General features: G+C 44.7%; 839 protein-coding genes, 34 tRNA genes, 7 rRNA genes, 1 other RNA gene, 7 pseudogenes and 2 riboswitches (2 of these 890 only partly in view). Of the genes and pseudogenes, 366 read left to right on the top strand and 522 right to left on the bottom strand.

All coding sequences use genetic code 11. The features are described 5' to 3' along the window. The 3 genes in view from OCV52_RS10255 to OCV52_RS10265 are tightly spaced (at most 36 nt apart) and all read left to right on the top strand, a layout consistent with a single transcriptional unit that may run on beyond the window. Positions 1 to 323, top strand: partial view of a primosomal replication protein gene (locus OCV52_RS10255; protein WP_137407696.1) — the 3' portion only. Its footprint begins 226 nt before the window's first position; the window shows 323 of its 549 coding nt (coding positions 227-549); its start codon lies off the left edge, out of view; its stop codon occupies positions 321 to 323. Beyond that, positions 313 to 483, top strand: a complete 171-nt coding sequence (rsmS, locus tag OCV52_RS10260) for a pleiotropic regulatory protein RsmS (RefSeq protein ID WP_004737421.1) — start codon at positions 313 to 315, stop codon at positions 481 to 483. Before OCV52_RS10255 ends, rsmS begins: the two co-directional genes overlap by 11 nt. Before the next feature lie 36 nt (positions 484 to 519). Then, positions 520 to 1,653, top strand: a complete 1,134-nt coding sequence (locus OCV52_RS10265; RefSeq protein WP_137407695.1) for a ribosomal protein uL16 3-hydroxylase — start codon at positions 520 to 522, stop codon at positions 1,651 to 1,653. Between the two features lie 105 nt (positions 1,654 to 1,758). Here OCV52_RS10265 and OCV52_RS10270 read toward each other — a convergent pair whose 3' ends face one another. Further along, the gene (locus OCV52_RS10270) at positions 1,759 to 3,876 is read right to left on the bottom strand and encodes a methyl-accepting chemotaxis protein (RefSeq protein WP_105025283.1); all 2,118 of its coding nucleotides are present in this window, start codon (positions 3,874 to 3,876) and stop codon (positions 1,759 to 1,761) included. 397 nt (positions 3,877 to 4,273) lie between these two features. Here OCV52_RS10270 and OCV52_RS10275 point away from each other — a divergent pair, with 397 nt between their 5' ends. From OCV52_RS10275 to xthA, 4 genes are all read left to right on the top strand, one after another. Further along, entirely contained in the window at positions 4,274 to 4,522 is a 249-nt protein-coding gene (locus OCV52_RS10275; RefSeq protein WP_004737417.1) for a hypothetical protein, read from the top strand. Positions 4,523 to 4,901: 379 nt separating this feature from the next. Then, positions 4,902 to 6,107: a multidrug efflux MFS transporter EmrD gene (gene emrD / locus OCV52_RS10280; RefSeq protein ID WP_137407694.1), complete on the top strand. Its 1,206-nt coding sequence runs from the start codon at positions 4,902 to 4,904 to the stop codon at positions 6,105 to 6,107. 331 nt (positions 6,108 to 6,438) lie between these two features. Then, entirely contained in the window at positions 6,439 to 8,529 is a 2,091-nt protein-coding gene (locus tag OCV52_RS10285; protein ID WP_170222448.1) for a S9 family peptidase, read from the top strand. A 167-nt stretch (positions 8,530 to 8,696) separates the two neighbouring features. Next, a complete protein-coding gene (gene xthA / locus OCV52_RS10290; protein ID WP_137407692.1) occupies positions 8,697 to 9,503 on the top strand; it encodes an exodeoxyribonuclease III in 807 nt (268 codons plus the stop codon). Positions 9,504 to 9,573: 70 nt separating this feature from the next. On the opposite strand, the gene OCV52_RS10295 is transcribed toward xthA, so the two are convergent. The 4 genes from OCV52_RS10295 to OCV52_RS10310 all read right to left on the bottom strand — a co-directional run bounded on the left by OCV52_RS10295 (position 9,574) and on the right by OCV52_RS10310 (position 12,775). Then, positions 9,574 to 10,251, bottom strand: a complete 678-nt coding sequence (locus OCV52_RS10295; RefSeq protein WP_137407691.1) for an ABC transporter permease — start codon at positions 10,249 to 10,251, stop codon at positions 9,574 to 9,576. Between the two features lie 2 nt (positions 10,252 to 10,253). Further along, the gene (locus tag OCV52_RS10300; protein WP_063524191.1) at positions 10,254 to 10,994 is read right to left on the bottom strand and encodes an ABC transporter permease; all 741 of its coding nucleotides are present in this window, start codon (positions 10,992 to 10,994) and stop codon (positions 10,254 to 10,256) included. A gap of 79 nt (positions 10,995 to 11,073) precedes the next feature. Then, a complete protein-coding gene (locus OCV52_RS10305; RefSeq protein ID WP_004737411.1) occupies positions 11,074 to 11,844 on the bottom strand; it encodes an ABC transporter substrate-binding protein in 771 nt (256 codons plus the stop codon). A 160-nt stretch (positions 11,845 to 12,004) separates the two neighbouring features. Continuing rightward, complete coding sequence (locus OCV52_RS10310; protein WP_004737410.1) at positions 12,005 to 12,775, bottom strand: ABC transporter ATP-binding protein; 771 nt, start codon at positions 12,773 to 12,775, stop codon at positions 12,005 to 12,007. Positions 12,776 to 13,566: 791 nt separating this feature from the next. Here OCV52_RS10310 and OCV52_RS10315 point away from each other — a divergent pair. From OCV52_RS10315 to OCV52_RS10340, 6 genes are all read left to right on the top strand, one after another. Further along, positions 13,567 to 15,108, top strand: coding sequence for a DUF3360 family protein (locus tag OCV52_RS10315; protein WP_137407690.1), 1,542 nt, complete (start codon positions 13,567 to 13,569; stop codon positions 15,106 to 15,108). Between the two features lie 308 nt (positions 15,109 to 15,416). Continuing rightward, complete coding sequence (gene pflB / locus OCV52_RS10320) at positions 15,417 to 17,693, top strand: formate C-acetyltransferase (protein WP_137407689.1); 2,277 nt, start codon at positions 15,417 to 15,419, stop codon at positions 17,691 to 17,693. A 201-nt stretch (positions 17,694 to 17,894) separates the two neighbouring features. Further along, positions 17,895 to 18,896 carry a lipid A deacylase LpxR family protein gene (locus OCV52_RS10325; protein WP_137407688.1) on the top strand — a complete coding sequence of 334 codons (1,002 nt, stop codon included), beginning with the start codon at positions 17,895 to 17,897 and terminating at the stop codon, positions 18,894 to 18,896. A gap of 163 nt (positions 18,897 to 19,059) precedes the next feature. Beyond that, positions 19,060 to 19,800 (top strand): pyruvate formate lyase 1-activating protein, encoded by a 741-nt coding sequence (gene pflA / locus OCV52_RS10330; RefSeq protein WP_137407687.1) that lies wholly within the window; start codon positions 19,060 to 19,062, stop codon positions 19,798 to 19,800. 221 nt (positions 19,801 to 20,021) lie between these two features. Next, positions 20,022 to 20,522, top strand: coding sequence for a YfbU family protein (locus OCV52_RS10335; protein WP_137407686.1), 501 nt, complete (start codon positions 20,022 to 20,024; stop codon positions 20,520 to 20,522). A gap of 396 nt (positions 20,523 to 20,918) precedes the next feature. Beyond that, a complete protein-coding gene (locus OCV52_RS10340; RefSeq protein ID WP_137407685.1) occupies positions 20,919 to 21,488 on the top strand; it encodes an outer membrane beta-barrel protein in 570 nt (189 codons plus the stop codon). 144 nt (positions 21,489 to 21,632) lie between these two features. Here OCV52_RS10340 and OCV52_RS10345 read toward each other — a convergent pair whose 3' ends face one another. Beyond that, positions 21,633 to 22,388, bottom strand: coding sequence for a MipA/OmpV family protein (locus OCV52_RS10345; RefSeq protein WP_004737403.1), 756 nt, complete (start codon positions 22,386 to 22,388; stop codon positions 21,633 to 21,635). A 348-nt stretch (positions 22,389 to 22,736) separates the two neighbouring features. On the opposite strand from OCV52_RS10345, the gene OCV52_RS10350 reads away from it, so the two are divergent. The 3 genes from OCV52_RS10350 to OCV52_RS10360 all read left to right on the top strand — a co-directional run bounded on the left by OCV52_RS10350 (position 22,737) and on the right by OCV52_RS10360 (position 27,618). Beyond that, on the top strand, positions 22,737 to 24,671 hold the full coding sequence (locus OCV52_RS10350) for a PrkA family serine protein kinase (RefSeq protein ID WP_137407684.1): 1,935 nt from the start codon (positions 22,737 to 22,739) through the stop codon (positions 24,669 to 24,671). Positions 24,672 to 24,772: 101 nt separating this feature from the next. After that, on the top strand, positions 24,773 to 26,044 hold the full coding sequence (locus OCV52_RS10355) for a YeaH/YhbH family protein (RefSeq protein WP_004737401.1): 1,272 nt from the start codon (positions 24,773 to 24,775) through the stop codon (positions 26,042 to 26,044). 11 nt (positions 26,045 to 26,055) lie between these two features. Continuing rightward, a complete protein-coding gene (locus OCV52_RS10360; protein WP_137407683.1) occupies positions 26,056 to 27,618 on the top strand; it encodes a SpoVR family protein in 1,563 nt (520 codons plus the stop codon). Between the two features lie 175 nt (positions 27,619 to 27,793). Here OCV52_RS10360 and sohB read toward each other — a convergent pair whose 3' ends face one another. Beyond that, positions 27,794 to 28,855, bottom strand: a complete 1,062-nt coding sequence (gene sohB / locus OCV52_RS10365) for a protease SohB (RefSeq protein ID WP_004737399.1) — start codon at positions 28,853 to 28,855, stop codon at positions 27,794 to 27,796. 143 nt (positions 28,856 to 28,998) lie between these two features. Here sohB and OCV52_RS10370 point away from each other — a divergent pair, with 143 nt between their 5' ends. The 4 genes from OCV52_RS10370 (at position 28,999) to OCV52_RS10385 (ending at position 35,284) form a co-directional block, all read left to right on the top strand. After that, a complete protein-coding gene (locus OCV52_RS10370; RefSeq protein WP_004737398.1) occupies positions 28,999 to 29,739 on the top strand; it encodes a YciK family oxidoreductase in 741 nt (246 codons plus the stop codon). Between the two features lie 154 nt (positions 29,740 to 29,893). After that, positions 29,894 to 30,601: a translesion DNA synthesis-associated protein ImuA gene (gene imuA / locus OCV52_RS10375; protein ID WP_137407682.1), complete on the top strand. Its 708-nt coding sequence runs from the start codon at positions 29,894 to 29,896 to the stop codon at positions 30,599 to 30,601. Positions 30,602 to 30,604: 3 nt separating this feature from the next. Next, positions 30,605 to 32,077, top strand: coding sequence for a Y-family DNA polymerase (locus tag OCV52_RS10380; protein WP_137407681.1), 1,473 nt, complete (start codon positions 30,605 to 30,607; stop codon positions 32,075 to 32,077). A 114-nt stretch (positions 32,078 to 32,191) separates the two neighbouring features. After that, positions 32,192 to 35,284, top strand: coding sequence for an error-prone DNA polymerase (locus OCV52_RS10385; protein ID WP_137407680.1), 3,093 nt, complete (start codon positions 32,192 to 32,194; stop codon positions 35,282 to 35,284). Positions 35,285 to 35,596: 312 nt separating this feature from the next. Here the strand turns inward: OCV52_RS10385 and OCV52_RS10390 are convergent, their stop codons facing one another. Both OCV52_RS10390 and mlc read right to left on the bottom strand, forming a co-directional pair. Then, entirely contained in the window at positions 35,597 to 36,538 is a 942-nt protein-coding gene (locus OCV52_RS10390; RefSeq protein WP_137407679.1) for a chemotaxis protein CheV, read from the bottom strand. Between the two features lie 166 nt (positions 36,539 to 36,704). Continuing rightward, complete coding sequence (gene mlc, locus OCV52_RS10395) at positions 36,705 to 37,922, bottom strand: sugar metabolism global transcriptional regulator Mlc (protein ID WP_102426030.1); 1,218 nt, start codon at positions 37,920 to 37,922, stop codon at positions 36,705 to 36,707. A gap of 319 nt (positions 37,923 to 38,241) precedes the next feature. Here mlc and pyk point away from each other — a divergent pair, with 319 nt between their 5' ends. Then, positions 38,242 to 39,687, top strand: coding sequence for a pyruvate kinase (pyk, locus tag OCV52_RS10400; RefSeq protein ID WP_116871823.1), 1,446 nt, complete (start codon positions 38,242 to 38,244; stop codon positions 39,685 to 39,687). Positions 39,688 to 39,820: 133 nt separating this feature from the next. Here pyk and OCV52_RS10405 read toward each other — a convergent pair whose 3' ends face one another. Both OCV52_RS10405 and cydH read right to left on the bottom strand, forming a co-directional pair. Then, entirely contained in the window at positions 39,821 to 41,035 is a 1,215-nt protein-coding gene (locus OCV52_RS10405; RefSeq protein ID WP_137407678.1) for a patatin-like phospholipase family protein, read from the bottom strand. 41 nt (positions 41,036 to 41,076) lie between these two features. Further along, on the bottom strand, positions 41,077 to 41,166 hold the full coding sequence (gene cydH, locus OCV52_RS10410; protein WP_105057857.1) for a cytochrome bd-I oxidase subunit CydH: 90 nt from the start codon (positions 41,164 to 41,166) through the stop codon (positions 41,077 to 41,079). A gap of 145 nt (positions 41,167 to 41,311) precedes the next feature. On the opposite strand from cydH, the gene OCV52_RS10415 reads away from it, so the two are divergent. Beyond that, positions 41,312 to 41,905: a hypothetical protein gene (locus OCV52_RS10415; RefSeq protein ID WP_061033770.1), complete on the top strand. Its 594-nt coding sequence runs from the start codon at positions 41,312 to 41,314 to the stop codon at positions 41,903 to 41,905. A gap of 146 nt (positions 41,906 to 42,051) precedes the next feature. After that, on the top strand, positions 42,052 to 43,428 hold the full coding sequence (locus tag OCV52_RS10420; RefSeq protein WP_102265919.1) for an IS4 family transposase: 1,377 nt from the start codon (positions 42,052 to 42,054) through the stop codon (positions 43,426 to 43,428). A gap of 68 nt (positions 43,429 to 43,496) precedes the next feature. Here OCV52_RS10420 and OCV52_RS10425 read toward each other — a convergent pair whose 3' ends face one another. From OCV52_RS10425 to yceD, 15 genes are all read right to left on the bottom strand, one after another. Next, complete coding sequence (locus OCV52_RS10425; protein ID WP_137409083.1) at positions 43,497 to 43,901, bottom strand: hypothetical protein; 405 nt, start codon at positions 43,899 to 43,901, stop codon at positions 43,497 to 43,499. A gap of 219 nt (positions 43,902 to 44,120) precedes the next feature. Further along, the gene (ptsG, locus tag OCV52_RS10430; protein ID WP_137409084.1) at positions 44,121 to 45,551 is read right to left on the bottom strand and encodes a PTS glucose transporter subunit IIBC; all 1,431 of its coding nucleotides are present in this window, start codon (positions 45,549 to 45,551) and stop codon (positions 44,121 to 44,123) included. A gap of 444 nt (positions 45,552 to 45,995) precedes the next feature. Further along, complete coding sequence (locus OCV52_RS10435; protein WP_137409085.1) at positions 45,996 to 46,763, bottom strand: TatD family hydrolase; 768 nt, start codon at positions 46,761 to 46,763, stop codon at positions 45,996 to 45,998. After that, positions 46,754 to 47,719: a DNA polymerase III subunit delta' gene (locus OCV52_RS10440; RefSeq protein ID WP_137409086.1), complete on the bottom strand. Its 966-nt coding sequence runs from the start codon at positions 47,717 to 47,719 to the stop codon at positions 46,754 to 46,756. Before OCV52_RS10440 ends, OCV52_RS10435 begins: the two co-directional genes overlap by 10 nt. A 6-nt stretch (positions 47,720 to 47,725) precedes the next feature. Next, on the bottom strand, positions 47,726 to 48,358 hold the full coding sequence (gene tmk / locus OCV52_RS10445; protein ID WP_137409087.1) for a dTMP kinase: 633 nt from the start codon (positions 48,356 to 48,358) through the stop codon (positions 47,726 to 47,728). 10 nt (positions 48,359 to 48,368) lie between these two features. Then, positions 48,369 to 49,385, bottom strand: coding sequence for an endolytic transglycosylase MltG (gene mltG / locus OCV52_RS10450; RefSeq protein ID WP_137409088.1), 1,017 nt, complete (start codon positions 49,383 to 49,385; stop codon positions 48,369 to 48,371). Then, complete coding sequence (gene pabC / locus OCV52_RS10455; protein ID WP_137409089.1) at positions 49,382 to 50,224, bottom strand: aminodeoxychorismate lyase; 843 nt, start codon at positions 50,222 to 50,224, stop codon at positions 49,382 to 49,384. The genes mltG and pabC overlap by 4 nt, the downstream gene beginning before the upstream one ends. Before the next feature lie 102 nt (positions 50,225 to 50,326). Then, positions 50,327 to 51,571, bottom strand: coding sequence for a beta-ketoacyl-ACP synthase II (gene fabF, locus OCV52_RS10460; RefSeq protein WP_004737382.1), 1,245 nt, complete (start codon positions 51,569 to 51,571; stop codon positions 50,327 to 50,329). A 93-nt stretch (positions 51,572 to 51,664) separates the two neighbouring features. Continuing rightward, positions 51,665 to 51,898: an acyl carrier protein gene (acpP, locus tag OCV52_RS10465; protein WP_004737381.1), complete on the bottom strand. Its 234-nt coding sequence runs from the start codon at positions 51,896 to 51,898 to the stop codon at positions 51,665 to 51,667. Positions 51,899 to 52,064: 166 nt separating this feature from the next. Then, a complete protein-coding gene (gene fabG / locus OCV52_RS10470; RefSeq protein ID WP_004737380.1) occupies positions 52,065 to 52,799 on the bottom strand; it encodes a 3-oxoacyl-ACP reductase FabG in 735 nt (244 codons plus the stop codon). 24 nt (positions 52,800 to 52,823) lie between these two features. Continuing rightward, positions 52,824 to 53,747, bottom strand: coding sequence for an ACP S-malonyltransferase (fabD, locus tag OCV52_RS10475; RefSeq protein ID WP_061033776.1), 924 nt, complete (start codon positions 53,745 to 53,747; stop codon positions 52,824 to 52,826). An 80-nt stretch (positions 53,748 to 53,827) separates the two neighbouring features. Next, positions 53,828 to 54,778, bottom strand: coding sequence for a beta-ketoacyl-ACP synthase III (locus tag OCV52_RS10480; protein WP_061033777.1), 951 nt, complete (start codon positions 54,776 to 54,778; stop codon positions 53,828 to 53,830). Positions 54,779 to 54,783: 5 nt separating this feature from the next. Then, on the bottom strand, positions 54,784 to 55,809 hold the full coding sequence (gene plsX / locus OCV52_RS10485; protein WP_137409090.1) for a phosphate acyltransferase PlsX: 1,026 nt from the start codon (positions 55,807 to 55,809) through the stop codon (positions 54,784 to 54,786). 9 nt (positions 55,810 to 55,818) lie between these two features. Beyond that, entirely contained in the window at positions 55,819 to 55,989 is a 171-nt protein-coding gene (gene rpmF, locus OCV52_RS10490; protein WP_004737376.1) for a 50S ribosomal protein L32, read from the bottom strand. Between the two features lie 35 nt (positions 55,990 to 56,024). Further along, positions 56,025 to 56,552, bottom strand: a complete 528-nt coding sequence (yceD, locus tag OCV52_RS10495; RefSeq protein WP_137409091.1) for a 23S rRNA accumulation protein YceD — start codon at positions 56,550 to 56,552, stop codon at positions 56,025 to 56,027. Between the two features lie 149 nt (positions 56,553 to 56,701). On the opposite strand from yceD, the gene OCV52_RS10500 reads away from it, so the two are divergent. Next, positions 56,702 to 57,283 (top strand): Maf family protein, encoded by a 582-nt coding sequence (locus tag OCV52_RS10500; RefSeq protein WP_137409092.1) that lies wholly within the window; start codon positions 56,702 to 56,704, stop codon positions 57,281 to 57,283. A 516-nt stretch (positions 57,284 to 57,799) separates the two neighbouring features. On the opposite strand, the gene OCV52_RS10505 is transcribed toward OCV52_RS10500, so the two are convergent. Next, complete coding sequence (locus OCV52_RS10505; protein ID WP_137409202.1) at positions 57,800 to 58,825, bottom strand: IS110 family RNA-guided transposase; 1,026 nt, start codon at positions 58,823 to 58,825, stop codon at positions 57,800 to 57,802. A gap of 226 nt (positions 58,826 to 59,051) precedes the next feature. After that, positions 59,052 to 59,996, bottom strand: coding sequence for a 23S rRNA pseudouridine(955/2504/2580) synthase RluC (rluC, locus tag OCV52_RS10510; RefSeq protein ID WP_061033780.1), 945 nt, complete (start codon positions 59,994 to 59,996; stop codon positions 59,052 to 59,054). Positions 59,997 to 60,615: 619 nt separating this feature from the next. Between rluC and rne the strand changes: the two genes are divergently transcribed. Further along, positions 60,616 to 63,765 carry a ribonuclease E gene (rne, locus tag OCV52_RS10515; RefSeq protein ID WP_137408099.1) on the top strand — a complete coding sequence of 1,050 codons (3,150 nt, stop codon included), beginning with the start codon at positions 60,616 to 60,618 and terminating at the stop codon, positions 63,763 to 63,765. Positions 63,766 to 64,023: 258 nt separating this feature from the next. Beyond that, positions 64,024 to 65,571: a SulP family inorganic anion transporter gene (locus tag OCV52_RS10520; protein ID WP_137408098.1), complete on the top strand. Its 1,548-nt coding sequence runs from the start codon at positions 64,024 to 64,026 to the stop codon at positions 65,569 to 65,571. A 101-nt stretch (positions 65,572 to 65,672) separates the two neighbouring features. On the opposite strand, the gene OCV52_RS10525 is transcribed toward OCV52_RS10520, so the two are convergent. Continuing rightward, complete coding sequence (locus OCV52_RS10525; protein ID WP_137408097.1) at positions 65,673 to 66,122, bottom strand: low molecular weight protein-tyrosine-phosphatase; 450 nt, start codon at positions 66,120 to 66,122, stop codon at positions 65,673 to 65,675. 84 nt (positions 66,123 to 66,206) lie between these two features. Between OCV52_RS10525 and cobO the strand changes: the two genes are divergently transcribed. Then, positions 66,207 to 66,812, top strand: coding sequence for a cob(I)yrinic acid a,c-diamide adenosyltransferase (gene cobO / locus OCV52_RS10530; protein ID WP_137408096.1), 606 nt, complete (start codon positions 66,207 to 66,209; stop codon positions 66,810 to 66,812). A 153-nt stretch (positions 66,813 to 66,965) separates the two neighbouring features. On the opposite strand, the gene OCV52_RS10535 is transcribed toward cobO, so the two are convergent. The 3 genes from OCV52_RS10535 to apbC form a co-directional block, all read right to left on the bottom strand. Further along, positions 66,966 to 69,092 carry an AsmA family protein gene (locus tag OCV52_RS10535; RefSeq protein WP_137408095.1) on the bottom strand — a complete coding sequence of 709 codons (2,127 nt, stop codon included), beginning with the start codon at positions 69,090 to 69,092 and terminating at the stop codon, positions 66,966 to 66,968. Positions 69,093 to 69,199: 107 nt separating this feature from the next. Then, entirely contained in the window at positions 69,200 to 69,841 is a 642-nt protein-coding gene (udk, locus tag OCV52_RS10540) for a uridine kinase (protein ID WP_004737367.1), read from the bottom strand. A 276-nt stretch (positions 69,842 to 70,117) separates the two neighbouring features. Then, a complete protein-coding gene (gene apbC, locus OCV52_RS10545; protein WP_137408094.1) occupies positions 70,118 to 71,194 on the bottom strand; it encodes an iron-sulfur cluster carrier protein ApbC in 1,077 nt (358 codons plus the stop codon). 157 nt (positions 71,195 to 71,351) lie between these two features. Here apbC and metG point away from each other — a divergent pair, with 157 nt between their 5' ends. Beyond that, on the top strand, positions 71,352 to 73,412 hold the full coding sequence (gene metG / locus OCV52_RS10550) for a methionine--tRNA ligase (RefSeq protein ID WP_137408093.1): 2,061 nt from the start codon (positions 71,352 to 71,354) through the stop codon (positions 73,410 to 73,412). Between the two features lie 215 nt (positions 73,413 to 73,627). After that, positions 73,628 to 74,107, top strand: a complete 480-nt coding sequence (locus tag OCV52_RS10555; RefSeq protein ID WP_105025319.1) for a YehS family protein — start codon at positions 73,628 to 73,630, stop codon at positions 74,105 to 74,107. A gap of 385 nt (positions 74,108 to 74,492) precedes the next feature. Here OCV52_RS10555 and fadR read toward each other — a convergent pair whose 3' ends face one another. Further along, complete coding sequence (gene fadR / locus OCV52_RS10560; protein ID WP_137408092.1) at positions 74,493 to 75,332, bottom strand: fatty acid metabolism transcriptional regulator FadR; 840 nt, start codon at positions 75,330 to 75,332, stop codon at positions 74,493 to 74,495. A gap of 640 nt (positions 75,333 to 75,972) precedes the next feature. Between fadR and nhaB the strand changes: the two genes are divergently transcribed. Then, positions 75,973 to 77,565, top strand: a complete 1,593-nt coding sequence (gene nhaB / locus OCV52_RS10565; protein WP_137408091.1) for a Na(+)/H(+) antiporter NhaB — start codon at positions 75,973 to 75,975, stop codon at positions 77,563 to 77,565. A gap of 146 nt (positions 77,566 to 77,711) precedes the next feature. Further along, positions 77,712 to 78,221: a disulfide bond formation protein DsbB gene (gene dsbB / locus OCV52_RS10570; protein ID WP_137408100.1), complete on the top strand. Its 510-nt coding sequence runs from the start codon at positions 77,712 to 77,714 to the stop codon at positions 78,219 to 78,221. A 369-nt stretch (positions 78,222 to 78,590) separates the two neighbouring features. Here dsbB and OCV52_RS10575 read toward each other — a convergent pair whose 3' ends face one another. Beyond that, complete coding sequence (locus tag OCV52_RS10575; RefSeq protein ID WP_137408090.1) at positions 78,591 to 79,211, bottom strand: SEC-C metal-binding domain-containing protein; 621 nt, start codon at positions 79,209 to 79,211, stop codon at positions 78,591 to 78,593. Between the two features lie 180 nt (positions 79,212 to 79,391). Here OCV52_RS10575 and dusC point away from each other — a divergent pair, with 180 nt between their 5' ends. After that, a complete protein-coding gene (dusC, locus tag OCV52_RS10580) occupies positions 79,392 to 80,348 on the top strand; it encodes a tRNA dihydrouridine(16) synthase DusC (RefSeq protein WP_137408089.1) in 957 nt (318 codons plus the stop codon). A gap of 98 nt (positions 80,349 to 80,446) precedes the next feature. Here dusC and OCV52_RS10585 read toward each other — a convergent pair whose 3' ends face one another. Continuing rightward, positions 80,447 to 81,415: an ABC transporter substrate-binding protein gene (locus OCV52_RS10585; protein WP_137408088.1), complete on the bottom strand. Its 969-nt coding sequence runs from the start codon at positions 81,413 to 81,415 to the stop codon at positions 80,447 to 80,449. 270 nt (positions 81,416 to 81,685) lie between these two features. After that, positions 81,686 to 82,138, bottom strand: coding sequence for a terminus macrodomain insulation protein YfbV (gene yfbV / locus OCV52_RS10590; RefSeq protein WP_137408087.1), 453 nt, complete (start codon positions 82,136 to 82,138; stop codon positions 81,686 to 81,688). A 344-nt stretch (positions 82,139 to 82,482) separates the two neighbouring features. Between yfbV and OCV52_RS10595 the strand changes: the two genes are divergently transcribed. Continuing rightward, positions 82,483 to 83,679, top strand: a complete 1,197-nt coding sequence (locus OCV52_RS10595) for an acetate kinase (protein ID WP_004737356.1) — start codon at positions 82,483 to 82,485, stop codon at positions 83,677 to 83,679. A gap of 139 nt (positions 83,680 to 83,818) precedes the next feature. Then, entirely contained in the window at positions 83,819 to 85,984 is a 2,166-nt protein-coding gene (pta, locus tag OCV52_RS10600; RefSeq protein WP_105057414.1) for a phosphate acetyltransferase, read from the top strand. Between the two features lie 81 nt (positions 85,985 to 86,065). Here the strand turns inward: pta and OCV52_RS10605 are convergent, their stop codons facing one another. From OCV52_RS10605 to moaA, 11 genes are all read right to left on the bottom strand, one after another. Next, positions 86,066 to 87,004: a glutathione S-transferase family protein gene (locus OCV52_RS10605; protein WP_137408086.1), complete on the bottom strand. Its 939-nt coding sequence runs from the start codon at positions 87,002 to 87,004 to the stop codon at positions 86,066 to 86,068. A 205-nt stretch (positions 87,005 to 87,209) separates the two neighbouring features. Further along, a complete protein-coding gene (gene oppF / locus OCV52_RS10610) occupies positions 87,210 to 88,205 on the bottom strand; it encodes a murein tripeptide/oligopeptide ABC transporter ATP binding protein OppF (protein WP_061033797.1) in 996 nt (331 codons plus the stop codon). After that, positions 88,202 to 89,176, bottom strand: a complete 975-nt coding sequence (oppD, locus tag OCV52_RS10615; RefSeq protein ID WP_170222456.1) for an ABC transporter ATP-binding protein — start codon at positions 89,174 to 89,176, stop codon at positions 88,202 to 88,204. The genes oppF and oppD overlap by 4 nt, the downstream gene beginning before the upstream one ends. Before the next feature lie 52 nt (positions 89,177 to 89,228). Further along, positions 89,229 to 90,131 (bottom strand): oligopeptide ABC transporter permease OppC, encoded by a 903-nt coding sequence (oppC, locus tag OCV52_RS10620; protein WP_137408084.1) that lies wholly within the window; start codon positions 90,129 to 90,131, stop codon positions 89,229 to 89,231. 12 nt (positions 90,132 to 90,143) lie between these two features. Further along, positions 90,144 to 91,064: an oligopeptide ABC transporter permease OppB gene (gene oppB / locus OCV52_RS10625; protein ID WP_017107312.1), complete on the bottom strand. Its 921-nt coding sequence runs from the start codon at positions 91,062 to 91,064 to the stop codon at positions 90,144 to 90,146. A gap of 116 nt (positions 91,065 to 91,180) precedes the next feature. Next, the gene (locus OCV52_RS10630) at positions 91,181 to 92,812 is read right to left on the bottom strand and encodes an ABC transporter substrate-binding protein (protein WP_137408083.1); all 1,632 of its coding nucleotides are present in this window, start codon (positions 92,810 to 92,812) and stop codon (positions 91,181 to 91,183) included. Between the two features lie 630 nt (positions 92,813 to 93,442). Then, positions 93,443 to 93,898: a molybdopterin synthase catalytic subunit MoaE gene (moaE, locus tag OCV52_RS10635; RefSeq protein WP_137408082.1), complete on the bottom strand. Its 456-nt coding sequence runs from the start codon at positions 93,896 to 93,898 to the stop codon at positions 93,443 to 93,445. A gap of 2 nt (positions 93,899 to 93,900) precedes the next feature. Continuing rightward, on the bottom strand, positions 93,901 to 94,146 hold the full coding sequence (gene moaD, locus OCV52_RS10640; protein ID WP_004737346.1) for a molybdopterin synthase sulfur carrier subunit: 246 nt from the start codon (positions 94,144 to 94,146) through the stop codon (positions 93,901 to 93,903). After that, positions 94,143 to 94,622, bottom strand: coding sequence for a cyclic pyranopterin monophosphate synthase MoaC (gene moaC, locus OCV52_RS10645; RefSeq protein ID WP_137408081.1), 480 nt, complete (start codon positions 94,620 to 94,622; stop codon positions 94,143 to 94,145). Before moaC ends, moaD begins: the two co-directional genes overlap by 4 nt. Before the next feature lie 12 nt (positions 94,623 to 94,634). Further along, the gene (moaB, locus tag OCV52_RS10650) at positions 94,635 to 95,147 is read right to left on the bottom strand and encodes a molybdenum cofactor biosynthesis protein B (RefSeq protein ID WP_004737344.1); all 513 of its coding nucleotides are present in this window, start codon (positions 95,145 to 95,147) and stop codon (positions 94,635 to 94,637) included. A gap of 79 nt (positions 95,148 to 95,226) precedes the next feature. After that, on the bottom strand, positions 95,227 to 96,216 hold the full coding sequence (moaA, locus tag OCV52_RS10655) for a GTP 3',8-cyclase MoaA (RefSeq protein ID WP_004737343.1): 990 nt from the start codon (positions 96,214 to 96,216) through the stop codon (positions 95,227 to 95,229). Continuing rightward, positions 96,205 to 96,357, bottom strand: a riboswitch (molybdenum cofactor riboswitch). It overlaps the preceding gene by 12 nt. Positions 96,358 to 96,551: 194 nt before the next feature. On the opposite strand from moaA, the gene OCV52_RS10660 reads away from it, so the two are divergent. After that, on the top strand, positions 96,552 to 97,439 hold the full coding sequence (locus OCV52_RS10660) for a YvcK family protein (protein ID WP_102426541.1): 888 nt from the start codon (positions 96,552 to 96,554) through the stop codon (positions 97,437 to 97,439). Positions 97,440 to 97,518: 79 nt separating this feature from the next. On the opposite strand, the gene luxU is transcribed toward OCV52_RS10660, so the two are convergent. The 3 genes from luxU to uvrB form a co-directional block, all read right to left on the bottom strand. Further along, positions 97,519 to 97,863 (bottom strand): quorum-sensing phosphorelay protein LuxU, encoded by a 345-nt coding sequence (gene luxU / locus OCV52_RS10665; RefSeq protein WP_061033803.1) that lies wholly within the window; start codon positions 97,861 to 97,863, stop codon positions 97,519 to 97,521. A 23-nt stretch (positions 97,864 to 97,886) separates the two neighbouring features. Continuing rightward, on the bottom strand, positions 97,887 to 99,275 hold the full coding sequence (gene luxO, locus OCV52_RS10670; RefSeq protein ID WP_032553998.1) for a quorum-sensing sigma-54 dependent transcriptional regulator LuxO: 1,389 nt from the start codon (positions 99,273 to 99,275) through the stop codon (positions 97,887 to 97,889). A 289-nt stretch (positions 99,276 to 99,564) separates the two neighbouring features. Further along, positions 99,565 to 101,595, bottom strand: coding sequence for an excinuclease ABC subunit UvrB (gene uvrB, locus OCV52_RS10675; protein WP_137408080.1), 2,031 nt, complete (start codon positions 101,593 to 101,595; stop codon positions 99,565 to 99,567). A gap of 509 nt (positions 101,596 to 102,104) precedes the next feature. Here uvrB and OCV52_RS10680 point away from each other — a divergent pair. Further along, positions 102,105 to 102,180, top strand: a tRNA-Asn gene (locus tag OCV52_RS10680). Between the two features lie 366 nt (positions 102,181 to 102,546). On the opposite strand, the gene OCV52_RS10685 is transcribed toward OCV52_RS10680, so the two are convergent. The 5 genes from OCV52_RS10685 to OCV52_RS10705 form a co-directional block, all read right to left on the bottom strand. Continuing rightward, positions 102,547 to 102,987 carry a hypothetical protein gene (locus tag OCV52_RS10685; protein ID WP_137408079.1) on the bottom strand — a complete coding sequence of 147 codons (441 nt, stop codon included), beginning with the start codon at positions 102,985 to 102,987 and terminating at the stop codon, positions 102,547 to 102,549. Between the two features lie 19 nt (positions 102,988 to 103,006). Then, complete coding sequence (locus OCV52_RS10690; RefSeq protein WP_137408078.1) at positions 103,007 to 104,338, bottom strand: excinuclease ABC subunit B; 1,332 nt, start codon at positions 104,336 to 104,338, stop codon at positions 103,007 to 103,009. 656 nt (positions 104,339 to 104,994) lie between these two features. Continuing rightward, the gene (gene sph, locus OCV52_RS10695) at positions 104,995 to 106,380 is read right to left on the bottom strand and encodes a sphingomyelin phosphodiesterase (protein WP_233090429.1); all 1,386 of its coding nucleotides are present in this window, start codon (positions 106,378 to 106,380) and stop codon (positions 104,995 to 104,997) included. Between the two features lie 204 nt (positions 106,381 to 106,584). Beyond that, on the bottom strand, positions 106,585 to 106,965 hold the full coding sequence (locus OCV52_RS10700) for a hypothetical protein (RefSeq protein WP_233090427.1): 381 nt from the start codon (positions 106,963 to 106,965) through the stop codon (positions 106,585 to 106,587). A gap of 130 nt (positions 106,966 to 107,095) precedes the next feature. Continuing rightward, positions 107,096 to 107,908, bottom strand: a complete 813-nt coding sequence (locus tag OCV52_RS10705; protein ID WP_137408074.1) for a winged helix-turn-helix domain-containing protein — start codon at positions 107,906 to 107,908, stop codon at positions 107,096 to 107,098. Positions 107,909 to 108,736: 828 nt separating this feature from the next. Here OCV52_RS10705 and rsxA point away from each other — a divergent pair. The 9 genes from rsxA to OCV52_RS10750 all read left to right on the top strand — a co-directional run bounded on the left by rsxA (position 108,737) and on the right by OCV52_RS10750 (position 117,042). Continuing rightward, positions 108,737 to 109,315: an electron transport complex subunit RsxA gene (gene rsxA, locus OCV52_RS10710; RefSeq protein WP_004737335.1), complete on the top strand. Its 579-nt coding sequence runs from the start codon at positions 108,737 to 108,739 to the stop codon at positions 109,313 to 109,315. A 2-nt stretch (positions 109,316 to 109,317) separates the two neighbouring features. Continuing rightward, positions 109,318 to 109,911, top strand: coding sequence for an electron transport complex subunit RsxB (gene rsxB / locus OCV52_RS10715; protein ID WP_004734040.1), 594 nt, complete (start codon positions 109,318 to 109,320; stop codon positions 109,909 to 109,911). A gap of 7 nt (positions 109,912 to 109,918) precedes the next feature. Then, the gene (gene rsxC, locus OCV52_RS10720; protein WP_137408073.1) at positions 109,919 to 112,699 is read left to right on the top strand and encodes an electron transport complex subunit RsxC; all 2,781 of its coding nucleotides are present in this window, start codon (positions 109,919 to 109,921) and stop codon (positions 112,697 to 112,699) included. After that, positions 112,699 to 113,745 (top strand): electron transport complex subunit RsxD, encoded by a 1,047-nt coding sequence (gene rsxD / locus OCV52_RS10725; protein WP_137408072.1) that lies wholly within the window; start codon positions 112,699 to 112,701, stop codon positions 113,743 to 113,745. Before rsxC ends, rsxD begins: the two co-directional genes overlap by 1 nt. A gap of 13 nt (positions 113,746 to 113,758) precedes the next feature. After that, a complete protein-coding gene (gene rsxG, locus OCV52_RS10730; RefSeq protein WP_137408071.1) occupies positions 113,759 to 114,388 on the top strand; it encodes an electron transport complex subunit RsxG in 630 nt (209 codons plus the stop codon). Further along, complete coding sequence (locus OCV52_RS10735; RefSeq protein ID WP_004741694.1) at positions 114,388 to 115,080, top strand: electron transport complex subunit E; 693 nt, start codon at positions 114,388 to 114,390, stop codon at positions 115,078 to 115,080. The genes rsxG and OCV52_RS10735 overlap by 1 nt, the downstream gene beginning before the upstream one ends. A 166-nt stretch (positions 115,081 to 115,246) precedes the next feature. Then, complete coding sequence (gene nth, locus OCV52_RS10740; protein ID WP_061033814.1) at positions 115,247 to 115,882, top strand: endonuclease III; 636 nt, start codon at positions 115,247 to 115,249, stop codon at positions 115,880 to 115,882. A 107-nt stretch (positions 115,883 to 115,989) separates the two neighbouring features. After that, a complete protein-coding gene (gene gloA / locus OCV52_RS10745) occupies positions 115,990 to 116,406 on the top strand; it encodes a lactoylglutathione lyase (RefSeq protein WP_008220190.1) in 417 nt (138 codons plus the stop codon). A 201-nt stretch (positions 116,407 to 116,607) separates the two neighbouring features. Next, positions 116,608 to 117,042: a DUF2753 domain-containing protein gene (locus tag OCV52_RS10750; RefSeq protein ID WP_102426587.1), complete on the top strand. Its 435-nt coding sequence runs from the start codon at positions 116,608 to 116,610 to the stop codon at positions 117,040 to 117,042. A gap of 102 nt (positions 117,043 to 117,144) precedes the next feature. Here the strand turns inward: OCV52_RS10750 and motY are convergent, their stop codons facing one another. Further along, positions 117,145 to 118,026, bottom strand: coding sequence for a flagellar protein MotY (motY, locus tag OCV52_RS10755; protein WP_137408070.1), 882 nt, complete (start codon positions 118,024 to 118,026; stop codon positions 117,145 to 117,147). A gap of 188 nt (positions 118,027 to 118,214) precedes the next feature. On the opposite strand from motY, the gene rnt reads away from it, so the two are divergent. The 3 genes from rnt (at position 118,215) to OCV52_RS10770 (ending at position 121,737) form a co-directional block, all read left to right on the top strand. Then, a complete protein-coding gene (gene rnt / locus OCV52_RS10760) occupies positions 118,215 to 118,859 on the top strand; it encodes a ribonuclease T (protein ID WP_137408069.1) in 645 nt (214 codons plus the stop codon). A gap of 65 nt (positions 118,860 to 118,924) precedes the next feature. After that, entirely contained in the window at positions 118,925 to 120,250 is a 1,326-nt protein-coding gene (locus tag OCV52_RS10765; protein WP_137408068.1) for a Na+/H+ antiporter family protein, read from the top strand. Positions 120,251 to 120,405: 155 nt separating this feature from the next. Beyond that, positions 120,406 to 121,737: an IS4 family transposase gene (locus tag OCV52_RS10770; RefSeq protein ID WP_137409199.1), complete on the top strand. Its 1,332-nt coding sequence runs from the start codon at positions 120,406 to 120,408 to the stop codon at positions 121,735 to 121,737. 138 nt (positions 121,738 to 121,875) lie between these two features. On the opposite strand, the gene OCV52_RS10775 is transcribed toward OCV52_RS10770, so the two are convergent. Beyond that, positions 121,876 to 122,505 (bottom strand): DsbA family protein, encoded by a 630-nt coding sequence (locus tag OCV52_RS10775; RefSeq protein ID WP_137409132.1) that lies wholly within the window; start codon positions 122,503 to 122,505, stop codon positions 121,876 to 121,878. Positions 122,506 to 122,601: 96 nt separating this feature from the next. After that, the gene (locus tag OCV52_RS10780) at positions 122,602 to 122,940 is read right to left on the bottom strand and encodes a Grx4 family monothiol glutaredoxin (protein ID WP_004741702.1); all 339 of its coding nucleotides are present in this window, start codon (positions 122,938 to 122,940) and stop codon (positions 122,602 to 122,604) included. A gap of 269 nt (positions 122,941 to 123,209) precedes the next feature. Between OCV52_RS10780 and sodB the strand changes: the two genes are divergently transcribed. From sodB to OCV52_RS10795, 3 genes are all read left to right on the top strand, one after another. Next, entirely contained in the window at positions 123,210 to 123,794 is a 585-nt protein-coding gene (sodB, locus tag OCV52_RS10785) for a superoxide dismutase [Fe] (protein WP_004734050.1), read from the top strand. Between the two features lie 233 nt (positions 123,795 to 124,027). Further along, complete coding sequence (locus tag OCV52_RS10790) at positions 124,028 to 124,531, top strand: VC2046/SO_2500 family protein (protein WP_261900843.1); 504 nt, start codon at positions 124,028 to 124,030, stop codon at positions 124,529 to 124,531. Positions 124,532 to 124,799: 268 nt separating this feature from the next. Then, the gene (locus OCV52_RS10795) at positions 124,800 to 125,483 is read left to right on the top strand and encodes an SDR family oxidoreductase (RefSeq protein WP_137409134.1); all 684 of its coding nucleotides are present in this window, start codon (positions 124,800 to 124,802) and stop codon (positions 125,481 to 125,483) included. Positions 125,484 to 125,641: 158 nt separating this feature from the next. Here the strand turns inward: OCV52_RS10795 and adhE are convergent, their stop codons facing one another. Continuing rightward, complete coding sequence (gene adhE, locus OCV52_RS10800) at positions 125,642 to 128,347, bottom strand: bifunctional acetaldehyde-CoA/alcohol dehydrogenase (protein WP_137409135.1); 2,706 nt, start codon at positions 128,345 to 128,347, stop codon at positions 125,642 to 125,644. Between the two features lie 639 nt (positions 128,348 to 128,986). Between adhE and OCV52_RS10805 the strand changes: the two genes are divergently transcribed. Continuing rightward, entirely contained in the window at positions 128,987 to 129,625 is a 639-nt protein-coding gene (locus OCV52_RS10805; RefSeq protein WP_008223294.1) for a YchE family NAAT transporter, read from the top strand. Between the two features lie 148 nt (positions 129,626 to 129,773). Further along, positions 129,774 to 130,616, top strand: a complete 843-nt coding sequence (locus OCV52_RS10810) for an ion transporter (protein WP_137409136.1) — start codon at positions 129,774 to 129,776, stop codon at positions 130,614 to 130,616. 477 nt (positions 130,617 to 131,093) lie between these two features. Here the strand turns inward: OCV52_RS10810 and OCV52_RS10815 are convergent, their stop codons facing one another. The 4 genes from OCV52_RS10815 to asd form a co-directional block, all read right to left on the bottom strand. Then, entirely contained in the window at positions 131,094 to 131,615 is a 522-nt protein-coding gene (locus tag OCV52_RS10815) for a transposase (RefSeq protein WP_261900844.1), read from the bottom strand. After that, complete coding sequence (locus OCV52_RS10820; protein ID WP_261900845.1) at positions 131,605 to 131,901, bottom strand: IS110 family transposase; 297 nt, start codon at positions 131,899 to 131,901, stop codon at positions 131,605 to 131,607. Before OCV52_RS10820 ends, OCV52_RS10815 begins: the two co-directional genes overlap by 11 nt. Before the next feature lie 78 nt (positions 131,902 to 131,979). Next, positions 131,980 to 132,120, bottom strand: coding sequence for a hypothetical protein (locus OCV52_RS10825; RefSeq protein WP_261900846.1), 141 nt, complete (start codon positions 132,118 to 132,120; stop codon positions 131,980 to 131,982). 264 nt (positions 132,121 to 132,384) lie between these two features. Further along, positions 132,385 to 133,503, bottom strand: a complete 1,119-nt coding sequence (gene asd / locus OCV52_RS10830) for an aspartate-semialdehyde dehydrogenase (protein WP_008223285.1) — start codon at positions 133,501 to 133,503, stop codon at positions 132,385 to 132,387. A gap of 499 nt (positions 133,504 to 134,002) precedes the next feature. Between asd and nhaC the strand changes: the two genes are divergently transcribed. Beyond that, positions 134,003 to 135,439, top strand: coding sequence for a Na+/H+ antiporter NhaC (nhaC, locus tag OCV52_RS10835; protein WP_004740678.1), 1,437 nt, complete (start codon positions 134,003 to 134,005; stop codon positions 135,437 to 135,439). A gap of 169 nt (positions 135,440 to 135,608) precedes the next feature. After that, on the top strand, positions 135,609 to 136,940 hold the full coding sequence (locus tag OCV52_RS10840) for an IS4 family transposase (RefSeq protein ID WP_137409199.1): 1,332 nt from the start codon (positions 135,609 to 135,611) through the stop codon (positions 136,938 to 136,940). Between the two features lie 36 nt (positions 136,941 to 136,976). On the opposite strand, the gene OCV52_RS10845 is transcribed toward OCV52_RS10840, so the two are convergent. From OCV52_RS10845 to yejK, 3 genes are all read right to left on the bottom strand, one after another. Continuing rightward, positions 136,977 to 138,155, bottom strand: a complete 1,179-nt coding sequence (locus OCV52_RS10845) for a chemotaxis protein (RefSeq protein ID WP_137407850.1) — start codon at positions 138,153 to 138,155, stop codon at positions 136,977 to 136,979. Positions 138,156 to 138,231: 76 nt separating this feature from the next. Beyond that, the gene (locus tag OCV52_RS10850) at positions 138,232 to 139,644 is read right to left on the bottom strand and encodes an Hpt domain-containing protein (protein WP_137407849.1); all 1,413 of its coding nucleotides are present in this window, start codon (positions 139,642 to 139,644) and stop codon (positions 138,232 to 138,234) included. A gap of 107 nt (positions 139,645 to 139,751) precedes the next feature. Next, positions 139,752 to 140,756 carry a nucleoid-associated protein YejK gene (gene yejK / locus OCV52_RS10855; RefSeq protein WP_061033755.1) on the bottom strand — a complete coding sequence of 335 codons (1,005 nt, stop codon included), beginning with the start codon at positions 140,754 to 140,756 and terminating at the stop codon, positions 139,752 to 139,754. An 84-nt stretch (positions 140,757 to 140,840) separates the two neighbouring features. On the opposite strand from yejK, the gene OCV52_RS10860 reads away from it, so the two are divergent. The 4 genes from OCV52_RS10860 (at position 140,841) to OCV52_RS10875 (ending at position 143,620) form a co-directional block, all read left to right on the top strand. Then, positions 140,841 to 141,068 (top strand): YejL family protein, encoded by a 228-nt coding sequence (locus OCV52_RS10860; RefSeq protein WP_004740674.1) that lies wholly within the window; start codon positions 140,841 to 140,843, stop codon positions 141,066 to 141,068. A 28-nt stretch (positions 141,069 to 141,096) separates the two neighbouring features. Continuing rightward, positions 141,097 to 142,899: a DUF3413 domain-containing protein gene (locus OCV52_RS10865; protein ID WP_004740673.1), complete on the top strand. Its 1,803-nt coding sequence runs from the start codon at positions 141,097 to 141,099 to the stop codon at positions 142,897 to 142,899. A 138-nt stretch (positions 142,900 to 143,037) separates the two neighbouring features. Then, positions 143,038 to 143,128: transfer RNA gene (locus OCV52_RS10870), tRNA-Ser, on the top strand. A gap of 401 nt (positions 143,129 to 143,529) precedes the next feature. Beyond that, positions 143,530 to 143,620: transfer RNA gene (locus OCV52_RS10875), tRNA-Ser, on the top strand. 65 nt (positions 143,621 to 143,685) lie between these two features. Here the strand turns inward: OCV52_RS10875 and OCV52_RS10880 are convergent. Beyond that, a complete protein-coding gene (locus OCV52_RS10880) occupies positions 143,686 to 144,606 on the bottom strand; it encodes a histone deacetylase family protein (RefSeq protein WP_137407848.1) in 921 nt (306 codons plus the stop codon). A 261-nt stretch (positions 144,607 to 144,867) separates the two neighbouring features. Here OCV52_RS10880 and OCV52_RS10885 point away from each other — a divergent pair, with 261 nt between their 5' ends. Together OCV52_RS10885 and OCV52_RS10890 are read left to right on the top strand one after the other, a co-directional pair. Beyond that, complete coding sequence (locus OCV52_RS10885) at positions 144,868 to 145,554, top strand: SDR family oxidoreductase (protein ID WP_137407847.1); 687 nt, start codon at positions 144,868 to 144,870, stop codon at positions 145,552 to 145,554. A gap of 7 nt (positions 145,555 to 145,561) precedes the next feature. Beyond that, positions 145,562 to 146,563 carry a DUF3080 domain-containing protein gene (locus OCV52_RS10890; protein ID WP_137407846.1) on the top strand — a complete coding sequence of 334 codons (1,002 nt, stop codon included), beginning with the start codon at positions 145,562 to 145,564 and terminating at the stop codon, positions 146,561 to 146,563. Positions 146,564 to 146,587: 24 nt separating this feature from the next. Here OCV52_RS10890 and OCV52_RS10895 read toward each other — a convergent pair whose 3' ends face one another. The 3 genes from OCV52_RS10895 to OCV52_RS10905 form a co-directional block, all read right to left on the bottom strand. After that, on the bottom strand, positions 146,588 to 148,576 hold the full coding sequence (locus OCV52_RS10895) for a DNA topoisomerase III (protein ID WP_137407845.1): 1,989 nt from the start codon (positions 148,574 to 148,576) through the stop codon (positions 146,588 to 146,590). 114 nt (positions 148,577 to 148,690) lie between these two features. Then, positions 148,691 to 149,239, bottom strand: coding sequence for an NAD(P)H nitroreductase (locus OCV52_RS10900; protein ID WP_004740667.1), 549 nt, complete (start codon positions 149,237 to 149,239; stop codon positions 148,691 to 148,693). 176 nt (positions 149,240 to 149,415) lie between these two features. Further along, on the bottom strand, positions 149,416 to 151,425 hold the full coding sequence (locus tag OCV52_RS10905; RefSeq protein ID WP_170222452.1) for an NADPH-dependent 2,4-dienoyl-CoA reductase: 2,010 nt from the start codon (positions 151,423 to 151,425) through the stop codon (positions 149,416 to 149,418). 278 nt (positions 151,426 to 151,703) lie between these two features. On the opposite strand from OCV52_RS10905, the gene sppA reads away from it, so the two are divergent. After that, the gene (sppA, locus tag OCV52_RS10910) at positions 151,704 to 153,554 is read left to right on the top strand and encodes a signal peptide peptidase SppA (RefSeq protein WP_137407844.1); all 1,851 of its coding nucleotides are present in this window, start codon (positions 151,704 to 151,706) and stop codon (positions 153,552 to 153,554) included. 119 nt (positions 153,555 to 153,673) lie between these two features. After that, positions 153,674 to 154,690 carry an asparaginase gene (gene ansA, locus OCV52_RS10915; protein ID WP_061033747.1) on the top strand — a complete coding sequence of 339 codons (1,017 nt, stop codon included), beginning with the start codon at positions 153,674 to 153,676 and terminating at the stop codon, positions 154,688 to 154,690. 144 nt (positions 154,691 to 154,834) lie between these two features. Here the strand turns inward: ansA and OCV52_RS10920 are convergent, their stop codons facing one another. Next, a complete protein-coding gene (locus OCV52_RS10920) occupies positions 154,835 to 155,116 on the bottom strand; it encodes a YeaC family protein (protein ID WP_010437067.1) in 282 nt (93 codons plus the stop codon). Between the two features lie 113 nt (positions 155,117 to 155,229). Here OCV52_RS10920 and OCV52_RS10925 point away from each other — a divergent pair, with 113 nt between their 5' ends. Next, on the top strand, positions 155,230 to 156,039 hold the full coding sequence (locus OCV52_RS10925; RefSeq protein ID WP_061033746.1) for a DUF2989 domain-containing protein: 810 nt from the start codon (positions 155,230 to 155,232) through the stop codon (positions 156,037 to 156,039). Between the two features lie 159 nt (positions 156,040 to 156,198). On the opposite strand, the gene msrB is transcribed toward OCV52_RS10925, so the two are convergent. Continuing rightward, positions 156,199 to 156,597 carry a peptide-methionine (R)-S-oxide reductase MsrB gene (gene msrB, locus OCV52_RS10930; protein WP_137407843.1) on the bottom strand — a complete coding sequence of 133 codons (399 nt, stop codon included), beginning with the start codon at positions 156,595 to 156,597 and terminating at the stop codon, positions 156,199 to 156,201. A 358-nt stretch (positions 156,598 to 156,955) separates the two neighbouring features. Here msrB and gap point away from each other — a divergent pair, with 358 nt between their 5' ends. Next, the gene (gene gap, locus OCV52_RS10935; protein WP_061033745.1) at positions 156,956 to 157,951 is read left to right on the top strand and encodes a type I glyceraldehyde-3-phosphate dehydrogenase; all 996 of its coding nucleotides are present in this window, start codon (positions 156,956 to 156,958) and stop codon (positions 157,949 to 157,951) included. 236 nt (positions 157,952 to 158,187) lie between these two features. After that, the gene (locus OCV52_RS10940) at positions 158,188 to 159,072 is read left to right on the top strand and encodes a D-hexose-6-phosphate mutarotase (RefSeq protein WP_137407842.1); all 885 of its coding nucleotides are present in this window, start codon (positions 158,188 to 158,190) and stop codon (positions 159,070 to 159,072) included. A 90-nt stretch (positions 159,073 to 159,162) separates the two neighbouring features. Here OCV52_RS10940 and OCV52_RS10945 read toward each other — a convergent pair whose 3' ends face one another. Next, the gene (locus OCV52_RS10945) at positions 159,163 to 160,131 is read right to left on the bottom strand and encodes a nucleoside hydrolase (protein WP_137407841.1); all 969 of its coding nucleotides are present in this window, start codon (positions 160,129 to 160,131) and stop codon (positions 159,163 to 159,165) included. Between the two features lie 205 nt (positions 160,132 to 160,336). On the opposite strand from OCV52_RS10945, the gene rlmA reads away from it, so the two are divergent. The 5 genes from rlmA (at position 160,337) to OCV52_RS10970 (ending at position 166,510) form a co-directional block, all read left to right on the top strand. Next, positions 160,337 to 161,152, top strand: coding sequence for a 23S rRNA (guanine(745)-N(1))-methyltransferase (gene rlmA, locus OCV52_RS10950; RefSeq protein ID WP_137407840.1), 816 nt, complete (start codon positions 160,337 to 160,339; stop codon positions 161,150 to 161,152). Between the two features lie 75 nt (positions 161,153 to 161,227). After that, positions 161,228 to 162,181 (top strand): ChaN family lipoprotein, encoded by a 954-nt coding sequence (locus tag OCV52_RS10955; RefSeq protein ID WP_137407839.1) that lies wholly within the window; start codon positions 161,228 to 161,230, stop codon positions 162,179 to 162,181. A 184-nt stretch (positions 162,182 to 162,365) separates the two neighbouring features. Further along, positions 162,366 to 162,719 carry a hypothetical protein gene (locus OCV52_RS10960; protein ID WP_008220370.1) on the top strand — a complete coding sequence of 118 codons (354 nt, stop codon included), beginning with the start codon at positions 162,366 to 162,368 and terminating at the stop codon, positions 162,717 to 162,719. Between the two features lie 133 nt (positions 162,720 to 162,852). Then, positions 162,853 to 164,739 carry a BCCT family transporter gene (locus tag OCV52_RS10965; protein WP_102424972.1) on the top strand — a complete coding sequence of 629 codons (1,887 nt, stop codon included), beginning with the start codon at positions 162,853 to 162,855 and terminating at the stop codon, positions 164,737 to 164,739. Positions 164,740 to 164,932: 193 nt separating this feature from the next. Continuing rightward, entirely contained in the window at positions 164,933 to 166,510 is a 1,578-nt protein-coding gene (locus OCV52_RS10970) for an alkaline phosphatase (protein WP_137407838.1), read from the top strand. Between the two features lie 152 nt (positions 166,511 to 166,662). Here the strand turns inward: OCV52_RS10970 and OCV52_RS10975 are convergent, their stop codons facing one another. After that, positions 166,663 to 167,100: a YcgN family cysteine cluster protein gene (locus OCV52_RS10975; protein WP_061033738.1), complete on the bottom strand. Its 438-nt coding sequence runs from the start codon at positions 167,098 to 167,100 to the stop codon at positions 166,663 to 166,665. A 159-nt stretch (positions 167,101 to 167,259) separates the two neighbouring features. Between OCV52_RS10975 and OCV52_RS10980 the strand changes: the two genes are divergently transcribed. Beyond that, positions 167,260 to 167,508 carry a YkgJ family cysteine cluster protein gene (locus OCV52_RS10980; RefSeq protein ID WP_004740651.1) on the top strand — a complete coding sequence of 83 codons (249 nt, stop codon included), beginning with the start codon at positions 167,260 to 167,262 and terminating at the stop codon, positions 167,506 to 167,508. Between the two features lie 141 nt (positions 167,509 to 167,649). Then, positions 167,650 to 168,300, top strand: a complete 651-nt coding sequence (aqpZ, locus tag OCV52_RS10985; protein ID WP_240700680.1) for an aquaporin Z — start codon at positions 167,650 to 167,652, stop codon at positions 168,298 to 168,300. 80 nt (positions 168,301 to 168,380) lie between these two features. Here aqpZ and recR read toward each other — a convergent pair whose 3' ends face one another. From recR to OCV52_RS11020, 7 genes are all read right to left on the bottom strand, one after another. Then, on the bottom strand, positions 168,381 to 168,980 hold the full coding sequence (recR, locus tag OCV52_RS10990) for a recombination mediator RecR (RefSeq protein ID WP_004740649.1): 600 nt from the start codon (positions 168,978 to 168,980) through the stop codon (positions 168,381 to 168,383). Positions 168,981 to 169,052: 72 nt separating this feature from the next. Then, positions 169,053 to 169,382 (bottom strand): YbaB/EbfC family nucleoid-associated protein, encoded by a 330-nt coding sequence (locus OCV52_RS10995; RefSeq protein WP_004740648.1) that lies wholly within the window; start codon positions 169,380 to 169,382, stop codon positions 169,053 to 169,055. Positions 169,383 to 169,534: 152 nt separating this feature from the next. Further along, a complete protein-coding gene (dnaX, locus tag OCV52_RS11000; RefSeq protein ID WP_137407837.1) occupies positions 169,535 to 171,751 on the bottom strand; it encodes a DNA polymerase III subunit gamma/tau in 2,217 nt (738 codons plus the stop codon). An 18-nt stretch (positions 171,752 to 171,769) separates the two neighbouring features. Next, positions 171,770 to 172,315 (bottom strand): adenine phosphoribosyltransferase, encoded by a 546-nt coding sequence (gene apt, locus OCV52_RS11005; RefSeq protein ID WP_137407836.1) that lies wholly within the window; start codon positions 172,313 to 172,315, stop codon positions 171,770 to 171,772. A 161-nt stretch (positions 172,316 to 172,476) separates the two neighbouring features. Continuing rightward, the gene (locus tag OCV52_RS11010) at positions 172,477 to 172,848 is read right to left on the bottom strand and encodes a YbaN family protein (protein ID WP_137407835.1); all 372 of its coding nucleotides are present in this window, start codon (positions 172,846 to 172,848) and stop codon (positions 172,477 to 172,479) included. A gap of 74 nt (positions 172,849 to 172,922) precedes the next feature. Beyond that, positions 172,923 to 173,060: a hypothetical protein gene (locus OCV52_RS11015; RefSeq protein ID WP_004740644.1), complete on the bottom strand. Its 138-nt coding sequence runs from the start codon at positions 173,058 to 173,060 to the stop codon at positions 172,923 to 172,925. A 149-nt stretch (positions 173,061 to 173,209) separates the two neighbouring features. Further along, positions 173,210 to 174,313, bottom strand: a complete 1,104-nt coding sequence (locus OCV52_RS11020) for a response regulator (RefSeq protein WP_137407834.1) — start codon at positions 174,311 to 174,313, stop codon at positions 173,210 to 173,212. Positions 174,314 to 174,541: 228 nt separating this feature from the next. Here OCV52_RS11020 and OCV52_RS11025 point away from each other — a divergent pair, with 228 nt between their 5' ends. After that, a complete protein-coding gene (locus OCV52_RS11025; protein ID WP_004740642.1) occupies positions 174,542 to 175,417 on the top strand; it encodes a LysR family transcriptional regulator in 876 nt (291 codons plus the stop codon). A 75-nt stretch (positions 175,418 to 175,492) separates the two neighbouring features. Here OCV52_RS11025 and purF read toward each other — a convergent pair whose 3' ends face one another. The 10 genes from purF to fabB all read right to left on the bottom strand — a co-directional run bounded on the left by purF (position 175,493) and on the right by fabB (position 190,403). After that, positions 175,493 to 177,007, bottom strand: a complete 1,515-nt coding sequence (purF, locus tag OCV52_RS11030; RefSeq protein WP_137407833.1) for an amidophosphoribosyltransferase — start codon at positions 177,005 to 177,007, stop codon at positions 175,493 to 175,495. Between the two features lie 34 nt (positions 177,008 to 177,041). Then, a complete protein-coding gene (locus tag OCV52_RS11035; RefSeq protein ID WP_004740640.1) occupies positions 177,042 to 177,533 on the bottom strand; it encodes a CvpA family protein in 492 nt (163 codons plus the stop codon). A gap of 61 nt (positions 177,534 to 177,594) precedes the next feature. Further along, a complete protein-coding gene (locus OCV52_RS11040; protein ID WP_008220288.1) occupies positions 177,595 to 178,161 on the bottom strand; it encodes an SPOR domain-containing protein in 567 nt (188 codons plus the stop codon). Continuing rightward, positions 178,162 to 179,427: a bifunctional tetrahydrofolate synthase/dihydrofolate synthase gene (gene folC / locus OCV52_RS11045; protein WP_137407832.1), complete on the bottom strand. Its 1,266-nt coding sequence runs from the start codon at positions 179,425 to 179,427 to the stop codon at positions 178,162 to 178,164. Between the two features lie 42 nt (positions 179,428 to 179,469). Further along, positions 179,470 to 180,396 (bottom strand): acetyl-CoA carboxylase, carboxyltransferase subunit beta, encoded by a 927-nt coding sequence (gene accD, locus OCV52_RS11050; protein ID WP_004740637.1) that lies wholly within the window; start codon positions 180,394 to 180,396, stop codon positions 179,470 to 179,472. 175 nt (positions 180,397 to 180,571) lie between these two features. Continuing rightward, complete coding sequence (truA, locus tag OCV52_RS11055; RefSeq protein WP_008220283.1) at positions 180,572 to 181,366, bottom strand: tRNA pseudouridine(38-40) synthase TruA; 795 nt, start codon at positions 181,364 to 181,366, stop codon at positions 180,572 to 180,574. A gap of 145 nt (positions 181,367 to 181,511) precedes the next feature. After that, entirely contained in the window at positions 181,512 to 186,392 is a 4,881-nt protein-coding gene (locus tag OCV52_RS11060) for a FimV/HubP family polar landmark protein (RefSeq protein ID WP_137407831.1), read from the bottom strand. 208 nt (positions 186,393 to 186,600) lie between these two features. Next, positions 186,601 to 187,614, bottom strand: coding sequence for an aspartate-semialdehyde dehydrogenase (locus OCV52_RS11065; protein ID WP_004737979.1), 1,014 nt, complete (start codon positions 187,612 to 187,614; stop codon positions 186,601 to 186,603). A 12-nt stretch (positions 187,615 to 187,626) separates the two neighbouring features. Next, on the bottom strand, positions 187,627 to 188,760 hold the full coding sequence (locus OCV52_RS11070; protein WP_137407830.1) for a 4-phosphoerythronate dehydrogenase: 1,134 nt from the start codon (positions 188,758 to 188,760) through the stop codon (positions 187,627 to 187,629). A 431-nt stretch (positions 188,761 to 189,191) separates the two neighbouring features. Continuing rightward, complete coding sequence (gene fabB / locus OCV52_RS11075; protein WP_004737973.1) at positions 189,192 to 190,403, bottom strand: beta-ketoacyl-ACP synthase I; 1,212 nt, start codon at positions 190,401 to 190,403, stop codon at positions 189,192 to 189,194. A gap of 56 nt (positions 190,404 to 190,459) precedes the next feature. Between fabB and mnmC the strand changes: the two genes are divergently transcribed. Further along, positions 190,460 to 192,610, top strand: a complete 2,151-nt coding sequence (gene mnmC / locus OCV52_RS11080; protein WP_137407829.1) for a bifunctional tRNA (5-methylaminomethyl-2-thiouridine)(34)-methyltransferase MnmD/FAD-dependent 5-carboxymethylaminomethyl-2-thiouridine(34) oxidoreductase MnmC — start codon at positions 190,460 to 190,462, stop codon at positions 192,608 to 192,610. A 134-nt stretch (positions 192,611 to 192,744) separates the two neighbouring features. Here the strand turns inward: mnmC and OCV52_RS11085 are convergent, their stop codons facing one another. From OCV52_RS11085 to OCV52_RS11095, 3 genes are all read right to left on the bottom strand, one after another. Next, a complete protein-coding gene (locus tag OCV52_RS11085) occupies positions 192,745 to 193,266 on the bottom strand; it encodes an NADPH-dependent FMN reductase (protein ID WP_137407828.1) in 522 nt (173 codons plus the stop codon). A 167-nt stretch (positions 193,267 to 193,433) separates the two neighbouring features. Next, positions 193,434 to 193,697, bottom strand: coding sequence for a YfcL family protein (locus OCV52_RS11090; RefSeq protein WP_004737967.1), 264 nt, complete (start codon positions 193,695 to 193,697; stop codon positions 193,434 to 193,436). Positions 193,698 to 193,706: 9 nt separating this feature from the next. Next, complete coding sequence (locus tag OCV52_RS11095) at positions 193,707 to 194,237, bottom strand: elongation factor P hydroxylase (protein WP_137407827.1); 531 nt, start codon at positions 194,235 to 194,237, stop codon at positions 193,707 to 193,709. A gap of 299 nt (positions 194,238 to 194,536) precedes the next feature. Here OCV52_RS11095 and OCV52_RS11100 point away from each other — a divergent pair, with 299 nt between their 5' ends. Further along, on the top strand, positions 194,537 to 195,160 hold the full coding sequence (locus OCV52_RS11100; protein ID WP_061033724.1) for a trimeric intracellular cation channel family protein: 624 nt from the start codon (positions 194,537 to 194,539) through the stop codon (positions 195,158 to 195,160). A 72-nt stretch (positions 195,161 to 195,232) separates the two neighbouring features. On the opposite strand, the gene aroC is transcribed toward OCV52_RS11100, so the two are convergent. After that, positions 195,233 to 196,318, bottom strand: coding sequence for a chorismate synthase (gene aroC / locus OCV52_RS11105; protein ID WP_137407826.1), 1,086 nt, complete (start codon positions 196,316 to 196,318; stop codon positions 195,233 to 195,235). 350 nt (positions 196,319 to 196,668) lie between these two features. Between aroC and OCV52_RS11110 the strand changes: the two genes are divergently transcribed. The 5 genes from OCV52_RS11110 (at position 196,669) to OCV52_RS11130 (ending at position 201,482) form a co-directional block, all read left to right on the top strand. Next, positions 196,669 to 198,453, top strand: coding sequence for a GTP-binding protein (locus OCV52_RS11110; RefSeq protein ID WP_137407825.1), 1,785 nt, complete (start codon positions 196,669 to 196,671; stop codon positions 198,451 to 198,453). A gap of 21 nt (positions 198,454 to 198,474) precedes the next feature. Then, the gene (locus OCV52_RS11115) at positions 198,475 to 198,630 is read left to right on the top strand and encodes a DUF5993 family protein (RefSeq protein ID WP_233090551.1); all 156 of its coding nucleotides are present in this window, start codon (positions 198,475 to 198,477) and stop codon (positions 198,628 to 198,630) included. An 11-nt stretch (positions 198,631 to 198,641) separates the two neighbouring features. Then, positions 198,642 to 199,190, top strand: a complete 549-nt coding sequence (locus tag OCV52_RS11120; protein ID WP_137407824.1) for a disulfide bond formation protein B — start codon at positions 198,642 to 198,644, stop codon at positions 199,188 to 199,190. A gap of 163 nt (positions 199,191 to 199,353) precedes the next feature. After that, positions 199,354 to 199,857, top strand: coding sequence for a GNAT family N-acetyltransferase (locus OCV52_RS11125; protein ID WP_137407823.1), 504 nt, complete (start codon positions 199,354 to 199,356; stop codon positions 199,855 to 199,857). Positions 199,858 to 200,189: 332 nt separating this feature from the next. Continuing rightward, positions 200,190 to 201,482, top strand: coding sequence for a tyrosine-type recombinase/integrase (locus OCV52_RS11130; RefSeq protein ID WP_137407822.1), 1,293 nt, complete (start codon positions 200,190 to 200,192; stop codon positions 201,480 to 201,482). 21 nt (positions 201,483 to 201,503) lie between these two features. Here the strand turns inward: OCV52_RS11130 and OCV52_RS11135 are convergent, their stop codons facing one another. Further along, positions 201,504 to 201,683, bottom strand: a complete 180-nt coding sequence (locus OCV52_RS11135; protein ID WP_128644427.1) for a helix-turn-helix domain-containing protein — start codon at positions 201,681 to 201,683, stop codon at positions 201,504 to 201,506. A gap of 241 nt (positions 201,684 to 201,924) precedes the next feature. On the opposite strand from OCV52_RS11135, the gene OCV52_RS11140 reads away from it, so the two are divergent. Then, positions 201,925 to 202,221, top strand: a complete 297-nt coding sequence (locus OCV52_RS11140; RefSeq protein WP_137407821.1) for a hypothetical protein — start codon at positions 201,925 to 201,927, stop codon at positions 202,219 to 202,221. Between the two features lie 643 nt (positions 202,222 to 202,864). Here OCV52_RS11140 and OCV52_RS11145 read toward each other — a convergent pair. From OCV52_RS11145 to OCV52_RS11155, 3 genes are all read right to left on the bottom strand, one after another. Further along, the gene (locus tag OCV52_RS11145; RefSeq protein WP_137407820.1) at positions 202,865 to 203,185 is read right to left on the bottom strand and encodes a hypothetical protein; all 321 of its coding nucleotides are present in this window, start codon (positions 203,183 to 203,185) and stop codon (positions 202,865 to 202,867) included. A gap of 24 nt (positions 203,186 to 203,209) precedes the next feature. Next, positions 203,210 to 203,998, bottom strand: a complete 789-nt coding sequence (locus OCV52_RS11150) for a hypothetical protein (RefSeq protein WP_008220745.1) — start codon at positions 203,996 to 203,998, stop codon at positions 203,210 to 203,212. Positions 203,999 to 204,114: 116 nt separating this feature from the next. After that, entirely contained in the window at positions 204,115 to 204,534 is a 420-nt protein-coding gene (locus tag OCV52_RS11155) for a hypothetical protein (RefSeq protein ID WP_233090627.1), read from the bottom strand. 60 nt (positions 204,535 to 204,594) lie between these two features. Between OCV52_RS11155 and OCV52_RS11160 the strand changes: the two genes are divergently transcribed. Further along, positions 204,595 to 205,620 (top strand): IS110 family RNA-guided transposase, encoded by a 1,026-nt coding sequence (locus tag OCV52_RS11160; RefSeq protein ID WP_261900847.1) that lies wholly within the window; start codon positions 204,595 to 204,597, stop codon positions 205,618 to 205,620. A gap of 584 nt (positions 205,621 to 206,204) precedes the next feature. Then, positions 206,205 to 207,161, top strand: a complete 957-nt coding sequence (locus tag OCV52_RS11170) for an IS110 family RNA-guided transposase (RefSeq protein ID WP_261900848.1) — start codon at positions 206,205 to 206,207, stop codon at positions 207,159 to 207,161. Between the two features lie 212 nt (positions 207,162 to 207,373). Here the strand turns inward: OCV52_RS11170 and OCV52_RS11175 are convergent, their stop codons facing one another. After that, a complete protein-coding gene (locus tag OCV52_RS11175; protein ID WP_102459962.1) occupies positions 207,374 to 208,402 on the bottom strand; it encodes an IS110 family RNA-guided transposase in 1,029 nt (342 codons plus the stop codon). A 68-nt stretch (positions 208,403 to 208,470) separates the two neighbouring features. Beyond that, complete coding sequence (locus OCV52_RS11180) at positions 208,471 to 208,881, bottom strand: cytidine deaminase (RefSeq protein ID WP_010648722.1); 411 nt, start codon at positions 208,879 to 208,881, stop codon at positions 208,471 to 208,473. A gap of 134 nt (positions 208,882 to 209,015) precedes the next feature. On the opposite strand from OCV52_RS11180, the gene OCV52_RS11185 reads away from it, so the two are divergent. Then, positions 209,016 to 210,170, top strand: a complete 1,155-nt coding sequence (locus OCV52_RS11185) for an IS110 family RNA-guided transposase (protein ID WP_150897865.1) — start codon at positions 209,016 to 209,018, stop codon at positions 210,168 to 210,170. Between the two features lie 399 nt (positions 210,171 to 210,569). Here OCV52_RS11185 and OCV52_RS11190 read toward each other — a convergent pair whose 3' ends face one another. From OCV52_RS11190 to OCV52_RS11205, 4 genes are all read right to left on the bottom strand, one after another. After that, complete coding sequence (locus OCV52_RS11190) at positions 210,570 to 210,956, bottom strand: VOC family protein (RefSeq protein WP_017105996.1); 387 nt, start codon at positions 210,954 to 210,956, stop codon at positions 210,570 to 210,572. A 75-nt stretch (positions 210,957 to 211,031) separates the two neighbouring features. Beyond that, a complete protein-coding gene (locus OCV52_RS11195; RefSeq protein ID WP_004741846.1) occupies positions 211,032 to 211,517 on the bottom strand; it encodes a GNAT family N-acetyltransferase in 486 nt (161 codons plus the stop codon). A gap of 144 nt (positions 211,518 to 211,661) precedes the next feature. Continuing rightward, positions 211,662 to 212,012 carry a hypothetical protein gene (locus tag OCV52_RS11200; RefSeq protein ID WP_137407917.1) on the bottom strand — a complete coding sequence of 117 codons (351 nt, stop codon included), beginning with the start codon at positions 212,010 to 212,012 and terminating at the stop codon, positions 211,662 to 211,664. 155 nt (positions 212,013 to 212,167) lie between these two features. Next, the gene (locus tag OCV52_RS11205) at positions 212,168 to 212,560 is read right to left on the bottom strand and encodes a hypothetical protein (RefSeq protein WP_137407918.1); all 393 of its coding nucleotides are present in this window, start codon (positions 212,558 to 212,560) and stop codon (positions 212,168 to 212,170) included. 341 nt (positions 212,561 to 212,901) lie between these two features. On the opposite strand from OCV52_RS11205, the pseudogene OCV52_RS11210 reads away from it, so the two are divergent. Further along, a pseudogene (locus OCV52_RS11210) lies at positions 212,902 to 213,207 on the top strand (site-specific integrase); the annotation flags it as partial. Here the strand turns inward: OCV52_RS11210 and OCV52_RS11215 are convergent. The 8 genes and pseudogenes from OCV52_RS11215 to OCV52_RS11250 form a co-directional block, all read right to left on the bottom strand. Continuing rightward, positions 213,204 to 213,545: pseudogene (locus OCV52_RS11215) on the bottom strand (IS3 family transposase); the annotation flags it as partial. The pseudogenes OCV52_RS11210 and OCV52_RS11215 overlap by 4 nt on opposite strands. A 170-nt stretch (positions 213,546 to 213,715) precedes the next feature. Then, positions 213,716 to 214,765: a hypothetical protein gene (locus tag OCV52_RS11220; protein WP_137407920.1), complete on the bottom strand. Its 1,050-nt coding sequence runs from the start codon at positions 214,763 to 214,765 to the stop codon at positions 213,716 to 213,718. A 238-nt stretch (positions 214,766 to 215,003) separates the two neighbouring features. After that, on the bottom strand, positions 215,004 to 215,468 hold the full coding sequence (locus OCV52_RS11225; RefSeq protein WP_102426554.1) for a GNAT family N-acetyltransferase: 465 nt from the start codon (positions 215,466 to 215,468) through the stop codon (positions 215,004 to 215,006). 62 nt (positions 215,469 to 215,530) lie between these two features. Next, positions 215,531 to 215,992: an SAM-dependent methyltransferase gene (locus OCV52_RS11230; RefSeq protein ID WP_102426555.1), complete on the bottom strand. Its 462-nt coding sequence runs from the start codon at positions 215,990 to 215,992 to the stop codon at positions 215,531 to 215,533. 292 nt (positions 215,993 to 216,284) lie between these two features. Next, a complete protein-coding gene (locus OCV52_RS11235) occupies positions 216,285 to 216,881 on the bottom strand; it encodes a tyrosine-type recombinase/integrase (protein ID WP_102424721.1) in 597 nt (198 codons plus the stop codon). Positions 216,882 to 217,031: 150 nt separating this feature from the next. After that, entirely contained in the window at positions 217,032 to 217,529 is a 498-nt protein-coding gene (locus OCV52_RS11240) for a DUF4865 family protein (protein WP_102424722.1), read from the bottom strand. Next, the gene (locus OCV52_RS11245; RefSeq protein ID WP_137407921.1) at positions 217,526 to 217,930 is read right to left on the bottom strand and encodes a tautomerase family protein; all 405 of its coding nucleotides are present in this window, start codon (positions 217,928 to 217,930) and stop codon (positions 217,526 to 217,528) included. Before OCV52_RS11245 ends, OCV52_RS11240 begins: the two co-directional genes overlap by 4 nt. Beyond that, a complete protein-coding gene (locus tag OCV52_RS11250) occupies positions 217,930 to 218,256 on the bottom strand; it encodes a carboxymuconolactone decarboxylase family protein (RefSeq protein WP_137407922.1) in 327 nt (108 codons plus the stop codon). The genes OCV52_RS11245 and OCV52_RS11250 overlap by 1 nt, the downstream gene beginning before the upstream one ends. A gap of 106 nt (positions 218,257 to 218,362) precedes the next feature. On the opposite strand from OCV52_RS11250, the gene OCV52_RS11255 reads away from it, so the two are divergent. After that, the gene (locus OCV52_RS11255) at positions 218,363 to 219,232 is read left to right on the top strand and encodes a LysR substrate-binding domain-containing protein (RefSeq protein ID WP_102424724.1); all 870 of its coding nucleotides are present in this window, start codon (positions 218,363 to 218,365) and stop codon (positions 219,230 to 219,232) included. 714 nt (positions 219,233 to 219,946) lie between these two features. Continuing rightward, complete coding sequence (gene ltrA, locus OCV52_RS11260; RefSeq protein WP_150897813.1) at positions 219,947 to 221,419, top strand: group II intron reverse transcriptase/maturase; 1,473 nt, start codon at positions 219,947 to 219,949, stop codon at positions 221,417 to 221,419. Between the two features lie 261 nt (positions 221,420 to 221,680). On the opposite strand, the gene OCV52_RS11265 is transcribed toward ltrA (OCV52_RS11260), so the two are convergent. Beyond that, a complete protein-coding gene (locus OCV52_RS11265; protein ID WP_137407924.1) occupies positions 221,681 to 222,721 on the bottom strand; it encodes a helix-turn-helix domain-containing protein in 1,041 nt (346 codons plus the stop codon). A 260-nt stretch (positions 222,722 to 222,981) separates the two neighbouring features. On the opposite strand from OCV52_RS11265, the gene OCV52_RS11270 reads away from it, so the two are divergent. The 3 genes from OCV52_RS11270 (at position 222,982) to ltrA (OCV52_RS11280) (ending at position 225,906) form a co-directional block, all read left to right on the top strand. Further along, positions 222,982 to 223,245 carry a DUF805 domain-containing protein gene (locus OCV52_RS11270; protein WP_233090616.1) on the top strand — a complete coding sequence of 88 codons (264 nt, stop codon included), beginning with the start codon at positions 222,982 to 222,984 and terminating at the stop codon, positions 223,243 to 223,245. Then, a complete protein-coding gene (locus OCV52_RS11275; protein WP_137407926.1) occupies positions 223,242 to 223,769 on the top strand; it encodes a hypothetical protein in 528 nt (175 codons plus the stop codon). Before OCV52_RS11270 ends, OCV52_RS11275 begins: the two co-directional genes overlap by 4 nt. 664 nt (positions 223,770 to 224,433) lie before the next feature. Beyond that, positions 224,434 to 225,906 carry a group II intron reverse transcriptase/maturase gene (ltrA, locus tag OCV52_RS11280; RefSeq protein ID WP_137407923.1) on the top strand — a complete coding sequence of 491 codons (1,473 nt, stop codon included), beginning with the start codon at positions 224,434 to 224,436 and terminating at the stop codon, positions 225,904 to 225,906. Positions 225,907 to 226,403: 497 nt separating this feature from the next. On the opposite strand, the pseudogene OCV52_RS11285 reads toward ltrA (OCV52_RS11280), so the two are convergent. Both OCV52_RS11285 and OCV52_RS11290 read right to left on the bottom strand, forming a co-directional pair. Next, positions 226,404 to 227,310: pseudogene (locus OCV52_RS11285) on the bottom strand (IS5 family transposase). Between the two features lie 104 nt (positions 227,311 to 227,414). Continuing rightward, positions 227,415 to 228,629, bottom strand: a complete 1,215-nt coding sequence (locus OCV52_RS11290) for a hypothetical protein (protein WP_137407927.1) — start codon at positions 228,627 to 228,629, stop codon at positions 227,415 to 227,417. Positions 228,630 to 228,848: 219 nt separating this feature from the next. Here OCV52_RS11290 and OCV52_RS11295 point away from each other — a divergent pair. Next, positions 228,849 to 229,265, top strand: a pseudogene (locus OCV52_RS11295) (transposase); the annotation flags it as partial. Positions 229,266 to 229,738: 473 nt separating this feature from the next. On the opposite strand, the gene OCV52_RS11300 reads toward OCV52_RS11295, so the two are convergent. Together OCV52_RS11300 and OCV52_RS25655 are read right to left on the bottom strand one after the other, a co-directional pair. Next, entirely contained in the window at positions 229,739 to 230,377 is a 639-nt protein-coding gene (locus tag OCV52_RS11300) for a type IV toxin-antitoxin system AbiEi family antitoxin domain-containing protein (RefSeq protein WP_233090394.1), read from the bottom strand. A 286-nt stretch (positions 230,378 to 230,663) separates the two neighbouring features. Next, positions 230,664 to 230,855 (bottom strand): annotated as a pseudogene (locus OCV52_RS25655) (YeeE/YedE thiosulfate transporter family protein); the annotation flags it as partial. 353 nt (positions 230,856 to 231,208) lie between these two features. Here OCV52_RS25655 and OCV52_RS11305 point away from each other — a divergent pair. After that, positions 231,209 to 231,430 carry a WYL domain-containing protein gene (locus OCV52_RS11305; RefSeq protein ID WP_233090392.1) on the top strand — a complete coding sequence of 74 codons (222 nt, stop codon included), beginning with the start codon at positions 231,209 to 231,211 and terminating at the stop codon, positions 231,428 to 231,430. A 517-nt stretch (positions 231,431 to 231,947) separates the two neighbouring features. On the opposite strand, the gene OCV52_RS25660 is transcribed toward OCV52_RS11305, so the two are convergent. After that, the gene (locus OCV52_RS25660) at positions 231,948 to 232,118 is read right to left on the bottom strand and encodes a helix-turn-helix transcriptional regulator (protein ID WP_137407928.1); all 171 of its coding nucleotides are present in this window, start codon (positions 232,116 to 232,118) and stop codon (positions 231,948 to 231,950) included. 426 nt (positions 232,119 to 232,544) lie between these two features. Next, positions 232,545 to 232,621, bottom strand: a tRNA-Arg gene (locus OCV52_RS11310). A gap of 211 nt (positions 232,622 to 232,832) precedes the next feature. On the opposite strand from OCV52_RS11310, the gene folD reads away from it, so the two are divergent. Next, entirely contained in the window at positions 232,833 to 233,690 is an 858-nt protein-coding gene (gene folD, locus OCV52_RS11315) for a bifunctional methylenetetrahydrofolate dehydrogenase/methenyltetrahydrofolate cyclohydrolase FolD (protein ID WP_063523959.1), read from the top strand. Between the two features lie 77 nt (positions 233,691 to 233,767). Here folD and OCV52_RS11320 read toward each other — a convergent pair whose 3' ends face one another. The 5 genes from OCV52_RS11320 to OCV52_RS11340 form a co-directional block, all read right to left on the bottom strand. Then, positions 233,768 to 235,573, bottom strand: a complete 1,806-nt coding sequence (locus OCV52_RS11320; RefSeq protein ID WP_137407929.1) for a cation:proton antiporter — start codon at positions 235,571 to 235,573, stop codon at positions 233,768 to 233,770. Positions 235,574 to 235,758: 185 nt separating this feature from the next. Further along, on the bottom strand, positions 235,759 to 236,958 hold the full coding sequence (locus OCV52_RS11325) for a NupC/NupG family nucleoside CNT transporter (protein ID WP_137407930.1): 1,200 nt from the start codon (positions 236,956 to 236,958) through the stop codon (positions 235,759 to 235,761). Positions 236,959 to 237,163: 205 nt separating this feature from the next. After that, entirely contained in the window at positions 237,164 to 238,084 is a 921-nt protein-coding gene (locus tag OCV52_RS11330) for a LysR family transcriptional regulator (RefSeq protein WP_080566522.1), read from the bottom strand. A gap of 152 nt (positions 238,085 to 238,236) precedes the next feature. Further along, entirely contained in the window at positions 238,237 to 239,235 is a 999-nt protein-coding gene (locus OCV52_RS11335; RefSeq protein ID WP_137407931.1) for a lytic murein transglycosylase, read from the bottom strand. A gap of 30 nt (positions 239,236 to 239,265) precedes the next feature. Continuing rightward, positions 239,266 to 239,556, bottom strand: coding sequence for a YcgL domain-containing protein (locus OCV52_RS11340; protein WP_004737952.1), 291 nt, complete (start codon positions 239,554 to 239,556; stop codon positions 239,266 to 239,268). Between the two features lie 220 nt (positions 239,557 to 239,776). Here OCV52_RS11340 and minC point away from each other — a divergent pair, with 220 nt between their 5' ends. The 3 genes from minC to minE are packed head-to-tail and all read left to right on the top strand — an operon-like array spanning position 239,777 to position 241,543. After that, positions 239,777 to 240,439, top strand: coding sequence for a septum site-determining protein MinC (gene minC, locus OCV52_RS11345; protein WP_063523955.1), 663 nt, complete (start codon positions 239,777 to 239,779; stop codon positions 240,437 to 240,439). Positions 240,440 to 240,460: 21 nt separating this feature from the next. Beyond that, positions 240,461 to 241,273, top strand: coding sequence for a septum site-determining protein MinD (gene minD, locus OCV52_RS11350; RefSeq protein WP_008221225.1), 813 nt, complete (start codon positions 240,461 to 240,463; stop codon positions 241,271 to 241,273). A gap of 6 nt (positions 241,274 to 241,279) precedes the next feature. Beyond that, positions 241,280 to 241,543, top strand: coding sequence for a cell division topological specificity factor MinE (gene minE, locus OCV52_RS11355; RefSeq protein ID WP_004737949.1), 264 nt, complete (start codon positions 241,280 to 241,282; stop codon positions 241,541 to 241,543). 86 nt (positions 241,544 to 241,629) lie between these two features. On the opposite strand, the gene rnd is transcribed toward minE, so the two are convergent. From rnd to OCV52_RS11395, 8 genes are all read right to left on the bottom strand, one after another. Beyond that, complete coding sequence (gene rnd, locus OCV52_RS11360) at positions 241,630 to 242,748, bottom strand: ribonuclease D (protein WP_137407932.1); 1,119 nt, start codon at positions 242,746 to 242,748, stop codon at positions 241,630 to 241,632. A gap of 131 nt (positions 242,749 to 242,879) precedes the next feature. Next, a complete protein-coding gene (gene fadD, locus OCV52_RS11365) occupies positions 242,880 to 244,574 on the bottom strand; it encodes a long-chain-fatty-acid--CoA ligase FadD (protein ID WP_102422976.1) in 1,695 nt (564 codons plus the stop codon). 105 nt (positions 244,575 to 244,679) lie between these two features. Then, positions 244,680 to 245,531: an alpha/beta fold hydrolase gene (locus OCV52_RS11370; protein WP_102422977.1), complete on the bottom strand. Its 852-nt coding sequence runs from the start codon at positions 245,529 to 245,531 to the stop codon at positions 244,680 to 244,682. Positions 245,532 to 245,580: 49 nt separating this feature from the next. After that, positions 245,581 to 246,141, bottom strand: coding sequence for a Slp family lipoprotein (locus tag OCV52_RS11375; RefSeq protein ID WP_102422978.1), 561 nt, complete (start codon positions 246,139 to 246,141; stop codon positions 245,581 to 245,583). A 35-nt stretch (positions 246,142 to 246,176) separates the two neighbouring features. Further along, on the bottom strand, positions 246,177 to 246,482 hold the full coding sequence (locus OCV52_RS11380; RefSeq protein WP_004737940.1) for a hypothetical protein: 306 nt from the start codon (positions 246,480 to 246,482) through the stop codon (positions 246,177 to 246,179). A gap of 73 nt (positions 246,483 to 246,555) precedes the next feature. Beyond that, positions 246,556 to 247,257, bottom strand: a complete 702-nt coding sequence (gene tsaB, locus OCV52_RS11385; RefSeq protein ID WP_061033714.1) for a tRNA (adenosine(37)-N6)-threonylcarbamoyltransferase complex dimerization subunit type 1 TsaB — start codon at positions 247,255 to 247,257, stop codon at positions 246,556 to 246,558. A gap of 59 nt (positions 247,258 to 247,316) precedes the next feature. After that, positions 247,317 to 249,245 carry an ATP-dependent DNA helicase gene (locus tag OCV52_RS11390; RefSeq protein ID WP_137407933.1) on the bottom strand — a complete coding sequence of 643 codons (1,929 nt, stop codon included), beginning with the start codon at positions 249,243 to 249,245 and terminating at the stop codon, positions 247,317 to 247,319. Positions 249,246 to 249,406: 161 nt separating this feature from the next. Then, positions 249,407 to 249,607 carry a hypothetical protein gene (locus OCV52_RS11395; RefSeq protein ID WP_061033712.1) on the bottom strand — a complete coding sequence of 67 codons (201 nt, stop codon included), beginning with the start codon at positions 249,605 to 249,607 and terminating at the stop codon, positions 249,407 to 249,409. A 282-nt stretch (positions 249,608 to 249,889) separates the two neighbouring features. Here OCV52_RS11395 and purU point away from each other — a divergent pair, with 282 nt between their 5' ends. Beyond that, complete coding sequence (purU, locus tag OCV52_RS11400) at positions 249,890 to 250,723, top strand: formyltetrahydrofolate deformylase (RefSeq protein WP_008221206.1); 834 nt, start codon at positions 249,890 to 249,892, stop codon at positions 250,721 to 250,723. 356 nt (positions 250,724 to 251,079) lie between these two features. Here the strand turns inward: purU and OCV52_RS11405 are convergent, their stop codons facing one another. Then, positions 251,080 to 251,676 (bottom strand): VOC family protein, encoded by a 597-nt coding sequence (locus OCV52_RS11405; RefSeq protein ID WP_137407934.1) that lies wholly within the window; start codon positions 251,674 to 251,676, stop codon positions 251,080 to 251,082. Positions 251,677 to 252,025: 349 nt separating this feature from the next. On the opposite strand from OCV52_RS11405, the gene argS reads away from it, so the two are divergent. From argS to OCV52_RS11420, 3 genes are all read left to right on the top strand, one after another. Then, entirely contained in the window at positions 252,026 to 253,759 is a 1,734-nt protein-coding gene (argS, locus tag OCV52_RS11410; protein WP_116871769.1) for an arginine--tRNA ligase, read from the top strand. Positions 253,760 to 254,096: 337 nt separating this feature from the next. Beyond that, positions 254,097 to 254,525, top strand: coding sequence for an HIT family protein (locus OCV52_RS11415; RefSeq protein ID WP_137407935.1), 429 nt, complete (start codon positions 254,097 to 254,099; stop codon positions 254,523 to 254,525). Positions 254,526 to 254,661: 136 nt separating this feature from the next. Beyond that, entirely contained in the window at positions 254,662 to 255,189 is a 528-nt protein-coding gene (locus OCV52_RS11420) for a YqhA family protein (RefSeq protein ID WP_137407936.1), read from the top strand. A 66-nt stretch (positions 255,190 to 255,255) separates the two neighbouring features. Here OCV52_RS11420 and OCV52_RS11425 read toward each other — a convergent pair whose 3' ends face one another. The 5 genes from OCV52_RS11425 to znuA form a co-directional block, all read right to left on the bottom strand. Continuing rightward, on the bottom strand, positions 255,256 to 255,486 hold the full coding sequence (locus tag OCV52_RS11425) for a FeoC-like transcriptional regulator (protein ID WP_004737929.1): 231 nt from the start codon (positions 255,484 to 255,486) through the stop codon (positions 255,256 to 255,258). Beyond that, positions 255,483 to 257,756 (bottom strand): Fe(2+) transporter permease subunit FeoB, encoded by a 2,274-nt coding sequence (feoB, locus tag OCV52_RS11430; protein WP_150897812.1) that lies wholly within the window; start codon positions 257,754 to 257,756, stop codon positions 255,483 to 255,485. Before feoB ends, OCV52_RS11425 begins: the two co-directional genes overlap by 4 nt. Further along, the gene (locus OCV52_RS11435) at positions 257,757 to 257,978 is read right to left on the bottom strand and encodes a FeoA family protein (protein ID WP_150897811.1); all 222 of its coding nucleotides are present in this window, start codon (positions 257,976 to 257,978) and stop codon (positions 257,757 to 257,759) included. It abuts the gene before it with no gap. A gap of 673 nt (positions 257,979 to 258,651) precedes the next feature. Continuing rightward, positions 258,652 to 262,014 (bottom strand): helix-turn-helix domain-containing protein, encoded by a 3,363-nt coding sequence (locus tag OCV52_RS11440; protein WP_137407941.1) that lies wholly within the window; start codon positions 262,012 to 262,014, stop codon positions 258,652 to 258,654. Between the two features lie 268 nt (positions 262,015 to 262,282). After that, a complete protein-coding gene (gene znuA, locus OCV52_RS11445; RefSeq protein WP_137407937.1) occupies positions 262,283 to 263,173 on the bottom strand; it encodes a zinc ABC transporter substrate-binding protein ZnuA in 891 nt (296 codons plus the stop codon). An 83-nt stretch (positions 263,174 to 263,256) separates the two neighbouring features. On the opposite strand from znuA, the gene znuC reads away from it, so the two are divergent. Together znuC and znuB are read left to right on the top strand one after the other, a co-directional pair. Next, positions 263,257 to 264,039, top strand: coding sequence for a zinc ABC transporter ATP-binding protein ZnuC (gene znuC, locus OCV52_RS11450; RefSeq protein WP_061034153.1), 783 nt, complete (start codon positions 263,257 to 263,259; stop codon positions 264,037 to 264,039). Beyond that, positions 264,039 to 264,824, top strand: coding sequence for a zinc ABC transporter permease subunit ZnuB (gene znuB / locus OCV52_RS11455; RefSeq protein ID WP_137407938.1), 786 nt, complete (start codon positions 264,039 to 264,041; stop codon positions 264,822 to 264,824). The genes znuC and znuB overlap by 1 nt, the downstream gene beginning before the upstream one ends. Positions 264,825 to 264,917: 93 nt before the next feature. Here znuB and sucD read toward each other — a convergent pair whose 3' ends face one another. The 8 genes from sucD to sdhC form a co-directional block, all read right to left on the bottom strand. Beyond that, the gene (gene sucD, locus OCV52_RS11460; protein WP_004737919.1) at positions 264,918 to 265,790 is read right to left on the bottom strand and encodes a succinate--CoA ligase subunit alpha; all 873 of its coding nucleotides are present in this window, start codon (positions 265,788 to 265,790) and stop codon (positions 264,918 to 264,920) included. Further along, complete coding sequence (gene sucC / locus OCV52_RS11465; RefSeq protein ID WP_004737918.1) at positions 265,790 to 266,956, bottom strand: ADP-forming succinate--CoA ligase subunit beta; 1,167 nt, start codon at positions 266,954 to 266,956, stop codon at positions 265,790 to 265,792. The genes sucD and sucC overlap by 1 nt, the downstream gene beginning before the upstream one ends. A 206-nt stretch (positions 266,957 to 267,162) precedes the next feature. Then, a complete protein-coding gene (gene odhB, locus OCV52_RS11470; protein WP_004737917.1) occupies positions 267,163 to 268,368 on the bottom strand; it encodes a 2-oxoglutarate dehydrogenase complex dihydrolipoyllysine-residue succinyltransferase in 1,206 nt (401 codons plus the stop codon). A gap of 21 nt (positions 268,369 to 268,389) precedes the next feature. Continuing rightward, entirely contained in the window at positions 268,390 to 271,206 is a 2,817-nt protein-coding gene (sucA, locus tag OCV52_RS11475) for a 2-oxoglutarate dehydrogenase E1 component (protein WP_128159791.1), read from the bottom strand. 98 nt (positions 271,207 to 271,304) lie between these two features. Further along, a complete protein-coding gene (locus tag OCV52_RS11480; RefSeq protein WP_063523935.1) occupies positions 271,305 to 272,018 on the bottom strand; it encodes a succinate dehydrogenase iron-sulfur subunit in 714 nt (237 codons plus the stop codon). 12 nt (positions 272,019 to 272,030) lie between these two features. Then, positions 272,031 to 273,797 (bottom strand): succinate dehydrogenase flavoprotein subunit, encoded by a 1,767-nt coding sequence (sdhA, locus tag OCV52_RS11485; RefSeq protein ID WP_137407939.1) that lies wholly within the window; start codon positions 273,795 to 273,797, stop codon positions 272,031 to 272,033. Then, positions 273,798 to 274,142: a succinate dehydrogenase, hydrophobic membrane anchor protein gene (gene sdhD / locus OCV52_RS11490; protein ID WP_004737911.1), complete on the bottom strand. Its 345-nt coding sequence runs from the start codon at positions 274,140 to 274,142 to the stop codon at positions 273,798 to 273,800. It lies immediately after the preceding gene. Continuing rightward, positions 274,136 to 274,528, bottom strand: a complete 393-nt coding sequence (gene sdhC, locus OCV52_RS11495; RefSeq protein ID WP_019820486.1) for a succinate dehydrogenase cytochrome b556 subunit — start codon at positions 274,526 to 274,528, stop codon at positions 274,136 to 274,138. Before sdhC ends, sdhD begins: the two co-directional genes overlap by 7 nt. Positions 274,529 to 274,945: 417 nt before the next feature. Between sdhC and OCV52_RS11500 the strand changes: the two genes are divergently transcribed. Next, entirely contained in the window at positions 274,946 to 276,235 is a 1,290-nt protein-coding gene (locus OCV52_RS11500; protein ID WP_004737907.1) for a citrate synthase, read from the top strand. A 351-nt stretch (positions 276,236 to 276,586) separates the two neighbouring features. Here OCV52_RS11500 and OCV52_RS11505 read toward each other — a convergent pair whose 3' ends face one another. Continuing rightward, on the bottom strand, positions 276,587 to 277,612 hold the full coding sequence (locus tag OCV52_RS11505) for an IS110 family RNA-guided transposase (RefSeq protein ID WP_137409202.1): 1,026 nt from the start codon (positions 277,610 to 277,612) through the stop codon (positions 276,587 to 276,589). 197 nt (positions 277,613 to 277,809) lie between these two features. Beyond that, positions 277,810 to 278,568 carry a Nif3-like dinuclear metal center hexameric protein gene (locus OCV52_RS11510; protein WP_137409126.1) on the bottom strand — a complete coding sequence of 253 codons (759 nt, stop codon included), beginning with the start codon at positions 278,566 to 278,568 and terminating at the stop codon, positions 277,810 to 277,812. A 115-nt stretch (positions 278,569 to 278,683) separates the two neighbouring features. On the opposite strand from OCV52_RS11510, the gene OCV52_RS11515 reads away from it, so the two are divergent. Next, complete coding sequence (locus OCV52_RS11515) at positions 278,684 to 279,442, top strand: DUF1853 family protein (RefSeq protein WP_137409131.1); 759 nt, start codon at positions 278,684 to 278,686, stop codon at positions 279,440 to 279,442. A gap of 113 nt (positions 279,443 to 279,555) precedes the next feature. On the opposite strand, the gene pgm is transcribed toward OCV52_RS11515, so the two are convergent. Together pgm and seqA are read right to left on the bottom strand one after the other, a co-directional pair. Beyond that, positions 279,556 to 281,202 carry a phosphoglucomutase (alpha-D-glucose-1,6-bisphosphate-dependent) gene (pgm, locus tag OCV52_RS11520; RefSeq protein ID WP_137409127.1) on the bottom strand — a complete coding sequence of 549 codons (1,647 nt, stop codon included), beginning with the start codon at positions 281,200 to 281,202 and terminating at the stop codon, positions 279,556 to 279,558. 94 nt (positions 281,203 to 281,296) lie between these two features. Further along, complete coding sequence (gene seqA, locus OCV52_RS11525; protein ID WP_017061953.1) at positions 281,297 to 281,836, bottom strand: replication initiation negative regulator SeqA; 540 nt, start codon at positions 281,834 to 281,836, stop codon at positions 281,297 to 281,299. A gap of 93 nt (positions 281,837 to 281,929) precedes the next feature. On the opposite strand from seqA, the gene OCV52_RS11530 reads away from it, so the two are divergent. The 3 genes from OCV52_RS11530 to fldA all read left to right on the top strand — a co-directional run bounded on the left by OCV52_RS11530 (position 281,930) and on the right by fldA (position 283,610). Next, a complete protein-coding gene (locus tag OCV52_RS11530) occupies positions 281,930 to 282,691 on the top strand; it encodes an alpha/beta fold hydrolase (protein ID WP_137409128.1) in 762 nt (253 codons plus the stop codon). Between the two features lie 108 nt (positions 282,692 to 282,799). Further along, on the top strand, positions 282,800 to 283,018 hold the full coding sequence (locus tag OCV52_RS11535) for a DUF2788 domain-containing protein (protein WP_137409129.1): 219 nt from the start codon (positions 282,800 to 282,802) through the stop codon (positions 283,016 to 283,018). Positions 283,019 to 283,076: 58 nt separating this feature from the next. Continuing rightward, a complete protein-coding gene (fldA, locus tag OCV52_RS11540; protein ID WP_004737899.1) occupies positions 283,077 to 283,610 on the top strand; it encodes a flavodoxin FldA in 534 nt (177 codons plus the stop codon). A gap of 100 nt (positions 283,611 to 283,710) precedes the next feature. Here fldA and OCV52_RS11545 read toward each other — a convergent pair whose 3' ends face one another. Beyond that, positions 283,711 to 284,217 (bottom strand): DUF4442 domain-containing protein, encoded by a 507-nt coding sequence (locus tag OCV52_RS11545; RefSeq protein ID WP_004737898.1) that lies wholly within the window; start codon positions 284,215 to 284,217, stop codon positions 283,711 to 283,713. A gap of 207 nt (positions 284,218 to 284,424) precedes the next feature. Here OCV52_RS11545 and fcrX point away from each other — a divergent pair, with 207 nt between their 5' ends. Further along, entirely contained in the window at positions 284,425 to 284,874 is a 450-nt protein-coding gene (fcrX, locus tag OCV52_RS11550) for a ferric iron uptake transcriptional regulator FcrX (RefSeq protein WP_004737897.1), read from the top strand. Positions 284,875 to 285,013: 139 nt separating this feature from the next. Here the strand turns inward: fcrX and glnS are convergent, their stop codons facing one another. The 3 genes from glnS to nagE form a co-directional block, all read right to left on the bottom strand. Continuing rightward, positions 285,014 to 286,681, bottom strand: coding sequence for a glutamine--tRNA ligase (glnS, locus tag OCV52_RS11555; RefSeq protein ID WP_137409130.1), 1,668 nt, complete (start codon positions 286,679 to 286,681; stop codon positions 285,014 to 285,016). A gap of 264 nt (positions 286,682 to 286,945) precedes the next feature. Beyond that, the gene (locus OCV52_RS11560; RefSeq protein WP_261900842.1) at positions 286,946 to 288,322 is read right to left on the bottom strand and encodes an IS4 family transposase; all 1,377 of its coding nucleotides are present in this window, start codon (positions 288,320 to 288,322) and stop codon (positions 286,946 to 286,948) included. Positions 288,323 to 288,495: 173 nt separating this feature from the next. After that, entirely contained in the window at positions 288,496 to 290,010 is a 1,515-nt protein-coding gene (gene nagE / locus OCV52_RS11565; protein ID WP_233090440.1) for an N-acetylglucosamine-specific PTS transporter subunit IIBC, read from the bottom strand. A gap of 516 nt (positions 290,011 to 290,526) precedes the next feature. Here nagE and nagA point away from each other — a divergent pair. The 4 genes from nagA (at position 290,527) to asnB (ending at position 296,455) form a co-directional block, all read left to right on the top strand. Next, positions 290,527 to 291,663 (top strand): N-acetylglucosamine-6-phosphate deacetylase, encoded by a 1,137-nt coding sequence (gene nagA, locus OCV52_RS11570; RefSeq protein ID WP_004737892.1) that lies wholly within the window; start codon positions 290,527 to 290,529, stop codon positions 291,661 to 291,663. A 2-nt stretch (positions 291,664 to 291,665) separates the two neighbouring features. Next, positions 291,666 to 292,880, top strand: coding sequence for a DNA-binding transcriptional regulator NagC (nagC, locus tag OCV52_RS11575; protein ID WP_102426085.1), 1,215 nt, complete (start codon positions 291,666 to 291,668; stop codon positions 292,878 to 292,880). 84 nt (positions 292,881 to 292,964) lie between these two features. Further along, a complete protein-coding gene (locus OCV52_RS11580; RefSeq protein ID WP_137409111.1) occupies positions 292,965 to 294,551 on the top strand; it encodes a cation:proton antiporter family protein in 1,587 nt (528 codons plus the stop codon). A 233-nt stretch (positions 294,552 to 294,784) separates the two neighbouring features. After that, positions 294,785 to 296,455 carry an asparagine synthase B gene (gene asnB / locus OCV52_RS11585; RefSeq protein ID WP_061034164.1) on the top strand — a complete coding sequence of 557 codons (1,671 nt, stop codon included), beginning with the start codon at positions 294,785 to 294,787 and terminating at the stop codon, positions 296,453 to 296,455. 80 nt (positions 296,456 to 296,535) lie between these two features. On the opposite strand, the gene rfaH is transcribed toward asnB, so the two are convergent. Then, entirely contained in the window at positions 296,536 to 297,042 is a 507-nt protein-coding gene (gene rfaH, locus OCV52_RS11590) for a transcription/translation regulatory transformer protein RfaH (RefSeq protein WP_137409112.1), read from the bottom strand. Between the two features lie 503 nt (positions 297,043 to 297,545). On the opposite strand from rfaH, the gene OCV52_RS11595 reads away from it, so the two are divergent. Together OCV52_RS11595 and OCV52_RS11600 are read left to right on the top strand one after the other, a co-directional pair. Next, positions 297,546 to 298,943: a peptide MFS transporter gene (locus OCV52_RS11595; protein WP_137409113.1), complete on the top strand. Its 1,398-nt coding sequence runs from the start codon at positions 297,546 to 297,548 to the stop codon at positions 298,941 to 298,943. Positions 298,944 to 299,098: 155 nt separating this feature from the next. Further along, complete coding sequence (locus tag OCV52_RS11600) at positions 299,099 to 300,307, top strand: IS256 family transposase (RefSeq protein ID WP_137409203.1); 1,209 nt, start codon at positions 299,099 to 299,101, stop codon at positions 300,305 to 300,307. Between the two features lie 44 nt (positions 300,308 to 300,351). Here OCV52_RS11600 and hemH read toward each other — a convergent pair whose 3' ends face one another. From hemH to htpG, 3 genes are all read right to left on the bottom strand, one after another. After that, the gene (gene hemH / locus OCV52_RS11605; protein ID WP_137408869.1) at positions 300,352 to 301,314 is read right to left on the bottom strand and encodes a ferrochelatase; all 963 of its coding nucleotides are present in this window, start codon (positions 301,312 to 301,314) and stop codon (positions 300,352 to 300,354) included. A gap of 276 nt (positions 301,315 to 301,590) precedes the next feature. Then, on the bottom strand, positions 301,591 to 302,235 hold the full coding sequence (gene adk, locus OCV52_RS11610; RefSeq protein ID WP_137408868.1) for an adenylate kinase: 645 nt from the start codon (positions 302,233 to 302,235) through the stop codon (positions 301,591 to 301,593). A 388-nt stretch (positions 302,236 to 302,623) separates the two neighbouring features. Continuing rightward, on the bottom strand, positions 302,624 to 304,528 hold the full coding sequence (gene htpG / locus OCV52_RS11615) for a molecular chaperone HtpG (protein ID WP_004737881.1): 1,905 nt from the start codon (positions 304,526 to 304,528) through the stop codon (positions 302,624 to 302,626). 269 nt (positions 304,529 to 304,797) lie between these two features. On the opposite strand from htpG, the gene OCV52_RS11620 reads away from it, so the two are divergent. The 4 genes from OCV52_RS11620 to OCV52_RS11635 all read left to right on the top strand — a co-directional run bounded on the left by OCV52_RS11620 (position 304,798) and on the right by OCV52_RS11635 (position 307,420). Next, entirely contained in the window at positions 304,798 to 305,709 is a 912-nt protein-coding gene (locus OCV52_RS11620; protein ID WP_004737880.1) for a transcriptional regulator, read from the top strand. A 1-nt stretch (position 305,710) separates the two neighbouring features. Further along, positions 305,711 to 306,226: a regulatory protein ToxS gene (locus OCV52_RS11625; protein WP_004737878.1), complete on the top strand. Its 516-nt coding sequence runs from the start codon at positions 305,711 to 305,713 to the stop codon at positions 306,224 to 306,226. 109 nt (positions 306,227 to 306,335) lie between these two features. Then, on the top strand, positions 306,336 to 307,091 hold the full coding sequence (locus OCV52_RS11630) for a sulfite exporter TauE/SafE family protein (protein WP_137408867.1): 756 nt from the start codon (positions 306,336 to 306,338) through the stop codon (positions 307,089 to 307,091). A gap of 50 nt (positions 307,092 to 307,141) precedes the next feature. After that, positions 307,142 to 307,420: a SelT/SelW/SelH family protein gene (locus OCV52_RS11635; RefSeq protein WP_086017636.1), complete on the top strand. Its 279-nt coding sequence runs from the start codon at positions 307,142 to 307,144 to the stop codon at positions 307,418 to 307,420. 24 nt (positions 307,421 to 307,444) lie between these two features. On the opposite strand, the gene yfcE is transcribed toward OCV52_RS11635, so the two are convergent. From yfcE to OCV52_RS11660, 5 genes are read right to left on the bottom strand one after another with little or no spacing between them, the layout of a single operon-like run. After that, a complete protein-coding gene (gene yfcE / locus OCV52_RS11640; protein WP_137408866.1) occupies positions 307,445 to 307,990 on the bottom strand; it encodes a phosphodiesterase in 546 nt (181 codons plus the stop codon). A gap of 47 nt (positions 307,991 to 308,037) precedes the next feature. Continuing rightward, entirely contained in the window at positions 308,038 to 308,445 is a 408-nt protein-coding gene (locus OCV52_RS11645) for a CBS domain-containing protein (RefSeq protein ID WP_137408865.1), read from the bottom strand. Then, on the bottom strand, positions 308,442 to 308,792 hold the full coding sequence (locus OCV52_RS11650; RefSeq protein WP_004737873.1) for a P-II family nitrogen regulator: 351 nt from the start codon (positions 308,790 to 308,792) through the stop codon (positions 308,442 to 308,444). The genes OCV52_RS11645 and OCV52_RS11650 overlap by 4 nt, the downstream gene beginning before the upstream one ends. Beyond that, complete coding sequence (locus OCV52_RS11655; protein WP_004737872.1) at positions 308,782 to 309,576, bottom strand: DUF1538 domain-containing protein; 795 nt, start codon at positions 309,574 to 309,576, stop codon at positions 308,782 to 308,784. The genes OCV52_RS11650 and OCV52_RS11655 overlap by 11 nt, the downstream gene beginning before the upstream one ends. After that, complete coding sequence (locus OCV52_RS11660) at positions 309,573 to 310,307, bottom strand: DUF1538 domain-containing protein (RefSeq protein ID WP_137408864.1); 735 nt, start codon at positions 310,305 to 310,307, stop codon at positions 309,573 to 309,575. The genes OCV52_RS11655 and OCV52_RS11660 overlap by 4 nt, the downstream gene beginning before the upstream one ends. A 304-nt stretch (positions 310,308 to 310,611) precedes the next feature. Here OCV52_RS11660 and OCV52_RS11665 point away from each other — a divergent pair, with 304 nt between their 5' ends. The 5 genes from OCV52_RS11665 to OCV52_RS11685 all read left to right on the top strand — a co-directional run bounded on the left by OCV52_RS11665 (position 310,612) and on the right by OCV52_RS11685 (position 315,244). Continuing rightward, positions 310,612 to 311,526, top strand: a complete 915-nt coding sequence (locus OCV52_RS11665) for a TIGR01777 family oxidoreductase (RefSeq protein WP_102424347.1) — start codon at positions 310,612 to 310,614, stop codon at positions 311,524 to 311,526. Positions 311,527 to 311,569: 43 nt separating this feature from the next. Then, positions 311,570 to 312,397 (top strand): SDR family oxidoreductase, encoded by an 828-nt coding sequence (locus OCV52_RS11670; protein WP_137408863.1) that lies wholly within the window; start codon positions 311,570 to 311,572, stop codon positions 312,395 to 312,397. Between the two features lie 398 nt (positions 312,398 to 312,795). After that, entirely contained in the window at positions 312,796 to 313,650 is an 855-nt protein-coding gene (locus OCV52_RS11675; RefSeq protein WP_137408862.1) for a co-chaperone YbbN, read from the top strand. A 205-nt stretch (positions 313,651 to 313,855) separates the two neighbouring features. Then, complete coding sequence (locus tag OCV52_RS11680) at positions 313,856 to 314,785, top strand: SPFH domain-containing protein (RefSeq protein WP_137408861.1); 930 nt, start codon at positions 313,856 to 313,858, stop codon at positions 314,783 to 314,785. A gap of 3 nt (positions 314,786 to 314,788) precedes the next feature. Continuing rightward, positions 314,789 to 315,244 (top strand): NfeD family protein, encoded by a 456-nt coding sequence (locus OCV52_RS11685; RefSeq protein ID WP_137408860.1) that lies wholly within the window; start codon positions 314,789 to 314,791, stop codon positions 315,242 to 315,244. A gap of 51 nt (positions 315,245 to 315,295) precedes the next feature. Here the strand turns inward: OCV52_RS11685 and cueR are convergent, their stop codons facing one another. The 6 genes from cueR to zipA all read right to left on the bottom strand — a co-directional run bounded on the left by cueR (position 315,296) and on the right by zipA (position 321,765). Then, the gene (gene cueR, locus OCV52_RS11690) at positions 315,296 to 315,691 is read right to left on the bottom strand and encodes a Cu(I)-responsive transcriptional regulator (protein ID WP_137408859.1); all 396 of its coding nucleotides are present in this window, start codon (positions 315,689 to 315,691) and stop codon (positions 315,296 to 315,298) included. A 570-nt stretch (positions 315,692 to 316,261) separates the two neighbouring features. After that, complete coding sequence (locus OCV52_RS11695) at positions 316,262 to 316,627, bottom strand: DUF2799 domain-containing protein (protein ID WP_137408858.1); 366 nt, start codon at positions 316,625 to 316,627, stop codon at positions 316,262 to 316,264. Positions 316,628 to 316,689: 62 nt separating this feature from the next. Continuing rightward, a complete protein-coding gene (locus OCV52_RS11700) occupies positions 316,690 to 318,078 on the bottom strand; it encodes an OprD family porin (protein WP_137408857.1) in 1,389 nt (462 codons plus the stop codon). Further along, positions 318,059 to 318,214, bottom strand: a complete 156-nt coding sequence (locus tag OCV52_RS25580; protein ID WP_032498830.1) for a hypothetical protein — start codon at positions 318,212 to 318,214, stop codon at positions 318,059 to 318,061. Before OCV52_RS25580 ends, OCV52_RS11700 begins: the two co-directional genes overlap by 20 nt. Positions 318,215 to 318,601: 387 nt before the next feature. Then, positions 318,602 to 320,614 carry an NAD-dependent DNA ligase LigA gene (gene ligA / locus OCV52_RS11705; RefSeq protein ID WP_137408856.1) on the bottom strand — a complete coding sequence of 671 codons (2,013 nt, stop codon included), beginning with the start codon at positions 320,612 to 320,614 and terminating at the stop codon, positions 318,602 to 318,604. A gap of 92 nt (positions 320,615 to 320,706) precedes the next feature. Further along, the gene (gene zipA, locus OCV52_RS11710; protein ID WP_137408855.1) at positions 320,707 to 321,765 is read right to left on the bottom strand and encodes a cell division protein ZipA; all 1,059 of its coding nucleotides are present in this window, start codon (positions 321,763 to 321,765) and stop codon (positions 320,707 to 320,709) included. A gap of 228 nt (positions 321,766 to 321,993) precedes the next feature. Here zipA and cysZ point away from each other — a divergent pair, with 228 nt between their 5' ends. From cysZ to crr, 5 genes are all read left to right on the top strand, one after another. Beyond that, complete coding sequence (cysZ, locus tag OCV52_RS11715; protein ID WP_137408854.1) at positions 321,994 to 322,749, top strand: sulfate transporter CysZ; 756 nt, start codon at positions 321,994 to 321,996, stop codon at positions 322,747 to 322,749. Positions 322,750 to 322,968: 219 nt separating this feature from the next. Continuing rightward, a complete protein-coding gene (gene cysK / locus OCV52_RS11720) occupies positions 322,969 to 323,937 on the top strand; it encodes a cysteine synthase A (RefSeq protein ID WP_137408853.1) in 969 nt (322 codons plus the stop codon). Positions 323,938 to 324,239: 302 nt separating this feature from the next. After that, positions 324,240 to 324,497: an HPr family phosphocarrier protein gene (locus OCV52_RS11725; RefSeq protein ID WP_004734263.1), complete on the top strand. Its 258-nt coding sequence runs from the start codon at positions 324,240 to 324,242 to the stop codon at positions 324,495 to 324,497. 136 nt (positions 324,498 to 324,633) lie between these two features. Further along, entirely contained in the window at positions 324,634 to 326,358 is a 1,725-nt protein-coding gene (ptsI, locus tag OCV52_RS11730) for a phosphoenolpyruvate-protein phosphotransferase PtsI (RefSeq protein ID WP_102425981.1), read from the top strand. A 106-nt stretch (positions 326,359 to 326,464) separates the two neighbouring features. After that, entirely contained in the window at positions 326,465 to 326,974 is a 510-nt protein-coding gene (crr, locus tag OCV52_RS11735) for a PTS glucose transporter subunit IIA (RefSeq protein ID WP_004737851.1), read from the top strand. 101 nt (positions 326,975 to 327,075) lie between these two features. Here crr and OCV52_RS11740 read toward each other — a convergent pair whose 3' ends face one another. The 5 genes from OCV52_RS11740 to OCV52_RS11760 form a co-directional block, all read right to left on the bottom strand. After that, positions 327,076 to 328,200 carry a flagellin gene (locus tag OCV52_RS11740; RefSeq protein ID WP_137408852.1) on the bottom strand — a complete coding sequence of 375 codons (1,125 nt, stop codon included), beginning with the start codon at positions 328,198 to 328,200 and terminating at the stop codon, positions 327,076 to 327,078. A gap of 114 nt (positions 328,201 to 328,314) precedes the next feature. Next, a complete protein-coding gene (locus OCV52_RS11745) occupies positions 328,315 to 329,448 on the bottom strand; it encodes a flagellin (RefSeq protein ID WP_008222983.1) in 1,134 nt (377 codons plus the stop codon). 297 nt (positions 329,449 to 329,745) lie between these two features. Further along, on the bottom strand, positions 329,746 to 330,879 hold the full coding sequence (locus OCV52_RS11750) for a flagellin (protein ID WP_102423686.1): 1,134 nt from the start codon (positions 330,877 to 330,879) through the stop codon (positions 329,746 to 329,748). A gap of 121 nt (positions 330,880 to 331,000) precedes the next feature. Further along, the gene (locus tag OCV52_RS11755) at positions 331,001 to 331,924 is read right to left on the bottom strand and encodes a Dyp-type peroxidase (RefSeq protein ID WP_137409002.1); all 924 of its coding nucleotides are present in this window, start codon (positions 331,922 to 331,924) and stop codon (positions 331,001 to 331,003) included. Positions 331,925 to 331,989: 65 nt separating this feature from the next. Further along, positions 331,990 to 332,451, bottom strand: a complete 462-nt coding sequence (locus OCV52_RS11760; RefSeq protein WP_137409001.1) for a DUF2919 domain-containing protein — start codon at positions 332,449 to 332,451, stop codon at positions 331,990 to 331,992. 109 nt (positions 332,452 to 332,560) lie between these two features. Here OCV52_RS11760 and OCV52_RS11765 point away from each other — a divergent pair, with 109 nt between their 5' ends. Together OCV52_RS11765 and OCV52_RS11770 are read left to right on the top strand one after the other, a co-directional pair. Further along, positions 332,561 to 332,905, top strand: coding sequence for a DUF2956 domain-containing protein (locus OCV52_RS11765; RefSeq protein ID WP_137409000.1), 345 nt, complete (start codon positions 332,561 to 332,563; stop codon positions 332,903 to 332,905). A 12-nt stretch (positions 332,906 to 332,917) separates the two neighbouring features. Then, complete coding sequence (locus OCV52_RS11770; protein WP_137408999.1) at positions 332,918 to 333,250, top strand: DUF4156 domain-containing protein; 333 nt, start codon at positions 332,918 to 332,920, stop codon at positions 333,248 to 333,250. Between the two features lie 51 nt (positions 333,251 to 333,301). On the opposite strand, the gene OCV52_RS11775 is transcribed toward OCV52_RS11770, so the two are convergent. Further along, positions 333,302 to 333,589 carry a winged helix-turn-helix domain-containing protein gene (locus tag OCV52_RS11775; RefSeq protein ID WP_004741665.1) on the bottom strand — a complete coding sequence of 96 codons (288 nt, stop codon included), beginning with the start codon at positions 333,587 to 333,589 and terminating at the stop codon, positions 333,302 to 333,304. 205 nt (positions 333,590 to 333,794) lie between these two features. Here OCV52_RS11775 and OCV52_RS11780 point away from each other — a divergent pair, with 205 nt between their 5' ends. From OCV52_RS11780 to OCV52_RS11795, 4 genes are all read left to right on the top strand, one after another. Continuing rightward, on the top strand, positions 333,795 to 334,142 hold the full coding sequence (locus tag OCV52_RS11780) for an ArsC family reductase (RefSeq protein ID WP_137408998.1): 348 nt from the start codon (positions 333,795 to 333,797) through the stop codon (positions 334,140 to 334,142). Positions 334,143 to 334,270: 128 nt separating this feature from the next. Next, a complete protein-coding gene (gene dapE, locus OCV52_RS11785; RefSeq protein ID WP_137408997.1) occupies positions 334,271 to 335,407 on the top strand; it encodes a succinyl-diaminopimelate desuccinylase in 1,137 nt (378 codons plus the stop codon). Between the two features lie 44 nt (positions 335,408 to 335,451). Beyond that, positions 335,452 to 336,126, top strand: coding sequence for a M15 family metallopeptidase (locus tag OCV52_RS11790; RefSeq protein ID WP_137408996.1), 675 nt, complete (start codon positions 335,452 to 335,454; stop codon positions 336,124 to 336,126). An 8-nt stretch (positions 336,127 to 336,134) separates the two neighbouring features. Beyond that, on the top strand, positions 336,135 to 336,341 hold the full coding sequence (locus OCV52_RS11795) for a DUF2897 family protein (protein ID WP_137408995.1): 207 nt from the start codon (positions 336,135 to 336,137) through the stop codon (positions 336,339 to 336,341). Positions 336,342 to 336,466: 125 nt separating this feature from the next. On the opposite strand, the gene bamC is transcribed toward OCV52_RS11795, so the two are convergent. Together bamC and dapA are read right to left on the bottom strand one after the other, a co-directional pair. Beyond that, entirely contained in the window at positions 336,467 to 337,513 is a 1,047-nt protein-coding gene (gene bamC / locus OCV52_RS11800; RefSeq protein WP_137408994.1) for an outer membrane protein assembly factor BamC, read from the bottom strand. A gap of 49 nt (positions 337,514 to 337,562) precedes the next feature. Next, complete coding sequence (gene dapA / locus OCV52_RS11805; RefSeq protein ID WP_004741658.1) at positions 337,563 to 338,441, bottom strand: 4-hydroxy-tetrahydrodipicolinate synthase; 879 nt, start codon at positions 338,439 to 338,441, stop codon at positions 337,563 to 337,565. 374 nt (positions 338,442 to 338,815) lie between these two features. On the opposite strand from dapA, the gene OCV52_RS11810 reads away from it, so the two are divergent. Together OCV52_RS11810 and bcp are read left to right on the top strand one after the other, a co-directional pair. Then, positions 338,816 to 339,358, top strand: a complete 543-nt coding sequence (locus OCV52_RS11810; RefSeq protein ID WP_004741657.1) for a glycine cleavage system protein R — start codon at positions 338,816 to 338,818, stop codon at positions 339,356 to 339,358. A gap of 12 nt (positions 339,359 to 339,370) precedes the next feature. Beyond that, positions 339,371 to 339,841 (top strand): thioredoxin-dependent thiol peroxidase, encoded by a 471-nt coding sequence (bcp, locus tag OCV52_RS11815; protein WP_061034333.1) that lies wholly within the window; start codon positions 339,371 to 339,373, stop codon positions 339,839 to 339,841. A 91-nt stretch (positions 339,842 to 339,932) separates the two neighbouring features. Here the strand turns inward: bcp and OCV52_RS11820 are convergent. The 6 genes and pseudogenes from OCV52_RS11820 to OCV52_RS11845 form a co-directional block, all read right to left on the bottom strand. Beyond that, positions 339,933 to 340,076: pseudogene (locus OCV52_RS11820) on the bottom strand (AI-2E family transporter); the annotation flags it as partial. Positions 340,077 to 340,082: 6 nt separating this feature from the next. Further along, the gene (locus OCV52_RS11825; protein ID WP_137408993.1) at positions 340,083 to 340,922 is read right to left on the bottom strand and encodes an REP-associated tyrosine transposase; all 840 of its coding nucleotides are present in this window, start codon (positions 340,920 to 340,922) and stop codon (positions 340,083 to 340,085) included. A 33-nt stretch (positions 340,923 to 340,955) separates the two neighbouring features. Beyond that, a complete protein-coding gene (locus tag OCV52_RS11830; protein WP_240700710.1) occupies positions 340,956 to 341,516 on the bottom strand; it encodes an REP-associated tyrosine transposase in 561 nt (186 codons plus the stop codon). Positions 341,517 to 341,979: 463 nt separating this feature from the next. Further along, positions 341,980 to 349,035 carry an RHS repeat-associated core domain-containing protein gene (locus tag OCV52_RS11835; RefSeq protein ID WP_240700709.1) on the bottom strand — a complete coding sequence of 2,352 codons (7,056 nt, stop codon included), beginning with the start codon at positions 349,033 to 349,035 and terminating at the stop codon, positions 341,980 to 341,982. Between the two features lie 66 nt (positions 349,036 to 349,101). After that, entirely contained in the window at positions 349,102 to 349,476 is a 375-nt protein-coding gene (locus OCV52_RS11840) for a hypothetical protein (protein ID WP_137408992.1), read from the bottom strand. A 66-nt stretch (positions 349,477 to 349,542) separates the two neighbouring features. Further along, positions 349,543 to 349,848, bottom strand: coding sequence for a hypothetical protein (locus OCV52_RS11845; protein ID WP_137408991.1), 306 nt, complete (start codon positions 349,846 to 349,848; stop codon positions 349,543 to 349,545). Between the two features lie 453 nt (positions 349,849 to 350,301). Between OCV52_RS11845 and OCV52_RS11850 the strand changes: the two genes are divergently transcribed. After that, positions 350,302 to 350,649, top strand: coding sequence for a hypothetical protein (locus OCV52_RS11850; protein ID WP_137408990.1), 348 nt, complete (start codon positions 350,302 to 350,304; stop codon positions 350,647 to 350,649). A gap of 223 nt (positions 350,650 to 350,872) precedes the next feature. Here OCV52_RS11850 and OCV52_RS11855 read toward each other — a convergent pair whose 3' ends face one another. After that, complete coding sequence (locus OCV52_RS11855) at positions 350,873 to 351,781, bottom strand: IS5 family transposase (protein WP_150897877.1); 909 nt, start codon at positions 351,779 to 351,781, stop codon at positions 350,873 to 350,875. A gap of 182 nt (positions 351,782 to 351,963) precedes the next feature. Between OCV52_RS11855 and OCV52_RS11860 the strand changes: the two genes are divergently transcribed. Continuing rightward, positions 351,964 to 352,278: a hypothetical protein gene (locus OCV52_RS11860; RefSeq protein WP_137407878.1), complete on the top strand. Its 315-nt coding sequence runs from the start codon at positions 351,964 to 351,966 to the stop codon at positions 352,276 to 352,278. 307 nt (positions 352,279 to 352,585) lie between these two features. Here the strand turns inward: OCV52_RS11860 and OCV52_RS11865 are convergent, their stop codons facing one another. Next, positions 352,586 to 352,915: a hypothetical protein gene (locus OCV52_RS11865; RefSeq protein WP_137407879.1), complete on the bottom strand. Its 330-nt coding sequence runs from the start codon at positions 352,913 to 352,915 to the stop codon at positions 352,586 to 352,588. 857 nt (positions 352,916 to 353,772) lie between these two features. On the opposite strand from OCV52_RS11865, the gene OCV52_RS11870 reads away from it, so the two are divergent. From OCV52_RS11870 to OCV52_RS11880, 3 genes are all read left to right on the top strand, one after another. Next, a complete protein-coding gene (locus tag OCV52_RS11870) occupies positions 353,773 to 354,126 on the top strand; it encodes a hypothetical protein (RefSeq protein WP_137407880.1) in 354 nt (117 codons plus the stop codon). 195 nt (positions 354,127 to 354,321) lie between these two features. Continuing rightward, complete coding sequence (locus OCV52_RS11875) at positions 354,322 to 354,642, top strand: hypothetical protein (protein ID WP_137407881.1); 321 nt, start codon at positions 354,322 to 354,324, stop codon at positions 354,640 to 354,642. A gap of 348 nt (positions 354,643 to 354,990) precedes the next feature. Next, positions 354,991 to 355,329 carry a hypothetical protein gene (locus OCV52_RS11880; protein WP_137407882.1) on the top strand — a complete coding sequence of 113 codons (339 nt, stop codon included), beginning with the start codon at positions 354,991 to 354,993 and terminating at the stop codon, positions 355,327 to 355,329. A 157-nt stretch (positions 355,330 to 355,486) separates the two neighbouring features. Here the strand turns inward: OCV52_RS11880 and OCV52_RS11885 are convergent, their stop codons facing one another. The 3 genes from OCV52_RS11885 to OCV52_RS11895 form a co-directional block, all read right to left on the bottom strand. Next, complete coding sequence (locus tag OCV52_RS11885) at positions 355,487 to 355,801, bottom strand: hypothetical protein (protein ID WP_137407883.1); 315 nt, start codon at positions 355,799 to 355,801, stop codon at positions 355,487 to 355,489. Positions 355,802 to 356,156: 355 nt separating this feature from the next. Next, positions 356,157 to 357,233: an AI-2E family transporter gene (locus OCV52_RS11890; RefSeq protein WP_008222960.1), complete on the bottom strand. Its 1,077-nt coding sequence runs from the start codon at positions 357,231 to 357,233 to the stop codon at positions 356,157 to 356,159. Beyond that, positions 357,226 to 357,465, bottom strand: coding sequence for a sulfurtransferase TusA family protein (locus tag OCV52_RS11895; protein ID WP_102423677.1), 240 nt, complete (start codon positions 357,463 to 357,465; stop codon positions 357,226 to 357,228). Before OCV52_RS11895 ends, OCV52_RS11890 begins: the two co-directional genes overlap by 8 nt. A 178-nt stretch (positions 357,466 to 357,643) precedes the next feature. On the opposite strand from OCV52_RS11895, the gene bepA reads away from it, so the two are divergent. The 4 genes from bepA to OCV52_RS11915 all read left to right on the top strand — a co-directional run bounded on the left by bepA (position 357,644) and on the right by OCV52_RS11915 (position 360,597). Further along, positions 357,644 to 359,098 carry a beta-barrel assembly-enhancing protease gene (gene bepA, locus OCV52_RS11900; protein WP_137407884.1) on the top strand — a complete coding sequence of 485 codons (1,455 nt, stop codon included), beginning with the start codon at positions 357,644 to 357,646 and terminating at the stop codon, positions 359,096 to 359,098. Between the two features lie 114 nt (positions 359,099 to 359,212). Continuing rightward, positions 359,213 to 359,563 (top strand): arsenate reductase (glutaredoxin), encoded by a 351-nt coding sequence (gene arsC, locus OCV52_RS11905; protein ID WP_137407885.1) that lies wholly within the window; start codon positions 359,213 to 359,215, stop codon positions 359,561 to 359,563. Positions 359,564 to 359,569: 6 nt separating this feature from the next. Then, positions 359,570 to 360,163, top strand: coding sequence for an NAD(P)H:quinone oxidoreductase (gene wrbA, locus OCV52_RS11910; RefSeq protein ID WP_102423675.1), 594 nt, complete (start codon positions 359,570 to 359,572; stop codon positions 360,161 to 360,163). Then, positions 360,160 to 360,597 carry a DUF2069 domain-containing protein gene (locus OCV52_RS11915; RefSeq protein WP_137407886.1) on the top strand — a complete coding sequence of 146 codons (438 nt, stop codon included), beginning with the start codon at positions 360,160 to 360,162 and terminating at the stop codon, positions 360,595 to 360,597. The genes wrbA and OCV52_RS11915 overlap by 4 nt, the downstream gene beginning before the upstream one ends. 144 nt (positions 360,598 to 360,741) lie before the next feature. Here OCV52_RS11915 and OCV52_RS11920 read toward each other — a convergent pair whose 3' ends face one another. Continuing rightward, entirely contained in the window at positions 360,742 to 362,004 is a 1,263-nt protein-coding gene (locus OCV52_RS11920) for a DUF2066 domain-containing protein (protein ID WP_137407887.1), read from the bottom strand. Positions 362,005 to 362,280: 276 nt separating this feature from the next. Here OCV52_RS11920 and OCV52_RS11925 point away from each other — a divergent pair, with 276 nt between their 5' ends. Next, positions 362,281 to 363,519 carry a uracil-xanthine permease family protein gene (locus tag OCV52_RS11925; protein WP_008222947.1) on the top strand — a complete coding sequence of 413 codons (1,239 nt, stop codon included), beginning with the start codon at positions 362,281 to 362,283 and terminating at the stop codon, positions 363,517 to 363,519. Positions 363,520 to 363,659: 140 nt separating this feature from the next. Here the strand turns inward: OCV52_RS11925 and upp are convergent, their stop codons facing one another. After that, positions 363,660 to 364,286 carry a uracil phosphoribosyltransferase gene (gene upp / locus OCV52_RS11930; protein WP_004738627.1) on the bottom strand — a complete coding sequence of 209 codons (627 nt, stop codon included), beginning with the start codon at positions 364,284 to 364,286 and terminating at the stop codon, positions 363,660 to 363,662. Between the two features lie 169 nt (positions 364,287 to 364,455). On the opposite strand from upp, the gene purM reads away from it, so the two are divergent. Together purM and purN are read left to right on the top strand one after the other, a co-directional pair. Beyond that, a complete protein-coding gene (purM, locus tag OCV52_RS11935) occupies positions 364,456 to 365,496 on the top strand; it encodes a phosphoribosylformylglycinamidine cyclo-ligase (RefSeq protein WP_137407888.1) in 1,041 nt (346 codons plus the stop codon). Positions 365,497 to 365,788: 292 nt separating this feature from the next. Next, positions 365,789 to 366,463 carry a phosphoribosylglycinamide formyltransferase gene (purN, locus tag OCV52_RS11940; RefSeq protein WP_128159696.1) on the top strand — a complete coding sequence of 225 codons (675 nt, stop codon included), beginning with the start codon at positions 365,789 to 365,791 and terminating at the stop codon, positions 366,461 to 366,463. A gap of 76 nt (positions 366,464 to 366,539) precedes the next feature. Here purN and OCV52_RS11945 read toward each other — a convergent pair whose 3' ends face one another. Then, on the bottom strand, positions 366,540 to 367,385 hold the full coding sequence (locus tag OCV52_RS11945) for a class II glutamine amidotransferase (RefSeq protein ID WP_063524584.1): 846 nt from the start codon (positions 367,383 to 367,385) through the stop codon (positions 366,540 to 366,542). Between the two features lie 67 nt (positions 367,386 to 367,452). Further along, positions 367,453 to 368,028, bottom strand: coding sequence for a D-sedoheptulose 7-phosphate isomerase (gene lpcA, locus OCV52_RS11950; protein WP_137407889.1), 576 nt, complete (start codon positions 368,026 to 368,028; stop codon positions 367,453 to 367,455). Positions 368,029 to 368,355: 327 nt separating this feature from the next. On the opposite strand from lpcA, the gene fadE reads away from it, so the two are divergent. Continuing rightward, entirely contained in the window at positions 368,356 to 370,821 is a 2,466-nt protein-coding gene (gene fadE, locus OCV52_RS11955; RefSeq protein WP_137407890.1) for an acyl-CoA dehydrogenase FadE, read from the top strand. A 124-nt stretch (positions 370,822 to 370,945) separates the two neighbouring features. Here the strand turns inward: fadE and OCV52_RS11960 are convergent, their stop codons facing one another. Then, positions 370,946 to 372,193: a TIGR03503 family protein gene (locus tag OCV52_RS11960; RefSeq protein WP_137407891.1), complete on the bottom strand. Its 1,248-nt coding sequence runs from the start codon at positions 372,191 to 372,193 to the stop codon at positions 370,946 to 370,948. Between the two features lie 9 nt (positions 372,194 to 372,202). Continuing rightward, positions 372,203 to 372,970 carry a DNA polymerase III subunit epsilon gene (gene dnaQ, locus OCV52_RS11965; protein WP_137407892.1) on the bottom strand — a complete coding sequence of 256 codons (768 nt, stop codon included), beginning with the start codon at positions 372,968 to 372,970 and terminating at the stop codon, positions 372,203 to 372,205. A 56-nt stretch (positions 372,971 to 373,026) separates the two neighbouring features. On the opposite strand from dnaQ, the gene rnhA reads away from it, so the two are divergent. Then, entirely contained in the window at positions 373,027 to 373,491 is a 465-nt protein-coding gene (gene rnhA, locus OCV52_RS11970) for a ribonuclease HI (RefSeq protein ID WP_008222935.1), read from the top strand. Positions 373,492 to 373,531: 40 nt separating this feature from the next. On the opposite strand, the gene OCV52_RS11975 is transcribed toward rnhA, so the two are convergent. Continuing rightward, a complete protein-coding gene (locus OCV52_RS11975) occupies positions 373,532 to 374,317 on the bottom strand; it encodes a class I SAM-dependent methyltransferase (protein ID WP_008222934.1) in 786 nt (261 codons plus the stop codon). Between the two features lie 53 nt (positions 374,318 to 374,370). Between OCV52_RS11975 and gloB the strand changes: the two genes are divergently transcribed. The 3 genes from gloB to OCV52_RS11990 all read left to right on the top strand — a co-directional run bounded on the left by gloB (position 374,371) and on the right by OCV52_RS11990 (position 377,451). Then, positions 374,371 to 375,129 carry a hydroxyacylglutathione hydrolase gene (gene gloB, locus OCV52_RS11980; protein WP_137407893.1) on the top strand — a complete coding sequence of 253 codons (759 nt, stop codon included), beginning with the start codon at positions 374,371 to 374,373 and terminating at the stop codon, positions 375,127 to 375,129. A 70-nt stretch (positions 375,130 to 375,199) separates the two neighbouring features. Further along, positions 375,200 to 376,768 (top strand): LysM peptidoglycan-binding domain-containing protein, encoded by a 1,569-nt coding sequence (locus OCV52_RS11985; RefSeq protein WP_137407894.1) that lies wholly within the window; start codon positions 375,200 to 375,202, stop codon positions 376,766 to 376,768. Beyond that, on the top strand, positions 376,765 to 377,451 hold the full coding sequence (locus OCV52_RS11990) for a YIP1 family protein (protein WP_137407895.1): 687 nt from the start codon (positions 376,765 to 376,767) through the stop codon (positions 377,449 to 377,451). Before OCV52_RS11985 ends, OCV52_RS11990 begins: the two co-directional genes overlap by 4 nt. Positions 377,452 to 377,479: 28 nt before the next feature. Here OCV52_RS11990 and OCV52_RS11995 read toward each other — a convergent pair whose 3' ends face one another. The 21 genes from OCV52_RS11995 to rpsB all read right to left on the bottom strand — a co-directional run bounded on the left by OCV52_RS11995 (position 377,480) and on the right by rpsB (position 400,168). Further along, complete coding sequence (locus OCV52_RS11995; RefSeq protein ID WP_137407896.1) at positions 377,480 to 378,322, bottom strand: endonuclease/exonuclease/phosphatase family protein; 843 nt, start codon at positions 378,320 to 378,322, stop codon at positions 377,480 to 377,482. Positions 378,323 to 378,383: 61 nt separating this feature from the next. Next, positions 378,384 to 378,722 carry a nitrogen regulatory protein P-II gene (glnB, locus tag OCV52_RS12000; protein ID WP_004738609.1) on the bottom strand — a complete coding sequence of 113 codons (339 nt, stop codon included), beginning with the start codon at positions 378,720 to 378,722 and terminating at the stop codon, positions 378,384 to 378,386. A 130-nt stretch (positions 378,723 to 378,852) separates the two neighbouring features. After that, complete coding sequence (locus tag OCV52_RS12005) at positions 378,853 to 379,164, bottom strand: c-type cytochrome (protein ID WP_004738608.1); 312 nt, start codon at positions 379,162 to 379,164, stop codon at positions 378,853 to 378,855. A 58-nt stretch (positions 379,165 to 379,222) separates the two neighbouring features. Then, a complete protein-coding gene (tilS, locus tag OCV52_RS12010; protein WP_137407897.1) occupies positions 379,223 to 380,554 on the bottom strand; it encodes a tRNA lysidine(34) synthetase TilS in 1,332 nt (443 codons plus the stop codon). Positions 380,555 to 380,677: 123 nt separating this feature from the next. Continuing rightward, positions 380,678 to 381,637 carry an acetyl-CoA carboxylase carboxyl transferase subunit alpha gene (gene accA / locus OCV52_RS12015; protein ID WP_008224015.1) on the bottom strand — a complete coding sequence of 320 codons (960 nt, stop codon included), beginning with the start codon at positions 381,635 to 381,637 and terminating at the stop codon, positions 380,678 to 380,680. Positions 381,638 to 381,682: 45 nt separating this feature from the next. Beyond that, on the bottom strand, positions 381,683 to 385,162 hold the full coding sequence (gene dnaE, locus OCV52_RS12020; protein ID WP_137407898.1) for a DNA polymerase III subunit alpha: 3,480 nt from the start codon (positions 385,160 to 385,162) through the stop codon (positions 381,683 to 381,685). A gap of 112 nt (positions 385,163 to 385,274) precedes the next feature. Next, positions 385,275 to 385,895 carry a ribonuclease HII gene (gene rnhB, locus OCV52_RS12025; protein WP_008224012.1) on the bottom strand — a complete coding sequence of 207 codons (621 nt, stop codon included), beginning with the start codon at positions 385,893 to 385,895 and terminating at the stop codon, positions 385,275 to 385,277. Between the two features lie 48 nt (positions 385,896 to 385,943). Continuing rightward, entirely contained in the window at positions 385,944 to 387,140 is a 1,197-nt protein-coding gene (gene lpxB, locus OCV52_RS12030) for a lipid-A-disaccharide synthase (protein WP_137407899.1), read from the bottom strand. An 82-nt stretch (positions 387,141 to 387,222) separates the two neighbouring features. After that, positions 387,223 to 388,011, bottom strand: coding sequence for an acyl-ACP--UDP-N-acetylglucosamine O-acyltransferase (gene lpxA / locus OCV52_RS12035; RefSeq protein ID WP_137407900.1), 789 nt, complete (start codon positions 388,009 to 388,011; stop codon positions 387,223 to 387,225). Between the two features lies 1 nt (position 388,012). Next, positions 388,013 to 388,465, bottom strand: coding sequence for a 3-hydroxyacyl-ACP dehydratase FabZ (gene fabZ, locus OCV52_RS12040; protein WP_004738598.1), 453 nt, complete (start codon positions 388,463 to 388,465; stop codon positions 388,013 to 388,015). 93 nt (positions 388,466 to 388,558) lie between these two features. Further along, a complete protein-coding gene (lpxD, locus tag OCV52_RS12045; RefSeq protein ID WP_137407901.1) occupies positions 388,559 to 389,590 on the bottom strand; it encodes a UDP-3-O-(3-hydroxymyristoyl)glucosamine N-acyltransferase in 1,032 nt (343 codons plus the stop codon). A 5-nt stretch (positions 389,591 to 389,595) separates the two neighbouring features. Next, positions 389,596 to 390,096 carry an OmpH family outer membrane protein gene (locus OCV52_RS12050; RefSeq protein ID WP_137407916.1) on the bottom strand — a complete coding sequence of 167 codons (501 nt, stop codon included), beginning with the start codon at positions 390,094 to 390,096 and terminating at the stop codon, positions 389,596 to 389,598. 27 nt (positions 390,097 to 390,123) lie between these two features. Continuing rightward, entirely contained in the window at positions 390,124 to 392,529 is a 2,406-nt protein-coding gene (gene bamA, locus OCV52_RS12055; protein WP_137407902.1) for an outer membrane protein assembly factor BamA, read from the bottom strand. A gap of 48 nt (positions 392,530 to 392,577) precedes the next feature. Then, positions 392,578 to 393,936 carry a sigma E protease regulator RseP gene (gene rseP, locus OCV52_RS12060; protein WP_137407903.1) on the bottom strand — a complete coding sequence of 453 codons (1,359 nt, stop codon included), beginning with the start codon at positions 393,934 to 393,936 and terminating at the stop codon, positions 392,578 to 392,580. Continuing rightward, entirely contained in the window at positions 393,933 to 395,141 is a 1,209-nt protein-coding gene (ispC, locus tag OCV52_RS12065) for a 1-deoxy-D-xylulose-5-phosphate reductoisomerase (protein WP_137407904.1), read from the bottom strand. The genes rseP and ispC overlap by 4 nt, the downstream gene beginning before the upstream one ends. 50 nt (positions 395,142 to 395,191) lie before the next feature. Further along, positions 395,192 to 396,034 carry a phosphatidate cytidylyltransferase gene (locus tag OCV52_RS12070; protein WP_004738591.1) on the bottom strand — a complete coding sequence of 281 codons (843 nt, stop codon included), beginning with the start codon at positions 396,032 to 396,034 and terminating at the stop codon, positions 395,192 to 395,194. Between the two features lie 15 nt (positions 396,035 to 396,049). Further along, positions 396,050 to 396,802, bottom strand: a complete 753-nt coding sequence (locus OCV52_RS12075) for an isoprenyl transferase (protein ID WP_004738590.1) — start codon at positions 396,800 to 396,802, stop codon at positions 396,050 to 396,052. A gap of 98 nt (positions 396,803 to 396,900) precedes the next feature. After that, a complete protein-coding gene (frr, locus tag OCV52_RS12080; RefSeq protein WP_004738588.1) occupies positions 396,901 to 397,458 on the bottom strand; it encodes a ribosome recycling factor in 558 nt (185 codons plus the stop codon). 98 nt (positions 397,459 to 397,556) lie between these two features. Then, positions 397,557 to 398,288, bottom strand: coding sequence for a UMP kinase (gene pyrH / locus OCV52_RS12085; RefSeq protein ID WP_004738586.1), 732 nt, complete (start codon positions 398,286 to 398,288; stop codon positions 397,557 to 397,559). A gap of 161 nt (positions 398,289 to 398,449) precedes the next feature. Beyond that, positions 398,450 to 399,295: a translation elongation factor Ts gene (gene tsf / locus OCV52_RS12090; protein WP_102423122.1), complete on the bottom strand. Its 846-nt coding sequence runs from the start codon at positions 399,293 to 399,295 to the stop codon at positions 398,450 to 398,452. 141 nt (positions 399,296 to 399,436) lie between these two features. Further along, a complete protein-coding gene (gene rpsB / locus OCV52_RS12095; protein WP_032546326.1) occupies positions 399,437 to 400,168 on the bottom strand; it encodes a 30S ribosomal protein S2 in 732 nt (243 codons plus the stop codon). A 458-nt stretch (positions 400,169 to 400,626) separates the two neighbouring features. On the opposite strand from rpsB, the gene map reads away from it, so the two are divergent. The 3 genes from map to OCV52_RS12110 all read left to right on the top strand — a co-directional run bounded on the left by map (position 400,627) and on the right by OCV52_RS12110 (position 404,831). After that, on the top strand, positions 400,627 to 401,505 hold the full coding sequence (gene map, locus OCV52_RS12100) for a type I methionyl aminopeptidase (RefSeq protein WP_004738580.1): 879 nt from the start codon (positions 400,627 to 400,629) through the stop codon (positions 401,503 to 401,505). Between the two features lie 138 nt (positions 401,506 to 401,643). Then, a complete protein-coding gene (glnD, locus tag OCV52_RS12105; RefSeq protein WP_137407905.1) occupies positions 401,644 to 404,265 on the top strand; it encodes a bifunctional uridylyltransferase/uridylyl-removing protein GlnD in 2,622 nt (873 codons plus the stop codon). A gap of 182 nt (positions 404,266 to 404,447) precedes the next feature. Then, positions 404,448 to 404,831: a DUF3461 family protein gene (locus OCV52_RS12110; RefSeq protein WP_061032602.1), complete on the top strand. Its 384-nt coding sequence runs from the start codon at positions 404,448 to 404,450 to the stop codon at positions 404,829 to 404,831. Between the two features lie 104 nt (positions 404,832 to 404,935). Here OCV52_RS12110 and truC read toward each other — a convergent pair whose 3' ends face one another. Both truC and OCV52_RS12120 read right to left on the bottom strand, forming a co-directional pair. Beyond that, positions 404,936 to 405,685, bottom strand: a complete 750-nt coding sequence (gene truC / locus OCV52_RS12115) for a tRNA pseudouridine(65) synthase TruC (RefSeq protein WP_137407906.1) — start codon at positions 405,683 to 405,685, stop codon at positions 404,936 to 404,938. Further along, a complete protein-coding gene (locus OCV52_RS12120; RefSeq protein ID WP_137407907.1) occupies positions 405,685 to 405,999 on the bottom strand; it encodes a YqcC family protein in 315 nt (104 codons plus the stop codon). The genes truC and OCV52_RS12120 overlap by 1 nt, the downstream gene beginning before the upstream one ends. Before the next feature lie 86 nt (positions 406,000 to 406,085). On the opposite strand from OCV52_RS12120, the gene OCV52_RS12125 reads away from it, so the two are divergent. Then, positions 406,086 to 407,126: a DUF3549 family protein gene (locus OCV52_RS12125; RefSeq protein ID WP_137407908.1), complete on the top strand. Its 1,041-nt coding sequence runs from the start codon at positions 406,086 to 406,088 to the stop codon at positions 407,124 to 407,126. An 88-nt stretch (positions 407,127 to 407,214) separates the two neighbouring features. Further along, complete coding sequence (locus tag OCV52_RS12130; protein WP_032498839.1) at positions 407,215 to 407,523, top strand: DUF3301 domain-containing protein; 309 nt, start codon at positions 407,215 to 407,217, stop codon at positions 407,521 to 407,523. Here OCV52_RS12130 and OCV52_RS12135 read toward each other — a convergent pair. Further along, a complete protein-coding gene (locus OCV52_RS12135) occupies positions 407,489 to 408,007 on the bottom strand; it encodes a GNAT family N-acetyltransferase (RefSeq protein WP_004738571.1) in 519 nt (172 codons plus the stop codon). The two genes, OCV52_RS12130 and OCV52_RS12135, sit on opposite strands and share 35 nt — an antisense overlap. A 749-nt stretch (positions 408,008 to 408,756) precedes the next feature. Between OCV52_RS12135 and OCV52_RS12140 the strand changes: the two genes are divergently transcribed. The 3 genes from OCV52_RS12140 (at position 408,757) to OCV52_RS12150 (ending at position 410,420) form a co-directional block, all read left to right on the top strand. After that, a complete protein-coding gene (locus tag OCV52_RS12140; RefSeq protein WP_137407909.1) occupies positions 408,757 to 409,044 on the top strand; it encodes a hypothetical protein in 288 nt (95 codons plus the stop codon). Between the two features lie 64 nt (positions 409,045 to 409,108). Beyond that, positions 409,109 to 409,552 carry a YaiI/YqxD family protein gene (locus OCV52_RS12145; protein ID WP_004738567.1) on the top strand — a complete coding sequence of 148 codons (444 nt, stop codon included), beginning with the start codon at positions 409,109 to 409,111 and terminating at the stop codon, positions 409,550 to 409,552. 118 nt (positions 409,553 to 409,670) lie between these two features. Continuing rightward, entirely contained in the window at positions 409,671 to 410,420 is a 750-nt protein-coding gene (locus tag OCV52_RS12150) for a MipA/OmpV family protein (protein WP_137407910.1), read from the top strand. A gap of 75 nt (positions 410,421 to 410,495) precedes the next feature. Here OCV52_RS12150 and OCV52_RS12155 read toward each other — a convergent pair whose 3' ends face one another. The 3 genes from OCV52_RS12155 to OCV52_RS12165 all read right to left on the bottom strand — a co-directional run bounded on the left by OCV52_RS12155 (position 410,496) and on the right by OCV52_RS12165 (position 412,857). Further along, positions 410,496 to 412,082, bottom strand: coding sequence for an AbgT family transporter (locus OCV52_RS12155; protein ID WP_137407911.1), 1,587 nt, complete (start codon positions 412,080 to 412,082; stop codon positions 410,496 to 410,498). A gap of 388 nt (positions 412,083 to 412,470) precedes the next feature. Beyond that, complete coding sequence (gene ykgO, locus OCV52_RS12160; protein ID WP_005380299.1) at positions 412,471 to 412,596, bottom strand: type B 50S ribosomal protein L36; 126 nt, start codon at positions 412,594 to 412,596, stop codon at positions 412,471 to 412,473. After that, complete coding sequence (locus OCV52_RS12165; RefSeq protein ID WP_102425455.1) at positions 412,597 to 412,857, bottom strand: type B 50S ribosomal protein L31; 261 nt, start codon at positions 412,855 to 412,857, stop codon at positions 412,597 to 412,599. 123 nt (positions 412,858 to 412,980) lie between these two features. Here OCV52_RS12165 and tsaA point away from each other — a divergent pair, with 123 nt between their 5' ends. The 6 genes from tsaA to OCV52_RS12195 all read left to right on the top strand — a co-directional run bounded on the left by tsaA (position 412,981) and on the right by OCV52_RS12195 (position 417,479). Continuing rightward, positions 412,981 to 413,676 (top strand): tRNA (N6-threonylcarbamoyladenosine(37)-N6)-methyltransferase TrmO, encoded by a 696-nt coding sequence (gene tsaA / locus OCV52_RS12170; RefSeq protein WP_137407912.1) that lies wholly within the window; start codon positions 412,981 to 412,983, stop codon positions 413,674 to 413,676. A 101-nt stretch (positions 413,677 to 413,777) separates the two neighbouring features. Continuing rightward, entirely contained in the window at positions 413,778 to 415,496 is a 1,719-nt protein-coding gene (locus OCV52_RS12175) for a proline--tRNA ligase (RefSeq protein ID WP_004738559.1), read from the top strand. A 202-nt stretch (positions 415,497 to 415,698) separates the two neighbouring features. Continuing rightward, a complete protein-coding gene (locus OCV52_RS12180) occupies positions 415,699 to 416,382 on the top strand; it encodes a tellurite resistance TerB family protein (protein ID WP_137407913.1) in 684 nt (227 codons plus the stop codon). 145 nt (positions 416,383 to 416,527) lie between these two features. Further along, the gene (locus OCV52_RS12185; protein WP_137407914.1) at positions 416,528 to 416,731 is read left to right on the top strand and encodes a YaeP family protein; all 204 of its coding nucleotides are present in this window, start codon (positions 416,528 to 416,530) and stop codon (positions 416,729 to 416,731) included. Between the two features lies 1 nt (position 416,732). After that, the gene (locus tag OCV52_RS12190; RefSeq protein ID WP_137407915.1) at positions 416,733 to 416,924 is read left to right on the top strand and encodes a DUF4250 domain-containing protein; all 192 of its coding nucleotides are present in this window, start codon (positions 416,733 to 416,735) and stop codon (positions 416,922 to 416,924) included. Between the two features lie 228 nt (positions 416,925 to 417,152). Continuing rightward, positions 417,153 to 417,479, top strand: a complete 327-nt coding sequence (locus OCV52_RS12195) for a hypothetical protein (RefSeq protein WP_004738554.1) — start codon at positions 417,153 to 417,155, stop codon at positions 417,477 to 417,479. A 119-nt stretch (positions 417,480 to 417,598) separates the two neighbouring features. Here the strand turns inward: OCV52_RS12195 and OCV52_RS12200 are convergent, their stop codons facing one another. The 4 genes from OCV52_RS12200 to glyA all read right to left on the bottom strand — a co-directional run bounded on the left by OCV52_RS12200 (position 417,599) and on the right by glyA (position 423,451). Beyond that, on the bottom strand, positions 417,599 to 418,936 hold the full coding sequence (locus tag OCV52_RS12200; RefSeq protein WP_137409200.1) for an IS4 family transposase: 1,338 nt from the start codon (positions 418,934 to 418,936) through the stop codon (positions 417,599 to 417,601). Positions 418,937 to 419,167: 231 nt separating this feature from the next. Further along, positions 419,168 to 420,361, bottom strand: coding sequence for an ISL3 family transposase (locus OCV52_RS12205; RefSeq protein WP_261900840.1), 1,194 nt, complete (start codon positions 420,359 to 420,361; stop codon positions 419,168 to 419,170). A gap of 139 nt (positions 420,362 to 420,500) precedes the next feature. Further along, complete coding sequence (locus OCV52_RS12210) at positions 420,501 to 421,877, bottom strand: IS4 family transposase (RefSeq protein WP_102265919.1); 1,377 nt, start codon at positions 421,875 to 421,877, stop codon at positions 420,501 to 420,503. Positions 421,878 to 422,200: 323 nt separating this feature from the next. After that, positions 422,201 to 423,451: a serine hydroxymethyltransferase gene (gene glyA / locus OCV52_RS12215; protein ID WP_004738553.1), complete on the bottom strand. Its 1,251-nt coding sequence runs from the start codon at positions 423,449 to 423,451 to the stop codon at positions 422,201 to 422,203. Positions 423,452 to 423,798: 347 nt separating this feature from the next. Here glyA and OCV52_RS12220 point away from each other — a divergent pair, with 347 nt between their 5' ends. Next, complete coding sequence (locus OCV52_RS12220) at positions 423,799 to 424,401, top strand: YitT family protein (protein WP_063524544.1); 603 nt, start codon at positions 423,799 to 423,801, stop codon at positions 424,399 to 424,401. 233 nt (positions 424,402 to 424,634) lie between these two features. On the opposite strand, the gene treC is transcribed toward OCV52_RS12220, so the two are convergent. From treC to gmhB, 5 genes are all read right to left on the bottom strand, one after another. After that, complete coding sequence (gene treC, locus OCV52_RS12225; protein ID WP_137408246.1) at positions 424,635 to 426,320, bottom strand: alpha,alpha-phosphotrehalase; 1,686 nt, start codon at positions 426,318 to 426,320, stop codon at positions 424,635 to 424,637. A gap of 120 nt (positions 426,321 to 426,440) precedes the next feature. Next, complete coding sequence (treB, locus tag OCV52_RS12230) at positions 426,441 to 427,865, bottom strand: PTS trehalose transporter subunit IIBC (protein WP_137408247.1); 1,425 nt, start codon at positions 427,863 to 427,865, stop codon at positions 426,441 to 426,443. 204 nt (positions 427,866 to 428,069) lie between these two features. After that, entirely contained in the window at positions 428,070 to 429,014 is a 945-nt protein-coding gene (gene treR / locus OCV52_RS12235) for a trehalose operon repressor TreR (RefSeq protein WP_137408248.1), read from the bottom strand. An 89-nt stretch (positions 429,015 to 429,103) separates the two neighbouring features. After that, positions 429,104 to 429,439: an MliC family protein gene (locus OCV52_RS12240; protein WP_004738543.1), complete on the bottom strand. Its 336-nt coding sequence runs from the start codon at positions 429,437 to 429,439 to the stop codon at positions 429,104 to 429,106. Positions 429,440 to 429,482: 43 nt separating this feature from the next. After that, positions 429,483 to 430,034: a D-glycero-beta-D-manno-heptose 1,7-bisphosphate 7-phosphatase gene (gmhB, locus tag OCV52_RS12245; RefSeq protein ID WP_004738542.1), complete on the bottom strand. Its 552-nt coding sequence runs from the start codon at positions 430,032 to 430,034 to the stop codon at positions 429,483 to 429,485. 240 nt (positions 430,035 to 430,274) lie between these two features. On the opposite strand from gmhB, the gene metN reads away from it, so the two are divergent. From metN to OCV52_RS12260, 3 genes are all read left to right on the top strand, one after another. Next, positions 430,275 to 431,309 (top strand): methionine ABC transporter ATP-binding protein MetN, encoded by a 1,035-nt coding sequence (gene metN, locus OCV52_RS12250; RefSeq protein WP_137408249.1) that lies wholly within the window; start codon positions 430,275 to 430,277, stop codon positions 431,307 to 431,309. Next, positions 431,299 to 431,982: a methionine ABC transporter permease gene (locus OCV52_RS12255; RefSeq protein WP_008222912.1), complete on the top strand. Its 684-nt coding sequence runs from the start codon at positions 431,299 to 431,301 to the stop codon at positions 431,980 to 431,982. Before metN ends, OCV52_RS12255 begins: the two co-directional genes overlap by 11 nt. A gap of 80 nt (positions 431,983 to 432,062) precedes the next feature. After that, positions 432,063 to 432,872 (top strand): MetQ/NlpA family lipoprotein, encoded by an 810-nt coding sequence (locus OCV52_RS12260; protein WP_137408250.1) that lies wholly within the window; start codon positions 432,063 to 432,065, stop codon positions 432,870 to 432,872. A 111-nt stretch (positions 432,873 to 432,983) separates the two neighbouring features. On the opposite strand, the gene OCV52_RS12265 is transcribed toward OCV52_RS12260, so the two are convergent. After that, positions 432,984 to 433,760 (bottom strand): Zn-ribbon-containing protein, encoded by a 777-nt coding sequence (locus OCV52_RS12265; RefSeq protein ID WP_004738535.1) that lies wholly within the window; start codon positions 433,758 to 433,760, stop codon positions 432,984 to 432,986. A gap of 4 nt (positions 433,761 to 433,764) precedes the next feature. After that, positions 433,765 to 434,310, bottom strand: a complete 546-nt coding sequence (syd, locus tag OCV52_RS12270; protein WP_137408251.1) for a SecY-interacting protein — start codon at positions 434,308 to 434,310, stop codon at positions 433,765 to 433,767. A 143-nt stretch (positions 434,311 to 434,453) separates the two neighbouring features. On the opposite strand from syd, the gene queF reads away from it, so the two are divergent. From queF to xni, 5 genes are all read left to right on the top strand, one after another. Continuing rightward, on the top strand, positions 434,454 to 435,299 hold the full coding sequence (queF, locus tag OCV52_RS12275; RefSeq protein ID WP_137408252.1) for an NADPH-dependent 7-cyano-7-deazaguanine reductase QueF: 846 nt from the start codon (positions 434,454 to 434,456) through the stop codon (positions 435,297 to 435,299). Between the two features lie 53 nt (positions 435,300 to 435,352). Further along, positions 435,353 to 437,611, top strand: coding sequence for a tetratricopeptide repeat protein (locus OCV52_RS12280; protein ID WP_137408253.1), 2,259 nt, complete (start codon positions 435,353 to 435,355; stop codon positions 437,609 to 437,611). Positions 437,612 to 437,729: 118 nt separating this feature from the next. After that, on the top strand, positions 437,730 to 439,295 hold the full coding sequence (locus OCV52_RS12285) for a sensor domain-containing diguanylate cyclase (RefSeq protein WP_137408254.1): 1,566 nt from the start codon (positions 437,730 to 437,732) through the stop codon (positions 439,293 to 439,295). A gap of 287 nt (positions 439,296 to 439,582) precedes the next feature. Continuing rightward, positions 439,583 to 440,947: a nucleotide 5'-monophosphate nucleosidase PpnN gene (ppnN, locus tag OCV52_RS12290; RefSeq protein WP_102423038.1), complete on the top strand. Its 1,365-nt coding sequence runs from the start codon at positions 439,583 to 439,585 to the stop codon at positions 440,945 to 440,947. 93 nt (positions 440,948 to 441,040) lie between these two features. Further along, complete coding sequence (gene xni, locus OCV52_RS12295; protein WP_137408255.1) at positions 441,041 to 441,814, top strand: flap endonuclease Xni; 774 nt, start codon at positions 441,041 to 441,043, stop codon at positions 441,812 to 441,814. 67 nt (positions 441,815 to 441,881) lie between these two features. On the opposite strand, the pseudogene OCV52_RS12300 reads toward xni, so the two are convergent. From OCV52_RS12300 to pomA, 9 genes and pseudogenes are all read right to left on the bottom strand, one after another. Continuing rightward, positions 441,882 to 443,118: pseudogene (locus tag OCV52_RS12300) on the bottom strand (IS3 family transposase). A gap of 119 nt (positions 443,119 to 443,237) precedes the next feature. Beyond that, on the bottom strand, positions 443,238 to 443,375 hold the full coding sequence (locus tag OCV52_RS12305; RefSeq protein WP_315973339.1) for a hypothetical protein: 138 nt from the start codon (positions 443,373 to 443,375) through the stop codon (positions 443,238 to 443,240). A gap of 278 nt (positions 443,376 to 443,653) precedes the next feature. Next, on the bottom strand, positions 443,654 to 444,745 hold the full coding sequence (gene rlmM, locus OCV52_RS12310; protein WP_137408256.1) for a 23S rRNA (cytidine(2498)-2'-O)-methyltransferase RlmM: 1,092 nt from the start codon (positions 444,743 to 444,745) through the stop codon (positions 443,654 to 443,656). After that, the gene (locus OCV52_RS12315; RefSeq protein ID WP_137408257.1) at positions 444,742 to 445,140 is read right to left on the bottom strand and encodes a DUF423 domain-containing protein; all 399 of its coding nucleotides are present in this window, start codon (positions 445,138 to 445,140) and stop codon (positions 444,742 to 444,744) included. The genes rlmM and OCV52_RS12315 overlap by 4 nt, the downstream gene beginning before the upstream one ends. Further along, entirely contained in the window at positions 445,130 to 445,753 is a 624-nt protein-coding gene (locus tag OCV52_RS12320; RefSeq protein ID WP_137408258.1) for an alpha/beta fold hydrolase, read from the bottom strand. The genes OCV52_RS12315 and OCV52_RS12320 overlap by 11 nt, the downstream gene beginning before the upstream one ends. Next, on the bottom strand, positions 445,746 to 446,654 hold the full coding sequence (locus OCV52_RS12325; RefSeq protein WP_004738518.1) for a transcriptional regulator GcvA: 909 nt from the start codon (positions 446,652 to 446,654) through the stop codon (positions 445,746 to 445,748). Before OCV52_RS12325 ends, OCV52_RS12320 begins: the two co-directional genes overlap by 8 nt. 652 nt (positions 446,655 to 447,306) lie before the next feature. Next, positions 447,307 to 448,755 (bottom strand): tRNA uracil 4-sulfurtransferase ThiI, encoded by a 1,449-nt coding sequence (gene thiI, locus OCV52_RS12330; protein ID WP_004738516.1) that lies wholly within the window; start codon positions 448,753 to 448,755, stop codon positions 447,307 to 447,309. A gap of 322 nt (positions 448,756 to 449,077) precedes the next feature. Then, complete coding sequence (locus OCV52_RS12335) at positions 449,078 to 450,025, bottom strand: flagellar motor protein MotB (protein WP_102426134.1); 948 nt, start codon at positions 450,023 to 450,025, stop codon at positions 449,078 to 449,080. A 12-nt stretch (positions 450,026 to 450,037) separates the two neighbouring features. Next, positions 450,038 to 450,802: a flagellar motor protein PomA gene (gene pomA / locus OCV52_RS12340; protein WP_137408259.1), complete on the bottom strand. Its 765-nt coding sequence runs from the start codon at positions 450,800 to 450,802 to the stop codon at positions 450,038 to 450,040. A 297-nt stretch (positions 450,803 to 451,099) separates the two neighbouring features. Here pomA and xseB point away from each other — a divergent pair, with 297 nt between their 5' ends. Genes xseB through dxs form a run of 3 tightly spaced genes read left to right on the top strand, consistent with a single transcriptional unit; the run spans position 451,100 to position 454,152 of the window. Next, a complete protein-coding gene (xseB, locus tag OCV52_RS12345) occupies positions 451,100 to 451,342 on the top strand; it encodes an exodeoxyribonuclease VII small subunit (protein ID WP_004734405.1) in 243 nt (80 codons plus the stop codon). A gap of 20 nt (positions 451,343 to 451,362) precedes the next feature. Continuing rightward, on the top strand, positions 451,363 to 452,247 hold the full coding sequence (gene ispA, locus OCV52_RS12350; protein ID WP_004741514.1) for a (2E,6E)-farnesyl diphosphate synthase: 885 nt from the start codon (positions 451,363 to 451,365) through the stop codon (positions 452,245 to 452,247). 21 nt (positions 452,248 to 452,268) lie between these two features. Next, positions 452,269 to 454,152 (top strand): 1-deoxy-D-xylulose-5-phosphate synthase, encoded by a 1,884-nt coding sequence (dxs, locus tag OCV52_RS12355; RefSeq protein ID WP_137408260.1) that lies wholly within the window; start codon positions 452,269 to 452,271, stop codon positions 454,150 to 454,152. 117 nt (positions 454,153 to 454,269) lie between these two features. On the opposite strand, the gene OCV52_RS12360 is transcribed toward dxs, so the two are convergent. The 15 genes from OCV52_RS12360 to OCV52_RS12430 all read right to left on the bottom strand — a co-directional run bounded on the left by OCV52_RS12360 (position 454,270) and on the right by OCV52_RS12430 (position 467,405). Then, positions 454,270 to 454,629 carry a putative quinol monooxygenase gene (locus tag OCV52_RS12360; RefSeq protein WP_137408261.1) on the bottom strand — a complete coding sequence of 120 codons (360 nt, stop codon included), beginning with the start codon at positions 454,627 to 454,629 and terminating at the stop codon, positions 454,270 to 454,272. 24 nt (positions 454,630 to 454,653) lie between these two features. Further along, positions 454,654 to 455,160 carry a phosphatidylglycerophosphatase A gene (gene pgpA, locus OCV52_RS12365; RefSeq protein ID WP_102426136.1) on the bottom strand — a complete coding sequence of 169 codons (507 nt, stop codon included), beginning with the start codon at positions 455,158 to 455,160 and terminating at the stop codon, positions 454,654 to 454,656. Next, entirely contained in the window at positions 455,160 to 456,134 is a 975-nt protein-coding gene (gene thiL / locus OCV52_RS12370; protein ID WP_137408262.1) for a thiamine-phosphate kinase, read from the bottom strand. Before thiL ends, pgpA begins: the two co-directional genes overlap by 1 nt. 78 nt (positions 456,135 to 456,212) lie before the next feature. After that, positions 456,213 to 456,680: a transcription antitermination factor NusB gene (gene nusB / locus OCV52_RS12375; protein ID WP_004734399.1), complete on the bottom strand. Its 468-nt coding sequence runs from the start codon at positions 456,678 to 456,680 to the stop codon at positions 456,213 to 456,215. Continuing rightward, entirely contained in the window at positions 456,680 to 457,150 is a 471-nt protein-coding gene (gene ribH / locus OCV52_RS12380) for a 6,7-dimethyl-8-ribityllumazine synthase (RefSeq protein WP_004741508.1), read from the bottom strand. The genes nusB and ribH overlap by 1 nt, the downstream gene beginning before the upstream one ends. A gap of 279 nt (positions 457,151 to 457,429) precedes the next feature. Continuing rightward, the gene (ribBA, locus tag OCV52_RS12385) at positions 457,430 to 458,539 is read right to left on the bottom strand and encodes a bifunctional 3,4-dihydroxy-2-butanone-4-phosphate synthase/GTP cyclohydrolase II (RefSeq protein WP_137408263.1); all 1,110 of its coding nucleotides are present in this window, start codon (positions 458,537 to 458,539) and stop codon (positions 457,430 to 457,432) included. 108 nt (positions 458,540 to 458,647) lie between these two features. Further along, positions 458,648 to 459,304, bottom strand: coding sequence for a riboflavin synthase (locus tag OCV52_RS12390; RefSeq protein WP_008218644.1), 657 nt, complete (start codon positions 459,302 to 459,304; stop codon positions 458,648 to 458,650). Positions 459,305 to 459,350: 46 nt separating this feature from the next. Continuing rightward, complete coding sequence (gene ribD, locus OCV52_RS12395; protein ID WP_137408264.1) at positions 459,351 to 460,424, bottom strand: bifunctional diaminohydroxyphosphoribosylaminopyrimidine deaminase/5-amino-6-(5-phosphoribosylamino)uracil reductase RibD; 1,074 nt, start codon at positions 460,422 to 460,424, stop codon at positions 459,351 to 459,353. Positions 460,425 to 460,464: 40 nt separating this feature from the next. Next, positions 460,465 to 460,914 (bottom strand): transcriptional regulator NrdR, encoded by a 450-nt coding sequence (gene nrdR / locus OCV52_RS12400; protein WP_008218648.1) that lies wholly within the window; start codon positions 460,912 to 460,914, stop codon positions 460,465 to 460,467. A gap of 156 nt (positions 460,915 to 461,070) precedes the next feature. After that, complete coding sequence (locus OCV52_RS12405) at positions 461,071 to 462,321, bottom strand: glutamate-5-semialdehyde dehydrogenase (RefSeq protein ID WP_137408265.1); 1,251 nt, start codon at positions 462,319 to 462,321, stop codon at positions 461,071 to 461,073. A 108-nt stretch (positions 462,322 to 462,429) separates the two neighbouring features. Then, entirely contained in the window at positions 462,430 to 463,614 is a 1,185-nt protein-coding gene (gene proB / locus OCV52_RS12410; RefSeq protein ID WP_171367898.1) for a glutamate 5-kinase, read from the bottom strand. A 76-nt stretch (positions 463,615 to 463,690) separates the two neighbouring features. Next, positions 463,691 to 464,080 (bottom strand): sigma factor-binding protein Crl, encoded by a 390-nt coding sequence (gene crl / locus OCV52_RS12415; protein WP_008218654.1) that lies wholly within the window; start codon positions 464,078 to 464,080, stop codon positions 463,691 to 463,693. Positions 464,081 to 464,224: 144 nt separating this feature from the next. Then, complete coding sequence (gene frsA / locus OCV52_RS12420) at positions 464,225 to 465,478, bottom strand: esterase FrsA (RefSeq protein WP_137408266.1); 1,254 nt, start codon at positions 465,476 to 465,478, stop codon at positions 464,225 to 464,227. 89 nt (positions 465,479 to 465,567) lie between these two features. After that, positions 465,568 to 466,032 carry a xanthine phosphoribosyltransferase gene (locus OCV52_RS12425; RefSeq protein ID WP_004741499.1) on the bottom strand — a complete coding sequence of 155 codons (465 nt, stop codon included), beginning with the start codon at positions 466,030 to 466,032 and terminating at the stop codon, positions 465,568 to 465,570. Between the two features lie 83 nt (positions 466,033 to 466,115). After that, entirely contained in the window at positions 466,116 to 467,405 is a 1,290-nt protein-coding gene (locus OCV52_RS12430) for an NCS2 family permease (protein WP_008218658.1), read from the bottom strand. 1,063 nt (positions 467,406 to 468,468) lie between these two features. Between OCV52_RS12430 and OCV52_RS12435 the strand changes: the two genes are divergently transcribed. Next, positions 468,469 to 469,941 carry an aminoacyl-histidine dipeptidase gene (locus OCV52_RS12435; protein ID WP_137408267.1) on the top strand — a complete coding sequence of 491 codons (1,473 nt, stop codon included), beginning with the start codon at positions 468,469 to 468,471 and terminating at the stop codon, positions 469,939 to 469,941. 123 nt (positions 469,942 to 470,064) lie between these two features. Here the strand turns inward: OCV52_RS12435 and OCV52_RS12440 are convergent, their stop codons facing one another. Beyond that, positions 470,065 to 470,604: a DUF3332 family protein gene (locus tag OCV52_RS12440; RefSeq protein WP_137408268.1), complete on the bottom strand. Its 540-nt coding sequence runs from the start codon at positions 470,602 to 470,604 to the stop codon at positions 470,065 to 470,067. A 273-nt stretch (positions 470,605 to 470,877) separates the two neighbouring features. Here OCV52_RS12440 and OCV52_RS12445 point away from each other — a divergent pair, with 273 nt between their 5' ends. Continuing rightward, positions 470,878 to 471,924, top strand: a complete 1,047-nt coding sequence (locus OCV52_RS12445; RefSeq protein WP_102424642.1) for a succinylglutamate desuccinylase/aspartoacylase family protein — start codon at positions 470,878 to 470,880, stop codon at positions 471,922 to 471,924. A gap of 171 nt (positions 471,925 to 472,095) precedes the next feature. Here OCV52_RS12445 and OCV52_RS12450 read toward each other — a convergent pair whose 3' ends face one another. After that, entirely contained in the window at positions 472,096 to 472,413 is a 318-nt protein-coding gene (locus tag OCV52_RS12450) for a DUF3622 domain-containing protein (protein ID WP_105025468.1), read from the bottom strand. A gap of 352 nt (positions 472,414 to 472,765) precedes the next feature. Here OCV52_RS12450 and OCV52_RS12455 point away from each other — a divergent pair, with 352 nt between their 5' ends. Then, a complete protein-coding gene (locus tag OCV52_RS12455; RefSeq protein ID WP_137408269.1) occupies positions 472,766 to 473,776 on the top strand; it encodes an adenosine deaminase in 1,011 nt (336 codons plus the stop codon). Between the two features lie 74 nt (positions 473,777 to 473,850). Here the strand turns inward: OCV52_RS12455 and OCV52_RS12460 are convergent, their stop codons facing one another. After that, on the bottom strand, positions 473,851 to 475,035 hold the full coding sequence (locus OCV52_RS12460) for an NnrS family protein (RefSeq protein WP_137408270.1): 1,185 nt from the start codon (positions 475,033 to 475,035) through the stop codon (positions 473,851 to 473,853). Positions 475,036 to 475,324: 289 nt separating this feature from the next. On the opposite strand from OCV52_RS12460, the gene OCV52_RS12465 reads away from it, so the two are divergent. The 3 genes from OCV52_RS12465 (at position 475,325) to OCV52_RS12475 (ending at position 478,980) form a co-directional block, all read left to right on the top strand. After that, the gene (locus tag OCV52_RS12465; RefSeq protein WP_137408271.1) at positions 475,325 to 475,876 is read left to right on the top strand and encodes a gamma-glutamylcyclotransferase family protein; all 552 of its coding nucleotides are present in this window, start codon (positions 475,325 to 475,327) and stop codon (positions 475,874 to 475,876) included. A 438-nt stretch (positions 475,877 to 476,314) separates the two neighbouring features. Further along, positions 476,315 to 477,295, top strand: coding sequence for a transcriptional regulator EbgR (ebgR, locus tag OCV52_RS12470; RefSeq protein WP_105025473.1), 981 nt, complete (start codon positions 476,315 to 476,317; stop codon positions 477,293 to 477,295). 344 nt (positions 477,296 to 477,639) lie between these two features. Beyond that, complete coding sequence (locus OCV52_RS12475; RefSeq protein WP_137408272.1) at positions 477,640 to 478,980, top strand: MATE family efflux transporter; 1,341 nt, start codon at positions 477,640 to 477,642, stop codon at positions 478,978 to 478,980. A gap of 360 nt (positions 478,981 to 479,340) precedes the next feature. Here OCV52_RS12475 and OCV52_RS12480 read toward each other — a convergent pair whose 3' ends face one another. Continuing rightward, positions 479,341 to 480,549 carry an IS256 family transposase gene (locus OCV52_RS12480; protein ID WP_137409203.1) on the bottom strand — a complete coding sequence of 403 codons (1,209 nt, stop codon included), beginning with the start codon at positions 480,547 to 480,549 and terminating at the stop codon, positions 479,341 to 479,343. A 69-nt stretch (positions 480,550 to 480,618) separates the two neighbouring features. On the opposite strand from OCV52_RS12480, the gene OCV52_RS12485 reads away from it, so the two are divergent. Continuing rightward, a complete protein-coding gene (locus OCV52_RS12485; protein WP_137407285.1) occupies positions 480,619 to 481,566 on the top strand; it encodes a phosphatase PAP2 family protein in 948 nt (315 codons plus the stop codon). Here OCV52_RS12485 and OCV52_RS12490 read toward each other — a convergent pair. After that, positions 481,550 to 482,479, bottom strand: a complete 930-nt coding sequence (locus OCV52_RS12490; RefSeq protein ID WP_137407284.1) for a LysR family transcriptional regulator — start codon at positions 482,477 to 482,479, stop codon at positions 481,550 to 481,552. The genes OCV52_RS12485 and OCV52_RS12490 overlap by 17 nt on opposite strands. Before the next feature lie 101 nt (positions 482,480 to 482,580). On the opposite strand from OCV52_RS12490, the gene chrA reads away from it, so the two are divergent. The 3 genes from chrA (at position 482,581) to OCV52_RS12505 (ending at position 486,486) form a co-directional block, all read left to right on the top strand. Beyond that, positions 482,581 to 483,729 (top strand): chromate efflux transporter, encoded by a 1,149-nt coding sequence (gene chrA / locus OCV52_RS12495; protein WP_137407283.1) that lies wholly within the window; start codon positions 482,581 to 482,583, stop codon positions 483,727 to 483,729. A gap of 432 nt (positions 483,730 to 484,161) precedes the next feature. Beyond that, positions 484,162 to 485,850: an AMP-binding protein gene (locus OCV52_RS12500; RefSeq protein WP_137407282.1), complete on the top strand. Its 1,689-nt coding sequence runs from the start codon at positions 484,162 to 484,164 to the stop codon at positions 485,848 to 485,850. Between the two features lie 423 nt (positions 485,851 to 486,273). After that, the gene (locus tag OCV52_RS12505; RefSeq protein WP_004740608.1) at positions 486,274 to 486,486 is read left to right on the top strand and encodes a VF530 family protein; all 213 of its coding nucleotides are present in this window, start codon (positions 486,274 to 486,276) and stop codon (positions 486,484 to 486,486) included. A gap of 152 nt (positions 486,487 to 486,638) precedes the next feature. On the opposite strand, the gene fusA (OCV52_RS12510) is transcribed toward OCV52_RS12505, so the two are convergent. Further along, a complete protein-coding gene (gene fusA, locus OCV52_RS12510; protein WP_137407281.1) occupies positions 486,639 to 488,729 on the bottom strand; it encodes an elongation factor G in 2,091 nt (696 codons plus the stop codon). 234 nt (positions 488,730 to 488,963) lie between these two features. Further along, positions 488,964 to 490,343 carry a DNA repair protein RadA gene (radA, locus tag OCV52_RS12515; protein ID WP_061032527.1) on the bottom strand — a complete coding sequence of 460 codons (1,380 nt, stop codon included), beginning with the start codon at positions 490,341 to 490,343 and terminating at the stop codon, positions 488,964 to 488,966. Between the two features lie 161 nt (positions 490,344 to 490,504). On the opposite strand from radA, the gene OCV52_RS12520 reads away from it, so the two are divergent. Next, a complete protein-coding gene (locus OCV52_RS12520) occupies positions 490,505 to 492,853 on the top strand; it encodes a PilZ domain-containing protein (RefSeq protein WP_137407280.1) in 2,349 nt (782 codons plus the stop codon). 110 nt (positions 492,854 to 492,963) lie between these two features. Here the strand turns inward: OCV52_RS12520 and serB are convergent, their stop codons facing one another. Beyond that, positions 492,964 to 493,944 carry a phosphoserine phosphatase gene (serB, locus tag OCV52_RS12525; RefSeq protein WP_105057548.1) on the bottom strand — a complete coding sequence of 327 codons (981 nt, stop codon included), beginning with the start codon at positions 493,942 to 493,944 and terminating at the stop codon, positions 492,964 to 492,966. A gap of 109 nt (positions 493,945 to 494,053) precedes the next feature. Between serB and OCV52_RS12530 the strand changes: the two genes are divergently transcribed. Then, positions 494,054 to 494,665 carry a YtjB family periplasmic protein gene (locus OCV52_RS12530; RefSeq protein WP_137407279.1) on the top strand — a complete coding sequence of 204 codons (612 nt, stop codon included), beginning with the start codon at positions 494,054 to 494,056 and terminating at the stop codon, positions 494,663 to 494,665. A gap of 97 nt (positions 494,666 to 494,762) precedes the next feature. On the opposite strand, the gene deoD is transcribed toward OCV52_RS12530, so the two are convergent. The 12 genes from deoD to ubiT all read right to left on the bottom strand — a co-directional run bounded on the left by deoD (position 494,763) and on the right by ubiT (position 505,828). Beyond that, positions 494,763 to 495,482: a purine-nucleoside phosphorylase gene (deoD, locus tag OCV52_RS12535; RefSeq protein ID WP_061032524.1), complete on the bottom strand. Its 720-nt coding sequence runs from the start codon at positions 495,480 to 495,482 to the stop codon at positions 494,763 to 494,765. Between the two features lie 67 nt (positions 495,483 to 495,549). Then, a complete protein-coding gene (locus tag OCV52_RS12540) occupies positions 495,550 to 496,770 on the bottom strand; it encodes a phosphopentomutase (RefSeq protein WP_137407278.1) in 1,221 nt (406 codons plus the stop codon). 77 nt (positions 496,771 to 496,847) lie between these two features. Then, positions 496,848 to 498,176 (bottom strand): thymidine phosphorylase, encoded by a 1,329-nt coding sequence (deoA, locus tag OCV52_RS12545; protein WP_128159528.1) that lies wholly within the window; start codon positions 498,174 to 498,176, stop codon positions 496,848 to 496,850. A gap of 94 nt (positions 498,177 to 498,270) precedes the next feature. Further along, on the bottom strand, positions 498,271 to 499,047 hold the full coding sequence (gene deoC / locus OCV52_RS12550) for a deoxyribose-phosphate aldolase (protein WP_137407277.1): 777 nt from the start codon (positions 499,045 to 499,047) through the stop codon (positions 498,271 to 498,273). Between the two features lie 507 nt (positions 499,048 to 499,554). Then, a complete protein-coding gene (locus OCV52_RS12555; protein WP_008218780.1) occupies positions 499,555 to 500,817 on the bottom strand; it encodes a NupC/NupG family nucleoside CNT transporter in 1,263 nt (420 codons plus the stop codon). Between the two features lie 204 nt (positions 500,818 to 501,021). After that, a complete protein-coding gene (locus OCV52_RS12560; RefSeq protein ID WP_137407276.1) occupies positions 501,022 to 501,834 on the bottom strand; it encodes a TatD family hydrolase in 813 nt (270 codons plus the stop codon). Beyond that, complete coding sequence (locus OCV52_RS12565) at positions 501,815 to 501,970, bottom strand: DUF5363 family protein (RefSeq protein ID WP_157938832.1); 156 nt, start codon at positions 501,968 to 501,970, stop codon at positions 501,815 to 501,817. Before OCV52_RS12565 ends, OCV52_RS12560 begins: the two co-directional genes overlap by 20 nt. 98 nt (positions 501,971 to 502,068) lie before the next feature. After that, positions 502,069 to 503,649: a peptide chain release factor 3 gene (gene prfC, locus OCV52_RS12570; protein WP_004740621.1), complete on the bottom strand. Its 1,581-nt coding sequence runs from the start codon at positions 503,647 to 503,649 to the stop codon at positions 502,069 to 502,071. 159 nt (positions 503,650 to 503,808) lie between these two features. Then, positions 503,809 to 504,264, bottom strand: a complete 456-nt coding sequence (gene rimI, locus OCV52_RS12575) for a ribosomal protein S18-alanine N-acetyltransferase (protein WP_137407275.1) — start codon at positions 504,262 to 504,264, stop codon at positions 503,809 to 503,811. After that, positions 504,257 to 504,655, bottom strand: a complete 399-nt coding sequence (locus OCV52_RS12580; RefSeq protein WP_137407274.1) for a DNA polymerase III subunit psi — start codon at positions 504,653 to 504,655, stop codon at positions 504,257 to 504,259. Before OCV52_RS12580 ends, rimI begins: the two co-directional genes overlap by 8 nt. 158 nt (positions 504,656 to 504,813) lie before the next feature. Further along, on the bottom strand, positions 504,814 to 505,317 hold the full coding sequence (locus OCV52_RS12585) for a GNAT family N-acetyltransferase (RefSeq protein ID WP_137407273.1): 504 nt from the start codon (positions 505,315 to 505,317) through the stop codon (positions 504,814 to 504,816). Then, positions 505,301 to 505,828 carry a ubiquinone anaerobic biosynthesis accessory factor UbiT gene (gene ubiT / locus OCV52_RS12590; protein ID WP_170222434.1) on the bottom strand — a complete coding sequence of 176 codons (528 nt, stop codon included), beginning with the start codon at positions 505,826 to 505,828 and terminating at the stop codon, positions 505,301 to 505,303. Before ubiT ends, OCV52_RS12585 begins: the two co-directional genes overlap by 17 nt. Positions 505,829 to 506,085: 257 nt before the next feature. Between ubiT and OCV52_RS12595 the strand changes: the two genes are divergently transcribed. The 3 genes from OCV52_RS12595 to OCV52_RS12605 all read left to right on the top strand — a co-directional run bounded on the left by OCV52_RS12595 (position 506,086) and on the right by OCV52_RS12605 (position 510,213). Beyond that, positions 506,086 to 508,125, top strand: coding sequence for a bifunctional diguanylate cyclase/phosphodiesterase (locus OCV52_RS12595; RefSeq protein WP_137407271.1), 2,040 nt, complete (start codon positions 506,086 to 506,088; stop codon positions 508,123 to 508,125). A gap of 177 nt (positions 508,126 to 508,302) precedes the next feature. Further along, positions 508,303 to 509,316, top strand: a complete 1,014-nt coding sequence (gene ubiU / locus OCV52_RS12600) for a ubiquinone anaerobic biosynthesis protein UbiU (protein WP_105025489.1) — start codon at positions 508,303 to 508,305, stop codon at positions 509,314 to 509,316. Positions 509,317 to 509,334: 18 nt separating this feature from the next. Further along, a complete protein-coding gene (locus OCV52_RS12605; RefSeq protein WP_170222433.1) occupies positions 509,335 to 510,213 on the top strand; it encodes a U32 family peptidase in 879 nt (292 codons plus the stop codon). Between the two features lie 85 nt (positions 510,214 to 510,298). On the opposite strand, the gene OCV52_RS12610 is transcribed toward OCV52_RS12605, so the two are convergent. The 17 genes from OCV52_RS12610 to rlmE all read right to left on the bottom strand — a co-directional run bounded on the left by OCV52_RS12610 (position 510,299) and on the right by rlmE (position 528,553). After that, positions 510,299 to 511,636 (bottom strand): MATE family efflux transporter, encoded by a 1,338-nt coding sequence (locus OCV52_RS12610; protein WP_137407269.1) that lies wholly within the window; start codon positions 511,634 to 511,636, stop codon positions 510,299 to 510,301. Positions 511,637 to 511,724: 88 nt separating this feature from the next. Beyond that, positions 511,725 to 512,132 carry a MarR family winged helix-turn-helix transcriptional regulator gene (locus OCV52_RS12615; RefSeq protein ID WP_137407268.1) on the bottom strand — a complete coding sequence of 136 codons (408 nt, stop codon included), beginning with the start codon at positions 512,130 to 512,132 and terminating at the stop codon, positions 511,725 to 511,727. Between the two features lie 153 nt (positions 512,133 to 512,285). Continuing rightward, positions 512,286 to 513,209: a lipoprotein NlpI gene (gene nlpI, locus OCV52_RS12620; RefSeq protein WP_004740631.1), complete on the bottom strand. Its 924-nt coding sequence runs from the start codon at positions 513,207 to 513,209 to the stop codon at positions 512,286 to 512,288. Between the two features lie 124 nt (positions 513,210 to 513,333). Beyond that, complete coding sequence (gene pnp, locus OCV52_RS12625; RefSeq protein ID WP_008218809.1) at positions 513,334 to 515,454, bottom strand: polyribonucleotide nucleotidyltransferase; 2,121 nt, start codon at positions 515,452 to 515,454, stop codon at positions 513,334 to 513,336. Between the two features lie 356 nt (positions 515,455 to 515,810). Then, entirely contained in the window at positions 515,811 to 516,080 is a 270-nt protein-coding gene (gene rpsO, locus OCV52_RS12630) for a 30S ribosomal protein S15 (RefSeq protein ID WP_004740633.1), read from the bottom strand. Between the two features lie 218 nt (positions 516,081 to 516,298). Next, a complete protein-coding gene (truB, locus tag OCV52_RS12635) occupies positions 516,299 to 517,252 on the bottom strand; it encodes a tRNA pseudouridine(55) synthase TruB (RefSeq protein WP_137407267.1) in 954 nt (317 codons plus the stop codon). Next, positions 517,252 to 517,665, bottom strand: coding sequence for a 30S ribosome-binding factor RbfA (gene rbfA, locus OCV52_RS12640; protein ID WP_004738271.1), 414 nt, complete (start codon positions 517,663 to 517,665; stop codon positions 517,252 to 517,254). The genes truB and rbfA overlap by 1 nt, the downstream gene beginning before the upstream one ends. Positions 517,666 to 517,798: 133 nt before the next feature. Continuing rightward, complete coding sequence (gene infB / locus OCV52_RS12645) at positions 517,799 to 520,489, bottom strand: translation initiation factor IF-2 (protein ID WP_008218816.1); 2,691 nt, start codon at positions 520,487 to 520,489, stop codon at positions 517,799 to 517,801. A gap of 22 nt (positions 520,490 to 520,511) precedes the next feature. Then, on the bottom strand, positions 520,512 to 521,999 hold the full coding sequence (nusA, locus tag OCV52_RS12650; protein ID WP_008218818.1) for a transcription termination factor NusA: 1,488 nt from the start codon (positions 521,997 to 521,999) through the stop codon (positions 520,512 to 520,514). Between the two features lie 35 nt (positions 522,000 to 522,034). Next, entirely contained in the window at positions 522,035 to 522,490 is a 456-nt protein-coding gene (gene rimP / locus OCV52_RS12655) for a ribosome maturation factor RimP (RefSeq protein WP_004738265.1), read from the bottom strand. A 234-nt stretch (positions 522,491 to 522,724) separates the two neighbouring features. Further along, positions 522,725 to 522,801 (bottom strand) — tRNA-Met (locus OCV52_RS12660). Positions 522,802 to 522,854: 53 nt separating this feature from the next. Next, positions 522,855 to 522,939: transfer RNA gene (locus OCV52_RS12665), tRNA-Leu, on the bottom strand. 16 nt (positions 522,940 to 522,955) lie between these two features. After that, on the bottom strand, positions 522,956 to 523,288 hold the full coding sequence (secG, locus tag OCV52_RS12670) for a preprotein translocase subunit SecG (RefSeq protein WP_061032508.1): 333 nt from the start codon (positions 523,286 to 523,288) through the stop codon (positions 522,956 to 522,958). Positions 523,289 to 523,567: 279 nt separating this feature from the next. Then, positions 523,568 to 524,908, bottom strand: a complete 1,341-nt coding sequence (gene glmM / locus OCV52_RS12675) for a phosphoglucosamine mutase (protein ID WP_004738259.1) — start codon at positions 524,906 to 524,908, stop codon at positions 523,568 to 523,570. Between the two features lie 21 nt (positions 524,909 to 524,929). After that, positions 524,930 to 525,760, bottom strand: coding sequence for a dihydropteroate synthase (gene folP, locus OCV52_RS12680; protein ID WP_137407265.1), 831 nt, complete (start codon positions 525,758 to 525,760; stop codon positions 524,930 to 524,932). Between the two features lie 88 nt (positions 525,761 to 525,848). Next, positions 525,849 to 527,816, bottom strand: coding sequence for an ATP-dependent zinc metalloprotease FtsH (gene ftsH, locus OCV52_RS12685; RefSeq protein ID WP_137407264.1), 1,968 nt, complete (start codon positions 527,814 to 527,816; stop codon positions 525,849 to 525,851). A gap of 107 nt (positions 527,817 to 527,923) precedes the next feature. Then, on the bottom strand, positions 527,924 to 528,553 hold the full coding sequence (gene rlmE, locus OCV52_RS12690; RefSeq protein ID WP_137407263.1) for a 23S rRNA (uridine(2552)-2'-O)-methyltransferase RlmE: 630 nt from the start codon (positions 528,551 to 528,553) through the stop codon (positions 527,924 to 527,926). Between the two features lie 115 nt (positions 528,554 to 528,668). Between rlmE and yhbY the strand changes: the two genes are divergently transcribed. Then, on the top strand, positions 528,669 to 528,965 hold the full coding sequence (yhbY, locus tag OCV52_RS12695; RefSeq protein WP_004738252.1) for a ribosome assembly RNA-binding protein YhbY: 297 nt from the start codon (positions 528,669 to 528,671) through the stop codon (positions 528,963 to 528,965). Positions 528,966 to 529,091: 126 nt separating this feature from the next. On the opposite strand, the gene greA is transcribed toward yhbY, so the two are convergent. Further along, positions 529,092 to 529,565 carry a transcription elongation factor GreA gene (gene greA, locus OCV52_RS12700; protein WP_008222155.1) on the bottom strand — a complete coding sequence of 158 codons (474 nt, stop codon included), beginning with the start codon at positions 529,563 to 529,565 and terminating at the stop codon, positions 529,092 to 529,094. 515 nt (positions 529,566 to 530,080) lie between these two features. Here greA and OCV52_RS12705 point away from each other — a divergent pair. Both OCV52_RS12705 and dacB read left to right on the top strand, forming a co-directional pair. Next, complete coding sequence (locus tag OCV52_RS12705) at positions 530,081 to 531,091, top strand: porin (RefSeq protein ID WP_017106933.1); 1,011 nt, start codon at positions 530,081 to 530,083, stop codon at positions 531,089 to 531,091. A 108-nt stretch (positions 531,092 to 531,199) separates the two neighbouring features. Next, positions 531,200 to 532,633 carry a serine-type D-Ala-D-Ala carboxypeptidase gene (gene dacB / locus OCV52_RS12710; protein WP_017106932.1) on the top strand — a complete coding sequence of 478 codons (1,434 nt, stop codon included), beginning with the start codon at positions 531,200 to 531,202 and terminating at the stop codon, positions 532,631 to 532,633. Between the two features lie 108 nt (positions 532,634 to 532,741). Here the strand turns inward: dacB and OCV52_RS12715 are convergent, their stop codons facing one another. Both OCV52_RS12715 and tyrS read right to left on the bottom strand, forming a co-directional pair. Next, on the bottom strand, positions 532,742 to 533,587 hold the full coding sequence (locus OCV52_RS12715) for a magnesium transporter (protein WP_061032502.1): 846 nt from the start codon (positions 533,585 to 533,587) through the stop codon (positions 532,742 to 532,744). Between the two features lie 423 nt (positions 533,588 to 534,010). Then, positions 534,011 to 535,198, bottom strand: coding sequence for a tyrosine--tRNA ligase (gene tyrS / locus OCV52_RS12720; RefSeq protein ID WP_137407261.1), 1,188 nt, complete (start codon positions 535,196 to 535,198; stop codon positions 534,011 to 534,013). A gap of 129 nt (positions 535,199 to 535,327) precedes the next feature. Between tyrS and OCV52_RS12725 the strand changes: the two genes are divergently transcribed. After that, positions 535,328 to 536,617 carry a peptidoglycan DD-metalloendopeptidase family protein gene (locus OCV52_RS12725; RefSeq protein ID WP_137407260.1) on the top strand — a complete coding sequence of 430 codons (1,290 nt, stop codon included), beginning with the start codon at positions 535,328 to 535,330 and terminating at the stop codon, positions 536,615 to 536,617. A gap of 84 nt (positions 536,618 to 536,701) precedes the next feature. Here the strand turns inward: OCV52_RS12725 and OCV52_RS12730 are convergent, their stop codons facing one another. From OCV52_RS12730 to erpA, 3 genes are all read right to left on the bottom strand, one after another. Then, positions 536,702 to 539,794, bottom strand: coding sequence for an efflux RND transporter permease subunit (locus tag OCV52_RS12730; RefSeq protein ID WP_137407259.1), 3,093 nt, complete (start codon positions 539,792 to 539,794; stop codon positions 536,702 to 536,704). Positions 539,795 to 539,804: 10 nt separating this feature from the next. Continuing rightward, positions 539,805 to 540,929 (bottom strand): efflux RND transporter periplasmic adaptor subunit, encoded by a 1,125-nt coding sequence (locus tag OCV52_RS12735; RefSeq protein WP_137407258.1) that lies wholly within the window; start codon positions 540,927 to 540,929, stop codon positions 539,805 to 539,807. Positions 540,930 to 541,188: 259 nt separating this feature from the next. After that, entirely contained in the window at positions 541,189 to 541,530 is a 342-nt protein-coding gene (erpA, locus tag OCV52_RS12740) for an iron-sulfur cluster insertion protein ErpA (RefSeq protein ID WP_004738231.1), read from the bottom strand. Between the two features lie 296 nt (positions 541,531 to 541,826). Here erpA and hemL point away from each other — a divergent pair, with 296 nt between their 5' ends. Continuing rightward, positions 541,827 to 543,122 carry a glutamate-1-semialdehyde 2,1-aminomutase gene (hemL, locus tag OCV52_RS12745; protein WP_102425339.1) on the top strand — a complete coding sequence of 432 codons (1,296 nt, stop codon included), beginning with the start codon at positions 541,827 to 541,829 and terminating at the stop codon, positions 543,120 to 543,122. 131 nt (positions 543,123 to 543,253) lie between these two features. On the opposite strand, the gene OCV52_RS12750 is transcribed toward hemL, so the two are convergent. Beyond that, positions 543,254 to 543,379: a hypothetical protein gene (locus tag OCV52_RS12750; protein WP_019824360.1), complete on the bottom strand. Its 126-nt coding sequence runs from the start codon at positions 543,377 to 543,379 to the stop codon at positions 543,254 to 543,256. Positions 543,380 to 543,455: 76 nt separating this feature from the next. Here OCV52_RS12750 and OCV52_RS12755 point away from each other — a divergent pair, with 76 nt between their 5' ends. The 13 genes from OCV52_RS12755 (at position 543,456) to OCV52_RS12815 (ending at position 564,591) form a co-directional block, all read left to right on the top strand. Next, on the top strand, positions 543,456 to 544,541 hold the full coding sequence (locus OCV52_RS12755; protein WP_137407257.1) for an AI-2E family transporter: 1,086 nt from the start codon (positions 543,456 to 543,458) through the stop codon (positions 544,539 to 544,541). 110 nt (positions 544,542 to 544,651) lie between these two features. Continuing rightward, positions 544,652 to 545,674 carry a 16S rRNA (guanine(1207)-N(2))-methyltransferase RsmC gene (rsmC, locus tag OCV52_RS12760; RefSeq protein WP_137407256.1) on the top strand — a complete coding sequence of 341 codons (1,023 nt, stop codon included), beginning with the start codon at positions 544,652 to 544,654 and terminating at the stop codon, positions 545,672 to 545,674. Between the two features lie 216 nt (positions 545,675 to 545,890). Continuing rightward, positions 545,891 to 549,280 carry a response regulator gene (locus OCV52_RS12765; RefSeq protein ID WP_137407255.1) on the top strand — a complete coding sequence of 1,130 codons (3,390 nt, stop codon included), beginning with the start codon at positions 545,891 to 545,893 and terminating at the stop codon, positions 549,278 to 549,280. A 701-nt stretch (positions 549,281 to 549,981) separates the two neighbouring features. Next, the gene (locus OCV52_RS12770) at positions 549,982 to 551,664 is read left to right on the top strand and encodes an ABC transporter substrate-binding protein (protein WP_137407254.1); all 1,683 of its coding nucleotides are present in this window, start codon (positions 549,982 to 549,984) and stop codon (positions 551,662 to 551,664) included. 169 nt (positions 551,665 to 551,833) lie between these two features. Further along, positions 551,834 to 552,820: an ABC transporter permease gene (locus tag OCV52_RS12775; RefSeq protein WP_004738220.1), complete on the top strand. Its 987-nt coding sequence runs from the start codon at positions 551,834 to 551,836 to the stop codon at positions 552,818 to 552,820. 2 nt (positions 552,821 to 552,822) lie between these two features. Further along, entirely contained in the window at positions 552,823 to 553,848 is a 1,026-nt protein-coding gene (locus tag OCV52_RS12780) for an ABC transporter permease (RefSeq protein ID WP_105025504.1), read from the top strand. 2 nt (positions 553,849 to 553,850) lie between these two features. Then, positions 553,851 to 554,834, top strand: a complete 984-nt coding sequence (locus OCV52_RS12785) for an ABC transporter ATP-binding protein (RefSeq protein ID WP_008222182.1) — start codon at positions 553,851 to 553,853, stop codon at positions 554,832 to 554,834. Positions 554,835 to 554,922: 88 nt separating this feature from the next. Next, complete coding sequence (locus tag OCV52_RS12790; RefSeq protein WP_008222184.1) at positions 554,923 to 555,918, top strand: ABC transporter ATP-binding protein; 996 nt, start codon at positions 554,923 to 554,925, stop codon at positions 555,916 to 555,918. A gap of 98 nt (positions 555,919 to 556,016) precedes the next feature. Then, positions 556,017 to 557,738, top strand: coding sequence for a glycoside hydrolase family 9 protein (locus OCV52_RS12795; RefSeq protein ID WP_137407253.1), 1,722 nt, complete (start codon positions 556,017 to 556,019; stop codon positions 557,736 to 557,738). A gap of 2 nt (positions 557,739 to 557,740) precedes the next feature. Continuing rightward, positions 557,741 to 558,625, top strand: coding sequence for an N-acetylglucosamine kinase (locus OCV52_RS12800; RefSeq protein ID WP_137407252.1), 885 nt, complete (start codon positions 557,741 to 557,743; stop codon positions 558,623 to 558,625). Between the two features lie 12 nt (positions 558,626 to 558,637). After that, positions 558,638 to 560,572: a beta-N-acetylhexosaminidase gene (locus tag OCV52_RS12805; RefSeq protein ID WP_137407251.1), complete on the top strand. Its 1,935-nt coding sequence runs from the start codon at positions 558,638 to 558,640 to the stop codon at positions 560,570 to 560,572. A gap of 127 nt (positions 560,573 to 560,699) precedes the next feature. Beyond that, the gene (locus tag OCV52_RS12810; protein WP_137407250.1) at positions 560,700 to 563,105 is read left to right on the top strand and encodes a GH36-type glycosyl hydrolase domain-containing protein; all 2,406 of its coding nucleotides are present in this window, start codon (positions 560,700 to 560,702) and stop codon (positions 563,103 to 563,105) included. Positions 563,106 to 563,178: 73 nt separating this feature from the next. After that, positions 563,179 to 564,591 (top strand): phosphoglucomutase/phosphomannomutase family protein, encoded by a 1,413-nt coding sequence (locus OCV52_RS12815; protein ID WP_061032491.1) that lies wholly within the window; start codon positions 563,179 to 563,181, stop codon positions 564,589 to 564,591. Between the two features lie 132 nt (positions 564,592 to 564,723). Here the strand turns inward: OCV52_RS12815 and OCV52_RS12820 are convergent, their stop codons facing one another. The 10 genes from OCV52_RS12820 to hrpB all read right to left on the bottom strand — a co-directional run bounded on the left by OCV52_RS12820 (position 564,724) and on the right by hrpB (position 581,356). Next, positions 564,724 to 565,752, bottom strand: a complete 1,029-nt coding sequence (locus tag OCV52_RS12820) for an ABC transporter ATP-binding protein (RefSeq protein ID WP_061032490.1) — start codon at positions 565,750 to 565,752, stop codon at positions 564,724 to 564,726. Beyond that, the gene (locus OCV52_RS12825; RefSeq protein ID WP_137407249.1) at positions 565,752 to 567,377 is read right to left on the bottom strand and encodes an ABC transporter permease; all 1,626 of its coding nucleotides are present in this window, start codon (positions 567,375 to 567,377) and stop codon (positions 565,752 to 565,754) included. The genes OCV52_RS12820 and OCV52_RS12825 overlap by 1 nt, the downstream gene beginning before the upstream one ends. A 248-nt stretch (positions 567,378 to 567,625) precedes the next feature. Continuing rightward, positions 567,626 to 568,639 carry a Fe(3+) ABC transporter substrate-binding protein gene (locus OCV52_RS12830; RefSeq protein WP_102426158.1) on the bottom strand — a complete coding sequence of 338 codons (1,014 nt, stop codon included), beginning with the start codon at positions 568,637 to 568,639 and terminating at the stop codon, positions 567,626 to 567,628. 295 nt (positions 568,640 to 568,934) lie between these two features. Continuing rightward, on the bottom strand, positions 568,935 to 570,164 hold the full coding sequence (locus OCV52_RS12835) for an ammonium transporter (protein WP_137407248.1): 1,230 nt from the start codon (positions 570,162 to 570,164) through the stop codon (positions 568,935 to 568,937). 27 nt (positions 570,165 to 570,191) lie between these two features. Next, complete coding sequence (glnK, locus tag OCV52_RS12840) at positions 570,192 to 570,530, bottom strand: P-II family nitrogen regulator (RefSeq protein WP_004738200.1); 339 nt, start codon at positions 570,528 to 570,530, stop codon at positions 570,192 to 570,194. A gap of 224 nt (positions 570,531 to 570,754) precedes the next feature. After that, positions 570,755 to 571,123, bottom strand: coding sequence for a YacL family protein (locus tag OCV52_RS12845; protein WP_061032487.1), 369 nt, complete (start codon positions 571,121 to 571,123; stop codon positions 570,755 to 570,757). A 159-nt stretch (positions 571,124 to 571,282) separates the two neighbouring features. Then, the gene (gene acnB / locus OCV52_RS12850) at positions 571,283 to 573,871 is read right to left on the bottom strand and encodes a bifunctional aconitate hydratase 2/2-methylisocitrate dehydratase (RefSeq protein WP_137407247.1); all 2,589 of its coding nucleotides are present in this window, start codon (positions 573,869 to 573,871) and stop codon (positions 571,283 to 571,285) included. Positions 573,872 to 574,143: 272 nt separating this feature from the next. Then, positions 574,144 to 576,483 carry a patatin-like phospholipase family protein gene (locus OCV52_RS12855; RefSeq protein ID WP_137407246.1) on the bottom strand — a complete coding sequence of 780 codons (2,340 nt, stop codon included), beginning with the start codon at positions 576,481 to 576,483 and terminating at the stop codon, positions 574,144 to 574,146. A gap of 38 nt (positions 576,484 to 576,521) precedes the next feature. After that, positions 576,522 to 578,921: a penicillin-binding protein 1B gene (gene mrcB, locus OCV52_RS12860; protein WP_137407245.1), complete on the bottom strand. Its 2,400-nt coding sequence runs from the start codon at positions 578,919 to 578,921 to the stop codon at positions 576,522 to 576,524. Further along, positions 578,918 to 581,356, bottom strand: coding sequence for an ATP-dependent helicase HrpB (hrpB, locus tag OCV52_RS12865; RefSeq protein WP_240700673.1), 2,439 nt, complete (start codon positions 581,354 to 581,356; stop codon positions 578,918 to 578,920). Before hrpB ends, mrcB begins: the two co-directional genes overlap by 4 nt. Before the next feature lie 94 nt (positions 581,357 to 581,450). On the opposite strand from hrpB, the gene sfsA reads away from it, so the two are divergent. From sfsA to panC, 7 genes are all read left to right on the top strand, one after another. Next, positions 581,451 to 582,176, top strand: a complete 726-nt coding sequence (gene sfsA, locus OCV52_RS12870) for a DNA/RNA nuclease SfsA (RefSeq protein ID WP_105057575.1) — start codon at positions 581,451 to 581,453, stop codon at positions 582,174 to 582,176. A 135-nt stretch (positions 582,177 to 582,311) separates the two neighbouring features. Further along, entirely contained in the window at positions 582,312 to 582,758 is a 447-nt protein-coding gene (dksA, locus tag OCV52_RS12875) for an RNA polymerase-binding protein DksA (protein WP_004738189.1), read from the top strand. Between the two features lie 190 nt (positions 582,759 to 582,948). Further along, positions 582,949 to 583,824, top strand: a complete 876-nt coding sequence (gene gluQRS / locus OCV52_RS12880) for a tRNA glutamyl-Q(34) synthetase GluQRS (protein WP_137407243.1) — start codon at positions 582,949 to 582,951, stop codon at positions 583,822 to 583,824. A gap of 183 nt (positions 583,825 to 584,007) precedes the next feature. Continuing rightward, entirely contained in the window at positions 584,008 to 585,363 is a 1,356-nt protein-coding gene (gene pcnB / locus OCV52_RS12885; RefSeq protein ID WP_137407242.1) for a polynucleotide adenylyltransferase PcnB, read from the top strand. Next, positions 585,360 to 585,845: a 2-amino-4-hydroxy-6-hydroxymethyldihydropteridine diphosphokinase gene (gene folK, locus OCV52_RS12890; protein WP_008222704.1), complete on the top strand. Its 486-nt coding sequence runs from the start codon at positions 585,360 to 585,362 to the stop codon at positions 585,843 to 585,845. Before pcnB ends, folK begins: the two co-directional genes overlap by 4 nt. Positions 585,846 to 585,867: 22 nt before the next feature. Next, positions 585,868 to 586,662: a 3-methyl-2-oxobutanoate hydroxymethyltransferase gene (panB, locus tag OCV52_RS12895; RefSeq protein ID WP_004738184.1), complete on the top strand. Its 795-nt coding sequence runs from the start codon at positions 585,868 to 585,870 to the stop codon at positions 586,660 to 586,662. Positions 586,663 to 586,670: 8 nt separating this feature from the next. Continuing rightward, positions 586,671 to 587,561 (top strand): pantoate--beta-alanine ligase, encoded by an 891-nt coding sequence (gene panC / locus OCV52_RS12900; RefSeq protein WP_137407241.1) that lies wholly within the window; start codon positions 586,671 to 586,673, stop codon positions 587,559 to 587,561. A gap of 121 nt (positions 587,562 to 587,682) precedes the next feature. Here the strand turns inward: panC and OCV52_RS12905 are convergent, their stop codons facing one another. From OCV52_RS12905 to OCV52_RS12915, 3 genes are all read right to left on the bottom strand, one after another. Beyond that, on the bottom strand, positions 587,683 to 588,453 hold the full coding sequence (locus tag OCV52_RS12905; RefSeq protein ID WP_137407240.1) for an ABC transporter permease: 771 nt from the start codon (positions 588,451 to 588,453) through the stop codon (positions 587,683 to 587,685). 1 nt (position 588,454) lies between these two features. Beyond that, positions 588,455 to 589,372 (bottom strand): ABC transporter ATP-binding protein, encoded by a 918-nt coding sequence (locus OCV52_RS12910; protein ID WP_137407239.1) that lies wholly within the window; start codon positions 589,370 to 589,372, stop codon positions 588,455 to 588,457. 325 nt (positions 589,373 to 589,697) lie between these two features. After that, the gene (locus OCV52_RS12915) at positions 589,698 to 591,329 is read right to left on the bottom strand and encodes a SulP family inorganic anion transporter (protein WP_206383563.1); all 1,632 of its coding nucleotides are present in this window, start codon (positions 591,327 to 591,329) and stop codon (positions 589,698 to 589,700) included. A 286-nt stretch (positions 591,330 to 591,615) separates the two neighbouring features. Here OCV52_RS12915 and can point away from each other — a divergent pair, with 286 nt between their 5' ends. Continuing rightward, positions 591,616 to 592,284, top strand: coding sequence for a carbonate dehydratase (can, locus tag OCV52_RS12920; RefSeq protein WP_004738177.1), 669 nt, complete (start codon positions 591,616 to 591,618; stop codon positions 592,282 to 592,284). Between the two features lie 72 nt (positions 592,285 to 592,356). Here the strand turns inward: can and hpt are convergent, their stop codons facing one another. Next, positions 592,357 to 592,887: a hypoxanthine phosphoribosyltransferase gene (gene hpt / locus OCV52_RS12925; protein ID WP_061032638.1), complete on the bottom strand. Its 531-nt coding sequence runs from the start codon at positions 592,885 to 592,887 to the stop codon at positions 592,357 to 592,359. Positions 592,888 to 593,223: 336 nt separating this feature from the next. Between hpt and OCV52_RS12930 the strand changes: the two genes are divergently transcribed. Continuing rightward, positions 593,224 to 593,829: a LuxR/HapR/OpaR family quorum-sensing transcriptional regulator gene (locus OCV52_RS12930; protein ID WP_004738173.1), complete on the top strand. Its 606-nt coding sequence runs from the start codon at positions 593,224 to 593,226 to the stop codon at positions 593,827 to 593,829. A gap of 760 nt (positions 593,830 to 594,589) precedes the next feature. On the opposite strand, the gene OCV52_RS12935 is transcribed toward OCV52_RS12930, so the two are convergent. The 6 genes from OCV52_RS12935 to ampD form a co-directional block, all read right to left on the bottom strand. Next, positions 594,590 to 595,615: an IS110 family RNA-guided transposase gene (locus tag OCV52_RS12935; protein WP_261900849.1), complete on the bottom strand. Its 1,026-nt coding sequence runs from the start codon at positions 595,613 to 595,615 to the stop codon at positions 594,590 to 594,592. Between the two features lie 296 nt (positions 595,616 to 595,911). Further along, positions 595,912 to 597,342 carry a dihydrolipoyl dehydrogenase gene (lpdA, locus tag OCV52_RS12940; protein WP_004738171.1) on the bottom strand — a complete coding sequence of 477 codons (1,431 nt, stop codon included), beginning with the start codon at positions 597,340 to 597,342 and terminating at the stop codon, positions 595,912 to 595,914. A 241-nt stretch (positions 597,343 to 597,583) separates the two neighbouring features. Beyond that, positions 597,584 to 599,479 (bottom strand): pyruvate dehydrogenase complex dihydrolipoyllysine-residue acetyltransferase, encoded by a 1,896-nt coding sequence (gene aceF / locus OCV52_RS12945; RefSeq protein ID WP_137409074.1) that lies wholly within the window; start codon positions 599,477 to 599,479, stop codon positions 597,584 to 597,586. Between the two features lie 30 nt (positions 599,480 to 599,509). After that, positions 599,510 to 602,173 carry a pyruvate dehydrogenase (acetyl-transferring), homodimeric type gene (gene aceE / locus OCV52_RS12950; RefSeq protein WP_137409075.1) on the bottom strand — a complete coding sequence of 888 codons (2,664 nt, stop codon included), beginning with the start codon at positions 602,171 to 602,173 and terminating at the stop codon, positions 599,510 to 599,512. 62 nt (positions 602,174 to 602,235) lie between these two features. Then, the gene (gene pdhR / locus OCV52_RS12955; RefSeq protein ID WP_004738167.1) at positions 602,236 to 602,997 is read right to left on the bottom strand and encodes a pyruvate dehydrogenase complex transcriptional repressor PdhR; all 762 of its coding nucleotides are present in this window, start codon (positions 602,995 to 602,997) and stop codon (positions 602,236 to 602,238) included. A gap of 483 nt (positions 602,998 to 603,480) precedes the next feature. Continuing rightward, on the bottom strand, positions 603,481 to 604,080 hold the full coding sequence (gene ampD / locus OCV52_RS12960; RefSeq protein WP_137409076.1) for a 1,6-anhydro-N-acetylmuramyl-L-alanine amidase AmpD: 600 nt from the start codon (positions 604,078 to 604,080) through the stop codon (positions 603,481 to 603,483). 83 nt (positions 604,081 to 604,163) lie between these two features. On the opposite strand from ampD, the gene nadC reads away from it, so the two are divergent. From nadC to yacG, 8 genes are all read left to right on the top strand, one after another. Beyond that, a complete protein-coding gene (gene nadC, locus OCV52_RS12965) occupies positions 604,164 to 605,054 on the top strand; it encodes a carboxylating nicotinate-nucleotide diphosphorylase (RefSeq protein ID WP_137409077.1) in 891 nt (296 codons plus the stop codon). Positions 605,055 to 605,308: 254 nt separating this feature from the next. Continuing rightward, entirely contained in the window at positions 605,309 to 605,773 is a 465-nt protein-coding gene (locus OCV52_RS12970; protein WP_137409082.1) for a pilin, read from the top strand. Further along, positions 605,773 to 607,458 (top strand): type IV-A pilus assembly ATPase PilB, encoded by a 1,686-nt coding sequence (gene pilB, locus OCV52_RS12975; protein WP_137409078.1) that lies wholly within the window; start codon positions 605,773 to 605,775, stop codon positions 607,456 to 607,458. Before OCV52_RS12970 ends, pilB begins: the two co-directional genes overlap by 1 nt. A 15-nt stretch (positions 607,459 to 607,473) precedes the next feature. Continuing rightward, positions 607,474 to 608,703 carry a type II secretion system F family protein gene (locus OCV52_RS12980; RefSeq protein ID WP_137409079.1) on the top strand — a complete coding sequence of 410 codons (1,230 nt, stop codon included), beginning with the start codon at positions 607,474 to 607,476 and terminating at the stop codon, positions 608,701 to 608,703. A gap of 66 nt (positions 608,704 to 608,769) precedes the next feature. Then, on the top strand, positions 608,770 to 609,639 hold the full coding sequence (locus tag OCV52_RS12985; RefSeq protein WP_137409080.1) for a prepilin peptidase: 870 nt from the start codon (positions 608,770 to 608,772) through the stop codon (positions 609,637 to 609,639). Positions 609,640 to 609,641: 2 nt separating this feature from the next. Next, positions 609,642 to 610,256, top strand: a complete 615-nt coding sequence (gene coaE / locus OCV52_RS12990; RefSeq protein WP_061032470.1) for a dephospho-CoA kinase — start codon at positions 609,642 to 609,644, stop codon at positions 610,254 to 610,256. 26 nt (positions 610,257 to 610,282) lie between these two features. Further along, complete coding sequence (gene zapD / locus OCV52_RS12995) at positions 610,283 to 611,023, top strand: cell division protein ZapD (protein WP_061032469.1); 741 nt, start codon at positions 610,283 to 610,285, stop codon at positions 611,021 to 611,023. A gap of 80 nt (positions 611,024 to 611,103) precedes the next feature. Beyond that, positions 611,104 to 611,301 carry a DNA gyrase inhibitor YacG gene (yacG, locus tag OCV52_RS13000; protein WP_008222354.1) on the top strand — a complete coding sequence of 66 codons (198 nt, stop codon included), beginning with the start codon at positions 611,104 to 611,106 and terminating at the stop codon, positions 611,299 to 611,301. 670 nt (positions 611,302 to 611,971) lie between these two features. Here the strand turns inward: yacG and OCV52_RS13005 are convergent. The 7 genes from OCV52_RS13005 to ffh all read right to left on the bottom strand — a co-directional run bounded on the left by OCV52_RS13005 (position 611,972) and on the right by ffh (position 616,792). Then, positions 611,972 to 612,778 (bottom strand): IS110 family RNA-guided transposase, encoded by an 807-nt coding sequence (locus tag OCV52_RS13005; RefSeq protein WP_261900850.1) that lies wholly within the window; start codon positions 612,776 to 612,778, stop codon positions 611,972 to 611,974. A 21-nt stretch (positions 612,779 to 612,799) separates the two neighbouring features. Beyond that, the gene (locus OCV52_RS13010) at positions 612,800 to 612,997 is read right to left on the bottom strand and encodes a hypothetical protein (protein ID WP_261900851.1); all 198 of its coding nucleotides are present in this window, start codon (positions 612,995 to 612,997) and stop codon (positions 612,800 to 612,802) included. A 175-nt stretch (positions 612,998 to 613,172) separates the two neighbouring features. Next, positions 613,173 to 613,526 carry a 50S ribosomal protein L19 gene (rplS, locus tag OCV52_RS13015; protein ID WP_004738151.1) on the bottom strand — a complete coding sequence of 118 codons (354 nt, stop codon included), beginning with the start codon at positions 613,524 to 613,526 and terminating at the stop codon, positions 613,173 to 613,175. A gap of 59 nt (positions 613,527 to 613,585) precedes the next feature. After that, entirely contained in the window at positions 613,586 to 614,326 is a 741-nt protein-coding gene (gene trmD, locus OCV52_RS13020; protein ID WP_137408067.1) for a tRNA (guanosine(37)-N1)-methyltransferase TrmD, read from the bottom strand. Between the two features lie 27 nt (positions 614,327 to 614,353). Next, entirely contained in the window at positions 614,354 to 614,908 is a 555-nt protein-coding gene (rimM, locus tag OCV52_RS13025) for a ribosome maturation factor RimM (RefSeq protein WP_061032467.1), read from the bottom strand. Between the two features lie 24 nt (positions 614,909 to 614,932). Beyond that, positions 614,933 to 615,181 carry a 30S ribosomal protein S16 gene (rpsP, locus tag OCV52_RS13030; RefSeq protein ID WP_004410028.1) on the bottom strand — a complete coding sequence of 83 codons (249 nt, stop codon included), beginning with the start codon at positions 615,179 to 615,181 and terminating at the stop codon, positions 614,933 to 614,935. 219 nt (positions 615,182 to 615,400) lie between these two features. Continuing rightward, complete coding sequence (ffh, locus tag OCV52_RS13035) at positions 615,401 to 616,792, bottom strand: signal recognition particle protein (RefSeq protein ID WP_061032466.1); 1,392 nt, start codon at positions 616,790 to 616,792, stop codon at positions 615,401 to 615,403. A 200-nt stretch (positions 616,793 to 616,992) separates the two neighbouring features. Between ffh and OCV52_RS13040 the strand changes: the two genes are divergently transcribed. Together OCV52_RS13040 and OCV52_RS13045 are read left to right on the top strand one after the other, a co-directional pair. Further along, positions 616,993 to 617,787 carry a cytochrome C assembly family protein gene (locus OCV52_RS13040; protein WP_004738143.1) on the top strand — a complete coding sequence of 265 codons (795 nt, stop codon included), beginning with the start codon at positions 616,993 to 616,995 and terminating at the stop codon, positions 617,785 to 617,787. A 127-nt stretch (positions 617,788 to 617,914) separates the two neighbouring features. Further along, positions 617,915 to 619,186 carry an HlyC/CorC family transporter gene (locus OCV52_RS13045; protein ID WP_061032465.1) on the top strand — a complete coding sequence of 424 codons (1,272 nt, stop codon included), beginning with the start codon at positions 617,915 to 617,917 and terminating at the stop codon, positions 619,184 to 619,186. 109 nt (positions 619,187 to 619,295) lie between these two features. On the opposite strand, the gene luxS is transcribed toward OCV52_RS13045, so the two are convergent. The 25 genes from luxS to OCV52_RS13170 all read right to left on the bottom strand — a co-directional run bounded on the left by luxS (position 619,296) and on the right by OCV52_RS13170 (position 638,161). Beyond that, positions 619,296 to 619,814, bottom strand: a complete 519-nt coding sequence (luxS, locus tag OCV52_RS13050) for an S-ribosylhomocysteine lyase (protein ID WP_061032464.1) — start codon at positions 619,812 to 619,814, stop codon at positions 619,296 to 619,298. A gap of 24 nt (positions 619,815 to 619,838) precedes the next feature. Further along, a complete protein-coding gene (locus OCV52_RS13055) occupies positions 619,839 to 620,489 on the bottom strand; it encodes a transglycosylase SLT domain-containing protein (RefSeq protein ID WP_137408066.1) in 651 nt (216 codons plus the stop codon). Positions 620,490 to 620,499: 10 nt separating this feature from the next. After that, positions 620,500 to 622,068 (bottom strand): glutamate--cysteine ligase, encoded by a 1,569-nt coding sequence (gene gshA / locus OCV52_RS13060; protein WP_137408065.1) that lies wholly within the window; start codon positions 622,066 to 622,068, stop codon positions 620,500 to 620,502. A gap of 99 nt (positions 622,069 to 622,167) precedes the next feature. After that, positions 622,168 to 625,026: a M16 family metallopeptidase gene (locus OCV52_RS13065; protein ID WP_137408064.1), complete on the bottom strand. Its 2,859-nt coding sequence runs from the start codon at positions 625,024 to 625,026 to the stop codon at positions 622,168 to 622,170. 9 nt (positions 625,027 to 625,035) lie between these two features. Next, positions 625,036 to 625,497: a YqaA family protein gene (locus tag OCV52_RS13070; protein WP_004741880.1), complete on the bottom strand. Its 462-nt coding sequence runs from the start codon at positions 625,495 to 625,497 to the stop codon at positions 625,036 to 625,038. A 6-nt stretch (positions 625,498 to 625,503) separates the two neighbouring features. Beyond that, positions 625,504 to 626,457 carry an NADP-dependent oxidoreductase gene (locus OCV52_RS13075; RefSeq protein ID WP_137408063.1) on the bottom strand — a complete coding sequence of 318 codons (954 nt, stop codon included), beginning with the start codon at positions 626,455 to 626,457 and terminating at the stop codon, positions 625,504 to 625,506. A 153-nt stretch (positions 626,458 to 626,610) separates the two neighbouring features. After that, positions 626,611 to 627,741 carry a sodium ion-translocating decarboxylase subunit beta gene (locus tag OCV52_RS13080; RefSeq protein WP_004741882.1) on the bottom strand — a complete coding sequence of 377 codons (1,131 nt, stop codon included), beginning with the start codon at positions 627,739 to 627,741 and terminating at the stop codon, positions 626,611 to 626,613. Positions 627,742 to 627,750: 9 nt separating this feature from the next. Beyond that, complete coding sequence (oadA, locus tag OCV52_RS13085; RefSeq protein WP_061032459.1) at positions 627,751 to 629,538, bottom strand: sodium-extruding oxaloacetate decarboxylase subunit alpha; 1,788 nt, start codon at positions 629,536 to 629,538, stop codon at positions 627,751 to 627,753. A 31-nt stretch (positions 629,539 to 629,569) separates the two neighbouring features. Next, on the bottom strand, positions 629,570 to 629,827 hold the full coding sequence (locus OCV52_RS13090; RefSeq protein WP_137408062.1) for an oxaloacetate decarboxylase subunit gamma: 258 nt from the start codon (positions 629,825 to 629,827) through the stop codon (positions 629,570 to 629,572). Between the two features lie 374 nt (positions 629,828 to 630,201). Beyond that, positions 630,202 to 630,278, bottom strand: a tRNA-Arg gene (locus OCV52_RS13095). 57 nt (positions 630,279 to 630,335) lie between these two features. Further along, a tRNA-Arg gene (locus tag OCV52_RS13100) sits at positions 630,336 to 630,412 on the bottom strand. 57 nt (positions 630,413 to 630,469) lie between these two features. Next, positions 630,470 to 630,546: transfer RNA gene (locus tag OCV52_RS13105), tRNA-Arg, on the bottom strand. Positions 630,547 to 630,604: 58 nt separating this feature from the next. After that, positions 630,605 to 630,681: transfer RNA gene (locus OCV52_RS13110), tRNA-Arg, on the bottom strand. Between the two features lie 53 nt (positions 630,682 to 630,734). Then, a tRNA-Arg gene (locus OCV52_RS13115) sits at positions 630,735 to 630,811 on the bottom strand. A gap of 79 nt (positions 630,812 to 630,890) precedes the next feature. After that, a tRNA-Arg gene (locus OCV52_RS13120) sits at positions 630,891 to 630,967 on the bottom strand. Between the two features lie 54 nt (positions 630,968 to 631,021). Further along, positions 631,022 to 631,098: transfer RNA gene (locus OCV52_RS13125), tRNA-Arg, on the bottom strand. Between the two features lie 89 nt (positions 631,099 to 631,187). Further along, positions 631,188 to 631,280, bottom strand: a tRNA-Ser gene (locus OCV52_RS13130). A 44-nt stretch (positions 631,281 to 631,324) separates the two neighbouring features. Next, positions 631,325 to 631,401 (bottom strand) — tRNA-Arg (locus OCV52_RS13135). Between the two features lie 43 nt (positions 631,402 to 631,444). Continuing rightward, positions 631,445 to 631,537: transfer RNA gene (locus tag OCV52_RS13140), tRNA-Ser, on the bottom strand. A gap of 476 nt (positions 631,538 to 632,013) precedes the next feature. Next, on the bottom strand, positions 632,014 to 632,211 hold the full coding sequence (csrA, locus tag OCV52_RS13145; RefSeq protein ID WP_004415691.1) for a carbon storage regulator CsrA: 198 nt from the start codon (positions 632,209 to 632,211) through the stop codon (positions 632,014 to 632,016). 92 nt (positions 632,212 to 632,303) lie between these two features. Continuing rightward, on the bottom strand, positions 632,304 to 633,485 hold the full coding sequence (locus tag OCV52_RS13150) for an aspartate kinase (protein WP_008221085.1): 1,182 nt from the start codon (positions 633,483 to 633,485) through the stop codon (positions 632,304 to 632,306). A gap of 220 nt (positions 633,486 to 633,705) precedes the next feature. Continuing rightward, complete coding sequence (gene alaS / locus OCV52_RS13155; RefSeq protein ID WP_137408061.1) at positions 633,706 to 636,288, bottom strand: alanine--tRNA ligase; 2,583 nt, start codon at positions 636,286 to 636,288, stop codon at positions 633,706 to 633,708. A gap of 252 nt (positions 636,289 to 636,540) precedes the next feature. Further along, complete coding sequence (locus OCV52_RS13160) at positions 636,541 to 637,029, bottom strand: hypothetical protein (RefSeq protein WP_137408060.1); 489 nt, start codon at positions 637,027 to 637,029, stop codon at positions 636,541 to 636,543. A gap of 182 nt (positions 637,030 to 637,211) precedes the next feature. Next, on the bottom strand, positions 637,212 to 637,718 hold the full coding sequence (gene tpx, locus OCV52_RS13165) for a thiol peroxidase (RefSeq protein ID WP_137408059.1): 507 nt from the start codon (positions 637,716 to 637,718) through the stop codon (positions 637,212 to 637,214). 164 nt (positions 637,719 to 637,882) lie between these two features. Then, positions 637,883 to 638,161, bottom strand: a complete 279-nt coding sequence (locus tag OCV52_RS13170) for a hypothetical protein (protein ID WP_137408058.1) — start codon at positions 638,159 to 638,161, stop codon at positions 637,883 to 637,885. A gap of 239 nt (positions 638,162 to 638,400) precedes the next feature. Here OCV52_RS13170 and OCV52_RS13175 point away from each other — a divergent pair, with 239 nt between their 5' ends. Continuing rightward, complete coding sequence (locus OCV52_RS13175) at positions 638,401 to 639,279, top strand: winged helix-turn-helix domain-containing protein (RefSeq protein WP_233090232.1); 879 nt, start codon at positions 638,401 to 638,403, stop codon at positions 639,277 to 639,279. 165 nt (positions 639,280 to 639,444) lie between these two features. On the opposite strand, the gene recA is transcribed toward OCV52_RS13175, so the two are convergent. Then, positions 639,445 to 640,485 (bottom strand): recombinase RecA, encoded by a 1,041-nt coding sequence (gene recA, locus OCV52_RS13180; RefSeq protein ID WP_004739060.1) that lies wholly within the window; start codon positions 640,483 to 640,485, stop codon positions 639,445 to 639,447. Between the two features lie 141 nt (positions 640,486 to 640,626). Next, complete coding sequence (pncC, locus tag OCV52_RS13185; protein WP_137408056.1) at positions 640,627 to 641,121, bottom strand: nicotinamide-nucleotide amidase; 495 nt, start codon at positions 641,119 to 641,121, stop codon at positions 640,627 to 640,629. 124 nt (positions 641,122 to 641,245) lie between these two features. On the opposite strand from pncC, the gene mutS reads away from it, so the two are divergent. Next, complete coding sequence (gene mutS / locus OCV52_RS13190) at positions 641,246 to 643,807, top strand: DNA mismatch repair protein MutS (protein ID WP_137408055.1); 2,562 nt, start codon at positions 641,246 to 641,248, stop codon at positions 643,805 to 643,807. A gap of 86 nt (positions 643,808 to 643,893) precedes the next feature. Here the strand turns inward: mutS and rpoS are convergent, their stop codons facing one another. The 13 genes from rpoS to rlmD all read right to left on the bottom strand — a co-directional run bounded on the left by rpoS (position 643,894) and on the right by rlmD (position 658,259). Beyond that, positions 643,894 to 644,874 carry an RNA polymerase sigma factor RpoS gene (rpoS, locus tag OCV52_RS13195; protein ID WP_150897807.1) on the bottom strand — a complete coding sequence of 327 codons (981 nt, stop codon included), beginning with the start codon at positions 644,872 to 644,874 and terminating at the stop codon, positions 643,894 to 643,896. Between the two features lie 98 nt (positions 644,875 to 644,972). Continuing rightward, positions 644,973 to 645,887 (bottom strand): murein hydrolase activator NlpD, encoded by a 915-nt coding sequence (gene nlpD / locus OCV52_RS13200; RefSeq protein WP_102424622.1) that lies wholly within the window; start codon positions 645,885 to 645,887, stop codon positions 644,973 to 644,975. 34 nt (positions 645,888 to 645,921) lie between these two features. Continuing rightward, complete coding sequence (locus OCV52_RS13205) at positions 645,922 to 646,548, bottom strand: protein-L-isoaspartate(D-aspartate) O-methyltransferase (RefSeq protein WP_105025545.1); 627 nt, start codon at positions 646,546 to 646,548, stop codon at positions 645,922 to 645,924. Further along, positions 646,549 to 647,292: a 5'/3'-nucleotidase SurE gene (gene surE / locus OCV52_RS13210; RefSeq protein WP_137408053.1), complete on the bottom strand. Its 744-nt coding sequence runs from the start codon at positions 647,290 to 647,292 to the stop codon at positions 646,549 to 646,551. A 77-nt stretch (positions 647,293 to 647,369) separates the two neighbouring features. Beyond that, a complete protein-coding gene (gene truD / locus OCV52_RS13215; RefSeq protein ID WP_137408052.1) occupies positions 647,370 to 648,416 on the bottom strand; it encodes a tRNA pseudouridine(13) synthase TruD in 1,047 nt (348 codons plus the stop codon). Positions 648,417 to 648,438: 22 nt separating this feature from the next. Continuing rightward, positions 648,439 to 648,918: a 2-C-methyl-D-erythritol 2,4-cyclodiphosphate synthase gene (gene ispF, locus OCV52_RS13220; protein ID WP_004739053.1), complete on the bottom strand. Its 480-nt coding sequence runs from the start codon at positions 648,916 to 648,918 to the stop codon at positions 648,439 to 648,441. Between the two features lie 2 nt (positions 648,919 to 648,920). Further along, positions 648,921 to 649,622, bottom strand: a complete 702-nt coding sequence (gene ispD / locus OCV52_RS13225; RefSeq protein ID WP_004739052.1) for a 2-C-methyl-D-erythritol 4-phosphate cytidylyltransferase — start codon at positions 649,620 to 649,622, stop codon at positions 648,921 to 648,923. After that, on the bottom strand, positions 649,622 to 649,903 hold the full coding sequence (gene ftsB / locus OCV52_RS13230) for a cell division protein FtsB (RefSeq protein ID WP_004739050.1): 282 nt from the start codon (positions 649,901 to 649,903) through the stop codon (positions 649,622 to 649,624). The genes ispD and ftsB overlap by 1 nt, the downstream gene beginning before the upstream one ends. A 483-nt stretch (positions 649,904 to 650,386) precedes the next feature. Beyond that, positions 650,387 to 651,685, bottom strand: coding sequence for a phosphopyruvate hydratase (gene eno / locus OCV52_RS13235; protein WP_137408051.1), 1,299 nt, complete (start codon positions 651,683 to 651,685; stop codon positions 650,387 to 650,389). 80 nt (positions 651,686 to 651,765) lie between these two features. Then, positions 651,766 to 653,406, bottom strand: a complete 1,641-nt coding sequence (locus OCV52_RS13240; RefSeq protein ID WP_063524391.1) for a CTP synthase — start codon at positions 653,404 to 653,406, stop codon at positions 651,766 to 651,768. Between the two features lie 150 nt (positions 653,407 to 653,556). Then, positions 653,557 to 654,354, bottom strand: coding sequence for a nucleoside triphosphate pyrophosphohydrolase (gene mazG / locus OCV52_RS13245; protein WP_061032443.1), 798 nt, complete (start codon positions 654,352 to 654,354; stop codon positions 653,557 to 653,559). A 227-nt stretch (positions 654,355 to 654,581) separates the two neighbouring features. Further along, positions 654,582 to 656,804 carry a GTP diphosphokinase gene (gene relA / locus OCV52_RS13250; RefSeq protein WP_008224477.1) on the bottom strand — a complete coding sequence of 741 codons (2,223 nt, stop codon included), beginning with the start codon at positions 656,802 to 656,804 and terminating at the stop codon, positions 654,582 to 654,584. Between the two features lie 135 nt (positions 656,805 to 656,939). Then, on the bottom strand, positions 656,940 to 658,259 hold the full coding sequence (gene rlmD / locus OCV52_RS13255; protein ID WP_137408050.1) for a 23S rRNA (uracil(1939)-C(5))-methyltransferase RlmD: 1,320 nt from the start codon (positions 658,257 to 658,259) through the stop codon (positions 656,940 to 656,942). A 165-nt stretch (positions 658,260 to 658,424) separates the two neighbouring features. Here rlmD and barA point away from each other — a divergent pair, with 165 nt between their 5' ends. Next, entirely contained in the window at positions 658,425 to 661,238 is a 2,814-nt protein-coding gene (barA, locus tag OCV52_RS13260) for a two-component sensor histidine kinase BarA (protein ID WP_137408048.1), read from the top strand. Positions 661,239 to 661,347: 109 nt separating this feature from the next. Here barA and acpS read toward each other — a convergent pair whose 3' ends face one another. The 11 genes from acpS to rpoE all read right to left on the bottom strand — a co-directional run bounded on the left by acpS (position 661,348) and on the right by rpoE (position 670,595). Beyond that, positions 661,348 to 661,728, bottom strand: a complete 381-nt coding sequence (gene acpS / locus OCV52_RS13265) for a holo-ACP synthase (protein ID WP_063524082.1) — start codon at positions 661,726 to 661,728, stop codon at positions 661,348 to 661,350. Positions 661,729 to 661,785: 57 nt separating this feature from the next. Beyond that, complete coding sequence (pdxJ, locus tag OCV52_RS13270; protein ID WP_004739038.1) at positions 661,786 to 662,523, bottom strand: pyridoxine 5'-phosphate synthase; 738 nt, start codon at positions 662,521 to 662,523, stop codon at positions 661,786 to 661,788. Continuing rightward, on the bottom strand, positions 662,520 to 663,248 hold the full coding sequence (recO, locus tag OCV52_RS13275; protein ID WP_032498827.1) for a DNA repair protein RecO: 729 nt from the start codon (positions 663,246 to 663,248) through the stop codon (positions 662,520 to 662,522). The genes pdxJ and recO overlap by 4 nt, the downstream gene beginning before the upstream one ends. Before the next feature lie 104 nt (positions 663,249 to 663,352). Then, positions 663,353 to 664,324, bottom strand: a complete 972-nt coding sequence (gene era / locus OCV52_RS13280) for a GTPase Era (protein WP_004739035.1) — start codon at positions 664,322 to 664,324, stop codon at positions 663,353 to 663,355. Then, positions 664,317 to 664,994 (bottom strand): ribonuclease III, encoded by a 678-nt coding sequence (gene rnc, locus OCV52_RS13285; protein ID WP_004739034.1) that lies wholly within the window; start codon positions 664,992 to 664,994, stop codon positions 664,317 to 664,319. Before rnc ends, era begins: the two co-directional genes overlap by 8 nt. Positions 664,995 to 665,020: 26 nt before the next feature. Then, positions 665,021 to 665,917, bottom strand: a complete 897-nt coding sequence (gene lepB, locus OCV52_RS13290) for a signal peptidase I (protein ID WP_137408047.1) — start codon at positions 665,915 to 665,917, stop codon at positions 665,021 to 665,023. Positions 665,918 to 666,014: 97 nt separating this feature from the next. Then, positions 666,015 to 667,808, bottom strand: a complete 1,794-nt coding sequence (gene lepA / locus OCV52_RS13295) for a translation elongation factor 4 (RefSeq protein ID WP_008223960.1) — start codon at positions 667,806 to 667,808, stop codon at positions 666,015 to 666,017. A 132-nt stretch (positions 667,809 to 667,940) separates the two neighbouring features. After that, positions 667,941 to 668,411 carry a SoxR reducing system RseC family protein gene (locus tag OCV52_RS13300; RefSeq protein WP_137408046.1) on the bottom strand — a complete coding sequence of 157 codons (471 nt, stop codon included), beginning with the start codon at positions 668,409 to 668,411 and terminating at the stop codon, positions 667,941 to 667,943. Continuing rightward, complete coding sequence (gene rseB / locus OCV52_RS13305) at positions 668,408 to 669,370, bottom strand: sigma-E factor regulatory protein RseB (protein WP_008223961.1); 963 nt, start codon at positions 669,368 to 669,370, stop codon at positions 668,408 to 668,410. Before rseB ends, OCV52_RS13300 begins: the two co-directional genes overlap by 4 nt. Then, positions 669,367 to 669,990, bottom strand: coding sequence for a sigma-E factor negative regulatory protein (locus OCV52_RS13310; protein WP_137408045.1), 624 nt, complete (start codon positions 669,988 to 669,990; stop codon positions 669,367 to 669,369). The genes rseB and OCV52_RS13310 overlap by 4 nt, the downstream gene beginning before the upstream one ends. Before the next feature lie 26 nt (positions 669,991 to 670,016). Next, on the bottom strand, positions 670,017 to 670,595 hold the full coding sequence (rpoE, locus tag OCV52_RS13315; RefSeq protein ID WP_008223963.1) for an RNA polymerase sigma factor RpoE: 579 nt from the start codon (positions 670,593 to 670,595) through the stop codon (positions 670,017 to 670,019). 389 nt (positions 670,596 to 670,984) lie between these two features. Between rpoE and nadB the strand changes: the two genes are divergently transcribed. After that, on the top strand, positions 670,985 to 672,601 hold the full coding sequence (gene nadB / locus OCV52_RS13320; RefSeq protein WP_137408044.1) for an L-aspartate oxidase: 1,617 nt from the start codon (positions 670,985 to 670,987) through the stop codon (positions 672,599 to 672,601). A gap of 88 nt (positions 672,602 to 672,689) precedes the next feature. Here the strand turns inward: nadB and OCV52_RS25585 are convergent, their stop codons facing one another. Further along, positions 672,690 to 673,118: a protein YgfX gene (locus tag OCV52_RS25585; RefSeq protein WP_315973341.1), complete on the bottom strand. Its 429-nt coding sequence runs from the start codon at positions 673,116 to 673,118 to the stop codon at positions 672,690 to 672,692. Continuing rightward, positions 673,066 to 673,326 (bottom strand): FAD assembly factor SdhE, encoded by a 261-nt coding sequence (locus tag OCV52_RS13325; protein WP_004735374.1) that lies wholly within the window; start codon positions 673,324 to 673,326, stop codon positions 673,066 to 673,068. Before OCV52_RS13325 ends, OCV52_RS25585 begins: the two co-directional genes overlap by 53 nt. A 167-nt stretch (positions 673,327 to 673,493) precedes the next feature. On the opposite strand from OCV52_RS13325, the gene ygfZ reads away from it, so the two are divergent. The 4 genes from ygfZ to OCV52_RS13345 all read left to right on the top strand — a co-directional run bounded on the left by ygfZ (position 673,494) and on the right by OCV52_RS13345 (position 676,999). Further along, positions 673,494 to 674,465 (top strand): tRNA-modifying protein YgfZ, encoded by a 972-nt coding sequence (gene ygfZ, locus OCV52_RS13330; protein WP_137408043.1) that lies wholly within the window; start codon positions 673,494 to 673,496, stop codon positions 674,463 to 674,465. Between the two features lie 4 nt (positions 674,466 to 674,469). Then, complete coding sequence (locus OCV52_RS13335; protein ID WP_137408042.1) at positions 674,470 to 674,931, top strand: aminoacyl-tRNA deacylase; 462 nt, start codon at positions 674,470 to 674,472, stop codon at positions 674,929 to 674,931. A 367-nt stretch (positions 674,932 to 675,298) separates the two neighbouring features. Continuing rightward, positions 675,299 to 676,492, top strand: a complete 1,194-nt coding sequence (locus tag OCV52_RS13340) for an ISL3 family transposase (protein WP_261900840.1) — start codon at positions 675,299 to 675,301, stop codon at positions 676,490 to 676,492. Positions 676,493 to 676,792: 300 nt separating this feature from the next. Then, positions 676,793 to 676,999, top strand: coding sequence for a DUF1107 domain-containing protein (locus OCV52_RS13345; protein WP_004739018.1), 207 nt, complete (start codon positions 676,793 to 676,795; stop codon positions 676,997 to 676,999). A 108-nt stretch (positions 677,000 to 677,107) separates the two neighbouring features. On the opposite strand, the gene OCV52_RS13350 is transcribed toward OCV52_RS13345, so the two are convergent. The 3 genes from OCV52_RS13350 to OCV52_RS13360 are packed head-to-tail and all read right to left on the bottom strand — an operon-like array spanning position 677,108 to position 680,121. Then, positions 677,108 to 678,331 carry an FAD-dependent 2-octaprenylphenol hydroxylase gene (locus OCV52_RS13350; RefSeq protein ID WP_137408544.1) on the bottom strand — a complete coding sequence of 408 codons (1,224 nt, stop codon included), beginning with the start codon at positions 678,329 to 678,331 and terminating at the stop codon, positions 677,108 to 677,110. Positions 678,332 to 678,343: 12 nt separating this feature from the next. Then, positions 678,344 to 679,522 (bottom strand): 2-octaprenyl-6-methoxyphenyl hydroxylase, encoded by a 1,179-nt coding sequence (gene ubiH / locus OCV52_RS13355; protein ID WP_137408545.1) that lies wholly within the window; start codon positions 679,520 to 679,522, stop codon positions 678,344 to 678,346. Between the two features lie 23 nt (positions 679,523 to 679,545). Further along, the gene (locus tag OCV52_RS13360; RefSeq protein WP_137408543.1) at positions 679,546 to 680,121 is read right to left on the bottom strand and encodes a YecA/YgfB family protein; all 576 of its coding nucleotides are present in this window, start codon (positions 680,119 to 680,121) and stop codon (positions 679,546 to 679,548) included. 307 nt (positions 680,122 to 680,428) lie between these two features. Here OCV52_RS13360 and zapA point away from each other — a divergent pair, with 307 nt between their 5' ends. The 5 genes from zapA to serA all read left to right on the top strand — a co-directional run bounded on the left by zapA (position 680,429) and on the right by serA (position 683,788). Beyond that, positions 680,429 to 680,737 carry a cell division protein ZapA gene (gene zapA / locus OCV52_RS13365; protein WP_004739010.1) on the top strand — a complete coding sequence of 103 codons (309 nt, stop codon included), beginning with the start codon at positions 680,429 to 680,431 and terminating at the stop codon, positions 680,735 to 680,737. An 11-nt stretch (positions 680,738 to 680,748) separates the two neighbouring features. Further along, positions 680,749 to 680,932: non-coding RNA, 6S RNA (gene ssrS / locus OCV52_RS13370), on the top strand. Positions 680,933 to 680,938: 6 nt separating this feature from the next. Further along, complete coding sequence (locus OCV52_RS13375) at positions 680,939 to 681,538, top strand: 5-formyltetrahydrofolate cyclo-ligase (protein ID WP_137408542.1); 600 nt, start codon at positions 680,939 to 680,941, stop codon at positions 681,536 to 681,538. A 101-nt stretch (positions 681,539 to 681,639) separates the two neighbouring features. Beyond that, the gene (gene rpiA, locus OCV52_RS13380) at positions 681,640 to 682,296 is read left to right on the top strand and encodes a ribose-5-phosphate isomerase RpiA (RefSeq protein ID WP_137408541.1); all 657 of its coding nucleotides are present in this window, start codon (positions 681,640 to 681,642) and stop codon (positions 682,294 to 682,296) included. A 262-nt stretch (positions 682,297 to 682,558) separates the two neighbouring features. Beyond that, the gene (serA, locus tag OCV52_RS13385) at positions 682,559 to 683,788 is read left to right on the top strand and encodes a phosphoglycerate dehydrogenase (protein WP_004739005.1); all 1,230 of its coding nucleotides are present in this window, start codon (positions 682,559 to 682,561) and stop codon (positions 683,786 to 683,788) included. 96 nt (positions 683,789 to 683,884) lie between these two features. On the opposite strand, the gene OCV52_RS13390 is transcribed toward serA, so the two are convergent. Beyond that, positions 683,885 to 684,598, bottom strand: coding sequence for an oxidative stress defense protein (locus tag OCV52_RS13390; RefSeq protein WP_137408540.1), 714 nt, complete (start codon positions 684,596 to 684,598; stop codon positions 683,885 to 683,887). 111 nt (positions 684,599 to 684,709) lie between these two features. Beyond that, the gene (locus tag OCV52_RS13395; RefSeq protein ID WP_137408539.1) at positions 684,710 to 685,606 is read right to left on the bottom strand and encodes a LysR family transcriptional regulator ArgP; all 897 of its coding nucleotides are present in this window, start codon (positions 685,604 to 685,606) and stop codon (positions 684,710 to 684,712) included. Between the two features lie 143 nt (positions 685,607 to 685,749). Between OCV52_RS13395 and OCV52_RS13400 the strand changes: the two genes are divergently transcribed. Continuing rightward, complete coding sequence (locus tag OCV52_RS13400; protein WP_137408538.1) at positions 685,750 to 686,379, top strand: LysE/ArgO family amino acid transporter; 630 nt, start codon at positions 685,750 to 685,752, stop codon at positions 686,377 to 686,379. Between the two features lie 66 nt (positions 686,380 to 686,445). Here OCV52_RS13400 and OCV52_RS13405 read toward each other — a convergent pair whose 3' ends face one another. The 5 genes from OCV52_RS13405 to epd all read right to left on the bottom strand — a co-directional run bounded on the left by OCV52_RS13405 (position 686,446) and on the right by epd (position 692,276). Next, on the bottom strand, positions 686,446 to 686,967 hold the full coding sequence (locus tag OCV52_RS13405) for a TetR/AcrR family transcriptional regulator (protein WP_102431280.1): 522 nt from the start codon (positions 686,965 to 686,967) through the stop codon (positions 686,446 to 686,448). Positions 686,968 to 687,420: 453 nt separating this feature from the next. Beyond that, positions 687,421 to 688,287: a small-conductance mechanosensitive channel MscS gene (mscS, locus tag OCV52_RS13410; protein ID WP_137408537.1), complete on the bottom strand. Its 867-nt coding sequence runs from the start codon at positions 688,285 to 688,287 to the stop codon at positions 687,421 to 687,423. A gap of 377 nt (positions 688,288 to 688,664) precedes the next feature. After that, positions 688,665 to 689,741 carry a class II fructose-bisphosphate aldolase gene (gene fbaA, locus OCV52_RS13415; protein WP_032549831.1) on the bottom strand — a complete coding sequence of 359 codons (1,077 nt, stop codon included), beginning with the start codon at positions 689,739 to 689,741 and terminating at the stop codon, positions 688,665 to 688,667. A gap of 155 nt (positions 689,742 to 689,896) precedes the next feature. After that, positions 689,897 to 691,060: a phosphoglycerate kinase gene (locus OCV52_RS13420; RefSeq protein ID WP_137408536.1), complete on the bottom strand. Its 1,164-nt coding sequence runs from the start codon at positions 691,058 to 691,060 to the stop codon at positions 689,897 to 689,899. Between the two features lie 166 nt (positions 691,061 to 691,226). Beyond that, a complete protein-coding gene (gene epd / locus OCV52_RS13425) occupies positions 691,227 to 692,276 on the bottom strand; it encodes an erythrose-4-phosphate dehydrogenase (protein WP_102424756.1) in 1,050 nt (349 codons plus the stop codon). Positions 692,277 to 692,479: 203 nt separating this feature from the next. Between epd and OCV52_RS13430 the strand changes: the two genes are divergently transcribed. Continuing rightward, the gene (locus OCV52_RS13430; protein ID WP_004738990.1) at positions 692,480 to 692,716 is read left to right on the top strand and encodes a hypothetical protein; all 237 of its coding nucleotides are present in this window, start codon (positions 692,480 to 692,482) and stop codon (positions 692,714 to 692,716) included. A 77-nt stretch (positions 692,717 to 692,793) separates the two neighbouring features. Here OCV52_RS13430 and tkt read toward each other — a convergent pair whose 3' ends face one another. After that, positions 692,794 to 694,788, bottom strand: coding sequence for a transketolase (gene tkt, locus OCV52_RS13435; protein WP_102424754.1), 1,995 nt, complete (start codon positions 694,786 to 694,788; stop codon positions 692,794 to 692,796). 356 nt (positions 694,789 to 695,144) lie between these two features. On the opposite strand from tkt, the gene metK reads away from it, so the two are divergent. From metK to OCV52_RS13480, 9 genes are all read left to right on the top strand, one after another. Further along, positions 695,145 to 696,299, top strand: coding sequence for a methionine adenosyltransferase (gene metK / locus OCV52_RS13440; RefSeq protein ID WP_004738986.1), 1,155 nt, complete (start codon positions 695,145 to 695,147; stop codon positions 696,297 to 696,299). A gap of 368 nt (positions 696,300 to 696,667) precedes the next feature. Next, on the top strand, positions 696,668 to 697,465 hold the full coding sequence (locus OCV52_RS13445) for a DUF2189 domain-containing protein (RefSeq protein ID WP_008223581.1): 798 nt from the start codon (positions 696,668 to 696,670) through the stop codon (positions 697,463 to 697,465). Positions 697,466 to 697,544: 79 nt separating this feature from the next. Then, entirely contained in the window at positions 697,545 to 698,045 is a 501-nt protein-coding gene (locus tag OCV52_RS13450; protein ID WP_102424753.1) for a SprT family zinc-dependent metalloprotease, read from the top strand. Positions 698,046 to 698,195: 150 nt separating this feature from the next. Beyond that, positions 698,196 to 698,927, top strand: a complete 732-nt coding sequence (locus OCV52_RS13455; RefSeq protein WP_102424752.1) for an endonuclease — start codon at positions 698,196 to 698,198, stop codon at positions 698,925 to 698,927. 153 nt (positions 698,928 to 699,080) lie between these two features. After that, entirely contained in the window at positions 699,081 to 699,812 is a 732-nt protein-coding gene (gene rsmE / locus OCV52_RS13460) for a 16S rRNA (uracil(1498)-N(3))-methyltransferase (RefSeq protein ID WP_137408535.1), read from the top strand. 9 nt (positions 699,813 to 699,821) lie between these two features. Then, the gene (gene gshB / locus OCV52_RS13465) at positions 699,822 to 700,772 is read left to right on the top strand and encodes a glutathione synthase (protein WP_102424750.1); all 951 of its coding nucleotides are present in this window, start codon (positions 699,822 to 699,824) and stop codon (positions 700,770 to 700,772) included. A 108-nt stretch (positions 700,773 to 700,880) separates the two neighbouring features. Continuing rightward, positions 700,881 to 701,444, top strand: a complete 564-nt coding sequence (locus tag OCV52_RS13470; protein WP_102424749.1) for a YqgE/AlgH family protein — start codon at positions 700,881 to 700,883, stop codon at positions 701,442 to 701,444. Between the two features lie 60 nt (positions 701,445 to 701,504). Further along, positions 701,505 to 701,927, top strand: coding sequence for a Holliday junction resolvase RuvX (gene ruvX, locus OCV52_RS13475; protein WP_004738973.1), 423 nt, complete (start codon positions 701,505 to 701,507; stop codon positions 701,925 to 701,927). Positions 701,928 to 702,025: 98 nt separating this feature from the next. After that, positions 702,026 to 702,196 carry a hypothetical protein gene (locus tag OCV52_RS13480; RefSeq protein ID WP_155647308.1) on the top strand — a complete coding sequence of 57 codons (171 nt, stop codon included), beginning with the start codon at positions 702,026 to 702,028 and terminating at the stop codon, positions 702,194 to 702,196. Between the two features lie 59 nt (positions 702,197 to 702,255). Here the strand turns inward: OCV52_RS13480 and OCV52_RS13485 are convergent, their stop codons facing one another. Continuing rightward, the gene (locus OCV52_RS13485) at positions 702,256 to 703,365 is read right to left on the bottom strand and encodes a PilT/PilU family type 4a pilus ATPase (protein WP_137408534.1); all 1,110 of its coding nucleotides are present in this window, start codon (positions 703,363 to 703,365) and stop codon (positions 702,256 to 702,258) included. Between the two features lie 14 nt (positions 703,366 to 703,379). Next, complete coding sequence (locus OCV52_RS13490; RefSeq protein ID WP_137408533.1) at positions 703,380 to 704,417, bottom strand: type IV pilus twitching motility protein PilT; 1,038 nt, start codon at positions 704,415 to 704,417, stop codon at positions 703,380 to 703,382. Between the two features lie 26 nt (positions 704,418 to 704,443). On the opposite strand from OCV52_RS13490, the gene OCV52_RS13495 reads away from it, so the two are divergent. From OCV52_RS13495 to hemW, 7 genes are all read left to right on the top strand, one after another. Then, complete coding sequence (locus OCV52_RS13495; RefSeq protein WP_061032414.1) at positions 704,444 to 705,148, top strand: YggS family pyridoxal phosphate-dependent enzyme; 705 nt, start codon at positions 704,444 to 704,446, stop codon at positions 705,146 to 705,148. A gap of 80 nt (positions 705,149 to 705,228) precedes the next feature. Continuing rightward, positions 705,229 to 706,047, top strand: coding sequence for a pyrroline-5-carboxylate reductase (proC, locus tag OCV52_RS13500; RefSeq protein WP_102426486.1), 819 nt, complete (start codon positions 705,229 to 705,231; stop codon positions 706,045 to 706,047). Between the two features lie 76 nt (positions 706,048 to 706,123). Continuing rightward, positions 706,124 to 706,681, top strand: coding sequence for a YggT family protein (locus tag OCV52_RS13505; protein ID WP_017069592.1), 558 nt, complete (start codon positions 706,124 to 706,126; stop codon positions 706,679 to 706,681). Between the two features lie 29 nt (positions 706,682 to 706,710). Then, complete coding sequence (gene yggU / locus OCV52_RS13510; protein ID WP_137408532.1) at positions 706,711 to 707,001, top strand: DUF167 family protein YggU; 291 nt, start codon at positions 706,711 to 706,713, stop codon at positions 706,999 to 707,001. Between the two features lie 28 nt (positions 707,002 to 707,029). Next, positions 707,030 to 707,461 (top strand): DUF4426 domain-containing protein, encoded by a 432-nt coding sequence (locus OCV52_RS13515; protein ID WP_137408531.1) that lies wholly within the window; start codon positions 707,030 to 707,032, stop codon positions 707,459 to 707,461. Positions 707,462 to 707,509: 48 nt separating this feature from the next. After that, a complete protein-coding gene (locus OCV52_RS13520) occupies positions 707,510 to 708,109 on the top strand; it encodes an XTP/dITP diphosphatase (RefSeq protein ID WP_137408530.1) in 600 nt (199 codons plus the stop codon). Further along, the gene (gene hemW / locus OCV52_RS13525) at positions 708,109 to 709,296 is read left to right on the top strand and encodes a radical SAM family heme chaperone HemW (protein WP_137408529.1); all 1,188 of its coding nucleotides are present in this window, start codon (positions 708,109 to 708,111) and stop codon (positions 709,294 to 709,296) included. Before OCV52_RS13520 ends, hemW begins: the two co-directional genes overlap by 1 nt. 117 nt (positions 709,297 to 709,413) lie before the next feature. Here the strand turns inward: hemW and glsB are convergent, their stop codons facing one another. Further along, the gene (glsB, locus tag OCV52_RS13530) at positions 709,414 to 710,334 is read right to left on the bottom strand and encodes a glutaminase B (RefSeq protein ID WP_004738957.1); all 921 of its coding nucleotides are present in this window, start codon (positions 710,332 to 710,334) and stop codon (positions 709,414 to 709,416) included. 337 nt (positions 710,335 to 710,671) lie between these two features. Next, positions 710,672 to 711,391, bottom strand: a complete 720-nt coding sequence (gene trmB, locus OCV52_RS13535) for a tRNA (guanosine(46)-N7)-methyltransferase TrmB (protein ID WP_004738956.1) — start codon at positions 711,389 to 711,391, stop codon at positions 710,672 to 710,674. A 165-nt stretch (positions 711,392 to 711,556) separates the two neighbouring features. On the opposite strand from trmB, the gene mutY reads away from it, so the two are divergent. The 16 genes from mutY (at position 711,557) to OCV52_RS13615 (ending at position 717,901) form a co-directional block, all read left to right on the top strand. Beyond that, complete coding sequence (gene mutY, locus OCV52_RS13540) at positions 711,557 to 712,612, top strand: A/G-specific adenine glycosylase (protein WP_137408528.1); 1,056 nt, start codon at positions 711,557 to 711,559, stop codon at positions 712,610 to 712,612. Between the two features lie 28 nt (positions 712,613 to 712,640). Beyond that, a complete protein-coding gene (locus OCV52_RS13545; RefSeq protein ID WP_004738952.1) occupies positions 712,641 to 712,913 on the top strand; it encodes an oxidative damage protection protein in 273 nt (90 codons plus the stop codon). 69 nt (positions 712,914 to 712,982) lie between these two features. Beyond that, positions 712,983 to 714,116, top strand: a complete 1,134-nt coding sequence (mltC, locus tag OCV52_RS13550) for a membrane-bound lytic murein transglycosylase MltC (RefSeq protein ID WP_061032406.1) — start codon at positions 712,983 to 712,985, stop codon at positions 714,114 to 714,116. A 103-nt stretch (positions 714,117 to 714,219) separates the two neighbouring features. Then, a tRNA-Phe gene (locus OCV52_RS13555) sits at positions 714,220 to 714,295 on the top strand. 74 nt (positions 714,296 to 714,369) lie between these two features. Continuing rightward, positions 714,370 to 714,445, top strand: a tRNA-Thr gene (locus OCV52_RS13560). A 7-nt stretch (positions 714,446 to 714,452) separates the two neighbouring features. Continuing rightward, positions 714,453 to 714,528, top strand: a tRNA-Phe gene (locus OCV52_RS13565). 39 nt (positions 714,529 to 714,567) lie between these two features. Then, positions 714,568 to 714,643 (top strand) — tRNA-Asn (locus tag OCV52_RS13570). A gap of 71 nt (positions 714,644 to 714,714) precedes the next feature. Continuing rightward, positions 714,715 to 714,790 (top strand) — tRNA-Thr (locus OCV52_RS13575). Positions 714,791 to 714,797: 7 nt separating this feature from the next. After that, a tRNA-Phe gene (locus OCV52_RS13580) sits at positions 714,798 to 714,873 on the top strand. A gap of 39 nt (positions 714,874 to 714,912) precedes the next feature. Continuing rightward, positions 714,913 to 714,988, top strand: a tRNA-Asn gene (locus OCV52_RS13585). 545 nt (positions 714,989 to 715,533) lie between these two features. Continuing rightward, positions 715,534 to 717,159 carry a methyl-accepting chemotaxis protein gene (locus OCV52_RS13590; protein ID WP_102426098.1) on the top strand — a complete coding sequence of 542 codons (1,626 nt, stop codon included), beginning with the start codon at positions 715,534 to 715,536 and terminating at the stop codon, positions 717,157 to 717,159. A 236-nt stretch (positions 717,160 to 717,395) separates the two neighbouring features. Next, positions 717,396 to 717,471: transfer RNA gene (locus OCV52_RS13595), tRNA-Phe, on the top strand. A 56-nt stretch (positions 717,472 to 717,527) separates the two neighbouring features. Continuing rightward, a tRNA-Thr gene (locus tag OCV52_RS13600) sits at positions 717,528 to 717,603 on the top strand. 24 nt (positions 717,604 to 717,627) lie between these two features. Next, positions 717,628 to 717,703 (top strand) — tRNA-Asn (locus tag OCV52_RS13605). Positions 717,704 to 717,713: 10 nt separating this feature from the next. Then, positions 717,714 to 717,789: transfer RNA gene (locus OCV52_RS13610), tRNA-Thr, on the top strand. Positions 717,790 to 717,825: 36 nt separating this feature from the next. Then, positions 717,826 to 717,901, top strand: a tRNA-Asn gene (locus OCV52_RS13615). A gap of 453 nt (positions 717,902 to 718,354) precedes the next feature. Here OCV52_RS13615 and OCV52_RS13620 read toward each other — a convergent pair. The 18 genes from OCV52_RS13620 to OCV52_RS13705 all read right to left on the bottom strand — a co-directional run bounded on the left by OCV52_RS13620 (position 718,355) and on the right by OCV52_RS13705 (position 737,226). Further along, a complete protein-coding gene (locus OCV52_RS13620) occupies positions 718,355 to 718,750 on the bottom strand; it encodes a DUF2391 family protein (RefSeq protein ID WP_102424107.1) in 396 nt (131 codons plus the stop codon). 1,672 nt (positions 718,751 to 720,422) lie between these two features. Beyond that, positions 720,423 to 720,499: transfer RNA gene (locus OCV52_RS13625), tRNA-Asp, on the bottom strand. Positions 720,500 to 720,529: 30 nt separating this feature from the next. Further along, positions 720,530 to 720,645 (bottom strand): 5S ribosomal RNA (gene rrf / locus OCV52_RS13630). 42 nt (positions 720,646 to 720,687) lie between these two features. Then, a tRNA-Thr gene (locus tag OCV52_RS13635) sits at positions 720,688 to 720,764 on the bottom strand. A gap of 39 nt (positions 720,765 to 720,803) precedes the next feature. Next, positions 720,804 to 720,919: ribosomal RNA gene (gene rrf / locus OCV52_RS13640) — 5S ribosomal RNA — on the bottom strand. A 93-nt stretch (positions 720,920 to 721,012) separates the two neighbouring features. Then, positions 721,013 to 723,903, bottom strand: a 23S ribosomal RNA gene (locus OCV52_RS13645). Positions 723,904 to 724,223: 320 nt separating this feature from the next. Beyond that, a tRNA-Ala gene (locus tag OCV52_RS13650) sits at positions 724,224 to 724,299 on the bottom strand. Positions 724,300 to 724,313: 14 nt separating this feature from the next. Next, positions 724,314 to 724,390 (bottom strand) — tRNA-Ile (locus OCV52_RS13655). A gap of 67 nt (positions 724,391 to 724,457) precedes the next feature. Next, positions 724,458 to 726,012 (bottom strand): 16S ribosomal RNA (locus OCV52_RS13660). 351 nt (positions 726,013 to 726,363) lie between these two features. Next, positions 726,364 to 726,479: ribosomal RNA gene (gene rrf / locus OCV52_RS13665) — 5S ribosomal RNA — on the bottom strand. 136 nt (positions 726,480 to 726,615) lie between these two features. Then, positions 726,616 to 729,506, bottom strand: a 23S ribosomal RNA gene (locus tag OCV52_RS13670). A gap of 306 nt (positions 729,507 to 729,812) precedes the next feature. Beyond that, positions 729,813 to 729,888, bottom strand: a tRNA-Glu gene (locus tag OCV52_RS13675). Positions 729,889 to 729,952: 64 nt separating this feature from the next. Then, positions 729,953 to 731,505: ribosomal RNA gene (locus OCV52_RS13680) — 16S ribosomal RNA — on the bottom strand. The 16S, 23S and 5S rRNA genes sit together here with 5 tRNA genes alongside, the layout of an rRNA operon. A gap of 575 nt (positions 731,506 to 732,080) precedes the next feature. After that, entirely contained in the window at positions 732,081 to 733,331 is a 1,251-nt protein-coding gene (locus OCV52_RS13685) for an HD-GYP domain-containing protein (protein WP_137409196.1), read from the bottom strand. Continuing rightward, complete coding sequence (locus OCV52_RS13690) at positions 733,328 to 734,506, bottom strand: ISL3 family transposase (RefSeq protein ID WP_261900852.1); 1,179 nt, start codon at positions 734,504 to 734,506, stop codon at positions 733,328 to 733,330. The genes OCV52_RS13685 and OCV52_RS13690 overlap by 4 nt, the downstream gene beginning before the upstream one ends. A 196-nt stretch (positions 734,507 to 734,702) precedes the next feature. Beyond that, a complete protein-coding gene (locus OCV52_RS13695; RefSeq protein WP_137409210.1) occupies positions 734,703 to 735,110 on the bottom strand; it encodes a VOC family protein in 408 nt (135 codons plus the stop codon). A 237-nt stretch (positions 735,111 to 735,347) separates the two neighbouring features. After that, positions 735,348 to 736,685: an IS4 family transposase gene (locus OCV52_RS13700; protein WP_137409200.1), complete on the bottom strand. Its 1,338-nt coding sequence runs from the start codon at positions 736,683 to 736,685 to the stop codon at positions 735,348 to 735,350. Positions 736,686 to 737,141: 456 nt separating this feature from the next. After that, positions 737,142 to 737,226, bottom strand: a tRNA-Leu gene (locus OCV52_RS13705). Positions 737,227 to 737,420: 194 nt separating this feature from the next. Between OCV52_RS13705 and OCV52_RS13710 the strand changes: the two genes are divergently transcribed. After that, the gene (locus OCV52_RS13710; RefSeq protein ID WP_004738663.1) at positions 737,421 to 737,897 is read left to right on the top strand and encodes an RDD family protein; all 477 of its coding nucleotides are present in this window, start codon (positions 737,421 to 737,423) and stop codon (positions 737,895 to 737,897) included. 60 nt (positions 737,898 to 737,957) lie between these two features. On the opposite strand, the gene lptG is transcribed toward OCV52_RS13710, so the two are convergent. Continuing rightward, positions 737,958 to 739,028 (bottom strand): LPS export ABC transporter permease LptG, encoded by a 1,071-nt coding sequence (gene lptG, locus OCV52_RS13715; protein WP_105025884.1) that lies wholly within the window; start codon positions 739,026 to 739,028, stop codon positions 737,958 to 737,960. Between the two features lie 3 nt (positions 739,029 to 739,031). Beyond that, positions 739,032 to 740,132, bottom strand: a complete 1,101-nt coding sequence (lptF, locus tag OCV52_RS13720) for an LPS export ABC transporter permease LptF (protein ID WP_137407619.1) — start codon at positions 740,130 to 740,132, stop codon at positions 739,032 to 739,034. Between the two features lie 192 nt (positions 740,133 to 740,324). Between lptF and pepA the strand changes: the two genes are divergently transcribed. The 5 genes from pepA (at position 740,325) to OCV52_RS13745 (ending at position 746,996) form a co-directional block, all read left to right on the top strand. Further along, positions 740,325 to 741,845, top strand: coding sequence for a leucyl aminopeptidase (gene pepA, locus OCV52_RS13725; RefSeq protein WP_137407618.1), 1,521 nt, complete (start codon positions 740,325 to 740,327; stop codon positions 741,843 to 741,845). Positions 741,846 to 741,944: 99 nt separating this feature from the next. Then, complete coding sequence (locus tag OCV52_RS13730) at positions 741,945 to 742,394, top strand: DNA polymerase III subunit chi (RefSeq protein ID WP_137407617.1); 450 nt, start codon at positions 741,945 to 741,947, stop codon at positions 742,392 to 742,394. Positions 742,395 to 742,496: 102 nt separating this feature from the next. Then, complete coding sequence (locus tag OCV52_RS13735) at positions 742,497 to 745,370, top strand: valine--tRNA ligase (RefSeq protein WP_137407616.1); 2,874 nt, start codon at positions 742,497 to 742,499, stop codon at positions 745,368 to 745,370. Between the two features lie 232 nt (positions 745,371 to 745,602). Then, the gene (locus OCV52_RS13740; protein WP_004738671.1) at positions 745,603 to 746,001 is read left to right on the top strand and encodes a DUF2061 domain-containing protein; all 399 of its coding nucleotides are present in this window, start codon (positions 745,603 to 745,605) and stop codon (positions 745,999 to 746,001) included. Positions 746,002 to 746,090: 89 nt separating this feature from the next. Then, the gene (locus OCV52_RS13745; protein WP_137407615.1) at positions 746,091 to 746,996 is read left to right on the top strand and encodes a bifunctional helix-turn-helix transcriptional regulator/GNAT family N-acetyltransferase; all 906 of its coding nucleotides are present in this window, start codon (positions 746,091 to 746,093) and stop codon (positions 746,994 to 746,996) included. 8 nt (positions 746,997 to 747,004) lie between these two features. On the opposite strand, the gene OCV52_RS13750 is transcribed toward OCV52_RS13745, so the two are convergent. Continuing rightward, the gene (locus OCV52_RS13750; protein ID WP_137407614.1) at positions 747,005 to 747,799 is read right to left on the bottom strand and encodes a glycosyl hydrolase 2 galactose-binding domain-containing protein; all 795 of its coding nucleotides are present in this window, start codon (positions 747,797 to 747,799) and stop codon (positions 747,005 to 747,007) included. Positions 747,800 to 747,922: 123 nt separating this feature from the next. Then, the gene (rraB, locus tag OCV52_RS13755) at positions 747,923 to 748,339 is read right to left on the bottom strand and encodes a ribonuclease E inhibitor RraB (RefSeq protein ID WP_004738675.1); all 417 of its coding nucleotides are present in this window, start codon (positions 748,337 to 748,339) and stop codon (positions 747,923 to 747,925) included. Positions 748,340 to 748,915: 576 nt separating this feature from the next. Here rraB and arcA (OCV52_RS13760) point away from each other — a divergent pair. The 5 genes from arcA (OCV52_RS13760) to OCV52_RS13780 all read left to right on the top strand — a co-directional run bounded on the left by arcA (OCV52_RS13760) (position 748,916) and on the right by OCV52_RS13780 (position 753,493). Further along, positions 748,916 to 750,136 (top strand): arginine deiminase, encoded by a 1,221-nt coding sequence (gene arcA, locus OCV52_RS13760; protein WP_004738676.1) that lies wholly within the window; start codon positions 748,916 to 748,918, stop codon positions 750,134 to 750,136. Positions 750,137 to 750,293: 157 nt separating this feature from the next. Further along, positions 750,294 to 751,295 (top strand): ornithine carbamoyltransferase, encoded by a 1,002-nt coding sequence (locus tag OCV52_RS13765; protein ID WP_137407612.1) that lies wholly within the window; start codon positions 750,294 to 750,296, stop codon positions 751,293 to 751,295. A gap of 269 nt (positions 751,296 to 751,564) precedes the next feature. Next, positions 751,565 to 752,494: an aspartate carbamoyltransferase gene (pyrB, locus tag OCV52_RS13770; RefSeq protein WP_102425524.1), complete on the top strand. Its 930-nt coding sequence runs from the start codon at positions 751,565 to 751,567 to the stop codon at positions 752,492 to 752,494. A 12-nt stretch (positions 752,495 to 752,506) separates the two neighbouring features. Further along, positions 752,507 to 752,968 carry an aspartate carbamoyltransferase regulatory subunit gene (gene pyrI / locus OCV52_RS13775; RefSeq protein ID WP_137407611.1) on the top strand — a complete coding sequence of 154 codons (462 nt, stop codon included), beginning with the start codon at positions 752,507 to 752,509 and terminating at the stop codon, positions 752,966 to 752,968. A gap of 135 nt (positions 752,969 to 753,103) precedes the next feature. Continuing rightward, positions 753,104 to 753,493: a RidA family protein gene (locus tag OCV52_RS13780; protein ID WP_137407610.1), complete on the top strand. Its 390-nt coding sequence runs from the start codon at positions 753,104 to 753,106 to the stop codon at positions 753,491 to 753,493. A 107-nt stretch (positions 753,494 to 753,600) separates the two neighbouring features. On the opposite strand, the gene OCV52_RS13785 is transcribed toward OCV52_RS13780, so the two are convergent. The 8 genes from OCV52_RS13785 to mlaF all read right to left on the bottom strand — a co-directional run bounded on the left by OCV52_RS13785 (position 753,601) and on the right by mlaF (position 759,062). Further along, on the bottom strand, positions 753,601 to 754,326 hold the full coding sequence (locus OCV52_RS13785; RefSeq protein ID WP_102425525.1) for a 1-acylglycerol-3-phosphate O-acyltransferase: 726 nt from the start codon (positions 754,324 to 754,326) through the stop codon (positions 753,601 to 753,603). 152 nt (positions 754,327 to 754,478) lie between these two features. Beyond that, positions 754,479 to 755,744, bottom strand: coding sequence for a UDP-N-acetylglucosamine 1-carboxyvinyltransferase (gene murA, locus OCV52_RS13790; RefSeq protein WP_008220410.1), 1,266 nt, complete (start codon positions 755,742 to 755,744; stop codon positions 754,479 to 754,481). Between the two features lie 8 nt (positions 755,745 to 755,752). Next, positions 755,753 to 756,007 carry a BolA family iron metabolism protein IbaG gene (ibaG, locus tag OCV52_RS13795; RefSeq protein WP_137407609.1) on the bottom strand — a complete coding sequence of 85 codons (255 nt, stop codon included), beginning with the start codon at positions 756,005 to 756,007 and terminating at the stop codon, positions 755,753 to 755,755. A 13-nt stretch (positions 756,008 to 756,020) separates the two neighbouring features. Continuing rightward, positions 756,021 to 756,329, bottom strand: a complete 309-nt coding sequence (locus tag OCV52_RS13800; protein ID WP_102426036.1) for an STAS domain-containing protein — start codon at positions 756,327 to 756,329, stop codon at positions 756,021 to 756,023. Then, positions 756,329 to 756,943, bottom strand: a complete 615-nt coding sequence (locus OCV52_RS13805; RefSeq protein WP_137407623.1) for an MlaC/ttg2D family ABC transporter substrate-binding protein — start codon at positions 756,941 to 756,943, stop codon at positions 756,329 to 756,331. The genes OCV52_RS13800 and OCV52_RS13805 overlap by 1 nt, the downstream gene beginning before the upstream one ends. 49 nt (positions 756,944 to 756,992) lie before the next feature. Further along, the gene (gene mlaD / locus OCV52_RS13810) at positions 756,993 to 757,484 is read right to left on the bottom strand and encodes an outer membrane lipid asymmetry maintenance protein MlaD (protein ID WP_102426034.1); all 492 of its coding nucleotides are present in this window, start codon (positions 757,482 to 757,484) and stop codon (positions 756,993 to 756,995) included. Between the two features lie 2 nt (positions 757,485 to 757,486). Next, on the bottom strand, positions 757,487 to 758,266 hold the full coding sequence (gene mlaE / locus OCV52_RS13815) for a lipid asymmetry maintenance ABC transporter permease subunit MlaE (protein ID WP_008220420.1): 780 nt from the start codon (positions 758,264 to 758,266) through the stop codon (positions 757,487 to 757,489). A 1-nt stretch (position 758,267) separates the two neighbouring features. Continuing rightward, on the bottom strand, positions 758,268 to 759,062 hold the full coding sequence (mlaF, locus tag OCV52_RS13820) for a phospholipid ABC transporter ATP-binding protein MlaF (RefSeq protein ID WP_008220421.1): 795 nt from the start codon (positions 759,060 to 759,062) through the stop codon (positions 758,268 to 758,270). Between the two features lie 265 nt (positions 759,063 to 759,327). On the opposite strand from mlaF, the gene OCV52_RS13825 reads away from it, so the two are divergent. The 12 genes from OCV52_RS13825 to mgtE all read left to right on the top strand — a co-directional run bounded on the left by OCV52_RS13825 (position 759,328) and on the right by mgtE (position 768,599). Then, positions 759,328 to 760,293, top strand: a complete 966-nt coding sequence (locus OCV52_RS13825) for a calcium/sodium antiporter (RefSeq protein ID WP_008220425.1) — start codon at positions 759,328 to 759,330, stop codon at positions 760,291 to 760,293. A gap of 34 nt (positions 760,294 to 760,327) precedes the next feature. Continuing rightward, on the top strand, positions 760,328 to 761,299 hold the full coding sequence (gene kdsD / locus OCV52_RS13830; RefSeq protein ID WP_102425639.1) for an arabinose-5-phosphate isomerase KdsD: 972 nt from the start codon (positions 760,328 to 760,330) through the stop codon (positions 761,297 to 761,299). Beyond that, entirely contained in the window at positions 761,299 to 761,856 is a 558-nt protein-coding gene (gene kdsC, locus OCV52_RS13835; RefSeq protein WP_102425640.1) for a 3-deoxy-manno-octulosonate-8-phosphatase KdsC, read from the top strand. Before kdsD ends, kdsC begins: the two co-directional genes overlap by 1 nt. Beyond that, entirely contained in the window at positions 761,853 to 762,416 is a 564-nt protein-coding gene (gene lptC / locus OCV52_RS13840; RefSeq protein ID WP_137407608.1) for an LPS export ABC transporter periplasmic protein LptC, read from the top strand. The genes kdsC and lptC overlap by 4 nt, the downstream gene beginning before the upstream one ends. Beyond that, on the top strand, positions 762,397 to 762,891 hold the full coding sequence (gene lptA / locus OCV52_RS13845) for a lipopolysaccharide transport periplasmic protein LptA (RefSeq protein ID WP_004738701.1): 495 nt from the start codon (positions 762,397 to 762,399) through the stop codon (positions 762,889 to 762,891). Before lptC ends, lptA begins: the two co-directional genes overlap by 20 nt. A 2-nt stretch (positions 762,892 to 762,893) precedes the next feature. After that, a complete protein-coding gene (gene lptB / locus OCV52_RS13850; RefSeq protein ID WP_004738702.1) occupies positions 762,894 to 763,619 on the top strand; it encodes an LPS export ABC transporter ATP-binding protein in 726 nt (241 codons plus the stop codon). A 54-nt stretch (positions 763,620 to 763,673) separates the two neighbouring features. Further along, entirely contained in the window at positions 763,674 to 765,134 is a 1,461-nt protein-coding gene (locus tag OCV52_RS13855) for an RNA polymerase factor sigma-54 (protein WP_061033903.1), read from the top strand. A 61-nt stretch (positions 765,135 to 765,195) separates the two neighbouring features. Beyond that, the gene (gene hpf / locus OCV52_RS13860) at positions 765,196 to 765,483 is read left to right on the top strand and encodes a ribosome hibernation promoting factor (RefSeq protein WP_004738706.1); all 288 of its coding nucleotides are present in this window, start codon (positions 765,196 to 765,198) and stop codon (positions 765,481 to 765,483) included. A gap of 1 nt (position 765,484) precedes the next feature. After that, positions 765,485 to 765,946: a PTS IIA-like nitrogen regulatory protein PtsN gene (ptsN, locus tag OCV52_RS13865; protein ID WP_004738707.1), complete on the top strand. Its 462-nt coding sequence runs from the start codon at positions 765,485 to 765,487 to the stop codon at positions 765,944 to 765,946. 1 nt (position 765,947) lies between these two features. After that, positions 765,948 to 766,817 carry an RNase adapter RapZ gene (gene rapZ, locus OCV52_RS13870; RefSeq protein ID WP_137407607.1) on the top strand — a complete coding sequence of 290 codons (870 nt, stop codon included), beginning with the start codon at positions 765,948 to 765,950 and terminating at the stop codon, positions 766,815 to 766,817. Between the two features lie 2 nt (positions 766,818 to 766,819). Further along, positions 766,820 to 767,095 carry an HPr family phosphocarrier protein gene (locus OCV52_RS13875; protein WP_137407606.1) on the top strand — a complete coding sequence of 92 codons (276 nt, stop codon included), beginning with the start codon at positions 766,820 to 766,822 and terminating at the stop codon, positions 767,093 to 767,095. A 148-nt stretch (positions 767,096 to 767,243) separates the two neighbouring features. Beyond that, positions 767,244 to 768,599, top strand: a complete 1,356-nt coding sequence (gene mgtE / locus OCV52_RS13880; RefSeq protein WP_004738711.1) for a magnesium transporter — start codon at positions 767,244 to 767,246, stop codon at positions 768,597 to 768,599. A 95-nt stretch (positions 768,600 to 768,694) separates the two neighbouring features. Here the strand turns inward: mgtE and pmbA are convergent, their stop codons facing one another. Next, positions 768,695 to 770,038 (bottom strand): metalloprotease PmbA, encoded by a 1,344-nt coding sequence (pmbA, locus tag OCV52_RS13885; RefSeq protein ID WP_105057617.1) that lies wholly within the window; start codon positions 770,036 to 770,038, stop codon positions 768,695 to 768,697. 118 nt (positions 770,039 to 770,156) lie between these two features. Here pmbA and yjgA point away from each other — a divergent pair, with 118 nt between their 5' ends. Beyond that, a complete protein-coding gene (gene yjgA, locus OCV52_RS13890; RefSeq protein WP_102423887.1) occupies positions 770,157 to 770,681 on the top strand; it encodes a ribosome biogenesis factor YjgA in 525 nt (174 codons plus the stop codon). A 79-nt stretch (positions 770,682 to 770,760) separates the two neighbouring features. On the opposite strand, the gene thiQ is transcribed toward yjgA, so the two are convergent. From thiQ to mpl, 5 genes are all read right to left on the bottom strand, one after another. Next, entirely contained in the window at positions 770,761 to 771,465 is a 705-nt protein-coding gene (gene thiQ, locus OCV52_RS13895) for a thiamine ABC transporter ATP-binding protein (protein WP_137407622.1), read from the bottom strand. Between the two features lie 10 nt (positions 771,466 to 771,475). Next, on the bottom strand, positions 771,476 to 773,071 hold the full coding sequence (gene thiP / locus OCV52_RS13900) for a thiamine/thiamine pyrophosphate ABC transporter permease ThiP (RefSeq protein ID WP_170222446.1): 1,596 nt from the start codon (positions 773,069 to 773,071) through the stop codon (positions 771,476 to 771,478). An 82-nt stretch (positions 773,072 to 773,153) separates the two neighbouring features. Continuing rightward, positions 773,154 to 774,146: a thiamine ABC transporter substrate binding subunit gene (gene thiB / locus OCV52_RS13905; protein ID WP_137407605.1), complete on the bottom strand. Its 993-nt coding sequence runs from the start codon at positions 774,144 to 774,146 to the stop codon at positions 773,154 to 773,156. Positions 774,147 to 774,199: 53 nt separating this feature from the next. Then, positions 774,200 to 774,319: riboswitch (TPP riboswitch) on the bottom strand. A 43-nt stretch (positions 774,320 to 774,362) separates the two neighbouring features. Further along, positions 774,363 to 774,986: a flavin prenyltransferase UbiX gene (locus OCV52_RS13910; RefSeq protein ID WP_137407604.1), complete on the bottom strand. Its 624-nt coding sequence runs from the start codon at positions 774,984 to 774,986 to the stop codon at positions 774,363 to 774,365. Between the two features lie 37 nt (positions 774,987 to 775,023). After that, on the bottom strand, positions 775,024 to 776,382 hold the full coding sequence (mpl, locus tag OCV52_RS13915) for a UDP-N-acetylmuramate:L-alanyl-gamma-D-glutamyl-meso-diaminopimelate ligase (protein ID WP_137407603.1): 1,359 nt from the start codon (positions 776,380 to 776,382) through the stop codon (positions 775,024 to 775,026). Between the two features lie 271 nt (positions 776,383 to 776,653). Between mpl and fbp the strand changes: the two genes are divergently transcribed. Next, positions 776,654 to 777,664 carry a class 1 fructose-bisphosphatase gene (fbp, locus tag OCV52_RS13920; RefSeq protein WP_008220458.1) on the top strand — a complete coding sequence of 337 codons (1,011 nt, stop codon included), beginning with the start codon at positions 776,654 to 776,656 and terminating at the stop codon, positions 777,662 to 777,664. Positions 777,665 to 777,752: 88 nt separating this feature from the next. On the opposite strand, the gene OCV52_RS13925 is transcribed toward fbp, so the two are convergent. From OCV52_RS13925 to tamA, 3 genes are all read right to left on the bottom strand, one after another. Next, positions 777,753 to 778,109 carry a gamma-glutamylcyclotransferase family protein gene (locus OCV52_RS13925; RefSeq protein ID WP_102423890.1) on the bottom strand — a complete coding sequence of 119 codons (357 nt, stop codon included), beginning with the start codon at positions 778,107 to 778,109 and terminating at the stop codon, positions 777,753 to 777,755. 74 nt (positions 778,110 to 778,183) lie between these two features. Beyond that, a complete protein-coding gene (gene tamB / locus OCV52_RS13930; protein ID WP_137407602.1) occupies positions 778,184 to 781,942 on the bottom strand; it encodes an autotransporter assembly complex protein TamB in 3,759 nt (1,252 codons plus the stop codon). Next, positions 781,939 to 783,651, bottom strand: coding sequence for an autotransporter assembly complex protein TamA (gene tamA / locus OCV52_RS13935; RefSeq protein ID WP_137407601.1), 1,713 nt, complete (start codon positions 783,649 to 783,651; stop codon positions 781,939 to 781,941). Before tamA ends, tamB begins: the two co-directional genes overlap by 4 nt. A gap of 193 nt (positions 783,652 to 783,844) precedes the next feature. Between tamA and msrA the strand changes: the two genes are divergently transcribed. Next, a complete protein-coding gene (gene msrA, locus OCV52_RS13940; RefSeq protein ID WP_137407600.1) occupies positions 783,845 to 784,474 on the top strand; it encodes a peptide-methionine (S)-S-oxide reductase MsrA in 630 nt (209 codons plus the stop codon). A gap of 110 nt (positions 784,475 to 784,584) precedes the next feature. Here the strand turns inward: msrA and OCV52_RS13945 are convergent, their stop codons facing one another. Beyond that, complete coding sequence (locus OCV52_RS13945) at positions 784,585 to 784,785, bottom strand: DUF1107 family protein (RefSeq protein WP_008220470.1); 201 nt, start codon at positions 784,783 to 784,785, stop codon at positions 784,585 to 784,587. A gap of 252 nt (positions 784,786 to 785,037) precedes the next feature. Here OCV52_RS13945 and OCV52_RS13950 point away from each other — a divergent pair, with 252 nt between their 5' ends. From OCV52_RS13950 to OCV52_RS13980, 7 genes are all read left to right on the top strand, one after another. Beyond that, positions 785,038 to 785,589, top strand: a complete 552-nt coding sequence (locus tag OCV52_RS13950) for a YtfJ family protein (protein ID WP_137407599.1) — start codon at positions 785,038 to 785,040, stop codon at positions 785,587 to 785,589. 90 nt (positions 785,590 to 785,679) lie between these two features. Beyond that, entirely contained in the window at positions 785,680 to 785,970 is a 291-nt protein-coding gene (locus OCV52_RS13955) for a DUF2607 family protein (RefSeq protein ID WP_061033914.1), read from the top strand. 41 nt (positions 785,971 to 786,011) lie between these two features. Beyond that, positions 786,012 to 786,827, top strand: coding sequence for a zinc uptake protein ZrgA (gene zrgA, locus OCV52_RS13960; RefSeq protein ID WP_137407598.1), 816 nt, complete (start codon positions 786,012 to 786,014; stop codon positions 786,825 to 786,827). Positions 786,828 to 786,967: 140 nt separating this feature from the next. Beyond that, a complete protein-coding gene (locus OCV52_RS13965; protein ID WP_102423960.1) occupies positions 786,968 to 787,684 on the top strand; it encodes an ABC transporter ATP-binding protein in 717 nt (238 codons plus the stop codon). Further along, positions 787,681 to 788,940: an ABC transporter permease gene (locus OCV52_RS13970; RefSeq protein ID WP_008220483.1), complete on the top strand. Its 1,260-nt coding sequence runs from the start codon at positions 787,681 to 787,683 to the stop codon at positions 788,938 to 788,940. The genes OCV52_RS13965 and OCV52_RS13970 overlap by 4 nt, the downstream gene beginning before the upstream one ends. A 14-nt stretch (positions 788,941 to 788,954) precedes the next feature. After that, positions 788,955 to 789,470, top strand: a complete 516-nt coding sequence (locus OCV52_RS13975) for a DUF3299 domain-containing protein (protein ID WP_102423961.1) — start codon at positions 788,955 to 788,957, stop codon at positions 789,468 to 789,470. Positions 789,471 to 789,896: 426 nt separating this feature from the next. Beyond that, the gene (locus OCV52_RS13980) at positions 789,897 to 790,805 is read left to right on the top strand and encodes a TIGR03899 family protein (protein ID WP_137407620.1); all 909 of its coding nucleotides are present in this window, start codon (positions 789,897 to 789,899) and stop codon (positions 790,803 to 790,805) included. 146 nt (positions 790,806 to 790,951) lie between these two features. Here the strand turns inward: OCV52_RS13980 and cysC are convergent, their stop codons facing one another. From cysC to cysD, 4 genes are all read right to left on the bottom strand, one after another. After that, positions 790,952 to 791,572 (bottom strand): adenylyl-sulfate kinase, encoded by a 621-nt coding sequence (gene cysC / locus OCV52_RS13985; protein ID WP_102423962.1) that lies wholly within the window; start codon positions 791,570 to 791,572, stop codon positions 790,952 to 790,954. 24 nt (positions 791,573 to 791,596) lie between these two features. Then, entirely contained in the window at positions 791,597 to 793,321 is a 1,725-nt protein-coding gene (locus tag OCV52_RS13990; RefSeq protein ID WP_137407597.1) for an SLC13 family permease, read from the bottom strand. Positions 793,322 to 793,386: 65 nt separating this feature from the next. Beyond that, positions 793,387 to 794,817, bottom strand: a complete 1,431-nt coding sequence (gene cysN, locus OCV52_RS13995; RefSeq protein WP_061033918.1) for a sulfate adenylyltransferase subunit CysN — start codon at positions 794,815 to 794,817, stop codon at positions 793,387 to 793,389. Between the two features lie 18 nt (positions 794,818 to 794,835). Beyond that, positions 794,836 to 795,744, bottom strand: coding sequence for a sulfate adenylyltransferase subunit CysD (cysD, locus tag OCV52_RS14000; protein ID WP_017632955.1), 909 nt, complete (start codon positions 795,742 to 795,744; stop codon positions 794,836 to 794,838). 448 nt (positions 795,745 to 796,192) lie between these two features. Here cysD and OCV52_RS14005 point away from each other — a divergent pair, with 448 nt between their 5' ends. The 11 genes from OCV52_RS14005 to OCV52_RS14055 all read left to right on the top strand — a co-directional run bounded on the left by OCV52_RS14005 (position 796,193) and on the right by OCV52_RS14055 (position 806,154). Further along, positions 796,193 to 798,169 carry a bifunctional 2',3'-cyclic-nucleotide 2'-phosphodiesterase/3'-nucleotidase gene (locus tag OCV52_RS14005; RefSeq protein ID WP_137407596.1) on the top strand — a complete coding sequence of 659 codons (1,977 nt, stop codon included), beginning with the start codon at positions 796,193 to 796,195 and terminating at the stop codon, positions 798,167 to 798,169. Between the two features lie 286 nt (positions 798,170 to 798,455). Further along, positions 798,456 to 799,043 (top strand): DedA family protein, encoded by a 588-nt coding sequence (locus tag OCV52_RS14010; RefSeq protein WP_137407595.1) that lies wholly within the window; start codon positions 798,456 to 798,458, stop codon positions 799,041 to 799,043. Further along, a complete protein-coding gene (locus OCV52_RS14015; RefSeq protein WP_137407594.1) occupies positions 799,040 to 800,173 on the top strand; it encodes an ATP-grasp domain-containing protein in 1,134 nt (377 codons plus the stop codon). Before OCV52_RS14010 ends, OCV52_RS14015 begins: the two co-directional genes overlap by 4 nt. Positions 800,174 to 800,192: 19 nt before the next feature. Then, the gene (locus tag OCV52_RS14020) at positions 800,193 to 800,735 is read left to right on the top strand and encodes a DinB family protein (protein ID WP_116871598.1); all 543 of its coding nucleotides are present in this window, start codon (positions 800,193 to 800,195) and stop codon (positions 800,733 to 800,735) included. Positions 800,736 to 800,737: 2 nt separating this feature from the next. Further along, positions 800,738 to 801,487 carry an NRDE family protein gene (locus tag OCV52_RS14025; RefSeq protein ID WP_137407593.1) on the top strand — a complete coding sequence of 250 codons (750 nt, stop codon included), beginning with the start codon at positions 800,738 to 800,740 and terminating at the stop codon, positions 801,485 to 801,487. Positions 801,488 to 801,499: 12 nt separating this feature from the next. Then, entirely contained in the window at positions 801,500 to 801,937 is a 438-nt protein-coding gene (locus OCV52_RS14030; RefSeq protein WP_019825480.1) for a YHS domain-containing (seleno)protein, read from the top strand. Between the two features lie 10 nt (positions 801,938 to 801,947). Further along, positions 801,948 to 802,391: a hypothetical protein gene (locus OCV52_RS14035; RefSeq protein WP_137407592.1), complete on the top strand. Its 444-nt coding sequence runs from the start codon at positions 801,948 to 801,950 to the stop codon at positions 802,389 to 802,391. Positions 802,392 to 802,403: 12 nt separating this feature from the next. Continuing rightward, positions 802,404 to 804,158: a lysophospholipid acyltransferase family protein gene (locus OCV52_RS14040; RefSeq protein ID WP_004738762.1), complete on the top strand. Its 1,755-nt coding sequence runs from the start codon at positions 802,404 to 802,406 to the stop codon at positions 804,156 to 804,158. A 71-nt stretch (positions 804,159 to 804,229) separates the two neighbouring features. Further along, positions 804,230 to 804,796 carry a Crp/Fnr family transcriptional regulator gene (locus tag OCV52_RS14045; RefSeq protein WP_105025855.1) on the top strand — a complete coding sequence of 189 codons (567 nt, stop codon included), beginning with the start codon at positions 804,230 to 804,232 and terminating at the stop codon, positions 804,794 to 804,796. Positions 804,797 to 804,853: 57 nt separating this feature from the next. Beyond that, on the top strand, positions 804,854 to 805,306 hold the full coding sequence (locus OCV52_RS14050; RefSeq protein ID WP_137407591.1) for a GNAT family N-acetyltransferase: 453 nt from the start codon (positions 804,854 to 804,856) through the stop codon (positions 805,304 to 805,306). Further along, positions 805,306 to 806,154 (top strand): DMT family transporter, encoded by an 849-nt coding sequence (locus OCV52_RS14055; RefSeq protein WP_137407590.1) that lies wholly within the window; start codon positions 805,306 to 805,308, stop codon positions 806,152 to 806,154. The genes OCV52_RS14050 and OCV52_RS14055 overlap by 1 nt, the downstream gene beginning before the upstream one ends. Before the next feature lie 50 nt (positions 806,155 to 806,204). Here the strand turns inward: OCV52_RS14055 and OCV52_RS14060 are convergent, their stop codons facing one another. Further along, positions 806,205 to 806,789: a LysM-like peptidoglycan-binding domain-containing protein gene (locus OCV52_RS14060; RefSeq protein ID WP_137407589.1), complete on the bottom strand. Its 585-nt coding sequence runs from the start codon at positions 806,787 to 806,789 to the stop codon at positions 806,205 to 806,207. Between the two features lie 213 nt (positions 806,790 to 807,002). Here OCV52_RS14060 and OCV52_RS14065 point away from each other — a divergent pair, with 213 nt between their 5' ends. Both OCV52_RS14065 and OCV52_RS14070 read left to right on the top strand, forming a co-directional pair. Beyond that, positions 807,003 to 807,623 carry an FKBP-type peptidyl-prolyl cis-trans isomerase gene (locus OCV52_RS14065; protein ID WP_008220519.1) on the top strand — a complete coding sequence of 207 codons (621 nt, stop codon included), beginning with the start codon at positions 807,003 to 807,005 and terminating at the stop codon, positions 807,621 to 807,623. Between the two features lie 133 nt (positions 807,624 to 807,756). Further along, on the top strand, positions 807,757 to 808,251 hold the full coding sequence (locus OCV52_RS14070) for a DUF2780 domain-containing protein (protein WP_137407588.1): 495 nt from the start codon (positions 807,757 to 807,759) through the stop codon (positions 808,249 to 808,251). 300 nt (positions 808,252 to 808,551) lie between these two features. Here the strand turns inward: OCV52_RS14070 and rplQ are convergent, their stop codons facing one another. The 39 genes from rplQ to fkpA form a co-directional block, all read right to left on the bottom strand. Continuing rightward, positions 808,552 to 808,932 (bottom strand): 50S ribosomal protein L17, encoded by a 381-nt coding sequence (gene rplQ, locus OCV52_RS14075; protein WP_004729812.1) that lies wholly within the window; start codon positions 808,930 to 808,932, stop codon positions 808,552 to 808,554. 24 nt (positions 808,933 to 808,956) lie between these two features. Continuing rightward, complete coding sequence (locus tag OCV52_RS14080) at positions 808,957 to 809,949, bottom strand: DNA-directed RNA polymerase subunit alpha (RefSeq protein ID WP_004729813.1); 993 nt, start codon at positions 809,947 to 809,949, stop codon at positions 808,957 to 808,959. Positions 809,950 to 809,971: 22 nt separating this feature from the next. Then, complete coding sequence (rpsD, locus tag OCV52_RS14085) at positions 809,972 to 810,592, bottom strand: 30S ribosomal protein S4 (protein WP_004738777.1); 621 nt, start codon at positions 810,590 to 810,592, stop codon at positions 809,972 to 809,974. 31 nt (positions 810,593 to 810,623) lie between these two features. Beyond that, complete coding sequence (gene rpsK / locus OCV52_RS14090; RefSeq protein WP_004738778.1) at positions 810,624 to 811,013, bottom strand: 30S ribosomal protein S11; 390 nt, start codon at positions 811,011 to 811,013, stop codon at positions 810,624 to 810,626. Between the two features lie 19 nt (positions 811,014 to 811,032). Beyond that, positions 811,033 to 811,389, bottom strand: a complete 357-nt coding sequence (gene rpsM / locus OCV52_RS14095; RefSeq protein WP_004738779.1) for a 30S ribosomal protein S13 — start codon at positions 811,387 to 811,389, stop codon at positions 811,033 to 811,035. Positions 811,390 to 811,537: 148 nt separating this feature from the next. Beyond that, positions 811,538 to 811,651 carry a 50S ribosomal protein L36 gene (gene rpmJ, locus OCV52_RS14100; RefSeq protein ID WP_000868186.1) on the bottom strand — a complete coding sequence of 38 codons (114 nt, stop codon included), beginning with the start codon at positions 811,649 to 811,651 and terminating at the stop codon, positions 811,538 to 811,540. A gap of 41 nt (positions 811,652 to 811,692) precedes the next feature. After that, positions 811,693 to 813,027, bottom strand: a complete 1,335-nt coding sequence (gene secY, locus OCV52_RS14105; protein ID WP_004738781.1) for a preprotein translocase subunit SecY — start codon at positions 813,025 to 813,027, stop codon at positions 811,693 to 811,695. A gap of 20 nt (positions 813,028 to 813,047) precedes the next feature. Next, positions 813,048 to 813,482: a 50S ribosomal protein L15 gene (gene rplO / locus OCV52_RS14110; RefSeq protein ID WP_004736758.1), complete on the bottom strand. Its 435-nt coding sequence runs from the start codon at positions 813,480 to 813,482 to the stop codon at positions 813,048 to 813,050. Between the two features lie 5 nt (positions 813,483 to 813,487). Further along, positions 813,488 to 813,664 carry a 50S ribosomal protein L30 gene (rpmD, locus tag OCV52_RS14115; protein ID WP_004736756.1) on the bottom strand — a complete coding sequence of 59 codons (177 nt, stop codon included), beginning with the start codon at positions 813,662 to 813,664 and terminating at the stop codon, positions 813,488 to 813,490. Between the two features lie 7 nt (positions 813,665 to 813,671). Next, the gene (rpsE, locus tag OCV52_RS14120) at positions 813,672 to 814,172 is read right to left on the bottom strand and encodes a 30S ribosomal protein S5 (RefSeq protein WP_004738783.1); all 501 of its coding nucleotides are present in this window, start codon (positions 814,170 to 814,172) and stop codon (positions 813,672 to 813,674) included. 14 nt (positions 814,173 to 814,186) lie between these two features. Beyond that, on the bottom strand, positions 814,187 to 814,540 hold the full coding sequence (rplR, locus tag OCV52_RS14125; RefSeq protein ID WP_004738784.1) for a 50S ribosomal protein L18: 354 nt from the start codon (positions 814,538 to 814,540) through the stop codon (positions 814,187 to 814,189). Between the two features lie 9 nt (positions 814,541 to 814,549). Beyond that, entirely contained in the window at positions 814,550 to 815,083 is a 534-nt protein-coding gene (rplF, locus tag OCV52_RS14130) for a 50S ribosomal protein L6 (RefSeq protein WP_004738786.1), read from the bottom strand. Positions 815,084 to 815,096: 13 nt separating this feature from the next. Continuing rightward, entirely contained in the window at positions 815,097 to 815,489 is a 393-nt protein-coding gene (gene rpsH / locus OCV52_RS14135) for a 30S ribosomal protein S8 (RefSeq protein ID WP_004738788.1), read from the bottom strand. A gap of 29 nt (positions 815,490 to 815,518) precedes the next feature. Continuing rightward, positions 815,519 to 815,824, bottom strand: coding sequence for a 30S ribosomal protein S14 (gene rpsN, locus OCV52_RS14140; protein WP_004738789.1), 306 nt, complete (start codon positions 815,822 to 815,824; stop codon positions 815,519 to 815,521). A 16-nt stretch (positions 815,825 to 815,840) separates the two neighbouring features. Continuing rightward, complete coding sequence (rplE, locus tag OCV52_RS14145; RefSeq protein ID WP_004738790.1) at positions 815,841 to 816,380, bottom strand: 50S ribosomal protein L5; 540 nt, start codon at positions 816,378 to 816,380, stop codon at positions 815,841 to 815,843. A 24-nt stretch (positions 816,381 to 816,404) separates the two neighbouring features. Beyond that, a complete protein-coding gene (gene rplX / locus OCV52_RS14150) occupies positions 816,405 to 816,722 on the bottom strand; it encodes a 50S ribosomal protein L24 (RefSeq protein WP_004738792.1) in 318 nt (105 codons plus the stop codon). Between the two features lie 11 nt (positions 816,723 to 816,733). After that, entirely contained in the window at positions 816,734 to 817,105 is a 372-nt protein-coding gene (gene rplN / locus OCV52_RS14155; RefSeq protein WP_004738793.1) for a 50S ribosomal protein L14, read from the bottom strand. Between the two features lie 161 nt (positions 817,106 to 817,266). Then, the gene (gene rpsQ / locus OCV52_RS14160) at positions 817,267 to 817,521 is read right to left on the bottom strand and encodes a 30S ribosomal protein S17 (RefSeq protein ID WP_004738796.1); all 255 of its coding nucleotides are present in this window, start codon (positions 817,519 to 817,521) and stop codon (positions 817,267 to 817,269) included. Next, positions 817,521 to 817,712: a 50S ribosomal protein L29 gene (gene rpmC / locus OCV52_RS14165; RefSeq protein ID WP_004736737.1), complete on the bottom strand. Its 192-nt coding sequence runs from the start codon at positions 817,710 to 817,712 to the stop codon at positions 817,521 to 817,523. Before rpmC ends, rpsQ begins: the two co-directional genes overlap by 1 nt. Further along, the gene (gene rplP / locus OCV52_RS14170) at positions 817,712 to 818,122 is read right to left on the bottom strand and encodes a 50S ribosomal protein L16 (protein WP_004736736.1); all 411 of its coding nucleotides are present in this window, start codon (positions 818,120 to 818,122) and stop codon (positions 817,712 to 817,714) included. The genes rpmC and rplP overlap by 1 nt, the downstream gene beginning before the upstream one ends. A gap of 11 nt (positions 818,123 to 818,133) precedes the next feature. Continuing rightward, complete coding sequence (gene rpsC / locus OCV52_RS14175) at positions 818,134 to 818,832, bottom strand: 30S ribosomal protein S3 (protein WP_004738797.1); 699 nt, start codon at positions 818,830 to 818,832, stop codon at positions 818,134 to 818,136. An 18-nt stretch (positions 818,833 to 818,850) separates the two neighbouring features. Next, the gene (rplV, locus tag OCV52_RS14180; RefSeq protein WP_004736732.1) at positions 818,851 to 819,183 is read right to left on the bottom strand and encodes a 50S ribosomal protein L22; all 333 of its coding nucleotides are present in this window, start codon (positions 819,181 to 819,183) and stop codon (positions 818,851 to 818,853) included. 10 nt (positions 819,184 to 819,193) lie between these two features. Continuing rightward, entirely contained in the window at positions 819,194 to 819,472 is a 279-nt protein-coding gene (gene rpsS, locus OCV52_RS14185; RefSeq protein WP_004736729.1) for a 30S ribosomal protein S19, read from the bottom strand. Positions 819,473 to 819,491: 19 nt separating this feature from the next. Then, positions 819,492 to 820,316 (bottom strand): 50S ribosomal protein L2, encoded by an 825-nt coding sequence (gene rplB, locus OCV52_RS14190; protein WP_061033928.1) that lies wholly within the window; start codon positions 820,314 to 820,316, stop codon positions 819,492 to 819,494. 15 nt (positions 820,317 to 820,331) lie between these two features. Beyond that, positions 820,332 to 820,634 (bottom strand): 50S ribosomal protein L23, encoded by a 303-nt coding sequence (gene rplW / locus OCV52_RS14195; RefSeq protein WP_004738802.1) that lies wholly within the window; start codon positions 820,632 to 820,634, stop codon positions 820,332 to 820,334. After that, entirely contained in the window at positions 820,631 to 821,233 is a 603-nt protein-coding gene (rplD, locus tag OCV52_RS14200) for a 50S ribosomal protein L4 (RefSeq protein ID WP_004738803.1), read from the bottom strand. Before rplD ends, rplW begins: the two co-directional genes overlap by 4 nt. 16 nt (positions 821,234 to 821,249) lie before the next feature. Further along, the gene (rplC, locus tag OCV52_RS14205) at positions 821,250 to 821,879 is read right to left on the bottom strand and encodes a 50S ribosomal protein L3 (RefSeq protein WP_004738804.1); all 630 of its coding nucleotides are present in this window, start codon (positions 821,877 to 821,879) and stop codon (positions 821,250 to 821,252) included. Positions 821,880 to 821,893: 14 nt separating this feature from the next. Beyond that, positions 821,894 to 822,205 (bottom strand): 30S ribosomal protein S10, encoded by a 312-nt coding sequence (rpsJ, locus tag OCV52_RS14210; protein WP_004736761.1) that lies wholly within the window; start codon positions 822,203 to 822,205, stop codon positions 821,894 to 821,896. Positions 822,206 to 822,629: 424 nt separating this feature from the next. Then, entirely contained in the window at positions 822,630 to 823,112 is a 483-nt protein-coding gene (gene bfr, locus OCV52_RS14215; protein ID WP_061033929.1) for a bacterioferritin, read from the bottom strand. A gap of 81 nt (positions 823,113 to 823,193) precedes the next feature. After that, the gene (locus OCV52_RS14220; protein ID WP_137407586.1) at positions 823,194 to 823,382 is read right to left on the bottom strand and encodes a (2Fe-2S)-binding protein; all 189 of its coding nucleotides are present in this window, start codon (positions 823,380 to 823,382) and stop codon (positions 823,194 to 823,196) included. Between the two features lie 316 nt (positions 823,383 to 823,698). Beyond that, on the bottom strand, positions 823,699 to 824,883 hold the full coding sequence (tuf, locus tag OCV52_RS14225; protein WP_105057636.1) for an elongation factor Tu: 1,185 nt from the start codon (positions 824,881 to 824,883) through the stop codon (positions 823,699 to 823,701). A 147-nt stretch (positions 824,884 to 825,030) separates the two neighbouring features. Next, entirely contained in the window at positions 825,031 to 827,127 is a 2,097-nt protein-coding gene (gene fusA, locus OCV52_RS14230) for an elongation factor G (protein ID WP_102425870.1), read from the bottom strand. A 143-nt stretch (positions 827,128 to 827,270) separates the two neighbouring features. After that, on the bottom strand, positions 827,271 to 827,741 hold the full coding sequence (gene rpsG / locus OCV52_RS14235; protein WP_004737195.1) for a 30S ribosomal protein S7: 471 nt from the start codon (positions 827,739 to 827,741) through the stop codon (positions 827,271 to 827,273). A gap of 107 nt (positions 827,742 to 827,848) precedes the next feature. After that, on the bottom strand, positions 827,849 to 828,223 hold the full coding sequence (gene rpsL, locus OCV52_RS14240) for a 30S ribosomal protein S12 (protein WP_004737194.1): 375 nt from the start codon (positions 828,221 to 828,223) through the stop codon (positions 827,849 to 827,851). 182 nt (positions 828,224 to 828,405) lie between these two features. Further along, a complete protein-coding gene (gene tusB, locus OCV52_RS14245) occupies positions 828,406 to 828,681 on the bottom strand; it encodes a sulfurtransferase complex subunit TusB (protein WP_102425869.1) in 276 nt (91 codons plus the stop codon). Between the two features lie 8 nt (positions 828,682 to 828,689). After that, positions 828,690 to 829,046 carry a sulfurtransferase complex subunit TusC gene (tusC, locus tag OCV52_RS14250; RefSeq protein WP_102425868.1) on the bottom strand — a complete coding sequence of 119 codons (357 nt, stop codon included), beginning with the start codon at positions 829,044 to 829,046 and terminating at the stop codon, positions 828,690 to 828,692. Further along, positions 829,043 to 829,432 carry a sulfurtransferase complex subunit TusD gene (gene tusD, locus OCV52_RS14255; protein WP_102425867.1) on the bottom strand — a complete coding sequence of 130 codons (390 nt, stop codon included), beginning with the start codon at positions 829,430 to 829,432 and terminating at the stop codon, positions 829,043 to 829,045. Before tusD ends, tusC begins: the two co-directional genes overlap by 4 nt. Beyond that, a complete protein-coding gene (locus OCV52_RS14260) occupies positions 829,426 to 830,151 on the bottom strand; it encodes a helix-turn-helix transcriptional regulator (protein ID WP_004737190.1) in 726 nt (241 codons plus the stop codon). Before OCV52_RS14260 ends, tusD begins: the two co-directional genes overlap by 7 nt. A 231-nt stretch (positions 830,152 to 830,382) precedes the next feature. Next, positions 830,383 to 831,159, bottom strand: coding sequence for an FKBP-type peptidyl-prolyl cis-trans isomerase (gene fkpA / locus OCV52_RS14265; RefSeq protein WP_061033636.1), 777 nt, complete (start codon positions 831,157 to 831,159; stop codon positions 830,383 to 830,385). Between the two features lie 131 nt (positions 831,160 to 831,290). Between fkpA and OCV52_RS14270 the strand changes: the two genes are divergently transcribed. Both OCV52_RS14270 and OCV52_RS14275 read left to right on the top strand, forming a co-directional pair. Then, positions 831,291 to 832,268, top strand: a complete 978-nt coding sequence (locus tag OCV52_RS14270) for a WD40 repeat domain-containing protein (RefSeq protein ID WP_137406937.1) — start codon at positions 831,291 to 831,293, stop codon at positions 832,266 to 832,268. 5 nt (positions 832,269 to 832,273) lie between these two features. Then, positions 832,274 to 832,501, top strand: coding sequence for a SlyX family protein (locus tag OCV52_RS14275; RefSeq protein WP_004737187.1), 228 nt, complete (start codon positions 832,274 to 832,276; stop codon positions 832,499 to 832,501). A 115-nt stretch (positions 832,502 to 832,616) separates the two neighbouring features. Here the strand turns inward: OCV52_RS14275 and OCV52_RS14280 are convergent, their stop codons facing one another. The 5 genes from OCV52_RS14280 to kefG all read right to left on the bottom strand — a co-directional run bounded on the left by OCV52_RS14280 (position 832,617) and on the right by kefG (position 837,171). Further along, positions 832,617 to 833,582: an isoaspartyl peptidase/L-asparaginase family protein gene (locus tag OCV52_RS14280; RefSeq protein WP_137406890.1), complete on the bottom strand. Its 966-nt coding sequence runs from the start codon at positions 833,580 to 833,582 to the stop codon at positions 832,617 to 832,619. Positions 833,583 to 833,769: 187 nt separating this feature from the next. Next, positions 833,770 to 834,360 carry a peptidylprolyl isomerase gene (gene slyD, locus OCV52_RS14285; RefSeq protein WP_008222340.1) on the bottom strand — a complete coding sequence of 197 codons (591 nt, stop codon included), beginning with the start codon at positions 834,358 to 834,360 and terminating at the stop codon, positions 833,770 to 833,772. Positions 834,361 to 834,454: 94 nt separating this feature from the next. Further along, a complete protein-coding gene (locus tag OCV52_RS14290; RefSeq protein WP_004737184.1) occupies positions 834,455 to 834,655 on the bottom strand; it encodes a YheV family putative zinc ribbon protein in 201 nt (66 codons plus the stop codon). Positions 834,656 to 834,803: 148 nt separating this feature from the next. After that, on the bottom strand, positions 834,804 to 836,600 hold the full coding sequence (gene kefB / locus OCV52_RS14295) for a glutathione-regulated potassium-efflux system protein KefB (protein ID WP_137406891.1): 1,797 nt from the start codon (positions 836,598 to 836,600) through the stop codon (positions 834,804 to 834,806). After that, the gene (gene kefG / locus OCV52_RS14300; protein WP_137406892.1) at positions 836,587 to 837,171 is read right to left on the bottom strand and encodes a glutathione-regulated potassium-efflux system ancillary protein KefG; all 585 of its coding nucleotides are present in this window, start codon (positions 837,169 to 837,171) and stop codon (positions 836,587 to 836,589) included. The genes kefB and kefG overlap by 14 nt, the downstream gene beginning before the upstream one ends. Before the next feature lie 171 nt (positions 837,172 to 837,342). On the opposite strand from kefG, the gene OCV52_RS14305 reads away from it, so the two are divergent. The 6 genes from OCV52_RS14305 (at position 837,343) to crp (ending at position 843,144) form a co-directional block, all read left to right on the top strand. Continuing rightward, positions 837,343 to 839,265 carry an ABC transporter ATP-binding protein gene (locus OCV52_RS14305; RefSeq protein WP_137406893.1) on the top strand — a complete coding sequence of 641 codons (1,923 nt, stop codon included), beginning with the start codon at positions 837,343 to 837,345 and terminating at the stop codon, positions 839,263 to 839,265. Continuing rightward, the gene (locus tag OCV52_RS14310) at positions 839,262 to 839,732 is read left to right on the top strand and encodes a TIGR02444 family protein (protein ID WP_137406894.1); all 471 of its coding nucleotides are present in this window, start codon (positions 839,262 to 839,264) and stop codon (positions 839,730 to 839,732) included. Before OCV52_RS14305 ends, OCV52_RS14310 begins: the two co-directional genes overlap by 4 nt. A gap of 269 nt (positions 839,733 to 840,001) precedes the next feature. Further along, positions 840,002 to 840,982 carry a hydrolase gene (locus OCV52_RS14315; RefSeq protein WP_102425081.1) on the top strand — a complete coding sequence of 327 codons (981 nt, stop codon included), beginning with the start codon at positions 840,002 to 840,004 and terminating at the stop codon, positions 840,980 to 840,982. Positions 840,983 to 841,111: 129 nt separating this feature from the next. Further along, complete coding sequence (locus OCV52_RS14320; RefSeq protein WP_004737179.1) at positions 841,112 to 841,324, top strand: YheU family protein; 213 nt, start codon at positions 841,112 to 841,114, stop codon at positions 841,322 to 841,324. Between the two features lie 77 nt (positions 841,325 to 841,401). Continuing rightward, complete coding sequence (locus OCV52_RS14325) at positions 841,402 to 842,271, top strand: phosphoribulokinase (RefSeq protein ID WP_004737178.1); 870 nt, start codon at positions 841,402 to 841,404, stop codon at positions 842,269 to 842,271. Between the two features lie 240 nt (positions 842,272 to 842,511). After that, positions 842,512 to 843,144, top strand: a complete 633-nt coding sequence (gene crp, locus OCV52_RS14330) for a cAMP-activated global transcriptional regulator CRP (RefSeq protein ID WP_004410522.1) — start codon at positions 842,512 to 842,514, stop codon at positions 843,142 to 843,144. Between the two features lie 189 nt (positions 843,145 to 843,333). On the opposite strand, the gene OCV52_RS14335 is transcribed toward crp, so the two are convergent. The 18 genes from OCV52_RS14335 to pilM all read right to left on the bottom strand — a co-directional run bounded on the left by OCV52_RS14335 (position 843,334) and on the right by pilM (position 864,023). After that, the gene (locus OCV52_RS14335) at positions 843,334 to 844,125 is read right to left on the bottom strand and encodes a DUF1338 domain-containing protein (protein WP_102425082.1); all 792 of its coding nucleotides are present in this window, start codon (positions 844,123 to 844,125) and stop codon (positions 843,334 to 843,336) included. A gap of 215 nt (positions 844,126 to 844,340) precedes the next feature. Beyond that, positions 844,341 to 845,798, bottom strand: coding sequence for a succinylglutamate-semialdehyde dehydrogenase (gene astD / locus OCV52_RS14340; protein ID WP_102425083.1), 1,458 nt, complete (start codon positions 845,796 to 845,798; stop codon positions 844,341 to 844,343). 39 nt (positions 845,799 to 845,837) lie between these two features. After that, on the bottom strand, positions 845,838 to 846,857 hold the full coding sequence (gene astA / locus OCV52_RS14345) for an arginine N-succinyltransferase (RefSeq protein WP_061033630.1): 1,020 nt from the start codon (positions 846,855 to 846,857) through the stop codon (positions 845,838 to 845,840). A gap of 107 nt (positions 846,858 to 846,964) precedes the next feature. Then, positions 846,965 to 848,176, bottom strand: a complete 1,212-nt coding sequence (locus tag OCV52_RS14350; RefSeq protein WP_137406896.1) for an aspartate aminotransferase family protein — start codon at positions 848,174 to 848,176, stop codon at positions 846,965 to 846,967. 464 nt (positions 848,177 to 848,640) lie between these two features. Beyond that, on the bottom strand, positions 848,641 to 849,219 hold the full coding sequence (locus OCV52_RS14355; RefSeq protein WP_102425085.1) for an aminodeoxychorismate/anthranilate synthase component II: 579 nt from the start codon (positions 849,217 to 849,219) through the stop codon (positions 848,641 to 848,643). A gap of 209 nt (positions 849,220 to 849,428) precedes the next feature. Further along, positions 849,429 to 852,023, bottom strand: a complete 2,595-nt coding sequence (locus tag OCV52_RS14360; protein ID WP_137406897.1) for an ExeM/NucH family extracellular endonuclease — start codon at positions 852,021 to 852,023, stop codon at positions 849,429 to 849,431. A 384-nt stretch (positions 852,024 to 852,407) separates the two neighbouring features. Continuing rightward, on the bottom strand, positions 852,408 to 853,424 hold the full coding sequence (gene trpS / locus OCV52_RS14365) for a tryptophan--tRNA ligase (RefSeq protein WP_137406898.1): 1,017 nt from the start codon (positions 853,422 to 853,424) through the stop codon (positions 852,408 to 852,410). Between the two features lie 151 nt (positions 853,425 to 853,575). Next, a complete protein-coding gene (locus OCV52_RS14370; protein WP_102425602.1) occupies positions 853,576 to 854,262 on the bottom strand; it encodes a phosphoglycolate phosphatase in 687 nt (228 codons plus the stop codon). Positions 854,263 to 854,382: 120 nt separating this feature from the next. Further along, complete coding sequence (rpe, locus tag OCV52_RS14375) at positions 854,383 to 855,057, bottom strand: ribulose-phosphate 3-epimerase (protein ID WP_008222304.1); 675 nt, start codon at positions 855,055 to 855,057, stop codon at positions 854,383 to 854,385. A 185-nt stretch (positions 855,058 to 855,242) separates the two neighbouring features. After that, entirely contained in the window at positions 855,243 to 856,088 is an 846-nt protein-coding gene (locus tag OCV52_RS14380) for a Dam family site-specific DNA-(adenine-N6)-methyltransferase (protein WP_004737168.1), read from the bottom strand. Positions 856,089 to 856,157: 69 nt separating this feature from the next. Then, entirely contained in the window at positions 856,158 to 857,666 is a 1,509-nt protein-coding gene (locus OCV52_RS14385) for an SPOR domain-containing protein (protein ID WP_137406899.1), read from the bottom strand. A gap of 79 nt (positions 857,667 to 857,745) precedes the next feature. After that, positions 857,746 to 858,834, bottom strand: coding sequence for a 3-dehydroquinate synthase (gene aroB, locus OCV52_RS14390; protein ID WP_004737166.1), 1,089 nt, complete (start codon positions 858,832 to 858,834; stop codon positions 857,746 to 857,748). 25 nt (positions 858,835 to 858,859) lie between these two features. Continuing rightward, positions 858,860 to 859,378: a shikimate kinase AroK gene (gene aroK, locus OCV52_RS14395; protein WP_004737165.1), complete on the bottom strand. Its 519-nt coding sequence runs from the start codon at positions 859,376 to 859,378 to the stop codon at positions 858,860 to 858,862. Positions 859,379 to 859,554: 176 nt separating this feature from the next. Further along, entirely contained in the window at positions 859,555 to 861,270 is a 1,716-nt protein-coding gene (locus OCV52_RS14400) for a type IV pilus secretin PilQ (protein WP_137406900.1), read from the bottom strand. 35 nt (positions 861,271 to 861,305) lie between these two features. Then, entirely contained in the window at positions 861,306 to 861,824 is a 519-nt protein-coding gene (locus tag OCV52_RS14405) for a pilus assembly protein PilP (protein WP_137406901.1), read from the bottom strand. Next, on the bottom strand, positions 861,811 to 862,422 hold the full coding sequence (pilO, locus tag OCV52_RS14410; protein WP_137406902.1) for a type IV pilus inner membrane component PilO: 612 nt from the start codon (positions 862,420 to 862,422) through the stop codon (positions 861,811 to 861,813). The genes OCV52_RS14405 and pilO overlap by 14 nt, the downstream gene beginning before the upstream one ends. Next, positions 862,415 to 863,014, bottom strand: coding sequence for a PilN domain-containing protein (locus OCV52_RS14415; protein WP_137406903.1), 600 nt, complete (start codon positions 863,012 to 863,014; stop codon positions 862,415 to 862,417). Before OCV52_RS14415 ends, pilO begins: the two co-directional genes overlap by 8 nt. Continuing rightward, complete coding sequence (gene pilM, locus OCV52_RS14420) at positions 862,998 to 864,023, bottom strand: type IV pilus assembly protein PilM (RefSeq protein WP_137406904.1); 1,026 nt, start codon at positions 864,021 to 864,023, stop codon at positions 862,998 to 863,000. The genes OCV52_RS14415 and pilM overlap by 17 nt, the downstream gene beginning before the upstream one ends. A gap of 151 nt (positions 864,024 to 864,174) precedes the next feature. On the opposite strand from pilM, the gene OCV52_RS14425 reads away from it, so the two are divergent. After that, positions 864,175 to 866,736, top strand: coding sequence for a penicillin-binding protein 1A (locus OCV52_RS14425; RefSeq protein ID WP_170222424.1), 2,562 nt, complete (start codon positions 864,175 to 864,177; stop codon positions 866,734 to 866,736). Between the two features lie 93 nt (positions 866,737 to 866,829). Here OCV52_RS14425 and oxyR read toward each other — a convergent pair whose 3' ends face one another. Beyond that, positions 866,830 to 867,723: a DNA-binding transcriptional regulator OxyR gene (gene oxyR / locus OCV52_RS14430; RefSeq protein ID WP_004737158.1), complete on the bottom strand. Its 894-nt coding sequence runs from the start codon at positions 867,721 to 867,723 to the stop codon at positions 866,830 to 866,832. A gap of 220 nt (positions 867,724 to 867,943) precedes the next feature. Here oxyR and OCV52_RS14435 point away from each other — a divergent pair, with 220 nt between their 5' ends. Beyond that, positions 867,944 to 868,672, top strand: a complete 729-nt coding sequence (locus tag OCV52_RS14435) for a glutathione peroxidase (RefSeq protein WP_004737157.1) — start codon at positions 867,944 to 867,946, stop codon at positions 868,670 to 868,672. Positions 868,673 to 868,879: 207 nt separating this feature from the next. Further along, positions 868,880 to 870,346, top strand: a complete 1,467-nt coding sequence (locus OCV52_RS14440; protein ID WP_137406906.1) for a dihydrolipoyl dehydrogenase — start codon at positions 868,880 to 868,882, stop codon at positions 870,344 to 870,346. A gap of 371 nt (positions 870,347 to 870,717) precedes the next feature. Here OCV52_RS14440 and OCV52_RS14445 read toward each other — a convergent pair whose 3' ends face one another. Further along, positions 870,718 to 871,065, bottom strand: a complete 348-nt coding sequence (locus OCV52_RS14445; RefSeq protein WP_004737155.1) for a RidA family protein — start codon at positions 871,063 to 871,065, stop codon at positions 870,718 to 870,720. A gap of 87 nt (positions 871,066 to 871,152) precedes the next feature. Here OCV52_RS14445 and OCV52_RS14450 point away from each other — a divergent pair, with 87 nt between their 5' ends. Next, the gene (locus OCV52_RS14450) at positions 871,153 to 871,401 is read left to right on the top strand and encodes a DUF3624 domain-containing protein (RefSeq protein WP_004737154.1); all 249 of its coding nucleotides are present in this window, start codon (positions 871,153 to 871,155) and stop codon (positions 871,399 to 871,401) included. A gap of 219 nt (positions 871,402 to 871,620) precedes the next feature. On the opposite strand, the gene argH is transcribed toward OCV52_RS14450, so the two are convergent. From argH to argC, 4 genes are all read right to left on the bottom strand, one after another. Then, a complete protein-coding gene (argH, locus tag OCV52_RS14455) occupies positions 871,621 to 873,495 on the bottom strand; it encodes an argininosuccinate lyase (protein WP_004737153.1) in 1,875 nt (624 codons plus the stop codon). A 347-nt stretch (positions 873,496 to 873,842) separates the two neighbouring features. Continuing rightward, complete coding sequence (locus OCV52_RS14460) at positions 873,843 to 875,054, bottom strand: argininosuccinate synthase (RefSeq protein WP_063522850.1); 1,212 nt, start codon at positions 875,052 to 875,054, stop codon at positions 873,843 to 873,845. A 113-nt stretch (positions 875,055 to 875,167) separates the two neighbouring features. Continuing rightward, positions 875,168 to 875,956 (bottom strand): acetylglutamate kinase, encoded by a 789-nt coding sequence (gene argB, locus OCV52_RS14465; RefSeq protein WP_008219686.1) that lies wholly within the window; start codon positions 875,954 to 875,956, stop codon positions 875,168 to 875,170. Between the two features lie 12 nt (positions 875,957 to 875,968). Beyond that, positions 875,969 to 876,973 (bottom strand): N-acetyl-gamma-glutamyl-phosphate reductase, encoded by a 1,005-nt coding sequence (gene argC, locus OCV52_RS14470; RefSeq protein ID WP_008219684.1) that lies wholly within the window; start codon positions 876,971 to 876,973, stop codon positions 875,969 to 875,971. Between the two features lie 154 nt (positions 876,974 to 877,127). Here argC and argE point away from each other — a divergent pair, with 154 nt between their 5' ends. From argE to OCV52_RS14485, 3 genes are all read left to right on the top strand, one after another. Further along, a complete protein-coding gene (argE, locus tag OCV52_RS14475) occupies positions 877,128 to 878,264 on the top strand; it encodes an acetylornithine deacetylase (RefSeq protein ID WP_137406907.1) in 1,137 nt (378 codons plus the stop codon). Positions 878,265 to 878,515: 251 nt separating this feature from the next. Beyond that, on the top strand, positions 878,516 to 881,152 hold the full coding sequence (ppc, locus tag OCV52_RS14480; RefSeq protein ID WP_171731011.1) for a phosphoenolpyruvate carboxylase: 2,637 nt from the start codon (positions 878,516 to 878,518) through the stop codon (positions 881,150 to 881,152). A 349-nt stretch (positions 881,153 to 881,501) separates the two neighbouring features. Continuing rightward, the gene (locus OCV52_RS14485) at positions 881,502 to 882,041 is read left to right on the top strand and encodes a PadR family transcriptional regulator (protein ID WP_008219678.1); all 540 of its coding nucleotides are present in this window, start codon (positions 881,502 to 881,504) and stop codon (positions 882,039 to 882,041) included. A 130-nt stretch (positions 882,042 to 882,171) separates the two neighbouring features. Here the strand turns inward: OCV52_RS14485 and metF are convergent, their stop codons facing one another. From metF to OCV52_RS14500, 3 genes are all read right to left on the bottom strand, one after another. Further along, a complete protein-coding gene (metF, locus tag OCV52_RS14490; RefSeq protein WP_004737146.1) occupies positions 882,172 to 883,071 on the bottom strand; it encodes a methylenetetrahydrofolate reductase in 900 nt (299 codons plus the stop codon). Positions 883,072 to 883,347: 276 nt separating this feature from the next. After that, the gene (locus OCV52_RS14495) at positions 883,348 to 885,759 is read right to left on the bottom strand and encodes a bifunctional aspartate kinase/homoserine dehydrogenase II (RefSeq protein WP_137406908.1); all 2,412 of its coding nucleotides are present in this window, start codon (positions 885,757 to 885,759) and stop codon (positions 883,348 to 883,350) included. Between the two features lie 2 nt (positions 885,760 to 885,761). Next, positions 885,762 to 886,943 carry an O-succinylhomoserine (thiol)-lyase gene (locus tag OCV52_RS14500; protein WP_137406909.1) on the bottom strand — a complete coding sequence of 394 codons (1,182 nt, stop codon included), beginning with the start codon at positions 886,941 to 886,943 and terminating at the stop codon, positions 885,762 to 885,764. A 207-nt stretch (positions 886,944 to 887,150) separates the two neighbouring features. Between OCV52_RS14500 and metJ the strand changes: the two genes are divergently transcribed. Beyond that, a complete protein-coding gene (gene metJ / locus OCV52_RS14505) occupies positions 887,151 to 887,471 on the top strand; it encodes a met regulon transcriptional regulator MetJ (protein ID WP_004415993.1) in 321 nt (106 codons plus the stop codon). Positions 887,472 to 887,667: 196 nt separating this feature from the next. On the opposite strand, the gene OCV52_RS14510 is transcribed toward metJ, so the two are convergent. Both OCV52_RS14510 and rpmE read right to left on the bottom strand, forming a co-directional pair. Next, positions 887,668 to 888,957, bottom strand: a complete 1,290-nt coding sequence (locus tag OCV52_RS14510) for a malic enzyme-like NAD(P)-binding protein (RefSeq protein WP_137406910.1) — start codon at positions 888,955 to 888,957, stop codon at positions 887,668 to 887,670. A gap of 333 nt (positions 888,958 to 889,290) precedes the next feature. Further along, entirely contained in the window at positions 889,291 to 889,509 is a 219-nt protein-coding gene (rpmE, locus tag OCV52_RS14515; RefSeq protein WP_004737142.1) for a 50S ribosomal protein L31, read from the bottom strand. Positions 889,510 to 889,839: 330 nt separating this feature from the next. Between rpmE and priA the strand changes: the two genes are divergently transcribed. From priA to rraA, 7 genes are all read left to right on the top strand, one after another. Next, positions 889,840 to 892,041 (top strand): primosomal protein N', encoded by a 2,202-nt coding sequence (gene priA / locus OCV52_RS14520; RefSeq protein ID WP_137406911.1) that lies wholly within the window; start codon positions 889,840 to 889,842, stop codon positions 892,039 to 892,041. 240 nt (positions 892,042 to 892,281) lie between these two features. Continuing rightward, positions 892,282 to 893,286 carry a DNA-binding transcriptional regulator CytR gene (gene cytR, locus OCV52_RS14525; protein ID WP_137406912.1) on the top strand — a complete coding sequence of 335 codons (1,005 nt, stop codon included), beginning with the start codon at positions 892,282 to 892,284 and terminating at the stop codon, positions 893,284 to 893,286. A gap of 122 nt (positions 893,287 to 893,408) precedes the next feature. Beyond that, a complete protein-coding gene (gene ftsN, locus OCV52_RS14530; protein WP_032498450.1) occupies positions 893,409 to 893,948 on the top strand; it encodes a cell division protein FtsN in 540 nt (179 codons plus the stop codon). A gap of 202 nt (positions 893,949 to 894,150) precedes the next feature. Next, entirely contained in the window at positions 894,151 to 894,699 is a 549-nt protein-coding gene (gene hslV, locus OCV52_RS14535; protein WP_004737138.1) for an ATP-dependent protease subunit HslV, read from the top strand. A 55-nt stretch (positions 894,700 to 894,754) separates the two neighbouring features. Further along, positions 894,755 to 896,095, top strand: coding sequence for an HslU--HslV peptidase ATPase subunit (gene hslU, locus OCV52_RS14540; RefSeq protein ID WP_137406913.1), 1,341 nt, complete (start codon positions 894,755 to 894,757; stop codon positions 896,093 to 896,095). Between the two features lie 189 nt (positions 896,096 to 896,284). Beyond that, positions 896,285 to 897,202, top strand: a complete 918-nt coding sequence (locus OCV52_RS14545; protein ID WP_137406914.1) for a 1,4-dihydroxy-2-naphthoate polyprenyltransferase — start codon at positions 896,285 to 896,287, stop codon at positions 897,200 to 897,202. Positions 897,203 to 897,275: 73 nt separating this feature from the next. Continuing rightward, positions 897,276 to 897,794 carry a ribonuclease E activity regulator RraA gene (rraA, locus tag OCV52_RS14550; RefSeq protein ID WP_004737135.1) on the top strand — a complete coding sequence of 173 codons (519 nt, stop codon included), beginning with the start codon at positions 897,276 to 897,278 and terminating at the stop codon, positions 897,792 to 897,794. A 95-nt stretch (positions 897,795 to 897,889) separates the two neighbouring features. Here rraA and zapB read toward each other — a convergent pair whose 3' ends face one another. Beyond that, entirely contained in the window at positions 897,890 to 898,132 is a 243-nt protein-coding gene (gene zapB, locus OCV52_RS14555) for a cell division protein ZapB (RefSeq protein ID WP_004737134.1), read from the bottom strand. A gap of 324 nt (positions 898,133 to 898,456) precedes the next feature. Here zapB and glpX point away from each other — a divergent pair, with 324 nt between their 5' ends. The 3 genes from glpX (at position 898,457) to OCV52_RS14570 (ending at position 900,735) form a co-directional block, all read left to right on the top strand. Further along, entirely contained in the window at positions 898,457 to 899,464 is a 1,008-nt protein-coding gene (glpX, locus tag OCV52_RS14560) for a class II fructose-bisphosphatase (protein ID WP_137406915.1), read from the top strand. 179 nt (positions 899,465 to 899,643) lie between these two features. Then, on the top strand, positions 899,644 to 900,270 hold the full coding sequence (locus OCV52_RS14565; protein ID WP_061033608.1) for a helix-turn-helix transcriptional regulator: 627 nt from the start codon (positions 899,644 to 899,646) through the stop codon (positions 900,268 to 900,270). A 117-nt stretch (positions 900,271 to 900,387) separates the two neighbouring features. Then, positions 900,388 to 900,735: a DUF3135 domain-containing protein gene (locus tag OCV52_RS14570; RefSeq protein WP_102424378.1), complete on the top strand. Its 348-nt coding sequence runs from the start codon at positions 900,388 to 900,390 to the stop codon at positions 900,733 to 900,735. 65 nt (positions 900,736 to 900,800) lie between these two features. On the opposite strand, the gene OCV52_RS14575 is transcribed toward OCV52_RS14570, so the two are convergent. Further along, positions 900,801 to 901,223, bottom strand: a complete 423-nt coding sequence (locus tag OCV52_RS14575; RefSeq protein ID WP_102424380.1) for a DUF805 domain-containing protein — start codon at positions 901,221 to 901,223, stop codon at positions 900,801 to 900,803. Positions 901,224 to 901,299: 76 nt separating this feature from the next. Beyond that, positions 901,300 to 901,647: a 5-carboxymethyl-2-hydroxymuconate Delta-isomerase gene (locus OCV52_RS14580; protein ID WP_008219643.1), complete on the bottom strand. Its 348-nt coding sequence runs from the start codon at positions 901,645 to 901,647 to the stop codon at positions 901,300 to 901,302. Positions 901,648 to 901,882: 235 nt separating this feature from the next. Between OCV52_RS14580 and tpiA the strand changes: the two genes are divergently transcribed. After that, entirely contained in the window at positions 901,883 to 902,653 is a 771-nt protein-coding gene (tpiA, locus tag OCV52_RS14585) for a triose-phosphate isomerase (RefSeq protein WP_061033606.1), read from the top strand. Between the two features lie 149 nt (positions 902,654 to 902,802). Here the strand turns inward: tpiA and pfkA are convergent, their stop codons facing one another. The 3 genes from pfkA to OCV52_RS14600 all read right to left on the bottom strand — a co-directional run bounded on the left by pfkA (position 902,803) and on the right by OCV52_RS14600 (position 905,663). Next, entirely contained in the window at positions 902,803 to 903,765 is a 963-nt protein-coding gene (gene pfkA, locus OCV52_RS14590) for a 6-phosphofructokinase (protein WP_063525232.1), read from the bottom strand. 316 nt (positions 903,766 to 904,081) lie between these two features. After that, positions 904,082 to 904,990 (bottom strand): CDF family cation-efflux transporter FieF, encoded by a 909-nt coding sequence (fieF, locus tag OCV52_RS14595; protein ID WP_102424382.1) that lies wholly within the window; start codon positions 904,988 to 904,990, stop codon positions 904,082 to 904,084. 163 nt (positions 904,991 to 905,153) lie between these two features. Continuing rightward, entirely contained in the window at positions 905,154 to 905,663 is a 510-nt protein-coding gene (locus OCV52_RS14600; protein ID WP_137406916.1) for a CpxP family protein, read from the bottom strand. Positions 905,664 to 905,843: 180 nt separating this feature from the next. Here OCV52_RS14600 and OCV52_RS14605 point away from each other — a divergent pair, with 180 nt between their 5' ends. The 4 genes from OCV52_RS14605 (at position 905,844) to trmL (ending at position 909,163) form a co-directional block, all read left to right on the top strand. Beyond that, positions 905,844 to 906,533 (top strand): response regulator, encoded by a 690-nt coding sequence (locus tag OCV52_RS14605; RefSeq protein WP_063525229.1) that lies wholly within the window; start codon positions 905,844 to 905,846, stop codon positions 906,531 to 906,533. A 59-nt stretch (positions 906,534 to 906,592) separates the two neighbouring features. After that, positions 906,593 to 907,912, top strand: coding sequence for an envelope stress sensor histidine kinase CpxA (cpxA, locus tag OCV52_RS14610; protein WP_390903403.1), 1,320 nt, complete (start codon positions 906,593 to 906,595; stop codon positions 907,910 to 907,912). A 76-nt stretch (positions 907,913 to 907,988) separates the two neighbouring features. Then, positions 907,989 to 908,606 carry a superoxide dismutase gene (locus OCV52_RS14615; protein ID WP_137406918.1) on the top strand — a complete coding sequence of 206 codons (618 nt, stop codon included), beginning with the start codon at positions 907,989 to 907,991 and terminating at the stop codon, positions 908,604 to 908,606. 77 nt (positions 908,607 to 908,683) lie between these two features. Beyond that, on the top strand, positions 908,684 to 909,163 hold the full coding sequence (gene trmL / locus OCV52_RS14620) for a tRNA (uridine(34)/cytosine(34)/5-carboxymethylaminomethyluridine(34)-2'-O)-methyltransferase TrmL (RefSeq protein WP_004737121.1): 480 nt from the start codon (positions 908,684 to 908,686) through the stop codon (positions 909,161 to 909,163). 152 nt (positions 909,164 to 909,315) lie between these two features. Here trmL and OCV52_RS14625 read toward each other — a convergent pair whose 3' ends face one another. Next, positions 909,316 to 909,840, bottom strand: coding sequence for an FxsA family protein (locus OCV52_RS14625; RefSeq protein WP_137406919.1), 525 nt, complete (start codon positions 909,838 to 909,840; stop codon positions 909,316 to 909,318). A gap of 284 nt (positions 909,841 to 910,124) precedes the next feature. Here OCV52_RS14625 and aspA point away from each other — a divergent pair, with 284 nt between their 5' ends. The 10 genes from aspA to OCV52_RS14675 form a co-directional block, all read left to right on the top strand. Next, positions 910,125 to 911,576, top strand: a complete 1,452-nt coding sequence (gene aspA, locus OCV52_RS14630; protein ID WP_004737119.1) for an aspartate ammonia-lyase — start codon at positions 910,125 to 910,127, stop codon at positions 911,574 to 911,576. Between the two features lie 180 nt (positions 911,577 to 911,756). Continuing rightward, complete coding sequence (locus tag OCV52_RS14635) at positions 911,757 to 913,064, top strand: anaerobic C4-dicarboxylate transporter (RefSeq protein ID WP_137406920.1); 1,308 nt, start codon at positions 911,757 to 911,759, stop codon at positions 913,062 to 913,064. A gap of 508 nt (positions 913,065 to 913,572) precedes the next feature. Further along, entirely contained in the window at positions 913,573 to 915,021 is a 1,449-nt protein-coding gene (locus tag OCV52_RS14640) for a YfcC family protein (RefSeq protein WP_137406921.1), read from the top strand. 766 nt (positions 915,022 to 915,787) lie between these two features. Beyond that, positions 915,788 to 917,011, top strand: coding sequence for an arginine deiminase (arcA, locus tag OCV52_RS14645; protein WP_137406922.1), 1,224 nt, complete (start codon positions 915,788 to 915,790; stop codon positions 917,009 to 917,011). Between the two features lie 71 nt (positions 917,012 to 917,082). After that, entirely contained in the window at positions 917,083 to 917,994 is a 912-nt protein-coding gene (gene arcC / locus OCV52_RS14650) for a carbamate kinase (RefSeq protein ID WP_137406923.1), read from the top strand. Positions 917,995 to 918,135: 141 nt separating this feature from the next. After that, on the top strand, positions 918,136 to 919,146 hold the full coding sequence (locus tag OCV52_RS14655; RefSeq protein ID WP_004737112.1) for an ornithine carbamoyltransferase: 1,011 nt from the start codon (positions 918,136 to 918,138) through the stop codon (positions 919,144 to 919,146). Positions 919,147 to 919,628: 482 nt separating this feature from the next. Next, on the top strand, positions 919,629 to 920,558 hold the full coding sequence (gene pyrB / locus OCV52_RS14660) for an aspartate carbamoyltransferase (protein ID WP_102424400.1): 930 nt from the start codon (positions 919,629 to 919,631) through the stop codon (positions 920,556 to 920,558). A 15-nt stretch (positions 920,559 to 920,573) separates the two neighbouring features. Then, positions 920,574 to 921,038, top strand: coding sequence for an aspartate carbamoyltransferase regulatory subunit (gene pyrI, locus OCV52_RS14665; protein WP_004737110.1), 465 nt, complete (start codon positions 920,574 to 920,576; stop codon positions 921,036 to 921,038). Between the two features lie 327 nt (positions 921,039 to 921,365). Then, positions 921,366 to 921,854 (top strand): arginine repressor, encoded by a 489-nt coding sequence (locus OCV52_RS14670; RefSeq protein ID WP_004737108.1) that lies wholly within the window; start codon positions 921,366 to 921,368, stop codon positions 921,852 to 921,854. 174 nt (positions 921,855 to 922,028) lie between these two features. Then, positions 922,029 to 922,746 carry the beginning of a protein-disulfide reductase DsbD gene (locus OCV52_RS14675; protein WP_137406924.1) on the top strand. The gene runs 1,112 nt beyond the window's last position, so 718 of the gene's 1,830 nt are visible here — the first part of the coding sequence; its start codon is at positions 922,029 to 922,031; its stop codon lies off the right edge, out of view.

The raw sequence follows: 922,746 nt of genomic DNA on the forward strand, positions 1-922,746 counted from the left end.
TAACCGACAAATTAACTAACCAGATCGCGGCTTTGCAACGCGAGCTCGCCAATCACGATTTACGCTTAGACAGAAAAAGTAAATCAGGGAAAACCTTGAACGATTTGTATAATGACTTGGCTCAGCACCAAGATTGGCAAAGACGTTTGGTTGATTTAGTTAAACGACGCAAGTTAGCGCTAGACTCCGAACCGCGTCATAGTAAAGCACAAGCAGAAAACGCTTGGATGTTAGCGAAAGAGCGTTTAGAGCGCTGTGAAGACTCGATGAAGAACATCGAAAGACTGATTAATATAGAGAACCCAAAGCGAAATGAGCACTGATAACACATCATCACCATTGGACAACGCACCTGAAGAAGTTAAGTTAGCCGTCGACTTGATCTACCTACTCGAAAGTAATGAGATCGACCCAAAGGTTGCGTTAGAAGCAATCAAGATTGTCCAGCAAGATTTACAAGCCAAACTAGCAACTAGCAACTAGCAACTAGCAACTAGCATCAAAACATACAGGATTCACATGTACCAACTTAGCTTTTCTATGCCCGAGTTTCTTGAAAATTACTGGCATAAGAAACCAACCATCTTAAAAGGTGGCTTCCAAAACTTCGTCGACCCAATTTCGCCGGAAGAACTTGCTGGTTTATCGATGGAAGAAGAAGTGGATTCTCGCTTTGTTTCTAACCTCAACAACCAATGGACAGCAGAGCACGGCCCATTCGCCGAAGAAAAATTTGGTGAATTATCAGAAACTCACTGGCAATTGATCGTTCAAGCAGCAAACCATTGGCATCAAGGTGCCAATGAGCTAACGAAAGCGTTCCAACAATTACCAAACTGGTTGTTCGATGATCTAATGATTTGCTACTCAGCACCTGAAGGTGGTGTTGGACCGCATATTGACCAATACGATGTATTCATCATTCAAGGTCAAGGTAAGCGTCAATGGAAAGTAGGCGCAAAAGATGTCGGACAATATAAAGAGACCGTCCAAGCTTCTGCTCTACGCCAAATCGAAGGTTTTGAGCCAATCATTGATGAAACTCTAGAACCAGGCGATATCCTTTATATCCCGCCAGGCTTTCCACACGAAGGCAATACGCTAGAACCATCAATGAGCTACTCCATTGGCTACCGCTCTCCGAAAGAGCAAGAGCTGATCAGTAACTTTGCCGACTTTGTACTTGCCCATGATATGGGTGATGTTCACTTGCACGATCCTGAGTTCAAAGCGCAGGACAGCTACGGCAAGATTCGTTCGTCAGATTTGAGTAACCTGACTGATATGCTTAAATCAGCCCTTGAGCAACCAGAGACGGTTAGCGACTTCATGGGTTGCTTACTGAGCCAGTCACGCCACCAGCTTGATATCGTTGCACCAGAGCCACTATGGACTCAAGAAGAGATTGCCCAACACCTAGAGTCAGAAGGTGAAATCCACCGAGTATCCGGCTTGAAAGCGCTCTACCACGAAAATCAAAGCAACACGGCTTACATCAATGGTGAGGTGTTTAAGGTGGATGAAGCGGATTCTTCGTTACTCAACATACTTTGCGATGAGACCGTGATTACTTCGGCTAATGCCCTATCACCTTCGGGCGTAACGGTCGTGACTGAATTGGTGAACAAAGGCTACTGGTTCATCGAAGAGTAAGCAGCGTCAGACGCTATTTATTAACCTACTTTTCAAGAAACAACTAAAAAAGGGACAAATGACATCTTCATTTGTCCCTTTTTCTATCCAAGAATTGTTTAAGGCTTAGACCTTGAACTGATTGACCAATTTCTGTTGCTGCTGAGATAGCTGATCAATTTCATTACCCACTTGTTCAGAAGCTGCCGCTTGTTCCAAGATCTTTGCACTCAAGTCGCGAATATTAACCACGCTCTGATTCACTTCACCGGAAACCGATTGTTGCTCTTCTGCTGCTCTTACGATCTGATTGTTCATATCACTGATCGCCTCAATTGAGGTAAAGATCGAGCCGAGATCTTCTACTGCATTTTGAACGTGCAGCGCTGTATCGTTGGCAAGAATATTACCTTCTTGGATAGCTTCCACCACATCTTGTGTTCCAGCATGGACCTTATCAATCACCGCTCTGATCTCACCAACGGATGATTGTGTACGGCTTGCAAGGTTTCTCACCTCGTCTGCAACAACCGCAAAACCACGACCTTGCTCACCAGCACGAGCCGCCTCAATCGCCGCATTCAATGCTAACAAGTTAGTCTGTTCAGAGATACCCTCGATAACACTTAAGATCTCGGTGATATTACCGTTGTTCTTTGCTAGCTCTTCAACAATAGGCACAGCGCTCGACATGCGTTCCACCAGCTTCCTCATTTCACCAGCGGAAAGCTCGATAACTTGTTGCCCTTGCTGAGCTGAACGATTTGCCTCACAAGCTGCGTCTACCGCAACTTCTGCGTTTTGTACCACTAAGCCAGCAGTTTGAGTCATCTCTTCTGCCGCTGTTGCTACCAGATCCACTTCTTTAAATTGAGACTCGCTGCTTTCACGAGTACTTGATGCAGATGCCTTCGCTTGACTGGTCGTGTTTGCCACTTGTTCTGTAGTTTGAATAACTTCTTTAATTGTATGTTGCAGCTTATCTAGGAACAGATTAAAGCCTTTCGACAACTGACCGATTTCATCTTGAGACTTCACTTCTAAGCGTTGGGTCAAATCACCTTCACCAGAAGCGATGTCATTCAACCTTTCCACTACCTGACGAATCGGCTTCACAATGGACAACGAAGCAAATGCGATAATGGCTAAACCGAAGATAATAAATACCGTACCGGCAATCACTTCTGTTTTGATACCTTCACTTAGCTTAGTGCTAATGATGGAATCCAGTTTATTTGCATCAGCGACGACACTATCTCTTGGGATCTCAAACAACACCCCCCAAGTTTGGTTAGCAGCAACGACAGGTGCAAACGCAAGTAACCACTCACCGTCCTCACTCCACTGCGTTGTTACTTCACCGCCGAAGATAAAATCGGTCATTAAGTCACTGTTGGTATTATCGCTTTGGAAATTCGAACCAACTGCAATGCTTGAATCGTCAGAAGCGATAACTGAGCCATCTAGGCTAACAACATACGCTTTACCTGCACCGTTAAACAAACTCTGGTCAGATTGAGTAATCACACTGGTTAAGCCATCAAGTCTTAAGTCGATACCCAGAAAACCAATCGCAACATCGTCGACTAAAATTGGAACTGAAATAGAGGACGTCAATAATGCTGTACCGCCACTATTCACCACTCGTGGGGTGCTGATACAAGTTTGCCCTGAAGATAGAGGACAGTAAAAGCGCTCGCTATTGCTGTTGTCATTCAGTGTTGATTCCGAAAGGACGTTCGAGAGAACATTCTCACCATTATCCGCTAATTTCCAGTAAGGAGCGAAGCGCCCTTTCTCGTTAGATCCTACATAATCGGCATCGACATAATTCGAATCTTCGCTATCGAGTAAATCAGGCTTAAAGACGAGGTAAGCACCTTGAATCGAATCGAAGTTTAAAACCGATCTGCGCACCATTTCATCTAATGCAGTACGAAGCTCTTCACTTGGTGTAAAGTTTTCATCCGCATTGTTCTTTAAAAACTGAGCACTCGCCGCTAGCATCTCTGCGCGATAAATGGCTTCATCAACATAACGTTGAGTTTCTTGTGCATTGAGCTGAGAAACAGACGATAACAACTGCTGAGTTTTAGTGATCACTGATTCTGAGCTTTGAGATTTGATAACTTGTTGCTTACTCGTCGCGTTGTAGATCGAGAAACCAATAAGAGAAAGCGACGTAATGATTAAACAACAACCCGCTAGTAGAGTTATTTTCCACTGTACCGATAGAGAACGCATTTAATATCCTTATTTAAGCCAAAAGACTTCCATAACCATAACTATCACATCAACAACGAATGGCTGTACACAATGTAGATAAGTTAAACGAATAAGCTTAACGGATGATTACATCACAAATTACTAACATATAAAACGAAAGTTCACGCAAATGTTAACAGAACATATTTTTTATCTATCGCTTCTGTGACTAAGAAAGCGATTCACTTCTGATACTTATCTTCATCTATGTCATTCATAAAAAATATGACGTATGACTTGCGTCCTTCTTCGAGGCAATAAGAACACTTTGCAGCACCCCTACCATAATTGAAAAATGCCCTCTTTTGCCCCACTACACTACAAAAATTAGCTGTTATTATTGGTTTTATCATTTTCATATCGACGGAGACTAATGATGAACGCAAGCTGGGCCAATTTCTTTCCATACTTTGCAGGGGCTTTTAAGCTGATTGTATTGGCTATTGGTGGCTACCTAGCGATCAAGTGGCACTTTGATGAAGACAAGAGGTTAAGAGAACAAGAGGGAGAAGTATTTAACACACTAAGTTTGAAGAAAAAGTTAGTGACTGCACTTGTAATAACAATTGTTGTGACCTGCTTAATAACGCTTGTCGTGTACGCGACCGACTGGCTACTCTATTAAAGTGGAATATTGATACTAAAAACGCCACTCGCTTCACGGGCTTACTACGCAGACGCTAACTCATTTACGTCAGTAAGCTTTGTGTAAAACACTCTCTCCATAGCACTACGCCTAAACTCATCAAAATATCGCTTAGTCACTTATAACATTTCAATGGTTATCCCCTGCAATATTTACTTATTCTATATAGAAATTCGGATTACTTTTTCTTATCCAATTTATAGATTTTTATCTTGGATAACTGAACAATTTTTGGTTGCTAAATCGGCAATCAATCTCTAACATCTCGCGCCTAGATTCACTAATCGCTTAACTCAATTGGATCCTCCTGATTGAGCGCTAAGGTTTTTACGTTTTCAATTTTTGGAGAGATACGCAAATGTCCGCCTCGTTTCCATTAGCGAAACTTACCTTCTTAATCGCTATTCTGACAGCCGTAGGTCAAATGACTCAAACGATGTACGTGCCTTCTATTGGCCATATGACAGGTGAGTTCTTGGTTTCTGCGTCTTCACTTCAAGCTGTGATGGCGTGTTACCTGATCCCTTATGGTTTGTCGCAATTTGTTTACGGCCCGCTTTCAGATCGCCTCGGTCGCAAACCAATCATCGTCGCTGGCTTGGTCATCTACATCCTAGGTACCTTGGTAGCCTTATTCGCTCATGAATACGAATGGTTCTTGGTGGGCAGCTTTATTCAAGGGCTCGGCATTGGTTGTGGTGGTGCGATGTCTCGTACATTGACCCGTGACTGTTTTGAGGGCGCTGAATTACATCGTGCAAACAGCTTGATCAGCATGTGTGTGATTTTTTCCCCATTGATGGCACCTGTATTGGGTGGTTACCTAACAGAAGCTTTCGGCTGGCGATCTAGCTACTTGTTTCTAGCACTATTTGGTATTGCTGTTGTGATCACCATGATGACGAGCATGATGGAAACATTGCCAAAAGAGCGACGCAAAAATGAATCGGTAGGAACCAGCTACAGGTTTGTTCTATCTGACAAGCGCTTCCAAGGTTTCTTATTGGTACTGGTTGCAACATTTGCAGGAATAGCTGTATTTGAAGCAGCTGCAGGAGTACTGCTTGGCGGTGTACTTGGCTTGCCGGCAACTACTGTGAGTTTACTGTTTGTGTTACCGATTCCAGGTTACCTAGTAGGTGCTGGCCTTTCGAGTTACATCGCGCAGCGTCGCTCTGAACGTCGCGCACTAAATATTGGCCTGGTATCGATCTTAGTTGGCTCAGCTGTCGTGCTTATCCCGGGTCTGTTTGGTCAAACAACCGCATTGACATTGATTGGCGGCGCAACCATTTACTTCTTGGGCGCTGGTATCTTATTCCCAGCAGCAACAACAGGTGCACTTTCGCCATTCCCATACCATGCTGGTACAGGTGGCGCGATCTTAGGTGGTATGCAGAACTTAGGTGCCGGTATTGCTACACTGTTGGCATCGTTCTTCCCAGCTCAAGATCAACTGCCACTGGGTTGCTTGATGATTAGCATGTCGCTTATCGCTATGCTTGGTTTACGTTGGGTTAATCGTAAGCCTGACCACTCAAACGAAATGCCATTGGCTATCTAAAGTAAAACGCAACTCCTGCCTAATAAATAGAGGGACATGCTGAAAGGCGTGTCCCTTTTGTATTACCCGTTTACCCTCGCCTGATGTCTACCACTAATTTCATCAAACATTACTTTGATTTTTTAAAAACAATAACAGACACTTACGATGAAAGTGCATATCCAGAATCCAATTATAAATAATATCACTGGAAGGAAACTAACCACTAAAGGATGCTGGCAATAAAACGAGTAAGGTGCACACTAAGGATATAAAGATGCGTTTCGCTTTAACCACATTGGCCGTATCGGTAGCGCTTGTCGCCGGATGCAGCAATCAAGGAATAACAACCATGAACCACTACTCTCCATCGCAACTTATCGCTCAACAAACTCAAGCTCCCGTTGCTAAGAAAGTCCCTCATTCAATGACGACTCATGGTGACACACGAATTGATAATTACTATTGGATGCGTGATGATCAACGCCAAGATCCAGAGATCTTGCAGCACCTCGAGCAAGAAAACCGGTATGCCGAGACGGTGCTGAAACACACGGAAGCATCCCAAGAGCAATTATTTGAAGAGATCAAAGGCCGAGTCGCGAAAGACGACAATTCGGTCCCCGTTCGTAAAGGTAGCTATTACTACTCAAATAAAGTGACAGGTGACAACGAATACCCAATTCATTTACGCGAAAAACACTTTTTAGGAATAGACAAACAAGTCATTCTAGATGTTAACGAACTCGCCAAAGAACATGAATTTTTCAGTATTGGTGACCTATCAATTAGCCCAAATGAAAACATGCTGGCCTATGGCGAGGACACGCTGAGTCGTCGTATTTACACCATTAAAATTAAAGACCTGACAACCGGTGAATACCTAGACGATGAAATTGAAGGTGCTTCGAGCGCCATCGCATGGCAAAACGACAACCAAGCCCTTTACTACATCAAAAAAGATCCACAAACTCTACTTGGCTATCAAGTTTACCGCCACGTATTGGGCACTCCCCAAGCAAGCGATGAGCTGATCTACGAAGAAGCTGACAGCGCTTACTACACCAACATCAGTAAGAGTAAAGATGGTCAGGAGGTATACATTTGGCACTCGAGCACAGAAACCAGTGGTGTTTCAATTATTGATGCCAACAATCCAAGCGCAAAAGCAGAAGCCTTCTACCCAAGAGAAATGGGTATTGAGTACAGCATCGCTAAGCTAAAAGATTGGTACTACATCTACACCAACTACGAAGCGGTCAACTTCCGTTTGATGAAAGCCACATCCGAAGACATTCATGACCGTTCAAAATGGGTCGATGTCATTCCAGCTGACGACAACACTCAGCTTGTCGATTTTGAGCTGTTTAATGATCATCTGGTTTACGAGCAGCGTTCAAACGGACTGGCTACAGTGAAGGTTCGTCAACTCTCTACAGGCAAAGAATTTCCACTTGAGTTCAACGACACCGCTTTTGCTGCCTACTTAACAAGTAACTATGAGCTAGATAACTCTAAAGTTCGAATCTATTACAGCAGCCTAACGACTCCTGGCACTTACTATGATTTCGACCTTAATACAGGTGAACCCGAGATCATGAAGCAAACACCCGTGTTAGGCGATTTCGATGCTGACAATTACCAATCAGAGCGAATCATGATCACGGCTCGCGATGGTAAGCAAGTACCAGTCTCTTTGGTTTATCGCAAAGATCTATTCAAGAAAGACGGCACTAACCCTATCTACCAATATGCCTACGGATCTTACGGGCACACTATCGAACCAACTTTTAGCTCAGCTCGTCTTAGCCTACTTGATCGTGGATTCGTTTATGCTATTGCACATATTCGTGGTTCAGAGATGTTGGGACGCCCTTGGTATGAAGATGGTAAAAAACTGACTAAACAAAACACGTTCAATGATTTCATCGATGCAACCAAAAACCTGGTTGAAAAAGGTTATGGCGCTAAAGATAAAGTGTTTGCGGTGGGAGGTTCGGCTGGTGGTCTTTTGATGGGGGCTATCATCAACCAAGCGCCTGAGTTGTATCGAGGTATTGGCGCTCATGTTCCCTTTGTTGATGTAGTAACGACCATGCTTGATGAATCGATTCCTCTCACAACCAACGAGTATGACGAATGGGGTAACCCTAACAATAAAACCTACTACGATTACATGTTGAGTTACTCGCCATACGACAACGTAAAGGCTCAAAACTACCCGAATATGTTGGTGACAACAGGTCTACATGATTCGCAAGTACAGTACTTTGAACCTATGAAGTGGGTAGCAAAACTGCGTGAGATGAAAACAGACAACAACGTACTTTTGTTCAAAACAGACATGGAAGCAGGTCACGGTGGTGCATCAGGGCGATTTAAACGACTAAAAGAAGATGCACTGGAATACGCGTTCTTTTTAGATTTACTCAAGACTCAATAGATTCAACGTAAACGTAAGTCGTCACGTCATTTTATGTCGCCATTTTGTCTCTGCAAATGGCGACATACATTATTAAGCATGGTTAAATACAATTAACTATCAAACCCACCAAATCAACAAACCTTTGCTGCACTATAGGCAAAGGTTTACGAGAGGTATAAAAATAAATGAAAGTAATTAGCTTCAACATCAATGGCCTAAGAGCTCGCCTTCATCAACTGCAAGCGGTTATCGACAAACACCAACCTGACGTAATTGGTTTACAAGAAATAAAAGTGCACGACGAGGCCTTCCCAATTGCTGATGTTGAAGCAATGGGCTACAAGGTTTACTTCCACGGCCAAAAAGCACACTACGGTGTAGCGATGTTGTGTAAGCAAGAACCTATCTCTGTGCAGAAGGGTTTCCCAACAGACAATGAAGACCATCAAAAACGTATGATCATGGCGACGTTTGAAGATGAAAATGGCGAAAAGGTTACTGTGCTCAATGGCTACTTCCCTCAAGGGGACAACATCAAGCATGAAACTAAATACCCATACAAGCGTGAGTTCTACAAAGACTTGATGACCTACCTGAACGACTATCACAACAAAGATGAGCAGATCATCGTGATGGGCGACATCAATATTAGCCCTATCGACGCAGACATCGGTATCGGCGAGCCGAATGCAAAACGTTGGTTGAAAACGGGTAAGTGTTCGTTCCAACCAGAAGAGCGTGAATGGCTAAAAACATTGATGGATTGGGGTTTTGTGGACAGCTTCCGTCTACTGCACCCTGAAGTAAACGATCAATTCTCGTGGTTTGATTACCGTTCAAAAGGTTTTGTAGACAACCGCGGCCTTCGTATTGACGTGGTACTAGCAACTCAAAAACTTGCAGATAAATGTACTGAAGCAGGCATCGACTACGAACTACGTGGTATCGAAAAGCCATCAGACCACGCGCCAATTTGGTCAACGTTTAAGTAACGAGTTAAACAATCTCTCCTAATAAAAACGGCGCTCAATGAGCGCCGTTTTTTAACTATTTAGAATGCAATTAGCTAAGTGGTCTTAGGTAAGCTAGGAAACGTTTCTCTGCGTATTTGAAGATCGCAATGATGATAAACGTTAGCGCCATGTAGAACAGACCTGCTGTTAAGAACGACTCAAATGGAGCGTAGTAACGTGAGTTAACCAAACGCGCTGCACCTGTTAAATCCATGATGGTTACGATACCTGCTACCGCAGAGCCGTGAAGCATGAAGATAACTTCGTTACTGTAAGCCGGCAGTGCACGACGTAAAGCACTTGGTAAAATGATACGACGGTAAGTCTTCGGTGTGCTCATGCCGTATGCTTTTGCCGCTTCCACTTCACCTTTAGGTAAGCCGTTGATTGCACCACGGATAATCTCAGCCGTGTAAGCAGAGGTATTCAGGATGAATGCCACCAAAGCACAGAACCAAGCGTTTTCCCATAAGGTATCTTTCACAGGGAAGAACTGATCCATGCCGTAATAAATCAAGTAAAGCTGTACCAGTAAAGGTGTGCCACGGAAGAAATAGATAAACGACCACGCAGGTGCGTTAATCAACATATTGTGGCTGTTGCGAGCGATAGCTAATGGTATGGCAACAAACAAGCCAATAATCAGAGCGATGCAAACCATCCAAGCCGTTGTCCACAGACCACCAAGGTAAATCGGTAGGCTTTCAATTATCAATGAAAAGTCCATAACTACCTCGCGTGGATACTGAATTTGCGTTCAACAAGTTTAAGTAAACCAGTCGATACACTAGTGAAGAACAAGAAGATAAGTGCCACTGCCATGTAGAAAGTAAATGGCATTTTGGTTGAACCGGCTGCTAATGCGCTAACGCGTACCATATCTTCTAGACCGATAATAGAAACTAATGCTGTGGTTTTAAGTAAAACCAGCCAGTTGTTACCAAAACCAGGTAAGGCGTGACGAATCATTTGTGGTAGTAGAATACGACGAAAAGCTAATACAGGGCTCATGCCATAAGCCTTTGCTGCTTCCATTTCACCGCTGTCGACAGCCATGATCGCACCACGAAACGTTTCTGCCATGTAGGCGCCAAAGATGAAGCCTATGGTTAAGACACCAGCAACAAATGGGCTGACATCAATATAATCTGGTAAGTAAGAAGTCCACTCATGGTTAGGATCACTGGACGTGAACCACTCATTGAGCCACTCATTGATGGAATACAAACTGTTGTTTAAAAGGATCTGTCCACCAAAGAAAATCAGCATCATCAATACGAGATCGGGAATGCCTCGGATGACGGTTGTGTAAAGAGTTGCAATAGCACGAGCCCAGCGATATGGCGCAAGCTTTGCCAAGGCTCCTAACATACCGAGCACCATAGCTAAAATGAGCGACAGCAAAGCAACTTCGATTGTAAGCAACGCCCCTTTCAGGATCGATACTTCATATCCTTGTAAATCAAACATAATGAATTCCAACAGAACTGCGAAAAAGTTGGTAAGACAGGGAGAGGATTGCCTCTCCCTTAAGAAGTGACGCTAGAGATTACTGACCGTATACGTCGTAGTTGAAGTATTTAGCCGCAATATCTTGGTAGATGCCTTTTTCACGTAGAGAAAGGATCGCCGCATCTAGCTTCTTAGTTAGGTCTTTGTCTTGCTTACGTAGAGCAATACCAAAACCTTCACCGAACCACTTAGGATCTGTTAGTGATGGACCAACAAACTCGTACGCTTCACCGCCCGCTTTGTTCAGTACACCTTCTTCTAGAGCAGAAGCATCACCTAGTACAGCGGCAACACGGCCGTTTGCTAGATCAAGGTAAGCTTCATCGAAAGAACCGTAACGAACGATTTCAACCGTGTCGCCGTAGTTGTCTGTTAGATATTTATCGTGAGTAGTTGCACGTTGAACAGCAATTTTTTGACCGCTTAGGTCATCGAAGTTAAGGCCAGCGCCTTTCTTAGCGATGAACTTGTTTGGGATAAGTGCATATTTACCAGTGAAGTCGATTTTCTTCTTACGCTCTTCAGTGATAGACATTGCCGCGATGATCGCATCATATTTACGAGCAAGTAGAGAAGGAATAATACCATCCCAGTCTTGTGCAACGATCTTACATTGCACCTGCATTTCAGTACAAAGTGCGTTAGCCATGTCCACGTCGAAGCCTTTTAGTGAGCCATCTGCTTCTGTCCAGCTAAATGGTGGGTAAGCACCTTCAATACCAAAGCGTACTGTTTTCCATTCTTTCGCTTGAGCTACGCCTGTTGCCGCTGTTGCAGCAAGTGCCGCGACTAATAACCACTTTTTCATATCCCTACTCCTGTGATTTAGGTTTTTATGTTTTGCTAGTTTTAATATTGTTTTGCTTATTGAACTGTGTTGTTGTGTTTCATTGTTTATATTACTGCCATTGACCTTAGCAGTAATGTTTCAATTCTGTTCTATTACGCCATTCACCTGCCAAGACCAATTAATAGATCGAGGAGATAAACTGTTGTAATCGCTCAGACTCAGGGTTCGTAAACAGTTTAGCTGGATCGCCCTGTTCTTCCACTAGGCCTTGATGTAAGAACATCACATGGTTTGATACGTCACGAGCAAAAGCCATTTCATGTGTTACCACAAGCATGGTTCTTCCTTCTTCTGCTAGATCACGCATTACGCCAAGCACTTCCCCAACTAATTCAGGGTCAAGTGCAGACGTTGGTTCATCAAACAGCATTACTTCAGGATCAACCGCTAACGCTCTTGCAATCGCAGCACGTTGTTGTTGTCCACCAGATAAGTGACCCGGATAGTAATCTTTACGCTCATACAGGCCTACTTTCTTAAGCAGTAGCTCTGCATTTTCAATAGCTTGTGCTTTAGGTACACCTAATACATGGACAGGTGCTTCAATAACATTTTCGAGAACGGTCAGATGAGACCAAAGGTTGAACCCCTGAAAAACCATCGCTAAACGAGAACGGATTCGTTGAACTTGTTTTTCATTAGCAGGGACAGATACACCCTGGCGGTTACTTTTCATCTGAATTAATTCACCATTAACCCAAATCTCGCCTGCAGTAGGTGTCTCTAGAAGGTTGATACATCTAAGGAAAGTACTTTTACCCGAACCTGAAGATCCGATAATCGATACCACATCGCCTTTATGCGCAGAAAGTGAAATTCCCTTTAAAACTTCATTTTGACCAAACGTTTTGTGTAGATCCTTTATGTCCAGCGCCGGTACATCTTTCATGCGCTTTCTCTCCCAAGTTTGTGAAAATGCAAGGTACTCCGACCTTTTCATGCGATACAAACTAGCACCACACGGATTAACATGCAACAAATTATTAACCTAATAATTTGGAATAAATAGCACTTCACTCTGACTTATTATGCAAAATGTAGCGTTTTAACCTCAATTTTATGAATGACTTCTATCAATAAGCTATAAATCCAACGCTTACATTGTTTAAATAAAGTTAACCAAAATGAGATTCTCGTAGCCTAACGTCTCACAAGAAAAACAAGTTTGGTGAACGAAGAAGTGTCGTTAACAACAAAGCCATAAATACGAATTCAGCAAGCGACACACTCTATGAGCCACGATTATTTTAAGGCTACTGTATTGTAAGCGGTGGAACTGGGTATCGTGGAAGGTAGGTAAAAATGAAATAACTCAATAATAATCAGTCAATCAGAGCACTCCGCCATTAGCTATGCTTTATAAAAGGAGGTAAACGTCAATTTGTGAAAACAAATTACACGATTTATCAACGGTACGTTAATGGAACGCTGCATTCTGTAGCTTTCTTTCACATACACTCATAAAGTGATCAAGATCAATCACCCTAAAGGGTAAGCTTGTTAGACTCCTCAAAACACAATAAGGCATAAAAAATGCCATACATTTCTTCTAACTTAGCTGCATAAAGCACATCAACACCGTGCAACAAAATGCTAATGAGTTGTAAGTAAGAAATAACACAATTACGCGAAATTATAGAATTCAACTTTGAATTACGAACATAAAAATATGAGGAATCTATGTCAGACGTTGTCAATAATGCGAACTCTGAAGTAGAAGAGAAAAGCTATAAAGAGCTACACCGTCCTGCTTCTGAATTTGAGAACCGCTCAGATTATCTAGATCACGAACTTCAAATTATGAAGCCTCGTCGCTTTGGCCTAAACCTTCCAGGCCGTGATTTCCGCTTTGAACTCGAAGACCTTATTCCTGCACTGGCTGGTACCATTGGTATCATCGCGATGTACTCTGCAGTAATGATGTCTTGGGCCGAAGGTCTAACTCAAGCTTGGGATCACGTAAACCTGGGTAAAGAGTTTGCTATCGAAGTTGCTCGTGTAGAAATGCTTATCCCTGCACTGCTATTCTGTATTCTTGCTTCTGGTTTCTTCAACCCTAAAGCAAACCTCGCCGGTAACCACGGCCCAATGATTCCTCTTATTGGTACCATCGCTCTTGCTGGTGCTCACCCTCTTGCATTGGCAATCCTTATCGGTGTCTTCGGTCTTATCCTTAGCTTCCTAAAAGGTGGGTCTAAACTTGTTAACCTTACCTCTGAAGGTACTGCGGGTGGCTTGCTCATCTTCTTGGGTCTAACCGGTACCATGAGCCAAATCAACTCTATTCAAGCTTGGGCGGTTGGTCTTCAGTCTGACACTGTTGCTGCTGGTAGCATGGGTTACATTGGTTTGATTGTTCTTGCCGTTACTATCGGCCTATACGCATTCCTTGCTAAAGTGAACAAGCGTTGGTTAGCAATCCCTGTTTGTGCTTTCACTGGTCTAGCTATTGCTTTAGTACTTGGTGCTGGTTTCGATATCAAATTCGTAACTGAAACAGGTATTCCAAACCTAAACCCAATCTACTGGTGGGGTTCTACTGAAGAAGGTTGGATGCTTGGTTTACCAAACGTTGAGCACTTCATCGCTTCTCTACCATTTGCAATCCTAGCGGTAGCAATGTGGTCACCAGACTTCCTAGGTCACCGTATCTTCCAAGAACTGAACTACCCTAAAAAGTCTGAAAAAGTTCTGATGGATGTTGATGACACAATGACTATGTGTTCAGTTCGTCAAATGGTAGGTACAGCTGTTGGTGGTGGTAACATCACTTCATCTTGGGGTACTTACATGATCCCAGCGGCTATCGCGAAACGTCCAATCCCTGGCGGCGCAATCTTGCTTGGCTCTCTATGTATTATTGTTGCGATTCTTGGCTTCCCAATGGACGTAGCAGTATGGCCACCAGTGATGCGTGTTGCGCTACTTGTAGGTGTATCTCTACCTCTACTTGAAGCGGGTATGCAGATGGTTAAAGATTCAAAAGATTCTCAAGCAGCTGGTATCTGTATCTTCGGTTCAGCGGTCGTTAACCCTGTACTAGCATGGGCACTGACTATGCTTCTAGATAACAACGGCCTAATTGGTGATAAAGAGCGTGCTAAGCGTCTATCATTTGTAGACAAGATTATTATCCCAGTTGGTGTTTTGGTTACCTGTCTAGTAGCAATGCTTGCAGTTGGTATGCTAGGAAACCAATATGGTCTAAAAGCTTGGCTATAAGCTGCTTTACTACACAAAAGTAGTAACCGGATTAAAAAAAAGTTTGGGTGGCAACCCCTGTCACTCAATTTTTTTCAACTTTTTTTAGCATTTATTGATTTAGTTTAAGGTTTACAGAAATTTTTTAGCTTAGTCTTGATTACATAGAGTTAAAGATAACATATAAAAAGTAGTGACAATATATATAACCATATTAAGCACATATGCTCATATATATTGTTATTAATAAGAGTGTACTACCCTTACGAGGGGCGCTGGCTCTACAGTGTTAATGTACGTGTTTTTTCTACTAAAAAGGTAGGTATGTCATGGCAGAGCAATTTGCTAAAGCTTGGGAAGATTTTGCTGCAGGTAAGTGGCAAAGCGAAGTAAACGTTCGTGATTTCATTCAAAAGAACTACACGCCGTATGAAGGCGACGAGTCTTTCCTAGTTTCTGAAGGTACTGAGGCTACTAACAAGCTTTGGGCTTCGGTAATGGAAGGTATCAAACAGGAAAACGCAACTAAAGCACCTGTAGATTTCGATACTTCTGTTATCTCTACCATCACATCTCATGATGCGGGTTACATCGAAAAAGATCTAGAAACTATCGTTGGTCTTCAAACAGAGAAACCCCTTAAGCGTGCGATCATCCCTAACGGTGGTATTCGTATGGTTGAGGGTTCTTGTAAAGCATACGGTGAAACTCTGGATCCAGCTGTTTCTAAAATCTACTCTGAATACCGTAAAACACACAACGCGGGTGTTTTCGATATCTACACACCTGACATCCTAAAATGTCGTAAGTCTGGTGTTCTAACTGGTCTTCCAGATGCTTACGGCCGTGGTCGTATCATCGGTGACTACCGTCGTGTAGCTCTATACGGTATCGACTTCCTAATGAAAGACAAGCAAGCTCAGTTTGCTTCTCTTCAAGAGCAATTCGAAAACGGCGAAAATCTAGCAGAAACAATGCAACTTCGCGAAGAGATCTCTGAGCAACACCGCGCTCTAGGTCAAATCAAAGAGATGGCTGCTAAGTACGGCTTCGATATCTCTGAGCCAGCTCAAACTGCTCAAGAAGCTATCCAATGGACTTACTTCGCTTACCTAGCGGCTGTTAAGTCTCAAAACGGTGCTGCAATGTCTCTAGGTCGTACTTCGACTTTCCTAGACATCTACATCGAGCGTGATATCGCTGCTGGCAAGATCACTGAAGTTGAAGCTCAAGAAATGATCGACCACTTCGTCATGAAGCTACGTATGGTTCGTTTCCTACGTACTCCTGAGTACGATGAGCTATTCTCTGGCGACCCAATCTGGGCAACAGAGTCTATGGGTGGTATGGGTATCGACGGTCGCACGCTAGTAACGCGTTCTAACTTCCGTTTCCTAAACTCTCTATACACAATGGGTCCTTCGCCAGAGCCAAACATTACTGTTCTTTGGTCTGAGCAACTACCTGACGGCTTCAAGCGTTTCTGTGCGAAGGTATCTATCGATACTTCTTCTATCCAGTACGAAAATGATGACCTAATGCGTCCTGACCTAGAGTCTGATGACTACGCTATCGCTTGTTGTGTATCTCCAATGATCGTTGGTAAGCAAATGCAGTTCTTCGGTGCTCGTGCTAACCTTGCGAAAACAATGCTTTACGCAATCAACGGCGGTGTAGATGAGAAGCTAAAACTTCAAGTAGGTCCTGTTTCTGACAAGATCACTGACGAAGTTCTTAACTACGATGACGTAATGGCTCGTCTAGACACATTCATGGACTGGCTAGCTAAGCAGTACGTGACTGCACTAAACAGCATTCACTACATGCACGACAAGTACAGCTACGAAGCGTCTCTAATGGCTCTTCATGACCGTGACGTTCGTCGTACTATGGCTTGTGGTATCGCTGGTCTATCTGTTGCAGCTGACTCACTATCTGCAATTAAGTTCGCGACTGTTAAACCAATCCGCGACGAAGATGGCATCGCAACTGACTTTGAAATCGAAGGCGATTACCCTAAATACGGTAACAACGACGCTCGTGTAGATGATATCGCTTGTGAACTAGTTTCTACGTTCATGAACAAGATCCGTAAGCTTAAGACTTACCGTAACTCTATCCCTACACAGTCAGTTCTTACTATTACATCTAACGTTGTATACGGTAAGAAAACAGGTAACACTCCAGACGGTCGTCGTGCTGGTGCTCCTTTCGCTCCTGGTGCTAACCCAATGCACGGTCGTGATGAGAAAGGTGCTGTAGCGTCACTAACGTCTGTAGGTAAACTACCGTTTGCTGATGCACAAGATGGTATCTCGTACACGTTCTCTATCGTACCTAACGCTCTTGGTAAAGATGCTGAAGGTCAGAAAGCGAACCTTGCAGGCCTAATGGATGGTTACTTCCACCACGAAGCTGGCTTTGAAGGTGGTCAACACCTTAACGTGAACGTTCTTAACCGCGACACTCTAGAAGACGCAGTTAAGCACCCTGAGAAATACCCTCAGCTAACAATCCGTGTATCTGGTTACGCTGTTCGCTTTAACTCTCTAACTGCAGAGCAACAAGCTGACGTAATCGCACGTACATTTACTGAGTCTCTATAAGCTCACGCTCAATAGACAGTAAATAATAATTAGCCTCGCCAATGTGCGGGGCTTTTTTATATCTGATGCTAATTCCAATAACACCAACATTCTCCCTAAATGTTAGATTGAACAAAAAAGGCGCTTTCTATTCACTTTTTTTCCACAAATTCAAGTAAAGTACGGTAATATCGCGGTTCATAATTTAAGAGTAACTGCTCCATGAAATACCTTCGTTGTTTACCCTTGCTTCTTCTCTCTTTTTCATCTTTGGCGTCTGAACGTTCTACGGTCACTTTCGCATTAGACAATGATGGAGTTTTTGGCGTTGACCAAGACTATACCAACGGACTGTTTCTGGGTTACACATCATCAAGCATTACGCCATACGATTGGGTAAAACCATTAAGCCTATCTTACTGGGGCGCGAGCTCTTTAGATAAATGGGAGGTCACCCTTGGCCACAAAATGTATACCCCTTCTGATATCGAATTAGAAACGCCATCAGCGAACGACCGCCCATACGCAGGTTACTTACACACAGAACTCAACTACATCAGCTTGAACCCACAACAAGCTCAGCGTTTTAACATTACGTTTGGTACCACCGGTGAACGAGCGCTTTCTGAAGATGCTCAAAAACTTGTTCACTCGATCACTAAATCAGATGAGCCTTTAGGTTGGGAATACCAAGTTGATGATGAGTGGGCAGGCAGCGTTGGTTACCTAAGTCATTTCAACCTAATGCGTAATCAAGCGTTGGCGAATACCGACTTCGAGATCTCTAACGTTTCAGAAATCAACGTGGGTAACTTTAGAAGCGATATTTCATCAGGCTTTATGTTCCGTTGGGGTACTGACCTAGGTAGTAACTTTGGTGCGGCTAATATCACAAGCGAAAATCCATTTAAACCAGGGATGATCGGTGCTTCGAACACAGGCTGGTTTACCTATGCAGGCCTAGAAGGTCGTTACCGTTTCAATGACTTAACGATTGAAGGTGACCGCTCTGGTGTTGATGAATACGCGAATAAAAACAATGAAGATCCAGCTATCTACGACGTAACTCTAGAGAACCTTCAAGCGACAGCAGTCATGGGTATGGCTTGGTACAACCAATACGTTGGTGCATCCTTCGCACTAACCGCAAAAACACCAGATTACAAAGAAGCGAAAGAGTCTATCTACACCACCGGTGGCATTACCATGTTCGCGTTCTTCTAGCGAATCACTCAAGCTTTCACGTTTACTTTTCAAGTTTGACAAAGGCAATCATCTTCCGTGGTGATTGCCTTTATTTTTAAAGGTCTCGTTACGATTTGACCCTATTTTATGTACCGTTTTTGTAATAAAATAAAGGGCATAAATTCCTCTCCGAGAATAGCTCATGTCTACAACTGGTCGCATTCACTCATACGAATCTTGTGGTACTGTCGATGGCCCTGGTATCCGCTTTATTGTATTTCTTCAAGGCTGCTTAATGCGTTGTATGTACTGCCACAACCGCGATACATGGGACCTTCATGATGGCAAAGAAGTCACTGTAGAAGAAATCATCAACGAGGCGAAATCTTACCGTCACTTCATGAAAGCTTCTGGCGGTGGCATCACCTGTTCTGGTGGTGAAGCAATGCTACAGCCTGAGTTTGTCCGTGACTTCTTTCTAGCTGCTAAGGCTGAAGGTATCCATACTTGCCTTGATACCAATGGCTATATTCGTAAGCACACAGAAGTGGTTGATGAAGTATTAGACGCCGCTGATCTTGTGATGCTCGACCTGAAACACATGCGTGATGAAATTCACCATGATTTCATTGGTGTATCTAACAAGCGTACTCTCGATTTTGCCCGTTACCTTCATAAGATTGGTAAAACGACTTGGATCCGTTACGTGATTGTTCCTGGATACACAGACACACCAGAAGATGCACATCTACTTGGTGAGTTCATTAAAGACATGGATAACATCAAAAAAGTAGAGCTGCTTCCTTATCACAAATTGGGGGCGCATAAATGGGAAGCTCTTGGTTTGGACTACCCTCTTGAAGGCGTAAACCCGCCAAGTAAAGAGACAATGGGTGAAATTGTTGCGGTTCTGAGCCAATATCACTCCAACGTAAAATACTAATATCAACGGTATTCAAAACCTATTTCAAACGCCTCAATTTCGATTGGGGCGTTTTCTTTTTCGAGCCAAACAATCCTTTCACTTTTCTTTACAGCTTTTGTTTATCAATTCAAAAAATCATATTAAATCCATGTTGAGATCATGTTTCCACTCGTAGGAATGCTGTTACTCTTACTTCAACAAAAGAATACAACATTTAGTTTTTTAGTGAGGCTTCTCCCATGGAAATGACCAATGCTCAGCGTCTAATTCTATCAAATCAATACTACCTAATGTCTCAAATGGAGCCTGAGAACTCTGCTAAATACCAACGTCTACAAACGATTGTAGAGCGTGGTTACGAACTCCAAATGCATGAGCTTAACAAAGAGTTTGGTTGTTTGAGTGAAGTAGAATGTCGCAAAATTATCGACATCATGGAGATGTACCATGCAATGCAAGAGTCGAACAAAATGCTTGAAGAAGATGAGCGTAAAGAGGTTGATCAGCGTCGCCTACAGTTCTTAGGTTTCGACATTGCATCTGAAGCACAAATCGTACACTACGTACGTTTCCTTGTTGACTCTGAAGGCCTTTACCCTCAATTCGATAAAGCGGATCACCACTTCAATAGCCAAATGCCAATGCTAGATAAATACCGTCGCATGCTAACAACATGGCGCAACTGCCCTCGTCAGTATCACCTATGTGCAACAGAGCTATCTCAAATCTTTAGTGCTTAATGCATAAAAAGATAAGCCTCAGCTTGGCTTAAAAAGTTTCAAAAAAGGGTTACTCATCACGAGTGACCCTTTTTTACTGCCTGTGTATAAAGAGAGAAAACGGGAACTATGTAGCAACGTGGATATGAAGTGAACTTTGCCCACAGAAAATGGCAATGAAACATGCAGATAAGATATTAAACATTGAGCCGTTTCCCATTAATTTCTCTGATATCGCCCATTAACTAATGAGCATAAGCCTATGACTTATAAGTAATAATGTCATTCACCTTTATTAATTCCACATCGAAACATGTAATACAAATTAAAAATCGCCACCCAAATTTCGAACGGTGTTTTTTATTTTAAAGAAGTAGCTAGAATGCTCACCGAAATTAATTAACCAGAGCGATAAAAATGAGAAAATTCATCCTTGCATCACTAGCTATTCTGTCAACTTCATCTTTCGCAGCTAACGACATGTACGTACTTGGCGGCGTTGGCATTAACAAAGATGACGGAGGTCTACAATTCACTGCTGGCTCACAAATTCTTGATACCAATTTTCATCTTGAATCAACAATGAATTACATAGATTCCGACAGTAAAATGGTTACGCAGGATATACACGGTGACCTAACTAAGTACAAAGACAATTTCAAACACTTCAAAATGTCTTTAGCCCCAGTGTATAAATATAGCTTCGATGAGTCTTTTGCTATCTACGGTAAGGTTGGTCTTGCATACTCTAACTTCAATTCTAAATCAACGAAAACCGATAAAGATGGTTCAGTTAATAGCAAGTACTCAAATAGCGAATGGGGGGCAACTTACGGCATCGGTGCTGAGTTTAAATCTATACAGCCAATGTTCGGTCACTCGAAGTTTATGGCTCGTGTTGGTTTCGATTTCTACGACTACAACTCAGGTGACCTAAACCTACTCAATGAGGGGACTCTTGGACTACAAGCTGGATTCACTTTCTAAGGTATTAAGTAAAAAGTTTTACAGTCGTTGAACAAGTTATCGTAATTACGATTTTTGGTATCTTAACCTTAACCGCGCTGTACCTGACATAAATAAAAAGGGTAACTCATCATGAGTAACCCTTTTATGTTTTCTTCTTTTTAACTAGAAAACGTAAGCAACACCAACGTTTGCCGCCATATTAATGCCGCTTTCTAAGATTGGACTGTTCTCGATATTGCCCTCTAGGTTAGTGTAACGAACCCCCCCCGTAAGTCGGATACTTGGCGTTACATGTAGATAACCACCCAGGCTAATAAAGTACTGGCCATCCCAACCAGCATCAAATTCCTTTAAATTCGTTCTTGCAGCTTCTGCTGAACTCACACCGTATAAGTGATTATTTAAACGTTCACCATTATAAGCATAACCAATTGAAGGCGTAATCGCCCAACCACTACGGCGAATAGGTAGACGCCATGCTGCCTCAGCATAAAGCCCATTGTGTTGAAAGCCAATGTCTGAACCCGCTGTCGCTTCAAACATTCCAACGAGAGTAATCAACTGATAGCTTATCCCGCCTAGTACTGAAGCTTTGCGCTCATCTAGATTCTGGATATCAACGTTGCCAGAATCACTGGGCTTCAAGGTTCTCGGGTCATAAACAGCTCGTAAGACCACATTTTGTGGTGAGCCTGCTGGTAATAAACGATAACCAGCACTAAAGCCACGCATAAAAAAGTACTCACCTTCATAACCTATCATTGGAATAACCGCACGATTTGACGGCGTATCTTTATAGACAGCAGGAGAGTAAGAGGCTGCAACCCCTAAGGACCACTGCGATATTTGCGCATGAGCAGCTGTCGTCCCCAATGTTGTAGTAACGATAGCGATGACTTTTAGCCAATGACTTTTCACATTTTTTCCTAATAATGAGCAAGTTTAACAAGATGCTACATTGTACAACACTGCTATTAACAAAAATAATAACAGTGAACAATCGGTTTAATGATCAATAATTCACCACAAGAATCTAATTTCCCTCCAAATCACCAAAAATAACTAGCAAACCTCTAATACAAGAAACTTCAATCTGATTTATCTCCAGTAATGAATTGCTACCTCAAAATTTTTTTCGTGAAAAATTGTAAATAAATACATAATTGTTAAGCAAAATTGTGGAAGCGGGTCTAACCTTAAAATGTAGGGAGAGCCTATTTTTCAATCGCTCGTCAGTTTTGACTGGTTAACAAGGGGAATGTGACTATGAGTATATTTGACCACTATCAATCACGTTATGAAGCAGCCAAGGAAGAAGAGCTGACACTGCAAGAGTTCTTGGCGCTGTGCAAAGACGACAAAAGTGCTTACGCCAACGCCGCGGAGCGCTTACTTCTGGCTATTGGCGAACCTGAGGTTATTGACACCGCGCAAGACCCTCAACTAAGTCGCATTTTCTCTAACCGAGTTATATCTCGTTACCGCGAATTCGAAGATTTTTACGGTATGGAAGACGCGATTGAACAGATTGTTTCTTATCTAAAACATGCTGCGCAAGGCCTAGAAGAACGCAAACAGATCCTTTACTTGCTGGGTCCTGTGGGCGGCGGTAAATCATCGCTTGCTGAAAAGCTAAAAGCTCTGATGCAAAAGCTACCTATTTACGTACTTTCTGCTGACGGTGAACGAAGCCCAGTAAATGACCACCCATTCTGTCTATTTGATGTCAATGAAGATGGTGACTTACTGAAAAATGAGTATGGCATCGAAAAACGCTATCTTCGTTCGATTATGTCTCCATGGGCCGCAAAACGCCTGCATGATTTCGGCGGCGACATTTCTAAATTCAAAGTCATCAAGCTACGCCCTTCTATCCTCGACCAAGTGGCGATCGCGAAGACAGAGCCTGGTGATGAAAACAACCAAGATATCTCTTCCCTAGTTGGTAAAGTAGATATCCGTAAACTAGAACACTTCTCTCAAGATGATCCAGATGCCTACAGCTACTCTGGTGCGCTGTGTAAAGCGAACCAAGGTCTGATGGAATTCGTAGAGATGTTCAAAGCACCAATCAAGGTACTACACCCTCTACTAACAGCAACTCAAGAGGGTAACTTCAACGGTACTGAAGGTCTTTCAGCGCTGCCATTCGACGGTATGATTTTGGCTCACTCGAACGAATCCGAGTGGCAGACATTCCGCAACAACAAAAACAATGAAGCTTTCCTAGACCGTGTGTACATTGTAAAAGTCCCTTACTGTCTGCGCGTTTCTGAAGAAGTTAAGATCTACAAGAAACTGCTTGAGCACAGTGAACTGTCGAACGCACCATGTTCGCCAAGCACACTCGACCTGCTATCGCAATTCAGCATCTTATCGAGACTGAAAGAGCCTGAGAACTCGTCTCTGTTCTCGAAAATGCGCGTTTACGATGGTGAAACCCTTAAAGATACCGATCCAAAAGCGAAGAGTTATCAAGAGTACCGCGACTACGCAGGTGTAGATGAAGGTATGTCTGGTCTATCGACTCGTTTCGCCTTTAAGATCCTATCTCGCGTGTTCAACTTCGACCAAGCCGAAGTGGCCGCGAACCCGGTTCACCTGTTCTACGTCATTGAACAACAAATTGAACGTGAGCAATTCCCGCAAGAAACCGCCGAGAAATACCTTGAGTTCTTGAAAGGATATCTAGTGCCACGCTACGTAGAGTTTATCGGCAAAGAAATTCAAACCGCTTACCTAGAGTCTTACTCTGAGTACGGTCAGAATATCTTCGACCGCTATGTAACCTACGCAGACTTCTGGATCCAAGACCAAGAGTACCGCGACCCAGAAACAGGTCAGCTATTCGACCGTGCTTCTCTAAATGGTGAGCTAGAGAAAATCGAGAAAACAGCCGGTATCAGTAACCCTAAAGACTTCCGAAATGAGATTGTGAACTTTGTGCTTCGTGCCAAGGCGAACAATAACGGTAAAAACCCGGTTTGGACCAGCTACGAGAAACTGCGCACTGTGATTGAGAAGAAAATGTTCTCCAACACAGAAGAGCTACTTCCTGTTATCTCGTTCAACGCTAAGACCTCAACGGATGATCAGAAAAAGCACGACGACTTCGTTGCTCGTATGATGGAAAAAGGCTACACCGAGAAACAAGTGCGACTGCTATCTGAGTGGTATCTAAGAGTTCGTAAATCCTCATAACCAAACGGTATAGAGCTGCTCAAATGGGCAGCTCATACCAACCAATAACTCTTATACCCGAGTAAAAGTAGGATCGCGACATCAGCTGAGAGGGAGTTCTTATGGCACAATTTATCGATCGGAGGCTCAATGGCAAGAATAAGAGTGCTGTAAACAGACAGCGCTTCTTACGACGCCATAAAGAGCAAATCAAAGAATCTGTGGCCGATGCAGTCAACCGACGCTCAATCACCAACACTGAAACTGGTGAGGACGTCACTATTCCTCATAAAGACATCAAAGAACCGAGCTTTCACCAAGGCCAAGGTGGCGTAAGAGAACGCGTGCACCCTGGTAATGATCAATTCATCACCGGCGACAAAATCGAGCGCCCGAAAGGTGGCGGTCAGGGGGGAGGGTCAGGCCAAGGGGATGCTAGTCCTGATGGCGAAGGTCAAGATGAGTTTACTTTCCAAATATCGAAAGACGAATACCTTGATATTCTGTTTGAAGATCTCGCTCTGCCTAACCTAGAAAAAAATCAGGTAAACAAGATCACTGAATGGAAAACCCACCGCTCTGGTTACCAAAGCGCCGGGATTCCATCCAACATCGCGATTGTTCGTTCGCTGCAGCAGTCACTGGCTCGTCGAACCGCAATGACAGCAGGTCGAAAACGCGATTTAAAAACGCTAATGGACCAGCTCGATCAAGTTCAAATGACCGAGCCCGCTCAACCGTTCGAAGAAGCTCGAATCAAGGAAGAGATTGCCGAGCTACGTAAAAAAATCGATAGCGTGCCGTTCATCGATACCTTCGATTTACGTTACAAAAACTACGAGAAACGCCCTATTCCATCTAGCCAAGCGGTGATGTTCTGCTTGATGGATGTGTCTGGCTCGATGGACCAAGCCACCAAAGACATCGCAAAACGTTTCTATGTGCTGCTGTACCTATTCCTTAATCGCACCTACGAAAATGTCGATGTGGTGTTTATTCGTCACCATACTCAAGCCAAAGAAGTCGACGAGCATGAGTTTTTCTACTCACAAGAGACCGGTGGCACCATTGTATCGAGCGCCTTAAAACTGATGAAAGAAATTGTCGCTGACCGTTACCCGGCTAATGAGTGGAATATCTATGCTGCGCAGGCGTCTGATGGTGATAACTGGGCAGATGACTCTCCTCGTTGTAAAGAGTTACTGGTCAACACGCTTCTGCCGACTTGCCAATACTACTCGTACATCGAAATCACGCGTCGCTCACACCAAACGCTCTGGCATGAGTATGAGAAGTTAGAAGCGAGCTTCGACAACTTCGCCATGAAAAACATCAAAACAGTGGATGATATCTTCCCTGTGTTTAGAGAACTGTTCCAGAAAGAGACAGCGTAAGGGGGCTTGCCATGACAGCGAAATCAAACGTTGCAGAGAAAGACAGAGCTGCACCAAAGAACAACGACAAGATGCTGCCTGATGGTCCAGATTGGACATTCAACCTCTTAGAGCGATACCACGTGGAAATTAAGCGTGTGGCGCAGCATTACCGACTAGACACTTACCCTAACCAAATCGAAGTGATCACTTCTGAACAGATGATGGACGCGTACTCGAGTATCGGTATGCCAATTAATTACAACCACTGGTCATTTGGCAAGAAGTTTATTCAAACAGAACAAAACTACAAGCATGGTCAAATGGGGCTCGCGTATGAAATCGTGATCAACTCAGATCCTTGTATCGCCTACTTAATGGAAGAAAATACTGTGACGATGCAAGCGCTAGTAATGGCACACGCTTGTTACGGCCATAACTCTTTCTTTAAGGGGAATTACCTGTTCCAAACATGGACAGATGCAAGTTCAATCATCGACTACTTGTTGTTTGCTAAGAAGTACATCAATGGTTGTGAGGAGAAATACGGCGTTTCAGAAGTCGAACAACTACTCGATTCTTGCCATGCCCTAATGAATTACGGCGTTGACAGATATAAGCGCCCAGAGAAGATCTCCATCGCAGAAGAAACCGCTCGCCAAGAAGAACGTGAAGCTTACCTGCAATCTCAAGTCAACGAACTGTGGCGCACTGTGCCACAAAACCGCGACAAAGAGGAAGAGCAGAAAGTACGCTTCCCAAGCGAGCCACAAGAGAACATTCTTTACTTCATTGAAAAGAATGCGCCTCTACTGGAACCTTGGCAGCGTGAATGTGTGCGTATAGTTCGCAAGGTCAGCCAATACTTCTACCCTCAGAAACAGACTCAGGTAATGAATGAGGGCTGGGCAACCTTCTGGCACTACACCATCCTCAACCATCTGTACGATGAAGGTTTAGTGAGCGATAAGTTCATCTTAGAGTTCCTACACAGCCACACTAGCGTAGTCGCGCAACCCGCCTACAACAGCCCGTATTTCAGTGGCATAAACCCATACGCGCTTGGCTTTGCGATGTTTAAAGACATCCGCCGTATCTGTGAAGAACCGACCGATGAAGACAGAGAGTGGTTCCCGGAACTGGCAGGGTCAGATTGGCTAGAAGCGGTGCACTTTGCAATGCACAATTTCAAAGATGAAAGCTTCATCAGCCAATATCTTTCTCCGAAAATCATTCGAGACTTTAAGCTATTCGCAGTGCTCGATGACGACCGAAAAAACACCATTGAAGTGAGTGCTATTCATGATGACCCGGGTTATCGCCTGATCCGTGAAAAGCTAGCCGCACAATACAATCTCAGCAACCTGGAACCCAACATTCAGGTGTTCAATGTAGATGTACGCGGCGATCGTTCAATGACACTCCAATATGTCCCTCATGACCGCATCCCTCTTGATAAAGGTTACGACGAAGTGATGAAGCACTTATATCGCTTATGGGGCTTTGATGTGATTTTAGAAGAGGTCAAAGACACAGGTCATAGAGAGATTCTGACTACTTGCCCGAAACGTAATGATTACGGAGCAAAAATCTAATACCCATCGCTGTTAATCGGTGATGAGTATAAGACTCCGCTCCCCCTACAACATAGTGGTCACCCGCTCGGAAGTGGAGCAACAAAAAAGCGCATAAGTCCTAGACTTATGCGCTTTCCTTTTAAGCTTCTTTTGGCTCTTGCTTCTTGAGCTCTAGCGTCTTAAACAAACACTATTAAACAATCGGCTTTTGGCCGCGTTCAATCAGCTTCATCAGCACGCTGTCTGCAGATTTACCTGCCACGCCTGCGAGCTTATCCGATAGCTTTTTCTTCTGTACATAGTGAATCGCTAGCACTGTCTTGTCTTTGCATGCTTCAACAACTAGGTCATCAGAAGTGCGAATCTCATCCACCAGCCCAAGTTCATGAGCTTGCGTACCAAACCAGTGTTCACCCGTCGCCACTTTATCAAGATCAAGTGCTGGACGGTGGTCGCGAATGAAGTCTTTGAATAGACCATGTGTCTCTTCTAGCTCTTCTTTAAACTTCTCACGTGCTTTATCGCTGTTCTCACCAAACATAGTCAGTGTGCGCTTGTACTCACCTGCTGTTAGTTGCTCGAACTCAATATCGTGTTTCTTAAGCAGTTTGTTGAAGTTTGGCAGTTGAGCAATCACACCAATAGAGCCAACGATAGCGAAAGGCGCTGACACAATTTTGTCTGCAATACAGGCCATCATGTAGCCGCCGCTTGCCGCCACTTTGTCTACCGAGATAGTCAGAGGCAGACCTGCCGCTTTGATACGATCAAGTTGAGAAGATGCCAAACCGTAGCCGTGAACCATGCCACCACCAGATTCAAGCTTAAGTAATACTTCATCGCCTTCACGAGCAACAGCCAAAACCGCCGTTACCTCTTCACGTAATGAAGCTACTTCTTTCGCATCAATGCTGCCATTAAAATCAAGAACGAATAGATGTGGTTCACGCTTGCTATCAAGCTCACCCTCTTTCGCTGCTTTTTTCACTTCTTTACCGCGTGATTTTACTTTCTCTTTTTCCGCTTTCTTTTCTGCTTTATCACGGGCTTTGATGAAAGCATCATCGTGTAGATGGTGCTCTAATTGTTCGATTGTCTGTTTATGGTGTTCAGATAGGTTCGTGATTTCCAGCTCACCTTTAATCGCGCTTGATTTTCCACCCACAGATTTAGCAATGACTAAAATTGCGATGATGGCGATTACAACGGTCGCAATCTTGGCTAAAAACAAGCCGTAGTCCAACAAAAATTCCAATGTCATATCCCCTAATGTATGAATTAGTGTATTGTAACCATCTTGTCACGATTACCAAGAATTTCTCATCATTCCTGCGGTTATCTGTGTGATTAAACATCAATGGAATGGCGAACATAATAAAAGAAAGAAGGATAAGCACAGTGGATTACCCAATCTCTACAGATGCCCTCAAAGATAAAGTAATTTTGGTTACTGGTGCTGGTGCCGGTATTGGACGTCAAGCAGCACTAAGCTTCGCTCAACATGGCGCGACAGTTATTCTGCTAGGCCGCAATGTTAAAAACCTTGAATTTATTTACGATGAAATCGAAAGTGCTGGTTACCCACAGCCTGCGATCATCCCATTAGATCTAAAAGGCGCGACAAAACAGAACTACATTGATATGGCTGAAACCATTGAGTCACAGTTCGGTCGTTTAGATGGTCTATTACATAACGCTGGCGTTCTCGGTACTCTAAGCCCGTTTGAGCAGATTGATGAAGAGACTTTTGATGATGTTATGCAGATCAATGTGAAGTCTGAGTTCTTGATGACTCAAGCACTTCTTCCTGCTCTTAAGAAAGCGGATGCAGGTCGTATCGTATTTACGTCTTCTACCGTTGGCCACTCTGGCCGTGCATTCTGGGGCACTTACGCGATCTCTAAGTTTGCTACCGAAGGTATGATGCAAATCCTAGCGGATGAGCTTGAAGACACCAACATCCGTGTTAATGCGATCAACCCAGGCGGCACTCAAACACGCATGCGTGCAAAAGCGTACCCAGGTGAAGATGCGAACAAGCTAAAAACGCCACTGGACATCATCCCACTGTACCTACACTTAATGAACCCAAGTGTGACAGACATTAATGGCCAATGTATCGACGCTCAACCTAAGTAGTTGATATTATAACCAATCGTAAAAAGTCGCTTTAATAGCGGCTTTTTTTGTATCTAAATCAAGCATCTAAAACTTAGTTCCTTTGATTTTCATCATTTTGCTTTGCATCTTTTTCATTGTTAAATATACTGTATAAATATACAGGTATCTAATTATGCATGAACTCATAAAAAACTTACAAGACCGCCAGCTAATCTGGAAAGGGCTACAATCAACAACGCTAGGAAGTACCACTTCAACAGGCTATCCGCAATTGGATAAACAGCTTGATGGTGGCTTTCCGACACACGGCGTTATTGAAGTTGAATCACAACAAGGGATGGGCGAACTTCGTCTGCTTACGCCCTACTTAGCTCAGCAAAACTCACAAAAACTGGCCATATTCATTAACCCGCCAGGGAAGATCTGTGCCGAGTTCTTTAGTAGCCAAGGAGTCGAACTTGATAACATCTTGGTGATCGAGCCTCAACGCGATCTCAATGCATTATGGGCTGCTGAGCAATGCCTCAAGAGTGGTGCTTGTCATTCTGTATTGTTATGGGGAGCCGATCTCGAAATCCACCAAACCAAGCGCCTGCAAGCAGCAAGTGAAACCGGCAAATGCCTGCAGTTTCACTTTAAATCCACCAGCCATAACCAATTATCCCTACCCGTTTCTTTAAGCATGAAGCTCTCTTCTCATGCTCAGGGGTTAAAGGTTGAAGTAACAAAAAGAAAAGGCAGTTGGTCATATGGCAGCTTTATTCTCGACATGACTCACCATTGGCCGTTGCTGACAGAGAAAGTCATCAGTATCGACAGTTCACACCGTGCCTTGTCTGATAATACTGTGCTGGCTTTTCCTATTGCGAAACAAGGCTAGCGTATGCTGTGGCTGTATCTGCACTTTCCATCTCTGCAATTGGATACCTTGTTTAACTCAAGTGAGTCGAGCTCAAAGGAAGAATCACACGAGCAACCTATTATCATCGTGGATGAAAAAGATCATCGTGTACTGCAAGCTAATCAAGTCGCGCGGGAATCAGGCATCACACTGGGTATGGGGCTAGGGTCAGCGGCGGCACTTTGCCATCACTTACACGTTCACCCATACAGCATTGAGCTTGAGAAAAACAAACTGAAAGAGATAGCTCAATGGGCGTACCTGGTGACTTCCGACATGACTCTGTTACCACCCAATGGCTTGTTGATTAAAGCTTCTAACATGCTATCGCTTTACGATGGACTGGATAACTACTGGCATGAACTCAAAAGCCATATTGAAGCTCTCAACATTAAGTGCAGTTTTGCCACAGGCTACTCACCGCTTTCTGCGATCCTTCTGGGCAAACAAGCGATCAATCAAGTAACAGACAATGTTCAACAGATGAAGGCTTGGGTTAACCAACAAGCATTGAGTTCTAGCGAGCTACCACCTAAGCAAGTTGAGCGCTTAAATCGTGTCGGTATTAATATCGTTGAAGAGCTATTGAAGCTGCCTTTGCAAGAAGTCGCACGTCGCTTTGATATCGACTTGGTCAATTATGTTGGTCGCCTCAATGGGCAATTCAAGCACCCTATTGATTTCTATCATCCACCAGAAAGCTTCCAGCAATATCTGGAGCTGTTGTTTGATATAGAGAACATTCTATTTATCGAAAAGCCGCTGCTGAAATTATTGGATCAACTGGAGTGCTTTTTGAGGCTACGTGACAGAGTCGCGTTTGAGCTAACACTGACTCTGCATCTCAGGGATAAAGACGACCACCATGTCTCTTTCTATTCGGCACAGGGCGACTACCTTGCTGAAAAGTGGGCTAACCTTACCCATCTCACCTTAGAGTCACTCAAGCTCACAGCCCCTGTTCAAGGGCTCACTCTCTCGTTAGCTCGTCATGGTGAGCCTCAAATGGCCTACCATGATCTTTTTGATGGCAATATCGGGACACTTGCTGCGTTAGATCTACTGTCACTGTTACAGGCAAAGCTCGGACAGGCATGCATTCAAACACCCAAAATACAGCAGGATCCTAGGCCAGAAAAAGCCAACCGCTACTCGCTTCCAACCCTGAGTAAAACCGTAGCAAAGAAAAAAGCCACCGTTGAGGTTGTGGAACAAACAACACCCACTCTCAACATGGGTCAGCAGCGACTCAGGCCCAGTATTTTGCTGCCGGAGCCAGAAGCCTTAACCGAGAACGTCACCTTATCTCAGGGCCCTGAACGGATTGTTTCTGGATGGTGGGATGGCGAGAAAATCATTCGTGACTACTTTATTGCTCACAGTGAAAACGGTCGATGGTTATGGGTATTTAGAACACCAGATAAACAGTGGTTCTTACACGGCTTATTCAGCTAACTAACACTTATTCAGCTAACCAATAAAGAGTTGAATCGCCAATCCGCACCATTGACTCAATTTAAACGCCCCTTTCAATCATGTTTACTCGCAATGATTAAGTGAGATTACATTATGTCTCAACAATACTCAGAGCTTTTCTGTCAAAGTAATTACTCCTTTCTTGAGGGGGCTTCGCACGCGGAAGAGCTGGTTTTACAAGCCGACTTTTTACGCTACAAAGCACTTGCGGTCACCGACGAGTGCTCGGTCGCGGGTATCGTTAAGGTTCATTCTGCAATCAAGCAACACAAACTGTCGATCAAGCAGATTGTCGGAAGCATGTTTTGGCTAAATGAAGAGTGCCAAATGGTTTTGCTGTGCCCAAATAGAAAGGCCTATGCCGAACTGTGCCGTATTATTACTAACGCTAGACGTCGTAGCAGCAAAGGACATTATCAGCTCTCTGAGTGGGATATCATGTCGGCTAAGCACTGCTTCATTCTATGGCTTCCTCAACAGAAAACTGAAGACGCCCATTGGGGACAGTGGCTTTCACAACATCACTCAGGTCGATTGTGGATTGGCTTGCAACGACACCTAAAACAGACCGATCAGAAGTACATCGATTACTGTGTGGAGCTGTCACATCATCATCACCTACCAATGACAGCTTGTGGCGGCGTGTTGATGCACAATGCTAATCGTCTGCCCTTGCAGCACTCACTCACTGCAATTAAATACCAAAAGCCCATTACCGAAGTGGGCACCCATCTATTGGCGAATGCCGAGCGCTGTTTGCGAAGCATCAATAAGCTCTCTCATATCTTTAAAACAGAGTGGCTAGAAGAGAGCAATCGCATCGCTGAGCTGTGTGACTTTGATTTGGATAGCTTGCGATACGAATACCCAAGTGAGCTGATCCCTCAAGGTGAAACTCCCATGAGTTATCTGCGCATGTTGGTCGAGAAAGGCAAACAGGCTCGCTTCCCACAAGGTGTCCCTAGTGACATTCAACAGATCATCGATAAAGAGTTAGGGCTTATTGACGAGCTCGACTACCCTTTCTTCTTCCTGACGATCCATGACATCGTCATGTTTGCCAAAAGCCAAGGCATTCTTTATCAAGGTCGAGGTTCAGCGGCCAATTCCGTGGTTTGTTACTGCCTAGAGATCACCTCTGTCGACCCAAGGCAGATCTCAGTACTGTTCGAACGCTTCATCAGTAAAGAGCGTGATGAGCCGCCCGATATTGATGTCGACTTTGAGCATGAACGCCGCGAAGAAATCATCCAATACATCTATCAAAAATACGGTAGAGAACGTGCTGCGCTTGCTGCTACGGTCATTTCTTATCGCTTCAAAAGTGCAGTAAGGGATGTAGGTAAAGCACTGGGACTACAGGAGACCCAGCTTGATTACTTCATTAAGAACACCAACCGCAGAGATAAAAGCCTAGGTTGGCAGGCTCAGCTCACGCTATTAGGGCTACAACCTGAATCTTTAAAAGGTCAGCAGTTTATCCATTTAGTTAATGAAATCATCGGCTTTCCACGTCACCTGTCTCAGCATGTGGGCGGCTTTGTGATCTCTTCTGGACCTTTGTATGAATTGGTTCCAGTCGAGAACGCCGCAATGCACGATCGCACAATTATTCAATGGGATAAGGATGACCTTGAAACTCTGGGGCTGCTTAAAGTTGATGTACTTGCACTTGGTATGCTGTCTGCCATTCGAAAATGCTTCGACCTGATCAAGCGTATTCATGGTCGCTCGTTAACGATCGCAGAGATCACTCGCCTTAAAGATGATCCTCAAGTTTATGGCATGATTCAACGAGCAGACACCGTTGGCATATTCCAGATTGAGTCACGAGCCCAAATGAGCATGCTTCCAAGGCTCAAGCCAAGGACGTACTACGACTTGGTGATTCAAATCGCTATCGTACGCCCAGGTCCTATTCAAGGTGACATGGTGCACCCTTATCTCAAGCGTCGTGATGGTATTGAGCCAATCAGCTATCCCTCGAAAGAGGTTGAATCCGTTCTATCGCGCACTATGGGTGTGCCTATATTCCAAGAGCAAGTGATAAAACTCGCCATGGTCGCCGCAGGGTTTACAGGTGGTGAGGCGGATCAGCTCAGACGTGCGATGGCCGCTTGGAAGAAAAACGGCAACGTATTTAAATTTAAAACCAAAATCATTGAAGGCATGCAAAAGCGAGGCTATGACACTGAATTTGCCGAGCAAATCTTTAAACAGATATGTGGCTTTGGTGAGTACGGCTTCCCGGAAAGTCATTCCGCTTCGTTTGCAGTACTCGCGTATTGTTCAGCTTGGTTAAAATGCTATTACCCTGAGTGCTTCTACGCCTCCTTACTGAATAGCCAACCTATGGGGTTCTACAGCCCATCGCAATTGGTACAAGATGCTCAGCGACACAATGTAGCGATACTCCCAGTATGCGTGAATACCTCTCAAGACAACCACACCGTTGTCTCTCAGCAAAACGGTTTAGCCATACGTTTAGGGATGAGACAAATCAAAGGCTTGAGTGAACATGGTATCCAGAGTGTGTTAGCTAACCGGCCGAGCTCGGGTTATCACCACCCTAACCAGGTAAAACAGTTATCAATCAACAAGAAAGACATTGAGCTACTTGCCTCAGCAAATGCGCTTCACAACGTTTCAGGTGACCGCTTTCAAACTCGCTGGGCGATTATGGACTCGGCCTCTGATCTACCCTTGTTTAGTCAAATCGATGACAGCTTTGAAAAAGATAATGACGAACAAGGATTGCGACAACCCAGCGAGATGCAGGATTTACTTGCGGATTTCACCAGTGTTGGGATCTCTTTGAATAAGCACCCCATCACGTTACTGGAAGAAGCTAACCGACTCGGTCGATTCACTCATATGAAAGACTTAAAACAACAACGACACAAATCCATGGTCACCGTTGTTGGGCTTGTAACAGGTAAGCAATCCCCCGGAACTGCAGCAGGCGTCACCTTTGTCACACTGGAAGATAATACGGGCAATATTAATGTGGTGGTATGGGGAGCAACGGCGCGCGCTCAACAGCAAGCGTATCTCACAGCCAAGGCGTTAAAGGTGCAAGGCATCCTAGAAAAAGAAGGTGAAGTGGTACATGTGATTGCAGGTAAGCTTATCGATATTACCGATGAGATTGTTGGCTTAAAAACCAAATCGCGAGACTTTCACTAACAACTCAAATTACTGTTTTATATCGACAAATAAAACGAAAAAGGGAAGCGCCAGCTTCCCTTTATTTCAAATTGTTGAGTTATACCTCAACGTCAGCTTCCGTACGTCTTTTCTTAAATTCCCTATATAGTAATAAGCTTAAAGTCATGACAACTTTAGACGTTAACCATATCATTAAAAGGAACTACCTTAAATTGTGCGTGAAAAGTTACGTGAGTAGTTGAGCATATTTTGTTATGAGAAATATGCTGCATCAATAATAGCAAACGTTTTCCATAAGATCACCCAAAACAGACTGCATGTCGGTATAAATTACAAAATCTGACGCATACGCTCCTGAGTTACCTCAACCAACAAGTCTGGTTGGAACTTAGAAATGAAGCGGTTACACCCTACTTTTTCAACCATTGCTTCATTAAAGCTTCCGCTTAATGAGGTATTTAGCGTAATAAACAGGTCGTACATTCTTGGGTCAGAGCGCACTTCATGAGTCAGTTTGTAGCCATCCATCTCAGGCATTTCAGCATCAGTGATCATCAATAGTATTTCTTGATTGATGTCTTTGCCTTCATCACACCAGCCCTTAAGTAAATTCAGAGCTTCTAAGCCGTCACAACATTCAATAATGTTCAAACCTAATTGCGACAAGGTGCCCTTGATTTGGTTACGCGCGGTTGAAGAATCATCAACGATAAGTACATTACGCCCTATCATCTCTTGAGCTAACTGCTCATCTAACACACCTTCAGAGATCGACACATCGTAATCGATGATCTCTGCTAGCACCTTCTCAACATCGATGATCTCAACGATTTTGTGCTGTTCTTCTTCTTGAATATGCGTGATAGCGGTTAGGTAGTTTGCACGACCTGTTGTCTTTGGTGGCGGCTGGATTTCAGTCCATGTTGTATTGACGATATTACGCACCTGTCCAACCAAGAAACCTTGTACAGTTCGGTTGTACTCCGTAATGATCAAGTTACTTTCTTGAGACTCTGCACGTGACGGCGGAAAGCCAATGGCACTTCGCAGATCAATCACAGGTACTGATTCACCACGTAAAGAAGCCACCCCTGTAATATGGTGGTGGGAGCCCGGTAAGCGAGTAAGTACCGGCACTTTTAGCACTTCTTTAACTTTAAATACGTTAATCGCAAATAATTGGCGACTATTTAAGCTGAATAACAAGAGTTCCAGACGGTTTTCACCAACCAGTTTCGTTCTCTGATCAACCGAATTTAAAACGCCAGACATACAACACCTTAGTGACAAATAATAACTGTGGCTACAATAGCCTACTTCAATGGGTTAAAGCAAAGCGCTAATGCACAGAATGCTTAAACTAAGTACAACAAATGTTGTTATACGAAGCTTAAGTACATGGAAAGGATCGGGGAAGGCTAAAAGAAGAGAAAAAGAGTTAGCCTTCAATAACTTTCATTAGCAACTGACCGTCGTAGAGAGCCTGCTTGATAAGCGCAGCACCAGGCATCGTTGCTTGTTTGTAGAATCGAGATTCCACCAGCTCTAAATCTTGGTGGTAAACCGATAAGCTCTGCTCTTCGATACATTTTTGAATCGCAGGGTACAGAACGCTCTTAGCTTGGTTGATGACACCACCGACTAAGATTTTCTCTGGGTTGAACAAGTTAATCACAATGGCAATCGCAGAACCTAGATAACGGCCTAACTGCTCAATCACTTCGACCGCCAGCGGATCACCATCAGCCGCAGCAGCACAGATTTGTTCAATCGTGACATCTTCAAAAGCAGTCAGCGTGGATTCCTCACCATTGGCTAGACGCTCTTTCACTTGCTCACGAATCGCTTGTGAACTCGCAACCGTCTCTAAGCAGCCTCGGTTACCACAATGACACAGCTTGCCTTCCTTATCGATCTGGATATGCCCCAACTCACCGATGTTGCCATGACGACCTTGTAAAACGCGGCCATCAAGAATAATCCCGGCACCTAAACCGTGGTGAATAGAGATTAAGACAGAGTTGTCATTATCTTGAGAATTACCAAACAACTTCTCAGCCAGCGCCCACGCGCGAGTATCATTGGCAATAAAAACCGGCAAGCCCGTTTCTTTGTAGATCTCAGGACCCAAAGCTAAGTTTTCGACATTGTAATGCGGCATTTGCAACACAATACCCTGCTCTGAATTCACAAGGCCTGGAAGCGTGACCGCGATACTGGTTACCCTGTCGAGCTGCTCAGCATAAGTTTGGAAGAATTCGTCGATTTCATGAAGAAGACGCGCAAGTACATCATCTTGGTCGCGTTCGTGAATGTCGATCTTCGTATCGATAAGCACATCGCCGCCCAGTTCATGAAGCGCGATAGTAAGATACCCGCGTCCAAGACGCATCGACAAGAATTGCCAACCTTCATTGTTGGTTTGCAAGCCAACAGCAGGACGTCCGCGAGTCGTGGCTTCTTGAACCGTCGTCTCGTGGATAAGGTGAGCTTCCATGAGTTCACGGGTTATTTTGGTAATACTCGCCGGAGCCAACTCACTTTGTTTGGACAGATCGATACGAGAAATAGGACCTTTAAGGTCAATTAGTTTATATACACGACCAGCATTGACCTGTTTGATATGATCAATATGGCCCGGTTGAGCCATGTACATTTTACGCTCCAGAAATCATCAACGAGATAATTTTTTTACTTTGCGAAGTAATTGTGAAGTCACTTGGTATATCGCCGTGACCAGTATCACGTATATACATGAATCTTTGTGTATCGAGTCAAATAGTTCGAGGAAAATTAACACCCAAATCGATAATTTACGACTTAATTTTCAGAATAAAACATCGCGTTTGAGCCCTGAATTCAATAATTAAAAGCAAATCAAGAAATATCCTCCTAGCTCCCAATAAATTATCAATTAATGCATATACTTAATTCAGTCTTTTAAAAAGATTACTGGCCTCACTCTAGGAGTATTCATGACAGCTGAATTAAGAAAAACGAAAATCGTCACAACGCTAGGCCCTTCTACCGATAAAGGTAACGTGCTTGAAGAGATCATCAAAGCAGGTGCCAATATTGTTCGTATGAACTTCTCCCACGGCAGCAGCGACGACCATATACAACGTGCAGAAAAAGTCAGAGCAATCGCAAAAAAACTGGGGACACAAATCGCTATCCTCGGCGACCTTCAAGGTCCCAAGATTCGTGTGTCGACATTCAGAGATGGAAAAATTCAACTGGCTGTTGGTGATGAATTCACCCTCGACAGCAGCCTAGGTTTAGGCGAAGGCAATCAAGAAGCCGTTGGCCTCGACTACAAAGAGCTGCCGAATGATGTCTCAGCCGGCGACATTCTGTTACTTGATGATGGACGTGTGCAACTCAAAGTCACCAAGGTCGAAGGTTGCCGCGTTCATACCGAAGTCATCATTGGCGGTCCGCTATCCAACAACAAGGGCATCAACAAAAAAGGCGGTGGGCTTTCTGCAGAAGCGCTAACCGACAAAGACAAACGAGACATCGTCACCGCCGCCCAAATCCAAGTCGATTATCTCGCTGTCTCTTTCCCTCGTAACGGCGAAGACATGCACTACGCTCGCCAACTTGCGCGTGAAGCAGGTTTAGAAGCTCACCTGGTCGCCAAAGTAGAGCGAGCAGAGACAGTATCGACCGTTGAGAACATGGATGACATCATAATGGCTTCAGATGTGGTCATGGTGGCTCGTGGTGACCTCGGAGTAGAAATTGGAGACCCAGAGTTGGTCGGTGTACAAAAACAGCTTATACGCCGCGCTAGAGCCCTTAATCGCACTATCATCACTGCAACTCAGATGATGGAATCAATGATCTCCGCTCCAATGCCTACCCGTGCTGAAGTAATGGATGTAGCGAACGCAGTCCTTGATGGTACTGATGCGGTAATGCTGTCTGGTGAAACCGCTGCCGGGCAATACCCAGTAGAGACGGTAAAATCGATGGCTGAAGTGTGTGTGGGCGCCGAGAAGATGGCAAACGTCAATCAGTCCAACTACCGAATTGACCGCACTTTCGTGACAGCAGAAGAAACAGTATCAATGGCAACCATCTACTCTGCCAACCACATGGAAGGCATTAAAGGTGTAGTCACGCTGACTGAGTCTGGGCGCACTGCTTTGATGATGTCTCGCTTAAGTGCTGACATGCCTATCTACGCTTTGTCTCGTAACGAAGGAACGCTAAACCGTTGTACCTTGTATCGAGGCGTAACCCCTATCTATTTTGAGACAGAAGCCAAAGATAGCTTTGACATTGCACTATCGACACTTGCTTGCTTAAAAGAGAAAGGTCATCTCAAGTTTGGTGATCTCGTGATCATTACTCAAGGCGATATCATGGACGTGGCTGGCTCAACCAACTGTATGAGAATCCTACCTGTCACCTAGCTAAAAGCAGATGAAGCAAAAAAACAGCGACAGCATGAGATAAAAGTAAAAGGGTTATCGAACTAAGTTCAATAACCCTTTCTTCATTTCAGTATGTTATCTCAACAAAGCTAGCTATAGCATTCCGCCCGTATTATTTATCAATAACAATACTTGTCAATTGCGGCATATGGGAACTGCGAGCGTTTTCTGTTGTGGTATAAGTTTCAACGAATCGATAGCCGGCTTCTAAACCCAATTCGTAATCATGGAGCAAATCTTCTTTGTCACTCATTAAAGAGCTCGATTTTAACGGTTTACTTGGCGCGATCTGCACCACAAAGGCATCATCCGGAGGAGAATTCAAAAAGTCTTGAGTCAACGAGTAAGTTTGGTAGTGCACCATCAACATGTCGGCCAACCCAGAATCAAACTTATCACCAATTAAATGGCTTAAACGGTAAATATCATCAGCACCAAACAACCATCGACCGCCATTAAGTAAATCTAAATGCCCACGGTCACGCTTCTGTTCTTTAGAGCGTAGGATCTGCTGCTGGAAGAAAGAGGTCCAGTCCGTCTTCCATTGCTCCACTTTTTGTTGCCAATGGCCTTGAACACTATCGAACGATTCTCGGAACCACTCCAACTCCTCGGCAGTTACCGGTTTAGGTGCTTGAATTTTCTGTTGCTGCTGCGGAGCTTGAACTAGCGGTCTCCCCTCTTCATCCGTTACAGGTTCTGTACGAATCACAACAATTGAACGAGCCTGCCTACGCCACGCCTCTTGAACGGGAATAGAGGCAGACACGCCGCCATCCACATAAGCACTATCACCAATCAAGATCTCATCATTGTACAAACGAGGAATGGCACAAGTTGCTATCATCACCTTATACCAATCGTCTCCCAACAGAGGGAAGTAGTGATCTCGTAAATCTTTAGAACCCGTTACCGCCGCATAGAAGTGCCGCTCACCTAAGGTTTGTCGCCCTAAATCAAGGTCGAGCTTGTAGGGATAAGCCATGATTTGCTCTAAGGCCCACTCAAGCCCTAAATTCTTCCTGTGCCGTATGTAAGAGAACAGATTGAAGAACTCTGGGGAGGTGGTCAGGTCAAGGACAAAAGAGCGCCCTAAACCTTTATCACGGCACAAATAGGCACATAAGTTAAGCGCACCTGCCGAGGTACCGAAAAACTCATCGAAAGGGTCAAAATTAGAGAGGAGAAAAGCGTCGAGAACGCCTGAGGTAAAAATACTTCTCTGTCCGCCACCTTGAGCGACCAGTGCTGTTTTACCAGCAATAAACTTAGCGTAATAATCTAAGTCTATTGCGGTATCAATATTGGTTACGAACCCACTATTCATTATTTCCTGAGTATCAAAACTCAGCCTCGCAATAAATGGTATTAACTACCGATCGCAATAAAGCCAAATGAAAGAATGATTACGTAGATGAACGCTGTAATTTGTAGGGCATTTTTCAGATTATGTTCCATAGACACCTCTGGCTTATTATTAATTTGTTGAGTCACTATTTAAGTACTATCAGGTGTGTGAAGTATCTTCAAGAATCGTCGAAATTAGTCGCACGATATTGATGTAACCATCACAATTAGTAAGTGTATGGATAAGGATATACTCATGAATAACAAAGCAAATATGATGACGTTGGTTGCACTTTTTTCGGTTTCGAGTGTTTATGCCTCACCGGAGATCATTATTACTCCAATGGTTGGTTATACCGCCGGAGGGAGTGTTGAAGATCAAGATGGTAAAAACTATGACATGAAAGGATCTGAAAATTACACCTTTGCCATTGAAACGCCGCTTGAGAAAGGACGTATTGGCTTCTTTTACTCGAATCAAAGCTCAGAGCTGGAAACGCTTAACCTAAGCTCTTCAATCCAATACCTGCACTTTCAAAGTAGTATTTACTACCCTGCATCTTCGGTTCTGTCAGGATACCTAGGCTTAGGACTGGGCGCCTCTTATGTTGATGTGGACTGGGCAAAAGATAAATACGGTTTCTCGACGTCGATTTTTGGCGGTTTAGAATATAAGTTTAGTGACCGCTTAGCGCTCAATACCCAAGTTCGTTGGTTAGGTACCGTCGTAGATAACGACACAACCGGCGTATGCAACATTCCAAGCAATGGCCAAGACTGCATTATTCGCTTTGATACAGACTGGATGAACCAATTCCAAGCCAATGTCGGATTAAGTTTTACTTTCTAAATGACAATGCATACTACAGAAATGAAAAAGCCAACTAATTTACCTGTCTCTTATACACAAATCCCTAAGCCACGCTTGGGGATTTTTTTTGAACTATTTTTAGGTTTCATGATCTGATCATCTAAGCAATGACAAGGATGATTATCATGACCTATATAGAGCCAACCCTTTGGGCACAAAAACAGTTCGGTCAAGCCCACCTTAATGACCCTAGACGCACTCAAAGACTCGTTGCTCTCGCAGCCTCACTGGCCGAGCAGCCTGGCGTACCCGTCTCGAAACTCATTATATCCCCTGCTGAAATGGAAGGGGCTTATCGCTTCATCCGTAATGAGCAAATCAAAGCAGAAGATATCGCAGAAGCGGGTTTTTATGTCACCGCACAAGAAGCATTAGAGCAACAAACACTTCTTGCCTTAGAAGACACCACTTCTCTCAGTTACTCCCATCGCAGCATTCGAGATGAACTCGGGCACTCTAATCAAGGCAATCGACATCGCGCCATGTTTGTACACTCAACCTTACTTTTTGCTCCCGACACTCAATCTGTTATTGGTTTAATTGAACAACAGCGCTGGACTCGTGATATAGAAAAGCGAGGTCAAAGGCACCAGCATGCGACTCGACCATACAAAGAGAAAGAAAGTTATAAGTGGGAACAAGCCTCTCGCCATGTCGCTGAGCGACTTGGCGATAAAATTTCGGATGTCATTTCTGTGTGCGATAGAGAAGCCGACCTATTTGAATACCTCACTTACAAGCGAGAGCAACAACAAAGGTTCCTCGTTCGCTCAATGCAAAGCCGCTGTATTGAAGAGCACGATAATCGTCTTTATAGCTATGCTTCTACCCTGTTATCAGCCGGAGAGAAAGTGCTCGAAATACCGCAAAAAGGCGGTCGTAAAGCTCGCAAGGCTCATTTAGATATCAAATATGCCCCCGTGACACTCAAGTCTCCTGCTAACAAGAAAGAGTTCGATAACATTCCGCTTTACTACGTGGGATGTATAGAACAAGGAGAGAGTGGTAATAAGCTCGCATGGCACTTACTGACTTCAGAGCCGATAACGAGCAAGGAAGAGGCACTCAAAATCGTCAGTTATTATGAGCGGCGCTGGCTGATAGAAGATTTTCATAAAGTCTGGAAAAGTGAAGGGACTGAAGTTGAGCAACTGAGAATGCAAAGTAAGGATAACTTAGAAAGGCTCAGCGTCGTTTTGGCTTTTATCGCGACTCGGTTACTCCAGTTGAGGTTTATGAATGAATCAGACGAGTTATCTAAGAGCAGTTGTGAGCAGGTATTAAAAGGCAAAGCGTGGAAGTTAATGTGGCTCAAGTTGGAGAGCAAAAAACTACCGAAAGAAGCGCCTAATATATCATGGGCTTACAACGGTATTGCTCGGTTAGGTGGTTGGAAGAATACCAAGCGAACAGGTCGCGCTTCTATAAAGACGTTATGGCAAGGATGGCTTAGGTTACAAACCATCCTTGAAGGGTATGAACTCGCCAAGTCTCTTGATTAACCAGACTTGTGATCAAGAGACAGACTAATTTACTGGCTTTTCGTTGTATCGTATTTTTCAGTTCAACTTTAGAACTTATAGGTCACACCCAGAGCACCGCCTAGTTGCAACTCAACACCTTTGTACATATCAAGTTCAGGGTGAACCTGTGCGTAAGCATTCCAACCTTCGTAGAAGTTCACTTTAACGCCTAACGGCAAGCGTAAGCCAAAGTCGTCATTCCATTCAGCCCAAGCACCCGCGCCGACGTACCAGCTCAACGGAGCTTCAGTCTCGAACTGACCTCGCTTCCAGATGTAATCAAATGCAGCGCCGTCATTACCAATGGTGACACGGTATTTCTGGTCAAACTCAACAACGGCACTCAGATCTTGGTCAACGGCTAGACCAACTTCTAACGCAGGAGCTTCAGAAGCATGAGCAAAAGAGGTGAGGCTGCCGCACATAAGGCCAATCAAGTAACGATATTTCATAGTATTCTCAAACTGTTTCAAAAAGCGGTAGGTTAATTAAAAACCAACACCATTTGTCATCATAAAGTTAAAGATAGCAGACCATCAAAGATGATGATAATAGGTGATTAGTTTCAAATGAAAGGTAAATAACTGAGAGATAAAAGAATAAGCCTGATGAAACAGTAGAAACAAAAAAGGAGGCCAATTGGCCTCCTTTCAATTTATTGAATCAGTGAATTAACCGTTGTTACGGATCCACTCATCCATGTCTGTTTTCAGGTTGTCAGATTTAGTACCGAAGATAGCTTGTACGCCACCCGCTACTACTACAACACCTGCAGCACCTAGTTTCTTAAGCTTGTCTTGGTCAACAACTGCTGTATCAGCAACTGCAACACGTAGACGAGTGATACAAGCGTCAAGACCAGTGATGTTAGCTTTACCGCCGAATGCAGCAACTAGCTCACCAGCAAGTTCAGAACCAGTCGCAACTGCTTCGTCTTCTGACTCGTCTTCACGACCAGGAGTTTTAAGGTCTAGAGCTTTAATCACAGTGCGGAATACGATGTAGTAGATTGCAGCGTAAGCAATACCACAAACAACCATTAGACCCATCTTAGACGCGTGGCCAGATAGAACTAGGAAGTCGATTAGACCGTGTGAGAAAGATGTACCGTGTACAAAACCTAGAGTGTTCGCAAGAACGTAAGCAGAACCAGCTAGTAGAGCGTGGATTGCGTACAGAACAGGAGCAACGAATAGGAATGAGAATTCGATTGGTTCAGTGATACCCGTTAGGAATGAAGTTAACGCAGCAGAAGCCATGATACCCATTACTTTAGCGCGGTTTTCAGGCTTAGCTGAGTGTGCAATTGCGATTGCAGCAGCAGGTAGACCGAACATCTTGAACATGTAACCACCAGCTAGCTGACCGAAGCCATTGCCCGCTGCACGCGATGCGTCATCAGCAACTAGGTAACAAGTAAGAACACCGTTTTGAGTTTCGCCAGCAGCGTTTACACAAGTACCAGCTTCGAAGAAGAATGGTACGTTCCATACGTGGTGAAGACCAAATGGAATTAGAGAACGCTCAATGATACCGTAGATACCAAACGCCACTTGTGGGTTTTGGTGAGCAGCCCAATCAGAGAACGCAGAGATAGCGCCGCCAACTGGTGGCCATACTACAGATAGTAGGATTGCTAGACCGATCGCAGAGAAACCTGTGATGATTGGCACAGCACGCTTACCAGCGAAGAAGCCAAGGTACTCAGGAAGTTGAATACGGAAGAAACGGTTGAATGCCCAAGCAGCAACACCACCGACTAGGATACCACCTAGTACACCAGTATCGATTTTATCAACGCCCATTACACCAGCCATTACGCCTAGTGTAGCAGTCATGATGCCGTAACCAACGATTGCAGCTAGACCAGCTACACCATCGTTGTTAGTAAAGCCAAGTGCAACACCTACTGCAAACAGTAGTGCCATTTGACCGAATACTGAACCACCAGCTTGCTCCATAAGGTTTGAAACAATTTCTGGAATGAAAGGAAGATCTGCTGCACCGACACCTAGCAAAATACCCGCAACTGGTAAAACTGATACTGGAAGCATCAGAGACTTACCAACTTTTTGCAGGCTAGCAAAAAGGTTCTTAAACATGTTTATGCTCCTGATAAAGATAAAATAATTATATGGGTTCTAACGGCACACCCCCGTAGCCTATATGTTAGCACCCAGTGAAAATGTAACCATGTATTGCATTATATTTTCTGCCGCTAAATATATATTGATGCAGAACTAACTTTCTAGTGACTTACGAAATTTAGTTTCAAAACACGTCTTGGATCACATGTCAAATCTAGAAATGCAATGGTTTACAACAAAATAAAGCATTGAAATTTATGAGCATTTTTACAAGTCATTATTATTTTACTGGGTAAATAAAATAATAGAGAATGTTATTTTTAGTAACAAAATTACAAATGTTATAATTCACGCTCTCAAGTTCAACATAATTCGTAAACATTAAAAAAAAACGTATTTTTGGTGATCAAAAACACAAAAAGGGAGCTTTCGCTCCCTTTTATTTGTTTAGTTAGTTTTTTATCGCAAAAAAAGTTTTTGGTAATTTTTGGTCGTTTGTTCAGCAACCTCTTTCATCGATACACCTTTTAATTGCGCGATGTAGGCCGCCACTTCCACAACATATGCAGGTTGATTCTGCTTTCCACGATATGGAATCGGTGCTAAGTATGGAGAATCCGTTTCAATCAGTAGCCTATCTAACGGCAGATTCTTAACGACCTCTTTAAGTTCTGTTGCTTGCTTAAAGGTCACAATGCCTGAAATTGAAATATAGAACCCTAATTCCATAGCCGCTTCAGCAAACGCCTGATCTTCAGTAAAACAGTGGATAACACCACCGCACTTCTCAGCGCCACCGTCACGAAGAATCGCAAGTGTATCTTCACGCGCATTACGAGTGTGAATGATCAAAGGCTTGTTCAGTTCAACCGCAAGCTCAACATGCTGTTTGAATCGCAGCTGCTGCAATTCCGCAGTTTCAGGTTGATAGTGGTAATCTAAGCCGGTTTCACCTATCGCAACCACTTTAGGGTTACTCGCGTATTCACGCATTCTTTCAAGGCTGAAATCACTTTCAACATCAAGAGGATGAACGCCACAAGACGCTTTAACGTTATCAAACGGCGCTATCATTTCGAGCATATTTTCAAACGAATCTAGTGTCACACCCACAGAAAGTAGTTGTTCAACATTCGCTGCTTTCGCTTTGTTAACGACATCTTCTACACTGGTGTGTAAATCTTGGTAATCCAGCTTGTCTAAATGACAGTGGGAATCTACGAACATGTTTCCTCGCAAGTGGCTATCAGCCAATTCATTATGAGTAGCTCCGTATTGAGCCCAGGGTGTTGCTTCAACTGCTCAGTCAATATCAACAGTTTATGTGCTGCAGTATAGGCGCTTTGATAAGACATCACCTCACGCAGCGCATTAGCGCTGGGAGTGATAGCCGTATTCGCTAAGCCAAAATGCAGCTTCTGTACGTCAGACAATAAGTGCCATAACCAACCCAATTGAATCAAAGGGTCTTTGCTAAGCTCTGTCGAGAACTTTAGCATGTCAGGTTGAGTGCCTTTGATGATATTAACGAAACCGTCGAACACTTTCTCGGAAGCCTCTACACCGCCCTCTTCAAACATCGCTTTCGCTTTCAACGGGGCATTGTCGTTAAGTGCCAAAATATACGCAGGAACGACCTTACCCACTTCCCCGTCAAGCCATGCTGAGCCCGCTTCCAATTGTGGGCTCACCACATTGAACTGCTGACAGCGGCTGATGATGGTTGGCATTAGGCGATTACTGTTACGAGTCGATAAAATGAAAATACACTGGCTTGATGGCTCTTCGAGAGTTTTCAAAAGAGCATTAGAAGCCGACTCGTTCATCGCTTCAGCAGGCTCAAGCAAGATAACGCGTAAACCGCCCAACTGGGATGACTCTTGAGCCCAGCGATTACTAGCACGAACTTGATCAACCGTGATCGATTTGCCTTCTTTCTCTGGCGAGATGACATGAAAATCAGGATGACTGCCCGACTTCATTAACTCACAGCTATGGCAAAAACCACACGCCTCACTTTCATAGTTTGTGCACATTAATGCATCGGTAAGTTGGCTAATGAGAGCTTCAACGCCCAACCCTTCCGGCGCATTAACAATCACCGAATTAGGAAAACGCTCAGAATCGAGGCTTTTTTTCCACTCACTCCAAACTGGTGTGAGCCAAGAATACACTTCCGCCATGACTGCCTACTGTTGGTCTAGCCACGTACTAAGCGCTTGCTTAATATCTGCGGCTACTTGTTCTATCTCTTGCTCTGCATTGATCACAAGAACCGAATCATCTTGCGCAGCAATCTCAAGGTAACGTTCACGCGTGCGATCGAAGAAAGAGATATCCATCTTTTCAATTCTATCTAGCTCACCACGGCCACGTGCACGCTCAAGCCCTACTCTAGGGTCTAAGTCCAAGTATAGAGTTAGATCCGGCTTAAAATCGCCTAGCGTGGTTGCTTTCAATGATTCCATTGTCGTACGCGCGATCTGGCGACCACCACCTTGATACGCTTGAGAAGACATATCATGACGATCACCCAATACCCATTTACCGCTATCTAAAGCAGGCTTAATCACGTTTTCGACTAATTGAACACGTGCAGCGTACATCAGCAGTAACTCAGTCATGTCTTGAAGCTTTTCGCCTTCGTGCTCTTCTTTGACCAGTGAACGCATCTTTTCTGCCAGCACAGTACCGCCTGGTTCACGAGTGTTTACGAGCTCTTCAACACCAGAAGCTTTCAATGTCTCAACAATGGCATTGATAGCTGTACTTTTACCCGCACCTTCAAGGCCTTCAACCACGATAAATTTCGACTGATTCATAATTCGTTCTTTATTTGTTTCTTCTTAATTGTTTTAAGTAAGCTCGTACTGCACGGTTGTGCTCAGCCAAACTCTTTGAAAATACATGCCCACCTTTGCCACTCGCGACAAAATAGAGGTAGTTACTCTTTTCTGGATTCAGAGCCGCATTAATTGACGCTCGACCTGCCATGGCAATCGGCGTTGGCGGCAGGCCACTCATAGTGTATGTGTTGTATGGCGTTGGGGTTCTTAAATCTTTCTTACGGATGTTACCATCGTAGCTATCGCCCATTCCATAAATCACCGTTGGGTCCGTTTGTAGACGCATACGCTTGTTTAAGCGATTAACGAATACAGACGACACACGTTCACGCTCTGAAGCAACGGCCGTCTCTTTCTCAATAATAGAAGCTAGAATCAGAGCTTCATAAGGTGACTTAAGAGGCAGTTTATCCGCTCTGTTTTCCCATTCATCGTTCACCACGTTCATTAGGTCTCGATGGGCGCGCTTCAACAAATCTAAATCGGTTGTGCCGTAGGTGTAGTGGTAGGTTTCGGCCAAGAACAAACCTTCTAGCTTCTCATTTTCAATGCCAAGCTTTTCAGCGATCTCTTTTTCAGACACACCATCTAACGTCTGTTGAATGAATTCATTGTCTTTTAGCTGCACGAGCCATTCGTCGAAACGACTGCCTTCAACAAAGGTAATTGTAAACTGGTGCTCTTTACCCTCTACAAGTACTTGCAGCGCTTGCTCAAGCGTTAACCCCGGCTCTAGCAAGAAAGTACCCGCTTTTACGTCAACAAGGTCAGGGTGAAGCTTACGGATTAATTTCTCATAAGGAGATGCCTCAAATAGGCCCTCATTGATTAACTGAGCCAGCACGCGGTTAAAGCTGCTGCCTGAAGCAACGGTAACTACCTGCGGCTTTTCTAATTGAATGACTTGTTTCAGGTTATCTTGTGCTTGGTTATACACATAGAACCCGGCAGCACCCGCTGCAATGAGGCACAAGATAATAAAAATAAATAACTTTTTGATCACGAGTTTAGTTGTCCTTGAAGGCTACGAGTAACGGTTCCAATGTCGAATTGGGTTTCACTAATACGGGTAACAGGGGCAACCCCTAAAATGGAGTTGGTGATGAAAACCTCATCAGCTTGCATGAGTTGAGGTAAGCAATAGTCACCAATAGTAACGGAAAGTTCAGTTTGGTTCAGCGCAGTTAACACTTGCTTACGCATAACTCCCGCTACACCACTTTGGGTTAGCTGAGGCGTACAAATCACCTCACCTTGGCGCCAAAACAGATTGGCCATGGTGGTTTCAATCACATTGCCAGAGATATCAAGAACCAAACCGTCAACTTCACCAGCTTGATCCATCTCGTCTTTCATCAGTACCTGCTCAAGACGATTGTTATGCTTGTGACCAGCAAGCAATGGGCTCAGCCCTAAAGCTTGGCGACAAATCCCGAGTTCGACTCCGGTATCTTGCCATGCCTCATAATGGCTTGGGTAATCAAACGTACTAATGGTAATGGTTGGCTTAGCAATGTTCTTAGTGCTGTAGCCTCTGCCGCCAGCACCGCGGCTAACATGCAGCTTTATTCCGGCTTTTCTACTATTAAACTTATTTGCACTTTCGAGGTGGCAGTTTTGGATGTGTTGAATTGCGCTATTGAGCCAAACGTTAACCACATTCCAATCTAATGCAGAAATACGTAACGCTTTTAGACATTCATCGACACGCTGTTGATGGTCCTGAAAATGCTGGATCTGACCATTTTGGACAAGCATTGTCGTAAAACAGCCGTCTCCGTATTGAAACGAACGATCTAAGATGTCGATAGTTTGCTGGCTTTGTCCGTCAATCCAAAACATGTTTTTCCCCATAAAAAGAAACGGCTCAATGCTAAGCATCAAGCCGTTTAAAAACAAGTCTAATTATGACTATCTACGACGTTTAGGTCTTTTATAAGATGATTAAATCTTTTTGAAGATCAAACAGCCGTTTGTACCACCGAAACCGAAAGAGTTACATGCAGCATATTCCATGTTGCTAACTTTACGAGCAGTATGAGGTACTAAGTCAATGTCTAAGCCTTCTTCAGGATCATCTAGATTGATTGTTGGTGGAACAATTTGGTCAACCAGAGACATAGCCGTAATGATAGCTTCAGCAGAACCAGCGGCACCTAGAAGGTGACCTGTCATTGATTTCGTTGAAGAAACCAATACTTGCTTGCTGCCAGCTTCGCCAAGAGCACGTTTGATGCCCTTCACTTCTGCTACGTCGCCTGCAGGAGTCGATGTACCGTGTGCGTTAACATAACCGATTTGTTCACCAGTAATGCCAGCATCACGCATAGCCGCTTCCATTGCTAGTGCGCCACCAGAACCATCTTCACTTGGAGATGTCATGTGGTAAGCGTCACCCGACATACCGAAGCCAACTAGCTCACAGTAAATCTTAGCGCCACGAGCTTTAGCGTGTTCGTACTCTTCTAGAACCATCATGCCAGCACCGTCACCAAGAACGAAGCCGTCACGGCCTTTGTCCCATGGACGAGAAGCTTTTTGAGGCTCGTCGTTGCGAGTAGATAGTGCTTTAGCTGCACCAAAACCACCCATACCTAGTGGTGTAGATGCTTTTTCAGCACCGCCCGCTAGCATTGCGTCAGCATCGCCGTATGCAATCATACGTGCCGCGTGACCAATGTTATGTAGGCCAGTTGTACATGCAGTAGAAATAGCGATGTTAGGACCGCGTAGACCACGCATGATAGACATGTGACCAGCAATCATGTTCACGATCGTTGACGGAACAAAGAATGGGCTAATTTTACGAGGGCCTTTTTCAGTAAGCGCTTGGTGACCGGCTTCGATCAAACCAAGACCACCGATACCAGAACCGATAGCCACACCAATACGTGGTGCGTTCTCATCAGTAACAGTTAGACCAGAATCATCAAGTGCCTGAACACCTGCTGCGACGCCGTATTGGATGAATAGATCCATTTTACGAGCATCTTTTTTAGACATGTACTCTTCGCAGTTAAAGTCTTTAACTAGACCTGCAAAACGAGTTGAGAAATTGGTTGCATCAAAGTGCTCGATATTCACGATACCACTTTGACCAGCTAGCAGGGCTTTCCAAGAAGATTCTACAGTGTTGCCTACCGGTGACAACATACCCATGCCAGTGACAACTACACGACGCTTGGACACGATTTTACACTCCGGAGATTGAGGTGATTTAAGATGAGGATAGATGAGTTAGAGAAAACACAGGCGGTCGAGGTGACCGCCTGGGAGAGATTATTACTGAGCGCTAGTTACGTAATCGATAGCTGCTTGAACAGTAGTAATTTTCTCAGCTTCTTCATCTGGGATTTCAGTGTCGAATTCTTCTTCTAGAGCCATTACTAGCTCAACTGTGTCTAGAGAATCTGCACCTAGGTCATCAACGAAAGAAGCTTCGTTTTTAACTTCAGCTTCGTCTACACCTAGCTGTTCAACAATGATTTTCTTTACGCGTTCTTCGAGGTTGCTCATTTTTTCTTTTCCTTTACAGAGTTCGCTTTATGCGATGTTTTCCGTAGTTTATTCAATCTATTGAAAGTTGCAAGGTCAACTTTTCTGGTCAAACCACAATTTTCACGATTTTAACCGAAATTACGTATGATCTTGACTTAAATCATGCACAAATGTTGCACATAATTTAAACCATGTACATACCGCCATTGACGTGAAGTGTTTCACCTGTGATATAAGCTGCCGCAGGCGACGCCAAAAATACCACAGCTTCAGCGATTTCGCGAGGGTCACCTAGTCGACCTGCTGGTACATTCGCCAAAGTTGCTGCACGTTGGTCATCATTTAGCGCTTTAGTCATGTCAGTTTCGATGAAACCAGGAGCAACAGTGTTCACTGTAACGCCACGAGACGCAACTTCACGAGCCATTGATTTAGTAAAGCCAATTACGCCAGCTTTAGCTGCTGCGTAGTTTGCTTGACCAGCGTTACCCATAGTACCCACTACAGAACCAACGTTAACGATACGGCCTTCACGCTTCTTCATCATGCCACGCAATACAGCTTTAGACATGCGGAAGATAGGTGTTAGGTTAGTGTCGATGATGTCATTCCATTCGTCGTCTTTCATACGCATTAGTAGGTTGTCACGAGTGATACCTGCGTTGTTAACTAGAATGTCAATCGCACCGAATTCATCGTTGATGGTTTTCAGTGTAGCAGCAATTGAGTCAACATCAGTTACGTTAAGAGCAAGACCTTTACCGTTCTCGCCAAGGTACTCACTGATTGCAGCAGCGCCGCCTTCAGATGTAGCAGTACCGATAACTTTAGCACCACGCTCAACTAAAAGTTCAGCGATTGCACGACCGATACCACGGCTTGCGCCTGTAACTAGTGCAACTTTGCCTTCTAAATTCATCATAACTTCTCTATTAAGTGGTTATTACTTAGCAGCTTCTAGTGATGCAGTGTCATTAACTGCAGCAGCTGTCATAGTTTTTACGATTCGTTTTGTTAGGCCAGTAAGAACTTTACCAGGACCTAATTCAAGTAGCTTCTCAACGCCTTGCTCGTTCATCGCTTGTACACCTTCAGTCCAACGAACTGGGCTGTAAAGTTGACGAACAAGCGCATCTTTAATTTTTGCAGGGTCTGTTTCAGCAACAACATCAACGTTGTTGATAACAGGCAATGCTGGCGTGTTGAATTCTAGAGCTTCTAGAGCTACCGCTAGCTTGTCTGCTGCAGGTTTCATTAGCGCACAGTGAGACGGTACAGATACTGGTAGAGGAAGTGCACGCTTAGCGCCCGCTTCTTTACATAGTGCACCAGCACGCTCTACTGCCGCTTTGTTACCCGCGATAACAACTTGGCCAGGAGAGTTGAAGTTCACTGGAGAAACAACTTCACCCTGTGCCGCTTCTTCACACGCTTTAGCAATCGCTTCATCATCTAGACCGATGATTGCGTACATTGCACCAACGCCTGCAGGAACCGCTTCTTGCATTAGCTGGCCACGTAGTTCAACTAGCTTGATCGCTTCTTTAAAGTCGATAACGCCAGCACATACTAGTGCAGAATATTCACCTAAGCTGTGACCCGCTAAGTTTGCAGGTTGCTCTAGGCCAAGCTCTTGCCATACACGCCAAATTGCAACAGACGCTGTTAGTAGAGCCGGTTGAGTGCGGAAAGTTTCATTTAGATTTTCTACTGGGCCATCTTGAACTAATGCCCATAGATCGTAACCAAGTGCTTCTGAAGCTTCAGCAAATGTTTGTTTAACAACATCATACTGTTCGCCTAGGTCTGCAAGCATACCGATAGCTTGAGAGCCTTGGCCTGGGAATACGATAGCAAACTTGCTCATTGTAATTTTCCTTTAAGCAAAGCAAAAAATTGAATAAGGCACATAAGTTATGTGCCTTGTTTGTAGGTTTTCGCTTAGGGTTAGAATTTAACTAACGCAGAACCCCAAGTGAAGCCACCGCCAAATGCTTCCAATAGAAGCGTTTGACCGCGTTTAATTCGTCCGTCACGAACAGCCTCATCCAAGGCTGTTGGTACGGTAGCCGCTGACGTGTTGCCGTGCTTATCAAGGGTGATCACCACTTGATCAAGTGACATTGTCAGCTTTTTCGCCGTTGCTGAAATAATACGGTAGTTCGCTTGGTGTGGAACTAACCAATCAAGCTCTGACTTATCCATGTTATTTGCAGCTAATGTGTCTTTAACCAGCTTAGATAGCTGAGTTACCGCCACTTTGAATACTTCGTTGCCCGCCATGTGCAGCCATTTATCCGCATCACCGCCACGCTCTGGTACTTCAAGGCTTAGTAGCTCACCGTATTTACCATCAGAGTAAATATGTGTCGACAAAATACCTGGCTCTTCGCTTGCGCCTACAACAACCGCGCCTGCTGCATCACCAAATAGGATGATCGTAGAGCGGTCAGTCGGATCACAGGTTTTTGACAGTGCATCGGCACCAATCACCAAAACGTTCTTACACATGCCTGATTTGATGTGCTGATCAGCAACAGACAAAGCATAGACAAAACCAGAACACGCTGCAGCCAAATCAAACGCAGGGCAGCCTTTAATACCAAGCTTACCTTGTACCTGACACGCCGAAGACGGGAATGTGTGGCTACTACTGGTGGTCGCAACGATGATTAAATCAATATCTTCTTTGTCGATACCCGCCATTTCAATGGCATTTTCAGCAGCGTAAAACGCCATATCTGCAACGGTTTCGTTCTCCGCTGAAATACGACGCTCTTTAATACCTGTTCTAGCAACGATCCACTCATCGCTGGTCTCTACCATTTTCTCTAAGTCTGCGTTAGTACGCACCTGAGATGGCAAGTAGCTGCCAGTACCTAAAATTTTGCTATACATGAAGACTAATAATGCCTCTCGAGTAAAACCGCTTCCAAACGATCGCTAATGCGGCTGGGGACTTGTCGTTTGACCTCGTGTACTGCCTCGCCAATCGCGTTGACAACTGCAGATACATCAGCACTTCCATGACTTTTAATGACAATGCCGCGCAATCCTAACAAACTTGCGCCGTTATACTGGTCGGGGTTCAAGGTTTTTAATTCAGTAAATAGCTCAGAAAGCAACATTCTGGCTATCCAACCCTTTATTGTTGAAGCCATCATGCGCGTTTTTAGCTTATCAATAAAGAGCTGAGCCGTACCTTCGCACGTTTTTAAGCAGACATTGCCCACAAAACCATCACATACGACGACATCAGCAGCATCTTGCAGGAGTTGATTACCTTCAATATAGCCTATGAAGTTCACAGACTGAGTATTCGACAACATTTCAGCGCATCGTTTTACAAGGTCATTACCTTTAATTTCTTCGGCACCGATATTTAAAATAGCGACACGTGGAGCGCGACCTAAATGTTGTTCCGCTAATGCACTGCCCATTACAGCAAATTGGAAAAGCGAATCTGCATCACTAGACACATTTGCCCCTAAATCAAGCATCCATGTGCGATTTCCTGAGGCGGTAGGCAAAGCTGAAACCAATGCAGGCCTATCAATACCAGGAAGGAGCTTAAGTCGGAAACGGGACAAAGCCATCAATGCGCCAGTGTTGCCACCACTCACACAAGCATCCGCTTGAGAGTCGGCGACCAGATCAATCGCAGCACGCATGGAGCTACCCTGACTGTTACGCAAGGCTAGTGAAGGTTTTTCAGAATTGGAAATAACTCGATCACAATGCTGAATACTCAAACGAGAGTCAGGCATTCGACCTAATGAAGATAATTGAGATGTGATCGCGTTTCGATCACCTATGAGAATGACTTTTAGCTCTGGGAAATACGACAGTGCCTGCACGGCGGCAGGCACTGTTACACGAGGACCGAAGTCCCCGCCCATTGCATCAAGCGCAACGGTTAGATTTTGCAAAGGTCAACCTTACTTGTTGATAACCTTTTTGCCGCGGTAGAAACCTTCCGCAGTCACGTTGTGACGTAGGTGAGTTTCACCTGAAGTTGCGTCTACAGAAAGTGCAGCTGTAGTTAGCGCATCGTGTGAACGACGCATGCCACGCATTGAACGTGATTTCTTGCTCTTTTGTACGGCCATTGACCCTACTCCTATGTAAATTCTTAAAGAAGCAGTTACTTCTTCAAGCTTTTTAAAACATCAAATGGATTCGGCTTCTTGTCTTCCTCAATTTCTTCAGGAAGTTCACCAAACACCAAGTTATTTGAGTTAACGCTACATTTCGCATTATCGTGCATTGCTATTTGCGGCAATCCAAGGATGAACTCGTCTTCAACTAGTTGAATCAGGTCTAACTCACCGTACTCGTTCAGATCTACCAAATCGTACTCTTCCGGTGCTTCCTCTTCACTTTTCTCATTATAATAAGGAGTATAAGTGAATTGGACATCGCACTCATGTGCGAAAACCTCATTACAACGCTGACACTCTAAATCGACTTCGACGTTAGCTTTACCAGAGATAACGACTAATCGTTGTTCATCAAGCCCAAATGACAATGAGACTTGCGCGTCACGTTTTACGCCTTCAGTTGCCTCAGCTAAACGCTTAAAAAGACTGGTTTGGATGATGCCATCTAAATCTAGTCGTTTCTGAGCCGTTCTTGCCGGATCAACTGTACGCGGTATTTTTACCTTTTGCATAGGGCGCGAATCTTATCTTCCAAATCGAGTTTAGTCAAAGGAAATGGCAAAAAAAGTACACTTTTTTACCTTTCCCATACAGAGCATTATGAATAGCGGGATAACTTCCTATATCCTACTGTAAATGCTTCTATGAATTGTAAATTAAAATGAAAAATTACCAACTAGTTTTAGCCTCTACCTCACCATTTAGGCAAGAGATCCTCAAAAAACTACAAATTAGCTTCATTACGGCAAAGCCTGATTGTGATGAAACACCGATTACGGGGGAGACTCCACAACAGTTGGTAATGCGCCTTGCTGAAACCAAAGCTAAGTCTTGTGTCATTGATCAACCAAGCTTAGTGATTGGATCTGACCAAGTCTGCGTGATCGATGGCGAGATAATAGGTAAACCTCACACTCGTGAAAAAGCGATTGAGCAGCTATCTCGTCAAAGTGGCAAGAGCATCACTTTCTATACAGGAGTAACCGTATGGAACAGCGAAACCCAACAAGCTGACACGCGTCTCGATACCTTTATTGTTCACTTCCGTGATTTAACCGAGCAACAAATCATCTCTTATGTTGAAAAAGAAGAGCCGTATTGGTGCGCTGGCAGCTTCAAGTGTGAAGGGTTAGGTATCGCTTTGTTTAAAGAGATGGAAGGAAAAGATCCAAACACGCTTATCGGCCTGCCGCTTATCGACTTAGTCGATATGTTAGATGCACAAGGAATGAGTGTGCTTTAACTCGCGCTTATCACTCTTACAGAGATTCCCTACTCCTTCCTTCGTCATTCTAGGGAATGACGGAAGTTGTCTCTTGAACTTTAAAGAAAACACGATATGAAGACCATAGTAGTACCACTCAACTTTTAAAAAGGTCACTGCTGTCTCATTAATAATGCGGAAGACAGTAACCCAAAAGTTGTTCGACCGAGGTAACACGTAAACACAAGGTACTATTTTACTCGAATAGCAAAAAGTATCGTCATCCCCAAGAGTGAGGGACGTATATGGACTCCCCTAGTATTGCAAGGAAACGAGTAAAGGTATGCAAGTGCACGTATATTCGGTTTCTTTATGGGGAGCTACCCCGAACCTCTATGGCTTAATCCACTCAGCAAAAGTTCTTATCGAGCGTGTGGTGTATTATCACCTTCGTCCCTCTCAGAGTTTCTTTTGCTTGCTATGCTTACTCTTTACCATAATTTACTTGCTTACATGGGGGGATTGATGTCTCCCTTAAACTTATAAAATCAACTGTTAAGCGATTAACGTCTCATTATAAGATTGATTGCTTTTCAGCATGGCACAAGCCATTCTGATCGTTTTGTTCGCAAGGGCGACAACCACTTGGTTAAACGACTTTCTTTCTAATAAGTTTCGTATCCAGCAACTTAAGCGATCTTCTTTATCTCGGATATTCGCTACCACCGCTCTTGCTCCATGAACGACAAGAGAGCGTAAGGTTTTATCACCTGATTTACTTATTCCGTGGTTTTTGTTCTTACCACCACTGCCAGTATGAGCCGGAACTAAACCTAAGCTCGCACTAGCTCCTCGACCATTTCTATAGGCCGAAGCGTCACCCAGACGGGAAAAAATGGCACTTGCAATCACCCAACGTACACCTCGTAAAGTGATTAATAACTGGCAAGCGGGTATTTGCTTTGCAAAGTCTATAAGTTGCGATTCAACTCTCTCGATAGGCTCATCAAGATTTAGTAGCTGAGCATGTAATTCTCGGAGAACGAATCGAGTTGTCGGTGTTAATTCATTCTCCATATCTTCGATAACGAAAGGGAGTAGTTCTCGCAGTTTATTGGCTCCTTGTGGGAAGGTAATGCCACATTCCGCTGCATAGCCACGGATACGTAGACTTACTGCCGTGCGTTGTTTTATATAGCTTTGTCTTAAACTCAGCAGCATTGCGATATCTTGCTGCTCCGGTGTTTTTACAGGTACAGCATGAATATCGGAGCGTAAGGAAGCTTCGTAAATCGCGATAGCATCATTAGCATCGTTCTTATTACCACTGCGATACGGCTTCACTTTTTGGGGAGGTATCATTTTGACGGTATGACCACGGCTTTGAAACGTTCGTCCCCAATAATGAGATGCTGCACAGGCCTCTATGCAAATGGTTGCGTCAGGGTGTTGGCTGATGACCGTTAGCATTTTCTTTTTAGACATAGCTTGGTTCAACTTACGCTTGCCATGGCGGTTAAATACCGCGACTTGAAAGACGGATTTGGCTAAATCAATCGAGATTGTGTTAAATTTATTCATGGTATGGGCTCCTGTTTTTGGTTCGCACCTGTAACTTTAGCTGACGCTGTCAGTTGAGGTGGGGAGTCCATACCATTGAGCGAGTTGGGGATCTCTTGTAACAAGCACAAACAAAAAAGGTTGACGAAATTCGTCAACCTTTCTCAATTATAGATACTGAAGAACAAATTTAGAGACACTCTATACCTTCGTATCTCGTATCTCGTATCTCGTATCTCGTATCTTCTTAAAGCTTACGTAAACCAGTCAGCGCTTTTTCTAATCGCGCTTCCATCGGAGCTGAGATATCCATCTTCTCTTCGCTACCCGGATGCGTAAACTTGATGTTTGCTGCATGTAGGAACAAACGATCCAAACCAACCTTTCCCGTGTAAGCATCAAAACGACGATCACCATATCGGTCATCCCATGCTATTGGGTGGCCCGTATATTGAGTGTGTACACGAATTTGGTGCGTTCGACCGGTAATCGGGCTCGCTTGAATCAGTGTCGCATCTTTGAACTTCTCTAAAACCTTAAAACGGGTTTCCGAGGCTTTACCATTCGGGTTAACACGAACGATACTGTTTACTTCATTTTTCAGCAGAGGCGCGTTCACCACCTTACAGCTGTTCTTCCACTCGCCCATCACTAAAGCGAAATAGTATTTTTGAACCGTTTTTTCACGGAATTGCGCTTGAAGATGTCTTAGCGCCGAGCGCTTCTTAGCAACAAGCAAGATGCCAGACGTATCTCTATCGATACGGTGCACTAACTCGAGAAAGCGAGCTTCAGGACGAAGTGCACGCAATGCTTCAATTGCGCCAAACTTAAGTCCACTACCGCCATGAACGGCAGTGCCCGATGGTTTATTTAGAATCAGCATGTGATCATCTTCATAAATGATGCACTGTTCCAATTCTGAAACCTTGTTGAGTTTCGTGCTTGGCACGTTCTCTTCGACTTTCTCTTCAATGGTAACTGGCGGGATACGAACTAAATCACCAGCTTTTAGTTTGTACTCAGCCTTGATGCGTTTTTTGTTTACGCGGACTTCGCCTTTACGCACGATTCGGTAAATCATGCTTTTCGGGATGTTTTTTAATTGGTTGCGTAAGAAGTTATCAATACGCTGACCAGCCATATCTTCGTCAATATCGACAAATTGGACTTGGGTTCTAATTTCGCTCATTGCGCTATTGTATCACTGTCACTTTTGATAATTGAGATTTTCTTAGGTCTATTCTGAACTAATTTACTCTTAATTCTTGATCATCTACCACCAAATGGTCGCTAAAGTTCTATATTTCTTTGATTCTTCGAACAAAAAAGCACCAAGATTCCTGCAAATTAAAATATCAATTGATAAATTATTTATAGACAGTGAGTTAGAGCTATCAAAACACAAACAAAAACTGTTTTTTTTACAGCATTCCGACAAAGCAGATTGCTGTGTTTACCGACCACTGCTATAGTTCACAGCTGCTATCAACGGTTTGACTAAAATTTAAACAGACAGTCGTTCATAAGCAAGTAAATGAGTAGATAACTCAGATTAGACAGTGCTGCAATTGGCGTAAGACACAGTCAACTGAGTCCCCTTATCGCTCTACTCACGTACGCTCATGTTGAGTATTCACCGCCACATCGCGGATCATAGGCTAACTCCCTATGATGACTGACGTGCCCCAGAGCATCCCTCTCCAGCCGGGAGGCTGCACCGATAAAGCCATGGGATCTGGCACCATGAGAAACGAAATAAAGCGATAAGTACAATGATGAAAATAAGAAAAGACAACGAGTATTTCTAAATGAAAAGAATGTTAATTAACGCAACTCAAAAAGAAGAGTTGCGTGTCGCTTTGGTTGACGGCCAGCGACTATTCGATCTAGATATCGAAAGTCCAGGTCATGAGTCAAAGAAAGCGAATATCTACAAAGGACGTATTACCCGTATTGAACCAAGCCTAGAAGCGGCATTCGTTGATTACGGCGCAGAACGTCACGGTTTCCTCCCTCTTAAAGAAATTGCCCGCGAATACTTCCCTGAAGGTTATACATACCAAGGCCGTCCTAGCATTAAAGAAGTGCTAAAAGAAGGCCAAGAAGTAATCGTACAAGTAGAGAAAGAAGAACGTGGTAGCAAAGGTGCTGCACTGACAACTTTCATCTCTTTGGCAGGTAGTTACTTAGTTCTTATGCCAAACAACCCTCGTGCAGGCGGTATTTCTCGTCGTATCGAAGGTGACGAACGCACCCAACTGAAAGCAGCATTGAGCACTCTTGAGCTTCCTCAAGGTATGGGCTTAATCGTGCGTACAGCGGGCGTTGGCAAAAGCGCAGAAGAGCTAGAGTGGGACCTAAATGTTCTATTGAATCACTGGGGCGCTATCAAGCAAGCTTCTGATTCAAATGCAGCTCCTTTCCTAATTCACCAAGAAAGTAACGTTATTGTTCGCGCAATTCGTGACTACCTACGTCGTGACATCGGCGAGATTCTAATCGACAGCAACACTATTTTTGAACGTGCTCAAGCGCACATTCAACTAATACGCCCAGATTTCATGAATCGCGTTAAGAAGTACGATGGTGAAGTACCACTATTCAGTCACTACCAGATTGAAAGCCAGATCGAATCGGCTTTCCAACGTGAAGTTCGCCTTCCTTCTGGTGGTTCTATCGTAATCGATCCAACAGAAGCGCTAACTTCTATCGATATCAACTCAGCTCGTGCAACAAAGGGCGGTGATATCGAAGAGACAGCACTTAACACTAACCTAGAAGCAGCCGATGAAATTGCACGTCAATTACGTCTACGTGACCTAGGTGGTCTTGTTGTTATCGACTTTATCGATATGACTCCGGTTCGCCACCAACGCGAAGTTGAAAGCCGCCTACGTGATGCCGTTCGTCTAGACCGTGCTCGTGTACAAATTGGCCGTATTTCTCGCTTTGGTCTTCTAGAGATGTCTCGTCAACGTTTGAGCCCATCACTAGCAGAAGCAAGCCACCACATTTGTCCTCGTTGTACAGGTACTGGTGTTGTTCGTGATAACGAATCTCTAGCACTGTCTGTTCTACGTTTGATTGAAGAAGAAGCTCTGAAAGACAACACAGCACAAGTACTTGCTGTTGTGCCTGTTCCTATCGCGTCTTACCTTCTGAACGAAAAACGTCGCTCAGTAAACCACATCGAGAAGAACCAAGAAGTTAAGATCACTGTTGTTCCTAACTCTGACATGGAAACACCGCACTTTGAGGTTATCCGTGTTCGTGAAGGCGAAGAGTTCGATCTACTTTCTTACCTACTTCCTAAGAAGCTAGATGCTCTGAAAGAAGCAGAAAGCAAAGAACCTGCAGAACAAGCAATTCGCCCTAAGAAGATCGAAGAGCCAGCTCTGAAAGGCTTCGCTGCTCCAGCTCAATCAGCACCGACTCCAGCGCCAGCACCAAAAGCGGCACAAGAGAAGAAAGCTGAACCAGTAGCACAAGAATCAGGCCTAATTGGTCGCTTCTTTAAGGCTATCGGTAGTTTCCTATTTGGCTCTTCAACTCAAGAAGAGAAGCAAGAAGAGAAACAAACTGAAGAGAAGCCTAAAAACAACCGCAATGGCAACCGTCAACGCCGTGACCGTAACGATAACCGCCGCCGTAACCAACGTGGTGAGCGTGGTGACAACCGTAACGATAACCGTGACAACAAACGCCGTCGCAAGCCTGCACGTGATGAGAAGTCTGAAGAGCAGAAAGATGCAGCTCCACAGCAAAATCGTCACCCTCGTAAGCCTAAGCAAGATCGCCGCAACAAGCAGCGTGACGAGCAGAAGCAACGCGAAGAGCAAGCACCATCTAAATTAGCAGAAGAAGGCCTACAGCTAGCGGCAGACGCACAAGCTGGTAAGTCAGATGCGCCAAAGGCTAAGCCTGAAGCGAAAGCTGCTAAGATCAAAGAGCGTCGCCAACGTCGTAAGCTGAACAAGCAAGTTCGTGTTAAAGACCAGCAAGCTCAAGCAGACGCTGCTGAAAACTCAACTAAGGAACAAAAAGCACCATCTGTTTCTAAAGAGCAAGCAGCAGCGAAAAACAAATCAGTAGCGCAAGAGCAGCAAGTTGAAGCAACTCAAGCAAATGGCGAGCAGTCTGAACAGGAAGAACCGAAACAACGTCGTAACCGTCGTTCTCCACGTCACCTACGTGCAAGTGGTCAACGTCGTCGTCGCGGTCGTGATCGTCGCCCTAACCCATTCCGCCTGCGTAAAGGTGGTGTAGCTTCTCCAGAGATGGCTATGGGTAAAGTGATGCCTCGCTTCATTCCGAAACCTCACCACAAACAGGCAAAACCTGAAGTGGCAGAAGTAGCAGTTGAAACGCAAACAGTGGTTAATACTCAAGAGCAAAATGTCGCTCAAGAGGCAGCTCCACAAAGCAGCGTTGTAATGGCTGGCGGTTTTGCATGTCCTGAACTGGCAATGGGTAAAGTGATTATCCGCCGTGAAGAGACTGCAGTAACTCAAGCACCAGTTGTTGAAGCTAAAGTAACTGAAGCTCCTGCTGTTGTTGAAGAAGCTCCAGTGGTTGTCGAAGCGAAAGTTGAGGCACCTGTCGTTGAAACTCCAGTCGTTGAAGCACCAGTGGAGACTGTGAAAGCTGAGGAAGCAGTTGCTGAAGCACCAGCAGTTGAAGCTGAAGCGGCTGTCGTTGAACCAGCAAAAGTAGTTGAAGCACCGAAAGCTGAAGTGAAAGTTGAAGAAGCGCCTGTTGCAAAAGCAGAAACGCCAAAAGCAACGGTTGCGAAAAAGCAAGCGGGCTCACCAATGACTAAAGCTCCTGGTCCTCAAGAGATCAAAGAGATTGAAGTGGTTGCAGCACCGTTCCGCACTGAACGTTTTGTACCAAAAGGTGCAGGCAGTCAGGTCGCGTCAAACAAAGCTGGTGCAGGCATGACTAAGCCAAACTACTAGTATTTACTACTGAGTAATCATTAGAAAATCGAATCAAAGGCTGCTTATTTAAGCAGCCTTTTTCTTATCTGCTAATCGAATAAAAATTAATAGATATATTACTCAAAATTGGGTTCTACCTTGAACTTAGTCACAATTTTGGGTAGCATTCGCGCACTTATCTTTTCGACACTTAGCTATTGCCGCTCTTTTTCATCACTGTTTAGCTACGCAATACACTCGTGTCGGTAAATCCATTTTAAGCATAGCTGAGCACACATGTTCGAATTCCCACAATTTTCTAAGCACTCTGTAAAGAATGACGTACTGTCAGGCCTTACCGTAGCACTTGCTCTGGTACCTGAAGCTGTAGCATTCGCCTTTGTTGCTGGCGTTGACCCAATGGTTGGTCTGTACGCAGCATTCATCGTAGGTCTTATCACTTCAATCTTCGGTGGCCGCCCAGGCATGATTTCTGGTGCGACTGGCGCGATGGCTGTTGTAATGGTAAGCCTAGTTGCAACTCATGGTGTTCAATACCTATTCGCGGCAATTATGCTAGCTGGCCTACTGCAAATTGCAGCAGGTGTCTTCAAGCTAGGTAAATTTATCCGCATCGTTCCACACCCAGTAATGATTGGTTTCGTGAACGGCTTAGCTATCGTTATTTTCCTAGCTCAACTTGGTCAATTCAAAGCACCGGATCTAACAGGTGCATTAACTTGGCTACCAAGCGACCAGATGACTCTGATGTTAGGCCTAGTGGCACTAACTATGGCGATCATCCACTTCCTACCAAAACTGACGACAGCAGTACCATCTTCATTGGTTGCTATCGTAACTGTGACGGCATTGGTTGTAGGTCTTGATCTTGAAACTCGTACAGTTGTTGATTTCCTACGTACTATGTCTGGTGACGAAGCAGCAACGCTGGCGGGTTCTCTACCGACCTTCTCTATTCCAGCAGTACCGTTTAACCTAGAAACGCTATACATCATCCTACCTTACGCAATGATCCTTGCAGCGATTGGTCTAATCGAATCGCTACTAACGCTAACAGTACTAGACGAGATGACAAACACTCGTGGTCAATCTAACCGTGAATGTGTTGGTCAAGGTATGGCTAACGTGACGTGTTCAGTATTTGGCGCGATGGGTGGTTGTGCAATGATTGGTCAGTCAATGATCAACGTAAACTCTGGTGGCCGTGGTCGTCTATCGGGCATCGTTGCTGCTGTGGCATTGCTAATGTTCATCCTATTCGGTTCAGCACTTATCGAAATGATCCCGCTAGCGGCGCTAGTTGGTGTGATGTTCATGGTTGTTATTGGTACATTCGAATGGGCAACCTTCAAGCTTGCACGTCGCGTACCTAAGCAAGACTTCTTCGTTATCGTTCTTGTTACGGTTGTGACAGTAATGACTGACCTAGCGGTTGCTGTATTTGTGGGTGTTATTGCATCTGCACTGATGTTTGCATGGCAGCATGCTAAGCACATCTACGCGGATACTTGCATCAACGAAGCGGGTTCAAAAGAGTACAAAGTAAACGGTCCAATCTTCTTCGGTTCAACAGCGAACTTCCTTGAGTTATTTGACGCACATGAAGATCCACAAGACGTTATCGTTGATTTCGCGAACTCTCGCGTAACCGACCACTCTGCTATTGAAGCAATTGATACCATTGCTGAGCGTTACGCAGCACAAGGTAAAACGCTGCACCTTCGTCACCTAAGCCAAGACTGTGTTGCTATGCTGCACAAAGCAGGTAGCTTAGTAGAAGCAAACGTAGCAGAAGATCCAATCTACAAAGTAATGTCTAAGTAATCTTAAACATCACTTTACGTTAGATATAGAAAGGCCGACATTCAATGTCGGCCTTTTTTATACTTCGCGTGCAAGCGTTCTACTGCTTTATACCCTCGATATCAAATCGACCTTAATATCGCTTCACTAGATTCTTCGATTAAGTCCAAAACCAGTTCGAACCCATCACCCTCTCCATAATACGGATCAGGAACTTCTTGATACTGCGAGTCACCGAAACTCAAAAACAACGCCAGTTTGTATTGCAAGTGTGCCGGACATTGGCTCATTAAGTCAGTCAAGTTAGCTCTATCTGCTGCGAGTATTAGGTCAAACTCTTCAAAATCATTTGCGACGACTTTTCGTGAAGTAATGCCTTTAAAGCTATAGCCCCGCTTCTCTCCTGCCGCTTTGGAGCGTGAATCCGGCGGACTGCCTTGATGGAAGCCAATCGTCCCCGCAGAGTCGACTAGAACATCAATATTGAACTGCTTCGCCTTCTTTCGTAATACCGCTTCACCCGTTGGCGAGCGACAAATATTCCCCATGCAAACCACGAGTATCTTTTTCATCCGTAATCACCTGTTCTTCCGATGGTTTTTGCTATCGTTAAGTTAGGCTATGATAGGCGCAATCACAACTTAAAAGGATTTGTTATGTCGACTGAAGACAACAAAGAACAACGTCATAAAGCAAGACAACAGAAAGTAAAAGAACAAGTCGATGCTCGTGTCGCTGCAGCTCAAGAAGTAAAAGGCCTGTTACTGGTCATCACTGGTAATGGTAAAGGCAAATCGACCTCAGGCTTTGGTACCATAACTCGCGCAGTAGGCCACGGTAAGAAATGTGCGGTTGCTCAGTTTGTTAAAGGCACTTGGGATAACGGCGAAAAGAATGTCCTGCAAAAGCTAGATGTTGAATTTCAGGTGATGGGCACTGGTTTTACCTGGGAAACGCAAAACAAAGCGCAAGATATCGAAGCGGCACAACGCGTATGGACAGAGTGTAAACGCATGCTGGCTGACGAGTCGATTGATGTGATTCTATTTGATGAGCTGACTTACATGGTGAGCTACGGTTACATTGAGCTAGATGAAGTAGTTGATGCGCTTAACAACCGTCCGAAGATGCAATCAGTGATCATTACAGGCCGTGGTGCACACCGCACACTAACTGAAATGGCAGACACCGTATCAGAGGTACGTAACGTAAAACACGCATTTGAATCTGGTGTTAAAGCGCTACAAGGCGTTGACTGGTAATCACCTTCAACCAGAGCTCCCGGACTCAGTCATTCTTCCCTCTCGAGGATGACGACTACTAGGCCGTTATGCTCTTGAGTATTACCGATGCCAAAATAAAAAGCGCCATTCCTACAATAGGAATGGCGCTTGTTTATATTTAGCGAGTAATCGTTAATTAAAGAAACCTTTCAATAAACCATCTACGGCTTCTTTGGTCTTCTCATCTTTAATCTTGTCCGTTAGCTTGTTAACACCACGGTCAATCTCTTTCTGTGCTTTTTGTTTCAATACATCATCAAAAACAAGTGCAAATTTCGGGTCAGCCCATTGGCCAGTCACCTTAATCGGAATCGTCACATCTTTCAGGTCATCAATACTCTTACCGCCCTGACCTTCCAATGAGCCAACAATCGATGTTCTTACTAAGAAATCTACCGTTTCATTAATGAAGTTAGCTTTGCCTTGGCCTGTAACGCGTAGTAATGGTGATTGTGCCGACAAGTCATTCGTTGAAACCCAACCTTTATCAACCTTAAGCGTCGCTTTCATCGCACTAAAATCAGTATTTTTAGCTTCATTTGTGCTTTCAACTTTTTCGCCTTTGATCTTCGCGTAATTCTCACGAATCAGTTGTGCAACGTTGATGCCGTTAACCGCACCATCTTCAAAGTTAATCGCGATAGTACCAACTAAGTTCTTTTTGATTCCTGTTGGTGTAAGGCTCTTACCTTTCACATTAACATCGATATTACCCGTACCTTCAAGCATATCGTTACCGGCAACATCAACCAATAATGGCTGAACTTTCACACCTTTAATTCTCTTCTTAGCAGTGTAAGTCGCTGGTATTTTACGAGCGTCTAGTTTCGCTGTCGCAGAGATAGAACCTTGGTAAAGGTTTGATGTGAATGAAGTCAATTCAGCAACACCACGGTTAACAGAGAATGCCGTTTTAACATTCTGCATTTTCGCATTGTTCGCTTTGAACTTATCGATCGTTATATCACCTTTCACATCAAGCGTTTTCAATGCTGATAGGTCAGGTTCAACTTCTTTCACTGGCCCTGAGCTGCCTGACTTTGACGTTGAGCCACCAGCAGAACCAGAAGGCGCCGTGCTCGCGGTTTCTGTTGAATTACCTAAACCTAGGAACTCGTCTAAATCAATGTTCGGACTATGCAGCGAGAAACGAACTTTTGGTATTTCTGATAGAGTAACGTCGGCCTTACCGTCTAATGCAATAGAGTTAGCTTGTAGCTTCTCTAGCACAAAGCTCAAATGGCTCTTCGTTAGATCAAAGCTAAGATCAGACAACATGTCGACTTTCATTGGTGACTGAGGAAGCGTGTCACCCTTGAACATAGAGTCTAACGTTAACTTGTTCAGTGTCACTTTTGAAATTGCTTTATCAACCGTCAGCTCACCGACACCTTTCAGGTCTAAATCTAGACCAGCAGCTTTACCAACCACAGCGTAAGTCAGTTGGTTAACCTTATCGAACTCAAACGTATCTAAACCAAGCTTTACGGAGTCAATTGACGTCGTTGGGTCATTAAAATTAGCGTTTAGGTCGATATTACGTAGCGCATAGCTTGCAAAGCCTTCAGCCAGTTTGAACTCAGCGCTACCGTTGGCTGAGAATTTTTGCTGGTTGTTCTCACCAGACGCATCAAAATTTGCCGTAGTCCACGTGTCTACTGCGAACTCAGATAGGTTCAAAGACACATCGTAGAGCTTAGTGAAAGAACCGGCTTGCTTGTCGTCCATTTCAAATAGTGCGTTTGAAATGGTTACGCCTGCTAGATTAATCGTCCAGCCAGATGCCTCAGATGCGCTTTGCTCTTGTGGAGCCTGCGCAGGCTCAGACGTTGTCTCAGCAGCTGGAGCCGACGCATCAGATGCCGATGCTTGCGTCAGCGCATCAATATTTTTACGGCCATCTTTAAGCGTCTCTAAGTAGAATTCAGCGCCATCTAGAGTGATGTTACCGATCTCTAGTTGGTTACTAAATAGCGGAGTAACCGAAACGTCAACGCCAACGGTATCAACCTTAAATAGATTAGGTTGGGTAAACCCTTCTGGGTTGCGTAATTCAGTTTGACCAAGTTCGAAGCCAATAGATGGGAAGAATTGCCAGCTGATATCACCCTCGATAACTAGCTCAAGGCCGGTGTGCTTCTGGGCTTGTTCGACAATTAATGGCTTAAATTGGTTGGGATTCACTAACAGTACTAGTGCCAAAATTGCTGCAACAACAATAAACACTGGCACAGCTATGAAAATGAGTAGTTTCTTCATCCGCATATTCCTTACTTAGATTCCAAAAGAAAGTGGCACTATAAAAGTGCCACTGATTCGGTAAAAAATAAAGCTAAGTGAGTCACTTAGACAAAACTTTTATTCGATTAAGACTTCAACAACTTCGCAATGTGCGCTTTCAGTACATCAATCGCGATACGGTTTTTACCACCACGAGGAACGATGATGTCTGCATGTTGTTTTGAAGGCTCGATAAACTGCATGAACATTGGACGTACTGTTTCTTGGTATTGCTTTAGTACTGTATCCATTGTGCGACCACGCTCTTCAACGTCGCGCTTAACACGGCGTAGTAGACAGATGTCTAGTGGTGTATCCATGAACACACTTGCGTGCATTAGGTTACGAAGACGTGGGTCTGTTAATAGCAGAATACCTTCTAAAATGATCACTTTCTTAGGAGTAAGTGTAGTCGTTTCAGAAGTACGTGTATGTTCTGTGTAGCTGTACTCTGGTACTTCTACAGCATTGCCGCTCATCAGCTGCTGTAAATGCTCACATAACAGATCATGGTCCAGTGCATTTGGATGATCGTAGTTAGTTTTAACACGCTCTTCCATACTCAAGTGGCTTTGGTCGCTGTAATAGCAATCTTCCGTGATAACACCAATTTGATGGTCGCCTACTTTTTCGCGCAGCTCATTATAAATCGTACTAGCAATCAGACTTTTTCCTGAAGCTGAAGCGCCAGCGATACCTACGATGACACATTGATTATTATCAGACATTATTTTGCACCCGATATGGTTTGGTGGTGGGAATAGATAAACCGCCTGATTATAGGGGCTAAAGCACCGAGATTCTAGTCGCCATTTTAGCAAATTGCAGTCAAATTGATGATCTCAATACATTTACTTAAGACAATCGTTTGCTTTCAAATAACTTGCCTACAACTATTTGCACAGGCTTGCCAACTACCAAACCAACAAACGATAGTTGTGCAAAAACCACGGGCTGTTTATCTAAACCACTGATTATCTATACCGCGTTGAGGTTCGCGCTTACTATTCAACCATAGAAAAGTTGATCGCTTCTGGGCGCGCTTTACCCGTCCAAAACATTTTAGCCGCGACATTTTCAGCAAGCTCAAGGTAGTGACGTGTATGTTCGCTATCAGGGCGACGCACTACCGTCGGGCAACCGGCATCGATGTCTTCGCGAACATCAATATGCAGTGGGATTTGCGCTAAGATATCGAGGTAAAACTCTTCAGACATAGCCTCTGCGCCACCAGCGCCAAAGATATGCTCTTTCTCACCACAGTGACTACATATATGGTAGCTCATGTTTTCAACTAAGCCTGCTACAGGCACACTCACTTTATCGAACATCGCGACACCTTTACGTGCGTCTGCTAAAGCCAGATCTTGAGGAGTAGTCACAACCACCGCACCGGTTACCGGAATTTGTTGAGATAGAGTTAACTGGATATCACCCGTGCCCGGTGGCATATCAATCACAAGGTAATCCAGCTCTGGCCATATGGTTTCATTCACAAGCTGACCTAGCGCTTTTGCCGCCATCGGACCACGCCAAATAGCAGCGTCATCTTTCGATACAAGGTAGCCAATTGAATGCGTGAAAATACCGTGCGCTTCGATTGGCATCATCCACTTATTGTTTTGCACTTCTGGCTTCGCATCTAGTTGTCCTAGCATCATGGGGACCGATGGGCCGTAGATGTCCGCATCCAATAAACCGACTTTTGAGCCTGACTTAGATAAAGCCAGCGCAAGGTTAACTGAAGTCGTTGATTTGCCCACCCCGCCCTTGGCAGATGTGACAGCAATAATATTCTTCACACCTTTAAGTGGCGTTGATACCGTCGTTTCAAGTGCCGATGGCTTGACCTTCACTTCAAATTGAAAAGCACTCACAAGCTTTTGTTCAATCTGAGCGTTAATCCAATTTTCCAGGTCAACAGCAAGCTGATTCGCAGCGAAAGGCAAAGTAATAACAAACGATCCACGAGGATCAACAGAGACAATGTTTTGGTGTAGCGCCCACTCCGGGATGAGGATTGGTGACTCAAACTCATTCAACCATGAACAGAAATCTTGCTTCGAAGTAAAGTTACGCATTGGGGCTCCTTTTTTTATTTATGCTATCACCCACGAGATGAAGACTGAACCCCTAAAAAACTAGGGGAATCCTTTGTCTGATACCTTGGCGTATCACACGTTATAAAGTAGTATTACCAATCAAATTTATACCTATCAAAAAAGCGAATTATTAAGTATGGCAACTGATCCAAGACAACTTTTGGTAACTTGTGCGCTTCCGTACGCTAACGGCTCTATTCACCTTGGCCATATGCTTGAGCATATCCAAGCTGATATCTGGGTTCGATACCAGCGTCTGCGTGGCAACACTGTAAACTTCATCTGTGCTGACGATGCTCACGGCACGCCAATTATGCTTAAAGCTCAACAGATGGGTATCACGCCAGAAGAGATGATCGCTGCTGTTAGTGAAGAGCACCAAAAAGACTTCGCTGGCTTTGATATCAGCTTTGATAACTACCACAGCACACACAGCGACGAGAACCGTGAACTGGCTTCTCACATCTACCTAGAACTTAAAAAGAACGGTTTCATTTCTAGCCGTACTATTTCTCAGCTTTTCGACCCTGAGAAAGAGATGTTCTTACCAGACCGTTTCGTAAAAGGTACTTGCCCTAAGTGTAAGTCAGAAGACCAGTACGGTGATAACTGTGATAACTGTGGTGAGACATACAGCCCAACTGAGCTAATCGATCCTAAGTCAGCAGTTTCTGGCGCAACTCCAGTAATGAAAGACTCTGAGCACTTCTTCTTCGATCTACCTCAGTTTGAAAGCATGCTAAAAGAGTGGACACGTTCTGGCTCACTGCAAGCTGAAACAGCAAACAAAATGCAAGAGTGGTTCGAGTCTGGTCTACAACAGTGGGACATCTCTCGTGATGCACCATACTTTGGCTTCGAGATCCCAGGCGAAAAAGACAAGTTCTTCTACGTATGGCTAGATGCACCAATCGGCTACATGGGCTCATTCAAGAACCTATGTGACAAGCGCGACGATCTAGACTTTAACGAGTACTGGAAGAAAGATAGCACCGCTGAGCTTTACCACTTCATCGGTAAAGACATCGTTTACTTCCACAGCCTATTCTGGCCTGCAATGCTAGAAGGTTCTGGTTTCCGTAAGCCAAACAACGTATTCGTACACGGCTACGTGACTGTAAACGGCGCGAAGATGTCTAAGTCTAAAGGTACTTTCATTAAAGCAAGTACGTACCTAAATCACCTAGACCCTGAATGTCTACGTTACTACTACGCTGCGAAACTAAACAGCCGTATCGATGACCTTGACCTTAACCTTGCAGACTTCACTCAACGCGTAAACGCTGACGTAGTAAACAAGATTGTTAACTTAGCTTCTCGTAACGCTGGCTTCATCACTAAGCGCTTCGAAGGCAAGCTAGCCGCTGAATTTGCAGAACCAGAGCTATACAACGAATTCGTTGCTGCTGCAGAGCGTATCGGTGAGCTATACGAAACGCGTGAATTCAGCCGTGCTATCCGTGAGATCACTGCACTAGCAGATAAAGCGAACCAGTACATCGACGAAAAAGCACCTTGGGTTCTTGCAAAAGAAGAAGGTAAAGAGAAAGAGCTTCAAGAAGTTTCTTCTGTTGGTATCAACCTATTCCGCGTCCTAATGGCTTACCTGAAACCAGTGATGCCTGAACTTGCGGCTCGCACTGAAGCTTTCCTAAACGAAGAGCTAACGTGGGAAGGTGTTGCTACTCCACTAACTGATCACGAAATCACTAAGTTCAAAGCGCTATTTAGCCGCATTGATCCTAAGAAAGTGGAAGCGATGATTGAGTCTTCTAAAGAAGACGCAGCAGCAGAAATGGCAGCTAAAGAGAAAGCGGAAGCTGAGAAAGAAAAAGCAAGCCAAACTGAGCTAGACAAAGAGCCAATCGCTGAAGAGATTGAATTTGACGCTTTCGCAGCGGTTGATATGCGTATTGCTCGTATCATCTCATGTGAAGAAGTGCCAAAAGCGAACAAACTACTGAAGTTCCAACTGGACATCGGTGGTGAGACTCGACAAGTATTCTCTGGCATCAAGTCAGCATACAAACCTGAAGAGCTAGAAGGCAAACTAACTGTTATGGTTGCAAACCTAAAACCTCGTAAGATGAAGTTTGGTATGTCTGAAGGCATGATCCTAGCAGCGGGCCCTGGCGGCAGCGACCTATGGATCCTTGAGCCACACGAAGGTGCTCAACCGGGTATGCGTGTAATGTAATTCTGGCGTCTGTCAGATAAAGCATTCATTGCCAAATCCCTGATGTAACTTAACTTGAAAGAGTTAATAGCATCGGGGATTTTTTATATCTATCGAAAATCGGCGTTCTCTGTTAGAGTCGCCGTCAACTATGCTAAGTAAAGTATGACAAGGTTATCTGCAGCAATACGCCGTTTGAAGCCACTTTACTCTCTAAACCTTTTTAGGACACCTCTGTGACTAACAACGAAATCTTGCGTCGTATTCAACACGCACTAAACCTTAAGAACGCACAAATCATCAAAGCTATTGAGCAAGCGGATGTCACTGTTGCCCACGACCAAGTGATTAACTGGCTAAAAGCGGATAACGATAAGTCATGCTCTAAGATGAAAGACAAAGAGTTAGCGGTATTCCTAAATGGTTTCATCAACCTTAAGCGTGGTAAAAAAGAAGGGGCTCAGCCAAAACCTGAAGTTGCACTTACCAACAACATGATTTTCATGAAGCTACGTATTGCGTTGAACATGAAAGCAGAAGACGTGCTCGATGTATTAGAAGTGGTGGGTATCAGCCTAAGCAAATACGAAATTGGTGCCTACTTCCGCAAGCCTGAAAACAAAAACTACAAAGTATGTGAAGACCAATTGCTTTGTGATTTCCTAAATGGTGTTCAGTTTACTAACCGCCCAGACTCAGAAGAGTTCGCAGGTTAACTACTAGGGCGTGTTGACCTTTCGAGCTGGTTTTTGCAGCGAGTTGCTGGGTATTTATACAAGGCAGAGGCTTTGACGTGTAGCTAGCCTACATGAGAAGCCGATAACGCAGTAGAAATGACCAGCAAACGCTGCCCGAAGGGTTCGGCTAAAAGCGTTTTACTCTTTGTTGAGGGGGATTTGCTTAGAATGACTAGGCTACTTTCCCCTCGCCGCGATTAAAACGCTTTTATCTCGAACAAAATTTAACCACGAAAGATCAACACGCCCTAATCTACTAGCAAATTAGCCACACTCTTGATAAATAAAAAGCGGCGAGATAATTAAATTATCTCGCCGTTTTTCTTTGTTCTTACTTTAGAGACTGACTAAGTCAACCAAAATATTAGCTGTCGTCTTCCGTAAAGTTCGTTGGTAACGTCGTTTTCATTTCGTTCCAGATCTGTGCACTTGCGATACCGTAATTACGAATAACCAAAGGCAAGTTTTCACGTTGGCCGCTTTCACAGATAACAAACAGCTCTTTATAGAACTCCATCGCTAGGCGACGCGCTTCAGGATTAGAGAAGTAGTAGCTACCGATACGATCGTAAAGCTTACGTACGCCATTAAAGATCAGACCGTAAATTTGGTTACCTGAATGGAACGCTAAGCGTTGGAACAACATGTAGTCGTAAAAGTTAAACGCCTTCGCAATTAAGATCGTCTGACGTTTTGCTTCGTCTTTCTCTGTGTCTTCTTTAACTGCTTGCTTGATCTTGTCTGCATACGGAGACGAATCTAGGAAGTCATCCCATGTAGGTGCCGCAAGTAGCGCTTCACACGATTCAATCACATTACTGATTGTACGCTCTGAAGCCTCTTTATTTGCTTTGAATGCATAACGCATGAAAATCGGGCTGATATTAGTACGAGCAGCAAGCAGGTCTTCTACCATCTTGCTTGCGTTATCAACATCCAGCGTCATTAGCGTATCAAGGATATGAAGGCCTGATGTCTCCATAAACTGGTTAACTTTAGTTGGTTTGCCATGTTGGATTGTTAACCAACCATCACGAGCAAGACGTTGTAGTACTTCACGAAGCGTAGTACGTGTAACACCAATTAGCTCAGAAAGCTCACGCTCTGCTGGCAAGATAGAACCTGGAGGGAAACGGCCATTCCAAATACTTTCAATGATATACTTTTCTGCAAATCCTGCCGGGCTCTTCGCCTTAATGACCATCTACACTTCAATCCAATTAAATTATTTTCTTCTAATTTACTCATCATACCACTAGTAAAGGCGAGCGGAAACACCCTCAAAAATTTTACTCCCCCAAAACACCAATAGAGCTAAAGCTCTAAAGTTAAGCTCATGTTTCCGTCCAAGGTTTGCAAAGCAAGTCTATATAAACCAGCATTTCAACAAATAATTAACACAATAAATCTTCTTTAAAATCAACGATATTGGTCATATTTTCAAAGCCACCAAATTGCAACATTAAGTTGTAATAATCATATATAAACCGTCTTTATTCTGTAAATTTCAATCATTTCGCTGAAATATTGATTCTAGTCGGTTTTTATCACATTTTAAGTGGTATGCTTCCGCTACTTTGATCGCGTTTCTCACACAAAAAAGAGGTATTTTAGGTGCTACAGGGCTTTTCCTGTTGACTAAATGTTATCTAAGAGTAGAGTTGCGCTCAAAAATAAGCAGTGCTTGAGTTTCTAAGGGAGTGACTTGGCAAGACCACAGAACGTTACATGGAATGTAGTTTTTCTAAGTCACTGTTAGTTATAGTTTTTAACACTTTCTATAGCTCGATTCTCAAAATGTTGTATTGCTTGTCTATTCATAATCAACATAAAAGAGTATTAACATGCCGATGTCTCTCGGAAACGCTTTTATCAAGAATTTCCTTGGTAAAGCTCCTGATTGGTATAAACTTGCCATCATTTCCTTTTTAATCATCAACCCGTTTGTTTTCTTCCTAGTTGACCCATTTGTTGCGGGCTGGCTATTGGTGGTTGAGTTTATTTTCACCCTAGCTATGGCTCTCAAATGCTACCCTCTTCAACCGGGTGGCTTATTGGCAATTCAAGCCGTTGCGATTGGCATGACCAAACCTGAAATGGTTTATCATGAGCTGCAAGCAAACCTTCCAGTATTACTCTTATTAGTATTCATGGTTGCCGGCATTTACTTCATGAAAGAACTTCTTCTGTTCATTTTCACGAAGATACTGCTCGGCATTCGTTCTAAGATCATGCTTTCTGTCGCCTTCTGTGTTGCAGCAGCATTCCTATCAGCTTTCCTAGATGCACTAACTGTAATCGCCGTTGTGATCAGCGTGGCTGTGGGCTTCTACTCGATTTACCACAAAGTGGCATCGGGCAAAGGCTCTAACTCTGCACACGACCATACTCACGATGAAGAAATCTCTGAACTAACTCGTGAAGACTTAGAAGACTACCGTGCTTTCTTACGTTCGCTACTGATGCACGCAGGTGTAGGTACTGCGCTAGGTGGTGTAATGACCATGGTTGGTGAACCACAAAACTTAGTTATCGCTAAACAAGCAGGCTGGGAATTCGGTGAGTTTATTATCCGTATGCTTCCTGTAACATTGCCTGTTTTCTTCTGCGGTATTCTAACTTGTGCGCTTGTCGAGAAATTCAAAGTATTCGGTTATGGCGCAAAGCTTCCAAACAACGTTCGCCAAATCCTAGTTGAGTTTGACAACAAAGAACGTGAAAACCGAACTAAACAAGATGTTGCAAAGCTTTGGGTTCAAAGTGCAATCGCAGTTTGGCTTATCGTTGGCTTGGCACTTCACGTTGCTGAAGTTGGTTTAATTGGTCTTTCAGTTATCATTTTAGCGACTGCGTTTACAGGTGTAATCGAAGAGCACTCTATGGGTAAAGCTTTTGAGGAAGCGCTACCATTTACTGCGCTTCTTGCTGTGTTCTTCGCTGTCGTTGCAGTAATTATCGACCAAGCACTATTTAAGCCAGTAATAGATGCGGTACTTCACGTTGAAGATAAAGGCACACAACTTGCCCTCTTCTATGTAGCCAACGGTATTCTATCGATGGTTTCAGATAACGTATTCGTAGGTACGGTTTACATCAACGAAGTGAAAACTGCATTGATTGAAGGCATTATCACTCGTGACCAGTTCGACCTACTAGCTGTTGCTATCAACACAGGTACTAACCTACCTTCAGTTGCAACACCAAACGGCCAAGCTGCGTTCCTATTCCTATTAACATCTGCACTTGCTCCGTTAATTCGACTGTCTTATGGCCGTATGGTAATCATGGCGCTGCCATACACTATCGTGCTGGCACTGGTTGGTCTTGCAGGCATGATATACTTCGTGGAACCGATGACAGCGTGGTTCTATGACGCAGGCTGGATCATTCAGCGTACAGGTGAAGCGGTTACTCCAGTGATATCTGGTGGTCACTAAGCTACACACTGTGTCGCAAAGCACAAAATGTGTAACTCACTAATCAAAAATATTAGTTGATTAGGAAACTTATCCAAGATAAAAAGCTCTGAGTATTCAGGGCTTTTTTATTTTTAGACGGGATTTAATTCGTGAACTTTTTTGTAATGCTCAAAGACTTCTCTAAGGGACGTTTATCTTGGCTTTTACTGCTGGCTTTTGTTGTATTTTTTGAGGCATGTGCCCTTTTCTTCCAGCATGTCACGATGCTTGGCCCTTGTGTCATGTGTATCTATGAGCGTGTGGCAATGCTTTCTATTGGTGTCGCAGCAATCATAGGCGCCATTGCCCCTAATAACCCTGTATCGCGCTGGCTTGGCCTTGCTGGCTGGGGATTTGGCGCATACAAAGGTTTAACGTTGGCTTTGGAGCACGTTGATTACCAGTTCAATCCGTCTCCATTTGCGACCTGTGACTTATTCGTAACCTTCCCTAGCTGGGCACCTCTAAACCAATGGGCTCCGTGGATGTTTGAAGCCTACGGCGACTGCAGTAAGGTCGTATGGCAGTTCTTGTCGCTTTCTATGCCGCAATGGCTTGTCATAATCTTTGCGGGCAACTTGGTAGCGTTCGGTTTCGTGGTAATTTCTCAATTCGTTAAATCTAAAAACAATTAGGGCGTGTTGACCTTTCGTAGTTAAACTTTGTTCGGATGGGGACGCCTAGTCAAAAGCGTTTTAATCGCGGCGAGGGAGAAGTAGCCTAGTCATTCTAAGCAAATCTCCCTCAACAAAGAGTAAAACGCTTTTAGCCAAACCTTCCGGGCAGCGTTTGCTGGTCATTTCTACTACGTTATCGGCTTCTCATGTAGACTAGCTACACATCAAAGCCTCTGCCTTGTATAAATCCCCAGCAATTCGCTGCAAAAATCAGCTCGAAAGATCAACACGCCCTAGTCACTCACGCTTTACAAAAACTAAAAAGTCGACCTTAGGGTCGACTTTTTAGTATCGGGTCTGTCTTACGCTTTAGAGCGCAGTAAACGATTAACTGTTCTTACCACAGCATTGCTTGAACTTTTTACCGCTTTCACACGGACAAGCATCGTTACGACCGATATCTTTAAATGGATTCACGCTCTGCGACTTATTACCGAGCATCGCTTCATCAGCAGCCAATGCAACCTCAGAAATCATTAAGTCAACTTGGCCAACAAGATCAGCAAGTGCTGGCGGGTTCTCTAGTCCAGCCGTCACCATTTGCTGCTGAGTCTGCTCTTCATCAATCGCAAGCATCAATGTCGTCAGTAAAGCTTGTAGCATACGTAGTGTGCCATCAGCGACACTCACAGTTTGCCATTGCTCTTCAACGGTTGGCCACACCATCATGAAGCCTTCTGCGAAATCAGCGAACAGCTCGGTAAAATCGCCTTCAGAAAGTACATCTGTAAGTAAGTATTCACTACGCTGAATAAGATTGTGTTGGCGATTGATCTGTTCTGTCACGATTGCCACAAGCGCTTCACCTGCTTCTGGAGCAATGATCGCAAGCCACGCTTCAGGCTCTAGCGGCTTAGTGGCTAGGTTAGAAGCAAGAATGGCCCCTTCAAAAAACTGCGGGGTAATGTCTGTAATTGATTCTGGTAGGCTTAATAATTGATATGTCATGAAAGCTCTGGATATTGGGGCATTTTCAATATTATAACGCTATCACGTGCGATATGTCGCCTTTAACCCATAGAGCCGCTCTCCATATAGGCAAAGCCACACTCATAGTGACAAACATGTAGGCAAGCCGTACAATCACGCCTCTTTATTTTCAGGACAGAGATGTTTCGGTAGATCAGCATGCGAGTAATACTTGGCCCTATGGAGGGCGTTCTAGACCACCTAATGCGTGAAATTCTCACTGAGCTCAATGATTACGATCTCTGCGTAACCGAATTCGTGCGTGTTACTGATCAACTATTGCCGCCGCATGTATTCCATCGCTTGTGCCCTGAGCTTCATCAAGGCTCTCAAACGATGGCGGGCGTTCCTGTCCATGTACAGTTACTCGGTCAACACCCGAAATGGATGGCAGAAAATGCGATTCAAGCTGCGAACCTTGGTGCCAAAGGTATCGATCTAAACTTCGGTTGCCCAGCAAAAGCGGTAAATAAGAGTAACGGTGGCGCATCTTTACTGAAAGAACCTGAGCTTATCTACCAAGTTGTTAAAGCGACCCGAGAAGCCGTTCCTGAGCACATCCCTGTTTCCGCTAAAATTCGTTTAGGCTGGGAACACCCAGATGAGTGCTTTGAGATTGTCGATGCGATTGAACAAGCCAAAGCGGACGAACTGACGGTTCATGCAAGAACCAAAACCGGTGGCTACAAGGCAAGTGAAATCAAGTGGGATTACATTAATCAGATCCGCCAGAAGACATCGCTACCTTTGATCGCGAATGGCGAAATATGGAATTATCAAGACGGTCAAGATTGCATTAAAACGACAGGTGTCGATTCACTCATGGTATGCCGAGGCGCATTCAACGTTCCAAACCTTGGTAACGTGGTCAAGCACAACCACCAGCCAATGCCATGGATAGAGGTTATTGCTCTGCTGTTGCGCTATTCAGAGTTCGAAATTGAGGGCGATAAAGGTCTTTACTATCCAAACCGTGTAAAACAGTGGTTTGTGTACCTGCGTAAAGAGTACCCAGAAGCGGAAGAACTGTTCCGAGAAATCAGAACCTACAAAAAAGCCGCGCCTATTGTCGAGCAGATCAAACGCCACCAAGAGCTGTACAATCAGCCTGCATAGCTCTCCCCTCTCGAACTGTCTATTTAAGCATTTCGACTGAACAACGTGGCTAGAATTCAATACGATCTTTACCGGTCGTTATAGCCACGTAAAGCTTCTCATTGCTGATGTAGCTTCGCTCGTTCCACCACAGATTCAGGTATCGTCACACCCAATTTTTGAGCAGCCTCTAAGTTCACCACCAATTGCGAACTCTGGGCAGTCTTTACACTCAACTTGCCAGGCTTTTGCCCGTTCAAAATCGCGGCAACATAATCGGCGGTTTGTACACCAACGTCGTAATAATCAAGGCCCAAACCTGCTATAGCTCCCTTGCTAACATAAGACATCGCACCCGCCACTACCGGAATGCCCTCTTGGCTTGCCGCTTTAATAAGGCCTTCCACACCACTAGCCACCGTATTGTCGGTCAGCGCATAGATGACATCAGATCGCTTTGCCAATAATTCTGCTTTTGATTCCACATCTTCGATGGTCAACGCTTTTTCAGTATGAAGCTCATAGCCAAAGTCTCGGCTTGCTTTCTTCAGTAACGCAATTAAGGCGACAGCGTTCGATTCAGCCGGGTTATAAACCACACCGATGGAGTTAGCCTCTGGCAACAACTCTTTGATCAATGAGACATGCTGAACAATCGGGGATAGATCAGAAAGACCGGTTACATTTCGCCCTGGTTTTTCGAGTTGTTTGACAAGCCTTGCACCGATAGGATCTGTGACAGCCGTGAACACGATAGGAATAGACCGAGTTGCCGAAACCAGCGCCTGTGAGCTTGGCGTCGCGATACCGACCAACACATGAGGATTTTCGCTGACGAGCTCTCTGGCTATTTTCGCTGCCTGCGCTGGATTGCCTTCCGCCATTTCGTAAGAAAACTCGAGATTTTTCCCAGGCTCATAACCTTTTGCTCTTAGCCCTTCAAGAAGCCCTAAACGTGTCGCGTTTAAATCTGGGTGATCGACCACTTGTGACACCGACACTTTCGCAATGTTTGCCATCACACTGCTAGTCCATAGCAGCAGAGAACAGCTCAAAACTGCCGTTAATACTTTTTTTACTAAACCCATTCACACTCCCTGAATCAAGCTTCCATTGTTATTGCTCGATCAAAGAGAACAACATCAAATCACTATTGATATTATTACCAGTAACAATTGATAACTTGAAGTGATATTTAACAAAAACACAACAAGGCTCGAATTATGCGAGGAAAGCTAGGTTTGCTTTGGGATACGATAAGAAATGGGGTGAATAAGATATGCAAGTGTTAGCTCTGAGAGCAAGCAAGTATGTAGAATATCGATGCTCTCAGGCCTATAGGGAGATGTGAGGTGTTTTTAGAACCAGCGCTCCATTGACGACTTGTCTAACTGACGAAAAGCGCGGTTAAGGATAATGGCTAATTCTTTATAACGAGGGCGCGGCTTCATCGGCTCTAACGCGAACCCAGTGTCAGTGATCTTTTCGTGTAACTCTCGATACCAAGAGACCAAAGCCGGCGGAAGTTGAGTGTTTGAACGGTTACCTAACCACCACATGCCTTGAAGTGGCAAGCTAATAGCGAACAAAGCCATGACCACAGCTTGTGGCATTGCTTGGTAATTATTAAAAACCATTTGCGTAAGAACACTGATAGCAGCGATCGCAGGCATTACCTTAACACCAAAGCGCGTCGCTTTAATGATGCGTTGCTCTGGGAAAATAGCGTTTAACTCTTTTCGAACAGGCCAGAGATCCATGTACTTTTGGCCATCTTTTAAACTGCCAGCTAAACCAACTCTATTGCTCATATGAGTCTCCCATTAAAAAAAAGTTGAAATCATCAACTAAAAACACAAAAATTTGACGAAAAATAATATTCTTTCAAATTTTTTTGTTATATTTGCACAATATCGCTATTATTTGCAGACCTCAATCTCATTGTTGCCCTTATTTACAATTTAAGCAACTTTGAGAAGACTTCTGCAAGGAATGCACAAGCCGCTTTTGCTTAAAAAGTGCGCTTTCACTTTAATACGGAAATTAACGTTTTTTTGACCAAGGTTAGTACGCAAGCTAGCGAGCTTCGTCTATTCTTGAGATTAATTTTCATCCTTAACTGATTTCGATCAGAAAAATTAACAGGTAGTCATTAATGTCTAAGCTAGTTTTAGTTTTAAACTGTGGTAGTTCTTCTCTTAAATTCGCTGTTGTTGATGCAGAAACAGGTGCAGAGCACCTAACTGGTCTTGCTGAGTGTCTAGGTCTTCCAGAAGCTCGTATGAAGTGGAAACTTGACGGCAAGCACGAAGCACAACTAGGCGCGGGCGCAGCTCACGTAGAAGCACTATCTTTCATGGTAGAAACTATTCTTGCTTCTAAGCCTGAGCTTAAAGCTAACCTTGGCGCTATCGGTCACCGTATCGTACACGGCGGCGAGCAGTTCACTCAATCTGCACTAATCACAGATGACGTTCTTAAGGGTATTCAAGACGCTGCGACTTTCGCACCTCTTCACAACCCAGCTCACCTAATCGGTATCGAAGCTGCTCAACAGAACTTCCCAGGCCTTAAAAACGTTGCTGTATTTGACACTGCGTTCCACCAAACAATGCCTTCTGAGTCTTACCTATACGCTCTACCGTACAACCTGTACAAAGAGCACGGCATCCGTCGTTACGGCATGCACGGTACTTCTCACCTATTCATCACTCGTGAAGTTGCAGGCCTACTAAACAAGCCAGTTGAAGAAGTTAACATCATCAACTGTCACCTAGGTAACGGCGCTTCTGTATGTGCAATCAAGAACGGTAAATCTGTAGATACTTCTATGGGCCTTACTCCTCTTGAAGGTCTAGTAATGGGTACTCGTTGTGGTGACCTAGATCCTGCAATCATCTTCCACCTACACGACGCTCTTGGCTACTCTGTTGAAGAAATCAACAACATGCTAACTAAAGAGTCTGGTCTTGCTGGTCTAACTGAAGTGACTTCTGACTGTCGTTTCGTTGAAGACAACTACGGTGAGAAAGAAGAAGCAACTCGTGCAATGGACGTGTTCTGTCACCGTCTAGCTAAATACGTTGCTGGTTACACTGCAACTCTAGAAGGTCGTCTAGACGCAATCACTTTCACTGGCGGCATCGGCGAGAACTCTGGCCCAATCCGTGAAATGGTTCTAAACCGCCTAGGCATCTTCGGCATCGAAGTTGACGGTGAAGCTAACCTTAAAGCTCGTTTCGGCGGCGAAGGTACTATCACTACAGCTAACAGCCGTATCCCTGCAATGGTTATCTCTACTAACGAAGAGCTAGTAATTGCTGAAGACACTGCGAAACTAGCAGGTCTTTAATCAAATTTAGGACCGCAGGCTTTAACGAGTCGGCGGTCTTTTGATAAAAATGGGGCTCAGCTTCTATTCCTATTCCTACCCTTAAATAGGAATATGAAGTTGAGCTTTTTTAATCCAATAGCTAAAGGTACTCATACGAATGTCTCGTACTATTATGCTTATCCCTACTAGTGCTGGTGTTGGTCTAACTAGCGCAAGCATGGGTGTTCTTCGCGCAATGGAGCGCAAGGGCGTTAAGGTTTCTTTCTACAAACCAATCTCTCAACCACGTTCTGGTGGCGACCAACCTGATCTAACTTCAACTATCGTTGGCGTAAACAGCGATGTTAAGATCGGTCAACCTCTTGCTATGTCTGTTGCTGAAAGCCTAATCGGTAACGACAACATGGACGAGCTACTAGAAACAGTTGTTGAGCGTTACAACCAGATCAACAAAGATGCTGACGTAACTCTTATCGAAGGTCTAGTACCAACTCGTAAGCACCCATTCGCTAACCAAGTGAACGCAGAAATTGCTGCAACATTAGGTGCAGAGATTGTACTTGTTGCAACTCCGGGTACTGACAACCCTGCTCAACTTAAAGAGCGTATCGAAGTAGCATGTTCTAACTTCGGCGGCACTAAGAACAAAAACATCTCTGGCGTTATCATCAACAAGCTTAACGCTCCAGTAGATGAAGCAGGCCGTACTCGCCCTGACCTATCTGAAATCTTTGACGATGCAGACAGCGCTCAGCAAAGCGAACTAAAAGTAATGGAGATCTTCAACACTTCTCCAATCCGTGTTCTTGGTTGTGTGCCTTGGAGCATCGAGCTAATCGCTACTCGTGCTGCAGATATGGCTTCTCACCTAAACGCTGAGATCATCAACGAAGGTGAACTGAATACTCGTCGTATTAAGAGCATCACTTTCTGTGCGCGTTCTCTACCGCACATGATTGAACACTTCAAGCCAGGTTCACTACTTGTGACTTCGGCTGACCGTCCTGACGTTATCGTTGCAGCAGCACTTGCAGCAATGAACGGCGTTGAGATTGGTGCTGTTCTTCTAACTGGTGGTTACGATATCCCTGCGGAAATCCAAGACCTAATCAAGCCTGCTCTAGAGACTGGTCTTCCAATCTTTAAAGCACAAGGTAACACTTGGCAGACATCTCTGAACCTACAGAGCTTCAGCCTGGAAGTACCAGCAGACGATAAAGAGCGTATCGAGTTCATCAACGAACACGTTGCGGGTCACATCGATGGCAACTGGATCGAGTCAATGACGGAAGGTACTGAGAAGTCTCGTCGTCTAAGCCCACCAGCATTCCGTTACCAACTAACTGAGTTCGCTCGTAAAGCTGGCAAACGTATCGTTCTTCCTGAAGGTGATGAGCCACGTACAGTTAAAGCTGCGGCTATATGTGCAGAGCGCGGCATTGCAGAATGTGTGCTTCTAGGTAACCCTGAAGAAATCCGTCGTGTTGCAGCACAACAAGGTGTTGAGCTAGGTGCTGGCGTAACGATCATCAACTCTGATGAAGTGCGTGAAAACTACGTAGCTCGTCTAGTTGAGCTACGTGGCGCGAAAGGCATGACTGAAGTTGTTGCTCGTGAGAAGCTACAAGACTCAGTATTCCTAGGCACAATGATGCTTGAAAACGGTGAAGTAGACGGCCTGGTTTCTGGTGCTGTTCACACTACTGCGAACACTATCGTTCCTCCGTTCCAAATCATCAAGACTGCACCAGATGCGTCTATCGTATCTTCTGTATTCTTCATGCTACTGCCTGACCAAGTACTGGTTTACGGTGACTGTGCGATCAACCCAGATCCAACAGCTGAACAGCTTGCTGAAATCGCTATCCAATCTGCAGATTCTGCTGCGGCATTCGGTATCGACCCACGCGTTGCTATGATCTCTTACTCTACTGGTGAATCTGGTAAGGGTGCAGACGTAGATAAAGTACGTGAAGCGACGAAGCTTGCTCAAGAGAAACGTCCAGATCTAGTGATCGACGGTCCTCTACAATACGATGCTGCTATCATGGAAAACGTTGCTGCTTCTAAAGCACCGAACTCTCCAGTAGCTGGTAAAGCGACTGTATTCGTATTCCCAGACCTAAACACTGGTAACACGACTTACAAAGCGGTACAACGTTCAGCAGATCTAGTATCTATCGGTCCAATGCTTCAAGGTATGCGCAAGCCAGTAAATGACTTGTCTCGTGGCGCTCTAGTAGACGATATCGTGTACACAGTAGCTCTAACGGCTATCCAAGCAGACCAAGCTGCGCAAGCTGAAGAAAAAGTAGTTAACTAATTTTCTTTTTCAGAAAGCAAAAACCCTAGATGTTTATCTAGGGTTTTTTACGCCTGAAGAAAAGCGAATTAATTAATGATTCTAACCACGTCCGTGAGGCGAATCTAAATCCAGATCAGGTCCTTTAGGCACCACTTGAGTCGGGTTGATACCAGTGTGGCTGTAATAGTAATGACGCTTAATGTGGTAGAAATCCGTCGTCTCTTTAATACCCTCTATTTGATAGAGCTCTTTTAGATAACCTTGGATATGTTTGTAATCCGCAATTCGTTGCTTGTTACACTTGAAGTGACCCACATACACAGCATCGAATCGAACCAAGGTCGTGAACAACCGCCAATCCGCTTCAGTAATCTGCTCTCCCGCTAAATAACGGTTCTCACTAAGATGCGCATCCACTTTATCTAACGCTTCAAATAACGCGTCATACGCCTCTTCATAAGCTTCTTGTGTAGTTGCAAATCCAGTACGATAAACGCCATTGTTGATGTTCGGATAGATGTAGTCGTTCCATTCGTCAATCTTGCTCGCCAACTCCCATGGGTAGTAATCATCGGTGTTGCCCGTTAGCTCATTAAATTCTGAGTTAAACATGCGGATGATTTCAGACGACTCATTGCTCACAATGGTATTGGTTTTCTTATCCCATAAAACAGGAACCGTGACTCGACCTGAATAGTCCGGTTTGGCTTGGGTGTAGATTTGGTGCATGCGAGTATGACCAAACAACGGCTCAGGTAAGCCCATTTGCCAACCTTCACTCATCATATCCGGGCAAACCACCGTCACATCAATATGATCTGTTAGGTCTTTAAGTTCTCGGAAGATAAGTGTGCGGTGTGCCCAAGGGCAAGCTAACGATACGTATAGGTGGTAACGACCACTTTCTGGCTCAAATGGCGCACCGGCCTTATTCTCAACCCAGTTACGAAAGCCCGCATCTTCACGAACGAACTTACCACCACTTTCTTTAGTGTCGTACCACACATCGTGCCAAACACCTTCAACTAACTTACCCATATCCAAACCTCTGTGATGCTAACTTTTCTCTAGTATAAAAAAAGCCAACTTTTTCAAAACTAGAAGAAGTTGGCTTAGTTGTTCGAATTATTTGATGAGGCTGTTGAGCTAAATATAGGAACTAGGCCTGCAGTACAAAAAAAGCGCGACTCTAAAAACTAGTCGCGCTTAAGCCTGTCACAGGCTGAACCGTTTTAAATTGGCTCTAGACTTGTACGTGCAAGCAAGATACTGCGTGAACGTCATCGCCTTGAATTGTCGGCTTAGTTTGTGCACAAGCTTCTGTAGCTTGTGGGCAACGAGTACGGAAAACACAACCTGATGGTGGGTTAATTGGCGATGGTAGATCGCCCTCCAGCATCTGGATTGTTTTACTACGCTCTAAGCGAGGATCTGGAATAGGAACCGCAGACATCAACGCTTTGGTGTACGGGTGCTTTGGATCAGAAAACAGTGCATCTGATTCACCCAACTCAACCGCATTACCCAAGTACATTACCAATACACGGTCTGAGATGTGCTTAACCACTGACAAGTCGTGCGCGATGAATACTAACGAAAGACCTAGCTCTTTTTGTAGCTCTTTCAGCAGGTTAACAACTTGAGCTTGGATAGATACGTCAAGTGCCGAAACAGGTTCGTCACAGATGATCATCTTAGGCTTCAAGATAAGTGCACGTGCGATACCAATACGCTGACACTGACCACCAGAGAACTCGTGCGGGTAACGGTTGATTACGTTTGGCAGTAGACCTACCTTCGCCATCATCTCTTTAACGCGGTCCTTCACTTCCTGCTTAGAAAGTTCTGGGTAGAACGTCTCTAGCGGCTCAGCAATAATGTCACCAACTGACATACGTGGGTTAAGCGATGCTAGTGGGTCTTGGAAGATCATCTGAATCTCTTTACGAGTTTCGCGACGTTGTACTTCTTGCATCTTAGTTAAGTCTTGACCCAACCACATGACTTCACCGTCAGTTGCTTCAACCAAACCAATGATTGCACGAGCAAACGTCGATTTACCACAACCAGACTCGCCTACTACACCCAGCGTCTCACCTTCGTAAAGGTGGATATCAACGCCATCAACTGCTTTTAGGTTTGAAGGTTTTGCCCAAGGCCACGCTGATTTAGCCGCAATGCTAAAGTGAACTTTCAAGTCTTTAATATCTAATAATAACTGCTTATCTACTACGCTCATTTTGTCCAAGCCTCCCAATCAGAAAAACAAGCACGCTGACGGTCGCCTTGACCAAATGGAGTCAGAATCGGTGCTTCTTGCTTACAACGGTCCATTACACGGTGACAACGGTCTTGGTAAGGACAGCCTGTTGGCAGGCGAAGTAAGTTTGGTGGGTTACCTGGAATAGTCGGTAGGATCTCACCTTCTGTATCCAAACGAGGGATCGCTTTCAGTAGACCTTCCGCATATGGGTGACTTGGGTTGTAGAAGATTTCATCAACCGTACCGTACTCCATTGTACGACCTGCGTACATAACAAGTACTTTGTCACAAGAACCCGCAACAACACCCAAATCGTGGGTAATCATGATGATTGCCGTATTGAACTCATCTTTCAGTTCGTTCAGCAGTTCCATAATTTGTGCTTGAATGGTTACGTCCAATGCTGTTGTCGGCTCATCGGCGATAAGCAACTTAGGACGACAAAGTAGCGCCATTGCAATCATTACACGCTGACGCATACCGCCAGAGAATTCGTGGGGGTACATGGTGATACGCTTACGTGCTTCAGGGATTTTAACCGCCTCAAGCATGCGTACTGATTCTTCGAATGCTTCCGCTTTACTCATGCCTTTGTGCAGCATAAGTACTTCCATCAGCTGATCACTTACTTTCATGTAAGGGTTCAGTGATGTCATCGGATCTTGGAAGATCATCGCGATCTGTTCAGCACGAACTTTGTTCAGTTCTTTTTCTGGAAGGTTAAGGATCTCTTTACCTTCGAATTTTGCACTACCAGAGATGATGCCGTTTTTTGCCAACAACCCCATGATAGAGAATACAGTCTGTGATTTACCTGAACCTGACTCACCAACAATACCCAGCGTTTCGCCTTGGTTAAGTGAGAAGTTCAAGTCGTTTACTGCGGTTACGATACCATCTTGCGTGGTAAATTCGACGCGCAGGTCTTTGACATCTAATAAGCTCATCATTGCTTCCTTAATCTTTTATAGCTTTTGTAGTTTTATTTGCTATTAATTTTTATCTGTCTTTTGGATCAAGCGCGTCGCGCAGACCATCGCCTACGTAGTTAAAGCAGAACAGCGTGACTACCATGAATGCCGCAGGGAATGCCAGTTGCCAAATTGCAACTTCCATTGTTTGCGAACCTTCTTGAAGCAATGCGCCCCAGCTTGTCATAGGCTCTTGAACACCAAGACCAAGGAAAGATAAGAATGATTCTGTAAGGATCATGCTCGGAATAAGCAGCGTAGAGTAAACCGCTACGATACCTAGAACGTTTGGAACGATGTGACGTGTAATGATCTTCCATTTGCTTACACCACATACGTGTGCAGCTTCAATGAACTCTTTACTACGTAAACTCAGCGTTTGGCCACGTACGATACGCGCCATATCTAGCCAAGCAATCGCACCAATCGCAACGAAGATGAGAATGATGTTACGACCAAAGAATGTCACTAGAACGATTACTAGGAACATGAATGGTACTGCGTACAATATTTCTAAGATACGCATCATCACTCGGTCAGTACGGCCGCCGATGAAGCCTGAAGCTGCACCGTAAAGCGTTCCAATCAATACTGCTACAAAGGCACCCATCACACCAACCATCAATGAGATGCGGCCACCAATTAGAGTACGTACATACAAATCACGACCTAAGCTATCGGTACCAAACCAGTGGTCAGCATTAGGACCTACGTGCATTGCATACCAGTCGGTATCATCGTAAGTATACTGAGCCAGCATCGGCAAAAAGATAACCGCCAGTACCATAATAGTAAGGATGAACAGGCTGACCATCGCCGCTTTGTTACGCATGAAACGAATACGAGCATCCTGCCATAAACTACGACCTTCAATCTCCAAACTCTCAGAGAACTTTTCGATCGCTTCTAAATTTTCTTTTTTCTTCAACATAACCAGTCCCTGTTAGTAGCGAATTTTCGGGTCAATAACCGCTAACAAAATATCAACAATCGCGTTAAACAAGATGAATAGGAAACCAATCAAGATAGTTACACCCATTACAAGCGAGTAGTCACGGTTGAACGCGGCGTTAACAAAAAGCTTGCCGATACCTGGTAGGCCGAAGATGGTTTCAACAACGACTGAACCTGTGATGATACCTACGAAGGCTGGCCCCATGTAGGAAACAACAGGCAGCAGTGCTGGCTTAAGAGCATGTTTAATAACAATATAACGATAGCTTAACCCCTTCGCGCGAGCAGTTCGGATAAAGTTACTGTTCAGTGTTTCAATCATTGAACCACGAGTGATTCGGGCAAAAGTTGCAACGTAGAGGAACGACATTGCAAGGACAGGCAACACAAGATATTTCGCCGAACCGTCTAACCAACCACCAGCAGGGAAAAGATTAAAATGTAACGAAAATACGTAGATCAAAGCGGGGGCAAGTACAAACGAAGGCATAACAACCCCGAGCATGGCTGTCGACATGATGGTGTAATCAATCCAAGTATTGTGTTTTAACGCAGCGATGGTACCAACGGAGACCCCCATGATGACCGTAAAGATAAAGGCGATGAAACCGACTTTGGCCGATACTGGTAGCGCAGCAGAAATCAGTTCATTAACCGAGTAATCCAAATACTTAAACGAAGGGCCAAAATCACCTTGTAGGATATTGGTCAGGTACGTGGTGTACTGCTCAAAAACTGGTTTATCTAGGCCATATTTAGCTTCAATATTTGCCATAACTTCTGGCGGTAGAGCACGTTCGCTTGAAAACGGGTTACCTGGGGCGAAACGCATGAGACAAAAAGAGATAGTGATCAGCACCAACATGGTTGGAATTGCTTCAAATATTCTTTTCATAATGAATTTAAGCATAAACTCACTCTTTTAGACTGTGACAATGAAAATGAAGGAAGCGCTACATGCGCAACCTGCGCATGTAGTGCCAATATCGTTATAGTTATGTTAACTTTTGAGGGTAGAAATGGTGATTATTGCGCCTTGATATACAGGTCTTTTGAATAAATCATTTCTTGTGCGTTATTCGCAGGGAAGCCACCGACATGAGGATTCAGTAGACGAGTCTTCACATATTGATAGATAGGGACAATCGGCATTTCTTGAGCCATAAGCTTTTCAGCCTCTAAGTACAAAGCTTTACGCTCTTGCTCTGATGTAGAGTGAATGGCATTGTCGATTATAGTGTCGTATTGCTTACTGCCCCAATGCTGGCCGCCGCTGGTGTTTTCACTTGTCATGAGCGTGAGGAACGTCGATGCTTCATTGTAGTCACCACACCAGCCTGCTCGTGCAACTTCGAAATTGCCCGTATCCTTAGAAGACAGATAAGTTTTCCACTCTTGGTTCTCAAGCGTAACTTTTAAACCCAGTGTTTTTTTCCACATAGAGCCAAGTGCTACCGCCACTTTCTTGTGGTTCTCATCCGTATTGTAGAGAAGAGTAAATTCCAAAGGGTTGTCTTTGGTATATCCGGCTTCTGCTAACAGGCGAGCAGCTTCCGCATTACGTTCTTTTTGCGACATTTCAGCATATTGCGGTAACTCGGGATCAAAACCAGCTGTAATTTCAGGCGTTAAGAAGTATGCAGGTTTCTGGCCTTGCCCCATAATAGCATTTGAGACGATATCGCGATCAACCGCATAAGAGATAGCTTTACGAACACGAACATCGTCAAAAGGTTTTTTGTTAGTATTGAACGAGTAGTAATAGCTACAAAGGTTACCGACAACAGAAAGATCCTCAGGATGTTCTTTCTGCATGCGTTTGAAATGCTCAATTGGTAAATCATAGGAGATATCGATTTCACCCGAGAGAAAACGGTTCATCTCTGCATTAGAGTTTTCGATAGGGAGGATAGTTACCTTGTTAATAACTGTTTTGTCATTATCCCAATATTGTTCATTGCGCTTAAAAACCATACGCTCGTTAACGACCCACTTGTCAAGCACATAAGCGCCATTACCAACAAAATGCCCGGGTTTAGTCCACTGATCGCCGTACTTCTCTACCGTTGCCTGATGAACTGGCTTGGTCGAGGTGTGCCCCATCATCATCACAAAATAAGGAACTGGAGTTTCAAGTTCAACAACTAATGTATGTGCGTCTACTGCTTTCACACCTAGTGTACTTTTATCTTTTTTACCCTCAATAATTTCTTTGGCATTCGCCATCTTAGTAAATTCCATATACCAAGAATAAGGAGAAGCCGTTGCAGGATCAACAAAACGCTGCCAGCTGTAAACGAAATCTTGAGCGGTTACAGGGTCGCCATTGGACCATTTTGCGTCTTTACGTAAGTGGAAAGTAAAGGTTTGGTTGTCTGTCGTTTCCCAGCTTTCTGCTACACCAGGAATAGTATTACCATCACTGTCTTGGTTGACTAGGCCTTCTAGAAGATCGCGAATAACGTGAGACTCGGGTACACCTGATGACTTATGAGGGTCAATAGTCGCAACCTCAGTTCCATTACCACGAACGATTTCTTGTTTTTCTGCTAGCTTAGTACCCGCTGGTACTTCAGCAGCAATAGAAAGAGTAGAAGAGGCAGCCACTGCCAAACCAGCACCTAGAAGAAGGGCCTGAGTGATTTTATTCTTGTACATTTAGTAAACTCCAAGTTTTATGTATTGCATCCATGACATCTTTGCAAAGCTCACTGAACGGCAGTGATTTAGATTGAATTAGCTTATATTTTAAGCACAAAAACCTAAAACCTTACAAAGACAGAAGCACACACTACCAATCATTGGATCTATTTTCCACATACAAGTCGTAAAATATGGATAATTCTCCAACAAAATCAAGATTTCAGGATAAATATCTAATAAAAACCAAAATGCATAGCGAGATGTGTGTGTGCACTTCGACATTAACCATATTTAATCTTATAAAATGATTTTATAAGTACTGCATTCGTTATCATATGTTTAAAATCGCAGGGAATTTAACACCCAATAAACAACAAGAACAAATAATGATTACATTCACCCGCAGTTGGATACAGTTTTTGTGATAATCATCACTTGAAGATAATCAACAGTATCCCCTTATAAGACATCCCCCTTACCGTACAATGAACTCCTAAAAAATAGTTTTGAATTTAAACTTATAAATAGCGACTAAAACCGCGAAACATTTTATTTATATATCTATTTTTAGAGTACAAAAAAAAGCCAACCTCAAGGTTGACCTTCATTTCACAAACATCATGACAAAACCTGCCACTTGATTGCTTACTTCATCCAGCGTTCTGCCGCTTTTGCATCCGAATCGCGAGAATCAACCCAACGAGTCGTTTCTGTCGTTCTTTCCTTTTTCCAAAACGGCGCTTTCGTTTTTAAGAAATCCATCACAAACTCACACGCTTCAAAGGCGGCACCACGGTGTGCACTTGATACACCAACGTAAACAATCTGGTCACCGATATCGAGATCACCCACGCGGTGGATAACTCGCATCTTCTGGATAGGCCAGCGCGCTTCGGCTTGATCACAAATCTCGCTCAACGACTTCTCTGTCATTCCAGGGTAATGCTCCAGAGACAAACCAATCACGTTGTCGCCCAAGTTCATGTCGCGAACTTTACCAACGAACGTCACAATCGCTCCGGCAGCTGTACCTTGAGCCAAGTAGTCGTATTCTTCGCCTACCGAGAAGTCCTCGGCTGTCACTAATACTCTTGGGTCCATGCTTAGCCTCCAGTCACTGGTGGGAAGAATGCTACTTCGTCGCCGTCTTTCACTTCAGTTGTCAGAGGTACGATAGATTGGTTAAGAGCTGCCAGAAGTTTGCCCTCTTCCAAAGCAATATCCCATTTACCTTCTTGTGTCACAAGATGACTGCGAATCGCTTCAATCGTCTTAAACTGTGCATCCACTTCGACGCTGTCCACACCAACAAGTTCACGAGTTTGAGCAAAGAAAAGTACTGTAATCATGATTCCACCTTGAAGTGACCAGATTTACCACCTGTCTTCTCTAGCAGACGTACATTCTCGATAACGATATCCTTCTGAACAGCTTTACACATATCGTAAATGGTTAGCGCAGCAACTGAAGCTGCCGTTAGCGCTTCCATTTCTACGCCCGTCTTACCAGCAAGCTTACAAACAGATTCGATACGAACCTTGTTTTCAGACTCGATAGCCTCAAGCTGCACTTCTACTTTCGTTAATAGTAGAGGGTGACAAAGCGGAATCAGATCCCACGTCTTCTTAGCCGCTTGAATACCCGCAATACGTGCCGTGGCAAAAACATCACCCTTGTGGTGTCTACCAGAGACAATCAGTTGCAGCGTTTCAGCAGACATTTGCACGAACGCTTCTGCTCTCGCTTCACGTACCGTTTCAGCCTTAGCCGATACATCGACCATGTTCGCTTCGCCAGACGCGTTAATGTGTGTAAATTGGCTCATACTCAAACCGCCTTATACAGAAAGGTGTGGCATGAAGTTACAAGGGCGGTGGCTAGCATCCATCTGTTGCTTGATGATCTTAGTCCAACCCGTGCGACAAGCACCGGTAGAGCCTGGCATTGCAAAAATAACCGTGTGGTTAGCAAAGCCCGCAATTGCGCGAGATTGAATTGTCGATGTACCGATCTCTTCGTAAGATACTTGACGGAATAGCTCACCAAAGCCTTCAACTTCTTTGTCGAATAGTGGCTTAAGCGCTTCAGGCGTGCTGTCACGAGATGTGAAGCCTGTACCGCCAGTGATCATGATCGCTTGTACGCTTTCGTCAGCAATCCATTTAGATACGATCGCACGGATCTTGTACATGTCGTCAATAACGATTTGCTTATCAACTACGTTGTGGCCTGCTTCTTTAGCATTTTCAGCTAAGTAACCACCTGACGTATCGTTTTCTTCTGTACGTGTATCTGAAACTGTTAGTACTGCGATGTTTGCTGCTTGAAATTTGCTTTCTGCGTGACCCATTTGTTCACCTATATAAAATTAGACTGATTCGCCCAGCTTAAATAAGCTGAGCGATAAAATACGCTTGAGTGTGTGCGGGTTAACCGCCGATTGACGCCAAGTTTGGAGTCATGCCGCTGTTGCCATCATGTAAGAAGTGGCTAACGGACTTGGTTTGTAGCTGAGCCTGTATTCGATCGATGAGCTCTTGCTCTTGTTGATCTTCTTGAATCAAATCTCTCAGTTCAACACCGTGATCGCCAAACAGACATAAGTGAAGTTTACCGGTCGCAGAAACGCGCAGTCGGTTACAGCTCTCACAAAAGTCTTTCTCGTAAGGCATGATCAAACCAATTTCACCCTTGTAATCTGGGTGAACGAACACTTGCGCAGGGCCATCATTAACGGCTCTCACTTTAAGCAACCAACCATTAGCAATAAGTTGGTTACGAATCGCGACACCTGACACATGATGTTTATCAAACAACTCGTCCATCTCGCCAGTTTTCATCAGCTCAATAAAACGCAGTTGGATCGGTTTGTCTTTGATCCAGTTAAGGAAGGCAGGCAACTCTTGGCTATTGAGGTCTTTCATCAATACTACGTTTACTTTGACTTGTTCAAAGCCAACCTCAAACGCTTTATCAATGCCTCGCATTACCTCAGTAAACTTATTCTCACCAGTAATCTGATGGAACATGCGCGGATCTAAGCTATCTACGCTTACGTTAATGTGAGTTAAACCAGCATCACGCCACTGCCCTACTTGTTTCTCCATGCGGTAGCCGTTAGTTGTTGTAGCAACTTTTTTGATACCTGGAGTGTTGGCAACGGTTTGAATAATTTCGGGGAAGTCTTTACGCAGGCTCGGCTCTCCGCCTGTAATGCGGATCTTTGAGGTGCCACAATCTGCAAACGCTTTAACGACACGTTTGATCTCAGGGACACTTAAAAAAGACGAGTTTTTTTGCCCTGACGGTTTGTAGCCATCTGGCAAGCAGTAAGTACATTTAAAGTTACAGACGTCTGTAACCGACAAGCGCAAGTAATAAAACTTGCGATGGAATCTATCTTCGAATTGTTGCGCCACGGAACACCTTTCCAAACACGGGAGGCATAATCATTTCCAATTAAGCCCTTGTGACAACATGTCACTGGCTCTTGATGCGTATCGGTACAGCAAATACCACTGTGCGACTTAGCATACGAGAGCTCGGAGTTATGGCAACCGCACGTTATATTCACACGCGCAGTAGCTGGGTAATAAAATACTTAATATTTGTACGTGAATCTAGCTTTGATGACAAAAAACGGGTCACATTGGCAAAAAAAACGTATCAAACGCTCAAAATAACTCTTGTTGAGTATCTGACAAGAAGCATTTAACCTAAATTATAGTTGGTAATAATCTAACAAGAATAAAAAATGAATATTTACACTTCAAAGAAGGTGGTCGCAATCGGTGGCGGCCATGGCTTAGGTCGCATGTTGGCGGCATTAAAAGATTTCGGTAGTAACGCCACGGGCATTGTTGCTACAACAGATAACGGTGGTTCAACCGGACGAATTCGAGATTGCCAAGGTGGTATCGCATGGGGTGATACTCGTAACTGCATCAATCAATTAATCACTGAGCCGTCAATCAGCTCGATGATGTTTGAATACCGTTTTCGCGGTCAAGGTGAACTCGACGGTCATAACTTGGGTAATCTGATGCTGACCGCACTAGACAACCTCTCGGTTCGTCCATTAGAAGCGATTAACCTGATCCGAAATATGCTCAAGGTCGATGTCAATATCGTCCCTATGACCGAACACCCGTCAGACCTTACCGCCCTATCTATGGATGGGCGCTGGGTAACAGGTGAAACCAATGTGGATGACATGACAGAAAAGCTACGCATGATGGACTTGTCGCCGGAAGTGCCAGCAACTAAAGAAGCCGTTGCTGCAGTTGAGCAAGCGGACTGCATCGTTCTTGGACCAGGGAGCTTTTTGACCAGTGTGATGCCACCACTTCTGCTCCCAGAGATTGGTAAAGCTATTTCCGAAAATACCCGTGCTAAGCTTATCTTCGTCGAAAACTTATCGCCAGAGCATGGTCCTGCCGGGAAAATGACACTTCAAGAACAGCTTGAGTGGTGTGAACGTACCTGCAAGGCACGCAAGATAGACATTATTCTTGGTAATGAGCCTCACCCTGAACTTGAAGGACAATGGAATTGTGTCACCACTGATCTTGCGTCGGCCAACCGAGACTGGCGCCATGACCGAGTGAAGTTACAACAAGCGATCGAAGCTCAGTTGGCTTAAACCACAAGCCAGCTCAAACAACAGAAACTAAAAAAGGAGCATTACGCTCCTTTTTTAGTTTATATAGTAATTCTCTGCTTTAGAGATCCGTCATCAACTGCTGATATTCTGTGTATGTCGAAAGCAGTAGTGACTGCATATCTTCAAAATCACCATCGGTAATAGGCAGAGACTGTTTCACTTTACTGTCTAAATCAATCGCGAAACTGCACAAGGAGTCAGCACCAAAGCTGGCAGCGCTGCTCTTTAGAGCATGGCTAATATCCGCCAGATACTTGGAGGTATCCGACTCTTTATTTATCTCTAGGTGCTCATAGTAGCCTTTTAATTCTCCTAAAAAGATCTCCAGTAACACCGGAACATTCTCTTGCCCTATTTCACCGGCAAGCTCATCAACTTTTTGTTGATTCAATACTTTGGTCATTGTTATTTCTTTTCGTTTGGTGATTACTGCTTTGCATTCCACGCTTGCAATTTACGGTAGATGGTCGATGGACTTACATCCAAGAAACCAGCTGCTCTTGGAATGTTGCCATCACACGCTTTGATGGCCTGCTCGATGGCTGTTTTTTCAGTGATCCACAGCGGGAAAATATCCTTAACTGTGATGTCTTCACTCTGCTTCTCTTTCAAACGTAGACTGTTTTCAATTGGCTGGTTTAGTGGTGGCGGCAACATGTTGAGCGTAATCTCTTTACCATTGTTCAATACCACAACATTTCGCAATACGTTTTGCAGCTGACGAACGTTACCCGGCCACTCATATTGATTAAAACGATCCAGCACTTCCTGAGCAAAACGCACAAACGCTTTACCCTCTTCCACTGACATGTAACCTAGCAGTGAGTATGCAATCTCGATTACATCTTCACCACGCTCACGCAATGGCGGCAAGTGCAGAGGAATTACATACAAACGATAGTATAAATCTTCTCTAAAGCGCCCTTCTTGAACTTCTTTCCAAGGATCGCGGTTGGTCGCACAAACAAAACGAACGTCGACACTCTTCATCTTCGACGAACCTACTTTTTGGAAGGTGCCTGTCTGAATAAAACGCAGAAGCTTGGTTTGCAGTTCAAGGTCCATCTCACAAAGCTCGTCAAGGAACAAGGTGCCTCCATCAGCTAGCTCAGCCGCGCCTTGACGGTCTGTTGCCGCCCCTGTAAATGCCCCTTTCACGTGACCAAACAGTTCACTTTCAATCAAGTCCTTGGGAATCGCCGCACAGTTAATGGCGATAAACGGTTTATCGCCACGCTTACTCGCAGCATGAATCGCTTCTGCACACACCTCTTTACCGGTACCACTTTCACCGGTTATGAAAATACTCGCTTTACTTGATGCGGCAGAGTCAATAGTTCGATACACCTGCTGCATAGTTTGGCTACTACCGATGAAACCTTGATAGTTCTGATTTCCAGGGTGCTCTGAACTATTCTTTAATTTCGTCGCTTTGCGTATTGCGTTGTTGACCGTAATACGTAGACGGTCGGCTTCACACGGTTTGATAAGGAAGTCTTGAGAACCATGACGCATAGCTTCAACTGCAGTATCAATCGAACCGTGAGCTGTCATGAAGATAACAGGCACCTCAGGGTACTTTTGTTTAACCGCAAATAGCACGTCCATACCCGTCATATCAGGTAGACGTAAATCTAATAAAATTAGGTCAGGGATTCGATGATTCAAACTCTCAATTGCATCGCGGCCGGTGCCGACAATGTTGATATCAATTTCCAGCGGTGTAAGATACGAGCGGTACAAAGCTGCTACCGAGGCGGTATCCTCTACCATCAACAAATACTTTGATTTGTTATCTAGCGTTTTTGATTGCATATCCTAGCCATTTATAATTTGCATTTCTTATTATAGTCGCATTCCGCTTTGCATTATGCAAATTAGCCACAATATTTGTATTGTATTTCTATACCGACTTCAAACAATCAATGTTTTATCTATGTGGCATGAACGATGCAGTTGTGTAATTGACCTTCGGGTCACCTAGCCAACTGACGTTGTTAGTGGACTTAGTGTTCACAAACGTAAGCCAGTAGAACATTTCCTACTGGCTATTTTTTGTCTAGAACACGAGCAAGAGGGAGGTTGAGCCAATAATAAGTAACATTTAGCTATTGGTTATAAACTGCTTTCTCAGCTGTTCAATTTCATCGCGTTTCTGCGCTGCCAATTCAAACTCCAAGTTTTGAGCATGTTGGTACATCGCCGCTTCCAGCTTACTGATCTCTTTATCGAGTTGTTGTGGCGTCAGCACAGCATAGCTCTGTGAAGGCTCTGCCACCTTAGACAATGGCACCTGTTTAGATTGGCGCTGTTGCTTCGACTTGGTAATGTCACCCAGTTCCATAATGTCTTTGATATTACGCTTAAGCGCTTGCGGCGTTATGCCCTGCTCTTCGTTGTAAGCCTGCTGTTTCTCTCTACGACGGTCGGTTTCATCAATCGCTTTTTTCATCGACTTAGTAATCGAGTCACCGTATAAGATCGCTTTACCTTCAAGGTTACGCGCCGCACGACCAATGGTTTGGATAAGAGATCGTTCAGAACGTAGGAAGCCCTCTTTGTCTGCATCAAGAATCGCCACCAGCGATACTTCAGGCATATCCAAACCTTCTCGAAGTAAGTTAATGCCCACTAACACGTCGAACTCACCCAGACGTAGATCTCGGATGATCTCGACACGCTCAACCGTATCAATATCCGAGTGTAAATAACGCACTTTAACACCATGTTCTGTTAGATATTCTGTTAAGTCTTCCGCCATTCGCTTAGTCAACGTAGTCACCAAAACACGCTCTTCTTTCGCTGAACGGATTCTGATTTCAGACAATAAGTCATCAACCTGAGTTGCAACAGGTCTTACTTCAATAATTGGGTCTAACAAACCAGTAGGACGAACCACTTGATCGGCAATCTCGCCATCTGATTTCTCAAGCTCGTAGTTTCCAGGCGTTGCTGAGACGAAAATCGTTTGTGGAGCAATCGATTCAAACTCATCGAACTTCATTGGTCGGTTGTCTAACGCAGACGGTAGACGGAAGCCAAATTCAACCAAGGTCTCCTTACGAGAGCGGTCACCTTTATACATCGCACCGATTTGCGGCACGGTAACGTGTGACTCATCAATGATCAGCAGACCATCATCAGGCAAATAGTCGAATAATGTTGGAGGCGCTTCACCTTCAGCACGACCACTCAAGTAACGTGAGTAGTTTTCAATGCCCGAGCAGAAACCAAGCTCTGTCATCATCTCGATATCAAATTGAGTTCTTTGTGAGATGCGCTGCTCTTCGAGAAGTTTGTTATTGTCCTTAAGGTATTGGGCACGATCTCGCAGTTCATCTTTGATGTTCTCGATCGCTTCAAGGATTTTTTCTCTCGGTGTCACATAGTGAGTCTTTGGATAAACCGTAAAGCGTGGCAAATCTCTTTGTTTAATTGCGCCAGTTAGCGGGTCGAAGATACTGATACAGTCGACTTCATCATCAAACATTTCGATTCGTACTGCGTCTTGGTCGGATTCAGCCGGAAAGATATCAATCACTTCACCACGAACACGAAACTGACCACGCTCAAAAGCAACGTCGTTTCTGGAATATTGAAGTTCGGCCAAACGACGCAAGATATCGCGCTGATCCATGATCTCGCCACGGCTCAAGTGAAGCATCATTTTCAAATAAGATTTAGGATCACCCAAACCATAGATAGCGGACACAGACGCAACGATAATGGCGTCCTTTCTTTCTAATAGGGCCTTAGTTGCCGAGAGCCTCATTTGCTCAATATGAGCGTTTACAGACGCATCTTTCTCAATAAATGTATCCGTGGTTGGAACATAGGCTTCTGGTTGGTAGTAGTCATAGTAAGAAACGAAATACTCGACGGCGTTATTTGGGAAGAAAGACTTCATCTCACCATATAGTTGAGCAGCCAACGTCTTATTCGGCGCCAATAGGATTGCTGGTCTTTGAGATTGGGAAATGACGTTAGCAAGCGTAAAGGTTTTACCCGACCCCGTGACCCCTAATAGAGTTTGATGTGCGAGACCGGAATCCAGTCCATCTAGTAATTGGGTAATCGCAGTCGGCTGGTCACCGGACGGACTGTAGTCCGATACCAAATCAAAAAGTTTACTCATAGGTCGCCATTTCCATACTGTTTTTTTAATCAGGTCATTGTCACTCTATGAGGAGTGTCGATGCAACTATTATCTGGAGAAATGCATCTTAAGATTAGAGATCAGTTATAGCTTTTAATTTTAGAACTTGGTATTATCCGTGCCCCTGCAAAGTTTCCTCAGCTAAATTACTCGAATTTTAATCCACTACTTTTCCCCAAAAAATCTAAAAATACCGCTTGTTTTACTGCTCCCTTTGTAATCAAGAAAAGTTATACAATCGTAATAAATTGCAAACTATCCTTTAAATACATCAAGTTAGATCAGATTTTTACATTTTCAGATTTATCCCAGCTATTGTTGTTAAAGTTTCACACACACACTTATCCACAATTTTGGTGGATAACTAAAGCAAAGCCAAACCCAATAAGGCGTTCAAGAAAGTAAAGTTTTTTATCTGATTTTTTTCTGTGATTTTTTATTGACAGAAAAAAGGAGTCTTATTAAAATTCGCGTCGCTAACAAGCAATTCCCCCTTAGTTCAGTTGGTAGAACGGCGGACTGTTAATCCGTATGTCGCAGGTTCGAGTCCCGCAGGGGGAGCCAAATTTCAAGAAGCCGCATCACTAGATGCGGCTTTTTACGTTTTAAAGCGACTGGTTTGTACCAAACCAATGTCTCAGAGCTGGCCGCCCGCGTTCTAGTCCCGCAGGGGGAGCCAAATTCTAGAAAAAGCTCAATCGAAAGATTGAGCTTTTTTCGTTTTAACTGCGACTAACTTGTTCCAAGTTAATGTCTCAGACCTAGTCGGCCACGTACGAGTCCCGCAGGGGGAGCCAAATTTCTGGAAAAGGTAGGATGTGTCTAGCGCGGATCAAAAAAGCCACAAACGAATCCGTGGCTTAGTTAACCTTTGAGACTACAGACTACCCGAAAAGCAATAGGTAAACAGTAGAGCCCATTTGTGTTGCATTACAGGTGACGAGCGATCGTATCCATTAGCACAGCTGCAATCTTATCATCGCCAGCTTTATCGCCCTTGCTGTAGGTATTGATCTGACGCTTCGATGAGTCGTGGATATTGGTAATAGCTACCACCTCTCTCTCGATACCAAACCCAACCAACTGAATCATCAAGTCTTTATTTTTGAATGAGTCGCCAACGATCACGATAGAGTTAAAATCTTTCAGTAGCTCTTTAGTCAGATCTTCAACTTGAACATCATTACTATTAATAAAAAAGATATCCGCAGACTTCGTAGAGCTTCGCTCTCCAGCAGACTTCAGTTGTAGTTGCTGCATCTCATTGAACACGCCATTATCTTGCGTTCCAATGGTAGATAGGCTCGCAGCATTAGAAGCCAAAGACAATAGCAGTGTACTAGCAAAAACAGTACTTTTAACAAAATTCATTCTCTTTACCCTCTAATAACTAAAGAATTGTTTCTTTCATAATGCGGAAAGTTTGACCTTTATCGTCAATAGTGCAATCGGTATCGATCGTAATGCCGTAGTTAGAATCTCTTTGGTATAAAGTTGATTCATTCTCATTAATTGACCAATTGCTGCCATACATGTTCAGATAAGCGCGCGAAACCGTCACCGCATTGCCAAATACCAGCTTTTGATCACGACAAGTATTCCAATCAGCAGTGTAGTTTTCCTGCCACGTCTCATAGCTCTTCAGATCATAAACTCGGTACAGGTCTTCACCCCAAATTTCAGCAGCATTCTTTACATGCCAAAATTCTTCAGATGGAGCATCTCTGTAATACCCAGCTTCTCCCACAGCTTTTGTATTAATAGTCTGGATAACCGAGTGACCGATATCATTACCTTCATCAACCGAGGTGTAATTCAACATACTGTGTGTCTGGCTCGATTCTTTGGTTTGGCTAAAACCAAAGCCCACTCCGAGACCAGCAGACGGACCATCTGATTTACTCGCTTCAAAAGAGCCTGTAATATCAAAGCTATAAGACGTACTCTCAGCTAACGAAATCTCTTTGTTCACATTACTCGAACTTGGAAAGCTCTGCTGATTCACAAACAGATTTCCATGTCGGCTTTGAGGGAGACAGTAATCGTTGTTTTTATCGTTTTCACACTCTTCAGACAAGTACTTCCAAGTCAGCCTTGATTGCTCTTTCGCATTATTAGGTGCCTCTTCAACGGCTTTCTGGTGAGCCCAATTGTAGGCATTGTCACCTGACATGAAATTAAATTGAGAATTACCATGGAAGATCTGACCTAAGTATCCTTCTCTGTAATAAAAATGTGGAGCAACTTTCTCATCTTCCCACTCGAAAAAATAGCTTCCATCGGCAAGGGTTTGGCGCGTGACATTCATACTGCCGTCAACCGCCATAATATAGTTAGTCTTATTTGACTGAGAAAACATCAACAAATCGATAGTACGTGCGACATCAACCTGTTCATGAATTTGATACCTCTCCTTACCATAGCTATAAGCACCATTCTGAGAAGTGATCATAAATTGCTCTTCAATTTGACCATCTTCTATTCTTGCATGCTGACAGAGGTTCGCAATTTTTCCAGGTAAACCCTGCTGCTCTAGGTGATTGTTAATGTATTCCACTTTGGCATTAAAGATATCACAGGCTGTTGCCGGGTCATCGTACGCAACATACTCATCAGCCCCTTTGAAGTAGGCATCATCAATCCCAGGGATAGGAGATGCATTAGCATAGCCAGATAACATAGATACTGTTATCAAGCTTAAACTGAAGCGTTTTAATTTCATCACTCGTTCCTTTTAATTGCGTTAACATCAATATCGATGCCTTTTAAAATTAACGAGCGAAAAGAATATAATCGCAATTAAGTTGTAATAAAAAAATCTATTGTGCTTTTGAAATAACCTGAATAATAGTGAAATCACCATTTCAGTCATATATCACAGGAAAAATTAAGATTGATAATTTTAGACTCTTCTTCCTTAAACCTTCGATAACAATGTGAAGTAAGTCGCCCCTGCTCTGTACGAAAAGAAAGGCCTGAATGACCTATATTAATTCTCTTCCGCCATACTAATAGGTCTTCTAACGAATCGACCTTCTCTATTTGAATTTGTATTTTTTCAAAGTATCCGTCAAAGTTCATAATTCAATATCTTACTAAAGCCAAAAACCAAATTTCAACACATCATGAATTTAAAAATTCAGTGAGCCATTTAATAACCGAAAATTGAGTGGATTGTTTTTATAATGTAAAAAAGCCACGTTAAAGTGGCCTTTTTTTCTTATACTAGTGAACTCTGGACAGCGGTGATCGCTAACCATGCTCACCTCTTACTATAACTAAACACACTCTAATGATTTACTATTTATAATAAACTAAATTCTTCAAATAGTACTGAAAATCAAGTAATTTCAATAAAAATCAACATTCAGAATATGTTCATTCATAAGTAAGATTCGATTCCCAGTCGGAAAATTCAAAGTTGTCCATCTCAATAATGAACAGCCCATTGTCGCCAACGGGTAGCTCGTTAGTCCCTTTGATATACATTTTACTAGGCTCAAGATATTTGTCTGCGGATGTCCAGAGATGATGAGCATGATCATAAATATACACAACATCACCATTCTGGATGCAGCTATCGGATTCTGTTAGGCGACTAATCTTCATGAAGTCAGAAGAATCGTGATCTGCCGTGTAATACGAACTGCCACTATAGGTCCAATAGTAATCTTTATAATCATCTGTTCTAGAAATCTGTACATAGTCATGGTCATGGATACAAGTACTAATATATGGATGCCAGTTGTCCAACTTAAACTTCGCGTTGGATTGCTCTCCATCATGACCATAGGTAAGCCAGCCATTAGACACATTTGGATCTGCGTAAACATATTCGCCAGTCGATCGATGCTTTAGCCTGATTGCGTCATATGGCTTATTGGTTGGGCGCACACTATGAGTTGGCGTGTTTTTATCCGCATACTCAAATGCAGCGACAGGGAAATGGTCTGAATACTCGTAAAAGTAATATGACTCCTGTGTGCCATCCAGAAAAACTCTATCCGATACGATATCTAACACTTGGTTGTGCCAGTTCTTGGGTTGCTTATGACTACGTTCAACAAGAACATAGTCTAGTAATTGCCCTTTTAAGTCTGGGTAGTTTGCGTGAGCTAAACCATTGACAGCAGGGTCCCATGAGTATGGCGCACCAGCATAGTTGGTCGGCGCTGATACATTTAAGGTCTCGAGCATTGAGGAAAACTCTTGTGAGTCCTTTGCTACATTTAGGTCACCAGCGATAAAAAACATTTCGTCAGCTGAGCGGTTCGCTCTGAAAACATAACTCTCTATCTGTGCGAACTGGTCTTGTCTAACCACTGATGGAGAAATGTTGCAGGTGTCATCGTCAGCTTGAACGTGAGTGCCAATAACATTATACCTCTCCCCACCTTTATTAATGACGGTGTGTATAAAACCTTTTTGAGAAGCCCAATCCGCACCGCAACCCTCTCTGAAAATCACTTGTGACTTATACTCAATTGGATATTTACTGAATACAATCACACCGCCATCATCAAGAGATGTCGAACGCCAACCTTCAGTATGATCCCAGCCACTCTTTGTGCGCCCCAAAACGGGCGTTAGATATCCAAACTTCTGAGCGAGTGCATCGATAAGTATTTGACTCGCTTGGTTATCGAACACTTCGTTAAATACAACCACGTCAATATCATCAAAAATCGACGAGTTCGCCAATAACTCTGCTCGCTTGTTTGGATTAGTCCCACCAACGAAAATGCCCAGATGATGATCCAGCATATAGACATTATAATTCATTATCTTGGGAGGTGAGCTGTTCTCATCAGCTCGTAAAGTAAATGTGAACAGTATTAGAAAAACTGATATTAGATATCGTGTCATGGTTAGTACATCTCCTATTAAACTGAGATGCATCCTCCCATAATGATATAATTGATAGTAATTAAATAGACCTAAAAAAAATATCAAACCATGGTTAAAACCTTAATAGTCATCATAAAAGTCTGCAATTGGCAGTGGTTCCATTTTCACAGCGACCATTTTCTTTACAGGGCTATTTGAAATGATAAGCATATATTGGTTCGGTAGCTCTTCAAGTATTTGAACTGACTTAAAGAAGGATAACTTATTTCGTGCTTTTACATATCTATCATAAACAAGCATGTCATCATCATGCTCAAAATCAATATCGCCATGATCAACGCGTTCTTCACGTAAGCTTACATTAAATAGGCCATCACTCTTGCGAATGAATTTTCCTTTTGTGTAAATACCTAAGGTGTTATTGAGTCCAGCTTCTTTTATAACCGTAACCGCCTCGAAATTATCCTCACTGATCACGACGTCCATGTGCTCTGTGGCCATATAGTCACCATCTACTGTCATATAAAGGGTGGTAGAGTTGACCAAAACATTATTTTTCGAACGTAGGCTGTGTGTAATAGAAGCGAACATTAAACAAAGACAAAAAAGAAGAAAGTAAATGCTTTTATTTTTAGTAAACATAACGACTAAGCTCCGCCTTAACCATACCAACGAGATCGTCCGTAGACTGAGGAGATTCAAACAAAACCACTAAATTGACAGGTGGTGCCAATGGCTTGAGGATTACAATAGATAAGCTTTCTTGAGAGTGAGCAAGGATCAATCGGCTTAACCTACCTTGTTTGACTTCTTCAGAAACCAGAGGAGTAACGCCTTTTGCGACTACTTTGGCCTCTTCTTCATTATCGCAATAGACCGTTAACGCTTCGCTAGAAAACATTTTGGTTAGTGGAAGCCAACTCGTTAAATTAGGCTCTTTTGTAGCAAACACCAATGGAAACAATGCCGCAATCACAATGAATACGAGGCCCAATGCAATATAGAGTTGATTACGCCCAAATGTATGTTGTGTGTTTTTATCGGTACTTTCTTCAAAGCTCTCAGCCTTACCACTCGGTTCCCCGGTTAATAAGTGGCCTTGGCTATCTAATTTACTATCACTGTCTTCTAGACACGATACCGCCTCACTTTCTAGTTTATAACCAACCTTAGCGACCGTTTTCAGGTACTTTTGTTGCTTCCCATCATCCTCGATCAAAGTACGTATCGCGCTAATCGATTGTGTAAGTGACCCTTCAGACACATGTTTTCCTGGCCAAGCTCTGTTCAACAAATCTTCTTTTGTATTAATTTTCCCAGCGTTTTCACACAACATTAGAATCACAAGATGATCGTGATAGCCAATGCGCTTTTCTTCATTTTTGAGTAAATCAGTCACTAACGGGTGATCTAGGTGAATTAACCAATTATTTAATTTGTACATAAATTAGCCTTGAAAACTGAATGACCATAATATTTATATAAACATAAATTTCATGGATAAATATTGGATTCATTTAAATAATTTTTCATATGTCACTTGATTCATTCAACCATTTATCACTAACCGAACGTTAACAGGATTAACTAAATGGTTATTTAAAAAGGCAAAATAAGTAACTTTTTTGTAAAAGCAACTATATATAAAAAATGCTTCGCCATGAAACAAAAAAAACTAAAATACATACAATCTAAACTTGATAACTATTTCATAAAAAAAAGAGAGTGGAACCTACCCAATTATTAGTAAATGTTACAAATTAATTAATAAATCGATTTATAATGACAATAAATGTCTCTTGGCTTTTGCTCTTACTGGGAAAAACCTTTGCCTAGACGTTCGCTCAGAATCGTATTTACAACAAACTAATCTTCGCAGATTAAGTTTTTGCTTATGCGAGACTCATTTTGGGCAAATGATTTGACTCTTCCCCCCAATCCTCAGTGATGAAATTATTTTCTAAAACTGATACGTACATTTGCTCAACAAGAGTACGCCTTTTTGGCCAGCTACCAGAAAATTTGACACTAACCCCGTTAAAATTGTCAATTTCCCTGCTCACCAAAATGACATACAGAACCCCAACCCCATCCTTGGCATGCGTGTCATTTCTACGCTTCAGAACAACTAATTTGTTGTGATGAGATCTGCTATCCTCCTATTGAGCGTATAAATTTCCATCAGACATACAAAACCACACCGTTCACTGGTTGTTATTAGGTGAGCAAAACAGGATAATATCGGGATCGGAATCTCAAGAATTAATCCATTATGACCGAATACCTTTTGTTGTTGGTTGGCACTGTGCTGGTCAATAACTTTGTGCTAGTGAAGTTTTTAGGGCTATGTCCATTTATGGGAGTCTCCAAGAAACTGGAGACTGCAATTGGTATGGGCCTCGCGACGACTTTCGTTCTTACGTTAGCGTCGGTATCTGCATACCTAGTAGAAACCTACATCCTTACCCCTCTGGGTATTGAATACCTGCGTACCATGAGCTTCATCTTGGTTATCGCAGTCGTGGTTCAATTTACGGAAATGGTCGTTCACAAAACCAGCCCCACTCTTTATCGCCTATTGGGGATTTTCCTGCCCCTTATCACCACCAACTGTGCGGTATTGGGCGTGGCACTCTTGAACATCAATGAAAACCACAACTTCATCCAGTCTATCGTTTATGGTTTCGGCGCGGCGGTAGGTTTCTCTCTTGTTCTGATCCTATTTGCTGCAATGCGTGAACGTATTGCGGTTGCAGATGTTCCAATGCCCTTCAAAGGCGCATCGATTGCGATGATCACAGCAGGCCTAATGTCTCTGGCATTCATGGGCTTTACTGGGTTGGTGAAATAAGCATGAGTACCATTTTAATTGCGATCATTGCGTTAGCTGTTTTAGCCGCTGTTTTTGGCGCTATTTTGGGCTTCGCCTCTATTCGCTTCAAAGTAGAAGCCGATCCTATCGTCGATCAAATCGACACCATTTTACCGCAAACTCAATGTGGCCAGTGTGGCTACCCAGGTTGTCGCCCATACGCAGAGGCGATTGCTAACGGAGACAAGATCAATAAATGTCCTCCTGGCGGCCAAGCAACCATTGAGAAGCTAGCAGACTTAATGGGCGTAGAAGTTGAAGACTCCGCTCACGACTTAGATAACAAAGTAAAAACTGTTGCCTTCATTCATGAAGATATGTGTATCGGCTGTACTAAATGTATTCAAGCCTGCCCTGTTGACGCCATTGTTGGTGGTACTAAGGCACTACACACAGTAATTAAAGATGAGTGTACTGGTTGTGATCTTTGTGTCGCGCCGTGCCCTACTGACTGTATTGAAATGATTCCAGTGGCAACAACGACTGAAAATTGGAAATGGCAGATGAACATCATTCCTGTTACGGATATCACTAACCAAGCAACTGATGCGACCGCGTCAGAGCCTAAGGCATAGGGTTAGTATGATCTCTTTAATTGAACAAATTCGCACGGGCTCTATTTGGACCTTCCCAGGCGGCGTGCACCCTGCTGAAAACAAGAAACAGTCCAATACCACTGATATCGTTCATGCAAGGCTTCCAGAAGAAATCGTCCTTCCGGTCAAACAGCACATCGGTAAGCCTGGTAACTTATTGGTTGCCGCCGGTGACACAGTACTGAAAGGCCAACAACTAACGGCTCTAGATACTGGTTTTACATTGCCGGTACATGCACCTACATCAGGTGTGATTACTGCTATCGAACCAAGAACTACCGCTCACCCTTCAGGCTTGAGCGAACTCAGTGTGGTCATTAAACCTGATGGCTTAGACGCTTGGATTGAAAGAAATCCCGTTGAAGACTTTTCAACGAAAACCTCAGATGAGCTGCTTGATGTGATTCGCCAAGCCGGTATTTCAGGTATGGGCGGGGCGGGATTCCCTACTGCGAAAAAGCTCCAGTCAGGCCTAGGTCGTACTGATATTCTGATCGTCAACGCAGCTGAGTGTGAACCTTACATCACATCAGATGACAAGTTGCTTCAAGAGCATGCCGAAGAAGTGTTAAAAGGCATTGAGATAGTTGAACACATCCTTCAGCCCAAACTGACCGTGATTGGTATCGAAGACAACAAGCCAGCGGCAATTAAAGCACTTGAGGTTGCCGCGAAAGACAAAGACATCGTCATTCGCGTGATCCCAACTAAATATCCTTCAGGTGGTGAGAAACAGCTAATTAAGATCCTCACCAATAAAGAGGTTCCTGCTGGCGGCATCCCGGCTGACATTGGTGTATTAGTTCAGAACGTTGGCTCTCTCTACTCTATTAAAAGAGCAGTAATCGACGGTGAACCCGTAGTTAACCGCATCGTGACTTTAACCGGTAAGACTTTTAAGCAACCTCGTAACGTTTGGGCACTATTAGGTACACCTGTACACGAGTTGCTCGAAGAGTTTGGCTATAAAGCCGATAAAAAGCTACCGCGTTTGATTCTGGGTGGCCCGATGATGGGCTTTACCTTGCCACATGCCAATGTGCCGATCACTAAAACATCGAACTGTATTTTAGCGCCAACACGTCGTGAGATTGCACCAAGCACTTACGAGATGGAGTGTATTCGATGCAGTGCATGTGCCGAAGCTTGTCCAGCCTCTCTACTGCCTCAGCAGCTGCAATGGCACGCGAAAGCCAATGAGCTGGACAAGTGTGAAGAGCTAAATATTAAAGACTGTATTGAATGCGGTGCTTGTGCATTTGTTTGCCCAAGCGAAATCCCTCTTGTTCAGTACTATCGCCAAGCAAAAGCTGAAATCAAAACTCGAAAAGATGAAGCCGCTGCTGCAGAGCGCGCCAAGATTCGCTTTGAAGAGAAGAACGCTCGTATGGAGCGTGATAAAGCAGAGCGTGAAAACCGCTTTAAGAAAGCTGCAGATAACCGCCGTAAAGATATGAAAACATCTGGCGGTGATGATGCTATTGCTGCTGCTATTGCTCGTGTTAAAGCGCAAAAAGCTGCTGCGGAGCAGGCTCCGAATGAAGAGCCAGCAGTAAAACCTGCGGTTGCTGCCGCTATTGCAAAGGCAAAAGCGAAACAAGCTGCAGCTCAGAAAGCAGAAGGCGCTGAACCAGACAACTCAGAAATGTCTAAACTGCGTGAAGAGCGTAAGCGTCAAGCGAGAGAGCGCAAGGCACAACAAGCAGCAGCCGATACTCCTGCAGAAAGCTCAGGTGATGGCAAGAAAGACGCGGTTGCAGCTGCAATTGCTCGCGCCAAAGCGAAGAAAGCACAACAAGCTGAATCAGCTTCTGACGCTCCGGCTGTAAGCTCTGGTGACGCTAAGAAAGATGCTGTTGCTGCAGCAATTGCACGTGCTAAAGCGAAGAAAGCTCAACAAGCTGAATCTGCTTCTGAAGTTCCTGCTGAAAGCTCTGGTGACGCTAAGAAAGATGCTGTTGCTGCGGCTATAGCCCGTGCTAAAGCGAAGAAAGCACAGCAAGCGGAATCAGCTTCTGAAGCTCCTGTTGAAAGCTCTGGCGATGCTAAGAAAGATGCTGTCGCTGCGGCCATTGCTCGTGCTAAAGCCAAGAAAGCTCAACAAGCGGAAGCTCCTGCTGAAAAATCCGGCGATGCCAAGAAAGATGCTGTTGCTGCCGCTATCGCTCGTGCTAAAGCCAAAAAAGCCCAGCAAGCAAAGCAAGCAGAAACATCTGAACCAGTGGTTGAAGTTGAAACCGAGACTCAATCGGAGCAAGTCGCCCCTAAGAAAGCTGCAGTTGCTGCGGCCATCGCTCGCGCTAAGGCTAAGAAAGCACAGCAAGCGACCCAAGAAACAACCGAAGCTCCTGAACCTGCAGTTGAAACTGAAGCTGGAAGTTCTGGGGATGCTAAGAAAGACGCCGTTGCTGCCGCTATAGCCCGTGCTAAAGCAAAAAAAGCACAGCAAGCTAATCAAGCAGAAACATCTGAACCAGTAGTTGAAGTAGAAACTGATACTCAATCTGAACAGGTCGATCCGAAGAAAGCTGCTGTTGCTGCAGCTATCGCTCGTGCTAAAGCGAAAAAAGCTCAGCAAGCTAAACAGGTTGAAGCACAAGAAATCGCTCCTGAGCCTGTAACCGAAAAAGAGACTGAAGTGGTAGCTGAGACTCAATCACAGCCAGTCGATCCTAAAAAAGCAGCCGTTGCTGCCGCTATTGCTCGTGCTAAAGCAAGAAAAGCACAGCAAGAGCTAGATAAAAAGAACAATGAGGAGAAAGAGTAGTGGCCTTCTTTATCGCCAGCTCACCGCACGCACACAGTCGTAGAAGCACCCCAGATCTAATGAAATGGGTAGCTATTTGTGCATTGCCAGGTCTACTAGCTCAAACCTACTTCTTTGGATGGGGCACCCTCATCCAGTTAGTATTTGCTATTGCACTTGCTGTTATCTTTGAAGCAGCCGTAATGCTGTTAAGAAAACGTCCGCCAGTGATGGCGCTGCGTGATTACAGTGCTGTTGTAACCGCTTGGCTACTGAGCGTCGCCATTCCTCCACACTCTCCGTGGTGGATCCTCGTCATTGGTATGTTCTTCGCTATTATTATCGCGAAACACTTGTACGGCGGCCTAGGACAGAACCCATTTAACCCTGCGATGGTTGCTTACGTTGTTTTGCTGATTTCATTCCCAGTTCAAATGACGAGTTGGAATGCACCCGCGAGCCTGACAGCAGAAGCAACAAGCTTTATTGACTCATTCTTGATGATATTCACAGGCTTCAATAACGAAGGTTTGTCTCTGCAACAAGCACGCCTTGGTATTGATGGCACCACAATGGCGACGCCACTTGACGCATTCAAAACGGCATTAACGGCTGGCAACACCGCATCTGAAGCCTTGTCTCAACCGCAATTCAGCTGGTTAGCTGGCGTAGGCTGGGAGTGGGTGAACCTTGCTTACCTAATCGGCGGTTTAGTGCTGATTAAGCAACGTGTTATTCAATGGTATATCCCTGTGGCTTTCATCGGCAGTCTTACTCTGTTTAGTTTAGTGTTCTTAGTGCTCACTCCTGGTGAAACCGCTTCTCCAACCATTCACCTTCTGTCTGGCGCGACTATGCTTGGTGCATTCTTTATTGCAACCGACCCAGTTTCGGCTTCAACGACAGTTAAAGGTCGTTTGGTGTTTGGTGCCCTAATTGGTGCGTTAGTGTTTATTATCCGCAGTTGGGGTGGCTTCCCTGATGGCGTTGCGTTTGCTGTATTGTTAGCCAATATGTGCGTTCCACTGATTGACTACTACACCAAGCCTCGTACATACGGCCACTAAAGGAGCGGACATCATGCTAAATGCTATTAAGAAAAACGGCCTTGTGCTCGCGATTTTTGCCTGTGCATCGACAGGTTTAGTGGCCGTAACCCACTACCTAACAAAAGATCAGATCAAACAGCAAGAACAGGCTCAGTTGCTATCTGTACTTAACCAGGTGATCCCACACGATCTTCACGACAACGAACTGTTTTCGTCTTGTACTTTGGTTCAAGCAGAAGAGCTTGGTACAGAGAAAGCGATGCCCGCTTACATCGCCAAAATCAATGGTGAGCCAAGCGCGATTGCGATCGAGGCAATTGCACCAGACGGTTATAACGGTGCGATTAAGGTGATCGTCGGTATGAAAATCGACGGTACTATTTTAGGCACTCGTGTACTTTCCCACCAAGAAACTCCAGGATTAGGTGATAAGATTGATCTACGTGTGAGTGATTGGATTCTTTCGTTTGCTGGTAAACAAGTAACAGACTCTAATCTTGACCGTTGGAAGGTTCGTAAAGACGGTGGTGACTTCGACCAATTTACTGGCGCGACCATTACCCCTAGAGCGGTAGTGAAATCTGTCAAACAAGCGGTTCAGTACGTTAACCAAAACAACCAAGCATTTCTTGCTCAACCTCTAAATTGCGGTGGTGAATAATGAGTGATCATAAAACACTAATCAAAAATGGCATGTGGGCCAATAACCCTGCCCTAGTACAGCTACTTGGCTTGTGTCCGCTATTGGCTGTCTCTTCAACGGTGACCAACGCACTTGGGCTCGGTATTGCCACGCTACTTGTATTAGTCGGTTCGAACGTTGCCGTTTCTCTGGTTCGTAACCACGTGCCAAAAGAAGTGCGTATTCCAGTATTCGTGATGATCATTGCATCACTGGTAACGTGTGTTCAGCTGCTGATGAATGCTTACGCTTATGGCCTGTACCTATCTCTCGGTATCTTCATCCCACTGATCGTAACCAACTGTATCATCATTGGTCGAGCAGAAGCCTTCGCTTCAAAAAATGAAGTATTACCTGCCGCTCAAGATGGCTTCTGGATGGGTCTTGGTATGACATCAGTATTGGTGGTACTGGGCGCAATGCGTGAAATCATTGGTAATGGCACCCTATTTGATGGCGCAGATCTGCTGCTTGGTGATTGGGCATCAGCCTTAAGAATCGAAATTTTCCAATTTGATAACAGCTTCTTGCTGGCTCTACTTCCACCGGGTGCATTTATTGGTGTTGGTTTCTTGATAGCGTTGAAAAACATCATCGATCATCAAGCGAAATCGAAACAACCAAAGCCAGAAAAACCTGTTATTGAGCGTGCCCGCGTGACTAATGCTTAACAACAAAAATCTGCTGAGCTGCTCAACCGCTCAGCAGAAATAGATATAACCAATACACATAACAATGACGCTCATAAGAGCGCGTAACCGATGATACGGCCTGAGTTTCGAGTTTATTGAATACCACTCCAGAGCTCTACCCTAACTATTTGAAAGTAATGTCGCTATGAACAATGTAAAACGAGTACAAATACTTGAGCGTTTGAGGGAAAACAACCCAAAGCCAGAGACTGAGCTAAATTGGAGTAGCCCTTTCGAACTCCTAATTGCGGTGCTCTTGTCTGCACAGGCAACTGACGTCAGCGTGAACAAAGCCACAGATAAGCTTTATCCTGTTGCTAATACCCCACAAGCGATTTTTGACCTAGGTGTCGATGGCCTGAAAGAGTACATCAAGACTATCGGTCTATTTAATTCGAAAGCAGAAAACACCATTAAGACATGTCGTATGCTGCTTGATCTTCATAATGGTGAAGTGCCAGAAGATCGCGCCGCACTGGAAGCCCTGCCTGGTGTTGGCCGTAAAACTGCGAACGTAGTTTTGAATACCGCTTTCGGCTGGCCAACTATTGCCGTTGATACTCACATTTATCGCGTATCGAACCGAACTAAACTCGCGATGGGTAAGACAGTCGATGATGTCGAAGCCAAGCTACTTAAAGTAGTGCCAAAAGAGTTCAAACTGGATGTCCACCACTGGCTCATTCTTCATGGACGTTACACCTGTGTCGCGCGTAAGCCTCGCTGTGGCAGCTGTATTATTGAAGACCTGTGTGAGTTCAAAGAAAAAACCGACGTCTAAGTTCATAAGCAAGAACCACAAGCCAGTAGGCTAAGTAGTGTCGCAATGTCTGGCGGCAGAAAACAAAATTACAAAAACGTAAACATAGTTAAAGCTAGGAGCAAATCATGTCAAACGGTCGTATTTTACACACCATGCTACGCGTGGGTGATCTAGATAAGTCTATCGAGTTCTACACAAACGTAATGGGCATGCAGCTATTACGTAAGAACGAAAACAAAGAGTACGAATACACGCTAGCTTTCGTTGGCTTTGGTGACGAGTCGCAAGGTGCAGTGATTGAGCTGACATACAACTGGGGTACGACTGAATACGACCTTGGTTCTGCTTTCGGCCACGTAGCTATCGGTGTTGATGATATCTACACAACGTGTGACGCGATTAAAGCAGCAGGCGGTAACGTGACTCGTGAACCAGGCCCAGTAAAAGGCGGTTCTACACACATCGCATTCGTTAAAGATCCTGACGGCTACATGATCGAACTGATTCAAAACAAACAAGCAAGCGCAGGTCTAGAAGGTTAATTCTGAAATACCTTTGCGAGATACGGCTAGAACGCCTGATAAGATGAACAAAGAAGCGAGCACACTGCTCGCTTCTTTTTTATCACTCTCCCCACAACCGATATTCTTTACCAATTATTCTTAACAATCTCACTGATGAAACTTTACTTGATAATGATTATCATTTAAATTATCACCCCTATTGATTAGTGAGGTAATACAATGATTAGCGAATGGGAAAAACACACGTTACTCGCCGATACGGCATTGCAGCTCGACGATCCTATACGAAGTATTCTTCATTATCAGCAGGCACTGAACCTAAGTGAGGAGATTACTGAGCGTACAGATATAGAGGCCGATGAGCGGTTACTGATCTCGGTGATATCTTGTCATAACCTTGCGCAATTCTGGCGCTGGGCGGGTGATACCGAGTATGAACTTAAATACCTTCAACTAGCTTCAGAGAAAGTACTGACTCTGATCCCCCAGTGTCCCAATACACAATGTGCTAGCTTTATTGATTCTATTGGCTGTTGTAAAAAAGCACTTATCGATTTCATGAAACGCCATCCAAACCCTAAAATTGCCTCTATGGTGGAAAAGATCGATACCGCGACCAACTGCGAGATGATTGCTCGTTTCCGCCTGAACTAAGCAAGTTTCTTTCGCAGACGCAACGTATAGTTTGTTGATTCAGATATAAAAAGCCCGTCATGACGACGGGCTTTCTAATATGAGCTTTAAATTTTATTGGAGCTAAACCTGCGTTCTACCTAAAGAGATCACAACGCGTCGGTTCTTGTCTTTACCAATTGGCGAGTTATTGTCTGCAATCGGGCGACGTTTACCATAGCCTTGTACTTGGATACGGTCTTCTGGCAAGCCTAGAGATTTAAAGTACTCTCTTAACGATTCCGCTCTGCGCTCTGAAAGGTTTTGACTAATGCCTTTGCTGTCGACAGAGTCGGTGTACGTTGCCACCAGCACAAGATCGATGTCTTGGTTGTAACGAACATAATCAGCAATCTGACTCAGCCTTTTACGTGACGACTTGTTCAATTGATCGCTGTTGCGGTCGTAATGCAAAATAGTGAAAGAGATATCTTCAAAGCTGTAAGGCAGCAGGTTAGCAACACAATCACTGAACACATTGTATTTTTCTTGGAACAACACCGATGACAACGACACTTCGATTCGTTGATCTCGACTCTGCCACTCTTGGTAGCTGAATGTTGGATAGCGCCCTTTCTCTAACTCACTCAAGATCCCCCAAGCCGTTTGCCCGCCAACATAACCATCAAATTGCTGGAAGAACTTGATGGTTGTCATGCGATCGGCACTCTCGCCTGGACGCCAGGGTGGTGGCATCGAGATCAAGCTAACATTACGAGTCGCGCCCATTGGGCGACGCATTTTTAGCTCAAAATCTAAAATAATTTTTTTACTCGCACGGGATGAGAATTCAGCATCACCGAAGTTAGGGATCGGATGCACTAAGCGGCACTCTAATGGCGTGTTGGCCACCATCTCCCATGTCGACTGTTGAGGAGATGCTCCGTAACGCTTTTCTTGTGCCATGGCTGATGACGACATAAGTAGCGAAAATAGCATTGAACCTGTTATGAGTTGTTTCTTCATAAAGTGGAGTATCTCTTAAGCAATTCGTTTAACAATGCAGCCAATTGCCGCATTTTTCTCTCGTGTTTAAATATGCAATTATCAAGCCGCAATAGGTTAGGTAATTTAAGATTTATTGCCCTTCCCTAGTTTTTATCACTGCTATTATCTGCAATAATGCAGCCTTAATCACACTTATTTGGGCTAACATGATTGTAGAAAACGAAGCTCTGACCCTAAAAAAACGCTTCCGTGGCTATTTTCCAGTGGTCATCGACGTGGAAACCGCAGGGTTTAACGCAGAAACCGATGCATTATTAGAAATCTGTGCCATTACATTAAAAATGGATGAGAACGGAGATCTGCAGCCTGCATCAACGCTTCATTTTCACATTGAGCCTTTTGAAGGCGCAAATATAGAGCAGGCAGCATTAGACTTTAACGGAATTAAAGACCCATTTAGCCCATTACGCGGCGCAGTGTCTGAACAAGAAGCCCTTAAAGAAATCTACAAACTAGTGAGAAAAGAACAAAAAGCTTCTGATTGCAGTCGTGCAATCATGGTCGCTCACAATGCTACATTCGATTTAAACTTCGTTAATGCAGCAAGTGAGCGCTGTAAGCTTAAACGCGTCCCTTTCCATCCATTTGCTACTTTTGACACTGCAGCCCTTAGTGGTCTTGCCTATGGTCAAACCGTTTTGGCTAAAGCTTGCCGCACTGCAGGGATGGATTTTGACAACAAAGAAGCACACTCTGCTTTGTATGATACGCAAAAAACCGCTGAGTTATTTTGCGGCATAGTAAACAAATGGAAAGCCCTTGGTGGTTGGCCGCTTGTTGACGAAGAATAAAAATAGAATCGGTAAACGTATTGTCGTATTACCTTTAATAAAGAACACAACATCCCGAGAATAATATGAATCCTGTTGTAATTTCAGTTTGCATCATGCTTGTTTTAGCTTTGATGCGCGTAAACGTAGTCGTTGCTCTGACGTTCAGTGCAATTATCGGTGGCGTAGCCTCTGGTATGAGCTTGAACGACGCAGTCGCGGCTTTCGAAAGTGGATTAGGCGGCGGTGCAACGATTGCACTTAGCTATGCCATGCTTGGTACATTCGCTGTTGCTATCTCACGTTCTGGTATCACAGACTTACTTGCTCAAAGTGTTATTAAACGCATTCACGGCAAAGAGAACAGTGCGGCATCGACTGGTCTTAAATACGGCATCCTTGCGTCTTTGATCTTAGTGACCATGTCTTCGCAAAACGTGATTCCAGTACATATCGCCTTCATCCCAATTTTAATCCCACCTCTATTGGGCGTATTCGCAAAAATGAATCTAGACCGTCGTCTGGTTGCGTGTGTGCTTACTTTTGGTCTGATTACGCCATACATGGTATTGCCGATCGGTTTTGGTGGCATCTTCCTAAACAACATCCTGCTTAAGAACCTTCACGACAACGGTCTTGAAAGCGTCGTTGCGAGCCAAGTTCCAACGGCTATGTTGCTACCAGCTGCGGGTATGATCTTCGGTCTTCTGACGGCAGTGTTCTTCACTTACCGTAAGCCTCGCCAATACAAAGAAACCTCTCACACGGTCGTTTCAACTGAAGCAAAACAGATCAACAAGAAGCACATCCTAGTAGCGGCAGCTGGTATTGTTGCAGCACTAACGGTTCAGCTATCGACGGGTTCAATGATCATCGGTGCACTTGCTGGCTTCATGGTATTCACTTTCGGTGGTGTAATCGCTTGGAAAGAGACACAAGACGTCTTCACCAAGGGCGTACACATGATGGCAATGATCGGTTTCATCATGATTGCAGCGGCAGGTTTCGCGGCAGTTATGAAGCAAACAGGTGGCGTTGAATCTTTGGTTGAAGCACTTTCAACAAGCATCGGCGACAATAAGCCTCTAGCTGCACTACTTATGCTAGTGGTTGGTCTACTGGTAACCATGGGTATCGGTTCTTCGTTCTCTACGATCCCAATCCTTGCAACTATCTACGTTCCACTAGCGGCAGCATTTGGTTTCTCCCCTATGGCAACCATCGCTCTAGTAGGTACAGCGGCAGCACTTGGTGATGCAGGCTCTCCGGCTTCTGACTCAACGTTAGGTCCAACGTCTGGTCTTAATGCTGATGGCCAACACGAGCACGTATGGGAAACCGTTGTACCGACATTCCTACACTACAACATCCCACTGATCGTATTCGGTTGGATTGCAGCTATGGTTTTGTAGCTTATAACTAGGTTCTATAGTCAGAATCAATGTCCAAAACTTAAAAAGACCGCCTAGAGCGTAATACCGATCAGTTAAGAAATTTGTGAGATCATTTGACCGATCCTCAAAAGGCTTCAGAATCCGATATTAGGAAACTAATATCGGATTTTTTTATGTCTTTAGAAAGCCAACTTGCCAATACTTTTCAGTCGTGTAATACCTTCCACCACTTTGAAAAATACTCTGAAATTCTTAGTCCAGAGCTTATCCAGCAAGGTTTTGAGCAAGCTGGCGTCGCAACCGTTAGAAGAAGACGGTTACCTTTGGAGGCCGTACTTTGGTCCGTTGTTGGAATGAGTCTCTTTCGTCAACAATCTGTTTGGGATATTGCTAACCAACTCGATATTGTCCTGCCAGACAGACAACGCTTTGTTGCCCCAAGTGCTGTTGTTCAAGCGAGACAGAGATTAGGCGAAGAAGGCGTTAAACAAGTCTTTAAGAAGATGGCTACGCATGGCTATCACTCGTCTAATTTCGAAACTTGGTGTGGACTAAACCTTCTATCCGTCGATGGTGTCGTTTGGAGAACGACAGATACACCTGAAAATCATCAAGAGTTTAAAGCACAGAGCAATCAATCATCGGAGAATATTTACCCTAAGGTACGTATGGTTTGCTTGATGGAGCTTACAAGTCATCAACTAATCGATAGTACATTCTCTGACTATCGCACCAGCGAAATGCGCCTTGCAGAAGAACTCATCGAACAAACCCCCGATCATTCGCTGACTATTTTTGACAAAGGATACTACTCTCTAGGGCTACTTAATCGCTGGAATAAGGTAGGCAAAGAAAGGCATTGGATGCTTCCTGTGAGAAAAGACTTCCAGTATGAAGTCGTTCATAAATACAGTCAGAGTGACGCTATCGTTGATATAAAAACGACACCTCAGGCAAGAAAGAAGTTCAGTGATCTCCCTGAGACAATAGAAGCAAGGTTAGTGTCGAAAATCATCAAAGGGAAGACATATCAGGTACTTACATCAATGCGTGATGGGTTACGCTTTCCTGGTGAAGACATCGTAGAGCTTTATCGCTATCGTTGGGAAATCGAATTAGGCTATCGGGAAATGAAGCAAACCTTGCTTGATAGTGAGTATACATTACGAAGTAAGCGCCCAGATATGGTCAAGCAGGAGCTCTGGGGGATTTTGCTCGCCTATAACCTTATAAGACAAGTTATGACAAAGGCTGCGATTAAATTAGATAGCGTCTGGCCAAATCAATTAAGCTTTACGAGTAGTGCTATGGCTGTGACTCAATACTTCGCGGCTTTACCTTTAACGAGTCCTGGAAAACTTCCTAAACATTATGAAGTCTTACTCAAGCAAATATCCATGTTTACCCTGCCACCTCGAAGAGAAGATAGAAGTTACCCTCGTTGGGTGAAACTGAAACCCCAAAAATATGCAACGAACAGGAAAAATGCCAGTCAGCTTAACTGACTGGCATTACGCCTAGAGCGGTCTTTTTTGTATCCGGCGTTTCTCCCACCAAGTTACACGGAAGAACCGCATACCTATGACAAAAAAGGCTTACTCTTATGAGCAAGCCTTTGAAGTAGTACGATTCAGTATCGCCAATTAAACGGTAGGAGCGCTCTTTACTAGAACTTCTCGAATCGACTTCAGTGTCGTTTCTGATGAGTGGTAATCCAGCTCGACTTCAGTGAAGATACCGTCAACTTCAAGCATTAGGGTTGGGTAAGAATTCACACCCATCGCATGTTTGAAGCTCAGCTGATCTTCTAGTTCACCCTCTAGTAACTTACCAGCAAGGTCATTCTCGAATTGCTGAACATTCATGCCTAGCTCTTCAGCCAATTGCTTATGAGTCTCTTCACTGTGCGGCAGCATCGCACGCAAGTAGTATGCGTGTTGAATCGCTTCAAGCATCTGCTCGTAGTGATCTTGGAAACCTGCAGCAATAACAGCGCGACACGCAGGGTAAGTGCTGCGAACAGGTTTACACTCAGTCCAAAATTCATGATTGAACTCAGTACCTAACTTAGCTTCGATCTGCTTCCAAATAGCTTGCAGCTTACTTTTCATCTCTTCTGACATTGGCTCGTCAGAGTCCGGAGCCAAACCACCGACTACGTAGTTAAACTCAATACTCGCAGGCAATTGTTGTTTTAGTAACTCCAGTGTCGGCTTATATCCCCAACACCAGCTGCACATTGGATCATGTACATAATGCAGTTTTACATCCATTGTTCGTTCCTTATCGAGTCAATTCTTCTCTCAGTTCCAACAAAAAAGGAGCCTTATTAAGGCCCCTAGTTTACTGTTCAGCATAAAGGCTAGAACTTACTCTGCGTCATCGCCAGCAACTTTAGCAGCCGCTTCTTTGATGATTGGCTGAAGTTCACCTTTTTGGAACATCTCAAGAATGATGTCGCAACCACCGATTAGCTCACCTTCAACCCAAAGTTGTGGGAAAGTTGGCCATTGTGCGTAAGCTGGTAGCTCTGCACGGATATCAGGGTTTTGTAGAATATCTACGTAAGCAAATTTTTCGCCACATGCCATTAGAGCTTGAGACGCTTGAGAAGAGAAACCACAGCTAGGTAGCTTAGGAGAACCTTTCATGTACAGTAGAATAGTGTTTTCTTCAATTTGCTGTTTGATTTTATCGATAGTTTCCATTGCTTCCTCGTTAATGGATTACGGCTTTTATTGCCTTTATTCTACCCCAAACCAAAAGAATAAAAACCATATAAAAAAAGAGGTTAACAAGCTAAACTAATAATTCACATAAAAGTGATGAAATATGCTTTTAATAAAGTAAAAACTTGCTAAACTAGAAACCAAGTCAGCAAATTGACCATGGTTGGCAGCATAGCGAGCCATGAATAATAATATCACTGGAAGCAATCGAAAGAGTTAACTCTTTCATATCAATGGAGAATTGAGCAATGGCATTTGAACTACCAGCTCTTCCTTACGCGAAAGACGCACTAGAACCACACATCTCAGCAGAAACGCTAGATTTCCACCATGGTAAGCACCACAACACTTACGTTGTTAAGCTAAACGGTCTTATCCCAGGTACTGAGTTTGAAGGCAAAACACTAGAAGAGATCGTTAAGACTTCTACTGGTGGTGTTTTCAATAACGCTGCTCAAATCTGGAACCACACGTTCTACTGGCACTGTCTTGCTCCAAAAGCAGGCGGCGAACCAACTGGCGCTGTTGCAGAAGCTATCAACGCTGCATTCGGTTCTTTCGAAGAATTCAAAGCAAAATTCACTGATTCAGCAATCAACAACTTCGGTTCTTCTTGGACTTGGTTAGTTAAGAAAGCTGACGGTTCTCTAGACATCGTTAACACTTCTAACGCTGCGACTCCTCTAACAGAAGAAGGTGTTACTCCACTTCTAACTGTTGACCTATGGGAGCACGCTTACTACATCGATTTCCGCAATGTTCGTCCTGACTACATGGCTGCATTCTGGAACCTAGTAAACTGGTCTTTCGTAGAAGAGAACCTAGCTAAGTAATCTATTATTCAAGCTGCGCTATTTATAGCGAGTTAACTATTAAAAGCTCATGCCTCGGCGTGAGCTTTTTTGTATCTACGATCTGCTACATAGTAAACAACGAACATAACGATCAATAACCTAGCCCTTTTAACTACCCTTTCCCAGCCTAAATTAAATCTCTATTCGCTTGTAATTAAAGACTAAAGTTTGCTGCCTTCATGCCGTTAAAGGTGTATCAAATGAGAGGCGTCATGCAAATACATACCTTAGATAAAGCAGGAATCATCAACGAACTGAAGTTCGGCATCGGAATCAGCCAAGCGGTTGAGCAAGGTCGCCGTGCGGATTTCGCGTTGCTGTTATCCATGTTCTCTAATGATGTTCGAGACTGTACGCCTATCGATACTATTGAAGTCACAGAGACAACGGAAAATCGCCTCCGTAAACAGTTTGGCATCGCCGAACCTCAGCAACTGCGTTCAAATCAATCGTCTTACGAGATATCAGCACAACAGTCTAATCACTTTCACCAATCAAGCTTGGTGAGTGCTAAGCTCTGTCACTATCTAAAACCAGAAGCACTGGCATTTATGCCAGAAGACACTGGTGACTTACCTGAAGAAGTTTACCAAAACCTATCTGGTCACGATCGTCGTAAGCTAGCAAACAAAAACCAGCCTGACTTACCATCAGCAACGCTGTACAACGAGCTATCTTCCGCTCAACGTAAGTATCAGATCCAGGCTCAGGTATAGCTTCAGTCTCACTTTATTTCTGCATCTCTATCTGCTTTATTCAATTCACGCCATTCGAATGATTCACGAGAGTGATATGAACCACCAGCATTAGGCACTCTCAAATTAACAAATGTCGATTACTGCTTGAAGTTACTACAAAATGTGACATGCCACTAAGTTCATAAAAACTTATTAATTCACCTAACTTAGTTTGAACCAATTCACACCCATTGTATAAAATTTAACCCATCCTTATCCTACATGGATGATTTGTTTAGGTACTGGGATGGAAATAAAAAGCTCAATCATATTGGTAACAGCTGCCGGTTCGCGACTAGGAGGGACGATTGCGAACCACTTTGTGAACCTTGGAGCCACCGTCATCCTTTGCGATAACGATACTGAAGCGCTTCAGGCTACTTATTTACAATGTGCTCGGTTCTCTGATTCTGTTTACCACTACCCGCTCGAAAGCCATGACAGCCAAGCGATTCTTAGCGTATTTGATTTTATCCAAACCACTTTCAACACCCCCCCCGATGTACTGGTCAATAACTGGATAAGTTCACCGATGCCGAGCCTAATTGGTGATCAGCCCGTCAGCAGCTTTATTAATGATCTTTCCTCTATGGCATCGACCCTTTTTGCTTTTGGCCAAATCAGCGCTGAGAGGCTACGAGAAGAAAACAAAGAAGGGGTTATCGTGAATGTCATATCGCACGATGACTTTCACGATGTATCCGGACTAGAAAGCGCCAATTCCATGATCACCGGTTTTACCCACAGCTGGGCCAAAGAACTCACCCCATTTAAGATCCGTGTGGGCGGTGTCGTTCCTGCGATTCACAACGCCGATGGTAAGTTCAACCGTTGTCACTGGGCACAACTGCAAGACGAACTCACCCGAACCGCTGAATACATTATCTCTAATGATTACTTCAGTGGACGAGTTGTAGCAGCAGAGGTTTAGACTCCCCCATTCCTACTCGGATAAAGTCGCAACTCTAAGGGAAATTCACTAATCAACAGCATAAAAAAAGCCCCAGTCTTGCGACTGGGGCTTTTAACTTTTCCCGATAGATAAGTATCGTGCTAGCGAAAACTTATCTCAAAACTAATGCTTACTTATTATGCGTTAGCTTTTTCTTTTTTAGCTTTTGGTGCTTTAGATTCAGCTGGTTTTTGGTCAGCTTTCTTAAGGATAACTGTAGTACCTTCGAAAGTTTCGCCTTCAACGTATGCTTCGCCGTAGTAAGAAGTTGTTAGTACTTCTTTAAGCTCAGTGATAAGTGGGTAACGTGGGTTAGCACCTGTACACTGGTCATCGAACGCTTCAACAGCTAGCTCGTCTAGTTTAGCAACGAAGTCAGACTCGTTAACACCCGCAGCTTGGATAGATAGTGGGATGTTTAGGTCTTTCTTAAGCTCTTCTAACCAAGTCAGTAGACGTTCAATCTTCTGAGCAGTACGGTCACCAGCTTGGCTTAGGCCTAGGTGGTCAGCAACTTCAGCGTAACGACGACGTGCTTGTGGACGGTCGTACTGAGAGAATGCTGTCTGCTTAGTTGGGTTATCGTTCGCGTTGTAACGTACAACGTTTGAGATAAGTAGTGCGTTAGCAAGACCGTGTGGTAGGTGGAACTCAGCACCAATTTTGTGAGCCATTGAGTGACACACACCTAGGAATGCGTTCGCAAATGCTACACCAGCGATAGTTGCTGCATTGTGTACTTTCTCACGAGCGATTGGGTCAGCCGCACCATTTTTGTAGCTTGATGGTAGGTATTCTTTAAGCATCTTAAGAGCTTGAAGAGCTTGACCATCAGAGTATTCGTTAGCAAGAACAGATACATAAGCTTCAAGAGCGTGAGTTACTGCATCGTAACCACCGAATGCTGTTAGAGACTTAGGCATGTTCATTACTAGGTTAGCATCAACGATAGCCATGTTTGGCGTGATTTCGTAGTCAGCTAGTGGGTACTTAGCACCAGTCTTGTCGTCAGTAACAACCGCGAATGGAGTAACTTCTGAACCCGTACCTGAAGTTGTAGTGATACATACAAGCTCAGCTTTCTGACCCATTTTAGGGAACTTGTAGATACGTTTACGGATATCCATAAAGCGCATTGCTAGTTCTTCGAAGTGAGTTTCTGGGTGCTCGTACATAACCCACATGATCTTCGCAGCATCCATTGGTGAACCACCACCTAGAGCTAGGATTACGTCAGGTTGGAAGCTCTTCATTGCTTCAGCGCCTTTCTCAACAACAGATAGTGTTGGATCCGCTTCTACGTCGAAGAAAGTTTGAACTTCGATGCCTTGTGCTTTAAGCAGGCTAACTACGTCATCAGCGTAACCGTTGTTGAATAGGAAACGGTCAGTTACTAGGAATGCGCGTTTCTTACCTTCTAGGTCGCTCATTGCGATTGGAAGGCTACCACGACGGAAGTAGATAGACTTAGGTAGTTTGTGCCACAACATGTTTTCAGCTCGCTTCGCTACAGTTTTCTTGTTGATAAGGTGCTTAGGACCTACGTTCTCAGAGATAGAGTTACCACCCCATGAACCACAACCTAGAGTTAGAGAAGGTGCAACGTTGAAGTTGTACAGGTCACCGATACCACCGTGAGTAGTAGGGATGTTGATCAGGATACGAGCAGTCTTCATCTTGTCACCGAAGTAACGGATGCGCTCTGCGTTAGTATCTTGGTTAGTGTAAAGACCAGATGTATGACCGATACCACCGATTTCAACCATAGTTACCGCTTGAGCAACAGCGTCTTCGAAGTCATCTGCGCGGAATAGACCTAGAGTTGGAGATAGTTTCTCGTGAGCGAATTCGTCATCGTAAGAAACTTTACCAAGACCTTCACCTACAAGTACTTTTGTATCAGCAGGAACTTTAACACCAGCCATTTCAGCGATTGCTGGAGCAGGTTGACCTACGATTTTAGCGTTTAGGTTGCCGTCGATAAGAAGTACTTTACGTACTTTATCTGCGTCAGCTTTAGACAGAACGTGAGCTTTGTGAGAAGCGAAACGCTCTTTAACTTCTTCGTATACATCGCTAACAACGATTGCAGCTTGCTCAGAAGCACATACAACGCCGTTATCGAATGTCTTAGACATTAGGATAGATGCTACAGCACGTTTGATGTCAGCTGTTTCATCGATAACTACAGGAACGTTACCAGCACCAACACCGATAGCAGGCTTACCAGAAGAGTATGCTGCTTTAACCATGCCTGGACCACCAGTAGCAAGGATAAGTGCGATACCGTCGTGCTTCATAAGCGCGTTAGAAAGCTCTACAGATGGTTGGTCGATCCAACCGATGATGTCTTTTGGAGCACCCGCTGCAACCGCTGCGTCTAGTACAAGTTTCGCTGCGTCGTTAGTTGAGTTCTTTGCACGTGGGTGTGGCGAGAAAATGATGCCGTTACGTGTTTTAAGAGAGATTAGAGATTTGAAGATTGCTGTAGAAGTTGGGTTCGTTGTTGGAACGATACCACAGATGATACCTACAGGCTCAGCGATAGTCATTGTGCCTAGGTTGTCATCTTCTTCTAAGATGCCACATGTTTTTTCGTCTTTGTATTTGTTGTAGATAAATTCAGATGCAAAGTGGTTTTTGATAACCTTATCTTCAACAATACCCATTCCAGATTCAGCTACTGCTTGTTGTGCAAGTGGAATACGAGCGTGGTTAGCAGCAAGAGAAGCTGCGCGGAAGATTGCGTCTACTTTCTCTTGAGAGAATGTTGCAAACTCTTCTTGTGCTGCTTTGACGCGAGCTACTAGAGCATCAAGTTCCGCTAAGTTAGTTACAGGCATGGTGGATCTCCTAAAATAATAAATATTTAAAACTTTTTATTAAACTCGCTGCTTGCCGTTAACCTTAAACACCAGCGTTCTTAGTAAATCGCTTTCAGGGCTGAGTATATTATTTCACTGTGTGAAAAAAATTGACCCAGATCAGTTACCAAAAAGGAATTAACCAGAAAGTAGTAAGGCAATCGAAAAAATGAACTTAAGAGCATGATTTATATAGATTAACATCACACTTTTCGCTCGCGCAAAAACAAGCAAACAGACAAACTTTTTCTACATAGCGTCATAAACTGTAAAAAAGTTTCATTTTTAGTCAGCTCACTTACATGTATACGGCCAAAACTGTGCTACTGAGAGTATATCCATACCGTTGCAACCAGCTAGAAACTGTCATAATTTTTATTAAAAGCGCGCGTGAGGCAACATTTAATTCAAATCACGTTACAACACGAAACACGAGAAAACACTTTATAACAACAGCATTACACATCTCACACTCAATTAGTTTTTCTAAAAAATAGCCCCCTCTTCACGTTAGTTTTTTTCATTCGCTCTGATTGAATTTGTCCCTTACATTACGCACTCTGATAAAGGTCAGATCAAACCCACTATCCTACTTTACGTTACTTGGAGATCGCTCCCATGCAAGGTTTAGAACTCGCAATCTTTATGCAATTCTTCCTTGGGCTTGTTGCAGCCGTTAACCCAATCGGCATCATGCCTGTTTTCGTTTCTCTTACTGCTCATATGCCGCCAGAAGAGAGAAACAGGACTGCCTTACAAGCTAATATTGCCGTTGCTGTTATCTTGATCGTGTCGCTAGTTGCAGGTCAGTTGCTACTCGATATGTTTAGCATTTCACTAGACTCGTTTCGCGTAGCGGGTGGTTTACTGTTATTGAGCATCGCATTTTCGATGATGAGCGGTAAGCTGGGTGAAGATAAACAGAACAAGCAGGAAAAGTCTGAGTACATCAGTAAAGAACAAATCGGTGTTGTGCCTTTAGCGATGCCTTTAATGGCGGGTCCGGGTGCAATCAGTTCTACTATTGTTTACGGTTCTCGTTATCCTGCGGCAATTGATACCATTGGAATTGGTATCAGCATTATTGCGTTCGCAACTTGCTCTTGGCTTCTGTTCCGTTCAGCGCCTGTTATCGTGCGCTTTTTAGGTCAAACTGGGATTAACGTTATCACCCGTATCATGGGCTTGATTCTTGGTGCGCTTGGCATCGAGTTCATTGCGAACGGCTTGCGTAACCTATTCCCAGGATTAGCATAGCGGCTAACAGCATATAGTCGCTTAACTGCGGCTATTTAATGTGGAACACATCTGAGGCGAGTAAAGCAATTTGGCTTTCACTCGCCTCGTTATTATGAAGCTTGTATAATGACGGTTAACGCATTTAATAGAAGACGAACCTCTCCTTATGTCACGCAAGCCACTCAAGCATCATTTGTACGTTATCATTTTTGGTACCCATACACCTGCCGGACGTGCGTTTGATATATCACTGATCATTGCAATCTTGGCTTCGTTGCTGGTTCTTATTCTTGAGTCTATTCCAAATGTGATGACAGAGTGGTCTCAAGAACTTCGTTACATCGAGTACACTTTCACCGCCCTATTCACTATCGAATATCTATTAAGGCTCTATTGTTCTCCAAAACCGAAATCTTACGCCACCAGCTTTTATGGGATTGTTGATCTGTTAGCGATTCTACCTACTTACCTAGCGATCTTCTTCCCAGGAGCTTCGTTTATGGGCGTTGTGAGATTGCTGCGTGTCATGCGTATCTTCCGAATTCTCAAGTTGGTTCGCTATCTACAAGATTCAAATATCCTGTTGCGTTCGCTATTGATGGCAAGACGAAAGGTTCTGATCTTCTTTAGTACAGTCGGCATCTTAGTCGTTATCTTTGGCGCTTTGATATTTGTGATTGAAGGGCCAGAAAACGGATTCACCAGTATTCCCCACAGTATCTACTGGGCAATCGTCACCATCACCACCGTTGGCTACGGGGATATGGTGCCGCAAACAGCGATTGGTAAGGCTATCGCATCTCTCACAATGTTACTGGGTTACTCTATCCTTGCGGTACCGACCGGGATAATTACCGCCGAGCTAAGTAGTGAAATGAACTCTCACAAGGAGTTAGTCAAATGTCCGAACTGCAACCGTTCAGGACACGACCCTGACGCCATCTACTGTAAGCACTGTGCCAGTGAACTAGCTGACCCTGACAAACGTGTCGTATCCGACAAGGAATAAAGCAGATGCGGGATTCGAATGGCGAGATGCGAAGGGATTTAAGAGCAGTTTCGAGAACCGGATAATGAAATATTAAGGGACTAGAAAGGGTGGCGTTTACCGTCACCTTTTTTGTTGTTGATTCACTGAGTAAAAGCTAGATTCCCGACTACGCTCCTCCGTCGCTATCGGGAATGACACAATTTAAGTTAGGAGAAAAACATCATCCTCAAGAGTGAGGAACGTATATGGACTCCCCTAGTATTGCAAGGAAACGAGTAAAGGTATGCAAGTGCACGTATATTCGGTTTCTTTATGGGGAGCTACCCCGAACCTCTATGGCTTAATCCACTCAGCAAAAGTTCTTATCGAGCGTGTGGTGTATTATCACCTTCGTCCCTCTCAGAGTTTCTTTTGCTTGCTATGCTTACTCTTTACCATAATTTACTTGCTTACATGGGGGGATTGATGTCTCCCTTAAACTTATAAAATCAACTGTTAAGCGATTAACGTCTCATTATAAGATTGATTGCTTTTCAGCATGGCACAAGCCATTCTGATCGTTTTGTTCGCAAGGGCGACAACCACTTGGTTAAACGACTTTCTTTCTAATAAGTTTCGTATCCAGCAACTTAAGCGATCTTCTTTATCTCGGATATTCGCTACCACCGCTCTTGCTCCATGAACGACAAGAGAGCGTAAGATTTTATCACCTGATTTACTTATTCCGTGGTTTTTGTTCTTACCACCACTGCCAGTATGAGCCGGAACTAAACCTAAGCTCGCACTAGCTCCTCGACCATTTCTATAGGCCGAAGCGTCACCCAGACGGGAAAAAATGGCACTTGCAATCACCCAACGTACACCTCGTAAAGTGATTAATAACTGGCAAGCGGGTATTTGCTTTGCAAAGTCTATAAGTTGCGATTCAACTCTCTCGATAGGCTCATCAAGATTTAGTAGCTGAGCATGTAATTCTCGGAGAACGAATCGAGTTGTCGGTGTTAATTCATTCTCCATATCTTCGATAACGAAAAGGGAGTAGTTCTCGCAGTTTATTGGCTCCTTGTGGGAAGGTAATGCCACATTCCGCTGCATAGCCACGGATACGTAGACTTACTGCCGTGCGTTGTTTTATATAGCTTTGTCTTAAACTCAGCAGCATTGCGATATCTTGCTGCTCCGGTGTTTTTACAGGTACAGCATGAATATCGGAGCGTAAGGAAGCTTCGTAAATCGCGATAGCATCATTAGCATCGTTCTTATTACCACTGCGATACGGCTTCACTTTTTGGGGAGGTATCATTTTGACGGTATGACCACGGCTTTGAAACGTTCGTCCCCAATAATGAGATGCTGCACAGGCCTATATGCAAATGGTTGCTCAAGGGTGTTGGCTGATGACCGTTAGCATTTTCTTTTTAGACATAGCTTGGTTCAACTTACGCTTGCCATGGCGGTTAAATACCGCGACTTGAAAGACGGATTTGGCTAAATCAATCGAGATTGTGTTAAATTTATTCATGGTATGGGCTCCTGTTTTTGGTTCGCACCTGTAACTTTAGCTGACGCTGTCAGTTGAGGTGGGGAGTCCATACCATTGAACGAGTTGGGGATCTCTTCCTTGTCCCATTCCAACGAGAAGATTTAAGTGAAGTCGCGAGTGAAATTAATCCACCTTACGCGATCAAAAAAGCCGATGTATTAACACCGGCTTTTGTCTCTAACGAAGCTAAGCATTCACAAACAGTGGCGCCTGCTTTCACTTTTGAATAGAAAGAGCGTTCGATTACGCTTTTTCAGCAAGAATAATACGTAGAGTACGACGTAGTGGTTCTGCAGCACCCCAAAGTAGTTGGTCACCAACTGTGAATGCATTTAGGAAGTCGTTACCCATAGACATCTTACGTAGACGACCTACTGGTACAGACATAGTGCCTGTTACTTTAGCTGGAGTCAGCTCTTGCGCCGTAATGTCACGGTCGTTAGGAATCACTTTAACCCAATCGTTGTGAGTTGCGATGATCTCTTCAATCTCATCCATTGGAACGTCTTGCTTAAGCTTGATCGTTAGTGCTTGAGCGTGACAACGCATTGCGCCGATACGTACACAAGTACCATCGATAGGGATAGGCTGACCATCTAGGCCAAGAATCTTGTTCGCTTCAACGCCCGCTTTCCACTCTTCTTTACTTTGACCGTTTTCACGCTTCACATCGATCCAAGGAATCAATGAACCCGCTAGCGGAGCACCAAACTGATCTGTTGGGAATGACGATGAACGAATGGTATCAGCAACTTTCTTATCAATATCAAGAATCGAACTTGCAGGGTTTGCTAACTCAGAACTCACGCTATCGTTAATCACACCCATTTGCGAGATAAGCTCACGCATGTTCTTAGCACCCGCGCCAGAAGCCGCTTGGTAAGTCATGGCACTCATCCATTCAACCATGCCCTTCTCGTATAGGCCGCCCAGTGCCATAAGCATTAAGCTCACCGTACAGTTACCACCAACAAAAGTATTAGTACCGCTATGAATGCCTTGCTGGATTTGAGCCAAGTTAACAGGATCAAGAGTGATGATTGAATCAGCATCCATACGTAGAGTTGAAGCGGCATCAATCCAGTAACCTTTCCAACCCGCTTGACGTAGCGCTGGGTAAACTTTTGATGTGTAATCGCCACCTTGACAAGTAATAACCGCATCAAGCTGCTTTAAGCTATCAATATCAAAAGCGTCTTGAAGTAGACCCGCATCTTTACCACCTAGAACAGGGGCAGGAATACCAATCTGAGATGTACTGTAATAAACAGGCTCAATCAGGTCGAAGTCTTTCTCTTCAACCATACGTTGCATCAGTACAGAACCCACCATACCGCGCCAACCAACTAGACCTACTCTCATCTCTCACTCTCCATGTATAAATTAAAAATTGCTCTCCCCCATCTATAAGTTTTTCAGAAACAGAACTCAAGCGCTTTTTGTCAAAAAGTGTAACTTTTTCGTTTCTTTTAAGTGAACGCGATGAATCGCAAAGTTATCTCAATACAGAGATTCGGCCTTCACTCTATTGATAGAAATACCAACCCCGCTAAATTCAGCCATTTATGGCGTTAAACCTAACAATCAAACCCCGATCACAAACAGTAATTACCACTATTAAATCATGGTTAATGGGCATTTTATTTTACAAAACGGAAACAACGTGCGACAGATTTAAACATGTAACAATCATGAATTTAACAAAAACTTAGATTATGAAACCACAACAGGTCCGATATGCAGTCAAATATCACAACTTAAGCGTATTTTTTCGATATAATAATCTAATTACTGTAGTGTCCATTTCGTACCCCACAATATAATGAAGCACTATAAATGCTCGAAATCACAAGAGGCTTTTATGAAGCAGAGTAAAACTCGCCTACCGAACCTGATGCAGGTATTCATCGCGTTAGGACTATTTCTATCCCTTGCTTTTTCCTTTACAGCAAAGCTTGACCTTCCAATCCAACTTGCCTTGTACATTGGTTGGTTCATTATCATGGTGCTTGGTCTTCGTCTTGGACACCAATACAAAGACTTAGAAAAAGCAGCACTCAAAGGAATATCTAACGGTTTAGGCGCAGTTTTAATACTTTTAGCCGTTGGCGCTCTTGTTGGTACTTGGATCTCTGGCGGGATCGTACCGACCATCATTTACTATGGTCTAAAAGCTATCCACCCTTCTATCTTCCTTTTGGCGACCATGATCATCTGTTCTCTAACAGCGTTGGCTACTGGTACTTCTTGGGGTGCTGCTGGTACAGCGGGTATTGCGATGATGGGTATTGGCCAAGGCCTAGGTGTTCCAGCGCCAATTACGGCAGGTGCAGTACTGTCAGGTTGTTACTTCGGTGACAAAATGTCTCCACTTTCAGATTCAGTAATTTTGGCTTCTTCTATGTCTAACGTAGAAGTAGTTGAACACATCAAAGGCATGCTGCCTGTAGCATTAATCAGCTACGTTATTACTGGCATCATGTTTACCGCGTTTGGCTTCCACTACGCCGGTAACGTTGACATGAGCCAAGTAGAATCTGTTATCAAAGCGATGGAAGTTCAGTTCTACATCACGCCATACTCATTTGTTCCAGTACTGATCGTATTAGGTCTGCTTGCTTTCCGTATGCCTTCATTCCCGGTAATCAGCTTTGGTTCTCTGCTAGGTATTATTTGGGCAGTTATGATTCAAGAGATCGACTTCCTAACAGCATTCAACACAGCATGGGCACCATTCTCTATCTCCTCTGGCGTGGACTTCATTGACTCAATCCTAAACCGCGGTGGCATGTCTTCAATGCTTGGTTCAGTTGCGGTTATCGTGTTCGGCCTTGGTTTTGGTGGCTTACTTGATAAAGTGGGCGTGCTAGAGACAATTGCGAAGGTATTCGAACGCCGCGTAAACAGCGCAGGTTCGCTAGCAACAAGCACAATCGGTACGGCTTTCATGGGTAACGTATTTGGCTCTGCAATGTACGTATCACTGATCCTGACACCAAAAATCTGTGCTAAGAACTACGACCGTCTAGGTTACAAGCGTAAGAACTTATCTCGTAACGCTGAGTTCGGCGGTACGTTGACATCAGGTATGGTGCCTTGGAGTGACAACGGTATCTACATGGCGAGTATCCTAGGCGTTGCAACGCTGTCGTACGCACCATTCATGTGGCTAAGCTTCATCTGTATCATCGTGACTATCGTAACGTCTTACATGGGTTGGTTCGTTGATAAATGTGAACCGACAGCACCAGCTGTTGAAGCGGAAGAAGCGGCAGAGCTGACTAAGCAACAAGCCTAGTCTCCATCACTCTAAGCCTGAGAGCGTAAGTACAAAACCTTAATGGCATAGATAAAAAAAGAGCGCCCTAGAGCGTAATACCGATCAGTTAAGAAATTTGTGAGATCATTTGACCGATCCTCAAAAGGCTTCAGAATCCGATATTAGGAAACTAATATCGGATTTTTTTATGTCTTTAGAAAGCCAACTTGCCAATACTTTTCAGTCGTGTAATACCTTCCACCACTTTGAAAAATACTCTGAAATTCTTAGTCCAGAGCTTATCCAGCAAGGTTTTGAGCAAGCTGGCGTCGCAACCGTTAGAAGAAGACGGTTACCTTTGGAGGCCGTACTTTGGTCCGTTGTTGGAATGAGTCTCTTTCGTCAACAATCTGTTTGGGATATTGCTAACCAACTCGATATTGTCCTGCCAGACAGACAACGCTTTGTTGCCCCAAGTGCTGTTGTTCAAGCGAGACAGAGATTAGGCGAAGAAGGCGTTAAACAAGTCTTTAAGAAGATGGCTACGCATGGCTATCACTCGTCTAATTTCGAAACTTGGTGTGGACTAAACCTTCTATCCGTCGATGGTGTCGTTTGGAGAACGACAGATACACCTGAAAATCATCAAGAGTTTAAAGCACAGAGCAATCAATCATCGGAGAATATTTACCCTAAGGTACGTATGGTTTGCTTGATGGAGCTTACAAGTCATCAACTAATCGATAGTACATTCTCTGACTATCGCACCAGCGAAATGCGCCTTGCAGAAGAACTCATCGAACAAACCCCCGATCATTCGCTGACTATTTTTGACAAAGGATACTACTCTCTAGGGCTACTTAATCGCTGGAATAAGGTAGGCAAAGAAAGGCATTGGATGCTTCCTGTGAGAAAAGACTTCCAGTATGAAGTCGTTCATAAATACAGTCAGAGTGACGCTATCGTTGATATAAAAACGACACCTCAGGCAAGAAAGAAGTTCAGTGATCTCCCTGAGACAATAGAAGCAAGGTTAGTGTCGAAAATCATCAAAGGGAAGACATATCAGGTACTTACATCAATGCGTGATGGGTTACGCTTTCCTGGTGAAGACATCGTAGAGCTTTATCGCTATCGTTGGGAAATCGAATTAGGCTATCGGGAAATGAAGCAAACCTTGCTTGATAGTGAGTATACATTACGAAGTAAGCGCCCAGATATGGTCAAGCAGGAGCTCTGGGGGATTTTGCTCGCCTATAACCTTATAAGACAAGTTATGACAAAGGCTGCGATTAAATTAGATAGCGTCTGGCCAAATCAATTAAGCTTTACGAGTAGTGCTATGGCTGTGACTCAATACTTCGCGGCTTTACCTTTAACGAGTCCTGGAAAACTTCCTAAACATTATGAAGTCTTACTCAAGCAAATATCCATGTTTACCCTGCCACCTCGAAGAGAAGATAGAAGTTACCCTCGTTGGGTGAAACTGAAACCCCAAAAATATGCAACGAACAGGAAAAATGCCAGTCAGCTTAACTGACTGGCATTACGCCCTAGAGCGCTCTTTTTTATTGGGTTATTTATTTGCGGTTCGTTTACCCAACCAATAACCGATACCTAACGGTGCGAAGAACACGACCAAGATAAACAGAATAAAGTAGATAATCACGCCTTTGATTAGCTCCATTAGCTTATCAATCGCGAGTACAACCACTTCTTGCGAAACGCGATCTAAGTCTTGAGTGAACAATTCTCTTTCTGATGTCACGATACCCGCGATCTCGATACGTTCTTTCTCGATCATCTGAACTAATGCTTCTCTTTCACGCGTCACCATCTTTTCTAAAGCCACACGCTCATCGCTCAGCATAGCCAGTTTTTGGTCTGTTTTGTCGCTAAGATCATTAAGCAGCGGCTGCATCTCTGCCGACATAATAGAAGCCAGTGTTTGCATGTATTCAGGATTGTTCTCAATGAAGTCCTGCATGCTTGCTGACGTTTGGCGAAGGCTTTCTAGTGTCATCGATAAGTCTTCCCCCGTCAGTGAACTATTCATCGCCACTAACTCTGCTTTCCAAGACATCAACTTTGGCGTTTGATCCGCCATCAAGCTTAAACGATCGGATGCATCGCTCATCGCTTCTGGCATGGTACCTAGACTCTGAACGATCTGTGATTCATCTTTGCCAAGGTAAGTTAGCCATTCGCGATAAGCAGGCGTGCTTCTGAACGTTAGGTCGTTAAATGGGTTGCTCGCAATAAACTCAGCAACGAATGCTTTGCTCTTCTTAAAGTCATTCGAGCTCAGAACGCCCTTTGCTAGCTTTTCTGCTTCTTGATCGAGAGAGCGTGCAGTAATAACCGCATAATCCGTCGTGAACAGCTCCGCTCCTTGACCTTCGGCATAGAATTGATTCATTTGCGCAGTAAACACCCAAGTGTCAATGAGCGCAGACATCGGAGAGGTTTGGTAAGCCGCTTGCTGTAAGCCCTGTTCAGCATGGATCTTCCAAAGCAAAACGTAAGATTGATGTAAGGTGTCATCAGCAGGATAAGATTGCGCGATTAAATCAGCCGAGTCTTCGACTTGTGTAAAAAACAGCTTAGCGTATTCACGCGTCATGAGCCGAGCATTCAGCTCTTGTTGAGTGAGAGGCGTCGTTTGACTATCTAACTTAACTTCCAATAGAGAACAACCACTTAGCACAATACTAAGCACCAACACCATCCAACTTCGACTCGAAACTCGTAACATATAAACCTCTGACAAAGACTAAGGGCGCGGATTGTATGAACACTTCGTCAGAGTATTGTCAAAACTCCCGCAAAAGTTAACGCTGATTATCTAAATATTCGACGGCGGAATCCACAGAGGCTTTTATCGCCTGCTCAAGTTCATTCAAGTCGTGTTCGCTGATCGCTCGAGATTGTTTCATTGTCATCTCAATACTTGCGGCAATAATGGCTAATCGTGACGCTTTAATGCTACCTGCCACGCCTTTTAAGCTATGTACAACACGTGCGGCCGAGGTCTCATCTTTAATCAGTAGCGCTTTAAACTTCTCATAGTCGTCGGCATGATCTTGGACAAACACTCCAAGCAACAATTCAACCGACTCAGCATCGCCATCGAGTGTTTCGAGCATCTCTTCAATATCAATCGCTGGTTTCGAATCCGTCACGCTAGCAACGTGTCGCTCAGCTGTTGGCGTCTCAATCGTATTTGGTTGGCTTTCAATGTTCGCATGCTGTTGCTGTTGCTGTAGAAAGCCTGATGGCTCATTCACTGCCGGTTCTGGTACCTCTTGCTTAGCCTCGTGCTGCCCAGTTGCCAAAGGAGATGAATCACCGCTGCTTTCTGAAAACAGCTCCGCATCCTTATCAGAGAATTGAACAGCCTTTTCTTCGCTAGGTTCAGGGGAGGTATTCTGGTCAGCTGCAAGTTTTGGAGAAGTCTTTCTCACGCTCGCACTCCAAACAATCAGAGCCACCATAGCAGCCAAGCTCAAACCTAACATTGCGACCAGCAAATTAAACTGGCGCTCATGATATTCTGACTCTAACTTAATGATCTGCTTGTTCACCGAGTTCTGCTTAATCTTATCGACTAAAAAGTTCAGCTGTGCGTAATCTACGAGCAATGCGGAAGCATCAGCCAGTAGTTGTTGAATCGCGTCTTGCTCTGGTATTTTCAACTTGTAAGATTTCTCGAGAATTGAATCAAAAGCTCGGTAAGTCGCCGATGAACTTTGGCTGTCTGAGTACATCGCCTCAAACACCACTACACCAAATTCATTTAGCAACGGTTTTAACTTGGGAGATATCTGCTTGTCTGCACGTAAAAGCTTGATGTTATCGACAATCTCTTGAACCTGACTTTCGATTGGAATGAACTCGTCAAATTTGTCCAAGAACTGGTCTGCCACATAAAGCAGTTGGTTTACGTCAGGGCGAAAAAATGCGTTCTGGAAATCGGATTCGATCTGAAGTCGAATCGAATAAACTAATTGAGCGTCAAGAGCTAACTCATTGATGCGTGAGACGCGAAGTGGTTCCGAGAAATAGAGTGACTGTCTTAATTCGTTAACGCGAATACCCAGCTCTTCGATTTGAGCAAGAGAGTTTGTGTAGGAACGGCTTAGGTTGAGAAGTGCCAATGAAGGAAGTAGCCACAGAACCAAAATCACAACTAAGAAAGTGGCTGGTTTATTAAAGCGAGTGGGCTTTGCTACTGATTGTTCCATCTATATTCCTTGTGCGTGTTAACTTGAAGCCATTATTGCTATGGCGAAGACACAAAGCACAAAAACAAGCGACAGCATCCTACTGCCGCTTACCTATTCACTTCGGACTATGACTTATTACGAGTCAGTTGGTCACGTAAGTTTGGCGGTGTGCCTTTAATCGTTAGTGTATCTGTCTCCGGATCATAGAAGATACGCTCGCCTAGAAGCAGACTATCAAAACTAACATTCAAACCGCCACCAGCACCAACAAATTTTGTTAGTTTACGCATAGTTGCGCGATCTGCAGGGAAGCTGTCTTCTAACTCGTAGCCTTGCTCACTAGTATAGTCAAAGAAGCTGGTGCCATCTGAGCTTGCTGGTAATTCGCCAGACAGTTCACGCACTTGAACCTCATCACCCGCTTTTAACTGCTCGTTACAGTAATCAGCAACCTGCTTTTTGTAGCTGATAGCTTCCTCTTTCTCTAATTTAGAATCAGAAACAAAATCTTCTACCGCTTGCATCAGCACCTGGTTTTGCAGTTTTGCATCCAGACCTACTTCCGCTTGAAGAAAATCTAAGAAGAAGTCGGCCACTTTACGACCAACACGTCCTTTAATGTACGTTAGGTAACGGTTTGACTCTTTGTCTGTCTCGTAAGTAGAAAGATCTAAGCGAGCTGCGATGTCCATTTTAGAGATATCTAAGTAGTCAGTCGCACTGATATCTAGCCCTTCTGTTACCTTCAAGCTTTGGTTTGAAGGCAGTAGACCAATGAAAAGGTAGTCAGTTGCAAGTGACTGATATTCAGCCATTACCAAGATGCCTTCATCAGCAAATGGGTATTTTGAAAGCTCGTCTTTTAGACGTTGCGCACTCTTTTGAGAAAAATCGTAAAAGTTTGTCTCACCAGCACGAAGTTGATGCAACCACTGTTGGAATTCGCTGTCAGATTTGAAAGAACCAAACCCTTTGCCTGCTTTTGAGTTAAAAACACGATGAAGTTCAGCAACTAGGCTTTCAGAAGAAGCATCGTTTTCTAGAGATTCAGCACGATAGTTAACAATCAGTTCTTCCTGATCGTTCTTGCTCAGCTGGTGTAAAATTACGTTGGAAAGGTGAAGGCTCATAGTGAAAATATTACCGTTCAGGTTTCAGTTGTCGTGCATAGTAGGTTATCATAAGCCGCTTTTACTATCATTATTAGAGTCCTTATGCCGATTATATCTAAATACACAGATGAACAAGTTGAAAAAATCCTAGCTGAAGTAGGTGCTGTACTATCTAAGCACAAAGCTTCACCAGAACTTTCACTGATGATCGCTGGAAATATCGCAACCAATGTCTTAAATCAGAACGTTGCTGCTTCACAACGCAAAGGAATTGCTGAAAAATTTGCCGAGGCTTTAATTTCTTCTCTTGAAGATAAAAAGTCTCACTAAATTTGATTGACGGATAAAAGAATTATAAATGGTAGACAGCGCAAACTCATATAGCGATCGTGTATCTCGACTGGTTGGTTGGGGTCACTGGTTTGCATTTTTCAACATCATTGCTGCGATGTTGATTGGTACTCGTTATATCACTCAATCTGCTTGGCCAGAAACCCTACTGGGTCAATTCTACTTGGCTGCTTCATGGGTTGGTCATTTCGGCTTTTTGGTATTTGCGCTCTATCTATTAGTGCTGTTCCCGCTCACATTTATTCTTCCGTCTAGGAAGTTATTACGTTTGGTTGCCGTTTGCTTTGCGACCATAGGTTTAACTGTCCTGTTGATTGATACTCAAACGTATCAAAATATAAACCTCCACCTGACGCCTGTCGTGTGGGAGGTTTTATTCAGTGGAGAGGAATCTGCATTTACGTCTGATTTGCAGCACCTCTTCATTGTTATGCCGCTTATTTTCTTATTGCAGCTTGGCCTATCTGAATGGGTTTGGCGTAAGCAGCGTAAACTTTCTCATAAACACATCGGCCGTCCAATTACCGCCGTCTTCTTCTTGTGTTTCATCAGTAGCCACCTGACTTACATGTGGGCTGATGCGTACTTCTATAACCCAATTACGAGCCAAAAAGCGAACTTCCCACTGTCTTACCCAATGACAGCGAAAAGCTTTATGGAGAAACATGGTCTGTTAGACCGTGAAGAATATCTAGAGCGTTTAGAAGCGAACAAAGGCAATGTAAACCTTGTTAGCTACCCGCTAGAAGAAATTCAGTACAACCGCCGCAGTGATGATTTGAACATCCTGATGGTGAGCGTGAATAACCTGCGCGCAGATGCTCTTAACGAAACATCGATGCCAAGCAGCTACGCATTCGCACAACAGTCGATCAATTTCACCAACCATTACAGTTCTAGCAACGACATGTTTGGTATTTTTGGCTTGTTCTACGGCCTTCCTAGCAGCTACGCAAGCAGTATTGAAGCTCAAGGTGCGAGTTCAGTTCTGTTGGATGTATTAGATAACCACAATTACAAGTTTGCTGCATTCAGCGGTGACAACTTTGACGATGCACTTTACTCGGACATCATCTTCCGAGGCCGTAAAATCATGTCAGAGCAAGCGACGTTTAATGACCACAGTGCAATCCAAGCCTGGTCAAACTGGGTGGAATCACCGAAAGCTAAACGTCCTTGGTTCAACTTTATTGAGCTAACAACATTGGACAACTTTGCAAGCTCAGAAGCAGAGTCAGACTCAGCGTTAACAACAGCAGAACGTTTTGCTGCTGATTACCAAAAGTCAGCTCAAGCAGCGGACGCACAACTTGCAACCATCTACGCTGAGTTGGAACGCTTAGACCTTATCGATAATACGGTGGTTATCATTACCTCCAATCACGGTACTGAGTTTAACGAAACCAAGACTAACAGCTGGGGTGCAAACTCTAACTACAGTCGTTATCAATTGCAGGTTCCGCTGTTTATCAGCTGGCCAGGTAAATCAGCGTCTGAGTACACTCACCGCTCTAGCCACTTAGATATTTCCGTAACACTAATGCAAGAGCTACTGGGTGTATCTTCAAACCCAACTGACTTTAGCAGCGGCCGCAGCTTGTTTGATGAGCGTAAGAGAAAATGGGTGCTTGCGGGTGATTCTCGTGAGTTAGCGCTTGTGACAGATAAGCAAACTACTGTGCTAGATAAGTTTGGTAACTACAAACTGTACGACCAAGATTACCAACGACTAAAAAATGTAAGCCCTCGCTTACCAGTACTTATGCAAGGTCTCACTGAATTGCAGCGATTCTACGCAAAAAATGATTAAATGATCACCAAACGAAGAAGGGAAGCCAATGGCTTCCCTTTTTTATTGCCGTTAATGACTAGAAAACAAGCAACAGAACAAATTTATGTAAATTAGGGGTTTACAAGATCCTCATGCCCTTATATTATTCACGCCACTGGAGGGATGGCTGAGTGGTCGAAAGCACCGGTCTTGAAAACCGGCAACCGTTAATAGCGGTTCTAGGGTTCAAATCCCTATCCCTCCACCACATTAGAGAAAGCCGCTGAGAAATCAGCGGCTTTTTTGCATCTAGGGTTTACTACTTATCTCTATGCTTTCCCCCTCACACTAAGTGAACCTTGAGTAGCTGTTAATACCGCAGGCTCTCGGTTATCTAGCGATACTCCTTCTATTACTTTGTCAGGCTTTCAGCTAAAGACTCCAGTTATTATCTATCTAGTTCACGACTCTCGTGACTCATGCAGTTCTTTAGCATTCTCTTTTAACTTTTAGCTATCCGTTTTTAGTTGTTGGTTACGATAAAACATCAGCAAAGCGCACAATAAATGGCCATTCAATACAAAAATATCGAAAAGCGTTCATAAATAAAGCAGTCAGTTAATAAGGGTATTTACAAGCCAAAGCCACCCTTATATTATACGCGGCATCGGAGGGATGGCTGAGTGGTCGAAAGCACCGGTCTTGAAAACCGGCAACCGTTAATAGCGGTTCTAGGGTTCAAATCCCTATCCCTCCACCACATTAAAGAAAGCCGCTGAGAAATCAGCGGCTTTTTTGTATCTGAAGAAAACCTAGCTTAGCAGGTCAACTATCCGCTGCTAGTGCTGCTTTCAAAAGCTGCATGTGAATCGGTACCAAATCTTGGTGCTGAGTGCGATAGCCTCCCCCAACAACACACGCCATCGGGATAGACTCTGATTTTGCTTGGTTAATCATGAAGCAATCTCGTTCAAAGATCCCTTGCGTCGATACATTCAAGTAACCCAACTCGTCATCTTGGTGGATATCGACACCTGCATCATAAATGATCAAATCAGGTTGGTGATGCGCAATCGCCAGCTTAGTCACTTGCTCAAAACAACGCAGAAACTCTTCATCTTCCGTTTCGCGATTTAGTGGCACATCCAGATCCGATAATGGCTTTCTTGCAGGGAAGTTTTTATCGCAGTGGAAAGACAAAGTGATGATCTCATCGCTCTCTTGACAGAGTGTCGCCGTACCATCGCCATGGTGTACGTCACTGTCTACGATCAGCACCTTATCAACCTGTTCAAAGGTAAGTGCATGCTTCGCTGCCAACACCAGATCATTCAACAAACAAAATCCGCTGCCGAAATCATGGTGCGCGTGGTGATAGCCTCCGCTCAAGTGAATTGCCAAACCACTCTCAATGGCCATGTCAGCTGCTAAGCAGGTTCCGCCGCTTGAATAGAGCGTCCTTTCAATCAGCTGTTCGCTCCAAGGAAACCCAATACGTCTCATCTTCGCGGCCGGCAAACTACCAGAGACAAGTAAATCGACATAGTCACTATCGTGGACCTGTTTGACTTGTTCAACCGACACCGGCTTTGGTTGGAACACTTCAAACTTACTCTTCCAGAGTGGATCGCTATCCATTAACGCTTCAACTGCACTATGTAACAACTGGTATTTGTTGATTGGGTAACGATGGCCTTCTGGTAAAGGCAGCTGCGAATAAATTGGGTGGTAAATTAAAGGAATCATAATCGAGTTAATTGCTTATCTTTCTCAAAATCATAACAGCCTCAGACTTGGCGACAACCCAAATTAATGATAACAATTATCATTACCTTTAAATGTATTCAGAGAAAGTAATGAAAAACCTAATACTTACCCTTGGGGTGATCTGTGGCTCAGCGACAGCAGTAATGATTTTTGTCGGAATGCTAATGGCCAGTTGGTGGGCCGTTGATTTTCTGGTGTTAAGCCATCAAACTTAACTAATTGAACTGAAAAGGAATCACCATGAGCGTTATTTTTATTACTGGAGCAAACCGAGCCATTGGTTTAAGCCTAACTCAGCAATATCTGAAAGACAATCACACCGTTTACGCTACCTATCGTGATACCTCATCAGCGAATGAGTTACTGTCACTCGCAGAACATCACAGCAACTTGACCTGCATTCAACTAGACATCACTGATTACCAAGCCACCAGCAGGCTACCCAATCAACTCCAGCCCATTGATATTCTAATTAACAATGCAGGCTATTACGGCCCTAAAGGTTATGGACTGGGTAACACCAACGTAGAAGAGTGGCGACGCGTTTTTGAGGTCAACACTATTGCGCCATTGAAGCTAGTTGAAACACTTCTCCCTATGCTAGAAGCCAGTGAAGTGAAAAAGATAGCTTGCTTGTCTTCTCGAGTTGGCAGCATGGCAGAAAACACCTCTGGCGGAGGCTACATCTATCGTTCTTCTAAAGCGGCTCTCAACTCAGTAGTTAAAAGTCTAAGCAACGATCTAACCAGTAACGGCTTCACGGTCTTGGCACTGCACCCAGGTTGGGTACAGACAGAAATGGGTGGTCCTAATGCTCTTATTGATACAGACACTTCAGCGTCTGGTCTTATTAAAGTCATCGAATCTGCCAGAACTGAAGTAAGTGGTCACTTCTTCAATTTCGATGGCAGTGAAATAGACTGGTAGGTAACCCATGAATCTTCGCCTTCTTACAAACTTCGTACGACGCTCACTACTGATTTTAATCACCGTGGTGCTCGGAGGGTGTTTTGGGGAAGGTCCTGGAGACTTGTTCGATGACTATCAAACCAAGGTAGCCAGAGTGCAAGATGCTGAAGAGCTCAAACAAGACTGGGAGTTTGAGGGGTTGCCAAGAAAGCGAGAGTTATTGCTAAACGTCCCCTCTGTTTCTATTGGGCTCATCGACAGCTATCAACTTCGCCAATGTGGGCTTTTCAACCTGATTGCTGAGCGTAACTCAGTGCTCGGAAAAGTCGCGGACGAATTCCGCAATTACGATTATCAAGTTGCTCTACTCGAAGGCGTAGGCAAGTGCTTATCCAGTGATGAGCTAGACCCAGAAATCATCGAACTCTTGAGACGGATCGAGCAACAGAAGCTCGCTCAGTTTCCGCTCCATCAATGGAACCTGATTTATGCTAGCGATGCCATGCAGTCACAGCTGCGCGGTAGTCAGTGGCTACGTCATGATATTGCTCAACAAGTAAGACAGACGAGCGACGCCTTGGAGCATCTTAACCATTCGTTAAATACACCACTTGTTTCGGGCAAAACCACAGAGGTGCAAGAGGTGTTAGAGAAGAGCTCTACCCTTGGGGATCTGTATTATTCGCTTGCGCGCGCGTCGGTTGAACTCGATACCATCACCGAGCAACTCACTACTTTTGATGCCAATATCATCTGCGGAAAACAACGCGACACCACTAAGTTCCGTTACCTCAACAACGTATTCGAACAACAGTATATTGGCAAAGTACAGCCGTATATGGCGCAACTGGATGGCTACTATCAACAGCTCGCTCCGCAGCTGGCAATATTTGATGCTCAGCCAGAACTGCACAGCTACTACTTCCCCATCCAAGACACGCACCAAGCCTTTCGTGCATCAACGCGTCGCCATGTTGAGTATTGGCAACAGTTATTTAAGCGCTGTGGGCGTAAAGTCGGACGCTAACTGGAACACTTGCAAACGCTAGCTTTAAGATCCTTTTTTAGCTGAAGCGCCTTTCTTGGCATAGGTACCTTTCTTGGCATAAGACTTCTTCGTACCGCCACCTTTGCGACGTTTAAAAGCGGGTCTCTCAACTTTAGGGAGATGACGAAGCGATTCCGGCACTTCCCCTATTTTCACTCGCCCCATTAGGCCATCAATCTTGCTTTCCAGCGCTTGCATGAAAGGTTGATACGCTTGGTTACGCTCGGCCATGCCCTGTAACTGGTGTTCCCAGTGTGCCGTCATGTCCGGAAAGGTCGAATCCTCAGGTAGGGCATGAATCAAACCTCTACCTGCAGGGCTACTATGAATACTCTTACCCTGGCGCGTTAGCAGTTGCCTTTTGAAAAGCGTATCCAGAATGCCCGCACGAGTCGCCTCTGTTCCAAGACCATCAGTCTCTTTCAAAATAGCTTTCAGGTCCTTGTTCGCGACAAAACGCGCGATACCTGTCATCGCTTGAAGCAATGTCGCTTCCGTGAAATGCTTTGGTGGTTCGGTTTTCTTATCGCCAATGACCCCTTCACGGCAGGTCAACACGGTTCCTTTATCTAGCGGTGGAACTGTATCAGTGCCATCACCTTTCTCTTCGGTGTCGGTTTTACCCATCAACACTTTCCAACCCGGGTTGATAAGCTGACGCCCTTTCGCGATGAACACACCACCAGCGATATCAAAAACCAATTTAGCATCCGCAAACACAGCCGGTGGGTAGAACTGCATCAGATACTGGCGAGCAATTTGTTGATAGATTTTCATCTCATTGGCAGACAAACCATTCACCGATGATTTCTTCGGTGTTGGGATGATTGCGTGGTGAGCATCAACCTTACTGTCGTTCCATGCTTTTGATTTCAGTGAGAGGTCTGCACCTTGCGCACCACTTTGTAGCTCTTTCGCATTATTGGCGATGGCGTCTACAATTGATTCTCGCTGAGAGTAGTGCTCTTTAGGAAGGTAGCGGCTATCGGAGCGTGGGTAAGTGATAAGCTTGTGCTTCTCATATAAAGACTGACAGGTGTCCAACACCTGCTGAGCACTCATGCCAAAACGTTTGGAGGCATCAATCTGCAAGGCAGACAGAGAGTAAGGAAGTGGCGCTGCTTGTTTACTTTGCTTCTGCTCTGACTCTGTGACAGTTGCAGGTTGGTTTGCGATTCTCTGAGCGACGTTTTCAACCAACTTTCGGTTGAGTACACGGCCTTCTTCGTCTTGCCACGGCTTACAGGCTTCACTTGGTTTCCAGCGAGCACGAATATCAAAGCTCTGCCCGTTATTTTGGTAAGGAATCAAGGCATGCAAAGTGAAGTAATCTTTGGGAATGAAGTTTTCGATCTCTTCATCACGTCTCACCACTAAACCAAGTACTGGTGTCTGCACACGCCCTACCGACAATACGCCTTGATAACCGGCTTTTTGTCCAAGCAAGGTATAAGCTCGAGTCATGTTCATACCATACAGCCAATCGGCTCTAGAGCGGGCCAATGCTGAAACAGAAAGAGGAATAAAATCGCGATTGCTGCGCATTTGAGAGAGTGCACGCTTTACTGCAGGTAAGTTTAAGTCGCTGATAAGCAGTCTTTCCATCGACTCTTTCTTAGCTTTAGAGACTTTGCAGTAATCGATCACTTCATCAACCAGTAGCTGCCCTTCTCTATCAGGGTCTCCGGCGTGAACAATTTGAGTGGCATCCTTCAATAGCTTTCGGATCACCGTGAGCTGTTTGCTCGATGTCTTACGAGGTCTTAGCTGCCACTGCTCAGGCACGATAGGTAAATCGGCCAAGTTCCATTTCTTGTAACGTTCGTCATAAGCGTCTGGCTCAACCTGTTCCAATAAGTGTCCAATACACCAAGTCACTACATCACCATTACCACATTTGATGAACCCTTGGTCTTTCTTCTGTGGATTAGGCAGTGCAGCGGCGATCGCGCGGCCAAGGCTTGGTTTTTCAGCAATAATAAGGCGAGACATGTTTTTCCAGATGCTACAAACAATTAGGGCCACATTATCTAATGTGACCCTAATAAATCAAGAAAAACTGGTTGTTTATACAGTTAGCATTCCACTATTCAGCTTCAGTGCTCTTTATAGGAACTCAACAAACTTAGAGAAGTCGCGCTCTGGTACTTTCATTGGTGTACAGCCCGGCGTACCTAGGTATAGGAAGCCAACAATTTCGTCATCGCCTTCTAGACCGAATGCTTGATGAACTTCTGGGTGGAACATCCATTTACCTGAGCGCCAAAAGCCTTGGAAACCTTGAGCGACAGCCGCCATTTGCATTGCTTGCGCCGCACAACCTGCAGAAAGATGTTGTTCAATCGCTGGTACTTTCTCGTGCTCGGTTACTTTCGCGATGACAGTAATTACCATAGGAGCACGGAACGGCGCCTTTTTCACTTTCTCAATCACCGCTTCTTCGCTTTCTTCCGCTTCAGCAGCACGAACCAAGATGTCAGATAGCTTCTGTAGCCCTGAACCTTGTGCGATAACAAAGCGCCATGGTGTTAGTGCACCGTGGTCAGGAGCTCGTAATCCCGCTTTGATGATGTTTTCTAACGCGACACCTTCAGGTGCCGGATCAGAGAGTTTTGCGATAGAGCGTCGGTTGAGCAGTAGATCCAAAGCATCCATTTGAAGTCCTTACTATTTCTTTATTATTTGTATACTTGAACTTTAGCACAGAATACAAACGATAATAAATCTCAACGACTCCCCAAATAGACTAGGTTAGACACAATAAAGGCTCCTAAATCTACGACTTAGGAGCCTTGTTCAAACATCTATTTCAGTAGCTTAGCTAACTGGCTCTATAACTTAATCGCTAGTTCAACACCTTGACGGATAGCGCGCACAGCATCTAGCTCACCAGCATAATCAGCACCACCAATCACGTGTAGTTTGCCACCGAACTCTTGCCACATATCTTCGAATGGTCTCACCGATACTTGACCTGCACACACGATAACGGAATCGGCATCTAATACCTGATCTTGCTTACCAACGCTGATATGCAAACCTTGGTCATCAATCTTGTTGTAGCTCACACCCCCCAACAGATTCACACCACGCTTTTCTAGTGTGCGTTTGTGAATCCAACCTGTGGTCTTGCCAGGGCCTTTACCAACACGACCCGCTTTGCGCTGCATCACCCAAACCGTTTTGTCACTGAATGAATCCGGGTAAGGATACAGACCACCTGGGTGTTCCATATTCTTATCAATGCCCCACTCATGCAGCCAATCGTCTAGACTGTGTGACGTTGGCTCGGTGAGCATAGTTGCCACATCGACCCCAATACCACCAGCACCAACAATCGCGACCTTTTCGCCTACTGGTGTCTTTTCGCGAATTAAGGTTTGGTAATCGACCACGTTCTCGTGCTCAATGCCTTCGATATTCAGTTTTCTTGGCTCTACACCCGCCGCCATCACCACTTCATCGTACTTGAGCAGCATCTCAAACGTGGCTTCAGTATCCAGCTTCAGATTCACGCCTGATGCATCGATTTGGTTAGCAAAATAACGAATCGTTTCTCTAAATTCTTCTTTGCCTGGGATTTGCATTGCCAGTCTAAACTGACCACCGATACGATCGTTCTTCTCTAGCAAGTCTACCTTGTGGCCGCGCTGCGCCAATGTTGTCGCACAAGCCAAGCCTGCAGGGCCAGCACCCACTACCGCAATCGTCTTAGTAGCTGGCGCGGGTTGAACAACAATTTCAGTCTCATAACAAGCTCGTGGGTTAACCAAACAGCTCGCACGTTTCCCTTTGAACACGTTATCAAGGCACGCTTGGTTACAACCGATACAGGTGTTAATGAACTGGGCTTGGTCTTGTGCGGCTTTGTTAACGAAATCAGGGTCAGCCAAGAAAGGTCGAGCCATGGAGACCATGTCGGCCTGACCGGAGCTGATAATACGTTCTGCTTCTTCCGGAGTATTAATACGGTTACATGTAATCACTGGAATAGAGACATGCGGCTTCACTTTCTCAGTAACCCAAGAGAAGGCGCCACGTGGTACTTGTGTCGCGATAGTCGGAATGCGCGCTTCGTGCCAACCAATACCTGTATTGATAATGGTAACGCCCGCCTCTTCAAGCTTTTGAGCCAATAACACAACATCTTCAAAGGTGCTGCCTTGCTCAACCAAATCCAGCATCGACAGTCGGAAGATAATAATGAAATCATCGCCCACGGCTTCGCGAATCGATTTCACGATCTCTAGCGGGAAACGCATACGCTTTTCATAAGAACCGCCCCACTCGTCGTAACGCATGTTGGTACGCTTACAGATGAATTGGTTAATCAAGTAGCCTTCAGAGCCCATGATTTCAATGCCGTCGTAGCCTGCAACTTGAGCAAGCTCTGCACTGTTGGCAAAGGCATTGATGGTCTTTTTGATTTGGCGAGGGCTCATTTCACTTGGCGCAAACTTGGCGATTGGTGCTTTTATACCCGAAGCACTTTGCGCGAATGGGTGCATTGCGTATCGACCAGCGTGCAGTAGCTGCAACGCAATTTTCCCACCGTGCTTATGTACCGCTTCGGTAACAACTTGGTGTGCTTTTGCGTGCTTAACTTTGCTGAATTCAGCACTAAACGGAGATAACCTGCCACGTAAGTTCGGAGAAAAGCCACCTGTAACAATTAGGCCAACGCCTCCTTTTGCTCGCTCTTCGTAAAACGCAGCGAGTTTATGCAGGCCTTCTTTGTGCTCTTCTAAACCTGTGTGCATTGATCCCATCAATACACGGTTTCGTAACTGAGTAAATCCAAGATCGAGTGGTTCAAGTAAATGTGGGTACATGGCAGACATCACTTCTATTATTTATCCTTGTGGTCTGACCACAGTATAGCTCAATCACCAAAAGTTCAAACAACCGTTTACATTTTTGTAACACCGATCATAGTGCTGAAGGTATTAGTCGTTCAGAAGTTCTTAATTTGGCTACACTTAATGAGAATATAAATCGATTAACACTTCTTGGTATAGTTTGAATTAGGGAATTATCGTAGGATACTAAGCAGTTCATATTATTGAGATTAATGGTACTGCTGCTTGTTAAAGCGACGTAATCTCACTGCGGAGACAGAATGAAAAAAATATTCAAATTTATAGGCATGATCTTCAAAGGGATTTGGAAGCTGATTACGTTTATACGTGTTGCGCTTGTTAACTTAATCTTCTTACTTAGTATCGCCGTTATCTACTTTGTTTACTTCCACTCAGACACTGCACAACCAACTGTGCCTCAACAATCAGCTTTAGTGCTTAACCTGTCGGGTCCGATTGTTGAACAAAGTCGCTATATTAACCCAATGGACTCCGTCACTGGCTCGCTGCTTGGTAAGGAGCTGCCAAAAGAAAACATTCTTTTTGATATCGTTGAAACGATTCGCTACGCCAAAGACGATGACAATGTAACTGGTATTGTTTTGGCACTTAAAGAACTGCCAGAGACCAACCTAACTAAGCTGCGCTACATTGCAAAAGCCTTGAATGAGTTTAAAGCTTCAGGGAAGCCAATTTATGCGGTAGGTGACTTCTACAACCAAAGCCAATACTACCTAGCAAGCTACGCAACTAAGGTATATATGTCGCCTGATGGTGGTGTACTTCTTAAAGGTTACAGCGCCTACTCGCTTTACTACAAAACCTTATTAGAGAAGCTTGATGTGAACACTCATGTGTTCCGCGTGGGTACTTACAAATCCGCTATTGAACCCTTCATTCGTGACGACATGTCTGACGCAGCAAAAGAGTCGGCATCACGTTGGTTAGGCCAACTATGGAGTGCTTACGTTGACGATGTGAGCCACAACCGCCAAATTGATGCGAAGACGCTCAACCCAAGCATGGACACTTTCTTAAAAGAGCTTGAGTCTGTCGATGGTAACATCGCTAAACTAGCAGAAAAGCTTGGCTTAGTAGATGAGCTAGCCACTCGCCAGCAAGTTCGACTAGAGCTCGCAGATGTGTTCGGCAGTGATGGTCAAGACAGTTACAACGCGCTTGGCTACTACGAGTACCGTGCAACCATGCTTCCAGACATGAACAGTCAATCACACGATGTTGCTGTAATTGTTGCTAGCGGCGCTATTATGGATGGCAAACAGCCACGTGGCACAGTGGGTGGCGATACAACCGCGGCTCTACTTCGCCAAGCTCGTAACGATGACAAAGTTAAAGCCGTCGTTCTTCGAGTGGATAGCCCTGGCGGCAGCGCATTTGCTTCAGAGGTCATTCGCAATGAAATAGAAGCAATTAAGCAAGCGGGTAAACCTGTTGTTGTTTCAATGTCTAGCCTTGCCGCTTCTGGCGGTTACTGGATCTCTATGGGCGCAGACAAGATCCTTGCTCAACCAACAACGTTAACTGGCTCGATTGGTATTTTCAGTGTCATCACTACCTTCGAAAAAGGTTTGAACGACATTGGCGTTTACACGGATGGCGTTGGCACATCACCTTTCTCTGGCCTTGGTATCACGACCGGCTTAACTGATGGTGCTAAAGATGCATTCCAGATGGGTATCGAACATGGCTACCGCCGATTCATCGGTCTAGTTGGAGAAAACCGTGAAATGGGTGTTGATGCGGTCGATAAAATTGCTCAAGGCCGCGTATGGACAGGCCAAGACGCTATGCAAAATGGTCTAGTCGATGAAATTGGTGACTTCGATGATGCGATTGCAGCCGCCGCTTCACTTGCAGAACTCGAAAGCTACAACATCTACTGGGTAGAAGAGCCACTTTCAGCTACTGAGCAGTTTATTCAAGAATTTATGAACCAAGTTCAGATGTCGATTGGTCTTGATATTCAGTCAATGATACCAAGCAGTTTACAGCCTGTTACGCAGCAGTTAGCTCAAGATAGCCAACTATTAAGCAACTTTAACGACCCACAAGGCCGTTACGCTTTTTGCTTAAACTGCCAAGTTCAATAATTTAAGCTCAACGCTTTATTATCAAGGGGCGCCTCTGTGTGAGGCGCCTCTTTTTATTACATAATAATTCGCTATAATCGCCCACCTGTTCCCTACATCACACTAAAGTAATAATCGCCATGGAAAGAAAACACATCTATATCGCGTACACCGGCGGCACAATCGGCATGCAAAAATCGCATGATCACGGCTATGTCCCTGTTGCTGGATTCATGGATAAACAGCTTGCTAGTATGCCTGAATTCCATCGCCCAGAGATGCCTGAGTACACCATCCACGAATACTCGCCATTGATGGACTCTTCAGACATGACGCCACTTGATTGGCAGACTATCGCTGATGACATCCGCGCGAACTACGACAAATACGATGGTTTCGTTATCCTGCACGGTACTGACACTATGGCGTACACCGCTTCTGCGTTGTCTTTCATGCTAGAAAACCTTGGCAAACCTGTGATTGTAACCGGCTCTCAGATCCCACTTGCTGAGCTACGTTCTGACGGCCAAGCAAACCTATTGAATGCACTACACATCGCAGCGAACTACCCAATCAATGAAGTGACACTGTTCTTCAACAACAAATTGATGCGTGGTAACCGCAGCACTAAATCACATGCTGATGGCTTCAATGCGTTTACCTCTCCAAACCTTAACCCGCTGTTGGAAGCTGGTATCAATATCCAGCTAAGCAACAACGTTGTAGTCAACGAGCAACCTGAAGGTGAGTTCAAGGTTCATAACATTACACCGCAACCAATCGGCGTAATCACTATGTACCCAGGCATCTCACACGAAGTGATCCGTAACACGTTACTACAACCTGTTAACGCGATGATCCTGCTTACTTTTGGTGTTGGTAATGCACCACAAAACCCAGAGCTACTTCAGCACCTAAAAGACGCATCAGAGCGCGGTGTTATCGTGGTAAATCTAACCCAATGTTTAGCCGGTAAAGTAAACATGGGTGGTTACGCGACGGGTTGTGCACTTGCTGAAGCAGGTGTGGTCAGTGGTTATGATATGACACCAGAAGCGGCATTAGCGAAACTTCATTACCTATTAAGCCAAAACCTAAGCTACGAAGAAGTGAAAACTCAGATGCAGCAAGTACTGCGTGGTGAGATGAGCTTGTAAGCTCGTTAGGATTCATCTTGAGCGGCTGCTCTTCTATGATGTGAGCAGCATGTTAACGTGAGCCAAATCGTTTTATTGTTTATAAATAAACGACTTAACGTAAAAGGGGTGGCACTACGCCACCCCTTTGTTGTAATTTAAAGCCTAATGATTTGGGTTAACTCTCACAATATCTTCTTGATCTGACTTAAACTGTTTCTTGAGTTCAGATTTAGACTTAAAGCTAATTTCGCCACCAGCGGCAATTGTCATGTGTTGAGCTTCAGAGTTATGTTTAGATTGGTATAACATAACCGCCTGCATACACGAATCGCGCTGCTCTTTAGAAAGCGCTGTTCCTTCTGGCCATTTACCCGTTTCAACTGCGTAGGTTAAACGTTCGTAGACCTCGGGTGTCATTGCGCTAAGAAGTTGTTCTGCATCCATGGTAAAGCCTTAGTGTTAACAATTTTCACCAGAAAATAACTCTTAACAGAATTGAGTCAAGAACCTGACCGATAATAAGTGCATTTGATCACAAGTGAAGGAATATGAAAATTATGAAATGGTTGGCAATTAGCCTATTACCTTTCACTCTGGTTGGGTGTCTTGAGGGCAACAAAAATACCGATCAGTTGTGCCAGAGCAATCCTGGGTTGCGCTGTGAACAGCTGAACATGAACGACGGACAGTGCCGCGTGGCGCGTACCGACCTTATCTGGCATCGCTTTGAAGTTCAAAAACAACCAACCGAAATCAATAAGATCAAAGAGTTCGAATTGGTCACAGCCTATAAAAAATGTCTTGAGCTTGCCGCGCAGATAGAAACGATCGATCAATCTAAACTTCAAGAACGTCGCTTTACTTCTTTAATGCACAGCATCGAAGAGTCTGAACGCATTGTTAGTGAACTGTCTCAATCAGACACGCCAGAAACGCTCTACTTCTTGTGGTCACAAAACGGGGATACCAACGCAAGACGCAGCTTCTTACAACTAGAAGGAACAGAAGCGTTGAATACGGCAGAGATGCAGTATGCCCTAGCGACTTTCTACACCACTCGAGACCATGTAAAGACGTTAAAACTACTTAATAACGCATTGACCTTATCGAGTAATTCGAACGTCAACACTGAAATTTTTAAGTCGATGGCCAGTATTAATCACAGCCTAGGCAATATGGAAGAAGCATACGTATGGGCAATGGTCGCTAAAGACTTTAATGTGCCTATCGCATCGGAGTCTGAGCTCGCTGTTCTCTATCACTTTGAAAAGCCAAAATATAAGCAGTTGAATAAAGACGCAGACAAAATTGTTGAAGCCATTGAAGACGGCGTTTACAGCCCTGCTGTTGTAAAAAGCTACGAGTAATCTTAGGCGACCAAATAGCCTCTTCAACAAATTTAAAAAAAACAGCTACCATCATGGTAGCTGTTTTTATTTGTACTAGAGTTAACGCTGAAATCTTGGGCTGTTCATTACAATTTCATCGACAAATGCGATCTGTAAGGATTAAACAATAGTGACAGGTTATTTCGTACTTTCGTCATTTTTGTTGAAAATTAACGACACAGAATTAACACAAAAACGTTCGCCAGTTGTCTTCGGACCATCAGGAAAAACGTGACCTAGGTGGCTATCGCAGGCACTACAACGAATCTCTACACGCTTCATTCCGTGACTTAGATCTTCTATATAGCGTATTGCTGTATCGTTTACAGGAGCATCGAAGCTCGGCCACCCGCACCCAGAATCATATTTGTTATCCGACAGGAATAATGGGGCTTGGCAGCATGTGCAGCTATACACACCCGTCTTATGGTTGTGTAACAATTTTCCGCTAAAAGGGGCTTCAGTACCACGCAAACGACACACTTCAAACTCATCGTCTGTTAGGCGCTCACGCCAGTATTCATCAGGCTTTATCATCTTTTCTTCCTTTTGAATCACGTTAATATCTCTCCACATTCTCATTTATTATATTTACTTTTTCCTATAAAGGCTTGCATATGAGTCGTTTTGTAGCACATACTTTCTCACAAGAAAACATTGTACATATACACTCATAAGTGAATCGTCATTTAGAGGTATTTTACCCAACTGGAAGGGTGCAGAACCACTAGCAATGGTCAATTTTCAACCACTTACACTCAATTGTTAAGAAAAGCGTCGCTTTTTTTTGACATTAAACAAGTTAAGTCGGATTATCTATTGCAGATTTAGACTGGATTCTGTAATTTTACTACCAGTTATCTTTAATCAGAAATTAAGTTGTGGAGCAACTACAATGACTATCAAAGTAGGTATTAATGGTTTTGGCCGTATCGGTCGTTTTGTATTCCGTGCAGCGCAAGAGCGCAATGACATCGAAGTTGTTGGTATCAACGATCTTATCGACGTTGAATACATGGCATACATGCTGAAGTACGACTCAACTCACGGCCGTTTCAACGGTACTGTTGAAGTTGAAGGCGGTAACCTAATCGTTAACGGTAAAACTGTACGTGTTACAGCTGAGCGTAACCCAGAAGATCTTAAGTGGGATGCAATCGACGTAGACGTTGTTGCTGAAGCAACTGGTCTTTTCCTAACTGACGAGACTGCACGTAAGCACATCACTGCTGGTGCTAAGAAAGTTGTTCTTACTGGTCCTTCTAAAGACGCAACTCCAATGTTCGTTATGGGCGTTAACCAAGCAACTTACGCTGGTCAAGACATCGTTTCTAACGCTTCTTGTACTACTAACTGTCTTGCACCTATCGCTAAAGTTCTTAACGACAAGTGGGGCATCGAGTCTGGTCTAATGACTACAGTTCACGCTACTACAGCAACTCAAAAAACTGTAGATGGTCCTTCTGCTAAAGACTGGCGCGGTGGCCGTGGTGCTTCTCAAAACATCATCCCATCTTCAACTGGTGCTGCTAAAGCTGTAGGCGTTGTTCTTCCAGAACTAAACGGCCTTCTAACTGGTATGGCTTTCCGTGTACCAACAGCTAACGTTTCTGTAGTTGACCTAACAGTTAACCTAAAAGAAGCTGCTTCTTACGAAGAAATCTGTGCTGCAATGAAAGAAGCTTCTGAAGGCGAAATGGCTGGCGTTCTAGGTTACACTGAAGACCAAGTTGTTTCTCAAGACTTCATCGGCGAAGTTAACACTTCAGTATTCGATGCTAAAGCTGGTGTTGCTCTAACTGACAAATTCGTTAAAGTTGTATCTTGGTACGACAACGAAATCGGTTACTCAAACAAAGTTCTTGACCTAATCGCTCACATCTCTAAGTAATTTTTTTTAGAAATAGCTTTAGATAAGCATTAGCAAAGACTGTTTTGAGCAGACTTTGAAAAAGGCGACCTTAGTGTCGCCTTTTTAATACCTGCTATCTTTTAACTTCGTCTATTTGAATCCACCAAGATAGCCCAAACGTAAAATTCAATTCCAATACTGGTTTGCTTGCACCTCTCATCACAAGCTTGAATCGAGTCAGCATTTGAATTCAATTTCCTTAGAAGGATCATGTAATGGATTTATCAACTCTACCTGCACTGGCTGTACTTTCTGACAACGTGACTATTGTTGAACACCAAGGTATAAAACTAGTTCGCGTTATTCACGAGAAGGCAGATGCGGCGATTTCACTGTTTGGCGGTCATGTTGTGTCGTTCCAACCACAAGGTCAAGAAGACCTAATTTGGATGAGTCAACAAGCTAAGTTTGATGGCAAAACAGCATTGCGTGGTGGTATTCCAGTATGTTGGCCTTGGTTTGGTCGCATTGCGGCACCTGCGCATGGATTTGCACGCTCAAGTGAATGGCAATTAGTTGAGCACCGTGAAAGTGAAGCGGGTGTGATTGTAAGCTTAGGTCTGAAGCCTAGTGAAGAGACGCTGGCAGTATGGCCTCATCAGTTCGATGCTCGCCTAAATGTTGAGATTGGTGATGAGCTAAAAGTAACATTAGATGTGAAGAACACAGATTCTCAACCATGGACTTTCTCTGGTGCGCTGCACACTTACCTAAACGTTGCAGACATCCATAACACAACCACCACAGGTATGGGTGCTGAGTACATCGACAGCTTACAAGGTGGCAAGATCTGCCAAGGCGGTGCTGAGCTTGTGCTAACCGACACCATTGACCGAGTGTACACTCAGCCAGAAGCGCAAATCTTAGTTGCGGACAAAAAACTTGAGCGTACTTTAACAGTTGAAAACCAAGGCCATAACTCTGCGGTCTTGTGGAACCCTTGGGCAGAAGGTGCTGCTGGTATGGGCGACATGCAAGATGATGGCTACCTCACCATGCTATGTGTTGAATCAACATTGCACGCGCCAAGTTTAGAGTCAGGTAAAACACTTCAGCCTGGCGAGAACCACCAGCTGATTACAACGATTTCTGTTCAGTAACCTGTTCAGTAAACTGTTCACTACGCAAGATATATTAAAGGCCGGTTCACTCCGGCCTTTTTATTACTCTCAATCGGCTAACGCTCAAGCTTAACTCTGAGAATATCGAACTAACGTCTCTCTGTAGAGTGACAACAACGCTTCATCGTCTACTTTAACGCCGACCTTCTGCGCTGGGAATGAACTCCACTCATCATTCATGTATTTGCGTTGGTCGCTTTTCTGGATGGTCATACCTTCAGCAGGGCCGTCTGTTACAACTCTAATAGCACCACTTCGGCACTCAAATAAAGAAGGTTGGATAACATAAGCAATAGCTGATGGATCGTGAACGTGACAGCCTTCCATTCCCACCTTTTCTGAGTAGAACTTCAAATAGTAACGGCTTACATCCCAGATGAACTGCCCTACCTCTCCAGCATCATCTCTTAAATCATCCAAATATTGAGCAGTAAAGAAGCTCTCCACTGTTACATCAAGCCCGATAACCGTCACAGGCCATGATGCCGTGAAGACCTTGTCTGCAGCATGAGGATCATCGTGTATGTTCGCTTCAGCAAACGGCGTCACATTACCTCTGTGGTCATTTTCACCAAAGGCTCCGCCCATAATGACCAATTCCTTAACCAATTCGACAATGTCAGGGGCAGCTTCCAACGCCAGAGCAAGGTTAGTGAGAGGCCCAACAGCCACGAGGGTAATCTCTCCAGGCTCAGCACGAACACTATCAATAATGAACTGATAAGCGGGCTTTTCAATCGCTGAGACATCTAGTGAACTTGGCGCTTTCACATCACCAAAACCCGCTTCACCATGTACGACCACGGTAGCGCCAACTGGCTCTCTGACTAATGGCTTATCAGTGCCCTTTGCCACTAGCGCATTCATACCAAACTTCTGCTTTAGATAAAGCGCATTCTGAGTGCCGTTGTCTATCGTCGCATTGCCATAGACCGTCGTAATCCCCATCAGCTCAATCTCTGGATGAGCTTCAGCAAATAAAATGGCCATTGCGTCATCAATGCCTGGGTCCGTATCGAGGATAATTTTCTTTTTCATATCAGTTTCTTATTCACGCTATTGAAGAGTGAACCATACCCAGAAAAACGGCAGACAAACGTGACCGAAATCGAAGCAATGATTTTTAATGTTGTCAGGCCTAATACTCCGTAACTCCAGAGCCACTATTGACGGCTTTTTTGTTTAGCCTGACGGAGTCCTTTTTGATAGAATTTGCCGCCCTACTCTATGCTCTGAGATCGTCATGCACTACCAATGCCCTCTGTGTCACCAACCTTTATCTCAAAACGATCGTACGTTTAAGTGTGAAAAGAACCATCAGTTCGATTTAGCAAAAGAAGGCTACGTCAACTTAATGCCTGCACATCATAAACGTTCAAAAGATCCAGGTGACAACAAAGAGATGATGCAAGCACGTCGTCGCTTCCTTGAAGGCAACCATTACGATCCTATGCGCCAAGCGGTAGTCGGCTTATGCTCTAGCTACCTGCCAGACACAGATCCTAGCCTGTTGGATATTGGCTGTGGCGAGGGATATTACACCAATGAAATCGCGTTGAATCTCCAGGATAAGAACGGTGCTATTTTTGGCCTAGACATTTCTAAGATTGCTATCAAATACGCCGCTAAACGCTACCCAGCAGTCGACTTCTCTGTTGCCTCTAGCCATCGCCTACCCTTTGCTGAAAACAGCTTAGACGGCATTCTACGCATTTATGCACCATGTAAGGCAGAAGAGCTCCAACGCACAATTAAAGACAATGGTGTCGTGATTACAGTAACACCAGCAAGCCGACACCTATATCAGTTGCGTGACGCCATTTATGATGGTGTGCGTTTACACGATGAAGATCCTGAATTGATCGAAGGTTTTACTCTTGAGCACCAAGAGCATCTAAACTATATGATGGAACTATCGGGGTCAGATGCATTCGACCTGCTACAGATGACGCCGTTTGCTTGGAAAGCGACTGAAGAGTTTAAACAACAACTCACCAACGCAGAGCAATTCAACTGTGAAGCTGACTTTATGCTAAGAGTGTACCGCAAAAAGATTTAATTGATATTGATTATCGTTTGCATTGAAATCTCATCTTGCCTCCTTTAGTATGCGCGTTCTTCAAGGAGGCATTTCATGCAACGTATTATTCTTATCGGATTAGCCACTCTTCTCACAGCTTGTGCTAATCAACCTTCAGAAAACACTTCTCAAAAAGTGGTTCAACCGGAAACCGTTTCCACCTACTACGATTATCAGTTTGCCTCACCAAAAGGTGAAGCACTCTCTCTTAACGCTTTACCTCAAGAACTGCTAGACGCTGACGTTATTCTTATTGGCGAATGGCACACTCATTCCGCCATCCACCGCTTTCAAACTGACTTCTTAAAAGCGCGCCAAAACACAGGTTTAAACATTGCCCTGTCAATGGAACAGTTCACTCGAGAACACCAAGACACACTTAACCGATACCTAAACGATGAGATTGGTGAACAAGTGCTTATCTCTCAGGCTGCCGCTTGGCCAAATTACGAAAGTGATTACCGCGCATTAGTAGAGTTCGCAAAAGCGAATGACTTAGATGTTATCGCAGCGAATGCACCAAAGCCCTTTGTTCAGTGTATTGGCCGTAAAGGGTTACCGTATCTAGAACAGCTTTCTTCGGAACAGAGAGATTGGGTAGCGACTGAAGTTAATATTGGCGATAGCCCTTACAAAGACAAGTTCATGGCATCGATGCACCACGGTACGCCTGAACAAACTGAAAAGCAGTTTGCCGCTCAAGTGACTTGGGATGAAACCATGGCGGAATCGATTGTCGATTACCTAGCAACGAACCCTGACAAACAAGTGATTCATGTCGCAGGTAAATTCCATACGGAAGGTGGTTTAGGCACAGCCGCTTCTATCTCGCGTCGCAATCCTGACCTGAAAGTCGCCATCATCACGCCTGTTGATGCATTGTCTTCAGATTCAAGTGATTACCAACTACAGGTATTGTCTCCACCCATACGTTTTGTTCAGAAAGAAAACCGCATGAAGGCATATAAACACCTATCTAAACGCAGCTCAGATCTACAATGTGATTGAGCTCGCTTAACCTTCTACAACAAACATATGTATCGGCATAGGAATTGCTTAAATACCAAGCAGTTTTGATTAAGCAGAAGAAAATGTAATGTGCGAATAAAAAAACATCACTATCGATGATTAATTGCACAAGTTTTTCACACCTCTGCCGATACTATGTTTAAGGATAGGTAAGGAGAGCTATATGACGCCAGTAGGAACGAGTAATACTCAGCTATATTCGCCTTCGCAGATGAACGCTAAAAGTTCAGCTAACGAAGCTGAAAAGCCTGCGCCGCTTAAGGTTGAGCAAAATACGGTTAAACTTTCTGAAGAGGGCAAAGCGCTCTTATCTGCCCTTAAAGAAATCGATAAAGAAGCTAAGAAGGTTGAAGCAGAAAACGCGACAGTTACCGATAAAGTTGAATCATTTGCTCACGGTGCTCTAGGTATGGATCACCCAGATAAGATCGAAGAAGAAGATGACGGTTCTTATTCAGCGGGGCAATACCTATCCGCAGCGGCAACCGTAGGCGGTATTCTTCTTGCTCTAATATAGCCTTACCTGCGTAGTCCTTTGATCGTATTTTATTCAAAATAAAAGCGATTTGTCGTCACGACAATAGACCCGATTAGGTCAGAAAAACGAGTTCATTCCATAATTCCGCTCTCATTTAAATGGAATAATACTCGTGAAAAACACTTTTGAGCTTATCGATAAGCCAACCTTCTTTGGTGCGATTGCACTCCTCCTCACGATAGTTTTCCCGCTCATTCTGTTCCCTGCTCAAGGCGCAGACTGGATTGCGGTTGCGAAAACATTCATGACTGATCAACTTGGTTTTCTATATCTAGCGCTAGGTCTCGCAGCCTGTGCATTTATGGTGTACGTGGTGTTCAGTGATATGGGACAAATTAAACTAGGCGAAGCTGATGAAGAGCCTGAGTTTAAAACTGCTTCATGGGCTGCCATGCTATTTTGTGGGGGTATCGGTGCAAGTATCTTGTACTGGGGCTGTATTGAGTGGGCTTACTACTACCAATCACCTCCTTTCCAACTAGAGCCTGGCAGTGAAGAAGCAGTACGCTGGGCAGCGACCTACGGTCTGTTCCACTGGGGACCAATCGCATGGTCTATCTACCTAATTCCGGCAATTCCTATCGCTTACTTCTTCTACGTACGTAAACAACCTGTTCTAAAGATCTCAAGTGCACTAATGCCTGTTCTTGGTGAGCACCGTAGTAAAGGCGTACCAGGAAAGATCGTTGATATCCTATTCATTTTCGGCCTATTAGGTGGCGCAGCAACAACCTTAGGTTTAGCAGCACCTCTAATCACCGAAGGCTTGAATCACCTGTTTGGCCTACCGAAAAACAACCTGACACAAGTGACGGTTCTTTTGGTCTGTACTGCTATTTTTGCTTACTCGTCTTACGCAGGTTTGGAAAAAGGCATTAAGATCCTGAGTAACATCAACTTCTGGGGTGCAATGGGTCTATTGGCTTTCGTACTGATTGCTGGTCCAACGATCTTCATGCTGGAAACCGGCTTAGACTCGATTGGCCGTCTGCTGTCTAACTTCTTCGTGATGGCGACATGGGCTGAACCATTTGGTGGCTACGGCACATTCGAAAATACGCACTTCCCACAAGACTGGACGATTTTTTACTGGGCATGGTGGCTAGTATTTGCACCAAGTATGGGTCTATTTGTAGCGCGTATCTCTCGCGGTCGAACCATCAAACAAATGGTGTCAGGTTCTATCTTCTTTGGTTCACTAGGTTGCTTCCTATTCTTCATGATCTTGGGTAACTACGGTCTGTCTCTACAACTGTCTGGCGAGCTAGATGTTGTAGCTGTACTAAACAATGAAGGCGCAACTAAGGCTATCTTCTCGATGCTGGCACAGTTACCGATGAGCACAATCGTTATCGCGGTATTTACACTACTGTGTATCATTTTCACTGCGACTACCTTTGACTCTATCTCATACATCCTTGCCTCTGTTGTTCAGAACAACGTGACAGAAGAACCAATGCGTTGGAACCGTATGTTCTGGGCATTCACACTGTCGTTCTTACCAACGATTCTGATGTTCCTGGGTGGCTTGAGTACGTTACAAACTGCAGCGATTGTTGGTGGCCTACCGCTACTGGCTATCTCTGTGATGTTGATGATTTCAGCAGTGCGCGCAACTAGCCTCGATTTACGTCACCAAGATGCGTACATCGAACCAACGATTAACATCGAAGAACTGCCAGACATGGATCCATGGTCAGCTGAAGGTATGGCACTGGCGCAGTTTGAGAAAGAAAGAGACGCTGCGCAAGAAGCTGCAGAGCTTGAGCGTGTTGCTTATACAGAACTAGCAGCAGTGAAAAAAGAAATTCGCGCTTATGTGCTAGAACAAGGTTCACAAATGGAAACTCACGAGTTACCAGAGAACCTTCAGCAAGCACTTGAGCAGGCCGAGAGTAATCTTAGTGCCGCACAAGCGAAAAAGGTCGAGTTATCTGAGCAGGCTCAGAATGCTCGAATCGCGTTCAACCAAGTGGTTGCAGATCTACCGCTTGCTTGACTTTAGCCATGACGCTGCCCACGAGTTTGGGCCCTCCTAAATAAGCCAAAGGCTCACAGAAAAGTGAGCCTTTTTTTATTTCTATTCCAAGATTTGAGTTATTGCTCAATTTTATATTTATGAAATAAATATGAAACAAAGTTGACATATTTGAGTGTTTTAATCACCCCGCTTATATAAAAAGGGATAAACAATGAAGCACTTTATGAAACCTGTTATTGCCGCAGTGGCAACGTCAACACTCTCATTCAATGTACTTTCAGCAGAAATCAAAAATGTCATTCTAATGATTGGCGATGGTATGGGACCTCAACAAGTTGGCTTATTAGAGACTTATGCAAACCAAGCACCTAACTCAATCTATAAAGGTCAAAAGACCGCCCTTTATCAGCTTGCTCAAGAAGGCGTGATTGGTTCATCTCTTACCCACCCAGAAGATGCGATTGTGGTCGACTCTGCTTGTTCCGCAACCATGCTTGCTACAGGTATCTACACAGGTTCAGAAGTTATTGGTATTGACTCCCAAGGCAATCATGTAGAAACCGTACTAGAGAAAGCGAAAAAAGCGGGTAAAGCAACCGGGCTGGTTTCCGATACGCGCTTAACTCACGCAACACCTGCCGCATTCGCCGCGCATCAGCCACACCGCTCTCTAGAAAACCATATTGCTAGCGATATGCTGGAAACAGGTGTCGATGTGATGCTTTCTGGCGGGCTACGTCACTGGATCCCTAAGTCAACCAATGATAAAGGCGAAACCTACAAACAACTTGAGCAACTGACCCAAGGTGACGTTTATCTCAAGTCAAAACGTAAAGATAACCGCAACCTTCTTGCTGAAGCCCAGAAAGACGGCTATCAATTAGCGTTTAACCGAGATATGCTCGACAACGCTGACGGCGACAAATTACTTGGTCTATTCGCGTACTCTGGCATGGACGATGGCATCGCATATAGCAATAAAAAGCTGAGTGGCGAACGCACACAACCGAGCTTAAAAGAGATGACGCAAAAAGCGCTTAACGTCTTATCAAAAGATGAAGATGGCTTTTTCCTAATGGTTGAAGGCGGTCAGATAGATTGGGCTGGGCACAGTAATGATGCGGGTACTATGCTGCACGAACTGCTCAAGTTTGATGAAGCAATTCAAACGGTATACGAATGGGCAAAAGATCGTGAAGACACAATCGTAATCGTCACAGCAGACCATGAAACTGGCTCTTTCGGCTTTAGCTATTCATCAAGTGAGCTACCAAAGCCACAGAAGCGCCCAGGAGAAGCCTTTACCGATCGTGATTATGCGCCAAACTTTAACTTCGGTGCCTTCGATATTCTTGATGGTTTATACAATCAGAAACAAAGCTACTACGGCATGATCAGTGAATACCAAAAACTCGACAAAGCTGAGCAAACGCCTGAGAAATTCGCTGAGATCGTGAATAAAAATAGTGAATTTCAAATCACCGCAGAACAAGCGAAAAAGGTACTAGCAAGTAAGCCAAACCCATATCGACTGGCGCAACACAAGTACCTTTCTGAAGAAAATGTACCAGCCATCAACGATTTCGATGCCTTCTTCCCATATAACGACCGTGGCAACCTACTTGCTCGAGAGCAAGCAACAGGTCAAAACATCGTTTGGGGTACAGGCACACACACACACACACCTGTGAACGTGTTTGCTTGGGGGCCTGCAGAAAAAATATTACCAGTATCAAAAATTATGCATCACTCTGAGCTTGGTGAATACATCAAACAGCAAGTAAATTAGCCTGAGATTTTTTGCTAGCTTAACTTAACGCCCTGCGGGGCGTTTTTTGTTTTAAGAGTTAAAGCGTTTAAGAATTTAAGCTAAGTAAGTTTCAAATTTAGGTGACACCAAATAGCAAAACAGCCGCTGTTGAGCGACTGTTTTTTTTATCATTAACGATTTGGGTGATTAAGGATGTGGTCTTCCCAATCCACAACATCAATTTCGTACACAACTTTGTTGCGAACGCTTTCACCCGCAGCATGCATTTCAGATTTAGAACCTGTGATTAATGGGTGCCACTCTGGAAGCGGCTTCGACTCTGATAGCAGTCGATAAGCACAAGTATCAGGTAGCCAATGGAACTCATCGATCTTGTCACGAGTTAGCTTCAGACATTCTTCACCTGAAGTGAAACGGTTTGGATAGTCCTTACAAGAACACGTTTTGTCGTTCAGCCAACTACACGCCACATTGGTGTAGTAAACCTCATCGCTATCTTCATCCATAAGCTTATGCAGGCAACACTTACCACAACCATCGCACAGAGATTCCCACTCTTGCTCGGACATCTGCTCTAGTGTTTTTTCTTGCCAAAATGGATTCGTCATAGGATTACTTCTTACTCTTTTACTGGGGTGCGTGTTATACCGCTAGCCCATAAAAAGTTCAAGGATAATAATTGTTCATTCTTTGATCCAATCAATAGCTGTCACTGCCATTATTTTTTGCTACTATCGCGCACCCTGTTATTTAGTGAGTTTAATTTGATGGAATGTCGCCTAGGTTGTGGAGCATGCTGTATCGCTCCGAGTATTACATCTGCTATTCCTGGAATGCCAAATGGTAAGCCTGCGGGCGTACGCTGCATTCAATTAAACGAACAGAATCTTTGTAAGCTGTTTGGTCAAGACTCACGTCCTAAAGTGTGCCATCAATTCAAAGCTTGCCCTGTTATTTGCGGCAAAACCGATCAAGAAGCACTCGATAACTTAATCGAACTTGAGGCGATCACTTAACCATACCTCTGCCCTTTTCTGACATCTATATGCCCAAGATTTCACAATTTTGCGAAATCTAAACTATCTTGTTGATACAGGTACAGATTAATAAGGATCGTTATGAATAGGTATATCGCAGAAATGTTTGGTACGTTTTAGTTGGTGTTAGGTGGTTGTGGTAGTGCCGTCTTAGCCGCCGCTTTTCCCGATGTAGGTATTGGACTGCTTGGGGTCTCTCTTGCCTTTGGTTTAACCGTACTCACCATGGCTTTCGCTATTGGGCATATATCCGGTTGTCACCTCAACCCAGCTGTTACTATCGGCCTTTGGACAGGTGGTCGTTTTGATGCCAAAGATGTTGTCCCTTACATCATTGCTCAAGTACTCGGCGGCATTATTGCTGGCGGCGTATTATTTGTGATTGCCTCCGGCCAAGCAGGCTTTGATGCCGTTTCATCAGGCTTCGCGTCTAATGGCTTTGGCGAACACTCTCCCGGTGGTTACTCACTAACCGCAGCACTGGTCTGTGAGGTGGTGATGACCATGGTATTCCTATTCGTGATCATGGGAGCGACCGACTCTAAAGCACCCGCGGGATTTGCACCTATAGCGATTGGTCTCTGTTTAACCCTAATACACCTTATCAGTATTCCTGTAACCAATACCTCTGTAAACCCAGCTCGAAGCACGGGTGTAGCGTTGTTTGTTGGTGATTGGGCTGTATCGCAATTATGGCTATTCTGGGTTGCTCCGATTATCGGCGCTGTGATTGGTGCGGTGATATACAAAGCCGTTCGTGGCTCGGATTAAGCTCGGAGAAGGGTTGAAGAAAAAAGCTTTTGAGCAACAAAAGAAAAAGCCGCTTAGTGATGATTCACCAAGCGGCTTTTTTAGATCTTATGACGACCGAGCAATGAGTGTGAAAGCGTGGTGCCATCCACCAGCTCTAGCTCACCACCGACGGGAACACCATGAGCGATTCGGCTAGCGTTCACTTCATGGGCATTACACAGCTCAGCAATGTAATGCGCTGTCGCTTCCCCTTCAACAGTCGGGTTAGTCGCTAGGATTACTTCAGAGATATCACCACGACGTAGGCGGTAGTCCAAAACATCGAGGCCGATGTCACTTGGACCAATACCATCAAGTGGTGAAAGGTGCCCCATAAGCACAAAGTAACGACCAGAGTATTGGCCAGTTGCTTCGATAGCTGCAATATCAGCTGGGCTTTCTACTACACAGATTTGACCATTTTCCTGACGTTTAGGGTTGGTACAAATGTGGCAGGTATCTTCTTCAGTAAAAGTACGGCACTCATTGCAGTGACCGATTTCAGTCATTGCTTGGCTAAGAGCATCAGCCAACTGAAGGCCGCCTTTTCTATCGCGCTGTAACAAATGAAAGGCCATACGCTGCGCCGACTTGGGGCCAACCCCAGGTAGACAACGTAAGGCCTCCATCAAATGCTCCAGCATATGACTGGTACGCATATTTAACCGTTCTAATTTTCAAATAACGGCCCGCTCAAGTAAGGCAAGAACGAACCCTTAGAAATAAGTCGCTTAGAAAGGCATCTTCATGCCTGGTGGAAGTTGCATTCCGCCAGTGATGCTAGCCATTTTTTCTTTTTGAGTTTCTTCAACACGACGAGCCGCATCGTTGAAAGCAGCAGCGATAAGATCTTCAAGCATCTCTTTATCGTCTTCCATTAGGCTTTCATCGATATCAACACGGCGAACGCTGTGGCTACCAGTGATTGTTACTTTTACAAGGCCAGCACCAGATTCACCTGTTACTTCCATATTTGCGATTTCTTCTTGAAGCTTTTGCATGCGCTCTTGCATTTGCTGGGCTTGCTTCATCATGTTGCCCATACCGCCTTTACCAAACATGTTAATACTCTCTGGTCTAATTGGTTTATTAAAATTTATTAAGCTATAAGCGCTTAAATGGGGGTTAAAGCAGTGTGATTCAACCCCTCAGTGTTCAGTTCTTCGATCGGTGCATCTAAGATGATACGCCCATCACTAAATCAAAATTAACGTTAGATAGGACGAACACTATCTCTGTCGAGTTCTGCAGCGAAGCGTCTTTCGATAAACTGTACGTTGGCATCGTTTTCCAAACTGGTAAACGCGTCTTTCAACTTACCTTGGTACAGCCTTTCTCGTAATTCTAGTGGTGTTTCACCATCATCGCCGATTTCGACGCTCAAGTGACACTCTTCTCCGAGTACCGTATTGAGAGACTGTAATAGTTCGCTCTGCGCTCGGTCCGTATTCAAGTGAGCTTGGCTCGATCTCAAGGTTAGCGTTATCGATGTATCATTCTTAGTAAATACAGAGTTCAACGCTAACTGTTCAACAAGCTTAGCTGTCTCTAGCTTTTGAATCGTGGCAGACCATTCATCTTGAGCAATCGACTCGTTAAGCAGCTTTTCTACCATTTCTGGCGTTTTGACGTGCTCTAGCGCTCGCTTGATCTGAGTAGGTGTAAGCTCTTTGCTCGCCTCTTTTACAACAGGTTTAGACGGTTTCCAGCGATAAGGTTCATTATCATTGGTAACATTTTCTGTCGGAGAGGTTGGTAAAGAAGCTGGCGACACCCGCTCAGAACTACCGTGTTGCTGAGCAACTCGGTCAAGAACTGAAGTTTTAGCTGGTGCCGCTTTAGCCTTTTTTGGCGTTGAACCTTTACTGTCCTGTGCTGCGTTACCTCTACGCTGGGAGCGTAATTGGTGGCGCAAACCACTGACAGGTGATGCAGGACGTACAGGCTGCCCTTCAGGCGCAGACGGTGCAACGTTTTGTGGCTGAGCCTGAGCTTGATCCTGATAGCTCGCTTGCTGCTGAGGCTGTGCTTGTTGAGTCATAGGACTCATCGACTGCTCTGAACCGTAGCTTGGACGTTCGTCATAAGCTGGCGGCGCGTCATACTGGCTTTGCGGGTAATCCTGTTCTGGATAACCTTGATGACCAGAATGCTCAGGGTAGCCTTGTGAATTCGGATACTGAGCCGGACTTTGCTGCGGAGCTTGTTGTGCAGGTTGCAGCTGCATCTGCGGCTGTCTCGGAGCGGCCGTTGGCGCTGGTTGACTAACCGACTGAGCTTGACTCTGAACCGGCGCAGCAACAGGGCTCGTCGACTGAGTAGAGATCGCCGTTGCGACATTTTGCTCTGCAGGCCTAAATGCCAACATGCGTAAAACCACCATCTCAATACCAACACGTGCGGTTGGCGATAACGGTAAGTCTTCACGACCTTTTAGCACTATCTGGTAATAAAGCTGAATATCTTGAGGGCTTAACGCTTTACTCAGCAGTTCAAGCTTCTCTGCGTCAGGCTGAGCTTTGTCTAAGGTAGACGGCAACGCTTGATACATGGCGAGACGATGAAGTTGAGCAGCAAGTTGATTCAGTAAACCATCCCACTCTACGCCATTCTCAGCAAGGTTTTGGATACAAGCCATCGCCTCTTGAGGCTGCTTACTGCTAATAGCCTCAAGTAGATGGATCGCTTGGTCAGTATCCAATGTGCCAAGCATGTGCGCAACCGTATCAGTCACGACATTGCCGTTGCCTAATGCGATAGATTGGTCTGTCAGGCTCAAAGCATCACGCATACTACCGTCGGCAGCATGAGCAATCATTCCAAGCGCACGAGACTCAGAGGTTACCTTCTCTTGTTCAAGAATATGGTCAAGCTGCTCGTGGATATTATCAACGCTGATCGGCTTAAGATGGAACTGCAGACAACGCGACAAGATAGTCACTGGCAGTTTTTGTGGATCGGTCGTTGCAAGCAAGAATTTCACATACTCAGGCGGCTCTTCTAACGTCTTTAGAAGCGCGTTGAAACTGTGCCTAGAAAGCATGTGTACTTCATCGATAAGGTAAACCTTAAAGCGACCACGCGCAGGTTTGTACTGAACATTGTCCAGAAGCTCGCGGGTATCTTCTACCTTGGTACGTGATGCCGCATCGATCTCTAGCAGGTCAACAAAGCGACCTTCATCGATCTCTTTACAAGTTGCACATTCACCACAAGGGGTTGAAGTAATGCCTGTTTCACAGTTAAGTCCCTTAGCAAACAAGCGGCCGATGGTCGTTTTACCGACACCGCGAGTTCCGCTAAATAGGTACGCATGGTGCAACCTATTTTGGCTAAGGGCATTCTCTAATGCTGTTAAAACATGGGCTTGACCAACCACTTCTTTGAATTTGGTTGGTCGCCATTTTCGCGCTAACGCAAGATAGCTCATGAATAATTCCGAAAAGGATTAGTGGCCGTCGAATTCGCAGATGCTAAACACTTCTAGACCTAAGCCTTCTAAGCGCTTGTCACCACCGATTTCTGGAAGATTAATTACAAATGCAGCGTGCCCTACCACACCACCAAGCTGACGAATCAACTTTGTTGTCGCTTCAATCGTACCGCCAGTTGCTAGTAGGTCATCAACCATCAGCACTTTATCGCCTTCAACGATAGCATCAGTATGAATTTCTAGTGTATCTGTGCCGTACTCAAGCTCATAAGATTGTGCCACAGTTTCACGAGGCAGTTTGCCCGGCTTACGCACAGGGATGAAGCCAACACCTAGCTCTAATGCTAAAGGCGCACCGAATAGGAAACCACGAGCTTCAGTACCAACGATCTTAGTAAAGCCCATGTCCTTGTATGTTTCCGCTAACAACTCGATAGTCGCTTTGTAAGCTGCTGGGTCTTCCATCAAGCTTGTTACGTCACGGAACAAAATACCCGCTTTAGGGTAATCAGGAATGCTTTTGATGCTTGCTTTGATCAGAGAGATTTTTTCTGTGTTCATAATCTTATGCACTTCATTAGGCCGCTTTCCAAACTCTGGTTAACGAATCAAACATCAACGCTTGAAATTAAGGAAAGGTACGATTGGTATTCATTGCAACGAGAGTCATAACTCTAATTGCTGAAATAATAAACGCCCGCTATACAAGCAGGCACACTGGCTTAATGGTAGTGATTTTCTTTGCTGTCAGCAACCAACTCATGGGTTGGAAGTCGCATAAACCATGTGAGAAGAATAACAAGTACACAAATTAGGAAAGCCTTGACCCAAATGAGTGGAGCAAAGTAGATAGATAACGCAAAACTCAACAAGATAAAGAATACGCCACGCGTTTTAACTTGCTTGGTGACAGCGCCGTGTTGGTACCAGTTTTCTAACAGAGGACCGAGCGTTTTATGCTCATGTATCCATTTGTGAACTTTTGGATTGCTTCGCATGAAACATGCACTAGCAAGAAGAAGGAATGGGGTGGTTGGCAGAACGGGTAATACAATCCCTAGAACTGCAAGAAAGATACAAAGGCCACCAGCAATATTCAGGCTTAAAACTCGAACGCTAACTGTGGCCTCCTTGAGTTAGCTATCACCATTTGGCGACGACAGCTTAACTAAAATGTTGCGTAGCCATTAAATACACGGATCAACGTTAGTGTTGCTGGTAGTAATGGAATCATTAAAAATGCGGCTAGAAAGCCTAAAAAGTAGAATACATTAAACGGGTCTTTAAAGTCTTGATTATCTGCCATGATTGCTTCTTGTTTTTGTTAGTAAAGGTAAGTCCAGTGGCGAACCAAACCCGCTTTGCTAAATAGACATTTAACAAAAAAGGCATAGTCACACCATTTGCGCAACTATACCTTAATCAATTATTCACAAAAACCGAGGAAATATAGGGTTAATCGGTTGTCCCTTGATGGATATCCAAGCTGAAACTTGCCGCTCCAAGCAGGCTCAACGACAACTGACAGCCCTGCTCTATTGGTAAATCTCTGGTGATAAAGTTCTTTTTACAGTTATCGCCTAAGCGTTCACCTGCTGCAATATGTTGATTCATTTCACCATTCGACCAACGCCCATCTAAACCCGCAGGCAAAATTGAGATAGTGCCTTCAGCGAGGTTAGCAACTCCAAACAGCGCGTTGACAGGTGTTGAACACGCCGAGCAGCGAATCCCTTTCTCCAAAATTTCAGCGATATCTTTGAGGTCAGCACTAAAATCTTTTCTATTTCTTAAGTAATCGTGGAACAAAGCTCTCACTAACAAGGTAGTCGCAGAGCCACCATTTTCAGAAGACGCTGAATCGACAAGGTAGAAAGCAAACTGCCCATTCATCGTCCATGCATAATCAAATACAAGCGGCATCATTTCCGTTGATTGCAACAAACGGTAGCTGCAACGCCATGAGCCTTGTCTTGTGTCTTTGTCTGGTAACAACGCGTGCAACAAATCTCTTGCTGCGCTTGGGTTGTCCTGCAAGTAATTCAGGTGCCAATGTAACTCTTGGTCTTCCGGGATCTCTCCTCCATCATCCACACAAAACCACTGGCTTGAGAAATCTCGTTGATCTGAAAGGTTGTCGAACGAATCTGTTAATGTGTTGGCAATCGCACTGCTTAGATGACCGTGGTCCTCTAATGGCTTAGCTAAAAAGTCTTTAATACCAAATCGTAGTGCTTTCGCTACATCAGACATGTCATCTGTCGCAGACACCACAATCATAGGCAGTGATGGGTACTCTAAACTGAGCTCTTCTACAAGCTCGATACCGTCCAGGATCGGCATTGATAAGTCACACACAATTAAATCTGGCGCTGCATCTCTGAGCTTCTGCAAAGCGTCCAGTCCGTTTTCAGCCTCAACCACTTTATAACCAACCTTTTCAAGGTAAGCGCCGGTTATACGGCGAAAAATAGGATCATCATCAACCAACATTACGCATTTCTGGTTCATCACTTCCTGTGCCGAGGTCATTACTGGCTGACTGTGAGTTTTGTACATAATTTCTAACCTCACAAAACTAAGTCAAATTATTATTGTTATCTGTTCTAAGAACTAATATAAAACTTAGTAATAAAATGCTAAATACACAAATGTTCACTCTTTACTGGTAATTCGTGACAAGGCTTGGAATACTTGTAAATAGTGCAACAAGTTGACATGACGCAAACATTGATCTCAATGTTACGTATAAATTAGATGAGATTGTAAACAAATGTGTCTGGATTTATGAAATTAGATGATTTAAACCTCTTTCGACTCGTCGTTGAAAATGGGAGCTACACCGCAACATCGCGCAAGACTATGATTCCGGTTGCGACCATCACACGACGGATCCAAGCTCTAGAAGACTCGCTAAACCTGAGACTTCTCAATAGACACGCGCGTAAACTCTCTTTAACAGAGGCTGGCGAACGTTTCTTTAATGAATGCTCTCCACTGCTGCAACGTCTCTCTTCGACTGCCGAAGAACTGACGGATGTTTGTAAAGGTGCTTCCGGTAAGATCCGCATTACAGCGCCTTCCAACCTGACTAAGCGCATGATGATGCCAATGTTCAGCGACTTCATGACTCAATACCCAGATATCAATATTGAGTTGATGATGAACAACCAAGCCGATCAACTCGACCCTACAGAGTGGGACGTGATTTTCAGAGTGGGTCCGCAACGTGATTCAAGCCTCATCGCTCGAAAAATCAGTGAAGTGAAAGATATTCTTATCGCGAGCCCTGAGTACTTAGCGAAGAACCCTGCACCGAGCCATGCTGAAGAACTGGCGAACCATTCATTGCTTAAAGGCTACCCACTGATTAAGTGGCAGCTAAGTAACTCGAATGATGAGACAGTAGTTAACAGTGAAAAAGGCCGCTTCAACGCAAACGCACTTAATGTGGTGAGACAAGCTTGTTCTGAAGGTCTAGGTATCACACTGATGCCAGACGTGATGATTCGCGAATACATTGAAGATGGTAGCCTAGTACAAGTACTGGAAGACTGGAGCGCTAACCCACGTGACATCTACATGCTTTATAACCACAAAGACCATCTACCTGAGAAAGTTAGATTGTTTATTGATTTTGTGATCGCTTACCACATTCACTAGGTTAATCCCCTACTTCAAAAACAAAAAAACCAGAGCCGATGCTCTGGTTTTTTATATTCTTGCCACTAACGAAAACTAAGCGCCTTCGTTGTGTAACTCTAGGTTCGCCAGATCTTGTTGGATCTCACGCTGAATCTTAGAATCGTCATTACGTAGAGAGTCTAGGAAATCTAGGTACGCTTGGTCGATATCACCCGTTACATACTCGCCATTAAACACAGAAGTATCGAAACGCGCGATGTCTTGGTTACCCATGCCTACCGCAGAAATCAAGTCTGGTAGCGTTTGGAAGATCAGAGCGTCTGCGCCAATCTGCTTACAGATCGTTTCATTGTCACGACCATGAGCAATTAGCTCTGTCGCGCTTGGCATATCGATACCGTAAACGTTAGGGAAGCGAACCTCAGGCGCCGCTGACACCATGAACACTTTGTTTGCGCCAGAGTCACGAGCCATCTCAATGATTTGCTCTGAAGTGGTACCGCGTACAATAGAGTCATCAACCAATAGAACGTTCTTACCTTTAAACTCAGAGCGAATTGCGTTGAGTTTGCGGCGAACTGACTTCTTACGCTGCTGCTGTCCAGGCATGATAAACGTACGACCAACGTAACGGTTTTTCACGAAACCTTGACGGTATGGCTTGTCGATAGCTTGAGCGATACGCAGTGCAATGTCGTTAGAGGTTTCTGGAATTGGGATAACCACGTCAATGTCTAAGTCTGAGTACTCTTCTTTAATACGCTTACCTAGTAATTCACCCATCTCAACACGTGCGCTGTACACTGAAATTTTATCGATGAATGAATCAGGGCGTGCAAAGTAAACAAACTCAAAGATACATGGGTTGAGCTGTGGGTTGTCTGCACATTGCTTAGTGAAAAGCTCGCCATCGAATGTTGCGTAGATAGCTTCACCAGGTGCCACATCGCGCATGAAATCGAAACCAACAGCATCCAGTGCTACCGATTCAGACGCCACCATGTACTCTGTTTTACCTTCGACTTCACGCTTACCTAAACACAGTGGACGAATACCGTGTGGGTCGCGGAATGCGATCATACCGTGGCCAATGATCATAGCTGTTACTGCGTAAGCGCCACGAATTGTGCGGTGCACGTTTGATACAGCGCGGAAAACATCATCAGAAGTCACGTTACCTTTAACCGTATCGATCTCGTGAGCCAACACGTTCAAAAGCACTTCTGAATCTGAAGTTGTATTCACATGACGGCGGTCTTTTTCGAACAACTTTTCACGAACTTCGTTCGCGTTCGTTAGGTTGCCGTTGTGAGCCAACGTGATGCCAAAAGGCGAGTTTACGTAGAAAGGCTGAGCTTCCGACGCGCTTGAGCTACCTGCAGTCGGGTAACGAACATGGCCAATACCAACGTTACCTTGGAGGCGTTGCATGTGTTTTGCTTCAAAAACATCTTTTACTAAACCGTTCGCCTTACGCAGACGGAAACGATTGCTTTCTATGGTACAAATACCAGCGGCATCTTGGCCACGATGCTGCAATACCGTTAAAGCGTCATAAATAGACTGGTTTACAGGTGTTGAACCCACGATTCCAACAATACCACACATGTCCTAATCCTCGATTTTTCGACATTAACTGGCGCTATAGCGCGCCAGATAAGAAACTAGATGTTGCTTGTAAATGCTCGAAGAACGGCGCAATGATTCGACTAAATTCCGGAACCAACTGCGAATTCTTCCACCACTCAGAACTTGGGAATGCAGTAAACGCATCCATGAAAAACAACACTGCAGAAACAATCAAAACACCACGTAAGCCACCAAAGACGACACCGAGGATTCTGTCTGTACCTGACAGGCCTGTTTTCTGAACTAGCTGCCCGATAACATAGTTAACTAAAGCACCGACAACTAACGTTGCAACAAACAATGCTGCTATCGCAGTTCCGTTTCGAAACATCTCATCTTCGATATTGGTGAAGTACACCGCTAATTTTGCGTAGTACTGGCTAGCAATAAAAAATGCTCCAAACCAAATAACGAGTGACAACGCTTCTTTAGCGAAACCACGAACTAAACTGATCACGGCAGAGAAGCCGATCACGCCTAAAATGACAAAATCTAACCAATTCATGAATTCTTCATCTTAAGTTGGCGCGCATTTTAACAGAAAAAATGCTGACGCAAACGTTTTCTTATGGATTTAACGGTTTAAATTTGAGCAATTGGCCTTTTGAACCCGTAATTTTTTCTAATTCCTTAATTTGTCGCTCAAGTTTGGATTTAGATACATCTGGGCCAATAATTACTCGCGTAAAAGTTTTTTCTTGCTTGGTGTGAGCCTGATAACCACGCTTTTGCAAATCCTTAACTACGCTTTTCGCGTTGTCAGCATTCTTCAAAGCCATCAATTGAATGATCCAAGCGCTGTCTTGGTACTCATTTTTTTCAGGTACTGGCTTAACCACAACCGCCACTTTATCCGCTTCTTTTTCAGAAGCCGATGCCGTTTGGGTTTCTGATGACCCACCGCTTTCGACCACTCGCTCTACTGGAGAATCCGGCAGTGCAATCTGATCTTCAACTGGGTCAAGCACCTCAAACACTTCCACATTGCTATCAAGTTCAGGCTTAATAGGAATGCTCGCAAACTCTTCTTTGTAGTGAAGCTTTTTACCATCAAGCACATCTGGCAATACAATCACGCCAATGGCCACTAAAATGATGGTGCCGACTAAGCGGCTCTGAAATTTACTTGCCATCTAGTTTCCTTTTTTCTGCCAATGCTCCAGCACTTCCCCTACTGTGTGGAAAGAACCGACCACCAACACGACATGGTCTTCACCTTTCGCTGATGCTAACGCCGCCTCAAACGCCGCAACCGGGTTTGTATGCTGCTCAACACCTTGAGGAAGGCTTTGACAAAGTTCAGCTGCCGTTGCTGCACGTGGCCCTTGTAGAGAAGCTGGATACCAGTGTGTTGCAATTGGCGCTAACACTTCTAATGTTGCTGGAATGTCTTTGTCATGAAGCATAGCGACTACAACGTGCAAGTTCTTGCCCGCATATTTTTTAGTAACTTGCTGTGCAAAGTATTCTGCTGAATGTGGGTTATGAGCCACATCGAGCACAATCACAGGCTGGTCACTAATTTGTTGCATGCGCCCAGGAAGCTGAGCGTTCTTCAAACCATTAACCACGTTCACATCGCTAATATCTAACTCTGATGTGCCCAGTGCCATCAATGCCGTTGCCGCGTTCGGGAGTGGCAATGTTGGGATAGGAAGCGACTCCAGTTGGAATGCACCGCTATGCCAGTTCCAAGTATCGCCATCAACGGCATAGGTATATTGAATACCGACCTGATAAAACTCAGCTTTGATATCATCGGCGTGCGCAGCAACCGTCGCTGGAGGCTTAGGTTGACCACAGATAGCCGGCTTACCGCTACGATAGATTCCCGCTTTCTCAAAACCAATCACATTGATGTCATCGCCAAGCCAATCAACATGGTCAACCGCCAAGCTCGTAATGACAGACACATCGTGATCAACGATATTAGTAGCGTCTAAGCGCCCACCGAGGCCCACTTCTAACAACACAACGTCGACCGCTTCCGTTTGAAAAGCACGTAACGCGGCCAAAGTACCGTATTCGAAGAAGCTCAGGCTGATTTCACCACGTTCTTTCTCAATAAAATCAAAAGACTGAACCATCTTTTCATCAGATAGATCTTGACCATTGATTCGAACACGTTCGTTGTAGCGAATTAAGTGAGGAGAGCTGTAGACACCAACAGAGTATCCCGCATCTAATAGAATGGCTTCCATCAGTGCGCACGTTGAGCCTTTGCCGTTGGTTCCGGCAACAGTAATTACGTGTCTAGCAGGTTTGGTAAGATTTGCCTTAGAGGCGACGGCCTGAACTCGGTCTAGTCCAAGATCAATAGCACTGGTGTGGATGTTTGATAAATAATCAAGCCACATCTCCAAAGATGATGTGGCTTGAGGAATAGGTTGTTGACTCATCTAACTCATAACCATAATAAAGTTGGTTTGTTAGAAGGTACTTTACCCTTTTTCTGGCGCTTCTGGTACTTCATAAGCAGCTTCATTCGGTGAATCGTTCACAGAAACTACTAATGGTGAAGGCTGATTGGTCATTTTTGCAACTAGGCTAGCTACGCGCTGACGCATTTCACGACGGTCAACGATCATGTCGATAGCACCGTGGTCTAGTAGGAACTCACTACGTTGGAAACCTTCAGGTAGGTCTTCACGTACTGTTTGCTCGATTACACGACGACCAGCAAAACCGATAAGTGCTTTTGGCTCACCGATGTTGATATCACCTAGCATTGCCAAACTTGCAGAAACACCGCCCATTGTTGGGTCAGTCATTACTGAAATAAACGGCAGGCCTTTCGCAGATAGACGCTCAAGTGCAGCACTGGTTTTTGCCATTTGCATTAGAGACATTAGTGCCTCTTGCATACGCGCACCACCACTTGCAGAGAAACAAACTAAACCACAGTTGTTTTCAATAGCAGCATCTACAGCACGAACAAAACGAGCACCTACTACAGAGCCCATTGAACCGCCCATGAATGAGAATTCAAACGCACACGCTACGATTGGTAGACCTAGTAGTTCACCTTTCATTGCTACAAGTGCGTCAGTTTCACCACTGTTCTTTTGAGCAGCAGAGATACGCTCTTTATAACGCTTAGAGTCTTTGAACTTCAGTTTGTCTTGCGGCTCAAGATCAGTACCAAGTTCAACACGCTCACCTTTGTCTAGGAATGTTTCCAGGCGGCGACGTGCTTTCATGCGCATGTGATGGTCACATTTTGGACATACTTCTAGGTTACGCTCTAGCTCAGCATGGTAAAGCACCTGCTCACAAGAAGTACATTTAGTCCAAACACCCTCAGGGATAGACGCTTTGCGAGATGTTACGATGTTGCTTTTTTCTAAAATCTTTTCAAGCCAACTCATGGAAGACCTTTTGTTTCGATTCTTCCGCTTGATTGCGAAAGAAATAAATTTGGGAATTATGCGAGGAGATTAAAGCACATAAAACAGCAAGTGTAGATAAAAAACTGGTTGTACCTATTTTCTTGAGCTATTTTACGCACGATTTCGCAATATTTTTTGAACCTAAGTCCCACATTTAGTTCAAATTATCTGGAAGAAACAGAGGACCAATTGGCTCTCTTGGAAGACCGAATTCTTCTGGATAATCCACATCAACTAAATAGAGACCTTCGGCTTTAGCAGTTGCTCCAGCCAACTTACGGTCTTTCGCTTCAAGTAACCACTTGATCCATTCTGGCTTCTGCTCACCTTTACCAACGGCAATTAGGCTACCCGTAATGTTTCTCACCATATGGTGCACAAACGCATTCGCCTTAATATCAATGACGATGTAATGGCCATGACGAGTCACGTTCAAATGAATCATATTTCGCCACGGGCTATGAGACTGGCAGTGCGTAGCTCTAAACGACGTAAAATCATTTTCACCCAGCAGGTACTGACCTGCCTCATGCATCTTTTTCTCGTCAAGGTGACCATGATAATGGCTCACACCTGAATTTAAGATTCCAGGGCGCAGTGCATGATTGAAAATGATATAGCGGTAGCGACGTGCCGTTGCAGAGAAGCGAGCATGAAAATCTTCATTCACTTCAGTTGCCCAACGAACAGCGATGTCTTTAGGCATGTTGGCATTTGCGCCCATTGTCCATGCCACCATTTTGCGGTCGACATTGGTTTCAAAGTGAACGACTTGTCCCGTACCGTGAACACCGGCATCCGTTCGTCCCGCACATTGAACTTCTACTGGGTGATTTGCGACAACCGAAAGAGCCTTTTCCAATTCTTCTTGGACACTTTTCACGTCTCGTTGGCGTTGCCAACCAAAGTAGTGGGTACCGTTATATTCAATACCTAAAGCAATTTTCATGTTCTTGTTCTCTTTGAAAATGGGCGAGAAGTATATACGGAAATGAGTGCTATCCCAAATAGGATGGGACTAAATCTATAATATTAAAAGCACGACCCACCCAAAATAAAGGGTAGCCAATGCTACCCTTTATATCTCGCTCAATTTATCGGCCGTTTAACGTATCGATAAGATTCTTAGCTTCTCGGCGAATATCGTCGCTTCCGTCGACTATCGCTTCTTCTAGAAGCTTAATCGCGCCTTGAGAGTCACTCATCTCAATGTAGATTTTAGCGAGATCAAGCTTACCAGCTGCTTCAGCGTTACTATCAACATCATAGTTTCCTATATCGCCAATCACATCAGGGAATTCGTTCAGACCAACATCCAGCTTCAGCTCTTCTTCGTCTGGATTAATAGCATCTTCCCCTTCTTGCTCAACTTGAGCCATCAACTCATCGATGGTCATGTATTGCTTATCACGGCTATTCGATGATTCGGTCAGGTTATCTTGCTGCGCCCAGTTCTCTTCTTTGATTTTAGGTTCAGCTTGCTGTTCTGCAGACGCCCAGATCTCTTGTTGATCATCCGGCACACCATCTTGCATGCTCGATTGCTGTTCTGGTGCAAGATTAAAACCTTTCCAATCTTCACCGCCCACTTCAAGCATTGCATCAATATCTAACCCAGCGATATCAATCGATGTTGCATCTAATGGCTTCTCGAACATGTTGTCGACTGTGTCTTGAACATCTTCTGAAAGCAATTCAGCCAAATTAGTTTCATCAAAGTTATCGAAGCCTTCTAACGGCTCGTCTTCAACTTCATTCACCTCAGTGCTAGATACTAAAGGTGCGCTTGTTGATTCGTTCGCTTCTGGGAATCCAGCTAAATCTGCTTCATTGACATCCGAGAAATCATCCGCACCAGCAAAACTTTGTGGGTTCGAGAACAGGTCATGCAGTGCGTCTTGCTCTTCTCCCTGCGGACTAAAGGCAGTTAATGGCGTGGGCTTTTCTGCAAATGCATCAGAGATCGCTTCATCTTCACCGTATTCAGGCAAATCGAACTCGTCAAACTGTACCCCTTGCTCTTCTGCCACAGGCTCAGCACTGCTCTGCTCAATATCGTCTAAAACAGAGTCCGCTTTAGCACTTTCTTCATCGTATTCTGGAAGGTCAAGATCATCGAACTCAAACTTCTCACTGCCATCCGATAAATCTTGCTCTAACTGAGCTTCATCAGGTTCACTCACAGCCTCTGCAAGTGCGTCTTCCTCACCAAACTCTGGTAGCTCAAAGTCGTCAAACGAGAACTCGTCTTCACTTGGTTGCTTTGTAGCTTCTGGTTGTGGTGCTGTTTCAGGTTGAGGCTCAGCTTGTGCTTCTGTGCTAACTTCTGCCTCAGCTTCCGCCAACGCGTCTTCTTCATTAAACTCTGGAAGCTCGAAATCATCAAACGAGAATTCGTCTTCGCTCTGTTGCTCCGCGGCTTCTGGCTGTGAGGCTACTTCAGGTTGAGGCTCAGCTTGCAGTTCAGTGGTAGTTTCAGCCTCAGCTTCCGCCAACGCGTCTTCTTCATTAAATTCTGGAAGCTCAAAATCATCAAACGAGAACTCGTCTTCGCTCTGTTGTTCTACAACTTCTGGCTGTGTTGCTGCTTCAGGTTGTGGCTCAGCTTGCGCTTCAACGATAGCCTCTGTCTCGGCTTCAGCTAGTGCATCTTCTTCACCAAACTCTGGAAGCTCGAAATCATCAAACGAGGATTCATCTTCGCTCTGTTGCTCTACTGATTCTGGCTGCAGGGCCGTTTCAGGTTGAGACTCTGGCGTTGGTTCTTTAGCAGTGTCAGCCACTGCTTCTGAGGTGTCTTCGTCAATCAGCCAATCGTCATCTTGTGGTACACCGAATTCATTTGGAATGATCTCTGGCATATTCGCAGCACGAACTGGCTCTGGCTCTGGCTCTGGCTCTGGCTCTGGCTCTGGCTCTGGCTCTGGCTCTGGCTCTGGCTCTGGCAAGGATTCAACAACATTATCGAACTCTTCGCTACCTTGAATCTTAGGTTCAAAATCAAAATCAGAGTCAATGTTCGATGGTGATTCTACATCGTTGATCGCTTCAGCTAGCCAGTCTTCAACTGTATCTTCATCATCGTCAGAAATGTCATCCAATGACGCAGGAGACGTAGCTTCACTCTCAAAGCTGGTTGCGATTTCTTCTGGGCTACCCAGTTCCGGTGAAGGCTCTAGCTCAGGATGTTCCTGCTCAAATTCATCAACGCTAGTATTTTCAGAGAGTAACGAGTCGATATCTAACTCATCGCTTTCGACCTCTGGTTTTGTATCTCCGACCGCGGGTTCAATCACGTCAGATTGAGCTTGTTGTTCAGAAGCTTCTTCAACCACTTGGTCAAGTTCTGGCGTCATTAGCTCATCGATAAGCGCTTCATCGGTGGTTTCCAATGCGTCATCCAACAAAGCATCCGTTGCAGGCGCGACACCAAACATATCATCAATAAAGTCATCACGATTAAATGCGGCAGCTTCATCCTTAAGCTCAGGCTCTGTGCTATTTTCTATCGCTTCTGTACTTGCTAGCTCGTCGTTAACTTCGATGTCGTCGACTTGTGGTGCAGGCTCTGCAACTACCGGCTCATCAAGTTCAGCTTCAGTAGGTTCAGGTGCAGCAGAAGGCTCAGAAAGTAACGACTCGATATCAGCCTCTGCAAGATTACTTACATCATCATTTGGTGTGTCGAAGTCGAATGCAGCTTCAAGCTCTTTATCAAAGGCTTGCTCTTCAGACTCAATCTCGTCTTCAATACCACTCGTCAGTAGCTCATCGAATGGATCCAGAGATTCAGTCGCTGACTGATCGTCTTCATCCGCCGACAGCTCGCTTCCTAGCAGCTCATCTAACGTTTCATCACTTTCGAGTGTGAACTTGGCATCATTAACGTCATCGTCAAGGAACTCATCTAAAAGGTCGGTGCTCTCAGCATCAATCTCAAAGTCATCGTCCGAGTCGCTAAGCAGCTCATCTAGCGTCTCTGTGCTGTCTTCAGAAATGTTCAGTTCATCATCGGTTGATAAGCCTGACAGTTCCTCCAATTCAGACAGAGCGTCAAAACCTAGAGATTCACCTTCAGAGTCCTCATCAGAGTCGCTTTCCAACATCTCATCAAGTAGGTCTGTCGAGTTACTTAAATCAACATCATCACCGGCTAATTGCTCGTCAAGCAGGTCAACACTCTGCTGCTCTTCTTCGCTTTCCAGAGTTTGGTCAAACTGAGCCAAAATGTTTTCGATATCGTCATCAGACGCCAAACCACTATTTAGGTCTTTGGCACTGTCATCGTCGCTATCTAGATTGAAAGGATCGTTCTGTTCATTCTGAGCAGCTACTTGCGCGAAGATGTCATCAATATCATCTTCAACACTTGTTGGCTCTGGCTGAGAAGTTTGCTGTTCAGAAATAAGTGCATCGATATCAAAATCATCGCTTGCAGTCTTGTCTGCGCTCGGCTTCGAATCACTTTGCTCTTCTGAGGTCAGAGCATCAATATCGAAACTGTCATCGTCTTCATCATCCAATGCAAACAGATCATCGAGCATAGACTGATCAAGTTCGTTGGAGCCAAGGTCTTCTGTCTGTGATTCTTGAGATAATAGCGCTTCAATGTCATCAGCAGACATTGAGTTGTCGTCCGACAAGTCAAAGTCACCATCATCAGAATCAAGTGCGCTTTCTGCCGTCTTATCAAGCGCACGCTCCATCTCTTCTAGACCAAGCGCTTTCTCTTCACCATTAACACTGATACCGTTGCTGCTGTCTAAATCTAGATCATCGAAGTTAGTGTCTAAATCGCCGTTCTCACCGATGCTGGCAAACGGATCATCGTCTTCACCATCAAGGTTGAAATCAAGGTCCGACTCGACTAGGCCTGCAAACACATCGTCTTCGTCAGCCAGTGCTTGGTCATCAAATAGCTTATTCGCATCATCTTCTGTACCAAACAGCTCATCATCGAGAGACAACTCATTGTCGAGGTCGTCTATCTCATCAGCCAGCATCATTGGGGCAGCGCTGCTTGGCTCAGGCTGAATAGGCTGGTCTTGCGTTGGTTGCTGCTGCTCTTCATTTTTAGAGCGGCGACCCAACAAAATCACAATGATAAGACCAAGTAGAAGACCTGGAATGATCGCAAGCGCAGCGACTAGCCAACCATTTGACAACAGCTGGTCCATTGCACTTGGTGCCATTTTTTCAATTTCAGCGTTCTTTCTGCGCTCTTCAGCAAGTAACTTTTCAACTTCACTGCGAATACGGTCTTCGTCGCTCAGCTCTGTCTTAAGCACATCCACTTCAGACTGCACATCCGATAGCATTAATCTAAGTTGGTGATTCTTCTCTTCCAGTGACAACAGCTCTGTTTCAGATAACTCTAACTGCTTCTCGAGTTTGTTCATGTCTTTAACAGGATAAGTAGCAGCCACTGATTTTTGTACTGTTTCAGCAGCAGGGGCTGGTTTACTAGCAACCGAACTTTTCGAACCTGCATTCGATTGATTGGAGGTTTGAGCTGCTTTTGGTTTAACTGCAGGCTTAGCGGCCGGATCATCCAGCTTGGCCAAGTGCGAGTTCATGATGTTGATGGCTTGCTGCGTAGAGCTTGCACGAGCTTGCTCTAAAGAAGGGACACGTAAATGACTAGCTGGCAGCAAGCTATGGATATTCTGGTTTTCAAACGCTTGTGGGTTCAGTCGGTAAATTGCCAACAAGGTTTGTTGGACGGAGACAGAGTTATCTGGACGCAATCTTGACGCGATAGACCATAGCGTTTCATTGCCACGAGTCGGACCATAGAAACGAGAAGGCTCTGCGCTATTCGATTGAGCTCTTTGAAGAGGTTCTGAAAACGTAGGCGCTGATTGTATCTGACCATTAGGCCCTACAACTCGAATGGAATCTGCACGAACAACGGAAATCTGAGTCGCAATGATAACGGCAAAAGGTATTAACCACTGCTTGAAAATTTGAAACATAAAAGGCTCAGCTAGGTGCTTAAATTCGGATAAAGTGATGATCTATTAAATATATCGGATAAATGACGTAAAACTATAGAGATGAAAACAAAAAATGTGTTGCAGCGACAATATTCGCAGCAATTTCACACAATTTGACTAACAATATTTTTAATCGATTAAAAAAGCCCCACTAAAGAGTGAGGCTTGTTTATCAAAGCGGTGAAGCTTAGAAGTAATCGCGAATCAGAACTTCAGCGATTTGTACTGCGTTTGTTGCAGCGCCCTTACGAACGTTATCCGCAACAACCCACATGTTGATGCCGCTGTGATGGCTGATGTCGTTACGAATACGACCCACCATTACATGGTCTTTACCACCAGCGTCACGTACTTGTGTTGGGAATTCCATACCATGGAAAACTTCAACACCTTCTGTGTTCTCTAGTAGTTGAACTACTTGCTCAGCACCGATTGGTGAGCGAGTTTCCACGTGTAGAGATTCTGCGTGTCCGTAGAATACCGGTACACGAACACACGTTGGGTTCACAGTGATTGAAGAGTCGTTAAAGATTTTTTGTGTTTCCCAAACCATCTTCATCTCTTCGCGCGTGTAGCCGTTTTCCGTAAACTCATCAATTTGAGGGATACAGTTGAACGCGATCTGCTGTGGGAATGCTGAGTTTTCAGCTGGCATACCATTCAGAAGCTTAGCGGTTTGACCAGCAAGCTCATCGATACCCGTTTTACCTGCACCAGAAACCGATTGGTAAGTCGACACGTTGATACGCTCTAGGCCTACTTCATCGTGAATTGGCTTAAGCGCAACCAGCATTTGAATCGTTGAACAATTCGGGTTCGCAATGATATTGCGGTTGCGGAACTCAGCAATTGCTTCTGGGTTCACTTCAGGCACAACCAGTGGAACATCGTATTCGTAACGGAACTTAGATGTGTTATCGATAACGACAACACCTTCATCCGCAGCAACTGGAGCCCATTGTTCAGAAAGGTCGCCACCAGCAGAGAAAAATGCGATATGAACTTGAGACCAATCGAAGTCTGCAACGTTCTGCACTTGTATCGTCTTACCATTAAAGCGGTAAGTTTTACCTTCACTACGTTCACTTGCTAGTAAGTGCAGTTCACCGATAGGGAATTTACGCTCTTTAAGTACTTCAAGAATGGTTTCACCAACCGCACCAGTCGCACCTAAAATAGCAATATTAAATTCTTGGCTCATTGTTTCTCTCTTTTATAAAGTTGGCTTTACCATAAAACCGAGTTTAGCTAACGGTGCTAGATTACAAGAATCATCACCTGTTAACTCGACTGCACTGTACTCTCTGCGGTCCCAATACTCTTTACGCATCTTGTCAAATGAACCTGGCGTAGCGATATTGCGACGGAATAAGGCATCGTCTTTGCGCACATCATAGATCAACTGAGTCAAATTGTGCAGTGTTGCTTCGTCCCAAGCTCTATCTAATTTCATTTGAGGCACAGGCGCTGTCGGCAATAGATCGCTCGCGTAAGCGCGTTGTTCACTGCCTAAGAACTCGCAATAGCTGTTAAAGATCATCGTCGTACCGCGTGCTTTGCCCTCTAGACCGTAGCCCGCTACGTGAGGTGTTGCAAAAGCGAGTAAAGGAAGCAGCTCCATGTCGACTTCAGGTTCAAACTCAAATACATCAAGGACAGCCGTGAAGCCATCAGCTTTTTGCAAGCGAGCTTTTAGCGCTTGGTTATCCACGACAGGGCCCCGAGCCGCATTTATCAGGATTTGATCAGCACGCAAGTTATTTAGCACTTGCTCATTGATCAAGTGATGCGTTGGGAACTCACCCGTTTTAGTGATTGGCGTATGCAGCGTGATAACGTCAGATTGCTTAAGCAGCGTTTCTAGTTCTGTAAACTCACGAGTGTCACCCTCTTGCTGTTTTAGAGGGTCGTTCAGTAGAACTTTAATACCAATACCTTCAAGGCATTTTGCTAAGTAGCTGCCCACTTGACCACAACCAATAATACCGACTGTTTTATCAAATACAGAAAAGCCTTGTTGCTGCGCAAGAACCATCATCGCACTGAACGCGTATTCAGCCACACCTACCTTGTTACAGCCCGGTGCCGCGGTAAAGAAAATGCCACGCTCTTTCATCAATTCTTGGTCGACGTGATCCATACCCGCCGTTGCAGTGCCGACAAACTTCAGTTTATTGGCTTTGCTGATTAATTCTTCGTTCACCTTGGTGACAGAGCGAATCATCAGTGCGTCTACGTCAACCAGATCGTCCGCAGTTAATGTGCGACCAGACTTCATTGTCACGTCACCTAGCTGGCTAAAAAGCGCTTCAGCATAAGGCATGTTTTCGTCGATTAAGATTTTCATTTGGCGAGTACTTTTGTTGGGGTCTATAGACCTAAATGTGGATTGAAATGATTGTGCAAAATTCCACACACGGTGTCGAGTAACAAATGGAATACATTATGAATAAAGGCTTGTTGAGATAAGGATTGATTGCCCTACGCAGCTTTTACTACTCAAGCCTAAAACGAAAAATGCCCGATTGAATTAACAATCGGGCAAACATCCAGAACAAAAGGATCCTATCTCGCTCTCCAGGAGACAGAGTCTGCGTCTGTTCGACCAGTACTGACCAAAGCCACTACTGATCAAGCTCTGGAAACCTTTCCGTTTCTAAACCTATGTTTAGAAAGCTTTGTTCTGTGGGTCATAGTTAATGGGTTACCTGTGCGTGTTGAAACGGCACTCGCGTCACCCGTTAACAATTAACCTTTATCTATCTAACTTAAGTCTAATTAAGCTTGGTATTTTTTGATTACTAGCGTTGCGTTTGTACCGCCGAAACCAAAGCTGTTAGACATAACTGTTGTTAGCTCTTGCTCACGAGCTTCAGTTACGATGTCTAGGCCAGCAGCTGCTTCGTCTAGGTTAGAAACGTTAATGCTTGGAGCGATGAAGCCGTTGTCTAGCATTAGCGTTGAGTAAATCGCTTCGTGTACGCCAGCTGCACCTAGAGCGTGACCTGTCATCGCTTTAGTTGCTGAGATTGCTGGGCTGTTGCCACCAAATACTTCTTGGATAGCACCTAGCTCTTTCACGTCACCAACTGGAGTTGAAGTACCGTGAGTGTTCACGTAGTCAACGCCATCAACGTTTTGCATTGCCATCTTCATACAACGAACCGCGCCTTCACCAGAAGGAGCAACCATGTCGTAGCCATCTGAAGTTGCGCCGTAGCCTACGATCTCACCGTAGATTTTCGCGCCACGAGCAACTGCGTGCTCAAGCTCTTCGATTACTAGCATGCCGCCGCCACCAGAGATAACGAAACCATCACGGTCTGCATCGTAAGTACGAGAAGCCAGCTCAGGAGTATCGTTGTACTTAGTAGAAAGTGCGCCCATTGCGTCGAACATCATAGTCAGAGACCAATCTAGTTCTTCACCGCCACCAGCGAATACTACGTCTTGCTTACCTAGTTGGATAAGCTCCATTGCGTGACCAATACAGTGTGCAGATGTTGCACATGCAGAACTCATAGAGTAGTTCACACCACGGATTTTGAAAGGAGTTGCTAGACAAGCAGAAACCGTTGAAGCCATTGTACGTGGAACCATGTATGGACCAACACGCTTCACGCCTTTCTCACGGATGATGTCTACTGCGTTTACTTGGTTAAGAGAAGAAGCACCACCTGAACCCGCAACGATACCTGTGCGGTCATTAGATACTTGCTCTTCTGTTAGGCCAGCGTCTGCAATTGCTTGCTCCATTGAAAGATAAGCGAATGCCGCTGCATCACCCATAAAGCGCATCTTTTTGCGGTCAATATGGTCAGCAGGGTTCATTTTTAGGTTACCCCAAACTTGAGAGCGTAAGCCGTTTTCCTTGAACTGCTCTGAAGCGGTAATACCAGATTTACCCTCTTTCAGTGATGCTAAAACTTCTTCGACGTTGTTACCGATACTTGAAACAATACCCATACCGGTGATTACGACTCGTTTCATGTGACATTCCTATAATTCTAAATTCAGCTAGATGATAACTAAGAAGCCTAACAAAAGTGGTCAGCTTTCCTAGAAATTCGTACAATCCCTACCAACATATCGCTTCAAATCACAAAATGATAGATTTTATGACTTCAATTACTAATGCTGAGCTGGAATGGAATGAGTCTGGCACGCCAGTTTCAGACCAATTTGACGATGTTTACTTCTCCAACGTAAATGGTTTGGAAGAGACTCGTTACGTTTTTTTAAAGCAAAACCACCTTCCAGAGCGTTGGCTTGAACATGATCAGCGCCGTTTTGTGATCGCTGAAACTGGCTTTGGTACAGGCCTCAACTTTCTTGCGGTTTGGCAGTGGTTCGATGCTTTCCTTAAAGATAACCCTCAAGCTATTACCAAAGAGTTACATTTCATCAGTTTTGAGAAATATCCTTTAAACAAAGAGGATCTCATCAAAGCACACCAAGCGTGGCCAGAATTAGCCGAGTATGCGACGCAACTCCAAGAACACTACCCTATCGCCCTGCCTGAATGTCACCGCATTGTATTGGGCGATGGCGCGATCACATTGGATTTATGGTTCGGCGACATCAAAGACTGTATGCCAAGCGTGCCTACGCCAAAGATAGGTTTGGTGGATGCATGGTTCCTAGATGGATTCGCCCCAAGCAAAAACCCAGAGATGTGGAACCAAAACCTATTCAATGGCATGGCAAAGCTAGCCAAACAAGATTGTAGCTGTGCGACTTTTACCGCGGCCGGTTTCGTGCGTCGTGGGTTAATTGAAGCTGGCTTTGAGATGAAGAAGGTCAAAGGCTTTGGTACTAAGCGCGAAATGATTGCAGGCCGACTTGGCGAAAAACATGCTCATACCAATATCAAACCTTGGTATGGCTTATCAGAGCACAGCGACTCACAAGACATCGCTATCATCGGTGGTGGTGTTGCCAGTGCTGCGTTGGCTAAAACACTGAGCCGCCGCGGTAAGAACATCACGCTTTATTGTGAACACCAGCAAGCTGCAGGTAACGCCTCTGGTAATAACCAAGGTGCGATTTACCCGCTATTGAGTGAAGCGACCTCAAACGTTTCGCGTATATTCGGCCCTGGATTGTTGTTTGCGCGTCAGTTCATCAATCAAGCCGCAACATCGATTGAATTCGACCATAACTGGTGTGGTGTGAACATTTTGATGTGGGATGAAGGTTCCACTAAGAAGCTCAATCGCATGTTGGCAGGTAATTTCCACACCGATTTGATTCAGCGTTTATCGCCAGAGCAAGCAAACGAAAAGATCGGTTTACCCGTTGATAAAGAGAGCGTCTACTTTCCTCTAGGTGGATGGTTAAGCCCACTTCAGCTTACTCAAGGCCTGATTGGTCAATTGGAACAAGTCAATAAAGTAAGTACACACTATCAACATCAAGTGACTCAACTAGAGTTGCTCGAAGCTGAACAACAATGGCTACTAACGATTGAGACACCACAAGGTCAGATTCAAACTAAGCATGACCAAGTAGTGGTTGCGAACGGGCATAAGTTCACTCAATTTGAGCAAACTCAACCTGTACCTCTTACTCCGGTTAAAGGTCAAGTGAGCCACATTCCAACCACGGAAAATCTTAGCAAACTCAAAACCGTGTTGTGCTTTGATGGCTACCTTACGCCACAAAACCCAAACAATGGACACCATTGCATTGGCGCGAACTACGACAAAACCAACATCGACCAAGAGTTTGATGCTGAAGTTCAACAGCACAATGGCGAGCGCCTTCATGGGTCATTGCCAGATCAAGCATGGACAAAAGAAGTCGATACCAGTGGCAACCTAGCGCGCCAAGGTATCCGTAGTGTAAGCCGCGATCATCTTCCGTTTGTCGGTAACGTTGGTAACTTTGAAGCCATTAAAGAGCAGTACCAAAATCTGCATAACTTTAACCCACAGCGTGACTCGGTTGACGATGTTGAAACTGTCACTAGCTTCCCTAACCTATTCTGCTTTATCGGTTTAGGCTCTCGCGGGTTAAGCTCTGCTCCCCTACTTGCAGAGGTTTTAGCATCACAAATTTGTGGCGATCCACTTCCTCTTCCTGCTGATGTACTGGAAGCCATTCACCCAAGCAGAATGTGGGTACGCAGACTACGTAAGGGTAAGGCATTAACAGCGGGATGGGTCGCAGATAAACAAGCGAAAGCCAATCAATAGCTGACGGACTACTCGTTCGTAAATTCAGAGTATTTGTAATGAAAAAGCCCGAGTGACGTTATGTCTCTCGGGCTTTTTGTATCTGATGACTTAAACTTTCAAACGACTTTACTGGGTTTAAGCACTAATAAGAATTAAAGCTTAGCGACGGCTTCTTTAATCTGCTGTGCGATCTCTTCGTTGCTGATAGAACCAGATTCAAAGTCGAAGTTATCGTAGAAGCTTGGTACAGAAACTGATGCCTTTACGTTACCGCCAAAGTAAGGTGCCGAGCTTGCCGCCGCGCCCAGTACTGTTTGTGCCCCACCAGGGCCAGGAGAAGTCGCTAGGTAAACCGCAGGCTTTTCGCCAAAGACTGAACGCTCAATGCGTGTCGCCCAATCAAACAGGTTTTTATACGCTGCAGGGTAATGTCCGTTGTGTTCTGCGAAAGAGATAACAAATGCGTCCGCTTCTGCTAGATCACGCAAAAATGCTTGCGCGCCTTCTGCTTGACCGATCTCTTTTTCAGTGTCTTCACTGAACATAGGAACGTTATAATCAGTGATGTTGAGAACTTTTACGTCAGCACCTTCAATCAAGCTAGCTGCGTAAGTTGCTAGTGTTTTGTTGATAGAGGTAGAGCTTGTGCTTGCGCCGAATGCGATAACTTTCATGATGTAACCCTTTCTGTAATCTCGTTAAGTGGGATTAGAGTAACGTAGTCAGAAAATGGCACCATAACAAGGATTGAACAGACTCATTCAAAAATTTCGAATGAGTCTCAAACTATTCACTGCTCAGCAAAATGGAAAGGAAGAGACTGAACAGATATCACCAAGAATTAAGCTTGGTTTTGTAGCTCAACCCAAAGGTCATTCACAATGGTGCGATCTGCTGGTGTAAGTTCAGAGCGAGCATCATCTAGGCTCTTCTCAATGCGCGCTTTTACTTCTGCTAAATCTTCAATGCCTTCTTCTTCACATGAAGCCACTGAAAGAGAAATATGACCACGTAAGTAACCACCCGCAAACAGTTCGTCATCTGATGCGTTTTCAATGCGAGCATCAATTACTTCAAGTAGTTTTTCTTCAAATTCGATAATCATAATATTCTCTTATTTCACAATAAACTGGCTAGCACACAGAGGTTCTACATCGTAGAAGTCGCGCAACGCTTCAGAAAGCATTTTGACTCTTGGTGGAAGACCAACTTCTAGGATACCCATGACTTCGTTGTGTACTTTATTCATAAAGGCCAAACGATCTGGCTCAAAATCGCCGTGTAGATTGTCACAGCTAACATTAAAAGGAAAGCCTGCACTGGTTGCAATGATCCATTCATACGCTTGCGGGCGGATTTCTACCTTTTCAAACTCAGCTTGAACCGCTTCTGTTCGACCATCTGGCTCATACCAATAACCAAAATCTTCCAATAAACGACGCTCAGGACCCGCTACACACCAGTGCGCGATCTCGTGCAGTGCAGAGGCATAAAACCCGCAAGCAAACACGATACGATGGTGAGGAACCTGCTCATCGGCTGGTAGATAAATAGGCTCATCTTCACCTAGTTCGAGTTTAGTATTGAAGCTATCGAAAAAGGTTTGGTTGAAAATATTGATAATATCTGGATATTGGTGCGTCATAGAATCAAATTAAAGTAAAAAGAACAGGCGCATTTTGCGTTTTTTTGCGCGCTCGGTAAAGCCCTATTAAGGGTAATGACATTCGCAATATCGTTGTCCTAGAGGTGGACAATCGATTGCAGCATCCAGATTACACCACTTTTAGGTGAATGATTAGTTTAGCTAATCTGAAATGCTCATTCACGGTACAAATATTCATTCGTCAATCACCTGTTTTACTACTACACTCGCGCTTCATTTTTATATCTCCAAGGCCTATAAGACTCCAATTTATAGACCTAAATAATAGAGCTACAGCAATGCTACTAAGTGTTTTGTATATCATTGGCATCACGGCAGAAGCCATGACCGGTGCTCTCAGTGCTGGTAAACAAAAAATGGATTGGTTTGGTGTAATGTTGGTTGCCAGCGCAACGGCGATTGGCGGTGGTACAGTGCGAGACATCTTGCTTGGTCACTACCCGTTAGGTTGGGTTGAGAACCCTGAATTTCTTGCGATTACTTGTGTGGCAGGCGTTGTCACAACAGGCCTAGCTAAGTGGGTTATTAAACTTAAAGGTTTGTTCATTCGCTTAGATGCGCTAGGTCTGATTGTATTCAGTATCATAGGCACTAAAGTGGCGATGAACATGGGCCTTCACCCAATGATCTGTATGGTATCAGCACTGGTTACTGGTGTATTTGGTGGTTTGCTGCGTGATCTTATCTGTCGTCAAACACCGCTGGTGCTGCATGAAGAGCTTTACGCCTCTATCGCACTGATTGCTTCAGGCTTATACCTAGGCTTACTCGAGTTTGGTATTAACGATGTCACTGCAACAATTGTAACGCTTGTGGTCGGCTACTTGCTGCGTATGGCAGCGGTGAGATTCAAGTGGCGCTTGCCTTCGTTCCAGCTTGATCCAGAAAGCTCTGTGCATTAATAGCAAATACCACTAGAAAACAAAAAGGGTTGCTCCAATAGGAAGCAACCCTTTTTCTCATTCACTCAAACGTTAGATTTGAGGAGTCTTCGTCGTTACGCCATGGTTCTGACCACGATGACGCAATAGGTGATCGAGTAGAACAATCGCTAGCATCGCTTCTGCAATTGGCACCGCACGAATACCAACACATGGATCATGACGACCTTTAGTGATTAGCTGCGTCGCCTCACCATCTTTAGTGATAGTGTCACCCGGTACCGTAATGCTTGATGTTGGCTTAAGCGCAATGCTTGCCACAATATCTTGGCCAGTAGAGATACCACCTAAAATACCGCCAGCATGGTTGCTAGTGAAGCCTTCTGGCGTTAATGGATCACGGTGTTCGCTACCGCGTTGATTAACCACATCAAAGCCATCACCAATCTCAACACCTTTCACAGCATTAATGCTCATTAGCGCGTGCGCGATATCAGCATCTAAGCGATCAAAGATCGGCTCACCAAGGCCTACAGGCACTTTAGTCGCGACCACTTGAATCTTCGCACCGATCGAGTTGCCTTCTTTTAGTAGGTCACGAATCAGTTGGTCAAACTCAGGTACTTTATCTGCATCTGGGCAGAAGAAAGCGTTGTTTTCAATCTCGTTCCAATCAACTTTATCAATTGAGATATCGCCCATTTGAGAAAGGTAAGCTTGGATTTCAACACCAAATTCTTGCTTTAGGTATTTCTTTGCAATCGCACCAGCCGCAACACGCATTGCTGTTTCACGAGCTGAAGAACGACCACCACCACGGTAATCACGCACACCGTACTTTTGATGGTACGTGTAATCAGCGTGGCCTGGGCGGAATTTGTCTTTAATTTCGGAATAGTCTTTAGAGCGTTGGTCTGTATTTTCAATCAATAGACCAATAGAAGTACCCGTAGTTTGGCCTTCAAATACACCTGATAAAATCTTTACTTCATCCGCTTCACGGCGAGCCGTTGTATAACGAGAAGTACCAGGGCGACGACGATCCAAATCTTTTTGAAGGTCTGCTTCGGTAATTTCTAATCCTGGTGGGCACCCATCTACGATACATCCTAGTGCGATACCGTGACTTTCTCCGAACGTGGTCACGCGGAAATGTTGTCCGATACTGTTTCCTGCCATTACTTCCTCTAAATCAGCCATCAGCAGAAGGTTTGATTCCTAAACCCACTGGTGAACAGCTTTACTTGTCTATTCTTCGTGAATTCATAGTGGCTTTATTACTAAATGATGTAAACCCCAAAAAAGGAACAATTTTAACTTTCTATTAGTAAGTTCCACGACGTCTTGAGATCTTAGCGACCAATGCAAAGAAAATAAAAAAGTTCCAACTCAATTTCATCGACCTTAAAATGTCTCTTTATTGATATTTTTTGTCTTAATTACAATAAAAAACCAGGAGTTTTAGCCATATAATTAGACCCATAATAGACAGGGTAAATGATTAACTACATCTAACAGGACAATTGTCAATGAAACATCAAAATATAAGAAACATTGCCATTGTTGCACATGTAGACCATGGAAAAACATCGATAGTTGATACGCTCTTACGTCAAACAAATTCATTATCTCGACAAGATGAAGGTAAGCACTTATTACTCGATTCAAATGACCAAGAACAAGAACGAGGCATTACCATTTTATCAAAGGTAACTGCCGTTGATTGGAAAGATCATCGTATCAATATAATCGATACACCCGGGCATTCAGACTTTAGTGGTGAAGTCGAGCGAGTCATCGATATGGCTGACGCAGCATTAGTTGTTGTTGATGCAGTCGAAGGGCCGATGCCTCAAACTCGTTTCGTGGCTGAAAAGGCAATCAAAAAAGGGCTAAAAATTTTAGTTGCCATTAATAAAATTGACCGCAGAGAGTCTAACGTATCAAGGTGTTTGGATAAATTATATGACCTACTCATTCAACTAGGTGCAACGTTGGAACAATTAGACTTCCCTATTGTATGTTGTAGCGCTCGCTTAAACTATGCCTATAAATATTTATCTAAACCGATAAAAACAGAAGGTATGGCCCCCTTATTAGACCTAATAATAAATAATGTTGAGGCTCCAAAAATTTTAGAAAGCTCAGAACCTTTAATGCAAATCCACCAACTTGATTATTCACCATATATCGGACTAATTGGCATTGGTCGTGTATTGGCAGGCGGATTTACAAAAGGTCAGAAAGTTATTATTACAAGTCAGGGGAAACCGGAAAGAAGTGCGACAGTAAAAGAAGTCTTTCGCTCTCATGGGCTTAATAGAGTTGCAATCCCAGAAGGAGATGTTGGAGATATTATTGCTATATCTGGTATTGATAACATATGTATTTCAGACATTATAACGACTAAAAATAACAAATTAAAACTAGGACAACTACAAATCGATAAACCAATGGTGTGTATCCAATTTAGCGTTAATGACTCTCCATTCGCAGGACAAGAAGGAAAAGTACTTCAGTCAAAAGCTCTTACAGAAAGGTTAAGGCTTGAAGCAACACATGATGTTGCTTTGAAAATAAAACCATCCAATGATGCTGGGTGTATCGACGTTTCCGGAAGAGGTGAATTACACCTTGGTGTTTTAATTGAAAAGCTGAGGAGAGAGGGCTCAGAATTTTGTATTTCAAGACCTAAAGTAATAAATAATGAAATGAATAAAAATCACCACGAACCATATAATAAGTGTTTTATCACCTGCTATAACAAAAATATCAGTGACATAATCTATGAGTTAACGAACAGAGAAGCCACTCTTATATCAAGTGAAACAGCAGGCGATGATCAAAGTAACTTAGTTTTTAGAGGGTCATTAAGAGGAATGCTTGGGTTGAGACATTGCCTGAATAACCTCTCAGGGGGTACTGCATCATTTCATTTTGAAGAGGACGGATTCGGCAATAAGAGTAGCGAGAACGTTGGGCAGAGGATCGGAAGCGTAATGGTTTCAAATGGAACAGGTAAGGCATTAAACCATGCGTTAGCTCACCTGCAGGATCGAGGTAGAATGATGATTACGCACGGTGAACAGGTATATAAAGGACAAATAATCGGTGCAGCCATAACACCATCAGACCTTTATGTTAATTGCAGACAGGGCAAACAACTAGCCAGAGTTTGGAGAACCACTGCAGATAAAAACTATGCGATGAAAGCCACTTTCGCAATGAGCTTAGAACAAGCAATGACTTGGATTAATGATGACGAATTAATCGAAGTCACACCTCTTAATATTAGACTAGCAAAACGCAATTAAACAATATGTAAGGATAGTTTTATGATGAGTTTTATTTTCTTATTACTATTAATATCGGTAATCAGTATATTTACACGTAAAAAGCAATTAGGTTATGTAATATTTACCATATCATTAATTATAAGTTTATATTGGTTTAACCACCATGCAACAGATACCCTATCTATTTTATTATAAGGGGCAATTCAATGAATAATAAAAAAATAACCATATTCAATATACTTGGTCTTCTCGGTATTACCGTCGTTTTACTCATGGGATCAATCTTACAATTATCTTTGAATGAATTACCTTGCCCACTTTGCTTGTTGCAACGTTTAGGTTTTGTAATGGTAATGTTTGGCTTTATGTTGAACGTAGTTTACGGTACTGAGCAACGACATTATGGCATTATTTTAATTGGTGCACTATTTGGTGCTGCTACGTCCCTTCGCCAAATATCATTACATGTTATCCCTGGTACACCTGGTTATGGTAGCGCAATATTTGGCATGCATTATTATACTTGGGCTTTTGTTATTTTCGGTATGACAATTTCCGGAGTAGCACTCTTACTTATGCTCTGGAATAATGATTGTAAAACAAAAGAACATCAAATGACCACATTTGGAAAAGGCATATGCATTATTGCAATTATTACAGTGCTGATAAATGTTATTTCAACTTTTTTAGAGTGTGGTCCATATGAATGCCCAGCAGACCCTATCAGTTATTGGTTTTCCGATCTCTTTAAATAACTGACTATTTTAAAACCGTCAGGTCAAGATAGCAAAATAAAGGCCCAATTGTTGATACAGTTGTGCCTTTTTGGAATGGAAAATAGTAATCAATTAACAAAGGTTAATGAACTCGGTTGAAATTGCCTCTATGTTTTAGCCCCAAATAATAAGGAGAAAGGTAATGATCGAGTGGAGAGTGAAAAAATTTGCAGAGCTATCGGTTGATGAGCTCTATGATTTCTTACGAGAAAGAGTCGATATTTTTATCGTAGACATGAAAACACCCTACAGCGACTTGGATGGTAAAGATAACCATCCCGAGACCTATCACGTCATGGGCTATGATAACGAACGTCTCGTGGCTTACAGTCGTATTATGGCTCCCAAACTTGGATACCCTTGTGATGTGCTCCCATTGATCAACGCGGATGCCGATGATGTATGTATCGGTCGTGTCATCGTCGCAAAAGAGTACAGAGGTAAGCAGGTAGGTAACCAACTCATGCAAGTAAGCTTCGATACGACTCGAAAAATTTACCCGGAAAGCTCTATTTTCATTTCAGCGCAAGCACACCTGAAAGACTACTATGGTAAATTCGGTTTCGATGTGGTGACGGACAGTTATTTAGAAGATGGATGTACTATGTTGGGCCTTAGATATATTCCAGAGGTCGTGATGGTTTAACAAAAGCAGAAAGTTTAACTCACCCTAAAATGCAAAAAACCCGACAACTCAGAGAGCTATCGGGTTTCTTTTAATAATGGCACGCCCTGTAGGATTCGAACCTACGACCACATCCTTAGAAGAGATGGGATGCCGAAATCAACATGAAACACAAAGAATCAAAATAAAACAATAAAACAATAAAAATCAAGAAATTATAATATGAAAAACATAAATATAAGTTTTATTATGTTTCACCAAGTTTCAAAGATATCACTCGTTACTTGACCATATACTTGACCACGGATCTAGGCAAGTGCTATTTTAAATCAACGAAGCTTGGAGAAAAACTTATGCTCACTGTTACACAAATTAACAGCCTAACGCCTAAAAAAAGTTCATTCTACGCTTGGGATAAAACAGGCGAGCGCGGAAAAGGACGATTAGGTGTTCAAGTAACGCCTGCCGGTTCAAAATCTTTTAAGTTTCGTTACTTCCAAAGTTCAAAAGCAATTTTGATTCCGATAGGCCGCTTACCAGGAGTTACGCTGGCCAAGGCAAGAAAAATCGCTGAATCGTACAGCGAATTACTGTCTCAAGGTATAGACCCGTTAGAATACCTTCAGGAAAAAGAAGCAGAGCAAGAATATCTCGAACAAGAGTCACTCAGGGCTGGTTCGTTTGAGCAGCTGATAGACCTCTATACATTAGACAAATGTAAGCGCGGAAAAAGAAATTACGAAGAAGATAAACAAAAAATCATCTGCAATATCTACCCTTACCTTGATAAAACACGCAAAGCAAAAAGCTTCGAACCAAGTGATTTTATGCAGGCTCTCAGTATCCCTATCCAAGAAGGTTACGCTCCAAAAAGTAATAAGCTTCGTTCTTACTTACATGCCGCCTTTGAGTTTGGACTTAAAAACGATAATGACCCAGCAAGTAATAACTCTAAAGTGAAGTTTGGGTTGAAATACAATCCTATTTCAGCCATTCCTAAGCAAACATACGCCGAAAAGGCAGGAGACCGTTTCTTAAACATTGATGAATTAGTACAACTCATCCATGACATGAGTTATCGTTATCACGACCTTAAGTTAGCAACATCAACGCGACGCTTTATCAAGCTTTGTTTCTATTTAGGAGGCCAGCGCCCCTATGAGATCGCCAATACTAAATGGAGCGATATTAACTTCCGCGATAAAACACTCACGATTCGCGCTGAAATTTTCAAAACCAACCACGCACATGTAGTACCTCTCACTCATACCGCAGTGGAGATCCTCAAGGAGTGCCTCAAAGATAACGAATTTAATAGTCCATTTGTGTTCCATAAAAAGACCAAGCCAACTGAACCAATGCCAAGCAACACTCTTGCTCAAGCACTGCTGTCCTACAAACGGAATACAGAAATTGATAACTTTATTGCGAGAGACTTTAGACGAACATTTAAAACGCTTGGCGGTCAATTCAAAATCAGTAAAGAAGTCCGTGATAGAATTCAGGGACATGCTATCAGTGATGTCTCAGGCAAACACTATGATAGGTATGAGTACCTGGACGAGAAAAGAGACGGACTAGAGCTATGGGAGGCAGTTCTAAATGAACGATTAATTGAGCGCTCAAAGTTTGGAGACATTTCGTAGATCACTCATTGAAACTATGGCCTATTCAAGACGCTCAACTTCAAAAAGTTCGTCAATTTGAACATCCAGATACAAACACAACTTACCAATGACATCTAGCTCTACCCTCTCCGCTTCATCGTAATACAAGCGTGTGATGGTGCCTCGATTAATCCCAGTATCCCTCGAAACAATTGAAATCTTTAACCGCTTTTCGCCCATAATCCTAGACAAATGACACTTTACTACGCTTTTTAAAAGCAAAATATAACCTCCTATAAGTCATAATAAGTTGCAAAGAAGTAACCATGTACTAATCTTAATCTATAGGAGATTAAAAATGCGCTCCTAAAGACCAATATGTATGACTAAAGAGTGTAATTTGTACAACTCTAGTTCGCTGTGACTCTGGTCTCATCTGTGGGAAGACCCCACGAAAGTTTCAAAGAATATGGAGTTGAAAATGAACATCACCCCTATAGAGATTCAAACTGCAGGAATATGCTTAGAGATTGCAGCTTTTGAGGAATTCCATCACTTAACCAGCGATGAAGTAAGAAGCTACCAGTCTTCAATACAAGATAAAATATGGGAACATGATTTCCATATAAATTGCCACCTAACTGAAAGTTATGTAGATCATTTATCCCAGCGAGCAATAGAAGTACTACTTAAGTGTCGACAAGGAGCTCAGCTCCATGATGCAAGTTGGATTATAAGGCAAATATCATCTTCAGAAAAACAAACCTATCTGCATTAGATTACATAAAAGTCCACCAGCATAGCTGGTGGACTTTTTATGTTAACTCTGGAAGAGCGAAATCAAGAACCTACGACTTGGTAAGCTACGTACACTACCTCTATTAGCCCTACCACCTGAATCTTGTGACAAAACGAAACTGAAAACAAGACACCTATTTCACGTTATAGAAACCGCAGTAGTTACCTCGAGGGCTATATTCTCAGGACACAATCACAATAACGCTGTTCCAATGTATTAAACTGCTCAAGTGTGAAGCATATAGCAAAAGAATTTAAGCGTTTTCCTTTCAGGGTTTCCAAGGGGAACGTAGCGGTAGAACAACTTATATCAGCCTCACCCCAAACAACACGTGACCGTCGCTCCTTTAGAGCGTTCATCTTGTTTGAGGACGTATCTGCCAGCCAAGGTGTCAATTACAAGTCCTAGAGGGAGAACGTTTACCTTTGCCAAGCGAACGATCACATCCCAAATCAGACACAGCATCTGCTCAGATTTGAAAATGATCTTTGGACAAAAGCGAGTTACGCACTTTGCTCTATTTTGGCTGGTAAGTATTATGAAAAGTAGGGATAACGCCGCCAACAGCGGCCGAGCGTAGCGAGGTACAGCGCACAGAGTGCGCGATGCTGCTTGGCCTTGTTCATTGCTGCATGTAGCCTTTAAATTCTTGCAGGCTATTTGCAATCTTAATGGCCGATTCTGGTGCTATACCAATGCTTGGAATGTAAAACACCTCTTCTGCATCATTCACAACCAAAAGCTCACCGCTACCATTGCCGCCGAATGTTAAAAAGCCAGAAGCGTACTCGGCGATCTGATAGTCGCGATTGAATTCTTCCAGTTCTTCAGGCTGCCACAAGACATACCATTCTGGCTCTACTGATAGTTCACCTTCTAGGTAGCCTTCCTCTAACCAAGATCTCAGAACTTGTTTGATAGCTTCGATATCCATGATTGCCATTTAATGCCGCCAGCAGAGGCGCAGCTATGCTGCGTCCTGCTGACTGGCCTTGTTAGCAATTGTTTGTTCAATCATTTTTTTGCGTTTTAGCCAAAATGTTATTGCCCCGATAGGTATTGTAAAAGTAAATATAAACGGAGCGAATTCGCTTGCAGCACCAGCACCAAAACCAAGGAGTTTTATTGTTGCTATTTTCGTGGCTATTTCGCCAGTAGTCCAATTCATTGCTATCGCACCGAGACCAACAAACGACAATAAGTACCAGCGCCATTTTTTCTCTATGGGGGTTCGGTAAACAAAAAAGCAAGTTACGATCATGAAGATTGGAGTAACTACTGTTAGTGCAAATATTAAAACCCTAGAAATACTTATTTCTGCATTACCAAAAGAGTTTAATACCTTTTGTGATTCATTGGTTCGATAAACATTAACTCCAGTCACCAAAATCTTTCCATCTTGCTTCATCATGGAAACACTTGATATTGACCAATCTACTTCAAATTTAGACTCAAACGAAAAATTCGCTGACCAAACATCATTGAATGTACGAACATTTGAACCCATTAATTCAGTATTTAAAGGCTCACCTTCTGGAAAAAATCCAGACAATTTATCCAGTTCTTCAACTGTTACTTTGGCAAGAAGCTCTGGATGCATTTGAGATTTTATGTACTCATAATTCTTTAATCGAAGTTGTTCTAAATAGCCCTTGGCAAAAGATGATTCTTCCTTTGGAACTATCGACTCTTTAATATCTTCGTACGAACACCCCACCACGAGTAATGAAAAAATGATGGCTATTATATACTTCACTTGTTTGATCTCTCGATAAGGTTGCTAACGCCTTACTAATGGGCGCATAAATGCTTGGCTAAAATTAGCGACGAAGGAGCGCAAGCCAAGCGTTTTGCGTCCTTTTGAGTAACTTGTTAGTTGCCGTTTTTGCAGAGGTATTTTAGTAACTCTGTGTAATTCGCTAATACTAAATTTACGGCTTCATCCATATTGTAAGATTCATCATCAATCATTTCAGCATCGTGATAAATCCGATACAATTTTCCATTAGCGCCATCATTTATGTTTATAAAATATGGATCACCGGAACCAAGTGAGCAACTAGCTACAGGTATGTATCCAAATTTCTTTACTGCGATTCCAGGATAAAACTCGTTAGCTTCGTTGAGGATTTGATTTTCATCGAGTAGTTTAAGGTTACCACCATCTAACTCAGATAGATCAGCGGACTCTGGAATTTCACAGTATTTCCCCACTAATTCATTTTTAATTATGAAAGCTTTCCAATACTCCGGAATCAAAGCCAATCTCCCTAGGCAACTAACGAATGACATGGATTCCCCCTACCGAGGATCTGCCACACTTATGTGGTACTTAATTGTACCGGAGGCACCATGTCTAATTATTCTTATTTCTGCGGTATCGACCTAGCCAAAAACCACTTTAGTCTTCATGCCGTAGACCAAAACGGTAAGGTCATACTTCATAAGTCAGTAACTCGCTCTAAACTGCTGACTACAATAGCAAATATGCCACTCATGCGTATAGGCGTTGAAGCGTGTGGTGGTGCACATTATTGGGCAAGAACACTCAATAAACTGGGTCACGACGCCCGTATTATGGCCGTTAAATACGTAGTTCCTTATCGAACTAAGGGAAAGAACGACCTTAATGATGCTGCTGCCATATGCGAAGCTGTTCAGCGCCCATCAACTCGCTTTGTGCCCGTAAAATCCCCCGAGCAACAAGCCATCCTATCGATACATAGAATGAGAGAACATTGGGTTCGTGAACGCACCGCGCTTATGAATCGCATGCGTGCCCTGCTTTCTGAATTCGGATTAATCATTCCTGTTGGTCGCTCTTCATTGATGAAACAGGTTCCCTTAATGCTCGAAGATGCAGAAAATGAACTGCCACACCTCGCAAGAACGGTGATAGCCGATGCTTATCATCACCTTGACGAACTCAATCAACGTATCGCCGATACTGAGCAAGTCTTCGATTCTTTTGCTAAGGTCAGCACTAATGTTCAACGAGTGATGAAGGTTCGGGGCATTGGTCCTCAGACCGCGACTGCGATACTCGCTTCGATAGGCAATGGCACTCAATTTGATAAAAGCCGTGATTTTTCTGCATGGCTAGGCTTAGTACCAAAGCAATATTCCACAGGAGGAAAGCCTCGTTTAGGCCGGATAACCAAACACGGCGACAAATATTTGCGAACACTATTAGTTCACGGGGCAAGGACCGTGATTGCCAACCTTGGCGACAAGCAAGATAAGTTAAGTCAGTGGTGTCGAGGCGTTCTAGAGCGCAGAGGAATGAATCGAGCGATAGTGGCACTTGCCGCGAAGAACGCACGAATTATATGGTCGCTTTTACACAATCAAACAGAATATGAAAACTATGCTGCTTAAGTAAAAACTTAAGCAGCATAAAGAGTTAAACCCACCGGGTCATTGCAGACGCTAATGATGGAGATAGGTTAAGACCACTTGCGGAGAGCCTGTTAATGCGGCGGACACACTAGATGTCATCTAACGAATAAGGCACCGCAGTCGCGCAAAGTCATCAGGGCCACGACGTATGCGAATCGTCGATAAGTAGGCCGAATGTAGAGCGGCAGTCCAAAACCCATCAACATAAGTTTAGCGGATGTTTGACAACCGGGGGAATCCATGTAGCCCTGTTAAGGGGTGAGCAACGCAATACAAAAGTTACCGCACACCATCCAATCACTTAAACCAACGCATAATGAAAATGCCACGCGTTGCGAATCCCTCTTGAACAGTTTGTATGGATAATAAGCACTCCAATCGGGTAAGGTGAGACCCAGACTTTAGCTGCAACTAAAGTTCTTCTATCTGGTAGTTCGATTAAACGATGGCTCCTCTATTGAGAGACCGGTAACAAGTACGAACGTCAGATAGAACTCCAAGCACCACACTCGAATAGTCTTCTGGGTCTCGAGCCCGCATTTGCAAGCAAGAGTTAGCTTATTATGAATACAAACACACTTCAAAACATTAATGTTGGCGTTGATACTGGTAAGTCACAATTAGACATCTATGTCCGTCCACTCGACATTTACTTCACCGTACCAAACACCGATAAAGGCATCAGCGATGCCATTAAAATCATTAAGAAACACAAACCTCAACGCGTCGTCATCGAGGCTACAGGTCGATTAGAAATGCCTTTCATACTCGCCTGCGATAAAGCCAAATTGCCTTATGTCGTAGCCAATCCACTACGTATTAAAAGGTTTGCTGAAGCCATTGGTCAACGAGCTAAGAACGACCGTTTAGATGCCGAACTCATCGCACATTATGCCGAACGAGTTCAGCCCGAACTTACCAAGCTAAAAAGCGAAAACATACGACTTATGAGTGACTTAGTCACGAGGCGGAACCAACTACTCACCATGCAAACCATGGAAAGAAACCGACTACAAATATTACCCAAAAACATCTCATCGACTATTACTCCGATTCTAACCGCTCTAAAAAATCAGCTTGAGAAAGTTGAGGCAAAGATAGAAAAGCTGATTGAGAGCTGCCCTGAGTATCAAGCTAAGAACACCATCCTTCAAAGCATGCCTGGCGTAGGAAAGATCCTAGCCGCCTCCCTAATTAGCAATGTACCCGAACTCGGTTTTATCACTAACAAGCAAGCCTCTTCTCTCATTGGCGTCGCACCTATAACAAGAGAGAGCGGACGCTTCAAAGGCAAACGGATGATAAAAGGAGGTCGACCTCAAGTTAGAACAGTCATGTACATGGCAATGATGTCGGCTATCCAATGCAACCCTGTATTTAAGGCTACTTATGAACGATTACTTGCGGCAGGAAAACCTAAAAAAGTAGCGATAGTTGCCTGCATGAGAAAGATGGTTGTGATACTCAATTCAATGTTAAGAGACGGCGCAATGTGGGATAAAGATAGCGTCAAAAATTAACTATTGACGCCATAGTCTCTTATATGGACTCCCCCGTTTCAACAAAAAGAACGATAGATATTCGCGTGCTTATATACGAGCTACTATTGAGGAGCTACCTCTGCTCAATGATAATTTCGGCTGTTAGGGTACAATGCTTGTTAGCGAGCTTTTCCTCTTTCGACTATTCTGTATCACCTAACTTTTATCTTACGCTTCATTTTGTCAAACTGTCAGAGCATAGATGCTCTATACTCCGTATCAGATTTAAGCATAGCAAAAGCGGTACGAACTGTTTTATTTGCCAGCGCTACCGCTGCACATTTTTTACCTCTACGTACTACTAATGCTTGTAGCCACTGTTCTTTCTTTGTTTTAGCATCGCGTTTTACGACTTGCTGAACCACAGACATTGCGCCAGTAATTAATAGGCTGCGCAACGTTGAGTTTTTCCGTTTATCAATATGTCCCAACTTCGCTTTACCACCAGAAGAATGTTGGAGTGGTGTTAAGCCAATACAAGCGGAAACATCTTTTCCCTTTTTAAACTGACCAAGTTCTCCTGATGCCAAAGCAATGTACAAATGAACTGCGTTTAACTTACCGATACCTTCAATCTTCATTAACTTTTGGCATTCTTGGATTGACCTTATCCATTGATCAAGGGAATGATCATAAGTATCAATGGCTTCGCACAAAACCAAATATAAGTCGAGTGACACTTTCAGCATATGCCTAAAATCAGCTGTTAGCTCATTGTCCGCGTCTTCCAAAATCAGCTCTATCGATTGAGTAAAGCCTTGATGGTTCCTCGAGACTGGAAGATTAAACTCCCTCATCAATCCTATTAATTGATTTTTTAATGCCGTCCGTTGTTTAACAGCTTGCTCTCGTAATTTCAGCATTGATTGCGCTTGCTGTTGGCTATTCGTCTTACCAGAAACGAAAGTTACTTCAGGTAACTGTGAGGCTTGAATGATCGCTAAAGCGTCATTCTTATCTGTTTTTTGATTCTGACGAACCGCTTTAACCAAACGAGAGGAAATTAACTTCGAAGTGTGGCCTAAAGATGTGGCAATTTGATTCCAATAATTAGAGCTTGCGCAAGCTTCAAACACCACCAGAGAGGGTGACAGATTACTGAGATAAGCGCTGAACTGTTTCGGTGTCATTTCTCGATTAGATTGCACCTTTTTATCTGCGTAAACGCAAACTTGAATAACCTTAGCGGCTAGATCAACGCCAATAATGAGATTTTTCATAATCAGACTCCCGTGTTGCTTCCTATTAAAAGATAGGCGGATTGGGGATGGGGAGTCCAATCATCTTGTTATAGCGCTTTGCCGTTTACAAGTGACCAATGATGAGGCATTAATTCTCGTATAGTTTTGAAAACCAATGCATTCTCTGGAGTTGTTATAGCTGCTTTGACATCCCCACCCCAGTGGACAAGACGCTCTTGGCAAACTCCGCATGGTGACAAGATTAGAAATTCATCGTTCTCGTTCTCACGACACAGACATAATGAGTGAGTCACTCGCTCATTGAGTTTGTGAGCCTCTAAATAAGCACCCACTTCCATGCATAGTGAAAGAGCATCGTTTTTAATATCAGGAGCAATACTTGTTAATATTTTTCCTGACTCTGTTCTAACAGCCGCAGCACCACCCCAACCAGAAGGATATCGCATATTTACTAGTTCTATTGCTGCTTGATACAGCTCTTTTTCGATATTTTCCATGACCATCCATATTCAATTTTATCGAGCGCTATAGACATAATGACCCCCACGAGGTGCTAGCCTCCAATTTCGTGGGTTAGCGTAAAGCCAGAGCCATAATTAGTGTGTTCAAACAACTAAATTTGGAGGCTAGCATGAATAACGATAGCATAATTTTCATTGGCTTAGATACGCATAAGTCATTTATCCAAGTCGCCGTCCTGCAAGAGCAACGCGGGGCTACACCTGAACATTTGGGGCGAATAAAGTCTAACAAGTCCGCCCTCATTAAACTCACACAACAACTGCAATCTAAATATCCCAAAGCCACCCTCCATTTTGTCTATGAGGCTGGACCATGTGGATACTGGACTCACCGCCTGCTCACAAGCCTTGGGCACTGCTGCTATGTCGTTGCTCCTTCACTTATCCCTAAAAAGCCTGGTGACCGTGTGAAGACCGATAAACGAGATGCCGCTAAGCTTGCCAAACTCTTCAAGGCTGAAGAGCTCACCCCTATCTATGTTCCAGAAGCCGAAGATGAAGCCATACGAGATCTCTCAAGAGCCCGAGAAACTGCTATGAAAGATCTCAAGGACGCTAAGTTCCAACTCAAAGGCTTTCTACTTCGCAATAATGTTCAAGCAACAGTGAATGACAACTGGTCTAAAAAGCATCTACGGTGGCTGACAGACCTCATTCTCCCTCACTATAGCCAACAGATCGTTCTGCAAGAGATGATCATGACTATCAGCGAGCGGATGCAAAGACTTCAGCGCCTCGATAATGAACTGCTCCATCAGGTAAAAAATTGGCGATACTATCCTGTCGTCAAAGCCATTCAAGCGATGCGCGGCGTCCGATTATTGGTCGCTCTTGGCACCATCGCCGAACTCGGTGATTTACGGCGGTTCGATCATCCTAGAAAACTAATGGCTTATCTGGGCCTCGTTCCAACCGAAAGCTCAAGTGGCGGTAAAACTCGACGCGGCAGCTTAACAAAGTGTGGCAACAGTCGAGCCAGACGGTTACTCGTTGAAGGCGCACACACCTATAAGCATAAAGCGAACATCTCTGTAGAGCTGCAACTAAGGCAAGAAGGGCTGCCTAAAGAGATAGTTGATATCGCTTGGCAAGCCCAGCAAAGGTTATGTCGTCGTTACCAACGACTACTACAAAAAGGTAAACACCGAAATGTCGTTGTGGTCGCCATCGCAAGAGAGATGATCGCTTACATCTGGGCCATTGCGCGTGAAGTTGTCATCAGCGATGTGGATCCTAGAACTCGAATCGCTCGTTTACCGGCATGAAGACAGAATTAGTGTTATCGCATTGGATAAAGCATCGGGAGTGGCACAAACACCGACGGCGTTAGGACGGCAATATAGCTTCGGCTGTATTGAACCACGAGCATAGACTGAAGACAGGTGCTACGACGGAACAAGTAAGGTAGGCTCTACTCATCAAACGATGAGCAATCCACGTATATCAGCATGAGAACCGACGACATTACTTGCTTCATCTATGCGGTAACACTATCCCAAAATGAACAAAGGCTCTGAAATGAGGGAGCAGAAACTTCTACGTTTTTAATTGACAGTGGGGGTCATATCAACGCCCAATTAAACTGTGAGTGAACGTGTGCCAAAATGGAGCGAAGCGAAATCGGCACGCGTTTGCGAATCAGACTTGAACGATTTGTTATAAATCTAGTAACGCTGAATTAACTCAATTTCTTCACCATCTGGACCACTATAAAACACAACTTTACTAATGTCTTTTTGACTATTCTTGCAACGTACAGTGAAAGGTCCACGTAATATACTTTGATTTTTATTACTCATATGAGAAATTGCGGAGTCAAGACATTCTACAGACAATGCGAAATGAGCAATACATCCTCTACCTTTAGAGTTGTACTGCTCAAACGGAAAAAGCTCTATATACGAGTATTCGCTTACTCTTAACTTAACATTCCCATTGTTACTGCCAAGTGTTCCGTCTACTTTGAAGCCAAATATATTTTCATAAAAATTGGTTGATTCTTCAATTGAAATACAACTGATTGCAATGTGACAAAGCTCGTTAATTTTCAAAAAAAATGCCTCACTGAATTAGATTTATAACGCCGCCTTCAGCCGCCGCCGAAGGCGGTCGGCTGGAAGGCTTTGTTATGTGGCGGTTGCAAATTTGCTGAGAGCAGAACCCTCGAACCTGAAATACTGCTTTTCTTTAACTTGATCTGCACCAATTGCAGCATAGAACTCACCAGCTACAGGGTTTGAACTTTCTGCTGTCCAATCTAGTCGATTGCAACCATTTTCAAGAGCGTAATTTGCAATGAATTGCATAAGCTGTTTTCCAACTCCTGTACCTCTTGATGATGCAGACGTAAAAAGATCTTTCATGTAGATTTGACCAGAAAGTCTTGGCGCAGGATATAAGACTGAGAATGTTGCTAAACCTACCGCTTGATCTGACTCATCTATAGCGAGAAGAACCTGAACCCCAGATATTTCGGAGAAAACTCTGCTCTGAAAATAATTCCTAATACTTTCAAGCGAAGCTGCTTTACCACCAAAGTAATATTCTTCCAGCTCCATAAAGATAGGCAATATCTGTTCAATATGTGTTTTATTAGCAAATATGATTTTCATGATTATTTTAATTGAGCCACATAACGCCAGCTTAAACCGCAAACAACGCACAAAACAAGCCGCCGCACTGCACCTTAAACACTAAATTTACCGCAAACTAAAAATGCCACGCGTTGTTTGTCGGTTTGAAGCTTTTGTTAGCTATCACTTCAAGGCAATACTTGAAACCGTGCAATTGGTAAACACCAACCCCGGACAATGTTGTTTTACAGCTGCACTATTGTAGTTCAACCAAACATTAGTATTAGTTGCTTTTGCTTGTAAGGAAGCAGATAAGAGGGCTTTATTGTTATTAGGAATCGCAATATAACCCGAATCACAACTGCTTGAAACAGCACTACTGACTTTGATGCAAGATGTACCTGGGTTAGCCGAGTCTGTACCGCCATTTACGGCAACAAAAACAACTTTTGTATTATCAGAGACTTTCATTTCCGCTGTAGCTGAAAATGAAATTAGAGCTGAAAACAAGAGAACGACAGATTTAACCAACATAAATATCCTTATTATCATTTACCACCCTAGCTATAGCTAACCTCGAAGATAGCTAACGCCTTGCTCACCTGCGGAGCGAACTGGCGGTTTTTGTGCGGCTCTTTGCACAAAAAGTGACAGTTTGCGGAGTCCGGTGCAGCAACTTGTTAGTTGCTTTACTCAAACTCTGGCTCCTGATGTGTTTCTCTTAACTCTTCAAGCTCCGCCTCAGCAGAATGAAGAACAACCTCTTTAGCCTCAACTTTTATATGAGTTAATTTGTAGTACCGAAGCTCATAGATTTCTTCGTTTACTTCATGTGTAGATTCCATAAGAAAATCATTATCATCGAAATTAGAGCCGAAGGTGGCTAGCTCTTCTCTAAAGGTGCCAACAGTTTTCTCTCTGAGATAAGGCTCTCTATCCCCTAGCATCACACCAGGTATATTTCTTTGTACCTGCCCCACAGCACCTATTCTAGATTTTATTCCTGCACTTGCTACAACACAGGTCATTTGAGCCTCTTCATGCGCAAATTTAAGTTCATCCAATATACTTTCTATATTCATAACTCGAAACTTTTATGGCAACTAACATTCTTAATAACAGGCCGGCTCGTTTCCCCTCCAACCTAACTTACAATCAATCTAACATAAACCATTAAAAAATAAAGAATATACATAAATTTTATTATTTTACCTTCACATAAAAACGAGCCGGCCTGTTATCACTTTTTACGTGGCATGTTATCTTGGGGAGTTCTTGCTTCAACTTACCTATTAACAACGACTTACTAATTGCTCTGCCGACAAAATGAGCCACTACTCCTGATAAAACAAGCCGTTTTTCATACTCAAACTCCTTCTAACACCAATAAACTGTATAAAAAAACAGTTTTGGGAGGTGGGAAATGGCAAGCAAATTCATTGAAGAAATCCGTAGACACATGCGAATGCGAGGCTATAGTCTCAAAACAGAAAAGGCCTATATATACTGGATAAAATACTTCATTCGCTTTAATATGCTAAAGCATCCTCAAGATATGGGAACGACTGAGGTAACAGCCTATCTGTCTTATCTTGCTAATGAACAACACGTCGCTATCAACACTCAAAAAGTCGCGCTTAATGCGATTGCGTTCCTTTACAACCAGTTTTTACAAAGACCGCTTGGTGATCTAGGTTTTACTTATGCTAAAAAGCAGCGCAAGGTTCCGTGCTCAGCATCAAGGATATCAACCACTCGATTTAAGAAGAGGTTCTTGATTTTTTCGTCTTCCAACTCCTTCTCAAGACGTTTTATTTTCTGTGCAGGCGATTCTTTAGGCTTAGGTGATTGGCTCATGACATTCATCCTTGGATTTTGCGCCCAATTCATCTTACCGTGCTTTCGAAGCCAGGTTAAAACGGTTGAACGGCCTTGGATACCATAAATGGTTTGGGCTTGTTTATAGGTCATATCGCCTCTTTCTACAGCGGCGACGACCTGTAATTTAAAGCCTAGTGTGTAATCACGCTGAGTGCGCTTAACGTAGGTATTATTTGAAGTAGTCATAATTCGTCCTCAATGTGTAAACACATTTCAGGACGAGACAAAATAAAAATAAAGAGCTCTCACATAATGTTGGGAGCTCTTTTTACTATGAATTCTGTCTAGCCCACTAACGGACGATTGAATTCATTCAATACAATAGTGGACCCCAATGGTTGGGCATAAGCTAACTTTCATTTAAATGGTTGTAGTATTTTATTGCCATGAAGATCTTCAATATCTAACTCATAACGAGTTAACTGAGTACGGCTGTTAGAATAAAAAGTATACGCTTTGTTGTTATAGAACACTGACGACTGTCCGCTTCGTGCGTCGCCTAGAACCGTGTATGGCGTGCTATGGAATGTTTGATATAGAGCGTAACCTAGTTTTGTTTTGGCAATGTTATGCTTTACATTAACGAAATCGCGACCATTTTCAAATTTATAGATTGCAACAGAGCCATCTTCGTTCTTTTCAATATTACCCGCATAGAACGATGCGTGATAAGAAGTGATACCTCTTGATCCCCAAGCCACTTCTGGACCAATGAGCACTTTCACTGGATCGTGTTCTTTCACTTTCTTAAAGCCGGGTACAAACTGAACTAAGATGATGAACTCATCAGGTCGATATATGAAAGATTCAGGCAATGTAATATTCTTGGTGTTCTCAAAGTGATATAAAATAGAGCTGGTGCCGCAACCGTCGATGCATGAGTATGACCAATCAAGTTTTTTTGCAATTTCTTGTATTCTGGCTTCGGTAAACTTTATAGCTACTTGTTCTGCATCTTCTGGTGTTTCGATTGTTTTTCCATCGTAGACACTCGGAAGCCATGCTTTGGCAGTTATTTCGTTGCTACCATCATTGTACTCACCGAGTAGTAGGCTTACAGCAGTAACAGCGAGTTGAACCTGACTAGCACTTGTCGAACCACTAAACGTAGTGCCTTGATGTATGTTCACAGCTGCACTCGATATCGCTCCTTCGGTGCCCGTGTTCATCTGTTTAATATAAACCTCAGAGCCTGTTATCTCTTTGATGATTTCAGCGCGATTGTCTTCTTCCATTAAAGGCTTTACGAGATAGCTCACCCTGTTAATCTCTTCTAGATGCTCTTTCTCATCCATTTTTACAGCTTCCGGACGATCTCTTACATCTTTTCTGAAATCGGTTTTAGCAGCACACCCACTTAGTAACGTTGCGAGTGTACATGTAAGAATAATTGTATTTTTTTTCATAGCTTAACAAGATTATTTTTAGTTCGAAATATGGAAAGTAGGATTACAAAGATGATAAAAAGTTGGTCAAATCACCTCACTCTGTTTTGTGGGGTTGAGAGCAGCTGGCAAGGAAAGGGGCAAAGACGTGTTTGCCGAGATCGGCATCAGCACGTCTTTGGACAAAACCTTCTTAGCTCGTCTTACCTAATGCCATCAGTTGAGATAAGAAAAAGTATCTTGAAACCTTAAATGCTTGTTATGTCCGCACTCTCGACATGATGACGATGTCTATAAGATCATCTTCAACAAGCACAGCCTTGCGTTTTGTACCCTCAACTTTAAAACCAAAGGATTTATAAAGTGCCAACGCAGCAACGTTGTTTGCATGCACCTCTAACTCTAAACGCGTCAAGTTTAGCTGCTCATCACAATACGACAGCAAGTATTCCATTAAGAAACGACCCACTCCCTTTCCTCGAGAAGTTTTGGCGACCGCAATACCAAAAGATGCAGAGTGCTTTAACGTCGGCTTAGGCGTTGAGTTAATAGCCAAATGGCCCAAGAGTTCTCCATCGCTTTCAACTGCGACAAAATTAAGCTGGCTGTCATTGAACATTGAGTCAAACTCTTCCCTTTTGATCTCAGGCAAGTAACGATTGTTGTTCACAACCTCTTTGTCGGTGTAAATATCATACAAAGCCGGCAAGTCAACTGAACTCATTTTTCTTATTTTCATAGAACCTCAAAAAACCGAAAGGACATAACGCCACATTAGCACTCTGACTACCAGTAATTTGACATGATTTCTTTTGACCACTCGGGCTGCTCGACGGTTGTTCTTGGTAAGAATTCACCCATTACTGGCTTAATGTCTACCACTGGCGTACCGTCTATTGCATCCAATCCTCTAACTTGTAGCACACTCCCACAAACAGCAATAACTTCACAAATTGTAGAACCTAAACGGTTCGGTCGGTTTTTACCTCTTTGGGCAAAAATACCAACTTTCGGCCAATCAGTGTTATTTCTTGGATGCCTTGCCCCCGTGATGATCTTTGATTTATCAACTTTGTTGAAATAAAAAGTCACTTCAACATGAGAAAAATCAGACAGTCCGATAAGAGCTTCCGCCCCGAACGCAGCATCAATAACTATAGAGGCGTTTTCTTTATCCCAATTATCATCAATCATCTCACTTCTGGTTGATTCAACTTTTCCTATAGAAACAAGCCTAATTTCTTCCATGATTATTTTTCTCCTCTGGGCACTAACAGCTATATTAGACAGAACAATTTTGTACTTAAATATAAAATTATCCTGTCTAGTATCTTAATGACGTAAACGATATATCTATTTTACTTTAAATAACAATAGTTTAATCTATATAGCTCTGTACCTACATCCCTCAATACAGATTTTTCTGTAAAACATAAATTGTCCAACAATCTGTTGCCCAAATAGTTCTCATGATAGCTTCATGCGCTCTAAACACACTTTGGGGCAGGCTTTTCAGAAGAAAAGCCTGTTTCAGCTCCTGTCAGCAGTCTGTTTTCTCAGACAACCTCAGAGCGTCTTCTAGCTCAACGCCAAGGTATCGAATTGTGTTATCTAGCTTCGAATGTCCAAGTAAAATCTGTACGGCCCTGATGTTTTTTGTTCTGGCATATATTAACGTGGCTTTGGTGCGGCGCATGGAATGAGTGCCGTAATAGTTAGCATTCAGTCCCAGTTTTGCAGCCCAGTTCCTGATAATTGAACGATAGAATGAGTAGCTGATAGGTTGCCCAAAGCGTCGGCTACTCGGGAATAGAAAACTGCTTGCCTCTAGCGATGCTGAAAAAATCCATCGGCTAATACTTTGCTGTGTTCTTGGAGTAATCTCATAGTGGACATCAGTGCCAGTTTTTTGCTGGATGCACTGAACCCTTTCATAGATAACTCCTTGCGAAGAAACATCGTAAACGTGTAGCTTTAGTAAATCACTTGCTCTTAACTTGCTATCTATAGCTAGGTTCAGTAGTGCGAGCTGCATCAGATCATTTTCAATCTCCAGCCTAGTTCTGATCCGCCAGATCTCTTCAAGCTTAAATGGCCTTTTGATGCCACTGCATTTTCCAGAAGATAACCTTCTCATGATGACCTCCTCTCTGTGTTTTTGGTCAACATGAAGTTTGGCAGTCACATTTAGTAGGGTTTAGGAAGCTCTGCAACGTCAGTGGACAAAAGTGAGTTTTGGCTTAGGTCAAAACACACTTAATTATGTTAGTGAACCTAACGCATCTCATTACTCAATATTATTTTGACCATGAGCAACATATCCCACAGAGTAAACTTCACCGCTACTATCATCAATACCTTCTGAGCTACTCAACCACGTTAAACCGAGCGTTTCCCACGAGATATAATCTAAGCCGTGTACATCTGTATGTTGGTTGACTTTATTATGAATACACGCAAGAGAATGGTGCGAATCAGGAACGTTTGGCTCGTCGTCAACGAACCAAATATCAACCTTTGGGCGACCGAATTGTTCGCAAAGAGCTTTGAATCCATCACTTTGGAGAAATAAGACCATTGCGTGATGATCTCTCCAAACATAAAACGGGGCGTAACTATTCATCTGATTTTCATAATTTTTCGCGTCTTTACGCGAATAAAGATAGGCTTTAAAAATTAAACCTGGGAACCCATCTAATAAGTGACCTTTTTCCTTGATACGAGCTTCTATTGTTTCCATAGGATAATCAGACGGGAGAACGATTTTATATTGCATTGCTATCATTGTATTATCTCAATTTCATCTTTCCATGACTGACCAGAGGAAAAAGACCAGTCTTCTGGGCCATTGAATTGAACAATGATCATGATATCTTCTTTACGAATGGGGGTTTGGGCCTGAAGTTGCTCACACAACGCTTTGTACAAGGCTCGCTTTTGTTCATGGTCACGTGATTTTCCAGCGAATATGTGAAACAAAATTCCAGATTCACTACGACTTTGAGCCAGATTTGGATAATTCGAATTAAAAACCTTTTGCTGTGGGGCATGAATGTCGAATATTTGAAAACAGTCTCCATTCGGTACTGCAAAATAAGCTTCTAAACATTGCTGGAGAATATGTGATATTTGATGCTTATAGTTTTCAAATAACTCATTACCTATAGAAATTCGTGTCATTGGCATTAGTCATTCCCCTCGTGGTCCATTTCATCTAACCGCTCAAGTGCAGAAGCCGTTACAGGCCAACCGGCATAAAAAGCAAGATGAGTCATTGTTGCGCTCAGTTCTTTTACTGTCAGTCCGTTACTTAATGCCCGAGCTAAATGACCCGGTAGTTGTTCCACACGATTTAAGACCACTAATGCGGTGATGGTTATCAGACTTCTATCACGAGTGCTCAGACTCTCATCACGCCATATCTGTCCAAATAAGATATCTTCCATAACTTTATGAAATTGTGGAGCAATTTCAGCAAACAGTTTCATTAAGTGTTGTTCTTTTGTATCCATATATTTCCCCTGTTTTTTCGTCTACTGGAAAAGAATAAGTTGATTTTTTAATATAAAAAATCAAAACTATTTTGATATACAGTTTTGATTTTCGGGATAGTTGAACATGCGGAGTCTGGATTTAGATGCCTTACGATGTTTTGTCTTAGGAATTGAGTTAGGAAGCTTTGCAACTGCAGCTGAACGACTTAATCGCTCACCCTCTGCGGCCAGTGCCCAGTTAAAAAAGCTCGAACAGCAGTGCAACACCTCATTAGTGACCAAAATCGGCCGCCATCTAGAGCCGACAGAAGCAGGTGAAATTATTCTGGCTTATGCCCGTCGCATGCTTCAGTTAAATGACGAAGCTCTAAACCAGTTAGTGGAAAATTCATTGACGGGGAAAGTGGTTTTTGGCCTACAAGAAGATTTTAGTGACGTACTATTGCCTCAGTTGCTAGGTGTATTCTCTCGTTCACATCCAAATTTACAATTGCAATCCATTGTTGGGCGCCATCAGGAGTTGATGGATGGCATTCAATCTGGTGAGTTAGACTTTTCATTGGGATGGAGAGGTGAAAAATCGGCGCCATATAGTGAACTTCTGGCAGAATTACCACTGTACTGGTATGGGCCAGCAAATAAATATCTTAAAGAATCCATTAATATTTCTAAACCTGTACCACTAGTCATGCTTGATGGTTCTTGCATTATCAGACAACAAGCCATAGCAGCATTAGATCGCGAGGGGATTCCATGGAAAATTACCTTTGTTGGCCGAAGTCTGAGTAACTTATGGAGCGCTGTTGATGCCGGCTTAGGAGTTACGGTTCGCTCTTCTTTCAGTCACCCGGATACTATTAGTAAGTTGGATGGTTTGCCGGTCCTTGGAAAACTTAGGTTGTGCCTCGATCGTAATCAATATAAGTTAGAAAAAGTACAGGAACAGTTGTATGACGAATTAAAACAACAGCTTACACTCTATATCAAAAAGTAAAGTGATTGAATTGCTGCCAGAATTGTGGACATAAAAGTCCACATTATGAGCAAGCCTGAGTCAGATTGAATCAATAGGTAAACTAATCCAAAATCACATTAATTCGATGTGAATGAGTATTTGCTCTAACAAGCTTTGGGGCGTGCGACGTGAAGTCGTATGAAGCGCTGTTCACCGCTTAATGTGTGAACCATCTGTATCACCAGATGAACCTAAGGCTCTGAATAAAGTAGCGAGCCTGACAATGTAACGAAGGTTGGTTATAGACCAATCGGGATCAAAATCGTGAGAGGACGATCCTCCTGATAACCACAATCGGGTGAGTGCTAGGTAGTCAGCATGATGAACATAAGTGAATCCGCATAAGGTGCGTTATGTTATGAAACAGCGGAAGTGGTTAATACGCTGTGGCCAAAAGGCACGAGAGTCGGAAAGGGATTGCCCCATGCTCTTTCGTGATCGTCGAACTCTCCGCACTATAGCGGGCATCTACACTGACACTGCGCAACATACGGAACACGGTAAGCCCGTATCACTCCCTCTGGGAAAGCCTAAGTGGCCGATAGTGATGCGGGTAGAGGAGGTTGGAAAAAGCGAATGCTGCATTGTAACGATGCAGATACAGACTTGTGTCTGGTCACGAAAGTGAGCCCACTTCCAACTGGTCTCTCGTTGCGAGAAAGTTTGAGGAACTTTATTAAGGAAGAAAAGCAAATGATGGTTTCGAATGAGATTAGTGCATCTTCTGACAGTGCACAGTGGCAATCCATTAACTGGAAGGCCGCAGAGGCGAACGTCTTAAAGCTTCAAATGCGTATCGCAAAGGCAACTAGAGACGGTAAGCACAGCAAAGCAAAAGCATTGCAGTGGATACTGACTCACTCTTTCTCAGCAAAACTTCTTGCTGTTAAGCGAGTCTCTCAAAATAAAGGCAGTAAAACGCCAGGAATAGACGGCGTTGTCTGGAACACAGACACGCGTCGGATGAAAGCAGTAAATCAACTGAGTCGGAAAGCTTATCAAGCGAAACCACTCAAGCGTATCTACATCCCCAAAAAGAACGGTAAGCTCAGACCACTGGGTATTCCACGTATGATTGACAGAGCCCAACAAGCTCTTCATCTTCTAGCATTAGAACCTGTGTCCGAAACGCTTGCCGACCCTAATAGTTATGGTTTTAGACCAAATCGCAGCACGGCTGACGCTGTCAGTCAATGTTTCAAATGTTTGGCCCTAAAGCGATCTGCTAAATGGGTTCTTGAAGGAGATATCAAAGCTTGCTTTGATAAAATCGGGCATCAGTGGCTGATGGATAACATCGCCATCGATAAACGGATGTTGGAGCAATGGCTTAAGTCAGGCTTTGTAGACAAAGGGCTGTTTTACGACACCGACGAAGGCACGCCTCAAGGCGGGATTATATCCCCCACCTTGATGTTGATGACGTTATCGGGTCTCGAACAGCGCATTAAGTCTACCGCGCTTAAGAAAGGCGCAAGAGCTAACTTTATTGGATATGCCGACGATTTCGTCGTCACCTGCGCTTCAAAGGAAGTGTTGGAGAACGATATCAAACCATTGATTGCTGACTTTTTAGCGGTACGAGGCTTAACGTTATCCGAAGAGAAAACGCACATTACTCACATCAACGACGGTTTTGACTTCCTTGGGTTCAACCATAGGAAGTACAAAGGAAAACTGCTCATCAAACCGAGCAAGGCCAACACGTTGACGTTCCTAAGTAACTTGCGCGGACTCATCAAAAAGCACGTTACCCTACCGGTGAACGACCTTATCAAATTGATTAACCCAAAGCTTAGAGGGTGGTCGAACTATTATCGCCACTGCGTAGCTAAACAGGTATTCAGTTATGTCGGTCACAAACTATTTCATGCGTTATGGCATTGGGCTAAAAGGCGACATCCAACAAAATCTAAAACTTGGGTCGCCTTAAAATACTTCATCAACCGAAGAGGCCAATGGCAGTTTCACGGTTGGCAGAAGATAAAGGATATGGATTGCCAGTTTAATCTTTTCCAAATAGCTAAAGTGCCGATAGAAAGACATGTGAAGATCCGAAGCGCAGCGACACCTTTCGACCCTCAATACCAAGAATACTTGGGAAAGAGGAAACACAAAAGGCCAGCTCGTAATTCTTGGATTGAACCTGCTCTATCTGCTTTATGAGTTGCTGGGTATCATTTGATGCCTTTGTAGAGGCTTGAGCCTAGTGCAGTGAAAGTTGCACGCTGGGTTCTAAGGGAGACGGCACTTGGTAACAAGTGTCGTCCACCCGACACTTTCGAGCTAGAAAGTGCCACAGGTAAAAATTCAACCTGTGAAGGTTTTGGACATTTCCAAGTTAGCGAACCTGCTAATTTAGCAAATTATGAATTACTTCATGTACGGCAAAGTTGGCTCTTAGATATTCAATATTAATAGTGAATCTTACTTAGACTGTTGAGCGTTACTTTTACGGTATTCACTTGGGGTCATTCCCACGACTCTTGAAAACTCACGATTAAAGTTAGACTTGGTCTGAAAACCAGAATTCATGAATATTTGCGTAATAGTATCTTGTGACAAATCCAAGGAGTGCTTGGCATGTTCTATGCGATACCCATTTATGATCTTAGAAATATTCTGTTCGTGTACCTGATTAACTGCAATTGAAATTTGTTTTGCTGGTATGCCTAACTTTCGTGTCAGTTTTGAAAGGGTTAGCTCAGGGTCTAAGTAAAGTCTGTCTTGTCGGATTTTGGAGTCTAACAGAGAAGTGATCTCGTGAGCCCTCTCACTGGTCATTACCTGGGAGCTGCTTGTCTCGTCATTGTGACTGATTTGTTTAGATTTTAACTCATCTGAAACAGGCGTATTAATACCCACGACAACTACAGCTATCGATAACACGGGTAGAAGAATCAAATGTGCTGCAGTAATGATGTACAGTGAAAATCCACCTTGATTAAAAGTAAAATCTAACGACATGAGCGTGTCTATACACGCTGAAAATATCAGCATCCATCCTGCAATATTCTCCGCTTTCTTTACTCCTTCCCAATTCCCTAACGAGACATTAATCAGTGCTGTTTCTCTTGACGAAAAGCGAATTAGTGCCACTCCATAGCAAGCGTAAATTAAAGTAAGTAGTACATCTAATGGAAGTGCCAACCAAGGTTGAGATACAGCGCTAATTACGACGAATAATGGCGCAACAAAATGCTTAATAGGCAAGGTGCCTAAATCACGATTGGCATGTGCAAACGCATACCACGCAGCAACAGGAATTATGGAGGCCAGAATAGGTTGCGCGATGCTGAAAATGCTAAATCCAAATGTCCAGCGTAAACCAACCATTGCGGTCGTCATAGCACATAATCCTAAAAACATGCTAGCGACTTTACCCTGCTGGGAAAGCTTGGCATAAAGTGATATCGCTAGTAGTCCAAGTAACATGGAAACAACGAACGGGACGGGTATCGCAAGCATAGCAAGTCCTAGATGGATAAATGAGTTCTCACTTTCAGTGAATATCAAGGATAACTCTATGAAATACAATTGAAAACGCAATATAGACCAGAACAGGTTTAAGAACGACCTAAAACCTGTTTTGAGACGTACACACCACTTGTTCCGAGGCAAAATATCACCATCAGTCAAATTTTGAGGTGGCATTTATGAAATACTATTTTTTAGCTTGGAAGCGAAGTTTAGACTTTTCTGGTTGTTCGTCCCGCAAAGAATGTTGGATGTTTCTTTTAGTACACACATTAGTAGCGATGGGATGCATTGCGGCAGATATTGCTATGAATATGACAACATGGTTCGACACGATTTATAGCGTTGTAAGTTTCATCCCTATGCTTTCAGTAATTGTTCGTAGACTGCACGATATCAACAAATCTAGTTATTGGGTACTGGTCTTTTTCACACCGATAGTAGGACCGTTTTGGTTAATATATTTGTTAGCTCAATCGACCAATACTAACTTCGACGTGGAGGCTTCAGCATGAAAAAAGTAGCCATTCTACATTTGTTTTTATCGGTCTTTGTTTCAACATATAGCTGGGCCGAAACTATATCTCCCACAGGTGGTTTTGGAACTCTGTCTGTCGACAACATGACTCAAGGACAACTCCTTTGGCTTAACGGTCGAATAGGAGATGCAATCTACTCATTTACTCTTCAAGATGGAAAGGAGTGCACTTTAAAGGTACCAGTTGCTGTCGGTCGTATCTCTGAGCCAGATTTTGGTATCAGTGAAACTGAAGGTCTAGCCATCGTCGTTATGAGCCAACGCCTCAATGACGCTCTTCTTCAAGGAAAGCGAATAAATAGTGAAGAATGGCTTTTCACCACTAAAGCGTATGATGAAAATATCGACGGGTTGATTATCAATGGAATTAGCTTTGAGGAGGGCTTCGTTTTAAACTCGAAGCGAAAATGGATTTCTTGGTTTCTAAGAGATGAGCAAAACGTTGTTTGTCATTCATCTAAATCGAGTGACTTAATAGGAGAGCCTTTCTCGAGTCAATGAAGGAAATGGGGTCATTGCCACACATTATTTTTTGTAAATCAAAACTAGCTAATTATCTGTGACGTGTTTGGAAGCGTAACAAACTTCGGGGCGTGCGACGTGAAGTCGTATGAAGCGCTGTTCACCGCTTAATGTGTGAACCATCTGTATCACCAGATGAACCTAAGGCTCTGAATAAAGTAGCGAGCCTGACAATGTAACGAAGGTTGGTTATAGACCAATCGGGATCAAAATCGTGAGAGGACGATCCTCCTGATAACCACAATCGGGTGAGTGCTAGGTAGTCAGCATGATGAACATAAGTGAATCCGCATAAGGTGCGTTATGTTATGAAACAGCGGAAGTGGTTAATACGCTGTGGCCAAAAGGCACGAGAGTCGGAAAGGGATTGCCCCATGCTCTTTCGTGATCGTCGAACTCTCCGCACTATAGCGGGCATCTACACTGACACTGCGCAACATACGGAACACGGTAAGCCCGTATCACTCCCTCTGGGAAAGCCTAAGTGGCCGATAGTGATGCGGGTAGAGGAGGTTGGAAAAAGCGAATGCTGCATTGTAACGATGCAGATACAGACTTGTGTCTGGTCACGAAAGTGAGCCCACTTCCAACTGGTCTCTCGTTGCGAGAAAGTTTGAGGAACTTTATTAAGGAAGAAAAGCAAATGATGGTTTCGAATGAGATTAGTGCATCTTCTGACAGTGCACAGTGGCAATCCATTAACTGGAAGGCCGCAGAGGCGAACGTCTTAAAGCTTCAAATGCGTATCGCAAAGGCAACTAGAGACGGTAAGCACAGCAAAGCAAAAGCATTGCAGTGGATACTGACTCACTCTTTCTCAGCAAAACTTCTTGCTGTTAAGCGAGTCTCTCAAAATAAAGGCAGTAAAACGCCAGGAATAGACGGCGTTGTCTGGAACACAGACACGCGTCGGATGAAAGCAGTAAATCAACTGAGTCGGAAAGCTTATCAAGCGAAACCACTCAAGCGTATCTACATCCCCAAAAAGAACGGTAAGCTCAGACCACTGGGTATTCCACGTATGATTGACAGAGCCCAACAAGCTCTTCATCTTCTAGCATTAGAACCTGTGTCCGAAACGCTTGCCGACCCTAATAGTTATGGTTTTAGACCAAATCGCAGCACGGCTGACGCTGTCAGTCAATGTTTCAAATGTTTGGCCCTAAAGCGATCTGCTAAATGGGTTCTTGAAGGAGATATCAAAGCTTGCTTTGATAAAATCGGGCATCAGTGGCTGATGGATAACATCGCCATCGATAAACGGATGTTGGAGCAATGGCTTAAGTCAGGCTTTGTAGACAAAGGGCTGTTTTACGACACCGACGAAGGCACGCCTCAAGGCGGGATTATATCCCCCACCTTGATGTTGATGACGTTATCGGGTCTCGAACAGCGCATTAAGTCTACCGCGCTTAAGAAAGGCGCAAGAGCTAACTTTATTGGATATGCCGACGATTTCGTCGTCACCTGCGCTTCAAAGGAAGTGTTGGAGAACGATATCAAACCATTGATTGCTGACTTTTTAGCGGTACGAGGCTTAACGTTATCCGAAGAGAAAACGCACATTACTCACATCAACGACGGTTTTGACTTCCTTGGGTTCAACCATAGGAAGTACAAAGGAAAACTGCTCATCAAACCGAGCAAGGCCAACACGTTGACGTTCCTAAGTAACTTGCGCGGACTCATCAAAAAGCACGTTACCCTACCGGTGAACGACCTTATCAAATTGATTAACCCAAAGCTTAGAGGGTGGTCGAACTATTATCGCCACTGCGTAGCTAAACAGGTATTCAGTTATGTCGGTCACAAACTATTTCATGCGTTATGGCATTGGGCTAAAAGGCGACATCCAACAAAATTTAAAACTTGGGTCGCCTTAAAATACTTCATCAACCGAAGAGGCCAATGGCAGTTTCACGGTTGGCAGAAGATAAAGGATATGGATTGCCAGTTTAATCTTTTCCAAATAGCTAAAGTGCCGATAGAAAGACATGTGAAGATCCGAAGCGCAGCGACACCTTTCGACCCTCAATACCAAGAATACTTGGGAAAGAGGAAACACAAAAGGCCAGCTCGTAATTCTTGGATTGAACCTGCTCTATCTGCTTTATGAGTTGCTGGGTATCATTTGATGCCTTTATAGAGGCTTGAGCCTAGTGCAGTGAAAGTTGCACGCTGGGTTCTAAGGGAGACGGCACTTGGTAACAAGTGTCGTCCACCCGACATAAACGCTCTAGCAGTGATCGTGCTGGCATTGTGATCACCAAGCGACTTTGTCGTTACACTAACTACCGAGGGAAAATGACGGGACTAAATTAGCGTTCTTTTTAAAGTATTTGAACAATCTTTAAAGGGTGCTAAGGATGTTCTACATGGATTCAAAGTCACAGTTTACTGTCGATATCATTAGCAAAGTCATTGATGGCTAAAGGCTTCTTGTACTTAAAACAAACCTATCTGCACTAGTATATTTACATCCACCAGCATTGCTGGTGGATTTATCCCCATTTAGAGACAATAATAATTACTCTCTCATGAACGAAATCTGTTTTTTATGGCGTTGTTGATCAAATCAGCTTGAAGATCAACGACACCATATGTAGCTAGCCGTTAGCTTCTAACGGGCATACCTAGTCCTATGACTTTGTTAATTGCTTTGACATTCGCCATGATTTCACCCACTTGAGCGTTGTAACATCTCAAGCTCAATTTACAGCTTGTTAGTCCTTTATATCGGGACATAGCAGTCTCAGATATTGAACGATATTGATAACCAGACTCTGTTTTCCATTCCGATATTGTTCCATCTCTCAGAGCCATTACCGCTTTGTTTCTGGGATGACCGTCTTCCCAAAGAGCTGCATTCTTTCGAGGCGGTATTAACGGAGTACAGCCTTTTTTTTCAGAGTCTCGTAGCAATTTTTTGTGTCATATGCTCCATCGGCGGATACGGCAGCGACCTTTCTACGTAGTGGGTTGAGTAACGTCGGTAGCACTTCACTATCGCCTACATTTACAAGACTGACTTCCGCACTCATCACTTCGTGAGTATCCACATCTACAGCTAAATGCCGTTTACGCCATGTCCTACGTTTTTCTGCACCATGCTTTTTCACTTTCCACTCACCTCTCCAAAGACTTTAGGGCCAGTAGAATCAATGGCTATATGGCGAATAGCCCCTCTCGATTTATTGCGATATTTGACCTGAACTGTCTTCGAGCGTCCCCTGATACAGGTGTAGTCAGGGGACGTTAGTGGAACATCTAATAGGTCAAAAATAGAGTCGATCAAGCCTTGAAGAGCACGTAAAGGAAGAGAGAAGATGCCCTTAATCATCAAGGCGGTTTCAATCGCTGTATCAGAGTACTGAAAGCCTCTCCCACGCTTACCATGACGGGTTTTGCATCGCCATGCATCTACGGCTGAATCATCTATCCAGAATGTAACCGAACCGCGTTTACAAAGGGCCTTATTGTACTCTGCCCAGTTAGTTATCTTATTGTTTGATTTACCCATATCACCGCCATTCCAATCGTTTCAAATGATCAGATCGCAGGACTTGGAAAAGGTTCAACTAATTTAGGCAACAACGCCGTTTTTTATACTAAATAGTCATTAATTTACGGTGCGATACTCTTCGTGCATTCCCTATTATTACCATCCTCCAAACTATCTTTTTCACTTCCTTCATAAGCATCCAACTTTTTGGTCAACTCTATATTTTTATCATATTCAACACCTAATTTAATCTGCAAAGCTCTTTCTGTCGGGTTACTAGATCTAATTACTTCTCTATATTCCTTTCTCAGTTCTATCAGTTCACCTTCAATCACAGTTAATTCATTTTCCATTCTGGATCTTTCTAACTTCTTATTATAAACAATCTCACTCTCTAATTTTTTATTTAATTCATTTTCATTTATTTCACGATTTATTTTATTTAGGTATTCTTTTGACTTAACAATATCTTCTTTAGCGACCATTACTTCTTCTTTTAGTGAAACTAACCTACATTCTTCTTTTCTAAATTTAGACTCTTGAACTATTATTTTTAACTCTATGTCTGAAAGCTCAGTTTGTTTAACACTTAACTCTTTTTCAACTTGGCTATAAGAAGCATCAAGAGACTCTAAGTCCATCTTCTTTCGTTCAACAAGGGCCTCTAAATACTCTAATTTTTCCTTATGTTCAGCACTGGTGAACTCCTTGGATTTACCACGGACAAACCCTAACTGAAAAAATGCTCTACCTGTAAGGTCCTGAAGCTCCATCATATTTCCCTTACCCATTAGGCGAAAAGGGTGAACCAACTTTTCGAAATCAAAATTAAAGAAGGTCATATGCACGTGAAAATTTTCAATGAACTCTTCGGATTTAAAATGGCCCTCATCAACATGAAGATCAATCGCCATTGGAAAAAGCCCAAATTTCTTATGAATAAAGTTTGCCAATTTCTTACAGCAATCTATAATTTTCTCTTTCCAATTGAATGGATATTTTGACTTTACAACCAGAACTTGGTCTCGAGAAAGAACAACAACATTATCAACGAAGGCATTGGAATTTTTAGAGAATTCAATATTGCAAGTACGCTTTCCTGCAGATTCCTTCAATTTTTTCATTCTCTTCTCGCAATTAGCGAACGAAACAACCTCTTGAATATGAACATTTCCACAACTCAACTCCGGATAGACATTCTTGTCATCTACAATAGTTCTTACGTGATGTTTTCTAAGACCACGAAATTGAGTTTTTTTAAATCCCTTCATCTGACTAGACACATAATTATTCATAATTAAACCTGTTTTTTTATTTACATTAACAAATAATTTCACATTGTGTAAACACCGAAGAAATCACACTAAACAAGAAAATTTAAAAATATCTAATCATATTAAGTCACGATGTTTCAATATATTTAATGGTAGTTCTAATTTATTTTAAATTAATTGGAACTAATTTTTGATAGCGTAGCTGCTTTGTTGCGTAATTTAATGGATCTAAATCCTGAACCTACTATCTGCTCACTTCCGTCCACTCCCTCTCGTAGCCCAATACCTCAACTTCGTGACAAAACAACCAGGAAGCAATACAACCAATCATTAACCGTGGTTCTCTGACCTTTTGGCTTGATGACGAAGCGATATATGGGGGAGCACAAAGAAAATGGAATAAGCGTGAGAGGCCTCATCGATTCAGAGATTTAGTTATAACGACAACGCTCAGGGTGAAGCGAGTTTTTTCTATGCCACTGAGAGCGCTACAAAGATTTATCGACTCGATATTTAGACTTGCCTGCATTTCATTAAGTTGCCCACGTTACACTTACATCAATCGTAGATCTAAGCAAATTGAGGCCTCTTTTTAGACTAAAACAAGAGGAAGAATCCAGCACCTAGCCCTTTAATGCTATTAGTCTTAAGGTTTATGGCGAAGGTGAACAGAAAACCAAAAAGCACGGGACATGTGGTTAGGAATGCCTGAAACTTGTCGTATTGACTAAATGCCCTTACAAGCCCCACCGCCTAGCCCACTTTGCAGTGAAAATCTAGTAAATGAAAGACTAAGAAAGGCACAGTTGCAATACCTATTGGCGCACTAATACTGCCTATTGGTGCACTAGTACTGCCTATTGGCGCACTAGTACTGCCTGTTGGTGCACTAGTACTGCCTATTGGCGCACTAGCACTGCCTATTGGCGCAGTAGTACTGCCTATTGGCGCAGTAGTACTGCCTGTTGGTGCACTTGTACTGCCTATTGGCACACTAGTACTGCCTATTGGCGCACTAGCACTGCCTATTGGCGCACTAGTACTGCCTATTGGCGCAGATGTACCACCTATTCACAGGAAAAGAGGACAATATCTTGATGAAAAAAAAGTGTAAAAAGGCGTGAAAATCATGGGAATTTTAGTATCAGCATTCAGAAGCAAAAAAGAGCTTATTAATTCCAACTCAGCGCTTCAAGGTAGGGCATCATGATATTAGTCATTCGGTAATACTTGGCATATTCCCAGAGCTTATCGTGATTGAGCTTATTAGCTCGTTTTGCTTCCACAAATGCTTCAATCGCAACGTCAATCCCGATTTTATTACGGAACTTAAAACAATCAACAATAGTCCGTTCAATATCAGTCACCAAAATAGGAACACCATCAACTTGTCTTGAGACAACTCCAAAATTGGCCATGTCTCTGGTGCGAACAATTCGTATGTTTGGGTAGTCAATACTAGGCGCTCTATCGTTTTTACTAATGCAGATCCACACCTGAAATGGCGCTTGGGTGGTGAGGTCGTGGTATCTAAGAGCCGACAAAAGGCAAATAACGCTATTTTTCGCTCTAGCACTAACCTCCGCATAAGATTGCATTTCTGACTCTTCTCGCCCTACATATCCATAAAGCCCTCTCTGAAGTTTTTCTAAATGGCCTTTTTCCACGGCGCGAGAAAGCGCTGCACGAGTGATGTTGAATTTCGCGGCATCTGAGGTAGTAAACATTGATAACTTTTTAAGTTTATCTAGTTGTGAGGGGTTCATTTTAAATGATACGCTTTGTATAACATTACAAACATTGTACAACAAAACGTATCACCATTCCTGCTATAGCGCAGAACATATCAGAGGTGTTACAGGCATCGTTTCAAAGCAATCAGGCTAAATATGACCAGCACAGGTTATATGGCTAGGAGGAACACCATCGCTTACCCATCTCTGATCATACTATGCCAAATCGTTTACTGGAGTATGCGTACTGCTGAATTCTACTGCATAGTGACAAGCCAACATATCCAATCGGAGCACTGCGCCGATTGTTAACATTCAAGATTTTAATACACAAACAGAGTGCAATTCCCGAAATATATAACAAAGCTAATCTACTCACTGTAGACCCCCCGCAGCCGCTATTGATTGCCGCGCCAACACCAAATAGAAAGCCACCAAACAGTAAGAACAAACTCGGCCAAAAAGCCGTAGACAGCTGGCGCCCCTCAATCACTGCACCTAACCCCATTGATACCCAAGCCAACGATCCACTAAACACAATCGCAAAGATGAACATTGGTGCTCCTTTCGTCGCCTCTTTTACTCCTCTCACCATACAAAGACCTGTGGTTTGGGCGCGATACTTCTAGGTAAGAATATGAGCCACACACTGATTAACTGGCATAAACACAAGCAACCCGGCAATTTGGGTAGCAACGTAACGAATGAGCTTTCTAATACCGAATTACAGCGTTTAATGGTTCAAAGGCCTATCAAGAACAGTTTCCAACCCCGCCACTCGTGCACGACCTTAGTATAAAATGATATCGACTTACTGATCATTTTGCGCCAAAGTCTACGAAAGGCACTCCAAACGAATACTTGTCGCTGCTGCACAAGTATAACAGCGACCACGTAGATGGCTTCAACTTGAAAGATCTTGGCTTTGCTGACTCTATTTTCCTTTCAGTCCCAAATAGGCAGATTGCCACTATGATCGTTCGTAGACTTCTACAAGCAGCACGAGAAAGGCGCAGAGTTGATATTGAGTATGTTTCGATGGATAACCCTGAAGTGCGAGGTCGAAACATCATTCCACACACCATCGTATTTGATGGGTTCCGTTGGTATGTACGAGCATATTTTGAATAGAGAACAATGTTCTTAGATTTCGTGTTCATCCGATTTAGAGGAGAGCCAGAGCTGCTCAATGAATCAGATATTTGCATTGAAGCCGTTCAGATTGGACAACAGAAGAAACAAATGAAATCACTCCAAACTCACATCTATCACCACAGCACAGCAACACATAGTAAAAGCCGATTACGGAATGCATGATTCTCCACTCACAATTAGTTGCCGACGAGCACTGATTAAATATTTACTCAAACGCTTAGATGTTTGCGTGGATAACAAGCAGCTCTCTTCGACTTCCAAGAAATATCAACTAGCACTAGTTAACTCCGCAAGCATAAAGCGCTGCCTTCTTTAATAACAGACCGGGGACACAAAAAGAGAGAGCTAACGCTTTATAGTATATAGGTATGCGATTGGAATGAGCTCGCTAGTAGAGAAGTAAATATCTGAAGCTTGCCCTATACTCTGAATACCGATTACAAGCTAGCGTCCTTGCTAACTACAAAACAGACTATGCCGCCTCAACATTAATCTATCTACTAGCTTCATACCACATATATACCTCTTGCTCGCTCCAACGGGGAGAGCGTTTAGAAACCATGATCGGTTTTGGGAACGTGTCATCCTGCCTCATTCTCCAAAAGGTAGTTCGACTAATATCAAAGGTGTAAATAATATCTTCAATCGTGAGTAGTTTGCTCATTCATATTTTACCTCTCATAACCTACTGATACCGACTCCAGGATGGATCTGTACCAAATACTGGCTATGTTTCGCTATTTGAAATAAAAATACAGCACAAAAAACGATCAGTCAATATAAAAACTTTTAATAAACATGTAGTTATCTATAATAAATGTATACACCATGCAGGTGTAATGATCGATAACTTGAGTCGGATTGACTTAAATGGCTGCGAATGCGGGATGCATTAGTAGAACTTAAAAAAATACATCGAGGCAAAGGGAGAAGATAGGAAAGCCTATAGCCGGGAGTAACTTTGAATGTGTTTCATGCCGTATCAGGTCGTAGCCTGCAGGTTCATCGTTACTTGACCATATACTTGACCACAAATGATAAAAACGAAAAAGGGCGTAGCAAGTACTAACCTGCTACGCCCCGTAAATAATGGCACGCCCTGTAGGATTCGAACCTACGACCACATCCTTAGAAGGGACGTGCTCTATCCAGCTGAGCTAAGGGCGCGCTACAGGAATGGATTATACGAATTCGAATCATGAAAGCAACGGCTTTATGTAACATTCTGATCTAAGTGAGTAAAAAAAGGTCAACAAACTTATAAGTGTTGAAAAACAGAGCAAAGCAATCGTTTGCCTTGTGGTAATCAAAAAGATTTTCTGGAATAATGCGCCAAAAACATCAGCCACTAACTTGAATATCAATACTAAGGAAATTCATGACTGCTCAAAATATTGATGGAAAGCTAATTTCTCAAACGGTTCGCTCCGAAGTAGCTGCACGTGTAAAAGCTCGTACTGAAGCTGGATTACGCGCTCCGGGCCTAGCGGTTATTTTAGTGGGTGAAGACCCTGCTTCTCAGGTTTACGTTGGTAGTAAGCGTAAAGCGTGTGAAGAAGTTGGCTTCGTATCTAAATCTTACGATTTGCCAGCTACTGCAACAGAAGATGAACTGTTAAACCTAGTCGACCAACTGAACCTAGATCCAGAGATCGACGGTATTCTGGTTCAACTGCCTCTACCTGCTGGCATCGATAGCACTCACGTTCTTGAGCGCATCACACCAGAAAAAGACGTTGATGGCTTCCACCCATACAATGTCGGCCGTTTGGCTCAGCGTATGCCAAAGCTTCGCTCTTGTACGCCAAAAGGTATCATCACCCTGCTTGACCGTTACAACATCGATTTACGTGGCAAGCACGCTGTTGTTGTTGGCGCTTCAAACATCGTAGGTCGTCCAATGACCCTAGAACTGCTTCTAGCAGGTTGTACAACGACTACATGTCACCGTTTCACTAAAGACCTTGAAGGCCACGTACGTCAAGCAGACGTTGTTGTGGTTGCTGTAGGTAAGCCTAACTTCATTCCTGGTGCTTGGATTAAGAAAGGTGCAGTTGTGGTCGATGTTGGTATCAACCGTTTGGATTCTGGCAAGCTAGTCGGTGACGTTGAATACGATGTCGCGAAAGAGAGCGCAAGCTTTATCACACCAGTACCGGGTGGTGTAGGTCCAATGACAGTAGCAAGCCTGATTGAGAACACAATGATCGCTTGTGAGCAATTTCACTCGAAGTAATCTATCAGCGCAGTATAAATAGAATTAGAAAGCCGCAACGTGATATACGCTGCGGCTTTTTTGCGAAAGACCACTTACTACTTATCTGGAGTCTCGACCGGCTCTGAAGGCGGCAGTAAACTGATGATCTCACATTCTGTCGATATCAGCTTTTCTAAGTCAGCCCCTTGAGTAATTAAACGGAAGTCTCCGTCATTGATGACTCCAAGCAAAATCGCTTTAGGATAAAGCGCGTTAAACTCATTCAGAACAAATGCCTCTGTCAGCCCTGTACTCTTGATTTGGCTACCTTGTGCCATTAATGAGTTGAGCTTGGAGTAAGTGACGCCTTCCTCAAATAGACTTCGGTTGCCATCTCGACTCACTTGATGCCTTTCATGCTTACTCTCTGGTGACTCAAGCTCAAAAACCTTATTGGCACCAAACTCGTCTTGATAATGCATGCTGACTAACGGGTTAGTTTGACGATAAGGCGAAACAATCATCGCTCGCCCTATCCCATCCAATTCCAAATTATTTTCGGCGTGACTGGAAGCTGGGTTGCCAAAGTAAACATTCAAGTTATCCATGCGCGCCAACCGAATGCTCTCCCAGTTGGTATCCGCAAGTACACTATTGATGTTGTGAGTCGCGAGCACCTTGGCAAACTGCCTTGCAAAGTGGGTGGCACCAAAGAAGATAACCCCCTGCGCTTTCTCTTGAGTGACACCTAGCCTTCTCGCCCACCAGCTCGCGGTTAAGCTCTGAATAACAACCGTCCCTATGATGACCAAGAACACCATAGGGACCAACAGGTCTGCGCCCTCGATCAATTGCTTCTCTTGAAGTTTGATCGCAAACAGAGAAGAAACCGCTGCCGCCACGATCCCGCGCGGTGCCATCCAACTTAAAAACCATTTATCTGCTGAGCTAAGATCCGTACCGATCCCGCTGATCCACACACTTAATGGGCGAGCCACCAGCATAACCACTGCTAATAACCCTATACCACCCCAACCTATCGACAAAAACGCGCCTGAATCGAGCCGACTGGCTAACAAAATAAACAACGCAGAAATGAGTAATACAGTCAGGGTTTCTTTGAATTCGATGATGTCTTCGATATCCAAGCCTTTCACATTGGCAAGCCAGATCCCCATGATGGTCACGGTTAACAAGCCAGATTCTTCACTCAGGTCGTTAGAGAACGAAAACGCTGCCAACATTAATGTCAGCACTGCTACATTACGCAGATAATGTGGCACCCAATGTCCTTGCAGCATCTTGGCAATCAAATAGCCACCGATGATCCCCAAGCCTAAACCAATAGCCAGAGTCAGCCCAAGCGCTGACAACACATGACCGGTAGGATCGGCTGAAGAGACAATGTATTCATAAACCAGAACGGCAAACAGAGCGCCTATTGGGTCAATAACAATACCTTCCCATCGCAAAATGCTACCAAGAGAGGCTTTAGGCTGAATACTACGCAGCATAGGCACAATTACTGTCGGGCCTGTCACCACCACCAAAGCACCGAATAACGCCGCTAATGGCCAACTAAAGTTAACAAAGTAGTAAGCACCGACAACAATGCACGCCCATGTAATCAGCATGCCTACACTCACTAGATGAGTCACCATGCGACCATGACCTCTGATCTCCTTAAAGTTAAGCGTCAATGCGCCTTCGAATAGAATGATGGCAACACCTAATGAAATCAGCGGAAACAGAACATCACCGAAAATGACATCTGGGTTAAGGACATTTAAGCCGGGGCCCAACAACAGGCCGACAATGAGAAGAGGGAGAATCGCGGGGAGACGCAATCGCCAGCCGAGCAACTGACAAGCTAAAGACAAGAGCCCAATTAGCGCCAAAGAAGAAGTAATCGACAAATCCATTTATGCCCCTAAATAATTGGTGCCACACCCTGCGGTCCAAATCTATTTACTGAAACAAGAAAGCCTACGTCATTAAACTATAGGCTCTCTTTTTCATACTAACCGAATATTATTGTGATTAATCAGTCACTTTACTATAGGGGAAATAAAATGACTGACTCGTTCACTCGGTACTTATCATCTAGCTAGAGTGAAAGTACCACGCCAGCAATCGCAGCACTCATTAAGTTAGCAAACACACCAGCACAAATCGCTTTAAAGCCGTATTGTGAGATGAAAGAGCGACGCTCTGGTACCAAGCTACCTAGGCCACCAATCAAAATCGCCATTGTTGAGATGTTGGCAAAGCCACACAGTGCGAAGGTTACAATCGCTTGTGAATGCTCGCTAAGAACCTCTTTCGCATCCATTAACTGAATGAAAGCGACAAATTCGTTCACAACAATCTTGTTACCGATCAGTGAACCTGCAACGATAGCCTCAGACCACGGCACACCGATCAGCCATGCAACGGGTGCGAACACATAGCCTAGGATAAGCTCGAAGCTTAGGTTTACGCCAAACCATCCCCCAACAATACCTAGCAAGCCATTCAGCATTGCAATCACACTGATAAAGGCAAGAAGTGTCGCACCCACCGCAACGGCAATACGAAGTCCAGACATAGCCCCATCTGCCATTGCCTCAACTACGTTTGTTGCTCGTGGAATTTCAACATCTGACTCAATGTTTTCTTGAACATCGTCAGCATTACCTGGTACTAAGATTTTAGCCATCAACAAACCTGCAGGTGCAGACATGAATGCCGCTGCGATCAGATAGTTTAGGTCAACACCAAGCGATGCATAACCAACAAGCGTACCACCAGCAACAGATGCCAAACCACATACCATCACTGCGAACAGTTGTGAATCCGTCATGTGTTTCAGGTAAGGCTTAACCACCAACGGTGCTTCAATCATGCCAACGAAGATATTTGCTGTCGCAGACAGGGATTCTGCACGGCCTGTGCCCAAGAACTTCTGCAGCGCGCCACCGATAAGGTTGATCACTTTTGGCATAAAACCTATGTGGTACAAACCAGAGATAAGCGCAGAGAAAAAGATAATAATGCCCAGAACGTTAATCGCGAAAACGAAACCGTTGTTCGTAAGGCCACCAAATAGGAAGTTAATCCCTTCTTGACCGTAGTTGATCAAGCTAGATACCGCACCAGTGGCTGCATTCAACGCTTCTTTACCCATTGGAACATATAGAACCAATAGCGCGAATGAGATTTGTAGTAAGAAAGCCAGAGAGACTGTTCTTAGTGGAATATTTTTTCTGTCCGTAGATAGTAACCAAGCGGCAACTAAAATAGTAATAATTCCAAGTAGCGAAGCCATGTGCGTCAACCTAAAAGTTGTAGTTAGGAAAGGCGACGCATTCTATAGAGGAAATCGTTTGCGGCAAGCGGCGGTTGTTAATGTGATGTTGGGGTAATCACTCTTGAGTAATGATTTTAATTAAGCTATTGAATTTTAATAATTAAATTTGATTAAAAAGCGTACTTTTTCCATATGGAAATTATATTTATAGATTTGGAAACAGTTAACGATGCAGTTCGACGCACGTTTTTAGGTTTTCATCCCAGTACGTCGGCGATCCAATATGATCTTTTATGAACTCAATCACCGCAGAAAGCTTCTTCGGCATGTTCTTTCGACTCGGATACACAGCATAGAATGGCATCAGCTGACTCGCTCTCCATTCCGGCAAGACTTGGATTAATTTGCCCGTTCTGAACTCTTCCTTCACTAAGTAAGTGGCCAAGTAAGCCACGCCCCACCCGGATACCGCTGCGTCTCGAACTGCCTCAGCTAAATCCACCGAGTAATCCCCGGCCACTTTAACACTAAGGTTCTCTTGTCCGTTATCAAACGCCCACGATGTGTAGTCTCGCTCTCGGCTGCGATAGATAAGACAGTTGTGGTCAATCAAATCAGACGGTACGTGTGGTGTCCCGGCTTTAATCAGGTAATCGGGCGATGCTGCTACCACAAACTGGCTATCAGCTAATCGCTGCGCAATGTACCCTTCTGGCAGGTCTTCATTATTGGTGATCCAAAGATCTAAACGCTCTTCAATCATGTCCACTTTGTAATCGAACAGGTGGACTTCGATTCTCAACTGAGGATAAAGCTGTCTGAGCTCATCAATCGCAGGAATAATATGTAAGGTGCCAAATGACTGCGACAGCCCAACACGCAGTATTCCTGAGATATCATCACGCTGGCTGTCCATATCCATTTGAGCCGCTTTTACCGTGTTAAACAGTTGCTCACAGTGCTGATAGAAGACTTCCCCCGCTTCCGTTAGCGTTAGGCTACGTGTGGTTCTTTGTACTAGCTTGATTCCAATGGAGTCTTCGAGCAAAGCAACTTGCTTACTGATATGAGACACCGAAACGTTCAAGCTTTTTGCAGCACTGGTAAAGCCATCGTGCTTAATTAATGCATGGAATATCACCATCTGTGCAGCTCTATCTGTTAGCACAAGACCACCTTCTTAAAACTCAAAAATATAAAATCAAAAAGGACTCCGAAGAGTCCTTTAGTTCGTTCTGCCTATGGTAGGCCAAATGCTATCAGAGCAAGTCATAACGATTAATACAATTAGGTCTACTAATCAAACTTGATTCTGTCTGCTAGATGGCTAACCGCCAAAGCAAAGTAGTAAGAACGATTCCACTTCATTAACACATTGTAGTTGTTGTAAACGAGGTAAGAGCGACCCGCTTCGTCATCTGGCATGATTAACCAAGCTTTAATGTCTTCATCAAGGTTAGGCAATGGGCGATCGTCGTACCGCTTAATACCAAGTTCAGACCACTCTTTTAGGTATTTCGCTTTGTCTTCAGAACGACCTTGCAAATCAATAGACACCGTTGATGGTACATGAACCTGACGACCCCAAGTGTACTTATCATCCCAACCGGATTGGCTCAGATAATTCGCCGCCGAAGCAAACACATCTTCTTCAGTGCCCCAAATGTCTTTCTTGCCGTCGCCATTACCATCAGCGGCATACGCTAAGAACGAGCTAGGCATAAACTGAGGTTGGCCCATAGCACCAGCCCAAGAGCCTTTCATCTCTTTCGGGGTGATATGGCCTTGGTCAAGAATAGTCAACGCCGCCATCGCTTCACTGCGGAAAAACGCTTCTCTACGCCCTTCGTAAGCCATAGTTGTTAAGGCATCGATAACGCTGTAATTACCCGTGAATTTACCGAAGTTACTCTCAACACCCCACAAAGCGACAATGAATCGCGGCTGAACGCCATATTCATCACCAATGCGCTTTAACGCTTTGTAATGCTCCTTATACAGTGATCTTGCTTGCTTCACTTTCCAATCTGGCACTGCTCGTGGAATATACTCATCCAGAGTCAGTTTCTTTTCAGGTTGGTTTTTATCCGCTTTGACCGCTCTTGGCTTAAACGTTACACCATCAAAGGCTTCATCAATGATCGCTTCAGAAATGCCTTCTTCACGGCCTTGTTGCTTTAGTTTTTCTACATATTGCTCAAAGCTCTGTTCTTGAGCCTGTACTGAGCCAATGGTCAGGCTATTACCTAAAAGTAATGCCGACACCGCCAATATGCTTTTCGAAAATTTACTCAACGATCACTCCTCCCTGAATTGAGATAGCTATCACTCTTCGTCTTGATTGTTTTGCTGAGCTTTGCGCTCTTTGTACAGCTCAAGTTCGTTTACTGGTGGAGGCGGAACTTGCAAAAAGAAACCATCGGTGTTCAGTGATTCTCTCACCTTATCGATGTTCACTTGAGCCAGTTTGCGACCGTCCATTTTAATTACCATTACAAAACTAGGTTTACCAAACATTTGCATCAATGCGTCAGGAACTTGTGAAAAATCATCCTTCTTCGGGATATAAAGGTATGTTCCTTCTTTCTTTGAGCTTTTATATATAGAACACAGCATGACAAACCTTTTTAATTGATTATGACTACAAAACTCTCACATGCGAGATCAATAGTTTATGTTAGGGAAATATTGGGAACAAAACGTCCATTTGACAACAAGATTACTTGCTGTGCTTGATTTGGGAATATAACATGATAAACCTAGTTTCAGGCAATGCCCTTTATTTTATTAATAAAGAAATTGTACCAATTCGCTATTGAGGTCCTGTAGTTTTTCGATGTCTAGTAACCCAGATCTAAAAGGTAGCAGCTTTACGCTATCTGTTTTGCACTTATCCGATGATCAAGTCGAAAATGCAGTCTCTTTTCTTCAAGAGAAGGTAGACCAAGCACCCACTTTTTTTGCTGCCGCACCTGTGGTTATCAACATCAGCAAAGTGGCTGGCGATATCGACTTCGTAAAGCTAAAAGATGGTATCTCTCAAGCGGGTATGATTCCGGTTGGCGTCGCTGGCTGTTCTGACAAACGCATGCAGAACCTTGCTAGAGAAGCTGGCTTTGCGGTCATGACGGCTAGTAAATCACCATCGCAAGCACCTGCAAAAATGGCGCCTATTAAAGTAATTAGAACCCCGATTCGTTCTGGGCAGCAGGTATACGCAAAAGATGGCGACCTATTAATCCTAAGCCACGTAAGTGCAGGTGCAGAAGTGATTGCCGACGGCAGCATCCATATTCATGGCACATTACGCGGCCGTGCGATTGCCGGTGCAAGTGGTCAAACTGAAGCAAAAATAATTTGTAATGATTTACAAGCCGAGCTGGTTTCTATTGCAGGAAATTACTGGCTCAGCGATCAAATTGAAAGCGAGTACTGGCAGAAGAAAACCATGTTTAGTATGGCAAACGATGTATTACACGTTGACGTCCTCGCAATATAAGAGAAATAAAAGGAAAAAATAATGGCACGCATTATCGTTGTAACGTCAGGTAAAGGCGGGGTAGGAAAAACGACCTCTAGTGCAGCTATTGCCTCTGGTCTGGCTCTAAAAGGAAAGAAAACCGCAGTTATCGACTTTGATATCGGTCTGCGTAACCTTGATTTAATCATGGGTTGTGAGCGTCGTGTTGTTTACGACTTCGTTAACGTTATCAATGGTGAAGCAACGCTTAACCAAGCGATGATCAAAGATAAACGCACAGAAAACCTATTCATTCTCCCTGCTTCTCAAACTCGTGATAAAGATGCACTAACCAAAGACGGTGTTCGTCGCGTATTTGATGAACTGGATGAGATGGGCTTTGATTTCATCATCTGTGATTCTCCAGCGGGTATCGAGCAAGGTGCTCTGATGGCGCTGTACTTTGCTGATGAAGCGATTGTAACGACTAACCCTGAAGTCTCTTCAGTACGCGACTCAGACCGTATTCTAGGTATTCTTGACTCTAAATCTCGTCGTTCAGAGGACGGCTTGGAGCCTGTGAAAACTCACCTTCTACTGACTCGCTACAACCCTGCTCGCGTAAATCAAGGCGAGATGCTGAGTGTGGAAGATGTTGAAGAGATCCTACACATTTCTCTACTGGGCGTAATCCCTGAGAGCCAAGCGGTACTGAACGCATCGAACAAAGGTGTTCCAGTGATCTTTGACGAAGCAACCGACGCAGGTATGGCTTACAATGATACTGTAGAACGACTACTAGGTAGCCAAGTTGACTTCCGCTTCTTAACGGAACAGAAGAAAGGCATCTTCAAACGACTGTTCGGGGGCTAATGCGCAATGTCATTACTAGAGTTTTTCAGACCACAGAAGAAGACCACTGCAAACCTAGCCAAAGAACGTTTGCAGATCATTGTTGCTGAACGCCGTAGCCATGACGACCCAGCGCCGTCTTACCTGCCGCAACTAAAAGAAGACATCTTGAAGTGTATTGCTAAGTACGTAGAAGTGGATCCATCAATGGTTGACCTTACGTTCGAACACAAAGATGACGATATCTCAGTATTAGAGCTGAACGTTAAACTGCCCGAAGACGATAAGTAATCATCACTATCTCGTCAGCAGATTGAATAAAAAAGAGAGCCTAGGCTCTCTTTTTTGTGTCTGCGTTTTGTTCTTAAACAGTTTGGCTATTTGATTGCTTTATTCAGCCTCTCGCCAACCAGCTCTATACGCCAACCTTGCATCACATCCGGCAGTTTTTCTGGATTACGATCGTGCTTCCAAACCCAACTCAACATTTGGTTTAGTTGCTTCTTCGATGCCAAAAATTCAGTCACTAGGCCACTGTGTTGCGAAGCGGTTTTCACTTGATCTTTCAACACTTTAAAGACTTGCTTATAGCCCGGGTAGTCCATCAAGCGTTCAACTGGTGCTGGGTACTCTTCTTCTGGCGTGTGTTCCGCTAACTTAACGATTGAGCTGATCTTCGCGCCATGACGACGTACAGAGCGGAAATCAAAACCTTCCTCTTCCATACGCTTCGGATTCTTAATCGCAAAACGCGCGACAGCCCAAAGATCTTGTTCTTTAAAGATAAAGTTCAATGCGAGATCGCGCTTAATCGCTTCTTTCAAACGCCATGTTGCAAGTGGTCTCAAGATAGCAAGTTGCTGTGGCTTAAGTTGCCATGCACCTTTGATATCAAGGTAAGCCGTATCTGGATTTACTTTACGGATACGCTTCGCCACCTGTAGATCAGACTCTTGTTGCGCCGCTTCCCACCAGCCTGCTTCCATCACTTTCTCAAGAAGCTTATTGTACATAGGCATTAAGTAATGAACGTCTGCTGCCGCGTAGTCGAGTTGCTTTTGAGAAAGCGGACGCGCCAGCCAATCAGTGCGAGATTCACTCTTATCTAAATCCACACCAACAAACTCTGAAACCAAAGCAGCAAAGCCCGTTGATAAGCCATGTCCTAAGAACGCCGCCATGATTTGAGTATCGACCATTGGGGTTGGTGTACAATCAAATGCGTTCTGGAATACTTCTAAATCTTCACCGCATGCGTGTAGCACTTTCAGTACTGAAGCGTCTTTCAATAACCCAACGAACGGTGTCATTTCATCAAGAGCAATAGGGTCAATCAGAGACAGCGTTTCACCGTCAAATAACTGAATCAAGCCTAATTGAGGGTAATAGGTTCTTGTACGAACAAACTCCGTATCAAGCATAACGACATCGGCTTCACGTGCTTGTTGGCAAACTCGCTCAAGGTCTTTCAATTGGGTAATGATTTGATAATCCACAAAAACTCTCACTGGTTTCTATTTGATCGCCGGATACAAAAATGCCGACATTAACTGTCGGCATTCTAACACCATTTTACCACGCCCGCTTAGATTAAGCGTTTCAATGATTTCAGGCGAAACTGTGCTTGTTACTCACTTGCGCGTTTAGCAAGTTCTGCATCGTTCTCTTCACGTAATACGCGACGTAAGATCTTACCTACGTTGGTCTTTGGAAGATCTTCTCTAAACTCAACCAGTTTAGGCACTTTGTAACCCGTTAGGTGTTCACGACAGTGCGCGATAATGTCTTCTTTGGTTAGGCTAGGATCACGCTTAACCACATAGATCTTAACCAGTTCACCAGACACTTCGTGAGGTTGACCAATCGCTGCTACTTCTAGCACTTGACCATGCAGTGCAACGACATCTTCAATCTCATTCGGGTAAACGTTAAAGCCAGACACAAGAATCATGTCTTTCTTACGGTCAACAATGTGCAGTAAACCTTCGTCATCAAACTTAACAATGTCACCCGTCGATAACCAACCGTCTTGGTCAATCACTTCTTTGGTCGCTTCTGGACGTTGCCAGTAACCTTGCATCACTTGAGGACCACGAACTTGCAGCTCACCCACTTGATCATTAGCAACCACGTTACCTTCATCATCAATGATACGAACATCGGTTGAAGGTACCGGTAAACCGATAGCACCCGTGTAATCTTTTAGGTCATATGGGTTACCCGTTACCAGCGGTGAACACTCGGTTAAACCATAACCTTCTAACAGGTGGATACCTGTCACTTTCTTCCATTGTTCAGCAACAGCGCGTTGAACCGCCATACCACCACCAACAGATAGGCGTAGGTTACTGAAGTCTAATTCGTGGAAATCTTCGTTGTTTACTAACGCATTGAACAGTGTGTTTACACCAGTAATTGCGGTAAACGGAACCTTTTGCAGCTCTTTGATGAAACCAGGAATATCACGAGGGTTAGTGATAAGAAGGTTACGACCACCCATTTCTACGAACAGCAAGCAGTTTACTGTCAGTGCAAATACGTGATACAGCGGCAATGCTGTTACCACTAGCTCTCGGCCTTCATGCAGAACCGGACCATACGCCCCTTTCGCTTGAAGTACGTTCGCGATCATATTGCGATGCGTTAGGATTGCACCCTTCGCAACACCCGTAGTACCACCAGTGTACTGAAGGAATGCAATATCATCCCCAGTCATAAATGGTTTTACATACTGAAGGCGACGACCTTTATGCAGCGCTTTTCTGAACGAGATAGCACCCGGTAGATCATACTTAGGCACCATACCTTTCACGTATTTCACGACGAAATCGACAATAGTACCTTTTGCACGAGGTAGCATTTGACCAAGACTAGTCAGTACTACGTGCTTCACAGGAGTGTTGTCGACCACTTTCTCAAGCGTACTCGCGAAATTCGAAACGATAACAATCGCCTTTGCACCTGAATCGTTCAGTTGGTGCTCTAGCTCACGAGGTGTGTACAGTGGGTTGACGTTCACTGCAATCATACCAGCGCGCAATACACCAAAGAGTGCAATTGGGTATTGCAGCAAGTTTGGCATCATCAGTGCAACGCGATCACCCTTCTTGAGCTTCAAATCATTCTGCAGGTAAGCAGCAAAAGCACGACTGCGCTCTTCAAGCTTACGGAATGTCATTACTGAGCCCATGTTCTCAAAAGCAGGTTGGTCTGCGTATTTCTGTACAGACTGCTCGAACATTTCGATAAGAGATGGGTATTGATCTGGGTTGATCGTTTCTGGTACGTCACTTGGATAACGTGAAAGCCAAGGTTTATCCACTATGTTACTCCTCGTTTATCAGCTGACGACTGCTTCGCCGCTTTTATCATTACGGTATTACAGCACAGCTTTAGTGCATGAGCACTAAAAGGCTCAAACACTTGTTTAAATTTTGTTAACTAAACCAAGAATTAGCTCTGAAACTAGCTCTGGGCTCTCTAAATGACAATGATGTCCGCCGGGAACAGTCTCGATTTTTAGAGGACTATGGGCTGATTTGTAGCGATTATGCTGCAAATGTCTAAATCCATCATTGCCTAATATTATGAGTTGAGGGCATTCAATAGCCGCCATAATCGCTTCTGCGTGCGCCTGTGACATTCGATATAAAGAGTCACATTTTAGATTAGGGTCGCATCGCCATTGCCAGGAGTCGTCTAACTCGGCAATCCCTCGTTCTACAATAGGAGCAATGAGTTCGGCATTGATTTGATTGGCGTGTGCTCTCAGCTTAATAGCATCCTCTAGGCTTGCTAAAGGACGTGAAGGCTTTCTCCGCTGTCGAAGACGACTGAGTACCCCATCTCTTAGACGAGAGACCGTTTCTTGGGGAGCTTCAGAAAGAGGTCCGTGACCTTCAATTTGAATTAATCCTGACACCTTTTCAGGAAAGGCGGCACTATAGCAACTTGCTATCAATGCACCAAGTGAATGTCCTACTAGCACCAGTCTGTTTGGCGATAATTTAGTCACAATCTGATGTAAATCATCGATATAGTCATGAAATGGGTAGTAACTTCCCGACTTATGCGACGAAAGACCATGACCAAAGAGGTCAATCGCAATCAGATGACAATCAGGTAGTCTGGTTTGTAGGTTGGCAATAACAGAAGAAAAACTCGCAGAATTATCTAACCACCCATGAATAAAAACGACCGTCGTAACGGTCGTTTCTGAATTGCCCATCTGCTGTGTGGCAAGCGTCCCGCTCGCAAGGGAGTATGACTTTTCAATCATCAAACATCTCATTCCATCTGACTGTACAATCTAGGCCTAGCAAAGTGAGCTACTCTACGTCCTGTATAACTCGACCGTGCCTTGGCATAGTTTGGAAGCTACGGCAATGTAGGCTTCTGCACGAATAGTAGGTTGGTGCGAAATCGTTAACAACGACACGTTCCGTAATGTTCCACAGTCGTTGGTTATCTACCTTCATCACTGGGAAGGTGTAAGGGTACTCGCCGATTTTACCATCTTCACTACCGTCTGATTGACCAACTAGCGTAATCAAACGGCCTTCAGCAAAGCTTAACGGCTCAACGTATCCTTCAATATAACCAACAAAGCGCCCACTCGGTTCGGCATCGAGATCTGGCTTACCATTGCTTGAAATTGGCATGTTAGCAACTTCAATTCGAGTTCTGTCTTTTAAGTTTGTCACTTTAGAAATGACGCCGCCTAACCGAACACTTTTCGCATCCGGCAGTTGGTCGACCCATTGCTGGTAGTCGCTGATAACAGGCTCTGATTTTGCTTCAAGCTCACTAGGAAGTGATGAACACCCTGCAAGCACCAAGATACCAATAGAAAGGGCAATTAAGCGTATTTTAGATAAGTAATTAGACATGGTTCTGGTCCTTCAACAGGCATTAATAAAACGCTTTAGATGTAAATATCGACACCGATGAGCTTTGCAAGTTCTTCTTTTTTCGCCTGGTTCATTACATCCATGTATTCTTCCATAGCCTTACGTCCTCGGCCTTCTGGAAGATCATACTGGATTTGAGCCTTGTGTAGCTCAGACTCTTTAACTTGACGAATAGAATGAGAGACAGCATTGGCCACTTTGGTTGGTTGCCCAACCGCAGTGCTAGCATCAGATTTTTTTGCCTGCTCCTTCTTTTTAACTCGATTCGGCTTAGACGTATTGCCTATCGAAGAAGGAGGTAAGTTATTAATTGATACCATGACTAAATATCTGCCCTCTCAAATCTAAATAATACGCATTTAGATCTAACTTGCATCAGAACCTTGTAAAAAATTACTCGCGACCTGGCAGCTTCTTCCACGTCACTTTATCACGCAGATAAACTGGCTCAGACTCTTCCGCAGCAACCGCTTTACCCTCTGCATAAGCGAATTGAGCTAGGAACGCCATATCTTGAGCTTCTGGGAATAGCACTTCACACGCTTTGGTGTTGATCGCGAGTGTATCCATATGCTCGGCGTAAGCTTCCCAACCAGTACCCACTTTTGCCCATGTTTCAGAGTCAGCTTCAAGCTGCGCAGCCAATTCACTTGGCGGTGTAACACACTCAGCATCAACCGCAGTCCAACGACCGTCTTGTTCACGGCTGTAACGAGCCCAGTAAACTTCACTCATACGCGCATCAATAGCGGTTGCTACATGAGTTTCACCAAATTTACGGTAGCTGCCTTGCGCCATCGCTGCCAATGTAGAGACACCGATCATTGGTAAATCTGCACCAAAAGCCAAGCCTTGAGCAATACCAATACCAATACGTACGCCCGTGAAACTGCCTGGGCCTTGACCAAACGCGATAGCATCAATATCGGTTAAAGCGATATTCGCTTCTTTCAGTACTTCATCAACCATAGGTAGAATTTTTTTCGTATGGTCTCGAGGTGCCTCTTCGCTACGAGCGAACACCTGGTCACCAATTACTAATGCAACTGAACAGTTTTCAGTTGCGGTATCTACTGCAAGAATTTTCGCGCTCATTTGTGTCTCAAATATTCGTTATCTAATCTAAAAATAATGGCTAAGCTCAACAATGCCAGTTACTCGGCAGCGGTTGAATGGTCTTTAGCTAAGAATTCTTTAATGACCCCTAAGTCACGTGTACGAGGGATAGGCGGTAAACTCGCCAAAAAAATGCCACCGTAATCGCGAGTCACCAATCGGTTATCGCAAATAATCAAAGCACCATTATCACGCTTATCACGTATCAATCGGCCGACACCTTGTTTCAAGGTAATCACAGCGTCTGGCAACTGTACTTGTGCAAAAGGATCACCCCCTTTTAACTTACAGTCCTCAATGCGAGCCTTAAGTAAAGGGTCATCAGGGGCTGTAAAGGGTAATTTATCGATGATAACACAGCTTAATGCATCGCCCCTAACATCTATCCCCTCCCAGAAAGCGCCTGTCGCCACCAGCAAGGCATTACCCAATTCCATGAACTCGGCTAAGGTTTTTTGCTTACTTGTCTCACCTTGCAATAGAACTGGAACCGTCAGGGTTTCTCGGAATCGCTCGCCCAACTCTTTCATCATGCTGTGTGAGGTGCACAGAAAGAAACAGCGGCCTTGGTTTTGCTCAATTACCGGTGTCAGCATACGAACCAGTTTATCGGCTAAGCCCGGGCTATTCGGTTCTGGAAGATAACGAGGCACACATAAACGTGCTTGATTCGGATAATCGAATGGGCTCGGCAGTGAAAACTGAGCCGAGGGCTTTAAGCCTAGTCGCGAAGTGAAGTGGTCGAAATCGTCCGATACCGCCAAGGTTGCTGAGGTAAACACCCAAGCGCCCGGCTTCAGCTCAATCTGCTCGTGAAATTTGTCAGCAACTGAAAGCGGCGTAATGTGCAAAGCAAAATGGCGCGGTGTTGTGTCATACCAATACGAATAACCCGTAATCGACACATCACATACACGTTCAATACGTGACTTAATCATGTTTGCACGCTCGAAAGCGGTATCCAATAGTTGGCTTCGCCCGAGTGCTAATTTCAATACATCTACAGCCAGTTGCAATGCATCTTGCAGGCGAACAAGTTCTCGTGCAATTGACTCAGATTTTAAGGCCTCACGCCAATTACCACGAAACCCCGTATCACCGAGCGCGATTCTTAAATCAGATGAGGACTGAACCAGCCTGTCACCGACCTTTTGTAACTGACGCATGTCTTTCGCTTCGGTGCGATAGCCAATCTCAATGTCTTTGGCGAGCTCGTGAATTTGTCTACTCGATACAGACTGACCAAAATATTGGCTTGCAATGTCAGGAAGTTGATGCGCTTCATCGAAGATAAACACACCTGCCTCTGGGATAAGCTCACCGAATCCGGTCTCTTTAATCGCGAGATCGGCTAGGAAAAGGTGATGGTTTACTACGACCACATCGGAATCCATCGCTTTTTTACGCGCTTTAAGTACAAAGCAATCAGTATAACTTGGACACTCTTTGCCTAAACAATTGTCGTTGGTCGAGGTAATCGTTGGGATTACTGGGCTATCTTCAGCAATATCATCACAATCACCCAAATCACCGGTTTGCGTGGATGACGACCAGCTACGAACTTTGACTAACTGAGCGAGTAGCGTTGGATCTGTATGAGTGCCATGACTTTCGATCATTTGGCGGCTCAACCTATCCAAACATAAATAGTTTGAACGGCCCTTGAGCAGGGCAACTTGACCATGAAAACCAAGGGCATCGGTCATCAAAGGCAGATCACGGTGGAACAGCTGTTCCTGAAGGTTTTTAGACCCCGTACTAATAATGGTTTTCTTGCCACTAAGCAGTGCCGGTACAAGATAAGCAAATGTCTTACCGGTACCCGTCCCTGCTTCTACCACCAATTGGCTCTGTTGCTGAATGGCCTGTGAAACTGCTTCAGCCATGTCTAACTGAGCTTGTCTTGGTTGAAAGCCTGGGATTGCTTTACCCAGTGCGCCATCAGCAGAAAACGTTTTAGATATCATAGAGTACGAAGTTTAGAAAAAGTGAAGGCGAATTATGGCAGGTTTAGTGAGCCGGCGCGAATCAAGAATGACTTCGCACCGGAGGTGTCTGGGTTGTTTCAAATGATTTAGAGAACAGAAATGAAAATCGAGATTGCTATTTTAGCTTAAAGGTTAATTGCTTATTTTCGATTGAGATAACGAGATAGCCAAGGAGCACCCTCAAATTCATTATCATTTGGCTGTATCGCTTTTACTGCATCGCTTGGCGGGGTTTTGCTTTCCCACATTTCATCGAGAACATTTCCATCTAGCTCTGTGCTGCCAGCCAATGAACTCACGCGTTTGCAGTACAGTTTTTTTGCTAGTAACTCTTTATCCATAAGTATCACCTCTATTTTTGGCCAAGGCGAAAATGCCCCGGTTGAAGCTCAAATGCGTACTACGGTCAAAACTTTAAAAATGAAGCTTCTGCCTGTTTTGCTATCTGAAAACTGATATTTCGACATCAAACAATTTATCAAAGCGATAAATGAGCAGCAGAATTTGTTGAAACCAAATTGATAATAGATTAATTATAACGGTGATATTGCAGCTCAGTTCACCGTTCGACGGCCTGTATTTAATTTGAAGAATAAAAAATATTTCATGGAAGTAAGATGCAAATGGAAAGAAAAACATTACTAACACATTGTACTGATGCCCCAGGCCTCATCTCAAAGATCACCAACATTTGTTACAAGCACCAACTCAATATTGTTCACAATAACGAGTTCGTAGATAACACTAGTGGACACTTCTTTATGCGCACAGAGCTTGAAGGGTATTTCAATGATGAAACCTTTCTAGCAGACCTAGACCAAGCCCTGCCAGAAAACGCGAAACGTAAGCTCGTTGGCTCTTCTCGAAAACGTGTGGTTATTCTCGTGACGAAAGAAGCACACTGCCTTGGCGACATTCTAATGAAGAACTTCGATGGTAGCTTAGACGTTGAAATCGCAGCGGTTGTCGGTAACTACGATATTTTACAAAGCCTAACCGAGCGCTTTGATATTCCTTACCACCATGTTTCACACGAAGGTCTGAACCGTGAAGAACATGAGCAAAAAATGCTAGAAGTGATTGACCAATACGAGGCTGATTACCTTGTTTTGGCTAAGTACATGCGAGTGCTTACTCCGGGATTTGTTGAAAAGTACAACCACAAGATCATCAATATTCACCACAGCTTCTTGCCTGCATTTATCGGTGCGAAACCCTACCAACAAGCGTATGAGCGCGGCGTAAAGATCATTGGTGCAACGGCGCACTTCGTGACTAACGATTTGGATGAAGGCCCAATCATTAAGCAAGACGTTATTCCTGTTGATCATAACTTCAGTGCGAAAGACATGGCGCAAGCGGGGCGTGACGTAGAGAAGAATGTTCTAAGTAAGGCGCTAAACAAGGTGATCAATGATCACGTGTTTGTTTACGGCAACAAGACTGTCATTCTGTAGGTTCAACAACGATTAGAACCCAATAAAAAACGCGTAATAGGATTGCCCCATTACGCGTTTTTTGTATCTGATAATCAGACCAGCTTTATGAGATTCCCGACTACGCTCCTTCGTCGCTATCGGGAATGACGGTGTTCTCTTGCTAGTAAAAACGATGACTCAGAAGAGATACAGTCAAACCGAATGATAGTAAGGCACAACCACTGCACACATCCGCGCTCTATCTGAAAATTTTAATATCAAATCAAGCATTCACTACAGTTGATAGACCAACACATCCACTAACCGGCAACCTCGTCGTTCCGATGAGCCTAGGTGAGATCAGGAATCTCGCCCCTTTAAACTATCGACTAAAACTAAGCTTGCTCTGATTCTACAATCTTCTTCAACGAATGTGGGTGCAGCTTGATACAGATCCCTTGATGCTTAAATGCAACGGTTGGGTTGTTCAAACGCTCACACTCACCTTTCGGGCTAGACAGCTTGATCTTAATACCTTGCTCAGCCAGCGTTTCAAAGTTAGCAGCGAACTGCGGGTAAGTGTCTTTCAGATCCGCTAAGTACTCGTCAGCCGTGTGAGCATGAGACGGAATTACGAACTCAACGTGTTCCCAATCTTGGCTCGGGTAAATCTTGCCTTCTGCGGGGTATGGTAACTCTAAACACTCAATGCTCCAGCCACGGCTTTGCAAAGGCTGATCAAAAGCAATTACAACAATTGGACGACCATTGATCATCGCTTGTGAAATCGTAGAGCCGAATTCAGACCATGCTTGATGCGCCGCTTTCGCTAATTCCGTTTCATTGATTCTTAGCGCGATATGATCCGCTTGAGCAAAACTCAGATCCAAACCCAGTACGTTACCTAGGTTCTCAATTTTCGCCATAAACGTATCAAGGCGGGCGATCATTTGTTGCGGTTCTAATTCAGCTTGCTTGAGGCTCATTGTCATTGTCTGCGTTCTCCAAATAATGGCTGCATGGTATCAGTTTTACCTTGTTCAACAAGCACTGCGTATATAAAAAGACAGCCGATAAGCACGTTGGCTCACATTCCTAAATACACAAACGCGGCATGGCGAAAATTGAATGTCAAAAACCCCTTAGGAAATGTTAATTTTCTATCAATTCGACCTATAAGAAACCGCACAAAATTGGTATGATTACTGCCATTTTTGTGAACTTAAACAGTGTCTGTTGTTCATTTCGGCATTAAATCGTTAACTAGACGCATAATTAACCAAATTTAATGACCTCGAAATAACGGCCACTCTTATCATCCTTGAATTGAAGGAAACGCGTGTGAATATCCAAGCACTTATTAATGACAAAGTATCTCAGGCTCTAGAAGCCGCTGGCGCACCTGCAGGCTCTCCTGCTGCTGTTCGCCAATCTGCAAAACCACAATTTGGTGACTACCAAGCAAACGGCGTAATGGGCGTTGCTAAGCGACTAGGCACTAACCCGCGAGAATTTGCTCAGAAAGTATTGGACGTTCTAAACCTAGACGGTATCGCTTCTAAAGTTGAGATCGCAGGTCCAGGTTTCCTTAACATCTTCCTAGATGAGGCTTTCCTAGCAAAACAAGCAGACGCAGCACTTGCTGACTCTCGCCTTGGTGTTGCGGCAGCTGAAGCACAAACCATTGTTGCTGACTACTCAGCGCCAAACGTTGCAAAAGAAATGCACGTTGGTCACCTGCGTTCAACAATCATCGGTGATGCCGTTGTTCGTACACTGGAATTCCTAGGCCACAAAGTTATCCGTGCTAACCACATCGGTGATTGGGGCACTCAATTCGGTATGCTTATCGCAAACCTTGAGCGCGTTCAGGCTGAATCAGGTGAAGTTTCAATGGAACTTGCTGACCTTGAAGGCTTCTACCGTGAATCTAAAAAGCTTTACGACGAAGACGAAGAGTTCGCAGTTAAAGCACGTGGCTACGTAGTGAAACTGCAAAGCGGCGACGAGTTCTGTGCAGAGATGTGGAAGAAGCTTGTTGACGTAACAATGATTCAAAACCAACGCAACTACGATCGTCTAAACGTTTCACTAACGCGTGATGACGTAATGGGCGAAAGCATGTACAACCACATGCTTCCAGGCATCGTTGCTGATCTTAAAGAGCAAGGTCTTGCTAAAGAAGATGACGGCGCACAAGTTGTATTCCTAGACGAATACAAAAACAAAGATGGTGACCCAATGGGCGTTATCATCCAGAAGCGCGACGGCGGTTTCCTTTACACAACAACTGATATTGCCTGTGCAAAATACCGTTTTGAAGAGCTAGGCGCAGACCGCGTTCTTTACTTCATCGACTCTCGTCAGCACCAACACCTAATGCAAGCTTGGACTATCGTTCGTAAAGCAGGTTACATCCCAGAATCGGTTTCTCTTGAGCACCACGCGTTCGGCATGATGCTAGGTAAAGACGGTAAGCCATTCAAGACTCGTGCAGGCGGTACGGTTCGTCTAGCTGACCTTCTTGATGAAGCAGAAGTTCGTGCAGCACAACTGATCGAATCTAAGAACCCAGAACTAGCAGAAGACGAGAAGAAAGCGATCGCTAACACAGTTGCAATGGCAGCGGTTAAGTACGCAGACCTTTCTAAGCACCGTACTACTGACTACGTGTTCGATTGGGACAACATGCTTGCGTTCGAAGGTAACACAGCACCTTACATGCAATACGCATACACTCGTGTTGCTTCTGTATTTGCTAAAGCTGGCGTTTCTATGGACTCTCTTGAAGGTGAAATCAAAATCACTGAAGAGAAAGAGAAAGCACTTATCGCGAAACTTCTACAATTTGAAGAAGCGGTTCAATCTGTTGCTCGTGAAGGTCAACCACACATCATGTGTAGCTACCTGTTCGAACTAGCAGGTCAGTTCTCTAGCTTCTACGAAGCGTGCCCTATATTAGTAGCAGAAGACGAAGCGGTTAAACAGAGCCGTCTGAAGCTTGCTGCCCTAACAGCGAAGACAATCAAACAAGGTCTGTCGCTTCTAGGCATCGAGACTCTAGAACGCATGTAAGCGATTCGAGATTCGAGATTCGAGATTCGAGATAATTAGAAAGGTTGACGTGAAAACGTCAACCTTTTGTTTTATTTGGAGGTTATATTTACTTAACTATCCGCAAACTTCCGTTGCAAGAGATCTCCTACTACGCTCCTTCGTCGCTCTAGGAGATGACGGCAATGAATGCCGTAAGTCCGAGACAGGATCAATGGCGCGTTCCCACTATCCTTCCCCCGCCATCCCCTTCATTGATGAGAGAGCGTGCTAGGACATCTGCTTATTGAGGTCGTAAGCGCTAGCCACATTCTCTTTCCAACCTTATACTCAACTAAAACAATTAATTGGAAAGATCATGAGCTTCGAACTTCATCCTCAATTGGCAAAAGACACCACAGTTATTGGCGAATTCCCGCTTAGCCTTGCATTACTACACAAAGACAACGCCGTGCCTTGGGTTATTCTGGTCCCAAAACGTGCCAACCTCAAAGAGTTGCATCACTTACCAATGAAAGAGCAACAGCAGTTCTTACATGAATCTCAAGCAGTAAGCCAAGCACTAGAAGCTACATTCCAACCGGATAAGCTCAACCTAGGCGCACTAGGTAACATGGTGCCACAACTGCACATCCACCATATCGCACGTTTCAAAAATGATGTGGCGTGGCCTGGCCCAGTGTGGGGCAACACCACAGGTGAACAGCGCAGTGAAGAAGAGCAAGCAGCTATCCTAACTCGTATTCAAAATGTTCTGTCACTAAGCTCTATCTTTAAGAAAGCTTAACCTTGTGACACAGGTGATGCCTCTTGCTAGGCATCACGATTATTACCAATGTGTAATAATAATTCACAAAAACGCCCCATTATCACAACACAAACTCCTGCGTATACTCTCTTGCACACAACATAGAGAGAGCATCATGAAACAAACCTTCAACTTATTTCGTCATATCAGCTGGATCGCCATCATCTGTTCTATGCTTGCTTCCCTACTCTTATTCTTTATGGGAGCAACCAAAACTTACTCTGCTTTTGCGATCTTCATGCTCAATCAGGTACCACCAGAATCGCTCGCGCATTTAGACACAACAGATATTGCGATCTCGTACTTGATTAAGTCTCTGGATACGTTCTTGATTGCGTTTGTACTCTTCATCTTTTCTCACGGAGTGTTCACTCTGTTCATTTCGGATAAGAGCAATGCTGCAAAAAGCGACCAACAAGTCAATAAAAGCAAAGTACTTAGTTGGATAAAAACCCCCAATATTGGTCACCTGAAAAACATTTTGGCTGAAGTGATTATCATCATTCTCTTCGTGAAGTTTTTGGAGCTTGTGCTCGTCAATTTCGACAGTATTGGATGGGATATTTTGGTTCTTCCAGTATCCATATTGTTACTGAGTATCGGCCTTAAAGTGCTTGGGTTAGGTGAAACCAAAGAGTCTTAAGTCGATAAACACAAACAAAAAAACCGCAGCTCATAGGCTGCGGTTTTTTGTTAGATATTGACCAAACTACATCATCACATTCAGCGACAGACCATCTTGTTTGCTGATGGTGTAGCGAACACGCGTTGTATGACCATGTTTGTTGGTGTCAACCAAGCGAGATACTTTGCCTTTCTTGACCCACACGCTCAACATCGCATCCACGCCGTCTTCACTCATACCAAATTTCGCTGCAATCTCTTTACGAGCTGCGACACCTTGGCTGTCAATGTACTGATGAAGTTCAGTTAAAATCATACGACTTGCACCTCTAATGCTTTTTGCTTGCTGCCAACTTTCTTAAATACACGGTAGGTAATCACAAAGCCACCAGCAATCGCGACCATCCACACTGCACTTGTCACAGGGTGTGCTGCAAAGTTTGCCGCTTGGTAGTAGAAAGTTGCACCAAAGTAGCCAAGCGCCATAGTCCAGACCGCAATAAAGCGTGCAAACATTTGACCAAATTCACGAACGTAAGCACCCATTGCAGCCACACAAGGTGTGTAAAGCAAGATAAGGATTAAGTAAGCAAACGCAGCGTGACCAGAAACAAATTTGTCTTTCAGGTTACCAAAGATAGACGAGTCAACCTCTTGCTCTTCGGCAACTGCACCAGAATCGCTTAAGTCACCCACTTCAATGCCTAGAGGATCCGAGTAGCTCAGACCGGCTAGATTCTCAGGGATCGTCATCACCGCTTCTTCTAAGCTCGCCGCCAAATCAAACTCAGCCGCTTCTTCATCAGAAGGCGTTGTGTAAAGGCTGTTCAAGGTACCTACTACCGCTTCTTTCGCGAAGATACCAGTAATGATACCTACCGTTGCTGGCCAGTTTTCTTCTGTAATGCCAATTGGTTGGAACACAGGAGTCACAACTTGCGCTGCCTTAGAAAGTACTGAATTTTCGCTGTCTTCGTTACCGAAACTCCCGTCCATACCCAGAGAGTTCAAGAAGCTTAAGATTGCTACCACAACCACAATCGTTTTACCTGCACCAAGTACGAATCGCTTCAGTTTCTGCCACGTTTTCAACATCACGTTTTGTACAGTTGGCAGCTCGTAGTCAGGCATTTCCATTACTAAGCTATCGCTGCTACCTGGGTAGACAGTGTTTTTAAGGAACAAACCAGTAAATACAGAAGCAAGGATACCCATGATGTACAGAGCAAATACCACGTTTTGACCAGCACCAGGGAAGAACGCCGCTGCAAAAAGTGCGTATACCGGTAGACGAGCACCACATGACATAAATGGTGCCATAGATGCAGCTAGTTTACGCTCACGCTCTTGATCAAGAGTACGAGTAGCCATGATAGACGGTACGTTACAGCCGAAGCCAAGCACTAACGGTACAAACGCCTTACCCGGCAGACCAATCTTTTGCATCACTTTATCAAGTACAAACGCAGCACGCGCCATGTAGCCTGAACTTTCAAGTACCGCTAAGAACAAGTAAAGCGCCGCGATAACCGGAATAAAGGTTGCGACAGTTTGAATACCGCCACCGATACCATCTGCAAGAATAGTAACCAGCCAAACTGGTAGGTGTCCGTCTAATAAATGGTGTCCACCATCAACCAAAATTGCACCAACACCAATATCAAAGAAGTCGATGAACGCGCTACCGATATTGATAGAGAACATGAACATTAAGTACATGATGACAAAGAAGAAAGGGATACCGACCCATTTGTTCAGAATGAATTGGTCAGCTTTCTCTGTGAAGTTACGGCTTAGTTTGCCTTCACTGCGGCGAACACGTTTACACAGATCGTGTAAGAAGGTGTACTTCGCGTCTGCTACCGCAAGGTCGATATCAAACTCGGCGCCAAGACGCACATTATCAATTTGAGTACGTGTTTGCGGAGCTAAACCGTTTAGCACCAAGTAATCATTTTCTAGAGCACGAATCGCAAGCGCTCGGTGAGAAACATCAGCATCATAAAAATGTGATTCAACAGAAGGAATAAGTGCTTCTAATGCTTCGTCATAGTTAATAGAGATAGGATCAAGGCTCACACCTTGAACAAGAAGCTTATGTAGGCGCTCTTTGAAACGAGCCACTTGGCCTTTATCGTTCGCAGACAAGCTAAGAACCGGGCAACCTAGCTCTTTCTCTAGCGCTTTCAGGTTAATCACCTGACGCTCGCGCTTTAATACATCCATTTTGTTCAATACAACGATCATTGGACGACCCAACTCTCGCAATTGCAATGTCATGTATAAGCTTCGTTCTAAGCAGCTTGCATCAACAACATTAATGATCACGTCAGCAGGGTGAGTCAGAACAGCTCGCGACGCGATAGACTCATCAATACTATTCGCATCATTACCACTATCTAGTGCGTAGATACCAGGCAAGTCGGTTAGCTGAAATTGGTCACCCGCATGTGAATAGACACCCGTTTTCTTTTCTACGGTTACGCCTACCCAGTTACCAACATGCTGCTTCGCACCGGTTAGTGCATTGAATAACGTTGTTTTACCACTATTCGGGTTACCAACGGTAAGAACTTGATAATCCATTTAGATAACCTCGATTTGTTCTGCGATGCTTTCACGAATGGCGATAGAGACTCCTCTCACCTCCACTTGAAGCGGATCCCCCATCGGCGCGCGACGGATTAGTGTAACTTCAGTGTTTGGTAACATACCCATGACCATTAGCTTTTTTCTAACTTCTGGTGTTAAGCCGGTTAAGGCAACTATAGAAGCCGCTTTTCCTTGCTCTAGTTGTGAGAGTTTCATAAATACCCAATTCGTGATTGATAATGAGAAAGATTGTTATTAACAGCATAATACACATACATGACCACAATTCTATTGTGTGAAATCAATGTTTTCGAAAATATATACTCGTAAGTTTCGTTAAAAACGTTTACGTCAAAACCGTCACTTTCAACAACTAGTGAGAACTACCTCACTAGTACACCACAAGCAAACACATAACAAACCATAAAATATCAATAGTTTATGAAAATGTCGCTTTTCTCATAGCCTTCTGTCGTTAATTTTATAAGTAAAATAAGTCACTAATCGTATAGTTACTCCATCGAAGAGAAACTCCTTCTCTTTAATTTAATTCCAGAGGTGATGTGGCTTGCCATATCACTCCGGCAGCAAGCGAAGGTGTCATTGGCACCCGTGGTATAGTCCCCCCGGCTATACCACGATATTTTTTTTCTTATCTTGTTTAATCCCTGCAAAACAATCTTCAAAAAACTAACCCAAACATCTCGTATCTCGTATCTCGTATCTCGTATCTCGTATCTCGTATCTCGTATCTCGTATCTCGTATCTCGTATCTCGTATCTCGTATCTCGTATCTCGTAGAAGCATAAAAAAGCCCCAACACGAATGTCGAGGCTTCAATGAAACTATCTGTCGTTAGCGTAAGACTGGCTGGTTAATATTGTTCGCTCTAGTCTTCACTGTTTTCAGCAAACTTAGATGGAGACACACCAAAGTGATGTTTGAACCTTTGGCTGAAATAAGACGGGTCATTAAAGCCAGAGTCAAAAGCAACGTCTGATATCTTCTCTCCCGCGAGTAACCGCTCACACGCATGCTCCAAGCGAACCTCATTCAAATGTTCTTTAAAGGTCTTGTTATAAGCCATCTTAAAGCGCCTTTGTAAGCTTCTCTCAGACATAAATAGATACTTAGCAGCAGTAGCGGTACCAAACTCAGCATCAGCGTAGTGCTCACTAACAAGCTGAGACACTCGGTTCTTCCACTCTTGCTCTGCACTAAGCTTTAACTGCTCAGGTGAGGTATTAGCGAGCTTAATAGTCTCAATCTGCTCTATTGTACTGGTTTCGAGACTATCTAATACCTGATAGTCGATTGGCCAAGTAAGCTGAACCTTATTTTGGGAATCCGACACAAAGGCATTGATTTCACCACCACTCTGATTCATCAGCAATGGCAACTTTTCTATGTTTAAGTCGGTCGACTTACCACTGTTGTCACTAATACTGGAAGTTAACTTAGGGAAAGGCATGCCATGATCTAAAATGGTAACGACCAAGTGTTCTTTCAGCTCCTCCACCATGACCACCATACTCTGCGACTTAAAGTTACGCTTGATGATGCTCGCGATCAGGCTATTGAAGATGATGTCTAGATTAAAATACAGCAAAGAGACATGTCTATGTTTCGTCTCTACTTTTATCTCTAGCTCAATACCGGCTTTAGCTAAGTCTTCTTGCCACGCCTTAAGCACCGACTCCAAGATTAAGATCATATCGTAACCAACGGCACCACTACCTTGCCGGCGATTACTCAATTGAGCCAAACCATTCTTTAACGCAAGAATCGGCGATTTACCTTGTTCATCACTCCAATTAGGGAGCATGGCTGCAACTTGGTTAACCTCTGAAGAGAGTTCGTCGGCTGTATGAGACACAAGCGCATTCTTAACCGATAACTGCTTCTTAAGTTGCAGATTAGTCGTCAGTAGTATCCGACTTTGGTGCCTCAACTGATCAGTTTTCAAAGCTACTTGTGCTTTAAGATGTCTGTTGGCAAAAGTGACGTAACGCGAACGCCAAAAAACCAAAATGGTGACCACACAAATCAGTAAGATAAGAGAGCTCGCAGCAGCCCAATTACTGAGATACCAAGGTTCCGCTATAGAGAAGCTTTGATTGGTGGAGACAAAACGATAGTGTGAATCCTTTACTGGCTTCACTTCGAGCGTATAATCTCCCGGAAGCAAGTGGTCGAGTGTTAATAAGCCACCTTCAAACTCACTCCAAGGTTCATCATCATTGAGTCGATACTCCATCGCAGGGGCAAATGTAGCAGGCAAAGTGCCTAGCTTAAAGCCAATCGATGAACCATAAGGGATCTCGGCTAAATCCGCGGCCTTCCCACCCAATGATACGGTCTTTTGGTTAACACTTATCTTACTCAGCAATGCTCGGCTATGAGGCGTGGTAGATACCAACAACTCATTAGACAATGCACTCACCACACCATACTTAGAACCTAAAACTAACCGTGAGGATTGATTCTCCTCACTATAAAAGAGTTCACATGCACCGGCCGCCAATTCATTGGTGATCAAGCCAAATGGTGAACCTATGTGCTTTTGCAGTTGACCATCCAGTCCATAATAGCTAAGTCCTTTTGAAGACCCCAACCACACACCATTCTCATCGCTAATCAGACAACTCGGACTGATATTCTCTTCAACCAAGGCTATCTCTTCTATCATCGAACCATCGTAAGGGATCCGATAAACGCCATAACTACCCGCAAACCACTGAGAGCCATCATTAGCTTTTTCTATATCAACCACTTTGCCAAATCGTTCGCTGGAACGACTAAAACTGATCCGTTTATCAACAAAGGAATAGAAGCCATGGTCGGTGCCGATGTAGACGCGACCTTGTAAACCAATATTTAGATCTGTAATTTTTGCTGGCAGGAACTTATCCACCAACCAATCCATTCCGTAGCCCGTAAGCTCCATATGGTCGATCGATAATGAATAGAGGCTTTGACCAGAGGTCATCCAAAGGGTGTTATCACCTTGAAGAGCAAAATTCTCGATGTGGACGCCTTCAATGGCTCTTGGCAAATTCAGCGCTTCAAACTCCAACGTCTCGGTATTGAAGCTTATAATCCCTTCTTCGGTCGCCAACCAAATTGACCTACCAAAAACCTGAAAGTCCTGTACTGGTTTGGGATATACGCGCCTAGGCCTCTCTTCAGTTTCAGAATCAACGAGGTAGAGGCCCATCGAAGATGCCACCCAAGATAGATGCTCACCGATTGGCTCAACTTTATTGATCACCATACTGCTGGAGTGCATGCCCATTCCGGTGAGTGGCGTTCTTGAGAATGTCTTACTAAACAAAGAAAAATACCGAATACCGTTGTTGGTCGCGACCCACATCCCACCAGCATGATCGTTAATTAGTGAGTAAATTTTCTCGCCCGGTAACGAAAAGTCTTGGTTAGCAGCTTGTTCAAAACGAGTGATTTCGCCGGTAATAAAGTTGTAGCTAATCAAGCCGTGCTCAGTACCAATCCAATATTGATTCGTGGTTTCAGCAACAGAGAGCACATGCGAGCCATTGATCTTGGTCTCTTTCTCAGAATTAGCCAAATCAACAATCACAACACCATTTAATGTACCAATCAGTAATTCACGTCGCGCATTCGAAAAGTACACGGTCTCGATGTAGTGTTTATCGGAGGCTGCAACATGAGTAAATTCTTGATTTTCGGATAGGTAAGTGCCGGAACTGGTTGCCAATACCCATTTTGATAATACCCACTCAGCATCATTAATCGTAATGTCGCTGCTGTTGTTGTATCGGTACAGTTTGAGAAGTGAATAGGTATTAAATTCTAACGACTGAGTATTATAGGTGTAGAAATTATTGCCGTCGGTCACCCAGATATAATTGTCAGAGGCACCAATATTGGTTATCTCTGAACCAGGGCTAAGGCTAAATGCAAGCTCGTTACCAAGCCCAGGAGTATGTCGATATACCTCATTATCAAAAAACGTCCAAAACTCATCGTTCAGGAAAGCAACGCGTTCCGATGAGAACTGTAGCAGGCTGCCTTTTCGTGGTAGCAAAGCTCGACCATCGTAAAACAGGACTTTTCCATGCACATCATGGATCCAAAGCCCACCACCTGCGCCTAGATAGAGATTTTTAGCCGCGAGAAAATTCCCTTGCGCTTGAACAGGCAAAGGATAAAAGACAGACGGTGATGTATTTAACGCAAGAGCGCTAAATGAAATGCTCATTAGCATGAACATTCGGAAGACAATTCGATACAACTTCTAATCCTGAACAGCAACAACGTATGAAGTTTCGGCTACCGCAATGTCTTAACCTGCTCGACCAGAAACTGAGTTTTTTTGTGCTTATTATTATCTTTCCATTTTAGCGGAAATCTACGAAGGAGAAAGAAGGTTTATTGTTTGTTGAAAGGTTTTATCTTAGCGGTCACGAAAATGCCGCAAAAAGCGGCATTATTCATAATCATATAGAGAGCAAAGTAGAGTAAAAGTTACTTACTATTGATTACTTTGCACTTAGACAGCTTGCGTAGCTATCGGTAAGTTGCTGAAGAAAATCGAAATAACTTCCACTCTTCACTTCAACTGTAGAACCAATTGGGTCTAATTGACCTTGTTTCGCATTGCTTCCTCGAGTCACCGAGTCAATTACAGCCGGTGTAAATTGAGGCTCAGAAAACACACATTGAACGTTTTCACGTACTATTGTCTTCTTAATCGCAATCAAGCTTTTTGCACCCGGTTTACGCTCTGGGCTTACTGTAAAATGACCTAAGTTATTTAGGCCAAATTCTTCTTCATAGTAACCATACGCATCGTGGAAAACGTAGTAGCCTTTGTTTTTCACTGGAGCCAGTTGCTCGCGAATAGACTGCTGTTTCTCTTTCAATGCAATCAGGAATGAATCTAGATTCTCTTGATACGCCATTGCATTATCTGGGTCAGTTTCAATTAGCTTATCTGAAATGTACTTAGCAGCTACTTCCACTTGATCGATGCCTAACCAAAAGTGTGGGTCATGGCTGCCATGATGGTGCCCTTCATGTGCACCGTGATCATGCTCTTCATGACCAAACTCTCGTAAGTTGATACCAGGGATTTTACCGATTTCGATAACGTTATCATTCGATTCAATCACCTTAGTCAGAAACGCTTCTAAGTCAGGGCCAAACCAAACAACCATGTCTGCACTGTGAACTTTTTTGACATCAGACGGTTTAAGCGCATAATCGTGCGGCGAAGCATTGCTGTTCATCAACACATCCGGTTCACTAACGCCTTGCGTTAATTCTGTCACAATCATTTGAATTGGTTTGAAGCTTGTTAGAATGGTATTAGCACTTGCAACACTTGGCGCTAAAAGCAAAGTAGCAAGTATATAAGATGAACGTGACATAATTCCTCGATAATAGAAAAGTAGCTTAGGCTTGAGGTAAATGTTACATTATAACATTAGCGAATTGCAAATGAGTTCTATTCATGGATAACTTAATCCAACTAGATTCTGTGAGCGTCGAGTTTGACGGTCGAAAAGTCCTAGACAATATCTCTCTAAATTTAGAGCGTGGCAGAATCACTACCCTAATTGGGCCAAACGGTGCGGGAAAATCAACCCTAGTAAAAGTACTACTTGGGCTCCAACACAAATACTCTGGAAAGATTACCAAATCAAAAAAACTAAAAATTGGTTATGTTCCTCAAAAGCTAAAGCTGAATGATTCTCTGCCTCTCAATGTAGAGCGTTTCCTTAAGCTCACCGGTAGATTCAGTAAACAAGAGATCTTGGAAGCTCTAAAACTCGTTGGCGCTGAGCATCTGATGAAAAGCAACATGCATCAGCTATCAGGTGGTGAAAACCAACGCGTACTAATTGCTCGTTCTCTCTTGAGAAGGCCAGACCTATTGGTTCTTGATGAACCTGCACAAGGCGTAGATGTACAAGGTCAAATCGATCTCTACGAACTGATTGATTCTATTCGTCACCGCTTTGGCTGTGCAGTCTTTATGGTTTCACACGACTTACATTTAGTGATGGCAAAAACAGACGACGTGATCTGTTTACACCACCACATCTGTTGTTCAGGTGCGCCTGCAGATATCAAGCATCACCCTTCTTACATCGCCCTATTCGGTACCGCGGTGCAAGAGAGCTTGGCGTTCTACCATCACCAACATGACCACCATCACCATGACTTAGCAGGCCAGCCTGTATCTGGAGATGTACATGACTGCTCTAACCATAAACACGGACATCACCACTAATGCTTGAGTTTCTTTTACCTTCTATTCTCGCTGGCCTAGGCATTGCGCTTATTGCAGGTCCACTCGGGTCGTTCGTAGTGTGGCGTAAGATGGCGTACTTTGGTGACACATTGGCTCACGCATCGTTAATGGGTTTAGCGCTTGGTTTCCTATTCAATATTAATCTTTATTTCGCGCTGCTGATTTGCTGCTTGATGTTGGCTGTACTCCTAGTAACACTCCAAAAACAGAAGCTTGTTGCCACCGACACCCTACTCGGCATTCTTGCACACAGTGCGCTATCACTAGGCTTAGTCGCAGTTAGCTTTCTCGATAACGTTCGTGTCGACCTGATGAGCTACCTATTTGGTGACCTGCTTGCCGTTTCCCCGACAGATTTAATGTTCATTTATGCAGGTGCGGCTGTCATTGGACTGGTGTTAACTATCTTTTGGCGACCGCTGTTATCGACAACGGTAAACGAAGATCTTGCAGCGGTTGATGGTATCAACATTGATTTAATGCGTCTGATTCTAATGTTACTGGTCGGCATCGTGATTGCTGTTGGTATGAAGTTTGTTGGTGCGTTAATCATGACATCATTACTGATTATCCCTGCAGCAACAGCAAGAAAGTTCTCAAGTACACCTGAGCAGATGGCATTCTTTGCTTCAATTATTGGCTCAGTCGCAGTATGTGGTGGGTTGAGCCTATCTTGGTTCTACGACACACCAGCAGGCCCATCTGTAGTGATTAGTGCTGCTACGATGTTTATGTTGTCTCAGATGGTTAAGAGCCGAGCTTAACGTTACGCTCTCGCATCGCGCATCTAAAAAAACATACAAAAAAGGCTTGGTCATCGACCAAGCCTTTTTATTATTTATCGCTTAAAGCACTGATTACCAACCAGTAATCTCACGTAGACCTTTACCGATGTCAGCAAGAGACTTAACTGTCTTAACGCCTGCTGCTTCTAGTGCTGCGAATTTGTCTTCAGCAGTACCTTTACCGCCAGAGATGATTGCGCCAGCGTGGCCCATACGTTTACCTGGAGGAGCAGTAACACCTGCGATGTAAGAAACAACTGGCTTAGTTACGTTCTCTTTGATGAACGCCGCCGCTTCTTCTTCCGCGGTACCACCGATCTCACCAATCATTACGATTGCTTCAGTCTCAGGGTCTTCTTGGAACAGTTTTAGGATATCAATGAAGTTTGAGCCTGGGATTGGGTCACCACCGATACCAACACATGTAGACTGACCGAAGCCTTCGTCTGTTGTTTGCTTAACTGCTTCGTAAGTAAGAGTTCCTGAACGAGATACGATACCTACTTTACCTTTCTTGTGAATGTGACCAGGCATGATACCAATCTTACACTCGTCTGGAGTGATAAGACCTGGACAGTTAGGACCGATCATGCGAACGCCAGTTTCTTCTAGCTTCACTTTAACGTCGATCATATCTGTCGTTGGGATACCTTCAGTGATCGTTACGATCAGCTCGATACCTGCGTCGATCGCTTCAAGGATTGCATCTTTACAGAAAGGTGCTGGTACGTAGATAACTGTTGCCGTTGCGCCAGTCACTTCTACTGCTTCACGTACTGTGTTGAATACAGGAAGACCAAGGTGAGTTTGACCACCTTTACCTGGAGATACACCACCAACCATTTGCGTACCGTATGCGATAGCTTGCTCTGAGTGGAATGTACCTTGACCGCCAGTGAAACCCTGACAGATTACTTTAGTGTCTTTGTTAATTAGTACAGACATTATTTCGCCTCCGCAGCAGCAACAACTTTCTGAGCAGCATCTGTTAGAGATTCAGCTGCAATGATATCAACATCAGAATTAGCAAGTACTTCACGACCTAGGTCTGCGTTAGTACCTTCTAGACGAACAACTACAGGAACTGTTACGCCTACTTCTTTAACCGCACCGATAATACCTTCAGCGATCATGTCACAACGTACGATGCCACCGAAGATGTTTACTAGTACTGCGCTAACATTGTCATCAGAAAGGATGATCTTGAATGCTTCAGCTACACGCTCTTTAGTTGCGCCGCCGCCTACATCAAGGAAGTTTGCTGGTTTGCCGCCGTGTAGGTTAACGATATCCATCGTACCCATTGCTAGACCTGCACCGTTAACCATACAGCCAACATTACCATCTAATGCTACGTAGTTTAGTTCCCACTGTGCTGCGTGTGCTTCGCGCTCATCTTCTTGAGATGGATCGTGCATTTCACGTAGTTTAGGCTGACGGTACATCGCGTTTGAGTCGATGTTGATCTTGCCATCTAGACAAAGAAGGTTGCCTTCACCAGTGATTACTAGTGGGTTGATTTCCAGTAGAGCTAGGTCGTACTGAGCGAACATTTCACCAAGACCCATGAAGATCTTAACGAACTGTTTGATTTGATCGCCAACTAGACCAAGTTTGAACGCCAGTTCACGGCCTTGGTAAGCTTGAGGACCTACTAGAGGATCGATCGCAGATTGGTGAATCAACTCTGGAGTTTCTTCAGCGATTTTCTCGATGTCCACACCGCCTTCAGTTGACGCCATGAATACAATTTTACGAGTTGCGCGGTCAACAACAGCGCCTAGGTAAAGTTCGTTAGCGATGTTAGACGCTTCTTCAACTAGGATCTTAGTTACAGGCTGACCATTTGCGTCTGTTTGGTAAGTCACTAGGTTTTTACCTAGCCACTTTTGTGCAAACTCTTTAACGCCTTCTTTTGTGTCGTGTAGCTCTACGCCGCCCGCTTTACCACGGCCACCAGCGTGTACTTGACACTTAACAACTTTTTTCTCAGTTGAGATACGACCAGCAGCCTCGAAAGCTTCTTGTGCTGTATCACATGCGAAGCCTTCTGGTACAGGCAAACCGAATTCTGCAAACAGCTGTTTGGCTTGGTATTCATGCAAATTCATTTTGATATTCCGTTTATTTTCCCTTAAGGGATTATTATTTCCATAACGACACAGTTACCTGTGTTACGTCTGTAGGGTCTTCTCAAATCAACTGCTGTCCATTTTGTAATGGCTTAACAGCTCAAGTGAAGGCCAGGTGTTGAGCAGCCTAGCCTTTGAAACTTTTAACGTCTAGCTAACTGGGTTAACTAGACGTTTTAGCGATACTAAACGTCTAATAGCAGACGTGCAGGATCTTCTAGAAGCTCTTTGATGGTCACTAGGAAGCCAACTGATTCACGGCCATCGATTAGACGGTGGTCGTAAGAAAGCGCTAGGTACATCATTGGTAGAATTTCTACTTTGCCGTCAACAGCCATTGGACGTTCTTGGATTTTGTGCATACCCAGGATTGCCGCTTGAGGCGGGTTGATGATTGGCGTAGACATTAGAGAGCCAAATACACCACCGTTTGTGATAGTGAAGTTACCACCCATTAGCTCATCAACAGTTAGCTTGCCATCACGGCCTTTGATCGCTAGCTCTTTGATGCCTTTTTCGATGTCAGCGAAACCTAGTGTGTCACAGTCTTTTAGAACTGGAGTCACTAGACCACGTGGCGTAGATACTGCCATGCTGATATCGAAGTAGTTATGGTAAACGATATCATCACCGTCGATAGATGCGTTTACTTCTGGGTAACGCTTAAGCGCTTCAGTTACCGCTTTCACGTAGAAAGACATGAAACCAAGACGCGTGTCGTGACGCTTCTCGAATTGGTCTTTGTACTGCTTACGAAGGTCCATGATTGGCTTCATGTTTACTTCGTTGAAAGTCGTTAGCATTGCAGTGCTGTTCTTCGCTTCTAGAAGACGGTTTGCTACTGTCTTACGTAGGCGAGTCATAGGCACGCGCTTCTGGCTACGAGCTGCCGCTGGCGCTTCAACCGCTGGTGCAGCTGCTGCCGGCGCCGCTTTCGCTGCCGCTAGGTGTGCGTCAATGTCTTCACGAGTAATACGACCACCAACACCAGTGCCTTTAACGTCAGCTGGTTGTAGGTTGTGTTCAGCTAGAAGGCGACGTACAGCTGGGCTTAGTGCGTCATTGCTCTCTTCTGTTAGCGCCGCTTTGTGACGCTTATCAGGAGATGCTTCTGTTTCTTCTGTTGTATCAGTCGTTGGCTCACCTGCAACCGCGCCAGGCTTCAACTTAGCAATAAGCTGCTTAGAAAGTACCGTAGCACCTTCGTCTTCAATAATCGCTTCCAGAACACCCGCTTCAGGAGCTGGTACTTCTAGAACTACTTTATCTGTTTCGATATCTACAATGACTTCATCACGTGCAACCGCTTCGCCTGGTTTTTTGTGCCAAGTAGCAACTGTTGCATCAGCCACAGATTCAGGTAAATCTGGAACCAGAATTTCAATTGTCATGTCTGTATTTTCCTTTTACTTCTAGTTCTTTGGTAGGGTCAGAGCGTCATCTACTAACGCTTTTTGTTGTTTCAAGTGTACCGACATATAGCCTACAGCTGGTGATGCTGATGCAGGACGACCTGCGTATTGAATATCAGCGCCTACTGGGATAGCAGCTCGGAAGTTATGTTGGCTGCTGTACCAAGCACCTTGGTTCTGAGGCTCTTCTTGACACCAAACGTAATCAACGACATTTGTGTATTGTGCAATTGCAGCGCGAACATCCTCGTAAGGGAATGGGTATAGCTGCTCAATACGAACAATAGCAACGTCGTCTTGCTCGTTCTTACGTCTTTGGTCAAGTAGGTCGAAGTAAACCTTACCTGAACAGAATACGACGCGTTTTACGTTCTCAGGAGCGATATCGTCAATCTCTGCGATAGCTGGTTGGAACGTACCGTCTGCTAGATCTTCTAGAGAAGACGTACACAGCGGGTGACGAAGCAATGACTTAGGTGACATTACAATCAGTGGACGACGCATTGGTCGAACAACCTGACGGCGAATCATGTGGTAAACCTGTGCTGGTGTTGAAGGAACAACAACCTGCATATTTTGTTCAGCACATAATTGAAGGTAACGCTCAAGACGTGCAGAAGAGTGCTCTGGACCTTGGCCTTCATAACCGTGAGGAAGCAGCATAGTCAAGCCACATAGACGTGCCCACTTTTGCTCACCTGACGAAATAAATTGGTCAATAACAACTTGTGCACCGTTTGCGAAGTCACCAAATTGCGCTTCCCAAAGGGTTAGACCGCTTGGCTCTGCTGTTGCGTAGCCATACTCGAACGCTAGCACTGCTTCTTCAGACAATACTGAGTCAAATACTTGGAATGGACCCTGCTTATCATGAATGTTCGCAAGAGGAACATACGTGCTTGCGTCTGATTGGTTGTGCAGTACTGAGTGACGGTGGAAGAAAGTACCACGGCCTGAATCTTGGCCAGAGATACGAATACGCTTGCCATCGTCAACAAGTGTTGCGTAAGCCAAAGTTTCAGCCATACCCCAATCGACTTGTTTCTCACCATTCACCATGGCAGTACGATCGTTGTACAGTTTATTAACTCGGCTTTGTAGCTTGTGGCTTTCTGGATATTGACAGATCTTAGTACCAAGCTCTTTTAGACGCTCGATATCAACCTTGTTATCCCAGTCAATATTCCAGTCGTGACCTAGATAAGGAGACCAGTCTACAGAGTGAAGTGCCATTGGGCGCCACTCTTTAACCACAACTTCACCGTGATCAAGTGCGTCACGATATTCGTTAACCAGTTGAGTTGCCGTATCAATACCAAACTCACCGCGCTCCATTAGCACGTCAGCGTAAAGCTTACGTGGTGTTGGGTGCTTCTTGATTTTTTGATACATCAAAGGCTGAGTTGCGTTCGGCTCATCGGCTTCGTTGTGACCGTGGCGACGGTAACAAACTAGGTCGATAACAACATCACGTTTGAAAGTATTACGGTAATCCAGTGCTAAGCGAGCAACAAAAGCAACCGCTTCTGGATCATCAGCATTAACGTGGAAAATCGGAGCCTGTACCATCTTAGCGATATCGGTACAGTACATCGTAGAGCGTGTGTCGCGAGGGTTAGACGTTGTAAAACCAACTTGGTTATTTACAACGATACGAACCGTACCACCTACGCAGAAACCACGAGCTTGAGACATGTTAAACGTCTCTTGCACAACACCCTGACCAGCGATTGCTGAGTCACCGTGAATCGTGATTGGCAGTACACGGCTACCATCAGTATCACCCAGGCGATCTTGACGTGCACGTACTGAACCGATAACCACTGGGTTTACGATTTCTAAGTGTGATGGGTTAAATGCTAGTGCTAAGTGAACGTTGCCACCTGGTGTCGCGAAATCCGCAGAGAAACCTTGGTGGTATTTAACATCACCAGTACCCCACGTTTCGTCGTGCTTACCCGCGAACTCGTCAAACAGGTCTTGCGGCTTTTTACCAAGCACGTTAACCAACATGTTTAGACGACCACGGTGAGCCATACCAACAACGACTTCACGCATGCCTTGTCCACCAGCATGACGAATGATCTCTTTCGTCATTGGGATAAGTGCATCACCACCTTCCAACGAGAAACGTTTCGCGCCTGGGAATTTCGCACCAAGATAGCGCTCAAGACCTTCAGCAGCGGTTAGCTCTTCTAGGAAAGCTTGCTTTTCTTCTTTGTTGAAAGAGGGTTGACCAGACACAGACTCTAAACGTTGTTGAATCCAACGTTTTTGCTCTGTATTAGTCATGTGCATGTATTCAGCACCAATTGAACCACAATAGGTTTGCTTTAGAGATTTGTGTAAATCTTTAAGCACCATCGTCTCTTGGCCAATCGCGTAAGAGCCGACGTTAAACGTCTCATTGAGGTCTTCTTCGGTAAGAGTGTGGAAAGAAGGGTCCAGTTCATCAACTGTCGCTCTCTTCCATAAACCTAGGGGGTCTAGATTTGCTGCTTGATGCCCTCGGAATCGATAAGCATTAATCAGTTGCAGAACTTTTACTTGTTTCGCATCGACATCTGGATCACTAACTTGGACACTGTAATGCTTTGTTTCTTGAGCGAGTCGACGGAAGTATTCACGAACACGAGAGTGTGGTTGTTCCACCGCTTCTGAAGCTTGCACAGGCAATTCTTCAAAAACACTTCTCCATTCGTCACTTACCGAATCGGGGTCACTTAGATACAGTTCATAGAGTTCTTCTACGTACGTTGCATTGGCGCCAGCCAAGTGTGAAGACTCGAGCCATGCCTTCATCACGCCGTTGTGCATATTTTCCCTTAACCAGTAGTTTTCACGTTTGCTGCGGTCTATGCCGAGCTATTAAAAGGCCGCCCCAAAACTTCTAGGGCGGCAATTTTTTTTATAACTTAAACCGAACGATTCACTAACATGGTCTTGATGTGACCAATCGCTTTCGTCGGATTTAATCCCTTAGGACAAACACTTACACAATTCATGATGCCATGGCAACGAAAAACGCTAAATGCATCATCAAGATCAGACAAACGTTCATCTGTTGCAGTATCTCGGCTGTCAATTAGCCAACGGTACGCGGCAAGTAGGCCTGCTGGTCCGATGAACTTGTCAGGGTTCCACCAGAACGATGGGCATGACGTTGTACAACATGCACACATGATACATTCGTACAGTCCATCTAAATGAGCACGCTCATCAGGGCTTTGTAAGTTTTCACGTGCCGGTGGTGTGTTACCATCAGACACTAAGAATGGTTTTACTTTTTCGTAGTTATCATAGAACTGAGTCATATCAACAATCAGGTCACGAATAACAGGTAGACCCGGCAGTGGGCGAACAATAATTTTATCCTTGCTACTAAGAGTTGACAGTGGCGTGATACACGCAAGGCCGTTTTTACCGTTCATATTTAGGCCGTCTGAACCACATACACCTTCGCGGCATGAGCGACGGAAAGCGATGGTCGGATCCTGCTCTTTCAATAGAATGAGCGCATCCAGAAGCATCATGTCTGAGCCTTCTTCCACCTCTAGTGTGTAATCCTGCATGTAAGGCTTCGAATCGACGTCTGGATTGTAACGATACAAAGAGAAAGTCAATTTCATGGTCATGTCTCCTTAGTACGTGCGTGCTTTTGGTGGGAATGCTTCACGATGGATAGGCTCCATGTTTACACCTCGTTTGCTCATACTCTCTGACTCAGGGTTGTAGAGAGAGTGGCACAGCCACTGTTCATCATCACGATCGGGGAAGTCAAAACGAGCATGTGCACCACGACTTTCTGTGCGGTAATTAGCCGCAAATGCTGTTGCAAAAGCCGTTTCCATCAAGTTATCAAGCTCAAGACATTCGACGCGCTGGGTATTGAACTCCGTAGACTTATCAGACAAATGTGCATTTTTCAGACGCTCACGAATCGCTTTAAGCTCTTCTAAGCCCTCAGCCATTGCTTTGCCTTCACGGAATACAGAGAAGTTGTTCTGCATACATTGCTGTAGGTCTTTACGGATTTGCGCTGGATCTTCACCGTCTGTGCTGTTTTCCCAACGGTTGTAGCGCTCTAGAGAACGAGCGATATCTTCTTCCGTTGCTGGCTTCGCATCCGCTTGCTTCTTCAGTGTCTCACCTAGGTGTAGACCTGTCGCACGACCGAATACAACCAAGTCAAGCAGTGAGTTACCACCTAAACGGTTAGCACCGTGTACGGATACTGAAGCAATCTCACCACAAGCGAATAGACCTTGTACCTCTACATCGCTACCATCTGTACCCTGCTTAATCGCTTGGCCGGAAACTTGTGTTGGTACACCACCCATCATGTAATGACATGTTGGGATCACTGGGATCGGCTCTTTTACTGGATCAACGTGTGCGAATGTACGAGACAGTTCACATACACCAGGTAGACGAGACTCCAGTGTTTCTTTACCTAGGTGGTCCAGTTTCAGTTTAATGTGTGGACCCCAAGGGCCGTCACAACCACGGCCTTCACGGATTTCTACCATCATTGAACGAGCAACAACGTCACGACCCGCTAAGTCTTTCGCGTTTGGAGCGTAACGCTCCATAAAACGTTCGCCATCTTTGTTAAGGAGATAGCCGCCTTCACCACGGCAACCCTCTGTTACAAGCGTCCCCGCACCGGCAATACCCGTTGGGTGGAACTGCCACATTTCGATGTCTTGCATAGGCACGCCGGCACGAATCGCCATACCCACACCGTCACCAGTATTGATGTGTGCGTTAGTTGTTGATGCGTAGATACGACCAGCACCACCAGTTGCTAGGACTGTTGCTTTTGCTTTAAAGTAGCATACTTCGCCTGTTTCCATGCAAAGTGCTGTTGTACCAAGAATGGCACCGTCTTCATTCTTCACAAGATCAAGCGCGTACCACTCAGAGAACACGGTTGTTTTGTGTTTGATGTTTTGTTGGTAAAGCGTGTGTAGCAATGCGTGACCAGTACGGTCAGCTGCTGCAGCGGTACGAGCCGCTTGCTCACCACCAAAGTTTTTCGATTGGCCACCAAAAGGACGTTGGTAAATGGTGCCGTTGTCGAAACGAGAAAATGGAAGACCCATTTTTTCTAGTTCAATAACTGATTCTGGGCCATTTTTACACATGTATTCGATAGCATCTTGGTCACCGATGTAATCAGAACCTTTTACTGTGTCGTACATGTGTTGTTCCCAGTGATCTTCGTGCGCATTACCTAGCGCAACCGTAATACCACCTTGAGCAGATACGGTATGAGAACGAGTTGGGAAAACTTTAGAAAGCAATGCACATGATAGGCCTTGCTCTGAAATTTGCAGTGCGGCACGCATACCAGCACCACCAGCGCCGATAACTACGGCATCAAACTCACGAACAGGAATAGTCACTTACGCACCCCACAAAATAAATAGACCAGAGAAGAAATATCCAAGAAGAACCGCAACTACACCTACTTGAAGGCCAACACGCAGTTTAGCGCACTTGATGTAGTCGGTTAGCACTTGCCACAAACCGATCCAAGCGTGAACAAGAACCGAAGTAAGCGCTAACATGGTAAATACTTTAGTGAAGGTTCCACCAAAGAACTGAGTCCATGATACGTAAGAGATATCGGTGAAGGCACAAAAGCTCACCAAATAAATTGTATATAGCGTCATAATGATTGCAGTTGCACGAATCAATAAGAAATCGTGAACGCCATTACGGCCAAATGTCGAAACGTTGTTTACCATACTAAGATCCCCGCTAGTAGAGACAATACCGCTGTCGCTGCGAATGCAACCTTAGCGCTCTTCGCGCCAGATTCCAGCTCTTCAAAGTGACCTAAGTCCATAAGAAGGTGACGAATACCACCAGCAATGTGGTAAGCCAAAGCGGTTAAAATGCCCCACAGAATAAACTTCACGAAGAAACCGTCGACAATGTCGCTAGCTTCCATAAAGCCTACTGGGGATGAGAGGGAAATGGATAGTAACCAAAGCAAAATTCCAATCGCAACAAAAGTAATCACCCCAGACACACGGTGTAGGATGGAAGCTATTGCAGTGATCGGAAAGTGGATGGTCTGTAAATCTAAATTAACAGGTCTTGTCTTTCTTTCTTTCACGGGCTTGCTCACTCAGCTCCATTGAGCATTATGGTCATTAAATAACCTTATGATATTGTTATGGACAAAATTTGATCGCAAACCTTCAAAATTTAACATTAACTTAACAAATAACTGAAGTTGAGCCTTAGATAATTGTAAAAAAATTGTTAACGGCACGGTTAAGATAGACACCTCACATTTCTTCTTAGCCTTGCATTTATAAGCTTTTAACCAAATTTTTCATCGCCACTATACGGCTCGCAACATTCTAATACAATTGACGCAACAAATAATGCTACACAGACCAGATTTTTAACGAATTTAATGTGAAAAATACTAACAAGTGCACACAAAGCTGCAGAAAAATTGACTTTCCCACGTAAGACCAGTAAAAAAATGGCTCATAAACATCCTGGACGGATTAAATAATAAACAAAGGAGATTGTTATGGCGGATAAGAAAGCTACCCTTCACATTGAAGGTCAAGCGCCAATCGAGCTGCCGATTACAGAAGGTGTACTAGGTACTCCAGTGATCGATGTTCGTACACTAGGATCTAATGGTTTTTTCACTTTTGACCCTGGTTTTCTTGCCACTGCATCTTGTGAGTCTCAAATCACTTTTATTGACGGTGGTAAAGGTATCCTTTTACACCGTGGTTATCCAATTGACCAACTTGCCAATAACGCTGATTACTTAGAAGTATGTTACATACTTCTTTACGGTGAAGCCCCATCTCGAGCTGAATACGAAAAGTTCAAGACTACCGTGACACGTCACACTATGGTACACGAGCAAATTGCTAGTTTCTTCCACGGCTTCCGTCGTGATGCTCACCCCATGGCTGTAATGTGTGGTGTAGTAGGCGCTCTAGCAGCGTTCTACCACGACTCACTTGATATCAACAACGATACACACCGTGAAATTGCGGCTTACCGTCTAATTTCAAAAATGCCAACACTGGCAGCAATGTGTTACAAATATTCTATTGGTCAGCCGTTTATCTACCCACGCAACGACCTAAGCTACGCTGAAAACTTCCTACACATGATGTTTGCAAACCCATGTGAAGAGTACGAAGTAAACCCTATCGTAGCTCGTGCAATGGATAAGATTTTCACCCTACACGCAGACCACGAACAAAACGCTTCTACATCTACAGTACGTTTATCTGGTTCATCTGGTGCTAACCCGTTTGCTTGTATCGCAGCAGGTATCGCGTCACTTTGGGGCCCAGCTCACGGTGGTGCAAACGAAGCATGTCTACGTATGCTTGAAGAGATCGGTAGCGTAGATAACATTGAAGAGTATGTTGCAAAAGCGAAAGACAAAGATGACCCATTCCGTTTGATGGGCTTCGGTCACCGCGTTTACAAGAACTACGATCCACGTGCAACAGTAATGCGCGAAGCGTGTCACGAAGTACTTAAAGAGCTAAACATCCAAGATCCACTACTTGACGTAGCAATGGAACTTGAGCGTATCGCTCTTTCTGATGAATACTTTGTGTCTAAGAAGCTATACCCGAACGTAGACTTCTACTCAGGTATCATTCTGAAAGCTATCGGCATTCCAGTGTCTATGTTTACAGTAATCTTCGCGATGTCTCGTACTATCGGTTGGATTGCACACTGGAACGAAATGCACAGCGACCCAACAAACCGTATCGGTCGTCCTCGTCAACTATACACTGGTGAAGAGCAACGTGACTTTAAAGCACTTCACGAACGTGAATAATTGCGATTAAAGTACAATTGTTAAAAGGGTTGATGTGAAAGCATCAACCCTTTTCTTTTATATGCTCGCAACTCTGTCATCCTCAAGAACGAGGAACGTATATGGACTCCCCTAGTATTGCAAGGAAACGAGTAAAGGTATGCAAGTGCACGTATATTCGGTTTCTGTATGGGGAGCTACCCCGAACCTCTATGGCTTAATCCACTCAGCAAAAGTTCTTATCGAGCGTGTGGTGTATTATCACCTTCGTCCCTCTCAGAGTTTCTTTTGCTTGCTATGCTTACTCTTTACCATAATTTACTTGCTTACATGGGGGGATTGATGTCTCCCTTAACCTTATAAAATCAACTGTTAAGCGATTAACGTCTCATTATAAGATTGATTGCTTTTCAGCATGGCACAAGCCATTCTGATCGTTTTGTTCGCAAGGGCGACAACCACTTGGTTAAACGACTTTCTTTCTAATAAGTTTCGTATCCAGCAACTTAAGCGATCTTCTTTATCTCGGATATTCGCTACCACCGCTCTTGCTCCATGAACGACAAGAGAGCGTAAGGTTTTATCACCTGATTTACTTATTCCGTGGTTTTTGTTCTTACCACCACTGCCAGTATGAGCCGGAACTAAACCTAAGCTCGCACTAGCTCCTCGACCATTTCTATAGGCCGAAGCGTCACCCAGACGGGAAAAAATGGCACTTGCAATCACCCAACGTACACCTCGTAAAGTGATTAATAACTGGCAAGCGGGTATTTGCTTTGCAAAGTCTATAAGTTGCGATTCAACTCTCTCGATAGGCTCATCAAGATTTAGTAGCTGAGCATGTAATTCTCGGAGAACGAATCGAGTTGTCGGTGTTAATTCATTCTCCATATCTTCGATAACGAAAGGGAGTAGTTCTCGCAGTTTATTGGCTCCTTGTGGGAAGGTAATGCCACATTCCGCTGCATAGCCACGGATACGTAGACTTACTGCCGTGCGTTGTTTTATATAGCTTTGTCTTAAACTCAGCAGCATTGCGATATCTTGCTGCTCCGGTGTTTTTACAGGTACAGCATGAATATCGGAGCGTAAGGAAGCTTCGTAAATCGCGATAGCATCATTAGCATCGTTCTTATTACCACTGCGATACGGCTTCACTTTTTGGGGAGGTATCATTTTGACGGTATGACCACGGCTTTGAAACGTTCGTCCCCAATAATGAGATGCTGCACAGGCCTCTATGCAAATGGTTGCGTCAGGGTGTTGGCTGATGACCGTTAGCATTTTCTTTTTAGACATAGCTTGGTTCAACTTACGCTTGCCATGGCGGTTAAATACCGCGACTTGAAAGACGGATTTGGCTAAATCAATCGAGATTGTGTTAAATTTATTCATGGTATGGGCTCCTGTTTTTGGTTCGCACCTGTAACTTTAGCTGACGCTGTCAGTTGAGGTGGGGAGTCCATACCATTGAGCGAGTTGAGGATCTCATTCAACGAGTAGATAGCCCAAAGAGATTCCCTACTCCCTCCTTCGTCAGTCTAGGGAATGACGAATGCTATTTACTCGTCCCCCTCATATCGCATCTGCTCTTATACCGGATTATCAATATCGATAAACTCGACATCCAAGCCGTGCTCTTTTGCTAACCATTCACCTAGTGCTTTAACACCGTAGCGTTCTGTCGCATGGTGACCTGCAGCAAAATAATGGATGTCTTGCTCGCGAGCCGAGTAAGTTGTGCGCTCAGAAATTTCACCAGAGATAAATGCGTCGATACCTTGAGAGGCTGCAAGTTCAATGTAATCTTGACCGCCGCCAGTACACCAACCTACCGTTTCAATCATTTTATCTGCGTTTTCAGGAGCAATATGTAGCGGCTTACGATTCAGTACTTGATCAATTTTTGCTGCGAACTCAGCACCAGTCATCGGTGTCTTTAATCTACCAAATATAGCGACTGACTGAGGGTGCCCTTCCAAACCACCTTCAACATCGATCTCAAGTAACTCAGCCAATTTTGCGTTGTTACCAAGCTCAGGGTGAATATCAAGAGGAAGGTGGTAGCCTAATAGGTTGATATCGTTTTTAATCAAGGTACGAATACGCTTACCTTTCATGCCGCGAATCGCTTCCGGCTCACCTTTCCAAAAGAAACCATGGTGAACTAACAAAGCGTCAGCCTTTAGCTCAACCGCTTTATTGATCAAAGCTTGTGAAGCCGTTACACCAGTAACGATACGCTTTACCTCAGCAGTGCCTTCTACTTGAAGACCGTTTGGGCAGTAATCTTTAATCTGCTGTGGCTGCAGTTTTTCGTTAAGTAGCTTTTCTAATTGTAAGTTATTCATTTTTATTTCCAGCTTACCTTTATAATAACGTCGTTATATCAATTTACGGGTAAAATGTCGAAAGCCCTTCCACTCTGTTTCTAGAGAACAGATGACTGAAGTTTATGAGGAACCGATGACCGAACTGCAACGCTTTTACCAATGGGTGATTAGCTCGCCACCGCTACTAGAAATCAAACCGCCCATTTCTGATCTCACTGTGTTCTCAAACCACCAAAAGCTTGACGATGCACATACTTATGATGGAAACCCTAGATTAGGCTTCCTCTATCAACACCTATGTGAACAAGTCATCACCACTTCGGATAGTTATTCAATCAAGCACGATGAGATCCAGATTAATGTTGAGGGACGAACACTCGGCGCAATCGACTTTATCCTGGAAGACACAAGTAGCGAAAAATTAGAACACTGGGAAGTGGCAATTAAGTTTTACCTACTTCACGAGCAAACATGGTTTGGTCCAAACTCTCATGACCAATTAGACAAAAAGCTCGATAGAATGCTCAGCCACCAGCTTGGTATGTCATCTTCAGCCGCCTTTGTTGAACAGTACCCGGAGATCGATGTCGACTCAAAACACCTTTTGATGCAAGGTCGCCTCTATACCAACCCATTTCTAGAACAAAACGTACCTACGGAGTGTCTGGGGTACGACATTAACCCAAGCCAGGTAAACGGATTTTGGTGCTATCAAAATCAGGCTCACCAGATCACCGATACACTCTATCCTTTAACCAAAGAACAATGGGCCGCAGGAACGGATGATTTCAGCGGTGAACCTATCACCGAATTTGGTGACCGCTTCGTTCATGGACAAACTAAGTCGGGTCAATTCTGGTTTGTGATGCCACAAAGTTGGCCACATGGTTAGACGCTCTCGTTTATCCTTCCTTTCTTATTCACAATGCGACCAACTAAAAAGGGCTGATGCTTTCACATCAACCCTTCCATTATTTGCTTTATAACTCTATGAATCGTATTCGATTATAGACCTGCAGCAGCAAAGACTTGGTTAACAATCTCTTGAGCTTCTGCTTCAATCGCTTTTAGGTGTTCTTCACCTTTAAAGCTCTCACAGTAGATTTTGTAGATGTCTTCCGTGCCCGATGGACGAGCAGCAAACCAACCATTCTCAGTTGTCACTTTAAGGCCACCAATTGCAGCGCCATTACCTGGAGCATGCGTCAAGCGAGCAGTAATCGCATCACCAGCAAGTGTTTCAGCAGATACCATCTCTGGAGATAGCTTCTTGAGCACATCTTTTTGTGCACCATTTGCTACCGCTTGAATACGGTTGTACTTAGATTCGCCGTGTTTTGCCGCTAGCTCTTCGTAGTACTCTTGTGGGTTCTTACCTGTCACCGCAGTGATCTCAGCCGCCAATAGGCAAAGAATTAGGCCGTCTTTATCTGTTGACCAAGGCGTTCCGTCTTTACGTAAGAAAGATGCACCCGCACTCTCTTCGCCACCGAAACCAAACTGACCGTTGTATAAGCCATCAACAAACCATTTGAAACCAACTGGCACTTCACAAAGTTCACGACCTAGATCAGCAACAACACGGTCAATCAATGCACTTGATACCAAAGTTTTACCAACAGCAACCTCTTTACCCCAACCTTCACGGTTACGGTATAGGTAGTCGATACAAACCGCTAGGAAGTGGTTAGGGTTCATTAGGCCTTTAGGCGTAACAATACCGTGACGATCGTAATCTGGGTCGTTACCAAACGCTAGTGCGTACTCATCTTTAAGCGCTAGCAAGCCTGCCATTGCGTATGGTGAAGAACAGTCCATACGAACCACGCCATCTTTATCTAGAGACATGAATTGGAAAGAAGGGTCAACCGCTTCACTTACCAAAGTAAGGTCTAAGTTGTACGCTTTACCAATTTGACGCCAGTAATCGATGCCGCTTCCGCCCAGAGGATCAACACCAATTTTGATGTTCGCTTTCTGGATAGCTTCCATATCAACCACATTAACCAAATCAGCAACGTATGGCGCAACAAGATCGACTTCTTTCACTAACTCAGACTGTTTAGCCTGTGCGATAGGAGTGCGTTTAACACCTTGCATTTGCTCAGCAATGATCACGTTCGCACGGTCTTCAATCGCTAGAGTCAATTCAGCTTCAGCAGGACCACCGTGTGTCGGGTTGTATTTGATACCGCCATCTTGAGGTGGGTTGTGTGAAGGTGTGATAACGATGCCGTCGGCTTTTTTGTCATTCACTAGGTTGTGCGTAAGAATCGCATACGAGATACCCGGTGTTGGAGTAAAGCCGTTGTTTTCTTGAATAATAACTTCAACACCGTTCGCTACAAGTACTTCGATTACCGTAGAAAATGCAGGTTCAGATAGCGCGTGCGTATCTTTACCTAAGAAAAGCGGGCCTGTTGTACCCTGCTCAGCACGCACCTCAGCCACTGCTTGTGCAATCGCTAAAATGTGGTTTTCGTTAAATGTTGATTTGTCTGCTGTACCGCGGTGACCTGAAGTACCGAATAGTACCTTGTGATCTGGGTTAGTCGCATCCGGTTGCTGTAAGAAATAGTTAGCCACTAAAGCCGGAATATTATGAAGATCTTCCTGCTGAGCTTTTTGCCCAGCACGAGGGTGCATAGCCATTTTTCGACATCCTTATATATATAAAATTTAAAAACAAAAAAACCTCATAATATCTTCTTATCCATGGATATTATGAGGTTTAAATCAGATTTCGTTAAATTGAACCTGTTACTTTTTCAATCAATTCTGCTTGGAAATTCATGCGGCTCATAAGCTGCTCAACCATCTGTCTTTTACGGCTAGTATTATTATTTGTAATAACCCAAAAAGGACTTTGTGGAATGGCTTTAGGCTTCGTCGTGTTACCGTTTGCTAGTAACGTCGCTTCGTTGTCTGCAAAGTAAACACGCTTGCGGCCTTTTACTTGAGTTGCTTCTGAAAAGCTTAAAGGGTCGATTTTATGCAGTGTTGATAACACTAGCATGAAACGATCAATGGCTTTCTTTAATGACGCAAACTCATCTGATATTAGTAGTGAGCGCATTTCTTTAACGCCATCGAACTTCTCTGGAGTAAAGCCTACCTCTTTGCTAACAACGATACCTTTCGGCTCTACGATCTCTTCGATCGGAGCCATGCCTTGGCTATCAACCTGTAACAAGCGGCGCAGAATATCTGAAGCGCTTTCGCCAATACGTTCTGTCTGACCCGCAATAAAACGGTATAGGTCCTCATCAACCTCAATTGTTTTCATTCGCTTTTCACAATCTCAATGTTTAAACTCAGGGGGATTATAGCGAGATCCGCGCGGATACTCTACGTCAAACCCACCATGAATAAGATAAAAATGTCAGTACAGCTCAACTATAAAATCGAAGGTGAGGGTCACACCATAGTTTTGATCCATGGATTATTCGGTAATCTGGACAACCTAGGCTTGCTAGCCAGGGATCTAAAAACCGATCATCAGGTACTGAGTATCGATCTTCGTAACCACGGACAATCCTTCCACAGTGATACCCATAATTACCAAACGATGGCACAAGATGTCGCTCAACTGTTGAAAGATCTCGAGCTGAATGACGTCACTGTCATAGGTCACTCGATGGGCGGAAAAGTTGCTATGGCGCTTACCCAACACCTAGAGCTACGTAAACTGATTGTATTGGACATGGCACCAGTCGCTTACACCCAAAGCCGTCACGACAACGTATTCGCAGGCCTTCAAGCGGTCATTGAAGAAAAGCCAGGATCTCGTGCCGAAGCACTTAAAGTGCTCGCCAAACATATCGAAATAGACGGTGTTCGCCAATTCTTAACAAAATCACTGTTCAAGTCAGAAGAAGGCATTATGGAGTGGCGCTTTAACGTCGCTTCGTTAATGAGCAACTACCCACACATTATTGGTTGGGAACCGATCGACAAAACCTCAGTCAAAACCTTACTAATAAAAGGTGGGGATTCTGACTACCTCACGGCTGAGCACCAAACTGCGGTCCAACAGCAATTTTCTAACGCAAAGGCGCACGTTATTGCGAATACCGGCCACTGGCTACACGCAGAAAAGCCAGCTGAAGTGCTGAGAGCAATTCGAAAATTCATCGCTTAAGTGCGCTTTTTCATGCAGATAAATGAGAGCTGAGTAATCACTGCACATTAACTTTATCTCGCAACAGTGATATAGTGCGCCCAAGCAAAATTGGTATATAAGGTTCCCATGCTTTACGACTACATGAACATCATTGAATCTGTTGGTTTAGATCTCCTATTTGCCGCGATTTTCTTTTTGATCGGTATGGCAATTAAGGACGTTCTCAAGCAAGGAAATGTTCCTCCATTTGGTCGTCGCATTGTGTGGTTAGTACTTTTCCTTGGCTGTGCAGGTTTTATCGCCAAAGGGATAATCCAACTAAGCTGGGAAGGAGCTGGGATCTAACGATTCCCCTCCGAACTTTATTACACCGACAACAGACAAAATGAAAGGTAATGATTCTATGGCAAGTGTAGGTCTCTTCTTTGGTAGCGATACAGGTAACACTGAAGCTGTTGCTAAGATGATTCAAAAGCAATTGAGCAAACAGCTCGTTCACGTTCAAGACATTGCAAAAAGCAGCAAAGAAGATATCGATAACTTCGATCTACTGCTGCTTGGTATCCCTACGTGGTACTACGGCGAAGCACAATGTGATTGGGATGATTTCTTCCCAGAGCTAGAAGCTATTGATTTCTCAACTAAGCTTGTTGCTATCTTTGGTTGTGGTGACCAAGAAGATTACGCAGAATACTTCTGTGATGCTATGGGTACTATCCGTGACATCGTTGAAGCGAAAGGCGGTACTATCCTAGGTTACACTTCTACTGAAGGCTACGAGTTCGAAGCATCTAAAGGTCTAGTTGAAGGCGATGACAGCCAATTCGTTGGTCTATGTATCGACGAAGACCGTCAACCAGAGCTAACTGATGAGCGTGTATCTAACTGGGTTAAACAAATCCACGAAGAGATGTGCCTAGCAGAGCTTGAAGACTAATTCTCTGGTAGTTGTCCATTGTTACAATTAGTGACAACTCTCTAGATATGTAAAAACCTCCTAATTGGAGGTTTTTTTCTATTTGTCTATATAGGTTAAATTAGCACTCTGCTTCTAGTGCTTCGTCATCATCTCTGAATTGTGGCTTCTTTCTGACATAAAGTGTACGCTGAATTTCTGAAACCACATTACCCTGTTTATCTTTGACATAAATAATAAACTCAGGAAAACACTTCTCACCAAGTTGAGTCTGACGGTAAATTTCGTCAAGCTGACCTTGGCTTATTTCAAAGTCTGCATACAAATCTGACTGACCAGGTTTGATGAAGTTAATGCTCGCCTCTTTGTCCCACACATAATACCTTTCACCTAAAATTCCCATTAACATCAATGAGTAAACAGGATCCGTGAGGGAAAATATGCTACCGCCATACTGAGTACGATTGGCATTTTTGTTCCACCAACGCAACTTAAGCACTGTTTTTACTACCCTAAAATCCGAACTAATATGGGCTATCTTTATCCCTGCTCCCCAAAATGGAGGCCAAATATTAAGAGCGAATTTTACGATGTTTGGTTTGTATATTTTTGCAAGTTGCTTATTCATAACAACATTCTGTGTCCATATTAGAATTACCGCCATCCTGACTGGTCGTACCTCCACTATAAGTGAGATACTTCCAATTTACAAAACAGATTGTGATGTTGATTAGTAACCCTTTGAAGTTCGTGGTTTATTGTTATGCCTGACTAAACTATAATGGTATTAATATTGAATTCTGTTAATTGCTGCAGATCATCAACAGGAAAGTATATGTCAGACAATAATCAAGCGCTAAAAGATGCTGGTCTTAAAGTGACCCTCCCAAGGCTCAAAATTTTAGAAGTATTACAACAACCAGACTGCCAACATATTAGTGCTGAAGATTTATATAAAAAGCTGATCGACTTAGGTGAAGAGATCGGGCTTGCGACCGTTTATCGAGTATTAAACCAATTCGATGATGCTGGCATTGTAACTCGCCACCACTTCGAAGGCGGTAAGTCTGTATTTGAACTTTCAACACAGCACCACCACGATCATCTAGTATGTCTAGATTGTGGCGAAGTTATCGAGTTCTCTGATGACATCATCGAAGAGAGACAAAAAGAGATAGCGAAGCGCTATAACGTTCAGCTAACGAACCACAGTTTATACCTTTACGGTAAAAGCATGACGGGTGATTGCAAAGGCAACCCAGACGCGCACAAACCGAAAAATTAAACAAACGCTGACTTCGGTCAGCGTTTTTTATATAGGACTGAAAGTCCGCTAGATTGTTCTTTAGATCCACGCATTATTCAGATACAAAAAAACCGGCACTAAGCCGGTTTTTTATTAGACAACTTGTTAGCGTTAGCAATTATGCTTCAGCTTTACCCCAAGTATCACGTAGGCCAACCGTGCGGTTGAATACTAGCGCATCTGCTTTAGAGTCTTTTGAATCAACACAGAAATAACCTGTACGCTCAAACTGGAAACCTTGCTCTGCAGCGGCTTCCGCTAGGCTAGGCTCAACAAAACCGTTCAACTTAACCAGAGACTCTGGGTTGATCGTTGCAGCGAAATCATCCGCAGCAGCTGGGTTTGCAACAGTGAATAGACGATCGTATAGACGAATCTCAGCTGGCAGGGCTTTATCAGCAGATACCCAGTGGATAACACCCCTCACTTTGCGGCCATCTGCCGGGTTCTTACCTAGCGTTTCGTCATCGTAAGAACAGAAGATAGTTGTAATGTTGCCTTCTGCATCTTTCTCGATACGCTCTGCTTTAATTACGTAAGCACCACGTAGACGAACTTCTTTACCTAGAACCAAACGCTTGTACTTCTTGTTTGCTTCTTCACGGAAGTCATCACGCTCGATCCAAACTTCACGAGTAAACGGTACTTCACGAGTACCCATTTCAGGTTTGTTCGGGTGGTTAGCAACTGTTAGTGTTTCTACCTTGTCTGCATCGTAGTTTTCAATCACGATCTTAACCGGGTCTAGAACAGCCATTGCACGTGGTGCATTTTCGTTCAAGTCATCACGGATACAAGACTCAAGTGAACCGAACTCAATCATGTTCTCTTGTTTAGTCACACCGATACGCTTACAGAACTCACGAATAGACGCAGAAGTGAAACCACGACGACGTAAACCAGAGATAGTCGGCATACGTGGGTCATCCCAACCTTGAACTAGGTTTTCAACCACAAGTTGGTTTAGTTTACGCTTAGACATCACCGTGTATTCAAGATTCAGACGGCTAAACTCGTACTGACGAGGTTGGCAATCGATCGTAATGTTATCTAGAACCCAGTCGTACAAACGACGGTTATCTTGGAACTCAAGAGTACAGATTGAGTGCGTAATACCTTCCAGCGCATCAGAGATACAGTGAGTGAAATCGTACATTGGGTAAATGCACCATTTGTCACCGGTCTGATGGTGGTGAGCAAAACGAACACGATAGATAACAGGATCACGCATTACCATGAATGACGAGCTCATGTCGATCTTGGCACGCAGACACGCTTTACCTTCTTCAAAGCCACCGTCACGCATTTTTTCAAATAACGCTAGGTTCTCTTCAGGGCTGCGGTCGCGGTATGGGCTTGCTTTACCTGGCTCTTTTAGCGTGCCACGGTATTCGCGGATCTGCTCAGGACTTAGCTCGTCAACGTACGCTAAGCCTTTATTAATTAATTCCACAGCATAAGCGTAAAGCGTATCGAAGTAGTTTGATGAGTAACAAATGTCACCAGACCATTCGAAGCCTAACCAGCTTACATCATTCTTAATTGACTCAACGTATTCAACGTCTTCTTTTTCAGGGTTTGTATCATCGAAACGAAGATTACATTGTCCCTGGTAGTCCTGAGCAATACCAAAATTCAAGCAAATAGATTTAGCGTGACCGATGTGCAGGTAACCATTTGGCTCCGGCGGGAAACGAGTATGCACGCTACTGTGTGTACCATCCGCTAAATCTTTATCAATAATTTGGCGAATGAAATTCGATGGACGAGCCTCAGCTTCACTCATCTATAGCACCTCTATGTATTTAGTATTGTCAGAGAAAGTTATCTTTTATCTCCTAGCCAAGCGCCACTTTTAGCGTCAGCTCTAGATAGAAAGATCATTGTTGCTAATCATCCACAATTCTTCGCCTTTGCACAATAAGAACCGTCCGTTAATTACGATTATTTCTGCTATTCGATGAAGAATAGAACGAACCGTATCCCAAAGCCTTAAACTACAGATACAAAAAAGCCTCCCTTATGGGCTGTCTCTTGATCACAAGTCTGGTTAATCAAGAGACTTGGCGAGTTCATACCCTTCAAGGATGGTTTGTAACCTAAGCCATCCTTGCCATAACGTCTTTATAGAAGCGCGACCTGTTCGCTTGGTATTCTTCCAACCACCTAACCGAGCAATACCGTTGTAAGCCCATGATATATTAGGCGCTTCTTTCGGTAGTTTTTTGCTCTCCAACTTGAGCCACATTAACTTCCACGCTTTGCCTTTTAATATCTGCTCACAACTGCTCTTAGATAACTCGTCTGATTCATTCATAAACCTCAACTGGAGTAACCGAGTCGCGATAAAAGCCAAAACGACGCTGAGCCTTTCTAAGTTATCCTTACTTTGCATTCTCAGTTGCTCAACTTCAGTCCCTTCACTTTTCCAGACTTTATGAAAATCTTCTATCAGCCAGCGCCGCTCATAATAACTGACGATTTTGAGTGCCTCTTCCTTGCTCGTTATCGGCTCTGAAGTCAGTAAGTGCCATGCGAGCTTATTACCACTCTCTCCTTGTTCTATACATCCCACGTAGTAAAGCGGAATGTTATCGAACTCTTTCTTGTTAGCAGGAGACTTGAGTGTCACGGGGGCATATTTGATATCTAAATGAGCCTTGCGAGCTTTACGACCGCCTTTTTGCGGTATTTCGAGCACTTTCTCTCCGGCTGATAACAGGGTAGAAGCATAGCTATAAAGACGATTATCGTGCTCTTCAATACAGCGGCTTTGCATTGAGCGAACGAGGAACCTTTGTTGTTGCTCTCGCTTGTAAGTGAGGTATTCAAATAGGTCGGCTTCTCTATCGCACACAGAAATGACATCCGAAATTTTATCGCCAAGTCGCTCAGCGACATGGCGAGAGGCTTGTTCCCACTTATAACTTTCTTTCTCTTTGTATGGTCGAGTCGCATGCTGGTGCCTTTGACCTCGCTTTTCTATATCACGAGTCCAGCGCTGTTGTTCAATTAAACCAATAACAGATTGAGTGTCGGGAGCAAAAAGTAAGGTTGAGTGTACAAACATGGCGCGATGTCGATTGCCTTGATTAGAGTGCCCGAGTTCATCTCGAATGCTGCGATGGGAGTAACTGAGAGAAGTGGTGTCTTCTAAGGCAAGAAGTGTTTGTTGCTCTAATGCTTCTTGTGCGGTGACATAAAAACCCGCTTCTGCGATATCTTCTGCTTTGATTTGCTCATTACGGATGAAGCGATAAGCCCCTTCCATTTCAGCAGGGGATATAATGAGTTTCGAGACGGGTACGCCAGGCTGCTCGGCCAGTGAGGCTGCGAGAGCAACGAGTCTTTGAGTGCGTCTAGGGTCATTAAGGTGGGCTTGACCGAACTGTTTTTGTGCCCAAAGGGTTGGCTCTATATAGGTCATGATAATCATCCTTGTCATTGCTTAGATGATCAGATCATGAAACCTAAAAATAGTTCAAAAAAATCCCCAAGCGTGGCTTAGGGATTTGTGTATAAGAGACAGCCCTTATGGGAGGCTTTCAATTTGACACTTACTTGAGAGTATTTATTGCTGCTCAGTTAAGTACTTCCTTACTATGGAAGTTTTACATCAGATAGGTCTTCACCTGCACCGATAGCTTTCATTTCGCCAGCTACGATTTCAGCAAGAGGGCCTAGGATAACTTGTAGGTTGTTTTCACCTAGCTTAACAACACCTTTAGCACCTAGTTTCTTAAGAACTGCTTCGTCAGCAACAGAGCGGTCTTTAAGAGTTAGACGTAGACGTGTGATACAAGCGTCGATTGAAGTTAGGTTCTCGTGACCACCTAGAGCTTTCAGGTATTGACGTGCAAGGTCGCCTTTTGGAGCCTCGCCAGCTGGAGTCGCTGCAGCTTCATCATCTTCACGACCAGGCGATTTCAGGTTGAAAGCGCGGATTGCGAAAGAGAAAGTGAAGAAGTATAGAGCACCGAAACCAAGGCCGATTGCTAGAAGTACTAGAGGTTTAGTTGCTAGACCCCAGTTCAATACGAAGTCGATAAGACCAGCAGAGAAACCGAAACCGTGCAGAGTACCAAACATGTTAGCAACAACTAGAGACAGACCAGTGAACACAGCGTGCATTGCGTATAGAGCAGGAGCTAGGAATACGAACATGAATTCTAGCGGCTCTGTGATACCTGTTAGGAATGAACAGAATGCTACTGAGAATAGTGCACCACCAACTTGGCTACGTTTTTCAGCAGGAGCTGCTAGGTACATTGCAAGTGCAGCACCTGGTAGACCGAACATCATCACTGGGAAGAAACCGTTCATGAATACGCCAGCGCCTTTATCGCCACCGAAGAAACGGTGTAGGTCGCCTGATTTAACAGTGTCAGTTACTTCTTTAACAACAGTAGTGATTTCTGGAGTTACAGAGTTAGCGAATGTAAATGTATGCTCTTGGCCAACAACTAGAGTTTTAGCTAGTGATGGGTCAACACAAAGTTGAGTGATGTTAGCGAATGCGCCTTGACCAGCAACGATGATTTCTTGACATGTACCCATACCGAACCAGAAGTATGAGTTCAATACGTGGTGTAGACCTACAGGGATAAGTGCACGGTTAAGAGTACCGTAAACGAATTGACCGATAGCGCCAGACGTTGATACTGCGTGAGCCAGTGCGTCTAGACCAGATTGAACACCAGGCCAAACCACACCAGACACAGCACCTGCAACAAGTGCAAATAGACCAGCCATGATTGGTACTAAACGTTTACCAGCGAAGAATGCCAGCCACTCAGGAAGGCGTGTAGCATGGAAAGCGTTGTAAGAGTGACCTGCGATGATACCTGCGAAGATACCGCCGAAGAAAGACATGTTAACGTCAGCGTTAATTGTTGTTGCTGTCGCCGTTAGAACGAAGTAAGCAACTGCACCAGCAAGACCTGCTGCGCCGTTACCGTCTTTAGAAAGACCAATAGCGATACCTAGACCAAATAGCAATGGTAGGTTACTGAAGATAGCACCACCGGCTTGCGCCATAAATGGAATATCAAGTAGATCGCCTTGACCTAAACGTAATAGAAGCGCCGCAATCGGAAGCGTTGCGATAGGTAGCATTAACGCCTTACCTAGCTTCTGTGCATATCCTAGAATATTCACCAGTTGTTTCCCCCTATAGGATTTTTTAGAATTCGTTTGAGAAACTTATTTTAGTCGCTCAATTTAGTCCTACTCAGTGTATTCAATTAATTTTGCTCCGCAAATTAAAACCTTATCATTTGTGATCGTAATCACCAGTTTTCACCAAATCCAGAGGTTTTTGCTAGCGAGATCATAAAACTTATTTTATCATTCAAAAAAATGAACATTTATAGATAAAATCCAAATATAACTAATGGGTCAAAAGTGAGTTATTTTCGGCATTAAAAGCTAGCTAACTTACTGATATTTTAACCCAAACTCATAAAAACAATGAATTGTTCACATGTTTTTCAAACACTTAAAATCGCTTCCCACTTTGAAGCCGTTTGCCCATAAAAGTTAAATCGTTACGTAAATGATGTTCGCAAACTAAGTCAACATTTAGGTAACGAACGAATTTAAAAGATCTGACGATATAAGGATTAGCTGACTATGTACGCGCTAAGTAACTGTAAAATTTACACTGGTAGTGATGTTCTAACCGATCATGCTGTAGTAATCGAAAACGAACTGATCAAAAAAGTCTGCCCTATCTCTGAATTACCAGAAGGTATCGAGGTTCGTGACCTAGACGGTGCAAACCTAAGCCCGGGTTTCATTGACCTACAACTGAATGGTTGTGGTGGCGTGATGCTGAACGATGAAATCACTGCAGAAACAATGCAGATCATGCACAAAGCAAACCTAAAATCAGGCTGTACTAGCTTCTTGCCTACTCTGATTACTTCTTCAGATGAAGACATGCGTGCAGTTATCACAGCAGCTCGTGAATACCATAACCAATACCAGAACCAATCTTTAGGTCTTCACCTTGAAGGTCCATACCTAAACGTTGCAAAAAAAGGCATTCACAGCGTTGATCATATTCGTAAGTCTGACAGCGAGATGATTGAGCTTATCTGTGAGAACAGCGACCTTGTTGCGAAAGTAACACTGGCTCCTGAGCTGAACGACCCAGAGCATATCGAGCGTCTGCACAAAGCTGGTGTTGTTGTTTCTATCGGTCACACCAACGCAACTTATGCAGAAGCACGCCAAGGTTTCGAATCTGGTATCACATTCGCAACGCACCTATTCAATGCAATGACACCTATGGTTGGTCGTGAACCTGGTGTGGTTGGCGCTATCTACGATACACCGGAGGTGTACGCCGGCATCATCGCCGACGGTTTCCACGTTGATTACGCAAACATCAGAATTGCGCATAAAGTCAAGGGAGAAAAGTTAGTATTAGTGACGGATGCCACAGCTCCTGCAGGTGCTGACATGGAATACTTTATTTTTGTCGGTAAGAAAGTATATTACCGAGATGGTAAGTGTGTTGATGAAAACGGCACACTGGGCGGCTCAGCTCTGACTATGATTGAAGCAGTTCAGAACACAGTTGAGCACGCTGGTATCGCTTTAGACGAAGCTCTTCGCATGGCTACACTATACCCAGCTACAGCTATCGGTGTAGAAAGCAAGCTAGGTCGAATCAAGAAAGGCATGGTTGCAAACCTAGCTGTATTTGACCGAGACTTTAACGTTAAAGCGACTGTTGTTAATGGACAATACGAGCACAATTAAGTATGAATGGCGGACAAATAGGTAACGTAGACTTAGTTAAACAACTAAACAGTGCGGCGGTATACCGACTGATAGACCAACAAGGGCCTATCAGTCGTATACAAGTGGCTGATGTAAGCCAACTCGCACCGGCAAGTGTTACAAAAATTACCCGCCAACTATTAGAGCGCGGCCTAATTAAAGAGGTCGCACAGCAAGCGTCTACTGGCGGTAGACGCGCTATCTCTCTAACCACAGAAGTAGAGCCTTTTCACTCTATCGCTGTGCGCTTAGGGCGAGACTACATTCAAGTTAGCCTTCACGACCTTGGTGGCCGTGAATTGGCTTTCCAACAGCAAGACCTTAACTATTCAGATCAGTCAGACCTTACTCAAGGCTTGGTCAATACGCTTAAGACCTTCATCGCTGAACACCAGCCGAAAATCGATCAGCTGATTGCGATTGGCGTGACCCTTCCAGGCTTAGTGAACCCGACGACGGGTGTCGTTGAGTACATGCCAAATACAGACATCGATAATCTTGCATTAAGCGACATTATTCGCGACACATTCCATGTCGCTTGTTTTGTTGGTAACGATGTTCGCGGAATGGCACTAGCTGAACACTACTTTGGCGCGAGCCAAGACAGCCAAGACTCTATCTTAGTGAGTGTTCACCGCGGTACTGGTGCAGGTATTATCGTTAACGGTCAGGTTTTCTTAGGTCATAACCGTAACGTCGGTGAAATCGGTCATATCCAAATCGATCCACTTGGTGAACAGTGCCAATGTGGTAACTTTGGTTGTCTTGAAACGGTAGCGGCAAACCCTGCAATCGTTGAGCGCGTGCAAAAACTGATTAAACAAGGCTATGAGTCTTCTTTAACCGAGCTTGAGCGTATTACTATTCAAGACGTTTGCGACCACGCAATGAATGGCGACGAATTAGCTAAGCAGAGCTTGGTTCGAGTAGGAAACCAGTTAGGTAAAGCGATCGCGATGACGATCAACCTATTTAACCCTCAAAAAGTGATCATCGCTGGTGATATTACTAAGGCACAAGAGATTGTTTTCCCTGCAATTAAGCGCAATGTAGAGAATCAGTCGCTAACGACTTTCCATAGCGGCCTGCCTATTGTAGCATCACAGATCGATAAACATCCTACGATGGGAGCTTTTGCTATGATCAAGCGCGCCATGCTCAATGGTGTGTTACTGCAGAAGCTACTTGAAGATTAAAGAACAATAATTCTGATTTTCCGCGGGCCGTGTTTGTATAAACACGGCCCGTTTTTTTAAGCTAGGGAACTACAACAACAAGTTATGGAACTTATATTAATATCCACTGCGTTTATCGCAGGATTTATTGCTTTAAAGTGTCACCTTCCCCCATTAGTTGGTTTTTTGGTTGCAGGCTTTGGGCTTTTTGCCTTTGGTTTTGAAACCAATGACACCATCATTACTTTAGCTGACCTTGGTGTTACGCTGCTTCTATTTACTATCGGCTTAAAGCTCGACATCAAAACCCTGCTCTCTAAAGAGATCTGGGCTGGCGCGACAATCCACAACCTTTTGTCCACTCTGTTTTTCGCTGTCGCCCTATTTGGTTTTAAGTTCTTAGGTATTTCATCACTAGCTGCCATGTCGGTAGAACAGATCGTTCTGCTCGGTTTTGCTCTTTCATTCTCTAGTACGGTATTTGCGGTTAAGACTCTGCAAGAGAAAGGTGAAATGAATGCGACTTACGGAACGTTGGCGATTGGTATCTTGGTCATGCAGGATATCTTCGCGGTAGTATTCCTAACGGCTTCTACGGGTAAAATACCTGAGTGGTATGCGATTGCTCTGTTTGCCCTCCCCTTGTTACGTCCACTTTTCTACAAAGTGCTCGATTGGGTTGGTCACGGTGAGATGTTGGTTCTATCCGGCATCTTCTTCGCATTAGTCGTCGGTGCTGGTTTATTCCATTTGGTTGGTGTTAAGCCAGACCTGGGCGCTCTGGTTCTAGGTATGTTACTTGCTGGTCACCGAAAAGCTTCAGAGCTATCAAAATCGCTGTTTAACCTTAAAGAGCTTTTCCTTGTCTGTTTCTTCTTGAACATTGGTTTGTCAGAGCAACCAACCATTCAAGGCTTTATGCTTGCAATCTTGTTCTTACTGATGCTGCCAGTGAAAGGTGTTCTCTACTTCTTGGTGCTCAACCGTTTCAAGTTCCGTGTTCGAACGTCTCTACTTGCCTCTTTATCACTGTTTAACTACAGCGAATTTGGCCTCATCGTTGGTGGCCTCGCCTTCAAAATGGGTTGGATGTCTGGCGATATATTAGTTGCCGTCGCGATTGCGGTTTCACTGTCGTTCTTAATCGCTGCACCTTTAAACCGAGCTGGTCACAAGCTTTATCAGCAGTCAGGTAAATGGCTGAAAGAGCATGCGTCAGAAAAGCTTCACCGACGTGATAAGCGAATTGACCCAGGCCGAGCACAAGTGCTTATTCTTGGTATGGGCCGAATTGGTACTGGTGCTTATGACGAATTACGCTCTCGCTATGGCAAGGTAAGTTTAGGTGTCGAAGTTCGTGAAGAAGCAGCACACAACCACAGAAGCCACGGTAGAAACGTGATTTCTGGCGACGCGACCGACCCAGACTTCTGGGAGCGCATCTTAGATACTGCGAATGTAAAGCTGGTTATCTTAGCCATGCCACACCACCAAGGTAACCAGACCGCTTTAGATCAACTAAAGTCACGTAACTTTAAAGGACAGATCGCAGCTATCGCAGAATACCCTGATCAAGTCGAAACCTTGAAAGAGAATGGTGTTGATGCCGCATTCAATATCTACAGCGAAGCCGGTAGTGGTTTTGCTCGCCATGTTTGTGAACAATTAAACCCAAACATCAACAAAATCTAGCCTAAATCCCTCTCAGAAAAACCTCTCAAGACTGTGAATTTTCGCACTTTTGAGAGGTTTTTGTATAAAAAACCAACCACATTTAGATACCAAACACCAAAACAACAAAATAATTAAATAATTTCTAATATAACACCCTTTATATTATTTTTTTGCTCACATCCGGTTGCTTTTTTTAGCCAGAATGGCAAATTGAATACAGTTGATTTAGAAATTATTTAAAAGGAAGTTCTATGTGTTCAGTATTTGGCATTCTCGACATAAAAAGTGATGCCGCAGCACTTCGCCCTATCGCTTTAGAAATGTCCAAAAAGCTTCGTCACCGTGGACCAGATTGGTCTGGTATCTATGCAAGTGACAAAGCAATCCTTGCTCACGAGCGTTTAGCTATCGTTGGTCTAAATAGTGGTGCTCAACCGCTATACAGCCAAGACAAGAAACACATTCTTGCGGTAAACGGCGAAATCTATAACCACAAAGAACTTCGTGCTCGCTATGAAGATAAGTACCAGTTCCAGACCGACTCTGACTGTGAAGTTATCCTAGCGTTATACCAAGAAATGGGCGCAGACCTGCTAGAAGAACTAAACGGTATCTTCGCATTCGTTTTATACGATGAAGAAAAAGACGAATACCTAGTAGGCCGCGACCACATCGGTATCATCCCGCTTTACCAAGGCTACGATGAACACGGTAACTACTATGTTGCTTCTGAAATGAAAGCTCTGGTTCCTGTATGTAAGACCATCAGCGAGTTCCCTCCAGGTAGCTTCTACTCTTCGAAAGATGCAGAGCCACAACGTTACTATATTCGTGATTGGAACGAATACGCTGCAGTACAAGGCAACAGCACAAGCAAAGAAGATCTAACGGAAGCACTAGAAGCAGCGGTGAAGCGTCAACTAATGACTGACGTACCTTACGGTGTACTTCTTTCTGGTGGTTTAGATTCATCTATCACTTCAGCAGTCGCTAAACGCTTTGCGGCAATGCGTATTGAAGATGACGAACAGTCTGAAGCTTGGTGGCCACAACTGCACTCATTTGCGGTTGGCCTAGAAGGTGCTCCTGATCTTATCGCTGCTCGTGAAGTGGCAGACAAGATCGGTACCGTTCACCACGAGATGACATACACCATTCAAGAAGGTTTGGATGCAATCCGTGACGTGATCTATCACATCGAAACCTACGACGTAACGACAATTCGCGCGTCTACGCCAATGTACCTACTTGCTCGTAAGATCAAAGCAATGGGTATCAAAATGGTACTGTCTGGCGAAGGTGCTGATGAGATCTTTGGTGGTTACTTGTACTTCCACAAAGCGCCAAACGCAAAAGAGTTCCATGAAGAAACAGTACGTAAACTACTGGCTCTGAACATGTTTGACTGTGCTCGTGCGAACAAATCACTAGCAGCATGGGGCGTAGAAGGCCGCGTACCATTCTTGGACAAAGAGTTCATCGATGTAGCAATGCGCTTAAACCCAGAAGACAAAATGTGTGGCAACGGTAAGATGGAGAAACACATCCTACGTGAGTGTTTCGAAGATTATCTACCAGACTCAATTGCATGGCGTCAAAAAGAGCAATTCTCTGATGGGGTTGGTTACGACTGGATCGATACGTTGAAAGCTACCGCTGAAGCGAAAGTAACGGACAAGCAAATGGAAACTGCGCAGTTCCGCTTCCCATACAACACGCCAACGACTAAAGAAGGCTACGCTTACCGCGAAATCTTTGAAGAGTTGTTCCCTCTAGAATCTGCAGCAGAGTGTGTACCAGGTGGTCCATCTGTCGCTTGTTCATCAGCAAAAGCTATCGAATGGGATGAGTCGTTCCAAAACTGTGTTGACCCATCAGGCCGTGCAGTACAAGCCGTTCACAACGATGCTTACAACGCTTAAGGCGATTGGTAAATTCTAAGTACTAAAAAAGGCGCATCATGCGCCTTTTTATTTTTAAGCCGATTTTTTTATTGTTGCATTTATGCGTGAGCTTGTAGTGCTTCGTTCTCAATACTGATAGGAACCACTTGGCTGATCATTTTTACGAGCATAATAGAGCGAGCTTCACCATCTTTCTGATGGAAAATCGCTTCAATACCAGCGAACTGGCCACTCTTAATCTTAACCACCTGCCCAGACTCAAACTCAACACAACAATCTTCAGTTTCGTTACTGCAACACTTCTCAAACTCTTTAAGTTCAAAAACTAAGTCACCTTGGACTTCATGCGGTCTTGCGCCGAACTTAATAAAGTCCACTACGCCGCGCGTTGAACGAACAGTAGTAAAACTCGGCCCTTGTTCATAATCAAATCGAACAAAGACGTATGAAGGAAATAGCGGTTCTTTGACCACCTTTTCTTTCCCTCTAACCACCTTTTCGACTTCTATTTGTGGGTAAAAGCACTCTACCCCTTGATTCTCTAAATGCTGCTGAGCGCGTTTTTGATCGCCACGCTTACAGTAGAGTAAATACCAACGTTTCATTTAACTAGCCATTTTCTATTTTGGGGACATTTTACCACAAGCCTAAAACGGTTTAATTGCTATTAACTAAATGAATCTTGATAGACACAAAATTATGCGTAGCAAAGCAATTTATCAACAAAAAATTATAAATATAAAAGTAATTAAGCATTGTACAGAGTTCTATTGTCGTTCAAAAGGTGCGCTACTGTGACTGCATATGCAGTCAAAAAAATAAAACACAGCGTTCCCTTTAGTGGTAATAGGATACATAAAATTAATGACTAGCGCTTTTATTATTCAGAAATATTTTCAATAAGATCATTTAACAACCAGCTCAAATCTGAAAAATTAGTTTGCAGCACATATTTTAAGGGCGGCATTGACAACAAAACACTTAATTTTCATAAACTTACAAAGTGTAGATTATCGTTACCATAAAATACATCTATTGCAGATGTTTATCGCACTCTGTATACATAAGTGACTATAAAATCTTTTAATAACTAAAATTAGTAAAACTTATGCCAAGCAATCACAACATCTTTGGCCACCCTAGAGGCCTATTTCTACTTTTCAGCACAGAGCTATGGGAACGTTTCTCCTACTACGCTATGCGTGCGATTCTTGTTTTGTTCTTAACAGACACAACGATTAACGGCGGATTGGGCTGGTCGACAAAAGACGCGCTTGACCTTTACGGTATCTACACAGGTTTAGTTTACATCACGCCTTTGATCGGTGGTTGGATTGCCGACAACTACCTAGGGCAACGTAAGTCGATTCTTATTGGTGGCGTGTTAATGGCACTTGGCCAGTTTACACTAGCTCTACCAAACGGCTTTATGGGCCTAGACCAAGTAAGTGCACTTTACCTAGGTTTAGCGCTGCTTATCAGTGGTAACGGTATGTTTAAGCCAAACATCTCAACGATGGTTGGTGACCTTTACCAAGAAGGTGATAACCGTCGTGATGGCGCATTTACTATTTTCTACATGGGAATCAACTTAGGTGCACTATTAGGTGGTCTTATCTCTGGTGCTGCGGCTGAGTCGTATGGCTGGAAAGCAGGTTTCCTAGCGGCTGGTATCGGTATGGTTATTAGCTTAATCATGCAAATGACCATGGCTCAATCATGGCTAGGTAATATCGGTTCGGTTCCAGCAGCTGCACGCGCAAAAGCTCTGAGTAAGTCGAAAGAGAAAGCACCGCTAACGAAAGAAGAGTTCGATCGACTAAAAGTTATTCTGATCATGGGTCTGTTCGTGATTATTTTCTGGGCGGGCTTTGAACAAGCTGGCGGCCTAATGAACATCTACACTCAACAATATACAGACCGTATGATTGGTGATTTTGAAGTTCCGGCTGCGTGGTTCCAATCTCTAAACCCATTCTTCATCATTACACTTGCACCAATCATTGCTGCATTTTGGGTGAAGTTAGGTAAGCGTGAACCGAACTCACCGGTTAAATTTGCGTTGGCTCTGTTCTTCTTAGCGCTTGGCTTCGTCTGCATGATGGGCGCGGTAATGGAGCAAGGTGGTGACCTTACAGTTAAAACCTCTATGCTGTGGTTAGTAGGTGCATTCTTCTTCCACACACTTGGTGAGCTTTGCCTATCTCCTATCGGTCTGTCGTTAGTGACTAAGCTGGCACCACTACGTTTAGCATCACTAATGATGGGGGCATGGTTTGGTTTCAACGCTATTGCAAACTACGTAGCTGGCCTTGTGGGGTCTCATGTAGGTGAGCTAGGCGCGATGGCAATCTTCAGTGGTATTGCGATCACAGCAACAATCAGCGGCATCTTACTGCTTCTTTGTGCTGGTAAGCTTGTGTCATGGATGCACGGCGTAGAGAGCAACATGACGCTAGAGTCTGAACCAAAAGAAGAGCGCACTGCAGAGACTTCTATTGCTTAATAGCTAATATCATTCGATGTCTAAAAGACGCTAGAACACATTCAAAAAAGGGCTGCTTAATGAGCAGCCCTTTTAGTATTTATATAGCTAGGAGCCTGTAATTTAAATTGTGTATCTGCTTATAATTAAGCCAGTCATGGCTAAGGATAAGCAATATGGATAAGAAAGCTTTAGAAGCCTTCGCTCGCGAAGCCGCTAAGTCAATTAAGACTCCTTCGGATCTTGATGACTTCAGGAAAATGTTAACCAAGGTGACGGTTGAGACAGCTTTAAATGCTGAACTTGATGATCACCTTGGCTACGAAAAACACTCACCGACCAACGATAGTAACAGTCGAAATGGCTACTCATCTAAACGCCTAATTACTGACGATGGTGAGATCCAACTAGAAATCCCTCGTGACCGTGACGCGTCCTTTGAACCCAAGCTCGTTCGTAAGCATCAAACTCGATTCCAATCGATGGACGACAAGATCTTAAGCTTGTATGCCAAAGGAATGACTACCCGAGAAATCGTCGCAACCTTCAAAGAAATGTACGATGCTGATATCTCCGCCAGTCTAATATCTAAAGTCACTGATGCTGTTTTAGAACAAGTTGTTGAGTGGCAAGCCCGCCCTCTTGATTCGGTTTATCCCGTCGTTTACCTAGACTGCATTGTTGTGAAGGTGCGCCAAAATAAGCAAGTCATCAACAAAGCCATTTACCTTGCTCTCGGTGTCAATATGGAAGGTCAGAAAGAACTTCTTGGGATGTGGATGTCCGAAACTGAAGGGGCGAAGTTCTGGCTCAGTGTACTTACCGAACTTCAAAATCGTGGTGTAAATGATATCCTCATCGCTTGTGTTGATGGCCTCAAGGGCTTTCCTGATGCCATCAATGCCGTTTATCCAAAAACTCAAATCCAGCTCTGTATCGTACACATGGTACGAAACTCAATGAAATACGTTCCGTGGAAAGATTACAAGACTATTACCGCAGACTTAAAGGAAATCTATCAAGCTACGACTGAAGATGAAGCTCTGTTGGCGCTAGAGCACTTTGGTGATAAATGGGATGAAAAGTACCCTCAAATCAGCCGCTCGTGGACGGCTCATTGGGATAACCTCAACACTCTGTTCAGCTATCCTCAAGATATCCGCAGAGCTATCTACACGACCAATGCGATAGAATCACTAAATAGCGTCATCAGGAAAGCGACCAAGAAACGTAAGCTGTTCCCGACAGATGAATCCGCCAAAAAGGTGGTGTACCTGGCGATTATGGATGCTTCCAAGAGGTGGACAATGCCAATTCATCACTGGAAGCAAGCGCTAAACCGTTTTATGATTATGTTCGAAGATCGATTAACTGAATACTTGTAACCAAGAGCAGTTACACAGAATTATTTACAGGGTCATAGCTAGTGTTATCGGTGAATCTCTACTAATTCAGCCATCATGTCGATATGCGAATCTCTGTCGTTAAGACACATGATATAGCTAAACTCAGAACCACCAGCGTCAATGAAGGTTTCCTTACACTGATCTGAAATCTCTTCCAGCGTTTCTAAACAGTCCACCGAGAAAGCAGGAGCCATGATATCGATCTTCTTGATCCCTTTGTTTGGCAATGATTCAAGCGTCTCATCGGTATATGGCTTTAACCACTCTTCTCGACCAAATCGAGACTGGTAAGTCATGGTGATATCGTCTGCAGATAAACCAAGCTCCTCAGCTAGTAGCTTAGTTGTCGCCTCACAGTGTTGAGGGTAAATATCACCTTCATCTGCTAATCGCTTCGGAATGCCGTGGAAAGAACAAACCAAATGATCCGCTCGGCCATTTTTCTCCCAGTGGCTACGAACACTCTCAGCCAATGCTTTGGTGTAACTAGGGTGTGCGTAGTAATCACGGATAAAGCGGTAACTAGGAATAACAGGCATCTGTTTAAAGGCTTTGGTTAAACCATCAGAAACCGCAGCTGTGGTGGTGCCTGAATACTGAGGATACAGAGGCAGTACGATGATCTCTTCAACGCCCTGCTCCATCAGCTGCTCAACGCCCGTCTTCAGGCTTGGATTACCATAAGTCATACCCAGCGCTACAGGCATCTCTAACTTCTTCTGAAGCTTTTCTGCTTGTCTTTGTGAATACACAAGAAGCGGTGAGCCGTCGTCCATCCAAACCGACTGATAAAGCTTGGCTACTTTAGGTGAACGAATCGGTAAAATCACTCCGTGCAATATCGGGCACCATAGCCAGCGTGTTAGATTAACGACTCGCTTATCGTGCAAAAATTCACTCAAAAATCGACGAACGCCAGCTGGGGTCGCAGAATCTGGTGTACCTAAGTTCACCAGTAAAACGCCCTGCTTTTTATTATTTTCCATAGATACCTGGGACCAATATGTAATTTTGTAGAGAGTAATATACTAATCTGCTGAAGTTTAAGATCATTGCTTGTCGCTAAATGTTGAGATAATCATTTGGCGTGACATATAACCAACATCAACTTTCGATTATGAGCGAACTTTTCAAAGCTAATGTGCGTTGAATCGAGGGCCCCTAATTATCTTAGATTGGTATCGTACTAAAAATTGAGACAAAAAAAGCGACCTTTAAGGTCGCTTCCAATATATCAAATTCTAAAACTGGCTGTTAGCCAATTATGCTAGTGCTTTCTCAAGTTCTGCACTAACTTCAGCAACTTGCTTAGTACCGTCAAACTTAAGGTAATGAGTGTTACCAGCTTCTGCTTCTTTACCGTAGTAAGAGATTAGTGGAGCTGTTTGCTCATGGTACACGCCTAGACGAGCACGAACTGTTTCTTCTTTGTCGTCATCACGTACAACTAGCTCTTCGCCAGTTACGTCATCTTTACCTTCTTCTTTTGGTGGGTTGTACACAGTGTGGTATGTACGACCTGAAGGAAGGTGAGCACGACGACCAGCCATACGCTCAACAATCACATCATCAGCTACGTCGAATTCAACAACGTAATCTACAGCGATACCCATCTCTTTTAGGCCATCAGCTTGTGGGATTGTGCGTGGGAAACCGTCTAGTAGGAAACCTTTCTCACAGTCATCTTGAGCGATACGCTCTTTGATAAGACCAAGGATAATTTCATCAGAAACTAGCTGACCAGCGTCGATTACTGATTTTGCTTGCTTACCAAGCTCAGTACCCGCTTTGATAGCAGCACGTAGCATGTCACCAGTTGAAATTTGAGGGATACCAAATTTGTTCATGATGAAGTTAGCTTGAGTGCCTTTACCCGCGCCAGGAGCACCTAGAAGAATGATGCGCATGTTTAATCCTCTTATAAAATTATGATTTATACCGAAGCTCACTATCCCAACTTCCTAGCTCATCGTTTAGATGAACAGAAATCGTTAGGTAACCGTTGAGGTTAAGCAAAACTGCAAATAGAAGCAAAACGGTAAGTTTCGGTATAACGTTTAAAAATCATACAACTGGAACAAGTTGGATCCTAGTACCAGCTGATTAGGTCGAGCATTCTATCACATTAATATTCAATTTGGCTGAATTTACGACTAAAGAATGCATCGCCTCATTTTGTTGTGACGATAACGGTGACGTTGACCACGTTTAACATGTTTTCAACGACGTTCATTAAAAAAGCCCGCATTTGCGAGCTTTTAATTACAATTCGTGGTTTAGCCCAAAGTCGAAAGACTAACGCTTTGTTAGTAGCTCGTTGATTGCACCCAAGAATTGTGACGGATCTTCCATAGAGCCTTTCTCAGCCAGCATCGCTTGACCAAGTAGTAGCTCAACCCAACGACCAAACGCTTGCTCATCGGCTTCGTCAGCCATTTGTTTAACAAGTGCGTGCTCTGGGTTAATTTCAAAGATGTACTTAACTTCAGGTGCAGCTTGGCCCGCCGCTTCAAGAAGCTTAGCCATTTGCGTACCCATCTCGAAGTCATCCGTTACAACAACTGCAGGTGTCGTTGCGAGTTTAAACGTAGTACGAACTTCTTTAACGCGATCACCCAGGTAAGATTGAGTGCGCTCAACAACAGACTTAAACTCTTCTTCAGTCTCTTTCTGCTTCTCTTTCTCTTCTTCACCTTCAAACTTGCTTAAATCTAAGCCCGCTTTTGTGATCGATTGGAATTGTTTGCCGTCAAAGTCTGTTAGGTAGTTCATTACGTACTCATCGATGCGATCGTACATTAGCACTACTTCAATACCTTTCGCTTTAAACTGCTCCAAGTGTGGGCTGTTTTTAGCTGCTGCGTAGCTATCTGCTGTCAGGTAGTAAATCTTATCTTGGCCTTCTTTCATACGCTCAACATAAGACGCTAGGCTGATAGTTTGATCTGCAGAATCAACTTCTGTAGACGCAAAACGAAGAAGACCTGCGATCTTCTCTTTATTTGCCATGTCTTCCGCTGGGCCTTCTTTCATTACAAGACCGAACTCTTTCCAGAATTCTAGGTACTTCTCATTGTCATTTTTCGCCATGCGTTCAAGCATAGTAAGTACACGCTTAGTACATGCACCACGAAGAGACTGAGTTACCTTGTTATCTTGCAGGATTTCACGAGATACGTTCAGTGGTAGGTCGTTTGAGTCAATCAGGCCGCGTACGAAACGCATGTAAGATGGCATGAACTGTTCAGCATCATCCATGATAAATACACGTTGTACATAAAGCTTTAAGCCGCTCTTGTGGTCACGGTTCATCATGTCCCAAGGTGCTTTAGCTGGGATATAAAGCAGGCTTGTATAGTCGTTCTTACCTTCAACCTTGTTGTGGCTCCAGGTTAGTGGATCAGCAAAGTCGTGAGATACGTGCTTGTAAAACTCTTGGTACTCTTCTTTCTCGATGTCTGATTTGTTACGAGTCCAAAGCGCTTGAGCTTTGTTGATTTGTTCCCAGTGCTTCTCTTCGGTGTCTTTACCTTCGTCATCTTTAACCGCAGTTAAGATAGAAACTGGGATACCGATGTGGTCAGAGTATTTACCAATTACTTCACGTAGACGCCATTCATTCAAGAACTCTTTACCGTCTTCACGCATATGAAGAATGATGTCTGTACCACGAGACTCTTTAGTGATGTCTTCAATGGTGTAATCGCCTTCGCCCGCAGAGTGCCATTGTACTGCTTCATTGCTTGCAAGACCTGCGGCACGTGTACGAACGGTTACTGCGTCCGCAACGATGAATGCTGAGTAGAAGCCAACACCAAATTGTCCGATCAACTGAGAGTCTTTGCTTTGGTCTTCAGATAACTTAGAGAAAAAGTCTGCAGTACCTGATTTCGCGATGGTACCTAAATGTTCAATAACGTTGTCGCGGCTCATGCCGATACCGTTATCAGAAATGGTTAACGTATTCGCCTCAGCGTTAAATGACAGTTTTACACCTAGATCTGCATCGCCTTGGTAAAGTTCAGCATTTGATAGCGCTTGAAAACGTAGCTTGTCCGCTGCGTCAGATGCGTTAGAGATCAGCTCACGTAAGAAGATTTCTTTATTTGAATACAGTGAGTGAATCATTAGATGAAGTAGTTGTTTTACTTCAGATTGAAAGCCACGAGTCTCTTTATTTTGCGTTGCCGTTTCGCTCATTTTTACTCCAAAACATCTATACTTTGTGTTGAAAACTATAGGGGCGGAACACGTAATGCCGCTCTGATGTTCATTAACATGAGGATGACAATTGTAAATTCAAGGTCAAAAATCATAAAAACACTGTTTTTTTGATCTGTTTTTATTATCCTTAAGCCTCATAAATATAAAAGAACATAAAAAAAGTCATGATTTGGTGAAGATTTGAATAAATTTCACCTCAGATTTGTCTATTCCGCACTCAAAATAACCCAAAGTAGAAGAATTCAATGAGCAATATCGGCACAAAGTTTATTCTCGCACAGCGGTTCGTATTCGATCCAAACAGCAACTCACTTGTTGACCAAACGAGCGACGGCGAAGTCGTGCGTCTTGGCAGCAATGAAAGCCGCATTCTCCTTATGCTGTCAGAAAGACCCAATGAAGTTATCACTCGTAACGAATTACACGAATATGTTTGGCGTGACCAAGGTTTTGAGGTTGATGACTCAAGCCTAACTCAAGCCGTTTCAACACTACGAAAGATGCTGAAAGATTCAACGAAATCTCCAGAATTCGTTAAAACTGTGCCTAAACGCGGCTACCAATTTATCGCAACCGTTGAGCGCTCAGCCCCACTTTCGTCAAATGACCAACCTGCTGCAGTTGAAATTGCCGAAAATGACGTAGAACCAAGCCTAACGTTTGCAACAACACCTGTCGCAGAAGAAGTCGTTTCTGAGACAAGCGCACCTGAGCCTATCTCTAAACTTCAGGAGGCCAATACTGAGGTTGAGCTAACTAAAGTACCTGCAACAACTGAAGCTAAAAACAGCAACAAGTGGTTAATTCTAGGGTTGCTATTTGCCGCAGTTATGATGCCGATTTTGGTAATTACCTTTACTAACCCTGCTGAATCTACATTTCGTACATTAGCAGAAGTTGATGGTGTAAAGGTTCAATCACCAATCAATCATCCGGGTTTAACAAATTGGCTACCTGCGATTGAAAAATGTGTGTTGAGCTATAACACTAACCACACTGGTATACTAAAGCCAACCGAAGTGATAGCAACTGGCGGACAGGCCAACAACATAGTTCTTAACTATATTCATCCGCAAGAACACTCTAGCGAAAATATTACTCTCAGAATTTACGCAAACCAGTCGGATGTAGACGACATTTGTAAAGGTGGCCAGTAGCATGAAATTAAAAGTATCTGTTTTCTTACTGGCCCTATCTGCTTTTCTAAGTGGTTGGTTACATTGGGGGAGCGACGCAAAAGTAGCACGCCTACTTACCTCACATGAATGGCAATCAAAGATGGTTTCGCTTATCAGTGCAGAAAAACAAGCCGATTCAATCGGTCCACTCCGTAAAGTTGAGCTCTCCTCAAATGCTAAGTACCTACCAAACGGTACATATCTGAGAATGTCGGTGGTCAGGCTATACGGCACACAAACCGCACCAGCTAACGTCATCAACATTTCAGAGACGGGTCAGTGGGAAATTAACGACAACTACCTACTGGTTTCGCCAACTGAGTTTAAAGATGTTACATCGGCTCAGCGCCAAGACTTCTCTCAAGAGCAACTAGAGCTGATTACTCAAGTAATCAAGATGGATGCAGAGCAAAGTCGTCGCATCGACATTGTTAACCCGAAGGCACTGCTACTGACTAGCTTAAATCATGGTTCTACCGTCTTGTTTTCGAACTAACATTGAAAAGCTATTTGCGGCATATCGATGGATGAATACCATTCACGATAAACCTAAAAAAGGGGCATGAGGCCCCTTTTTGTTATCTTAAACTCAAAGATAAAACTCTATGGATTGGATAAACTCACTCGCTCTATTCTTTGGCTCATTAATCGCCAACACGCTTGCCTCTTTATCAGGCGGCGGTGCTGGGCTTCTACAGTTCCCGTTACTCATCTTTCTAGGATTGCCCTTTTCAGTTGCACTGGCTACCCACAAAGTCGCTAGCGTTGCTCTCGGCTTAGGTGCTGCATATACCCATATCAAGGGTGGCACGTTAAGCTGGAAAATTTGTCTCTACCTAATTATCGTCGGCAGCATTGGAGTGGTCGTTGGCGCGAATATCGTACTCATGATCCCAGATGCCATTGCACAGAAACTGCTTGGCGCAATGATCTTAGCACTGGGCGTTTACTCACGACTAAAGAAACAATTGGGTCAAGAAGAGCAGCTTAAAAACCGAGACATAAAAGGTTGGATAATCGGTGGGGTTGGGCTGGCACTCATAGGCATCATCAACGGTTCACTCACTGCCGGATCAGGCCTGTTAGTTACCCTATTTCTAGTTCGTTGGTTTGGTTTTACTTATAAACAAGCCGTCGCGTTAACCATGATATGCGTCGGTTTGTTCTGGAATGGCATTGGAGGTATTGCCATTGTTCAAGCGGGTGCGCCAATATACTGGGTATGGTTACCCATATTACTGTTAAGTTCGTTTGTTGGCGGAAGCCTAGGGGCATTCCTCGCAAACCGTTCAAGCAATCAGCTCGTCAAAACGGCTTTCGAAATATTGACGTTTGCGGTTGGCATCAAGCTATTGCTATAGAATTTTAAAGGTTATCTATGAATACAGAGTCGAATCAACACAGCCCAGCAGTGCTGAAAGCCACAATAGCAATACACTATTGCCGCCAATGTAATTGGATGCTTCGCTCAAGTTGGTTGTGCCAGGAACTGCTTCATACCTTCAGTGAAGAGATTGAACAAGTCAGCCTGCATCCAGATACCGGTGGACGATTTGAGATCTTTTGTAATGGAGTACAGATTTGGGAACGAAAGGCGGACGGCGGCTTTCCTGAAGCGAAAGTTCTGAAGCAAAGAGTGAGAAACATCATTGCTCCAGACAGAGACCTCGGACACGTGGATTCAAAATAAACCCATGACGGCGAATTCTATGATTTAAAGCTGGCCGCTAACCAGTACATCGCCGTCAAGGCTGATCACTTTGAAGTTACAATTCTCGTAGATACCATAGCTTGCTGCATGCCCTTCCCGTGGGAACGTCACCGAGCTAGGGTTAAAAATGAAGATGTCATTTTGGTACTCAGCAACTGGGATATGGGTATGGCCATGAGCAATGATATCACCCGCTTTCAGTGCTGGCCGTTTCGTTGTGTTATATAGGTGACCGTGAGTTAAGAAGATACGTTGGCCTGATTCTAGTAACACCCATGAGTAATCCATCATCATTGGGAAAGAGAGCAACATCTGATCGACTTCGCTGTCGCAGTTCCCACGGACAGCAATGATCTCTTGGGAGAACTCGTTCAGCTTGTCTGCAACAGCAGGCGGGTTGTAACCCTCTGGAATCGGATTTCTAGGGCCATGATTCAGAATGTCACCCAGTAGGATTAAATATTGGGCACCCGAAGCTTGGTATAGCTCTAATACCTTTTCTGTTGCTGGTAGCGAACCGTGTAGGTCTGAAGCAAAAAATAATTTCACACGTACTTCTCCATAAAATTTATGGGCCTATTGTACGTACCTAACGGCTAAACGTCATCTCCCACCATACCGTTGATAACAATATTATTGTAACTAACCATACCGACAATCTTATTATCACGGACCACAGGAGCGCGGCTAATACCAAAGCGTTCAAACAAGCGTGCACAATACTTCACATTCATTTCGGCAGACACGCTTAACGCGGGCTTAGTCATGATTTCATAAATATTAGTACGTTCAGGGGAGCGATTTTTGGCCAATACTTTTTTGGCAATGTCGTTCATCAACACAATCCCATATTCATCATCTACATGACGCTTATCCACGATGATCGCTTTTACTTTGTGCTTTTTCGCCATTTCTATCGCTGCTAACACTGTGGTTAAGCCATCGATAATCACATAGGTATTGGCCATTACATCGCTGACTCGGATTTTGTCACTGGTATTCATAGCTCGTCCTCTACGACTTTAGTTAATGTTTCGACTTGATGTGCAACCCCAACCGCATCTTCAACATCGATTTGTACTGCTATTCCTTGCCCTGATTCTTGGTCGAACTCGCCAACTTTGCCGATGGTCTCTAAAATGTGTCGTGCTAAGTGCTCTTCAACGACAAACAGCAGCACATCTTTTTGTACCTCAAGCGTCAAACCAAAGAAGGTACGTTTTTGGTTTAGCCCTTGCCCTCTAGCATTATTGATCACGGTAGCCCCCGTTGCGCCCGCATCACGCGCCGCATCGAGTACGATGTCAGTCTTGCTCTCTTCCACAAACGCTAAGATCAATTTAAAGCGCATCTTTGCTCTCCTTAGAGGTGTGTAAACGGTTTAACCATTGCGTTATTTGGGCATAGCCCATTACTGAAATAATCGGAAACAAGCTAGCAAAGGCGATTAACCCAAAACCATCGATCACCGGGTTTCTCCCAGGTACGGTAGAGGCAAGTCCAAGCCCCAATGCTGTCACCAATGGCACTGTCACCGTCGATGTGGTGACACCGCCCGAGTCATAGGCCAAAGGCACTATAAGTTTGGGCGCGTAAAACGTTTGGATCACCACAACCACGTAACCAACAATGATGTAGTAATGAATAGGATCACCAGCCACGATCCGATAGCTGCCCAGCGAAATACCGATTGCAACACCGAGTGCAACGGCAATCCGGAGCCCATTGACGCTAATACTGCCACCGGAAACTTGATTCGCTTTAATCGCAACCGCTATCAATGAGGGCTCGGCGATCGTGGTACTGAATCCGATACAGAACGCAAAAAGATAGACCCAGTAATAATCAAACCACGTTAGGGCTAAGCCAGAACTGATTTTAAATTCAGTCAGAAAAGACGGCTCCGTTAACTGCATCGCCATCGTCTCTCCTAAAGGAAATAAGGCCAGTTCTAGCCCCATCAAGAAAAGAGACAAGCCAAGAATGACGTAAAAGAACCCTATCAATACTTTGGGCAGGTTGTTGACTGGCCTGCGTAGCACCGCCAATTGAAAGCCAAATATGATCACCGCAATCGGAATCACATCCATCACGGTGCCAAGAAAGGTATCGATAAACTGTTGAACACTGATCATGTCACCACCATTCCATAGACCATGACAAACATCATCGGCAGCAGTGAAGCGAATGCGATCAATCCAAAACCGTCGATCATCGGATTACGCCCTTTAATCGCTGAAGCCAAGCCCACGCCTAATGCCGTCACCAACGGAACGGTGATGGTTGATGTGGTGACGCCGCCAGAATCATACGCTATGCCAATGATATTTTCGGGGGCAAAAGCAGTGAGCACCACCACACCAATATAGCCACCGATGATCATGTATTGAATTGGCCAACCTTTTAGGATCCGAAGTACCCCAAGTAATATTGCGATACCTACCGACAATGCAACGGTGAAACGCAGGCCGTCGGCGTATTCTTCCATTTCATCATTAGAATTAGGTATTACACCGCCCTCGGCTGCCACTTCTGCTGCTTCTGCCGCCACCGCAGTTAAAGCAGGCTCCGCTATGGTTGTTCCAAAGCCCAGGCAAAAAGCAAAAGTCAGTAACCAGAACACACTTCCTTTGCGGGCAAAAGCTTGAGCCATAGATTCGCCAATCGGGAACAGCCCCATTTCAAGCCCGAAGATAAAGAATGTGAGCCCAAAGACCACCAGCACTAAACCCGCCAAAATAGACAACAGATGCGGAAGCGGCTCTTGCAAAACAGCAAGCTGGAAAAAAGCGATCACCGCAACAATAGGCAATAGATCACGAAGGCTACCTAACATAGTTCGAAACAAAGCTAGCACTGCCGTCATCGCAACTCCCTATAGCCAATAATTACGTTTGATTATCTATCCGTAGTAATCATGGCAAATCCTTATTATTTCTAATGTGATAAACATTACGCAGTTGGTAACATATGCGAGTAAAATCTCTTAACTGTGATAACGATACACATATCTAAACTAATGAATTAAATTTCACTGTTTAACCAATTGTTGGTGCGGCAATTTAGGTATCACACGATCGAAACCAACTGATCGTTATAGTGATTTTTTCGTATTGGTTGGCGACTAAAAACAAGCCATGTCTATAATTATGTTTAATAAGGAGATTGGTATGAAGATATTGTTAACTGGTGGTACTGGATTTATTGGCTCTGAATTGATCAAGAGCTTGAACACTGACGACGTCACATTGCTCACGCGAAACCCTGAAAAAGCGAGACAATGCCTAAGCCACCTGAACCAAAACAACCTTCATTACATCCAATCCCTTGATGAGCTGAATGACCTCAACGATTTTGATGCGGTGATTAACCTCGCAGGTGAACCAATAGCGGACAAACGCTGGAGTGATGAGCAAAAAGAGAGAATCTGTAGCAGCCGCTGGCTGATCACAGAGAAGATCGTCGAACTCATTCAAGCAAGCACAACACCACCTGAAGTCTTTATCAGCGGATCTGCCGTCGGCTACTATGGCGACCAGCAACAACACCCATTTGATGAATCACTGCAAGTCGAAGATGAGAGCTTCCCTCATAAAGTTTGTGCTCACTGGGAAGAAATTGCTAAACGAGCCGAATCAGAGAACACTCGCGTTATCCTATTAAGAACAGGGATTGTTTTGGGTGAAAACGGTGGCGCACTCAAAAAGATGCTGATGCCTTACAAGCTTGGTGTTGGTGGTCCATTAGGGTCAGGTAAACAGTACATGCCCTGGATTCACATGCTCGACATGGTCAGAGCCATCAATCACTTGTTGTCACTCCCCCACGCTCAAGGTGAATTCAACATGTGCGCTCCGCACCCTGTGACCAACAAGCAGTTCAGTAGCACCCTCGCGAAACAATTGCGTCGCCCACATTTCTTATTCACCCCCAAATGGGCGATGTCGCTACTAATGGGCGAGTCGTCCTGCCTACTGTTCGATAGCATTCGTTCCAAGCCTAAGAAGTTAACTGAGATGGGCTTTATATTCAGTTACTCAAGAATCGAGCCTGCATTAAAAAACTTGTTACAACATCAAGACTAATTCTTTACTCTAAGAGCAAAGAAGCTCTTACAAAGGATTAAGTGTGAACAAGTCGATTCTCATCACTGGTTGCTCAACTGGCATTGGCTACACCTGTGCTCACGCACTTCACAAACGCGGTTTTCATGTCATCGCATCTTGCCGCGACCCACAAGATGTTCAACGTCTTCAAGAAGAAGGACTCACCTGTATTCAGTTGGACCTTGCCAACAAGGAAAGTATTGAAAGCGGAGCGAAACAAGCCATCAAGCTAGCACCAAATGGATTGTATGGCCTGTTCAACAACGGGGCTTATGGTCAGGCTGGTGCTTTAGAAGATCTACCGACGCAAGGGCTCAGAGAACAGTTCGAAACCAACTTCTTTGGTTGGCACCACCTCGTTTGCCAGATCCTGCCTCATATGCGAGAGCGTGGCGAAGGGCGTATTGTCCAAAACAGTTCGGTACTCGGCTTTGCTGCCATGAAATATCGTGGTGCGTATAACGCATCAAAGTTCGCAATTGAAGGTTGGACAGATACTCTGCGTTTAGAGCTGCATGGCAGTGGTATACACATTTCATTACTCCAACCCGGTCCAATCGAAACCCAGTTTCGAACCAACGCCTTAAAAGCTTTCAATAAGTGGATCAACATAGAAGGTAGTGTTCATCAAAATGCTTACCAACAACAAAAAGACCGACTTGAAAAAGAGTCATCGAATAACGCGTTTGTTTTGCCTGCCGAAAGTTGTATCGAACCTGTTTATCACGCGCTCACCGCCGATAAACCCAAGCTAAGGTACAGAGTCACAACTCCCACTAAAGTGTTCGCTGTATTGAAAAGATTACTGCCGAGCCGTTTGCTAGACCCTATTCTCAGAAAAGCCGCATAAATTACTAACTTTGAATGAACAGTCGCAAACTTTAATGTAACGATGTAATTTATTCGTAACAATAAGATGTCATGATTTAGCCTATCTCATCAGTTATCCCCAATTGATGGACTAGCCCTTTGGATACTTCATGACTTTAAACCGCCTTAATTTGGTAGGTCTGAGTCTGGCAATTACGTTGTTTATTCTGTTTTGAGTATCTTACGTAATACCTCACTGACCACCTCACCGATAACGCTGTGTCTTCCATGTCGAGTTAACAACTCTCTCAACATTGAAGCATAGCGTTTTTCTATTTTTGCGTCTTTTTATCCGAGATTACCCAGTTAGATCTTGAAGTTACCCGCTTATCCCCCCATATTTGCAACGTATCCCAAAACAAATCTCAAGGAACGTAAATGCAATCTCCGCATATTGTTGAACTTAATGAGCAGAACTTTCGTCAAGTACTAGAAGGTTCGATGCAGACCCCTGTCCTCATCCATTTTTGGGCACCAATGAGCCAAGAGAGTGCTCAAGTCATTCCTGAACTACAAACCTTAACTCAGCAATACAATGGTGCATTCACGCTCGCGCTATTAAATTGCGAACAAGAGCAAGCCATTGCTAGCCAATTTGGTGTTCAAGCACTGCCGACTATTGCACTGTTTGTTAACGGTCAACCTGTCGATGGCCTAGGTGGTCCGCAACGCATAGAAGCAATTGTGGAAATGCTTGGCAAACACCTTCCAAGCCAAGATGAATTGGCACTACGCCAAGCACTTGAGCAGATGCAAGCCGGTGAGCACACTCAAGCTTTAGCGGCTATGCAGCAGCTTCCAGCAGAACTAACGAGCAAAGGTGAAGTTAAACTGGCAATTGCAGAGTGTTTACTAGAAACCCAACAATTTGACCTTGCTGAGGCTCAGCTGGTAACAATTCCACTCGAGTACCAAGACAACTACTACAAAGGCTTAGTCGCCAAGCTTGAACTTCATAAGCAAGCTGCCGATAGTCCAGAGATCCAAGCATTAGAAGCGGCGCTGCAGCAAAACCCAAGCGATGCGAAAACCGCGTCAGAATTGGCACTGCAATACCATCAAGTAAACCGTAGTGAAGAAGCAATGGACCTACTGTGGTCTTTTCTAGTCAAAGACCTCAATGCTCTTGATGGAGACATGAAAAAAGAGTTCATGGATATCCTAAGTGCACTTGGGCAAGGCAATCCTGTTGCTAGTAAGTACCGCCGTCAACTTTACTCTCTGCTTTACTAATTAGGCTCCTTGATTCCTAAACAGTAAGTAGTCAAATACAAAATCGACAAAGCAACTCATAAGCTTTTTTGAATGAAAAACTCGTAATGGGCCATAAAATCAATGTTTTATGGCCCATTTCTCATTTATAAATTTACTCCCACTTTAAATATGCGCCAGTATGAGTAATAAATAATTTGAAACTTAAACTTGCAAAGGACTTTGTATGCCTATCGATACTTTTATTACTATTGGCGTCTTTACTGTCGTCGCACTGCTCTTTATTTTCGCTGGTGTAAAAACCGTACCACAGGGTAATAACTGGACGGTAGAGCGCTTCGGCCGCTACACACACACACTAAAACCAGGCCTTAACTTAATCATTCCGTTCATTGATAAAATCGGTCAACGAATCAATATGATGGAGCGAGTTCTTGATATCCCCGCGCAAGAAGTTATCTCTAAAGACAATGCCAATGTGGTTATTGATGCGGTCTGTTTCGTACAAGTGATTGATGCACCGCGAGCAGCGTATGAAGTCAATGACCTCGAGCACGCGATTCGTAACCTAACTTTGACTAACATTCGTACGGTACTGGGTTCAATGGAACTTGATGAGATGCTAAGTCAACGTGACATGATCAACACCAAGCTTCTTAACATCGTGGATGAAGCCACCAACCCGTGGGGCGTAAAGGTTACCCGTATCGAAATTAAAGACGTACAGCCACCAGCAGACCTGACGGCTGCGATGAATGCTCAGATGAAAGCGGAACGTAACAAGCGTGCCGATATCTTAGAAGCAGAAGGTGTAAGACAAGCTGAGATCCTTAAGGCTGAAGGTCACAAACAATCAGAGATCCTAAAAGCTGAAGGTGAAAAGCAAGCCGCAATACTTCAAGCAGAAGCACGTGAACGTGCGGCAGAAGCAGAAGCGAAAGCAACAGAAATGGTATCAACCGCAATTGCACAGGGTGACATGCAAGCCGTGAACTACTTTATTGCACAAGGCTATACCGAGGCATTGAAGTCAATTGGACAAGCAGAAAACGGTAAGATCATCATGCTACCACTTGAAGCGACTGGCCTAATGGGCTCTGTTGCTGGTATCGCAGAAATGTTCACACACAAGAATGATACAATTAGTAAGGACTAACTTATGGTCGAATTACTAGAACAAGTAAACCACTGGCATTGGCTGGCGTTTGGTCTAGCGTTGCTTGCACTTGAACTGGTTGGAACCGCTGGTTACTTTTTGTGGATAGGCATCTCAGCCATGTTGGTCGGTGCTCTTTTGGGTGCTCTACCAATTGGTTGGCAGATGCAATGGCTATCCTTTGCTAGCTTCTCCCTAATCACCACTTGGTTGTGGTGGAGAAGGCAACTATCTAGTGATAAGCGGTCAGATTCAAATAGAGAACTCAACCAAAGAGAAAAGCAGCTGGTAGGTCAAACAACTCGAATCGATAGTGACATTCGAAAAGGCAAGTGTCGTATCCGTCTAGGTGATACTACGTGGTCAGCGGTTACTGCTCACGACTTAGAAGCAGGCACAGAGGTGATCGTCATTGCTGTAGATGGCATAGTATTAACGATTATTCCAACTAAAGAGTAATTCAAGCACTCCTTATCAAATCATTTTTTACTAAAGCCATAAGTAACACACTTACGGCTTTTTCTCTACAAGTGAATCAATGATCGGGCAATGGCTATTTGAGTCTCCGGGGCATCGTTCAACCCACCCTTTCAATGTCTTCTGAATTGCCAATAGATCTTCAATTTTTTTGTTTACTTCTTCCAATTTACTAAGCGCTTTTGCTTTAACGTCGGCACTTTCCCGGCATGGATTATCAGCTAATTCAACAAGCGCACGGCACTCATCAAGTGAAAATCCGGCGCTCCTCGCCTTCGCAACGATGCCTAGCTGTTTTATCTGCTTATCACTATAGGTTCTGTAGCCATTTTCAGACCGAATAGGAGACGATATTACGCCTTTATCTTCATAAAGACGAATAGACTTAGCTGATAGGTTGGTGATTTTTGCTGCTTCACTTATATTCATGATATTACTCTAATAACCAGATATGCATGCGCGTTCTTGAGCCCTTATTACTTTTGATATAATAGCGAATAACACACTTAGATTCCCTCTATGAGTTCGTAAATATAATTAAAGAAAATAAAGTCTATCATTTATAGTAGTTTTTCTTTCATTAACGTACATAGCCATCATATTTTAAAGTTTACAATAACTGAGAATCAAAAACTTACTGATATGTCTAATAAAATAAGTCACTGTTATTTTTAATGGAAAATTTTTATATAACTTTGACGTTTCATAATTCATGAGCATACTTTGGTATTGAGCATGCCAATTGCGTGCCCATCATATTTTTGGTAAGTACGAAAGGAAATCAGATATGAAATTTATAACGATTGTGATAGCTAGCATTTTCATTTTTGCCACTCCAATCTCTATGGCAAAAAATAGTGCGGGGAAAGTATTTGGGGCAGGTGTGCCTTGTACATTTAGCGACGGGGTCGTTAAACAACTTCCCCGAGAACTGTGCAAAGCCTATGGGGGTTCTCATCAATAGAGTAATGTGAGTTAGGTAGGAAAATATATGAGCTTCTACCTAACTCGGTAAAAATCAGCACCGATAAATGCATCCCACCCTCTCTGCCACTCAGCTTTTATCATTATTTCTTGAGGCATACCCAAGCATTGATCCGTGTATCGTGTTCCTTTTACACCTTTCTCAAATGCTTTGTAGGGGTCACAATACTCTGATTTACCTTTTTCATAACCCGCAAGGTAAGCAGATTCATCAAACTCAACCTTTTCTTTAATATCTGCCAACGAGTCATTATCTATCGTATACCCGCGAGAACCAAAACGCTCACCTTGACCATACCAAAACTCAGACGCTGTTTTCGGTGAAGAAGTACATGCTACCAAGCTAAAAGCAATTAATGTTACGGTTACAATACGTTTCATAAATATCTCCTAAAAAGCAAAAAGCTGGGCAAATGCCCAGCTTTATCTATTTCTTATCTAACTTACTTAACTCCGAAAGGAATTGTTAGTGCTAGTTTGAAATCGGTCTCATCATTGAATCCGTTAGAATAAACAGCCCAGTCATTTGCGTTAGTGTCATTGTAGTAATTAGTGTAGTAGAAACTAATGTTAGCATCTTTCAGTGCTCCAGCTTGTATCGCATAGTTTGCAAATAAGCTATATGCATACTCAACTAATTCATCGTAACCGTCAGCTTTCGCACCCGCACCATAAGCACCACTTACACCAGCACTGAAGCCTGTACCACCAATATCAGAGAAATCACGAGATGAAGATAAGAAGAACGCATATTCGCCATCGTGGTTAAAGTCAGAACGGTTGTTCCACCAAATATCATAAGCGCCATTAGAGCCACCATAGGCCTCTGTTAAGCGGTATGACATATTACCAACATTGCCACGAGTATCTTCAGAATCAGCTACTGTGTATGTAGCTTCTGCTCGGAAGCTGTATTGACCCATAGACATAGATGTCAATAGTGCAGTTTGGAATGCAGTGCTATCAAACTGGTTATCATCATCGACTACGTACAATTGAGGAGACCAGTATAGCCCACCATCGGTTGTACCTTTAACTTTGACATGGAAGTTCTTACGGTCACCATCTGTCAAAGCACCGTAACCAACATCAAAAGAAATACCGTTATCTAACGCATAGCGAGCACCTAATGAGTATACTTCACCCGCATCATTACCTGCGCCATCTTGGAATTCGTAAGTTTCTTTGAACCAAGGAGCTTTGTAGTTATCTGCCACAACAAGACCAAGTGAAAGATTACCAAAGCTAGCTCCAACTTCACCACCGCGGTATGTACCAGGAGCGAATGACCAGTTAACACCTAATGAACTTGGTACAGAAGGTTGGAAATAACCAAGTTGTGCATTTACACTCTCGCCAAACTTAAACTTCATCGATGCTTTTGCAAATGAAACACCATTGTCAGTGTTATCACCACGACCATCTTCCCAGCAATCTGTAGAGTAGACTGAATCACATTGGAAGAAGTTCATTTCATGACCGCCACCCCATTTGCCTGCCTCTTGCCACATATCGAATGTGCTGTATACAACAGCATCAACACCAACGACGTCAGCTACATAGCCAGAATGGAAACCTAAATTAGCAAAAATAGAGCCGTGGTCTAAGTTAGCTGTTTTTGCTGTATCATTACCGTTTGCATCTTTACCAGCTCGGTCACGAGCACGCATGAAGAAGTTTAGGTTACCGCTAATTGTAGACTCGGAGAAAAACTCAGACGCCTGGCTTGCATATTCAGGACCAATTGGATCTTCAGCCATAGCTGGAGCAGCAGAAAGTGCACCTACCATTGCTGCTGTAATCGCAGATACTTTAAAAAATTTGTTTTCCATGGAATAAAACTCCTAAAAATGGATATAGCTGTTTGAATATTCCCCACCTAAAGTTGGCCGCCGTAGAGAGAAATACCTTTTCTTGTTTGAGAATCCTTAACGCTGAATTCTCTATTTCCTTTCTGGGTATACACATCGTGCATCCATGGCATTAAGACTAACTTCGCCCTCAAAAAGATCAATGAGAACTTAATTTTCATCTAAAAAAATATGAGTTGGTGCAAATTTACCATGTACTTAGTGATCCAGATCGATAAATTTGAAAGGTCACACACAATAACACCTAAAGCCATATAAAACAGCAATTTAAGTAAGATCGCCTTTTATAAAAATAGATATGACTCGCATTTCTGATACAACTAGAACGCTATTTCATTAATGTTGAGCGCCGTCACTGTCCTGATTTTGTTGTTCGTATAGGAACAAAATTCTCAACAATTAAAAAGCCACCATTTTTATAACAGACACAAAAAAGGCACTCTCTTGAAAGGAGTGCCTTTGAGCTTTTTTTACCTGAATTTACTTACGAAAGAAGAGCAATTAGATCTTCTTCGGTTCTTATTTCGATACCTAAATCTTGTGCTTTGGTTAATTTAGAACCTGCTGCTTCTCCGGCAAATAGGATATCGGTTTTCTTAGATACGCTACCCGTTACTTTGGCACCTAACGCTTGAAGTGCAGCTTTCGCTTCACTTCGGCCCAATTGAGACAATGAACCCGTTAGCACAACCACTTTTCCTTCTAGAGGCAATTCTTGGTCATCTGGCGCATCTTCAATCACAGGCCAGTTCACGCCTAGTTCGATAAGCTGTTCAACGACCGCTCGGTTTTTCTCTTGTGAGAAGAAAGCCGTAATATGACTAGCAACGATGTCGCCAATATCGGACACTTCAACAAGCTGTTCATGAGTTGCCGCTTGAACGAGCTCTAATGTCTTGAAATGCTGTGCTAAGTTCATCGCAGTCGCTTCACCGACTTCACGAATACCGAGTGAATAAAGGAAACGCGCTAACGTCGTATCTTTCGCTTTGTTCAGCGCACTCACCACGTTCTGTGCCGATTTCGGCCCCATACGGTCAAGCACCGTAATCACGCCAGCGCTAAGTTTAAACAGATCAGCTGGTGTTTCGACCATTTCACGATCAACAAGCTGCTCTATTACTTTCACGCCCAGACCATCAACATCAAGCGCCTTTCGAGATACAAAGTGCTTAAGCGCTTCTTTACGCTGAGCCTGACACACCAAACCGCCAGTACAACGCGCTACAGCTTCCCCCTCGACACGCTCAACCGTAGAGCTACATACAGGGCATGCATCAGGGAAAACGATGTCTTTAGCCGTCTCAGGGCGACGGTCTTGTACAACCGCGACAATCTGTGGAATCACATCACCAGCACGGCGGATAATAACGCTATCACCTACCTTAACACCTAGACGAGCAATCTCATCAGCGTTGTGTAGCGTTGCATTACTCACCGTCACACCACCCACAAAGATAGGCTCCAGTTTAGCTACAGGCGTAATAGCACCGGTACGGCCTACCTGAAACTCAACATCGTTAAGCAGGGTAATCTCTTCTTGAGCCGGGAACTTGTAAGCAATCGCCCAACGAGGGGCTCTAGCAACAAAGCCAAGCACTTCTTGCGCCGCAATATCATCGACTTTAATCACCACGCCATCGATCTCATAAGCCAGAGCATCGCGACGCGTCATGATATCTTGGTAATACGCTTTTACATCCTCAAGTGCGCTAAGCTGCTTAGTCTCAGGACACATAGGTAAACCCCAGCCTTTCAGCTGCAAGAAGCGTTGGTAGTGGCTAGTTGAGAGCTCTGCACCTTCAACCACACCCACGCTGTAAGCATAGAAAGCTAATGGGCGTTTTGCGGTAATACGGGAATCCAGCTGACGCAAACTACCGGCTGCTGCATTACGCGGGTTAACAAAGACTTTCTCGCCTTTCTTCAGCGCCATTTCGTTCAGTTTATCGAAGCCGGCTTTTGGCATGAACACTTCGCCACGCACTTCAATACGTTCTGGCCAACCTTCGCCTTGTAGCTTAAGTGGAATCGAGCTGATGGTACGTACGTTTTCAGTGATGTTCTCACCCGTTGCGCCATCACCACGAGTCGCCGCTTGAACTAATGTCCCGTTCACGTAAAGCAAGCTCACAGCAAGGCCATCGAGTTTAGGCTCACAACAGAAAGTCTTAAGGTTCGCGGTTGGCGCCCTATCGGACATACGCTTATTGAACGCATCCAAATCTTCATCAGAGAATGCATTATCCAGAGAAAGCATTGGGATCTCGTGAGTCACTTGTGTGAAGCCATCTAGTGGCTGACCACCAACACGTTGGCTCGGTGAGTCAACAGTTACTAGCTCTGGGTTCTCTTCTTCGATCTTTAGCAACTGTTGCATTAATCGATCGTACTCAACATCAGGGATCTCTGGGCTATCTTCTACGTAATAACGAACGGCATGATAGTGCAGAGTTTCTCTTAACTGCTCTAAGGTCACTTGAATCGATTCTTTCATATCATTCTCTGTCGTGATTGAAATATCAAAAAGGGCTCCCTTAGGAGCCCTTTTCTATAAATATAGATTATTTACTAGGCTAAACAATATGGCTAAACATTCGCTGCCGACATGAAGTCTCTAATCTGTTTGCGATAGTCTGATAAACGGTTTGGTGTCATCAAGTTACGCGATTCATCCAAGACGTTTCCACCCATATCATCAGCAATCTTCTGTGCTGCACTCAACATCACATTGAAGTTTTGATCTGCTTGACCATAGCATGGCAACGTCATGAAGAACGAAATACCCTTAGTCGTAAAGTCAGCTGGATCATCATGCTCTAAAGTTCCTGGCTGCATCATGTTCGCGACACTGAAGATAACTTTAGGCTCATCAGCTGATTGTGCAAAACAGTGGTAAATAGACATCTCACCGTAGGTTAAGCCATTGTTCTCCATGCTGCGGAAAAGTTCAGTACCAACAAATGGGATTTCTCCAGCACAGTGAACATTAAGGACAATCACCTCTAAGCCTAACTCTTCATCTTGCTTTGTTTCTTCAACAGGAGCAGCTTGTGGGGCAACACTCTCTTTAGCTACGAATGGTTCACTTGCAGTAAAAGTTTGTTGTGAAGCCATTGGCTCACTTGATACTACAGGCTCAGCAACTTGTTCTGCTTCAACTTCTTCAAAAGAGCCGTACTGCTCTTTAAAACCTGCATGGCTCTCTTTTTGCTCATCGGTCAGTTCGAAGCTAGGAACCTCTGGTTCTACTGCTTGTTCAACATCTTCCGGTTCGCTATCAACCTTAATAGGGTCTTCAACACTGAAAGAAGGCAAATCATTCAACTCGATATCGTCTTGTTGCTCTTCTTTTGATTGTGGTGCTGTAAGCGGATCTGAATCGATCAGCGGATCAGCCGCAGATGGCGATACCGCAAAATCCGGCTCTTTACGCTCTTTTCGGATTATTTCAAAATCATCTTCTGGGGCGAATGAACGGTTTGGGATGGTTTCAGCATCGTCTAAGCTATCATTATCTAGCTTGCCAAGTGGCTTATCTCCAAACTTTGCTTTCCCTTCTTTTTTACTCGTCCACAAACCGTGGAACAATAATGCGGCGATAGCTAGTGCGCCAACAATAATGAGTACAAATCGCAATTCCTGCATTTTTCGCTCTCAGCTTTCTTAGTCAACTAGCGGCAAAACGCTGTCACTAAGTTGGGTTAATTTGACCAATCTCACTACTCTATCAAAAGTAGCCACTGTTTTAGAACAACTTAATACAATTAGTTCTTTAGATGGTGTGATTTTCACCACGCTTTTTTTCTTAATTTCGGTCGAGTACACTAGACGTGTTTGCTATTTAACCAAATTCACATGTGACCTTAATTAAATATGACTATTGAATCTGTTCCCCGCTCCGGCTTTGGCTATTTTGTTTTCGGAATAAAAATCGCGTTGTCACCGAGCATTCGTAAATTTGTGCTACTTCCTCTGATCGCTAACGTCCTGCTGGTTGGCGGTGCGTTGTTTTATATCTTCTCTAACTTAAACACTTGGATTGAAGGCTGGATGGAAGGTTTACCAAGCTTCTTGTCATGGTTGTCCTATATCTTATGGCCACTATTGGTGTTAACTGTCTTAGCAACGTTTTCATATTTCTTTAGCACCCTTGCCAATTTCATTGCAGCTCCTTTTAACGGTTTGCTCTCTGAAAAAGTCGAAGAGCTACTTAGCGGCAAGAAAGTCAATGATGATGGCCTACTTGATGTTCTTAAAGATACACCGCGTATTTTAGCAAGAGAATGGCGCAAGCTTGTCTACGTTCTGCCAAAAGCGATCGGTTTATTCCTACTTTTGTTAATTCCAGCACTAGGACAAACCGTTGCACCGTTTTTATGGTTCATCTTCACCGCGTGGATGTTAGCGATTCAATACGCCGACTACCCATTCGATAACCATAAAATCAAATTTGATGACATGAGAAATAGTTTGAAACAAAAACAAGGTAAGAGCTATAGCTTCGGCGCGCTTGTTTCCGTGTTCACTACTATTCCAATTTTGAACCTGATTGTAATGCCCGTAGCCGTATGTGGTGCAACCGCGATGTGGGTTGCTGAATTTAAAGACCAAGCTCTACGCTCTCGCTAATTCTCCCCTCTGTATTAGCCTATCTATTTGAAGTTCTGACTTCACTGTAGATAGGCGTCAATTCTGCTACATATCTATATGATATAACTTTTTAATCCTTTTACCTTTTTTTCAACTTGTTTAATCTAAATTCAAGCTAAACAAACATCGAAAGACACTAGACGGTAAAGTGATTGATATACATACGTTTAGTGCTGTCATTAAATGAAGGAATATCGCATGAGCAAGATCTACGAAGACAACACCCTAACGATTGGTAATACACCTCTAGTCCGCCTAAACAAAGTAAGCAAAGGTAACGTCCTAGCTAAGATCGAAGCTCGTAACCCTAGCTTCAGTGTTAAGTGTCGTATCGGTTCTAACATGATCTGGGAAGCAGAAAAAGCAGGTACCCTTAAGCCAGGTATCGAGCTTGTTGAACCAACCAGTGGTAATACAGGTGTTGCACTGGCGTTCGTAGCAGCAGCGCGTGGTTACAAACTTACACTAACTATGCCTGAGTCAATGAGCTTAGAGCGTCGTAAGCTGCTTAAAGCGCTTGGCGCAAACCTAGTACTGACTGAAGCACCAAAAGGCATGAATGGCGCGATTGCTAAAGCAGAAGAGATTGTTGCTTCAGATCCAGACAAATACCTACTACTACAACAGTTCAACAACCCAGCTAACCCACAGATTCACGAACAAACAACAGGTCCTGAGATCTGGGAAGCAACAGACGGCGAGATTGACGTGTTTGTAGCTGGCGTAGGCACAGGCGGTACTATCACTGGTACAAGTCGTTACATTAAAGGTGAAAAAGGCAAAGCCATCACTTCTGTCGCGGTAGAACCAGCAGAATCTCCAGTAATCGCACAGGCACTTGCAGGTCAGGAAATCAAACCAGCTCCGCACAAAATCCAAGGTATCGGTGCCGGTTTCATCCCTGGAAACTTAGATTTAGAACTTATCGACCGCGTAGAGTCAGTAACTTCTGAAGAAGCAATTGAAATGGCTCAACGACTAATGAAAGAAGAAGGTATTCTTGCAGGTATCTCTTCAGGTGCAGCAGTAGTAGCCGCGAACAGAATCTCTGAGCTACCTGAATTTGCAGGAAAAACCATTGTCACTGTACTTCCAAGCTCTGGTGAGCGTTACCTAAGTACAGCGCTATTTGCAGGTATCTTTACGGAAAAAGAGAACCAACAATAATATGTGGTCAAATCAATTTTTCGTCCAAAAAAGCCCCGTTTAGGGGCTTTTTTGTTGATCCCTGCCCCACCTTTGGTAATATCGGGTCTGTTTTATTTTTCGCTTCAAAATAAAAGAAGCAATAAACAGATTCTGAAGGTCGTGAGTCCTCAACAAAAGATGACCATGGCTGGATAAAAATTTATAACCAGTCTAAGTTCTAACACGAACATGGCGTACTAGCCTCTAGCGCATTTGAGCTAAAGCAGTTAAGCTAAACTGGTTACAAACTTACAAAAAATAAATTAATTGGGGTATATAAAATGTACGAGAAGCAAGTAGAAATCACAGCAGAAAACGGTCTTCACACTCGTCCAGCTGCACAGTTCGTTAAAGAAGCAAAATCTTTCGACGCTGACATCACAGTGACTTCTAACGGCAAAAGCGCTAGCGCGAAAAGCCTGTTCAAACTACAAACTTTAGGCCTAGTAAAAGGTACTAACGTAACTATTTCAGCTGAAGGTCCTCAAGCTCAGCAAGCAGTTGACCACCTAGTTGCTCTTATGGATCAACTACACTAATACGGTCTCCTTCTTTCAAAGCCATTTTGCATAGCAAAGTGGCTTTGTTCGAAATAGATAGGAATAAGCGCGACATTAGTCGACGACTTAAAGTCACACACTCTCCCGTTTACAGTTGAACAACTAAGGTAAGGCTATGATTTCAGGCATCCTAGCATCTCCTGGTATTGCTTTCGGTAAAGCACTACTACTTCAAGAAGATGAAATTGTCCTAAACACTCAATCTATCTCTGACGACCAAGTTGAAGCAGAAGTACAGCGTTTCTTTGACGCTCGTAACAAATCTTCTCAACAACTTGAAGTTGTTAAGCAAAAAGCACTTGAAACTTTTGGCGAAGAAAAAGAAGCAATCTTTGAAGGCCACATCATGCTGCTTGAAGATGAAGAGCTAGAAGAAGAGATTTTAGCACTCATCAAGAAAGAAAAAATGCACGCAGACAACGCGATCCACACTGTGATCGAAGAGCAAGCTTGTGCGCTTGAATCTCTTGATGATGAGTACCTAAAAGAACGTGCAACTGATATCCGCGATATCGGTACTCGTTTCGTTAAAAATGCTCTAGGCATCAACATTGTGTCTCTATCAGACATCAGTGAAGAGGTTATCCTAGTAGCTTACGACCTAACGCCATCTGAAACTGCACAAATCAACCTAGACTACGTTCTTGGTTTCGCTTGTGACATCGGCGGTCGTACATCTCATACTTCAATCATGGCACGTTCTCTTGAGCTTCCAGCTATCGTTGGTACTAACGATATCACTAAGCAAGTTAAGAACGGCGACATGCTTGTGCTAGACGCGATGAACAACAAGATCATCATCAACCCTTCTGAAGCTGAACTAGCAGAAGCTAAGAAAATCAAAGCAGATTTCGAAGCAGAAGCGGCTGAACTAGCAAAACTAAAAGATTTGCATGCTGAAACTCTAGACGGTCACCGTGTAGAAGTTTGCGGCAACATCGGTACAGTAAAAGACTGTGACGGTATCCTGCGTAATGGCGGTGAAGGCGTTGGTCTGTACCGTACTGAATTCCTATTTATGGACCGTGACGCGCTTCCTACTGAAGAAGAGCAATACGTTGCTTACAAAGAAGTAGCTGAAGCAATGAACGGTGAGTCAGTGATCATCCGTACTATGGATATCGGTGGCGATAAAGATCTACCATACATGGATCTTCCACAAGAGATGAACCCGTTCCTAGGCTGGCGTGCAGTACGTATCAGCTTGGATCGTCGTGAAATCCTACGTGACCAACTACGTGGTATCCTACGTGCATCTGCACACGGTAAACTACGCATCATGTTCCCAATGATCATTTCTGTTGAAGAGATCCGTGAACTGAAGAAAGCAATCGAAGAGTACAAAGCTGAACTTCGCGCTGAAGGCCTAGCTTTCGATGAAAACATCGAAATCGGCGTAATGGTTGAGACTCCAGCAGCAGCTGCAATCGCACACCACCTAGCGAAAGAAGTATCTTTCTTCTCTATCGGTACTAACGACCTAACGCAATACACTCTTGCGGTAGACCGTGGTAACGAAATGATTTCTCACCTATACAACCCGCTATCTCCTGCTGTTCTTACAGTAATCAAGCAAGTGATCGACGCATCACACGCTGAAGGTAAGTGGACTGGTATGTGTGGTGAGCTTGCTGGTGATGAGCGTGCAACACTTCTTCTTCTTGGTATGGGCCTAGATGAGTTCTCTATGAGCGGCATCTCTATCCCTAAAGTTAAGAAAGTAATCCGTAACTCTAACTTCGCTGAAGTTAAAGCTATGGCTGACGAAGCACTATCTCTACCTACAGCTGCTGAAATTGAAGCTTGCGTAGAAAAATTCATCGCTGAGAAATCTCAGTAATCGCCAAATTCTTAATAGAGTTAGACGGCTAAAAATAGTCGTCTAATTTGTTAGATTGGTATAGTATATTCTACAGAATAAAACTAAACGTTAGGAGCATGACACAATGGGTCTGTTTGACAAACTGAAAAAGCTTGTATCTGATGACAGCGCTGATGCTGGTGCAATCGAAATCATCGCACCTCTTTCTGGTGAAATCGTAAACATCGAAGATGTGCCAGATGTAGTTTTCGCTGAGAAAATCGTTGGTGACGGCATCGCGATCAAACCAGCTGGCGACAAAATGGTAGCTCCAGTTAACGGTACTATCGGTAAGATCTTCGAAACTAACCACGCATTCTCTATCGAGTCTGACGACGGTGTTGAGCTTTTCGTTCACTTCGGTATCGATACTGTTGAACTTAAAGGCGAAGGCTTCACTCGTGTAGCTGAAGAAGGTCAATCTGTTAAAGCTGGTGACACTATCATCACTTTCGACCTAGCGCTTCTAGAAGAGAAAGCGAAATCTACGCTTACTCCAGTTGTTATCTCTAACATGGACGAAATCAAAGAGCTGAACAAGCTTTCTGGTTCTGTAACTGTTGGTGAAACTCCAGTTCTTAAAGTAACTAAGTAATCTCGATTACTTATATGCTTTAATAAAAACGCTACCTAAGGGTGGCGTTTTTTATTACCTGAAACTTTTGTTCCTGAGCGATGTTCATCGCTGTAAGTCATTTAACTGAGCAAGCCAAGTGCCGAGCTCGGGCTCTGTTTCGCTTGGGCTAACAATGCGGTAGTCGCATCTTGCAGCACTTGTGAGCGCACCATCTCCGTCGACTCACGCGCAAAATCCGTATCGCGTATCCGCCCTTTAGATTCAGTCACACTTCGGTTCACCGTATTAAGGTTCTCTATCGTGCCACTAACCCGGTTTTGGAAGCCACCTATTTCACTTCGATGCGAATCAACATACTTAATTGCCGCGTCAATGACTCCAATTGAAAGCTGCGCCCCGCCAACAGTCGACATATCGATGTTGTCCATTGTGACTAACGCACCAGCACTAACATCAAGCTCATCCGCTAAACTGCCCTCTAACGTTACACCTTCAGGTGCATTCAGCTTCGAGGCAAAGAATTGCAGTTCATTGTTTTCAGTCACTGAGGCACTCACTATCGATTGCTGCGCATTGATATAAGTAGCAACTTGCTCGATGCGATCTCCTAGCTTGAGCCGAATAGATTCTGTTTGGGTTTGCCCTTTACTGTCTTGGTATTCAAATTTAAGGGTTTGACTATCTTTAGTGACTCGCCAATCTTTATCGACCGCATCACCAACATAATGCTGCCCTCCCATCTCCGGAATGTGACTGCGCATATTTCGCAGTGTCAGAGAGATAGAGTTGGCATTTGCACCAATATGGAAGCTTTGCGAGCCGTAAGAACCATCAAACAGGTTTTTATCTGCAAATGTCGTCGTGATCGCGACACGATCAAGCTCATCTTGCAGCGCTACGACCTCGTATTGAATACTTTGCCGATCACTTGAGTCATTACTGCCGTTTGCCGCTTGAAGCCCCAGAGAGCGCAAGCGTTGCAATATATCACTGCTCTCATGCAAAGCTCCTTCTGCAGTTTGTGCCACCGAATACGCATCTTGTGCATTTCTCAAGGCGACATCAAGCCCTCTAGTTTGAACGTTAAGAGTATTGGAGATTTGCAGACCTGCAGCATCGTCACTGGCGGAGTTAATCCGATAACCTGAGGTGAGGTTTCGCTGAGACTCTATGTTTTGCTCGGCCGCATGACTGAGGTGTCGCTGCGTCATCATCGCAGTGACATTGGTATTTAAAGAGACCATCTAATCGATACTAACTCTTTATCATCTGCCCTATTCGGTGTAGATAATACGTGATTTGCATAAACAAAAAGCCAGGGGGGAGCCTGGCTTTTGTATCGCGTCGTATTAGGTTAATTAACCTAGTAGGCTAAGTGCCGAGTTCGGCGCTTGCTTCGCTTGAGCAAGAATCGAGCTTGAAGCTTGAGAAAGGATCTGAGACTTAGTCATCTGAGTCGTTTCTTTCGCGAAGTCGGTATCTTTAATACGGCTCTTAGATGCGTTAACGTTCTCGTTAATGTTGTCTAAGTTGCTGATTGCGTGGTCGAAACGGTTTTGGAAAGCACCCAACTCTGCACGGTGGCTATCTACGTACTTAAGTGCCGCATCGATGATTGCTACAGACTCTTGAGCACCGCCAACAGACGTTACGTCGATAGTATCAACCGTCACTTCTTTAGAAGCTTGAATGCCTAGCTCACCAGCAAGACCACCAGAGAAAGACACATCGCCGCTTACTTTATTGTTGCCCGCGAACATTTGTAGCTTGCCGTCTTCAGTTACAGACGCTTTAACAGAATCTTGCTGACCGTTGATGTATGTCGCTAGCTCTTCGATGTCGTCACCGGCTTTTGCGCTGATGTCGATTTCTTGAGCTTGACCAAAGTTATCTGTGAACGATAGTTTTAGGTCGTTTGAACCCGCTTGTACGTTCCAGTCTTTGTCTTTAGCGTTCTCAGTTTGGTAGCTCTTACCACCCATCTGAGCGTTATCAGAGCGCATATCTTTCAGGTTCAGCATTACCGCTTCGCCGTTATCTGCACCGATTTGGAATGATTGTGTACCGTAAGTACCGTTAAGTAGCTTGTTACCACCAAAAGACGTCGTTTCCGCGATACGGTTTAGCTCGTCGTTCAGTGCTGTTACTTCTTCTTGAATCGCTACGCGCTCTGCTTTTGAGTTTGAGCCGTTTGAAGATTGTAGAGAAAGATCACGCATACGTTGCAGGATGTTAGTTGTCTCGTTCATTGCACCTTCAGCAGTTTGTGCAATAGAGATACCGTCGTTCGCGTTACGAACAGCAACGTCTAGGCCGCGGCTTTGAACGTTCAAACGGTTAGAGATTTGTAGGCCCGCAGCGTCATCTTTTGCGCTGTTGATTTTAGAGCCAGAAGCTAAACGCTCCATTGATGTTTGTTGTGCGCTGTTTGCGTTGTTTAGGTAACGTTGCGCAGTCATCGCTGAAACGTTGGTATTTACATTCACTGCCATGGTGATTTCTCCAATTGATTTTCCGGTATTGCGGTTTCCGACGTCTCGGAAAACCAAGTAGTTCTCTCAAAGTTACTTTTAATAACGGCGTAATTGGCGAAACCTTTAGGAAAAAAACCATAAAATTAAAGAAATAGCGATAAAGGAGAAGAAAGCGTGACTGGTAATAAATTTATCAAAAAAAAGATAAGAAAAACGCTAAAGTTGTCGAGAAGTCCGTCGAGCGAGGTTTTGTGTTTTTATTAACCAAAGAAGCCAAATAAACTGAAATGGTGTTATGAGATTTAAAGTAATTGATTAACCTAACAAGGTTAAGGCAAGGTTAGGTGCTTGCTTCGCTTGAGCCAGAATAGTGGTGCTAACTTGCTGCAGAATTTGCTGCTTTAGCATCTGAGTCGTTTCCTTGGCGTAATCGGTATCTTTGATTCGACTGTTTGAGGTCGCCAAGTTTTCATGAACATTTTCAAGGTTGTTAATGGCGTGGTCGAAGCGGTTTTGCATTGCGCCTAATTCAGAGCGATGGCTATCCACGTACTTCATCGCGGTATCTAAAATAGAAACAGCACGCTGCGCACCACCCACATCCGTCACATTGATGTCATTCACCGACTCATAGTAACCCGCCGACATCGACAGTTCACTCGCGAGTGAACCAGAGAAAGAGATAGTGCCAGAGGTATCTTCACCAGACATGTAGATTTGAAGCTGCCCATCATCATTAACCGAAGCTGAGACCAGATCCGTTTGACCATTTATGTAGGTCGCCAACTCTTCAATGTCATCGCCGACTTTCGCATTAATGATGATCTCTTGAGGCTGGCCAAAACGATCGGTAAACGACATCGTCATATCATTCTGATTTGATTTCACTGCCCACGAGTCATTGGCCATGCCATTAGCGACATAACTAAAACCACCCATGTTGATGTCATCGGTACGCATACTTTTGAGGCCGATTTGTACCGCCTCGCCAGAGCTACCACCAATCTGAAATGACGTACTACCAAAGTTACCATTGAGAAGTTTTTTGCCACCAAAAGAAGTGGTCTCTGCAATACGATTCAGCTCATCGTTTAAGGCGGTAATCTCTTCTTGAATCGCCGTTCTTTCGGACTGGCTATTTGAACCGTTGCTTGCTTGTAGAGACAAGTCGCGCATGCGCTGCATGATATTGGTGGTTTCATTCATCGCACCTTCAGCGGTTTGCATGATAGATATACCATCATTCGCATTACGCACAGCGACATCAATACCACTCATCTGCGCTTCCAAGCGGTTGGAGATTTGTAGGCCAGCAGCGTCGTCTTTAGCGCTGTTAATACGACTCCCTGAAGCCAAGCGCTCCAAAGATTGGTTCAGCATGTTATTGGCATTAGAGAGGTTTCTCTGGGCCACCAGCGCTGAGACATTGGTATTAACAGTTATAGCCATAGACCTTCGCTTACAAAAAGAGGAATAAAACTCACGATTGCTCTCATATCGACCAATTCATATAAAGCTTTAATAAAAAAGGAGCCCTGAGGCTCCCTTTGTTTATTCTTTTTGAGACGACTTACTTAATCGTTAATGCACTCAACATCTCAGTTGAAGGAGCAAAGTAATACGCGCCAGTCACCGCTTTAGTAAAGCGAAGCAGTTGGTCTGTTTTACCATCAGTTACGCCGTACATGCTCTCTAGCATCGCGTCGAAGTTATGGCGCACGTTACAGTAAGCAATAAACAGTAGGCCGTGATCACCCGTTGCTGTGCCGTAAGGTAAGCTGTGACGAACGATCTTAAGGCCTTTGCCTTCTTCTTTAATATCTACACGACCAACGTGAGACGCTGCTGGAACATCATCGAGCTCGATTGAATCAGGCTTAGTACGACCAACCACTTTTTCCTGCGCCGATACATTCAATCGGTTCCAAGCTGGAAGGTTATGAACAAAGCGCTGCACCATCACGTAGCTACCACCCGCAAATTCACCTTCAGGAACAATCGCGACTTCAGCGCGTTGTGCGTCTTTCGGGTTTTCAGTACCATCAACGAAGTCCGTCATGTCACGAGAGTCTAGGAAGCGGTAACCGTAAGTTTCATCAACCACTTCAACGTCTGCTGCTACTTCAGATAGCAATTTACGTAAGATGAAGAAGTGCAGATCGTGTCGGTTTGAATGGCAGTGAATCAACACATCTGCTGGCGTGCTAGGTGCTGTAACATCACCTTCACCAAGCGCAGGGAAATCAATTAGATCAGAGGGAGCTGCCTGCTCGAACTTATCCCAAAACGCTTTAGAGAATGCAACCGAAGCCGTTAGGTTTGCATCTAGCTGAGTCTGATTCAGCTCTTCGATTAGCGCTGGAATCTTTTGAATTTCAGCTAGTACATTAGCAGTGTTAGCATTCACTTTAAGTTGAACGTAAAGAGCGAAAGGCCCAGCTTCAGGCAAAATAGCACTTTGAACGTTAGGCTGCTCATTTGAGACATTAAGCATAGATTATTCCTTCCAGTTTTAGCTTCTAAGTATAATGGTGAATGGGACAAATGTTTTGATGAGAATCAGTCTTCGTGCTCAACCACTTTAAAGCAATCCCGTGCTGTATGGCTATTGGTTAGATAAAGCGCAAACCACAGCAGCAACAATAGGGTGAGACCATTTGACCAACGGAACCAACCGTTATCCAAATAGATTAAATAAATTGTATGGGAACCCTGCCCCACAATAGCAGCCATGGTGGCCCAACGCCCCCAAGACACCACTTTATTGAGGCGCTTTCTATCTGGAGATCTTAGCCCAAATAACCACATCAGTATCAAGCTAGGGACACTCAAAGCGATCCCTACATAAAACATATGATGATCTGGGTAGATGATCTCGAGAATATCAGTTCCCGATTCTCTACTTGCACCTGCAACGATGAAAACGACGAGAGCTTTCGCAAGAAACAGCCAACCTAACCATAATAAGATGGGTGCTTTTAAGAAGCCGTGCTTGTCGTATTGTTCTATGGAGTACCGCACAAATCTCACTTTCACTTGTTTTCAAACCAACACTTTAACGCAAATCATTCATACTTAACTAGGTTTGCGTTATCTTATTAGCTAATCCGTTTTAATTATCGAACTCAGCATGAAAAAGAAAACTAATACACCCTCTGTTGAATCACAACAAGAAGCACTGAAGATAGCCAAAGCGACTCAAAAGCCAGCCCAAACCAAAGAACAAACCAAATTAATTGCCCAAGGTATTGAGAAAGGCATCGCGCTTTACAAGAAGCAGCAAAAGGAACGCAACCGTCAAGCTGATAAAGCCAAAAAACGTGTACAAAAAGAGAAGCAAACTCAACAAGCGGCGATAGAACAAGAGCGCAATGCAACATCGAGTGTTGAAGCGACATCAAATCACTCAAGTAAGTTACCGTGGATACTATTGTTCGCGAGCTGGGTAGGTTTTGCGATTTATTTGATGCAATAACAGGATAGACGTATGAAAAAGGAATGGATGGCATTAGCCGTGAGCGGCATGTTGTTGGGGTGTACCACACCGACTTCAGTACCTCACAATGAAGCCAACAGTGTGAGAATGGATTTTCACGGCATGACTGATATTGAACAGTGTGAGTACAAAGGGGAAGTCACTGGTAGCGAAGGCCATTGGTACAGCTACCTCTTCTACCCGAATGACACCTTGATTCAGGGTGCGATGAACGAACTCAAAACCAATACCATTGAGCTTGGTGCAAACACAGTCATCTTTACCTTACCTCAAGATTTTGCCACTTCGGTTACCATGCTTGGTACCGCTTATCTTTGCGAGTAGCCAACAGCTCTACTTAGCAGCATACAAAAAAGAAAGCCAGCTTTCGCTGGCTTATGCACTAAATCCAAGACTTGTTGCTATATCGCCTTTACGTTCTAGAACCCACTGACTGTCAAATGGTCCCCAATCGGATAACTGGTAATAACCATCATTATGACGTCGCCCATCTTGAACAAACATAAGTTCGATACCGATCCCCGGTAACGCCTTGAGTACATCTTGAATAGTACGACGAGGCCAACCCGTTTTTTCGATGAGTTTAGGCACATTTGGCCTATCAAGGCTTTCAACTAACAATGCTAAATATAGCCGCCTTGCAAAAACAGGACTCAACTCCATTGACACCTCCTATATATGTGCAACTCAATTATTTCTTTTTTCGCTGACAACATGTTGAGGCTGATCAATAAGTCTCCAATAGTGACATTTTCTTACTGTTTTTTTTCGCTCAATGAAATATTCCTCACTCTATTTTGTCTGAATTGCCGCTTCCTGATAGGATTCAACTCATAACAATGAAAGAAAATCACCCAGAGGAACAATAATGACTATCACAATGTTTGGTATCCCAAATTGCGACACGATTAAAAAAGCAAAGAAATGGCTCGAAGCTGAAGGTATCGAGTTCGAATTTCACGATTATCGCAAACAAGGCATCACTGAAGAGTTAGTAACAAACTTCTGTTCAGAGCTTGGCTGGGAGCTTGTACTAAACAAACGTGGCACGACTTATCGTCAGCTTTCTCAAGAGCAAAAAGACACGTTAACAGAGCAAACGGCAATCACTCTGCTTGTTGAACAGCCAGCGATGATCAAGCGCCCTATTTTTAAAGTCGATGGCAAACTTCACATTGGCTTTAAAGCTGACCAATACGCGGCTATTTTTGCGTAATCAGTCACTTTTATAATCAATAACTTGCGCAATAAGCAATATTAGAACAGATAACAAGGCGTTGAACGTGCTCTGTTCAACGCCTGAAATTAATGACTCGACGTTTTATTTAAACAAGGAATTCAAGGATGACAGATAGCCCAACTTTGGCTCTGGCAAAAGACCTCATTAGCCGTCAATCGGTAACCCCTGAAGACGCAGGCTGCCAAGAGCTGATGATTAATCGATTAAAATCACTCGGATTTGAAATCGAAGTGATGGTATTTGAAGATACGACGAACTTCTGGGCTCGTCGTGGTACCGAAGCACCTCTATTTGCTTTCGCAGGTCACACCGACGTGGTTCCAGCTGGCCCAATCGAACAATGGAACACCAAACCATTTGAACCAACGATCGTTGATGGCTACTTACACGGCCGTGGTGCGGCAGACATGAAAGGTTCTCTGGCTTCAATGATTGTTGCCGTAGAGCAATTTATTGAAAAGTACCCAGACCACTCTGGTTCAATCGGCTTCCTTATCACCTCTGATGAAGAAGGCCCTTTCATCAACGGTACAGTACGTGTTGTTGAAGCTCTGATGGCACGTGGTGAGAACATTGACATGTGTATTGTTGGTGAGCCATCAAGCACTGAGTTTGTGGGCGATGTGGTAAAGAACGGCCGTCGCGGCTCTATCACAGGCGATCTAACCATTAAAGGTACACAAGGTCATGTTGCCTACCCTCACCTAGCAAATAACCCGGTACACAGCTCTCTGCTGGCAATTCACGAGCTAGCGACGACTGAATGGGACCAAGGTAATGACTACTTCCCACCAACCAGTTTCCAGATCCCGAATGTGAGTGCAGGTACTGGCGCGTCTAACGTGATTCCAGGTGAGTTTAATGTTCAGTTTAACCTGCGTTTTAGTACTGAATTAAGCAATGACGTTATCGTTGAGCGCGTGACAACAACGCTCGATAAATACGATTTCGAATACGATCTTAAGTGGACCTTCAACGGCGACCCGTTCCTAACAGACGCAGGCTCACTGCTTGATGCGATTGTTGATGCTGTTGGTCACGTCAATGATGTGAAACCAGCGCTGCTGACAACTGGCGGTACATCTGATGGTCGCTTCATTGCACGTATGGGCGGACAGGTGGTTGAACTTGGCCCAGTAAACGCGACCATTCACAAGGTTAACGAATGCGTGAAAGTGGCGGATTTAGAGAAGCTAACTGACATGTACGAAAGAACGTTGGTGAACTTGTTCGCTAAATAGATCTTTCCTAGCGAAGTATCACTTCCAAACATTAGAGACGCGTTATGACACCAGAGCAGCTTACCGGACAATCAGATTCTCATCTGGCACCGACACTAATTGGTACTAAGACCTTCTTGGTACACAGTGACGTTATCGATGACCTAAACAGTTTGATTGAGGCTGCTCAGCTTGCTGGCTTTAAAATGGAGATCGCCAGTGGCTTTCGAGACTATGAAAGGCAATCTCTGATTTGGAATCGCAAGTTTTCTGGTGAAGCCCCAATCTTGGATTCAGATAGCCAACCACTTGATGCTTCAACACTGACTGAACATCAAAAGCTGTCGGCGATTCTGAGATGGTCTGCGCTTCCTGGAGCGAGTCGCCACCATTGGGGTTGTGACTTCGATGTCTTTGCTCGTAATCACCTCCCTGAAGACACACAGCTACAACTAGAGCCATGGGAATACCTTACCGGCCACCAGCAAGCGTTTTATCAATGGCTCTCTGCGAATGCTGCACAATTTGGGTTCTTTTTCCCGTATAGCCAAGACCTTGGCGGTGTGGCGATAGAACCTTGGCATATTAGCCATCGTAGCGTTTCGGAGCTGTGTTTATCACAGTTATCCCCGACTTTACTTGGCAAGCAACTCAAATCTAAGCCAATATTAGGGTATGAGATTATTATGGAGCAGCTAGATAAGATCTATGCGCGCTTCGTAGCGAACATTAGCCATTAGGAGCGCTTATGTTAGAGTGGCTTACAAACCCTTGGGTTATCATCATCATCGTGGTTAGCGTTGTGGTAGGTAACATCGCAGCTCTAAAACAGACCGCTAATATGGATCTCGGAAAAACAAGCCGTAGCAAACGAGAGAGCGACTTGGACAAGCTCAATAGTCTAGATAAGCAAAACCAAGAGAAAGCTCAGTCGAAAGAGACCAAAGGTAACTAATCTTACGGTCAAACGAACACAAAAAAAGAGGACACAATGTGTCCTCTTTTTATTTGTTTACACTGAAACATTGGCTGAACTAAAAGGGCCTATTTTCCGAGGCCCTTTAACCTATCAAGGTTTGCTTACTCAGCTTCCGCCGCTTTATCATCTTTGGTTTGGTCTGCAACGTGTGCTAGAACGGGAACCAGTGACTTAAGTAGCTCTTCTTCTACTGGCTTACCTGATGCATCCGTCACGTTAATTGACGTACGGTTACCAAGATCACCGAATAGGAAGTTGTATATACCTGGTGCTAAATCAACAGGTTGCAAGCCAACTTCTTCCCAGAACTCATCATCTGGCGCTGCGTACTTAGCTTTAACCGTACCCTGAGATTGGTTACGTTCTTCAAGCTCAAAGCCCATCGCCGGCAACAAGCTCGGCAGACGCTGCCAGAATACGTTGTATGGCGTACGAGCAATAATCACAGGGAAACCACTGCGGTCAGAGCCCATCGAGATAGGAATGCGCTTCACCAACTCTTGTGCTTTCAGAGCCGCTTCAGCACGAAGGTTTTCATCGTACTTAGCCATCACTAAATTGGTTAGGAAAGCGTTGTAACGCTCTTTGTTGGTTGCCGTAACTGGTTTCTCTTTGTTGCCTTCACGCCAATCGATAAGGTTAATCTTGAAGCCATGACGGTTATTCGCTTGGAAACGAGAGATAGAGTAGCGGCTGCCGATCTCTACGTCTTCGTCTTCAGAAACCCAAGTAACCCAATCGGTCTCAATCTCGTTCTCAGACTGTTCACGAATACCAATACCACGTTGAGCCAACATGTCGACAGCCGTTTGCCATACACGGTCTGCTTCTTCTGCACGAAGCAACCATAACGTTACTTCACCGTTTTGACGCTCAGCACGAGCACCAGGGATCAACTCAAGAACCTGTTGTGGTGGACGAATATCCACGGCAGGGCCGACACCACCAGTGAAGTCACCGCTCGGGATGTCAAAATTGGGGTAGAACTGAGGCTGAGCATCTTCAGGCAACTGCCATTGTGAAAACTCAGGTGTTTCTAAGTATTCGAAATCATCTTTGGCTTGACGACGTTGAGTCGGGCTGCCAGAACATGCTGTAAGAACGAAAACAGCCAGTGACCCAATCACTAGCTGGTGAGAATACTTCATTTATACTCCTAAATGCCGGAGGTTCGCTTCGGCATCACTTCATACGTTTTTAGTAAATACACGCTTCAGTCATTGCTTGAGCAACAACAGGTTGAGCTGGTTCCGACAGTTCAGTCAGAGGTAAGCGTAAGCCACCTTCAGCAATCAGACCCATTTTATGAACCGCCCATTTTACGGGAATAGGGTTAGACTCAACGAACAAATTCTTATGTAGAGGCATCAAGCGCTCATTGATCGCTTCTGCTTCTTCAAACTTACCTTCTTTCGCAAGTTTGAACATAGTAGCCATATCCGCCGCTGCAACGTTATTCGTTACAGAAATCACACCATCGCCACCACGCTTAACAAATTCTAGGCCTGTTAAGTCATCACCACTTAGTAAGATAAAATCTTCGCCACAAAGTTCACGGTGAATTGCAATTCTGTCGAGATCACCCGTCGCATCTTTAAGTGCAACGATGTTTTCGATTTCAGAAAGGCGAGCAACTGTCTCTGGTAATAGGTCTACAGCAGTACGACCCGGTACATTGTATAGAATTTGAGGAACGTCACTTACTTCAGCAATCGCTTTGTAGTGTTGGTACAAACCTTCTTGAGTCGGTTTGTTGTAGTAAGGCGTTACGCTCAGGCAACCCGCAATACCAGAACCGTTCAATAAACGACTGAATAGCACTGACTCGTGCGTAGCATTAGCGCCTGTACCTGCGATAACTGGGATACGACCATCAGCAAACTCAACGATCTTATTGACGACTTTGACATGCTCTTCAATTGTAAGTGTTGAAGACTCACCTGTTGTGCCAACCGCAACCAGACCATCACTACCTGCAGCAACATGGTGCTCAACTAACTTTTTAAGGCTGTCGAAATCCACTTCGCCATCTGCGTTAAATGGCGTAACTAGCGCAACGATACTTCCTGAAAACATGTCTATCTCCCTTAATTTATTCTTTTTGCATGTTACTGTAAGCCAATCAATAAACACAAGACATTAAAGTGGCTTAGCGGCAACATCGGTATGAAATATTGTCGTATGTTTGAGGTAAAACGGCTTATGACGCCGTTCAGCCTATAATTTGGATAACCTTAGCTCAATCTAACGGATAGGAACCCCGTCGATGTCAGTATCAGGTAAGCTGTGCAGCCACTCGACAAACTTGCGTTTCCGCGTTTTAGATATTCTTATCATTTGTTGCCAGTTAGACGCAAGATGAGTCATAAAAAGCCCCGCTCGCACGCTTATTCCTCCTGCTAACTGTGCTAACATGCATGAATCAATGGAATATATAGAGACGTGATTTTATGACTCAACATCTAGTAATCACAGCTGTGGGCACAGATCGCCCAGGTGTTTGTAACCAAGTGGTCCACTTGGTCACCCAATCAGGCTGTAACATTATTGATAGCCGTATCGCCCTGTTTGGCGAAGAATTTACGCTTATCATGCTACTGTCTGGTAAAGCAAACAACATCACCCGTGTTGAAACCACCCTGCCCTTGCTTGGCCAAGAGCATGACTTGATTACGATTATGAAGCGCACCTCTCCGCACGATGTGGTAGAGAACTCCTACACGCTAGAAGTGTTCGTTGAGTCAGATGACAAACTCGGCCTGACCGAGCAGTTCACACAGTTCTTTGCAGACCGAGACATCGGCCTCGACTCGCTGAGCGCACAAACGATCAATAAATCTAAGGTCCAGCTCGATAACGACCAATTCCATATCTCTATTACCGCTTCTGTGCAGTCAGAATGTAATTTGATGCAGCTACAAGAAGAATTCAACTCGCTGTGTCAGAGCCTATCAGTCCAAGGCTCGCTCAACTTTATTAAAAACAGTCTTTAAAAAGGAAATATCATGAATACGCTAACGGCTGGTGTTCCAGCACCTGCTTTTTCTCTTCCAGATCAAGATGGCAATATCGTATCTCTTGGTGACTTCAAAGGTAAAAAAGTACTTTTCTACTTCTACCCAAAAGCAATGACTCCGGGTTGTATCGTTCAAGCAGAAGGTCTGCGTGACATCAAAGCTGAGCTAGATGCACTGAACGTGGTTGTTCTGGGTGTTAGCATCGACCCAGTGAAACGCCTGCCTAACTTCATTGAGAAGAAATCTCTAAACTTCACACTACTATCTGACGAAGACCACAGTGTTGCTGAGCAATTTGGTGTTTGGGGCGAGAAGAAGTTCATGGGCAAAGTTTACGATGGCCTGCACCGCATTAGCTTCCTCATCGATGAAGAAGGTCAGATTGAACACGTCTTCAATAAATTCAAGACAAAGACTCACCACGAAGTGGTTCTAGAGTACTTCAACCAAGAAGCTTAATGTCTGTTGGGGTGAGCTAGACTCACTACCAACTGAGACAAATTAAAAAGGCGACTATCATCGATAGTCGCCTTTTTTGTCACTTATTTCGTTACTGATGGTGTACAGGGTCATCATCTAGCGCATGGCTCGGCAAGGCATTCCAAACCGCCTTCACTAAGGTTGCCAGTGGAATTGCGAAAAACACGCCCCAGAATCCCCAAAGCCCACCAAACACTAACACCGCCACCATCACTTAGGGTCAGGTCTTGCTTTTTGCCACGATCCTACTGATTCTCGAGTAGTGTAACCCAAAGAAATCACCTAGTTGCTTTTGGGTGTAACCACCACTAGCGAACGCGCTTGTTATTGCTTCATCTCGCGTACTCGCATTGATAGCATACTGTTGCAACGAAAGCGGCTTAGGACGACGCTGTTTAGCAGGGATTTCTGCAATATCGCCCTCTTCCACGTTTGAACTTTCCATATGGCTGTAGATGAAATCTTCACTACCCAAGAATACTTGTTGTTTTAGGTTGTTCCATAAAGGTTTGCCTATGCCTGAAAGTACAAAGTCATGATACTTTTGGCTCGCTATTGTTCGTTGGCTATCGAACAATAGCAGTGTTTGATTCACTGCCAACCACTCTGGAGCTTCGTCTTCACCCATGATGGCGTGCCAGCTGCTCCACTGATACTCTGCTGGACTGTCAACCATATGAGCGCGAATAGGGTTCAAGAGGATATACCGCCCTACTTCCAACAAGTATGACTCTTTATCAACCAAAATAGCTTTGTACCGACCTTGATATAAATGGCCAACTCGGCGATGTTTACGATTGAATCTTTGAGTATAAACACCATTTAACTGTCGCATGCCTTTACTCAAGTTTCCATCTGGAGTTTCTAACAACAAGTGGTAATGATTGGTCATCAAGCAGTAGCTATGAACGACCCAATTAAACCGTTCACACACTTTCGACAATACTTCCAAAAACAGGTCAAAGTCTTGCTCTTCTAAATATATGGGTTGCCTAGCGTTACCCCGAGAGGTCACATGATACAGCGCTCCCGCGAACTCTATCCGTAAAGGTCTACTCATTGCTTTCCCTACAAAAAATGGCCTAACTAAAAGCTAGACCATTTCCTTAAAATAGCAAAAGGCAAGACCTGACCCTATTTGTTCCACTATTGTTCGTTGGCTATCGAACAATAGCAGTGTTTGATTCACTGCCAACCACTCTGGAGCTTCGTCTTCACCCATGATGGCGTGCCAGCTGCTCCACTGATACTCTGCTGGACTATCAACCATATGGGCGCGAATAGGGTTCAAGAGGATATACCGCCCTACTTCCAACAAGTATGACTCTTTATCAACCAAAATAGCTTTGTACCGACCTTGATATAAATGACCAACTCGGCGATGTTTACGATTGAATCTTTGAGTATAAACACCATTTAACTGTCGCATTCCTTTACTCAAGTTGCCATCTGGAGTTTCTAACAACAAGTGGTAATGATTGGTCATCAAGCAGTAGCTATGAACTACCCAATTAAACCGTTCACACACTTTCGCCAATACTTCCAAAAACAGGTCAAAGTCTTGCTCTTCTAAATATATGGGTTGCCGAGCGTTACCCCGAGAGGTCACATGATACAGCGCTCCCGCGAACTCTATCCGTAAAGGTCTACTCATTGCTTTCCCTACAAAAAATGGCCTAACTAAAAGCTAGACCATTTCCTTAAAATAGCAAAAGGCAAGACCTGACCCTATTTGTTGACCCCTTTAATCTTACTTGTTAACTAAATAATTTCAGATGACACATAGAATATTATTGTGGGCACAACCGCCGTACATAAAATATACAGCCAGCCTATACTCTTTCTTGTTTTCCTTTTCACCCAAGATTTCTTGCATTTAACTATAATCAAATATGTCAGAAAAAATAAGGAAGTCATGTAAAACTCTAAATATTGAAAGAGGAATCCCACATAAAACCTAGCCCAATGAAAAGCCTCCCCAAAAAAATAAGAAAGCGCTACTATATATATAGTAATTGATGCAGAAAGGAATGCTGTAATCCTCCACTCAATATCAACAAGACCTCTATCTTGCATAATATCCTTTAGGGAATAATATATTAATGAGAAAAAACTGTTCAATCTTCGCCCCTCAATTCACCAAATGAACTTCTCCGAATTGCATTAAATGAGCTTCTCCGGATTGCACTTATCAAATTATAATCAAAATAAATATCTAATGCAGCATAAGTAAGTGAAACACTCAAACCAATTGGGCCAGTGAAAAATGGAACCATTGTAAACGTTATATCTAAGAATATATCTGCATATTTATCGAAGACTTCGGTGCTGCTTAGCGACTGTGCTACATCATCATCTGTAGTTGACATTCCTTTAATACTTAAAGCAACAGACCCAAACGCAGATAACTGCCCTAGTCTTGTTGCAATACGCATAGTTTTAGTTAGCTTGTTCGACAACTGACCAGAATAATTTTTGTCGAAAATATTTCCTAATCGGTCCCCTCGCCCAGTTTTACTATGTATCCTTTCCTCAGTGATTCCAGCAATGGCACCGATACCAAACACTGACGTTGATGGGAAGTTCTCAATATGTAAATCACTTACTGTTTCTTCTGACGTTATATTGTCGGGACGAGCATTTCCGTGATCATTCCCACCGCCATTTCCATGATCACTCCCTCCACCTAAGCCGCTGCCATTACTAGTTCCGCCTCCGAAGTTGTTATTCGGTCGGTCACTCTCTTCTGAATCACATGGTTTTGTTTCTACAGAATCTTCATCCCTATCAATAACTCCATCACCGTTACCATCTCCAGGCTCAACACACATAAACCCCTTAGGATCAACATATCTCGTAGGCTGATTCCACACATAAGTGTATCTGTTAAAACTAATAGTGGTATATGGCGCCTGTATTATCGGATCTGGGCTAATAAATCGACCCAATTCCTGATCGTAAACCCGGCCATTCATGTGCACTAAGCCCACTTCCACAATCTCTTCGTGGCCGGTGTAACCGCGGTTGGTGATCGCTTGTTGCACGACATCCAACGGGCCATCTTCACGCCATGCGACTTTACGCTGCTTACCCCACGTGTCATAACTGCGGCGCTCGACCACTATACCGTAGCCATCGGTGATCATATCGACCGAGTTGAGGGCATCATAGTGAAGGTAGCGTGTTTGCTTATCTTTCAGCGCTTGCTTGCCATCATCCGTTTGAGTATTTAGCGCGATTAACTTGCCATCAGCATAGATAAAGTGCTTGTGCTGCACGATGCCTGTTGCTGTATCGGTAACGCGCTCATAACTCTTACCGAAGTAGAAAGTTTCAACGCCGTCACTGTTCTTTTTCAGATAGCGGTTGTGGTTGGCATCGTAGAAAAACTCCACCGTTTTCCCGTTCCGCGTGATCTTGGTCGGCTTATTGAAATCGGACCACTCCAATTCCCGCTCCGAACCTTTCGCCCCTGCCGCCCAAGCACGCAGCATGTTGCCGTTTGCATCATACTGGTAATTAAGACCATTGGCTTTGGTCACCGCGTGTGGGCCAGCGTGTTGGTTACTGTATTCGTAGTCACCAACACCGGTCTTAAACTCTAGGTTGCCAAGCTTGTCATATTGATAGCTAAATGGGCCTGTTAAGTCCGGATTATTCAAGCCATGTTGCGCTTTGTTCGCTAATGCAATTCTGTTTTTGGTGACGCGATCGAGACCATCGTATTCCCACGTGTCGGTGATGCCCAGCTTTTCGTCATAGCGATACGTCACGTTGTTGTGATTATCATAACGGTAATGAATCAAACGCACGTTACGCCCTTTACGGGTGCTCCCTGACAAACGGGGATCAAACAACTGGCTCGCTTTGTGCGTCGCAATGTAGTTCGGCCTGCCCGTTCGCGCATCGTGGCTATACGTGTTGACTAGCCCATTCCCTAACGTTTCCGACAAGGTGTGATCATACGCATCCGTTTCACGGCGCTGCCAATAATAAATGTAAGCCGGGTTCCCTATCGATTCCGCCAATTGAGATTGAGTCAAGATCAAGTTGAGGTGATCCACTTGGCTCGACTGCTGCGTGTTCTTACAGCTACGGCGTTGATTCGCGGCTAAGTGATTCCCACCTAACTGATTGGCGAACTCGCAATACAAACCACTCAATTCAGCGACTTTTTCAGACAACGAGATCAGTTGGCTTGCCAAGTCGGTGTAGAACTTGTAACGCGACCCCGCGATACTGGCTGCCTGAGAGAGGTCATCTGCGGCAAACAATAACTCGTTGGTGGTGGCACTATCGGCCTTTGCAATGTACAGGTCTTTGTTACTCATGAGATCTTTCTGACCATTACTGTCGTAGTCGGTCAAAATGAAATCATGCGCAGGCTTAAGTGTTTGCGATGCAAACTCAGCCTGTGACACTCGGTGCACGCTGGCGTTATAGTTTCGAGTACCTTTCTTTGAGCTTTTCGCCAGTGAGGTCGATAAGCGATAGATGGCGCCCTCTAACGTAATGTCTAGCGGGATAGCCACATCATCATGCAACAGTACCCAAGTTGCTGGACGCAAATAACATTCACCTTGTGCGTTACACCATTGTTTATAACGGTATCCATTGCCGAGCAACGCCTGTGAGGAGCGATCCAGGTTATGAACATTCACCGTTTTGCGATTGTACTCTGCGGCTTTGTTCGCAAAGAAATGTTCTTGAGTTGAATAACGCTCTGCTTTATTCAAGTACACTTGCGCTTGTGCTATCGCTTCTTTCAACAACTGCTTGATGTCTGCTCGGAAGCTCGCACTGGTGAACGCTTTATCAGCGTAGGTTTTCGGGCTGCGCACCGCCGAGACATAACCATGCGGGTTGTACACGTACTCAACCGCTAGCTTGTCTTCGCTGTTTTTCTTGTTTAGCTGTTTGGCTGCGCCCGCTAACGTAGTGTCGACGCCATTCGGACGAACTTCACGCGCCACTCTTTCAAAATTGTCGTAGAAATAGTGTGTGCTGAACTTTTCTTTGTTGACTTTAACGGCCACCTCTTCGGTTAAACCCGCAGCGTTGTAATAGTAGTTGGTCTCGCTGCCATTACCCGCAAAGCCAGACAAGGTGCCAAGCGCACCGCGCTCATCGTAACGCCAAGTCGATACCTTCCCGTTTTCCGTTTGCTTCGTTTTTCGGCCCAAGCGGTCGTATTGAATGGTAGTGAGCGTACCTTTTGCATCGCGCTTTTCAATCAGCTCACCGGCCGTATTATAAATGTAAGACCACTTGCCCATATCTGGATCATCTAGGTAGCTTCGGTGACCCAAATTGTCATAACGCACCTGAGTACGATTGCCAGCGGAATCGGTGCTCGCTCTGAGCTTACCATCGGGGTAATACTGATAGGTTTGATACGCGCCATGTGGCTCGTCTTTGCGCAGAATATGGCCCATCACATTGGTGAGCGTACTGTGCTCATAACCACGCGCATCAGTAACACTGGTTTTGTACCCTTGATAGCTGGTGACAAACTTTGCGATGCCGCCATTACTTGCAGGCTCGCGCTTTGTGATTTCGCGATTCAGATCGTCATAAATAAACGTCACCACTGGTGCTACCGTTTTACTACCCACAAACTGCGGGCGAGTCACGCTGACTTTACGCCCATTACGGTCCCAACGCGTATCCACGACAACCAGCTGGCCGCTAAAACCAGTGTGCAGTTTACGTACTTCTCGACCAGCATAGTCGAAGAAGGTGGTGACCTGCCCTCCAGAGGCCGGTTTCGTTGTTATACAGCTGACAGTCGTTGAAGTGGTATGCTCGCCACATTGTGCGCCAAGTCGGTATTTCGTATTGTTAACATTGCCCAAGCCTGGCAAGCTTTCACTGGTCACACGACCAAAAGCATCATACCCAAAGCTGCTGGTGCGGCCTTTCAATGCACTGACCGCTTTTTTCAACAAGCCTTGCTCATTAAACTGAGTCGAAGAACGATGCCCTAATGCATTCGCTGTCGAAGTAACGTATAACCCTTGAGGGTCATATTGAGTCGTTGACGTGCGAGCAGCCAAGTCCGTTCCCTCAACGCTTTGTTCAATGACATTCCCCCACTGATCATAACGGTAACGATTGGTGATGGATTTGCCACCCGTTTCAATATCCGCCGTGGATTCATAATCTGAGCTGGTTGTGGTTGTTGAACCTAGGAAACCACGGCCCGTGTAATGAAACACATTGTTAGTGGTTCGCTTTAGGCGAGTCGTATTGTCTGTCAGCGTTGAGGTCGAAGAGGCCACGGCGCCGACTTTCCAAAAATTGTCGCCTGCATCATGAATAAATTGACCATGATTCAGGTTTGACGAGGTGAGTTCGAGGTTGCCATCGCCATCAAAATCCTTGGTGCTGACGTATCCACATGCCTTGGGCTTAGCGGCATTAAAGGTGGCTGCCGACACTTTCGATAGCTCCCCAGAATAAACCTTTAAACCACTTGAACCTTTTTTAACTTCGCCAGAAACTCGGTATTTAAAATAAGCATTATAACGCTGCAGAACTAATGGGATATCAATTTCACCGTGGATAAGCACCACGTTGTCATTCGCTTTAAAATACACATCCCCGTTGGCAGCGCAGTAGCGCCCTAACCCTGCTTTGAAAGAGCTAAACAGAGCCTTGATGTTGTTGACATTGCTCACCTTCGTAACATCGTACACATAATCGTTGGTCACGCCGTTTGAAAGGTAGTCAAGCTTGCGGCTGCTCGTAAAGGACCCAGCGCCTTTGACATCACTGGAAATCACAGAGGTTTCATTCACAACATTACCAAATCCATCGAGCGTACGATTGATGGCTTCCTGTCGCTGGATCACGCTGCTCTTCAAGTCGTACGTTTTTTTCACCACTTGATTGGCATAAACTTGGTAATACTTCGCCCCATAGCCTTGCTTAGTTAACTTTTTGTAATTGTAAGATGCCTCTGACACTTTTTTGTCATTTTTGAATACAGAAACCCGTTTAAGCTTGCCGACCTTTGCCAGATCCAACTGCTCAAATACGCTTTCTGTTCTGGTCGTTACATCGGCAGACTCTGTTTCGATAACTTTTTCAAACCCAAGGAAACCACCACCGTTGAGGTGCGTTTTAGCACCTGTATACTGATAGCTGTAGCTCGTTGGGTCATAGCCTTTCGGTGTTTTGGTTACTTTCGCCACTAAGTAACCCCTTGGCGTCACTACTTTAAATGGGTAGCTGCTAATGCCTGAAGGCGTATACACCGTCTTGTCTACTGACTTCCCATAGAACACCCGATAGTCAATACCGACTTCAGAAAAATGGTATATTTTGTCAATATTTCTTGGTGATGAGTAAAGGACATCTACTTTCGCGTCATCACTAATACGCGAAAAGATATCAACCCAACCATCGCCATTGATATCTTGAACGGAGTGTATTTTCGCATTATTCCCAGTACCCCGATATTTATCGATAGAAAACTGGTTATCTCGATTGTTTTTGTAGAAATATTGACCGTAGCCTAATTCTGGGTAGCCATCATTGTTTAGATCAGCAAAAAAGACACGATCTTCATGTGAAACTTGATGAGAGTTAATAGCAGATGGTGAGATAAATGATTTACCATTAAACAAATGGATGTAAAGCTTCCCCTCAGAGGTCGGTGACCCCATCACAGCATCAAGATAACCATCATTATTTATATCGGTAAACGCTTTTAAGACACGCCCACCGGCAGACGGAAGAGTTTGCCAATTCGAACCTGTTAGTCGATAACGGTAGCCGCCATTAGGGATATCAAAGTTGTGTAAATCAGCGACTCCATCGCCGTTAATGTCTGTTGTTGAGTATCCTTCTTGATAAGTTTCAACGCCATCACCATCAAAGTCGCCATAGTTGACACCATTAGAATTGTATTCACACGAACCATTAGAACAACTACTGAACCGACAATAGCCAGCCAATTGTCCGTTACCTTTATGGTATGAAGCTGCGGCACTAACCTTACACTGATTCAATTTAATCGAAGGCGATATCACACTACCGATCAAACCGAATGATTTAACATTGTTATGAGTTACTGAGTCCAGCCCCTTAATGGACATCGTGTTATCCGCGTTACGCTTGATCACTCCATAAGCCGTTTTGTGGCCATCGCCATTGGTGTCGAGGTAGCTTGGGCTATTGAAACCTGTGTTCTGAGGCGTGGGTCTACGATAACCACTTATTCCTCCTCCTCCATTCCAATTAAAATGAAGGGCCGATGAACATTGACCGCCAGCGCAATAATCAACTTGAGCAAGCAGGCTTCGAGATGTTGAATTAGACACCTTGTAGGATAGATTATAGCGGCCGATTTTGTTTCCACTGCTATCAAAGGTTTCTATCTGCTTCAAACGATCGGTTCGATTCAGTAATTGGCCACCTAGATATTTTGCAGTACGGTCTGGGCGCGCCTCATAACCTAACTTAACCTTACCGCCCACATAAGTGATGGTCGATAATTTGTGTTTGCCCGCTCTGTTATCTTCTGCATAAACAAAATTGATATGGTTGGCTTTGCTTGCATCGGTGATTTTACTCAGTGCCCACTTATAAACCTCAGGACGTGTTGGCAACTCAACACGAGAGCTGGCCGTGGTACCATACTGATACATAGACCCATCTTTACGCCACACTTTAAAACTCGCCGGCCCGTTGCCCGCTCGGCCAAAAGATACAATTTTGTCATAGCCATTATGCTCGACACGGTACTCCGTTAAGTTTTCTCCATCTTTACCCGTTATAGCGATAAGTCGCTTGCCATCCAAACAGTAGCGATCGTCACTATTAAATCGAACGCCTCCCCATTTGCCATCTTTGTTAAGGTTTTTTCCACAACGATAAACCGATGAAAGGCCCCCCAAGCTCCAACCCATACCTAACATGCCATTAGGTGAGTCACTGCGGTATTCAAGGCTTAATTCGGGTTGGTGGCCAGCACGCCCCGGAGATACGGATATAGGTAGCGTATAAGTCGCCTGACCACCCGAGACTGAAAAGTCACCAGAGAGCTCGATGCTTTTTCCTGCATCTGCGGTTAATGAGAGTGCTGGAGCAGGAAAAAATGCCGAGAGTATTGATACCGAGAGTAGCGCAACAAGTTGCTTCGATGACATGGGTTGGGTTTTAGCCACGATGGTTTATCCTAACGTTGGTAAAAATGCTACCCCGTTAAACTGGAGCAACGCACTATATTCTAATTATTTTGGGGTTGTGATTGATTGAAGCGTTTCTAGTCGCAACTTCAAACTCTTCAATTCTGGAGACTGTGGGTACGCCTCCTCAATATTGCTTTGTGAAAATTCAGAAAGCTCACCGCTCAATAAGGGGAGGTCATTCCTCTCAGCTTCTCTTAAGCCATGCGCTATCGTCTGCTGAAGCTGAATAACAGGAGTTGGAAACCCCGAGTCGGCACTCAAGATTAAAGGTTCAGGCTCATCTACAATATTTGATGAAGGCTCACTCATTGTATTTGAGGTAAATAACGACAGCGGCTTTAAGAGGATTAAAAAGAAACCGACTAACAATACAAATAACAACAGCCCCAGTTTTAGGGTTTTAGATAGGCTAAACACCCTACCTCCTTGTTTAATTATTTCTGTAGTTCTCTCTGGATAATGAAAAACTCACCCATGACCTACTCACTCGACTATGTGTATATATTGCCCTTTACACTCAGTATCATTGTCGTTCATGTGAAATCGAATCCTTTTCCCACTGGCTAATGCTGCCATTAATGTTGAATATACAATCTTATTATTCTCTTCCGTCTTCGCCCACTTCAGCCAAGTTCCTTTGGGGCATGTCGCATTACCACTATCCAACACAAACGTAATAGCACCGGGTAAATAAGTCGGCTCTAAAGTAGTTACTTTTCCAAGAAAACTTTCCAAAGCAGCAGCGTTCGCGCTTGCTAGTAACATAGAAATAATTAGCATCTTTCTCATGACAGGGCCCTTAATTCATAAAAAAATAAAACGTTTTAAGATCAAAAAACTCATAACGATAAAAAACAGGACGCATAAGATACACAAAAAACGAACAAATTCACATACATTTTGTAAATTTGTCATGAAAATGAAAGTGTTTTGCAAAATCGAACAGAGCGAGTAAGATACGCCCCAGGGTCAACAAGTTGCATTTAACACTGTCTTACAGTGAGGCTACTTCCTATCCCATGCGTACTACTAAATATCTATTAGTGAAACTAGAATGCGATGCACAGAACATCAATAGGATTACACTGGACGCATATTTGTACAGATATGATTGTAGTAATTCGATGTTACTTAATGTCACATTAATAGTTGCTGATTTATACTAATAACACATAGCTATTAGAAGTCAGAAACCTGTTTAAAGTACATTGATAATTAACAACAATAAGCATGAGTATTAATATGAAAAAACTAATCTTCTTTTTTACGTATTTAATTGCGACAACAACTTTTGCGCAGGATGTAATAAGAGACAACCTAACAATCAGTAAATGGCACCCTTCTTCATCAGCAAGGCTACATGCTCCAGAATACAATGGTCTCACTCGTGTCTACTTTACAGAAAAAGGACCTTGGGGTTCTACTTCATGTAGGAATGATGCAGCTGATATTCGTAGTGAAGATACACATATATTATCTGCAATGTTGGCTGCGTTTATGGCAAATAAAACTGTTAGTATTGAGGTAAACAGCGATCTTCCGGTTGTGAATAATGTCTGCAAAATGACCGCAGCGTTTATAAACAATTGATAAATAAACAAAATCAAGCAAGTTCAGTTTTGGAGTAGTTAAAAACATGAGCAAGGGAATGATTACAAAGCTAGTCACTTACGGTGGCTATAGAGCTGTCGCTGGAAGAGATAATGCCGATATTTTGGTGTGAATTTTAACTACATTACAAACATTTTCAACACTACCTGGCGTTGTTGATCAAATCAGCTTGAAGGTCAACGACGCCATATGTGACTCACCGTTAGCTTCGAACAGGCATGCCTAGTCCTATGACTTTGTTTATAGCTTTGACATTCGCCATGATTTCACCCACTTGAGCGTTGTAACACCTCAAGCTCAATTTACCGCTGGTTAGTCCTTTATATCGAGACATTGCGGTCTCAGATATTGAGCGATAGTGATAACCAGACTCGGATTTCCACTCCGCTATTGTTCCGTTTTTCAGAGCCTCTACAGCTTCATTTCTGGGATGCCCATCTTCCCAAAACGCTGCATTCTTTCGAGGTGGTATCAACGGAGTACAACCTTTATTCTTCAGAGTATTGTGGCAACTTTTTGTGTCATATGCTCCATCGGCAGATACAGCATCGATCTTTCTACGTAAAGGGTTGAGTAACGTTGGCAGCACTTCGCTATCACCAACATTTACCAGGCTGACCTCGGCACTAATGGCTTCATGGGTATCTACATCAACGGCTAAGTGCAGCTTGCGCCATGTTCTACGTTTTTCGGCACCGTACTTCTTCACCTTCCACTCCCCCTCGCCAAAGACTTTGAGACCAGTCGAGTCAATGGCTATATGACGAATAGCCCCTTTAGATTTATTACGGTATTTCACCTGGACTGTCTTCGAGCGTTTACTGATACAGGTGTAGTCTGGGGACGTCAGTGGAACATCCAATAACTCAAAGATAGAGTCGATAAAACCTTGAAGAGCACGCAAGGGTAATGAGAATACTCCTTTAATCATCAAGGCAGTTTCAATCGCTGTATCAGAGTACTGAAAGCCTCTACCACGCTTACCATGATGGGTTTTGCATCGCCATGCATCTACGGCTGTATCATCTATCCAGAACGTAACCGAGCCCCGTTTGCACAAAGCCTTATTGTACTCCGCCCAGTTAGTTATCTTCTTTTTCGCCTTACCCATGTTGTCACCGCTCTAACCATCATAAAGGATCAGATCGCAGGACTCGAAAAAGGTTCAACTGATTTAGGCAACAACGCCGTGACAATAGGACAATATCTGCTGGCTTTCCTTCCACTCGAATTTCAGAAATGGATGACATCTGACCATCACGAACATCAAGAACAATTGTTTCTGCAGGCGCTTTGGATAATTTAGAGTTCAAAGGAAATGAGTTTAACAAAATGAGGGGTTTCCCTCTTGTATCCAGTCTTTTGAAGGCGTTTATTGAATATCCATTTTTATTAGCTTTAGCAATTTTAATAGTATATTTATCAGAAAGAGATAAAACCTCTGCTTTATCCGCACCTAGGTTGCTTGATGAAGTGGTAACACTTGCCAATAATGAAAAAGGAAAAAGCATCAATAGTAAACTCAAGCATCGAAAGCATCGTTTAAAGTGGGTTAATATTCTTTTACAGTGGGATATTTTCATTTTCTTTTTATTAATCTCAAAATAATGAATAGATATAGTAATCAGCTGGATAAATAACCATTTCGATTATTTACTTTCATAAACTTATGATTACTCTCTGTGTTCATGATATATTTCAAATTCTTAGATTTTGTATTACATAACAATCCGCCCATTAAATCCTAACGAAAACATCAATATTTTTATCATAGATAATCTGTAAGGGCGTCCTCAAAGTATCAAGCTTAACCACCATCTAGATAGAATATTATCGCCAAATAAGGTTAATAGTAGAAAGATTAGGATTCGATAACTCATCACTACATCTTCATTTAGTTAAATGAGTAATGTAGCTATAAATGAAACATACCTGTGATTGACTCGACGATATGTATATATTGCCCTTTATACTCAGTATCACTGTCGTTCATGTGAAATCGAATCCATTTTCCACTGGCTAATGCTGCCATTAATGTTGAATATACAATCTTATTATTCTCTTCCGTCTTCGCCCATTTCAGCCAAGTTCCTTTGGGGCATGTCGCATTACCACTATCCAACATAAACGTAATAGCACCGGGTAAATAAGTCGGCTCTAAAGTAGTTACTTTTCCAAGAAAACTTTCCAAAGCAGCAGCGTTCGCGCTTGCTAGTAGCATAAAAGTGATGAGCACCTTTTTCATAAAATCACCTTTGATACATACAGAAAACAAACACTGCAAGAGTAAAACACCCATTACGATAGAAAACAGGATGCGCATGATACACAAAAAAACGAACAAATTCACATACATTTTGTAAATTTGTCATGATAGTGAAAATATTTTGTAAATTCCCGAAAACTAAGTATGATGCGCAAAGAAATAACTAATTTTTACTTAATCATGGCTTATTCAAAAGTAAAGGTCGAGGAAGAACTAGCTTCACCATCGCCAGAAATTAAAATCCATAACATGCAGTGTTATACTTTAATCAGTCTAATTAAAAGTCAAAGCAAGACTGCTTTTAGGTTGCTTAGCCACTCAACAAAAAAATATCCCAAGGATAAAGCTACAATTCAAAAAATAATCAAACCCACAACTATAATTTTAAAAACATCTCATAGGAATGATGTAAATGTATAAATATCTCTTTTTCATTCTAATCTCTATATCAACTTCAGCTTTTTCTACTACCGAGGATAACCTAAAAATCAAAGAAGTCGGTGCTTGGACACAAGGCAATAGCATATTATATATAAGATTCAATAGACCTATAGGTCCATCTAAGTGTAATAGCGAGTTTACTAAAGTTTATCTTGGTCAAGATTTAGACACTGAAAATAAGTTAAAGTCTAAAAGTTTGATTAGATCTCTAGCTATTACAGCTCTCACAGCCAACTTAGATGTTAAAGTACAAGTGCTTGATTCCTGTCTACACAATAGTCCGACTATAGATCGACTATATATCAAGAGATAGTCACCTTAAATAAATATAAATATAAATATAAATAAACTTAGACATTGAACAAATAAGTACTGTGGAAATGGTAAAAATGGGAATGAAAACACTTTTAATTGGCTTAATTACAACAATGCTTAGCGTTTCAGCTTTTGGGGCAGTTCAAAGCACAAAAAAAGGGACCATTAGGAAGCTATTTGCTTACGATGACTATGGTGCTGTCGCTGGAAGAGATGGTGCCGATATTACGGTGTGGATGGAAACAGGTATCCCTGGTTGTAATGATGGAGTTTGGGTTTCTCCTTCAGCGTCTGGGTATAAAATGATGGGTTCCTTTCTATTAACAGCCTATACAACAAAGCAACAGGTTAGGTTTCAAGTATATACCGATAAAATCTGGAAAGGCTCCTCTAAGTCAAAGCTTTGTCAAGTTGATGCAATCAGATTCGAGTAACCCTATAAAGAGACACTATGGATCAGTAGGTGAATATTGGTGCGAATCTTAAATACATTACAAACATTTTCAACACGTACCTTATCCTCATAACTAACTTCTCTTTGGAGAAGCTTGCAGAGTCAGCTTTGAGATCAAAGCGATATAAGTTAGTTGCGTCACTTAACAAATTTCAACAATAACAAAAGAGCTTATATGAAAGTTATTTTTCTTCTCATCATCACTTTATTCTCGGTTCATAGCTATGCCACAACTCTTTCTGTGGATTCAGGTAAGGTAGAACGAATTTTCGCATCAACGGAAGGCAGTATAGCAGTCAGCATTAATGGTGGTTTTCCGCAAGCTAATGCTGATAAGCAATGTCCGGGTAACAATGGCTGGGCTGGCATAGTTGTATCAGATGGTGTTATAAAATCAACGATCATCGCGGCAAAAGCTTCCGGGCAAACACTGACCGTCATTACAAATGGCTGTGAAGGCGACTGGCTTAAGATCAAACATCTATATTTAAATTAGCTGCCGTTAACAAATTTTAGCGCCTCAAGGTTTAACTACTGTCTATTTTTGGTGGCTAATTTTGAGATAGTATAAGAAAAACGTAACGGAGCGATGTACAAAATACCTTTAACATCGCTCCGTTAACCTTTAATTTCAAAAACACCCAGAAGGGCAAGTATTTCAATACCTATTACATTCTAATATTTGTCTAGTTTATAAATTGAAAATAGTAATCAAAAATAGTGGAAACCATAACTAATTTCACCTAGTACTAGTAGTATTTTTCAATAGCATCAGTATAACTATCAAGTCGATTTAGCCTCTCATATTGAGGCTAAGAACAAGATCCAACCACCAGAGAAGAGTATGACAATTTACAAAAATATAGCTTTATTATTTTATATCATGTCAAGTACAGTTTATGCAGGCTCTCAAACAGGTAAAGTTAGTACACTTTATGCGAGGGCTTCGGATAACTTACACCTTGTAATGTTAACTGGCGGGACAGACAAAGTTGACTCTCCATCATGTGCGACAAAAGGGTACTGGCTTATTCGGGATGAAAACTCAGTCGCAGGAAAATCACAATTTAGTCAACTATTAGCGGCAAAAATGGCAGGAAAAACGGTAACTATTTCTGGTTTAAATAGTTGCATCAGATGGTTTGATGGAGAAGATATAAACAAAATCGTGATAAAAGATTAGCTCAAGAAAAATAAATATTTAGCTGAGTTTTTTATTAATTAATGGTTCTGAAAATAGAGTTGGAAATATTTATTGTTCTGACATCTGACGACTAATAGATTACAAGACATTAACAGCATGAGTAATGTCGTGTGAAATGGTTATTCAAACTCTAACCTTAGTTAAATAACCAAAGACCCACCATATCATAGTTGTTCTTAGTGCAATCAGCATTGTCAGAAAATAGACGAATTTTTACAGGATTGTCTGCTACCAAACTACTCAAAGCGGTCGATACAACGGCATCAAATGCGGCATTTGTCGTGTTAATACTCGCTGACCCACCATTAGCTAGATTTAGCCATAAGTGGGCATCCGAGTCATGGACTTCATCACTCCCGATAAAATAACCTGTTATTTTAGTGTTACACTCAGTATATGCGTTTGCATTTCCCGCAATAAATAATAAAAATATTGGCAACATATATTTCATTTTAACAATCCCAACGGACTATGAGTTAAAAAAATATTATAGAACAAGAAATATGGAGAAGTGAAATATTATTTATGTTGATGGGTACATTAAACATTTTCTATCGCTCAACAATTCATAGCTTTACCCAGTGCAATAAAAACTCAATCTCATTCCCGGTACAAGTCAAGCCAAAGACACAACGAAACGAGAACGCGTCAAAAACAGTGGCACAGATATCCGCCAGTCATACGTCGCCCGTTCCCGGTAGTCAAACTCATGAGACCTGAGAGATTAAAGGCTCCGAAAAATACATAAGACCAACAACAAAAAAGGCGACTATCATCGATAGTCGCCTTTTTTGTCACTTATTTCGTTACTGATGGTGTACAGGGTCATCATCTAGCGCATGGCTCGGCAAGGCATTCCAAACCGCCTTCACTAAGGTCGCCAGTGGAATCGCGAAGAACACGCCCCAGAATCCCCAAAGTCCACCAAACACTAATACCGCCACAATAATCGCAACAGGGTGCAGATTCACTGCTTCTGAGAACAGAACAGGCACTAACACGTTACCATCTAGGGCTTGAATGATGCCGTAAGCCAATAGCAGCCAGTAGAATTGAGGCTCAAGCCCCCACTGGAACAAACCAACAATCGCAACCGGTACGGTTACCGCCGCTGCACCAATGTATGGAATCAATACCGAGAAACCGACAGCAACCGCTAACAGCACAGAGTAGCGAAGGTCTAAAATCGCGAAAGTTACATAGCTGACGCCACCCACGATTAAGATCTCTAGCACCTTGCCGCGGATGTAGTTCGAGATTTGTTCGTTCATCTCTTCCCATACTTTGGTCGCTAAGCGACGGTTGCGAGGAAGCACACCACTTGCCATTCTGATCATCTCTTCTTTGTCTTTCAGTAAGAAGAAGATAAGCAGTGGTACTAAGATAAGATAAACACCTAGCGTCGCTAAGCTAACCAAAGACGCCAATGAGCCTTTCACCACACTCTCACCCATTCCCAACGCCTTGTTCTTCGCATTAGACATGACAGACTCAACGATCTGTAAGTTAGCAAGCTCTGGGTAGCGCTCTGGAATCGTTGCAATGAACTTCTGTAAGCTACCGTACATGCTTGGAATATCATTGATTAGGTTACCAACTTGCTCCCAAATGGTTGGCACTAATCCGAATATCGCTAGTAGCATTAGGCTAAAGAACATCAAGATCACCAACATCACCGATGGCGTTCTTGGAATACCGAGTCGTTGAAGTTGAGTCACTGGCCACTCGAGCAAATAAGCCAAGACAATCGCCACCAACAGCGGTGCGATCAGGTGACCAAAGAAGTAGATAGTAATAAAGCCGAATAGAATGATGGCAACCAAACTGACAGCGTGTGGATCAGAGAAACGTCGTTTATACCAACGACTGACCATTTCAAGCATCTGACTGCGATTCCTTTTTAGTGACGAGGAGATGGTGGTAATTAGAACAAACCTCTGTCATGACAACATAAGCTTGCTTAGACAAAAACGTAACAATATCTTTCATCGAACTGCTATCTGATACATAAATTGACAAAGATTGCCCTACTTCTAACTTTACACTGTGACGCTTGGCTAATAATAACGCCATTGGGCAGCGCTCTTGGCGTAAATCTAGAATATTAGGTGTCATTCTTGGGCTCGATGCTTATTATAAGGGGCATATTGTAATCTGTTTTTGAAAACGTGCCATCATTGATTCATCTTCCTTCAGGATAGCGCACGCACTTAACAAAGGTTAAACCAGATAAAGAACCAATTTGCATTGCCCTTGTCTTACTGTCAGAAGAAACGGAGTATTACTGACTAATATGTTTAAACGCGCTCGTTCAATTGCTTGCTTATGCATCGCAGCCACATTAAGCACCCCAATGCTGGCTAACACCAACAGCTTGGATTTACCGGACATCGGCACGGCGGCTGGCGGCACGCTCACTATCGATCAAGAACTCATCTATGGTGATGCCTACATGCGCATCATCAGAAGCAGCCAGCCTGTCATCAACGATCCAGTTCTCAACCTTTATATCGATACACTAGGGCATCGCCTTGTCGCGAATGCCAATGACGTAAAGACACCTTTTCAGTTCTTTATGATCCGTGACCGCAACATCAACGCTTTTGCTTTCTTTGGTGGTTATGTTGCGCTGCACTCAGGTCTATTCCTGCACGCACAATCGGAAAGTGAACTTGCGTCAGTATTAGCGCACGAAATTGCACACGTTACGCAGCGTCACTTAGCGCGTAGTATGGAAGATCAAGCACGCCGTTCTCCTGCGACTATCGCAGCGCTTGCAGCGTCTGTGTTGCTGGCTATTGCCGCTCCTGAGGCGGGTATTGCAGCCTTAACCGCAACCACCGCGGGTAACATGCAGAGCCAAATTAACTACACCCGTAGTAATGAGAAAGAAGCCGACCGCTTTGGTATCAACACGCTAGCAAAAGCTGGATTTGACGTGAACGCAATGCCACGCTTCTTTGGCCGTTTAGCGGATGAATACCGCTATGCAAGCACACCACCTCCAATGTTGCTCACTCACCCGTTGCCTGAAGATCGTATTACCGATTCGCGCGCACGTGCTCGTAGCTACCCACCGCTGAAACTTGCGCCATCGCTGGATTACCACTTGGCAAGAGCTCGCATCGTGGCACGCTATGCCGGTATCAATAATGAGGCGTCACTCGATTGGTTCTCACGCCAATTGAAAAAGGCACCAAAAGAGATTGTTCCATCGTTAGAGTATGGACAAGCACTGGTTTACCTCGATTCGAAAAAGTTAGATAAAGCAGAACCGATTCTAACCAAACTGATTACCAGCGACCCGACTAACCTGTTCTACTTAGATGCGATTTCCGACCTTCACATTGAGCAGAAAAAGCCTGAGCTTGCCATTAAAGAGCTTAAATCGGCATTGGTTCGTCAGCCAAACAACCCGGTACTCACAATCAACTACGCAAATGCCTTGATTGAAAAAGAAGACTTTGCAGAGGCTGTTCGCGTATTACAACGTTATACGCATGACAATCCGAATGACACCAATGGCTGGCACCTGCTTTCAAAAGCGAATACTAGCCTTGGCAATAGTGATGAAGACCTTGCCGCACGAGCTGAAATTTTGGCATTGCAGGCCAACTGGAACAAAGCGATTCAGTACTACACGCAAGCAAGTCAAATCGCAGAGCTCGGTAGTTTGAAGCAAGCCCGCTACGATGCTCGAATTGATCAACTGATGATTCAGCGCGAGCGCTTCTTAGCACTGCAATAAGGCGTTCAATACTCGGCGAGTCGCCAAAAGAAAAAAGCTCAACGTATACAGTGAAGAGGCCAATTAGCTGGCCTCTGCTGACAATTAAATAAAAAATAATAATGAGGAAGAACCATGTCTGTCGTGATTTATCATAACCCACGCTGCTCAAAGAGCCGTCAAACGCTTGAATTACTTGAAACAAACGGTGTACAACCTGAAGTGATCAAGTACCTAGACACACATCTAACTGTTGAACAGCTAAAAGTACTGTTCACTCAGCTTGGTTTTAGCAGCGTTCGCGAAATGATGCGCACCAAAGAGGCAGACTACAAAGAAGCGAATCTTGGCGATGCTTCTGTATCTGATGAAGACCTATTTTCTGCAATGGCTGCTAATCCAAAATTGTTTGAACGCCCAGTGGTTGTTGCGAACAATAAAGCCAAGATTGGTCGTCCACCAGAGCAAGTGCTAGAGATTCTGTAAGCGGCTATGAGCATCAACATCCTTGTTCTCTACTACAGTCGTCACGGCAACACGCAAGCTCTAGCAAGGCAGATAGCACGAGGGGTGGAGTCCATTCCTGAGTGTGAAGCCATGCTAAGAACGGTTAACGATGTATATACAGTAGAAGAGCAGCCAGATTCTCGCTATCAACCCGCGGATCCAATTGCCACGCTTCAAGATCTCCGTTCTTGTGATGGCTTGGCGCTTGGAAGTCCGGTTTGGTTCGGCAACATGGCTGGGCCGATGAAGCACTTTTGGGATAGCACTACATCATTGTGGATCAATGGCGATCTTATCGATAAGCCAGCTTGTGTATTTACCTCTTCTTCATCACTGCATGGTGGGCAAGAGACTACGCAGCAGAGCATGATGTTGCCACTGCTTCACCATGGAATGTTAGTGGTCGGCATCCCCTACTCAGAGCCTGCACTGCATACCACTCAAACCGGTGGAACGCCCTATGGCGCAAGCAGCACAGGCGAGAGTGCTTCACTAAGCAAAGAAGAAATTGAGTTGGCGCAGAACCTAGGTAAACGCCTCGCGCGCATCGCGATAAATCAGAAGGGAATCTCTCAATGATGTACATGTCAGAGAAGGCGATGTCTCCTAAGACTAAGCTATTCCGCTATCTCGCATTAGCAGGCAACCTATTGCTGTTAGGTTGGGTTGTCGCTTGGCAGATGACGCTTTCACCGCATCCTCACCTAGATAATGTCACGCTCGCTATCGTTTGGGCTGTACCGCTACTGTTGCCATTACCTGGTATTTTAATCGGCAAGCCTTATACGCACGCTTGGGCGAATTTCATCTTAATGCTCTACTTCCTACACGCATTAACCATTCTATACGTAGATGGTGGTGAACGCTTATTGGCTGCTGTTGAGCTACTGCTGACCACGATTGGCTTCGCCGGAAATATCCTATTTACCCGTTTCCGCGCTAAAGAGTTAGGCATCAAGCTTAAACGCCTTTCTGAAGTAGAAAAGAAAGAGAAGGCGAAGTTCGAGCAATAAGATTGGATTCGACCATACCTAATCAGCTAGCTCAAACAATTAGCGAACAAACAAAAAGCCCTGCCAGATTTCTCTAGCAGGGCTTTCTTTTTATTTATCTTCGTCTACTTACTTTTCGTATAGACGATGAATGTCAGCAATTGCCTAACTACGATTCCACTCGTATACCAAGCTTGGCTTTGCATGCTGTGGAGCTGCGGCTTCTAGCGCTTCGCTACCCGCACCTTCTGAGTTAGCGTCCGAGCCAGTTAGCGTATCATCACCAACAACTTCATTACCTTTGATCACTTGAACATCAGTATCCGCGTCAGTAGCTGTTGCTTCAGTATCAACTACAGCCGTTGAATCATCACCTACAGACATAGTGTTGTCTTGTGTCTCAAATTCAGGGCTTACTTCTGGTTCGATGTAAGACTCTTCAACCTTCACAACTTGGCGAATGCTTGCCACTTCTTGCTCAAACTCTTGTTGAGTCGACAGCAAGTGAATACGGAACGTCACTTCGTTGTTTTGAATCTTAAGAATATCTAGACTAGCAACCGAGTTTAGACGCTTAAGTGCATTCTCTAGCTGGAAGAAGTCTTGAGCATTATTCAAGCTAATAAACTGAGTTAAAATCGACTCTGACGACTCACTCGCCACAGTCACCGCGCTTTTACCCGCGTAGTAGTTACTGATTTGGTCAACTAGCTTCTTCGAAGCCGTTGCACTATTACCCGACACTGAACCTGTGATTGGTGCCGTTGGCGCGCTAGTTAACTGACTTGGTTTTTGGTCGTACAGCGTCCAACGCAATCCTGAAGATTGAGCTTTAATCACTAACACTGCATCGACTGGGTAGCGTTGACTTGCTCTGCTAATTGGTGAAACAAAGCTGCCCCATAAATCTGAGGTCGCGATACCAGTGATATCGTCGAAGTCACCCACTGGCAGAGTCAGAGGTAAACCACGATCTTTTGCACTTGCTTGCATTTGAGCAGCAAGTGGTGAGTTCGAGTGCTCCCACACAATGTTCTTATCGAAGCTGTCTTCTTCCACCAGCCAAACCAAGATGTTTGAGCGAGTTTCAGGCCAGTACGGCAGTTGTGCTTGAGTCAGTAGAGAACGGATTTGGGCACCATTAAAACGCATACGCAATGTTGATTGGTCATTGCGCTCACCAAAACTCATTTGAGACATGTACTGCGCACTCTTACGCATCGCCTTTTGGATGGTCTCATTTGAAGCAACGTCAGTTTGACCAGTCGCACGTATCAATACCTGCTCCATACCGGTATTTCTTGCCACTTGTTCTGGTTGTTTGTCTTCGGCGTTAATCGCAACTTCAGCACTAAAGATATCGACTTTAGTTAAGGCGTAACTCGGGAAGGCTAATAGTCCCATCAACAACAATGCTATGTAGCGCATATTGATCCTAATATTCAATGCTTGTGCCTTGATGATAAGCAACTATGGATTGAGGGGCAAGGTCGTTAGCGCCCACTGTGTTTAATAACCACAAAATATCACCTGACCATGATAAAGCGCTAACTTATAAATCGAATTTTCGGACCTTGTTCGATATAAAACATCACTATGATAAATAAATTTGATCTATTTTGTGTAGCAATCGATTGCTAAGTGATAGAATCGCGCGAATTTTATTTTTCACTTTTCATATAACGACCAATCTAAGGACATATCATGAAAAATGCATTGCAAGGTGCACAAATGCTGTTTGTAGCTTTTGGTGCACTTGTACTCGTGCCGCTACTGACTGGACTTGATCCCAACGTTGCACTCTTTGGCGCAGGTATCGGTACCCTTTTATTCCAACTTATTACACGCCGTTCAGTGCCAATCTTCTTAGCGTCTTCTTTTGCATTCATCGCGCCTATCATGTTTGGCATCCAAACTTGGGGTATTGGTGCAACCATGGGTGGCCTAATGGCAGCAGGTGTTGTGTATGTATTGATGGGTGCTCTTATCAAAGTGAGAGGCGTTGGCTTTATTCATAAGCTGCTTCCACCTGTGGTTGTAGGCCCTGTGATCATGGTGATTGGTTTAGGCTTGGCACCAGTTGCGGTAAACATGGCTTTAGGTAAGACAGGTGACGGCGCTGTTCAACTGGTTGATGCAGACGCAGCACTTTGGATCTCATCGGTTTCACTGCTAGTTACCGTCATCATCAGCGTATTCTCGAAGGGTTTCCTAAAGCTATTACCTATCTTTGGAGGGATTATCGCAGGTTACATTACGAGTCTATTCTATGGAGCAGTCGACTTTGCACCGGTTGCTCAAGCATCGTGGTTGGCACTACCAAACTTCACCATGCCTGAATTCAACATCAACGCTATCTTCTTCATGGTGTTTGTTGCGATTGCACCTGCCGTTGAGCACGTAGGTGACATGCTGGCGATTTCCAACGTGACGGGTAAAGACTACCTTAAGAAGCCAGGCCTGCACCGCACAATCACAGGTGACGGTGTAGCGACCATTGCAGCTTCTATGCTGGGCGCTCCACCAAACACAACCTACAGTGAAGTAACTGGCGCGGTAATGCTAACAAAAGCATTTAACCCGGTGATCATGACTTGGGCTGCAGTAACAGCCATAGTTCTTGCATTAGTTGGTAAACTGGGTGCGCTTCTACAAACCATTCCGGTTCCAGTGATGGGCGGCATCATGATTCTTCTGTTTGGTTCTATTGCAACAGTCGGCTTGAACACGCTAATCAAGAACAACGTTGACCTGCACAAATCACGTAACCTTGTGATTGTGGGTATTACCCTAGTATTCGGTATTGGCGGCATGGCTTTTGGTATCGGCGACTTCAGCCTACAAGGCGTAAGCTTATGCGGTATCGTGGCTATTCTACTTAACCTAGTCCTTCCTGAAGAGCTAGGTGACAACACTGTGGTAGACAAGGCTCAAATCGACTAACAGTTAAGTCTGGCTAGATGCCGACAAACTGGAAGATCAAAAAAGGGAGAGCATCGAATGCTCTCCCTTTTTATTAATACGGATAATTAAGTGAATTCAGTAAATTAAAACAACGGAACCCACTTAATCTAAAAACCGAATTACTTAGTACCGAAGATCTTATCACCAGCATCGCCAAGACCAGGAACAATGTAGCCCTTGTCGTTTAGCTTCTCATCGATTGCAGCAGTGTAAAGCTCAACATCTGGGTGCGCTTTTTCTAGAGCCGCGATACCTTCTGGAGCCGCTACAAGCACAAGAATCTTAAAGTGCTTACAACCTTTCTCTTTCATTAGATCGATAGTCGCGATCATAGAACCACCTGTTGCAAGCATTGGGTCTACCACTAGAGCAATACGCTCATCGATGTTAGATGCAAGCTTGTTGAAGTATGGTACTGGCTCAAGTGTTTCTTCGTCACGGTAGATACCAACAACGCTGATACGCGCACTTGGGATGTGCTCTAGAACACCGTCCATCATGCCTAGACCAGCACGCAGGATTGGCACTACTGTTACTTTCTTACCTTTAATTTGGTCAACTTCAACTGGGCCGTCCCAACCATTAATAGTTACACGCTCAGTTTCAAAGTCTGATGTCGCTTCGTATGTTAGAAGGCTACCCACTTCTGTCGCTAGCTCACGAAAACGCTTAGTGCTAATCTCACCTTCACGCATCAGGCCAATTTTATGTTTTACTAGCGGGTGTTTCACTTCAACAACTTTCATTTCCAACTCCGGCAATATTTAAACAAACCTGTAGATTATACACGAACTCTGTGGTTATTTAAGAATCTTTATTCTAATAAAAAAAACCGCGCAAACGTTTGCTCTTCATATTCAAGCCCTGTTAGAATAGCGCCGTTTTCACATCCAACTTAAGTTCGAGGACTATCCCGTGAGTGGTAATACTTCTTCTCTAAGCTACAAAGACGCTGGTGTTGATATCGACGCAGGTAATGCACTAGTAGACCGTATTAAAGGTGCAGTAAAACGCACTCGTCGCCCTGAAGTAATGGGCGGTATTGGTGGCTTTGGCGCCCTATGTGAACTTCCAACGAAATACAAAGAGCCAGTACTTGTTTCAGGTACTGATGGTGTTGGTACTAAACTTCGCCTTGCTTTGGATCTGAAAAAACACGACACCATTGGTATCGACCTAGTGGCAATGTGTGTGAACGACCTAATCGTTCAAGGTGGTGAGCCTTTATTCTTCCTAGACTACTACGCAACAGGTAAGCTAGATGTAGACACAGCAGCAGACGTTGTTTCTGGCATCGCTGAAGGTTGTGTGCAAGCTGGTTGTGCACTTATCGGTGGTGAAACCGCTGAAATGCCGGGCATGTACGAAGGCGACGACTACGATGTTGCTGGCTTCTGTGTTGGCGTTGTAGAAAAAGCTGACATCATCGACGGTACTAAAGTAGCTGCAGGCGACGCACTTATCGCTGTTGGCTCAAGTGGTCCACACTCAAACGGTTATTCTCTAATTCGTAAAGTTCTAGAAGTTTCTGGTGCTGATAAGAATGAAGAGCTAGAAGGTCGCACTATCGGTGAACACCTACTAGAACCAACTAAGATTTACATCAAATCAGCACTTAAGATGATCGCTGAGCATGACATTCATGCTATCTCGCACATCACTGGTGGTGGTTTCTGGGAAAACATCCCACGCGTACTTCCTGAAGGTACTAAAGCAGTGATTGATGGTAAGAGCTGGGAATGGCCTGCTATCTTCAACTGGCTACAAGAGAAAGGCAACGTGGAAACATTTGAAATGTACCGCACTTTCAACTGTGGTGTAGGCCTTGTGGTTGCTCTACCTAAAGACCAAGCAAACGCTGCTGTTGAACTACTGAAAGCTGAAGGTGAAAACGCTTGGGTTATCGGTGAGATCGCGAACGCGGAAGCAGGCGAAGAGCAAGTTGAAATCAACTAAGTGAGCACTTCACTTAATTAGTTAATCAATGAGGACCTAATGGTCCTCATTTTGCTATTTGGCCCGCAGAAAACCTTAGTTTATGTAGGTAATATAGATACCAATCGTAGTAAGTAACTGGTCATCCTAGCTTGTTAAAACGCTCGATCACGTCGTTAGAAATTTTGATTGTAGGATAACTACTTATCTAAAATCTCTGCCTTGTTCTCAAGCCTTTTTCCTGCGCTATTTATGAGCACTTACTTACTGTGATTGGTATAAACTCCAGTTAATCAATCATATGACCCACTTTATGAAAAACAATCACTCTCAGAAAACCACTCAGTCTCAGAAAAATATCGTTGTGTTAGTTTCAGGAAGCGGCAGTAACTTGCAGGCGATCTTAGATGCTTGCGATAGCAATATGATTGATGCTTCAGTCAAAGCTGTCTTCTCAAACAAGGCAGAAGCATTCGGCTTAGAACGAGCAAAAAATGCTGGCGTCGATGCACGCTCAGTGAATCCAAAAGATTTCGGCTCGCGTGAAGAGTTTGATCATGAGCTGATGATTCAGATCGACGCCTATCAACCAGACTTAATCGTACTGGCAGGCTATATGCGTATTTTGAGTTCAGAATTTGTTCGTCATTACGCAGGAAAAATGGTCAATATCCACCCTTCTCTGTTGCCTAAATACCCGGGTTTACATACCCACCAGCGTGCAATTGATGCCAAAGACAAAGAACACGGAACGAGTGTGCATTTTGTAACAGAAGAGCTTGACGGTGGTCCTGTTATCTTACAAGCCAAAGTCCCTGTGTTTGAGGACGATGATGCCGAGCTGCTGGCGGGGCGAGTACTCACTCAAGAGCACGCAATCTATCCGATGGTTTGTAAATGGTTTGCAGAAGACCGTTTATCTATGGTTGATGGACAAGCGGTGTTAGACGGAAAAGTACTAGGCAAACACGGTTACGCTGAAGAGTAGTATCGAAAATACAAAAAGGCAGTTAACTGACGAGTGCAGTTAACGGCCTTTTTTATCGAATCAAGTAATGAGACGTTTAGCTCAATGGTTCAGTAGGCGCTTGGCTTGCGACCTTTTTAGGAGCATAAGCGACATCTTCCAGCTCTTTGTGATTATTGCCAATCAATTCACCTGAATGGAACAAGGCGTATTCACCCGGCTTCATTCTAAACCACTCTTCATTACCAGTGAGGGGTTGAGTAGCCACTACCGTCACCACATCATTCGGTGTGGTTTCTTCTTGGAAGTTAATCTCGACGTCTTCATCGATCAAGCTCGCGTTACCAAAAGGCGCGCGTCTCGTAATCCAGTACAAATGGTTGGTACAGTATGTCATTACGTACTCGCCATCGCTCAACAACATGTTGAAAACGCCCTTCTCTCGTAGCTTGTCGCAACACTCTGCAACGAAGCGGAACATACCTTCCATGTCTTGTGGTGGTTCAGGGAAACGCTCTTCCAGTTGCTTAAGTAACCAACAGAATGAACGCTCGCTGTCAGTTTCACCAACCGGTCTAAAACGCCCACTCACTAAGTCATCGTAATCTGATAGTTGGCCATTGTGAGCAAAGGTCCAGTATCTTCCCCAAAGCTCACGAGTGAAAGGGTGTGTATTCTCTAGATTAACACCACCACGGTTGGCTTGACGGATGTGGCTGACAACAGCTTGGCTTTTAATTGGGTAGTTTTGAACCAATTCAGCTATCTTAGATTCACAGCTAGGGTTAGGATCTTTAAAGGTACGAAAGCCCTTGCCCTCATAAAAGGTGATCCCCCAACCATCACGATGTGGGCCAGTATTGCCACCGCGCTGCATAAGACCAGTGAAGCTAAAACAAATATCCGTTGGCACATTCGCGCTCATACCGAGCAATTCACACATGGTTTAATCTACTCCCTATTAAAACCAATAGAGCCACAAACCTAGGCTCTATATGTCTGTAAAACTGTTATTCCATCTCTTTTTCGACAAGCTGAATCACAATATGGATGATCTTAATGTGAATCTCTTGGATGCGGTCTGCGTAACCAAAATGTGGTACACGGATTTCAATGTCCGCGCAACCTGCCATTTTACCGCCATCTTTACCAGTCAGAGCGATAGTCTTCATGCCTTTCGCTTGGGCTGCTTCAATGGCTTTTAGGATGTTGCCTGAGTTACCAGACGTTGATAGACCGAATAGCACATCGCCTTTACGGCCAACCGCTTCTACATAACGAGAAAATACGTGGTCGTAGCCGAAGTCATTACTTACACAAGATAAGTGGCTAGGGTCTGAAATCGCAATACCAGCGTAGCCTGGGCGGTTTTCACGGTAGCGGCCAGTCAGTTCTTCTGCGAAGTGCATTGCATCACAGTGTGAGCCACCGTTACCACAAGAAAGCACTTTACCTTCTTGTTTGAATGAGTCAGCAATCAGTTTTGCCGCCGCTTCAATTTGAGCAATGTTATGTTCATCACTCAAAAACTTGTTAAGAACGTCAGCAGCTTCGTTCAATTCACTTTTGATTAGGTCTTGGTACATAAGGCTTATCTCTTATTTTTATGACGCAGCTTAACGTGCGCGACATGAGAGCTGAGGTTTTTTCCCTCTTTTACCTGAGTTTACCCACAAACATGAAATAGTGTCGACACTTAAGCCCAAAGATTGCCACCTTAATTAGTCAGTCATCGCCGATTCGTCCAAATAATCGCCACCAACCTCTCACAATTAGAACTTTAACTCTACTCAGATCACTTTTTACCCAACTTTGAGTTTTACAAATATTTAATATTTTGTTTACACTTGACTGGTTAGACCTCTTACCTAAAACTTAATAACAATAAGTGATCTCTGAAAAGGAAATCGATCATGAACATATTGCTCTCCCTACTCGGCATGACAGCTATCTTAGGTGTCTGTCTCTACCACAGAGTTAACTTGGTACGCGCATTAATCGCATTAACTGGAACGATGTTAGCTTTAACGCTATTCGGTGACGTAGCGGTTACTGGCTGGCTTTGTTACCTATTAGCAGTTGCTATTTTTGCTGTCCCAGCCATTCGTCAAACTCTCATCAGCCAAAAAGCGCTTTCTGTATTTAAGAAAGTACTACCGGCAATGTCTCAGACAGAAAAAGAAGCACTGGAAGCCGGCACCGTTTGGTGGGAAGCAGAGTTATTTAAAGGCAAGCCTGAATGGAAAAAGCTACAAAACATCGCTGATCCAAAACTGTCTGAAGCAGAACAAGCCTTCCTAGACGGCCCGGTAAACACGGTGTGTGAAATGGTCAATGATTACCAAGTCACCCATGAGCTTGCAGATTTACCGCCAGAAGTGTGGCAATACCTGAAAGACCATAAGTTCTTCGCCATGATCATCAAGAAAAAATACGGCGGTTTAGAATTCTCAGCTTACGCTCAATCTTTGGTTCTACAGAAGCTGACGGGCGTTTCCAGCGTCCTTTCATCAACGGTTGGTGTACCTAACTCGTTAGGCCCAGGTGAGCTGTTGCAACACTATGGCACAGAAGAACAAAGAAACCACTACCTTCCACGCTTGGCAGAAGGTAAAGAGATCCCTTGTTTTGCCCTAACTAGCCCAGAAGCAGGCTCTGATGCTGGCTCTATCCCAGACTACGGTGTGGTATGTAAAGGCGAATGGCAAGGTGAAGAAGTTCTAGGCATGCGCCTAACTTGGAACAAGCGCTACATCACTCTCGCACCAGTTGCGACCGTACTTGGCTTGGCCTTTAAACTGCGTGACCCAGATAGCTTACTGGGTGACCAACAAGACCTTGGCATCACATGTGCCCTTATCCCAACCGATTTGAAAGGTGTGGAGATTGGTAACCGCCACTTCCCGCTTAACGTTCCTTTCCAAAATGGTCCAACTCAAGGTAACGATATTTTCGTTCCTATTGATTTCATTATTGGTGGTCAGAAAATGGCAGGCCAAGGTTGGAGAATGCTGGTTGAATGCCTGTCAGTTGGCCGTGGTATCACCCTGCCATCAAACTCAACGGGTGGTATCAAAACAGCGGCACTTGCAACGGGCGCTTACGCTCGTATCCGTCGCCAATTCAAACAACCAATTGGTCGCATGGAAGGGGTTGAAGAGCCACTAGCACGCCTCGGTGGTAATGCTTATGTCATGGATGCAGCAAGTAACCTGACCGTTGCTGGTATTGACCTTGGTGAAAAACCTTCGGTTATCTCTGCAATCGTTAAGTATCACTGTACGCACCGTGGTCAACGCAGCATCATCGATGCAATGGACATCGTAGGTGGTAAGGGTATTTGCTTGGGTCCATCTAACTTCCTAGCTCGTGGCTACCAAGGCTCTCCGATTGCGATTACCGTTGAGGGTGCAAATATTCTGACTCGTTCGATGATCATCTATGGTCAAGGTGCAATTCGTTGTCACCCTTACGTACTTAATGAAATGGAAGCGGCTTACTCTGAAAGTAGCGATGCTCTAGACAAGTTTGATTCAGCGTTAGCAGGGCACGTTAGCTTTACGCTAAGTAACCTAGTTCGTAGTTTGTGGTTTGGTTTAACTGATGGCCGTGGTTCGGACACACCAACACCTGCCAATAACACCGATAAGCAGACAAAGCGCTACTACCAACAGCTGAACCGTTACAGTGCTAACCTAGCGCTACTGTCTGACATTTCAATGGCTGTATTAGGCGGCTCACTGAAACGTAGAGAGCGTCTATCTGCCCGTCTAGGTGATATCCTGAGTCAACTTTACCTTGGTTCTGCAACACTAAAACGCTTTGAGAGCGAAGGCAGCAATGCAGAAGATCTACCGCTAGTACACTGGGGTATGCAAGACAGCTTGCGTCAAACTGAAGTGGCAATTGATGAGTTCTTAGCAAACTTCCCTAACCCAGTGGTTGGACGCCTTCTACGTGTTGTATTGATGCCATTTGGCCGTATTCGCCGCGCACCAAACGACAAACTGGACAGCAAAGTTGCACACATCCTACAAACACCGAGTGCAACACGCTCACGTATCGGCCGTGGTCAATACTTAGCGGATACTCAGTACAATGCCGTAGGTAAGATCGAGAAAGCATTGGAGGTTATTCTTCAAGCTGAGCCTCTGTTCGACAAAGTCTGTAAAGAGACGCATCAGAAACGCGCCTTCCTACGACTGGATTTGGTCGCTCAATTAGGTCTTGAGAAAGGCATTCTGACTGAGAAAGAAGCGGCACTGTTAGAGAGTGCAGAGCAACATCGACTGTACACCATCAACGTTGATGACTTCTCGCCAGAGGAACTAGCAGCAAAGCCCCAGTATCCGGGCCAATCGATAGATAACGTAGCCTAGATTTAGCTATAAAAAAACGGGACTCCTATGAGTCCCGTTTTTTTATTCTAGATATGATGAACTGTCACATGTTCCGAGTGCGAGATTGAGTAGCTCTCTCAAAATAACTCAATCAAGCAGATGGTTACTTAGGAGACTTAAGTTGCATCTCTGGTTGAGCTATCTTCTTGGCAGTCACTTTACGAACCACAAACCAAATCAGTAGACCCAATAGAATAGCAACCACGTTACCTACCCCAATAATAATCATACTGCGTTGTCTGTCTTCTTCTCGCTTCTTGAGTATCATCATCTCAGTAGCGATACGCTTTTGCTCGGCTAACGCTTCTTCTTGCAGGCGGCGGGATTCCGCTAAATCAATATCTTGAACCACACTGTAAGAGTGCTCGGAAATAGGGAACGTCAATGGGCGCTGGCTAGAAGCATCGGTGGCATAAACCATTCCAGACCAGTTATAAATCCCAAGTTCACCATTATAAGGGATCTCCAAAGGCACCTTCATCGCATCGACATCTGCTTGCCCTTGCTTGTACATCACGTATTCATCTGGTGCTTTATGCTCAACGTGCACCGCTAACGAACTCGGCTCTATCATTCCCTGCTCGCCAGAGACCACGATCGTATGAGGTAAGCCATCTTTGCGAGACTGGATAAAGGTGGTGGTGATAGGTGTCGGATAAACCAAAACTTCTTGTTCTTGCGCTCGTAAAAACACGCCATTGCCGGAAGTGATGCGCGCGCGGTATTTGCCCGGCTCTATATCGATAGGTAAAGATACAGTGAAGACGCCGTCCCCTGCTTTTTCATCAAGATCAACGCCATCGTCAGCAAATTCACCCATCACAACAGGGACTGGGCGCGCTTCTCTCATTAAAGATTCTTCGTTTTCGACAAATTTAGTAAACGTCACCTTGAGCTTCACTCGATCAAGGAAATCACGCAGCACCAAGGGCTTACCATCAGAGGTGAGACGGGCAGTGAATTTAATACGCTCTGTCTGGTACAGCTTGTTTGGAAATTCATTCGCATCCAAAACAAGATGAGACAGTAGCTTGATATTGTTCTTAGGAGAGACCTTACCTACCGCTTGCCATGGGCCCGGCATCGGCTTATCAATAGAGACAATGTCCATTGAGGATTCTTCATACCAACGGACATTATCAGCGTTACGCCAAGAGTAGTATTTCTTGCCATCAGGACGAACTAAGACGACAGGTTTAGAGTTATCGGCTCGATAAATTATAAAGGTAATTTGTTCTATGCTGGGATCAACTCGGAATCGGTTGTCCAATAAACTCATTACGGATTCTGTTGCCGCGTGCAAGCTAAAGCTTAACAGCAGCAAACAACCGGTGGCCAATACCCTTAACATACTTTCTCCCTACTGACGCCAGAGGCAGCTTCCGCTTTTCTCGACGAGATCTAAACGACTTTGATGCGCTTCTACTTCATCGGCCGTTGCTCGTAAAACCTTTAGGGATTTTCGACCACTTTCTACTCTTCGGATACTTTCTACGCCGCCTTCTTGCTGACCAGCATTAAATTGCAGTGACGTCTGTCCGCCCGTCATCAATAAGTAGACGTCGGCTAGGATCTCCGCATCGAGCAAAGCGCCGTGAAGGGTACGGTGCGAGTTATCGATGCCATAACGTTCACATAAGATATCTAGGTTGTTTCTTTTACCCGGGAATATCTTTTTCGCCATGTCCAGGGTATCGGTAACTTTACAGTAATCCTCTGTCTTACCGATAGTAGGGTCCAGTTTCTCAAACTCGTAGTCCATGAAGCCGGTATCGAAGGGCGCGTTGTGAGCCACCAGCTCAGCGCCTTTGATGAAGTCGAGAAACTCTTTGTGGATGTCTTGATATTCCGGCTTATCAACCAAGAATTCATCAGTAATACCGTGAACGCCAATCGCCTCTTCTTGAATAGCGCGATCAGGCTTGATGTAAACGTGGAAGTGGCGTCCAGTTAACTTACGGTTGATGATCTCTACGGCACCGATCTCAACGATGCGGTGACCCATGTAGTGAGGACCACCTTCGGTATTCATACCGGTTGTTTCGGTATCGAGTACGACGATGCGCTTGTTTTCATTCGAACTGTTTTTTTCGTTCGCGGTTTGTTCTGGAGTGCTACTGGTATTCATAAGGATAACTGTGTCAGACTATGCCGATAATGTGCTTGAGGTAATAGTATCAAATCATGACGAAACAAGTTGAAATTTTCACTGATGGTTCTTGTTTAGGCAATCCAGGGCCTGGCGGCTACGGCATCGTACTTCGCTACAAGAAAGTAGAGAAGACGCTCGCGCAAGGCTACACCCTAACGACCAACAACCGCATGGAAATGCTCGCTGCTGTTGTTGCACTGCAAACCCTAAAAGAGCCGTGTTCTGTGATTCTGACCACCGATAGCCAATACGTTCGTCAAGGCATCACTCAGTGGATACATAACTGGAAAAAGCGTGACTGGAAAACCGCCGACAAAAAACCGGTAAAAAACGCTGATCTTTGGCAAAAACTCGATAAAGAGACAGCACGCCACACTGTCGATTGGCGCTGGGTGAAAGGACACGCAGGTCACCGAGAAAATGAAATGTGTGATGAGCTGGCGCGTACCGCTGCCGAAAACCCAACCCAAGAAGACACAGGCTATCAGCCAAGCTAATATTGGGAACGGATAAAGATATCCGATAGCAAAAAGCCGACTACGAGTCGGCTTTTTCTGTTTTTAGCGGGCGCAGCGCACGAATGGAATGCAACGTGCAGCGAGTATCTGTTCTAAAGCTTGCACCGACCGGAGAGAAGCGTCGTTTGAGGTGCCAGTGTGGCTTAATAGGCTTAAGTGGATAGGTGCGCTTGCGAGCGACAATAAAGTATTGGCTTCCAGCAAATGAGGCGCAACCTCCCAAAGCATTTTCAAGCCAGGTCCACATCGCTTGATACTTACTCATCGGGAACAATGCATAAGTATCACAATGAATCACTTCATAGTTCAGAACGCCCAACCAGTCTTTTACACGACTTGGCGTATACATTCGCCCACTCCACGGTAAACTGTTCTTACGCCAAGGCATTAAACTGGCAAGCCCTGTGACACTGAATGGGTTAAAGCCGGTGATGATAATGTAGCCATCGTCCATCATCACTCGGTCGACTTCTCTTAATAACCGATGTGGGTCATTGCTATAATCTAATTGATGACTCAGTACCACAACATCAAAACTTTTCTCCAAAAAGGGCAAATTATAGCCATCCGCTATCACATTATGTAATGGGTTCTGGATATCTAGGTTTACTTGATGTTGAATGTTGCATGTGCAGCTAGAAATCTCACTGCTGAGACCGCCGAGCTTGAGCATATGGTAACCAAATAACTTTGGACACCACTCATCTAGTCGAGTTTGAATTGATTCTCTCAACCAGTCCCCATTGTGCAATTGTGCCCAAGTGTAAGGACGCTCAAACTTCTTTCTGCTACGTGCTGGCTTCATCAATAATCTGTCTCACTTATTCTGTCGCACTGAAAGTGACTGGAGAACCAATAATGTTACATATCAAAAGCATACCTGCATTTAACGACAATTACATCTGGCTGATTGAAAATAGCGATCGCCGTTGTGCTGTCGTCGACCCCGGCGATGCAGCTCCAGTATTAGAGTTCTTAGCACACCATGAGCTAACTTTAGATGCAATCTTGATTACGCACCACCACCACGATCACATTGGTGGCGTTCCAGAGTTAGTTAGGCAATTCCCAGGTGTTGATGTTGTAGGCCCGAAGAATGAGCCTATCCCAACATTGACACACCCAGTGGATGATGGAGACCAACTGGAGTTGTTTGGCGAAGTATTCTTGGTTCTTGGGTTAAGCGGGCACACGGCGGGCCATATCGGTTACGTTGGTGATGCAAAGCTATTCTGTGGCGATGTACTGTTCTCAGCGGGCTGTGGTCGCATCATGGAAGGCACTCCGCAACAGATGTTTGATGCATTAAATAAGATTACGGCGCTTCCTCAAGAAACCGAAGTCTATTGTGCACATGAGTACACAGCAGCCAATATCGCTTTCGCACTTGCAGTTGAGCCAGATAACCAACATTTGCAGCAATATCGCGACCAAGTGAACCGACTTCGCGCACAAAATAAGTCGACCATCCCCACAAATTTGAGACAAGAGAAGTTTGTGAACCCTTTCTTGCGCTACACCGAACCAAGTGTAGTGAAATCAGTATCTAATCGCACTGAACAGACCGATCCTTTGTCGGTATTTACCGCTTTACGTGCGTGGAAGAACGAATTTTAACAAATACAGACTTGTCACTTATAGGGAGTGGCAAGTATTATCATCGGCCGTTTATTAAAAAGGCTGTAGCATGCGAGTTAAGTACAGCTGGGCTTTGGTATTACTACTATCTGGTTGCCAATTAACTCAGTCAGAGAATCCAGACCAAGCTTCCGAGCAAACCAACACATCTCATACAGAAGTTTCTCAAGCGAACGTTTCACCTGAAGCGACCAAAGAAGAACAAAAAGTTGAAGCACCTGTCGTTACTCCACAAACACAAGAAGATGTTTGGAAACGTATTGCGATGCAACTTGAAATGGAAGTACCAGACCAAAAGAAGGTCGACTACTACCGAACTTGGTATCTAAAACACCCTAGTCATCTAAAAACCGTCTCCAAGCGAGCTGAGCCTTTCCTTTACTTGATCACCACCAAGATCGAAGAAAGAGACCTACCTTTAGAACTGGCATTGCTGCCGGTTGTTGAAAGCTCGTTCGACGCATTTGCTTATTCTCACGGCAGTGCTGCTGGTCTATGGCAATTCCTCGCTGGCACGGGTAAAGACTACGGACTTGAGCAGAACTTCTGGTACGACGGCCGCCGTGATGTTGCCGCTTCAACCGATGCTGCGTTAGGTTTTCTAACCGACCTAAACAGACGTTTTGATGGCGACTGGCAACACGCAATCGCGGCATACAACAGTGGTGGTGGTCGTGTAAACAGCGCAATTCGTAAGAACAAGAAGCTTGGCAAACCAATCGACTTTTTCTCACTAGACCTGCCGAAAGAGACTAGCAGCTACGTACCTAAACTGCTGGCACTGGCAGACGTAATTGCCAACCAAGAAAAGTACGGCATTGATATTCCTGCAATTCCAAACAAGCCAGTACTAACTCTAGTTAACCCAGAAGAGCAACTGGATTTAGCAATCGCAGCTAACTACGCAGGCATTCCAGTAAAAGAACTGCAAGGCTATAACCCTGCCTATAACCAGTGGGCGACGGCACCAGAAAAACACCAACAATTACTGCTTCCCCTAGACTCAGTTGAAAAATTCAACAAAGAAGTCACGGCCAACAAAGGCAAAGGCATGAAGCTAGTACGTTACAAGGTTCAATCTGGCGACAGCATCAGCGTACTGGCAAACAAATACAACACCACCAGCAAAGTGATTCGCTCAGCGAACGGTTTAACCAACAACAACATTCGTATTGGTCAACATCTACTGATCCCAACCTCGACCAAAGACGATAAGACTTACGCACTCAGCGCTTCTAACCGCCTAGCAAGCACACAGTCAAAGAGTCGCGGTCAATATAAGCTAACCCACAAAGTAAAAAGTGGTGACAGCTTATGGACCATTGCGCGTGCCAATAAGGTATCTCACCAGTCACTAGCGAAGTGGAACGGTATGGGCCCACGCGACACGTTACGAGTTGGTCAAGAGTTGGTCATTTGGAAGAACGGTTCTGACGGTGCCATCATCCGAACTATCTTCTATAGCGTAAGATCAGGTGACACAGTCAGCGGTATAGCATCAAAGTTCAAGGTAAAAAGTTCAGATGTTGTAAAATGGAACACTTTGCTGAACAAGAAATACTTACAGCCAGGACAAAAACTCAAGCTGTATGTTGATGTAACTAAGGTAAGTGTATGAACCCGTCAAGTAACCCACTCGTCATGCTGTTGGATATATTCCGTTCACCAACAGCTTGTTTCTTAGCGCTTTATCAGCGAAGTGCTTGGGGATGGCAACCCTACGTCGTATTAATGCTCAGCCCATTTTTATTTTGGGGTGCTTATTTTTCGAATGTAGATTTTGCTTGGTTAAGTGCTGAGCTATCTAAGCAATTAGCTCAAACAAACCCAGACCAGTTGGCGTTACTTGATAGTAATACTCTACTTGCCAGTGAAATTATCAGCGATGTGTTTAGCCGCACGCTCACTATCGTTCTTTTGGCATTTTGGTTTAACCTTGCAACCAAACCAAGCCAACATCAGCATAGCTTTTGGCGATGGTTTGCAGCAGCATCAGTTATCATCTTCCCTGCAGTTTTAGGTGATATTGCGAGCTACGCAAGTCTAATCCTAAAGCACGGTCATGTGATGAACTACGCCGCTGACTTGAACAGCTTAAACGGCTTAATCAAGTTGCCGCTTACAAGTGATTGGTCACAATTTGCTAGCTCTTTACCACTGCTACTGCCTTGGTACATCGTACTTGGTTACGCAGCGGTATTAACGTGGACAGAGTTTGAGCGTGGACAATCACTGGTAATTTCAGGCTTGCCGTGGATTGGCTATTACCTAATCTGGGCTATCTACATTTTAGTTTCGTAGATAACCGTTACTGAGTCTTATCTTTACGCTATTTAGCCTTAAAAGTGACTAACATTGGATTATGATCAGAAGCGTCCGTCATGGGCGCTTTTGCTTTTTCTACCTCTAGCCCACGATAAAATACATGGTCTAGCACTAACCCCGTTATGAACTGAGTGCGGTTATCAGGCTCAAAAGCGACCTCCGCCAAGCCTACCTTTTCCAATGCCTCTTTCAATACGGTAAAACGAGCCTCACTCCAGCTATTAAAGTCACCAGCAAAAATAACTGGCCCACGATACTTTTGTAGATTGTCGGTTAAGCTCTTGAGTTGAGCTTCATAATCTTCAGTACCAAAGGTAAAGTTCACAGCATGAATGTTGATCACCGCCAACTCCTCACCATTGCTCAACTTGTAACGGGACCATAGAGCAGACTTAGGTAACTGCAACCAAGGCTCTTCATGAGTATAAGCACAAGCCTCGATAGGCAAATGAGTCGCGAGGTTGAGCACACCAGCACTTTTTTCAAATGCCTCAAACGCATTGACTCGAGTACTTCCCCATTGGCCACTCGTTACCCACTGACGAAGTCCATCCGTCATACTGGCTTCTTGCAGCAATACTAAATCGCTTCCCGCTATCAGCTTATTGAGTTCCGTCTGCCAATGACTGCGATTTTGCTTATAAATATTCCATACTGTGAGGCTTAAGCCGTCAGACACATCCAGCGCTTTAGGTTCAGAGTTTTGGTAGCAACTGTAGATGTCATTGCTGGTATTTGGAGAAGACGTAATAAGATTGGGCTTATTTGGGATCACGAAAATAAAGTGAAAACTAACAACAGCCAGTGTTATCAGTAATGTGATAACTATGATGGTTTTCTTGAACATAAAGCACCCTACCAGAAATGAAAAAGGAGCGATAAACGCTCCTTTTAGGGTAATAGTTTTTTTATACGGCGTCTTCGTCTTCTTCGCCAGTACGAATACGTACCACACGTTCAACGTCAGTGATGAAGATCTTACCGTCGCCAATTTTACCAGTTTGAGCCGTCTCGATAATGGTATCAACACATTGGTCTGCTACTTCATCAGTAACAACGATCTCTAACTTAACTTTAGGCAAAAAGTCGACCATGTACTCTGCGCCACGGTATAGCTCAGTATGACCCTTTTGGCGTCCGAAACCTTTAACTTCAGAGACCGTCATACCCGTAATGCCCACTTCTGCAAGCGCCTCACGTACATCATCAAGTTTGAATGGCTTGATAATGGCTTCAATCTTTTTCATGTTCATCCCTTAAACTGTGCGAATGGCTCATTATCGGATAGCTATAGTAAACATTCAATGAAAAAAGCCAGAGCTTTAAAGCTCTGGCTCGAAATTCATCGTATTGTTTAATCTGTGCTTTAAGAAGGGTTTACTTAAGGCTTGCGTAGTAAGCAGCTAAATTAGCAATATCTTCATCATTGAGCATTGAAGCTTGAGCCTGCATTACAGCAGCCAAACCGCCGGTGCGCTGGCCGTTCTTATATGCGTTGATTGATGAAGCAATGTATTGCTCGTTTTGACCTTTAAGGTTTGGGTAACCCGGGATCACTGCGATACCGTCAGCACCGTGACAAGCTGCACATACTGCTGCTTTTGCTTGTCCTGCAGCAACATCACCTGCCAGAGCGTTACCACTCAATAGTCCAAGTCCAAGAACTAATCCTAGTGTAATTTTCTTCATTGCATATTCCATTAATTATTTTTATTAAAGTGACATAGAATTGTGACACAAACTTTTTCTAGTTGCTCCAAAGCGCTTCACAATCTTGACCATCGTAGTTTTTATCTACGAATAATCCTAAAACAGCGATCACTCGATCACCATCCATTAATATAGGCGTTCTGCGCCTCAGCCAGCTAGGCACTTGGTACTCTTGAAACAGCTTCTTGAGCTTCCTGCTATGTCCACGCCCAACTGGGTGCGCCGATAAACCTTCAGGATTAAAGGTAACACGTAATACCGCGTTTTGGTCTGGTAAACTGAACGTTTGTACCCGACGACCAGGTTCGGATTCAGATACCCCTGCGTGTAAGCTTACATCTCCCAAGCCATCAGGCAGAAGCAACTTTCCGCCAACAGCAATATCACCTTGCCAGCCCGATAGATCTTTAATCTCTCGAACCAAATAGAGTTTTTGATTAAAACGCCTAACTTCAACGTCGTTTAACACCAGTTTAGGGTTAGCATCATGCTGAGCACACGCTACTTCCTCCCAGATAAGCTGGAGTTGCTTTTGGCTCGGCATCGCTTGCTGGCAATGACCTAACCACATTCTCAACAAGCGCGCTCTTAGTAAAGCAGATTGCTCAGATAAAACCTCTATGCTCAAGCTCTGGTCATCACCGAGGGCTTGTTGCAAGTGAGAAGCTAATAGCTCATCTAGCAACATCTCTTGCTCGGCACAGAGCTGAGCGCTGCGACTGACAGACTCTCGAAAACTGGGCCAACGCTCGGTCAGCACCGGAGTCACTTGGTGGCGAATAAAGTTACGGTCGAAACGCACATCCTGATTACTTTCATCTTCAACCCAAGTTAACCCCATACGGCGAGCGAACGCTTCAATCTCTGCTCTGGTCACAGACAGCATAGGACGAACAATATAAGCACCTGAAAATGGCATCACTTTCGCCATCGATGAGAGGCCTTTAGGACCACTGCCGCGCTTTAACGCTAATAGAAAAGTCTCGACTTGATCATCGACGTGTTGCCCAGTAACCAGCACATCCCCTTGTCGCAGATGCGATTTGAAGGCGTTATATCTGGCGTCTCGAGCGAGCTTTTCAATACTTTCACCACTATGAACATCCAGTGAGACACGCTCCACTACCAAAGGCACTGACAAATCATCACACCACGCTTGGCATTGCTCAGCCCAGAGGTCCGCATTATCACTCAAGCCATGATGAACATGGATTGCCTGACAATCGATGCCATGAGTTTTGGCGTAATGCGCAGCTAACTCCAACAACACACGTGAATCAACCCCACCACTAAAGGCAACCACCAGCCGCTTAGGCTTGATTGCGCTTTGGTCAAATACAGAGGTAAACGTTTCGATTAAGTGAGTCATGAGGCTTAATGAACCAAGAAGGTGTTTGAAAGGTAATATTTAAATAATAAAAAAGGGTTGGCACTGAGTCCAACCCTTTCATCATCTTGTTACATAAAGTCCGCCTTCGAATAAGGCAGCTTATCAGCAGTAACCGTAGCTCATTAGACGCTGGTAACGACGCTCAAGAAGCGTTTCGTTATCAAACTGCTCTAGCTCTTCTAGCTGTTTCACTAGCATGTCTTTCATGTTCTGAGCTGTTTGCACTGGATCACGGTGTGCGCCACCTAGCGGCTCAGGGATGATCTCGTCGATAAGCTCAAGCTCTTTAAGACGAGGAGCAATTAGGCCCATCGCTTCAGCAGCTTGTGGTGCTTTATCTGAATCGCGCCATAGGATTGAAGCACAACCTTCTGGAGAGATTACTGAGTACGTAGAGTACTGAAGCATGTTCACGTAGTCACCAACACCAATCGCTAGTGCACCACCAGAACCGCCTTCACCCACAACGTTACAGATCACAGGAACAGAAAGACCTGCCATAACCTTAAGGTTTTTAGCGATAGCTTCAGACTGGCCACGTTCTTCAGCGCCAACACCTGGGTATGCACCAGCCGTATCGATGAAAGTAATGATAGGCATGTTGAAACGCTCAGCGGTTTCCATTAGGCGAAGTGCCTTACGGTAACCCTCTGGCTTTGGCATACCAAAGTTACGAATCACTTTCTCTTTAGTTTCGCGACCTTTCTGGTGACCAATAACCATAACAGGACGGCCATTTAGACGAGCCATACCACCCACAATTGCTTTGTCATCAGCGTAAGCGCGATCGCCCGCCATCTCTTCAAACTCTGTGAATGCATGCTCCAGGTAATCTTTTGTGTAAGGACGTTGTGGGTGACGAGCAAGTTGAGCAACCTGCCATGCACCTAAGTCGCTAAAGATTTTCTGTTTAAGCTCTAAGCTTTTTTTCTCTAGTTGTTCGATTTCTTTGTCTAGATCTACCGCTGTGTCACCACCGTGACGCGAAACGTCACGTAGCGCTTCGATTTTTGCTTCAAGTTCAGCGATAGGCTTTTCAAATTCTAGAAAGTTCAGGCTCATCTATGAATCCTTGTTGATTCAGCTCCGCACTTGCGAAGCTAAATTTTAGTTAAATTCGAGTTCTACTTGGCTATTTCCAAGCAGCTGTTTTAATTCGTCTAGTAATGTATCACTTGGCGTCACGCGCCATTCTGTGCCCAATGTTAACCGCGCTCTAGCGTCGGCACGCTGGTAGTATACATTGACTGGGACCGTTCCGGCTCTATAAGGTTCTAAGATTTGACTAAATCGTTCAAAAAATTGACCATTAATTTGGGATTCATCGATAGATATCGATACCCCACGAGCATATTTTTCACGGGCGCTTCCTAAGTCCATGACCTCGCGCGCGGACATTTTAAGCCCACCGTTGAAGTCATCAAAGCTGACCTGTCCAGAAACGACCACAATTTTGTCTTTTTCGAGCAATTCTGCGTAACGATCGAGCGCATCTGAGAACAACATCACTTCCATACGCCCAGATCGATCGTCGATGGTCATCAAACCGATTCGAGTACCACGCTTGGTAGTCATTACTCGTGCTGCTATCACCAAACCAGCAATGGTTAATGATTGATCACGGCGTGTTGGCGTCGCGTCTTTCAAACGGCAGCTGGTGTATTTCGCTAACTCTTTGATGTAAGCGTTAACCGGGTGACCCGTCAGGTATAAACCTAGCGTTTCGCGTTCACCTTCGAGCCAAACCTTTTCTGGCCATCTTGGTACTTGGGTGTACTTGTGCTCGACTTCTTCCGGAGCATCCGTCAATACACCAAACATATCCGATTGCCCAAAGGACTCGGCATGGTGATATTGGCTTGCTGCTTTAACCGCATCAGCCAATGAAGCCATCATCGCTGCACGGTGAGGGCCTAATCTATCTAACGCACCCGATAGAATCAACTTTTCGATAACACGCTTGTTAACTTTCTTTAAATCGATACGAGCACAGAAGTCGAATAAATCTTTGAAGTAACCGCCCTTATTTCGCGCTTCAATGATCGCTTCAATCGGGCCTTCACCTACCCCTTTAATCGCGCCGATGCCGTAAACGATCGCACCGTCGTCATCAACATTAAATCGGTAGAGGCCAGAGTTTATATCAGGCGGCAGTAGTTTGAGCTTCATACGGAAACACTCATCAACAAGGCCAATAACCTTCTCGGTGTTATCCATATCCGCCGTCATTACCGCGGCCATAAACTCTGCAGGATAGTGTGTTTTCAGCCACAGCGTTTGGTAAGAAACCAATGCGTACGCAGCTGAGTGCGATTTGTTAAAGCCGTAGCCCGCAAACTTTTCTACCAAGTCGAAGATCTTCATGGCCAGCTCGCCATCAACACCGTTGGCTTCTGCACCTTCTTTGAAGGTACCACGCTGTTTAGCCATCTCTTCTGGCTTTTTCTTACCCATCGCACGACGCAGCATATCCGCTCCACCCAGCGTATAACCCGCTAGGATCTGTGCAATTTGCATTACCTGCTCTTGGTAAAGGATGATGCCATAGGTTGGTTCTAACGTGTCTTTTAGCGATTCATGTTGCCATGTTTCATCTGGGTAAGAGACGGCTTCTCGACCGTGTTTACGGTCGATAAAGTTATCTACCATGCCCGATTGCAACGGACCCGGACGGAACAAGGCTACCAATGCGATGATATCTTCGAAACAGTCAGGCTGAAGACGTTTGATCAAGTCTTTCATACCGCGTGATTCCAGCTGGAATACCGCAGTGGTTTCAGAGTTTTGTAGTAGGTTGAACGACGCTTGATCATCCAGAGGGATAGATTCGATACGAACTGGCTCTTTGCCTTCTTTCTTCAAGCGTGGGTTTACTAGGCCCAACGCCCAGTCAATGATTGTCAGGGTACGTAGACCCAAGAAGTCAAACTTAACCAAGCCAGCGGTTTCAACGTCATTCTTATCGAATTGCGTAACCGGGAAGTTACCTTCGGCATCGGCATAGATAGGTGCGAAGTCCGTGATCGTAGTTGGTGAGATTACAACACCACCCGCGTGTTTACCGGCGTTTCGCGTACAACCTTCTAAGATGCGACACTTATCGATCAGTTCGCGAACCTCTTCATCACCATCGTAAAGCTCTGGCAATGCAGGCTCGGCAAGAAAGGCTTTCTCTAGTGTCATACCCGGATCTGGCGGTACAAGCTTAGAAATACGGTCGACGAAACCAAACGGGTGACCGAGTACACGGCCTACATCACGGATTACCGCTTTTGCCGCCATGGTACCAAAGGTGATGATCTGAGATACCGCATCACGACCATACATTTCTGCAACGTGATCAATTACTTGGTCACGCTTATCCATACAGAAGTCGATATCGAAATCGGGCATCGAGACACGTTCTGGGTTCAAGAAACGTTCGAATAGTAGATCGTATTCAAGTGGATCGAGATCGGTGATATCCAATGCGTATGCCACTAAGGAACCCGCACCCGAACCACGACCAGGGCCTACTGGTACATCGTTATCTTTAGACCACTGGATGAACTCCATTACGATCAAGAAGTAACCCGGGAACCCCATGTTGTTAACAACTTCAAGTTCGACTTTAAGGCGCTCATCGTACTCAGGACGGCGCTCGGCTCGAACTTGCTCATCTGGGAACAAGAATGCTAGACGACGCTCAAGACCTTCTTCTGATTTCTTAATCAAGAAGTCTTCGATCGCTAAGCCTTCGGTCGGGAAGTTAGGGAGGAAGTACTCACCAAGACGAACAGTAACGTTACAACGCTTAGCAATCTCTACGCTGTTTTCAAGCGCTTCTGGGATATCGGAGAACAGCTCACACATCTCTTCTTCACTACGAAGATACTGTTGTGCGCTGTAGTTTTTAGGGCGACGTGGATCGACCATGGTGTAACCATCGTGGATCGCTACGCGGATTTCATGGGCATCAAACAAATCTTCGTTTAAGAACACTACTTCATTGGTTGCCACAACCGGTAAGTCTTGTTGTTCAGCAAGCTCTAATGCGAAATGCAGGTAAGACTCTTCATCGGCACGCCCGGTACGAATCAGCTCTAAGTAAAAGCGATCGGGGAAGTGAGTTTTGTAAAACTCGACACTACTCGCGACCAGATCACGGTTACCTTTCAGCAATGCCTTACCGATCTCGCCTTCTTTGGCGCCAGATAAGATAATCAACCCCTCAGCGTTTTCGATTAACCACTCTTTATCGATCACAGGTTGATGCTGTATGTGACCACGCAAGTAAGCTTTTGAAATCAGCAAGGTAAGGTTGTTATAACCTTTGTTATCAGATGCTAAAACCGTCAGTTTCGTCAGCTCATCTCCAAATTCTGGAGATTGCATCAAAAAATCAGCACCAATAATTGGTTTAACCCCACACCCATGGGCAGTACCGTAAAATTTCACCAAACCACATAGGTTAGTGAAGTCGGTAAGTGCTAGGGCGGGCATACCCATTTCAGCGACTTTCTTAACTAACGGTGGCACCTTAGACAGGCCATCCACCATAGAAAAGTCACTGTGTACGCGTAGGTGAACAAATTTTGGATCTGACATTATTTTTCCTGAGTTCTAGACCGGAGCCTAGGATTACAACTGAGTGTATTCTATTTTTTTCTATTGCTAGTAAGCAAATTTATTCGAAGATCAACGCTTATCTGTGTAGCACTTAATCAATGCCTAAAATACGTTTTACTGGCTTAAAGCTCTTACGGTAGTGCTCGGTAACACCGTGCTTTTCAATTGCCTCGAAATGCGCCTTGGTCGGGTAACCTTTGTGCTTAGCAAAACCAAACTCCGGATGAAGCTTATCAAGCTCTTCCATCTCTTGGTCACGGACGACTTTAGCGATAATAGAGGCGGCACTGATTTCAGCGACGCGTAAATCTCCTTTAACCACTGCAATACCGGCCATTGGCAATTCAGGTACACGGTTGCCATCAATCAAAGCCATATCAGGCTGAACACTTAACCCAGCAATCGCACGCTGCATCGCAACCATAGTCGCTTGTAGAATATTGAGTTCATCAATTTCTTGCGGTGAACAACGGCCCACAGACCATGCCAATGCTTTTTCTTTAATTTCAGGAAGCAGGGCAAGGCGCTTTTTCTCAGACAGTTTCTTTGAGTCGTTCAGGCCTTCAATTGGATTATTCGGGTCTAGGATAACTGCAGCTGTCACTACATCACCAACCAATGGTCCACGCCCTACTTCATCGACGCCAGCAAATAGCTGGTAGCCTTGAGGGTATTCGAAAGGTGGAAGCTCTTTTTTCTCTTTTACTGCCATGACAATTCTCTTTGTAACTTTTAAGCCCGTGCCTTTGAAACTAGCACGTTATGATTCAACAAACTCTCGGCCGATCAATTTCAGCACCGCATTGGCGGCTTGTTTGTCTGCATCTTTACGGATCCAGTGGTGCATTTCAGTAAAGCGTTCAATCAGCGCACTGTTATCTGCAGATAGCATCTTATCAACCGAAGGGAATAAGAAGTCTGGATGGCACTCTTCCAAGATGTGCTCTTTGACGATTTCTTCACCTGCCAGAATATTCGGCAGTGACACAAACTCAGTGATTGCCAGCTTCTTCACAATATAGCCAGTCAACTTATTCACTTTGTAGCCCACAACCATTGGACGCTTAAGCAGCATGCACTCAAGAGCAACCGTGCCCGATGCCAATAGTACAGAGTCCGCTGCAGTAATCACGTTACGAGCTGTATCCTGCACAATGACAAAATCTAATTCTGGTGCTGTCGCCTTCCAAATCTCAGTAAACTGTTGCTTGCGGGTTTCGTTAACAGCAGCCACCACGAAACCGATGTCTGGGTACTTTTGTTTGATGCGTTTACAGGTTTCAATGAACGGTTGCGCGATAAGCTTCATTTCGCCACCACGACTGCCAGGTAGAACCGCCAGCCACTGCTTATCTTGCTCTAGTCCAAGCAGTTCTCGTGCTTCCGCTTGATTTGGCTCGAGTGGAATAGCATCTGCTAGTGTATGACCAACAAATTCACAGGCAACGTTGTATTTGTCGTAGAACGCTTTTTCAAATGGTAAGAACGCCAGTACCAGGTCGGTTGCTTTGTCGATCTTAAAAATACGTTTTGGACGCCACGCCCATACTGAAGGGCTAACGTAATGAACCGTTTTTATACCTGCGTTCTTAAGGTCTAGCTCCAGTCTCAAGTTAAAGTCAGGAGCATCAATACCAACGAACACATCTGGTGGATTCTGAGTAAAGTATTTAACCAGCTCTGCTTTTACTTTTAGCAGACGAGGCAAGCGACCAAGTACTTCAACAAGGCCCATTACGGCAAGTTCTTCCATCTCAAACAAAGATTCACAGCCTAGCGCTTTCATTTTTGGCCCGCCAATACCAACAAATTCTGCATTCGGGTACTGAGCTTTTATCGCTTTGATAAAGCCTTCGCCAAGGGTATCGCCAGAGAGTTCTCCGACAATAATGCCTACACGCAGTGGCTCGTTGGAAACAAAGCCTGAGTTATTGGTTTGTGCTTCTAGCTGTGCCATAGTTTTCCAATTCCCTTCTCGCCTAAAACAAAAAAGATCGCCTTGAAAGTAGCGATCTTTTTTATATCAATCACACCTGGTATTAACGAATAATACCGCGCTCAGAGTTCTCTAGCATCTCTAACATAGGAGTTACCGAAGCAAACTCTTTTGCCATTTCAACTAAAGCCGCTTTCGCTTCTTCTAGTGTTTTGCCAGAGCGGTAAAGCTCTTTGTACGCTTTTTGTAGTGCACGAATCTCTGGTTTCTCGAACCCGTTACGCTTCAGACCTACAAGGTTAAGGCCGAATGGTGCTGCATGGTTACCTTGTGCAAGTACGTACGGAAGTACATCTTGAACAACGGCAGAACAACCACCAATGTAAGCGTAAGCACCGATTGAACAGAACGGGTGAATCGCAGAAAGCGCCATAACACCAGCGTAATCGCCAACTGTTACGTGACCACCTAAGATAGCATTGTTACCAATGTGAGTGTGGTTGCCAACAATAACGTCGTGCGCTACGTGAGCGTTAACACAAAGCAGGTTGTCATCACCAATCACAGTGGTTGCTTTATCTTGAACCGTACCACGGTGGATTTGAACCGCTTCACGAATCACGTTGCGGTCGCCGATCACAACCGTAGTGTCTTCGCCACCGTACTTCTTGTCTTGGTTCTCTTCACCAATCACAGCATGTGGGAAAATTCGGTTTTCTTTACCAATAGTTGTGTGACCTTTGATCACAACATGCGACATGATTTCTGTGTCGTCACCAATGGTTACATCACCAGCAATGTAAGTAAAAGGGCCAACTGTTACGTTTGCACCAATCGTCACATCACCTTCGATAACTGCAGCCGGGTGAATTTTTGCTGTTTCATGAATCATATTAAAACTCTCTACGAGCACATTTAAGTTCAGCTGAACATACTACTTCGCCGTCAACTTTCGCAACGCCGTTAAATGACGCGATGCCACGACGCTCTTTTAGGAATTCAACTTCGATAACCAGCTGGTCACCAGGTACTACTGGCTTACGGAATTTCGCTTTATCAACACTTGCGAAGTAGTAAAGCTCGTTACCAGAAGGTGCACCGAAAGATTTAAATGCAAGAAGGCCTGTTGCTTGCGCCATCGCTTCTAGGATCAACACACCAGGAAATACAGGAAGTTGAGGGAAGTGGCCAGTAAACTGAGGCTCGTTAACAGAAACATTCTTAATTGCAGTCAGTGTTTTTTCTTTTTCAAAGCTAGTCACACGATCAACCATTAAGAATGGGTAGCGATGAGGTAATAGTTCCTGAATTTCAGTAATGTTCATCGTTGTCTGTTCAGTAGTCAAAGTCGTATTCCTATATGTATTCTTTATTTAATTAGAAAGATTATAAACGAAAAAGACTCGCTGTACGCGAGCCTTTTATTAGAAATGCTGGAATTATGATTCCGCGCTCTTCTCGATAAGTTTTTCAACGGTTTTCAAACGCTTGTTCATTTCATCAATACGATGAACACGCGTTGCTGTTTTACGCCAATCTTTATTTGGCTGTAAAGGAATACCCGAAGAGTACATGCCTTTCTCAGTGATGCTGCGCATTACCATTCCCATACCGGTAATCGTAACGCCGTCAGTGATTTCAATGTGACCATTGATTACAGTGCCGCCACCAACAATACAGTACTTACCTATCGTCGTGCTGCCTGCGATGATAGTACCACCCGCAAGAGCAGAACCATATCCGATGTGAACGTTGTGTGCGATTTGCATTTGGTTATCAATGATAACGTTGTCTTCAATAACGGTATCATCTAACGCACCACGGTCGATCGTGGTACACGCACCGATCTCTACGCGATTACCAATGCGAACAGAACCGACTTGAGGGATCTTAACCCACTCGCCTTTCTCGTTCGCGTAGCCAAAGCCATCAGAACCAATCACAGTACTTGATTGAACCAAACAAGCTTCACCAATTACCACTTCATGATAAATGCTTACGTTAGCCCACAGCTTAGTGCCAGCGCCAATCTTGGCGTTTTTACCGATAAAGCAACCCGCACCGATGATCACATCGTTACCAAGAACAACACCAGACTCAATCACAGCGTTCGCACCAATAGACACATTTTGCCCAAGTGTTGCATCGCTCGCAATCGAAGCTGAGTCAGCAATATCCGCAGCCGGTGCTGGAGTAGTATCAAGCGCTTGAGCAACTTTAGCAAAAGCAACGTAAGGGTCACTGACCACAATCACGTTAGTCTTACACAGCTCGCGCTCACTCTCTTTAACCATAATCGCTGACGCTTTACAGTCACCTAGGTGCTTGCTGTACTTAACGTTAGAAAGAAACGTAATGTTGCCTTCTTGCGCTTTATCCATAGGAGCAACAGCAGAAACGGTTACAGTACCGTCACCATGTAGCTCCCCCCCGGTAATGGTTGCCAATTCGGCTAAAGTCAGTGTCTTCATAAAACTTATTTTAGTTCTTTAATTACTTTCTCAGAGATGTTGTATTCAGGCTTGCCGTATTGTAGCGCTTGAATATCAACGATCATGTCGTAGCCTTCTTTCTCTGCAACTTTCGTTACAGCATCTTGAATCACTTTGAATAGCTTCTGCTTCTCTTGCGCTTCGCGACGTTGGCTTGCTTTTTCTAGAGCTTGAGCTTTGATTTTGTACTTGCTGTCTAGTTGACCAACTTCGATACGAAGCTTCTCAACTTCGTCTGGACCTAGTAGCTCGCCATCACGCTTAAGCTTTTCAATCTTAGTCTTAGCTTCCGCTTGAATGCTTTGCAGCTCAGCCGCTTTGTCTTTGAACTCTTCCTGCATTTTTTGAAGAACAACTTCACGCTGAGGTAGAGCCTGGAATACTTGTGCAGTGTTTACATAACCCACTTTTTGCGCAGCTTCAGCAGCTGTTGCAAAGAAAGAAGAGCTAATAACTACAAGGCCTAAACCTGCTGCTTTAATCATATTTTTCAAAATATTGTCCTTTAAATATTAGAAAGTTCTGCCAATGGTGAATGTGAAGAATTCCTCATCATCACCTTCGTAAATTTTAATTGGTTTCGCTAGAGAGAAAACCAATGGGCCCATCGGTGACATCCATTGAAGAGCGGCACCATAAGATGAACGGTAATTCGTTGGATCAGAGTAATCGTAGTAGTACTGGCCGCCACTGTTAGGTGCGCCACGGTCTACGAACTCGGTATCCCATACACTTGCCATATCGAAGAAGACACTGGTACGAATTTGGCTGCGAGCTTCATCAGAAGCAAACGGCGTAGGTACGATTAACTCTAAACTTGCCAAAGCAACCGCGTTACCACCTACTGAATCGTCAGTAGCGGTGTCGTAGGTTGGGTTGTTACCCGTGCTGCTGCCGTAAACGGCTTTTGGACCTGCCGAGTTAGAGCCAAAACCACGTAGGGTTGTAAAACCACCCGCATAGTAGTTCTCGTAGAATGGGAACAAGTTATCGTTCCCATCCGTTTGACCATAACCATTACCATAGCCTAATCGGCCGCGCATCAATAGAGTGAACTCATGCTTTTTGGTCAGCGGGATGTAATGTTTTACATCGTACTGCATTTTGAAGTACTGAGCATCAGAGCCTGGTACCGTCATTTTAGCGAAAGCACGTTGGTGGTTACCCTCTGTTGGGAAGAAACCACGGTTCAAGTTGTTACGCGTCCAAGAAATATTGATATCGAAATCATCAGTTAAGATGTTCTCATCACCGTATTGGTCGATACTTCTCGCAAACTGTTCAACCTGGATATAAGTCGGTACGTTACCGATCTTGTTGTGCGTATAGCCAACACCGAACTCAATGCGGTTCAGCTCATCCATAGGGAAACCCCAGGTTAAGCTCGTACCATAACTTTGGTTGGTATAGTCGACGATACCTGCTTCAGATGCTTCAAACTCGTTGTAGAAGATCTTACCGCCTAAGCTCACACCATCTAGGTTCCAGTATGGGTCACGGTAGTCTAAGCTCACGTTTTTTTGGTAATCGTTCATCATGGCACTTACGCCAACGCGGTTACCAGAGCCCGCAAAGTTGTCTTGTTGAAGGCCAACTTGGAAACTCACACCAGATTCAGTACCGTAGCCGACACCAAAGTTGATGCTACCTGAGTTTGCTTCTTTAACGTTGTAAACCAAATCAACTTGGTCTTCGCTGCCTGGAACACGAACGGTTTGTACATCGACAGTTTCGAAGAAACCTAGACGGTTAAGACGGCTCTTACCGGTATCAATCGATTTAGAGTTAAGCCAGCTGCCTTCCATTTGACGCATTTCACGACGTAGCACTTCATCTTTTGTCGAGTTGTTACCTGTAAAACGAATGTCACGCACGTAGATACGGCTACCCGCTTCTACGTTAATAACCAATGAAACTTCTTTGGTTTCGTCATTGAATTCTGGAATCGTACGAACTTGCGGATACGCATAACCTGACTCGCCAAGAATACGCTTAACGCCTTCTTCTAGTGAAGTTACAGAAGAGCCGTTGTAGGTATCGCCATCTTCAAATGGCACAAGCGCTTCAAAATCAGCTTCGCGGCCAATAAGCTCACCACGGAATGATACGTCTTTAACTGCGTAAGCTTCGCCTTCATCTAGACCAAGAGTAATATAAACGCCTTTCTTATCTGGAGAGATCGCCACCTGCGTAGAGTCAACCTTAAATTTCAGGTAACCGCGGTCAAGGTAGTAAGATTTAAGCGCTTCAATATCACCAGCAAGCACTTGCTTCTGGTATTTTTCATCCGCTAGGAAGTTCCACCAAGCCACATCTACATTGAGGTTGAAGCGGCTAAGCAGTTCTTCATCAGTAAACACTTCGTTACCGATAAAGTTAATTTGCTGAATCTTAGCGGAAACGCCTTCAGTAAATACAAATTTAAGGTCAGAACGGTTACGTGGCAGAGGTGTTACAACCGCTTTTACTGTCGCGTTGTACTTACCAACACTGTAGTAAAAGTCCTCAAGACCTTTCTCAATATTACTTAGCGTAGTACGGTCAAGAGCTTCACCCTCACGAACACCTGATGCATCTAGGTTCTGCTGAAGTTGTTCTTCTTTAATCGCTTTATTGCCCGAGAAAGAGATACTTGCGATGGTTGGTCGTTCTTTCACTTGAACAATCAATACACCTTCATCGCGAAGGACTTTAACGTCTTCAAAGTTACCCGAAGCGTACAATGCACGGATGATCTCAGAAACATCGCTTTCATCTACTTCATCGCCAATACGTACTGGCATTTTCAGTAGAGCTGCACCAAGTGCAACACGCTGTAAACCTTCGATCTTGATATCTTGAACTACAAAGTTTTGTGCTCCGTTCGCCGCCACACTGGTGGCTAATAGACTTGCGAACAGAATTTGCTTAATCGCCATACTTATTCTAATTATTCCTTGCTACTACCAATGCCTGTGAGAAACCATTCACAGACGAGTAAAATCGTTAAATATTGCCAGAGCCATTAAAGAGAAGAGGATCGCCCCTCCCACTCTGTAACCCATCTCCTGAACTTTCTCAGGGACTGGTTTACGAGTAACGGCCTCAATAGCGAAAAAGAGCAAATGTCCGCCATCAAGCATAGGCAGCGGAACCAAATTAATAATACCCAAGTTAACACTGATCAGAGCTAAAAAGCCTAGGAAGTAAACCAAACCGTAATCAGCGGTTGTACCTGCGCCTTTAGCAATTGAAATCGGGCCACTTAAGTTATTTAAGCCAACATCACCAACGATGAGCTTTTTCAGCATAGTAAGCGTCAGGCCAATGATTTGACCTGTTTTATCAAATGCTTTTCCTACAGACTCAATTACACCAAATTGTAACTCAAAGCGATAATCTTCTGGCCATTCTGCGACTTCCGGAGCAATACCCGCATAGCCGATTGTTGAACCATCAGAAAGCTCGCGGCTTTTCGGTATCATCACGAGTGATTGCTCACTGCCGTTTCTTGATACGACAACGTCTAATGGTGTCATTGGGTTCGAGCGAATTAACTCAACCACTGATTGCCACTGCTCAATTGGTTGACCATTAATTTCAACAATTTGGTCGCCCGCTTCCAGACCAGCAGAGTATGCAGCACCATCATCAATCACTTGAGCCAGCACTGTCGAGATCTCTGGAGAGTATGGTCTAAAGCCAAGCGTTGTCATCGCAGATTCAGTTTCTGGGTTGAACGACCAGTCTGAAATATCCAACGTCAATTGCTGCTCAAAGCCGATATCGTCTTGCGAAGACACCGTTACTGTCATCGATTGATCACCAATATGCGATATCAAACCCATATTGACTGATTCCCAATCTGCGGTTTTGATTCCCGAAATAGATTTAAGTTCCATTCCAGTTTCAATTCCGGCTTGTGCAGCAATAGATTGTGGAGTTACCTCACCAATCACGGGCTTAACCGCAGGCACACCGATCAGAAATACTAACCAATATGCAAACACAGCAAAGATGAAGTTAAACGCTGGTCCTGCGCCAACAATCGCGGTTCGTTTCCACAATGGCTTTTTATCAAACGCGTACTGCTGCTCGTCTTCTGATAGGTCATCGACACGACCATCGAGCATTTTTACGTAGCCGCCCAGTGGAATAACGGACAAGCTGTATTCTGTACCGTCACGGCCAACTTTGCTCCAGATTGATTTACCAAAACCAATCGAGAATTTTTCAACTTTTACACCGCAACGACGAGCAACCCAGAAATGTCCAAACTCATGAACCGCGACCAGAATGCCAAGCGCTATGATAAAAGATGCGAAGTTCCACAGAATTCCACTCATGCTAGCTGCTCTTTAATAAATTGAATGGCTATTTGACGAGACATATTATCTAGCTCAAGCAGGCTTTCCAAGCTATCTAAGCCTTCAGAGTTATGTTGTTCACATACTTTGCTCATAACATGTTCGTTAATGACTGCAATATCGGTAAATTTAACCTGATTGTTCAAGAAAGCGTCGACCGCAATTTCGTTTGCTGCGTTAATCGCTGTCGTTGCATGCTGGCCTAAGTAACACGCTTCGATGGCTAATTTCAAACATGGGTAACGGTTGAAGTCAGGCTCTAAGAAAGTCAGTTCACCAACTTTGGTGAAATCCAGAGGCTTAACACCCGCTTCAGTACGTTCAGGGTAAGACATCGTCAGTGAGATAGGTGTCGCCATATCTGGTTCACCCATTTGAGCAAGCACTGAACCATCCTTGTACTGAACCATAGAATGGATCACAGACTGAGGGTGGATAATCACCTTTAGCTGCTCTTGAGACGCATTAAATAGCCACTTCGCCTCAATGTACTCAAGGCCTTTATTCATCATAGTCGCAGAATCGACTGAGATCTTAGGTCCCATAGACCAGTTAGGGTGTGCAATAGCACGTTCAGGAGTCACGGATTCCAGTTCAGCCACGTCGGTATAACGGAAAGGACCACCAGAACCGGTTAGTAGGATATGGTTAATGCCGTTAGCTTCTAAATCACAGTGACCTAGATTGGTTTGGACGATTTGTGGCAAGCATTGGAAGATAGCATTGTGTTCACTATCTACAGGAAGAAGTTCTGCACCGTACTTTTCCACAGCATCGATAAACAGCTGTCCAGACATCACCAAGGCTTCTTTATTTGCCAAGAGAATACGCTTACCCGCTTTAACTGCTGCCATAGTTGGAAGCAAGCCTGCCGCGCCAACAATCGCAGCCATCACCGTATCCACTTCATCCAAAGAGGCAACCTTACACATGCCTTCAGAGCCTGAGAGTACTTGGATATTAGGGTGATTGATAGACAAGGTGTCAGCGAGCTGAGATGCAGCATCAGGACAAGCCATAGCAACATAGCTTGGTTGCCACTTTTCTACTAATGCCAGCATCTTTTCAACATTCGAGCCAGCAGCCAGCGCAACGACTGAATAAAGATCTGGGTTTTGCTCAACGACTTTTAGTGTACTTGCACCAATTGAGCCAGTTGCGCCTAGGATAGTTAGATTTCGCATCACATATGACCGTAGAAATGTAATAAAGGGCAGATTCACTGCCCTTTTAATTAGAATGCTAAGTAAAGCAGAGCAAAGACAGGGAATGCAGCCGTTAAGCTATCGATTCTGTCTAGTATACCACCATGACCAGGAATCAGATTACTGCTGTCTTTGACCCCAGAAACACGCTTGAACATGCTTTCAACAAGGTCACCAAGAACAGAGATAACAACGGTCACAAGCGTAATCACAATCATGTGTAGAGGGCTTGAGAATTGGATATTGAACAAGTCAGCAAAAATCCAAGCCACAATCACCGCGGTGATGATACCGCCAATCAGGCCTTCAATTGTCTTGTTCGGGCTAACAGCTGGTGCCATTTTACGCTTACCGAAGCTCTTACCAGAGAAATAAGCGCCACTGTCTGCAGCCCATACCAGAAGACACACAAACATCACGAGTTTTGCGCCATGGTAAGGATCAACGTCAATACCGTTGGCGCGCAAAATCACTACACTCCAAAAGAATGGCAGCAGAGTTAGTACACCAAAACCATGACGAAGAAACGATGAGTCTTTCCATGCTGGCATAGACTTAGGATAAGTCACTGCCATACCACTTGCGATTACCCACCAAATTGAACCAATCGTTAAAATGGCGTAGTGAGCACTCGATAAGTTATTTAGGCTAAATGCATCAAAAGGGATAAAAGCAAAACTTGCAGCACTTACCACAACCGTTGGAATCAACGCTAAATAACGCGATTTGCTTTCAACAAATTGAGTCCATTCCCAGTAACCCAATAGCGAGATAACCGCTAATGAAAGGATAAACGTAGGAAGTGATAACTCGAAAATTCCTAGAATAACTAGGGGAGCTAAAATCAACGCCGTAATAATTCGTTGTTTCAAACCAAAAAATCCTTATTAACTGTCCATCAGAGCTTTAATCTGCTCACCGGTGCAGCCAAAACGGCGCTCACGATTTACAAACCAAGTCACAGCTTCTACTAAGCTGTCTTCATTAAAGTCTGGCCAGAATTGTTCAGTAAAGTACATTTCGGCGTAAGCCAACTGCCAAAGCATAAAGTTACTAATGCGGCATTCACCACTGGTACGGATCAGTAGATCAACTTCTGGAATATCCGCCATTGTCAGGTGCTGTGTAATCATAGCTTCATCAATGTCTTCTACATTAATATCGCCAGACTTTACCTGTTGAGCGATGGAAGTCATCGCTTGCTGAATATCCCACTTACCACCGTAGTTCGCGGCGATATTGATAACCATACCGGTATTGGTGCTAGTCAAAGCTTCCGCTTCTTCTATTTTCTTTTGTAGTCGATCATTGAAACGACTTTTATCACCAATAACACGAAGTTGTAGATTATTTTTATGGAGCTTTTTCACTTCACTTGAAAGCACGGAGATAAAGAGTTCCATCAAAATACCCACTTCTTCCTCTGGTCGGCGCCAGTTCTCGCTACTGAATGCGAAAAGTGTAACGGCTTTGATGCCGAGTCTGGCAGCAGAAGAGATGGTTTTGCGAACGGCTTGAACACCGTTTTTATGACCAAAGACGCGAGGCTTGCCCTGAGCTTTTGCCCAGCGACCATTACCGTCCATAATGACAGCAATGTGTTTAGGAAGAGAGTCTGTGAACGCTTGAGAATTATGCATAAAAGAGTGAATCAAATTCTAATAGTCGAACAGAGTAGCATAAAAAAACGCTGAACAGTGAGTACAGCGTTTTTCCGGAAAGAAAAGAATATGGAAAATTAAACTTCCATCAACTCTTTTTCTTTAGTTGCTAGAACTTCGTCTACGTTCTTAACCGCAGCGTCAGTTAGCTTTTGAATTTCGTCTTGTGCTTTACGATCTTCATCTTCAGAGATTTCTTTATCTTTAAGAAGTGCTTTTAGATCGCCATTCGCGTCACGACGGATGTTACGGATAGCAACACGGCCACCTTCAGCTTCGCCACGAACGATTTTAACTAGGTCTTTACGACGCTCTTCGGTTAGCGGTGGAAGTGGAACACGGATAACCGTACCCGCAGACATAGGGTTTAGACCTAGGTCAGATGTCATGATCGCTTTTTCAACTAGAGGCGTTAGCGTTTTATCAAACACTGTGATTGCTAGAGTACGTGCGTCTTCAGCAATAACGTTAGCAACTTGAGTCAAAGGCGTTGGTGCACCGTAGTACTCTACTGTAAGGCCAGAAAGTAGGCTTGGGTGTGCACGACCTGTACGAATCTTTTGCAGGCTGTTTCTTAGTGCATCAACACTTTTTTCCATGCGCTCTTGAGCGTCTTTTTTGATTTCGTTAATCACAATTTCACCTTGATTATGTTCTTTCTTCAAGAAAGCTTTTTATTTGGAGTGATAAGGATAAAGCTTACCAGAGTATAGCCCCCAGTAAGCCCGAAAAATTAGTCAGCGTCGCTGATTAATGTACCTTCAGTTTCACCCATAACCACGCGACGTAGTGCGCCTGGCTTATTCATGTTAAATACACGGATTGGCATTTTGTGATCACGTGCTAGCGTAAATGCAGCCAAGTCCATTACTTTAAGCTCTTTCTCAAGAACTGTGTTGTAAGACAAAGTATCATACAGCTCTGCGTCTGGGTTTGCTACTGGGTCAGCAGTAAATACACCATCTACTTTTGTCGCTTTTAGAACTACGTCAGCTTCGATTTCGATACCACGTAGACATGCAGCAGAGTCAGTAGTGAAGAATGGGTTACCAGTACCAGCAGAGAAGATCACAACGCGACCTTGACGTAGTTGGCTGATTGCATCTGCCCAGTTGTAGTCGTCACACACGCCTTTTAGAGGAATTGCAGACATTACACGTGCGTTTACGTAAGCACGGTGCAGAGCATCACGCATAGCAAGGCCGTTCATTACTGTTGCAAGCATACCCATGTGGTCGCCAACAACGCGGTTCATGCCAGCTTCAGCAAGACCAGCACCACGGAACAGGTTACCGCCACCGATAACAACACCAACTTGAACGCCTAGTTCAACCAATTCTTTTACTTCTTGAGCCATACGATCAAGGATCGTTGGGTCAATACCAAAACCTTCTTCGCCTTGTAGCGCTTCACCGCTAAGTTTTAACAGAATACGTTGATACGCTGGTTTAGGGTTCGTAGTCATGGAGTTTACCTTCCAAAGAGTTGATGATTAACAGTCATGGATAAAAACTGAGTAAGTCAGTTTGCATTCATAACCACTAACGTTGCGTTCAAAAATAGTTCACTATTCATAAAAAGACCGCAGCATTTGCCACGGTCTTTTTTCAAACAATACGCTAAGGATTAACCTTTTTGTACCGCTGCAACTTCGTCAGCGAAGCTCATTTCAGCAGCTTTCTCGATACCTTCACCAACTTCTAGACGTACGAAGTTAGATACTGCAGCGCCTTTTTCTTTAAGGATTTCGCCAACAGTTTTCTTAGGTTCCATGATGAAAGCTTGACCTGTTAGAGAGATTTCGCCCGTGAATTTCTTCATACGGCCGATAACCATTTTCTCAGCGATCTCTTGAGGCTTGCCTTCGTTCATAGCGATTTCAACTTGAACTTCTTTCTCTTTAGCAACTACGTCTGCTGGTACGTCTTCTGGGTTAACAAACTCAGGACGAGAAGCAGCTACGTGCATAGCAACGTGCTTAAGAGTTTCAGCTTCGCCTTCACCAGCTACAACAACACCGATTTTCTCACCGTGACGGTAAGAAGCTAGAGCAGCACCTTGTACGTATGCTACACGACGGATGTTGATGTTTTCGCCGATTTTTGCAACTAGAGCAACGCGAGTTTCTTCGAACTTAGCTTGTAGCTCTTCTACAGAAGCTTGAGTAGCTACTGCGTCAGCTGCTACTTCTTCTGCGAATGCAGTGAAGCTAGCATCTTTTGCTACGAAGTCAGTTTGGCAGTTAACTTCAAGAAGAACAGCTACACCGTTCTCTTCTTTGATGATGATTGCGCCTTCAGCAGCAACGTTACCAGCTTTCTTAGCTGCTTTCGCTGCGCCAGATTTACGCATGTTTTCAATTGCTAGTTCGATGTCAGCGTTTGCTTCTACAAGCGCTTTCTTACATTCCATCATGCCAGCGCCAGTGCGCTCGCGAAGTTCTTTAACTAGAGCAGCAGTTACAGTTGCCATTCTCTATTCCTCGGTTGATTCGAAAATAAGGTAAAAATCAGGGGCCAAAATGAGGCCCCCGATCTAACTATAACTTAGCTTACATTTAATAAAGATTTCAAAATCTATATTAGCTAAGCCAAGCGTGATTCAGAGCCGCTATTATTCAGCTTCTACAAAACCATCTTTTTCAGCAGCTACAGCAGCAACGTCTTTGTTACGACCTTCTTTAACCGCGTCTGCAGCAGCGTTTAGGTAAAGCTGTACTGCACGGATTGCATCGTCGTTACCTGGGATAACGAAGTCAACGCCGTCTGGGTTAGAGTTAGTATCAACTACAGCGTAAACTGGGATACCTAGGTTGTTTGCTTCTTTAACTGCGATGTGTTCGTGATCAGCATCGATTACGAATAGAGCGTCTGGTAGGCCGCCCATGTTCTTGATACCACCAAGAGACTTCTCTAGCTTCTCCATTTCACGAGTGCGCATTAGAGCTTCTTTCTTAGTTAGCTTGTCGAAAGTACCGTCTTGAGCTTGCGCTTCAAGTTCTTTCAGACGCTTGATAGACTGACGAACAGTTTTGTAGTTCGTTAGCATACCGCCTAACCAGCGGTTGTTAACGTAGAACTGGTTGCTGTTTACAGCAGCTTCTTTAACAGCTTCAGATGCAGCGCGCTTAGTACCAACAAAAAGAACTTTACCTTTCTTCTCACCAACTTTAGCGATTTCTGCTAGAGCTTCGTTGAACATTGGTACAGTTTTTTCTAGGTTGATGATATGTACTTTGTTACGAGCACCAAAGATGAATGGCTTCATTTTTGGGTTCCAGTAACGAGTTTGGTGACCGAAGTGAACACCAGCTTTAAGCATATCGCGCATTGATACAGTTGCCATTTTAAAATCCTCTATGGGGTTAGGCCTCCACATCCCCCATGAATCCGACCCCTAACAACTAACCACTTTTCAGCCGTTATTTGTGTTGTTGAAGCACCCCGGAACATGTGACGGAATGTGTGTGATTTAAAGATATAAGTTAGTGGATACCAAAGCCTGTTTCGCCAGTTGGAGAAAACAGTCCTGATGTCCGGCGCGCTTTATACCATATTTTGTCTATCTATGGCTAGAAAAAAATCGAAAAATGGCGACTGCTATACTGATCTCTGAAGGTAATTTTCCCCTATAAAATAGTGTCTATATCAAACGGCTTCTGCATCCGTTAGCCGAGCATTATTTAATCACGTTAACAGTATCCACCGGTATTGTACGGACATGGTAATGTTGCGCTAAATTGCTGCACTGATAGAATAGTCCCAATATGCACACTTAGGTGCTACCAAATTAAGAGATATGCAATGGCTGTAAAAATTAAAACTGCTGAAGAAATTGAAAAAATGCGCGTCGCCGGCAAACTGGCTGCTGAAATTCTAGAGATGATCGAACCTCACATCCAAGTAGGTACGACGACAGAAGAGCTAAACCAAATCTGTCATGACTACGCTCTAGAAAGAGGCGCATACTCAGCACCACTTGATTACCACGGTTTCCCTAAGTCTATCTGTACGTCTATCAACCACATCGTGTGTCACGGTATTCCGGCATCACAAGACGAAACTGGTAGCACAGGTCAATTTAAGCCTGCTGTACTTAAAGATGGCGACATCCTTAACGTAGATATCACGGTAATCATCCCTGACGACGAAAATGCAGATCTAAGCACTCGTCCTCAAGGCTACCACGGTGATACGTCTAAGATGTTCCTTGTGGGTGAAGTTTCACCAGCAAACAAGCGTCTATGTATGGTTGCTCAAGAAGCACTTTACGAAGGCATGCGCCAAGTGAAGCCGGGTGTTCAACTTGGTCAAATCGGTACGGCTATTGAGAAGTACATCAAGACCAACAACAAGAACAACCCTCGCGCTAAGTTCTCTATTGTTAAAGATTACTGTGGTCACGGTATCGGTTCTGAGTTCCACGAAGATCCGCAAGTTGTACACTACAAAAACAACGACCGCACAGTACTGAAAGCGGGCATGTGTTTCACTATCGAGCCAATGATCAACGCCGGTAAGTTTGGCTGTCGTCTTGATGACGAAGATAGCTGGACAGTGTATACAGCAGACAGCAAGAACTCGGCTCAATGGGAGCACACACTAGTCGTAACAGACACGGGTTGTGAAGTTCTAACACTGCGTAGCGATGATACTATTCCACGTATCATGAAAAACGCTTAGTTCACTGAGCTAAACGCATCAAACCTTTAAAAATATCCTCGCATTGTCGAGGATATTTTTTATCCGCTCAATTTCGATTTTCCACCAGCTTCTGGTAAATTGTTTAATATTCTCATTTGCTTGCACGGATAGCAGACTATGCCTTATCAATGCCCTCTTACGTTCAATGACGAACAAATTGAAATCTGCGAATTAAAAAATCAGCTCGAGATCTTCACGCAGTACCAAAAAAATGAATTTCTAAACCATCATCCTGTCACGGACTTGGTATTGCTCCGCTCTGAATACATGGACTTGTTACTCAGACGCTTATGGGAGCATTTCGGTTTTAGCAACCTACCTCATATTTCGCTAGTTGCTGTGGGTGGCTATGGTCGTGGTGAACTTCATCCGCTGTCGGACATTGATATCTTAATCGTATCCCAAAAAACATTGCCACCAGCCCTTGGTGAAAAAGTCAGTCAGTTCATCACCTTACTGTGGGATTTAAGGCTCGAAGTTGGCCACGCGGTGCGTACCATTGCTGAGTGTATTGATATCGGTTTCGATGATCTAACCGTCGCCACCAACCTACAAGAGTCGCGCTTATTGTGTGGCAGTGAAGATACCTTTCAAGAACTTAAGCTGAAGATTCATTCCGATTCCTTTTGGCCAAGTGAGACCTTCTACAAGGCAAAAATTCAAGAACAGAGAGAGCGTCATGCGCGCTACCACGATACCACTTACAACCTTGAACCTGATATCAAGTCTACGCCAGGCGGTCTACGAGACATCCACACGCTCAGTTGGGTAGCTCGTCGTCACTTCGGTGCGACCTCTTTACTTGAAATGAGCAAGTACGGCTTCCTTACTGATGCCGAGTATCGCGAGCTCGTAGAATGCCAAGACTTCTTATGGCGCGTTCGCTTCGCACTGCATATTGAGCTGCGCCGCTACGACAATCGCCTGACGTTTGCCCATCAAGCACAAGTCGCCGAACACCTTGGCTACACAGGCGAAGGCAACCGCGGTGTCGAGATGATGATGAAGGAGTTTTATCGAACCCTTCGCCGAGTAGCAGAGCTCAATAAAATGCTGCTCAAACTATTCGACCAAGCGATCATTAATGGTGGTGAGACAGAAGAAGCTGAGATTCTCGACAATGACTTCCAACGCCGAGGTTCATTGATAGAAGCGCGCAAGCCTGCCCTATTCCAAGCAAGGCCGGAGACCATTCTCGATATGTTTATCCATATCGCCAATGACTCTTCCATCGAAGGCGTTAGCCCTCCAACATTACGACAACTGCGTACGGCACGTCGCAGGCTTAACCGCTTCCTGCATACTATCCCAGAAGCGCGTGAGAAGTTTATGACTCTGGTTCGCCACCCCAATGCATTGCACAAAGCATTTAGCTTGATGCACAAATTGGGAGTGCTTTCAGCGTATCTACCGCAGTGGAGCCAGATCGTCGGCCAGATGCAATTCGACCTGTTCCATGTTTATACCGTAGATGAGCACAGTATTCGACTGCTCAAACACATCAATCGCTTTGGTCAAATTGAAAACCACGACAAGCACCCTATCTGTTGTGAAGTCTACCCTCGAGTGCAGAAGAAAGAGCTGCTGATCCTAGCCGCTATCTTCCACGACATTGGCAAAGGTCGTGGCGGTGATCACTCAGAGATTGGTGCGGTCGAAGCGTACTCTTTCTGTATTGAGCATGGCTTATCAAAACCAGAAGCCAAGCAAGTGGCGTGGCTAGTACAAAACCACTTGTTGATGTCTGTTACCGCTCAACGTCGCGATATCTACGATCCAGAAGTGATAACCGAATTCGCCAAGAAAGTACGTGACGAAGAATCACTAGAGCTGCTGGTTTGCTTAACCGTTGCCGACATCTGTGCAACCAACCCAGAGCTATGGAACAGTTGGAAACGAACCCTACTCGCAGAGTTATTCCACTCAACTCAGCGTGCGCTGCGACGCGGCCTAGAAAATCCGGTCGACGTTCGAGACCGTATTCGTCACAACCAACAAATGGCATCCGCCCTACTGCGCAAAGAAGGCTTCACCGCTCGTGAAATTGAAGTGTTGTGGCAACGCTTTAAAGCCGATTACTTCTTACGTCATACCCACAAACAGATTGCATGGCATTGTGAACATCTACTACGCCTAGAAGATCCAAGCCAGCCTTTAGTTTTGATAAGCAAAAAAGCGACACGAGGCGGAACAGAAGTATTTGTTTACAGCAAAGACCAAGCGGCACTATTTGCCACCGTGGTTGCCGAGCTCGACAGACGTAACTTCAACGTTCATGACGCTCAGGTTATGGCGAGCAAAGATGGTCATGTTCTGGATACCTTTATCGTGCTAGATCAACATGGCAAGGCAATTGACGAAGCAAGACATAAAGCTGTCGCAAAACATCTGACCCATGTTTTGGCAGATGGCCGTCCAACGAAGATTAAGACACGTCGCACCCCGCGTAACCTACAGCACTTTAAGGTAAAAACTCTGGTTGAGTTCTTACCAACCAAGAGTAAAAAACGCACCTTGATGGAACTAAGAGCACTCGATACTCCAGGGCTACTGGCACAAGTTGGGGCGACCTTCGCAGAGCTGGGTATTAATCTGCATGGCGCTAAAATTACTACCATTGGCGAACGTGCAGAGGATCTGTTTATTCTGACCAGTGACACAGGTGGACGACTTTCTGAAGAGCAAGAACAGGCGCTCAGAGAGAGGCTAACAGAGCATGTTTCGGAGCTTGCGCCTTAGAACTCGAATGGAGTACAACTCGCTGGTTGAATAACCAAATAAGTGTGGGCAAAGATAGAGAGCGATCTTGCCCACAACTTACAATCAATTCACAGATATCAACTATCTAGCTCGTCGTTAGGCTGCTACATTGATTAAGTCAATTACATAAAAGTATTACATTCATAAACTAGAGGTCGCTTATGTATCCAAACCTCACTGGCTTAGGTATCCACGAGCCTAAACAGATTGAACGTTACTCCCTTCGCCAAGAAGCACACAAAGATATCCTGAAGATTTATTTTCGTAAGCAGAAAGGCGAGCTGTTCGCGAAAAGCGTTAAGTTTAAGTACCCACGACAAGTAAAAAGTGTGCTTGTTAGCGGTGGCAATAATCAATACAAAGAAGTGACTGAGATTAACCGCAACCTCACGCTTGTGATTGATGAGCTTAATAAAATCACCAAACCTACGCCAACCACTGAGACGGATGTAAAACAGAAGATCCTGACCGACCTACGCCATTTAGAGAAGGTTGTGTCTAGTAAGATCGCTGAGATCGAAGCGGATCTAGAAAAACTAAAATGATCCCGATGCTAGGCAATTAATGACTATCGTTGGTTGATCGACTCAGGTTATACAGACAACAAAAAGGGCTGATATCACTATCAGCCCTTTGTTTTATCTAACTATTATTTAGACGACCGTGTTTGCGCATCGACTAAATTTGTATCCCAATCAAAGGCTTCAAATAACTGTAGCCAAGTTTCATCAAGGCTTGCCTTCATCACTAATTCTTCTTTAGTGAAAGGGTGAATAAAGCGCAACTCTGAAGCGTGCAATAACAAACGGTGTGAATCCAAGTTTTCACGGAATAGGCGGTTATGCTTACCATCACCATGAGAAGTATCGCCAACAATTGGGTGTCTTAGGTGGGCCATATGACGGCGCAACTGATGTTTACGGCCCGTCTTCGGCAACATCTCAACTAAGCAGTAACGGCTCGTTGGAAAACGCCCTGTCGAATAGGGTACTTCCACTTTTGCTAACGGTTCATAAGCCGTCACGGCCTCTTGTGCTTCTTTGTCCTCTTTTGCAAACTTATCCGCAATCTTGTCTAGCTCGACTTTAAGTGGGTAATCAAGCGTATCGCCTTCTTCTATCCAACCACGAACAATTGCATGATAAGTCTTTTGCATCTCATGGTTAGCGAACATCGGCATCACATCAGAAGCCACTTCACTTGAGAGTGCGAACACCAATACGCCAGAAGTCGGCCTATCTAAACGGTGCAATGGGAACACGTGTTGACCAATTTGGTCACGCAGAGTCTGCATCACAAACTGAGTCTCATGTTTATCTAGCCATGAGCGGTGCACCAGCATTCCTGCAGGCTTATTTACCGCGACAAAGTACTCATCTTGATAAATGATCTCTAACATTAGGCGCATACCTCATCAATGCTTTGAATCGTCACTAGTAGCTCAGCTTTGTCCGCCTCGTTTTTCCATACTTCACCAAAATATGGATGAATAGCAAACCCTTTAGGTAAAGGCATTTTCGCGTCAATCATCGCATTGATCTTTACGATGAAGATCCACTGTAGCCACTCTTCGGGTTGAAGTGAATCGATAGCAAAAGGTTCAACGCTTGCCAGAGCTTCATCCGACGGTGCAACGCTACTCCACAGAGAGCATTGGCGCATTTGTTGTTCTAATTGTTGAAGTAATGGAGGTAACTTTGTGGCAGCTGTCATTTTTCACCAAGTTATTTATCTAGTGACCTTGAAATTGGGGCATAGAGTACCATCTATTGAGGAAAGAAAGTTAGGAGCTTATTACTATGGAAACCATTCACACGCTCACTCAGTTATTGAAGAATAGCGGTTGCCAATACGATATCTACGATCTCGGTCGTCGTATCCAGAAAATCGACAACACCTTATTCTCAGATGTTGAGCAAGGGAAACAGCCGTACCCATTTCCACTTCAGAAACAAGCTCACTTAGCGATCAGCTACTGGAATGAACAGAAGCAGCCATGGATCTGGTTCTTAAAATTCAAACTGGATGAAAGAGGTCTACTTAACCAAGCCGATGTAGGTAACTTTTTGAAGTTCGTATTAGAAGCGATGGGCACACGCTTAAGCGGTGAGATCAGCGAAGAGCAACAAGAGAAGCTGTCGAACAACCCATACACCTTCAAGCCTTCTGAAGACAAAATGGCGGTATTCCATAGCCAAGTAAGAGCAGAATTAGATCTTGCGACCAGCCAATACTATGAACATGCTCAACACTACTTCACCGGCGAGTTAGGTTGGGACAATTGGCAGACTGTTGGCCTTCAAGGCATCACTGATATGTGTGCCCGTCTCGGCAGCCAACAAAACGGTGTCGCGATTCGTAAATCCTTCAATAAGCTTCCTTCTGAGCCACTTTACGCGACATTAGGCGCACTTGAGCACACACAAATTAATGACAAGCTGGCTCAACGCTTACAAGAGATGGCCGAGAACGAGATCAACAGCAGCGAACCGGACCTGTTCTTGTTGTCTGCACTGGTGCGTGCCCTATCAGGTGCAGAGCCAAGCATCACCAATGCAGTGATTAACCAAGTTCTGGCGAGCCCACGCTTAAGTCATCAAGAAGTCCTGATTGGCTTAGCAGGCCGAAGCTGGCACGCTCTACAAGACCCAGCAATTGCTGAGCAATTCTTGTTGCGCCTCGCACAAACTGGCAATCAAAACCTATTCAACCAGCTATTTGCTGATCTAGTGATGATTCCAGCTCTGAGAATGGTATTTTTACCATTGCTGAACTCAAACCCATCTCCAGAATTGGCGAATGCACTGATCGAGTTACAACAAGCTACTAAATCTCAGTAATACTTTAGCAACTCGCTGATAAGCATTAATAAAACTGCTTAAAGCTAGGGTTAAATAGGAAGAAAAAGTAAAAGGAAGTATGGATTAAATGATAGATAACTTATTGGCTATTTTGTTTCTGTGCTTCTTTTGCTTTCTGTTTTGGCAGCAGCGCAGGCAATCTGAGCTTGCGAAAGCTGCCATTGCGAGAAAGTGTAAAGAGCTCGACTTGCAGCTGTTAAGTGTTGCTTTTAGTGGTCATAAACTGAAGATGCGCCATGAACTCACGACCATTTGGCGCTGGCACACCATTTACCAATTTGAGTTTTCAGCGTTAGGGGATGACTGTTACAAAGGGAAACTGACCATGGTAGGTTTCCGTTCTATGCGGTTTGAGCTACAGCCTCATAGAATGTAACGTCGCAATAAGCGGTGTATCGATATTCATGATAGGGGCCAAACTGATCTTGTTTGGTCTCTTTAAATACAAAGCCGAGTTTTTCTAAAAGCTTAATCGATGGATTATGACCGACATTAACGGTCGCGAAAACATTGGTCAAACGCTCTTCAAAGCACACCAAATTAAAGAAAGGTTTCAGTACCTCACTAGCAAAACCTTGATTCCAATACTCTTTATCCAAGATAAAACCTAACTCGTGCTTACCTTCTTCTGATGAGATAAATACATGCCCAAGATATTCACGGGTTTGGTTATGGATAATGGCGCGGCAAAAGCCGACATTGTCTTGCAGTATCTCTTGAAATAGTTGCTTCGCAGAAGCGATAGAATGCGGCCCATTCATCTCTGCTCGATTAATCGGGCAGCAATTGAGCTTAATGAAGTCATGCTGTAGCTGTTCGGTATAAGGTACTAACAGCGTTCTTGAGGTTGCTATCGTCATAAAACACTCCTTGTGTTGACCGTTAGCAGAAAAGCAGATGTATTGCTCCTAAATAAAGAGCCTCTAGATGGGTGAAATGTCCAGATAAAGAAAAGCCCCGACACCGAAGTGTCAGGGCTAGGGTCTTACTCGCAGCAGTCCGGCTACTAATTAATGCTCCATGCATCATCCATAATAGTGGCTGTAATCCTTCAGCTCTTTCCTTTACTTCGCCGTCCTAGCGGTGTCCAATCATCCTGAAAGCTAACAATCCTAGTTAGCGCACATCACTTGTTCCGTGAGCGGTGTCCTTTACATCATCCTGATGCTAATCCAACCCTTTATCCTAAAGGTGTCCATTGTCATTCCATTGCAGCTAACTTCCTGTTAACTGACTGTGTCCCTACAATGTCCTTGCGCTCCATGCTTGATCACTCAATCCTAAGTAACCAAATCTTCATCCTGAAGATAACCAATTCCTTGGTGCTTTCCTGTTCCGTGTCAGAATCCTTCCGACAAGGTTTAATTTACGCGATTTAGGATTTCGGACAATAGATTTGCATCACATTTTGAATTCAACCAAGTTGTTAATTATATAAAACAATTAAAATTCAACACTTTAACTATATGCATATCAATTTCTCTAGAGAAGTATTCGCGTTATCTCACAGCGTTTGTAAGAGATCTCTCACACGCTATAGGCAGTTTTATGATTCGCTATCGGTCACCGGAGCGAGTAAAATGACCAAAGACTAAAAATGGAGGTCAACATGCTGACAAAAGATGTTTCTGAAGAGTTGAAATCAGTGCTTGAAGGACTGCAAGCACAAGGCAAAGAGCCAACAGTTGCGTTAGTAAAAGCTCGTATGAGTACATCGGTTCCCATGCCTGCGTTAATCACGACCATTAAAAGCTGGAAAAACGCGAACCGCGTTCCCAAGGTAGAAGTGGCTGCACAACAAGAACCAGAGGTCGATCGTATTGGCCAACTAGAAAAACAAATTATTGAACTTACCGCTCGCGTCGCCACGCTTGAAGCCAAATTAGCTGAGCAGTAAGTTAGCCGAGACGTAAGTTAACAAAAATAAATCAACAGATTAGCTAACAGAGAAATAGAACACTATGAAGATATGGGTTGATGCGGACGCTTGTCCTAAGGTTATCCGAGAAACCATCGTACGCGCAGCTGAGCGAACCGGTGTTGAATGCACCTTCATCGCGAATCACGTTGTCCCAGTACCGAAGCGTAACAACATTCACTCTATTCAAGTACCAAGCGGATTCGATATCGCCGACAATGAAATAGTAAAACGTACAGAGAAAGGCGACCTAGTGATTACTTCAGATATTCCTCTTGCTGACGAAGTGATCACTAAAGGCGCACTCGCGCTGAGTTCTCGTGGGGAGCTTTACACCAAAGAGACCATTAAAGCGCGCCTGAATATTCGCGACTTTATGGAAACCATGCGCTCAAGTGGCATCCAAACAGGTGGCCCAAGTTCACTATCTCAAACCGACCGTCGTGAGTTTGCTAACCACCTTGATCGCCTACTAGCAAAGCGCTAACCCTCCCTTCTTCTCCAGAGAGATCTGGGAACGTCTCATTGAGGCAACAAAGAGCTCTGTGAAATTTTAATCGACCTACTCCGTTCTTGATATTTATTACAATAACGGAGTATTGATTATGGTTCGTCGCATTGCTTTAGCACTATCCATCACTTTAGGAAGCACTCAACTGTCCTTCGCCAATCAAGAATATGGCATCGTTGGCGGCAGCCTCACTTACGGCGAAAGTGTTTTTTCTACTAAGAGTACCCCGCAACTTGGTGCGACATCCAACCTCTTTTATTCTGGCTCTAAAGGCTTTATTGATGGCAGCTTAGCAAACTGGCAACTGCTGCCTTTTGTCGGACTATCTGGAAACTGGCGGTTCGCTGAAGTATCAGATACCTTCGTTGACCTACCCAATGGCATTCAAGACAGAGATGGCAATGGCATTCAAGACAGAGATGGCAATGGCGAACTCGGGATAACTCTGGGGACAGTAGGCGCTAGACTCACCTACTTACACGACGTAACCTCAGAGCATAATGGCTACGAAGTTCAGCTACATCTAGGCAGTACGTTAGAAACATGGGCAAAGCCATTAACCATTACCCCCTACCTCGAAGTCGATTATCGTGACAAAAAACTCTCTAATCACCTCTACGGCATTTCAAGCAGCGAATCCTCTGTATCAGGGCTAGTTCAGTTTGATGCGGAGTCTACCTTTGTTTATCAAGCAGGGCTCATTGGCCTCTATGAATTTACACCACGCTGGATTGGTATTGGCAAGATGGAATTGACTCACCATGATTCAAAAAGCCCTCTCATCCAAAGGGATATAGGGTGGTCACTGGAGATTGGTTTAACCTACCGTTTTGCAGGCTTGTGATCCCTATCTTCCAATAAAGAAAAAGCCCGCACACTGTGCAGGCTTTCGATGTAATCATAAAACAATGATTAGATTCTATGGCGTGTAGTACGTTGCTGCACCTGGGCCAACTGGCAGACCAAATACGAATACCCACACGTAGAACATTAAGCTCCAACCAACGATGAATACAATCGAGTATGGAAGCATAGTTGCAATCAGAGTACCAATACCTAGGTTCTTCATGTAACGCGTTGCTACAGCAAGGATAAGACCGAAGTAGCTCATCATTGGAGTAATGATGTTCGTTGTTGAATCACCGATACGGTAAGCCGCTTGAATTGTTTCTGGTGCGTAACCAACAAGCATTAGCATTGGAACAAAGATAGGTGCTGTTACTGCCCACTGAGCAGAAGCTGAACCAATCATCAGGTTAATGAAGCCACACATTAGGATGAATGCGAAGAACAACATTGGACCTGTTAGGCCGATGTCTTGTAGGAAGCTTGCGCCCGCTACTGCGAATACTTGACCGAAGTTAGTCCACTTGAAGAAAGCAACAAACTGAGCAGCGAAGAATACAAGTACGATGTACATGCCCATAGAAGACATAGACTTAGACATTGCATCGATAACATCGCGGTCAGTTTTCATTGTGCCGGTAACTTTACCGTAAACGAAACCAGGAACTGCGAAGAATACGAAGATGAACGCTACGATACTCTTAAGGAACGGAGAACCTGCTACCGTGCCAGCTGCAGAACGTAGAACACCGTCTTCAGGAACAATTGTCCAAGCAAGAAGAGCTGATACTGCTAGAACTGCGATACCTGCTAGCTTAAGACCTTTCTTCTCAACGTCTGTTAGCTTGCCCATTGTATCGTTTGATAAATCTTCAGACGCTTCTTCGTCGTTGTATTTACCCAGTTTTGGTTCAACAATCTTCTCAGTTACGAATGCACCCGTAATTGCGATGAAGAAAGTAGAAACAAACATGAAGTACCAGTTTGATTCTGGACCAACTGTGTAAGTCGGGTCGATCATCTGTGCTGCTGTTTCTGTAATACCAGAAAGCAGTGGATCAACCGTACCGATTAGAAGGTTTGCAGAGTAACCACCAGATACACCAGCGAATGCTGCCGCTAGACCAGCAAGAGGGTGACGACCTAAAGAGTGGAAAAGCATTGCTGCAAGTGGAATTAGTACCACGTAACCAAGCTCAGAAGCTGTGTTAGAAATGATACCTGCGAATACCACAGTTACTGTAACCATGCGCTTAGACGCGCCCATTACCATGCCACGCATCGCAGCAGATAGTAGACCTGAGTGCTCAGCAATCGCTACACCTAGCATTGCAACAAGCACGGTACCTAATGGCGCAAAGCCAACAAAGTTTTTAACTAAATTAGTTACGATAAGCTGTAAGCCTTCAGCATTAAGTAAGCTTACAACGTGGATCATGCCGTCAGCAGCACGACCTGGAGCACCTTCTGGACGAGGGTCCATAACAGACACTTCAAAGTACCCTGCGATACCAGAAGTCACTAAGATTGCGACACAGAAGATTGCGAAAAGAGTGATCGGGTGGGGTAATAGATTCCCCAAATACTCAACACCATCGAGAAAACGGGTAAAAATAGGTTTCTTTGGCGAGTTGTTTTTTATTGAAGCTGATGAACTCATCAGTTCCCTCCTTGTAGTGATTCCTATGCAATTGTGACAAAAATGTTCAAATTGCAGGCGAAGGGTACGCGACAAAATTATCAATTAGAAATTCAAAATGTTACAAAATGTGTAACAAGCGACGATGTTTAACTCTATTTGAACAATTAATTAGCAAATTAAACCATAATAAACACAAAAATCAGATTTATAATTCACAATCATACATTCACTATTAATATGACTTACGATATAACCTCTTGATTAGTTTAAAAATAAAGTTCAGCGTACGATAAATAACCACTCGGTATTTAATCAACTAGCATATGAAGGAAAAGAAAAACCGTTAAATGAATAAAGTTTGACTTTCCCCTCGTTTTTTACAGGTGTGTCACATCCAATTGACTGCTTATTTTTGAACCGCTTTGAACCTTGGGTTGGTTTTGCAAATTACATATAGGCGCCCTCTACGCTTAACGATTTGACAATCAGGGTGACGGCTCTTTGCACTTTTAAGTGATTTTACAACCTTCATCTATTTAGCTCCCTTACCCAATTGACCAAAGCGGCGAGTAAAGTTCGCCACGCGACCTTCTTTATGAATCACTCGTTGCTTACCTGTATAGAAAGGATGAGACTTTGAAGACACTTCAATAGTGAAGTAAGGGTAAGTATTGCCATCTTCCCATTCGATAGTACGGTCTGTTTTCAAGGTTGAACCTATCAAGAAGTATTCATCAACACTGGTATCATGAAAAACCACAGTGCGGTAATCAGGATGGATATTTGGTTTCATTTGTTTCCCCTAAATTATTATTTGATATGTTATAACATTGCAAATGATAATTATTATCAAAAGAAAAACAAGTTATTTTGTGATATTTTCCGGCCATAGATCGTAATTAGAGAACGTCCCCCCATGTACTCCATTGAACCTATTGGCTTTATAGAATCTCCCTATAAAGAGAAGTTCGCGGTACCAAGGCAGCCTAGGTTGGTGCCGACATCAACCTCTAGAGTAAGGCTTGTTGACGCGGCAAACTGTCTAGAGTCGGTTCGCCACATCGAGCAATTCAGCCATGTGTGGCTCCTATTTCTATTCGACAAAAACCTTGAGGCGGGCTGGAAGCCGACAGTGAGGCCACCTCGACTGGGTGGTAATGAACGCATTGGGGTTTTTGCATCTCGTGCCACATTCAGACCCAACGGGATTGGCATGTCAGCGGTGGAGTTAAAAGGCGTATCTCAAGATAAAGGGCAAACTTGGCTAGACCTTGGCAGTGTCGATTTAGTCGACGGGACACCAATTATCGACATCAAGCCTTACATCCCCTACTCCGATTCCATTCCGGATGCACAGGGAGGGTTTGCAGCCGAAGAGCCAGAGGTGTTAGAGGTTAACTTTTCACAACAGGCACAAAGCAAACTGGCACAGCACCCAGAGGCACGCCATATTATTCAAGTGATCAAAGAGGTATTAGGCCAAGATCCTCGACCTGCCTATAAGAAAGGCAAGCCAGACAACAAGGAATATGCGGTAAATTTGTTCGATCTTAACGTGAAATTCGTTATTGAGGCGTTTTTCATCAATGTAACTGACATCGAACGCTTTTGAGATCCCAAATAGGCTGATACTATATGCGGCTATATCGGATTTGCTGCTGCCTATAGCGGCAGTAAATTTACTTTTATTAATGATGAAACGGATACCATAGAATGCGTACCAGTAACTATCTTCTTTCTACTCTGAAAGAGACTCCAAACGACGCAGAAGTTATCAGCCACCAGCTGATGCTACGTGCAGGTATGATCCGTAAGCTAGCTTCAGGTTTATACACTTGGCTACCTACCGGTCTGCGTGTACTGCGTAAAGTCGAAAACATCGTTCGCCAAGAGATCGATAATGCAGGTGCAGTTGAGACTTTAATGCCCGTAGTGCAGCCGTTTGAGCTATGGGAAGAGACTGGTCGTAGTGAAAAAATGGGCCCAGAACTACTGCGCTTTACTGACCGTCATTCTCGTCCGTTTGTTCTTAGCCCAACAGCTGAAGAAGTAATCACTAGCCTTGTTCGTAACGAAGTAAACTCGTACAAACAGCTACCACTGAACTTGTACCAGATTCAAACTAAGTTCCGTGATGAGCGTCGTCCACGTTTCGGTGTTATGCGTGCTCGTGAATTCTCTATGATGGATGCGTACAGCTTCGACATCGACAAAGAAGGCCTAGAAAAGTCTTACCAAGCGATGCACGATGCTTACTGTAATGCATTCGACCGCATGGGTCTTGAGTACCGTCCAGTACTAGCAGACTCAGGCGCTATCGGTGGTAGTGGTTCTCAAGAGTTCCACGTACTAGCGGAAAGCGGCGAAGACCTAATCGCATTCTCTACAGAATCTGATTACGCAGCAAACATCGAGAAAGCTGAAGCACTAGCTCCAACTGAAGAAGCTGCAGCACCAACTCAAGAGATGGAATTGGTTGATACTCCAAACGCGAAAACTATCGCAGAATTGGTAGAGCAACACGGTCTAGCAATCGAGAAAACTGTTAAGACTCTATTCGTTAAAGCTTCTGATGAAGTAGATGCAGACATCATTGCTCTAATCATCCGTGGCGACCACGAACTGAACGAAGTGAAAGCGGAAAATCTTCCACAAGTTGCTTCTCCACTAGAGATGGCTTCTGAAGAAGAAATTCGTGCACTCGTTGGCGCTGGCCCAGGCTCACTTGGTCCTGTAGGCCTAGAGCTACCATTCATCGTTGATCGCTCTGTTGCTGTAATGAGCGACTTTGGCGCAGGTGCAAACGTAGACGGTAAGCACTACTTCGGTATCAACTGGGGTCGTGACGTTGAGCTTGCTCAAGTAGAAGACCTACGTAACGTAATCGAAGGCGACCTAAGCCCATGTGGTAAAGGTACACTTCAGCTTAAACGTGGTATCGAAGTTGGTCATATCTTCCAACTAGGTAACGTTTACTCACAAGCGATGAACTGTGGCGTGCTTGGTCCTGACGGTAAGAACGTTATCCTAGAGATGGGTTGTTACGGTATCGGTGTATCACGTGTTGTTGCCTCTGCAATCGAGCAGAACCACGACAAATACGGCATCATCTGGCCAGACGCACTAGCACCTTTCCAAGTTGCTATCGTTCCTATGAACATGCACAAGTCTGAAGAAGTTAAGGAAGCGGCTGAGAAGCTATACGCTGAACTAACAGCTATGGGTATCGAAGTACTATTCGATGACCGTAAAGAGCGTCCGGGCGTAATGTTCTCTGACATCGAGCTAATTGGTATCCCTCACACTATCGTGATCGGCGACCGCTCAATGAAAGAAGGTAACTTCGAGTACAAGAACCGTCGTGCTGGTACTAAAGAAGCTGTTGCTATCGATTCAATCGTTGAACACGTTACTTCTCAATTTGCTAAATAAGCAAACTCTGCAAAGTACATGAGCTTGCAAAGCAAATAATAGAAGGCTGCCATCTGGCGGCCTTTTTTATTTCCCCAACTCACCTTCACTCGCTCTCTCATTTCTCGATAAAGTAAATAACGTAAGTTAATCCCCGGTTCATCTTTAAATACATATATTAGATTCATCAACTCATTAGACGCGTTTACCATTGGAGGTATCGATGGATCTTAAAAGCCTACTTAACCAAGCACTTAAGTCAGACCTTGTTAAACAAGGCACTCAGAAACTCTCACAAAGCTCATCTGGCCTAAGCGGTCTTACACAAGGCAGTAAAGACAGCAGCAAAAGTACACTTGGTGCATTAGGTGCAGGAGCCGTTGGTGGCGGGTTGCTAGGAGCTCTCATGGGCTCAAAGAAAACCAAGAAGATTGGCAAGAAGGCCGTAGGTATTGGTGGAGCAGCTGCGCTTGGTGCATTGGCATATAAGGTATATAACGATTACCAAGCCAAACAAGGCACTCCGGACTCATCTCCGCAAGCCACATTTGACGAGCAAGATGCTTGTCATAATCTACTTATTCTACGCTCTATGATTGCGGCTTCTAAAGCGGACGGTCATGTCGATGAGCAAGAGATGGCTAAAATTGAACAAGCCGTCGAAAACATGGGCGCGGATTATCAGCTGACTAAGTTAGTGTCTGAAGAGCTGCACAAACCTCTCGACCCAAGCGAAATCGCTCAACTCGCAAGCTCACCGCAACAAGCCAGCGAAATCTACTTGGCCTCTTTGATTGTGGCCGACGAGCAGAACTTCATGGAAAAGGCTTACTTGAAAGAATTAGCCAAGCAACTCAACCTTGCAGATGAAGTGAAATACCAGCTGGAACAGCAAGTCGCCGGCTAGTCGACCAATCATTGGTTAACTGGTCACCTAATAAAGTGAGATATTGAGCAAGGACAAACTAACTCTGATCTTCGTCAGATCCGCTTTGTTTTTGCTTATCTCTATGTGTATATTGAGATCAGGTATCATTTGGTTAGGTATAAAAATGAAAGTATACGATTGTTGTGATTTGGTACATGAACTGTACTCTCAAATTGGTAGTGGCGACCAAGGCTATATCCCTCAAGCGATCACCTGCGCTTTAAAAACATTAAACGACCTTGCAGCAGATGAATCTCTTCCAAAAGAAGCTCGCGAACGCGCGGCATTTGCAGCTGCTAACCTACTCATTTCAGATTTCGAGGACTAATATGAACCTCTCTAATTTTGAAAAGATGGATCCTGTTATGTTGATGAGCATCGTCAACATGAAGCTACGTGACAACTTCGACGGAGACTTAGACCGAGTGGTTAACTTCTATGAAATCGACAAAGCAGCATTAATCTCTAAACTTGCCTCTGCGGGTTTTGAATACCTGCCAGAAGCAAAACAGTTTAGATAATGATGTAAATTCAGATTGATAGACAAAGGCCAACTCGATGTTGGTCTTTTTTATAGGTGTCAGCCTTAGCCAATACAGCCTTCAGAATATAAATTATCTCCTCCTTACTCTCTTTTTATATCTTAGACTCTAAGAACGCGCCTTGAATCGTAGCGTGTAGTTGTATAGTCTACCTCAAATAGCAAATAATAAATCATCAACCAACTTGATGATCGCGAAGGATTAACAATGAAAAGACTCGGACTTTTAACAGTGTTTACTGCAGCTCTTACAGCGGGTTGCGCTTCAAATACTCAGCAAGACAATTTTCGTGAAGCCTCTTTTGAGCTGTGTAATACCGAAGTCGATATTTACTCTGTAAGCCATGATGAGAGAGTACGTATCGTCTGTTCTGATGGCTCTAAATTCGCTTTAAACAGCGAAGATACACTAGAAGTGATGCGCGAAATCAACATCGATTACTGTGATGGCGAAGGCCTAGGTAAATTTAACGAAAGCCGTAATTACTACTCGTTCAAGTGTAAATCAGGCACCCTACTTAGCATCAAAAAGTAGAACCAACACAAAAAAATACAAAGGGTTAATGTGAAAGCATTAGCCCTTTTTAGTGCCTGCCTTTCTCTGCTCTCAAAACCACCAGATACAAAAAAGGCCCCTATTAAAGGCAATGTAGTTCACTTAAGCGGAGCTGCTTTGCGATTAATTGGGTAGCGAGTCTTTGATATTTTTACCGCCCTAGGCCGATTAGGCTTAGGGCGTTTGTCTATAAAGAGGACTGATAAGTCTCCCCTTAGACTCTTTAAACGCTTAGGTGTATTGCCTGGCGATATCGCTTTACTCATCACCTTCAGTTGGCTCGCTATAAACTGACAAGCGTATTTAAAGCTAATTTCATTCGGCATTCTTCCATGTTCAACTGCTGCCTGACTTGCTTCACGTCTTACCAAATTATAACCAAGCAACAGCCCCCAGAGTTCTTGATAAACAAGGTTTACTGTTTTACTGCGTAATACTAAGGCATTGTGTTGCATTGAGCTTTTGATATCACGATAACCTAATTCGATTTCCCAACGTTCATGATAAAGTTCGGCTACCGCTTTCGCGTCGTAGTCTGCTCTTGGAAGGGATGTAAAAACAGTTTTCTGCTTACCTTGTACTTCATAGGTCACCGCTCTGACTTGCCATTTTTCAGGTAAACTAGGGTTCTTTTTGAGAGCTTGCGGTGAGACGTTCATTTCGATGAGCATATCATTGCTTTCTTCTTCATCTAAAAGTGTGTATTTCAACCCTTTCCTTGCTGGTATCAACCAATGTCTATTAATACCGCTATTTTGAAGAGAGAGAAGTAAGTCTGCACCGTAAAAACCTTTATCTAGTAACGTCACAGAGTTATCTGGTAAAGAGTCGATGAAGGGCATAGCAAGTGGGATTTCACCACGCCGATAAGGGCTTATGGCAGCGTCAACGATGACATGAGAACGGACATTCATCATAGTCACAACTCTTAGCATTGGATGTGGTGTCTGCCTGCTACTCGAGGTATTACCCGAGCCAAAGTGCTCTCTAAGTTCGGGCGTATCCGCGGTGCGAAAAAGAGCACCGTCTACAGCAAAAACTTGTAATCCTTGCCACGTATCATCACGGTATCGTTCAAGACCCCACGTTCGCCCACATTGTTTAAACAACCACTCTGGTGCAGCACTGCCTAAACGTTGTCTTGCCTGGGTTAAAGCACTTTTTGCTAATAACTCTTCATCAGCCAAGCCATCCGCACAGACATTCATTCTTCGTGCGACTTCGGCAATTGGTTCATTACGGAAGAAGGCCATGCCGACAATTAACCACAAGACCATGTCACTTGGTAGTCGACGTCGGCGAATAGTCGCTTTATCAGAAAGACTAGCTGCCTTAACAACCCATTCATCTGGGATATGTTCAGAGAAAGTGGTGAGTTGAGCTACATCAACAGGATTTTCTTCGAGGAAATCGACAAAATAGTTTTGGATAGACATAAAAAATCGGAAGCCTAGAAACAGGCTTCCGATTATCTCTCAGAAGAAGGATCGGTCAACCGATCCTTATCTGATCTACATTGCCCTATTAAAGGAGCCTCTAGTATCATCATTTTTCAAAGTAGATGAGCGAAGTTCAAGGAGCTAACACGGAGTTTGCGCTAGCAAATCAGTGTGTGCGACACAGAAATTCGTTCACGCTCTAAGCATTTCTATACCAATAAAAAAGGTTCATCGCGGCTTTCCGGGGAAAGCCGCTTTTATCTTCAAGAAGAAGTAGTCTGTATCTCGATACCCATATCCCATTCGCTTGATTAGCTTTATCTTGTTGTTTATCCCTTCCAATGTGCAGGTGTTAAGCGGATAACTCGCAGATGCGATAATGCCGTGAAGATAAGGCCTTAGTTTTCGTGCGAACTCTTTCAATGGCTTAATTCCACTCTCTTGTACTTGTGCCCACCACGCCTCCCAGAGCCCTTTAGCATGTACTTCTGATTCACAATACCAAAGCTCTTTGAGTTGTGCTCCGAGTATATAAGTGGTCATTAAGTCCTTATTGATATTCAATATTTCGGTAAGATAGCTGTTTTGCTGTGTATTCAAATTACCCCTGTTTTTTAGCAACACCCAGCGTGAGCGCTTGATCCATTGCCTCGCTTTTTTATCTTGCTTGAGTTTGTTGGCTTGGTCGACTCTGACTCTATCCATCACCTCTCGACCGAACTTAGCAACAACATGGAATAAGTCGTAAACGATTTTTGCGTTCGGACAGTGTGCTTTAACTTCAAGATCAAAAGCCGTATTCATGTCCATTGCGACCGCTTCGATATTATTGCCATGCTTGCCTAGTTGCTCGAAGAACGGCCGTATGTCCTTACGGCTTCGGCCTAACCCTATCCAAATGACTTGGTGTGTCTTAGCGTCAGCGATGACCGTGGCATATCGATGCCCTTTAAAGATGGCGAACTCGTCCATGACGAGTTGCCTTAGCTCCTCCCATTTCACTGGCGGTACCACTTTTCTAAGTCGGGATTTATCTATCTCTTTAATGGTGTGCCAATGAACGTTCGTTAACCGGGAGATATGCTTAATAGGAAGAAGAGGCAGTAATTGTTCTATATAGCTTCTTAAGCGCTTCGTTATACGAGCATAAGGCTCCAACCAAGATAGAGATTCTGTTTTTATGCCACACTCACGGCACTTGATTCTTCGCGTTTGAACAGAAAGAACAACAGGAACACCGAGCAACATGGCTTCTTTTACATGACGCCATTGATACTCATGAATAGCCTCGGCCTCGAGACCACAAAGGCACTTAGCCTCAGAGTTCGGTTCAAGAGTCAGGGTAATAAGTGATGCTGTCTGGTGAGACTTTACGACTTGAAAGCCTTCCCAGAATGAAGATAGGAAAGTATGATTCGGCATGAAAACGGTAGTTTGTGTATGATTTTTGTTTGGCGACTAAACCATATCACTTACTACCGTTTTTGTTTTTAGTTCCCGCTAATCCGCGATGAACCATAAAAAAGGCCCCCTACAGGCTGTCTCTTGATCACAAGTCTGGTTAATCAAGAGACTTGGCGAGTTCATACCCTTCAAGGATGGTTTGTAACCTAAGCCATCCTTGCCATAACGTCTTTATAGAAGCGCGACCTGTTCGCTTGGTATTCTTCCAACCACCTAACCGAGCAATACCGTTGTAAGCCCATGATATATTAGGCGCTTCTTTCGGTAGTTTTTTGCTCTCCAACTTGAGCCACATTAACTTCCACGCTTTGCCTTTTAATACCTGCTCACAACTGCTCTTAGATAACTCGTCTGATTCATTCATAAACCTCAACTGGAGTAACCGAGTCGCGATAAAAGCCAAAACGACGCTGAGCCTTTCTAAGTTATCCTTACTTTGCATTCTCAGTTGCTCAACTTCAGTCCCTTCACTTTTCCAGACTTTATGAAAATCTTCTATCAGCCAGCGCCGCTCATAATAACTGACGATTTTGAGTGCCTCTTCCTTGCTCGTTATCGGCTCTGAAGTCAGTAAGTGCCATGCGAGCTTATTACCACTCTCTCCTTGTTCTATACATCCCACGTAGTAAAGCGGAATGTTATCGAACTCTTTCTTGTTAGCAGGAGACTTGAGTGTCACGGGGGCATATTTGATATCTAAATGAGCCTTGCGAGCTTTACGACCGCCTTTTTGCGGTATTTCGAGCACTTTCTCTCCGGCTGATAACAGGGTAGAAGCATAGCTATAAAGACGATTATCGTGCTCTTCAATACAGCGGCTTTGCATTGAGCGAACGAGGAACCTTTGTTGTTGCTCTCGCTTGTAAGTGAGGTATTCAAATAGGTCGGCTTCTCTATCGCACACAGAAATGACATCCGAAATTTTATCGCCAAGTCGCTCAGCGACATGGCGAGAGGCTTGTTCCCACTTATAACTTTCTTTCTCTTTGTATGGTCGAGTCGCATGCTGGTGCCTTTGACCTCGCTTTTCTATATCACGAGTCCAGCGCTGTTGTTCAATTAAACCAATAACAGATTGAGTGTCGGGAGCAAAAAGTAAGGTTGAGTGTACAAACATGGCGCGATGTCGATTGCCTTGATTAGAGTGCCCGAGTTCATCTCGAATGCTGCGATGGGAGTAACTGAGAGAAGTGGTGTCTTCTAAGGCAAGAAGTGTTTGTTGCTCTAATGCTTCTTGTGCGGTGACATAAAAACCCGCTTCTGCGATATCTTCTGCTTTGATTTGCTCATTACGGATGAAGCGATAAGCCCCTTCCATTTCAGCAGGGGATATAATGAGTTTCGAGACGGGTACGCCAGGCTGCTCGGCCAGTGAGGCTGCGAGAGCAACGAGTCTTTGAGTGCGTCTAGGGTCATTAAGGTGGGCTTGACCGAACTGTTTTTGTGCCCAAAGGGTTGGCTCTATATAGGTCATGATAATCATCCTTGTCATTGCTTAGATGATCAGATCATGAAACCTAAAAATAGTTCAAAAAAAATCCCCAAGCGTGGCTTAGGGATTTGTGTATAAGAGACAGCCCTACAGGAGCCTTTCAAATCGTATTTTTCAATCAAATAGTTTTAGTTCAAGGAAAAGGCGTGGAGTTTCCCCCCTTTCCCTAAAACAAAAGGCCCCAAAAGGGACCTTTAAAAGCATTTTTCAAAGTAGATGAGCGAAGTTCAAGGAGCTCACACGGAGTTTGCGCTAGCAAATGAGTATGTGCGACACAGAAATTCGTTCACTCTACGCAGAAAAAATTAAGCGTAAACAGGTAGACGCTTACAAATTTCTAATACTTTTGCTTTAGTTGCTTCGATAACAGACTCATCACCCATGTTATCTAGGATGTCACAGATCCAACCCGCTAGCTCTTTCGCGTCTGCTTCTGAGAAACCGCGACGAGTGATAGAAGGAGAACCAATACGGATACCTGACGTTACAAACGGGCTACGTGGATCATTTGGTACTGAGTTCTTGTTTACTGTGATGTTTGCTGCACCTAGTGCTGCATCTGCTTCTTTACCTGTGATGTCTTTGTTGATTAGGTCAACTAGGAACAGGTGGTTCTCTGTAGAACCTGAAACGATGTTGTAACCACGCTCAAGGAATTCAGCAACCATTGCTTTTGCGTTAGCAACTACGCGTGCTTGGTACTCTTTGAATTCTGGCTCTAGTGCTTCTTTGAACGCTACTGCTTTACCAGCGATAACGTGCATTAGAGGACCACCTTGGCCGCCAGGGAATACTGCTGAGTTCAGCTTCTTGTAAAGATCTTCGCCTTCGTTAGAAAGGATAAGGCCACCACGAGGGCCTGCTAGCGTTTTGTGCGTTGTTGTTGTAACAACGTGCGCGTGTGGAACAGGGTTCGGGTAAACACCTGCCGCGATTAGACCCGCTACGTGAGCCATATCTACGAATAGGTAAGCACCTACTTTGTCCGCGATTTCACGCATGCGCTTCCAATCACAGATTTGAGAGTAAGCAGAGAAACCACCGATGATCATCTTAGGCTTGTTCTCGATAGCCAGCTTTTCCATCTCTTCGTAATCGATTTGACCTGCTTCGTCGATGCCGTAAGGGATGATGTTGTAAAGCTTACCAGAGAAGTTTACTGGAGAACCGTGAGTTAGGTGACCACCGTGCGCTAGGCTCATACCTAGAACTGTGTCGCCTGCGTTTAGTAGCGCCATGTATACAGCGTTGTTTGCTTGAGAACCTGAGTGAGGCTGTACGTTTGCGTACTCAGCACCAAACAGCTCACATGCACGTTCAATTGCTAGAGTTTCAACTTTGTCTACGTACTCACAACCACCGTAGTAACGCTTGCCTGGGTAGCCTTCAGCGTATTTGTTTGTTAGCTGAGAACCTTGAGCTTCCATTACACGTGGGCTTGTGTAGTTTTCTGAAGCGATAAGTTCGATGTGCTCTTCCTGACGAAGAGTTTCTTCTTGAATAGCTGCGAATAGATCCGCATCGTAATCAGCAATGTTCATGTCACGCTTAAGCATCTGTATCTCCTGACTCAGATTGTACTGAAAGTTTCAAAAAAACCACACAACGACCGAAAGCAAACGTTTCCGTCACCGTTTTGATGTGACGCATTCTACATAATTTGATCTAGGTCATAAAGAGCTAATTGCAATTTTATCATGCCGTTTTTTCATAATCACAAATAAGATTCATCATGGTTATCGGGCTTATCCAACCAAAGATGTTCCTTACTGTCAATTTTACGATTTACACCCTGTAAAACGCAGATTACATAGGTTTACCTTAATTTTGCCCCTCTAGCTACCGAAAGCTTAAGTTTTTCTCTACTATGCACGCCTTTATTGATTAGGTAATTATTAAAACGATGGAAAAACACTCACGTAAAGAAGATTGGATTGCAGTCCTGACGGGCACGTTTTTAGTAGCGTTAGGCGTCTTCTTTTTACAGTCTGCGAATCTGCTTACCGGAGGCACTACTGGTCTGGCTCTACTGTTGAGTCAATTTTTGCCTGTAACCTTTGGTATTTTATACTTTGCCGCTAACTGTCCATTCTATCTATTGGCGTGGAAACGTTTTGGTCGCAGCTTTGCGATCAGCAGTGCGATTTCCGGTGCTTTAGTGTCTGTGTTTGCCGATCATTTATACTTGGTTATTTCGCTCGAAGTTCATAATGAGATCTACTGTGCCGTTGCCGGTGGTTTATTGATGGGCTTGGGTATGCTGATTCTGTTCCGCCACCGTTCTAGCCTAGGTGGCTTCAACGTCTTGTGTCTATTTATTCAAGATCGCTACGGTATCTCAGTGGGTAAAACTCAAATGGCGATCGACGCGTGTATTCTGTTTGCCTCGTTCTTCTTTGTATCGCCTTGGGTGATTGCAGTGTCAGTGCTAGGTACAGCAGTACTGAATATCGTACTAGCGATGAATCATAAGCCTACACGCTATTCGGTGAACTACGCGTCTTAACACCAGCTATCCAATCAATGAATTACTAGCTGTTTTTCATAACGAAAACAGCTAGTATTTACCTTTTGCGCACCCTATCCAGCACAAATAGCTCACTTAAAGATTAGCCAGATTGAATTAATGTAAGTGGAGCAATCCAAAGCCTTGTTGGCAAACTTATGACCAACTGGGGTACTGAAGGTCATGAGCTTTATTTTATGATTAGATAGACCTTAAGAAAGTGAGCTGACTACCTAGCCCTCAATCAACAAAATACGAGTTTCGTAAGGACGCAAGACTTGATGATGCGATGTTACTGAATCGTCTGCCTCTTGATAGTTAGAAAGCACACACTTGGCATTCGTCATATCAAAACGCTCAGGTAAAGCACATTCCGTCTCTTCACCATAATAGTTATTAATACACAGCAGAGTCTGCTCTTCAGTCTCACGAGAATACGCAAATACTGATGGGTGCTCAGGTAGCAAATCTTGATAACTACCATGAGTAATCACAGGCACTTCTTTACGAAGTTCAATCAAACTCTTGTAGAAATAGAACACCGAGCCTTTATCTTCCAGTGCTTGCTCTGCATTGATCTCAGGGTAGTTGTTCGCAACATCCAGCCATGGCTGAGCTTTTGAAAAGCCCGCGAATGCTTCGCTGTTCCACTGCATCGGAGTACGAGAGTTATCACGAGACTTCTGCGCTAGAATCGCCATCATATCTTTATGCTCCACACCATCGCGATTGACCATGATGTCGTACATGTTAGTGCTCTCGACATCGCGATACTGGCTAATTTCGGTATAACCTGGATTCGTCATACCAATCTCTTCACCTTGATAAATATAAGGTGTGCCTTGCATCATGTGGACAGACGCAGCCAGCATTTTAGCCGACTCAACACGGTAGTTCTTATCATCACCTAAACGGCTCACCACTCGCGGTTGGTCATGGTTACACCAAAACAGCGCGCCCCAACCTTTTCCATTTAAGCCCGTTTGCCAATGGTTGAAGATCGATTTGAGTTGCAAGAAATCAAATGGTGCATTGGTCCACTTCTCACCATTGGTGTAATCCACTTTAAGATGGTGGAAGTTAAACACCATCGATAGCTCGCTGTTATCAATGTTCGAATACTGCTGACAGTGCTCCAATGTAGTTGAGGACATCTCGCCTACTGTCACGCTGCCATACTTCTGGAATACCGCTTCGCTGATCTCTTTTAGATATTCATGCACACGTGGGCCGTCTGTGTAAAAACGGCGACCATCACCGATATCATCATTAGGGAAATCTTGCTGCTTTGAAATCAGGTTAATCACGTCCAAGCGGAAGCCATCGACGCCCTTCTCAGCCCAGAAGCTAATAACGTCTTTCACTTCTTCACGTACGACCGGATTCTCCCAGTTCAGGTCGGCCTGCTCCTTGGCAAACAGGTGAAGGTAATATTGACCAGTCGCTTCGTCTAACGCCCATGCATTACCGCCAAACTTGGATTGCCAGTTAGTTGGTGCTTCGCCGTTTACAGGATCTTTCCAGATGTAGTAATCACGATAAGGGCTGTTTTTATCACCCAATGCGGATTGGAACCATGCATGCTCAGTGGAAGTATGGTTAACCACAATATCCATCACGATACGAATACCACGCTGATGCGCTTCAGCCAGCAACAGGTCGAAATCTTCCATGGTGCCAAATTGAGGGTTAATCGCGTAGTAATCTGAAATGTCGTAGCCATTATCGATCATTGGTGATGCGTATACTGGCGTTAACCAAATCGCATCAACACTTAAGTGTTTGAGGTAGTCCAGTTTCGAAATGATCCCTTTAATATCACCAGTACCTTTGCTGCCACTGTCACAGAAGCTCTTTGGGTAGATTTGATAGATGGTTGCGGTTTTCCACCAGCTTTCATCATGTTCAGTTATCGCCATCTCTAACACTCACTTACCAAAAAATAATAAATAAAAATCACCATGTTCACATGGTCGATAGAAGTCGTTTCTAAGGGAAAAAGCGATGACTGGATTGAAATCACCGCTTATTAAGATGCGCTACGCGTTTGCTGTTTCGAGCTCACCTTTTGACTGTGCACGCTTGTAGAAGAACAGCGTTAAAGTCACTGGCAATACAATCGCTACCAACATCGCCACTAAATAAACAGACCAATATTGCGGTTGAATAGACAAGATTCCTGGCAAGCCGCCCACACCGATGCCGTTCGCCATCACGCCTGCGCTACCACAAATAGCGGCTGCTGCGGCACTACCTATCATTGCGCTCAACATTGGGAATTTGTATTTAAGGTTGATACCGTACATCGCAGGCTCTGTTACGCCTAGGTAGGCAGAAATTGCAGCTGGAACCGAGATATCTCGTTCACCTTCGCGTTTACTTAAAATAATGATGCCAACAACCGCTGAAGCTTGTGCAATGTTAGATAACGCAATCAAAGGCCAGATTGGCGTGCCGCCTAAGTCTTGCATCAACTGCAAATCCACTGCGTTGGTTGTGTGGTGAATACCCGTGATAACCAAAGGTGCGTAAAGGAAACCAAATACCACTGAACCAAGAATCGCGAAGTCACCGGTCATGGCCACTTTCGCTGCAAATGCGACGCCATCACCTAGCATACGGCCGAATGGACCAATAAAGGCGTGAGCCAGAATCACAGACAAAATGATCGATACAAATGGCACAACCACAAGGTACAAGTAAGCAGGCACGATGCGCTTAAGGTTGGTTTCAATGAAGGCTAATGCCACACCCGCGAGCATCGCAGGGATCACCTGTGCTTGATAGCCAACTTTCTCAATCACGAAAAAGCCAAAGTCCCACACTTCAGGAACGGCTTTACCTATCATGTAAGCGTTCATCAACTGCGGCGACACTAAGGTCACACCGAGCGTAATACCCAAAATAGGGGTTCCGCCGAGCTTCTTAACCGTCGCCCAACACACACCAACCGGTAGGAAGAAGAAAATCGCTTCGCCAATAAGCCATAAGAAAGAGTGAACGGTTGCCCAGAATTGGCTGATTTCAACTAAGGTTTTGCCATCGAACATGCGAATGTCGCCAATCACATTACGGAAACCAAGAATCAAACCACCAGTAATAATGGCAGGCAGCAGTGGCACAAAAATTTCGGCTAAATGGGAGATACCACGCTCAAGGAAGTTCATGTTCTGACGAGCAGCCAATTTCGCTTCATCCTTTGATGAGGCCTCTTTGCCCGTTTGCTCAATCAGCAGTGCATACACTTCGTCAACTTCGGTGCCAATCACCACTTGAAATTGGCCTGCATTAGTAAAGCAGCCTTTTACTAGCTTGAGCTTTTCGAGTTCTGCTTTATTTGCCTGATCTGTCTCATTCAATACGAAACGTAGTCGAGTCAGGCAGTGGCTGACACTCGCAATATTCTCTTTACCACCAACTAACTCGATAAGACGCGCAATGTCTTGCTTCGCTATCTTACTCATACTACCCCACCCTGGTTTTATTCAATGACTCATCTAAATCATTGAGTAATAACCACTCAGATTTAGATTAATGGGAACATTCCCAAAAGTGGTTATTATAATGCCTAGCTGAATGAAAAATTAAAATGGGAACAGTCCCATTAATTGAAAGAGATCACAGTCTAATTTTAATCTAAGCAGTTCAGTTTCGCTTAGTTGAATGGATTATTGAATCGGTGATTGGGTGTGATGAGAGATCTCTGTGTTACCTAAAAGTTGAGAGATCAATAGATTAGCAGCTAGTTTACCCGCTGATTGGTAGCCCGGATCAATACTAAAGACCCGAGGGAATAGGAAAGAAAGAAGATCGTTACCGCCGACACCAGTCACCACCACATCTTCACGTTGTCGTTCTTGCAAGCGTTTGATGACCCCAAGAGCGAGAGTATCACTGGCACAGACAATCGCTTGAGTCGTTGGAGTGAGTACCTCATCCACCAACTGATAAGCGCTTTCATGATGAAGTTGACCAGTACGATAGTTCGCTATCACTCTACTGTCCTCGCACCAATCTAGGTAAGCTTTTAGACGAAGTTCACCGGTTGATTTATCGCTAGGATCAACCCCAATGAAACCAACATCAGAGATCCCCTGATCCGTTAAATACGCCAACGCCCTATTGATCACCTGTTGGTTGTCATAGTTAATCGAGGTTACGTTCTCAGTGTCCAGCGCAATGACCACGGCTTTATGTCCCCACGCTTCGATCGCGGGGATATCGCAATCCGTGAAGCCAAACACAATGATGCCATCAACGTTACGACGCTTTAGAACTTGTAGGTGCTCGTTGGCTTTTTCTCTGTCGAGCTGGCTTTCCATGATCACCACATCGTAGCCCGCTTGGTACAACTCAGACAGCATGGTGCTGACGGCTTTGTTTTCAGAAGGAGAATCCAAACGAGAGATGATCACGCCAATCACTTTTTGGCTACCACCACGCATCGATTGCGCAGACTTTGAAGGCGTATACCCAGATTCTTGAATTACTCTTTCTACCCTTTCACGGGTTTCAGGTTTCACTTTAGGATCATTGGTCAGAACGCGAGATACGGTCGACTTACCAACACCAGACAGCTTAGCAATATCAAGAATAGTGAGTTTTTTGCTCATAAAAGGTCTAACGTCAAAGGAAGGAAAAGAAGCGGTGAGGGCATCCACCCTCACTTAACTGTTTGTAAATCTTAGCGATTAAAGATGGCTTACTTGCTGCAGTTTCGATACACCACACGACCAAGTTCTAGGCGTGCGTTATCACCTTTGGTACGTAAAGTAACGCTGTTGATTAACTCTCCAGTACCATCATCTAAGATGTACTTGGTTCCTGAGCCAGCCGCTACTTGAGTCAGGCGGTATTCATTTTCAGGTAAACGTAATACCGCTTTTTCATTATCAAGGTAAGCCACTTCAAATGAAACGTCAGACTCACATTGATAAGTCACGAATTGATTGTCCGATGTAGCACTGTCAGGCGCTGCTGACTTAGAGCAACCCATTAGTGCTACCGTACATAGAGATGCTACTAACATAGCTTTCATACTTCGTTCCTCATCTTTATACCATTGAAGGTAGTGAAATGTCTTAGCCTTTTAGGAAAGCAGGCACGTCCGCAATGCTATCAAGGACAACACTTGCCAAGGCTTCACCCTTTTCAGTGATTGGTTTACCGGTTCTTACCAATACCTTAGTGCCAACACCTGCCGCTTCTGCAGCCATCATGTCTTCAGCTTTATCGCCGATCATCACAGAGTTAGCCATATCAATCTTTAGAAAGTCACGCGCGGAAATGAACATGCCAGGCTTTGGCTTACGACAATCACAATCTTGTTTGTAGTCACCAATGCCGTGTTCAGCGTGGTGAGGGCAGTAGTAAATACCATCTAGCTCAACGCCATTATCGACAAAGTTCCAATCCATCCACTGCGTTAAAGAGAGAAAACGGTCTTCACTAAACATGCCACGAGCAATACCAGACTGGTTCGTCACAAGCACCAATAAATAACCCATATCTTTAAACGCTTTCGCCGCTTCAAACACACCATCGATGTATTCAAAATCATGCTCATCATGTACGTAGCCGTGATCAACGTTAATCACACCATCACGATCTAAAAAAACAGCAGGTTTAGACAAAATTTTGTTCTCTATCAACTCTCTATTAATCATTAATTATTACACGCTTTATTTGCTTCATCACTATCTATTTAGTTTTGCGTTCGTTAACGATTTGTTTCCCTCTCAGCAATACAATCGACGTTTAGCCGTCTAGACGTAAAAATATCTATTGACTTAGATCACGGAACACCATAGCATCATCTGTAAATCGAGCGAGCTATCGACATATTATTCTGTTCTACCTGCACGGGTTTCTCTATGATTAAAGTGAATCAAGTCAATAAGGTTTTTTATCAAGGCACTAAAGAAATCAATGCCTTAATTGATATCAACCTCCACATTCCTCAAGGTCAAATCTTTGGAGTCATCGGCTCTTCAGGTGCAGGCAAAAGTACCCTAATCCGCTGTGTAAATATGTTGGAAGCCCCAACTTCAGGTGAAGTGATTGTTGACGGTATCGACCTAACAAAACTGAGCAAATCAGAACTTAGCGAAGCACGCCGTAACATCGGCATGATTTTCCAGCACTTCAACCTGCTGTCTTCTCGTACTGTATTTAACAATGTAGCACTACCTCTAGAACTAGCTGGTAAAGATAAAGCGGTTATCGAAGCGAAAGTCAGCGAGCTCCTTGAACTGGTAGGCCTTGCAGACAAGCGTGATACTTACCCTGCAAACCTAAGTGGCGGTCAAAAGCAGCGTGTCGCGATTGCTCGTGCATTGGCATCAGACCCGAAAGTACTACTGTGTGATGAAGCGACCAGTGCTCTGGATCCCGCAACCACTCAATCGATTCTTGAACTGCTGCGTGAAATCAACCGCAAGCTAAACATTACTATCCTGCTTATTACGCATGAAATGGATGTGGTTAAGAGCATCTGTCACGAAGTGGCGATCATCGGTGGTGGTGAATTGGTAGAGAAAGGCACGGTTGGCGATATCTTTGCGCATCCTAAGACTGAGTTAGCGCATCAATTTATTCGTTCAACCTTAGATCTAACAATCCCTGAAGATTACCAAGCGCGCTTACAAGAAACTCGAGTAGATGGCAGTTACCCTCTGGTACGCCTGGAGTTCACAGGTGCAACCGTTGATGCTCCGCTAATGACGCAAATCGCTCGTAAATTTAATATCGATGTCAGCATTCTAAGTTCTGACCTTGATTACGCTGGCGGCGTGAAGTTCGGCATGATGGTGGCTGAACTGTTCGGCAACGAAGTAGATGATAATGCTGCTATCCAATTCCTACGCGATAACAATGTAAAAGTAGAGGTGCTTGGTTATGTCCTTTAGTTTCAACGAGATTGCTGACTGGATCAGCCTTAACGGTAACCTTCTATTAGAAGCAACTGGCGAAACACTTTACATGGTTGCTGTGGCAGGCATTGTTGGCTTTGCTGTCGGTATTCCCCTAGGCGTGATTCTACACACCACCAAAAAAGGCGGTTTGCTAGAAAACACTAAGCTTAACCAAATTCTTGGTGCGGTAGTCAACGTAGGCCGTTCAGTACCTTTCTTGGTATTGATGGTTGCGATTATCCCACTGACTAAGATGCTGATTGGTACCTTTATCGGTACAACAGCGGCAATTGTTCCACTGACTATTGGCGCAATCCCATTTGTTGCTCGTCTTATCGAAAGTGCACTGCTTGAAGTACCAACAGGTCTAGTAGAAGCAGCGCAATCAATGGGCGCGACACCAACACAAATCATTAGCAAAGTTCTGCTTCCTGAAGCACTACCGACTATTATCAACTCAGTAACCATCACACTCGTTACCCTAGTGAGCTACTCAGCAATGGCAGGTACAGTTGGCGGTGGCGGCCTAGGCGATGTGGCTATTCGTTACGGATTCCACCGTTACGATGTGACCATCATGGCAGTGACCGTAGTGATGTTGATTGTGCTTGTACAAATTATTCAATCGATCGGTGATTCATTAGTTCGCCGTGTTGACCACAGATAAGACTCAGCGTTTACACGCAAACAATCTAAGAACAGAGTCGTCTGAACCAAATTAAATAGATTTATTAAAAGGAGATTATTATGAAATTTAGCCTTAAAGGTTTACTAACTATCGCAGCGGCAGCTTCAGCGCTAGTTCTAGCAGGTTGTGGTGATAAAGAAGTCGACACTTCTAAAGTAAAAGTGGGTGTAATGGCAGGTGCTGAAGCTCAGGTTGCAGAAGTTGCAGCTAAAGTAGCGAAAGAGAAGTACGGCCTAGATGTTGAACTAGTAACGTTCACTGATTACGTAACACCAAACGCAGCACTAGATGACGGTTCTATCGACATCAACGCATTCCAACACGCACCGTACCTAGATCAGCAAGTGGCTGACCGTGGTTACAAACTGACAATCGCTGGTAACACGTTTGTTTACCCAATTGCGGGTTACTCGAAAGAAGTGAAATCGGTAGATGAAATCCAAGATGGCGCGCGCATCGCTGTACCAAACGATCCGACAAACCTAGGTCGTTCTCTACTGCTTCTTGAGCAACAAGGTCTACTTGAGCTTCGTGAAGGCGCTGGTCTTCTAGCAACAATACGTGACATCGTTAAGAACCCTAAGAACCTAACGATTGTTGAGCTAGACGCAGCACAACTACCACGTTCTCTTGATGACGTAGCTCTGTCTGTCATCAACACAACTTACGCGAGCTCTATCAACCTGACTCCACAAAAAGATGGCGTATTCGTTGAAGACAAAGAGTCTCCATACGTGAACCTAATCGTGTCTCGTGAAGAGAACCTAAACGCTGAGAACGTACAAAACTTCGTTAAAGCTTACCAAACTGAAGAAGTGTACAACGCAGCTTCTGACATCTTCCAAGGTGGCGTAGTTAAAGGCTGGTAATCTGCCTCGCTTCACTACCCTATAGATACCAAAAGGGGCTGACATTGTGTCAGCCCCTTTTTCGATCACTCGAAGCTCACTCATGAGCCTATCGTGCTAAGAACACCGTCGTTACTTTAGCTGATCCCAAGAGATGTTTGATACCAAACGGCAATCATCACACTTGAAATAGAAAATATCGTGGATCGGCGCATCTAGCAGCCATTCGCCACCACATTGCGGACATTTACGCTCTTTTTCGTCTTTCAAACTAATGCCACCTACACGGTACAAGTAGTAGTAAGTAGGAATCTTAGTCAGATACTCGATACGCCCTCTTAAGCCCCAACCGCGTTTAAACAGTACGCTTTTGGTATCGCTGATTTCCGTCAAGGTCGCGTGTTCAGCTCGACAACCACCACCCATTTGTACTTCATCACAGGCTTGCCATTCCGTCTGCCATTTCAGCACGGCTTTATGGTCGCCATTAAAGGTAGGTGGATTACGGTATAGTGGGATCGGCAACAAGCTATCACCACTGCGTAGCGGTGAACAGGTATGCACAAAGGTGGTGTACAGTACTTGCCAACTAGGCGCTTCATCTTCAGCCACTTCTTCTGAGTTCAAATCTCGACCCAGCAAGCGCATTTTAGGAGTAAGCAGGCTCGCATTAGACAGACGATCTAAGCACACTTTCACAAAATCTGAGTGATTACGGGGGTGTAAGCTATCTTGCTCCGGGCAGACAACACGAACGTAAAACTCGCCGTCACCCATCACGATAGGAAACTCACGGCCTAGCACTTGTCCGTTATAACGCAGTGCATCCATTAAGCCATTCACCGCCTTGTCGACAGCGCTTACCGTTGTGTTATCAAAACACTCAAATTGAAGTTCTAGTACGTACATCTATCTATACCGCTGGTTGTAACTTTTCTAAAAACTCAGCCAATGTCTCAGCGAGTACATCACGATTTTTGGTGCCTAAGCGCTCTAAAATCACGTTGCCAGTTAAGTTACAGATAGAGATAACATCCAGCTCTGCATCAGTCGCTGCGATGAAAACCGTCGGTTTCAGCTTTAGACGACGCTGCGTTACCAAGTGACCTAGAATGTTTTCTTGCAGGCATTCGAAGTCTTCATCACTCCAAATTTGCAAAAGTGTCAGCTCATTACCGTCAAACGTCGCATTCATATCTGCGCTGTATTGAGCGCCATAGAAGATTTTGATGTCTTCATGCAGCGTTAGCTCGATGCCTGTTTCTACGTTAGTAAAATCAGCGAATTGCTCACGTGGGTAGTGTTTCCATAACACAGCGTCACCGCTCTTTTCTTCTACGCATGGCGATACGATGTCCACCAACTCCTCATTGCGAGGTAAGCTTTGGTGTTGCTGTTGCCACGCGTCAACGTATCGCTGACTAAAAGAAACCAGTGCGTCTTGAGCACGTTGAGTCATGAAAATCTCCTAAACACATAATAATAAATAGAATCTGAGCCTTTCCTTGCCAAATAAGCTTGTCTAATAAGCGATGACGTAATGACAGGGTAAAGGGGATTCAGTAAAATCGACCCCATTCTAATCGAATTTGAAACGAAAGTATGAGCAAATATTCTGACGCAAAAGAACTAGCGGGTTTAACGCTGGGCCAAAAAACTGAGTACTCTAACCAATACGATGCAAGTTTATTGCAACCAGTACCGCGTAGCCTGAATCGTGACGATCTAGCGCTAAACGGCGAGTTGCCTTTTATTGGTCATGATATTTGGACTATGTACGAGCTTTCATGGCTGAATACAAATGGCCTGCCACAAGTGGCGGTAGGTGAAGTTTTCATCCCAGCAACGAGCCCAAATTTAATTGAATCAAAATCTTTCAAGCTGTATCTGAACAGCTACAACCAGACTCAATTCGAAAACTGGGAACAAGTAACTGAGCGCTTAACTCAAGATCTGTCGGCATGTGCGGGCGAAGCTGTGATCGTGAATGTTAACTCGGTAACCGACTACACCAACCAGCCTATCGTGACGATGGAAGGTGAATGTATCGATAATCAAGATATCCAAATCACTAGCTACGACTTTGAAGCGTCACTGCTTGAAGGTGCTGCTGGCGAGCAAGAGGTGGAAGAAACACTTCACAGTCATCTATTAAAATCGAACTGCTTGATCACCAATCAACCAGACTGGGGTAGCGTTGAGATCGCATATTCAGGCAAGCAAATTGACCGTGAAGCCCTGCTGCGCTATTTAGTTTCATTCCGTGAGCACAACGAATTCCACGAACAATGTGTTGAGCGTATCTTCACTGATATCATGAAATACTGCGTGCCTTCGAAGCTAACTGTGTTTGCACGTTACACGCGTCGTGGTGGTCTGGATATCAACCCATACCGTTCAACAGAGCAAGATAGACCAAGCCACAATAAGCGCATGGCTCGCCAATAATCGGCAAACCACACACTTATTTGGCACCTACCTAATCTTTAAAGGACACTGAAATGCGTTGGTTATACGTTGTTAGCCTATTTATTTTAAGCTTGAGCACCTCGGTGAATGCGTCGGTCTATTCTTCGGCGCTACTCAACGAAGCCAATAACTTGGTTGAGATAGAACCAAGCCAAGCAAAAAAAATGGCCAACAGCTACCTGACGCTGCGTGTCCTTTCTGATCAGCGCGAGAAAAGCCCTTCAGCGATTTCTCGCGAAGAGACAGACTCTTCGATTCGTACCCCAAACAGCAGTATTGATGCTTACAAGATCTTAGCGAAAGCGGAGTACAACCTTGGCAATATTCGTATTGCGATCAAGCACATCGAAAAAGCCTCTGAACTCGCTAAAACCTACAAGCTCGACTACCTAAAGGTGGATCTTGAGATACTAAAAGTTCGCTTAGTTTGGCTCAATGACAGAAAGTCAGACAAAGCCAAAGCCGAACTAGAAACCATCGAAGCGAACCTAGAATCAGTCAGTAAAACCTTGCGTTTAACGGAAGGTATCACCTACCGCTTAATCATGTTGAAAGCAGACATTGCGTCATACGACAACAAGATCGATGAAGCGGAGAAGTACTACCAAGAAGCCAAGAATTACCTAGACCAACGTTATTCAGAAAAAGTATCCATCGACTACCACATCGCAGTCGGTGAGTTTTACCTGAACCATAAAGAGTACAATCACTCTCTGTCTGAATTGCTATATGGTTACTGGAAGTCAGTAGAAGGTAACCTGAGTGCACGCTTAGCAAAAGTTAACCGTCTGCTTGCACAGCTGTTCTTTGAGCGCCAAGTGTTAGACAAAGCACTAGAGCACCTATCTCAAGCCGCTGATTTCTATGACAACTTTGAAAATTCGCCAGTATTAGCTCAAGTGCTAAAGAAAATGGGTGATGTGTACTTCTACCAAGGCAAATACAACCTTGCCCTAGTGCATTTCTTCAATGTGTTAGACCACGAAAGTACTGACCGAGATATCTACCAAGTCATCGATATTCGCTTAAGTTTATCAGCGACTTACCTGCGCCTTTATAATTACCCTCTTGCAGAACAGTACCTCACCCGTGCCCTTGAGCTGCTCGAGTACACTGACATTCCAAAACTGGAAGGTCGCGCTGCGCTGCTGTCAGCTGGGCTGGCTTACCACCTGCAAGAGAGCGAAGATGTTATCAAGCATGCAACACGTGCACTCGAGATCTCACGCCAAGTCGAGAACTCTCGCTTGTCACAACGCTCATACTACTTGCTCTCTTTGGGATACGAACAAGCAGGTCGCCCTCAACAGGCACTCGCTAATCTCAAACAATACAACAGCCTAGTCTCTTTAGAGCAGCAAAAACTCAACCGTGTTGGCGAAGATGCATTCCGCCAACAGAAAGAGTTTGCCGAGCAGACCTTACACTACGCAGGACAAGCTCAAGAGCTAGAGAAATACAAACTTGAACATCGCAAGTTCCAGAAGATCGCGTTCGCACTATTCCTATTCAGCATTGTGTTGTTCTTCTTTGTGTTACGCCGAGGCTACATTATTCAAACCTTGGCCAAAGAGGTGGATTCACTGCGCACCGACCTCTTTACGCACTCGCGTTCGAAACTGCCGAACCTAAGAATGCTCAACGCCAAACTGTCGAACTCTTTAGAGCAAACCAGCCAAACCTTTGAACAATGGCAGATGGGTGAATTGATTCATGAGCCATTGAATGACCGTCTGCGCTTCGTGATGATTGATTTGCCTTTCCTACGCAATATGTACACACAGAACGGCTATAAAGCAGGTCTAGAGCTTGAAGATTCGTTCGGTGAGTTCCTCAAGTCGAAACTGGAAGGTCCATCTCGCGTCTACCACTTCTCGGATGCCAACCTGCTCTATATCGAACCTAATTCAGATCGAGATTCATCGCCTGAAGCCATGTTCAGAAAGGTTCAATCTTGGGTGAATGAATTCGAGACTGAACGCAATATCAATCGCACGGTTCGCATGGGCATCGCTGACTACCCATTCTTGCCACGCGCGTACACTGCGATTAACGATCAAGAGTTATTAGATGTGCTACTGATGTCGACAAACCTGGCGCGTGAGATAAGTCTCAAAGAGCGCAGCAGCCAATGGGTATACCTCAAAGCTATCGACAATGCACCGGCTGCGAGCCTTGCAACCGGTAACATAAGAGAAGCGTGTAAACATGCGATTAATCAAGGGTTAATAAAGATACAATCCTCGTATCAGAATGAGGACAACATCAAAAAAATGCTAAAAGATGACTGATTTGCGAGCGGTTAAGACTTGCAACTCGTGACCTTATTTTTAGTTTTGTTATTATCGGTGTAACGGAATTTCATCAAAATGATCGAGATCGATCTACGCGGCGCTAATTAATACATCTATGGGCATTCTTGAAAAAGACATTCAGGCGCAACTCCACCAGCTGAAATTTCAGTTGGAGCAAGTTCGTTTGACGCAAAGAGACACCTCGTTCAAATTTATTCGCGAACAGAAAGTTTTAAAGCGAATCGTCACATCTTTAAGTGACGCGTGCGTTGGCAGTAATAGCCATTTAGATGAAAACCTCATTGCCCTTAGGGAAGAGCTAGAAAAACAGAAAGATATTAGCTCGATGATCCCAAAGCTGGCAGTACTAGAAAGGATGCTGAAGCAGAAAACCTTGGCTATGGATAAACAGAACGGATATCTGGACGATAGCATTAAGCACAGTGGGGAGACGCTGCAACGCATAACCGGCCTTCCAGCACAGCTCAAGCGCGACCTACGAAACTTACTTAGCTTCTCCGAATGCAATGGTAGTCAGAAAGTCGACCATGCAATAAAACTGCTCGGTATTTATGAGCGTGCCATAAAGATCATGGCGAATAACTCACGCTCTCAGTTCGCCGACACTGCACACAGCCCAGAACAAGAACTCCTTTCTGACCTATCAAACGAATTACAACATCTGATTACCGAACTCGATTTTGAGGGCGAATCAGGTGATGTGCTGACCGATATTCGCGCAAAGCTATTGCTTGGTGTTTCTACACAGAACCTGCTTGAGCTGACACTTCAGATCCTCAAGCTAGTGATTGAAGGCACCACACTAGAGCGTAAAAAATCTGAGCAGTTTATCGACCAACTCAACGCGTCACTCGCATCGAGCATAAAAACCGCAGACCAGAATACCGATCAAAGCCAAAGCTATTTTGAGCATCGCCAAGGTCTAAACTCTGAGCTCACTGAGCTGGTGAGCAAAAGCCAAAGCTCAGTTGAGAGAGCGAAGGATATTGATAGCTTAAAACAGTCGATCAATCCTCTACTCAGTGAAATCGCCTCTCTATCTGAAAGGTTGAATCACGCCGAGCAAAAAGAGCAAGCACTGATCGAACGAATGAGCTACGGAAAAACTCAGCTCGATTCCCTATATGAAGTTACTCAAGATTACCGTAAGCGTTTAGAAGATCAGGCTCAGCGTATGCTGCTTGACCCTCTAACAAAGGTGTACAACCGTACTGCGTTTACCGATCGTTTAGAGCTTGAGTACCGCCGTTGGATTCGCGCACAACACTCGCTACGTGTAGTACTGCTTGATATCGACAATTTCAAATCGATTAACGACAGCTTTGGTTACACTGCGGGCGATAAAGCCCTAAAGATCATCGCAAGAACCATCACCAAAGAAGCCAGCACTACCGATACCGTAGCGCGTTTTTCTGGTGAAGAATTTATCTTATTGCTTCCAGAACAAACCGATGAATATTGCCATCAGGTGATTCAAAACATTCAAACTCAGGTAAGCCGTTTACCATTTAAGTTCCGTGACCAACAAATCACGATAACTTTATGTGCTGCAAGTACTCAGTTCAAAGAGTCAGATACACCAGAAGAAGTATTAGAGCGACTCAATAAAACTTTAAATAAGGCAAAACAGCGCGGAACCAACCAACTTGTTTGGCACTAAGTGGCCTTAAATTTAATTTATTTCATTTTTTCAAATACTTATCACATACCAATTTCCTCAATGTTTGCTAAGCTAATGATTAACATTCGCTTAACAAGCATTCTTGGCAAGCAATGCCATATATTCGCTCTTGAGCAGTTTATATAATCCATTAAGCAACGCTGTCGTATCCGTTTCGTCTGGTTAACTCTCTCACCTTTAACCAAACACTTTCAACGTTTGCTTCTCACTCTCGAGTCAGAGGGTTACTTAACTGTCTCCCCTGCTCTTATCAACAAGGAGGCACTATGATCACTCATATTAGCCCTGCCGGTAGCATGGATTTACTCTCTCAACTTGAGGTTGAGCGTCTTAAGAAAACCGCATCTAGTGATCTGTACCAACTGTATCGTAACTGTACGTTAGCGGTACTTAACTCGGGTAGCCATACCGACAACTCCAAGGAATTGCTCGATAAATACAAATCGTTCGATGTAGAAGTCGTACGCCGTGAGCGTGGTATTAAGCTCGAACTGAGCAATCCGCCAGAGCATGCCTTTGTTGATGGTGAAATCATCAAGGGTATTCAAGAACACCTATTTTCAGTGCTGCGTGACATTGTGTACGTCAACATGCACCTAGCCGACAACCAAAGGCTTAACCTAACCAACGCCACTCATATTACTAACCTAGTGTTTGGTATTTTAAGAAATGCTGGAGCATTAACTCCGGGTATCGAACCTAACCTTATCGTGTGTTGGGGCGGTCACTCAATCAATGCCAGCGAATACCAATACACTCGTGAAGTCGGTAATGAACTAGGCTTGCGAGAACTCAACATCTGTACCGGTTGTGGACCGGGCGCGATGGAAGGCCCAATGAAGGGGGCGGCAATTGGTCACGCGAAGCAGCGTTACACCGATCACCGTTACCTAGGTCTTACTGAACCATCTATCATTGCGGCTGAGCCACCAAACCCTATCGTGAATGAGCTAGTGATTATGCCAGATATTGAGAAGCGTCTTGAGGCGTTTGTTCGTATGGCGCACGGCATCATCATCTTCCCTGGCGGCCCAGGTACTGCCGAAGAGCTGTTGTACATCTTAGGTATTATGATGCACCCGAACAATGCCGATCAGCCAATGCCGATTGTATTAACGGGCTCAAAGGAGAGTGAAGCCTACTTCCGCTCAATTGATAAATTCATTGGCGAGACATTAGGTCCAGAAGCACAGAAACATTATGAGATCGTGATTGATGACCCGGCTCGCGCCGCGAAAATCATGAAGCAAGCTATGCCGGATGTCCGTTCTCACCGTAAAGAGACCGGCGATGCCTACAGCTATAACTGGTCACTGCATATTGAACCTGAGTTCCAACTGCCGTTCGATCCGACTCACGAATCGATGGCGGCACTCGACCTACACATGGATCAGAAAACAGAGAGCCTTGCGGCGAATCTGCGCAAAGCGTTCTCGGGCATTGTTGCGGGTAATGTCAAAGCTGAAGGTATTCTAGAGATAGAAAAACATGGCCCATTCATTATCGATGGTGATAAAGAGCTAATGACCAAAATGGACCAACTGCTTAACGACTTTGTTGAGCAACATCGAATGAAGCTACCGGGCGGGACCGACTACGTGCCTTGCTATAAAATCGCCTCTCGTGATTAAGGCGTTTACGTTACCAACGTTTCAACTCACTAACTGATACGTTACTATAAGGGGCTAGCAGCCCCTTTTTTATTGCCTATTTAGTGGAAACTTATGTCTATCCATCTTGTTATTATCGATGCCTTGAATCTCATCCGACGCGTGCACTCGGCTCAGCCGGATCCAACCGATATAGCAAGAACCATCACCACGACAACTCGAACTCTAAATAAGATTACTTCAGAGTCTAAGCCGACTCATATCATCGCGGTGTTTGATCATCACCTGCAAGACCGAGGCTGGCGCGCGGAAGTACTGCCTGCTTACAAGCAGAACCGTAAACCCATGCCAGAGCCGCTCATGCAAGGCCTTGATGCGATCCAACAAGCTTGGTGGGAATTAGGAATAGACTCGTTACTGTCCGATGGTGATGAAGCGGATGACTTGGTTGCAACACTGGCAAAGAAAGTTGCAGACCATGGCGAGACCGTAACCATCATCTCTACAGACAAAGGCTACTGCCAACTGTTGTCGCCTACCCTGCAGATCCGCGATTATTTCCAACATCGCTGGTTAGATAAGCCCTTTATCGAGGCGGAATTCGGCGTAAAACCAGAGCAGCTTGCAGATTACTGGGGGTTAACCGGTGTAAGCTCTAGCCAAGTGCCAGGCATCCCTGGCGTGGGGCCAAAAGCAGCAAAAGAGATATTAACTTCGTACCCCGATATTGAAACTGCATACCAAGCGGAAGACTTACCGAAGAAATATCGTAAGAAGTTTGATGAACACATTGAGTCCGCTCGAGTGTGTAAGCAAGTCTCTGCTCTCAAAACAGACATAGATTTAGGCTTTAACCTCCAAGATATTCGTTACGAAGCGAGCTCTTAGCTCTATACAAAACCCTTTGTTATACCAAGTTCCATGTCTCGTCCTAAAATACGTTGACAGTTTTTTACTAAGCCAACAGCGCCGACTGTTGGCTTTTTTCATGCACCTCATTTGGAGTTTTCATCATGAGACTGAGATGTGGCCTCATATTGTTATAGATATTGATAGACTCTTTTACTAGTCGTTTAAGCTCCTCAAGATTCTTACATCTATCAAGTAAGAACTCTTGTTTCAGGATCCCATTTATTCTTTCTGCTAAGGCATTTTGGTAGCAGTCATAACCATCTGTCATCGAAGGCATTATGCCGCTAGTTTTCAATTTATCTTGATATACACCTGAGCAATACTGCAGTCCACGATCTGAATGATGAATACAAGAATGATGATATCGACGCCCTTTGATAGCCATATCTAGCGCTTTCACGACATCCGTCGCTTTCATTTCATTACTCAGCTCATAGCCCATTATTTTTCGGCTAAACGCATCCGTAACCAATGATAGGTAGTGAACTCCTTCATCAGATTGGACATAGGTTATGTCGCTCACCAAGACACTCTCTGGACTACATGGCTTGTAGTCCTTTAATAAGTTCGGGTGTTTCTTCATCCAATGCCGACTATTGGTCGTTTTTGTAAAACTACGCTTAGGTCTTACCAACAATCGCTCAGCGCGTAAGTAGTTGAAAAGCGCATCTCGGCCTAACTTGATACCTTGCTCTTGTAGTCTGGGCTTTATTAAAAAATAGAGCTTCCTAGTACCAACCCGAGGCATATAACGCCTAATATCTAACACCATTTTTTTAATCGGTTTAAGCTCTAACCGACGATGATGAGCTCGCTTTTCTCGTTGATAAACACTCTGCCTTGTTATGCCGCAAAGCCTACATACCCGAACTAAACTTATTCCTTCCTGTTTTTGAAGGCTTCTTGCTCCTTGGCTAGATACTTTTTTCTCAGACTGGTTCCGTGCTCAGCATCAAGAATATCAACCACTCTATTTAAGAAGAGGTTCTTGATTTTTTCGTCTTCCAACTCTTTCTCAGACGTTTTATTTTCTGTGCAGGCGACTCTTTAGGCTTCGGTGATTGGCTCATGACATTCATCCTTGGATTTTGCGCCCAATTCATCTTACCGTGCTTTCGAAGCCAGGTTAAAACGGTTGAACGGCCTTGGATACCATAAATAGTTTGGGCTTGTTTATAGGTCATATCGCCTCTTTCTACAGCGGCGACGACCTGTAATTTAAAGCCTAGTGTGTAATCACGCTGAGTGCGCTTAACGTAGGTATTATTTGAAGTAGTCATAATTCGTCCTCAATGTGTAAACACATTTCAGGACGAGACACCAGATACAGAAAAGCCTTAGTCGATACTAAGGCTTTTTGTTATTTTCGGCTGCCGCCTAACTGAACTTAATCAGATGATTAGAAGTTATAAGCGATAGAGGCTTTGAAGTTACGACCGGCTTCGTAGCTGGTGTACTTGTCTGAGCCCCAAGAGATACCAAAGCCAGTATGCTCTGCGTATTTCTTATCAAAAATGTTATCAACACCGGTGTTCATCTTTTTAATAAAATAAATTTTGCTAGGATGATCTCGCTGTAAAACTTACTTCGTTTTGCTGCTGAATCTTTGAATAAATCCAGCTTCGTATCACCCCTAAAGATAGGTAGCCGTCAGTCTCGATCACTTACGGCTTTTTTAACATTCAAATACGAAACAACCGGGGTTTCGACACTATTCCCTTCGTTTACATGCCTAAATCCAAGCATTTCACGAATTTTAAATACAAAAAATGCCCCTAAAGGAGCATTTTAATCAGTGACATATCAACGCTAATATTAATGCGGTGAGATATTTGAAAGCGACTGAATATGAACGGTGATCTCTTCACGGTCATGATATAGGTGCTTCGCCTGCATCTTGAACTTCACTTTGTTCTCAATCAGGAACAGTTTTAGATTCTCAATATCTTGCAGAACTTCATCGTAACGGCCCTTCATTGGCAGTTTAAGGTTGAATAGTGCTTCTTTCGCCCAACCTTTGATGATCCACTCACCCATAAGGTGTGCAACGCGCGCAGGTTTCTCAACCATGTCACAGATGATCCAAGTGACGTTCTTACGGTCTGGTTCGAACTTAAAGCCATCCACCATGTGGTGTTTGATTTGGCCAGTTTCCATCAGGCTGTCTGCCATCATGCCGTTATCAACACAGTGAACGAACATAGAACGTTTCACTAGTTGGTAAGTCCAACCGCCTGGACAGGCACCTAAATCTACCCCCCACATACCCGGAGCAAGACGCTCATCCCACTCATCACGAGGGATGAACACGTGGAACGCTTCTTCTAGCTTCAATGTAGAACGGCTTGGCGCATCTGAAGGGAACTTCAAACGAGGGATGCCCATAAAGAATTGTGAGTTGTTGGTTGGGTAAGAATAACCAACAAAACAGTGACCCGGAGCGATGAAGCACAAGTGAAGCACAGGCTTTTTAGCGTTGTCTTTCGCTGTCATCAGACCTTTGCCACGCATAGCTTGGCGCATTGGAACAGTAAACTTACGACAGAACTTCAGTAGCTCTTTTGCTTCGTTAGTATCTGGCGTTTCAATACGGATATCACCACAACGTGGGAAACTTTCTTTCTCAGAAAGCGCCTCAAGAATTGGAGAGATGCGGTCATCGGTTGGTAGATCTTTGATTTCAACCGCTACAGCTAGCATTTGACGAGCAAAGATCAGAGATTGGAAATCGATCTCTTTGATCAACTTGTCCGCTTCACCAGCTTGGTAACATTCAAACAATACGAAACCAGTATTGTTCTTTAAGCGAGGAAAACCAAACACTTCCAGTTGTGTTGCCTTGTCTTGAATTTCGCCAGCACATTCTTTTTCAAAACCAGAGCGACAATAAAGTAGTACGTGTTTCACTGAGTTACCTCTTTTATATTCAAAGCAGCGAAGGAGAAGACTCCCCAACCAATGATAAATAGTAGACCACCAAACGGAGTTATTGGGCCAAACCATTTTATTCCTGTCAGTGCTAGCGCATACAGGCTACCACTAAAACAAAGGATGCCGATGATAAAGCAAATTGCCGCAATGAAAAAATATTTTTGTGATTTAGCGCCAAGTTTCATCTGTAGCAGAGCACCACACGCTAATATCGCTAACGTGTGAATAAACTGATACTGAACACCCGTTTCGAATACACCTAACACGTACTCAGGCAAAATAGCTTTTAAACCGTGTGCAGCAAACGCGCCAAGCATCACCGCAATAGCACCAGATAGACCAGCGAAGGTAAGTAGGTACTTACTTTTCATTAAGCACCTCTTTAATGAATGCTGAGAGCTTTTCAACCGTTAACGCGATGTTCTGTTGCTCTGTGTAACCAGAACTCTTGCGTGGTTTGAAGCTGTGATCACCATCAGGAATAAACTCAACTCGAATAGAATCCGACAGGTCGAAATCAGCAAACTCTTCACGCTTACCAAAGGTATCGCGTTCGCCTTGAAGAATCAGACACGGCTTTTGCAAAGAAGCGAGGTGTTCACCTTTATAATTCTCTGGCTTACCCGGAGGATGAAAAGGGAAACCTAAACAAGCCATCGCTGCCACTTTATCCAACTCAGATAAGTGACTCGCCATGCGGCCTCCCATCGACTTACCACCAATCACAAGCTTGTCAGCATCAGTTTGCTCAATGATCTCTTGATAGGCTTCAAGCAGCTTAGGCGCTCTATCAGGTGGACGACGCTTACCATCTTCGGCACGCTTGATCATATAAGGGAAATTGAAACGAACCACTCGTATCCCTTTAAAGGCTAAACCTTTGGCCACCGACTGCATGAACTCATGATCCATACCAGCGCCCGCACCGTGCGCAAAGATAAAGGTGATCGGATTATCTTCACCATCAATAATGATGTTACTCATCAAGTAAGTCCTCTTGTTCACTTTGTGCTTTAGCCAGCATCCAATCACGGAAAGTAGCGATACGGCCCATGTCGGCTTGTTTCTCATGACACACAACATAGAAAGCATTCTTACTTACTAATACTTCATCAAACGGCGCAATCAAGCGGCCCGCTTCTATTTCAGGTTGTGCGAGAACGTTGTTACCCAATGCAATGCCTTGCCCGTGAGCTGCGGCTTGAAGCACCATGGTTGAGTGGCTGAAGATCGGTCCATGGTTTACATTAACGCCATCAATGCCGTTTTGTTTCGCAAACTGTTTCCAATCTTTACGAGAGGTGTCATGCAATAGCGTATGGCATGCCAAATCTTTTAGAGATTCTAATGGTTTTGTTCCCAATAACACAGATGGGGAGCAGAGAGGAACCAAGTACTCTTGATACAATTTATCGGCTCTCAAGCCCGGCCAGTTCCCTCGACCATAGTAGATTGCGACGTCCACATCATCCGTCAACGAACCCTCATCCATATCAACGGCCTTAATTCGAACATCGATATCAGGTTCTTGTTGATTAAAGTCAGCAAGCCTTGGTACTAACCATTGAATCGCAAAGCTTGGTGGCAAGCTGATGGTTAATGCGCCCTTCTCACTTCTCTCAAGCACCTTATCAGTGGCCTCAGCCAATGATGTAAATATATCTTTGATATCTAAGAAGTAGCTTTGCCCTTCTTCAGTGAGCAACAAAGAACGGTTTCTTCGGCGAAAAAGCTTCAAAGACAGAAACTCTTCTAAAGCTTTTATCTGGTGACTAACCGCAGCTTGAGTAACAAACAACTCTTCAGCGGCACGCGTAAAACTCAAGTGTCGAGCCGCAGCTTCAAACACTCTTAGCGAGTTTAATGGGGGTAATCGACGAGACATAGTTACTCTCTAAATAAGCATTAGTTTTTTTTATCTGAAACATTATAATTTGTCCGTTGCCTAGCGGCTAGAGAAATTCTATATTTCATTCCGCAGCAGCTAGCCTGAACGGCTTGATTCTCTCTAGAATCAATTGGCTTAGCTCCTGCGATGTTGTGTTTGCAAACTCGTACTTTTCGAGTTGGGTAGAGTTCTACCAAATGTTTTGTTGCAGCTACGCGCTGAAACGAGGCATCTACTTCCTGTATTTATTTTGACCTGTCTGTCAAATTGTTTACACCGCCTATTAGGCGGTGTTTTTTTATGCCCAAAGAAAAGTAACAATAAGTTTACCAATAGCTGTGCTAATTAATCCTTACTATTTCTTCACTCTACTCACAAAATCTAACCTTCGCTTACTTAAACAATTATACGCATACAAAAATAAGCATTTAATTGCATTTTTCAGTAACAATGCGAATGCTAACCCTACAACCTAAAAATAGATGTATAACATCAGCTTGTTTTTAAACAAAATACCATACGAGCTACGCGGTGAAATAACTGTACCGATTACAGAATAACAATCAACCGATAAATAAAAAGCCGCTTACTTTTCAGTAAGCGGCTTTCTGTATCTGTTACAACCTAAGTCGTGCTCTAAGCTAGCAGACTATGGGCGGTACACTTTAACGTTCTTGAAGCCCTGCTCTTGCAAGTATAGCGCTTGCAGACGGCTCATAACACCACGGTCACAGTACAATAGGTACTCTTTACCTTGGTCTAGGTCACCAAATTGCGTCGCTAGCTTGTAGAAAGGTAGGTGTTTTACATCAACGCCATCGATTTCTAATGGGCTTTCGTCTTCTTCATCTGGGCTACGGATATCAAGAACGATAGCGTGCTCAGCCACAGCTTGAACCTGTTCCACTTCTGGAGCTTGCTCTTGGCTCTCTTTCTCAATATCACGGATATCCATAACACGAGCGTTCTCGATCACTTGCTCTAGCACTTCAAAGTTAAACTTAGCTTCTTCTGCTGCAAGTTTACCTTTCTTCGCTTTCACTGTTGGCTTCTTAGAGATAACACCACAGTATTCAGGCATTACTTTCGCGAAATCTTCGGTGCCGATCTCGCGCGCAAGGTCGATGATGTCTTCTTTATCCCAGTTGATAAGTGGACGAAGGATCAGCGTGTCCGTTACGTTATCAATGTGACGCAGGTTAGTTAGCGTTTGGCTTGATACCTGACCTAGTGCCTCACCAGTGACCAATGCTTCGATCTTGAACTTGTCAGCAACCATGCCACCAGCACGCATGAACATTCGCTTAAGCACAACGCCCATTTGGCCGTCTTCTACATTCTCAAGGATTTCAGCAACAACCGGTTCGAAATCAACAGAGATGAACTTCACTTTTGCCGAAGAACCGTACTTGTTCCACAGGTAGTGAGCTACTTGCTTAACGCCAATCTCGTGCGCAGGACCGCCAAGGTTGAAGAAACAGTAGTGAACTTTAGAGCCACGTTTGATGTGTAGATAGCTTGATACGCCAGAGTCAAAACCACCAGAGATCAAGCTCAGTAGGTCTTCTTGAGTACCTAGAGGGAAACCACCAAGGCCTTTGTGACGCGCCAGAACTTGGTTCAGTTTGTCATTAGCCACTTCAACTTTAACCGTTACTTCTGGATCTTTCAGCTTAACGCGTGCCGACTCAACCGCTTGATTCAGACCGCCACCTACGTAGCGCTCAAGCTCGATAGACGTGAACTCATGCTTACCGCGACGCTTAGCACGAACAGAGAAAGTTTTACCTTCAATGTCAGCACGGCTGCGCTCTAAAACTTGCTCATAGATATCGTGCAAGTCTTTAAAATCTGACTGTTGTACTTCTAAAGAGTGGTGAATACCAGGAGTGTGAGTAAGAGCCTCTAACACTTCTGTGTAGTACTTATCACTCTCAGACGTCACTTCTATATGGTCACGACGGTTAAATACCGCAACACCTTCACAGCGACGCTGAATAACGTTACGAATGTTGCACTCTAGAATCCTTGTGAAGCGCTTACGCACCGATTCACTTTTTACAAAAATTTCCGGATGGGGCTTAACAATAAATTTCATAGTACGTTCACAACATTAATGTTCAAAATTTGAAAAGGCTCTTCGCCAAGTAAATTGGAGAATTTACGCAGCACTTAAAGCAAGAGTAGATCATATCTAAATCTAAGGGCGCGAATTATACATGAGAAAGTGAAACAAGGAAAAGAGTGCTTGCTTTGGCACCAGTAATAAATACACACCCTATTAAAAATAGCATGCTTACTCACTGTCGGTATTGTTATAAATAGATAAACCACTCACCACATAAATAAAAAGCCCAACCTCATCATAAGGTTGGGCTTTCTGGTTAATTTAATAAGTCAGCTTAACTCGTAGCTCGGTACTATTCAGAAATCACTGGAACTTCATCGCTGTAAAGTGGCTCACCTTGCATGATACTGATCTCGACGCGACGGTTCAGGCTACGCTGCCATTCAGTATCGTTCGGCTCTACGGGCTCAGTATCCGCCATACCACGTACTCTCAAACGTTGATGAGAGAATCCGCGTACCTTTTCCATCTCTTGAGCAACAGATACCGCTCGCTGAGATGACAGATCCCAATTCGAACGATACAGCTCAGAATCAAGACGTTGGTTATCAGTGTGACCTGAGATTCGAACAATGCCCGGAACATCTTTCACTAATTCAGCCACCTGTCTCACCAAAGGTCGGAACTTAGGCTGTAGGAAAGCAGAACCCGATGGGAATGCACCCTTCTCACGAATTCGAATCACAATCTGTTGGCCAAGGTTTTCTACCTCGATCGCGCCTTGGTCGATTTCTCGTTCCAACGCCTTCTTGATGCTTTCCATCAAGGTTTCCATCTCTTGCGATTGAGCTTCGGCTTGTTGTTGCTGCTGGTCTGACTCAGAGTTTTGGTTGTCGTGAGTCGATACCTCTGGCGACTTGCCTCCGGTCATCTTACCTTGGTCACGCATGGTACCACCAGCGCGCTCAGATTCACCTTCATGAAATTCCAACGTCTGCTGAGTGATATCTATCGTTTGCTGCATGATCACATCAATCGGCGTAGGCTCTGGACGACCAGGACGAAACTCTTGCGCAATGATGCTAGTCCCTTTTGGGATGTCTTTTACTTCTAAACGGTTCTGTACACCAAATGCGAACTTCATCGAGCCAGCGATCTGTTTGAACTTCAGTACATCCATCTCAGAGAATGAGAGTAGAAGTACGAAGAAACACATCAACAGTGACATCAAGTCAGCAAATGTTCCCATCCATTGAGGTAACCCCGGAGGAGGACATTTACATGGATTCTCTTCATCCATCTTCAACTCCTCTTACGCAGGTTCACCATCAATCGTACGCTTACCTTCATTCAGGTAGCTCTTCAGGTAACCATCAATAACTCGTGGGTTTTGACCATCTTGGATAGCCAGCACACCGTCCATCACCAAACGACGGTTCAGTGTCTCTTGGTCACGACGCAGCGCTAGTTTGTCTGCGATTGGGAAAAACACCATGTTCGATAGAATTGCGCCATACAGCGTAGTTAAGAGTGCAACGGCCATCGCAGGGCCGATCGCTTTAGGGTCATCCATGTTCGAAAGCATGGCAACCAAACCGACCAAGGTACCGATCATACCCATCGCAGGAGAAACATCACCAAAGGCAGAGAACACCTTCGCGCCCTGCTCGTGACGTTCTGTCGTTAGCGCAATGTCTTTTTGCAATGCAGCTCGCACTACATCACCATCATGGCCATCAACCAACAGGTCGATGCCCTTTTGCATAAAGCTGTTGCTGATTTCCATCTCTTCCAGAGCTAAGAAACCACCTTTACGTGCTGCGTCTGCCATTTCAACAATCTTAGCGATAAGATCTTCAGGCTCATCGACTTTAAACATAAATGCTTTGCCGGCAATTTTAGCCGCACCAAAGAACTGTCCCATGGTGAACTTCATTAGAACAACAAACGTTGAACCACCAATCACGATCAAAATGGATGTCGTGTCATAGAACATCCCGAGGCTTCCACCTAGGATCATTGCCATGATTACAAAGGCAAATCCACCAATCAAACCTATTAGGGTTGCTAAATCCACTGAGCACTCCTCATGCTTTTTTGTAGCTCTATGTCGACGATAATCCTTTTATCGGCAAGACTATAAGATCTTTTAGTAAATTCTTGGCCTAAGTATCACACTTTTGCTTTTTGTATCACAACTATTACCCGCTTCCCCGTTCTCGAACAGCCATAAACTCGAGAAAGGTAGGGTTATTAAAGGAAAGTGACTTCAAGCCTCTTAAAAACGAACTTTCTAGCAAAATTTATTGGTTACATTTGACCATCTGAACGCCCTAGGGTAACGTTCGTTCATCTTTCCAAACGCAGATTTATTATGGCTACTAAGAAACCTGAAAATATGAGCTTTGAAGCGGCAATCGAAGAGCTCGATGGCTTGGTTGATCAACTAGAAAACGGTGATCTAGCTTTAGATGATGCGCTGAAAAAATTCGAACGAGGTATCTCCCTCGCTCGTGCAGGTCAAAGTAAACTAAACGATGCAGAACAACGTGTTAGCATCCTACTGCAAAATGACGAAAATGCAGAACTGAGTGACTTTAACCCACAACCAGAATAACGAATTGTATGAGATCCCCTATGATCGAGACTTTATTGTCTTATCAAGCACGTAATAACGAGCAACTGAACCTTTGGCTTGACCGCCTGCCACACCAAAATCAGAATCTGATCAACGCAATGCGTTATGGGTTACTTTTAGGCGGCAAACGCGCGCGTCCATTTCTTGTCTATATTACAGGGGAAATGCTCGGTTGCACCGCGGAAGAACTCGATACTCCAGCTTCTGCAGTCGAATGTATTCATGCCTACTCTCTGATTCATGATGACCTTCCAGCAATGGACGACGATGAGCTGCGTCGTGGCCACCAGACTTGTCACATCAAATTCGATGAAGCCACGGCTATTTTAACGGGCGATGCACTACAAACTCTCGCATTTACTATACTTGCAGAAGGCACATTAAGTGCTGATGGTGAAAGCAACCGCGTTCGAATGATTCAACGCCTAGCTGAAGCCTCTGGAGCTCAAGGTATGTGTATCGGTCAGGCACTCGATATCGAAGCTGAAAACCGCGCAGTGACGCTTGAAGAGCTGGAAGAAGTTCACCGTAATAAAACCGGTGCTCTTATGAAGAGTGCAATCCGTTTAGGTGCGCTAGCTGCAGGTGAAAAAGCGTTCGAGGTGCTGCCTCAATTAGATAAGTACGCAGATGCCATCGGATTAGCCTTCCAAGTTCAAGACGATATCTTGGATATCATTGGCGACACCGAAACTTTGGGTAAACCACAGGGCTCTGACCAAGATTTAAACAAAAGCACCTACCCTTCTTTGCTAGGTTTAGAGGGCGCTCAAGAAAAAGCGCAATCTCTGCTGCAGGAAGCGCTTCAAGCTTTGGCCGCGATCCCATACAATACCCAGTTACTCGAAGAGTTCGCCCGATACGTCATCGAGCGCAAGAACTAAGACAATAAGCGCGCATTACCTATGACTCTTGATATATCAAAGTACCCAACTCTTGCTTTGGCTGATAAGCCAGAGGATTTGCGTCTTCTCCCAAAAGAGACGCTAACACAGCTTTGTGATGAATTACGCACCTATCTTCTTAACTCAGTGAGCCAATCAAGTGGTCACTTAGCGTCAGGCTTAGGTACGGTAGAGCTCACTGTTGCTCTACACTATGTGTACAACACGCCTTTTGACCAATTGGTTTGGGATGTTGGTCACCAAGCATACCCGCACAAAATTCTTACCGGTCGCCGTGACCGCTTGTCGACGATCCGCCAAAAAGACGGACTGCACCCATTCCCATGGCGTGAAGAGAGCGAGTACGACACCCTTTCTGTTGGTCACTCATCAACATCGATCAGTGCTGCACTCGGTATGGCGATAAGTGCCAAGAAAGAAGGCAAAAACCGCAAAGTTGTGAGTGTGATTGGTGACGGTGCGATTACTGCTGGTATGGCATTTGAAGCCATGAACCACGCAGGCGATGTTCACAATGACATGCTGGTTATCCTAAACGATAACGAGATGTCAATTTCTGAAAACGTAGGTGCGCTTAACAACCACCTAGCTCAAGTTCTTTCTGGCAGTCTTTACACGTCTATTCGTGAGGGCGGCAAGAAAGTGCTATCTGGTGTTCCGCCGATTAAAGAGCTAGTTCGTCGTACAGAAGAACACCTAAAAGGCATGGTTGTCCCTGGCACCATGTTTGAAGAGCTAGGCTTTAATTACATTGGCCCAGTAGACGGCCACGATGTAAACGAGCTGATTAAAACGCTTAAGAACATGAGAGACCTAAAAGGTCCTCAGTTCCTGCACATCATGACCAAGAAAGGCAAAGGCTACGAGCCAGCGGAGAAAGATCCAATTGGTTACCATGCTGTACCTAAATTCAACCCAGCCAAATTAAGCCTATCAAAAAGTACTAGCTCTAAGCCAACGTTCTCAAAGGTTTTTGGTGATTTCCTATGTGATATGGCAGCGCAAGATCCTAAGCTAATGGCGATCACGCCAGCAATGCGTGAAGGTTCTGGCATGGTGCGTTTCTCTAAAGAATACCCAGATCAATACTTCGATGTAGCGATTGCTGAGCAGCACGCCGTGACGCTAGCAACGGGTATGGCGATTGCGGGTGACAAGCCGATTGTGGCTATCTACTCGACATTCCTACAACGTGGCTACGATCAACTGATCCACGATGTGGCTATCATGGATCTACCGGTCATGTTCGCGATTGACCGTGCAGGTCTTGTGGGTGCCGATGGTCAAACACACCAAGGTGCGTTCGACTTAAGCTTCATGCGTTGTATTCCAAACATGGTGATCATGGCACCAAGCGACGAAAACGAATGTCGCCAAATGCTATACACTGGCCACCAGCACAATGGACCAAGTGCAGTTCGTTACCCTCGTGGTAATGGCATGGGCACAGAAATCCAAAGTGAGTTTACTACACTTGAGATTGGTAAAGGCCGTATCGTTCGTGAAAGCTCAAAAGCAAAGGATGGCGCTAAGGTTGCTATCCTAAGCTTTGGTACTTTCCTAGAAAATGCACTTCAAGCTGCTGATGTAATGGATGCCACCGTTGCAGACATGCGCTTTGTTAAGCCGCTAGATGAAGCTCTAATCAAACAACTTGTCGCTGACCACGATGTACTGGTGACTATCGAAGAAAATGCGATTGCCGGTGGTGCAGGTGCAGGTGTAATTGAGTTCTTGATGCAAGAGAAACTGCTAATGCCTGTACTGAACCTTGGTCTACCAGACAAGTTCATTGCTCAAGGCACTCAAGGTGAGCTGCATGAAGAGCTAGGCTTAGACGCGAAAGGTATTGAGAAGTCTATCTCTGAGTACCTTGCTAAATAGCTTTAAGTAGCAAACTACATAAGCAACAAAACAAAAAAAGGTTGGCCCTAGGGTCAACCTTTTTAGTATCCACTAACTCATTAGCTAGCCACTGTTTAAATCAGTTGCTACAGCAAATTAGCAGCACGGCTTAAGAACAGGTGCATCGTAGTTCTCTGGCTCGTCAGAGTAAATAGCAACATTGAAGTTCTCAACTAAACCTGTTTCATCAACACACTGCTCTTGGAAGAACTGTTGAATTTCACGACGTTGACAGTGCGCTTCAAACGCTTCGTTATCCGCCCAGATTTCGTTGAAAGCGATCGGGAAGCTCTGACCTTCCGCAAACGGGCTCTGAATGTGACGAGTTACTGTGTATTGAATACAACCGTCTTCACGCAGAGTGTTTGGCTCTAGTGCTTTTAAAACCTCAAACAGCTCGTTCAGTTTACCTTCTTTCGGCTGAAATTGAGCAATACAGTAAACCTTATTAGACATTGTAATTCCTTGTTTTATCTTTATTTAAACTAACCAACCTGCAAAATGGGCCACAGCATACAGTGAAATCGCCGCCATAATACCTGCCACAATATCATCAATCATGATGCCTAAACCGCCATGAACTCGAGCATCTAACCAACCAATCGGCCACGGTTTTACCATGTCAAAGAAGCGGAATAGAACAAAGCCCGTCAACAACCATTTCCAATCATCGGCAGGAATGCTCAACATTGGCACTAGGCTCATGGTGATCCAAAAGCCTGCAAACTCATCCCATACGATAGAGCCATGATCATGTACGCCCATATCATCAGAGGTCACTTGGCAGATCTTGATACCAATAATACAGCTTATCACGACCACCGCGACATAAGCCGGGAACGGCAATTGAACCAATAATAGGTACAGAGGAATCGAGGCGAGTGTACCCATGGTTCCAGGAATAATAGGCGATAAGCCACTGCCAAAACCCGTTGCTAGAAAGTGCCAAGGGTTTTTAAGAGAGATTGCAGATAGTGGGTTTGTCATCAATTAACCTTAAAGTGATCGTAACCGGTTAAGCTCCAGCTCAGCGGTTCACCATTATTGTGTAGTTCAAAGTATTCTACAGGTCTTATTTGACCAATACAGGTGACTTTTGTTCCAGTGTGTGACAAAGCACTTTCAAGAGAGCCTTTGTTTTCTTCAGGGACGGTAAAGCAAAGCTCATACTCTTCCCCACTGGTCAGCGCATACTGCTGCGCCGACGCGATATCAGGGGCAAACTGACGTAATTCAGGTGAGATAGGTAAAGTACTCACATCAATACTTGCCCCCACCTGTGAGCGCTTAAGAATGTGTTTGAGATCTGCAATAACACCATCTGAGATATCAATAGCCGACGAAGCAAGATTCACAAGCGCTTGACCCGCTAACACTCGTGGAGAACTGATGTAGTGTCTCTCTTCAAGCTCCCTCGCATACGGCTTAGCTTGGTTTTCATCAGGGTCTAATAGAACCTCTAGGCCAGCCTTGCTATCACCTAAATTGCCTGTCACGTAAATCCAATCCCCGACTTTCGCGCCATCTCTACGTAGGGCTTTCCCTTCTGGCACAAAGCCTTGTACCGTCAATGTTAGGCTCAGCGGCCCCTTTGTAGTGTCACCACCAATTAACTGAATACCAAAGTAGTCTGCAAGTTTGAAAAAAGAGTCGCAGAACGGCGCTAGCCAAGCTTCATCTACTTCAGGCATGGTTAAGGCAAAAGAGACCCACGCCGGCGTTGCACCCATCGCAGCCAGATCACTGATGTTTGAAGCCAATGCTTTGTGTGCGACCCAAGCTGGGTTTGCTTCTGCTAAGAAGTGAGTACCCGCCACTAAGGTATCGGTGCTGATCGCGATCTCAACATTACTTGGCGCTTTAACCAAAGCGCAATCATCACCAGCGGCGAGGTGCACGTCTTTACGTTGAGGCTGTCGGTTTACGAAATATTTATCGATTAGGTTGAATTCACCAGACATCACATGCCCTATCTTTGGAATTTACTAACAAAAAAGGCCAGCATGAAAGCTGACCTTTAGATTCAATATACGTAGAGATTACTTCTTACGTACGTGTGGCGCTGCTTTATCAAGCACACCATTCACAAACTTATGGCTGTCTTCTGCTGCGAATACTTTCGCAAGCTCGATAGCTTCGTTGATAACCACTTTGTATGGTACATCTTCGCGACGAGTCATCTCGTACATAGCTAAACGTAGAAGCGCTAGTTCCATCAGATCCAGATCTTGCATCGGGCGAGATACGAATGGACGAAGCTTGCTATCAAGTTCCATGTGACTAAGAGCAACACCAGTTAGTAGGTCGCGGAAGTATGCAACGTCTGTTTCTGGCATAGCAAGTGCAGGTTCTGCAGCATGATGTTCTTCTTCATCATACTTACCACCAGATAAGAACTGTTCTTCAACGGTAGCAATATTTTCTTTAGTAATTTGCCAAGAATAAATTGCTTGTAGAGCAAATTGACGTGCGTTACGACGTGCGGCTGGTTTCACACTGGCCCCCATTAGGAATCGATTTCAGAAAGAACGTTGATCATCTCAAGTGCGCTTAGTGCAGCTTCTGCACCTTTATTACCAGCCTTGGTTCCTGCGCGTTCAATAGCTTGATCGATCGTATCAACAGTTAGTACGCCGAATGCTACTGGAAGAGAATATTCCAGAGACACTTGCGCCAAACCTTTATTACATTCACTACAAACATAGTCAAAATGAGGCGTACCGCCACGAATTACTGTACCAAGAGATACAATCGCGTCGAACTTACCTGTTTTTGCAACGCGTTGCGCTACAAGTGGAAGTTCTACTGCACCAGGACAACGAACAACAGTGATGTTGTCTTCGCTTACTTGTCCGTGACGTTTTAAAGTATCGATTGCACCAGAAAGTAAACTTTCGTTAATAAAACTGTTGAAACGAGCAATAACGATAGCAATTTTTGCATTTGGCGCTGGGAAGCCACCCTCGATCACTTTCATAAGCCTTCCTTTAACTATTTTCATCAAGTGAGAATCGCCGGATTCTAGCATAAAACTGTGAGCAATATCTAATGCTAATTTAGAAGAGCAGACACCGGAGATGTAAAGATGATAGCCAAGCCTCGCTCCCAACTATTTAGGAGCAACAGGTCGCTAAGCGCCAACGCTTGACACGACAAAAGTCAGGCTCAGCGGCTGGGCTCTTTTTGTCCGATTTCGAACCAAAAGAGCCGCTCAAATCATCATAAATTATGTTGCTATAAACTAGTATGTAAGTGGTTACTCACAAACGTATTCAACAACGTTAAGACCAAAACCACCAAGAGCATGGTAACGCTTGGTGCTTGAAGACAATAGGCGCATATCATGAACACCTAGGTCTTGTAGAATTTGAGAACCGACACCAACGCGACGAGAAGTGCCTTGCTTCTTAGCCATGGTTGGTTGCTCGTTCTTATCTTGAGCTTCGAATGTCTTCACTTTGTGAATCAAAGAATCAGACGACTCTTCGTTGCCCAGAATAACCAACACACCACCTTCGTCGCCAATGCGCTTCATCGCCTTATCTAGTGACCAGCTACGCTCAGTACCACGATCAGAATGAAGCAGATCGGTGAAGGTATCATGCAGGTGAACACGAACCAGTGGCGCTTCGCCCGTTAAGTCACCTTTTTGCATTGCGTAATGGATTTGATTATCGATAGTGTCACGGTAAGTCACAAGCTCAAAGTCACCGAACTCAGTCGGTAGGTGACACTGTGCAACCCGCTCAATCGTGGTTTCTGTATTGTTACGGTATTCGATCAAGTCAGCAATCGTGCCTAGCTTGATGTCGTGCTTTTCAGCGAACACTTCAAGATCAGGGCGACGAGCCATGGTGCCGTCATAATTTAGGATCTCAACGATAACCGATGCAGGCTCACAACCCGCTAGGCGTGCTAAATCACAGCCCGCTTCAGTGTGACCAGCACGAGTTAGAACACCACCCTCTTGTGCTGTTAGCGGGAAGATGTGGCCAGGCTGAACAAGGTCAGCCGCTTTTGCATCTTTCGCAACGGCCGCTTGAACCGTCACCGCACGGTCAGACGCAGAAATCCCCGTAGTTACACCTTCAGCTGCTTCAATCGAAACGGTAAAGTTAGTGGTGTACTGTGCGTTGTTGTCTTGAACCATAGGGGCTAGACCCATGCGGCTTGAACGCTCTTTAGTCAAGGTTAGGCAGATTAAGCCACGGCCGTACATCGCCATGAAGTTAATCGCTTCTGGCGTCACATGTTCTGCTGCCATGATCAGATCGCCTTCATTCTCGCGATCTTCATCATCCATCAGGATAACCATTTTTCCTAGGCGAATGTCTTCAATAATTTCTTGAGGAGTACTAATTGGCATTGTTCTATATCCTTTGAAATGGTTCTGCTTCCTAGAACCGACACTATTTAAACCTGATGATATTGCTTCGCTCTACAAAGTGACGCTCAGCGCACTTCATATCAACGATTAGGCAAAACCATTCTGTTGTAAGAATTCCATCGTCAATCGAGATTCAGGTTCAGACTCTTGTTGCTGACCTTGCAGTAGCCGCTCCATGTAGCGCGCTAACACATCCACTTCTAGATTCACTTTACGACCAACATGGAATTGATCGATGGTGGTTTCTGAAGAGGTATGAGGAACAATCGTCAGCTTAAATGCATTCTTACGTAAATCATTCACAGTAAGACTAATGCCATCGACAGTAATCGAGCCTTTTTGAGCAACGTACTTTGATATTTCAGCGGGCATTTCGACCCAGAATTCAATAGCACGGCCTACTTGATTGCGTTCAACAATCTCACCCACGCCATCCACGTGACCCGATACGATATGACCACCGAAACGTGTCGTTGGTAGCATCGCTTTCTCTAGGTTCACTTTGTCACCCGCTTGGTAATCAACAAAGCCCGTTTTTTTCAGGGTCTCAAGTGACAAATCTGCACTGTAGCTGTGGTCATTGAATTCGACGACCGTCAAACACACACCGTTGGTTGCGATGCTATCGCCTAACTGAACGTCGGCCATATCAAGCTTACCCACGTTAACCGTTACGGTAATGTCTTCTCCGCGGGGAGTGATTGCACTCAATGTACCTACGGCTTCTACAATTCCTGTAAACATTTTAAAACTCTTTTTGTTGTCAACGACATGTATGTAGTTGGAGTGACTATTTCGAGATTGGTTTAGCCACGATGCGAATATCCACACCAACCTGTCGAACATCTTTAATTTCTAGGTCAATAACATCAGACATCGAAGTGAGCCCTAACGCGCCCATCAAACCTCTTCCGTCACTGCCCATAAGTTTAGGAGCTAAATAGAGGATTAGCTCATCCACCAGCTGTGCTTCAATCAAGCTTTTTGCCAATGTTGCACCCGCTTCGACCCAAATATGGTCGATATGATTGGCAGGTAATTGGCACATCAGCTCGTGCAAATCCAGCTGACCTGTCTCAGTGGTGCCGATCTCAACGTCCGCAGACGCCTCTGCGACTCTTAATACGGGTGTTGGCGATTGGTATAACTTGAGCTCAGGGCGCAGTTGGTTTTGACGATCAAGAATCACACGAACAGGCTGACGCACGTCAGCTTCAGCGTAATGAGCTTGTGTACTACTTGGTAATTCAGCCCAGCGAACATTCAGTGAAGCGTTATCATCAATCACCGTTTGGCTGGTTGATAATACTGCGCCCGCCTTTGCTCGATAATTTTGAACATCACGACGCGCTGCTGGCGATGTGATCCATTGGCTCTGACCATTTGCTAGTGCCGTTTGCCCATCGAGGCTAGCTGCCATCTTAAGCTGAACAAAAGGCATGCCTGTTTGCATACGCTTAATAAATGCTGGGTTCAAGTCTAAAGCATCTTGCTCCAGTAAACCGATTTCAACCTCAATGCCTGCATCACGCAGCATTTTGATGCCACGTCCAGCGACTTTCGGGTTTGGATCCTGCATCGCGCAAATGACTTTAGCCACTTGAGCTTTAATCAAGCCCTCGGCACACGGTGGTGTACGACCATAATGAGAACAAGGCTCTAGTGTGACATAAACCGTCGCACCTTTTGCCTTATCACCCGCCATTCGCATGGCATGTACTTCAGCGTGAGGTTCACCCGCTTTGGCGTGAAAGCCTTCACCAACAATTTGTCCATCGGTTTGTACAATCACACAACCGACATTTGGGTTTGGCGCAGTGGTGTAAATGCCGCGTTTCGCTAAATGTATAGCACGCGACATCATTTGAAAATCTAGGGGAGAAAAGTTAGACATGACTGAGGGATTAATCCTCTAATTTAGCGATTTCTTCGCCAAACTCTCGAATGTCTTCAAAGCTGCGGTAAACAGAGGCAAAACGGATGTACGCGACTTTGTCTAATTCTTTTAATTGGCTCATGACTAGGTTGCCAATCATTTCGCTTGGAACTTCACGCTCACCTGTTGCACGGAGTTGTGACTTAATATTACTGATAGCAAGTTCGATCGCATCAGCACTCACAGGGCGTTTTTCCAGAGCACGTTGCACGCCACCGACCATCTTATCTTCATTAAACGGTTCGCGGTTTCCATTAGACTTAATGACTTTCGGCATCACGAGTTCTGCCGATTCGAACGTAGTGAAACGCTCGCTACATGCAAGGCATTGACGGCGACGACGAACCTGATGGCCATCAGCAACCAGTCTTGAATCGATTACTTTAGTGTCGTTCTCTGAACAAAAAGGACAATGCATATCACCTCCAAATAATTGATTGTCAGTGTAACGGAATTGCCAAACGTTAGGAAAGAAAAAGGGCCAATTAAGGCCCTTTTGTGTGCTGATTCATTGATTATTGCTACGCGATAGCAATTTTTAAAATGAGCTGCAGAGTAAAGCTAACGAGAAACGTTAACCGCGAACAAGATAATTCGCTTTGCCCACCCACTTGTAGCTGGTCAGCTCTTCTAAGCCCATAGGACCACGAGCGTGCAGTTTCTGAGTAGAGACTGCTACTTCTGCGCCTAGACCAAACTGTGCGCCATCAGTAAAGCGAGTTGATGCATTCACATACACTGCTGCAGAGCCTACCGAGTTAATGAAACGCTCAGAGCTTTCTAAACTATTAGTCATGATCGCATCTGAATGGCTCGCGTTATGTACGCGCATGTGGTCAATCGCTTCTGCAACATCCGCAACCACTTTTACGCCTAGTGTGTAGCTTAGCCATTCGGTGTCAAAGTCACCCTCACCTGCATCACGCACGTCAGCGAAATCAGCAAGAAGCGCCTTCGCACTTGAGTCTGCCACTAATGTTACTTTATCCGCTAGGCGAGTTTTAAGCTTACCAAGAAACTCCTCAGCAACCGCTTCATGAACAAGCAAGGTATCTAGTGAGTTACATGCTGATGGGCGTTGTACTTTCGAGTTTTCAACCACATCGACAGACTTCTCAAGATCCGCGCTTTCATCAACGAAAATATGGCTAATACCGAAACCACCGATGATTACCGGGATAGTGCTGTTCTCTTTACACATCTTGTGCAGACCAGCGCCACCGCGAGGGATGATCATATCTACGTAGTCATCTAGCTTAAGTAGTTGAGAAACAAGCTCACGATCTGGCTTTTCAATGTACTGAACAGAAGCTGCAGGAAGCTCTGCTTTCTCTAGTGCAGACTGGATAACTTTTACCAGTTCCATGTTCGAGAAGAAGGTCTCTTTACCACCACGCAAGATGCTTGCGTTACCCGTTTTCAGACACAGTGCCGCAATATCAATCGTTACGTTCGGGCGTGCTTCATAGATAACACCAACCACACCAAGCGGTACGCGACGACGAGACAATGACATACCGTTTTCCAGTACTTTGCTGTCGATTTCGCTGCCCACAGGATCGTTCAGGCTAATCACGTTACGAACGTCGTTAGCGATGCCAGTTAAGCGTTCTTCATTCATAAGTAGACGGTCAAGCAGTGCTTCCGTTAGACCCGCTTCGCGGCCCAGTTCGATGTCTTTCGCGTTCGCTTCTAAGATAGCGGCTGCATTTGCTTCTAACTCATCAGCGATGATCGCCAATGCCTTGTTCTTTTGCGCCGTTGATGCGGTCGCTAGGTGAAAAGCAGCTTCTTTTGCTGCGATACCCATGTTAGTTAAATCCACGTTTAACTCTCCCTAAATTCTGTCTGTCTTTGGATGAAAAAGGCAATGCGTACTACCAACATCTAGTGCAAAAGCCAGATGCGCCGTTCATCGCCTTGTCATCTCGAACTACTCTTGGATAACGACAAGGTCGTCACGGTGAATGACTTCTGACCCGTAATCGTAACCAAGAATGTCGCCAATATCTTTACTGTGCTTGCCTGCTATTTTTGCTAGGTCTTGGCTTGAGTAGCTAGCGATACCACGCGCGACTACTTTGCCTTTGCTGTCTGTAACTTGGGTGACTTCACCACGAGAGAACTCGCCTTTAACTCGAACCACCCCTTTTGCCAACAAGCTACTGCCTTTGGTGTTAACGGCATTCACCGCACCATCGTCAACCACGATGTCACCAGCAGAAGCTGGGCCAGCTAAAATCCAACGCTTACGGTTTTCAAGCGCCTCGGCTAACGGCAAGAAACGTGTGCCTTGAGGATTGTCACTCAAAGAGTCAAAAACCACATTTTCAGCACTGCCTGCTGCAATGATAACTTCAATACCAGCACGACGAGCGATGTCCGCCGCCTGCAGTTTTGTCGCCATACCACCGGTACCTAAAGTCGTGCCGCTGCCACCTGCAATCTTACGCAGCGTGTCATCAATGGTTTTTACCTCTTTGATGAGCTCTGCATTTGGATCTTTGCGAGGGTCTGCAGTAAATAGACCTTTTTGGTCTGTCAGTAGCAAAAGCTTATCAGCGCCACATAAAATACCAACCAGTGCCGACAAGTTATCGTTGTCGCCCACTTTGATTTCGTTGGTCGCGACCGCATCGTTTTCATTCACGACAGGAATAATATCGTGTTCAACGAGTGCGTTGATCGTGTCACGAGCATTAAGAAAACGCTCACGGTCATCGAGATCAGCACGAGTCAGTAGCATCTGGCCAATCTTAAGGCCATAGATAGCGAATAAAGACTCCCAAACTTGAATCAACTGACTTTGCCCAACTGCAGCAAGCAACTGTTTGCTCGCCATTGAGTTGGGAAGTGCGGGGTAACCAAGGTGCTCACGTCCTGCTGCAATTGCGCCAGACGAAACCATAACCACAGAGTGGCCTTGTTTTTTTAATTCAGCACATTGACGAACCAGCTCAACCATATGAGCACGGTCTAATGCCAATGTTCCACCAGTTAAGACACTGGTACCCAGTTTAACAACGACAGTTTTACGCTGCGCTGTTGTCCCGCTTTGATGATTTGTTGTCATGAAGTCTTTTATGGATAAAACAAATAAGAGGTGATGTTTTAGCAATCAACAGGGGAATTCACAAGCAGAAAAGGTGCGAAATCGCACCTTTTTACTTTATATAGAAGAGTAACCTTTAAAATCAGACGAATTCGACAGACTCTTCGTCCAATTGGATGCTGATTTCAAACTTACTTTGAAGTTCATCAACCAGTTTTTGGTGGAAGGCTTCTTGAGTTCTAGTGACCTCAGCAACCGCCTTTTTAGGCAGAGGTAATGAATCCCACTTGCCTTCAATGTTGTATTTACCAATGTTGTACTTCGCCGAATACCCCTCTTCCGACTTGTCCAACTCCATCCACCAGCCCCAGAACTCACGCTCTTCTGGTGATTTTTTATCGTTCACACACACTGATAAGCAATCAAAAATATAGTGACCTTCTTCTGATTGCGGCTCCCTCAAGTATGGCCCAATGGCCTTTAATACGTTTAACAAGCGATAATGCGTTGGTTCTTGTGTCACTTCTGACATATTGAATCTCCATTTTCAATGTTAAGAATGACGTTACTCAGACTGCAATACGTTGAAAATATGCAGTTGGATTTTATAAATTTTCTCTGAGTATCAGGTACTTAATCTGTACACTTTTCATGCTTAACTAATTTAGGAGAAATGTCATCTAAATAATTCATCCTCAAGCCACTTTATCGCTAATTCGAGGGATTGCTCATAACCTTGTGTAATTGATTTCGATTTGATTTTCTTTGCCTTGCCGTAATCACTGTAAATAGCAACCAGTTGATTATCCATTGGCGGTGACACAGGATCACCTTCTAAGGCTAACGCTAAGATAGGAACGCTGGTTTTGCTGTTCGACAACAAGCCTTGCACCTTCAAAGACCACGCCATCAACTGACCAGAAAGACTATTGATATCAACAGCACCTTTACCTAAACGAGAAGCCAGTACATCTAAATGCATCTTCGGCATCTGCTTTAGTTTATCGGCATGCACAAAAATATCGTGAATTGGCGCACCAAGAGAGATACACGCTTTGATCTTCTGTTGCTCGATAAACGACAGCCTCACCATCGCATTGCCGCCAAAACGGAAACCAAACAAGCCCACTTTATGATGATCAACCCATGGGATATTTGGCAGCTCGTTCAATACCGCTTGGTGCAGGCACGAAGAATCTTCGGTTAACGGCCAATGAGAGCTGTGACCTATCGATGGCATATCGACAGTAAGCATCGCAATGTTCTTTGGCGCCAGGTAATCCCTAAACAAACGCCACATGTCCGTTTGCAAGCTATCCAAACCTGCACTCACGATCACAACTGGTTGCGGTTTGTCGGTTTTCGCTAGGTGTAGGTTGGCTTTGATTTTCTTGTTTTGATACGGCACCTCAATCTGCTTAACAATCAGCTTGGTATGCTTAATTGCTTCAGAATAGGCTGCATTTGCTAATACTTGGGCCTGAGCCGCCAAGTTGTCATTCTTTAGGTGCGGGTAACCTGCAATGCTGAAACATAAAGACGCCGAGAACAGCTCTTCAGCCACCTCTTCACCGCTTTTGTCGTTGGAACGGTTCTGATGCAACATGCCCAACTTGGTCCACTCATAGGCCCAGTTACCACTGCGGTATCCCATCACGGTATCTAGCCACTCATCGGTAGTACGAGAGTTGTCTGACGACGCGATTCGAGCCAGTACGGCTTCTTGCTCAATAGGGTTCACGCCTTGCCATACCCACTGAAGACGTCTTAGGTTTCGGTACCATGATGAGTTTTGCTGTTCACGCTTCTCATCCAATAACGCTTCAGAGCTTGGCATGTATTGTGTCAGCATTGAGGTCTCTTTTGCTTGCTTGTGTTTTACAAACAAGGTTTCCGAAAGGTTCGAGCTCGTTTCTTCTGATTCAGACATTGGGACACTTAATAAGAAATGATTTTGACTAATAATATAAAAAAAAATGACCCTATAAAGGGTCATTTCTCAAAAAACTAAGTTTACGCTTATTTTGACTTGCGATTTACTGGCTCAACGTAGCTTAGGCTAGTATCCCAAGGTTGCTCAATCCATGTGTCTTGAGCGATATCAACAATGTACTCGTCTAGTAGGTGAGCGCCAGAAGGCTTAGCACATACAGCGATCAGTTTTGCTTTAGGGTACATTTCGCGAAGCTTACGTGCAGTGTCACCACTATCAACAAGATCTTCAACGATTAGGAAACCTTCGCCGTCACCTTCAGGTGCTTTAACGACAGTCATATCACGTTGGTGATCGTGGTCGTAGCTAGAAATACAAATCGTATCTACGTGACGAATACCCAGTTCACGAGCCAAGATTGCACCAGGAACCAAACCACCACGGCTTACAGCCCAGATACCTTTCCACTGCTCTGCTGGCATTTGCTTTTCTGCTAGTTGACGGCAGTAAGTCTGCATGTTGTCCCAAGTGATAACGAATTTGTTGCTCATAGTATAAAACCTAATAATTTTTCATGTTATTAGAGGCTATGCCAAACATAGCCTCTTCAGCGTTTAAGCAGAAATCTAGACGATTAAGCGAAAATGTATTTAAGAATAAAGATTACCGACATGATCCACACAGCAGGTGAAACGTCGCGACCTTTACCACTTAGCAGCTTAATTGCAGCGTAAGCGATGAAACCTAGTGAGATACCCTCAGCAATAGAGTACGTCAGCGGCATAAGTAGACATGTTACCACGACTGGTGCTGCTTCCGTAAGATCACGCCAATCAATGCCAACTAGGCCTGACATCATCAGAATTGCTACATAGAAAAGCGCGCCTGATGTTGCGTACGCCGGAATCATACCTGCAAGTGGTGAGAAGAAAAGAGCAAGAAGGAAAAGTACGCCCACGACAACAGCCGTTAGACCAGTACGACCACCTTCAGCAACACCTGAAACACTCTCTACATATGAAGTCGTGTTCGATGTACCTAGAAGAGCACCGATAGACGTTGCTGTTGAATCAGCAAGCAGTGCTTTGTTCAGGCGAGGTAGTTTGCCATCTTCTTTGATTAGGTTCGCTTTTGTAGCAACACCCACTAGCGTACCCGCTGTATCGAATAAGTCGACGAATAGGAAAGCAAATACAACAGAGATCATACCGATTTCAAATACTGCAGAGAAATCAAGCTGCATGAAAGTCGGAGCAAGGCTTGGTGGTGTAGACATGATACCGCCGTACTGAACGTCACCAATGATAATGCCAAGAGCGGTAATAGCTAGAATTGCAATCATTACTGCGCCTTTCACACCGCGGTGTACAAGGGCAATAGTAAGGAAGAAACCAAGAGCACCAAGGATAGGAGCAATAGCAGTAATGTCGCCAAGTGATACTTTAGTTGCAGGGTTAGAAACCACGATGCCAGCATTGCTAAGTGCGATAAACGCTAGGAAAAGACCGATACCCGCAGAGATACCTACACGCAAAGACATAGGAATCGAGTTGATAATCCATTCACGGATCTTAAAGATGCTCAAGAAAATGAAGATCACACCCGAAACAAACACTGCCGCTAGAGCAACTTGCCACGTGTAACCCATACCCATCACAACCGCGTAGGTAAAGAAGGCATTCAGGCCCATACCTGGAGCTTGAGCAATTGGGTAGTTAGCAACAAAGCCCATGATGAAACAGCCAATAGCAGCCGCTAAACAGGTTGCTACAAATACAGCGCCGTGGTCCATACCAGCATCAGCTAGGATCATTGGGTTTACAAAAATGATGTAAGCCATTGTTAGGAAGGTTGTTAGACCCGCGATGATTTCAGTGCGCACATTGGTGCCGTTTTCACTGAGTTTGAATAGCTTTTCGAACATTATCGAATCCTATAAGGGTAAAAAGTAAACGGTTGCGTAATCGATTGGCTTTGGATTATAAAGTTATCAAATAACAAATTCCAGATAGAATTAAGGCTCTAAATAATATTTATCAGAATGACGTATGAAACCAAGCGATTAAAAATCACATCTAAAAAGAAAAATACACATTAAAAACAATAGACTAAAAACAATTTAATGGTCGTATTTATTTGATTACTTTTTCAACCATCAGTTATTTTCATTAAGAATCTGGCGCTAAATTTGCCAATTCAAACCCACAAGAGTTGTCCGATTTTCAACAGGATTGGTAATAAGGCTCAAATTGACATTTTGCTGTTTAAAAAAACAACCGAGCATAGTCGTAGATAGATGATGAATCAAAGCTGAGGATAAAAGTAGCAGGCAAAAAAAACGCCACTCAAAACTGAGTGGCGGTAGAATCTGTCAACCAAAAGGGTTGTAAGAGAATTCCAATATATAGGGGTGAACAAAACTGTTCGAGTTACATGCTTATGGTATTAGTAACCAAAGCTTGTAGGGTATGCAAAGTTGCTAGTGTAAACAGAGTTGTTAAGCCAGAACATTGCAGATGGTAAACCTTTCATAACTATCACCTTAATAAATCAATAAAAAACGAATTTGATTTCTCGGTTCCTTGGAGGCGATAAACGGACTCATCCTTTGAGCATTTACTCTTCACTTCAGAAGTTGGTTACAAATATACCTTAAAGAAAAAAGATTACAAGCACTCTTTGCTTCAGGTCACACTTTTGACCAGTTCGGGTTATTTTGCAAACTTAATTTCGTAATAAAACTACAAATCAGACTTAAACAAACGTTTGCTTGCATCTTTTATAAGCATCAGAGCACTTATACAAGATCAAATGAACAAGATGGCGTTCAAAATTTGAAGCATTTCAGGTTTAGAAGCGCTACTCGTCAAAACACTCTAATGGTATGCTGTCGGCATCAAAACAGACCTATATTTTAGGTTTTTGCTCTATGTTTATACCCATAGAAAGCCTAAATATATGGTTATCAAATAAAAAAGGAGTCATCCGTGTCTGAATTCCATTCTGAGATCAGTAAATTATCCCCTGCCCCTATTTGGCAGCTCTTCGATAAGATTTGCTCAATCCCACACCCTTCTAAGCATGAAGAAGAGCTTGCTCAATACATTATTGCTTGGGCAACAGAACAAGGGCTAGATGTACGCCGTGATCCAACGGGCAACGTATTCATCAAAAAGCCTGCGACGCCGGGCATGGAGAACAAAAAAGGTGTTGTGCTACAAGCTCACATCGATATGGTTCCACAAAAGAACGAAGATACGGTTCATGACTTCACTAAAGACCCAATCCAACCGTACATCGACGGTGAGTGGGTTACTGCAAAAGGCACAACGCTTGGCGCAGATAACGGCATGGGTATGGCATCATGCTTAGCGGTTCTTGCATCAAACGAAATCAAGCACGGCCCAATCGAAGTTCTACTAACTGTAGACGAAGAAGCAGGTATGACGGGTGCATTCGGTCTTGAAGCGGGTTGGTTAGAAGGCGACATCCTTCTTAACACCGATTCAGAGCAAGAAGGCGAAGTGTACATGGGTTGTGCTGGCGGTATCGACGGCGCAATGACATTTGACGTTGCTCGTACTGCAATCCCAGCAGATTTCGTGACTCGCAAACTTACGCTTAAAGGTCTAAAAGGCGGCCACTCAGGTTGTGACATCCACACTGGTCGTGCGAACGCGAATAAACTACTTGCTCGCTTCCTGGCTGGTCACGCAAAAGAGCTAGACCTACGCATCGTAGAATTCAAAGGTGGTAGCCTACGTAACGCGATTCCTCGTGAAGGTTTCGTTACTGTTGCTGTTCCAGCGGCAAACCAAGAAAAACTGGCTTCGCTATACAACTACTACACAGAGCTACTTTCAACAGAGCTAGGTAAAGTAGAAGACAGCATCGTGACTTTCAACGAAGAAGCTTCAGTTGAAATGGGCGCACTTGCAGCTGCTGACCAAGATCGCTTCATCGCAGCACTTAACGCGGCGCCAAACGGTGTGATTCGTATGAGTGATGAGATTGAAGGTGTTGTTGAGACATCTCTAAACGTAGGTGTTATCACGACAGAAGAGAACTCAATCACTGTACTTTGCCTAATCCGCTCTCTGATCGACTCTGGCCGTAGCCAAGTTGAAAGCATGCTTCACTCTGTAGCAGAGCTTGCGGGTGCGAGCATCGAGTTCTCTGGCGCTTACCCAGGTTGGAAGCCAGACGCAGATTCAGAAATCATGCACATCTTCCGCGACATGTACGAAGGCATCTACGGCCACAAGCCAAACATCATGGTTATCCATGCTGGCCTTGAGTGTGGTCTATTCAAAGAACCTTACCCGAACATGGACATGGTTTCTTTCGGCCCTACTATCAAGTTCCCTCACTCTCCAGATGAGAAAGTGAAGATTGATACGGTTGAGCTATTCTGGAACCAAATGGTTGCGCTACTAGAAGCAATCCCAGAAAAAGCTTAATTCGATAAGCTACGTTTGTTCAATAAATGGTGTTTACAGTAAACACCATTTATTCAGACAAAATAAAACAGGTACTCAATGAGTACCTGTTTTTGTATCTAATCTTTGCAACCAGCTAAGACATTAAGCGCGTGACGCTGCGTAGCTCTCTAGCTCATCAATTGACGTTTGTGCAACGACTTCACCATCGATAAAGTACGTTAGTATCTCGCCATCACGAACACCGATTAGTGTCGCTCGCTCACCAGATTGGTAAGTGATATCCATTTGGATAGTGTTTTCATCAATCTGCTGCATCTGACCTTTTTCGATCATATTTACATTAGTGATTGGACCTACAGGCGCTTCCGTTAGAGACGGAACTAGCTGATGGTTGATATCAATGTAAGTATCCACCTTAGTATCAAAGATATGCGGCGCACCCGTTAGTGGGTTGCTACCAGTCCAGAACTCTAGTGAGTTGAATACTAGGTAATCCGCTGCAACCGTTAGACCGTATGCCGGTGCCAACAGTAAGTTTAAGCCGCCACGTGCGTAACGGTTATCAACGGCTTTAAGGTTGAACTTCATTAGGTAACCGGTTACTGCGTTGCTACCAACACAGCCAGATAAAGCAACAGATACCACTGCAAGTGCTACAACTTTTGAAATTGTTTTTTTCATTTTCATCTCGATATTTGAAATTGGCCGCCATAAAATGGCGATGGATAATAGCAAGTGCCAAAAATACAATTATCAGAGTTAAATCAATAAATTGCCAGAAAACCTTACAAATAAAAAGAGTATTCCAAAGGGGGCGCCATCCATGGAATACCGTTCCCGATACACCTCCACAAAAAAGTTTTGTCGTTACCGTAAACCGATTGATTCGTACTAAAAATCAACGATTGCTACATTCCGTGTTAACGAATTATCACCATGTTGAGAACAACCTAAATGGCAAGACTAAAACCTAATCAACCATTCGAATTACTTGGTTCTACTGTTCAGCCAGGACAGCGAATGGAGATTGAACTGCAAGCAGCTCAGCTTTACACGCACTCTCCACTTTCGATCCCGATTGAAATCATTCACGGTCGCCAAGCAGGTCCAACACTGATGGTAAACGCTGCGATTCACGGTGATGAGTTAAATGGTGTTGAGATTGCACGCCAGCTCACCAATGCGATTGATCCTAAGAAATTGAAAGGGACATTGATTGTCGTGCCTATCGTTAACGTATTCGGCTTCATTCATAAGTCTCGTTACCTACCAGACCGTCGCGATCTAAACCGTTGCTTCCCAGGTAGTGAGAAAGGCTCGCTAACATCACGTATCGCTTACACTTTCTTCGAAAACGTGGCTAAGCACTGTGATTTCATTCTGGACCTACACACGGGTGCGATTCACCGTACGAACTTGCCACAAATTCGTGCGAACCTTTCGAACCCAGAAACCATGCGCATCGCAAAAGCGTTTGCGACACCGGTGATCATCGACTCACCCCTACGTGATGGTTCACTGCGAAGCGAAGCGGAAAAGCTAGGTATTCCAGTACTGACATACGAAGGTGGTGAGGCGCTGCGTTTTGATCACCTAGCAATTCGAGCAGGCTACCTTGGCATTCACCAAGTAATGAAAGAAATCGGCATGCTGCGCCCGAACCGCAAGAAGCTACCAGAGCCAGTATTGAGCAAATCCACCAGCTGGATTCGTGCAGAATCAGACGGTATCTTGCGTAACATGGTGAGACTGGGCGAACAAGTTGAAGCAGGACAAACACTTGCTTACATCAGTTCTCCATTAGGTCACCAAGAGAGCCAAGTTATCACGACTAAAGGCGGTATCGTGATTGGCCAACAAACGCTACCTTTGGTGAATGAAGGTGATGCTGTGTTCCACATCGCTTACTTCAAGCAAGACGATGAAGAAGTAGGACAAACCGTAGAAAGCTACATTGAAGAAGTAGCAGAAGACGATTGGTTAACTACGCTAAACAACTGATTAAGGCTTGAGAGAGCGATGTAAAAAGCAAGAAGCCAAACCGTCGCTCTTAAGCAAAATAGCAACGAACTCGACAAACGAAAAAGCCCCAATATAGGTGACTATATTGGGGCTTTTTTATAACTCCCTTATCTTAAAATTAAGGGACCTATAAATTAATCGTGCACCGAATTACTCAGCGTCTTCTTGCTCTTCTGCACGAGCTTTAGCGCGTGCTTCACGTGCTTGCTCAGCTTTAAGCTCTTTAGCGTGACGTAGTTCATCGCGCTCTTTACGTTGTTCCGCTTTACGCTCGTTACGTTCAGCTTGGTTTGCGATGAAAGATGCTAGCTCTTTCTCAGCCCACTCTTTTGCAAGCGCTTCTGTTTCGAAACCAGACTCACGCTTAGATACTGTTGTGCTGCGAGACGTTACTTGACGAGTAATCTCTGCACACCAGCCGTTGCGTTTTTCTGTAAGGCGGATATCAAATTTTTTGTTCTTAGACATGTTCTATTTTTTCCTAAGGGAGATCATTAAGGGATCGGTCAACTTTGATAACTCCATCTAAGTGAGCATCTTTTAACACCATCCCTTGGTAAGCGCGGTATTAGAGCACAAATCAACGAATATTGCTGCAAATATTTGCAGCGGATCACACTCTAGTGCTGCAAATCGTTTGCGGCTCATTTTTAAGCACTCAACAGCCTCTAATCCCTAACAATTTCAGCCTCATTTCATCGACAACCATGAAATGAACTATGCTCAAACAGAGATAAATGAGTCGTCTAACCCGTTAGCTTTGTAGGCGTTAATTATCTCCCCCTACTCCGCCCATAATTAAAATAGCTAAGGAGTTGCTATGGATAGCTTCATCAAAAATTTACCGAAGGTTGAGCTGCACTTACACATTGAGGGCACACTGGAACCCGAACTGATGTTCGAACTGGCCAAGCGCAATAACTTATCGATTCCCTTTGAGAACCCAGAGCAAGTGCGAGATGCCTATCAATTCCATAATCTGCAGTCTTTTCTCGACATCTATTATCAAGGCGCCAATGTACTGATTCATGAACAAGACTTTTACGACCTCACTTGGGCCTACCTATCAAAGTGCCAACAAGACAATGTGGTTCACACTGAGATTTTCTTTGACCCGCAAACCCACACAGAGCGTGGCATCGCCTTCGACACTATTATCACTGGCATCACTCGTGCACTCGACCAAGCAACTCATGAACTTGGGATAAGTAGCCAACTTATCATGTGCTTTCTGCGTCACCTTGATGAAGAAAGCGCGTTCGAGACGCTCAAACAGGCTCTGCCTTACAAAGATAAAATCATTGCGGTTGGTTTAGATTCATCGGAACAAGGTAACCCGCCCGAGAAGTTTAAACATGTATTCCAAGAAGCGCTCAACCAAGGCTTTCTGACTGTCGCACACGCCGGGGAGGAAGGCCCAGCGCAAAACATTATTGACGCATTGAGTTTGCTAGGTATCACCCGGATTGACCATGGGGTTCGCTGTATCGATGACGCAGAACTCGTAGAAGAGTTGGCAGCAAAACGTATTCCGCTGACAGTTTGTCCGCTATCGAATACCAAACTAAAAGTCTTCGATACTATGGAGCAGCACAACATTGTCGAACTGCTGAGAAAAGGGCTTTGTGTCACCATCAATTCCGATGACCCAGCCTACTTTGGTGGCTACATGAATGATAATTTCCTCGCGGTTGCCAACGCCCACCCAGTCACCCATCAAGAATTAGCCCAGTTCAGTATTAATGCCGTGGAAGCGAGTTTCATCTCCCCTCACGCCAAAGAGGACCTGATTACGCAGGTGAGTCAATACTTGATAGCGAACAGTCAATAAGTTGATAAGCGTTAATTTCAATCAAAAAAGGGAAGCTCAATGCTTCCCTTTATAATCAAGATACTGAAATCAATTTACCCTGGATGACCATCCACTCTTGGCGTAAGTAACATCATTCCAAATTTCCAGATAAACAGACCAAACGCCAGCGTCCATAAGCCAGCAGTGATGTTCACCATCTCAAACAAATAACCAGGGAAGAAGGTGACACCTAAGCTACGTACCAGCGCTGCCACAAAAATTGCAGAGAATGCGAGCGCCATGCTTGGTCCTTTATAGATAGCACGGCCAGTGTGTCCCATGGTCACGCGGCTGATCATCGCTAAGATAAGCCCGCTCAAACCACCAATCGCAAACAAGTGCAGCATGTTGTGACTGGCAAATGGATTATCTAACAAGCCACGTAACAACAAGCTTAGCGGAATACACACATATGCAGCGTGTAGCGACCACACCAAAGGTTCAGATAGCGTTGTCCAAGGTTTCCAGCGGATGAAGCGTACTAGTTGAGCAACACCAGCAAAAACCATTAATCCGCTGCCCACTTGAGCAAAGGCTAGAGGGAAGAAGCTCAAGATAAACAGCCCCACCAAAGGTAGATTCGCTAACCATTCCAACCACACTAATGGCTGCGCTTTTTCAAAGTTAAAGCGACGAGCGGTAAAGAATGGGATGACTCGCCCCCCCATCACCGATAGTAGTAAAGTAAACCACCACAGCATAGCTTGCCATACCGCTGACGAAGGAAACGGCGGCATCCCCTTAATGGTCGCGTAACTCGCAAAGTTCGCCACAATCGCCAGTACAAACAGTGGAACGAAGAATAGATTTTTCCATCTTTTCGACTGCACGACTCGAAAGCCAATCTCGTAAGCAGAAAAAGCCAAAAATAGCGCTTCAATCGACGAAATTAGCCATAGCGGTGCCGGCGTCCAAAATAGAATACGAGGTGCCAACCACAAGCCGACAAGTGCGGCTAATCGATAATGCTTGGTGCCATTAACCCCTGTCCATGTTTGTACGGCCGTCAGTACAAAGCCAACAACAATCGCCATCGAAAACCCAAACAACATCTCATGCACGTGCCACCATAACGCGGGCACCTTTAGAATTTCAGGTTGGCCGTTTTGGAACATGATGACCCAAGCCACAATCGCAATTACGGCATAAACACTGCCTAGAAAGAAGAAAGGTCGAAAGCCTAAACGCAAATAGGCTGGAATCGCGTCTTCCACACTTTTATCTGTGATATTTAACAAACTCGCTCCTAACTCTCAGATAAGCGGCCAAGGTATTACCTAAACCTGAATTTGGTGTGCATCAAGCTTGATGCAATGTGCAGTTCACATTGCATGAAACGCGCCAACAAGATAAAGCCAGTAAAAACAACTACTCACAAGATTCATTGTCCAATAAAAAAGTCAAAACCACACAACCAAAAGAGTCATAAAGACATATAAGGGTGTAAATAGAAACTTACTGACTTTTATGATTGCGCCACATATAGTAAGACTAGACTTAAATGGCACAACTCAGACAAGGAACGCGATGTATATTTTTGGTTATGGCAGCTTGATCAACTCCTCCTCTCGTCAACTTACCGGTCAAACGGGTCAAGCAATCCCAGCGATTGTTCATGGCTTAGTGCGCCACTGGAGTAAGATCGACGACAGTTACGGGTTATCCCCTTTGATCGTTAACCTTGGCGAAGGGCAAGTGAATGGTGTTTTACTTGAAGTCGACGAGATAGCGCTTGCTGAGTTTGATCGTCGTGAACGTGGCTATCACCGAATCGAATTAAAAGCCGATCAGATAGAGAGCCAAACCAAATTCAAAGAAGATCAATCTATTTGGGTTTACGTGAAAGACGAAATCGAGGCGCCTTGTGAAAGCAGCCCTATCGTTCAAACCTATGTCGATACCGTCATGGCGGGATGTTTAGAGGTGTCTGAAAGCTTTGCAGCACACTTTGTTAAACACACACAAGGTTGGCACCATCCATTAGAAAATGACCGCCTCCAGCCTAAATATGGCAACCTAGCGGGAGTGTCTGAGCACCACCACAGCGTGATTGACCGACTCATCAAAAAAGGAGCCTAGAGGCTCCTTTTAAGATTACATACTCAGATCAAATTAAGAACCGAAATGATACTCTACACCAACGAAGAAGCTATCGAAGTCCAAATCGAGCTCACCACCGCCTTCCACACCAATTGCCACTGAAATACGCACTACAAATTTCGTAGTACTTTTAGCTTAAGCGCTGCAAACTGTAAATATAGACAGGAAACCATACCGAACATATCAATTACCCCATTGAAAAAACAACCAATAGCTGTTTATAATCCATTGAATTTAAATAAAATATTTAATTACAATTAGATTCAAAACAACATAAAGTGGTTAAACATTGATTTTACTGACCGCTAATGTATGGCCTTTCGTTTGACTGCGATGGGACTATGCAATCAAGGGATACATTGCCTTTAAACTGAAAAATTTCAAAGCAGCGCAATGTTCCAATTACAGGAAGTGAGTATGGCTACGTTAAAAAATATCGCGCTTGAAGCTAATGTTTCATTAGCTACCGTTTCTCGAGTTCTCAATGAAGATCCAACATTAAGCGTCAAAGCGGAGACCAAAAAGCGTATCTTTGAGATTGCAGATAAGCTAGATTATAAAATCAGTAGCTCGCGTAAAACGGCGAGTAACAAAAAGCAGCACCACTTTCTTGCACTGTATAACTACAAACAGGACGCTGAAGTTAAGGACCCTTACTACTTATCAATTCGCCACGGCATCGAGAACCAGTGCGAAAAGATGAATATTGGCCTAATCAACTGTTACGAAAGTAAAATACAGACAAATTCACGCCAAGTTAGCGGTATTTTACTCGTTGGCAGGATGACTAAAGAAGTTATTGAACAAGCAAAGAAACTCACGAGTAACATCTGCTTTGTTAACTATACAGATCACTCAGAACTTTATGACTCCGTTGATATTGACCTCGCCCGCATCAGCAAAGAAATCACCAACTTTTTCATTAACCAAGGTTACGAGCGCATTGGTTTCATTGGCGGGCAATACGACAGTCGCACCCCAGATCTTCGTGAGATAGCCTTTGCAGAATACGGTCATTTGAAGAACGTCGTCAGCGAGCAAGATATCTACCGAGGCGAGTTCTCTAGTTCTTCAGGCTACAATCTGGCGAATCAAATGCTAAAAAGTGGTAACTACCCCAAAGCAATATTTATCGCATCAGACTCAATCGCAATTGGTGTTTTACGTGCCATTCATGAACATGGATTAAGCATTCCAGATGACATCGCGATGATCAGCATCAATGATTGCCCAACAGCTAAGTTTACCTTCCCATCTTTATCAACCGTTCGTATTCATTCTGAATTAATGGGAACTCAAAGTGTTAACTTATTGATTGAAAAATCTCGTGACGCCCGAAGCATACCATTAAGAGTTTACGTGCCGAGCGAGCTCAAGCTACGAGACACGACAAAGTAGCTTATCTTTCATTTAAATAAAAAGGCTGCCAGCTATGGGTGGCCTTGAAACATAGAAACAATGTAAGCAAACGGCAAGCTGTCATAGCACTTGGCCTACCATGATCCTTTTACTCTCATTCCTGCACGTTGAGCTCTTATTGCTACTTTTCAGTGGCAGAAATCCGATCGACTCACACCATGAAACATGCGAATAAGTTTCATCACAGAGAGCTAAAATGTGGGCAACACGGGTTTATTCAAAATATCTTTACCCATATTCATAATCCGGACATTAATTTGATAGTGGTTTACCCAATAACCACTAAACTATAGTCTCGCCTTCCTTTTTTTGAGAAAACCTAAATGCCTAATGCTGATTCCACCCTAAACAAACGCATGGGAATCGTTGCGCTCACTTGGCCAATTTTTATCGAAGTGCTGCTTCGAACTGCACTAAACACCAGTGATGTATTCATGTTATCTGGATACTCAGACAAAGCCGTGTCTGCCGTTGGTGTTATCTCTCAGATATCCTTTTTCCTAATCATCGTATCGACCATGGTCAGCAGTGGTACTGGTATTCTCATTGCCCAATACAATGGCGCCTCACGCGATACAGAAAGCGCTCAAGTTGGCGTTGCCAGTATCATATTGGCGATTATTACGGGTGTATTGCTGAGTATTTTCGCAGTGCTAGGTGCAGAGTACTTTATTCCGCTTTATCAGCTTGAAGCTCAGGTTGAGCAGTACGCACAAGAGTACTTGTTCATCAGTGGCGCCCTCACTTTCAACGTCACGATAGGTGTGGTGCTTACCACTATCCTTCGCAGTCATGGTTACTCTAAATCTCCAATGGCCATCAATATGATTGCTGGTGTTATTAATATCTTCGGCAACTACTGCGCGCTCTACCAACCTTTTGGCTTACCGGTATACGGCGTTCAAGGGGTAGCCATTGCAACCGTAACGAGCCAAGTGATTGGCATGCTTATCTTGATTGGTGTGGTCAGAAGCAAAGGCATAGACTTACCCGTGAAACAGTTTAAATCGGTACCAAAATCTATCTATCAGAAGATAATGAAGATCGGTTCGATGAACGCGGGTGAAGTGCTCTCTTACAACATGGCACAGATCAGCATTACCTTCTTTGTCGTTCAAATGGGCACATCATCACTGGCGGCCTTTACCTACGCTCAGAACATCGCACGTCTCTCGTTTGCCTTTGCTTTAGCCATTGGTCAAGGTAGCCAAATTCAAACCGGTTATTACATTGGTAAAGGGTGGATCGATGAAATCACGTCACGTGTACAGCGCTACTTTGTGGTGGGCTTCATCGCTTCAACCACGATCACCTGTGTGGTTTACCTATTCCGTTATGAGATTCTCGACCTATTTACACAAGATCCTGAGATCATCGCATTAGCGGCAGGGCTGATTGCGGGGTCAATCATTCTCGAAGCTGGTCGAGTATTTAACCTTATCTTCATCTCATGCTTGAAAGCAGCTGGAGATATTAAGTTCCCAGTAAAAATGGGCATCCTCAGCATGTGGGGCATTGGGGTTGCCATGAGCTATTTACTCGGCGTGCACTGGGGGTATGGTGTGCTTGGTGCTTGGATGGCGATCGCGATGGATGAATGGTTCCGAGGCATCATTATGGCGTACCGCTGGCGAGCAAAAAAATGGACTCGTTTCTCGCTTTAAGTGATTGAAGATACGTGAGTAAATTAGACTGATGCAAAAGAAAAAGCGCTAGGGGGAGCTAGCGCTTTTTAGACCAACTAAATCCATTTAGCCTGGCAGTTTTTTAAGCTATATCATATGGATATAACCAATTTTTTAGCTTAGGTAAATCAAAAAGCCTATTCTTTACGACTGCTTTTAGTCGTAAATTAAGTATAGTCGGACTGTAGAAAATGGAAGGAATTATTTCATTTATTTTTGATGTCTTGCGAATAACTCAAGTAGAAAAGCAGCCCAGATGAACTAACCTTTAATCATGAATAAAAACCTTGATGAGAGGCAATATGGACCCTGTAAATAATTCTGTGTAACTGCTCTTGGTTACAAGTATTCAGTTAATCGATCTTCGAACATAATCATAAAACGGTTTAGCGCTTGCTTCCAGTGATGAATTGGCATTGTCCACCTCTTGGAAGCATCCATAATCGCCAGGTACACCACCTTTTTGGCGGATTCATCTGTCGGGAACAGCTTACGTTTCTTGGTCGCTTTCCTGATGACGCTATTTAGTGATTCTATCGCATTGGTCGTGTAGATAGCTCTGCGGATATCTTGAGGATAGCTGAACAGAGTGTTGAGGTTATCCCAATGAGCCGTCCACGAGCGGCTGATTTGAGGGTACTTTTCATCCCATTTATCACCAAAGTGCTCTAGCGCCAACAGAGCTTCATCTTCAGTCGTAGCTTGATAGATTTCCTTTAAGTCTGCGGTAATAGTCTTGTAATCTTTCCACGGAACGTATTTCATTGAGTTTCGTACCATGTGTACGATACAGAGCTGGATTTGAGTTTTTGGATAAACGGCATTGATGGCATCAGGAAAGCCCTTGAGGCCATCAACACAAGCGATGAGGATATCATTTACACCACGATTTTGAAGTTCGGTAAGTACACTGAGCCAGAACTTCGCCCCTTCAGTTTCGGACATCCACATCCCAAGAAGTTCTTTCTGACCTTCCATATTGACACCGAGAGCAAGGTAAATGGCTTTGTTGATGACTTGCTTATTTTGGCGCACCTTCACAACAATGCAGTCTAGGTAAACGACGGGATAAACCGAATCAAGAGGGCGGGCTTGCCACTCAACAACTTGTTCTAAAACAGCATCAGTGACTTTAGATATTAGACTGGCGGAGATATCAGCATCGTACATTTCTTTGAAGGTTGCGACGATTTCTCGGGTAGTCATTCCTTTGGCATACAAGCTTAAGATCTTGTCGTCCATCGATTGGAATCGAGTTTGATGCTTACGAACGAGCTTGGGTTCAAAGGACGCGTCACGGTCACGAGGGATTTCTAGTTGGATCTCACCATCGTCAGTAATTAGGCGTTTAGATGAGTAGCCATTTCGACTGTTACTATCGTTGGTCGGTGAGTGTTTTTCGTAGCCAAGGTGATCATCAAGTTCAGCATTTAAAGCTGTCTCAACCGTCACCTTGGTTAACATTTTCCTGAAGTCATCAAGATCCGAAGGAGTCTTAATTGACTTAGCGGCTTCGCGAGCGAAGGCTTCTAAAGCTTTCTTATCCATATTGCTTATCCTTAGCCATGACTGGCTTAATTATAAGCAGATACACAATTTAAATTACAGGCTCGCAATATGGGTTCAGAGACAACGCCTTCTAAGACCGCCTCTCAGACAGAACATTCAGACTTGTTATCGTCGTTACTTTTTGAATTTAAGAGAAATAAATTAATCTTATATTTCATTGCAATAACAACACCTCTCACCTTACTTACCAGCCTGCTAGTACCCCGTGAACTCGTCTATGATGTCTACACTTACCTTGAGGTATTAGCCATCATTAGTTACGTCTCCTTTGTCTTATGGGCGACTTACTTCTACTTTCATATGCTTTTTACCAGAGAACAAAAGCCAACAATAAAATTTTTAAACAAATTCAAAACACTTCTTTGTCCCATATCTAAGCCAATCAGTTTCATCATTTTGATGGTCTCGCTCAACGTGGCCTTTTCAAACTACACTTTTTTAAAACCCCTCATCCCATACTTTAACCATTATGCATTTGACCTAGACTTCTACTATTTAGACAAATGGCTACACTTCGGCTTCTCTCCATGGGAAGTCACACACTACTTGTTCCCTGGAGCACTCTCTTCTGCTGGTCCAGCTTTCTTTCATCACTTCGAAAGCCTTGATGCTTATGCTCAGCTGATGCAGAGGTTAGAATCACAAAGCGAATACCTTTCCGAACAGGGCTTGCTGCCGCTTTGGATGCTTTCAACACAAGACATGCTCTGGGAAAACTACATTGATGGCGTTATCATTAAAGGCTCGGGAATCTCTGCTATGCCTAGCTTGCATGTCACGATCGCAGTGTTGATGGCTATGACTGCATACAAACTCAACAAAAAACTCGGATATGTGGCCTGGGTGTACACCTTCATCATTCAGATAGATTCGGTACATTTGGCCTGGCATTACGCCGTTGATGGTTATGTGGGAGCCTTATGTGTCGTCATTCTCTGGCACTTAATCGGATACCTGCTTAAACGGAACCACCAATCAATTACCCAGCATCAATAACAATCTCCACCGCTTGCGAGATCACATCCCTCAAGTGCCTATTCTTATCGTCTAAGTGCTTCCCCTTGCGATAAACAAGCTGTATGTCGAAATCGGGAACAGCTATCGGCGGAGCAACAGCGACCAATGAGCCCTCTGTATGTGCGCCATTTCTCGCGACCAACTTAGGGACTATGCACAACAACTTCCTCCCACTAATCAGACGTTTAACGGTTAAAAAGTTACTCGATGCAATCGCAACCTTTCGCGAATAACCCAGAACAGCAAGTTTTGCGTCAACTGCAGTTTTTAACTCACCACTTGGCGAGACTAACGCATGCTCTACAGAAACAAAGGATTGCAATGATATAGGCAGTTCAATATCTAAAACGGATTCATCTAGCAAACACACATGCTGCTCGGTATAGAGATGTTTCGTACGATACAGTTTTGGCACCTCTCCGAAACTGCCAATGACGATGTCTAACTTCGCCTCTTCAAAGACATTTTGATAATTGGTTCGATTGACATTAAAAAACGCCACCTGAGAGCTTAGAGAAGACTGTTTAATAAAGTCAAAGATCATTGGACCAAACATCTGCTCTGCGTAATCCGTCAGGCCTATTTTCCAAGTGCCTTTATAAGTGGCTACATCAAACGATTTAGAAAGTAGTACTTCTGATTGAATGGTATTGAGCAAAGCATCGACAGTGCTAGATAACTCTATCGCTCTCTCCGTCGCCTCCATCTTGCTCCCAACTCGCTCAAACAGAGGATCATCAAACAATTTTCTAAGCCGCTGAAGGCTATGGCTCATCGCAGACTGACTGACATAACAGCGCTCAGCAGCTTTACTGACACTGTTCGATTTGTACAACGCTTGCAGCGCTATCAATAAGTTAAGATCGATACCTTTCCAGTTAAAATCAGCCATCCAGCAGAACCTATTTCATTAATAGTTATAATTAAAACAATTAATTTGAATCATAGTGCAAGTCACCATAAATTACGCTAAACATTTATCTGGAATCGAGCATGCTTTCAATTTTTAAAACCTTTTTCTGGCTTGGCTGGATTAGCTTTGGTGGACCAGCTGCGCACATTGGCTACTTCCGTAAAACCTTTGTTGAGAAACTTAACTGGCTATCTGATGAAGAGTACGGGCAAATTGTCGCGCTTAGTCAATTTCTACCCGGCCCAGGTTCAAGCCAAGTTGGTTTTGCGGTTGGCTACAAAAGAGGTGGCTTAACGGGTGCGATTGCTGCGTTTATCGGCTTTACCTCCCCGTCTATCATCTTAATGTTGATATTAGCTTTGGTGAGCAATCAGCTATTGGAAGCACCTCTGTTTAATTCAATTATTCACGGTTTGAAGCTACTCGCAGTGGTGGTGGTTGCTGATGCCACATTTGGCATGTACAAAAACTTTTGCCAATCGAAAGTCGCGACTGCTTTGTGTGTCGTTACCGCTGTAGTCCTCCTGTTACTTCCGGGGATCTGGCCGCAAATCTTGGTACTTCTATTTGCTGCAATCATTGGCAGTAAGTTTTTGACCTCACAAGACATCAAAACGGTTCCATCAACACACAAGATCTCCATAACACCTCTCGTTATTTTCGTCGCGCTGTTGGTTGGCCTTCCTCTGTTCAGCGCATACTCTCAAAGTATCGAGGTATTTGGGCTGTTCTATCAAGCTGGCAGCTTAGTATTCGGTGGCGGTCATGTGGTACTTCCATTGTTGCAGAATGGTATTGGTGACCAACTATCCCAAGATGCGTTCCTAACGGGCTATACTGCCGCACAGGCTGTACCTGGCCCTATGTTTACCTTAGCGACATACCTAGGCTATGTATTAATGCCATCGGCACCAATTACTGGCGCTTTGTTAGCGACAATCGCCGTGTTCTTACCGGGCTTCTTATTACTACTGGGGGTTTTGAAAAACTGGCAGGCAATTGCAAGTAAACCATTAGTTGCTGGTGCACTTACCGGTGTGAATGCAGCCGTAGTCGGATTACTACTTGCGGCTCTGTATCAGCCAATCTTCACAAGTGCAGTGAGTGGCGGTTTAGACTTCGCTCTGATCATCGTAGGTGTGTGGCTATTGAAAACGGTCAAGATGCCAATCGTAGGGCTTGTCGGTGCATTCATGTTATTTGGCTCATTTATAGGTTTATTGAGTTAAAAATAACGAAACTTAGCCTATAAGCTTGGTTCCATGAAAATTAGAAGACGAGTTACGGTCAGTGAATAAACGTAGCTTGAGGAACAAAGCCAAGATTGAAGAGATGGACGCTTTACAGATAGCTACTCCCATTTAGGTTTCAACTACACTCTGAAAAGAGCTTTCATAGTTCCACGTATAACCATCTAATTTGGTTATACAACAACTCTACGAAGTAAAAAACCGATCAAAAATAGCAGTGATTTATGATTAATGATGCCCACGAGACATATCATATTTTTCAAATATTAAAACAGGGGTTGACTCTATAAGCTAAACAAGAGCCTACATGGATAACAGAAAACGCTAATTTTACTCCCTAAAAGAAAAAATCATGGTACATTTAACATGATTTTAACAAAAATAACTTAGCGAAAAACATGGAGTTAGACAATGATTCAGCCTAACGAGTTTAGCCAAGAACAAGCAACAGCTCTCCCTACACCCAATGATATGATTCTTAAGTGGGCAGAAGAACGCCCAAATGAGGTCTATTTAAAGCAAATTATTAACCGCCAGTTTGTCGAGTTCACGTACAAAGAAGTGGCTGATAAAGCACTAAAACTGGCGTCAGCACTGGAAGCACTTGGTGCAGAACCCGGCGACCGAGTCGCGCTTATTTCTAAAAACTGTGCAGAATGGTTTATTTGTGACCTTGCCATGATGCTAGGAGATTTTGTCAGCGTCCCAATCTTTCCTACCGCAGGTGCGGATACCATCCAATACTGTATTGAACACAGTGAAAGTAAGATCGTCATTGCAGGTAAGCTTGATGATCCGAAGGCGACACAACAAGTACTTGATGACAACCCAAGCTTAGCTAGCATCTCGCTACCCTATGATACAGCACCAAAATGTAAACACACATTTGGTCAACTCATCAATACACATGAACCAACGACTAAACGCCCTCAGCATCACGATGACAAGCTAATGTCTCTTGTTTACACATCAGGTACCTCTGGCTTACCAAAGGGCGCAATGCTTACGTACGGTGCCTTTACGTGGTCAGTTCAAAGGCTGATCGATCATATCGGTATCCAAAAAGATGACCGTCTGTTTTCTTACTTGCCACTTGCCCATATCACAGAGCGTGTCTACATCTTTGGTTCATCAGTAATGGGTGGTGTCGTTACCGCATTCCCAGAATCTTTAGACACCTTTATTGATGATGTGAAGATGCAGCGTCCTACTCTGTTTATTTCTGTCCCTCGTCTATGGACCCTGTTCCAACAGCGCATCCAAGATAAACTTCCACAGAAAAAACTGAACATTCTGCTGAAAATCCCATTCATTAACAACATCATCAAGAGGAAGCTTGCTAATGGCTTAGGTCTAGATCAAGCTCGCGTTCTGGGCTGTGGCTCCGCGCCAGTATCACCAGCGCTACTTGCATGGTACGAAAGCGTTGGTTTACACATTACCGAAGCGTGGGGGATGACAGAGTCTTTCGCTTACAGCACATTAAACTATCCATTTAGAGCGGATAAAATTGGTACGGTTGGTAATGCTGGCCCAGGCATTGAACTTAAGATTGCCGAAGATGAAGAGATTTTAGTTCGTGGTAAAGGTCTGTTCTCTGGTTACTACAAAAATGATATTGCAACGCAAGAGTCGTTTAACTCTGAAGGCTGGCTACACACCGGTGATATTGGTGATATTGATAGCGAAGGCTACCTCACCATTCGTGGACGTAAGAAAGATACCTTCAAAACTGCGAAAGGTAAGTTTGTTGCACCAGTACCTATCGAGAATAAACTCTTTGAGTACAGCCGCGTAGAGATGATGTGTCTGATTGGCCTTGGCTTACCTGGTCCTATTCTTCTTGTTGTCCCGCATGATTTCCCTAACTTCGATCGCGCTCGCTACGAGAGAACGACTAAGCGAGTGATCGAAAAAATGAATGAGAAGCTCGCGTCTCATGAGAAGATCAAGGGCGTACTTATGATCAAAGAACCATGGAGTATTGAGAATGGCGTGTTAACACCAACGCTCAAGATCAAACGCCATGTCTTAGAACAGAAGTATCACGAAGTAGGCCATAACTGGCCAAAAGATAAATTAGTGGTTTGGGAACAGTAATAAAAATTAAGAAGGAGCCTGTAAGGCTCCTTTTTTGTAAGTTCAACTTATACATAGTGACATCTTCTCATCACTGTAACTTGGTGGTTCGCATTTTGTTTTGGACAACGCATTATCTGTTCAAAGTGCCTCACTAGTTAAACACTGTTTGTTTTTAAGTATTTGCTAGGAAAAGAACTGATACGGGTAGGTCATATCGCACTCAAACCCAAATACAATTACTTGTTTTGTGCACTCACGGGATAGTTCCATCGCGAGAAAATCAAACGCTTTAAAACTTGAGTACAAAGTCAGGTTCAGTTGTTTGGGAATAAAAGTTGAGAAGAATTTTCTACTATCGAGATAAGTTACAAGCTCAAATGGTCTGATAATTGATGAGATGAAACTGATATACTGAGAGCAAATAAATGACGAGTAAATCTCATGACACAAGCAAATAACCCACTTCACGGCATTACACTGCAAAAACTGCTAACAGAATTGGTAGAACATTACGGTTGGGAAGAGTTGAGCTACATGGTAAATATCAACTGCTTCAAAAAAGACCCAAGCATCAAATCGAGCTTAAAGTTTCTGCGTAAAACAGAGTGGGCTCGTACTAAGGTAGAGCAAATCTACATTGATTTAAAACGTTAGCCTCCCCTAGCTTTATCAATCCCGTATTACTGAATACGGGATTGCCCCTCTTTGGGGCCACTTCAATCTCGCATCTCGCACTATGATTCTAATAAAAAAGCCCCGCAAGCTTTCACTTGCGGGGCTTTCTAGTTAATTTAGAAAAGAGCTAATTACTTACCAGCTTCTTTGTCTGCTTTAACTTTAGCGATTACTTCGTCTGCCACGTTTGTTGGACATGGAGAGTACTGTTGGAATTCCATAGAGAATTGACCACGACCTGAAGTAATAGTACGTAGGTGACCAATGTAACCAAACATTTCTGATAGTGGTACGTCAGCTTTGATACGTACGCCAGTAGCACCAGCTTGTTGATCTTTGATCATACCACGACGACGGTTAAGGTCACCGATTACATCACCAACGTGATCTTCTGGAGTGAATACGTCAACGTTCATGATTGGCTCAAGAAGTTGTGCACCCGCTTTAGGCATAGATTGACGGAATGCGCCTTTCGCTGCGATTTCAAATGCAATTGCAGATGAGTCAACTGCGTGGAAGCCACCATCGAATAGTTCTACTTCAACATCTAGAGTTGGGAAGCCAGCAAGAACACCGTTTTCCATCATAGATGCGAAACCTTTCTCAACTGCAGGCCAGAATTCCTTAGGAACGTTACCGCCAACAACAGTTGAAGAGAAAGTGAAGCCAGAACCAGCTTCGCCTGGTTTGATACGGTAATCGATCTTACCGAATTGACCAGAACCACCAGATTGCTTCTTGTGCGTGTAGCTATCTTCAATTGCTTGAGTGATAGTTTCACGGTAAGCAACCTGAGGAGCACCAACAGTTAAATCAACGCCATATGTACGCTTAAGGATATCTACCTTGATGTCTAGGTGAAGTTCACCCATACCTTTCAGGATAGTTTCGCCAGTTTCTTCGTCAGTCTCAACTTGGAAAGATGGATCTTCTGCAACCATTTTACCGATCGCGATACCCATTTTCTCAGAACCGCCTTTATCTTTTGGAGATACAGCGATAGAGATTACTGGAGTTGGGAAGATCATTGGCTCTAGAGTACATTCATGCTTCTGATCACATAGAGTGTGACCAGTTTGAACGTTCTTCATACCTACAACAGCGATGATGTCACCAGCTTGTGCAGATGTAAGTTCGTTACGCTCATCAGCTTGCATCTCAACCATACGGCCGATACGCTCAGTTTTACCTGTAGCAGCGTTAAGAATTGTATCACCCTTGTTAAGAACACCAGAGTAAATACGGATGAAAGTTAGTGCACCAAAACGGTCATCCATGATCTTGAACGCAAGAGCACGTAGTGGCTCATCAGCAGAAACTGTCGCAACTTCACCGGTAGGTTCACCAGTCTCTTTATCAGTTAGAGGCTGAGGATCAACTTCTGTTGGAGCTGGTAGGTAATCAACTACAGCGTCAAGAACGATTTGAACACCCTTGTTCTTGAATGCAGAACCACAGAATGTTGGGAAGAACGCTAGATCGCGAGTACCTTTACGGATACAACGCTTAATGTCTTCAATAGAAGGCTCTTCACCTTCCATGTAAGCTTCCATAAGGTCATCGTCTTGCTCTACAGCAGTTTCGATTAGCTCTTCACGGTATTGCTCAACGTCATCAACCATGTCCGCTGGAACATCTTTGATTTCGTAGTTTTCAGGAAGACCAGTGTCATCCCAAACGTATGCTTTACGGCTTAGTAGGTCTACAACACCAACGAACTCGTCTTCACGACCGATTGGTAGAACCATTACTAGTGGAGTAGCGCCTAGAACGTTCTTAACTTGGTCAACAACGCGGTAGAAGTCAGCACCCATACGGTCTAGTTTGTTAACGAAGATCAGACGAGATACTTCTGATTCGTTAGCGTAGCGCCAGTTAGTTTCTGATTGAGGTTCAACACCACCAGAACCACAGAATACACCGATACCGCCATCAAGCACTTTAAGAGAACGGTATACTTCAACTGTGAAGTCAACGTGTCCAGGAGTATCGATAACGTTTAGACGGTGACCATTCCAGAAACAGCTTACAGCTGCTGATTGGATAGTAATACCGCGCTCAGCTTCCTGTTCCATGAAGTCAGTCGTTGATTCGCCATCATGTACTTCACCGGTCTTGTGGATTTGACCAGTTAGCTTAAGGATACGCTCAGTGGTAGTTGTTTTACCCGCATCAACGTGCGCGAAAATACCAATGTTTCTGTATTTCGATAAATCTGCCATTGTCTTACTCTGTTAATAGGATATAAAATGCGCGCAGAGTATATCACAATCTGTGAAGACTGATAGCTTTGCATGCATTTGGGACTAAAAAACTTTGCCTTTTCCTAACATGTAGAAAAAGGCACGCTGTAGAAACAATCTAAATGATTGTTAATTATAGTGCTAACCTCAAGCCCAATCGGCGTTCAAGTTAGACTGAATTGCTGCTGTATAGATTAGCTGAAGTGAGTTCAATTACAACTCATCAAAAGCATTAATTGCCTCTGATAGTTTTTTCACTCCGTGGATTTGCATTCCTGGGATACCACCTTTCGGCATATTAGCTGCAGGAACAATTGCTTTCTTAAAGCCGTGTTTAAATGCTTCATTCAAGCGTTCTTGCCCACTAGGTACAGGACGAATCTCACCCGCTAGGCCTACTTCACCAAAAACCACCACATCTTTAGGTAATGCACGGTCTCTGAAACTAGAAAGTAATGCCATGACTAATGCAAGGTCAGCACTAGTTTCGGTTACTTTAACACCACCGACGACATTCACAAACACATCTTGGTCAGCCATTTGTAAACCGCCGTGTTTATGCAGCACCGCGAGTAACAAAGAAAGACGGTTCTGCTCAAGACCAACCGCGACACGACGAGGGTTCGCCAACTGGGAATAATCCACAAGCGCTTGGATCTCAACAAGCAATGGGCGGGTCCCTTCCCATACCACCATCACTGAACTGCCTGATGTCTCTTCTTCACCACGAGACAAGAATATAGCCGATGGGTTGCTGACTTCTTTTAGCCCTTGACCAGTCATCGCAAACACACCCAGCTCATTCACTGCACCAAAACGGTTTTTGTGGCTGCGCAGCGTTCTGAAACGGCTGTCTGTTCCGCCATCTAACAACACTGAACAGTCAATAATATGCTCAAGCACTTTAGGGCCCGCCAGCGTACCATCTTTAGTTACGTGTCCAACGAGAAAGATTGCTACATTATTCTGCTTAGCAAAACGAGTCAGTGCAGTGGCTGACTCACGAACCTGAGCTACACTTCCTGGTGAAGATTGAACATCAGCGACATGCATTACTTGGATCGAGTCGATAACCATGATCTTAGGTTGTTCTTTCTCGGCAACCTGACAAATCTTATCCACGTTCGTTTCTGAGAGCATCTTTAGATGCTCTTTTGGCAATCCAAGTCGAGACGCACGCATCGCGACCTGCTGCAAAGATTCCTCACCCGTGACATAAAGGGTCGGAAGTTGCGAAGAGAGCAAACACATAGTTTGTAACAATAGTGTCGATTTACCTGCACCCGGGTTACCACCAATCAGGATCGCAGCGCCAGGTACGACACCGCCACCAAGCACGCGGTCGAGCTCTTTAAAGCCACTACTAAAACGTGGCACTTCCTGCAGGTCGATTTCTGACAGTGTTTGAACCGAAGACTCTGTTGCGCCACCAGCATAACCACTCAATCGTTCATTGCGCGCTACCTGAGGTGAAGCGGCTAACCTAACTTCTGTAATTGTGTTCCAAGCACCACACGCATTGCACTGTCCTTGCCAACGTGGGAAGTCAGCCCCACAGTCATTACACACATAAGCTCGCTTTGCCTTAGCCATAAAACCTCAATAATTTACCCAGTTACACAATGATGTTGTCAATTTGTGACTTATTTGACCGTACGGGTGCAAATAAACGTTGCAGTCATACCACTTATATTTAAAGATCGATTTAAACTAGTCGATAACATAAATGTACCGTCCATTCTAACAAGAAAAGTATGCAGCAATCTGAAATTCTATCTGTAGCAGAGCGTCTTATCCCGGCTTATCACGCCGAAGATTTCGAGTTCCTTCTTTCTCAAATGACAGAAGGTGAATCGCCGTCTCTGAAACTACTCGTTAAAATGGAACTGAATCGTATCATGGCTCCGTGTACAAAGAGCATTGATTTACGCGGACGCATCGATAATGAGTGTCGTCAATTCACACTCGATGGCCGAAAACACTGGCTCGACGACATCGCTTTAAATGCCTATCAACGTGGTACAAAAAAATTCAAAGGCTACACCGAAGGGGCTTGGGAGCTAGTTATGGCGCCAAGAATTCAGCCTCTGCGTAGTGTGGTTAATAGTGCCTCTCAAAATACCCAAGAGATCACCAGTGCCAACAGCCCTTATGAAGCTGAAGCCATTAACCTAGGTTATGACTTAAAGCGTCAAGAGAACCGACTCAAGATAAGCTCACAAGTTGAGGTCACCACTTCAAAAGGACAAAGCCTACACGGTGTCACGGTCGATATCTCTCCTTCAGGTGCAAAATTCAAAGTACCAAGCGTCTTTCGCTATAATCTAGGTGAAATCATCAGCGTTAAGTTTACCGAGCTAGTTGAGAAGTCACTCGAAACCGATGTAAACCAAGCAGTAGAATTTCGTGTGCTTGGGATTGATGAGTCCTATGAAAATGACGCGGTTAAATTCCTAAGAACCATCAAGGTAAGCGACAACAATATTGTGGCGCGTTTACTTGATGAGTCTTTAAATAGCACAAGCAAGAAAACCAGCCACGAAAATCAAGATAGAGTTATTCGAACCCGCACTCGAGGTATCGAGCACACCTATCTAAAACACACTTGTAACCTTCCGCTGTTCTTTAGTGGCAGTGAACTCAAGCTTGCACTGCTTACGGATAACAACCATCCGCTATGGCAATACTGGCACGACGAGCGAAACCAACAGGCACTAGGAACTCTGTTCAACGAACAGCGCATGAACTTACTGGCGAAGCCCGGTGTGAAAGGCACCAGCAACGTCATCTATTCATTTACTCATGAACATCAAAATAAGACGCTGTTCTATTCGATGATGTTACCTGAAGCGACTCGTGAACAAAGACAACTGTTCTGGCACATTGGTGGTAAGCGTAAAAGCTGGAAGGCGTTCAAATTATCTGTATTCGAATTATCAGAAACGGAGCGACAAGCTTTAGCCAAACATTCAGACACGCTAGCGCAAAGCTCAGCACAACTGACGCATTGCGGTATATTGCAAGAGATTGGCGATCACGAGAGTGCTGCGGATTACTTATTGAGTGAAAAGCCACGCATTCCAAGCAGTGAACTGAACCGCTTCCGTCACCCACGAACTGTGGTTGGGAACATTCAAAGCATCTATTTTGACTCTCAGACCCGTCGTAAAGAACCGAGATACCAGTTTAAGTCACCGTTGCAACTTACCTCACAAGATGGCGCAGCGGCAAACGGCCACACCTTAGATATCTCGAAACGTGGGTTGAGCATTACTCTTGAACAGCCAATGGTCCTCAAGATCAATGATCCGGTGATCGTGACCTTTAATGAGCTACAGCTTTACGATAAGAATCTGCCATTAAGCACAGTACCTTATCACGTGATTCGTGTGAGCCCCAATGGCCGAAATGTCCAATTAGTAATTGCTGAGAACGCTAAGACAATGCGTACTATCGCGTTCCTGAATGGGCTTATCGATCAAAACCAAAGCAAGCTGATTAAGAAGAGAGAAATACTGCCAACGAACTCCTTACTTGAGTCGCTGCACAATATTTTGTTAAGCAAGATGGTCAGTAGCCCTATCTTTATTGATAAACCAAGTTCAACACTGCGTTGTAAGATCATTGGTGTGAATTTCCCACTCAATAAACACCTGACTTTATTGGCGAAACTTGGACACAACCAAAAGTTCTCACTGGAGCCTATATTTAAAGGCCACACCAATTCGCTGCTGGCTGAGCCCCTAAAGAGAATCGAGGGTGCAGAGCCTAAACACCACGACGTCTATATCGCTGCGGTGAAGCTCGGCGACAAGATCCAATCAGTACATACTAAGTTGGTGAAAGACTTTGCCTCGGCAAAAGAAAGAATCTTATTCATTAAGAAAGCGCAGCACTTAGGTGATGTGTATGTACTTCGCGTTACGACCGCGCCAATCTTCAATCCATTGACCACCTTATTCCAATCGGATTTAGAAGAGCTTGCTCGTATCAGCATGCACCAAGCGAAGAAGCTAGAAAACGAGATCACCGCGTTTATCGGTTATGGTGAGATAGAAGATATTACCGATGAAGTGTTGATCCGATTGGAGCTAACGCGTTAGTCATAATACCCCATCATCTCCAGGTACAATAAAAAAGAAAAGCAGGCTCAGAGCCTGCTTTTGTGTCTTTGTAATATCACACGATTAAATAATCATGCTGTTGTGAACCTTTACGGTTTCGCCTGCCAGCTGATTTTTTGTTGCTTAGCCAACGCGCCAGACAGGATACACAATACCCCACCTAAGCCAGCATAACGCACAGCAGTTTGAGCTTGTTGCTCGACTTTTGGTTTTGCATGGAAGGCAATACCTAAACCAGCAGCGCCCATCATCACCAAGTCATTCGCGCCATCACCAACAGCAACCGTGTTATGTAGCTCCAACTCATACTCTTCAGCCAGTTCGACTAAGATATCGGCTTTGGTTTGCGCCGAAACTACATCACCCAACACTTCCCCTGTCAATTTACCCTTAACGATTTCTAAAGTATTCGACTGGGCATGATCTAGGTCTAGCGTGTCTTTTAAGTAATCAGAGAAGTAAGTAAAGCCACCCGATGCGATAGCGGTTTTCCAACCCAGTTTGTTAAGCGTATTCACCAGTCCAACTAAGTCAGGCATAAAAGGCAGTGATTGGCGCACTTGCTCTAGAATCGACTCATCCGCACCTTTCAGAGCTCCAACTCGTTGACGCAGGCTTTGTTCGAAATCTAACTCTCCTTGCATAGCACGCTCTGTAATTTCAGAGACCAACTCTCCTACTCCAGCGAGCTTGGCTATTTCATCGATACACTCGATCTGAATCGCAGTGGAATCCATATCCATCACGATCAAACCCGGCTTAGATAAGTCTGGAACTTCGCTAAGGCAAGCATAATCAAGCTTCAAAGCCTGTAGGATTTCTTCATGTGCTGGCGTTAGGTTGCCAGACATTAATGCCACTTCGTAATGGCCAACTTTCCACGTATCTAAAACGGTGTTGTAAATGCCAGTGAAAAAGTCGATGTCATCGAAAGATTGCGGTGATAGGTACTCGCCAAATACAATCCAGTTAGCTTTGGCTTTCGCGAGTTGAGAAGCGAAACGAGTCTCGGGGAGTCGAGTTAATAATGTAGTATGCCTTTTTATCGGCAGATATTTCTGAGCGTCCATGTGTATGATTCCTAATTAACTATGCTAAACGTTAACCTATTGCAATTTGAAAACGCAAGTCTCAATATGTCTTAATCATAACATTTGTTTATTTCAGGCCCCGTGAAACATGAATGAATCATTGTTCTCAATACGTAACGCTTTGCGAATGTTAGCCCTCATTTTGTTGGCTACTATGTTCGTCGTTACGATTAAAAATACGGTCGTGATCAGTAAGGGTAACGAGAAGATCCAAGCGAAACAGCTCGAGACACTTACCAAGCTGCTTATCTCTCAAGCTTCCCTTTCAGCCAGCAAAATGATCGCACAACAAGACCAAGAGCGACTGCTTGACCTGACCAATCAGCTATCTCAAGATCGACTGGTGTTCGATACCACCATCTATGATGCAGAAGGCATTCGACTGGCTTCGAGCGAAAAGGCGCTGTCAGTACGTGAGGTACTCGGCTTAGATACACCACTTTCAACCGCGAGTATCGGTAGGCAACAACTCGTTGAGCCCATTTACTCGAAAGAAAACAACATCATCGGTTTTATCCGCGTCACCTTTGAGACAGGTAAAATGACAGCGATATCGGATCACCACTACCGCAAAAGTGATCGCTACATGATTGGTATGGTATTAATGGGCTTCGTCAGTGGTGTGCTGTTTATTATGTTGATTCGTAGAAGACCAACCAAGTCAGGCGAGAACTTACTTCTGAAGAACGTAAATTCATAAATAGCGCAATTACGTTATCCAATAAAAAGCCCCGACGCTCAGGCAGCAACGGGGCTTTTTGTTATCTGTTACTTTATCAAGCTACAGTGAAGAACAATTACTCTTGGTCACCAAGAAGTACAGAGTCTAACGCAATAACCATCATGTCGTTGAAGGTTGTTTGACGCTCATCTGATGTGGTTTGCTCACCTGTTTTGATGTGATCAGACACGGTACAGATAGTCAGAGCTTTTGCGCCATATTCAGCACACACACCATAGATGCCAGCCGCTTCCATCTCTACACCAACAATGCCGTATTTATCCATCACTTCAAACATTTCAGGATCTGGCGTGTAGAAAAGCTCAGCAGAGAACAAGTTACCGACTTTTACATCAACACCGCGTGCTTTAGCCGCGTCTTCTGCCGCACGAACCATTTTGTAGTCAGCAATAGCGGCAAAGTCATGACCTTTGAAGCGAATACGGTTCACTTTAGAGTCGGTACATGCCCCCATGCCAATCACGACATCGCGCACTTTGATATCTTCGCTCACTGCACCACAGCTGCCGACACGAATGATCTTTTTCACACCAAAGTCTTTAATAAGCTCAGTCGCGTAAATCGAACAAGATGGAATACCCATACCGTGCCCCATTACCGATACCTTACGACCTTTATAAGTACCTGTGTAACCAAACATATTGCGCACGTCACACACCTGAACCACCTCTTCTAAGAAGGTTTCAGCGATGTATTTAGCACGTAGCGGATCGCCAGGCATTAAAACAACATCAGCGAACGCACCCATTTCAGCATTAATATGTGGAGTAGCCATTGAAAATATCCTTAATATCAAAACAAAAAAGAAAAGAGAGGTCTCCCTCTCTTTTATTCATTACCAATTATAAAAAGCTTTCACCGTATTCCATTGGCGAAGTACCAAAGTAAGACGCCAAGCTTTGGCCGATATCAGCAAACGTATCGCGGCGGCCTAAAGAACCAGCTGGAACATTTTTACCGTAAACAATCACAGGGATATGCTCACGAGTATGGTCTGTACCTGGCCATGTTGGATCACAACCGTGGTCAGCAGTAAGGATAAGTACATCATCCTCTTTCATCATATCGATGATTTCATTGATACGACCATCGAAGTACTCAAGTGCAGCAGCGTAGCCCGCAACATCACGGCGGTGACCGTAAGCTGAGTCAAAATCAACGAAGTTAGTGAAGACGATGGTGTTATCACCTGCTTCATTGATCGCTTCTTTGGTTGCTTCAAATAGCGCAGGGATACCCGTTGCCTTTGTTTTCTGAGTAATACCGCAACCCGCGTAAATATCAGAGATCTTACCGATTGAGTGAACGTTACCGCCCTTCTCATCAACAAGCTTCTGAAGAATCGTTGCTGCCGGTGGCTCAACAGAAAGGTCACGACGGTTACCAGTGCGCTCAAATTGACCTTTACCTGGGCCAATAAACGGACGCGCGATAACACGACCAATGTTGTACTCTTCTAGCTCTTCACGAGCAATCTGACAAAGGTCTAATAGGTTTTGCAGACCGAATGTCTCTTCATGACACGCGATTTGGAATACTGAGTCCGCAGAAGTGTAGAAGATTGGTAGGCCAGTCTTCATGTGCTCTTCACCTAGGTTATCTAGAATCTCAGTACCAGATGAGTGGCAGTTACCTAGGAAACCAGACAAACCTGCACGCTCAAGAATGCGATCAGTTAGCTCTTTAGGAAAGCTGTTCTCTTTGTCGGTGAAGTAGCCCCAGTCAAACAGTACCGGTACACCTGCGATTTCCCAGTGACCTGATGGCGTGTCTTTACCAGAAGACAGCTCAGCAGCGTGACCGTAAGCACCAATGATTTCTGCGTCTGCATCCATACCCGGAGCAAAACGACCTGTAGACTCTTTGTGAGCCATCGCTAAACCTAGTTTAGACAGGTTTGGTAGCGTCAGAGGACCTTGACGATCGGCATTGTCAGCAAGACCTTTATCACAATGGTCTGCGATGTGACCCATAGTGTCTGAACCTACATCACCGAATTTGTCTGCATCCGCTGTCTCACCGATACCGAATGAATCTAAAACTAAAATAAATGCTCTTTTCATTTTCTTCACCAACTTATTGCTCTTTGCACCAGCGCTTTTGATTATCGGTATACGCGAGGTATACCGATAGCGGTTATTTACACGTCTTCAGAACGAATCTGACGGTAAACGTCTGGTGTTGCTGTATATTCTCCGCCCACAGTGATTGCATTTTGTAATGCCGTTGCAGCTTCTTGCCACTGTTGTTCGTTGCGAGCATGAATCATTGCTAATGGTTTCTCATCGCTTGCCACTTCGCCAAGACGAATGAAGCTATCGAAACCGACTGCGTAATCAATGCTGTCCGTTGCTACGCGACGACCACCGCCCATACCAACTACAGCCATACCAATTGCACGAGTATCCATTGCTGATACCACACCGCTTTCTAGCGCGTACACTGGTTTAATAATTTCTGCTTTTTCTAGGTAGTTATCGTAGTTTTCTACGAAGTCTGCTGGACCACCAAGGCCCGCTACCATTTTACCGAAGCACTCTGCTGCTTTACCGTTATCCAGTACTGCCATCAGTTTTTCGCGCGCTTCTTCTGAATCTTTTGCAAGGTTGCCAAGTACTAGCATTTCAGCACACGATGCCATCGTAATTTCTAGCAAACGTGGGTTACGGTATTCACCCGTTAGGAATTGAACCGCTTCGCGAACTTCTACTGCATTACCCGCAGAAGAAGCAAGAACTTGGTTCATATCCGTTAGGATTGCAGTAGTTTTAGTGCCAGCACCGTTTGCTACTGCAACGATAGATTTCGCGAGCTCTTCAGACGCTTCGTAAGTCGGCATAAATGCACCTGAACCTACTTTTACGTCCATCACTAGAGAATCTAGGCCAGCAGCCAGTTTCTTAGATAGGATTGAAGCCGTGATTAGCGAGATATTGTCTACAGTTGCTGTGATATCACGAGTCGCGTAAACACGCTTATCAGCAGGCGCTAGGTCACCTGTTTGACCGATGATAGCAACACCCGCATCCTTAGTTACTTCACCGAACACATCGTTGGTTGGTGTAATGTTGTAACCAGGAATAGATTCAAGCTTGTCTAGCGTACCGCCAGTGTGGCCAAGACCACGACCAGAGATCATTGGAACGAAACCGCCACATGCTGCCACCATAGGACCAAGCATCAGAGAAGTTACATCACCAACACCACCAGTAGAGTGTTTATCAACGATTGGGCCATCGAAGTTCATGTGGCTCCAGTCGATCACCATGCCTGAATCACGCATTGCACACGTTAGTGCGATACGTTCTGGCATTGTCATTTCGTTGAAGAAGATAGCCATTGCGAATGCTGCAATTTGGCCTTCAGAAACCGTGTTTTTAGCAACGCCTTGAATGAAGAAGTTAATTTCTTCGGCTGTTAAGACTTCACCGTCACGTTTTCTGCGAATAATTTCTTGAGGTAGATACATTAGTGCCTCCCAAACTCTAGTGAGTATGGTTTGTAGGGAAAAGAGGTAATATGGAGTGACTTAACGTCACTCCATCAAACAGACTTTTAAAGGATTAGTATGCTGCTGGATCAGCAGTTTCGTCTGTCACTTCTAATGTATTAAGAAGGTTAGTTAGTAAGCTTGAAGCACCAAAGCGGTAGTGCATGTTGTCTGCCCACTCAGCGCCTAGTAGCTCATCAGCCATTGCTAGGTATTGTGCTGCATCTACAGCGGTACGTACGCCACCTGCAGGTTTGAAACCTACAGTTTTAGCTACGCCCATGTCACGGATAACTTCTAGCATCATGCGCGCGTACTCTGGAGTCGCGTTTACTGGCACTTTACCTGTTGAAGTTTTGATGAAGTCAGCGCCTGCTTTGATACAAATCTCAGATGCTTTCTTGATCAGTGCTTCTTCTTTAAGCTCACCAGTTTCGATGATTACTTTCAGTGTGATGTCGCCACATGCTTCTTTACACTGTTTAACTAGCTCGAAACCTACTTCTTCGTTGCCAGCGATTAGAGCGCGGTATGGGAATACTACGTCTACTTCGTCTGCACCGTATGCTACTGCTGCTTTTGTTTCAGCAACTGCGATTTCGATGTCATCATTACCATGAGGGAAGTTAGTTACAGTCGCAATACGTACTTCTGGAGTACCTTGCTCACGCAACGCTTTCTTAGCTGCTGGGATAAAGCGAGGGTAAATACAGATTGCAGCTGTGTTGCCCACTGCAGTCTTCGCGTCGTGACAAAGCGCTACAACTTTTTCAGTTGTGTCGTCGTCATTTAGCGTAGTTAGGTCCATAAGTTTAAGTGCACGTAGAGCTGCTGCTTTTAAATCGCTCATTTCTATCTCCGATCAATATATTCAAATAGTTAACTACTTCGCCCTCCATCCAGTATAGATGGATATTTTAGTAATGCTCAGTAGTCACAAATGAACGGACTTGGTTCCCTGAAGACTTGATAACTTTCGTTACCAATTGCAATCCTTGTCACCGCACAGTACCAGTTTGGTCTATGGCACAACAAATCAGTCATGTTGTGTCTAACATCTATAGCGTATCGCTAAGTTTGGCTTAATCCCAGAAGAATAACTGCGGACGAACCCAAGCGGTTACTTTCTTGCCAACAAGAGACATTCTATCCCTTGAGCCTATACATTATAGGTATCCATAAATAAATTGTAGTGCTCCTTAAAACGCAAACGGTTTGTATCTCAAAAAAACATTCTAGGTCCACCTAGAATCAAACTTCTATTCAGATTCAACAGGCCTAAAAACAAAAAGCCCCGCAGCAATTTCTTGCTACGGGGCGATATTAAAGTGGCGTCTATATAATCTAATCTACTTAATTAGAAAGATAGGAAGAAGCCAGCAATTGTTGCTGCCATCAGGTTAGATAGAGTACCAGCAATAACCGCTTTAACACCCATACGTGCGATGTCTTGGCGACGGCTTGGTGCAATACCACCTAGACCACCTAGTAGAATCGCAATAGAAGAAAGGTTTGCGAAACCACATAGTGCGAATGCGATGATAGCTTGAGTCTTCTCAGACATCACTTGACCAGTCGCTGCAACAACTTGAGCATTTTCACCAACGTATGGTACGAAGTTTAGGTATGCAACGAATTCGTTAACAACTGTCTTCTGACCAATGAAAGAACCAGCAATAGTTGCTTCTTCCCATGGAACACCAATTATGAATGCTAGCGGTGCGAAGATCCAACCTAGAAGAAGCTCTAGAGTTAGGTTTTCCATACCGAACCAACCACCGATGCCGCCTAGGATACCGTTGATTAGAGCAATTAGACCGATGAATGCTAGTAGCATTGCACCAACGTTTAGAGCTAGTTGTAGACCAACTGATGCGCCGCCTGCTGCTGCGTCGATAACGTTAGCTGGCTTGTCGTCGCCGCCGTCGATATCGTCAGCGATGTTGTCGTCTGGCGTATCTGTTTCAGGCTTGATGATTTTAGCAAATAGTAGACCACCAGGTGCTGCCATGAATGACGCTGCAACTAGGTACTCTAGAGGAACACCCATAGATGCGTAACCTGCTAGTACACCACCAGCTACAGATGCTAGACCACCACACATTACTGCGAATAGTTCAGAGTTAGTCATCTTAGGAACAAATGGACGAACAACTAGAGGAGCTTCTGTTTGGCCAACGAAGATGTTTGCTGCTGCAGACATTGACTCGGCGCGAGAAGTACCTAGAGCTTTCTGAAGGCCACCACCAAGAACTCTGATTACTAGCTGCATTACACCAATGTAGTAAAGTACAGAGATAAGTGCAGAGAAGAAAATCAGTGTTGGTAGAACTTGGAAAGCAAAGATGAAACCGATACCGTCAACAGAGAAGTTAACTAGGCTGCCGAATAGGAAACCAGTACCGTCTTTACCGTAGTCGATTACGTTTGCTACACCAGCAGAGAAACCTGCAAGCAAATCACGACCCCAAGGGATGTAAAGTACGAATGCACCAAGTGCGAATTGGATAGCGAATGCGCCACCCACCGTTCTAAAGTTAATAGCTTTGCGGTTGTCAGATAGTAGTACTGCGATTGCAATCAGTACAACCATACCGACTAGGCTCATAAACAGGCTCATAGTTTATGACTTCCTTATTAGTTATTTATTGGCGTGTTACAAAATGGGGCTATAAAGCGGGGCCAATTATACTCATGCGACCACTAATAAAGTAATGCCGCCCTCACACTTTCGTAGAAGATTCATGTACCATTCACACGCAAATGTGACCCAAATCACAATGTAGATGCAATTTACGCAAACGATAAACAAAAACATTAGATTTTATTCACATATACTGAATGCGCGATGGCTATTTTGCCAAACTTGCGTTGCAATCGATTGCTTTGGCTCTTTTCTAAGCAAAAAAAGTTCATTTGATATCGTAACTAAATGTTTGGAATGATTAACATTTCCTTGGTTTCCATAGGTTGGCATATCCGGAGCATCGGTCTCTAACACCAAGCTCTCAAGGGGCAATTTAGCGATAGTTGTGCGTGTTTTTTGTGCTCTTGGGTAAGTTATCGTTCCGCCAACGCCAATATAGAAACCGAGCTTAATCCAAGCCAAAGCTTGCTGTTCACTTCCAGAAAAACCGTGAATTACCCCACCTAAAGTAAACTTGTGCTGCTTTATTAGCTGAATAAGACGGTTGTAAGACTTCCTTTCATGGATAATCAGAGGCAAATTAAACGCCTTGGCAAGCTCCATTTGTTGGATGAAAAAGCGCTCTTGTTTCTCCTGCTCTACATCCACAAAAAAGTCCAGCCCACACTCACCAATGGCCACACACTGACGTGTTTTTGATGCGAGTAATTGATGAAGTTCTTCAAATTCCACCTCATCCGCTTGCTCTAAAAAGTAAGGATGGAAGCCTAATGCGTAATAAACATTGGGATAAGATTGCGCAATTTTCTCAAGCTTATGCCAGTTATTTTGACCGATAGAAGGAATGAGTAACTTCTCAACTTGAGCTTGCTTTGCCTCTTTGATATAACCCTCAATGCTCTGCTCATGGGTAAAACCTTGCTCAAACGCCTCAAAGTCTGCATGGCAATGCGTATCAAATAGCGGAAAATCACTTGTTTGCTGTGTCATCTTTCCCACTCTCAGCTTGCTGCCCTTGAGGATCTCGACGATAAGGAACACAACTGCGCTTGTTTTCAGGCGTTAGCCCAAGTTCTTCACACCACTTATCGTATTTCCTAACCCAAGCTTTTATCCAACCCAACATATTTACCTCAAGCTTACTGTCTCAAATAACACGCATTAAAAAACGCCTATTGCAGAACAATAGACGTTTTTGTTTAACTCGAATAGAGCTTGAAGAAATTAGTGCTCGCGTGTCGCTCGGAACTTAACGTCAGGGAAACGTTCTGAAGCTAGGTTCAGGTTCACCATCGTTGGTGCGATGTAAGACAGGTTATCACCACCATCTAGCGCCAGGTTAGATTGGTTCTTACGTTTGAACTCTTCCAGTTTCTTAGCGTCATCACACTCAACCCAACGAGCTGTTGCAACGTTAACACCTTCGTAGATAGCTTCTACGTTGTATTCTGCTTTCAAGCGCGCTACAACCACGTCGAACTGAAGTACACCAACCGCACCAACGATCAGGTCGTTGTTCTGCATAGGGCGGAATACTTGCACTGCGCCCTCTTCTGAAAGCTGAACCAAGCCTTTTAGAAGTTGCTTCTGCTTCAGAGGATCACGTAGACGAATACGGCGGAATAGCTCAGGCGCAAAGTTTGGAATACCAGAGAACTTCAGGTTCTCACCTTGAGTAAAGGTATCACCAATCTGAATTGTGCCGTGGTTGTGTAGACCGATAATGTCACCTGCATACGCTTTTTCAGCACGTGCACGGTCACCCGCCATGAAAGTTACCGCATCAGAAATACTAACGTTCTTACCGGTACGAACATGGTTCATCTTCATACCTTGGCTGTAAGTACCAGATACGATACGCATGAAAGCGATACGGTCACGGTGTTTAGGGTCCATGTTTGCTTGAATCTTAAATACGAAACCAGAGAACTTCTCTTCTGTCGCAACAACATCACGCTCGTTAGCTTGACGAGTTTGCGGTGCCGGAGCCCACTTCGTTAAGCCATCAAGCATATGGTCAACACCAAAGTTACCCAGTGCGGTACCGAAGTAAACAGGTGTTAGCTCACCAGCAAGGAACAGATCGTGATCAAACTCAGGACAAGCACCGATAACAAGCTCTAGCTCTTCACGTACGCTTTCCGCTAGATCAGCGCCTACCGCTTCATCTAGATCAGGATTATCTAAACCTTTGATGATACGAACTTCTTGGATCTCGTGGCCGTGGCCAGATTCGTACAAGATCGTTTCGTCACGGTGAATGTGGTAAACACCTTTAAACTCTTTACCACAACCGATTGGCCATGAAATTGGAGCACAAGCCATACCTAGCTCGCTTTCTACTTCATCAAGCACTTCCATAGGGTCACGAACGTCACGGTCAAGTTTGTTCATAAACGTTACGATTGGTGTATCACGTAGACGCGTTACTTCCATCAGTTTACGAGTACGATCCTCGACACCTTTCGCAGCATCGATAACCATCAAACAAGAGTCAACCGCCGTTAATGTACGGTATGTATCTTCCGAGAAATCTTCGTGTCCTGGAGTATCGAGTAGGTTTACTAGGCAATCATTGTATGGGAATTGCATTACCGACGTAGTTACCGAGATACCACGTTCTTTTTCCATCTCCATCCAGTCAGATTTAGCGTGCTGGTTAGAGCCACGGCCTTTTACGGTACCCGCTTTCTGAATCGCGTTTCCGAATAAAAGAACTTTTTCAGTAATCGTGGTTTTACCCGCATCCGGGTGAGAGATAATTGCAAACGTTCTACGTTTGCTCACTTCTTGTTGGAAAGACATAGTCGCCCTTTGCTGATCTAAAGCGTAAAAAGGGCAAGTAGATAATACTTGCCCTTGAATTCTGTGTGCGGATTATACAGAAAGCGTGTCACTTTCTAAAGGGTCAGTTTGCACCCTATTTGTCACTTATTCTCTGCTTAGCGAAAAGCGACAAGATGACTAGTTAAAAGACATAAAAAGATAGCTCATAATGATGGCGTCTTCTTGTCCTTGCTTGGTTGGGTAATAGTTACGACGGCGGTCCACCTCATTAAAGCCAACCTTTTCGTAAAGATTAAACGCGTTCACATTACTTTCGCGAACTTCCAGCCAAGCACTTTCCGCGTCAGCCTGTTCACACATATCTAGGAAGTGCTCAGTCAGCGCTTTACCGTAGCCTTTGCCTTGTTGGCTTGGATCCACAGCAATATTTAATAGCGTTACTTCACCAACGATATTCTGCGCGAAGAAATAGCCGACGACTCGCCCATCGACTTCAAGAACATGATGACAAGCGCCTCGGCTATCGAGATCTCGGATCATATTTTCTGACCATGGATGAGAGTGCGCATCCTGTTCTATCTGCCAAATAGCGTCTAGATGATGTGATGAAGTCGGTAAAAATTGATTAGTCATATGCACAAATTTGTTGCCATAAGTCTCGGCGATGTTGGTTATTGCCATTGATGTCGGACAACAATGGGGATTGCAGTGTTTTAGCTTTAATCTCTTGAGTCGATTCACAACCTGCAAACCACACCCATTCAACATCACCAAGTTCGATAGAGGTTAGGTGTTGAGGCTGAATATGTAGTGCCTGAGATAAATCAAGCTTGATACTTTTCAGCACACGCTCAAACATCACTGCGAGCTCGCCCTGAGGTTTTTCAGGCGAAACCAACAGTAACTTGCAATCGCTCGCTAGCGGAGTCAGTTTTGATTCATAACCCGCCAAACGTTCTGGATGACTAAGCTCCCATTGGCTTATGCCCATCTCTTGCAGGTACTGTGCGTGTGTTTGTGACATATCTAGGGTTATAACCTTAGGTTGGTGGTCGGCGGTTTGTTTGAACGAACTTCAAAACCGCTTATGAGAGTTGGGCTGATACTAACAAAAAATAAAGGAGCATCAAGCTCCTTTCTTTAGACTAAATCAGTTTGCATCATATTGCGTGAAAAGTAGCCTTATAACTCATTGAATTCTTGGCTGTAAGCCACTTCACCAGCATGCCCAGTAAGTGCACCTTCAACCAACTCAATGGCTTGAAAAGCACCTTCAGGTACATCCCAAGCGCAACTCAAACCAAATTCGCTCGCGGCTTTGAAACCAAAACGACCGTAGTACGTAGGATCGCCAAGCACGACACAGGCTGGGTAACCAAAATCAACCAAAGTAGAGAAAGCATCTTCAACCAGTGCTTTGGCAATACCTTGATTGCGAAACTCTTCTTTCACTGCAAGCGGAGCAAGCCCTTGCCAGTTATGATCGTCACCATGTAGCGTGATCGGGCTAAACATCAGGTGCCCAACAACCTTGCCTTCATCAGAACAAGCCACCAGCGACAGCGTTAAATGACTATTCTCACGCAAGCTCATAACCAGGTTGGCTTCTGCATCAGTTTCAAAAACAGATTTCAATAAACGATCAATGACAAGTATATCTGCCGGTGCTTCAGTTCGAATAAGCATTCATTACCTCACTTTGTGTATCCGGGGATTGTACTCCCTTCTGCACAAAATCAGCTAATTGATTTAACAAAGTTTTCAAGGGAGTTGGCAATAAGTCTAAATCTACGCTGTCCATCAAGTTTTTGACTTCTAAACCGAGCTCGGTATCGCCTTCAATAGACAGTCTACGCTGGAAGAAAAGCGTATCTGGGTCTTCTTTACGCCCCGCAATCAGTACAAGATCATTGAGATTCCCGCTAAAGCTTACATCTTCAGCAACCTCTTTATCTGCTACAACCAGTTGCTCATTTTGGTAGCTAATACACCAACTTAACCCCATATCCTTTATCGAGACTTTAAGCCATTTATCTTCTAGGAACTCAAAGTCACCGTCTTCTAGCGCCTCTTTGAATACGTTCTTAAGCCCCTCTAATAAGGCTCTTTTTTGTACTGTTTTAGGCAATAACTGGACTGGAGATCGCAAAATTGATGCGGCATTTTGAACTAGTTGAGTATGAATCTTGTTTATCACGTGACTTATCCGTAACTTTGTCAATAATATGGAATGCATCATAGATGATGTTAAGATCTCAGTTACTGTTATGTATCAAATTAACTTCTGTTTGATGCCCGACCTTTAATATCCTGAAAATCACAGTTATAGTAATTCAGGTAATGAGAATTACAGCGGCTCGCTGCACTCACAGGTAAATATCGATAACCACACAAAAGTAATAACTATTTATCGATTGTGAATAATCAAGCACTTGGAGAATTGGTAGTACTTTGATGCCTCCCCAGCAACTACAACATTGGTTTACCCAGCTAACTGCAAACAGCCCTTTCTTTTTTGCAGTGCTTGATGCTCAACATAACTACTTTATGGTGAATGAGCGTTATTGCGATATTGCTGGTTTGAGCCAAGCTGAACTTGCAGGCATGAACGACCGCCAAACCTTAGGCGAACAATTCTATCAACACCTAAAGCCTTACTACGAACGCGCATTCAACGGCGAAACCATTGAAGCCGAAGTCACCCTCAACGAAACAGACCTTGATACTAGCCTCCACTTTAGCTTGTCTCCACTGACCAATGGTAAGAATACGGATTACATCGTCTTCCACGCCTTCGATACGTCAGAAAATCAAGTACTGGTTCGTTCTTTAGAAGAATCCGAAGCAAAATTCCATAAGCTCTCTCAACTGCTACCCGACGGGCTACTGCTGGTTGAAAACGACTACATTTTGTCGTCTAACCCAGCAGCTGCACGCCTGCTTGGTTTTAACTCCACCACCGAATTGATTGGTGAAGAGTTAGGACGCTTATTTATCGATGAACAAACCAAAACAGTCTTCAATAACAGCCTCAGCTCTATTATTTCTGAGTCTGGTTTGATTTGCTTAACGGGTGCCCGATGCGGCTTCGAACGTAAAGTTCAACTGCACATAGACTCAACCGCTATTCTTGGAAGCAGCACCCAACTGGTACTCATTCAAGACGCTCAAGAGGCAACCAAACAATACACACCAGCCAATAGTGAAGATGCCTACATAGACGCGCTGACTAAACTCTACAATCGAGTCGGTTTTACCAAGCGCCTAGAGCAATTCATTCACAACGATACACCGGTTGTCATGATGTACTTGGATATTGATAACTTTAAGAATATCAATGACTCGTTAGGGCACCACATTGGCGATAAAGTGATCAAAGAAGTGGCTTCACGCCTTAAACGATTACTGCCTCGTCAAGCGGTGGTCGGCCATTTAGGCGGCGATGAATTTGGTATCATTCTGCCAGAACCGGAACACCCTAGAACCGCAGAAACACTAGCAGAAAAGATCATTTCACTGATCAATCAGCCTTTTGACCTTCACCATTTTAGTAAGCGCCTAGCTTGCTCGATTGGTAGCGTACGCTTTCCTCAAGACGGCACCGATGCGCGTATCTTGCTGCAAAATGCCGATACCGCGATGTATGAAGCCAAAGATCGTGGTCGTAACCGCTTAATTAAGTTCAACGAGCAGATGAACAAAGAAGCACGCATGCGACTGTGGCTTGAGATAGAGCTTCAGAAGGCGCTGCAACAAAACGGGCTCGAGGTTTGGTATCAACCAAAAGTAAACGCCCGTGACTTCACCATCAATGGTGCAGAAGCTCTAGTTCGTTGGAAACACCCTGTTGAAGGCTATATCAGCCCAGCCGCGTTTATCCCAGTAGCAGAGCGAGCTGGTCTTATTGAACAACTTGGCCGTGTAGTCATGCGCGAAGTCTTTGCGACCGTTAAGCGTTGGAAGATGCAAGGGATTCTACCTGGTCGTGTGGCAATCAACCTTTCTCCAGAACAGTTTGGCAACCCTAAACTGATTGATTACATGGAGAAGTTACTACGCTCGACTGAGCTAGACCCAAGTGCGATTACCTTTGAGCTCACTGAAAGTGCAGTAATGAGTGACAGTGAACACACTGTACAAATGCTTAACGCGATTAAAAAGCTCGGTTTTGCTCTCTCCATCGATGATTTTGGTACTGGTTACTCTTCTCTGTCTTACCTAGCTCGCTTCCCAATTGATGAGCTGAAAATAGACCGTGCTTTCATCTCAGATATCGATATCCTTCCAAAACAGATCACTGTGATTGAAAACATCATCAACCTCGGCAAATCCCTCGATTTAACCGTGGTTGCAGAAGGTGTCGAGACCAGTGAGCAAGCGACGCTATTGTCGAACCTCAACTGCAGCTCGATTCAAGGTTTCCACTTCTATCGTCCACAACCAAAACAAGATGTCGAAGAGTTGTTCGCACAAAACCGTCGTCATAAGAACTAATTACACGATTCAAGCCCTCTCCTCTTTTCAGAAAAACGACACACAAATCACCACTCGTCAGTACCTCAAACGGAGTAAAAGCAGATTTATCCATCTAAACCTGCCTTACATCAATTCTGTCATTCATAATTCTTCATAAAATGCCCGCTTCAACTTAATTCTACTGGTAGTGAGCAAATGGAACTCTTATGCCCAGCGGGTAACTTACCTGCTTTGAAAACCGCCATTGATTGCGGTGCGGATGCTGTTTATATCGGATTCAAAGACGATACCAATGCCCGACACTTTGCAGGCCTTAACTTTGCGGGTAAAAAGCTCGATCGTGCTGTGCAGTATGTACATGACCACAACAAGAAAATTCATGTTGCTTTAAATACGTTTGCTCACCCAAATGGCTTCGAACGTTGGACTAACGCCGTGGACAACGCAGCAGCTCTGGGGGTTGATGCACTGATCATCGCTGACATTGCTGTACTTGAGTACGCTGCAAACAAATATCCAGATCTAGAACTGCACCTATCAGTTCAAGCTTCTGCAACCAATGCCGCTGCGATCGACTTCTACCATAAGAACTTCAACGTAAAACGTGTCGTACTGCCGCGCGTATTGTCGATTCATCAGGTCAAACAGCTTTCTCGCAACATCACTTCTGACGTTGACCTCGAAGTATTCGCTTTCGGTAGTTTATGTATCATGGCTGAAGGCCGTTGCTACCTATCTTCATACATGACGGGTGAGTCACCGAACACGGTTGGTGCTTGTTCTCCAGCGAAATACGTTCGCTGGCAAGAGACAGAAACCGGCCTAGAATCTCGTTTGAATGAGATCCTTATCGATAAGTACGTGGCAGGTGAAAACGCAGGATACCCAACGTTATGTAAAGGCCGTTTTGAAGCCGATATCGATGGTGAACGTAAGCGTTATCATGCACTCGAAGAGCCAACGAGCCTTAACACGCTATCCATGCTGCCTGAATTGTTCGCAGCTAAGGTCGCTTCAGTGAAGATTGAAGGTCGTCAACGCAGCCCCGCTTATGTAGAACAAGTGACTCGTACTTGGCGTGCTGCCATCGACCGCTACTTAGCAAACCCTGAACAGTACCAAGTAGAACAAGCTTGGAATGCGACACTAGCGAATGTATCTGAAGGTACACAAACCACGCTTGGCGCTTATCACCGTAAATGGCAATAGAGCCAACTGGAGAACTCAATGAAATACGCATTAGGCCCTCTACTTTATTTTTGGCCAAAACAAGACGTTGAAAGCTTCTATGAGCAAGCAAAATCAAGCTCAGCAGACATCATCTACCTAGGTGAAGCCGTATGTTCAAAGCGTCGCGAGATGAAAGCAAAACACTGGATGGACATCGCTAAAGAGCTGTCTGCATCAGGTAAGCAAGTGGTACTGTCGACCATGGCACTGCTCGAAGCGCCTAGCGAAGTCAACATCATGAAGAAGTACATTGATAACGGTGACTTTGCGATTGAAGCGAACGATGTGTCTGCCATTCAACTGGCAAGCGAAAGCAAAGTACCATTCGTAGTTGGCCCAGCAGTAAACACCTACAACGCACGCACGCTGAACTTATTCTTAAAGCAAGGTATGACACGCTGGTGTATGCCGGTTGAACTTTCTCGTGAATGGCTAAGTAATGTGATGGCACAGTGTGACGAGCTCAACATCCGCAACAAGTTTGAAGTCGAAGTATTTAGCCACGGCTACTTACCACTAGCATATTCAGCTCGCTGCTTTACAGCTCGTGCAGAAAACAAAGCCAAAGACGATTGTGAAACCTGCTGTATCAAAGACCCAACAGGCCTTCAAGTTGAGAGCCAAGAGGGTCAGTCTGTCTTCAACCTTAACGGCATTCAGACTCAATCTGGCTACTGCTACAACTTGGTGAATGACTTACCAAACATGCATGACTTAGTGGATGTGGTTCGTTTAAGCCCACTTGGTGTTGATACCTTTTCTGAAATCAATAACTTCAGAGCCAACGAACAGGGCCAAAAACCAATGAAGATTGAGAGCCGCCAGTGTAATGGCTACTGGCATCAGCTTGCAGGTTTAGACGTTAAAAACATCTAAATACTAGTTTCAAAACGAAGCGATTTTCAAAACGAAAAAGGTCTAGCACATGCTAGACCTTTTAGTTTGTCTCAAGAAAATCGACCTATGCCGTTGCGGTTTCCATCGGCGAGGCGCCGAGCTTCTTTACATCTTTGTAGAGCATCACCATCACCACCGCGCTCAACGCGATATTAGACAGTGGATACGCAATCCAGATCCCCGGCACACCATACAACTTAGGCATAATGTACAGGAACGGCAGTTGAATCAGCATGTTACCTACCGTCACGAACATAGCCTTACTACCTTTGTTCACCGCCTGGTAGTAAGCCCCCGCAACCACTAAGAAGCCATCAAGCGCCAATGCGAACATGTGCAGTCGAATACCCAATACGGTGTACTCAACGAGCTGAGGTTCGTCCGAGTTAAACACTGAAACAAACTCACGTGGGAATACGTTCAATAACAACACAAACGCGATACCAATCAACACAGAACTCGACATCGCAATCTTAAGCAACTTGCGAATATTCGCTTGGTTACGTGCACCATGGTTGTAGCTCACCAATGGCTGCATACCGTTAGCGATACCTTCCGCAGTGAGGTAATAAACCGTCACGATGTAGCCCAAAATAGCGTAAGCACCAATCATCAACTGGTCGCCATATTGAGAGAACAAAGCGTTGTGCAATGCCACCATCATTGAGCCATAAGCGTACATAAAAAAGCTTGATGTACCAATCGCGAAAATCTGTGGGATTACTGCAAGCTTCAATCTCAACTCGCTCCAACGTAAACGTAGGTTTGCACGGCGTGAAAAGAAGTAAGCGAGACCCAAAGCCGTTACCACAAACTGAGCAACCGCTGTAGCCAATGCGGCGCCCATCAACTCCCATCCAAATAGAGCAATAAGCAAGTAATCCAGAACAATATTAATGACCGCACCAATAATCATCAGGATAGTCGCTAAGTTCGGGCTATCGTCGTTACGCAGTAGAAACGGCATCGCGATAGAACCCAAGGTAAACACGCTGGCGCCAATCAAGATGTGTAAGTACTGCAAACCAAGCTCATACACTCGCCCTTCTGCGCCCTGCCAAAGCAAAAAGTTATCGGCAAACAGATACAGCAAGACTGAAACAATAGGGGTTATAGCTAACAACAAAGTCAAACCCGTAGCTAAGATCTGCTTAGCACCTTGAGTATCTTTTTCACCTTGGCGAATCGATACCAGAGCACCAGTACCGACACCCACCAACATACCTAGGCCAAGAATCGAACCGATCACCGGCCAAGCGACGTTGATGCCTGCAAGTCCATCAGCGCCGACATAACGACCGATAAAGATGCCATCCACAACTTGGTAGAGGCCATTAACTAGCATCGCCGCAACCGTTGGGATTGTGTATCGCCAAAATTGACGACTAATTGAGTTACTCATTTCTTACTCTACTTTCATTGTAAGTCACATATCAGTGGGATATGACTCGATAAGTTAGTTAATAAGACTAACTAAATATCTAAATTAATTATTTCAACGCTTTGTCTAATAACTGATTCAGTTGCGTAGACTCTTGATCAGACAAACGGCTTTCCAGTATTTGTGCCATCATCTGATAGATCTTGCTCTCTTCTTCTAAACCTAGTTCTGCTTTATGTGTCAGTACCACGAGTTTAGATCTCGCGTCTTCCAGTGACGCCTTACGCTCCACAAGGCCTTTTCTCTCGAGCCTTTGTACCATAGTCGTCGCTGAAGGCTTGGTCACCTGCATTTCAATAGCAAGGTCGGTCAATCGAATCGGCTCAGGAGACGCTTGAATCACCTTCAAGTAATCATATTCGTTGAAGCTCAACTGACAGATAGGATCTTCATTTACCTGTGTTCGCCATACTTTCGAGGCGAAGCGTTCTATCTTCTCTAAATTCTGGTTTAGCATACTCACCCAATCAAAGAATGGCATTTAGTTAGCAAGGCTAACTATTTTAATCCTGTTTAAATAAAAAGCAATCCAAAACGAGACAAAGATCATAAAAATTAGGCACAAAAAAGCCGCTGACTGGCAGCGGCTTTGATAGTAGAAATAATCTATTTAGCGGGCATCAGCTTCTTGCTCTGCCTCAGCCAGCTTAGCTTGAGCGAGGTGCTCTGCTTTTAGCGTAGTGAAAATACGGCTTAACTCTAGGAAAGAGTAACGATGCTCTACGTATTCAAATACGTTAAAAGAGACCGACAACTTATACAAAGAGATCGCATTCGCGTAGTCACCGTTCATGTGGTAACGCTTAGCCAGATAGAAGTATGTCTCGGTTAAGCGCTGTGCCAGCAACGTATTGTCACGAGTACCCGTTAAGATCGCTTTGAATGCCTGCTCTTCAGTGATGTCATCGAGCATGATAGCGACCAATACCCAGCCCCACTGCTCGTCATGATTCTCATAACGTTTTTGCAGGTCAAGCTTAGCTTGTTCAGGCGTTAGCTCATGCTGAATGATGTATAACCAAAGCGCGCGGAATGGATCACTCGGATCATCGGCGTAATGCTTCATCATTTCTTCATTGGCTAAGTCGTAACGCTCCCCATAGTAGAGTGCGATAGCGCGGTTTCTCTCTGCATATGAATTCGCAGGATCAAGCTCGAGCGTAGAGTCGAAAGATTCATAAGCCGCATCAAACTCCCCCACTTGCGTAAAGTAGACACCCAAAAGGTTGAAGATATCAGGCTGAGCTGGGTTCAATGAAAGAGATTGATTAAAGTCTAAACGCGCTAAATCCCTTAGGCCGACACTGTCGTAGTAGTTACCACGTTCAAACAGCATCTTAGCTCTAACTTCATCATTCAGATCTGGGCGCTGCAGTAGCTGACTCAAACGTGCAATCTGAACTTCTTGCTGGACGCTCGGTTGCAGTGGCACAGCCATTGGCGGGTAAACCCAACTTGAGGCGTTATCTGATGTTGTTGCACAACCAGTTAGTACAAGCAGTAAACACATACTCGCGGTTTGAAACCATTTCACAAATAATTACTCCTGTTATGACCGCAATTAAAAAGGGGAGCGATATGCTCCCCTTTATAACATGCTTTGTTGACGATAGGTTAAAAATCACTAAAAAGCGATATCACTATCGACACACTGAGAATTACTCAGCAGCAGGTGCTTCGCCTTCAGCCGGCGTTTCAACTGCTTCTTTCATGCTTAGACGTACACGGCCTTGACGGTCAATCTCAAGAACCTTAACAGGAACTTCTTGACCTTCAGTTAGGTAGTCAGACACTTTCTCAACGCGCTTGTCAGCGATTTGAGATATGTGTACTAGACCATCTTTACCTGGAAGGATAGTTACGAATGCACCGAAGTCAGCTAGGCGAGCAACTTTACCTTGGTAAATGCGGCCAACTTCAACTTCAGCTGTGATCTCTTCGATACGACGGATAGCTTCTTTAGCAGCAGCGCCTTCAGTAGCAGCAATCTTGATTGTGCCGTCGTCTTCGATTTCGATCGTAGTACCTGTTTCTTCACAAAGAGCACGGATAACTGCACCGCCTTTACCGATAACATCTTTGATCTTATCAGAGCTGATTTTCATTGTGTGGATACGTGGAGCGAATTCAGAGATATCTTCGCGAGCACCAGAGATAGCTTCATCCATTACAGAAAGGATGTGCTTACGTGCACCTTGCGCTTGGTTAAGAGCAATTTGCATGATCTCTTTAGTGATACCTTCGATCTTGATGTCCATTTGAAGTGCAGTGATACCGTCGTTAGTACCTGCTACTTTAAAGTCCATGTCACCTAGGTGGTCTTCGTCACCAAGGATGTCAGAAAGAACAACGAAGTCGTCGCCTTCTTTAACAAGACCCATTGCGATACCCGCAACAGAAGACTTGATTGGAACACCAGCATCCATAAGTGCTAGAGATGTACCACATACAGAAGCCATTGAAGAAGAACCGTTAGATTCAGTGATTTCCGATACAACACGAACTGTGTATGGGAACTCATCAACAGAAGGCATTACTGCAGCGATACCACGCTTAGCTAGTTTACCGTGGCCGATTTCACGACGCTTAGGAGAACCTACAAAACCAGTTTCGCCAACACAGTATGGAGGGAAGTTGTAGTGTAGTAGGAAGTTATCTTTACGCTCGCCTGTTAGCTCATCGATGATTTGAGCGTCACGCTGTGTACCAAGCGTAGCAGTAACGATAGCTTGAGTTTCACCACGAGTGAATAGAGAAGAACCGTGAGTACGTGGAAGAACGCCAGTGCGAACGTCTAGTGCACGAACCATGTCTTTTTCACGGCCATCGATACGTGGGTTACCAGCGATGATGCTGCGACGTACCACTGTTTTCTCTAGGTCGTGGAAGATAGAGTGAACTTCTTTTAGGTTTACTTCTTCGTCTTCAGATACTAGTACTTCGTTAACTTCAGCCGCGATCTCGTGGATACGGTCGTAACGAGTCATTTTCTCTGTGATTTGGTAAGCTTCAACTAGCTTAGCTTCTGCAAGCTCAGCGATGCGAGTGTTAAGCGCAGTGTTCTCTTCTGGAGCAACCCAATCCCATGCAGGAGTAGCAACTTCAGCTGCGAATTCGTTGATCGCGTTGATAACAACTTGTTGTTGATCGTGACCAAATACTACCGCTGATAGCATCTCTTCTTCTGTAAGGTTGTCTGCTTCAGACTCAACCATTAGAACCGCACCAGCAGTACCAGAAACAACAAGGTCAAGCTTAGACGTTTCTAGCTCAGTGTTGCTTGGGTTAAGTACTAGTTGACCGTCGATGTGACCAACACGTGCTGCACCGATAGGACCGTTGAACGGGATACCAGAGATAGCAAGTGCTGCAGAAGTACCGATCATTGTTACCATGTCAGGCTGAACGTCTGGGTTTACAGACATTACTGTAGCGATAACTTGAACTTCGTTCTTGAATGCATCTGGGAAAAGAGGACGAATTGGACGGTCGATTAGACGAGCCGTTAGTGTTTCGCCTTCTGATGGACGACCTTCACGCTTGAAGAAGCCACCTGGGATTTTACCAGCAGCGTATGTACGCTCTTGGTAGTTAACCGTTAGAGGGAAAAAGTCTTGACCTTGTACCGCTTCTTTTTTACCAACAACAGATACGAATACTGAAGTATCGTCCATTGTTACCATAACTGCTGCAGTAGCTTGACGAGCAATAACGCCAGTTTCTAGAGTAACTGTGTGGTTACCGTACTGAAACGTTTTTACAACTGGTTTCTCAAACATTGTATTTCCTTTATCTAAAGATTGTTCTTTAGAGTCAGTAAGTTGAAACCCAAAAATCACCAATCGCGACTAGTCGAAGCAGACGGAATTGATTCGCTGTATTGAAAAAAATACAGCGTACATCCACTTTGAATAGTCGCGACCTATTGGCCGACATCTGTGACTGTAACTTCTGGGTCGTATAATACCTATACAGTTAGCTGTACAAGCGAGGCATAGTATAAACTATTTTTATATACAGGGATATTTTCGTACTGAAAAAGCTCCGTGAAATAGCTCAAACTCTGTCTTTCAGGTACAAAAAAAGGAGCAATAAATGCTCCTTTTTCTTCAAACAGTCTTTGCAGACATCGCTATTAGCGACGTAGGCCTAGGCGCTTGATTAGGTCTTGGTAACGAGAAAGGTCTTTACCTTTCAGGTAGTCAAGAAGCTTACGACGGCTAGAAACCATACGTAGAAGACCACGACGGCTGTGGTGATCGCCTTTGTGAGCTTTGAAGTGACCTTGTAGGTGGTTGATAGAAGCAGTAAGTAGTGCTACTTGTACTTCTGGTGAACCTGTGTCGCCTTCAGAGCGCGCGTATTCTGCAACGATTGCTGCTTTAGTTTCTGCATTCAGAGACATAATTCTCTCCTGATAAGAGTAGTTTAATATTTGTAGCAGCCAATCTCTGATTCAGCCGCTACGCGAGCCGAGGATTATAGGGAAGTTTGTCATTTGGTGCAATAACAATCGATGGCCTTAGAAACGAAAAAAGCGAAGCGCTTAAATTAAGCGTTCGCTTTCTACTTTATTGATTCGCTTTTCAAGGCTAAACACCAATACCTAACTCGGTATCAGCGTTACGCTTGTGGCTCTTCATCTCTGAAAACAACCAAACGTTTCGGTGCAACTCGACCATCGTCAGCAATCTGAGCAACACCAACAAACAGCTTTTCTTCACCGCTTGTCATGCGAACCGTACCTTCTGTTGGCGCACCAGCAACTTGAACAGGCATACCGTGCTGAACTAGGTCAGTCAGTTCCGCATTCAAATTAACTTCGGGTAGATCTTCAACGGCAGTATCCATTGGCATCAATAGCGGGTCAAGCAGCTCTTTAGGTGCAATATCTTGCTCCTGTGCTTGATCTAAGATCTCGTTAAGCTGCTCTAATGTTACCATGCGCTCGTAAGGGTATTTCGCAACACCAGTACGACGAAGCATAGTGACGTGAGCACCACAACCTAGCATTTCGCCAAGGTCATCCGTGATCGTACGGATGTAAGTACCTTTCGAACAGTGCACTTCCATCTCAACTTCATCACCTTCAAAGCGAAGCAGATCAATCGAGTAGACCGTGATCTTACGTGATTCACGTGGCACTTCGATACCAGCACGAGCGTACTCGTACAGTGGCTTGCCTTGGTACTTCAATGCAGAGAACATTGACGGAACTTGGTCAGTTTCACCTTTGAAGCTTTCAATGCAACGCTCAAGTTGCTCTTGAGTCACATTCACTTCACGAGTTTCAACCACTTCACCATCAGAGTCTGAAGTATTGGTACGCTCACCAAGCTTAGCAATCACAACGTAGCGCTTATCAGAATCTAGAAGAAACTGAGAGAATTTTGTTGCTTCACCAAGACAGATTGGCAGCATGCCAGTCGCAAGAGGATCCAGTGCACCTGTGTGCCCCGCCTTCTCTGCAAAGTAAATACGCTTTACTTTTTGCAGTGCATCATTAGATGAAATGCCAGTTGGCTTATCTAACAGAATTACCCCGTTAATAGGGCGACCTTTACGACGGCGAGCCATTACTCTTCGCCCTTAGACTGAGTTTCGTCAGTGCGGCCTGCTGCTTCTTGCTTACGCTTGTCGTCATTCAGAACTTCACTTACTAGGTTAGACATACGCATGCCTTCTACTAGTGTGTTGTCGTAAGTAAAACGTACTTCAGGTGTTAGACGGTGACGAATACGCTTGCCTAGCGCCATACGGATTGGCACTTCGTGCTCTTTAAGAGCAGCAAGGCATGATTCAGGTGTTTGCTCACCAATACATAAGAAAGTAACGAAAACTTTTGCGTACGCAAGGTCACGAGACACTTCTACGTCTGAGATCGTTACCATACCGATACGTGAGTCACGAACTTCACGTTGTAGGATAAGAGCAAGCTCTTTTTGAAGCTGCTGAGACACACGTTGTGTGCGGCTAAATTCTTTTGACATTTTCTTTTCTCACTTAGAAAGATGGGGGGCTTGGTAATTACCAGCCCCCCATGGTGTATTCAACAACCGATTACTTCTTACCTTTACTAGTAATGTTAGTAACCTTAGTCAATATGTCGAGTCGTACAGACGATTAGTCTAGAGTACGTTTAACCTCAACGATTTCGAATACTTCGATCTGGTCACCAACGCGTACGTCGTTGTAGTTCTTAACACCGATACCACACTCGTAACCATTCTTAACTTCTTGAACGTCGTCTTTGAAGCGACGAAGTGACTCAAGTTCACCTTCGTAGATAACAACGTTGTCGCGTAGTACGCGGATTGGGTTGTTACGCTTAATTACGCCTTCAGTAACCATAGAACCAGCGATCGCGCCAAGTTTAGGTGACTTAAATACGTCACGTACTTCAGCAAGACCAATGATCTCTTGTTTGAATTCAGGAGCAAGCATACCGCCCATTGCCTGTTTCACTTCGTCGATCAGTTGGTAAATGATTGAGTAGTAACGTAGATCTAGGTTTTCGTTCTGAACCGTGTTACGCGCAGTTGCATCAGCACGAACGTTGAAACCAAGGATGATAGCGTTAGAAGCTGCTGCAAGTGTTGCATCAGTTTCAGTAATACCACCAACACCAGAACCTACGATGTTCACTTTAACTTCGTCAGTTGATAGTTTCAGTAGAGAGTCAGCAATTGCTTCTACAGAACCTTGAACGTCAGCTTTAAGTACTACGTTCAGTTCAGCAACTTCACCAGCAGCCATGTTAGAGAACATGTTCTCTAGTTTCGCTTTCTGTTGACGAGCTAGTTTCACTTCACGGAATTTACCTTGACGGTAGTTCGCAACTTCACGAGCTTTACGCTCATCACGTACTACTGTTGCTTCATCACCTGAAGCTGGTACACCAGAAAGACCTAGGATCTCTACTGGGATAGAAGGACCTGCTGTCACTACTTCTTTACCGTTTTCATCGCGCATTGCACGAACACGGCCGTACTCTTGACCACAAAGAACGATGTCGCCTTTGTTTAGAGTACCAGACTGAACTAGGACTGTTGCAACTGGACCACGACCTTTATCAAGACGAGATTCAACAACAACGCCAGATGCCATGCCTTCTTTAACTGCAGTCAGTTCAAGAACTTCAGATTGAAGAAGGATTGCTTCTAGAAGACCATCGATGTTTGTACCCTGTTTAGCAGAGATGTGAACGAACATGTTCTCACCGCCCCATTCCTCAGGGATTACGTCGTATTGAGCTAGCTCATTCTTAACGTTGTCTGGGTTTGCACCCTCTTTATCGATCTTGTTCACAGCAACAATCAGAGGAACGCCTGCCGCTTTCGCGTGCTGGATCGCTTCGATTGTTTGTGGCATTACGCCATCGTCTGCTGCCACTACTAGTACAACGATATCTGTCGCTTGAGCACCACGTGCACGCATAGCAGTAAACGCCGCGTGTCCAGGAGTATCAAGGAAAGTGATCATGCCGTTGTCAGTATCTACGTGGTAAGCACCGATGTGCTGCGTGATACCGCCAGCTTCGCCAGAAGCAACGTGTGCTTTACGAATGTAGTCAAGTGTCGATGTTTTACCGTGGTCAACGTGACCCATGATAGTAACAACTGGAGCACGACCTTCAGCGATAGCATCGTTATCACGGTCTGCTAGTACTGCTTCTTCAAGTTCGTTTTCTTTACGTAGGATTACCTTGTGACCCATTTCTTCAGCAACAAGTTGTGCTGTTTCTTGGTCAATCACTTGGTTGATAGTCGCCATAGCGCCCATCTTCATCATGACTTTGATAACTTCAGTTGCTTTAACTGACATTTTGCTAGCCAGTTCAGATACAACGATAGTTTCGCCGATAGCAACGTCAGACTTAGCAACAGTTGCTGACTTATCGAAGCCTTGCTGCATTGAAGTTGGTTTAGCAAGCTTACCTTTAGCACCACGACCACGTTGGTTACGACCACCACGGTTGTTGCCAGGTTGGTTAGCTGGAGCTGCTTTCTTCTTACGACGACGAGGCGCTTTTTCTTCTTTCTGGTCAGCTGCATCTTCAGCTTCACGAGCGTAAGTAGAAGTTGTCACGTGGTAGTCCGCAGACTTCTCTTGTTCTTTCTTCTTCTGCTCTTCTTCAGACCAGCGCGCTTCGTTCTCTTCAGCTAGCTTACGAGCTTCTTCAACTAGCTTCGCCGCTTCAGCTTCAGCTTTACGCTGTGCTTCTTGCTCTTGACGAGCTTTTAGTTCATCCGCTTCTTTTTTCGCTTGTGCGTTAGCGTCTGCATTTTTTGAATTCATGTCTTTTTTAGCCTTTTCAGCTTGGGCGCGTTGAGCTTTTTCTTCAGCATCACGTTTTGCATCCGCTTCACGTTTTGCTTTCTCATCAGCTTCGCGCTGTGCTTTCTCTGCAGCTTCACGTTTCGCAAGCTCTTCAGCTTCTTGACGTGCTTTCTCTTCCGCTTCACGCTTAGCTGCTTCCTCAGCTTCACGTTTCGCTTCATCTTCAATAGCGCTGCGCTTCACGTAAGTACGCTTTTTACGTACCTCTACTTGAACATCCTTACTCTTACCGCCTCCAGCGGCAACACTTAGCGTGCTGCGGGTCTTGCGTTGAAGAGTTAAACGAGTCGGCTCTGCTTCACCAGAAGTATCGCCATGCTCCTTTTTAAGGTGCGTTAGCAATGTTTGCTTCTCTGAATCAGTTACTTGATCCGACCCTGATTTCTTCATGCCTGCATCAGCAAGTTGTTCAATTAAGCGGTCAACTGGCGTACCAATCTCTTCACTCAGTGCTTTAACTGTTAATTGTGTCATACCGCTTTCTCTCCTTGCTGAATTATTCTTCGTCGCCGAACCAACAGATGTTACGTGCAGCCATAATTAGCTCACCCGCACGTTCTGCAGTTAGGTCTTCAATGCCTTCTAGTTCATCAACGCCTTGGTCAGCTAGGTCTTCCAATGTTGCCACGCCTTTTGCTGCAAGTTTGTAAGCCATTTCACGCTCTAGGCCTTCAAGTGCTAGCAAGTCTTCAGCAGGTTCAACACCGTCAAACGTCTCTTCTTTCGCAAGTGCTAGAGTCGTTAGTGCATCTTTTGCACGGTTACGTAGTTCTTCAACGATACCTTCGTCTAGGCCATCAACTTCAAGAAGTTCGTTTACTGGTACGTAAGCCACTTCTTCTAGCGTAGAGAAACCTTCTTCAACAAGTAGCTGAGCAAAGTCTTCTTCGATGTCTAGGTGCTTCATGAAGTTTTCAATCGAAGCAACCGCTTCTTCTTGGTGTTTCTTCTGAAGGTCTTCAACCGTCATTACGTTCAGTTCCCAACCAGTCAGTTGAGATGCTAGACGTACGTTTTGACCGCTACGGCCGATAGCTTGCGCTAGGTTGTCCGCTTCAACAGCGATGTCCATTGAGTGTGCATCTTCATCAACGATGATAGAAGCAACATCAGCTGGAGCCATTGCATTGATTACGAACTGAGCTGGGTTATCGTCCCAAAGAACGATATCGATACGCTCGCCGCCAAGCTCGCCAGATACAGCTTGTACACGTGCACCACGCATACCAACACACGCGCCCACTGGGTCAATGCGCTTGTCGTTTGTTTTCACAGCGATTTTAGCACGAGAACCTGCGTCACGTGCAGCACCTTTAAGTTCAATTAGCTCTTCACCAATCTCAGGTACTTCAACACGGAATAGCTCAGCTAGCATTTCAGGCTTAGAGCGAGTAATGAATAGCTGGAAGCCACGAGCTTCAGGTTTAACTGCGTATAGAAGACCACGTACACGGTCGCCTGGACGGAAGTTTTCACGAGGAAGTTGGTCATCACGTAGGATTACCGCTTCAGCGTTGTTACCTAGGTCTAGGATGATCGTGTCACGGTTAACTTTCTTAACCACACCAGTTACTAGCTCACCTTCGTTGTCGATGAACTGCTCAACGATTTGAGCACGCTCTGCTTCACGTACTTTTTGTACGATAACTTGCTTCGCAGTTTGAGTCGTAATACGGTCAAACGTTACTGACTCGATGTCATCTTCAATGAAACCGCCAAGTTCGATCTCTGGATCGTCGTACTTAGCAGCTTCAAGAGAAATCTCTTTTGTTGGGTTTTCAACAACTTCAACAGCTTCCCAGCGACGGAAAGTTTCGAAATCACCTGTTTTACGGTCGATTTCAACACGAACTTCGATTTCTAGTTCGCTTTTCTTTTTTGTTGCCGTTGCAAGCGCGATTTCAAGCGCTTCAAAAATACGCTCACGAGGAACTGCTTTCTCATTAGAAACAGCTTCTACTACCGCCAAAATTTCTTTGTTCATTAATCTAGCCTCTTAAGCTCTTCTCTCTAGGAGAACTAAAATTTAGGGATCAGGTTCGCTTTCGCAATATTGCTTAGGACGAATTCTTCTTCTTGTCCTTCAACCAATACTTTTACTGTCTCGCCTTCAATAGATTGGATATCACCTTTCCATTTACGACGGTTGCCGACAGCCATTTTCAAAACGATGCTTACCTCGTGACCAATAAATTGTTGGTAATGCTCTGCTTTGAACAGTGGTCTCTCTAAACCTGGTGAAGACACTTCAAGGTTATAAGCCACTGAAATTGGATCTTCAACATCCATTACGGCACTTACTTGGTGACTAACTTCAGCGCAGTCGTCTACATTGATGCCGTTTGGAGAATCGATGTAAATACGTAGCGTTGAGTGCTCACCAGCACGAATAAATTCTAATCCAACTAACTCATAACCTGATGCTGCTACTGGAGCGTCAAGCATTTCAGTAAGTTGTCTTTCTAAACCAGTCATTTAACCACTCCAGAAACAAAAAAAGGGCTCAAAGCCCAATTTAAATTCCAAGCAAACATTATCTAAACGCATTTACAAATGCTTAGATAACAAAAAACCCCGTATAAGCCGGGGTTTTTGTTGCTGGACCCTTATATGCTAAGTGCCATCAAATTTGATATCACACTTAACTCACAGTGAGGTTCACACTGTGCAAACTTGCTACCAATCAAGACTAAATATAGCACTTAAAATTGGTTGCGGGAGCCGGATTTGAACCGACGACCTTCGGGTTATGAGCCCGACGAGCTACCAATCTGCTCCATCCCGCGTCCGACTTGCGAGCATTATACGCCCAACAAGATGTTTTACAAGTTTGTAAACATGGTGCCGAGAGAGGGACTCGAACCCTCACACCCTAAGGCACTAGCACCTCATGCTAGCGTGTCTACCAATTTCACCATCTCGGCATCAAATCTTTACAGATTATTGTGGAATCTCGTCGCCTTGCGCCGGAACTTCACTCACTGCGTCTTCAGCTTGCTGGATAACCTGACCTTGAGTCGGGTCCATCCACTGTGACTCAGTTTTATGTGTAGACATATTACCAAGCACTAAGCTAAGGACAAAAAATGTAGTTGCAAAAATTGCAGTCATTCGGGTTAGGAAATTTCCTGAGCCACTAGCACCAAACACAGTGTTTGAAGCGCCAGCACCGAAAGAGGCTCCCATATCTGCGCCTTTACCTTGTTGAATCAACACTAGGCCAATTACACCAAGCGCTGCCAACAGGTAAATCACAAGTAGAACTGTAAACATTTTTCCACCTATGTTCCTAATTGTTGAGCCAGCGCCGTTCAAAAAAGTTATTTTCAAGAACAAGGCTAGCGACCTCCTAACTGAAGGCCGAGCAATACTAGCGAATGCGGCGATGGCTGACAAGGAGAATTTGCTAAAAAATAAGCCTTTACCAAGTGAACGGTTAAAAAAAGGCCAAAAGCGACACAAAACCCATTTATGTCCCTTTTGACCTTTATACTATTTAACCCTTGTTACTCGTAGATATACTTGATAGCACTCGCTGAGTAAGGCGCTAAATTAGCAATTCGCTTTTACTGCATCTGCGATCTTAAGTGCTGAAGCTTGAACTAAATCAGCATCTTCACCTTCAACCATTACGCGCAATAGTGGCTCTGTACCAGACTTACGAAGTAGCACACGACCCTTCTCGCCAAGCTCAGCTTCTACTTCGACAACTGCCGCTTTCACAGCTTCAGCTTCCAGTGGGTTTGAATCACCACTGAAACGAACGTTTTCTAAGACTTGCGGGTATAGCGTCATGCCTTGAGAAAGCTCGTTCAATGTCATTTCACTGCCAACCACTGAAGCAAGCACTTGCAGTGCTGCAACGATAGCATCACCAGTAGTCACTTTATCTAGCAGGATAACGTGACCTGAGTTTTCAGCACCGATCTTCCAGCCTTTTGCTAACAGTTGTTCCATTACGTAACGGTCACCAACTGCAGCGCGCACAAATGGAATACCTAATTGCTTAAGGCCGTTTTCCATACCTAGGTTGGTCATCAGTGTACCAACAACGCCACCTTTCAACTCACCACGACGCAACGCATCGCGAGCAATGATGTAAGCAATTTGGTCACCATCTACCTTATTACCTAGCTCATCAACCATGATGATACGGTCACCGTCACCATCAAAGCCAAGGCCTAGTGCGGCTTTTTCTTCTAGCACTTTCGCTTGTAGAGCACGAACATCAGTCGCACCCACTTCGTGGTTAATGTTGGTACCGTTTGGTTCAACGCCAATAGCTACAACCTCAGCACCTAGCTCTTTAAATACCGCAGGAGCAATGTGGTAAGTCGCGCCATGAGCACAGTCGACAACAATCTTCATGCCAGCAAGCGTCATTTGATTCGGGAACGTGCTCTTACAGAATTCAATGTAACGACCTGCCGCATCGTTTAGACGAACCGCTTTACCAAGCTCAGAAGAGTCAACACACTCAATGTCTTTATCAAGTTCAGCTTCAATCGCCAACTCGATATCATCTGGAAGTTTAGTGCCCTCAGAAGAGAAGAATTTAATACCGTTATCGTAGTAAGGGTTGTGTGAAGCCGAGATTACGATGCCCGCTTCAGCACGGAATGTTTGTGTTAGGTAAGCAACAGCAGGTGTTGGCATAGGACCAGTGAACGTCGCTTGTAAACCAGCAGCAGCAAGACCTGCCTCTAACGCAGACTCCAACATGTAACCAGAGATACGCGTATCTTTACCGATAATAACTTTCTTTGTACCTTGCTTTGCAAGTACACGACCAGCAGCCCAGCCAAGCTTCAGAACAAAATCAGGTGTGATCGGGTACTGGCCTACTTTGCCACGCACACCATCTGTGCCGAAATAACGTCTTTTATCAGACATAGTGAATTTCCTTAATTATATTTAGTGATTGTTATTCATCACTTCGATTATTTTCATCGCTTCCAGTGTCTCCTCGACATCATGAACGCGAATAATTTGTGCGCCTTTCATCGCGGCAATCGTCGCGCAAGTGACGCTTGCGACCATGCAGTCGGCTGGAACCTTATCTAGCAATTTAAAGATCATCGACTTTCTCGACATCCCCGCTAAAACAGGTAAGCCTAACGAATGAAACTTTTCAAGATGCACTAATAGGTGGTAATTGTGTTCGATGGTTTTACCAAAACCGAAGCCTGGATCAAGAATCAACTGCTCTTTTGAAATACCCACCGCCTCACAAGCTTCTACCCTTTCTTGCAAGAATGCTTCTACATCCTGAAGAACATCATCATAACTTGGGTTAGCTTGCATGGTTCTTGGCTGGCCTTTCATGTGCATCAGACAAATCGGAACATTGGCATCAGCAGCGACTTGTAATGCTCCAGGTTCTTGCAAAGCGCGCACATCATTGATCAAATCAGCACCCGCTTCAACAGCTTGGCGCATCACTTCCGCTTTACTGGTATCTATCGAGATCCACACATCAAACTTGGCACGAATGGCTTTAATAGCAGGGATGACACGCGCAAGTTCTTCTTCTAATGAAACATCAGGAGCGCCAGGTCGAGTTGACTCACCACCAATATCGATAATGCTGACGCCCGCTTGAATCATGCGTTCAGCTTGCTGCAGGGCATTATCGAGTGAGTTAAATTTCCCACCATCAGAGAAAGAATCTGGGGTGACATTGAGGATACCCATCACATGTGGGCGATCTAACACGAGAATTTTATTATTTGCTTTTAATATCATGGAAGGCCGATCTTAAAGGGAAAAACACCATAGGCTATAAACAGAAAAACCCTGAGCGTACTCAGGGTTTTAATTGATAGTTTAGCGATTAAGAATCTTTGTTTTGAGCATCATCTGATTCAGATTTAACTTCTTCAACTTTTGACTCTTCAGCTTTAGGTTCCGCTTTAGCTTCTTCTGCCTTAGCTTCAGGTTTTGCTTCTTCCTTTGTAGGTTCAGCTTTTACCTGATCACCCCAACCAGCTGGATCACGAATCTCTTGCTTGCGCTCCATCAAGTCATCAATTTGACCTGCATCGATCGTTTCGAACTTCATTAGAGCGTCTTTCATCGAATGCATGATATCCATGTTATCTTCAAGAATCTTCTTAGCTCTATCGTAGTTACGGTCGATAAGGATACGAATCTCTTCATCGATAAGCTTAGTCGTGTCATCAGAAACGTGCTTAGCTTGACTCATGCCGCGACCTAGGAAAACTTCGCCTTCTTCTTCTGCGTAAAGAAGAGGACCCAATTTCTCAGAGAAGCCCCACTGCGTAACCATCTTACGAGCAATATCAGTTGCACGTTCGATATCGTTAGACGCACCAGTTGACACTTTGTCTTTACCGTAAATAAGTTCTTCAGCAAGACGACCACCGTACAAGCTAGAAATCATAGACTCTAGGTGTTGGCGAGACATGCTCACACGATCTTGCTCTGGTAGGTACATCGTCACACCTAGCGCTCGACCACGTGGAATGATTGACACTTTGTACACTGGATCATGCTCTGGCACTAGGCGACCAACAATCGCGTGACCCGCTTCGTGGTAAGCCGTTGACTCTTTCACTTCTTCCGACATTACCATTGAACGGCGCTCTGCACCCATCATGATTTTGTCTTTAGCAAGTTCAAACTCAACCATAGAAACATTGCGCTTGTTACCACGAGCAGCAAATAGCGCCGCTTCGTTCACAAGGTTCGCAAGGTCTGCACCTGAGAAGCCTGGTGTACCACGAGCAATAAGAGATGGTTCAACATCGCCTGCTAGTGGAACCTTACGCATGTGTACTTTAAGGATCTGCTCACGGCCACGTACGTCTGGTAGACCAACCACAACCTGACGGTCAAAACGACCAGGACGAAGTAGTGCTGGGTCTAGTACGTCTGGACGGTTAGTCGCTGCGATAACGATAATACCTTCGTTACCTTCGAAACCATCCATCTCAACCAGCATTTGGTTCAGTGTTTGCTCACGCTCATCGTGACCACCACCAACACCAGCGCCACGTTGACGACCTACTGCATCGATCTCATCGATAAAGATGATACAAGGTGCTGCTTTCTTAGCTTGTTCAAACATGTCACGTACACGAGATGCACCAACACCCACAAACATTTCAACGAAGTCAGAACCTGAAATAGTAAAGAATGGTACTTTCGCTTCACCAGCAATCGCTTTTGCAAGCAACGTTTTACCTGTACCAGGAGGACCAACCAACAGGATACCTGTAGGGATCTTACCACCCAGCTTTTGGAAACGACTTGGGTCACGAAGGTAATCAACCAATTCTTTCACGTCTTCTTTTGCTTCGTCACAACCAGCAACATCCGCAAACAACGTTTTGATCTGTTCTTCGCTCATCATACGAGCTTTGCTCTTACCGAAAGACATCGCGCCTTTACCGCCGCCACCGCCTTGCATTTGACGCATGAAGAAAATCCACACACCAATCAGTAAGATCATTGGGAACCATGAGATGAAGATAGTGCCAAGTAGGCTCTGCTCTTCAGGTGGGGTGCCCTGAACTTTTACGTTTTGATTAATTAAGTCATCAAGTAGCTTTTGATCATAAACAGGCATGTAAGTTACATACTTAGCACCACCGCCACGACGTGTGAAAGTGATTTCGCTGTTATTGAACTGTGCGTCTTGAATCTGGCCTTGGCCAACTTCCTGTACAAACGTGGTGTAATCTACTGCTCTGCCGTTACTTTCCCCAGGGCCGAAGCTCTGGAATACCGACATCAACACTACTGCGATAACAAGCCACAGAATTAAATTTTTTGCCATGTCACTCAAGGTGTCAGCCTCTCGATAACTAATTGTAATTAAAGGTAGGGTACTACAGTTTGTAACCTGTAGCCATATTGTTAACTCTCACTCTTGGAAGAGAATCGTTAACCTTTGTAACCAGTGGCTACGATAAACACTTCACGAGAACGAGCTCGAGAAGAGTCGGGTTTTCTGACTTTCACCGTTTTAAACATCTCACGGACGTCTTTAACGTATTGATCAAACCCTTCGCCTTGGAATACTTTTACAATAAAACTACCATCGGTAGCTAGAACTTGTCGACACATATCCAAAGCTAATTCAACTAAATACATAGCTCTAGGCTGATCTACAGAGTTGTTGCCCGCTATATTAGGTGCCATATCTGACATCACGACATCAACCATGTTTGGTTGTATACGTTCCAATAAGGCTTCAAGAACAGCGTCTTCGCGAAAATCGCCTTGTAAGAAGCTAACGCCAGCAATCGGATCCATTGGTAACAAGTCACACGCAATGATTTGTCCGTTGTCTCCAACAATCTTAGCAGCATATTGAGACCAACCACCAGGCGCTGCACCTAAATCCACAACGGTCATCCCTGGAGACAGCAATTTATCTTTCGTTTGAATCTCTTCCATTTTGAAATAAGCACGTGAGCGATAGCCTTTCTTTCTTGCTTCGTTTGCGTACTTGTCGTCGAAGTGTTCCTTCAACCAACGGCCTGAACTGGCCGAGTGTTTCTGTTTGCTCATTGGATACCTAAAGTGGAGGAAAGTACTAATTGCCGAATAAATTATAGTCTTCAGCATTAGATGGCGTTAAAATAGGTTTTTTTCAACCCTAATAGTAAAGAAAATTGGCCGCGTAATGAACCTAAGTACCAAACAAAAGCAGCATCTAAAGGGCCTAGCTCACAGTTTAAAACCTGTAGTGCTAATGGGCGCAAATGGACTTACTGAAGCTGTTCTAGCGGAAATCGAATTAGCTCTAGACCACCACGAACTGATCAAAATTAAAGTTGCATCAGAAGACCGTGAAACTAAGCAGCTGATTATCGATGCAATTGTACGTGAAACTAAAGCTGAGAAAGTACAGACTATCGGTAAAGTTCTAGTACTGTTCCGTCAGTCAGAAGCACGTAAAATCGAGATTCCACGTAAATAAGTTAGCCATATAATAAGCTAGCTTCACAAAGGGATAGCCAGTGCGCTTATCTTTTAGTGTAGCGTGAGAAACGAAAAAGGTCGCATTTAGCGACCTTTTTACTTATCAGAAACAAAGAAAATTCAATTAGATATATTCTACTTTGTCAATTTCGTAATCTTTATCACCACCAGGAGTCGAAATCATCACTTCGTCGCCTTCCATCTTACCGATAAGACCACGAGCAATTGGTGACTTCACTGAGATACGGCCAGTTTTGATATCGGCTTCGTCTTCAGAAACGATTTGGTAACGGTACTCTTCGTCTGTATCAACATCAATCAGAGTTACTGTTGTACCAAAGATAATCTTACCCGTGTTTTCCATTTGGGTTACATCGATGATCTGAGCTAGAGATAGCTTGTATTCGATATCACGGATTTGAGCTTCACAGATACCTTGCTCTTCACGAGCGGCGTGGTATTCAGCATTCTCTTTTAAGTCACCTAGTTCACGTGCTTCACCAATAGCTGCTGAGATAACAGGGCGTAGCTTAAGTAGGCGATCTAATTCGTCACGTAGCTGCTGAGCGCCACGTACTGTCATTGGAACCTTTTCCATTTTTTACCTCTATGCCAAAGCTTTCTTTGGCCAACATAAATCCACCCAACGTATTTTATTGGGTAGTAGAAACAAAACAATTTGGCTTAGTGTAAACAAACTTTATGGCTAAATCATCTTTATTCCACTTTGCGTTTTAAAAGCTGTATCTAGGTCTAAATTACAGACATCACAAAAATGAATAACAACACCCCAATCAATAAGACGGCAAATAAATACCTAAAAAAACAAAAAACAAACAAAATAAACACAGATCACACTTTTGTAAAAATAACTATAAAACAAAGCCTTAAATGACAACAAATATAATAAAACAGTGTTCATTTTTTAGTTTTATATCATTTTACTAACTGACAATGGAACTTTAGAGGTAAAAAGTAACCCATGGATTGCACTGGCATTTTTCAGACTTCTGTTCTAATCATGGTTATGAAGCCTGATTAATACGGGCAATACACAAAAGGGTTCAAATCCTTAATAAAAACTTCTATGGACAGTAATTAGGAAATTATAACATGAACAAGACTATGATCGCGCTTGCTGTATCTGCTGCAGCTCTTGCTACTGGCGCTAACGCGGCAGAACTATACAACCAAGACGGTACGTCTCTAGACATGGGTGGCCGCGCTGAAGCTCGTCTATCTATGAAAGATGGAAAAGCTGACGATTTATCTCGTGTACGTCTAAACTTCCTAGGTAAAGTTGATATCCAAGACGGCCTATACGGTGTTGGTTTCTACGAAGGTGAGTTCACTACTGCAGATGCAGATGCAAATGAAGATACAGGTGATAACGGTTCAGACATTGACAACCGTTACACATACGCTGGTCTTGGCGGTACATTCGGCGAAGTGACTTACGGTAAGAACGACGGTGCACTAGGTGTAATCACAGACTTCACGGATATCATGGCTTACCACGGTAACAGTGCTGCTTACAAAGTAGAAACAGCTGACCGCGCAGACAACATGCTATCTTACAAAGGCCAATTCCAAGATCTAGGCGTAAAAGCGAGCTACCGTTTTTCTGACCGCATTGAAAACAAAGACGGCACTATCTCTGAAACAGAGTTTGATGGCTACTCTCTATCTGGTGTGTATGCTTTCGGTACATCTGGCTTCAAACTAGGTGCTGGCTATGCTGACCAAAACAAAGGCAAAAATGCATCTGAAGACGAGTACATGGTTGCGGGTTCATACGAGTTAAATGAGTTATACTTTGCTGCGACTGTTGTAATGGGCACAGACAAAGATGGTTCTAACAAGACTGACAAAACAGGTTACGAGTTAGCGGCTGCTTATACACTAGACCAAACTGTATTCAGCACAACTTACAACAAACTTGAAAAAGAAACATCTGGTAACAAAAATGATACTGCTGACAACCTAGCGGTTGATGCAACTTACTACTTCAAGCCGAACTTCCGTGGCTACGTATCATACAACTTCAACCTACTAGACAAGAAAGAAGTTGGTAAATTAGATTCTGAAGACGAGCTAGCTCTAGGTCTACGTTACGACTTCTAACTCTGATTATCTAATTGATTAGTTAATTAAGAATCAAAACGCCCGCTCTCTAGCGGGCGTTTTTTATATCTGTATACTGAAAACATCAGCCATCCAAGACAATCTTCTATGCGCCTTCTATCCACACTACTGCTATGTAGTTTTTCCATTAGCGCTTTCTCTATTGACGCTTTCGCATACGCCCCTCTAGATACACTGCCCGATGGTAGTAGTACGAGTTTGCTCCTCCAATCGTTAAGCGATGATTCGAGCGAGCTTAATTCCAATAGCGATGAGTTTTATCCTCCTGCTAGTACGTTAAAACTGGTGACGGCTTTAGCGGCTAAATTAGAGCTGGGCGACAACTTTCATTACACCACCAGCATTGTTCGTTCTGGCAATGATTCAATCATTTCATTTAGCGGCGACCCAACCTTGCAACGTGAACAGCTAAAAAGCCTGTTAGCTCAGTACGCTAAGTCTCAATCCAGAACCATCAAAGGCAACTTATACCTAGATAACACGGCTTATACCGGCTATCAACGGGCGGTTGGTTGGCCTTGGGACATTCTAGGCGTTTGTTACAGCGCGCCTTCTAGTGCAATGACCTTAGACAGCAACTGTGTACAAGCCTCTATTTACACAAAGGATAACGGCAGCACTCGCGTCTATATTCCAGCCCATTATCCAATAGACGTGACAACCAATGCAGCCACTGTTACGCGCTCTGGACAAAAAGCTACCCAGTGCGACTTAGAGCTCATCACCACGCCAGATAACTCGTACACGCTCTCTGGTTGCTTAGTGGAACGTAAGAAGCCATTACCACTAAAGTTCGCCATTCAAAATCCTGAGCTTTACACCTCTCAAGTGGTGAACTCACTACTTAACGAGCTGAAAATACAAGTAAAGGGTGATGTGATCATTGGAACTAAGGAAAGCACAAACAACACGACGTTAGTGGCTAGCCATCACTCAGCGAAACTTCCAGACCTGCTCGATACTATGCTCAAGAAATCCGATAACCTGATCGCAGACAACCTAACCAAAACCTTGGGAGCAAAGTTTTATGTGCAATCGGGGAGTTTCAATAACGGCACTGAAGCAATAAAACAGATACTGCTGACCAAAGCGAATATCGACCTCAGCAAAGCGCAGCTCGTTGATGGTTCTGGGTTATCTAGAAACAACCGAATGAGATCGCAGACCATGGCTAAAGTGCTTCGTTATATCTGGGAAAACGACTCACAGCTCAACCTAATCAATGCCATGCCAATATCAGGTATGAATGGAACGCTTAAGTACCGACAAAGCATGAGGAAAGCGCCGATTCAAAGCAATATCATAGCGAAGAGTGGTTCTTTGTACGGAACCTACAATATGGCGGGATATGGTTTGGATGAGTCTGGGAAGCCAAACTCTCTGTTTGTGCAATTTGTTCGTGATTACTTCCCTGAAGAGCAAGATCCAGACAAACCAGTGGAAGCACCGATTACGCAGTTTGAACGTGCTTTTTATAAAGATGTGATTGAATACAGCCAAACACAGAGCCAGTCCAAATAGCAAACCGTTTGTTGTAAGCGGTTTATGACGCAATAAAAATGGCGCTGAAGATCTAAGATCTTCAGCGCCATTTTTTATTTTCGAAGTGCTGTTACTATTTAATAAGCGCTAGGCGATGCCTAAAAACGCATTCACGACAGTGAAATAGATCCACATCCCCGAGATGTCTACTATTGAGGCCAATACTGGGCTCACTAGCACTGCAGGGTCCAACTTGAACAAACGAGCCACGATAGGCAACCCGCCGCCAAGAACCGTCGATATTGTCACCTGAATAAACAGAGCAACAGCGATTGCAAAGGCAATCATATTAATGTCATAGCCACCAGTGGATTGGTTCTCACTGAACAGTAAGATACGTCCAATCATTACCGCGGCAATCGCCAGTGCTAAACAAATAGCCACTCTAAACTCTTTCCATAGAACATTGGCCCACTGACGTTTTTTCAATTCACCAGTGGCTAAGGCTCTAATCACCAAAGTAGCGGCTTGTGTTCCCGTGTTACCTCCCGCTGCAGCGATAACTGGCATATAGATAGCCAGCAGTACCAACTGGCTTAGGATATCTTCATACTGAGCAATGATAAGCCCAGAAACGATGCCCAGCAGTGCCAGCGCAATAATCCAACCGATACGCTGTCTAACATGGCTTAATACACCTGTAGAAAGGTAACCCTGTTGAGGCTCAACCTCTGAATAGATTAGCCCTAGTTGGTGAGCTAGATGTCGCGAACGCTTTTCAAAGCCTTGCTCCTCTAACTCACTAAGTAGAGCTTGAATCGTACTTAGAGAGCATTGCCCTAATACAAGTACTGCATCTTCAAGCGGCATACAGTTCAAAAGCCTGACCTGCTGTTCACGCCCGTATTGCTGAAATGCATTCGATACAGCTTGGATGTCTTGCTCTGAGTACAGAGCTTCAATAGATAAAAAAGTGTTGTTCATTACCGTCATGGCGAATCTCCCGATTGGCAAAGGTAACGACCATCAAAACAAGTAGCCTACAGTGAGTACTTCACAAACATAAAGCGGTGTACACCAAGAGCGGAGAACTCGATACATAAAGCATATAACTGAGCGCACCAAGAGCTTAAAGCACTGATGTGTCTACTTGTTAGAATCTAGAGTGTGGAAAATAATGAAGGGAAAACAAAGATACCCTACCTGAACGGCAGGACAATAGATCAATACCGAGACAGATTATTCTTCTCCATTCAAACTAGGAGGATGGTCGGTATTGTTCATAAAAATCTCCAAAATTACTGTCAGTTCGACAGCGCGCATAGTGTAGCAATGCCGTTAAAAAGACTTCGTCAATTCTCTGTCAATAAAAAAGGCATCCGTAGATGCCTTTTATTCAATCATTGATGTACGTTATTACTTGATAGTAATACGAGCAAACTTACGCTTACCTACTTGGTAAACAGCTGTACCAGCTTCTGGTACCAGTTTGTTGTCTTCAACTTTCTCGCCTTCGATCTTAGCAGCACCCTGCTTGATCATACGCATCGCATCAGAAGTCGAGTTTACTAGGCCCGCTTCTTTTAGAACATTAGCAATTGGTAGGCCCGCTTCGAATTCGAACTCAGGCATATCATCTGGCACTTGGTTTTTAGCAAAGCGGTTAACGAACTCTTGCTCTGCAGCATCAGCATCCGCTTCACTGTGGAAACGAGCAATGATCTCTTTAGCCAAAAGTACTTTCACGTCACGTGGGTTTTTACCCGCTTCAACACCAGCTTTCAGCTCTGCCACTTCTTCAAGTGGACGGAAAGAAAGTAGCTCGTAGTAGCTCCACATTAGATCGTCAGAGATAGACATGATCTTACCAAACATTTCGCTTGGTGCTTCGCTAATACCGATGTAGTTGTGTGCAGACTTAGACATCTTCTTAACGCCGTCTAGACCAACAAGTAGCGGCATCATCAGTACCGCTTGTGGTTTTTGACCTGCTGCTTTTTGCAGTTCACGGCCCATTAGCAGGTTAAACTTCTGGTCAGTACCGCCAAGCTCAACATCGCTCTCTAGTGCAACAGAGTCGTGACCTTGTAGAAGTGGGTACATGAATTCGTGGATAGCGATTGGTTGACCACCAGAGTAACGCTTTTTAAAGTCATCACGCTCAAGCATACGAGCAACAGTTTGGTTAGAAGCAAGACGAATCATACCTTCTGCGCCAAGGTCAGATAGCCACTCAGAGTTGAAACGAATTTGTGTTTTCGCAGGATCTAGAATTTTGAATACTTGCTCTTTGTAAGTTTCAGCATTCTTCAGTACGTCTTCACGGCTTAGTGGTGGACGCGTTGAGTTTTTACCTGATGGGTCACCAACCATTGCAGTGAAATCACCAATCAGGAATGTCACTTCATGACCAAGCTCTTGGAAAGCACGAAGCTTGTTAAAGATAACCGTATGGCCTAGGTGAATATCTGGAGCCGTTGGATCGGCACCCAGTTTAATGCGTAAAGGACGACCTTCTTTTAATTTAGCAATCAGCTCGTCTTCTGGAATTAGTTCTTCTACGCCACGTTTGATCTCGGCTAGTGCAGCTTCAATACTCGCCATTCTTGTTCACTCCCACAGATTTGGCAAAAATATAATAGTTAGACATCTTACTTGAATAGCGATGTATTTTGAAACCAGTTACACTATTCCGTCGCCGATTTTCATAATATTTACAGAACGAACCGGAACATGTTGTCTATTTTTGCACGCCTTCCTATATTGCACCGGGCTTTTATCGCATTTTTTAGTGCCATAATTTTCATAGCGCTCTTCTTACTTCCCGACGTCAACAGCTTACGTGACGATACGGGCGCGCTTGTTGTAGGAAAACACTACCCTTTGAGCATCGACGCTTCTGCGCTAGTAAGCTCGAATGACGCGCCACCAACGGCTGTCCTTAACTGGGAAAAATACACGGTTCGCTCTGGCGAAAGCACTTCTGTTTTATTCGAGCGTATTGGCCTTTCATACCGCTTACTGCTCAACCTTCTCAATACCAATAACGATATTAAAAAGCAGCTCTCGAACCTAAGACCTAGTGACGTATTGCAATTCGGATTTGATGAAAACAACGACCTTATTCAGCTCAAACGACAACTAAGCGCGTTTGAAAGCTTCAAAATCACCAAATCCGGCGATTCATTCACTTCAAGTTTTGATAAAAAAGAAGTCGCTTACCAATACAACTACGCCGAAGCCAATATTACCTCTAACTTCTGGAATGCAGGCGTCAGTGCAGGCTTAACCGCTAACCAAATCATGGAGCTTGCGGGTATCTTTGGTTGGGATATCGACTTTGCATTGGATATTCGTAAGAACGACAGCTTTAAAATCTTATACCAAGAGAAAGTGGTTGAAGGCGAAGTGATTGGTCGTGGCAAAATCATGGCAGCTGTATTCAAAAACCAAGGTGATTCATTTACTGCGGTATTAGACGATAAAAGCGGTAACTACTACGACGAAAACGGCCGAGCGATGAAGAAAGCCTTCCTGCGCTCTCCTATTGATTTTCGTCGTGTAACATCAAACTTCAACCCTCGCCGAAAACACCCAGTAACAGGTAAGGTTCGTGCTCACCGAGGCACCGACTATGCAGCCCCAGTTGGCACACCTATCTGGGCCGCCGGTGATGGTATCGTACAGAAGTCTGGTTACAACCAGTTCAACGGTAACTACGTGTTCATCCGACACAGCAACACTTACATCACTAAGTACCTGCACATGAAGAAACGCATGGTGAAAACAGGGCAACGTGTTAAGCAAGGTCAAACTATTGGTACTCTGGGCGGCACAGGCCGTGTAACAGGCCCACACTTGCACTACGAGTTCTTAGTTAATGGCGTTCACAAGAATGCGCGTACCGTGAAGTTACCTCAATCTAAGTCTCTAACGGGTAAGGCAAAAGCAACCTTTATTGCAAACTCTGAGATTCGATTGAAGAACCTTGAGCGATACGGTCAGTTACTAGCGACTAACTAGGCGTTTGTAGCTTCACAGCAAAATAGAAAAATGCAAAGAGCGCCCATCAAGGCGCTCTTTTTTATGCTCACATATCACAACTAGCTACTGTTTTTCAGGTTTGTTGTTCCGTCCAAGCATTAACAAACAAGGGGTTAATACTAAAGTCAGCACCGTGGCAAACGCCAAACCACCAGCAATAGCGGTCGCAAGCTGTGACCACCATTGTGTACTTGGCGCGCCAAACTCTATCTTTTGATTAATCAGGTCGATGTTCATCTCTAACACCATCGGCATTAAACCTAAGATAGTCGTAACCGTCGTGAGCATTACTGGCCTTAAACGCTGAACACCGGTTCTTAGAATCGCATCTCGCTTGTCCATGCCTCTTTTGATGAGCTGATTATAAGTATCAATCAACACGATGTTGTTGTTCACGACTATGCCGGCAAGCGCTATTACCCCAATCCCCGACATCACAATGCCAAACGGGCGTTGGAAGATCAGTAGACCAACGAATACGCCAACCGTAGAGAACAAGACTGCACTTAGAATTAAGAAGGCTTGATAGAAGCTGTTGAACTGAGTGATAAGAATCAAAGCCATCACCGCTAGTGCTACTAAGAATGCACTTTGCAAAAAGGCTGACGAGTTCTCCTGTTCTTCATTTTGACCACGAATACGAAAATCTACGCTATCTGGAAGCCCTAGTTCACTTAACGCCTGCTCGATCTTTGGCAGTTCTAAAGCAAGGTTATACCCTTCTTCCATATCTGCCATGATGTTGACGACTCGCTTACCATCAAGGCGTTTGATAGTGTCTTGCTTGTGGTCTGGAACGATCTGAGCAAAATTGGTTATCGGAACCAGGCCTGCTGGCGTTTTGACTCTGAGCTGGTCGAAGCGTCCGATATCCCTTTTATCATTCGGATAACGCACCAAGATATCGACTTCTTCTGATGAGTCATCAGGCAGGTAATCCCCAATCTTGAGACCGTTGGTAACGAATTGAACTGTATTCCCCACCACGGTAGCATCAGCGGCAAAACGCGCGGCATCATCACGGCGGATATCCACTTTCCAATCGATACCATCTTTACTTGCTGTATCGCTGATATTGGTCAGTGTTTGATTACCATCCGCCCAGCTTCTTACGATTTTTGCTGCCAGATTAAGCTGCTCCGGTGTTTTAGCTGAGAGCTCGATCACCAAGTCATTTTCAACCGGAGGCCCTGCATCGGGGAACTTGTATTCGATCTCGACACCAGCGTATTGATCGGTTTTTTGCTTTAACTCTTCAATGATCGCTTTCACGCTACGGCGATATTGCCAGTCGACAGGCGTAATCGAGATCAAACCAATCTGGTCGTCACCACCGGTACGCGTATAAACGCTGTCGAACTCTTCATGATTCAGCATCACTTGCTCAAGATCACGCATGATGTCATCTTTTTCTTGAATCGAAAGATCACCATGTGAGCGCACTTTAACGTTAAAGAATGGCGGATCAACCTCAGGGAAAAACTCAGCTCCTAAGCCTGCTTTTGAGTAAGTAAAGCCTACTGCAACCGCGAGTAGTATCGCACTAAACAGAATTTTAAATGGATGCTTAATCGCTAAAGAAAGTGTGTGGTAATACGCCTTGGTGAAGCCAGTCGCTTGAGTAAAATCACCATTATGCAGGGCGACCATTCGAGCTTGGTTCTGAGGGGATACGTATTGAGGCTTACCAATCAAGCCACCTAATACAGGCACGAACAGCAGTGCCATAATCAATGAAGCTGTTAAAGTCGCGATCAGAGTTAACGGGAGATACTTCATGAATTCGCCCGTCACATCCGGCCAGAACAGCAACGGAGCAAACGCTGCTAAAGTGGTGGCCGTTGACGCTGTAATTGGCCACGCCATCCGCTTAGCGGCATCTCGATAGGCATCTTTACGTCCTTCTCCCTCTTGCATTCTCCTGTCGGCAAATTCAGTCACCACAATCGCGCCGTCGACCAACATCCCCACCGCCATAATCAAAGAGAACAGCACTACAATGTTAACGGTTAACCCAAATACTGAGAGAACCAATAACCCAGTGAGGAATGAGCCAGGAATTGAGATGCCGACTAACAAAGCAGTACGCACGCCAAGAATCGCGATGATTACGATCACCACTAGAATGATGGCGGATAAGATGTTGTTTTGAAGATCATTGAGCATAATCTTCACATCTTTCGATTCATCCCAAGTGTATTTAACCAACAGATTGTTTGGCCACTCAGCTTGCTGCTGAGCCCCAGCCATTACCGCTTTCACCAGGTCTACGGTTTCAATGATGTTCTCACCCGCTCGCTTCTTGATATCCAAGACCACCGCAGATTTCCCATCTAAACGCGCAAAGCTCTCCGGATCTCGAAACGCTCGACGAACTGTAGCTACATCACCAAAAGTAACGACCTGTTTACCATCCACTTTGATAGGTAACTCAAGCACATCCTTTAAGGAGTTAAACACCGAAGGGACTTTGACCGAGAAACGACCATAGCCCGTATCAACAAAACCCGCAGCAACCACTCGATTATTCAATGCGATCAGATTGTAGATATCAGCTTGATCTAGGCTGTAGCTCTCCATCAATAGAGGATCAACAATAATTTCAACGATATCTTCTCTGTCACCGGCAATATCGACCTCTAATATTTGGCGATAGCTCTCTAATTTATCTCCAAGCTCTCGAGCAATTTGCACTATGGTGCGTTCAGGAACAGTACCGAATAACACCACAGACAGAACAGGTTGTTCAGAGGCGAGGGTTACCTCATTAACCGTCGGCTCATCACTGTCTTCTGGTAGTTTTGGCTTGGCAAGATCAACGGCGTCACGTACATCGGCCATCGCTTTGGTAAGGTCAACCCCAACATTAAACTCCAACACCACAGAAGCATGGCCTTCTGCGGCGGTTGAATTCATCTCTTTTACGCCTTCAATGGATCTAAGCTCTTGTTCTATAGGTCGAACTAACAGACGCTCAGCATCGGTTGGTGAGATCCCTTGATGCCCAACTGAAACATAGATAATCGGGATGGTGATATCGGGGCTCGACTCCTTAGGTATCGTGATATAAGTAATAACACCTGCGACCAAGATCAGCGCCAACAGAGAAAGCATGGTGCGAGCACGAGACAAAGCTGCATCAATAATTGAATACATCAGTTATCTCCTACTCAGCCACTGTATTTGAGAGTTCAGCACCTTGCTCAACCGCAATCACCGAATCACCATCACGTACAAAGCCTTGTCCGACGGTAATAATATCGACCTGTTGACCTAAGCCCGTGAGCCAAACTCCATCTTGCTCAGCCTTCACTAGCTGTATGCCGACAAATTTAACGCTTGGCGCATCATCAACTGACACCAGAGTTTTAACCCCAAGGTTACCCGCCTCATCCAAAGCCAACATCGCAGGTGTCACCTTGATAGCATCTCTTGTTTCTAGATTGAGTTTTACTTCAGCACTGACACCAGCGGGCAGTAAGCCATCAGAGTTATCGATTTCAATTTCGATTGGGAAGGTATTAGTAGAAGCTGAAGAGATTCGAGACACATAACGTAATCGCCCTTCTACTTCCTCTCTGCCAAGTAGACGAACCAATGCATCTTGATTGGCTAACAGGTGCTGAATATGACGCTCACTGACATCCGCTTTAATCACCAGAGGGTCAAGGTCAATCACACCAGCAACGGGGTCGCCAACGCCAACGAAATCACCAAGCTCGACCATCAAGTCTTGAACCACACCCGAGAAAGGTGAGGTAATAACAGTATTCTTTAATGCCAACTCCGCATTACGCATCATGGCTTTCGCTTCAGTTAAAGATGCCTCAGCGGTAGTGTAAGCAATTTCCCCTTGTAGCCCTCTTTTCTTCAGTGACTGCGCCGCTTTAAATTCTTTCTGTTTGAGGCGATACAGAGCCGATGCCCGCTCTAACTGTATTTCCAAGTCGCCTTTATCGATCTGAGCAATGGCTTGTCCTGCTTTTACAGTATCACCCTTAGCAACGTTGAGCCTGACGACCTTGCCTGCAACCTCTGCGCCTAATCGCGCATGTCGATCTGGCGCTGTTCGACCGTATAAATCAATGGTCTTAAAGGTGGGTGATGAGGTAAATGTTTGGTAAGAAACCTTTGCCAATGGAATCCCAGTCGCTTTTTTCTCAGGCGACTCTTCAGCTTGCCCCACTCCTAAGCCAAGCCAGAGAGAAAGCAGTATGACTAAAATCAGAGAGACCAACCACGGCTGCTTAAGTTTCTGAAAAAGTGGCGAGTTAGAAAATAGAGTGGGCATAGCAAATCCTTTTCTGGCGCATTAGGTGCATTAGGTGCATTAATTGACGCAACAGCGTCACAAGAGATGTACTGATACAAATAAGTAATATTAACAGGACAGGAGAAATAAAGTTGAGGACGTTATCGACAGTTTAAAAAAATATGCCGTGTACTAAAGGAAGTAAAAGTGAAGGGGATAAAAAACAAAAACGCCGAACATAAGTCCGGCGTTTACGGTGTTTCGAATATAGCTTTCAGAGAAAGCTTTTTCTTTATTGCTATACGCTAAATGATGCGCCACAACCACATGTTGTTGTGGCATTAGGGTTGTTTACGAAGAAACGTGCACCCTCTAGGCCTTCTGTGTAGTCAACCACGCCACCCATTAGGTATTGTAGGCTCATTGGGTCAACAACCAGTGTTACACCGCTATTTACAATCGTAGTGTCGCCATCATTTACTTTTTCATCGAATGTGAAGCCGTATTGGAAACCACTACAACCACCACCTGTAATGTATACACGCAGTTTTAGTTCTGGGTTTTCTTCTTCAGCAATCAGCGTTTGTACGCGGGTAGCTGCTGCATCAGAAAAAGACAATGGGATATTTGCTTCGCTCACGACAACCTCTCTTACCTGTGTCAAAAACAACATGATACAAATCTAATTCGAGACCATAGTTGTTGAGTGTTTTCTTATATTCTGCTGATTATCCAATACCTGACTGAAACGTTCAAGTATTCACCACCTGATCGCCGTTTTTCCTGCTAAAAACTCATCAAATAAAAACAAAATGAATGTGCAACCACACAAAACAATCAGATTCGGGCGATTATATCAGCGAAACCATTCCTAGTTGGATTATGGATAGGTACAATGCCTGCCAATTGGTCCGACAGTCAAAAGAGGATATATCAATGACCAAATCAGCAGAGCTGTACGAAAAAGCACAGCAAACTATTCCTGGTGGCGTAAACTCTCCAGTTCGTGCATTCAATGGCGTAGGTGGTTCTCCAATCTTCGTTGAACGCGCTGATGGCCCACTTATTTTTGATGCTGATGGTAAAGCATATATCGATTACGTTGGCTCTTGGGGTCCAATGATCCTTGGTCACAACCACGCGGTTATCCGTGATGCAGTAATTGAAGCGGCTCAACGTGGTCTTAGCTTCGGTGCTCCAACTGAAACTGAAATCAAAATGGCTGAGCTTGTGTCTGAGATGGTTCCTTCAATGGAACAGCTACGTATGGTTAGCTCAGGTACTGAAGCAACCATGAGCGCGATTCGCCTTGCTCGTGGCTTTACTGGTCGTGACAAAATTCTTAAGTTTGAAGGCTGCTACCATGGCCACGCAGACAGCCTACTTGTAAAAGCAGGTTCTGGCGCTTTGACTCTAGGTCAGCCAAGCTCTCCAGGCGTACCAGCAGACTTCGCTAAGCACACACTAACGGCGACATTCAACAACCTAGACTCTGTACGTGAGCTGTTTGAAGCAAACAAAGGTGAGATCGCTTGTATCATCGTTGAACCTGTAGCGGGCAACATGAACTGTATCCCACCAGTAGAAGGCTTCCACGAAGGTCTACGTGAGATCTGTGACCAAGAAGGCGCGCTACTGATCTTTGATGAAGTGATGACAGGTTTCCGTGTGGCTGAAGGCTGTGCGCAGGCTTACTACAACATCAAGCCAGACCTAACGTGTCTTGGTAAAGTTATCGGTGGCGGTATGCCAGTCGGTGCTTTTGGTGGTCGTAAAGACGTGATGCAATACATCGCACCAACAGGCCCAGTTTACCAAGCGGGTACTCTTTCTGGTAACCCAGTAGCAATGGCTGCAGGCTATGCATGTCTGAACCTTCTACGTGAAGAAGGCAACGAGAAGCGTCTAGCATCAAAAACTAAGCAGCTAGCGAATGGCTTCAAGCAACTTGCTGACAAGCACGGCATCCCAATGCTAGTACACCAAGTTGGTGGCATGTTTGGCTTCTTCTTCACTGAGCAAGAAACAGTAACTTGCTACGAAGATGTAACTAAGTGTGATGTAGAACGCTTCAAGCGCTTCTTCCACCTGATGCTAGATCACGGTGTGTACCTTGCGCCTTCAGCATTCGAAGCGAGCTTCACATCGCTTGCTCACGGTTCAAAAGAGATTGATGCGACACTAGAAGCCGCTGACCGCTCTCTTGCGATCATTGCTGCAGAAAGCAAATAATCATAAGCGCTGATAAGCCGCTAACTGATTGAATTTAGGGCTGCATTAACGCAGCCCTTTTTAATGGATGGCACTCAGCTTTTTTAAGGGAACCTCCCTTTCACATCCGTCATCCTATGTCGGCAAAGCGCTTAACGTTCCCAGAACAGGAAAACCAACAGCATCAGCGTACCAAGGAACATTCTGAACCAAGGGAGCTCTTTTTTCGTTTGCTGCTCTTCATCTTGGCATTTCTTATCTTTATTACAGCATCCCATAATCAAAACTCCTCATTGCTAACTCTCTGTTTTGCAGCCATTATAAACTCAGAACGCAAATATAGAGACCATTACCGTGTCAGAAAAAATTAAAATCAATTCCAGTCACTGGGTAATCATCATTGCGCTGCTCGTTGCAGCTTATGCTTGTTACTTACTTATAGAACCATACGTTAATTCAATCGTGATGGCCTTCATCATTTCACTGTTGATGTTTCCTATCCATGAGTGGCTTGAAAAGAAGATACCAAATAAAGCAAACCTAGTCTCATTGCTTTCGTGTGTGATTCTAACTTTTATTATCGTTATCCCTCTATTGGCGGTGTTTGCAGCGATCGTGCAACAAGGCTCTCTATTTTCTCAAAACACCTATCAATGGGTAACCCATGGCGGTATTCAAACCCTGTTTGAGCACCCTATCGTGGTTAAAGCGCTGTCGTTCGTAAATAACTACCTGCCTTTCGATAACATTGAACCGAAAGCTATCGCACAGAAAGTTGGTGAGTTCGCGACAAGCTTTGGCTCTAAGCTTGTCGGCATTAGTGCGAAGATCCTTGGTGATGCGACCAACTTCTTGATGGACTTCTTCTTGATGCTGTTCGTTCTGTTCTTCCTACTTAGAGACCATGACAAAATCATCAGTGTGGTTCGCCACATTCTTCCTCTGTCTCGCAGCCAAGAAGACAAACTTCTCGCTGAAATTGAGCAAGTATCAAAATCAGCAGTGATGGGGTCATTCCTAACTGCAATCGCACAAGGTATAGCTGGTGGTTTCGGTATGTGGATTGCTGGCTTCCCAGGACTGTTCTGGGGCACCATGATGGGCTTTGCCTCTTTCATCCCGGTGGTCGGTACTGCGCTAATCTGGATCCCAGCGGCGGCTTACTTGTTCTTAACCGGTGACACGACTTGGGCTATCTTCCTAACGGTTTACTGCGTGGCAATTGTTGGTTCGATAGATAACCTACTACGACCACTGTTAATGCAAGGCAGTGCGGGTATGAACACCCTGATGATTTTCTTCTCGCTACTGGGTGGTATCCAACTATTCGGACTGATTGGTCTTATCTACGGCCCGCTGATTTTTGCGATTACCATTGTTCTATTTAACATCTACGATGAAGAGTTTAAGGACTTTTTAAATCAGCAAGACAAGAGTTAAACCGCTCTTCAATCACTTACTTGCCGAACGAGTATTAAACACTTCAAGCTTTGGGCGGATTATGCGAGAATCCGCCCTCATTTTTTGCTAACAATTCAATAGAGTGTCCTATGTCAGCTTATATTGCCCCAAGCCAGATTGCTGAGCGCCAACTTGCCTACTTTGAAGGCAAACATGTTTTAGTTGCCGGTGAGGCTGAAGACTTATTTCCTGTTGAGTTAGCAAAACACTGTGAGTCTGTTTCTGTATTTACTTCAAACTACAGCTACTACCGTCAGCTTGAAGGCTACAGCGCTATTCAACGTTTTTACGGTGCTGAGTTTACCGAAGAGACCAAAGCTGACTTAGTGATGCTGTACTGGCCAAAAGCAAAAGCTGAAGCTGAGTTTTTGCTGGCGATGCTGTTTGCCAAACTAGGCAAAGATACTGAGATTGTTGTGGTTGGTGAGAACCGCTCTGGCGTGAAAAGCATTGAGAAGATGTTTGCCGCTTACGGTAAGGTCGTAAAATACGATTCAGCGCGTCGTTGCTCTTTCTACTGGGGTCAATGCTTTGAGCAACCAGCCGCTTTTAACCTGCAAGACTGGTTTAAAACTTACACGGTGAACATTGGTGAGCAGTCACTTACCGTAAAAAGCCTGCCAGGTGTATTTAGCCATGGTGAATTTGATGTCGGTAGCCAGCTTCTGCTAGATACATTACCAACGTTGAAGGGCAAAGTGTTGGACTTCGGTTGCGGTGCCGGTGTACTCGGTGCAGTAATGGCCTCTCGCAATCCTGATATTGAACTTGAGATGTGCGACATCAGTGCGTTTGCAGTAGCGTCTAGCCAAGCAACTTTGGAAGCGAACGGCTTAACGGGCAAAGTTTTCGCTTCTGATGTCTACTCTGATACAGCGCAAGACTATCAATTCATTATCAGCAACCCACCATTCCACTCGGGCTTGGATACGAGCTACAGTGCAACAGAAACCCTTCTGGCGCAGGCTCCACAGTATTTAAACCGTTCTGGTGAGCTGATCATTGTTGCCAACAGCTTCTTAAAATACATCCCAATTATTGAGCAAGCATTTGGAAAATGCGCGACTCTAAATAAGACCACCAAATTCGCGATCTACCACGCAAACAAGTAGCCTCTCTAGCACAGCGCAGGGTCATTATCTGCGCTGTCTGTTCATATTTTTGTCAAAAGTCTATAAAAGTGAGCTTTTGCACACGCTTTAAATACCACTTACTTGTCAAAGTAAAAAAACTCGTTAATTTCGTTAAATTGGAAACCATTAATTCTATTCTCTGTACTTGTTTTCGCCCCTTTTAGCAGTACATCAAAGGAAAGTAGTACCCAATTTATGTTTAGATTTTATCGTAAGCAGAAGTTTAAGCGCCTTCAAAACACCCTAATGCTGGCATTTCTTGTCCTTAGTATTACTCCAGTGACACTTATCGCGATATTTTTCCTCCAATCGCACAGTCAGGATCTTCAGGAACAAAGTACTTCGCACCTTGTTTCTGTTCGTGATACTAAGCAACAACAGATTGTCGACTACCTACAGGCTCAAGAATCCCAAGTCATGGGCTTTGTTCGCTCAGAACTAGCCAATGCCAGTGGCGGACGCTTCTATGGCTTAATCAATGCCTTCCAACGCCTAGGCTTGGATATTGACGAAGCTCGCAACAATGCTCAGCAACGTTATATCCAAGGTTCTGGTGATCAGATCAAAACATCCATTCTTCCAGAATCAAGCAGCTATATTGGTAGTGAACGTTATCGCCTACTGCATAAGCGCTATCATAACGCCTATCTAGAGTTGCTTAAGCGCTCCGATTTTGACGATATTTTATTGGTTGATATCAACGGTAACGTTGCTTACTCCGTCTTCAAAAATGACGATTACGGCACTAACTTGCTGACTGGTAAGTACAAGGACTCAAACCTAGGTGTTACTTTCAAGCGCCTGGCTAAAGACGTCACAGACCGACGCAAGTCAAATGAAGATTACACACCAGTTATTGTCTCTGACTTTAAGGACGAGAACGGTAAACAGACGGCATGGTTAGGCGCACCTATCGTGCAGCAAGGTTACTTACACAGTTACGCGATGTTTAGGCTGCCAATCAACGGCATCACTAAGCTGATTGCCGATCTAAACAAGAGCTCAAACATTCAAACTTTGCTCGTTGGTAGTGACCACTTACCTCGTAGCCTCGCTCATTCGCAAGAATCTATAAATCTAAGCCTAGATGTAGTGGACAAAGCACTAGCAGGCGAAACCGCTGTTGGCACATTCGATAACACCCAGAATCAAGCCATCATTGCGGCCTATACACCTATTGAGCTTAAGTACGCCACTTGGGCTTTGGTCGTTGAGCTTCCAGAAAAAGAAGCCTTCGCACGTATTCACCAGCTAGAAAAGATCTTTGTTATCGTCATGCTCACCGCCATCATTCTAGTGGTGGTTGCATCGCACTATTTATCAAACTTCATCACCTCCCCGCTGCTTAAACTGACATGGGCAGCCGAGAAAGTCTCTGCCGGTGACCTTGATGAAACCATGATCAATACAGAGCGCAAAGACGAAATCGGTCGCTTGGCTGTCAGCTTTGAGCGAATGCAACGTTCAATTCGTGACAAGATGCAGCTGATCAAAAATCAAAATGATGAACTTGAGGACAACCTTAAGACCATTCAGAAACAAAATGATGAGTTGCAGCTCGCCAACAAACTCAAAGATGAATTCTTAGCAACCACCTCACACGAATTGAGAACACCACTGCATGGTATGGTTGGTATTGCTGAAGCATTGATATCGGGTGCGAATGGCCCTATTCCGGCGAACCAGAAATACCAGTTGGATATCATCATCAACAGTGGTCAGCGACTAGCAACCTTGGTTGATGATCTGCTTGATTATCACAAGATGCGTTACGGTAGCTTGGACATTAAGAAATCTGCGGTTGATCTGTCTGCTGCCACCAGCTTGGTGCTTGAGCTATCTCATCACCTGTTGGGCAATAAACCGATTCGTATTATTAACCAAGTGCCGAGTGATTTAGGGCTAGTATCGTCCGATCCTCAGCGCCTTGAGCAGGTGATGTATAACTTGGTCGGCAATGCCATCAAGTACACATCAGAAGGTAAAATCGTTATCTCTGCGAGCGTAATCGACGACAACATTCGTGTGCAAGTGGTCGATACTGGTCAAGGCATACCAGCAGAGTATCTTGAACATATCTTCGAACCCCTGATTCAAGCAGGCCAAGACGCCAGTAACTATCGCCAAGGTGCAGGCCTTGGCTTATCGATCAGTCGCCAGTTAATTGAATTAATGGGTGGTTCGCTATACGTAAGTAGCCAGCCAATGCTAGGTACTACGTTCAGTTTTACTCTGCCTCTGGCGACAGAAGAAGAACTTAAAAACTACAACGAATCAGGTAGCTACTCACACTTCAAAGCGCCTGACTTGATTGATAACACACAGCAAGAAAACAGCGTCATCAATGAGAACCCTGATGGTCCACTGCTGGTTATCGCGGATGATGAACCCGTTAACCTTCGTGTACTAGACAGCTTCTTGAAACTAGAAGGCTATCGAGTACGTACAGCCTGCGATGGCCCTGAAACCATCGAGTTGATTGAAAAAGAGAAGCCAGAACTATTGCTCCTCGATATCATGATGCCGGGCATGAGCGGCTATCAAGTGTGTGAAACACTGCGTAAGCAATATGACCATGCGCAACTACCGATCATAATGCTGACCGCGCTCAACCAAGCAGAAGACCGTGTACGCGGCTTCGAAGCTGGCGCTAATGACTATTTGTCTAAGCCATTCAACAAACAAGAGCTATCAGCTCGAATCACAGCACATCTATCAGCAAGTAAAGCTGAGCAGAGACGCCTTGAGAACGACCAACTACAACTAGAGCTCAAGCACAGAGCGATGGTTGAAGCTAACTTGCTAGAAACTCAAGGACGTTTACTCGAGCAGCTAGAATCTGCACCAGAGGCCATCATCTGCATTCGTGATGACCAACGTATTCGCTTTGCCAACGAAGCGGCAGCTAAACTCTTTAGGCGCGGACAAGAGCAACTTAAGCGCTCAATGGCCGACGAAATCATCGCGCCTAAATACCTGAGAGTGGAACAAGCACACTACTGTGGCGATATCGACATCTATATAGATGACACTCGTCAGCGCATACCGAGTGACATCCTCAAGTTACCTGAAGGCTCAGGGCTAGACACCATGTACATATTCAATGTTGGCGGTGGCGTTAACTCAAACCGTATCAATAACCTTGAGACGGCTGTTGAAGCGCTTTCTAGCTATGCCTTTGAAGGTGATAAGGACAAGCTTCAGCAGCTGAAAGAACTAGGCGGAGAGTTTACACGCTTAGCAGATAAAGCCACAGGAGAAGGTAAAAACAAGCAAGAGTTAATGCGTGAAGTCTTAGTCGACGCGATGAGCAACGCCATCCTATACTGGGAATCGGTTACCGGAGAAACCAAGTTTGCGTTCGCAGAGAAGAGTGGCTTATGGCGCGTTTATCTAGACAGAAGCACACTACAAACGCGAACGTTAGACAAATACCTACGTGTAGAAACGCTGCCTAAAACACCTCGCTGGCGAACAGTACTAAGCTCTATCGAGTTCATTCTCGAACACTGTAAAGAACAGACACCAGAGAGAACGCACATTGAGATGCTCAGAGACAAACTACAGAAGTTACTGACCAGTTAACCCTGAACTAACATCACTCTATTAGCCCACCTTACGTGGGCTTTTTTGTACGTATAATAGTCGTAAAAAGCACAATTAGAGCCGTTCACTCCCACTTCTTTTACAGCTTTAAACAAGAGAAATATCATGCTATTTCGACGTAATGAGTATCGGCATCAGCTACCGATTTTCGCTCTATTCTCCACCGATTCTAACCGTAACCTGACTATTTGTTGCAGTTTGAGAAGCGAGTCACAACAGAACGGCAGATTTAATTTTCTCGGAAAATTTAACGTGAAATTAGTAAGTGACCAAGATCTACAATTAGATTAAATTAGAAACAACCACCATATTTAAAAACACAAAATGTAAGTAACCACTCACACGCAATGTTCAACAACTAACTAGTTGCGAGTCACATCACCTTAACAATTACGGACGAAAAACCACCAGAGCGCCCTATTTTGACGTTAATGACGTGAGGTTATCTGTTTTTAACGTTTTTGACGGGAAACGAGTTTGATTAATTCATCGATAAGGTGTTTTCTTACTCCTGCCAAAGGCCTACAGGCCACTCTTACCACTTCTCAGAAACAGCGATGAATCTGGAGCAACGAAGAAGAAGAGGTAGGCCTTTAACCAGAGTGTGTATCTACTAACCAATTAGCGATAGATAACATTCAATCCATTAGTGAAATGAAAGCAAATAGTAAGGAACAGCTATGCTTGCCAATATAAAAAAAACAGCCCTAGCAACAGCAATTATTGCAACTGCTACAACAGGTTTTGCATCAGTAGCAACAGCTGCAGAACGCAGCGAACTGACTATTCACCCTAAGGAGTTCACTACCTTTGTACGTAACTTTAACCCGTATTTAGGCGCAACTCATTTACATACAACTTGGGATTTCCTCTACGAACCATTAGTTGTATTTAACGAAATGCACGGTAACACTCCAGTGTTCCGTCTCGCTGAAAACTTCAAAATGTCAGATGATCTGACGAGTGTTGTTTTCGACATTCGTAAGGCTGTTAAGTGGTCTGATGGAGAAACTTTTTCTGCTGATGATGTTGTTTTTTCTTTCAACCTTGTAAAAGAGAGACCAGAACTTGACCAATCTGGTATCAACTCTTGGGTAACTTCCGTAGAAAAACTTAACGACTATCAAGTTAAATTCACACTAGCAGAAGCCAACTCGAATGCGCCTTACGAGATTGCTAAAGTACCTGTAGTACCAAAGCACATCTGGAAAGACGTTAAAGATCCATCAACGTTTACCAATGAAAATCCGGTAGGTTCTGGTCCATTTACAGAAATTGATACATTTACTGCGCAACTATATATCCAGTGTGCAAACCCTAATTACTGGGATGCAGACAACCTAGATGTTGACTGTCTGCGTGTTCCACAAATTGCGAATAACGACCAATTCCTAGGTAAAATCGTAAACAGTGAAATGGACTGGACGTCTTCTTTCGTTCCAGATATCGACCGTACATACGCGGCAGCCAGCCCTAAACATCACTACTGGTACCCGCCAGCAGGTACACAAGCTTTCGTTGTAAACTTCAAGCATCCAGATGCTGCAAAGCATGAAGCGTTAAGCAACGTTGAATTTCGTCGTGCCTTCTCCATGGCGCTTGACCGTCAAACTATCATCGACATCGCATTCTACGGTGGCGGTACAGTGAACGACTTCGCATCCGGCCTTGGCTACGCATTCGAAGCTTGGTCTGATGAAAAGACTCACAACAAGTACAAAGGCTTTAATACTTACAACGCTGAAGGCGCGAAGAAGCTTCTTGCTGACGCAGGCTTCAAAGATGTAAACAACGATGGTTTTGTTGATACTCCATCTGGTAAGTCTTTCGAACTAATGATCCAGTCGCCAAACGGCTGGACTGACTTCAACAACACAGTTCAACTAGCGGTAGAGCAGCTAAACGAAGTGGGCATCAAAGCAAAAGCTCGTACGCCAGACTTCTCTGTATACAACCAAGCAATGCTGGAGGGTACATACGACGTAGCATACACAAACTACTTCCACGGTGCGGATCCATACACGTACTGGAACAGTGCTTACAACTCATCACTACAATCTGGTGACGGTATGCCTCGTTTTGCCATGCACTTCTACAAAAACGACAAACTAGATGGTCTTCTAAACAGCTTCTACAAAACAGCTGACAAGAACGAACAGCTAGACATTGCACACGGTATCCAGCAAATCATCGCTGCAGACCAAGTGACAATCCCTGTGATGTCTGGTGCTTACATGTACCAATACAACACAACTCGCTTCACTGGTTGGTGGAACGAAGAAAATCCAAAAGGCCGCCCACAAATTTGGGCTGGTATTCCAGAGCGTTTACTTCATGTACTGGACCTAAAACCAGTCAAATAAGTATTCGTTCAATCCTTGCGGCGTAATCTCTTACGCCGCTTATAAAAATCCCCAGACTCTCAATTGAAAGTATGGCGCTCGTCGTCAGGGGATTTTTCGTTCCAAATTTCGCTAGGAGCGACCTGAATCCAGAAACAGGGAAACAATCTGGGTGAGTAAGGTGTGAGTTATGGGTTATTTTTTAAGACGTTTGTCATTTTATTTTGTCGCGCTATTAGTTGCAGCGACGTTAAACTTTATTATTCCAAGAGCAATGCCTGGTGATCCAGTTACCATGATGTTTGCGAACGCTTCTGTGCAAGTTACTCCAGAACGTATTGCTGCAATGAAAGAGCTATTAGGTTTCGTTGATGGCGGCTTACTAGTTCAATACGCAGCGTACATGAAGAACATCCTTAGCTGGGAGCTTGGTACATCAATTCAATTCTACCCTCTTTCTGTAAATTCATTGTTGGGTGGGGCATTCGGCTGGTCGCTTTTCTTAGCAGGTACCGCTGTAATTCTTTCTTTCTCTATCGGTTCTATCCTAGGTATTTTCGCGGCGTGGAAACGTGGCAGCAAATACGATGCTTTTGTAACGCCAGGAATGCTGATTCTACAAGCCGTTCCTCAAGTCGTTATCGCGATGATTGCACTATTTACCTTTGCAATCGGCTTGAAGTGGTTCCCAACGGGTTACGCTTACACCGCTGGTACTGTGCCTGATTGGACAAGCTGGGCATTCATCAAAGATGTTGCTTACCACGCTTTCTTACCACTTTTCTGTGCTTCAGTTGTTCAAATTGGTGGCTTCCTAGTCAACATGCGTAACAACATGATCAACCTACTTGCTGAAGACTACATCACTATGGCGAAAGGCAAAGGCCTGAGCGAAAACCGAGTGGTATTCAACTACGCAGCACGTAACGCAATGCTACCGAGCGTGACCGCACTTTCTATGTCGCTAGGTATGGCAATCGGTGGTCAGCTAATTATCGAAATCATCTTCAACTACCCAGGTCTTGGCAGCGTACTTTTCAACGCAATCAACGCTCGAGACTACCAAGTACTGCAAGGTCAGCTACTTATCATGACGCTATTCATGCTGTTCTTTAACTTGGTGGCAGACATGCTTTACGTAGTTCTTGACCCTCGTCTTCGTAAGGGTGGTAAATAATCATGAAAGACTTTCTAAAACTCATTTGGCGTAACCCGATGGCCCTAACAGGCGTCATCATCCTAAGCATCTTTGTTCTTGGCGCTCTTGCAGCTCCATTGATCACCAAACATGCACCAGACAAGCGCACAGGTAACCCACACGAGTACCCTGGCTTTGTTGTTAAATCGGCACAAACTAACCCGAACGGCTGGGTGGCACAAAACCTTGCAGACGACCGTCGCACACTGATTATGTCTAAAAAAGCGGACCACGTATTAGGTACGACTCGTATGGGCCGTGATGTTTGGTCACAAGTGGTATACGGCGCACGCGTATCACTGGCAGTAGGCTTCGGTGCAGGTCTAACAGTATGTTTACTAGCAACAATTATCGGTGTTTCGGCAGGTTACTTCGGTGGTCGTGTCGATGACGTACTAACCGCTGCGATGAACATCATGCTGGTTATCCCCCAATACCCATTACTGTTCGTGGTAGCAGCTTTCATCGGTGAGGCAGGGCCACTCACAATAACCTTGGTTATCGGCTTTATGTCCTGGGCTTGGGGCGCCCGTGTTGTTCGCTCCCAAACTCTAGCACTGCGTGAAAAAGAGTTTGTTAAAGCAGCAGAAGTACTTGGTGAGTCTCCAATTCGCATCATCTTCGTTGAGATTCTGCCAAACCTTATCTCCATCGTAGGTGCAAGTTTCATCGGTTCAGTAATGTACGCAATCATGATGGAAGCAACAATCTCGTTCCTAGGTCTTGGTGACCCGAACACAATCAGCTGGGGCATCATGCTTTACAACGTTCAAACCTCTTCATCAATGCTGATTGGCGCTTGGTGGGAACTGTTAGCTCCTTGTATTGCACTGACAATGCTAGTTACAGGCCTTGCTCTGCTTAACTTCGCTGTCGATGAGATTGCTAACCCGCAACTGCGTTCTCACAAAGGTATGAAGCGTTGGAAGAAGCTTGCAGCTCAAGATAAACAAGAACGCGAACCAGAACTACCACCACAAAATGCACTTTGGAGCGGAGATAAATAATCATGTCTGAACCACTAATTTCTATCCGCAACTTATGCGTGGATTACATAACAGAGTCAGGCGATGTGCGTGCGTGTAACAACGTTAGCTTCGATATCGCGCCTGGTGAGGTATTTGGTCTAGCCGGTGAATCGGGTTGTGGTAAATCAACCGTTGCTTTCTCACTAATGCGTCTTCATAAGCCGCCAGCTTACATCAGTGGTGGTGAGGTTATCTTCAATGGTGAAAACATTCTTGAATACAGTGATGACCGTATGCAAGCGTTCCGTTGGAGTGAGATGTCGATGGTATTCCAGAGTGCGATGAACGCACTCAACCCAGTATTACCAATGGAAGAGCAGTTCTGTGACGTAATCATGCGTCACACGAACATGACTCGTGAGCAAGCTAAAAAGCGCGCTGAAGGCTTACTGGAAATCGTAGACATTCACCCGAGCCGTTTGAGTGATTACCCTCACCAATTCTCTGGTGGTATGCGTCAACGTCTAGTGATTGCTATCGCGTTGGCACTGAATCCAAAGCTGATCATCATGGATGAGCCAACAACAGCACTCGATGTGGTTGTACAACGCGAAATCCTACAAAAGATCTATGCACTAAAAGAAGAGTTTGGTTTCTCGATTCTGTTTATCACCCATGACTTATCGTTAATGGTCGAGTTCTCTGACCGCATCGGCATCATGTACTCGGGTGAGCTTATCGAGGTCGCTAACTCACAAGATATTCTAGAAAACCCTTACCACCCTTACACCAAAGGGCTGGGTAGTTCTTTCCCTCCACTAACAGGGCCAAAGACAAAACTAACCGGCATTCCAGGCAACCCTCTGAACTTATTAGAGATTCCTGAAGGATGTCGCTTCCAAGCTCGCTGTGACCGTGTACATGAAACCTGTACTAAGGTGCCAACCAAGCTGCGCTCTATCGAGCCGGGACACTTGTCGAACTGCCACCTGTACGGTGACCCAATAGTACAAAGGAAGCTATAGCTTGCACGCTGATTCAGCGTGAATAACGAACAAGGCGGCTCCGACCGCCAAAAAGCAAGCGAAGCGAATAAGGATTCTGGAGACAATTATGAGCAAAGATTTCGGTCAATTATTGGTAGAAGGTAAGAACGTTGTAAAAGACTTCCCAATAAGCAGTACCACCATTCAAACCCCAATGATGCGTGCGATTAACGACGTGTCATTCAAAATGTACAAAAGCCGCGGCCTAGCCGTCGTTGGTGAGTCTGGTTCAGGCAAATCAACCACAGCAAAAATGATCGCAAAAATGTACGCGCCTTCAGGCGGTACCATTGAGTACAAAGGCCGTGATATTCAAGATATCTCAAGCCGTAAAGATCTGATGCATTACCGTGAAGGTGTGCAAATGGTATGGCAAGACCCGTTTGGTTCTCTGAATCCAACCCATAACATCTTCCACCATATTGCTCGACCACTGTTGATCCACAAGAAGGTGACTTCTGGCAACAAGAGAGAGCTAGAAGAGCGTGTATACGATCTTTTAGAGCAAGTAGGCCTAATCCCACCAAAAGAGACAGCGAAAAAATATCCACACCAGCTGTCTGGTGGCCAACGTCAGCGTGTCAACCTTGCACGTAACATCGCGGTAGGTGCAGAAGTCGTTCTTGCCGATGAACCGACGTCAATGCTCGACGTTTCGATTCGTGCTGGTGTTCTGAACTTGATGGAAGAAATGAAGTTTGAGAAACAAATGTCTCTGCTTTACATCACCCACGATATCGCCACTGCGCGTTACATCGCTGAAGACCTGTCAGTAATGTATGTGGGTCACATGGTTGAGTGGGGGGATACCGATGACGTAATTGCTAACCCTCAGCACCCTTACACCCAACTATTGGTTTCAGCGGTTCCAGATCCAAAGAAATCAATCCATGACCAACTGGCCGGCAACAAAGGTGAAATTCCGCTTTGGACGCCAGCATCTGTAGGCTGTCCATTCGCTGGCCGTTGTACTCACGCGATGGACAAGTGTAAAGAGCAACTTCCTGGCGTGACTCAATTAGCAGAGAACCACTTCGTTCGTTGCTACCTACACGAAAGCTAAACATTAAGACTGAGTTAGGGTCTGCGGACCCTAACTACTTATATCCAAAACAATTCAGGTACCTAGCCACAAGAAACTAGGACCTTTGGAGAATATTGATGCTGTTATTGACCAACCATATTGGCTACGAATCTTCGGCTCCTAAGCAAGCTATTCTGCAGACAAAGAAAGCGCGTTTATCCAGTACCACTGCATTGCTCGTGTGTGCCGACAACCACATTACCGTGGGTAACTTCGACGTTGTAAAACAGGGTCGCGTAGCAAACTGGCATCAAGGGCAATTCTTCACGATCGATTTCAGCGCATTCACTGAGAGCGGACGTTACTACCTGCGCTTTGACAGCCTTCGCTCTGAAGTGTTCGAGATTGGTAACAACCTACTAATGAGCCACACTTTTTCTGATGTGCTTCACTACTTTAAGTCACAACGTTGTGGCGGCATTTTTGATAAGAAAGATCGTCAAGCCCAAATTCTTGGCACCGACCGATACGTTGATGTTCATGGTGGTTGGTACGACGCATCAGGCGATGTAAGCAAGTATTTTAGCCACTTGTCGTATGGCAATTACCTAAACCCACAACAGATTCCAATGGTAGTTTGGAACATGCTTAAAAGCGTGCGCTTAACCAGCAACAACCCAGACTTCCCTAAATTCTCTATGACACGACTAATGGAAGAAGCGCTATTCGGTGCCGATTTCTTAGTACGTATGCAAGACGCGGCTGGATACTTCTACATGACAGTATTCGATAAGTGGAGCAAAGATATCAACCAACGCGACATCTGCGCGTACTCCACTCAAGAAGGCCATAAATCAACAGATTTGCAAGCCGGCTACCGACAAGGTGCTGGTGTGGCTATTGCAGCACTTGCCGCAGCGTCTGAACTAGACATATCGGGTAGCTACTCAAGCCAAACCTATCTTGATACCGCGACCAAAGGTTACTGGCACCTAAAAGAATACAACTTACAGTACCTAAACGATGGTGAAGAGAACATCATCGATGAGTATTGCGCCCTACTCGCGGCCAATGAGCTTTACCGAGTAACACAAGACGAACAATACCTTTCAGAAGCAAGAACTTGGGCGACTCGTTTAATCTCTCGCCAACAGTCAGATGATTCATTTGAGCACTTCTGGTCAGCAAACTCTGATGGCTCTCGTCCATACTTTCATGCAGCTGAAGCTGGCCTTCCAGTAATTGCTTTGTGTGAGTACATCAACAATGAAACCGATACGGAGCTCAAAGAACAAGCTCGCATTGTTGTTGAACAAGCATGTCAGTTCGAAATCAACATCACCGATAAAGTCACTAACCCATTTGGCTACCCAAGACAGTATGTAAAAAATGTTGATGGTGATAAGCGCGATGCTTTCTTCGTCGCTCAGAAGAACGAAACCGGCTACTGGTGGCAAGGTGAAAACGCACGTCTTGGTTCCATTGCAACCATGGCTTACCTCGTTCAACCACATATTAAAGATCACGGCTTGCAAGAACGTTTAATCCAACTTTCACAGAACAGCCTCGACTGGATCTTGGGCCTTAACCCTTACCACATGTGCATGCTTGATGGTCACGGTCATAACAACCCTGACTACTTACCTCAGCTTGGCTTTTTCAATGCCAAAGGCGGTATCTGTAACGGCATTACCGCTGGCTTTGAAGATGATCAAGACATTGCGTTTAATCCACCAGCACAAAAAGATGACATGCTTCAAAACTGGCGCTGGGGCGAACAATGGATCCCTCACGGTGCTTGGTTCCTATTGGCAACCGCTGCGCAATTCAATTTCCTAGCACAGCGTAAGGAGCAATAATCATGACGCTTTACTACGTAGGTATTGATGGTGGCGGCACGTCTTGTCGTGCTCGTATTCGCGATGACCAAGGCACACTCATTGGTGAAGCGAAAAGCGGCAGCGCTAACATCCTTTTAGGTGTTGATGTTGCGATGAGCTCAATTATTGATGCGATTACTCAAGCAGCACAACAAGGGCAACTCGAATCAAGTCATTTTTCAAATATGCATGTCGGCCTTGCACTGGCTGGTGCTGAGCAAAAGTCAGCATGGTTCAACTTCATGGCTCAGCCACACCCTTTCGCCAGTATGACGCTCAACACCGACGCTTACGGTGCTTGCATTGGAGCTCACAATGGCCAAAACGGCGCCATTATGATAGGTGGAACAGGTTCATGCGGCATCTACCTACAAGATGGCGAGCAACATGTCGTTGGTGGCCGTGAGTTTCCAATTTCCGACCAAGGTGGCGGCGCGGTGATGGGTCTTCGCTTGATTCAACAAGTTCTGCTGGCAGAAGATGGCATTCGCAACAAGACAGCACTGACTCAACACGTGATGAACCACTTTGGCAATGATGTTGATGCCATCGTCGAATGGTCAAAAGGCGCTATTCCAAAAGACTATGGTCAATTCTCGCCAGTAATTTTTCAACTAGCTAACGAAGGCGATGAGCTCGCTATCGAGATGCTCAAGCAAACCGCCGCTGATATCGAAATGTTTGTACTAGCACTGCATCGCAAAGGCGCGGACAAGGTATGCCTGATGGGCAGTATCGCAGAGCGCATTCTCAACTGGTTATCACCACCAGTACAACAATGGATCGTTGAACCTCAATTTGATGCTATCGAAGGCGCATTGATGTTTGCCGGAAAACCACAACACAACTTGTATCAACAGGCTTAGCAGGGAAGTTATATGAATTATCGCATCGACTTAGCTGTTCTTTCTGAACAAAAAAACAACTGCCGATTTGGCCTTACGGTACACAACTTAAGTGATCTTGACGTAACTGATTGGTCACTCCATTTTGCATTTGACCGATTCATCCTTCCAGAGAGTCTGTCGCAAGGTGAATTAACTCAAGTAGGAAGCTTTTGTTCTTACCAGCCAAGTGCCAACGTGTTAAAGGCGAACAACCATTACTACCTTGAATTCAGTATTCAAAGCGCTCCATTCCGTTTCTATTCTGATGGTCTCAATGACGCCTTTATCCAAACACATCATCAAGGCGAAACCTCGGTACTACCAGTAGCAATATCACCAATAGTGCTGGCTTCACCATATCGTGAACGCAGCCAAATCCCAGAAGTGGATGCGGCACAGGTAGCACTGATCCCCCAACCGAATCAATTCGAGTTGAAACAAGGCGGCTTCGCACTGAACAAAGAGTGCAAAGTTGAAGTTCAGTCTCACCTTGCAGAGAAAGCCAGTGCTTGGCTACAACAAGAATTACTGACGACGTTTGAGCTAGCGGTTTCAACAGAACTATCACCAGAAGAAAACGGTGACATTCTACTGCGTAGTAATCCGACTTTAGATGAAGCCGAGCACAAGCTAACGATCACAACTCAGCAAGTGGTCGTAGAATCCGGCAGCCAATCAGGCTTTACGCATGCCGTCGCTAGCTTAATCCAATTGGTTCAACAACAAGATGCTGAACACTTCTCTGTGCCATGTTGCAAAATCGCCGATCAACCTCGTTTCAAATACCGAGGCATGATGTTGGACTGCGCACGTCACTTCCACTCTGTGGAGCAAGTGAAGCGTTTAATCAACCAACTGGCGCACTACAAATTCAACGTTTTTCATTGGCACCTAACCGATGATGAAGGTTGGAGAATCGAGATTAAGCGACTACCTCAACTCACTGAAATCGGTGCTTGGCGAGGCCCTGACTATGCATTGGAGCCGCAATATACCCATATTGCGGAAAACTACGGCGGCTTCTACACACAGCAACAGATTCGCGAAGTTATTGAATACGCAGAGCAACGTAGCATCACGGTGATCCCAGAGATCGATATCCCAGGACACTGCCGCGCCGCGATCAAATCACTGCCTGATATGTTGGTAGAGCAAGCGGACACCACTCAATATAAAAGCATTCAGCACTACAACGACAATGTACTAAACCCAGGTTTATCGGGGACTTATCAGTTCTTAGATATCGTTATTGAAGAAGTCGCTGAACTCTTCCCGAGTGAATTGATTCACATGGGTGCAGACGAAGTGCCACCTGGAGTGTGGACCAACAGCTCTGCTGCTCAAGCACTGATGAAAGAACATCAATACCAAGACAGCAAAGATCTACAAGGCCACCTGTTCCGCTATGCCGAGAACAAACTTAAGCAGCTAGGCAAACGCATGGTGGGCTGGGAAGAGGCACAACACGGCGACAAGGTGAGCAAAGAGACCATCATCTACTCGTGGCTCAGTGAAGAAGCCGCCGTGAACTGTGCTCGCCAAGGCTTTGATGTGGTTCTGCAACCCGCACAATTTACTTATCTCGACATGACCCAAGATTATTCCCCGGAAGAGCCGGGCGTAGATTGGGCTGCCGTTATCCCATTAGAACAAGCTTATACCTACGAAACGCTTGCTGAGATATCCGACACCGACCCAATTCGTAAGCGGATCCGCGGAATTCAGTGTGCTCTATGGTGTGAGATCGTCACCAACCAAAAGCGTATGGATTACATGGTATTCCCAAGAATTAGCGCTTTAGCTGAAGGATGTTGGACACACAAAAACAACCGAAACTGGCTTGATTACCTGTCTCGCCTAAAAGGTCACTTGCCGCTACTCGACAGACTCAATGTTGATTACCGCAACCCTTGGAAAGCTGAATAAAACAAAACCACAGCATGCTCATACCGAGTGATAGCTGACTCAAATTAAGGTGCTCAGTCCAACAAAACTCAGCATCACTATTTAAAAATTAGCTGCATAGATGCAGTTTGTTAAAAAGGAAATGACAATGAAATACGGCTATTTCGATAACGACAATCGCGAATACGTCATCACTCGCCCTGATGTACCAGCACCTTGGACCAACTACCTAGGTACTGAAAAGTTTTGTACTGTAATTTCGCACAATGCGGGCGGTTACTCGTTCTACAATTCTCCGGAATACAACCGTGTTACTAAATTCCGTCCAAACGGCACCTTTGACCGTCCAGGACACTATGTTTACCTGCGTGATGATGAGACTGGTGATTACTGGTCTATCTCTTGGCAGCCAGTGGCAAAGAGCCTAGATGAAGCGAACTACGAGGTTCGTCACGGCCTGTCATACTCAAAGTTCAAATGTGAATACAGCGGCATTACCGCAACCAAAACGCTATTCGTACCTAAAGGTGAAGATGCAGAAGTTTGGGACGTTGTGCTAAAGAACAACACTGATAAACCACGTACTATCAGCACATTCTCATTTGTAGAGTTCTCGTTCAGCCACATCCAATCAGACAACCAAAACCACCAGATGTCTCTGTACTCTGCGGGCACGTCTTACCAAGAAGGTGTGTTGGAATACGATCTGTACTACAACACTAACGACTTTGAAGGCTTCTACTACTTAGCGTCAACCTTCTCACCAGACAGCTACGACGGTCAACGTGACAACTTCCTTGGCATGTACCGCGATGAAGCTAACCCAATTGCGGTTGAAAACGGTAAGTGTTCGAACAGCGCTCAAACCTGTTACAACCACTGTGGTTCTCTGCATAAGCAATTTACCATTCAACCAGGTGAAGAAGTTCGCTTTGCTTACGTACTAGGTATCGGCAAAGGCAACGGTGAGCGCCTACGTGAAAAGTACCAAGACACTGCAAACGTAGATGCAGCGTTCCAAGGCATCAAGGATCACTGGGACGAGCGTTGCAACAAGTTCCAAGTTAAGTCTCCAAACGAAGGCTTAGACACCATGATCAACACCTGGACACTATACCAAGCCGAAACCTGTGTGGTTTGGTCACGCTTTGCTTCATTCATCGAAGTTGGTGGTCGTACTGGTCTGGGTTACCGTGATACGGCGCAAGATGCTATTTCAGTACCTCATGCCAACCCACAAATGACCAAGAAGCGAATTATCGACCTGCTTCGCGGCCAAATGAAAGCGGGCTACGGTCTACACTTGTTCGATCCAGACTGGTTCGATCCAGAGAAAGCCGACGTTGAGCCATCAAAATCACCAACGGTTGTTCCAACACCGTCAGATGACGACAAGATCCACGGCATTGAAGACACATGTTCTGATGATCACCTATGGATCGTTCCGACCATCATCAAATACGTAATGGAAACTGGCGAGCACGAGTTCTTTGACGAAGTGATTCCTTACGCAGACGGTGGTGAAGCAACAATTTACGAACACATGAAAGCGGCACTGAACTTCTCTGCAGAATACGTTGGTCAAACGGGGATCTGTAAAGGCCTACGTGCTGACTGGAATGACTGTTTGAACCTTGGTGGCGGTGAATCGTCAATGGTGTCATTCCTACACTTCTGGGCGCTACAAGAATTCTTAGACTTAGCTAAGTTCCGCAATAACGACGCTGATGTTGCGAAATACACAGAAATGGCAGCGAACGTTCGTGAAGCGTGTGAAACACACCTTTGGGATGATGAAGGCGGTTGGTACATTCGTGGTCTAACCAAAAATGGCGACAAGATCGGTACCGCTCAACAAGCTGAAGGTCGTGTACACCTTGAGTCAAATACACTAGCAGTTCTATCTGGTGCGGTTTCTCAGGAGCGCGGTGAGAAAGCGATGGATGCAGTCGACGAGAACCTATTCTCTGAATACGGCTTGCACCTAAACTCTCCATCGTTCGCGACACCAAACGATGATATCGGCTTCGTCACTCGCGTTTACCAAGGCGTAAAAGAGAATGGCGCTATCTTCTCTCACCCGAACCCATGGGCTTGGGTAGCAGAAGCGAAACTTGGCCGTGGTGACCGTGCGATGAAATTCTACGATGCACTTAACCCATACAACCAAAACGACATGATTGAAACACGTTACGCAGAACCGTACTCGTACGTGCAGTTCATCATGGGTAAAGACCACCAAGACCACGGTCGTGCAAACCACCCATGGTTAACCGGTACTTCTGGTTGGGCATACTTTGCGGTAACCAACTTCATTCTTGGTGTTCGCACAGGCTTTGAAGGCTTAACCGTAGATCCTTGTATCCCAACAGATTGGCCAGAGTTTGAAGTGACTCGTCAATGGCGTGGTGCGACATACAACATCACAGTACAGAACCCGAATGCAGTAAGCAAAGGGGTTGCCTCTATCACTATCAACGGTGAGTCAGTAGAAGGCGCAATCCCAGTTCAAGCAGAAGGCAGCGTGAACGATGTTGTCGTTGTTCTAGGCTAGTCACGCAACTTAACCAACCACTCTTGCCTCAAGCCTATTGGGTTTGAGGCAAAGAGACTAAAAGGATTTTCTAATGATTAAATTTGGTACAGGTGGCTGGCGCGCTTTCATTGGTGAAGAGTTCACCAGAGAGAACGTTCGCCTTGTCGCACAAGCGCTGGCAAACATCATCAACAATGAAGATGCAGCCAAAAATGGATTTGTGATCGGTTACGACCGTCGCTTCCTTTCCGATAAAGCTGCATGTTGGTTTGCTGAAGTTTTAGCCGCTAACAACATCAAAGTCAGCTTCATCGATAAGTTTGTTCCAACCCCTATCGTCATGTTCCAAGCGAAAGAGATGGGCTGCACCTACTCGGCATGTATTACCGCTTCTCACAACCCAGCGGATTACAACGGAATCAAGGTGTTTATTGAAGGTGGTCGCGATGCTGACGAGATCATCACAGAGAAGATAGAACAGCAAATCGCAACTCTAACCAACGAAGACGTTATCCGCGTCGACTTCGAACAAGCGTTGAATGACAAAGAGATCGAGATCATCAACCCAATGAACGACTTTGTTGATTCGATCATTAACTTCATCGATATCGAGTCAATCAAGAAAGCGAATCTGCGCGTACTGATTGACCCAATGTTTGGTGTAGCGAAGAACGCCCTACAAACGGTTCTGATCAATGGCCGTTGTGATGTCGACGTGATCAACGATGGTAAAAACCCAGATTTTGGTGGATTAATGCCATCACCAAGCGCAGCTACGCTCTATCGCTTGAAGCACTTAGTTGCAGCTGAAGGGTATGACATCGGTATTGGTACCGATGGCGATGCTGACCGCTTAGGTATTATCGATGAGAAAGGTAGCTTCATTCACCCAAACGAAGTGCTACTGCTGCTTTACTACTACTTGTTGGAATACAAAGGCTGGAAAGGATCGGTAGTTCGCAATATCGCAACCACTCATCTACTCGATAAAGTGGCGGCCGATCATGGTGAGAAGAGCTTTGAGGTTCCAGTAGGCTTTAAGCATATCAGCTCGCAAATGGAAGCCGACGACTCTCTGATTGGTGGTGAAAGTTCAGGTGGTTTAACCATTCGCGGCCACATCAAAGGTAAAGATGGTGTCTTCGCATCTAGCCTACTGGTTGAGATGATCAGTGTAACGGGCAAGAAATTGTCTGAATTACTTGATGAGATCTACTCGAAATATGGCTATGCCTACACCGCTGAAGGTGACTGCAAATTCAAACCTTCAGAAAAAGAAGCGCTCTACACCAAGATCTACGTAGAGAAGCAACTGCCTGAGTTTGAGTATGAGATTGAAAAAGTCAGCTATGAAGATGGTGCCAAGGTGTACTTTAAGAATGGCGGCTGGGTTATTGCTCGTTTCTCTGGAACAGAGCCTTTACTACGAATCTTCGCTGAAATGGAAGATAAAGAGACTGCAGAACGTGTTCTTCAAAAAGTGAAAGACTTCCTCTCTCTATAGGGCTTATAGAGTGCAGCAGTTTTGTATGGGACTTAACAAACCACTGCCTTGTTAAAGCCTATAGGTGAAGAACTCTTGCCCAGTACTTTGGTGAAAGTACTGGGCCTTTTTATAGCTGAGCCACTAAACCACCTAAAAAGCCAGTACGCCTTTAGTGTCTACTTTCACGGTCACTGGCATACCAACTTCTAACGCTTCCGACGAAGTCGCCAGTAGCTTTTGCCCATTGGCTTCAATCACATAGCGACAATGGTCACCCATGAATTGCTGCTCCAATACTGACAAGTTACTGTCTGTATCATGGCTCGCGACAATGTGCTGAGGTCGTAGTAACAGCGCACACTCAGAGCCAACATCAATCTCCGTTTGCGCTTTTGCTTCCACTAAGCCCAAGCTGGTTTCGAATTCATTATCTGAGATACGCTGAGCATTTAAGTAACTACCACCACCTAAGAAATCAGCCACAAACTTGCTTGATGGGTGGAAGTACAACTCAGATGCTGAGCCATATTGTTCAATCACACCATGGTTCATTACGGCCATTTTATCCGCAAAGGCAAACGCTTCTTCACGACTGTGAGTAACAAAAATAGCGGTTACGCCCTGCTTCTTAAAGATCTTGCGGATTTGAGAAATCAACTCATGACGAACTTGGGTATCAATGTTCGAGAACGGTTCATCAAGTAGCAATAAATCAGGCTTGTAAGCCAAAGAGCGAGCAATAGCGACACGTTGCTGTTGTCCACCAGACAACTGATGAGGATAGCGCTCACCATATTGATCAAGGTGAACCAGCTCTAGCATCTCTTTCACTTTTGCTTTCTTGTCTTGCTCAGACATATCACGCAGTCCAAATGCCACGTTCTGATTTACGGTAAGGTGCGGAAACAATGCATAATCTTGGAAGATCATGCCGATGTTACGTTGCTCTGGTGGTAGCCAATTCTTACCATCATCAATAGTCTGACAGTTAAGATTCATTACCCCATGGCTCAACGGAAGTAATCCAGCAATCGCCTTTAGTAAGGTTGTTTTACCACAGCCACTAGCGCCAAGTAGGCATACGATCTCGCCATGTTCAACTTCAAGAGAAAGTGACTCGAGAACCGTTTGAGACTCATACTTACAAGTCAGATCTTTAATAGATAATGCACAGCTCATTAGTTTTTTTGCTCCAAAGAACGGTTGACGATGATCAATGGGATTAGACCCACCAGTACAAGTAACACAGCAGGCATCGCAGCCAGCTCTAGATGCTCGTCTGAGGCATAGTTATAAACATAGGTAGCTAGAGTTTCAAAGTTAAACGGACGCAGCAATAGCGCTGCATTCAACTCTTTCATCGATTCGAGAAACACCAATAGTCCTGCAATCAAAGCACCACGCTTAATCAGAGGCAAATGCACTCGGCGTAACATCTGGTTGGTGTTACAACCCATGGTCTTTGAAGCCATATCCAAAGACGGCGACACTTTACTTAGGCTACTTTCCACACTGCCGATAGCAACCGCAGAAAAACGCACTACCATCGCAAAAATAAGCGCGAACATAGAGCCAGAGAAGATCAGCCCCGGACGTCCCCACTCCATCACTTTCGCAATATCATTAATTAAGTGGTCCATGAACAAAACCGGCACCATCACACCAATTGCCAACACGGTGCCGGGTACGGCATAACCCATAGAAGCAAGACGCGTGTATGCCTGACTTCTCTTGCCTGGGCTTACTCGCTGATTAAAGTTCACAATGAGAGCAATGATCACACCGATGATCGCAGCCACAATAGAAACATATAAGCTGTTAACCGCGTATTCTCTAAATTCTGGAGTCCAGCTTTGACCGAAGTATTTATAAGCATAAATAATTAACTGACCAAGCGGGAACAAAAATGCGACGCAGACTAGCCCCCAACACCAAAACATTGCTAGCCATTTTTTCCAACCAGACAGGTCATAACGAAAATCTTCACTACTACTGAATTGATTTTGAAATAGCTTCTGTTTACGGCGACTGTATCGCTCCGAGCTTAACAATAGAATCACGATAACCAACATGATTGCCGATATTTTCGCCGCCGCGGTCAAGCTTGAGTAGCCTAACCAGGTATCATAAACCGCCGTTGTTAAGGTGTTCACCGCAAAGTAGCTGACCGTGCCGAAGTCACCGATAGTTTCCATGGCAACAAGTGATAAACCGACAGCCATTGATGGGCGCACAAGCGGCAAAGAGATGCGGCGGAAGCTTTCCCAAGGTGAGCATTTCAATAATCTAGCGGATTGGAGTAGAGAGACGTTCTGCTCCATGAATGCAGCACGGCACAACAGGTATACATAAGGGTATAGAACAAGTGACAGAACAATAATTGCGCCAGACAAGGTTCTAATGTCCGGGAACCAATACTCCCCAGGCCCCCAGCCAGTTAGGTCGCGAAGCAGAATCTGCACAGGCCCGGCGAAGTCAAACCAATCGGTAAAGATGTATCCAACAATATAAGCTGGCATTGCGAGTGGCAAAACTAATGCCCACTGCAACACTTTCTCACCCGGCAAGCGACACATCGCCATGATCCAAGCTGAGGGGATACCAAATAGCAGCGACAAGAACATGGTTCCTATCACTAAAACGACAGTGTTATAAGCGTAAGTCGGCATCACTGTGGACATCAAATGAGAAAACAGCTCATTTGTTTCACCCACAGCGGTGGTGAATATCGCTAAGATCGGAAAAACCAGTAGTAAAGCTATCAAACCACTACTGGTGTTCCATAAATAATTCTTTTCTTTCATCGCCTAATTACAACGAGGCTTAATGAAACACAAATGCAGTTGCAAATACATCTCATGCCCTTTTAGTGGTGGGGGTTATTTATACCCATATACGGTAATGACTTCAAGGAGCTGTGCTAATAACTCTCAAGATCAAACGAGAGCTTTGTTTCAAAAAGTGACTTAACTAAAAACAAAACAACCTCAAGTACCCAAAACGGCAACTTGAGGTTGTTAAATCTAATATTGGCCGAAGCCTATATTAATAATTACAGGTCGAATTTAACTTCGTCTAGAAGCTTGATTGCAGCTTCGTGGTGATCTGCAATTTGGTCTAGAGAGATAGTATCTGCTTTGAATTCTCCCCAAGAAGCTACTAGCTCAGAAGGTTTAACATCAGCTTTAACTGGGTATTCGTAGTTTACTTCTGCGTACATACCTTGTGCTGTGTTACCAGATAGGAATTCCATTAGCTTAACTGCGTTCTCTTTGTTTGGAGAGTACTTAGCCATTGCCATACCAGAGATGTTTACGTGAGTGCCTGTCGTCTCTTGGTTAGGGAAGTTAATGTAAACAGCGTCAGCCCAAGCTTTTTGCTCTTTATCGTTAACCATCTTACCTAGGTAGTAGCTGTTACCAAGAGAAACGTCACATAGACCTTCTTTGATAGCTTTAACTTGTGCACGGTCGTTACCTTGAGGCTTACGAGCTAGGTTTGCTTTTACGCCTTCTAACCACTCTTTAGTTTCCGCTTCACCTTTGTGAGCAATCATAGAAGATACTAGAGAAACGTTGTATGGGTGCTTACCGCTACGAGTACAGATTTTACCTTTGAATTCAGGCTTCGCTAGATCAGCGTAAGTGAAGTCTTCACCTAGACGGCCAACGCGGTCACGTGAAGAGTAAACGCTACGAGTACGTGTTGTTAGAGCAAACCACTCGTTGTCTGTATCTTGGTATTGAGCCGGGATGTTCTTTTCTAGAACGTCGCTGTTTACCGCTTGAACTAAGCCTTTTTCAGTTAGCTCAGATAGACGGCTGATATCAACTGTTAATACCACGTCTGCAGGGCTGTATTCACCCTCTTGAGCTAGCTTTTCTGCCAAACCTTTCTTAGCAAACTTAACATTTACCTCAATACCCGTCTCCTTTGTGAACTCATCGAACATTGGCTCAACAAGGAAAGGTTGGCGGTAAGAGTATACGTTTACTTCTTCTGCAGCCATTGCTGCTGGTGCGATAGTGCTGCACGCAAGAGCTGAAAGAGTTAGCAGTTTTTTCATGGTAAAATCCTTTATATCGAAATGATAATCTATATCAGTTGCGTTATTATATTCATCAATAACACAATTACAATGATATCCGACAAAAAAATTGTTCGCTCTGCGCCATCAGCCTCGCACTTTTGTAACAATCTATTTCAAAGTGACCGCTTATTCTTGCGAAGAGTTGCCGGCTAGCTCGGTTTATCTAAATCAATCAAAACGACTCGACCATTAATAACAAAACCCCACAACCAATGGCTATGGGGTTTTCTTTGTCCTGCCTAACCCGTTCAGGTTAGACAAATGCTATTGATTATTTTACTGATACAAACTCTGGGTAAGCACCAACACCACAATCGTGCATGTCCATACCTTCTAGCTCTTCGTCTTCACTTACACGGATACCGATTGTTGCTTTAAGTACAGCCCATACCGCCAGGCTCGCACCGAATACCCAAGCAAAGATTACTGCTGCACCGAATAGTTGAGCACCGAATGTAGCGTCTGCATTGCTTAGTGGCACAGCCATTAGACCGAAGAAACCACACACACCGTGCACTGAGATTGCACCTACTGGATCATCAATCTTAGCTTTATCTAGAGCGATGATGCTGAATACAACCAATGCGCCAGATACCGAACCAATTGCTACTGCAAATAGAGGTGATGGTGATAGAGGGTCTGCAGTGATTGCTACTAGGCCAGCCAACGCACCGTTAAGAATCATGGTTAGGTCCGCTTTACCCCAGGTTGTCTTACATACTAGTAGTGCTGCGATTGCACCCGCTGCTGCTGCTGCGTTGGTGTTAAGGAAGATTTGACCCACTGCTGTTGCGTTCTCAAAATCTGAAACCATCAGTTGAGAGCCGCCGTTGAAACCGAACCAACCAAACCAAAGGATGAACGTACCTAATGTAGCAAGTGGCATGTTTGAACCAGGAATTGGGTAGATTTCACCATTTTTACCGTATTTACCTTTACGAGCACCAAGTAATAGAACACCCGCTAACGCTGCTGCTGCACCCGCCATGTGTACGATACCTGAGCCTGCAAAATCACTGAAGCCTGCTTCTGATAGGAAACCACCACCCCAAGTCCAGTAACCTTCCATTGGGTAAATAAATGCAGTTAGTACTACAGAGAAGATTAGGAATGACCAAAGCTTCATACGTTCAGCTACTGCACCTGATACCACAGACATTGCGGTTGCAACGAATACTACCTGGAAGAAGAAGTCTGATTCTAAAGAGTGGTCTGCGCCTTCACCTTGAGTACCAATCAGACTACCGAATGATGGTAACCAACCGCCTTCGCCGTTATCGACATACATAATGTTGTAACCAACGACTAAGAACGCAGTACATGCAATCGCGTACAAGCAGATATTCTTAGTTAAAATCTCTGTGGTGTTCTTTGAACGAACTAGGCCAGCTTCTAACATTGCGAAGCCTGCTGCCATCCACATTACCAACGCACCTGAAATGAGGAAGAAAAAAGTGTCTAGTGCGTAACGTAGTTCCGTTACTGTTGTTGTAAGTTCCATATTAAAGTCTCCAGTCCTTGTAATTCTTTAAAGTGCTTCTGCATCCATTTCACCAGTACGGATTCGTACAGCTTGGCTTAGGTCATACACAAAAATCTTACCGTCACCGATTTTGCCTGTGTGTGCTGCTTGGCTGATCGCTTCAACAACTCGGTCAACGTTTTCAGCTTGAGTAGCAATCTCTAGCTTCACCTTTGGAAGGAAGTCGACTTGGTATTCCGCACCACGATATAATTCAGTGTGTCCTTTCTGACGACCAAAGCCTTTCACTTCAGAGACCGTCATACCTTCAATACCCACATCAGACAGCGCTTCACGTACGTCATCTAATTTGAATGGCTTAACAATGGCATTTATTAGTTTCATATTCGTTCCTTAAATTCTTCACTAATTCCGTTAATTCTCTTATTACAATCCAAGTTGTGTGCCAAAAAGTTAACTTGTTGATTTTTAATAATATGAAGATAATTAAGCACTAATAAAAAAAAAGGCCGCACCAATTTGGTGCGACCTTTTCACTATCTTAATGCGTAACTCTATTATTGCTCCAGTTTTGGGCAACGGAGTCTTAAGCACTGTTATAACAACGGCTAGTACCCTAGAAACTCAACCCAGCGCTCGATTAGCAACTCGAAGTCGTCAATTCCACAGCTTGCTTGGCTCTCGCAGTTGTAAAAGTCGAACTCACTGCCCTCTTCCATTTCTTGCTCATGACCTAACACGTTTTCTTGAATCGTTACTTCATCTTCATTGATCGCTAGACTGATCTCTTTACCAAGTAACGTCACTTCGTTGCTCAGATCCTGTCGTGATTGCTCGATAAGCGCCATCACATGATCTAATTTCTGCTTATCTTTACCGATCTCTTCTTGTAACCAGCGGCCAACGATTTCATGTCCCATGCTGCATTTCACGTAGTACTCACCCATCAGAGTGTTTCTTGTAAATTCGAATTCCATAGTGGCTCCACGCAGTAACTGCAGACAGGGTTAAAAATGAGGCGAGAGTATATAGTGAAGTGATCAATAGATCGAGTCACTCGTAGCCCAGTATTCAGACATAAAAAAACGCCTTCTACGAATAGAAGGCGTTTAATTAGTTACTTAGTCAATCAGCGATTATGCTGGTTCTTGGAAAATAACTGTATCGGCTTTTTCCGTGTACTGACCCATTTTATGGAAGTTCAGGTAACGGTATGTATCTGCAGCCGTTGCATTGATCTTATCCGCGTACTCTAGGTACTCTTCTTTAGTTGGAATACGACCAAGAATCGCACCAACCGCAGAAAGTTCAGCAGATGCTAGGTAAACGTTAGCACCTGTACCCAAACGGTTCGGGAAGTTACGAGTAGACGTAGACATTACTGTCGACTGGTCTGCAACACGTGCTTGGTTACCCATACATAGAGAACAACCCGGAGTTTCGATACGAACCCCGGCACGACCGAAGATACCGTAGTAGCCTTCTTCTGTTAGCTGGTCTTTATCCATCTTAGTTGGCGGAGCCACCCATAGACGAGTGCTTAGCGAGCCGTTGAACTCTTCAAGCATCTTACCTGCAGCACGGAAGTGACCAATGTTGGTCATACAAGAACCGATAAACACTTCTTGGATCTCTGTGCCTTGAACATCAGAAAGAAGACGAGCATCATCTGGATCGTTTGGTGCACATAGGATTGGCTGATCGATGTCAGCAAGGTCGATTTCGATAACGTGAGCGTATTCAGCATCTGAATCGGCAGACAGCAACTCAGGGTTCGCTAGCCACTCTTCCATTGCCGTAATACGACGTTCGATAGTACGTACATCACCGTAGCCTTCAGCGATCATCCACTTAAGCATAACGATGTTTGAGTTCAGGTACTCTTCGATAGACTCTTGAGACAGCTTAACTGTACAACCTGCCGCTGAACGTTCAGCTGAAGCGTCAGAAAGTTCGAACGCTTGCTCAACAGATAGGTGCTCAACACCTTCGATTTCTAGCACTCGACCAGAGAATTCGTTGATCTTACCTGCTTTCTCTACGGTTAGTAGACCTTGCTTGATGCCGTATAGAGGGATTGCATGTACTAGGTCACGTAGCGTGATACCTGGCTGCATTTCACCTTTAAAGCGAACCAAGATAGATTCAGGCATATCAAGAGGCATAACACCTGTTGCTGCCGCGAATGCAACTAGACCAGAACCCGCAGGGAATGAGATCCCTAGAGGGAAACGAGTATGCGAGTCACCACCTGTACCTACAGTATCAGGAAGAAGCATACGGTTTAGCCATGAGTGGATAACACCATCACCAGGACGTAGTGAAACACCGGCACGGTTCATGATGAAATCAGGTAGCGTATGGTGCGTATTAACATCAACTGGTTTCGGGTATGCCGATGTGTGACAGAAAGACTGCATCACTAGGTCAGCAGAGAAGCCAAGACAAGCAAGGTCTTTAAGCTCATCACGCGTCATAGGACCAGTAGTATCTTGAGAACCTACTGTCGTCATCTTAGGCTCACAGTATTGACCCGCGCGAACGCCTTCAACACCACATGCTTTACCAACCATCTTCTGAGCTAGTGTATAGCCTTTATCAGATGCAGATGGATCAACAGGCTTAGCAAATAGGTCTGTTTCTTCTAGACCAAGAGAAGCACGAGCACGACCTGTTAAACCACGACCGATGATAAGTGGGATACGACCACCAGCACGAACTTCATCCAGCAATACTTTGCTTAGTTCGAAGCTAGAGATCTCTTCACCGTTTTTACGTACAACACCTTCATATGGGAAAATATCGATAACATCGCCCATGTTCATGTTTTGAACGTCTAATTCAATCGGAAGTGCGCCTGAATCTTCCATCGTGTTGTAGAAGATTGGAGCAATTTTACCACCAAGACAAACACCGCCAGTGCGCTTGTTTGGTACGAACGGGATATCTTCACCCATGAACCAAAGTACTGAGTTCGTCGCAGACTTACGAGAAGAACCTGTACCAACAACATCACCTACGTAAGCAAGCTGAATGCCGTCTTTTTGCAGTTCTTCGATTTGAGCGATTGGGCCAACCGTACCTGGTTGATCTGGGTTGATGCCATCACGTTCCATCTTCAGCATCGCTTTTGCGTGTACTGGAATATCTGGACGAGACCATGCATCAGGTGCTGGAGATAGGTCATCGGTGTTCGTTTCACCAGTGACTTTGAATACTTTTACAGTGATCTTTTCAGCGACTTTATCTTTCGCTGTGAACCATTCTGCATCAGCCCAAGATTGAAGGACTTGTTGCGCTGGTTCGTTACCAGCTTTAGCTTTCTCTTCTACGTCGTAGAACGCATCAAACATCAGTAGAGTGTGAGACAGTGCTTTCACAGCGATTGGAGCAAGCTCAGCATCATCAAGTAGAGATACTAGAGATTCGATGTTGTAACCACCTTGCATAGTACCAAGCAATTCTGCAGCTTTTGCTTTGCTTACTAGTGGAGATGCTACTTCACCTTTAGTGATAGCCGTTAGGAAGCCCGCTTTTACATAGGCAGCTTCATCTACGCCTGGTGGAATGCGGTTTTCTAGTAGGTCAAGAATGGTTTCTTCTTCACCTTGAGGTGGGTTCTTCAGAAGTTCAACTAGGCCAGCTACCTGCTCAGCATCTAGTGGTTTTGGAACAACTCCTTCGGCAGCACGTTCTTCGACGTGTTTACGGTAGGCTTCAAGCACGACTTTTTTCCTCTCATTGCGGTTCACTTCTCACCTTCATAATTGTTAGTAAAATAAAGAAGTGAACATCCTTGGAAACTTGGCTCTCCATTGCCATTTTTGTCATTCAATTTGTATTGATGAGCGGCGTCATAGAGGCCAAACTGTGGGCGGTAGAATAGCAAATTTAACGTTAAATTAAAATCTTATCATTTTGACCAACATAGCAAGTTAAGACGAAAGTCCCACTATTTTTGCCTATTTACGCACTAAAATGACGACTCTACGCATGATTATTTGTAAGACGTACCAACAATCAAGTAAACCGAATCGAAGTTATCTTCCGTGCGTCCATAAGCCAAGATGATTGGCCCAATTGGGGAATCAACACCCGCGAAAACCGAGCCCGCGGTGTACATCGGCGCTTCATTAAGCTTCAATTCATTGTTCGACCAAACGCCACCATGTTCGATGGATGCGCCTATATAGAACGGCGACTCAAAGAGACCGAAGTCATTATCAAACCACTTATAGCGATAGATCAGACTAGTGTACGCTAAGTTCTGACCGATCAAGCTGTTTCTCGGGATACCAGATAGGTTCAAGAAGCCGCCTAGCTCTTTCGGATCGATAGGAAAAACTGAGTTCTTGCTCTCAACAATACCGTAATCGACTTTTCCGACTAAAGTATGCTTTTCATAGCTTTTTGCAGCCATTAGATTGGCGGAAAACTCATAGACTGTATCACTTCCAGAGGCCAACTCCTCATCTCCAATCGAACTGTTATTCTCAAAGTCATCATGAGAGACAAGGTACTCTAAATCAACGAAGTAACCTTCGGTTGGCAAACTGAAGTTGTCTAAGGTATCCAGTCGATAACTGATGAAACCGCCTACGCGATTGTAACTACCACCACCCAGTGAAGGTAACGAGGCCACTTCTACATCACCATCGGTATAGCGAACACCAAACTTAAGTTCTTGCCACAAAGTAGGTTGATAACCTAACGCCAATTCACCTATGTATTCGCTGTATGACATCGGAACATAATCTTGAGTTACGTCTAACGTAGGCTCCTCAATCTCATCAATTCCTGCGGGTAGGTTTCGATTCTCTTTACTGTAAACAATCGAAGCAGAGGTAAATAACTTCTGGCTTGAGAAGAACGGTGAGTAAAGTTCCGCTTCAATTCGCTTATCCGTACCCATTTCAATATTGGTTCTCAACTCAGCACCATGCGAGTTGATGTCGGTGAAGTTCGCTGAAACACCGAGTGAATATTGACTCTCGGTAGAGAAGTCATCTTCAAGGAAGAATCGAAAGTTGAGGTAATTAGGCCCCCAAGACTTTTCATCCACATTCACCGTAAGTTGATCTTCACCATCAACGTTTTCGAACTCATAAGTCACCAACTCAAAGCGATCCAACGCATAAAGGTCTTGCACCTTTGCCTCGATTTCGCTGGTTTTGAGAACCTTGCCTGAATGAAGGTTCAAACGGTTTTCGAGCAGCTTATCTGAGTAATGGGTATTGTTATTAATGACCACTTTATCTACCACGGTTTTATCACCATGCTTCAGCTGCCTGCGAGCTTTTTGTTTGTCTTCGATATAGTGTTGGTAATCAGCATTCGAGAGTGACAACTTAGAAAGTTCAGCAGAGTGCTCCTTAGCAGACTCGTAACCGGCTTCGTAAGCTGATGGCATTTTATCGAATTCAGTGGTTTCAATTTCTCCAACATCAGGTTGGAGGAATACATCATTGTCTGTAAGTGTTTCAGCTTGTTCCTGAGTACTACGCTGGACAAGATAATTGGAGAGCTGGTCGGCTGCGGCTAAAAAGGTCGTAAAATCTTCTTTGCCTTTGTAGTTGGTACTGATATCAACCGCAATGATGATATCTGCGCCCATCGCTCTTGCGACATCAACAGGCATATTGTTGGTTACGCCACCGTCAACTAGCATTCGCCCATCAACTTCATAAGGCGGAAGAGCACCAGGTACCGACATACTTGCCATCATGGCATCGACAAGGTGACCATGGTCAATCACGACTTCTTCAAGTTCAATTATGTCGGTTGCCACTGAGCGATAAGGGATAGCAAGATGATCGAAAGAGTCGAGTGGTGACAGGTTACCTGTGGTTTCACGCAGAATACGCAGCATATTCTGACCTTGTACCACGCCTTTTCTGGCTTTGATTTCTCCCCAACCTAAACCAAGATCGGTATTCAGTTGGTAGCGGTCTTCATACTCTTTATCTCGTACACGACGATCGCTACGGTTTACACGATCACGGTAACCGCGATTCCAATCCACCGTATAGATAAAGCTTTCAATCTCGTCGGCGCTCATCCCTGTCGCATAAAGACCACCAACGTATGACCCCATACTGGTACCGGTAATGTAATCAACCGGGATTTGCATCTCTTCGAGCGCTTTAAGTACGCCAATATGGGCAGCACCTTTTGCACCGCCGCCCGCTAAAACAACAGCAACCGTTGGCCTCTTATGAGCTTGTTCAAGTTCCACATGCTCGGATGAATCAACCTGTGCCGCAGTCGCTGCGAACAGTTGAAAACTGATCACAGTACCGACCATACCTAAGCTGCTCACTAACCAACGAGAAATCATTATTTAAACTGTCCTTGTCATTGTTTTCTGTTATGACTTTACCATTGAAAAAGCTTCTTTAGCCACTGTTTTGGTTGACTTTCACAGCTCTTTTTAATGTTTCCATTTTCATCCCAAACCGGCAATTTAACTGCGCCATCACAGTCAAACTCCAACGCACCGTCAGACGTACGAGTGAAGCTCGCGGTTGCGATTCCGGTTGGCCATGGCAGTAGTAGCTGCTCAGGCGTTCTCTGCTTCAAGTAATCAGCGTAGACACGCAATGCACCACTAGAACCAGTAAGCTTTGTCGGTTTATTGTCATCACGTCCAAGCCAGATGGTTGTTACTTCGCGCCCATCAACACCCACAAACCAACTATCGCGGCTGTCATTACTGGTACCTGTTTTACCGGCCAGCCCTGCCCATGCAAACTGGTTCTGTAGGAATCGCCCCGTCCCTTCCGATACACCACGTTTCATTGCGTAAGTGGTTAGCCAAGCGGCTTGCTGATCAACGCGCTGCGATACTCGAGGGATTGATTGGTATAAAACCTCACCGTCACTATCAACCACTGAGCGGAGCGCAGACAAAGGTGCGATACGGCCAGAGTTAGTGATCGTCTGGAACATCTGAGACACTTGGAATGGTGTCAGAGAGAACGCCCCCAAAAACATCGATGGTACTGGACGAATTTCATTTTTATCGACACCCAGTTTACCTATGGTATCGGAGACCGTATCAATGCCTAACTGCATCCCTAGACGCACAGTTGGTACGTTATAAGACTTAGACAGTGCCACATATAAAGGCACTTCTCCGCGGAACTTACGGTCGAAGTTTCTCGGGCTCCATACGCTGCCCTTACTGCCTTTCAAGCTGAGTGGTGTATCCATCAAAGTCGTCGCAAGCGTGTACTTTTCTGGCTGCTCAAGTGCGGTTAAATAAACCGCCGGTTTCACCAAAGAACCGATAGGACGGCTTGCATTCAAGGCACGGTTAAAGCCGTCATAGCCAGTACGCTTACCACCGACCATTGCACGGATTTCACCAGTGTTTCTATCTACCGCGATCGCTGCAGCCTCTAATTTATCACCTGCCGTTTTCGATAGTTCAGGCACCTTGCGAGCAATCGACTTCTCTAGCTTGTCTTGCGAAACCGGATCCAAAGAGGTGAAGACACGTATCCCTTTCTTAGCTTGGAACCTATCACCAACATACTTTTTCAGCTCGATATTGACCTGTTGGAAATAAGCAGGCTGACGGCTGGCAATGCGCGGATTGTCTTGGATATCCAAATCACGGCTTGCTGCTTCTTCATATTGTCTTGGGGTCAAAATATCTTGTTGCATCAACAAGCGCAGAACCAGATCGCGTCGAGTTTTAGCGCGCTCAGGGTAGCGAACCGGGTTGTAATACGATGGTCCTTTCACCATGCCCACCAGCAAGGCTAACTGATCAATACGCAGTTCTTGAATCGGTTGGCCGAAGTACAAGCGCGAAGCCAAACCAAAGCCGTGAATCGCTTCACCGCCATTTTGACCAAGATAAACCTCGTTTAAGTAAGCCTCTAAAATACGGTCTTTGCTGTAACGATGATCCAAGATAAGCGCGATATAAGCCTCACGAATCTTACGCCAAAGCGTACGTTCACTAGATAGGAACAGGTTTTTCGCGAGCTGCTGTGTCAGCGTACTACCACCTTGTACAGTGCGCCCAGCCTTGACGTTAACCACCATCGCACGAGCAATCGCTAGAGGTGAAACACCATCGTGCTGATAGAAGTTTCTATCTTCCGTCGCGAGCAAGGCATCAACCATCACCTCTGGAAATTGGTTACGTTTTAAGAACAGACGTTGTTCATCGTTACTTTTCTCAAGCATGCCCAACATCTTAGGTTCGACACGCAAATACCCCATGTCGCCTTTCTTCTCTAGCGACTGAATACGAGTTAACTCATTACCATTGAAGTGCAGCATCACGTGACGATCAGCTTCCGGCCGATCGACAAACTCGAACGGACGACGAATCATCTCAATTTTAGTTGATGAAGATGAATATTCACCAGGATGACGAGGGGAGCTCACCTTACGATAATTCAGCACATCCAATTCATTCTTCACCTGAACAAGGCTGACCTGAGTACCTGGATATAAATCCAACACACGCGCATAAACAACCGTTGGTAAATCAAACAGCTGGCCTTCAAAGCGCTGCTTCACCACAGAGTCAAGATAGATACCAACAAACAATAGCAATGCAGCCAGTGCTAGGCCCGCTTTCCACGCGATGCCCCACAGGATCTTTAACCAACCTCTGTTACCCGCCTTTTTCGCTTTTGATTTGCCTTTCTTGGCCGTCGCTCTCGGCTTTCTTGGTTTCGCTTTGGTCGCTGGTGACTTCTTTGCTGGCGCTTTTTTAGGTGGTGCCTTTTTTGGCGTTAACATTTTGGTCATCATCGGTTCAACTGTCGTTTGGTTTTAGTGGTTGCAACATGGTTAGCAGGGTCATCAGGCCAAGGGTGTTTTGGGTAACGACCTTTCATCTCTTTTTGCACTTCTTTGTACGCGCCAGCCCAAAAGCCAGCTAAATCCTGAGTAATTTGTAATGGGCGCTGTGCAGGAGAAAGTAATTCAAGCACAACCTTTTTACGCCCTTGGGCTATCAATGGTGAGTCTTGTTCACCAAAGACCTCTTGCATTCGAACCGAGATCACGGGTTCAGATTGATACTGGTATCGGATCGCTTTTTTACTGCCTGTCGGCATCACATAATGTGTTGGCAGCCACTGGTCAATCTCTTGATTCAGAGGCCAACCGAGATACGCCGACAGTGCCTGCTCAATCGAAACGTTTGCCAGCCCTTTCGCAGATTTAACGCCGTTCAAATACGGCGATAACCAAGTATCAAGATGTTCTACTAGGCTCGCGTCATCCATCGCAGGCCAATCATGTTCTGGCATCCAAAGCTGAGCGCAACGCACGCGTTCAACAAGTTGCTTCGCCGCTGGCGTCCAATGTAAAAGGTCCAGCCCACATCGAGCGATGTAATTCAACAGCGCTTGGCTAATCTGACTTGCGTCCGGCTCAGGTAAAGCCTTAGTGCTGATAACAAGCTTACCCAAAGCAACTCGCTGCTCGGCAACTAATTTGCCACGTTTTTCATCCCAGTCGGCATAATCGGAACAAACAAAAAGCTTAGGAAACGCGTCTTCTAACTGTGTAATATCAACGGGGGTCGCTAAGAAGATCTGACTAGCACGCCCGGTGCTACGCATCAAATCAATCACCACGATATAATCATTGTTTGCCAATGGATCATCATCACGCACCTCTGCACCGTGACCGTTCGCTAACAGAAAAGCATTACTATTGGCACTTCTTGCTTGAGCAATTCGGTCTGGGAATGCAAAACAAAGCACCAATGGTAGCAATGATTCGTCAAGTTGTGACAAATCTAAGTGATGATTCAGTTTGCTAGCGAGGTTTTTCGCTCGCTGCATCACAACGCTATTTTTCGTGTGCTTTCTCTGCTTTAGCCTATGTAGCGAATGCTGAATATCCGAGACATTGCGCTCTGGCTCTTCCAACAACGCAGCGGCAACAATAGCAACATTCAACATGGCTTGGCTGCCCTGCTGCGCTTTGATCAGCATACTGGCGATACGCGGCTCAATACCTAATCGCTGCGCTTGCTTACCTAACGAAGTAAACTGACCATGGGTGTCTAATAGCTCAAGGCTTTGCAACAATTGTCTAGCTTGCTCTTTAGAGGCGCGTGGCGGAATATCAAGCCATTGCAGTTCATCCGCATTTGCAGCGCCCCACTGGGTCAACTCTGCCACCAGCGAGGAGAGGTCTGAATGGAGAATTTCCGGTTCAGGTACAGCAGGTTGCTGCATTAACTGCGTTTCGCTGTACAAACGAACACACAGCCCTTCTTCAATTCGCCCAGCACGACCCGCGCGCTGCTCAGCGGAAGATTGTGAGATTTTGACTTGCTCGAGCTTAGTGATACCAGTTTTCAAATCAAACTTAGCGACTCTTTCAAGCCCTGAGTCCACCACTAATCGAATACCTTCGATAGTCAAAGAGGTTTCAGCGATATTGGTAGCCAATACCACTTTGCGGCGTCCTTTCTCCGATGGTGCAATCGCCTTCTGTTGCTGAGAAAAGTTAAGCTGCCCGTACAGAGGGCACACATCAATGTCACTGACTAAGTTCTCTAATTGAGCTTCTACCTGCTTTATTGCAGACACTCCTGGTAGGAACGCCAATAGTGACCCCGACTCCTTCTCCATCAGAGAACGAATCACGTTAGCCATTTTAGGCGCCAAGTAATCATTAGTACCCAGAGGCTGGTAACGGAATTCAACCGGAAAAGTGCGACCTTGCGACTCAACATACTTAGCCTCTGGCAACAAGGATTGCAGAGCTTGCTGATCTAAGGTGGCCGACATCACTATCACTTTCAGATCATCACGCAGCGCTTCTTGGATCTCCAAGCTAAACGCCAGTGCCGTATCTGCATGAATGCTGCGCTCATGGAATTCATCGAAGATCACCATATCGACCCCAGTCAGTTCAGGGTCAGTTTGGATCATTCTGGTCATGATACCTTCGGTAACGATCTCTAAGCGAGTTGCGCTGCTGGTTTTAGATTCGCCACGAACTCTAAAACCGATGCTCTCCCCCACCTTCTCTCCCAATTGACTCGCCAAGTAAGCCGCAATATTTCTTGCAGCCAACCGCCTTGGTTCAAGCATGATAATTTTGCCTTGAACGGCTTTGGTCTTAACTAACTGTAAAGGGAAGAATGTTGACTTACCCGCACCGGGAGCCGCTTTAAGAATTAGTTGAGTGTGTGTTTCTACGCCAGCGAGCAGATCTGGCATCACAGCTTCTATGGGCAGTTGTGGCAATGGGAGAACCTTGTGGTGTAATGTTGGCAACATTGTACATAAAAACCTACCCGTCTAAATAAGTAATATGCAGTTCAATCCACCATTAGAGTCAGCGACTCTTATCAAACGCTACAAACGTTTCCTCACTGACATCAAACTTCCCGACGGCAGCGAGCGTACTATTCACTGTGCCAACACTGGAGCGATGACAGGATGCGCGACTCCGGGTAACACTGTGTGGTATTCAACCTCCGATAATGCAAAAAGAAAGTACCCAAACAGCTGGGAGATCTCAGAAACGGACAAAGGTCACCGGATTTGTGTAAATACTGCGCGAGCAAACCAGCTAGCAGTGGAAGCAATTGAAAATAAGACTATAGTTGAACTCTTAGGTTATAACGCGTTACGAACCGAAGTGAAGTATGGTAGCGAGAATAGTCGAATTGACATTCTGCTTGAAGATAACGAAAAGCCGCCTTGCTATATCGAAGTAAAAAGCGTCACCTTACTCGATGAACAAGAGACCTCAACTGAGGGGCAAGGTTTTTTCCCTGATGCGGTGACAACCAGAGGCCAAAAACATCTGCGTGAACTCACAGAAATGGTCGAATCTGGAAATAGAGCCGTACTTTTATTCACTGTTTTACATTCAGGTATTGAAAAAGTGTCTGCGGCACACCATATAGACGCCAAATATTCGTTATTACTAAAACAAGCACAAGACGCTGGAGTTGAAGTGCTTTGCTACAAAGCAGAGCTCAGCAGTACTCAAATACAACTAAAACAATCTGTTGAATTTATCAATAACTAAACAAAGATGTTGAACAAATCACATTGATTGCAAGTTTGAATAAGAGTATTTGCCACCATTCGTTCTTTCTGCTATAGATACCCGCCTTAAAATTAGCTGCTTTGCAGTTGACTAGGTGTAAATAGGAGATGCTGTATGCCAGAATCTAAGAAAAAAGCGCTAGGCATCCTAGCCATCGCAGGTGTTGAACCGTACCAAGAAAAGCCAGGTGAAGAATACATGTCACCTGAGCAAACGGAACATTTTACAAAAATTTTAGCAGCTTGGCGCAACCAGCTCAGGGAAGAAGTTGATCGTACTGTGCACCACATGCAGGACGAAGCAGCGAATTTCCCAGACCCAGTTGACCGTGCTTCTCAAGAAGAAGAATTCAGCCTAGAGCTACGTAACCGTGACCGTGAGCGTCGTCTAATCAAGAAAATTGAGAAGACACTAGACAAGATCGAAGAAGATGATTTCGGCTTCTGTGATTCTTGCGGTATCGAGATTGGCATTCGTCGCCTTGAAGCTCGTCCAACTGCTGACCTTTGTATTGACTGTAAAACACTTGCAGAGATCAAAGAGAAACAAATGCAAGGTTAATACTTGCGGATGTAAAGAAAGGGAGCTTTGGCTCCCTTTTTTGTTTGCTGCCTAAGCGAGATGCCTTAGATAGCAATGAGCAGTGTTAAAACGAGTACTAAGCAGCAACAATACTCACTGCATGCAATAAACACATTAAACGTCTTAAGAATCGGCTACTGCGGTACCCTCTAGATTAGGTTGTTCACATATGAATTATATTGGGCGCTTTGCACCATCACCGTCAGGTCCTCTTCATTTTGGCTCACTGGTTGCTGCTCTTGGCAGCTACTTCCAAGCAAAATCTCATCAGGGACAATGGTTAGTCCGTATGGAAGACCTAGATCCGCCAAGAGAGATGGCTGGCGCTGCAGACCTGATTCTTAAGACGCTTGAGGCTTACCACCTATTTTGGGATGGAAAAGTCGTTTATCAGAGCCAACGTCACGACCTATACCAAGCGCAAATTGATCAATGGGTGGCTGACAACCAAGCCTACTACTGCCAATGCACGCGCAAACAGATAAAAGCCTTGGGTGGTTTCTATAATGGCCATTGTCGACAGGCGGGGTTAATTGATACGGGCGAGCAAGCCGTGCGTTTATGTATGGATTTCCCCGTCGAGTCATTCGACGATGTTCGCCATGGCACCATTCAAATCCCTAAAGCATTGGCTGAAGAGGATTTCATCATCAAACGCCGCGATGGCTTGTTTGCTTATAACTTGGCCGTGGTACTTGATGATATCGAGCAAGGCGTAACGGAAGTGGTGAGAGGCGCTGATCTCATCGAACCTACGGGCCGCCAAATCAGTCTTTATAAGACACTGAAACAAAATACAGTGAGCTACTTGCACTTGCCGTTAGCGACCGACGCGTCTGGCAATAAACTATCAAAGCAGAACCACGCCACCGCTATTGACCTCGATAACCCCAAACCAACACTGCTCAATGCCATGCAGTTCTTAGGCTTTGAGGTTCCTAAGGCCGTTTGTGAAGCTTCAGTCGATGAGATTTTGGCATGGGGCTGCCAGCAATGGAACGTTGCTCAATTACCTGATAGTTTACAAAAACAACACTGCAATTAGCTCAAAACAAACGGCAAATAGTACAAACGACACACAAAAATGCCATAACCAACCACTGTGGTTAAGCAGACGATGTTCTCAAATGGCTCGCGCTAAGCTATTATTAGCCGCAATTAAACTCTGCACTACCACTTTGGACTAAGAGAAAAACAAAGTTGGCGATACCTACTTTGTTCTAAACTAATGAATACAAACGACAATACCCCAAGCGAACAACGCGGATTCCACGAACTAGCACTGAATATTTATACTCGCCAAGAGCACAATATTTCACGTAAGCAGATCAGCGATAACGCACTAAAAGTACTATATCGCCTGAATGGTGCGGGTTTTGACGCATTTTTAGTCGGTGGTGGTGTCCGTGATATCTTACTTGGCTCTCAGCCAAAAGATTTCGATATTGCGACCAACGCTACGCCAGAGCAGATCAAGAACCTCTTCCGAAACTGCCGCCTAATTGGCCGTCGTTTCCGCTTGGCACACATCATGTTTGGTCGTGACATCATTGAGGTGGCAACTTTCCGAGGTCACCATCAAGAGCCATCTAAAAACGTATCTGCACAATCGAAAGAAGGCATGCTATTACGCGACAACGTGTACGGCAGTGTTGATGAAGATGCAGAGCGTCGCGATTTCACGATCAATGCGATGTACTACAACATTGCAGACTACAGCATCCACGATTACGCAGGTGGTGTAGAAGATTTAGAAGATAAGCTTATCCGCCTAATTGGCGACCCAGAGACACGCTACCGTGAAGACCCTGTACGCATGCTGCGTGCAATGCGTTTCTCGGCGAAGCTGGATTTTGATATTGAAGAAGACACCGCCGACCCAATTGAAGGCCTGGCGCACCTTCTAAAAGACATCCCAGCAGCACGTCTTTACGAAGAATCTCTAAAACTGCTTCAATCAGGCTACGGCTTAGAGACCTACCATCTGATGCGTGAATACAACCTATTCCAGCAGATGTTCCCAGCGGTAGCTGAGTACTTCACTGAAGATTACGACTCACCGACTGAGCAAATGCTTGATTTGGTGCTCGACTCTACCGACCTTCGTATCGAAGATGGTAAACGAGTAAACCCTGCATTCATGTTTGCCGCGATTCTTTGGTACCCAATGAATAAGCTGGCAGACAAGCTTGTTGCCGAGCAAGGCATTGCACACTACGACGCGATCATGGAAGCAAGTAACATCATTCTTGATCAGCAAGTAAAATCCATTGCTATCCCTCGTCGCCACACAGCAACCATTCGTGAAGTTTGGCAACTGCAACTGCGACTACCTCGCCGCAACGGTAAACGTGCCGTTCGCCTAATGGAGCTCAACAAGTTCCGCGCTGGTTACGACTTCTTAGAGATGCGTGGCGAGATTGAAGGTGGCGAGACAAAAGAGTTAGCTAAATGGTGGGAGCGTTATCAGACAGCTGGTCGCAACATGCGTCAAGCAATGGCTAACGACGTAGCAGCACCATCAAAGTCAGGTCATCGTCGCCGTAAGACTTACCGAAAAAAAAAGAGTAAGCAAGCCGAATGATAACTGCTTATATTGCGGTCGGCAGCAACCTTGCCGACCCAGTTAGCCAAGCAAATTTGGCTATCGAAACGCTAAAAAGCCTACCGCGATCAACGTTTATTGCGACCTCTCAGCTATATAGTAGCACTCCAATGGGGCCGCAAAATCAACCGGACTACATCAATGCGGTAGTCGCGATTAAAACCGAATTAACGCCTATTGAACTGCTTGATTGCACTCAAAAAATCGAGTTAGAGCAAGGGCGTGTCCGTAAAGACGAACGCTGGGGACCAAGAACCTTGGATCTCGACATCGTGTTGTACGGCAATGAGGTGATCGATTCAGAGCGCTTAACCGTTCCTCATTACGGAATGAAAGAACGAGAGTTTGTACTCTACCCGCTTGCTGAAATCGCACCAAGTTTACAACTCCCTGATGGGACTGAGCTGACAGAACTATTGAAAATTGTAGATAAAAACGGGCTCAATGTTTGGCAGCAATAGCCAGGCACATTAAGGAAAACCAATGAAAAAAGTAACCATTAACGACCTGATCAAGTGTAAACGTGAAGGCCGTAAATTCGCGACGTCAACAGCTTACGATGCGAGCTTTGCTCAACTATTCGAAAGCCAAGAGATGCCTGTTCTGCTTGTCGGTGATTCACTGGGTATGGTTCTACAAGGCCATAACGACACATTACCAGTAAGCGTTGAAGACATTGCTTACCACACTCGCTCTGTGCGTGCTGGTAGCCCTAACTGTCTTCTAATGGCTGATATGCCTTTCATGAGCTACGCGACTCCAGAGCAAGCTTGTGAGAGCGCAGCTACCTTGATGCGTGCTGGCGCGAACATGGTAAAAATCGAAGGCGGAAGCTGGTTGGTTGATACTGTGAAGATGCTAACAGAACGCGCAGTACCGGTATGTGCACACTTAGGCTTAACGCCACAATCTGTGAACATCTTTGGTGGTTACAAGGTTCAAGGTCGCGATGACGACCAAGCTGATAAAATGGTTGCTGACGCACTAGCGCTACAAAACGCAGGTGCTCAAATCGTTCTACTTGAATGTGTACCAGCTTCATTGGCAAAACGAATTACAGAAGCTTGTCACGTGCCAGTTATTGGTATTGGTGCAGGTAATGTTACCGATGGTCAGATCTTGGTTATGCATGACATGTTCGGTATTTCTGCGAACTACATGCCGAAATTCTCTAAGAATTTCCTAGCAGAAACAGGTGACATGCGCAAAGCAGTGGCTCTATACAAAGAAGAAGTAGAGAGCGCACGCTTCCCTGATGATGCTCATACAATCGCTTAGGAGTAAGTATGCAAACTTTTGCTGAAATAGCGGCTCTTCGTGAGCAGATTAAACAGTTTAAGCGTGATGGACGTACGGTTGCTTTTGTACCGACTATGGGAAACCTGCATGAAGGCCACCTTACTCTGATAAAGAAGGCTCGTGAACTGGCAGACATCGTCGTGGTAAGCATCTTTGTTAACCCGATGCAGTTTGATCGTGCTGATGACCTGAACAACTACCCTCGCACGTTAGAGGCTGATTTAAGCAAACTAACTGGCGAAGGCGTTGAACTGGTATTTACCCCAACGCCAGAAGTGATGTACCCAGATGGTCTAGACAAACAGACGTTTGTTGAAGTACCAGGGTTATCTCACATGTTGGAAGGTGCGTCTCGTCCGGGTCACTTCCGTGGCGTTGCGACGATTGTCACTAAGCTGTTTAACATCGTTCAGCCAGATTTTGCATGCTTCGGCGAGAAAGACTTCCAGCAACTTGCTGTAATTCGCCAAATGACAACTGACTTAGCGTTAGACATTGAAATTGTAGGTGTTGCGACGGTTCGTGAAATGGACGGTTTAGCGATGAGCTCTCGCAATAGCAATCTCACTATTGATGAGCGCCAACGTGCACCGGTTCTAGCACGCACTATGCGTTGGATCAGCAGTGCAATTCGCGGTGGACGTGATGACTACGCATCAGTGATTGAAGATGCGACAGATCAGCTTCGTGCAGCAGATCTACAGCCAGATGAAATCTTCATCTGTGATGCTAAGACTCTGCAAGCCATCACTTCAGAATCCACTCAAGCTGTGATTCTTATGTCGGCTTTCCTAGGTAAGACGCGTCTTATCGACAACCAAGTTCTCGACTTGGTAACGGAAACCAAAGAAGAAGTGAAAGAAGAAACCGCTGAGTAATCTCTTTCTTCTCTTTGCGTAAACAAGCTCTTAATGCAAAGCAAAAGCACAAACGCAGAACATAAAAAAGGTCGATGTAATATCGACCTTTTTCTTTATCTGCAATTCAGGGACGTCGGAGTTAGCTGCGTAAGCCTATGCCCTTAGTCACTAGGTAATGTGCAATACCATACAGCACAACGATAAACACACCTAGTACGCCAAACGACGTCACAATACCCACGTCAGACACACCCAAGAAGCCATATCTAAACGCATTCACCATGTAGACGATAGGGTTCAACTTCGACACTCCCTGCCAAAACTCAGGCAACAGGCTAATCGAGTAGAATACACCACCAAGATAGGTAAGCGGCGTCAGAATGAAGGTTGGGATAATTGAGATATCATCAAACGTGCGTGCAAATACCGCGTTGATAAGGCCACCTAACGCAAATACCACCGACGTAAGGAAAACGGTCGCAATAATCACGCCCCAGTGATCAACCTGAAGGTCAACGAAGAACAGAGAAACAAAGGTCACGATAGTCCCGACCAATAGGCCGCGCACCACGCCACCCATCACGAAACCAGAAATAATCACATAGTTCGGCACCGGCGCAACCAGCAGTTCTTCAATGTTCTTTTGGAATTTAGCACTAAAGAATGATGAAGCCACATTCGAGTACGAGTTAGTGATTACCGACATCATGATCAGACCCGGCACTATGTATTCCATGTAGCTAAAGCCGTTCATTTCACCGATTCGCGCACCAATCAGGTTACCGAAGATGATGAAGTAGAGCGTCATAGTAATTGCAGGTGGAACCAGCGTTTGCACCCAAATACGAGTAAAACGGTTGATCTCTTTGGTCAGCAAGCTGCGAAAAGCAGTCCAATATAGGCTGTACATATTATTTACTCCCCTCACGCACGATACTTACAAACAGTTCTTCTAGACGGTTAGCTTTGTTACGCATCGAGAGGACTTTCACATTCTGCTCACTCAACTGAGCAAAGATGGTGTTCAAACCTAGGTTCTTATCAATTTCGATCTCTAAAGAACCATTCACCAAGACTTGGTTATTCACGCCTTCTAGCTTAGGTTCAGTCGCGCCCTCTTCAAGATCTAAAATAAAGGTCTCGGCGCTCAACTTACCTAGTAGCGCTTTCATGGTGGTGTTCTCAATCAACTCACCACGATTAATGATGCCGATGTTGCGACACAACATTTCCGCTTCTTCTAGGTAGTGCGTGGTCAAGATAATGGTAATGCCCTGCTTCTCGTTGATCTCTTTGAGGAACTCCCACATCGAGCGGCGCAGTTCAATATCGACACCTGCAGTTGGCTCATCAAGAATCAGCAGCTGTGGCTCATGCATCAATGCACGCGCGATCATCAAACGACGCTTCATACCACCAGACAAGTTACGCGCACGTTCGCTACGTTTTTCCCATAAATCAAGTTGAGATAGGTACTTTTTCGCTCGCTCTTTTGCCAGAGCTTTAGGCACACCGTAGTAACCAGCTTGCTGCAAAACGATCTGCTCAACCGTTTCAAACGGGTTGAAGTTAAACTCTTGAGGAACTAAGCCTAGGTTTTGCTTTGCCAGCTCCAGATCGGTATCAATGTCGTAGCCGAATACCTTAACCTTGCCAGAGGTTTTATTTACTAACGAAGAGATAACGCCAATGGTGGTGGACTTGCCCGCACCATTTGGACCAAGAAGCGCGTAAAAGTCACCTTTTGCTACCTGTAAACTAATGCCTTTAAGTGCCTCGAAGCCACCCGCATAATTTTTTCTTAATTGCTCAATTTCTAATGCATACATAGAGATGATTGCCATTTGCTATAAATAGTGTGGTTAGCCGGACAGGGTGAAGAGAACGAAACCTGAAATGAACCAGTTGAACTAGCTCAAGATAATGTACGCGGCCATTTTGCAAACAAGTCTATCGTTGAATGACGATGAATACAAATATCGATTAACGGTTTCGTTATAAAACTTAAAAGAACTAAGGCTGCATAGAGCCCTATATCGAATATCACAGAAAAAAAATACCGCTAAGATATTAACTTAGCGGTATTTTCCGTTATTAGAAATTCATGACCAACATTGATAACTATTGTTCAGTCACAGTGAATTAATAAGAGTATTAAACCGATTCAAATTGGTGCTCGTCTCTCTCAACGTAGCTTGTTGCGGCCGTCAAGGCTTCATATCTGAAGCGATATGTGTTCGATTCCGGTACTAAATCAATTACGTGGAACTTCTCCAACTGTTGACGAGTGTTCTCATTCGGACACAACAAGTACACCTCACATTGAGCGTCTAGCGCATCTTTGATTGCATTCTCTAGCGCAAGACCAACCGTAACATCAATTATAGGTACATCGGTTAGGTCTAAAATCATTGCTTCATAATCAGAAATACTTGAGTGCTGACGTGAAATCGCCTTTGAGACACTGAAGATCATCGGCCCTGATAGATAGAAGAACAAAACCTTGCCGTTGGCATTATCCAGTAACTGACGTTCGCTGTCGGTCAATGGGATATCGTCTTCATCATCACCATCACTGATCGCCTTAACTTGTCTGGCTTGCTCACGGCTCAATCTTTCAATAATCAAAATGTTCGAGATAAATACACCCAATCCAACCGCGATGATCAAGTCAACAAATACGGTTAGCAGCATTACACCATACATGACGCCCATGCCCGCATAACTGACCTTGTGCGCACGCTGAATGAAACTCCAATCGAGAATGTTGAAGCCTACATACATCGCAATACCCGCCAGCACAGCCATAGGAATCGGCTCGGTTAATCCACCAGCGACCAAAACCACTAACGCCAATACTAATGCTCGAATCACACCAGACAGTGGAGAGCGAGCGCCGACCTGAATGTTGGTCACGGTACCCATGGTCGCACCCGCACCTGGCAACGCACCAAACAAGCCCGAAAGCATATTTGCAATACCTTGACCACGCAGCTCTTTATCAGAGTCATGCTCTTTACGAGTCAATGAGTCCCCAATAACAGCGGTCAAAAGCGTATCAATACAACCTAATGTACCAAGTACCAAGGCATCGATAACCATAGTCGTGAATTGTTCAGCACTGATAGTTGGGACAACAAGAGAAGGTAAACCTGCTGGGATTTCACCAATACGACGAATAGAATCAGTATCGAAGAAGATAACGGACAACAGAGTGACGGCCACTAACGCGACCAGTTGCGCCGGTACATATTTACGATACTTAGCCGAGAAGCCAAACAGAATACCGAGTGTCAGCGTACCTAGAAATAGCTCACTCACTTTTAAGTTTGCTAGCGTATCAGGCAAAGCAGAGAGCGTGCCCATTACACCACCAGATGGGGCTGCATGTCCTAACAATGGGGACAACTGCAAAATAATCAGAATAACGCCAATACCCGACATAAATCCGGAGATCACGCTATATGGCATCAAAGTGACGTATTTTCCAAGCTTTAACGTGCCAAGTAATATTTGGAATGCACCGGCCATCATCACGACAGTAAAAGTCATTGCCATACCCGTTTCAGGATATTTAGCAACCATACTCGTCATTACGGCAGTCATGATAACCGTCATCGGGCCGGTAGGTTCAGAAATCAAACTACTCGAACCGCCAAACAATGCTGCAAACAGGCCAACCATAATGGCGCCCCACAAGCCAGCTTCAGCTCCCGCGCCAGAAGCAACACCAAATGCCAATGCTAAAGGTAACGAGATGATGGCTGTAGTCACACCGCCAAACATATCCCCTTTGAGATTGATATCCGTAAAACGACTTCCAAACAAAACACACCTTCCTGATGATGAAATGACAAACCTTATCACTTTAACAAATGTATCAAGTGTTCAGAAAGTGTTAATTCAATCACATTATTCATGTCTTATAACCGGATCATTGATAGTAAGCTAAGTTTATGATTTTCCGTACTAGAACACGTCAGATGAGTACATTTTGACGCAGTTTTTACGAGATTGAATTTGTAACATTGTGTATAGTGAAGCATCTTAATTGAGGGATGTAAGAAGCAAGATGCCAGAAATAAAACAGCTTTTTGAGAACAATTCCAAATGGTCTGAAGAAATTCGCTCTGAAAGACCTGAGTATTTTACAACGCTTGAAGAGGGTCAAAGCCCAGGTTTTCTATGGATAGGTTGTTCAGATAGCCGAGTTCCAGCCGAGCGCCTTACTGGCTTATATTCTGGAGAACTGTTTGTTCACCGAAACGTGGCCAACCAAGTGGTTCATACAGACCTAAACTGTCTATCTGTTGTTCAGTACGCAGTGGATGTGCTTAAAGTGAAACACATTATTGTCTGTGGTCACTACGGTTGTGGCGGTGTTAATGCGGCAATTGATAATCCGAAACTAGGCCTTATCAACAACTGGTTACTGCACATTCGCGATAACTACCTAAAATATCGTAAAGAGATCGAAGCGCTTCCACGTGAACAGTGGGGTGACAAGCTTTGTGAGATTAACGTCGCAGAGCAGGTTTACAACCTAGGTAACTCAACCATTATGCAAAGTGCATGGGAACGCGGCCAAGAGGTCGAGATCCACGGTGTGGTATATGGCATTGGTGATGGCAAGTTACAAGACCTTGGCGTACGTTGCTCAAGTATCGACACATTAGAGAGCAGCCACATTGAGGCATTAAACAAAATCTTAACGACGCCTCTTCTTAGCCAACAAGGCTAATTATCTCTATCAAAATACAAAAAGCCCGCATCAAGCGGGCTTTTTAATGTCTTGTGTCGGCAAGTGTAGTGATTACTCTTGCGGTACAACTTTGCCAATGTATGGCAGGTGACGGTATTTTTGAGCGTAGTCGATACCAACACCAACAACGAACTCATCTGGGATCTCAAAACCAATCCACTTAGTGTCCACTTCAACTTCACGTCGTGAAGGCTTGTCTAGTAGCGTACAGATCTCGATAGATTTAGGACCACGTAAGCTCAGGATCTCTTTTACCTTAGTCAGTGTGTTACCAGTATCGATAATATCTTCAACAAGCAGAACGTCTTTACCTTGGATGTCGTCATCTAGGTCTTTCAAAATACGAACATCACGTGAGCTTTCCATGCTGTTGCCGTAGCTAGACGCGGTCATGAAATCAACTTGGTGAGTTAAATCAATAGCACGAGCAAGATCCGCCATAAAGACAAACGATCCACGTAATAAGCCAACTAAAACCAGATCTTCACTGCCTTGGTAGTGTTCCGTGATCTGTTTGCCTAGTTCGTTTACTCGATCCTGAACTTCTTGCTCAGAGATCATGACTTCAACTGTATGCTTCATACTGCTCTCATTTTGTTTGGTGATTGCGACAAGTGTAGACAGTTTTGCCATTGGTGCCGCTCAATTTGTGCGTAAGTCTAGCACTGCTCAAATACCCACACCACCTTATGGTTCCAATTTACTGTCAGATTATCAATGAAATGTGCACTTGTGCTTTGTCTGATAGTCGCCTCCTTTCACATCAATGTGGATCACGCTTTATGTATCAAGTTTGATTTAACTGTCTATTAAATAAGCTCAAAGGATTGACCATTCGCATATGCACCATTACACTCATCTTGGCTTAAATAATAATAAAATCATTAATATAAAAAAATCGTTGGCAAGGAAAATAAAATGGACTCAATCTCTAAGAGACCTAGAACTAGGCTTTCACCTTTAAAAAGAAAACTTCAGCTGATGGAAATCGCGCTTGAAGTATTCTCTCGTCGCGGCATTGGCCGTGGTGGTCACGCTGACATTGCAGATATCGCTCAGGTATCAGTAGCAACAGTATTTAACTACTTCCCTACTCGTGAAGATCTGGTTGATGAAGTGCTTAATCATGTTGTCCGTCAATTCTCAAACTTCCTTTCAGACAATATCGATCTAGATATTCACGCAAAACAAAACCTACATAATATTGCGACTGAAATGGTGACACTAGTAGCTCAAGACAGCCACTGGTTGAACGTATGGTTCGAATGGAGCGCATCGACGCGTGACGAAGTATGGCCACTGTTCGTAACGACAAACCGCACTAACCAAATGTTGGTACAAAACATGTTTAGTAAAGCGATTGAGCGCGGCGAAGTTTGTGACGATCACGATCCTAAGCATCTTGCGAATCTGTTCCACGGCATCTGCTACTCGCTATTTATCCAAGCGAAACGTGTCGATACCAATGAAGAGTTGTCGACTTTAACTGACAGCTACTTGAACATGTTGTGTATCTATAAGTAGATTCGAGATTCGGTTAAAACTATTGAAAGGGTTGGCGTTTGCGTCAATCCTTTTTTGTTACAAGCAGATAGCGGTTGGTTGAAAGAGATTCCCTACTCCTTCCTTCGTTAGTCTAGGGAATGACGGATATAAAGAACTCCTGTACTTCACCGTCGAAGAAATGAATCAGCCATTCAAGTCTGAGATTACCAACTCCCTCCTTCGTCAGTCTAGGAATGATGGCTCTAAAGAGATCCTGCACTTAACCATCGAAGAAATAAACCAGCCATTCAAGTCTGAGATTACCAACTCCCTCCTTCGTCAGTCTAGGGAATGATGGCTTTAAAGAGAGCCTGCACTTCACCATCGAAGAAATAAACAGCGATTCAAGCCAGAGATTACCTCTTCTCTCCTTCGCCAGTCTCGGTAACGAGAAGGTGAATAGTGAGCTGCAGCTCGTTCACACTCAAGAATAACTAAAGGACAAACTCCAACACCTCACTCCGTCATCCTCAAGAGCGAGGGACGTATATGGACTCCCCTAGTATTGCAAGGAAACGAGTAAAGGTATGCAAGTGCACGTATACTCGGTTTCTTTATGGGGAGCTACCCCGAACCTCTATGGCTTAATCCACTCAGCAAAAGTTCTTATCGAGCGTGTGGTGTATTATCACCTTCGTCCCTCTCAGAGTTTCTTTTGCTTGCTATGCTTACTCTTTACCATAATTTACTTGCTTACATGGGGGGATTGATGTCTCCCTTAAACTTATAAAATCAACTGTTAAGCGATTAACGTCTCATTATAAGATTGATTGCTTTTCAGCATGGCACAAGCCATTCTGATCGTTTTGTTCGCAAGGGCGACAACCACTTGGTTAAACGACTTTCTTTCTAATAAGTTTCGTATCCAGCAACTTAAGCGATCTTCTTTATCTCGGATATTCGCTACCACCGCTCTTGCTCCATGAACGACAAGAGAGCGTAAGGTTTTATCACCTGATTTACTTATTCCGTGGTTTTTGTTCTTACCACCACTGCCAGTATGAGCCGGAACTAAACCTAAGCTCGCACTAGCTCCTCGACCATTTCTATAGGCCGAAGCGTCACCCAGACGGGAAAAAATGGCACTTGCAATCACCCAACGTACACCTCGTAAAGTGATTAATAACTGGCAAGCGGGTATTTGCTTTGCAAAGTCTATAAGTTGCGATTCAACTCTCTCGATAGGCTCATCAAGATTTAGTAGCTGAGCATGTAATTCTCGGAGAACGAATCGAGTTGTCGGTGTTAATTCATTCTCCATATCTTCGATAACGAAAGGGAGTAGTTCTCGCAGTTTATTGGCTCCTTGTGGGAAGGTAATGCCACATTCCGCTGCATAGCCACGGATACGTAGACTTACTGCCGTGCGTTGTTTTATATAGCTTTGTCTTAAACTCAGCAGCATTGCGATATCTTGCTGCTCCGGTGTTTTTACAGGTACAGCATGAATATCGGAGCGTAAGGAAGCTTCGTAAATCGCGATAGCATCATTAGCATCGTTCTTATTACCACTGCGATACGGCTTCACTTTTTGGGGAGGTCTCATTTTGACGGTATGACCACAGCTTTGAAACGTTCGTCCCCAATAATGAGATGCTGCACAGGCCTCTATGCAAATGGTTGCGTCAGGGTGTTGGCTGATGACCGTTAGCATTTTCTTTTTAGACATAGCTTGGTTCAACTTACGCTTGCCATGGCGGTTAAATACCGCGACTTGAAAGACGGATTTGGCTAAATCAATCGAGATTGTGTTAAATTTATTCATGGTATGGGCTCCTGTTTTTGGTTCGCACCTGTAACTTTAGCTGACGCTGTCAGTTGAGGTGGGGAGTCCATACCATTGAGCGAGTTGGGGATCTTTTGCAGCAAAACAACTCACTTATAATGACGTATAAAAAAAACCGCTGACGAATCAGCGGCTTTTACAATCTATATATACTCAAAATAATTGGAGTTGCAGCTAGGCAACAAGTAAGTTCAGCCCTATGAGCATAGGAGTTCTATGTAATTAGGGTGAACTTACGCAGTTAACAACGCTGCGGCTTCAAGTATGAAGAGTATTTACTTCTTCTTTTTCACTGCTTTCTTATTTGGAAGGTCAGTGATTGAACCTTCGAATACTTCCGCAGCAAGACCAACAGACTCGTGTAGAGTTGGGTGAGCGTGGATAGTAAGAGCGATATCTTCTGCGTCACAACCCATTTCGATTGCTAGGCCGATTTCACCAAGAAGCTCACCACCGTTAGTACCAACAACAGCACCACCGATTACGCGATGAGTATCTTTATCGAAGATCATCTTAGTCATACCATCTGCACAGTCAGAAGCGATTGCACGACCAGAAGCAGCCCAAGGGAAAGTCGCCACTTCGTAGTTTAGGCCTTCCGCTTTCGCTTCTTTCTCAGTCTTACCTACCCAAGCAACTTCTGGCTCAGTGTACGCAATTGATGGGATTACTTTAGGGTCGAAGTAGTGCTTCTTACCAGAGATAACTTCAGCAGCTACGTGACCTTCATGCACACCTTTGTGAGCAAGCATTGGTTGACCAACAACGTCACCGATCGCGTGGATGTGAGGAACGTTTGTACGCATTTGCTTATCAACGTTGATGAAGCCACGCTCGTCAACTTCGATACCTGCTTTTTCAGCATCGATAAGTGCACCGTTTGGAACACGACCGATAGCAACAAGAACAGCATCGTAGCGCTCAGCTTCAGCTGGTGCTTTCTTGCCTTCCATTGAAACGTAGATACCGTCTTCTTTCGCTTCAACTGCAGTTACTTTAGTTTCAAGCATTAGCTTGAACTTGTTCTTGATACGCTTAGTGAAGACTTTAACGATGTCTTTATCCGCAGCAGGGATAACTTGGTCGAACATCTCAACTACGTCTACTTTAGAACCTAGAGAGTGGTAAACCGTACCCATTTCAAGACCGATGATACCACCGCCCATGATAAGCAGTTTTTCAGGAACTTCTTTCAGCTCAAGTGCATCCGTAGAATCCCAAATACGTGGGTCTTCATGTGGAATGAAAGGAAGTTTGATTGGGCGAGAACCCGCAGCGATGATTGCGTTATCGAAGTTAACTGTTGTTGCTTCGCCTTCGCCTTCAACTAGGATGCTGTTAGGACCAGTGAACTTACCGAAACCGTTAACAACTGTTACGTTACGCATCTTAGCCATACCGCCAAGACCGCCAGTTAGTTGGTCTACTACTTTTTCTTTCCAGATACGGATCTTGCTGATGTCCGTTTGTGGCTCTCCAAATACAACGCCGTGCTCTGCCATCGCTTTCGCTTCTTCGATTACTTTAGAAACGTGAAGAAGTGCTTTCGATGGAATACAACCAACATTTAGACATACACCACCAAGAGTGCTGTAACGTTCAACTAGTACTGTTTCTAGACCTAAATCCGCACAACGGAATGCAGCTGAGTAACCAGCAGGACCTGAACCAAGTACAACAACTTGGGCTTTAATTTCTTTGCTCATTGTGACCTCTTGTAGTCATTATCCCTAACAGGCTGAGTAGATGTTCTTAAAATTATTGGGCTTTCAAACAGCCAACATTTTACAGAGATGTTAACAGTGTGAAAGTAGCTTTAAGTTAGCCTGTGAGCTAGACAACACTTCCCTTTCGCTTTATGAGAAAAGCGGGAACTGTTCTCTAAAAATAGTCTTTATATAAAGAATTAAGGTGACCCGAAAGCCACCTTAATAATTACTTTCTCAATTACAGTACTAGACGACGGATGTCAGATAGTGCGCTGTTTAGGAAAGTAATGAAGCGTGCACCTTCAGCACCATCGATCACACGGTGGTCATATGATAGAGACAGTGGAAGCTGAAGACGTGGCTGGAACTCTTTACCATTCCAAACTGGCTTAATTTCAGACTTAGATACACCTAGGATACCTACTTCTGGAGCATTTACGATTGGCGTAAATGCAGTACCGCCGATGCCACCAAGGCTAGAGATTGTGAAACAACCGCCTTGCATGTCAGCTGCAGTTAGCTTACCAGCACGTGCTTTCTTAGACACAGCCATTAGCTCTTCAGATAGCTCGTAAATGCCTTTCTTGTTCACGTCTTTGAATACAGGAACAACTAGACCGTTTGGAGTATCTACCGCGATACCTACGTTTACGTACTTCTTAAGAATGATGCTTTCGCCATCTTCAGAAAGAGAAGAGTTAAACGCTGGGAACGCTTCTAGCGCTTTAGCAACAGCTTTCATGATGAACACAAGAGGAGTGATCTTCATGCCAGTGTCTTTCTTAGCTTCGATTGCGTTCTGCTCTTTACGGAATGCTTCTAGCTCAGTGATGTCTGCGTTATCCCACTGTGTAACGTGAGGGATCATTACCCAGTTACGGTGTAGGTTTGCACCAGAGATCTTCTTGATCTTAGAAAGCTTCTGAACTTCAGTTTCGCCGAACTTGCTGAAGTCAACTTTTGGCCATGGTAGTAGACCAAGAGCAGAGCCGTCACCGCCTTTGCCAGATGCCGCAGCACCAGACTCTAGACGCTTAAGTGCATCTTTAACGTAAGACTGAACGTCTTCTTTAAGTACACGGCTCTTACGACCAGTACCTTTAACTTTCGCTAGGTTTACACCGAACTCACGAGCTAGACGACGAACAACTGGAGACGCGTGTGCGTACTCACCGTTTTCTTGGAAGTCGTCTGCAGCTGCAGGAGCTGCTGCCGCTGGAGCTTCAGCTTTAGGTGCAGGTGCCGCCGCTGGAGCTGCTGCTTGTGCAGGTGCTGCAACAGGAGCTGGAGCTGCGCCTTCAACTACGAAAGTCATGATTAGAGAGCCAGTTGACACTTTGTCGCCAGCTGCAATCTTGATCTCTTTAACTGTACCAGCGAATGGTGCAGGAACTTCCATTGAAGCTTTGTCGCCTTCAACAGTAATTAGAGATTGCTCTTCTTCTACTGTATCGCCAACCGCTACCATTACTTCAGTAACTTCTACTTCGTCACCGCCGATGTCTGGAACGTTTACTTCTTTTTCAGCTGACGCTGCTGGAGCCGCTGCAACTGGTGCTGCCGCCGCTGGAGCAGGAGCTGCTGCAGGTGCTGAACCAGCAACTTCGAATACCATTACTAGAGAACCAGTAGAAACTGAGTCACCAGAAGCGATCTTGATTTCTTTAACGATACCAGCGAATGGTGCAGGAACTTCCATTGAAGCCTTGTCACCTTCAACAGTTAGAAGAGATTGCTCTTCTTCTACTGCATCACCGATAGCAACCATGATCTCAGTAACTTCTACTTCGTCGCCACCGATATCTGGAACGTGAACTTCTTTAAGCTCTGCCGCTGCTGCCGCTACAGGAGCAGCTACTGGAGCTGCCTCTGCTGCTGGAGCAGGCGCAGCTTCAGCTGCACCCTCGGCTTCGAAAATCATGATTAGAGAACCAGTAGAAACTGAATCGCCTTCAGCCACTTTGATTTCTTTAACGATACCGGCTTGAGACGCTGGAACTTCCATAGAAGCTTTGTCGCCTTCAACAGTGATTAGAGACTGTTCTTCTTCAACCTTGTCGCCAACGCTTACAAGAATCTCAGTAACTTCAACCTCATCCGCACCGATGTCAGGTACATTAATTTCGATTGCCATTGCTTATTTACCTTCTAGTTAAGCGCTGTATTAAGCGTATTGTGGGTTTGTTTTTTCAGTGTCGATATCAAATTTAGCAATTGCTTCAACAACTACAGATTTCTCGATATCACCACGTTTAGCCAGTTCAGTTAGGGCAGCAACTACTACGTAGCCTGCGTTAACTTCGAAGTGACGACGTAGGTTTTCACGGCTGTCAGAACGGCCGTAACCATCAGTACCAAGTACTTTGTAAGACTCAGAAGGCATGAACGCACGAACTTGCTCAGAGTAGTTCTTCATGTAGTCAGTCGCTGCGATTGCTGGCTCAGTACCCATTACTTGTGCAATGTAAGGTACTTTCGCTTCTGCTTCTGGGTGAAGCATGTTGTAACGCTCTGCGTCTTGACCGTCACGAGTTAGCTCGTTGAACGATGTTACAGAGAATACGTCAGATGCGATGCCGTACTCTTCGCTTAGGATAGTCGCGGCTTTACGTACTTCGTTCATGATAGTACCAGAGCCCATTAGCTGAACTTTAGACTTGTCACCTGCGTAAGACTCAAGCTTATAGATACCCTTACGGATGCCTTCTTCAGCGCCTTCTGGCATTGCTGGCATTGCGTAGTTTTCGTTCATAACAGTTAGGTAGTAGAACACGTTCTCTTGTTTCTCACCGTACATGCGACGGATACCGTCTTGCATGATTACTGCAACTTCGTAAGCGAATGTTGGGTCGTAAGAGATACAATTAGGAACCGTGTTCGCCATGATGTGTGAGTGGCCATCTTCGTGCTGTAGACCTTCACCGTTTAGCGTTGTACGACCAGCAGTAGCACCTAATAGGAAACCACGAGCTTGTTGGTCACCAGCCATCCACGCCATATCGCCTACACGTTGGAAACCAAACATTGAGTAGTAGATATAGAACGGGATCATTGGTAGATCGTTCGTGCTGTATGATGTTGCAGCTGCGACCCAAGAAGCCATTGAGCCTAGCTCGTTGATACCTTCTTGTAGAACCTGACCTGACGTAGCTTCTTTATAGTAAGAAACGATGTCGCGATCTTGAGGTGTGTAGTTCTGACCGTGCGGGTTGTAAATACCGATCTGACGGAATAGACCTTCCATACCGAACGTACGAGCTTCGTCACAGATGATAGGAACGATGTTCTTACCGATGTTCTTGTCTTTCAGTAGGATGTTTAGCGTACGTACGTAAGCCATTGTTGTAGAGATGTCACGCTTCTGTTCAGTTAGTAGCGGAGTGAACTCTTCTAGCTCAGGTGTTTTGAATTCTTGAGTGAACTTAGGTAGACGCTGTGGCGTGTAACCTTTTAGTTCTTTACGACGAGCGTGTAGGTATTCGTACTCCGCTGTACCTTCTTCAAGTTTCAGGTATGGAAGTTCTTTTACTGCTTCGTCAGTTAGGATGTCTTGAAGACCTAGACGATCACGTAGGTGTAGTACGTGAGTCATGTCCATCTTCTTAACTTGGTGCGCGATGTTCTTACCTTCAGCCGCTTCACCCATGCCGTAACCTTTAACAGTCTTCGCTAGGATTACTGTTGGACGACCTTTAGTTTCTGCTGCGTTCTTGTAAGCTGCGTACAGTTTAGAAGACTCATGACCACCGCGCTTAAGTGCGAAGATTTCATCGTCAGTCATGTCTGCAACTAGTGCAGCCGTTTCTGGGTACTTACCGAAGAAGTGCTCACGTACGTATGCACCGTCTTTAGATTTAAATGTTTGGTAATCACCATCTACAGTTTCGTTCATCAGCTGTAGAAGCTTGCCTGTTGTATCTTTAGCAAGTAGTGCATCCCAGTTGCTACCCCAAATAACTTTAACAACGTTCCAACCAGCGCCTTTGAATAGACCTTCTAGCTCTTGGATGATGCTACCGTTACCCATTACAGGGCCGTCTAGACGCTGTAGGTTACAGTTGATTAGGAATGTTAGGTTGTCTAGTTTTTCACGCGCAGCGAAAGACAGTGAACCACGTGATTCTGGCTCATCCATCTCACCATCACCTAGGAATGCGTATACACGCTGTGCAGATGTGTCTTTTAGACCACGACCGTCTAGGTACTTAAGGAAACGTGCTTGGTAGATCGCAGAAATTGGACCAAGACCCATAGATACTGTTGGGAACTGCCAGAACTCAGGCATCAGTTTAGGGTGTGGGTATGACGGGATACCTTTACCATCCACTTCTTGACGGAAGTTATCTAGCTGCTCTTCAGTTAGACGACCTTCAACGAATGCACGAGCGTAGATACCCGGTGAGATGTGACCTTGGTAGTAAACTAGATCGCCACCGTCCGTCTCGTTTGGAGCTCGGAAGAAGTGGTTGAAACAAACTTCGTAGAACGCCGCTGCTGACTGGTAAGAAGCCATGTGACCACCTAGGTCTAGGTCTTTCTTAGAAGCACGCAATACGATCATGATTGCGTTCCAGCGAATAATCGAACGAATACGACGTTCAAGAGTTACATCACCTGGGTATGCTGGCTCTTGTGCTGCCGGAATCGTGTTGATGTAGTTAGTGTTGATACCAGTTGGCATATCAACGCCATCTAGACGTGCTTTCTCTAGAACTGTTTCTAGTAGGAACTGTGCACGTTCTACACCTTCTTCACGTACTACTGACTCAAGAGCTTCTAACCAATCTTGAGTTTCCAGTGCGTCTACGTCATGCTTCATGTCAGACATGGCGATCTATCCTTTTTGTTAGTTGGATTCTACTAAACACGTAAAAAGCCGAAGTATTACGGCTATTTACCCTGTTGAATTCGACGCAGGGAGCGTTCGCGGCGCGACTCTTCCTTCGTCAAATCCAGCAATGTTTCTTCGATGTAAGCTAAATGAGAATGTGACATTTCACGCGCCTTCTCAGGCTGGCCAGAAACGATCGCATCTACGATATTAGCTCGATGTATACTCACTTTCTCCACAACGTCTTTACGACGATGCAACAGCTTTAAATTTTCTAAGACGTTTTGTTCGAGTAACGGAGCCAAGCTACGAACAATGTGCAATAACACCACATTGTGTGCTGCCTCTGTTAAAGCAATAAGGAAAGCCATCACCGCTGCAGATTCGGCTTCAATATCACCCTTATCTTGCGCACCGTGAATTTTTTCTTGGCAGGCTTGAATACGAGCAAAGTCTTCATCAGTGCCACGCAATGCCGCGAAGTAAGCCGAAATCCCTTCCATCGCATGACGCGATTCCAACAAGTCTAGTTGGGTTTCAGAATGGGATGACAACAAATTAAGCAAAGGATCTGAAAAGCTTTTCCAGATATTTTCGCTAACAAACGTACCTCCACCTTGACGGCGAGTAAGCAAGCGTTTTGCTTCTAAACGTTGTATCGCTTCTCGGATTGAAGGACGAGACACATCGAACTGTTTCGCCAGTTCGCGCTCAGGCGGCAACTGCTGCCCAGGAGCCAGTGTTCCTTCCACAATCAACCTTTCTAACTCTTGTTCGATTACATCGGAGAGTTTTGGCTGACGAATCCTTTGATAAGCCATAGTTTGTTGTTCTTCTTTTTCTTCGCTGACAATTGGTAATACCAATTTTAAGTTGGGCAGAAATTAACATAATTAAAACGCCACTGTCCAGCGTAAAATTGACCTGCATCATAGAACGCAGTGTGAATTAACCACGATTTAACAAATGAAATTTAAAACAGCAACCAAATTGGTCTTACCATTTACAGCGCTAATACTTTTGGGGAGTATTCGTGCTAGAAAGTTTCAGGATAAAAATGAATTGTTTCAGAAAGATTAGCCTAAGTCGGTCAAAAATCGAACCAAGAGCACATTTGGGAGGGAAATTCTGTTCACAAGCTTTAATATCTAGGTGTTTGATAAGCTCGTCACACTCTCGATTTATTGACGCACACCCGCCAACCACTTTCTTTACATTGCAACAACAAAAATTCACAAGTGGTTATGCTAAGCGTTGATTAAGCAAGGCTCTGTAATTAGCAGAGCCATGAAGAATATGAGGAATTAGAAGCGTAATTTGCCTTTAAATTTTGCCCAGTCAAAGACTAAACCTGGGTCAGTTTTGCGTAAAGGTGCTATGTATTGATGGCCAGTAATACGTTCATTAGTAATCTGAGGAAAGCTTAGTACCAACGTTTCAGTTAGCTCAGTCAAGGCGTGATACTGCTGCTCTGTATAGGCAACAAAGTCACTTCCCTCTAATTCAATACCAATAGAGTAATCATTACACCTTTCACGACCGGCAAAGCTCGATTGGCCAGCATGCCAAGCCCGGTCAAGGAAAGAAACAAACTGCACCACTTCGCCATCACGGTGAATCAAGCAGTGAGAAGATACCCCCATTTGATGAATCACTTTGAAAAACGGGTGTTCCGCTGGATCGAGATTACCCGTAAAGAACTGCTCGATATAAGGCCCACCAAATTGCCCCGGTGGCAGGCTAATATTGTGGACCACCAGTAGAGAGATATCATCGACACTCAGTCGAGCGTCAAAATACGGAGAAGGAACATGCCGAGCGTTTTCGTACCATCCTTTGGAGCAGATCGTCATCTTGGTCTCTCTTTCTTTTTTGCTAGCACAGTAGATTGTGACCTTGCCCATAGAGCAGTCGCGCTAGCCTCTTTAATTTGAAGTTAAGCAAGAGTATCATTCCATTCCCACTCCCTTTCAAGATTAGATTTGCGATGAAAAACACACATAACAGCCACCAACGCCTTGACTACTTAAAAGAGCAACTGCCTCTCGAGATCACTCGTGCAGTCGCAGAAACAATCAAAGAAGATCTAGGCGGTACGTTAGATCCAGCGGCTGATATTACGGCAAGTCTAATCCCAGCTGACGCTATCAACAGCGCAACCATCATCACTCGTGAGCACGGCGTATTCTGTGGTAAAGCATGGGCTGATGAGGTATTTAAGCAGCTAGGCGGTGAAGTGACTATCGAGTGGAACGTAGAAGATGGCGATAAGGTTGAACCAAACCAAACGCTTTGTACCCTAACCGGTCCAGCGCGCGCACTATTAACTGGTGAGCGTAACGCAATGAACTTCATTCAAACGCTATCTGGTTGTGCGACAGCGACCGCTATCTATGCTGATAAAATCAAACACACTGAGTGCCGTCTGCTAGATACTCGTAAAACCATCCCTGGCCTGCGTAGTGCACTAAAATACGCTGTAGCTTGTGGTGGCGGTTTCAACCACCGTATCGGTGTTTTCGATGCCTACTTAATCAAAGAAAACCACATCATCGCATGTGGTGGTATTGAAAAAGCTATCTCAACAGCAAAAGAGCTAAACCCTGGTAAGCCAATTGAAGTTGAAACTGAGAGCCTGGAAGAGCTAGAGCAAGCGATCAACGCGGGCGCAGACATCATCATGCTAGACAACTTCACCACTGACATGATGCGTGAAGCTGTTAAGATCAATGCAGGCCGTGCTGCACTAGAAAACTCTGGTAACGTGACGTTAGACACCATCGCTGAGTTCGCTGAAACGGGTGTCGATTACATCTCGGTTGGCGCTTTAACCAAACACCTAAAAGCAATGGATCTATCAATGAGATTCAAAGCGTAATTTACTGAATAGTAAATAGTTTATATGAAGGCACTGTTAATGACAGTGCCTTTTTTATTGCCTTAATTATCAGTATTTCAAACCGTTATTTAAGTTGATCGCATAAATTTGCGCGCCATATGCAACAGCCACTCAATAAATTCAAAACCACTCGCGACCGCACCTGAACACCATTCCACTTCCCTATCTCGACTTCTATTCTCTCTACCATCTTGTGCTTGCACTGAAACAAACTAAAGAATGGAATGAAAAGAATGAATAACAAGAACAAAAGAACAAATCAGAAAGGTTTCACGCTGATTGAATTGATGATCGTAATTGCAATAATTGGCATTTTGTCTGCCTTTGCCATACCTGCTTACCAAAATTACACAATGAAAGCGCACGCTAGTGAAATGTTAAGCGCTTCTTCTGCTATGAAAATGTCGCTTGGTATATGCCTAGTAAATGGAGAGACTAATTGCGCATCAGGTAATGGTGGTGTGCCTGGGGCGCAAGACTTGGGAGCTTTTACCGTATCAGCAGTTGCTGGGGTTAGTGGAGCTGCAACAACAATTCAAGCTGTTGTAGATGCAGGGGAAACAAAAGGAAGACTAGTTGAGGGAGACACCATAACCATAACCCCTGACCTACAAAACGCCGGGGTAACATGGGCTATTACATGTACAAATGGAGGAACACAAGGTGCAGCGGTCACTGATTGGTGTCCTGTTAACTAATGCTAACCAACCTCCCTACAATTCTCCGTCAGGCTGATTTACTTAGCCTGACTCAAGAACAAGCCGTGGCGGAGCACGTGCAAGCTTCAGGTATTTCGACTCCTGAAGCTTTGCTTGTTCTTGATCTCTTCACAGGCGACTCCCTAGCAAACAATATACAAGCCATCTTTGGCTTGCCGTTAGTTCAATTGAGCAACACAGATTATGAAGCTTTGTGTGACCAATTAGGGCTTCGCGAGCTGATAACCAAATACCGTGCACTTCCGATCTCAGTCTCTAATTCGACGCTCACAGTGGCTTCAGCCGACCCTACCGACTTACAGGCTGAAGATGATTTTCGTTTTGCTACCGGCCTGCAGATAGAACTGGCAGTCGCCAATTACTCAGAACTGGAAGGCGCGATACGCAAGTTATACGGCCGTTCTATTTCAGGGCAAGAGTCCAAACGCAAAGAGATCACCCAAGATGAACTGGCTAACCTAGTTGAAGTGTCTGACGACGAGCTCGCGTCGATTGAGGACCTTAGCCAAGACGACTCTCCAGTTAGCCGATTTATCAATCAGATACTGGTCGATGCGGTACGTAAAGGCGCATCAGATATTCATTTTGAACCTTACGAAGAGCACTACCGTGTGCGCCTGCGTTGTGACGGTATATTGGTTGAAATCCAGCAACCCGCTTCTCACCTAAGCCGACGTTTATCCGCCCGTTTAAAAATTATCGCTAAATTAGATATTGCCGAGCGTCGCTTACCTCAAGACGGACGAATAAAACTTCGCCTGAATGATGAGTTAGCGATAGACATGCGCGTCTCCACATTGCCAACCTTGTGGGGCGAGAAGATCGTACTGCGGCTGCTTGATAGCAGCGCGGCGAATCTCGATATCGACAAGCTCGGGTACAGCGGCGATCAAAAAGCCCTCTACCTGAATGCACTCAAACGCCCGCAAGGAATGATCTTAATGACAGGCCCCACTGGCAGCGGAAAAACCGTCTCGCTTTATACCGGCCTTAGAGTATTGAACACCACAGAACGTAATATCTCCACCGCAGAGGATCCAGTAGAGATTAACCTGTGTGGCATCAATCAAGTGCAAGTGATGCCAAAGATTGGCTTCGGATTCGCTGAAGCCCTGCGCTCGTTTCTACGACAAGATCCAGATGTGGTGATGGTTGGTGAGATCCGTGATTTAGAAACCGCAGAAATAGCCATAAAAGCATCGCAAACCGGTCACTTGGTACTTTCAACTCTCCATACCAACTCTGCGGCAGAAACGGTGACCCGACTCGCTCATATGGGGATTGCGCCCTTTAATCTAGCCTCATCATTGAGCTTAATCATTGCCCAACGACTGGCAAGACGCTTGTGCAACCAATGCAAAACCGTTGACGACTCTCCAGACATCTTTCTGCGTCACTCAATCCCTAATAGCAAAACCATTTATAAGGCCAACCCACAAGGGTGTAACGAGTGCAATCAAGGCTATTCAGGGCGTGTCGGTATTTACGAAGTGATGCCATTCACCGACAAACTCAAAAATAGCCTGATCAGCAAACCGAATGCGCTGGAGATTGAAGACCTTGCTCGCCGAGAAGGAATGCGCACACTGCAAGAGTCAGGGTTAGATAAATTGCTTGAAGGCACCACCAGCTATCAAGAACTGCAACGTGTTCTGTACCTATAGTCCATCGGAGCTTCAATGATCACTAAACCTAAGCAATCACAATTAAAAAGCTACCACTGGAAAGGCATCAACAGCTCTGGCAAAAAAGTGTCAGGGCAGACCTTAGCGCTTACTGAATTAGAGGTGCGTGAAAAGCTCAAAGATCAGCATATCCAGATAAAGAAAATCAAAAAGAAAAGTATTTCGGCACTGACGCGTTTAACCCATCGAGTTAAATCTAGAGACATCACCGTGTTGACCCGCCAGCTTGCTACCATGCTAGGAACTGGCGTCCCAATCGTGCAGGCGATTAAATTGGTCTCAGATAACCACCGCAAAGCTGAAATGAAATCTATCCTGTCACACATATGTAAAGGTGTCGAAGCTGGTACACCTATCTCCAAAGCGATGCGAACCGCGAGTCGCCACTTTGATGATCTTTATACCGATTTAGTCGCAACGGGTGAGCTCTCGGGTAACCTTGCGCAAGTATTTGAACGCCTAGCGACATATCGAGAGAAGAGTGAACAGCTCAAGTCTAAGGTCATCAAAGCGCTCATCTATCCTGCAATGGTGGTTACTGTCGCACTCACAGTCTCTTATTTAATGCTGACCATGGTGATTCCTGAGTTTGAGTCGATGTTTTCGGGCTTTGGTGCCGACCTCCCTTGGTTTACTCAGCAAGTACTTGAGCTTTCTCATTGGATGCAGGCATACAGCTTTTACACGTTTGTAGGTGCTGGGTTGGCTGCCTTAGTAATCTATCAACTCTGTCAGCGCTCCTACTCGATTCGATTATCTACCAGCCGCTTAGGATTAAGGTTTCCAATCCTAGGCGGAGTAATGGCCAAAGCCTCCATTGCCAAGTTCAGTCGAACACTATCAACCAGTTTCGGTTCTGGTATCCCCATTCTCATGAGCCTAAAAACCACGGCCAAAACCGCAGGCAACCTGCACTATGAATCGGCAATCATTGAAGTACATCGTGAAACCGCTGCGGGCATCCCTATGTATATTGCCATGCGTAATACCAATGCGTTTCCTGAAATGATGTTGCAGATGGTGATGATTGGCGAAGAGTCTGGAAACCTTGATGAAATGCTCAACAAAATCGCCTCGATTTACGAGTTTGAAGTAGACAACACCGTCGACAATTTAGGCAAAATATTAGAGCCGCTGATCATTGTGTTTTTAGGATCTGTAGTGGGTGGTCTTGTGGTTGCGATGTACTTACCGATCTTTAATCTTATGAGTGTGTTAGGATAGCCAAAAGCAACTAAACACCCATGAGTAGAAACCTCTACTCATCTTGATTAAGTGGTAAAGGACACTATGGAAGTATTTCACTACTATCCTTGGCTATTCCCGGTATTAGCATTCATTTTTAGTCTTCTGATTGGCAGCTTCCTTAACGTCGTCATACATCGTTTACCAATTATGATGGAACGCGAATGGCAACAAGAGTGCTCGGAGTATTTCTCCCAATATAAAATTCCGGCGCCAGAAGGTAAGTTCAACCTCAGTGTTCCTCGCTCTACTTGCCCTAAATGTAAAACTCAATTAAGAATCGTCGACAATATTCCAGTGTTAAGCTGGTTGTTCTTGAAGGGTAAGTGTCACAGCTGTGCTAATCCAATCAGCGCTCGCTACCCTTTGGTTGAACTGCTGACTGCGACACTTTGCACAGTTGTTGCCAGTCACTTTGGTTTCAGTTTTTACGCTATTGCACTGGTATTTTTCACCTTTGCGTTAATTACCGCGACTTTTATCGACCTCGACACCATGCTATTGCCTGATCAAATTACCTTGCCGTTAGTTTGGTCTGGTATCGCTTTAGCCCTATTTAATATCGGCCCAGTATCGCTTCAAGACTCAGTAGTCGGCGCTATGGCTGGCTACCTCGCGTTATGGTCCGTCTACTGGCTGTTCAAACTGCTGACAGGTAAAGAAGGCATGGGTTACGGTGACTTCAAGTTACTGGCTGCACTTGGCGCATGGCTGGGTTGGCAGCATCTACCGATGATCATCCTGCTGTCTTCGCTTGTTGGCCTGGTGTTTGGTTTGATTCAGCTGCGCTTGAAACAGCAAGGCATTGATAAAGCCTTCCCATTCGGCCCTTACCTTGCGATTGCTGGTTGGGTAAGCTTGATGTGGGGTAACGACATCATGGGTTGGTATTTCACTTCAGTATTAGGAATGTAACCATGGCAATCATTATCGGATTAAGTGGCGGTATAGCCAGTGGAAAAACGACTGTCGCTAACCTATTCAACGAACATTTTGGCATTGATATTGTCGACGCCGATATCGTGGCACGTGAAGTGGTTGCGTTAGGCAGTGATGGACTAAAACAGATTACTGCTCATTTTGGTGAAACCATCTTGCTTGAAGATGGCACACTCAATCGATCTAAACTGCGCGAGCTGATCTTCTCAGACCCAGAGCAAAAACAATGGCTCAATGATCTTCTTCATCCCATGATCCGTGACAAAATTGACAGTGACCTGTCTAAAGTCACCTCTCCCTATGGTTTATTAGTCGCACCTCTATTGGTTGAAAACCAGATGCAAGGCATGACGGATCGCGTATTAATTGTTGATGTGCCTACAGAAGTGCAAATTGAACGAACGATGAGCCGTGACAATGTTTCTAGGGAACAAGTTGCATCAATTTTGAAATCACAAGCTTCAAGAGAACAACGCTTAGCAGTTGCAGATGACGTGATTAAAAACCATACTAAAAACCAAGAACTTTTGCCGCAAATCACAGATTTACATAAAAAGTATCTGGCAATCAGTACAGTAGATGGGTCAGAATAGAACTATGTTGAATGAAGGCTTGCTCGATGATCACCCACAAATTTGAACATCCTCTAAATGAGAAAACACGCATCTACCTAAGAGTGGAATCACTCTTGAGGCAGTTACACCTGTCTTCTACATTTTCCGATGCTCAACAGTATCAACTCTTTTTCCGCTCTATCTTCGATCTGATTGAAATCTTCGAACAGATCCAACTCAAGAGCGAACTTGCAAAAGATCTTGAGAAGCAACGTGTCACCTACAAAAGCTGGTTAGACGTTGAAGGTGTCGATCAAGAGATGCTTACGTCACTGCTCAATGACATTGGCAACATCTATCGTGATTTAATGCACGCGGAGCGTTTTGGTCAATCTCTCAAAGAAGACCGCTTCCTAAGTGCCATTCGCCAGCGTTTTAATCTGCCTGGCGGTTCATGCTGCTTTGACCTACCAGCGCTGCATTATTGGTTACACCTCCCTCTTGATAAAAGAATGAGAGATGCCAAGGCGTGGATGGATAGCCTACAGCCTCTGTATGAAGCGCTAACGCTATGGTTAAAGCTAACCCGAGAGACTGGTCACTTTAAAGAGCAAATTGCTCGCGCTGGCTTCTTCCAAAGCGATGCTGAAGAAGCGAATATCCTTCGCCTATCCATTCCGATGCAATACGGTGCCTACCCTATGATCTCAGGGCACAAAAACCGCTTTGCTGTTAAATTCATGAGTTTTGAAACAGGACAAGCCTGTACTCAAGATATCGAATTTGAGCTGGCTATCTGCACCTAATTAATTTCCTTTAGCGTTTGGCTTGAGTGAACACTTGAGCCTAAACTTTTTGTTATTTCACCCTCTAATTAAGAATCACTATGTCGAACAAAATCACCATCGTTAAATGCCCTCAATGTAATACTGACGTTGAATGGGGTGAACAGAGCCCACACCGTCCGTTTTGCAGTAAGCAATGTCAGATGATTGATTTCGGTGAATGGGCAGACGAAGAGAACAGCATCGCTGGCGCACCAGACATGTCCGATAGCGATGGTTGGTCAGAAGACCAGTACTAAGATTCGAGATTCGAGATTCGAGATTCGAGATTCGAGATTCGAGATTCGAGATTCGAGATTCGAGATTCGAGATTCGAGATTCGAGAAGAATTATTAAGGGTTGGCGTTTTGCGTCAATCCTTTTTTATTGCCGACAGTTTGGTGTTTGCCAAAAGAGATTCCCTACTCCTTCCTTCGTCAGTCTAGGGAATGACGGTAACTTTAGTGTTCGGTTTACTCTGTCACCTCCTTAACTAAGGAACAGGCTAGCCCGGAGCTAATGTCTCTGAGCTAGATACATAGCATCACAAACCAAATGCAGACTACTGTACTTCCTCACGGACAGGATTGATGCCCCAGTCCTCTCATAGCGAGCCCTTTGGTTTTATGTACTAATTCGTACATAAAACCTCCCGTCATCCCCAAGAGTGAGGGACGTATATGGACTCCCCTAGTATTGCAAGGAAACGAGTAAAGGTATGCAAGTGCACGTATATTCGGTTTCTTTATGGGGAGCTACCCCGAACCTCTATGGCTTAATCCACTCAGCAAAAGTTCTTATCGAGCGTGTGGTGTATTATCACCTTCGTCCCTCTCAGAGTTTCTTTTGCTTGCTATGCTTACTCTTTACCATAATTTACTTGCTTACATGGGGGGATTGATGTCTCCCTTAAACTTATAAAATCAACTGTTAAGCGATTAACGTCTCATTATAAGATTGATTGCTTTTCAGCATGGCACAAGCCATTCTGATCGTTTTGTTCGCAAGGGCGACAACCACTTGGTTAAACGACTTTCTTTCTAATAAGTTTCGTATCCAGCAACTTAAGCGATCTTCTTTATCTCGGATATTCGCTACCACCGCTCTTGCTCCATGAACGACAAGAGAGCGTAAGGTTTTATCACCTGATTTACTTATTCCGTGGTTTTTGTTCTTACCACCACTGCCAGTATGAGCCGGAACTAAACCTAAGCTCGCACTAGCTCCTCGACCATTTCTATAGGCCGAAGCGTCACCCAGACGGGAAAAAATGGCACTTGCAATCACCCAACGTACACCTCGTAAAGTGATTAATAACTGGCAAGCGGGTATTTGCTTTGCAAAGTCTATAAGTTGCGATTCAACTCTCTCGATAGGCTCATCAAGATTTAGTAGCTGAGCATGTAATTCTCGGAGAACGAATCGAGTTGTCGGTGTTAATTCATTCTCCATATCTTCGATAACGAAAGGGAGTAGTTCTCGCAGTTTATTGGCTCCTTGTGGGAAGGTAATGCCACATTCCGCTGCATAGCCACGGATACGTAGACTTACTGCCGTGCGTTGTTTTATATAGCTTTGTCTTAAACTCAGCAGCATTGCGATATCTTGCTGCTCCGGTGTTTTTACAGGTACAGCATGAATATCGGAGCGTAAGGAAGCTTCGTAAATCGCGATAGCATCATTAGCATCGTTCTTATTACCACTGCGATACGGCTTCACTTTTTGGGGAGGTATCATTTTGACGGTATGACCACGGCTTTAAAACGTTCGTCCCCAATAATGAGATGCTGCACAGGCCTCTATGCAAATGGTTGCGTCAGGGTGTTGGCTGATGACCGTTAGCATTTTCTTTTTAGACATAGCTTGGTTCAACTTACGCTTGCCATGGCGGTTAAATACCGCGACTTGAAAGACGGATTTGGCTAAATCAATCGAGATTGTGTTAAATTTATTCATGGTATGGGCTCCTGTTTTTGGTTCGCACCTGTAACTTTAGCTGACGCTGTCAGTTGAGGTGGGGAGTCCATACCATTGAACGAGTTGGGGGTCGCTTACTTTCAAAGCTCTAAATAGCAGGCACAAAAAAGCGGAGCCAAATGGCTCCGCTTTTATCGATAGAATGCAAAAAGAATTACTTCTTAGCAAGCTTCTCTTTAATACGAGCAGACTTACCAGAACGCTCACGTAGGTAGTACAACTTGGCACGACGTACTGCACCACGGCGTTTAACTTCGATGCTATCAACCATTGGAGAGTGAGTTTGGAACGCACGCTCTACACCTTCACCGTTCGAGATCTTACGAACTGTGAATGCAGAGTGAAGACCACGGTTACGAATAGCGATTACTACGCCTTCGAAAGCCTGTAGACGCTCACGGTCACCTTCTTTTACCTTAACCTGAACTACAACAGTGTCACCTGGTGCGAATTTAGGAAGGTCTGATTTTAGTTGCTCTTCTTCAAGAGCCTTAATGATGTTGCTCATTTGTATAAATTCCTAGAATAAACTGATACTAAATTTAATAGGTTACTGCTTGCTTTTCGTTAAGAGCGTTGCTCTTTAATGAATTCAGCCAGTAATTGTTCCTGTTCGTCAGTCAGAGCTAGGTTTTCCAGGAGTTCTGGTCTTCTTAGCCAAGTTCGGCCCAACGATTGTTTTAATCGCCAGTGACGAATGTCCTTATGGTTTCCAGACTTGAGTACCGAAGGCACCTCTTTGTCGTCTAGCACCTCAGGGCGCGTATAGTGAGGGCAATCTAGCAAACCATTTGCAAAAGAATCTTCTTCTGCTGAAGCGAAATCTCCAAGTACACCCGGTACAAACCGAGATACTGAATCAATCAGCGTCATGGCTGGCAGTTCACCACCCGTCATCACAAAATCTCCAATCGACCATTCTTCGTCGACTTCAGATTGAATGATGCGCTCATCTACCCCTTCATAGCGACCACAAATAAGAAGTAAATTCTCGTTTGTTGCCAGCTCTTCAACACCTTTCTGGTCGAGTTTACGACCTTGAGGTGAAAGATAGATAACTTTCGTCTTTCCCGGTGATGCTTGTTTGGCAGTTTGAATAGCGTCGCGCAAAGGCTGAACCATCATTAACATGCCAGGACCACCACCGTAAGGTCTGTCATCAACAGTGCGATGCTTATCATGAGTGAAATCGCGAGGATTCCATGTCTCAATAGATAAAAGACCTTTCTTTACCGCTTGACCCGTTACTCCAAAATCAGTAACTGAACGGAACATTTCAGGAAATAGGCTAATTACGCCAACCCACATGTGTTCTCTCGCTCTATGATTTTAAAGTTAGAATCCAGGATCCCAGTCAACTTCGATCCGTTGAGCTTCGCGATCAACTTTCTTGATCACTTGCTCTTCAAGGTACGGTACTAACCGTTCCTTTTGTCCGAAAGCATCCTTAAGATTTGCTTTGATTACTAGAACATCGTTTGAGCCAGTTTCTAGCATGTCGGTAACGACACCTAGATCGTAACCTTTAGTGGTTACAACTTGCATACCAAACAATTCACGCCAGTAGAATTCCTCTTCTGACAATTCAGGTAATGAAGCAGGGTCTATTGCGATTTCAAAGTTAGTCAGTACATGAGCGTCCTCGCGAACCTCAAAACCTTCCAGCTTACACACCATACCTTTGTTATGGCGCTTCCAGCTTTCTACTTTGAATTCAACCCACTTCCCCTTTTGGTTAACGTACCAAGGAGAGTAATCAAATATGCTTTCAGCGTTGTCTGTGTAGGAAAAAACTTTAAGCCAGCCACGAATGCCATAGGTAGCACCAAACTTGCCCATAACAATTTTTTCGTCTTGCTTGCTCATCGTTTCTTTACCCTTCATCGACATAAGCTATTTCTCTTTTAAAAAGAATTAAGCCGCTTTTTGAGCGTCTTTAACTAGCTTAGCTACACGATCAGATAGAGATGCGCCTTGACCAACCCAGTGGTTAACGCGATCTAGGTCTAGACGTAGACCTTCTTCTTGACCTTGAGCAGTAGGGTTAAAGAAACCTACTTTCTCGATGAAACGGCCAGTTGCAGCGTTACGGCTATCCGCAACTACGATTTGATAGAATGGACGCTTCTTAGCGCCGTGACGTGCCAAACGAATGGTTACCATGTCGTCCTCTTTGCTTTCTTAATAAAATAATTAACCCCAATAACCATTTATCACTAAACAGCTTGGGGTCTCGTGCCAAATTAAAGCCCCGGAATTTTACTCTTATTCCGGGGCAATGCAAGGGGTTTAGCTATTTTTTCACCAACATAGTGCCTGTATACTTTCTGTGACACAGATAACACTATGAAAAGTAAAGGTGCTACAGGTTACATTAGGCGATTATCGACCGAACGGGTTGAAGCCGCCGCCCATACCACCCATGCCACCGCCGCCCATCATGCCTTGCATGTTGCGCATCATGCCTTTCATGCCACCTTTCTGCATTTTCTTCATCATTTTCTGCATTTGGGTGAACTGCTTAAGCATACGGTTTACATCTTGTACCTGTGTACCAGAACCTGCAGCAATACGTTTTTTACGTGAGCCTTTGATTAGCTCAGGGCGTTGACGCTCTTTCATGGTCATAGAGTTGATGATCGCTTCCATCTGCTTGAACATCTTGTCATCAACTTTATCTTTCACGTTGTCTGGTAGCTGAGACATGCCTGGAAGCTTATCCATCATGCCCATCATGCCGCCCATGTTTTGCATCTGACCTAGCTGTTCACGGAAGTCTTCAAGGTCAAAACCTTTCTTCTCTTTGAACTTCTTAGCCAGCTTCTCTGCTTTCTCGGTATCAACGTTTTTCTGTAGGTCTTCAATAAGCGATAGAACGTCACCCATACCTAAGATACGAGAAGCAACACGATCAGGGTGGAATGGTTCTAGTGCGTCAGTTTTCTCACCCACACCTAAGAATTTGATTGGCTTACCTGTAATATGACGAACAGACAGCGCCGCACCACCACGCGCATCACCATCAACTTTCGTTAAGATAACACCGGTTAGTGGAAGCGCATCACCAAAGGCTTTTGCCGTATTCGCCGCATCTTGACCTGTCATAGCATCAACAACGAATAGAGTCTCAACTGGGTTGATTGCAGTATGAAGCTCTTGGATCTCGCCCATCATCTCTTCATCAATCGCTAAACGACCCGCGGTATCGACAAGTAGCACGTCGTAGAATTTCTTCTTCGCGTGGTCGATTGCAGCGTTAGCAATATCAATCGGCTTCTGGTCAGCCGAAGAAGGGAAGAAGTCAACGCCAACATCGCTAGCTAACGTTTCAAGTTGTTTGATCGCCGCAGGACGGTAAACGTCGGCAGACACAACCAATACTTTCTTCTTGTCACGCTCTGTCAGCAATTTAGATAGCTTACCTACCGATGTGGTTTTACCCGCACCTTGTAGACCAGCCATTAAGATAACCGCTGGCGGCTGCGCAGCTAGGTTAAGTGCCTCGTTAGACTCACCCATCACAGCTTCAAGTTCAGCTTGAACGATCTTAATGAATTCTTGGCCCGGTGTTAGAGATTTAGAAACCTCAACACCCACAGCGCCTTCTTTTACGCGCTTAACAAAATCGCGAACAACTGGCAGTGCCACGTCAGCTTCAAGAAGCGCCATACGCACTTCACGTAGCGTATCTTTAATATTGTCTTCGGTCAGACGACCTTTACCGCTGATATTCTTCAGCGTTTTGGATAGACGATCCGTTAAATTATCAAACATAGTTTTCTCTTCGCTCAATCCTGCGACTATTAAGTTGAGTATACATTAGCGTGGATTAGAGTCATACCCGTTGTAGAGCGTTAATCATCCACGCTTGTGACGTGAGACGATGTTCACTTGGAATTGAGTGAGGTTCACCATAGCCCCAAAGAGCGATGCAAGGTATAATTCGCCAATTAGTAATCATTTTAATGGATACCATGGACAGTCTTATTGCGATCGCAGCAGCCTTTCTTTATACAATGGCGATTTCCACGATCATTCCAGGTCTCGTGCACCAAACAGGAATCCGTGTAAAAACGGTGTTTATCAGCGCATTACTTGCTCTAGCTTTCCATGCTTGGTTGCTTGGCGACTTAATCTTTAATGCCAGTGGTCAAAACCTCAGTATCTTAAACGTTGCGTCACTGATCAGTTTAATCATTTCTCTAGTGATGAGCGGTGCTATGCTCAAAACCAGACTGTGGTTCATTCTTCCTGTGGTTTATAGCTTCGCAGCACTGAACTTGATGGCGGCAACTTTTCTTCCAAGTACCTTCATCAAACATTTAGAGAATGACCCAAAACTGCTGATGCACATCTCTTTGGCGCTGTTCTCTTACGCGACACTGACTATCGGCGCGCTATACGCACTACAGCTTGCGTGGCTAGATCACAAACTTAAAAAGAAGAAAGCACTGGTTATCAACCCTAACCTACCTCCATTAATGATGGTTGAAAGACAACTTTTCAAGATCATCCTAATTGGTAATGGCTTATTAACGGGTACCTTACTGACTGGTTTCATCTTCGTACAAGACATGTTTGCTCAAGGTAAAGCACACAAAGCCGTATTGTCTTTTATTGCTTGGGTTATCTACTCCATTCTTCTGTGGGGCCATTACCAAAAAGGCTGGCGTGGACAAAAGGTGACTTGGTTCGCCCTTGCTGGTGCCAGCATGCTCACATTAGCCTACTTCGGTAGTCGCTTCGTTCAGGAAATCATCCTGAGATAACACCCAAATTAAAGGCAAGGTCACGCATACCTTGCCTTTAAAATATTGAGTCAGATAGATTCAATTGACATCTCGACCATGTTCGGTCATAAATTAATCAAGATACACAAATAGGAAAAGAATAATTTTGGACGACATATCAACGGGTATCTTATTTGCGCTACTCGCGTGTCTCATTGTAATTTCTGGTTATTTCTCTGGTTCCGAAACGGGCATGATGTCCTTGAACCGCTACCGTTTAAAGCACTTGGCCAATACGGGTCATAAAGGTGCAAAGCGCGTTGAAAAACTTCTGAACCGCCCCGACAGGTTGATAGGCCTCATTCTCATCGGTAACAACCTTGTCAACATTCTCGCTTCTGCGATCGCAACCATTCTTGGTATGCGTATCTACGGGGACATCGGTGTGGCTGTCGCAACCGGTACCCTGACTCTCGTGATCCTCGTATTCGCTGAGGTCACACCAAAAACCATCGCTTCTCTGTTTCCTGAACGTGTCTCCTACGCCAGCAGCATCTTGTTAATGATTCTGATGAAGGTGCTGTCACCACTGGTGATATTAGTGAACTTCATTACCAATGGCTTTATTCGTATTCTGGGTGTCAAAGCCAGTCACGACGCGACCGATCATTTGAGCTCTGAAGAGCTAAGAACCGTTGTAAATGAAGCGGGCAATCTGATACCTCAACGTCACCAAGATATGTTGGTGTCTATTCTAGATTTAGAGCACGTTACGGTGAACGACATCATGGTGCCTCGTAACGAGATTACCGGTATCGACATTAATGATGATTGGAAATCCATCGTTCGCCAGCTGACCCACTCCCCTCATGGCCGAGTTGTTCTTTATCGTGACCAAATTGATGAAGTAGTTGGCATGCTAAGGCTGCGCGAAGCGTATCGTTTGATGCTGGAAAAAAACGAATTCAACAAAGAGACTCTGCTGCGTGCCGCAGACGAAATCTACTTCATTCCTGAAGCAACCCCACTCAATATTCAGCTGCTAAAATTCCAACGCAACAAACAGCGCATCGGTCTAATCGTTGATGAGTACGGTGATATCAATGGCTTGGTGACATTAGAAGATATTCTAGAAGAAATTGTCGGTGAGTTTACCACTTCAATTGCGCCAAGTTTGTCTGATGAAATCACACCGCAGAGCGACGGCAGCTTCCTAATTGAAGGCAGTGCGAACATTCGTGATATCAACAAAGGCTTGCAGTGGGCTCTCCCAACCGATGGTCCTAGAACGTTAAATGGTTTGATACTTGAACATCTGGAAGACATTCCAGAGAGCCACCTAAGTGTTCAGGTTGCCAGTCATCCAATGGAGATTGTGGAGCTTGAAGAGAACCGCATCAAGCTAGTACGTGTCTTTCCACAAATCGCCAATGGATAACAGGTTCAAATAGTGCTCGCTATTGACCTGCTACATGAGAAAACAGAAAGGCCCGGTTCAATGAACCGGGCCTTTTCATATCTTACTCATCGAGAATCAACTCAAATGATTAATCGACTTTAAGCTCTTTAAGCATTGACTCTGGCAGTGCTAGTTCGTCGTTCTTATTTACTGAGATACCAGCAGCGATGATGGCATTCGCGATCTCTTTCGCTTCGTCTAAAGAGTGCATTGCTGCTGTACCACACTGGTATTCGTTCAGCTCAGGGATCTTATTCTGGCTCTCAACTTTCAGCACGTCTTGCATTGCCGCTAACCAAGCATCAGCAACTTGCTGCTCTGAAGGTGTACCAATCAGGCTCATGTAGAAACCTGTACGACAGCCCATAGGTGAAATATCGATAATCTCTACGTCTGCACCGTTCAGTTGAGCACGCATGAAGCCAGCGTATAGGTGCTCTAGAGTATGGATACCTTTCTCAGATAGGATATCTTTGTTTGGTGCCGTAAAACGCAGGTCAAATACCGTAATGGTATCCCCTTTTGGAGTTTGCATTGTTTTCGCAACACGAACTGCTGGTGCGTTCATACGAGTGTGATCTACAGTAAAACTATCTAATAAAGGCATTGCTATTCTCCGTGACGGTTGGCTTTAGAAAAGCCAACTTCGATTGTCTTCTAGTCCTTTGCGGCACTGTTTCAGTTGCCAACCATAATCTTTTGCTTGCTGTTCGACTTTACGAGCCACCTTAATTAAAGATGGTTTGCTGTTATACGACTTACGTTTATAACCACCGCGGCCTTCATGGTAAGCCAAGTACTGGTTGTACGGGTCCCATAGCGAGATACCGAGTTGACGACGCGTTTCGCTGGTGTACCAGCCTATAAACATCAGCGCATCATCAAAGTTGGTTCTTGAACCGCCATTGTTGGTCGCTTTTTGGAAATCTTCCCAAGCGGGATCCTGAGCTTGAGCATAGCCATAAGCGCTGCTTACACGGCCCCAAGGGATGAAACCAAGGATGTAATCTTTTGGTGGCCGCGCATCATGACGAAAGCTACTCTCTTGTTTTACAAAAGCCATCGCTACGTTGATGGGAGTGCCCCACTCTTCTTGCATATCTAAGGCATCTTCATACCACGATGGATGTTCTCTGAAGATGCTGCATAGGTTATCTTGCTGTTTCGGCGGTGGTGTTGCACAACCAACCAAAAGGCTAGAGACAACACCGACAGTGACTACAGGTAACCATTTACTACTCACACGAGTAGGCTTACCAAATAAGGCTTGCTTCCTTTCCACCAACGTCTCGCTATGCTTTTAAATACGAAAAATAATCCGCTAAGAAGCTATCAAAATCTTGAGTGCTCGCTTCTTCACTTTGTTGCTGAGCAACCACAGAGCGTTGAACCTCTGCTTCCATCAGCTCAGCTGAATATACTTTGTATTGATGTGCTTTGTGCTGTTGAGCGTACATTTTTCCTAGCGCACAGCCAACTTTACCTAAACCACCTAACTTCTTAGTCTCTTCTAGCAATTGTCCAGAAATGGTTAGCTCTGGGTTATCAATCCAAGCTTCAAGCGTATCGCAGGTTTCTTGGTAAACTCGGCCGCCTTGTTCAGCATCCATCATCTCAGCAATTGAGCGTAGGTCTTTGAACACGCGCTTAGCCCAATCTTGAAGAGACAATCGCTCACCGTGACAACCAATTTGCAGTTCTAGACCAACTTGACGACCTTCCAAGATCACCTTGTTCCAGTTATCACGCCAGCATTCAAGCTCACAGTTATCCATTTCAGCAGAGTCAGTTAGCACACTCCACGTTAGGAATAGATCTAAGAAGCGAACTTGCTGCTCAGTGATACCAATTGAGCTGAATGGGTTTACGTCTAAAGAGCGAACCTCGATGTACTCAACACCGCCACGAGCCAGTGCTTCAGATGGTTTCTCACCACTCTTCGCCACACGCTTAGGACGAATAGGTGCGTAAAGCTCATTCTCAATTTGCAATACGTTGCTATTAAGCTGACGGTATTCGCTATCAACCTTAACACCAATCTCTGCAAACTCTTCAGATGGCGTGCGAATCGCTTGGTTTAAGCCTTCAAGGTACTGACCTAGGCTGTTAAAGCCTATCTTCAATACGCTTTGTGCGCTGTTAGTATAACCAAGATCACTCAGACGCAGCGCCGTTGCTTTTGGTAGATACAGTGTCTCGCCAACCTTTTCAAAAGGTAGGTTGGTTTCTCTTCCTTTGATGAAAGAAGAACACAATGCTGGCGAAGCACCAAAGAAGTATGGGATTAACCAACCAAAGCGGTAGTAGTTACGGATCAAACCGAAGTAAGCATCTGACTTAGCTTCACAACGCGCCTCTTCTGTTTGCTCTCCAAATAGGCTATCCCAGAAGCTTTCAGGGAAAGAGAAATTGAAGTGCACACCAGAAATAATCTGCATCAAGCTACCGTAACGACGTTTCAAGCCTTCTCGATATAACGTTTTCATTTTACCGTTATTAGACGTGCCGTATTGCGCGAGCTGAATGTAATCTTCGCTACCAACGTAACAAGGCATAGAGAGCGGCCACAGCTTTTCGCCGTCTAACTTGGTTTGCGTGAAGTGATGAATATCAGACAACTGATTCAAAAGAGTAGGAACATCATTTGAAACAGGAGTGATAAATTCCAGTAACGACTCAGAGAAATCGGTTGTTACCCACTCGTTCATCAACGCAGAACCTAAAGCCTTAGGGTGCGGCCCAGTAGCAAGGTGCCCATCTTCCGTGTAGCGTAATGTTTCCCTTTCAACACCACGACCAAATTGAGAGAAGGTCTTAGGGTTGGTTGCAACTTGCTTTAGTCGCGCAGCAAAATCAGTCAAAATTCAGTTCACTTATCTTATATCGTTCCGATTAGAACTATCATAAATTAGGTTGGAGGAGAAAAGTAGAGTCTCTTCCCTCCCCCTTTAATGTGTACTCTAACGAATGATTTCAAGCTCTTCTATTGGAATATCTAACTTTTCTAATTGAGGGCGAAGCGAAGCCGCATCACCAACCACAATTATTTGATAATCATTCGGGTCGAACCATTTCTTCGATAGTTCATTCAATGTCTCTTTTGAGACCGTCTCAACTATCTGATTACGTTGTTGTAGGTAATCTTCATCAAGGCTCAATGCGACAATATTACTCAACAAACCAGCCTTTTGACTTGGCGTTTCGTATTTGAGCGCATCTTGTTGACCGACGGCAAGGCGCATAAATTTCACCTCATCATCAGTTAATCCACTTTGACTAAACTCATTCAGTTCATTAATAAACTCTTGAATCGATGGCACTGTCGCATTCGCTCTTACCTGCGCGCTAAATACCACCGCGCCCGTTTCGCGTGTACTGGCAAAGTAACCGCTCGCACCATAAGTGTAAGCCTTGTCTTCGCGTAGGTTTTGGTTGATACGGCTATTAAAGTTACCCGCTAGGTTAAAGTTAGCCAATTGGCTCTTGTATAGTTCACCTGTTGCATCAAAAGGCAGGCCTTTACGAACTAAGCGAACAATACTTTGCGGCGCACCCGGCTTATCAACTAAATATAAACGCTGCTCAGTCAGGTCTTTGACAATCTGTGGGCGTGTCAGCGGTGCCGCCTCGCCTTGCCACTCCTCAAAGAATTGTAGCTGCTTTCCAACCTCTTTCTTCGAGATGTCCCCTACAATAACAATATTAGCTCCCTCCGGAGTATAGTGTTGACTGTAAAACTGTTTTACATCGTCCAGAGTTAACGATTCTAAAGACTCTTTAGTACCATCACTTGCGCGAGCAAAAATACTGTCGCCAAACAGCACTTCACGGGTTGCTTGAGATGCCATCCAGCTTGGTTGTTGATGCTGATATACCACCCCTTCTAGCATCTGTTTCTTAACGCGTTCGAAATCTTGCTCATCGAACTTAGGCTCCAGCAAAACTTCTTGCACGATCGCTAAGGTTTGAGGCAGGTTTTTCTCTAGCGTAGAAATTGAAATATCTGTGGTGTAACTACCAGCATTGATACTCACACTGGTACCCAACTTATCTAGGGTCGCCTGTAGCTCTTCAACCGTTCGTTTAGTAGAGCCTTCTTCCATCATAGCGGCTGTTAGGTTTGCTAGGCCCTCTTGTCCTTTACGAACATAACGCTCACCTGCAGGTAGTTGGATTTGCATTTGTACCGTCGGCGTTTCGCCGGTTTCAGTACCAATCAAATCAGTACCGTTTGCAAAGTGCATGCGATACAGCTCTGGCATTGTCGCTTCGACACCAAAGGTCACCTCAGGCATCACACTTCGATCAAAGGTGTCCGTTGCTCTTCTGAAGTTCAGTTGGTCTTCCGTTACTTTACTGTATTCAGGCAAAGTACGTGGTGGCGTGGTAAATGTTGCTTCTCGAACCGCTAAATCAAGCTGCTTTTTCGGAACCACACTCAAAGTCACCTTGTGCTTGCCTTCGATGAAATCTTGGTAGGCCTTGCTCACGCTTTCAGGCGTGACGGCACGGATTTGATCCAGTTGGGACTCAATGCGATCTGGCTGACCATAGAAAGTTTGGTTAGATGCCAATTGCGACACTTTACCTTTAACACTTTGCAGTGCAAAAACCGCATCCGCTTCGGCCATTCCGGTAATCTGATCTAGGCGTTCTTGTTGAACGCCCTCTTTCGAGAACTTATCTAAGGTATTCATTAACTCTTTGTTGAGAGCCGTTAAGTCACCTTTTTTACCAGAATTACCCATCGCATAGACGTACATAGTACATGCCAACTCAGCACAATCGTGGAATGAGCCTGCACTCACGGCTTTTTGTGTCTTCACTAAGTTTTGGTAAAGGTAACTGTTAGTACCGGAACCTAAAACGTTAGACAGTGCATTCAGTGAAGCTTGTGTCTCTTCACCGCGATAAGTCGTTGGCCAACCAACCAATACCATTGGCTGACGAATGTTATCTTCTAGGGTGATGTACTTATCTTCCGTTAGTACCGCAGGTTGTTTCTCAGCCGGCTCAACCTCTGGACCTTTAGGGATCGGACCAAAGTATTTATTAACCCACTCCAGCGTATCGTCAACATCGATATCACCACCGATTGTCAGTACCGCATTATTTGGGCCGTACCAACGCAGGAAGAACGCCTTGAGGTCGTTTACATCAACGCGGTCAAGATCTTCTACATAGCCGATTGGTTGCCATGAGTAAGGGTGGCCTTCTGGGTAAAGCGCTTCACCCATGCGCTCCCACATCAAACCATAAGGGCGACTTTCATAGCTTTGAGCTCGTTCATTTTTAACCGTACCTCTTTGTACTTCGAATTTCTTCTGAGAAACCGCATCCAATAAGAAGCCCATTCGGTCTGACTCTAACCACAACATTTTCTCAAGCTGGTTTGAGGGAACCGTCTCAAAGTAGTTCGTGCGATCGCGGTTAGTGGTACCGTTTAAAGAACCACCCGCTTCTGTAATGATCTTGAAGTGCTGCTGATCGCCAACATTCTCAGAACCTTGGAACATCATATGCTCGAAGAAATGTGCAAAGCCTGACTTGCCTATCTCTTCACGTGCAGAACCGACATGGTAAGTCACATCCACATGCACAAGTGGATCAGAATCATCAGGAGAAAGAATAACGGTTAAGCCATTATCCAATTGATATTTAGTGTAAGGAATCACCACTTTATCTTTCGAGGGCTTAACCTCTTCTAAAAGAGTGACACCTTCTGGTAATGAGGAAAAGAAGGATGTTGAGCTAGGTACATTGTAAGAACAGCCGGCGATGGCGATAAGAGAAAATGTACCAAGTAAAACCTTTTTCATAGGTTCTCCTTAGAAAAAACCGAAATAGATAGCAGCAAGTAAGCTATAGCGAGCAGCTTTGCCAATCGCAATCAAGATAACGCTAGGGATGAATTTCATTCTCAGCCAACCAGCAGCTAGACACAAAGGATCACCGATAACGGGCAACCAACTGAATAGTAAAGTCCAGTAACCATAACGGCTTAGCCAAGCCATAGCCTTATGACCATGCTTTTCTGATTGAGTTCGATTAGGTAACCACAAACCAATCCAATAGTTAGTAAGACCGCCTAAGGTGTTGCCGAGTGTCGCTATCAGAATGATCGACGATGTTGAGAATTGATCTAAGCTCAATGCCGCGACAAGGCTCGCTTCAGAGCCTCCGGGCAACAAGGTGGCACTCAAGAAGCCACTGATAAATAAGACCCATAGCGCTGAATCAGAGAACCACAGCGCTATGTTTTCGAAAAGGGAATTAAAGAACTCTAGCACTGCATATTAACCTTCTTGCATCTTTAGCAGTACCTTGCCTCTGGTGTGTCCGGTTTCTACCTGCAGATGAGCCGACTGTGCCTCTTCCAGCGGGTAGATACCTTGAATTTCTGTTTTTAGCAATCCAACACTCACCATATAAAGCATGGTATCCATTTGCTCTGGGTTAGGTTCCACCAACATCCCTGATGCAGTGAAACCTAAAAGTTTTGCTTTCTCACAGATTAACTCTGCCGATAGGGTCGGCACGGCAACTACTCTCGCGCCATCCTTCAGGCACTTCAACGCGTCAAGCGCAGTATCGCCCCCCACCAAATCAATCAGCACGTCAACATCCGCCACACGTTCAGACGCCGGAGCAAATTTATAGTTGATAGCATGGGCACCTAGCGTTGCTAGGTAATCAAGGTTTGCTTCACTACAAGTGGTGTAAACCTCAGCTTTGGCTGCAACGGCGATTTGAACGGCAATGTGACCAACACCACCCGCACCCGCTAAAATGAGTACGCGATCGCCCTCTTTCACTTCCGCTTTATTGAGCGCTTGTGCCGCCGTTTGGCTAGCTAGAGGGAGAGCTGCTGCCGCTTCTAACGTTACAGAGTTAGGAATGATGCTCAGCGCAGTTTCAGGTACACACACATATTGGCTGTAGCCACCGCCTTGCAATGGGAAGCCGATAAAGCCCGCTACATTATCACCAACAGTAAAACGTTCAGCCTGTTCGCCTAACGTAACCACTTGCCCCGCGATATCGTAGCCTGGTACCCAAGGTAGGTTATCTTTGTTTTGTGCAGCCGCCCAACCTAGCCCTGCACGAGTTTTAACATCTATCGGATTGACGCCGGAAAAAGAGACCTTAACCACTACTTCGCCCGCTTTAGGCTCTGGTATTGCACTGGTTTGAAGTACAAGGTTTTCCACCCCACCAAACTCGGTAATCGCTATCTGTCTATTTTCCATTTAAACACGTCCCTAATTAGTTAAAACCTAACGAATAAAAGAAAGGGATGCACAAGCATCCCTTCGACTATAAACCATTTAATAAGGCTAAGTTAACCGCTCTTTCGTAAATTGACGACCAATTAACGTAACGATACATGACCTAGCTATCCATTAGCCGACTAGCGCTAATAGAATACCGGCCGCAACCGCACTACCTAGTACACCTGCTACGTTCGGCCCCATTGCATGCATCAACAAGAAGTTCTGAGGGTTCGCCTCAAGACCAACCTTGTTCACAACACGAGCCGCCATTGGAACCGCTGATACACCAGCAGCACCTATCAGTGGGTTGATATCCTCTTTCGAGAAACGGTTTAATAGCTTCGCCATCAACACACCACCCGCAGTACCGATACTGAACGCTACCGCACCTAAGCCTAGAATACCTAACGTTTCTAAGTTCAAGAAGGTATCTGCTTGAAGCTTAGAACCTACACCCAAGCCAAGGAAGATAGTTACAACGTTGATCAGTTCGTTTTGTGCGGTCTTCGATAGACGGTCAACCACACCCGCTTCACGCATTAAGTTACCTAAACAGAACATACCAACCAGTGGTGTTGCTGAAGGTAGGAACAAGATCGTCATCAGTAACACTGCAAGTGGGAAAAGGATCTTCTCACCTTTGCTTACGTGACGAAGCTGAGCCATCTTAATTTTGCGCTCTTCTGGAGACGTTAACGCCTTCATGATTGGCGGCTGAATGATAGGAACTAAAGCCATGTAGCTGTATGCCGCTACAGCAATCGCACCGAGCAGATCTGGAGAGAGCTTACTCGCTAAGAAGATAGCCGTTGGGCCATCTGCACCACCGATGATTGCGATAGAAGAAGCATCTGCCATGGTAAATTCCATGCCTGGAATGTAGTTCAGCAAGATCGCACCAAACAGTGTTGCGAAAATACCGAACTGAGCAGCCGCACCTAACCACAAGGTTTTAGGGTTAGCAATCAACGCACCGAAGTCCGTCATCGCGCCCACGCCCATAAAGATCAGCAGCGGGAAAATACCCGTTTCAATACCAATGTAGTAAACGTAGTAAAGCAAACCACCTGGATCAGTAAATCCAGCATTTGGAATATTGGCTAATACAGCACCAAAACCAATCGGCAACAACAGTAAAGGTTCAAATCCTTTGCGGATCGCCAAAAACAACAGCAAGCAACCGACCAGCATCATACAGATCTGGCCGAACTCGAAGTTAGCAATCCCTGTTTCAGACCATAAGGTCATCAATCCTTCCATGGTACTCCCTTACGCTAGGCTTAGTAGTGGAGCGCCTACAGTAACTGCATCGCCTTCTTTAACATTCAGTTCTTGAACGATACCACCACGAGCAGCACGAACTTCCGTTTCCATCTTCATCGCTTCAAGAATAAGCAGAACGTCGCCTTCAGCGACTTCAGCGCCCGCCTGAACGTTAACTTTAAAGATGTTACCCGCTAATGGAGCTGGTACCGCTTCCGCGTCAGAGGCCGCTACCGGTGCAGCTTGTACCGCTTGAGCTGGTTTTGCTGATGGTGCTACTGACGTCAGCTCACCTTGTGGGCCAACTTCTACATCATAAACCTGACCATCCACTTTCACGCTGTAGCTCTCGATACCACCAGATACGGAAGCTGGTGCCGCTGCTGCCGCAGGAGCCGCAGCTTCTGCCGTTGGCGCTGGTTCAAATGCTTCAGGATTACGACGGTTCTTAAGGAACTTAAGACCCACTTGTGGGAACAGTGCGTAAGTCAGTACGTCATCTACCGTGTCTTCCGCTAGAGAGATACCTTCTGCTTTTGCTTTTTCTAGCAAATCAGTCGTTAGCTCATCCATTTCAGACTTCAGCAGATCTGCAGGGCGACAAGTGATCGCTTCCGCACCATCCAATACTTTAGCTTGCAGTTCTGCATCCACTTCAGCTGGAGCTTGACCGTATTCGCCTTTCAATAGACCCGCTGTTTCTTTAGTGATGCTCTTGTAGCGCTCGCCCGTTAGTACGTTAATAACCGCTTGAGTACCAACGATTTGAGAAGTTGGCGTTACCAAAGGAATGTAGCCAAGCTCTTTACGTACGCGTGGGATCTCTTCAAGCACCTCATCCATACGATCTGCAGCACCTTGCTCTTTTAACTGGCCTTCCATGTTAGTCAACATGCCGCCAGGAACCTGAGCAATCAAGATACGAGAATCAACACCTTTTAGTTGGCCTTCCCATTTCGCGTACTTTTTACGAACATCACGGAAGTAAGAAGCGATTGGCTCAATCTGATCCAGCTTAAGGTTAGTATCACGCTCAGTACCTTCTAACATCGCCACAACCGTTTCTGTTGGTGTGTGACCGTAAGTACAGCTCATTGAAGAGATAGCGGTATCTAGAATATCGATACCCGCTTCAACGGCTTTAACTGCTGTTGCTGTAGAAAGACCCGTTGTCGCGTGGCTATGCAGTGCTAGAGGAACGTCACACGACGCTTTGATACGTGTAATTAATTCTTCAGCTTCGTAAGGCTTTAATAAACCTGACATATCTTTGATACATAATGAATGACAACCTAGGTCTTCTAGACGCTTAGCCAAATCAACCCAAGTATCTGAGTTGTGGACAGGGCTGGTTGTGTAAGACAAAGTACCTTGAGCGTGACCACCAACATCAATTGTTGCTTTCACAGCTTTTTCAAAGTTACGTACATCATTCATCGCATCAAAAATACGGAATACGTCCATGCCGTTCTTATGGGCACGTTCAACAAATTTTTCGACTACGTCATCCGCGTAGTGGCGGTAACCCAACAGATTTTGACCACGCAGTAGCATCTGCATTGGTGTGTTTGGCATCGCTTTCTTTAGTTCACGTAGACGCTCCCATGGATCCTCTCCAAGAAAACGAATACACGAATCAAACGTCGCGCCGCCCCAAGTCTCAAGTGACCAGTAACCGACCTTATCTAGTTCTGCCGCTATTGGCAGCATATCTTCGATACGCATACGAGTAGCAAATAGTGACTGATGGGCGTCACGAAGTACCACGTCTGTGATAGCTAGTGGTTTAGACATGCTCATAAACTCCTTTTTAATCCTTTAAATGCTACTTAACAGTCGACGCACGGTATTGATGAACCGCGGCCGAAATTGCTGCCACTACCGGTGGACTAACAGCTGAAGGGTTTGATTGTGATTTTTGAATTTTTTTAGGTGCTGCGATCGGCTCTGGTACTTCTTCTGGTACCAGTTTTGACATCAACCGAACGAGGTAAACTAGAATAGTTAGGAAAATAAAGACAACGGACATCCCCGTTATCATCAGAGTCGCCGCATCTCCTAGCAGGCTTCCAATATTAGTCATGTTGCTTCCTTTCTTCGTCATCCTGACATATGTACAGGATTTCAGCGAATAGTGATCCCGACCCTTGGATTATCTCGATTGGTAAAACTTTGTCAATTTTGTTTAAGGTTCTGTTACGGATAACGCACACATTAGGTTAATTATTCGCCTGTCAGATCACATAAATCTGTCAAATATGTAATTTTCGGAGAATTAAACTGTGACTTAAATAGAGCTTTTTTAAGAAATGATATGAGAAAGGTGGAATAACAAGGAAGTATTCGATAACCACTTAAAATACAACAAGTTAAATGTTAAGTTATTTTAACATTTAATCAACATTTACGTATCAGACATAAAAAAAGCCTCGTAAAAACGAGGCTTTTTTTATAATGTGGCGCGCTCTGGAGGATTCGAACCTCCGACCGCCTGGTTCGTAGCCAGGTACTCTATCCAGCTGAGCTAAGAGCGCACGGTTTTCGATATCAGTATTCCCAATATCAGGGGTTCACAAGGAAACCCTAAAGAGTGGCGCGTCCTGGAGGATTCGAACCTCCGACCGCCTGGTTCGTAGCCAGGTACTCTATCCAGCTGAGCTAAGGACGCACGGTTTTCGATATCAGTATTCCCAATATCAGGAGTTCGCAAGGAAACCCTAAAGAGTGGCGCGTCCTGGAGGATTCGAACCTCCGACCGCCTGGTTCGTAGCCAGGTACTCTATCCAGCTGAGCTAAGGACGCGCAGTTTTCGATATTGGTATTCGCAATATCAGGAGTTCACAACGGAAACCCTAAATAGTGGCGCGCTCTGGAGGATTCGAACCTCCGACCGCCTGGTTCGTAGCCAGGTACTCTATCCAGCTGAGCTAAGAGCGCACGGGTTTTAGTATCAACTTAGTCAATACAAGGATCAATAGAGCCTTAAATAGTGGCGCGTCCTGGAGGATTCGAACCTCCGACCGCCTGGTTCGTAGCCAGGTACTCTATCCAGCTGAGCTAAGGACGCACGGTTTTGATATTAATTCTCGACGAACGATTTATCAATATCGGTATTCACATTCTTATTAGAAGCAAACCCTAAATAGTGGCGCGCTCTGGAGGATTCGAACCTCCGACCGCCTGGTTCGTAGCCAGGTACTCTATCCAGCTGAGCTAAGAGCGCACAGGTTTTAGTATCAACTTAGTCAATACGAGGATCAACAGACCCTTAAAATAATGGTGCGTCCTGGAGGATTCGAACCTCCGACCGCCTGGTTCGTAGCCAGGTACTCTATCCAGCTGAGCTAAGGACGCACGATGTTCATTCATTAAGAATGAAGTTGTGAAATATATCACATTCTTCTTGCTACGAAGAAAAAAAAAGGCCATCGGCCTGTAATGAATGGCGGTGAGGGAGGGATTCGAACCCTCGATGCAGCTACAAACCACATACTCCCTTAGCAGGGGAGCGCCTTCGGCCACTCGGCCACCTCACCTAATTCATTATTCTCACATCACTTACAAGTAAGAGAAGAGAGAATGGCGCGTCCTGGAGGATTCGAACCTCCGACCGCCTGGTTCGTAGCCAGGTACTCTATCCAGCTGAGCTAAGGACGCACATTTACATTGTCTAAGTTGCTAACTTTAGACTCGCAAGAAATGGCGGTGAGGGAGGGATTCGAACCCTCGATGCAGCTACAAACCACATACTCCCTTAGCAGGGGAGCGCCTTCGGCCTCTCGGCCACCTCACCGTCTTGCGGAGGCACATATTACGTTTTACCGAAAATATGTCAAACACTTTATTGAAAAAAATTGGACAAAAACACTCAACCGTTTGCTATTTAATCAAAGCGCTTGCAATTTGAACTTATAACATCAAAAGCGCGCTTTTTCCCTTAAAAATTAAGGCGAAAGATTGGCAATAATAAACCGCTAAAAACAATTATCTGATTTCTCCAGCAGCAAGTGCTACCGCTGGATGAACAATACTACGGGATGCGTATTTGCGCTATAGGGGAAGCCAATAAATCTTGAAGTGTGGCAAAGAAATTTCACCGTCCGCTATCACACCCAGCAATTACCAATAGCACCTAACTTGGTGAAGTATTCATTCTGCAAAATCAAAACAAATACGTTATCCGATGAACCAATGTTTCGACGTCAAATTATCATTCCTCAAGATCAAAAAAGGCTAGCAGTAATGCTAGCCTCTTCTCTACGCAAAGTATTAGTAGTTGCCAGATGCAACGTTACCATTACCTTTTTCAGCTTGAATGCGCATGTAGATCTCTTCACGGTGAACAGATACTTCTTTAGGTGCGTTAACACCAATACGTACTTGGTTACCTTTAACACCTAGTACAGTAACTGTTACTTCATCACCAATCATCAGTGTTTCGCCAACGCGGCGAGTCAAAATTAGCATTCTTTGCTCCTTGAGTAATCTCTAAATTTATCTAGCTACGAGAGCATTATCCAACAAAAGTTATATTTTCGTAAACTATCGATTGAGTTTATTTAACCAAAATGCACTTCTTTTTGGGGATAACCCTGCTTTTCACGCGCTACGATGTATGCATTATGTAATATGTTAGCAGCCGTATCGACTTGCGTTGGTGATATCACCAAAGTTAAAGACTGCTGCTGCAATAAGTGATGCTGTACATCAATTTCGCCTTCAGACAACAATCCATGTGAACTGACCACAATTTCTTGTGTTCGGCTTCCTACCACAGTTAACAAACTAACCTGTTCACTATTACGGATTTTCTCATCAAAAACTAGTTTTAATTTGGCACTTATGTCTTGTTTAATAATGAGTGCTGCCCGTTCTGTTCCCTCGATCACACTACAGACTTCAATTCCTAACAGTTGGCAATGCGATAAGAAAGAATCTAGGTCCTCATTCAAACACTCGATACGCACCATATCTCTTTGTATAGCGAGGCCAGAAATATCATTCAAACACTGGTCGCCAGCAATCAATGTACCCTCGCCTTCTTCAAAGCTTGAAAGCACTCGCAATGGCACATTGTGTTGCCACGCGTACTGCACGCACGGAAGGTGCAATACCTTAGCACCACGACGAGCCATCTCTTCCATCGATGGAAAGTCTAAGGTATCTAACTTCTTCGAATGTTTAACAACGCGAGGATCACACGAGTAAACGCCATCGACATCAGTATAGATCTGGCACTCTTTAGCTTGAAGGGCGCCAGCTAACGCAACCGCTGTGGTATCGGAACCACCACGGCCTAATGTCGTAATGTCGCCTTTAGCGTTCATACCTTGAAAGCCAGCCACAATCACAATCTGATTGTCGTCTAACAAGGTTTGAATAGGAGTAGTATCAATACGCTCGATCGTCGCATTGTTATGATTAGAATCGGTGTGAATCCCAGCTTGATAGCCCGTCATCGATGTCGCTTCATAACCTAACTTGTGCAGCGTCATCGCCAACAGTGCCATGGAAACTTGTTCTCCTGCAGTTAACAACACATCCAATTCTCTAGCATTTGGTACGCTATCGATTTGAGTGGCTAAGTTAACCAACCGATTCGTTTCTCCTGACATAGCAGAGACCACAACCACAACCTGATTGCCTTCATTTTTCGCTTCAATGATTTTCTCTGCTACATGTTGGATTCGTTCTATTGAACCCACTGACGTTCCGCCAAACTTCTGCACGATAAGAGGCATTTTCACCCGTCCTCACCTTCCCAAGACCAATGTCTATATATGACAAAAAAACACACGCTCCGCGTCATGGCGAAGCAATAAAAAATTAACCAAGAAGTCTAACATTGACATTAGACTTCTTGGTTAATCTCAATCAAACCTGGTTTAGACACTCTTCCAATAGGCAAAATAAAAGATGCCCAATCAACTGATTGGGCATCTTTGTATCAATTACTTAAGCTTAAAGACGCTCTTCTAGCCAAGTACGTACAGATTTAAGCGCTTCAGGTAGTGCTTCAACGTCAGTACCGCCCGCTTGAGCCATATCTGGACGACCGCCACCTTTACCGCCAACTTGCTCAGCAACCATCTTAACGAGATCACCAGCTTTTACTTTGCCGATAAGGTCTTTAGTTACACCAGCAATCAAGCCAACTTTACCGTCTGCTACGTTAGCGATCAGGATGATGCCGCTACCCACTTGGTTTTTAGCATTATCAACCATAGTACGTAGGTTCTTGTTGTCTGCACCTTCAATAGCAGCAACCAGTACCTTAGTACCAGAGATCTCTTCTACTTTGCCCATGATGTTTGCACTTTCTGCTGCAGCCATCTTTTCTTTAAGTAGTTGGATTTCTTTCTCTAGAGATTTCGCTTTCTTAGCTGACTCAGCCAGTTTCTCTTCGTAAGCGTTAGCTTGAGCTTCTACTGCATCTAGTGCAGCTTCACCCGTTACCGCTTCGATACGACGAATACCCGCTGCGATACCACCTTCAGAAGTGATCTTGAATAGACCAATATCACCTGTGTTTGAAGCGTGAATACCACCACAAAGCTCAGTAGAGAAATCGCCCATAGACAGAACGCGAACTTCATCATCGTACTTCTCGCCAAACAGTGCCATTGCACCTTTTTCTTTCGCTGACTCGATGTCCATGATGTTGGTTTCAATTGCATGGTTCTTACGAACTTGTGCGTTAACCAAACGCTCTACTTCTTTAATCTGTGCCGGTGTTACCGCTTCAAGGTTAGAGAAATCAAAACGTAGGTTGTCTGGCTTAACCAAAGAACCTTTCTGAGCAACGTGCTCACCAAGCACTTCGCGCAGTGCAGCGTGAAGTAAGTGAGTTGCAGAGTGGTTTAGTGAGATAGCAGCACGACGCTCAGCGTCTACTGTTGCTTCTACTTTATCGCCTTTCGCGAACACACCTTCAACTAGCTCACCGTGGTGTGCAAATGCGTTACCTAGCTTTTGAGTGTCTTCAACTTTGAAAAGACCAGACGCAGTTTTTAGCGTACCGGTATCACCACATTGACCGCCTGATTCCGCGTAGAATGGGGTTTCCTCAAGGATGATGATTGCTTTATCGCCCGCAGACAGAGAAGCAACCTCTTCGCCTTCAACGAACAGTGCAGAGATCTCACCAGCACCTTCTGTACCTGTGTAGCCACAGAACTCAGTGTTAGTTTCCACTTTAATCGTCGCGTTGTAGTCAGTACCGAATTGGCCTGCTTCACGTGCACGCTGACGCTGAACTTCCATCGCCTTCTCGAAGCCTTCTTCATCAATGGTGAAGTCACGCTCACGAGCTACGTCGTTAGTTAAATCAGCTGGGAAGCCGTAGGTATCGTAAAGTTTGAATACTGTTTCACCGTCTAGCTCTTTGCCTTCAAGAGCGTCTAGTGCTTCGTTCAGGATAACCATGCCGCGCTCTAGTGTGCGACCAAAGTTCTCTTCTTCGATACGAAGTACTTTTTCAACAAGCTCTTGTTGCTTCTTCAGCTCGTCTGCTGCAGAACCCATCACTTCAGCTAGTACACCCACAAGTTTGTGGAAGAATACGCCTTGTGCACCTAGCTTGTTACCGTGACGAACTGCACGACGGATAATACGACGTAGAACGTAACCACGACCTTCGTTTGAAGGCATAACGCCATCAGCGATCAGGAATGAACAAGAACGGATGTGGTCAGCGATAACGCGTAGCGACTGGTTTGATAGGTCTTCGTAACCGATCGTTTCAGCCGTTGCTTTGATTAGCTTTTGGAATACATCGATTTCGTAGTTTGAGTGTACGCCTTGCATGATTGCAGAGATACGCTCAATACCCATACCTGTATCAACAGCAGGCTTAGGTAGCGGTTCCATTGTGCCGTCTGCGTGACGGTTGAACTGCATGAATACGTTGTTCCAGATCTCGATGAAACGGTCACCATCTTCTTCAGGAGTGCCTGGACGGCCGCCCCAAATGTGTTCACCGTGATCGTAGAAAATCTCAGTACATGGACCACAAGGACCTGTGTCACCCATTGTCCAGAAGTTGTCAGACTCGAACTGTTTACCGCCTTCTTTGTCGCCAATGCGAACGATACGGTCAGCAGGTACACCTACTTTCTTGTTCCAGATATCGAATGCTTCGTCATCTGTCTCGTATACCGTTACCAATAGACGATCTTTTGGCAGTTGTAGAGTTTCTGTTAGGAATTCCCAAGCAAACGCAATCGCGTCTTCTTTGAAGTAGTCACCAAAGCTGAAGTTACCAAGCATTTCAAAGAATGTGTGGTGACGAGCCGTGAAACCTACGTTTTCAAGGTCATTGTGTTTACCGCCAGCACGTACACAACGTTGAGCCGTAGTCGCTCGAGTGTAGGCACGCTTCTCGGCGCCTAAGAAACAATCTTTGAATTGGTTCATACCTGCGTTAGTGAATAGCAGGGTTGGATCGTTATGTGGAACTAACGATGAACTGTCTACGATTTGGTGTCCTTTGCTCTCAAAGAACTTAAGGAACGCGTTGCGAACCTCATCAGTGCTCATGTACATGCAGCTCTTCCTGAAAATAGTCGAGTTAGAATTTTGCCGTATTGTAGATCATGGTTAAGGCTTCGACTAGTTTTCTTGTAGAAAAGACGCCCTTGGGTAGGATTTTAGTTGGAATTAGCGAAAATGAAGAATATTCCACTAGGTTGTACCAAGTAGATATGAAGAAAACCGGTGTGATGAATGTTTATGGGGGAGGCTTCAATCAACTCTGATAAGTAAGAGAACGCACTGGGTATTACTGACTATGGAAGGCTAGCGCTTAGTGCAGATATGATTGAACTCTTCACTATTATTGGCAGAGAACAGATAAAGAAAATCATCTTCCAATTCAATATCATATTGAATCGTAAAACCCTTATACAGCGCCTGATTACGATTGATCATGTCATTCGGGTGTTTATGCCTGAAGTTCACTTCATTAAATACCATATCTAAATGATTATCTTGCAATGTATATTTTCCGACAAACACTACCTCTGCCGTTTCGACTGCCCCCTGCTGATTCACGGTTTGAATCCTATCGCTGACAAAAAAATCTTCGTCAGAACTAAATGAGTACAGCATAAATTCATTCAACTCAGAGTACTGCGCATACGATGACGTAACAAAACCCACATGTTTAAGGTTACACGCCCATTGACTCCCTCTTAAAGAGATCGGTTGAATGAGTAATACGATTGCCAGAATAAATACACCTAGCGCTGTAATCAGGACAAAAATTGCAGGCTTAGATTTTATCAATGCGTGACACCTTGTATCTGATTCTATTCTTTACTTACTTGCCTGTCATTCACGGCAAGCATCTGAATTATAAGCGTAGACCGAAACCAACTAAGGTTCAGCAAAATCTTGTAATCCATAAAGTTTCGCCTAATTAACAGTGAAGCCTCGGTGCCCAAAATTCACCAAGGCTCCCACTATGATTAAGCTTTTAGAGCTTCCACAATAGCGTTGTAGTTTGGTTCTTCAGTTACTTCCGAAACCAATTCGCTATGCAAAACGACGTTGTTCGCATCTAGTAGAATAACTGCACGAGCTGACAAGCCAGATAGTGCATGCTCTTCAAACTGAGTACCGAATGCTTTTAATAGCTCTGGATTTTTGAATACCGATAGCTGCTCAATGCCTTTCACACCTTCGCTCTCTTGGTAGCGAGCAAGCGCAAATGGTAGATCGGTTGAAACCGTATATACATCTACTGACTCAGATTTTAGCTCTGCTAGTTCAGAGATCACCTTAGTACTGCTTGAACATACTGGTGTATCAACGCTTGGGAACAAGTAGATCAGTTTAAAATCAGCTTGTTTTTCTGAAATCGTTAGTGGTGCTAACGATACCGATGTCATTGCTGGTGTAGTAAGTACTTCACCTTTTTGTGGGAAGTCACCTGCTAGTGCGATTTTATCGCCCATAAATGTCACTGTGTTCATGTTTATTCCTTTCAATGTAATTCTAAAAATGGCTGTTGTAGCTGACTGTGTTGCTATTATCTAAAGACATTCAAATCGAACATCTCTTATCTATATGTCATTCGTAATTTGCACCTGCGAAATCAGTAAAAACGTTTATTAACGCTCGGGCGCAAATTCAACGCTTAGGCAGCTTCGATTACTTTTCGTATTTGATTGAGGATAGGAACCGCATCGTCGAAACCAACAGAAAGAGAGAAATCAATTTCTTGATCAATATGCTGCTGAGCAACCTTGAGTAAGGTCACCTTGTCGCAGCGCTCAAGGCTCTTCTCTTTATCGGCAAAAATCTTAGTAAGAGACTGAACAACATCCAGTTGAAAGGACTCTATGGAAGTGACGTACTTATACTCTTGCAACAGCTGATTCACCGATTGAGAGTTTTTCTGTTTAATTTCTGGCATCCTAATTACCTTTAAAACAACGATTAGAAGTCAAGCTATCACCCAAACTCGAGGCGGCATTACGTTAGCAACCAGCCCTCGTTCTCACCACAAACCATTGCCAAACAAAAACATAACCACATAGCTAAATGTAATCTTTATATAACCAATGAGATTTTACAGTTACAGACAGCCCTCCTATGCTTAAAGTACCGCCCGCCAAAATGAACTTCATTAAAATTACTAAGCCCATGAATCAAATGCGTAATATCACCGATTCCGTCACTATTGATATTGAGATAAGGACGCTGACTCACCATCCAGCGGATATCACGGTCAGCATGCGCCCTCTACCGTTCAAGGTTCTGTTGTACTTGTTAAAGCACCAAGATAGATGCGTTTCGCGAGAGGAGTTGTTTGAAGAGTGTTGGCAAGGTGTGTTGGTTACCGATCAGTCCCTAACCAACACCATTAGTTATATTCGAAAAGTATTCAAAAAATTAGACACTAACGAGCTAGAACTCAAAACAATCAGTAAGCAAGGTTACTTATTGGTGATTTCACCAAAGCAACAAGCTCTGAAGGTTGAAGAAATTAAGCCTTTCGTTGATGCTGAAGTGCAACTTGAATTGGCGGATGCAGGCACTAGCATTGATGAAGAAAAAATAAGCCCAGATTTACAGCAACCAGTCAGTACTCAGAAAACGAAAACCAAGTTTCCTCGTCAATTTACGTTAAATTTATGTGCCCTGTGGCTTGGCATCATATTGGTCGCCTACTACGATATTCATTACAACAAAGAGCAAGCGCCATTTTTAGATAAAGACAACTACCAGTCCTATTCCTTTGGTAGTGCCACGCTTTATGTTCATGACCAATCAAATACAATCACTGCACCCGAAATGACCTCATACATCGATCACCTCGAGCTATCGCAGTGCAATGTAAAAAGTATCTACATTCGCATCACTAATTCAGCTTTCCGAGACAACATCATTTCAATGTATGCTTTTGTTTTTACCAACAATCGAAAGAGTCAAAATATCTTCAAACAGAAACTAGATGGCCTCAATATTTACCCATCCATTATTACTCCTTTACTGGATTCCTTTTACTGCAAAGGTAAGCCACAGCAATAATAGTTCCAGCCCTTGGAAAGTTGTACAGCTTAGTTTCAGGTGGGGTAGTAACGTGCAAAAGCGCCGATGAGAACTGAGGAAATGTAGCCACAATGTGTCCACTAATAAAAAAGCCCCGCATACAATGCGAGGCTTAAAGTTCTTAGCTAAGAGCAACGATTTAGATTAAAACTCTTCGTTCTCTTCTTCTTTTTCTACTTCTTTCTCGTCAAGAACAGCAGGAGTCAGTAGTAGTTCACGAAGTTTAGTATCTAGCTCTAGAGCGATCTCTGGGTTTTCACGTAGGAACTTACAAGAGTTCGATTTACCTTGACCGATCTTATCGCCTTTGTAGCTGTACCAAGCGCCAGCTTTATCAACTAACTTGTTCTTAACACCTAGGTCAATCAGCTCACCTTCGCGGTTAAAACCCTGGCCGTATAAGATTTGAGTTTCAGCTTGTTTAAACGGTGCAGCAATCTTGTTCTTAACAACCTTAATGCGCGTTTCGTTACCAACGATCTCGTCACCTTCTTTGATAGAACCAGTACGACGAATATCAAGACGAACCGATGCGTAGAACTTAAGTGCGTTACCACCCGTTGTTGTTTCTGGGTTACCAAACATTACACCAATCTTCATACGGATTTGGTTAATGAAGATACACATACAGTTAGACTGCTTAAGGTTACCAGTCAGCTTACGCATTGCCTGAGAAAGCATACGAGCTTGAAGACCCATGTGGCTGTCACCCATTTCGCCTTCGATTTCAGCTTTTGGTGTTAGTGCTGCTACTGAATCGACAACCAATACGTCGATAGCACCAGAACGCGCTAGAGCATCACAAATTTCTAGAGCTTGTTCACCAGTATCCGGTTGAGAAACAAGAAGTGCATCGATATCAACACCAAGCTTTTGAGCGTAAATAGGGTCTAGTGCGTGCTCAGCATCAACGAAAGCACAGGTTTTACCTACTTTTTGTGCTGCAGCGATCAGCTCAAGTGTTAGCGTTGTTTTACCTGAAGATTCTGGACCGTAGATTTCAACGATACGACCCATCGGTAGACCACCAGCACCTAGTGCGATATCTAGAGATAGAGAACCAGTAGAAATCGTTTCTACATCCATTGTACGGTTGTCACCAAGACGCATGATAGAGCCTTTACCAAATTGTTTTTCAATCTGACCAAGGGCTGCGGCTAACGCTTTTTGTTTATTCTCGTCCATTACTATCTCCAGGTAATCGGTTGTCGTGAAACAAGCGATTTAGAATCTATTTCTAACCCACATAGGGATGACTAATTGGCTTTTATTATACTGTTGATTCATACAGTGTCTATACCTGTATGAAAATAATTTGTACAAATGTTACTTGTCTTCCATTGATAGGTAATCATAAATAACTTGCAGAGCATGGTGGGTGGCTTGTTGGCGTACTTGTGATCTGTCACCATCAAATACATGCGTTTCCACTTTATTCAAACCACTTAGCGCTTTCCAAGCAAAGCATACCGTTCCTACGAGCTTCTCTTTTGTACCGCCGCCAGGGCCTGCAATACCACTAATTGACACCGCGATGGTTCCGTTCGAATGCTCTAGCGCTCCTTTAGCCATTTCGATGACGACAGGTTCACTGACCGCACCAAATTCCACTAAGGTTTCTAACTGTACGCCAATCATCTCTTGTTTGGCTTCATTGCTATACGTGACAAAAGCGCGATCAAACCAAGCAGAACTGCCCGCGATATCCGTTACCGCACTTGCTACACCGCCACCAGTACAAGATTCGGCGGTGACCAACACCTGATTGTGCTCTGCAAGCAACAGTCCGAGTTTTTCACTAAGATCTTGAGTCATCTGCATTGTCAGCTTCCCTTTATTTACCATTAGAACATTTGGATGCGCATCTTTTCGCTTCAGCCGCTTTTCGCACGAAACGCTTTCACGTATCCTAAGCCGCAATAGAAATAAACGAAAGAAGTTAACTGTGAAAGCCGATCAAAAACATACTCCCATGATGCAGCAGTACCTAAAACTGAAGGCAGAAAACCCAGAAATTCTGCTGTTCTACCGCATGGGCGATTTCTACGAGCTTTTCTACGATGACGCAAAAAAAGCGTCTCAACTCCTCGATATTTCACTGACTAAACGCGGCTCTTCAAATGGTGAGCCAATCCCAATGGCCGGTGTCCCATACCATGCCGTTGAGGGGTACCTAGCAAAGTTAGTGCAACTCGGTGAATCCGTAGCAATTTGTGAACAGATTGGTAATCCAGCACTTTCAAAAGGCCCTGTAGAGCGTGCGGTTGTGCGTATCGTGACACCGGGTACCGTAACTGACGAAGCACTGCTTTCTGAACGCGTCGACAATTTGATTGCCGCTATCTACCACCACAATGGCAAGTTTGGTTACGCGACGCTAGACATTACCTCTGGCCGATTCCAACTGTGTGAACCAGAAACCGAAGAAGCAATGGCAGCAGAACTGCAGAGAACCTCTCCGCGTGAGTTGTTGTTCCCTGAAGATTTCGAACCCGTTGAATTAATGGCAAGCCGCACTGGCAATCGTCGTCGTCCAGTATGGGAATTTGAACTAGATACCGCTAAGCAGCAGTTGAACCAACAGTTTGGTACTCGTGACCTTGTTGGTTTTGGCGTTGAAGGCGCGAAGCTTGGCTTGTGTGCAGCCGGCTGTCTTATTCAGTATGTGAAAGATACCCAACGGACAGCACTTCCACATATCCGTTCACTGACCATGGACAAGCAAGATCACTCGGTGATCCTTGATGCTGCAACTCGCCGCAACCTAGAGATCACACAAAATCTTGGTGGTGGTACCGATAACACCCTTGCTGAAGTGCTGGACCACACTGCAACCGCAATGGGTAGTCGTATGCTTAAGCGTTGGTTACATCAACCAATGCGTAATATCTCGGCACTCGATCAGCGCCTAGACGCGATTGGTGAAATGAAAGATTTGGCTCTATTTACTGAGCTGCAGCCAACCCTGAAACAGATCGGTGACATTGAGCGTATTTTGGCTCGATTGGCACTTCGCTCGGCTCGCCCTCGTGATATGGCGCGACTTCGTCAAGCGATGGAATACCTACCAGAACTTGTAGAAACGCTAACCCAGCTTAAGCACCCATACCTCACTCAGTTAGCTCAGTATGCTTCTCCTTTAGATGAGGTCTCAGAGCTATTAGAGCGCGCCATCAAAGAGAACCCACCCGTGGTTATCCGCGATGGCGGTGTAATCGAAGAAGGCTACAATGCTGAACTAGACGAGTGGCGTAACCTAGCCGCTGGTGCAACCGAATTCCTTGACCAACTCGAACAAGAAGAGCGTGAACGTCATGGTATCGACACACTAAAAGTGGGTTACAACAACGTACACGGTTTCTTTATTCAGGTAAGCCGCGGGCAAAGCCACCTTGTTCCGCCACACTATGTACGTCGTCAAACACTAAAGAACGCTGAGCGCTACATCATTCCTGAGCTAAAAGAGCACGAAGACAAAGTTCTAAACTCTAAGTCGAAAGCTCTGGCTATCGAGAAGCAGTTATGGGAAGAGCTGTTTGATTTGCTACTGCCACATTTAGAGCGACTACAAAACATCGCCTCTTCTGTGTCTCAGCTTGATGTCTTACAGAACTTAGCCGAACGTGCAGACACTCTCGATTACTGCCGCCCGACTATGACGGAATCCGCTGGCGTCCAAATCCAAGCAGGCCGTCACCCAGTGGTTGAGCAAGTGATGGACGAACCATTCATTGCTAACCCAATTGACCTTAACGATAAGCGTAAGATGCTGATCATCACAGGTCCAAACATGGGTGGTAAATCGACTTACATGCGTCAAACAGCACTTATCGCGCTAATGGCGCATATCGGTTGTTATGTGCCAGCTGAAAGCGCAACCATTGGCTCTATCGACCGTATCTTTACTCGAATTGGTGCATCGGATGATCTAGCGTCTGGTCGCTCAACCTTCATGGTTGAGATGACAGAGACTGCCAACATCCTGCATAACGCAACACCAAACAGCTTGGTGCTGATGGATGAAATCGGTCGTGGTACCAGTACTTACGATGGTCTATCTCTGGCTTGGGCAAGTGCAGAATGGCTAGCGAATCAAATCAATGCGATGACACTGTTTGCGACGCACTACTTTGAGCTAACCGAACTACCAAACCAGATTCCAACACTGGCCAACGTTCACTTAGACGCAGTAGAGCACGGTGACAGCATCGCCTTCATGCACGCAGTTCAAGAAGGTGCAGCAAGTAAGTCTTACGGCCTAGCGGTTGCTGGGTTAGCTGGCGTACCAAAAGCCGTGATCAAGAACGCTCGTGCGAAACTGACACAACTTGAAGCGTTGAGCATTGAGTCTCCTACATCGAAGCCGAGCGGCGTTGATATTGCGAACCAACTGAGCCTTATCCCGGAACCAAGCGAAGTAGAGCAAGCATTAGCGAACGTGGATCCTGATGATCTGACGCCACGCCAAGCTCTGGAAGAGTTGTACCGCTTGAAGAAACTGCTCTAATCAAAGGCAAATACCTTTAACCCCGATAAAAACAAAAACGCTGACATTAAGTCAGCGTTTTTTTGATTCCATACAGTGGATATCGTTTAGTCGTTTTCAACGTTGAACAGGTTTTCCATGTTCAGACCTTGCTTGATTAGGATCTCACGTAGACGACGCAGACCTTCAACTTGGATTTGACGAACTCGCTCACGAGTCAGGCTGATTTCACGGCCAACTTCTTCTAGCGTTGACGGTTCATAACCTAGTAGTCCAAATCGACGTGCAAGCACCTCTTTCTGCTTAGGATTCAGTTCATCAAGCCAGAAGATCAGTGAGTTCTTGATATCACTGTCTTGAGTTGAAACCTCAGGGTCAGAATTGTTGATGTCTGGAATAATATCCAACAGTGCTTTCTCACCATCACCACCAATTGGCGTATCTACAGAACTCACTCTTTCGTTTAAACGAAGCATCTTACTCACATCACCAACCGGCTTATCGAGCTTAGAAGCGATCTCTTCAGCTGTTGGTTCGTGGTCAAGCTTTTGTGATAGTTCTCTTGCAGTACGTAGGTAGATGTTCAGCTCTTTCACAACATGAATAGGCAAACGGATAGTGCGAGTCTGATTCATCAGGGCACGCTCTATGGTCTGACGAATCCACCATGTCGCGTAAGTAGAAAAACGGAAGCCACGCTCTGGGTCAAATTTCTCGACGGCGCGAATCAAACCTAGGTTGCCTTCTTCGATTAGATCGAGAAGTGCCAAGCCACGGTTGCTATAACGACGGGAAATTTTCACTACCAAACGCAGGTTACTCTCGATCATGCGTTTGCGTGCTGCTTCATCACCGCGTAGAGCTCGACGTGCGTAAAGCACCTCTTCTTCAGCGGTTAGTAGTGGTGAGAAACCGATTTCGCCCAGATACAGTTGCGTCGCATCTAAACTCTTGGAAGTAAATTCTGTTTCTTCTTTAACTTCGGCTTTCTTAGTGGCTGTTCGCTTCTCTTGTTCAAGTGTTTCCGATTCCGTGGTTACTTGGTCAAGATCGAACTCTTCTTTGATTACTGCATTGCTTATACTCATAACGCCTCCCCCTGGCGAAATTAGCATGACATTACAACTTCATATGTCGCTAAATGACTATGTCACTCAATACAATACGTGATTAGTTGGTATTGTATTTAAGGTAAATATCGTTTTGGATTGACGGATTTACCTTGGTAACGAATCTCAAAGTGCAGCCTAACACTGCTGGCTCCAGAGCTTCCCATTGTTGCAATCTTCTGCCCTGGTTTCACACTTTGCCCTTCAGATACTAATAGTCGGTCGTTATGCGCGTATGCACTTAAGTAATTATCATTGTGCTTCACAATCACTAGATTGCCGTAGCCTCGTAATGCATTACCCGAATAAACAACCGTTCCCCCTGCAGTAGATACTATTGGCTGACCTCGCTGTCCTGCTATGTCTATGCCTTTATTTCCTTGTTCGCCTACAGAGAAATTCTTAATTACTCTCCCCTTTGTTGGCCATAACCATTTGGATACTTTATCACTTGTTGGTTTGGTGGACGGTGTAACATTCTGTTTACCTTTAGACCCAACATACTCCTTTGATTTGGATTGTTCAACCTTCTTTGGTGGATCTTTTTTCGCCACTTTGGCTGTAGTTTGAGCTGGCGCAGGTTTAGAGTTTTTGCTCTGCTGCGGGGTTGCTTTAGGTTTACTTGCCGTCGATGATGTTGTGGACGCGGCAACAGGAGCAGCGACTGCTGCGGCTACAACCGTTGATTTACCATAGGCTGGCGCGTTATAGCTAGGACGCCACAACTTAAGCTTCTGCCCTGGGTGGATGGTATAAGGAGCTGCAAGTTTGTTATAGCTAATCAGGTCTTGTACATCTTTATTGGTGACATACGCGATGAAATAAAGCGTATCGCCTTTTTTCACTTCGTAGTAACTGCCACGGTAGCTACCGCGATCAACCGATGAGTAGTTTTTACTTAGGCTTGAAACTGGCGCAGGCGAATTCGCTGCACACCCGACAAGGGCACAGCTAAGCAGCAAGGAACTTCCTTTTAACAACTTCGAACGCATCGACTCTCTATCCACCTACACCATCAGTCTTTTATTAAGCTAGCTCACCAGGCACCAGAGGTACAAATCGCACCATCTCGATGACACTCGACAAAAACTCATCACCATGACGCACAATCTTCAATAACTGTTGCTCGTCATCACCAACCGGAATCAATAGACGACCACCATCTTTAAGCTGTTGCAAAAGCGCTTGAGGAATTGACTCTGCAGCAGCGGTTACGATGATCGCATCAAAAGGCCCTTTAGAAGACCACCCTTGCCAACCATCACCGTGCTTAGTTGAAATATTATAAAAATCGAGCTGTTTTAGCCGACGCTTAGCGTCCCATTGTAGCGACTTTATTCTTTCAACCGAATAAACATGATCAACAAGTTGAGCTAAAACAGCAGTTTGGTAGCCAGAACCGGTTCCGATTTCCAAAACTCGGCTATCTTGTTGCAGCTCAAGTAATTCTGTCATTTTAGCAACAATATACGGCTGTGAGATGGTCTGCCCTTGCCCAATAGGCAGCGCATTATTGTCATAAGCCTGATGATACATAGCCTGAGACAAAAAACTCTCTCTTGGCAGTTGGTAAATCGCATCCAGTACTTTTTGGTCTCGGATGCCATTTTCAATCAGAAAAGTAATTAAGCGTTCTGCTTGTGGGTTACTCACTTACTTCTCCCCTAACCATGTTGTCATAGCGCCCAAAGATTCGTGCGCCGTCAGATCAACCTGCAATGGCGTTACCGATACATAACCATGCTCAATCGCATAGAAATCAGTCCCTTCTCCTGCATCTTGCTCTTTACCCGGAGGACCAAGCCAATAGATATCATGACCACGCGGGTCTTTTTGCTTAATCATATCTTCAGCATGATGACGTGCGCCAAGGCGAGTGACCTGAGTCCCTGATAGCTGTTCTAAAGCGAGATCCGGCACATTGACGTTTAACAAGCGGTTGGTTGGGATTGGTTTTGCTAAATGTTGTTCGACAATACGACGAGCAATCGCTGCCGCTGTCTTAAAATGTTTTTTACCAACCAGAGAAAACGCCACCGATTGAACGCCTAAGAAGTGCCCTTCCATTGCGGCTGCGACTGTACCTGAGTACAACACGTCATCACCCAGGTTCGCGCCGTGGTTAATGCCCGTTAATACCAGATCAGGCATATCATCCTTTAGCAGTTCATTTAATGCGAAATGCACACAATCGGTTGGTGTCCCTTGTACTGAATAGGTGCTTTCTGCGATCTCTTGAACGCGTAAAGGCTGTTCTAAAGTTAATGAATTTGAAGCGCCTGAACGATTACGGTCAGGTGCCACTATGATAACTTCAGCAAGATCACGTAATTCATCTGCTAGCTCATGAATACCTTGAGCATGCACACCATCATCGTTGCTGAGTAAAATCTTCATTCTGTATCCTTTCTTCATATTCCAATGCCAAGTGACTTAAATTCCAATATTAAGTCACTTAGTGCCAAGCAGAATCATTACTGCTCGTAGCTTCTCTCTACGTGTACTTCTTCAACCAATTCACGAACGATAGCCGTCGCAAAGCAGCCTGCATCAAGAGAGAACTTCAGAGTGACATTATCTTCACTTACTTCCCACGTTAGATCAGTAGGTTTCAGCGACGCTTCACGGCGGTCGTGACGCATACGGTTACCACGAATCAGAGCCATCAAATCCGGTTCAGCATCAAGGTGTTTCTGCTCTAAGACTTGAGACTCATCTGTTGTTGGCAAAGCGTTATCACCGGCCAACGCTACAGTCACCAATGCAGTACCATTCGCGATATCTTGCTTTACAGATTCAAGGTTTTCAGCCGTTACCGTTAGCTGTGCACCGTCTTTAACCACAATATCGCCAACCAATGCCGAGGCAAATACATCCTGCTCAATACGGTAAGAAAGGATTAGGTTGTAAATCCACGAGCGAGCCGCAGAAAGGTACAAGCTACGTTTGTTCTGATTACGAGTACGAACGTTATCACGGCCCCAACGACGAGCTTCCGACAGGTTGTTACCTTCGTTACCAAAACGCTGAGCACCAAAGTAGTTTGGCACGCCCACTTGAGCGACTTTTTCCAAACGCTTGACCACATCATCGCAATCCGTTACTTCAGACAAGGTCAACTCAAATTGGTTGCCAACTAAATCACCTGGACGTAACTTTTTGTTGTGTCTTGCTGTCGCTAGGATTTCAATGCTTGGGTATTGTGCTAAGAACGCTGAAAAGTCAGGCTCACCTTTCGGTAGGTGGACGCTCAACCACTGCTCTGTCACAGCGTGACGGTCTTTCAAACCCGCCCAGCTCACGTCTTTCGACTTAACACCGCAAGCTTTAGCCAGCTCATTCGCTACGAAGCTCGTGTTCTCACCCGTTTTACGGATGCGAACCATTAGATGCTCGCCTTCGCCAGTAAATTCAAAACCCAAGTCTTCATTAACGACAAAGTGTTCGGCTTTTGCTTTTAGTTTTGCTTTCGCAGTTGGTTTACCGTTTAGATAAGCCAATGAAGATAAAATATCTGACATGCTGTTCTTTTCGTGTTGGTGCTTACGCACTTTTGGTAATTAGGACCACCGCTTCACATGCGATGCCCTCTTTGCGACCCGTAAAGCCTAAACGCTCTGTTGTCGTTGCTTTTACGTTCACATTACTGATGCTGGTTTCTAAATCTTGTGCAATAGCTTGGCACATAGAGTCTATATGAGGTGCCATTTTTGGCGCTTGCGCCATGATAGTAATATCGGCATTACCAATCACGTAGCCCTGTTCTTTTACTCGACGGTACACATCTTTCAATAGCTCACGGCTGTCTGCGCCTTTCCATTCATCGTCAGTGTCTGGGAAATGACGACCAATATCGCCCGCGGCGATCGCACCTAACAGAGCGTCACACAACGCGTGAAGAGCAACGTCACCATCTGAATGTGCGATAAGACCTTGTTCGTAAGGGATGCTCACGCCACCAATAATTACCGGACCTTCACCACCAAACTTATGTACATCAAAGCCATGGCCAATACGAATCATCATTATTCCTTATTCTGACTTAAATAGAACTCAGCGAGCGCTAAATCTTCTGGCTGAGTTATCTTAAAATTATCTGAACGCCCGGCGACTAAAGCGGGCGAGAAGCCTTTCCATTCAAAAGCAGAGGCTTCATCGGTAATCGAAACGCCTTGTTGCAGCGCTTCACTCAATACATTCCACAGAGGTTCAGCTCTGAACATTTGTGGTGTGAGGGCGTGCCACAAATCAGCTCGCTCGACAGTATGATCGATTTGCCCTTGAGCGCCTCGCTTCATCGTGTCTCGCACTGGGGCTGCTAAGATTGCCCCAACATCATGGCTCATCGCCGTCGAGATTAACTTGTCGATATCACTTAGCTGAACACAAGGCCTTGCTGCGTCATGCACCATCACCCAATCACCGAGTTGTTGCTTCTCGATATAATCTAAAGCAGAAAGAACGGAATCCGCTCTTTCACTACCACCAGCGACTCGAATCACTTGTGGATTCTGAGTAAGGGGTAGCTCTGGGTAGTATGGGTCATCATCACTGATTGCGACGACAATTTGAGAGACTTGCGGGTGAGCCAGTAGCTTCTCAACGGTATGCTCTAAAATCGTTTTACCATTGATCTTAAGATATTGCTTCGGACGGTCGGCCTTCATTCGGCTACCAACGCCCGCCGCAGGGACAACGGCAATCACGCTTTGAGGTTGAGTCAACATTAATGGGATTCCTCACCAATGATGCGATAAAACGTTTCGCCTTCTTTAACCATGCCAAGCTCATGACGTGCGCGCTCTTCTATCGCGTCTAAGCCTTGGCGTAGATCGTCGATTTCCGCAAACATCTCAGCGTTTCTAACTTTTAATTTTTCGTTAACTTGCTGCTGAACTTGGATTTCATTGTTCACACCGTAGTAATCAGAGATACCATTTTTACCGAGCCACAGTGTGTGTTGTAGCCAGCCAAACACTATGAGCAGTACTAAAGCAAAAATTCGCATAACACCTTTCGCCGGTTGAAAAAGAAGGAACTAGAATAAGGCACATATATACCATAATGAGCTTATTGGTGCGAGATATGTGGTGTCAGGTAATCAATGAGTCCGGGAATTATTGTCGTTAGGAACCAGTGGTGAGATTCCTGATCCACGTCATTCCCAAGAACGAAGAGCCAATAAGTTGAGAATCTATCGCAGGGAACGCAAATAAGAGATTCCCTACTCCTTCCTTCGTCAGTCTAGGGAATGACGAATTTTAGGCAAAAAAAACGCCCTACCGAAGTAGAGCGTTTCAAAAGCTTTAAGTTAACAATTCGCTAGGAATTATTGACCTTTAACGTTTTAAAGACCGCTTTCGTTGTAAAAAGGAGGAGCTTTAGAACCTAAAGCTTCTTCCCATCATTTATACAGACAAAAAAATGCCCCGCATTAGCGAGGCATTCAAAGCTTAGATTAACAATTCCTTTGGTTTAAAAACCAGAGAGGTTATTGACCTTTAACTTCTTTAAGACCGTTGAAAGGAGCTTTAGAACCTAGAGCTTCTTCGATACGGATTAGTTGGTTGTACTTAGCAACACGGTCAGAACGGCTCATAGAACCAGTCTTGATTTGACCTGCAGCAGTACCTACCGCTAGGTCAGCGATAGTTGCGTCTTCAGTTTCGCCAGAACGGTGAGAGATTACAGCTGTGTAACCTGCGTCTTTAGCCATCTTGATTGCAGCTAGAGTCTCAGTTAGAGAACCGATTTGGTTGAACTTGATAAGGATAGAGTTAGCTACGCCTTTCTCGATACCTTCAGCAAGAATCTTAGTGTTAGTAACGAATAGATCGTCACCAACTAGTTGAAGCTTGTCACCTAGTAGTTCAGTTTGGTGCTTGAAGCCAGCCCAATCAGACTCGTCTAGACCATCTTCGATAGAAACGATTGGGAATTGGTTAGCTAGCTCAGCTAGGTAGTGGTTGAACTCTTCAGAAGAGAAAGTCTTACCTTCGCCTTTCATGTTGTAGATGCCAGCTTCTTTGTCGAAGAACTCAGATGCAGCACAGTCCATAGCTAGAGTAACGTCTTTACCTAGTTCGTAACCAGCAGCTGCAACAGCTTCTGCGATAACTTCTAGAGCTTCAGCGTTAGACTTAAGGTTAGGAGCGAAACCACCTTCGTCACCAACTGCAGTGCTGTAGCCTTTAGACTTAAGAACTTTAGCTAGGTTGTGGAATACTTCAGCACCGATACGTAGACCTTCTTTAAGAGTCTTAGCACCAACTGGTTGGATCATGAACTCTTGGATGTCAACGTTGTTATCAGCGTGCTCACCACCGTTGATGATGTTCATCATTGGTAGAGGCATAGAGAACTGACCAGCAGTACCGTTTAGCTCAGCGATGTGCTCGTATAGAGGCATGCCTTTAGCTGCAGCAGCAGCTTTAGCGTTCGCTAGAGAAACAGCTAGGATAGCGTTCGCGCCGAACTGAGATTTGTTCTCAGTACCGTCAAGGTCGATCATGATTTGGTCAACGTCAGCTTGAGCTTTAGCGTCTTTACCAACTAGAGCTTCAGCGATTGGGCCGTTTACAGCTTCAATTGCTTTAAGAACACCTTTACCTAGGAAACGTGATTTGTCGCCGTCACGTAGCTCAAGAGCTTCGCGAGAACCAGTAGATGCGCCAGATGGAGCAGCAGCCATACCTACGAAACCGCCTTCTAGGTGTACTTCAGCTTCTACAGTTGGGTTACCACGTGAATCGATGATTTCACGACCTAGAACTTTAACGATCTTAGACATTGAATGTTTCCTTCTCGTTGAATATATAAATGTCAAATTTAAAGGTAGCAGCACAACTTACGCTGCTACCTGTATTCCTTTTACTTCTCTAACTCGCCGCGCTGGAACTCACCAGCCGCTTTAACGAAACCTGCAAACAATGGGTGACCATCGCGAGGTGTTGAAGTGAACTCTGGGTGGAATTGAGCTGCAACGAACCATGGGTGGTTCGGGTTCTCAATAACTTCAACCAGCTTCTTGTCCGCAGATAGACCCGATACTTTTAGGCCCGCTTTTTCAATTTGTGGACGAAGATTGTTGTTCACTTCGTAACGGTGACGGTGACGTTCATGGATCGTCGCGCTACCGTATAGTTCGTAAGCTTTCGTACCTTTCGCTAGGTGACAAAGCTGTGAACCTAGACGCATTGTGCCGCCTAGATCAGATGTCTCTGTACGCTCTTCAACTTTACCTTCGCCGTCTACCCACTCAGTGATTAGGCCAACAACAGGGTATTTAGTTTCAGAACAGAACTCAGAAGAGTGTGCGCCTTCCATTTTCGCAACATTACGAGCGTACTCGATAAGTGCTACTTGCATGCCTAGACAGATACCTAGGTATGGTACTTTGTTTTCACGTGCGTATTGAGCAGCAAGAATCTTACCTTCAACACCACGGTCACCGAAGCCACCTGGTACTAGAATTGCGTCTAGGCCTTCTAGAATTTCTACGCCACGAGACTCAACGTCTTGTGAGTCTACGTATTTAATATTAACGCTTAGGCGGTTTTTCAAGCCTGCGTGTTTTAGCGCTTCATTTACTGATTTGTATGCGTCTGGTAGTTCAATGTACTTACCAACCATACCAATCGTCACTTCACCCGTTGGGTTAGCTTCTTCGTAAATTACTTGTTCCCATTCAGACAGATCTGCTTCTGGAGCTGTAATGCCGAAACGCTTACATACAAGATCATCAGTGCCTTGAGCTTTAATAAGCTGAGGGATCTTGTAGATAGAGTCAACATCGCGCATTGAAATAACTGCATTTTCTTGCACATTACAGAACAGAGCAATTTTCTTACGCTCATTCGAAGGAATGTTGCGGTCAGAACGACAAACTAGGATGTCAGGCTGAATACCAATAGACAGTAGCTCTTTTACAGAGTGCTGAGTCGGCTTAGTTTTCACTTCGCCCGCAGCTGCTAGGTAAGGTACTAGCGTTAGGTGCATGAACATTGCGCGTTCACGGCCTAGTTCTACTGCTAGCTGACGAATCGCTTCCATGAATGGTAGAGATTCGATATCACCAACCGTACCACCAACTTCAACGATCGCGATATCGTGGCCTTCAGCGCCAGAAATAACACGCTCTTTGATAGAGTTAGTGATGTGTGGGATAACCTGAATAGTTGCACCTAGGTAATCACCGCGACGCTCTTTTGCTAGTACGTCTGAGTAAACACGACCTGCAGTGAAGTTGTTACGCTTAGTCATCTTGGTGCGAATGAATCGCTCGTAGTGACCAAGGTCAAGGTCTGTTTCAGCGCCATCTTCCGTAACGAACACTTCACCGTGCTGAGTCGGGCTCATAGTGCCTGGATCAACGTTGATGTAAGGGTCAAGCTTCATCATAGTCACTTTAAGACCACGAGCTTCTAAAATAGCCGCAAGAGATGCTGCAGCAATACCTTTACCTAGAGAGGATACAACCCCGCCAGTAACAAAAATGTAATTTGTCGTCATGTTTAACCTGAAATTGGTTGAATGAGGGAAATGGACTACTTCTGGACGGGATGAAAATATACCAGAAGCCCCTTATCGCCACAACGTGAAATCTATCACACTGCTATTTTTTATTTTTTGCTTCAAATCAATTCATGATAAAAGCTTTGGTTATCTTTTCTCCGCTACTTTTACCTCATCCCACATGGAATCAAGCTGTTGTAGTGAAAAATCGGTCAGACTTTTATCTTGTTGACGCACTTTTTCTTCCACCCCTTTAAAGCGACGTGAAAACTTCAAGTTGGCCTTATTGAGCGCCGATTCAGGGTTTTTGCCTAAATGTCGCACCAAATTCACCGTTGCAAACAGCAAATCACCCAACTCTTCTTCAACCAAATCTTCGTTTGGTGTCACTTGAAGCGCCTCTTCCAGCACCTCATCCACTTCCTCTATTACCTTGTTGGCAACTGGGCCAATTGAGTCCCAATCGAAGCCATATTTCGCTACCTGCTTTTGAATCTTTGTAGCACGAGAAAGCGCAGGTAGAGAGTTTGGTATTGAGTCTAGAATACTTTCTTGAGTTTTGCCTGCTTGTGCCTTTTCTTTGGCTTTTTCCGCTTCCCAATTCGCATTGATTTCTTCGTCACTAGCAAACTCGGCATCCGAGAACACATGAGGGTGACGGCGTGTTAACTTCTCATTGATGCCATCAACCACATCAGAAAACTCAAACAGCCCCTGCTCTTTCGCCAACTGACTGTAAAAAATCACCTGAAACAGTAGATCGCCAAGCTCTTCTTGCAGATTCGACCAGTCTTTGTTGTGGATCGCATCCACCACTTCATAAGTCTCTTCGATAGTATGAGGGACAATTGTTTCAAAATTTTGTTTTAAATCCCAAGGACAGCCACCTTCTGGATCGCGCAGCTTAGTCATGATCTGTTCAAGTTGTTCAATCGGGTGATTCATCGTTTTCTTCCTATTACTGTCTTTGATTTTTAAATTTATAACGTCTTATAAAACTAAAAAGGTGAGCAGCCAAAACCACTCACCTTTCTTGATACTGTCTAATTCTCTAAATAATTGAAACTGTGGCTAGGCGACAAGCAAGCGAGACTCCTGAGCATAGCTTGCCTATGTGATTGAGCGAGTGCGCGCAGTCAACAACGCCATCAGCTTCAAGTATGACGAGAATTTTAGCCCAAGCGCTTGACGCTCATGACATCTTTGATCTGCTCGACTCGGCTTGTCACTCGACTCAGAATCTCAATATTGGTCACTTCTAAATCGAAGTCCATTACCGATAGCTGACGCTTGTAGTCGATGCGACTCTTCATTGTCGTCACGCTGATCTTCTCGTTAGAGAACAGTGAGGTGATGTCTTTTAACAAGCCATTGCGCTCTAGTGCTTCTACACGCAGCGTTAGGATGTAAGAACCGACAAAGCCATTACCCCAAACTGTATCAATGATACGTTCTGGTGCGTGCAGGCTTAGTTCACTCAACTGCTCACAGTCGGCACGGTGAACCGAGATACCGCGACCTTGAGTGATGTAACCTTTAATCACATCGCCTGGAATCGGCTGACAACAGCGTGCTAGGTGCGTCATTAGGTTATCTACACCTTCAACAACAACTGCATCTTTCTTAGGACGACTCTGTTGTGCCGGCTTGTTTTCCGACTCAAGCAGTTTCTCTAGCGCTTTCTTGTCTTCTTCTTCCGCCGTTGGCTTATTCACTAGCGCATTGATGTGATTAACCACTTGGTTAATACGCAAGTCGCCACTACCAATACCTGCATAGAGTTCGTCTGGCGTATTCACGTTAAAGCGTCTTAGTGCGTATTGATCAGCATCTTTTAGGGTTGCGCCCACTTTCGCTAGCTCAACTTCCAGGATGTCACGACCCGCTTCTAGGTTTTTCTCACGGCTTTGTGCGCGGAACCAAGCGTTGATTTTCGCTCGAGCACGACCAGAGTGAACAAAACCCGTAGTTGGGTTTAGCCAGTCACGAGATGGGTTCGGCTCTTTCTGCGTGATGATCTCAACTTGGTCGCCCATCGATAGTTTATGAGTGAACGGTACGATACGCCCCGCTACCTTGGCACCGATACAGCGGTGTCCGACCATCGAGTGGATGTGGTAAGCAAAATCCAACGGGGTTGCGCCCATTGGTAAGTCGACCACGTCACCACGTGGAGTAAATGCGTATACACGGTCATCGAAGACTTGGCTACGTACTTCATCCAGCATCTCGCCAGAGTCCGACATCTCTTCTTGCCAGTCGATAAGTTTACGCAACCAAGTGATTTTCTCATCGTAGCCACTACGGCCGCTTGAAGCCCCTTCTTTGTACTTCCAGTGCGCCGCCACACCAAGCTCAGAGTCTTCGTGCATTTGCTTAGTACGGATCTGAATCTCAATAGTCTTGCCTTCAGGGCCAAGGACTACGGTATGAATCGACTGGTAACCATTTGGCTTAGGGTTCGCCACATAGTCATCAAATTCGCTCGGTAGGTGTTTGTATTTGGTGTGTACCACCCCAAGACCGGCGTAGCAGTCTTGTAGCTGGTCAGCGATAATACGTACTGCTCGTACGTCAAAAAGCTCATCGAAGGCTAAGCCTTTCTTCTGCATTTTGCGCCAGATGCTGTAGATGTGTTTTGGTCGGCCGCTCACTTCAGCATTGATGTTTGAACGCTGCATTTCTGCGGTTAAATCATCAACGAAATCTGTGATGTATTGTTCACGAACGATACGACGCTCAGACAGCTGTTTTGCAATCTGCTTGTAGGTATCTGGTTGTTGGTAGCGGAAGGCGTAATCTTCGATTTCCCACTTAAGTTGGCCGATACCTAAACGGTTTGCCAGTGGGGCATAGATGTTAGAACACTCTTTTGCTGCCGCGCGGCGCACAGCATCAGGCGCTTTTTTCACCTCGATAAGGTTACAGATTCGCTCCGCAAGTTTGATAACTACGCAGCGGAAATCATCAACCATGGCCAATAGCATGCGTCGAACGTTATCAACTTGACCCGAAGCAGCACTGCCTTCAAGGGTTACGTTTAACTGGCCCAAGGCCGCCATTTCTTCAACGCCGTCAATCAGCTTAACGATTTCTTTGCCGTAGCTTTCTTCGAAGGCTTCGCGCTCAAAAACGCCACTTGATACCACTGGGAAGAGTTGTGCTGCGACTAATGTTGCACGATCCATCGACAGCGTGACCAAGATTTCAATCATCTCGCGTCCACGCCATAGCAAGAGTGATGCTTGCTCGTGATCTTTTAATAGCTCTTCACAGTGACGATAAACTTTGTTCAGTTTATTCGAGGTTTTTGCGTCTTGCTTTAATGACGCAATCCAACTTTCTAGCTCAAACTGTTCGCTTGGGTTTAAATGTGCGCTTCGTACCGCAACCATCGTGCCTTCCTAGTTATTCTGTTTTATACCCAATTCAATATGACTAACTGGTTCCAAGTTAGTTCGACCATATTGATATCAGCGCAGGTGTCCCTGCGCCTTTGTCATTCATTTTTAAGCCTTATTTACGGGCCTTTAAGCCTTGATAAAGAGAGCCATCGATTCTAGATGGCTGGTGTGTGGGAACATATCCAACATACCAAGTTTGGCTAATTGGTAGCCTTGCTTTTCTAAGCTCTCTGAATCTCTAGCTAGAGTAGCAGGATTACACGAAACATAAACCACACGCTTCGCTCCTAATGCTGAAATTTGATCAACAACACCACTCGCTCCAGCACGAGCTGGGTCCAGTAAGATTTTATCAAATTTCTCTTTTGCCCAAGCTTGTGCCGATAGGTCTTCTTCAAGGTTCGCTTGGTAAAATTCGGTGTTGCTCAACTGGTTCAATTTGGCATTCGATGTGGCTTGCTGAACCATCTCATCGACACCTTCAACCCCAACCACAAATGCCGACTGTTGAGCGATAGGCAGACTGAAGTTACCTAAGCCACAAAACAGATCCAGTACTCGCTCGTCCGCTTTAGGTTCTAACCATTCAATCGCTTGAGCCACCATCTGCTGATTGACCTTCTGGTTCACCTGAATGAAGTGGTTTGGCTCAAAAGGTAAGGTAACGCCTGTTTCGCTGTAACTAGGCGCATCACCAACCAGACGGACCAACTTATCGGTCTCTGGCATTGAGTACAGTATCGCGCCTTCTTCTTTCGCCAACGCAACCAATGCTTGCTCATCCTTTTCAATCAAAGGCTTGAGGTGACGTAACACCATTACCGGGCCAGTATCACCCAATACCAATTCAACGTGTCCTAAAGACGTAAGGTTGCTGAAAGTGTTGAGTAAATTTTTCACCTTTGGCAGCAATACATTTAGGCGAGGATCAAGCACGGCACAATCGGTGATGTTTTCTATCTGCTTGCTCTGCTTCTTACGAAAACCGAACTGAAGCTTATGCGTTTTCTTATCAACAAACAGGCTGATACGCGCGCGACGACGATAACCCGTTTCATCACCCACAATCGGTTGAGCCATCTCTGTCTCATCCGTCTTATATTGGCTCATCAAGTGCGTAAGAGATTGTGCCTTGTGTTCTATCTGAGATTGGTAACCAAGGTGCTGAAGATGACAACCGCCACACTGATTAAAGTGTTTACAAAAAGGCTTTAAACGTTGCTCGCTTGGCTTCAGTAATTTGATGAGTTTCGCGCGTGCAAACTTACTTTTACTTTCAGTAAGCTGAATAACCACCTGTTCACCGGGCAATGCGCCATCAATGAAAACCGGTTTGTTCTTCTGATAAGCGATGCCAGCGCCATTGTGATCCATTCGTTCAACCAAAACCGATTGATGCTTGGTCTCGAGTTGAGTTTTCTTTTTTGGTTGGAAAAAACGTGCCATTGCTTGTGCCTAATGTATCTTTTAATAAGTAATTGGTATCCAGGACTCACTATTCTGCCTTGGAATCATTGTCGAACGTCACGGCTTTGATTAAGCTTACCGTTCACTTAACCGCCATTGTGTGCGTTATTTTCCCATATCCAGACCTCGATGTAATTAAAGAACATGACCAGATATGGCTTAAGAGCCCGTGTAATTACCTTAACTCTAGCTCCAACCCTGATTATTGGGCTGCTATTGAGTGCATTTTTCTCATTTAACCGCTATCAAGACCTTGAAGGTCAGGTGGTGAACACAGGTACTAGCATCATTGAGCCACTGGCAATTGCGAGTGAATCTGGCATGCAACTCGAAAGTCGAGAGTCTGTTCGTCAGCTAATCAGCTATGCACATCGAAAGAACTCTAAGCTGGTACGCAGTATCGCGGTGTTCGATGATCGTCATGAATTGTTTGTAACCTCAAACTTCCACCCTGATTTCGAAAGCCTAACTTATCCCAAAGATAAACCGATTCCGCATTTAAGCTCTTCTGACTTACTCGATAACACACTGATTCTTCGGACACCGATTATTGCTGAAGGCCAGTACATCAACTCGGCTAACGGTCAGTCTCAAGCCAACCAAGCGATTGGTTATATTGCGATTGAGTTGGACCTTTCTTCACTTCGTTTGCAGCAATACCAAGAAGTGTTCTCTGCCTTCTTAGTGTTGATTCTTGGACTGGGTCTTTCTGGTGTTTTCGCTTTCCGCTTGATGCACGATGTAACTCAACCGATCACTCACATGAAGAACATGGTGGACCGAATTCGTCGTGGTCACTTAGATGTCCGTATCGAAGGTAAAATGCACGGTGAGTTGGACTCGCTGAAAAACGGTATCAACGCGATGGCGGTCTCGCTGTCGGAATATCACGTCGAGATGCAGCACAGTATCGACCAAGCCACTTCGGATCTGCGTGAAACTCTTGAACAACTAGAGATTCAAAACGTTGAGTTAGACATCGCGAAAAAACGCGCACAAGAAGCGGCACGTGTTAAGTCTGAGTTCTTGGCAAACATGTCTCACGAGCTAAGAACACCACTCAACGGTGTGATTGGCTTTACTCGCCAAATGCTAAAAACTCACCTGTCGAACAGCCAGACGGATTACCTACAGACCATTGAACGCTCTGCGAACAACCTGCTCAGTATCATCAACGATATCTTGGACTTCTCGAAACTTGAAGCCGGTAAACTGGCGCTAGAAAACATTCCATTTGAGTTCCAAGCAAGCCTAGAAGAGGTAGTGAACCTTCAAGCGACCAACGCTCATGAGAAAGGCCTAGAGCTTACGCTTAAGATCGATCCTAAAGTGCCTGCAGGCGTTGTAGGTGACCCACTGCGTATCCAACAAATTCTGACCAACCTAGTGGGTAACTCAATCAAGTTTACCGAGCGCGGTAACATCGATATTAGCGTTGAGTTACGTTCACAAAGCGAAGACAACATCGAGCTACAGTTCATGGTTCGTGATACGGGTATTGGTATCTCTGAGCGTCAGCAAGCCCAACTATTCCAAGCCTTCAGCCAAGCAGATGCAAGTATCTCTCGTCGCTATGGTGGTACAGGCCTAGGTCTGGTTATCACCCAGAAACTTGTGAGCCAAATGGGCGGTGAGATCAGCCTAACCAGTCGCCTACACCAAGGTTCAACTTTCTGGTTTACGCTAAGGCTATCAACCACCGATATGCCGATGACAGAGCTAATTGAGACTCAATGTCTGCAAGACAAGCAACTACTGCTTATCGAACCAAACATGCAAGCCGCTTCGATTACTCAACAAATCCTGACCCAAGAAGGCTTAGTCGTTACCTACCGTTCGGTGATGCCTGACGAATCAACCTCGTACGACTACGTTCTGCTGAACCTCGCAGCTAACCAAGATTATCAATTTGATACGGTCAGTGGCTGGGCAATTGGCGCGAAGAAGATTGCTCAGAACGTGATCATTGGTACACCGAGTACCGAGCTCGCACTTGGCGAACAATTGATGAAAGAAGTCGATGTTCAATGCATCACCAAACCTCTTTCTCGTAAGAAGCTGCTGCAAACTCTGGTGTCGAACCAAGCGCCAACCTTGATTGCACCAGCAATTGAAACCCACTCGGAAGAGAAGCTGCCACTGACTGTAATGGCTGTGGATGATAACCCAGCTAACCTGAAACTTATCACCGCGCTACTCAAAGAACGCGTGGAAACCGTCATTAGCTGCACCAGTGGTCAGCAGGCGATCGACAAAGCCACTGAGACTCAATTTGATATTATCTTCATGGATATTCAGATGCCGCAGATGGATGGTGTAACCGCTTGCCAGAACATCAAAAAGCTCGCCAACAATGCCAGCACACCTGTGATTGCTGTTACTGCACACGCCATGACGGGCGAGCGCGATAGGCTGCTAGAAGCTGGCATGGATGACTACCTGACCAAGCCAATTGAAGAGCATGTGTTACAGCAAGTATTAATTCACTGGAGCCCAACCTCTGAGGTTGAGCACATCGAAAAGATCAATCCAGATCACCCTGCAGTGTCAGCCGAGATAGACAACAGCCAGGTGTCTGAAAGTAATGTTAGCGTACACAAGAACATCATCATTGATTGGCAAGCTGCGATGAAGCAGGCAGCCAATAAAGAAGACCTCGCACGCGATATGCTGCAGATGCTGGTCGACTTTATCCCTGAGGTGTATGACGCGGCGGAGAAAGCAATCGAAGACACGGATTACCCTGTAGATCAGCTGATACACATCATCCACAAGATGCATGGCAGCAGCTCATACAGTGGCGTACCAAGGCTTAAATCAGTCTGTGCCACGATAGAGAAAGAGCTGCGCTCAGGTACTTCAATTGAAGATATCGAGCCAGAACTTTTTGAACTTCAAGACGAGCTCGATAAGGTGCAAGCAACCGCTATTCACTACTTAAAACCAACCAGTGATTAAATCGGCTTAGCCTCAAACTCAAGGCAATAAAAAAGCAGAGCGTATAAGCTCTGCTTTTTTGTTTGTTCTATTTACTTAGCAGCAGACGAACGTCAGGGTTAGCTAGCAATTACGACTCAAATAATACCGTCGCCACCGCATAATGACGCTCATCTGAAATAGTCAGGTGAATCGAAGTTGTGCCACTCGCTTGTGCGATTTCTCGAGCTTTATTGTGCAAGCTCAGCACTGGCTTGCCATGCTCGTCGTTCGAGATTTCGAAGTCATGAAAAGTAACACCCAGTGCGATGCCTGTACCCAGCGCTTTTGATGCAGCTTCTTTAGCTGCAAAGCGCTTAGCGAGATAACGACCTTTTTGCTTTAGCTGTTGAAACACTTCAAATTCAGAATCCGTCAGAATACGCTGAGCAAATGCCTCACCACTGCGTGACAATGCTTTTTCAACACGTTCAATTTCCGCAATATCTGTCCCAAGCCCTACAACAGCCATGATTACCCTTTAACTACTTTTTGATGATGCCACTTAACAAACTAGATATTTAACAAACTAAATGTTGTTACGCGCGTTTTCCATTACAGCTTTCATGTCAGCTACTGCTTTGTTCAAACCATCAAAGACAGCACGTCCCATGATTGAGTGACCGATGTTTAGCTCGTAGATTTCTGGTAGTGCCGCAATTGGCGCCACGTTGTGGTACGTCAGGCCGTGACCGGCATTCACCGTAATACCTAGATCGTCTGCGTAGCTTGCGCCAGCCGCAATCTTTTTCAGCTCATCTTGTTGGTCTTCTTCTGTTTTCGCATCAGCGTAGTGACCAGTGTGAAGCTCAATGAACGGTGCACCACAAGCTTTTGCTGCATCAATCTGTTCGCGGTCAGCATCGATAAACAGCGACACTTTAATACCAGCTGCAGATAGCTTTTGCGTAGCCGCTTTTACTTTCTCAAGCTGACCAACCACGTCCAAGCCACCTTCAGTAGTTAGCTCTTCACGCTTTTCAGGAACAAGACAAACAAACTCAGGCTTAGTATCTAGTGCAATCTGAACCATCTCATCCGTCACTGCCATTTCTAAGTTCATGCGAGTTTGGATAGTTTCAGCCAGAATGCGTACATCGCGATCTACGATGTGGCGACGGTCTTCACGCAGGTGAATGGTGATGCCGTCAGCACCAGCTCGCTCAGCAATTTCAGCTGCGTGTACTGGATCTGGGTATTTAGTACCACGTGCATTACGTAGTGTTGCAATATGGTCGATATTAACGCCTAAAAGGATTGAGCTCATTTTCCAATACTCCGTGCTCTAGAAAGACCTGCTCTTGGCAAAAACAGTTCTCTACTTTTTAATGGTTTGCCGCCAAGATACGGCTTTAAGGCTATGCGTGTAAAGCGTTTTGCCGCTTTTAACTGCTCTTTAGTGATAAACCTACGTTCGCTGATCGCAATAAGTTCATCGCCCATAAAAGTTAGGTTGTCTCGTCGCACTGAAGCAATGAAACCTTTCTGCTCTCGATAGCGATAAGTCATTGTTGGATCAATCGGTTCGCCAGTACCTGCACAGTGTAAAAAGTCGACGCCATAACCCATAGCAGATAGCAGTGCCAACTCAAAGCGACGCAGTGCTGGCTCTGGATTTTCATTATGCGCCAGCTCTGTTAAAGCATGAAGATAGTCGTGAAAAAGAGCAGGCATTGGCACTTCAGCCATCAGCACTCGGCCAATCAGCTCATTCACATACATTGCGGAGTAGAGGTTAATACCAGTGAGAGGCAAACCTAAACTGATAGGCTCAGCTTGGCGCAGTGTTTTCATTGAGCTATTCCCCGACCACTTCAGTAATAGAGGCGTAAAAGGCTGCAACGCTCCTTTTAAATTGGAACGCTTGCTACGAGCACCTTTCGACATCAACGTTACACGGCCAAACTCTTCACTGAAAATATCCAGTATCAAGCTCGACTCGCTATATGGCCTGCGGTGCAATACAAAGCATCGCTGTAACCCTTCGCTCAATGATTCATCCTTCTTGCAGATACAAAAAGAGAGAGTTCGCACTCTCTCTTCAACTCACTATTTTGATTTCACATCCAGTTCAGGAAAGTGAAGTTCAATCTAGATTATAGATCGTCGATGTAGCCTAGTGAACGAAGTGCACGTTCATCATCAGCCCAACCAGATTTAACCTTAACCCAAGTCTCTAGGTAAACCTTACGACCGAATAGCTCTTCCATATCGATACGTGCTTCGCGACCAATCGTTTTGATCTTCTCGCCCGCTTTACCAATCACCATTTTCTTCTGACCAGTACGTTCAACAAGAATTAGCGCATTGATGTGGAAACCATCGTTGTCTGGATTGTAGTCGAAACGTTCGATCTCAACCGTTACCGAGTAAGGTAGTTCATCACCCGTAAAGCGCATCAGCTTTTCACGGATAATTTCAGACGCCATAAAACGCTGCGAGCGATCCGTCACATACTCTTCTGGGAAGTGGTGTGTCGCTTTAGGTAAGTGTTCACGTACGTGCTTACGCAGTACATCAATGTTCTTACCTTGCTTCGCCGAGATTGGCACAACATCAATGAAGTCCATCTTCTTCGAGACTTCCATCATGTGCTGCATCACGTTAGTACGGTCTTGAACGTTATCTACTTTGTTGATGCAAAGTACAACTGGGAAGTTAGTCTTCTTCAGCTTGTTCAGAACCATCTCATCGTCTTCAGTCCAGTGAGTACCGTCAACAAGGAAGAATACTAGGTTCACATCACTCAGTGAGCTGTTTGCTGCACGATTCATCAAACGGTTGATTGCACGCTTTTCTTCAATGTGAAGTCCAGGAGTATCAACGAAGATCGCTTGGTAATCACCTTCAGTTTCCACGCCCATAATACGGTGACGTGTCGTCTGTGGTTTACGTGATGTAATAGAAATCTTCTGTCCCAGAATATGGTTCAGAAGCGTCGACTTACCTACGTTGGGGCGACCTACAATAGCGATGAAGCCACAGTGTTGGTTTTCCGGTAGGCTAGGTTGTTTGCTATCAGATGAAAAGAATGCATCGATATCGAATTCTTGGTTGTTATCAGACATTGCTTAGTTGCTCTAATGCTGTTTCAGCAGCCGCTTGTTCTGCCTTGCGGCGGCTAGTGCCTTTACCGATAACAGGTTTATCCACACCTGCCACTTCACACTCAACCGTAAACTCTTGGTTGTGTGCTTCACCTTTAATATTAGTCACTGTGTAGACAGGTAGAGGATTTCTTCGACCTTGTAAGAACTCTTGAAGACGAGTTTTCGGGTCTTTTTGAGATACTCCAGGCTGAATAGCTTCTAGGCGAGATTGGTACCAGCTTAAAATAATGCCGCGAACCGTCTCGGTATCACTATCTAAATAGATAGCGCCGATGATCGCTTCAACAGCATCCGCTAGAATAGAATCACGACGGAAACCGCCACTCTTCAACTCACCTGGACCTAATTTTAAGTAATCTCCTAGTTCGAATTCACGGCCTAGTTCTGCCAATGTATGACCACGTACTAATGTCGCGCGCATGCGGCTCATATCACCTTCGTTTACCTTAGGAAAACGGTGGTATAGATCATCAGCGATAACAAAACTTAAAATTGAATCGCCCAGAAACTCAAGACGTTCGTTATGTTTACCAGCGGCGCTGCGGTGAGTCAGCGCCAAGTGGATAAGATCGGCATCATTGAACTGATAGCCAATCTTTCTTTCTAGTTTATCAATTGGAGAATTCATGCTCTCTCGATGTGTTAATTGATCGATTAATGAATCCCACCGATGCGATTAAAACGCACACCAGTAGGAATCCATGTTGGAAGTACACTGTCGGAACCACGTTCGAATTCGAAACTGATCCAAATAGCAACGGCCTTACCAACAAGGTTTGCTTCAGGGACGAAGCCCCAGTAACGGCTATCAGAACTATTGTCACGGTTATCCCCCATCACAAAGTAATGGCCTGCTGGAACAACCCATTCGTTAACACCGTTGCGAGGTTGATATGCATGCACACGATCACGACGCAGTGGGTTAACTAAGATTTGGTGCTCTACGTCTCCAAGCTGTTCATTCAGCTGAATCAGAGGCACACCGTCTTGAATAAATTGGCTCTCTTCTACGTGACTTAGTTTCACAGGTTTACAGCTACTTGTACCTTTCGCTTGGATACAGATTTCTTTACGACTGCTGTAACGAATAGTATCACCTGGCAAACCGACAACACGCTTGATGTAATCGATGCTTGGGTTTGGTGGATACTTGAATACCATAACGTCACCACGTTCTGGCTTGCCAGTTTCAACTAATTGAGCGCGCCATACTGGGTCTTTAAGACCGTAAGCGTACTTCTCTACCAAGATGAAATCACCAACCAAAAGCGTTGGCATCATCGAGCCAGATGGGATTTGAAACGGTTCATAAATAAATGAACGCAAGATCAAAACAAATGCAATTACCGGGAAAATGGACACACTGTTCTCAACCCACCAAGGCTGAGCCGTAACTTTTGCGCTGGTTTCAGCGTCTAGGCCATTGGTTTGTGCTTCCACATCAGCAAGCTTCTGCTGGCGTTTCTTCGCCCACACAAACTTTTCCAATGCCCATACAATGCCGGTCACTAGAGTTAAGAGCACTAAAAAGAGCGAAAATTTGTTAGCCATTGATATCCCTTAAATTTCATTTCTTTAAAAATAACGAAAGTGAAAGAATAGCGAGCTACCCTTTCACTTTCAATTATTCGTTTATCGTTGGATAAGCCTAGTCTTTGCCAACGTGAAGAATTGCTAAGAATGCTTCTTGAGGCAGCTCTACGTTACCGATCTGCTTCATACGCTTCTTACCTTCTTTCTGTTTCTTCAGAAGTTTCTTCTTACGACTCACGTCACCACCGTAACATTTCGCGATTACGTTCTTACGCAGTTGTTTAACTGTAGAACGCGCGATGATGTGGTTACCGATAGCCGCTTGAATCGCGATATCAAACATTTGACGAGGGATGAACTCTTTCATCTTCTCTACAAGCTGACGACCACGAGTTTGCGATTGATCTTTGTGTGTAATCATCGCAAGTGCATCAACCGTGTCACCGTTTAGAAGTACGTCTACACGAACCATGCTTGATGCTTCAAAGCGTTGGAAGTTGTAATCCAGTGATGCGTAACCACGAGACGTTGATTTCAGACGGTCGAAGAAGTCCAGTACTACCTCAGCCATTGGAATATCGTATACAACCGCTACTTGGTTGCCGTGATAAATCATATCAACCTGAACACCACGCTTCTCAACACACAGTGTGATTACGTTACCTAGGTAATCAGAAGGTACTAAGATATTACAGCGTGCAATCGGCTCGCGAATCTCGTTGATATCATTGATAGCTGGCAGCTTAGCTGGACTATCAACATACAGTTGAGTGCCGTCTGTTTTTTCAACTTCGTATACTACGGTTGGTGCTGTTGTGATTAGGTCTAGGTCGTATTCACGCTCTAGACGCTCTTGGATGATCTCCATGTGAAGCATACCCAAGAAGCCACAACGGAAACCGAAACCAAGTGCTGCTGAGTTCTCTGGTTCGTAGAATAGAGAAGCATCGTTCAGACTGAGTTTACCTAGCGCATCACGGAAGTTTTCGTAGTCATCAGATGATACTGGGAACAGACCCGCGTATACCTGTGGTTTTACTTTTTTAAAGCCTGGTAGCGCTTTTTCACAGCCGTTTTTAGCCAGTGTTAGCGTATCACCAACCGGTGCACCTAGGATATCTTTGATACCACAAACAACCCAACCTACTTCACCAGTATTTAGTTCAGTAGTATCTACCTGTTTCGGTGTGAAGATACCTAGACGGTCTACACCCCAAACTTGGCCTGTGCTCATTACTTTGATCTTGTCGTTCTTCTTCAGAGAACCGTTCTTGATACGAACAAGAGAAACAACACCAAGGTAGTTATCGAACCAAGAATCGATGATCAGCGCTTGCAGTGGCGCTTCAGGATCGCCTTCTGGAGCAGGAATTGCTGAAACAATGTTTTCTAGAACATCGTCAACACCGATACCTGTTTTCGCAGAACAGCGCGTTGCTTCCATCGCGTCGATACCTACGATCTCTTCGATCTCTTCAGATACGCGCTCTGGATCAGCTGCTGGAAGGTCAATCTTGTTGAGGATTGGCACAACTTCCAGATCCATTTCGATCGCTGTGTAACAGTTTGCTAGAGTCTGAGCTTCTACACCTTGACCAGCATCGACAACCAATAGTGCGCCTTCACAAGCCGCAAGAGAACGTGATACTTCGTATGCGAAGTCAACGTGTCCCGGAGTATCGATGAAGTTAAGTTGGTAAGTTTCACCATCTTTTGCGGTGTAGTTTAGTGTCACACTCTGAGATTTGATGGTGATGCCACGTTCACGCTCAAGATCCATCGAATCAAGGACTTGCGCAGCCATTTCACGATCGCTTAATCCTCCACAAACTTGGATTAGACGGTCAGATAGGGTCGACTTACCATGGTCGATGTGGGCGATAATCGAAAAGTTACGAATGTGCTTCATAATTTGGTGTGACAAACTCTTTAAATTAGGACGGTAAGAAAGCCGCAAAACTATTTAAAAATAGCTAACGGTGGCGGCATTTCAATCAAGTTGGCAGATTCTACCCAATTTAACAGCAAGACGCATCATAAATTAGACGAGCGGCTCACCTAGGATTCGAATCAATACGACTTCTTGCTTGGATTTGTCTTCCATCGGTTTAGCGAGTCGCTTCGCTAAAGCAATACCACCAGCTGTAAATAGGGCTGCACTCAGTATAACAATCCCCTCGCCCCCTTGAAGTAAGGGTTGTAACAAGAGTTGTCCAATGCCAGCACCAACCATCAACATGAAAAGTGGGATGAGATAAACAATAGCTGCAGACTGAAGCAGGCTTTTTTCAGGAAAGCCGATTTCTACAATCTGACCCGCTTTCACAAGGCTTTTGGTTTTTAATTGCCAAAACAAGGATTTGTTGCCAACCGCTTTGGTGACAATGCCAGTGCCGCAGCTTTTTTGTGAAGAGCAGCTGCTGCAACTGGTTTGTTGTTCGCAGCTCAGTTGAACAAAGTATTGCTTACCTTTTTGTTCAACTGAGCTAACGGTAGCCAGCGCGGTCATCATTGCGCTGATACCTGATGATTGAAAGTCACAGATTGAGCGATACGCTTAGCTGTCGCTGGCGGGATATCACCCACGACAGACACCTCTCTGTCGCCAATCACTAAGCTGTGCAAGGTTCTGCGTCCTTGACGTACCAACTGGCCTTTCAATGAGTGTTCGTCTTTGTCGGCGATATATACCGAAAAGCTAAATAATCCATCGCTGAAAAGCTGACTCTCGACCATTTTATCGGTCGCTGCCATTTGGTAACGGCTCAATTCTTTTGACTTAAACCCTTCTGGCACCCATGAAGCTTGCCAGTCGGTCTCACTCACCAAACCTTCAGGTAATGATAAAACCTTCGGCAGTTGCGCTTGGTTTAAGCCGCCCATGGCTTCAGCGATTTTATCGTTCACCACGTAAGAGATTGTTCGATACTGTTCCAGTATTTCACCATCACGGTCTAATAGGTCGGCACGTAGAGGAAGACTGGTTTTCTCGTCTACCCAAACCACGTAAGAGTAACGAAGGCCATCTTTTGGCACTACGCGTAACACTTGAGTAGTGCTGCCCGCTTCACGAGAACGCCCAACTTTTACAAAGTCGTAGTACTGATTCAGGGATTCAATATCTCGATTGATCATCGGAATAACAGGCGCAACCATACTGCCTGACTGGATCGTAAACGGCTCTGTACCCGGTTCGATGTAGCTCACTTCATTACCGCGACGAATCACTTCACGAACAGGGCCACTCAGGTAAACAAGGTGTGCGAGTTGTTGGTCGTCGTTAACCGCATGGCGATAAACAAGAGGTTCAATACTGCTCTTCTTGATCAGTATGTAAGAGAGTTCGTAATTTAGATGCTGACTGGCCTCGTTCATTTGATGCAACAACGCCTTTGCAGTTGTTTCCTCTGCAAAGGCTGTTGGAGACATCAAGCTGAACAGTGTCAGTGCACTGACCAGGATTTTCTTCATTCAATGTCCGATTCTAGATGTGCATCTTCCATAGGCGACGCATCACTGTTTAATCTTAGTTGTAGCTCATAATCTTCTAGCATTGCATGAACGCGTTTGCGCTGCTCTTGCAAGTTTGCTTCAGAAGCCGGTCTCTCTACAGAGTCACGCGTTAAGCTCACTGGCTCAGCCGATCCTGCAAATGGAATCGTCTGAAGTACAGGTAACTGTTCTGGTGCCGCTGGGTCGCTGCCACCATATTGTTGAACACCTAATACAACTGCTAATGAAACACACGCTGCCACAGCAACTTGTCCAAACTGTTGTAACCACGCAGGAAGCTGACGCTTCGCTTGCTGAGGCTTTGGTTGCTCTTCAATTGGAGCAACAGTAGGTTCAACATTCACTTGGTGCTGGTTTGGCATTGCACTGTGTGCAGGCTCATCTTCAAGCGCAGCTGCCACACTACCAGCAATGTTCCAATTTTTAGTTTCTGGCGCATCCCCACGCATAACGTCACCAATTAAGTGGTAACTCTGCCAGGTATTCATGCTTTCTTGATCAGATTCTAGGTCTACAATGAGAGATTTATCGATCGTTTCACCATCCATGAGTGCCGAAAGCTTTTCTTTATCAGCCATTATTTTCACCATAATTATTACAAGTTCTAGCGTTGCAAAAGAGGTTTAATTTTCTTTTCCACCGCTTCACGAGCTCGGAAAATACGCGAACGTACGGTTCCTACAGGGCAATCCATTACTTCTGCAATCTCTTCGTAGCTCAAACCTTCAAGCTCACGCAGCGTCATTGCAGTTTTTAAGTCTTCAGGTAGCGCTTCAATCGCACCAAAAACAACTTGCTTCAATTCTTTTGACAGCGTTAAGTTCTCAGGGTTCGATATTTCTTTTAACGCGCTGCCTGTTTCGTAATATTCAGCATCTTCTGCATCTACATCCGTTGCGGGAGGCCTACGGCTCTGGGCAACGATATGATTCTTAGCGGTGTTCACGGCAATTCGGTACAACCATGTATAGAAGGCACTCTCGCCACGAAAATTAGGTATCGCGCGGTAAGCTTTAATAAAAGCTTCTTGTGCTACATCAGGTACATCACCGGAATTATTCACGTATCGAGAGATAAGATTACAAACTTTGTTTTGATACTTAACCACTAGTAAGTTAAATGCTTGCTTATCTCCACTCTGAACTCGCTCAATCAACACTTGATCGGTTAGCTGCTCGTTCATTCGAGCGGGTACTCCTATTGTTATAACCCTCACCTTCACAGATATGGGTACTAATTATGCGAAATGTAGTATTGACACCACCGTCTACAAGAGCACTATTGTGACTAAGCCAAATACCGAAAGTTCCAACTTTCTTAAAATTATTTGCCATTATTGTTTCACAATGTGATGTAATAAAAATAGCTATCCCTATCAATTTGGGGAAACTTGAGCAAAAGCAATGGTATTGAGCAATTAAATATTTCTAGATAGCTGTCTATATCTTGATTTTGCATAGCGTTTTAGGACGACTCTGGGGAGATTATAACAGTCTTACCGCGACTCCTAAAACAAGACAAAGTCAATTGAGAGTGGACAACTCGACTATAGCCCGGGATTTAATAAGTTTTATGAACGCAAACCGTGAACATCAGTGTGATGTATTAGTGGTAGGAAGTGGTGCGGCAGGCTTGTCATTAGCCTTACGCGTAGCAGAACATGCAAAAGTAATTGTATTAAGCAAAGGACCACGCAGCGAAGGATCGACGTATTACGCACAAGGCGGTATCGCTGCGGTGTTCGATGAGTCTGACAGTATTGAGTCTCACGTTGAAGATACTCAAATTGCCGGGGCTGGGTTATGTGAAGAAGATACAGTTCAATTCATTGCTGAAAATGCTAAAGAGTGTGTGCAATGGCTGATTGATGGCGGTGTTCCATTTGATAAAGATGAGAACAGCACTGATGGTCAACCTAAGTACCACCTAACTCGTGAAGGTGGCCACAGTCACCGCAGAATCCTGCACGCTGCCGATGCAACCGGCATGGCAATGCAAACTTCACTGCAAGATAACGTCAAGAATCACCCGAACATCGAGATCTTCGAGCGCCACAACGCGCTTGACTTGATCACTGAAGATAAAATTGGTGGCTCGAAAGACAAGGTTATTGGTGCCTACATCTGGAACCGTAACCAAGAACAAGTAGAAACCGTACGCGCTAAATTTGTTGTACTTGCTACTGGCGGCGCATCCAAAGTTTACCAATACACCTCTAACCCAGATGTATCTTCTGGTGATGGTATTGCGATTGCTTGGCGTGCAGGTTGTCGTGTAGCAAACCTAGAGTTCAACCAATTCCACCCAACCTGCTTGTTCCACCCAGAAGCGCGTAACTTCCTACTAACGGAAGCGCTACGTGGCGAAGGCGCATACCTGCGTCGCCCGGATGGTACACGCTTCATGAAGGACTTCGACGAGCGTGGTGAATTGGCGCCTCGTGATGTGGTTGCTCGCGCGATCGACTTCGAAATGAAGCGATTAGGTGCAGACTGCATGTACGTCGACATCAGCCACAAACCTGAAGAGTTCATCACCGCGCACTTCCCAATGATCCACACTCGCTTGATGGACTTGGGTATCGATATGACTAAAGAGCCGATCCCGATTGTTCCTGCTGCGCACTACACCTGTGGTGGGGTGATGGTCAATAAAGATGGTCAAACGGATCTGCAAAACCTCTACGCGATTGGTGAGGTTAGCTACACTGGCCTGCACGGTGCGAACCGTATGGCATCAAACTCACTACTAGAATGTGTGGTTTACGCGTGGTCGGCAGCAAAACACATCGTTGAGAACATTGAACAGTCTCAGTTGTGTGCTGAACTTCCAGCATGGGATGAAAGCCAAGTCACTAACAGTGATGAAGAAGTTATTATCCAGCACAACTGGCATGAACTTCGTCTATTCATGTGGGATTACATGGGTATCGTACGTACAGACAAACGTCTTGAGCGCGCAATGCGTCGTATTCAGATGTTGCAGCAAGAGACTCACGAGTATTACAGCAACTTTAAGGTGTCGAACAACCTTCTAGAACTGCGTAACCTACTTCAAGTCGCTGAGCTAATGGTTCGCTGTGCGATGCAACGTAAAGAGAGTCGCGGCCTGCACTATACATTGGATTACCCAGAGCTTGCTGAAGACAGTGGCCCAACGATTCTGACACCAGAGAAACGTCAATCGTAATCTGGCGCATTCGCCAACAATGAAAAGTAATCAAATGGAAGGGAGCCTAGTGCTCCCTTTTCTTTTATCTCACGGCTAATCGATTACTTTAGCTGAGCGAACGCATTCGTTGTAAGTTCGCCAAAAAGTGCCGATATTCTTGATCTTGGCAACTGTCTCGCCATAGCAGTATCGAGTGACCGCATTCAAATCGTAATTTTATAAAGAATTGCGCCCAAATCTGGTCGACGGACTTTAACTTGTAAAGCTGATCATTAAGCCGCACCTCACCATCACCCTTATAATCAAAACGCCCTTGAGCACTGGTGATAAGCATATGATTGGCACGAAACAGATTGAAGGATAAATAAAGACAATAAAGGCTGACAGCCAATGGAATAGAAGAGACAACGATGAAAAACAAAAGGCACCCGAAAACAGTGCCTTTTGTTAATAATGCGAAATGCGAAGGGTTGAGCTGGAGCTTAACGAACCTTGCTGAGGTTGTGTGCGACAATTTTATCAACCATTGATGCATGACCTAGGTTTTCACTGCGGCCGTGGCCCATCACCCAAGTAAACAAGTCTGGATCATCACACTCTAGTAAAGAAACAAACTCGCGCTGTTCCTGCTCTTGCAATGAATCAAAACACTCTTCGAAAAATGGCATGATGACTACATCAAGTTCTAACATGCCGCGACGGCAACCCCATTTAATTCGTGCTTTCTGCTCTGCAGTGTACATTGGCTATCCTCACCTATAATTTTTCTTTCTTGGAGTGTAACAAGTCATACGCTCTGCAACTACTATGTGGGTCACAGTCCCTATCTCAGCTCACAAAAAAACCTAGGCTGACAAAGAAACAGAACAGGATTAACATAGAGCCAAATAAAATTCTTAGGAAAGATAAAATGGATTGGAAAAACACCTTTCAGCCGCACGCTCATACGCAAAATGATTCGCTTCCAGAACTGATGATGACACATGTGTCAGACTGGAGTGCAATTACCATGGTAGGCGATGACAAAAAATCGTACCTACAAGGTCAAGTAACGTGCGACGTCGTGACTCTTCCTAATGATGAATCCACATTAGGCGCCCACTGTGATGCAAAAGGAAAGGTATGGAGTATCTTCCGCCTATTCCACCACAACGGTGGTTATGCGCTTATGCAGCCTAAGTCTGCGATTGAAGTTGAGCTCTTAGAAATCAAAAAATACGCGGTCTTCTCTAAAGTCGATATTGAGCAAACCAGCGATGTGGTTATCGGTGTGATGGGCGCAGCTGCGGATCAATACATCGACTCAATTTCAGAGAGCCAAGGTAAAGTTCGTGCGATTTCAGGCGGTACAGCCGTTAAAGTTGCAGAAAACCGCTGGGCTCTGCTTGTAACAGAACAAGCTGCAGAAGCTTTGGTCACTAACAGTTCTGCGGAGAAAGTCTCAGAGGCGCTATGGCAGTATCATGAAATTATCGATGCTCAGCCTCACCTAACCAAAGCAGAGCAAAATGAGCACATCCCTCAGGCACTTAACCTGCAAGCGATTGGTGGCATTAGCTTCACCAAGGGCTGTTACACGGGGCAAGAAACAGTAGCTCGCGCTAAGTACCGTGGCATGAACAAACGTGAAATGCGCATTGTTTCTGGTCCGACTGCGGAAGTGCTAACACTAGAGAGCCCTATTGAGCTAGAGCGTAGCGTGGGTGAAAACTGGCGTGGTGCAGGTCGACTGATCAACGTATATCAATTTGCTGACAACCAAGCGATTGGTCTAATGGTTCTGCCGAATAACCTGGATGACGATGTTCAACTGCGTTTGACAGCACAACCTGATCAAATCTGGAATATCCTGCCACTGCCTTACAGTCTTGACGACGAGTAATTACGTGGAAACAGTGATTACACAATGGCTAGACCAACAGCAGGTGAACTATCGCCTGCTGTTACAAAGTAAGCCAACCACCAGCATCGAAGAAACCGCGCAAGAACGAGGCATCGCCCCATCTCAAATGGTGAAATGTATTCTGCTCAAAGACATGGGCAATCAATACGCGCTAGCGTGCACCACTGGTGATCGCTCAGTCGATCCGAAGAAAGTGCGCTCAATTCTAAATTGCCGCCGAATGACTTGTGTTCCGCTAAGCGATGTAGAGTCCATCACTGGTTTTAAGATAGGTTGTGTTGGCCCTCTTGCATTAAAAAGGCACATGCCGATCATCTTTAATCCTTCGATTCAAAACAATTCGACGGTGACCATCAGCTCTGGGGATCGAATGGCAGGTATTGCTCTGGATCCCGATGATCTCATAGCCCTATGCGCGCCTATCATTACAGAGATAAGCCGATGATCAGATCAAAGCAGTAACTGATCGCAAAGTCACATTCCAGTTTTCACTAGATACATATTTATTGTGAAGTTCGTCATAAGATAAATAGATTAAAGTTAAATATTTAATCAAAATTAAAGCATAAGTAGTCACAAGTAAAAAACTGCGTTATTGTGGATTTACTGACTAGCCCCTAGGCAAATCAGTACAAGTGAATCCACTGAGTAACATCAGTATCCACTTTTGTGTAATGCATCTGTGACTATTCGCCCGTTTTAGACGGGCTTTTTTTTGGTTCATCGCGGATTAGCGGGAACTAAAAACAAAAACGGTAGTAAGTGATATGGTTTAGTCGCCAAACAAAAATCATACACAAACTACCGTTTTCATGCCGAATCATACTTTCCTATCTTCATTCTGGGAAGGCTTTCAAGTCGTAAAGTCTCACCAGACAGCATCACTTATTACCCTGACTCTTGAACCGAACTCTGAGGCTAAGTGCCTTTGTGGTCTCGAGGCCGAGGCTATTCATGAGTATCAATGGCGTCATGTAAAAGAAGCCATGTTGCTCGGTGTTCCTGTTGTTCTTTCTGTTCAAACGCGAAGAATCAAGTGCCGTGAGTGTGGCATAAAAACAGAATCTCTATCTTGGTTGGAGCCTTATGCTCGTATAACGAAGCGCTTAAGAAGCTATATAGAACAATTACTGCCTCTTCTTCCTATTAAGCATATCTCCCGGTTAACGAACGTTCATTGGCACACCATTAAAGAGATAGATAAATCCCGACTTAGAAAAGTGGTACCGCCAGTGAAATGGGAGGAGCTAAGGCAACTCGTCATGGACGAGTTCGCCATCTTTAAAGGGCATCGATATGCCACGGTCATCGCTGACGCTAAGACACACCAAGTCATTTGGATAGGGTTAGGCCGAAGCCGTAAGGACATACGGCCGTTCTTCGAGCAACTAGGCAAGCATGGCAATAATATCGAAGCGGTCGCAATGGACATGAATACGGCTTTTGATCTTGAAGTTAAAGCACACTGTCCGAACGCAAAAATCGTTTACGACTTATTCCATGTTGTTGCTAAGTTCGGTCGAGAGGTGATGGATAGAGTCAGAGTCGACCAAGCCAACAAACTCAAGCAAGATAAAAAAGCGAGGCAATGGATCAAGCGCTCACGCTGGGTGTTGCTAAAAAACAGGGGTAATTTGAATACACAGCAAAACAGCTATCTTACCGAAATATTGAATATCAATAAGGACTTAATGACCACTTATATACTCGGAGCACAACTCAAAGAGCTTTGGTATTGTGAATCAGAAGTACATGCTAAAGGGCTCTGGGAGGCGTGGTGGGCACAAGTACAAGAGAGTGGAATTAAGCCATTGAAAGAGTTCGCACGAAAACTAAGGCCTTATCTTCACGGCATTATCGCATCTGCGAGTTATCCGCTTAACACCTGCACATTGGAAGGGATAAACAACAAGATAAAGCTAATCAAGCGAATGGGATATGGGTATCGAGATACAGACTACTTCTTCTTGAAGATAAAAGCGGCTTTCCCCGGAAAGCCGCGATGAACCTTTTTTTTGTCTTAATTTTACAATTTGATTACACAAACAAAAAAATCCCGCCTATTCTTATAATTGTCACATTTAAGCTGCTTAATACCGAACAGGAAAGTTCACGGCAGTTCACTACTCAGTATTATTTTGGGGAGGAGCTCACGGAAAAATAGATATTTACTGTAGAAAGTGCTTAGAACAGCACAAATATCTAATTAACGTCAACGCTACTGCATATTACTCCATGCTTATCACAATTATTATCTCGGAGTTTTCTATAATGTGCAGGCTAGGTAAATATAAGGATAATTAAAAATGAGACTGTTTAAGCGCTATACACCGAGTATGATTGCTAAACATGTAAGTCGACTTTTCAAAGGACGAATCTACATTTACGGCGTAGGGAAATTTGAGTTCGATAACGGTAAGCTAGTGCTGCCAGACCGAGCAGAGAAACGCCACTTTGAAACAGTGAAAGAAATAAATAGTGAAATTATGAAGCTGCGCTGTGCTTACGCATAATCAAATTATCTAGAGAATTCAAAACAAAAAGGGTTGGCTAACGCCAACCCTTTTTTCGTACCAATGATTCGAACGAAACTTTGGTGCGAAACATTGGAAACAAAGTCATTATCGATGAATCACAGGGGGCTTCGCTAAGTCAGGAAGGTTACCCGCAAGTCCTAAAGCTCGCTTCATGATTTCATCTTTCGCACCAGGTAATTGACCTGCGAGCTTCATACCGATACCACGAATCAGCTTCTTCGCCGGATTATCGCCTTCAAATAGGTCTTTAAAGCCCTGCATCGATGCAATCATCTTCGCGGCTTCTGCTTTTCTCCAACGCTCATAACCACGTAAGTTACGCTTGGTACCAATGTCCTCGCCCGCAGCCCAGAGCTTTAACAGCTCTTGTGCTAGGCTGGCAGCATCTAACAAGCCAAGGTTAACGCCCTGCCCTGCAAGCGGGTGAATGGTATGCGCGGCATCCCCCACCAAAGCCACACGCTCTACTGCGAAGTCTCTCGCATATCGCATGCGCAGCGGGAACGCAAAACGTTCTCCAACCACTTCACACAAGCCTAGTTTAGAGTCGAATTCAGCTGTTAGCTGTTTATTAAACTCCGCATCCGACATAGATACGAGCTTCTCGGCACGATTCGGCTCAGTCGACCAAACGATAGAGCTCATGTTACTCGGCTGCATTGGTAAAAATGCCAATGGGCCTTGTGGTGTAAATATTTGACGAGCCACACTATGGTGCGTTTCTGCAGTTTTAACGTTCGCAACAATTGCACTGTGTCCGTAGTCCCAATGTGTTAGAGGGATATCTTGCTGCTTGCGAACCCAAGAATTAGCACCATCTGCACCAACGACAAGCTTAGCCGTCAGTGCTTGACCATTGTCTAAAGTCAGCCACGCTTCGCTTTCACCAATTGCCATTGTTTTGCACGTCGCTGGCATGTAGAGACTGACGTTTTCTTGCTTTTTAACCTGTTCAAGCAACGCCAATTGAATCACACGATTCTCAACAATATGACCTAAATTAGGCTGCGCTAAACGCGTTGAGTCAAATTCAATACGAGCGAAGCTATCTTGTTCCCACACTTCCATCGCTTGATAAGGGGCTGCACGTCTTTGCTCAATTCCCTGCCACGCACCTAGATTACGCAAAATCACTTCACTAGAACGGCTCAATGCAGAAACACGTACGTCAGGCAGTTCATTAAGCCCTTCGCTTGGTGCCTTGCCTTCAATTACAGCCACTCTCAGATCACTGTCTTTCAAAGCCGCTGCAAGGGCTAAGCCAACCATACCTCCACCAACAATTGCGATATCAACACTTTGCATCATTATTTATCTACCTTATCTTTCTACTAGGCCAAGCGTATGACGCAAAAGTGGACCTTTAAGTGGTGGAAGGTTATCCATAACAGCTAACCCAAGGTTTCGCCCGATACGAGCGGTTAAAAAATCATTTGAGAACAGGTGTACTAGGCTCGATGTCAGTGTAATCGTCGCCCCTCTGTCCTGTTCTCTACGTTTTCTAAAGTTAACAAGACCAGTGTATCGACCAACATCATCCAACTGAGTACACAACTCTTCGGCTAAAGAAGCCACATCACGAATACCAAGGTTAAAGCCCTGACCCGCGATCGGATGAAGAGTTTGAGCGGCATTGCCGACAATCGCAAATCGATGAGAGATATTTTGCTGACGATGACGAAGAATCAGAGGATAGCTCGCACGCTTACCCACCTTATCTAAACGGCCTAATCGCCAACCAAAATCATTCTGCAGCTGTTCAAGGAACTGGCTGTCGTTTAAAGCCATGACTTTATCAGCTTGTTCTGGCGGTAAGCACCATACTAGCGATAGACGGTTGTCCGTCATTGGTAATAAAGCAACTGGCCCATGATGGGTAAAACGCTCAAAGGCACGACCTTGATGCGGCTCGCTCGCCACAATGTTGGCAATGACAGCCACTTGCTCAAAGTCATGCTCGCTCAACGAAATATTCAGTTGTTGGCAGCAGGTAGAGATCGCTCCGTCAGCTGCAACCAACAACTTAGTTGTAATGGTTTGCCCGCTATTAAGGTCAATGGTCGTCAGTAAATCACTACGCTCAATTTTCGCTACTGAGTCAGGGCACAGCATCGTAATTGCCTCTTCTGACTCCAGCTTTTGCTGATAGATTCGACCGACATCCGCCAACTCGACCACATAACCAAGCGCATCAACCGCAAGATCTTCGCTGTAGATATCAGTCATTCCTGCATGCCCACGATCCGAGACATGAATATCTTTAATCGGGGTTGCAACTGGAGCGATCGATTGCCACAACTGCAATGAATCAAGGATCTGCACTGTGCCATAAGACAAAGCAATAGAACGAGAATCAAACCCAGGATGAGCTTGATGATCAACCTGATAAGGTTCCACTACCGCAATCGATAGCGAGCCTTGGCTTAGGTGATTCAAGGCAAGCGCCAAAGTCGCCCCTGCCATCGCACCACCAGCAATTACAACATCATACTGAGCCATCATAACCTCAAACTGGCAAACGATTAGTGAATGGTTGGAACTACATCTTCAGATGGGCGAGCACCAAACTCAGCATGAATAGTTAATGCACACGCTTTTACGTGCTCAATAACGTGCTCTAGAAGTTGCGCCTGCTCTTCCAGATCATCATCTTCATCAATGCCTAGCTTTGCCATCTCTTCAAGATCAGCCAGCGCTTCTTTAGTGCCTTCCGACGCCTTATTTAACTGAGCGCCAACGAGCCCTAAACCAGAGATAAAGTGGTTGATCCAATCAGACACACCGTCAGCTAAATCAAATAGGCTCGCACTTGCGTCTTCATCAGGCAGTAGCATAGACAATTCCATGCCTGAACCCGTAATCTCACTAGTGGTTACTTTCAATGTCGCTTCCGCTAACGTTAATGCGCGATCCGGCCAACCCATACCTTCGTTGGTGTAATCAAAGATCAGTGGTTGCCAGCTCTTATCTACTAGGCTTAAGCCTCCGCTTAACATACCCGTTAATAAGCCATGCATCTCAGCAGGGGTTACGGCTAGACTTGCCGATTGAAGTTCAGTCGCAACCGTTAGGTAGTCAGGTAAAGTAGTTTCGCTCATCAGATAGCTCGCTCAGTTATTCTTTATATCGATAGTATAATCGTACCACTTCACCCCAATTCTGGTAAGCATCGATCCCTAGCAATTGAAGGATGACTGACTACCAATTGTTCAATTTGCTGAATTACTGTGTGCTCAAGCTCTCATTTACAAACAGTCACTCTGAAAAGCTTGAATCTTAATAGCGGTTTACCTATAGTTTCTCCCTCAGAGGAGATTGCTTCCTCATCGGTACTTGCACTTTTGGTTTCAAGAAAATAACGAAGCGCAACAGCCTTAAAATAGCGCGTTAAAGAGTTCATCCATCATGAGTAATCAAGCGGTAGACGTTGAAATATTAGGAAAACTGACTCGAGTAAATTGTCCAGCAGGGCAAGAGGAGTCATTGATTGCAGCGGCGGCCGATCTTGATAATCGATTGAAAGAGATGGCTGAACGTACTAAGGTAACCAATGAAGTGAAGCTGCTGACTATCGCAGCTCTGAACATTTGCTATGAATTACAAACCAAGAAGTTTGAAGCAAATGACGAACAAAACGCACTGACCGAGCGAATGGAGCAGCTCACAACATCGCTTTCAGATGTTCTCAGTAAGGTTAAGCACGGACAGCAATAGCGTACACAAAATTTACCCTGGAGTGTTTGTCAGAGGATTCACGTCCCCGAGCCGATAAGCAATCCCTAAGGGTTAGTACTTGAGTGCTATTGAGCATGCTCGGCCCGACCGAGAAGCCTACGGTAATCATTGCTGATCCGCCTTGAACTCGCTGGTTCAAGGGCCATCTATTCTCAACGGCACTTTGGGGTATCCCTTCTTATGAAGACGCTCACACGCAGCGAATTTCGCAAACAGATCCGCATCAAACGCAACTCCCTATCTAACGAACAACAAACTCAATCCGGCATAGACCTAGTTAAGCAGTGCGCTCAACTTGATGACATTCAGTCTGCCCAACATATCGCACTTTATATCTCTATCGACGGTGAACTTGATACCCAACCTTTAATCGAGTGGTTATGGGCGCAAGGTAAGCAGACCTATTTACCTGTATTGCACCCCTTCTCTGACGGGCATCTGTTGTTTTTGCACTATTCTCCGACAACCCCAACGGTATTAAATAAATACGGCATCGTTGAACCCCAGCTTAATCAAACGTTGGTGAAACCTTGTCATCAACTCGACCTCATTCTTACCCCGCTGGTTGGTTTTGACTCTCATGGTCATCGGTTAGGCATGGGTGGTGGCTATTACGATCGTACTCTGGCGAAATGGTTCGAGACAGGACAAGGGGCAACACCAATTGGTTTGGCTCACGATTGCCAACAGGTCGATACCCTACCAATTGAAGAGTGGGATGTTCCGTTACCTAAAATCGTGACTCCAAGTAAAACTTGGCAATGGGAAAACAACCGTTAAAGCGCTATAATCGCGCCGCAAACGTTAACCTCGATACTCAAACGTTAACTTAATACGCGAAAGACTAATTCAAAGCGCAAGATCTTATTCAGGAGAATGGCATGACTCAAGATGAAATGAAAAAAGCAGCTGGTTGGGCAGCACTTAAATATGTTGAAGAAGGCAGCATTGTAGGTGTTGGTACTGGCTCTACAGTAAATCACTTCATCGACGCACTAGGCACAATGAAAGACAAAATCAAAGGTGCAGTTTCAAGCTCTGTTGCTTCAACGCAACGCCTAGAAGAGCTAGAGATCAAAGTGTATGAGTGTAATGATGTTGCTAAGTTAGACATCTATGTTGATGGCGCCGACGAGATCAACCCATCTCGCGACATGATCAAGGGCGGCGGTGCAGCTCTAACTCGTGAAAAAATCGTAGCGGCTATCTCTGATAAATTTGTATGTATAGTTGATGGCACGAAAGCTGTTGATGTACTGGGTAAATTCCCTCTACCGGTAGAAGTTATCCCAATGGCGCGTTCATACGTTGCGCGTGAGCTAGTTAAGCTTGGTGGTGACCCGGTTTACCGTGAAGGTTGTACAACGGATAACGGCAACGTGATCCTAGATGTTTACGGCATGGCGATTGAAAACCCGAAACAACTAGAAGATATCATCAATGGTATCGCTGGTGTGGTAACGGTTGGCCTATTCGCACACCGTGGCGCAGACGTGGTTATTACAGGTACACCTGAAGGTGCAAAAATCGAAGAATAAATAATAGAAGATTGAGTTTTTCTGTTACTTCATTACATACGGTGCCTAAGGGCGCCGTTTTTTTTTGCTTTGTACCTGTAAAATTATGTCTTATTCCGTAATTTTCTTACCCAAAACATTTTTTTTTTGTTACTTTATTGTTCAGAAGACGCACAGGGAAAACGTTTGTCTCCTAACAAAGTGGTGAATTTGTTCCCCTTTCAGCCATTTTGTAGCACGTGCGCCGCATTTGCCCAACCTTTCCATTTTAAGGACGAGAACAATGGCCAAAGTTTCACTGGAAAAAGAAAAAATAAAAATTCTACTTCTAGAAGGTCTTCACCCTTCTTCAGTAGAAGTACTTCAAGCCGCTGGTTACACAAATATTGAGTACCACAAAGGCTCACTACCTGAAGATGAACTACTTGAAGCAGTTAAAGATGCTCACTTCATCGGTATTCGTTCTCGCACAAACCTTTCCCAAGAAGTAATTGATGCTGCTGAAAAATTGGTTGCTATCGGTTGTTTCTGTATCGGTACTAACCAAGTAAACCTTGAAGCAGCTGCAAAACGTGGTGTACCTGTCTTCAACGCACCATTCTCAAACACGCGAAGCGTTGCTGAGCTAGTTCTTGGTCAGGTTCTATTGCTACTACGTGGCATCCCAGAAAAGAATGCTCTTGCGCACCGTGGCATCTGGAAAAAGAGTGCAGACAACTCTTACGAAGCTCGTGGTAAGCGCTTAGGTATTATCGGTTACGGTCACATTGGTACTCAGCTGGGTATTATTGCGGAAAACCTAGGTATGCGCGTTTACTTTTACGATATTGAAAACAAGCTTTCACTGGGTAATGCAACGCAAGTTCACACCATGACTGAACTGTTGAACAAGTGTGACGTGATCTCACTGCATGTTCCAGAAACCAATGAAACCAAGAACATGATGGGTAAAGAAGAGTTCGATCGTATGAAGCCGGGCGCAATCTTTATCAATGCAGCGCGTGGCACTGTAGTCGATATTCCGGCTCTATGTGGCGCTCTAGATTCTGGTCACCTTGGAGGTGCGGCGATTGACGTATTCCCAACCGAACCGAAAACCAATGCTGACCCATTTGAGTCACCATTGATGCAGTTCGATAACGTGATTCTAACTCCACACGTTGGTGGTTCTACTCAAGAAGCCCAAGAGAACATCGGTGTAGAAGTGGCAGGTAAACTGGCAAAATACTCTGATAACGGTTCAACGCTATCAAGTGTTAACTTCCCAGAGGTATCGCTACCACTGCATACGGGCACATCTCGCCTATTGCACATTCACCAGAACCGTCCAGGCATTCTGACTCAAATCAACACCATCTTCGCAGAAGAAGGCATCAACATCGCAGGTCAGTACCTACAGACAGCCGCTGATATGGGTTACGTAGTGATCGATGTTGAGGCAGACCGGTCTGAAGAAGCACTGCTGAAACTGAAAGAGATCGAAGGCACTATCCGTGCTCGTCTACTTCACTAATCATCGAATTCGGTATTAGAAAAACAAAAAGGCTCTCATTGTGAGAGCCTTTTTAGTATTTGGCCTATGATAGGCAATTAGATCATGATGATCTAATTACTCTTCAAGCTGATAGATCACATTCACACGATCACGAATAGTGATCGTTGAGTCTTCATAAGAGTTCGACTCCGTTCTCGCATCCATCGCCATAGAACGCATTAGTACCGGCTGAGAAGACTGTGCGTTGTAATCAACACGCCACACGTCGCCAAGCTCACGCTCAAAACCAGTCGCTAATGATTTAGCTTTTGCTCTTGCGTCTTTGATTGCTTCTAAACGCGCTTGCTCTTGATATTTCGCTTGGTCACGCACTTGCAATTGGATGTTATCGATCTGGTTAATCCCTTGAGCAATGGCAATATCCATATACTCATTAAGATTCGATAAATCCTTAACTTCAACCGTCACATTACGTGAAGCTCGGTAACCAACTAACTCCGGCTTGCCGTCTTTTGGGTAGTGATATTGAGGCGCTAGGTAAAGGTTAGAGCTATGAACGCTCGCCTCATCAACCCCAGCTTTATGTAGCTTATTAAGGAAGCTCATCACCACTTTATCAACGGTGAGCTTTGCTTGCTCTGCGGTCATCGTTGACTCAACAACTCTGACTGAAAATGTCGCCATATCTGGCGTTGCCACCACTTCACCGTAACCGGTCGTCGAAATGTGTGGAAAAGATGGCGAATTAGCCAATGCCGAAAAACTTACAGCACTTAGGGCTGCTGTAAGAGTAAGAGAGGTTGCTAACATCTTTGGTACAAACTTCATGGGGGGAGACCTATGCTAAACAAATGTCTTTTCATCATAGAGTAATTTGCCGTTTATCCAATCTAGACACCGCACTTCTAACAGAACTTTGACGCTGAAAAAACCACCAGCTTACTGTGGTAAATGTTCGTGAGCAAAACTCAAAATCGCTTGTGAGATCTCTTTAAGTACCCCACTTTCAAGCTGCCAATGGTGCCAGTAAATCCGATAGGACAATAAAAACCCGGGCGTAATATCAATCAACGAACCTGATTCTAGCTCCTCGATGATCTGTAACCTTGGAATCAAACAGTAGGCAACACCCGACAAGGCCAAACGCACAAACGCTTCAGAGCTACCAACTGTATGGTTGATCACGCTGTCTCTAGGCACATTAAAATGATAATGCAGAAACTTCTTGTGGAGGTCATCGTATTGATCATAAGACACAGCTGGAGCCTTTCTCAATGTGGTGTAGTTGACCCCTTCCGAGAAGTAGCGCTGGTGGAAATCTGGACTTGCCACACACACATAATCCATGCGACCAAGGTAGTCGGCACTGCAACCAGGAATCGCTTGAGACTCCAAACTAATTGCACCTGCAACTTCACCACTTTTAATCTTCTCTATGGTTCTCGATTCGCCATGAATAGCGAGGTTCAATTCCACTTGGCGCAACTTCATCACATCCGACAAAGCTGGCAGTAACCAAGTTGCTAAGCTATCCGCGTTAGTAGCAATGGATATTGATAGAGGCTGATTCCCATCTTCATTCATCAGCTCGGGAACGAGTTCATGCTCCAACAAACGGACTCGACGATATAAGCCTAGTAACTTTTTACCAGCCGGGGTTGGCCTAGGTGGGTTTTCCCTTACCAAAGCAGGTTGAGCGAGCCACTTTTCTAGCTGTTTAATGCGTTGCGACACTGCTGATTGGGAGATATATAACTGCTCTGCCGCCCTTTCAAAACTGCGTTGTTTAACGACAGCATCCAGCGCTTCTATCCATTTATAATCTAAACCACGCATCACTTTGCTCCCTTTTTAATCAAGCCTCACCCTACATTAGCAACTCTAATAATGGATTAAAATCATTAATTATACTTATCACAAGGAGCGGAGTATCTTCCCCTTATAACCAGTATGTGTCGTTAATTAAATGGGAGGTTAAAATGAGTTTTTGGGTTTTATTACAAGGTTTTGGTCTAGGGGCAAGCATGATTATCCCTATTGGCGCACAAAATGCGTACGTCCTAAATCAAGGGATAAAGCGCAATCACCATTTAACCACAGCAACGATTTGTAGCTTGCTCGACACCCTATTTATCTCGCTAGGCATTTTTGGTGGTGGCGCTATCTTGTCGCAAAATGAAGTCCTGCTCACTTCAGTGACACTAGGTGGTATCGCTTTCCTGACTGTCTATGGTTTGTTGTCGCTGCGTAGTGCTTTTAAAGCGCCATCAGACAAGGAATCAAAAGGTGAAATATTGGCTCGTGGTAAACGTACTGTCATCCTAGGAGCATTGGCAGTTACAGTATTAAACCCACACCTCTATTTGGATACAGTTGTGATTCTTGGTTCGATTGGCGGACAGTTTGAAGGTAACGACAGAATCGCGTTTGCTATGGGAACCATATTGGCTTCGTTCGTTTGGTTTTACTCGCTCTCACTGGGAGCCGCAAAGCTTGGCCCAACGCTATCTAAACCGAATGTTAAGAAAGGCATTGATATCGCTGTAGCAACTATGATGTTCGCAATTGCTGCTGTGCTTACCAATGGACTGGTTGAGCAATACTGGTAAGCAATTAAAGAACAAAGACTGCCGACCAAGCCAAAGATGACATCAGTAACTCATTAATATAATGAGTTACGCTAGAATGACTCGAATTTTACTGTTAAGTTCACTCAGCGCAGCTTCAAGGCTTGGTTCCGGTTGGCTCAAGTGATTTATCAAGGTCATGAAATAGCTATCCATAATCAATGGCATTTTTTCAGAAATAGATGCATCGACATTAACAGTCTGAAAGAGTGCCTGATCAAAGGTGCGGTAATAGTCTAGATCCCAAATGACCTCTTTGAGTAACGCTCGACTTAACTCAACATTATCAAAATAATAGCTGTAGTAGTGTCCAATTAGCGAGATACCGATATCCACAGCACGTTTATCTTGCTCAGCCGCTAACACCTCCTGACCAATCTTTTCCAACTGCGATAGCATTCCTTCTCGAAGAATAGTCAGCTTGGTTTCAAAATGACTAAACACCGTGCCATCTGCCACACCCGCGTGGCGAGCGATCTGTCGAGTTGTGGTGTTGTCATAACCATTTTCCCCAAACAACTCCCAAGCAGACGCTAAGATCTTCTGTTTCGTTATCTCTCTCTTACTCACGAAAATACATCCTTCTCTAATCAAGCTTGATCATACTCTTAGTGCTCTAACTTGACAAATTGAGCACGCTCAATTATGAAAATGAGCGCGCTCAATTTAACTTTGGAGATACGGACATGATGAATATATTAAACCGACTGGGACAAGTGCTGATTTTTCTGCCCACGATCTTTTGCTTCTCTTACCTACTTCGACCGCTACTGATGATGATTCTGATTCCTGGCGGTTTATGTTTATTGGCTATTTTGGGAGGACAAGAAGTAAGAAAGCCCTTATATGCGATGTTAAAAACATCGTTGTGGCCGACGTCGAGTAGAACACGAAATAGGGATATACAAAGAAAAGAAGCTAAGCAGTAACAACAACTAACGAGTAAAAGGAATGATATTGAAGACAACAAAAAAGGCGGATAACCTAAGTTATCCGCCTTTTATTCAATTTGTCGAAGCTTTATTAGCCCTCAACTTTGTTCATGTGAACATCCATTTGTGGGAATGGGATTTCGATACCTTCTTTATCCAAGCCTTCTTTGATTGCTTGCATTAAGTCGAAGTAAACATTCCAGTACTCAGCAGTGCTAACCCATGGGCGAACCACGAAGTTAACTGAAGAGTCTGCTAGCGTGTGTACACCAACTAAAACACCTGGTTCTTTAAGTATACGCTCATCAGCTTCACAGATCTTAGTCAAAAGCTCTTTGGTCTTTTGTAGATCTGCGCCGTAAGAGACACCAATCATTAGGTCGATACGACGCGTATCATGGCGAGAATAGTTAGTGATTGAGCCACCGATAACATTACCATTCGGTACCACAACCATTTTATTATCAGGTGTTGTTAAAACCGTTTGGAAGATCTGAATTGAATCAACTGAGCCTGCCACACCGCCAATTTCCACATAGTCGCCAGACTTGAATGGACGGAATGCAACGATAAGCACACCTGCTGCAAAGTTCGATAGTGCACCTTGCAGTGCAAGACCAACCGCTAAACCAGCGGCACCTATTACCGCCACCACAGATGCAGTCTGAACGCCAAGGCGACCAAGAGCTGCAATCAAAACAATAACAAACAACAAATAACGGACTAAGCCATGAATGAACTCAACAACCGCTCGGTCCATATTCTTCTTCTGAAGAACCTTAGCCACGCTGTTTGCTACAGCTTTTACGATTAGGTTACCAATAAACAGAATAACCAATGCAGATATAATGTTTACCCCGTACTGAATAAACAAATCTGAGTTATCCGTTAACCACTGTTCTGCATTTGAAAGACCATCTACAAGCGGGGTCTCAATCGTTGTAGAACTCTCAGCCATAATGTGCATCCTCTATGTTATACGCTATGAGCTAAACTGCCTTAAACCAAATTTTTCAGTCGAATAGGCTTTGCTAACTTTATTTGACCAAACCAGAAGGCTAACGAAAAATTTGCTAAGTCTGTTTTACGAAACAGAGTGTCTACACTCCGTTTTCCGGCACGATATCCTGTCTTTAAAAGATTGCAAAGTCATACTCATGTAAGCCTTTGAATAAAGGAAACTTACGCATAAATACAAATACCGTTAACTCAATCCTAGGAAACTTATTCACCACACGCTAGGTTTTTCACATAAATAATACAACTTTTTATCAGATATAAAAAAACCCGCTCAATCTGCGGGTTTTGGAACTAAAGAGTACTTAATTCAAAGAATTATAGTACGTCTACAGCGTTAAGGTCAGCAAATGCTTTCTCAAGACGAGTAACCATAGAAGCTTGACCAGCACGTAGCCATACGCGTGGATCGTAGTACTTCTTGTTTGGTGCATCTTCACCAGTTGGGTTGCCGATTTGACCTTGTAGGTAGTCACGGTTTTCCGCTTCGTATGCACGGATACCATCCCATGTCGCCCACTGAGTATCAGTATCGATGTTCATTTTGATAACACCGTAGCCAATAGACTCTTGGATTTCTGCTTCAGTAGAACCAGAACCACCGTGGAATACGAAGTTTAGAGCGTTAGGTGCGATACCAAACTTCTCTGCACAGTATGCTTGAGAGTCACGTAGAATAGTTGGAGTTAGAACAACGTTACCTGGCTTGTACACACCATGTACGTTACCGAAAGATGCTGCGATAGTGAAACGTGGGCTAACAGCGCTTAGTTTCTCGTATGCGTAAGCAACGTCTTCTGGAGAAGTGTAAAGCTCAGATGCATCCATATCAGAGTTATCAACGCCGTCTTCTTCACCACCAGTACAACCAAGTTCGATCTCGATTGTCATGTTCATTTTAGCCATGCGCTCTAGGTACTTAGCACATGTTTCGATGTTCTCTTCTAGAGACTCTTCAGAAAGGTCTAGCATGTGAGAAGAGAATAGAGGCTTACCAGTTTGAGCGAAGAACTCTTCACCAGCGTCCAGTAGACCGTCGATCCATGGAAGTAGTTTCTTAGCAGCGTGGTCAGTGTGTAGAATAACTGGAACACCGTAAGCTTCAGCTACAGCGTGTACGTATTTAGCACCAGCTACAGCACCAAGGATTTGTGCACCTTGACCTTCAAGTTTAACGCCTTTACCTGCGAAGAATGCAGCGCCACCGTTAGAGAACTGAACAACTACTGGAGATTTAACTTTAGCAGCCGCTTCTAGTACTGCGTTTACAGAGTCAGTACCAACAACGTTTACAGCAGGAAGAGCAAATTTGTTTTCTTTTGCTACTTCAAATACTTTCTGTACGTCATCGCCAGAAATCACACCAGGTTTTACAAAATCGAAGATCTTAGACATGGAAATAGTCCTATTTATTCTATCGTTTTAAGATTAAAAAACTTAAGTTTAAAAACTTGCAATCGTTTGCTCACAACTTATGCCATTCTAGCAAAAAAGTGTGATATGCAGCAAACGTTAAAAGGCGAGATTCGCATCTCGCCTTTCTAAATCAATTATGCTTTAGCACGCTCTTCAAGCATTGCTACTGCAGGAAGTACTTTACCTTCAACGAACTCAAGGAAAGCGCCGCCGCCAGTAGAGATGTAAGAAACGTCAGCTTTGATACCGAACTTGTCGATAGCTGCTAGCGTGTCACCACCACCTGCTACAGAGAAACCTGCAGACTCAGCGATTGCTTTAGAAATACCAGCAGTACCCGCTTCGAAGTTCTTGAATTCGAATACGCCTACAGGGCCGTTCCAAAGGATAGTTTTTGCGTTGCCGATGATTTCAGCTAGAGCTGCAGTTGAATCAGGACCTAGGTCGAAGATCATGTCGTCGTCTGCAACTTCAGATACGTGTTTGATTTCAGCTTCTGCGTTCTCGTCGAATGCTTTAGCACATGCAACGTCAGTCGCTACTGGGATAGCACACTCTTTCATCAGCTTCTTAGCAGTGTCAACTAGGTCTGCTTCGTATAGAGACTTACCTACGTTGTGGCCTTCAGCAGCGATGAAGGTGTTTGCGATACCACCACCAACAACAAGTTGGTCTGCAACTTTAGATAGAGACTCAAGAACAGTCAGTTTAGTAGAAACTTTAGAACCACCAACGATAGCAACTAGTGGACGCTCTGGGTTGTCCATTGCTTTACCTAGTGCTTCAAGTTCAGCAGCAAGAAGAGGACCAGCACATGCTACAGGAGCGTGAGAACCAACACCGTGAGTAGATGCTTGTGCACGGTGAGCCGTACCGAATGCATCCATTACGAAGATGTCACATAGAGATGCGTATGCTTTAGATAGCTCTTCTTCGTTCTTCTTCTCGCCTTTGTTGAAGCGAACGTTTTCTAGAACAACAAGCTCACCAGCGTTTAGCTCTAGGCCGTTTAGGTAGTCTTTAGCCAGTTTAACTTCGCAATCTAGTGCGTCGTTTAGGTAGTTAACTACAGGAGCTAGAGAGAACTCTTCGTTGTATTCGCCTTCAGTAGGACGACCAAGGTGAGAAGTAACCATTACTTTTGCACCAGCTTCTAGGCAAAGCTTGATAGTTGGTAGAGATGCTAGGATACGTGCATCTGAAGTTACTTTACCGTCTTTTACTGGTACGTTTAGGTCAGCACGGATAAATACGCGTTTACCTGCAAGTTCCAGGTCAGTCATCTTGATCACAGACATGATTTGTCCTCTCAAATTTAAATAAAAATAAAGTTTTGGAAACTCAGCAACCCTGCTAAGCCTATAAATTATTCAACTGGTAATACTTTAGCTACTCATAATATGTGGACACTTCGCATTTATTTCAAGCTAAAAAATAAATAATCCGCACATTTGCTTCTAGGTCTTACTTCTTGCCTTCTGAAGCTTGCATTGCAAGAACCGTATCCAGCATTCGGTTCGCAAAGCCCCATTCATTATCACACCACACTAGCATTTTCACTAAGTGGCCATTGCTCACTCGAGTTTGTGAACCATCAACAATCGCGCTATGGGGATCATGATTAAAGTCAATGGATACGAGCGGCGCTTCAGTATAGTCAACGATGTTGTGTAATGTACACTGAGATGCGTTAACAATGGTTTGATTTACGTCATTAACTTTCACATTCGTATTAATTGTGACACTTAAATCCATCGCTGTTACGTTTACCGTCGGTACACGCACAGATATTGCTTCGAACTTGTTAGAAAATTTCGGGAAAATTCTTTCAATACCTTTATGCAGTTTGGTATCGACAGGAATAATGGATTGGCTTGCTGCACGAGTACGGCGAAGGTCGCTGTGGTAAGCATCAATAACTTGCTGATCATTCATTGAAGAGTGAATGGTCGTTATGGTGCCTGATTCGATGCCAAAGGCTTCATCAAGAACCTTAATGATAGGAACGATACAGTTGGTGGTACATGAACCGTTAGAAACGACTCTGTGGTCGGCTTCGATAGTATCGTGATTCACGCCGTAGATAATGGTGTTGTCTAGGTCATTAGCTCCCGGATGTGAGAACAGTACCTTTTTCGCGCCAGCCGCAATGTGTGCAAGGCCGTCTGCACGGCAGCCGTAAACACCAGTACAATCAAGAACGATGTCCACTTCGAGGTCACGCCAAGGCAGCAACTCGATATCAGCAAGATGTAAAATACGAATCGTATCGAACTCACCTTTATCTTCCACACCGATGCCATGATGGACATAGATGTGCTCTTGGTCGTTGGAGATCTTCTTACCGAAGCGACCGTGGCTGGTATCGTACTGTAATAGGTGAGCCATAGCGTCAGGCTGAGCAAGCTCATTGACAGCTACTACTTTGATTTGTTGGCTTTTGCCACTTTCGTAAACAGCGCGTAATACGTTACGCCCTATTCGTCCAAATCCGTTTATCGCGACTTTTAGCATAGTTCCGTACATCTAACCAAAATTTCGTGCAACAGATAATAACTGAATCCTACCCAAAAGGCATTAGTTGAGTTGTCTAACTAGACAAAAGCAATCTATTAGCATTGATTATCATTTTTGATTAATGTAGTTATTGAGGTGATGAGTCTTACCTAGTTCTACGGCTGTTTCTAACCCAGTTTTCTCAACCAAAGGAAAAGGTTATATCTGGATACCCAGCGACTCATTTTTGCAAGACATGCAATAAAGACACACCACATAGTGAAATTCTTGTTCGCCAGACAAGCAGTTATGATACCGACAAAAGTTTACTCGGTAGAATTAAGCTTTTTGCTAACTCAATTATCAATGGCGGCCACTACTACAACATGGATAGGTACGTGACATGTAAAGTATGTGGCACTAAAGAGCTGGACAATTGGGGTAATGAATTCGAATAGCCTAAAATTTGTATATTACTAAAAAAACCGAGCCTGATAGCTCGGTTTTTCTTTCATTGCTTGTTAACAAGTAATGATTAAGCAAGAAGCTCTTTTGCTGTGTTTACTACGTTTTCAGTAGTGAAACCGAACATCTTGAATAGCTCACCTGCAGGTGCAGATTCGCCAAACGTTGTCATACCGATGATTTTGCCACCAAAACCAACATACTTGTACCAGAAGTCAGCGATGCCAGCTTCTACAGCAATACGAGCTGTTACGTCAGATGGAAGTACAGATTCACGGTACTCAGCGTCTTGCTTGTCGAATGCGTCAGTTGCAGGCATAGATACTACACGTACCTTCTTACCTTCAGCTGTTAGTTCAGCTGCAGCGTTAACCGCTAGCTCAACTTCAGAACCTGTAGCGATAAGGATCAGCTCTGGCTTACCTTCACAATCTTTCAGGATGTAACCACCCTTCACGATGTTAGCTACTTGCTCTTCGCTACGCTCTTGCTGCGCAAGGTTTTGACGAGAGAAGATTAGAGACGTTGGACCGTCTTTACGTTCGATAGCCAGTTTCCAAGCGACTGCAGACTCAACTTGGTCACATGGACGCCATGTGCTCATGTTTGGAGTCAGACGTAGAGAAGCCATTTGCTCAACTGGTTGGTGAGTTGGGCCATCTTCGCCAAGACCAATAGAGTCATGCGTGTAAACTTGGATGTTCTGAACTTTCATCAGAGCAGCCATACGCATTGCGTTACGAGCGTATTCCATGAACATTAGGAATGTCGCGCCGTATGGTACGAAACCACCGTGCAGAGCGATACCGTTCATGATCGCCGTCATACCGAATTCACGTACACCGTAGTGGATGTAGTTACCAGAGAAGTCATTTGCTTCTAGAGACTTAGAGCCGGACCACATAGTTAGGTTCGAAGGCGCTAGGTCAGCAGAGCCGCCCATGAATTCTGGAAGCATTTGACCAAACGCTTCTAGAGCATTTTGAGATGCTTTACGTGAAGCAATGTTTGCAGGGTTAGCTTGAAGATCAGCAATGATTGCGTTTGCTTTCTCTTCCCACTGTGCTGGAAGTTCACCGTTAGTACGACGTTTGAATTCTGCTGCTAGCTCTGGGTAAGCCGCTGCGTATGCGTCAAACTTAGCATTCCACGCTGCTTCTTTCGCTGCGCCTGCTTCTTTCGCATTCCACTCAGCTGCGATATCAGCTGGGATTTCGAAAGGACCGTGTTCCCAACCCAATGCTGCTTTAGTTGCTGTGATTTCATCAGCGCCTAGTGGAGCACCGTGACAGTCGTGCGTACCTGCTTTGTTTGGAGAACCAAAACCGATGATAGTTTTAGTACAGATAAGCGTTGGACGAGGGTCTGCTTTAGCTGCTTCGATAGCTGCATTGATTGCTTCAGGATCGTGACCGTCTACTGCTGGAATTACGTGCCAGCCGTATGCTTCAAAACGCTTAGGAGTATCGTCAGAGAACCAACCTTCCACTTCACCATCGATAGAGATACCGTTGTCATCCCAGAAAGCAACCAGCTTACCAAGACCTAGCGTACCAGCTAGTGAACATGCTTCGTGAGAGATACCTTCCATCAGACAGCCATCACCCATGAATGCATAAGTGTAGTGGTCTACGATGTCGTGACCTTCTTTGTTGAACTGTGCAGCCAGTGCTTTCTCTGCCATTGCCATACCAACAGCGTTAGTGATGCCTTGACCTAGAGGACCCGTCGTTGTCTCGATACCAGGAGCGTAACCGTACTCTGGGTGACCAGGAGTCTTAGAGTGCAGTTGACGGAAGTTTTTCAGATCTTCAATTGAAAGCTCGTAGCCTGCAAGGTGAAGCAGAGAGTAAATCAACATTGAACCATGGCCGTTAGACAGGATAAAACGGTCGCGGTCAGCCCACTCTGGGTTTGCTGGGTTGTGGTTCAAGTGGCCACGCCAAAGAACTTCAGCGATGTCAGCCATACCCATAGGTGCGCCTGGGTGGCCTGAATTTGCTTGTTGAACACCGTCCATGCTAAGTGCGCGGATTGCATTGGCTAGATCTTTACGAGAAGGCATGTCTGCTCCTGGATACATAAGCGATTTAAAAAAGAGATAGTGCTAATGTTTTCATTTTAATTAGCGCGGGTATTCTCTCAAACGACTATTGCGACTGCAAACGTTTTACTGGCATTTTAACGGTCATTTTTCGCAATTTTCGAACATTTACATCACTTGTCAGCCGCTTATCTCAACCAACACGCAAACGTTTAGTTATGGCATATCATAAAAAAGAGCTTGTAATTCGACCGCTGGAATTTAGAATAGACGTCTAGATGTAGAAACACCTACAAAATATACTGTATTTAATGGCGGCGCTTCCTAGCTTGCGACGCCATGAACTATTTACACCAAAAACTAAAAGTGGAGCTCTCATGGCTAAGCACCTATTCACTTCTGAATCTGTTTCAGAAGGTCATCCAGATAAAATTGCAGACCAAATCTCTGATGCTGTTCTTGATGCCATCTTAGAACAAGATCCAAAAGCACGTGTTGCTTGTGAGACTTACGTAAAAACCGGCATGGTTATGGTTGGCGGTGAAGTAACAACTTCTGCATGGGTTGATATCGAAGAGATCACTCGTGAAACAGTTCGTGAAATTGGTTACGTTCACTCTGATATGGGCTTTGACGCTGACTCTTGTGCCGTTCTAAACACAATTGGTAAGCAGTCTCCAGACATCAACCAAGGTGTTGATAAAGCAGACCCGAAAGAGCAAGGCGCAGGCGACCAAGGCATCATGTTTGGTTACGCGACTAACGAAACTGAAATCCTAATGCCAGCTCCAATCACTTACTCTCACCTTCTTGTTAAGAAACAAGCTGAAGTACGTAAGAGCGGCAAGCTAGACTTCCTTCGCCCAGATGCGAAATCTCAGGTTACTTTCCAGTACGACCAAGGTAAGATCGTTGGTATCGATGCTGTTGTTCTTTCTACTCAACACTGTGATTCAGTAACAACACCTGACCTACGTGAAGCGGTAATGGAAGAGATCATCAAGCCAGTACTTCCTTCAGAGTGGATCAACAAAGACACTAACTTCTTCATCAACCCAACAGGCCGTTTCGTAATCGGTGGCCCAATGGGTGACTGTGGTCTAACTGGCCGTAAGATCATCGTTGATACCTACGGCGGCGCAGCTCGTCACGGTGGCGGTGCATTCTCTGGTAAAGATCCATCAAAGGTTGACCGTTCTGCAGCTTACGCAGCACGTTACGTTGCGAAAAACATCGTTGCAGCTGGTATGGCTGACCGTTGTGAGATTCAACTGTCTTACGCTATCGGTGTTGCAGATCCAACATCAATCATGGTTGAAACGTTCGGTACTGAGAAAGTAGCGCACGAAATCATCATTGAAGCAGTTCGTCAAAACTTCGACCTACGTCCATACGGTCTTCAAGAGATGCTGAACCTTCTTCAGCCTATCTACAAGCAGACTGCAGCATACGGTCACTTCGGTCGTGAAGAGTTCCCTTGGGAAGCGACTGACAAAGCAGCAATCCTTGCTGACTTCGCTGGCCTAAAATAATTTAGCCACTGCGATTTGTTTCTTTAAAGCCCTTACTGCTTAGTAAGGGCTTTATTTTTATGTACTTACCGAACCTTCACTAGCTACTTCTTTCTCTAACGCCCTTCTTTACCGTTAACCACTAAGTATAAAAAGCCGCTGATAATTTGTGTTTTCTAACACTACTGACAATAGTTAAGGTAACTCCTAGGCGATCAAGCTCACATTTAACTTAAATTAATTCAGTCTGATAACGCTCGTTAAATGCACGCTAGAACAAAAACTGGGATGACAAAGAGCAATTTAGCTCAACACCATAACTCTCATACAAGCCACACCGATGAGTCTTATGGAATTATAACTAGGACGTTATTTAACTAGGGGGATCTATGCCTCGTACCGCGCACCCATCCGAACTGAACGATAAAAAACACAAGGTCAGCGATAAGGATTACGCTCGCACCATTCCTTGCAACCAAATCAGTATTTCCGCACCCTTTCATTGGTTGTCGCTTGCTCTGCATGACTTAGTAAGAATGCCATTAATCAGCGCATTTTACGGTTTATGCTTTATGGGAGCGGCAATTGCCATTGTTCAACTTGTCCAATGGCAAGGAACACACTTGGTGGTGATGCCAAGCTTGATTGTGTACATGCTGATAGGACCTTTTCTCGCTCTGGGCTTGTATGACGCAGCCTGGGAAAGAGAAAAAGGGCACAACGCCAGCCTATTCCATTCAATGAAAGCCATTACTCGCAACTCGACTCACCAGTGGGCCTTTGCGATTGTATTAATGGTCGCGATGATATTCTGGATGCGTATCGCCGCTCTATTGCACGCTTTGTATCCATCAGTACAAGGCGCGCCATTAGCAGAGTTTGCGCCCTTCTTGATCACGGGTTCTGTTATTGGATTTGTAATCGCCAGCCTAATCTTCAGCATCTCGGCATTTTCTATTCCATTGATGATGGAGAGACGCGTGGATGTGATGAGCGCAATCTTCACCAGCTTCAATGCCGTGAAATCCAACATCCCAGCAATGGTGGTATGGGCAAGTATTATTTGTGCCGGTATTCTGGTGGGCTTTGCAACCTACGGCATTGGTATGATCGTCACCATGCCGCTACTTGGTTATGGTACATGGCATGCCTACCACGAAATCATCAAGAAGAATCACCACCTATAAATTATCGCCAGAATAACGAGCAATGTTATGATGAGGCCTTAGCTTAAACGCTGAGGCCTTTTTTTGGAGTTAACAACGTTTGTCTTACACCCCGCAACAACATCGAGCAAATAAGAAATTGGCCGAGTGCCTAGCTATCGCTAATCAACATTTCTCTCGTGAATTCCCATGCCCGACCATTACTTACAAGTTAAGAGGTAAAGCGGCAGGAAAGGCCTACCTTCAGCTCAATGAAATTAAGCTCAACCATGTACTCTTCGCCGAGAATGAGGATGCCTTCATTAACGAGGTGGTGCCTCATGAACTGGCACATCTGATCACACATCAGGTCTTTGGACGAGTGAGACCTCACGGGAATGAATGGAAATACGTGATGGAAAAGGTATTCAACGTGCCAGCCAAAACGACCCATAGCTTTGAGATATCCTCAGTGCAAGGAAAAACCTTTGAGTATCGCTGTGCCTGCACGGTTTATCCACTTTCTATCAGACGTCACAACAAGGTGTTACGTAACCAGTCAAGCTACCGCTGCCAGCAGTGTAATCAAACCTTGGCCTTTACAGGCACGCAACTCAGCTAACTCCCCCGACTCGGCGCCAGCTTTATTTTATCGCGCCCCTCGCCAATTTAGAAAACTGCACTCAATGGAATTCATGATAGAAATGTAATGGAGAAATCCATCCTTTGAGTGCTAGACTGATGTTTATCATACTTTTATCAGTCTTTTTCTATGTATAAAACCACCCCAAAAGCATTTGGCCTATCGGTGTCTTTTTACTTATCGATAGTATTTGGCCTACTGGTAACCCAAAGCGTTTTCGCCGCTCCACCAAGCTCATTCTCCAAAGCAAAAAAAGAAGCCGTGAAGATTTACCTTGATCACCCGACTTCATTCTATTGTGGCTGTGACATTACTTGGAAAGACAAAAAGAAAGGCATTCCAGATCTTGCAGGCTGTGGTTATCAAGTGCGAAAGCAACAAAAACGGGCCAGTCGAATTGAGTGGGAACACGTGGTTCCCGCTTGGCAATTTGGCCACCAGCGACAATGCTGGCAAGGCGGTGGACGCAAGAACTGCACCCGCAATGACAAAATATTCAAATCCATGGAAGCCGACCTTCACAACTTAACGCCGGCGATTGGTGAGGTTAACGGAGATCGCTCCAACTACAATTTCAGTCAGTGGAATGGTATGGATGGAGTAAGCTATGGTCAGTGTGAAATGCAGGTCAACTTCAAGCAACGTAAGGTGATGCCGCCAGACAGAGCGAAAGGCTCTATCGCTCGAACTTATCTTTACATGAGCCAAGAATATGGTTTCAAGCTATCTAAACAGCAAACCAATCTGATGATGGCGTGGAACAAGCAGTTCCCTGTCGATGAGTGGGAATGTACTCGTGATGAGCGTATCTATGCCATCCAAGGGAATCACAACCCATTTGTTTATCCAGCTTGTAAATAGCACCACTCGCGTAACCCACATTCCTAGCCGTCTCAAACAAGAGTTTCAGAATTGCCCCTGAAACTCTTGCTCTACCCTTGTTTTTTCAACTGAAAGCATCCATGTTAGGCAGAGACAAAATACCCTAATGACACTATTTATAGGTTTACCAGCATGAGAATCCCTCGTATCCATCACCCAGAACTCATTCACCAGTTAGGTTCACTCGCTTTAGGCGAAGATGCCGCGGGTCATGTTGGTCGTGTCCTTCGTATGAAAGAAGGTCAAGAAGTTCTTCTTTTTGATGGCAGCGGCGCTGAATTTCCAGCGACAATCACTGAAGTATCAAAGAAGAGTGTCACTGTTGACGTGACTGAGCGTATCGAGCGCAGCAGTGAATCTCCATTAGACTTACACTTAGGACAAGTGATCTCACGTGGTGACAAAATGGAGTTTACTATCCAAAAGTCGGTAGAGCTTGGTGTAAACACCATCACTCCTCTGATTTCAGAACGCTGTGGCGTTAAACTAGATGCTAAACGCTTCGAGAAAAAGCTCGCTCAGTGGCAGAAAATTGCGATCGCAGCATGTGAGCAGTGCGGTCGAAATACAGTTCCAGTGATTCGCCCTATCATGCAACTTGAAGAGTGGTGTAGTGAACCGAGTGAAGCATTAAAGCTGAACTTACATCCTCGTGCAAAATACTCAATTAATACCCTTCCAGAACCTATCAGTAAGGTACGCCTATTGATCGGCCCTGAAGGTGGCTTGTCGGCTGAAGAAATCGGCATGACAGAACAATACAAATTTGAAGAGACGCTACTCGGCCCACGTGTACTTCGTACCGAAACAGCAGCTCTAACCGCAATTACTGCCTTACAAGTCCGTTTTGGCGATCTAGGCTAGGAGAAAAAAATGATCAAACTTGGCATCGTAATGGATCCAATTTCATCCATTAACATCAAAAAAGACTCTAGCTTTGCCATGATGCTTGAAGCTCAGCGTCGTGGTTACGAAATCCATTACATGGAAATGAATGATCTACACTTAGATCAAGGCGTAGCGATTGCAGACACTAAGGTCGTTGAGCTCAAAGAAGATCCAAATGGTTGGTATGAATTCAAGTCAGAACAGACTATCGCGCTATCTGATTTAGATGCTGTACTGATGCGTAAAGATCCTCCGTTTGATACTGAGTACATCTACGCAACCTACATTCTTGAGCGTGCTGAAGAGAATGGCGCACTGATCGTAAACAAACCGCAAAGCCTACGTGACTGTAACGAGAAGCTGTTCACAGCATGGTTCCCTGAACTAACACCAACCACCATCGTGACTCGCAAAGCGGAGAAAATTAAAGAATTCCGCGAGAAGCATGGCGACGTAATCCTTAAACCACTTGATGGTATGGGTGGTGCATCTATCTTCCGTGTGAAAGAAGGCGATCCAAACGTATCAGTGATCATAGAAACACTGACTAACCACGGTCAAAACTACGCGATGGCACAGACTTTCGTTCCTGACATCAGCAACGGTGATAAGCGTATTCTTGTAGTTGACGGTGAGCCAATGCCTTACTGCCTAGCTCGAATCCCTGCTAAAGGCGAAACTCGAGGTAACCTTGCAGCTGGCGGTACTGGTGAAGCACGTCCTCTAAGTGACACAGATTGGGCGATCGCAAGAGCGGTTGCTCCTGCACTAAAAGAAAAAGGTCTAATCTTCGTTGGCCTAGACGTCATCGGTGATAAGCTAACTGAAATCAACGTAACGAGCCCTACATGTATCCGCGAAATCGAAGCCGCTTTCGATATCTCGGTAACGGGCAAATTAATGGATGCAATTGAGCGTCGCGTTAATGCAAAATAACCTAAGCTAAAAGAAAGCCCTAGCGCTTCACACATACGTCTTAGGGATAGAATGAGCGGCTTTACGCCGCTCTTTTCCTTTATTGGGAACACACTGGCAGGAGGCTCTATGAACCTAACGAACCACTTTTTGGTCGCTATGCCCGGGATGAAAGATCCGTACTTTCAAAACTCGGTAATCTACCTCTGTGAACACAACGAGGAAGGTGCGATGGGGTTAATGATTAACGCTCCCATCGATGTCACTGTCGGTAGTATGCTCAAACAAGTTGAGGTTGAATCTGAACAACCAAAACCGAATCAAGCCAGCCTTGATAAGCCGGTATTAAACGGTGGACCGGTTGCTGAAGACCGTGGGTTTATTTTGCACAAGCCCAAAGGCAGCTATCAATCCAGCATCAATATGACTGACCAAATCTCAGTAACAACCTCAAAAGATATCTTGATGGTGTTGGGCACAGAAGATGAGCCGATGAATTATTTAGTCGCACTTGGGTATGCAGGATGGGAACCGGGACAACTGGAAACCGAACTGACCGAGAACTCATGGTTAACCGTTGAGGCCGACCCTAAAGTCATCTTCGATACGCCAATTTCAGATCGCTGGAAAGTTGCGGTACAAATGTTAGGTATTAATGCCGCTCAGCTTTCAGCAGACGCTGGTCACGCCTAGCTCAAATCAGCTAAATAAAATAAACAGACACTCTCAAACACAGATAAATTTGGAAACCCCATGTCACGAACAATTATGGCATTTGATTACGGTACAAAAAGTATCGGCAGCGCGATTGGACAAGAAATCACTGGCACAGCGAGCCCTTTAAAAGCGTTTAAAGCTAAAGACGGTATCCCGAACTGGGACGATATCGAAAAACAGATTAAAGAGTGGCAACCAAATCTTATCGTCGTCGGGCTACCCACGGATCTTCACGGTCGTGATCTAGAGACCATCACACCAAGAGCAAAGAAATTTGCTAACCGCTTAAAAGGTCGTTTTGGTGTTGATGTTGAGTTGCATGACGAAAGATTATCGACCGCAGAAGCAAGAGCCGACCTCTTTGACATGGGTGGCTACAAAGCATTAAGTAAAGGAAATGTTGATAACCAGTCCGCAGTTGTCATTCTCGAAAGCTGGTTTGAAGCACAATATTCTTAACGAAAATTAAGTGAGCAAAAAGCAACCCGATTTGTGATCCCCACGAATTTCTCGCCGTAAAGACGATGCAATTCATCAATAGGTAAGTGGGAGTTCACATGAAAATTTTTCTAGCAATCTTCGCCGCTCTAACCATTTCTGCGTGCAGCTCCACAGGGTCTAGTAGCGCTAGTTACATGAATGATGGCAAAACCAATTCAGGATTCAATAGTGGCAATATGTACTACGACGACAGTCGAAGAAGTCATGGCTCGTTGAACAGCAACTAGAACAACAATGGTAAGCCAGATCTCTCCGTCAAAAGAGCTCTGGCTTTTTATTTTTTAATCTAACCCATATCAATTTTCACGCCAGATAATGCTCCAGTTCCATAGTCATCATCACCTCGTCTGGTTTTTAGCATCAAACGTAAGTCATTAGCCGAATCGGCACTATGAAACGCATCTTCTTCGCTAATCTTTCCCGCTACAACTAAATCAAACAAAGCTTGGTCAAAGGTCTGCATGCCGACTTCTTTTGATTTTGCCATTGTTGCTTTTAGCTCGTGCAATTCACCGCGACGAATCAAGTCAGACACTCGTGGGCTGTTGAGTAGAATTTCAAATACACCATGACGCCCGCTGCCATTCTTATCTCGAATTAACTGCTGAGCAATCACACCACGCAGATTCATCGACAGATCAAACAGGAACTGTTCTTTCTGTTCTTTAGGCACCAAATGAAGAATACGCTCTAACGCTTGGTTGGCATTATTCGCGTGCAAAGTTGCCATACACAAGTGACCCGTCTCAGCAAAGGTCATCGCATATTCCATGGTTTCGCGGCTACGGATTTCGCCAATCAAAATCATATCTGGCGCTTGGCGCAACGAGTTTTTAAGGGCGACTTCATAGCTCTCGGTGTCGAGCCCTACCTCACGCTGAGTAACTATGCATTTCTTATGTTCGTGGACGAATTCTATCGGGTCTTCAACCGTCAAGATATGCCCAGAACGATTGGTATTGCGGTAGCCTGTCATCGCCGCCATCGAGGTCGATTTACCAGAACCCGTAGCCCCAACCACCAGCACAAGCCCACGCTTAGCAATTGAGAGGTCTTGTAATACATCAGGAAGCTTTAATTGCTCAAAGGTTGGGATGTTCGTCTCGATGTGTCGAATCACTGCTCCAGGTAGCTCTCGCTGAAAGAACGCACTAACACGAAAGCGACCAAAATCACGTACAATGGCAAAGTTAGCCTCACGCGTTTGCTGATATTCATCACGTCGTTCTTGATCCATCATCGCATCAAGTAATTGAGCGACCTGAGCCGAATTCAGTTTCTCGCCTTGCGGTCGCAGCTCACCATCGACACGGAACAAGACTGGCGCATCAACCGTGATGTAAAGATCGGACGCTTTTTGAGAAAGCATTCCCTCAAGGATTTGATTCAATTCCATTATGTACACCTTGATTAGAACATTGAGGTTTCAATTTCGATCTTTTTCTCGACCTCTTCCGAGTCAACCAAACCTTGGGCCATCAGCTGCTTCGCATTCTGCTCCATGGTTTGCATGCCATGTGCTGCGCCTGTTTGAATGATTGAATACATCTGAGCGACTTTATCTTCACGAATCAAGTTTCTGATCGCCGGTGTCGCCATCATGATTTCATGACAAGCCACACGACCACCACCGACACGCTTTAATAGTTTCTGGGCAATCACCGAGCGTAATGATTCAGACAACATTGAACGCACCATGTCTTTGTCGCTCCCCGGGAATACATCGATAATACGGTCAATCGTTTTTGCCGCAGAACTGGTATGTAAGGTACCAAAAACCAAGTGACCAGTTTCTGCAGCCGTGAGCGCTAAACTAATGGTTTCTTGGTCACGAAGTTCACCAACAAGGATAACGTCAGGGTCTTCACGTAACGCACTGCGCAGCGCCGCTTTAAAGCTATGAGTATCACTATGAACCTCACGCTGGTTCACTAGGCACTTATTGTTGGTGTGAACAAATTCAATCGGGTCTTCTATGGTGAGAATATGCTTATTGTGGTTACGGTTAACGTAATCCACCATCGCCGCAAGAGTAGTCGATTTACCAGAACCTGTTGGGCCTGTAACTAACACTAGACCCTTTTCGAAATTAGCAATCTTTTCAAAGATATCAGGAGCGCCTAACTGCTCTAACGTTGGTATCTCGACAGGGATAGTTCGAAAGACAGCTGAGCAGCCACGGGCTTGGTTAAAAGCGTTAACACGGAAACGACCGACATTGGGTAATTCAAAAGAGAAGTCGACTTCCAGTTTTTCCTCGAACTCACCGCGCTGCGAGTCGCTCATGATCTCAAAAACCAAACGGTGCACATCAGCATGACTCAAAGCTGGTATTCCAAGCTTCCTTACTTCACCATCTATACGTACCATTGGAGATACACCCGCAGAAAGATGTAGATCTGACGCGTTATGCTTTACACTAAAATCTAGTAACTCAGTGATATCCATTTATTTTCCCTTAAGTAAAGTCAGCTATGAGTAGTATTCAACAAAATATCGAACAAATCACCTCACAGATTCGTAGTGCTGAGCAAAAGTGCGGACGAGCTCCAGAGTCCGTGCAACTTTTAGCCGTCAGCAAAACTAAACCGATTGATGCGATTCTAGAAGCCGCACTCGGAGGCCAAATTGCCTTTGGTGAAAACTATGTTCAAGAAGGTGTCGATAAAGTAAAACACTTTTCAGAACAACATTCTAACCTAAATTTGGAATGGCACTTTATTGGTCCAATCCAGTCAAATAAAACTCGCCCTATCGCAGAAAGCTTCGCATGGGTACACTCCATCGATCGTGATAAGATCGCTCAGAGACTGAATGACCAACGTCCAAGCGAGCTTCCACCTTTGCAAGTGTTAATTCAAGTAAACACCAGTGGTGAAGCGTCCAAGTCTGGCACATCTGAAGAGTCAGTTTTTGCACTGGCAGAGTTGATTTCCTCACTGCCCAACCTCACTTTAAGAGGGTTGATGTCGATTCCTGCAAACGTCTCTGACTATCAATCACAGCTTAACGCTTTCTCTCAACTGGCAGAGCTAAAAGATAAGCTAGCTGCAAAATATCCTGATATTGATACCCTTTCGATGGGCATGAGTGGTGATATGGACGCAGCAGTAGAGGCTGGCAGCACCATGGTTCGCATTGGAACCGCGATTTTTGGTGCTCGTGATTACGCGAAATAGCGACACCTAACAACCAAAAAAGTATAAGTATTGATACCGCTCCGCTTTCACCGCGTAGCGACACGCTCAGGATTTGATATATGGAACATAAGAACATCGCCTTTATCGGGGCGGGAAACATGGTTCGCTCAATTGTAGCGGGCTTAGTAGCGAGTGGTTACCCAGCGCAAAAGATTACGGCGACAGCGCCTTCTGACACGAGAAGAGTGCCGTTAGAGCAAGAATACGGCATCAATACCACCAGCGATAATATTGCCGCAGCTGAGCAAGCAGACGTTGTTGTATTATCGGTGAAACCGCAAATGATGGCCGATGTATGTAAACCCTTACAAAGCATCGACTTTAGCAACAAACTGGTAATCTCAATTGCCGCAGGTATTAATGCGAATCGACTCAATGAGATGTTAGACTGCCAACTGAACCTGGTTCGTGTAATGCCAAACACGCCATCACTGCTTGGGAAAGGCATGAGTGGGCTTTATGCTGATTCAACCGTTAGCCAAGCAGATAAAGATTTCGCATCACAGCTAATGCAAGCTGTAGGTGAAGTGAGCTGGGTAGAACAAGAATCTGGTATCAACAACATTATTGCAGCGGCAGGCAGCGCTCCGGCTTACTTCTTCCTGTTTATGGAAGCGATGCAAGCGGAAGCAGTCAATCAAGGTTTCGACCAAGAGACGGCCCGCAAGCTAGTGCAGCAATCGGCATTAGGCGCGGCAGAGATGGTGGTCGCGAATCCAGATACAGAATTATCTACACTGCGTGAGCAAGTGACTTCAAAAGGTGGTACTACCGCCGAAGCACTGCGCACGTTTAATGAACATCAACTATCAGACATCGTAGCCAAAGCCATGCAAGCGGCAGTTGCTCGAGCTGAAGAGATGGAAAAACTGTTTTAGTACCAATCAAGGTACAAAAGCCTTGCGTCGCTCATGTGATATCTAAGCGGCAAGTAAATCCGAAAAAGGAAACAATATGAACTCGATGAGCTTTCTGATCTCGACCGTTTTTGATCTTTACATCATGGTTGTGATCTTGCGTATCTGGCTACAGGCATCACGTGCAGATTTCTACAATCCGTTCTCACAATTCATCGTAAAAGCGACACAACCAGTGGTAGCTCCACTACGCCGAGTTATTCCGTCGATCGGCAGCCTAGATCTGGCAACGGTTGTTTTCGCTTATGTGCTATGTGTACTCAAGTTCGTCGCTCTCAACTTAATTATCTCTGGCGGCGCGGCTGTGTTCGACATCAGCTTCCTAATCTTTGGCGGACTATCTCTGATTAAAGCGGCGGGTGGTTTGATTTTCTGGGTACTACTAATCCGTGCAATCCTAAGCTGGGTTAGTCAAGGTCGCAGCCCAATCGAGTATGTGTTCCATCAACTGACTGAGCCAATGCTAATGCCTATCCGCCGCATCCTACCGGATATGGGTGGCTTCGACTTAAGCGTTCTGGTTCTGTTCATTGTTCTTCAGTTTGCGAACTTCCTAATGGGTGACATGATTGGTCCTATTTGGTATCAGCTATAATTCAAGTACGAACATCAGGTACTTTGACGATGCCAAAAACGGTTTGGGTCGAGGGAGACGATATTCTTCTTAGACTCTATATCCAACCCAAAGCAAGCCGAGACAAAATTGTTGGCTTGCATGGTGAGGAACTCAAAATTGCCATCACCGCTCCCCCGGTAGATGGCAAAGCCAATGCCCACTTAGCGAAATACCTTGCGAAACAATTTAAGGTAGCTAAAGGGCAAATTAAAATTGAAAAGGGAGAGCTCGGCCGGCACAAACAAGTTCGAATATGCTCGCCAAGCCACCCCCCCACTGAAGTCAAAGCCATCCTATGATGGCTTTTTGCTATTTATTGGAGTCATTATGCGTCTATGGATTACAGCACTACTTACCGCTCTTATTGCCCTACCAAGCTCGGCAGGACAATTTAAAAACATTAAGGATGTCGAGGTTCACTACTCAGCTTTTAACTCAACATTTTTAACGGCTCAAGTCGCTAAGCAATATAAACTTAAGCGAAATGGCTACTCAGCGATTCTGAACATCAGCGTGCTAGACAAAGCTTCCCTTGGCAAACCAGCAACAACCGCTAAAATCACGGGAACAGCCAAGAACCTTGTGGGCAATACTCGCACACTTAACTTCCGCGAGATAAAGGAAGGTGATGCGATTTATTACCTAGCTGAGTTCCCTGTAACACACGAAGAAAACATCACTTTTGATATTGATGTTAACGCAGGTTTGAAAGGCACAGGCCCACTGCGATTCACACAAAAATTCTATATAGAAGAGTAGGTTCAGCCTTCACTTTTCTGTTCACCAACTTATTAGAGCAACATCCCCATGAGTAAGATTGTTTTAGCCACAGGCAACCAAGGTAAAGTTCGCGAGATAGCAGGTATTCTGTCTGAGTTTGGTTTTGACGTTGTCGCACAAAGTGAGTTTAACGTTTCAGAAGTCGCTGAGACAGGAACAACTTTCATTGAAAATGCCATCATCAAAGCTCGCCATGCTGCCAAAGAGACAGGGCTGCCAGCCATTGCTGACGACTCCGGTTTAGAGGTTGATTTCCTTAAGGGCGCGCCAGGTATCTACTCTGCACGTTACTCAGGTGAAGGTGCTACCGATAAGCTGAACATCGAAAAGCTGCTTGATGCCATGCAAGGTGTTGAGGTAGCAAAGCGTACTGCTCGTTTCCACTGTGTATTGGTGCTAATGCGTCACGAAAATGATCCAACACCATTGGTGTGTCATGGTAAGTGGGAAGGACAAATTCTGACTGAAGAACACGGCGAAAATGGCTTTGGCTACGATCCTGTATTCTTTGTTCCAGAAGAGAACTGTGCATCTGCCGAGCTTGAACCTTCACGCAAAAAACAGCTTTCACACCGTGGTAAGGCCCTAGCGTCACTATTCGAAGCACTAAAAGAGCAAGCTCTGTAATGCACAACACAGCACTCGTTCCACCAGCTCTTAGCCTTTATGTACACATCCCGTGGTGTGTGCAAAAGTGTCCATATTGTGATTTCAACTCACACGCTCTGAAAGCCGAAATCCCTGAAAAAGAGTACATCGATGCGCTACTTGAGGATCTCGATACTGATATCGAGAAGTACCAACTCAATGGTGCACCTCGTCCTCTGCATTCGATCTTTATTGGAGGGGGAACTCCAAGCCTGTTCTCTCCAGAAGGTATCGGTCGACTGCTTCAAGGTATTGAGCAACGCACCCCATTCAAACCTGAAATTGAAATCACCATGGAAGCCAACCCGGGCACCATTGAAGCTGAGCGTTTCGCTGGTTACCAAAAAGCAGGGATTACTCGTATCTCGGTTGGTGTACAAAGCTTTGAGCAAGAAAAGCTAGAAAGACTGGGCCGTATCCATGGTCAAGATGAAGCGGTCAACGCTGCTCACCTTGCACATAAAATCGGTCTAAACAGCTTTAACCTCGATCTTATGCATGGCTTGCCGGATCAAAGTATCGATCAAGCATTGGCTGATCTAGACAAAGCCATCGAGTTAGATCCCCCGCATTTATCTTGGTACCAGCTAACAATAGAACCTAACACCATGTTCTATTACAAAACGCCAGCTCTACCTGATGACGATGATCTCTGGAATATCTTCGAATTAGGCCACAAAAAGCTCGCTGATGCAGGGTATGTGCAATACGAAATCTCAGGCTACAGCAAGCCGGGCTACCAGTGTCAACACAACCTCAACTACTGGCGCTTCGGTGACTACTTGGGTATTGGCTGCGGCTCTCATGGCAAGCTGAGTTTTGCTGATGGACGAATCATTCGAACAACTAAGGTTAAACACCCTAGAGGCTATTTGGCGGCTTACCAGAATATGGTGAAGCCTTATATTTCGGATGAATTTGAAGTAGCAAACGAAGATCGCCCTTTCGAATTTTTCATGAACCGTTTCAGGCTGATGGAAGCATGCCCTAAGCAAGATTTCATTGATACGACAGGACTTGGTTTGGACGCTGTTCAGCCAACAATTGAGTGGGCAAAAGAGCTAGGTTATTTGAACGAAACTGATACTCACTGGCAAATCACAGAAAAAGGGAAACTTTTCCTCAACGATTTGCTGGAAGCCTTCATGGCCGAAGAAGACGAATAGTTTGAGATTCGAGAAAAATGATAAAAGGGTTGGCTTTAGGGTCAACCCTTTTTATTGGAAGAGTCTTTCTCGAAGCGAAGCGCTCTATAGGACGAAGTCCGTGCTCGCATCTTTCTTCTAAAAAATCGAACGACCAATACGTTCTGAAAGCAGCTCGAGAGCCTTAGTGCCAGCCAGTGAGTTACCAGAAGGATCCAGCTCTGGAGACCACACAGCAATCGTCATTTCACCAGGAACGATAGCGATAATCCCGCCACCTACTCCCGATTTGCCCGGCATGCCGACGCGATAAGCAAACTCACCTGCGCCATCATACAAACCACAAGTTGCAAGCAAAGCATTCAGCTGCTTGGTCTGTACCGGCGTGATGATCTCTTTCTTAGTCTGTACTGACACACCTTTGTTCGCTAAGTAGCTAAAGGTTTTCGCCAAATCCACACAAGTCATCTTAAGTGCACAAGCATGGAAGTAATTATTGAGTACAGGGATAACATCGTTCTCAAAATTACCAAATGAACGCATCAAGTACGCGATAGCGGCATTACGGTCGCTATGCATCATTTCTGAAGCCGCTACAACCTTGTCGTACACAATATGAGTATCGCCCGATAACTGACGCACAAACTCCAATAAACGCTGTCTTGGTGCTGACAAGCGGCTTTGTAATAGGTCAGCGACAACAATCGCACCAGCATTAATAAATGGGTTTCGAGGGATACCCTGCTCCATCTCAAGCTGGATCATCGAGTTAAAAGCTTGCCCTGAAGGTTCTTTACCTACACGCTGCCAAATCTCTTCCGGCTTATAGAGCACCATTGCTAACGTCAAACTCAAAGCCTTAGAAATAGATTGTACAGAGAAGGCTTCCTCTGCATCACCAGCTTGAATCACTTCTCCTTCATTGGTGTATACCGCAATCGCCAGTTTCTGGTTCGATACACGCGCTAATGCAGGAATATAATCAGCGACCTTTCCCTGACCAATTAAAGGGCGAACTTCTTCTAAGATCTCGGCCAAAATAGCTTGAGTTGGTTTCATGTGTGCTTACTTCTATATTGTTATTTTTGTAGGGACGTAACATATACCAATCGTAGTAAATAACGGCTCACTCTAGCTTGTTAAAACGCTCGATAACTGCGTTAGAATTTTTGATTGTAGAGTAACTACTTATCGAAAAAACCTGCCTTGTTCCTACGCTATTTTTAATCACTTACTTACTGTGATTGGTATTACTTTCTGTCGTTAAGCCTTTACTGAAATAAAAGCCTAAGGACAAAAAAGCCAACACTACAATAATGTTGGCTTTTATCAATCCCACAAAGTGTAAGGTTAAGATCCTAATCAAATCTCACCTTATATTTGTTGAGGTTCAGAATTACTTAGTACGCTTGTACTTAATATCCCAAACACCATGACCTAAACGGTGGCCACGAGCTTCAAATTTAGTCAGTGGACGCTCATCCGGGCGAGGAATGTAATCACCATCTTCAGCGATATTCTCGAAACCTGGTGCAGCATTCATTACTTCAATCATGTGCTCTGCGTAGTTTTCCCAGTCAGTTGCCATGTGGAAAATACCAGTTTCAAGGTGTAGTTTAGCGCGAACCATTTCAGCGAATTCAGCTTTAACGATACGACGCTTGTGGTGGCGAGCTTTGTGCCATGGGTCAGGGAAAAACAGTTGCAGTGTATGCAGGCTGCTATCTGGAATCATGTGTTCAAATACTTCAACAGCATCGTGACACATTACACGTAGGTTAGTTACGCCAGCATCGCGCGCAGTACCCAAACAAGCACCAACACCTGGGCTGTGAACTTCAATACCTAAGAAGTTCTTCTCAGGTGCGTTCTTTGCCATTTCAACCAGTGATGCACCCATACCGAAGCCAATCTCTAGTACAACTGGGTTATCGTTGCCAAATACTTCTTTCCAGTTAAGAAGCTCTGGGTTGTAGTCGATACCCATTGTTGGCCAACATTCATTCATCGCGTTCTCTTGGCCTTTTGTTAAGCGGCCTTCGCGGCGAACAAAACTACGGATCTTACGAACCAGTTTGCCGTCTTCAGTATATTCGTTAGTGGTCACTTCACTCATTGATTTTTGCCTGCACATTGATTAATCAAAGCGGGGATTATCCAAAGAATTGCCTTCGGTGCAAGTCTTTCCGTGGATAAATTCCCACACAATTTGTCTGTTTTACATCCAACGTTAAGTGTGGTGCAATTTCGCTTCTAATAATAGCAAAGCATAGAGCATGTCGTGACTCCTTTCGCAACCGCCATATTAAAGTGGTATGACGCCTACGGGCGTAAAGAATTACCTTGGCAACAAAACAAAACCGCCTACACCGTTTGGCTATCTGAAATCATGCTTCAGCAGACTCAGGTCACCACGGTGATTCCATACTACCAACGCTTCTTGGAACGTTTTCCTACAGTTATCGATCTAGCAAACGCCGAGCAAGATGAAGTGCTCCATCTATGGACAGGGCTTGGTTACTACGCACGAGCTCGTAACCTACACAAAGCTGCCAAGATCGTCGTAGAGCAATATGGTGGGGAGTTTCCACTTTCTCTCGAAGAAATGAATGCGCTTCCAGGCATTGGTCGCTCAACAGCGGCAGCTGTTCTGTCCTCTGTTTACAAGCTCCCTCATGCGATCCTTGATGGTAACGTGAAGCGAACGCTTGCAAGAAGCTTTGCTGTCGAGGGTTGGCCTGGACAAAAGAAGGTTGAAAACCAACTCTGGGAACACGCAGAGGCACACACACCAAAGCAAGATGTCGATAAGTACAATCAAGCTATGATGGATATGGGAGCAATGGTTTGTACTCGTAGCAAGCCTAAATGTACTCTGTGCCCAATTGAAAGCATGTGTGAAGCTAAAAAACTCGATAGACAACTCGACTTCCCTGGCAAAAAGCCAAAGAAAGAGAAACCAGTAAAAGAGACATGGTTTGTAATCCTGTATCACGATAACCAAGTGTGGCTTGAGCAGCGCCCTCAATCAGGTATCTGGGGAGGCTTATTCTGTTTCCCTCAAAATGAGAACGCAGAAATCGAACACCAATTGGATCTTCGTTCAATCACAAACACAGATTCAATCAAGACCATGATTGCGTTTAGGCATACTTTCAGCCACTACCACTTAGATATCACACCAGTATTAGTAAAATTAGATAAACAACCAGATTTGATAATGGAAGGGACTAAAGGTCTCTGGTATAACTTATCAAAACCAGAAGAAATTGGCCTAGCCGCTCCTGTAAAGCAGCTTATTGAAAGCCTACCATTTGAACTGAATGACGACGTTTGAATCAACGAACGCGATAAGAGGAACCACTATGAGCCGCACTGTATTTTGTGCTCGCCTCCAGAAAGACGCTGAAGGCTTAGAATTTCAACTTTACCCAGGTGACTTAGGTAAGCGTATCTTTGACAACATCTCTAAAGAAGCTTGGGGACAATGGCAAAGCAAACAAACCATGCTTATCAATGAAAAGAAGCTAAATATGATGGATCCTGAACATCGTAAACTTCTTGAAACTGAGATGGTTAACTTCCTTTTCGAAGGTAAAGATGTCGTAATTGATGGCTACACTCCACCAAGCGAATAAGACATTTATTTAAGCAAATTTTAATGACATCATGGTTAGCGCTGCGATGTCATTTTTGTATGAGGAACTATGAAAAAGCTCAGTTACTTCCTAACCGCCATGCTACTTACTGGTTGCAGTCGTGAGTTCGTTGAGAGCATTTATGATGTGAATTACGAGCCAACCAACCGATTCGTAAATAACTTAGCGGAGTTACCCGGTCAATTTGAAAAAGATACAGGCGCATTAGACGCTTTGATCAATAGCTTTTCTGGCAATATCCAAAAGCGCTGGGGTAGCAACGAAATCAAGATGGCAGGTAAGAGTAACTATGTGAAATACATAGATAATTACTTGAGCCGATCAGAAGTAAACTTTAGCGAGGGCCTGATAACGGTAGAAACAGTTTCCTCAACAGAGCCTAAAAAACACCTCAAAAATGCAATTATGACAACGCTGCTTACGCCAGATGATCCAGCACATGTCGACCTATTCTCTTCAAAAAGTATCAAATTAGAAGGTAAACCTTTTCTCTATAACCAAGTTGTAGACCAAGAGAAAAAGCCTATCCAATGGACATGGCGCGCCAACAAATTTGCTGACTACCTGATTGCCAACAACCTCAAAACCAAAGAAGTCGACTTTAAAAAAGCCTATTACGTTGAAATCCCTATGGTGGCCGATCACGCAAGCCAGCGTAGTTACCAATATGCCGATATCGTTCGACGCGCATCTAAGCGCTATGACATCCCTGAAGACTTAATCTACGCAATCATCAAGACAGAAAGTAGCTTTAACCCATATGCGGTTAGCTGGGCGAATGCATACGGCTTGATGCAAGTTGTGCCGAAAACAGCAGGTCGAGATGTATTTAAACTGGTAAAAAACAAACCTGGGGAGCCCACTCCTGAGTACTTATTCAACCCAGAAAACAACATTGATGCCGGCACCGCGTACTTTTACATCCTTAAAAATCGCTATTTGAAAGATGTGCGACACCCCACAACATTGGAATACAGCATGATCTCTGCGTACAACGGTGGCACTGGCGGTGTACTCAATACCTTTAGCAAGGACAGAAAGCGAGCAATGCGTGACTTAAATTCACTGCAACCGAGTCAAGCTTACTGGGCACTTACTAAAAAACACCCGAACAAAGAGTCGCGCCGATACCTAGAAAAAGTAACAAAGTTCAAGAAAGATTTTAACCAAGGTAAAACGTAAGCCTCACTTTTGAATAAAAAAACAACTAACGAACGTTTTTTTTAATTATTTTCAAAAAAGGTGTTGACGGTTATGCAGAAAATCCGTTTAATAGCGCTCCGTTGCCCGGATAGCTCAGTCGGTAGAGCAGAGGATTGAAAATCCTCGTGTCGGTGGTTCGATTCCGCCTCCGGGCACCACAATTTGATTTGTTGGTGTCAACACTCTTTAACAGGGAGTAACAGCACGGACAAAAGCATAAAGAATTTAGTGTGCCGACTTAGCTCAGTAGGTAGAGCAACTGACTTGTAATCAGTAGGTCACCAGTTCGATTCCGGTAGTCGGCACCATTCTTTTGCCTCGATAGCTCAGTCGGTAGAGCAGCGGATTGAAAATCCGCGTGTCGGTGGTTCGATTCCGCCTCGAGGCACCATTATTTGGTGTTTAACTTAAATAAGTTAACGCAAGTAATTCCCCCTTAGTTCAGTTGGTAGAACGGCGGACTGTTAATCCGTATGTCGCAGGTTCGAGTCCCGCAGGGGGAGCCATTTACAATTGAAGTGATTGATATCATTTCATATAAAATGAAGAGTAATATCTTCAGTAAAAGATATAGTGTGCCGACTTAGCTCAGTAGGTAGAGCAACTGACTTGTAATCAGTAGGTCACCAGTTCGATTCCGGTAGTCGGCACCATTCTTTTGCCTCGATAGCTCAGTCGGTAGAGCAGCGGATTGAAAATCCGCGTGTCGGTGGTTCGATTCCGCCTCGAGGCACCATTATTTGGTGTTTAACTTAAATAAGTTAACGCAAGTAATTCCCCCTTAGTTCAGTTGGTAGAACGGCGGACTGTTAATCCGTATGTCGCAGGTTCGAGTCCCGCAGGGGGAGCCACATTCAAGAAGCCAAGTCGAAAGACTTGGCTTTTTTCGTTTTAAGCTCCGACTTATTTGTACCAAATAAATGCCTCAGCCGAAACGTCGGACCGTACTAGCCGCCTACGTTGAGTCCCAACAGGAAAATCATTTTAGAGAAAGCCTCATCACACGATGAGGCTTTTTCGTATCTAACGCTCCTGCTTTGTGCCAAAGCAATGTCTCAGAAAAATCGTTCCCCTTTCTCCGGTCTCGTCGAACTCCAATACTGAAAAGCTCTTTCAATTCAGGCACCCATTAAATACTGAAACTGGAAAACAACCCTCTTCCGTCGTATACCTCTGCTCAACGATAATCTCTGACTAATACCGCTCCCTTACAGCCATTTTCAAGACACACTTGAATACACAAAAAGTAACAAACTAGCGTTCCATTACTTTTTTTCTTCGTAAATTTAATCTTCATCATGTTTTGATATCTTTCTAAAATCTGCCCTACACGACTTAGATTAAGATTCGATGAAACATACCTAATATTTATTATTTAATTGCTGCGCGGGGAAATATGAAACTAAAAACGCAAGCTTACTTACTATCGGGCATCATTTTAGTCGCCCTACTAGCGTTGACCGCTACAGGTTTATGGACCTTAAGAGTCGCTAGCAACATGGATAACAAAGCTCGCGTGACTGAGCTATTTAAGAGTGCATACAGCATTCTTACTGAAGTTGAAAAGATGGCCATTGACGGCACGTTAGAGGAACAACAAGCAAAACAGTTGGCGACACGTCTGCTGCGTAACAATATTTATAAAGACAATGAATATGTCTACGTTGCCGATGAGAATATGACGTTTGTCGCTACTCCATTAGATCCTCAGTTACACGGAACTAGCTTTAATGACTTTAAAGATGGAGACGGTAATAGTGTTGGTCAATTAATCCAAAGAGTACTTGGTAACCGAACAGGTCAGATCGTTGAATACACCTGGACCCAAAAACAGCCAGATGGCACGATTGAAGAAAAACTATCTATTGCAGAGAAAACACCGCATTGGGGTTGGGTTGTAGGAACAGGTATAGGCTTCAATGAAGTTAACGCTCGTTTCTGGTCAACTGCTCAATGGCAGCTATTCCTATGTGTTGTTATTGCAGGTCTTATTCTTTCTAGCTTAATCGTGTCTATTAAACGAATGCTGGCACTACTTGGTGGCGAGCCTAAAGACGTGAGAGAAGCCGTACAAGCTGTAGCAGAAGGACGCATTCAGACCTCTTTCGAAACTAAAGCGGTCGATGGCAGTATCTATCATGCAGTACAACAAATGAGTAAATCGCTGGCTGAATTAGTATCTAACCTTAATGCTTCGATGTTGGCATTACGAGGAGAGCTGCAACGCGTAGAAGACCGCGCTGGTTCTATTGCTCAACTCACTGAGACACAACAGCAATCCACCGAAATGATCGCAACTGCGATGACAGAGATGGCATCTTCAGCTAATAACGTTGCTGATTCTGCGGGAGACACAGCGCGCAACACTGATGAAGCAGACAAACAGAGCCAGCATACTCAGCGCCTGATTCATAACACAGTAGACAATATCCAAGGCCTCGCAGGACAACTAGGAACAGCAAGCGAAGCTGTCGCTAACCTAGATAACGATGTAAACAACATTGTGAAAGTATTGGATGTGATTGGCGATATTGCAGAACAGACAAACCTATTGGCACTAAATGCAGCAATTGAGGCTGCTCGTGCAGGCGAGCAAGGTCGAGGATTTGCAGTGGTTGCTGATGAGGTGCGTAATCTTGCAGGCCGAACGCAATCAAGCACTAAAGAGATCCAGTTAATGATCAATAACCTTCAGGACGGCTCTCGCAACGCTATCCAAACCATGGAAGTGTGTGCAGCGACCAGCCAGAGCACAGTAACCGAGTCTCAAAATGCCTCAGAAGCGCTACAACAGATTGTTATTGCTCTTGAGTCAATCTCTTCAATGAGCCATCAAATCGCGACAGCAGCAGCTGAGCAAACTCAAGTGAGTGATGATATCTCGAAGCGCATCAACATGATTGAGGAAAGTGGTAATCAACTAAGCAATGTAGTGACCGAAAGTCATAACAGCACCCAAACCTTAGCCTCTCTATCTAATGAACTAGAAGCTTGGGTAAATAGGTTTGAAGTAAAACACTAAAGTTTCGGGAAGATTTTTAAATATAAAAGCACGTTTTCATACGTGCTTTTTTTTATTTCGGCACTCATTCCGTCTAGTTAAACGTAGTTTCTCGATCTTTTAGGGCATGCTAGACCTAGGTTTTTCACCGCAAATGAACAAAAACAACCCACTAAGTATAGAAAAACATCAAACAATACTTTTTTTGCAATTTAATGTTGACCCAGAACGCGAAAACACGTTTAATACACCTCGTCGCCCGGATAGCTCAGTCGGTAGAGCAGAGGATTGAAAATCCTCGTGTCGGTGGTTCGATTCCGCCTCCGGGCACCACAATTTATTTGTTGGTGTCTTAGACAACAACAGTAAAGCACAAAGAAATATTATGTGCCGACTTAGCTCAGTAGGTAGAGCAACTGACTTGTAATCAGTAGGTCACCAGTTCGATTCCGGTAGTCGGCACCATTTCTTTAAAGCTTTAAGAATAATTCCCCCTTAGTTCAGTTGGTAGAACGGCGGACTGTTAATCCGTATGTCGCAGGTTCGAGTCCCGCAGGGGGAGCCACATTTAGTGTGCCGACTTAGCTCAGTAGGTAGAGCAACTGACTTGTAATCAGTAGGTCACCAGTTCGATTCCGGTAGTCGGCACCATTTATATTATTGAGAAGTTTACTCTTCTTAAATAATTCCCCCTTAGTTCAGTTGGTAGAACGGCGGACTGTTAATCCGTATGTCGCAGGTTCGAGTCCCGCAGGGGGAGCCACTTTAGAGAAAGCCTCATCACACGATGAGGCTTTTTCGTATCTAACGCTCCTGCTTTGTGCCAAAGCAATGTCTCAGCCGAATCGTCGGACCGCCCTAGCCGGCCGCGTCGAATCCCGCAAGGGGAGCCAATAAAGAAGAAGCCGCATCATTGATGCGGCTTTTTTGCACCTGAAGATCACGCATCTCTTTCCTACCTTCTTTAAACATCCTTGCCTTTTATCACATCCAAAATACCTTTCTTTATCTAGAGGTAATCAAACCATAGCCATTCATCTCAAGTGGTAAAGTTCACTTAGTAAAAACACTTCATCGAAAATTACTCTGGTGATAACGACGGATCATAAATCGAAGATCTGTATAGTGTGGCGATTTAGAGCTTCCAATTTTAAAACATCGCGCTGATCGCTCTCAGTGTCACTGTAAATCGCCACGCTCTCCTTAGCCACTACGATTACTCTTTATCAAAACTATCCACCACAATCGCTCCCATAGAGGCTGGCATAGAAATAACAATCACTCTCTTGATTGAAACTACAGGGTCAGTCAATAAAGGAAGTTTATCTAGACAAGTCAATACTAATGCTACGACCATGGCCGTCATGGCATAAGCGATAACGATTCTAAAAATGAACACAGGAATTCGGGCAACGACATCTTTTTGGAAAACGCTCTCATAAGTATAAAAACCAAGAAAGACTGCGGATAACATAAACAACAGCAATAAATTTTCGGCAGGCAACGTCTCTCCTAGTCTCCAGGCTTCTTCAGAAAAAGAGATTGGAACAGCCAGAGCAAAAGATCCAACAAAGATCTGGCCTGCATCTTCAAAATTAAAACTCAGTTTCATTACATTACCTACTCGAGCCTTCTCTGCGATCCCACAGTAATTATTCTCAACTCTCTAAATACTGGAATCACTAAAAGTTAAAAGTGACTTCCGGTACTTCATATTAACCACCTAAAGCCAACTAAGAGTTGAACCGGAGAGCAAAAAAATCAAATTCTACTAATTATAATCTTAACGCTTCCACACGCTCGTAGAATGTACATAGGCTTCGAGTACGATGCTTAAGGGCAATAAACCTTCGGCGTGTGTACCAATATTGCTCACCCCAAACCTGAAAAAACTTACCTTCTAATATACTGTCACAAATACAATATAGTTGAAGATATCTGTTCTTGAGGGTGTAAGGACGGCATTTCAATGAGAAGTAAAAGAGCATTGATCGGCAATGGATGACTTGAAGGGAGTCTACCTTTGAGGGCTAAACAACAATTCTGATACCCACACTCTCAAAACCGAGCTAAAGGCTAGCTATATCATAGTGAACAGTCTCCTATACCTTCTGAATACAAAGAAATAGGTTACGGTTTATAGAACGTATGAATAAGCAAATCTCAGCAGAACTAGTACCTTGTAAATGCTTCTATAAAGTGCCCACCGCTGGAATTGCTAAAAGCATAGATCTGTTGTGTATTAATAGATACCAGATAGGAATCCCCATGGAAATACCTCTCTATTGCGCTAGACAGACCGTAAGGCTTCTTCCACAAATGACAGTGACAAAACGCAATAAGGAGAGCTGAAGGTCCAAGCATCAGGGGATAGGAAATATTTAGATAAGAAGCAATGAAAGGCACGCTAGCACCTCTTTAAAAGAAGTAGTTAGACTACCGAGATGTTTCGACTATTCATTACAATAAAAAGCTTACAACGAAATTGTCAGTAGAGTACTGCTCCCGGGTAATTCAGGGCCTCTTAAAGGCTCATTAGAAGGCAAGTTTAACCGCGGACTAGGTTGCCATACATCAAAGCAATAGCGCTTCACGACACTACCTACCTTCTCGGTAAGCACCGAAAAGCAGGAAAGCTATAGTGAGAGCTCCAAGACTTGTTTAACGCACTTCAAAGAGAGATCATCATAATTCGGAAGTAACCAAGCCAAACTACTTCTAACAAGGCATGTCGATAAATTGAGGTTCTTCTGTACCTTTGCTCCTGGCCAAGCAAAATGTACATTCCAAGGTAAATTAACAATACTCACAAACGACGTAAGCCTAATCGTCGGACTAGATTTCCCACCATTGGAGGCATGGTCGGGATTGCTGACAACCGGGGCGATTTGCAATGATTCGAATGTAAAAAAGTCCTGCTATTTCTAGCTGGACTTCTCTATGAATGACATAAAGGTAGTGTTCGCAGACGGTCAGGGCTCATTAGTCGAAGACCAAATTATCTATTTCCTAAAACAAGCGAAGCCTAGTCATAAGGCTAGGCTTTCTAATAAATAGTGGGGGCGCCGGGTTGCGGACAACGAGCAAACCTTTTGCGGGATTCTTTCAACCGAAGCGGAACACAATCATTCAAACGTAAAAAAGCCCGAGCAGTTATGCTTGGGCTTAGTATAAGTGGCGGAATAGCTGGGGGATCAGACGACCGGGACTCGTTGGTCGAAGACCAAAATATCTATCTCTAGAAACGACGAAAGCCTAGTCGTAAGACTAGGCTTTCTGATAAGTGGCGGAGTGGACGGGACTCGAACCCGCGACCCCCGGCGTGACAGGCCGGTATTCTAACCAACTGAACTACCACTCCGCAGTGTCTATTCAGCTTAAAGCAATTTGAGCCTGACGATGTCCTACTCTCACATGGGGAAGCCCCACACTACCATCGGCGCTATTGTGTTTCACTTCTGAGTTCGGCATGGAATCAGGTGGGTCCACAATGCTATGGTCGTCAAACAAATTCTTTTGTTAACTTGATTAATCAAATCAACTAAATCGTGGTGCTGATACCCAGACTCGAACTGGGGACCTCACCCTTACCAAGGGTGCGCTCTACCGGGCTGAGCTATATCAGCAATTCAAGAACCGTTTAAAAACGATTCTAAAAATTTAAAGCCTGGCGATGTCCTACTCTCACATGGGGAAGCCCCACACTACCATCGGCGCTATTGTGTTTCACTTCTGAGTTCGGCATGGAATCAGGTGGGTCCACAATGCTATGGTCGCCAAGCAAAATTTTAAAATTCGGAAAGCTGTTTCTATTCTCTCAAACTCATTCAAGCGTTTGTATCTTATGAGTCCATCAAAACCCCTTGGGTGTTGTATGGTTAAGCCTCACGGGCAATTAGTACAGGTTAGCTCAACGCCTCACAGCGCTTACACACCCTGCCTATCAACGTTCTAGTCTTGAACAACCCTTTAGGACGCTTAAAGCGCCAGGGAAAACTCATCTCAGGGCTCGCTTCCCGCTTAGATGCTTTCAGCGGTTATCGATTCCGAACTTAGCTACCGGGCAATGCCATTGGCATGACAACCCGAACACCAGAGGTTCGTCCACTCCGGTCCTCTCGTACTAGGAGCAGCCCCCTTCAATTTTCCAACGCCCACGGCAGATAGGGACCGAACTGTCTCACGACGTTCTAAACCCAGCTCGCGTACCACTTTAAATGGCGAACAGCCATACCCTTGGGACCGACTTCAGCCCCAGGATGTGATGAGCCGACATCGAGGTGCCAAACACCGCCGTCGATATGAACTCTTGGGCGGTATCAGCCTGTTATCCCCGGAGTACCTTTTATCCGTTGAGCGATGGCCCTTCCATTCAGAACCACCGGATCACTATGACCTGCTTTCGCACCTGCTCGAATTGTCATTCTCGCAGTCAAGCGGGCTTATGCCATTGCACTAACCACACGATGTCCAACCGTGTTTAGCCCACCTTCGTGCTCCTCCGTTACTCTTTGGGAGGAGACCGCCCCAGTCAAACTACCCACCAGGCACTGTCCGTAATCCCGATTCAGGGACCAACGTTAGAACATCAAAACTACAAGGGTGGTATTTCAAGGACGACTCCACCACATCTAGCGACGCGGTTTCAAAGTCTCCCACCTATCCTACACATGTAGGTTCAATGTTCAGTGCCAAGCTGTAGTAAAGGTTCACGGGGTCTTTCCGTCTAGCCGCGGGTACACTGCATCTTCACAGCGATTTCAATTTCACTGAGTCTCGGGTGGAGACAGCGTGGCCATCATTACGCCATTCGTGCAGGTCGGAACTTACCCGACAAGGAATTTCGCTACCTTAGGACCGTTATAGTTACGGCCGCCGTTTACCGGGGCTTCGATCAAGAGCTTCGACCGAAGTCTAACCCCATCAATTAACCTTCCGGCACCGGGCAGGCGTCACACCGTATACGTCATCTTACGATTTTGCACAGTGCTGTGTTTTTAATAAACAGTTGCAGCCACCTGGTATCTGCGACTCTCGTCTGCTCCATCCGCAAGGGACTTCACTGATAAGAGCGTACCTTCTCCCGAAGTTACGGTACCATTTTGCCTAGTTCCTTCACCCGAGTTCTCTCAAGCGCCTTGGTATTCTCTACCCGACCACCTGTGTCGGTTTGGGGTACGATTCCTTACAATCTGAAGCTTAGAGGCTTTTCCTGGAAGCATGGCATCAATGACTTCACTACCGTAGTAGCTCGACATCGTATCTCAGCGTTAAGAAGAACCGGATTTACCTAATTCTTCCGCCTACGTACTTGAACCTGGACAACCGTCGCCAGGCCCACCTAGCCTTCTCCGTCCCCCCATCGCAATTGTAAGAAGTACGGGAATATTAACCCGTTTCCCATCGACTACGCCTTTCGGCCTCGCCTTAGGGGTCGACTTACCCTGCCCCGATTAACGTTGGACAGGAACCCTTGGTCTTCCGGCGAGGGAGTTTTTCACTCCCTTTATCGTTACTCATGTCAGCATTCGCACTTCTGATACCTCCAGCAGCCCTTACAGACCACCTTCAACGGCTTACAGAACGCTCCCCTACCCCACGCACATAAGTGCGTAGCCGCAGCTTCGGTGTATAGCTTAGCCCCGTTACATCTTCCGCGCAGGCCGACTCGACCAGTGAGCTATTACGCTTTCTTTAAATGATGGCTGCTTCTAAGCCAACATCCTGGCTGTCTGAGCCTTCCCACATCGTTTCCCACTTAGCTATACTTTGGGACCTTAGCTGGCGGTCTGGGTTGTTTCCCTCTCCACGACGGACGTTAGCACCCGCCGTGTGTCTCCCGGATAGTACTTACTGGTATTCGGAGTTTGCAAAGGGTTGGTAAGTCGGGATGACCCCCTAGCCTTAACAGTGCTCTACCCCCAGTAGTATTCGTCCGAGGCGCTACCTAAATAGCTTTCGGGGAGAACCAGCTATCTCCAGGTTTGATTGGCCTTTCACCCCTAGCCACAAGTCATCCGCTAATTTTTCAACATTAGTCGGTTCGGTCCTCCAGTTGATGTTACTCAACCTTCAACCTGCCCATGGCTAGATCACCTGGTTTCGGGTCTAATCCTAGCAACTGTACGCCCAGTTAAGACTCGGTTTCCCTACGGCTCCCCTAAACGGTTAACCTTGCTACTAAAATTAAGTCGCTGACCCATTATACAAAAGGTACGCAGTCACACCACGAAGGTGCTCCTACTGCTTGTACGTACACGGTTTCAGGTTCTATTTCACTCCCCTCACAGGGGTTCTTTTCGCCTTTCCCTCACGGTACTGGTTCACTATCGGTCAGTCAGTAGTATTTAGCCTTGGAGGATGGTCCCCCCATATTCAGACAGGATATCACGTGTCCCGCCCTACTCGTTTTCACTGATGATGAGATGTCGACTACGGGGCTATCACCCTTTATTGCGGCACTTTCCAGAGCCTTCGTCTGTCTCATTAAAAGCTTAAGGGCTAATCCAATTTCGCTCGCCGCTACTTTCGGAATCTCGGTTGATTTCTCTTCCTCGGGGTACTTAGATGTTTCAGTTCCCCCGGTTTGCCTCTTGCTGCTATGTATTCACAACAAGATACTTACTTATGTAAGTGGGTTTCCCCATTCGGAAATCCCAGACTCAAATGACTTTTACTGTCTAATCTGGGCTTATCGCAAGTTAATACGTCCTTCATCGCCTCTGACTGCCAAGGCATCCACCGTGTACGCTTAGTCACTTAACCATACAACCCGAAAGGGTCTTAGTGTATGGCAACTAACCAAGGTTTTTGGTTGTAACAAGAAGGGTTAATTCTTATTACGTGTTTGCCGGACTCAATTTAATACTCTTTATTTTCACTTTTAAAAAGTGAAGACAAAAAGCCAAGACACTTGAATGTGTTTGTGTTGTGTTTATCTAAAGATAAACATTGAGAACTTTTAATTTGATTAACTCATAGAGTTAATCAGTCAGCTTTCCAAATTGTTAAAGAGCTTGATTCAATAAATGAACCATTTTTAAAGATTCTACTTTCTATTCTAAAGAAATAAGAACACTTAAAGATGGTGGAGCTATGCGGGATCGAACCGCAGACCTCCTGCGTGCAAGGCAGGCGCTCTCCCAGCTGAGCTATAGCCCCATCTAGGTCGATATTGGTGGGTCTGAGTGGACTTGAACCACCGACCTCCCGCTTATCAGGCGAGCGCTCTAACCAGCTGAGCTACAGACCCAATATCGTCTCTTAACTTCTCTAAACCGTATCAATCTGTGTGGACACTTATCGTGAATATCTTCGTATAAGGAGGTGATCCAGCCCCAGGTTCCCCTAGGGCTACCTTGTTACGACTTCACCCCAGTCATGAACCACAAAGTGGTGAGCGTCCTCCCCGAAAGGTTAAACTACCCACTTCTTTTGCAGCCCACTCCCATGGTGTGACGGGCGGTGTGTACAAGGCCCGGGAACGTATTCACCGTAGCATTCTGATCTACGATTACTAGCGATTCCGACTTCATGGAGTCGAGTTGCAGACTCCAATCCGGACTACGACGCACTTTTTGGGATTCGCTCACTCTCGCAAGTTCGCTGCCCTCTGTATGCGCCATTGTAGCACGTGTGTAGCCCTACTCGTAAGGGCCATGATGACTTGACGTCGTCCCCACCTTCCTCCGGTTTATCACCGGCAGTCTCCCTGGAGTTCCCGACATTACTCGCTGGCAAACAAGGATAAGGGTTGCGCTCGTTGCGGGACTTAACCCAACATTTCACAACACGAGCTGACGACAGCCATGCAGCACCTGTCTCAGAGCTCCCGAAGGCACACCTGCGTCTCCGCTGGCTTCTCTGGATGTCAAGAGTAGGTAAGGTTCTTCGCGTTGCATCGAATTAAACCACATGCTCCACCGCTTGTGCGGGCCCCCGTCAATTCATTTGAGTTTTAATCTTGCGACCGTACTCCCCAGGCGGTCTACTTAACGCGTTAGCTCCGAAAGCCACGGCTCAAGGCCACAACCTCCAAGTAGACATCGTTTACGGCGTGGACTACCAGGGTATCTAATCCTGTTTGCTCCCCACGCTTTCGCATCTGAGTGTCAGTATCTGTCCAGGGGGCCGCCTTCGCCACTGGTATTCCTTCAGATCTCTACGCATTTCACCGCTACACCTGAAATTCTACCCCCCTCTACAGTACTCTAGTTCACCAGTTTCAAATGCAGTTCCGAGGTTGAGCCCCGGGCTTTCACATCTGACTTAATGAACCACCTGCATGCGCTTTACGCCCAGTAATTCCGATTAACGCTCGCACCCTCCGTATTACCGCGGCTGCTGGCACGGAGTTAGCCGGTGCTTCTTCTGTTGCTAACGTCAAGAAATGCCGCTATTAACGACACCCCCTTCCTCACAACTGAAAGTACTTTACAACCCGAAGGCCTTCTTCATACACGCGGCATGGCTGCATCAGGCTTTCGCCCATTGTGCAATATTCCCCACTGCTGCCTCCCGTAGGAGTCTGGACCGTGTCTCAGTTCCAGTGTGGCTGATCATCCTCTCAGACCAGCTAGGGATCGTCGCCTTGGTGAGCCATTACCTCACCAACTAGCTAATCCCACCTAGGCATATCTTGACGCGAGAGGCCCGAAGGTCCCCCTCTTTGGCCCGTAGGCGTTATGCGGTATTAGCCATCGTTTCCAATGGTTATCCCCCACATCAAGGCAATTTCCTAGGCATTACTCACCCGTCCGCCGCTCGACGCCGTTATCGTTCCCCGAAGGTTCAGATAACTCGTTTCCGCTCGACTTGCATGTGTTAGGCCTGCCGCCAGCGTTCAATCTGAGCCATGATCAAACTCTTCAATTTAAGATTTTGTGACTCAACGAATACTGACTTCAAAACTACAAAAAGTAATTCTAAAGCTATTATCATTCCAACAGAATGATAATGAATTGACTGTGCCGATAATAAATTATCGATTGGTCACTCAGTTCATTGAAATCAATGCGATTCCTAAGAATCAATTTTTGATATTCATCAACGAGTGCCCACACAGATTGATAGGTTTAAATTGTTAAAGAGCTTTGCTTTCAGTACCTTAGCACTTAAGCAGGACGCGTATAATACGCTTTCTACTTTGAAAGTCAACATAAAATACTAAGAAAACTTAGAACTCTATGGTGACTTGTCTGCTTTGTAGACAAAGTCGAAATTAAAGCCTGGCGATGTCCTACTCTCACATGGGGAAGCCCCACACTACCATCGGCGCTATTGTGTTTCACTTCTGAGTTCGGCATGGAATCAGGTGGGTCCACAATGCTATGGTCGCCAAGCAAAATTTTGCTTTTACTTTCAGCTTTTTTAAAAACTGAAGGCAAAATAATCTGGAAAGCTTATTAAAAGTGTTGTCTCATCAAACTCATTCAAGCGTTTGTATCTTTGAGTCCATCAAAACCCCTTGGGTGTTGTATGGTTAAGCCTCACGGGCAATTAGTACAGGTTAGCTCAATGCCTCGCAGCACTTACACACCCTGCCTATCAACGTTCTAGTCTTGAACAACCCTTTAGGACACTTAAAGTGTCAGGGAAAACTCATCTCAGGGCTCGCTTCCCGCTTAGATGCTTTCAGCGGTTATCGATTCCGAACTTAGCTACCGGGCAATGCCATTGGCATGACAACCCGAACACCAGAGGTTCGTCCACTCCGGTCCTCTCGTACTAGGAGCAGCCCCCTTCAATTTTCCAACGCCCACGGCAGATAGGGACCGAACTGTCTCACGACGTTCTAAACCCAGCTCGCGTACCACTTTAAATGGCGAACAGCCATACCCTTGGGACCGACTTCAGCCCCAGGATGTGATGAGCCGACATCGAGGTGCCAAACACCGCCGTCGATATGAACTCTTGGGCGGTATCAGCCTGTTATCCCCGGAGTACCTTTTATCCGTTGAGCGATGGCCCTTCCATTCAGAACCACCGGATCACTATGACCTGCTTTCGCACCTGCTCGAATTGTCATTCTCGCAGTCAAGCGGGCTTATGCCATTGCACTAACCACACGATGTCCAACCGTGTTTAGCCCACCTTCGTGCTCCTCCGTTACTCTTTGGGAGGAGACCGCCCCAGTCAAACTACCCACCAGGCACTGTCCGTAATCCCGATTCAGGGACCAACGTTAGAACATCAAAACTACAAGGGTGGTATTTCAAGGACGACTCCACCACATCTAGCGACGCGGTTTCAAAGTCTCCCACCTATCCTACACATGTAGGTTCAATGTTCAGTGCCAAGCTGTAGTAAAGGTTCACGGGGTCTTTCCGTCTAGCCGCGGGTACACTGCATCTTCACAGCGATTTCAATTTCACTGAGTCTCGGGTGGAGACAGCGTGGCCATCATTACGCCATTCGTGCAGGTCGGAACTTACCCGACAAGGAATTTCGCTACCTTAGGACCGTTATAGTTACGGCCGCCGTTTACCGGGGCTTCGATCAAGAGCTTCGACCGAAGTCTAACCCCATCAATTAACCTTCCGGCACCGGGCAGGCGTCACACCGTATACGTCATCTTACGATTTTGCACAGTGCTGTGTTTTTAATAAACAGTTGCAGCCACCTGGTATCTGCGACTCTCGTCTGCTCCATCCGCAAGGGACTTCACTGATAAGAGCGTACCTTCTCCCGAAGTTACGGTACCATTTTGCCTAGTTCCTTCACCCGAGTTCTCTCAAGCGCCTTGGTATTCTCTACCCGACCACCTGTGTCGGTTTGGGGTACGATTCCTTACAATCTGAAGCTTAGAGGCTTTTCCTGGAAGCATGGCATCAATGACTTCACTACCGTAGTAGCTCGACATCGTATCTCAGCGTTAAGAAGAACCGGATTTACCTAATTCTTCCGCCTACGTACTTGAACCTGGACAACCGTCGCCAGGCCCACCTAGCCTTCTCCGTCCCCCCATCGCAATTGTAAGAAGTACGGGAATATTAACCCGTTTCCCATCGACTACGCCTTTCGGCCTCGCCTTAGGGGTCGACTTACCCTGCCCCGATTAACGTTGGACAGGAACCCTTGGTCTTCCGGCGAGGGAGTTTTTCACTCCCTTTATCGTTACTCATGTCAGCATTCGCACTTCTGATACCTCCAGCAGCCCTTACAGACCACCTTCAACGGCTTACAGAACGCTCCCCTACCCCACGCACATAAGTGCGTAGCCGCAGCTTCGGTGTATAGCTTAGCCCCGTTACATCTTCCGCGCAGGCCGACTCGACCAGTGAGCTATTACGCTTTCTTTAAATGATGGCTGCTTCTAAGCCAACATCCTGGCTGTCTGAGCCTTCCCACATCGTTTCCCACTTAGCTATACTTTGGGACCTTAGCTGGCGGTCTGGGTTGTTTCCCTCTCCACGACGGACGTTAGCACCCGCCGTGTGTCTCCCGGATAGTACTTACTGGTATTCGGAGTTTGCAAAGGGTTGGTAAGTCGGGATGACCCCCTAGCCTTAACAGTGCTCTACCCCCAGTAGTATTCGTCCGAGGCGCTACCTAAATAGCTTTCGGGGAGAACCAGCTATCTCCAGGTTTGATTGGCCTTTCACCCCTAGCCACAAGTCATCCGCTAATTTTTCAACATTAGTCGGTTCGGTCCTCCAGTTGATGTTACTCAACCTTCAACCTGCCCATGGCTAGATCACCTGGTTTCGGGTCTAATCCTAGCAACTGTACGCCCAGTTAAGACTCGGTTTCCCTACGGCTCCCCTAAACGGTTAACCTTGCTACTAAAATTAAGTCGCTGACCCATTATACAAAAGGTACGCAGTCACACCACGAAGGTGCTCCTACTGCTTGTACGTACACGGTTTCAGGTTCTATTTCACTCCCCTCACAGGGGTTCTTTTCGCCTTTCCCTCACGGTACTGGTTCACTATCGGTCAGTCAGTAGTATTTAGCCTTGGAGGATGGTCCCCCCATATTCAGACAGGATATCACGTGTCCCGCCCTACTCGTTTTCACTGATGATGAGATGTCGACTACGGGGCTATCACCCTTTATTGCGGCACTTTCCAGAGCCTTCGTCTGTCTCATTAAAAGCTTAAGGGCTAATCCAATTTCGCTCGCCGCTACTTTCGGAATCTCGGTTGATTTCTCTTCCTCGGGGTACTTAGATGTTTCAGTTCCCCCGGTTTGCCTCTTGTTGCTATGTATTCACAACAAGATACTTACTTATGTAAGTGGGTTTCCCCATTCGGAAATCCCAGACTCAAATGACTTTTACTGTCTAATCTGGGCTTATCGCAAGTTAATACGTCCTTCATCGCCTCTGACTGCCAAGGCATCCACCGTGTACGCTTAGTCACTTAACCATACAACCCGAAGAGGTCTTTATGTATGGTAAACAACCAAGGTTTTTGGTTGTAATAAGAAGGGTTAGTTCTTATTACGTGTTTGCCGGACTCAATTTAATACTCTTTATTTTCACTTTTAAAAAGTGAAGACAAAAAGCCAAGACACTTGAATGTGTTTGTGTTGTGTTTATCTAAAAGATAAACATTGAGAACTTTTAATTTGATTAACTCTTAGAGTTAATCAGTCAGCTTTCCAAATTGTTAAAGAGCTTGATTCAATAAATGAACCATTTTTAAAGACACTTAAATAAATGCGCTTAAAGATGGTATCCCGTAGGGGAGTCGAACCCCTGTTACCGCCGTGAAAGGGCGGTGTCCTAGGCCTCTAGACGAACGGGACATAGGTACTCTTAACTGTTTAAACATATCAATCTGTGTGGACACTTATCGTGAGTATCTTCGTATAAGGAGGTGATCCAGCCCCAGGTTCCCCTAGGGCTACCTTGTTACGACTTCACCCCAGTCATGAACCACAAAGTGGTGAGCGTCCTCCCGAAGGTTAAACTACCCACTTCTTTTGCAGCCCACTCCCATGGTGTGACGGGCGGTGTGTACAAGGCCCGGGAACGTATTCACCGTAGCATTCTGATCTACGATTACTAGCGATTCCGACTTCATGGAGTCGAGTTGCAGACTCCAATCCGGACTACGACGCACTTTTTGGGATTCGCTCACTCTCGCAAGTTCGCTGCCCTCTGTATGCGCCATTGTAGCACGTGTGTAGCCCTACTCGTAAGGGCCATGATGACTTGACGTCGTCCCCACCTTCCTCCGGTTTATCACCGGCAGTCTCCCTGGAGTTCCCGACATTACTCGCTGGCAAACAAGGATAAGGGTTGCGCTCGTTGCGGGACTTAACCCAACATTTCACAACACGAGCTGACGACAGCCATGCAGCACCTGTCTCAGAGCTCCCGAAGGCACACCTGCGTCTCCGCTGGCTTCTCTGGATGTCAAGAGTAGGTAAGGTTCTTCGCGTTGCATCGAATTAAACCACATGCTCCACCGCTTGTGCGGGCCCCCGTCAATTCATTTGAGTTTTAATCTTGCGACCGTACTCCCCAGGCGGTCTACTTAACGCGTTAGCTCCGAAAGCCACGGCTCAAGGCCACAACCTCCAAGTAGACATCGTTTACGGCGTGGACTACCAGGGTATCTAATCCTGTTTGCTCCCCACGCTTTCGCATCTGAGTGTCAGTATCTGTCCAGGGGGCCGCCTTCGCCACTGGTATTCCTTCAGATCTCTACGCATTTCACCGCTACACCTGAAATTCTACCCCCCTCTACAGTACTCTAGTTCACCAGTTTCAAATGCAGTTCCGAGGTTGAGCCCCGGGCTTTCACATCTGACTTAATGAACCACCTGCATGCGCTTTACGCCCAGTAATTCCGATTAACGCTCGCACCCTCCGTATTACCGCGGCTGCTGGCACGGAGTTAGCCGGTGCTTCTTCTGTTGCTAACGTCAAGAAATGCCGCTATTAACGACACCCCCTTCCTCACAACTGAAAGTACTTTACAACCCGAAGGCCTTCTTCATACACGCGGCATGGCTGCATCAGGCTTTCGCCCATTGTGCAATATTCCCCACTGCTGCCTCCCGTAGGAGTCTGGACCGTGTCTCAGTTCCAGTGTGGCTGATCATCCTCTCAGACCAGCTAGGGATCGTCGCCTTGGTGAGCCATTACCTCACCAACTAGCTAATCCCACCTAGGCATATCTTGACGCGAGAGGCCCGAAGGTCCCCCTCTTTGGCCCGTAGGCATTATGCGGTATTAGCCATCGTTTCCAATGGTTATCCCCCACATCAAGGCAATTTCCTAGGCATTACTCACCCGTCCGCCGCTCGACGCCGTTATCGTTCCCCGAAGGTTCAGATAACTCGTTTCCGCTCGACTTGCATGTGTTAGGCCTGCCGCCAGCGTTCAATCTGAGCCATGATCAAACTCTTCAATTTAAGATTTTGTCGACTCAACGAATACTGACTTCAAAACTACAAAAAGTAATTCTAAAGCTATTATCATTCCAACAGAATGATAATGAATTGACTGTGCCGATAATAAATTATCGATTGGTCACTCAGTTCATTGAAATCATTTTGATTCCGAAGAATCTGTTTTATCTAACGATAAAACGTTTTGATATTCATCAACGAGTGCCCACACAGATTGATAGGTTTAAATTGTTAAAGAGCTTCTCTTCATTGTGACTTGCGTCACTTCGTAAGAGGCGGCCATTCTAGCGACTTAATTCTCAGTGTCAAACACTTATATGGAATTAATTTCTACTTTCTAAAAGTAGGAGTGAATTATCACTCAAAGCTAGTTGCCTTTACTAACATTCTTCGCTGAAGCCTTGTGGCGTCTGCCGTGTCAGTGAGGCGGAATTATAGAGACGCCGCTCATATTGGCAAGCATTAAATGCATTTTTTATTGAAAAAAGAGGTTAAACGAAGACATTTCAACCAAGGGCTTATTTGTACCACTTTAAGCCCAACTTTCGAACAAATTACTCACAGCACCCTGTGGATAACTACTCACCACTATCAAAGAAGTAAGACAATCGGGACCTAGGGTTTAGGTACTCTCTTACTTGTTCAGGTAGCTTGTTGGGATTAACCGCATTAACGATTTTTATATCTTTAGCAAGCAGGTCGATTACCGGAGCTTGTGTTCTGGGCACGCTAGGGTCATACGTCAGCACATTGGGATAAAGCATATGCTTGGCATTTACCGAAATAACAATACCAATTGAATCATTGGAGAGCTGAACCACGGTTCCTGGCGGGTACACTCCCATGAACTTAACCAATAGACTTAAGTTGTCTTGGCTATATAGGTGTTTGCAGTTCTTATATAAGTGAGAAAGCGATAAATAAGGGATCATTGGCGGAGACTGTGTTTTACCATGGCACAAGTTATCGAATGCATTGGCAACTGCTACTATCTTGGCAAACTCATCAATCTCTTCTTCCTTTAAGCCTTCTGGGTAACCAGAGCCATCATTCATCTCATGATGCTGAGCAATTACCTTTTTAGCTGTTTCAGGAAAATCATCTATTGCAGAAACGATATCCGCACCATACTTAGTATGGAGCTTTAAGTAGTTCTCTTCTGGCACCGTCAATGCGCTCTGCTTTCTTAATATAGCGACAGGTATTTTGATTTTGCCCACGTCATGGAATAACGCAGCAAAAGAGAGGTCTTTCAGTTGTTGTGTGTTGTAGCCTTTAGCTTTGCCGATCATCATGGCAACAACAGCAACATTTAATGTGTGGAAGTAGATATCTTCAAAGTCAGCTTTACCATTCATTAGGTGGAGTGTGACGTTATCATCACATACTAATGTTTCGACAATATCATCAACGAGAGATTTCACCTCTCCTACCGCATCCAAAGGACGATTGCGAATTTTGGTCATGACTGAGCGCATTCGAGCAAGTGAACGCTCAAACTCTTTCTCACAGTTACTCACTCTGCGTCGGTAAGAACTTAAAGTTTCAATGCGATCATGCTTTTCTTGCCACATTTTTTCAGCTTCAAGACTAACCTGTAAGTCATCACCTGATTCCAACTCAACCATATGGTTAACCGGCAAAGGTGAAGTATCACTTTGATTAAGGTTTATATAGACGTGTTTGATGCCAAGGTGTCGAATGATCTTAACCTGAGCATCGTCTTTTATTTTAAAGCTATTGAATAGAAACGGGGGTTCATTCCACTTGACGAGAAGTCGTATATGTAGACCGGGCTGAATGCGATCTACGGTAATTTTTAGGTTCATCGCGGCTTTCCGGGGAAGGCCGCTTTTATCTTCAAGAAGAAGTAGTCTGTATCTCGATACCCATATCCCATTCGCTTGATTAGCTTTATCTTGTTGTTTATCCCTTCCAATGTGCAGGTGTTAAGCGGATAACTCGCAGATGCGATAATGCCGTGAAGATAAGGCCTTAGTTTTCGTGCGAACTCTTTCAATGGCTTAATTCCACTCTCTTGTACTTGTGCCCACCACGCCTCCCAGAGCCCTTTAGCATGTACTTCTGATTCACAATACCAAAGCTCTTTGAGTTGTGCTCCGAGTATATAAGTGGTCATTAAGTCCTTATTGATATTCAATATTTCGGTAAGATAGCTGTTTTGCTGTGTATTCAAATTACCCCTGTTTTTTAGCAACACCCAGCGTGAGCGCTTGATCCATTGCCTCGCTTTTTTATCTTGCTTGAGTTTGTTGGCTTGGTCGACTCTGACTCTATCCATCACCTCTCGACCGAACTTAGCAACAACATGGAATAAGTCGTAAACGATTTTTGCGTTCGGACAGTGTGCTTTAACTTCAAGATCAAAAGCCGTATTCATGTCCATTGCGACCGCTTCGATATTATTGCCATGCTTGCCTAGTTGCTCGAAGAACGGCCGTATGTCCTTACGGCTTCGGCCTAACCCTATCCAAATGACTTGGTGTGTCTTAGCGTCAGCGATGACCGTGGCATATCGATGCCCTTTAAAGATGACGAGTTGCCTTAGCTCCTCCCATTTCACTGGCGGTACCACTTTTCTAAGTCGGGATTTATCTATCTCTTTAATGGTGTGCCAATGAACGTTCGTTAACCGGGAGATATGCTTAATAGGAAGAAGAGGCAGTAATTGTTCTATATAGCTTCTTAAGCGTTTCGTTATACGAGCATAAGGCTCCAACCAAGATAGAGATTCTGTTTTTATGCCACACTCACGGCACTTGATTCTTCGCGTTTGAACAGAAAGAACAACAGGAACACCGAGCAACATGGCTTCTTTTACATGACGCCATTGATACTCATGAATAGCCTCGGCCTCGAGACCACAAAGGCACTTAGCCTCAGAGTTCGGTTCAAGAGTCAGGGTAATAAGTGATGCTGTCTGGTGAGACTTTACGACTTGAAAGCCTTCCCAGAATGAAGATAGGAAAGTATGATTCGGCATGAAAACGGTAGTTTGTGTATGATTTTTGTTTGGCGACTAAACCATATCACTTACTACCGTTTTTGTTTTTAGTTCCCGCTAATCCGCGATGAACCAATTTTTATGCTGCCCATTTTTATATATAACGTTGATTAATAATCCCTATTTATAATTCTAATAAAACCAAGCAGCAATTTCACTATCCTATTTCACAGGTTCAGTTTAAAGAGTCGCAATGCACCATCCATCTTATACCGAACTTATCTTCAACTTTGCCAAACCTAGCGCCCCAAAACGTGTCTGCAAGCGGCGTCATGATTCGCCCACCCTGTGTTAGTTTTTCAAAGATCTGCTCTTGGGTCGCGGTATCATCTATAACAAGAGAAAGTGCAAGGTTGTTCCCTTCAAGTTCTTTAGCTTTAACCCCATCAGACATCATCAGCTTCATACCAAAGGCTTCGAATTCAGCATGCATGATCCAATCAGGCTGCGCTCCCTCTATTACCTGTGGAGCATCACTAAAGAGTTGTTTCGATAAGACCACTCCACCAAAGCATTTATGATAAAAATCCAACGCCTCGCCACAACGACCATCGAAAAATAAGTAAGGGGTTACTGTCAGCATATCTTTCTCCTCTATTGCTACTTTGAACATAGACAATAGAAACAAGAATTACAGGTAACAGGCTGATTTCAGATGATTAATTTATTGAAGGTTATTACTACGATGGGAATTGATGAGATTTATGAATGAAACATCAAGATCTGACTGATTCGTAACTTGCATCCGAGCCAACAAGCTGGATTTCAAATTCACAAACGCTCAAAACGACGAAAGGTCGCTATAAAAGCGCAATGTAGTTCACTTAAGCGGAGCTGCTTTGCGATTAATTGGGTAGCGAGTCTTTGATATTTTTACCGCCCTAGGCCGATTAGGCTTAGGGCGTTTGTCTATAAAGAGGACTGATAAGTCTCCCCTTAGACTCTTTAAACGCTTAGGTGTATTGCCTGGCGATATCGCTTTACTCATCACCTTCAGTTGGCTCGCTATAAACTGACAAGCGTATTTAAAGCTAATTTCATTCGGCATTCTTCCATGTTCAACTGCTGCCTGACTTGCTTCACGTCTTACCAAATTATAACCAAGCAACAGCCCCCAGAGTTCTTGATAAACAAGGTTTACTGTTTTACTGCGTAATACTAAGGCATTGTGTTGCATTGAGCTTTTGATATCACGATAACCTAATTCGATTTCCCAACGTTCATGATAAAGTTCGGCTACCGCTTTCGCGTCGTAGTCTGCTCTTGGAAGGGATGTAAAAACAGTTTTCTGCTTACCTTGTACTTCATAGGTCACCGCTCTGACTTGCCATTTTTCAGGTAAACTAGGGTTCTTTTTGAGAGCTTGCGGTGAGACGTTCATTTCGATGAGCATATCATTGCTTTCTTCTTCATCTAAAAGTGTGTATTTCAACCCTTTCCTTGCTGGTATCAACCAATGTCTATTAATACCGCTATTTTGAAGAGAGAGAAGTAAGTCTGCACCGTAAAAACCTTTATCTAGTAACGTCACAGAGTTATCTGGTAAAGAGTCGATGAAGGGCATAGCAAGTGGGATTTCACCACGCCGATAAGGGCTTATGGCAGCGTCAACGATGACATGAGAACGGACATTCATCATAGTCACAACTCTTAGCATTGGATGTGGTGTCTGCCTGCTACTCGAGGTATTACCCGAGCCAAAGTGCTCTCTAAGTTCGGGCGTATCCGCGGTGCGAAAAAGAGCACCGTCTACAGCAAAAACTTGTAATCCTTGCCACGTATCATCACGGTATCGTTCAAGACCCCACGTTCGCCCACATTGTTTAAACAACCACTCTGGTGCAGCACTGCCTAAACGTTGTCTTGCCTGGGTTAAAGCACTTTTTGCTAATAACTCTTCATCAGCCAAGCCATCCGCACAGACATTCATTCTTCGTGCGACTTCGGCAATTGGTTCATTACGGAAGAAGGCCATGCCGACAATTAACCACAAGACCATGTCACTTGGTAGTCGACGTCGGCGAATAGTCGCTTTATCAGAAAGACTAGCTGCCTTAACAACCCATTCATCTGGGATATGTTCAGAGAAAGTGGTGAGTTGAGCTACATCAACAGGATTTTCTTCGAGGAAATCGACAAAATAGTTTTGGATAGACATAAAAAATCGGAAGCCTAGAAACAGGCTTCCGATTATCTCTCAGAAGAAGGATCGGTCAACCGATCCTTATCTGATCTACATTGCGCTATAAAAGCGACCTTTCTATTTATGGTACCGGTTTAGGCGGACTGATTGGACAGGCATTCCTGCCGCTACCACGAAGGCAGCGCTTTACAGACTCCAGATACAACAAAGCCCCGACTTGAGTCGAGGCTTTGTCATTTAAATATGGTACCGGTAGGCGACTTGACTGGGCTTACATCCAAGCCGACACGCTGGATTTCAAATTCACAAACGCCCAAAACGACGAAAGGTCGCTATAAAAGCGACCTTTCTATGTATGGTACCGGAGGATGACTTGACTGGGCAGGCACTCCTGCCGCCACGCTGGATTTGAATTCACAAACCTCAGATACAACAAAGCCCCGACTTTCTTCGAGGCTCTGTCTTGGAATATGGTACCGGTAGGCGGACTTGAACCGCCACGCCCGAAGGCAACGGATTTTGAATCCGTCGTGTATACCAATTTCACCATACCGGCATTATCGTGGGCATTGCCCTGTCGATGTTTGGCATTATACGTAAGCAAGCTGATGTGGCAAGCATAAAAACTTGAATTCACGTGTGTTTGCCGATAATTTCGCCACTAAGTCATAAGCTGTGCGTCATGTCTCTTTTCACGCTCTGCCTTAAACTATATTCTGACGCCTAAATTTTTGAAGAAGTAATAACACCATGACATCTACCAACACACTGCCACCAGCTGGAATGATGCGCCGATTCGGAGCTTTGTTCTATGACGCTCTTATCGTGATCGCTATTGAAATGATGGCAGCTGGCGTCATTATCGCTTTACTGCATGCGCTTATGGCTCTTGGCATTTTTGACCACAGTGGTTATGCCGATGTCAGTGACTTCCTAACCAATCACCCTATCTGGAGCCCAGTTTACACATTTTATCTAGTGGCAGTTTGGGTTTACTTCTTTGTGTTCTTCTGGACTCGAGCTGGTCAAACTCTGGGAATGAGAGCGTGGAAACTTCGCGTTCAGAACAAAGATGGCTCTGCGATTACTGTCACTCAAGCTCTAATTCGCTTAGGAACTTCTGGTTTTGGTCTAGCCAATCTGTGCGTTCCATTAGATCCTCAAAAGCGTGGCTTTCACGATATCTGGGCAAAAACAGAAGTGGTTGTGTTACCTCAAGCGCGATAGTATTTCTAAACAGCTTCAATCAAGATCAAAAAAGGAAGGCGTTATGCCTTCCTTTTGTATTTATAATTTCCGCCTCAAGAGCATCACGGCTATTCCGAGGAATACCACACTTGGGGCTATAGCACCAAAGGCCGGTGGTATCTGATACACCAAGCTCACAGGGCCAAAGAACTCACTGGATATATAGAAGGTAAAGCCTGCGATAACACCAGATAGGATTCTTGCCCCCATGGTCACGCTACGCAATGGACCAAAGATAAACGACAGTGCCATCAACATCATCACCGCGATCGAGATTGGCTGGGTTATCTTTCTCCACAACGCCAGTTCGTAACGAGCAGCATCTTGTTCTGACGCTTTCAAGTAAGATACGTAATCATACAACCCACTCAATGACAGCTCTTCTGGTTTAACCGTCACGATTGCAAGCTTGTCTGGTGCGAGTGATGTTTTCCAAGTGTATGTGGGCAAATTCTCTTTCGTTATCTGCAGTTCATTTTCAAACGAAGTGACGACAACATCTTTCATCGTCCAAACGTTGTCTCCAACGTAATCGACTTCTTTAGAATAGATAGCGGTTTTCAGAGCCTTGTTTTCATCAAAGCGCCACATGTTCATGCCATATAGCTTGTCATCGTCGATTTTGACAATAAAGATGAAATCATTGGCATCACGAGCCCAGACACCGCTTTGCGTGGAGATGATATTCCCCCCTGCAATCGATATGGTTCTTAAGTCACGAGCCATCTTTTGTGCTTGAGGTGCACCCCACTGCCCTAATAGCGTCACCACTATCATTAATGGAATCGCAGTCTTAAGTACCGACAAACCGATATCAAGTTTAGAGAAACCCGCCGCCTGCATTACTACTAGCTCAGAGCTCGCCGCAAGCATACCCAATCCAATCAACGCACCAAGCAAGGCTGCCATTGGGAAAAACATTTCGATATCACGCGGGATACTTAACAAAACAAAGTACAGAGCTTGGAGGAGATCGTAGGTACCACGACCCACTTTTCTCAACTGCTCCACATACTTGATTATCCCTGAGAGGCCAACAAACGTCACCAATACCAGTGACGTGGTTGCGATGATGGTTCTGCCTATATATAAATCGAGAATCTTAAACACGGCTTAAGCCAACCTCTTATTCTTGAATTTTTCTTTCAAACGCCTTACTGGCACGCTATCCATAAAGTTTGCACCAATCGCGACAATTAACAACAGCGCATTGATTGGCCACATGCCGACTACTGCAGGGATAGTGCCCTCTTCTATTGCTGATTTGGTTGCACTGATTGCCAAGAAGTAAGTCAGGTAAATCAATATTGCAGGACCAATCTTAGCGAAGCGTCCCTGCCTTGGGTTTACCGCCGAGAGTGGCACAACAAGCATGGTCAACAACGGAATACAGAGTACCAATGAAATTCGCCATTGCAATTCAGCTTTTGCGCTTTTGTTTGGATTACCGACAAGGTCAAGTGTCGGAATCGCTTCCCAATCACGACCTTTCTTCTCGACTTCTCGCTGGCCAATCAAGCCTTCATACTCTTCGAAGTGTGTCACCATATAATCAAGACGAGTTGGGACACCTTCATGACGAGTACCATCGTACATCACGATAACTTGGCGACCGTCGCTGAGCTCTTTTACATCGCCCGACTTCGAATACATCACACTTGGAAGCACAGAATCACGTGGACGCATTTGAGCAACGAACACGTTTTCTAGCTTATTACCGTCGATATCATCGATGAACACCACTGACGAACCATCTGGCGTTCCTTCAAATTTTCCCTTTGGTAGCAAATCAACACTGTTCTCTGCTGCCACTTCCTCATACATCTGTTCAACCTTGTCTTGCGACCAAGGGGACAACCAGAATGAGTTAAAAGCGGCAACCGATGCAGTAATCAAAGCTAAGTACAGTGCCGATTGAATCAGGAATTTGTTACCGATACCGGTCGCGTTCATGACCACTATTTCACTTTCAGCGTAAAGACGACCAAAAGTAAGCAAAATACCAATATAGATACTGAGCGGAAGCATCAATAAGCCCATCGCTGGCATATTTAGACTAACGATCGACAAGATTAGACTCGCAGGGATAGCACCATCAGAGGCGTCCGCTAACACACTGATGAATTTTTGGCTGAGAAACACGAGAAAGAGAACAAAAAAGATCGCAAATTGGCTCTTGATTGTCTCGCGGATCAAATATCTAACAATAATCACGCTCAAATTACCTATACAAAACTTGTTTTTTTGATTGAATCACTATAATTTCCCGTTGAACCTTTTATTTTTTTAAATTTTTAGCTAAGTGTTAGCGTTCTTCTTTAAGGTTAGTTCCATTATAGGATCCAACAAGTAAGAACCCATTATCTAACATTTAGTTCGATTTGTCTTCAGGATGTAGGAGTACGCATGGAGTTCAGTGTAAAAAGTGGTAGCCCAGAGAAACAACGCAGCGCATGTATCGTTGTCGGTGTATTCGAACCGCGCCGCCTTTCTCCAGTAGCCGAGCAATTAGATAAGATTAGCGATGGCTACATTAGTTCACTGCTTCGTCGCGGTGACCTAGAGGGTAAACCTGGCCAGATGCTACTGCTGCATCAAGTACCTGGTGTACTTTCAGAACGTGTTCTACTTGTAGGCTGTGGTAAAGAGCGTGAGCTAGGCGAGCGTCAATACAAAGAAATTATTCAGAAAACCATCAGCACACTAAACGAAACAGGTTCTATGGAAGCAGTATGTTTCCTAACAGAACTGCACGTTAAAGGCCGCGATACTTACTGGAAAGTTCGTCAAGCGGTAGAAGCGACTAAAGATGGTCTTTACACATTTGACCAATTCAAGAGCAACAAGCCAGAGACTCGTCGCCCACTACGTAAATTGGTATTCAACGTACCAACACGTCGTGAACTGAGCCTAGGTGAAAAAGCGATTGCTCACGGTCTTGCTATTGCTTCAGGTGTGAAAGCATCTAAAGATCTTGGCAACATGCCGCCAAACATCGCTAACCCAGCTTACCTTGCATCTCAAGCTCGTCGCCTAGCTGACGACTTCGATACCGTAACGACTAAGATCATCGGTGAAGAAGAGATGGAAAAATTGGGCATGACCTCTTACCTAGCGGTTGGTCGTGGTTCAAAGAACGAATCTATGATGTCTATCATGGAGTACAAGGGCGCACCAGATTCTGATGCAAAACCGATTGTACTTGTTGGTAAAGGCCTAACGTTCGATTCAGGCGGTATCTCACTTAAGCCTGGCGAAGGTATGGATGAGATGAAGTACGACATGTGTGGTGCTGCATCTGTATTCGGTACGATGAAAGCGCTAGCTAAACTGAACCTACCAATCAACGTTGTTGGTATTCTTGCTGGTTGTGAAAACATGCCAGGTAGCAATGCTTACCGCCCAGGTGACATCCTAACGACGATGTCAGGCCAAACAGTTGAAGTGTTAAACACTGATGCTGAAGGTCGCTTGGTTCTTTGTGATGCGCTAACTTACGTTGAGCGTTTCGAACCAGATTGTGTGGTTGACGTTGCAACACTAACAGGCGCGTGTGTTATTGCTCTAGGCCACCACATCAGTGGCGTTCTATCAAACCACAACCCGCTATCTCACGAACTTGTGAATGCTTCTGAGCAAGCAAGTGACCGTGCATGGCGTCTACCAATGGCAGACGAGTACCATGAGCAGCTAAACAGCCCATTCGCAGATATGGCGAACATCGGCGGCCGCCCAGGCGGTACTATCACTGCTGGTTGCTTCCTGTCTAAGTTCACTAAGAAATATCACTGGGCTCACCTAGATATCGCAGGTACAGCTTGGAAATCTGGCGCAGCAAAAGGCTCGACAGGTCGTCCTGTCTCAATGCTAGTCCAATTCTTATTGAACCGCAGCGGCCAAGAGACTGAAGAGCAATCTTCAAAATAGTAAAAAGGGCCTACGGGCCCTTTTTTAATAAGCGCTATTTGTTAGGGTCTATTGACCAAGTAAGATAAATAGCCACGATTTTTAGTTCGAGTATTAAGTATGCAAACAGCTACGTTTTACATAGTGTCATCAGACAGCCCACAAGCGAGTGAAGAAGGTTTCGCTAACTATGTACTGTTTCTTGCTCAGCACTTTGCAAAACAAGGCGCTAAACTTTATCTCAACTGTAATGACAAAGCCCATGCCGAGCGTATCGCAGAAGTTTTCTGGCAAGTCGATCCCAGTGAATTTATTGCGCATAACTTGGTTGGCGAAGGCCCGAAGTATTCAACCAACATTGAGATTGGCTACCAAGGCGTAAAGCACAATTGGAATCGTCAGCTAGTAATTAATCTGGCCGATAATCATACAACCTTTGCGAACGCCTTTGCTCAGGTGATAGACTTCGTCCCTTGCGAAGAAAAAGCTAAGCAACTCGCTCGAGAAAGGTATAAAATTTACCGTCAGGCTGAATATCAGCTGCAGACTATCGAGATTCAACATCCATAGTCAAACCTCATAGATAAAGCTATCTTTGAATTTAGATTCAAGAAGCTTCACTTATGAAGTTTGACCACGATTAACCATTCACAGTATCCGTTTAAGAGCACTATGGAAAAGACATACAACCCAACATCAATCGAACAAGCTCTATATCAGACTTGGGAAGAGAAAGGCTACTTTAAGCCACACGGTGACACATCAAAAGAAGCTTACAGCATCATGATCCCGCCACCGAACGTCACTGGTAGCCTACACATGGGTCACGCGTTCCAAGACACTATCATGGATACTCTAATCCGTGCTGAGCGTATGAAAGGTAAGAACACGCTTTGGCAAGTGGGTACTGACCACGCTGGTATCGCAACTCAAATGGTTGTTGAGCGTAAGATCGCGGCAGAAGAAGGCAAAACTAAGCACGATTACGGTCGTGACGCTTTCATCGACAAGATCTGGGAATGGAAAAACGAATCTGGTGGCACAATCACTAAGCAACTTCGTCGTCTAGGCGCATCGGTAGACTGGGACCGTGAGCGTTTCACTATGGATGATGGCCTATCAAACGCTGTTCAAGAAGTGTTTGTTCGCCTATACGAAGATGACCTAATCTACCGTGGTAAGCGTCTAGTAAACTGGGATCCTAAACTGCACACAGCAATTTCTGATCTTGAAGTTGAAAACAAAGACAAAAAAGGCCACATGTGGCACTTCCGCTACCCACTAGCAGACGGTGTGAAAACCGCTGAAGGTAAAGACTACATTGTTGTTGCGACAACTCGTCCAGAAACCATGCTTGGCGATACTGGTGTTGCAGTAAACCCAGAAGATCCACGTTACAAAGATCTTATCGGTAAAGAGATCCTACTTCCTATCGTTAACCGTCTAATCCCTATCGTAGGCGATGAGCACGCGGACATGGAAAAAGGCACAGGTTGTGTGAAGATCACTCCTGCTCACGACTTTAACGATTACGAAGTTGGTAAGCGCAACAACCTACCAATGATCAACATCCTAACGTTCAACGCAGACATCCGTGATGCGGCTGAAGTATTCACTACTAACGGTGAAGCGAGCGATGTTTACTCAACTGAGCTACCTGCTAAGTACCACGGCATGGAGCGTTTTGCTGCTCGTAAAGCGATCGTTGCTGAATTCGAAGAACTTGGTCTATTAGACGAGATCAAAGATCACGACCTAACCGTTCCTTACGGCGACCGTGGTGGCGTGGTTATCGAACCAATGCTAACTGACCAATGGTACGTACGTGCTGCACCTCTTGCTGAGCCGGCTGTTAAAGCGGTTGAAGATGGTGAGATCCAATTCGTTCCTAAGCAATACGAAAACATGTACTTCTCTTGGATGCGTGACATTCAAGACTGGTGTATCTCTCGTCAACTTTGGTGGGGTCACCGCATCCCAGCATGGTACGACAACGATGGCAACGTATACGTAGGCCGTACTGAAGAAGAAGTACGTGCAAACAACAACCTTGCACCTGTAGTAGTACTTCGCCAAGACGACGACGTACTAGATACATGGTTCTCTTCTGCACTATGGACTTTCGGTACTCAAGGCTGGCCAGAGCAAACTGAAGACCTGAAGACATTCCACCCTTCAGACGTTCTAGTAACGGGCTTCGACATCATTTTCTTCTGGGTTGCGCGTATGATCATGATGACCATGCACTTCAACAAGGATGAAAACGGTAAGTCGCAAGTACCATTCAAGACAGTTTACGTTACGGGCCTAATCCGTGACGAAAACGGCGACAAGATGTCTAAGTCTAAAGGTAACGTTCTTGACCCTATCGACATGATCGATGGTATCGACCTTGAGTCTCTAGTAGAGAAGCGTTGTGGCAACATGATGCAGCCTCAACTAGCGAAGAAGATCGAGAAGAACACGCGTAAGACTTTCGAAAACGGTATCGAACCATACGGTACTGACGCGCTACGTTTCACTCTTGCTGCTATGGCTTCAACTGGCCGTGACATCAACTGGGATATGAAGCGTCTTGAAGGTTACCGTAACTTCTGTAACAAGCTATGGAACGCAAGCCGTTACGTGCTGATGAACACAGAAGAGCACGATTGTGGCATGTCACTATCTGCAGAAGACCGTGCAAACATGGAATTCTCTCTAGCAGATAAGTGGATTGAATCTCAGTTTGAGCTAGCAGCGAAAGAGTTTAACGCTCACCTAGACAACTACCGTCTAGACATGGCAGCAAACACGCTTTACGAATTCATCTGGAACCAATTCTGTGACTGGTACCTAGAGCTAACTAAGCCAGTTCTATGGAAAGGTACAGAAGCTCAGCAACAAGCGACTCGCTACATGCTGATCACGGTTCTAGAGAAGACACTACGTCTTGCTCACCCAGTACTTCCTTACATCACTGAATCTATCTGGCAGAGCGTTAAGCCACTAGTAGACGGTGTTGAAGGCGACACTATCATGACTCAAGCGCTTCCTCAGTTTAACGAAGAGAACTTCGACGCTGAGATCGTAGAAGACATCGAATGGGTTAAGACTTTCATTACTGCTATCCGTAACCTACGCGCAGAGTACGACATTGCACCTAGCAAAGGTCTAGAAGTAATGATCAAAGTTGCTAGTGAGAAAGACGCGGCACGTATCGAAGCGAACAAGGTAGTTCTAAACTCTCTTGCTAAACTAGATAGCCTAACTGTTCTTGCTCAAGATGCTGAGACTCCAGCATGTGCGACTAAGCTAGTGGGTCAATCTGAGCTGATGATCCCAATGGCCGGTCTGATCGACAAGGACGCAGAACTTGCTCGCCTTGATAAAGAAGTGCAGAAAACTCACGGCGAAATCAAGCGTATCGAAGGCAAGCTAGGTAACGAAGGTTTCGTTGCTAAAGCACCTGAAGCGGTTATCGCGAAAGAGCGTAAGAAGCTAGTGGGTTACCAAGAGACACTAACTAAGCTTGAAGAGCAAAAAGCGACCATTGCAGCTCTTTAATCCTCGCTCAATGAGAAGCCTTTAAACTTCTCGTTACAGATAAAAAGGTTGGCCTTATGGTCAGCCTTTTTTTATGCCATTGGACTTATCACCCAATAACAGCACTTTCCAAACTTCGCCGGCAGTTTGATAGCTTTTGCCTATCAAATTAATCTCTAATACCCATTTCATTTAATGATAATAATTCTCAATAATAGCTCTATCGAAACAACACAACGATTGAGTAATTATCATGAAAAAGACACTAACCTTTGCTGCATTACATTTTACTATCGCATTTAGTGTCGCTTACGTACTAACAGGCGACATCTTAATTGGTAGCTTAATTGCCATGATTGAGCCCTCTGTAAATACGGTCGCCTTCTATTTTCATGAAAAGGCGTGGGCTCAAGTTCCAGCGCTTAAAGCTCGTCAGTGGATGACCAAATTAAAAACCGCCAGCTTTGCGACCATCCACTTCAGTGTTGCTTTTACCGTGGTCTACTTGCTGACTGGTGACGCCTTTGTTGGTGGTGTGATGGCAATGCTAGAGCCCGCTCTAAATACAGTCGCGTACTACTTCCATGAGAAAGTGTGGTTACGTAAATCAGACGCTCAAGCACCACAGTTTTGCGTCCACCAGCACGCTTAAACAGAGAATCGAATCTTACCCATTGACAAAGTTGCGCACCGCAATTAAATTGATTGCGGTGCGCAACTTTATTTTTGAGGTAAGTAATTATGAATGCTCGACAACTAAGACACTACTCCCGCCAAGCCGTTCGCTTACTGGGTATGCTCGATAAGCAATGTGGCGAAATAGCCCTAACCCCAGTCCAAGCTCATGCATTAGGAGAAATTCAACTCCAACCGCTGACGATCAACCAACTCGCACAACGATTGAATGTCGACAAGTCGAATGCCAGTCGTACTGTCGCAGGGCTAAACAAGTTAGAGTTGACCGACAGTATCGAGAATCCGAATGACAAGCGCAGTCAAAAGGTCATACTCACCACTAGAGGACAGCAGGTGCTGTCAGAGCTAGACCAACAGCAAAATACCTTCTTCGACAATATGCTAGAAGCCCTGAGTGAAGATGAACAGCAACAGTTAAAGCTTGGGTTAGAGGTTTACCTCAAAGGGCTAACTAAAGTCTGCCAAGCTGACGAGTTTGTATTGCGCCCACTCACTCAAGCTGACAATAAACAAGTTGCCGATGTCATTCGACAAGTCTCTGCCGAACATGGCCTAACCGCAGACAAAGGCTATGGTGTGTCTGACCCAACGCTTGATGACATGTACTCTGTATATAGCCAAGACAATGCGATGTACTGGGTGATTGAGCATCAAGGTGGGGTTGTGGGCGGCGGCGGCTTTGCCCCACTAGCAGGCCGACCAGACGTATGTGAGCTACAAAAGATGTATTTCTTAAAACAGACTCGCGGACAAGGGCTGGCAAAACGCATCGTCGCTTTAAGTTTAAAGCTTTCCAAGCAATTGGGTTATCAACAGATGTACTTAGAAACAACAGAGTGTTTGGGAGCTGCGATTAAGCTTTATGAAGCGTTAGGCTTTGAGCACCTAGAGAGTGCTTGGGGAGAAACAGGCCACGACGCTTGTGAAGTGGTCATGGCCAAAACGTTGTAGTGCAGCTTCTAGCGTAAAAAATTACTCACACAAGATGCAGGATTAAGAGCAACAAAAGAACTCTCCTTTTGCCCATCGAGCTCAACCTCTAATTGATATAAATGCTTAGGGTTGGGCTTATCAACATTAAAGACAATCGGTGCTTCAACTTGGAACACAACACCAGTGTGTTCTGCACGTACATCTATCGGCATCACCAGTGTCATACCATCGAACTTAATTGATGCCGATACCAGCCCAGCTTTAAGCGTCTGGTAGATCACATCCACTTTAAACTCACAACCACCGCCGTGGTGCCAGATCTGCTCAGTGACGACTTGGTCCAGCTTCACATTACGAACAAACTGCAGATAAGGAGCTTGCCAAATACCCATTCGAGAGTCTGATCTCGCAATGGTTAGCGAAGATAATGGCTCATCCATATCTTCTTCGAGCAACAACCCTTCCTCTTCTTCAAGAAACAGGATCTCAAAGCGATTTCGGCCTGGCTGCATGTAAGGGCGAATATCTTTACGGTACTCTTCTTGGCTGCCATCACAATCAAAGACTGCCACACCATTGAGTCGCACTTCAGCAAAGTAATCCACACCCGCAACGACTAGCTCAACAAAGGGGCAAGCCAGCATCGCATCATCGACTTCAATGTCGTGCATTAAATGCCACTCTTGTGCCGCAATCTCTTCTTCACTTAATGTGTTAGGAAGTTTTGTGCTCAGCGGTGCAGGAAAAGTAATATCATCTTGGGGTATAGAGAGGTCTGTCAGTGGCGATATTTGCCAAAGACCGTCAAGTTGCAGCCGCATATCATTCCTTGAGCTAGATCAATTTTGACCGCATTATAATGAATGAATGCATTTAAAGACATTTATTTTTCTGAGGATAAAAAATGCCAGCTCAAGGCTGGCACTTTTCAAACTGGGAAGAAATTACTCTTCACCTTCATCATCTTCTTCAGGGTAGATAGCATCTTCACCTTCGTAGTAAGTGCCCCAACCGTCGTAGATTATGTCGAATTTCTCTGCAAGGTTCACAAGCTTCTCAACTTGTGCATCGATCGCTTCTGCATCTAGAGCTGACTGCATAGTCGCATCACAACAAAGTAGCTTGTTGCCATCTTCGTCTTCTGTCTCTTCAGCTTCAAGTACTTCAAAACCCATTTTGAATGCTTCAACAACGGCTTTCTCAAGCACTTCGAAATCTTCAGCAAATAGGTGATGCTCGATATCGTATAGAGCTTCAGGATCGCTACCATCTTCAATTAGTGCTTCAATGATGTCGCGAGTCTCTTCCTTTTGAAATTCAATTAATTCCGCTACTGATAGATATTCATCTTCGTGAGACATGTGTCTGCTCCAGAGTGTTGACTATGAAAAGATCAAATTTGATTGCCACGAAATATGGCACGGATCGTCCAGAAAAGCCACCCAGATCAGGCATAGAAAGATAAGTTTATCGCTAGATAGCAGAAGTAATATCAATTCAAAAGTGAAACCAAAATCACAGAAACAAATTTTCAACATTTTATTAACCGGTGACTATTTCAGCATTTCGTCTCTAATGTCACTTTTGAGCATATTAAATAGAAATTGCGTGCTTAGTCATGGTGAATGCATACGCTGAACTGGTTTTGAGATGCATAAAACCTCAAGTTACTTTCAAAAAATGCATAATAGTGAATAGAAAATCACTAATAATAAGCAAAATAGATTTCAGACATAGCGCAGATTGAGCATAGATCCTCAAAAATGTTGTTCCATGCCAAACGCACTCAATTGGAATTTAACACCTAACTTTCAACCAAAAATGGTTTTTAGTTCGGATAATTTCAAAAATACTTCATTTTTACACGAACTCTAAAACTTGCATATTACGATCAAGCTTGTCATAAATAGACGCTGGATTAAAAGTAAGGATGCAAAATGAGTAAGCTGTACGTTGGCTCCGAAGTCGGTCAATTAAGACGAGTTCTCCTAAATCGACCTGAAAGAGCACTCACCCACCTCACCCCTTCTAACTGTCATGACCTTCTATTTGATGATGTATTGGCTGTGGAAGCTGCTGGTGAAGAACACGATGCCTTTGCAGAGACACTACGTAATCAAGACGTAGAAGTACTGCTACTGCACGATTTATTGGTAGAGACGCTTGCCGTACCTCAAGCACGCGAATGGCTGCTAAACACTCAAATCTCAGATTTCCGTTATGGGCCTACCTTTGCTCGTGACTTAAGAAACTATCTTGCTCAAATGGATAATGAGCATCTAGCAACAATCTTACTGGGTGGCTTGGCGTATTCAGAGCTTCCTATCAAATCATCATCGATGCTTCCTAAAATGCATCGCCCACTTGATTTCGTTATCGAGCCACTGCCTAACCACCTATTTACACGCGATACTTCGTGTTGGGTTTATGGCGGTGTGTCGCTAAACCCTATGATGAAGCCAGCACGTCAACGTGAGACAAACCATCTACGCGCTATCTATCGCTGGCACCCAGTGTTTGCAGGGCAAGACTTCATTAAGTACTTTGGTGATGAGGACCTTCATTACGACAACGCCAACATTGAAGGCGGCGATGTACTGGTTATTGGTAAAGGCGCGGTACTTATCGGTATTTCTGAGCGTACCAAACCACAAGGCGTTGAGAACTTAGCGGCGAGCCTATTTAAGTCAGGGCAAGCAACCGAAGTGATCGCTATCGATCTACCAAAGCACCGTTCATGTATGCACCTTGATACGGTAATGACACACATGGATATCGATACCTTCTCTGTGTATCCAGAAATCGTTCGTAAAGATTTAGACACATGGCGCCTAACACCAAAAGAGAATGGTGAGATGCGCGTAGAGAAAGCGGAAAACTACCTGTCAGCGATTGAAGGTGCGCTAGGTCTTGATCAGCTTAAGATCATCACTACAGGTGGTGACAACTACGAAGCTGAGCGTGAGCAGTGGAATGACGCCAACAACGTACTGACAGTGAAACCGGGCACGGTTATCGGTTACGAACGTAATGTTTACACCAACGAGAAGTACGACAAGGCAGGTATCGAAGTTCTGACGATTCCAGGTAATGAACTGGGGCGTGGCCGTGGTGGCGCTCGTTGTATGAGCTGCCCTATCGAAAGAGACGGTATCTAAGCCGATAGCTCAATAGAGTAAAAATACAATAACTCAACTAGGCCAGTACCATTGTACTGGCCTTTTTCATGAAATAAATAAAATAAATATTCACAAATATAGCATTTTTATGTTTAACTAAGTTCTTCATTGATTCTATATACGCAAGGAGCGAAAGATGGCCTTTAATCTTCGCAATCGTAACTTTCTAAAACTACTCGACTTTACTCCTAAAGAGATTCAGTTTTTACTCGACCTGTCAGCTGACCTTAAAAAAGCTAAGTATGCAGGTACTGAGCAGAAGAAGCTTACTGGTAAAAACATCGCTTTGATCTTTGAAAAGGCATCAACACGAACTCGATGTGCGTTTGAAGTCGCCGCTTTTGATCAAGGTGCTCAAGTGTCTTACTTGGGTCCTTCTGGCTCTCAGATCGGTCAAAAAGAATCAATGAAAGATACTGCACGCGTATTAGGTCGTATGTACGATGGCATCGAGTACCGTGGCTTTGGTCAGAGTATCGTCGAAGACCTTGGCGCTTATGCTGGCGTTCCAGTGTGGAATGGCCTTACTGATGAATTTCACCCAACTCAGATCTTGGCTGACTTCCTGACCATGTTAGAACACGGTCGCGGTAAACTGCTGTATCAAATCAGCTTTGCTTATCTGGGTGATACTCGTAACAATATGGGTAACTCTCTATTAGTAGGAGCTGCCAAGATGGGCATGGATATTCGTCTTGTCGCGCCAAAAGCCTTCTGGCCAGAAGAACAACTTGTCGAAGAGTGCCAAGCTATCGCGCAAAGTACCGGCGCTAAAATCACGCTGACTGAAGACGTTGCTGAAGGCGTAAAAGGCTGTGACTTCCTCTACACCGATGTTTGGGTATCGATGGGCGAAGCACCAGAAGCTTGGGATGAACGTGTGGCAGTGATGAAACCATATCAAGTGAATATGGATGTGATTAAACTGACGGGCAACCCTCAAGTGAAATTCATGCATTGCTTACCCGCTTTCCACAATAATGAGACCGTTATCGGTCAGCAAGTAGCTGATAAATATGGTATGAACGGTTTGGAAGTGACGGATGAAGTGTTTGAATCTGACTACTCTATTGTGTTTGATGAAGCAGAAAATCGCATGCACACCATCAAAGCCGTTATGGTCGCAACACTCGGTTAATTGAGAATAGTGAAAGTAAACAAAAGCTTGATGTAATCGCTTGCGCTCACAAATTGAAAGCGTATAATTCTCGGCAATTTGTCTGAGAGTAGTGAAAATGACGCCAACCAATATTGTGATCACACATAATAAGATTGTGAAAACACCTAATATTGCTCGCAAGCTAGCATGCTTGCCAGGCGGTCTATTCTGCTTTTCAGCACTTTTTTAAAGCCTCCCATTATGGGGGGCTTTTTTGTGGCCAATACATTATTGTGGGGAAGAAGATCATGGCGAATTCGCTCTATCAAAAGCACATCATCTCAATTCCAGAGCTTTCTCGTGAAGAGCTAGAATTAATTGTTCAAACGGCTGGTCAGCTTAAAGCAGAACCAAACCCAGAACTTATCAAGAACAAAGTTGTGGCGAGCTGCTTCTTCGAACCTTCAACACGAACTCGTCTCTCTTTTGAAACTGCGATTCAACGCATCGGTGGTGATGTGATTGGTTTCGACAGCGGCGGTAACACCTCACTGGCAAAAAAGGGCGAAACGCTAGCAGACTCAGTACAGGTTATCTCTTCCTACGTTGATGCTTACGTAATGCGTCACCCACAAGAAGGTGCAGCGCGCCTAGCATCAGAGTTCTCAAATGGTGTCCCTGTCATCAACGCTGGTGATGGTGCTAACCAACACCCAACACAGACTCTGCTTGATCTGTTCTCTATCGCAGAGACACAAGGCCGCCTAGACAACCTTAATGTGGCGTTCGTTGGTGACCTTAAATACGGCCGCACGGTTCACTCTCTCACTCAAGCACTGGCTAAGTTCGATAACATCTGTTTCTACTTTGTAGCGCCAGAAGCATTGGCTATGCCTGATTACATCTGTGAAGAGCTTGATGAAGCTGGCATCAAATACCAACTACTGACCGACATGGAAGGTGTGATTCCTGAGCTGGATGTTCTATACATGACTCGCGTACAGAAAGAACGCTTTGATGAGTCGGAATACGCACACATCAAGTCAGCCTACATCCTAACGGCTGCTCTATTAGAAAATGCACGTGATAACTTGAAGGTACTGCACCCACTTCCTCGCGTTGATGAAATCACTGTCGATGTCGATAAAACACCTTACGCTTACTACTTCCAGCAAGCTGAAAATGGTGTTTACGCGCGTGAAGCATTACTAGCCCTTGTTCTTAACGAAACGCTGTAGAGGAGAGATATCATGTCTAAAGAGACTCAATTAAAAGTTGAAGCAATCAAGAACGGTACCGTTATCGACCATATCCCAGCAAACATCGGGATCAAGGTGCTAAAACTGTTTGATATGCACAACTCTCATCAGCGTGTCACTATTGGTTTGAACCTGCCTTCTTCAGCACTTGGCGGTAAAGACTTACTTAAAATTGAGAATGTGTTTATCACCGAAGAGCAAGCAAACAAGTTAGCACTGTACGCACCTCATGCGACGGTAAACCAAATCGAAGATTACGAAGTGGTTAAGAAGCTAGCGCTTGAACTGCCTGAGCAGATCAACGATGTGTTTGAGTGTCCCAACACCAACTGCATTACTCACAACGAGCCGGTTGAGAGCAGCTTTATGATCTTTGAAAAGAATGAAGACATTCGCCTGAAATGTAAGTACTGCGAAAAAGTCTTCTCTCGCGAAATCGTAACCGAAAGATAAGCTTTCGCGTAGCACGCAATAAATGTAAAAACTATGAAATACCTCGCCCGTGCGGGGTATTTTGCGCTTTACCTAGCCACGGTTTGTAGGCACACTGAAAAACGATTTTTATCTAATAACTGATGGAATAAACCAATGACTAAAGTACCTCACACAGAATCGGCTCCAGCTGCAATCGGCCCATACGTACAAGGCGTTGACCTTGGCAACATGGTACTGACTTCTGGTCAAATCCCAGTAAACCCAGCAACTGGTGAAGTATCTGCTGATATCGCAGAGCAAGCACGCCAATCTCTAGACAACGTTAAAGCGGTTGTAGAAGCTTCTGGCCTGACTGTAAAAGACATCGTTAAGCTAACTGTATTCGTTAAAGACCTAAACGACTTCGGCACAGTAAACGAAGTTTACGGTAAATTCTTTGATGAGCACGGCGTTGCAAACTACCCTGCACGTTCATGTGTTGAAGTAGCTCGTCTACCAAAAGATGTTGGTATCGAGATCGAAGCTATTGCAGTTCGCAAATAGGTTTCACCCTATTTAATCAGTGGCTTAGTGCTGAACTAAGCCCTGATGAGATAAAAAAAGGTTGCCAACTAGGCAACCTTTTTTATTATTCGTTTTCTGCGTTTAAGCTACTTCTTATTAAGCTCAATCACTTCTTTGTCTAGCTCTTCCAACTTAGCCGCCATCTGTTCACGAGTTAGGTTTGCTAATTCACGAACGTTCGACTTGTCGTAGCCTTCAGTATTAATTGGGTCTAGCATTTCCACAATCACGTGGCCATTGTTCCAACGGTTCAGCTTAACGCCACCTGTAGAACTACACACGATAGGGATAATTGGTAAGCCAGCGCCAATCGCAGCATGAAAAGCGCCAGTTTTAAATGGCAACAGACCACGGCCTCGTGAACGCGTTCCTTCAGGGAACATCCATACCGAAACATCACTGCCTTTCAGGTTATCAACCACTTGATCGATTGTACCAACCGCTTTGCTGCGGTTTGCACGGTCAATTAGGATATTACCCGTCAACCAGTAAAGCTGACCAAACAAAGGCATCCACGCTAGGCTTTTCTTACCAACTGTTACCACTTTAGGCGTCACAGCCGATGATACCGTGAACAGGTCCCAGTTATTCTGATGGTTCGCAACATAAACATGTTGGCCACGAGAGTAAGCATCTTCAGGGATACGCAGCTCTAGCTTGATACCAAACACTTTCGACATACGACCGAAGTAACGACCAAAGGTAAATACGTGCTTTGGGTTACGTGGGCTAAGTAGACAATAGCCACAGCCGAATACAAACATAAGAATCGCAAATATCGCCAATGCGAAAATACGTAATATTGCTATCATTTTGTTCCTCACAACCGCAAAGCTTACCCACCTATTCACTTTATAATAAGCAAACAGGTTCACTTGCGGTAAATACAACTATAAAAAAGCCGAAACCAAGGTTCCGACTTTTGTGTTTTCATTTTACTGATTCATGAATTTACTAACCTAAGTTAGTTTGAGTCACGAAATCGGGTAATGTTTGCGCCCAGCGCTGAAAGCTTATCTTCAATCTTATCGTAGCCACGATCGATGTGATAGATACGGTCAACGATGGTTTCGCCTTGTGCGATACAACCAGCAATAACAAGACTCGCTGATGCACGAAGATCCGTTGCCATTACTTGAGCGCCGCTCAACTGCTCGGTTTCACCACAGATAGCTGTATTACCTTCAATCTCCGCTTTTGCGCCCATTCGCTGAAGTTCAGGAATATGCATGAAACGGTTTTCGAAGATGGTTTCAGTGATCACACCGCTACCTTTCGCCATCATGTTAAGCAGAGTAAACTGAGCTTGCATGTCGGTTGGGAAACCAGGGTGTGGTGCCGTTACGATTTTCACCGCTTTAAGCTCACGACCTGTCATATCAAGACTGATCCAGTCTTCGCCCGTTTCAACCTTCGCACCCGCTTCTTCAAGCTTCGCTAAGGCAGCTTCAAGAAGATGAGCGTTAGTGTTACGACAAACGACTTTACCGCCAGAAACCGCTGCAGCAACAAGGAAAGTACCCGTTTCAATACGGTCTGCAACCACAGAGTGTTGACCACCACCTAGACGCTCAACGCCCTCGATAGTAATCGTATCTGTACCTGCGCCAGAAATCTTCGCACCCAGTTTGTTAAGGAAATCAGCCGTATCAACAATCTCAGGCTCACGCGCTGAGTTATCTAATACCGTTTTACCTTCTGCGAGTGTTGCTGCACACATGATAGTGATCGTAGCGCCTACGCTTACTTTATCCATCACGATGTGCGCGCCTTTCAAACGGCCATCAACACTTGCTTTCACATAACCATCTTCCAATGTAATGGTTGCACCTAGTTGCTCTAGGCCATGGATATGCAGATCAACAGGGCGAGCACCAATTGCACAACCGCCAGGAAGTGACACTTGGCCTTCACCAAAACGAGCAACGAGAGGACCTAAAGCCCAGATAGAAGCACGCATTGTTTTTACTAAATCGTAAGGCGCACAAAATTCATTAATTTCGCTGCCATCAACATGAACGCTTCCGTTACGTGATACTTTCGCGCCTAAACGCTTTAGCAGTTCCATCGTAGTATCGATGTCACGTAGATGAGGAACGTTACTTACTTCCACTGGCTCTTCAGCAAGAATTGAAGCAAATAGGATTGGTAGCGCTGCGTTCTTTGCGCCAGAGATCGTCACTTCACCGCTTAACGGCTTGTCTGATCCAATAACTCGAAACTTTTCCATCATAAACCTTAAAGTGACATCAGTTTCTTATCACGTTCCCACTCTTCCGGCGTGAATGCCTTGATAGAAAGAGCATGGATGTCATTGCGTTGAATGTGTTCCATTAGTGGGCCGTAGATTAGTTGCTGCTTCTTAACTCGATTCATGCCGTCAAAACATGGATCAACCGCAACAACTTCGTAATGACTGCCTTCACCTTTCACGATAATCTCTTGAAGGTTCAGTGCCTCTGCTAATAATTCTTGTACTTTTGTGCTGTCCACAAATAGCTCCTGCCTAATTTTTTATGTGTTCTGCCATCATTGGCTGGATATTGCTCAATTGGAACAACGTTCGTAATTGTTCTGGCACGAAACTGAGCATTATATGACAGTTTTGATTTTTTGCATGCTCTAATAAGTGAATTAGCATCACCATTCCTGCTGAATCGACTCGATTTATATGGCTAAGGTCAATTTCAACGCTCGATTCCGTTGTTTGCCACTTTTCCAATATACGCCAGATTGCAGGAACGCTGTCTCGGTCGATATCTCCGAGAAGCTGATACTCTATAGAGCTTAGCGCTTGCCATTGAGATTGGCTCATTATTTATTACTCTCAAAGCGAATCGGCTGTGCAGCCAGTTTCTCTAGCTCGTCAGCAACCGCTAAGATACCGTCTTGACGAATCTTAGTATTCCACTCTGATTGCTTGCTCGACAGCAGGCTAATCCCTTCCGCAACCATATCAAATGCTTTCCACTCGCCAGACTTTTTGTCTTTACGAAGTTTGAATTCCAATTTGATGTTAGGTCTTGGCGTATCAATGATATCAACCTTGATATTGGTGATACGGCTGTCTGCTTTAATTTTTGGTTCAGGGCCAAACTCGATGGTTTGGTCCGTGTATTGAGTTAACACTTGTGCGTATGAAGACACTAGGTACTTGCGAAATGCATCGATAAATACACGCACATCTTTTCTATCCGCGCCTTTCAAGTTTGACCCCAGCAACTTAAGTGCTGCATATTGAGCATTCACATAAGGCATCAACTCTTCTTCCACGATCACTTTGAGTAATTCTGGATCTTTGTGGACATTGTCTTGTTCGCTCTTCAAACGCTCAAATGCCACCTCAGCGACTTGCGTCATCATTTGGTAAGGCTGCGTTTTATCAATAGTTGCATCCGCAAAAGCTTGAGTTGAAACCAACAAGGCCATTACAGCGAAAAACCCTATTTTCAAGTGTTTCATCGTTTTCAACATCATCCTATTCCTCAGCTTTATTGTCATCAGAGCCGCCAACGCTATACAGCACTTGGCCAATCAAATCTTCGAGTACCAATGCCGATTTAGTGTCTTCAATCGAATCACCATCAACCAACATCTCTTCATCGTCAAAAATGAAGCCTGGAACTAAACTGATGTACTGCTCACCGATTAAACCTGACGTTAAGATTTGAGCACTAGAGGTATCAGGAAACTGTGAATACTTCGCATCAATCGACATTTCAACCACAGGCAGATAGCTTTCGGTATCAAGCTCAATGCTTTTCACACGACCAACAACTACGCCACCAACCTTCACTGGAGAACGAACTTTTAGGCTACCAATGTTGTCAAAGGTCGCTTTCAGATTGTAAGTATGGTTTGAACCCAGCCCTTTTACGTCAGCGACTTGAAAGATCATGATTAAGATTGCGCAAATTCCGGCTATAACAAAGGTGCCGACCCATAATTCTAACTTTCGAGTTTGTTGCATGATTAATTCCCAAACATCAATGCGGTAAGAACAAAATCTAGCCCTAATACCGCTAGAGAAGAGTGTACTACTGTACGTGTGGTTGCTTGACTAATACCTTCAGAGGTCGGTACCGCATCATAACCATTGAAAAGAGCGATCCAAGTTACGGTGATAGCAAAGACCATGCATTTGATCATGCTGTTACCGATATCTCGACCTAGCTCAACAGAAGACTGCATCGCAGACCAAAAGCTGCCGTGGTCAATGCCTTTCCAATCAACACCGACTAACTGGCCGCCCCAAATACCGACCGCCATAAAGATCATCGCCAGTAGAGGCATAGAGATAAGTCCAGCCCACAAGCGTGGTGCAATAATGCGCTTTAGAGGATCAACGGCCATCATTTCTAAACTGGAGATCTGCTCCGTTGCTTTCATCAAACCGATTTCAGCGGTCAGTGCTGAACCCGCGCGACCTGCAAACAGCAGCGCCGTGACCACAGGGCCAAGCTCTCGTAGTAATGAAAGCGCGACCATTTGGCCAAGGTTGCCCTCAGCGCCGTAGTCAATTAACACGACATAACCTTGCAGGCTTAATACCATGCCAATGAACAAGCCCGAAACTAAAATAATAGCCAATGACTGAACGCCAACGCTATAAAGTTGTTTAACTAATAAAGGGAAGTTTTTTAGTCGCGGGATGCCAAACAAAGCCCCGAATAACATCAGGCTTGCTCGACCAAATGACTCACAGATCGCAAGTGTTCGCTTACCGACACCTGCAATAGTTTTAGCAATCATATTAAAACAAATCCTTTTCAAGACTTTGCGCTGGGAACCTAAATGGCACAGGGCCATCAGCTTCGCCTTGCAAAAATTGCTGCACTCTCGGATCGTCATTGTTGTACAACTCTTCCGGTGACCCAGCAGCAATGATTTTGCCATCTGCGAGTAGGTAAACCCAATCCGCGATACTCATCACCTCAGGAACATCATGAGAAACGACGATAGACGTTAAGCCCAAGGCTTGATTGAGGTTGCGAATAAGTTCAACCAACACACCCATTGTAATTGGGTCTTGGCCGACAAAGGGCTCATCGTACATGATCAGTTCTGGATCCAGTGCAATAGCACGCGCCAATGCGGCACGCCTAGCCATTCCGCCAGACAACTCACTCGGCATTAACTGCGCTGCACCACGTAATCCTACAGCCTCAAGCTTAAGTAAAACGATAGTACGAATAAATTTTTCGTTAAGTTCAGTGTGCTCACGCAGTGGAAACGCCACATTATCAAAGACATTGAGATCCGTAAAAAGTGCACCCGATTGAAAGAGCATGCTCATTTTTTTACGTGCTTGATAAAGCTTTCGACGAGATAGAGTTGGGATATTGTCGCCATCAAACCAAACTTCACCGTTATCTGGAGGCAATTGTCCACCAATCAAACGCAGTAAAGTTGTTTTACCGATCCCTGATGGCCCCATGATGGCAGTAATCTTGCCTTGAGGGACCTCTAAACTGATGTCGTCAAAAATAACGCGATCACCGCGTGAGAAGCTAAGGTTCTTAACTTTTACAAGTTCAGTATTCGACATACTCTTGTAGTTTCCTTGCTTTAAAAAACGCCAATTATGGCTGCAATAATAATGAGTCTACTTTAGAATTAAAAGCACTGTTCAATTAATTCATATTAAACAGGAATCTATGCAGGGATATGAAAGCATTAGAAAATTATCTTTTCAGATCTCTTTCTCAGTCGCTAAGTGGTAATTAATTTACTGAGTGACTTCCCTTTTATCTACCAACAGGTCAAAATTAGCGGTTAATTCTCCGTTTTTTATTAATTTTTTAGGAATCATCATGCTTGAAGCGATTGCGTTTCTTATTATCGGTCTAGGTTTTTTGGTGTGGAGTGCAGATAAGCTGGTTTACGGCGCCGCAGCTCTTGCTCGCAACTTCGGTATCTCACCATTAGTTATCGGTATGACGATTCTTGCAATGGGCTCTTCAGCTCCAGAAATGATGGTTTCTGCAACCGCTGCACTTGATGGCAAAACAGATACTGCGGTCGGAAATGTTTTAGGCTCAAACATTGCCAACATTGCGCTAATTTTAGGTATCACTGCGCTTATCAAGCCGCTATCAATCAGCTCCGCTGTGATTCGCCGTGAACTACCACTCATGATTGGTGTCACTTTACTAGCTGGCGCACTGCTTTGGGATAACCACTTAGGTTTCTACGAAGGCGTATTGCTATTTGTTCTATTCGGTGCGTTTTTGTTTGCCATGCTGCAAATCAGCCGCAGTGAGAAAAAGAACGGCGATGCGTTTCTTGATGAACAAGAATCAGAGATTCCAGAGGGCGTTAGTAACCCGAAAGCTGCAATGTGGGTAGTAATTGGTCTTATCATCCTTCCTTTAGCCGCTGATATGCTGGTTGATAATGCCGTGATCATCGCTAAGTTCTTCGGCATGAGCGACCTTGTGATTGGTTTAACCATTATTGCCGTTGGTACGAGTCTACCTGAGCTTGCTGCATCACTTGCAGGTGTAATGAAAGGCGAAGACGATATGGCCGTGGGTAACATCATTGGCTCAAACGTATTCAACATTCTGGCTGTTATGGGTATTCCAGGCATCCTAAACCCTTCTATCTTGAGCGAATTTGCGATGGGTCGTGACTTCTGGGTAATGCTAGGTGTATCTCTGCTACTTGTTGTGATGGCGCTAGGTAAATCACGCAGTGTGAATCGTATTGAAGGTGGCGTGTTAATCGTGACGTTCGTGGCTTACCAAAGCTACCTACTAATGAACATGTCGGCTTAATTGTTGACTTAACTTTCCGTACTTGGAGTATTTGATGTCTCAGCCATTTGATTATCGCAGTGTTGCCAAACAAGTTTTGGAAACTGAAGTTGCAGGTCTCACTCAATTGGACCAATATTTTAATGATGATTTTTGCAAAGCTTGCGACTTAATCCTAAACAACAAGGGTAAAGTGGTTGTAATGGGCATGGGTAAATCCGGTCATATCGGCAACAAAATCGCAGCAACGCTAGCAAGTACGGGTACATCAGCTTTCTTCGTTCACCCAGGTGAAGCGGCACACGGTGACTTAGGCATGATCGAACCGGGTGATATCGTGATTGCAATTTCGAACTCAGGTGAATCAGGTGAAATTCTTAGCTTATTTCCTGTGTTGAAGCGTTTGAACATCAAGATCATCAGCATGACAGGTAAGCCTGCATCGAATATGGCGACCTTGTCTGATATCCATTTACAAATTTCGGTGCCGGAAGAAGCGTGTCCGCTAGGTTTAGCCCCAACAACCAGCACCACTGCTACCCTAGTAATGGGTGATGCATTAGCCGTTGCACTTTTACAAGCTCGAGGCTTCACGGCTCAAGACTTTGCCCTATCTCACCCAGGTGGCGCTTTAGGTCGTCAGCTACTATTGAAACTAGACGACATCATGCACACAGGCAATGCACTCCCTGTCGTTGCACCTGATGCTCTAGTAAGAGATGCTTTACTAGAGATATCTCAGAAAGGCTTGGGCATGACGGCCATCGTTGATCAGGATGGTCAAATGGCCGGTATTTTTACCGATGGTGATTTACGCCGTATCTTAGATAAACGCGTTGATATTCATAGCACTCAAATTGGCGATGTGATGACGCTAAACCCTACGGTTGCCGATCCGAACATGCTTGCGGTTGAGGGTTTAAACTTAATGCAAGCTAAAAGCATCAATGGCTTGATGCTATGCCAAGATGGCAAACTAGTTGGTGCTCTAAACATGCATGATTTATTGAAAGCTGGAGTAATGTAATGACACAGACAGTCGAAACTCTCTACGGCACTGTTGACTCAGATGTATTTGCTATCGCAAAAGACATCAAACTCCTAATTTGCGATGTAGACGGCGTATTCTCTGATGGTCGTATCTACATGGGCAACAATGGTGAAGAGCTGAAAACCTTTCACACTCGTGACGGTTACGGCATCAAATCACTGATGAACGCGGGCATTGAAATCGCAATCATCACAGGCCGTAAATCTCAGATTGTTGAAAATCGAATGACAGCTCTCGGTATCAAACTTATTTATCAAGGCCAAGACGATAAAGTTAAGGCTTACCAAGACATTTGCGATAAGCTTTCTGTTAATCCTGAGAACACTGGTTACATCGGCGATGACCTGATCGACTGGCCGGTAATGGAAAAAGTTGGCTTGAAGGTTTGTGTAGCAGATGGTCACCCGCTACTTGTACAGCGAGCAAACTATGTGACAACCATCAATGGTGGTCACGGTGCAGTACGTGAAGTCTGCGACCTTATTTTACAAGCAAGAAATGAACTCGACGTGCATAAAGGTTTAAGCATATGAGTTTTACTCGTATTATCTATTTAATACTAATATTTATTGCCTCTTGGTCGACCTACTACTTGTTCGACAAAGAGCAAACATCGACGATACAAGTGGCTCCGAATTTGGAGCTACCTGCTTTTAGCGGCAACAGCCTCAACAACATCAGTTACGATGAGTCAGGTATTCGCAGCTACCAAGTTGAATCGACGTATTTAGAACACTTCTCAGTGGTTGGCAACACGCACTTTCAAAACCCTGTTCTCTCGGTATTCCGTGAAGGGCATACGATTGAATGGCAAGTCACCGCTGATCGCGCGATTATGGATGAAAATCAGGTTGTCACTTTTTATGACAACGTTGTGGCAAAGAATCTACTGCCAGGGGCAAGCTTCGATACAATGACCACTGAAAAAATGGTGATTGAGCTGAAAAGCCGAGATTTTTATTCAGATACTCCGGTCCATATGATCGGTACATTTTTTGAAAATGAGGGTCAAGCAATAAAAGGTAACTTCGGTACCAACAATGCGACTCTCTTTAATTCTGTTCAAGGTAGATATGAAACTCTTACACCTTAGTTTATTCGCTTTGACTCTTGCGGCACCAAATGTCTACGCCCTATCTTCGGATAGCGAGCAACCTGTCTACATTGACTCAGACAGCCAGCAATTGGATATGAAAAGTAACCAAGTAACCTTCATTGGTGATGTAAACCTGAAACAAGGCAGCATCAATATCAATGCAGATAAGGTGATTGTTACCCGCAACGCCGTAAATGGTGAGATTGAAGAGATTCAAGGCTTCGGTAAACCGGCGACCTTCTCTCAACTGACTGATGATGGAAAGACGCTCTACGGTGAAGCTGACGACCTACATTACCAGCTTGTTGCTGACAAACTGATAATGACCAAGAATGCGATGCTATCTCAAGATGGCAGTATCATCCGAGGCTCTAAAATCACTTACCAGATTGGCTCTCAGAAGCTAGTCGCTGACAGTGGTGAGAACAAACGAGTATCAACGGTTTTACAACCAACGGAAGTGAATAAGTAGCCATGGCCGTTCTAAAAGCACAAAACCTAGCGAAAACATACAGCAAACGTAAAGTAGTGACTGACGTAAGCCTGCAGGTTGAGTCAGGCCAGATTGTCGGCTTGCTTGGTCCTAATGGTGCCGGTAAAACGACTTCTTTCTACATGATTGTAGGCTTAGTTGCACGTGACGAAGGTACCATCAGCATTGATGACCGAGATATCAGTATCTTACCAATGCATAGCCGTTCGCGACTTGGTATCGGTTACTTGCCTCAAGAAGCGTCTATCTTCCGTAAGCTGTCTGTAGAGAACAACATCATGGCGGTGTTACAGACCCGTGATGAGATGACCAATGAGCAGCGTCAGGATAAGCTAGAAGACCTTCTAGAAGAGTTCCACATCCAACATATCCGTCACAGTAATGGTATGGCCCTATCGGGTGGTGAACGTCGTCGTGTTGAAATCGCTCGCGCTCTTGCAGCGAACCCTCAGTTTATCTTGCTAGACGAACCGTTTGCTGGTGTTGACCCGATCTCGGTTATCGATATCAAGAAAATCATTGAACACCTGCGCGATCGCGGTTTGGGTGTTTTGATTACCGACCACAACGTTCGTGAAACATTAGACGTGTGTGAAAAGGCCTACATCGTGAGCCAAGGACACCTGATCGCAGAGGGTACTCCTGAAGATGTTCTCAATAACGAACAAGTTAAACAAGTTTATCTAGGCGAACAATTCCGTCTATGATTATATAGAGAGTATCGAGAGTTCTAAGAATAATAACTAGGTAAGTAACACTGAATGAAACCCTCATTACAACTTAAGCTAGGCCAACAGTTAGCAATGACTCCTCAATTGCAGCAAGCGATTCGTTTGTTGCAGTTGTCTACTTTAGATTTGCAACAAGAGATCCAAGAAGCACTTGAATCTAACCCACTACTCGATGTCGAAGAAGGCAATGAAGAAACGCCATCATCGGAAGAAAAGCCTAGCAGTGACGAGAAAGAAACAGTTGAAGCCGCAGAGCAAGACTTACCTGACAGCTCAGACTTAATCGAAAAATCAGAGATTGGTAACGAACTCGAGATCGACACAACTTGGGAAGATGTCTACAGCGCAAATACAGGTAACACTGGGATTGCGATCGATGACGACATGCCTGTCTATCAAGGTGAAACCACCCAAAGCCTGCACGATTACCTACTTTGGCAACTCGACCTGACCCCCTTCACAGAAACAGACCGAAGCATTGCATTCGCGCTAATCGATGCCATCGATGACTATGGCTACCTCACCGTGTCTTGTGAAGACATCCTTGAAAATTTCGATAGTGAAGACATTGAACTTGATGAGATCGAAGCCGTTCGCAAACGAATTCAGCAATTTGACCCATTGGGCGTTGGCTCTGTTAACCTGCAAGATTGCTTACTGCTACAACTGGCGACTTTCCCACAAGACACACCTTGGCTTGAAGAGGCTAAGTTAGTACTTACTAGCCATATCGACCAACTCGGTAACCGTGATTACAAACTCGTGATCAAGGAAACCAAGTTGAAGGAAGCAGAGCTACGTGAGGTTCTGCAGCTCATTCAACAACTGGACCCACGACCTGGCAGCAAGATTACGCCAGACGAAACCGAATATGTGGTTCCTGATGTGTCGGTATTTAAAGACCTAGGTAAATGGTTAGTGACCATTAACCCTGACAGCGTGCCAAAGCTGAAAGTCAATCAGCAGTACGCTGATTTAGGCAGTAAAGGCAACAGCGCCGATAACCAATACATTCGCTCGAACTTGCAAGAGGCGAAGTGGTTAATCAAAAGCTTAGAAAGCCGAAATGAGACGCTACTCAAAGTTGCGCGATGCATTGTTGAACATCAGCGCGATTTCTTCGAACATGGCGAAGAAGCGATGAAGCCAATGGTACTCAACGATGTTGCTTTAGCCGTTGATATGCACGAATCCACGATCTCTCGTGTGACGACTCAAAAGTTCATGCATACGCCTCGTGGCATCTTCGAACTGAAATACTTTTTCTCGAGCCATGTCAGTACTGACAATGGCGGTGAATGTTCATCGACAGCAATTCGAGCACTCATTAAGAAGCTTGTTGCGGCAGAAAATACCGCTAAGCCTCTCAGTGATAGCAAGATAGCTGCTTTACTGGCTGACCAAGGAATTCAGGTAGCTAGACGTACGATAGCGAAATACCGTGAGTCTCTGGGCATTGCCCCATCGAGTCAGCGTAAACGCCTACTATAAGCAAATTGAGTCACTCTTAACTCAATCGCTATTATCGGGCACCAACTGAAAAGGAAAGTCTATGCAAATCAATATTCAAGGCCATCACGTTGATCTTACCGATTCAATGCAAGACTATGTTCACACCAAATTCGACAAGCTTGAACGCTTCTTTGATCATATCAATAGTGTTCAGGTTGTTTTAAAAGTTGAGAAAATCAATCAAATTGCAGAAGCGACCCTTCACGTAAACCAAGGCGAGATTCATGCAACAGCAACAGATGAAAGCATGTATGCTGCGATTGATGCGTTGGTTGATAAACTCGTTCGCCAACTCAACAAGCACAAAGAAAAGCTAAGTAGTCACTAACATGCAATTAAGCGAAGTACTTTCATTGGACTGCACCAAAAGTGCAGTCCAATGCACAAGCAAAAAGAGAGCTCTTGAGCTCATCAGTCAAATCGCAGCAGAGAGCTGTGGTCAAGATTCAACAGAGCTATTCGAATGCATGTTGAGCCGCGAGAAGATGGGCAGTACCGGTATTGGTAATGGTATCGCCATTCCCCATGCTCGTATGAATGTCAGTGATAAAGCGATTGCTGTATTACTGCAATGCCAAGATCCGATCGAATTTGATGCGATTGATAACCGTCCTGTCGACCTACTATTTGCTCTACTGGTTCCAAGTGAACAGTGTAAAGAGCATCTAAAAACCCTTTCTTGTATGGCAGAACGACTAAACGACAAGCAGACTCTTAAACAGCTGCGTAATGCTCAGAGCGATCAAGAGCTTTACGACATCATGATTCAAGTGCCAACTTGCGAGCAATAACATGCGATTAATCGTGGTTAGTGGCCAATCAGGGGCCGGTAAAAGTGTTGCGTTACGAGTCCTAGAAGACTTGGGGTATTACTGTGTCGATAATCTACCAGTAAACCTGCTCAACAACTTTGTCGAATCGGTACGCGAAAGCAACCAAAACGTTGCGGTAAGTATTGATATACGTAACCTACCGAAAGAGCCTCAGTTAGTCACCGACACGCTCGAGCAACTCGAGTTAGCTACAAACATCGATGTTGATGTATTGTTCCTCGATGCCAGCAAGCAGACACTCCTTAAGCGCTACAGCGAAACCCGCAGAATCCACCCTTTATCAATTGGCCAAGAGAAACTTTCTCTAGAGCAGGCTATTGATTTAGAAAAGACACTTCTCAGCCCTCTAGCAGAGCAAGCCAGCATTGTGATTGATAGCAGTGACTGTAACCTCTACGAGTTGAGTGAAAAAGTGCGCTTTAAAGTCGAAGGCAAAGAGAAGCAAGAACTAATCATTGTCTTTCAATCTTTCGGCTTTAAATTTGGTCTGCCAAGCGATGCCGACTACGTGTTTGATGTTCGCTTCTTACCAAACCCTCACTGGGAACCTGACTTACGACCAATGACAGGCCTTGATGCTCCGATTCACTCCTTCCTAGAGCAGCATCAAGAAGTGATTGAACTCAAACAACAAATTCAAGGCTTTGTTGAGCAGTGGCTACCAATGTTAGAGAAAAACAATCGTAGTTACCTAACGGTAGCCATTGGTTGTACTGGTGGTAAGCACCGCTCGGTGTATCTAACGCAGAAAATTGGCGAATACTTCGAACAACTTGGTCATCAAGTTCAAATCAGACATACCTCTTTAGAAAAGCACCAACAGGGCTAACCATGGAATTAACTCGAACTGTACTGATCCAAAACCGTTTGGGTCTTCACGCTAGAGCGGCCGTAAAGTTGGTTGAGCTTGCACAAAGCTTTGATGCCACTATCACAATTCATAGTGAAGAAGATAAAAGTGCCACCGCAGACAGCGTAATGGGACTATTGATGCTGGAGTCAGCCCAAGGCCAACACATCACGATTCAAGCTTCGGGTGCTGATTCACAACAAGCACTTGATGCCGTTTGCCACCTTATCGAAGATAAATTTGATGAGGGTGAGTAACCAAGACCCTTAACTCGTAACGCCGCAAACTCAAACGGTGAACCAACCTATATTAAATCTTAGTTCTACCTAAGTTTATGATTTAAATAAGCCCTAGAATTAAGTTACTATTCCAAGCATTGTAAGAATAATGAGATAGGAGGAAAATATGGCAGAGCAATTAGAATTCGACCAAGCTCACCAAACCCTCCAAGAAGTCAGCGAAGCCCTAGAAAACGGCCGATTTGTTCACGTACGCCGACAACTTCAGGACATGGAACCTGAGGATATTGCACACCTTTTAGAAGCCTCCCCTCGCAAAAGTCGTGACGTACTCTGGCAACTCACCGATCCAGAAGACTACGGTGAAATTCTTGATGAACTAAACGAAGACGTCAAAGATGCTCTTGTGTCAAAAATGGCACCAGAGACCTTGGCCGAAGCAACCGAAGGCATGGAGACCGATGACGTCGCGTACGTACTTCGAAGCCTGCCCGACGATGTATCTCGCGAAGTCCTTTCTCAAATGGACTCCGCCGATCGTGCACTAGTTGAAACCGCCCTGTCGTACCCAGAAGATTCTGCCGGTGCGATCATGAATACCGACGTAATCACGATTCGTGGTGATGTCGATGTCGATGTTGTATTGCGTTATTTACGTATGCGTGGCGAACTGCCTGATGCAACCGATGCTCTGTATGTCATTGATGAAGAAGAGCGCCTTATTGGTAACTTGTCACTTACGACACTGATTACGACTCAGCCTGATATCGCCGTTTCAGAAGTGATGGACGATGCAGATGAAGCCATCTCAGTAGAGACCAGCGCGTCGGATATCGCGAGCTTATTTGAGCGTCGTAACTGGGTTTCAGCACCGGTTGTCGATAGCAACCAACATCTCGTTGGTCGTATCACCATCGATGACGTGGTTGATGTTATCCGTGAAGATGCCGAACACTCAATGATGAGTATGGCAGGTATGGACGATGACGAAGATACCTTCGCACCGGTCGTAAAATCGGCTCGTCGTCGTAGCGTATGGCTTGGTGCTAACGTTCTAGCAGCGCTTGCTGCCGCATCTGTGTCCAACATGTTTGAAGCAACGCTCGACCAAATGGCTGCGATTGCGGTTCTGATGACGATTGTACCGTCGATGGGTGGTGTTGCTGGTAACCAAACCGTTGCTCTAGTGATTCGTGGTTTAGCACTCGGTCACATCGGTGACAGTAACAAACGCGAACTACTATTCAAAGAGGCAGCTATCGGCTTCCTCAACGGCGTTCTATGGGCCGTTATCATTGGTGGTATTGTGGTAGCTTGGAAAGGCAACTGGATACTGGGAGGCATCATCTCAGCCGCAATGATGACCAACTTGATAGTGGCTGGTATCGCCGGTGTAACCATTCCAGTGATGCTGAAGAAGATGAATATCGACCCAGCATTAGCCGGTGGTATGGCACTCACAACAGTAACTGATGTTATTGGCCTATCGGTGTTCTTAGGCTTAGCGACCATACTTATCTAAGTTGTCGTCATAAACCGCTTTAACTGCGAAACACTGAATACAAAAAGGGAGCCATCGGCTCCCTTTTTTAGTTCTTCAAGTTGGCGTTAAGTGAATTACTCGCCTGCCACTTTCATAGACTCAAGCAGGATCGACCCCGTCTGAATTTGAGAGCGTGTTTCAACGTCGTTACCCACTGCAACGATCTGATTGAACATGTCTTTTAGGTTACCCGCGATCGTCACTTCCGATACTGGGTATTGGATTTCTCCATTCTCAACCCAGAAACCTGCAGCGCCACGAGAATAATCGCCAGTGACAGTATTTACGCCTTGGCCCATCACTTCAGTTACGAGGAAGCCAGTACCCAACTCTTTAAGCATCTGCTCAAAGTTTTGGCCTGTCGACTTAACGAACCAGTTATGAATACCACCAGCATGACCTGTCGGTGTCATATCCATTTTACGTGCTGCGTAACTCGTTAGGAGGTAAGTTGCGAGCACACCATCGGTGATGATTTCACGATCTTGAGTAAATACCCCTTCACTATCAAATGGGCTCGACGCCAAGCCACGTAAGATGTGTGGGCGCTCAGAGATGTTGAACCAATCTGGCAAGATTTTCTGACCTAGATGATCCAATAGGAAAGACGCTTTGCGATACAGGTTACCACCGCTGATCGCCATCACTAGGTGGCCAATAAGGCCAGTTGCCACATCATTAGCGAACATGATCGGGTATTGACCTGTTGCTAGCTTTTTCGCATCTAAGCGGCTAATGGTCTTTTCTGCTGCTTCTTGACCTACGCGCTCTGGCGTCCATAGCTCATCACGGTGACGTGCAACGGTATAGCTGTAGTCACGTTCCATTTCACCATTAGCACCCTGACCAATCACGCAACAGCTCGTACTATGACGGCTAGATGCATAACTTGCTAGCAAACCGTGGCTGTTACCATAGACCTTAACACCGTAGTGGCTGTCGTAACTCGCGCCATCACTTTGTTTGATCTTGTCGCTATAAGCTAATGCTTGCTTCTCAGCAGCAATCGCAATCTCAGCGGCATAGTCTGGGTTTGGTTCATCAGGGTGAAAAAGGTCCAAGTCTGGAATCTCTTTCACCATGTATTCTTTTGCTGCAGGGCCAGCGAACGGATCTTCTGAGGTGTACTGAGCGATATCGAGTGCAGCTGCGACTGTTTGAGCAATCGCTTTTTCACTCAGATCAGATGTAGATGCACTGCCTTTTTTCTGGCCGCGATAAACAGTAATGCCTAGCGCACCATCACTATTAAATTCAACGTTTTCCACTTCACACATGCGTGTTGAAACACTCAAACCCGTTGACTTAGTAATAGCGACCTCAGCGGCGTCGGCACTCACAGAGGCCATGTCCAACGCTTTTGCAACTGCGGCTTCTAGATCAACTCTTTGCTGGGCGACTTGCTGTTTTACATCCATATCTATTCTAATTTTGTAGGTCAATATTAAGTAGGATAACAAGAATTTCGCTTTCTCCCCAAGATTCTTGCTAAAATAGGCAATATATTCGTTTGAGATAGTGACATAGGCAGAAAAGATGGCTCGCAAAAACCAAAAAGCTCCATGGGAACCAGAAGAAGAAATCATCTGGGTAAGTAAAACCGAAATGAAAACGGACATGGAAGCCCTACAGAAACTAGGGGAAGAACTTGTTACCCTAAAGCCATCAGTATTAGAGAAATTCCCTCTGTCTGAAGATTTGGCACTCGCGATTAAAGACGCACAACGCTTTAAGAACGAAGCAAAACGTCGCCAGCTTCAATACATTGGTAAGATCATGCGTAACATCGACCCAGAGCCGATTCAAGCGGCTTTGGACAAGGTACGTAACAAGCACTCACAAGCAACAGCTGAGCTACACAAGCTTGAGCAACTGCGTGACCGTATCGTTGAAGAAGGTGATGCTGCTATTTCAGAAGTCATGGAAATGTATCCTGAAGCAGACCGTCAACGTCTTCGCCAATTGGCGCGTCAAGCTAACAAAGAGAAGAAAGCAAACAAGCCAGCAAAGGCTTTCCGTGAGATCTTCCAAATTCTGAAAGAGCTAAAACAAGAAGACTAATCCGTCATCGCTTTATCAGTTACCAAAAAAAGACCTAGCACGTGCTAGGTCTTTTTTTGATTCTGCCGGTAATTAAGTACTACTCGCCAGCTCTAACAAACGAGCTCAGCTCTGGCTGAGGGTGGTCGACAGTGAGTACCTCAATTGAGTCCTCAACCAATACCTTCCCCAAAGTAACGAACACAAATTTATTCGCAATGCTACGCGCATCACCTAAATGGTGCGTCACCATCAAAACCGTAATATTTCGCTCTGCCGCTAATCGCTTCACTAAGCTAAGCATCTCTTCTCGCAGCAAAGGATCAAGTGCAGAGAAAGGTTCATCAAGTAGCCAAATATCATGAGGCTGAACGAAACAACGCGCTAAGGCAACACGTTGGCGTTGACCGCCAGATAAGTGCTCAGGCAATCGATCCAAATACTCAGCAACACCAACTTGCGCTGCGGCTTGTTCCACAGATTGCTTTTGGGTTGCGGTAAGCTTTAACCCAGGATGCAACCCTAAACCAATATTTTCACGTACCGTGAGGTGAGCAAATAGGTTGTGTTCTTGAAACAGCATTGCCAAAGGTCGCTGATGTGCTTCTTTGCCAATAAGCGACTGGCCGGCCACTGAAATCTCACCCGATGTTGGCTCAATAAACCCAGCAACCAATGCGAGTAGCGTTGATTTACCCGCACCACTTGGCCCCATCAGAGCAACAATATCACCCTGATCGGCTTGGAAATCAAAACTAAACAACTCTTGGTGATAGTGGTAATCCACATCTTTCATCACTAACATCATAGGTTCCTTAACTCTTTAGCTTTGAGCTTCGAGTAAACAAAAATTCAATCAGACTAAAGCTGCCAACACTCAGTAACAGCAAACTCACTGACACCACAGCAGCCGCTTCCATTTGATAGCTACCTAACAATTGGAATAGATACAAAGGCAAGGTTCTAAAGTCTTGGCTACCAAACAAGGCAATCGCGCTTAGATCGCCCATCGCCAACATAAAACTGATTGAGAAAGCCTGCGCCATCGGTTTACGCAATGCACGCCACTCCACTAACCTAAAGCGAGTAAAGCCAGTCATACCTAAACTGGCACACACATATTGATATTGCTGAGACAGATGCAACATAGGTTGGGCAAGTGTCTTAATCACATAAGGCAGCGCCATTAGGCTATTTACGGCAATCACAATAAAGAAAGCCAAGCTGAACACATCGATAAATGAACGTAGCAATAAGAAGATACCTGTGCTGATCACTAATCCCGGCGTCACCAAGATAATAGTGCCGATCAGCTCGATTTTATCGGCTCTGATCGTCTTGTTTTGCAAGCGCCATGCTCGGCTCGTGAGCAATATAGCGATACCTATGCCAACAGCAATAACACTCGCCAATAAAGCGACTCTCACCGACGTCATCAGCGCCGCCCAAAATGGCTCACTGCTGAGCACTGTCAAGGCTTGAGCGTTAATACCACTAACAAGCACCATCAACAGTGGCGGTAATACGAGTATTGATACCATGATGATCCAAAAGCTATCCCAAGCTTTTGACCACCAGCTGTCTTTAACCAAATACTTCTCTTCCGACAGCTGACTCGCCGTCACTGAGATCGGCTTAGATAGGCGCTGAATACTCACCGCTAACACGCCACATAACAGCATTTGCCATATCGCCAGCAAAGCCCCTGCTTGCAGATCAAAGTCGAATTTAATCGCCTGATAAATAGCGAGCTCGATAGTGGTTGATTTAGGTCCACCGCCCAGCGCCATCACAGTTGCAAAGCTGGTAAAGCACAGCATGAAGACTAAGCCACATACATGGGGTAACTGTTGTCTTAAGCGAGGCCATTCAACCCATTTGAATTTATTCCAATGACTCATGCCTAAATGCGCACACAACTTGTGCTGCTCAGCAGGCACGGTATCTAACGCTTGCAGAAGTAAGCGACTAGCATAAGGCAGGTTGAAGAAGACGTGTGCCAACAAAATACCATTCAGGCCATAAATCGAGAATGGGAGCTCAATGTCGAAGTTCGCCAAGGATTTAGCTAACCACCCACTGTTGCCGTAAATCGCTAACAAACCGAATACACCGACCAACACAGGCAAAACTAAGGTCGACGCAAAGAGCCTTAACAGTAGTGCTCGCCCAAAAAACTGTCTGCGACACAGGGCGTGTGCAATAGGTATAGCAAAGCCAACACTCAGCACCGTTGAGAGTGTCGCTTGATAAAAACTGAACTTCGTTACATGCCAATAGTAGGGATCGGACCATACTTGGCTGATATCAAGAGAAGGGGCATTGCTAAGCAATGCCCCTACTGCTGAAACCACGAAGGCGGTAATGAGTATCGCGACCCAAATACCGACCTTAGGCGTTTTCTTTATCATAAATTGATTTTTACCGTAAAAAGTCTATTCCAAACATAAAGAATGGCTTTAAATACAGGTCGTTCATTCTTTTAAAAGTAAATTAAAAAGTAAGTGCACTCTGCCATTCACGAATCCAAGGCTTACGCTTCTCGGCGATCTCTTCAGAGCTAAAGCTTAACGCTTTCTGAGGTACCGTCAGTTGTTCGAAACCTTTAGGTAGCTCAACGTCCGTCACTGGGTACATCCAGTTGCCTGTCGGCATCGCCGATTGGAATTCATCACTTAGGATAAACGCCATAAACTCATCAGCAAGCTTTTCATTCTTACTGCCTTTGACCTTTGCTGCCACTTCCACTTGAGTGTAATGTCCCTCTTCAAAGTTCGCAGCTGCGTACTTAGAATCGTTCTCCGCAATGATGTGGTAAGCCGGAGAAGTTGTGTAAGACAATACTAAATCAGATTCGCCCTCTAGGAACATAGAGTAAGCTTCAGACCAACCTTTGGTTACCGTCACCGTTTTCTGAGCTAGCTTCTTCCATGCCGCTGTCGCTTCATCACCGTATACCGATTTCATCCACAACATCATGCCTTGGCCTGGGGTTGAAGTACGTGGATCTTGGTAGATAACCTTCAGGTCTTCACGTTGCTCAACCAACTCTTTCAGACTTTTCGGTGGGTTTGCTAGCTTCTCTGTATTGTAGACAAAAGCGAAGTAGCCAAAGTCGTAAGGTACAAATGTATTGTCGTCCCAACCATTTGGCAGTGTTACTGATGATGTATCAACATTATGCTCAGCCAGTAAGCCAGTCGCTTTCGCTTCAGCCATGAGGTTGTTATCTAAGCCCAAAACGATGTCAGCTTTGCTGTTGCCGCCTTCAAGGCGTAAACGGTTCAAGATAGAGACACCATCTTCGAGCGCGACAAAATTCACATCACAGCCACACTTTTCTTCAAACGCTTTCTCGACGGCAGGACGAGGGCCCCAATCCGCAGCAAAAGAGTCATAGGTGTAGACGGTTAACGTATCGTCTGCAGCAAAGGCAGAAAAAGAGATAGCTGTAGTAACAGCAAGGGTAGTTAATGTGAATTTCACTGGACGCTCTCCATGGTCTGAGCGGCACAGGTTTGAGGGAGGAGAACGATGGAGGTGGTTCCTAACTCAATTCCTACGCCAGCATTATCTGGTTCAGGTTTACGGGTCCCAAGCACCTGCTTGATCTCAGCTCGCATTCATTATTTGAATGGTTTGCTCCCCGATGAGTGTTCAGAATTGTAATTCGATTTTTAACAATAAGCTATCAAGTTTGGATCAATTACGTTGATCGTAGCCCCATCTAGGTACTAAACCTTGGTCAATACCAAGATGGTCGAGAATGCGCGCCACCATAAAATCGACCAAGTCTTCTATTGACTTAGGTTGGTGATAAAACCCCGGAGCGGCTGGCATGATGGTTACACCCATGGTCGATAGCTTGTGCATGTTCTCTAGATGTAGCGTTGAGAATGGCGTTTCACGAACCACCAATAACAGCTGGCCTCGCTCTTTCATCACCACATCTGCTGCGCGCTCAATCAGGTTATCCGATAACCCATGAGCAATGGATGCCAAACTGCCCGCAGAACATGGGCAGACCACCATCTGCTTCGGCGCTGCAGAACCTGATGCAACTGGAGAAAACCAGTCATCTTTGCCGCATACCACCAGCTTTTCTGGATCGCAGCCCAAGTGCTTAACCAAGGCTTGCTTTGCCGCATCTGGCCCAGCAGGTAACTTAAGCTCATGCTCAGTAGCCAACACCACTCGCGCTGCCGACGAGATCAACAGATAGACCTGATAGTCTGCTGCCAACAAGCATTCAAGCAAGCGCAGTCCGTAAGGCGCACCAGATGCGCCAGTAAAAGCAAGAATTATCGCTTTATCGTGTTTTGTCATGTTCTCAGTTACTTCAATTATAAAGTCGTGGACTGGGTTAACCTTTAAGAGCTAACGCGTCCAACAATTTCTGGTGAATACCACCAAAGCCACCATTACTCATTACCAGAATTTGGTCGCCCGCTTGCGCCTCTGAAACAATTTTAGCAACAAATACATCCATATCGTCACTAACATGTGCAGGCTGATGACAAGCATCTGCGACATCCTGCACCGACCAATCAATGTTGTCCGGTTGGAATAAGTAGGTGGAATCCGCTTGTTTGAGCGAATCAGCCAAGGTTTCTTTATGCACACCACGTTTCATGGTGGCGGAACGAGGCTCTAAAACGGCAATGATTTTTTTCGAGTCGACCTTATTACGTAAGCCGCCGAGCGTAAGTTCAATCGCCGTTGGGTGATGAGCAAAATCATCATAAACAGACACACCAGCGACCTCGCCTTTAAACTCTAGACGACGTTTAGTATTGATGAATTTCGCCAACGATTCACACGCTAAATCTGGTGTCACACCCACATGCCTTGCCGCAGCAATCGCCATAAGAGCATTGTTGACATTATGATCACCAACCAAGTCCCAAACTACTGTACCAACACACTCACCTTGGAAGTAAACTTCAAATTGAGAGCCATCTTTAACTCGTTTTTTGGCATCCCAATCGCCAGCTTCGCCACTCGATTCTGTCTCACTCCAGCAGCCACGTGATAAAACATCTTGAATCGCGGTGTCTTGCTTGGGTGAGAAAATACGACCATTGCCTGGCACAGTTCGCACTAAATGATGGAATTGGCGCTTGATCGCTTCAAGATCGTCAAAGATGTCGGCATGATCGAACTCAAGGTTATTCATTACCAAGGTTCTTGGATGGTAATGAACGAACTTAGAGCGTTTGTCGAAAAAAGCACTGTCGTATTCGTCGGCTTCTACCACGAAGAACATGCTGTCACCTAAGCGAGCAGAGATACCAAAGTTACCCAATACCCCACCAACTAAAAAGCCTGGCGCATAACCGCAGTCTTCTAAGATCCAAGCCAACATACTGGAAGTTGTAGTTTTACCGTGAGTACCGGACACCGCAAGAACCCAGCGGTCATGCAGTAAGAACTCTTGCAGCCATTGTGGACCAGAGGTGTATCTAAGGTTGTTATCCAAAACATACTCAACACATGGGTTACCACGGCTCATCGCATTACCGATAACCACCAGGTCAGGCCTAGGCTCTAGTTGGCTTGGGTCGAACCCTTCAATAATTTCAATCCCTTGCGACTCCAACAAGGTGCTCATTGGTGGGTAAACATTCGCGTCACTACCCGTAACCTTGTGACCTAATTGACGAGCCAATACCGCAGCACCACCCATGAAGGTGCCACAAATTCCTAAGATATGAATATGCATAAATTGCTTCCAAAACGCTTGGCTAAATAAACAGTGCCTAATTAAAACGGCTTGTACTCATTATCATTAAATGACGCTTAAAAGCGAGCAGCAATGCAAAACAAATTGAGTCGACATAGTAAGTGAGATCTGTGTCGCTTAGTTCATTACCATTAAAAAGATCTAAGCCTTAGAATTTAGGTAAGCGTCTAGATGAATAAAGCCCACTTAAGAGGCAAATTCTATGGTGCTCAAATCCCCCCTAATATTCAGAGAAGTTTAAGGAAATAACATGTCTGAGATGCGCACCCTTGGTGAGTTCATTGTTGAGAAACAGAGTGACTTTCCCCATGCAAGTGGTGATCTATCATCCCTTTTGTCATCAATTCGTCTTGCTGCAAAAATTGTTAACCGTGAAATCAACAAAGCAGGTCTTGTCGACATTACTGGCGCTGTTGGTACAGACAACGTTCAAGGTGAAGAGCAGCAGAAGCTAGACCTTTATGCGAACGACAAATTTAAAGCGGCTCTAGAAGCTCGTGACCAAGTTTGTGGTGTAGCAAGTGAAGAAGAAGACGAAGCGGTTGCCTTCAATAAAGAGCTCAACAAAAACGCAAAATACGTCGTGTTGATGGACCCGCTTGATGGTTCATCAAATATCGATGTAAATGTATCGGTTGGTACGATTTTCTCTATCTACCGCCGTGTCTCTCCAATCGGAACACCACCGACTCAAGAAGACTTCCTGCAACCAGGCCACAAACAGGTAGCTGCCGGTTACGTAATTTACGGTTCTTCAACCATGCTGGTTTACACAACGGGTGCTGGCGTAAATGGTTTCACCTACGATCCATCTCTGGGTACTTTCTGTCTATCTCATGAAAACATGATGATTCCAGACGAAGGTAAGATCTACTCGATCAACGAAGGTAACTACATCCGCTTCCCAACCGGTGTTAAGAAGTACATCAAATACTGTCAGGAAAGCGAGCCAAGCGATAACCGCCCTTACACGTCACGTTACATTGGTTCTCTTGTGTCTGATTTCCACCGTAACTTGCTAAAAGGCGGCATCTACTTGTACCCAAGTACAGAGAGCCACCCTCAAGGTAAATTGCGTTTGCTTTATGAATGCAACCCTATTGCTTTCCTTATGGAGCAAGCTGGCGGTATAGCATCAGACGGTGCACAACGTATTATGGATATCAAACCAACAGAGCTACACCAACGTGTGCCTTTCTTCGTTGGTTCAACAAAAATGGTACGTAAAGTAGAAGAGTTTCTTGAGCTGAACCCTGAGTAACCCTCTCATTTCATTCTCAAACTAACGCCATTAAAAAAGCCAGCACCTCAGTGCTGGCTTTTTGTTGTCTCGTAAGGTGATTAACTAGTTAGGAATCATTGTTCCGCTGACACCAGTCACCCGAAAGTATTTCTTTATTAGCTGTTAGATCAAGCTGATACAAATATACCCATGCTAACCCAAATATAGTCTCTATTTGCTCGCGACGATACTCGACAGGCACATCTTCTAGCCGATCGAGCGACGCCAAAACTTCGTCGTTAATCATATAGACCTCCCCAGCGACACTTTTCTTTCCAAAAATCATCGCGGGATAGGCATCTAGGTCAAAAAGAGCGTATTCCTCAGGAGTATCAAATCGCCCAAGTAAATCACAGCCCTTCAAATAATGATGATTCGATTGACCCTGTCTCAAGGTTCCATAAACAAAAACAAGATGCTTCATAAATCCCCCACAAGCCATTCACGCAAGCGCGTTAAATGAATGGCTAAAACATTGCCGATCGAACTCAAACAGCTCTACTCGAACTCAAATTGATAAAGAAGGTCTACCGCACTGTCGAGACCCGAAACGGCTTCAACGTAGAGATCCTGCATCAATCGATAACGAACGGTAAACTCACCAAGCGAATTGAAGATACCAACGCCATACTTAACCTGTAAACCAGGCAGGATGTAACCACTTACCGTGACTTGTGAGTCGTCGCCAGAGCCTGCGGTATCCAGTTGCAAATCTTGTACACCAAAGGCCTCACCAATCTCACCAACGACCTTACCGCTCTTCGCTAAGCTCAAGCCAATTAAGGTCGTTGTCATTGAGCCATTCGACTCGCCATCAATATCTTGACCACGCAAGATGTATGAAAGAGCATTTGCTTGCGGCATCGCAGGATCAGAATAAATCTCAATAGCTGGTTCTGTCGCAGGGCCTGTCACTCGAATACCAGCTGTCACATCATCTTGAGTATTGTCAGGATTACGAATCGCATTGATCGCAACGTATGGCTGATCCGGTGGCCCATTCATTAAGATTTTTCCCTCTTCGATAAGCAGGTCTTGTCCAAACGATTGGTAGGTACCGTTAACGATGTTGACCTCGCCCGTCACAAACGGGCCTTGGTCTTTTTGAGCCACATTCAGTTTACCGACCAATTCACCTTCAAGGCCGAAAGCAGACAATTTGAAGTCATCACCGATTGAGATATTAATATTGGTCATCACATTAAATGGAATGGTCGATTCGCCTTCAGGTTGCAGGTCTTTATTCAAAATGACCTGATCAGAAGAAACACCAACTGCAGACGGTGGCAAGTCTTCAACGACAATGCGGCCCCACGGTAATGCAATGTCACCAGTAATTTTTGCAAGCTCAGGCGTAACGTCTATGGTCATATCAGGGACGACCTTAACCTTGACCATAGGTGGAACAACCACCATCAACTCATCAGCAAACACCCTAACATTCGAATGCCATGCTTGGAGATCTTGCCACTCACCAGAGCCTTCGATATCCAACTGACCATCTGGTGTTTCCACGTTAGCGTCAAGCTTAGCGCTATAACCATTAAAGTCGAGAGCAATGCGGCCATCCTTCACATCAATAGGAGTTACATCACCTTTGACTTGAATTCCATCCACAGAGAATTGACCAAAAACTTGAGGGTGCATCAAAGAACCTTTCACCTGCAGGTCACTCGCAAGGTCGGCTTTCAACAAGCTGTATTCACCTAAAATTGGCTGTAAGAAATCCAAATGGAAGGTCGTCAACTTAATCGCAGCATCGACCATTTTATCTTGTGCAAGAACATCAGACAGCGACACGGTACCAGACAGGTCACCGTTATCGGAAACATCCAGTTTGAAGTCTGCATCTAGCTTGTTGTCTTTCAGTTGAGCGTTTAGGGCAACGCTCTCCCAACCGATTGTGATTGGTTCACCCACTTGCTGTACAGCCTGACCTTTTGGCATATCAAGGTTTACTGTTACCTCTGGCTGGCCTTGTTCCGACCACTTAGCATGAGCTTTAACATTTACTAAGCCTTGTAGCTCAGTCTCTTTTGGAACAAAGGCTTTAATCTGATCGAAGTCGAACTGATTGATTGCAATCTTAGCCTCACCCGACTTCCCAGCACGGATGTCTTCGTCCAGACACACACTCGAACCAGCTTGCTTCCAACAGTGCGCTTGAACATCAGCAAACTGCTTGTCGACATCCGCCTTAATAGAGACAGGTTTATCAAGCACCCAAGGGCCTTGTTGAGTCGTGATTTTTACTCGGTCTAACGAGCCATCCCAAATGAGAGAAGGCTTCTGAATCAACTCGCCAGAAATTGCTAGGCTTGTAGAGACAATGTCAGATATCACATCTAGAGTCACAGTGTGCTTTTTCTCACCGCCACTTACCGTCAAGTCGATGCTTTCTACGTTTTGTTCTTGATAAGTTAAATTTTTAGCCTTTAAAGCAAGGTCAGCTTGCGCTTCGGGTAACGGAAGTGGGACCACAGAACCATTAAGTGATAATGACTCAAGCGTTGCCTCGTTATTCCAGTCCACCTTATTTACATTCAGTGTCAGGTCGACCTTAGGCTCTTGAGTTGGACCGCTAAGTTGGATGTTACCAATCACTTGTCCTTTCAAATCAGGAACACTTTTCACCAGCTCAGGGAAATAAATATCAACACCCATATCCCACTGTTTATCAAGCTGCCCCTGAGCCTTAATCGAGTTCACACCGTGCGCCAAACTCAAGCCACTGGTTTTCAGTTTAGGCTCACCACTTGCACTTCGATCGGACGCCGACAACTGACCTTCAATATCCAGAGGGTAATCACGCAAGATACCCTCGATATCAAGCTTAGGTAACTCAATCGCCCAGCCACCAGCCTCAGTCAATTCACCCGAGGTCACTAAGCTACCGCTGATTTTACCTTCCGCTTCAGGCCACTGTAGACCAGGTTGAATGTCTTTTAGGGATACATCCGCTTGCCAGTTAACAAGCTTTGCCCAGTTAGCTTTGACCGTACCGTTGAGCTCACCGCCCAAGGTGTTCAATTTCAGTCGCTCAAGCTCTATTTGTTCAGTGGTACCTTTACCCTGTAAGTCGATGGCTAGGGCTGGAATCTCCTTACCGTCCGCCTCACCTTTAAGCTGAACATTAAAGCCATCTAATGAACCATCGGCTTTAAAGCGTTCAATTTCGGCTTGATAATCGCTTTTACCAGTTAGAGGCCATTGCGCTTGCCCATCTTCTAGCAGTAAATCAAATGGCAATGTTGGCTCTAAAGGTTGAAGTTCTCCAGAGAGTTTGGCTTCTATCAAGTCAGAAAACTGCGAGTCGAGCTGTAGTTTGGCCACACTGCCTTGTGCTTTCAGTGATAACTTCTGACCAGCAAGGTCGGTTTCCTTCACCTTAGCGTCCAATGAAAGCTCTAATGGGTAGCCATCTTTCAGCTCAACCTTAGTAGAAAGGTTCGCGCTCGCCTGTGGCATGTCGAGTTCAAGAGTGGATACATCAACAGTATTTTTTCCAGCTCGCACTTCAAGCCCAAGGTGATTAACAACGATGGGCGTCTCTTGCTCTAAAGTGAAACGATTGAGATCAAAGCGCTCTAGTACAACCTGTAATGGAATCCAAACCTCAGGCAGCTCTATCGCGGTTTTAACGGCAGGTTCAGGCTCAACGACTTCTGTTTTTTGCTCTTCAGTTGATTCAGCAAGTTTAACTTTTAGGTCATTGAACAAGGTTGGCGATACTGTCAGCCTTTCACCTTGCATATTCAAAGCTGTTGAGAACAAGCTCCATTCAATCTCATTACCCAAGATGTTCAGCTTAATATCAGATAAAGCGATGCGATTGATGGTGATTGGAAGTGGCGTTTTTACCGACTTAAGAGGTGGCGTTGGCTCAGTCTCTTCTGTAGAGGCAGGAGGAAGCTCCGTAAAAGCAAAATCTAGCCCCTGAATTGCAATGCGATCAACACACAACTTAGGATCGAGCAAACAACGAGGATTAATAGCCAATACCAGTTTTTCCACTTTGGTATCGATATGGAGGCTATCATCTTTGAATTGAACATTATTAAGTGTGAAGTGCGGGAACAGAGCACCTTTTGTGCTCCCCACTTTAAGTTGTGGCAGAGCTTTTTCAGCGCCCCACAACACAGTGTTTAAGCCAGGGTTTGTAAACAATACAAAACCTAACAGGGCTATTAACAACAGCAAAATGGACGTCAGTGAAATCGACGTCCATTTTATGCATTTGCCCATCACTTTGATCATAACTCTGGTCCTAAACTAAAGTGCAATTGGAACTCGTCACCTTTCTCTGCATCTAGCCCCCATGCAAAGTCAAGGCTGACAGGCCCAACAGGCGACGCCCAACGAACACCAACACCTGTACCACGTTTCCACTCTGGTTTATCGTTGAACGCATCACCTATATCGTAAAAGGCTGCTCCCCACCAGTTTCCAACTAAACGGTATTGATATTCAAACGAGCTGGTTGCGATAAACTTAGCACCCGTTAATGCGTTACTTTCATCACGAGGAGAGATCGATTCGTAGCCATAACCACGGATACTGTTGTCACCACCGGCGAAGAATCTTAGTGAGGGAGACAGTTTCTCAAATTCATCAGCAAAGTTACCACCAAACTGCAGGCGGGTTAGACCGCGGTGATTGTTCCCGATACTTCTGATCCAAGCCGTTCGTCCTTGAAAACGTACCACCTTGGTTTCCGACAATAAGGTGTCATCACCCGCTTCAACCATGATGGTTTGTTTATCACCCCACATCGGCATCGAACCACCACGTGTTCGAGTTCGTGAAAACGAAATACCCGGCAAGACGAATTGCGCCAAATCGTCTTGTAAACCTTGCTCATAGTTTTCAACCAAGTATCGAATGAAGACAGTACGTTGCCAGCCGTTATCAAGACGCCAATACCTCTCTAGCGCTAAGTTCGACTCCAAACTCTTGGTATCACGATTATCGAGGTTCTTCATCCCGTACTTAACTTGGTAATAGTCGTTGAGCACATCATCTAGTGGAATTTTATAAGTCGCAGTAATCGTCTGTTCAGGTTTGGATATCGACAAACTACTATTAAAACTATGACCAAGTTCGTTAACCCAAGGTTTCTTCCATTTGAGCGTACCTTTCACACCAAGGTCGGTAGAGACACCAATACCCGTTTCAATCTGGTTACGCGCTTGCGGAGCAAGGCTAACCTTCATCGGAATTTCTCTACCTTCACCTAATTGGCTTAAATCAGGCGCAACAAAAACCGAAGAAAACCAATCCGTATTGGACAAGTTCTGGTTGTACTCACCCACTTTAGTAATCGAATAAGGCTCACCATCTTCAAAGGTCTTGAGAGATTGAACCTTATCGTCCTCGATTTGACTTCCAGTCACTGTGGTTTTGCCAAAGTGGTAGCGAATACCACTGTTGTAATGAAGGCGAACATAAGCACGGTTCAATTCAGGCGCAACCTCTAGCTTACTGACTTCATATGTGCCATCAAAGTAACCTTGAGCCAGACCGAGATTACGAATCGAAGACTTCAAAGAGTCGTAATTACCATGATTTAAAATAGTGCCTTTAGAGAGCTTACTCTTGGCAATTAAGGCTAAAAAGTCTGGATCATCTTTGGCTTCACCGCTCAGTACGATGTCTGATTCATAGATACGAACAGGCTCTCCCTGCTCAACCGTCACCGTGAGCTCAGTTTCATCTTCAGAGTGGGAAAAAGTAATGGTGGGTTGGTAATAACCTAACGCATTGAGGGCTTCTTTAATCATAGACTCCAAACGAGACTGGAATCTTAGTGATACCGCATACTCTTCTTCAGGCACAGCACTTAGATAAGCATCTACATTATCTTCAAGCGCTCCATCAAGCCCTTTAATTTCAAGGGAAACGTCAGCAAAAGCGAGCGTCGATGACAATAGAGTGCCAATCAGAACTGGTAAAGTTTTTCTTATCATGCTTAATTGGTGAAGAAGTTATCAATACGTTAATAATCAAAAAGAAATAATACCGCTAAAAAGGCATTGAGTCTGTAAGTAATCCTGCAATAACACGGTCTAATTTAAAGACTTATTTAATATGAACCAAGCGTTAATACGCCCACAGTTCACAAAAGCCAACGTGGTCAACGTATGCGAAAAGGAATATGACATGCTAAACAAACAACAACTGGTTTCCGCAGCCACCGCATTACCGGGAAATGCTGCTCCAATTCAAATCACAGAGCACCATTACGTTAATCAAACTGACTTGCTAGCAGCCCCTGTGGGCTCCCAACAAGAAGTGTTGTTAGGCATGGGATGTTTCTGGGGAGCTGAACGTCTGTTTTGGCAATTAGACTTTGTGGTATCTACATCAGTGGGCTACGCAGGCGGCTACACAGTGAATCCAACCTATGAACAAGTGTGTACCGGACAAACTGGCCACACTGAAGTCGTTCGTGTCATTTTTGATTGCGAGAAAACGTCTTTAGCACAACTACTTGAGACATTCTGGGAGCGTCATGACCCAACTCAGGGGATGCGCCAAGGTAATGATTTAGGTACACAATACCGCTCGGCTATCTACACCTTCAGTGAAGAGCAACAAGCCATTGCTGAACAATCTCGCCAAGATTACCAAAGAGCCATTACCGATTCTTTAGGCAACGAAATCACAACGGAAGTTCTGCCTGCAGGGAAATATTTTTTTGCTGAGACCTACCACCAGCAATATCTAGCCAAAAACCCTAACGGCTACTGTGGATTGGACGGAACAGGGGTTTGCTTCCCACCACAATAAAGGGCAGTTAGGCTGTACTACCTTAAACGATATCCATAAAAAAGGGCTTCCATTCGGAAGCCCTTTTCGCTGTTAATCTATTTGAAGCAAGACCAATCAATAAAGCTTAATTACATCGGCATAGCAGCAATCGTGCCGTTAACTTCTTTAAAAATAGTGAGCTTTTGTTTATCTGAAACTTCAGGGAGCAGCACTTTACCATGGTCAAAACGGAACTCTCCGACACCTTCGATGGCAAACTGGCCTTTGAATAGGACTTTAACGAAACGCGCCACCTGATGTGGGCGGTAAGTAGAAAATTTTCTTAACATATTACAACCTCAATTCCATTTGAGTACTACAGCCACGCACCTGAACTCTGGCAAGTTCGAAGCACATTTAATCGCTAATTCCTTTAGCAAACAGCAAGATAATCTGTTGTTTATCTTGATATTGTTGCATTATACCTTTTGGTAACAAGCCTGCAACTTATTTCTACGTCGTACGATAAAAAAGTTAAAGAGGCATTTTTCAGATTTCATATTATACTTCCAATGCAAACCAACAAGCGGAACAAAAATATAATGAAAAACAAAACTCTACTGGCTTTATTAGCCGCAGCCTCTCCACTCTTCGCCAATGCTCACAACTTATCTGTAGGTTCAACTCTTCCTGCCGTTGATGTTAGCAACTATGGTGAGATCGTTCTAAAAGACGGAGCTACAGAATATCAAGCTTGGGCAACCAAGAATCTTCTGGGTAAAGTTCGTGTCGTTCAAGCTATCGCAGGCCGCAGCAGCTCTAAAGAGCTCAATGCACCACTGATGGCAGCAATTACAGCATCCAAATTTTCAGAAGATAGCTACCAAACTACCACCATTATCAACCAAGATGATGCCATTTGGGGCACAGGCTCTTTTGTAAAATCATCAGCTGAAAGCAGCAAAGAAGAATTTCCATGGTCGTCTATGGTTCTTGATGAAAATGGCACCGTTGCTTCGTCATGGGCTCTAAAAGAAGAGAGCTCAGCGATTATCGTGCAAGACAAACAAGGTAAAATCTTGTTTGTGAAAGAAGGCGCACTTAACGAATCAGAGGTAACGCAAGTTATTGAATTGATTAAAGCGAGCCTTTAATCAGATATTCGCGTCTTTTTCGAGACCTTATCAAAGGATATTGTTATATTATAACAGTATCCTTTTTTAATTCTGTGGTTAATCATCCTGATGTGGCAAGACACACCCAACAATGTGAAACGAAAAACAGGCTTCTTGCTTGGGCTTATGCTCATGCTAAGCGTGTTGGCAGCAACACATATGGTGGATATTGACCCAGAGCATCACACCTCACACCACTGTGAGCTGTTTTCCATAAATCAGTTCATTACCTCGCACTCGTTACCACAAGTTCCAGAGTTTCATTCAGAGTTTACTGTTGTTATCACGGAGTCAGTAACCTCACTACAGCGCCTGTATTTCGCTTATCTAGCGCGCTCTCCTCCTGTCAAAACTATTTAATTACCACCACTTTTTAATTAACCTTTATTCAGGAAAAAAACATGAAACCTTCTATTTTAGCCGTTGTTATCGGCATGACTGTCTCTACTAATGTTCTAGCTAACGAAGAGTTCCGCTCTCACGGTGCACACGTGCATGGTCAGGTTGAAGTAAACATTGCTCAAGACGGACAAGAACTACTTGTTGAAGTGACAGCCCCGGGTGCAGACGTAGTTGGCTTTGAACATGCTCCAGAAACAGCAGAGCAAAAGAAAGTGTTTGAACAAGCTATCGCGCAACTAAACAAGCCAGACGAGCTATTTAGCTTTAACAACGCGAACTGTACTCTGAAATTTAAATCAGTGTCGAACACGTTAGAAAGCGATCATGATGAGCATGAAGGACATGACCACGAAGGCCATGACCACGCTAAACACGATCATGACGACCACGAAGGCCATGACCACGCTGAGCACGATCATGATGACCATAAAGACCATGACCACGCTGAACACGATCATGACGACCACAAAGACCATGACCACGCTGAGCACGATCATGATGACCATAAAGACCATGACCACGCTGAGCACGATCATGACGACCACAAAGACCATGACCACGCTGAACATGATCATGACGACCACGAAGGTCACGACCACCACGATCATGAAGGTCATGACCACTCTGAAGGTGGCCACGGTGAGTTCACGGTTGAGTACCACTACCAATGTTCAGATGTAGCTAAGCTAGACACAGTTAACACTCAGTGGTTCTCTAAGTTCAGCAACACTGAAAAAATGACGGTGAACCTACTAACAGATACCGCTCAAGTACAAGAAGTTCTTAACGCAGAGCGCATTAGTTTTCGATTCTAACCACTCCTAGATCGGATTAAACGTAAAACAAGCAGCCAAGTAAGTGGCTACTTACTTGGCTGTTCAAATCGGTGTGCTCTGGGAATTTATGTCGCGAACTGCTGTCCAGTAGATACACCGCTTTAATTATTGGAGCTAGCATGTCTTTTGACAGTTCATCACTTGTGGTCAAACTCGAAAATATCAGCTTTCGCTGGAAGCCAGAGTTACCCCCAACTCTAGAGATCCCTTCTCTGCATATCCAAGCCCAAGAGCACCTCTTCATAAAAGGGCCAAGTGGCTGTGGCAAATCTACATTGCTAGGGCTGCTGACTGGAATCAACCAAGCAGAGCAAGGCGAAGTCTCTATTTTGGGTCAAGATCTGACTCAGCTAACACCTCGCCAAAGAGACACGTTTCGAGCCGATCACATTGGTTATATTTTCCAACAATTTAACCTTCTTCCTTATTTATCAGTGATCGATAACGTCACGCTTCCTTGCCAATTCTCAAAAACACGTAAGCAGCAAGTCACTGATAGCAACAACAGTTTGCAAGAAACAGCTCAAGAACTACTGCTCCGATTGAAGCTACCCCAAGCTTTAATGGATAAGCCAGTGACTGAACTTAGTATTGGTCAGCAACAGCGTGTTGCCGCTGCCCGTGCACTTATGGGGCAACCTAAAATCATCATTGCAGATGAACCTACCTCGGCACTCGATCATGACAACCGAGAAGCTTTTATCGAGCTATTACTAGAACAAGCCAATCAAGCAGGCTCTACTCTGATATTTGTCAGCCATGATCCAACATTAGAAAAACTGTTCACTCGAACCATAGATCTAAAAACCGTTAACCAAGCTAAGGTTGTCGTATGAAAGTAATTACTCACTTAGCCCTAAAAAGCGTACTCAACCGTAAAGCCACGGCGATTCTCACCATCCTTACTGTGGCAGTCTCGGTTATTCTATTACTCGGTGTAGAACGTGTTAGAACCGAAGCCAAGAGCAGCTTTGCAAACACCATTTCAGGCACTGACCTTATCGTTGGTGGCCGCTCAGGCCAGGTAAACCTTCTACTCTACTCTGTATTTAGAATCGGTAATGCGACCAACAATATCGACTGGAAAAGCTATCAAGAATTCAGCCAACATAAAGCCGTAAAATGGGCGATCCCTATTTCATTGGGTGATTCTCATAAAGGCTTCCGTGTGATGGGTACTAACCATAGCTACTTTGAAAACTACCGTTATGGAAGTAAGCAACCACTTACTTTTCAGCAAGGTAAAGAGTTTAATGAGCTATTTGATGTGGTGATTGGTGCCGATGTCGCGAAAAAGTTAGATTACAAGATTGGCGATCAAATCATTCTTGCACACGGTATCAGTGATGTGGCGTTCAGCCGACACGATAACCTACCCTTCAAGATTGTCGGAATACTCGCACCAACAGGAACGCCAGTAGACAAAACCGTGCATGTATCGTTAGAAGCGATCGAAGCGATTCACGTTGGTTGGGAGTCGGGTGCCAACCTAGGGCATACCCCAGATGCCGAAACCTTGAAAACCTACGATTTCCAGCCTCAGCAAATCACCGCGATGATGCTTGGACTGAACTCGAAGATTCAAACCTTCGCACTGCAAAGAGAAATCAATAACTACCGTCAAGAGCCGTTGAGCGCAATTATGCCGGGCATTGCTCTGCATGAATTATGGGGCATGATGGCCGTAGCAGAACAAGCATTGCTGATTGTTTCAGGGTTTGTAGTGGTCGCCGGTTTACTGGGGATGCTCAGTAGCCTACTAACGAGCTTGCAAGAAAGACGTCGCGAGATGGCTATCCTGCGTGCAATGGGCGCAAGGCCTCGCCATGTGTTTGGTCTATTGATTAGTGAAGCCAGTGCCCTGACCTTCTTAGGTATCACATTGGGCGTTGCAGTGTTGTTTGCTCTGATCGCAGTAGTTGCTCCTATTGTGCAACAAAGTTATGGTATCAACATCTCGATATCTGCGATTACACCACACGAGTGGAAATTGCTTATGCTGGTGCAAATTGCCGGAATCATTATCGGCTTCATTCCCGCTTTCAGGGCTTACCGTCAGTCATTGTCTGATGGCATGACAATTCGAATCTAAAATAGGAACCTACGATGCAACGCAAATTCCTACTGATACTTGGGCTAATGATGTTCCCATTTATCAGTACAGCTCACGCTGAAACGCCTCAGAATGAGGAATCGGTATTAACACTCGAATGGATTGATTTGATTCCAGAATCAGAGCGTGCTCAACTAGATTCGTTTGGCATGCCGATGGTTGACCATAACAGTATGGAAAAGCCTCAACAGTCGACACTGGGTGCGGTTCGTCCGGAGTTAAACGGCAGTAAGGTTAAGATCCCAGGATTTGTGATTCCATTGGAAGGCGATGAGAATATGATCACTGAGTTTCTGTTAGTGCCGTACTTTGGTGCATGTATCCATGTTCCACCACCGCCACCGAACCAAATTATTTACGTTAAGTTCCCTAAGGGCGCGCCAATCCAGCAATTGTGGGATGTTATCTATTTGGTAGGTACGCTGAAAACAGAATCTATCAGTCACGATCTAGCGCAAACGGGCTATCTGATTGAAGGTAATGCAATTGAAGAATACGACGACATGTAGTCGTTTGGAGGGTGGCTCAGCGATGGGCCGCCGTCACTGAATAAATCAAGTTATTCAATAACAGTTTAATACCGATATTGTTCCTCTAAATTACGCAATGTAATTAGATAAATAAGCTAGCACACCCACATAAGTCGCGAGTAATAAACCTATACCAAGCTGCTTTTTCAGCTTGTTATCATTGACTTGATTCATAACTCCTCCTTGATAATTACAACAAATTTAACATTTTATTATCATTATCAAAAGTAAAATTTTGTTGAAGTCTTCAACTCTGCACGCAAAATCTAGCCACCAATCAGATAAAGAGTTACATTTTAGACAGTTATACCAATCGCAGTAAGTCAGTGATCTGCAATAGCGTAGGGAAAAGCCTTGAGAGCAATGACTACGATTGGTATTGATTCGTCTCCTAACGGTACTCTTATGTCAGAAACCAAACAGCCAGTGATCATTGAGCATGCTAGCGACACACAGCACAAGCATGAGAAAAAGCCTCATATTGCCGACAGTGCCAGTCGAATGCTGCACATTGCCCAAAGCTTCGGTTTAGATTCCTTAATTAGTCATAGCGAAAAAACGAACGATAAAGCCGCTAGCACTCTGATTGAGCGAGCGTTATTGCGAGAGAAGAAACGTAGGGAGCTGCGCCAGAAGAACCTAGAGCAGATCCTGAAACTGGCCCACTCTTCATGTAAAGATGAAGCGGCTGGAGATCCAGATCAGGACTGGCTGTACCGCTTTTTCGATATGGCACAAGAGATCCACAACACATCAATGCAAAGGCTGTGGGCTCAGGTGCTGAAACGAGAAGTCACCAACCCAGGCTCTACGTCGATGAAGGCGCTACAAATCCTCAAAGATATGACACCAAAGGAAGCACTGACCTTGCAAAGAGCTGCTTCACTGGGTTGTAGCTTTGGTAGTGACAACAGTAAAAAGCTGTTGCTTGGTTTTAAGTCTCACGCAGGGCTGTTCAGTTTTGGTAAAAGAGACACCACAAACACCATTAACCTTGGTGGGCATAACCTTCCCTACTCTAGCCTTCTCCACCTGATTGAACTTGGCATCATCCTAGGTACAGAGTTAGAGTCTGGAGAGATCGACTTCGACCCGGCATTACATCTAACGTATCAAGGTAAGAGCATGTCACTGGCGCCGCTATCAAAAGGCGTTAAGTTGGTGTACTACCGATTCAGCCCTACTGGCAATGAGCTATGTGCGCTACTAGGCAATAAACCTAACATGCCTTATTACGACCAATTGATTGCCCTATTGAGCCAGAAATTCACGGTACAAACCGAAGTGAAAAGCAGTGTGAATTACACCGTCTAGATAATAGAGTCTAGTAAGTAGACGGCGTAAAAATTGAAAAGCATTGAGAAGAATGAAGATAATCTAGAGGATAGGTTTCTTGTCTCGGTAGAGTAAGGCTGCCCTGCTTTTAGCGGACATGCGCAGCCTTAGTCATACCAGCGGTCTCAATTAGCTAAAATGTTACGCTTCTCTAACGCATCAATACACAGCTCGACCAATTCATCGATCGTCTTCTCTCCTGCAGGTAGATCGATCTCAGGGTTCTGTGGCGCTTCATAAGTAGAACTGATTCCGGTGAAATTAGGAATCTCTCCAGCACGTGCTTTCTTATACAAACCTTTAGGATCACGCTGTTCGCAAACCTCTAATGGCGTATTCACAAACACTTCAAGAAACTCTCCTTCAGGCAGTAAATCGCGTACTAGTTGTCTTTCCGCTTGGTGAGGAGAGATAAACGCAGACAGCACAATCAAACCAGCATCGGCCATCAATTTAGCTAACTCACCGATACGACGAATATTCTCTCGGCGATCTTGCTCAGAAAAGCCAAGATCACTACATAAGCCATGACGAACATTGTCACCATCCAGCAAATAGGTATGGTAACCCAGTTGCGCCAAACGATTCTCTAGCGTACCTGCCACTGTCGACTTACCAGAACCAGACAGCCCAGTGAACCAGAGCACGGCAGGCTTTTGTGATTTCAGATCCGCGCGGAATGCTTTATCAATCGAGTGTTGATGCCACACAACATTCTCATCTTTGTGTTTGAGTACTGCGGTCATAAATAGTCCTTTAAATAAACAGCATTAAAATGGGAAAAAGTAAGGAATTAGGGTCATTACCAAGCCCGAATAAACAATCGAGATTGGGATACCGATGCGCAGATAATCTGTGAGGTGATAATTACCTACGCTATAAACAAGTAAGTTAGTCTGGTAGCCGTATGGTGAAATGAAACTGGCACTCGCACCAAACAACACCGCCATGATGAATGGCATTGGGTCGACGCCATAGCCTACCGCCATGCTGTAGCCGATCGGGAACGAAAGTGCCGCAGCGGCGTTATTGGTGACTAACTCTGTCAGAATCAGAGTCATCAGATAAGTCGCGACCAAGGCACCAAATACGCCCCAGCCATTAAAGGCCTCCATAAACATCTGCCCCATACGTTCAGATAAGCCAGATGAAATCATCAGCTGAGCAATAGAGAGTGCAGAGCCAACAATCACAACGATATCAACAGGAAAGCGGCGACGAAGCTCACTCAGCTGCACGATGCCAAATGCCACCAGCAATAATAAAAAACCAGCTAAGCCTTTAATTATCGGCACCATATCAAGCAGCGCTAAGCCAATCACACTGGTGAAACCGAGTAGCACGAGTGCCGATTTATCTGCATCAAGCTTGGCGCTTGAATCCAAATCATTCATCAACACAAACTCTTTGTTGTGTTGCTGGCGCTGCTCTTCAAAGCGTTTGCCAGGTACCAGAATCAAGGTATCGCCTGCCGTCAGCGTTATGTTACCCAAGCCACCTTCAAGGCGTTCATGACCGCGACGAATCGCCACCACCACAGCATCAAAGCGGTCTCGGAACTGGCTGGTTTTCAGTGTTTTATTACAGAAGCTTGCCGATGAGCTCACCACTACTTCGACAAAGCTCTGACCGTTCAAATGGTGCTGACCAAACAGGGTTAATCCTCGGATTTCTTGCAGTGTTGCCACGCTCTCGACATCACCACAAAACAGCAAGCGATCTCGAGCCTGCAATACAAAATCAGGGTCAATCGAGGCGGTGGTTTTACCGTCACGAATCACTTCCGCCAAAAAGAGTTTTCTCAAAGCTCTTAAGTTGTTTTCACTAACACTACGACCAACCAACGGAGAGCCTGGCTCAACTCTGGCTTCTAAGAAATAAGGTAGATCATCTTGCGATCCATCATCGTAGCTAGGTAAGAAGTAACTCAGAGGAATAAGGATCAACACGCCACCAGCCAAGACCGCTAAACCGATCAAAGTTGGTGTAAAAAAGTTTAGGCTCGGCAATCCTGCATCTTCAACAAAGCTATTGATGATCAAGTTGGTTGAGGTGCCGATCAATGTCAGTGTTCCACCCAAAATAGCGGCGTATGACAAAGGAATAAGTAACTTAGAAGGCGCGTGCTGCTGATTACGTTTGATCGCACCGATCAAAGAGACCACTACAGCCGTGTTATTGGTAAAGGAAGAAAGCAGCGCTGTAGAGATCCCCAACTTTGCCACCACAGTGCCTAGCCTACCTTCAGAGATATTACGGCTAACCCAGCTGATCAAGCGAGTTTTCTCCAACGCACTCGATGCGAGGATCAAAAGAATTAACGTCAGTAACGAAGAGTTAGTGAAGTTATTGGCTAAGCTCGAAAGGTCGATCATCCCGCCCATAAAAGCTATAAACGCCGCGCCAGCAAAGATAAAACTTGGCTTAATACGGGTAACGAGCAGGCAAGTAATAATGCCGAGCAAAATCGCTAATACAAATCCTTGTTGCCACATATACCCGTCCTTTATGGCGGAAACGATCAGTTTCCGCCTGATTCAATAAGCTGTTACTCAGTCGTTTATGACTTCAGTAGTTGACTTAAATCTTTGGCATCCCAATGCGGGAAGTGCTTGCGAACCAATGCATTAAACTCAAGTTCAAATGCAGAGAAGTTACCGACTTGCTGTTCAACAGAGTCCAAACGGTCTCGAATCAAACCCGCACCAACTGTCACGTTAGTTAGGCGGTCAATAACGATGAAGCCACCGGTATCGGCACTTTCACGGTATTTATCCAGTGCGACAGTCTCGTTCAATGACCACTCACACAAGCCAATACCATTCAGTGGCAACTCATCGACTTCGTGAGTCGAGAGATTGTTGATGTCGTATTGGTGACGAACCGTTTCAACCTGACCAACAGTCTTCTTACCGGCGATCTTGATATCGTAAGCTTTGCCCGGTTGCAGTGGTTGCTCTGTCATCCACACGATGTCTGCCAATACGTGGTTAGTTGATTCAATCTGAGCGTTTTCCAACACAATCAAATCACCACGACTGATATCGATTTCATCTTCAAGGGTCAGCGTTACCGCCAAGCCCGCCTGGGCAGATTCCAAATCACCATCAAAGGTTACGATACGTGCAACCTTAGAAGTTTTTCCTGATGGCAACGCCTTGATTTCATCACCAACGCTGACACGGCCAGAAGCCACAGTACCGGCAAAGCCGCGGAAGTCTAAGTTAGGACGATTCACATACTGCACTGGGAAACGGAACTCGCCCGCAGAACGTTTTTGGTCAATATCAACGTTCTCTAACACTTCCAGTAGAGATGGGCCTTCGAACCATGCTAGCTCTTTACTTGGTGCAGCAACGTTGATGCCTTCAAGCGCCGAAACCGGCAAGATCTGAATGTTAGTTTCGCCTTCTAGGTTTTCTGCAAACTCTAGATATTCATCGCGAATCTCTTCAAAACGATCTTGTGAATAATCCACGAGATCCATCTTGTTGACTGCAACGATGAAATGCTTCAAACCAAGCAAGTTAGAAATAAACGAATGACGACGCGTTTGATCCAGAACGCCCTTACGAGCATCAATCAAGATCACCGCCAGATCACACGTTGAAGCGCCTGTTGCCATGTTGCGCGTGTACTGTTCATGCCCTGGGGTATCAGCAATAATAAATTTACGTTTTTGCGTCGAGAAGTAGCGGTAAGCAACATCGATGGTGATGCCTTGCTCACGCTCAGCCTGCAAACCATCAACAAGCAGTGCTAAATCAGGTTTCTCACCAGTGGTACCCACTCGTTGGCTATCCGAGTGAACCGCTGCTAGCTGATCTTCATAAATCTGCTTTGTATCATGGAGTAAGCGACCGATTAGCGTACTTTTGCCATCATCCACCGAGCCACAAGTTAAGAATCTAAGCATAGATTTATGCTGATGCTGACTCAGATAACCTTCAATCCCTAGTTCAGCCAATTCGGCTTCTACTGCACTATTCATTTTTCTTTCCTTAGATTCTTAGAAATAACCTTGGCGCTTTTTCAGCTCCATTGAGCCCGACTGATCATGGTCAATCGCTCGACCTTGACGCTCACTGGACGTCGCCACCAGCATCTCTTCAATAATGCCTGTTAGCGTATTCGCCTCAGATTCAACCGCTCCGGTTAGTGGGTAACAGCCTAAAGTACGAAAACGAACGCTTTTCTCTTCAATCACTTCACCTTCTTGCAGCTCCATACGGTCATCATCAACCATGATCAGCATGCCATCACGCTCAACCACCGGGCGTTTATCTGAAAGGTAAAGTGGAACAATATCGATGCTCTCTAGATAGATGTATTGCCAAATATCCAGCTCAGTCCAGTTTGATAGAGGGAATACACGGATGCTTTCGCCCTTGTTAACCTGACCGTTATAAGTGTGCCAAAGCTCTGGACGCTGGTTCTTTGGATCCCACGTGTGGTTCTTATCGCGGAAAGAGTAAACACGCTCTTTCGCTCGAGATTTCTCTTCATCACGACGAGCACCACCAAAAGCAGCATCGAACCCATACTTGTTTAACGCCTGCTTAAGGCCCTGAGTTTTCATGATGTCGGTATGCTTAGAAGAGCCGTGCACAAATGGGCTACACCCCATTGCTAGGCCTTCAGGGTTCTTATGTACCAAAAGGTCAAAACCGTACTTTTTGGCTGTGCGGTCACGGAACTCAATCATCTCGCGGAATTTCCAATCCGTATCAACGTGTAACAGCGGGAATGGAATCTTGCCCGGGTAAAACGCTTTGCGAGCTAAATGAAGCATCACAGAAGAATCTTTACCGATGGAGTACATCATTACTGGGTTATCAAACTCAGCCGCCACTTCACGGATAATATGAATACTTTCCGCTTCTAGCTGTTTTAGGTGGGTTAAACGTTCTTGGTCCATTTCAGTGCTTCCTTTAAGGCTCGCGTTACGAGCAATTCATTACTTGGTCTCACCAAGCAAGGGATTTAGCTCATCCACTTAGTGAATGGGAGTATTGGCACTAGAAGAAAACAGAAGCTTCGATTGAGCTGTCCTTGCTATTCATCTGCCTGATACGTCCTTGATATAGGCATTATGACGAGCCGCTCATATTACTGGAAATTCTAAAATTTCATTTTTTATTCGAAAAACTGATAAGGCGTGTAATAAATAGATAACCAGGTGAAATGAATGGACTAATCTTATCGATATCATTTGTGCATGGATTGAGCAGCTTTGGGAGGCATCTTGCAGAACACCATAAAGTAATCGATCTAAGTCACGAATTAACATTCGTTGTAATCATTGTTTCATTCCATTTTGTTACATTACGCAACGAATTTTCTTCTATCCACTTTGGAGCTACAAAATGAAAGTTGCAATGAAACCTTTATCATTGGCTGTACTTGCAGGTCTTGGTCTGACACTCGCAGGCTGCACAACAACACCAGATACCGATGAAGTGATTAAACTACGTGTCGTAGAGACAACTGACATCCATACTAACCTAATGGATTACGACTACTACAAAGACAAGCCATCACAAAAAATTGGCTTAGCACGTACTGCAACTCTAGTAAAAGAAGCTCAAAACGAAGTAACAAACAGCGTATTAGTTGATAACGGTGACCTACTGCAAGGTAGCCCAATGGGTGACTACATGGCAGACAAAGGCATCGTTGCCGGTGAAGTTCACCCTGCTTACAAAGCAATGAACCAGCTAAGCTATGATGCAGCGAACATCGGTAACCACGAGTTCAACTACGGCCTAGAGTTCCTAGAAGAATCTATCAACGACGCTGATTTCCCATACATCAGTGCTAACGTTTACGATGCTGAAACAAAAGAGCACTACTTCACACCTTACATCATCAAGACACACACGTTCGCAGATACAGCTGGCGTAGAGCACGAGATCAAAGTGGGTTACATCGGCTTTGTTCCACCACAAATCATGACGTGGGATAAAAAGAACCTTGAAGGTAAAGTGATCGCTCGCGACATCGTTGAGACAGCGAACGAGCTAGTACCTCAAATGAAGGCTGAAGGCGCAGACGTTATCGTTGCGATCCCTCACTCTGGCGTATCTCAAGACCCATACAAAGCAGGCGAAGAGAACTCTACGCTTTACCTATCTGAAGTAGAAGGTATTGATGCGATTGCATTCGGTCACTCTCACGCCGTATTCCCAGGTAAAGGCTTCGACAACATCCAAGGCGTTGACAACGAAAACGGCACCATGAACGGTGTTGCGGCAGTAATGCCAGGTCGTTGGGGTAGCCACGTAGGTGTTATGGACCTAACACTGGAGCAAAAAGACGGTAAGTGGGAAGTCGTAAAAGGCCAATCTGAAGCTCGCCCTATCTACGACAAGATCGAGAAGAAATCACTGGCTGCAGCGGATGAAGGCATCGTAACAGCACTAGAAAAAGACCACCAAGGTACTCGTGATTTTGTGAACCAACCAATTGGTAAAGCAGATGACGTGATGTACAGCTTCCTGTCTCTAGTACAAGACGATCCAACCGTACAGATCGTTAACCTTGCACAAAAAGATTACGTAGAGCAATTCATCCAAGGCGACCCTGACCTAGACGGTACACCAGTACTTTCTGCAGCGGCACCATTCAAAGCAGGCGGTCGTAAGAATGACCCAGCAAACTTCACTGAAGTGGAATCTGGTCAACTAACTTTCCGTAACGCTGCTGACTTGTACCTTTACCCGAACACGCTAGTGGCGATGAAGGTAACGGGTCACGAAGTAAAAGAGTGGCTTGAGTGTTCTGCTGGCCAATTCAACCAAATCGATGTGAACTCAACAGCACCACAACAGCTGATTGAGTGGGATAACTTCCGTACTTACAACTTCGATGTTATCGACGGTGTGAATTACCAAATCGACGTAACTCAGCCTGCGAAATACGATGCAAACTGTAAAGTGGTTAACCCTGATTCTCAGCGTATTGTTGGCCTAACTTACCAAGGTAAGCCAATCGACATGAAGCAAGACTTCCTGATCGCAACCAACAACTACCGAGCTTACAGCGCTAAATTCCCAGGCACAGGTGAAGACTTCATCGCATTTGATGCACCAGATGAGAACCGTACTGTACTGGCGAACTACATCTCTCGCGTAAGCAAAGAGCAAGGCCAAGTGAGCCCAACAGCTGATAACAACTGGTCATTCGCACCAATCAAAACGGATAAAAAGCTAGATATCCGCTTTGAAACGTCGCCAAGTGAGAAAGCAGCACAGTTCATCAAAGAGAAGGGTCAATACCCAATGAAACGTGTTGCCACTGACGATGTTGGTTTCGGCGTTTACCAAATTGATCTAACTAAATAGATTACTCTAGTAATCAATAGTTAACCTTCTAAAAGGCTGAGTTTAACGACTCAGCCTTTTTCTTTTCTTATCTAAATTCTCATTGTAAAGCCTTAACTTGCGAAGCTTAAACTCCTACTCATTCTTCGCCTAATATCGCAAACCTCAAATCACCTATTGAATCCAATCAACGTAAAAAAGCAGCAATTCGCTGTAAGTTTTTCTCAGCTCCTCCTGTCTATTTAATTTACCACACTCAATGAATGGTCGATAAGCCATTCATCTATAGGATAGATAAGGACATTTGATGGGCACCGTCGAGAGCATTCAAGCATGGTTAAATTCAGGGGAGGAGTCGCTGCTATGGCTGATGCTTGGCATTATCGCGCTTTCTTACCTGCTTGAAGATCTTGCGATTGTTACCGCTGCCGGTTTAGCCACGCAAGGGCTCATTCTTCCTCAATATGCGTTACTTGCAATTTTCATTGGCATTGCCACTGGTGATCTTGGTCTTTATTACCTTGGTAAATCAGGGCGTTATTTTAGAGGCGTTCGTTATAAGGCACTCACCAATCGATACTTTCGTGCACTTCGCACCAAATTACGTCAAAACGCATTCAGCAGCCTTTTCGTTATCCGCTTTATTCCTGGGCTACGCACGGTTGGTTTTACCTTAAGTGGTTTTTTCGCCATCCCTCTCCCTACTTTCTTGTTTGCCGTGATCAGCGCCACTGCGTTATGGACTGGCATTGTCTTCTCTGCCATCTACTATTTAGGGACATCAGCGTGGCTGCAAGCCTCTGAATATCAATGGATCGTCATCCCGTGTGCCATCGCTTTGCTGCTTGTCGGTAATCGATTAATGAATAAAACCTACTCTAGAGGATTATCATGAGTTCACCGCAAGATATTCGCGTTATTCCCGCACATCAAATCAATGCAGGCATGCCCCTACTTGAAAAAGATACTGTGCGCAGTGTCTCTCCTTATGAGTTTCTTCCGACTTGGTTTTTCTATACACCTGTCGTGATTCAGAGTCTGATTCAAGGGTTACGGCACTTTGATTGGGCACTGCCACTCATTGCCAACCCGAGTATCAAACTCAGCGGCATGGTTGGTGAATCAAAACACGAGATACTGAGCCTTGCCGGATCGTCAAGCCAGCACTGGATCTCGCCGTTTATCACCCTCACCAAAACTGATCTCAGCAGCAAGAAACAAGCAGAAGATGCGCTCAGTGCACTCATCCAATCGGATCTTGATTTCCCTATTGTGGCGAAACCGGATCTTGGTTGCCGAGGCGTGGGCGTCAAGCTGATCAATAACCAAGATCAACTTGAGCAATATATTGAATCCTTCCCAAATCATGCTCGCTTTTTGCTGCAAGAAAAGGCGCCTTATCAAGCTGAGGCTGGTGTTTTTTATGTTCGTTACCCGAATAGCAAACAAGGCGAGATCATTTCGATCACTCTCAAATATTCGCCAATGGTGACTGGCGATGGCACTTCGACACTCAAGCAATTAATAGAAGATAACCCGCGAGCAGGGCAGCTCAGTCACCTGTATCTACCAAGGCATGAAGATAAGTTGGATCAAGTACTCGCAGAGGGCGAAGAGTTCCAACTTGCGTTTGCAGGTAGCCATAGCCGTGGCTGTATCTTCCGAGATGGTAATCAATACATCACTCAGGCTCTAACCGAACGTTTAGATGAAATATTTGACGACTTCGATGGCTTCCACTTTGGTCGACTCGACGTCAAGTTTAAGGACATGCACAGCCTAATGAGAGGTGAGGATTTCACTATCCTTGAAGTCAATGGTGCAAGCAGTGAAGCTGGGCACATATGGGATCGCAATGCCCCACTGCGAGAGATTTTTTCTACGTTACTTCAACAATACCGCATTCTTTTTGACATCGGCGCTCAACAGAAACAGCGAGGCCACCAGCCTCCATCTTTTAAGAGCCTATTTAACGCGTGGCAAGAAGAGCGACGCCTTGTTCAACAATATCCGACCACCGACTAACTTTATACGAGGAACATGCATGAACCCGATAGCCCAGCCGAGCGCCTTTGCCGCTGTATCTCCGAGTATCAAGGGAGCGGTAGAGATACTGAATCAAGGCCTAGAGTTCCTGACAGCGATTTCTGATAGCGATTATCTAACGAGTGCTAAGCCACATGTCACTAGCTCTATTGGTGAGCATACTCGCCATACGCTGGATCTTTTTCACGCTTTGATTTTGAAAGTGGATGCGACCATTGATTACAACACTCGTCGTCGTGGTCACCCAGTCGAATACGATAGGTCGATGGCAATCAAAGAGATCCACTACGTGATCAATTGGCTGGAGCGATTAGACCATCATGATCTAGAAGCACCTATCACGATCCAAACTGAGGTTTCGATGGATACTCAAGTGTTCGCTAGCCTACCTTCAACACTAGAAAGAGAAGTGACTTTTGCAGCGCTGCACGCCAATCATCACTACGCGATGATCAAAGTGATCACCACCTTCCTTGATGTTGAAACCTGTAACACCTTTGGTTATGCCCCAACCACTAGTAGCTATCTGAGGGAGCAATAATCATGTGTTCAGTATCTTGGTTACTTGAAGAAAATGGTTATCAGGTCTTTTTTAATCGTGATGAACAAAAGACACGAGCATTAGCCATGCCACCTAAACAGTATCAAGTTAACGGTGTCGATATCATCATGCCACTCGACCCAACAGGCGGTGGTAGCTGGATCAGCATTAACCAGTACGGGCTTTCACTATGCCTACTCAATAATTATCAAGGCATGGTTCCAGTCGGCCCATTGGTCAGCCGTGGTTTATTACTGAAGAACCTATCCTCGAGCTGTAATCTTGGTCAGCTTTCTGAGGCTTTTAATAGGCTCAACCTACACTCGTTTGCCCCATTTACCCTACTGGCTTTTGCTCCAAATCTAACGCAGCACAATGGTGTTGTGATTGCCTATATGTGGGACGGCATCCAACAGAAAATAATGGAAACCGACTCGCCTCTATTCTCATCCGGTGTTGATTTAGAACGAGTACAAGCCTACCGACAAGCCCAATACGATCAACTCGTTGCAACAGAGAAAAGTCAGCAAAACTTACTTAAGTTCCACTCTCACCATCACAGTGAACAGCCCCATTTAGCAACCTGTATGCATCGTGAAGACGCGCACACAGTCAGCTTTACCCATTTACGTAATCTGCATGGTCATGCTTCGATGTTTTATGCACCCGGCTCACCTTGCGAACCAATCAAGCCACGCCAGATAAATCAGCAGCGTTTTACCTTCAATTTATCACCAGCAATCAATCTATAGATGGAGTCCATCATGAGAAAACTAATCACCATGGTCATGCTACTTGTTAGCCCGTACGTATTTGCCGCCGATGAAATCTATACCGGCTTCTTTAGCAGCAAGGCACTCGATGGCTACGATACCGTGGCTTACTTCACCTCAGGCAAGCCTGTTGAAGGCAGTAAACAATTCAGCACTGAATACAAAGGTGCGGATTGGTATTTCTCTTCTGAAAAGAATCTGACTTTATTTGTTAATAATCCTGAAAAATATGCCCCTCAATATGGTGGTTATTGCGCATGGGCCGTTTCTGCCAAAAACGACTTTGCACCAGGTGACCCACAATATTGGACCATAGTGGATGACAAACTTTACCTGAACTACGACCAAGAGATTCAAGAAACTTGGGAGAAAGACCGTGCCCAGCACATTCAACAAGCCGATAAAGCTTGGCCGCAGCTGATTAAGTAAGGGAATAACCATGACATTCACTCCTGCTAAACATCTTCCGGCAGCATTAATCGCTTTTGTGTTCATTCAGTCGCTGTTTTTTAAATTCACAGGCTCATACGAGACAGAGCATATCTTTGGCACGCTCGCGACATGGTCAGGCTTAAGCTGGTTCGGTTCGTTTGGCGGCTATTTGATAGGCATCGCTGAATTAATTTCTGCCATTCTACTGTTCACTCGCTGGCATGGCCTGGGTGCCATTATGAATATGGGGATCATGAGTGGCGCAATCTTTTTCCACCTGTTTACGCCACTCGGTATTCAAGTGCCTGAGTTCAATGCAGCAGGTGAGATTGTCGGTTACGACGGCGGGTTATTGTTTGGCATGGCATGCCTGGTCTGGTTATGCGGTGCGTTTTTAAGTGTGAAAGATTTCAAGAATCAAGACGGTTTCCTAAACAACTTTAGTCAATAAGGTAGCTTCATTATGATTGATAGTCCTTTTCGTTTACCACGTTACACGCCTTTTGGTTTGGGTGAGTCTGTTGTCGAGTGGGCAACTGGGCTATCTAAGCTAGACCGACTCTATCAAGATCGACAAGACGAGTTATCTAGCTTCGAATTCATGAATTACACCTTGTCGGCGCTCAATATCGACTACTCCATTGCATCGGGAAGCACAGAAAACATTCCTGAAGAAGGCCCTGTCGTGATTGTAGCGAACCACCCACTCGGTGCGATTGAAGGTGTGATCCTAGCTGATCTCGTAGGATCAGTGAGGAAGGATGTGAAGGTATTGGCGAATGAGTTACTCAAACGACTACCTGAACTGGATGACCTTTTCATTGGTGTTGATGTATTTAATGGTAAAGAATCAAAGCGTACTAATGCCAAAGCGATACGAGATGCCAATCATCACCTGGCTGATGGTGGGCTGCTGATCGTGTTCCCAGCCGGAGAAGTCTCCAGTTACCGCAAAGGGGCAAAAACACTTACCGACATCGAGTGGAGCAAATCGGTCGCTAAGTTTGTTAAGCGCCATCAAGCGACGACGGTTCCAATCTTTATCAATGGCAAAAACAGTGAGCTGTTCTACCAAGCCGGTCGAGTGCATCCACTATTGAGAACCGCTCTACTCGGGCGTGAACTTCTCAATAAACAGGCGACAACTATCTCTATCTCGATTGGCTCATCGATTCCGTATTCAGAGATAAAATCGTTTGAAAAAGAGATGGATATCGTCAACTATCTAAGGCTCAACACCTATCTTATGAGTCAACAAGATAGCCCGAACACGCAGATCCACGCCCCCTCTTTCGATACCCAAGTGATTGCGCCAATATCACCAGAAGTATTGGCAATAGAGATCGACTCACTACCTCAAGAAACGATGCTACTCGAACAGGGTGACTTCGAGGTCTACTGTACGCCAAGCCAATCTATTCCCAATTTAATGCGAGAGATTGGTCGAGTCAGAGAAGAGAGCTTTCGAGAAGTCGGTGAAGGTAGCGGGCTTGCTTGTGACTTGGATGAATATGACCTGTACTACCATCAACTGTTTGTGTGGAACAAAGCTAAGGCCGAATTAGTCGGTGCTTATCGACTGGGTATGGTCGACAAGCTAATTGCAGACCACGGATTAGACCAACTCTATTCCCGTAGCCTGTTCAACTACAATCAAGAGTTCATCGATACCCTAGATAACAGTATTGAACTTGGTCGCTCTGTAGTGAGTAAACCTTATCAAAAGAGCCTCAACTCACTGTTACTGCTATGGAAAGGTATTGCGACTTTTGTCTCTCGACACCCTCAATATACTCACCTATTTGGCCCGGTCAGTATCAGTAATGATTACAGCCACAACGCGCGCCTGTTGATCGCGACGACCTTATCGATTCACCATTATGATGAAGAAAAGGCGAGTCTGGTTTCCCCTTCGTCACCGCTCAATACTAGCAGTCATGTGTTCTGGCAAAATCACCTATTGTCTTCACTAGCAAGTGTGCCTCTACTATCCAAAGTATTAGCTCGTATGGAGCAAGGAAAAGGATTACCGGTACTACTGCGCCAGTATCTTGGGATGAATGGCAAGCTAGTGTGCTTTAACGTCGACCCATCGTTTAATGATGCGCTAGATGGCTTGATTGTGGTTAACCTTAAGAAGGTACCATTGAAAACCTTAGGTAAGTACATGGGGCGAGAGCTTGCTCAAGATTACCTAGAGCAGCACACTCAACGCTGATTTAGCCCGAACTGTACCTACACTCAAATAAGTGCGATGATTTCAGCACTTATTTGGGTTAGGTTATTTTCATGCACACCTCTTTTATCGAACAACTGCAAAGCTTCGACTTCTCACAAAGTCAGATTGAATCGCTAGTCGCTGTCGCCAAGCCTCTTGAGCTACCAACCAGACACATCCTTATTAACCAAGGAGAGATGGCAGATTCAATTTACTTCGTGCTTGAGGGCTTATGCCATGCTTGTTACCTCACTAATGAGGGCAAGCAATACAGCAAAGAGTTCTACTGGGAGCAAGACTGGATCATCGGCTTTGAGAGCTTGATAAAAAACCAAGCGTCCCCTTACCTGCTTGAAACCCTCACGCCTATTACGCTATTAGAACTGCCAATGAAGGCCGTAATCGAGTGGCGTGCCTCTAATAATCCTTTGTATTTAAAGTTGTTAGAAACCCAGCTGATGCACAAGGAAAACAAAGAGCGATTCATGTTGCTCTATACACCAGAGCAACGTTACCAGCTTTTCTGTGAGCACTACCCCGATCTGGAACAACGCCTCAACGACAATCAAATTGCTGCCTACCTAGGAATAACGGCGATAAGTTTGAGTAGAATTAAAGGTCGCATTAACAATAGTTAATGCCAACGGTCAGTGTGCATAGTACATTCAAAGCATCGATAATCTCTGGATGTAAACATGATCACTTGGCACTCTATTCCCTTTTCTGAACTTTCAACACAACAGCTCTATCAACTGCTGCAACTACGAGTCGATGTATTTGTGGTTGAGCAAACCTGCCCTTATCCAGAGCTCGATGGCAAAGACACCCTTGAAGGTGTTCAGCACCTAATGGGCTATGCGGACGGAGAGCTCATCGCGTGTGCTCGTTTATTGCCGCCTGGCACCACTTATGACAATGCCAGTATTGGTCGAGTTGCAACCAAACAATCAGCAAGAGGCAATGGTTTAGGGCATAAATTGCTGGTGGAAGCATTAGCTCGCTGTGAGGCATTGTGGCCGAACACGACCATCGATATTGGTGCGCAAGAGCACCTAGAAAGCTTCTACGCTAGCCATGGATTCAAGACGATCTCTGAAATGTATTTGGAAGATGATATTCCACACGTAGACATGAGATTAGAGAAGTAATGTCGAATATCACTGTCGGTATCCTACTTTTGATTGCTGGCAACCTGTTTGCCTCGCTCTCTGACGTAGCTGTGAAGTTATTGAACGGCGAAGTCCCACCTCTTCAGTATATTTTTTTCCGTCAGTTGATATCTCTGTTACTCATTGCTCCTTTGTGGCTGCGACAAAGCAAGGAGCAACGCTGCTTACAACAAGCCAAGGTCACCTTAATTCGTGGACAACTGATCTTAATCGGCAGTGGATGTATGGTGGTCGCGATCACCCATATGTCTTTAGCGACAGCTAACGCGGTATTTTACGTAGCCCCATTATTGATGCTGCCTCTGTCAGTACTTCTACTCAAAGAGCAGCCTGCGCTTGGCAAAGTCATCGCCACCACTGTCGGCTTTGTTGGCGCGCTAATCGTTTTGCGGCCATCGCAATTTCACTGGGCAGCACTGTTTGCATTGGGGACTGCACTAACGCTTGCCCTGTTCAATGTATTGGTACGAAAGCTCCCTAGTGAACAATCTGTGGTGACCACGTTGTGGTGGACAACCCTCTTCTCTATCCCAGCCTCGTTAATACTATGCTTATTGTATTGGCAACCGGTGTCTTTAGAACATCTTGGATACATAGCATTGAGTGCGACGCTCATACTGAGTTATAACGGGCTTGCGGTTGCCGCCTACCAAAAAGCACACTCTAGCCAAATTGCCTTGGCTGAATATTCAGGCTTGGTGTTTGTCGCGTTAATTGGCGCCATATGGTTCGATGAGATCCCTGATACGTTAACCTTCATTGGTATTATGTTGATCATCTTACCGCTCGCGCCTTTCAAGCGACCAAAAAAAAGAGCTAATGCTTAGCTCTTTCTTGTCTCGTTCGTACTGTTGAGTTCGTAACTCACGCAAGATATCTATTTGCTGCGGCCAAAGCCACCATCAGATAAACGGAAGAACATAACTGATGTGTCGCCCTTCTCTAACTGTAGGATATCAAGTTGTCCGGTTTCAGCTAATTTGAATCGAACTAACTGACCTTTGCGGATCTGGCTGAGTGGCTTGTCTGCGCCTTCAATACGCACTAGCGCATTTAAATCAGACAGTGGTAGATCGTTGTTTCGAAAAACCTGAGCCAAGGTATCACCTTGCTTAACTAGGTATTCCTGCCAATTATTGTTACTCGGCTCTGATGAGCTGCTCTTGGTGTTTTGCTGTTCGCTCAGCCCAACGGTATTTATCTCTAGCGCAACGCGAGATGTAACCGGAGTTGCCTCTACTTTAGGTTCAGGCAACGGCACAACAAGTAGGACAAGAACGATCGGCGAAATCACCATTAATAATCTTTGGTGTAATTTGGGTAATGAGCCCCAAGTTTGCACTGCTGAGGTTTTCATTCCTTTAATATCGATCGAGCTCAATTTCTCTTTGACCTGATTCAGTCGATCCTTGAGTTCTGCTAAGTGGTCAACTTTCTGCTTTTTCTTTTGACGACGATTCATACCACTGCGTCCTATACATTGAATAACTACAGTATAAAAACCAAAGTACCAACAGTATAGATCTTTCCGTCACAACGGGGCTCAATGCAAGAAAATTGACATGGCTGTGATTTGGACACGGTAAAGCGCAAGTGATCAGGGACTAGCCGTTTCTTCACGCTGCTAATACTGGTATTCTTACCTTTTTCGTACTGACAAAAAGAGTGACTTTTCATGTCTGAAGTAAAATTTGAAACTGTAGAGCAAAAAGCTAGCTACGGTATCGGTCTACAAATGGGCCAACAACTTGCTGGTTCTGGTCTTGAAGGCCTAAACGTTGACGCAATCGCTGCTGGTATCGCTACAGCTCTAGTTGGTGACATGCCAGCTATCGAAGTTGACGAAATCAACAACGCACTACAAGAGCTACACACTCGCGGTGAAGCTGCACGTCAAGAACTAGCTAAAGCTGCAGCTGCTGACGGCGAAGCTTTCCTAGCTGACAACGCTCTTCGTTCAGAAGTAACCGTTCTTGAGTCTGGTCTTCAATACGAAGTACTAACGGAAGGCACTGGCGAAATCCCAACTGCAGACAAGCAAGTACGTGTTCACTACCACGGCGAACTAACTGACGGTACTGTTTTCGACAGCTCTGTATCTCGCGGTCAACCAGCTGAATTCCCAGTAACTGGCGTAATTCAAGGTTGGGTACAAGCTCTACAAATGATGCCTGTTGGCTCTAAGTGGAAACTATACATCCCTCAAGATCTAGCATACGGTGAGCGTGGCGCAGGTGCTGCAATCCCACCATTTGCAGCTCTAGTATTTGAAGTTGAACTTCTAGCTATTCTTTAATTTTTATAAAAACCTTTAGTAAAACAAAATACTATAGGCAAATAAAATTGAAATAATCCAACGGCGATGTCACTACATCGCCATTTTTCGTTTATAGTAAAGAGTAAATTACTTTATTACTTAAGGACGAATAATGAAGAAAGTACTCATCACAGTTTTAAGCAGCCTTGCTGTTGTCTCTTGCGCTAGCACTAGCGACTCTGAACAAACCAGTTCTGGTTCTGATACCAACTACTCTCAACTATCACAAACTGCATTAATGGCAGCTGTAAACATGTGGTCTCAACAAAATGAAACAACACCGCTTGCTGACACTGTTGCTGACCAAGCGTCTGTCACTAGCGATCAAGCGATTGGTGGTATCGGTTCTATGTTAGCACTGGCACAGAACTCACTAGATACTACAGATAACAAAGAGCTTGCGTCACTTATCCCAGGTATGTCTAGTCTGGAGTCAACGGGTCTATCATCACTACTAAACTCACAAGGTGCAGTTGAAAGTGCCTTTTCTAGTTTAGGTATGGATCCATCGATGGTATCAACGTTTGCACCAATCATTCTGCAAACACTGCAATCTCAAGGCGCAACGAGTGGCTTGATGGATTCTTTGACTGCTATTTGGCAATAATAGTGAGCGGTTAGTTTTAAAAAATGATAAGGGCACTTCGGTGCTCTTTTTTGTGGGTGGAAGATGCGAGATGCGAGATGCGAGATGCGAGATGCGAGATGCGAGATGCGAGATGCGAGATGCGAGATGCGAGATGCGAGATGCGAGATGCGAGATGCGAGATATTTTGAATAGTGAAGCCGAGAAGGCAAGAATAAATGCCAAAAATCTTGGTGCAAGATTCAACCTTTAAAAACGCAAAGTCCAGATACAAAAAAGCCGAGCTAATGCTCGGCTTTTTGTATTAAGAATCTAGATAGATTACTCAGCAGCTTCTTCAGCAGCTGGGCGGTCTACAAGCTCAATGTAAGCCATTGGAGCTTTATCACCAGTACGGAAACCACATTTAAGAATGCGAGTGTAACCACCTTGGCGAGCCGCGAAACGCGGGCCTAGTTCATTAAATAGTTTTGCTACCACTTCGTTATCACGAGTGCGAGCGAATGCAAGACGACGGTTAGCAACACTGTCTGTCTTAGCTAGGGTAATCAACGGCTCAATTACGCGACGTAGTTCTTTTGCTTTAGGCACGGTAGTTTTGATAACTTCGTGACGAACAAGAGAGCTAGCCATGTTGCTGAACATCGCTTTACGATGACTGCTGTTGCGGTTGAGTTGACGACCACTTTTACGATGGCGCATGACCTAATCCTTCTAACTTTTCGATTAATCTTCAGCGATTGACGCTGGTGGCCAGTTTTCTAGACGCATGCCTAGAGAAAGACCACGTGAAGCAAGCACATCTTTAATCTCTGTAAGAGATTTCTTACCAAGGTTTGGCGTTTTAAGTAGCTCAACCTCAGTGCGCTGTACAAGATCACCGATGTAGTGAATCGCTTCTGCTTTCAAACAGTTAGCAGAGCGAACTGTTAGTTCAAGATCGTCTACAGGACGTAGTAGGATAGGATCGAATTCTGGCTTCTCTTCCTTCTCCTCAGGTACACGTACATCACGAAGATCTACGAACGCATCCAGTTGTTCAGCTAGAATAGTAGCTGCACGACGGATTGCTTCCTCAGGTTCTAGAGTACCGTTCGTTTCCATATCGATAACAAGCTTGTCTAAATCAGTACGTTGTTCTACACGTGCCGCTTCTACAGCGTAAGCGATTTTATCAACCGGGCTGTAAGTAGCGTCAACAAGTAGACGACCGATTGGACGCTCATCTTCTTCAGTATGGATACGAGCTGAAGCTGGAACGTAACCACGACCACGTTCAACTTTGATGCGCATAGCGATCTCAGCGTTGTCATCCGTTAGGTGACAAATTACGTGCTCAGGGTTAGCGATCTCTACATCACCATCGTGGGTGATGTCACCTGCAACAACAGGGCCTGAGCCTGATTTGTTCAGTGTAATAAACACTTCATCTTTGCCTTCAGCAACGCGCACAGCCAAACCTTTAAGGTTTAGAAGGATTTCCAGGATATCTTCCTGAACGCCTTCTTTAGTGCTGTATTCGTGTAGCACACCTTCGATTTCAACTTCTGTTACGGCACAACCCGGCATAGAAGATAGAAGAATGCGGCGAAGAGCATTACCTAGAGTGTGGCCGAAACCGCGCTCTAATGGCTCAAGAGTTACTTTCGCGTGTGTCGTATTGATCTGTTCAATGTCAACAAGACGCGGCTTAAGAAATTCTGTTACAGAACCCTGCATTGTGTCCTCTCTTTTTTTAACCTTACTTAGAGTAAAGTTCGACGATCAAGTGTTCATTGATGTCAGCTGATAGGTCAGAACGCTCAGGCATACGCTTGAATGTACCTTCCATTTTGCCAGCATCTACTTCAATCCAAGTTGGCTTTTCACGTTGTTCAGCAACTTCTAGAGCTGCTTTAATACGAGATTGCTGTTTAGCTTTCTCGCGGATAGAAACAACGTCGTTTGCCGCTACTTTGAAAGAAGGAACGTTTACAACTTTACCGTTAACTAGGATAGACTTGTGGCTAACTAGCTGACGAGATTCAGCGCGAGTTGCACCAAAGCCCATACGGTAAACTACGTTATCAAGACGACCTTCAAGAAGCTGAAGCAGGTTTGCACCCGTGTTGCCTTTTAGACGTGCAGCTTCTTTGTAGTAGTTGCGGAATTGTTTTTCTAGAACGCCGTAGATACGACGAACTTTTTGCTTCTCACGAAGCTGAACGCCATACTCAGATAGACGACCGCGACGAGCGCCGTGTACACCTGGTGCGTTATCAATTTTACACTTGGTATCGATCGCACGGACACCAGACTTAAGGAATAAGTCAGTACCTTCGCGACGGCTAAGCTTTAGCTTAGGACCCAAATATCTTGCCATGATCTTTCTCCAATATTCCTAGAAACGAAACTTAAACGCGACGTTTCTTAGGTGGACGACAACCGTTATGAGGGATTGGTGTCGCATCAACAATGTTAGTGATACGGAAACCAGCAGCGTTCAGTGCGCGAACAGTAGATTCACGACCTGGACCTGGACCCTTAACCATAACTTCCAAGTTCTTTAGGCCATATTCTTTAGCCATTTCACCACAACGCTCAGCTGCAACTTGTGCTGCGAACGGAGTAGATTTACGAGAACCACGGAAACCTGAACCACCTGCTGTAGCCCATGCAAGAGCGTTGCCTTGACGGTCAGTGATAGTTACGATTGTGTTGTTGAAAGAAGCATGAATGTGCGCTACGCCATCAGCTACTTGCTTGCGTACGCGCTTACGCGCGCGAGTTGGTTGTTTTGCCATTGTACTCTACCTTATCCGACTATTTCTTGATCGGCTTGCGCGGACCCTTACGGGTGCGAGCGTTGGTTTTAGTACGCTGTCCACGTAGTGGTAGACTGCGACGATGACGAAGACCGCGGTAACAGCCAAGGTCCATAAGACGCTTGATGTTCATCGATACTTCACGACGTAGATCACCTTCTACAGTGTACTTAGCTACACCATCACGCAGTTGATCGATCTGCTCTTCAGTTAGTTCACTGATCTTAGCATCTTCAGCAATACCCACTTCAGCTAGAATAGCTTGAGAGCGAGTTTTACCGATACCGTAGATTGCAGTAAGTGCAATTACAGAATGCTTGTGATCAGGAATGTTAATGCCGGCTATACGGGCCATTATTCACTCCTAAGGGGTTCATAAAAGAATTATCCGCAGCAAAGCCCGTTATGGATACGCTGCGGCATACTACTTCTTTTGCACGCAAAAGGTAGGCCGAGAAATATACTCGACTCTACCTTGTATTTCAAGTAAAAATTTCTGCTGATTAGCCTTGGCGTTGCTTATGCTTTGGCTCACTGCAAATCACGCGAACGACACCGTTACGCTTGATAACTTTACAGTTACGGCAGATTTTTTTAACGGAAGCACGAACTTTCATTGCTAAACTCCGTAAATGGAACTGAAATTATTACCACCGAATTAACGGCCGTAACCTTTCAGATTCGCTTTCTTTAACACAGAATCATACTGTTGTGACATCAGATGAGTCTGTACCTGTGCCATGAAATCCATGATAACTACCACTACGATTAGTAGTGAAGTGCCGCCGAAGTAGAAACGAACGTTCCACGCGACCATCATGAATTCAGGAATCAGACATATAAAAGTAATGTATAGAGCGCCCGCAAGGGTTAGTCTAGTCATCACTTTATCGATATATTTCGCTGTCTGCTCACCTGGGCGGATACCGGGTACGAATGCACCAGACTTCTTCAAGTTATCAGCTGTTTCACGTGGGTTAAACACCAACGCTGTATAGAAGAAACAGAAGAAGATTATAGCTGCTGCATAAAGCATTACATACAGAGGCTGACCTGGGCTAAGAGCTAATGACACGTCAGTTAACCAACCGAACGCGCTGCTTTCACCATTTTGACCAAACCACTGTGCTAATGTTCCTGGGAACAAAATAATGCTCGATGCGAAAATCGCTGGAATAACACCTGCCATATTAATTTTAAGAGGCAAGTGAGAGCTTTGTGCTGCAAAAACCTTACGACCTTGTTGACGTTTCGCATAGTTAACGACGATACGACGTTGACCACGTTCCATGAAAACTACGAAGTAGATAACAGCAAAAGACAATACAGCAATCAACAGCAGAAGAAGCACATGCAATTCACCTTGACGCGCTTGCTCGATTGTTTGACCGATTGCAGAAGGCAATCCAGCAACAATACCTGCAAAAATCAGAATGGAAATACCATTACCGATTCCTCGCTCAGTGATTTGTTCACCTAACCACATTAAGAACATGGTACCAGTTACTAAACTCACGGTAGCAATAAGCGTAAACATGGTTTGGTTGATAACAACCAGATTGTCGACCATGTTTGGTAAGCCCGTTGCAATACCAATAGCTTGGAATGTTGCAAGTACAAGCGTGCCGTAGCGTGTATATTGGCTTATCTTACGACGGCCTGCTTCACCCTCTTTCTTGAGTTCCGCTAACGCTGGATGAACTACAGTTAACAATTGGACTACGATCGATGCCGAAATGTACGGCATGATACCCAATGCTAATATAGATGCACGCTCAAGAGCACCACCGGAGAACATGTTAAACATTTCAACGATGGTACCTTTTTGCTGATCGAACAAATCGGCAAGTACAGCTGCGTCAATACCAGGGATCGGCACAAAAGAGCCGGCTCGGAATACTAAAAGTGCACCAATTACGAATAATAAGCGCGACTTTAGTTCACTTAAGCCGCTCTGAGCACTACGAAAATCTTGTCCTGGTTTCTTAGCCATCTGTACCTCGTTCCTCGAGATTATTCCTCGATTTTACCGCCTGCAGCTTCGATTGCAGCTTTAGCGCCTTTAGTCACGCGTAGACCTTTAACAGTCACAGCTTTGCTCAGGTCACCAGAAAGAACGATCTTAACGAATTCGATGTTCTTAGTGATAACGTTAGCAGCTTTAAGGCTGTTAAGATCAACTACGTCACCTGTTACTTTCGCTAGCTCAGCTAGACGAACTTCAGCAGACACTAGGCTCTTACGAGAAGTGAAACCGAATTTAGGTAGACGTTGTTTTAGAGGCATTTGACCGCCTTCAAAACCTGGACGAACAGAGCCGCCAGAACGTGACTTTTGACCTTTGTGACCGCGGCCACCTGTTTTACCAAGGCCAGAACCGATACCACGACCTACACGCTTCTTAGAAGGTTTAGAGCCAGCAGCCGGTGATAGAGTATTCAAACGCATTCTGATTACTCCTCAATCTTAACCATGTAGTAAACCTTGTTGATCATACCGCGTACGCACGGAGTATCTTCAAGTTCTACTGTATGGTTGATGCGACGAAGACCTAGACCTTTAAGACACGCTTTGTGCTTAGGTAGGCGACCAATTGAGCTTTTAGTTTGAGTTACTTTAATAGTTGCCATCGTGTGCTTACTCCGAAATAGATTCAACAGTTAGACCACGTTTAGCAGCAACCATTTCTGGTGACTTAACGTCTACTAGAGCACCAATCGTTGCACGAACGATGTTGATAGGGTTCGTAGAACCGTATGCTTTAGAAAGTACGTTATGTACGCCCGCAACTTCAAGTACAGCACGCATTGCACCACCGGCAATAACACCTGTACCTTCTGCAGCTGGCTGCATGTAAACTTTAGAGCCCGAATGACGACCTTTCACCGGGTGGTGAAGAGTGCCTTCGTTCAGCGCAACAGTAACCATGTTACGACGCGCTTTTTCCATTGCTTTTTGAATCGCAGCAGGTACTTCACGAGCTTTGCCGTAACCGAAACCTACACGACCATTACCGTCACCAACTACTGTTAGTGCAGTGAAGCTCATGATTCGACCACCTTTAACCGTCTTAGATACACGGTTAACAGCGATTAGCTTTTCTTGCAAATCATTAGCTTGTTGTTGTTCTTTAGCCATCTTCCAACCCTACCTTAGAATTTCAGACCAGCTTCGCGAGCAGATTCTGCTAGCGCCGCTACTCGACCGTGGTATTGGAAACCAGAACGATCGAATGCAACTGAAGCTACGCCTTTTTCAAGAGCGCGCTCAGCAACAGCTTTACCAACTGCTTTAGCTGCATCAACGTTACCAGTGTTCTTAACTTGCTCACGGATCGCTTTTTCTACAGTAGAAGCAGCTGCGATAACCTCAGAGCCGTTTGCCGCGATAACTTGTGCGTAAACATGGCGAGGAGTACGGTGTACTACCAGGCGAGTTGCACCAAGTTCTGCAATCTTACGACGTGCACGTGTAGCACGACGGATGCGAGATGCTTTCTTATCCATAGTGATACCTTACTTCTTCTTAGCTTCTTTAGTACGCACATTTTCATCTGCGTAACGAACACCTTTACCTTTGTAAGGCTCAGGAGCACGGTAAGAACGAATGTCAGCCGCAACTTGACCAACTAGCTGCTTGTCACAACCAGTTACAACGATCTCAGTTTGGCTAGGGCACTCAGCTTTAATACCTTCAGGTAGAGCGTGCTCTACTGGGTGAGAAAAACCAAGAGTTAGAGCTACAGAGTTGCCTTTCATAGCAGCACGGTAACCAACACCCTTTAGAGTTAGCTTCTTAGTGAAGCCCTCTGTAACACCCACAACCATGTTGTTAACTAGAGCGCGAGCTGTACCAGCTTGTGCCCATGCGTTAGCAACACCTTCTTTCGGACCGAAAGTTAGGTTGTTTTCTTCCTGTGCAATAACTACGGCGTTGTTAAGAACGCGAGTAAGCTCACCTTTGCTACCTTTTACAGTAACTTCTTGGCCGTTTAGTTTCACCTCTACGCCAGCTGGAATAGCGACAGGTGCTTTAGCAACACGAGACATAATCTACTCCTTATTAAGCTACGTAACAGATGATTTCACCGCCAAGACCTGCTTTACGAGCAGCACGGTCAGACATTAGACCCTTGGAAGTAGAAACAACTGCAATACCAAGACCGCCCATCACTGTTGGTAGAGAGTCTTTATTTTTATAAACTCTTAGACCAGGACGTGATACACGCTTGATTTGCTCGATTACAGGTTTAGCTTGGAAGTACTTAAGAGTAACTTCTAGCTCAGGTTTTGCTTCGCCTTCAACAGCGAAGTCTACGATGTAACCTTCAGCTTTTAGTAGTGCAGCAATTGCAACTTTAAGCTTTGAAGAAGGCATTTTTACAGCAACTTTGTTTGCTGCCTGACCGTTACGAACGCGGGTCAGCATATCCGAAATCGGATCTTGCATGCTCATAAGATTTACTCCAAATGATTAAGTGGCAATTACCAGCTAGCCTTACGAAGACCCGGAATCTCGCCTTTCATGCAAGCTTCACGAACCTTAATGCGGCTTAGACCGAATTTACGTAGGTAACCGTGTGGACGACCAGTTTGGTTGCAACGGTTACGCTGACGTGATGCACTTGAATCACGTGGAAGAGATTGCAGTTTAAGAACCGCATTCCAACGATCTTCTTCAGATGCGTTTACATCGCTAATGATAACTTTTAGCGCAGAACGCTTTTCAGCGAACTTAGCTACTAGTTTTGCACGTTTAGCTTCACGTGCTTTCATTGATTGTTTAGCCATAACAGTAACCCTACCCTTACTTACGGAATGGGAAGTTAAAGGCAGCCAGCAGAGCTCGGCCTTCCTCATCGGAACCCGCAGAAGTCGTGATAGTGATATCAAGACCGCGGACACGATCGACTTTATCGTAGTCGATTTCCGGAAAGATGATTTGCTCGCGAACGCCCATGCTGTAGTTACCGCGACCGTCGAAAGACTTAGCGCTAACACCACGGAAATCACGTACACGTGGAAGTGCGATAGAGATTAAACGCTCTAAAAATTCCCACATGCGCTCACCACGCAAGGTTACTTTACAACCAATTGGGTAGCCTTCACGAATTTTGAAACCAGCTACAGATTTACGCGCTTTAGTGATAAGTGGCTTTTGACCAGAGATCGTTGCCATATCAGCTGCTGCGTTTTCTAGCAGTTTCTTATCGTTGATTGCTTCACCAACGCCCATGTTTAGGGTGATTTTCTCAATCCTAGGGACTTGCATGACGCTTGTGTAGCTGAACTCTTTGGTAAGCTCAGCGACTACAGACGACTTGTAGTAATCATGCAGTTTCGCCATAGTAGAACTCCAAATTACTTCTAATTAGTTAGAAACAGTTTCGCCGTTAGATTTGAAGAAACGAACTTTCTTGCCATCTTCGATACGGAAACCGATACGGTCTGCTTTACCAGTAGCCGCGTTAAAAACTGCAACGTTAGAAGCGTCAATAGCTGCTTCTTGTTCAACGATGCCACCTTGTTGACCTAGAGCCGGAACCGGCTTTTGGTGTTTCTTAACAAGGTTGATGCCTTCAACGATAACTTTACCAGTTGTCAGAACCTTAGTTACTTTACCTTTCTTGCCTTTATCTTTACCAGCAAGAATGATTACTTCGTCATTACGACGGATTTTAGCTGCCATATTGCCGCTCCTTACAGAACTTCAGGTGCTAGTGATACAATCTTCATGAATTTCGCGTTACGAAGTTCACGAGTCACAGGACCAAAGATACGTGTGCCGACTGGTTGCTCAGTAGTGTCGTTTAACAATACACAAGCATTACTGTCGAAGCGAATGACAGAACCGTCTGGGCGACGAACGCCTTTACGGGTGCGCACTACTACCGCCTTCAGAACATCACCTTTTTTTACTTTACCGCGAGGAATTGCTTCCTTAACTGTAACTTTGATGATGTCACCGATATGTGCATAACGGCGGTGAGAGCCACCCAGAACCTTAATACACATTACCTTGCGCGCGCCAGAGTTATCTGCTGCGTCAAGTGTACTTTGCATCTGGATCATTGTTAGTGCTCCGCTAAATATTAAAACTAGACCCTCTCGGGTCGGGCTGCCTCTTTAAAAGGGACGCGAATTGTACCACCCTTTTTTTAAATTGGGTAGACAAAAAACAAGCGGCCCCAAAAATAATTTGGAGCCGCTTATAAGTTATAGAATTACAAAGATTAAATCTTCGCTTTTTCTAGAACTTTAACCAATGTCCAAGACTTAGTCTTAGACAGAGGACGACACTCAGCGATTTCAACTTTGTCGCCTAGGCCACAAGTGTTGTCTTCGTCGTGTGCGTGTACTTTAGTCGTGCGTTTAACGTATTTACCGTAAATTGGGTGTTTTACAGTACGTTCGATAGCAACAACGATAGACTTGTCCATCTTGTCACTTACTACACGGCCTTGCTGGATGCGGTTAGTTTCGCTCATTATGCGCCTGCCTTTTCAGTCAAAACAGTTTTCACACGTGCGATATCACGGCGTACAGCTTTTAGAGTATGAGTTTGCTGAAGCTGACCAGTTGCAGCTTGCATGCGCAAGTTGAACTGTTCACGTAGCAAATTCAATAGCTCAGCGTTAAGCTCTTCAACGTTCTTTTCGCGTAGATCTTGTGCTTTCATCACATCACCTGCTTAGTTACAAAAGTAGTTTTAACAGGCAGTTTACGTGCCGCTAGGCGGAACGCTTCACGTGCCAACTCTTCAGGTACGCCATTCATTTCGTACATAACTTTGCCAGGTTGGATTTGAGCAACCCAGTACGCTACTGAACCTTTACCTTTACCTTGACGAACTTCAAGAGGCTTTTCAGTAATCGGTTTGTCTGGGAATACACGGATCCAGATTTGACCTTGACGCTTAATGTGACGTGTCATAGCACGACGTGCCGCTTCGATTTGACGTGCAGTCAGACGACCACGGCCAACAGCTTTAAGACCGAATTCGCCGAAGCTTACTTCAGTACCTTTAGCTAGACCACGGTTACGACCAGTCATAACCTTGCGGAACTTAGTACGTTTTGGTTGTAGCATCGTTCGACTCCTTACTTACGGCCTTTACGCTGCTTCTTAGGCTTATCGCCTTTAGGCTCTACTGCGTTAGCAGCTGGCATACCGCCTAGAATCTCACCTTTGAAGATCCAAACTTTAATGCCGATCACACCGTATTGAGTGTGAGCCGAAGAAGTTGCGTAATCAATGTCTGCACGTAGAGTGTGTAGAGGCACACGGCCTTCACGGTACCACTCAGAACGTGCGATTTCAGCGCCGCCTAGACGACCACTTACTTCCACTTTGATACCTTTAGCGCCTAGACGCATTGCGTTTTGTACTGCGCGCTTCATAGCACGACGGAACATAACACGACGCTCTAGTTGAGACGCGATGCTATCAGCTACAAGCTGACCATCTAACTCAGGCTTACGTACTTCAGCGATATTGATTTGCGCTGGTACACCTGCGATTTTAGCTACAGCTGCGCGTAGCTTCTCTACGTCTTCACCTTTCTTACCGATAACAACGCCAGGACGAGCAGTGTGAATAGTCACACGGATGCTCTTAGCTGGACGCTCGATAACGATACGAGATAGTGATGCTTTTTGTAGTTCCTTTGTAAGGAACTGACGTACCTTGAAGTCGCCGTCTAGGTTGTCAGCGAAATCTTTGGTATTAGCAAACCATGTAGCATTCCAAGGCTTAACGATGCCAAGACGAATACCATTAGGATGTACTTTCTGACCCATTGCTTACTCTCCTAGTCTTTAGCGATCTGCTACAACAATAGTGATGTGGCTTGAACGCTTCAAGATACGATCCGCACGACCTTTAGCACGAGGCATAATACGCTTCATGATAGGGCCCTCATCTACGAAGATTTTAGCGACATTTAGATCGTCGATATCTGCACCTTCGTTATGTTCCGCGTTAGCGATAGCTGACTCAAGAACCTTCTTAACCAATACAGCAGCTTTTTTGTTGCTGAAAGTTAGAATTTCTAGAGCTTGGTCTACCGACTTACCGCGAATTTGGTCTGCAACTAAGCGAGCTTTCTGTGGAGAAATACGAGCAAAGTTATGTTTAGCTAAAGCTTCCATCATCTACTCCTTACTTCTTCTTAGCTTTCTTATCTGCAGCATGACCGCGATAAGTACGAGTTGGTGCAAATTCGCCCAGTTTGTGACCGATCATTTCTTCGGTAACGAAAACTGGAACGTGCTGACGACCATTATGGACAGCGATGGTCAAACCAATCATTGTTGGGATGATCATTGAGCGACGGGACCAAGTCTTAATAGGCTTTTTGTCTCCGCTTTCCACCGCTTTCTCTACCTTCTTCAGCAAGTGTAGGTCAATAAAAGGACCTTTCTTGAGAGAACGTGGCATGGCGATTCCTCTTTATAAATTATTTAGTGCGACGACGTACGATGTACTTGTCAGTGCGCTTGTTCTTACGAGTCTTGAAGCCCTTAGTAGGAACGCCCCAAGGAGAAACTGGGTGACGACCACCAGATGTGCGGCCTTCACCACCACCGTGTGGGTGATCCACCGGGTTCATTACTACACCACGTACGGTTGGACGTACGCCGCGCCAGCGTGAAGCACCAGCTTTACCAAGTTCACGTAGCATATGCTCAGAGTTACCAACTTCACCGATCGTTGCACGACCTTCAGAAAGTACTTTGCGCATTTCACCAGAACGTAGACGGATAGTGATGTATGCACCGTCGCGAGCAACGATTTGAGCATAAGCACCAGCCGAACGAGCTAGTTGAGCACCTTTACCAGGCTTAAGTTCAACACAGTGTACAGTAGAACCTACTGGGATGTTACGCATCGGCAGAGTGTTACCTGCTTTGATTGGCGCATCAACACCAGATTGGATCTGGTCACCTGCTTGAACACCTTTTGGTGCAATGATGTAACGACGCTCACCGTCTGCGTACAGAACTAGAGCGATGTTAGCGCTACGGTTTGGATCGTATTCTAGACGCTCAACTTTCGCTGGGATGCCATCTTTAGTACGTTTGAAGTCAATTACACGGTAGTGGTGCTTGTGACCACCGCCGATGTGACGTACTGTGATACGACCGTTGTTGTTACGACCACCGTTCTTAGAGTTTTTCTCTAGAAGAGGTGCGTATGGCTTACCCTTGTGTAGGTCAGCGTTAACAACTTTAACGACGTGACGACGACCAGGGGAAGTCGGCTTACATTTAACAATAGCCATTTTTAACTACTCCTGTTATTCCGCGCCGCCAACGAAGTCAAGATCTTGACCTTCTTTCAAAGTAACGTAGGCTTTCTTAACGTCTGAACGACGGCCTTCACGCATACCTTGACGTTTGGTCTTACCCTTTTGAACAAGAGTATTTACAGACTTAACTTCAACTTCAAATAGCTTTTCTACAGCTGCTTTGATCTCTTTCTTAGTTGCATCTTTAGCTACTTTGAAAACGATAGTGTTCGCTTTCTCAGCTGCCATAGTTGCTTTTTCAGAGATGTGCGGAGCACGTAGAACTTTTAAGATACGCTCTTCAGTGATCATGCTAGCATCTCCTCAACTTGCTTAACTGCGTCAGCAGTCATTAGAACCTTGTCGAATGCAATTAGAGATACTGGATCAACACCAGCAACGTCACGTGCGTCAACTTTGTATAGGTTACGAGCAGCTAAGAATAGATTTTCATCTACTTCGCCAGTTACAATCAGAACGTCGCTTAGCTCAAGCTCTTTAAGCTTAGCTACAAGTTCTTTTGTTTTTGGTGCTTCTACTGAGAAGTTATCAACAACGATTAGACGCTCTTGACGAACAAGCTCAGAAAGAATGCTCTTCATAGCACCGCGGTACATTTTCTTGTTTACTTTTTGGCTGTGATCTTGTGGTTTCGCAGCAAAAGTAACACCACCTGTACGCCAGATTGGGCTACGAATTGTACCAGCACGTGCGCGGCCAGTACCTTTTTGACGCCATGGCTTAGCGCCACCGCCAGATACTTCAGAACGAGTCTTTTGAGCACGAGTACCTTGACGAGCACCTGCTGCATATGCAACAACTACTTGGTGTACAAGAGCTTCGTTGAAGTCACGTCCGAAAGTAGTCTCGGAAACAGTTAGTGCATCAGCACCTTTAACCATCAATTCCATTACTTACTCCTAGACGTTATGCTTTAACAGCAGGTTTTACGATCACGTTGCCGCCTGTTGAGCCTGGTACTGCACCTTTAATAAGAAGCAGATTGCGCTCAGCGTCAACACGTACGATCTCTAGGTTTTGAGTCGTTACACGCTCAGCACCCATGTGACCTGCCATTTTCTTGCCTTTAAACACGCGACCTGGAGTTTGACATTGGCCAATTGAACCCGGTGCACGGTGAGACAAAGAGTTACCGTGAGTCATATCTTGAGTAGAGAAGTTCCAACGCTTAACAGCGCCTTGGAAGCCTTTACCTTTAGATGTACCAGTAACGTCTACTTTTTTAATTTCGTTGAAAAGTTCTACGTTTAGCTCAGCGCCAACTTCAAACTCTTCGCCGTTTTCTAAACGGAATTCCCAAAGACCGCGACCTGCTTCTACACCCGCTTTCGCGAAGTGACCAGCTTCAGGTTTAGTTACACGGTTAGCTTTCTTAGCACCAGTAGTTACTTGGATTGCTGCGTAGCCGTCGTTCTCTAGAGTTTTAACTTGAGAAATACGGTTCGCTTCAACCTCAACAACAGTTACTGGGATAGAAACGCCTTCTTCAGTAAATACGCGGGTCATACCCACTTTACGTCCGACTAGACCAATCATTATTCTTATCTCCCTTAACCTAGGCTGATTTGAACATCAACGCCAGCTGCAAGATCAAGACGCATTAGAGCATCAACAGTTTTGTCTGTTGGCTCAACGATGTCGATCAAACGCTTGTGAGTACGGATTTCGTACTGGTCACGTGCATCTTTGTTGACGTGTGGAGAGGTAAGAACAGTGAAACGCTCTTTACGAGTAGGTAGTGGGATAGGACCACGAACCTGTGCGCCAGTACGTTTTGCTGTTTCAACGATTTCCGCAGTTGAAGCATCGATTAGCTTGTAATCAAACGCTTTAAGGCGGATACGAATACGTTGGTTCTGCATGAGACAGAGCTCCAATTATTAAAAATTACACAAACAATATCGCCACTCAAACTCGATAAAACGAGAGAATGCCGATTGATTTATGTGAAACCGTAGCATCCAAAATTAGGACGCATTGTCAGTTAACTTTTGAAGTAAAGACAAGCCTTACTATTTTTATTAACCGCGAACATAAGCTGAGTATACATTACTAGGTAAAACCTACTCCTCAGTGCTCATTGGTTCACAACCAGCTTAAGCCAGTGCGGTGCATTATACAGATCACACTTTAACTTGCAAGCTGTGTTTGAAAAATAATCGCAGAATCTATTGAGAGGGGTGATTGGAGGATTTTTAGTTCTTGGTAGTGCCCTACCGCCTGAAAAAGAAATGCAAGGTAACCACTAGGATGCGCCTGAGCAGCTACCCTTGTTATCGATATATTTTAGCCTTCGTCTTCATCGACATATTGAGCTTGTAGGTAATTTTGAATACCTGTCATTTTGATGAGGCCAAGTTGGGTTTCTAACCAATCGACATGCTCTTCTTCATCTTCCAAAATCTCAAGAAACAGATCTCGTGACACATAGTCATGAATATCTTCTGCATAAGCGATGGCGTTTTTCAGATCCGGAATGGCTTCCATCTCTAACGATAAGTCACACTCCAGCATTTCTTGAGTATCTTCACCGATTTTAAGTTTGCCTAGATCTTGCAGATTGGGCAGCCCTTCGAGAAACAAGATTCGTTCAATCAGATGGTCGGCATGTTTCATTTCGTCGATGGATTCATGATACTCCTTGTCGGCTAGATGCTTTAAGCCCCAGTCTTTATACATGCGCGCATGCAAGAAATACTGATTTATTGCGACAAGTTCATTACCAAGAATTTTGTTGAGATGTTGAATGATGATAGGATCGCCTTTCATGACATAGCCCTCCTCTTTGGCTCTTCTAACTGTAGAACCAAATCGAGAAGTGTCAAAAAAGCTACTGCTCTTTGAGCAGAATTAGCTTGCCTGTTTAAGCAGGTCTTTCGCGGTGTCGTTAATGACTTCTTTTGCTGAACGTACACACTTGCCGCATTGACTGCCAAGTGCTGTACACTTTTTAATTCCTTTTATGTCAGTAATGCCCTCTTCTAATACCAACTTGCGGATTTTCTTATCCGAGACCCCATGGCATAAACAAACGTACATAGTAAAACCTAACCCTTTAACTTGCAGTTAAATATAAAAAGGAATCATTCTTATTACCAGTTAAAATTTACCGTATGTTTATATCGATTGGTTATAGTGTTTCGTCGAAAAGAGAGATTAACGGGCTGTGAAGAGGAGAAAGTTTAGGAGGGCGATTTATGCCGTTAAGTAAATAACTGTATTTAAATCGGAATATAGACTGTGGATATTACGTGTTAGGAATTTCCCTTATAACCAAAATAAAAAAGGGAAGCCGAAGCTCCCCTTTTTTGATGCGTGCTCTTCTAATGAAGAGAGTGCAAAAATCTAAATGCTATTAAGCGAAGATTTTAGCTACAACACCAGCACCTACAGTACGGCCACCTTCACGGATAGCGAAACGTAGGCCTTCGTCCATTGCGATTGGAGCGATTAGCTCAACAGTCATTTGAACGTTGTCACCTGGCATTACCATTTCTACGCCTTCTGGTAGAGTGATGTCGCCTGTTACGTCAGTTGTACGGAAGTAGAACTGTGGACGGTAACCTTTGAAGAAAGGAGTGTGACGGCCGCCTTCGTCTTTAGAAAGTACGTATACTTCAGACTCGAACTTAGTGTGTGGGTTGATAGAACCTTTAGCAGATAGTACTTGGCCACGTTCAACTTCGTCACGCTTAGTACCACGTAGAAGTGCACCAACGTTCTCACCTGCACGACCTTCGTCAAGCAGCTTACGGAACATTTCAACACCAGTACAAGTAGTAAGAGTAGTTTCTTTGATACCAACGATTTCTACTTCGTCACCTACACGTAGGATACCACGCTCGATACGACCAGTTACAACAGTACCACGACCTTGGATCGAGAATACGTCTTCGATTGGTAGTAGGAACGGTTGGTCAACTGCACGCTCTGGCTCAGGGATGTAAGAATCTAGTGCTTCTGCAAGCTCAACGATCTTGTCTTCCCACTGCTTCTCGCCGTTTAGTGCGCCAAGTGCAGAACCTTGGATAACTGGTAGGTCATCACCTGGGAAGTCGTACTCAGAAAGAAGTTCACGAACTTCCATTTCTACTAGCTCAAGTAGCTCTTCGTCATCAACCATATCACATTTGTTCATGAATACGATGATGTAAGGGATACCAACTTGACGACCAAGTAGGATGTGCTCACGAGTTTGAGGCATTGGGCCGTCAGTCGCAGCAACAACTAGGATACCACCGTCCATTTGCGCAGCACCAGTGATCATGTTTTTAACATAATCCGCGTGTCCTGGGCAGTCTACGTGTGCGTAGTGACGTGATGGAGTGTCGTACTCAACGTGAGAAGTAGCGATTGTGATACCGCGCTCACGCTCTTCTGGAGCGTTATCGATAGATGCGAAATCTTTAGCAACACCACCGTACACTTTTGCAAGTGTAGTACAGATAGCAGCAGTTAGAGTTGTTTTACCGTGGTCAACGTGGCCGATAGTACCAACGTTTACGTGCGGTTTCGTACGTTCAAATTTTTCTTTAGACACAATCGTGTTCCTTCCTAGTTATGATTCGCCACGTTCATTATTGAGCGAGACGCGCCAGAAATTGCTATTTTATGCGCCAACTCTCGTTAGCGCAATATTTGGACGCATTAGATCTTTCAAAAATTGAAAAAAATGCGTTCCTTTTGTTTAACCACGCTCTGCAATGATTGCTTTTGCAACATTGTTAGGCACTTCAGCGTACTCACTAAACTCCATAGAGTAAGAAGCACGACCTTGTGTCGCAGAACGTAAATCAGTTGAGTAACCGAACATGACAGACAACGGAACTTGTGCACGAATTATCTTCAGGCCAGCTGTCCCCTCGTCCATACCTTCGATGATGCCGCGACGACGGTTAATATCGCCAACAACGTCACCCATCCAGTCTTCTGGAGTAGTCACTTCAACTTTCATCATAGGCTCAAGCAGAACTGGTTGCGCTTCAAGTGCACCCGCTCTGAAAGCCATAGAGGCAGCGATTGTAAACGCCATCTCACTTGAATCTGTTTCATGGTAAGAACCATCATATAGTGTAGCTTTGATATCCAGAACTGGATAGCCAGCAAGCACACCATTGTTCATCTGTTCTTCAACGCCTTTAGCTACTGAAGCGATAAACTCTTTTGGTACTGTACCATCGGCAATTTCATCCACGAAGACAAAGCCTTCGCCAACTTCTGATGGTTCCAGTTTCAGCCATACATGACCGTACTGACCTTTACCACCGTGTTCACGGATAAATTTACCTTCCGCTTTCGCTGTACCACGAATTGTTTCACGGTAAGCCACTTGCGGGTTACCAACGTTGCAGTTCACGCTAAATTCGCGCTTCATACGGTCAACGATGATATCTAAGTGTAGTTCACCCATACCAGAAATCAGTGTCTGGCCTGTCTCGTCATCCATATCGACGCGGAACGATGGGTCTTCTGCCGCTAATTTACTTAGCGCGATAGTCATTTTATCTTGATCGGCTTGTGAGCTTGGCTCTACAACGATCTGAATAACTGGGTCTGGGAATTCCATGCGCTCTAGAACAATCTTATGGTTCTGGTCACACAGAGTTTCACCAGTGGTTACATCTTTTAGGCCGATAATAGCCGCGATGTCACCTGCTCGTACTTCTTTTACTTCTTCACGCTTGTTTGAGTGCATTTGTACAATGCGACCTAAACGTTCACGTTGTTTCTTCACAGAGTTGTAAGCTGTTTTGCCGCTTTCAACAACACCAGAATAAACACGGATGAAAGTTAGAGTACCAACGAATGGGTCTGTTGCGATCTTGAATGCTAGCGCTGAGAACGGTTCTTTGTCGTCCGCGTGACGCTCTGCTTCATTCTCATCTTCATCGATGCCCTTAATTGCAGGTACATCAACTGGAGAAGGAAGGAAATCAACCACTGCATCTAGAACAGCTTGTACACCTTTGTTTTTGAATGCACTACCACAAGTTGCTAGTACGATTTCATTGTTAAGGGTACGAGTACGAAGACCTTGTTTGATTTCAGCTTCTGTCAGCTCACCTTCTTCAAGGTACTTATCCATTAGCTCTTCAGAGGCTTCTGCCGCTGCTTCAACAAGTTCTGTACGATATTCTTCAGCCATTTCTTGCATGTCTGCTGGAATGTCTTCGTACGTAAAAGTCATGCCCTGGTCAGCTTCATTCCAGTTGATTGCCTTCATCTTGATAAGATCGACAACACCTTGGAAGTTTTCTTCAGCGCCAATGTTCAGTTGAATCGGAACAGGAGTCGCGCCTAGGCGGTCCTTGATCTGCTCGATAACGCGCAAGAAGTCTGCGCCAGTACGGTCCATTTTGTTAACGAAAACCATACGAGGAACTTGGTACTTATCAGCTTGACGCCAAACTGTCTCTGATTGAGGCTCAACACCAGATGAACCACAGAACACAACAACGGCACCATCAAGTACACGTAGAGAACGTTCTACTTCGATAGTGAAGTCAACGTGTCCAGGAGTGTCGATGATGTTGATACGGTGATCTGGGAATTGCGCTTCCATACCACGCCAGAACGTAGTGGTTGCTGCTGAAGTGATCGTAATACCGCGCTCTTGCTCTTGCTCCATCCAGTCCATGGTTGCTGCACCATCGTGAACTTCGCCGATTTTGTGAGAAAGACCGGTATAGAACAGAATACGTTCACTTGTGGTTGTTTTACCTGCATCTACGTGAGCAACGATACCGATGTTACGGTACTGCTCAATAGGAGTTTTACGAGCCACGGTTGAATCCTCTTATTAGAGACTTAGGGACTATTGCTATACCTAGGATTAAAAATTGCCTGCCCTAGAAATAGCAATAGTTCCTAGCATAAGCATAGGAACTAAAGAAGTGCTGCAAGGAACCTTGCAGCACTAAAAAGGTATTACCAACGGTAATGTGCGAACGCTTTGTTTGCGTCAGCCATGCGGTGAACGTCTTCACGTTTCTTAACCGCAGTACCTTTGTTCTCAGACGCGTCTAGCATTTCAGCAGCTAGGCGTTGAGCCATAGATTTTTCACCACGCTTACGCGCAGCTTCAACTACCCAACGCATAGCAAGTGCGTTACGGCGAACCGGACGAACTTCTACAGGTACTTGGTAAGTTGAACCACCTACACGGCGAGATTTAACTTCTACCGCTGGGCGAACATTTTCAAGAGCTTCTTCAAATACAGCTAAGTGGTCTTTACCAGACTTCTCAGCCATTGCATCTAGTGCAGTGTAAACAATTTTCTCTGCAGTAGATTTCTTTCCGTCAACCATTAGGATGTTAACGAATTTTGCCAGCAGTTCAGATTTGAACTTTGGATCTGGAAGGATCTTACGCTGACCTATTACGCGACGACGTGGCATGGATATTCTCCGTTGTCTTCTTCAGGTTTTTTCCAAAACTTTTCAGAATAATAAATAAAATAGTGTTTGGCCTTACTTAACGATTTCTTTTTAAAAAAGAGAATCAATTAAGACTTAGGACGTTTCACACCGTACTTAGAACGACCTTGTTTACGGTCATTAACGCCAGCACAGTCAAGTGCGCCGCGAACAGTGTGGTAACGAACACCCGGAAGGTCTTTTACACGACCGCCACGGATTAGTACAACACTGTGCTCTTGTAGGTTGTGGCCTTCACCGCCGATGTACGAAGTTACTTCGAAACCGTTAGTTAGACGTACACGACATACTTTACGTAGTGCCGAGTTAGGTTTTTTAGGTGTAGTAGTGTAAACACGAGTACATACACCACGTTTTTGTGGGCACGCTTCTAGTGCAGGCACGTTGCTTTTAACAACTTGCTTTACACGAGGTTTGCGAACCAACTGGTTAATAGTTGCCATTAACTAGCTCCTGAAATTTACTTGAAAGTAAGCTTTGTGAAAAATCTATCCCTAACTACATGTCGCAATTAGGGACGCAAAATTCTATTCAGCAGTGGGATGTGTGTCAAGAAATATACAGATCTTTTTTAGCCGTCTAGAGCTCAGGATGGTCTAGTTTTGACCAAACTGATAGAACACAGCTACCAAGTGACTGATTTGTCGTTTAAAACCGTCAATTCAACAAAGCCATCAAAGCCTATTTGCGGGATGGCTTCAGCGGCCAACTGTTGTAGGCCGCGACTCTCTAAATCGGGTTTTAATACCGACATGTGCTCGACTGCACTGATTTGAGTGAATAACTCATGATTTGGAAGGCAAACATACACTGCATCTTCAACTAACAAGAATTGATCCTGTGGTTGAGAGTAGACGAGTGCAAGTTTTAGTTTATCCGCTGTTTTAACAATATGAAGCATAGCGATTCCTAGAAAGTCAGTATCTGTTGGCACTGAGCTAACGTCTGCGCTAACTCATCAGCTTCAGCGACGGTGACATCAATCAACAAGTCATCAGCGGAAAGACCAAACTGACTCAGGCTTCGCTTACAAACGTACACCTGTTCAATGTCGTACAGATCCATCAACTTAAACGCCGAGATGTAGTCACGGGAGAGTGTCTGTTCAGGCTGCTGTGCTTTAAGAAGTTGTGTCACACCATCACCAACAAAAAACACGGCGATATCTTCACTATAAGCGGAGGCAGCTAATAACGCGTCTAACCCTTCCCTACCCGCAGCGGTAGTATGAGGAAAGCTATTAAATACAAAGGCTAATTTTCTCAAAACTGTACCACTCTGTCTTGCGTGAGTAGCGCTTCCGATAAGCTGCCTAAACCAGCCTGTGTGAATCCAGTAGCTAAGTTAGAGCCACTCAACTGATGCTGTTCTGCTTCTTCAGAACTGATGATGCCACGTCTTAGTGCCGCCGCAACACAGGTCTCAAGACTTACATTATGTTCATCTGCCAATTTCTGCCAAGCAGCAGCCAGATCAAACTCATCATTAGCTGGCACGGTAAGGTCAGAGCCGTTACTTACGCCGTCTTGATAAAAGAATACACTGTGGAGTTTGTGGCCCTGTTGAAGCAGAGCCACGGCAAACTGGTAAGCACTTCTTGCTGACTGTGAACCGTAGAGAGGCCCATTAACTAGGAGTGTATAGCTTAACAACCCTCTTCATCCTCTGTTTTACGCTGACGGATATATAGGTATACGGTGTGCTTAGAAATATTCAATCGCTCAGCAACACGGTTAATCGCATCTTTGATATCAAAAATACCTTTGTCGTACAGCTCCATCACGATTTGACGGTTCTTGGTATTGTTCGATACTGATTTGTCGGCATTGATCTCTTCAATGGTGCGCTCAACCGTTTGGTCAACAAGTTCTTCAACGTCGCTTGCAAAGTTAACCGATGAGGCAGCTTCGTCTGCGTCTTGTGTCGGCATGAAAGATTGCAGCACTTGTGAGAAAGGCGCATCTAGGTTCACGTTAATACACAGCAGGCCAATCACTCGGTCTTCACCATTTCGGATAGCCACAGTGATCGACTTCATCAACACGCCGCCTTTAGCACGGGTGAAGTATGAGCGTGAGAAGTTACGTTTAGAACCTTCGATATCTTTTAGCATTTTCAGTGCAAGGTCAGTAATTGGCGAGCCAACCTGACGCCCGGTATTCTCACCGTTAGCAATTTTAATCGCAGAGGTGTTGAGGTCTTCTAAAGAGTGCAGAACGATCTCACAAAATGGGCCAATTAGACTCGCAATGCCGTCTACCACCGCTTCATAAGATCTTAGAATGATTTTATCGTGTTCACTGAATGGCATGACATTGACTGATTCCATTTCAAGTAACACATCTGCATTGACTGTTTCTGTAGTAGTCACTTATTCCTTACCTTCGTGTGAAAAATCAACAAATTTATGTAAGTTTATCAGAAAATTTTAATTGCACACCTAGCTAACATTGCAACTAGTGATTTAGAACAAGTTTAAAAATCAAATACTCATATTCGAATCATAAAAAAAGCCTAACATGAAGTTAGGCTTTTTAGTCAATCAGCGCTTTTTACAGCGGGATTTCTTTCAGCGATTACTGAGCAGCAGGTGCTTCAGCGATTACTGAGCAGCAGGTGCTTCAGCATTATCAATGCTAAGTAGTTCAACTTCGAATACTAGCGTTGAGTTAGCTGGGATAGTCGGTGTATCTTGCTCACCGTATGCTAGCTCTGGCGGGATTACGAATTTGTACTTAGAACCAACTTGCATTAGTTGTACGCCTTCAGTCCAACCTGGGATTACGCGGTTTAGTGGGAATGTTGCTGGTTCGCCACGGTCGTAAGAGCTGTCGAACTGAGTACCGTCAGTTAATGTACCTTTGTAGTGTACTTGAACGGTATCTGTGTCTTTTGGAGAAGCGCCTTCACCTTGTGTCATTACTTGGTAAAGTAGACCTGATTCAGTTTGCTTAACGCCTTCAGTTTTTGCGAACTCAGCACGGAAGTCGTCACCTGCTTTCTTAGTTTCAGCTGATTTCTCTGCCGCTTGTGCTTGCATAGTTTCAGCAACACGCTTGTCTAGAGCTTCAAGCGCTGCACGAGTTTCTTCTTCGTTAAGTGCAGTTTTCTCTGCGAATACGTCTTCAATACCTTGAAGAACCATGTCTTTGTCTAGGTTAATGCCTAGCTCGCTTGGCTTATCAATGCTTGTGCTCAGGTAGTTAGCGAAAGATACGCCGATTGCGTATGCCGCTTTGTCATCTTCGGTTTTAAAGTTTACTGCTTCTACTTTAACTTCTTCTACTTGAGGTGCTTCTGCCTTTGGTTCTTCTTTCTGACAACCAACTGCTAGCATAACCGTTGCGGCAAGCAGTGATACTTTTAAAACTGATTTCATTGAATTCTCCAATTAATGGCCAAGCCATTGGTTATTGTGCACAAATCTAATGATTAGATTGGTGTGAATACGTTAGTTATAACAATATACTAGTCATATGTCTTTCGACACAAACCGGATTATTAGAAGTGATGCAAATATTTTTCCATTCCTTGCTATGTGCAATTGTCATCACCTTGTTAAATGGATGCTTTTTCTTTCAAGACGATGAGCAGCGTTGGGAAATTGAGCCCAGCGGCGCCACCAGCTTTGCTTTAAGCAGAGATGGACGCTTCGCCCTGCTCTACTCTCAACAGAAACAATTGCTGCTTTGGGACCTTGCCGGAAACAAAGAGTTAGCCCAACTTGGCCCTCAAGATCAGTCCGAAAACCAAGTGTCGCGTATTCGAATCTCTGACAATGGCCGCTTTGCCATTACTGCCAGCCAAATGAACTTTGCCGTTTGGGACCTATCCTGGACCCAAGCTGAAGGACTATGGTCTATCTCTGACGGCTTGATTCGCGATGTTGATATCTCTAGCAATGGTGAAAAAGTACTGCTCGGTTTATCGAATGGTAAAGCCATCTATGTGGACTTAGTCACCGGACGCCGTCTGGAGTTCCTTGCTCATAGAGAAAAAGTTAATTCCGTCGCCCTTTCTTCGAACGGTCGCTATGCGCTTTCTGGTGGTAACGACTACAAAGCCTACCTGTGGGACACCGAAACTGGCTTAGTATTGCGCACCTTTGAACACGAACAAAGAGTCGTACGTGTTGCCCTACAACGTGACGGTAATTTAGCTTTTACCTCTGATGGTGGTAATCAAGCGATGATTTGGGATCTTGAAACGGGCGAACCTCAAGCCCAGCTGCAGAGTTGGTCTCGACAACTGATATTCTCGAGCGCCCGCTTTTCTGATGATGGCAGCATGTTGGTGACAGGCACTCCATCAAGCCAAGTGAGCGTGTGGAATACTCAGGATGGCAAACGACTTTCACGACACGATGCAGAGCCATTAAAAGATACTCGCCCTCCTCGTGCGGTAGTGTATGATGCAGCCTTTGATGATAAGAACCGTGTAATATCGGGCACCTCTTCGGGCATCGCCCAAGCTTGGAATGTGGATTAAGAACGATGACAGAAAAGCGAGTTGAACAGTTAGAAAGCCGCGTGAATGACTTAGAATGTCAGCTAGCTTTCCAAGAACAGACCATTGAAGAACTCAATGAAGCGCTTAGCCAACAACAGATGTTGATCACTAAGATGCAAGACCAAATGAAATATGTAGTGGGTAAAGTGAAGAACATTGATGGTTCGAACTTAGCTGACGCATCTGAAGAGACGCCACCACCACATTACTAATGTACGTTGCCAATGAGCTGAGGCTTGTTGGTCTGGTTGAAAAACAAAAGGCGACAGAGAATATCTGTCGCCTTTTGCGTATTTGATTGGGAACTTGAGTTACACCGAAGCTTAGCTAGTCATCGGCATAAATCTTAACTTCCACTCGACCTTCTGTATCGACACTAGCACGGTACATGCCGGAACTGTTCATGCCGAAGTGAATGTCACCTTGGTCATCAATCGCAATCAAACCACCTTCACCGCCCATGGTTTTCAGTTTACCTTGGATGATATGTTCACATGCGGTATGAACGTCTTCTTTAAGATAACGCATGCGCGCAGCTACATCACTGGCAACCATTTTTCTTAAGAAGAACTCACCCATGCCTGTGGTAGAAACCGCAACATTACCATTCTCAGCAATTGTGCCCGCACCAATGATTGGCGAATCACCGACTCGGCCGTACTTCTTGTTTGTCACACCACCAGTACTGGTCGCTGCTGCCAAGTTGCCCGATTGGTCTAATGCCACAGCGCCAACCGTGCCGTACTTTTTGTCGTCTGGATATTTCTCAGCTTGCTGCTCATCGTATTTCGCTTCAGACAGAGCAAATATGCCTTTTTCTTTCATCGATTGAAGCTGTTCGTAACGACGCTCAGTGAAGAAGTAGTCTTGCTCAGTAAATGTATAGTCGTGTTCAAAGGCAAACTTCTCCGCCCCTTCTCCAATCAACAGTACATGGTCGCTTTTCAGCATTACATCGCGAGCTAATTCGATCGGGTTCTGAATGTGGCGAACACCAGCAATGGCACCCGCATCCATTTCACGACCGTGCATCACCGACGCATCCATTTCCACAAACTCATCATGCGTAAGAACGGAGCCCTTACCCGCATTGAAGTGTGGGCTGTCTTCCATCACCTTTACCGATGCCACAACAGCATCCAAAGCATCACCGCCAGATTGCAGTACTTGGTAACCCGCCAATACTGACTTTTCTAACGCCTCAGTAATGCCCGCTTTTAGCTCATCACTCATTTGCTCTCGCAAAATGGTTCCAGCACCACCGTGAATGGCAATTGAAAAAGGTTGCGACATCTAAACTCTCCACTGACGTATTCTTGTTATGTGTTGCTATCAATATCATATCCAAAGCTCGATGTCTGATAGCAACAACAAATCTTTCGCTAGCGGTCATGCTCACGCCAGAAAGCACAACCCCAATACGAAAAAAGCCTCCACAAGGGAGGCTTTCATATTCTTGAACTAATCCGTTAGGTCGGTATTAGTGAGAACCACAGCTACCGCCGCCGCAGCAGCCGTCTTTTTTCTCTTCACCGTGGTCGTGGCCTTCGCCACCACAGCAACCACCTTCGTGGTCATGGTCGTGACCGTGGCTGCCACAGCCACCAGCTTGGTGTACGTGACCGTGTTGAACTTCTTCTTCAGTCGCTTCACGAACCGCTACTACTTCAACGTCAAACGTTAGAGTTTGGCCAGCTAGCATGTGGTTACCATCAACAACAACTTCGTCGCCGTCTACTTCAGTTACTTCTACTGGAATTGGACCTTGGTCTGTATCCGCTAGGAAGCGCATGCCAACTTCGATTTGTTCAACACCTTGGAATACGTCAGCAGGAACACGTTGTACTAGAGCATCGTTGTGCTCGCCGTAAGCGTCTTCTGGAGTAACAGTTGCAGAGAACTTGTCGCCAGCTACTTTGCCTTCAAGCTCTTTTTCAAGACCTGTAATTAGGTTGTTATGACCGTGAAGGTAATCTAGTGGAGCTTCTGCAGTTGATTGGTCAACTACTACGCCATCTTCAAGTTTCACTTGATATGCAACACTAACTACTACGTTCTTTTCAATTTTCATGAGAGCTCCAAGGAGGTTTGGACTAAGCTCCAACAGTTGAGCTTAGGAAAAATTCTGTACCCGGATATTATGGGGATCAATTATCGAAACTCAATCACTCAGGCTTAAAAATACCGATCATTTCTTGATTCGCGTGTTCAGATTTCTCTACAGTTTTCGGTTTGCGTTGCTCTGAGAAGTCGCAATCGACACATTCCACTAACTCAATATTGTTCTCAATCCACCAGCGAAGCGTGTCTTGAGTATTGCAGCTTGGGCAGCTTGCCCCTGCGATAAAGCGTTTTTTCTGTTTCACGTTAATATCCTTTACTACTCTGGATTCGCGGTTCTCTATGCTTGATGTGAAAGCGAATAGGACCACGTTTATTATTAGGTATCTCTGGGCAATGGCTTTTGGCTCAAAGCATTCATTACAAGCTCGAACCATTCACTCTAAGCTGAAGCTATTGCCAATAGTTTCGAGATTGGTGGTCATTCTCCATCTCATGTCCAAAGATCTCTTCAAGCTCTTTACGAGCCTCTTTCGCTCTTTGGGCTAACTCTGCGTCTTCATTATGCTGAGGCAGTAACTCTTTCAGCATACCATTATCCAACTTCCTAAAATGTGCTTCTGCTCGCTTCGCTTTGTATGGATGCATGCCAAGTTCAGTCAGAGTTTGACGGCCAAGGTCTAGTGCGCCTAGGAAGGTTTCACGCGAGTAGTTGTTTACCCCGTGATTAAGCAATTGGTAGGCTTCAACACGGCTTCGCGCACGCGCCAAGATTTTAAGACGTGGGAAGTGCTGCTTACACAAATCGACGGTTTTCATGATTTCATCAGGAGAGTCTGTACACAACACTATCGCTTCCGCTTTATCCGCCCCCGCAGCGCGTAACAGCTCTAAGTGAGTGGAATCACCGTAAAATACCTTGTAGCCAAACTTTCTCAGGATGTGGATTTGGCTAGCGTCACTTTCCAAGATCGTAATACGGATCTTATTGGCGTACATCAGACGTCCAATGATCTGACCAAAACGACCGAAGCCGGCAATAATCACTCGAGGGCTACGATCAACCACATCCGAGGACATCGCATTCTCGCTAATTTGATTCAATTGGCGAGCAAAGAACTTATCTTGGAGCTTAAGCATTAATGGCGTGGTCACCATTGAGAGACTCACCACAACTAGCAAGAACGACACTTGTTCACCACTCAAGATGCCTTGTGCACTTGCCGCTGTGAAGATAACGAAAGCGAATTCACCACCTTGGCTAAGAATCATTGCGATGCGACTACGTGCTTTGGCTTGAGTACCAAAAATTCGAGCAAGGGCGTACAGAACCAAACCTTTTAGTACGACTAGCGCTAGAACAGCGATCAATATTGCAAATGGGCTTTCGGCCAACAATCCCAAGTTAACGGCCATACCCACTGAGATGAAGAACAGACCAAGCAACAACCCTTTGAACGGGTCAATCGCGATTTCCAGCTCATGTCGGTATTCACTCTCCGCCAGAAGCACACCAGCTAGGAAAGTACCCAATGCCATCGACAAGCCGATCTGTTGCATGATAACGGCAATACCAATCACCAATAGCAGAGCCGCAACGGTGAACAACTCACGTACACCACTCATTACCACATAGCGGAAAAGAGGCCTCAACAAGAAGTGACCGCCCACCAGCAAACCAACCACGCCACCTAGCATCCACAGCATGTCTGCCCAGCTTCCGCCGGTGTTACCAGCAAGCAGAGGCAGCATAGCCAACATTGGTATTACGGCAATATCTTGGAAAAGCAAAACCGCAAAGCCAGATTGCCCAGCTTCTTTCCCCCCAAGCTCTCGCTCTTCAATAACCCTTAAAGCGATAGCAGTCGAGGACAAGGCCAAACCCATACCTATTACTAGGCTCGTTTGCCACGTTAAACCGAACATGCAGGCGATGGCAGTAATAATCAGAGTGGTGATCAGCACCTGCGCGCCACCGAGCCCGAGAATAGGCGCTCGCATCTGCCACAATTTTTTAGGGTTAAGCTCTAAACCAATCAGGAAGAGCAGCAGCACCACCCCGAATTCGGAAAAGTGTAGAATCGCTTCTACGTCACTAATTAAACCAAGCCCCCATGGGCCAATTGCCACACCCGCCAGCAAGTAGCCCAAAACTGAGCCTAAACCTGCGCGCTGTGCGATAGGAACAGCAACCACCGCGGCAGCTAAAAATATAACGCTACTTTGCAAAAATTCATTAGTCAGAGCCATCGTTCGCTCCTATATCTTGTAGCGGGTCTCGCAACCAGTTTCGATACGCTTCTGCATGTTGATACCGTGTCATATCTGTGACATTTCGTGCCCAGTGTAAAACCAATGGTGGTATCCAATTCATCTGACACAAAGCAGCTGTGAGTTCGAAAGGTTGTAAAATCTCTTGTAATGGATATTTATTATAGCCTGCTGCTCCAAACGCCTCTTCTTTACCACCCGTAGTGATAACACTGCGCCAGTGTTTACCTTTCAGTGCACTTTGCTCACCAAACGCAAAGCCTTTACCCAAGACTCGGTCAAACCACTCTTTTAACAGTGAAGGACAGGAATACATAAACAGAGGGTGTTGGAACACAATCACATCATATTCAAGGAGCAGAGAATGCTCGTAAGGCACATCGATAAAGAAATCAGGATAGATGGCATAGAGGTCGTGAATTTTAACGTGCTCGAGCGACTCTATTTTCTTAACCATCATCTGATTGGCAATAGAGGTTTCTGGCTCTGGGTGCGCGTAGATAACCAATACTTTGGGCACTACTTTGTCTGTCGAGGGCGTATTACTCATTCCTTTGAAGCTTTCCTTTTAAGGCTAAACGGTGGCAAGGCCACAAGAATTTAAGCAAAAGTTATTAATATGTTATTGGCATCATAACGCAAATTGCATTGTGATCGACTTTTATCTGGTTTAAGCCTACTATGCAGGCGTCTGTTCATCTCTAATTTCAATGCTATTTCTATGATTACTTTCTCTGATATTCAATTGCTACGCGGCGGTAAGCCCCTCCTCGACCAAGCATCTGCGACTCTTCACCCTGGCGACAAGATTGGCTTGGTGGGTAAAAACGGCTGTGGTAAATCGACGCTGTTCGCTTTAATTAAAGACGAACTATCGATTGATGCTGGCTCATTCAGCAAACCTGCTCACTGGGAAATGGCGTGGGTTGCTCAAGAAACCCCAGCATTAGAAAGAACAGCAATTGAATACGTGATTGATGGTGACCGTGAATATCGTGGCCTTGAAGGTCAGCTGCAAAAAGCGGAAGTAGCCGACAACGGCACACTCGTCGCAGAGATTCACGGCAAGATAGAAACCATTGGTGGTTACAGTATTAAGGCTCGCGCAGCCGAATTGCTAGACGGCCTAGGCTTTAGCCAAGAACAAATGACGTGGAACCTGACCCAATTCTCAGGTGGTTGGCGTATGCGTTTGAACCTAGCGCAAGCCCTACTGTGCCGCAGTGACTTACTGCTGCTCGATGAGCCAACCAACCACTTGGACTTAGATGCGGTAATGTGGCTAGAGCGTTGGCTACAAAGCTACCCTGGCACACTGATTCTTATCTCGCACGATAGAGACTTCTTAGACCCTATCGTCAACCGCATCGTGCACGTAGAAAACCAAAAGTTAAATGAGTACACAGGTAACTACTCATCGTTTGAGAATCAACGAGCGCAAAAACTGATTCTGCAACAGGCGATGTACCAGAAGCAGCAAAAGCAGATGGCTCACATGCAGAGCTACATCGACCGTTTCCGTTATAAAGCTTCAAAGGCTCGCCAAGCGCAAAGCCGTATTAAAGCGCTAGAGAAAATGGAACAAGTACTGCCAGCTCAGTTTGATAACCCATTCAGCTTTGAGTTCAGAGAACCAGACGCACTACCAAACCCAATCATGATGATGGATGAGGTCTCTGCAGGCTACGATGACAAATTAATCCTAGAGAAGATTCGCCTTAACCTTGTTCCGGGTAGCCGTATCGGTCTACTGGGTCGTAACGGCGCAGGTAAATCGACACTTATTAAGCTGCTTTCTGGCGAACTGAAACAGCAAGGTGGCGAGCTGAGCTACTCACAAGGCGTTAAGATTGGTTACTTCGCACAGCATCAACTAGAAACGCTGCACCCAGAAGAGACACCACTGCAACACATGATGCAGATTGCGCCTAAACACACCGAACAGCAGCTGCGTGATTATCTAGGTAGCTTTGGCTTCCAAGGCGAGAAAGCACTGGATAAAGTGACTCCTTTCTCAGGTGGCGAGAAAGCACGTTTAGTATTGGCGCTGCTGGTATGGCAAAAACCGAACCTGTTGCTACTCGATGAACCAACTAACCACTTGGATCTCGACATGCGTCAGGCGCTGACATTTGCTCTACAGACGTTTGAAGGCGCGATGGTTATCGTATCGCACGACCGTTACCTACTTCGTGCAACTACCGATGACCTGTACCTTGTGCACGACCGCCAAGTTGCGCCGTTTGACGGTGACCTGAACGATTACTACAAGTGGCTAACCGAACAGCAAAAAGTGGAACGCAAAGAAGCACAAGCGCAGGCTCCAGCGAAAGATGGTGCCAACAGTGCTGCTGCGAAAAAAGAGCAAAAGCGTAAAGAAGCGGAGTTCCGTAAGTTAACCGCACCAATCCGTAAAAAGCTGACTCAATTTGAAAAGCAGATGGATAAACTGACGCTTGCTCTTGAAGAAGCCGAGCAACAATTATCCGACACTTCACTGTATGAAGCTGAAAATAAGGCTAAACTGAATGAAGTACTCGCCCTACAAGCGAGCAGTAAGTCACAACTTGAAGAAGTTGAAATGGATTGGATGTCCACTCAAGAAGAGCTTGAGCAGATGGAACAGGATATGGATAACTTATGAGCCCAAAGCACGCCCCAATATCACTAACACTGGAACGACTATGGCAATTTAGCCTTCAGTATTACAGTGTGCGCGGTGTTAAAGATGCGTGCTTAACTTTGCAAAACCAGTTCCACGGCAACGTCAATCTACTGCTGCTCCTCAAATGGCTCGATGAGCAGCAAGTGTCTTTTGCAGAAGAAGAGTGGCACAAAGTACAGCAGTGCTTAAGCCGCTCCGAAACCCTACTTCATAGTTATCGAGAGTTACGTAAACACCTTAAAGAGCATGTTGTCGACTCTCTATACCGTGAAGCCTTACAGTTTGAACTGCAACTTGAGAAGCAGCAGCAATCCGATCTTGTCGACTGTATCAACTCATTGCAACTGTTCACTAATCAACAAGCGCCGTTGGCTCTGCAATATTGTCGTCTACTCGGGGCAGAAAATCTCTATGACGCATTTTCTGAACCCGCCCCTCAGCCTTAACTCGTTTTCTTTCTCTTTTGAGTTGTTCCGGTACAAGCTTACTCTCGTATTGATATTTCGCTGCACCTAGCAAAACGAGTGCTCATAGCAAGCAGAGGCTAGCTCGTACAAGTTTGATAATATTCAATCAGTTACTCACAACATGTTTTACATTGAGTCTCAGTGAAAGGCTTGCGCTTGCACCGAGAATCAACCAAGCTCAAATAAAAACGTGGGCGCATCGCAATACTTAATACTTTTCAAAGCCCATAAAAAGCACGGACTGTTTTATGACCATATTTACCGCAGCGGCTGGTTTATCTAACCCACACTTACAAACTTTAGTGCCAAGGTTTATCAGAAAGCAGGCGTTGTTCCATCCTACATGGCAAACCTTAGAAACGCCTGATGGTGATTTCCTAGACCTTGCTTGGAGTGAATCACCAGATAACGATGAACTGACTAGCAACAAACCTATCTTTATTCTGTTTCACGGATTAGAGGGCAGTTTTGAGAGCCCTTATGCCAACGGGCTGATGAATGCGTTTGCCAAGGATGGTTGGTTGTCGGTGATGATGCATTTTAGAGGCTGTAGCGGTAAACCGAACCGCTTGGCACGTGCCTACCATTCTGGCGAAGTCGAAGATGCTCGCTTTTTCCTAAGACACCTGCACGCACAGTTTCCCAACAACCCTAAGGTGGCGGTCGGCATCTCTTTAGGCGGAAACATGCTAGCAAATTATCTGGCTGAGTATGCAGACGATCCCCTGCTATCAGCAGCAACCATAGTGTCAGCCCCTTTTGATCTAGCTTGTTGCGCGAGTCGCATTGAGAAAGGCTTCTCTAAGCTCTACAAGAAGTACCTGCTCAGCTCTCTCAAATCAAACGCCCTAAAAAAGATTAACCTGCTGCAAGAGAAGCTCGACATCACCGCTGAGACAATCAAGAGGATTGATAAGTTGTATGAGTTTGATGAACGAATCACCGCGCCTCTGCATGGATTCAAGAACGCTCAAGACTATTACGCACAGTGCTCGGCTCTTCCTAAGCTCAATAAGATAAAGCTACCAACTCAGATCATCCACGCTAAAGACGATCCTTTTATGACCGATGATGTGATTCCTAAGTTCGTTCTGCCGGATAACATCGATTATCGCTTGTTCCAGAAAGGGGGTCATGTTGGGTTCATTACTGGTAGTACACTAAAACCAAGGTTTTGGTTAGAAGAAGCGCTACCAGCCTATTATGAAAGTATCCAAGGTTCAGCATAACGACGAAGCCTTGCTAAATATAAACGCGAAACCTTGGTAAGATAGCGCAGTCCCTAATTGGGGTTGCACTATAAACATCACTAGACACACTCATCAACATATCAATGAACATAAAAGAGAGAAGTATTTATGATCATCCCATGGAAAGACATCGAGCCTGATACGCTGGAAAACCTCATCAAGGAATTCGTACTGCGTGAGGGTACAGACTACGGCGACGTGGAGATCTCTCTACAAAACAAGATTGACCAAGTGAAACATCAATTAGCTTCTGGTGAGGCCAATATCGTGTTTTCCGAACTGCACGAAACCGTTGATATCCAGCTCACAAAACGCTTCTAAGCTGCGCTTAACACAGAGCCGTGTTATAGTGGAAAACGATTGCTAACAAGTAAGTTACTCATAAGACAAGGGTTGTCATGTCCGCTAAACATCCAATTATTGCGGTGACGGGTTCTTCAGGAGCCGGCACCACCACTACCTCAGAAGCCTTCCGAAAAATGTTCAATATGATGGACGTGAAGGCTGCTTGGGTTGAAGGGGATAGTTTTCACCGCTTCACTCGACCAGAAATGGACGTCGAGATCCGCAAGGCACGTGAGCAAGGTAAGCACATCAGCTACTTCGGCCCACAAGCCAACGACTTCGCAGCATTAGAAGAGTTTTTCCGTAAGTACGGTAATGAAGGTACTGGTAAAGTACGTAGTTACCTACATACGTTCGATGAAGCTGTGCCTTATAATCAAATGCCTGGCACCTTCACGCCATGGCAAGATATCCCTGAAAATTCAGACGTGATGTTTTACGAAGGTCTACACGGCGGTGTGGTTGATGGCGACATTAATGTCTCTCAACACGTCGACCTGCTGATTGGCATGGTTCCTATCGTAAACCTAGAGTGGATTCAAAAGTTCGTTCGTGACACACGCGATCGTGGCCACTCACGCGAAGCAGTAATGGACTCCATTGTTCGTTCAATGGATGATTACCTTAACTATATTACCCCGCAATTTTCGCGTACTCATATCAACTTTCAGCGTGTCCCAACCGTAGATACATCAAACCCACTTAACGCCAAAGGGATTCCAAGTTTAGATGAAAGCTTCGTTGTTATACGTTTGCGCGGCATCAAAAACGTCGATTTCCCGTATCTTTTGGCCATGATTGATGGCTCATTCATGTCTCGTCATAACACACTAGTGGTGCCAGGTGGTAAGATGAGCTTTGCTATGGAGCTCATTGTGAGGCCAATCCTACAACAACTCATCGAAACTGGGAAAATAGGTTAACAAAACGACATTCTGGCTGATTACTTTTCATACCGTGATCATGTGCACAATTTTGCGTAAAAAATCGTAGCTTGGTCACGATTAAAATCAAGAAATAGTACCTGAAAAAGGATACTATTCTTAAACGAAACACAAGATAGCTTGCAGCGCTCATCGAGTGCTCTTATCCTAAGAAGTCAATTCAGGCTTAGCTAAAATACGGAAAGCGGCAAGCATACCCTGCAGAGGAAGTGAGATATTATGGTTCTAGGTAAACCTCAAACCGATCCAACATTAGAGTGGTTCCTTTCACACTGTCATATTCATAAGTACCCTTCAAAAAGTACTTTGATCCATGCTGGTGAAAAGGCAGAGACCTTGTACTACATCGTTAAAGGTTCTGTGGCAGTTCTTATTAAAGACGAAGAAGGTAAGGAAATGATTCTTTCTTACCTAAACCAAGGCGACTTCATCGGTGAGCTAGGCTTGTTCGAAGAAGACCAAGAGCGTACAGCTTGGGTTCGTGCTAAATCTCCTTGTGAAGTAGCTGAAATTTCTTTCAAGAAGTTCCGTCAACTTATCCAAGTGAACCCAGACATCCTAATGCGTCTTTCAGCGCAAATGGCAAGCCGCCTACAAGTAACTAGCCAAAAGGTTGGTGACTTAGCGTTCCTTGACGTAACAGGTCGTATCGCTCAAACGCTACTAAACCTAGCGAAACAGCCAGATGCAATGACTCACCCTGACGGCATGCAAATCAAGATCACTCGTCAAGAGATTGGCCAAATCGTTGGTTGTTCTCGTGAGACAGTAGGTCGTATCTTGAAGATGCTAGAAGAGCAGAACCTAATTTCTGCACACGGTAAGACTATCGTGGTATACGGCACTCGTTAATTTCGATTAACTGAGTCAAAAATATGAAAGCCACCAAATGCGAATTTGGTGGCTTTTTCTTTATTGAGAGAAGATACGAGATACGAGATACGAGATACGAATGGAACACATGAGGCTCTCGCCTTGTAAACATTCTCGAAGCGAAGCGTACCCGAGTTTCTAGGGCAAAAACCGTAATCGTATCTTTCTTTAACCGTTGGTGCTTTCGAAGATCTTGTCCGCCGATGCAGCAACAAAACCGGTATAAAGCTCACCATTGGCCATTGGATAGCGCTTAGCGAACTCATAGAAGCCACCAGGAATCATCTCATTGCCTTCAACAAATGCCACTGGCACTTTGTCTGCCATTGTTGATGATTGCTCTAATAACACCTCTGGAGAGCCTTTTACCTCACCACCAGATGCGTTAATCGTAAAGCTAGCATCACTCAGGTAGTCATTCACTGCTTGTACTTCATCGAACTTGTTCAGTTGATTGACACTAACCGTGAAGTGGTTAGCACCGTAACCGTGAGCGGCTAACCAAGAGGCGTATTCGCTCTCCTTCGCTAACAGTTGGAAATCAGCGAAGCTCAAATCCCAAAGGCGGCCACCAAATAGGAATTCGTGTCCCTCTAACTTACTTGCATCAACCTGCTCAACCAATTTGGCAACGATCTGCTGTAATTCACCAGAACACTCTTCTACCTTCAACTCACTAATGAACACTTTCGGTTGTTTTGGGTCTGGGTGTTCGTAGTGTTTAGCCACTAGCTTCTTGCTTTCAAACAAGTAATCGCCACATGCTTTGTAACCTAGCTCAAGGAAAGGTTTGGCTAATGTTTCAATACCTAGAGGGGCAACATTAAAAGTACGCAATGCAATGTGATCATTGATCAGCGCTTCATCTTCTTTTAGCAAGTGATGTACTTTCTCTGCCGACGGGCAAAGTCTGTGAATGTAATCGTCCCATAGTGATTTAAAGAGTAGATCGGGCGTCATGGTGACTCCTTGTCAGAGGTTCTAGCAAGCTAGTGATTTGGATTAGAAAGGGAGAGACTGAGACACAAAGTCAGCAGCCATCAGCCTGTGACATACTTGTTCTATTATTATCTACCGCCCAATCTTGACGCTGAGCGTGGTTAAAATAAGGAAGCGATACGCTGCTTCCTTATTTCATAACTAATGAATGAGCTTTCGCTCAATATCAATCTAAACTACAGCTCGATACCTGGGCTAAACGTAGCTGGCAGTTGAGTTTCACCACCTTCCATTGAAGCCATTGGGTAAGCACAGTAATCTGCCGCATAGTAAGCACTTGGGCGTAAGTTGCCAGAAGCACCCGGACCACCAAATGGTGCATCACCACTTGCGCCTGTGAGTTGGCGGTTGCGGTTAACAATACCCGCACGGATATGGTCAACGAAGTATTCCCACTCAGAATCGTCTGTCGATACTAAACCTGCTGACAAACCAAAGCGTGTGTCGTTAGCTAATTCAACCGCTTGCTCTAGCGACTGATAACGAACCACTTGTAGCAATGGGCCGAAGTACTCTTCATCTGGCAGGTCAGCAATGTTGGTTGCATCGATAATGCCCGGAGAAACAAACGCCGCTTCGCCTGCTTTTGCCTCTACTAGGCTGACACCCCCCAGAGACTGCAGGTTAGCTTGTGCGTCTAGAATAAACTTAGCGGCAGCTTCAGAGATTTGAGGCCCCATGAAAGGTGCAGGTTCAGCAAATGGCTGATCAACACGAATCTTTTGCGTCGCTGCGACCAGTTTGTCGAGTAGCAGATCGCCCTTCTCGCCAACAGGAACATACAGGCGACGAGCACATGTACAACGTTGACCAGCACTGATGAACGCTGATTGGATAATGGTGTATACCGTTGCGTCTGCGTCACCGTATTGGTCACTGATCACCATAGGGTTATTACCACCCATCTCTAGTGCCAGCATCTTGCCCGGTTGACCCGCGAATTGACGGTGCAGGATATGACCCGTATTAGCACTACCTGTAAATAGTACGCCATCAAGACCTTTAGCATCAGCCAGTGCGATGCCGGTCTCTTTAGCACCTTGCACTAGGTTGATTACGCCAGCAGGAAGACCCGCTTCTTGCCATAGCTTCATTGCGAACTCACCTGTCCAAGGCGTCTGCTCTGAAGGTTTGAATACCACTGTATTTCCCGATAGCAATGCAGGAACAATATGACCATTTGGTAGGTGACCTGGGAAGTTGTAAGGGCCAAATACCGCCATCACGCCCAATGGACGGTGACGAAGTACAATTTGGTTACCAGCCGCTTCACGTGATGCTTCACCGGTACGCTCGTGATAAGCACGAATAGAGATAGCGATCTTGCCCGCCATTGCGCCCGCTTCAGTGCGAGTTTCCCAAATAGGTTTACCCGTCTCTTTTGCGATAATTTGCGCGATCTCTTCGCTGTTCTCTTTTACTTTTTCTGCGAACTTCAACACGATCGCTTCACGCTCAGCAAAGCTCAGTTTTTTCCAAACTAGGAACGCTTCGCGAGCCGCTGCCACTGCAGATTCAACCTGTGCCGGTGTTGCGCTATCACCCTGCCACACTACTTCATTGTTGTATGGGCTTACTGATGTCATGGCATCACCTTGACCCGCTACCCATTGTCCTGCTATCCACTGAGTCATACTTCTATCCTTAAAATCTTCGACAGATAATCGCCGCTCTTATTGAGCCAACATGCGAACGAATTCGCCTTCTTTTACTTCAAGAGCGCTTGCTACTTCAGATGATAAAATCACTGTATCGCTTGCTTGGTCATACGCACCTTTCGCGGCCACTGCGCGGAAGTTCTCAAATGAGGTATTACCAATTAGGAAGTCTTTAGAGCTAGAGTGCTCTGCAATTTGAACCTGTGCTCGAATAGAGTGACGTACAGATTCGATGTTTCTTAAATCACACTCGACCGTTGGTCCCGCATCAAAGATGTCGACATAACCACGATTCGTGAAACCTTCACGTTCCAACAGTTTCAATGCTGGGCGGGTATTATCGTGCACTTGACCAATCACCGCCTGAGCTTCTTCACTCAATAGGTTTACATAGATTGGCAGTTTCGGCATAAGGTCTGCGATGAAGCCTTTCTTACCAATCCCCGTTAGGTAATCGGCTAGTGTGAAATCAATCGAGAAGAAGTGCTCTTGCAACCACTTCCAGAATGGCGAGTTACCTTCTGCATCTGATACACCACGCATCTCAGCAAAGATCGTTTTTGAGAAACGCTCTGGGTGCTCAGCCATCAGTAGGAAACGACACTTAGACATCAGTCGACCGTTTAAGCCTTTGCGGTAATCAGGACGTAAGAACAGCGTACAAATTTCGCTGCAGCCTGTGTAGTTATTACCAAACGTCAACAGCTTAACCACGTTATTCACTTTAAGGCGCTGTGAAGAGTGAACCACTTTACTGATGTGGTACGAGTAAAAAGGCACATCCCAGCCAATGGAAGCTTCGATGCCTGTTGTACCAGCAACTTCGCCAGTTTCAGCGTCGAAACCCACCATTAGATAGCCTTCATCACCGGGTTCGGTCACGTCTGCTTTCGCAAAGCTGTATTCAGAATGGGTAATTCGGTTAGTTAACAATTCTTCGTTAACCGGAAGAGATGTGAATCCATGACCTGATTCAACTGCACAGGTGTGCAGCGCATCGTAATCAGACAGTTTTATTGGGCGAACAACTAGCATCAATATTCCCTCCAGATGCAAAATAGGCCCAAAACCAGAAGCTTGGGCCTTTAGCAGTACGTCATGGGATCGCTCTAATGGCGATCATTCCTATGACGCCGCTCAGGCTAAACTAGCGTAGCGATTGCTTTGTCTAGTTTTGATAAGCCTTCTTCAATTTCTTGTTTAGTGATAACCAGTGATGGAGTAAAACGAACCACGTTTGCACCCGCAACCAGTACCATTAGGCCTTGCTCGCCTGCTGCTACTAATACGTCACGCGCTCGTCCTTGCCATTCGTCATTCAGTGCAGCACCTAACAATAGGCCTTTACCACGAATCTCACTGAAAATTTGGTATTTGTCGTTAATCTTAGTTAGACCATCACGGAATAGCGCTTCACGCTCTTTTACGCCTTCTAGAGTTTCAGGTTGGCTAACTACGTCAACCACTGCTTCAGCTACCGCACACGCCAGTGGGTTACCACCGTATGTAGAACCGTGCGTACCAACCTTAAGGTGTGTAGCCAGTTCAGACGTCGTCAGCATTGCGCCGATAGGGAAACCGCCACCTAGAGACTTCGCTGTGCTTAGAATGTCTGGCGTCACGCCCAGACCTTGGTAAGCATAGAAGTTACCAGTACGGCCATTACCTGTTTGTACTTCATCAAAAATCAGCAGTGCATTGTGCTTGTCACACAGTTCACGAACCGTATTCACGAACTCAGCCGTTGGAGAAATGATACCGCCCTCGCCTTGCAGAGGTTCCATCATGATTGCACAAGTGCGATCAGAGATATGCGCTTCTAGAGCCGCAATATCATTGTAAGGCAGGTGAGTTACATCGCCAGGTTTTGGACCGAAGCCATCAGAGTAAGCCTCTTGACCACCAACGGTTACAGTAAAGAAAGTACGACCGTGGAAACCTTGTTTGAATGCAATGATTTCAGATTTCTCAGGACCGTGAACAACCGCTGCCCAACGACGAGCTAGCTTAAGTGCTGCCTCATTCGCTTCTGCGCCAGAGTTCGCAAAGAATACTTTTTCTGCAAAACATACGTCAGTTAGCTTCTTCGCTAGACGCAGTGCAGGTTCGTTAGTCATTACATTACTTAGGTGCCAAATCTTATTTGCTTGCTCAGTAACGGCATTCACCATTGCTGGGTGACAGTGACCCAAACAGCTCACAGCAATACCACCAGCAAAGTCGATATACTCTCGCCCTTGTTGGTCCCATACACGTGCGCCTTCCCCTTTTACCGGGATCATTTCCATTGGGTTATAACAAGGCACCATCACCTCATTAAACAGACTACGTTCTACATTATTTTCCACTGTCATCGTACATTCCTTCTCGATACCGCAAGCTTCGCAAATAAGCGTAATGATTCATAAGTGAGACGAAAAAATTTTGTCTCGCTACAATCCCGCCGCAGCATTATATTTACATTTAATTAACGTTTTCAATAGTAGATTATTCTTTAGCCATCCCTCACAACCAGCTAAACCTCACTACCTATGACTATTTATGCATCAATCAACCTGTTTTATGAAGCTTTTTTTACGTATGCGCCTATCCTGCAAAGGCAAAGCCTTACTGGCACAGCGGTATATTGGGTTCAAAAGGAAATACGGCGAATAACTTTGCATAGGCTAAAAACTTAGCCTGGTGAGGAAGAAATGTTATAAAAAGTGATCGGCGTCAGAAGGATCGAGCTCGGTAAAACTCGAATTAAAACGTATAACGAAGGAGTTCGCAGGTTAAGCTCACCTATTTAGGAGAGTAAAACACCTGCTTTAAACACTTAACGTGCTAAAAAGTTAGCCAGAAGTTGGTGCCCTTGCTCTGTTTTAATCGATTCAGGGTGGAACTGAACCGCATCAATTGGCAAGGTTTTGTGTTGATAGCCCATGATCTCATCCATACTGCCATCTTCAAGCTCTGTCCAAGAAGTCAGTTCAAAGCAATCTGGTAGTGTGCCGTTTTTCACCACAAGGGAGTGGTAACGCGTGACGGTTAGTGGGTTATTCAGACCTTGGAAAACACTCTTCCCATTGTGGCGTATCGGTGAGGTTTTACCGTGCATCACTTGTCTTGCTCTCACCACTTCACCGCCAAACACCTGAGCAATGGCTTGATGGCCAAGACACACACCTAAGATTGGCAACTTGCCAACGAAGTGTTCTATGACTTGTAGAGAGATACCCGCATCATCCGGTGTACAAGGCCCTGGGGATATCACAAGGTGACTAGGATTCAGCGCTTCAATGCCCGCAATATCAATTTCATCATTGCGTACAACTTTTACAGTTACCCCTAACTCACAGAAATACTGATATAAGTTATAGGTAAAAGAGTCGTAGTTATCGATGATAAGTAACATGAGTGAAATCGTTTGCTAAATACTAAATGATTGGGAGATATAGGGGCGGTATTGTGCAATACCCATAGCGAAAGGCAAGTGGAAACTGCATTTCACCAATAATTAAGGCCAACCTAGGTTGACCTTAATTGTTTACAGATAACTGTCAATTACCCGCATTCGGTGACGTGTACTCACTTTCACCGTTAGCAGTAAAGCTGATTCACTCACTACTTACGACGGCGCCACATCGCTAAGCCAAACAGTGACATCAACGCGCCAAAGCTAAACGAACCACCGACTTTTAGCTCAAGAACCGCTGGATCATGATCCGATGAACGGAAGTGGTCTTGATACTTAGGCAGGTCGCCTTTGTACTCTTCGTTGTAGTCAAATAGCGTCGATTCACCACCATTGATATGCCAGTCGGTCGCGTCGACAACCATGTCTTTTAAGCTCTCGCTCACCAATAAGTGGTCTAAAGCGCCAACTTCATCGTTGTATGAGTAGCTCCAGCTGTCTGGGTGCTTCTGAGCTACGGCATTAATGTAGCCGTAGTTCTTAGTAATCACCGCACCGTTATCACCAAACTGCTCAACGCCATTAATGTAAGTGTTACGCGCTGCTTTGATCTGCTTGCCATACTTCTCTTCAGAGTAATCTGTCAGCACTAGCATTGGGTCTTCCATGCCATACGAGTTCATATCACCCAGAATCACTTTGTGACCTTCAATGCTATCGAGTGCTTCGCCCAACGCAACCGCCGCTGCAACACGGAAGTTCTCACATGAGCCTTGCTTATCGGCATCTACACCACCTTGACCGCCTTGCTCAACAGGGGCAGCATCTTCCCAACACTTAGAACCTTTCGATTTAAAGTGGTTAATCGCTACAGTCAGTTTCTCTTTGGTGCCCTTCACCTTAAAGGTTGGTGCCAATGAGTCACGTTGGTAGTTCTTACCATCTTCAATCACCTTACCTGAGTCGTCTAACACCTCTGGTGCTTGCTGGCTTGGCATCGCGATGACACGGCTGTCTTTAAGCTTAACCACCTTCTTACGGTAGATAACACCCGTAGTAATCACATCAGTGCCGATCGAGTCCATTTCGTCGGTAACGCCATCTTCATTAGAGTCGACAGCCACAAAGGTGTAACGGTCTTTCTTATGCTCAATGCGATCATTCAGTTGGTTCACAAGCTGTTGAATTGCCGAACCTTCACCAAATCCGTTGTTCTCGATTTCCATCAAGCCGATGATGTCAGCATCCAAGCGAAGAATCGCGTTTACAATCTTCTCTTGTTGCATCTCAAACTCAGTGATGGTGTTTGCACCACGGTTATTACCATGTTGATTCGCATCACCGCCAAATGGTGAGTTGAAGTAGTTCAATACATTAAAGGTCGCAATACGTAGGTCGCCTTCATCCATGTCTGGTTTGTCGGTACGTGGGTCGTTGCGAATGAAGTTTTCAGCCGTGATCTGGTTAGTCGGAATCAGACGGTACTCGCCATAGCTGTAGGTCAACACGCCTTCTAGACCAACAATGGTGTCATCAATACGGATGTAGTCTTCCGTTGAGCCATCTTGGTCGATGTCAGTACGGCCAAAATCTGGGTAGAAAGGAACCTGTCCATCACCTGCTTTTTGGTCAGTCTCTACGAAAAGACGACGGTCAGCATTGTCTTCTGTTTGCTGTTTCGCTTCATCAGAACCCGCTGCGAAAAGTTGGTTTGGTTGCATGTTGATACGCTCATGCGCCAAAACCATGTTGTTACGACGACCTGCGTAGTCATAACCGAAGGTACGCGTTACACGCATATCTAGCGCTTCAGTTGTTTTCACCAACATGCCTTCGTAACGTTCAAGTGTCGCCGCGAAGTTCTCGTCAGTGTCTAATACTTCAATGTCTGTCGCGTCAGGTGCGTCCTGCTCGCCTTGCTTTAACCATTGATTGTTTTCAACTTTAAGCTGAGTGTGGCTGTAGTATTCTTGTACTTTACCTTTCACACACACCACATCGCCTGCAGCTAATTCTGAGCTAGATTGGTTAGTATGAACAAATAGACCTTCAGAAGTGCTTGAGTTGAAGTCATCCTCAAGAGCTTGCAGATAGAAACCTTTAGTTAGGCCGGTAGTGACCGCGCTTACCACCCCTTTTACGAAATACTCATCGTCGGTGATGTACGGGTAGCCATCGATGAACGGCGATGTCGCGCCCTCACCTTGGATTTCTTGAATGGTGGTGAATACTGGGTCTGAGCCATCTTGCGTACAAGCAAAGGCTTCTGGCAACTCAACATTGTCTAAGGAACCTAGGCCTTCAATGTTGTCTTTTGGTAGCGATACCCACTGTGAAGCGTCAAACGTCGCCGATGGGGTTTGGTCAGCACGAACCAAGGTAACGTCTTTACCCCAGTCGACATCGCCCATCACGCCAACCATGTCCAACACGCTTGAGTCTGCATTCAAGATAGCCAATGGGTCATCACCATTGTGATTAGCCAATGAAGCGTTAAGAATATCAGCGACGGCTTTAATCTCATCGCTTGCACTGCTATGCGCAACAACCAGTACCTCACCAGGCGCTAAAACGTGGCCATCTAAAGGTAAAGTGGCGCCCCATGATCCGTTGCCATTCGCTGATTTAGCCAATGAATAACCATCTAAATTAATGCTGCTATCACCGCTGTTGGCAATCTCAACCGCTTTGTTGTAGCTGCCGCCTTCCACATATTGTGAAATAAACAAATCAGCGTGTGCGCTTGTCGTTAACAAGCTACCAATTGCCACTGCTAGCAATGAAGGTTTGTGTAAAAGAGCCATCCGTTTCACCTGAGTTCATCGATTTATAATTACTGCCATCTATGGGCAGTCATGTATTTTGTGGTAACTATCAGGTTTATTTATGAAAGGAATAAGTCAGTTGGCAAGAAAATGAGGAACTTATCACTTTGGAATCATCAATTGTTTGGCACGCTATATATTTCCAACATAAATAGAAACGAGCACGCATTTATAAAACCCAAGCTTATTTAATAAGATACTATGCACAGCATTGATTTTACAAATATGTTAGCCATTAAATACGTAGATTATCAATTCAAACAGCATAATTGTTGGAGAGCCAGATGTAGCGGGCACTAAAAAGCCCAAAGTAAACATAGTCACTTTGGGCTTAGATTTTATCGCGGAAGGTTTTGATTCACCCTATGGGCGAGTTACAAAACCTACGGCTTCGTATGCTTTCTTCAGCGTTACTGCTGCGCGCTCAGACGCTTTTTCAGCACCGGCTTTCATTACTGCGTCCATGTAGGCACGGTCAGCACGGATACGGTGGTATTCAGCTTGAATCGGCTCAAGCATCTCAACCAATGCTGCGCCTACATCTTTCTTGAACGGACCGTACATCTCAACGCCTTGGTACTGCGCTTCGATCTCTTCAAACGTTTTACCCGTCGCTGCTGAGTAAAGGCCCATTAGGTTAGAGATACCCGCTTTGTTTTCCCAATCGTGAGCAATACGTGGCGGTGTTTCTGCATCGGTTTGCGCTTTGTTGATCTTCTTGATGATCGACTTAGGCTCTTCTAGCAGAGTAATCACGTTCTTACGGTTGTCGTCTGACTTAGACATCTTCTTGGTCGCATCTTGTAGGCTCATTACACGTGCATTCACTGTTGGGATGTACGGTTCTGGCACTTCGAAGATTGGCTGTTCTGGCGAGTAGATGTTGTTGAAGCGAGTTGCGATATCACGCGCTAACTCTAGGTGTTGTTTCTGGTCGCTACCTACAGGTACTTGGTGAGCACCGTAAAGCAGGATATCCGCAGCCATCAATACAGGGTAATCAAACAGACCTACGTTTACGTCGTTTGAGTGACGCGCAGACTTGTCTTTAAACTGAGTCATACGGCTCAGTTCACCCATTTGTGTGTAACAGTTAAGAAGCCAACCAAGTTGAGCATGCTCTGGTACGTGAGACTGAACAAATAGCGTGCTCTTCTTTGGATCAACACCGACAGCAAGACAGATTGCTAGTGCGTCTAGAGTCGCTTCATGCAGTGCTTTCGGATCTTGACGAACCGTAATTGCGTGAAGGTCTACCACACAGTATTGGCAATCGTAGTCATCTTGCATCTGTTGCCATTGACGTAGAGCACCCAAGTAGTTACCGATACTTAGTTCACCAGATGGTTGAACACCACTCAATACGATGGGCTTGCTCATGGTTTTAATTCCTTTGCTTATTCGCTAAGTCAATTGATGGCTTAGCTTCTTAACTTAAATATAGAAAAGCCGCACAGCTCTTTCTGCGCGGCTCATCCAGTGTACTCATTGATAAGTATTTTGCTAGTGGGTTAGCTAACTTTTGTCCGCTTTATGCAGAAACTAGAACGACATCGAGCAATTGCGCGACATTATCTGCCACGTAGTCAGGGTTTGATGCTGAAATAGGCTCACCGTGGTTGTAGCCGTAAGTCAGGCCAAACGAATGACAACCCGCATTCTTTGCCGCTTTAATGTCATTACTTGAATCGCCAACCATTAGCATCTCTTCTGCTTTCACATTGTGCTTTTCTAGCAACCAGTTTAGCGCTACTGGGTTCGGTTTTTTCTCTGGGAAAGAATCACCGCCAAGTACATCTACAAAGTACTTATCGATACCGTGTTGCGCTAGCACGTCTGGCACAAACTTCGATGGCTTGTTCGTTACCAATGCCATAGTAAAGCCCGCTTGGTGCAGCTCTGCCAAGGTCTCTTTTACTAATGGGTAAAGGTGGCTTAGCTTATGACCGCCCTGCTCGTAGAAGTCATCAAACAAGATACGTGCTTTCTTCAGAAGATCTGGATCTAAGTTTGGGTCAACGGTTAGGTTACGGCTTAGTGAACGACCGATAAGTACGTCAGCACCGTTACCTACGTAATCACGAACTTGTTCTTCACTCACTGAAGGGAAGCCTAGCTCCTGGCAAGCTTGGTCAGCAGCTACTGCCAAATCAGGCACGCTGTCTAACAAGGTTCCATCCAAATCAAAGGCGATCAGTTTTATTGAGCTTAATGACATCTTACTTTCCTATTAATTATATTCGTCTCATGTGTTGAGCAATAAGACGTAAAAAAGGGGCTAATCAGCCCCCTTAATCTAAATTTTTTGATTTTAGGTCAACTGACCCTAGTTCTACTTTTATGCGTTTACTTTTGCAAGCTCTGCACGCATCTCATCAATCACTTCTTTGTAATCTGGTTGATTGAAGATCGCTGAGCCAGCAACGAACATATCTGCACCCGCTTCTGCGATTTCACGAATGTTATCCACCTTTACACCACCGTCGATCTCTAGGCGAATATCACGACCGGATTCGTCAATCAACTTACGAACCGCACGTAGCTTATCTAAAGTGTGAGGAATGAAAGATTGACCGCCGAAACCTGGGTTCACAGACATCAATAGGATCATGTCTACTTTATCCATGATGTAATCTAGGCAAGATAGTGGTGTCGCTGGGTTAAGAACCACGCCCGCTTTACAGCCGTGCTCTTTGATCAGTTGTAGAGTGCGATCGATGTGCTCTGATGCTTCTACGTGGAAGGTAATCATCGATGCGCCAGCCTTTGCAAACTCAGGCACGATGTTGTCAACCGGCTTCACCATTAGGTGAACATCGATTGGAGCAGTAATACCGTAGTCACGTAGTGCTTTACAGATAGGCGCGCCAAAAGTCAGGTTAGGTACGTAGTGGTTATCCATCACATCAAAGTGCACAACATCGGCACCGGCTGCGAGTACTTTTTCAACGTCTTCACCAAGACGAGCAAAATCTGCAGACAAAATTGATGGAGCGATTAGAAAATCTTTCATACCAAACCTCTTAAGAGTAAGTAAATTGCGAGTTCACCGCCTTGGTGGCACCTCATACGCATACAAGATTCAACCCCAAGACTATTTGGTGTGCAATTCTACCTAAGCACCTAGGCAGATCCTAGCAGTTCGAAAGATTAGTTTAAGAAAGTACCTGTTGGTCACTCAATTTGAGGGGATCGAGGTTATTCTGCTGCAGCGTGTTGCTGGTTTTTATCTTGATGGAACAGCGCGAGTAGCTCATCCACTTTGTTACGACCAGCGCCATTACGGCTGATGGTGCGTTTCACCTTCACCACGTTCAACTCTGCACCATGATACAAGCGGCGCGTTAATGTCGTGTCGTGATTAGAAATCAAAACAGGGATGCCGCGTTCTGTCGCCGCTTTTTCAGCAACGTCAGCCAGTGCTGCTTGATCATCTAAGCTAAAGCCATTACCTGCGTAAGAGGTAAAGTTAGCGGTATTTGACAGCGGTGCGTACGGAGGATCGCAGTAAACCACGCAACCTTTACGGGCACGGCTAAAAGTCTCATGGTATCCCTCACACACGAAGGTAGCCTTTTTCGCTTTCTCAGCAAAAAACTCCAGCTCGGCTTCTGGGAAGTAAGGTTTTTTGTAAGAACCAAACGGAACGTTAAAACCGCCTTTCTTGTTGTAGCGACACAGGCCATTGAAGCCAAATCGGTTCATGTACAAGAAAGCAAGTGAGCGATACATAACATTGTCAGTATCGTTGAACTGAGCTCGGATATCTAAGAAGGCTTCTTTGCGATTGTTCTCAGGGCAGAACCAGCGTTTTGCTTCCGCAATGTAGGTCTCAGGGTCGGTTTTAAGTAGGTTGTACAGGTTGATAAGATCGGGATTGATATCAGCCAGCAGGTACTGTTCATAGTCCGTGTTCAAAAACACAGAACCAGCACCAACAAATGGTTCTACCAATTTACGAGCAGGTGGCAGGTGACGTTGGATGTCTTCAACTAGGCCATATTTACCACCAGCCCATTTTAGAAAGGCACGCTGCTTTTTCATTTACTGCTCTATCTATCAACACAAAAATACGGCTGCGGAATGTAACATATTTTGAGACTAAGCTCAGGGTTATTTCGCACGTTCTATCTCTCGATGCACCTGATTCATCGATTTTGCCCAAGGTTCTAACTGTTGAAGTGGTTTCGAGAGTGTACTTACCGCATCTCGTGCCACCTGAATCGTTGGGTAATCTTGGTAAGTGATGATAAACCACTTGGTATCGCTACGCAGAGTTGGGTAAATACGAACCTTGTTCTCTAGGTCGTATTCTTCAATGAAAGATTGCACATCCTCCAGTGAAGTCATCGCACTCAACTGTAAGGTGTACGCTCGCGGTGAGATAGCTTGTAGCTCCTCACGAGAAAACGAGAAGGTGATCTTCTTAGTCGGAGGCGTTGATTCAGTTAAGTCAGATTCTTCATCAGCTGGAGCAACCGCTTCAGCGTCAGCCTGTGAATTAGCCTCTACTTGAGTGTTCTCTTCAACCGCAGCATCAATGGCACTGGTATCAGCACTCTGAGCTTTATCATCCAGTAGAGCATCAACCACATCCGAAGTAATCACGACACGCTGTTGGTCTTGCTCAACCTCACCCACGCTAGCCGTCTCTTCCACCACAACCGGTGGCAAAGATGAACTGTCATCATCAGCGCCTTGATAACTGATATCAGTTGACGTTTCAGTGTCTACCACTCCCTCAACACCAGCTTGTTCTGAGCCACTGTCCACTTCAAACGTTGGAATAGCAGTCTGCTCGATTGGTGCGATCAGAGATTGCGCTTTGTCATCCGGGGTCGGTTGGCTGAACATCCACCAATAACCACCACCAATTAACAACAGCAACAGGGCTACCACAATCGCGATATTGATTGGTGAGCCAATGATTGAGCGAATAATAATCCTTTTTTCCACTTTCAATTCTCCTAAAGCCATTAACTCGCCAGGCAGAGGTTGCGCTTTGTTAAACGCACGTCGCACACGAGTTTCAGACTCATCATCCACATATCGAATCACCAGTGATTCAAAGAAATGTTCAGCTTCTGGTTGCGAAAGGTCATCGATCTCAAGATCGATAGGCTTGTGTTGTTGGCCGTAACTTAGACGTGTGAGTAAGGTGTCTAGGTGACCAATTTCTGAGAAAAGAACGACATTGATCGTCCATTGGGGATTAGCTTGAGCTTCCAGTACCAACATCCATAGTTCGGAGACCAATAGCTCAGAGAGTCGGTGGGCATCATCGACAACGATAACCACGCTGCACGGCTCACCATCCAGCAACCTTGCTAGGCTATCAGATAAGGAGTCATGTTGATTAAATAGCGGATCAGAAACAATTTGGCTAAGAATAAGCGCGCGGCGTTGTTGGTCGTCTTGGCTTGGATGACAAAGCAGTAAACACTGATTTTTTTCTGTCGCCCAAGCTTCGAGATAACGCTGTGCTAACCAAGAACGGCCAGAGCCAGGTTTACCAGCCACCGTTACTAGATTTGAACCAAAGTTAGTCAAAAGCTGTAAGCGCTCTAGCAGCTCAACTTGAGACTCTAACTCTAATACTCTTAATTCATGAGCCAAACTCATTGCGGATCCCTACTGATTAGATCGATCAGTAAAACGCTTCAGTTGCCTAGAATTTAACTAGGCAACCTCACAACCAAATTTAAAGAGTACGGCAGAAATCAATCGCTTGTTTAATGATGTCCTGAGGCACATCAGCAACCACTTCAGCAGTACCAATACTTGTTGGCAATACCAGACGTAATTGACCAGACAGCACTTTCTTATCACGCATCATGTGCGTCATAAAGTCTTCAAAAGACATGCTTTCTGGCGTATGAACTGGCAGTTTCGCATTCTTGAGTATAGAAATAATTCGCTCAAGCTGCTGCTGAGTGATCAGTCCCTGCAACTGAGCAGTTTTCGCTGCCATTACAGTACCTGAAGACACAGCTTCACCATGTAGCCAATTACCATAGCCTAGTTCTGCTTCGATCGCATGACCAAATGTATGACCTAGGTTCAATAACGCTCTGATTCCTGACTCTTTTTCATCTAGAGCAACCACTTCAGCCTTAATTGCACAACAACGAGCAATTGCAGTAATCAGTGCTTGTTCATCAAGTTGATAAAGTTTCTCTAGATTCTGCTCCAACCAATCAAAGAAGGCTTCATCGTAAATGATGCCGTATTTGATGACTTCAGCAATGCCCGCTGCAAACTCACGCTCAGGAAGCGTTGATAAACAGTTGGTATCGATGATCACAGATTTTGGTTGGTAGAATGCACCGATCATATTCTTACCAAGAGGATGGTTTACTGCGGTTTTACCACCAACAGAAGAGTCCACTTGAGAAAGAAGCGTTGTCGGGATTTGAATGAAATCAATACCACGCTGGTAACAAGATGCAGCAAAGCCGACCAAGTCACCGATAACACCACCACCTAAAGCAATCACCACCACATCGCGGCTGTAATTTCCTTCAAGCATGTAGCTCATCACTGAATTGAACGTTTCAAGCGTTTTGTATTGCTCACCATCAGGTAACTCGAGAAGAGATGTCTGACAGCCAACTTGATCCAGTAAAGATAGAATTTTATCAGCGTAAAGAGGCGCTACTGTCACATTACTGATAACAACGACTTTCTGCTTGCCTGATAAAAAAGAAAGGTACGCCGGGTCGTCAAATAACCCGGCGCCAATAGAGATAGGGTAGCTACGCTCAGCTAGATTGACCGTAATCCGTTCCATGGGTTTGCTCTCCGAAAAAATGAACTTAACGTTCTTCTAGCATTTTTACGATCTGGTTGGCTACCACTTTTGCACTTTGGTCGTCAGTACGAACTGTGTAGTCCGCCACTTCTTCGTATAGTGCGTTGCGAGATACAGCTAGATCTTCTAGCACATCACGCGGGTTGTCTGTTTGAAGTAGAGGGCGTTTCTTGTCGCGATTTGTGCGAGCAAGTTGCTTTTCAATTGTTGTCTCTAGGTATACAACAATGCCTCGTGCAGATAGACGGTTACGGTTTTCTTTGCTCATCACTGAACCACCGCCTGTCGCTAGAACAATACCTTGCTCTTCAGTCAGATCGTTGATTACAGATTCTTCGCGCTTACGGAAACCTTCTTCGCCCTCAACATCAAAAACCCATGCGATGTCTGCGCCAGTGCGCTCTTCAATCACAGTGTCAGAGTCTAGAAACTCCATATGAAGTTGGGAAGCTAGGTGTCTACCAATTGTACTTTTGCCGGCGCCCATTGGGCCAACAAGAAAAATATTGCGTTTCTCAGCCATGTTTTTAGCAGTAATTTACAACGTTAATTCAATGACATCGCCACAAGGTAGGTCAGTACAAGTACTGAAATTAAAAGGCCCGTGGCACCGATTCCTCACAGATAATTCGTGATAAGACCCGAAATTATCAAGGTTAGGTGCCACTAATGCAACTTTATTTTTAATCTAATTGTACGTTACTGAATCACAACTTTAGGTGTAACAAAGATAAGCAGTTCACTTTTACCCACATTTTCGTAGCTGCGACGGAACAATGCACCCAATAAAGGAAGGTCTCCCAACAGAGGAACTTTATCGACTGTACTTCTGACACTGTGTTGAAATATTCCACCAAGAACAACAGTTTCACCATTATTAACAAGCACTTGCGTACCTATTCTTTGGGTATCTATAGCAACCGCTTCCCCAGTTCCTGTTTTCACCACTTGTCCAGGCCTATCTTGAGTCACACTCAAATCCAGAACCAAGCGATTGTCTGGTGTGATTTGAGGGGTAACTTTCAAACTCAACACAGCTTTCTTAAATGCGACGGACGTTGCACCGCTCGAAGAGGACTCTAAGTAAGGAATTTCAGTACCTTGCTCAATATAAGCCGGCTTTTTATTGGTGGTGATTAAGCGTGGGCTAGAGATGATCTCCGCCTTAGACTCTTGTTGCAGTGCAGATAACTCAAGATCGAGCAGCGTATCTGAGCCAAGCTTGGCTACCTGAAACGCAATACTCGATGCATTTGGCGATGTTGCCGCCAAATTCACGTTAAGGTAGTCATCAATAACACTACTGCTGCTATCGTCATAAGGTGTAATGGCTGAGGGGTGGTTGCCTTCAATTGAACCACCAACAGTGAAGCTTCCGTTGGTCGATGAAACGCCCCAGCGCACGCCGAGTTCATCAAGGTTACCTTCGGTGACGGTAACAATACGCGCCTCTATCTGTACTTGCTTCACAGGGATATCTAACGACTCAATAATGCCGCGGATCACCGCAATGTTCTCTTCCAGCTCGCGAATCAGTAGAGAGTTCGTACGTTCATCTATGGTAATTGAACCGCGATCAGACAGCATACTCACCGCCCCTTCACCACCAATCATGTCAGCTATATCGGTGGCTTTAGCAAAGTTAATCTTGATGATTTCTGATTTAAGTTCCCCAAGCTCTTCTTCTAAACGGGACTTTTCGAGCGCTTGCTGTTCTCTCAGATCCAGTTCTGCTTTGGGAGCGACCAAGATAACGTTGCCATCGACGCGCTTATCCAAGCCCTTAACTTGCAAGATAATGTCGAGAACTTGCTGCCAAGGAACACCATCCAAACGTAACGTCAGGTTACCCGCGACCGAGTCTGATACCACCAAGTTGAACTCATTGTAGTCAGCAATCAACTGAAGGACATTTCGAACTGGGATATCTTGGAAGTTAATCGATATCAGCTTACCCTCTTTCTCAAGTACGCTTTTCTCTGTCGTCACTTCTTCAATCGTGGGCTTGCTGATCACCACCTCGATGAAGCGCCCCTTGAGGTCATATTCGTATTGGTAGTCACTGTTAATCGTTGCCAGCAAGCGAGTGCTTGGCGTCTCTTTGTATACCTCAATCCCCTCAACCAGAGTCGCGAAATCTTTAACGTCCAAAAGGTAGAGCTTGTCATCATCCACTTCTGTATTGATAAGTTCGATGCTCAAGCCTTCTTGTGCTCGCTGAACATCAACCACCGCGCTACTGGTTGCTAACTCAATGATAATGACAGCGTCTTTATCCTTGTTAACTCTAAAATCAATGTTCTCTAATTTATTAGACGAGCTCTCTGCGTAGCCGAAGACGCTAAAAACCAACATCACAGACACAGCAAAACCTTGTAGAGCTTTGCTCACTAATCCACTTATTCCTTTATTCATATTTACATCTCATATCCACATCATGTGACATTGGTTTATTTCAGAGCCAGCCTAACGTTGCGCTTATGCCAACAACCTAAGCCATCTGGAAGAGTTTCATTAATCAGAACGTACTGGCTCGTTACCTTAGTAACTCGGCCGTTGTTTAAGCCGATAAGCTGGCCTTTTTTCACATTGACGACATTGCCCTTAGGCGTTTGTACAAGCCCAAACACACTCGTTCCACTGCCCATCACACCTTTCAAGCGCAATTTACTGAGTGGGTATTTCTCTAACTTGCCACTGCGAGCACGAGCGCTAGGTTGCCAGCAATCTTTCTTCACCAAGGGCTGGTTTTGCACGATCGCTTCTTTGGGTAGTTCAAAGGGAGGACGAAAAGCACGTCGTTGATAGGTAGCGGCTGAGAACTCAGTCGCAGGAACAAGCTGCTCAACTTCTTTTTTCGCTTTGAGCTCAACCTGCACCACGAAGTCTTCTAGTGAGTCTTGATTGGCTTTGCAGCCCGACAACATCAGCAGTAACAACGTTGAATAGAGCGCGCTATTGGGCCTCATCGTTGACCTCCGATTTAAACTGGTAGGTATAAGCTCGAACCCTGAAGTGAAGTGTGCTGCTTTCTTGGCTCACTCTCTGCCAATTCACATCATCAAAGCTGATGATTCGCGGGAGCTTGGCGATAGCTGCAGAGAAGTCGCCTATCTCGTGGTAATCACCAGTCAGTTCGATGTTAAGAGGCAAGCGGTATAGGAAGGCTTTGTTCTGTTTTTCACCCCAGTCAATTCGGGTAAAGGTTAGTGAGTTATCTAAACCGAGCTCATTGACTGATGCCAACATGCTCGCCAACTCTTTTTGCACGGGCAGCTGTTCTAACAGGTAATCATAGCGACTAGTCAGTTCATCCAGTTGGCCCTGAAGCTTAGGTAAAGCGGCAACCTTATTGGCTTTGATGCGCAGTGTTGCTTTCAAGGTCTGCTCTTGCTGCTTCATCTGTTGTAGCTCGTCATCCAAGGGCAAAATATAGAACCAGGTTCCCAGCCCTTGAATAAGCGCCACCAGCAATAGAATCACCAATAACTGAGGCAACAGTGGCCACTCGGTGATCTCATCGATATCAAGCTCTTGCAGGCTCATCATGTTTTGAAAGCTAGCCATGGTTCGCCCCCTTACCCTTTCGATGTGCAGTTGTACTCTCTAATGACACAGGGCTGAACACGAAAGACACCTTGAAGGTCTGAAACTCTTTATTGAAGCGCTTACGGTTATGGACAATAGAGTGCATCTCGACCCCTTTGAGGGATTCAGAGCGTTCTAAGTTATCCAGCATGGTGGCGAGACGAGCGGTACTGTCACTGATGCCGGCCATTTCAATCTCTTGGCCGTTCATCTTTATCTTGTCGACATACACGCCCTCAGGAATCAACTCCGGCATCAAGTTCATAAAGTCGGTGGTTTTATTGCGACCGAGCTGCAAAGATTCAACGACATCAAGTCGAGTCAAAATAGCTTTGTGCTCTTGCTCCGCGACTTTTAGTGACTGAATCTGCCGGTCGAGCCCTGCAATGTATTGGCTAAGATAATCTAGGCGAGCTTGCTGTTTGGCTTGTTGATCATGGAAGTAGCTTCCGACTGCCCATTGCCCTGCCCCAGCCACAATCACGCCAAGGATAACTAAATGAATAAAACGCTTTCGGTGTTGAGCACGAATCTCATCTCGCCAAGGTAGCAGGTTAATTTGATGCAACATGCTTCTCTCCCTGCCATTTAAGTCCGCTCATCGCCATGCCCGCAGCAATACCAAAATGTTGCCAATCCATTTGCAGGCGGCGTTTCCTCGCGACCTTATTCTCAAACAGGGATAAAGGATTCAATGATTCACAGCTCAACTGAAAATGTCGTTCAAGCTCTTCAGCCACCATTGGTGTGCTGGCGCCCTCGCCCATTAACCAGATGCCTGAGATAGGTTGGTGAACATTCACCGAGGAATAGAGCTGCAACTGACGTTTGAGCTTTTCAATTAAGTTAACGATAAATTGATGAGTATCCTGAGCACTGCCAAACGCAGCCTCGATATCATTGGGGTTTTCGATACTGCAAAGGTCTTGAGTGCCAAAGGCGATGTCTTTATAGAAAGGGGCTGCTCCCTGAGGAATGATGCCCAGCGAGGTTTGATCAACGCCAATGTCCACCAACAGCCAATTACTTTTCTCTGGGTATAAACGTGAGGCAAGCTGCCAAACATGAAGTAAACCATGCGCCTGCGTATCAACGACAACAGGTTTAAAGCCAGCCTTAGTTAATGCCTCTGCTCGGCTATCGACCACTTCTTTACGAGTAGCATAAACCTGATAACTGCTCGTCGAACCTTTACCAAATCGTTTGTCTTCCAGCTTCACAAAATCTAAACTCAGCTCCTCGATGGGAAAAGGAGATTGATGGGCGAAGGTTTGGTAGATCGAAAACTCTTTCTCTCTATCTTCGAGTTCACTCTCAATTTGCAGTACCTTGCTGATCACCGTGTTATCAGGTACCGAAATGGCGACGTTACGACAGCCGAAAGGCAGCCCTTTCCTAAGTTCTTTGAGTTTCTTAACAGTTTTCTGATACTCCAAAGTATGGTTAGCTGTAAAAATGTCGTCCGAAATCGGCAGCTCTTTGTATCCCACTAGGGCGTACAATTCCCCCACGGGTTTTAGCACCACAGCTTTGATGCTGTGGTGATTTATATCTATACCTGTAATTAATGATGAACCCATGTGACCTAGCTCCTGAAGTGCCAAGCATTTCGTTGATTATCTAGGGGTTGTGATTATTAGTTAAATAAGCGTTAATAAACGAAAGCTAGTTTTTTAGCCTAGAGTACAAGGGTTTGCTGCTTATCAGCCTTAACTAATCAGGGATTATCCGGTGAAGTTCATAAAGCGATTATTCATATTTACATTGATTTGCATGATTCTTGGAGTCAGTACAATTTTTGGGTTTTATTACTACGTAAAACCAGAGTTGCCTGATGTTGCCACTTTGCGCGACGTAGAACTCCAAACTCCAATGCAGATCTTCAGCCAAGACGGTAAGTTGATCTCCCAATTTGGTGAAAAACGTCGTATTCCAGTGACTTATGACGAGATCCCTCGCCACTTAGTTGAGGCTTTGATTGCTACCGAGGATAGCCGTTTCTACGAACACCCTGGTATTGACCCAATCGGCATTACTCGTGCAGCTATCGTAGTAGCGATGTCAGGTTCGGCAAAACAAGGTGCAAGTACCATTACTCAGCAGCTTGCGCGTAACTTCTTCTTATCCAATGAGAAAAAGATCATGCGTAAGATTAAAGAGATCTTCATTGCGATCCATATTGAGCAACTGCTTAGCAAAGAAGAGATCATGGAGCTTTACGTCAACAAGATCTTCCTTGGTCACCGTTCGTATGGTTTCGGCGCTGCAGCACGCGTTTACTTTGGTAAAGATCTTCCGGATCTAACCCTGAGTGAACTAGCGACCCTAGCAGGTATGCCAAAAGCACCTTCAACCATGAACCCTATCTACTCTATTGAACGCGCGACCAACCGTCGTAACGTTGTATTGCGTCGTATGCTCGACGAGAAATACATCACTCAAGCCGAGTTTGATGAAGCAAGCAATGAACAGCTTGTATCAAAGTACCACGGTGCAGAGATCGAACTGAGCGCACCATACGTGGCAGAAGTGGCACGTGCTTGGATGGTTGAACGCTACGGTGAAGACGCATACACCTCTGGTATGAAAGTCTACACAACCGTTGATTCGAAGCTGCAAAAAGCGGCAAACCAAGCTGCGATTAAGAACCTGCTTGGCTACGATGAGCGTCACGGCTACCGTGGTGCTGAAAAAGTCTTATGGCAAACCGCTCAATCGGCTTGGGACCACGACAAGATCGTGAAACACCTTAAGTCTCAACCAACCTACGGTGACCTAGTTCCTGCAGTAGTGACTGCTGTTGATTCAAAAAGCGCTCAAGTATGGGTGAAGAATCAAGGCGAAGGCACTATCGAATGGCAAGGTATGAACTGGGCTCGTAAGTTCCTAACAGACGACCGTCAAGGCCCAGCTCCATCTCAAGCAAAAGAGATTCTTGCGGTTGGTGAACAAGTTTGGGTTCGTCATGAAGCGATCACAGGTGACGAAGTCTCTGAGGAAGCAACAGAAGAGTCAGCAACTGCAGAATCTGATACTCCGGTAGTTTGGCGCCTAAGCCAAGTGCCGAATGCCAACACTGCATTCGTAGCAATGAATCCGAACAACGGCGCTGTGTTGTCGATGGTCGGTGGCTTTAACTTCGTACACAACAAATTCAACCGTGCGACGCAATCTATTCGTCAAGTGGGTTCTGGTATCAAGCCTTTCATTTACTCAGCAGCGATTGAGAAAGGTTTAACACTGGCTTCTCTTATCAACGATGCGCCAATCAACCAATGGGATAAGAGCCAAGGTACGGCATGGCGACCAAAGAACTCGCCACCAACTTACGTCGGCCCTACTCGTTTACGTATTGGCTTAGCTCAGTCGAAAAACGTAATGGCGGTACGTGTACTGCGTGAAGTAGGCTTAGATGACACACGTAACTACCTAACTCGCTTTGGTTTTGATATCGATGAAGTGCCTCGTTCTGAAACTATTGCGCTAGGTGCTGGTAGCTTAACGCCAATGAAAGTAGCGCAAGGTTACTCAGTATTCGCTAACGGTGGTTACTACGTTGAACCTTTCTACATCAGCCGCGTTGAGACTCCATTTGGCGAGACTGAGTTTGAAGCAACACCAAAAGTTGTCTGTAAAGAAGATTGCCAACAGACCATTACAACCGATCCAATGGCGGATGAGTTTGCCGAGCAAGATGTGGATGCGAAAGTTCAATACGCTCCTCAAGTTATCTCTGAGCAGAACGCATTCCTAGTTCGTGAAATGATGTACAGCAACATCTGGGGCGGCGGTGATTGGAGTGCGGGCACAGGTTGGAACGGTACAGGTTGGCGTGCTCAACCACTGAAACGTCGTGATATTGGCGGCAAAACCGGTACAACTAACGACTCGAAAGATACTTGGTACAGCGGCTATGGCCCAGGCATGGTTGCAACGGTATGGGTTGGTTTTGACAACCACAATCGTAACCTAGGTCGTACTAAAGCGAACTCTAACCTTGGTAAGAACCAGATTACAGGTGCGGAAGCTGGTGCTAAGACAGCAGAACCTGCATGGGTAGACTTCATGGGTACGGCATTGGCAGGCGTTCCAGCACAACGTAAAGAGATTCCAGAAAACATCGTTCGTGTTCGTATTGACCGTGATACAGGCTTACTGACCAACAAGTACGATAGCTCATCAATGTTTGAGTACTTCGAGAAAGGCACTGAGCCAACTGAGTACATCACTGAGCGTTTCAATGATGATATCTACTCCACCTCTTCAGGTGAAACGGTAGAAGAACTGTTCTAAGCAGTTCTTTAAACCTAGCAACATAAGCAAATAAAAAGGGTTGATATGAATTCATATCAACCCTTTTTTAATATCTGCTGTGCGAAGGTTAAGCTAAACGACCTTTTCCAATTGAGTGCGAATCGTCTCCGCCAGTTGCTCAAAGCGCCCTTTCAATGGAGAGCCCGGACGGTACGCAACCACAATGCGACGCGAAGGCGTTGGGTTTACCGCAGGTACGTAGCACACACCATCTTTCTGCTTTTCTTTTGGTACTGATAATTGAGGTAGCAAGGTAATCCCCGCGCCTGCCGCAACCATGTTACGCAGCGTCTCTAAGCTGGTCGCTTTAAAGCGCTCATCATCTTTTGCTCCCGCAGCAAAACAGAACCCTAGAGCTTGGTCTCTTAAACAGTGACCGTCACCAAGTGCTAAGACTGTCTGTCCATTGAGTTGAAGCATATCTACTGTGTCCTGCTGAGCCCATTCATGGTCACATGGAACCGCGACACTTAATGGCTCGTCATACACATCAATCTCTTTGAACACCGCCGTTTCATCAACCGCTGCCAGTACTAAGCAGTCCAGCTTGCCATCTTCCAATTGGCTCACTAATTGATGAGTTTGCGCTTCATGCAGGTACAGCTCTAACTCAGGAAAGCTCTCTTTAAGATGAGGGACAATCTTAGGCAGAATGTAAGGACCCACGGTTGGAATGAAGCCAATATGCATTGGTCCGGTCATCGCTTCACCGTGACCACTCGCCATATCCTTAAAAGTCTTCACTTCGTTGAGAATACGCTTGGCTTGTTCAACAAGTTGTAACCCTGATTCTGTAAATATGACCTTCCTTGGACTACGCTCGGTTAACTGAAGTCCGATTTCATCTTCTAGTTTGCGTATTTGACCGCTTAGTGTTGGCTGACTGACAAAGCACGCTTCTGCCGCTTTACGGAAGTGTTTGTGCTCTGCGAGCGCCACCAAGTATTCAAAGTCACGAATATTCATGATCAGTCTCTTACCTCAGGTTTAATAAGAACAAGGGTTTTCATAGCAACATTTAAAAGAAAAATGCTCTTGATAGAATTTACCTATCAAAACCATAACATCAAACGATTAGAGCTATCAAAGAATTTATCTAATAATGGGCTCAACAAAACGAAACAGAGCAGCGAAAAGCGTTAAGCTCTACTAGAACAAAATTAAAATATCATTTAAGGAAATCAATATGTTTGCATCTAAAGAAGGTCAATCAATCCCTCAAGTAACATTCCCAACTCGCCAAGGTGATGCATGGGTTAACGTAACGACTGAAGAGCTATTCAAAGACAAAACAGTTATCGTATTTAGCCTACCAGGCGCGTTTACGCCAACTTGTTCGTCAAGCCACCTTCCTCGCTACAACGAACTACATTCAGTGTTCAAAGAGAACGGTGTTGATGACATCCTTTGTGTTTCTGTAAACGATACGTTCGTAATGAACGCATGGAAAGCAGACCAAGAAGCAGAAAACATCACATTCATCCCAGATGGTAACGGTGATTTCACAGATGGCATGGGTATGCTAGTTGAGAAAAACGACATCGGCTTCGGCAAACGTTCATGGCGCTACAGCATGCTGGTTAAGAACGGCGTGGTAGAGAAAATGTTCATCGAAGAAGATGTACCAGGCGACCCGTTCAAGGTTTCTGATGCAGACACTATGCTGAACTACATTGCTCCAGAGCACAAAGAGCAAGAGTCAATCACAGTATTCACTAAGCCTGGCTGTCCTTTCTGTATGAAAGCGAAACAGAACCTAATCGACAAAGGTCTAAACTACGAAGAAGTAGTACTAGGTAAAGACGCTACTACTGTAAGCCTACGTGCAATCTCTGGTCGCACAACGGTTCCTCAAGTATTCATCGGTGGTAAACACATCGGTGGTAGCGAAGAGCTAGAAGCTTTCCTAGGCTAATCACTGCCAAAAGGCTAACCCACTCACTTGTGGGTTGGCTAACCCTATCGGGGTGAATCAAGCTTGTGGCTCGCATTAACCACGGTCACAAGCTAAACCTAATAAAACAGAACCACAAAACTGACCCGCTATCCTGACTCACTAAAAACATCACATGAGTTGGAGGGGTTCGTTCAAACTAAATTTAGCCATTGCGAGAAAATTATTATGAAACAAGTCAATGTAGATGTAGCAGTTATCGGGGGCGGTACGGCAGGTCTAGGATCATACCGCGCTGCAAAAGCACACACTGACAGTGTCGTGATGATTGAAGGCGGCCCTTACGGTACAACCTGTGCTCGTGTTGGTTGTATGCCATCTAAACTGCTTATTGCAGCTGCGGAGAGCGTACACCAAATCGAGAAAGCTCCGGCTTTTGGCGTTCACCCACAAGGCGATATCGTAATTAACGGTCGTGAAGTCATGGACCGAGTGAAGTTTGAACGTGACCGTTTTGTTGGTTTTGTTTTAGAAGGCGTCGATGAGATCCCAGAGCAAGATAAAATCTCTGGCTACGCAAAATTCTTAGACGACAACACACTTCAAGTTGATGACCACACGGTGATCACGGCAAAGCGTATTGTTATCGCAACCGGCTCTCGCCCTGCATACCCTGCTGTTTGGAATGAACTTGGCGACCGCCTAATCATTAACGATGACGTGTTCAGCTGGGATGATTTACCAGAATCAGTTGCCGTATTTGGCCCAGGTGTAATTGGTCTAGAGCTTGGTCAGTCGCTACACCGCTTAGGTGTGAAGACCAAACTGTTCGGTTTGGGTGGTCAAGTTGGCCCAGTAACTGACCCAGAGATAATGGCTTACGCAGATAAAGCCTTCAATGAAGAGTTCTACCTCGATGCCGACGTGAAAATCGAAAGCATGAAGCGTATTACCACTGAATCGGGTGAGCCGCGTGTCGAAATTCAGTTCATCAATAAGCAAGGTGAGCTAGAAACCAACATCGTTGAATACGTATTGGCAGCAACAGGTCGTCGTCCTAACACGGATAAACTTGGTTTAGAGAATACCTCTCTAGAGCTTGATGAGCGCGGTGTGCCAGTTGCAGACCTTTACACACTGCAAACATCGTTACCATCAATCTTTATTGCAGGTGACGCTAGCAACCAACTGCCCCTGCTACATGAAGCGGCAGACCAAGCGCGCATTGCCGGTGACAACGCAGGTCGCTTCCCTGAGATTCGTGCAGGCCTACGCCGCTCTAAAATCTCAGCGGTTTTCTCTGACCCGCAAATCGCGATGGTTGGTGAAACTTACAAAGAGATCACCACACGCTTAGGTACATGTGGTTGTTTCGCAACAGGTGAAGTGTCTTTCGAGAACCAAGGCCGCTCACGAGTAATGCTACGCAACAAAGGCATTCTGCACGTTTACGGCGAGCAAGGTACTGGTCGCTTCCTTGGTGCTGAAATGATGGGACCAAATGCAGAACACTTGGCGCACTTGTTAGCATGGGCACACCAAAACAAGATGACGGTTTCTGAAATGCTAGATATGCCGTTCTATCACCCAGTAATCGAAGAAGGTGTACGAACTGCGCTACGTGACCTCAACGCGAAACTGCACTTAGGTCCAGAGATGGTGAAACACTGTCTAGACTGTGGTCCAGGTTGTTAATCTCGGTCGATTGAGACAAAACGCATAGATTAAATACTAAAAAGGAAAGCCATTGGCTTTCCTTTTTGTTTTTTGGCAACGAGCAAATAACAGATTCCCGATTACGCTCCTTCGTCCCTATAGGGAATGACGTGGATTTAGTTAAGCAACTAAGCCAAAACTTAATACGTCATTCCAGAACTGAGGGACGAAGTATCTGGAATCTCTTGTCACACATAAATAGAAACTCCGACCACACTCCTTCGTCACTATGGGGAATGACGTTGATTTAATTAAGCAACTAAGCCTAAACTTAAACCGTCATTCCAGAACTGAGGGACGAAGTATCTGGAATCTCTAAAAACCTTTACTTATCGCTAAATGCGAGAAAATTACTTCTCAGCTGCAATCACAGAGATCTCAACAAGTAGTGCTTCACGAGCCATGTCGCCAGTCACACATGCGCGAGCAGGAGCGTGACCTTCTGGAACCCATGCATCCCATACTGCGTTCATTTCCTGGAAGTCTTTCATGTCTTTCAAGTAAATCGTTGCTGACAGCATGTGCTCTTTATCACTGCCAGCTTGCTCAAGTAACGCTTCTACTTTATCTAGCATCGTCTGTGTTTGTTCTGTAATGCCTTTTGTTGCATCCGCACAAACTTGGCCACATAGGTAGATAGTACCGTTGTGTTTAACAATACGGCTCATGCGTTGCTTGGTTTCTTGGCGCTCAATCATCGATCTTCTCTCTCTATGTCACCGTGATCCAATATCTTGTGACGTGTTATTATCAGGGCAATAAGCATAACGCGAATCAAGCCCAAGATGACATGTCTTCATTGCAATAAAAATGAAAAAATCTTCAACAAACTCGGTCGTTGCCAACGTTGTATGAATCAACTCACGGTGTTGTCGATATTGAGTTGGGGAGTATGGTGGCTGTTTTTCAGGGAAGACCCAAAAACCATCAACGCCATCGCTTTGATGATGGCAGCGTTCGCATTCAGTGGTTTATTGTCGCTGCATTGGATAATGAAGCTTTTGGTACTACCTTTGAGAAGCAAAAAACGTTAGCTAAGGTATTTGTAGGACAGGCGATCATCTCACTTATCGAGATATCACCTTTCGCCAAACGGCAGATAGAAAAAAGCCCCAAAACCAATCGGTTTTGGGGCTTTCTTAGAAAATTCTAAGAAAAAGCAGTGGTACTTTAATAGACCGGGCTTTTCTTAGTTTGTTCCCCAAAAAGATCAGATTTTTGATCTTTTTTTTAGGGCCCATAAAATCAAGGTGTTATGCAACATTAACCTTAGCAATTATCTGCTCGACTAAGTTCACTTCCAACGCGACTTCATCACATGCATGTTGGCGAGGACACTGGTCACAATCTTTCAGTACCTTCTCAGGCAGCAGAGATTTCGATGTTGGTAAGAAGTCATGCTTCATAAAGAACTCAGGTGTACGGGTCAGCACAAACACTTTCTTAATCGCCATTTGTCGTGCTTTCTCAACCAAGTGCTGAACAATCGCTGTGCCCTGACCTTGACCTTGCCAGCCAGCTTCGACACCCAGTGAACGAATTTCCGCTAAACCAGAGTCATAGACATAGAGCGATGCACAACCGGTCACTTCACCATGATGTTCTGCGACGGCGAATGAGCCAATATCACGCACCAGTTCATTACGAGAGCGAGGCAGGTTTTCACCCATATTCGCCCAGTAAGCGACCATGCCTTCCAACGCTTCAATATCAGTCAAACGAGCAGGACGAACCTTAACGATAGAGGTATCACGCTGCGCCAAACGCTTCTCAGCTTGGTCAACCGCGTAAGCCACTTGCTTCGGTGATACACCACCTAGCGCACTACGTTTCTCAAGACACGATTCAATGGTCAGGATGTCGTACACATCCTCTTCTATCACCTCAGAGAACTCTTTCATCTCTGCGATGGTTAATTCTTCTAGAGCGCAGCCTTTCGCAATCGCCGCGACGACGGTTACACCAACAATATGGTGAGCTTCACGGAAAGGAATGCCTTTCGCTACTAGGTAATCAGCCAGTTCCGTAGAGTTTGCATAACCTTGCTTCGCCGCTTCAAGTGTACGCTCACCGTTCACTTTGATGCCGTCAAAACACAGCGCCGCCATTTCCATACAGTCATTCCAAGTGTCTAAAGCGTCGAACAGACCTTCTTTATCTTCTTGCATGTCTTTGTTGTAAGCCAAAGGCAGTGCTTTTACTGTCATCATCATGCCAGCAAGTGAACCGTATACACGGCCTGTTTTACCACGGATAAGCTCTAGTGCATCTGGGTTTTTCTTTTGTGGCATCAGAGATGAACCTGATGTCACAGTATCCGCTAACTCGATGAAGTTTGATTCACCTGAGTTGTAGAAAATCATATCTTCCGCAAGACGCGAAAGGTGAAGCATAGAGATAGAAGCGATCGACATCAGCTCCATCACATGGTCACGGTCAGATACTGAATCTAGAGAGTTACGCGTTGCACGACGGAAACCTAAGTTGTGAGCTAACTCTTCACGGTCCATCGGGTAAGCGGTTCCCGCAAGGGCACCAGAACCCAGAGGACATGTATCTAGACGCTTAATCGCATCATTCAAACGCGAGTAATCACGCTCAAACATTTCAACGTAAGCCAAACACCAGTGAGCAAACGTTACTGGCTGAGCACGTTGTAAGTGAGTGTAGCCAGGAAGCACAGTACCTTGATGCTGAGAAGCAACATTAACCATCTGACTCTGCAGACGATCAAGCGCTAGCAGCAGTTGGTTACCTTGCTGACGACACCATAGTTTCAGGTCTGTCGCCACTTGGTCATTACGAGAACGGCCAGTGTGAAGCTTTTTACCCAAATCACCGACTTTGCCGATAAGTTGTTGCTCAACCCAGCTGTGAATGTCTTCTGCATCAGAACGTAGAATCTGTTCAGGATCTTCCATCACCTCAAGTTTTAGCTCATTCAGCGCTAACTCAAGCTTCTGTTGCTCTTCTTCGGTTAATACGTTGACCGACAGTAGAGCTTTAGACCAGGCAATTGAGCCCACAATGTCTTGTTCAGCCAATCGGTAATCAAAACGAAGAGAATCGTTAAAATCTTTAAACCGCGTGTCTGCTGCTTGGGTAAATCTACCGCCCCATAATGCCATTGTGTATCTCCTAATTGCACAGTGCTCACTGTTTTTGCAAATGATAATTCTGATTAAGATTCAGTATTTTTCTGATGGTTTAAACTTACGGCAATTCAAAATTAAAATAAAGTATTAATTCATTTTTTTCACATATTTATTCACCAAAGGATTCATCCATTGATTCTTTACAGCGTAGAGCGCGAATTATATGCCATCCCATAGTAAAAACCGAAGCTGATTTATTAGGCGATTAGAAAGTAAAAAGCCCACTCACTAATCAATAGTGAGTGGGCTTTGCATAATCATGTCTGTTTGCCGACCTACAATATTTCAGTGAAGGCTAGCTCACTAACTCATTGTTAACATTACTTTTGGCTATTCAGAGCACGGATACGGCTTGATAGCGAGTAAAGACGGATGAAGCCTTCAGCATGACTTTGGTCGTAAACTTCATCTTCACCAAAGGTTGCAAACTCTTCTGAGTATAGGCTGTTGTCAGAACGCTTCTGAGTTACCGTTGCGTGGCCTTTGTAAAGCTTAACAACTACCTCACCGTTAACGTCTTGCGCTAGCTCTTCTGTCGCAGCAAGAATTGACTTACATAGTGGAGTGAACCAACGACCATCGTATACAAGGTGAGAAGCTTTAACGCCTAGCTCTTCACGGAATTCAAATGCTGCTTTATCAAGAACCAATTGCTCTACTGCACGCAGTGCTTCCATCATGATGGTGCCACCCGGAGTTTCGTAACAACCACGCGACTTCATACCAACAAGACGGTTCTCTACGATATCGATACGACCAACACCGTGCTTAGCACCCTTCTCGTTCAGGTAAACCAGTGCGTTGTATGGTGTCATTGTTTCACCGTCAACGGCAACCACTTCGCCTTTTTCAACTTTAAGCGTCACTGTTTCAGATTCGTTTGGCGCTTGCTCTGGGTCTACAGTCCAAGCCCAGCAATCTTCGTTTGGCGCGTTCCATGTATCTTCAAGTACGCCACCTTCTGTTGAGATGTGCCATGCGTTTGCGTCACGAGAGTAGATCTTAGTCAGAGAAGCAGTACAAGGAATGTTACGCTCAGCTAGGTAATCCAGACATTCTTCACGGCTCACTAGATCCCACTCACGCCATGGTGCAATTACGTGTAGGTCTGGTGCTAGTGCAGCGAACGCACCTTCAAAACGAACTTGGTCATTACCTTTACCCGTACAACCGTGACACAGTGCATCTGCACCTACTTTACGCGCAACTTCAACCTGTGCTTTAGCAATGATTGGACGAGCCATTGAAGTACCTAGTAGGTATTTACCTTCGTAGTAAGCACCAGTTTTTAGCGTTGGGAAGATGTAATCAGCAACCATCTCTTCTTTAAGGTCAGCGATGTAACACTCAGAAGCACCTGAAGCTTTTGCTTTTTCTTCAATACCTTCTAGCTCTTCAGCACCTTGGCCAACATCCGCGACAAACGCCACTACTTCACAGTCATAGTTCTCTTTCAACCATGGAATGATTACTGATGTGTCTAGACCGCCAGAGTAGGCTACTACAACTTTCTTTACGTTAACTTTGCTCATTTTCTTTCTCCTAGTTTCCATACTGCACATGGCGGTCAGCGTTGGAAATGACTTCATAATTATATGTTTATTTAATTTGTCTAAATTCTTTAAGTAGTGACTCGCAGTGAGACCTACTGAGGTAAAAACTGTGTTCCTATGCTTTTACCTGAAAACAGTTGTGTTAGCTTTTCTGGGTATCGCCACGTCGCGACTTCGATTGGTCGACCAAGGTCGTTAGCAGCTTCTAGTGCGGCTTGAACCTTCACGATCATGCCATCAGTAATCACTTTCCCTTCGATAAGGTCATCAGCTTGCTGCTGGTTAAGGCTTGGAATTAGGTGACCCTTGCCATCTAGTACGCCACTTACATCAGAAAGCAGTACCAGCTCAGCATCAAGTGCACCAGCAACAGCAACCGCAGCTTGGTCAGCATTCACATTCATCAGTTGCCCTTGCTCAGTTAGACCAATTGAACTGATGATTGGCAGTGCGCCCGCATTCAGAATGGCTTGTAGAACGGTTGAATCACCTGGTTCAGCTTTGCCAACTGCGCCCAATTCAGGGTTCAATTCGCTCACTTTGCATAAACCACCATCAGCTAGGCTCAAACCAACAGCATTAATACCGTCTTTAATCGCCTGACCTTGCAGTAATTTGTTCGCCGTGCCCGCTAGCGCGCCAGCAATAACAGGAATCTGATCATAAGGAGTAACGCGCAGACCTTCTTTCTTAACAGTCTCAAGGTTCAACTTATTCATTAAATCATCGACAAGGTAACCACCGCCGTGAACAATCACGATTGGTCGTTGTGCTTGTTGTTGGTAAGCAGAGATCGCACCAAATAACTTGCTAAGTGTTTCACCACAAGATAGCGCAGCGCCACCTAGCTTTATGATTAATGGTTGATTATTAAGGCTCATATCTAGATTTCCTTACACTAACGCAGTTAATGGCGCAAAACCATAACGTAAATTTAAACACTGCATCGCTTGGCTAGATGCACCCTTTAATAAGTTATCAATCGCTGAAACAACGATGATGTGTTGACCTTGAACCTTCCAACCTAAATCGCAGAAAGGTGTCTGTTCTACATCTTGAATTCTTGGCAATGTCTCTTCGAGTAACCTTACGGCTGGCTTGCCTTGGTAAGCTTGTTCAAAGGCATCTTGTACCTGTTGTTCTGTCACGCCCTGAGCCAGCTTCATAGTAATGGTCGCTAAAATGCCGCGCTTAAAGTTGCCTAGGTGCGGAGTGAAAATCACATCACATCCTAAATGTGCTGCCATTTCAGGTTGATGACGGTGGTTAAATACACCATAAGCTTGCAGGCTCACTTCGCAGAAGCTGTTGACCATGGTCGCCTTGCGCCCTGCCCCACTAACGCCGCTGGTCGCGTTAATCACAGGCCATTGATTCTCGTCCAGTAACTTAGCTTCAACTAAAGGCTTAATCGCCAGTTGTGATGCCGTTGGGTAACAACCTGCGACTGCAACAAGCTGAGCTTCTTTAATCTCTTGCTCATTCCATTCCGCTAAACCGTAAGCCGCTTTATCTAGCCACTGTTCATGTTGGTGTTCAAAGCCGTAAAACTCTTGGTAGAAGTTTTCGCCTTTAACTCTAAAAGCACCTGATAGGTCGAATACTTGGCAATCATTCTCTAGAAAGATAGGAGCCAGGTCATGACTCACTTCATGTGCTGTCGCTAGGAAAATCACATCAGACTGCTTTGCCACTTCTTCTGGATTCGTTAATGGCTGTACTGGCATATCAATCAAGCCCGCTAACTTACCGTGCAGTGCTGCAATAGGTTTACCTGCGTCTACACTATTGGCTGAGACATACAAACCTGATAGCGTGAGCTCAGGGTGTCTGTTTATCATTAGAGCCAGTTCTGCTCCTGTGTAGCCGCTTGCGCCAATGATCGTGGTTTTCAACATCTCAACACATCCATTTCTGAAGTAAGTTACATTTCAAAATTTGACTATTCATACTTAATTTTTGGCTTTATTTGATTTCTTATGCATTAAATATGATTTAATATGTGTTTTACCGACTTATAGTTTTCCTGTCAATAGTAGAAGTGAAGATATTATGCAATTACCGAGTTTCCTTGAGGTCTATAAAGGCCTAATTTCCACCGACTCTATTAGTTCTACGGATCCAAGCTGGGATCATGGCAACGAGAAAGTGATCGAAAAAATGGCTCAATGGTTTAAAGATCTGGGCTTTAGCGTAGAAGTCGTGGAAGTTGAGCCTGGCAAGCATAATATGATCGCAAAAATGGGCTCAGGCGAAGGCGGCTTATTGCTGGCTGGACATAGTGATACCGTGCCATTTGATGAAGGGCGTTGGAATTTCGACCCTCACGCACTGACAGAACACAACAATCGCTTCTACGGATTAGGTACTGCCGACATGAAAGGCTTTTTCGCCTTTATCTATGAAGCAGTAAGAAAGATGGATTGGAGTAAACAGGCGAAGCCACTTTATGTATTGGCAACCTGTGATGAAGAGACCACCATGCTAGGTGCGCGTCATTTCACTGAAAACGCACCGTTTAAACCGGATTACTGCATCATTGGTGAACCGACCAGCCTAGTACCGATTCGCGGGCACAAAGGTCACGTGGCGAATGCAGTGCGCGTAACCGGTAAATCAGGTCACTCTTCAGATCCAGCATTAGGCGTTAACGCTATCGAAATCATGCATGAAGTGCTGTTTGCTTTGATGCAGCTGCGCGACAAATTAATTAAAGAGTACCACCACCCAGGGTTCGCAATTCCAAGCCCGACACTAAACCTAGGTCATATTCATGGTGGTGACAGCGCTAACCGTATTTGTGGTTGTTGTGAACTGCACTACGACGTGCGCCCTTTACCAAGTATCAGCTTAGACGGTTTAGATAACATGCTGCGCAGCGCACTCAAAGAAGTGGAAGCGAAGTGGCCGGGCAGAATTGAGATTACGCCACTGCACGAACCTATCCCAGGTTACGAGTGTCAGCACGACCACCCATTTATCGGCGGCATGGAATCCGTTTGCGAAACTGAATCACAAACCGTGAATTACTGTACCGAGGCACCTTTCCTCCAAGAACTTTGCCCAACCTTAGTTCTGGGGCCGGGCTCAATCGACCAAGCTCACCAACCGGATGAATTCTTAAGCTTTGATTTTATCGACCCAACGATTGACGTACTGGGTAAATCTATTCGTAAATATTGTTTCTAGTTATTGCCACCCTTGCGATACTTTTTTATAAAAGCTGCCCTAAAAGGTGGCTTTTATTCTGTTATCCCTGCCAAAGCCTGATCTTGTAATTAAATTTCACTTTATTCCGAAGTCTTGGAAAATTTACTTCTCCCGCATTTCGAAAACTAATAATTGCAAACTTAGAATGCTTTATTTGACTAGATACAGCAGTTTTCGCTAGATTGTGTACTTAACAAGGAACAATGGATGTAATTTTTTTACGAGGCAGGATGACAATGAACGAGAAATACGCCGCTCTCAAGAGTAACGTAAGCATGCTGGGACGCTTGCTAGGTAACACAATCCAAGATGCACATGGTGACGTTATCTTAGAGAAAGTGGAAACTATCCGTAAACTTTCCAAATCCGCCCGCGCAGGCAACAAAGCTGACCGTGACAGCCTAGTTGAAGAAATCAAAAACCTGCCGAACGAACAACTCACTCCTGTTGCTCGTGCATTTAACCAATTTCTCAACCTCACCAACATGGCAGAGCAATACCACACCATCTCTCGCCACTGTGAGGAGCATGTTTGCGAACCAGACGTGCTGCAATCTCTATTTTCCAAATTAAACCAAAACGACATCAGCAAGCTAGATGCAGCTCAAGCTGTTCGCGACCTGAACATTGAGCTCGTTTTGACTGCACACCCAACAGAAATCACTCGTCGCACCATGATCAACAAGCTGGTGAAGATCAACGAATGTCTGTCTAAATTAGAATTAAGCGACCTATCACACAAAGAGCGCGTGAAAACCGAACGTCGCCTAGAGCAACTTATCGCTCAAGGTTGGCACTCTGATGTGATTCGTCAGCAACGCCCAACACCACTTGATGAAGCGAAATGGGGCTTTGCGGTTGTAGAAAACTCGCTATGGGAAGCTGTGCCTGATTTCCTGCGTGAAATGGATGGTCGACTAAAAGGCTACCTTGGTGAAGGCCTGCCGATTGATGCACGTCCAGTTCACTTCTCATCTTGGATGGGCGGTGACCGCGATGGTAACCCATTCGTAACGCACACTATTACCAAAGAGGTTCTGCGCCTATCTCGCTGGAAAGCCGCTGACCTTTACCTAGGTGACGTAAACGAGCTGATTACCGAACTGTCGATGACTAAGTGTAATGATGCGGTTCGTGAACTAGCCGGTGATGAGCATGAAGCTTACCGTGCAATCCTGAAGAACCTACGCACTCTACTGAACAACACACTAGAAGTACTAGATGCAAAACTGCATGACACTGAAGTTCCGAAGAAAGAAACACTACAGAACATCGACCAACTTTGGACTCCGCTTTACGCGTGTTACCAATCGCTGCACGAGTGTGGCATGGGCGTAATCGCAGACGGTTCTCTGCTTGATACCTTGCGCCGCCTAAAAGCGTTCGGTGTACATCTAGTTCGTCTCGATGTTCGTCAAGAAAGTACCCGTCACTCAGATGTACTGTCTGAACTGACTCGCTACTTAGGCATTGGTGATTACGACCAATGGAGCGAGCAAGACAAGATTGCTTTCTTAACCAATGAATTAAGCTCTAAGCGCCCGCTGCTTCCTCGCGATTGGGAGCCATCTGAACAGGTTAAAGAGGTTTTAGACACCTGTAAGGTCATTGCTGCTCAACCTCGTGAAGCCTTCGGTGCTTACGTGATTTCTATGGCGCGTACAGCATCAGATGTACTGGCTGTTCACTTGCTACTGCAAGAATGTGGCTGCCCATACCGCATGGACGTGTGTCCACTGTTCGAAACACTGGACGACTTGAACAACTCAGAAGCGGTAATGAAGCAGCTGATGAGTATCGACTTGTACCGTGGCTTCATCCAAAACCACCAAATGGTAATGATCGGCTACTCAGACTCAGCGAAAGATGCGGGCGTAATGTCTGCAGGTTGGGCTCAATACGATGCAATGGATAAGCTAGTTAAGGTTTGTGATGAAGAAGGCATTGAACTGACTCTATTCCACGGTCGTGGCGGTACGGTTGGTCGTGGTGGTGCGCCAGCGCACGCAGCTCTTCTTTCTCAGCCACCTAAGAGCTTGAAAGGCGGTTTACGTGTAACTGAGCAAGGCGAAATGATCCGCTTTAAGCTTGGCTTGCCAGATGTTGCTGTAAACAGCTTCAACCTTTACGCAAGTGCGATTCTAGAAGCGAACCTTCTGCCGCCACCAGAGCCAAAACAAGAGTGGCGCGACCTAATGGAAGTGCTGTCTCAAGTCTCTTGTGAGGCTTACCGTAACGTGGTTCGTGGTGAAGAGAAGTTTGTTCCGTACTTCCGTCAAGCAACACCAGAACTAGAGCTAGGTAAACTGCCTCTAGGTTCTCGCCCAGCTAAACGTAACCCGAACGGTGGTGTAGAAAGCCTACGTGCAATTCCATGGATCTTCTCTTGGAGCCAAAACCGCTTGGTACTTCCTGCATGGTTAGGTGCTGGTGAAGCGATTCAATACTCAGTTGACCAAGGGCATCAAGCGCTACTTGAAGAGATGTGTCGTGAATGGCCATTCTTCTCAACTCGTTTGGGTATGTTGGAAATGGTGTACTCGAAGTGCAACATGGAAATCGCTAAGTACTACGACCAACGTCTTGTTGACGAAGAGCTATTACCGTTAGGTGAATTGCTGCGTGAACAGCTACAAAAAGATATCAAAGCCGTACTAAATGTAGAGAACAACGAGAACCTAATGCAGAGCGACCCTTGGGGGCTTGAGTCGATTCGCCTACGTAACATCTACGTAGAGCCATTGAACATGCTTCAAGCTGAGCTGCTGTACCGTACTCGTAAGTGCGAAACACCACCAGCTGAGTTAGAAGAGGCGCTAATGGTGACTATTGCAGGCATTGCTGCAGGCATGCGAAATACCGGTTAATTAGTGATTTCTACTATAAGATAGACAAAAGGTCGCCTCGTGCGACCTTTTTATTTCAACAAAATGACCATGATGAGTTTTTTATCAGTTTTTTGGGTTATTTTATCCATGTATTCTACTTTATGCTTATTATTTAGATATACTACTGCTCCACTGCGGAAACACTCAATAATCATAATCTGCAGTACTTTGACCAATAAACTGGTCGACCTAGGTGATAAACGGCTTTGTAAGGTGACATAACCAACCCATGAGTTGGTACAACTTAAACATAACCAATATAACGTGCCACTAGAAGCACACTTGATGTTTAAGTATTTGTTTACTGTTTACCATTTGGATTTCAGACATGTCATTACCACACGTAATTTTAACCGTTCTAAGTACACGCGACGCTACTGGTTACGATATCACAAAAGAATTCTCTGCAAGCATCGGTTACTTCTGGAAAGCTAGCCATCAACAAGTTTACCGTGAGCTAAATAAAATGGCTCAGAACGAACAGGTAACTTGCGTGCTTGAACCTCAAGAAGGCAAACCTGATCGTAAAGTTTACTCTATCACCGATGCTGGCCGTAGTGCTCTGGGTGAATGGTTTGAACAGCCGACTGCACACCCAACGGTTCGTGACGAATTCTCAGCTAAGCTAATGGCTTGTGCTGTACAACCTTCTGACGCGTACCGTGTACAACTTTCTGAACTTGTAGAAGAATCTCGCAAATTGGTTTCTCATTACCGTGAAATCGAAGCGGCTTACTACGCAACACCAGCAACGCTAGACAAGCAAGCTCGTCTTGAGCGTCTAACGCTTCGTCGTAACCTACTTATCCGTGAAGCATGGATTGTATGGGCTGAAGAAGTATTGCTTGAACTTGGTGCTATCGCTTAAGCAGAAGCTAGAAGCTAGAAGCTAGAAGCTGATAGAAAAATAAAAGGCTTGAACTCTTAGAGTCCAAGCCTTTTTTGTATCTGTAGGATTTGAATTAAACAGCGATGCTTTACAGGAGCTTAAGCTTTACTTAAAGCGCAGCGACTTGCGGACGAACACCTAACGTGTGGCAAAGTGCGTAAGTCATTTCTGCACGGTTTAGCGTGTAGAAGTGGAAGTCTTTCACACCTTCACGGCTCAGTGTACGAACCATATCAATCGCTTGGCTAGCACCAACAAGCTGACGAGTCGTTGGATCATCGTCCAAGCCTTCAAATTGCTTCGCCATCCAGCCTGGTACTTTTACGTTATTCATCGCAGCAAAGCGAGACGCTTGCTTAAAGTTAGAAACTGGTAAGATACCCGGTACAATCTCAACATCAACGCCAGCCGCTACACAGCGGTCACGAAAACGTAGGTAGCTCTCTACATCAAAGAAGAACTGAGTGATGGCACGGTTTGCACCGGCATCCACTTTACGTTTTAGGTTGATAAGATCTGATTGAGCGCTTTTCGCTTCAGGGTGAACCTCTGGGAATGCCGCCACTGAAATATCAAAGTCGTGACGAGACTTGAGTAGCTCAACGAGGTCAGATGCGTACATCTCAGGCGCTCCGCCACCTGGTGGAATATCACCACGCAGCGCAACGATACTCTCAATGCCATTTGCCCAGTAATCGTCAGCAATTTGAATCAGCTCTTCGCGACTCGCATCAATACACGTTAGGTGCGGCGCAGCAACTAGACCTGTTTGGTTCTTGATTTCTTTAATGATTGAGTGGGTACGGTCACGCTCACCCGAGTTTGCACCGTAGGTCACTGATACAAATTTTGGTTGAAGCGTTTTAAGACGGTGAACAGAATTCCACAGGGTCTCTTCCATCTTTTCACTGCTTGGTGGAAAAAACTCAAATGACACATTGATGTTGTCAGAAAGCTCAGCGATATTCTGATTTAAAGCGTCGATATGACTAGCGTGTGTGTATCCCATCTTACTCTCCCTGTGGCAAAAGCAACCACTAAAATCTCAAATCCTCAAACGACGTTTAGACGTCTATATGTCCACAGGATGTATTGAATACGATTTAATGTCAACAGATCCATTATGAATTTTTTTCAAGTAGATCGTGAGTAAAACTCAAGTCGTTAGATGGGTCGCAAAGCAGAAATAAGGAAGAAAAAAGGCTGAGAAACACATCGTGCTTTCAGCCTTATTTATCTTAGTGAAGAGTATGCTATTTAAGTGCCATAGCAAATGATTTGAGTATTAGAACAGGCTCGACATTCGGTTCAAATCAGACTGAATTGCACCAGCCGTCACTTCACGTCCAGCACCTGGGCCACGAATAACCAATGGGTTATCTTTGTACCATTTACTCTCAATCGCAAAGATATTGTCGCAAGGCAGCAAGTTCGCCAGAGCGTGCTCTTTCGATAACGCTTCAACACCTACGGTTGCTTTGCCGTTCTTCTCTAAACGCGCGACGTAACGTAGTACCTTTTGCTGAGAATGCGCTTTCTCCAAACGCTCAGCCAACTCCTCACTCAGCACAGAAGCTTTGTCAAAGAAGTCATCCACCGATAGGTCTTGCAGCTCTTCAGGGACCAGTGATTCCACTTTTACGTTTTCAGGTTCGATATCTAAGCCCGACTCACGAGCCAGAATCACCAACTTACGCATCACATCTGAACCATCGAGGTCAGCACGAGGGTCTGGTTCTGTCAGGCCTTGTTGCCATGCTAAATCCACCAGCTCGCTGAACGGCACCGTGCCATCAAACTGCTGGAACAACCAAGACAAAGTGCCTGAGAAGATACCCGACAGCGCAATAATATCGTCGCCACTTTCACGTAGGTCACGTACCGTGTGGTTAATTGGTAAGCCCGCACCAACGGTCGCGTTGTACAACCAGTGACGGCTGATCTTAGCAAACGCATCTTGAACCTGATGGTAATACTCGCTTGATGCGGAGCCTGCCACCTTGTTCGCCGAGATCAAGTGAATGCCTTGCTGAGCAATCTGTAGATACTTTTCTGCAAGAGCTTGGCTGGCAGTAACATCCAAAACCACAGCTTCGTCGTAGCCCTGAATAGAGCCTAAACGCTCCAGCCAGTCGTTTCCATTGTTAGCAATCGCTTCGTCATCAAAGCGCTCACCGACAGAGGTTGCATCGATACCTTGGTCGTCGAACCAATAGGTTTGGCTATCAACCACAGCAACCAATTCAAAGTTCATTCCGCGACGCTTTTCGAGCTCAGCCTTTTGCTCAGCAAACAGACTTAACCAGCTTGAACCAATGTTACCCTTACCACACAAGGCAATCGCAACACGCTTCTGCGCTTGGAATAGTTGAGAGTGAATGCCCTTCACTAGGCTCGATGTTTCACTCTTACGAATCACTGCCACTAAACTCAGACCAGAGTTCGCTTCAGAGATAAACTCAACCGATGAACTCTTTAGCTGCTGATAAAAACCGTAGCAGTGGTTAGGGTTCTTCGTTACGCCCGCACCTACAGCAGCAATAAGAGAGAAGCCCTCTTTCAGCTTAATCTCAGCTTCAATCGCGTGATCTTGTAGGTACTCTAGAGCGCCACCAGCGATCTCTTCTGTATACGCGAGACGCAAGCAGTGTTGATCCGGTTCTAGCTCATAAGCCAGCGGCTCTAGTTGAGCACGCTTAAGCCCTTCAAGCACCTCACTTTCTAGACGGTCGAAATCGTGCCCGTGACCAAACGTCAGTTGCACAATCAGCACTTCATCCAGAGAGGTAATGATTTTTGCACCACGACCCGATGCCAATACACGCTCTATCTGTGTAGAGCCCGCCTCTGGCTGATAGCTGCAACGCAAGCTCAGATCCATCGCACTTTGCGCGACTGGCTGTAGTGTGCGGCTATGAAGCACAGGTGCGGCAAGACGAGCGAGTTCACTCGCTTCATCAAGACGAAGTAGAGGCAGTAAACACGCATCCGACACCAAGCGAGGGTCAGCACTGTATACGCCTGCTACATCACTCCAAATCGTTACGCGATCCACTTCAGCTAAAGCGCCAATCACGGTTGCTGAATAGTCTGAACCATTGCGACCAAGTAATACGGTTTCACCTTCAGTATTTTGCGCCATAAAGCCGGTAATCACCACACGACAATGGGCATGTTGCGCTAACGCTTCTTTAATCAGAGGATAAGAACGAGCACGCTCCACTTCAGGCTGAGCGCCCACTTCTGCACGTAAGAAAGCACGAGCATCTTGTGCGACAGCTTGTAAATCATGTTGGCACAACAAAGCAGCTAACAGACGTGAAGACCAAACTTCACCGTGACCTAGGACTTGCGCTTTTTGTGCTTCGCTTAGAGGAGCCGTTAGCTCGCCCAAAGCGGTAAATTCTTGTTGGATAGTCGCCGTAAGTTGCTCTGCAGGCTCACCTTCAAGCAGTGCTTCAATCAGTTCAAGCTGGAACTGACGAAGGGTTTGTAGGCACTCATGAGCAATACGCCCATCTTTATCAAGCGCTTCTACAAACTCAATCAAACGGTTAGTGGTTTTGCCTGCTGCCGAAACAACCACTAAGTCTGTTGCTGATGAATACTCTCTAAGAATGTTGACCACGCGTAAGTAACACTCAGGGTCTGCTAAACTGCTACCACCAAATTTATGTAGCTGGCGAAAGGCTGCCATTGTTACCCCTCCCCTTCAGCGATAAAGCCTTGTGTTTTTTCAAACGCTTGCTTGAGGTCATCAATCAAATCTTCAGCATCTTCAAGGCCAACAGAAAGACGCAGCAACTGTTGAGAAACGCCCGCTTCTGCCAGTGCTTCTTCACCCATCGCACGGTGCGTCATCGACGCAGGGTGACAAATCAAGCTTTCAACACCGCCCAGCGACTCCGCCAAAGAGAACAGCTCTAACTTATCGACAAAGAACTTAAGCGCCTCGAATGAGCCCGCAAACTCAAAACTCAGCATTGAACCAAAGCCAGACTGCTGCTTCTTCGCGATATCATGACCTGGGTGTTCAGGAAGGCTTGGGTGGTAAATTGTACCAACGAGATCTTGCTGCTGCAGAGACGCCAGAATTTCACGTGAACTCTCTTCGTGAACTCGCATACGAGCACCTAACGTACGAATGCCACGTAGCGTCATGTAGCTATCAAATGGTGTGCCGGTCGCACCAATACAGTTACCCCACCATGCTAGCTCTTCAGCGTGCTCTTCTGTTTTAGTGATCACCACACCACCAATCACATCTGAATGTCCGTTGATGTATTTAGTCGTTGAGTGGATAACAAAATCCGCACCCAGCTCTAAAGGCTTTTGGAACACTGGTGTCAAAAATGTATTGTCGACAGCAACCAGAGCACCAACCTCTTTCGCTTTACGGCAAGTTTCTGCAATATCAACTACACGAACTAAAGGATTCGATGGTGTTTCAATTAAGATCAACTTTGGCTTAAGCGCGATCGCCGCATCCAGTGCCGCTTGATCCGATTGATCAACAAACAGAACTTTGAAGTCACCTTTTAGTGAGCGAGTGTTAAACAAACGGTAAGTACCACCATAGCAGTCGTGTGGTGCGACAATCAGATCATCACTGCCTAAGAAAGCAGAAACCCATAAGTTAAGTGCAGAAGTACCGCAGTTAGTAACCACTGCACCTTTGCCCGATTCAAGCTCAAACAGTGCCGTTTCTAATAAACCGCGGTTTGGGTTACCTGAACGGGTGTAATCGTACTTTGGCACTTCACCAAAAGCGGGAAACCCATAGTTAGTCGAAAGATAAATAGGTGGGACAACGGCATGGTGTTGCGTGTCTGACTCGATACCAGTACGTACTGCGATTGTTGCTGGCTTCCGGCTGCTCATAGGTGCTTCCTTACAAGTTTGCGTCTGAGAGTCACAGCTGCTTGTCGGCATTTTGCGGCTGTGTTAGATATATGTTATCCACTTTACTTTCATAAACGTGAGACGTCAACACTTCTAGACGTCTATATGTCTTTGCTTATGGCGGTAAATCCCGCTAAAATCACCACTATTAATTTAATCTAACAACTAAAGTGATGAAGGTACGCAATGGCCGACTGGAATGGTGAATACATAAGCCCATATGCTGAGCATGGAAAGAAAAGCGAACAAGTAAAGAAGATTACAGTTTCTATCCCTTTAAAAGTGCTAAAGGTGCTTACTGACGAGCGTACTCGCCGCCAGATCAACAACCTGCGCCATGCAACAAACAGTGAGCTACTGTGTGAAGCTTTTCTACATGCGTACACAGGCCAACCACTGCCAACAGATGAAGACCTTCGTAAAGACCGCCCAGATGATATCCCTGCTGAAGTGAAAAAACTGATGACAGAAATGGGCATCGAGTTCGAAGCGTTTGACGAAGAATAACAATAACTCAGTCACTGCCTTCAATATTGATTCGCTTTAGCTGAATGTTCACATTACTGATTCGTCTTATCAGTGTTCTGTGAATAAGAGACATAAAAAAACCGACTCCAGATGAGTCGGTTTTTTATTATTTGTGCTCTATGGAGCAACCGCTATAACAAGCGACTACTCCATCCAGTCGCTATGCCATATGCTTCTATGCCATGTAGTTAGCAGGCATCTCGATACGCGCAACGCCAGATTCAACGGCCGCTTCTGCTACTGCTTTCGCTACGCGAGGAAGTAAACGTGGGTCCATTGGCTTAGGAATGATGTAACCCTTACCGAACTCAAGTGACGTCTCACCCGCTGCTTTTAATACTTCCGCTGGCACTTCTTCTTTCGCCAGTTCACGAATGGCTTTAACCGCTGCAAGCTTCATTTCGTCATTGATTTCGCTTGCACGCACATCAAGTGCACCACGGAAAATGAATGGGAAACAAAGTACGTTGTTTACTTGGTTAGGGTAATCACTGCGGCCTGTACCCATAATAAGGTCAGAACGAACTTCGTGAGCAAGCTCAGGCTTGATCTCTGGATCTGGGTTTGAACATGCAAACACAACTGGCTTATCAGCCATTAATGTTAGTGCTTCTGCCGGTAGTAGGTTAGGGCCTGATACGCCCAAGAATAGGTCAGCACCTTCGATAACATCTTCAAGCATACGCTTATCTGTGTTGTTTGCGAATAGTTCTTTGTATTCGTTCAGATCATCACGACGAGTGTGGATCACACCCTTACGGTCAAGCATGTAGATCTTCTCACGCTGAGCGCCACACTTAATCAGTAGCTCCATACACGCAACCGCCGCTGCGCCAGCACCTAAACAAACGATCTTACACTCTTCTAGCTTCTTACCTTGAAGCTCGATCGCGTTCAGCATACCTGCTGCTGTTACGATCGCAGTACCGTGTTGGTCATCGTGGAATACTGGTACATCACAACGCTCAATCAGGCGACGTTCAATCTCAAAACAGTCTGGTGCTTTGATGTCTTCTAGGTTGATACCGCCGAATGTATCTGCGATGTTCGCAACTGTATCGACAAACTCATCGATTGTGCGGTGTTTTACTTCAATATCGATAGAATCTAAACCAGCGAAACGCTTAAACAGTAGCGCTTTACCTTCCATTACTGGTTTAGAAGCAATTGGACCAAGGTTACCTAGGCCAAGAATCGCAGTACCGTTAGAGATAACTGCAACCATGTTGCCTTTACCTGTGTACTTATAAACGTTATCAACGTTCTGTGCGATCTCACGAACAGGCTCAGCCACGCCTGGGCTGTATGCAAGTGCTAGGTCTTCTGCAGAGTTTGCAGGCTTCGTCAGCTCAATGGCAATTTTGCCTGGAATTGGGAACTCATGATAATCAAGAGCTTGCTGACGGAATTGTTCTTGAGGTGATAATTCTTGAGAGGATTGATCTTGGCGGCTGTCTTCAGACATAGGTGTAGGTTCCTAGGATATTATTATTAGGGGGATCTTGTTCATGTTAATGGATGTACTTCAAAGTTCCTAGGTGGTAAAGGCCTCTGTCTCATTAAAAAACGAGATTTCACTACTAATAAGACCAGTGAGCAGTTGAAATTACTATCGCTTGTTGAACTTTCGAGCGGATTTGCAGTGATGAGTAATAAGCGAAGAATTACCCTTCAATATAGAGGCAAGCTGCTTGGTGTAGGAGAGAATGAAAGCTTGAGGGGAAAGTCTGTATTTTCTCAAATTTCAGGCAACAAAAAAGGACACCGAAGTGTCCTTTTTATGTCTAAATAGCGAGAATTACTTCTTGCTAGAAAGAGCACCGAAACGCTTGTTGAAGCGATCAACACGGCCGCCTGTATCTACGATACGTTGCTTACCAGTGTAGAACGGGTGACATTTGTCACATACGTCTAGGTGGATTGATTCTTTTGCTAGCGTTGAGTTGAACTCAAAAGTGTTGCCGCAAGAACAAGTAGCAGTAACTGCTTTGTATTCTGGGTGGATTCCAGCTTTCATGGGATAACCTCAAGTAGGCCGTGTCGCTATACGATTCTAAGCCGCACACCACACGTAGTTTAAAAAAGAAATAAAGACACCGCTCATCACTAAAGCGCGACGAAGCCATACCTTTAAGGTGCAGTATAGTAATGAATCTGTGAAGTAGGATCAACTGATTTGATACATTTTTCGCCAATATTGATATTATTTTCTTCATCTATTGAAATTCTTTGGCGGCAGCGACTTTCAGGCACTCACTTCCCCTTGTCAGCCAAACTGTTTCTCGAATTTAACCGCCTTATCCTTTAGACTGTTCGCTCTCGTCAACTCAGATAAAGCCGTCCCTTTATGCGTCCAATGATTGCCCGTGTGGCGCTGCCTGTCCCACTCGACAAGCAGTTCGATTACAAGATTCCAAGCCACCTATTTCCGATTATTGGTGGTCGAGTCTCTGTGCCTTTTGGACGACAAACCTTAACTGGGATTGTCACGGCTCTGGTTAACGAATCAGAATTCGAACTAGACAAACTCAAACCGATTAAAGCGTTGCTAGATAACCAGCCGGTTTGGCCGGACTCTGTCTACTCACTATTAACGTGGTGCAGTCAGTTCTATCAATACCCACTTGGCGAAACCTTTGCCAATGCCCTACCCAGAGCTTTACGCAAAGGCAAAGCGGCAGACTTCGCAACTTTGGTTGAGTGGCAGCTAACGCCGTCAGGCAGAGATCAGTTAATGCAAGGCTTTGGTCGCGCGGTCAAGCAAGCTAAAGTCATGCACATGTTGGAGCACGGTGCCGTTCCTCATCAAGAGTTCATCGACCAAGAGGTAGGCAGCGCTGTTCTCAAAACACTGGGAGAAAAAGGTTGGATTGAATCGGTTGAGAAGAAGCCGAAACGACAGCCATGGCCAGCCGACCTCGAAAACGACCAGGACAAACCTAAGCTCAACGAAGAGCAAGCCATCGCAATTGCAACGGTAAATAGTCAAAACAGCTTTGGTTGCTTCCTGTTAGAAGGTGTCACGGGTTCAGGCAAGACGGAAGTCTACCTAAATATGATTAAGCCGATTCTCGACCAGGGTAAACAAGCGTTAGTGCTGGTACCAGAGATTGGCCTAACACCACAAACCATTAACCGCTTTAAGCGACGCTTTAATGTGCCTGTTGAGGTTGTCCACTCAGGTCTAAACGATTCAGAGCGCCTAAATGCGTGGTTATCGGCTCGCGATAAAATTGCCGGCATTGTGATAGGTACTCGCTCAGCTCTGTTCACGCCGTTTGCCGATTTGGGCATTATTATTGTCGATGAAGAACACGACGCCTCATATAAGCAGCAAGATAGCCTACGCTACCATGCTCGTGATGTGGCGATCATGCGTGCGCACAAAGCGCAGATTCCAGTGGTATTAGGCTCTGCAACCCCAGCTTTCGAAACACTGCACAACGCGCAAATCGGTAAGTACAGCCACCTGACTCTGACCTCACGTGCCGGTGTCGCACTACCCACCACCAATAAAGTGTTGGATGTGAAAGGTGAATACCTAGAAAGTGGCTTGTCTGCATCATTGATCGCCGAGATGCAACGACACCTGAAATCTGGCAACCAAGTGATGCTGTTCCTCAACCGCCGAGGGTTTTCTCCGGCATTGATGTGTCACGATTGTGGTTGGACAGCCGAGTGTAAGCGCTGTGATGCCTACTACACCTATCACCAATACAGCAACGAAATGCGCTGCCACCATTGTGGCTCGCAGCAACATATTGTGCATAACTGCCAAGGCTGTGGTTCAGCAAACTTGGTCACGGTCGGAGTGGGTACCGAACAGTTGGAAGCGCAACTTGGTCAGCTATTCCCAGAATACAAAACCATTCGTATTGACCGTGACAGCACTCGCCGTAAAGGCAGCCTAGAGAGCGCACTCGAATCGATTCGCAAAGGTGAATACCAGATCCTTATCGGCACCCAGATGTTAGCTAAAGGCCACCACTTCCCTGACGTGACACTCGTGGCGTTATTAGATGTCGATGGCTCTTTATACAGCAGTGACTTCCGAGCCTCTGAGCGTCTTGCTCAGTTGTTCATTCAAGTGGCAGGTCGCGCAGGTCGTGCGAGTAAGCCTGGTGAGGTGATCTTACAAACGCACCACCCAGAGCACGGATTACTGCAAGCATTGCTGCACAAAGACTATAACCACTTTGCTCAAACGGCCTTAGCAGAGCGTAAACAAGCGATGTTGCCACCTTACACCTTTATGACGCTATTTAGAGCAGAGGCGAACGACACACGCTTGGTGGAAGAGTTCCTACGTCAGGTTCGTCATACACTGGAATCACACCCACTGTTTGACCAATATTGCATGGTGTTAGGCCCAACCCCTGCGCCACTGGCGAAGCGAGCGGGTAAATCTCGCTGGCAGTTGATTTTGCAAACCCAAACTCGCTCACTTATGCAGAAGCTATTAATGAGTGCGAAGCCGGCAATTAATATGTTACCCGCCGCGAAAAAAGTTCGTTGGTCGCTCGATATAGAGCCGCAAGACTTGAGCTAAACCCCTTCGGGTTAAAACTAATGATAAGTTTGTTCACAAATATTTCATATTTCTCGTGAGCAAGTTCACACGAGTCATGTGATTTTTGTTAATCTAGCCGTAACTTTACGCAGATGAAACGAATAAAATATTGCAATAAAAAAAGTGTTAGCAACACTTTCATAATATCTATTCGATTACATTTATTATTCACGCCTTAGATACTTAGGCAGCAAAGGAACTTAAAAGAGGGTTTAATTTATGGCGACAATGAAGGATGTTGCCCAGCTAGCAGGCGTCTCAACGGCTACCGTATCACGAGCTTTGATGAATCCTGAGAAAGTCTCAGTTTCGACTCGCAAACGAGTGGAAACAGCCGTACTTGAAGCTGGATACTCACCCAATACATTAGCTAGAAATTTACGTCGCAACGAATCAAAAACCATCATTACTATCGTTCCTGATATCTGTGACCCGTATTTCGCAGAAATCATTCGTGGTATCGAAGATGCTGCTGTCGAAAATGATTACCTCGTTCTGCTGGGTGACAGCGGCCAACAGAAAAAACGCGAGTCTTCGTTTGTTAATCTCGTCTTCACCAAACAAGCAGATGGCATGCTACTACTAGGCACCGACCACCCGTTCGATGTCAGCAAGTCTGAGCAAAAGAACCTACCTCCTATGGTAATGGCGTGTGAGTTCGCACCAGAGCTAGAACTGCCTACGGTACACATCGATAACCTGACTTCTGCATTCGAAGCCGTGAACTACCTTGCTCAATTGGGTCATAAGCGTATCGCTCAAATCTCTGGCCCAATGTCAGCAACCCTATGTAAGTTCCGTCAGCAAGGTTACCAACAAGCGCTGCGTCGTGCTGGCGTGTCAATGAACCCAGCCTACAGCACCATCGGTGATTTTACCTTCAAAGCGGGTGCTCAAGCGGTTCGTCAACTGTTAGCGCTACCAGAGCAGCCGACCGCTATTTTCTGTCACAACGATGCGATGGCAATTGGTGCGATTCAAGAAGCCAAGAAACTCGGTTTACGAGTGCCTCAAGATTTATCTGTTGTTGGCTTTGATGATATTCAATTCGCTCAGTACTGCGATCCACCGCTAACCACCATTTCTCAACCTCGTTATGAGATTGGACGCCAAGCAATGTTGATGATGCTAGACCTACTAAAAGGCAACGATGTGCAAGCAGGTTCGCGTCTGCTAGAAGCCAGCCTAGTGGTTCGAGGCAGTACTGCACCACCTCGAATGTAAATCTTCGAAATACCCATATAAATCTGCGGCACATTTTGATGTGCCGCTTCCATTTCTACACTATTATCCTCGCGCAATCTGGATTACCATGAGAGCAGAATTACCAACTACTGAATTGTCTTGTGGCTAATAGAGATTATGTGAAGCGTGGTCGTGGCACGAAAAAACCGACCAAAAAACAAGCCCCTCGCCGTAAACCATGGCGTAGTGGTCTTTTGGCGATCCTCCTTGTTGGCGGGTTTGGTTACGGACTTTACCTATTGAGTAATGACCCAGAGCCACCAGCACCGGCTCCAGTAGTGAGTAAACCAACACCGAAGCCAAAACCAGCCAAAGTGATTCCACCACCTCCAGAAGAGAAATGGGACTACGTTGAAACGCTGCCAAGTCGCGAAATCGAAGTAAAAGCCAAAGAGCAAGAGATCTCTAAGATCCCTTACATCATGCAATGTGGCGCTTACAAAACGTCAGCACAGGCAGAAGCACGTAAGTTGGATATCGCCTTCCAAGGTATCTCGAGTGAAATCCGTAAGAAAGATGGCAGCAGCTGGTACCGCGTGGTACTAGGGCCATACAAGCTTAAGCGTGATGCAGAGCGAGACCGCCACAAGCTGCAGCGTGCTAAAATCGAGCCTTGCGCCATCTGGAAAGACACCGAATAGATCCAGTAAAGCAGTCGCAAAAAAGACAAATAACGAAAGCCTCCCATTGTGGAGGCTTTCTTTTTATTCATCGCTTTTTCTATCTTCTTTCAAACTTACACCGATAAGTTGCACGACATCACTCACGGTTCCTTGAATTATCCGAGCACCATCCTCATATACTTTTTATACCCAAAGATAAGAACATTAAGAGGCCCTACTCGTGACTACCATAGTATCTGTACGTCGTAATAATAAAGTCGTCATCGCGGGTGATGGACAAGTATCTCTAGGCAACACGGTAATGAAGGGCAATGCCCGTAAAGTGCGTCGCCTATACAATGATAAAGTACTGGCTGGTTTTGCTGGCGGTACCGCTGATGCTTTCACGCTATTCGAAAAATTTGAAAGCAAGCTGCAAATGCACCAAGGCCATCTGACCAAAGCTGCCGTTGAGCTAGCGAAGGATTGGCGTAGTGACCGTGCTCTACGTAAATTAGAAGCACTACTCGCGGTAGCTGACGAAACCGCTTCACTGATCATCACAGGTAACGGTGATGTTGTTCAACCAGAGAACGACCTAATCGCTATCGGTTCAGGCGGTAACTTCGCTCAAGCAGCGGCTACGGCACTATTAGAAAATACTGATTTAGATGCACGTGAAATCGCAGAAAAGTCGCTGAATATTGCAGGCGATATCTGTGTGTTCACCAACCATCACCACACTGTTGAAGAGCTAGAAAGCACTGTTGAACTGCCAAAGCCAGAATAACAAACGCTTCTACCCAAACTTGTATCAACAGTGATTAAAGAATTAAGGAAAAACCATGTCTGAGATGACTCCTCGCGAAATTGTTCACGAACTCAATCGCCACATTATCGGTCAAGACAACGCTAAGCGTTCAGTTGCTATCGCACTGCGTAACCGCTGGCGTCGTATGCAGCTTGAAGAGAGCCTGCGTGTTGAAGTATCACCAAAAAACATTCTAATGATCGGCCCTACGGGTGTTGGTAAAACAGAGATTGCTCGCCGCCTAGCGAAGCTAGCAAATGCACCGTTCATCAAAGTAGAAGCGACTAAGTTCACCGAAGTTGGCTACGTAGGTAAAGAAGTTGAGACCATCATCCGCGACCTAACGGACGTTGCGATCAAAATGACGCACCAGCAAGCGATGAAGAAAGTGCAATTCCGCGCTGAAGAGCAAGCGGAAGAGCGCATTCTTGATGCCCTACTACCACCAGCTCGTGATGCTTGGGGTCAGAATGAGCAATCAAGCGAAGACACAACCTCTTCAAACACTCGCCAAATTTTCCGCAAAAAATTGCGCGAAGGTAAGCTAGACGACAAAGAGATCGAAGTCGATGTAGCAGCACCACAAATGGGCGTTGAAATCATGTCACCTCCAGGCATGGAAGAGATGACTAACCAGCTACAAGGTATGTTCCAAAACCTAGCTGGCGACACCAAGAAAAAGCGTAAGATGAAAATCAAAGACGCATTCAAAGCCCTAACGGAAGAAGAAGCCGCTAAGCTTGTGAACCAGGAAGAGCTGAAAGAAAACGCGATCTTCAACGCTGAAAACAACGGTATCGTATTCATCGATGAGATCGATAAAATCTGTAAGCGTGGCGACAGCTCAGGTCCAGACGTATCTCGTGAAGGCGTTCAACGTGACCTACTGCCTCTTATCGAGGGCAGCACAGTATCAACTAAGCACGGTATGGTGAAAACGGACCACATCCTATTCATCACATCGGGTGCATTCCAAGTGGCTAAGCCATCAGACCTAATCCCTGAGCTACAAGGTCGTCTACCTATTCGTGTAGAACTTGAAGCGCTTTCAGCGAATGACTTCAAACGCATTCTAACTGAGCCAAAAGCATCTCTGACAGAGCAATACATTGCCCTAATGAAGACGGAAGATGTGAACATTGAGTTTACTGAAGACGGCATCAACCAGATCGCGGATGCAGCATGGCGCGTAAACGAAACCACTGAGAACATCGGTGCACGTCGTCTACACACTGTGATGGAGCGTTTGATGGATGAGATTTCATTCGATGCAACAGACAAAGCTGGTAGCACGCTAGTGATCGATGAAGCCTACGTGAACTCGAAGCTTGGTGAATTCGTTGAAGACGAAGACCTAAGCCGCTTCATCCTGTAGCACACGAAACTCCAACTTATTGCTCTATCTCAAAGAAATAGCAGCTAATAAGCGAATTCAAGGCCCACTTTCGAGTGGGCTTTTTATTACCTGAAAAATGGGCGTATACTCAAATCACCGCATGAAACCAATACTTACAATATAGGCGCCCTGCTAATCAAGGCGTCCTTACAACGAAATAGACTTACGATGAAACAATCTCTAATGATTTGGCTTGATGCCGCACGACCAAAAACTCTGCCTCTCGCACTCGTCTCTATTCTTACAGGAAGTAGTTTAGCGTTCGCCAACGATCAGTTCTCTTTATCGATCGCTCTGTTGGCCTTTTTAACCGCCACCCTATTACAGATTTTGTCGAACTTGGCGAATGACTACGGTGACGCAGTAAAAGGCACAGACAATGAAAACCGCTTAGGCCCAATGCGTGCCATGCAGTCGGGTGCGGTAACCGCCAAAACCATGAAGCAGGCGATCATCCTCAACATCGTGTTTACTGTGATTGCTGGTCTGATTCTGATTTTTCATGCCTTAACCTCGATTGAAAGCATTCTTTCTTTCATTGCGTTAGGTGTATTGGCCATTGTTGCCGCTATCGCTTACACCGTGGGTAATAAGCCTTATGGCTATATCGGCCTTGGCGACTTATCGGTATTTATCTTCTTTGGCTTATTAGGCGTTTCAGGTACTTACTTCCTACACACTGGCCATGTGGAACCAAGCCTCTTCCTTCCTGCGTTAGGCTGTGGATTGATGGCGGTTGCAGTACTTAATATCAACAACATGCGTGATATTGAAAACGACAGTGAATGTGGCAAACGCACAATGGCGGTTCGCCTAGGACAACGTAAAGCCAAGCATTACCACTTTACGCTACTTGGGTTAGCACTGGTCTCTTTTGCTATCTACCTACTGATTCAAGAGAAACCGGTCTGGATCAGCCTGCCATTTTTGTTGAGTATTGTGATTGTCTACAAGCACGGTAAGGCCGTTTGGGAAACCGAAAAACCCGCTCAAATAGCACCTATGATGCCTGTGATTGTGAAATGCTCGCTGGTTACTAACCTATTGTTTGCAGGGGTTGTCGTAGCTCAAACTCTATTGAGTTAATTGAGACTAATCATTGCAAAGGGATCAAGCACCGATATACTCAAAGTAAGCTCATTGTTCAAAAGGTATACTAATGGAATACAACACTTCAGCACTGTGCGACATATATTTAGATCAAGTTGATGTCGTGGAGCCAATGTTCAGCAACTTTGGTGGACGTGCCTCTTTCGCAGGACAGATCACGACATTAAAGTGCTTTGAAGACAACGCTTTGATTCGCTCGGTACTAGAGCAAGACGGTCTAGGGCGTGTGTTGTTAATCGATGGTGGCGGCTCACTGCGTAAAGCACTGATTGATGCCGAAATGGCCCTACTTGCCGAAGACAATGAGTGGGAAGGTATTGTGGTGTATGGCTGCGTTCGCGAAGTCGATGAGCTGGAAGACATGAACCTAGGTATTCAAGCGCTGGCTTCTATTCCTGTAGGAGCAAGCCAAGATGGTGTCGGTGAGCTAGATGTACCCGTTAACTTTGGCAGCGTAACCTTCTTACCGGAAGATTACCTCTACGCCGACAATACGGGCATTATTCTTTCAGCCGAACCTTTAGACGTTGAACTTGACCTCGATGCTGATGAAGAAGAAGTCGAGTAACCCTTGCTCCTCATAAGTCACTCACAATAACCAAGAACACAAACAGAAACGCCCGCTACTGAGTAGCGGGCGTTTTTTTAAATCTGAAGAGTGAATTACTCTACTTCATCCATTTTACCAAGAAGGTTACGGATGCGATCTTGCCATGCAGAGTGCTCTTCTTGCATCTGCTGAGTTTTTTGCTCTAGCTCTTGACGGCTTGCTTTCAGTTCACCAGCTTCTGTTGCTAGTGCTTGTTTCTCTTCTTTAAGCTCTTCCACTTCCATTTGAAGAAGTGCAATCGTATCTACTGCTGTTTGAATTTTTGCTTCTAGTTGCTCTAGTACTTCAAAAGACATTCTGGCCTACCTTTAAGTTATCCATTTGATGGTGAAGGTTCACTCCACTTATTTCCCCATTCTACTCAGCAGAGCAAGGATAAACACTCAATATATTCGATATTTTGCGCCATTCGATGAAAAAAACAGCGCTTTTTACCGAATATTGACGTTAATTCTTACAGCCACACTCGTAAACCAATTATTTTGATGAATATTAGCGGTTTTTCACTGCTCATTGATCAAAAGCAATCTGCAAAAAGCAAAAAGGCAAACGTTTCCTTTTGGATATGGTAAAATCCGCCGCGAAATTTCTATTCCCCCTTTGAAAATTTTGGAGTCCGCATGAAACGCGATTTAGCAATGTCATTCTCTCGTGTCACAGAAGGTGCAGCACTGGCTGGTTACAAGTGGCTTGGCCGTGGCGACAAAAACGCTGCAGATGGCGCTGCTGTAGAAGTCATGCGTAGCCTACTCAACAAAACCGAAATCAGCGGTGAGATTGTTATTGGTGAAGGTGAAATCGATGATGCACCTATGCTTTATATCGGCGAAAACGTAGGTGTAGGCGGCGACGCTGTCGACATCGCAGTTGACCCAATTGAAGGGACGCGCATGACAGCAATGGGCCAATCAAATGCATTGGCAGTATTGGCTGCAGGCGAGAAAGGTAGCTTCCTAAAAGCGCCTGATATGTACATGGAAAAATTAGTAGTTGGCCCTGGTGCTAAAGGCGCTATCGACTTAACTCTACCGTTAAAAGAAAACCTAGTAAACATTGCTAAGGCTTTGGGTAAAACACTCGATACACTGGTAGTAACCACACTAGCTAAACCACGTCACGATCAAGTGATTGCAGAGATGCAAGCGATGGGCGTTCGTGTATTCGCAGTGCCAGACGGTGATGTAGCTGCATCTATCCTAACCTGTATGCCAGACAGCGAAGTCGACGTAATGTACTGCATTGGCGGCGCACCTGAAGGTGTAGTTTCTGCCGCAGTAATTCGCGCGCTAGACGGTGACATGCACGGTCGTCTGCTGCCTCGTCACGAAGTGAAAGGCGATACAGAGGAGAACCGTAAACACGGTGAACTTGAGCTAGAGCGTTGTGCTGAAATGGGCGTAACCGCTGGTATCGTGTTGAAGATGGAAGACATGGCTCGCAGCGACAACGTGGTATTCTCAGCAACGGGCATCACTAAGGGTGACCTGCTAGAAGGTATTTCTCGTCAAGGCAATATCGCGACAACCGAAACCCTGCTTATCCGTGGCCGCTGCCGTACGATTCGCCGCATCAAATCAATCCACTACCTAGAGCGCAAAGACCCAGAAGTGGTTGGTCATATCCTGTAATCCTCATATCGAGTGAAACAGAATATTCAAAGGCTGATACCAAGTATCAGCCTTTTGTTTTATTGCCCTGTCAGGTTCTCACCATTGCGATTGATAGGTCAGTAACTGTCAAAATAGTAAATGGTTTGCTTTATAAACACCTTGCCTCATAATAGTAAGGTTCATGAGGTAGGGATAGTATGAAAACAAGCGACAAAATCTTACAGACCATTAAGCGTCAAGGCGCGGTAACGGCCAAACAGCTGTCAGAAGAGTTTGGCATGACGACAATGGGTGCAAGGCAACATCTGCAAAGCCTGGAAGATGATGGCATTCTCGCGTTTCATGACGTCAAAGTGAAAGTCGGTCGTCCGACTCGTCATTGGTCTCTTACTCAGCACGGTCATAGTCAGTTTTCAGACCGTCATGGTGAGCTTACGATTCAAGTCATCGATGCGGTAGAGAATCTATTCGGAAAAGAAGGCCTAGCTAAAGTCGCTGCCGAGCGTGAACAACACACCTTAAAACAGTATCAATCTGCCCTGTCTGATTGTGAAAATCTAATCAGTAAGTTGGAAAAGCTCACCCAACTTCGTGAAGAAGAAGGCTACATGGCAGAACTGAAAGAACACGACGATCACTACATCTTGATTGAAAACCACTGCCCTATTTGTAAGGCGGCGACTCGTTGCCCAAGCTTGTGTCAATCTGAGCTCAACGTGTTCACCGAGCTACTAAAAGATGAGTGCCATGTCAGCCGAACTGAGCATATTATTGCTGGCGAACGACGCTGTACCTACACCTTGGTACCTGTCGCTACCGCTTAACGCTAAGCTATTGATCTTGTCTCAATATTGAGAAATCAAAAGATCGGACAAAATTTATACAAAAATCTTTCTTAAGCTTAAAGCATATGAAACATGCTTAATGCTAAGGAAGGAATGATGGCACATCCACAACCAGAGCAGAAACTGCCCCCTTTTGATGAACTGGTTCAACTTGCTCAAAACGATCCTAAAGCATTCAACCAATTCAAACACCAGATGTGTGAGCAGATGATCTGCTCCGCTTCTGAAAGTATGCAAGGCAGACTTCGCGCTCAACAAAGCCATCTCGATTTAGTCGTCAGCCGTTGTAAAAACCCTCACCACGTCAATGTCGTGCTAATGCAAGAGCTGCGATGTCAGGTTTGCAAGTTCCAAGACGCACTCCAAGGGCGCTGTACCTTAGAAGAGCCTCAGCCAGAAAATGTGGTTCCATTTAGACCTAACACTGAACCCAAAATGTACTAGTTCAGACACCTCCAGAAAGCAAAAAGGGAGCCTAATGCTCCCTTTATGTTAACGGCTGAAAACTCTTATACTGGATCTTCGCCGTAATCGTTGCGGCCTTCTGTGCCTTTCAACAAACCACATTCAATCAAAATCCATAAACCACACACTAATGCTGCTACCGTTGCCACCATGTGCATTGGTGATACAGAATCCACCGTTGTTGCAGCAGCAGGCGAAGCCAAGCGCCCTAGTACCAACGGAACATTCAATAGTAGCCAGTAGTTAGACTTGTTACGGTCATGCCAACGCTTGGCCGTTACCGCTAAGTCTGGAATCACCAGGAGCAACAAGAAGATTGGTAGTAGGATATAAGAGTACGCTGGAAACAGTACCGAAATACCAGAGGCAAAACCGGTGATCGCAACATAGTAGAAAATGTTCCACATCCAGTAAGTCTTACGACCAATTCTCCCTTTGAAAGAGAGCAGTAAATCTTTCATCGACATCTAAAAATACCCAAAAAATTAATATGCTACCAAAAAGTTAGCAGCTAATAGCCCGTTTATCACTTTCTTAAGCGAATCAGTTAATCACTTTCTGAAAACAGCTTTTATCCATATCGCGAATATTAACCGTTAGGCTTCGAACATGGCTCGCCTGTTCTTGTAAGATTTGCATTAACGAGCGTGACAATTCCCGTTTCTGTTCTTCGGTACGCCCGGAAAGTAACTCAAAGCTAATATGAATAAAGTCCACACTGTCTTCTTCATCACCGACTAGCCAGTTATGACAACGCAGAGAACGTGATTTCACAGACGGAATATCAAACAAGCCACAGTTTAATGTAACTTGATGAAGATCTTCTAGTAAACCTTGGATATTCACTCGCTCGTCCACTGAATTTGAGTACTCTAGAACTAGATTCGGCATTATTACTTCCTATTGTTAACGCAAACGTTTGTCCTTTAATACCAACTAACGATGAAAAAACCGAGAAGTTAGCTATTATTCTGTCTGTCGGATCACTGATATAAGGTCAGTATCTACTCTGACCAATCGATAAGATCCCATAAAGACATGACCACAATCATGATCTAACGCGTTTTATCTGTTATATTCTTACGAAGATTTTTTACATTAATTGATTAAATACGGAGATATTCCTATGCGTCGTCCTGTAGTGATGGGTAACTGGAAACTTAACGGTAGCAAAGCAATGGTAACTGAGCTGCTAACTGGTCTTAACGCTGAACTTGAAGGCGTTGAAGGTGTAGACGTAGCAGTAGCTCCACCAGCACTTTACATCGATCTAGCTGAGCGTCTAATCGCTGAAGGCGGTAACAAAATCATCCTAGGTGCTCAAAACACTGACCTAAACAACAGCGGTGCTTTCACTGGCGACATGTCTCCAGAAATGCTGAAAGACTTCGGTGCGACTCACATCATCATCGGTCACTCTGAGCGTCGTGAATACCACAACGAATCAGACGAGTTCATCGCTAAGAAATTCAAATTCCTACAAGAAAACGGCCTGAAGCCTGTTTTCTGTATCGGTGAATCTGACGAGCAAAACGAAGCTGGCGAAACTGAAGCAGTATGTGCACGTCAAATCAACGCAGTTATCGACGCTTACGGTGTTGAAGCTCTAAACGGCGCAATCATCGCTTACGAACCAATCTGGGCTATCGGTACTGGTAAAGCAGCAACAGCTGAAGATGCACAACGCATCCACGCTTCTATCCGTGCAATGATCGCTGAAAAAGACGCAGCAGTAGCTGAGCAAGTAATCATCCAATACGGTGGTTCTGTTAAGCCTGAAAACGCTGAAGCTTACTTCGCACAACCAGACATCGACGGTGCTCTAGTTGGCGGCGCAGCTCTAAACGCAGCTGGCTTCGCAGCTATCGCTAAAGCAGCAGCTAAAGCAAAAGCTTAATTTAGACATCACTGTTTAAATTGAATGAAAGGTCAACTTAGGTTGACCTTTTTTGTTGCTTGCCACTTATGAATCTAAGCAAGCAGACACAAAAAAACCGCTGATAAATCAGCGGTTTTTAAATTCTATAAGCTTACACTCGGCGTGGCTTAGAACAACTCTTCAGCTACGCGGAACAGCTCAGAACGGTCTGGGTTCTGCATGTTCTCGATACAGTCGATGATGTCGTGGTGAACAAGCTCTTCTTTTTCGATACCAACACAACGACCACCGTGACCTTCTTGAAGAAGGTGAACAGCGTAGTTACCCATGCGAGAAGCAAGTACACGGTCAAACGCAGTAGGACGACCACCACGTTGGATGTGACCAAGAACCGTTGCACGAGTTTCACGACCCGTTGCTGCTTCGATCTCTTTAGCCAGCTCGTTCGCATCCATCATTAACTCAGTTAGAGCGATGATTGCGTGCTTCTTACCTTTAGCAATACCATCTTGGATGTTGCCGATTAGCTGCTCTTTATCTAGACCAGTTTCAGGAGTGATGATGTACTCACAACCACCTGCGATTGCTGACATAAGCGTAAGGTCACCACAGTGACGGCCCATGATTTCAACAATAGAAATACGTTGGTGAGAAGAAGACGTGTCACGTAGACGGTCGATAGAATCAATAACAGTGTTAAGCGCTGTTAGGTAACCGATTGTGTAGTCAGTACCAGCGATATCGTTATCAATTGTGCCTGGAAGACCGATACATGGGTAACCCATTTCAGTTAGCTTCTTAGCACCCATGTAAGAACCGTCACCACCGATAACAACAAGTGCTTCGATACCGTGCTCTTTTAGGTTCTCGATACCTTTCTCACGAACAGCAACGTCTTTGAACTCTGGGAAACGTGCAGAGCCTAAGAAAGTACCACCACGGTTGATCACATCAGACACGCTTGAACGGTCAAGCTTTACGATACGGTTCTCAACAAGGCCTTGGTAGCCATCGTAAATACCGTAAACTTCAATGCCAAGTGATAACGCGGTACGAACTACGCCACGAACTGCTGCGTTCATGCCCGGAGCGTCACCACCACTGGTCAAAACACCGATCTTCTTAATCATGCTCACCCTCGATTTTTGGGAATCTATTATTCAATTCTTGTTCTTGCTGATTGTATATCAACAAGATTTTAAATCTATATTTGTGCGTTATGTTACATTTCCTCAACAGGAATAGCACTTAAATCGCGAAAAATTATGTAACATTTCTACTTCTGTAAGAGTATTACAGTTTTACTCAGTAACTTTGTTGATTCACATCAGAATCAACATTAATTGTTACTAAGGTGGTTTTTGAATCACCAAAGAGTTCGCAATTTCTACTCACTCTAGTTCAAAAGCCACCCACTTACCATTTGCTGCCTAGTTTTCGTGCTCGTTACCACGAATGAAATTTTTGTTGCTTCTCAGGCCCAAACACCACCGAATAAGGGTCTTGATGAATTAATACATCAGCATCAGGGAACACTGAGATAAGCTTAGCCTCTACTTCGTCAGAAATGCGATGCGCTTCAATAAGTGGCATCTCATCTTCCAACTCTAAGTGCAATTGAATGAAACGAATCGGACCAGAACGACGGGTTCTTAGTTGATGCACGCCCAATACCCCTTCAACACTCAACGATGTCTCTTTTATCTGTTTTAGCTCTTCATCCGGCAACTTATGATCAAGCAGAGATTGGATCGCTTCTATCGCCATTTGGTAAGCGCTGTAAAGAATATAAATACCAATACCTACCGCAAATACTGAATCCGCCTGACCAATACCAAACCAACTCAACCCTAGGGCCAGCATGATGGCAGCATTCATATACAGGTCAGATTGATAATGCAGTGAATCCGCAGCAATAGCCTGGCTGCCGGTTTTCTGGACCACGTGTTTTTGGAATCGAACCAGACCAAACGTCATCACTATCGCGAACAAGCTGACGTAAATACCGATTTCTGGAGAGTTTAGATCATGAGGTCTAAAGAAGCGCTCCACACCATTAAGAATGAGGAAACAGGCAGAGCCCGAAATAAACATCGCCTGTGCTAATGCAGCGAGTGATTCCGCCTTACCGTGACCAAAGGTATGTTCTTTGTCGGCAGGCTGAAGAGAATATCGAACCACCAATAAGTTAACGACCGAAGCGGCAATATCTAACATGGAATCGACTACGGAAGCCAACAGGCTCACCGAACCGGTCACCCACCACGCCGCGACTTTCACTATTAACAAAATAGTGGCAATGGTGGTCGCAGCCCAAGCGGCCAGCGTAACTAAACGTGCGTATTCTTGTTTCATAACTTGGCTATAAAGTGACTGATAGCACAAAGTATAACCTGCAAACCATCAATTGAATATGACAGCTAGGATGTAAGACATTCATTTTTAGGGATCAAAAAAGCGGCTCTCGGCCGCTTCTTTTTAAACACTTTCATTCAAGCTTGCTTTACCCAGCTTTGAATTACTTGTCTCTGTTCATGTGCTTTTCCATCTTTTCAGCACATTTCGCCATGCGCTCCTGCTGGATTTCTTTCAGTTGAGTTTTTTGCTCAGCCGTTAGCACGCTCATCATTTCGTGTTGCTTCTTAAGCATTGCTACGCGACGCTCAGTTTGCTTCTCAACCATTTGGCTTGCCAGGTCGTTTGCTGCAGCTTCATCGAAGTTGTCAGCTAGTACCAACGCTTGAACTTTTTCGTGGTGCGCTTTCATTTGCGCCATTTTGTCTGACTTGTTGCCCGCGTGTTTTGCTTTCATCTCAGCACGGTTCGCTTCACGCATCTCTTTTAACTGTTCTTTTTGTGCGTCAGTTAGGTCTAGTTGACGCATTACTTTCTTGTCGAAGACACCACATTTACCGTGCATGCCTTTGTGGTCGCCCTTGTCACCGCCGCCAAATGCATACGCACTTGCTGTACCTAACATAAGTGGAAGTGCCGCAGCTGCTAGTACAAGTTTCTTCGTCATTTTCATAATTGTTGCCTCAATTCGGTATAATAAGTCATGTATTGCGTCTGTATCTCAGCGCTTGAATATAGATTAGTCTTTCCCTCGTAAAGTGACGTTTAGAAAGCGTAAAGAATCGTAAAGAGTGAAAGCTGACGAATAATTAGCAGTATTATTAACCTATAAACTACCGATTAAGGCTTTCACATGGCGAACATTCTTCTTATTGATGACGACACCGAGCTAACGAGCTTACTTAAAGACATTCTTAGTTTTGAGGGCTTCACTGTGTCTGAAGCCAATGATGGCTACGCAGGGCTCGAAGCGATCAATGATGAGATTGATTTGATTCTTTTGGATGTGATGATGCCGCGTCTGAATGGCATGGAAACACTCAAAAAGCTAAGAGAACATTGGGAAACGCCTGTGCTAATGCTGACGGCGAAAGGGGAAGAGATCGACCGTGTGATCGGTCTGGAGCTTGGCGCGGATGACTACTTACCAAAGCCTTTTAGCGACCGAGAATTACTCGCACGTATTCGCGCCATCTTGCGCCGCACGCAAACCACGAGCACTCCAAAAGCCGCCAGCGATAGAATCCAATATCAAGACATTGAAGTATTCCCTGGCAAACAAGAAGCGTACTGCAATGGCGAGATCATCGACCTGACCACTACCGAGTTCGCTCTACTAAGCCACCTTATTCAAAATCCGGGACAAGTGATCACCAAGGAAGCGTTAAGCTTAGATGTACTTGGTAAAAGGCTTGCAGCATTTGACCGTGCGATAGACATGCACATATCTAACCTACGTAAAAAGATTCCAGAACGCAGCGATAGCAAATCACGCATCAAGACCTTGCGTGGTCGTGGCTACCTATTGGTAGAGGAGGATTAATGCGCATCCCTAAAATCACTAGCTTATATGGACGTATCTTTGCCATCTTTTGGTTCACGATGTTACTGGTTTTAATTGCCGTACTTTCCCTACCTCATCTTGATCCAAGAGTAGTTGGTGACATTCCACAGGAGCAATATCAGCGCATTCTCAAAGCTCGTGACAACATTGAAGAAAAATACAGTACAGCTGATGATCTAGATTGGGCTCTAGCAAATATTCAAAAAGAGCAACATCAACAGCATTACCCACCTCGCTTTCTCGTACTATCAGATCTTGAGAGAAATATCGTAAGCATTCCCAACCAAAAAGGTTTAAAACTTCGCGTACTTCACTTTATTACTAGCATTGAAGATCTATCTCAAGCCAAGCGAAAACTATACTCTCACTATATGATTGCAGGCCCTGTACCAATAAAGATAGCTCATTCAAAACTTTTGATGTTTGTCGGTGTAAAATGGAATAAACCACCACCTATCTTTATGCGTTTTTTCGATCACCCATCACAATTACTACTCGCGATGATGCTAGTAAGTACCCCATTATTACTGTGGTTAGCTTGGGCATTAAGCCAACCAGCAAGAAAATTAGAACGAGCAGCACAGCGTGTTAAAAATGGTCGGTTTGAAGTTGACCCTCAACTAGAAGTAGGGACTGCAGAGTTCAGAAAAACAGGCGAAAGCTTTAACCAAATGGTTGAGGCGGTAAACCAGATGATCTCAGGGCAACAGCGCTTGCTTTCTGATATCTCACACGAGCTGCGTTCACCTTTAACACGGCTTCGTATGGCCAATGCACTGGCGATTCGTAAGCAAGGAGAGAGCCCAGAACTCGAGCGTATTGATACAGAAGCGCAACGCTTGGAACAGATGATCAGTGAACTACTGACCCTCTCTCGCATGCAGGTTGATAGCCACATTACTCGTGAAGTTCAGCCGATATCGAGCTTATGGGAAGAGATCTTAAAAGACGCGCAGTTTGAAGCAGAACAGATGGGTAAAGAGCTGACATTCTCAGAAATCCCTGAGCGTTCAATTTCAGGTAATCCTAAGCTACTGATGAGTGCCTTAGACAACATTACGCGCAACGCCATTTACTACGGTAAAGACCAAGTCGATGTGCAATTCCATGTAGTGCAAGATCAGCTGACCATTTGCGTCAATGACAACGGTGATGGCGTGCCTGATGATGAGCTAGATTCTATCTTCAGACCTTTCTACCGTGTTTCTACCGCTCGTGACCGTAATTCTGGCGGCACAGGGCTTGGGCTGACCATTACCGAGAGTGCGATTCGTCAACATAGCGGAACAATTACCGCGAGCCGCAGTAAACTCGGTGGATTACAGATCGAAATTACTCTGCCTATCCTGCCACTGTAATACCCCCACAAAGATCACAGTTGATAATGATTGTTATTATCATTATGGTAAATCCTCTAATTAAGGAGGATTTACCATGTCTCACATTTTCCCTGAACTGCCCTACGCCTACGATGCTCTAGAACCCTACATCGATGCAAAAACGATGGAAGTGCACTACAGCAAGCATCATAGAACATACTATGACAAGTTTGTTGCTGAGGTGTCTGGTAGCGAGCTTGAACAGCAATCTCTCACTGAAATCTTCGCTAATATTTCTCAACACAGCCCCGCTGTGCGCAACAATGGTGGCGGCTACTACAACCATATCTTGTATTGGAACTGTATGTCGCAAGACGGCGGTGGCGAACCAACTGGCGAGCTGAGTGAGGCGATTAAAAGCACATTTGGAGATTTTGCAGTATTCCAAGATCAGTTTGCTCAAGCGGCAATCAACACCTTCGGTTCAGGATTTGCTTGGTTAGTCGTAGAAGATGGACAACTAAAGATCATCTCAACCTCAAACCAAGATAATCCTTGGATGGATACAGTGGCCGGCAACGGTGAACCAATCCTTGCGTTAGATGTGTGGGAGCATGCCTACTACATCAGCTATCAAAACCGCCGACCTGACTACATCAACGCTTGGTGGAACGTGGTCAACTGGAGTGCAGTATCAGAAAACTACGCGCAGGCACTCACCAACCAAGCCTAAGTGGATGGTGGCAAACTGTACTCACACAGCTTGCCACCGTATACTCTGGCTATCTTTGATTACTCTTGTGAACCCACATGTTTGATATCGCTCTATACGAACCAGAAATTGCACCCAATACGGGTAACATCATCCGCCTATGTGCTAACTGCGGCGCAAACCTGCACCTGATTGAGCCACTTGGCTTTGATTTTGAAGAGAAGAAAGTGCGTCGTGCTGGTTTGGATTATCACGACCTAGCGCGAGTGAAACGTCACAAGAACTTAGAAGCTTTTATTGAGTATCTAGAGAACGAACGTGAAGGTGACTACCGTATCTTTGCGTGTACCACCAAGACCACAGGTCACCACGTCGATGCCAAGTTCCAACAAGGCGATGTGTTGATGTTCGGCCCTGAGACACGCGGCCTACCTGCTGAGTTCATCGAGAGCATGCCGATGGAACAACGTATTCGTATTCCAATGATGCCAGACGCACGCAGCCTGAACCTATCCAATGCTGTAGCAATCATCGCGTTTGAAGCATGGCGACAAATGGGCTTCGAAGGCGCGGTATAACCAAACCCTCAAACACCTATTATCTGTCATCGCTAATAGACAATAAAAAAGGCTCTTACCATTATCTCTTTCTTACGAAGGATAAAGGTAAGAGCCTTTTCTGTTTCTGGTCTTTTATCTTTCTATATAAAAGAAAGTATAAAGCGACGAGATTAGTTTAAGCGGTTACGATCGTTGTCGTCGTCTTTCTTCTCAAACTCACCTTCAAAGGTGTTACCGCCTTTTGATTGGTCAAATGGGTCGCGGTTGAATGGCTCATCTCCAAATGGACTCTGACCAAAGCCAGCTTGTCCACCAGCGTGGAAACCACCAGACATATTTTTAACCACCATTTTTTCCATCATTTTCTTAGCAATCATGGCTCTTGGTGCTGGCAACAATACCAACATACCCAGAGCGTCTGTCATAAAGCCTGGAGTCAGCAGCAATACGCCAGCCACCGCCAGCATCACGCCTTCAAGGATCTGCTGTGCCGGCATCTCGCCTTGCTGTAGTCGACCTTGAACGGACATCAGTGTTTGAATACCTTGGCTACGAACCAACGATGCACCGACAAATGCCGTGATCAAAACCAATGCAATAGTTGGCCACAATCCTAAGAAGCCACCAACTTGAATAAATAGCCCAATCTCAATGATGGGTACGAAGATAAATAGTAATAATAAGATAGGAAACACATGCCCTCCTTTGTTGCTTTCAGTTTACGCTGAAAGGTCTACCAATCTCAAATTTATCCTGTAAATAAGCGTGTTTATTGACCCAAATTAACTTTGCAAAATATTGACTAAACAAAAGCGAAAAAGGTGATCAACTTACTATTTTTATGCGCTAGGTACAGTATCATGTGCCACATAAGTCAGGACGGATTTATCAGCCCAATATTCTAGCGAACGGAGTATTTGCACACAGAATAGGCTAATAACTAACTATATAATCAGAATTATTCTCTAAGGATCCTGTTATGGCTACTCTATCAGAAGCACAAGTTGATGCTCCTCAAGCTACTCGTCTCGAAGAAGATCTTTTAGGTCAACGTCATGTTCCGGCTGATGCTTACTACGGCATCCACACCCTACGCGCAGTTGAAAACTTCAACATCTCAAATGTAACGATCTCAGATGTACCTGAATTCGTTCGCGGTATGGTGATGACAAAAAAAGCAGCGGCTTTAGCAAACAAAGAGTTAGGTGTAATTCCTAGCGAAGTGGCTAAATACATCATCCAAGCTTGTGACCTAATTCTAGACACTGGCAAGTGCATGGATCAGTTCCCATCAGACGTTTTCCAAGGTGGTGCTGGTACTTCTGTAAACATGAACGCGAACGAAGTTGTAGCGAACGTTGCGCTTGAGCTAATGGGCAAAGAAAAAGGCCAATACGAGTTCATCAACCCGAACGACCACGTAAACCGCAGCCAATCAACTAACTGTGCTTACCCAACTGGCTTCCGTATCTCTGTTTACAACAGCGTACTAAAACTGATCGATGCAATTGAATACCTTAAAGGTGCATTCGAGCTTAAGAGCCAAGAATTCAACACCGTTTTGAAGATGGGTCGTACTCAACTTCAAGATGCAGTTCCAATGACGGTTGGCCAAGAGTTCCACGCTTGGGCGGTAACCATCAATGAAGAAATCAAAAACCTAGAATACACATCTAAGCTACTGCTTGAAGTTAACCTAGGCGCAACGGCAATCGGTACTGGTCTAAACGCAGCACCAGGTTACCAAGGCCTTGCTGTTAAACACCTAGCTGAAGTAACTGGCCTAGAGTGTGTTCCAGCAGAAGACCTAATCGAAGCAACTTCAGACTGTGGCGCATACGTAATGACGCACGGCGCACTTAAGCGTCTAGCAGTTAAACTGTCTAAGATTTGTAACGACCTACGTCTACTGTCTTCTGGTCCTCGCGCAGGCTTGAACGAGCTGAACCTACCTGAGCTTCAAGCAGGCTCTTCAATTATGCCAGCTAAAGTAAACCCAGTAGTACCTGAAGTAGTGAACCAAGTTTGCTTCAAAGTTCTAGGTAACGACAACACCGTTTCTTTCGCAGCTGAAGGTGGTCAACTTCAACTGAACGTTATGGAACCTGTTATTGCACAAAGCATGTTTGAGTCTCTAGACATCCTAACTAATGCTTGTGTGAACCTACGCGACAAGTGTGTAGACGGTATTACGGTAAACAAAGAAATCTGTGAAGCGCACGTATTTAACTCTATCGGTATCGTAACTTACCTAAACCCATACATTGGCCACCACGAAGGTGACATTGTCGGTAAGATCTGTGCAGAAACAGGTAAGAGTGTTCGTGATGTAGTTCTAGAGCGCGGTTTATTAACCGAAGAAGAACTTGATGACATTTTCTCTGTTGAAAATTTGATGCATCCTCAGTATAAAGCAAAACGCTACGAGTAACGCTAGCGAGAAAGGGCTCCAAACGGAGCCCTTTTTTAGGCTCCAATACGGTTAACCCTGTTTATTTTGTGGTTTTCTATATGTTGCGCTTTTGCTTAATTGAATCTAAACCATAGAACTATTATCTGAACATTCTCTCAACGAGTGGTCACATAATAAAATCTACATGAGGTGTTAATTATGATTGCAGTAGAACTGTTTATCGTCCTGCTCTTTATCTTCTTAGGGGCCAGAATTGGCGGCATCGGTATCGGCTTTGCCGGTGGTGCTGGTGTTATTGCTCTTTCACTTATTCTTGGCGTACCAACAAGCCAATCTTATATCCCAATTGATGTAATCCTGATCATCATGTCGGTTATCACCGCAATTGCTGCAATGCAGGTTGCTGGCGGTATGGACTGGTTGGTGCAAATTGCAGAAAACTTTTTGCGTAAGCACCCAGAACGCATCACCTTTTACGCACCGATTGTGACCTTTTTAATGACGCTAATGGCAGGTACTGGTCATACAGCATTCTCAACTCTGCCAGTTATTGCCGAAGTAGCGAAAGGCCAAGGTGTACGTCCTTCTCGTCCACTGTCTATTGCTGTTGTTGCGTCTCAAATCGCGATCACAGCTTCGCCAATCTCAGCGGCGGTTGTAGCTTTCGCAGCAATGCTTGCACCATTCGGTGTTGATTACCTAACACTGCTGATGGTTTGTATTCCAACAACCTTCATTGCTTGTATGGTGGGTGCTGTTGTTGCTAACTACATGGGTAGCGAGCTAAAAGACGATCCTGTTTACCAAGAGCGTTTAGAGAAAAGTCTAATCAAACTAGCGTCAGATGAGAAGCGCGAGATCCTTCCAACAGCGAAGAAAGCAACCTACATCTTCCTAGCAGCAATTGGTTTTGTTGTTTGTTACGCAGCGGCTATCTCTAGCTCTGTTGGCTTAATCGAGAACCCTGCACTAGGTCGTAACGAAGCGATCATGTCGGTAATGTTGGCCGCAGCAGCGGCAATCGTAATGTTCACTAAGATCGATGCAGCGAAAATTTCTTCAGCACCGACATTCCGCTCTGGTATGACTGCGTGTGTCTGTGTACTTGGTGTAGCTTGGTTAGGTTCTACGTTTGTAAACGCACACGTTGCTGAAATCAAAGACGTTGCAGGCGCGCTACTGGCTGACTACCCATGGATGCTGGCTCTTGTTCTGTTCTTCGCTTCTATGCTGCTTTACTCTCAAGGCGCAACAACGGTTGCATTAATGCCTGCAGCACTAGCAATTGGCGTAGCACCACTAACAGCCGTTGCTTCTTTCGCTGCGGTAAGTGCACTTTTCGTTCTTCCTACTTACCCTACGCTACTGGCTGCAGTTGAGATGGATGACACAGGCTCAACGCGTATCGGTAACCTAGTATTCAACCACCCGTTCTTCATTCCAGGTGTGGTAACAATCAGTACTGCGGTAGCACTAGGCTTCGCATTCGGTGGTCTGTTTATCTAAAAACCACTGATGATATGACTCTAAAAGGAAGCTTCGGCTTCCTTTTTTGTTTATGGCTTAATGTGATTTTTGATGCCCGTCAAATAACCATGACAAACTTTAAAATACGTTCAAAAATAAAGTTTGAATAAAATCCCAAGACTATCCAACCCATTCTCTATCGATACCTATCAAATCAACCTTCCCCCTATTTACCAACTAACCAAACCGAATATTAATCCAAGCTAATTAACCAAAAAACCTTACGGTTTCTCTCACATTTTTTAGCCCTTTTACTGGCCACTATTTTTGTGAACAGCACCAAACTTAAATGATTAAGTAAAGAATAAAATAACCGAAGCTAAATTAAATACAACTTCATCTGGATTAGTAAATATCAAATAACTTTAATTTAAAACCCGCAATTTATATCGTTGGGTAATTTATAAGTGTCGGTGTATTTACAGTCTATAAATCATTAGTCGCTAATTCACATCACTTTTATTTAAGATGATGTAAGGAGATAGCCATGACAACTCAAACGATGCCAAGCGAGAAAAAAAAGGGCGGCTTCTTTGCCAACTTTAAATTCCCTTCTGCTTATACCATTCTATTTATTTTAATTGCATTCGTTGATCTACTGACCTGGATTGTTCCAGCGGGTCAATATGACCGAGCAATGAATGAAGAATTAGGCCGAGAAGTGCCGGTAACCGGAACCTATCAAGCGGTTGAAGGTAACCCTCAAGGAGTGATTGACGTGCTGCTAGCGCCGATTGATGGCTTCTACGACCACAATAGCTATGAAGCTGCTGCAATCGACGTTTCACTGTTCATTCTGATCATTGGTGGCTTCTTAGGGCTAGTCACCAAGACTGGTGCAATAGATGCTGGTATCGAACGCGTCACCGCGCGCCTCGAGGGGCGAGAAGAGTTGATGATACCAATACTGATGGCACTGTTTGCCGCTGGCGGTACTGTCTATGGTATGGCGGAAGAATCACTCCCATTCTATACACTTCTAGTGCCTGTCATGATGGCGGCTCGCTTTGACCCTCTAGTGGCTGCAGCGACTGTACTTCTAGGCGCAGGCATAGGGGTGTTAGGTTCCACCATTAACCCGTTCGCAACGGTTATCGCAGCTAACGCCTCTGGCATCCCATTTACTGACGGTATCGTGCTACGTGTGGCAATGCTGATTATTGGTTGGGGCATCTGTGTCGCTTACGTCATGCGTTACGCAAGAATGGTGCAAGCAGACCCAAGCAAGTCGATTGTGTATGACAAGTACGAAGAAAACAAAGCGCACTTCCTTGGTAACTCAAGCGGAGAAAAACTGGAATTCACTGCGACTCGTAAACTGATTCTGACTATTTTTGGTGGCTCATTCGCGGTAATGATTTACGGCGTATCCGTTGCTGGATGGTGGATGGCAGAGATCTCTGCAATGTTCCTAGCAGCGACCATCATTGTCGGTATTGTGGCTCGCATGAGCGAAGAAGAGTTTACCTCAAGCTTCATTGACGGTGCTCGTGACCTGCTCGGTGTAGCGCTAATCATAGGTATTGCACGTGGTATTGTGGTGGTGATGGACCGCGGTATGATCACCGATACGATTCTGTTCTCTGCAGAGCAGATGGTCACAGGGCTCTCATCAGTTATCTTTATTAACGTGATGTTCTTCCTAGAGATTCTATTGTCATTCCTAGTGCCATCGACATCTGGCCTAGCGGTATTGACCATGCCTATCATGGCACCATTGGCTGACTTCGCTGGTGTTGGTAGAGACCTTGTGATTACCGCTTACCAATCGGCTTCAGGCTTGGTAAACCTTATTACCCCAACCTCTGCGGTGGTAATGGGTGGCTTGGCGATAGCTCGTGTACCTTACGTACGCTGGGTGAAATGGGTCATGCCATTGATCGGTATCTTAACGGTGTTCTGCATCGTAGTACTGAGTATTGGTGCGCTTATCTAGCATCCCTTAAGCAAACACACTTCCATTCAAAGCCGCTTCGATAGCGGCTTTTTTAGCTCTATCGTTAGCTCAGCTAGTTTTACCGTTACTGCAGCCCATTGCGAACTCAGCAGCTCCCGAGAAGCCCCATCTCAACACTCCTACTCATCTGCAAACATCACAGACAAAGTTAACAAGACCACTCATTATTTACCAAGGTGATATATGGCGAAATATTTAGTCATTTATTAGCGTTAATTATATTTACAGGTTTATTAAAAGTAACAGCAAAAGATAAATAAACGACTAAACCTAATTAAAAACACCTTCATAAGTCCTATTTTAAAGTGTGACAAGAATAACTTTATACGAATTTAATTTGTTAACAGATAATTAATTCCACATTCAAAATTAAATATCTAAATAAAAACACTGCATACTTCCACTTTAAGCTCACTTTTATCAATTAAAGTACATTGCATATAAACCCCCACTATTTAGATTTTACTAATCCAGATTATAAAAACATGAATAATGTTCCCCCAGGATTAACTATTTAGAAGCAATCGATGATAGGTCAAAGTGCATAAAATTTGTTAAAACCCTTGTTTTTAAAGGGCTGAGGGATAAAAAATGATTTGTGATAGATCTCTAAGAATACCTGAGCAGCAGGCGTAATATTAATTCCAGACAAGAGATATGAATAAATAATTCATTCTTCTCAACTGAAAATAAATAATTACTCTTAGCAATAAAAGTAATTCAAATATATAAGAGAGAGACGATCATGAGTAAGTTCTATGTAGGTTCTGAAATAGGTCAATTGCGTCGTGTTCTAGTTCACCGCCCAAGACGCGCACTGACTCACTTAACACCATCTAACTGTCACGATTTGCTGTTTGATGACGTACTGGCTGTTGAGCGTGCAGGTAAAGAGCATGACGTATTCACTCAAACGCTACGTGATCAGGGTGTTGAGGTTCTTCTTCTTACTGACCTACTAGCAGATACGCTAGCTGTGCCGGAAGCGAAAGATTGGCTACTGAACTGCCAAGTGTCTGATTACCGTTTGGGTAAAACTTTTGCTAACGACGTACGCTGCTACTTAGGTGACTTACCAAACCTAGAGCTTGCAAAAATCCTAACCGGCGGTCTGTCTTACGCTGAAATGCCGATGAAGTCTTCTTCAATGATGCAAGGCATGTTCACACCAACCGACTTCATTATTGAGCCTTTACCAAACCACCTATTTACTCGCGACACCTCTTGCTGGGTTTACGGTGGTGTATCGATCAACCCAATGGCGAAACCAGCACGTCAACGCGAAACCAACCACGTGCGTGCGATTTACCGTTGGCACCCAACCTTCGCAGGCCAAGACTTCATTAAATACTTCGGCGATGAAGAAAGTATCAACTACGACAACTCAACGATTGAGGGTGGTGACGTTCTGGTTATCGGCCGCGGCACAGTGCTTATCGGTATGTCAGAACGTACCACGCCACAAGGTGTTGAGCACTTAGCGTCAAGCCTGTTCAAGCACGGCCAAGCGAAGCAAGTTATCGCTATGCAGCTACCAAAACACCGCTCTTGCATGCACCTAGACACGGTAATGACACATATGAACGAAGATACGTTCTCTGTCTACCCTGAGGTGGTGAGTAAAGATGTGAAGTGCTGGAACCTAACTGGTGATGAGTTTGGAGCCGTGAAAGTGAAAGAAGAAGGCTACTTCGTTACCGCTATCGAAAAAGCACTGGGTGTAGACAAGCTAAACCTGATCACTACTGGTGGTGACAACTTCCATGCAGAGCGTGAGCAGTGGAATGATGCGAACAACGTTCTTACGGTGAAACCTGGCGTCGTTATTGGCTACGAAGGTAACACCTACACCAACGAGAAATACGACAAAGCTGGCATCACAGTACTGCCAATTCCTGGAGACGAGCTTGGTCGTGGTCGTGGTGGCGCACGTTGCATGAGCTGCCCAATCGAGCGTGATGGTATCTAATCACTTAGACGAAACGGCCAAGTTGAAGCACTCAAATAACCTCAACTTGGCCACAATGAGAGAACACAATTATGACTAAACAAACTGTTGTTGTTGCACTCGGTGGTAACGCCCTACTTCGTCGCGGTGAGCCGTTAGAAGCTGACGTTCAGCGCCGTAATATTGAAACAGCGGTGAAAACCATCTCGGAAATCGCCAAAGAGTACAACGTGGTGTTAGTGCACGGTAATGGCCCACAAGTTGGCTTACTTGCTCTGCAAGGTTTGGAATACAAGAAAGTAAATCCATATCCACTGGATGTATTGGGTAGCGAAACACAAGGCATGATCGGTTATATGCTGATGCAAGAGTTCAAAAACTATCTGCCGAACCGCAACATCTCATGCATGTTGACCCAAATGACGGTTGATCCAAATGATCCTGCATTTGCTGATCCAACCAAACCAATCGGCCCAATCTACGAAGAAGCAGAAGCGCGTGAATTGGCAGAGAAGTTCCACTGGATCGTAAAACCAGACGGCCAACACTTCCGTCGTGTAGTGCCAAGCCCAAGACCAACCGGCATCGTTGAACATGAAGCGATCACCCAGCTTATCGAAGCGGGTCACCTAGTGATCTGTACTGGCGGTGGCGGCATTCCAGTGAAAAAAGAGCATGGCAAATTGGTTGGTGTCGAAGCGGTTATCGACAAAGACATGTCAGCTGCTTTCTTAGCAAAACAATTGAATGCCGATGCACTACTGATCCTGACAGACGCAGACGCGGTTTACCTAGATTGGGGCAAACCGACTCAACACGCGCTGCGCAGCACTACGCCAAGTGAACTGGCGAAGTTTGAATTTGATGCTGGCTCGATGGGACCAAAAATTGAAGCGTCATGCGAATTCATCCAACAAGGCGGCAAAGTCGTCGGTATTGGTGCGCTCGAAGATGGTTTGCAAATTCTGCAAGGCCAAGCGGGTACCAACATCACCAAAGATTAATCCACTCGTAAGCTTTTCAAACCTTGCGAGAAAACTGAATCACCGTTTGAACTGAAATTAATACACAAAAATTGAATCGCGCTTTCTTGAATTTTCTTTCCCTGTAACAGGAAAACGCCTAAATCTAAGAAGGAATACATCATGGCTTTTAACCTACGCAATCGTAATTTCCTAAAACTACTAGATTTCACTCCACGCGAAATTCAACACTTGTTAGATCTTTCAATGGAGCTTAAAAAAGCGAAGTACAACGGTTACGAACAGCCAAAACTGACTGGCAAAAACATCGCACTTATCTTTGAGAAAACCTCAACTCGTACTCGCTGTGCATTCGAAGTGGCAGCATTCGACCAAGGTGCTCGCGTCTCTTACTTAGGTCCATCTGGTTCTCAAATTGGCCATAAAGAATCGATGAAAGATACCGCTCGCGTTCTTGGTCGTATGTACGATGGCATTGAATACCGCGGCTTCGGTCAAGAGATTGTTGAAGAGCTAGGCGCTTACGCTGGTGTACCTGTATGGAATGGTCTGACTGACGAATTCCACCCAACTCAAATCTTGGCAGACTTCCTGACCATGACTGAATACGGTCGTGGCAAGCAGCTGCATGAAATCAAGTTTGCTTATCTAGGTGATGCTCGCAACAACATGGGTAACTCTCTAATGGTTGGTGCAGCGAAAATGGGCATGGACATTCGCCTTGTTGCTCCTAAGCAATTCTGGCCAGAAGAAGGGCTATTGGCTCAATGCCGTGAAATCGCAGAGCACACTGGCGGCAAAATCACTCTAACTGAAGATGTTCAAGAAGGCGTGCAAGGTTGTGACTTCCTATACACCGACGTTTGGGTATCGATGGGTGAAGCGAAAGAAGCATGGGCTGAGCGTATCAACCTAATGATGCCTTACCAAGTGAACATGGAAATGCTAAAAGCAACCGGTAACCCACACGTGAAATTCATGCACTGCCTGCCAGCTTTCCATGGCGAAGATACCACGGTAGGCAAACAGCTTGCTGCAGAATATCCACAGCTAAAAGACGGTGTGGAAGTGACTGATGAAGTGGTCGAGTCGGAATACTCTATCGTGTTCGATGAAGCTGAAAACCGTATGCACACTATCAAAGCTGTGATGGTTGCAACACTAGGTAGTTAATAAGCTAAGTAATTAAAAAGCTTAGAAGCAAAGCACTCTCTTATTTACAAACCAGTCGATAAGCTGAGTGCAATAACAGGGAAATGCGGGTGGCGTGCATGGGACTTTTCCCTTGGATAAAACCCGCATTTTTTTTCATTCGTTTGAAAAGATTATTGCCTAAAAAAGTCGAAGTTTTTCTGCTTCAACAAAGGCTTAAAAAGAAGTAAAAGCACGGACTAATTTGGCATAAATATCCATGAAATGAATACTTTACATAAACTATTGCGCGCTGTTTTTATCTGAGTATAATCCTCCGCAATTTGTCAAAAGAGAGCAAAAAATGAACCGCAGTTTTGTCGCACATGATTGTCAAACTACACGCCAAAGAGTGGTGTTGGTGTCATTTTTATTTTGTTCTATTGATCGTTTCGAAGCCTCCTATTTTTAGGGGGCTTTTTTTTGTCCGCAATTTGACTGTATGCATAGAAGGAAGACCCGTTATGGCGCATTCGTTATTTAACAAGCACATCATCTCCATTCCTGAGCTCTCTCGTGATGAACTGGAGCTTATCGTCGATACCGCAGCAAGGCTCAAGGCTGAACCAAATCCAGAGTTGCTGAGAAATAAAGTCGTTGCGAGCTGTTTCTTTGAGCCTTCAACTCGAACTCGCCTCTCATTCGAAACCGCAGTTCAACGCCTTGGTGGCACAGTCATCGGTTTTGATAATGGCGGTAACACATCACTGGCTAAGAAAGGCGAAACACTTGCCGATTCAGTGCAGGTGATTTCATCGTACGTTGATGCCTTTGTGATGCGTCATCCACAAGAAGGGGCAGCACGCTTGGCGTCTGAGTTCTCTAACGGTGTGCCAGTAGTGAATGGCGGTGATGGAGCGAACCAACACCCAACTCAAACCCTGCTAGACCTGTTCTCGATTTACGAAACACAAGGCACTCTCGACAACCTCAATGTGGCGTTTGTCGGCGACCTTAAATATGGCCGCACCGTGCACTCATTGACGCAAGCACTATCAAAATTCGATAACGTGCGTTTCTTCTTTATCGCACCTGAAGTATTAGCGATGCCAGATTACATCTGTGAAGAACTGGAAGAGATGGGCATTCAATACAGCACACACAGCAGCATTGAAGAAGTGGTACCGGAACTGGATGTGCTATACATGACTCGCGTACAGAAAGAGCGCTTTGATGCATCAGAATACGCACACATGAAATCGGCTTACATCCTCACCGCCGACACATTGAAAGAGGCTCGCCAAAACATGAAGGTGCTTCACCCGCTGCCACGCGTCGACGAGATCACCACCGACGTTGATAAAACACCACACGCTTACTACTTCGAGCAAGCTGAAAATGGTGTATACGCTCGCGAAGCCCTATTAGCCCTAGTTCTAAACGACACTTTATAAGCAGGAGACACAGTCATGGTTAAACAAACTCAACTACAAGTAGAAGCGATCCGTAACGGCAGCGTCATTGACCACATCCCTGCTCACCTTGGTATCAAAATCCTCAAACTGTTCAAGATGCACAAAACAGAACAGCGCATCACCATGGGATTAAATCTGCCATCATCTGCGTTGGGACACAAAGATCTGATCAAGATTGAGAACATCTTTCTAACCAAAGAACAGGCGAACCAATTGGCTCTGTATGCGCCACAAGCGACGGTCAATCAGATTGAAGAGTACAAGGTAGTGAACAAACTCACGCTTGTACTGCCAGAGCAAATCAACAGCGTATTCTCATGTCCAAATAGCAACTGTATTTCACACGGTGAACCCGTTGAAAGTAGCTTTAAAGTTCAGCTAAAACAGGAAAACGTGCAGCTAAAATGCCATTACTGTGAAAAAGTATTCTCTCGCGAGATCATGAGTGAAATTCGCTAACCCTTATCTTCATTAGTGCCTAGGTCAAAACCTTCCCAAGCACATGGATATTTATTCCCAATGCGGAATAAATATCCACTCACCTCAAGAATAAAGCACCAAAATACAAGCAAATAACCAGAATTTTGTTTGGTGATCGCCTTCAAAAAGATAACTATCCTTTAGTGGTAGACTGGATGAATAGATGATCATACATCTCGCATACCCGCCCTTCTTTACTTCAGGATTCGTCGGTAAGCCCTAATTAACAAATCGTACTCTACGGCTTTGGGAGTGCGCACGACGCTATGGACAAGCGGTATCACTGTTGACCTTAAGGAGTTGTTCATGAACCCGATCACTGAGCACGGTTGCTTGTATTCAGCTGAAGATAAAACACTGACTGCAGCATGCAAACGCTTACTACAACAACAAAGCTTCTCAACCCAAAACCAGCTGCGCGAAAAGCTGGTCGAGATCGGCTATACCGGTATTAGCCAATCGACGGTATCTCGTATTTTGTCACAGCTCGGCGTAGTCAAAATCCAAAATGCCTGTGGTAAAAAAGTCTACTGTATTACGGTTGAAAGCGCGCCTGTACGTGTCGATGCCTCCATCTCTTCGCAAATCGAATTAATCACTCATAACCAAGCAATGGTGATAGTTAAAACCCACCCAGGTTGTGCGCAGTTAGTCGCAAGGTTAGTGGATATCGACCCACATACTGAGATTATCGGTACCGTTGGCGGCAACGACACCGTGTTAATTATTCCAAAAGACACAACCAATATCGATGCTTGTGAGCAAGTGGTAAAAGCACGCTTAGGTGTCGCTTAAATGGATTACTGGCAAGGGCTCCCTATGCCTGCTGCAAGGCTGACCTTATCTCGATTACCTAAGAAAGTGGATTTCCCGCCCTAAGGGATATTTGCTAGCCAATGAAACTAATAGCAAACTATTACGGTCTGATTGAGTTAAGATACCCATAACTCCATTAAATGACTAAATAGTATGCGACGACTTGCCACATTACTTTTTGTTTGTATTTCCCTGTTCACCCAGCCTGCGTGGGCGCTTTTTGGAAATGACAACGCCGAGCCAAGCTTCGGAGGCAATAACAACGGTTTTGTTCCTGTAGACCAAGCTTTCCCTTTCAATTACTACCAGCAAGATGGCAAGGTGCTTCTCGACTGGCAGGTAAAAGAAGGCTACTACCTCTATCAACATAGCCTCTCTTTTAGCGGCCAAAATCTCGCTATCGGTAATGTTGAGTTAGAAGATGGTAAGCCACACCAAGATGAGTTCTTTGGTGAGGTGAGTGTTTATACTCAGCCGCTATTCGTACAAGTTCCCCTACAAAGTTACCAAGATGGCTCGCAGCTGATCGTTAAGTATCAAGGCTGTGCCGAGGCTGGCTTCTGCTACCCTCCAGAAACTCGCGTCATCGACATTGCACCGTTTGAAGCGACGGACTCAAGCGACACTGCAGCTAAAACTACCAGTAACCAAGCGAACACTTCACCACAAGTTGCTTCTCCAAAAGCAGAGGTGGCAAATAACACAACACCACAATCAAACGCACCCGTTTCAAAGGAAGCGAGCCTAGCCGATAAACTCGGTGACAGTTGGTGGACCCCATTACTGTTCTTAGCGCTCGGTGTTGGCTTAGCCTTCACACCGTGTGTTCTGCCTATGTATCCAATCCTAACGGGCATCGTGTTGGGTGGTG

Source organism: Vibrio chagasii, from assembly GCF_024347355.1.
Lineage (GTDB): Bacteria > Pseudomonadota > Gammaproteobacteria > Enterobacterales > Vibrionaceae > Vibrio > Vibrio chagasii.

Coding starts and splice junctions, on each gene's coding strand:
- OCV52_RS11375 (WP_102422978.1), bottom strand. CDS start 246,141: ATGTCTAATTACTTATCTAAAATACGCTTAATTGCCCTTTCTATTGGT.
- tamB (WP_137407602.1), bottom strand. CDS start 781,942: ATGATCAAAGTGATGGGCAAATGCATAAAATGGACGTCGATTTCACTG.
- udk (WP_004737367.1), bottom strand. CDS start 69,841: ATGTCTGATAATAATCAATGTGTCATCGTAGGTATCGCTGGCGCTTCA.
- OCV52_RS10380 (WP_137407681.1), top strand. CDS start 30,605: ATGCTGTGGCTGTATCTGCACTTTCCATCTCTGCAATTGGATACCTTG.
- OCV52_RS11855 (WP_150897877.1), bottom strand. CDS start 351,781: ATGGGTAAGGCGAAAAAGAAGATAACTAACTGGGCGGAGTACAATAAG.
- bfr (WP_061033929.1), bottom strand. CDS start 823,112: ATGAAAGGCGATCCTATCATCATTCAACATCTCAACAAAATTCTTGGT.
- OCV52_RS12185 (WP_137407914.1), top strand. CDS start 416,528: ATGAAAGTATACGATTGTTGTGATTTGGTACATGAACTGTACTCTCAA.
- OCV52_RS13240 (WP_063524391.1), bottom strand. CDS start 653,406: ATGACGACAAATTACATTTTTGTTACTGGCGGGGTTGTATCCTCTCTA.
- OCV52_RS10305 (WP_004737411.1), bottom strand. CDS start 11,844: ATGAAAAAGTGGTTATTAGTCGCGGCACTTGCTGCAACAGCGGCAACA.
- OCV52_RS14615 (WP_137406918.1), top strand. CDS start 907,989: ATGTCTCACATTTTCCCTGAACTGCCCTACGCCTACGATGCTCTAGAA.
- pyrB (WP_102425524.1), top strand. CDS start 751,565: ATGGCGAATTCGCTCTATCAAAAGCACATCATCTCAATTCCAGAGCTT.
- serA (WP_004739005.1), top strand. CDS start 682,559: ATGGCCAAAGTTTCACTGGAAAAAGAAAAAATAAAAATTCTACTTCTA.
- OCV52_RS13690 (WP_261900852.1), bottom strand. CDS start 734,506: ATGCCGAATCATACTTTCCTATCTTCATTCTGGGAAGGCTTTCAAGTC.
- ribH (WP_004741508.1), bottom strand. CDS start 457,150: ATGAAAGTGATCGAGGGTGGCTTCCCAGCGCCAAATGCAAAAATTGCT.
- aroB (WP_004737166.1), bottom strand. CDS start 858,834: ATGGAACGGATTACGGTCAATCTAGCTGAGCGTAGCTACCCTATCTCT.
- OCV52_RS10975 (WP_061033738.1), bottom strand. CDS start 167,100: ATGACGAATCCATTTTGGCAAGAAAAAACACTAGAGCAGATGTCCGAG.
- OCV52_RS13825 (WP_008220425.1), top strand. CDS start 759,328: ATGCTTGAAGCGATTGCGTTTCTTATTATCGGTCTAGGTTTTTTGGTG.
- OCV52_RS11925 (WP_008222947.1), top strand. CDS start 362,281: ATGAAAAATGCATTGCAAGGTGCACAAATGCTGTTTGTAGCTTTTGGT.
- gloB (WP_137407893.1), top strand. CDS start 374,371: ATGTTACATATCAAAAGCATACCTGCATTTAACGACAATTACATCTGG.
- OCV52_RS10310 (WP_004737410.1), bottom strand. CDS start 12,775: ATGAAAGATGTACCGGCGCTGGACATAAAGGATCTACACAAAACGTTT.
- OCV52_RS11545 (WP_004737898.1), bottom strand. CDS start 284,217: ATGAATAAGCAACTTGCAAAAATATACAAACCAAACATCGTAAAATTC.
- zapA (WP_004739010.1), top strand. CDS start 680,429: ATGAGTAATCAAGCGGTAGACGTTGAAATATTAGGAAAACTGACTCGA.
- luxS (WP_061032464.1), bottom strand. CDS start 619,814: ATGCCTTTATTAGATAGTTTTACTGTAGATCACACTCGTATGAACGCA.
- OCV52_RS10595 (WP_004737356.1), top strand. CDS start 82,483: ATGTCTAAGCTAGTTTTAGTTTTAAACTGTGGTAGTTCTTCTCTTAAA.
- wrbA (WP_102423675.1), top strand. CDS start 359,570: ATGAGCATCAACATCCTTGTTCTCTACTACAGTCGTCACGGCAACACG.
- kdsC (WP_102425640.1), top strand. CDS start 761,299: ATGACACAGACAGTCGAAACTCTCTACGGCACTGTTGACTCAGATGTA.
- OCV52_RS11885 (WP_137407883.1), bottom strand. CDS start 355,801: ATGAAATATATGTTGCCAATATTTTTATTATTTATTGCGGGAAATGCA.
- metJ (WP_004415993.1), top strand. CDS start 887,151: ATGGCCGACTGGAATGGTGAATACATAAGCCCATATGCTGAGCATGGA.
- OCV52_RS11100 (WP_061033724.1), top strand. CDS start 194,537: ATGCTACTAAGTGTTTTGTATATCATTGGCATCACGGCAGAAGCCATG.
- OCV52_RS14350 (WP_137406896.1), bottom strand. CDS start 848,176: ATGACAGTGGAAAATAATGTAGAACGTAGTCTGTTTAATGAGGTGATG.
- OCV52_RS11975 (WP_008222934.1), bottom strand. CDS start 374,317: ATGAAGCCAGCACGTAGCAGAAAGAAGTTTGAGCGTCCTTACACTTGG.
- OCV52_RS11625 (WP_004737878.1), top strand. CDS start 305,711: ATGAAATTAAAAGTATCTGTTTTCTTACTGGCCCTATCTGCTTTTCTA.
- trmL (WP_004737121.1), top strand. CDS start 908,684: ATGTTTGATATCGCTCTATACGAACCAGAAATTGCACCCAATACGGGT.
- asd (WP_008223285.1), bottom strand. CDS start 133,503: ATGAGAGTAGGTCTAGTTGGTTGGCGCGGTATGGTGGGTTCTGTACTG.
- ftsH (WP_137407264.1), bottom strand. CDS start 527,816: ATGGCAAAAAATTTAATTCTGTGGCTTGTTATCGCAGTAGTGTTGATG.
- rpoS (WP_150897807.1), bottom strand. CDS start 644,874: ATGAGTATAAGCAATGCAGTAATCAAAGAAGAGTTCGATCTTGACCAA.
- ptsN (WP_004738707.1), top strand. CDS start 765,485: ATGCAATTAAGCGAAGTACTTTCATTGGACTGCACCAAAAGTGCAGTC.
- nagE (WP_233090440.1), bottom strand. CDS start 290,010: ATGCTACCTATCGCAACGCTTCCGATTGCGGCGCTTCTATTACGTTTA.
- rimP (WP_004738265.1), bottom strand. CDS start 522,490: ATGACTGGTTTAGAAAGACAACTTACTGAAATGCTTGACGCTCCAGTA.
- OCV52_RS14370 (WP_102425602.1), bottom strand. CDS start 854,262: ATGTCATTAAGCTCAATAAAACTGATCGCCTTTGATTTGGATGGAACC.
- OCV52_RS10325 (WP_137407688.1), top strand. CDS start 17,895: ATGAAATACCTTCGTTGTTTACCCTTGCTTCTTCTCTCTTTTTCATCT.
- bamA (WP_137407902.1), bottom strand. CDS start 392,529: ATGGCGATTAAGCAAATTCTGTTCGCAAGTCTATTAGCCACCAGTGTG.
- rplN (WP_004738793.1), bottom strand. CDS start 817,105: ATGATCCAGATGCAAAGTACACTTGACGCAGCAGATAACTCTGGCGCG.
- lptA (WP_004738701.1), top strand. CDS start 762,397: ATGAAACTCTTACACCTTAGTTTATTCGCTTTGACTCTTGCGGCACCA.
- OCV52_RS10920 (WP_010437067.1), bottom strand. CDS start 155,116: ATGGATGCAGAACAACTTCTTAGCGCAATGACACCCGAGGTCTACGAA.
- OCV52_RS11170 (WP_261900848.1), top strand. CDS start 206,205: ATGAATACAAACACACTTCAAAACATTAATGTTGGCGTTGATACTGGT.
- OCV52_RS14360 (WP_137406897.1), bottom strand. CDS start 852,023: ATGGCTCTTTTACACAAACCTTCATTGCTAGCAGTGGCAATTGGTAGC.
- OCV52_RS13175 (WP_233090232.1), top strand. CDS start 638,401: ATGCGTAATATCACCGATTCCGTCACTATTGATATTGAGATAAGGACG.
- pncC (WP_137408056.1), bottom strand. CDS start 641,121: ATGCAGATGACTCAAGATCTTAGTGAAAAACTCGGACTGTTGCTTGCA.
- OCV52_RS12905 (WP_137407240.1), bottom strand. CDS start 588,453: ATGTACAGCCTATATTGGACTGCTTTTCGCAGCTTGCTGACCAAAGAG.
- OCV52_RS14220 (WP_137407586.1), bottom strand. CDS start 823,382: ATGTACGTTTGTTTATGCCATGGGGTCTCGGATAAGAAAATCCGCAAG.
- tusB (WP_102425869.1), bottom strand. CDS start 828,681: ATGCTTCATATTGTTAAAACAGCGGATAAACTAAAACTTGCACTCGTC.
- dsbB (WP_137408100.1), top strand. CDS start 77,712: ATGCTCAAAGACTTCTCTAAGGGACGTTTATCTTGGCTTTTACTGCTG.
- rpsS (WP_004736729.1), bottom strand. CDS start 819,472: ATGCCACGTTCTCTCAAGAAAGGTCCTTTTATTGACCTACACTTGCTG.
- OCV52_RS11245 (WP_137407921.1), bottom strand. CDS start 217,930: ATGCCAATGACACGAATTTCTATAGGTAATGAGTTATTTGAAAACTAT.
- OCV52_RS10795 (WP_137409134.1), top strand. CDS start 124,800: ATGGAAATAAAAAGCTCAATCATATTGGTAACAGCTGCCGGTTCGCGA.
- aceE (WP_137409075.1), bottom strand. CDS start 602,173: ATGTCTGACATGAAGCATGACGTAGACGCACTGGAAACTCAAGATTGG.
- priA (WP_137406911.1), top strand. CDS start 889,840: ATGCGTCCAATGATTGCCCGTGTGGCGCTGCCTGTCCCACTCGACAAG.
- OCV52_RS10335 (WP_137407686.1), top strand. CDS start 20,022: ATGGAAATGACCAATGCTCAGCGTCTAATTCTATCAAATCAATACTAC.
- rpsO (WP_004740633.1), bottom strand. CDS start 516,080: ATGTCTCTGAATGCAGAAACTAAAGCAGCAATCGTTGCAGAATACGCG.
- OCV52_RS13745 (WP_137407615.1), top strand. CDS start 746,091: ATGAATGCTCGACAACTAAGACACTACTCCCGCCAAGCCGTTCGCTTA.
- pdhR (WP_004738167.1), bottom strand. CDS start 602,997: ATGGCTTATCAAAGGATTCGTCAGCCAAAACTCTCCGATGTAATCGAA.
- OCV52_RS13710 (WP_004738663.1), top strand. CDS start 737,421: ATGACATCTACCAACACACTGCCACCAGCTGGAATGATGCGCCGATTC.
- OCV52_RS11750 (WP_102423686.1), bottom strand. CDS start 330,879: ATGGCTATAACTGTTAATACCAATGTCTCAGCGCTGGTGGCCCAGAGA.
- OCV52_RS14500 (WP_137406909.1), bottom strand. CDS start 886,943: ATGAGCAGCCGGAAGCCAGCAACAATCGCAGTACGTACTGGTATCGAG.
- apbC (WP_137408094.1), bottom strand. CDS start 71,194: ATGCGTAACTTTACTTCGAAGCAAGATTTCTGTTCATGGTTGAATGAG.
- cysC (WP_102423962.1), bottom strand. CDS start 791,572: ATGACCGCAGTACTCAAACACAAAGATGAGAATGTTGTGTGGCATCAA.
- OCV52_RS12480 (WP_137409203.1), bottom strand. CDS start 480,549: ATGGATAAGAAAGCTTTAGAAGCCTTCGCTCGCGAAGCCGCTAAGTCA.
- OCV52_RS13480 (WP_155647308.1), top strand. CDS start 702,026: ATGAAAATTTTTCTAGCAATCTTCGCCGCTCTAACCATTTCTGCGTGC.
- gshB (WP_102424750.1), top strand. CDS start 699,822: ATGATCAAACTTGGCATCGTAATGGATCCAATTTCATCCATTAACATC.
- rpsB (WP_032546326.1), bottom strand. CDS start 400,168: ATGGCAACTGTATCAATGCGCGATATGCTTAAAGCTGGTGTTCACTTC.
- cydH (WP_105057857.1), bottom strand. CDS start 41,166: ATGGAACATAATCTGAAAAATGCCCTACAAATTACAGCGTTCATCTAC.
- OCV52_RS10810 (WP_137409136.1), top strand. CDS start 129,774: ATGTCACGCAAGCCACTCAAGCATCATTTGTACGTTATCATTTTTGGT.
- rpsJ (WP_004736761.1), bottom strand. CDS start 822,205: ATGCAGAACCAACGTATTCGTATCCGCCTTAAAGCGTTTGATTACAAG.
- OCV52_RS10340 (WP_137407685.1), top strand. CDS start 20,919: ATGAGAAAATTCATCCTTGCATCACTAGCTATTCTGTCAACTTCATCT.
- nhaC (WP_004740678.1), top strand. CDS start 134,003: ATGAAGCAGAGTAAAACTCGCCTACCGAACCTGATGCAGGTATTCATC.
- pfkA (WP_063525232.1), bottom strand. CDS start 903,765: ATGATTAAGAAGATCGGTGTTTTGACCAGTGGTGGTGACGCTCCGGGC.
- rpsN (WP_004738789.1), bottom strand. CDS start 815,824: ATGGCTAAACAATCAATGAAAGCACGTGAAGCTAAACGTGCAAAACTA.
- OCV52_RS10425 (WP_137409083.1), bottom strand. CDS start 43,901: ATGAAATATCGTTACTTGATTGGCCTTATGTGCGGCAGCCTCACCTCT.
- ubiH (WP_137408545.1), bottom strand. CDS start 679,522: ATGGCTCAGTATGATGTTGTAATTGCTGGTGGTGCGATGGCAGGGGCG.
- rraB (WP_004738675.1), bottom strand. CDS start 748,339: ATGTCTCACGAAGATGAATATCTATCAGTAGCGGAATTAATTGAATTT.
- OCV52_RS12255 (WP_008222912.1), top strand. CDS start 431,299: ATGTCCTTTAGTTTCAACGAGATTGCTGACTGGATCAGCCTTAACGGT.
- OCV52_RS11070 (WP_137407830.1), bottom strand. CDS start 188,760: ATGAAAATCTTAATCGACGAAAACATGCCTTATGCTGAAGCGCTTTTT.
- rlmD (WP_137408050.1), bottom strand. CDS start 658,259: ATGGCACGTTTTTTCCAACCAAAAAAGAAAACTCAACTCGAGACCAAG.
- msrA (WP_137407600.1), top strand. CDS start 783,845: ATGCTAAACAAACAACAACTGGTTTCCGCAGCCACCGCATTACCGGGA.
- lepB (WP_137408047.1), bottom strand. CDS start 665,917: ATGGCTAACAAATTTTCGCTCTTTTTAGTGCTCTTAACTCTAGTGACC.
- lptB (WP_004738702.1), top strand. CDS start 762,894: ATGGCCGTTCTAAAAGCACAAAACCTAGCGAAAACATACAGCAAACGT.
- OCV52_RS14045 (WP_105025855.1), top strand. CDS start 804,230: ATGCACACCTCTTTTATCGAACAACTGCAAAGCTTCGACTTCTCACAA.
- OCV52_RS11020 (WP_137407834.1), bottom strand. CDS start 174,313: ATGTACAAAACTCACAGTCAGCCAGTAATGACCTCGGCACAGGAAGTG.
- oppB (WP_017107312.1), bottom strand. CDS start 91,064: ATGCTTAAATTCATTATGAAAAGAATATTTGAAGCAATTCCAACCATG.
- OCV52_RS14380 (WP_004737168.1), bottom strand. CDS start 856,088: ATGAAAAAGCAGCGTGCCTTTCTAAAATGGGCTGGTGGTAAATATGGC.
- OCV52_RS11370 (WP_102422977.1), bottom strand. CDS start 245,531: ATGATTGAAAAGTCATACTCCCTTGCGAGCGGGACGCTTGCCACACAG.
- dapE (WP_137408997.1), top strand. CDS start 334,271: ATGACAGATAGCCCAACTTTGGCTCTGGCAAAAGACCTCATTAGCCGT.
- fabD (WP_061033776.1), bottom strand. CDS start 53,747: ATGAGCAAGTTTGCTATCGTATTCCCAGGCCAAGGCTCTCAAGCTATC.
- OCV52_RS12165 (WP_102425455.1), bottom strand. CDS start 412,857: ATGAAACCAAATATCCATCCTGATTACCGCACTGTGGTTTTTCATGAT.
- OCV52_RS13170 (WP_137408058.1), bottom strand. CDS start 638,161: ATGCCAGAAATTAAACAGAAAAACTCTCAATCGGTGAATCAGCTGTTG.
- OCV52_RS11790 (WP_137408996.1), top strand. CDS start 335,452: ATGACACCAGAGCAGCTTACCGGACAATCAGATTCTCATCTGGCACCG.
- dacB (WP_017106932.1), top strand. CDS start 531,200: ATGCGCCTTCTATCCACACTACTGCTATGTAGTTTTTCCATTAGCGCT.
- OCV52_RS12715 (WP_061032502.1), bottom strand. CDS start 533,587: ATGACGGTAATGAACAACACTTTTTTATCTATTGAAGCTCTGTACTCA.
- OCV52_RS13400 (WP_137408538.1), top strand. CDS start 685,750: ATGAGTTTTTGGGTTTTATTACAAGGTTTTGGTCTAGGGGCAAGCATG.
- OCV52_RS13780 (WP_137407610.1), top strand. CDS start 753,104: ATGACTAAAGTACCTCACACAGAATCGGCTCCAGCTGCAATCGGCCCA.
- OCV52_RS14460 (WP_063522850.1), bottom strand. CDS start 875,054: ATGAGCAAAGTTAACGTAAAGAAAGTTGTAGTAGCCTACTCTGGCGGT.
- OCV52_RS11535 (WP_137409129.1), top strand. CDS start 282,800: ATGCTTTACGACTACATGAACATCATTGAATCTGTTGGTTTAGATCTC.
- truC (WP_137407906.1), bottom strand. CDS start 405,685: ATGTTAGAGATCATTTATCAAGATGAGTACTTTGTCGCGGTAAATAAG.
- OCV52_RS11500 (WP_004737907.1), top strand. CDS start 274,946: ATGGCGGATAAGAAAGCTACCCTTCACATTGAAGGTCAAGCGCCAATC.
- OCV52_RS12935 (WP_261900849.1), bottom strand. CDS start 595,615: ATGAATAAATTTAACACAATCTCGATTGATTTAGCCAAATCCGTCTTT.
- OCV52_RS13495 (WP_061032414.1), top strand. CDS start 704,444: ATGAGTAGTATTCAACAAAATATCGAACAAATCACCTCACAGATTCGT.
- OCV52_RS14025 (WP_137407593.1), top strand. CDS start 800,738: ATGTGTTCAGTATCTTGGTTACTTGAAGAAAATGGTTATCAGGTCTTT.
- OCV52_RS11560 (WP_261900842.1), bottom strand. CDS start 288,322: ATGACCTATATAGAGCCAACCCTTTGGGCACAAAAACAGTTCGGTCAA.
- OCV52_RS13090 (WP_137408062.1), bottom strand. CDS start 629,827: ATGACTAATATTGGAAGCCTGCTAGGAGATGCGGCGACTCTGATGATA.
- OCV52_RS13545 (WP_004738952.1), top strand. CDS start 712,641: ATGAGCCGCACTGTATTTTGTGCTCGCCTCCAGAAAGACGCTGAAGGC.
- lpxA (WP_137407900.1), bottom strand. CDS start 388,011: ATGATTCATGAAACAGCAAAAATTCACCCGGCTGCAGTTATCGAAGGT.
- rnc (WP_004739034.1), bottom strand. CDS start 664,994: ATGAATTCTCCAATTGATAAACTAGAAAGAAAGATTGGCTATCAGTTC.
- folD (WP_063523959.1), top strand. CDS start 232,833: ATGACTGCTCAAAATATTGATGGAAAGCTAATTTCTCAAACGGTTCGC.
- OCV52_RS11405 (WP_137407934.1), bottom strand. CDS start 251,676: ATGACAATGAGCCTCAAGCAAGCTGAATTAGAACCGCAACAAATGATC.
- OCV52_RS12770 (WP_137407254.1), top strand. CDS start 549,982: ATGCTTGCCAATATAAAAAAAACAGCCCTAGCAACAGCAATTATTGCA.
- moaB (WP_004737344.1), bottom strand. CDS start 95,147: ATGGGTCACGCAGAAAGCAAATTTCAAGCAGCAAACATCGCAGTACTA.
- ansA (WP_061033747.1), top strand. CDS start 153,674: ATGGAAAGAAAACACATCTATATCGCGTACACCGGCGGCACAATCGGC.
- OCV52_RS11160 (WP_261900847.1), top strand. CDS start 204,595: ATGTCTAATTATTCTTATTTCTGCGGTATCGACCTAGCCAAAAACCAC.
- OCV52_RS10980 (WP_004740651.1), top strand. CDS start 167,260: ATGGAATGTCGCCTAGGTTGTGGAGCATGCTGTATCGCTCCGAGTATT.
- OCV52_RS11700 (WP_137408857.1), bottom strand. CDS start 318,078: ATGGAAAACAAATTTTTTAAAGTATCTGCGATTACAGCAGCAATGGTA.
- ispD (WP_004739052.1), bottom strand. CDS start 649,622: ATGTTGACTCAACCTCAAAGCGTGATTGCCGTTGTCCCTGCGGCGGGC.
- OCV52_RS11920 (WP_137407887.1), bottom strand. CDS start 362,004: ATGCGCTACATAGCATTGTTGTTGATGGGACTATTAGCCTTCCCGAGT.
- rlmE (WP_137407263.1), bottom strand. CDS start 528,553: ATGAGCAAACAGAAACACTCGGCCAGTTCAGGCCGTTGGTTGAAGGAA.
- oppC (WP_137408084.1), bottom strand. CDS start 90,131: ATGTTGAAGAAAAAAGAAAATTTAGAAGCGATCGAAAAGTTCTCTGAG.
- OCV52_RS10480 (WP_061033777.1), bottom strand. CDS start 54,778: ATGTATAGCAAAATTTTAGGTACTGGCAGCTACTTGCCATCTCAGGTG.
- rpsQ (WP_004738796.1), bottom strand. CDS start 817,521: ATGAGCGAAACTAACCGCATCCAGCAAGGCCGTGTAGTAAGTGACAAG.
- ligA (WP_137408856.1), bottom strand. CDS start 320,614: ATGAAAGAATCGATTCAAGTGACCTTAGAGCAGTTAAGAGAAACTCTG.
- argE (WP_137406907.1), top strand. CDS start 877,128: ATGCAATTACCGAGTTTCCTTGAGGTCTATAAAGGCCTAATTTCCACC.
- murA (WP_008220410.1), bottom strand. CDS start 755,744: ATGGAAAAGTTTCGAGTTATTGGATCAGACAAGCCGTTAAGCGGTGAA.
- OCV52_RS11505 (WP_137409202.1), bottom strand. CDS start 277,612: ATGAATAAATTTAACACAATCTCGATTGATTTAGCCAAATCCGTCTTT.
- prfC (WP_004740621.1), bottom strand. CDS start 503,649: ATGTCTTTCCAACAAGAAGTGAGCAAACGTAGAACGTTTGCAATTATC.
- OCV52_RS14020 (WP_116871598.1), top strand. CDS start 800,193: ATGAACCCGATAGCCCAGCCGAGCGCCTTTGCCGCTGTATCTCCGAGT.
- OCV52_RS11135 (WP_128644427.1), bottom strand. CDS start 201,683: ATGGGCGAAAAGCGGTTAAAGATTTCAATTGTTTCGAGGGATACTGGG.
- OCV52_RS10735 (WP_004741694.1), top strand. CDS start 114,388: ATGAGTGATCATAAAACACTAATCAAAAATGGCATGTGGGCCAATAAC.
- ribBA (WP_137408263.1), bottom strand. CDS start 458,539: ATGCCAATTAGTACTCCTCAAGAAATTATTGAAGACATTCGCCTAGGA.
- rplW (WP_004738802.1), bottom strand. CDS start 820,634: ATGATCACTGAAGAGCGTATCTTAAAAGTTCTACGTGCTCCGCACATC.
- rsxA (WP_004737335.1), top strand. CDS start 108,737: ATGACCGAATACCTTTTGTTGTTGGTTGGCACTGTGCTGGTCAATAAC.
- OCV52_RS10960 (WP_008220370.1), top strand. CDS start 162,366: ATGACGCCAGTAGGAACGAGTAATACTCAGCTATATTCGCCTTCGCAG.
- OCV52_RS11645 (WP_137408865.1), bottom strand. CDS start 308,445: ATGAATACCAGTGACAAAATCCGAGTCAGCGATGTAATGGCCAATACC.
- rpsL (WP_004737194.1), bottom strand. CDS start 828,223: ATGGCAACTATTAACCAGTTGGTTCGCAAACCTCGTGTAAAGCAAGTT.
- rpsG (WP_004737195.1), bottom strand. CDS start 827,741: ATGCCACGTCGTCGCGTAATAGGTCAGCGTAAGATCCTTCCAGATCCA.
- zrgA (WP_137407598.1), top strand. CDS start 786,012: ATGAAACCTTCTATTTTAGCCGTTGTTATCGGCATGACTGTCTCTACT.
- OCV52_RS12505 (WP_004740608.1), top strand. CDS start 486,274: ATGACACAAGCAAATAACCCACTTCACGGCATTACACTGCAAAAACTG.
- OCV52_RS11065 (WP_004737979.1), bottom strand. CDS start 187,614: ATGAGCCAAGAATTTAATATTGCTATTTTAGGTGCGACTGGTGCGGTT.
- ppnN (WP_102423038.1), top strand. CDS start 439,583: ATGATCACTCATATTAGCCCTGCCGGTAGCATGGATTTACTCTCTCAA.
- dxs (WP_137408260.1), top strand. CDS start 452,269: ATGACTCTTGATATATCAAAGTACCCAACTCTTGCTTTGGCTGATAAG.
- OCV52_RS13445 (WP_008223581.1), top strand. CDS start 696,668: ATGCCTCGTACCGCGCACCCATCCGAACTGAACGATAAAAAACACAAG.
- folP (WP_137407265.1), bottom strand. CDS start 525,760: ATGATATTAAAAGCAAATAATAAAATTCTCGTGTTAGATCGCCCACAT.
- OCV52_RS14010 (WP_137407595.1), top strand. CDS start 798,456: ATGGGCACCGTCGAGAGCATTCAAGCATGGTTAAATTCAGGGGAGGAG.
- tpiA (WP_061033606.1), top strand. CDS start 901,883: ATGCGTCGTCCTGTAGTGATGGGTAACTGGAAACTTAACGGTAGCAAA.
- apt (WP_137407836.1), bottom strand. CDS start 172,315: ATGAACACAGAAAAAATCTCTCTGATCAAAGCAAGCATCAAAAGCATT.
- OCV52_RS10355 (WP_004737401.1), top strand. CDS start 24,773: ATGGCACAATTTATCGATCGGAGGCTCAATGGCAAGAATAAGAGTGCT.
- alaS (WP_137408061.1), bottom strand. CDS start 636,288: ATGTACATGAGCACTGATGAGGTTCGCAACGCGTTCCTTAAGTTCTTT.
- radA (WP_061032527.1), bottom strand. CDS start 490,343: ATGGCTAAGGCAAAGCGAGCTTATGTGTGTAATGACTGTGGGGCTGAC.
- glnK (WP_004738200.1), bottom strand. CDS start 570,530: ATGAAACTAATAAATGCCATTGTTAAGCCATTCAAATTAGATGACGTA.
- cpxA (WP_390903403.1), top strand. CDS start 906,593: ATGTTACTGGTTTTAATTGCCGTACTTTCCCTACCTCATCTTGATCCA.
- OCV52_RS12790 (WP_008222184.1), top strand. CDS start 554,923: ATGAGCAAAGATTTCGGTCAATTATTGGTAGAAGGTAAGAACGTTGTA.
- OCV52_RS11325 (WP_137407930.1), bottom strand. CDS start 236,958: ATGGCTTCGCTACTTGGAATTATTACTATTTTAGTTGCCGCTTGGTTA.
- nagC (WP_102426085.1), top strand. CDS start 291,666: ATGAATGGCGGACAAATAGGTAACGTAGACTTAGTTAAACAACTAAAC.
- OCV52_RS11340 (WP_004737952.1), bottom strand. CDS start 239,556: ATGCTGTGTTCTATATATAAAAGCTCAAAGAAAGAAGGAACATACCTT.
- OCV52_RS12390 (WP_008218644.1), bottom strand. CDS start 459,304: ATGTTTACAGGAATTGTAGAAGCCGTAGGTACATTGAGTGCAATCACT.
- glnS (WP_137409130.1), bottom strand. CDS start 286,681: ATGAGTGAAGCTGAGGCTCGTCCATCGAATTTCATTCGCCAAATTATT.
- map (WP_004738580.1), top strand. CDS start 400,627: ATGGCTGTAAAAATTAAAACTGCTGAAGAAATTGAAAAAATGCGCGTC.
- OCV52_RS11725 (WP_004734263.1), top strand. CDS start 324,240: ATGTACGAGAAGCAAGTAGAAATCACAGCAGAAAACGGTCTTCACACT.
- OCV52_RS10815 (WP_261900844.1), bottom strand. CDS start 131,615: ATGGAGAATGAATTAACACCGACAACTCGATTCGTTCTCCGAGAATTA.
- rne (WP_137408099.1), top strand. CDS start 60,616: ATGAAAAGAATGTTAATTAACGCAACTCAAAAAGAAGAGTTGCGTGTC.
- cytR (WP_137406912.1), top strand. CDS start 892,282: ATGGCGACAATGAAGGATGTTGCCCAGCTAGCAGGCGTCTCAACGGCT.
- OCV52_RS14510 (WP_137406910.1), bottom strand. CDS start 888,957: ATGTCTGAAGACAGCCGCCAAGATCAATCCTCTCAAGAATTATCACCT.
- OCV52_RS11685 (WP_137408860.1), top strand. CDS start 314,789: ATGGTCGAATTACTAGAACAAGTAAACCACTGGCATTGGCTGGCGTTT.
- OCV52_RS13965 (WP_102423960.1), top strand. CDS start 786,968: ATGTCTTTTGACAGTTCATCACTTGTGGTCAAACTCGAAAATATCAGC.
- OCV52_RS11395 (WP_061033712.1), bottom strand. CDS start 249,607: ATGGATAAAGAGTTACTAGCAAAAAAACTGTACTGCAAACGCGTGAGT.
- ltrA (WP_137407923.1), top strand. CDS start 224,434: ATGATGGTTTCGAATGAGATTAGTGCATCTTCTGACAGTGCACAGTGG.
- ampD (WP_137409076.1), bottom strand. CDS start 604,080: ATGGGCAAGGTCACAATCTACTGTGCTAGCAAAAAAGAAAGAGAGACC.
- ispF (WP_004739053.1), bottom strand. CDS start 648,918: ATGATTCGTATTGGCCATGGCTTTGATGTACATAAGTTTGGTGGTGAA.
- glsB (WP_004738957.1), bottom strand. CDS start 710,334: ATGAAACCAACTCAAGCTATTTTGGCCGAGATCTTAGAAGAAGTTCGC.
- OCV52_RS10405 (WP_137407678.1), bottom strand. CDS start 41,035: ATGAATAGTGGGTTCGTAACCAATATTGATACCGCAATAGACTTAGAT.
- oadA (WP_061032459.1), bottom strand. CDS start 629,538: ATGTCTAAACCACTAGCTATCACAGACGTGGTACTTCGTGACGCCCAT.
- OCV52_RS13970 (WP_008220483.1), top strand. CDS start 787,681: ATGAAAGTAATTACTCACTTAGCCCTAAAAAGCGTACTCAACCGTAAA.
- lpcA (WP_137407889.1), bottom strand. CDS start 368,028: ATGTACCAAGACCTAATCAAAAGTGAATTGAACGAAGCTGCTGACGTT.
- coaE (WP_061032470.1), top strand. CDS start 609,642: ATGGCAATCATTATCGGATTAAGTGGCGGTATAGCCAGTGGAAAAACG.
- tilS (WP_137407897.1), bottom strand. CDS start 380,554: ATGACTCACTTAATCGAAACGTTTACCTCTGTATTTGACCAAAGCGCA.
- OCV52_RS12855 (WP_137407246.1), bottom strand. CDS start 576,483: ATGATTTCTCGTTGGTTAGTGAGCAGCTTAGGTATGGTCGGTACTGTG.
- OCV52_RS11205 (WP_137407918.1), bottom strand. CDS start 212,560: ATGAATATAGAAAGTATATTGGATGAACTTAAATTTGCGCATGAAGAG.
- OCV52_RS12445 (WP_102424642.1), top strand. CDS start 470,878: ATGGCAAGACTAAAACCTAATCAACCATTCGAATTACTTGGTTCTACT.
- OCV52_RS11110 (WP_137407825.1), top strand. CDS start 196,669: ATGAAACATCAAAATATAAGAAACATTGCCATTGTTGCACATGTAGAC.
- OCV52_RS12430 (WP_008218658.1), bottom strand. CDS start 467,405: ATGTTCGAAAAGCTATTCAAACTCAGTGAAAACGGCACCAATGTGCGC.
- fusA (WP_137407281.1), bottom strand. CDS start 488,729: ATGGCAGATTTATCGAAATACAGAAACATTGGTATTTTCGCGCACGTT.
- OCV52_RS12130 (WP_032498839.1), top strand. CDS start 407,215: ATGATAGATAACTTATTGGCTATTTTGTTTCTGTGCTTCTTTTGCTTT.
- rsxB (WP_004734040.1), top strand. CDS start 109,318: ATGAGTACCATTTTAATTGCGATCATTGCGTTAGCTGTTTTAGCCGCT.
- OCV52_RS10705 (WP_137408074.1), bottom strand. CDS start 107,908: ATGTACAAATTAAATAATTGGTTAATTCACCTAGATCACCCGTTAGTG.
- sph (WP_233090429.1), bottom strand. CDS start 106,380: ATGCTGGATCATCATCTGGGCATTTTCGTTGGTGGGACTAATCCAAAC.
- pgpA (WP_102426136.1), bottom strand. CDS start 455,160: ATGACAAACCCACTATCTGCAATCTCTCTTAAAAACCCTTGGCACTTT.
- OCV52_RS11060 (WP_137407831.1), bottom strand. CDS start 186,392: ATGTTTCAAATTTTCAAGCAGTGGTTAATACCTTTTGCCGTTATCATT.
- pepA (WP_137407618.1), top strand. CDS start 740,325: ATGGAGTTCAGTGTAAAAAGTGGTAGCCCAGAGAAACAACGCAGCGCA.
- OCV52_RS11015 (WP_004740644.1), bottom strand. CDS start 173,060: ATGGCAGATAATCAAGACTTTAAAGACCCGTTTAATGTATTCTACTTT.
- OCV52_RS10860 (WP_004740674.1), top strand. CDS start 140,841: ATGCCGATTATATCTAAATACACAGATGAACAAGTTGAAAAAATCCTA.
- serB (WP_105057548.1), bottom strand. CDS start 493,944: ATGGACGCTCAGAAATATCTGCCGATAAAAAGGCATACTACATTATTA.
- rpsM (WP_004738779.1), bottom strand. CDS start 811,389: ATGGCCCGTATAGCCGGCATTAACATTCCTGATCACAAGCATTCTGTA.
- OCV52_RS11650 (WP_004737873.1), bottom strand. CDS start 308,792: ATGCGCTTTAAATTGATCTTAGCGTTTGTGGAAGAGAGCAAGACTGAC.
- sucC (WP_004737918.1), bottom strand. CDS start 266,956: ATGAATTTGCATGAATACCAAGCCAAACAGCTGTTTGCAGAATTCGGT.
- OCV52_RS12455 (WP_137408269.1), top strand. CDS start 472,766: ATGGATAGCTTCATCAAAAATTTACCGAAGGTTGAGCTGCACTTACAC.
- OCV52_RS11155 (WP_233090627.1), bottom strand. CDS start 204,534: ATGTCATTCGTTAGTTGCCTAGGGAGATTGGCTTTGATTCCGGAGTAT.
- OCV52_RS12805 (WP_137407251.1), top strand. CDS start 558,638: ATGAATTATCGCATCGACTTAGCTGTTCTTTCTGAACAAAAAAACAAC.
- gluQRS (WP_137407243.1), top strand. CDS start 582,949: ATGAATTATATTGGGCGCTTTGCACCATCACCGTCAGGTCCTCTTCAT.
- OCV52_RS11985 (WP_137407894.1), top strand. CDS start 375,200: ATGCGAGTTAAGTACAGCTGGGCTTTGGTATTACTACTATCTGGTTGC.
- rplX (WP_004738792.1), bottom strand. CDS start 816,722: ATGGCAGCTAAAATCCGTCGTAATGACGAAGTAATCATTCTTGCTGGT.
- ppc (WP_171731011.1), top strand. CDS start 878,516: ATGACAATGAACGAGAAATACGCCGCTCTCAAGAGTAACGTAAGCATG.
- OCV52_RS11770 (WP_137408999.1), top strand. CDS start 332,918: ATGAAAAAGGAATGGATGGCATTAGCCGTGAGCGGCATGTTGTTGGGG.
- OCV52_RS10605 (WP_137408086.1), bottom strand. CDS start 87,004: ATGGGTAAGTTAGTTGAAGGTGTTTGGCACGATGTGTGGTACGACACT.
- kdsD (WP_102425639.1), top strand. CDS start 760,328: ATGTCTCAGCCATTTGATTATCGCAGTGTTGCCAAACAAGTTTTGGAA.
- fbp (WP_008220458.1), top strand. CDS start 776,654: ATGTCTGAGATGCGCACCCTTGGTGAGTTCATTGTTGAGAAACAGAGT.
- OCV52_RS13975 (WP_102423961.1), top strand. CDS start 788,955: ATGCAACGCAAATTCCTACTGATACTTGGGCTAATGATGTTCCCATTT.
- dnaX (WP_137407837.1), bottom strand. CDS start 171,751: ATGAGCTATCTTGCGTTAGCGCGAAAATGGCGACCAACCAAATTCAAA.
- rplV (WP_004736732.1), bottom strand. CDS start 819,183: ATGGAAGCTTTAGCTAAACATAACTTTGCTCGTATTTCTCCACAGAAA.
- rpmD (WP_004736756.1), bottom strand. CDS start 813,664: ATGGCAACTATTAAAGTAACTCAAACTAAAAGCTCAATTGGTCGCCTA.
- nadB (WP_137408044.1), top strand. CDS start 670,985: ATGAACGCAAACCGTGAACATCAGTGTGATGTATTAGTGGTAGGAAGT.
- OCV52_RS12555 (WP_008218780.1), bottom strand. CDS start 500,817: ATGAGCCTGTTTATGAGCCTAGTCGGTATGGTTGTACTGATTGCAATC.
- mgtE (WP_004738711.1), top strand. CDS start 767,244: ATGGCAGAGCAATTAGAATTCGACCAAGCTCACCAAACCCTCCAAGAA.
- OCV52_RS13325 (WP_004735374.1), bottom strand. CDS start 673,326: ATGTACACTGCAGAGCAGAAAGCACGAATTAAATGGGGTTGCCGTCGC.
- OCV52_RS10865 (WP_004740673.1), top strand. CDS start 141,097: ATGGTAGACAGCGCAAACTCATATAGCGATCGTGTATCTCGACTGGTT.
- OCV52_RS13150 (WP_008221085.1), bottom strand. CDS start 633,485: ATGCCTCTTATCGTGCAGAAGTTTGGCGGAACGTCAGTGGGTTCAATA.
- OCV52_RS12795 (WP_137407253.1), top strand. CDS start 556,017: ATGCTGTTATTGACCAACCATATTGGCTACGAATCTTCGGCTCCTAAG.
- minD (WP_008221225.1), top strand. CDS start 240,461: ATGGCACGCATTATCGTTGTAACGTCAGGTAAAGGCGGGGTAGGAAAA.
- OCV52_RS11175 (WP_102459962.1), bottom strand. CDS start 208,402: ATGAAAAATCTCATTATTGGCGTTGATCTAGCCGCTAAGGTTATTCAA.
- OCV52_RS11845 (WP_137408991.1), bottom strand. CDS start 349,848: ATGAGAAAGATGCTAATTATTTCTATGTTACTAGCAAGCGCGAACGCT.
- pgm (WP_137409127.1), bottom strand. CDS start 281,202: ATGGCTATGCACCCTCGTGCTGGGCAAAAAGCTCAGCAGGAAGATCTT.
- thiL (WP_137408262.1), bottom strand. CDS start 456,134: ATGTCTGGTGAATTCAACCTAATCGATAAATATTTCGTAAACCGACAG.
- OCV52_RS12810 (WP_137407250.1), top strand. CDS start 560,700: ATGAAATACGGCTATTTCGATAACGACAATCGCGAATACGTCATCACT.
- OCV52_RS14070 (WP_137407588.1), top strand. CDS start 807,757: ATGAAGAAAGTACTCATCACAGTTTTAAGCAGCCTTGCTGTTGTCTCT.
- truA (WP_008220283.1), bottom strand. CDS start 181,366: ATGAAAATTGCTTTAGGTATTGAATATAACGGTACCCACTACTTTGGT.
- rplE (WP_004738790.1), bottom strand. CDS start 816,380: ATGGCGAAACTGCATGATTACTACAAGTCGTCTGTAGTCGCTGAGCTT.
- OCV52_RS14005 (WP_137407596.1), top strand. CDS start 796,193: ATGAAAGTTGCAATGAAACCTTTATCATTGGCTGTACTTGCAGGTCTT.
- OCV52_RS14640 (WP_137406921.1), top strand. CDS start 913,573: ATGACAACTCAAACGATGCCAAGCGAGAAAAAAAAGGGCGGCTTCTTT.
- OCV52_RS10265 (WP_137407695.1), top strand. CDS start 520: ATGTACCAACTTAGCTTTTCTATGCCCGAGTTTCTTGAAAATTACTGG.
- OCV52_RS13040 (WP_004738143.1), top strand. CDS start 616,993: ATGGACAGTCTTATTGCGATCGCAGCAGCCTTTCTTTATACAATGGCG.
- OCV52_RS12050 (WP_137407916.1), bottom strand. CDS start 390,096: ATGATTAAAGCAGCAGGTTTAGGCCTTGTAGTTATTAGCTCTTCTTTC.
- rplF (WP_004738786.1), bottom strand. CDS start 815,083: ATGTCTCGTGTTGCTAAAGCACCTGTCGCTATTCCAGCTGGCGTAGAG.
- OCV52_RS12595 (WP_137407271.1), top strand. CDS start 506,086: ATGCCTCCCCAGCAACTACAACATTGGTTTACCCAGCTAACTGCAAAC.
- OCV52_RS14495 (WP_137406908.1), bottom strand. CDS start 885,759: ATGGCAGCCTTTCGCCAGCTACATAAATTTGGTGGTAGCAGTTTAGCA.
- OCV52_RS14080 (WP_004729813.1), bottom strand. CDS start 809,949: ATGCAGGGTTCTGTAACAGAATTTCTTAAGCCGCGTCTTGTTGACATT.
- pmbA (WP_105057617.1), bottom strand. CDS start 770,038: ATGGATGTAAAACAGCAAGTCGCCCAGCAAAGAGTTGATCTAGAAGCC.
- OCV52_RS25660 (WP_137407928.1), bottom strand. CDS start 232,118: ATGAGCAAACTACTCACGATTGAAGATATTATTTACACCTTTGATATT.
- OCV52_RS11025 (WP_004740642.1), top strand. CDS start 174,542: ATGAAATTAGATGATTTAAACCTCTTTCGACTCGTCGTTGAAAATGGG.
- OCV52_RS14670 (WP_004737108.1), top strand. CDS start 921,366: ATGAACCCGATCACTGAGCACGGTTGCTTGTATTCAGCTGAAGATAAA.
- OCV52_RS10845 (WP_137407850.1), bottom strand. CDS start 138,155: ATGTTACGAGTTTCGAGTCGAAGTTGGATGGTGTTGGTGCTTAGTATT.
- deoA (WP_128159528.1), bottom strand. CDS start 498,176: ATGTATCTACCTCAAGAAATTATTCGCAGAAAACGTGACGGTGAAGTC.
- OCV52_RS11595 (WP_137409113.1), top strand. CDS start 297,546: ATGCCAAGCAATCACAACATCTTTGGCCACCCTAGAGGCCTATTTCTA.
- OCV52_RS13485 (WP_137408534.1), bottom strand. CDS start 703,365: ATGGAATTGAATCAAATCCTTGAGGGAATGCTTTCTCAAAAAGCGTCC.
- pilM (WP_137406904.1), bottom strand. CDS start 864,023: ATGGGTTCATCATTAATTACAGGTATAGATATAAATCACCACAGCATC.
- OCV52_RS13785 (WP_102425525.1), bottom strand. CDS start 754,326: ATGATAGCAATATTACGTATTTTCGCATTGGCGATATTTGCGATTCTT.
- OCV52_RS12320 (WP_137408258.1), bottom strand. CDS start 445,753: ATGAGTAACATCATTATTGATGGTGAAGATAATCCGATCACCTTTATC.
- OCV52_RS12140 (WP_137407909.1), top strand. CDS start 408,757: ATGCTGACAAAAGATGTTTCTGAAGAGTTGAAATCAGTGCTTGAAGGA.
- chrA (WP_137407283.1), top strand. CDS start 482,581: ATGCTTTCAATTTTTAAAACCTTTTTCTGGCTTGGCTGGATTAGCTTT.
- mrcB (WP_137407245.1), bottom strand. CDS start 578,921: ATGATGACCAAAATGTTAACGCCAAAAAAGGCACCACCTAAAAAAGCG.
- recA (WP_004739060.1), bottom strand. CDS start 640,485: ATGGACGAGAATAAACAAAAAGCGTTAGCCGCAGCCCTTGGTCAGATT.
- rseB (WP_008223961.1), bottom strand. CDS start 669,370: ATGAAGAAAATCCTGGTCAGTGCACTGACACTGTTCAGCTTGATGTCT.
- OCV52_RS12540 (WP_137407278.1), bottom strand. CDS start 496,770: ATGAAAAGAGCATTTATTTTAGTTTTAGATTCATTCGGTATCGGTGAG.
- rplO (WP_004736758.1), bottom strand. CDS start 813,482: ATGCGTTTGAATACTCTATCACCGGCTGCTGGCTCTAAACCTTCTAAG.
- OCV52_RS11250 (WP_137407922.1), bottom strand. CDS start 218,256: ATGGATACAAAAGAACAACACTTAATGAAACTGTTTGCTGAAATTGCT.
- OCV52_RS11915 (WP_137407886.1), top strand. CDS start 360,160: ATGATGTACATGTCAGAGAAGGCGATGTCTCCTAAGACTAAGCTATTC.
- OCV52_RS10945 (WP_137407841.1), bottom strand. CDS start 160,131: ATGAAAAAGAAAATTATCCTCGATACGGACCCAGGCATTGATGACGCA.
- OCV52_RS12490 (WP_137407284.1), bottom strand. CDS start 482,479: ATGGCTGATTTTAACTGGAAAGGTATCGATCTTAACTTATTGATAGCG.
- OCV52_RS13520 (WP_137408530.1), top strand. CDS start 707,510: ATGAGTAAGATTGTTTTAGCCACAGGCAACCAAGGTAAAGTTCGCGAG.
- OCV52_RS12465 (WP_137408271.1), top strand. CDS start 475,325: ATGTATATTTTTGGTTATGGCAGCTTGATCAACTCCTCCTCTCGTCAA.
- OCV52_RS12830 (WP_102426158.1), bottom strand. CDS start 568,639: ATGAAAAAACTGCTAACTCTTTCAGCTCTTGCGTGCAGCACTATCGCA.
- OCV52_RS11680 (WP_137408861.1), top strand. CDS start 313,856: ATGCCTATCGATACTTTTATTACTATTGGCGTCTTTACTGTCGTCGCA.
- pyrB (WP_102424400.1), top strand. CDS start 919,629: ATGGCGCATTCGTTATTTAACAAGCACATCATCTCCATTCCTGAGCTC.
- OCV52_RS11185 (WP_150897865.1), top strand. CDS start 209,016: ATGAATAACGATAGCATAATTTTCATTGGCTTAGATACGCATAAGTCA.
- thiQ (WP_137407622.1), bottom strand. CDS start 771,465: ATGTTAGTGATGAAAGATGTGGATTACCACTATCACCAAGAGTTGTTT.
- rsmE (WP_137408535.1), top strand. CDS start 699,081: ATGAGAATCCCTCGTATCCATCACCCAGAACTCATTCACCAGTTAGGT.
- rsmS (WP_004737421.1), top strand. CDS start 313: ATGAGCACTGATAACACATCATCACCATTGGACAACGCACCTGAAGAA.
- xseB (WP_004734405.1), top strand. CDS start 451,100: ATGGCTACTAAGAAACCTGAAAATATGAGCTTTGAAGCGGCAATCGAA.
- odhB (WP_004737917.1), bottom strand. CDS start 268,368: ATGACAATTGAAATTCTGGTTCCAGATTTACCTGAATCTGTGGCTGAT.
- cysD (WP_017632955.1), bottom strand. CDS start 795,744: ATGGACCAAGAACGTTTAACCCACCTAAAACAGCTAGAAGCGGAAAGT.
- rapZ (WP_137407607.1), top strand. CDS start 765,948: ATGCGATTAATCGTGGTTAGTGGCCAATCAGGGGCCGGTAAAAGTGTT.
- pflA (WP_137407687.1), top strand. CDS start 19,060: ATGTCTACAACTGGTCGCATTCACTCATACGAATCTTGTGGTACTGTC.
- OCV52_RS11235 (WP_102424721.1), bottom strand. CDS start 216,881: ATGAGAAGGTTATCTTCTGGAAAATGCAGTGGCATCAAAAGGCCATTT.
- OCV52_RS13740 (WP_004738671.1), top strand. CDS start 745,603: ATGAAAAAGACACTAACCTTTGCTGCATTACATTTTACTATCGCATTT.
- seqA (WP_017061953.1), bottom strand. CDS start 281,836: ATGAAAACAATTGAGGTTGATGAGGACCTATACCGTTTTATTGCGGGT.
- accA (WP_008224015.1), bottom strand. CDS start 381,637: ATGAGCCTGAACTTTCTAGAATTTGAAAAGCCTATCGCTGAACTTGAA.
- OCV52_RS12240 (WP_004738543.1), bottom strand. CDS start 429,439: ATGAAAGCTATGTTAGTAGCATCTCTATGTACGGTAGCACTAATGGGT.
- OCV52_RS10630 (WP_137408083.1), bottom strand. CDS start 92,812: ATGTACAAGAATAAAATCACTCAGGCCCTTCTTCTAGGTGCTGGTTTG.
- moaD (WP_004737346.1), bottom strand. CDS start 94,146: ATGATTACAGTACTTTTCTTTGCTCAAACTCGTGAACTTGTTGGTGTG.
- OCV52_RS12005 (WP_004738608.1), bottom strand. CDS start 379,164: ATGAAGAAAATTACACTAGGATTAGTTCTTGGACTTGGACTATTGAGT.
- OCV52_RS11180 (WP_010648722.1), bottom strand. CDS start 208,881: ATGGAAAATATCGAAAAAGAGCTGTATCAAGCAGCAATAGAACTAGTA.
- lpdA (WP_004738171.1), bottom strand. CDS start 597,342: ATGAGCAAAGAAATTAAAGCCCAAGTTGTTGTACTTGGTTCAGGTCCT.
- frsA (WP_137408266.1), bottom strand. CDS start 465,478: ATGTCTGAATCAGAAGAAACGAGCTCGAACCTTTCGGAAACCTTGTTT.
- OCV52_RS11895 (WP_102423677.1), bottom strand. CDS start 357,465: ATGACACCTAATATTCTAGATTTACGCCAAGAGCGCTGCCCAATGGCG.
- OCV52_RS10275 (WP_004737417.1), top strand. CDS start 4,274: ATGAACGCAAGCTGGGCCAATTTCTTTCCATACTTTGCAGGGGCTTTT.
- ebgR (WP_105025473.1), top strand. CDS start 476,315: ATGGCTACGTTAAAAAATATCGCGCTTGAAGCTAATGTTTCATTAGCT.
- fkpA (WP_061033636.1), bottom strand. CDS start 831,159: ATGAAATCAGTTTTAAAAGTATCACTGCTTGCCGCAACGGTTATGCTA.
- OCV52_RS13065 (WP_137408064.1), bottom strand. CDS start 625,026: ATGAAAAAGGTTTTACTTGGTACATTTTCTCTTATCGCCATCGCCGGC.
- OCV52_RS12450 (WP_105025468.1), bottom strand. CDS start 472,413: ATGTCTAAGAACAAAAAATTTGATATCCGCCTTACAGAAAAACGCAAC.
- rsmC (WP_137407256.1), top strand. CDS start 544,652: ATGTCAGCTTATATTGCCCCAAGCCAGATTGCTGAGCGCCAACTTGCC.
- rpsD (WP_004738777.1), bottom strand. CDS start 810,592: ATGGCAAGATATTTGGGTCCTAAGCTAAAGCTTAGCCGTCGCGAAGGT.
- OCV52_RS10360 (WP_137407683.1), top strand. CDS start 26,056: ATGACAGCGAAATCAAACGTTGCAGAGAAAGACAGAGCTGCACCAAAG.
- bepA (WP_137407884.1), top strand. CDS start 357,644: ATGTTTAAACGCGCTCGTTCAATTGCTTGCTTATGCATCGCAGCCACA.
- OCV52_RS11850 (WP_137408990.1), top strand. CDS start 350,302: ATGAAAAAACTAATCTTCTTTTTTACGTATTTAATTGCGACAACAACT.
- OCV52_RS10295 (WP_137407691.1), bottom strand. CDS start 10,251: ATGGACTTTTCATTGATAATTGAAAGCCTACCGATTTACCTTGGTGGT.
- asnB (WP_061034164.1), top strand. CDS start 294,785: ATGTGTTCAGTATTTGGCATTCTCGACATAAAAAGTGATGCCGCAGCA.
- tsaB (WP_061033714.1), bottom strand. CDS start 247,257: ATGAGCGCGAAAATTCTTGCAGTAGATACCGCAACTGAAAACTGTTCA.
- metK (WP_004738986.1), top strand. CDS start 695,145: ATGGCTAAGCACCTATTCACTTCTGAATCTGTTTCAGAAGGTCATCCA.
- greA (WP_008222155.1), bottom strand. CDS start 529,565: ATGGAAAAGGTTCCAATGACAGTACGTGGCGCTCAGCAGCTACGTGAC.
- OCV52_RS12175 (WP_004738559.1), top strand. CDS start 413,778: ATGCGTACCAGTAACTATCTTCTTTCTACTCTGAAAGAGACTCCAAAC.
- OCV52_RS10895 (WP_137407845.1), bottom strand. CDS start 148,576: ATGTCTCGCCTTATTATTGCTGAAAAACCAAGCCTTGGCCGCGCGATC.
- deoD (WP_061032524.1), bottom strand. CDS start 495,482: ATGGCTACTCCACATATTAATGCTGAAATGGGTGCGTTCGCTGATGTT.
- OCV52_RS12265 (WP_004738535.1), bottom strand. CDS start 433,760: ATGTACGTACTAGAACTTCAATTTGAGTGTTTTGATAACACAACGGTA.
- OCV52_RS12765 (WP_137407255.1), top strand. CDS start 545,891: ATGTTTAGATTTTATCGTAAGCAGAAGTTTAAGCGCCTTCAAAACACC.
- ruvX (WP_004738973.1), top strand. CDS start 701,505: ATGTCACGAACAATTATGGCATTTGATTACGGTACAAAAAGTATCGGC.
- OCV52_RS10685 (WP_137408079.1), bottom strand. CDS start 102,987: ATGAATTTTGTTAAAAGTACTGTTTTTGCTAGTACACTGCTATTGTCT.
- OCV52_RS11775 (WP_004741665.1), bottom strand. CDS start 333,589: ATGGAGTTGAGTCCTGTTTTTGCAAGGCGGCTATATTTAGCATTGTTA.
- tsf (WP_102423122.1), bottom strand. CDS start 399,295: ATGGCAACTGTAACTGCTGCTCTAGTTAAAGAACTTCGCGAGCGCACT.
- ltrA (WP_150897813.1), top strand. CDS start 219,947: ATGATGGTTTCGAATGAGATTAGTGCATCTTCTGACAGTGCACAGTGG.
- OCV52_RS12135 (WP_004738571.1), bottom strand. CDS start 408,007: ATGACGATAGCAACCTCAAGAACGCTGTTAGTACCTTATACCGAACAG.
- OCV52_RS11620 (WP_004737880.1), top strand. CDS start 304,798: ATGAGCAATATCGGCACAAAGTTTATTCTCGCACAGCGGTTCGTATTC.
- nrdR (WP_008218648.1), bottom strand. CDS start 460,914: ATGCATTGTCCTTTTTGTTCAGAGAACGACACTAAAGTAATCGATTCA.
- era (WP_004739035.1), bottom strand. CDS start 664,324: ATGTCTGATAACAACCAAGAATTCGATATCGATGCATTCTTTTCATCT.
- rseP (WP_137407903.1), bottom strand. CDS start 393,936: ATGAGTGGAATTCTGTGGAACTTCGCATCTTTTATCATAGCGCTTGGC.
- aroC (WP_137407826.1), bottom strand. CDS start 196,318: ATGGCAGGAAACAGTATCGGACAACATTTCCGCGTGACCACGTTCGGA.
- rplC (WP_004738804.1), bottom strand. CDS start 821,879: ATGATTGGTCTAGTCGGACGTAAAGTGGGTATGACCCGCGTATTTACT.
- OCV52_RS10520 (WP_137408098.1), top strand. CDS start 64,024: ATGTTCGAATTCCCACAATTTTCTAAGCACTCTGTAAAGAATGACGTA.
- OCV52_RS11380 (WP_004737940.1), bottom strand. CDS start 246,482: ATGGTATCAATTAATAACTTACCTCCTTCTTCGATAGGCAATACGTCT.
- rpmC (WP_004736737.1), bottom strand. CDS start 817,712: ATGAAAGCACAAGATCTACGCGAAAAGAACGTTGAAGAGCTTAACGCT.
- OCV52_RS11415 (WP_137407935.1), top strand. CDS start 254,097: ATGAGCTTCGAACTTCATCCTCAATTGGCAAAAGACACCACAGTTATT.
- OCV52_RS10435 (WP_137409085.1), bottom strand. CDS start 46,763: ATGTTCGTAGATTCCCACTGTCATTTAGACAAGCTGGATTACCAAGAT.
- OCV52_RS14605 (WP_063525229.1), top strand. CDS start 905,844: ATGGCGAACATTCTTCTTATTGATGACGACACCGAGCTAACGAGCTTA.
- mlc (WP_102426030.1), bottom strand. CDS start 37,922: ATGTACATGGCTCAACCGGGCCATATTGATCATATCAAACAGGTCAAT.
- OCV52_RS13750 (WP_137407614.1), bottom strand. CDS start 747,799: ATGCGGCTGCAACTTGACGGTCTTTGGCAAATATCGCCACTGACAGAC.
- pyrI (WP_004737110.1), top strand. CDS start 920,574: ATGGTTAAACAAACTCAACTACAAGTAGAAGCGATCCGTAACGGCAGC.
- OCV52_RS11095 (WP_137407827.1), bottom strand. CDS start 194,237: ATGACGCACCAATATCCAGATATTATCAATATTTTCAACCAAACCTTT.
- ispA (WP_004741514.1), top strand. CDS start 451,363: ATGATCGAGACTTTATTGTCTTATCAAGCACGTAATAACGAGCAACTG.
- ubiU (WP_105025489.1), top strand. CDS start 508,303: ATGGAACTCTTATGCCCAGCGGGTAACTTACCTGCTTTGAAAACCGCC.
- adhE (WP_137409135.1), bottom strand. CDS start 128,347: ATGCCTGTAACTAACTTAGCGGAACTTGATGCTCTAGTAGCTCGCGTC.
- panB (WP_004738184.1), top strand. CDS start 585,868: ATGAAAAAAGTAACCATTAACGACCTGATCAAGTGTAAACGTGAAGGC.
- OCV52_RS12200 (WP_137409200.1), bottom strand. CDS start 418,936: ATGTCTATCCAAAACTATTTTGTCGATTTCCTCGAAGAAAATCCTGTT.
- OCV52_RS11865 (WP_137407879.1), bottom strand. CDS start 352,915: ATGAAAAAGGTGCTCATCACTTTTATGCTACTAGCAAGCGCGAACGCT.
- OCV52_RS10885 (WP_137407847.1), top strand. CDS start 144,868: ATGAGCGTTATTTTTATTACTGGAGCAAACCGAGCCATTGGTTTAAGC.
- OCV52_RS11740 (WP_137408852.1), bottom strand. CDS start 328,200: ATGGTCTCTTTAAATACCAATGTCACTGCGATGATGACGCAGCGACAC.
- rpoE (WP_008223963.1), bottom strand. CDS start 670,595: ATGAACGAGCAGCTAACCGATCAAGTGTTGATTGAGCGAGTTCAGAGT.
- OCV52_RS12360 (WP_137408261.1), bottom strand. CDS start 454,629: ATGTCTAATAAGGTTTACTGTATTGCTCAATTTCAGCCGAAAGAAGGT.
- recR (WP_004740649.1), bottom strand. CDS start 168,980: ATGCGTACCAGTCATATGCTGGAGCATTTGATGGAGGCCTTACGTTGT.
- minC (WP_063523955.1), top strand. CDS start 239,777: ATGTCTAGTAACCCAGATCTAAAAGGTAGCAGCTTTACGCTATCTGTT.
- OCV52_RS10790 (WP_261900843.1), top strand. CDS start 124,028: ATGCAAATACATACCTTAGATAAAGCAGGAATCATCAACGAACTGAAG.
- aroK (WP_004737165.1), bottom strand. CDS start 859,378: ATGGCTGAGAAACGCAATATTTTTCTTGTTGGCCCAATGGGCGCCGGC.
- OCV52_RS13310 (WP_137408045.1), bottom strand. CDS start 669,990: ATGGCTGATAAAGAAAAGCTTTCGGCACTCATGGATGGTGAAACGATC.
- OCV52_RS14015 (WP_137407594.1), top strand. CDS start 799,040: ATGAGTTCACCGCAAGATATTCGCGTTATTCCCGCACATCAAATCAAT.
- truB (WP_137407267.1), bottom strand. CDS start 517,252: ATGGCTCGCCGTCGTAAAGGTCGCCCTATTAACGGGGTAATTCTGTTA.
- OCV52_RS11425 (WP_004737929.1), bottom strand. CDS start 255,486: ATGATTTTAACTGAACTTCATCAGTACATTGACAGCCAAGGTGTCGCA.
- rnhB (WP_008224012.1), bottom strand. CDS start 385,895: ATGGCAGTAAAAGAGAAAAAAGAGCTTCCACCTTTCGAATACCCTCAA.
- OCV52_RS14310 (WP_137406894.1), top strand. CDS start 839,262: ATGAGCCCAAAGCACGCCCCAATATCACTAACACTGGAACGACTATGG.
- mazG (WP_061032443.1), bottom strand. CDS start 654,354: ATGAATCACCCGATTGAACAACTTGAACAGATCATGACTAAGCTGCGC.
- OCV52_RS13955 (WP_061033914.1), top strand. CDS start 785,680: ATGTGGCAAGACACACCCAACAATGTGAAACGAAAAACAGGCTTCTTG.
- OCV52_RS25585 (WP_315973341.1), bottom strand. CDS start 673,118: ATGCATCAATGGTTGATAAAATTGTCGCACACAACCTCAGCAAGGTTC.
- rbfA (WP_004738271.1), bottom strand. CDS start 517,665: ATGTCAAAAGAATTTAGCCGCACACAACGTGTGTCTCAGCAGCTTCAA.
- OCV52_RS14050 (WP_137407591.1), top strand. CDS start 804,854: ATGATCACTTGGCACTCTATTCCCTTTTCTGAACTTTCAACACAACAG.
- OCV52_RS10825 (WP_261900846.1), bottom strand. CDS start 132,120: ATGAATAAATTTAACACAATCTCGATTGATTTAGCCAAATCCGTCTTT.
- OCV52_RS11230 (WP_102426555.1), bottom strand. CDS start 215,992: ATGGAAGAAATTAGGCTTGTTTCTATAGGAAAAGTTGAATCAACCAGA.
- mlaE (WP_008220420.1), bottom strand. CDS start 758,266: ATGATTGCTAAAACTATTGCAGGTGTCGGTAAGCGAACACTTGCGATC.
- sodB (WP_004734050.1), top strand. CDS start 123,210: ATGGCATTTGAACTACCAGCTCTTCCTTACGCGAAAGACGCACTAGAA.
- OCV52_RS10525 (WP_137408097.1), bottom strand. CDS start 66,122: ATGAAAAAGATACTCGTGGTTTGCATGGGGAATATTTGTCGCTCGCCA.
- OCV52_RS11320 (WP_137407929.1), bottom strand. CDS start 235,573: ATGGATTTGTCGATTACTTCTTCTTTGGCGCTAATTGGGCTCTTGTCT.
- truD (WP_137408052.1), bottom strand. CDS start 648,416: ATGTCAGATATTTTATCTTCATTGGCTTATCTAAACGGTAAACCAACT.
- OCV52_RS10780 (WP_004741702.1), bottom strand. CDS start 122,940: ATGGAAACTATCGATAAAATCAAACAGCAAATTGAAGAAAACACTATT.
- rluC (WP_061033780.1), bottom strand. CDS start 59,996: ATGAGCGAAATTAGAACCCAAGTCCAATTTGTCGATATTGACGAAGAT.
- dnaQ (WP_137407892.1), bottom strand. CDS start 372,970: ATGAATACCAGTAGCACTCCAGAACAAACCGCGAACGAAAAAAACAGT.
- OCV52_RS13685 (WP_137409196.1), bottom strand. CDS start 733,331: ATGAACCTAAAAATTACCGTAGATCGCATTCAGCCCGGTCTACATATA.
- pyrH (WP_004738586.1), bottom strand. CDS start 398,288: ATGACTACGAACCCTAAACCAGCGTATCAACGTATTCTGTTAAAACTT.
- kefG (WP_137406892.1), bottom strand. CDS start 837,171: ATGAGTAATACGCCCTCGACAGACAAAGTAGTGCCCAAAGTATTGGTT.
- OCV52_RS12315 (WP_137408257.1), bottom strand. CDS start 445,140: ATGAAAAGTAAGTACCTACTTACCTTCGCTGGTCTATCTGGTGCTATT.
- argC (WP_008219684.1), bottom strand. CDS start 876,973: ATGTTGAAAACCACGATCATTGGCGCAAGCGGCTACACAGGAGCAGAA.
- OCV52_RS12775 (WP_004738220.1), top strand. CDS start 551,834: ATGGGTTATTTTTTAAGACGTTTGTCATTTTATTTTGTCGCGCTATTA.
- rpiA (WP_137408541.1), top strand. CDS start 681,640: ATGACTCAAGATGAAATGAAAAAAGCAGCTGGTTGGGCAGCACTTAAA.
- OCV52_RS12145 (WP_004738567.1), top strand. CDS start 409,109: ATGAAGATATGGGTTGATGCGGACGCTTGTCCTAAGGTTATCCGAGAA.
- rplS (WP_004738151.1), bottom strand. CDS start 613,526: ATGAGCAACATCATTAAGGCTCTTGAAGAAGAGCAACTAAAATCAGAC.
- OCV52_RS13345 (WP_004739018.1), top strand. CDS start 676,793: ATGAGACTGTTTAAGCGCTATACACCGAGTATGATTGCTAAACATGTA.
- rpmE (WP_004737142.1), bottom strand. CDS start 889,509: ATGAAAGCTGGAATCCACCCAGAATACAAAGCAGTTACTGCTACTTGT.
- glmM (WP_004738259.1), bottom strand. CDS start 524,908: ATGTCTGATAAAAGACGTTATTTCGGCACAGATGGTGTGCGTGGCAAA.
- OCV52_RS12335 (WP_102426134.1), bottom strand. CDS start 450,025: ATGGATGAAGAGAATCCATGTAAATGTCCTCCTCCGGGGTTACCTCAA.
- fabB (WP_004737973.1), bottom strand. CDS start 190,403: ATGAAACGAGTCGTAATCACCGGTATGGGTATTGTTTCAAGTATCGGT.
- folK (WP_008222704.1), top strand. CDS start 585,360: ATGATAACTGCTTATATTGCGGTCGGCAGCAACCTTGCCGACCCAGTT.
- pnp (WP_008218809.1), bottom strand. CDS start 515,454: ATGTTTGAGAAACCAGTTGTAAAAACGTTTCAGTACGGTAACCACACA.
- OCV52_RS12565 (WP_157938832.1), bottom strand. CDS start 501,970: ATGTTGGGTTGGATAAAAGCTTGGGTTAGGAAATACGATAAGTGGTGT.
- glpX (WP_137406915.1), top strand. CDS start 898,457: ATGAAACGCGATTTAGCAATGTCATTCTCTCGTGTCACAGAAGGTGCA.
- OCV52_RS10775 (WP_137409132.1), bottom strand. CDS start 122,505: ATGGATGTAAAACTGCATTATGTACATGATCCAATGTGCAGCTGGTGT.
- OCV52_RS12910 (WP_137407239.1), bottom strand. CDS start 589,372: ATGTATGCATTAGAAATTGAGCAATTAAGAAAAAATTATGCGGGTGGC.
- OCV52_RS14055 (WP_137407590.1), top strand. CDS start 805,306: ATGTCGAATATCACTGTCGGTATCCTACTTTTGATTGCTGGCAACCTG.
- OCV52_RS12220 (WP_063524544.1), top strand. CDS start 423,799: ATGGAAAAACACTCACGTAAAGAAGATTGGATTGCAGTCCTGACGGGC.
- OCV52_RS10905 (WP_170222452.1), bottom strand. CDS start 151,425: ATGTCTGCCATGTACCCACATTTACTTGAACCACTCGATCTTGGATTT.
- trmB (WP_004738956.1), bottom strand. CDS start 711,391: ATGAGTGAAGTGACCACTAACGAATATACTGAAGACGGCAAACTGGTT.
- surE (WP_137408053.1), bottom strand. CDS start 647,292: ATGAAGATTTTACTCAGCAACGATGATGGTGTGCATGCTCAAGGTATT.
- OCV52_RS14270 (WP_137406937.1), top strand. CDS start 831,291: ATGCAAATATTTTTCCATTCCTTGCTATGTGCAATTGTCATCACCTTG.
- nusB (WP_004734399.1), bottom strand. CDS start 456,680: ATGGGGGCCAGTGTGAAACCAGCCGCACGTCGTAACGCACGTCAATTT.
- OCV52_RS10995 (WP_004740648.1), bottom strand. CDS start 169,382: ATGTTTGGTAAAGGCGGTATGGGCAACATGATGAAGCAAGCCCAGCAA.
- OCV52_RS12985 (WP_137409080.1), top strand. CDS start 608,770: ATGGAAGTATTTCACTACTATCCTTGGCTATTCCCGGTATTAGCATTC.
- slyD (WP_008222340.1), bottom strand. CDS start 834,360: ATGAAAATTGAAAAGAACGTAGTAGTTAGTGTTGCATATCAAGTGAAA.
- OCV52_RS10500 (WP_137409092.1), top strand. CDS start 56,702: ATGAAAAATTACCAACTAGTTTTAGCCTCTACCTCACCATTTAGGCAA.
- yhbY (WP_004738252.1), top strand. CDS start 528,669: ATGAACCTAAGTACCAAACAAAAGCAGCATCTAAAGGGCCTAGCTCAC.
- metF (WP_004737146.1), bottom strand. CDS start 883,071: ATGGGATACACACACGCTAGTCATATCGACGCTTTAAATCAGAATATC.
- OCV52_RS10270 (WP_105025283.1), bottom strand. CDS start 3,876: ATGCGTTCTCTATCGGTACAGTGGAAAATAACTCTACTAGCGGGTTGT.
- OCV52_RS14280 (WP_137406890.1), bottom strand. CDS start 833,582: ATGTCGCAACCTTTTTCAATTGCCATTCACGGTGGTGCTGGAACCATT.
- csrA (WP_004415691.1), bottom strand. CDS start 632,211: ATGCTAATTTTGACTCGCCGCGTTGGCGAAACACTGATGATTGGTGAT.
- mlaF (WP_008220421.1), bottom strand. CDS start 759,062: ATGTCGAATACTGAACTTGTAAAAGTTAAGAACCTTAGCTTCTCACGC.
- acpP (WP_004737381.1), bottom strand. CDS start 51,898: ATGAGCAACCTCGAAGAACGCGTAAAGAAAATCATTGTTGAACAGCTA.
- OCV52_RS10285 (WP_170222448.1), top strand. CDS start 6,439: ATGAACCACTACTCTCCATCGCAACTTATCGCTCAACAAACTCAAGCT.
- yejK (WP_061033755.1), bottom strand. CDS start 140,756: ATGAGCCTTCACCTTTCCAACGTAATTTTACACCAGCTGAGCAAGAAC.
- nhaB (WP_137408091.1), top strand. CDS start 75,973: ATGCCGATGTCTCTCGGAAACGCTTTTATCAAGAATTTCCTTGGTAAA.
- OCV52_RS10440 (WP_137409086.1), bottom strand. CDS start 47,719: ATGGCGGAAGTGTATTCTTGGCTCACACCAGTTTGGAGTGAGTGGAAA.
- moaC (WP_137408081.1), bottom strand. CDS start 94,622: ATGAGCCAATTTACACACATTAACGCGTCTGGCGAAGCGAACATGGTC.
- rplQ (WP_004729812.1), bottom strand. CDS start 808,932: ATGCGCCATCGTAAAAGTGGTCGTCAACTCAACCGCAACAGCAGTCAT.
- minE (WP_004737949.1), top strand. CDS start 241,280: ATGTCATTACTAGAGTTTTTCAGACCACAGAAGAAGACCACTGCAAAC.
- fadE (WP_137407890.1), top strand. CDS start 368,356: ATGAACATATTGCTCTCCCTACTCGGCATGACAGCTATCTTAGGTGTC.
- OCV52_RS13005 (WP_261900850.1), bottom strand. CDS start 612,778: ATGATACCTCCCCAAAAAGTGAAGCCGTATCGCAGTGGTAATAAGAAC.
- OCV52_RS13925 (WP_102423890.1), bottom strand. CDS start 778,109: ATGAAGCATCTTGTTTTTGTTTATGGAACCTTGAGACAGGGTCAATCG.
- OCV52_RS12285 (WP_137408254.1), top strand. CDS start 437,730: ATGGGCATTCTTGAAAAAGACATTCAGGCGCAACTCCACCAGCTGAAA.
- OCV52_RS14355 (WP_102425085.1), bottom strand. CDS start 849,219: ATGTTACTTATCATCGATAACTACGACTCTTTTACCTATAACTTATAT.
- OCV52_RS12560 (WP_137407276.1), bottom strand. CDS start 501,834: ATGACACAGCAAACAAGTGATTTTCCGCTATTTGATACGCATTGCCAT.
- zapB (WP_004737134.1), bottom strand. CDS start 898,132: ATGTCTTTTGAAGTACTAGAGCAACTAGAAGCAAAAATTCAAACAGCA.
- OCV52_RS10390 (WP_137407679.1), bottom strand. CDS start 36,538: ATGTCTGGCGTTTTAAATTCGGTTGATCAGAGAACGAAACTGGTTGGT.
- gap (WP_061033745.1), top strand. CDS start 156,956: ATGACTATCAAAGTAGGTATTAATGGTTTTGGCCGTATCGGTCGTTTT.
- ftsB (WP_004739050.1), bottom strand. CDS start 649,903: ATGCGAATTTTTGCTTTAGTACTGCTCATAGTGTTTGGCTGGCTACAA.
- OCV52_RS12845 (WP_061032487.1), bottom strand. CDS start 571,123: ATGGAATTCGAATTTACAAGAAACACTCTGATGGGTGAGTACTACGTG.
- cobO (WP_137408096.1), top strand. CDS start 66,207: ATGTCGACTGAAGACAACAAAGAACAACGTCATAAAGCAAGACAACAG.
- OCV52_RS13375 (WP_137408542.1), top strand. CDS start 680,939: ATGAAGACGCTCACACGCAGCGAATTTCGCAAACAGATCCGCATCAAA.
- OCV52_RS11795 (WP_137408995.1), top strand. CDS start 336,135: ATGTTAGAGTGGCTTACAAACCCTTGGGTTATCATCATCATCGTGGTT.
- OCV52_RS13875 (WP_137407606.1), top strand. CDS start 766,820: ATGGAATTAACTCGAACTGTACTGATCCAAAACCGTTTGGGTCTTCAC.
- eno (WP_137408051.1), bottom strand. CDS start 651,685: ATGTCTAAGATCGTTAAAGTTCTAGGTCGTGAAATCATCGATTCACGT.
- uvrB (WP_137408080.1), bottom strand. CDS start 101,595: ATGAGTAAACTTTTTGATTTGGTATCGGACTACAGTCCGTCCGGTGAC.
- OCV52_RS12195 (WP_004738554.1), top strand. CDS start 417,153: ATGAAAAGACTCGGACTTTTAACAGTGTTTACTGCAGCTCTTACAGCG.
- OCV52_RS11530 (WP_137409128.1), top strand. CDS start 281,930: ATGTCAGTACAGCTCAACTATAAAATCGAAGGTGAGGGTCACACCATA.
- sfsA (WP_105057575.1), top strand. CDS start 581,451: ATGCAGTTCAATCCACCATTAGAGTCAGCGACTCTTATCAAACGCTAC.
- purF (WP_137407833.1), bottom strand. CDS start 177,007: ATGTGTGGTATTGTTGGAATCGTGGGTTCAACACCTGTAAACCAGTCT.
- OCV52_RS13855 (WP_061033903.1), top strand. CDS start 763,674: ATGAAACCCTCATTACAACTTAAGCTAGGCCAACAGTTAGCAATGACT.
- OCV52_RS11875 (WP_137407881.1), top strand. CDS start 354,322: ATGAAAGTTATTTTTCTTCTCATCATCACTTTATTCTCGGTTCATAGC.
- crr (WP_004737851.1), top strand. CDS start 326,465: ATGGGTCTGTTTGACAAACTGAAAAAGCTTGTATCTGATGACAGCGCT.
- sppA (WP_137407844.1), top strand. CDS start 151,704: ATGAAAAAAATATTCAAATTTATAGGCATGATCTTCAAAGGGATTTGG.
- glnB (WP_004738609.1), bottom strand. CDS start 378,722: ATGAAAAAGATTGAAGCCATTATCAAGCCATTCAAACTTGATGATGTA.
- OCV52_RS14400 (WP_137406900.1), bottom strand. CDS start 861,270: ATGAATAAAGGAATAAGTGGATTAGTGAGCAAAGCTCTACAAGGTTTT.
- queF (WP_137408252.1), top strand. CDS start 434,454: ATGAGCAAATATTCTGACGCAAAAGAACTAGCGGGTTTAACGCTGGGC.
- cysK (WP_137408853.1), top strand. CDS start 322,969: ATGAGCAAGATCTACGAAGACAACACCCTAACGATTGGTAATACACCT.
- OCV52_RS12785 (WP_008222182.1), top strand. CDS start 553,851: ATGTCTGAACCACTAATTTCTATCCGCAACTTATGCGTGGATTACATA.
- kefB (WP_137406891.1), bottom strand. CDS start 836,600: ATGGCTCTGACTAATGAATTTTTGCAAAGTAGCGTTATATTTTTAGCT.
- OCV52_RS10700 (WP_233090427.1), bottom strand. CDS start 106,965: ATGGCCACAGAGCACATGGACGTCGTGATCAGTGAGGATAATTTCGAG.
- OCV52_RS11665 (WP_102424347.1), top strand. CDS start 310,612: ATGAAGATATTGTTAACTGGTGGTACTGGATTTATTGGCTCTGAATTG.
- lpxB (WP_137407899.1), bottom strand. CDS start 387,140: ATGGCACAGCTAGAAGCACAAACCAATAACTCAGGCTTTGTTTCCAAC.
- rplP (WP_004736736.1), bottom strand. CDS start 818,122: ATGCTACAACCAAAACGTACTAAGTTCCGCAAGGTTATGACTGGTCGT.
- nagA (WP_004737892.1), top strand. CDS start 290,527: ATGTACGCGCTAAGTAACTGTAAAATTTACACTGGTAGTGATGTTCTA.
- rplB (WP_061033928.1), bottom strand. CDS start 820,316: ATGGCTATTGTTAAATGTAAGCCGACTTCCCCTGGTCGTCGTCACGTC.
- OCV52_RS11660 (WP_137408864.1), bottom strand. CDS start 310,307: ATGACGGCAGTGCTAGCTTTGTTTCGAACTATGTTAGGTAGCCTTCGT.
- OCV52_RS25580 (WP_032498830.1), bottom strand. CDS start 318,214: ATGTGTATACCCAGAAAGGAAATAGAGAATTCAGCGTTAAGGATTCTC.
- nadC (WP_137409077.1), top strand. CDS start 604,164: ATGAAAAACACACATAACAGCCACCAACGCCTTGACTACTTAAAAGAG.
- OCV52_RS11580 (WP_137409111.1), top strand. CDS start 292,965: ATGGAACTTATATTAATATCCACTGCGTTTATCGCAGGATTTATTGCT.
- OCV52_RS12780 (WP_105025504.1), top strand. CDS start 552,823: ATGAAAGACTTTCTAAAACTCATTTGGCGTAACCCGATGGCCCTAACA.
- OCV52_RS13490 (WP_137408533.1), bottom strand. CDS start 704,417: ATGGATATCACTGAGTTACTAGATTTTAGTGTAAAGCATAACGCGTCA.
- OCV52_RS11330 (WP_080566522.1), bottom strand. CDS start 238,084: ATGGTGATATTCCATGCATTAATTAAGCACGATGGCTTTACCAGTGCT.
- acpS (WP_063524082.1), bottom strand. CDS start 661,728: ATGGCTGTTGTAGGGCTTGGGACAGATATTGCGGAAATTGAACGTGTT.
- syd (WP_137408251.1), bottom strand. CDS start 434,310: ATGACTCAACGTGCTCAAGACGCACTGGTTTCTTTTAGTCAGCGATAC.
- astA (WP_061033630.1), bottom strand. CDS start 846,857: ATGCTAGTTGTTCGCCCAATAAAACTGTCTGATTACGATGCGCTGCAC.
- OCV52_RS10805 (WP_008223294.1), top strand. CDS start 128,987: ATGCAAGGTTTAGAACTCGCAATCTTTATGCAATTCTTCCTTGGGCTT.
- OCV52_RS11995 (WP_137407896.1), bottom strand. CDS start 378,322: ATGTTCAAGAAAACCATCATAGTTATCACATTACTGATAACACTGGCT.
- mlaD (WP_102426034.1), bottom strand. CDS start 757,484: ATGCAACAAACTCGAAAGTTAGAATTATGGGTCGGCACCTTTGTTATA.
- OCV52_RS12075 (WP_004738590.1), bottom strand. CDS start 396,802: ATGCATAATTCTCAAGCGTTCACAGACTCTCTTCCTAAACACATTGCT.
- OCV52_RS11035 (WP_004740640.1), bottom strand. CDS start 177,533: ATGAATTGGTTAGATTTTGTCATTTTAGGCGTGATCGGCTTCTCTGCC.
- OCV52_RS11255 (WP_102424724.1), top strand. CDS start 218,363: ATGCGGAGTCTGGATTTAGATGCCTTACGATGTTTTGTCTTAGGAATT.
- glyA (WP_004738553.1), bottom strand. CDS start 423,451: ATGCTTAAGCGTGACATGAACATTGCTGATTACGATGCGGATCTATTC.
- OCV52_RS12475 (WP_137408272.1), top strand. CDS start 477,640: ATGCCTAATGCTGATTCCACCCTAAACAAACGCATGGGAATCGTTGCG.
- purU (WP_008221206.1), top strand. CDS start 249,890: ATGGAAAGAAAAACATTACTAACACATTGTACTGATGCCCCAGGCCTC.
- OCV52_RS10900 (WP_004740667.1), bottom strand. CDS start 149,239: ATGGATGCTTTGGATCTACTGCTCAACCGACGCTCTATCGCAAAACTC.
- OCV52_RS10970 (WP_137407838.1), top strand. CDS start 164,933: ATGAAGCACTTTATGAAACCTGTTATTGCCGCAGTGGCAACGTCAACA.
- secY (WP_004738781.1), bottom strand. CDS start 813,027: ATGGCTAAGAAACCAGGACAAGATTTTCGTAGTGCTCAGAGCGGCTTA.
- OCV52_RS13805 (WP_137407623.1), bottom strand. CDS start 756,943: ATGGCCTTGTTGGTTTCAACTCAAGCTTTTGCGGATGCAACTATTGAT.
- bamC (WP_137408994.1), bottom strand. CDS start 337,513: ATGAAGTATTCTCACCAGCTAGTGATTGGGTCACTGGCTGTTTTCGTT.
- infB (WP_008218816.1), bottom strand. CDS start 520,489: ATGACACAATTAACAGTTAAAGCACTGAGTGAAGAGATTGGTACGCCA.
- OCV52_RS12305 (WP_315973339.1), bottom strand. CDS start 443,375: ATGAACACCGGTGTTGATAACATTTTTGATAAGAAATACGCAGAGCAT.
- barA (WP_137408048.1), top strand. CDS start 658,425: ATGACCAGATATGGCTTAAGAGCCCGTGTAATTACCTTAACTCTAGCT.
- OCV52_RS11880 (WP_137407882.1), top strand. CDS start 354,991: ATGACAATTTACAAAAATATAGCTTTATTATTTTATATCATGTCAAGT.
- xthA (WP_137407692.1), top strand. CDS start 8,697: ATGAAAGTAATTAGCTTCAACATCAATGGCCTAAGAGCTCGCCTTCAT.
- ykgO (WP_005380299.1), bottom strand. CDS start 412,596: ATGAAGGTTGTAAAATCACTTAAAAGTGCAAAGAGCCGTCACCCTGAT.
- OCV52_RS11220 (WP_137407920.1), bottom strand. CDS start 214,765: ATGAAAAAAAATACAATTATTCTTACATGTACACTCGCAACGTTACTA.
- dapA (WP_004741658.1), bottom strand. CDS start 338,441: ATGTTTTCAGGAAGTATCGTTGCGCTAGTTACGCCATTTAACGCAGAT.
- OCV52_RS12735 (WP_137407258.1), bottom strand. CDS start 540,929: ATGCCCACTCTATTTTCTAACTCGCCACTTTTTCAGAAACTTAAGCAG.
- OCV52_RS12815 (WP_061032491.1), top strand. CDS start 563,179: ATGATTAAATTTGGTACAGGTGGCTGGCGCGCTTTCATTGGTGAAGAG.
- OCV52_RS11890 (WP_008222960.1), bottom strand. CDS start 357,233: ATGCTTGAAATGGTCAGTCGTTGGTATAAACGACGTTTCTCTGATCCA.
- OCV52_RS11265 (WP_137407924.1), bottom strand. CDS start 222,721: ATGCTTGCGATACCCGTCCCGTTCGTTGTTTCCATGTTACTTGGACTA.
- cysZ (WP_137408854.1), top strand. CDS start 321,994: ATGACTATTGAATCTGTTCCCCGCTCCGGCTTTGGCTATTTTGTTTTC.
- OCV52_RS10890 (WP_137407846.1), top strand. CDS start 145,562: ATGAATCTTCGCCTTCTTACAAACTTCGTACGACGCTCACTACTGATT.
- rimM (WP_061032467.1), bottom strand. CDS start 614,908: ATGTCGATGAAGGGTAAAGAAACGATGAGCAAGCAAGACGAAAAAATT.
- dusC (WP_137408089.1), top strand. CDS start 79,392: ATGCGAGTAATACTTGGCCCTATGGAGGGCGTTCTAGACCACCTAATG.
- OCV52_RS14435 (WP_004737157.1), top strand. CDS start 867,944: ATGTTTGCATCTAAAGAAGGTCAATCAATCCCTCAAGTAACATTCCCA.
- rplR (WP_004738784.1), bottom strand. CDS start 814,540: ATGGATAAGAAAGCATCTCGCATCCGTCGTGCTACACGTGCACGTCGT.
- fadR (WP_137408092.1), bottom strand. CDS start 75,332: ATGGTCATTAAGGCGAAGAGCCCGGCAGGATTTGCAGAAAAGTATATC.
- argH (WP_004737153.1), bottom strand. CDS start 873,495: ATGGCATTATGGGGCGGTAGATTTACCCAAGCAGCAGACACGCGGTTT.
- aspA (WP_004737119.1), top strand. CDS start 910,125: ATGGCTACTCTATCAGAAGCACAAGTTGATGCTCCTCAAGCTACTCGT.
- OCV52_RS12825 (WP_137407249.1), bottom strand. CDS start 567,377: ATGAAAGAAAAGAATTATTTATGGAACACCAGTAGTGGTTTGATAGCT.
- OCV52_RS14040 (WP_004738762.1), top strand. CDS start 802,404: ATGATTGATAGTCCTTTTCGTTTACCACGTTACACGCCTTTTGGTTTG.
- dnaE (WP_137407898.1), bottom strand. CDS start 385,162: ATGTCAGATCCAAAATTTGTTCACCTACGCGTACACAGTGACTTTTCT.
- OCV52_RS14065 (WP_008220519.1), top strand. CDS start 807,003: ATGTCTGAAGTAAAATTTGAAACTGTAGAGCAAAAAGCTAGCTACGGT.
- OCV52_RS14445 (WP_004737155.1), bottom strand. CDS start 871,065: ATGATTGAGCGCCAAGAAACCAAGCAACGCATGAGCCGTATTGTTAAA.
- OCV52_RS12110 (WP_061032602.1), top strand. CDS start 404,448: ATGTATCCAAACCTCACTGGCTTAGGTATCCACGAGCCTAAACAGATT.
- can (WP_004738177.1), top strand. CDS start 591,616: ATGCCAGAAATAAAACAGCTTTTTGAGAACAATTCCAAATGGTCTGAA.
- OCV52_RS11755 (WP_137409002.1), bottom strand. CDS start 331,924: ATGCTTAATGTCTCAAATGAGCAGCCTAACGTTCAAAGTGCTATTTTG.
- OCV52_RS12820 (WP_061032490.1), bottom strand. CDS start 565,752: ATGAGCTGTGCATTATCTATTAAAGATCTGACTTGTAAGTATGAGTCT.
- sucA (WP_128159791.1), bottom strand. CDS start 271,206: ATGCACAACGGCGTGATGAAGGCATGGCTCGAGTCTTCACACTTGGCT.
- rlmA (WP_137407840.1), top strand. CDS start 160,337: ATGCACTACCAATGCCCTCTGTGTCACCAACCTTTATCTCAAAACGAT.
- rimI (WP_137407275.1), bottom strand. CDS start 504,264: ATGACTAATCAATTTTTACCGACTTCATCACATCATCTAGACGCTATT.
- yacG (WP_008222354.1), top strand. CDS start 611,104: ATGTCGAACAAAATCACCATCGTTAAATGCCCTCAATGTAATACTGAC.
- arcC (WP_137406923.1), top strand. CDS start 917,083: ATGACTAAACAAACTGTTGTTGTTGCACTCGGTGGTAACGCCCTACTT.
- OCV52_RS11810 (WP_004741657.1), top strand. CDS start 338,816: ATGACTCAACATCTAGTAATCACAGCTGTGGGCACAGATCGCCCAGGT.
- OCV52_RS12580 (WP_137407274.1), bottom strand. CDS start 504,655: ATGTCACAAACACACGCACAGTACCTGCAAGAGATGGGCATAAGCCAA.
- fcrX (WP_004737897.1), top strand. CDS start 284,425: ATGTCAGACAATAATCAAGCGCTAAAAGATGCTGGTCTTAAAGTGACC.
- rsxC (WP_137408073.1), top strand. CDS start 109,919: ATGATCTCTTTAATTGAACAAATTCGCACGGGCTCTATTTGGACCTTC.
- znuC (WP_061034153.1), top strand. CDS start 263,257: ATGGATAACTTAATCCAACTAGATTCTGTGAGCGTCGAGTTTGACGGT.
- OCV52_RS12325 (WP_004738518.1), bottom strand. CDS start 446,654: ATGTCTCGTCGATTACCCCCATTAAACTCGCTAAGAGTGTTTGAAGCT.
- OCV52_RS10925 (WP_061033746.1), top strand. CDS start 155,230: ATGAAATGGTTGGCAATTAGCCTATTACCTTTCACTCTGGTTGGGTGT.
- OCV52_RS12150 (WP_137407910.1), top strand. CDS start 409,671: ATGGTTCGTCGCATTGCTTTAGCACTATCCATCACTTTAGGAAGCACT.
- rpsH (WP_004738788.1), bottom strand. CDS start 815,489: ATGAGCATGCAAGATCCGATTTCGGATATGCTGACCCGCGTTCGTAAC.
- OCV52_RS12585 (WP_137407273.1), bottom strand. CDS start 505,317: ATGCTTATTCGAACTGAAGCACCGGCAGATATACTTGTCATTGATCGT.
- rpsC (WP_004738797.1), bottom strand. CDS start 818,832: ATGGGTCAGAAAGTACATCCTAATGGTATTCGTCTTGGCATCGTTAAG.
- OCV52_RS10300 (WP_063524191.1), bottom strand. CDS start 10,994: ATGTTTGATTTACAAGGATATGAAGTATCGATCCTGAAAGGGGCGTTG.
- OCV52_RS11655 (WP_004737872.1), bottom strand. CDS start 309,576: ATGATCAGTGTTCAACAGTTTATCGATACCTTTCTTGGCACCGTGATG.
- treC (WP_137408246.1), bottom strand. CDS start 426,320: ATGGCGATAACTGAACATGATGAAAGCTGGTGGAAAACCGCAACCATC.
- OCV52_RS11275 (WP_137407926.1), top strand. CDS start 223,242: ATGAAAAAAGTAGCCATTCTACATTTGTTTTTATCGGTCTTTGTTTCA.
- crl (WP_008218654.1), bottom strand. CDS start 464,080: ATGTCAGAAGTGACACAAGAACCAACGCATTATCGCTTGTTAAACGTA.
- pflB (WP_137407689.1), top strand. CDS start 15,417: ATGGCAGAGCAATTTGCTAAAGCTTGGGAAGATTTTGCTGCAGGTAAG.
- yggU (WP_137408532.1), top strand. CDS start 706,711: ATGCCAAAAACGGTTTGGGTCGAGGGAGACGATATTCTTCTTAGACTC.
- pilB (WP_137409078.1), top strand. CDS start 605,773: ATGCTAACCAACCTCCCTACAATTCTCCGTCAGGCTGATTTACTTAGC.
- deoC (WP_137407277.1), bottom strand. CDS start 499,047: ATGAGCGATTTAAAAGCAGCAGCTCTACGTGCACTTAAACTTATGGAC.
- OCV52_RS14575 (WP_102424380.1), bottom strand. CDS start 901,223: ATGTCGATGAAAGATTTACTGCTCTCTTTCAAAGGGAGAATTGGTCGT.
- tmk (WP_137409087.1), bottom strand. CDS start 48,358: ATGAATCAGTCGAAATTTATCGTGGTTGAAGGCCTTGAAGGTGCGGGT.
- thiI (WP_004738516.1), bottom strand. CDS start 448,755: ATGAAATTTATTGTTAAGCCCCATCCGGAAATTTTTGTAAAAAGTGAA.
- OCV52_RS11510 (WP_137409126.1), bottom strand. CDS start 278,568: ATGAATAACTTACAATTAGAAAAGCTACTTAACGAAAAACTGCAGCCA.
- hslU (WP_137406913.1), top strand. CDS start 894,755: ATGTCTGAGATGACTCCTCGCGAAATTGTTCACGAACTCAATCGCCAC.
- OCV52_RS11960 (WP_137407891.1), bottom strand. CDS start 372,193: ATGTTAAGGGTATTGGCCACCGGTTGTTTGCTGCTGTTAAGCTTTAGC.
- OCV52_RS11675 (WP_137408862.1), top strand. CDS start 312,796: ATGCAATCTCCGCATATTGTTGAACTTAATGAGCAGAACTTTCGTCAA.
- OCV52_RS13590 (WP_102426098.1), top strand. CDS start 715,534: ATGAAACTAAAAACGCAAGCTTACTTACTATCGGGCATCATTTTAGTC.
- hemW (WP_137408529.1), top strand. CDS start 708,109: ATGCACAACACAGCACTCGTTCCACCAGCTCTTAGCCTTTATGTACAC.
- OCV52_RS12155 (WP_137407911.1), bottom strand. CDS start 412,082: ATGAGTTCATCAGCTTCAATAAAAAACAACTCGCCAAAGAAACCTATT.
- xni (WP_137408255.1), top strand. CDS start 441,041: ATGTCTATCCATCTTGTTATTATCGATGCCTTGAATCTCATCCGACGC.
- OCV52_RS10840 (WP_137409199.1), top strand. CDS start 135,609: ATGTCTTTAGAAAGCCAACTTGCCAATACTTTTCAGTCGTGTAATACC.
- OCV52_RS13010 (WP_261900851.1), bottom strand. CDS start 612,997: ATGAATAAATTTAACACAATCTCGATTGATTTAGCCAAATCCGTCTTT.
- OCV52_RS10820 (WP_261900845.1), bottom strand. CDS start 131,901: ATGATACCTCCCCAAAAAGTGAAGCCGTATCGCAGTGGTAATAAGAAC.
- pta (WP_105057414.1), top strand. CDS start 83,819: ATGTCTCGTACTATTATGCTTATCCCTACTAGTGCTGGTGTTGGTCTA.
- OCV52_RS14580 (WP_008219643.1), bottom strand. CDS start 901,647: ATGCCGAATCTAGTTCTAGAGTACTCAAATTCAGTGGACGAGCGAGTG.
- OCV52_RS10955 (WP_137407839.1), top strand. CDS start 161,228: ATGCAACGTATTATTCTTATCGGATTAGCCACTCTTCTCACAGCTTGT.
- yjgA (WP_102423887.1), top strand. CDS start 770,157: ATGGCTCGCAAAAACCAAAAAGCTCCATGGGAACCAGAAGAAGAAATC.
- OCV52_RS14545 (WP_137406914.1), top strand. CDS start 896,285: ATGAAACAATCTCTAATGATTTGGCTTGATGCCGCACGACCAAAAACT.
- OCV52_RS11945 (WP_063524584.1), bottom strand. CDS start 367,385: ATGTGTGAATTGCTCGGTATGAGCGCGAATGTGCCAACGGATATTTGT.
- OCV52_RS13360 (WP_137408543.1), bottom strand. CDS start 680,121: ATGAGCGAAACTACTTTACCTGACTACCTAACGGTTGCGACTGAACTT.
- pabC (WP_137409089.1), bottom strand. CDS start 50,224: ATGTTTTGGATTGACGGACAAAGCCAGCAAACTATCGACATCTTAGAT.
- ribD (WP_137408264.1), bottom strand. CDS start 460,424: ATGATGTCGCGTGCTATACATTTAGCGAAACGCGGCATTTACACCACT.
- rpsK (WP_004738778.1), bottom strand. CDS start 811,013: ATGGCAAAACAACCAACTCGCGCGCGTAAGCGCGTACGCAAGCAAGTA.
- OCV52_RS10575 (WP_137408090.1), bottom strand. CDS start 79,211: ATGACATATCAATTATTAAGCCTACCAGAATCAATTACAGACATTACC.
- OCV52_RS11870 (WP_137407880.1), top strand. CDS start 353,773: ATGAAAACACTTTTAATTGGCTTAATTACAACAATGCTTAGCGTTTCA.
- OCV52_RS11270 (WP_233090616.1), top strand. CDS start 222,982: ATGTTTCTTTTAGTACACACATTAGTAGCGATGGGATGCATTGCGGCA.
- OCV52_RS12615 (WP_137407268.1), bottom strand. CDS start 512,132: ATGCTAAACCAGAATTTAGAGAAGATAGAACGCTTCGCCTCGAAAGTA.
- OCV52_RS13620 (WP_102424107.1), bottom strand. CDS start 718,750: ATGAAACTGAGTTTTAATTTTGAAGATGCAGGCCAGATCTTTGTTGGA.
- OCV52_RS13945 (WP_008220470.1), bottom strand. CDS start 784,785: ATGTTAAGAAAATTTTCTACTTACCGCCCACATCAGGTGGCGCGTTTC.
- rraA (WP_004737135.1), top strand. CDS start 897,276: ATGGAATACAACACTTCAGCACTGTGCGACATATATTTAGATCAAGTT.
- hemL (WP_102425339.1), top strand. CDS start 541,827: ATGACCAAATCAGCAGAGCTGTACGAAAAAGCACAGCAAACTATTCCT.
- OCV52_RS10770 (WP_137409199.1), top strand. CDS start 120,406: ATGTCTTTAGAAAGCCAACTTGCCAATACTTTTCAGTCGTGTAATACC.
- OCV52_RS13765 (WP_137407612.1), top strand. CDS start 750,294: ATGGCCTTTAATCTTCGCAATCGTAACTTTCTAAAACTACTCGACTTT.
- crp (WP_004410522.1), top strand. CDS start 842,512: ATGGTTCTAGGTAAACCTCAAACCGATCCAACATTAGAGTGGTTCCTT.
- htpG (WP_004737881.1), bottom strand. CDS start 304,528: ATGAGCGAAACGGCAACGCAAAATAAAGAGACTCGTGGCTTTCAATCT.
- imuA (WP_137407682.1), top strand. CDS start 29,894: ATGCATGAACTCATAAAAAACTTACAAGACCGCCAGCTAATCTGGAAA.
- OCV52_RS12835 (WP_137407248.1), bottom strand. CDS start 570,164: ATGGAACTTACAACAACAGTAACGGAACTACGTTACGCACTAGACACT.
- znuA (WP_137407937.1), bottom strand. CDS start 263,173: ATGTCACGTTCATCTTATATACTTGCTACTTTGCTTTTAGCGCCAAGT.
- OCV52_RS13300 (WP_137408046.1), bottom strand. CDS start 668,411: ATGATGACCGCGCTGGCTACCGTTAGCTCAGTTGAACAAAAAGGTAAG.
- hrpB (WP_240700673.1), bottom strand. CDS start 581,356: ATGCCAGATCTGCTCGCTGGCGTAGAAACACACACTCAACTAATTCTT.
- rnt (WP_137408069.1), top strand. CDS start 118,215: ATGATTGTAGAAAACGAAGCTCTGACCCTAAAAAAACGCTTCCGTGGC.
- luxO (WP_032553998.1), bottom strand. CDS start 99,275: ATGCAATCAAAAACGCTAGATAACAAATCAAAGTATTTGTTGATGGTA.
- OCV52_RS13390 (WP_137408540.1), bottom strand. CDS start 684,598: ATGAAGTTTGTACCAAAGATGTTAGCAACCTCTCTTACTCTTACAGCA.
- OCV52_RS11390 (WP_137407933.1), bottom strand. CDS start 249,245: ATGATATCTAAAACGTTTTCTGCTGATGGCGCACTGGGTAAAGCAATC.
- OCV52_RS13735 (WP_137407616.1), top strand. CDS start 742,497: ATGGAAAAGACATACAACCCAACATCAATCGAACAAGCTCTATATCAG.
- OCV52_RS14450 (WP_004737154.1), top strand. CDS start 871,153: ATGACATGTCTTCATTGCAATAAAAATGAAAAAATCTTCAACAAACTC.
- OCV52_RS12930 (WP_004738173.1), top strand. CDS start 593,224: ATGGACTCAATCTCTAAGAGACCTAGAACTAGGCTTTCACCTTTAAAA.
- tpx (WP_137408059.1), bottom strand. CDS start 637,718: ATGAACACAGTGACATTTATGGGCGATAAAATCGCACTAGCAGGTGAC.
- rpsE (WP_004738783.1), bottom strand. CDS start 814,172: ATGGCTAAAGAACAACAACAAGCTAATGATTTGCAAGAAAAGCTAATC.
- OCV52_RS12520 (WP_137407280.1), top strand. CDS start 490,505: ATGCAGCAATCTGAAATTCTATCTGTAGCAGAGCGTCTTATCCCGGCT.
- OCV52_RS13950 (WP_137407599.1), top strand. CDS start 785,038: ATGAAAAACAAAACTCTACTGGCTTTATTAGCCGCAGCCTCTCCACTC.
- OCV52_RS10420 (WP_102265919.1), top strand. CDS start 42,052: ATGACCTATATAGAGCCAACCCTTTGGGCACAAAAACAGTTCGGTCAA.
- OCV52_RS14440 (WP_137406906.1), top strand. CDS start 868,880: ATGAAACAAGTCAATGTAGATGTAGCAGTTATCGGGGGCGGTACGGCA.
- OCV52_RS12440 (WP_137408268.1), bottom strand. CDS start 470,604: ATGAAAAAAACAATTTCAAAAGTTGTAGCACTTGCAGTGGTATCTGTT.
- oppD (WP_170222456.1), bottom strand. CDS start 89,176: ATGAGCTTATTAGATGTCAAAGACCTGCGCGTCGAATTTACCACGCAA.
- lepA (WP_008223960.1), bottom strand. CDS start 667,808: ATGAAGCACATTCGTAACTTTTCGATTATCGCCCACATCGACCATGGT.
- arsC (WP_137407885.1), top strand. CDS start 359,213: ATGTCTGTCGTGATTTATCATAACCCACGCTGCTCAAAGAGCCGTCAA.
- OCV52_RS11090 (WP_004737967.1), bottom strand. CDS start 193,697: ATGATTATCGAATTTGAAGAAAAACTACTTGAAGTAATTGATGCTCGC.
- OCV52_RS13470 (WP_102424749.1), top strand. CDS start 700,881: ATGAACCTAACGAACCACTTTTTGGTCGCTATGCCCGGGATGAAAGAT.
- OCV52_RS11695 (WP_137408858.1), bottom strand. CDS start 316,627: ATGAAACGTATTGTAACCGTAACATTAATTGCTTTTAGCTTGGTAGCA.
- arcA (WP_004738676.1), top strand. CDS start 748,916: ATGAGTAAGCTGTACGTTGGCTCCGAAGTCGGTCAATTAAGACGAGTT.
- treR (WP_137408248.1), bottom strand. CDS start 429,014: ATGAGCAAAAAACTCACTATTCTTGATATTGCTAAGCTGTCTGGTGTT.
- OCV52_RS13420 (WP_137408536.1), bottom strand. CDS start 691,060: ATGTCTGTGATCAAGATGACTGACCTGGAACTTGCAGGTAAACGCGTA.
- pdxJ (WP_004739038.1), bottom strand. CDS start 662,523: ATGAGCTCAATCCTTTTAGGCGTTAATATCGACCATATTGCAACACTA.
- pilO (WP_137406902.1), bottom strand. CDS start 862,422: ATGGCTAGCTTTCAAAACATGATGAGCCTGCAAGAGCTTGATATCGAT.
- OCV52_RS10585 (WP_137408088.1), bottom strand. CDS start 81,415: ATGGGTTTAGTAAAAAAAGTATTAACGGCAGTTTTGAGCTGTTCTCTG.
- rpe (WP_008222304.1), bottom strand. CDS start 855,057: ATGAAAGATTTTCTAATCGCTCCATCAATTTTGTCTGCAGATTTTGCT.
- OCV52_RS14415 (WP_137406903.1), bottom strand. CDS start 863,014: ATGTTGCATCAAATTAACCTGCTACCTTGGCGAGATGAGATTCGTGCT.
- ispC (WP_137407904.1), bottom strand. CDS start 395,141: ATGCGAAATCTAACTATCCTAGGCGCAACTGGCTCAATTGGTGCAAGT.
- OCV52_RS12610 (WP_137407269.1), bottom strand. CDS start 511,636: ATGAGTAACTCAATTAGTCGTCAATTTTGGCGATACACAATCCCAACG.
- OCV52_RS14035 (WP_137407592.1), top strand. CDS start 801,948: ATGACATTCACTCCTGCTAAACATCTTCCGGCAGCATTAATCGCTTTT.
- tyrS (WP_137407261.1), bottom strand. CDS start 535,198: ATGGCGAGTATTGAAGCTGCACTAGCCGAGATCAAACGTGGCGTAGAA.
- ygfZ (WP_137408043.1), top strand. CDS start 673,494: ATGGATTGGAAAAACACCTTTCAGCCGCACGCTCATACGCAAAATGAT.
- msrB (WP_137407843.1), bottom strand. CDS start 156,597: ATGATAAAGCCTGATGAATACTGGCGTGAGCGCCTAACAGACGATGAG.
- OCV52_RS11140 (WP_137407821.1), top strand. CDS start 201,925: ATGAACATCACCCCTATAGAGATTCAAACTGCAGGAATATGCTTAGAG.
- znuB (WP_137407938.1), top strand. CDS start 264,039: ATGCTTGAGTTTCTTTTACCTTCTATTCTCGCTGGCCTAGGCATTGCG.
- OCV52_RS14635 (WP_137406920.1), top strand. CDS start 911,757: ATGATTGCAGTAGAACTGTTTATCGTCCTGCTCTTTATCTTCTTAGGG.
- OCV52_RS10690 (WP_137408078.1), bottom strand. CDS start 104,338: ATGAAATTAAAACGCTTCAGTTTAAGCTTGATAACAGTATCTATGTTA.
- OCV52_RS11420 (WP_137407936.1), top strand. CDS start 254,662: ATGAAACAAACCTTCAACTTATTTCGTCATATCAGCTGGATCGCCATC.
- OCV52_RS11040 (WP_008220288.1), bottom strand. CDS start 178,161: ATGGCAAGTAAATTTCAGAGCCGCTTAGTCGGCACCATCATTTTAGTG.
- OCV52_RS11765 (WP_137409000.1), top strand. CDS start 332,561: ATGAAAAAGAAAACTAATACACCCTCTGTTGAATCACAACAAGAAGCA.
- OCV52_RS11225 (WP_102426554.1), bottom strand. CDS start 215,468: ATGAGTTCAGTTGACTTGCCGGCTTTGTATGATATTTACACCGACAAA.
- secG (WP_061032508.1), bottom strand. CDS start 523,288: ATGTTTACAGTTCTACTTGTGATTTACCTGTTGGCAGCGCTTGGTGTA.
- gloA (WP_008220190.1), top strand. CDS start 115,990: ATGTCAAACGGTCGTATTTTACACACCATGCTACGCGTGGGTGATCTA.
- mscS (WP_137408537.1), bottom strand. CDS start 688,287: ATGGCTGAGAGTTCTACAACGATTGAGACCCCGCTTGTAGATGGTCTT.
- OCV52_RS12120 (WP_137407907.1), bottom strand. CDS start 405,999: ATGACAGCTGCCACAAAGTTACCTCCATTACTTCAACAATTAGAACAA.
- rpmJ (WP_000868186.1), bottom strand. CDS start 811,651: ATGAAAGTTCGTGCTTCCGTTAAAAAAATCTGCCGTAACTGTAAAGTT.
- OCV52_RS12500 (WP_137407282.1), top strand. CDS start 484,162: ATGATTCAGCCTAACGAGTTTAGCCAAGAACAAGCAACAGCTCTCCCT.
- sdhD (WP_004737911.1), bottom strand. CDS start 274,142: ATGGTAAACAACGTTTCGACATTTGGCCGTAATGGCGTTCACGATTTC.
- purN (WP_128159696.1), top strand. CDS start 365,789: ATGAAAAACAATCACTCTCAGAAAACCACTCAGTCTCAGAAAAATATC.
- OCV52_RS13990 (WP_137407597.1), bottom strand. CDS start 793,321: ATGTGGCAACAAGGATTTGTATTAGCGATTTTGCTCGGCATTATTACT.
- OCV52_RS12605 (WP_170222433.1), top strand. CDS start 509,335: ATGAAATACGCATTAGGCCCTCTACTTTATTTTTGGCCAAAACAAGAC.
- OCV52_RS14405 (WP_137406901.1), bottom strand. CDS start 861,824: ATGAGGCCCAATAGCGCGCTCTATTCAACGTTGTTACTGCTGATGTTG.
- hpt (WP_061032638.1), bottom strand. CDS start 592,887: ATGAAGCATACAGTTGAAGTCATGATCTCTGAGCAAGAAGTTCAGGAT.
- OCV52_RS11200 (WP_137407917.1), bottom strand. CDS start 212,012: ATGTTGGTTAAATCTGTCGTTCTCTTGTTTTCAGCTCTAATTTCATTT.
- OCV52_RS10505 (WP_137409202.1), bottom strand. CDS start 58,825: ATGAATAAATTTAACACAATCTCGATTGATTTAGCCAAATCCGTCTTT.
- upp (WP_004738627.1), bottom strand. CDS start 364,286: ATGAAAGTTGTTGAAGTGAAACACCCGCTAGTAAAACATAAAATTGGC.
- OCV52_RS13075 (WP_137408063.1), bottom strand. CDS start 626,457: ATGGAAAATAGACAGATAGCGATTACCGAGTTTGGTGGGGTGGAAAAC.
- pyk (WP_116871823.1), top strand. CDS start 38,242: ATGACAGCTGAATTAAGAAAAACGAAAATCGTCACAACGCTAGGCCCT.
- rnhA (WP_008222935.1), top strand. CDS start 373,027: ATGACGAAACAAGTTGAAATTTTCACTGATGGTTCTTGTTTAGGCAAT.
- OCV52_RS12800 (WP_137407252.1), top strand. CDS start 557,741: ATGACGCTTTACTACGTAGGTATTGATGGTGGCGGCACGTCTTGTCGT.
- OCV52_RS12705 (WP_017106933.1), top strand. CDS start 530,081: ATGAACAAGACTATGATCGCGCTTGCTGTATCTGCTGCAGCTCTTGCT.
- OCV52_RS11195 (WP_004741846.1), bottom strand. CDS start 211,517: ATGAAAATCATATTTGCTAATAAAACACATATTGAACAGATATTGCCT.
- OCV52_RS11830 (WP_240700710.1), bottom strand. CDS start 341,516: ATGAGTAGACCTTTACGGATAGAGTTCGCGGGAGCGCTGTATCATGTG.
- hemH (WP_137408869.1), bottom strand. CDS start 301,314: ATGGAAAATAATAAAAAGCAGGGCGTTTTACTGGTGAACTTAGGTACA.
- OCV52_RS13505 (WP_017069592.1), top strand. CDS start 706,124: ATGAACTCGATGAGCTTTCTGATCTCGACCGTTTTTGATCTTTACATC.
- OCV52_RS14320 (WP_004737179.1), top strand. CDS start 841,112: ATGATCATCCCATGGAAAGACATCGAGCCTGATACGCTGGAAAACCTC.
- OCV52_RS10385 (WP_137407680.1), top strand. CDS start 32,192: ATGTCTCAACAATACTCAGAGCTTTTCTGTCAAAGTAATTACTCCTTT.
- yceD (WP_137409091.1), bottom strand. CDS start 56,552: ATGCAAAAGGTAAAAATACCGCGTACAGTTGATCCGGCAAGAACGGCT.
- OCV52_RS12750 (WP_019824360.1), bottom strand. CDS start 543,379: ATGGGATGCTGTAATAAAGATAAGAAATGCCAAGATGAAGAGCAGCAA.
- panC (WP_137407241.1), top strand. CDS start 586,671: ATGCAAACTTTTGCTGAAATAGCGGCTCTTCGTGAGCAGATTAAACAG.
- OCV52_RS10415 (WP_061033770.1), top strand. CDS start 41,312: ATGAATAACAAAGCAAATATGATGACGTTGGTTGCACTTTTTTCGGTT.
- OCV52_RS12210 (WP_102265919.1), bottom strand. CDS start 421,877: ATGACCTATATAGAGCCAACCCTTTGGGCACAAAAACAGTTCGGTCAA.
- OCV52_RS13730 (WP_137407617.1), top strand. CDS start 741,945: ATGCAAACAGCTACGTTTTACATAGTGTCATCAGACAGCCCACAAGCG.
- OCV52_RS10940 (WP_137407842.1), top strand. CDS start 158,188: ATGGATTTATCAACTCTACCTGCACTGGCTGTACTTTCTGACAACGTG.
- sucD (WP_004737919.1), bottom strand. CDS start 265,790: ATGTCTGTACTAATTAACAAAGACACTAAAGTAATCTGTCAGGGTTTC.
- lptC (WP_137407608.1), top strand. CDS start 761,853: ATGAGTTTTACTCGTATTATCTATTTAATACTAATATTTATTGCCTCT.
- OCV52_RS13700 (WP_137409200.1), bottom strand. CDS start 736,685: ATGTCTATCCAAAACTATTTTGTCGATTTCCTCGAAGAAAATCCTGTT.
- feoB (WP_150897812.1), bottom strand. CDS start 257,756: ATGGATTATCAAGTTCTTACCGTTGGTAACCCGAATAGTGGTAAAACA.
- mltC (WP_061032406.1), top strand. CDS start 712,983: ATGAAAAAGCTCAGTTACTTCCTAACCGCCATGCTACTTACTGGTTGC.
- fbaA (WP_032549831.1), bottom strand. CDS start 689,741: ATGTCTAAGATCTTCGATTTTGTAAAACCTGGTGTGATTTCTGGCGAT.
- OCV52_RS14315 (WP_102425081.1), top strand. CDS start 840,002: ATGACCATATTTACCGCAGCGGCTGGTTTATCTAACCCACACTTACAA.
- mpl (WP_137407603.1), bottom strand. CDS start 776,382: ATGCATATTCATATCTTAGGAATTTGTGGCACCTTCATGGGTGGTGCT.
- OCV52_RS10880 (WP_137407848.1), bottom strand. CDS start 144,606: ATGATTCCTTTAATTTACCACCCAATTTATTCGCAGCTGCCTTTACCA.
- OCV52_RS12980 (WP_137409079.1), top strand. CDS start 607,474: ATGATCACTAAACCTAAGCAATCACAATTAAAAAGCTACCACTGGAAA.
- OCV52_RS12425 (WP_004741499.1), bottom strand. CDS start 466,032: ATGAGCAACAAATTCGTTATCACTTGGGACAACATGCAGACTTACTGC.
- OCV52_RS11145 (WP_137407820.1), bottom strand. CDS start 203,185: ATGGCAATCATGGATATCGAAGCTATCAAACAAGTTCTGAGATCTTGG.
- OCV52_RS13980 (WP_137407620.1), top strand. CDS start 789,897: ATGTCAGAAACCAAACAGCCAGTGATCATTGAGCATGCTAGCGACACA.
- OCV52_RS14655 (WP_004737112.1), top strand. CDS start 918,136: ATGGCTTTTAACCTACGCAATCGTAATTTCCTAAAACTACTAGATTTC.
- OCV52_RS10660 (WP_102426541.1), top strand. CDS start 96,552: ATGAATATTTACACTTCAAAGAAGGTGGTCGCAATCGGTGGCGGCCAT.
- aceF (WP_137409074.1), bottom strand. CDS start 599,479: ATGGCAATCGAAATTAATGTACCTGACATCGGTGCGGATGAGGTTGAA.
- nlpD (WP_102424622.1), bottom strand. CDS start 645,887: ATGCGTTCGAAGTTGTTAAAAGGAAGTTCCTTGCTGCTTAGCTGTGCC.
- OCV52_RS10535 (WP_137408095.1), bottom strand. CDS start 69,092: ATGAAGAAACTACTCATTTTCATAGCTGTGCCAGTGTTTATTGTTGTT.
- OCV52_RS11480 (WP_063523935.1), bottom strand. CDS start 272,018: ATGAAATTGACTTTCTCTTTGTATCGTTACAATCCAGACGTCGATTCG.
- OCV52_RS14485 (WP_008219678.1), top strand. CDS start 881,502: ATGTCATTACCACACGTAATTTTAACCGTTCTAAGTACACGCGACGCT.
- OCV52_RS12970 (WP_137409082.1), top strand. CDS start 605,309: ATGAATAACAAGAACAAAAGAACAAATCAGAAAGGTTTCACGCTGATT.
- OCV52_RS12730 (WP_137407259.1), bottom strand. CDS start 539,794: ATGTATTCAATTATTGATGCAGCTTTGTCTCGTGCTCGCACCATGCTT.
- OCV52_RS12280 (WP_137408253.1), top strand. CDS start 435,353: ATGCGTTGGTTATACGTTGTTAGCCTATTTATTTTAAGCTTGAGCACC.
- OCV52_RS13395 (WP_137408539.1), bottom strand. CDS start 685,606: ATGCGTGGTTTAGATTATAAATGGATAGAAGCGCTGGATGCTGTCGTT.
- astD (WP_102425083.1), bottom strand. CDS start 845,798: ATGACTCAGTGGATAGCAGGACAATGGGTAGCGGGTCAAGGTGATGCC.
- zipA (WP_137408855.1), bottom strand. CDS start 321,765: ATGCAGGAATTGCGATTTGTACTCATTATTGTTGGCGCACTAGCTATC.
- OCV52_RS12260 (WP_137408250.1), top strand. CDS start 432,063: ATGAAATTTAGCCTTAAAGGTTTACTAACTATCGCAGCGGCAGCTTCA.
- proC (WP_102426486.1), top strand. CDS start 705,229: ATGGAACATAAGAACATCGCCTTTATCGGGGCGGGAAACATGGTTCGC.
- moaE (WP_137408082.1), bottom strand. CDS start 93,898: ATGGACCCAAGAGTATTAGTGACAGCCGAGGACTTCTCGGTAGGCGAA.
- glnD (WP_137407905.1), top strand. CDS start 401,644: ATGCCTTATCAATGCCCTCTTACGTTCAATGACGAACAAATTGAAATC.
- adk (WP_137408868.1), bottom strand. CDS start 302,235: ATGCGCATCATTCTTCTAGGTGCTCCTGGCGCGGGTAAAGGCACTCAA.
- hpf (WP_004738706.1), top strand. CDS start 765,196: ATGCAAATCAATATTCAAGGCCATCACGTTGATCTTACCGATTCAATG.
- OCV52_RS13800 (WP_102426036.1), bottom strand. CDS start 756,329: ATGAGCCAATCTCAATGGCAAGCGCTAAGCTCTATAGAGTATCAGCTT.
- OCV52_RS13455 (WP_102424752.1), top strand. CDS start 698,196: ATGTATAAAACCACCCCAAAAGCATTTGGCCTATCGGTGTCTTTTTAC.
- lpxD (WP_137407901.1), bottom strand. CDS start 389,590: ATGAAGACACTGACTTTAGCCGAATTGGCAACCATTACCGGGGGGGAG.
- OCV52_RS10315 (WP_137407690.1), top strand. CDS start 13,567: ATGTCAGACGTTGTCAATAATGCGAACTCTGAAGTAGAAGAGAAAAGC.
- OCV52_RS14060 (WP_137407589.1), bottom strand. CDS start 806,789: ATGAATCGTCGTCAAAAGAAAAAGCAGAAAGTTGACCACTTAGCAGAA.
- dksA (WP_004738189.1), top strand. CDS start 582,312: ATGCCAGAATCTAAGAAAAAAGCGCTAGGCATCCTAGCCATCGCAGGT.
- ptsI (WP_102425981.1), top strand. CDS start 324,634: ATGATTTCAGGCATCCTAGCATCTCCTGGTATTGCTTTCGGTAAAGCA.
- pyrI (WP_137407611.1), top strand. CDS start 752,507: ATGTCTAAAGAGACTCAATTAAAAGTTGAAGCAATCAAGAACGGTACC.
- trmD (WP_137408067.1), bottom strand. CDS start 614,326: ATGTGGGTTGGCGTAATTAGCCTATTTCCTGAAATGTTCCGTTCAGTT.
- zapD (WP_061032469.1), top strand. CDS start 610,283: ATGATCACCCACAAATTTGAACATCCTCTAAATGAGAAAACACGCATC.
- pcnB (WP_137407242.1), top strand. CDS start 584,008: ATGAATACAAACGACAATACCCCAAGCGAACAACGCGGATTCCACGAA.
- arcA (WP_137406922.1), top strand. CDS start 915,788: ATGAGTAAGTTCTATGTAGGTTCTGAAATAGGTCAATTGCGTCGTGTT.
- OCV52_RS13340 (WP_261900840.1), top strand. CDS start 675,299: ATGCCGAATCATACTTTCCTATCTTCATTCTGGGAAGGCTTTCAAGTC.
- accD (WP_004740637.1), bottom strand. CDS start 180,396: ATGAGTTGGCTTGAAAAGATTTTAGAAAAAAGCAACATCGTAACATCT.
- OCV52_RS12190 (WP_137407915.1), top strand. CDS start 416,733: ATGAACCTCTCTAATTTTGAAAAGATGGATCCTGTTATGTTGATGAGC.
- thiP (WP_170222446.1), bottom strand. CDS start 773,071: ATGATAAAGAAAACGCCTAAGGTCGGTATTTGGGTCGCGATACTCATT.
- OCV52_RS12205 (WP_261900840.1), bottom strand. CDS start 420,361: ATGCCGAATCATACTTTCCTATCTTCATTCTGGGAAGGCTTTCAAGTC.
- OCV52_RS14385 (WP_137406899.1), bottom strand. CDS start 857,666: ATGAGTTTGGCTCATGAATTAAGAGTATTAGAGTTAGAGTCTCAAGTT.
- treB (WP_137408247.1), bottom strand. CDS start 427,865: ATGAGTAAGATAGCGAAGCAAGACATTGCGCGTCTTATCGAGTTAGTT.
- OCV52_RS14565 (WP_061033608.1), top strand. CDS start 899,644: ATGAAAACAAGCGACAAAATCTTACAGACCATTAAGCGTCAAGGCGCG.
- OCV52_RS11130 (WP_137407822.1), top strand. CDS start 200,190: ATGCTCACTGTTACACAAATTAACAGCCTAACGCCTAAAAAAAGTTCA.
- OCV52_RS13350 (WP_137408544.1), bottom strand. CDS start 678,331: ATGATGCAAAGTGTTGATATCGCAATTGTTGGTGGAGGTATGGTTGGC.
- OCV52_RS14570 (WP_102424378.1), top strand. CDS start 900,388: ATGGCACATCCACAACCAGAGCAGAAACTGCCCCCTTTTGATGAACTG.
- OCV52_RS14275 (WP_004737187.1), top strand. CDS start 832,274: ATGACAGAAAAGCGAGTTGAACAGTTAGAAAGCCGCGTGAATGACTTA.
- OCV52_RS14305 (WP_137406893.1), top strand. CDS start 837,343: ATGATTACTTTCTCTGATATTCAATTGCTACGCGGCGGTAAGCCCCTC.
- OCV52_RS11515 (WP_137409131.1), top strand. CDS start 278,684: ATGACCGAACTGCAACGCTTTTACCAATGGGTGATTAGCTCGCCACCG.
- OCV52_RS11630 (WP_137408867.1), top strand. CDS start 306,336: ATGGATTGGATAAACTCACTCGCTCTATTCTTTGGCTCATTAATCGCC.
- ptsG (WP_137409084.1), bottom strand. CDS start 45,551: ATGTTTAAGAACCTTTTTGCTAGCCTGCAAAAAGTTGGTAAGTCTCTG.
- cueR (WP_137408859.1), bottom strand. CDS start 315,691: ATGAATATAAGTGAAGCAGCAAAAATCACCAACCTATCAGCTAAGTCT.
- OCV52_RS10850 (WP_137407849.1), bottom strand. CDS start 139,644: ATGGAACAATCAGTAGCAAAGCCCACTCGCTTTAATAAACCAGCCACT.
- metN (WP_137408249.1), top strand. CDS start 430,275: ATGATTAAAGTGAATCAAGTCAATAAGGTTTTTTATCAAGGCACTAAA.
- OCV52_RS14600 (WP_137406916.1), bottom strand. CDS start 905,663: ATGAAAATGACGAAGAAACTTGTACTAGCAGCTGCGGCACTTCCACTT.
- oxyR (WP_004737158.1), bottom strand. CDS start 867,723: ATGAATATTCGTGACTTTGAATACTTGGTGGCGCTCGCAGAGCACAAA.
- OCV52_RS11440 (WP_137407941.1), bottom strand. CDS start 262,014: ATGTTCATGCTAATGAGCATTTCATTTAGCGCTCTTGCGTTAAATACA.
- tamA (WP_137407601.1), bottom strand. CDS start 783,651: ATGATAAGAAAAACTTTACCAGTTCTGATTGGCACTCTATTGTCATCG.
- OCV52_RS13515 (WP_137408531.1), top strand. CDS start 707,030: ATGCGTCTATGGATTACAGCACTACTTACCGCTCTTATTGCCCTACCA.
- OCV52_RS11825 (WP_137408993.1), bottom strand. CDS start 340,922: ATGAGTAGACCTTTACGGATAGAGTTCGCGGGAGCGCTGTATCATGTG.
- oppF (WP_061033797.1), bottom strand. CDS start 88,205: ATGAGCGTAGTAGATAAGCAGTTATTATTAGATATTAAAGACTTGAAA.
- OCV52_RS10750 (WP_102426587.1), top strand. CDS start 116,608: ATGATTAGCGAATGGGAAAAACACACGTTACTCGCCGATACGGCATTG.
- OCV52_RS11600 (WP_137409203.1), top strand. CDS start 299,099: ATGGATAAGAAAGCTTTAGAAGCCTTCGCTCGCGAAGCCGCTAAGTCA.
- OCV52_RS14325 (WP_004737178.1), top strand. CDS start 841,402: ATGTCCGCTAAACATCCAATTATTGCGGTGACGGGTTCTTCAGGAGCC.
- fabG (WP_004737380.1), bottom strand. CDS start 52,799: ATGAATTTAGAAGGCAAAGTTGCACTAGTTACAGGCGCAAGCCGTGGT.
- fldA (WP_004737899.1), top strand. CDS start 283,077: ATGGCAAGTGTAGGTCTCTTCTTTGGTAGCGATACAGGTAACACTGAA.
- OCV52_RS11085 (WP_137407828.1), bottom strand. CDS start 193,266: ATGAAAGTTATCGCATTCGGCGCAAGCACAAGCTCTACCTCTATCAAC.
- bcp (WP_061034333.1), top strand. CDS start 339,371: ATGAATACGCTAACGGCTGGTGTTCCAGCACCTGCTTTTTCTCTTCCA.
- rpmF (WP_004737376.1), bottom strand. CDS start 55,989: ATGGCCGTACAAAAGAGCAAGAAATCACGTTCAATGCGTGGCATGCGT.
- nth (WP_061033814.1), top strand. CDS start 115,247: ATGAACAATGTAAAACGAGTACAAATACTTGAGCGTTTGAGGGAAAAC.
- ffh (WP_061032466.1), bottom strand. CDS start 616,792: ATGTTTGATAATTTAACGGATCGTCTATCCAAAACGCTGAAGAATATC.
- OCV52_RS13910 (WP_137407604.1), bottom strand. CDS start 774,986: ATGACAAAACACGATAAAGCGATAATTCTTGCTTTTACTGGCGCATCT.
- OCV52_RS11990 (WP_137407895.1), top strand. CDS start 376,765: ATGAACCCGTCAAGTAACCCACTCGTCATGCTGTTGGATATATTCCGT.
- OCV52_RS13695 (WP_137409210.1), bottom strand. CDS start 735,110: ATGCTGACAGTAACCCCTTACTTATTTTTCGATGGTCGTTGTGGCGAG.
- OCV52_RS11435 (WP_150897811.1), bottom strand. CDS start 257,978: ATGAAACTCTCACAACTAGAGCAAGGAAAAGCGGCTTCTATAGTTGCC.
- OCV52_RS11120 (WP_137407824.1), top strand. CDS start 198,642: ATGAATAATAAAAAAATAACCATATTCAATATACTTGGTCTTCTCGGT.
- OCV52_RS12725 (WP_137407260.1), top strand. CDS start 535,328: ATGTTGTCTATTTTTGCACGCCTTCCTATATTGCACCGGGCTTTTATC.
- emrD (WP_137407694.1), top strand. CDS start 4,902: ATGTCCGCCTCGTTTCCATTAGCGAAACTTACCTTCTTAATCGCTATT.
- OCV52_RS10765 (WP_137408068.1), top strand. CDS start 118,925: ATGAATCCTGTTGTAATTTCAGTTTGCATCATGCTTGTTTTAGCTTTG.
- OCV52_RS10350 (WP_137407684.1), top strand. CDS start 22,737: ATGAGTATATTTGACCACTATCAATCACGTTATGAAGCAGCCAAGGAA.
- fieF (WP_102424382.1), bottom strand. CDS start 904,990: ATGAAACAAGAATACGCACGTTTAGTTACGCTGGCCGCTTGGGCTGCG.
- OCV52_RS12915 (WP_206383563.1), bottom strand. CDS start 591,329: ATGTTTGGCGGTGTGACTACAGCCATCATCTCGTTACCTTTAGCATTG.
- yfbV (WP_137408087.1), bottom strand. CDS start 82,138: ATGAGCAATAGAGTTGGTTTAGCTGGCAGTTTAAAAGATGGCCAAAAG.
- argB (WP_008219686.1), bottom strand. CDS start 875,956: ATGAGCCTTAATAATCAACCATTAATCATAAAGCTAGGTGGCGCTGCG.
- OCV52_RS14335 (WP_102425082.1), bottom strand. CDS start 844,125: ATGACGCCCGATCTACTCTTTAAATCACTATGGGACGATTACATTCAC.
- OCV52_RS11780 (WP_137408998.1), top strand. CDS start 333,795: ATGACTATCACAATGTTTGGTATCCCAAATTGCGACACGATTAAAAAA.
- OCV52_RS12485 (WP_137407285.1), top strand. CDS start 480,619: ATGGGTTCAGAGACAACGCCTTCTAAGACCGCCTCTCAGACAGAACAT.
- nusA (WP_008218818.1), bottom strand. CDS start 521,999: ATGAACAAAGAAATTTTGGCGGTAGTAGAAGCTGTTTCTAATGAGAAA.
- OCV52_RS12530 (WP_137407279.1), top strand. CDS start 494,054: ATGAATGAATCATTGTTCTCAATACGTAACGCTTTGCGAATGTTAGCC.
- metG (WP_137408093.1), top strand. CDS start 71,352: ATGGCAACTGATCCAAGACAACTTTTGGTAACTTGTGCGCTTCCGTAC.
- OCV52_RS12180 (WP_137407913.1), top strand. CDS start 415,699: ATGGATCTTAAAAGCCTACTTAACCAAGCACTTAAGTCAGACCTTGTT.
- cysN (WP_061033918.1), bottom strand. CDS start 794,817: ATGAATAGTGCAGTAGAAGCCGAATTGGCTGAACTAGGGATTGAAGGT.
- OCV52_RS11125 (WP_137407823.1), top strand. CDS start 199,354: ATGATCGAGTGGAGAGTGAAAAAATTTGCAGAGCTATCGGTTGATGAG.
- OCV52_RS11115 (WP_233090551.1), top strand. CDS start 198,475: ATGATGAGTTTTATTTTCTTATTACTATTAATATCGGTAATCAGTATA.
- tkt (WP_102424754.1), bottom strand. CDS start 694,788: ATGCCTTCTCGTAAAGATCTAGCCAATGCAATCCGCGCACTTAGCATG.
- luxU (WP_061033803.1), bottom strand. CDS start 97,863: ATGACCAAAGTATTGAATCAACAAAAAGTTGATGAGCTTGCCGGTGAA.
- trpS (WP_137406898.1), bottom strand. CDS start 853,424: ATGAGCAAGCCCATCGTATTGAGTGGTGTTCAACCATCTGGTGAACTA.
- relA (WP_008224477.1), bottom strand. CDS start 656,804: ATGGTTGCGGTACGAAGCGCACATTTAAACCCAAGCGAACAGTTTGAG.
- folC (WP_137407832.1), bottom strand. CDS start 179,427: ATGAGTCAACAACCTATTCCTCAAGCCACATCATCTTTGGAGATGTGG.
- rfaH (WP_137409112.1), bottom strand. CDS start 297,042: ATGAAACGTTGGTATTTACTCTACTGTAAGCGTGGCGATCAAAAACGC.
- OCV52_RS12125 (WP_137407908.1), top strand. CDS start 406,086: ATGGAAACCATTCACACGCTCACTCAGTTATTGAAGAATAGCGGTTGC.
- OCV52_RS11745 (WP_008222983.1), bottom strand. CDS start 329,448: ATGGCAGTGAATGTAAATACCAACGTTTCAGCGATGACTGCGCAACGT.
- OCV52_RS14030 (WP_019825480.1), top strand. CDS start 801,500: ATGAGAAAACTAATCACCATGGTCATGCTACTTGTTAGCCCGTACGTA.
- OCV52_RS13080 (WP_004741882.1), bottom strand. CDS start 627,741: ATGGAAGGATTGATGACCTTATGGTCTGAAACAGGGATTGCTAACTTC.
- rpsP (WP_004410028.1), bottom strand. CDS start 615,181: ATGGTAACCATTCGTTTGGCACGTCACGGCGCTAAGAAGCGTCCATTC.
- motY (WP_137408070.1), bottom strand. CDS start 118,026: ATGAAGAAACAACTCATAACAGGTTCAATGCTATTTTCGCTACTTATG.
- tsaA (WP_137407912.1), top strand. CDS start 412,981: ATGTACTCCATTGAACCTATTGGCTTTATAGAATCTCCCTATAAAGAG.
- epd (WP_102424756.1), bottom strand. CDS start 692,276: ATGCTAAAAGTCGCGATAAACGGATTTGGACGAATAGGGCGTAACGTA.
- rsxG (WP_137408071.1), top strand. CDS start 113,759: ATGCTAAATGCTATTAAGAAAAACGGCCTTGTGCTCGCGATTTTTGCC.
- rplD (WP_004738803.1), bottom strand. CDS start 821,233: ATGGAATTGATGGTTAAAGGTGCTGATGCACTAACTGTTTCCGAGACT.
- OCV52_RS11240 (WP_102424722.1), bottom strand. CDS start 217,529: ATGATAGCAATGCAATATAAAATCGTTCTCCCGTCTGATTATCCTATG.